At 66.5% G+C, this 918,572-nt stretch carries 834 protein-coding genes, 5 tRNA genes, 2 other RNA genes, 7 pseudogenes and 3 riboswitches (2 of these 851 running past the window's edge); of the genes and pseudogenes, 442 read left to right on the forward strand and 406 right to left on the reverse strand.

The window, feature by feature from the left end:
* The 4 genes from V5F78_RS15220 to V5F78_RS15235 form a co-directional block, all read right to left on the reverse strand.
* On the reverse strand, positions 1–82 hold the 5' portion of the coding sequence (locus tag V5F78_RS15220; protein ID WP_394071228.1) for a P-loop NTPase family protein. The gene continues 665 nt to the left of window position 1, outside the view; the window shows 82 of its 747 coding nt (coding positions 1–82); the start codon lies at positions 80–82; the stop codon falls past the left edge of the window.
* Positions 83–86: 4 nt separating this feature from the next.
* Positions 87–1,178 (reverse strand): AI-2E family transporter, encoded by a 1,092-nt coding sequence (locus V5F78_RS15225; protein ID WP_394071227.1) that lies wholly within the window; start codon positions 1,176–1,178, stop codon positions 87–89.
* A gap of 41 nt (positions 1,179–1,219) precedes the next feature.
* Positions 1,220–1,750 (reverse strand): CDP-alcohol phosphatidyltransferase family protein, encoded by a 531-nt coding sequence (locus V5F78_RS15230; RefSeq protein ID WP_394071226.1) that lies wholly within the window; start codon positions 1,748–1,750, stop codon positions 1,220–1,222.
* A 97-nt stretch (positions 1,751–1,847) separates the two neighbouring features.
* Positions 1,848–2,618: an SDR family NAD(P)-dependent oxidoreductase gene (locus tag V5F78_RS15235; RefSeq protein WP_394071225.1), complete on the reverse strand. Its 771-nt coding sequence runs from the start codon at positions 2,616–2,618 to the stop codon at positions 1,848–1,850.
* Between the two features lie 298 nt (positions 2,619–2,916).
* Between V5F78_RS15235 and V5F78_RS15240 the strand changes: the two genes are divergently transcribed.
* The gene (locus V5F78_RS15240) at positions 2,917–3,516 is read left to right on the forward strand and encodes an AprI/Inh family metalloprotease inhibitor (RefSeq protein ID WP_394071224.1); all 600 of its coding nucleotides are present in this window, start codon (positions 2,917–2,919) and stop codon (positions 3,514–3,516) included.
* Positions 3,517–3,697: 181 nt separating this feature from the next.
* On the opposite strand, the gene V5F78_RS15245 is transcribed toward V5F78_RS15240, so the two are convergent.
* The gene (locus V5F78_RS15245; protein WP_394071223.1) at positions 3,698–3,883 is read right to left on the reverse strand and encodes a hypothetical protein; all 186 of its coding nucleotides are present in this window, start codon (positions 3,881–3,883) and stop codon (positions 3,698–3,700) included.
* Between the two features lie 104 nt (positions 3,884–3,987).
* The gene (locus V5F78_RS15250; protein WP_394071222.1) at positions 3,988–4,779 is read right to left on the reverse strand and encodes an enoyl-CoA hydratase/isomerase family protein; all 792 of its coding nucleotides are present in this window, start codon (positions 4,777–4,779) and stop codon (positions 3,988–3,990) included.
* A 229-nt stretch (positions 4,780–5,008) separates the two neighbouring features.
* Between V5F78_RS15250 and V5F78_RS15255 the strand changes: the two genes are divergently transcribed.
* Positions 5,009–5,941, forward strand: coding sequence for an NAD(P)H-dependent flavin oxidoreductase (locus V5F78_RS15255; protein ID WP_394071221.1), 933 nt, complete (start codon positions 5,009–5,011; stop codon positions 5,939–5,941).
* 10 nt (positions 5,942–5,951) lie between these two features.
* Here V5F78_RS15255 and V5F78_RS15260 read toward each other — a convergent pair whose 3' ends face one another.
* Positions 5,952–7,043, reverse strand: a complete 1,092-nt coding sequence (locus V5F78_RS15260) for an NADH:flavin oxidoreductase/NADH oxidase (protein WP_394071220.1) — start codon at positions 7,041–7,043, stop codon at positions 5,952–5,954.
* Between the two features lie 72 nt (positions 7,044–7,115).
* Complete coding sequence (locus V5F78_RS15265; protein ID WP_394071219.1) at positions 7,116–8,102, reverse strand: quinone oxidoreductase family protein; 987 nt, start codon at positions 8,100–8,102, stop codon at positions 7,116–7,118.
* A 186-nt stretch (positions 8,103–8,288) separates the two neighbouring features.
* On the opposite strand from V5F78_RS15265, the gene V5F78_RS15270 reads away from it, so the two are divergent.
* The 9 genes from V5F78_RS15270 (at position 8,289) to V5F78_RS15310 (ending at position 16,264) form a co-directional block, all read left to right on the forward strand.
* A complete protein-coding gene (locus tag V5F78_RS15270) occupies positions 8,289–8,699 on the forward strand; it encodes an ArsR/SmtB family transcription factor (protein ID WP_394071218.1) in 411 nt (136 codons plus the stop codon).
* A gap of 206 nt (positions 8,700–8,905) precedes the next feature.
* Complete coding sequence (locus V5F78_RS15275; protein WP_394071217.1) at positions 8,906–9,220, forward strand: DUF2849 domain-containing protein; 315 nt, start codon at positions 8,906–8,908, stop codon at positions 9,218–9,220.
* A 23-nt stretch (positions 9,221–9,243) separates the two neighbouring features.
* On the forward strand, positions 9,244–10,899 hold the full coding sequence (locus tag V5F78_RS15280) for a nitrite/sulfite reductase (RefSeq protein WP_394071216.1): 1,656 nt from the start codon (positions 9,244–9,246) through the stop codon (positions 10,897–10,899).
* On the forward strand, positions 10,886–11,386 hold the full coding sequence (locus V5F78_RS15285) for a DUF934 domain-containing protein (protein ID WP_394071215.1): 501 nt from the start codon (positions 10,886–10,888) through the stop codon (positions 11,384–11,386). The genes V5F78_RS15280 and V5F78_RS15285 overlap by 14 nt, the downstream gene beginning before the upstream one ends.
* A 10-nt stretch (positions 11,387–11,396) precedes the next feature.
* Positions 11,397–12,122: a phosphoadenylyl-sulfate reductase gene (locus V5F78_RS15290; protein ID WP_394071214.1), complete on the forward strand. Its 726-nt coding sequence runs from the start codon at positions 11,397–11,399 to the stop codon at positions 12,120–12,122.
* Between the two features lie 151 nt (positions 12,123–12,273).
* A complete protein-coding gene (locus V5F78_RS15295; RefSeq protein WP_394071213.1) occupies positions 12,274–13,287 on the forward strand; it encodes a sulfate ABC transporter substrate-binding protein in 1,014 nt (337 codons plus the stop codon).
* A 159-nt stretch (positions 13,288–13,446) separates the two neighbouring features.
* Positions 13,447–14,304: a sulfate ABC transporter permease subunit CysT gene (gene cysT / locus V5F78_RS15300; protein ID WP_394071212.1), complete on the forward strand. Its 858-nt coding sequence runs from the start codon at positions 13,447–13,449 to the stop codon at positions 14,302–14,304.
* Positions 14,305–14,360: 56 nt separating this feature from the next.
* Entirely contained in the window at positions 14,361–15,218 is an 858-nt protein-coding gene (gene cysW, locus V5F78_RS15305) for a sulfate ABC transporter permease subunit CysW (RefSeq protein ID WP_394071391.1), read from the forward strand.
* On the forward strand, positions 15,215–16,264 hold the full coding sequence (locus V5F78_RS15310; protein ID WP_394071211.1) for a sulfate/molybdate ABC transporter ATP-binding protein: 1,050 nt from the start codon (positions 15,215–15,217) through the stop codon (positions 16,262–16,264). Before cysW ends, V5F78_RS15310 begins: the two co-directional genes overlap by 4 nt.
* Positions 16,265–16,607: 343 nt before the next feature.
* Here the strand turns inward: V5F78_RS15310 and V5F78_RS15315 are convergent, their stop codons facing one another.
* From V5F78_RS15315 to petA, 3 genes are read right to left on the reverse strand one after another with little or no spacing between them, the layout of a single operon-like run.
* On the reverse strand, positions 16,608–17,444 hold the full coding sequence (locus V5F78_RS15315) for a cytochrome c1 (RefSeq protein ID WP_394071210.1): 837 nt from the start codon (positions 17,442–17,444) through the stop codon (positions 16,608–16,610).
* Between the two features lie 20 nt (positions 17,445–17,464).
* Positions 17,465–18,736, reverse strand: a complete 1,272-nt coding sequence (locus V5F78_RS15320) for a cytochrome b (RefSeq protein ID WP_394071209.1) — start codon at positions 18,734–18,736, stop codon at positions 17,465–17,467.
* A gap of 36 nt (positions 18,737–18,772) precedes the next feature.
* Positions 18,773–19,297 carry a ubiquinol-cytochrome c reductase iron-sulfur subunit gene (gene petA / locus V5F78_RS15325; protein ID WP_348844535.1) on the reverse strand — a complete coding sequence of 175 codons (525 nt, stop codon included), beginning with the start codon at positions 19,295–19,297 and terminating at the stop codon, positions 18,773–18,775.
* Between the two features lie 267 nt (positions 19,298–19,564).
* On the opposite strand from petA, the gene V5F78_RS15330 reads away from it, so the two are divergent.
* Genes V5F78_RS15330 through V5F78_RS15340 form a run of 3 tightly spaced genes read left to right on the forward strand, consistent with a single transcriptional unit; the run spans position 19,565 to position 21,947 of the window.
* Positions 19,565–20,029 carry a tRNA (cytidine(34)-2'-O)-methyltransferase gene (locus V5F78_RS15330; RefSeq protein WP_394071208.1) on the forward strand — a complete coding sequence of 155 codons (465 nt, stop codon included), beginning with the start codon at positions 19,565–19,567 and terminating at the stop codon, positions 20,027–20,029.
* Between the two features lie 49 nt (positions 20,030–20,078).
* The gene (locus V5F78_RS15335; RefSeq protein WP_394071207.1) at positions 20,079–21,761 is read left to right on the forward strand and encodes an NAD+ synthase; all 1,683 of its coding nucleotides are present in this window, start codon (positions 20,079–20,081) and stop codon (positions 21,759–21,761) included.
* A gap of 27 nt (positions 21,762–21,788) precedes the next feature.
* Positions 21,789–21,947 (forward strand): hypothetical protein, encoded by a 159-nt coding sequence (locus V5F78_RS15340; RefSeq protein ID WP_394071206.1) that lies wholly within the window; start codon positions 21,789–21,791, stop codon positions 21,945–21,947.
* A 76-nt stretch (positions 21,948–22,023) separates the two neighbouring features.
* Here V5F78_RS15340 and V5F78_RS15345 read toward each other — a convergent pair whose 3' ends face one another.
* Positions 22,024–23,247 carry a patatin-like phospholipase family protein gene (locus V5F78_RS15345; protein ID WP_394071205.1) on the reverse strand — a complete coding sequence of 408 codons (1,224 nt, stop codon included), beginning with the start codon at positions 23,245–23,247 and terminating at the stop codon, positions 22,024–22,026.
* A 25-nt stretch (positions 23,248–23,272) separates the two neighbouring features.
* Positions 23,273–24,055: a 3-hydroxybutyrate dehydrogenase gene (locus V5F78_RS15350; protein WP_394015332.1), complete on the reverse strand. Its 783-nt coding sequence runs from the start codon at positions 24,053–24,055 to the stop codon at positions 23,273–23,275.
* Between the two features lie 370 nt (positions 24,056–24,425).
* Here V5F78_RS15350 and V5F78_RS15355 point away from each other — a divergent pair, with 370 nt between their 5' ends.
* Positions 24,426–26,156, forward strand: a complete 1,731-nt coding sequence (locus V5F78_RS15355; protein WP_394071204.1) for a formate--tetrahydrofolate ligase — start codon at positions 24,426–24,428, stop codon at positions 26,154–26,156.
* Between the two features lie 197 nt (positions 26,157–26,353).
* Here the strand turns inward: V5F78_RS15355 and V5F78_RS15360 are convergent, their stop codons facing one another.
* Positions 26,354–26,731, reverse strand: a complete 378-nt coding sequence (locus tag V5F78_RS15360; RefSeq protein ID WP_394071203.1) for a gamma-butyrobetaine hydroxylase family protein — start codon at positions 26,729–26,731, stop codon at positions 26,354–26,356.
* 125 nt (positions 26,732–26,856) lie between these two features.
* Between V5F78_RS15360 and moaA the strand changes: the two genes are divergently transcribed.
* Positions 26,857–27,921, forward strand: coding sequence for a GTP 3',8-cyclase MoaA (gene moaA / locus V5F78_RS15365; RefSeq protein WP_394071202.1), 1,065 nt, complete (start codon positions 26,857–26,859; stop codon positions 27,919–27,921).
* 228 nt (positions 27,922–28,149) lie between these two features.
* Positions 28,150–29,238, forward strand: a complete 1,089-nt coding sequence (locus tag V5F78_RS15370; protein WP_394071201.1) for a DMT family transporter — start codon at positions 28,150–28,152, stop codon at positions 29,236–29,238.
* Between the two features lie 181 nt (positions 29,239–29,419).
* Here the strand turns inward: V5F78_RS15370 and V5F78_RS15375 are convergent, their stop codons facing one another.
* The 6 genes from V5F78_RS15375 to V5F78_RS15400 all read right to left on the reverse strand — a co-directional run bounded on the left by V5F78_RS15375 (position 29,420) and on the right by V5F78_RS15400 (position 35,184).
* The gene (locus V5F78_RS15375; protein WP_394071200.1) at positions 29,420–31,345 is read right to left on the reverse strand and encodes a MacB family efflux pump subunit; all 1,926 of its coding nucleotides are present in this window, start codon (positions 31,343–31,345) and stop codon (positions 29,420–29,422) included.
* A 116-nt stretch (positions 31,346–31,461) separates the two neighbouring features.
* Positions 31,462–32,682 (reverse strand): efflux RND transporter periplasmic adaptor subunit, encoded by a 1,221-nt coding sequence (locus V5F78_RS15380; protein ID WP_394071199.1) that lies wholly within the window; start codon positions 32,680–32,682, stop codon positions 31,462–31,464.
* A 188-nt stretch (positions 32,683–32,870) separates the two neighbouring features.
* Positions 32,871–33,083, reverse strand: coding sequence for a hypothetical protein (locus tag V5F78_RS15385; protein ID WP_394071198.1), 213 nt, complete (start codon positions 33,081–33,083; stop codon positions 32,871–32,873).
* Positions 33,084–33,105: 22 nt separating this feature from the next.
* Positions 33,106–33,996 (reverse strand): S49 family peptidase, encoded by an 891-nt coding sequence (locus V5F78_RS15390; protein ID WP_394071197.1) that lies wholly within the window; start codon positions 33,994–33,996, stop codon positions 33,106–33,108.
* A 123-nt stretch (positions 33,997–34,119) separates the two neighbouring features.
* On the reverse strand, positions 34,120–34,863 hold the full coding sequence (locus V5F78_RS15395; protein WP_394071196.1) for a tRNA1(Val) (adenine(37)-N6)-methyltransferase: 744 nt from the start codon (positions 34,861–34,863) through the stop codon (positions 34,120–34,122).
* Positions 34,864–34,962: 99 nt separating this feature from the next.
* Positions 34,963–35,184, reverse strand: coding sequence for a putative signal transducing protein (locus V5F78_RS15400; protein ID WP_394071195.1), 222 nt, complete (start codon positions 35,182–35,184; stop codon positions 34,963–34,965).
* A gap of 113 nt (positions 35,185–35,297) precedes the next feature.
* On the opposite strand from V5F78_RS15400, the gene V5F78_RS15405 reads away from it, so the two are divergent.
* Both V5F78_RS15405 and V5F78_RS15410 read left to right on the forward strand, forming a co-directional pair.
* Positions 35,298–36,305: a polyprenyl synthetase family protein gene (locus V5F78_RS15405; RefSeq protein ID WP_394071194.1), complete on the forward strand. Its 1,008-nt coding sequence runs from the start codon at positions 35,298–35,300 to the stop codon at positions 36,303–36,305.
* Between the two features lie 173 nt (positions 36,306–36,478).
* On the forward strand, positions 36,479–39,430 hold the full coding sequence (locus V5F78_RS15410; protein WP_394071193.1) for a DUF4114 domain-containing protein: 2,952 nt from the start codon (positions 36,479–36,481) through the stop codon (positions 39,428–39,430).
* 4 nt (positions 39,431–39,434) lie between these two features.
* On the opposite strand, the gene V5F78_RS15415 is transcribed toward V5F78_RS15410, so the two are convergent.
* Both V5F78_RS15415 and V5F78_RS15420 read right to left on the reverse strand, forming a co-directional pair.
* The gene (locus tag V5F78_RS15415; RefSeq protein WP_394071192.1) at positions 39,435–39,755 is read right to left on the reverse strand and encodes a YnfA family protein; all 321 of its coding nucleotides are present in this window, start codon (positions 39,753–39,755) and stop codon (positions 39,435–39,437) included.
* Complete coding sequence (locus V5F78_RS15420) at positions 39,752–40,621, reverse strand: 4-(cytidine 5'-diphospho)-2-C-methyl-D-erythritol kinase (RefSeq protein ID WP_394071191.1); 870 nt, start codon at positions 40,619–40,621, stop codon at positions 39,752–39,754. The genes V5F78_RS15415 and V5F78_RS15420 overlap by 4 nt, the downstream gene beginning before the upstream one ends.
* A gap of 154 nt (positions 40,622–40,775) precedes the next feature.
* On the opposite strand from V5F78_RS15420, the gene V5F78_RS15425 reads away from it, so the two are divergent.
* The 4 genes from V5F78_RS15425 to V5F78_RS15440 all read left to right on the forward strand — a co-directional run bounded on the left by V5F78_RS15425 (position 40,776) and on the right by V5F78_RS15440 (position 48,779).
* Complete coding sequence (locus tag V5F78_RS15425) at positions 40,776–42,800, forward strand: tetratricopeptide repeat protein (RefSeq protein ID WP_394071190.1); 2,025 nt, start codon at positions 40,776–40,778, stop codon at positions 42,798–42,800.
* Between the two features lie 500 nt (positions 42,801–43,300).
* Complete coding sequence (locus V5F78_RS15430; protein ID WP_394071189.1) at positions 43,301–43,831, forward strand: class I SAM-dependent methyltransferase; 531 nt, start codon at positions 43,301–43,303, stop codon at positions 43,829–43,831.
* A 23-nt stretch (positions 43,832–43,854) separates the two neighbouring features.
* Entirely contained in the window at positions 43,855–46,314 is a 2,460-nt protein-coding gene (locus V5F78_RS15435; RefSeq protein WP_394071188.1) for a glycosyltransferase, read from the forward strand.
* Positions 46,311–48,779: a glycosyltransferase family 2 protein gene (locus V5F78_RS15440; protein WP_394071187.1), complete on the forward strand. Its 2,469-nt coding sequence runs from the start codon at positions 46,311–46,313 to the stop codon at positions 48,777–48,779. Before V5F78_RS15435 ends, V5F78_RS15440 begins: the two co-directional genes overlap by 4 nt.
* 260 nt (positions 48,780–49,039) lie before the next feature.
* Here V5F78_RS15440 and V5F78_RS15445 read toward each other — a convergent pair whose 3' ends face one another.
* From V5F78_RS15445 to V5F78_RS15475, 7 genes are all read right to left on the reverse strand, one after another.
* A complete protein-coding gene (locus tag V5F78_RS15445) occupies positions 49,040–50,362 on the reverse strand; it encodes an HlyD family type I secretion periplasmic adaptor subunit (protein WP_394071186.1) in 1,323 nt (440 codons plus the stop codon).
* Entirely contained in the window at positions 50,362–52,095 is a 1,734-nt protein-coding gene (locus V5F78_RS15450) for a type I secretion system permease/ATPase (RefSeq protein WP_394071185.1), read from the reverse strand. The genes V5F78_RS15445 and V5F78_RS15450 overlap by 1 nt, the downstream gene beginning before the upstream one ends.
* 88 nt (positions 52,096–52,183) lie before the next feature.
* Entirely contained in the window at positions 52,184–53,419 is a 1,236-nt protein-coding gene (locus tag V5F78_RS15455; RefSeq protein ID WP_394071184.1) for a glycosyltransferase, read from the reverse strand.
* Between the two features lie 2 nt (positions 53,420–53,421).
* Entirely contained in the window at positions 53,422–54,255 is an 834-nt protein-coding gene (locus V5F78_RS15460; protein WP_394071183.1) for a SapC family protein, read from the reverse strand.
* A gap of 11 nt (positions 54,256–54,266) precedes the next feature.
* Positions 54,267–55,037, reverse strand: a complete 771-nt coding sequence (locus V5F78_RS15465; protein ID WP_509276240.1) for a SapC family protein — start codon at positions 55,035–55,037, stop codon at positions 54,267–54,269.
* Between the two features lie 48 nt (positions 55,038–55,085).
* On the reverse strand, positions 55,086–58,694 hold the full coding sequence (locus V5F78_RS15470) for a beta strand repeat-containing protein (protein WP_394071181.1): 3,609 nt from the start codon (positions 58,692–58,694) through the stop codon (positions 55,086–55,088).
* Positions 58,695–60,219: 1,525 nt separating this feature from the next.
* Positions 60,220–60,642: a DoxX family protein gene (locus tag V5F78_RS15475; RefSeq protein WP_394071180.1), complete on the reverse strand. Its 423-nt coding sequence runs from the start codon at positions 60,640–60,642 to the stop codon at positions 60,220–60,222.
* Between the two features lie 97 nt (positions 60,643–60,739).
* Between V5F78_RS15475 and V5F78_RS15480 the strand changes: the two genes are divergently transcribed.
* Entirely contained in the window at positions 60,740–61,696 is a 957-nt protein-coding gene (locus tag V5F78_RS15480; protein ID WP_394071179.1) for a LysR family transcriptional regulator, read from the forward strand.
* Between the two features lie 92 nt (positions 61,697–61,788).
* Here the strand turns inward: V5F78_RS15480 and V5F78_RS15485 are convergent, their stop codons facing one another.
* From V5F78_RS15485 to V5F78_RS15505, 5 genes are all read right to left on the reverse strand, one after another.
* Complete coding sequence (locus tag V5F78_RS15485; protein ID WP_394071178.1) at positions 61,789–62,250, reverse strand: hypothetical protein; 462 nt, start codon at positions 62,248–62,250, stop codon at positions 61,789–61,791.
* 166 nt (positions 62,251–62,416) lie between these two features.
* Positions 62,417–63,739 carry an MFS transporter gene (locus V5F78_RS15490; RefSeq protein WP_394071177.1) on the reverse strand — a complete coding sequence of 441 codons (1,323 nt, stop codon included), beginning with the start codon at positions 63,737–63,739 and terminating at the stop codon, positions 62,417–62,419.
* 381 nt (positions 63,740–64,120) lie between these two features.
* Positions 64,121–64,687, reverse strand: coding sequence for a Spy/CpxP family protein refolding chaperone (locus tag V5F78_RS15495; protein ID WP_394071176.1), 567 nt, complete (start codon positions 64,685–64,687; stop codon positions 64,121–64,123).
* 149 nt (positions 64,688–64,836) lie between these two features.
* Positions 64,837–65,757, reverse strand: coding sequence for a metallophosphoesterase family protein (locus tag V5F78_RS15500; RefSeq protein ID WP_394071175.1), 921 nt, complete (start codon positions 65,755–65,757; stop codon positions 64,837–64,839).
* Between the two features lie 97 nt (positions 65,758–65,854).
* Positions 65,855–67,222: an NAD(P)H-dependent oxidoreductase gene (locus V5F78_RS15505; protein ID WP_394071174.1), complete on the reverse strand. Its 1,368-nt coding sequence runs from the start codon at positions 67,220–67,222 to the stop codon at positions 65,855–65,857.
* Positions 67,223–67,383: 161 nt separating this feature from the next.
* On the opposite strand from V5F78_RS15505, the gene V5F78_RS15510 reads away from it, so the two are divergent.
* Both V5F78_RS15510 and fae read left to right on the forward strand, forming a co-directional pair.
* Positions 67,384–68,664, forward strand: a complete 1,281-nt coding sequence (locus V5F78_RS15510; RefSeq protein WP_394071173.1) for a glycoside hydrolase family 2 TIM barrel-domain containing protein — start codon at positions 67,384–67,386, stop codon at positions 68,662–68,664.
* A 217-nt stretch (positions 68,665–68,881) separates the two neighbouring features.
* A complete protein-coding gene (fae, locus tag V5F78_RS15515; RefSeq protein WP_394071172.1) occupies positions 68,882–69,391 on the forward strand; it encodes a formaldehyde-activating enzyme in 510 nt (169 codons plus the stop codon).
* Positions 69,392–69,443: 52 nt separating this feature from the next.
* On the opposite strand, the gene V5F78_RS15520 is transcribed toward fae, so the two are convergent.
* The 5 genes from V5F78_RS15520 to V5F78_RS15540 all read right to left on the reverse strand — a co-directional run bounded on the left by V5F78_RS15520 (position 69,444) and on the right by V5F78_RS15540 (position 72,604).
* Positions 69,444–69,806 carry a tRNA-binding protein gene (locus tag V5F78_RS15520; RefSeq protein ID WP_394071171.1) on the reverse strand — a complete coding sequence of 121 codons (363 nt, stop codon included), beginning with the start codon at positions 69,804–69,806 and terminating at the stop codon, positions 69,444–69,446.
* A 48-nt stretch (positions 69,807–69,854) separates the two neighbouring features.
* The gene (locus V5F78_RS15525; protein WP_394071170.1) at positions 69,855–70,520 is read right to left on the reverse strand and encodes a TetR/AcrR family transcriptional regulator; all 666 of its coding nucleotides are present in this window, start codon (positions 70,518–70,520) and stop codon (positions 69,855–69,857) included.
* Between the two features lie 84 nt (positions 70,521–70,604).
* Positions 70,605–71,441: a pyrroline-5-carboxylate reductase gene (proC, locus tag V5F78_RS15530; protein WP_394071169.1), complete on the reverse strand. Its 837-nt coding sequence runs from the start codon at positions 71,439–71,441 to the stop codon at positions 70,605–70,607.
* A 65-nt stretch (positions 71,442–71,506) separates the two neighbouring features.
* On the reverse strand, positions 71,507–72,007 hold the full coding sequence (locus V5F78_RS15535) for a type III secretion system chaperone family protein (protein WP_394071168.1): 501 nt from the start codon (positions 72,005–72,007) through the stop codon (positions 71,507–71,509).
* A gap of 279 nt (positions 72,008–72,286) precedes the next feature.
* Positions 72,287–72,604, reverse strand: coding sequence for an accessory factor UbiK family protein (locus V5F78_RS15540; protein ID WP_394071167.1), 318 nt, complete (start codon positions 72,602–72,604; stop codon positions 72,287–72,289).
* Positions 72,605–72,803: 199 nt separating this feature from the next.
* Here V5F78_RS15540 and lgt point away from each other — a divergent pair, with 199 nt between their 5' ends.
* The 5 genes from lgt (at position 72,804) to V5F78_RS15565 (ending at position 77,384) form a co-directional block, all read left to right on the forward strand.
* A complete protein-coding gene (gene lgt / locus V5F78_RS15545; protein WP_394071166.1) occupies positions 72,804–73,643 on the forward strand; it encodes a prolipoprotein diacylglyceryl transferase in 840 nt (279 codons plus the stop codon).
* Positions 73,640–74,779: a class I SAM-dependent methyltransferase gene (locus V5F78_RS15550; protein ID WP_394071165.1), complete on the forward strand. Its 1,140-nt coding sequence runs from the start codon at positions 73,640–73,642 to the stop codon at positions 74,777–74,779. Before lgt ends, V5F78_RS15550 begins: the two co-directional genes overlap by 4 nt.
* Positions 74,776–75,543 (forward strand): peptidoglycan editing factor PgeF, encoded by a 768-nt coding sequence (gene pgeF, locus V5F78_RS15555; RefSeq protein WP_394071164.1) that lies wholly within the window; start codon positions 74,776–74,778, stop codon positions 75,541–75,543. Before V5F78_RS15550 ends, pgeF begins: the two co-directional genes overlap by 4 nt.
* A 108-nt stretch (positions 75,544–75,651) precedes the next feature.
* Positions 75,652–76,341: a hypothetical protein gene (locus V5F78_RS15560; protein ID WP_394071163.1), complete on the forward strand. Its 690-nt coding sequence runs from the start codon at positions 75,652–75,654 to the stop codon at positions 76,339–76,341.
* Positions 76,342–76,430: 89 nt separating this feature from the next.
* Complete coding sequence (locus tag V5F78_RS15565; protein WP_394071162.1) at positions 76,431–77,384, forward strand: ribose-phosphate pyrophosphokinase; 954 nt, start codon at positions 76,431–76,433, stop codon at positions 77,382–77,384.
* A 62-nt stretch (positions 77,385–77,446) separates the two neighbouring features.
* On the opposite strand, the gene V5F78_RS15570 is transcribed toward V5F78_RS15565, so the two are convergent.
* On the reverse strand, positions 77,447–78,247 hold the full coding sequence (locus V5F78_RS15570) for a phosphatase PAP2 family protein (protein ID WP_394071161.1): 801 nt from the start codon (positions 78,245–78,247) through the stop codon (positions 77,447–77,449).
* Between the two features lie 89 nt (positions 78,248–78,336).
* Between V5F78_RS15570 and V5F78_RS15575 the strand changes: the two genes are divergently transcribed.
* Positions 78,337–78,846: a YaiI/YqxD family protein gene (locus V5F78_RS15575; protein ID WP_394071160.1), complete on the forward strand. Its 510-nt coding sequence runs from the start codon at positions 78,337–78,339 to the stop codon at positions 78,844–78,846.
* Between the two features lie 257 nt (positions 78,847–79,103).
* Here V5F78_RS15575 and V5F78_RS15580 read toward each other — a convergent pair whose 3' ends face one another.
* Entirely contained in the window at positions 79,104–79,682 is a 579-nt protein-coding gene (locus V5F78_RS15580; RefSeq protein ID WP_394071390.1) for a PadR family transcriptional regulator, read from the reverse strand.
* 198 nt (positions 79,683–79,880) lie between these two features.
* On the opposite strand from V5F78_RS15580, the gene V5F78_RS15585 reads away from it, so the two are divergent.
* Positions 79,881–80,864, forward strand: coding sequence for a tyrosine recombinase XerC (locus V5F78_RS15585; protein WP_394071159.1), 984 nt, complete (start codon positions 79,881–79,883; stop codon positions 80,862–80,864).
* A gap of 209 nt (positions 80,865–81,073) precedes the next feature.
* On the opposite strand, the gene V5F78_RS15590 is transcribed toward V5F78_RS15585, so the two are convergent.
* On the reverse strand, positions 81,074–81,631 hold the full coding sequence (locus V5F78_RS15590; RefSeq protein WP_394071158.1) for a hypothetical protein: 558 nt from the start codon (positions 81,629–81,631) through the stop codon (positions 81,074–81,076).
* 194 nt (positions 81,632–81,825) lie between these two features.
* Here V5F78_RS15590 and V5F78_RS15595 point away from each other — a divergent pair, with 194 nt between their 5' ends.
* Positions 81,826–82,233: a VOC family protein gene (locus V5F78_RS15595; RefSeq protein ID WP_394071157.1), complete on the forward strand. Its 408-nt coding sequence runs from the start codon at positions 81,826–81,828 to the stop codon at positions 82,231–82,233.
* Between the two features lie 221 nt (positions 82,234–82,454).
* Entirely contained in the window at positions 82,455–82,652 is a 198-nt protein-coding gene (locus V5F78_RS15600) for a hypothetical protein (protein ID WP_394071156.1), read from the forward strand.
* Between the two features lie 75 nt (positions 82,653–82,727).
* Here the strand turns inward: V5F78_RS15600 and lpdA are convergent, their stop codons facing one another.
* The 9 genes from lpdA to zapE all read right to left on the reverse strand — a co-directional run bounded on the left by lpdA (position 82,728) and on the right by zapE (position 93,879).
* Positions 82,728–84,131, reverse strand: a complete 1,404-nt coding sequence (gene lpdA / locus V5F78_RS15605; protein ID WP_394071155.1) for a dihydrolipoyl dehydrogenase — start codon at positions 84,129–84,131, stop codon at positions 82,728–82,730.
* Between the two features lie 21 nt (positions 84,132–84,152).
* Positions 84,153–84,443 (reverse strand): DUF2442 domain-containing protein, encoded by a 291-nt coding sequence (locus tag V5F78_RS15610; protein ID WP_394071154.1) that lies wholly within the window; start codon positions 84,441–84,443, stop codon positions 84,153–84,155.
* Positions 84,440–84,691, reverse strand: a complete 252-nt coding sequence (locus V5F78_RS15615) for a DUF4160 domain-containing protein (protein ID WP_394071153.1) — start codon at positions 84,689–84,691, stop codon at positions 84,440–84,442. The genes V5F78_RS15610 and V5F78_RS15615 overlap by 4 nt, the downstream gene beginning before the upstream one ends.
* A gap of 19 nt (positions 84,692–84,710) precedes the next feature.
* The gene (odhB, locus tag V5F78_RS15620; RefSeq protein WP_394071152.1) at positions 84,711–85,949 is read right to left on the reverse strand and encodes a 2-oxoglutarate dehydrogenase complex dihydrolipoyllysine-residue succinyltransferase; all 1,239 of its coding nucleotides are present in this window, start codon (positions 85,947–85,949) and stop codon (positions 84,711–84,713) included.
* A gap of 51 nt (positions 85,950–86,000) precedes the next feature.
* A complete protein-coding gene (locus tag V5F78_RS15625) occupies positions 86,001–88,955 on the reverse strand; it encodes a 2-oxoglutarate dehydrogenase E1 component (RefSeq protein ID WP_394071151.1) in 2,955 nt (984 codons plus the stop codon).
* 340 nt (positions 88,956–89,295) lie between these two features.
* On the reverse strand, positions 89,296–90,180 hold the full coding sequence (gene sucD / locus V5F78_RS15630) for a succinate--CoA ligase subunit alpha (protein WP_509276241.1): 885 nt from the start codon (positions 90,178–90,180) through the stop codon (positions 89,296–89,298).
* Positions 90,180–91,382 carry an ADP-forming succinate--CoA ligase subunit beta gene (sucC, locus tag V5F78_RS15635; protein ID WP_509276242.1) on the reverse strand — a complete coding sequence of 401 codons (1,203 nt, stop codon included), beginning with the start codon at positions 91,380–91,382 and terminating at the stop codon, positions 90,180–90,182. Before sucC ends, sucD begins: the two co-directional genes overlap by 1 nt.
* Before the next feature lie 131 nt (positions 91,383–91,513).
* Positions 91,514–92,479, reverse strand: coding sequence for a malate dehydrogenase (gene mdh, locus V5F78_RS15640; protein ID WP_394066911.1), 966 nt, complete (start codon positions 92,477–92,479; stop codon positions 91,514–91,516).
* A 218-nt stretch (positions 92,480–92,697) separates the two neighbouring features.
* A complete protein-coding gene (gene zapE, locus V5F78_RS15645; protein ID WP_394066913.1) occupies positions 92,698–93,879 on the reverse strand; it encodes a cell division protein ZapE in 1,182 nt (393 codons plus the stop codon).
* A 315-nt stretch (positions 93,880–94,194) separates the two neighbouring features.
* Here zapE and V5F78_RS15650 point away from each other — a divergent pair, with 315 nt between their 5' ends.
* Together V5F78_RS15650 and V5F78_RS15655 are read left to right on the forward strand one after the other, a co-directional pair.
* A complete protein-coding gene (locus tag V5F78_RS15650) occupies positions 94,195–94,509 on the forward strand; it encodes a hypothetical protein (protein WP_394066915.1) in 315 nt (104 codons plus the stop codon).
* Between the two features lie 206 nt (positions 94,510–94,715).
* A complete protein-coding gene (locus V5F78_RS15655; RefSeq protein WP_394066917.1) occupies positions 94,716–96,977 on the forward strand; it encodes an FUSC family protein in 2,262 nt (753 codons plus the stop codon).
* A gap of 264 nt (positions 96,978–97,241) precedes the next feature.
* On the opposite strand, the gene V5F78_RS15660 is transcribed toward V5F78_RS15655, so the two are convergent.
* On the reverse strand, positions 97,242–98,354 hold the full coding sequence (locus tag V5F78_RS15660) for a 2'-deoxycytidine 5'-triphosphate deaminase (protein WP_394066919.1): 1,113 nt from the start codon (positions 98,352–98,354) through the stop codon (positions 97,242–97,244).
* Positions 98,355–98,433: 79 nt separating this feature from the next.
* Positions 98,434–98,513, forward strand: a riboswitch (SAM riboswitch).
* 52 nt (positions 98,514–98,565) lie between these two features.
* Here V5F78_RS15660 and V5F78_RS15665 point away from each other — a divergent pair.
* The 5 genes from V5F78_RS15665 (at position 98,566) to V5F78_RS15685 (ending at position 103,786) form a co-directional block, all read left to right on the forward strand.
* Positions 98,566–99,762, forward strand: coding sequence for an O-succinylhomoserine sulfhydrylase (locus V5F78_RS15665; RefSeq protein WP_394066920.1), 1,197 nt, complete (start codon positions 98,566–98,568; stop codon positions 99,760–99,762).
* Between the two features lie 117 nt (positions 99,763–99,879).
* A complete protein-coding gene (locus V5F78_RS15670; protein WP_394066922.1) occupies positions 99,880–100,359 on the forward strand; it encodes a TRAP transporter small permease subunit in 480 nt (159 codons plus the stop codon).
* Positions 100,356–101,804 carry a TRAP transporter large permease subunit gene (locus V5F78_RS15675; RefSeq protein WP_394066923.1) on the forward strand — a complete coding sequence of 483 codons (1,449 nt, stop codon included), beginning with the start codon at positions 100,356–100,358 and terminating at the stop codon, positions 101,802–101,804. The genes V5F78_RS15670 and V5F78_RS15675 overlap by 4 nt, the downstream gene beginning before the upstream one ends.
* 79 nt (positions 101,805–101,883) lie before the next feature.
* A complete protein-coding gene (gene apaG / locus V5F78_RS15680) occupies positions 101,884–102,276 on the forward strand; it encodes a Co2+/Mg2+ efflux facilitator ApaG/CorD (protein WP_394014008.1) in 393 nt (130 codons plus the stop codon).
* Between the two features lie 13 nt (positions 102,277–102,289).
* Positions 102,290–103,786, forward strand: coding sequence for a TrkH family potassium uptake protein (locus V5F78_RS15685; RefSeq protein WP_394066924.1), 1,497 nt, complete (start codon positions 102,290–102,292; stop codon positions 103,784–103,786).
* A 33-nt stretch (positions 103,787–103,819) separates the two neighbouring features.
* On the opposite strand, the gene V5F78_RS15690 is transcribed toward V5F78_RS15685, so the two are convergent.
* The 3 genes from V5F78_RS15690 to V5F78_RS15700 form a co-directional block, all read right to left on the reverse strand.
* Entirely contained in the window at positions 103,820–104,893 is a 1,074-nt protein-coding gene (locus V5F78_RS15690) for an Hsp33 family molecular chaperone (protein WP_394066925.1), read from the reverse strand.
* A gap of 120 nt (positions 104,894–105,013) precedes the next feature.
* Positions 105,014–105,943 (reverse strand): ornithine carbamoyltransferase, encoded by a 930-nt coding sequence (gene argF / locus V5F78_RS15695; RefSeq protein WP_394066927.1) that lies wholly within the window; start codon positions 105,941–105,943, stop codon positions 105,014–105,016.
* Positions 105,940–107,199: an aspartate aminotransferase family protein gene (locus V5F78_RS15700; protein WP_394066929.1), complete on the reverse strand. Its 1,260-nt coding sequence runs from the start codon at positions 107,197–107,199 to the stop codon at positions 105,940–105,942. Before V5F78_RS15700 ends, argF begins: the two co-directional genes overlap by 4 nt.
* A gap of 285 nt (positions 107,200–107,484) precedes the next feature.
* On the opposite strand from V5F78_RS15700, the gene V5F78_RS15705 reads away from it, so the two are divergent.
* On the forward strand, positions 107,485–107,997 hold the full coding sequence (locus V5F78_RS15705) for a GcrA family cell cycle regulator (RefSeq protein WP_394066930.1): 513 nt from the start codon (positions 107,485–107,487) through the stop codon (positions 107,995–107,997).
* A gap of 447 nt (positions 107,998–108,444) precedes the next feature.
* On the opposite strand, the gene phoB is transcribed toward V5F78_RS15705, so the two are convergent.
* The 7 genes from phoB to V5F78_RS15740 all read right to left on the reverse strand — a co-directional run bounded on the left by phoB (position 108,445) and on the right by V5F78_RS15740 (position 115,573).
* Entirely contained in the window at positions 108,445–109,146 is a 702-nt protein-coding gene (gene phoB, locus V5F78_RS15710) for a phosphate regulon transcriptional regulator PhoB (protein WP_348844464.1), read from the reverse strand.
* 5 nt (positions 109,147–109,151) lie between these two features.
* Positions 109,152–109,880 (reverse strand): phosphate signaling complex protein PhoU, encoded by a 729-nt coding sequence (gene phoU, locus V5F78_RS15715; RefSeq protein ID WP_394066932.1) that lies wholly within the window; start codon positions 109,878–109,880, stop codon positions 109,152–109,154.
* A 19-nt stretch (positions 109,881–109,899) separates the two neighbouring features.
* Positions 109,900–110,724 carry a phosphate ABC transporter ATP-binding protein PstB gene (pstB, locus tag V5F78_RS15720; RefSeq protein ID WP_394066934.1) on the reverse strand — a complete coding sequence of 275 codons (825 nt, stop codon included), beginning with the start codon at positions 110,722–110,724 and terminating at the stop codon, positions 109,900–109,902.
* Between the two features lie 100 nt (positions 110,725–110,824).
* Positions 110,825–111,658, reverse strand: coding sequence for a phosphate ABC transporter permease PstA (gene pstA, locus V5F78_RS15725; protein WP_394066936.1), 834 nt, complete (start codon positions 111,656–111,658; stop codon positions 110,825–110,827).
* Positions 111,659–111,675: 17 nt separating this feature from the next.
* The gene (gene pstC, locus V5F78_RS15730; RefSeq protein WP_394066938.1) at positions 111,676–112,653 is read right to left on the reverse strand and encodes a phosphate ABC transporter permease subunit PstC; all 978 of its coding nucleotides are present in this window, start codon (positions 112,651–112,653) and stop codon (positions 111,676–111,678) included.
* A 355-nt stretch (positions 112,654–113,008) separates the two neighbouring features.
* The gene (gene pstS / locus V5F78_RS15735) at positions 113,009–114,052 is read right to left on the reverse strand and encodes a phosphate ABC transporter substrate-binding protein PstS (RefSeq protein ID WP_394066940.1); all 1,044 of its coding nucleotides are present in this window, start codon (positions 114,050–114,052) and stop codon (positions 113,009–113,011) included.
* A 126-nt stretch (positions 114,053–114,178) separates the two neighbouring features.
* The gene (locus V5F78_RS15740; RefSeq protein ID WP_394066942.1) at positions 114,179–115,573 is read right to left on the reverse strand and encodes an ATP-binding protein; all 1,395 of its coding nucleotides are present in this window, start codon (positions 115,571–115,573) and stop codon (positions 114,179–114,181) included.
* A gap of 333 nt (positions 115,574–115,906) precedes the next feature.
* Here V5F78_RS15740 and V5F78_RS15745 point away from each other — a divergent pair, with 333 nt between their 5' ends.
* A complete protein-coding gene (locus V5F78_RS15745) occupies positions 115,907–116,605 on the forward strand; it encodes a hypothetical protein (protein ID WP_394066944.1) in 699 nt (232 codons plus the stop codon).
* Between the two features lie 66 nt (positions 116,606–116,671).
* Here V5F78_RS15745 and V5F78_RS15750 read toward each other — a convergent pair whose 3' ends face one another.
* From V5F78_RS15750 to V5F78_RS15765, 4 genes are all read right to left on the reverse strand, one after another.
* Complete coding sequence (locus V5F78_RS15750; protein ID WP_394066946.1) at positions 116,672–117,709, reverse strand: putative bifunctional lysylphosphatidylglycerol flippase/synthetase; 1,038 nt, start codon at positions 117,707–117,709, stop codon at positions 116,672–116,674.
* Positions 117,710–117,902: 193 nt separating this feature from the next.
* A complete protein-coding gene (locus V5F78_RS15755; protein WP_394066948.1) occupies positions 117,903–119,789 on the reverse strand; it encodes a potassium transporter Kup in 1,887 nt (628 codons plus the stop codon).
* A gap of 399 nt (positions 119,790–120,188) precedes the next feature.
* The gene (gene ahcY, locus V5F78_RS15760) at positions 120,189–121,586 is read right to left on the reverse strand and encodes an adenosylhomocysteinase (RefSeq protein ID WP_394066950.1); all 1,398 of its coding nucleotides are present in this window, start codon (positions 121,584–121,586) and stop codon (positions 120,189–120,191) included.
* Positions 121,587–121,732: 146 nt separating this feature from the next.
* Positions 121,733–121,897, reverse strand: coding sequence for a hypothetical protein (locus V5F78_RS15765; protein WP_394066952.1), 165 nt, complete (start codon positions 121,895–121,897; stop codon positions 121,733–121,735).
* Between the two features lie 196 nt (positions 121,898–122,093).
* Between V5F78_RS15765 and V5F78_RS15770 the strand changes: the two genes are divergently transcribed.
* Positions 122,094–122,696, forward strand: coding sequence for a CarD family transcriptional regulator (locus tag V5F78_RS15770; RefSeq protein WP_394067829.1), 603 nt, complete (start codon positions 122,094–122,096; stop codon positions 122,694–122,696).
* 345 nt (positions 122,697–123,041) lie between these two features.
* Positions 123,042–124,022, forward strand: a complete 981-nt coding sequence (locus V5F78_RS15775; protein WP_394066954.1) for an aldo/keto reductase — start codon at positions 123,042–123,044, stop codon at positions 124,020–124,022.
* Positions 124,023–124,067: 45 nt separating this feature from the next.
* Here the strand turns inward: V5F78_RS15775 and wrbA are convergent, their stop codons facing one another.
* Complete coding sequence (wrbA, locus tag V5F78_RS15780) at positions 124,068–124,667, reverse strand: NAD(P)H:quinone oxidoreductase (RefSeq protein ID WP_394066956.1); 600 nt, start codon at positions 124,665–124,667, stop codon at positions 124,068–124,070.
* A 186-nt stretch (positions 124,668–124,853) separates the two neighbouring features.
* On the opposite strand from wrbA, the gene V5F78_RS15785 reads away from it, so the two are divergent.
* Positions 124,854–125,801, forward strand: coding sequence for a LysR family transcriptional regulator (locus tag V5F78_RS15785; RefSeq protein ID WP_394066958.1), 948 nt, complete (start codon positions 124,854–124,856; stop codon positions 125,799–125,801).
* 261 nt (positions 125,802–126,062) lie between these two features.
* Here V5F78_RS15785 and V5F78_RS15790 read toward each other — a convergent pair whose 3' ends face one another.
* Positions 126,063–127,754 (reverse strand): SulP family inorganic anion transporter, encoded by a 1,692-nt coding sequence (locus tag V5F78_RS15790; RefSeq protein WP_394066959.1) that lies wholly within the window; start codon positions 127,752–127,754, stop codon positions 126,063–126,065.
* A gap of 408 nt (positions 127,755–128,162) precedes the next feature.
* Between V5F78_RS15790 and V5F78_RS15795 the strand changes: the two genes are divergently transcribed.
* Together V5F78_RS15795 and V5F78_RS15800 are read left to right on the forward strand one after the other, a co-directional pair.
* Positions 128,163–128,846 carry a cold-shock protein gene (locus tag V5F78_RS15795; protein WP_394014807.1) on the forward strand — a complete coding sequence of 228 codons (684 nt, stop codon included), beginning with the start codon at positions 128,163–128,165 and terminating at the stop codon, positions 128,844–128,846.
* A gap of 100 nt (positions 128,847–128,946) precedes the next feature.
* Entirely contained in the window at positions 128,947–129,138 is a 192-nt protein-coding gene (locus V5F78_RS15800; RefSeq protein ID WP_394066961.1) for a hypothetical protein, read from the forward strand.
* A 334-nt stretch (positions 129,139–129,472) separates the two neighbouring features.
* On the opposite strand, the gene yihA is transcribed toward V5F78_RS15800, so the two are convergent.
* The 12 genes from yihA to V5F78_RS15860 form a co-directional block, all read right to left on the reverse strand.
* Positions 129,473–130,129 (reverse strand): ribosome biogenesis GTP-binding protein YihA/YsxC, encoded by a 657-nt coding sequence (gene yihA, locus V5F78_RS15805; RefSeq protein ID WP_394066963.1) that lies wholly within the window; start codon positions 130,127–130,129, stop codon positions 129,473–129,475.
* 87 nt (positions 130,130–130,216) lie between these two features.
* Entirely contained in the window at positions 130,217–130,804 is a 588-nt protein-coding gene (locus V5F78_RS15810; protein ID WP_394066965.1) for a cytochrome b, read from the reverse strand.
* 11 nt (positions 130,805–130,815) lie between these two features.
* The gene (locus tag V5F78_RS15815) at positions 130,816–131,376 is read right to left on the reverse strand and encodes a YceI family protein (protein WP_394066967.1); all 561 of its coding nucleotides are present in this window, start codon (positions 131,374–131,376) and stop codon (positions 130,816–130,818) included.
* A gap of 167 nt (positions 131,377–131,543) precedes the next feature.
* The gene (gene yidC, locus V5F78_RS15820; protein ID WP_394066969.1) at positions 131,544–133,385 is read right to left on the reverse strand and encodes a membrane protein insertase YidC; all 1,842 of its coding nucleotides are present in this window, start codon (positions 133,383–133,385) and stop codon (positions 131,544–131,546) included.
* Positions 133,382–133,762: a ribonuclease P protein component gene (rnpA, locus tag V5F78_RS15825; protein WP_394066971.1), complete on the reverse strand. Its 381-nt coding sequence runs from the start codon at positions 133,760–133,762 to the stop codon at positions 133,382–133,384. The genes yidC and rnpA overlap by 4 nt, the downstream gene beginning before the upstream one ends.
* Positions 133,763–133,786: 24 nt before the next feature.
* On the reverse strand, positions 133,787–133,921 hold the full coding sequence (rpmH, locus tag V5F78_RS15830; RefSeq protein WP_348846609.1) for a 50S ribosomal protein L34: 135 nt from the start codon (positions 133,919–133,921) through the stop codon (positions 133,787–133,789).
* A 166-nt stretch (positions 133,922–134,087) separates the two neighbouring features.
* Positions 134,088–136,022: a YbaL family putative K(+) efflux transporter gene (ybaL, locus tag V5F78_RS15835; protein ID WP_394066973.1), complete on the reverse strand. Its 1,935-nt coding sequence runs from the start codon at positions 136,020–136,022 to the stop codon at positions 134,088–134,090.
* 196 nt (positions 136,023–136,218) lie between these two features.
* The gene (gene leuD / locus V5F78_RS15840; protein ID WP_394066975.1) at positions 136,219–136,824 is read right to left on the reverse strand and encodes a 3-isopropylmalate dehydratase small subunit; all 606 of its coding nucleotides are present in this window, start codon (positions 136,822–136,824) and stop codon (positions 136,219–136,221) included.
* Positions 136,825–136,899: 75 nt separating this feature from the next.
* Positions 136,900–137,457 (reverse strand): cytochrome b, encoded by a 558-nt coding sequence (locus V5F78_RS15845; RefSeq protein WP_394066976.1) that lies wholly within the window; start codon positions 137,455–137,457, stop codon positions 136,900–136,902.
* A gap of 63 nt (positions 137,458–137,520) precedes the next feature.
* A complete protein-coding gene (locus tag V5F78_RS15850; RefSeq protein ID WP_394066978.1) occupies positions 137,521–137,961 on the reverse strand; it encodes a metallopeptidase family protein in 441 nt (146 codons plus the stop codon).
* Between the two features lie 344 nt (positions 137,962–138,305).
* Positions 138,306–139,730 carry a 3-isopropylmalate dehydratase large subunit gene (gene leuC, locus V5F78_RS15855; RefSeq protein WP_394066980.1) on the reverse strand — a complete coding sequence of 475 codons (1,425 nt, stop codon included), beginning with the start codon at positions 139,728–139,730 and terminating at the stop codon, positions 138,306–138,308.
* A gap of 73 nt (positions 139,731–139,803) precedes the next feature.
* Positions 139,804–139,974: a hypothetical protein gene (locus V5F78_RS15860; protein WP_394066982.1), complete on the reverse strand. Its 171-nt coding sequence runs from the start codon at positions 139,972–139,974 to the stop codon at positions 139,804–139,806.
* A gap of 217 nt (positions 139,975–140,191) precedes the next feature.
* On the opposite strand from V5F78_RS15860, the gene V5F78_RS15865 reads away from it, so the two are divergent.
* Positions 140,192–140,452 carry a hypothetical protein gene (locus V5F78_RS15865; RefSeq protein ID WP_394066983.1) on the forward strand — a complete coding sequence of 87 codons (261 nt, stop codon included), beginning with the start codon at positions 140,192–140,194 and terminating at the stop codon, positions 140,450–140,452.
* On the opposite strand, the gene V5F78_RS15870 is transcribed toward V5F78_RS15865, so the two are convergent.
* From V5F78_RS15870 to V5F78_RS15880, 3 genes are all read right to left on the reverse strand, one after another.
* Positions 140,413–141,693, reverse strand: a complete 1,281-nt coding sequence (locus tag V5F78_RS15870; protein WP_394066985.1) for an MFS transporter — start codon at positions 141,691–141,693, stop codon at positions 140,413–140,415. The genes V5F78_RS15865 and V5F78_RS15870 overlap by 40 nt on opposite strands.
* A 190-nt stretch (positions 141,694–141,883) precedes the next feature.
* Positions 141,884–143,521 carry a phosphoenolpyruvate carboxykinase gene (locus V5F78_RS15875; protein ID WP_394066987.1) on the reverse strand — a complete coding sequence of 546 codons (1,638 nt, stop codon included), beginning with the start codon at positions 143,519–143,521 and terminating at the stop codon, positions 141,884–141,886.
* 113 nt (positions 143,522–143,634) lie between these two features.
* Entirely contained in the window at positions 143,635–144,354 is a 720-nt protein-coding gene (locus V5F78_RS15880; RefSeq protein WP_394066989.1) for a HugZ family pyridoxamine 5'-phosphate oxidase, read from the reverse strand.
* Between the two features lie 226 nt (positions 144,355–144,580).
* Here V5F78_RS15880 and V5F78_RS15885 point away from each other — a divergent pair, with 226 nt between their 5' ends.
* The 7 genes from V5F78_RS15885 (at position 144,581) to V5F78_RS15915 (ending at position 150,542) form a co-directional block, all read left to right on the forward strand.
* Entirely contained in the window at positions 144,581–145,282 is a 702-nt protein-coding gene (locus V5F78_RS15885) for a response regulator transcription factor (protein WP_394066991.1), read from the forward strand.
* A 106-nt stretch (positions 145,283–145,388) separates the two neighbouring features.
* Positions 145,389–147,194, forward strand: a complete 1,806-nt coding sequence (locus V5F78_RS15890; RefSeq protein ID WP_394067831.1) for a sensor histidine kinase — start codon at positions 145,389–145,391, stop codon at positions 147,192–147,194.
* Positions 147,195–147,197: 3 nt separating this feature from the next.
* The gene (locus V5F78_RS15895; RefSeq protein ID WP_394066993.1) at positions 147,198–147,641 is read left to right on the forward strand and encodes an HPr kinase/phosphorylase; all 444 of its coding nucleotides are present in this window, start codon (positions 147,198–147,200) and stop codon (positions 147,639–147,641) included.
* A 115-nt stretch (positions 147,642–147,756) separates the two neighbouring features.
* A complete protein-coding gene (locus tag V5F78_RS15900; protein WP_394046021.1) occupies positions 147,757–148,158 on the forward strand; it encodes a PTS sugar transporter subunit IIA in 402 nt (133 codons plus the stop codon).
* The gene (locus tag V5F78_RS15905) at positions 148,145–148,483 is read left to right on the forward strand and encodes an HPr family phosphocarrier protein (RefSeq protein ID WP_394066995.1); all 339 of its coding nucleotides are present in this window, start codon (positions 148,145–148,147) and stop codon (positions 148,481–148,483) included. The genes V5F78_RS15900 and V5F78_RS15905 overlap by 14 nt, the downstream gene beginning before the upstream one ends.
* Positions 148,484–148,600: 117 nt before the next feature.
* Complete coding sequence (locus V5F78_RS15910; RefSeq protein WP_394066997.1) at positions 148,601–150,088, forward strand: sensor histidine kinase; 1,488 nt, start codon at positions 148,601–148,603, stop codon at positions 150,086–150,088.
* A gap of 377 nt (positions 150,089–150,465) precedes the next feature.
* Positions 150,466–150,542, forward strand: a tRNA-Arg gene (locus tag V5F78_RS15915).
* A gap of 208 nt (positions 150,543–150,750) precedes the next feature.
* On the opposite strand, the gene V5F78_RS15920 is transcribed toward V5F78_RS15915, so the two are convergent.
* Positions 150,751–151,746 carry a LysR family transcriptional regulator gene (locus V5F78_RS15920; protein WP_394066999.1) on the reverse strand — a complete coding sequence of 332 codons (996 nt, stop codon included), beginning with the start codon at positions 151,744–151,746 and terminating at the stop codon, positions 150,751–150,753.
* Between the two features lie 292 nt (positions 151,747–152,038).
* Here V5F78_RS15920 and V5F78_RS15925 point away from each other — a divergent pair, with 292 nt between their 5' ends.
* A complete protein-coding gene (locus tag V5F78_RS15925) occupies positions 152,039–153,271 on the forward strand; it encodes a CaiB/BaiF CoA transferase family protein (RefSeq protein ID WP_394067000.1) in 1,233 nt (410 codons plus the stop codon).
* Positions 153,272–153,386: 115 nt separating this feature from the next.
* On the opposite strand, the gene V5F78_RS15930 is transcribed toward V5F78_RS15925, so the two are convergent.
* The 3 genes from V5F78_RS15930 to V5F78_RS15940 all read right to left on the reverse strand — a co-directional run bounded on the left by V5F78_RS15930 (position 153,387) and on the right by V5F78_RS15940 (position 156,552).
* On the reverse strand, positions 153,387–154,145 hold the full coding sequence (locus tag V5F78_RS15930; protein ID WP_394067001.1) for an SDR family NAD(P)-dependent oxidoreductase: 759 nt from the start codon (positions 154,143–154,145) through the stop codon (positions 153,387–153,389).
* Positions 154,146–154,269: 124 nt separating this feature from the next.
* A complete protein-coding gene (locus V5F78_RS15935) occupies positions 154,270–154,647 on the reverse strand; it encodes a carboxymuconolactone decarboxylase family protein (protein ID WP_394067003.1) in 378 nt (125 codons plus the stop codon).
* 438 nt (positions 154,648–155,085) lie between these two features.
* A complete protein-coding gene (locus V5F78_RS15940) occupies positions 155,086–156,552 on the reverse strand; it encodes an aldehyde dehydrogenase (protein WP_394067004.1) in 1,467 nt (488 codons plus the stop codon).
* Positions 156,553–156,708: 156 nt separating this feature from the next.
* On the opposite strand from V5F78_RS15940, the gene V5F78_RS15945 reads away from it, so the two are divergent.
* The 5 genes from V5F78_RS15945 to V5F78_RS15965 are packed head-to-tail and all read left to right on the forward strand — an operon-like array spanning position 156,709 to position 161,307.
* A complete protein-coding gene (locus V5F78_RS15945; protein WP_394067006.1) occupies positions 156,709–157,974 on the forward strand; it encodes an ABC transporter substrate-binding protein in 1,266 nt (421 codons plus the stop codon).
* A gap of 51 nt (positions 157,975–158,025) precedes the next feature.
* A complete protein-coding gene (locus V5F78_RS15950) occupies positions 158,026–158,886 on the forward strand; it encodes a branched-chain amino acid ABC transporter permease (protein ID WP_394067007.1) in 861 nt (286 codons plus the stop codon).
* Positions 158,883–159,854: a branched-chain amino acid ABC transporter permease gene (locus V5F78_RS15955; protein ID WP_394067009.1), complete on the forward strand. Its 972-nt coding sequence runs from the start codon at positions 158,883–158,885 to the stop codon at positions 159,852–159,854. The genes V5F78_RS15950 and V5F78_RS15955 overlap by 4 nt, the downstream gene beginning before the upstream one ends.
* Entirely contained in the window at positions 159,851–160,573 is a 723-nt protein-coding gene (locus V5F78_RS15960; protein WP_394067010.1) for an ABC transporter ATP-binding protein, read from the forward strand. Before V5F78_RS15955 ends, V5F78_RS15960 begins: the two co-directional genes overlap by 4 nt.
* Positions 160,574–160,602: 29 nt before the next feature.
* On the forward strand, positions 160,603–161,307 hold the full coding sequence (locus tag V5F78_RS15965) for an ABC transporter ATP-binding protein (protein ID WP_394067833.1): 705 nt from the start codon (positions 160,603–160,605) through the stop codon (positions 161,305–161,307).
* 92 nt (positions 161,308–161,399) lie between these two features.
* Here the strand turns inward: V5F78_RS15965 and V5F78_RS15970 are convergent, their stop codons facing one another.
* The 7 genes from V5F78_RS15970 to V5F78_RS16000 all read right to left on the reverse strand — a co-directional run bounded on the left by V5F78_RS15970 (position 161,400) and on the right by V5F78_RS16000 (position 167,405).
* Positions 161,400–162,200 (reverse strand): N-acyl homoserine lactonase family protein, encoded by an 801-nt coding sequence (locus V5F78_RS15970; RefSeq protein WP_394067012.1) that lies wholly within the window; start codon positions 162,198–162,200, stop codon positions 161,400–161,402.
* Between the two features lie 110 nt (positions 162,201–162,310).
* On the reverse strand, positions 162,311–163,153 hold the full coding sequence (locus V5F78_RS15975) for an alpha/beta fold hydrolase (RefSeq protein ID WP_394067013.1): 843 nt from the start codon (positions 163,151–163,153) through the stop codon (positions 162,311–162,313).
* Complete coding sequence (locus tag V5F78_RS15980; RefSeq protein ID WP_394067014.1) at positions 163,146–163,544, reverse strand: hypothetical protein; 399 nt, start codon at positions 163,542–163,544, stop codon at positions 163,146–163,148. Before V5F78_RS15980 ends, V5F78_RS15975 begins: the two co-directional genes overlap by 8 nt.
* Before the next feature lie 82 nt (positions 163,545–163,626).
* Positions 163,627–164,028 carry a (R)-mandelonitrile lyase gene (locus V5F78_RS15985; RefSeq protein WP_394067016.1) on the reverse strand — a complete coding sequence of 134 codons (402 nt, stop codon included), beginning with the start codon at positions 164,026–164,028 and terminating at the stop codon, positions 163,627–163,629.
* Between the two features lie 96 nt (positions 164,029–164,124).
* Complete coding sequence (locus tag V5F78_RS15990; RefSeq protein WP_394067018.1) at positions 164,125–165,528, reverse strand: TRAP transporter large permease; 1,404 nt, start codon at positions 165,526–165,528, stop codon at positions 164,125–164,127.
* A 3-nt stretch (positions 165,529–165,531) separates the two neighbouring features.
* Positions 165,532–166,203, reverse strand: a complete 672-nt coding sequence (locus V5F78_RS15995; protein ID WP_394067020.1) for a TRAP transporter small permease — start codon at positions 166,201–166,203, stop codon at positions 165,532–165,534.
* Between the two features lie 203 nt (positions 166,204–166,406).
* Complete coding sequence (locus tag V5F78_RS16000; protein ID WP_394067022.1) at positions 166,407–167,405, reverse strand: DctP family TRAP transporter solute-binding subunit; 999 nt, start codon at positions 167,403–167,405, stop codon at positions 166,407–166,409.
* A gap of 416 nt (positions 167,406–167,821) precedes the next feature.
* On the opposite strand from V5F78_RS16000, the gene V5F78_RS16005 reads away from it, so the two are divergent.
* Positions 167,822–168,730 carry an NAD(P)-dependent oxidoreductase gene (locus V5F78_RS16005; protein ID WP_394067023.1) on the forward strand — a complete coding sequence of 303 codons (909 nt, stop codon included), beginning with the start codon at positions 167,822–167,824 and terminating at the stop codon, positions 168,728–168,730.
* A 321-nt stretch (positions 168,731–169,051) separates the two neighbouring features.
* Here V5F78_RS16005 and V5F78_RS16010 read toward each other — a convergent pair whose 3' ends face one another.
* Together V5F78_RS16010 and V5F78_RS16015 are read right to left on the reverse strand one after the other, a co-directional pair.
* The gene (locus V5F78_RS16010; RefSeq protein WP_394067025.1) at positions 169,052–169,774 is read right to left on the reverse strand and encodes a GntR family transcriptional regulator; all 723 of its coding nucleotides are present in this window, start codon (positions 169,772–169,774) and stop codon (positions 169,052–169,054) included.
* 320 nt (positions 169,775–170,094) lie between these two features.
* On the reverse strand, positions 170,095–170,973 hold the full coding sequence (locus V5F78_RS16015) for an HpcH/HpaI aldolase/citrate lyase family protein (RefSeq protein WP_394067027.1): 879 nt from the start codon (positions 170,971–170,973) through the stop codon (positions 170,095–170,097).
* 270 nt (positions 170,974–171,243) lie between these two features.
* Between V5F78_RS16015 and V5F78_RS16020 the strand changes: the two genes are divergently transcribed.
* Positions 171,244–171,474, forward strand: coding sequence for a GCG_CRPN prefix-to-repeats domain-containing protein (locus V5F78_RS16020; RefSeq protein WP_394067028.1), 231 nt, complete (start codon positions 171,244–171,246; stop codon positions 171,472–171,474).
* A gap of 217 nt (positions 171,475–171,691) precedes the next feature.
* Here V5F78_RS16020 and V5F78_RS16025 read toward each other — a convergent pair whose 3' ends face one another.
* The 4 genes from V5F78_RS16025 to V5F78_RS16040 all read right to left on the reverse strand — a co-directional run bounded on the left by V5F78_RS16025 (position 171,692) and on the right by V5F78_RS16040 (position 173,047).
* Positions 171,692–171,937 (reverse strand): hypothetical protein, encoded by a 246-nt coding sequence (locus V5F78_RS16025; protein ID WP_394067030.1) that lies wholly within the window; start codon positions 171,935–171,937, stop codon positions 171,692–171,694.
* 111 nt (positions 171,938–172,048) lie between these two features.
* Positions 172,049–172,285, reverse strand: coding sequence for a hypothetical protein (locus tag V5F78_RS16030; protein WP_394067032.1), 237 nt, complete (start codon positions 172,283–172,285; stop codon positions 172,049–172,051).
* A gap of 156 nt (positions 172,286–172,441) precedes the next feature.
* Entirely contained in the window at positions 172,442–172,642 is a 201-nt protein-coding gene (locus tag V5F78_RS16035; RefSeq protein ID WP_394067034.1) for a hypothetical protein, read from the reverse strand.
* 135 nt (positions 172,643–172,777) lie between these two features.
* Positions 172,778–173,047, reverse strand: coding sequence for a CsbD family protein (locus tag V5F78_RS16040; protein WP_394067036.1), 270 nt, complete (start codon positions 173,045–173,047; stop codon positions 172,778–172,780).
* 166 nt (positions 173,048–173,213) lie between these two features.
* Here V5F78_RS16040 and V5F78_RS16045 point away from each other — a divergent pair, with 166 nt between their 5' ends.
* Positions 173,214–173,930 carry a Crp/Fnr family transcriptional regulator gene (locus V5F78_RS16045; RefSeq protein ID WP_394067038.1) on the forward strand — a complete coding sequence of 239 codons (717 nt, stop codon included), beginning with the start codon at positions 173,214–173,216 and terminating at the stop codon, positions 173,928–173,930.
* A gap of 62 nt (positions 173,931–173,992) precedes the next feature.
* Positions 173,993–174,421 carry a response regulator gene (locus tag V5F78_RS16050; RefSeq protein WP_394067040.1) on the forward strand — a complete coding sequence of 143 codons (429 nt, stop codon included), beginning with the start codon at positions 173,993–173,995 and terminating at the stop codon, positions 174,419–174,421.
* A gap of 4 nt (positions 174,422–174,425) precedes the next feature.
* Here V5F78_RS16050 and V5F78_RS16055 read toward each other — a convergent pair whose 3' ends face one another.
* The 4 genes from V5F78_RS16055 to V5F78_RS16070 all read right to left on the reverse strand — a co-directional run bounded on the left by V5F78_RS16055 (position 174,426) and on the right by V5F78_RS16070 (position 177,906).
* On the reverse strand, positions 174,426–175,166 hold the full coding sequence (locus tag V5F78_RS16055; RefSeq protein WP_394067042.1) for a FadR/GntR family transcriptional regulator: 741 nt from the start codon (positions 175,164–175,166) through the stop codon (positions 174,426–174,428).
* Between the two features lie 189 nt (positions 175,167–175,355).
* Positions 175,356–176,096, reverse strand: a complete 741-nt coding sequence (locus tag V5F78_RS16060; RefSeq protein WP_394067044.1) for an SDR family NAD(P)-dependent oxidoreductase — start codon at positions 176,094–176,096, stop codon at positions 175,356–175,358.
* Positions 176,097–176,122: 26 nt separating this feature from the next.
* Entirely contained in the window at positions 176,123–176,905 is a 783-nt protein-coding gene (locus V5F78_RS16065; RefSeq protein WP_394067046.1) for an SDR family oxidoreductase, read from the reverse strand.
* Positions 176,902–177,906 (reverse strand): NAD(P)H-quinone oxidoreductase, encoded by a 1,005-nt coding sequence (locus V5F78_RS16070; RefSeq protein ID WP_394067048.1) that lies wholly within the window; start codon positions 177,904–177,906, stop codon positions 176,902–176,904. The genes V5F78_RS16065 and V5F78_RS16070 overlap by 4 nt, the downstream gene beginning before the upstream one ends.
* A 204-nt stretch (positions 177,907–178,110) precedes the next feature.
* Between V5F78_RS16070 and V5F78_RS16075 the strand changes: the two genes are divergently transcribed.
* The 13 genes from V5F78_RS16075 (at position 178,111) to V5F78_RS16135 (ending at position 193,484) form a co-directional block, all read left to right on the forward strand.
* Positions 178,111–179,307 (forward strand): ABC transporter substrate-binding protein, encoded by a 1,197-nt coding sequence (locus V5F78_RS16075; protein WP_509276243.1) that lies wholly within the window; start codon positions 178,111–178,113, stop codon positions 179,305–179,307.
* A 148-nt stretch (positions 179,308–179,455) separates the two neighbouring features.
* Positions 179,456–180,328: a branched-chain amino acid ABC transporter permease gene (locus tag V5F78_RS16080; protein ID WP_394014692.1), complete on the forward strand. Its 873-nt coding sequence runs from the start codon at positions 179,456–179,458 to the stop codon at positions 180,326–180,328.
* A gap of 4 nt (positions 180,329–180,332) precedes the next feature.
* Positions 180,333–182,168 (forward strand): branched-chain amino acid ABC transporter ATP-binding protein/permease, encoded by a 1,836-nt coding sequence (locus V5F78_RS16085; protein WP_394067052.1) that lies wholly within the window; start codon positions 180,333–180,335, stop codon positions 182,166–182,168.
* Positions 182,152–182,856: an ABC transporter ATP-binding protein gene (locus V5F78_RS16090; protein ID WP_394067054.1), complete on the forward strand. Its 705-nt coding sequence runs from the start codon at positions 182,152–182,154 to the stop codon at positions 182,854–182,856. Before V5F78_RS16085 ends, V5F78_RS16090 begins: the two co-directional genes overlap by 17 nt.
* An 18-nt stretch (positions 182,857–182,874) precedes the next feature.
* Positions 182,875–184,308: an aldehyde dehydrogenase family protein gene (locus V5F78_RS16095; RefSeq protein ID WP_394067056.1), complete on the forward strand. Its 1,434-nt coding sequence runs from the start codon at positions 182,875–182,877 to the stop codon at positions 184,306–184,308.
* A gap of 1 nt (position 184,309) precedes the next feature.
* Positions 184,310–185,107, forward strand: a complete 798-nt coding sequence (locus V5F78_RS16100) for a shikimate dehydrogenase family protein (protein WP_394067058.1) — start codon at positions 184,310–184,312, stop codon at positions 185,105–185,107.
* Positions 185,104–185,883, forward strand: a complete 780-nt coding sequence (locus tag V5F78_RS16105) for an SDR family NAD(P)-dependent oxidoreductase (RefSeq protein ID WP_394067060.1) — start codon at positions 185,104–185,106, stop codon at positions 185,881–185,883. The genes V5F78_RS16100 and V5F78_RS16105 overlap by 4 nt, the downstream gene beginning before the upstream one ends.
* Positions 185,884–185,934: 51 nt before the next feature.
* A complete protein-coding gene (locus V5F78_RS16110; protein WP_394067062.1) occupies positions 185,935–188,142 on the forward strand; it encodes an alpha-ketoacid dehydrogenase subunit alpha/beta in 2,208 nt (735 codons plus the stop codon).
* Positions 188,139–189,548: an FAD-binding oxidoreductase gene (locus tag V5F78_RS16115; protein WP_394067064.1), complete on the forward strand. Its 1,410-nt coding sequence runs from the start codon at positions 188,139–188,141 to the stop codon at positions 189,546–189,548. Before V5F78_RS16110 ends, V5F78_RS16115 begins: the two co-directional genes overlap by 4 nt.
* A 46-nt stretch (positions 189,549–189,594) precedes the next feature.
* Positions 189,595–191,196, forward strand: a complete 1,602-nt coding sequence (locus V5F78_RS16120; protein WP_394067066.1) for a GMC family oxidoreductase — start codon at positions 189,595–189,597, stop codon at positions 191,194–191,196.
* A gap of 64 nt (positions 191,197–191,260) precedes the next feature.
* Positions 191,261–192,151, forward strand: coding sequence for a LysR family transcriptional regulator (locus V5F78_RS16125; protein WP_394067068.1), 891 nt, complete (start codon positions 191,261–191,263; stop codon positions 192,149–192,151).
* A gap of 146 nt (positions 192,152–192,297) precedes the next feature.
* A complete protein-coding gene (gene hemF / locus V5F78_RS16130; RefSeq protein WP_394067070.1) occupies positions 192,298–193,182 on the forward strand; it encodes an oxygen-dependent coproporphyrinogen oxidase in 885 nt (294 codons plus the stop codon).
* An 89-nt stretch (positions 193,183–193,271) separates the two neighbouring features.
* The gene (locus V5F78_RS16135; protein ID WP_394042166.1) at positions 193,272–193,484 is read left to right on the forward strand and encodes a DUF2158 domain-containing protein; all 213 of its coding nucleotides are present in this window, start codon (positions 193,272–193,274) and stop codon (positions 193,482–193,484) included.
* 158 nt (positions 193,485–193,642) lie between these two features.
* Here the strand turns inward: V5F78_RS16135 and V5F78_RS16140 are convergent, their stop codons facing one another.
* From V5F78_RS16140 to V5F78_RS16155, 4 genes are read right to left on the reverse strand one after another with little or no spacing between them, the layout of a single operon-like run.
* Entirely contained in the window at positions 193,643–194,860 is a 1,218-nt protein-coding gene (locus V5F78_RS16140) for a CCA tRNA nucleotidyltransferase (RefSeq protein ID WP_394067072.1), read from the reverse strand.
* Entirely contained in the window at positions 194,857–195,117 is a 261-nt protein-coding gene (locus V5F78_RS16145) for a DUF6111 family protein (RefSeq protein WP_394067074.1), read from the reverse strand. The genes V5F78_RS16140 and V5F78_RS16145 overlap by 4 nt, the downstream gene beginning before the upstream one ends.
* Entirely contained in the window at positions 195,117–195,752 is a 636-nt protein-coding gene (locus V5F78_RS16150; RefSeq protein ID WP_394067076.1) for a CoA pyrophosphatase, read from the reverse strand. Before V5F78_RS16150 ends, V5F78_RS16145 begins: the two co-directional genes overlap by 1 nt.
* A gap of 20 nt (positions 195,753–195,772) precedes the next feature.
* Positions 195,773–196,396 (reverse strand): DUF1285 domain-containing protein, encoded by a 624-nt coding sequence (locus V5F78_RS16155; protein WP_445322278.1) that lies wholly within the window; start codon positions 196,394–196,396, stop codon positions 195,773–195,775.
* A gap of 215 nt (positions 196,397–196,611) precedes the next feature.
* On the opposite strand from V5F78_RS16155, the gene V5F78_RS16160 reads away from it, so the two are divergent.
* The 4 genes from V5F78_RS16160 to V5F78_RS16175 all read left to right on the forward strand — a co-directional run bounded on the left by V5F78_RS16160 (position 196,612) and on the right by V5F78_RS16175 (position 203,683).
* The gene (locus tag V5F78_RS16160) at positions 196,612–197,613 is read left to right on the forward strand and encodes an AAA family ATPase (protein WP_394067080.1); all 1,002 of its coding nucleotides are present in this window, start codon (positions 196,612–196,614) and stop codon (positions 197,611–197,613) included.
* A 10-nt stretch (positions 197,614–197,623) separates the two neighbouring features.
* Positions 197,624–198,553, forward strand: coding sequence for a DUF58 domain-containing protein (locus V5F78_RS16165; RefSeq protein WP_394067082.1), 930 nt, complete (start codon positions 197,624–197,626; stop codon positions 198,551–198,553).
* Positions 198,550–201,432, forward strand: a complete 2,883-nt coding sequence (locus V5F78_RS16170) for a DUF4159 domain-containing protein (RefSeq protein ID WP_394067084.1) — start codon at positions 198,550–198,552, stop codon at positions 201,430–201,432. The genes V5F78_RS16165 and V5F78_RS16170 overlap by 4 nt, the downstream gene beginning before the upstream one ends.
* A gap of 184 nt (positions 201,433–201,616) precedes the next feature.
* Complete coding sequence (locus V5F78_RS16175) at positions 201,617–203,683, forward strand: hypothetical protein (RefSeq protein ID WP_394067086.1); 2,067 nt, start codon at positions 201,617–201,619, stop codon at positions 203,681–203,683.
* A gap of 75 nt (positions 203,684–203,758) precedes the next feature.
* Here the strand turns inward: V5F78_RS16175 and V5F78_RS16180 are convergent, their stop codons facing one another.
* Genes V5F78_RS16180 through V5F78_RS16195 form a run of 4 tightly spaced genes read right to left on the reverse strand, consistent with a single transcriptional unit; the run spans position 203,759 to position 207,040 of the window.
* Positions 203,759–204,124, reverse strand: coding sequence for a DUF6968 family protein (locus V5F78_RS16180; RefSeq protein ID WP_394067088.1), 366 nt, complete (start codon positions 204,122–204,124; stop codon positions 203,759–203,761).
* Between the two features lie 5 nt (positions 204,125–204,129).
* A complete protein-coding gene (locus V5F78_RS16185; protein ID WP_394067090.1) occupies positions 204,130–204,948 on the reverse strand; it encodes an ABC transporter permease in 819 nt (272 codons plus the stop codon).
* Complete coding sequence (locus V5F78_RS16190) at positions 204,945–205,862, reverse strand: ABC transporter permease (protein WP_394067092.1); 918 nt, start codon at positions 205,860–205,862, stop codon at positions 204,945–204,947. The genes V5F78_RS16185 and V5F78_RS16190 overlap by 4 nt, the downstream gene beginning before the upstream one ends.
* A gap of 11 nt (positions 205,863–205,873) precedes the next feature.
* Positions 205,874–207,040, reverse strand: a complete 1,167-nt coding sequence (locus V5F78_RS16195) for an ABC transporter ATP-binding protein (protein ID WP_394067094.1) — start codon at positions 207,038–207,040, stop codon at positions 205,874–205,876.
* A 396-nt stretch (positions 207,041–207,436) separates the two neighbouring features.
* Between V5F78_RS16195 and V5F78_RS16200 the strand changes: the two genes are divergently transcribed.
* Both V5F78_RS16200 and V5F78_RS16205 read left to right on the forward strand, forming a co-directional pair.
* A tRNA-Thr gene (locus V5F78_RS16200) sits at positions 207,437–207,511 on the forward strand.
* A 728-nt stretch (positions 207,512–208,239) separates the two neighbouring features.
* Positions 208,240–209,718 carry a methyl-accepting chemotaxis protein gene (locus V5F78_RS16205; protein WP_394067096.1) on the forward strand — a complete coding sequence of 493 codons (1,479 nt, stop codon included), beginning with the start codon at positions 208,240–208,242 and terminating at the stop codon, positions 209,716–209,718.
* A gap of 64 nt (positions 209,719–209,782) precedes the next feature.
* On the opposite strand, the gene V5F78_RS16210 is transcribed toward V5F78_RS16205, so the two are convergent.
* Positions 209,783–210,529, reverse strand: a complete 747-nt coding sequence (locus V5F78_RS16210) for a GntR family transcriptional regulator (RefSeq protein WP_394067098.1) — start codon at positions 210,527–210,529, stop codon at positions 209,783–209,785.
* Positions 210,530–210,748: 219 nt separating this feature from the next.
* Here V5F78_RS16210 and V5F78_RS16215 point away from each other — a divergent pair, with 219 nt between their 5' ends.
* The 6 genes from V5F78_RS16215 to V5F78_RS16240 are packed head-to-tail and all read left to right on the forward strand — an operon-like array spanning position 210,749 to position 216,573.
* Positions 210,749–212,023 (forward strand): ABC transporter substrate-binding protein, encoded by a 1,275-nt coding sequence (locus V5F78_RS16215; RefSeq protein WP_394067100.1) that lies wholly within the window; start codon positions 210,749–210,751, stop codon positions 212,021–212,023.
* Between the two features lie 14 nt (positions 212,024–212,037).
* Positions 212,038–212,919, forward strand: a complete 882-nt coding sequence (locus tag V5F78_RS16220; protein ID WP_394067102.1) for a branched-chain amino acid ABC transporter permease — start codon at positions 212,038–212,040, stop codon at positions 212,917–212,919.
* Positions 212,916–213,929, forward strand: coding sequence for a branched-chain amino acid ABC transporter permease (locus V5F78_RS16225; protein WP_394067104.1), 1,014 nt, complete (start codon positions 212,916–212,918; stop codon positions 213,927–213,929). Before V5F78_RS16220 ends, V5F78_RS16225 begins: the two co-directional genes overlap by 4 nt.
* Before the next feature lie 3 nt (positions 213,930–213,932).
* Positions 213,933–214,730, forward strand: a complete 798-nt coding sequence (locus V5F78_RS16230) for an ABC transporter ATP-binding protein (RefSeq protein ID WP_394067106.1) — start codon at positions 213,933–213,935, stop codon at positions 214,728–214,730.
* Complete coding sequence (locus V5F78_RS16235) at positions 214,724–215,446, forward strand: ABC transporter ATP-binding protein (protein WP_394067108.1); 723 nt, start codon at positions 214,724–214,726, stop codon at positions 215,444–215,446. The genes V5F78_RS16230 and V5F78_RS16235 overlap by 7 nt, the downstream gene beginning before the upstream one ends.
* On the forward strand, positions 215,446–216,573 hold the full coding sequence (locus V5F78_RS16240) for a Zn-dependent alcohol dehydrogenase (protein WP_394067110.1): 1,128 nt from the start codon (positions 215,446–215,448) through the stop codon (positions 216,571–216,573). Before V5F78_RS16235 ends, V5F78_RS16240 begins: the two co-directional genes overlap by 1 nt.
* A gap of 709 nt (positions 216,574–217,282) precedes the next feature.
* Here V5F78_RS16240 and V5F78_RS16245 read toward each other — a convergent pair.
* The gene (locus V5F78_RS16245; RefSeq protein WP_394067112.1) at positions 217,283–217,939 is read right to left on the reverse strand and encodes an antibiotic biosynthesis monooxygenase family protein; all 657 of its coding nucleotides are present in this window, start codon (positions 217,937–217,939) and stop codon (positions 217,283–217,285) included.
* A gap of 125 nt (positions 217,940–218,064) precedes the next feature.
* Here V5F78_RS16245 and V5F78_RS16250 point away from each other — a divergent pair, with 125 nt between their 5' ends.
* The 9 genes from V5F78_RS16250 (at position 218,065) to V5F78_RS16290 (ending at position 228,228) form a co-directional block, all read left to right on the forward strand.
* A complete protein-coding gene (locus V5F78_RS16250; RefSeq protein WP_394067114.1) occupies positions 218,065–218,361 on the forward strand; it encodes a DUF6166 domain-containing protein in 297 nt (98 codons plus the stop codon).
* A gap of 148 nt (positions 218,362–218,509) precedes the next feature.
* Positions 218,510–219,301, forward strand: coding sequence for a sterol desaturase family protein (locus tag V5F78_RS16255; protein WP_394067116.1), 792 nt, complete (start codon positions 218,510–218,512; stop codon positions 219,299–219,301).
* Entirely contained in the window at positions 219,298–219,708 is a 411-nt protein-coding gene (locus V5F78_RS16260) for a hypothetical protein (protein WP_394067118.1), read from the forward strand. Before V5F78_RS16255 ends, V5F78_RS16260 begins: the two co-directional genes overlap by 4 nt.
* Positions 219,709–219,759: 51 nt before the next feature.
* A complete protein-coding gene (locus V5F78_RS16265) occupies positions 219,760–219,945 on the forward strand; it encodes a hypothetical protein (protein ID WP_394067120.1) in 186 nt (61 codons plus the stop codon).
* Positions 219,946–220,214: 269 nt separating this feature from the next.
* Positions 220,215–221,210: an MDR family oxidoreductase gene (locus V5F78_RS16270; RefSeq protein ID WP_394067122.1), complete on the forward strand. Its 996-nt coding sequence runs from the start codon at positions 220,215–220,217 to the stop codon at positions 221,208–221,210.
* A gap of 13 nt (positions 221,211–221,223) precedes the next feature.
* Positions 221,224–222,750: a glycerol-3-phosphate dehydrogenase gene (gene glpD / locus V5F78_RS16275; RefSeq protein WP_394067124.1), complete on the forward strand. Its 1,527-nt coding sequence runs from the start codon at positions 221,224–221,226 to the stop codon at positions 222,748–222,750.
* A gap of 962 nt (positions 222,751–223,712) precedes the next feature.
* Positions 223,713–225,212 (forward strand): glycerol kinase GlpK, encoded by a 1,500-nt coding sequence (gene glpK, locus V5F78_RS16280; protein WP_394067126.1) that lies wholly within the window; start codon positions 223,713–223,715, stop codon positions 225,210–225,212.
* Between the two features lie 265 nt (positions 225,213–225,477).
* On the forward strand, positions 225,478–226,293 hold the full coding sequence (gene pstB, locus V5F78_RS16285; RefSeq protein WP_394067835.1) for a phosphate ABC transporter ATP-binding protein PstB: 816 nt from the start codon (positions 225,478–225,480) through the stop codon (positions 226,291–226,293).
* Between the two features lie 201 nt (positions 226,294–226,494).
* Complete coding sequence (locus tag V5F78_RS16290; protein WP_394067129.1) at positions 226,495–228,228, forward strand: methyl-accepting chemotaxis protein; 1,734 nt, start codon at positions 226,495–226,497, stop codon at positions 228,226–228,228.
* Positions 228,229–228,262: 34 nt separating this feature from the next.
* Here the strand turns inward: V5F78_RS16290 and V5F78_RS16295 are convergent, their stop codons facing one another.
* Both V5F78_RS16295 and V5F78_RS16300 read right to left on the reverse strand, forming a co-directional pair.
* On the reverse strand, positions 228,263–228,769 hold the full coding sequence (locus V5F78_RS16295; protein WP_394067131.1) for a DUF1993 domain-containing protein: 507 nt from the start codon (positions 228,767–228,769) through the stop codon (positions 228,263–228,265).
* 76 nt (positions 228,770–228,845) lie between these two features.
* Complete coding sequence (locus tag V5F78_RS16300; RefSeq protein WP_394067132.1) at positions 228,846–229,589, reverse strand: GntR family transcriptional regulator; 744 nt, start codon at positions 229,587–229,589, stop codon at positions 228,846–228,848.
* Positions 229,590–229,693: 104 nt separating this feature from the next.
* Between V5F78_RS16300 and V5F78_RS16305 the strand changes: the two genes are divergently transcribed.
* The 3 genes from V5F78_RS16305 to V5F78_RS16315 all read left to right on the forward strand — a co-directional run bounded on the left by V5F78_RS16305 (position 229,694) and on the right by V5F78_RS16315 (position 233,964).
* Complete coding sequence (locus V5F78_RS16305; RefSeq protein WP_394067134.1) at positions 229,694–231,094, forward strand: class-II fumarase/aspartase family protein; 1,401 nt, start codon at positions 229,694–229,696, stop codon at positions 231,092–231,094.
* A gap of 78 nt (positions 231,095–231,172) precedes the next feature.
* Positions 231,173–232,507 carry a cation:dicarboxylate symporter family transporter gene (locus tag V5F78_RS16310; protein ID WP_394067136.1) on the forward strand — a complete coding sequence of 445 codons (1,335 nt, stop codon included), beginning with the start codon at positions 231,173–231,175 and terminating at the stop codon, positions 232,505–232,507.
* Positions 232,508–232,563: 56 nt separating this feature from the next.
* A complete protein-coding gene (locus V5F78_RS16315) occupies positions 232,564–233,964 on the forward strand; it encodes a class II fumarate hydratase (RefSeq protein WP_394067138.1) in 1,401 nt (466 codons plus the stop codon).
* 23 nt (positions 233,965–233,987) lie between these two features.
* Here V5F78_RS16315 and V5F78_RS16320 read toward each other — a convergent pair whose 3' ends face one another.
* The 10 genes from V5F78_RS16320 to V5F78_RS16365 form a co-directional block, all read right to left on the reverse strand.
* Entirely contained in the window at positions 233,988–235,487 is a 1,500-nt protein-coding gene (locus tag V5F78_RS16320; protein WP_394067140.1) for an MDR family MFS transporter, read from the reverse strand.
* Positions 235,488–235,884: 397 nt separating this feature from the next.
* Positions 235,885–236,649 carry an SDR family oxidoreductase gene (locus V5F78_RS16325; protein WP_394067141.1) on the reverse strand — a complete coding sequence of 255 codons (765 nt, stop codon included), beginning with the start codon at positions 236,647–236,649 and terminating at the stop codon, positions 235,885–235,887.
* A gap of 72 nt (positions 236,650–236,721) precedes the next feature.
* Complete coding sequence (locus V5F78_RS16330) at positions 236,722–237,687, reverse strand: dihydrodipicolinate synthase family protein (RefSeq protein ID WP_394067143.1); 966 nt, start codon at positions 237,685–237,687, stop codon at positions 236,722–236,724.
* Between the two features lie 31 nt (positions 237,688–237,718).
* Complete coding sequence (locus tag V5F78_RS16335) at positions 237,719–238,507, reverse strand: SDR family NAD(P)-dependent oxidoreductase (RefSeq protein WP_394067837.1); 789 nt, start codon at positions 238,505–238,507, stop codon at positions 237,719–237,721.
* Positions 238,507–238,965, reverse strand: a complete 459-nt coding sequence (locus tag V5F78_RS16340) for a MaoC family dehydratase (protein ID WP_348846738.1) — start codon at positions 238,963–238,965, stop codon at positions 238,507–238,509. The genes V5F78_RS16335 and V5F78_RS16340 overlap by 1 nt, the downstream gene beginning before the upstream one ends.
* A gap of 56 nt (positions 238,966–239,021) precedes the next feature.
* Complete coding sequence (locus V5F78_RS16345; protein ID WP_394067144.1) at positions 239,022–240,119, reverse strand: ABC transporter ATP-binding protein; 1,098 nt, start codon at positions 240,117–240,119, stop codon at positions 239,022–239,024.
* A gap of 32 nt (positions 240,120–240,151) precedes the next feature.
* A complete protein-coding gene (locus V5F78_RS16350; RefSeq protein ID WP_394067145.1) occupies positions 240,152–241,018 on the reverse strand; it encodes a carbohydrate ABC transporter permease in 867 nt (288 codons plus the stop codon).
* The gene (locus tag V5F78_RS16355) at positions 241,015–241,932 is read right to left on the reverse strand and encodes a carbohydrate ABC transporter permease (protein ID WP_394067146.1); all 918 of its coding nucleotides are present in this window, start codon (positions 241,930–241,932) and stop codon (positions 241,015–241,017) included. Before V5F78_RS16355 ends, V5F78_RS16350 begins: the two co-directional genes overlap by 4 nt.
* Entirely contained in the window at positions 241,929–243,224 is a 1,296-nt protein-coding gene (locus V5F78_RS16360) for an extracellular solute-binding protein (protein ID WP_394067148.1), read from the reverse strand. The genes V5F78_RS16355 and V5F78_RS16360 overlap by 4 nt, the downstream gene beginning before the upstream one ends.
* Positions 243,225–243,305: 81 nt before the next feature.
* Positions 243,306–244,526: a CaiB/BaiF CoA transferase family protein gene (locus V5F78_RS16365; protein ID WP_394067150.1), complete on the reverse strand. Its 1,221-nt coding sequence runs from the start codon at positions 244,524–244,526 to the stop codon at positions 243,306–243,308.
* A gap of 185 nt (positions 244,527–244,711) precedes the next feature.
* On the opposite strand from V5F78_RS16365, the gene V5F78_RS16370 reads away from it, so the two are divergent.
* The 7 genes from V5F78_RS16370 (at position 244,712) to V5F78_RS16400 (ending at position 252,672) form a co-directional block, all read left to right on the forward strand.
* Complete coding sequence (locus tag V5F78_RS16370) at positions 244,712–245,755, forward strand: LacI family DNA-binding transcriptional regulator (RefSeq protein ID WP_394067152.1); 1,044 nt, start codon at positions 244,712–244,714, stop codon at positions 245,753–245,755.
* 79 nt (positions 245,756–245,834) lie between these two features.
* A complete protein-coding gene (locus V5F78_RS16375) occupies positions 245,835–246,641 on the forward strand; it encodes an enoyl-CoA hydratase/isomerase family protein (RefSeq protein WP_394067154.1) in 807 nt (268 codons plus the stop codon).
* A gap of 278 nt (positions 246,642–246,919) precedes the next feature.
* Entirely contained in the window at positions 246,920–248,362 is a 1,443-nt protein-coding gene (locus V5F78_RS16380; RefSeq protein WP_394067156.1) for an aldehyde dehydrogenase family protein, read from the forward strand.
* Between the two features lie 83 nt (positions 248,363–248,445).
* Entirely contained in the window at positions 248,446–249,579 is a 1,134-nt protein-coding gene (locus V5F78_RS16385; RefSeq protein WP_394067158.1) for a zinc-binding dehydrogenase, read from the forward strand.
* 9 nt (positions 249,580–249,588) lie between these two features.
* Positions 249,589–250,794: a CaiB/BaiF CoA transferase family protein gene (locus V5F78_RS16390; RefSeq protein WP_394067160.1), complete on the forward strand. Its 1,206-nt coding sequence runs from the start codon at positions 249,589–249,591 to the stop codon at positions 250,792–250,794.
* Positions 250,791–251,687, forward strand: coding sequence for an HpcH/HpaI aldolase/citrate lyase family protein (locus tag V5F78_RS16395; RefSeq protein ID WP_394067162.1), 897 nt, complete (start codon positions 250,791–250,793; stop codon positions 251,685–251,687). The genes V5F78_RS16390 and V5F78_RS16395 overlap by 4 nt, the downstream gene beginning before the upstream one ends.
* Before the next feature lie 25 nt (positions 251,688–251,712).
* On the forward strand, positions 251,713–252,672 hold the full coding sequence (locus tag V5F78_RS16400) for a LysR family transcriptional regulator (protein ID WP_394067164.1): 960 nt from the start codon (positions 251,713–251,715) through the stop codon (positions 252,670–252,672).
* A 14-nt stretch (positions 252,673–252,686) separates the two neighbouring features.
* On the opposite strand, the gene V5F78_RS16405 is transcribed toward V5F78_RS16400, so the two are convergent.
* A complete protein-coding gene (locus V5F78_RS16405) occupies positions 252,687–253,562 on the reverse strand; it encodes a beta-keto acid cleavage family enzyme (protein ID WP_394067165.1) in 876 nt (291 codons plus the stop codon).
* 167 nt (positions 253,563–253,729) lie between these two features.
* On the opposite strand from V5F78_RS16405, the gene V5F78_RS16410 reads away from it, so the two are divergent.
* The 6 genes from V5F78_RS16410 (at position 253,730) to V5F78_RS16435 (ending at position 261,482) form a co-directional block, all read left to right on the forward strand.
* Positions 253,730–254,695 carry a LysR substrate-binding domain-containing protein gene (locus tag V5F78_RS16410; protein ID WP_394067166.1) on the forward strand — a complete coding sequence of 322 codons (966 nt, stop codon included), beginning with the start codon at positions 253,730–253,732 and terminating at the stop codon, positions 254,693–254,695.
* 148 nt (positions 254,696–254,843) lie between these two features.
* A complete protein-coding gene (locus V5F78_RS16415; protein ID WP_394067168.1) occupies positions 254,844–256,133 on the forward strand; it encodes a ribulose-bisphosphate carboxylase large subunit family protein in 1,290 nt (429 codons plus the stop codon).
* Complete coding sequence (locus V5F78_RS16420; RefSeq protein ID WP_394067170.1) at positions 256,130–257,521, forward strand: four-carbon acid sugar kinase family protein; 1,392 nt, start codon at positions 256,130–256,132, stop codon at positions 257,519–257,521. The genes V5F78_RS16415 and V5F78_RS16420 overlap by 4 nt, the downstream gene beginning before the upstream one ends.
* A 127-nt stretch (positions 257,522–257,648) precedes the next feature.
* On the forward strand, positions 257,649–259,535 hold the full coding sequence (locus tag V5F78_RS16425; protein WP_394067172.1) for a TRAP transporter large permease: 1,887 nt from the start codon (positions 257,649–257,651) through the stop codon (positions 259,533–259,535).
* 64 nt (positions 259,536–259,599) lie between these two features.
* Positions 259,600–260,622 (forward strand): TRAP transporter substrate-binding protein, encoded by a 1,023-nt coding sequence (locus V5F78_RS16430; protein ID WP_394067839.1) that lies wholly within the window; start codon positions 259,600–259,602, stop codon positions 260,620–260,622.
* A 62-nt stretch (positions 260,623–260,684) separates the two neighbouring features.
* Positions 260,685–261,482, forward strand: coding sequence for an SDR family NAD(P)-dependent oxidoreductase (locus V5F78_RS16435; RefSeq protein ID WP_394067174.1), 798 nt, complete (start codon positions 260,685–260,687; stop codon positions 261,480–261,482).
* 7 nt (positions 261,483–261,489) lie between these two features.
* Here the strand turns inward: V5F78_RS16435 and V5F78_RS16440 are convergent, their stop codons facing one another.
* Positions 261,490–263,784, reverse strand: a complete 2,295-nt coding sequence (locus V5F78_RS16440) for a transglycosylase domain-containing protein (protein WP_394067176.1) — start codon at positions 263,782–263,784, stop codon at positions 261,490–261,492.
* Between the two features lie 197 nt (positions 263,785–263,981).
* Here V5F78_RS16440 and V5F78_RS16445 point away from each other — a divergent pair, with 197 nt between their 5' ends.
* Positions 263,982–266,789, forward strand: coding sequence for a [protein-PII] uridylyltransferase (locus tag V5F78_RS16445; RefSeq protein ID WP_394067178.1), 2,808 nt, complete (start codon positions 263,982–263,984; stop codon positions 266,787–266,789).
* Positions 266,790–267,477: 688 nt separating this feature from the next.
* On the opposite strand, the gene hemA is transcribed toward V5F78_RS16445, so the two are convergent.
* Complete coding sequence (hemA, locus tag V5F78_RS16450; protein WP_394067180.1) at positions 267,478–268,758, reverse strand: 5-aminolevulinate synthase; 1,281 nt, start codon at positions 268,756–268,758, stop codon at positions 267,478–267,480.
* Between the two features lie 823 nt (positions 268,759–269,581).
* On the opposite strand from hemA, the gene V5F78_RS16455 reads away from it, so the two are divergent.
* Together V5F78_RS16455 and V5F78_RS16460 are read left to right on the forward strand one after the other, a co-directional pair.
* Positions 269,582–270,712 carry a type III PLP-dependent enzyme gene (locus tag V5F78_RS16455; RefSeq protein WP_394067181.1) on the forward strand — a complete coding sequence of 377 codons (1,131 nt, stop codon included), beginning with the start codon at positions 269,582–269,584 and terminating at the stop codon, positions 270,710–270,712.
* 246 nt (positions 270,713–270,958) lie between these two features.
* Positions 270,959–271,519: a GNAT family N-acetyltransferase gene (locus V5F78_RS16460; protein WP_394067183.1), complete on the forward strand. Its 561-nt coding sequence runs from the start codon at positions 270,959–270,961 to the stop codon at positions 271,517–271,519.
* A gap of 154 nt (positions 271,520–271,673) precedes the next feature.
* Here V5F78_RS16460 and V5F78_RS16465 read toward each other — a convergent pair whose 3' ends face one another.
* Complete coding sequence (locus V5F78_RS16465; RefSeq protein ID WP_394067185.1) at positions 271,674–272,633, reverse strand: LysR family transcriptional regulator; 960 nt, start codon at positions 272,631–272,633, stop codon at positions 271,674–271,676.
* Between the two features lie 102 nt (positions 272,634–272,735).
* Here V5F78_RS16465 and V5F78_RS16470 point away from each other — a divergent pair, with 102 nt between their 5' ends.
* On the forward strand, positions 272,736–273,917 hold the full coding sequence (locus V5F78_RS16470) for an MFS transporter (protein WP_394067186.1): 1,182 nt from the start codon (positions 272,736–272,738) through the stop codon (positions 273,915–273,917).
* A gap of 65 nt (positions 273,918–273,982) precedes the next feature.
* Here the strand turns inward: V5F78_RS16470 and V5F78_RS16475 are convergent, their stop codons facing one another.
* On the reverse strand, positions 273,983–275,314 hold the full coding sequence (locus V5F78_RS16475; protein WP_394067188.1) for an esterase-like activity of phytase family protein: 1,332 nt from the start codon (positions 275,312–275,314) through the stop codon (positions 273,983–273,985).
* Between the two features lie 121 nt (positions 275,315–275,435).
* Entirely contained in the window at positions 275,436–276,935 is a 1,500-nt protein-coding gene (locus V5F78_RS16480) for a phosphomannomutase/phosphoglucomutase (protein ID WP_394067190.1), read from the reverse strand.
* Between the two features lie 246 nt (positions 276,936–277,181).
* Between V5F78_RS16480 and putA the strand changes: the two genes are divergently transcribed.
* A complete protein-coding gene (putA, locus tag V5F78_RS16485) occupies positions 277,182–281,042 on the forward strand; it encodes a trifunctional transcriptional regulator/proline dehydrogenase/L-glutamate gamma-semialdehyde dehydrogenase (protein ID WP_394067192.1) in 3,861 nt (1,286 codons plus the stop codon).
* A 5-nt stretch (positions 281,043–281,047) separates the two neighbouring features.
* Here putA and lhpI read toward each other — a convergent pair whose 3' ends face one another.
* Complete coding sequence (gene lhpI / locus V5F78_RS16490; protein WP_394067193.1) at positions 281,048–281,989, reverse strand: bifunctional Delta(1)-pyrroline-2-carboxylate/Delta(1)-piperideine-2-carboxylate reductase; 942 nt, start codon at positions 281,987–281,989, stop codon at positions 281,048–281,050.
* A gap of 208 nt (positions 281,990–282,197) precedes the next feature.
* Here lhpI and V5F78_RS16495 point away from each other — a divergent pair, with 208 nt between their 5' ends.
* Positions 282,198–283,379 carry an NAD(P)/FAD-dependent oxidoreductase gene (locus tag V5F78_RS16495; RefSeq protein WP_394067195.1) on the forward strand — a complete coding sequence of 394 codons (1,182 nt, stop codon included), beginning with the start codon at positions 282,198–282,200 and terminating at the stop codon, positions 283,377–283,379.
* A 30-nt stretch (positions 283,380–283,409) separates the two neighbouring features.
* Here V5F78_RS16495 and V5F78_RS16500 read toward each other — a convergent pair whose 3' ends face one another.
* The 13 genes from V5F78_RS16500 to rpsF all read right to left on the reverse strand — a co-directional run bounded on the left by V5F78_RS16500 (position 283,410) and on the right by rpsF (position 297,290).
* A complete protein-coding gene (locus tag V5F78_RS16500) occupies positions 283,410–284,906 on the reverse strand; it encodes a leucyl aminopeptidase (protein ID WP_394067197.1) in 1,497 nt (498 codons plus the stop codon).
* 109 nt (positions 284,907–285,015) lie between these two features.
* Positions 285,016–285,564 (reverse strand): chlorite dismutase family protein, encoded by a 549-nt coding sequence (locus tag V5F78_RS16505; protein ID WP_394067199.1) that lies wholly within the window; start codon positions 285,562–285,564, stop codon positions 285,016–285,018.
* Between the two features lie 58 nt (positions 285,565–285,622).
* Positions 285,623–286,366: an SDR family NAD(P)-dependent oxidoreductase gene (locus V5F78_RS16510; protein ID WP_394067201.1), complete on the reverse strand. Its 744-nt coding sequence runs from the start codon at positions 286,364–286,366 to the stop codon at positions 285,623–285,625.
* A 173-nt stretch (positions 286,367–286,539) separates the two neighbouring features.
* Complete coding sequence (gene purF / locus V5F78_RS16515) at positions 286,540–288,003, reverse strand: amidophosphoribosyltransferase (protein WP_394067841.1); 1,464 nt, start codon at positions 288,001–288,003, stop codon at positions 286,540–286,542.
* Positions 288,004–288,109: 106 nt separating this feature from the next.
* Positions 288,110–288,802, reverse strand: a complete 693-nt coding sequence (locus tag V5F78_RS16520; protein WP_394067203.1) for a CvpA family protein — start codon at positions 288,800–288,802, stop codon at positions 288,110–288,112.
* A gap of 108 nt (positions 288,803–288,910) precedes the next feature.
* Complete coding sequence (gene radA / locus V5F78_RS16525) at positions 288,911–290,311, reverse strand: DNA repair protein RadA (RefSeq protein ID WP_394067205.1); 1,401 nt, start codon at positions 290,309–290,311, stop codon at positions 288,911–288,913.
* Positions 290,312–290,359: 48 nt separating this feature from the next.
* Positions 290,360–291,481, reverse strand: a complete 1,122-nt coding sequence (alr, locus tag V5F78_RS16530) for an alanine racemase (protein ID WP_394067207.1) — start codon at positions 291,479–291,481, stop codon at positions 290,360–290,362.
* A gap of 114 nt (positions 291,482–291,595) precedes the next feature.
* Positions 291,596–293,080 (reverse strand): replicative DNA helicase, encoded by a 1,485-nt coding sequence (locus tag V5F78_RS16535; protein ID WP_394014171.1) that lies wholly within the window; start codon positions 293,078–293,080, stop codon positions 291,596–291,598.
* A 203-nt stretch (positions 293,081–293,283) separates the two neighbouring features.
* Positions 293,284–294,537 carry a cyclopropane fatty acid synthase gene (locus V5F78_RS16540; RefSeq protein WP_394067209.1) on the reverse strand — a complete coding sequence of 418 codons (1,254 nt, stop codon included), beginning with the start codon at positions 294,535–294,537 and terminating at the stop codon, positions 293,284–293,286.
* 301 nt (positions 294,538–294,838) lie between these two features.
* On the reverse strand, positions 294,839–295,429 hold the full coding sequence (gene rplI, locus V5F78_RS16545; RefSeq protein WP_394067211.1) for a 50S ribosomal protein L9: 591 nt from the start codon (positions 295,427–295,429) through the stop codon (positions 294,839–294,841).
* 45 nt (positions 295,430–295,474) lie between these two features.
* Positions 295,475–296,428, reverse strand: a complete 954-nt coding sequence (locus V5F78_RS16550; protein ID WP_394067213.1) for a DUF2232 domain-containing protein — start codon at positions 296,426–296,428, stop codon at positions 295,475–295,477.
* A 134-nt stretch (positions 296,429–296,562) separates the two neighbouring features.
* A complete protein-coding gene (gene rpsR / locus V5F78_RS16555; protein WP_348844281.1) occupies positions 296,563–296,823 on the reverse strand; it encodes a 30S ribosomal protein S18 in 261 nt (86 codons plus the stop codon).
* Positions 296,823–297,290 carry a 30S ribosomal protein S6 gene (rpsF, locus tag V5F78_RS16560; protein WP_348844280.1) on the reverse strand — a complete coding sequence of 156 codons (468 nt, stop codon included), beginning with the start codon at positions 297,288–297,290 and terminating at the stop codon, positions 296,823–296,825. Before rpsF ends, rpsR begins: the two co-directional genes overlap by 1 nt.
* Positions 297,291–297,665: 375 nt before the next feature.
* On the opposite strand from rpsF, the gene fabD reads away from it, so the two are divergent.
* The 7 genes from fabD to gmk all read left to right on the forward strand — a co-directional run bounded on the left by fabD (position 297,666) and on the right by gmk (position 304,672).
* A complete protein-coding gene (fabD, locus tag V5F78_RS16565) occupies positions 297,666–298,622 on the forward strand; it encodes an ACP S-malonyltransferase (RefSeq protein WP_394067215.1) in 957 nt (318 codons plus the stop codon).
* Between the two features lie 41 nt (positions 298,623–298,663).
* Positions 298,664–299,401, forward strand: coding sequence for a 3-oxoacyl-[acyl-carrier-protein] reductase (gene fabG / locus V5F78_RS16570; RefSeq protein ID WP_394067217.1), 738 nt, complete (start codon positions 298,664–298,666; stop codon positions 299,399–299,401).
* 257 nt (positions 299,402–299,658) lie between these two features.
* Positions 299,659–299,895 (forward strand): acyl carrier protein, encoded by a 237-nt coding sequence (locus tag V5F78_RS16575; RefSeq protein ID WP_029003376.1) that lies wholly within the window; start codon positions 299,659–299,661, stop codon positions 299,893–299,895.
* 86 nt (positions 299,896–299,981) lie between these two features.
* Positions 299,982–301,244 carry a beta-ketoacyl-ACP synthase II gene (fabF, locus tag V5F78_RS16580; RefSeq protein WP_394067219.1) on the forward strand — a complete coding sequence of 421 codons (1,263 nt, stop codon included), beginning with the start codon at positions 299,982–299,984 and terminating at the stop codon, positions 301,242–301,244.
* A gap of 458 nt (positions 301,245–301,702) precedes the next feature.
* Complete coding sequence (gene mltG, locus V5F78_RS16585; RefSeq protein WP_394067220.1) at positions 301,703–303,025, forward strand: endolytic transglycosylase MltG; 1,323 nt, start codon at positions 301,703–301,705, stop codon at positions 303,023–303,025.
* Between the two features lie 35 nt (positions 303,026–303,060).
* A complete protein-coding gene (locus V5F78_RS16590) occupies positions 303,061–303,981 on the forward strand; it encodes a YicC/YloC family endoribonuclease (RefSeq protein ID WP_394067222.1) in 921 nt (306 codons plus the stop codon).
* Positions 303,982–303,994: 13 nt separating this feature from the next.
* Complete coding sequence (gene gmk / locus V5F78_RS16595; protein WP_394067224.1) at positions 303,995–304,672, forward strand: guanylate kinase; 678 nt, start codon at positions 303,995–303,997, stop codon at positions 304,670–304,672.
* A gap of 19 nt (positions 304,673–304,691) precedes the next feature.
* Here gmk and rsmA read toward each other — a convergent pair whose 3' ends face one another.
* The 9 genes from rsmA to V5F78_RS16640 all read right to left on the reverse strand — a co-directional run bounded on the left by rsmA (position 304,692) and on the right by V5F78_RS16640 (position 315,245).
* The gene (gene rsmA, locus V5F78_RS16600; protein WP_394067226.1) at positions 304,692–305,546 is read right to left on the reverse strand and encodes a 16S rRNA (adenine(1518)-N(6)/adenine(1519)-N(6))-dimethyltransferase RsmA; all 855 of its coding nucleotides are present in this window, start codon (positions 305,544–305,546) and stop codon (positions 304,692–304,694) included.
* A complete protein-coding gene (gene pdxA, locus V5F78_RS16605; RefSeq protein ID WP_394067228.1) occupies positions 305,543–306,553 on the reverse strand; it encodes a 4-hydroxythreonine-4-phosphate dehydrogenase PdxA in 1,011 nt (336 codons plus the stop codon). The genes rsmA and pdxA overlap by 4 nt, the downstream gene beginning before the upstream one ends.
* Entirely contained in the window at positions 306,553–307,455 is a 903-nt protein-coding gene (locus V5F78_RS16610) for a SurA N-terminal domain-containing protein (RefSeq protein ID WP_394067230.1), read from the reverse strand. The genes pdxA and V5F78_RS16610 overlap by 1 nt, the downstream gene beginning before the upstream one ends.
* Before the next feature lie 145 nt (positions 307,456–307,600).
* Positions 307,601–310,075, reverse strand: coding sequence for an LPS-assembly protein LptD (locus V5F78_RS16615; RefSeq protein ID WP_394067232.1), 2,475 nt, complete (start codon positions 310,073–310,075; stop codon positions 307,601–307,603).
* Complete coding sequence (lptG, locus tag V5F78_RS16620; protein ID WP_394067234.1) at positions 310,072–311,163, reverse strand: LPS export ABC transporter permease LptG; 1,092 nt, start codon at positions 311,161–311,163, stop codon at positions 310,072–310,074. Before lptG ends, V5F78_RS16615 begins: the two co-directional genes overlap by 4 nt.
* 3 nt (positions 311,164–311,166) lie before the next feature.
* Positions 311,167–312,327, reverse strand: a complete 1,161-nt coding sequence (gene lptF, locus V5F78_RS16625; protein WP_394067236.1) for an LPS export ABC transporter permease LptF — start codon at positions 312,325–312,327, stop codon at positions 311,167–311,169.
* Positions 312,328–312,462: 135 nt separating this feature from the next.
* Positions 312,463–313,392, reverse strand: a complete 930-nt coding sequence (gene mepA / locus V5F78_RS16630) for a penicillin-insensitive murein endopeptidase (RefSeq protein ID WP_394067238.1) — start codon at positions 313,390–313,392, stop codon at positions 312,463–312,465.
* Positions 313,389–314,315 (reverse strand): L,D-transpeptidase, encoded by a 927-nt coding sequence (locus V5F78_RS16635; protein WP_394067240.1) that lies wholly within the window; start codon positions 314,313–314,315, stop codon positions 313,389–313,391. Before V5F78_RS16635 ends, mepA begins: the two co-directional genes overlap by 4 nt.
* Positions 314,316–314,471: 156 nt before the next feature.
* Positions 314,472–315,245 (reverse strand): SDR family oxidoreductase, encoded by a 774-nt coding sequence (locus V5F78_RS16640; protein ID WP_394067242.1) that lies wholly within the window; start codon positions 315,243–315,245, stop codon positions 314,472–314,474.
* A 127-nt stretch (positions 315,246–315,372) separates the two neighbouring features.
* Here V5F78_RS16640 and V5F78_RS16645 point away from each other — a divergent pair, with 127 nt between their 5' ends.
* Entirely contained in the window at positions 315,373–315,825 is a 453-nt protein-coding gene (locus V5F78_RS16645) for a winged helix-turn-helix transcriptional regulator (RefSeq protein ID WP_394067244.1), read from the forward strand.
* On the opposite strand, the gene der is transcribed toward V5F78_RS16645, so the two are convergent.
* The 7 genes from der to V5F78_RS16680 all read right to left on the reverse strand — a co-directional run bounded on the left by der (position 315,813) and on the right by V5F78_RS16680 (position 322,127).
* On the reverse strand, positions 315,813–317,174 hold the full coding sequence (gene der, locus V5F78_RS16650) for a ribosome biogenesis GTPase Der (RefSeq protein ID WP_394067246.1): 1,362 nt from the start codon (positions 317,172–317,174) through the stop codon (positions 315,813–315,815). The two genes, V5F78_RS16645 and der, sit on opposite strands and share 13 nt — an antisense overlap.
* Positions 317,175–317,207: 33 nt before the next feature.
* Entirely contained in the window at positions 317,208–317,471 is a 264-nt protein-coding gene (locus V5F78_RS16655) for a hypothetical protein (RefSeq protein WP_394067248.1), read from the reverse strand.
* Positions 317,472–317,482: 11 nt separating this feature from the next.
* The gene (locus V5F78_RS16660) at positions 317,483–318,391 is read right to left on the reverse strand and encodes a tetratricopeptide repeat protein (protein ID WP_394067250.1); all 909 of its coding nucleotides are present in this window, start codon (positions 318,389–318,391) and stop codon (positions 317,483–317,485) included.
* Positions 318,392–318,511: 120 nt separating this feature from the next.
* On the reverse strand, positions 318,512–319,663 hold the full coding sequence (locus tag V5F78_RS16665) for a benzoate/H(+) symporter BenE family transporter (protein WP_394067843.1): 1,152 nt from the start codon (positions 319,661–319,663) through the stop codon (positions 318,512–318,514).
* 58 nt (positions 319,664–319,721) lie between these two features.
* Complete coding sequence (gene blaOXA / locus V5F78_RS16670; protein ID WP_394067251.1) at positions 319,722–320,567, reverse strand: class D beta-lactamase; 846 nt, start codon at positions 320,565–320,567, stop codon at positions 319,722–319,724.
* 89 nt (positions 320,568–320,656) lie between these two features.
* Positions 320,657–321,484: a 3-methyl-2-oxobutanoate hydroxymethyltransferase gene (gene panB / locus V5F78_RS16675; RefSeq protein WP_394067253.1), complete on the reverse strand. Its 828-nt coding sequence runs from the start codon at positions 321,482–321,484 to the stop codon at positions 320,657–320,659.
* 73 nt (positions 321,485–321,557) lie between these two features.
* Complete coding sequence (locus tag V5F78_RS16680) at positions 321,558–322,127, reverse strand: NnrU family protein (RefSeq protein ID WP_394067255.1); 570 nt, start codon at positions 322,125–322,127, stop codon at positions 321,558–321,560.
* 398 nt (positions 322,128–322,525) lie between these two features.
* Here V5F78_RS16680 and guaB point away from each other — a divergent pair, with 398 nt between their 5' ends.
* On the forward strand, positions 322,526–324,049 hold the full coding sequence (guaB, locus tag V5F78_RS16685; protein WP_394067256.1) for an IMP dehydrogenase: 1,524 nt from the start codon (positions 322,526–322,528) through the stop codon (positions 324,047–324,049).
* Positions 324,050–324,200: 151 nt separating this feature from the next.
* On the opposite strand, the gene metH is transcribed toward guaB, so the two are convergent.
* The 3 genes from metH to V5F78_RS16700 all read right to left on the reverse strand — a co-directional run bounded on the left by metH (position 324,201) and on the right by V5F78_RS16700 (position 329,988).
* On the reverse strand, positions 324,201–327,932 hold the full coding sequence (gene metH, locus V5F78_RS16690) for a methionine synthase (protein WP_394067258.1): 3,732 nt from the start codon (positions 327,930–327,932) through the stop codon (positions 324,201–324,203).
* Positions 327,933–328,045: 113 nt separating this feature from the next.
* The gene (gene metF, locus V5F78_RS16695) at positions 328,046–328,969 is read right to left on the reverse strand and encodes a methylenetetrahydrofolate reductase [NAD(P)H] (protein ID WP_394067260.1); all 924 of its coding nucleotides are present in this window, start codon (positions 328,967–328,969) and stop codon (positions 328,046–328,048) included.
* On the reverse strand, positions 328,969–329,988 hold the full coding sequence (locus V5F78_RS16700; RefSeq protein ID WP_394067262.1) for an ArsR/SmtB family transcription factor: 1,020 nt from the start codon (positions 329,986–329,988) through the stop codon (positions 328,969–328,971). The genes metF and V5F78_RS16700 overlap by 1 nt, the downstream gene beginning before the upstream one ends.
* 318 nt (positions 329,989–330,306) lie before the next feature.
* Between V5F78_RS16700 and V5F78_RS16705 the strand changes: the two genes are divergently transcribed.
* Both V5F78_RS16705 and V5F78_RS16710 read left to right on the forward strand, forming a co-directional pair.
* Positions 330,307–331,524, forward strand: a complete 1,218-nt coding sequence (locus V5F78_RS16705; protein WP_394067264.1) for a L,D-transpeptidase — start codon at positions 330,307–330,309, stop codon at positions 331,522–331,524.
* Between the two features lie 158 nt (positions 331,525–331,682).
* Positions 331,683–332,162, forward strand: a complete 480-nt coding sequence (locus V5F78_RS16710; protein WP_394067845.1) for a GNAT family N-acetyltransferase — start codon at positions 331,683–331,685, stop codon at positions 332,160–332,162.
* Between the two features lie 8 nt (positions 332,163–332,170).
* Here V5F78_RS16710 and V5F78_RS16715 read toward each other — a convergent pair whose 3' ends face one another.
* Together V5F78_RS16715 and V5F78_RS16720 are read right to left on the reverse strand one after the other, a co-directional pair.
* Entirely contained in the window at positions 332,171–332,980 is an 810-nt protein-coding gene (locus V5F78_RS16715) for a sulfotransferase family protein (protein WP_394067266.1), read from the reverse strand.
* Between the two features lie 181 nt (positions 332,981–333,161).
* Positions 333,162–333,893, reverse strand: a complete 732-nt coding sequence (locus V5F78_RS16720) for a DUF1345 domain-containing protein (protein WP_394067268.1) — start codon at positions 333,891–333,893, stop codon at positions 333,162–333,164.
* A gap of 137 nt (positions 333,894–334,030) precedes the next feature.
* On the opposite strand from V5F78_RS16720, the gene V5F78_RS16725 reads away from it, so the two are divergent.
* Both V5F78_RS16725 and V5F78_RS16730 read left to right on the forward strand, forming a co-directional pair.
* Entirely contained in the window at positions 334,031–334,600 is a 570-nt protein-coding gene (locus tag V5F78_RS16725) for an HdeD family acid-resistance protein (RefSeq protein ID WP_394067270.1), read from the forward strand.
* A 23-nt stretch (positions 334,601–334,623) separates the two neighbouring features.
* Positions 334,624–335,433, forward strand: coding sequence for an SGNH/GDSL hydrolase family protein (locus V5F78_RS16730; protein WP_394067271.1), 810 nt, complete (start codon positions 334,624–334,626; stop codon positions 335,431–335,433).
* A gap of 47 nt (positions 335,434–335,480) precedes the next feature.
* Here V5F78_RS16730 and V5F78_RS16735 read toward each other — a convergent pair whose 3' ends face one another.
* The 7 genes from V5F78_RS16735 to galU form a co-directional block, all read right to left on the reverse strand.
* On the reverse strand, positions 335,481–336,101 hold the full coding sequence (locus V5F78_RS16735; protein ID WP_394067273.1) for a 2,3-bisphosphoglycerate-dependent phosphoglycerate mutase: 621 nt from the start codon (positions 336,099–336,101) through the stop codon (positions 335,481–335,483).
* Between the two features lie 148 nt (positions 336,102–336,249).
* The gene (gene dapB, locus V5F78_RS16740) at positions 336,250–337,065 is read right to left on the reverse strand and encodes a 4-hydroxy-tetrahydrodipicolinate reductase (RefSeq protein ID WP_394067275.1); all 816 of its coding nucleotides are present in this window, start codon (positions 337,063–337,065) and stop codon (positions 336,250–336,252) included.
* 38 nt (positions 337,066–337,103) lie between these two features.
* Positions 337,104–337,739 (reverse strand): DUF1330 domain-containing protein, encoded by a 636-nt coding sequence (locus V5F78_RS16745; RefSeq protein WP_394067277.1) that lies wholly within the window; start codon positions 337,737–337,739, stop codon positions 337,104–337,106.
* Between the two features lie 65 nt (positions 337,740–337,804).
* The gene (pyrF, locus tag V5F78_RS16750) at positions 337,805–338,521 is read right to left on the reverse strand and encodes an orotidine-5'-phosphate decarboxylase (RefSeq protein ID WP_394067279.1); all 717 of its coding nucleotides are present in this window, start codon (positions 338,519–338,521) and stop codon (positions 337,805–337,807) included.
* Positions 338,518–339,099 (reverse strand): histidine phosphatase family protein, encoded by a 582-nt coding sequence (locus V5F78_RS16755; RefSeq protein WP_394067280.1) that lies wholly within the window; start codon positions 339,097–339,099, stop codon positions 338,518–338,520. Before V5F78_RS16755 ends, pyrF begins: the two co-directional genes overlap by 4 nt.
* Positions 339,096–339,698: a class I SAM-dependent methyltransferase gene (locus V5F78_RS16760; protein ID WP_394067282.1), complete on the reverse strand. Its 603-nt coding sequence runs from the start codon at positions 339,696–339,698 to the stop codon at positions 339,096–339,098. The genes V5F78_RS16755 and V5F78_RS16760 overlap by 4 nt, the downstream gene beginning before the upstream one ends.
* Positions 339,699–339,827: 129 nt before the next feature.
* Positions 339,828–340,709: a UTP--glucose-1-phosphate uridylyltransferase GalU gene (gene galU, locus V5F78_RS16765; protein ID WP_394067283.1), complete on the reverse strand. Its 882-nt coding sequence runs from the start codon at positions 340,707–340,709 to the stop codon at positions 339,828–339,830.
* Between the two features lie 293 nt (positions 340,710–341,002).
* Here galU and galE point away from each other — a divergent pair, with 293 nt between their 5' ends.
* The 7 genes from galE to V5F78_RS16800 all read left to right on the forward strand — a co-directional run bounded on the left by galE (position 341,003) and on the right by V5F78_RS16800 (position 348,704).
* Entirely contained in the window at positions 341,003–341,992 is a 990-nt protein-coding gene (galE, locus tag V5F78_RS16770) for a UDP-glucose 4-epimerase GalE (protein WP_394067285.1), read from the forward strand.
* Between the two features lie 129 nt (positions 341,993–342,121).
* Entirely contained in the window at positions 342,122–343,435 is a 1,314-nt protein-coding gene (locus tag V5F78_RS16775; RefSeq protein ID WP_394067287.1) for a lytic murein transglycosylase, read from the forward strand.
* A 190-nt stretch (positions 343,436–343,625) separates the two neighbouring features.
* On the forward strand, positions 343,626–343,904 hold the full coding sequence (locus tag V5F78_RS16780; RefSeq protein ID WP_394067289.1) for a hypothetical protein: 279 nt from the start codon (positions 343,626–343,628) through the stop codon (positions 343,902–343,904).
* 143 nt (positions 343,905–344,047) lie between these two features.
* Positions 344,048–345,253, forward strand: coding sequence for an ABC transporter substrate-binding protein (locus tag V5F78_RS16785; RefSeq protein ID WP_394067291.1), 1,206 nt, complete (start codon positions 344,048–344,050; stop codon positions 345,251–345,253).
* A 139-nt stretch (positions 345,254–345,392) separates the two neighbouring features.
* Complete coding sequence (locus V5F78_RS16790) at positions 345,393–347,240, forward strand: ABC transporter permease (RefSeq protein ID WP_394067292.1); 1,848 nt, start codon at positions 345,393–345,395, stop codon at positions 347,238–347,240.
* Positions 347,237–348,010: an ABC transporter ATP-binding protein gene (locus tag V5F78_RS16795; protein WP_394067294.1), complete on the forward strand. Its 774-nt coding sequence runs from the start codon at positions 347,237–347,239 to the stop codon at positions 348,008–348,010. Before V5F78_RS16790 ends, V5F78_RS16795 begins: the two co-directional genes overlap by 4 nt.
* Positions 347,997–348,704, forward strand: coding sequence for an ATP-binding cassette domain-containing protein (locus tag V5F78_RS16800; protein ID WP_509276244.1), 708 nt, complete (start codon positions 347,997–347,999; stop codon positions 348,702–348,704). Before V5F78_RS16795 ends, V5F78_RS16800 begins: the two co-directional genes overlap by 14 nt.
* Positions 348,705–348,714: 10 nt before the next feature.
* Here the strand turns inward: V5F78_RS16800 and V5F78_RS16805 are convergent, their stop codons facing one another.
* Positions 348,715–349,197 carry a hypothetical protein gene (locus V5F78_RS16805; RefSeq protein ID WP_394067297.1) on the reverse strand — a complete coding sequence of 161 codons (483 nt, stop codon included), beginning with the start codon at positions 349,195–349,197 and terminating at the stop codon, positions 348,715–348,717.
* A gap of 139 nt (positions 349,198–349,336) precedes the next feature.
* Positions 349,337–352,993, reverse strand: a complete 3,657-nt coding sequence (locus V5F78_RS16810; RefSeq protein WP_394067299.1) for a hydantoinase B/oxoprolinase family protein — start codon at positions 352,991–352,993, stop codon at positions 349,337–349,339.
* Between the two features lie 479 nt (positions 352,994–353,472).
* Between V5F78_RS16810 and V5F78_RS16815 the strand changes: the two genes are divergently transcribed.
* The 4 genes from V5F78_RS16815 (at position 353,473) to V5F78_RS16830 (ending at position 357,078) form a co-directional block, all read left to right on the forward strand.
* Positions 353,473–354,021 (forward strand): TRAP transporter small permease, encoded by a 549-nt coding sequence (locus tag V5F78_RS16815; RefSeq protein ID WP_394067300.1) that lies wholly within the window; start codon positions 353,473–353,475, stop codon positions 354,019–354,021.
* 3 nt (positions 354,022–354,024) lie between these two features.
* Positions 354,025–355,338, forward strand: coding sequence for a TRAP transporter large permease (locus tag V5F78_RS16820; protein WP_394067302.1), 1,314 nt, complete (start codon positions 354,025–354,027; stop codon positions 355,336–355,338).
* A gap of 38 nt (positions 355,339–355,376) precedes the next feature.
* Positions 355,377–356,360 (forward strand): TRAP transporter substrate-binding protein, encoded by a 984-nt coding sequence (locus tag V5F78_RS16825; protein ID WP_394067304.1) that lies wholly within the window; start codon positions 355,377–355,379, stop codon positions 356,358–356,360.
* Between the two features lie 151 nt (positions 356,361–356,511).
* A complete protein-coding gene (locus V5F78_RS16830) occupies positions 356,512–357,078 on the forward strand; it encodes a winged helix DNA-binding protein (protein WP_394067305.1) in 567 nt (188 codons plus the stop codon).
* A 370-nt stretch (positions 357,079–357,448) separates the two neighbouring features.
* Here V5F78_RS16830 and V5F78_RS16835 read toward each other — a convergent pair whose 3' ends face one another.
* The gene (locus V5F78_RS16835; protein ID WP_394067307.1) at positions 357,449–358,303 is read right to left on the reverse strand and encodes a CbtA family protein; all 855 of its coding nucleotides are present in this window, start codon (positions 358,301–358,303) and stop codon (positions 357,449–357,451) included.
* A gap of 12 nt (positions 358,304–358,315) precedes the next feature.
* Complete coding sequence (locus V5F78_RS16840; RefSeq protein ID WP_394067309.1) at positions 358,316–358,540, reverse strand: CbtB domain-containing protein; 225 nt, start codon at positions 358,538–358,540, stop codon at positions 358,316–358,318.
* A 31-nt stretch (positions 358,541–358,571) separates the two neighbouring features.
* Positions 358,572–358,691: riboswitch (cobalamin riboswitch) on the reverse strand.
* A 109-nt stretch (positions 358,692–358,800) separates the two neighbouring features.
* On the opposite strand from V5F78_RS16840, the gene V5F78_RS16845 reads away from it, so the two are divergent.
* The gene (locus tag V5F78_RS16845; RefSeq protein ID WP_394067310.1) at positions 358,801–359,385 is read left to right on the forward strand and encodes a histidine phosphatase family protein; all 585 of its coding nucleotides are present in this window, start codon (positions 358,801–358,803) and stop codon (positions 359,383–359,385) included.
* 63 nt (positions 359,386–359,448) lie between these two features.
* On the opposite strand, the gene V5F78_RS16850 is transcribed toward V5F78_RS16845, so the two are convergent.
* Positions 359,449–359,658: a TOBE domain-containing protein gene (locus V5F78_RS16850; RefSeq protein ID WP_394042335.1), complete on the reverse strand. Its 210-nt coding sequence runs from the start codon at positions 359,656–359,658 to the stop codon at positions 359,449–359,451.
* Between the two features lie 155 nt (positions 359,659–359,813).
* Here V5F78_RS16850 and modA point away from each other — a divergent pair, with 155 nt between their 5' ends.
* From modA to modC, 3 genes are read left to right on the forward strand one after another with little or no spacing between them, the layout of a single operon-like run.
* Positions 359,814–360,611 (forward strand): molybdate ABC transporter substrate-binding protein, encoded by a 798-nt coding sequence (gene modA / locus V5F78_RS16855; RefSeq protein ID WP_394067312.1) that lies wholly within the window; start codon positions 359,814–359,816, stop codon positions 360,609–360,611.
* A gap of 55 nt (positions 360,612–360,666) precedes the next feature.
* Positions 360,667–361,368 (forward strand): molybdate ABC transporter permease subunit, encoded by a 702-nt coding sequence (gene modB / locus V5F78_RS16860; protein ID WP_394067314.1) that lies wholly within the window; start codon positions 360,667–360,669, stop codon positions 361,366–361,368.
* On the forward strand, positions 361,365–362,441 hold the full coding sequence (gene modC / locus V5F78_RS16865) for a molybdenum ABC transporter ATP-binding protein (protein ID WP_394067316.1): 1,077 nt from the start codon (positions 361,365–361,367) through the stop codon (positions 362,439–362,441). The genes modB and modC overlap by 4 nt, the downstream gene beginning before the upstream one ends.
* A 222-nt stretch (positions 362,442–362,663) precedes the next feature.
* On the opposite strand, the gene V5F78_RS16870 is transcribed toward modC, so the two are convergent.
* The gene (locus V5F78_RS16870; protein WP_394067318.1) at positions 362,664–363,080 is read right to left on the reverse strand and encodes a winged helix-turn-helix domain-containing protein; all 417 of its coding nucleotides are present in this window, start codon (positions 363,078–363,080) and stop codon (positions 362,664–362,666) included.
* A gap of 60 nt (positions 363,081–363,140) precedes the next feature.
* Positions 363,141–363,215, reverse strand: a tRNA-Gly gene (locus tag V5F78_RS16875).
* A 790-nt stretch (positions 363,216–364,005) separates the two neighbouring features.
* Here V5F78_RS16875 and V5F78_RS16880 point away from each other — a divergent pair.
* The 10 genes from V5F78_RS16880 (at position 364,006) to V5F78_RS16925 (ending at position 379,770) form a co-directional block, all read left to right on the forward strand.
* Positions 364,006–366,270, forward strand: a complete 2,265-nt coding sequence (locus V5F78_RS16880; RefSeq protein ID WP_394067320.1) for a hypothetical protein — start codon at positions 364,006–364,008, stop codon at positions 366,268–366,270.
* Positions 366,271–366,295: 25 nt separating this feature from the next.
* Positions 366,296–368,413, forward strand: a complete 2,118-nt coding sequence (locus tag V5F78_RS16885) for a glycosyl transferase family protein (RefSeq protein ID WP_394067322.1) — start codon at positions 366,296–366,298, stop codon at positions 368,411–368,413.
* A gap of 28 nt (positions 368,414–368,441) precedes the next feature.
* Entirely contained in the window at positions 368,442–369,128 is a 687-nt protein-coding gene (locus tag V5F78_RS16890) for an alginate O-acetyltransferase AlgF (RefSeq protein WP_394067323.1), read from the forward strand.
* Positions 369,129–369,152: 24 nt separating this feature from the next.
* Positions 369,153–370,538, forward strand: a complete 1,386-nt coding sequence (locus V5F78_RS16895; RefSeq protein ID WP_394067325.1) for an MBOAT family O-acyltransferase — start codon at positions 369,153–369,155, stop codon at positions 370,536–370,538.
* Positions 370,539–370,551: 13 nt separating this feature from the next.
* The gene (locus V5F78_RS16900; protein WP_394067327.1) at positions 370,552–371,631 is read left to right on the forward strand and encodes an alginate O-acetyltransferase AlgX-related protein; all 1,080 of its coding nucleotides are present in this window, start codon (positions 370,552–370,554) and stop codon (positions 371,629–371,631) included.
* Entirely contained in the window at positions 371,628–372,614 is a 987-nt protein-coding gene (locus tag V5F78_RS16905) for an alginate O-acetyltransferase AlgX-related protein (RefSeq protein ID WP_394067328.1), read from the forward strand. The genes V5F78_RS16900 and V5F78_RS16905 overlap by 4 nt, the downstream gene beginning before the upstream one ends.
* Positions 372,615–372,805: 191 nt before the next feature.
* A complete protein-coding gene (locus tag V5F78_RS16910) occupies positions 372,806–376,276 on the forward strand; it encodes an NfrA family protein (protein ID WP_394067330.1) in 3,471 nt (1,156 codons plus the stop codon).
* Between the two features lie 155 nt (positions 376,277–376,431).
* The gene (locus V5F78_RS16915; protein ID WP_394067331.1) at positions 376,432–377,595 is read left to right on the forward strand and encodes a GGDEF domain-containing protein; all 1,164 of its coding nucleotides are present in this window, start codon (positions 376,432–376,434) and stop codon (positions 377,593–377,595) included.
* Between the two features lie 57 nt (positions 377,596–377,652).
* Positions 377,653–379,536 (forward strand): aminopeptidase P family protein, encoded by a 1,884-nt coding sequence (locus V5F78_RS16920; RefSeq protein ID WP_394067333.1) that lies wholly within the window; start codon positions 377,653–377,655, stop codon positions 379,534–379,536.
* Positions 379,537–379,617: 81 nt separating this feature from the next.
* Positions 379,618–379,770 (forward strand): DUF3309 family protein, encoded by a 153-nt coding sequence (locus V5F78_RS16925; RefSeq protein WP_348844211.1) that lies wholly within the window; start codon positions 379,618–379,620, stop codon positions 379,768–379,770.
* 129 nt (positions 379,771–379,899) lie between these two features.
* On the opposite strand, the gene aptA is transcribed toward V5F78_RS16925, so the two are convergent.
* Positions 379,900–381,252, reverse strand: a complete 1,353-nt coding sequence (gene aptA / locus V5F78_RS16930) for an omega-aminotransferase AptA (RefSeq protein WP_394067334.1) — start codon at positions 381,250–381,252, stop codon at positions 379,900–379,902.
* A 352-nt stretch (positions 381,253–381,604) separates the two neighbouring features.
* Here aptA and V5F78_RS16935 point away from each other — a divergent pair, with 352 nt between their 5' ends.
* Positions 381,605–383,470 (forward strand): hypothetical protein, encoded by a 1,866-nt coding sequence (locus tag V5F78_RS16935; protein WP_394067336.1) that lies wholly within the window; start codon positions 381,605–381,607, stop codon positions 383,468–383,470.
* 254 nt (positions 383,471–383,724) lie between these two features.
* Here the strand turns inward: V5F78_RS16935 and hslU are convergent, their stop codons facing one another.
* The 5 genes from hslU to V5F78_RS16960 all read right to left on the reverse strand — a co-directional run bounded on the left by hslU (position 383,725) and on the right by V5F78_RS16960 (position 388,484).
* The gene (hslU, locus tag V5F78_RS16940) at positions 383,725–385,035 is read right to left on the reverse strand and encodes an ATP-dependent protease ATPase subunit HslU (protein WP_394067338.1); all 1,311 of its coding nucleotides are present in this window, start codon (positions 385,033–385,035) and stop codon (positions 383,725–383,727) included.
* Between the two features lie 34 nt (positions 385,036–385,069).
* Positions 385,070–385,615, reverse strand: a complete 546-nt coding sequence (hslV, locus tag V5F78_RS16945; RefSeq protein WP_394042358.1) for an ATP-dependent protease subunit HslV — start codon at positions 385,613–385,615, stop codon at positions 385,070–385,072.
* Between the two features lie 54 nt (positions 385,616–385,669).
* Complete coding sequence (locus V5F78_RS16950; protein ID WP_394067340.1) at positions 385,670–386,908, reverse strand: MFS transporter; 1,239 nt, start codon at positions 386,906–386,908, stop codon at positions 385,670–385,672.
* Positions 386,909–387,010: 102 nt separating this feature from the next.
* Positions 387,011–387,799 carry an alpha/beta fold hydrolase gene (locus V5F78_RS16955; RefSeq protein WP_394067342.1) on the reverse strand — a complete coding sequence of 263 codons (789 nt, stop codon included), beginning with the start codon at positions 387,797–387,799 and terminating at the stop codon, positions 387,011–387,013.
* Positions 387,800–387,896: 97 nt separating this feature from the next.
* A complete protein-coding gene (locus V5F78_RS16960; protein WP_394067344.1) occupies positions 387,897–388,484 on the reverse strand; it encodes a hypothetical protein in 588 nt (195 codons plus the stop codon).
* Between the two features lie 219 nt (positions 388,485–388,703).
* On the opposite strand from V5F78_RS16960, the gene hisB reads away from it, so the two are divergent.
* The 8 genes from hisB to V5F78_RS17000 all read left to right on the forward strand — a co-directional run bounded on the left by hisB (position 388,704) and on the right by V5F78_RS17000 (position 395,075).
* A complete protein-coding gene (gene hisB, locus V5F78_RS16965; RefSeq protein WP_394014249.1) occupies positions 388,704–389,297 on the forward strand; it encodes an imidazoleglycerol-phosphate dehydratase HisB in 594 nt (197 codons plus the stop codon).
* 22 nt (positions 389,298–389,319) lie between these two features.
* A complete protein-coding gene (locus tag V5F78_RS16970; RefSeq protein ID WP_394067346.1) occupies positions 389,320–389,811 on the forward strand; it encodes a DUF2628 domain-containing protein in 492 nt (163 codons plus the stop codon).
* Entirely contained in the window at positions 389,808–390,452 is a 645-nt protein-coding gene (hisH, locus tag V5F78_RS16975; protein WP_394067347.1) for an imidazole glycerol phosphate synthase subunit HisH, read from the forward strand. Before V5F78_RS16970 ends, hisH begins: the two co-directional genes overlap by 4 nt.
* The gene (gene hisA / locus V5F78_RS16980) at positions 390,449–391,177 is read left to right on the forward strand and encodes a 1-(5-phosphoribosyl)-5-[(5-phosphoribosylamino)methylideneamino]imidazole-4-carboxamide isomerase (protein WP_348844199.1); all 729 of its coding nucleotides are present in this window, start codon (positions 390,449–390,451) and stop codon (positions 391,175–391,177) included. The genes hisH and hisA overlap by 4 nt, the downstream gene beginning before the upstream one ends.
* Before the next feature lie 124 nt (positions 391,178–391,301).
* Positions 391,302–392,078, forward strand: a complete 777-nt coding sequence (gene hisF, locus V5F78_RS16985; RefSeq protein WP_348844198.1) for an imidazole glycerol phosphate synthase subunit HisF — start codon at positions 391,302–391,304, stop codon at positions 392,076–392,078.
* Positions 392,079–392,106: 28 nt separating this feature from the next.
* Entirely contained in the window at positions 392,107–392,436 is a 330-nt protein-coding gene (locus V5F78_RS16990) for a phosphoribosyl-ATP diphosphatase (protein WP_394067349.1), read from the forward strand.
* 25 nt (positions 392,437–392,461) lie between these two features.
* Entirely contained in the window at positions 392,462–393,424 is a 963-nt protein-coding gene (coaA, locus tag V5F78_RS16995; RefSeq protein WP_394067351.1) for a type I pantothenate kinase, read from the forward strand.
* Positions 393,425–393,749: 325 nt separating this feature from the next.
* Positions 393,750–395,075: an MFS transporter gene (locus tag V5F78_RS17000; RefSeq protein WP_394067353.1), complete on the forward strand. Its 1,326-nt coding sequence runs from the start codon at positions 393,750–393,752 to the stop codon at positions 395,073–395,075.
* Between the two features lie 184 nt (positions 395,076–395,259).
* Here V5F78_RS17000 and V5F78_RS17005 read toward each other — a convergent pair whose 3' ends face one another.
* From V5F78_RS17005 to V5F78_RS17035, 7 genes are all read right to left on the reverse strand, one after another.
* Positions 395,260–396,714, reverse strand: coding sequence for a DUF4167 domain-containing protein (locus V5F78_RS17005; protein ID WP_394067355.1), 1,455 nt, complete (start codon positions 396,712–396,714; stop codon positions 395,260–395,262).
* Between the two features lie 528 nt (positions 396,715–397,242).
* Positions 397,243–398,121: a peptide chain release factor N(5)-glutamine methyltransferase gene (prmC, locus tag V5F78_RS17010; protein WP_394067357.1), complete on the reverse strand. Its 879-nt coding sequence runs from the start codon at positions 398,119–398,121 to the stop codon at positions 397,243–397,245.
* Positions 398,118–399,200, reverse strand: a complete 1,083-nt coding sequence (prfA, locus tag V5F78_RS17015; RefSeq protein WP_394067359.1) for a peptide chain release factor 1 — start codon at positions 399,198–399,200, stop codon at positions 398,118–398,120. Before prfA ends, prmC begins: the two co-directional genes overlap by 4 nt.
* 30 nt (positions 399,201–399,230) lie before the next feature.
* Positions 399,231–401,498, reverse strand: a complete 2,268-nt coding sequence (gene ptsP, locus V5F78_RS17020) for a phosphoenolpyruvate--protein phosphotransferase (RefSeq protein WP_394067361.1) — start codon at positions 401,496–401,498, stop codon at positions 399,231–399,233.
* A gap of 77 nt (positions 401,499–401,575) precedes the next feature.
* Positions 401,576–402,835, reverse strand: coding sequence for an aspartate kinase (locus tag V5F78_RS17025; protein WP_394067362.1), 1,260 nt, complete (start codon positions 402,833–402,835; stop codon positions 401,576–401,578).
* A gap of 321 nt (positions 402,836–403,156) precedes the next feature.
* Positions 403,157–404,308: a 3-dehydroquinate synthase gene (gene aroB, locus V5F78_RS17030; protein ID WP_394067363.1), complete on the reverse strand. Its 1,152-nt coding sequence runs from the start codon at positions 404,306–404,308 to the stop codon at positions 403,157–403,159.
* Positions 404,305–404,916, reverse strand: a complete 612-nt coding sequence (locus V5F78_RS17035; protein WP_394067365.1) for a shikimate kinase — start codon at positions 404,914–404,916, stop codon at positions 404,305–404,307. The genes aroB and V5F78_RS17035 overlap by 4 nt, the downstream gene beginning before the upstream one ends.
* Before the next feature lie 187 nt (positions 404,917–405,103).
* Here V5F78_RS17035 and V5F78_RS17040 point away from each other — a divergent pair, with 187 nt between their 5' ends.
* The 6 genes from V5F78_RS17040 (at position 405,104) to V5F78_RS17065 (ending at position 409,546) form a co-directional block, all read left to right on the forward strand.
* Positions 405,104–405,247: a histidine kinase gene (locus V5F78_RS17040; RefSeq protein ID WP_394067366.1), complete on the forward strand. Its 144-nt coding sequence runs from the start codon at positions 405,104–405,106 to the stop codon at positions 405,245–405,247.
* 10 nt (positions 405,248–405,257) lie between these two features.
* Positions 405,258–406,211 carry a site-specific tyrosine recombinase XerD gene (locus V5F78_RS17045; protein WP_394067368.1) on the forward strand — a complete coding sequence of 318 codons (954 nt, stop codon included), beginning with the start codon at positions 405,258–405,260 and terminating at the stop codon, positions 406,209–406,211.
* A gap of 280 nt (positions 406,212–406,491) precedes the next feature.
* Positions 406,492–406,855: a transfer-messenger RNA gene (gene ssrA, locus V5F78_RS17050) on the forward strand.
* 127 nt (positions 406,856–406,982) lie between these two features.
* Complete coding sequence (locus tag V5F78_RS17055) at positions 406,983–407,708, forward strand: SspB family protein (protein WP_394067370.1); 726 nt, start codon at positions 406,983–406,985, stop codon at positions 407,706–407,708.
* Positions 407,709–407,777: 69 nt separating this feature from the next.
* Positions 407,778–409,037, forward strand: a complete 1,260-nt coding sequence (locus tag V5F78_RS17060; RefSeq protein ID WP_394067372.1) for a flavin monoamine oxidase family protein — start codon at positions 407,778–407,780, stop codon at positions 409,035–409,037.
* The gene (locus V5F78_RS17065; protein WP_394067374.1) at positions 409,037–409,546 is read left to right on the forward strand and encodes a dihydrofolate reductase; all 510 of its coding nucleotides are present in this window, start codon (positions 409,037–409,039) and stop codon (positions 409,544–409,546) included. The genes V5F78_RS17060 and V5F78_RS17065 overlap by 1 nt, the downstream gene beginning before the upstream one ends.
* A gap of 45 nt (positions 409,547–409,591) precedes the next feature.
* Here the strand turns inward: V5F78_RS17065 and V5F78_RS17070 are convergent, their stop codons facing one another.
* Complete coding sequence (locus tag V5F78_RS17070) at positions 409,592–413,386, reverse strand: AsmA family protein (protein ID WP_394067376.1); 3,795 nt, start codon at positions 413,384–413,386, stop codon at positions 409,592–409,594.
* 112 nt (positions 413,387–413,498) lie between these two features.
* Positions 413,499–414,875 (reverse strand): FAD-binding oxidoreductase, encoded by a 1,377-nt coding sequence (locus V5F78_RS17075; RefSeq protein WP_394067846.1) that lies wholly within the window; start codon positions 414,873–414,875, stop codon positions 413,499–413,501.
* A 274-nt stretch (positions 414,876–415,149) separates the two neighbouring features.
* On the opposite strand from V5F78_RS17075, the gene V5F78_RS17080 reads away from it, so the two are divergent.
* Entirely contained in the window at positions 415,150–415,659 is a 510-nt protein-coding gene (locus V5F78_RS17080) for a thioesterase family protein (protein ID WP_394067378.1), read from the forward strand.
* A 205-nt stretch (positions 415,660–415,864) separates the two neighbouring features.
* Positions 415,865–416,059 (forward strand): hypothetical protein, encoded by a 195-nt coding sequence (locus V5F78_RS17085; protein ID WP_394067380.1) that lies wholly within the window; start codon positions 415,865–415,867, stop codon positions 416,057–416,059.
* Positions 416,060–416,433: 374 nt separating this feature from the next.
* Here V5F78_RS17085 and V5F78_RS17090 read toward each other — a convergent pair whose 3' ends face one another.
* The 3 genes from V5F78_RS17090 to V5F78_RS17100 form a co-directional block, all read right to left on the reverse strand.
* Positions 416,434–417,360, reverse strand: a complete 927-nt coding sequence (locus V5F78_RS17090; RefSeq protein ID WP_394067382.1) for a 50S ribosomal protein L11 methyltransferase — start codon at positions 417,358–417,360, stop codon at positions 416,434–416,436.
* 28 nt (positions 417,361–417,388) lie between these two features.
* Complete coding sequence (locus V5F78_RS17095) at positions 417,389–418,603, reverse strand: GGDEF domain-containing protein (RefSeq protein ID WP_394067384.1); 1,215 nt, start codon at positions 418,601–418,603, stop codon at positions 417,389–417,391.
* 163 nt (positions 418,604–418,766) lie between these two features.
* The gene (locus tag V5F78_RS17100) at positions 418,767–421,175 is read right to left on the reverse strand and encodes an ATP-dependent helicase (RefSeq protein WP_445322279.1); all 2,409 of its coding nucleotides are present in this window, start codon (positions 421,173–421,175) and stop codon (positions 418,767–418,769) included.
* A gap of 325 nt (positions 421,176–421,500) precedes the next feature.
* Between V5F78_RS17100 and V5F78_RS17105 the strand changes: the two genes are divergently transcribed.
* The 4 genes from V5F78_RS17105 (at position 421,501) to V5F78_RS17120 (ending at position 426,436) form a co-directional block, all read left to right on the forward strand.
* Positions 421,501–423,066, forward strand: coding sequence for a sigma 54-interacting transcriptional regulator (locus V5F78_RS17105; protein WP_394067850.1), 1,566 nt, complete (start codon positions 421,501–421,503; stop codon positions 423,064–423,066).
* 214 nt (positions 423,067–423,280) lie between these two features.
* Positions 423,281–423,835 (forward strand): OsmC family protein, encoded by a 555-nt coding sequence (locus V5F78_RS17110; protein ID WP_394067386.1) that lies wholly within the window; start codon positions 423,281–423,283, stop codon positions 423,833–423,835.
* Between the two features lie 121 nt (positions 423,836–423,956).
* Positions 423,957–425,096: an acyl-CoA dehydrogenase family protein gene (locus tag V5F78_RS17115; RefSeq protein WP_394067388.1), complete on the forward strand. Its 1,140-nt coding sequence runs from the start codon at positions 423,957–423,959 to the stop codon at positions 425,094–425,096.
* Positions 425,093–426,436 (forward strand): FAD-dependent oxidoreductase, encoded by a 1,344-nt coding sequence (locus V5F78_RS17120; protein WP_394067390.1) that lies wholly within the window; start codon positions 425,093–425,095, stop codon positions 426,434–426,436. Before V5F78_RS17115 ends, V5F78_RS17120 begins: the two co-directional genes overlap by 4 nt.
* A gap of 153 nt (positions 426,437–426,589) precedes the next feature.
* On the opposite strand, the gene V5F78_RS17125 is transcribed toward V5F78_RS17120, so the two are convergent.
* Positions 426,590–427,234, reverse strand: a complete 645-nt coding sequence (locus tag V5F78_RS17125) for a hypothetical protein (protein WP_394067391.1) — start codon at positions 427,232–427,234, stop codon at positions 426,590–426,592.
* A gap of 120 nt (positions 427,235–427,354) precedes the next feature.
* Positions 427,355–428,578 (reverse strand): penicillin-binding protein activator, encoded by a 1,224-nt coding sequence (locus V5F78_RS17130; RefSeq protein WP_394067393.1) that lies wholly within the window; start codon positions 428,576–428,578, stop codon positions 427,355–427,357.
* Positions 428,579–428,763: 185 nt separating this feature from the next.
* Between V5F78_RS17130 and V5F78_RS17135 the strand changes: the two genes are divergently transcribed.
* The 3 genes from V5F78_RS17135 to V5F78_RS17145 all read left to right on the forward strand — a co-directional run bounded on the left by V5F78_RS17135 (position 428,764) and on the right by V5F78_RS17145 (position 431,029).
* Positions 428,764–429,666 (forward strand): MBL fold metallo-hydrolase, encoded by a 903-nt coding sequence (locus V5F78_RS17135; protein ID WP_394067395.1) that lies wholly within the window; start codon positions 428,764–428,766, stop codon positions 429,664–429,666.
* Positions 429,667–430,014: 348 nt separating this feature from the next.
* Complete coding sequence (locus V5F78_RS17140) at positions 430,015–430,725, forward strand: AzlC family ABC transporter permease (protein WP_394067397.1); 711 nt, start codon at positions 430,015–430,017, stop codon at positions 430,723–430,725.
* Positions 430,718–431,029 carry a branched-chain amino acid transport AzlD family protein gene (locus tag V5F78_RS17145; RefSeq protein ID WP_394067399.1) on the forward strand — a complete coding sequence of 104 codons (312 nt, stop codon included), beginning with the start codon at positions 430,718–430,720 and terminating at the stop codon, positions 431,027–431,029. The genes V5F78_RS17140 and V5F78_RS17145 overlap by 8 nt, the downstream gene beginning before the upstream one ends.
* Here V5F78_RS17145 and V5F78_RS17150 read toward each other — a convergent pair.
* The 8 genes from V5F78_RS17150 to V5F78_RS17185 form a co-directional block, all read right to left on the reverse strand.
* The gene (locus tag V5F78_RS17150; protein WP_394067401.1) at positions 431,026–431,475 is read right to left on the reverse strand and encodes a hypothetical protein; all 450 of its coding nucleotides are present in this window, start codon (positions 431,473–431,475) and stop codon (positions 431,026–431,028) included. The genes V5F78_RS17145 and V5F78_RS17150 overlap by 4 nt on opposite strands.
* 105 nt (positions 431,476–431,580) lie before the next feature.
* A complete protein-coding gene (locus V5F78_RS17155) occupies positions 431,581–432,303 on the reverse strand; it encodes a thioesterase domain-containing protein (RefSeq protein ID WP_394067402.1) in 723 nt (240 codons plus the stop codon).
* 155 nt (positions 432,304–432,458) lie between these two features.
* Complete coding sequence (locus V5F78_RS17160) at positions 432,459–434,054, reverse strand: hypothetical protein (RefSeq protein ID WP_394067404.1); 1,596 nt, start codon at positions 434,052–434,054, stop codon at positions 432,459–432,461.
* A gap of 73 nt (positions 434,055–434,127) precedes the next feature.
* Positions 434,128–434,811: a LutC/YkgG family protein gene (locus tag V5F78_RS17165; protein WP_394067406.1), complete on the reverse strand. Its 684-nt coding sequence runs from the start codon at positions 434,809–434,811 to the stop codon at positions 434,128–434,130.
* A complete protein-coding gene (locus V5F78_RS17170; protein ID WP_394067408.1) occupies positions 434,811–436,289 on the reverse strand; it encodes a LutB/LldF family L-lactate oxidation iron-sulfur protein in 1,479 nt (492 codons plus the stop codon). Before V5F78_RS17170 ends, V5F78_RS17165 begins: the two co-directional genes overlap by 1 nt.
* Positions 436,286–437,110, reverse strand: a complete 825-nt coding sequence (locus V5F78_RS17175; RefSeq protein WP_394067410.1) for a (Fe-S)-binding protein — start codon at positions 437,108–437,110, stop codon at positions 436,286–436,288. Before V5F78_RS17175 ends, V5F78_RS17170 begins: the two co-directional genes overlap by 4 nt.
* A gap of 253 nt (positions 437,111–437,363) precedes the next feature.
* Positions 437,364–437,990 (reverse strand): pentapeptide repeat-containing protein, encoded by a 627-nt coding sequence (locus tag V5F78_RS17180; RefSeq protein WP_394067412.1) that lies wholly within the window; start codon positions 437,988–437,990, stop codon positions 437,364–437,366.
* A gap of 24 nt (positions 437,991–438,014) precedes the next feature.
* A complete protein-coding gene (locus V5F78_RS17185) occupies positions 438,015–438,548 on the reverse strand; it encodes a L,D-transpeptidase family protein (protein ID WP_394067413.1) in 534 nt (177 codons plus the stop codon).
* 118 nt (positions 438,549–438,666) lie between these two features.
* Here V5F78_RS17185 and V5F78_RS17190 point away from each other — a divergent pair, with 118 nt between their 5' ends.
* Genes V5F78_RS17190 through V5F78_RS17200 form a run of 3 tightly spaced genes read left to right on the forward strand, consistent with a single transcriptional unit; the run spans position 438,667 to position 440,315 of the window.
* Positions 438,667–439,353, forward strand: a complete 687-nt coding sequence (locus V5F78_RS17190; protein WP_394067415.1) for a response regulator transcription factor — start codon at positions 438,667–438,669, stop codon at positions 439,351–439,353.
* A gap of 25 nt (positions 439,354–439,378) precedes the next feature.
* A complete protein-coding gene (locus V5F78_RS17195) occupies positions 439,379–439,864 on the forward strand; it encodes a cyclic nucleotide-binding domain-containing protein (protein WP_394067417.1) in 486 nt (161 codons plus the stop codon).
* Between the two features lie 13 nt (positions 439,865–439,877).
* Entirely contained in the window at positions 439,878–440,315 is a 438-nt protein-coding gene (locus V5F78_RS17200) for a DUF2267 domain-containing protein (RefSeq protein WP_394067419.1), read from the forward strand.
* 122 nt (positions 440,316–440,437) lie between these two features.
* Here the strand turns inward: V5F78_RS17200 and V5F78_RS17205 are convergent, their stop codons facing one another.
* The 4 genes from V5F78_RS17205 to ffs form a co-directional block, all read right to left on the reverse strand.
* On the reverse strand, positions 440,438–440,758 hold the full coding sequence (locus V5F78_RS17205) for a YbaB/EbfC family nucleoid-associated protein (protein ID WP_394067421.1): 321 nt from the start codon (positions 440,756–440,758) through the stop codon (positions 440,438–440,440).
* 21 nt (positions 440,759–440,779) lie between these two features.
* On the reverse strand, positions 440,780–442,582 hold the full coding sequence (locus V5F78_RS17210; RefSeq protein WP_394067423.1) for a DNA polymerase III subunit gamma/tau: 1,803 nt from the start codon (positions 442,580–442,582) through the stop codon (positions 440,780–440,782).
* Positions 442,583–442,847: 265 nt separating this feature from the next.
* On the reverse strand, positions 442,848–443,072 hold the full coding sequence (locus V5F78_RS17215; RefSeq protein ID WP_394067425.1) for a hypothetical protein: 225 nt from the start codon (positions 443,070–443,072) through the stop codon (positions 442,848–442,850).
* Positions 443,073–443,147: 75 nt separating this feature from the next.
* An RNA gene (ffs, locus tag V5F78_RS17220) (signal recognition particle sRNA small type) lies at positions 443,148–443,245 on the reverse strand.
* A gap of 231 nt (positions 443,246–443,476) precedes the next feature.
* Between ffs and V5F78_RS17225 the strand changes: the two genes are divergently transcribed.
* Positions 443,477–443,899, forward strand: a complete 423-nt coding sequence (locus tag V5F78_RS17225; protein WP_394067426.1) for an HIT family protein — start codon at positions 443,477–443,479, stop codon at positions 443,897–443,899.
* Positions 443,900–444,009: 110 nt separating this feature from the next.
* Here V5F78_RS17225 and V5F78_RS17230 read toward each other — a convergent pair whose 3' ends face one another.
* A complete protein-coding gene (locus tag V5F78_RS17230) occupies positions 444,010–444,957 on the reverse strand; it encodes a peptidylprolyl isomerase (protein ID WP_394067428.1) in 948 nt (315 codons plus the stop codon).
* 264 nt (positions 444,958–445,221) lie between these two features.
* Between V5F78_RS17230 and rpmF the strand changes: the two genes are divergently transcribed.
* The 3 genes from rpmF to V5F78_RS17245 all read left to right on the forward strand — a co-directional run bounded on the left by rpmF (position 445,222) and on the right by V5F78_RS17245 (position 448,146).
* The gene (gene rpmF / locus V5F78_RS17235; RefSeq protein WP_348844083.1) at positions 445,222–445,407 is read left to right on the forward strand and encodes a 50S ribosomal protein L32; all 186 of its coding nucleotides are present in this window, start codon (positions 445,222–445,224) and stop codon (positions 445,405–445,407) included.
* A gap of 501 nt (positions 445,408–445,908) precedes the next feature.
* Positions 445,909–446,313: a hypothetical protein gene (locus V5F78_RS17240; protein ID WP_394067430.1), complete on the forward strand. Its 405-nt coding sequence runs from the start codon at positions 445,909–445,911 to the stop codon at positions 446,311–446,313.
* A 99-nt stretch (positions 446,314–446,412) separates the two neighbouring features.
* Positions 446,413–448,146, forward strand: coding sequence for an EAL domain-containing protein (locus tag V5F78_RS17245; RefSeq protein WP_394067432.1), 1,734 nt, complete (start codon positions 446,413–446,415; stop codon positions 448,144–448,146).
* Positions 448,147–448,376: 230 nt separating this feature from the next.
* On the opposite strand, the gene phaR is transcribed toward V5F78_RS17245, so the two are convergent.
* Positions 448,377–449,006: a polyhydroxyalkanoate synthesis repressor PhaR gene (gene phaR, locus V5F78_RS17250; protein ID WP_394067434.1), complete on the reverse strand. Its 630-nt coding sequence runs from the start codon at positions 449,004–449,006 to the stop codon at positions 448,377–448,379.
* Positions 449,007–449,245: 239 nt separating this feature from the next.
* Between phaR and V5F78_RS17255 the strand changes: the two genes are divergently transcribed.
* From V5F78_RS17255 to leuB, 4 genes are all read left to right on the forward strand, one after another.
* Positions 449,246–450,424 (forward strand): acetyl-CoA C-acetyltransferase, encoded by a 1,179-nt coding sequence (locus V5F78_RS17255; RefSeq protein ID WP_394067436.1) that lies wholly within the window; start codon positions 449,246–449,248, stop codon positions 450,422–450,424.
* Positions 450,425–450,828: 404 nt separating this feature from the next.
* The gene (gene phbB / locus V5F78_RS17260) at positions 450,829–451,551 is read left to right on the forward strand and encodes an acetoacetyl-CoA reductase (protein ID WP_394014354.1); all 723 of its coding nucleotides are present in this window, start codon (positions 450,829–450,831) and stop codon (positions 451,549–451,551) included.
* Positions 451,552–451,763: 212 nt separating this feature from the next.
* Positions 451,764–452,690 carry an aromatic amino acid exporter YddG gene (yddG, locus tag V5F78_RS17265; RefSeq protein ID WP_394067852.1) on the forward strand — a complete coding sequence of 309 codons (927 nt, stop codon included), beginning with the start codon at positions 451,764–451,766 and terminating at the stop codon, positions 452,688–452,690.
* Between the two features lie 106 nt (positions 452,691–452,796).
* Positions 452,797–453,909, forward strand: coding sequence for a 3-isopropylmalate dehydrogenase (gene leuB, locus V5F78_RS17270; RefSeq protein WP_394067438.1), 1,113 nt, complete (start codon positions 452,797–452,799; stop codon positions 453,907–453,909).
* 82 nt (positions 453,910–453,991) lie between these two features.
* Here leuB and V5F78_RS17275 read toward each other — a convergent pair whose 3' ends face one another.
* The 3 genes from V5F78_RS17275 to acs all read right to left on the reverse strand — a co-directional run bounded on the left by V5F78_RS17275 (position 453,992) and on the right by acs (position 458,024).
* Positions 453,992–454,360 carry a (2Fe-2S) ferredoxin domain-containing protein gene (locus V5F78_RS17275; protein WP_394067440.1) on the reverse strand — a complete coding sequence of 123 codons (369 nt, stop codon included), beginning with the start codon at positions 454,358–454,360 and terminating at the stop codon, positions 453,992–453,994.
* A gap of 530 nt (positions 454,361–454,890) precedes the next feature.
* Complete coding sequence (locus V5F78_RS17280) at positions 454,891–455,904, reverse strand: sulfate ABC transporter substrate-binding protein (RefSeq protein WP_394067442.1); 1,014 nt, start codon at positions 455,902–455,904, stop codon at positions 454,891–454,893.
* Positions 455,905–456,071: 167 nt separating this feature from the next.
* Positions 456,072–458,024 carry an acetate--CoA ligase gene (gene acs, locus V5F78_RS17285; RefSeq protein WP_394067444.1) on the reverse strand — a complete coding sequence of 651 codons (1,953 nt, stop codon included), beginning with the start codon at positions 458,022–458,024 and terminating at the stop codon, positions 456,072–456,074.
* A gap of 272 nt (positions 458,025–458,296) precedes the next feature.
* Here acs and V5F78_RS17290 point away from each other — a divergent pair, with 272 nt between their 5' ends.
* The gene (locus tag V5F78_RS17290) at positions 458,297–458,674 is read left to right on the forward strand and encodes a DUF423 domain-containing protein (protein WP_394067446.1); all 378 of its coding nucleotides are present in this window, start codon (positions 458,297–458,299) and stop codon (positions 458,672–458,674) included.
* A gap of 227 nt (positions 458,675–458,901) precedes the next feature.
* On the opposite strand, the gene V5F78_RS17295 is transcribed toward V5F78_RS17290, so the two are convergent.
* Positions 458,902–459,372: a pyridoxamine 5'-phosphate oxidase family protein gene (locus tag V5F78_RS17295; RefSeq protein WP_394067448.1), complete on the reverse strand. Its 471-nt coding sequence runs from the start codon at positions 459,370–459,372 to the stop codon at positions 458,902–458,904.
* Between the two features lie 80 nt (positions 459,373–459,452).
* Positions 459,453–460,139: a class I SAM-dependent methyltransferase gene (locus tag V5F78_RS17300; RefSeq protein WP_394067450.1), complete on the reverse strand. Its 687-nt coding sequence runs from the start codon at positions 460,137–460,139 to the stop codon at positions 459,453–459,455.
* Between the two features lie 126 nt (positions 460,140–460,265).
* On the opposite strand from V5F78_RS17300, the gene V5F78_RS17305 reads away from it, so the two are divergent.
* Positions 460,266–461,327: a DNA topoisomerase IB gene (locus V5F78_RS17305; protein WP_394067452.1), complete on the forward strand. Its 1,062-nt coding sequence runs from the start codon at positions 460,266–460,268 to the stop codon at positions 461,325–461,327.
* 14 nt (positions 461,328–461,341) lie between these two features.
* Here the strand turns inward: V5F78_RS17305 and V5F78_RS17310 are convergent, their stop codons facing one another.
* Positions 461,342–461,755: an EVE domain-containing protein gene (locus V5F78_RS17310; RefSeq protein ID WP_394067454.1), complete on the reverse strand. Its 414-nt coding sequence runs from the start codon at positions 461,753–461,755 to the stop codon at positions 461,342–461,344.
* Positions 461,756–461,930: 175 nt separating this feature from the next.
* Between V5F78_RS17310 and V5F78_RS17315 the strand changes: the two genes are divergently transcribed.
* Positions 461,931–462,230: an antibiotic biosynthesis monooxygenase family protein gene (locus V5F78_RS17315; RefSeq protein ID WP_394014365.1), complete on the forward strand. Its 300-nt coding sequence runs from the start codon at positions 461,931–461,933 to the stop codon at positions 462,228–462,230.
* 60 nt (positions 462,231–462,290) lie between these two features.
* Here the strand turns inward: V5F78_RS17315 and V5F78_RS17320 are convergent, their stop codons facing one another.
* Both V5F78_RS17320 and tsaD read right to left on the reverse strand, forming a co-directional pair.
* On the reverse strand, positions 462,291–463,307 hold the full coding sequence (locus V5F78_RS17320) for an NAD(P)H-dependent glycerol-3-phosphate dehydrogenase (protein WP_394067455.1): 1,017 nt from the start codon (positions 463,305–463,307) through the stop codon (positions 462,291–462,293).
* An 18-nt stretch (positions 463,308–463,325) separates the two neighbouring features.
* Positions 463,326–464,387 carry a tRNA (adenosine(37)-N6)-threonylcarbamoyltransferase complex transferase subunit TsaD gene (tsaD, locus tag V5F78_RS17325; RefSeq protein ID WP_394067457.1) on the reverse strand — a complete coding sequence of 354 codons (1,062 nt, stop codon included), beginning with the start codon at positions 464,385–464,387 and terminating at the stop codon, positions 463,326–463,328.
* A 124-nt stretch (positions 464,388–464,511) separates the two neighbouring features.
* On the opposite strand from tsaD, the gene hemC reads away from it, so the two are divergent.
* The 8 genes from hemC to V5F78_RS17365 all read left to right on the forward strand — a co-directional run bounded on the left by hemC (position 464,512) and on the right by V5F78_RS17365 (position 473,425).
* The gene (gene hemC / locus V5F78_RS17330; protein WP_394067459.1) at positions 464,512–465,471 is read left to right on the forward strand and encodes a hydroxymethylbilane synthase; all 960 of its coding nucleotides are present in this window, start codon (positions 464,512–464,514) and stop codon (positions 465,469–465,471) included.
* A 13-nt stretch (positions 465,472–465,484) separates the two neighbouring features.
* Positions 465,485–466,222 (forward strand): uroporphyrinogen-III synthase, encoded by a 738-nt coding sequence (locus tag V5F78_RS17335; protein ID WP_394067461.1) that lies wholly within the window; start codon positions 465,485–465,487, stop codon positions 466,220–466,222.
* Between the two features lie 77 nt (positions 466,223–466,299).
* Complete coding sequence (locus tag V5F78_RS17340; protein ID WP_394067463.1) at positions 466,300–467,658, forward strand: COG4223 family protein; 1,359 nt, start codon at positions 466,300–466,302, stop codon at positions 467,656–467,658.
* Positions 467,655–469,241 (forward strand): heme biosynthesis protein HemY, encoded by a 1,587-nt coding sequence (locus V5F78_RS17345; RefSeq protein ID WP_394067465.1) that lies wholly within the window; start codon positions 467,655–467,657, stop codon positions 469,239–469,241. The genes V5F78_RS17340 and V5F78_RS17345 overlap by 4 nt, the downstream gene beginning before the upstream one ends.
* Positions 469,242–469,251: 10 nt before the next feature.
* Entirely contained in the window at positions 469,252–470,064 is an 813-nt protein-coding gene (locus V5F78_RS17350; protein ID WP_394067467.1) for a cobalamin-binding protein, read from the forward strand.
* Positions 470,065–470,362: 298 nt separating this feature from the next.
* On the forward strand, positions 470,363–472,168 hold the full coding sequence (gene lepA / locus V5F78_RS17355) for a translation elongation factor 4 (RefSeq protein ID WP_394067469.1): 1,806 nt from the start codon (positions 470,363–470,365) through the stop codon (positions 472,166–472,168).
* An 87-nt stretch (positions 472,169–472,255) separates the two neighbouring features.
* Positions 472,256–472,468 carry a YegP family protein gene (locus tag V5F78_RS17360; RefSeq protein WP_394067471.1) on the forward strand — a complete coding sequence of 71 codons (213 nt, stop codon included), beginning with the start codon at positions 472,256–472,258 and terminating at the stop codon, positions 472,466–472,468.
* 261 nt (positions 472,469–472,729) lie between these two features.
* On the forward strand, positions 472,730–473,425 hold the full coding sequence (locus V5F78_RS17365; RefSeq protein WP_394067473.1) for a VIT1/CCC1 transporter family protein: 696 nt from the start codon (positions 472,730–472,732) through the stop codon (positions 473,423–473,425).
* 283 nt (positions 473,426–473,708) lie between these two features.
* Here V5F78_RS17365 and cytX read toward each other — a convergent pair whose 3' ends face one another.
* The 3 genes from cytX to V5F78_RS17380 all read right to left on the reverse strand — a co-directional run bounded on the left by cytX (position 473,709) and on the right by V5F78_RS17380 (position 476,755).
* Positions 473,709–474,989 (reverse strand): putative hydroxymethylpyrimidine transporter CytX, encoded by a 1,281-nt coding sequence (cytX, locus tag V5F78_RS17370; RefSeq protein WP_394067474.1) that lies wholly within the window; start codon positions 474,987–474,989, stop codon positions 473,709–473,711.
* 248 nt (positions 474,990–475,237) lie between these two features.
* The gene (locus V5F78_RS17375) at positions 475,238–476,119 is read right to left on the reverse strand and encodes a class I SAM-dependent methyltransferase (RefSeq protein WP_394067475.1); all 882 of its coding nucleotides are present in this window, start codon (positions 476,117–476,119) and stop codon (positions 475,238–475,240) included.
* Positions 476,120–476,221: 102 nt separating this feature from the next.
* Positions 476,222–476,755 carry a hypothetical protein gene (locus V5F78_RS17380; RefSeq protein ID WP_394067477.1) on the reverse strand — a complete coding sequence of 178 codons (534 nt, stop codon included), beginning with the start codon at positions 476,753–476,755 and terminating at the stop codon, positions 476,222–476,224.
* A gap of 323 nt (positions 476,756–477,078) precedes the next feature.
* On the opposite strand from V5F78_RS17380, the gene groES reads away from it, so the two are divergent.
* Together groES and groL are read left to right on the forward strand one after the other, a co-directional pair.
* A complete protein-coding gene (gene groES, locus V5F78_RS17385) occupies positions 477,079–477,366 on the forward strand; it encodes a co-chaperone GroES (RefSeq protein WP_348844055.1) in 288 nt (95 codons plus the stop codon).
* Positions 477,367–477,414: 48 nt separating this feature from the next.
* Entirely contained in the window at positions 477,415–479,061 is a 1,647-nt protein-coding gene (gene groL, locus V5F78_RS17390; RefSeq protein ID WP_394067482.1) for a chaperonin GroEL, read from the forward strand.
* Between the two features lie 463 nt (positions 479,062–479,524).
* On the opposite strand, the gene V5F78_RS17395 is transcribed toward groL, so the two are convergent.
* A complete protein-coding gene (locus V5F78_RS17395) occupies positions 479,525–480,136 on the reverse strand; it encodes an NAD(P)-dependent oxidoreductase (RefSeq protein ID WP_394067484.1) in 612 nt (203 codons plus the stop codon).
* 127 nt (positions 480,137–480,263) lie between these two features.
* Between V5F78_RS17395 and V5F78_RS17400 the strand changes: the two genes are divergently transcribed.
* On the forward strand, positions 480,264–480,656 hold the full coding sequence (locus tag V5F78_RS17400) for a winged helix-turn-helix transcriptional regulator (RefSeq protein ID WP_394067485.1): 393 nt from the start codon (positions 480,264–480,266) through the stop codon (positions 480,654–480,656).
* 21 nt (positions 480,657–480,677) lie between these two features.
* Here the strand turns inward: V5F78_RS17400 and V5F78_RS17405 are convergent, their stop codons facing one another.
* Positions 480,678–481,751, reverse strand: a complete 1,074-nt coding sequence (locus V5F78_RS17405) for a hypothetical protein (RefSeq protein ID WP_394067486.1) — start codon at positions 481,749–481,751, stop codon at positions 480,678–480,680.
* 233 nt (positions 481,752–481,984) lie between these two features.
* Between V5F78_RS17405 and V5F78_RS17410 the strand changes: the two genes are divergently transcribed.
* Positions 481,985–482,683, forward strand: coding sequence for a TIGR00266 family protein (locus V5F78_RS17410; protein WP_394067488.1), 699 nt, complete (start codon positions 481,985–481,987; stop codon positions 482,681–482,683).
* A 56-nt stretch (positions 482,684–482,739) separates the two neighbouring features.
* Here the strand turns inward: V5F78_RS17410 and V5F78_RS17415 are convergent, their stop codons facing one another.
* Positions 482,740–483,669, reverse strand: a complete 930-nt coding sequence (locus tag V5F78_RS17415; RefSeq protein ID WP_394067490.1) for a histone deacetylase family protein — start codon at positions 483,667–483,669, stop codon at positions 482,740–482,742.
* Positions 483,670–483,838: 169 nt separating this feature from the next.
* Positions 483,839–484,606: a TetR/AcrR family transcriptional regulator gene (locus V5F78_RS17420; protein WP_394067492.1), complete on the reverse strand. Its 768-nt coding sequence runs from the start codon at positions 484,604–484,606 to the stop codon at positions 483,839–483,841.
* 144 nt (positions 484,607–484,750) lie between these two features.
* Here V5F78_RS17420 and V5F78_RS17425 point away from each other — a divergent pair, with 144 nt between their 5' ends.
* Together V5F78_RS17425 and V5F78_RS17430 are read left to right on the forward strand one after the other, a co-directional pair.
* Positions 484,751–485,926, forward strand: coding sequence for an HlyD family secretion protein (locus V5F78_RS17425; RefSeq protein ID WP_394067854.1), 1,176 nt, complete (start codon positions 484,751–484,753; stop codon positions 485,924–485,926).
* 132 nt (positions 485,927–486,058) lie between these two features.
* Positions 486,059–487,645, forward strand: coding sequence for a DHA2 family efflux MFS transporter permease subunit (locus V5F78_RS17430; RefSeq protein WP_394067493.1), 1,587 nt, complete (start codon positions 486,059–486,061; stop codon positions 487,643–487,645).
* 44 nt (positions 487,646–487,689) lie between these two features.
* Here V5F78_RS17430 and V5F78_RS17435 read toward each other — a convergent pair whose 3' ends face one another.
* Positions 487,690–488,610, reverse strand: coding sequence for an SDR family oxidoreductase (locus V5F78_RS17435; protein ID WP_394067495.1), 921 nt, complete (start codon positions 488,608–488,610; stop codon positions 487,690–487,692).
* 113 nt (positions 488,611–488,723) lie between these two features.
* On the opposite strand from V5F78_RS17435, the gene V5F78_RS17440 reads away from it, so the two are divergent.
* Both V5F78_RS17440 and V5F78_RS17445 read left to right on the forward strand, forming a co-directional pair.
* Positions 488,724–489,383: a TetR/AcrR family transcriptional regulator gene (locus V5F78_RS17440; protein WP_394067497.1), complete on the forward strand. Its 660-nt coding sequence runs from the start codon at positions 488,724–488,726 to the stop codon at positions 489,381–489,383.
* 148 nt (positions 489,384–489,531) lie between these two features.
* On the forward strand, positions 489,532–490,560 hold the full coding sequence (locus tag V5F78_RS17445) for an LLM class flavin-dependent oxidoreductase (protein ID WP_394067499.1): 1,029 nt from the start codon (positions 489,532–489,534) through the stop codon (positions 490,558–490,560).
* Between the two features lie 446 nt (positions 490,561–491,006).
* On the opposite strand, the gene ppdK is transcribed toward V5F78_RS17445, so the two are convergent.
* Positions 491,007–493,685, reverse strand: coding sequence for a pyruvate, phosphate dikinase (gene ppdK / locus V5F78_RS17450; RefSeq protein ID WP_394067500.1), 2,679 nt, complete (start codon positions 493,683–493,685; stop codon positions 491,007–491,009).
* A gap of 106 nt (positions 493,686–493,791) precedes the next feature.
* A complete protein-coding gene (locus V5F78_RS17455; RefSeq protein ID WP_394067502.1) occupies positions 493,792–493,932 on the reverse strand; it encodes a DUF3096 domain-containing protein in 141 nt (46 codons plus the stop codon).
* Positions 493,933–494,133: 201 nt separating this feature from the next.
* Between V5F78_RS17455 and V5F78_RS17460 the strand changes: the two genes are divergently transcribed.
* Together V5F78_RS17460 and V5F78_RS17465 are read left to right on the forward strand one after the other, a co-directional pair.
* Positions 494,134–494,973, forward strand: a complete 840-nt coding sequence (locus V5F78_RS17460) for an MBL fold metallo-hydrolase (RefSeq protein WP_394067503.1) — start codon at positions 494,134–494,136, stop codon at positions 494,971–494,973.
* Between the two features lie 73 nt (positions 494,974–495,046).
* Complete coding sequence (locus V5F78_RS17465; protein WP_394067504.1) at positions 495,047–495,379, forward strand: hypothetical protein; 333 nt, start codon at positions 495,047–495,049, stop codon at positions 495,377–495,379.
* A 210-nt stretch (positions 495,380–495,589) separates the two neighbouring features.
* On the opposite strand, the gene V5F78_RS17470 is transcribed toward V5F78_RS17465, so the two are convergent.
* Positions 495,590–497,386 carry an acyl-CoA dehydrogenase family protein gene (locus tag V5F78_RS17470; RefSeq protein WP_394067506.1) on the reverse strand — a complete coding sequence of 599 codons (1,797 nt, stop codon included), beginning with the start codon at positions 497,384–497,386 and terminating at the stop codon, positions 495,590–495,592.
* Between the two features lie 164 nt (positions 497,387–497,550).
* Here V5F78_RS17470 and V5F78_RS17475 point away from each other — a divergent pair, with 164 nt between their 5' ends.
* From V5F78_RS17475 to V5F78_RS17485, 3 genes are all read left to right on the forward strand, one after another.
* Entirely contained in the window at positions 497,551–498,576 is a 1,026-nt protein-coding gene (locus V5F78_RS17475) for an L-threonylcarbamoyladenylate synthase (protein WP_394067508.1), read from the forward strand.
* 1 nt (position 498,577) lies between these two features.
* Positions 498,578–499,039 carry a GNAT family acetyltransferase gene (locus V5F78_RS17480; protein WP_394067510.1) on the forward strand — a complete coding sequence of 154 codons (462 nt, stop codon included), beginning with the start codon at positions 498,578–498,580 and terminating at the stop codon, positions 499,037–499,039.
* A gap of 79 nt (positions 499,040–499,118) precedes the next feature.
* Positions 499,119–500,942, forward strand: coding sequence for a sulfatase family protein (locus tag V5F78_RS17485; protein WP_394067512.1), 1,824 nt, complete (start codon positions 499,119–499,121; stop codon positions 500,940–500,942).
* Positions 500,943–501,010: 68 nt separating this feature from the next.
* Here the strand turns inward: V5F78_RS17485 and V5F78_RS17490 are convergent, their stop codons facing one another.
* The 3 genes from V5F78_RS17490 to ygfZ all read right to left on the reverse strand — a co-directional run bounded on the left by V5F78_RS17490 (position 501,011) and on the right by ygfZ (position 503,167).
* Positions 501,011–501,616 carry a TetR/AcrR family transcriptional regulator gene (locus V5F78_RS17490; protein ID WP_394067514.1) on the reverse strand — a complete coding sequence of 202 codons (606 nt, stop codon included), beginning with the start codon at positions 501,614–501,616 and terminating at the stop codon, positions 501,011–501,013.
* Between the two features lie 112 nt (positions 501,617–501,728).
* A complete protein-coding gene (locus tag V5F78_RS17495; protein ID WP_394067516.1) occupies positions 501,729–502,319 on the reverse strand; it encodes a DNA-3-methyladenine glycosylase I in 591 nt (196 codons plus the stop codon).
* Positions 502,316–503,167 (reverse strand): CAF17-like 4Fe-4S cluster assembly/insertion protein YgfZ, encoded by an 852-nt coding sequence (ygfZ, locus tag V5F78_RS17500; protein ID WP_394067517.1) that lies wholly within the window; start codon positions 503,165–503,167, stop codon positions 502,316–502,318. The genes V5F78_RS17495 and ygfZ overlap by 4 nt, the downstream gene beginning before the upstream one ends.
* A gap of 111 nt (positions 503,168–503,278) precedes the next feature.
* On the opposite strand from ygfZ, the gene V5F78_RS17505 reads away from it, so the two are divergent.
* The gene (locus V5F78_RS17505; RefSeq protein WP_394067518.1) at positions 503,279–504,619 is read left to right on the forward strand and encodes a dihydroorotase; all 1,341 of its coding nucleotides are present in this window, start codon (positions 503,279–503,281) and stop codon (positions 504,617–504,619) included.
* A gap of 539 nt (positions 504,620–505,158) precedes the next feature.
* On the opposite strand, the gene V5F78_RS17510 is transcribed toward V5F78_RS17505, so the two are convergent.
* The 3 genes from V5F78_RS17510 to V5F78_RS17520 all read right to left on the reverse strand — a co-directional run bounded on the left by V5F78_RS17510 (position 505,159) and on the right by V5F78_RS17520 (position 506,486).
* Complete coding sequence (locus V5F78_RS17510) at positions 505,159–505,422, reverse strand: hypothetical protein (protein WP_348844033.1); 264 nt, start codon at positions 505,420–505,422, stop codon at positions 505,159–505,161.
* Positions 505,423–505,548: 126 nt separating this feature from the next.
* A complete protein-coding gene (locus tag V5F78_RS17515) occupies positions 505,549–505,953 on the reverse strand; it encodes a TIGR02301 family protein (RefSeq protein WP_394067520.1) in 405 nt (134 codons plus the stop codon).
* Between the two features lie 47 nt (positions 505,954–506,000).
* Entirely contained in the window at positions 506,001–506,486 is a 486-nt protein-coding gene (locus V5F78_RS17520; protein ID WP_394067521.1) for an NUDIX hydrolase, read from the reverse strand.
* A gap of 61 nt (positions 506,487–506,547) precedes the next feature.
* Here V5F78_RS17520 and V5F78_RS17525 point away from each other — a divergent pair, with 61 nt between their 5' ends.
* Together V5F78_RS17525 and V5F78_RS17530 are read left to right on the forward strand one after the other, a co-directional pair.
* Positions 506,548–507,186 (forward strand): HD domain-containing protein, encoded by a 639-nt coding sequence (locus V5F78_RS17525; RefSeq protein WP_394067522.1) that lies wholly within the window; start codon positions 506,548–506,550, stop codon positions 507,184–507,186.
* Positions 507,183–507,689 (forward strand): tyrosine phosphatase family protein, encoded by a 507-nt coding sequence (locus V5F78_RS17530; protein ID WP_394067524.1) that lies wholly within the window; start codon positions 507,183–507,185, stop codon positions 507,687–507,689. Before V5F78_RS17525 ends, V5F78_RS17530 begins: the two co-directional genes overlap by 4 nt.
* 218 nt (positions 507,690–507,907) lie before the next feature.
* On the opposite strand, the gene V5F78_RS17535 is transcribed toward V5F78_RS17530, so the two are convergent.
* On the reverse strand, positions 507,908–508,870 hold the full coding sequence (locus tag V5F78_RS17535; protein ID WP_394067526.1) for a class I SAM-dependent methyltransferase: 963 nt from the start codon (positions 508,868–508,870) through the stop codon (positions 507,908–507,910).
* 90 nt (positions 508,871–508,960) lie between these two features.
* Here V5F78_RS17535 and V5F78_RS17540 point away from each other — a divergent pair, with 90 nt between their 5' ends.
* The gene (locus tag V5F78_RS17540; protein WP_394067528.1) at positions 508,961–510,004 is read left to right on the forward strand and encodes a ligase-associated DNA damage response exonuclease; all 1,044 of its coding nucleotides are present in this window, start codon (positions 508,961–508,963) and stop codon (positions 510,002–510,004) included.
* The gene (locus V5F78_RS17545; RefSeq protein WP_394067530.1) at positions 510,001–511,644 is read left to right on the forward strand and encodes a cisplatin damage response ATP-dependent DNA ligase; all 1,644 of its coding nucleotides are present in this window, start codon (positions 510,001–510,003) and stop codon (positions 511,642–511,644) included. Before V5F78_RS17540 ends, V5F78_RS17545 begins: the two co-directional genes overlap by 4 nt.
* A gap of 16 nt (positions 511,645–511,660) precedes the next feature.
* On the opposite strand, the gene V5F78_RS17550 is transcribed toward V5F78_RS17545, so the two are convergent.
* Complete coding sequence (locus V5F78_RS17550) at positions 511,661–512,338, reverse strand: S24 family peptidase (RefSeq protein ID WP_394067532.1); 678 nt, start codon at positions 512,336–512,338, stop codon at positions 511,661–511,663.
* Positions 512,339–512,572: 234 nt separating this feature from the next.
* Between V5F78_RS17550 and V5F78_RS17555 the strand changes: the two genes are divergently transcribed.
* A complete protein-coding gene (locus V5F78_RS17555; protein ID WP_394067534.1) occupies positions 512,573–512,935 on the forward strand; it encodes a DUF952 domain-containing protein in 363 nt (120 codons plus the stop codon).
* Here the strand turns inward: V5F78_RS17555 and V5F78_RS17560 are convergent.
* The 7 genes from V5F78_RS17560 to V5F78_RS17590 all read right to left on the reverse strand — a co-directional run bounded on the left by V5F78_RS17560 (position 512,932) and on the right by V5F78_RS17590 (position 519,716).
* Positions 512,932–514,305, reverse strand: a complete 1,374-nt coding sequence (locus V5F78_RS17560) for an MATE family efflux transporter (RefSeq protein ID WP_394067535.1) — start codon at positions 514,303–514,305, stop codon at positions 512,932–512,934. The genes V5F78_RS17555 and V5F78_RS17560 overlap by 4 nt on opposite strands.
* A 36-nt stretch (positions 514,306–514,341) precedes the next feature.
* On the reverse strand, positions 514,342–514,617 hold the full coding sequence (locus V5F78_RS17565; RefSeq protein ID WP_394067537.1) for a DUF6460 domain-containing protein: 276 nt from the start codon (positions 514,615–514,617) through the stop codon (positions 514,342–514,344).
* 120 nt (positions 514,618–514,737) lie between these two features.
* Entirely contained in the window at positions 514,738–515,373 is a 636-nt protein-coding gene (locus V5F78_RS17570; protein WP_394067539.1) for a peroxiredoxin, read from the reverse strand.
* An 87-nt stretch (positions 515,374–515,460) separates the two neighbouring features.
* Positions 515,461–516,147: a sulfotransferase family 2 domain-containing protein gene (locus V5F78_RS17575; RefSeq protein WP_394067541.1), complete on the reverse strand. Its 687-nt coding sequence runs from the start codon at positions 516,145–516,147 to the stop codon at positions 515,461–515,463.
* Between the two features lie 56 nt (positions 516,148–516,203).
* Positions 516,204–517,871, reverse strand: a complete 1,668-nt coding sequence (locus V5F78_RS17580; RefSeq protein ID WP_394067543.1) for a lysine--tRNA ligase — start codon at positions 517,869–517,871, stop codon at positions 516,204–516,206.
* 126 nt (positions 517,872–517,997) lie between these two features.
* Positions 517,998–518,666: a hypothetical protein gene (locus tag V5F78_RS17585; protein ID WP_394067545.1), complete on the reverse strand. Its 669-nt coding sequence runs from the start codon at positions 518,664–518,666 to the stop codon at positions 517,998–518,000.
* 156 nt (positions 518,667–518,822) lie between these two features.
* Complete coding sequence (locus V5F78_RS17590; protein WP_394067547.1) at positions 518,823–519,716, reverse strand: transporter substrate-binding domain-containing protein; 894 nt, start codon at positions 519,714–519,716, stop codon at positions 518,823–518,825.
* 69 nt (positions 519,717–519,785) lie between these two features.
* Here V5F78_RS17590 and V5F78_RS17595 point away from each other — a divergent pair, with 69 nt between their 5' ends.
* Positions 519,786–521,876 (forward strand): glycosyltransferase, encoded by a 2,091-nt coding sequence (locus V5F78_RS17595; RefSeq protein WP_394067549.1) that lies wholly within the window; start codon positions 519,786–519,788, stop codon positions 521,874–521,876.
* Here V5F78_RS17595 and V5F78_RS17600 read toward each other — a convergent pair.
* Complete coding sequence (locus tag V5F78_RS17600; protein WP_394067551.1) at positions 521,827–522,423, reverse strand: SCO family protein; 597 nt, start codon at positions 522,421–522,423, stop codon at positions 521,827–521,829. The two genes, V5F78_RS17595 and V5F78_RS17600, sit on opposite strands and share 50 nt — an antisense overlap.
* A gap of 294 nt (positions 522,424–522,717) precedes the next feature.
* Positions 522,718–522,927, reverse strand: a complete 210-nt coding sequence (locus tag V5F78_RS17605; protein WP_394067553.1) for a hypothetical protein — start codon at positions 522,925–522,927, stop codon at positions 522,718–522,720.
* Positions 522,928–523,275: 348 nt separating this feature from the next.
* Between V5F78_RS17605 and V5F78_RS17610 the strand changes: the two genes are divergently transcribed.
* Together V5F78_RS17610 and V5F78_RS17615 are read left to right on the forward strand one after the other, a co-directional pair.
* The gene (locus V5F78_RS17610) at positions 523,276–523,578 is read left to right on the forward strand and encodes a hypothetical protein (RefSeq protein WP_394067555.1); all 303 of its coding nucleotides are present in this window, start codon (positions 523,276–523,278) and stop codon (positions 523,576–523,578) included.
* Positions 523,579–523,588: 10 nt separating this feature from the next.
* A complete protein-coding gene (locus V5F78_RS17615) occupies positions 523,589–524,527 on the forward strand; it encodes an AEC family transporter (RefSeq protein WP_394067557.1) in 939 nt (312 codons plus the stop codon).
* Between the two features lie 269 nt (positions 524,528–524,796).
* Here V5F78_RS17615 and gluQRS read toward each other — a convergent pair whose 3' ends face one another.
* Entirely contained in the window at positions 524,797–525,672 is an 876-nt protein-coding gene (gluQRS, locus tag V5F78_RS17620; protein WP_394067559.1) for a tRNA glutamyl-Q(34) synthetase GluQRS, read from the reverse strand.
* Positions 525,673–525,827: 155 nt separating this feature from the next.
* On the opposite strand from gluQRS, the gene V5F78_RS17625 reads away from it, so the two are divergent.
* The 3 genes from V5F78_RS17625 to V5F78_RS17635 all read left to right on the forward strand — a co-directional run bounded on the left by V5F78_RS17625 (position 525,828) and on the right by V5F78_RS17635 (position 527,892).
* The gene (locus V5F78_RS17625) at positions 525,828–526,517 is read left to right on the forward strand and encodes a DNA-3-methyladenine glycosylase family protein (protein WP_394067561.1); all 690 of its coding nucleotides are present in this window, start codon (positions 525,828–525,830) and stop codon (positions 526,515–526,517) included.
* Between the two features lie 53 nt (positions 526,518–526,570).
* Positions 526,571–527,224: an alpha/beta hydrolase gene (locus V5F78_RS17630; protein ID WP_394067563.1), complete on the forward strand. Its 654-nt coding sequence runs from the start codon at positions 526,571–526,573 to the stop codon at positions 527,222–527,224.
* Positions 527,225–527,334: 110 nt separating this feature from the next.
* Positions 527,335–527,892: an HNH endonuclease gene (locus V5F78_RS17635; RefSeq protein ID WP_348844008.1), complete on the forward strand. Its 558-nt coding sequence runs from the start codon at positions 527,335–527,337 to the stop codon at positions 527,890–527,892.
* A gap of 6 nt (positions 527,893–527,898) precedes the next feature.
* Here V5F78_RS17635 and V5F78_RS17640 read toward each other — a convergent pair whose 3' ends face one another.
* Positions 527,899–528,411, reverse strand: a complete 513-nt coding sequence (locus V5F78_RS17640) for a disulfide bond formation protein B (protein ID WP_394067565.1) — start codon at positions 528,409–528,411, stop codon at positions 527,899–527,901.
* Positions 528,412–528,655: 244 nt separating this feature from the next.
* On the opposite strand from V5F78_RS17640, the gene irrA reads away from it, so the two are divergent.
* The gene (gene irrA, locus V5F78_RS17645; RefSeq protein ID WP_394067567.1) at positions 528,656–529,207 is read left to right on the forward strand and encodes an iron response transcriptional regulator IrrA; all 552 of its coding nucleotides are present in this window, start codon (positions 528,656–528,658) and stop codon (positions 529,205–529,207) included.
* Between the two features lie 110 nt (positions 529,208–529,317).
* Here irrA and V5F78_RS17650 read toward each other — a convergent pair whose 3' ends face one another.
* Complete coding sequence (locus V5F78_RS17650) at positions 529,318–529,851, reverse strand: SH3 domain-containing protein (RefSeq protein ID WP_509276245.1); 534 nt, start codon at positions 529,849–529,851, stop codon at positions 529,318–529,320.
* A 155-nt stretch (positions 529,852–530,006) separates the two neighbouring features.
* Here V5F78_RS17650 and V5F78_RS17655 point away from each other — a divergent pair, with 155 nt between their 5' ends.
* On the forward strand, positions 530,007–531,008 hold the full coding sequence (locus V5F78_RS17655) for a 2-hydroxyacid dehydrogenase (RefSeq protein WP_394067571.1): 1,002 nt from the start codon (positions 530,007–530,009) through the stop codon (positions 531,006–531,008).
* A 264-nt stretch (positions 531,009–531,272) separates the two neighbouring features.
* Here V5F78_RS17655 and V5F78_RS17660 read toward each other — a convergent pair whose 3' ends face one another.
* The 6 genes from V5F78_RS17660 to acnA all read right to left on the reverse strand — a co-directional run bounded on the left by V5F78_RS17660 (position 531,273) and on the right by acnA (position 541,403).
* Positions 531,273–532,085, reverse strand: coding sequence for a HesA/MoeB/ThiF family protein (locus tag V5F78_RS17660; protein ID WP_394067573.1), 813 nt, complete (start codon positions 532,083–532,085; stop codon positions 531,273–531,275).
* A gap of 78 nt (positions 532,086–532,163) precedes the next feature.
* Entirely contained in the window at positions 532,164–533,660 is a 1,497-nt protein-coding gene (gene cysG / locus V5F78_RS17665; RefSeq protein WP_394067575.1) for a siroheme synthase CysG, read from the reverse strand.
* Positions 533,661–533,851: 191 nt separating this feature from the next.
* Positions 533,852–536,866, reverse strand: a complete 3,015-nt coding sequence (polA, locus tag V5F78_RS17670; protein WP_394067577.1) for a DNA polymerase I — start codon at positions 536,864–536,866, stop codon at positions 533,852–533,854.
* A gap of 80 nt (positions 536,867–536,946) precedes the next feature.
* Positions 536,947–537,303, reverse strand: a complete 357-nt coding sequence (locus tag V5F78_RS17675; RefSeq protein WP_394067579.1) for a DUF2794 domain-containing protein — start codon at positions 537,301–537,303, stop codon at positions 536,947–536,949.
* Between the two features lie 414 nt (positions 537,304–537,717).
* Positions 537,718–538,521: a DUF1223 domain-containing protein gene (locus V5F78_RS17680; RefSeq protein ID WP_394067581.1), complete on the reverse strand. Its 804-nt coding sequence runs from the start codon at positions 538,519–538,521 to the stop codon at positions 537,718–537,720.
* A 179-nt stretch (positions 538,522–538,700) separates the two neighbouring features.
* The gene (gene acnA / locus V5F78_RS17685; RefSeq protein WP_394067583.1) at positions 538,701–541,403 is read right to left on the reverse strand and encodes an aconitate hydratase AcnA; all 2,703 of its coding nucleotides are present in this window, start codon (positions 541,401–541,403) and stop codon (positions 538,701–538,703) included.
* Positions 541,404–541,544: 141 nt separating this feature from the next.
* On the opposite strand from acnA, the gene ccmA reads away from it, so the two are divergent.
* The 6 genes from ccmA (at position 541,545) to V5F78_RS17715 (ending at position 545,182) form a co-directional block, all read left to right on the forward strand.
* Positions 541,545–542,228: a heme ABC exporter ATP-binding protein CcmA gene (gene ccmA, locus V5F78_RS17690; protein WP_394067585.1), complete on the forward strand. Its 684-nt coding sequence runs from the start codon at positions 541,545–541,547 to the stop codon at positions 542,226–542,228.
* Positions 542,228–542,896 (forward strand): heme exporter protein CcmB, encoded by a 669-nt coding sequence (ccmB, locus tag V5F78_RS17695; RefSeq protein ID WP_394015787.1) that lies wholly within the window; start codon positions 542,228–542,230, stop codon positions 542,894–542,896. The genes ccmA and ccmB overlap by 1 nt, the downstream gene beginning before the upstream one ends.
* A 110-nt stretch (positions 542,897–543,006) precedes the next feature.
* Complete coding sequence (locus V5F78_RS17700) at positions 543,007–543,573, forward strand: carboxymuconolactone decarboxylase family protein (protein WP_394067587.1); 567 nt, start codon at positions 543,007–543,009, stop codon at positions 543,571–543,573.
* A 105-nt stretch (positions 543,574–543,678) separates the two neighbouring features.
* Entirely contained in the window at positions 543,679–544,410 is a 732-nt protein-coding gene (locus V5F78_RS17705; protein WP_394067589.1) for a heme ABC transporter permease, read from the forward strand.
* The gene (gene ccmD, locus V5F78_RS17710) at positions 544,410–544,571 is read left to right on the forward strand and encodes a heme exporter protein CcmD (RefSeq protein ID WP_394067591.1); all 162 of its coding nucleotides are present in this window, start codon (positions 544,410–544,412) and stop codon (positions 544,569–544,571) included. The genes V5F78_RS17705 and ccmD overlap by 1 nt, the downstream gene beginning before the upstream one ends.
* Entirely contained in the window at positions 544,568–545,182 is a 615-nt protein-coding gene (locus V5F78_RS17715) for a DsbE family thiol:disulfide interchange protein (RefSeq protein WP_394067593.1), read from the forward strand. The genes ccmD and V5F78_RS17715 overlap by 4 nt, the downstream gene beginning before the upstream one ends.
* Before the next feature lie 9 nt (positions 545,183–545,191).
* On the opposite strand, the gene V5F78_RS17720 is transcribed toward V5F78_RS17715, so the two are convergent.
* Together V5F78_RS17720 and mtgA are read right to left on the reverse strand one after the other, a co-directional pair.
* Positions 545,192–545,785 (reverse strand): septation protein A, encoded by a 594-nt coding sequence (locus tag V5F78_RS17720; protein WP_394067595.1) that lies wholly within the window; start codon positions 545,783–545,785, stop codon positions 545,192–545,194.
* 85 nt (positions 545,786–545,870) lie between these two features.
* Entirely contained in the window at positions 545,871–546,551 is a 681-nt protein-coding gene (mtgA, locus tag V5F78_RS17725) for a monofunctional biosynthetic peptidoglycan transglycosylase (protein WP_394067597.1), read from the reverse strand.
* A gap of 154 nt (positions 546,552–546,705) precedes the next feature.
* Here mtgA and V5F78_RS17730 point away from each other — a divergent pair, with 154 nt between their 5' ends.
* Positions 546,706–547,632, forward strand: a complete 927-nt coding sequence (locus tag V5F78_RS17730) for a polyprenyl synthetase family protein (protein ID WP_394067599.1) — start codon at positions 546,706–546,708, stop codon at positions 547,630–547,632.
* 129 nt (positions 547,633–547,761) lie between these two features.
* Positions 547,762–549,114, forward strand: coding sequence for a flavin monoamine oxidase family protein (locus V5F78_RS17735; protein ID WP_394067601.1), 1,353 nt, complete (start codon positions 547,762–547,764; stop codon positions 549,112–549,114).
* 32 nt (positions 549,115–549,146) lie between these two features.
* Here the strand turns inward: V5F78_RS17735 and V5F78_RS17740 are convergent, their stop codons facing one another.
* From V5F78_RS17740 to rpmI, 6 genes are all read right to left on the reverse strand, one after another.
* Positions 549,147–549,536 carry a GFA family protein gene (locus V5F78_RS17740; protein WP_394067603.1) on the reverse strand — a complete coding sequence of 130 codons (390 nt, stop codon included), beginning with the start codon at positions 549,534–549,536 and terminating at the stop codon, positions 549,147–549,149.
* A gap of 694 nt (positions 549,537–550,230) precedes the next feature.
* A complete protein-coding gene (gene pheT, locus V5F78_RS17745) occupies positions 550,231–552,645 on the reverse strand; it encodes a phenylalanine--tRNA ligase subunit beta (protein ID WP_394067605.1) in 2,415 nt (804 codons plus the stop codon).
* Positions 552,642–553,154 carry an endonuclease domain-containing protein gene (locus V5F78_RS17750; protein WP_394067607.1) on the reverse strand — a complete coding sequence of 171 codons (513 nt, stop codon included), beginning with the start codon at positions 553,152–553,154 and terminating at the stop codon, positions 552,642–552,644. The genes pheT and V5F78_RS17750 overlap by 4 nt, the downstream gene beginning before the upstream one ends.
* Positions 553,155–553,303: 149 nt before the next feature.
* A complete protein-coding gene (gene pheS, locus V5F78_RS17755; protein ID WP_394067609.1) occupies positions 553,304–554,413 on the reverse strand; it encodes a phenylalanine--tRNA ligase subunit alpha in 1,110 nt (369 codons plus the stop codon).
* 256 nt (positions 554,414–554,669) lie between these two features.
* Positions 554,670–555,032 (reverse strand): 50S ribosomal protein L20, encoded by a 363-nt coding sequence (gene rplT, locus V5F78_RS17760; RefSeq protein ID WP_348843985.1) that lies wholly within the window; start codon positions 555,030–555,032, stop codon positions 554,670–554,672.
* Between the two features lie 27 nt (positions 555,033–555,059).
* Complete coding sequence (gene rpmI, locus V5F78_RS17765; protein WP_394067611.1) at positions 555,060–555,260, reverse strand: 50S ribosomal protein L35; 201 nt, start codon at positions 555,258–555,260, stop codon at positions 555,060–555,062.
* 307 nt (positions 555,261–555,567) lie between these two features.
* Between rpmI and V5F78_RS17770 the strand changes: the two genes are divergently transcribed.
* Together V5F78_RS17770 and V5F78_RS17775 are read left to right on the forward strand one after the other, a co-directional pair.
* The gene (locus V5F78_RS17770) at positions 555,568–556,185 is read left to right on the forward strand and encodes a BA14K family protein (protein WP_394067613.1); all 618 of its coding nucleotides are present in this window, start codon (positions 555,568–555,570) and stop codon (positions 556,183–556,185) included.
* Between the two features lie 116 nt (positions 556,186–556,301).
* Complete coding sequence (locus V5F78_RS17775; protein ID WP_394067615.1) at positions 556,302–556,745, forward strand: BA14K family protein; 444 nt, start codon at positions 556,302–556,304, stop codon at positions 556,743–556,745.
* 125 nt (positions 556,746–556,870) lie between these two features.
* Here V5F78_RS17775 and infC read toward each other — a convergent pair whose 3' ends face one another.
* Positions 556,871–557,395, reverse strand: a complete 525-nt coding sequence (gene infC / locus V5F78_RS17780; protein WP_348844567.1) for a translation initiation factor IF-3 — start codon at positions 557,393–557,395, stop codon at positions 556,871–556,873.
* A gap of 319 nt (positions 557,396–557,714) precedes the next feature.
* Between infC and V5F78_RS17785 the strand changes: the two genes are divergently transcribed.
* The 3 genes from V5F78_RS17785 (at position 557,715) to V5F78_RS17795 (ending at position 561,586) form a co-directional block, all read left to right on the forward strand.
* Positions 557,715–558,596, forward strand: coding sequence for a DUF3108 domain-containing protein (locus V5F78_RS17785; protein WP_394067617.1), 882 nt, complete (start codon positions 557,715–557,717; stop codon positions 558,594–558,596).
* 222 nt (positions 558,597–558,818) lie between these two features.
* Positions 558,819–560,222 (forward strand): glutamine synthetase family protein, encoded by a 1,404-nt coding sequence (locus V5F78_RS17790; protein ID WP_394067619.1) that lies wholly within the window; start codon positions 558,819–558,821, stop codon positions 560,220–560,222.
* Between the two features lie 86 nt (positions 560,223–560,308).
* On the forward strand, positions 560,309–561,586 hold the full coding sequence (locus V5F78_RS17795; RefSeq protein ID WP_394067621.1) for an NAD(P)/FAD-dependent oxidoreductase: 1,278 nt from the start codon (positions 560,309–560,311) through the stop codon (positions 561,584–561,586).
* A gap of 7 nt (positions 561,587–561,593) precedes the next feature.
* On the opposite strand, the gene V5F78_RS17800 is transcribed toward V5F78_RS17795, so the two are convergent.
* Both V5F78_RS17800 and V5F78_RS17805 read right to left on the reverse strand, forming a co-directional pair.
* Entirely contained in the window at positions 561,594–562,682 is a 1,089-nt protein-coding gene (locus V5F78_RS17800; RefSeq protein ID WP_394067623.1) for a glycosyltransferase family protein, read from the reverse strand.
* A gap of 157 nt (positions 562,683–562,839) precedes the next feature.
* Positions 562,840–563,763: a pirin family protein gene (locus V5F78_RS17805; protein ID WP_394067625.1), complete on the reverse strand. Its 924-nt coding sequence runs from the start codon at positions 563,761–563,763 to the stop codon at positions 562,840–562,842.
* Between the two features lie 163 nt (positions 563,764–563,926).
* Here V5F78_RS17805 and V5F78_RS17810 point away from each other — a divergent pair, with 163 nt between their 5' ends.
* Entirely contained in the window at positions 563,927–566,578 is a 2,652-nt protein-coding gene (locus tag V5F78_RS17810) for an AsmA family protein (protein WP_394067627.1), read from the forward strand.
* Positions 566,579–566,584: 6 nt separating this feature from the next.
* On the opposite strand, the gene V5F78_RS17815 is transcribed toward V5F78_RS17810, so the two are convergent.
* Positions 566,585–567,970 (reverse strand): aminotransferase-like domain-containing protein, encoded by a 1,386-nt coding sequence (locus tag V5F78_RS17815; protein ID WP_394067629.1) that lies wholly within the window; start codon positions 567,968–567,970, stop codon positions 566,585–566,587.
* Positions 567,971–568,331: 361 nt separating this feature from the next.
* On the opposite strand from V5F78_RS17815, the gene V5F78_RS17820 reads away from it, so the two are divergent.
* The 13 genes from V5F78_RS17820 (at position 568,332) to V5F78_RS17880 (ending at position 580,839) form a co-directional block, all read left to right on the forward strand.
* On the forward strand, positions 568,332–568,814 hold the full coding sequence (locus tag V5F78_RS17820; RefSeq protein ID WP_394067630.1) for an MSMEG_0572/Sll0783 family nitrogen starvation response protein: 483 nt from the start codon (positions 568,332–568,334) through the stop codon (positions 568,812–568,814).
* A 35-nt stretch (positions 568,815–568,849) separates the two neighbouring features.
* On the forward strand, positions 568,850–569,914 hold the full coding sequence (locus V5F78_RS17825; protein WP_394067631.1) for a Nit6803 family nitrilase: 1,065 nt from the start codon (positions 568,850–568,852) through the stop codon (positions 569,912–569,914).
* Positions 569,820–570,959: an MSMEG_0568 family radical SAM protein gene (locus V5F78_RS17830; RefSeq protein WP_394067632.1), complete on the forward strand. Its 1,140-nt coding sequence runs from the start codon at positions 569,820–569,822 to the stop codon at positions 570,957–570,959. The genes V5F78_RS17825 and V5F78_RS17830 overlap by 95 nt, the downstream gene beginning before the upstream one ends.
* The gene (locus tag V5F78_RS17835) at positions 570,956–571,501 is read left to right on the forward strand and encodes an MSMEG_0567/Sll0786 family nitrogen starvation N-acetyltransferase (RefSeq protein ID WP_394067634.1); all 546 of its coding nucleotides are present in this window, start codon (positions 570,956–570,958) and stop codon (positions 571,499–571,501) included. The genes V5F78_RS17830 and V5F78_RS17835 overlap by 4 nt, the downstream gene beginning before the upstream one ends.
* The gene (locus tag V5F78_RS17840) at positions 571,498–572,475 is read left to right on the forward strand and encodes a sll0787 family AIR synthase-like protein (protein ID WP_394067635.1); all 978 of its coding nucleotides are present in this window, start codon (positions 571,498–571,500) and stop codon (positions 572,473–572,475) included. The genes V5F78_RS17835 and V5F78_RS17840 overlap by 4 nt, the downstream gene beginning before the upstream one ends.
* Entirely contained in the window at positions 572,472–573,710 is a 1,239-nt protein-coding gene (locus V5F78_RS17845) for an MSMEG_0565 family glycosyltransferase (protein ID WP_394067637.1), read from the forward strand. The genes V5F78_RS17840 and V5F78_RS17845 overlap by 4 nt, the downstream gene beginning before the upstream one ends.
* Positions 573,703–573,990: an MSMEG_0570 family nitrogen starvation response protein gene (locus V5F78_RS17850; protein ID WP_394067639.1), complete on the forward strand. Its 288-nt coding sequence runs from the start codon at positions 573,703–573,705 to the stop codon at positions 573,988–573,990. Before V5F78_RS17845 ends, V5F78_RS17850 begins: the two co-directional genes overlap by 8 nt.
* A gap of 13 nt (positions 573,991–574,003) precedes the next feature.
* Positions 574,004–575,284, forward strand: coding sequence for an MSMEG_0569 family flavin-dependent oxidoreductase (locus tag V5F78_RS17855; RefSeq protein WP_394067641.1), 1,281 nt, complete (start codon positions 574,004–574,006; stop codon positions 575,282–575,284).
* A 23-nt stretch (positions 575,285–575,307) separates the two neighbouring features.
* Positions 575,308–576,210, forward strand: coding sequence for a Pnap_2097 family protein (locus tag V5F78_RS17860; protein WP_394067643.1), 903 nt, complete (start codon positions 575,308–575,310; stop codon positions 576,208–576,210).
* 97 nt (positions 576,211–576,307) lie between these two features.
* Entirely contained in the window at positions 576,308–577,540 is a 1,233-nt protein-coding gene (locus V5F78_RS17865; RefSeq protein ID WP_394067645.1) for a CaiB/BaiF CoA transferase family protein, read from the forward strand.
* Between the two features lie 226 nt (positions 577,541–577,766).
* Positions 577,767–579,002: a methyltransferase domain-containing protein gene (locus V5F78_RS17870; RefSeq protein ID WP_394067856.1), complete on the forward strand. Its 1,236-nt coding sequence runs from the start codon at positions 577,767–577,769 to the stop codon at positions 579,000–579,002.
* A complete protein-coding gene (locus tag V5F78_RS17875; RefSeq protein WP_394067647.1) occupies positions 578,999–579,529 on the forward strand; it encodes a dTDP-4-dehydrorhamnose 3,5-epimerase family protein in 531 nt (176 codons plus the stop codon). The genes V5F78_RS17870 and V5F78_RS17875 overlap by 4 nt, the downstream gene beginning before the upstream one ends.
* Complete coding sequence (locus V5F78_RS17880) at positions 579,526–580,839, forward strand: glycosyltransferase family 2 protein (RefSeq protein WP_394067649.1); 1,314 nt, start codon at positions 579,526–579,528, stop codon at positions 580,837–580,839. Before V5F78_RS17875 ends, V5F78_RS17880 begins: the two co-directional genes overlap by 4 nt.
* A 15-nt stretch (positions 580,840–580,854) precedes the next feature.
* Here the strand turns inward: V5F78_RS17880 and V5F78_RS17885 are convergent, their stop codons facing one another.
* Together V5F78_RS17885 and V5F78_RS17890 are read right to left on the reverse strand one after the other, a co-directional pair.
* The gene (locus V5F78_RS17885; protein WP_394067650.1) at positions 580,855–582,120 is read right to left on the reverse strand and encodes a glycosyltransferase; all 1,266 of its coding nucleotides are present in this window, start codon (positions 582,118–582,120) and stop codon (positions 580,855–580,857) included.
* Positions 582,117–583,193 (reverse strand): radical SAM/SPASM domain-containing protein, encoded by a 1,077-nt coding sequence (locus V5F78_RS17890; RefSeq protein ID WP_394067652.1) that lies wholly within the window; start codon positions 583,191–583,193, stop codon positions 582,117–582,119. Before V5F78_RS17890 ends, V5F78_RS17885 begins: the two co-directional genes overlap by 4 nt.
* 365 nt (positions 583,194–583,558) lie before the next feature.
* Between V5F78_RS17890 and V5F78_RS17895 the strand changes: the two genes are divergently transcribed.
* From V5F78_RS17895 to V5F78_RS17905, 3 genes are read left to right on the forward strand one after another with little or no spacing between them, the layout of a single operon-like run.
* A complete protein-coding gene (locus tag V5F78_RS17895) occupies positions 583,559–584,791 on the forward strand; it encodes an FkbM family methyltransferase (RefSeq protein WP_394067654.1) in 1,233 nt (410 codons plus the stop codon).
* Entirely contained in the window at positions 584,788–585,513 is a 726-nt protein-coding gene (locus V5F78_RS17900; protein WP_394067656.1) for an FkbM family methyltransferase, read from the forward strand. The genes V5F78_RS17895 and V5F78_RS17900 overlap by 4 nt, the downstream gene beginning before the upstream one ends.
* Before the next feature lie 59 nt (positions 585,514–585,572).
* Positions 585,573–586,385, forward strand: coding sequence for a cephalosporin hydroxylase family protein (locus tag V5F78_RS17905; RefSeq protein ID WP_394067857.1), 813 nt, complete (start codon positions 585,573–585,575; stop codon positions 586,383–586,385).
* A 189-nt stretch (positions 586,386–586,574) separates the two neighbouring features.
* Here the strand turns inward: V5F78_RS17905 and V5F78_RS17910 are convergent, their stop codons facing one another.
* From V5F78_RS17910 to V5F78_RS17945, 8 genes are all read right to left on the reverse strand, one after another.
* Positions 586,575–588,497, reverse strand: coding sequence for an O-linked N-acetylglucosamine transferase, SPINDLY family protein (locus V5F78_RS17910; protein ID WP_394067658.1), 1,923 nt, complete (start codon positions 588,495–588,497; stop codon positions 586,575–586,577).
* A gap of 823 nt (positions 588,498–589,320) precedes the next feature.
* Complete coding sequence (locus V5F78_RS17915; protein ID WP_394067660.1) at positions 589,321–590,229, reverse strand: hypothetical protein; 909 nt, start codon at positions 590,227–590,229, stop codon at positions 589,321–589,323.
* A gap of 171 nt (positions 590,230–590,400) precedes the next feature.
* Positions 590,401–593,679, reverse strand: coding sequence for an efflux RND transporter permease subunit (locus V5F78_RS17920; RefSeq protein WP_394067662.1), 3,279 nt, complete (start codon positions 593,677–593,679; stop codon positions 590,401–590,403).
* Complete coding sequence (locus V5F78_RS17925; RefSeq protein ID WP_394067664.1) at positions 593,676–596,762, reverse strand: MdtB/MuxB family multidrug efflux RND transporter permease subunit; 3,087 nt, start codon at positions 596,760–596,762, stop codon at positions 593,676–593,678. Before V5F78_RS17925 ends, V5F78_RS17920 begins: the two co-directional genes overlap by 4 nt.
* 97 nt (positions 596,763–596,859) lie before the next feature.
* Entirely contained in the window at positions 596,860–598,407 is a 1,548-nt protein-coding gene (locus V5F78_RS17930) for an MdtA/MuxA family multidrug efflux RND transporter periplasmic adaptor subunit (RefSeq protein ID WP_394067666.1), read from the reverse strand.
* A 48-nt stretch (positions 598,408–598,455) separates the two neighbouring features.
* Positions 598,456–598,971 carry a periplasmic heavy metal sensor gene (locus V5F78_RS17935; RefSeq protein WP_394067668.1) on the reverse strand — a complete coding sequence of 172 codons (516 nt, stop codon included), beginning with the start codon at positions 598,969–598,971 and terminating at the stop codon, positions 598,456–598,458.
* Positions 598,968–599,456: a hypothetical protein gene (locus tag V5F78_RS17940; protein ID WP_394067670.1), complete on the reverse strand. Its 489-nt coding sequence runs from the start codon at positions 599,454–599,456 to the stop codon at positions 598,968–598,970. The genes V5F78_RS17935 and V5F78_RS17940 overlap by 4 nt, the downstream gene beginning before the upstream one ends.
* A gap of 4 nt (positions 599,457–599,460) precedes the next feature.
* A complete protein-coding gene (locus V5F78_RS17945) occupies positions 599,461–600,006 on the reverse strand; it encodes a sigma-70 family RNA polymerase sigma factor (protein ID WP_394067672.1) in 546 nt (181 codons plus the stop codon).
* Positions 600,007–600,299: 293 nt separating this feature from the next.
* Between V5F78_RS17945 and V5F78_RS17950 the strand changes: the two genes are divergently transcribed.
* The 7 genes from V5F78_RS17950 to V5F78_RS17980 all read left to right on the forward strand — a co-directional run bounded on the left by V5F78_RS17950 (position 600,300) and on the right by V5F78_RS17980 (position 611,025).
* A complete protein-coding gene (locus V5F78_RS17950; RefSeq protein WP_394067674.1) occupies positions 600,300–601,478 on the forward strand; it encodes an efflux RND transporter periplasmic adaptor subunit in 1,179 nt (392 codons plus the stop codon).
* Positions 601,475–604,636, forward strand: coding sequence for a multidrug efflux RND transporter permease subunit (locus V5F78_RS17955; protein WP_394067676.1), 3,162 nt, complete (start codon positions 601,475–601,477; stop codon positions 604,634–604,636). Before V5F78_RS17950 ends, V5F78_RS17955 begins: the two co-directional genes overlap by 4 nt.
* 524 nt (positions 604,637–605,160) lie before the next feature.
* A complete protein-coding gene (locus V5F78_RS17960) occupies positions 605,161–606,240 on the forward strand; it encodes an ABC transporter ATP-binding protein (RefSeq protein WP_394067678.1) in 1,080 nt (359 codons plus the stop codon).
* A 1-nt stretch (position 606,241) separates the two neighbouring features.
* Complete coding sequence (locus tag V5F78_RS17965; RefSeq protein WP_394067679.1) at positions 606,242–607,291, forward strand: ABC transporter ATP-binding protein; 1,050 nt, start codon at positions 606,242–606,244, stop codon at positions 607,289–607,291.
* Positions 607,288–608,232: an ABC transporter permease gene (locus V5F78_RS17970; protein WP_394067681.1), complete on the forward strand. Its 945-nt coding sequence runs from the start codon at positions 607,288–607,290 to the stop codon at positions 608,230–608,232. Before V5F78_RS17965 ends, V5F78_RS17970 begins: the two co-directional genes overlap by 4 nt.
* Entirely contained in the window at positions 608,232–609,137 is a 906-nt protein-coding gene (locus V5F78_RS17975) for an ABC transporter permease (RefSeq protein WP_394067683.1), read from the forward strand. The genes V5F78_RS17970 and V5F78_RS17975 overlap by 1 nt, the downstream gene beginning before the upstream one ends.
* A gap of 262 nt (positions 609,138–609,399) precedes the next feature.
* Complete coding sequence (locus V5F78_RS17980; protein WP_394067685.1) at positions 609,400–611,025, forward strand: ABC transporter substrate-binding protein; 1,626 nt, start codon at positions 609,400–609,402, stop codon at positions 611,023–611,025.
* A 307-nt stretch (positions 611,026–611,332) separates the two neighbouring features.
* Here V5F78_RS17980 and V5F78_RS17985 read toward each other — a convergent pair whose 3' ends face one another.
* The 8 genes from V5F78_RS17985 to V5F78_RS18020 all read right to left on the reverse strand — a co-directional run bounded on the left by V5F78_RS17985 (position 611,333) and on the right by V5F78_RS18020 (position 619,433).
* Positions 611,333–613,114 carry a gamma-glutamyltransferase family protein gene (locus V5F78_RS17985; protein ID WP_394067687.1) on the reverse strand — a complete coding sequence of 594 codons (1,782 nt, stop codon included), beginning with the start codon at positions 613,112–613,114 and terminating at the stop codon, positions 611,333–611,335.
* Positions 613,115–613,337: 223 nt separating this feature from the next.
* The gene (locus tag V5F78_RS17990; RefSeq protein WP_394067689.1) at positions 613,338–614,330 is read right to left on the reverse strand and encodes a branched-chain amino acid ABC transporter permease; all 993 of its coding nucleotides are present in this window, start codon (positions 614,328–614,330) and stop codon (positions 613,338–613,340) included.
* A 7-nt stretch (positions 614,331–614,337) separates the two neighbouring features.
* Complete coding sequence (locus V5F78_RS17995; RefSeq protein WP_394067691.1) at positions 614,338–615,219, reverse strand: branched-chain amino acid ABC transporter permease; 882 nt, start codon at positions 615,217–615,219, stop codon at positions 614,338–614,340.
* Between the two features lie 58 nt (positions 615,220–615,277).
* Complete coding sequence (locus V5F78_RS18000) at positions 615,278–616,492, reverse strand: ABC transporter substrate-binding protein (RefSeq protein ID WP_394067693.1); 1,215 nt, start codon at positions 616,490–616,492, stop codon at positions 615,278–615,280.
* Positions 616,493–616,545: 53 nt separating this feature from the next.
* Complete coding sequence (locus tag V5F78_RS18005) at positions 616,546–617,271, reverse strand: ABC transporter ATP-binding protein (RefSeq protein ID WP_394067695.1); 726 nt, start codon at positions 617,269–617,271, stop codon at positions 616,546–616,548.
* Positions 617,258–618,034 (reverse strand): ABC transporter ATP-binding protein, encoded by a 777-nt coding sequence (locus tag V5F78_RS18010; protein WP_394067697.1) that lies wholly within the window; start codon positions 618,032–618,034, stop codon positions 617,258–617,260. The genes V5F78_RS18005 and V5F78_RS18010 overlap by 14 nt, the downstream gene beginning before the upstream one ends.
* A gap of 193 nt (positions 618,035–618,227) precedes the next feature.
* The gene (locus V5F78_RS18015; protein WP_394067699.1) at positions 618,228–618,791 is read right to left on the reverse strand and encodes a hypothetical protein; all 564 of its coding nucleotides are present in this window, start codon (positions 618,789–618,791) and stop codon (positions 618,228–618,230) included.
* A 93-nt stretch (positions 618,792–618,884) separates the two neighbouring features.
* Entirely contained in the window at positions 618,885–619,433 is a 549-nt protein-coding gene (locus V5F78_RS18020) for a peroxidase-related enzyme (protein ID WP_394067859.1), read from the reverse strand.
* A gap of 340 nt (positions 619,434–619,773) precedes the next feature.
* On the opposite strand from V5F78_RS18020, the gene V5F78_RS18025 reads away from it, so the two are divergent.
* The gene (locus V5F78_RS18025; protein ID WP_394067701.1) at positions 619,774–624,609 is read left to right on the forward strand and encodes an NAD-glutamate dehydrogenase; all 4,836 of its coding nucleotides are present in this window, start codon (positions 619,774–619,776) and stop codon (positions 624,607–624,609) included.
* Positions 624,610–624,711: 102 nt separating this feature from the next.
* Here V5F78_RS18025 and V5F78_RS18030 read toward each other — a convergent pair whose 3' ends face one another.
* The gene (locus tag V5F78_RS18030; RefSeq protein WP_394067703.1) at positions 624,712–625,632 is read right to left on the reverse strand and encodes a sulfotransferase domain-containing protein; all 921 of its coding nucleotides are present in this window, start codon (positions 625,630–625,632) and stop codon (positions 624,712–624,714) included.
* A gap of 269 nt (positions 625,633–625,901) precedes the next feature.
* On the opposite strand from V5F78_RS18030, the gene V5F78_RS18035 reads away from it, so the two are divergent.
* On the forward strand, positions 625,902–626,156 hold the full coding sequence (locus V5F78_RS18035) for a hypothetical protein (RefSeq protein ID WP_394067705.1): 255 nt from the start codon (positions 625,902–625,904) through the stop codon (positions 626,154–626,156).
* 18 nt (positions 626,157–626,174) lie between these two features.
* Here V5F78_RS18035 and V5F78_RS18040 read toward each other — a convergent pair whose 3' ends face one another.
* The gene (locus V5F78_RS18040; protein WP_394067707.1) at positions 626,175–626,615 is read right to left on the reverse strand and encodes a cupin domain-containing protein; all 441 of its coding nucleotides are present in this window, start codon (positions 626,613–626,615) and stop codon (positions 626,175–626,177) included.
* A complete protein-coding gene (gloB, locus tag V5F78_RS18045; protein WP_394067709.1) occupies positions 626,612–627,385 on the reverse strand; it encodes a hydroxyacylglutathione hydrolase in 774 nt (257 codons plus the stop codon). The genes V5F78_RS18040 and gloB overlap by 4 nt, the downstream gene beginning before the upstream one ends.
* 188 nt (positions 627,386–627,573) lie before the next feature.
* Between gloB and V5F78_RS18050 the strand changes: the two genes are divergently transcribed.
* Positions 627,574–628,380 (forward strand): class I SAM-dependent methyltransferase, encoded by an 807-nt coding sequence (locus tag V5F78_RS18050; protein ID WP_394067710.1) that lies wholly within the window; start codon positions 627,574–627,576, stop codon positions 628,378–628,380.
* Here the strand turns inward: V5F78_RS18050 and metW are convergent.
* The 3 genes from metW to V5F78_RS18065 all read right to left on the reverse strand — a co-directional run bounded on the left by metW (position 628,310) and on the right by V5F78_RS18065 (position 630,601).
* Entirely contained in the window at positions 628,310–628,963 is a 654-nt protein-coding gene (gene metW / locus V5F78_RS18055; protein WP_394015666.1) for a methionine biosynthesis protein MetW, read from the reverse strand. The genes V5F78_RS18050 and metW overlap by 71 nt on opposite strands.
* A 7-nt stretch (positions 628,964–628,970) precedes the next feature.
* Positions 628,971–630,182, reverse strand: coding sequence for a homoserine O-acetyltransferase MetX (gene metX / locus V5F78_RS18060; RefSeq protein ID WP_394067712.1), 1,212 nt, complete (start codon positions 630,180–630,182; stop codon positions 628,971–628,973).
* 101 nt (positions 630,183–630,283) lie between these two features.
* Positions 630,284–630,601 carry a hypothetical protein gene (locus tag V5F78_RS18065; protein WP_394067714.1) on the reverse strand — a complete coding sequence of 106 codons (318 nt, stop codon included), beginning with the start codon at positions 630,599–630,601 and terminating at the stop codon, positions 630,284–630,286.
* A gap of 360 nt (positions 630,602–630,961) precedes the next feature.
* Between V5F78_RS18065 and V5F78_RS18070 the strand changes: the two genes are divergently transcribed.
* From V5F78_RS18070 to fdxA, 3 genes are all read left to right on the forward strand, one after another.
* Positions 630,962–634,333: a helicase-related protein gene (locus V5F78_RS18070; RefSeq protein WP_394067716.1), complete on the forward strand. Its 3,372-nt coding sequence runs from the start codon at positions 630,962–630,964 to the stop codon at positions 634,331–634,333.
* 78 nt (positions 634,334–634,411) lie between these two features.
* A complete protein-coding gene (locus tag V5F78_RS18075) occupies positions 634,412–634,657 on the forward strand; it encodes a S4 domain-containing protein (RefSeq protein WP_394067861.1) in 246 nt (81 codons plus the stop codon).
* An 85-nt stretch (positions 634,658–634,742) separates the two neighbouring features.
* Complete coding sequence (fdxA, locus tag V5F78_RS18080; protein WP_394015662.1) at positions 634,743–635,078, forward strand: ferredoxin FdxA; 336 nt, start codon at positions 634,743–634,745, stop codon at positions 635,076–635,078.
* Positions 635,079–635,093: 15 nt separating this feature from the next.
* Here the strand turns inward: fdxA and V5F78_RS18085 are convergent, their stop codons facing one another.
* Positions 635,094–635,528 (reverse strand): hypothetical protein, encoded by a 435-nt coding sequence (locus V5F78_RS18085; protein ID WP_394067718.1) that lies wholly within the window; start codon positions 635,526–635,528, stop codon positions 635,094–635,096.
* Positions 635,529–635,742: 214 nt separating this feature from the next.
* Here V5F78_RS18085 and V5F78_RS18090 point away from each other — a divergent pair, with 214 nt between their 5' ends.
* The 9 genes from V5F78_RS18090 (at position 635,743) to V5F78_RS18130 (ending at position 645,645) form a co-directional block, all read left to right on the forward strand.
* Entirely contained in the window at positions 635,743–637,353 is a 1,611-nt protein-coding gene (locus tag V5F78_RS18090; protein WP_394067720.1) for a peptide chain release factor 3, read from the forward strand.
* A gap of 19 nt (positions 637,354–637,372) precedes the next feature.
* Entirely contained in the window at positions 637,373–637,582 is a 210-nt protein-coding gene (locus V5F78_RS18095) for a hypothetical protein (protein WP_394067722.1), read from the forward strand.
* A 69-nt stretch (positions 637,583–637,651) separates the two neighbouring features.
* Positions 637,652–638,518 (forward strand): 2,3,4,5-tetrahydropyridine-2,6-dicarboxylate N-succinyltransferase, encoded by an 867-nt coding sequence (dapD, locus tag V5F78_RS18100; RefSeq protein ID WP_394067724.1) that lies wholly within the window; start codon positions 637,652–637,654, stop codon positions 638,516–638,518.
* Positions 638,519–638,759: 241 nt separating this feature from the next.
* Positions 638,760–639,782: an AraC family transcriptional regulator gene (locus V5F78_RS18105; protein ID WP_394067726.1), complete on the forward strand. Its 1,023-nt coding sequence runs from the start codon at positions 638,760–638,762 to the stop codon at positions 639,780–639,782.
* A 170-nt stretch (positions 639,783–639,952) separates the two neighbouring features.
* A complete protein-coding gene (locus V5F78_RS18110; protein WP_394067727.1) occupies positions 639,953–640,909 on the forward strand; it encodes a formylglycine-generating enzyme family protein in 957 nt (318 codons plus the stop codon).
* On the forward strand, positions 640,906–642,384 hold the full coding sequence (locus V5F78_RS18115) for an arylsulfatase B (RefSeq protein WP_394067729.1): 1,479 nt from the start codon (positions 640,906–640,908) through the stop codon (positions 642,382–642,384). Before V5F78_RS18110 ends, V5F78_RS18115 begins: the two co-directional genes overlap by 4 nt.
* Positions 642,384–643,223, forward strand: a complete 840-nt coding sequence (locus V5F78_RS18120; protein WP_394067731.1) for a porin family protein — start codon at positions 642,384–642,386, stop codon at positions 643,221–643,223. The genes V5F78_RS18115 and V5F78_RS18120 overlap by 1 nt, the downstream gene beginning before the upstream one ends.
* Positions 643,224–643,428: 205 nt before the next feature.
* A complete protein-coding gene (locus V5F78_RS18125) occupies positions 643,429–645,252 on the forward strand; it encodes an amidohydrolase (protein ID WP_394067733.1) in 1,824 nt (607 codons plus the stop codon).
* A 66-nt stretch (positions 645,253–645,318) separates the two neighbouring features.
* Complete coding sequence (locus tag V5F78_RS18130; protein WP_394067735.1) at positions 645,319–645,645, forward strand: hypothetical protein; 327 nt, start codon at positions 645,319–645,321, stop codon at positions 645,643–645,645.
* A gap of 110 nt (positions 645,646–645,755) precedes the next feature.
* Here V5F78_RS18130 and copD read toward each other — a convergent pair whose 3' ends face one another.
* From copD to V5F78_RS18145, 3 genes are all read right to left on the reverse strand, one after another.
* Complete coding sequence (gene copD / locus V5F78_RS18135; protein WP_394067737.1) at positions 645,756–646,640, reverse strand: copper homeostasis membrane protein CopD; 885 nt, start codon at positions 646,638–646,640, stop codon at positions 645,756–645,758.
* Entirely contained in the window at positions 646,637–647,005 is a 369-nt protein-coding gene (gene copC, locus V5F78_RS18140; protein WP_394067738.1) for a copper homeostasis periplasmic binding protein CopC, read from the reverse strand. The genes copD and copC overlap by 4 nt, the downstream gene beginning before the upstream one ends.
* 148 nt (positions 647,006–647,153) lie before the next feature.
* Positions 647,154–647,579, reverse strand: a complete 426-nt coding sequence (locus tag V5F78_RS18145) for a nuclear transport factor 2 family protein (protein WP_394067739.1) — start codon at positions 647,577–647,579, stop codon at positions 647,154–647,156.
* Positions 647,580–647,805: 226 nt separating this feature from the next.
* On the opposite strand from V5F78_RS18145, the gene V5F78_RS18150 reads away from it, so the two are divergent.
* From V5F78_RS18150 to V5F78_RS18170, 5 genes are all read left to right on the forward strand, one after another.
* Positions 647,806–648,309, forward strand: a complete 504-nt coding sequence (locus V5F78_RS18150) for a DUF305 domain-containing protein (protein ID WP_394067740.1) — start codon at positions 647,806–647,808, stop codon at positions 648,307–648,309.
* A gap of 12 nt (positions 648,310–648,321) precedes the next feature.
* Complete coding sequence (locus tag V5F78_RS18155) at positions 648,322–649,779, forward strand: YncE family protein (protein ID WP_394067741.1); 1,458 nt, start codon at positions 648,322–648,324, stop codon at positions 649,777–649,779.
* Positions 649,780–649,854: 75 nt separating this feature from the next.
* Complete coding sequence (locus V5F78_RS18160) at positions 649,855–650,385, forward strand: RNA polymerase sigma factor (RefSeq protein ID WP_394067743.1); 531 nt, start codon at positions 649,855–649,857, stop codon at positions 650,383–650,385.
* On the forward strand, positions 650,382–651,161 hold the full coding sequence (locus V5F78_RS18165) for an anti-sigma factor family protein (protein ID WP_394067745.1): 780 nt from the start codon (positions 650,382–650,384) through the stop codon (positions 651,159–651,161). The genes V5F78_RS18160 and V5F78_RS18165 overlap by 4 nt, the downstream gene beginning before the upstream one ends.
* A gap of 9 nt (positions 651,162–651,170) precedes the next feature.
* A complete protein-coding gene (locus V5F78_RS18170) occupies positions 651,171–651,647 on the forward strand; it encodes a hypothetical protein (protein WP_394067747.1) in 477 nt (158 codons plus the stop codon).
* Positions 651,648–651,754: 107 nt separating this feature from the next.
* On the opposite strand, the gene V5F78_RS18175 is transcribed toward V5F78_RS18170, so the two are convergent.
* Together V5F78_RS18175 and V5F78_RS18180 are read right to left on the reverse strand one after the other, a co-directional pair.
* A complete protein-coding gene (locus V5F78_RS18175) occupies positions 651,755–652,414 on the reverse strand; it encodes a DUF2161 domain-containing phosphodiesterase (protein WP_394067749.1) in 660 nt (219 codons plus the stop codon).
* 116 nt (positions 652,415–652,530) lie between these two features.
* On the reverse strand, positions 652,531–653,454 hold the full coding sequence (locus tag V5F78_RS18180; RefSeq protein WP_394067751.1) for a LysR family transcriptional regulator: 924 nt from the start codon (positions 653,452–653,454) through the stop codon (positions 652,531–652,533).
* Positions 653,455–653,772: 318 nt separating this feature from the next.
* Here V5F78_RS18180 and mmsB point away from each other — a divergent pair, with 318 nt between their 5' ends.
* From mmsB to V5F78_RS18195, 3 genes are read left to right on the forward strand one after another with little or no spacing between them, the layout of a single operon-like run.
* Positions 653,773–654,681: a 3-hydroxyisobutyrate dehydrogenase gene (mmsB, locus tag V5F78_RS18185; RefSeq protein WP_394067753.1), complete on the forward strand. Its 909-nt coding sequence runs from the start codon at positions 653,773–653,775 to the stop codon at positions 654,679–654,681.
* A gap of 27 nt (positions 654,682–654,708) precedes the next feature.
* Positions 654,709–656,223, forward strand: coding sequence for an aldehyde dehydrogenase family protein (locus V5F78_RS18190; RefSeq protein ID WP_394067755.1), 1,515 nt, complete (start codon positions 654,709–654,711; stop codon positions 656,221–656,223).
* A gap of 52 nt (positions 656,224–656,275) precedes the next feature.
* Complete coding sequence (locus V5F78_RS18195) at positions 656,276–657,649, forward strand: NAD(P)H-dependent oxidoreductase (RefSeq protein WP_394067757.1); 1,374 nt, start codon at positions 656,276–656,278, stop codon at positions 657,647–657,649.
* A 200-nt stretch (positions 657,650–657,849) separates the two neighbouring features.
* On the opposite strand, the gene V5F78_RS18200 is transcribed toward V5F78_RS18195, so the two are convergent.
* The 10 genes from V5F78_RS18200 to V5F78_RS18245 all read right to left on the reverse strand — a co-directional run bounded on the left by V5F78_RS18200 (position 657,850) and on the right by V5F78_RS18245 (position 667,174).
* Positions 657,850–658,641 (reverse strand): GntR family transcriptional regulator, encoded by a 792-nt coding sequence (locus V5F78_RS18200; RefSeq protein WP_394067759.1) that lies wholly within the window; start codon positions 658,639–658,641, stop codon positions 657,850–657,852.
* Between the two features lie 31 nt (positions 658,642–658,672).
* Entirely contained in the window at positions 658,673–659,734 is a 1,062-nt protein-coding gene (locus tag V5F78_RS18205) for an ABC transporter ATP-binding protein (protein WP_394067761.1), read from the reverse strand.
* A 50-nt stretch (positions 659,735–659,784) separates the two neighbouring features.
* A complete protein-coding gene (locus V5F78_RS18210; RefSeq protein ID WP_394067763.1) occupies positions 659,785–660,591 on the reverse strand; it encodes an alpha/beta fold hydrolase in 807 nt (268 codons plus the stop codon).
* Positions 660,584–660,970, reverse strand: coding sequence for a hypothetical protein (locus V5F78_RS18215; protein WP_394067765.1), 387 nt, complete (start codon positions 660,968–660,970; stop codon positions 660,584–660,586). The genes V5F78_RS18210 and V5F78_RS18215 overlap by 8 nt, the downstream gene beginning before the upstream one ends.
* Positions 660,971–661,007: 37 nt before the next feature.
* Positions 661,008–662,096 carry a mandelate racemase/muconate lactonizing enzyme family protein gene (locus V5F78_RS18220; RefSeq protein ID WP_394067767.1) on the reverse strand — a complete coding sequence of 363 codons (1,089 nt, stop codon included), beginning with the start codon at positions 662,094–662,096 and terminating at the stop codon, positions 661,008–661,010.
* 34 nt (positions 662,097–662,130) lie between these two features.
* On the reverse strand, positions 662,131–662,967 hold the full coding sequence (locus tag V5F78_RS18225; protein WP_394067769.1) for an amidohydrolase family protein: 837 nt from the start codon (positions 662,965–662,967) through the stop codon (positions 662,131–662,133).
* Positions 662,968–663,058: 91 nt separating this feature from the next.
* A complete protein-coding gene (locus tag V5F78_RS18230) occupies positions 663,059–664,264 on the reverse strand; it encodes an ABC transporter substrate-binding protein (RefSeq protein WP_394067771.1) in 1,206 nt (401 codons plus the stop codon).
* 116 nt (positions 664,265–664,380) lie between these two features.
* On the reverse strand, positions 664,381–665,208 hold the full coding sequence (locus V5F78_RS18235; RefSeq protein ID WP_394067773.1) for a carbohydrate ABC transporter permease: 828 nt from the start codon (positions 665,206–665,208) through the stop codon (positions 664,381–664,383).
* Complete coding sequence (locus V5F78_RS18240) at positions 665,205–666,152, reverse strand: carbohydrate ABC transporter permease (protein ID WP_394067774.1); 948 nt, start codon at positions 666,150–666,152, stop codon at positions 665,205–665,207. The genes V5F78_RS18235 and V5F78_RS18240 overlap by 4 nt, the downstream gene beginning before the upstream one ends.
* A 50-nt stretch (positions 666,153–666,202) precedes the next feature.
* Positions 666,203–667,174: a DUF6282 family protein gene (locus tag V5F78_RS18245; protein ID WP_394067775.1), complete on the reverse strand. Its 972-nt coding sequence runs from the start codon at positions 667,172–667,174 to the stop codon at positions 666,203–666,205.
* Between the two features lie 215 nt (positions 667,175–667,389).
* Between V5F78_RS18245 and uxuA the strand changes: the two genes are divergently transcribed.
* Entirely contained in the window at positions 667,390–668,583 is a 1,194-nt protein-coding gene (gene uxuA / locus V5F78_RS18250) for a mannonate dehydratase (RefSeq protein ID WP_394067863.1), read from the forward strand.
* Positions 668,584–668,645: 62 nt separating this feature from the next.
* Entirely contained in the window at positions 668,646–669,413 is a 768-nt protein-coding gene (locus V5F78_RS18255) for an SDR family NAD(P)-dependent oxidoreductase (protein ID WP_394067777.1), read from the forward strand.
* Between the two features lie 18 nt (positions 669,414–669,431).
* Here V5F78_RS18255 and V5F78_RS18260 read toward each other — a convergent pair whose 3' ends face one another.
* Positions 669,432–670,184: a FadR/GntR family transcriptional regulator gene (locus V5F78_RS18260; protein WP_394067779.1), complete on the reverse strand. Its 753-nt coding sequence runs from the start codon at positions 670,182–670,184 to the stop codon at positions 669,432–669,434.
* Positions 670,185–670,368: 184 nt separating this feature from the next.
* Here V5F78_RS18260 and V5F78_RS18265 point away from each other — a divergent pair, with 184 nt between their 5' ends.
* The 3 genes and pseudogenes from V5F78_RS18265 to V5F78_RS18275 form a co-directional block, all read left to right on the forward strand.
* On the forward strand, positions 670,369–671,523 hold the full coding sequence (locus tag V5F78_RS18265; protein ID WP_394067781.1) for a fumarylacetoacetate hydrolase family protein: 1,155 nt from the start codon (positions 670,369–670,371) through the stop codon (positions 671,521–671,523).
* 60 nt (positions 671,524–671,583) lie between these two features.
* Complete coding sequence (locus tag V5F78_RS18270) at positions 671,584–671,985, forward strand: RidA family protein (RefSeq protein WP_394067783.1); 402 nt, start codon at positions 671,584–671,586, stop codon at positions 671,983–671,985.
* A gap of 89 nt (positions 671,986–672,074) precedes the next feature.
* Positions 672,075–672,357 (forward strand): annotated as a pseudogene (locus V5F78_RS18275) (transposase); the annotation flags it as partial.
* 68 nt (positions 672,358–672,425) lie between these two features.
* Here V5F78_RS18275 and V5F78_RS18280 read toward each other — a convergent pair.
* The 4 genes from V5F78_RS18280 to V5F78_RS18295 form a co-directional block, all read right to left on the reverse strand.
* Positions 672,426–673,937: a tripartite tricarboxylate transporter permease gene (locus V5F78_RS18280; RefSeq protein WP_394067784.1), complete on the reverse strand. Its 1,512-nt coding sequence runs from the start codon at positions 673,935–673,937 to the stop codon at positions 672,426–672,428.
* A 9-nt stretch (positions 673,938–673,946) separates the two neighbouring features.
* Positions 673,947–674,474 (reverse strand): tripartite tricarboxylate transporter TctB family protein, encoded by a 528-nt coding sequence (locus V5F78_RS18285; RefSeq protein WP_394067786.1) that lies wholly within the window; start codon positions 674,472–674,474, stop codon positions 673,947–673,949.
* Positions 674,475–674,602: 128 nt separating this feature from the next.
* Positions 674,603–675,589 carry a tripartite tricarboxylate transporter substrate binding protein gene (locus V5F78_RS18290; protein WP_394067788.1) on the reverse strand — a complete coding sequence of 329 codons (987 nt, stop codon included), beginning with the start codon at positions 675,587–675,589 and terminating at the stop codon, positions 674,603–674,605.
* Between the two features lie 293 nt (positions 675,590–675,882).
* Positions 675,883–676,716: a GntR family transcriptional regulator gene (locus tag V5F78_RS18295; RefSeq protein WP_394067790.1), complete on the reverse strand. Its 834-nt coding sequence runs from the start codon at positions 676,714–676,716 to the stop codon at positions 675,883–675,885.
* A gap of 124 nt (positions 676,717–676,840) precedes the next feature.
* Here V5F78_RS18295 and V5F78_RS18300 point away from each other — a divergent pair, with 124 nt between their 5' ends.
* The 7 genes and pseudogenes from V5F78_RS18300 to V5F78_RS18330 all read left to right on the forward strand — a co-directional run bounded on the left by V5F78_RS18300 (position 676,841) and on the right by V5F78_RS18330 (position 681,808).
* Positions 676,841–678,256 (forward strand): NAD(P)H-dependent oxidoreductase, encoded by a 1,416-nt coding sequence (locus V5F78_RS18300; protein ID WP_394067792.1) that lies wholly within the window; start codon positions 676,841–676,843, stop codon positions 678,254–678,256.
* Positions 678,257–678,324: 68 nt separating this feature from the next.
* On the forward strand, positions 678,325–679,197 hold the full coding sequence (locus V5F78_RS18305) for a beta-keto acid cleavage family enzyme (RefSeq protein WP_394067794.1): 873 nt from the start codon (positions 678,325–678,327) through the stop codon (positions 679,195–679,197).
* A gap of 41 nt (positions 679,198–679,238) precedes the next feature.
* Positions 679,239–680,015, forward strand: coding sequence for an SDR family NAD(P)-dependent oxidoreductase (locus V5F78_RS18310; RefSeq protein ID WP_394067796.1), 777 nt, complete (start codon positions 679,239–679,241; stop codon positions 680,013–680,015).
* An 86-nt stretch (positions 680,016–680,101) separates the two neighbouring features.
* Positions 680,102–680,563: pseudogene (locus V5F78_RS18315) on the forward strand (transposase); the annotation flags it as partial.
* Positions 680,535–680,756, forward strand: coding sequence for a hypothetical protein (locus V5F78_RS18320; RefSeq protein ID WP_394067865.1), 222 nt, complete (start codon positions 680,535–680,537; stop codon positions 680,754–680,756). The pseudogene V5F78_RS18315 and the gene V5F78_RS18320, both read left to right, overlap by 29 nt.
* Before the next feature lie 568 nt (positions 680,757–681,324).
* Complete coding sequence (locus tag V5F78_RS18325; RefSeq protein WP_394067798.1) at positions 681,325–681,504, forward strand: hypothetical protein; 180 nt, start codon at positions 681,325–681,327, stop codon at positions 681,502–681,504.
* A 40-nt stretch (positions 681,505–681,544) separates the two neighbouring features.
* Positions 681,545–681,808, forward strand: coding sequence for a DUF1488 family protein (locus V5F78_RS18330; RefSeq protein ID WP_394067800.1), 264 nt, complete (start codon positions 681,545–681,547; stop codon positions 681,806–681,808).
* A gap of 20 nt (positions 681,809–681,828) precedes the next feature.
* On the opposite strand, the gene V5F78_RS18335 is transcribed toward V5F78_RS18330, so the two are convergent.
* The 4 genes from V5F78_RS18335 to V5F78_RS18350 form a co-directional block, all read right to left on the reverse strand.
* Complete coding sequence (locus V5F78_RS18335; protein ID WP_394067801.1) at positions 681,829–683,127, reverse strand: glycoside hydrolase family 130 protein; 1,299 nt, start codon at positions 683,125–683,127, stop codon at positions 681,829–681,831.
* Between the two features lie 38 nt (positions 683,128–683,165).
* Entirely contained in the window at positions 683,166–685,451 is a 2,286-nt protein-coding gene (locus V5F78_RS18340) for a glycosyltransferase family 4 protein (RefSeq protein WP_394067802.1), read from the reverse strand.
* Positions 685,448–686,407, reverse strand: coding sequence for a mannose-6-phosphate isomerase (locus V5F78_RS18345; protein ID WP_394067804.1), 960 nt, complete (start codon positions 686,405–686,407; stop codon positions 685,448–685,450). The genes V5F78_RS18340 and V5F78_RS18345 overlap by 4 nt, the downstream gene beginning before the upstream one ends.
* Positions 686,408–686,495: 88 nt before the next feature.
* Entirely contained in the window at positions 686,496–686,804 is a 309-nt protein-coding gene (locus V5F78_RS18350) for a hypothetical protein (protein ID WP_394067806.1), read from the reverse strand.
* 568 nt (positions 686,805–687,372) lie between these two features.
* Between V5F78_RS18350 and V5F78_RS18355 the strand changes: the two are divergent.
* The 10 genes and pseudogenes from V5F78_RS18355 (at position 687,373) to V5F78_RS18400 (ending at position 697,580) form a co-directional block, all read left to right on the forward strand.
* Positions 687,373–688,091, forward strand: a pseudogene (locus tag V5F78_RS18355) (IS5 family transposase).
* Positions 688,092–688,234: 143 nt separating this feature from the next.
* Entirely contained in the window at positions 688,235–689,362 is a 1,128-nt protein-coding gene (locus V5F78_RS18360) for a hypothetical protein (protein ID WP_394067808.1), read from the forward strand.
* Positions 689,363–689,562: 200 nt separating this feature from the next.
* Positions 689,563–689,877: a hypothetical protein gene (locus tag V5F78_RS18365; RefSeq protein WP_394067809.1), complete on the forward strand. Its 315-nt coding sequence runs from the start codon at positions 689,563–689,565 to the stop codon at positions 689,875–689,877.
* Positions 689,874–690,227 carry a toxin-antitoxin system TumE family protein gene (locus V5F78_RS18370; RefSeq protein WP_394067811.1) on the forward strand — a complete coding sequence of 118 codons (354 nt, stop codon included), beginning with the start codon at positions 689,874–689,876 and terminating at the stop codon, positions 690,225–690,227. The genes V5F78_RS18365 and V5F78_RS18370 overlap by 4 nt, the downstream gene beginning before the upstream one ends.
* On the forward strand, positions 690,224–690,616 hold the full coding sequence (locus V5F78_RS18375) for an HVO_A0114 family putative DNA-binding protein (RefSeq protein WP_394067812.1): 393 nt from the start codon (positions 690,224–690,226) through the stop codon (positions 690,614–690,616). The genes V5F78_RS18370 and V5F78_RS18375 overlap by 4 nt, the downstream gene beginning before the upstream one ends.
* Positions 690,613–692,274 carry a recombinase family protein gene (locus tag V5F78_RS18380; RefSeq protein ID WP_394067814.1) on the forward strand — a complete coding sequence of 554 codons (1,662 nt, stop codon included), beginning with the start codon at positions 690,613–690,615 and terminating at the stop codon, positions 692,272–692,274. The genes V5F78_RS18375 and V5F78_RS18380 overlap by 4 nt, the downstream gene beginning before the upstream one ends.
* A gap of 141 nt (positions 692,275–692,415) precedes the next feature.
* Positions 692,416–693,603 (forward strand): tyrosine-type recombinase/integrase, encoded by a 1,188-nt coding sequence (locus V5F78_RS18385; protein WP_394067816.1) that lies wholly within the window; start codon positions 692,416–692,418, stop codon positions 693,601–693,603.
* 416 nt (positions 693,604–694,019) lie between these two features.
* The gene (locus V5F78_RS18390; RefSeq protein ID WP_394016418.1) at positions 694,020–694,229 is read left to right on the forward strand and encodes a helix-turn-helix transcriptional regulator; all 210 of its coding nucleotides are present in this window, start codon (positions 694,020–694,022) and stop codon (positions 694,227–694,229) included.
* A gap of 273 nt (positions 694,230–694,502) precedes the next feature.
* Positions 694,503–695,987: a DUF927 domain-containing protein gene (locus V5F78_RS18395; protein WP_394067817.1), complete on the forward strand. Its 1,485-nt coding sequence runs from the start codon at positions 694,503–694,505 to the stop codon at positions 695,985–695,987.
* Between the two features lie 933 nt (positions 695,988–696,920).
* Positions 696,921–697,580, forward strand: coding sequence for a hypothetical protein (locus V5F78_RS18400; protein ID WP_394067819.1), 660 nt, complete (start codon positions 696,921–696,923; stop codon positions 697,578–697,580).
* Positions 697,581–697,881: 301 nt separating this feature from the next.
* Here the strand turns inward: V5F78_RS18400 and V5F78_RS18405 are convergent, their stop codons facing one another.
* On the reverse strand, positions 697,882–698,100 hold the full coding sequence (locus V5F78_RS18405; RefSeq protein ID WP_394067821.1) for a hypothetical protein: 219 nt from the start codon (positions 698,098–698,100) through the stop codon (positions 697,882–697,884).
* Positions 698,101–698,204: 104 nt separating this feature from the next.
* Here V5F78_RS18405 and V5F78_RS18410 point away from each other — a divergent pair, with 104 nt between their 5' ends.
* Positions 698,205–699,455: a DUF4297 family anti-phage-associated protein gene (locus tag V5F78_RS18410; protein ID WP_394067823.1), complete on the forward strand. Its 1,251-nt coding sequence runs from the start codon at positions 698,205–698,207 to the stop codon at positions 699,453–699,455.
* A gap of 9 nt (positions 699,456–699,464) precedes the next feature.
* Entirely contained in the window at positions 699,465–701,204 is a 1,740-nt protein-coding gene (gene herA, locus V5F78_RS18415; RefSeq protein WP_394067825.1) for an anti-phage-associated helicase HerA, read from the forward strand.
* A gap of 403 nt (positions 701,205–701,607) precedes the next feature.
* Here the strand turns inward: herA and V5F78_RS18420 are convergent, their stop codons facing one another.
* On the reverse strand, positions 701,608–703,773 hold the full coding sequence (locus V5F78_RS18420) for an nSTAND3 domain-containing NTPase (RefSeq protein ID WP_394067827.1): 2,166 nt from the start codon (positions 703,771–703,773) through the stop codon (positions 701,608–701,610).
* A gap of 558 nt (positions 703,774–704,331) precedes the next feature.
* Between V5F78_RS18420 and V5F78_RS18425 the strand changes: the two genes are divergently transcribed.
* Positions 704,332–705,771 carry an IS1182 family transposase gene (locus V5F78_RS18425; protein WP_509276262.1) on the forward strand — a complete coding sequence of 480 codons (1,440 nt, stop codon included), beginning with the start codon at positions 704,332–704,334 and terminating at the stop codon, positions 705,769–705,771.
* A 129-nt stretch (positions 705,772–705,900) separates the two neighbouring features.
* Here the strand turns inward: V5F78_RS18425 and V5F78_RS18430 are convergent, their stop codons facing one another.
* Positions 705,901–706,809 carry an AraC family transcriptional regulator gene (locus V5F78_RS18430; protein WP_394072654.1) on the reverse strand — a complete coding sequence of 303 codons (909 nt, stop codon included), beginning with the start codon at positions 706,807–706,809 and terminating at the stop codon, positions 705,901–705,903.
* Between the two features lie 95 nt (positions 706,810–706,904).
* Here V5F78_RS18430 and V5F78_RS18435 point away from each other — a divergent pair, with 95 nt between their 5' ends.
* Positions 706,905–707,654: an SDR family oxidoreductase gene (locus V5F78_RS18435; RefSeq protein ID WP_394072656.1), complete on the forward strand. Its 750-nt coding sequence runs from the start codon at positions 706,905–706,907 to the stop codon at positions 707,652–707,654.
* Between the two features lie 109 nt (positions 707,655–707,763).
* Here the strand turns inward: V5F78_RS18435 and V5F78_RS18440 are convergent, their stop codons facing one another.
* The 3 genes from V5F78_RS18440 to V5F78_RS18450 form a co-directional block, all read right to left on the reverse strand.
* The gene (locus V5F78_RS18440; protein WP_394072658.1) at positions 707,764–708,315 is read right to left on the reverse strand and encodes a recombinase family protein; all 552 of its coding nucleotides are present in this window, start codon (positions 708,313–708,315) and stop codon (positions 707,764–707,766) included.
* A gap of 315 nt (positions 708,316–708,630) precedes the next feature.
* The gene (locus tag V5F78_RS18445) at positions 708,631–709,581 is read right to left on the reverse strand and encodes an IS481 family transposase (protein ID WP_394072660.1); all 951 of its coding nucleotides are present in this window, start codon (positions 709,579–709,581) and stop codon (positions 708,631–708,633) included.
* A gap of 639 nt (positions 709,582–710,220) precedes the next feature.
* Positions 710,221–711,558, reverse strand: a complete 1,338-nt coding sequence (locus V5F78_RS18450; RefSeq protein ID WP_394072662.1) for a tetratricopeptide repeat-containing glycosyltransferase family protein — start codon at positions 711,556–711,558, stop codon at positions 710,221–710,223.
* 114 nt (positions 711,559–711,672) lie between these two features.
* Between V5F78_RS18450 and V5F78_RS18455 the strand changes: the two genes are divergently transcribed.
* Entirely contained in the window at positions 711,673–713,037 is a 1,365-nt protein-coding gene (locus tag V5F78_RS18455) for a tetratricopeptide repeat protein (RefSeq protein WP_394072664.1), read from the forward strand.
* Here V5F78_RS18455 and V5F78_RS18460 read toward each other — a convergent pair.
* Both V5F78_RS18460 and V5F78_RS18465 read right to left on the reverse strand, forming a co-directional pair.
* Positions 713,014–713,874 (reverse strand): hypothetical protein, encoded by an 861-nt coding sequence (locus tag V5F78_RS18460; protein ID WP_394072666.1) that lies wholly within the window; start codon positions 713,872–713,874, stop codon positions 713,014–713,016. The two genes, V5F78_RS18455 and V5F78_RS18460, sit on opposite strands and share 24 nt — an antisense overlap.
* Before the next feature lie 3 nt (positions 713,875–713,877).
* Positions 713,878–714,153, reverse strand: a complete 276-nt coding sequence (locus tag V5F78_RS18465; RefSeq protein WP_394072668.1) for a hypothetical protein — start codon at positions 714,151–714,153, stop codon at positions 713,878–713,880.
* 282 nt (positions 714,154–714,435) lie between these two features.
* Between V5F78_RS18465 and V5F78_RS18470 the strand changes: the two genes are divergently transcribed.
* Both V5F78_RS18470 and V5F78_RS18475 read left to right on the forward strand, forming a co-directional pair.
* Positions 714,436–715,515, forward strand: a complete 1,080-nt coding sequence (locus tag V5F78_RS18470) for a glycosyltransferase (protein WP_394072670.1) — start codon at positions 714,436–714,438, stop codon at positions 715,513–715,515.
* A 5-nt stretch (positions 715,516–715,520) separates the two neighbouring features.
* Positions 715,521–716,300, forward strand: coding sequence for a methyltransferase domain-containing protein (locus V5F78_RS18475; RefSeq protein WP_394072672.1), 780 nt, complete (start codon positions 715,521–715,523; stop codon positions 716,298–716,300).
* 40 nt (positions 716,301–716,340) lie between these two features.
* Here the strand turns inward: V5F78_RS18475 and V5F78_RS18480 are convergent, their stop codons facing one another.
* Positions 716,341–716,712: a hypothetical protein gene (locus V5F78_RS18480; RefSeq protein WP_394072674.1), complete on the reverse strand. Its 372-nt coding sequence runs from the start codon at positions 716,710–716,712 to the stop codon at positions 716,341–716,343.
* Positions 716,713–717,194: 482 nt separating this feature from the next.
* Between V5F78_RS18480 and V5F78_RS18485 the strand changes: the two are divergent.
* Positions 717,195–718,579: pseudogene (locus V5F78_RS18485) on the forward strand (IS1182 family transposase).
* A gap of 182 nt (positions 718,580–718,761) precedes the next feature.
* Here the strand turns inward: V5F78_RS18485 and V5F78_RS18490 are convergent.
* From V5F78_RS18490 to V5F78_RS18505, 4 genes are all read right to left on the reverse strand, one after another.
* Positions 718,762–719,280, reverse strand: coding sequence for a hypothetical protein (locus V5F78_RS18490; protein WP_509276264.1), 519 nt, complete (start codon positions 719,278–719,280; stop codon positions 718,762–718,764).
* A gap of 94 nt (positions 719,281–719,374) precedes the next feature.
* Complete coding sequence (locus V5F78_RS18495; protein ID WP_394072760.1) at positions 719,375–720,577, reverse strand: COG3904 family protein; 1,203 nt, start codon at positions 720,575–720,577, stop codon at positions 719,375–719,377.
* Complete coding sequence (locus V5F78_RS18500) at positions 720,574–721,011, reverse strand: hypothetical protein (RefSeq protein ID WP_394072762.1); 438 nt, start codon at positions 721,009–721,011, stop codon at positions 720,574–720,576. The genes V5F78_RS18495 and V5F78_RS18500 overlap by 4 nt, the downstream gene beginning before the upstream one ends.
* Positions 721,012–721,100: 89 nt before the next feature.
* The gene (locus V5F78_RS18505) at positions 721,101–722,597 is read right to left on the reverse strand and encodes a hypothetical protein (RefSeq protein ID WP_509276265.1); all 1,497 of its coding nucleotides are present in this window, start codon (positions 722,595–722,597) and stop codon (positions 721,101–721,103) included.
* A gap of 188 nt (positions 722,598–722,785) precedes the next feature.
* Between V5F78_RS18505 and V5F78_RS18510 the strand changes: the two genes are divergently transcribed.
* Entirely contained in the window at positions 722,786–723,058 is a 273-nt protein-coding gene (locus tag V5F78_RS18510; protein ID WP_394016428.1) for a helix-turn-helix domain-containing protein, read from the forward strand.
* A 37-nt stretch (positions 723,059–723,095) separates the two neighbouring features.
* On the opposite strand, the gene V5F78_RS18515 is transcribed toward V5F78_RS18510, so the two are convergent.
* From V5F78_RS18515 to V5F78_RS18545, 7 genes are all read right to left on the reverse strand, one after another.
* A complete protein-coding gene (locus tag V5F78_RS18515; protein ID WP_509276267.1) occupies positions 723,096–723,740 on the reverse strand; it encodes a hypothetical protein in 645 nt (214 codons plus the stop codon).
* A gap of 413 nt (positions 723,741–724,153) precedes the next feature.
* Positions 724,154–724,243: transfer RNA gene (locus V5F78_RS18520), tRNA-Ser, on the reverse strand.
* Positions 724,244–725,004: 761 nt separating this feature from the next.
* Entirely contained in the window at positions 725,005–725,760 is a 756-nt protein-coding gene (locus V5F78_RS18525) for a sulfite exporter TauE/SafE family protein (protein WP_394070435.1), read from the reverse strand.
* Between the two features lie 117 nt (positions 725,761–725,877).
* Complete coding sequence (locus V5F78_RS18530; protein ID WP_394069988.1) at positions 725,878–726,771, reverse strand: MBL fold metallo-hydrolase; 894 nt, start codon at positions 726,769–726,771, stop codon at positions 725,878–725,880.
* Between the two features lie 24 nt (positions 726,772–726,795).
* The gene (locus V5F78_RS18535) at positions 726,796–727,257 is read right to left on the reverse strand and encodes a DUF6691 family protein (protein ID WP_394069990.1); all 462 of its coding nucleotides are present in this window, start codon (positions 727,255–727,257) and stop codon (positions 726,796–726,798) included.
* A gap of 1 nt (position 727,258) precedes the next feature.
* Entirely contained in the window at positions 727,259–727,687 is a 429-nt protein-coding gene (locus tag V5F78_RS18540) for a YeeE/YedE family protein (RefSeq protein ID WP_394070437.1), read from the reverse strand.
* 32 nt (positions 727,688–727,719) lie between these two features.
* Positions 727,720–727,938, reverse strand: a complete 219-nt coding sequence (locus V5F78_RS18545; RefSeq protein ID WP_394069992.1) for a YgaP family membrane protein — start codon at positions 727,936–727,938, stop codon at positions 727,720–727,722.
* Between the two features lie 51 nt (positions 727,939–727,989).
* Between V5F78_RS18545 and V5F78_RS18550 the strand changes: the two genes are divergently transcribed.
* The 9 genes and pseudogenes from V5F78_RS18550 to serA all read left to right on the forward strand — a co-directional run bounded on the left by V5F78_RS18550 (position 727,990) and on the right by serA (position 739,091).
* Positions 727,990–728,325, forward strand: coding sequence for an ArsR/SmtB family transcription factor (locus V5F78_RS18550; RefSeq protein ID WP_394069993.1), 336 nt, complete (start codon positions 727,990–727,992; stop codon positions 728,323–728,325).
* Between the two features lie 228 nt (positions 728,326–728,553).
* Positions 728,554–729,135, forward strand: a complete 582-nt coding sequence (locus V5F78_RS18555; protein WP_394069994.1) for a GbsR/MarR family transcriptional regulator — start codon at positions 728,554–728,556, stop codon at positions 729,133–729,135.
* A 206-nt stretch (positions 729,136–729,341) separates the two neighbouring features.
* Positions 729,342–731,141, forward strand: a pseudogene (gene cydD / locus V5F78_RS18560) (thiol reductant ABC exporter subunit CydD); the annotation flags it as partial.
* Positions 731,138–732,871, forward strand: a complete 1,734-nt coding sequence (cydC, locus tag V5F78_RS18565; RefSeq protein WP_394069995.1) for a thiol reductant ABC exporter subunit CydC — start codon at positions 731,138–731,140, stop codon at positions 732,869–732,871. The pseudogene cydD and the gene cydC, both read left to right, overlap by 4 nt.
* 78 nt (positions 732,872–732,949) lie before the next feature.
* Positions 732,950–734,524, forward strand: coding sequence for a cytochrome ubiquinol oxidase subunit I (locus V5F78_RS18570; protein ID WP_394069997.1), 1,575 nt, complete (start codon positions 732,950–732,952; stop codon positions 734,522–734,524).
* Between the two features lie 6 nt (positions 734,525–734,530).
* Positions 734,531–735,685 (forward strand): cytochrome d ubiquinol oxidase subunit II, encoded by a 1,155-nt coding sequence (gene cydB, locus V5F78_RS18575; RefSeq protein WP_394069999.1) that lies wholly within the window; start codon positions 734,531–734,533, stop codon positions 735,683–735,685.
* Between the two features lie 12 nt (positions 735,686–735,697).
* Positions 735,698–735,829, forward strand: coding sequence for a cytochrome bd-I oxidase subunit CydX (cydX, locus tag V5F78_RS18580; protein WP_394070001.1), 132 nt, complete (start codon positions 735,698–735,700; stop codon positions 735,827–735,829).
* Positions 735,830–736,007: 178 nt separating this feature from the next.
* The gene (locus tag V5F78_RS18585; protein WP_394070003.1) at positions 736,008–737,630 is read left to right on the forward strand and encodes an ABC-F family ATP-binding cassette domain-containing protein; all 1,623 of its coding nucleotides are present in this window, start codon (positions 736,008–736,010) and stop codon (positions 737,628–737,630) included.
* A gap of 192 nt (positions 737,631–737,822) precedes the next feature.
* Positions 737,823–739,091, forward strand: coding sequence for a phosphoglycerate dehydrogenase (gene serA, locus V5F78_RS18590; protein WP_394070005.1), 1,269 nt, complete (start codon positions 737,823–737,825; stop codon positions 739,089–739,091).
* A gap of 51 nt (positions 739,092–739,142) precedes the next feature.
* Here the strand turns inward: serA and V5F78_RS18595 are convergent, their stop codons facing one another.
* Positions 739,143–740,561: a carbohydrate porin gene (locus V5F78_RS18595; protein ID WP_394070007.1), complete on the reverse strand. Its 1,419-nt coding sequence runs from the start codon at positions 740,559–740,561 to the stop codon at positions 739,143–739,145.
* A gap of 594 nt (positions 740,562–741,155) precedes the next feature.
* Between V5F78_RS18595 and efeU the strand changes: the two genes are divergently transcribed.
* From efeU to efeO (V5F78_RS18615), 4 genes are read left to right on the forward strand one after another with little or no spacing between them, the layout of a single operon-like run.
* On the forward strand, positions 741,156–742,001 hold the full coding sequence (gene efeU / locus V5F78_RS18600; protein WP_394070008.1) for an iron uptake transporter permease EfeU: 846 nt from the start codon (positions 741,156–741,158) through the stop codon (positions 741,999–742,001).
* Positions 741,998–743,242: an iron uptake system protein EfeO gene (efeO, locus tag V5F78_RS18605; protein ID WP_394070010.1), complete on the forward strand. Its 1,245-nt coding sequence runs from the start codon at positions 741,998–742,000 to the stop codon at positions 743,240–743,242. The genes efeU and efeO (V5F78_RS18605) overlap by 4 nt, the downstream gene beginning before the upstream one ends.
* Positions 743,239–744,543 carry an iron uptake transporter deferrochelatase/peroxidase subunit gene (efeB, locus tag V5F78_RS18610; protein ID WP_394070012.1) on the forward strand — a complete coding sequence of 435 codons (1,305 nt, stop codon included), beginning with the start codon at positions 743,239–743,241 and terminating at the stop codon, positions 744,541–744,543. The genes efeO (V5F78_RS18605) and efeB overlap by 4 nt, the downstream gene beginning before the upstream one ends.
* 41 nt (positions 744,544–744,584) lie before the next feature.
* Positions 744,585–745,412, forward strand: coding sequence for an iron uptake system protein EfeO (efeO, locus tag V5F78_RS18615; RefSeq protein ID WP_394070014.1), 828 nt, complete (start codon positions 744,585–744,587; stop codon positions 745,410–745,412).
* 79 nt (positions 745,413–745,491) lie between these two features.
* Here efeO (V5F78_RS18615) and V5F78_RS18620 read toward each other — a convergent pair whose 3' ends face one another.
* A complete protein-coding gene (locus V5F78_RS18620; RefSeq protein WP_394070016.1) occupies positions 745,492–746,274 on the reverse strand; it encodes an enoyl-CoA hydratase/isomerase family protein in 783 nt (260 codons plus the stop codon).
* A 231-nt stretch (positions 746,275–746,505) separates the two neighbouring features.
* Between V5F78_RS18620 and V5F78_RS18625 the strand changes: the two genes are divergently transcribed.
* The 5 genes from V5F78_RS18625 to V5F78_RS18645 all read left to right on the forward strand — a co-directional run bounded on the left by V5F78_RS18625 (position 746,506) and on the right by V5F78_RS18645 (position 751,597).
* Positions 746,506–747,240, forward strand: coding sequence for a GntR family transcriptional regulator (locus V5F78_RS18625; protein WP_394070018.1), 735 nt, complete (start codon positions 746,506–746,508; stop codon positions 747,238–747,240).
* Between the two features lie 84 nt (positions 747,241–747,324).
* The gene (locus tag V5F78_RS18630; RefSeq protein ID WP_394070020.1) at positions 747,325–748,542 is read left to right on the forward strand and encodes a CaiB/BaiF CoA transferase family protein; all 1,218 of its coding nucleotides are present in this window, start codon (positions 747,325–747,327) and stop codon (positions 748,540–748,542) included.
* Between the two features lie 111 nt (positions 748,543–748,653).
* Positions 748,654–749,673, forward strand: coding sequence for a TRAP transporter substrate-binding protein DctP (gene dctP, locus V5F78_RS18635; RefSeq protein ID WP_394070022.1), 1,020 nt, complete (start codon positions 748,654–748,656; stop codon positions 749,671–749,673).
* Between the two features lie 38 nt (positions 749,674–749,711).
* Positions 749,712–750,248: a TRAP transporter small permease gene (locus V5F78_RS18640; protein WP_394070439.1), complete on the forward strand. Its 537-nt coding sequence runs from the start codon at positions 749,712–749,714 to the stop codon at positions 750,246–750,248.
* Complete coding sequence (locus V5F78_RS18645; protein ID WP_394070023.1) at positions 750,245–751,597, forward strand: TRAP transporter large permease; 1,353 nt, start codon at positions 750,245–750,247, stop codon at positions 751,595–751,597. The genes V5F78_RS18640 and V5F78_RS18645 overlap by 4 nt, the downstream gene beginning before the upstream one ends.
* A 263-nt stretch (positions 751,598–751,860) precedes the next feature.
* On the opposite strand, the gene V5F78_RS18650 is transcribed toward V5F78_RS18645, so the two are convergent.
* The 5 genes from V5F78_RS18650 to V5F78_RS18670 all read right to left on the reverse strand — a co-directional run bounded on the left by V5F78_RS18650 (position 751,861) and on the right by V5F78_RS18670 (position 757,717).
* On the reverse strand, positions 751,861–753,537 hold the full coding sequence (locus V5F78_RS18650; RefSeq protein WP_394070025.1) for a thiamine pyrophosphate-binding protein: 1,677 nt from the start codon (positions 753,535–753,537) through the stop codon (positions 751,861–751,863).
* A gap of 28 nt (positions 753,538–753,565) precedes the next feature.
* A complete protein-coding gene (locus V5F78_RS18655) occupies positions 753,566–755,038 on the reverse strand; it encodes an aldehyde dehydrogenase family protein (protein WP_394070026.1) in 1,473 nt (490 codons plus the stop codon).
* On the reverse strand, positions 755,031–755,186 hold the full coding sequence (locus V5F78_RS18660; RefSeq protein ID WP_394070028.1) for a hypothetical protein: 156 nt from the start codon (positions 755,184–755,186) through the stop codon (positions 755,031–755,033). The genes V5F78_RS18655 and V5F78_RS18660 overlap by 8 nt, the downstream gene beginning before the upstream one ends.
* 28 nt (positions 755,187–755,214) lie before the next feature.
* A complete protein-coding gene (locus tag V5F78_RS18665; RefSeq protein ID WP_394070030.1) occupies positions 755,215–756,228 on the reverse strand; it encodes an ABC transporter substrate-binding protein in 1,014 nt (337 codons plus the stop codon).
* Positions 756,229–756,829: 601 nt separating this feature from the next.
* The gene (locus tag V5F78_RS18670; RefSeq protein ID WP_394070032.1) at positions 756,830–757,717 is read right to left on the reverse strand and encodes a transglutaminase family protein; all 888 of its coding nucleotides are present in this window, start codon (positions 757,715–757,717) and stop codon (positions 756,830–756,832) included.
* 297 nt (positions 757,718–758,014) lie between these two features.
* Between V5F78_RS18670 and V5F78_RS18675 the strand changes: the two genes are divergently transcribed.
* Both V5F78_RS18675 and V5F78_RS18680 read left to right on the forward strand, forming a co-directional pair.
* Positions 758,015–759,844, forward strand: coding sequence for an SLC13 family permease (locus tag V5F78_RS18675; protein WP_394070034.1), 1,830 nt, complete (start codon positions 758,015–758,017; stop codon positions 759,842–759,844).
* Positions 759,845–759,867: 23 nt separating this feature from the next.
* A complete protein-coding gene (locus V5F78_RS18680; protein ID WP_394070036.1) occupies positions 759,868–760,023 on the forward strand; it encodes a hypothetical protein in 156 nt (51 codons plus the stop codon).
* A gap of 214 nt (positions 760,024–760,237) precedes the next feature.
* On the opposite strand, the gene V5F78_RS18685 is transcribed toward V5F78_RS18680, so the two are convergent.
* Positions 760,238–760,924, reverse strand: a complete 687-nt coding sequence (locus V5F78_RS18685) for a polyamine aminopropyltransferase (RefSeq protein WP_394070038.1) — start codon at positions 760,922–760,924, stop codon at positions 760,238–760,240.
* A 164-nt stretch (positions 760,925–761,088) separates the two neighbouring features.
* Here V5F78_RS18685 and V5F78_RS18690 point away from each other — a divergent pair, with 164 nt between their 5' ends.
* Complete coding sequence (locus V5F78_RS18690) at positions 761,089–761,835, forward strand: hypothetical protein (protein WP_394070039.1); 747 nt, start codon at positions 761,089–761,091, stop codon at positions 761,833–761,835.
* Positions 761,836–761,838: 3 nt separating this feature from the next.
* Here V5F78_RS18690 and V5F78_RS18695 read toward each other — a convergent pair whose 3' ends face one another.
* A complete protein-coding gene (locus tag V5F78_RS18695; RefSeq protein ID WP_394070040.1) occupies positions 761,839–762,090 on the reverse strand; it encodes a GlsB/YeaQ/YmgE family stress response membrane protein in 252 nt (83 codons plus the stop codon).
* Between the two features lie 288 nt (positions 762,091–762,378).
* Here V5F78_RS18695 and V5F78_RS18700 point away from each other — a divergent pair, with 288 nt between their 5' ends.
* The 3 genes from V5F78_RS18700 (at position 762,379) to V5F78_RS18710 (ending at position 765,264) form a co-directional block, all read left to right on the forward strand.
* Positions 762,379–763,422, forward strand: coding sequence for an ABC transporter substrate-binding protein (locus V5F78_RS18700; RefSeq protein ID WP_394070042.1), 1,044 nt, complete (start codon positions 762,379–762,381; stop codon positions 763,420–763,422).
* Positions 763,423–763,522: 100 nt separating this feature from the next.
* Positions 763,523–764,377: an ABC transporter ATP-binding protein gene (locus tag V5F78_RS18705; protein ID WP_394070044.1), complete on the forward strand. Its 855-nt coding sequence runs from the start codon at positions 763,523–763,525 to the stop codon at positions 764,375–764,377.
* Positions 764,378–764,469: 92 nt separating this feature from the next.
* The gene (locus tag V5F78_RS18710; RefSeq protein WP_394070441.1) at positions 764,470–765,264 is read left to right on the forward strand and encodes an ABC transporter permease; all 795 of its coding nucleotides are present in this window, start codon (positions 764,470–764,472) and stop codon (positions 765,262–765,264) included.
* Between the two features lie 67 nt (positions 765,265–765,331).
* On the opposite strand, the gene V5F78_RS18715 is transcribed toward V5F78_RS18710, so the two are convergent.
* The 3 genes from V5F78_RS18715 to V5F78_RS18725 all read right to left on the reverse strand — a co-directional run bounded on the left by V5F78_RS18715 (position 765,332) and on the right by V5F78_RS18725 (position 768,273).
* Entirely contained in the window at positions 765,332–766,723 is a 1,392-nt protein-coding gene (locus V5F78_RS18715; protein ID WP_394070046.1) for a sensor histidine kinase, read from the reverse strand.
* The gene (locus tag V5F78_RS18720) at positions 766,713–767,381 is read right to left on the reverse strand and encodes a response regulator (protein ID WP_394070048.1); all 669 of its coding nucleotides are present in this window, start codon (positions 767,379–767,381) and stop codon (positions 766,713–766,715) included. The genes V5F78_RS18715 and V5F78_RS18720 overlap by 11 nt, the downstream gene beginning before the upstream one ends.
* 97 nt (positions 767,382–767,478) lie before the next feature.
* The gene (locus V5F78_RS18725) at positions 767,479–768,273 is read right to left on the reverse strand and encodes an N-formylglutamate amidohydrolase (protein WP_394070049.1); all 795 of its coding nucleotides are present in this window, start codon (positions 768,271–768,273) and stop codon (positions 767,479–767,481) included.
* Between the two features lie 122 nt (positions 768,274–768,395).
* On the opposite strand from V5F78_RS18725, the gene V5F78_RS18730 reads away from it, so the two are divergent.
* Positions 768,396–768,809: a hypothetical protein gene (locus tag V5F78_RS18730; RefSeq protein WP_394070051.1), complete on the forward strand. Its 414-nt coding sequence runs from the start codon at positions 768,396–768,398 to the stop codon at positions 768,807–768,809.
* A complete protein-coding gene (locus tag V5F78_RS18735; RefSeq protein ID WP_394070053.1) occupies positions 768,806–769,612 on the forward strand; it encodes a transglutaminase-like domain-containing protein in 807 nt (268 codons plus the stop codon). Before V5F78_RS18730 ends, V5F78_RS18735 begins: the two co-directional genes overlap by 4 nt.
* Before the next feature lie 188 nt (positions 769,613–769,800).
* On the opposite strand, the gene V5F78_RS18740 is transcribed toward V5F78_RS18735, so the two are convergent.
* Positions 769,801–772,980, reverse strand: coding sequence for a DNA translocase FtsK (locus V5F78_RS18740; RefSeq protein WP_394070055.1), 3,180 nt, complete (start codon positions 772,978–772,980; stop codon positions 769,801–769,803).
* Between the two features lie 549 nt (positions 772,981–773,529).
* Between V5F78_RS18740 and fumC the strand changes: the two genes are divergently transcribed.
* The 3 genes from fumC to V5F78_RS18755 all read left to right on the forward strand — a co-directional run bounded on the left by fumC (position 773,530) and on the right by V5F78_RS18755 (position 777,998).
* Positions 773,530–774,933: a class II fumarate hydratase gene (gene fumC, locus V5F78_RS18745; protein ID WP_394070443.1), complete on the forward strand. Its 1,404-nt coding sequence runs from the start codon at positions 773,530–773,532 to the stop codon at positions 774,931–774,933.
* Positions 774,934–775,061: 128 nt separating this feature from the next.
* Positions 775,062–776,702: an NAD-dependent malic enzyme gene (locus V5F78_RS18750; protein ID WP_394070057.1), complete on the forward strand. Its 1,641-nt coding sequence runs from the start codon at positions 775,062–775,064 to the stop codon at positions 776,700–776,702.
* A 6-nt stretch (positions 776,703–776,708) separates the two neighbouring features.
* Positions 776,709–777,998: a threonine/serine exporter family protein gene (locus tag V5F78_RS18755; RefSeq protein ID WP_394070059.1), complete on the forward strand. Its 1,290-nt coding sequence runs from the start codon at positions 776,709–776,711 to the stop codon at positions 777,996–777,998.
* A 241-nt stretch (positions 777,999–778,239) separates the two neighbouring features.
* On the opposite strand, the pseudogene V5F78_RS18760 reads toward V5F78_RS18755, so the two are convergent.
* A pseudogene (locus tag V5F78_RS18760) lies at positions 778,240–778,917 on the reverse strand (GntR family transcriptional regulator); the annotation flags it as partial.
* 216 nt (positions 778,918–779,133) lie between these two features.
* Between V5F78_RS18760 and V5F78_RS18765 the strand changes: the two are divergent.
* From V5F78_RS18765 to V5F78_RS18805, 9 genes are all read left to right on the forward strand, one after another.
* Complete coding sequence (locus V5F78_RS18765) at positions 779,134–780,261, forward strand: zinc-dependent alcohol dehydrogenase family protein (RefSeq protein ID WP_394070061.1); 1,128 nt, start codon at positions 779,134–779,136, stop codon at positions 780,259–780,261.
* Positions 780,262–780,538: 277 nt separating this feature from the next.
* The gene (locus V5F78_RS18770; RefSeq protein WP_394070063.1) at positions 780,539–781,840 is read left to right on the forward strand and encodes an ABC transporter substrate-binding protein; all 1,302 of its coding nucleotides are present in this window, start codon (positions 780,539–780,541) and stop codon (positions 781,838–781,840) included.
* A gap of 22 nt (positions 781,841–781,862) precedes the next feature.
* On the forward strand, positions 781,863–782,768 hold the full coding sequence (locus V5F78_RS18775) for a branched-chain amino acid ABC transporter permease (protein ID WP_394070065.1): 906 nt from the start codon (positions 781,863–781,865) through the stop codon (positions 782,766–782,768).
* Positions 782,768–783,703, forward strand: a complete 936-nt coding sequence (locus V5F78_RS18780; protein WP_394070067.1) for a branched-chain amino acid ABC transporter permease — start codon at positions 782,768–782,770, stop codon at positions 783,701–783,703. Before V5F78_RS18775 ends, V5F78_RS18780 begins: the two co-directional genes overlap by 1 nt.
* Positions 783,700–784,443, forward strand: coding sequence for an ABC transporter ATP-binding protein (locus V5F78_RS18785; protein ID WP_394070069.1), 744 nt, complete (start codon positions 783,700–783,702; stop codon positions 784,441–784,443). The genes V5F78_RS18780 and V5F78_RS18785 overlap by 4 nt, the downstream gene beginning before the upstream one ends.
* A 1-nt stretch (position 784,444) precedes the next feature.
* A complete protein-coding gene (locus tag V5F78_RS18790) occupies positions 784,445–785,149 on the forward strand; it encodes an ABC transporter ATP-binding protein (protein WP_394070071.1) in 705 nt (234 codons plus the stop codon).
* Positions 785,150–785,197: 48 nt separating this feature from the next.
* Positions 785,198–785,950, forward strand: coding sequence for an SDR family oxidoreductase (locus V5F78_RS18795; protein ID WP_394070073.1), 753 nt, complete (start codon positions 785,198–785,200; stop codon positions 785,948–785,950).
* A gap of 38 nt (positions 785,951–785,988) precedes the next feature.
* Positions 785,989–786,384: a carboxymuconolactone decarboxylase family protein gene (locus V5F78_RS18800; protein WP_394070074.1), complete on the forward strand. Its 396-nt coding sequence runs from the start codon at positions 785,989–785,991 to the stop codon at positions 786,382–786,384.
* Positions 786,377–787,282: an NAD(P)-dependent oxidoreductase gene (locus tag V5F78_RS18805; RefSeq protein WP_394070076.1), complete on the forward strand. Its 906-nt coding sequence runs from the start codon at positions 786,377–786,379 to the stop codon at positions 787,280–787,282. Before V5F78_RS18800 ends, V5F78_RS18805 begins: the two co-directional genes overlap by 8 nt.
* Before the next feature lie 309 nt (positions 787,283–787,591).
* Here V5F78_RS18805 and V5F78_RS18810 read toward each other — a convergent pair whose 3' ends face one another.
* Positions 787,592–787,846, reverse strand: a complete 255-nt coding sequence (locus V5F78_RS18810) for a hypothetical protein (RefSeq protein ID WP_394070078.1) — start codon at positions 787,844–787,846, stop codon at positions 787,592–787,594.
* 214 nt (positions 787,847–788,060) lie between these two features.
* On the opposite strand from V5F78_RS18810, the gene V5F78_RS18815 reads away from it, so the two are divergent.
* Together V5F78_RS18815 and V5F78_RS18820 are read left to right on the forward strand one after the other, a co-directional pair.
* Positions 788,061–788,498: a VOC family protein gene (locus V5F78_RS18815; RefSeq protein ID WP_394070080.1), complete on the forward strand. Its 438-nt coding sequence runs from the start codon at positions 788,061–788,063 to the stop codon at positions 788,496–788,498.
* Between the two features lie 47 nt (positions 788,499–788,545).
* Positions 788,546–789,031, forward strand: a complete 486-nt coding sequence (locus V5F78_RS18820; protein ID WP_394070082.1) for a VOC family protein — start codon at positions 788,546–788,548, stop codon at positions 789,029–789,031.
* A 15-nt stretch (positions 789,032–789,046) separates the two neighbouring features.
* On the opposite strand, the gene V5F78_RS18825 is transcribed toward V5F78_RS18820, so the two are convergent.
* The 7 genes from V5F78_RS18825 to V5F78_RS18855 form a co-directional block, all read right to left on the reverse strand.
* A complete protein-coding gene (locus V5F78_RS18825; protein ID WP_394070083.1) occupies positions 789,047–789,826 on the reverse strand; it encodes a TrmB family transcriptional regulator in 780 nt (259 codons plus the stop codon).
* Between the two features lie 111 nt (positions 789,827–789,937).
* The gene (locus V5F78_RS18830; RefSeq protein ID WP_394070085.1) at positions 789,938–790,864 is read right to left on the reverse strand and encodes a carbon-nitrogen hydrolase family protein; all 927 of its coding nucleotides are present in this window, start codon (positions 790,862–790,864) and stop codon (positions 789,938–789,940) included.
* Between the two features lie 30 nt (positions 790,865–790,894).
* Positions 790,895–791,599, reverse strand: a complete 705-nt coding sequence (locus V5F78_RS18835) for an ABC transporter ATP-binding protein (RefSeq protein WP_394070086.1) — start codon at positions 791,597–791,599, stop codon at positions 790,895–790,897.
* A complete protein-coding gene (locus V5F78_RS18840; protein WP_394070088.1) occupies positions 791,592–792,368 on the reverse strand; it encodes an ABC transporter ATP-binding protein in 777 nt (258 codons plus the stop codon). Before V5F78_RS18840 ends, V5F78_RS18835 begins: the two co-directional genes overlap by 8 nt.
* A 1-nt stretch (position 792,369) precedes the next feature.
* Positions 792,370–793,392, reverse strand: a complete 1,023-nt coding sequence (locus tag V5F78_RS18845) for a branched-chain amino acid ABC transporter permease (RefSeq protein WP_394070090.1) — start codon at positions 793,390–793,392, stop codon at positions 792,370–792,372.
* 3 nt (positions 793,393–793,395) lie between these two features.
* Positions 793,396–794,340, reverse strand: coding sequence for a branched-chain amino acid ABC transporter permease (locus V5F78_RS18850; RefSeq protein WP_394070092.1), 945 nt, complete (start codon positions 794,338–794,340; stop codon positions 793,396–793,398).
* Complete coding sequence (locus V5F78_RS18855; RefSeq protein ID WP_394070093.1) at positions 794,316–795,533, reverse strand: ABC transporter substrate-binding protein; 1,218 nt, start codon at positions 795,531–795,533, stop codon at positions 794,316–794,318. Before V5F78_RS18855 ends, V5F78_RS18850 begins: the two co-directional genes overlap by 25 nt.
* 458 nt (positions 795,534–795,991) lie before the next feature.
* On the opposite strand from V5F78_RS18855, the gene V5F78_RS18860 reads away from it, so the two are divergent.
* From V5F78_RS18860 to V5F78_RS18870, 3 genes are all read left to right on the forward strand, one after another.
* Positions 795,992–797,200 (forward strand): ABC transporter substrate-binding protein, encoded by a 1,209-nt coding sequence (locus tag V5F78_RS18860; protein WP_394070095.1) that lies wholly within the window; start codon positions 795,992–795,994, stop codon positions 797,198–797,200.
* 75 nt (positions 797,201–797,275) lie between these two features.
* The gene (locus V5F78_RS18865; protein WP_394070097.1) at positions 797,276–798,343 is read left to right on the forward strand and encodes a phenylacetaldoxime dehydratase family protein; all 1,068 of its coding nucleotides are present in this window, start codon (positions 797,276–797,278) and stop codon (positions 798,341–798,343) included.
* A 77-nt stretch (positions 798,344–798,420) separates the two neighbouring features.
* Positions 798,421–799,401: a serine hydrolase gene (locus V5F78_RS18870; RefSeq protein ID WP_394070099.1), complete on the forward strand. Its 981-nt coding sequence runs from the start codon at positions 798,421–798,423 to the stop codon at positions 799,399–799,401.
* Between the two features lie 36 nt (positions 799,402–799,437).
* Here V5F78_RS18870 and V5F78_RS18875 read toward each other — a convergent pair whose 3' ends face one another.
* On the reverse strand, positions 799,438–800,754 hold the full coding sequence (locus V5F78_RS18875) for an MFS transporter (RefSeq protein WP_394070101.1): 1,317 nt from the start codon (positions 800,752–800,754) through the stop codon (positions 799,438–799,440).
* Positions 800,755–800,940: 186 nt separating this feature from the next.
* On the opposite strand from V5F78_RS18875, the gene cyoA reads away from it, so the two are divergent.
* From cyoA to V5F78_RS18920, 9 genes are all read left to right on the forward strand, one after another.
* Positions 800,941–802,119 carry a ubiquinol oxidase subunit II gene (cyoA, locus tag V5F78_RS18880; RefSeq protein WP_394070103.1) on the forward strand — a complete coding sequence of 393 codons (1,179 nt, stop codon included), beginning with the start codon at positions 800,941–800,943 and terminating at the stop codon, positions 802,117–802,119.
* Between the two features lie 41 nt (positions 802,120–802,160).
* Complete coding sequence (cyoB, locus tag V5F78_RS18885; protein WP_394070445.1) at positions 802,161–804,170, forward strand: cytochrome o ubiquinol oxidase subunit I; 2,010 nt, start codon at positions 802,161–802,163, stop codon at positions 804,168–804,170.
* A complete protein-coding gene (gene cyoC, locus V5F78_RS18890; RefSeq protein ID WP_394070105.1) occupies positions 804,167–804,796 on the forward strand; it encodes a cytochrome o ubiquinol oxidase subunit III in 630 nt (209 codons plus the stop codon). Before cyoB ends, cyoC begins: the two co-directional genes overlap by 4 nt.
* On the forward strand, positions 804,793–805,191 hold the full coding sequence (cyoD, locus tag V5F78_RS18895; RefSeq protein ID WP_394070107.1) for a cytochrome o ubiquinol oxidase subunit IV: 399 nt from the start codon (positions 804,793–804,795) through the stop codon (positions 805,189–805,191). The genes cyoC and cyoD overlap by 4 nt, the downstream gene beginning before the upstream one ends.
* 119 nt (positions 805,192–805,310) lie before the next feature.
* The gene (locus V5F78_RS18900; RefSeq protein WP_394070109.1) at positions 805,311–805,958 is read left to right on the forward strand and encodes an SURF1 family protein; all 648 of its coding nucleotides are present in this window, start codon (positions 805,311–805,313) and stop codon (positions 805,956–805,958) included.
* Positions 805,959–805,991: 33 nt separating this feature from the next.
* Complete coding sequence (locus V5F78_RS18905; protein WP_394070111.1) at positions 805,992–807,281, forward strand: ATP-binding protein; 1,290 nt, start codon at positions 805,992–805,994, stop codon at positions 807,279–807,281.
* Positions 807,271–807,804, forward strand: coding sequence for a response regulator transcription factor (locus V5F78_RS18910; protein WP_394070113.1), 534 nt, complete (start codon positions 807,271–807,273; stop codon positions 807,802–807,804). The genes V5F78_RS18905 and V5F78_RS18910 overlap by 11 nt, the downstream gene beginning before the upstream one ends.
* 74 nt (positions 807,805–807,878) lie before the next feature.
* The gene (locus V5F78_RS18915; RefSeq protein WP_394070115.1) at positions 807,879–808,133 is read left to right on the forward strand and encodes a hypothetical protein; all 255 of its coding nucleotides are present in this window, start codon (positions 807,879–807,881) and stop codon (positions 808,131–808,133) included.
* The gene (locus V5F78_RS18920) at positions 808,130–809,269 is read left to right on the forward strand and encodes a polysaccharide deacetylase family protein (protein ID WP_394070117.1); all 1,140 of its coding nucleotides are present in this window, start codon (positions 808,130–808,132) and stop codon (positions 809,267–809,269) included. Before V5F78_RS18915 ends, V5F78_RS18920 begins: the two co-directional genes overlap by 4 nt.
* A gap of 104 nt (positions 809,270–809,373) precedes the next feature.
* Here the strand turns inward: V5F78_RS18920 and V5F78_RS18925 are convergent, their stop codons facing one another.
* Positions 809,374–809,934, reverse strand: coding sequence for a MarR family winged helix-turn-helix transcriptional regulator (locus V5F78_RS18925; RefSeq protein ID WP_394070119.1), 561 nt, complete (start codon positions 809,932–809,934; stop codon positions 809,374–809,376).
* A gap of 121 nt (positions 809,935–810,055) precedes the next feature.
* On the opposite strand from V5F78_RS18925, the gene V5F78_RS18930 reads away from it, so the two are divergent.
* The 8 genes from V5F78_RS18930 to V5F78_RS18965 all read left to right on the forward strand — a co-directional run bounded on the left by V5F78_RS18930 (position 810,056) and on the right by V5F78_RS18965 (position 818,044).
* Positions 810,056–810,835: an ABC transporter ATP-binding protein gene (locus V5F78_RS18930; RefSeq protein WP_394070120.1), complete on the forward strand. Its 780-nt coding sequence runs from the start codon at positions 810,056–810,058 to the stop codon at positions 810,833–810,835.
* 1 nt (position 810,836) lies between these two features.
* On the forward strand, positions 810,837–811,709 hold the full coding sequence (locus V5F78_RS18935) for an ABC transporter permease (RefSeq protein ID WP_394070447.1): 873 nt from the start codon (positions 810,837–810,839) through the stop codon (positions 811,707–811,709).
* An 18-nt stretch (positions 811,710–811,727) separates the two neighbouring features.
* The gene (locus V5F78_RS18940; protein WP_394070122.1) at positions 811,728–812,729 is read left to right on the forward strand and encodes an ABC transporter substrate-binding protein; all 1,002 of its coding nucleotides are present in this window, start codon (positions 811,728–811,730) and stop codon (positions 812,727–812,729) included.
* Between the two features lie 3 nt (positions 812,730–812,732).
* Positions 812,733–814,229 (forward strand): chlorohydrolase family protein, encoded by a 1,497-nt coding sequence (locus tag V5F78_RS18945; RefSeq protein ID WP_394070124.1) that lies wholly within the window; start codon positions 812,733–812,735, stop codon positions 814,227–814,229.
* Positions 814,230–814,864: 635 nt separating this feature from the next.
* A complete protein-coding gene (locus tag V5F78_RS18950) occupies positions 814,865–815,773 on the forward strand; it encodes an amino acid ABC transporter substrate-binding protein (protein WP_394070126.1) in 909 nt (302 codons plus the stop codon).
* An 86-nt stretch (positions 815,774–815,859) separates the two neighbouring features.
* Positions 815,860–816,591, forward strand: a complete 732-nt coding sequence (locus V5F78_RS18955; RefSeq protein ID WP_394070128.1) for an amino acid ABC transporter permease — start codon at positions 815,860–815,862, stop codon at positions 816,589–816,591.
* Positions 816,592–816,593: 2 nt separating this feature from the next.
* Positions 816,594–817,286: an amino acid ABC transporter permease gene (locus V5F78_RS18960; protein ID WP_394070130.1), complete on the forward strand. Its 693-nt coding sequence runs from the start codon at positions 816,594–816,596 to the stop codon at positions 817,284–817,286.
* 26 nt (positions 817,287–817,312) lie between these two features.
* Entirely contained in the window at positions 817,313–818,044 is a 732-nt protein-coding gene (locus V5F78_RS18965) for an amino acid ABC transporter ATP-binding protein (protein WP_394070449.1), read from the forward strand.
* A 91-nt stretch (positions 818,045–818,135) separates the two neighbouring features.
* Here V5F78_RS18965 and lldD read toward each other — a convergent pair whose 3' ends face one another.
* The gene (gene lldD / locus V5F78_RS18970) at positions 818,136–819,272 is read right to left on the reverse strand and encodes an FMN-dependent L-lactate dehydrogenase LldD (protein WP_394070132.1); all 1,137 of its coding nucleotides are present in this window, start codon (positions 819,270–819,272) and stop codon (positions 818,136–818,138) included.
* Between the two features lie 380 nt (positions 819,273–819,652).
* Between lldD and V5F78_RS18975 the strand changes: the two genes are divergently transcribed.
* The 8 genes from V5F78_RS18975 to V5F78_RS19010 all read left to right on the forward strand — a co-directional run bounded on the left by V5F78_RS18975 (position 819,653) and on the right by V5F78_RS19010 (position 827,398).
* On the forward strand, positions 819,653–820,405 hold the full coding sequence (locus V5F78_RS18975) for an IclR family transcriptional regulator (RefSeq protein WP_394070134.1): 753 nt from the start codon (positions 819,653–819,655) through the stop codon (positions 820,403–820,405).
* A gap of 124 nt (positions 820,406–820,529) precedes the next feature.
* Positions 820,530–821,036, forward strand: coding sequence for a MaoC/PaaZ C-terminal domain-containing protein (locus V5F78_RS18980; RefSeq protein WP_394070135.1), 507 nt, complete (start codon positions 820,530–820,532; stop codon positions 821,034–821,036).
* A gap of 34 nt (positions 821,037–821,070) precedes the next feature.
* A complete protein-coding gene (locus tag V5F78_RS18985; protein ID WP_394070136.1) occupies positions 821,071–822,069 on the forward strand; it encodes a TRAP transporter substrate-binding protein in 999 nt (332 codons plus the stop codon).
* Between the two features lie 7 nt (positions 822,070–822,076).
* Complete coding sequence (locus V5F78_RS18990) at positions 822,077–822,622, forward strand: TRAP transporter small permease (protein WP_394070138.1); 546 nt, start codon at positions 822,077–822,079, stop codon at positions 822,620–822,622.
* 1 nt (position 822,623) lies between these two features.
* Complete coding sequence (locus V5F78_RS18995) at positions 822,624–823,907, forward strand: TRAP transporter large permease (protein WP_394070140.1); 1,284 nt, start codon at positions 822,624–822,626, stop codon at positions 823,905–823,907.
* Positions 823,904–825,088 (forward strand): acyl-CoA dehydrogenase family protein, encoded by a 1,185-nt coding sequence (locus V5F78_RS19000; protein WP_394070142.1) that lies wholly within the window; start codon positions 823,904–823,906, stop codon positions 825,086–825,088. Before V5F78_RS18995 ends, V5F78_RS19000 begins: the two co-directional genes overlap by 4 nt.
* Positions 825,088–826,608 (forward strand): AMP-binding protein, encoded by a 1,521-nt coding sequence (locus V5F78_RS19005; RefSeq protein ID WP_394070144.1) that lies wholly within the window; start codon positions 825,088–825,090, stop codon positions 826,606–826,608. The genes V5F78_RS19000 and V5F78_RS19005 overlap by 1 nt, the downstream gene beginning before the upstream one ends.
* On the forward strand, positions 826,601–827,398 hold the full coding sequence (locus V5F78_RS19010; RefSeq protein WP_394070146.1) for an alpha/beta fold hydrolase: 798 nt from the start codon (positions 826,601–826,603) through the stop codon (positions 827,396–827,398). Before V5F78_RS19005 ends, V5F78_RS19010 begins: the two co-directional genes overlap by 8 nt.
* 142 nt (positions 827,399–827,540) lie before the next feature.
* On the opposite strand, the gene V5F78_RS19015 is transcribed toward V5F78_RS19010, so the two are convergent.
* Complete coding sequence (locus tag V5F78_RS19015; protein WP_394070148.1) at positions 827,541–828,347, reverse strand: alpha/beta fold hydrolase; 807 nt, start codon at positions 828,345–828,347, stop codon at positions 827,541–827,543.
* Between the two features lie 131 nt (positions 828,348–828,478).
* Between V5F78_RS19015 and V5F78_RS19020 the strand changes: the two genes are divergently transcribed.
* The 3 genes from V5F78_RS19020 to V5F78_RS19030 all read left to right on the forward strand — a co-directional run bounded on the left by V5F78_RS19020 (position 828,479) and on the right by V5F78_RS19030 (position 832,160).
* Positions 828,479–829,111, forward strand: coding sequence for a GntR family transcriptional regulator (locus V5F78_RS19020; protein WP_394070150.1), 633 nt, complete (start codon positions 828,479–828,481; stop codon positions 829,109–829,111).
* A 12-nt stretch (positions 829,112–829,123) separates the two neighbouring features.
* Entirely contained in the window at positions 829,124–830,650 is a 1,527-nt protein-coding gene (locus tag V5F78_RS19025; RefSeq protein ID WP_394070152.1) for an aldehyde dehydrogenase, read from the forward strand.
* 112 nt (positions 830,651–830,762) lie between these two features.
* Positions 830,763–832,160 carry an MFS transporter gene (locus V5F78_RS19030; RefSeq protein WP_394070154.1) on the forward strand — a complete coding sequence of 466 codons (1,398 nt, stop codon included), beginning with the start codon at positions 830,763–830,765 and terminating at the stop codon, positions 832,158–832,160.
* A 148-nt stretch (positions 832,161–832,308) separates the two neighbouring features.
* Here V5F78_RS19030 and V5F78_RS19035 read toward each other — a convergent pair whose 3' ends face one another.
* The 7 genes from V5F78_RS19035 to V5F78_RS19065 all read right to left on the reverse strand — a co-directional run bounded on the left by V5F78_RS19035 (position 832,309) and on the right by V5F78_RS19065 (position 841,324).
* Complete coding sequence (locus V5F78_RS19035; RefSeq protein ID WP_394070156.1) at positions 832,309–833,454, reverse strand: acyl-CoA dehydrogenase family protein; 1,146 nt, start codon at positions 833,452–833,454, stop codon at positions 832,309–832,311.
* An 11-nt stretch (positions 833,455–833,465) separates the two neighbouring features.
* Positions 833,466–834,617 carry a CaiB/BaiF CoA transferase family protein gene (locus tag V5F78_RS19040; RefSeq protein ID WP_394070158.1) on the reverse strand — a complete coding sequence of 384 codons (1,152 nt, stop codon included), beginning with the start codon at positions 834,615–834,617 and terminating at the stop codon, positions 833,466–833,468.
* A 12-nt stretch (positions 834,618–834,629) separates the two neighbouring features.
* Entirely contained in the window at positions 834,630–836,270 is a 1,641-nt protein-coding gene (locus V5F78_RS19045; protein WP_394070160.1) for an FAD-binding protein, read from the reverse strand.
* A gap of 31 nt (positions 836,271–836,301) precedes the next feature.
* The gene (locus V5F78_RS19050; RefSeq protein ID WP_394070162.1) at positions 836,302–837,462 is read right to left on the reverse strand and encodes an ABC transporter ATP-binding protein; all 1,161 of its coding nucleotides are present in this window, start codon (positions 837,460–837,462) and stop codon (positions 836,302–836,304) included.
* A gap of 14 nt (positions 837,463–837,476) precedes the next feature.
* Complete coding sequence (locus tag V5F78_RS19055) at positions 837,477–839,198, reverse strand: ABC transporter permease (protein ID WP_394070164.1); 1,722 nt, start codon at positions 839,196–839,198, stop codon at positions 837,477–837,479.
* Positions 839,198–840,277, reverse strand: a complete 1,080-nt coding sequence (locus V5F78_RS19060; protein ID WP_394070166.1) for an ABC transporter substrate-binding protein — start codon at positions 840,275–840,277, stop codon at positions 839,198–839,200. The genes V5F78_RS19055 and V5F78_RS19060 overlap by 1 nt, the downstream gene beginning before the upstream one ends.
* A gap of 297 nt (positions 840,278–840,574) precedes the next feature.
* Positions 840,575–841,324, reverse strand: coding sequence for a FadR/GntR family transcriptional regulator (locus V5F78_RS19065; RefSeq protein ID WP_394070168.1), 750 nt, complete (start codon positions 841,322–841,324; stop codon positions 840,575–840,577).
* A 102-nt stretch (positions 841,325–841,426) separates the two neighbouring features.
* Here V5F78_RS19065 and V5F78_RS19070 point away from each other — a divergent pair, with 102 nt between their 5' ends.
* The 6 genes from V5F78_RS19070 to V5F78_RS19095 all read left to right on the forward strand — a co-directional run bounded on the left by V5F78_RS19070 (position 841,427) and on the right by V5F78_RS19095 (position 847,861).
* Positions 841,427–841,843, forward strand: coding sequence for a MaoC family dehydratase (locus V5F78_RS19070; protein ID WP_394070170.1), 417 nt, complete (start codon positions 841,427–841,429; stop codon positions 841,841–841,843).
* 13 nt (positions 841,844–841,856) lie between these two features.
* Complete coding sequence (locus V5F78_RS19075) at positions 841,857–842,633, forward strand: enoyl-CoA hydratase/isomerase family protein (RefSeq protein ID WP_394070172.1); 777 nt, start codon at positions 841,857–841,859, stop codon at positions 842,631–842,633.
* A 3-nt stretch (positions 842,634–842,636) separates the two neighbouring features.
* The gene (locus V5F78_RS19080; protein ID WP_394070173.1) at positions 842,637–843,407 is read left to right on the forward strand and encodes an SDR family NAD(P)-dependent oxidoreductase; all 771 of its coding nucleotides are present in this window, start codon (positions 842,637–842,639) and stop codon (positions 843,405–843,407) included.
* 45 nt (positions 843,408–843,452) lie between these two features.
* Entirely contained in the window at positions 843,453–845,135 is a 1,683-nt protein-coding gene (locus tag V5F78_RS19085; protein ID WP_394070174.1) for a thiamine pyrophosphate-binding protein, read from the forward strand.
* A gap of 206 nt (positions 845,136–845,341) precedes the next feature.
* Positions 845,342–847,081: an L-arabinonate dehydratase gene (araD, locus tag V5F78_RS19090; RefSeq protein WP_394070176.1), complete on the forward strand. Its 1,740-nt coding sequence runs from the start codon at positions 845,342–845,344 to the stop codon at positions 847,079–847,081.
* A gap of 15 nt (positions 847,082–847,096) precedes the next feature.
* The gene (locus V5F78_RS19095; protein ID WP_394070178.1) at positions 847,097–847,861 is read left to right on the forward strand and encodes an HpcH/HpaI aldolase family protein; all 765 of its coding nucleotides are present in this window, start codon (positions 847,097–847,099) and stop codon (positions 847,859–847,861) included.
* A 243-nt stretch (positions 847,862–848,104) separates the two neighbouring features.
* Here V5F78_RS19095 and V5F78_RS19100 read toward each other — a convergent pair whose 3' ends face one another.
* A complete protein-coding gene (locus V5F78_RS19100; protein ID WP_394070180.1) occupies positions 848,105–848,869 on the reverse strand; it encodes an RHS repeat protein in 765 nt (254 codons plus the stop codon).
* A gap of 229 nt (positions 848,870–849,098) precedes the next feature.
* On the opposite strand from V5F78_RS19100, the gene V5F78_RS19105 reads away from it, so the two are divergent.
* From V5F78_RS19105 to V5F78_RS19125, 5 genes are all read left to right on the forward strand, one after another.
* A complete protein-coding gene (locus V5F78_RS19105) occupies positions 849,099–849,917 on the forward strand; it encodes an ABC transporter ATP-binding protein (protein WP_394070181.1) in 819 nt (272 codons plus the stop codon).
* Entirely contained in the window at positions 849,910–850,812 is a 903-nt protein-coding gene (locus tag V5F78_RS19110) for an ABC transporter permease (RefSeq protein ID WP_394070182.1), read from the forward strand. Before V5F78_RS19105 ends, V5F78_RS19110 begins: the two co-directional genes overlap by 8 nt.
* A 39-nt stretch (positions 850,813–850,851) precedes the next feature.
* Entirely contained in the window at positions 850,852–851,736 is an 885-nt protein-coding gene (locus V5F78_RS19115; protein ID WP_394070183.1) for an MBL fold metallo-hydrolase, read from the forward strand.
* 56 nt (positions 851,737–851,792) lie between these two features.
* Entirely contained in the window at positions 851,793–852,809 is a 1,017-nt protein-coding gene (locus V5F78_RS19120) for an ABC transporter substrate-binding protein (protein ID WP_394070184.1), read from the forward strand.
* A gap of 95 nt (positions 852,810–852,904) precedes the next feature.
* The gene (locus tag V5F78_RS19125) at positions 852,905–853,738 is read left to right on the forward strand and encodes a GntR family transcriptional regulator (RefSeq protein WP_394070186.1); all 834 of its coding nucleotides are present in this window, start codon (positions 852,905–852,907) and stop codon (positions 853,736–853,738) included.
* Positions 853,739–854,290: 552 nt separating this feature from the next.
* On the opposite strand, the gene V5F78_RS19130 is transcribed toward V5F78_RS19125, so the two are convergent.
* Both V5F78_RS19130 and V5F78_RS19135 read right to left on the reverse strand, forming a co-directional pair.
* A tRNA-Ser gene (locus tag V5F78_RS19130) sits at positions 854,291–854,380 on the reverse strand.
* Between the two features lie 152 nt (positions 854,381–854,532).
* The gene (locus tag V5F78_RS19135) at positions 854,533–854,928 is read right to left on the reverse strand and encodes an acyl-CoA thioesterase (protein WP_394070187.1); all 396 of its coding nucleotides are present in this window, start codon (positions 854,926–854,928) and stop codon (positions 854,533–854,535) included.
* Positions 854,929–855,198: 270 nt separating this feature from the next.
* Here V5F78_RS19135 and rplU point away from each other — a divergent pair, with 270 nt between their 5' ends.
* The 4 genes from rplU (at position 855,199) to V5F78_RS19155 (ending at position 857,364) form a co-directional block, all read left to right on the forward strand.
* Positions 855,199–855,573 carry a 50S ribosomal protein L21 gene (gene rplU, locus V5F78_RS19140; RefSeq protein WP_394070189.1) on the forward strand — a complete coding sequence of 125 codons (375 nt, stop codon included), beginning with the start codon at positions 855,199–855,201 and terminating at the stop codon, positions 855,571–855,573.
* Positions 855,574–855,593: 20 nt separating this feature from the next.
* The gene (gene rpmA / locus V5F78_RS19145; RefSeq protein WP_394044032.1) at positions 855,594–855,869 is read left to right on the forward strand and encodes a 50S ribosomal protein L27; all 276 of its coding nucleotides are present in this window, start codon (positions 855,594–855,596) and stop codon (positions 855,867–855,869) included.
* Between the two features lie 138 nt (positions 855,870–856,007).
* Positions 856,008–856,637, forward strand: coding sequence for a GNAT family N-acetyltransferase (locus tag V5F78_RS19150; protein WP_394070191.1), 630 nt, complete (start codon positions 856,008–856,010; stop codon positions 856,635–856,637).
* Positions 856,638–856,857: 220 nt separating this feature from the next.
* Complete coding sequence (locus V5F78_RS19155) at positions 856,858–857,364, forward strand: RNA pyrophosphohydrolase (RefSeq protein ID WP_394070192.1); 507 nt, start codon at positions 856,858–856,860, stop codon at positions 857,362–857,364.
* A 212-nt stretch (positions 857,365–857,576) separates the two neighbouring features.
* Here the strand turns inward: V5F78_RS19155 and V5F78_RS19160 are convergent, their stop codons facing one another.
* The 11 genes from V5F78_RS19160 to V5F78_RS19210 form a co-directional block, all read right to left on the reverse strand.
* Complete coding sequence (locus tag V5F78_RS19160; protein ID WP_394070194.1) at positions 857,577–857,996, reverse strand: F0F1 ATP synthase subunit epsilon; 420 nt, start codon at positions 857,994–857,996, stop codon at positions 857,577–857,579.
* Between the two features lie 119 nt (positions 857,997–858,115).
* The gene (gene atpD, locus V5F78_RS19165; RefSeq protein WP_394070196.1) at positions 858,116–859,552 is read right to left on the reverse strand and encodes a F0F1 ATP synthase subunit beta; all 1,437 of its coding nucleotides are present in this window, start codon (positions 859,550–859,552) and stop codon (positions 858,116–858,118) included.
* A gap of 34 nt (positions 859,553–859,586) precedes the next feature.
* Positions 859,587–860,456, reverse strand: a complete 870-nt coding sequence (locus V5F78_RS19170; RefSeq protein ID WP_394070198.1) for a F0F1 ATP synthase subunit gamma — start codon at positions 860,454–860,456, stop codon at positions 859,587–859,589.
* Positions 860,457–860,486: 30 nt separating this feature from the next.
* The gene (gene atpA / locus V5F78_RS19175; RefSeq protein ID WP_394070200.1) at positions 860,487–862,016 is read right to left on the reverse strand and encodes a F0F1 ATP synthase subunit alpha; all 1,530 of its coding nucleotides are present in this window, start codon (positions 862,014–862,016) and stop codon (positions 860,487–860,489) included.
* The gene (locus V5F78_RS19180) at positions 862,016–862,546 is read right to left on the reverse strand and encodes a F0F1 ATP synthase subunit delta (protein ID WP_394070451.1); all 531 of its coding nucleotides are present in this window, start codon (positions 862,544–862,546) and stop codon (positions 862,016–862,018) included. The genes atpA and V5F78_RS19180 overlap by 1 nt, the downstream gene beginning before the upstream one ends.
* A 440-nt stretch (positions 862,547–862,986) precedes the next feature.
* Positions 862,987–864,336 (reverse strand): S41 family peptidase, encoded by a 1,350-nt coding sequence (locus V5F78_RS19185; protein ID WP_394070202.1) that lies wholly within the window; start codon positions 864,334–864,336, stop codon positions 862,987–862,989.
* Positions 864,333–865,670 (reverse strand): murein hydrolase activator EnvC family protein, encoded by a 1,338-nt coding sequence (locus V5F78_RS19190; protein ID WP_394070204.1) that lies wholly within the window; start codon positions 865,668–865,670, stop codon positions 864,333–864,335. Before V5F78_RS19190 ends, V5F78_RS19185 begins: the two co-directional genes overlap by 4 nt.
* A 109-nt stretch (positions 865,671–865,779) precedes the next feature.
* Positions 865,780–866,262 (reverse strand): 23S rRNA (pseudouridine(1915)-N(3))-methyltransferase RlmH, encoded by a 483-nt coding sequence (gene rlmH, locus V5F78_RS19195; protein ID WP_394070206.1) that lies wholly within the window; start codon positions 866,260–866,262, stop codon positions 865,780–865,782.
* A 36-nt stretch (positions 866,263–866,298) separates the two neighbouring features.
* Positions 866,299–866,676: a ribosome silencing factor gene (rsfS, locus tag V5F78_RS19200; protein ID WP_394070208.1), complete on the reverse strand. Its 378-nt coding sequence runs from the start codon at positions 866,674–866,676 to the stop codon at positions 866,299–866,301.
* A 115-nt stretch (positions 866,677–866,791) separates the two neighbouring features.
* The gene (locus tag V5F78_RS19205) at positions 866,792–867,484 is read right to left on the reverse strand and encodes a nicotinate-nucleotide adenylyltransferase (RefSeq protein WP_394070210.1); all 693 of its coding nucleotides are present in this window, start codon (positions 867,482–867,484) and stop codon (positions 866,792–866,794) included.
* Between the two features lie 5 nt (positions 867,485–867,489).
* Positions 867,490–868,731: a glutamate-5-semialdehyde dehydrogenase gene (locus V5F78_RS19210; RefSeq protein WP_394070453.1), complete on the reverse strand. Its 1,242-nt coding sequence runs from the start codon at positions 868,729–868,731 to the stop codon at positions 867,490–867,492.
* Positions 868,732–869,047: 316 nt separating this feature from the next.
* On the opposite strand from V5F78_RS19210, the gene V5F78_RS19215 reads away from it, so the two are divergent.
* Entirely contained in the window at positions 869,048–869,866 is an 819-nt protein-coding gene (locus tag V5F78_RS19215) for an FG-GAP repeat domain-containing protein (RefSeq protein ID WP_394070212.1), read from the forward strand.
* Between the two features lie 35 nt (positions 869,867–869,901).
* On the opposite strand, the gene proB is transcribed toward V5F78_RS19215, so the two are convergent.
* The 3 genes from proB to obgE form a co-directional block, all read right to left on the reverse strand.
* Positions 869,902–871,032: a glutamate 5-kinase gene (gene proB, locus V5F78_RS19220; RefSeq protein WP_394070213.1), complete on the reverse strand. Its 1,131-nt coding sequence runs from the start codon at positions 871,030–871,032 to the stop codon at positions 869,902–869,904.
* Positions 871,033–871,172: 140 nt separating this feature from the next.
* A complete protein-coding gene (locus V5F78_RS19225) occupies positions 871,173–871,358 on the reverse strand; it encodes a hypothetical protein (protein ID WP_394078828.1) in 186 nt (61 codons plus the stop codon).
* 40 nt (positions 871,359–871,398) lie between these two features.
* Entirely contained in the window at positions 871,399–872,433 is a 1,035-nt protein-coding gene (gene obgE / locus V5F78_RS19230; RefSeq protein WP_394070216.1) for a GTPase ObgE, read from the reverse strand.
* Between the two features lie 162 nt (positions 872,434–872,595).
* Between obgE and V5F78_RS19235 the strand changes: the two genes are divergently transcribed.
* Both V5F78_RS19235 and V5F78_RS19240 read left to right on the forward strand, forming a co-directional pair.
* The gene (locus V5F78_RS19235) at positions 872,596–874,770 is read left to right on the forward strand and encodes a primosomal protein N' (RefSeq protein WP_394070217.1); all 2,175 of its coding nucleotides are present in this window, start codon (positions 872,596–872,598) and stop codon (positions 874,768–874,770) included.
* An 89-nt stretch (positions 874,771–874,859) separates the two neighbouring features.
* The gene (locus V5F78_RS19240) at positions 874,860–874,988 is read left to right on the forward strand and encodes a hypothetical protein (RefSeq protein WP_394070218.1); all 129 of its coding nucleotides are present in this window, start codon (positions 874,860–874,862) and stop codon (positions 874,986–874,988) included.
* A 1-nt stretch (position 874,989) separates the two neighbouring features.
* Here V5F78_RS19240 and V5F78_RS19245 read toward each other — a convergent pair whose 3' ends face one another.
* On the reverse strand, positions 874,990–876,024 hold the full coding sequence (locus tag V5F78_RS19245) for a c-type cytochrome (protein WP_394070219.1): 1,035 nt from the start codon (positions 876,022–876,024) through the stop codon (positions 874,990–874,992).
* A gap of 167 nt (positions 876,025–876,191) precedes the next feature.
* On the opposite strand from V5F78_RS19245, the gene V5F78_RS19250 reads away from it, so the two are divergent.
* The 7 genes from V5F78_RS19250 (at position 876,192) to V5F78_RS19280 (ending at position 880,309) form a co-directional block, all read left to right on the forward strand.
* Positions 876,192–876,827 carry a 50S ribosomal protein L25/general stress protein Ctc gene (locus tag V5F78_RS19250; protein ID WP_394070220.1) on the forward strand — a complete coding sequence of 212 codons (636 nt, stop codon included), beginning with the start codon at positions 876,192–876,194 and terminating at the stop codon, positions 876,825–876,827.
* Positions 876,828–876,853: 26 nt separating this feature from the next.
* Positions 876,854–877,465: an aminoacyl-tRNA hydrolase gene (gene pth / locus V5F78_RS19255; protein WP_394070221.1), complete on the forward strand. Its 612-nt coding sequence runs from the start codon at positions 876,854–876,856 to the stop codon at positions 877,463–877,465.
* A 46-nt stretch (positions 877,466–877,511) separates the two neighbouring features.
* On the forward strand, positions 877,512–877,814 hold the full coding sequence (locus V5F78_RS19260) for a hypothetical protein (protein WP_394070223.1): 303 nt from the start codon (positions 877,512–877,514) through the stop codon (positions 877,812–877,814).
* Positions 877,756–878,181 (forward strand): PIN domain-containing protein, encoded by a 426-nt coding sequence (locus tag V5F78_RS19265; RefSeq protein ID WP_394070224.1) that lies wholly within the window; start codon positions 877,756–877,758, stop codon positions 878,179–878,181. Before V5F78_RS19260 ends, V5F78_RS19265 begins: the two co-directional genes overlap by 59 nt.
* A gap of 3 nt (positions 878,182–878,184) precedes the next feature.
* Positions 878,185–879,285 (forward strand): redox-regulated ATPase YchF, encoded by a 1,101-nt coding sequence (gene ychF / locus V5F78_RS19270; protein ID WP_394044012.1) that lies wholly within the window; start codon positions 878,185–878,187, stop codon positions 879,283–879,285.
* A gap of 89 nt (positions 879,286–879,374) precedes the next feature.
* Entirely contained in the window at positions 879,375–879,839 is a 465-nt protein-coding gene (locus V5F78_RS19275; RefSeq protein ID WP_394070225.1) for a MaoC family dehydratase, read from the forward strand.
* Positions 879,836–880,309, forward strand: a complete 474-nt coding sequence (locus V5F78_RS19280) for a MaoC family dehydratase (protein ID WP_394070226.1) — start codon at positions 879,836–879,838, stop codon at positions 880,307–880,309. Before V5F78_RS19275 ends, V5F78_RS19280 begins: the two co-directional genes overlap by 4 nt.
* A 263-nt stretch (positions 880,310–880,572) precedes the next feature.
* On the opposite strand, the gene V5F78_RS19285 is transcribed toward V5F78_RS19280, so the two are convergent.
* Positions 880,573–881,556: an aldo/keto reductase gene (locus V5F78_RS19285; protein WP_394070228.1), complete on the reverse strand. Its 984-nt coding sequence runs from the start codon at positions 881,554–881,556 to the stop codon at positions 880,573–880,575.
* A gap of 172 nt (positions 881,557–881,728) precedes the next feature.
* Here V5F78_RS19285 and V5F78_RS19290 point away from each other — a divergent pair, with 172 nt between their 5' ends.
* The 7 genes from V5F78_RS19290 to V5F78_RS19320 all read left to right on the forward strand — a co-directional run bounded on the left by V5F78_RS19290 (position 881,729) and on the right by V5F78_RS19320 (position 888,332).
* Positions 881,729–882,385: a TetR/AcrR family transcriptional regulator gene (locus V5F78_RS19290; RefSeq protein WP_394070229.1), complete on the forward strand. Its 657-nt coding sequence runs from the start codon at positions 881,729–881,731 to the stop codon at positions 882,383–882,385.
* Positions 882,386–882,569: 184 nt separating this feature from the next.
* Complete coding sequence (locus V5F78_RS19295) at positions 882,570–882,827, forward strand: hypothetical protein (protein ID WP_394070230.1); 258 nt, start codon at positions 882,570–882,572, stop codon at positions 882,825–882,827.
* Between the two features lie 232 nt (positions 882,828–883,059).
* Positions 883,060–883,482, forward strand: coding sequence for a nucleoside-diphosphate kinase (ndk, locus tag V5F78_RS19300; RefSeq protein WP_348843792.1), 423 nt, complete (start codon positions 883,060–883,062; stop codon positions 883,480–883,482).
* A 175-nt stretch (positions 883,483–883,657) separates the two neighbouring features.
* Entirely contained in the window at positions 883,658–884,359 is a 702-nt protein-coding gene (locus V5F78_RS19305) for a TerC family protein (RefSeq protein WP_394070231.1), read from the forward strand.
* Between the two features lie 141 nt (positions 884,360–884,500).
* Positions 884,501–885,241, forward strand: coding sequence for a TerC family protein (locus V5F78_RS19310; RefSeq protein WP_394070232.1), 741 nt, complete (start codon positions 884,501–884,503; stop codon positions 885,239–885,241).
* Between the two features lie 144 nt (positions 885,242–885,385).
* A complete protein-coding gene (locus tag V5F78_RS19315) occupies positions 885,386–887,488 on the forward strand; it encodes a molybdopterin-containing oxidoreductase family protein (RefSeq protein WP_394070234.1) in 2,103 nt (700 codons plus the stop codon).
* Between the two features lie 106 nt (positions 887,489–887,594).
* On the forward strand, positions 887,595–888,332 hold the full coding sequence (locus V5F78_RS19320) for a hypothetical protein (protein WP_394070235.1): 738 nt from the start codon (positions 887,595–887,597) through the stop codon (positions 888,330–888,332).
* 267 nt (positions 888,333–888,599) lie between these two features.
* On the opposite strand, the gene V5F78_RS19325 is transcribed toward V5F78_RS19320, so the two are convergent.
* From V5F78_RS19325 to V5F78_RS19350, 6 genes and pseudogenes are all read right to left on the reverse strand, one after another.
* Complete coding sequence (locus V5F78_RS19325) at positions 888,600–889,544, reverse strand: hypothetical protein (protein WP_394070465.1); 945 nt, start codon at positions 889,542–889,544, stop codon at positions 888,600–888,602.
* Between the two features lie 105 nt (positions 889,545–889,649).
* Positions 889,650–889,802: pseudogene (locus tag V5F78_RS19330) on the reverse strand (HNH endonuclease); the annotation flags it as partial.
* 181 nt (positions 889,803–889,983) lie between these two features.
* On the reverse strand, positions 889,984–890,643 hold the full coding sequence (locus V5F78_RS19335; RefSeq protein ID WP_394070236.1) for a YoaK family protein: 660 nt from the start codon (positions 890,641–890,643) through the stop codon (positions 889,984–889,986).
* 88 nt (positions 890,644–890,731) lie between these two features.
* The gene (gene purN, locus V5F78_RS19340) at positions 890,732–891,382 is read right to left on the reverse strand and encodes a phosphoribosylglycinamide formyltransferase (RefSeq protein WP_394070237.1); all 651 of its coding nucleotides are present in this window, start codon (positions 891,380–891,382) and stop codon (positions 890,732–890,734) included.
* Positions 891,382–892,464 carry a phosphoribosylformylglycinamidine cyclo-ligase gene (gene purM, locus V5F78_RS19345; protein ID WP_394070239.1) on the reverse strand — a complete coding sequence of 361 codons (1,083 nt, stop codon included), beginning with the start codon at positions 892,462–892,464 and terminating at the stop codon, positions 891,382–891,384. The genes purN and purM overlap by 1 nt, the downstream gene beginning before the upstream one ends.
* A 270-nt stretch (positions 892,465–892,734) precedes the next feature.
* A complete protein-coding gene (locus V5F78_RS19350; RefSeq protein ID WP_394070240.1) occupies positions 892,735–893,424 on the reverse strand; it encodes an MIP family channel protein in 690 nt (229 codons plus the stop codon).
* A gap of 192 nt (positions 893,425–893,616) precedes the next feature.
* Here V5F78_RS19350 and V5F78_RS19355 point away from each other — a divergent pair, with 192 nt between their 5' ends.
* A complete protein-coding gene (locus tag V5F78_RS19355; protein ID WP_394070242.1) occupies positions 893,617–896,004 on the forward strand; it encodes a carbohydrate-binding family V/XII in 2,388 nt (795 codons plus the stop codon).
* A 379-nt stretch (positions 896,005–896,383) separates the two neighbouring features.
* Here V5F78_RS19355 and mdoH read toward each other — a convergent pair whose 3' ends face one another.
* A complete protein-coding gene (gene mdoH, locus V5F78_RS19360) occupies positions 896,384–898,174 on the reverse strand; it encodes a glucans biosynthesis glucosyltransferase MdoH (RefSeq protein WP_394070243.1) in 1,791 nt (596 codons plus the stop codon).
* A gap of 120 nt (positions 898,175–898,294) precedes the next feature.
* Here mdoH and V5F78_RS19365 point away from each other — a divergent pair, with 120 nt between their 5' ends.
* Genes V5F78_RS19365 through V5F78_RS19380 form a run of 4 tightly spaced genes read left to right on the forward strand, consistent with a single transcriptional unit; the run spans position 898,295 to position 901,685 of the window.
* Positions 898,295–899,308, forward strand: coding sequence for a zinc-dependent alcohol dehydrogenase (locus tag V5F78_RS19365; protein ID WP_394070244.1), 1,014 nt, complete (start codon positions 898,295–898,297; stop codon positions 899,306–899,308).
* An 18-nt stretch (positions 899,309–899,326) separates the two neighbouring features.
* A complete protein-coding gene (locus tag V5F78_RS19370) occupies positions 899,327–899,731 on the forward strand; it encodes a 6-pyruvoyl trahydropterin synthase family protein (protein ID WP_348843777.1) in 405 nt (134 codons plus the stop codon).
* Positions 899,728–900,789 (forward strand): glycosyltransferase family 4 protein, encoded by a 1,062-nt coding sequence (locus V5F78_RS19375; protein ID WP_394070246.1) that lies wholly within the window; start codon positions 899,728–899,730, stop codon positions 900,787–900,789. The genes V5F78_RS19370 and V5F78_RS19375 overlap by 4 nt, the downstream gene beginning before the upstream one ends.
* On the forward strand, positions 900,786–901,685 hold the full coding sequence (locus V5F78_RS19380; RefSeq protein ID WP_394070247.1) for an SAM-dependent methyltransferase: 900 nt from the start codon (positions 900,786–900,788) through the stop codon (positions 901,683–901,685). Before V5F78_RS19375 ends, V5F78_RS19380 begins: the two co-directional genes overlap by 4 nt.
* Here V5F78_RS19380 and V5F78_RS19385 read toward each other — a convergent pair.
* Positions 901,672–902,223, reverse strand: a complete 552-nt coding sequence (locus V5F78_RS19385; RefSeq protein ID WP_394070249.1) for a cytochrome b — start codon at positions 902,221–902,223, stop codon at positions 901,672–901,674. The two genes, V5F78_RS19380 and V5F78_RS19385, sit on opposite strands and share 14 nt — an antisense overlap.
* Positions 902,183–902,989 carry a RibD family protein gene (locus V5F78_RS19390; protein WP_394070250.1) on the reverse strand — a complete coding sequence of 269 codons (807 nt, stop codon included), beginning with the start codon at positions 902,987–902,989 and terminating at the stop codon, positions 902,183–902,185. Before V5F78_RS19390 ends, V5F78_RS19385 begins: the two co-directional genes overlap by 41 nt.
* A gap of 226 nt (positions 902,990–903,215) precedes the next feature.
* Between V5F78_RS19390 and ribA the strand changes: the two genes are divergently transcribed.
* Together ribA and V5F78_RS19400 are read left to right on the forward strand one after the other, a co-directional pair.
* Positions 903,216–904,325, forward strand: a complete 1,110-nt coding sequence (gene ribA, locus V5F78_RS19395) for a GTP cyclohydrolase II RibA (protein WP_394070252.1) — start codon at positions 903,216–903,218, stop codon at positions 904,323–904,325.
* Between the two features lie 173 nt (positions 904,326–904,498).
* Positions 904,499–905,251, forward strand: a complete 753-nt coding sequence (locus V5F78_RS19400) for an SDR family oxidoreductase (protein ID WP_394070253.1) — start codon at positions 904,499–904,501, stop codon at positions 905,249–905,251.
* A 96-nt stretch (positions 905,252–905,347) separates the two neighbouring features.
* Here the strand turns inward: V5F78_RS19400 and V5F78_RS19405 are convergent, their stop codons facing one another.
* Together V5F78_RS19405 and V5F78_RS19410 are read right to left on the reverse strand one after the other, a co-directional pair.
* The gene (locus tag V5F78_RS19405; protein ID WP_394070254.1) at positions 905,348–906,193 is read right to left on the reverse strand and encodes an oxidoreductase; all 846 of its coding nucleotides are present in this window, start codon (positions 906,191–906,193) and stop codon (positions 905,348–905,350) included.
* 116 nt (positions 906,194–906,309) lie between these two features.
* Positions 906,310–906,828: a MarR family winged helix-turn-helix transcriptional regulator gene (locus tag V5F78_RS19410; RefSeq protein WP_394070255.1), complete on the reverse strand. Its 519-nt coding sequence runs from the start codon at positions 906,826–906,828 to the stop codon at positions 906,310–906,312.
* Positions 906,829–906,965: 137 nt separating this feature from the next.
* Between V5F78_RS19410 and V5F78_RS19415 the strand changes: the two genes are divergently transcribed.
* From V5F78_RS19415 to V5F78_RS19440, 6 genes are all read left to right on the forward strand, one after another.
* A complete protein-coding gene (locus V5F78_RS19415; RefSeq protein ID WP_394070257.1) occupies positions 906,966–908,375 on the forward strand; it encodes an MATE family efflux transporter in 1,410 nt (469 codons plus the stop codon).
* Between the two features lie 48 nt (positions 908,376–908,423).
* The gene (gene panE, locus V5F78_RS19420; protein ID WP_394070258.1) at positions 908,424–909,344 is read left to right on the forward strand and encodes a 2-dehydropantoate 2-reductase; all 921 of its coding nucleotides are present in this window, start codon (positions 908,424–908,426) and stop codon (positions 909,342–909,344) included.
* Between the two features lie 67 nt (positions 909,345–909,411).
* Positions 909,412–909,621, forward strand: a riboswitch (cobalamin riboswitch).
* A gap of 107 nt (positions 909,622–909,728) precedes the next feature.
* Entirely contained in the window at positions 909,729–911,723 is a 1,995-nt protein-coding gene (locus tag V5F78_RS19425; protein WP_394070260.1) for a TonB-dependent receptor plug domain-containing protein, read from the forward strand.
* A gap of 10 nt (positions 911,724–911,733) precedes the next feature.
* Positions 911,734–912,579 carry an ABC transporter substrate-binding protein gene (locus V5F78_RS19430; RefSeq protein WP_394070262.1) on the forward strand — a complete coding sequence of 282 codons (846 nt, stop codon included), beginning with the start codon at positions 911,734–911,736 and terminating at the stop codon, positions 912,577–912,579.
* Positions 912,576–913,583 carry a FecCD family ABC transporter permease gene (locus tag V5F78_RS19435; protein WP_394070264.1) on the forward strand — a complete coding sequence of 336 codons (1,008 nt, stop codon included), beginning with the start codon at positions 912,576–912,578 and terminating at the stop codon, positions 913,581–913,583. Before V5F78_RS19430 ends, V5F78_RS19435 begins: the two co-directional genes overlap by 4 nt.
* Positions 913,580–914,371 (forward strand): ABC transporter ATP-binding protein, encoded by a 792-nt coding sequence (locus tag V5F78_RS19440; protein ID WP_394070265.1) that lies wholly within the window; start codon positions 913,580–913,582, stop codon positions 914,369–914,371. The genes V5F78_RS19435 and V5F78_RS19440 overlap by 4 nt, the downstream gene beginning before the upstream one ends.
* A gap of 83 nt (positions 914,372–914,454) precedes the next feature.
* Here the strand turns inward: V5F78_RS19440 and V5F78_RS19445 are convergent, their stop codons facing one another.
* Together V5F78_RS19445 and V5F78_RS19450 are read right to left on the reverse strand one after the other, a co-directional pair.
* Positions 914,455–915,054, reverse strand: coding sequence for a biliverdin-producing heme oxygenase (locus tag V5F78_RS19445; RefSeq protein ID WP_394070267.1), 600 nt, complete (start codon positions 915,052–915,054; stop codon positions 914,455–914,457).
* A gap of 73 nt (positions 915,055–915,127) precedes the next feature.
* Complete coding sequence (locus V5F78_RS19450) at positions 915,128–917,389, reverse strand: TonB-dependent hemoglobin/transferrin/lactoferrin family receptor (RefSeq protein ID WP_394070269.1); 2,262 nt, start codon at positions 917,387–917,389, stop codon at positions 915,128–915,130.
* 283 nt (positions 917,390–917,672) lie between these two features.
* On the opposite strand from V5F78_RS19450, the gene V5F78_RS19455 reads away from it, so the two are divergent.
* Positions 917,673–918,572, forward strand: partial view of a heme/hemin ABC transporter substrate-binding protein gene (locus tag V5F78_RS19455; protein ID WP_394070271.1) — the 5' portion only. It continues 27 nt past the right edge of the window; only the first 900 of its 927 coding nucleotides appear in the window; the start codon lies at positions 917,673–917,675; the stop codon falls past the right edge of the window.

Consider the following 918,572-nt stretch of genomic DNA (forward strand, 5'->3'; position numbering starts at 1 on the left):
GCAGGAAATCCTCCCGCAGCAGGGCCGGCCGGCTGGGCAGATCGAGCGGAAGCTGGCGAACGGAGGGATCGCGCCCGGCCATGGGGTCAGACCGTCTCGCGCGGCGAGGGATCGGCGTCTTCCTCGCCGGTATAGAGAGGGCTGTGGAAATATTGGCTGAAGGCGAAGCGCACCAGGACGCCGGATGCCGCCGTCAGCGGCACCGCCAGCAGCAGGCCCACGAAGCCGAACAGATAGCCGAAGGCGAACAGGGCGAACATCAGCCATACCGGGTGCACGCCGATGCTGTCGCCCACCAGCTTCGGCGACAGGATGTAGCCCTCCACCGTCTGGCCCACCAGGAAGATGCCCAGGATTGTGCCGATCATGGCCCAGTCGGGGAAGAACTGCACGATGGCGACGCCCATGGCGAGGATCAGCCCGGTGAGCGAGCCGACATAGGGAATGAAGGTGATGAAGCCGGAAACGATGCCGATCAGCAGGCCGAAATTCAGCCCCGACATGGTCAGCGCCACCGCGTAGAAGGTGCCGAGGATGAGGCACACCAGGGCCTGACCGCGCACGAAGCCGGCGACCGCCATGTCCATCTCCCGGCCGAGCCGGCGGATGATGGGGCGCTGATGCACCGGAATCCAGCTGTCCACGGTCATCAGCATGTGGTTCCAGTCGCACAGCACGTAGAACACCACCACCGGCGTCACCACCACTAGCGCGAACACCGACAGCAGCGCCTGCCCGCCGGACCACAGGGAGGTCAAAAGGCCGAGCAGATAGCTGACGCCTTGGGACATCAGGTCGGCGAGAGAGCGTTGAACGTCCGGGAGGCGATCACCGAAGAAGCGATTCAGCCATTCCCGGTTTTCCAGCGTGACCAGGTTTTGCAGGCGCGTCACATAGGATGGAAGATTGGTGATGAATTCAAACAATTGGCTGGAAAGCAGCGGCAGCACCACGAGCAGCAGCAGCACCACGACCAGGACCAAAATCCCGACCAGGGCCAGGCTCGCCGGCGTGCGGCCGAGGCCGATGCGCGATACCCGCTCGACCACCGGGTTGAGGAAATAGGCCAGGGCCATGCCCGCGACAAAGGGTAACAGGATGCCGCGCAGCAGCCACAGGCCGATGATGACGGCAAACAGCGCGCCAATCCAGAAGCGAAGCTGAAGCTGAATGGCCATCGCTCCTCCCGGGCCCCGCGCCGGTACGCCGCGCTTGGCGGTCAGCGCGCCATGTGGCGCATCCATTCCGCGAGATACGCAGCCGCCGAAAGCGCCGTCAAGAGCCCCACCGCCACCAGTCCCACCTCGAACGCCCGGCCGGGTTGGAGGTCGAGCCCGGCGCTGGCCAGCACCAGGGCGGCGAACGCGATCTGCACCGCGGTGTTCACCTTCGACACCACCAGCGGGCGGATCGTCACCGGCTGGGCCAGCAGCACCGAAAGCAGGATCGCGCCGATGATCATGACATCGCGCGTCACCACAGCGATCGCGACCCAGCGTGGAATCAGTTCCACCACGGCGAGCGAGACGTAGATGGAAATCAGCAGCGCCTTGTCGGCCAGCGGGTCGAGATAGGCGCCAAGCTCGGTCTGCATGTGGAACCGCTTGGCCAGGAAGCCGTCAACGGCATCCGAGGCACCGGCGAACACGAACAGCCAGAAGGCCAGTTCCAATTCGCCTGAGGCGATGGACCACACCAGGATCGGCACCAGCAGGATGCGGGCGAGCGTGATGAGGTTGGGCAGGCTCACCGCACCGCCCCTCCCCCATCCGGCCGGGCGCGCATTCGGCCGGGCTCCGTGTGACACATCTGCGCCCTCTCATCCGTGGCCGCGCGTGCGCGCCGCCTCATTTCCGCTTGATGGAGAGTGCGCTGAAGCTCTGGTCCGCGGCCAGGGCCTGGATGCGATTGATGTTCACGTTGCGCGGCACGGTGCAGCAGAAGAAAATCTGCTCGGCGATGTCCTCGCCGGTCAAGTGCTTCACGCCTTCATAGAGCTTGCCGGCGCGATCCTCGTCGCCCTTGAAGCGCACGATGGAGAATTCGGTCTCGGTCAGGCCGGGCTCCACATTGGTGACGCGCACGCCGGTGCCGACCACGTCCGCCCACACATTGAGCGCGAATTGTTTCACGAACGCCTTGGTCGCCCCATAGGTATTGCCGCCGGGATAGGGGAAATCGCCCGCCACGGAGCCGGTGAACACCACATGCCCCTCGCCCCGCGCGATCATCGCCGGCAGGCTCGCGCGCACCGTGTAGAGCACGCCATTGATATTGGTGGCGACCATCTCTTCCCAGTCGCTCATGTTCGCGGCCTGGGCAGGCTCCAGGCCCATGGCGAGGCCGGCATTGGCGCACACCACGTTATAATTTGCGAACGGCTCCGGCAGAGCGGCGAAGGCCGCTTGGGTCGCCTCGAAATCGCGCACGTCCAGTTCCAGGGTGTGGATGGCATCGCCGAACTCGGCGGCGAGAGCTGCGAGGCGATCGGCGCGGCGGCCGGTGACGATGACCTTGCTCCCAGCGGCCAGGAACCGCCGGGCGGTGGCGGCGCCGATGCCCGAAGTTCCGCCGGTGATGAGGACGGTCAGCGTCTTGGGGTCGAGCATCTGGTACATGGGTCACTCCGCGCGATTTGGCAGCACATAGAGAAAGAAGGGGGCCGCATAATCAAGCGTGCACGCGGCATGGACGGCAGCGCGAGGCATGCACCAGGGCGACGGCATCTTGTCGCGGCGCCCCTGGGTCATGCTCCCGCCATGTTCTCGATAAATTGTTCCGGCTTACGGTCTCCGCCTCCGGGGGAGCCCATGGCAGCCTGTTTTTGAGCCGGCATTAACGCTTTTTGCGTAAGCTGGACGGTGGCGTGAGAAAACAGGTGCCGGTAAGTTGCGGTTAGGTCCGGAGAGAGATTTGATGAAGTTCTTGTCCGCTTCGGCGGTCTTCGCCTCAGCGCTGGCTCTTGGGGGGTGCAGCACCGAGTTGGATGGCTTCGGAACGAAGACGAGCGCCGTGGAGTCCAATCGGGTTCTGTCCGCGCCGACCGCTTCGGTCGAGAGCGCGCCGATGCCGGCCCCGGTCACCGCCGCCAGTTCCGCGCCGCGTCCGTCCGGCGCCAATGCCACCACGGCGGCATCAGCGGTCACGCCCACGGCGGTTTCCACCGCCAGTTCGGTCCCCCTCACCCCGCCGCCGGTCAATCCGGGCGGTACAGCCTATGCCGCAAGCAATGAGCAGGAACAGCTGGCGGGCGCCTGGACTTTCGCTTGGGACGGGGGACAGCACAGCTGCCCGGTCACACTGTCCACGGTGCGCGGCGCGAGCGGGCTTGCGGCCCAGGCGGATATTTCCTGCCCGAGCGAAATCTTCATGACCAAGGGCTGGGATGTGCTGGGCTCGGATATCGTCCTGCAAAATCACGTGGGCAAGATCACCGCCCGGCTCCAACCCTCAGGCGCCAACCGTTATGTGGGCGTAATCGCCGACAACAACCAGCCGATCGTTCTGACCCGCTAAGGCGCAACACGCGGCCCGCCGCGGCGCTCTACCCGCCGCCGCCTTTCGCTCTTGAGGCCATAGCCTCCCCGAGGGCCAAGCCCACCGCCCCAGCCCGCGCTTCAAGCGCCCGCGCGGCGAGGCGGACCACCCCGGCACAGATCGGGACATTCGGATTTCAATGTATAGGCTGCGCTCCGCCTCAGCGGACGGATGCGCTCTGCAGGGCGGCGTGAGGCGCGACACGTGCGTCGGCGGTGTCCCGCACGCCGGAAAGGCCGCCGAGCAGCAGCGCCAGAATCACCGCATACGCCGCCCCGAACAGCGCCCAGTCCCGCCAGGAACGGGCACGGGGAGCGGGAGCGAAACGGGGGCCAGAGACACTCATTCAACTCATTCCATCTGCGTGATAGATTTATCTATTCGCATTCTGGAATATAAGTCAATATAACATGCTTATTCTGTTATTATTCACCCGAAGCCCGCCGCCATTCATCGCCCGGTAAAAACCGGCGCGCGCTTTTCCACGAAAGCGGCGGCGCCTTCGGCAAAATCAGCGGTGCCGGCGCACGCCACGAAGGCGGCACGCTCCGCCTCCAACTGCTCGGCCAGCGTGTTGTTGAACGACCCCCGCATCAGCGCCTTGATGCGCCCGAGCGCCTCGGTCGCGCCGGCGGCGAGGCGGCCGGCCAGCGCGTCGGTCTGCGCCTCCAGCTCGGCGAGCGGCACCACCTTGTTGATCATCCCGATGCGCAAGGCCTCCTGCGCGTCGATCACGTCCGACAGCAAAGCGAGCTCCAGCGCCTTGCGCAGGCCGATCACGCGGGGCAGGCTCCAACTGGCCGAGCCATCGGTACTGGTGCCGATGCGGCTGTAGGCCAGGGTGAAGCGGGCGTCATCGGCCGCGATCACGAGGTCCGCCGCCATGGCGACGCTGAGGCCGCCGCCCGCCACCGCGCCCTTCACCGAGGCGATCACCGGCTGGGCCAGGCCGTTGAGCACGGTAATGGCCTCGTGAAAGGGCACGATCAGGTCGCTGACCACATCCGGCGCGGAAGCGCCTGCCGCGTGGAAGCGCCCGACGTCGCCCCCCGCCAGGAACGCCCGCCCCTCGCCCGACATCACCACCACGCGCACGCTGGCATCGGCCGCGATCTTCACGGCGGCGTCGCGGAAGGCGAGGATCATCTGTTCGTTCAGGGCGTTCAGCACCTGGGGCCGGTTGAAGCGGATGCGGGCGATGCCGTCGGCAATGCTCAGCAGAATGGTTTCGCTCTCGGACACGTTGCGTCTCCCTGTTGGTGCCGCATTTCGGGCGGCTTGGAGCGCAGGCTGCACCGGGGCTTCGGCAAGGTCAACGCATAGGGCAACCCCTTGCCCCATTGGAAAGGGTGACACACACTGGCGGTCGCGACGGCCCGACATCCCGCATGGACGGGAGAGCCGCGCACGCAACGAACCGCGACATCACCGCACCCGTACGCGGAAGACATCGCTCCAGGAAGGACCGCCCATGTCCCTGCCCGCCGCCCTCGAGGGTCGTCTCAAGGCGCCGATCATCGCCGCCCCCATGTTCCTGGTCTCGAACCCGGACCTTGTGGTGGAAACCTGCCGCTCCGGCCTGCTCGGCACTTTCCCGGCGCTGAACCAGCGCTCGACTGAAGCGTATCGTGATTGGATCGACGAAGTGGAAGGCCGCCTCGCCGGCGAAGCGGAAGCCGCGCCCTATGGCGTCAATCTCATCGTCCACCGCAGCAACGAGCGCCTCCAGGCGGACATCGCCGTGACGGTGGAGAAGAAGGTGCCCCTGGTCATCACCTCGCTCGGCGCGGTGCCCGAGGTGGTGGAGGCGGTGCATTCCTACGGCGGCCTGGTGTTTCACGATGTGATCAGCCGCCGCCATGCGGAAAAGGCGGCGCAGGCGGGGGTGGATGGCATCATCGCCGTTGCCGCGGGCGCGGGCGGCCATGCGGGCAATTTGAGCCCATTCGCCCTGATCCCGGAAATCCGCGCGGTGTTCGACGGCACGATCATCCTGTCGGGCGCCATGTCCACCGGCGCCCATGTGGCGGCGGCGCGGATCATGGGGGCGGACCTCGCCTATCTCGGCACCCGCTTCATCGCCACCCGCGAGAGCGCCGCGCCGGATGGCTATAAGGAGATGATCGCGCAGGCCCATGCGGCGGACGTGGTCTACACCGCCGCGATTTCCGGCATCAACGCCAATTTCCTGCGCCCCAGCATCAAGGCGGCCGGGTTCGATCCGGACAACCTGCCCGAAGGCAAGAAGCTCGACCTGGAGCATGAGGCGCGGGCCTGGAAGAACATCTGGTCCGCCGGCCAAGGCGTCGGCGCGGTGCTGGATGAGCCGCCGGCGGCCCAATTGTGCCGCCGGTTGATCAGCGAATTTCTGGCCGCGCGGGACAGCGCCGCGCGGCTTCTGTAAGGCCCGCCGCTCAGCGGAACAGCGACCGCAGGCCCGAGGGCTGGCAGCGCAGATACTGGTTCGCGGCATGCACCTGCCCGCCAAGGGCGGCGGCGGCATGCCAGGGCCAGCGCGGATCGTAGAGGATGCCGCGCGCCAGGGCGATCATGTCCGCCTGCCCGGAGACGATGATGTCCTCGGCCTGCTGGGGCTCGGTGATGAGGCCGACGGCGATCGTCTGAAGGCCGGTCGCCTTGCGCACGCCCTCGGCGAATTCCACCTGATAGCCCGGCTTCACCGGGATCTGCTGCTTGGGCGAAAGGCCGCCGGTGGAGACGTGGATCAGTTCGCAGCCGCGCGCCTTCAGCGCCTTGGCGAAGGCGATGGTGCTCTCCAGGTCCCATCCCCCGTCCACCCAGTCGGTGGCGGAGACGCGCACGCTGATGGGCTTCTCCTTCGGCCATACCGCCCGCATCGCCTCGAACACTTCAAGCGGGAAGCGCATGCGGTTTTCCAGGCTGCCGCCGTAGGAATCGGTGCGCTGGTTGGAGAGCGGCGACAGGAATTGGTGCAGCAGGTAGCCGTGCGCACCGTGCAGTTCGATCAGCTCGAAACCGATGCGATCCGCCCGCCGGGCGGCGGCGACGAAAGCCTCCTTCACCCGCGCAAGGCCGGCTTCATCGAGCGCGATGGGAGCTTGGTCCGCCGGGTTGAAGGGCAAGGGGGAAGGCGCGTGCGGCACCCATCCACCGGCCGCGGGCAGCACGGCGCCGCCGCCGGCCCAAGGCACGTTCACGGAAGCCTTGCGTCCGGCATGCCCGAGCTGAATGCCGAGCGGCATGGGCGACTGCGCGCGCACGCGGGCGACCACGTCGGCGAGCGCGGCTTCGGTCTCGTCCGACCACAGGCCGAGGTCGTCCGGGGAAATCCGGCCGTCCGGCTCCACGGCGGTGGCTTCCAGAATCAGCAGGCCGGCGCCGGAAAGCGCGAGATTGCCGAGATGGATCAGGTGCCAGTCGGTGGCCGCTCCGTCCTTGGCCGAATATTGGCACATGGGCGCAATGATGATGCGGTTCTCAAGCGTCAGATTGCCCAGGGAGATGGGCGTGAAGAGCTGGCTCATGGAGGGGGTTCCAGATGGAAGGACGCAGGCGGCATCCCGCACCCAGGGGCGCGGGACCGTACGATCGGGGTTTCAGGGAATGAGCAGGATGGCGCCTTGGGTTGTGCGCGCCTCGGCGGCTTCGTGCGCCTTCACCACGTCGGCGAGCGGGAAGCGGGCACCGATGGTGGCCTTCACCATGCCTGCGGCGACCGCATCGAACAGGTCCGCCGCATTGGCGCGGAAGGTCGCCACATCGGCATTGTGGGGAAACACGGACGGGCGGGTCAGGAACAGGCAGCCCTTCTTGTTCAGCATCTCCGGGTCGATGGGCGGCTGCTTGCCGGACGCGGCGCCATAGGAGACCACGAGGCCGAACGGCGCTGTGAGGTCCAGCGACTTCAGCAGCGTGTCCTTGCCCACAGAATCATAGACCACCCGCGCCTTACGGCCGCCGGTCGCTTCCAGCACCTTCTCGACCCAGTCGGGCTTGGAATAATCCACTGCCACGTCGCAGCCGGCCGCGATCGCCGTGGCGACCTTTTCCGGCGAGCCGGCAGTGCCGACCACGAAGGCGCCCAGCGCCTTGGTCCAACTCGCGAGGATCTGCCCGACGCCGCCGGCGGCGGCATGGATCAGCACCATGTCGCCCGGCTGCACCGCATAGGTCTTCTTGACCAGATACTGGGCGGTCAGGCCCTTGAAGATCAAGGCGGCCGCCTGCTCGTCGCTGATGCCGGCGGGCACCTTCACCAGCCGCTCGGCCGGCACATTGCGCAGGTCGGCGTAGGCCCCGAGGCCGGCATTCATATAGGCGACATGGTCGCCCACCTTGAGATCGCGCACATCGCTGCCCACCGCCGCGATGATGCCGGCCGCCTCGTGGCCGAGACCCGACGGCAGCGGCAAGGGATAGATGCCGGAGCGCTGGTAGACGTCGATATAATTGAAGCCGATGGCGCTCTGGCGCAGCTGCACTTCGCCGGGTCCGGGCGCGGGCAGGTCCCGCGTCTCGATCCCCATCACATCCGCCGCCCCGAACGCGGCGATCTTGACCTCACGCGCTTGCGTCATGCTCATGCCCTTTGCTCCGCGCCCCTTATGAGGTACGCTTTCCATCGTACCTAAACTGGGTTGAGGTACGATGCAAGTCGTACCTATATGGGAGATCGCATGTCGCGGGCCTCGCGCTCCGCCCCAGGGATCCCGCCAACCAAGTCATCCCGCCGGTGCAAGTGATCCGGCGGTGCAATTGAAGGAGAAAGCGTGCCCGACGCCGAAGGCCATCCCGCCCCCGAGGACATGGAACTGGGCAAGATCTTCGCAGCCCTGGCGGATCCGTTGCGGCGCAAGGTGGTGCTGACCCTTCTCCAAGAGGACGGCGAGACGCCGCGCGCATGCGGCACCTTCGGCATGCCGGTGGCGAAGGCGACCCGCACCCATCACTTTCGCGTGCTGCGCGAGGCCGGCCTGATCTTCCAGGTGGACCGCGGCAACGGCCGGCTTAACAGCCTGCGCCGTACCGAACTGAACCAGAGGTTCCCCGGCCTACTGGACCTGCTGATGCACGAAAGTGCCCGTGAAGCCGCCAAGACGGCAGCGGCGGAGGCGGTTTCCGGGACGACATCCGCCGCCGCGCAGGGTGAGACGCGCGCCAAGGTTGCCGCCCGCGCCTGAAGCGCGCTGTGCTGCACTGCATCATTTCTGCAATCATGCTAACGTAAAATCAATCCTTCTCACATACGCGGCATGTGAGAATTCTCGATTGCACCGTGAACCAACCTATTTTACAATCCGTCTAAGCGATAATCCTCTAATTACACGATTATTCGTTGTTATTTAGGCGCACTTCCGCGCCTGGCAAGGACGACCGGACAGGGACCATGACCTCCCCGCTACAGCAGAAGCTGAAGATCAACGGCCCGACGGTCGTCACCGCCAATCGCCTGTCGGATGGCGTCTCCGTGTGGCTGACGCCGTCCCACGACTGGTCCGAGCGGATCGCCGACGCAGCGGTGGCCACCACCTCCGAGCAGGCGCTGGCCTTGCTCACGACGGCCCATGGCGATGAGAACCGCGCGGTAGGCGCCTATGCCGCCGCCGCCACGCTCGGCGCCGACGGCAAGCCCGCGCCGGTCAATCTGCGCGAGCGCATCCGCGTCAACGGCCCCACCGTCTCCCTGGACCGCGCCGCCTGAGCGCCCCGTACCGGATCCCTACGATGTATGTCTATGACGAGTTCGACCGTACATTCCTCCAGGAGCGGGTCCGCGAGTTCCGCGACCAGGTCGAGCGCCGCCTGAGCGGCGAATTGAACGAGGAAGAGTTCAAGCCGCTGCGGCTGATGAACGGCGTCTATCTGCAATTGCACGCCTATATGCTGCGGATCGCGATCCCCTACGGCACCCTCTCGGCTCCGCAGATGCGCGCGCTCGCCCATGTGGCGCGCCGCTACGACAAGGGCTACGGGCATTTCACCACCCGGCAGAACATCCAGTTCAACTGGATCAAGCTCGCCGAACTGCCGGACGCCATGGACGATCTCGCCAAGGCCGGCATGCACGGGCTCCAGACCTCGGGCAATTGCATCCGCAACACCACCACCGACCAATGGGCGGGCGCTACGCCGGAAGAGATCGAGGACCCGCGCCTCTATGCGGAAATCATCCGCCAGTGGTCCACGCTGCATCCCGAATTCACGTATCTCCCGCGTAAGTTCAAGATCGCCATCACGGCCGCCAAGCACGACCGCGCCGCCATCCGCGTGCACGACATCGGCCTGCGCCTGCACAAGAAGGACGGGGAAATCGGCTTCGAGGTGATCGTCGGCGGCGGCCTCGGCCGCACCCCCTTCATCGGCAAGACCGTGCGCGAGTTCCTGCCCAGGCGCGACCTGCTCTCCTATCTGGAAGCGATCCTGCGCACCTATAATTCCGGTGGGCGGCGCGACAATATCTACAAGGCGCGCATCAAGATCCAGGTGCACGAAATCGGCACCGAGGAATTCACCCGCCGGGTGGAGGAGGAGTGGGCGCAGATCAAGGACGGCGCCCTCGCCCTCGACGAGGCGGCGCTCGACACCATCCGCGCGCATTTCCAGACGCCGGATTTCGAAATTCTGCCCGAGCAATCGCCGGAACTCGCCGAATCCCTGGCGAAGGATCGCGAATTTGCCCGTTGGCATGCGAATTCCGTGAACGCCCACAAGGTGGCGGGACACGCCATCGTCACCATTTCGCTCAAGCCCGTCGGCAAGCCGCCGGGCGATGCCACGGCCGAGCAGATGGACGCCATCGCCGATCTTTCAGAGCGTTACGGCTATGGCGAGATCCGCGTCGCCCACGAGCAGAACCTGACCCTTCCCCATGTGCGGCAGAAGGATCTCTACACCCTGTGGCAGCAGCTTTCCGCCCAGGGGCTGGCGACCCCGAACGTCGGTCTCGTGACCGACATCATCGCTTGCCCGGGCCTGGATTATTGCGCGCTCGCCAATACCCGGTCGATCCCGCTGGCCCAGCGCATCACCGAGCGGTTCGCGGACAATGACCGCATCGCAGAGGTGGGGCGCATGCACATTAATATTTCCGGCTGCATCAATGCCTGCGGCCACCACCATGTGGGCCATATCGGCATTCTCGGGGTGGAGAAGAAGGACCAGGAATTCTACCAGATCACCTTGGGCGGAAAGGCCAATCACAAGGCGCGCCTGGGCGAGTTGCTGGGGCCTGCGGTGTCCGAGACCGAGGTGGTCGATGTGGTGGAGCGGATCGTCGATACCTATCTCGCCCTGCGCCACGACAAATCCGAAAGCTTCATCTCCGTGGTCCAGCGCCTCGGCATCGAGCCCTTCAAGGAGCGCGCCTATGTCGCTGGTTAAGAACGGCGTTGCCGCCACCGACCCGTTCGTGCGCGTCGAAGATGGCGCGCCCCTCCCCTCCGGCCCGGTGCTGATCCCGCTCGCCCGCTTCCTGGCCGAGCATGAGGCACTCGCCGGCCGGAACGAGCCAGTGGGCGTGCTGGTGCCCAATAATGCCGATGTGCGCGCCCTTGAACCGCATCTGCGCCAGATCGCCTTGATCGTGCTGACTTTTCCGAAGTTTCGCGATGGCCGCGCCTATACCCAGGCGCGCCTGTTGCGCGAGCGGCTCGGCTTCACCGGCGAACTGCGCGCCGCCGGCGATGTGCTGCGCGACCAATTGCTGATGATGGTGCGCTGCGGCTTCAATGCGTTCGAGATTTCCAAAGCCGCCGATGCCGGCGCCCTGGAAGACGCATTGAAGACCTATTCCGTGTTCTACCAGCCGACAGCCGATGGGCGTCCTGTCGCCCTGCGGGCTCGCCTTGCCGCCGCGCGGCAGGACTGAGGACCTTGTCATGAGCAATCCCTCACCGCTGCTCGAGCCTGAAACCGTGCTCGCGCGCCGGGCCGCCGAGCTGAATGCGCGGCTGGAAGATGCCGACCCGCGCGCGATCATCGCCGCCGCCCAGGAAGACTTCTCCGGCCGTGTGGCCAGCGTGTCCTCCTTCGGCGCGGAATCCGTGGTGCTGCTGCACATGGTGGCGCAGGTGGACCGCGCTATGCCGGTGCTCTTTCTCGACACTGGCCACCTCTTTCCCGAGACGCTGGCTTATCGCGACCAGCTCATCGACCGCCTGGGACTGACGCAGGTTTTGACCTCCCATCCGGACGAAGCCGAGCGCACGGTGCGGGACGGCGACAATGATCTTTGGGCCTCGGATACCGACGCCTGCTGTGCGCTGCGTAAAGTGGAGCCGCTGGCGCGCGCGCTCTCGCCGTTCGACGCGTGGCTAAACGGACGCAAGCGGTACCAGGCCGTGACGCGCCTGCGGATCCCCGTGGTGGAAGCGGACGGCCGGCACATCAAGTTCAACCCGCTCGCGGCCTTCGGCCCGGGGGAAATCGCAAGCTGGATCCAAATCCACGGGCTGCCGGAGCACCCGCTGAAGACATTCGGGTTCGCTTCTGTCGGCTGCATGCCCTGCACCAGCCGCGTCGCACCCGGCGAAGATTCGCGCGCCGGACGCTGGCGCGGCGCGGCCAAGACCGAATGCGGCATTCATCTGCGCCGCGCCGGATAAGCCTGACGCTCACACATAAATTCTATAGATTTTATTGAATTAAAATATTGACCGGCCGGGAAAGCGATGACATCGTTCTTAAATCCGAACGATCCCTCGTCCCCGGCGTCGTACCTTCCGTTGCGTCAGGGATGTGCCAGCCGGAGGTACCATGTCCGCTCGCTTCTCGCTTCCCCGCTTTGCCGCGGCGGCCACACTGGCCCTCTCCCTCGCCGCACCTGCCCGCGCCGCAGATGTGACGCTGCTCAACGTTTCCTATGATCCAACCCGCGAATTCTATGTGGAATTCAACAAGGCGTTTGCGGCGCAACTGGCCAAAGATGCGCTCGGCAGCACGCTCACGGTGCGCCAGTCCCATGGCGGTTCGGGCAAGCAGGCCCGCTCGGTGATCGACGGGCTGGAAGCGGACGTCGTGACCCTCGCCCTCGCCTATGACATCGACGCCATCGCGGCGCGAGGCCTGTTGGCGGCGGATTGGCAAAAACGCCTGCCGGACAATGCGGCGCCCTACACCTCGACCATCGTTTTCCTGGTGCGCAAGGGCAATCCCAAGGGCATCAAGGATTGGAACGACCTGATCAAGCCCGGCATCAAGGTGGTGACGCCGAACCCGAAGACCTCGGGCGGCGCGCGCTGGAATTATCTTGCCGCCTGGGGCTATGCCCTCAAGCACAATGGCGGGGATGAGGCCAAGGCCAAGGACTTCGTCGCCGCCCTGTTCAAGAATGCGCCCGTGCTGGATACCGGCGCGCGCGGCTCCACGGTCACCTTCGTCGAGCGCGGCATCGGCGATGTGCTGATCGCCTGGGAGAACGAGGCCTATCTCTCCATCAACGAGCTTGGCCCGGACAAGTTCGATATCATCACCCCCTCGCTCTCCATCCTGGCGGAGCCGCCGGTGGCGGTGGTGGACAAGGTCGCGGACAAGCACGGCACCCGGCAGGTGGCCGAAGCTTATCTGAAGTATCTTTATTCGCCCGAAGGCCAGGAGATCGCGGCCAAGAACTATTACCGGCCCCGAAATCCGGCCGTGGCAGCGAAATACAAAGACAAATTCGCGCCGGTGGAGCTGTTCACCATCGACCAGGTGTTCGGCGGCTGGGCGAAAGCGCAGAAGACCCATTTCTCCGATGGTGGCGTCTTCGATCAGATTTATTCCAATTGACCACGGCCGAACATCTCCCGCCCCTCATCGCGGGGGTGGGAGGGCCCAACCCGCGGCGCATGTGGCGCCTGCGGCGGCCTCGCCTTCTCTTCCCCCCTTTCCCCAGCGTCCTCATGGGATCAGGATCGCCCGTATCGGGGATTTGACCGAAAGAACACGATGGCCACTGCCACCGCATCGCGGCTCACCTTCCGCAAGCCCAGCGTCATTCCGGGCTTCGGCCTCACATTCGGCCTGACGCTGACGTGGCTGTGCCTGATCGTTCTGCTGCCGCTGTCCGCGTTGTTTCTCAAGACCAGCGAATTGAGTTTCGACCGGCTCGTGACCATCATGAGCAACGCGCGCACGCTGCATGCGCTGCAGATCTCGTTCGGCCTCTCGCTCGCCGCCGCCGCCATCAATCTCGTGTTCGGCGGTCTCGTGGCCTGGGTGCTGGTGCGCTATGATTTTCCCTTCAAGCGGGTGATGGATGCCCTTATCGACATTCCGTTCGCTTTGCCCACGGCGGTCGCCGGCATCGCACTGACCACGCTCTATGCCGAAAACGGCTGGATCGGCAGCCTGTTGGCGCCGCTGGGCATCCAGGTGTCGTTCACGCCACTGGGCATCCTTGTTGCCTTGGTCTTCATCGGCCTTCCGTTCGTGGTGCGCACGGTGCAGCCGGTGCTGGCCGATCTCGATGCCGAGCTGGAAGACGCCGCCGCGAGCCTGGGCGCGACACGGGCGCAGACCGTCTGGCGGGTGGTTCTGCCCTCCATCTGGCCGGCCTTGCTCACCGGATTCGCCATGGCGTTCGCTCGTGCGGTCGGGGAATATGGCTCGGTCATCTTCATCGCCGGCAACCTGCCGAACGTGTCGGAGATCGCTCCGCTGCTGATCGTGATTCGGCTGGAAGAGTTCCGCTATGCCGACGCCACCGCCATTGCCAGCGTGATGCTGCTTGCTGCCTTCGTCCTCCTTTTCATCATCAACCGTTTGCAAAATTGGGCACAATCGCGCGGCGGGAGGGAAAGGTGAGCGCGCGGGAGCCGGTCACCCTCGCCGCGTCGCTGGCCTCCGACGGGCCGCCCACGCTGGCGCGGCAGGCGGCGGCGCAATCGGGCCACCGCCCCGCCCGCACCGAGCCGGCGGCAGTGCGCATCGCCCTCACCGTGATCGCCCTGGCTTTTCTCGGCCTGTTCATCGGCTTGCCGCTGCTGCTGGTGTTCGTGGAGGCCTTCAAGCGCGGTTTTTCCGCCTATGTTTCTGCGCTGACCGATCCTGACGCGCTCGCCGCGATCCGCCTCACCCTGCTGGTGGCGGCGATCTCGGTGAGCGCCAATCTGATCTTCGGGCTGGTCGCGTCCTGGGCCATCGCGAAGTTCGATTTCACCGGCAAGAGCCTGCTCATCACCTTGATCGACCTGCCCTTTTCAGTTTCGCCGGTGGTGGCGGGGCTGATCTATGTGCTGCTGTTCGGCAGCCAGGGCCTGTTTGCGGCCTATCTCCAGGCGTGGGACGTGAAGATCATCTTCGCCTTGCCCGGCATCGTGCTGGCGACCATCTTCGTCACCTTTCCCTTCGTGGCGCGCGAGCTGATTCCGCTGATGCAGGAACAGGGCACGGCGGAGGAGGAGGCGGCGATCTCTCTCGGCGCCTCGGGCCTCTCCACCTTCTTTCGGGTGACCTTGCCCAATGTGAAATGGGCGCTGCTCTATGGCGTGCTGCTCTGCAACGCCCGCGCCATGGGCGAGTTTGGGGCGGTGTCGGTGGTATCGGGCCATGTGCGCGGTCTCACCAACACCATGCCGCTGCACATCGAGATTCTGTACAACGAGTATCAGTTCGGCGCCTCGTTCGCGGTCGCCTCGCTGCTCGCCCTGCTGGCCTTGGTGACGCTGATCGCCAAGACCCTTCTGGAAAGCCGGCTCGCGGAGGAGGAACCCCGATGAGCATCGACGTCGTCAATATCTCCAAGACCTACAAGGCTTTCGCGGCCCTGGATGGGGTGAACCTGCACATTCCCACCGGCGAACTGGTGGCGCTGCTCGGCCCTTCCGGCTCGGGCAAGACCACGTTGCTGCGCATCATCGCCGGCCTGGAATGGCCGGATAGCGGGGAGATCCGCTTCGATGGCGCGGATGCGCTCAATCGCTCGGTGGGCGAGCGCAACGTGGGCTTCGTGTTCCAGCACTATGCCCTGTTCCGCCATATGAGCGTGTTCGAGAACGTCGCGTTCGGCCTGCGGGTGCGCAAGGGGGCCGGGAAGCTTCCCGATGCCGCGATCCGCGCCAAGGTCAACGAGTTGCTCGCCCTGGTGCAGATCGACTGGCTGGCCGAGCGCTATCCCGCCCAGCTCTCCGGCGGCCAGCGCCAAAGGGTGGCACTCGCCCGCGCGCTCGCCATCTCCCCGCGCATCCTGCTGCTGGACGAACCGTTCGGCGCATTGGATGCCAAGGTGCGCAAGGAATTGCGCCGCTGGCTGCGGCACCTGCACGAGGAACTCCCTGTCACCTCCGTGCTCGTGACCCACGACCAGGAAGAGGCGCTGGAATTGGCCGACCGGGTGGTGGTGATGGGCAAGGGCCGGATCGAGCAGATCGGCACGCCCGGCGAGGTCTATGAGGCCCCAGCCACAGCCTTCGTGCATGATTTCATTGGGGAAAGTCTGGCGCTGCCGGCCGATGTGCGGGGCGGCCGGCTGTTTCTGGGTGAGCGGGCGATCGCGCTGGATTCCCAAGGCGCCGGCGAAGGGCCGGCCCGCCTTCTGGCGCGGCCGCACGAGGTGGACCTCGCCGATCCGGCGGACGCGCCCTTTTTCGGCAAGGTGCTGGCGGTGCGCACATTTGGGCCGATCCGGCGGGCGGATATCGAGATCGCTGTGCCGACGGGCCATGTGGTGGTGGAAGTGGCGGTGCCTTTTGGGGCGGGGCTGGAGATCGGGTCGCAGGTCGGCCTGGTGCCGCGCCGCTACCGGGTGTTCGGCGCCGAAACCTAGAGAAAATCGGCGCCGGCGCGGTGCGCCGAGGCCCTGTCGGGAGCAAAATGTTTCACGTGAAACAATGAGTTAGCGTAGACGAACAGCGGTTTGATGGCACATCTCCGCGCCTTTCTGGGCGTGTCACGCAAACGAAACCGCCATTTCCGGCGATCTTCCCCAATCCGAAATTCGGCGACCGCACATGCACTGGCGACCACGCGCCCGTGCCGCCGGACGAGCAGGTCGCCCCGTGCACACATGGCCGTCGCCACCGGCGGCAGCGCGTCCCCAGGGTGCGTGCCGCCAAAGAAAAGGGCCCCACGCGGGGGCCCTTCGGTCGGCTTGGAGCGGGCGGCGGCGCTTAGTGCGCCACATCCTTCCAGACCTTCTTCTTGGTGAAGTACAGCAGGCCGGAAAACACGATCAGGAAGATCATGACCTGGAAGCCGATGCGCTTGCGTGCGTCGAGATGGGGCTCGGCCATCCACATCATGAAGGCGGCCACGTCGCGGGAATAATTATCCAGCGTCGCGGGCGTGCCGTCGGTGTATTCCACCTGGCCGTCGCTGATCGGCTTGGGCATGGCGATCTGGTGGCCGGGGAAATATTTGTTGTAGTGCAGGCCGGCCTGCACCTTCATGCCTTCCGGCGGGTCCACATAGCCGTTCAGCAAGGCGTGGATATAGTCCACCCCGCCTTCCTGATACTGCGTGAAGGCGTCCAGGATGAAGCCCGGGAAGCCGACGTGGCTGGCGCGCGCCTTGGCGAGCACCGAGAAGTCCGGCGGCAGGGCGCCGCCATTGGCGACGCGCGCCGCCGGATCGTTGGGGAACGGCGCCGGCCAATGGTCGGAAAGGCGGCCGGGGCGCTGGAACATCTCGCCCTGGTCGTTCGGCCCGTCGGTGATCTGATATTCGCTCGCCACCGCCTTGGCCTGGGCCTCGCTGAAGCCGGGGCCGCCGGGCTGCGCCAGGTTGCGGAAGTAGAAGAAATTGGCCGAGTGGCAGCTGGCGCAGACTTCACGGAACACCTTGAAGCCACGCTGGAGCTGCCCCTGGTCGAAACTGCCGAAGGGACCGGCGAACGACCAGGATTCCCGGTGGGGAAGATCGTCGTGCCCGCCTTCGGCGGCCCGTGCCGGCGCACCGAGCAGGAGGGCCGCCGCGACGGCACCGAAGAGGATACTGCGCTTGATCATCTCTCTCTCCGCGTGCTCGCTCAGCCCTTGGTCTGCGGGGCGGCCGCGCCCGCGACCACCGTGGCGCCATTGCGCGCCAGGACGGCGTCCGCGATGGAGGCCGGCAGCGGCTTCGGGCGCTCGAACAGGCCGAGCAGAGGCAGGATGACGAGGAAGTGAATGAAGTAATAGGCCGTCAGGATGCGCGAGGCGATGACGAAACCGCCTTCCGCCGGCTGCGAGCCGAGATAGCCGAGGCCCACCGCCACCACCGCGAAGATCCAGAAGAACTGGCGGTAGAGGGGACGATAGCGGGCCGAGCGCACCTTGGAGGTGTCAAGCCAAGGCAGGAAGGCCAGCACCGCGATGGCGCTGAACATGGCGAGCACGCCGCCGAGCTTGTCCGGGATCGAACGCAGGATCGCGTAGAAGGGCAGGAAGTACCATTCCGGCACGATGTGCGCGGGCGTGGAGAGCGGGTTGGCCGGAATGTAATTGTCCGGATGGCCCATGTAGTTCGGGATGTAGAAGATGAAGTAGGAGAAGAACAGCAGGAACACCACCATGCCGAAGATGTCCTTCACCGTCGCGTACGGGGTGAACGGCACGGTGTCCTTGGCGACGCTCTTCACTTCCACGCCGTCGGGATTGTTCTGGCCCACGTGATGCAGCGCCCAGATGTGCAGGATCACGACGCCCGCGATCATGAAGGGCAGCAGATAATGCAGGGCGAAGAAGCGGTTCAGGGTCGGGTCGCCGACCGAATAGCCGCCCCACAGCCATTCCACGATCACCTTGCCGACCAGCGGAATGGCGGAGAACAGGTTGGTGATGACGGTGGCGCCCCAATAGGACATCTGGCCCCAGGGCAGCACATAGCCCATGAAGGCGGTGGCCATCATCAGCAGGTAGATGATCACGCCGAGGATCCACAGCACTTCGCGGGGCGCCTTGTAGGAGCCGTAATAGAGGCCGCGGAAGATGTGAATGTAGACCGCGATGAAGAACATCGAGGCGCCGTTGGCGTGGATGTAGCGCAGCAGCCAGCCGAAGCTCACGTCGCGCATGATGTGCTCGACGCGGGCGAAGGAGATCGGCGCATACGCGGTGTAGTGCATCGCCAGCACGACGCCGGACAGGATCTGCACACCCAGCATCATCGTTAGGATGGCGCCGAACGTGTACCAATAATTCAGATTCTTCGGCGTGGGATAGGCCACCGCCGAGGAATGCATGAGCCCCATGATCGGCAACCGGCTCTCGAACCAGCGCGCGATCTTTCCCTGGGGCTGGTAGGTGGAATGTCCTTCCATGGGTCCAACCTTTTTTGAGCGGGCGACGACCGCGCGTCAGCCAATCACGATCTTGGAGTCAGAAACGAAATTGTACGGCGGCACCGCCAGATTCAGCGGCGCCGGCCCGACGCGCACGCGGCCCGAAGAATCATATTGCGAGCCGTGGCAGGGGCAGAACCAGCCGTCGTAATTGCCCTGGTGGCCGAGCGGGACGCAGCCGAGATGGGTGCAGATGCCGATCACCACGAGCCATTTGTCGTGGCCGGCCTTCACGCGGTCCTGGTCGGTCTGCGGGTCGATCAGCTGGTTGAGCGGCACCGCGCGGGCGAGTTCCACGTCCTTCGCGAGCCGGTTGAACACGAAGATCGGCTTGCCGCGCCACATGAAGGTGACGATCTGGCCTTCCTGGATCGGCGACAGGTCCACCTCGGTGGTGGAGAGCGCGAGCACGGACGCATCCGGCTGCAGCTGGGAAACGAACGGCCAGATCATGCCGGCGACGCCCACCGCGCCGACAGCGCCGGTCGCGATATAAAGGAAGTCCCGGCGGTTGGTTCCCGACGTCTCCGTATGTGCCACGGCGCTTGTCCTCACTCGTCTGTCCGATCAGACCATCGCGGCGCGCAGTTCCTGCGGGATAATCGTTGCACGGGAATCCCCAAACGGGCCGCGCGCGACGCGAGGTCGAATGTGACAGCTCCGCTTACGCAAAGAGCCACCTTCGAGTGCCTCTAATTGCACCCTCTTTTGCCCTTGTCCAGATCGCCGCCATGCGGCACGCGGTCCTGCTTCTGCCCGAACACTGGCACGATGTAGCCATATTTGTCCCGCGGAGACCGCGTCCACATGATCCTCGCCCTTTATTGTCCGGATATTGCGCAGAATGCCGGAACCTGCCTGCGCACCGGCGCATGCCTTGGTGTGCCCGTTCATTTCATCGAGCCCGCCGGCTTCCCGCTCGGCGCCGCCGCGTTCCGCAGGGCCGGCATGGATTATGTCGACCATGTGGAGTTTGTACGGCACGATTCGTTCGCGGCGTTCGACGCCTGGCGGCGCGCGGAGGGACGGCGGCTGGTGCTTTTCACCACGCGCGGCGCAATGCCTTACGTTGAGTTCGCGTTTTCCCCGCAAGATGTCTTGCTGTTCGGGCGCGAGTCGGCCGGCGTGCCGGATGAGGTGCACGCGAGCGCCGATGCACGGCTGGTCATTCCCCTGCGTCCCGGCCTGCGCTCGCTCAATGTGGCCGTGTCCGCAGGCATCGCACTCGCCGAGGGGTTGCGGCAGACGCACGGCTTTCCCGCTTCGTCCTGACCCTTCACCCCTTCCGCCCGCGCTCCGCGGCGGCTAAAGCTGCGGTGCCATGATCGAACCTGCTTCCTCCGTTCCCGCAGACCGGCTGCTGATCGCGGCCGCCCAGCTCAATCCCGTGGTCGGCGATGTCGCGGGCAATGCCGCGCGCATCCGCGCCGTGCGCGACGAGGCCAAGGCGCAGGGCGCCGACCTCGTGGTGTTCAGCGAATTGTTCCTGTGCGGCTATCCGCCTGAGGATCTGGTGCTGAAGCCGGCGTTCCAGCAGGCCTGCCGGCAGGCGGTCGAGGCGCTCGCCGCCGAGAGCGCCGAGGGCCCGGCCCTGCTGGTGGGTTCGCCCTGGATGGACAACGGCCGGCTCCACAATGCCGTGCTGCTGCTGGAGGGCGGGCGCATCGCCGCGATCCGCTACAAGGTGGACCTGCCCAATTACGGCGTGTTCGACGAGAAGCGGGTGTTCGTACCCGGCCCCCTGCCCGGCCCGATCCCGTTCAAGGGCGTGCGGCTCGGCGTGCCGGTGTGCGAGGACATCTGGGGGCCGGACGTGGTGGAATGCCTCGCCGAGACCGGCGCGGAAATCCTCATCGTGCCGAACGGCTCGCCCTATCGCCGGTCGGTCTATGACGAGCGCGCCAACATCGCCGTCGCGCGCGTGGTGGAGAGCGGGCTGCCGCTGCTCTATGTGAACCAGGTGGGCGGGCAGGACGAGCTGGTGTTCGACGGCGCCTCGTTCGCGCTGAATGCCGACCGCACGCTCGCCATGCAATTCCCCGGCTTCCAGGAGCGGGTGCGCCTCACCGTGTGGGAGCGCTTCGCCAATGGCTGGCGCTGCAGCGAGGCGCCGCTGGCCGACCGGATCGAGGGCGACGAGGCCGATTATGCCGCCTGCGTACTCGGGCTGCGGGACTATGTGACCAAGAACGGCTTTCCCGGCGTGGTGCTCGGGCTTTCCGGCGGCGTGGACAGCGCCATCTGCGCCGCCATGGCGGTGGACGCGCTCGGGCCGGACAAGGTCCATTGCATCATGCTGCCCTATCGCTACACCTCGGCCGACAGCTTCGCCGATGCGGCGGAAGTGGCCGAGAAGCTCGGCATCCGCTACGATATCGTGCCGATCGCCCCGGCGGTCGAGGCGCTGGAAGGCGTGCTCGCGCCCCTGTTCGCCGGCCGCGAGAAGGATGTGACGGAGGAGAACCTCCAGTCCCGCGTGCGCGGCACACTGCTGATGTCGATCTCCAACAAGTTCGGCCCCATGGTGGTGACCACGGGCAACAAGTCGGAAATGTCCACCGGCTATGCCACGCTCTATGGCGACATGAACGGCGGCTACAATCCCATCAAGGATCTGTACAAGACCGAGGTGTTCCGCCTCTCCCACCTGCGCAACCGCTGGAAGCCGGTGGGCGCGCTCGGCCCGGACGGCGAGGTGATCGCCCCGCGCCTGATCGACAAGCCGCCCACCGCCGAACTGCGCGAGAACCAGAAGGACCAGGATTCGCTCCCGCCCTACGAGGTGCTCGACGCGATCCTCGCCCGGCTGGTGGAATCGGAAACCTCGGTGGCGCAATTGGTGGCGGAAGGGTTCGACGAAGCGCTGGTGAAGCGGGTGGACCGCATGCTGAACCTTGCCGAATACAAGCGCCGGCAGGCCGCGCCGGGCGTGAAGGTCACGGTGCGCAATTTCGGCCGCGACCGCCGCTATCCCATCACCAACCGCTTCCGCGATCCCGGCTGAGGGCGGGGAGCCGCGTTCGGTCCCCCCGTGGATCGCCTTCCTGGCTTGACGCCGTTGCAGCAGATCCTCGTCATGCACGGGCTCGACCCGCGCATCCACGCGGCGCCGCTGGCGCCAGCTTTTCAAGGCCCCTGCCGGCTGCCCGGCATGGATGGCCGGGACGAGCCCGGCCATGACGGCTGGTGAAAGAAAGACAATCGCACGCACCCGACGTCCGGCGCCTCGACGTGGCGCCGCCCGGACCGCTTGACGGCAATCCGTCCTAGTCCGCCAGTTCAAGCCGCAAATCGAGGGTGGAGCGCTTGCCGAGGTCGTCGAAATGGGCGGCGAGGAAATCCTCCGCCGCCTTGCGGCCCACGTCCCGCAAATGCTGAAGGAACGCCCATTCGGCATTGAGCTTGGAGGAGAGGTCGAAATCCACCAATTGGTCGGTGCCGATGCGGTGCAGGCGCACCCGCCGATAGCCCGAGCCGCCCAGAGTCCAGCGGGTCAGCAGCCCCTGTTCGATCAATTGGGTGGCGTGGTCGATGGCGCGCAATTGGGAGAGCAGCGAGGCGTTGAAGGTGATCTCGTTGATGCGGTTCTGGATCTCCGCCGCCGTGCGGGGCGTCTGTTCGCGCACCACGGGATTGATCTGCACCAGCACGATGTCGTCCGCATCCACCTTCTCATAGAGCGGAAACAGCGGCGGATTACCCATGTAGCCGCCGTCCCAATAGGGCACGCCGTCGATCTCCACCGCCTGGAACAGGAACGGCAGGCACGCCGAGGCCATCACCGCGTCGGCGGTCATCTCCGTATGGCCGAAGACGCGCGCGCGCCCCGTGTGCACATTGGTGGCGGAGATGAACACCTTCACGTCCGAGGCGCGGATCGCCTCGAAATCCACATGGGCGTCGATGATCTCGCGCAGCGGATTGATGTTCAACGGGTTGAAATCATACGGGGAAAAGAACCGGGCCGCGACTTCCATGGCGAGATAGGCCGGGTTCTTGGCGAGCGACCAGTTTCCCATCAGCCGGTCGAACGCCGAGCGCTGGATCGGCGACATGCGCCCGTCGCGGGAGACATCGCGCCAGAACTGGGTCAGCGCGCCGCGCGCCTGCTCGCGGTCGCCCTTGGCAAGGCCCGAGGCCAGCACCACCGCGTTCATCGCCCCGGCGCTGGTGCCGGAAATGCCGGAAATGACCAGCCGGTCTTCCTGGAGGATGCGGTCCACCACGCCCCAGGTGAAGGCCCCATGGGCGCCGCCGCCCTGGAGCGCGAGGGAAATCTGCTTGACGCTGGACGTGCCGCCGGCACCCTTGGCGGAGGCCTTCGCCCCCGCCGCCTTGCCGGTGCCCTTGGCCTTGGAGCCCTTGGCTTTCGCGCCCTCGGCCTTCGTGCCCCCGGCCCCGCCAGCCATGCCGCCCGGGGGTGTTTCCCCCGGAGGCGTGGTGTCGGATGCCGCGGGCCCGCCGGCCTTGGCGCCGCCGCGCAAGTTCATCGTGCGGCCTCCGGCAGCGCCGGGATCACTCGGCGACCCAGCCGCCGTCGATCTGCTGCATGGAGCCGGTGATGGAGCGGGCATTGTCGGAGGCGAGGAACACGGCGAGCGCGGCGACTTCTTCCACGGTCACGAATTCCTTGGTGGGCTGGGCGGCGAGCAGCACGTCCTTCTTGACCTGCTCTTCCGTCATGCCGCGCGCCTTGGCGGTGTCGGGGATCTGCTTTTCCACCAGCGGGGTCCACACATAGCCGGGGCAGATGGCGTTGCAGGTGATGCCGAAGGTGGCGGTTTCCAGCGCCGTGACCTTGGTGAGGCCGGCGATGCCGTGCTTGGCCGCCACATAGGCCGACTTGAAGGGCGAGCCGACCAGCGCGTGGGCGGACGCGGTATTGATGATGCGGCCCCACTTCTTCGCCTTCATGCCGGGGATGGCGGCGCGGGTGGCGAAGAAGGCGGCGGAGAGATTGATCGCGATGATCATGTTCCAGGTCTCGATCGGGAATTCCTCGATCGGCGCCACATGCTGGATGCCGGCATTGTTGACCAGGATGTCGCAGGCGCCGAACTCGGTCTCGGCGAGCTTCACCATGCCGCCGATCTCTTCCGCATTGAGCATGTTGGCGTCGGAATAGAGCGCCTTGACGCCGAAGTCGCTCTCGATCTTTTTGCGCTCGGCCTCGATGGCGGCGGCGTCGCCGAGGCCGTTGATGACCACGTTCGCGCCCTGCTCCGCGAAGGCGCGCGCATAAGCGAGCCCGATACCGCTGGTGGACCCGGTAACGACGGCGACCTTACCCTTCAGCATGGTTCTATCCCTCAAGCTCGATGCGACCCGCACGCAGAACGGGGGCCGATGGCGATGGTTTAGCGGGGCGGTGTGACGCTGGCGTCACGCCGGCGTTCATGGTCCTCGCGCCGCGACCTTGCTCCCTCCGCCGCCGCGGTGCAATGCAAACAAGGCGATGATGTGGGAGGAGGCACATGGCGAGACACGAGGCCACATAACAAGACGCGGCGTGCGCGCCGGCACGGCCCGGCAGGGCCGCCTTCGCCCTGGATAGCGCCGGGCCGTGCGGAAAATAAGGCGCCATTGGTGCACCTGCATCCGGCCAAGGCTTGCCGCCTCTGCAACTCCCGGCTAGAGCGCTTGTGACGTAAAACCGGGAAACACCCGCATGCACCAGACGACGGCACGCCAGATCGACCCCGCCAGCGATGCCGCCATCGCCGCCAGCGTGGTGCCCTTGCCGATCGAGCAGGTGGGCGAAAAGCTCGGCATCCCCGCCGATGCGCTGTTCCGCTACGGCCCGCACAAGGCCAAGCTCTCCCAGGATTTCGTGCGCACCCTCACCGATGGGGCCGGCGCCATCGCCCCGAGCCGCGCGGGCGCAAAGCCGGGCAAGCTGATTCTGGTCACCGCCATCAGCCCGACGCCGGCGGGCGAAGGCAAGACCACCACCACCATCGGCCTCGGCGATGCCCTCACCCGCATCGGCAAGCGCACCGCCGTGTGCCTGCGCGAACCCTCGCTCGGTCCCTGCTTCGGCTCCAAGGGCGGGGCGACTGGCGGCGGGCGGGCGCAGATCGTGCCCATGCAGGACATCAACCTGCATTTCACCGGCGACCTCCACGCCATCGGCGCCGCGCACAATCTGCTCTCGGCGCTCATCGACAATCACATGTACTGGGGCAATGCGCTCGACCTCGACGCCCGGCGCATCACCTGGCGGCGGGTGCTGGACCTCAACGACCGCGCCCTACGCGAAATCGTCACCGGCCTCGGCGGCGCGCCCAACGGCTTTCCGCGCGAGGACGGGTTCGACATCACGGTGGCGAGCGAGGTGATGGCCATCTTCTGTCTCGCCAAGTCTCTGCCGGAGCTGGAAGAGCGCCTCGCCCGCATGGTCATCGGCCAGACCCGGGGCCGGCGCATGGTCACGGCGGGCGAACTGAAGGGCGTCGGCGCCATGGTGGCGCTGCTGCGCGACGCGTTCCAGCCGAACCTCGTGCAGACCATGGAGCATACCCCGGCGCTGGTGCATGGCGGGCCGTTCGCCAACATCGCCCACGGCTGCAACAGCGTGATCGCCACCCGCAGCGCCCTGGCGCTGGCCGATTACGTGGTCACCGAAGCCGGCTTCGGCGCGGATCTCGGCGCGGAAAAATTCATGGACATCAAGTGCCGCCAGGCCGGCCTTGCCCCCGACGCGGTGGTGGTGGTCGCGACCATCCGGGCGCTGAAGATGCACGGCGGCGTCGCCGTGAAGGAACTCAACGGCGAGAATCTCGCCGCCGTCCATACCGGCATCGACAATCTGGTGCGCCATGTGGAGAACATGCGCGGCTTCGGCGTGCCGGTGGTGGTGGCGCTGAACCGCTTCACCTCCGACACGCCCGGCGAGGTAGAGGTGGTGCGCTCCACCCTCGCCGCGCTCGGCGTCAACGTGCACGTGTGCACCCATTGGTCGGACGGCGGCGTCGGCGCGGAAGCCCTGGCGCACGAGGTGGTGGCGCTCGCCGCGCGCCCGAACGCGTTCAGCCCGCTCTACCCCGACGAGATGCCCCTGGCGCAGAAGATCGAGACGGTCGCCAAGCGCATCTATCATGCGGGCGGCGTGAGCTTCAGCGCCACCGCCGCCGCGCGTCTCGCCGAGCTGGAAGCAGCCGGTTTCGGCCGCCTGCCGGTGTGCATGGCCAAGACGCAATACAGCTTCTCGGCCGACCCCAAGGCGCGCAACGCGCCGAGCGATCACACCCTGCCGGTGCGCGAGGTGCGCCTTTCCGCCGGCGCCGGCTTCGTGGTGGCGCTGGCGGGCGACATCATGACCATGCCGGGCCTGCCCTCGGTGCCGGCGGCCGAACACATCTTCGTGGATGCGCACGGCGTCATCGGCGGGCTCTCCTGACGCCCTAGGACCAATCCGCACCCTAGCGCGGCGGGTGTCCGGCAGAGCACCGTCATGCACGGGCGCGTCCCGTGCATCCACGCGGCACCGGCTGCACTGGCTTTCAAAGGCCGTGCGGGCGGCCCGGCGTGGATGGCGGGGACACGCCCGGCCATGACGAAATCAGCCTCAAGGCAAAGTCCACCCGCGAGAGCGCCCTATCCCCGCGAGAGGCCCTGCGCCTGCAAGGCTTCGAGATAGGCTGCGAAGCGCGTCTCCTGCTCCAGGCCCAGCGTGCGCAGCAACGGCCACGTATAAAGCCCGGTGCCGTGGCCGTCGTCGAAGCCGAGGCGCACCGCATAGCTGCCCACCGGCTCCACCGCGACGATGCGCACCGCGCGCTTGCCGGGCACGGTGATCTTCTCGTGCGGCGCATGGCCTTGCACCTCCGCCGAGGGGCTTTCCACGCGCAGGTATTCCGCCGGCAAGGTGAAGCTGGAGCCATCGTCGAAGCTCACCTGAAGGGCGTGCTTGTCGTGGATCAGCCGCACTTCCGTGGGCCAGATCTCCGGCGCGGCCGGGTCAGCCGATGTCATGTCGCTCTCCTGTCGCGGGCCGTGTCGCGGCTGTGATGGCCGGGGCCTATGAATTGGTGCTGGGCATACGATATAATGGAGGTTCAGTCCGGCGTCAGACCGACGAAGCACAAAGCCGTGGGGAAATGGAGCAGAGCGTGAGCCGAGCCTTGAGAGATGTCAGCGACCGCGGCAATGCCGCCGGCAGTGCCCTCGGGCCGCTGGTGGATAATTTCGGCCGGGCGGTCACCTATCTGCGGGTCTCGGTGACGGACCGGTGCGACTTCCGCTGTGTCTATTGCATGTCCGAGCATATGAACTTCCTGCCCAAGCAGGATCTTCTGACGCTCGAGGAGCTGGACCGCCTGTGCACGGCGTTCGTGGCGCGCGGCGTGCGCAAGCTGCGCCTCACGGGCGGCGAGCCGCTGGTGCGGCGCGACGTGATGACCCTGTTCCGCTCGCTCTCGCGCCATCTCGACACCGGCCAGCTGGAAGAACTCACCGTCACCACCAACGGCTCCCAGCTCGCCCGCTATGCCGCCGATCTCGCCGCCTGCGGGGTGAAGCGCATCAATGTCTCCATCGACACGCTGGATGCGGAAAAATTCCGCGCCATCACCCGCTGGGGCGATCTCGGCAAGGTGCTGGAGGGCGTCAAGGCCGCCAAGGCCGCCGGCATCCATGTGAAGATCAACGCGGTCGCGCTCAAGGACGTGAACGAGCACGAGATCGCCTCCATCATGGAATGGTGCCACGGCGAGGGCCACGACCTCTCCCTGATCGAGGTGATGCCGCTCGGGGAAGTGGGCGCGGAACGGGTGGACCAGTATCTCCCGCTCTCGCAGGTGCGCGAGCAGCTGGCGCAGCGCTACACCTTGACCGACATCGACTATCGCACCGGCGGCCCGGCGCGGTATCTGGAGGTGAAGGAGACCGGCGGCCGGCTCGGGCTCATCACCCCGCTGACGCACAATTTCTGCGAAGGCTGCAACCGCGTGCGCGTCACCTGCACCGGCACCCTGTTCATGTGCCTCGGCCAGGAAGATGCCGCGGACCTGCGCGCGCCACTGCGCGCCTCGCCGGACGACGGCGTGCTCCAGGCCGCCATCGACGCGGCGATCTTCCGCAAGCCCAAGGGCCATGACTTCGTCATCGACCGCAAAACCCGCCAGCCGGCGGTCCACCGGCATATGAGCACCACCGGCGGTTAGACTTCGTTTTACATTGCGGCACCCGCATGGCGCACCCATGCCGGGGGCGAGGGACTTGACGCGGCGCTCCGCGCAATCGGCAACGGCGCGGAAAGGTCAAATCGGTTAGGTCTGTGGGGCAATGCCCACGAACGAGGCAGAAATGCCGACCCGCCCCGAGACTGCCCGCGCCTTCGCCAGCTCCGCGCCCCGCGCGGCGCGACCGCCCCGCCTTGCGGGAGACGCGGCATGAGCCTGCGCCTGATGTCCCCCACCCTGCGCGGCATCGCGGCCATGATCGCCGCCATGCTGCTGTTCATCACCAACGACATGATGCTGAAGCTCGCCACCCAGCATCTGCCGGTGGGCGAAGTGCTGGGCGCGCGCTCGGTGGTCGCGACCCTGTTCGTGCTCATCCTGCTGGCTTTCACCGGGGAATTGCGCCATGCGCTGGGCGCGTTCCGGCCCAAGGTGATCGCCCGCTCCAGCCTCGATTCGGCGACCACCTTCATCTATGTGATCGCGCTGGCGGTGCTGCCCATCTCCACCACCACCACCATCTATATGGCGGCCCCGCTCATCACCACCGCGCTCGCGGTGCCGCTGCTCGGCGAAAAGGTGGGGCTGAAGCGCGCCATCGCCATCGCCATCGGCTTTTCCGGCGCGGTCATCGTCGCCCATCCCGATCCCGCGACCTTCTCCCTGTTCGCCATTCTGCCGCTGATCGCCGCCACCTGCGGCGCGCTGCGCGATATCGTCACCCGCGGCATCGGCGCCCATGTGCCGGGCGGCGTGGTGGTGCTGTCCAGCACGGTCGCGCTCGGCGTCACCGGTGCGGGCTTCGCGCTCTGGGAGCCCTGGAGCGTCCCGACGCTTGCGGGCGGCGCCCTCATCGTGGCGACGGGCGCAACCTTCGCGCTCGGCAATCTGATGCTGGTCTACGCCTTCCGCCACGCCCCGGTGCAGGTGGTCTCCCCGCTGCGCTATGTGATGGTGCCGGTGGCGCTGATCTACGGCTTTTTCATCTTCGGCCATGTGCCGGACAGCTGGGCCACCATCGGCACCATCCTGGTGGTGGGCGCCGGCCTCTATTCGATCCAGCAGGAGGCCGCGCGCGGCCGCAAGGCGGGCAAGGAAGCCAAGGCGCGCGAGGCCGCGCAGGCGGGAACCGATACGGCCCCGGTGATGCCGCCAGTGGCGTCGCCCATCCCGGCGGCGGCCGGAAGCGCCGTCGCGGCCCGGCTCTCCCCGCCGGCCAATGACGATGCCCCGCCCGCCAAGGCCAAGGGCGGTGCCCCACAGAGCGCCGCCATCACCCGCGAGTGTCCCCACTCCTAAAGCAGTGCATTGTCATGCACGGGTCTGTCCCGTGCATCCACCCGGCACCGCTGGCCTCGGCATTTCAAGGCCCGCGCTGGCGGCCCGGCGTGGATGGCGGGGACGGGCCCGGCCATGACGACCGGCAGATGAAAGATAAGTGCGCACACCTGCCGTCAGGGGCCGCGGGTCTGCGCCGCGCTCACTCATAGGCGAGGGCTGCCACGGGATCGAGCCGCGAGGCCTTGCGCGCCGGCAGATAGCCGAACAGCAGGCCGGTGAGGAAGGCGCAGCCGAACGCCAGCAGAGGCGGCCCGGCGGAGAACCCCACCTGGGTCCCGAAGCTCTTCAAGAGGACCGCCGTGCCGAGCCCCAGCACCACGCCGACGAGCCCGCCGGCGCCGCAGATCACCAGCGCCTCGGTGTTGAACTGAAGCATGATGTTGGACCGCCGTGCGCCGGTGGCCATGCGGATGCCGATCTCGCGCGTGCGCTCGGTGACGCTCACCAGCATGATGTTCATGACCCCGATGCCGCCCACCAGCAGCGAGATCGCCGCCACCGAGCCGAGCAGGCGGGTGAAGGTATCGGACGTGGCGGTGGCCATCTCCAGGATCGAGGAGGTGTTGCGGATCTGGAAATCCTCGGCGCGATGGCGCTGGCGCAGCAGCACGGAAATCGCCTCCTGGGTCTCGTCGATCCGCGCCACATCCTCCACCGCCACCGTCGCGGTGCCGAGGAACCTGCGGCCGAACACCCGCATGAAAGCCGTTGAGATGGGCATCAGGACGAGATCGTCCTGGTCCATGCCGAAGGCGTTCGCGCCGCGCGGCGCAAGCACGCCCGCCACCTCGAACGGCACGTTCTTGATGAGGATATAGCGGCCAACGGGATTGGCGAGGCTGGGAAACATCACCTTCGCCACGGTGGCACCGAGCACCACCACCGGCGCATAGCCCTCCACGTCCGCCTCGGTGAACATGGCGCCGTCGCGCATCCCCCAGTCGCGCGCCACAACATAGCCCGGCCCGGTGCCCTGGATCTGGGTCGCATAATCGATATTACCCACCCGCACGGTGGCGGTGGTGGAACGCTCGGGCGAGACCGCCAGCACATTGGGAATATCGGCCGCGATGGCGAGCGCGTCCTCATAGGTCAGCGAGGCGTTGGAGCCGGTGGAGCGCACCCCCGGCGCGCCGGGACGCACCACCAGCAGATTGGTGCCCATGGAGGCGAAGCGATCCAGCACCGCCTGCTTGCTGCCCTGGCCGATCGCCAGCATTGCGATCACCGCCGCCACCCCGATGATCACGCCCAGCAAGGTCAGCAGGGTGCGGAACAGATTGGCGTGCATGGAGCGGAACGCCATCTTCACCGCCTCGCCAAGGTCGGGCAGGAAATGGTTGCGCACCGTCATGCGATGGCTTGGGCGCGACGTTTCGACCGGCGGCGGCGCGCTGCGCTCATCGGAGAGGATGCGCCCGTCCTGGAGGCGGACCACCCGGTCCGCATGGGCGGCCACCTGCGGATCGTGGGTGATCAGCAATATGGTGCGGCCCTCTTTGTTGAGGTCCTTCAGAAGGCGCAGCACCTCCTCGCCCGAATGGCTGTCGAGCGCGCCCGTGGGTTCGTCGGCGAGGATCACCGGCGCCTCGTTCATCAAGGCGCGGGCGATGGAGACCCGCTGCTGCTGCCCGCCCGAGAGCTGCGAGGGGCGATGGCCCGCGCGCTCCGCAAGCCCGAGCCGTGCCAGCAGGGCTTTCGCGCGGGCGATCCGCTCCGCCTTGGGACGGCCGGCATAGATGGCCGGAATCTCCACATTCTCCTCCGCCGAGATGGCGGGCAGGAGATTGTAGCGCTGGAACACGAAGCCGAAGGTGCGGCAGCGCAGGGCCGCAAGCTCGTCCGCATCCAGTTCCGCGACGTCGCGGCCGAGCACGCGATAGCTGCCGCGATCCGGCCGGTCCAGGCAGCCGATGATGTTCATCAAGGTGGATTTGCCCGAGCCCGACTGGCCCATGATGGCCACATATTCGCCCGGCCGGATGGCGAGCGAGATGTCGTCCAGGGCTCGCACCACGCTCTCCCCGCTCGGATAGATGCGGCTCACATGGGACAGCGCCAGCACCGGCTCTCCCGCGCTTTCGCCGACGGGCGCGGGCGTGAGGTCATCGTGGTCGGACGCGGCCGCGTCTTGGGCCGCTTCAAGGGATCCTGCCGGAGCGCCGGCGCGCGACCGGGCGCTCAAAACGGCGGCGGGGGCATGCCGGGGCCACGCGTCATGCGCGGCGCCGAGGGATCGGCCGAGGTGACGACGAGTTCGCCCTCCTTCAGCCCTTCGGTGATCTGCACCAGGGTGCGGCTGGAGAGGCCGGTCTTCACGGCGCGGGTCTGCACCTCGCCGTTCGCCAGCACGCGGACGGTGGCCTCGTTGCGCACCTCGCGCTTGCTGCCGCCGCGGGCCACCGGGCGCACCGCGCTCGGCGGCACCAGCAGCGCATCCTTCGCGCCGCCGAGCATGAAGAACACCTGCGCGCTCATGGAGTTCATGAGCAGACGCTCGGTGTTTGGCACGTCGATCAGCACATTGTAGAGCACCACGTCGTTCACCGTGTCCGGCGTCGGCAGAACCTGCACCACTTTCGCGGTGAAGCGCCGGTCCGGCATGCCGAGGGTGGTGAAATACACCTCCATGCCGACCTTCACCTTGGGAATGTCGGCCTCGGCCACCTGCGCCCACACCTGCATGGTGTCGAGATCGGCGACGCGCAGGATGATGGGGGCGGTCTGGTTGGCGTTCAGCGTCTGGCCTTCCACCGAGGTGATGGACACCACGGTTCCGGCGATGGGCGCGAAGATCTTGGTGTAGCCGAGATTGGCGAGGTCGCCGTCCAGGGTCGCCTGGGTCTGCTTGATCTGGGCTTCCAGCGCCGCGATCTTGGCTTCGCCGATGCGCACGGTCGCGGCGGCGGCATCCGCCGTGTCCTGGCTGCCGGCCTTGACCGCGAGCAGGCGCGAGGCGCGGTCGTCCCGCAATTTGTCGAGATCGAGCTGGGCGCGCTGCTGGGCGAGCTGCGCCCTCAGATTGTCGAGCTGCGCCTGATCGCCGATCACCTTGGTCTGGTAGACGGTGGGGTCGATCTGCGCGACCAGCTGGCCCTTTTCGACCCCATCGCCGATCGCCACCATCACCTTGCGCAGTTGGCCGGACACCTGGGTGCCCACGTCCACATAGGTCTTGGGCTTGATGGTGGCGAGCGCGGTCACCGTCTGCTCGATGTCGCCGCGCACCACCGGTACCGTGGCGAGCCCGGGCGTCGCCGTGGCGGCATTGAGGCCATAGGCATAATAGCCGCCCGCCCCCACCAGCACCGCGACCGCTCCCGCGATCCACCAGGCACGCCGACCGCGCCTTTTTCCGGCTGGGGATGCGAACACCCCTACCTGTTCCGATGTCTGAAGCATCACCGATCCGCCACGCGGCCCCAAATCTCACTGGCGGCAAGAATAAAGGGCGGGTGACGTAGGGTTCAGTGAATTCCCTGTAACATTGGGACAGAAACGTTTCCGGGCATTTCCAGGCGCCGCAGCAGCCCGGGCGCCTCAGCCCTGGCGCCTTGGCCCTGACTCCTCCGCCCCTGGCGGGGGCGCTCTCAGCCTTGGCGGGGGCGATAGGTGCCGGTCTTGGGATCGCGCACCAGCACCTGCACCTTTTCCTGCTCCCCCTTCGGGACAGCGGGGCCTTGGCCGCCGGCCGCGCGATGGGCATCCATGGTCTCGCTGACGCGGCGCCCCTCGCGCGCCAGGAAGCGGGCCGCGGCCACCGCGCCGGCAGCGCCGAGAAGGACGATCAGAAACGCAGGCATGGCCTTTCCCCTTGCTTGACGATCACAGCCCGTAGCGCGCCCACAAGGCGCGCTCCTCGGCGACGCCCGCGAGCCCCTGGGCCAGCCCCGCGCCGACGGCGCCGGCGGAGGGAAGCGCGCTGCCGACACCCGGCACGCGCCGGCCGAGCCAGCCGCCCGGCGCCGTGACCAGCGGCGTGCGCACGGTGCGCCCGTAGCGCGCCTGGAGAATCTCCCGCAGATCGCCAATGCCGTCCGCGAGCCCGAGCGAGAGCGCCTGCGCGCCGGCCCAGAACTCGCCTGAGAACAGCAGTTCGTCCTCGCCCGAAAGCACCGGGCCGCGACGGCGGCGCACCAGGTCCGCGAACATCTGGTGGATCTCGCGCTGCAGCGCCTTCAGCCGCTCCACATCCTCTTCCCGCTCGGGCTGGAAGGGATCGAGCATCATCTTGCGTGTGCCGGCGGTGTGCACGCGCCGCTCGACGCCGATGCGCTCGATCAGCTTGTCGAAGCCGAAGCCGGCGGAGATGACGCCGATGGAGCCGACCACCGAGGAGGGATCGACATAGATCTCGTCCGCCGCGCAGGCGATCATATAGCCGCCCGAGGCCGCCACATCCTCGACGAAGGCGAAGACGTGCTTCTCCTTTTCCTCGGCCAGGGCGCGGATGCGCTTGTGAATGAGATGGGACTGAACCGGCGCGCCGCCGGGCGAATTGATGATCAGCGCGACGGCGGGCGCCTTCTTCACCGCGAACGCGCGATCCAGCGTCTTGGCGACGCCGGCGAGCGTCAGGCTCTGCTGGAACGGCGCACTCATGCCGATGGTGCCGGAAAGGCGGACCACCGGCACCGTCGTCAGGTCATTGCGCCAGCGGGCAGGCAGAAGGCGGCGAACGCCGCTTTGCAGGGAAGCAAGAAAGGAATCGTCCATGAATACCTGTGTCGCGGCACATTCCGGTGAATTCATGGTGCGCGGTCACGCCAGCAAGGGCAATCGTGCCTCTTGCCGCAAGATCGGGCTAGCGGCGCTAGCGGCATTCGATGCGGGACGCCCCTATCCCATGTCCAGCGCCGCGCCGTCGCGCAGGATCGCCTGTGTGCGGGATGTGGATGCGCCGTCAGCCTCCGCCAGAATCAGGCCGGGCAGGATCGCCGGGCCGGTGCGGCGTCCCTTGATGGCGCGGGCGATCAGGCGCACCGCCGGCGCATCGGGACGGGGATGGACCGGCAACAGCCGCACGGCACCGAACCGGCCCTCCAGCGCCGTGAGCAGCGCGGAAATATCCTCCGGTCGCAGGATCATGGCGAGCATGCCGCCCGGCGCGAGGCAGCGATAGGCGGCGGTCGTCCAATCCCTCAGCGTGTCCGCATTGGCCATATGGGCGCGCGCGCGGCCCGCGTCGGGCGAGGTCTGGTGGGCCTCCGTGGCATTGAACGGCGGGTTCGCCAGGACGAGGTCGAGGCTTTCGGCAGCGGGAAGCGGCGGCCCGCCGGGCCGCGCGAGGGCCAGCACATCCGCGCATACGACAGCGCAGCGGCCCTCCAAGCCGTTCGCCGCCGCGTTCCGCTCGGCCAGGTCCGCGAGCGCCGGGTCGATCTCGATCAGCACTGCCTCGGCGTGCGGCAGGTGTAGCAAGGCGGCGAGGCCCGCGCTGCCCACGCCGGCGCCGAAATCGGCGAAGCGGCGCGCCGCGCGCGGCGCGGCGGCGGCGAGCAGGATGGCGTCATGGCCGACGCGATGGCCCTTTTCCGGCTGGCACAGCACGAGCCGCCCGCCCAGCACGCGGTCCTGTGTCACAGCCGGTCTTGGCGCCGAAAGGGTCATGGCGGCGGAGCCTAGAGCGTTTTCCAGGTTCGTGGAATCAGCAAACCGGCATCCGCTGCGCGCGCCGACAGGCTAATCGCACAGCACGTCGCCGAGGCCCGCCTCTTTCAGCAGGCGGCGCCCTTGGGCGAGATCCTCGTCCAGCACCAGAACCCGGCGGGGAATGACACCGATGGAGCCTTCCAGCGCGCTCACATAGCTGTCCGCGACCATATGGCCGATGTCGGCCGCGGTCAGCAGCGCCTCGATTGCGGAAATCAGCACCAGATCATTGGTCCGCACCAGATCGCGCATCAATTCTCCGTCGGATTTGCGCCGCGGCGGCGTTCCGGGTACGCCTCACGCTTGCACGGCACCCTCCGCCATCCCTATGGTGCCACCCACAGAATGACAAGCGGGAGCGTTTCTTGGCCGTCGTCCTTCCGTTCGAGCCGACCGACCCATCCATCGAGGCCCTCGTCCGCCTGGTGAAGGGGGACATGGAGCGCGTGAACGCCACTATTCTGGCCCGCACCGGCTCGGACGTGGCGATGATTCCCGAGGTGGCGAACCACCTGATCTCGGGCGGCGGGAAGCGGCTGCGCCCCATGCTGACCCTCGCCTGCGCCGCGCTCAGCGGCTATCGCGGCGAAGGGCATGTGAAGCTCGCCGCCTCGGTGGAGTTCATGCACACCGCCACGCTGCTGCACGACGATGTGGTGGACGAGAGCGACATGCGGCGCGGCAAGCTCGCCGCCCGCAAGCTCTGGGGCAATGAGGCGAGCGTGCTGGTGGGCGACTTCCTGCTCGGCCAGGCGTTCAAGATGATGGTGGAGGTGGGCTCGCTCCAGTGCCTCGACATCCTCTCGAATGCCGCCTGCGTGATCGCCGAGGGCGAGGTGATGCAGCTTGCCGCCGCCAAGAACACCGAGACTTCCGAAGACGATTATCTCGCCGTGATCCGGGGCAAGACGGCGGAATTGTTCGCCGCCGCCTGCGAAGTCGGCGCGGTGCTCGGCGCCCGGCCGAAAGCGGAACAGAGCGCCTGCCGCTCCTACGGCATGAACCTCGGCATCGCGTTCCAGCTGGTGGACGACGCTCTGGATTACGGCGGCAGCCAGGCTAAGCTCGGCAAGAATGTCGGCGACGATTTCCGCGAGGGCAAGATCACCTTGCCGGTGGTGCTCGCCTTCCGGCGGGGCGATGCGCAGGAGCGCGCCTTCTGGCAGCGCAGCCTGGAACAGAACGCCTGCGACGATGCCCAGCTCGACCAGGCCATCGGCCTGCTCACCAAGCATCGCGCGCTGGTGGATACCATCGAGCGGGCGCGTCATTACGGCGCCATCGCCAAGGACGCGCTGGCCTTGTTCCCGCCGGGCGGGGCCAAGGACGCGCTGATGGAAGCCGTGGATTTCTGCATTTCCCGCGCGCACTGAATCTTGCACGTGCTGACCCGCGTCGGCGCGTGAGCGAGAGCCCTGCCGCGACCGGCGGCCGGCGTAGGGATTCCGCAGCGTAACACCCTTGGTTTATTGGAGAACGCAGTTCCGCGACGGCGGAGCGAATGGTAAGATGGGATTGCATCCGGGGACATGGGGCCACGCGATTCATGACCGCCACCGTCTATGATCCGGTCGGGGATTCGAGCTTCCTCGACACCAACGCCTTCCAGCTCGCCACCGACCAGCAATTCCAGGACGCGCGGGCGGGCCTCAACACCGCGAGCATCTTCAGTTCGCTGTTCGGCGCCACCTCCATCGTCGACGCGACCGGCACCGATCCGCTGGTAAAGATTGCCCTGACGCTGAACCGGATGACCGACCCGGAGACGCTGCTGGGAAGCTCTTGGGCGGAGCGGCAGGTCGCTCTCGCGGACCAGACGGAAGTCTGGAACACCTATGGCGCGAACCCGCTGACCTACCAGGCGGTGAGCAATTACATCACCGACCCCACCAACGGAATTGGCGCGAGCGCGCTGCTGACCAGCCTCGGCTACGATTCCTCGGCGCAATCCCGCACCCTCTGGCTGCAGCTGAACCCGGCCCAGTTCCAGGCCCTGTTCGACACGCCGCTGCTCAAGGTGAGCGTGGGGAGCGAGACGTTTTATGCCTGGGAAGGCAGCCTCTCGCTGCCGAACGACATCGCCGGGGACGTGCGCGGCCTATGGGTCGACCAGGACGTGACCGTCGCAACGCCCGCGGTGGCCCCAGGTGTCTCGGCCTACCATCCGCCCGCCGGCTACCAGGGCACGGGCAATGGCGGCAACGAGGTGATCTCCACGCCGGGCACCGTCGCCGATGCCTATAATTTCCCGCTGAAGAACCAGGCCACGCCGGCGATCGCGCTGGTTGAGCCCTCGACGCAGGACCCGACCGCCCTCTTTAACGCCCTGAACGCCTATCGGGTCTCGATCGGCCTGCCGGCTGTGACAGCGGAGCAGTTCCAGGTGCTGCCCGGCGCCGATCCCAACGGCTGGTCGAGCGTCATCGACGAGACGACGCTGGACATTTCCGTGGTGGCTTCCGCCGCGCCCAACAGCACGCAATTGCTCTACAGCTTCGTCGGCTCGACCCATTACACCGCCTATCAGCAGGCGATCTGGGACTTTGTGAACAATCCCGGCATCCTCACCTCCTCCTTCCCGGAGGTGACCGAGGCCTCGCCCGATTCGCCGTTCTATCTGGCCTATTCCGATCTCTTGACCGACGCCGCCTTGCGCAACATGTCCGTGTTCCTGTCCTCCGGCGACGGCGGATCGCAGAGCGAATACGGCACCGGCAACCCGCTGATGCGCACCTCGCACACGGTGTCGACGGCCATCGTGGTGGGGGGAACCTCCATCAGCACGCTGGCGTCGGCGCAGTCGGATCCGACGCTTGCCACCGGCGATCCCGCGACCGACCTCCTGGCGCAGGTGATGAGCGACACGCCGAACCTCGACCTGCTGATGGCCATGACCGCGGCCGGCCTGAAGACCTTGCCGACCAACATGGTCGCCAATCCGGACGAGAGCCCGACGGATCCCTTGCTCCGGCTCTTCGAGACCACCTGGAACGCCTATTACATCAGCTATGACGCGCATGGGGCCGGCACGTTCGATCCCTCGTACTCGACCAATAATGCCAGCACCGGCGGCGTCGACATCACCCAGGGCACGCCGACCTATCAAAGCGATTTCGGCCTCACGCCCACCAGCATCGGGGCGATCGTGCAGGCCGGGCGCGGCGCGCCGGACGTGTCCGCGCTCGCTTCGGGCAATGCCTATTATTTCGTGCTCAACGCCGATTACGTGAACGACCCCAGTTCCGGGCATCTGACCAAGGGCGATGGCGGCACCAGTGCGGCGACGCCGCTCTGGGCCTCGCTGACCGCGCAGTTCGACGCCATCTTCCAGAATCAGCACCTGCCGCAGCTCGGCTATTACAACGACCTGCTCTACATCGCCGCCGCCATCGCGCCGGGATCGTTCAACGACATCTCGCTCGGCGACAACATCTCCACCTATTACGTGGTGCCCGAAGGCACGCCGGGCGCGGTCTATGATTATGCCGCCGGGGATTATGTCCTGCCCACCGGCCTCGGCTTCTCCGCCGCCACCGGATACGACTACAATACCGGGCTCGGCTCGCCCAACGGGCTGCTGCTGGCGCGCGCGCTGACCGCCATCGCCCACACCGAGATCTATTCCGACGCGCCGGCCCTGCTCGGCATCGTCGATGCCACCCACGCCGTAAGCGATGCGACGCAGACCCTGCTGGTGCAATCCACCGGGCTGGACGGCAGCTTCTCGCTCTCGGTCGGGGGGCAGAGCTTCACCGGCATGGGCGGCGGCGGTGATCTGGCCTGGACCAGCCGGCTCGCCCAGCAATCCCTGCAAAGCGACTTCGATCCGGACCTCGTGCGCGCATTCGACGGGATCGCCCAGGCGACCCCCGGCTCGATCCATGCGGCGAACGGGGCCGCTCTTTCCGCCTCCGCCGGCGGCGACGCGCTGGCCCTGTACCAGGCGGCGTTGACCTCGGCCTTCGGCTTCGCCGCCTTCGGCGACCAGGACAGCAGCGTGACCCTGGCGCGCCCGGTCGCCATCGCCGATACGGCCGGCGGCGCCAATAGCCAGGAGGTGGTTGTGCGCCTGCGCCAGAACGGCGCCGACGCCACCCATGTGACCTTCTACAAGGTGGACGATCTCAACGGCGACATCGGCGGCCTCGCCCCGGGCGCGGCCGGCTATGCCGATGCGGCGCAAGCCCGCGCCTATCACACCGTCGACGGCCAGACCGCCATCGACGGCCCCGGCTGGGGCAATTACGCCCAGACCGAAATCACCGGCGTCAATGCCGGCGATATCATCGCCATGAAGCTCACCAATGGGGCGAACACCTTCTGGGGGTTCGCGCAGGCCAATGAGCAGGTGGACGGCGCGGGCGTGACCCATCTGTGGAGCTACGGGCTCAACACCTGGGGCTGGGAGGATCTGAAGGGCGGCGGCGACCACGATTACAATGATTTGATCGTGCAGCTGGACTTCACCAGCACCAGCGGCGACGGCTGGCTGATCTGATCCCTCAGCCGCGTGGCCCGAACACGATAACCGCCGCGCCGGCAAGGCACAGCGCGGCGCCGACGGTGTCATAGCGATCCGGCCGCACCCCCTCCACGCCCCACATCCAGGCCAGCGAGCCGACGATATAAATGCCGCCATAGGCCGCGAACGCCCGCCCGGCGGCGGCGGCATCGACCAGCGTCAGCGCGCCGGCGAAGACCGCGAGGCTCGCGAAGCCGGGTATCAGCCACCAATGGGACCCATCTGCGCGCACCACGTGCCAGAAGGCGAAGCAGCCGGCGATCTCGGCGAGCGCCGCGACGATATAGGCAAGCAGGGTCATCGCAGCACCGTGGGGCGCACCCACCACTCGGGATGGGCCGCGCTCACGGCCTTGGCGAGGGCGGCGGCATCGCGGCAGGTGTCGGTGAGCGCGAAGACCGTCGCGCCCGATCCGGACATGCGCACGAAGCGGGCGCGCGGATCGGCCTGCAACACGGCCTTCACATGCCCGATCTGCGGCGCCACGCTTTGCGCGGGCGGCTCCAGATCATTGGGGGTGCAGGCGAGGAAATCCAGCAATGCCGCCCGTTCGGCCGGCACGCACGCGCCATGGGGCGCACCGGGCAGGTCCTCGCCCGGTTGCAGGCCAAGCGCGCGAAACACCGGCGCGGTGGGCACCGCCACCCGGCAATTCACCAGCACCGCCGGCAGCGGCGGCAAATCGAGCGGCGGCGAGAGCTGGTCGCCCACCCCGCGCATCATGCGCGCGCGCGGCGCGAGGCACACCGGCACATCCGAGCCCACCGCCCGCGCAGCGTCGACGAGGCGCGGATCGCCAAGGTCCAGGGCATTGAGCTGGGCGAGCAGGCGCAGGGCCGCCGCCGCGTCGGAGGAGCCGCCACCGATGCCGGCCGCAACCGGCAGGCGTTTGACGAGATGAAACCGGCCGAGCCGCAGCCCCGCGACCCGCTGGCGAAGCGCATCGGCGGCGCGCAGCACCAGATTCTCGCCCTGGGGACCGGCGGCCGGCGCCGTTGGCCCGGTGACTTCGAGGCCGAACGCCGCATCTGGCGCTAGGGAAAGCAGGTCAGCTGCCCCTGCGAAGCTCACGAGACTCGCGAGATCGTGAAACCCGTCCGCGCGCCGGCGCAGGACGCGCAATGTCAGATTGACCTTTGCCGGAGCGCGCGCCACAAGCTTTTGCATGATTTTGGCTTATGGCGCGGCGGCCCGCGGACCGCAAGCGGTGTCGAAAGACAGAACCGCTGACGTAACTTGCGAGGTTCGTGGAAAGTCGCCATCCTCCCGCCATGTGGCGCGGTTTCTCTCAGCCCCACGCTCCTTCCAGGATTTCTGCCCGGTGAAGATTTCGCTCATTCGCTCGCCCCTGGCCATCGCGGCCGCTTTCTGCGTGTCGTTGGTGGCAGTGGCGCCCGGCGCCGCGCGGGCCGATTTCCCGCCCATCTCCGATGCCACGCTCTCCGGCAGCTATCTGGCCGCGCGCCTCGCCGGCTCGGAACGCGACACCGAGGCCGCCGTGGCCTATCTGCGCGCGCTGCTCAAGCTCGATCCGCGCAATGACGAGGTGGTGGAACGCGCCTTCTTCGCCATGCTGGTGGACGGCGACGTCGAAGAAGCCATGCCGCTCGCGGACCGGCTGGTGAAGGTGGATCGCTCCCACCGCATCGCCCGCCTCGCCCTGGCGACGCGCGCCATCAAGGCGGCGAAATACACCACCGCGCGGACCAATCTGTCCCTGTCGGTGCGCGGCCCGATCGGCGATCTCACCGCCACTTTGCTTGCTGCCTGGACCATGGTCGGCTCCGGCACGCCCAAGGCCGGCGTCGAGATGATCGACCGCCTGCAGGGGCCGGACTGGTACGCCAGCTTCAAGAACCTGCATGCCGGGCTGATCCTCGACGCCAGTGGCAACAAGAAGGAAGCCGGCAAGCGCCTGGAACTGGCGATCAAGACCGAGCCGGTCACGCTGCGGGCGATCGACGCCTATGCCCGCTGGGCCTCGCGCAATGGCGAGACCGAGGCGGCCATCGCGGCCTATAAAAATTTCGACAAGCTGATGCCGCGCCACCCGCTGGTGGAAGCCGCGCTGAAGGAGCTTGAGGCCGGGCATCAATTGCCCCCGCTCGTGCGCACGCCCCAGGAGGGCGCGGCCGAAGTGCTCTACGGGCTCGGCGCGGCGCTCGCGCGCCAGGGCGGCGAGGACCTCGCGCTGGTCTATCTGCAACTCGGCCTTTGGCTCGATCCCGACCACCCGCTGGCCGGCCTGTCGCTCGCGGACCTCTACGAGCAGCTCAAGCAGCCGGAAAAGGCGATCCAGGTCTATGACAAGATCCCCGCCTCCTCGCCGCTGAAGCGCAATGCCGAGGTGCAGCTGGCGATCAATCTCGACGCCACCGACAAGACGGCCGAGGCCCGCAAGCACCTGGAAGCGCTCATCAAGAGCAATCCGAAGGATCTGGAGGCGCTGGTCGCGCTGGCCGGCATCGAGCGCGGCCGCAAGATGTTCGCCGAATGCGCGGCTACCTATAGCAGGGCGATCGCCCTGCTGCCGGACCCGACCCGCGCGAATTGGGCGCTCTATTATTTCCGCGGCATCTGCAATGAGCGCAGCAAGAACTGGCCGGCGGCCGAGGCCGACCTGACGAAGGCGCTGCAGCTCTATCCCGACCAGCCCCACGTGCTGAACTATCTCGGCTATTCCTGGGTCGATCAGGGCACCAACCTCGACCAGGGCATCGCCATGATCCGCAAGGCCGTGGAGCTGCGGCCCGACGACGGCTATATCGTCGACAGCCTCGGCTGGGCCAATTTCAAGCTCGGCCGCTATGACGACGCGGTTTCGGACCTTGAGCGCGCGGTGGAGCTGAAGCCGCAGGACCCGACCATCAACGACCATCTCGGCGATGCCTATTGGAAGGTTGGGCGCCGGCTGGAAGCCACCTTCCAGTGGAACCACGCCCGCGACCTGAAGCCCGAGCCGGAAGATCTCGACAAGATCGTCAAGAAGATCAAGGACGGCCTCGACACCTCGACGCCGGAAGCCGCCCCCTCCGCCGATGGATCGCAGAAGAAGGCGGAAGATGTGAAGCCGGCGGAGGCCCAGCCCGCGCAGGCAAACCCGGCTCCGGCCACGCCCGCCGACGGGAAGGCCAGTGCGGACAAGCCAGCCCCGGAGTCTCCTGCCCCCGCCGATGCCCCCAAGGTGGAGGCTCCCAAGGTGGATGCTCCCCCGACGGATGCCCCGAAGGCGGACTCCCCGAAGGCTGACGCCCCGAAGACTGACGCCCCGAAAGCGGATGCGCCGGCACCCGGCGATGCTCCTAAGGCGGACGTCCCGAAGGCGGACGGGCAGAAGAGCAATTGAGGGCACCGCTCACGCAAAGTTTTGCGAATGGAACGAAAAAAAGGGGCCGCATAGGGCCCCTTTTTTATGGGCCTGATTCTTTTTTGCCCGGCAATTTTTCATTGCATCATGAATGAGATGCAGCCTTACCGAGCGCTCATTCAGGCCCGCACGCGTAAAACCCCCAACACCGTACCTCACAATCCGCAACGTCGCGATGACACCGCTAAGGCGCGCCCTCCGCTGGCAGAAAGAGGCGCATCATGTTATTCTGGAACGAATTTCTACCTCCGAGCATTTCTACCTCCGAGCGATGGAAACCGGGGCGTAAGAGCCCACTGTGGTACAACCATGAGCCGCCGGAATGGCGGCAAGGGAGGCGATAATTGCCGGCGGATGTGAATGAGCGCCTGCAGCGCTGGGTCCTCAACGTCGGATCCGGGCCTGCGTCACGCAAGGGGCTTCACCCGGCATTTCATCGCCAAGAATGGACCGAGATCCGTCTTGATATCGAGCCACGCGTGTCACCCGACATCGTCGGCACCATGGTCTCCATGCCGCAGATCAAGGATGGCAGCTTCGATGCCGTCTGGTCCTCGCACAATGTGGAGCATCTGCATGCCCACGAAGTGCCGCTGGCCATGGCGGAGTTTCGCAGGATTCTGCGCGGCGACGGCTTCGCCCTGATCACCTGCCCCGACATCGCCAGCATCGCGAAGCTGGTGGTTGATGGCCGGCTGGAAGAGGTCGCTTATGTCTCTCCCGCCGGGCCGATTACGGCGCTGGACATGCTGTTCGGCCATTCCGCCTCGATTGCCGCCGGCCAGGGCCATATGGCCCATAACACCGGCTTCACGTTGCGCCGGCTGGCGGACAAGCTGGTGGCCGCCGGGTTCCGCGAAGTCCGCGCCATGAAGGGCGGCTCCTACGATTTGTGGGTCTTGGCGCTCGTCGGCGGCATGGATCTGGCCAGGGATTGCCTGTCCGGCACCCCGCAAGCCACGCTGTTGCAAGATCCGCGCGAAACCGCGCCCCGCGCTCGCACGGCCTAGGCCCGGCCCATGGGTCCGCGCCGGTGACCGGGACCGTGGACCAGCGCACGCCGCGATCGGGCCCGCACACCGCACGCGCGTCACTTCTGCTCGGGCTGAAAGCCGATGCCGCCGAGGCGGCAGCACGTCCGCTGATCGCCCTCGCGGAGGCCGAGCGCGACACGCGCGGCAAAGCGGTGGACACGCCGGCCGACCTGCTGCGCCTCGCCCATGCCTATCTGATGCTGGGCCGGCCCGAAGGCGCCGTGCGCGTCGCGCGCCGGCTGATCGCGCTCGATCCACGAGAGGGCACCGCGCCGGCCATTCTGTTCAGCCACGGCACGGCCGCAGAGCGTGAGCAGGCCGCGATGCACCTGGCGGGCACGGCCACCGATCCCGCTTTGCGCGGCGCCGCGCTGCGCGCCTTGCGGGCGCTCGGCCACACGGCATTCTCCCATCTCGAATGGTCCGCCGGCCGCCTGCAGGGTTTCGCCACCTGGCCGGCGGGCGCAACCGCCACCCTGGTCTTCCTCACCCCGGAGGGACAGGAAAGCTGGGCGCTCGACCCGCAGGACGACCACCCCTTCGCCACGCCGTTCGGCCGCGCCGCCACGGTCGACCTTTCCCTGCCGCCGGCGGACGCCCATGTGTTCGTGCGCGTGGGACACCAGCAGTTCGGCCTGCTGCGACAGACCGCGCCGGAGCCGATCCCGACCCGCCGTGTGTCCGCCCCGCAGGATGGACGGGGCGACCGCCTCACCATCCTCATTCCGGTCCATGACGATGCGGCCGCGACGCAGCGCTGCATCGAAAGCGTGCTGGCGCATCGCCCTACGCACGACACCCGTATTGTGCTGGTCGCGGACGATCCGCCGGACGCGGGGCTGCGCGCCTATCTGGCCGAGCTTTCGGCGCCCCATCTCGAGATCCTGGACAACCCGCTCAACCTCGGCTTCGTGCGCTCGGTCAATCGCGGCATCGCCGCGATTCCGCACGGAGATATCCTGCTGCTGAACGCCGATACGGTGCTGCCCGCGCGGTTTGCCGAACGGCTGCGCGCCGCCGCCTACGGCGCCGACGATATCGGAACCGTGGTGCCGCTCTCCAATAATGGAGAGTTCGTGAGCCTGCCTGTTCCGTTCCGCACCAATCCCCTGCCCGACCCCAAGGAACTGGCGCGCATCGACGCGAGCGCCGAACGCGCCAATGGCGGCCTTGTGATCGACCTGCCGAGCGGCATCGGCTTCTGCCTCTACATCACCCGCCGCTGCCTCGACGATGTCGGCCATCTGTCGGGAGGCTGGGGGCGCGGCTATCTGGAAGATGCCGACTTCTGCCTGCGCGCCCGCGCCTTCGGCTGGCGCAATGTCTGCGCGGCCGACCTTTATGTGGGGCACGAGGGCACGCGCTCCTTCAAAGGCGAGAAGCGTGGCCTTGTGGTGCGCAACCTCAAGCGCCTCGGCGCCGCGTTTCCCACCTATGAGGCCGCGTGCGGCAGCTTCGTGGCCGCCGATCCCTTGCGCAGTGTCCGCGCCGCCATCGAAGCGGACCTCCCCCCGGACCCTCGCCCGGTGCGCCTGCTGGTGCACGGGCCGAACCTTGCCGACGCCGCGGACGCCCTGTTGCGCGCGCGGGCCGAAGCCGAGGGTGGCCCGGTGCTGCGGGCCGAGCTGAAGGGCCGGCCCGGCGCATGGCACCTGTGGCTTTCAGCCTCGGACAGCGGCTTTCCGCAAAATCTGCGTTTCGACCTGATGCGCCCCGAGGGGATGTCGGCGCTCACCGCCGATCTCGCGCGGCGCCCGCTCGCCCGCATCGAGGTGCTCGGCCAGGAAGCGCTGCCGGACGCGCTGTGGCAGAGTCTCTGCGGCCTCGGTGTTGCGATCGAGGTGCGCATCCATGCGCTGCGGGTGCGCCCTGGCACGACCGCCCGGTTCTGGCCCGCCTTCGCCGAGCCGGCCATCACGGCCGTGCTGCCGGCCCATGAGCAGATCGCGACGGCGGTGCGCGGTCAGCGCCTCGTGCTGCCGTGGAAGGTGAAGGACGCGGCCGGCCCGTTCCGGACCATCGCGCGGGCGACCGTGCCGCTGAGCGATGCGCCGGTCGGTCTCCTCTTGCCCCATCCGGAAGCCCGCGCCCATGGGCTTGTGCGGGCGCTTGCCCTGGCTCTGGCCGCGGCGGGCGCGGGCAATGCCATGTTCGTGTTCGGCTCCAGCCTCGACGACCGGGCCCTTGGCAGCCTTTCCGACCTGGTGGTGCTGGGCCGCGTGCCGGCCCACGAGGCTGCCGACCTGATGGCCGCGCTCGAGATCGGCCGCATTGTCATCGCCGACCGCGAGGGCCTCGGCCATCCGCTCGCCATGGCGGCGGGGCGAAGTGATTTACCATGTGCCTTCTTCGGCGTGGGCACCGGCGCCGTGGGCGATCTGGTGCTTGCGCCGGACATGGCAAATTCCGAAGCTGTCCAGTACATCCTCGACTGGATCAGGAGCCTGCCCCCGCGATGAATTCCGCTCTCCCTGCCCCGTCCGAGCTGGCGGCGATCGGCGTGCCCATGGCGTGCGGCGTGCGGGCGGCATTCGGCGCCTCGGGCGAGACCGGATTTTCGGGCTTCGTCCTGGATCCGGAAGACCTCACGCGGCGCCACGTGGTGGAATTGCTGGTGGACGGCGTGCCGCTCCAGGTCACCCGTGCGGACCTGTTCCACCCCCTGCTCTCGCAAGCCGGCATCGGAGATGGCTGCTACGGATTCCAGTTTGTGGTGCCCGCCCCGGTCCATGCCAGCGCCACTCGCTTTGAGGCGCGGCTCGCCAATGTGGACGAAGTGCTGCCCCTCACCGAGCCCGTCGAGCCAACCGGCGAGGCCGCGCGCGGCCATGTGGAATGGCTGGGCCATCTGAGGTTCCGCGGCTGGGTGCGCCAGCCCGGCTCGGGCGAGGATGCCGCCACCCCGCGCATTTCGGTGACGGTGGATGGCGCGGCGGTGATGGACGTGCCGGCGGACCGCTGGGCCGGCGCCTTCGCCGATGGTGTGCTTCAGCCGGTGCGCGGCTTTGATCTGGAATTGCCGGACAGTCTCGCCGACGGGCGCCTGCATCAGGCCGTCTTCACCCTTGCCGGCCCATCGGCTGGCAGCGCGCAGGAGATGGCTGCCGGACAGGGGCTTGGTGCCGGGCAAGCCGTGGGCAATGGACAGCCGGTGGGCGGCGGCGCGGTGCCCTTCCTGGCCTTCGCCGATCCGCTGCGCGCCCTGATCGAGCGCGAATTTCCAGCAGATGGATCGGACCGGCATCCCGAAGCGCTCCGCGTCGAGCTTTACGACACGCTGTTTCCGCGCGCCCTCCCCTTCACCCGATACGAGGACTGGTGCGCCGCGCAGCCCGCCGCACCGGCGTTCGTACGGCCCGAAGGCGCGGCAGCGGACCAGATCGCTTTGCTCTTTCTGGGGGAGGACGCGCTCGACGTTTCGTTCGCCGCACTTCAGAACGAAGGCGGGCAATGGGTTGCGGGCGCACTGCCGAGCGACAGCGCCAAGGCGAATTTCGATCCCGCGCCGCTCGGCGCCTTCATGACCGGCGAGGCACACAACAGCACCGCCTTCGCCTTTCTCCCCGCCGGCGCGCGCCTGCGGCCCGGCGCGGTGGCACGGATCGAACAGGCGCTGGCGGACCATCCCCGCGCCATCATGCTGTTCGCCGACGTGGACGTGGAAGAGGATGACGGCACGGTGTGGCCGCTCGCCTTGCCCGCTGCTGATTATGAACGCAGCCTGGAACAGGGCTTCGCCGCCCGCTGCTTCGTGCTGCGCACGGCCGCCCTGCGCACGGCGCTGAAGCGCGGCGCCAATTCCGTGTTCCGGCTGGCCAATTTCCTTTACGATTTTCATCCCTTGCCGGTGGGCGCTATCGTTCATTTGCCGGGCGCACTGGCGCGGGTGCCGGCGGCGTGCCTGCGACGGGGACACGCGGCGCTGAACCGCGCCACGGCGGAGCATTTCGCCGCCACCAAGCAGATCGCCCGGCAGGCGATCGCGATCGGCGAATGCCTGCCCGCCGTGCGCATCGCCCGGGCGCCTCCACGCACCCGCGTCGAGCTGGTTGTGGACGCGGCCTCCTATCCCGCATTGGCGGAACGCTGCCTGCGGGCGGCGCTGCCGGCCCTGCGCCGCATCGACGGGGAATTGATCATCATCCTGCCGCCCGGAAAGGTGAATCCAGCCCTGGCACCGCTTCTGTCCCCGCTGCCCAAGGTCAAGGTGCTGCAACGGGCCAATCCGCGCGGCGCGGAAACCTTCAATGCGGTGGTGGCGGGCACGCAGAGCCAGTCGGTGATCTTCCTGTCCGGCGCCATGGCTCCGCTCAATGAGGATTGGCTTGACGAATTGCGCTGCCGCCTGGAAGGGCGCGACGCGGGCGCCGTGGCCCCGCTGGTGATCGATGCTGAAGACAATGTCTGCGACGCGGGCTATGTGCTCGGCCCCAATCTGGATGTGGTGCGCGCCTTTGCCGGCCGGCGAATCTCGGACCCCGGCTATGGCGACCTGCTGCGCGTGGCGCACGAAGTCTCGGCCCTCAGCTTCGATTGCGTGGCCCTGCGGCCCGCGCTCCTGCGCGATCTCGGCGGGCTGGACGGGCTGCGGTTCCCGACCTTTTTCGCCGGCATCGACGCCAGCCTGCGGCTGCGAGCCCGCGGCCAGCGCCTGGTGATGACGCCGAACGCCGTGGTGCGCGACCTCGCGCCGGGGCGAATGGGCACGGCCGCGCTCGGCCGCTCGCCGCTGGCGGCCGCCCGGGCTCGGGAATTGCGCAGCCTGCGCGCGCGCTGGAGCGCCGCGCTTGCACATGACCTGCTCTATAATCCCATCCTGACCCGGGACGGGGAACCCTACAGCGCCTTGTGCTGGCCGCCGGTGCGCCCCATCCCGCGGATTGCCGAACCCCAGCCGCCGCGGAACTGGCCGGCCGGCCTTTGATGCCGGCATGCGCGAGCGGGCGGCGGCTGCGACACATGACCGAAATGCACAGCCCCAGTGCGATTTAAGGCGCCGCCGCCCGTCTTTGAGATCGGGAATGGCTCTCAACCGGCGGCGGATCGCTCCGGCCGGTTGCGGGCGATCGGTCGCGTATGGGCACGCGCCCGCGTAGCCTGCGACTGAACCGCGGGAGGATGTCCCGCGGGAGCGCCGGTGCTGACAAACCCCTCAGCTTGAACAGAGGAGACTACCCTGCGCGCTCAGCGCTCGCGCAGGGCGGTCGACAGGCGATCAATCAGCGGGCTCAGCAGATATTGCATCACCGTGCGCCGGCCGGTGGGCATGATGGTGGTTGCATTCATGCCCGGCATGAGCTTGTCGTTGATCTCCTCGGGGATAGACTTGCGATCCACATCCACCTCCACCGCATAATAGGAGGCGGTTGTCGGCGAATCCTGCTGCGCATCGGCGCTGACGGTGCGGATTTTGCCCTTCATTGACATGCTGCCATAGGACCGGAACTGCGGCAGCTGAATCCGCACGTCCTCGCCTATGAGCACCCGGTCGATATCGACGGGGAGCACCTTGGAGCGGATGACCAGCGTGTCGGAGGCGGGCACGATATCCATAATCGGGTCGCCCGGGCGGATCACGCCGCCGATGGTGAACACCTTCAGCTGCTGCACCACGCCCGAAACCGGCGCCTTGATCTCGATGCGAGTGAGGGCGTCCTGCGCCACGACGATCTGCTGACGCGCATCGCCAATGGTCTTGCGCACGTCCGAAATCTGATTGGCCGCTTCCTGACGGTAATCCTTGCGCAATTGCTCGGCCTGGGCGCTGAGCTCGCGAAGCCGCTCCTGGCCCTTGGCCTCCGCGACGGTGGCGGCGTCGATCTGGCCCTGCATGGTGAGCTGCTGACGCTCGGTGGCCGCGACCCGGGGCACGGAGACGAGCCCCTTGGCCTTCAACTCGCGGAGCGCCTCCAGTTCCTGGTTCACGGTCACTAGCTGTTCCTGGTTGTTGGTGCGCTGAATCTGAGCCTGCTCGATATCCCGCTGCGCCTGAAGAGCCTGCGACGCGTTGACATTGAGGGTTCCGCGCAGGGAATCCCGGCGGGCCTCGAACTGCTTCTTATTGTCGTTCACCGCATCCATCACGATCGGGTCGCTCATCATGGCGGTGACTTCGGGGGGGAACGTGATGCTGTCCGCCATGTTGCTCTGGGCTTCGAGGCGTGCTTCCAGCACCAGGGCCTGCGCCAATTGCTTGCGGTAAAGCTGCACCGTCGCCTCGGAACGGGTGGGATCAAGGCGCAGCAGCACGTCGCCAGCGTTCACGACGCTGCCATCCCGCACCAGGATCTCGCCGACGATGCCGCCTTCAAGATGCTGGATGGTCTTGCGGTTGGATTCCACGGAGACCACGCCGTTGGCGATCACCGCACTGTCGATGCGGGCGAAGGTGGCCCATCCAATGGTCCCCGCCAGCGACACGACCACGAGCAGGTAACCCCAGGAAAGCACGGCCTTCCAGTCGCTCGGCGCCACCGGCGCCTTCAGGAGATAGGAATTGTCGAGCATCAGGCTTCCGCTTCCCGATTGTCGCGGTCGCCGCCGATCACCGTCAAGGCAGGCGTGGCCTTCAGGCGTGGCAGGCGGTTGACGATATTGTCCCGATCCCCATGCGCTTGAACCGCGCCCCCGTTGAGCACCAGGAGGTCATCGCAGAACGCGAGCAAGCTCATGCGGTGGGTCACCAATATCACCACCTTTTCGGCAGAACGCAGGCGCTGGATTGCGCTCCCGAGCGCCTGCTCTCCCATCGAATCGAGATTGGCATTCGGCTCGTCCATGACAATCAGATAGGGATTGCCGAACACCGCCCGCGCCATGGCGATGCGCTGACGCTGGCCGCCTGAGAGCACATATCCGCCAGGACCGATCGGGGTGTTGAAACCGTCCGGCAGGCTGCGGATCAAATCCTGGACGCCGGCGATTTCGACCGCCTCCACCAGCATCTGCGTGTCTTCGCATTGCACCGGATCGAAGCGCGCGATGTTCTGCGCCACGGTGCCGGGCATGAAATCCACGTCCTGCGGTACATATCCCACAAGGCGCCCGAGTTCGTCCGGGTTCCAATGGGTGAAATCGTGATCGCCGAGCGAGATGGTGCCGCGCCGCGGGGTCCAGATATTCACCAGCAGCCGCGCCAGGCAGGATTTGCCCGCGCCCGACGGACCGACGATCGCGAGCACGCGGCCCGGATAAACCGTGAACGACACATCGCTGATGATGACCTTGTCGCTCCCCGGCGCGGCGCCCCAGATGCGCGATACGATAAATGGCCCCTCCGGGCGCGGCAGGGAGATGCGCTGCGCGCGCTCGGCTCCCAGGAACGCCTCGTCCAGGCGGTGACGGGCGGGCGCAAACCGGCTGATCTGTTCCCAACTGGAGATCAGGGCCTCCACGGGATAGACGCCGCGCAACATCAGCATCAGAGCGATGAACATGGCAGTTTGCTCCACCTGCTCGTCCATCACCAGCAGGGCGCCCATGGCGAAAACCGCAACATAAAGGGTGGTGTGCACGAAACGCGAAGCCGAGCGAATGATCCCCGCGCGCCGTCCCGCCTCCTCACGCCAGCCGAGCATCGCCGAATGCATCAAATGCCAGCGATCGCGCAAAGGGGGCATCATGCCCAGTGCACGCGCCGATTCCGAATTGCGCGACAGGGCAGCGCCGAATTCGTTGGCGGCGCCGGCGACCTTGACGTAGCGCGTGCTATCCTCGCGCACCACCCATTGGCTGAACAGCGACAAGCCGCTCAGGGTAGCCAGCGCGGCCAGCGCGAGGACGCCGAAGAGCCAGTGAATCATGAACAGGCAAGCGATGAGAACCGGCGACCACAGGGCATCGAATAGCCCCGTCACCACCCGGCCCGTCAGGAACTCCCGTACGAAATCCAGGTCGGCGAGGGTGGTCGGCGTCAATCTGTTCGCCGCGTCCTCACGGTGCAGCGTAGCGAAGAACGTCTTGCTCAGACGCGCATCCAGCGCAATGCCGATGCGGCCGAGCGCCTTGTCCCGGATATGGTCGATGATGGCGCCCATCGCCATTAAGAACAGCGCAATAATTACAAGAACAACTAGCGAGTTCAGGCTACGGCTTGGCAGAACACGCGAACTCACCAGATAACCAAACATGGGTCCGACAAGAAAAAAGATCGGGATAAAAGCACTCAAAAGAAACAATCCGACATACGCCGGAATGAGATCTCGGATCGCAATAAACGTTGGGGAATTCGCTCGGGTCATACGCAATCCCAGATTTCGACGCACCCAGCATAGCACATTGCTGCGCTGCGGTCAGGGGGCTGTCATCTGCCCATTGAAGACCGTTAACCTATCGTAATGCCAGCAGATCATCGGCAAGCGCCAATTGACGCTGAACGCAATCGGCTACCGCATAGCGGCGCACCACACTCGCCCGCGCTTCGCGCCGGATACCATCGAACGCCCGCGGATTGTCGAGCACCTCGATCATCCTCTGCGCGAGAAAGTGGTGCGAGAAGAACGGCGTCAGCAGGCCGGTTCGACCGTCGCGTATGACTTCCCGCACCGGCGCCGTATCCGAGCCCACCACCAGGCACCCGGCGGACATCGCCTCAAGCAGGGACCAGGACAACACGAACGGATAGGTGAGGTAGGCATGCACCGCGGAGACCTGAAGCACCTTCAGAAAGGCTTTGCGCGGCACGGGACCAAGAAAGAATACCCGGGACATATCGAGGCGCCCGGCAACTTCGGCCGCGAACACGTCGCGCCAGCTTCGCCCGTCCACCGAGCGCCGGCCGTAAGACACCTCATTGCCGCCGATAATCAACACCCGTGCATCGCGGTGGGCATCGAGTACTTCGGGCAAGGATCGCATGAAGATATGAAAACCACGGTAGGGCTCAAGATTGCGCGCCACATAGGTGATGATCTTCTCACCCGCCCGTAGCGCGCCCGCACCGCCGGATAGTACAAGCTGCGCATTGGGGTCGGGAATGGCATCGTCAACGTCGATGCCATCATGAATGACTTTGATCTTGCCATGCATTTCCGCCGGATAGACGCTGCGCTGCCATTCGGTGGGCGCCACGCCCACGTCCGCCTGGAGCAAGGACAGTGCCATGGTCGCATTGTTCATCTCGATGCGCACCAGCCCGTCCATTCCGAACTGCGGGAATTCCGTGTCGAACCCAACATCCGCGCCGTGCGCGTGATAGAAGAATTCGCAGAACATCACGATCTTCGCGCGCGGGAAAATGGTCCGCAATGGCAAGGTCTCGCCCCAACCGGGATGCGCATAGATAATATCCGGCTCGGCACCGGTACTGAGGACCGCATTGGACAGATAGATCAATTGTTCAGCGCGATAGCATTCGCTATTGAAGCGCCGCGCAAACGGATGGACGCCCTCGGCGCCGTGCAGTTCCGGTTCGAAATTATACTTCAGCAAGGTCACGCCCGGCATGGGCAGAGCCGTGTTCGAACCGAAGGCGAAAACGCGCCACCCCGGCCGGGCTGCCAACGCGGCCGCCAGATGCCGATATTGCGCCGGGAAACTATTGTGCACGAACAGGGCGGTGGGCATGCTCAGTTCGACTCCGCCCCGTTTGCAGCCAAGGCATCCAGGGGCACGAGATCGCTTTCGTCCATCGCAAAATTCAGGGCGCTGAGATTAGCCGAATCGGCGGCGGGAACGGCCTGCGACGTTCCGGTCTCCTGCGTCTCAATGCGGTGGACCTCGGTCCCGAGATTCGCATGCAGCATTCTGCGTGAGAACAGCAGGCAGAACAGCAGTTGCGCGGCGAGCATCGTGGGTTTCGCCAGCAGCGCCGCACGCGCCGCCGTGACCGCCGCGAGGCGCTCTGTCGCGACGGTCCAGAGCGTACCCCCTTCGCGTGTGGGGCCAACGGGCAACAACAGGTCGGCAAGGATCAATTGTTCCGCCGCAAGAGCGAGGGCTGCGTTCCCGGCTTCCGCGCGCAACAGCAGCCGCATCAGCTCGACCACCGCCGGAACCAGACTGCCGTCCTCATTAACGATTGGCGTACCTTCCGGCTGCATCTGGGTCGACAACAGCATGTCGGAGACCAGCACCGTCACCTTGGGCTCGCCCTCGCCCGGTGTCAGGGCAATGGTAAACGGCAGGCAGCGCAGCCGCAGCGGCACATAGGGACGCGACCACCGCCCCTCGCCATCCATGAGCGGGTGCCGCAGGAGGCGCGCGGCCAAGCCTGCCACGACCTGAACCTTCTGGCGCGTGGTTTCCACCAGGATCGGCAGGTGATGGCTGGCCTGGAGCAGCTCGGATTCGGCCAGCGCGACGCGCTCCATCGCCTCGGTGAATCCAAAACTGCGCGGGCGAGACCAGAGGCTCGTCTCACTTTGCCGAATGGGCCGAAAGGCGAAGATATCCTGATCCACGATTTCTCTTCTCACGCCGAGGCGAGGCCTGCAAGCTGCCGCGGCGCGAGGGCCCGCCGCGCATTCTGGTAAAGCACGCTCGCGCGATAGAGCGAGAGAGCATGCGCGTTCAGCAGGCGCATGCCGGCAAGGCCGAAGGTCTGCACGAACGGCCGGAACGCATCGCTGGCAAAGGCGTTCGGCCGCAGGATGAGGAATGCGGGAAACGGGCCGAGGGGGGGATTCTCGGGCAATCCCATCACCCAAGGCTCGAGCAAGCCGGCGCCATCCAGATGCGCGCTCATTTCGCGGGTGACGTCATAGGCGGAGCGAAAATAGGCGGCGGCATAGATGCGCTGCGTGCTGGCTTTGCTTGGAGTTCCGTTTGGCGCCAGTATCGTCGCCCCGTTATTATCCGGTTCGTCGGCGACCGCATCATCCACAAACACACTGCTGGCCGGCTGGTCTGGCGGACTGGCGAAAGGATAGGCCTGGAGGAGCAGCGGCAGTGCACGGGTGATGCGCAGCGCATTGGGTGCGTGCCCCTCGCCCCGGGTCAAAAACGAGCGGAGCGCAAACAGCTCGGCGCCCCTTTCGTCTCGCAACCACACGAGGGGATACCAGGCCGCGAGGTCAAGCGCCTCCATGTGCACGATCGGCACCATCTGCTGCTCGCGGACCACCTGGTAAGCCCACGGCGAGAAGATCCGGCGATTTCCCACATCGCCTTCCAGTCGTAACAGGCGCGAATAAAGGCCCTCGAACATACAGCGGTCTTTCAGGAAACAAAAACGCCCCGGCAATGCCGGGGCGTCTTGAGAGTGTCAAGTGCAAGCAGCTGCGTCTGCGCCTCAGCTGCCGGGCAAGGTGATGTGCTGGGTGGTCGAACCCACGAAGTACACATCCTGGACATTGTCCACGGTGATGACCTGACCCGTATCCGAGAAGGTGATCGTGGTCTGGCCCGTGGACGGATTGGTGCTGACGTCGCTCGGATTATAGTCACGACCGAAGAGATACAAGGTGTCGCTGCCGATCCCGCCATCAATGGTATGGTCACCGGTGTGGGAGGCCAAGAAGAACGCGTCATTCCCATCGCCGCCGTAGAGGCTCGACGTACCGTTCACAAGCACGTTCAGCTGATCGTTGCCGGAGCCGCCGTACAGCGTGTCATTGCCAGAGCCGGCCGTCAGGAAATCGTTGTCGTCGTTGCCGTAGAGCAGATTGTTGCCGCTCACCACCACCAGCTGATCGTTGCCGGCGCCACCGAACAAGGTGTCTTGGCCCGAATAGCCGGTCAGGGTGTCGGCGCCATCATCGCCATAGAGTTCGGCATGGGTGCCAAGCGATGTGAGATAGTCGGACCCGGCGCCGCCGAACAGATGGTCGACGCTGCCGCCCGTGCCGCCGGTCAGCGTATCGTTGCCGCCATCGCCATAGAGCAGGTTGCCGCCTGTGATGACCTGGAGGCTGTCATTGTCGTCGCCGCCGTACAGCGTATCCGCGCCGCTAAAGCCGTGGATGACGTCATTGCCGGCATCGCCATACATCAGGCCATTGGATCCGCCGCTGTAGAGCTGATCATCGCCCAGGCCGCCGAACAGCGTATTGATGCCGATGCCATCGCCACCGAACAGGAGATCGGAGCCGCCGTCGCCGTAGAGCAGGTTGTTGCCCGTGGCCACCGTCAGCGTGTCGCTGTCATCACCGCCGTAGAGCGTATCCTGGCCGCTGAAGCCGTTCAGAACGTCATTCCCGGTGTCGCCATAAAGCAACGAGTAGGAATTGAGCGAGGTGATGGTGTCGTTGCCATCGTCGCCGTGGAAGAGATTGCTTCCCACGCCAAGGGCCGCGCCCGTTCCGCCGACCAGCGTATCGTCGCCATAGCCGCCGAACAGCTGGTTGTTGCCGTCAAAGGTCGTCAGCGTGTCGCCATCGGTGCCGCCATAGAGCGTATCCTGGCCGCTAAAGCCGTTCAGGCTGTCCGCATCGGCATCGCCGTACAGGATGGCATGCGATCCCGTCGCATAGAGGCTGTCGATACCGGCGCCGCCGTAAAGCGTATCCGTACCGCCCCCGTTGCCGCCGTTCAGCGTGTCATTGCCGGCATCGCCAAACAGCAGGTTGTTTCCGGAGGCGACGGTCAGGCTGTCGTCGTCCGCACCACCATAAAGCGTATCCTGGCCGCTGAAGCCGTTCAGGACGTCGTTGCCGGCATCGCCATAGAGCAGCGAATACGAGTTGACCGAGGTGATGGTGTCGTTGCCGTCGTCGCCGTGGAACAGATTGGTTCCGATGCCGGCGGCCGCGCCCGTTCCGCCGACCAGCGTATCGTCGCCATAGCCGCCGTACAGCTGGTTATTGCCGTCGAAGGTCGTCAGGCTGTCGTTTTCGGTGCCGCCGTAGAGCGTATCCTGGCCGCTGAAGCCGTTCAGGCTGTCGTTGCCGGCATCGCCGTACAGAAGCGCATGAGAACCGGTGGCATAGAGGCTGTCCAGACCGGCGCCGCCGTAGAGCGTATCCGTCCCGCCGCCGCTGCCGCCGGTCAGCACGTCGTTGCCCGCATCGCCGTACAGGCCATTGTTTCCGGAGGCGACCGAGATGGTGTCGTCGTCGTCGCCACCGTAGAGCGTATCCTGGCCACTGAAGCCAACGATCGTGTCGTTTCCGCTGCCGCCATACACGGAGGCATAGACATTCACGGTCGTGATGCTGTCCGCACCGTCATCGCCGTAGAGCTGGTTCACGCTCCCGCCGGACACGCCACCGACGCCGCCCAGGATCGTATCGCCGCCGGCACCGCCGTAGGCGAAATTGTTACCCGCTCCGACGATCAGGTTGTCGCCGTCGTCGCCGCCATAGAGGGTGTCCTGCCCGCTATAGCCGACCAGCACATCCGATCCAGCGTCACCGTACAGCAATCCATGCGAACCGACGGCGTAGAGCGAGTCGTTGCCGAGACCGCCATAAAGCGTGTCCGTGCCGCCAGAGCTGCCGCCGGACATGGTGTCGTCGCCGGCATCGCCATAGAGCAGATTGCTGCCGTTTGCGACGACCAGGCTGTCGCCATCGTCACCGCCATAGAGCGTGTCCCTGCCGCTGAAGCCGGTCAGGTCGTCGGCGCCCGCTCCACCATAGAGGGAGGAGTAGGAATTGACGGAAATGATCTGATCATCACCTTCGCCACCGTAATATTGATTGCTTCCAACGCCCGGGAGGGCGCCCGTGCCGCCGGTCAGGCTGTCGTTGCCGGCATCGCCGTAAAGCACGTTCGAGCCGGAATCCACCGTCAGGGTGTCGGCATCGTCACCGCCGTAGAGGGTGTCCGCACCGCTAAAGCCCCGCAGCGAATCCGCGCCGGTCCCGCCGTACAGCAGACCAGCGGTGCCCAGCGCGGTAAGGGAGTCCGCACCGTCACCGCCATAAAGGGTGTCCACGCCGCCGGCGGACCCGCCATTGAGCGTGTCGTCCCCTTCATCGCCATACAGCGCGTTGCTGCCGGTCGACACCGTCAGTGAATCGTTGTCGGCACCGCCGTACAGCGTGTCCTGGCCGCTGAAGCCCTGAAGGACATCCGCGCCCGCGTCGCCATACAGCAAGCCGTGGCTGCCAATGGCGCTCAGCTCGTCGGCGCCATCGCCACCATACAGCGTATCCGTGCCAGCACCGGTACCGCCATTCAGCGTGTCATTGCCCGCGTCGCCGTACAGCAGGTTGTTACCCGAGGCGACGGTCAGCACGTCATTGTCGGCGCCGCCGTAAAGCGTGTCCTGGCCGCTATAGCCGGTCAGGTCATCGGCGCCAGCGTCGCCATACATCAGGCTGTAGGTGCCAATCGAGGTGATGGAGTCCGCACCGTCGCCACCATAAAGCGTGTCGACGCCGACGCCGGCTTCACCCTGCAAGCCGCCAGTGATGCTGTCATTCCCGGAGTCACCATAAACCAGGTTCGACCCGATCGTGGTGGCGAGGAAGTCGTCATTCCCACCGCCATAAAGCGTGTTGCCGCTGACCTCGGAAATAAGACCGTCGTCGCCGTCGTCGCCGTAAAGCACATTGCCGGTCGAGAAGGCATCGAGAAAGTCGCTGCCGGAGCCGGCGATCAGCACCGTCGAGCTGGCGCTGGTGACCAGAACATCGTCGCCGCTACCGGTCACATAGATCAGGCCGGCCGCGGAATTGGTGTCCGGAATGTCCACTTCCACACTATCGGTCGTCTCATAGATGACCGCATCGACATCAGGATCCGTCGGGATTTCGCCCGTACCGCCGGAGGTGTGCGCTTCGATAGTTGCCGTGGCGGTAGGATCCGTATCACTATAGACGCCGGCCTGTGTCAGCGCGGCAATGATCTGCTCCTGCTGCTCTGGGGTAATAACTCCGCTATCGGTCAAAGGCTCCCACCCTTGATCGGAGGCTCCATCCACCAACTGCGCTTCGGTCAGATTATATATTGCCATGAAACACCCCCACCACGCCGCTCGCCTTCAGCGTGACGAAATCAAGAAATTGAATTTCTAAAGAGCACCAGCCCTAAATACACGAACCTTGGCTGCCGCATCTCGCGTCACGGGTGAAACATCACCCGCGTATTTCAAGTCAGCGTCCGACAAGGACAAAGACAGTCCAACCATCGGATCACGATCCGACAATCCAACCAGCTCCACCTCAGACCCGCTACGCGACACAACAGGTGAGCCGAGAAACAGGGCTTCCGCCCGCAATTCCGCTCCGGTAGACCCGAGACGGAATCGAATTCCTAAAAGAGGCATGGCTCGGCCGCGAGACCCCGCAAAGCTGCCCGCCGGCACCCAGGGGGACCACTGCACCTTACGCACGCCGCTCCGTACCTGATATTCAAGACCGAACGAAGACGGCACGCCCGCAATCGCGACGCCTTCGATGGGGAGCGGAGCCGCTGGCCCGCCCAACCATTCGCCTGAACCAACCCGAACATCACCACGCCGTGCGAGGTGGCCCAGAATCTGAATTGCCGAGGAACCCGTGGCCGCGGACGCCGCAGCGACAGGCTCGACACCAAACGGCACCCGCTCGGCGGGCTCGGCCGCAGGCGCCAAAGATCCAGCGACCCGAGACACCGGATCCAGCGTAATCCGTGCTTCCAGGGAGCCGCCCGGCTCTGCGGCGCGGACGGCCAGCCGTAAAGTGGCCGGAGCCACAGCCCGAACCACAAGCGCCGCACCGGGCCCCGAAAGCACACCGCCCGCAGTGCGCGGATCGGATATGATGGAAACGAATTTCTGAGTGCGCGGGTCGCACGCAACTTCTACGAGCGGGGACCGCCGGGTAGCGGCGCCGGAGGCATAGCGCAGAATGTAGAGTCCCGGCTCCACATTCACGCTCGACACTCTGATGTCGCCTTCAGCCGCCACGAAAGCCCCCAAAAATCCTGGAAATTTCTAGCCTGAATTATGCCCGTCGGCCCGGCTGGCGTCAATCGCCCAATGCTTCGCGGCAGCGCACAAGCTTAACAAGACGGCGTGTGTTTTTGCTCAATCGGCTCATTAAAATATGTAATAGCGGTGGCATATTTTATTAATAGATATATACGATGCAAAATATATTTCGCCTTAATTCGGATTGTGATGTTGCTTCCGATATTTTACTCGTAGTTGTCTAAACTGATATAATAAAATGGGAAATAATTGTCGTCCGCACTTGGCGTCGCCGCTGAAGTACACCTCCGGATGCAGGCCGAAGGAAGAAAATATGACGGCAGGTTTCATGCCAGAGGCCGTTAATTGTGCGTGTGATTTTTTTGCCGCTTTTTCCAGCAACGGCCAAATTGGAGCAAAAGGCGATCAAAATGGACCGAAAGTTAGGTACCATATAACTTTCTTGCCCTTTGAAGGCGCTCCATCGGCGACGGCGGCTTTCACCCACCCGGGTGAAAGCGCGCCATTTTGGATCAAATTGCGGGATCTGCCCGCAAGCGATTCCCCTTAGCTGAGTACCCCGATTCATTTAGCTGGCGAAATGGAGGCGTCGTCCCGCCTGCGCCGGCCGCAGCGCAAACGCGCCCTCCCCGGCCAGCGCCACCACAACCGAAACGATCACGAGGAAGGCCGGATATTCCCAGCCGCCGCCTGCGCTGGAGAACAGGAACCCGTTGCCCACGTGCACCGACATCGCCCCCAGCATCACCGGGATCAGCAGCAGCGCCACCGGCCGGGCGTAGACGCCCGCGATGATCAACAACCCGCCGATCAGCTCGACCCCGATCACCGGCAGCGCAAGAAAGCCGGGCATTCCCACGTTCGTGAGATAGCCGGCAAAGCCCGGCACGGTGAAGACGAAATACTTGATGAGGGCATGGGACACCCACATGGCCCCGAGGGCGAGCCGCAGGAGAAACAGGCCATAGGGAGCGGTACGAAGATCAATCATTTGAACCTCCAGAGATTTGGACTGGTCCCTAGGTAGCTTTTCCTCCCGCGCACAGCCATACTCTGAATTGCCTGGTTTCGTTTGCACGGATGCACACATGATCGCCTGGGATGACTTTCGCCTCGTGAAAGCCGTAGCCGAAACCCGCTCGCTTGCGGGGGCGGCGGAGATGCTCGGCGTCAATCATTCCACGGTGTTTCGCCGCCTGGGGACGCTGGAGGCATCGCTCGGCACACGCCTGTTCGAGCGCGCGCGCAGCGGCTATGCCCCCACCCCCACCGGCGAAGAGATGGTGCGGCTTGCCGATCGCATGGCGGAAGACATCCTCTCCGTAGAACGGCGGATCACAGGTCAGGACCTGCGACCCTCCGGCGAATTGCGGGTGACCACCAACGATACGCTGCTGGTGCACCTGCTCACGCCGATCTTCGCTTCGTTCCATGCCGCCTATCCGGAAATCCGGCTGGAAGTGCTGGTCTCCAACCAATCCCTCAGCCTGACCAAGCGCGACGCGGACATCGCGATCCGCGCCAGCGACCGGCCCGGCGACACGCTGGTGGGGCGGCGCATCGCAACCATCGGCTGGGGCGTTTACGGCCGGCCGGACCTGCTGAGCCAGGCCCCGTTCGATGCCGCGAACCTGCGGGCCTACCAATGGGTCGGGCTCAGCGAGAATTTCGCCCAAGTCGGCGCCATGAAATGGCTGCGCGAGCGCGCCGGGGACGAGCGCATCGTCTATCGGGTGAATACGGTGCTCGGTCTCGCGGAAGCCGCGGCGGCGGGCATCGGCCTTGCGGTGCTGCCGTGCTTCATCGGCGCGGCGACCCCCGGCTTGGTGCGCCTGGTGGCGCCGGATGCGGAGATGGTCGCAAGCCTCTGGCTGGTCACCCACCCCGACCTGCGCGCAACGGCGCGGGTGCGCGCTTTCATGGATCACGTGGGACGCGAACTGATGCGCCACCGCTCCGCCATCGAGGGAAAGGAAGAAGCCCGCCCGCAGGAGAGCGAGCTGGCCGAAGGCCGATCCTCTGCGGCACGCGCAACGGGTGCATAGGATCTGGGCCAGGAGGTGGAAGAGGGACCCACCACCGCGGGTGCAGACTGACGCTGCGCGATTCCCCCGGCGATAGCGGCCTTGCCGGCCGCCTATTCGGCGGAGGTCTGCGCCACCGCATTGTCCCGCGCCTTGGGTCGGCGGCGGGTCGCGACCTGCGGCGTGTCCGCGCCGAGGCGCGTGAATTCGCACCACATGGTCTCAACCCCGGCGAGCGACCCACGGAAGGTGGCGGCGCCAGTCTTATTGACCTCGAAGCACGGTTCGAAGGTCATGCCCTCGATAAAGCCGCACACATTCTCGCCCCGCACGCGCACCGTGTTGGGCGGCAACCGCACATAGCGCGCCGGCCCCTGGGCGCGCAGCGTAATGGTTCCCGCAACGGAACCGTCAGGGAAGATACGGCCGGCACCGGTCGTGCCTTCAAAGCAATTGAACGCGAACGTCCGCCCCACGACGAAGGCGCGCGCCTGATCGGGATTGAGGCTCTGAGCGCCAGCCGAACCTATCCCGATCAAGGTCCACCCGGCGGCCGCAAGGAAAATGCTTCGCATGACTCTTCGATAAGCGATTTTGGTTAACAAAGACCATGCACCGGACTCACCGGGCGGAGCAAGGATGCAAAGCCGGCTTTTGCCGGCCGGCACCGCCGCCCGACCCGCCGGCGGCGCGCAAGGTCTTGAAACCACCGGGAGATCCCGGAATTTGCGCGACCAGCGCTTAAGCGCCGCTGGGTACCATGCGCTCCACGGGCCGCTCGCGGATCGGCAGGTTGATCGCCGCCGACGCAAAGGAAAGCGCCACCGAGAGCCACCACACCACGTCATAGGAGCCGAACGCCTCATAAAGCACACCGCCCAGGTAAACGCCTAGGAAGCCGCCCACCTGATGGCTGAAAAAGGCGAAGCCATAGAGCATGGCCATGTAGCGCGTCCCGAACATCAGCATCACCAGTCCGGACGTGGGCGGAACGGTGGAGAGCCACAGCAGGCCGATCGCCGCGCCGAACAGCAGGCAGCTCAGCGGGGTGATCGGAAACAGGATGAAGGCGGCAATGGCGACGCCGCGTGCCGCATAGATCGCCGCCAGCAGATACTTGCGGGAAAAGCGGTTCGAAAGCGCACCCGCGCTCAGCGAACCGACCACGTTGAACAGGCCGATGAGCGCCAGGGTGGAGGCCCCGACTCCGGCGGTAATGCCATGGTCAGCAAGGTAAGCCGGCATGTGAACCGTGACGAAGGCAAGCTGGAACCCGCAGGTGAAGAAGCCCAGCACCAGCAGCACATAGCTCGGATGGCCGAAGGCTTCGCCCAATGCGCCACGAATGGATTGGCGCGGAGCGGCCACCGGCCCGCCCCGGCCCACCTCGGTGCCACGGGTCGAGAGCGCGAACGCGAGCGGCACCACGAGCAAAAGCACGGCGGCAAAGACCATCAGCGTTTCCTGCCAGCCCACCTGGGAAATCAGCCCGGTGGCGAGCGGGGGAAACAGGAACTGGCCGAACGAGCCCGCTGCCGTGCCGGCGCCGAAGCCGAGCGAGCGCCAGCGCTCCGGCAGCAGCTTGCCGAAGGCCGCGAGAACGAGATTGAACGAACAGGCCGAAAGACCGAAGCCGACCAGCACGCCGGCGCTGAGATTGAGCAGGCCGGGCGTGATCGCGACCGACATCAGCGCAAGGCCGGCCGCATAGACCAGCGCGCCGGCACACATCACCCGCACGATGCCGAAGCGGTCGGCGATCGCCCCCGCGAACGGCGAACCGAGCCCCCAGAGCAGGTTCTGCAAGGCCAGCGCGAAGCCGAACACGTCGCGGCCCCAGCCGAACTGGTTCGACATGGGCAGCAGGAAAAAGCCGGAGGAGGCGCGCGGCCCGAACGAAATCAGAGCGATGAGGCATCCGGCGCACAGCACCAGAAGCACCGGCACCGCCGCGCCGCCCTTGCGCGGAGCGCCGGCCGCTTCGGCGGCGGGTGATTCTGCGGCAGGCTCTGGGGCGGCGGCGAGACCATGCGCCGGAGGGTGGGGTTCCATGGAAGAACGCATTGCCGGTCACCTGGGGGCGCGGAGCGGATTGTCCCGCCCCGGAAATCAAACAAGAGGCCCTGGCAGCGCGCCGACAGGGGAAGCCAGCCTCCGATTAACGCAGACTATGACCGAGCGGAACCAACGAAAAATCAATCTTCGTCACGTCGTCCATGCGTGACGTTCATGAGTGGTGCCTGCGTGCGGTTCTCCGGCGATGACGACCGAGGGCACCTTGGGTCAGCCGCTGGGGACCGAGCACGCCTTGACCCGGCGCTTCCCTCCCGTACGCAAAAGAAAAACGCCAGCCTCTGAAGGCTGGCGTTCGCGCGTTCCTACCGGTCTTGATTGTTCCCTTAGGGCCCATGGCGGCCACGCACGGCGCCGCCATGGGGTGCGGGATCAACCGCGCTGATGCGGCCGGCCCTCGTGCATCTTGTGGCCCGGGCCACGCGGCATTTCCTGGCGCACGAGGATCTGGAGCCGGCGCTTCTGGCCCTCGTCGAGGGTCTTGTAGAGCGGATCGGCCGCATCGGCGATCTTCACCAGATCGGCCGCACGGGCATTGAGCCCCTTGGCCGCATCGCGCAGACGCTCGATCGCGTCCGGCTTGGCGCCCTGCTTGCGTTCGGCCTGGAACGCGGCGAACCGGGCGGCCCGCTCCTTGGCGACGTCGCGCAAGGTGGTTTCCACCGCCGGCCAAAGCTTTTCCTGCTCGGGGGTGAGCTTCAGGCCGATCTTGATGGCGGCGATGCGGGCGTCGGTCAGCGCGGCGCGGTCGGCCGGGCTCGGACGCCAGCCGCCATGATCTTCCGAACCGCCCGCCGGGCCCTTGGCCGCCGGGGCGGGGGAAGCGGGCGTCGCCTGGGTCGCGGGCGCGGCGTTCTGTGCGGAAGCGCTGGTCGCGAAACCGGCGAGCGAGCTTGCAAGAACGGCGGCGGTGGCTGCGGCGATAATCGAGGTCTTCATGTCATCCTCCTGGGATGACTTGATTCTTATATTCGCAGCGTAATTTCGCAACTTAAACTTCGGTAACTTAAATATAGCTCTGCTTAAGACGTTACTGAATACATGTTCATCAACATTACACTTTGGAAAGGCGCGCCCCAGGCGCGCGGTCAGCTTTGGGTTTCGGAGCCCACGAGCTGGCGCAACTCGCGCCGGGCGACAGCGGTGTCGCCCGCAGCATAGCCCCGGCTTTCCATCTCGCACTGCCAGGCGCCGGGCGCGCCGGAAATGCGATAGAGATTATAGCGGCCAGGCCCCCGCCCGTCCTCCGGCCCGGCTGACGCGGAAGGCACCCCCACCACCGGCACCGGCCCGTCCACGCTCTCTATGACGCCGAGCGAGGCGCGGTGGTCATGGCCATGGAGCACGAGTTCGGCGCCCACCTCCGCCACCACCCGCCGGAACGCCGCCGCATCGCGCAGATCGCGGTGATAATGGCGCTCGCCGACCGGCGGATGATGGATCATCACCACCCGGAACAGGCCTTCTTCCTTCAACGATATCAAGAGCGCGCGCAGGCGTTCCAACTGCGCCTCTCCGACTTCCCCGCTGGCCAGGAACACCGCCGTGGGAATCGCCGTGGAGACCCCCACCAGCGCCACCGGCCCGCGCCGCCGCACATAAGGGAAGGAGCCCACATCCAGCGGCGTATCCGGGCTGGAATCGTCGCCCGCCAGGAATGGCGCCCATCGTTCGAGATGATAGCTCAAGGCGGAGCGGACATAGGCATCATGGTTGCCGGGGATGACCGAAACGTCCTGCGGGGTCCCGAGCGATGCCAGGAAGGTCGCGCCGGTGTCGAATTCGCTCGGCAGGCTGAGATTCACCAGGTCCCCGGTGACGGCGATATGGTCCGGGGCCTGGAGCTTGAGGTCGTCCATCAGCCCGGCGAGGGTGGCCGCGCCGAAGTTCCGCCGCCGGGCGCCGATCCAATTCATGAAGCCGAAAAAACGCTTGCCCAGGATTTCGGAGAGCCGCGCCTCGGGGATGGGGCCAAGGTGCGGGTCGGAGAGATGGGCGAGCACGAACATTGCGGGCGGTCCTTCCGATCCTTGCGGCGCCCTGCTTAAACCATCGCTGGAGCCGGCGCGAGCAGGACTCGCGCCGGCGGTGGAAAGTTCCGGAAAATCAGGCCGGAAGCGGCTCTGCAGCCGCGAATTCGGCCTCCATCTGGCGGCGGAACCGCACCGTGTCGCTGTCGGCGATCTCCACGTCCGCCCAGCGCACCGCCTGTCCTTTCGCAACGTCGTGTCTGAGTTTTACATGATGGGCGAGGCCGATCGGCAACACGCCGTCGCGCAGGGAATCCCTTGCCCGCATAATCCGCCCATAGACCGTATAGCCGCCCTCCCCGTCGAGCATTTCGCCCGCCTTCAGGTCACGCTTGGCGGTGGCCACCACATCGGAAAAGAAGCCGATGGCGCTTCCCGTCGCCTCGTGCCGCAAGGCCGCCGCCGCCACCGAAACGCCAAGCTCCATGCCAATGAGATGGAACGGACGGTAAAGCGCAGTATAGCGACCGGAGGGATCGGTAATCATCCCGTATTCCTTGAAGCAACGCCGCGAATAATCTCCGCGCTGCGAGGGGTCGGCCTCCAGAACCACATAGACCCCCCAGCGCAAGTCGCGGAACACGGGCCGCCCGTCGGTCTCCAGCGAGGAGACCACTTCCACCATGCCTGCCTCCTCCAGGATTCCCCCGTCGGCACGCGGGCACAGGACGCGCGGCAGGTCGTCGACGCCGCAGGGCGGGAACAGCAGGCCGTCGCGCGGCGCCTTTAATCCCGTCATGTTGGAGATCGCGGCCATCTCGATGGCGGATTTGGTGCCGTCCACGAACGAGTTGAACATCTGCGGGTTCATCCCGCCGGCCTGCGCCATCTCCTCGGAAATGGCGAGGTTCTTCCATACGGTCTGCGGGGTGGATTGGTGAAAAATGGGCAGATGACGCGTGCCCTTGCCCGCCGCCACCACCCGGAAGCCACACGTCTGCGCCCAGTCCACCATCTCGCAGACCAGCGCCGGCTGGTCGCCATAAGCGGCCGCATAGACCACGCCGGCCGCATCGGCGCGGCGCGCCAGCAGCGGACCGGCGAGGACGTCCGCCTCCACCGTCACCATCACCACATGGCGGCCGTGCTCGATGGCGGCGAGCGCATGGCGGATGCCGGCAGAAGGGCTGCCCGTGGCGTCCACGATCACTTCCAGCCCGTCGGCGGCGATCAGCGCATTCGCGTCCTCGGTGATCACCGTGCCGCCGGTGCGGCGGGCGGTGTCGAAATCGGCGGCGACCGCGCTCTCCACGTCCCAGCCGGTCTGCGTCAAGGCCGCACGGGCCCGGCTCCCAGACAGATCGGCGATGCCGAGCAGATGCATGCCCGGAGTCGTGCGCACCTGGGCCAGAAACATCGAACCAAACTTGCCGGCGCCAATGAGGCCGACCCGCACGGGGCGGCCTTCGGCGGCACGGGCTTTGAGTTTGCGGGCAAGATTCATGCGGGCGTCCTCCTGTTATTCGGCTCGGTGCGAGCCTTTGCCGTCTTGTCTGCATCGCGCGCAGAGCGGCCTTTGCCACAATAAGGTGAGCGTGCTTCGCTTGTCTTCCTCTGCGTCATGGATCTTATCTGCAGTCAGCGCCCGTTCCTCAGGAGTCGCCCGTGCGTCTTACCCTTGCGTCCGCCCTTTCGTTTCTGCTCGCGCTCGCGGGCGCATCCCCGGTGATGGCGAGCGGCGTCACCGTTCGTGGCACCGAGCTGCTGCTGGACGGCGTGCCCTTCGTGCCCAATGGCGCGGCCGGCGTGAAACGGCTGGCGGACCTCAAGGCGACCGGCGCGAACGTGGTGCGCACCTACGGCCAGGACCCCGGCGACATCCTCGACAGCGCCCAGCGCGCAGGGCTGAAGGTCATCGTCGGCTTCTGGCTGGAGCATCCCCGGCGCGGCTTCAATTATGGCGATCGCGCCGCGGCGGAAGGGCAACTGGCCGAGTTGCAGCGCATGGTCGAGCGTTACCGCACCCATCCGGCCCTGCTGCTCTGGGGCGTCGGCAATGAGGTCGAGACCGAGCTGACCCCGGCGGAGGCCGAGCCGGTGTGGCCGGCGATCGAGCAGGCCGCGAAACTGGTCAAGACGCTGGACCCCGCCCATCCGGTGATGGCCGTTCTGGCCGATACCGGCACCGACAAGGTCGCGACCCTCAAGCGGCTGGCCCCAAGCATTGATGTGCTCGGCCTCAACGCCTACGGCGATAGCCTCCTCACCATCGTCGGCCGCGCCCGCACGCAGGGATGGACCGGCCCCATCATCGTCACCGAGCTCGGCGCGCTCGGCCAATGGCAGGCCGGCAAGACCGCATGGGGGGCCCCCTTCGAGCCCACCTCCACCGCCAAGGCCGACCAGGTGCGCAAGTATCTGACCGCACTCAAGCAGAGCCATACCGGCGCCCTGCCCTTCTATTGGGGCCAGAAGCAGGAGGTGACGCCCACCTGGCACAGCCTGTTCCTGCCCTCCGGCGAATGGACCGAAACGGTGGAGGCCATGGCCGAGGCCTGGGGCGGCCAGCCGCCGGCGGATCCGAAGGGCAAGCTGGACGGCAGCCTTCCGATCGGCATCAATCATGCGCCGCGCATCCTCTCCCTTCAGTTGCGCGGCCCCAATAGCTTCGATCGCACGAGCGCCGTGCAGGTGACCCTGACCGCGACCGACCCGGACGGCGACCCGCTGAAGGTGGAATGGCAGATCATGGGCGAAACCACGGTGCGCGGCGTCGGTGGCGATGCCGAGCCGGTGCCCCCGCTGTTTCCCGAGGGGCTGCACGATCCGACGCTGAACAGCGTTCGGATCCAGGGGCTCGGCGCCGGTCAATATCGCCTGTTCGTGACCTTGCGCGACGGGCGCGGCGCGGCGGCCACCGGGAATATTCCTTTCGAGGTCAGATAGATCCCGCGCCGCGCGGCGCCGATGCGCGGTGCGGTGCGCGGCGCCTGTGCGCCGCTTGCACACACACCTGCGGCGGGCTTAGGCTCGCCGGGTCAAAGCGCTATCTGGCCAACCGGTTCGACGCGTCGCCGAACGCCGCAACAAGGATAGCCGAGGCACAACGGACCGCGCACCCAGGCGCGGCGTCTCGGTCTTTTCACGCACGGAGAAAGCTCTCATGGCGAAGATCAACAAGCTGTTGGTCGGCGAGTCTCTTGTCGGCGACGGCAATGAAGTGGCGCACATCGACCTGATCATGGGCCCGCGCGGCTCCTCGGCCGAAACCGCCTTCGTCAATGCGCTGACCAACAACAAGGACGGCTTCACCACCCTGCTCGCGGTGGTGGAACCGAACCTGCTGGCCAAGCCCAATACGGTGCTGTTCAACAAGGTCACCATCAAGGACGCGCGCCAGGCGGTGCAGATGTTCGGCCCCGCCCAATATGCTGTGGCCAAGGCGGTGATCGATTCCGTCGAGGACGGCACCATTCCCGCGGAGGAAGCCGACGACATCTTCATCTGCGTCGGCGTGTTCATCCATTGGGAAGCCACGGACGACGCGAAAATCCAGCAGTTCAACTACCAGGCCACCAAGGAAGCCATCGCGCGCGCGGTCAGCGGCGAGCCCAAGGCGGCCGACGTGGTGGCCAAGGCGAAGACCGCGCACCACCCGTTCGCGGCCTCCTGAGGCGCGGGTCCCAGCCCTCGCGGCAGCCCGGTCCGCCGGGCTGCCGGCCTCTTCAGAAGAGGCGCCCCCCGTCCGGCACCACATGGCTCGGACCGATCAGCACCACGGCACCGTCGGGATCGGGAAAGCCCAGCGTCAGCACTTCCGACATGAAGGGGCCGATCTGGCGCGGGGGAAAATTCACCACCGCCGCCACTTGCCGGCCGATCAATTCCTCGGGCGCATAATGCACCGTGATCTGGGCGGAGGATTTCTTGATGCCGATCTGCGGCCCGAAATCTATGCGCAGCTTGATCGCCGGCTTGCGCGCCTGGGGAAACGGCTCGGCCTCGACGATGGTGCCGACGCGGATATCCACTTTCAGGAAATCGTCATAGGTGATCGGCGCTGTCCCGGTCGCCGTGTCGTCGCTCATCGCCGCTCTCCTGTGCGCGCTGACTAAAGAGTGCGCGGCGAAGCTGGGTCAAGCGGAACCCGCCTCTGCGCCAGGAGCGGGCGGCGCGACCGCCGAGCGCCGGCGCTTGCGCCACGGCAGCGCGATGAAGGCAAGATCATCCAGCATGTCCAGCATCTTCGCCCCGGTGCCCAATTCGCGGTCCAGCATCGCCATGGTGCGGGCGAGACCGGGATCCTCGTCCTTCAGCCAGGTATCGAGGAGGCGCGCGAACAGCAGCGCCAGACCATGGGCGCGCAGGTCGCCGGAAAGGCCCGTCGTGTCGATGCCGGCGGCCGCCAGCATCCAGTGCTGGGAACGGGTGCCGATCTTCAGCAGATGCGCCGCCAGCAGCGGATCGCGGCGGGCGGAGGCGAGGAGCGAACGTACGGCCTCGCGATGCGGCTCCAGCGCATCGAGCCGCCGCATGAGCACCTCGAACAGGCGCTCCTGGGGGCTTTCCCCCTCGATCGGCCCGGATTCGTCGGCGCCGCTTTCCGCCAGCACACGGCGATCCGTAGCGCGGGCGAAGGCTTCCAGAAGATCATGGGTGGACGCGCATTCCACCCGCAGTTGCGAGAGCGGAACGCCCGCATGCTCGGCCACGTCGGCGAGCGCGATGCGCTCGAAAGGACGGTCCGCCAGGAGGTCGAGAAACGCCCGCAGGCACGCGTCCCGTGTGGTCTCGCAAGTCATGGCGTGCTCCTTGAGGCCCCGTTCAAGACCCCAAATCCAGGTGGCCCCTCCACCGGCGCGCGGCAAGGGGAGCGGCGCGGAGAATCAGTTCGCCAGCTCCTTCGAGCGGCGCGTCGCCGCCGCGATCGCCTTTTCCAGCAGTGGCGCGAAGCCGGTTTCGGGATCCATCAACACGCCCAGCGCGGCGGCGGTGGTGCCGGCGGGAGAGGTGACGTTCTCACGCAAGGTCGAAGGCTCGGTGCCCGATTGGGCGATCAGCGCGCCGGCACCGGAGACGGTCGCGCGCGCGAGTCGATCCGCGAGCGGCGCCGGCAGGCCGGCGGCGACACCCGCCTTCGCGAGGGTTTCGGCCAGCAGAAACACATAAGCGGGACCGGAGCCGGAGACAGCCGTCGCCGCGTCCATCAGATCCTCATCCTCGATCCATTCCACCGGGCCGACGGCTCCGAGCAGCGCGGCCGCGACCTCGCGCTGCGCCGCATTCGCCGCCGCATTGGGAACAGCCACGGTGATGCCATGTCCGATGGCGGCGGGCGTATTGGGAATGGTGCGCACGATCGCGGTGCCGCGCGGCAGGGCCTCCTGAAGAAAGCCGAGGGTGCGACCGGCCATGATGGAGACGACGACGGTACCTGGCTTCACCAAAGAGCGCACCGTCGCCAGCACCGCCGGGGCAACCTGCGGCTTCACCGCGAGCACCAGCACGGCGGGATCGGCGATCTGCGAGAGGTCGGGATTGGGATGCGCCCCGTGCGCAAGAAGCGCGGCTGCGGCTGGGCCCGGCAGGTTGGGATCCAGCACCACCGCCTTGGCGGGTTCAAGGCCGAGACGGAACCAGCCGTCGAGCAGAGCTCCACCCATCTTGCCGGCGCCCACGAGGACGACCGGACCGTTCAGAGACTTCAAAAGATCGACCGACATGAGCACACCTGAATGGGCGCGGGAGCCGGTGCCCGGCTCCGCGCGCGATCGTGGGTGACCCAGTCTTAAGCTTCTCCGACCGTATCGAAAAGCGCCGTGTCCATGGCCTCGCGGGCGGTCTTGCCGGCCCAGACCACGAATTGGAACGCGGGATAATAGCGTTCCACGGCGTCGATGGCGGCGCCGAGAATGGCTTCGCACTGGCGGTCGCTCGCGGTCGCGCCGCCCGTCAGCACCAAGGCATGGCGGAACATCACGACGCTCTCCTGCGACCAAATGTCGAAGTGGCCGAGCCACATCTGCTCGTTGATGAGCGCGAGCAGCTTCAGCACCTCGGTGCGGCGGTTGTTCGGCACCTTGAAGTCAAAGGCACAGGCGAGATGCAGCGCCTCGATATCATCCATCCATTGGAACGAGACATGGCAGTCCGTCCAGCGGCTGTTGAGCGAGAGGGTGATCTCGTCCTCGTCGGAACGCTCGAAGGACCAGTCGTGCACGGCGGCGAGCCGTTCCACCAGATCCACGGGATTAGCCGGAGCTTCAGCTTCGATGTCGATGAGAGACATGCCTCGACCTCGCGGTTTGAGGGACGCGGAGAGGGTCGGTTACGGCAGCAACGACACTCAAAGCCAGGGCACTCAAAGCCAGCCAGGATTTGCGCGACGCAGCGTACCGGCGGCTGCACCGGCCGCCTGAGACCGGTTTGCCTTGACGATGCTGCGCCCCGTCGCGCCATGCGCGACGATCCGGCTACGAATCGCCACTAGAACCCACTATATCGCGGCGCAACGTGGCACCGCTACGACAGATTGTGGTTTAGGCTTCACACCTTGCCAGAACCTTGCTCACACCGGGCCGGGACCGGCGCCCGGCGTGCCGGAAAAGCCGCCTTCGCCCGGCGCAGGGGAAGGCTGCGCGGCAAGCTTTGCCTCCAGCTCCGACAAGCGCTTTTCCAAGCGCTCATTCTCGAGCCGGGCGGCGGCGACCATGTCTTTCACGACGTCGAATTCCTCGCGCTTCACGAGGTCCATGTCGCGCAGGAACCGCTCCATCTGCGAGCGCGCCACGGTTTCGGCCTCGCGCCGCATCCCCTGGGCAACGCCGGCTGCGTCATTCACCAGGCGCGCCATTTCGTCGAAAATCCGGCCTGTGGTCTGGGTCATGGTGGCAAACTCTCGTTCCACTGCGCGTCTGGCGCAAGCCTTATACCTGAAAAGACAATGGGCATAGGCGCGCCGCTCCGCAAGACCGCCTCTGCGTCACCTTGACGGACGGCGCGCCGGCGGGCACATGCCACGGGTCGGCGGGCAACCACCCGCCCGTGGTGAACGCCCGTCCGGCCCACCTCCTGCTGGGGGTTTCATGATCAATTTCGCCATTCCCTTCCCAGCCCTGGACCCGGTGCTGATCGAAATCGGCCCGCTCGCCATCCGCTGGTATGCCTTGGCCTATATCGCCGGATTGCTGATCGGCTGGCAGCTCGCGCGCTGGCTGGTGACGCGCAATGCCCTGTGGGGCGGGCGTCCGCCCATGAAGCCGGTGGATCTCGACGACGCTCTTTTCTGGGCGACGTTCGGCGTCATCCTCGGTGGGCGCGTCGGCTATGTTCTGTTCTACAACCTGCCCTATTTCCTCGCCCATCCGGCCGAGATCGTCATGGTGTGGAAGGGCGGCATGTCGTTCCACGGCGGGCTGGCGGGCACCATACTGGCGCTGGTGCTGTTCGCGCGCTCGCGGCGAATCCCCGTGCCCTCGCTGCTGGACGTGGCGGGCGTGGTGGCGCCGATCGGGCTGTTTTTCGGCCGCATCGCCAATTTCATCAATGGCGAGCTGTGGGGCCGCCCCTCCGACGCGCCTTGGGCGGTCATCTTTCCCACCGGCGGCAATGTGCCGCGCCACCCGAGCCAGCTTTATGAAGCGGCGATGGAAGGATTGCTCCTGTTCCTGATCATGCTGCTGGTGGTGCGGCTCGGCGGCCTGCGCCGTCCCGGCCTTGCGGCGGGCATCTTCGGCATCGGCTACGGGATCGGGCGCATTACCGGGGAATTCTTCCGCGAGCCGGACCCGCAAGTGGGCTATCTCGCCTATGGCACCACAATGGGCATGATCCTTTCCCTGCCGGTGGTGATCGCGGGCCTCGCCATCTTGATCTATGCCTTGAGCCGGCCCGTGCACGGTTTCGATCCGGGCCCGCAGAGGTGACAAGCCCGCTCGCACGGGAGATCAAGGCCCTGATCGCGAGCGAGGGGCCCGTGTCTCTCGCGCGCTACATGGATCTGTGCCTCGGCCATCCCCGCCACGGCTATTACATGACGCGCGACCCGTTCGGCGCGGCGGGGGATTTCACCACCGCGCCCGAGATCAGCCAGATGTTCGGGGAATTGCTGGGCCTGTGGGTGCTGGCCGCCTGGCAGCAGATGGGCAGCCCCGATGGCGTCCACCTCGTAGAACTCGGTCCCGGCCGGGGCACGCTGATGGCAGATGCCCTGCGCGCCACCCGCCTGCTGCCGGAATTTGCCGCCGCGGTGCGGGTGCATCTGGTCGAGATCAGCCCGGTGCTGCGGGCGCGGCAACAGGCGACGCTGGCAGATGCCGCGACGGCGCATCCGATTTCCTGGCACACGCGGCTGGAGGACGTGCCCGACGGCCCGGTCCTGGTGCTCGCCAACGAATTTTTCGATGCGCTGCCCATCTCCCAGTTCATCCGAAGCCGCGCCGGCTGGCACGAGCGACGGGTCGGCCTCGATGCCGAAGGCGAACTCACCTTTGGCGTCGACCCCCACCCCGCCCGCCTGGTGGAGGTGCTGGCGCGCCACATTCCGCCGCCCCATCCGCCCGGCGCCCTTCTGGAGCGGCTCGAAAGCCCCGCCGCGGCCACGCTCGCAACCCGCTTGGCGGCCCAGGACGGCGCGGCGCTGGTGATTGATTACGGCCATGCGCGAAGCGGCTTCGGCGATACGCTCCAGGCCATGAAGGCCCATGCCTTCGTCGACCCCCTGGCCGAGCCGGGGGAAGCGGACCTCACCGCCCATGTGGATTTCGCGGCCCTCGCCCGCACCGCGATCACCGCCGGGGCGGGAGCGTTCGGAGCGGTGCCGCAGGGCGAATTTCTGCTGCGCCTCGGTCTGCGCGAACGGGCCGAGCGCCTTCAGGCGACCGCATCTCCCGTCCAGGCTGACGCGATCGCCGCCGCCCTCGCCCGCCTCTCCGGCACGGGGGAGAAGGAGATGGGCGCCCTGTTCAAGGTGCTCTGCCTCGCGGGCCCGGCTTTTGCCGCGCCGCTCGATCCACCGCCGGGCTTTGCCCCGTCCGAAGCCTATGCGGAGAACATCCCATGAAGGTCGAAGCCCCCTCCCTCGCCGCCCTCCCCGGCATCCGCCACGGCTTTTTCACCCGGCGCGGCGGGGTCTCGCAGGGGCTCTACGACAGCCTCAACGGCGGGCTCGGTTCCAAGGACGATCCCGCCAATGTGCTGGAGAACCGCGCCCGCATGGCGCGCGAGATCGACGTTGCCCCAGAAGCGCTTGTAGCCTGCTGGCAGATGCATTCGCCCGAAGCGGTGATCCTCACCACCCCCTGGACCCGCGAGGATGCACCCCAGGCGGACGCTGTGGTCACCGCCGTGCCCGCCCTCGGCGCCACCATCACGGTGGCCGATTGCGGCCCGGTGCTGTTCGCCGATCCCGACGCGCGGGTCGTGGGCGCGGCCCATGCCGGCTGGAAGGGCGCGTTCGGCGGGGTGCTCGAATCCACCTTGCGCCGCATGGAGGAACTGGGCGCCAAGCGGGGCAACATCCGCGCCGCCATCGGCCCTTTGATCCGCCAGCCGAGCTATGAGGTCGGCGAGGATTTCATCACCCGCTTCATCGACGCGGACCGGTCTTTCGCGCGCTTCTTCATCGCGGCGGAGCGGCAGGGCCATGCCCTGTTCGACCTGCCGGGCTTCATCGCCCACCGCCTCGCCGAAGCCGGCGTGGGTGCCGTGGAGGATTTGAAGCTCGACACTTATAGCGACCCCGAGCGCTTCTTCAGCTATCGCCGCTCGACCCATCGGCGTGAGGCGGATTACGGCCGAATGGTGGCGGCGATCGCCCTGATTTGAGCCGGCGCACAGGATTTTTGCGCCCGTTAACGATGCCTTAACCGTTTCTCTGGACCTGATGCCGGATTGCCGCTAACCCTCCTGTGGATCACAGACGGGGAGCGCCGCATGTCGGACGCAAGCACCAACACACGCTGGAACACGGTGCGATGGGGTTCGCGCCTTCTGCTCCTGGGTGTTGGACTTGCGCTCGCCGGATGCCAGACCGATGGCGGCGCCGCCGCCTCGGGCAGCCGCACCCTCTCCTTCGAATCCATCGACGGCCCGCCCAAGCCCACCTTCGACAAGCTGGTGACGCGACTCAGCGCGGAAGCCGACGTGCAGCAGGTCGCGGTGGTTTCCCGCACCGAAAAGGCCACCTATCGGGTGCGCGGTTATCTCGCCGTCCATTCCGACAAGGCCACCACCTCGGTCGCCTATGCCTGGGATGTGTTCGACGCCGACAAGCAGCATGTCGCCCGCATCACCGGGGAAGAGACCACCAAGCGCGTCAAGGGCGATGCCTGGGCGGTGTGCGACGACGCCGTGGTCGCCAAGATCGCGGGCAAGTCCATGGCGAGCCTCGCCGAAAGCCTCGGCGTGACGGCCAGCGGCCGGGTTTCCGCCGGTCTGCCCGCGGCGCCCAGCCAGGCGGGGGCGCCTGCTGCGGCAGCGCCTGCCGCGGCGGATCCGGCCCCGGCTGCGGCACCGGCCGCCCCCGCCGGCGCGCCCATCGGCACCGATGGCCCGCCGATCGCGCAGGCGGAACCGCAGGACGCGCCGCAGCCGACGACAACGCTGGCGTTCGCGCAGCACTGAGTTTCGCAGGCTTTACAAAAGCCGTGGCGGGTGCCTACAGGTTGCCCGAATTCTTAAGGCGGCCACTGCATCGTGCGGGCGGCGTGCCAGTGTCGACCGAGAACGCATCCATGAAGCTTGTGGCTGGAAATTCGAACCGCGCGCTGTCCGAAGCCATCGCGGCCTATCTCTCCACGCCCCTCACCAAGGCGGTGGTGCGGCGCTTCGCCGACATGGAGATTTTCGTTGAAATTCAGGAGAATGTGCGTGGCGAGGATGTGTTCATCCTGCAGTCCACATCGTTCCCGACCAACGACCACCTGATGGAATTGCTGATCATCACCGATGCGCTGCGCCGCGCCTCGGCCAAGCGCATCACGGCCGTGCTGCCCTATTTCGGCTATGCCCGCCAGGACCGCAAACCCGGTCCCCGCACGCCCATTTCCGCCAAGCTGGTGGCCAATCTCATCACCCATGCGGGCGCCGACCGCGTGATGACGCTGGATCTGCACGCCGGCCAGATCCAGGGCTTCTTCGACATTCCCACCGACAATCTTTATTCCGCGCCGGTCATGGTGCGCGACATCAAGGACCGGTTCGACCTCAACACGGTCATGGTGGTTTCCCCGGACGTCGGCGGCGTGGTGCGCGCCCGCGCGCTCGCCAAGCGCATCGACGCCCAGCTCGCCATCGTCGACAAGCGGCGCGAACGGCCGGGCGAGAGCGAGGTCATGAACGTGATCGGCAATGTGGAAGGCCGGTCCTGCATCCTTGTGGACGACATCGTCGATTCCGGCGGCACGCTGGTGAATGCGGCGGAAGCCCTGCTGGCACGCGGCGCCAAGGAAGTGCACGCCTACATCACCCATGGCGTGCTCTCGGGCGGCGCGGTGGCGCGCATCACCGCTTCCAAGCTCAAGGAACTGGTGATCACCGATTCCATCCAGCCCACCGAGGCGGTGCGGGTGGCGCGCAACATTCGCGTGCTGTCCATCGGCACGCTGATCGGCGAGGCGGTGGCGCGCACCGCGCACGAGGAATCGGTCTCCAGCCTGTTCGACTGACCGGCAGCAGCCTCGATGAGAAAAGGGCGCCTGCGGGCGCCCTTGCTGTTTTGGGGCGCCCCTCAGGGTTCGGCCCGAGAGGAGGCGTCAGACTTGGGGATTTCCTCCGGGGTCGGGGCTTCCGGCTCCATTTCGCCACGGGTCTGGAGCCACAGCATCACCAGCCAGCAGGCGGCGGCCCAGGCCGCGCCCAGCGCCCAGCCGCCGAGCACGTCGGTCGGCCAATGCACGCCGAGATACAGCCGGCTCAGGCCGACGATGACGGTGACAAAGGCAGCAAGCCCCAGCAGATACACCTTCACCCTCTGGCGCGCCTGCGCGCGGGCGAGCAAGGCCCCGAGCGTGAGATAGACCACGGCGGACATCATGGAATGGCCGCTTGGAAAGCTCGCCGAATAGACCGCCATGCCGTGCGGCACCAAATCCGGGCGCGCGCGGTCGAACAGGATCTTCACGGTGCTGCTCAGCACCGCGCCGCCGGCGATGGAGCCGAGCACCATCAGCGCGGTCAGCCGCCGGCGGACCAGCAGCAGATAGGCGATGACCGCCAATGTCACCAGCACCAGAATCGTTGTGCCGCCGAGCGCGGTGAGGTCGCGCATGCTCTCTTCGAGCCAGGGCGGACCGAGCGGATCCGATTTGTCGGCGGGATTGCGCAGGGCGAGCAGGATGGCTTCATCCAGGCCGCGCGTCTCGCCTTCTGTCACCTCGCCCGCCAGGGCCAGGAAGAAATAGAGCGCGGCGGCGGTGAGGCCGACGATGGCGAGCGTGGTGCGTTCCAGCTCGCTCACGCGCGTGAATACGGGCCCGAGCAGCGGAATGGACTTAAGGCGGGTGCGCATGGCGCTCAGCAGCGGGTTCATGGCTGTCCCATGCAGAAGTTCGCTCCGCCGGTCAATGCGCCGACGGGCGGCGGGTTGCGGCGGGCGGGGAAGGATGCGATGCAGCGGCCATGATCGTGCCAGCGAAACCCGCCCCAAGGGAAGCACCCATCGCGCTTTATGTGGATGCCGACGCGTGCCCGGTGAAAGCGGAGATCTACCGCGTGGCGGAGCGCCACGGGGTGAAGGTGTTCGTGGTTTCCAACAGCCCCATCGCCTTGCCCCGCCTTGAGAATATCGAGCGCGTGCTGGTGCCGAGCGGGCCGGATGTGGCGGACGACTGGATTGCCGAGCGGGTGTCGAAGGGCGACGTGGTAATCACCGCCGACGTGCCGCTCGCAAGCCGATGTGTAAAGGCGGGGGCGGATGTGATCAGCCCCACGGGGCGACCCTTCACCACCGACAGCATCGGCATGGCCCTGGCGACCCGCAACCTCATGGACGAATTGCGCTCCGCGGGCGCGACCACCGGCGGGCCGGCGCCGTTTTCCCCGCGCGATCGCTCGCAATTCTTGTCCGCGCTGGACCTTGCGATCGTGCGGCTGAAACGCGCCGGCTATGGGGTGGGCGGCCCCAAATAACCCCCGAAACCGTGCGGCCGCGACGTGGCGCGCCAAAAATGTTTCACGTGAAACAATGGCTTAGCGTAGACGAACAGGGATTTTCTGGCGCATCTCCGCACTTCTCCGTGGGTCTGCGGCGCTCTTAACCACAATTTCGGCCGAACCTCCGGCGCGGATGAATCCGCATCCCACGGGCCACCCCGGCGAAGATGCCGGGAGGGCCGCATTTGCGCGCGAACTGGCATCCGGTTCACACACGGGAAGCAAGGCGGCGATCACGCCTCGCGGATGTCGGCGGCGGCGCGGGCGAGGATCTCGACGATCCGCGTCTCGGCGCCGCGATTGGCTTCCAGCCGCTGGCCGGAAACCTCGCGCAGATTCTCCAGCGCGGCTTCCACCAGGCGCGGCAGCTCGGCGTGGGACGCGCCCTCGCCCTCGCCCCGGCCCATCCAGCGGCGGAAGCGGCTCATTTTGTTGCCGATCTCGGCGAGGCGGCCGAGCAGGGCATCGGCGAAATCACGGTTCTGCGCGAGATAAGCCTGGCCCTCGGGGGTGATGGCGTAGCGCTTCTTGGCGCCTTCGCTCTCGGCCGTCACATAGCCCGCCTCCTCCAGGAAGGTGAGGGTGGGATATACGATGCCGGGGCTCGGCGAATACCAGCCGGCGGTCTTCTCCTCGATCAGCTTGATGAGTTCGTAGCCGTGGCGCGGCTGCTCGGCGATCAGCGCGAGGGCCAGCAGCTTGAGGTCGCCCTGGGCGAGCATGCGCCCGAGGCGGAACATGTCGCCGCCGCCGCCCCGGCCGCGCCCATGGCCGCCGCCCCGGCCGAAGCCGCCTTCATCGCCGCGCGCCATTTCGAAACGACGGCCTTCGCCGTGGTGTCCGCCGCCGTGGTGTCTGCATCCAAACATTTTGGACTCCTGAGATATATCTAAAGATAGGTTCACGCCTCTTTATATCGTTAGATATATCTTTTCCGCAAGAGGGGGTGCAGCCGTTCGTTAAAGGGCGCAAGTTAGGATGCTGCGGACAGGCAGGGAGACAACGCCGCCATGGCCATGACCGATGCGCAGAAGGCCGCCCGCGCCATCGAGGGCCTGCTCAAGCCCTTGAGCGCGGAGATGCGCGCCGCCGTGGAAGCCTGGCTGGCGCGCCTCGCCCATGAACGGCGCCTTTCCGCCAAGACGCAGGAAGCCTATGCGCGCGATCTCGCTTTGGTGCTGAACCGGCTCGCGCTGCATCTCGGCGGCGCGCCCGCGCTCGCCGATCTTGCGGCGCTGACCCCCGCCGACGTGCGGGCGGTGATCGCCGGCCGCAAGGCCGAGGGCGTTGCCCCGCGCACTTTGGTGCGGCTGCTGGCCGCCGCGCGCTCCTTCGCGCGCCATCTGGAACGCGAGGGCCAGGGCGCGGTGGGCGCCCTCACCGCCGTGCGCGCGCCCAAGGTGCCGCACGCGCTGCCACGGCCGGTCGGCGTCGATGCCGCCCGCGCGCTCACCGATCCGCAAACCCGCGCGGGTGATGAGAAAGAAATGTGGGTGCTGGTGCGCGACGCGGCGGTGCTCGCTTTGCTCTATGGTGCGGGGCTGCGCATCTCCGAAGCGCTCGGCCTCACCGCCGGCCAAATCCCGCCCGAGGGGCCGGTGGACCACATCATCGTCACCGGCAAGGGCAACAAAACGCGCATGGTGCCGCTGATCGCGCCAGTGGTGGATGCGGTGCGCGCCTATGTGAAAGCCTGTCCCCACCCGCTGGAGGGCGACGACCCGCTGTTCGTTGGCCTGCGCGGCGGCCCGCTCTCACCCCGCATCGTGCAGCTCGCGGTGGAGCGCATGCGCGGCGCGCTCGGCCTGCCGGATAGCGCCACGCCCCACGCGCTGCGCCATTCCTTCGCCACCCATCTGCTGGCGCGGGGCGGAGAATTGCGCGCCATCCAGGAATTGCTCGGCCACGCCTCGCTCTCCACCACGCAGATCTATACGGCGCTGGACGAAAGCCATCTGATGGCGGCCTATCGCGCCGCCCATCCCCGCGCCTGAAGCAGAGCATCGTCATGCACGGGCTTGTCCCGTGCATCCACGCGGCACCGCTGGTCCCGGCGTTTCAAGGCCCGCGCGGGCGGCCTGGCGTGGATGGCCGGGACGAGCCCGGCCATGACGCGCAAAAGACGACGGCTGGTGAAAAAGACAATCGGGTGCACTGATCGTCAGGCATCTCGGCGATGCACCTGGCTAAGTGTCGATCGCGCTTACGACCGCGAGGAGAAGGCCCGGCGCCGTAGGGCGCGCACGCGCATCCAGATGCCGCCGCCGGGCGTTGCCGCGCGAATGCGCGCCATCATCTCCTGGATGCGCCGCTTCACCGGCTCGACTTCCGCCTCCGCCCAGTTCTTGACGCGGACCAACCAATTGAACAGCCGTGCGAACCAGCCGATGGACAGAAGCTGCGCCCGGCACACATCGAACAGGAACGCCATGAGCGCGACGCCCACCAGCTTTTCCATGAGCACGGCGAAGCTGCCGAGAATCCAGCGCTCATGCGCGAACGCCCAGAGCGCGACGATATAGAGCGGCTCCACCAGCAGCACCGGCACCACGAACAGCACGAGCGCGGCATAAGGCGGCAGGCGATGGGCCCAGTGCGACAGCGCGGCCTTGAAGGCCTCGAACGGCAGAAGGTCCGCGCACCAGCGCACCAGGGGCGCCAGCTTGCGCCACAGCCAGGCCTCCACAAGGAAGATGACGGCGAGCACCACGAACAGCGGATGCAGGCGGCTGCGCGCCGGTGGCGGGGGGGATTGGACCATGGCGCAGACATGGCCCATCGCCGATTGCGTTTCAATGGCCGCGCGGGAAAAGCCGGCAACTGGCGCGCGGATTGCAACTCATTCGCGGGGGGCTGCGGCCGGGCATCGGCGCGCGGGTCATGTGCACGGGGCATGTGCACGGGGCATCGCCGGGATGCAGCCTCCGTCGTGGCATTTCCGGAGACCGCTTTTTCATGTTCGACCATATCTCGATCGGCGTTACCGATCTCGACCGTTCCCTGACCTTCTACGAGCGCACGCTCGCGCCCCTCGGCTTCGTGCATGCCGTGCTTTACGACGAGCCAACCGGCACCCGCTCGGCCGGTTTCGGCCCGGCGACGGCGGGACCCGACGAAACACCGCCCTTCTGGCTGGAGGAGCGCAAGGGCGCGGCCATTTCCTGTCCGGCGGGCACGCATTTGTGCTTCAAGGCGGCGGAGCGTGCCGGCGTGCACGCGTTCCATGCGGCGGGCCTTGAGGCAGGCGGTGCCTGCAACGGCGCGCCCGGACCGCGCCCGGCCTATGGCCCGAACTATTATGCCGGCTTCCTCACCGACCCGGACGGCTGGCGGATCGAGGCCGTGACCTTCAGCCCGGAGTGAGGCCGGCGCGCGCCGCCGGGCGGAGACCAGCCGGCTCCGTTGGGAGCCGGCATTTTATGGCCACCGGGGGCACAACCCCACGTTGATCTCACCTTTTCGTGATGGGAAGCGACGGGCGAGGTGTTTTGCCGCTTTCTCGGGCAAGTGCGTTTTATTCGGGCTTCGCCGGCTCGCAATCGCGGGGGTAGCCTCACACCGTGGATGCAACGGGAGTGAGACCAATGACACCGACTGCAATCGCCCGGCGGGCGTTCTCGATCCTGGCCGTCTCGACCCTGGCCCTCACGAGCGTGGGCGCGGTCGCATTGGCCCCGACGGGTCCCGCATTCGCCAATTGCCCGCCCGAAGCCGCGGCCGATGTGAGCACCACGGATTCCACCGTCACGGTTTCCGCGCCGATCCCAAGCAAGCGCACCTGAGCCGCGCCTTCAGCCGCGCCGGGGACACCTTTCGCGAAGGGGCCGGCCACCGGATGCGGCGGCCAGCCCTTCGGCTCACATGTGGATGGAGCGCTTCTCCACCGCCATGGCCGCTTCCTTGACCGCTTCCGAGCGGGTGGGATGGGCATGGCAGGTGCGGGCCAGATCCTCGGACGAACCGCCGAACTCCATCAGCACGGCGCATTCGTGGATCATCTCGCCCGCCTCGGGGCCGATGATATGGGCGCCGAGCACCTTGTCGGTGGCGGCATCGGCCAGGATCTTCACGAACCCGTCCGTGGTGTTGTTCACCTTGGCCCGGCCGTTCGCGGTGAAGGGGAACTTGCCGACGCTATAAGCGATGCCCGCTTCCTTCAGCTCTTCCTCGGTCTTGCCGACCGAGGCCACTTCCGGGAACGTGTAGACCACGCCGGGGATGACGTCGTAATTCACATGGCCCGCCTTGCCGGCCAGGATCTCCGCCGCCGCGACGCCCTCGTCCTCGGCCTTGTGGGCCAGCATGGGGCCGGCGATCACGTCGCCGATGGCATAGATGCCGTCCACGCTCGACTTGAAGTGCTGATCCGTCACCACGCGGCCGCGCTTGTCGGTCTCCACCCCGATCTCGGCGAGGCCGAGCCCGGCGGTGTAGGCGACCCGGCCGATGGCCACCAGGACCACGTCCGCTTCCAGCGTCTCAGCCGCGCCGCCGGCGGCGGGCTCGATGGACACCTTCAGCGTCTTGCCGGACGTATCCACGCCCGTGACCTTGCTGCCGAGCTTGAAGTCGAAGCCCTGCTTGGCGAGAATGCGCTGGAAGGATTTCGCCACATCGCCATCCATGCCGGGCAGGATGCGGTCGAGATATTCCACCACGGTGACCTGCGCGCCGAGGCGGCGCCACACGCTGCCGAGCTCAAGGCCGATCACGCCCGCGCCCACGACCACCAGCTTGCCGGGCACCTTGGCCAAGGTCAGCGCGCCGGTGGAGGAGACGATGCGCTCCTCGTCGATCGTCACGCCGGGCAGCTGCGCCACGTCCGAGCCCGTGGCGATGACGATGTTCTTCGTCTCCACCACCTGCTTGGAGCCGTCGGAATTGAGGGTGACTTCCACCTTGCCGGCGGCGAGAATCTTGCCGGTGCCGAAATAGACGTCCACCTTGTTCTTCTTCAGCAGGAATTCGACGCCCTTCACATTGCCGTCCACGCCCTTGTCCTTGAAGGCGAGCATGGCGGGCAAATCGAGCGTGGGGGTGCCGACGCCGATGCCCATGGAGGCGAACTTGTGGCCCGCTTCCTCGAAGAATTCGGAGGCGTAGAGCATCGCCTTGGAGGGGATGCAGCCGACATTCAGGCAAGTGCCGCCGTGGGTGGCGCGCTTCTCCACCACCGCGACCTTCAGGCCGAGCTGGGCCGCGCGGATGGCACAGACATAGCCGCCGGGACCGGTGCCGATGACGATGAGATCGTAGGACATGGGGAAATTGCTCTCGATTGATCAGCTTGCGGCAAGCAGGTGCAGTTGCGCCTGCTTTTCGCAATCCTTGCGAAGCTGGTCGGCACCGAAGTCGATTTCGTTGCCGTTGTCGTCCGTCCAGAAGACGTGGTGCCCGTAGTCCTCCACTTGAACCTTCGCAAAGTTCTCGGGCTTCTGGAGATACGTGAAGATCTTGCCGCGCGCGATGATGGGACGCAGGTCGACGACGCCTTCATAGCCATCGAGAAACACGAGCTTCATGACGCCGTTGATCACGGGCTCCGCGGTCCGGATACGTGGCAACGTCGTCATGGAATCCTCTCGGTCGGCAGCCCCGTGGTGGCATTGGTCCACTGGAGAAAAATCTGTGACTTTCGTGGCTGCGCCCACTCCAGGATCGTCCGCAACTTGGCGCGGGGCAGGTCACCTTCGAGAACGTCGAGTGTCTCAATCTCGATCACGACACGGTGCTCCGCATAAAGCACATGGAAATGCGGGACACCGTGTTCGTTACTATAAACGAGGATCTTCATCCCCTCCACGATGGCGATCGTGGGCATTGTCTCGTTCCAGCCGCCCTCACAGATCCAGAACGAGGCGCGCCGGATCTTCCAGGGTTTCCTTCACGCGCACCAGGAAGGTCACGGCCTCGCGGCCGTCGACGATGCGGTGGTCGTAGGAGAGCGCGAGATACATCATCGGGCGGATCACCACCTGCCCCTTGATGGCCACCGGCCGCTCCTCGATGCGATGCATGCCGAGAATGCCCGACTGCGGCGCGTTGAGGATGGGGGTGGACATCAGCGAACCGTAGATGCCGCCATTGGTGATGGTGAAGGTGCCGCCCTGCATGTCTTCGATGCCGAGCTTGCCGTCACGCGCCTTGCGGCCATAGCCGGCGATGGCCTTCTCGATCTCGGCGACCGACATCTGGTCGGCGTCGCGCACCACCGGAACCACGAGGCCCTTCTCGGTGCCCACGGCAATGCCGATGTTGTAATAATTCTTGTAGACGAGGTCGGTGCCGTCGATCTCGGCATTCACCGCCGGGATGTCCTTCAGCGCCTGGATCACGGCCTTGGTGAAGAAGCCCATGAAGCCGAGCTTGGTGCCGTGCTTCTTCTCGAAGGCATCCTTGAACTGGGCGCGCAGGCCCATGACGCCGCTCATGTCCACGTCGTTGAACGTGGTGAGCATGGCGGCGGTGTTCTGGGCGTCCTTCAGGCGGCGGGCGATGGTCTGCCGCAGCTTGGTCATCTTCACCCGCTCTTCGAGCGCGGCCTCGTTCGCCGAGGACGGCGCACGGGCGGCGACCGGGGCAGGCGCGGCCTGCACGGCGGCGATGGCCGAGAGCATGTCGCCCTTGGTCACGCGGCCATCCTTGCCGGACCCGTCCACGCCGGCCGGCGAGACGCCGCTCTCCGCCGCGAGGCGGGCGACGGCGGGGCCGTTGGCATCGGCGGCAGCCGCCTTGGCGGGCGCGGGCTTCGCAGGCGCGGCAGCAGCCTTCGGCGCTTCGGCCTTGGGCGCCTCGGCCTTCGGAGCGTCGGCCTTCGGAGCGGGCGCCGCAGCAGCGCCTGAGCCTTCGCCGAGCATGCCGAGCAGCGCGCCGACCCCGACCGTCTCGCCATCCTTGGCGACGATTTCGGACAGCACGCCGGCGGCGGGCGCCGGCACTTCCACGGTGACCTTGTCGGTTTCAAGCTCAACCAGCGGCTCGTCGGCTTTCACCGCCTCGCCCGGCTTCTTGAACCACTTGCCGATGGTCGCTTCCGTCACGGATTCGCCGAGCGTTGGAACGCGGATCTCGGTGGCCATGGGGATCGTCTTCTTTCGTTGGGGCGGGTTGTCGAGCGAGAGAGCCTGTCCTCAGCTGAGGGCGTCCTCGAGGAACGCCTTCAGCTGCGCGAGATGCTTGGACATGAGCCCGGTGGCAGTGGCCGCGGACGCCGGACGGCCGGCATAACGCGGACGCTTGGAAGCGGCGCCGATATTCTCCAGCACCCATTCCAGATACGGCTGCACGAAGGCCCAGGCACCCTGGTTCTTCGGCTCTTCCTGGCACCAGACCACTTCCGCGTTCTTGAAGCGCGAGAGTTCCTGAACCAGGGTCTTGAGCGGGAACGGGAACAATTGCTCGACGCGCATCAGATACACGTCGTTGGTTCCGCGCTTCTCGCGCTCCTCATAGAGGTCGTAATAGACCTTGCCGGTGCACAGCACGACGCGGCGGATCTTCTCGTCCGCCACCAGCTTCACCGAATCCGCGGTCGGATGCGACTGGGCATCGTCGAACAGGATGCGGTGGAAGGTGGTGCCCTCGGCCAGCTCCGACAGGCTGGAGACCGCCCGCTTGTGGCGCAGCAGCGACTTCGGCGTCATCAGGATCAGCGGCTTGCGGAACTCGCGCTTCATCTGGCGGCGCAGGATGTGGAAGTAATTGGCAGGAGTGGAGCAGTTCGCCACCTGCATATTGTCTTCCGCGCACATCTGCAGATAGCGCTCCAGGCGGGCGGAGGAATGCTCCGGCCCCTGGCCCTCATAGCCGTGCGGCAGCAGGCACACGAGGCCCGACATGCGCAGCCACTTGCGCTCGCCCGAGGAGATGAACTGGTCGAACACCACCTGCGCGCCGTTGGCGAAGTCGCCGAACTGGGCTTCCCACAGAACCAGCGTGTTGGGCTCCGAAAGGGTGTAGCCATATTCGAAGCCCAGCACCGCCTCTTCCGAGAGCATCGAATTGATGACCTCGTACTTGGCCTGGTCGGCCGTGAGATGGTTGAACGGCTTGTAGCGCGCCTCGTTGTTCTGGTCGGTCAGCACCGAATGGCGCTGGGAGAAGGTGCCGCGCTCGACGTCCTGGCCGGACAGGCGGACCGGGTTGCCCTCCTCCAGCAAGGTGCAGAAGGCGAGCGCCTCGCCGGTGGCCCAGTCGATCCCCTCGCCGGTCTCGATCGCGTTGCGGCGATTGTCGAGGAAGCGCTGGATGGTGCGGTGGACGGTGAAGCCCTCCGGCACGCGGGTGATCTTCTCGCCGATGTCCTTCAGGCGATCGAGCGCGACGCCGGTGTCGCCGCGGCGCGGATCGTCGTCCTCGTGGATCGCCTTGAAGCCGGCCCAGCGCCCGTCCAGCCAGTCGGCCTTGTTGGGCTTGTAGGCTTGCCCGGCCTCATATTCGCCTTCCAGCCGGTCGCGCCAGGCGGCGCGGAGCTTGTCCACCTCGCCGGTTTCCAGCACGCCTTCTTCCACCAGGCGGTTGGAATACAGGTCGAGCACGCTCGGGTGCTGGCGGATCACCTTATACATGTGCGGCTGGGTGAACGAAGGCTCGTCGCCCTCGTTGTGGCCGTAGCGGCGGTAGCAGAACATGTCGATCACGACAGGCTTGTGGAAGCGCTGCCGGAACTCGATCGCCACCTTGGCGCAGAAGGTCACCGCCTCGGGATCGTCGCCGTTCACATGGAAGATCGGCGCCTCGATCATCTTCGCCACATCGGAAGGATAGGGCGAGGAGCGCGAATAGCGCGGATTGGTGGTGAAGCCGATCTGGTTGTTGATGATGAAGTGGATCGAGCCGCCGGTGCGGTGACCCTTCAGGCCGGAGAGCCCGAGGCATTCGGCGACCACGCCCTGGCCGGCGAAGGCGGCATCGCCGTGGATCAGCAGCGGCAGCACCTTGACGCGCTCGCTGTCCTTCAGCTGGTCCTGCTTGGCGCGCGCCTTGCCGAGCACCACGGGATCCACGATCTCGAGATGCGAGGGGTTGGCGGTCAGCGAGATATGGACCTTGTTGCCGTCGAACTCGCGGTCGGACGAGGCACCGAGATGGTACTTCACATCGCCCGAGCCCTCGACCTCGTCGGGCGCCCAGGAGCCGCCCTTGAACTCGTGGAACAGGGCGCGGTGGGGCTTGCCCATCACCTGGGTCAGCGTGTTGAGGCGGCCGCGATGGGCCATGCCGAACACGATGTCCTCAACCCCGAGGCTGCCGCCGCGCTTGATGATCTGCTCCAGCGCCGGGATCAGGCTCTCGCCGCCGTCCAGGCCGAAGCGCTTGGTGCCGGTGTACTTCACGTCGAGGAACTTCTCGAAGCCCTCGGCCTCCACCAGCTTGTTGAGGATCGCGCGCTTGCCCTCGCGGGTGAAGCTGACTTCCTTGTCCGGTCCCTCGATGCGCTCCTGGATCCAGGCCTTCTCCTCGGGCGAGGAGATGTGCATGAACTCGACGCCGATGGTGCGGCAATAGGTGCGGCGCAGGATGGCGATCATCTCGCGCACGGTCGCGAATTCGAGCCCGAGCACGTTGTCGATGAAGATCTTGCGGTCGAGATCGGCCTCGTAGAAGCCGTAGGACACCGGGTCGAGCTCGGGCGCCTCGCGCGGCGGGGTGAGCTTGAGCGGGTCGAGATCGGCGTGCAGATGGCCGCGCATGCGATAGGCGCGGATCATCATCAGCGCCTTCACGGAATCGCGGGTCGCCTGCTGCACGTCGGTGGAGGAGAACTCGATGCCGGCCTTCTGGGCCTTGGCCTGGACCTTGTCCGCGACCTTCTTCTCGACCTCGATCCAGTTTCCGTCGAGGGCCGAGACCAGTTCGCCATTGGCATGAACCGGCCAGCCCTGCCTTTTCCAGGAGGCGCCGTCGGCATTCTTGCGTACCTGGGCGGGATCATCATTCAGGGCGGCGAAGAAGCTCTGCCACTGCGCATCCACCGAAGCTGGATCAGCTTCGTAGCGGGCATAGAGATCGTCGATCCACTGAGCGTTACCTCCATACAAAAAGGAGGTGGCGAGAAGCTGTTCGTTCTGGTCCGCACGCGACATGGGCTTAATCCCGGATGGCCTTGGCGCCGTGGCTTTAAGAGCGCAACTCGCCCCGAAAACCAAGCCCCAAGAGCCGAGCGCTGCCACAAATTGAGACTGAGACGGCTAAGATCCCAGTCCTTCGACCGAAATGCCCCGGCTCAGCCGGCGACACGACAGTCAACGCCCCGTACATAAACCTGCCGCAGGGTGCACGGAAGGGACAATCCGCGTCCTTTTGGCAGCTTTATCCGCAGGGCCGAACTGCCTCCCACGCAGGCCACGCCGCCGTGGCGAAATGAGCGGCAGGCCCGCGAAAGGAGCAAATGGCCCGGCAGCGCCGCCGCCGGGCCGGTGTCGATCAGCCCTTGAGGACTTCGACCAGGGTCTTTCCGAGGCGCGCGGGCGAGGGGGAGACGCGGATGCCGGCCGCTTCCATGGCCGCAATCTTGTCTTCCGCACCGCCCTTGCCGCCCGAGATGATCGCGCCCGCATGGCCCATGCGGCGGCCCGGAGGCGCCGTGCGGCCGGCGATGAAGCCCACCATCGGCTTCTTGCGCCCGCGCTTGGCCTCGTCCGCGATGAACTGCGCCGCGTCCTCTTCCGCCGAGCCGCCGATCTCGCCGATCATCACGATCGACTCCGTCTTCGGGTCCGCCAGGAACAGCTCCAGCACGTCGATGAACTCGGTGCCCTTCACCGGGTCGCCGCCGATGCCCACCGCGCTGGTCTGGCCGAGGCCCTCCTGCGTGGTCTGGAACACCGCCTCATAGGTCAGCGTGCCCGAGCGCGAGACCACGCCCACCGAGCCCTTCTTGAAGATATTGCCCGGCATGATGCCGATCTTGCATTCGCCGGCCGTCATCACGCCCGGGCAGTTCGGCCCGATCAGCCGCGACTTGGAGCCGGAGAGCGCGCGCTTCACCTTCACCATGTCCAGCACCGGGATGCCCTCGGTGATGCAGACGATGAGCGGGATTTCCGCGTCGATGGCTTCCAGGATCGCGTCCGCGGCGCCCGGAGGCGGCACATAGATCACGCTGGCGTCGGCGCCGGTGGCCTCGCGGGCCTCGATCACGGTGTCGAACACCGGCAGGCCGAGGTGGGTGGTGCCGCCCTTGCCGGGCGAGGTGCCGCCGACCATCTTCGTTCCGTAGGCGATCGCCTGCTCGGAATGGAAGGTGCCGTTCTTGCCGGTGAAGCCCTGGGTGATGACCTTGGTATTGGCGTCGATAAGCACGGACATCACGCAGCTTCCTTCTTCACCGCGCCCACGATCTTCTGCGCGGCGTCGTCGAGGTCATCGGCGGGGATCACATTCAAACCGCTCTCGCGGATGATCTGCTTGCCCAGTTCAACATTGGTGCCTTCCAGGCGCACCACCAGGGGCACTTCCAGGCCGACGGCCTTGACCGCCTCCAGGACGCCGCGCGCGATCACGTCGCACTTCATGATGCCGCCGAAGATGTTCACCAGGATGCCCTTCACATTGGGATCCGCGGTGATGATCTTGAACGCCGCCGTCACCTTCTCCTCGGTGGCGCCGCCGCCCACGTCGAGGAAGTTGGCCGGGCTTTCGCCATACAGCTTGATGATGTCGAGGGTCGCCATGGCAAGGCCCGCGCCGTTCACCATGCAGCCGATGGTGCCGTCGAGCGTGATATAGGCGAGGTCATACTTGGAGGCCTCGATCTCCTTGGCGTCTTCCTCGGTCAGGTCGCGCAGTTCGACCAGGTCGGGATGACGGAACAGGGCGTTGCCGTCGAAGCTCACCTTCGCGTCGAGCACCACCAGGCGATTGTCCTTGGTGACGATCAGCGGGTTGATCTCGAGCATTTCCATGTCGGTGGCGACGAACGCCTTGAACAGCACGTCGGTCAGCTTGCCCGCCTGCTTGGCGAGATCGCCGGCAAGGCCGAGCGCGTCGGCGACCTTGCGGCCGTGGAACGGCTGCACACCGGTGGCCGGATCGACCGAGAAGCTGACGATCTTCTCAGGGGTATTGTGGGCCACGTCCTCAATGTCCATGCCGCCTTCGGTGGACACGACGAACGAGACGCGCGAGGTGGTGCGGTCCACCAGCAGCGAGAGGTAGAATTCCTTCTCGATGTCGGAGCCGTCCTCGATATAGAGGCGGTTCACCTGCTTGCCGGCCGGGCCGGTCTGGATGGTGACCAGGGTGTTGCCCAGCATCTGGGACGCGAAGGCCTTCACCTCCTCCACCGACTTGGCGAGCCGCACGCCGCCCTTTTCGCCCGCGGCGGCTTCCTTGAACTTGCCCTTGCCGCGCCCGCCGGCGTGGATCTGGGACTTCACGACCCAGAGCGGGCCGCCGAGCTCGGTCGCGGCCTTCTCGGCCTCGTCCGGATTAAACACCGCGATGCCGCGGGAAACCGGCGCGCCGTAGCTCTTCAGCAGCGCCTTCGCCTGGTACTCATGGATGTTCATGGGGCTTCGTCCCTAAGGGTTTCGAAGTGACCCACCCCGGATGGGGTGGAACATTTCGGAGTGTCAAAGCCGGCGGTTGAACCCGCCCGACAGGGAAACGGCGGCCCGAGGACCGCCGTCGCGCACTTCATTCACTTGCTCAGATCGGGCGCGATCTTGAGGCAAGCATCCACAAGGCCTTGAACGGCCGATACCGACTTGTCGAAATTCGCCCGCTCCGTGCGGTCCAGCTCGACCTCGACGATGCGCTCGACGCCGCCGGCGCCGATCACCACCGGGACACCCACATAGAGGTCCTTGAGGCCGTATTCGCCCGAGAGATAGGCGGCGGCCGGCAGCACGCGCTTCTTGTCCTTCAGATAGCTCTCGGCCATGGCGATGGCGGAGGCGGCCGGAGCATAGAAGGCGGAGCCGGTCTTCAGCAGGTTCACGATCTCCGCGCCGCCGTCGCGGGTGCGCTGGATGATGGCGTCGATGCGCTCCTGGGTGGTCCAGCCCATCTTGATCAGGTCGGGAACCGAGATGCCGGCCACCGTGGAATAGCGGATCAGCGGCACCATGGTGTCGCCGTGGCCGCCCATCACGAAGGCGGTCACGTCCTTCACCGAGACCTTGAACTCGTCGGCCAGGAAATAGCGGAAGCGCGCGCTGTCCAGCACGCCGGCCATGCCGACCACCTTCTCCTTAGGCAGGCCGCAGGATTTCTGCAGCGCCCACACCATGGCGTCGAGCGGGTTGGTGATGCAGATCACGAAGGCATTCGGCGCATATTTCGCGATGCCGGCGCCCACCTGCTCCATCACCTTCAGATTGATGGAGAGCAAATCGTCGCGGCTCATGCCGGGCTTGCGGGGGACGCCGGCGGTGACGATCACCACGTCCGCGCCCGCGATGTCCTCGTACGAATTGGCGCCCGAAAGCTTGGCGTCGAAACCTTCCACCGGGGAGAGTTCCGCGAGATCCAGCGCCTTGCCCTGCGGCGTGCCTTCGGCCACGTCGAACAGGACCACGTCGCCCAGTTCCTTCAGCCCCGAGAGAAGGGCGAGCGTGCCGCCGATCTGGCCGGCTCCGATCAAAGCAATCTTGTTGCGCGCCATGGAGAGGATCCTCGGATACGGGCGAAGCGAGCGGCCAAGGCCGAGCGGGGCTTGACTACTCCCATCCGGCAGGGGGTTCAAGACGCGCGCACTGCACAATCGCGGCCCGAGCCCCGGCTCTGCTTATAGACATCGCGCGGAAACTGCCAATTGGTCCAAGGGCGAACAAGCAGCCGGCAGTGTTCGCCGATGCGCGCGACACGATGATGACGCCGCCCTCAGGTCTCCACCAGTCCGGTGGTATTGCCGGACGCCGCCGAATCTCCCCGGCCGTGGGTGCGCCCGAGATATTCGGTGGAGCGCATCTCATGCAGCCGCGAGACCGTGCGGGCGAATTCGAACGCTTCCGCGCCCTCCGTGCCCACATAGAGCTGTTCCGGCTCCGCCGCCGCCGAGGCGATCAGCTTCACGCCGCCGTCGTAGAAGGTGTCGATCAACGAGATGAAGCGCTTGGCCTCGTTGCGATGGTCGCCATCCATCACCGGAATACCCTCGATGACGACGGTATGAAAGGCACGGGAAATACGCAGATAGTCCCCTGCCCCCAGCGGCTGCGCGCACAGGTCCGCGAACGAGAAGCGCGCCGCGCCGTTGCCGGCGCGCGGCACCGCAATCTGCCGGCTGTGATTGGCAATGCTGGTCGGGCGCCCGCCCTCGGGCCCGGCGATCTTCGCCCAGGCGCGATCCAGCGCCTCGTGCGCGGCCGGGCCGAGCGGCTCGTACCACACCGGCAGGCCCTCCAGCTTCTCCATGCGATAATCGGTGCGCGCGTCGAGGTTCAGCACCTCCATCTTTTCGTCGATCATGGCGATGAAGGGCAGGAACAGCGCGCGGTTGAGGCCGCCGGCATAAAGATCGTCCGGCTTCACGTTGGAGGTCGCCACCACCACCACGCCGTCGGCGAACAGCTTCTGGAACAGCCGGCCGAGGATCATGGCGTCGGCGATGTCGGTCACGTGGAATTCGTCGAAGCACAAGAGCTGCACGTTGCGGGCAAGATCGTCGGCGACCGGCTGGAGCGGGTCGGAGGTCTTGCGCTCGCCGCGCTTCTGCGCCTGCCGCTCGGCGAAGATGCGATCGTGCACGTCCGCCATGAATTCGTGGAAATGTGCGCGCCGCTTGGCGCGCACCTCCACGCTCTCGAAGAACAGGTCCATGAGCATGGTTTTGCCGCGCCCGACCTCGCCATAAACATAGAGGCCGCGCGGGGCGGTGGGGGTGCGGCGGTGAAACAGCCAGCCCAGCGCCGAGGATTTGCGGGCCAGCAGGCGATCGCGCAGTTCCAGTTCCAAACGGGCGAACGCCTGGACCACGGCGGCCTGCGCGGGATCGGGCGTGATCTCCCCCGCGCGCACCATGGCTTCATAGCGGGAAAGAACGCGCGCGCCAGCCGCCATCATGTCTCCTCCAGGGCCGGGCGTGACGCGCGGCACCGTGCGCCGCTTTAGAGCATGCGCGGGGAAATTTGAACGATTTTCGCACGCCCTTTTGCATCGCGGAAGACCGGCAGGGTGCGCCGCGCCGCGGGGAAACGGCGAAATGCACAGCGGCGAGGAAACCAAGCGCGTGCTCGTGCGTTTCCTTGACAGACCGGCCCGAGGCTGAGCGCACCGCGCGTCCTCCCGGGCCACATCACATCGCAATCTGCGGGCCACGCCCCGCAACGGCGCGATCCCTCGCGAACGAGGGGGTGCGCCCGTTTGAAGGAGTTCGTCATGAACAAGTTCATCACCACCGGCACCGCCCTCGTCGCGCTGACCCTTGCGGCGGCCTCCGGCATGTCCGCAGCCGCGCGTGCCGACGATTCCATCAATCAGGTCAATGACAGCCAGGTGCAGCTGCGCCAGATGGATTATCTGCGTGCCCACGGTGGCTACATGCTGATCCAGGACCAGCAGTCCCAGGCGGTCGGCGGGCGCAACTCCACCATGATCATGCCGGCCCCGCGCGTCTATGTGCCGGCCTATCAGTACCAGATCGAAAGCGCCCCCGTGATGGTGGCCCCGCAGGGCGGCTACATGGTCCAATAATTCGCGCCACAGCCATAATGGGCGCCCCCGCCGGCACCGTCTCCCCCGCAGGGTCCCGCGCCGGCACGCCACGCGGGACCCATGCACGGGAGACGGCATATCGCGAGGCGGCGCCATGCGGGGACACCGGCGCCTGGTCTCTGGACATTTGCCGCGTGCCATGAACCTTTGCGATCCGACGGTTTGAATCGCGAAGGGGTAAAGCGATGCAGGATCCGCCAGTCGGCGCGTTCGACGATTCCGGCCGCGCTGCGGAACCGACGCTGGTCGGGCGGCTCGCGCGCTGGCTGTCGGACCACGACCCCGGCGGCATCGACAGCACGCGCGCGCTGCACCTCGCGATCTCCTTCATTCTCGTCATCTGCCTCGGCTACGCGACCTCGCGCACGTTCGATCTGAACCTCGACGTCACATTCCCCATGGCGGGCGCGATGACGGCGCTGGTTCTGATCAATTTCACGCCCTCCGCCAGCCGCAGGGCGGAGGCCATCAGCTTCGGAAGACTGTTCGCGCTCACGATCGTCCTGCTGATCGCCGTGGTGATCGTGGCGCCCGGTAACGCGCCGGCCAATGAACTCGGCATGAAGCTGATGCTGGTGCCGCTCACCTGCATCGCGCTGTATCTGCGGCGTTTCGGCATGGAAGGCCAGCGGATGGGCATCGCGCTCATCATCATCGCCACCGTCGCCGCCGTGCTGCACCCCACCCGCATTCAAGCCGCCTGGCTGCTGCTCGCGGCGGTGCAGGGCGGGATCGTGGCCTTCCTCGTCCGCTTCACCCTGGCGCGGCCCTCGGCGCTGAAGGTCTATTCCACCTGCGTGATCGAAGCCGGTGAAACGGTGGGTGAATACCTTCGCCTGTTGGGCGCCAGCGTGCGCGCGGGCGTCCGCGTTCCCCCGCCCCCGGCGGACATGCTGGAGCGGATCAAGATCCGCGTGCGCGCGGCGCTGGTGAATGCCGCCGCCGAGGACCCGCAGGCCCGTGAATATATCGAGGCGGTGCGTTCGCTGGTGTATCGGCTGCGGGTGGCGACCCAATTGCTGGGCGATTGCATTCCCGATCCGCAGGCCTCGGACGGCGCCTGGCGCGCGCCGCTCGCCGCCTGTGCCGATCAGCTCGCCCGTCACCTGGAGCGCGGGCTCGGCCAGCCGTTCGAGCAATCCGAACGCATGCGCAAGGCCATCAGCCGGCTGCGCGAGGCGGCGATGGAACCCGATATCGCCGCCCAGGAGCAATTGGCGCTGCTGCGCGCCGTAACCGCCTTCGACCGGCTGTTCCTGGTGGTCACCGATCTCTCGCGCCTGGAAAGCGTCGATACCGCTTGCTGGCACGTGGCGCCCGGATCCGCCGCCGGCCTGATCACGCCCGGGCCGCCGCCCCCCGGCGGACCCACCGCCCCGGCCGCGCCGAAGGGCATGCCGTTTTATGTCAAGGTCGCCATCCAGGGCCTGGTCGCCACCGCCATCACCACCACGCTCGACCTGGTGGTGGGGCTGGACCATGCCTATTGGGCGACCATGACGGTGATGTTCGTGCTCGGCAACAGCCTGGGCGAAACCTATGTGCGGGTGCGCTATCGCACGGTGGGAACCCTGGCCGGCGCGATCATCGGCATCGCCCTTGTGGTGGGGCTGGACCGCAACATCTGGCTGCTCGCCGCCGCCTGCCTGATCGCGCAGATGATCGGCCTCGTCACCCAGCGCGACCGCTATGACGTCGCCTCCGCCGCCACCGGCCTGTCCGTGATCGTGGGGCTGCACCTCGTTACCGGGCTCGGCGCCGACGGCATGATCGCGCGCATCTACGAGACCGCCATCGGCGCCATCATCGCGCTGGTGGTCTCGTTCGTGGTGTTTCCGGTCTATGTGGCCGATCAGATCCGCAATCAGGTGGTGGGCATGGTCAGCCAGTGCCGCGCCGCCTTCGCCAATTGCTGGCCCCGCAAGGGCAGCGTTCCCGGCGAGATCGGCAATGTGACGGCCGCGCTGTCCGCCGACCTGCGGCAATTGTCGGAACGCCTGCCGCATATCGGGGCGGAAACCTCGCTCGGCCATCGCTCGGCGGGCGATGTGGTGACGCTGGTGTCCACCCTGGAAATCCTCATCACCTATCTGGCGCTGCTGGAGGATGTGGCGCACCGGCTCGACACGCTCTCGCCCCCGCCGGAGACCGTGACCATATTAGAGGCCGCGCGCGCCCGCACGCTCGCCGCCTTCGACCAGGCCCTCGGGCTGGCGACCCCGGCGGCCAATCCCGGCGCGGCGCCGGAACTCGACGCGGCGGTATCGGTGGCTTTGGAAATGGCCACCAACCAAGGCACCCGCCGCCTGCTGCCGTTCGTGGCGGATTATCTCAGCTTCTCCGAAGCGGTGCTGCGCCCGCTCGCTGACCTCAGCGCCCTGCTCAATCCCGCCGCCCAGGCCCATGCCCCAAAGCCCGCCGCCCATAAGGAGCTGGAGGCGGCATAGGGCCGATCGACAGTCATGGCCTGATGCCGTTGCGAAAGACAATCGTCATGCACGGGCTTGTCCCGTGCATCCACGCGGCACCGCCGGTGCCGGCTTTTCAAGGTGCGTGCCAGCGGCCCCGCGTAGATGGCCGGGACGAGCCCGGCCATGACGAACGGTCGAAAAAGGCAATGGCACGCACCTGCCGTCAGGCACCTCAAGGATGCACCCCGCCGTTGAATATGGATCGACCCTTAGGATCCCGCCCGCCGGAGGCCCGTCCTCTCAGCCCTCCGGTACGAAGGCGCGGAAATGCTTGGAGAGCTTCAGCCCCTGCCCCTGGTAGTTTGAGCCAAGCCCCTCCCCATACAGCGCCGTCGGCCGCGCGGCCATGCGCTCATAGACGAGGCGCCCCACGGTCTGGCCGTGTTCGAGGATGAACGGCACCTCGCGCGAGCGCACCTCCAGCACCGCGCGCGCGCCGCTGCCGCCGGCCGCCGCATGGCCGAAGCCGGGATCGAAGAAGCCCGCGTAATGCACGCGGAATTCGCCCACCAGCGGATCGAACGGCACCATCTCGGCGGCGAACGCGGGCGGCACCTGCACCGCCTCGCGGGAGGCCAGGATGTAGAACGCGTCGGGATCGAGCACCAGGCTGGTGCGCCCGCGCGCCCGGATCGGCTCCCAGAAATCCTCCACATCGAGCGCGTTGCGGCGATCCACGTCGACGACGCCGGTATGCCGCTTGGCGCGGAAGCCCAGAAGCCCGCCCCAGGCCTCGCCCGCCAGATCGACGCCGACCGCGATGCCGCCGCCCACCACGTCGGGCTTTTCCGCATTCACCAGTTGCTCGGCGGTCTGGAGGGTCAGTAGTTCGAGATCGGAGAGGCGTGAGACGCCGCGCCGGAACCGCACCTGCGACAGGCGCGAGCCGGTGCGCGCCAGGATCGGGAAGGTGCGCGGCGAGATTTCCAGGAACAGCGGGCCCTCGTAGCCGGCGGGGATGGCATCGAAGGCGCGGGCGCCGTCGGTGATCACGCGGGTGAACACATCGAGCCGGCCGGTGGAGCTTTTGGGATTGGTTGCGGCCGAGACATCGGCCGGCAGGCGCAGCTTCTCGAACAATTGCACCAGATAGACGCAGCCGGTTTCCAGCACCGCACCATCGGCGAGGTCGAGCTTGTGGAGCGCGAGATCCTCCAGCCGCTGCTTCACGCTGGTCCCGGCGCCCGGCAGGAAACTGGCGCGGATGCGCCATGCGGTGCGTCCGAGCCGCAGATCGAGGCTGGCCGGCTGGATCTGATCGTCGTCGAATGCGCGCTTCGTGACGATGCCGCCGGCCTCGTGCAACGCGGCAATGGCCTGTGACGGCAAGATGCCCGGTTTGAGCTGGTCCACCTGCACTCCGCCTCCCTGTCCCGGCGTTCGGTTTAACGGACGCGTCCCTTGACGCCAAGGGTGCGACGCGCTTTAACTCTTATCGTTCCGTGGTGAATTTGAGCCGGCCGGCTTGCTGCCACGCTAAACAAATCGCTAAAAGGCCGGGGATCGTAAAGGGCGTCTTCGCCCATTCCTACGCGTCCTCGGCCTCACTTGAGGCTCGAAGACCTTGGCCCACATCCCCCCGGACGTCTCCACCCTGCATCCCGACACCCTGCTCGTTCAGGGCGGCACCGCCCGTTCGCCTTATGGGGAAACGGCGGAAGCGCTCTATCTGACACAGGGCTTCGTCTATGACGATGCGGAATCCTGCGAGGCGCGCTTCAAGGGCGAGGATCCGGGGTTCATCTATTCGCGCTACGGAAACCCTACCACCGCCATGTTCGAAAGCCGCATGGCCCTGCTGGAGGGCGCGCAGGCCGCCCGCGCCACCGCATCCGGCATGGCGGCGGTGAATGCCGCGCTGATCTGCCAGCTCAAGGCCGGGGACCATGTGGTGGCCGCCCGCGCGCTGTTCGGCTCCTGCCGCTGGATCATCGAGGAATTCCTGCCGCGCTTCGGGGTGGAGACCACGCTGGTTGATGGCACCAATCTTGAGGCCTGGCAGGCGGCGGTGAAACCCAACACCAAGGTGCTGTTCCTGGAGAGCCCCACCAACCCGACGCTGGAAATCATCGACATCGCGGCGGTGGCGAACATCGCCCATGCCGCCGGCGCGCGCCTGGTGGTGGACAATGTGTTCGCGACCCCGCTGCTCCAGAAGCCGTTCGAGCTGGGTGCCGACGTGGTGGTCTATTCGGCCACCAAGCATATCGACGGACAGGGCCGGTGCCTCGGTGGCGTGATCCTGGCCTCGGAAGCCTTCATCAACGAGGGTTTGCAGACCTATCTGCGCCAGACCGGCCCCTCCATCTCGCCGTTCAACGCCTGGGTGCTGCTGAAGGGCATGGAAACCCTGGCGCTGCGCGTGGAGCGCCAGCAGGCGAGCGCCGCCGCCATCGCCGATGCGCTCGCCACCTCGCCGAAGGTGGAAAAGGTGATCTATCCCTTCCGCGCGGATCATCCCCAGGCGGAATTGGCGCGGCGGCAGATGAAGGGCGGCGGCACGCTGACCACTTTCGTGGTGGGTGGCGGCAAAGAGGGCGCGTTCCGCTTCGCCAATGCGCTGCGGCTCATTCGCATTTCCAACAATCTCGGCGATTCCAAGAGCCTGCTGACCCATCCTGGCACCACCACCCACCAGCGCTTCACCCCCGAGGCGCGGGCCGAGATGGGGATTTCCGACGGGCTGGTGCGCCTCTCCGTGGGCCTCGAACATGCCGGCGACCTCCTCGCCGACCTCACCCAGGCGCTCGAAAAAGTGTGAGCACAGCGCGCGTCGGCGCCCCTGCGTAGCGGCAACTGGACAATGCGCGCGGGGGCACTAGGTTCTGTCTTGAGCACGGCCGTGGTCGGGCGGGAGGAAGAGATGGGGCGAAACGCGATGCGAGCCGCATCCTCGGCCATCGCAGCTGTGCTCGACACGGCGCGGTGGCTGATTCTTCCACTCTCGCTCCTGCTGTTCCTGCAATGGCCGCTGCGCGAACTGGTGAAGGCCTATTCGCGCGAAGCAAACGACATCGGCCAATGGATGTTCGCGCTCTATGTCGCTGCGGCCGTGACGGCCGCGACGCGGGCGCGGGCGCATCTGGCGAGCGACATCCTCGCCCACCGCTTCAGCCCACGCACCCGCGCCGGGATTGCCCGCGTCGGCGTCGCCATCAGCCTGCTGCCCTGGTCGATCTGGCTGATCGTGGCAGGCTATCCCATGGTCCGGCTGTCCGTGCTCGGCCTGGAGGCGTTTCCGGAAACCTATAATCCCGGCTATTTCCTGGTGAAGCTGGCCATGTGGCTGCTCGCTTTGCTCGCCTTCGTCCAGGCCGCCATAGATCTGTTCGCGCCGGGTGCGGGCGAGACGGCATGAGCGCGTTCGGCCTCGTTCTCCTGCTGTTGATCGGCTGCGGCACGGTGTTCACCGGCCTACCCAATGTGATGGTCCTGCTGGCGACCGCTGTGTTCGGCATGTGCGTCGGCCTGCTCACCGGCGTCATCTCGCCCAACCTGTTCGCTGCGCTGCCGGGCCGGATCGTCGATCTCATGAGCAGCGACCTGCTCCAAGCCCTCCCGTTGTTCGTGCTGATGGGCACTTTGCTGAACCGATTGCCCATCGCCTCGTCCATCTTCGACACCGGGCTGGCGCTTCTGCCGCGCGCCCAGGCCAGCGCGCCGGTCATGGGGATCGCCATCGGCACCCTCATCGGCCCCATGAACGGTTCGGTGGGCGCGAGCGCGGTCGCCCTTGCGCGGACCATCGCGCCGGCCATGCTGGCGCGCGGCATGCCCTTGCCGAAGGTGCAGGCGGTGAGCGCCATGGCGGCGACGCTTGGCGTGGTGGTGCCGCCGTCCCTGGTGCTGATCCTGCTCGGCGACGCCATGCTGAACGCCCACACGATCGCGCTCAACACGCTCGGGCGCAGCGGCCGCGTGGTCAATACGCAGGACGTGTTCCAGGGCGCCCTCATACCGGCCGCATTGTTCATTATCGGGGCGCTTCTGGTCGCCGTGCTGGCGGCGCGCCGGGCCTCTTCGCCGGCACCGGGGCGGCCGCAACTGCGCGTGCGGGATGCTGTGATCAGTGCCCTGGCGATTCCCTTCGTCGGCGGCCTGCTGGTCAGCGTGACCCTCGGCTATGTCTATCCGGTGGAGGCGGCGGCGCTCGGGGCGCTGGTGCTGTTCCTGGCCGGCCTCGCCAGCGGCCATGTGACCCGTACAACCCTCGGCCCGATCCTCGACGAGGCCATGCGCATGACCGGGGCGCTATTCGCCCTGCTCGCCGCCGCCACGACGCTCACACTGGTGTTCCGCCTGTTCGGCACCGACCGGCTGATCGCCGCCTTCATCACGGCGGTGCCCGGCGGCCCGCTACCGGTCACGGCCTTGGTCCTTGCCATGATCGCGCTGAGTGCGCTGGTTCTCGATGCGTTCGAGATCGTATTCGTGATCGTGCCGATCGTCATTCCACCCCTGCTGCTGCGGGTGGAGGATGCAAGCTGGGTCGCCGTGTTGGTCCTTCTGACGTTGCAGATGAGCTTCCTCCTGCCGCCGCTCGGCTATGCAGTGGTGGTGACACGGGATCTGATGAAGGGCGATGCGCCGCTGCGCACCATGATGGCGGGGCTGGCGCCCTATCTCCTGGTGCAGATTGCGGTGCTGGCCAGCGTGTTCGCCGTGCCCGCGCTCACCCATCCGCACTGGCCCTGGGCGGCGGCGGCGACGCAGAAAGCCCCGCTGTCCACCGACCAGATGAACCAGCAGTTCGAAGGGCTTCTCCCGCCGTCACCCGAACCCGTGACGCCGAAGCTTGAGTGATCTTGCCCCGACCCCATTGCGCCTTGCCCGCATCGCGGGTTCACTGTGCGCGCACGCAGCGAAGTATAAGGGGGATCGAATGTATCGGGCGACGACGCGCCAGATCCAGGTGACGGCGACGCCGCGCTATGTGGCGGAGCGCTCGGACCCGGAGCACGGCAATTTCTTCTGGGCCTACACCATCGAGGTGGTGAACCTGGGTGGCGATGTCGTGCAGCTCAAGGCGCGCCACTGGGTCATCACCGACGCCCACGGCCATGTGGAGGAAGTGCGCGGACCCGGCGTGGTGGGCGAGGAGCCGGTGCTTCCCCCCGGCGGGCGGTTCGAATACACCTCGGGCGTTCCGCTTGCGACCGCCATGGGCATCATGAGCGGCCATTACGAGATGTTGACCGAGACCGGCGAATCCTTCTCGGTGGAAATCCCCGCATTCTCCCTCGATACGCCGGACATGCGCCGCGTTCTCAACTGAGTTGGCAGCCCCCATGCAAGCGGCCAAGGCACCCGCCATCCACGCCGAAGCCGGCCAGCCGCTCGATGCCCGGCCGATCGCCGCCGCGCTCGGCGCGGTGGTGGTGATCCTCGGCGTGAGCATGCTGCTGCCCGCGCTGGTGGATTATGCGGCCCGCTCGGGGGAGCAGGATGTGTTCGTCGGCACCTCGGCCGTCACCATTTTCGTCGGGGTATTGCTGAGCGTCATCGGGCGCGGCGCGAACTTCCGGCGGCTCGACCTGCGCCAGGCCTTCCTGCTGACCTCCTCGGTCTGGATCGTGCTGACCATCTTCGCCGCCCTACCCTTCATGTGGGGCAAGGCCGGGCTGACGCCGGTCCACGCCATGTTCGAGGCCATGTCCGGCCTCACCACCACCGGCGCGACGGTGATGACCGGGCTGGACGACCAGACGCCCGGCATCCTGCTGTGGCGGGCCTTGCTGCACTGGTTCGGCGGGGTCGGCATCGTGGTGATCGCGATCGCCGTGCTGCCCATGCTGAGCGTCGGCGGCATGCAATTGTTCCGCATGGAATCCTCCGACAAATCGGAAAAGTTCCTGCCGCGCGCGGGCGCCGTCGCCAAGGGCCTGCTGCTCGCCTATGTGCTGCTCACCTTCCTGTGCATCGCCAGCTACAAGCTGGCGGGCCTCGATTTGTTCGATTCCTTCACCATCGGCATGTCGACCATGTCGAGCGGAGGCTTCGCCAATTCCGATTCCTCGCTGTCGGTCTTCGCGGACCCGGCGGTGGATTATGTGGCGGTGGTCTTCATGCTCCTGGCGAGCCTGCCCTTCCCGCTTTATATCCGCGCGCTCTCGGGCGACGTGACACGGCTGTTCACCAATCCCGAGGTGCGCCTGTTCCTGGCCATCGTCGCGGTGTTCACCCTCGCCTCCTTCGCCCAGCAAACCATCCAGGGCGTGGCCCATGGGGAGACGGCGTTTCGCGGCGCCCTGTTCACGGTCGCCTCGCTCATCTCCACCACCGGCTTCATGGCGGTGGACTATACCAATTGGGGGCCGCTCTCCGACGCGCTGTTCCTGGTGCTGATGTTCGTGGGCGGCTGCACCGGCTCCACCTCCGGCGGGGTGAAGGCGCTGCGCATCGCCATCACGGCGAAGGCGGTGCGCCAGCATCTCAAGCGGATTTCCTATCCGAACGGGCTGTTTCCCCTGCGCTATGGCGGGGCGCCGGTGGCGGACGATATCGTCGCCTCGGTGCTCGGCTTCGTCTTCCTGTATTTCGCGACCTTCATCCTCATCGCGGCGGCGCTGAACTGCATCGGCCTTGATGTGCGCACCGCGCTTTCCGCCACCATTGCCTGCCTCGCCAATGTGGGGCCCGGGCTCGGCCCGATCGTCGGGCCCGCCGGCAATTATGCCAGCCTGCCGGAGAGCGCGATCATTCTGCTGACCGCGGCCATGCTGCTCGGCCGGCTGGAAATCCTCACCGTGCTGGTGTTGTTGCTGCCGCGCTTCTGGGTGCGCTGAACGCGCCGCCTGAGCGCCGCTGGACCGGCGCGCTCAGGGCGCGCCGTCGTCCGAGGCGGGACCGCCAGGGGCGGCATCGTCTTTGACGGGATCTTGCGAGGCGGAATCTTGCGCCGGCGCATTGTCCGTCAGGACCTCATCGGCGCGAAACCCATAGGCGCGGCCGCAGAATTCACATGTGACCGAGACCCGCCCGTCCGCCTGCACCATGCCGGCGCGTTCCTCGCGGCTGAACGAGGACAGCACGCCTAACACCCGACTGCGCGAGCAGGTGCAATGGGCAACGATCGGCTGGGGTTCGAACACCCGCACGCCACGCTCATGGAACAGGCGATAGAGCAGCGCCTCGCTGGGCAGGGCGTGGTCCAGCAATTCCACGTCTTCCAGCGTGCCGACCAGCGACTGCGCTTCCATCCAGGCATCGTCGAGCGGCACATCCGGCTGTTCCACGCCCTCGGGCGCATCGCCGGGATGCAGGTCGCCCTGCGCCGCCCGGCCCGCCTCGGCGGGCAGGAATTGCGCCAGCAGGCCGCCCGCGCGCCACGCGGAGGGCTCGCCGCCCGGCCGCATCTCCTCGCCCACGGCGAGCCGCACGCGGGTCGGGATCTGCTCGGATTGCTGGAAATATTGATGCGCCGCCGCCTCCAGCCCGTCGCCCTCCAGGGCGACGACCCCCTGGTAGCGATTGGCGGACAGGCCCGGATCAATGGTCATGGCGAGATGCCCGCGCCCGATCAGCAGCGCCGGCGCGGCGGCATTACTCGCTTCCGCCTGCGCCACCGCCTCGGCATCGAAGCGGGCATAGGCGCGCACCTTGTCGGGGCTGACGAAATCCACCACCACCATGTCCACCGGACCGTCGGTCTGGGTCTGGAGGATGAAGCGGCCCTCGAATTTCAGCGACGATCCCAGCAGAACGGTCAGCGCCACCGCCTCGCCGACGACACGCTTCACGGCGTTGGGATAATTGTGATGCACCAGCACCGCGTCGAGCATGGAGCCGACGCGCACGACGCGGCCGCGAATGTCGAGCGCGTCCACCTGGAATGGAAGCACCGAGTTATCAGGCGCTTCCTGGCGGGGCTCGGGACGTGTTTCCTTGGTCATGATACCTCATTCCAACCGCCCGGCCCGAGGGCCGGGCCTTCGACCGCCGCCGCGGCATCGTCTCGCGCGCCGCAGGCCCGGCCGGGGGAGGATGGCGTCACCTTCTCCCGGCACCACGGCTCAGGCTGCCGGCGTATCGAAGCACCAGGCCAGAATGCCCTTCTGGGCATGCAGGCGGTTTTCCGCCTCGTCGAACACCACCGATTGCGGCCCATCCATCACGTCATCGGTCACTTCTTCCCCACGATGGGCGGGCAGGCAATGCATGAAGATGGCGTCCGGGGCCGCGCGCGCCATCAGGGCGCGGTTGACCTGATAGGGCTTCAGGAGATTGTGGCGCCGCTCGGCTTCCTTGTCGCCCATGGAGACCCAGGTGTCGGTGAGGATGCAATCCGCCCCCTCCACCGCCGCCTCGGGATCGCGGGTGAATTTCACCCGCGCCTTGGTCTTCTTGACGAATTCCTTGAGCGCCTGGCGCGGCGACAATTCCTTCGGGGTCGCGACGTTCAACTCGAAATCGAAGCTGTGGGCGGCATGGATCCAGGAGGCGAGCACATTGTTCGCGTCCCCGGTCCAAGCCACCTTGCGCCCGGCGATGCGGCCCTTGTGCTCCTCGAAGGTCATCACATCGGCCATGACCTGGCAGGGATGGGACACGCGCGTAAGGCCGTTGATCACCGGCACCGTGGCGTAGGTGGCGAGTTCCATCAGATCCTCATGGCTGAGAATGCGGATCATGATGGCATCCACATAGCGCGACAGGACGCGGGCAGTGTCGGCGATGGTCTCACCGCGCCCCAGCTGCATTTCCGCGCCCGTGAGCATCACCGTGTCGCCGCCGAGCTGGCGCATGGCCAGATCGAACGAGACGCGGGTGCGCGTGGACGGCTTGTCGAACACCATCGCCAGCGACTTGCCGGCAAGCGGTCGCTCGGCCGAACCGGCCTTGCGCTTGGCCTTGAGATCTTTCGACAATTCCAGAACCCGCCGCAGCTCCACCGCGGGGATATCGGACAGATCGAGAAAATGACGCACGCCTGTGTCCTTCATTCGGCGGCTCCCTTCGCCGACGCCCGTGCAAGGCCGTCCTCGATCCGCAGGCAGGCGGCCTCGATTTTTCCGGCGGCAATGGCGATCTCCTCCTCGGTGAGGATGAGAGGCGGCAGAAGTCGAACCACATTGTCTCCGGCGCCCGGGGCCAGCAGGCCCTCGTCGCGCAGGGCGAGCACCAGCTCGGCGGCGGGGCCCTGCGCCCTGACACCCAGCAGGAGTCCTTCACCTCGCACCTCGGCGATGACTGCGGGATGACGGTCCTTGATCTCGTTCAGCGTGCGTACGAGCAGCGCCGACATGGCCTGCACCCGCTCCAGGAAGCCGTCCGCAAGCACCACGTCCAGCACCGCATTGCCCACCGCCATGGCGAGCGGGTTGCCGCCATAGGTCGAACCGTGGGTGCCGAGCGTCATGCCGCGCGCCGCATTCTCCGTGGCGAGGCACGCGCCCATGGGGAAGCCGCCGCCGATGCCCTTCGCCACCGCCATGATGTCGGGCACGATGCCCGAGCTCTGGTAGGCGAACAGGTTGCCGCTGCGCCCGACGCCGCACTGCACCTCGTCGAGGATCAGCAGCAGGCCATGCTCGTCGCACAGGGCGCGCAGCTGCGGCAGGAAATCCGCCGAGGGCACGCGCACGCCGCCCTCGCCCTGGATCGGCTCCGCCAGGATCGCCCCGGTCTCCGGTCCGATGGCCGCCTTGACGGCCTCGATATCGCCGAACGGCACATGGTCGAAGCCCGGCATGTTCGGGCCGAAGCCTTCCAGATACTTGGGGTTGCCGCCCGCCGCGATGGTCGCGAGCGTGCGCCCGTGGAATGCGCCCTCGAAGGCGATGATGCGGTTTTTCGCCTCAGCGCCGATCACATATTGGTAGCGGCGCGCCATCTTGATGGCGCACTCCAGCGCTTCCGCACCCGAATTGGTGAAGAACATGGTATCGGCGAAGGTCACGGCCTTCAGCCGCTCGGCCAGGCGCTCGCCGCCGACGATGCGGAACAAATTCGAGGTGTGCCAGAGCTTTCCGGCCTGTTCGGTCAGCGCCGAGACCAGATAAGGATGGGCATGCCCGAGGATGTTGACCGCGATGCCTGCGGTGAAATCGAGATAGCGTCGCCCGTCCGTCGTGACGAGCCAGCAGCCCTCTCCCCTTTCAAAAACGAGGTCGATGCGCGCGTAGGTCGGCAGAACGGGGGTGATCACGGAACCCCTCCTCTTGGGGTGGGGCGAAACGCGCTGCGTCTCGCCGGACATCAGAAACGCCAAAGGCCGCCCTCGCGGGGCGGCCCGACAAAAAGGGATTCTAATGATCGCGCGCGGGAGGTCAACAGAGCGCAGCCGTTGACCTGATCGTAACGACTTGGGGACAACGGCACGGGAATGCATTCCGACTCTGTGCGGGCGGGCGTGCATATTGTAGTTTGCTCGTGGCTGACCACGACATCTCGTGCAGGCCTGTTCCCCAAGTGACGTTGGGCCCTGCGAACCCGCGTGCAATGGCGCGCCTGGGTGCGGGAGAAGAGTCGAAGGAGGAGAGCGATGAGCTGGAACGACGAGCGCGTCGAACTCTTGAAGAAGCTCTGGGGCGAAGGGCTTTCCGCAAGCCAGATCGCCGGCGAGCTGGGCGGCATCACCCGCAATGCGGTGATCGGAAAAGTGCACCGCCTCGGCCTCTCCGGCCGAGCGAAATCAACGGTTCCCGCCGCACGCCCGCGCAAGGCCCGGCCTGAAGCGCCCGCGAACAAGCCCGCGCCGCAGCCGCAAACCATGGGCAACACCGCGCTCGCCCCCGCCCTGGAGGCTTTCGTGGCGCCCGAGCCCGCGCCGCGTCCGGCAACCGGCGGCAATGTGGTCGCCATGGGCCAGCGCTGCACCATCATGAACCTGACCGAGGGCACCTGCCGCTGGCCGATCGGCGAGCCGGGCACGGAAAACTTCTATTTCTGCGGCGGCCGCAGTGTCACCGGCATGCCCTATTGCACCACCCATGCGCGGATGGCCTACCAGCCCACGCAGGATCGCCGTCGCGACCGGCGCGTCGCCCGCATCTGACCGCCGCCGCCGCGCTTGGGGCTGCGCCGGCTGCGCAGACCTCGCCGGGGCGACGCGACGACATCTTGGATTGTGCCAAAGGTCGGGCGCCGGGCGACATTGCCGCGTCGCTCGAATGGGAAGGCCGCGCGCGCATGGCGTCCGGGCCTTGATGCACCGAGGCTCGGCGCCCGAACCGCCCGGGGCCATGTGCGAGCCCGTAAGGGCATTTGGGCTGCGAGCAGGCCCTATCCCCGGAAAGAATATCTCCCGCGGGTTCCGCTCCGCCAAGACATCTGAATTTTGCACCATACGCCGCGGCCTGCGCGGGAGCCTGCTCGTGACGCTGGCGCTGCACGATGCGGCGGCACGCTGGCTCCGCACCATGGCGCATGAGCCCGCATACAGCGGGCCCAGCCACCAATCCCCGCAGCACCCCCGCATTCGAGCGCGCAGGCCCTCCCGCGCTCAATGCACGCGGGCGAACATTTCGTTGAACGAATAACCGGCGCCGCGCACGGTGCGGATCGGGTCCGACTGGCGCCCCCGATTGATCGCCTTGCGCAGGCGCCCCACGTGCACGTCCACCGTGCGCTCGTCGATATAAACGTCCTGTCCCCACACGCCGTCGAGCAATTGCTCGCGCGAGAACACCCGTCCCGGGCTCTGCATCAGGAATTCCAGCAGGCGGAATTCCGTCGGCCCAAGGTGCACCTCGCGCCCCGAGCGGTGCACCCGGTGGGTCTCCCGGTCCAGCTCGATGTCGCCAGCCCGCAGCAATGTGGCCACATGCTCCGGCTTCGCGCGCCGCAGCAGTGCCCGCACCCGCGCCAGAAGCTCGGGCACGGAGAAGGGCTTCACCACATAATCGTCGGCCCCGGTGGCGAGGCCGCGCACCCGTTCCGTTTCATCGCCGCGGGCGGTGAGCATGATGACCGGCAGACGCTCGGTTTCCGGGCGGGTCCGCAGGCGGCGGCACAGTTCAATGCCCGACAGGCCCGGCAGCATCCAGTCGAGGATGACGAGGTCCGGCACGCTTTCGCGCAACCGGGTCTCGCCTTCATCGCCGCGTCCGACGCTCTCCACGAAATAACCTTCTGACTCCAGATTGTAGCGGAGCAGAAGGGTCAGGGGTTCCTCGTCCTCGATAATCAAGATACGCGCAGGCACGGATTTTACCCCTGAAGGCTATGCCCCGGGAAAGCGACGGTGGTCTCGCTGGAGACATCCGCCTTCGGGCGCTCTTCGGACAACATCTGTCCCGACACCATATAATAGATGGTCTCCGCGATATTGGTCGCGTGGTCGCCGATGCGCTCGATATTCTTGGCGCAGAAAAGCAGATGCGTGCACACCGAGATGTTGCGCGGATCTTCCATCATATAAGTGAGGAGTTCGCGGAACAGCGAGGTGTACATGGTGTCGATGCCGCTGTCGCGGACCCACACATCCACCGCCTTCGCCTGGTCGCGGCTGGCATAGGCGTCCAGCACTTCCTTCAGCTGCTCCAGCACCAGATCGGACATGTGCTCGACGCCGCGCACCAGCTTCTGGGGATGATATTCCCCTTCGATGGCGAGCACGCGCTTGCCCACGTTCTTGGCGAGGTCGCCGATACGCTCCAGGTCGGAGGCGATGCGGATCGAGGCCACCACGTCGCGCAGGTCGCTCGCCACCGGCTGGCGCTTGGCGATGCAGACGATGGCCTTCTCCTCGATCTCCCGCTGCAGCAGATCGACGCTCGTATCGAGCAGGATCACGCGCTGGGCGGCAGCGGTGTCGCGGCGGATCAGGGCATTGACGGCGTCAGCCACCATGCGCTCCGACTGGCCACCCATTTCAACGACCTTGCGGCCGATCTCCTTCAGCTCGGCGTCGAAGGCCGAGACGGTATGGTCGGGCATCTGGCAGATCCTTGCTTGGTCAGCCGAAGCGGCCGGTGATGTAATCGCGGGTCTTGATCTGCTTGGGATTGGTGAAGATCACGTCCGATGGCGCGACCTCGACCAGTTCCCCCAGGTAGAAAAAGGCGGTGATGTCGGCGCAGCGCGCCGCCTGCTGCATGTTATGGGTCACGATGACGATCGTGAAATCCTGCTTCAGTTCGTCGATCAGATCCTCGATCTTCGAGGTGGAGATCGGATCGAGCGCCGAGGTCGGCTCGTCCAGCAGGATCACTTCCGGCTGCACGGCGATGGTGCGGGCGATGCACAGGCGCTGCTGCTGGCCGCCGGACATGCCGAGCGCCGAGGTATGCAGGCGGTCCTTGGTCTCTTCCCAGATGGCGGCCTTGCGCAGGCAGCTTTCCACCCGCTCGTCCATCTTCGCCTTATTGAGATTCTCGTGCAGGCGCACGCCGAAGGCGATGTTGTCATAGATCGACATGGGGAACGGCGTCGGCTTCTGGAACACCATGCCGATGCGCGTGCGCACCACGGTGGGGTCCAGTTCCTTGCCGACGATATTGACGCCGTCGAACATGACGCCGCCCTCGGCACGCTGGCCGGGATAGAGGTCGTACATGCGGTTGAACACGCGCAGCAAGGTGGACTTGCCGCAGCCCGAGGGGCCGATCATCGCGGTGACGCGCTTCTCGGGGATCTCGAAATTGATGTTCTTCAGCGCGTGGTTCTGCCCGTAATAGAAATCGAGCTTCTCCACCTTGATCTTGGTCGGCGCCTGAATGGCATCGGGCTTGGCCGAGACGGAGGAGGAAATATTGAAGGTCGGATCCACTGCAGAGTTCATGTCAGCCTCATTCGGTCTCTGGTCGCCCGGTGGGCCGGCGTGCTGCCGGCCCGGGCGGTGATCTTGGGCGCCCTCGGGGCGGTGATCTCAGGGTGCCGGTTCAGCGCGTGCGCGCCAGCACCAGACGGGACACGACGTTCAGGACCAGAACGCCCACGGTGATGAGCAGCGCGCCGGCCCAGGCCAGCGACACCCAATCGTCGAACGGGCTTCCGGCATATTGATAGATCGCGATCGGCAGGCTGGCCATGGGCTTGCTGAGATCCGTCGACCAGGAATTATTGCCCAGCGAGGTGAACAGCAGCGGCGCCGTTTCACCCGCCGCGCGGGCGATGGCCAGCAGGATGCCGGTGACGATGCCAGCGCGGGCCGCCCGCCAGGTGATCATGATGACCACTTTCCACTGCGGCGCGCCGAGCGCGAAGGCGGCTTCGCGCAAGCCCACCGGAACCAGGTTCAGCATGTCCTCGGTGGTGCGCACGATCACCGGGATCACCAGGATCGCCAGCGCGATCGCGCCGGCCCAGCCGGAGAAGCCGCCGAACGGCACCACCAGGAACTGGTAGATGAACAGGCCCACCAGGATCGACGGCGCCGAGAGCAGGATGTCGTTCACGAAGCGAGCGGCGGAGCCGATCTTCGTGCCCTTGCCGTTCTCGGCCAGGAAGGTGCCGGCGAACAGGCCGATGGGACCGCCGATCGCCAGCGCGATGCCGATCTGGATCAGAGATCCCACAATCGCATTCAGAAGGCCGCCACCCTGGCCGGGAGGCGCCGTCACCTTGGTGAAGACATTGAGGTTGAGGGCCGGAAGACCGCGGGAAATCAGGGTCCACAGGATCCAGGCCAGCAGGAAGATCGCGAAGACCGCGAACCCCGTGGAGACGACCTTGACCGTATAGTCCTTGGCGCGGCGTGCTGCGAGGGATGCCATGACGTTTGCCTCCCGGATCAATCGAGCCGCGAGCGCACGAGCGCACGGGACAGGGCAAGGACGATGAACGAGATCACGAACAGGATGAAGCCCAGCTGAAGCAGAGAGGTCAGCTTCAGCGAGCCGATCGAAGCTTCGGGAAACTCGTTCGCGATGGTGGAGGCGATGGTCGCGCCGGGCGCGAACAGGGAGGCCGAAAGGCGGGTCGCATTGCCGATCACGAAGGTGACGGCCATGGTTTCGCCGAGCGCGCGCCCGAGGCCCAGCATCACGGCGCCGACCATGGCGGTCTTGCCGTAGGGCACCGAGACGTTCTTATAGACCTCGAAGGTGGTGCCGCCGACGCCGTAGGCGGATTCCTTGAGCATCGGGGGCACCGATTCCAGGGTTTCGACGAACATGGCGGTGATGAAGGGGATGATCATCACGGCCAGGATCACCCCGGCGGTGAGCATGCCCGAGCCGAGCGGGGGTCCCTGGAACAGGGCGCCGATGACCGGCAGCGGGCCAAGCCATTCGATCAGCGGCGGCTGCACATAGGCGGCCACCAGCGGAACGATCACGAAGAAGCCCCACATGCCGTAGATGATCGAAGGCACAGCCGCGAGCAGCTGCACCGCGACGCCGATCGGGCGCTTCAGCGGCTGCGGCGCGATTTCCGTGAGGAAGAAGGCGATGCCGAACGAGAGCGGCAAGGCCACGACGACGGCGATCACGGCGCTGAAGATGGTGCCGTAGATCATCACCAGGGCGCCGAAATTCTCGGTCACCGGGTTCCAGGCGGGCGACCAGAGGAAGTCCAGGCCGAAATGCCGAAGCGCCGGCAGGCCGCCTTCGAACAATTGGGCGATGATCAGGCCCAGCAGGATGAGGACGAAGAAGCCGCTCGCCCACAGGGCGGCGACGAAGACGCGGTCGGCGATTGCCCCGACACCCTTTGCCTCGCCGATGGGAATGATCCCGTCCGACCTCAGTTTATCGACCGTTGCGTCCATCGCCCGATGATCCCCAAATCCCGCGCGCCGCACAGCTCGCGCTCATGAAAACAGATCGCGCAGCCGATCCGCGCACGGCTGCCGCGCGCACCATCGCCCCCGAGACCCATCACTTCCAGGATGCCGGCCGGATGCCGGACCCCGATCGAATTTGCTTTATGTCGAGGCCCGGGCCGCCACGGCGGACACGCCGCGAACCCTTCGCCTGCGAACCATCCGCGCGGGGAAAACCCGCAGCGAACCTTCCGCGCCCCACGCCGCAGCGCCGTCGCGAGGGCTGCCGTATCGGCAACCAGAACTGGGCAAGGCCCCCGCCTCTTCCTTGCAGAGAAGGCGGGGGCCTCGCAATCAGGGATCAGAGAACGGGCTTGCCGTCCGGGGTCTTCACTTCAGACTTCCAGGCCGCCTTGACGCGCTCCACAACCGCTTCGGGAAGCGGGATGTAGTGCAGCTTCTCGGCCATCTCGCTGCCGTCCTTGCCGTAGGCCCACTCGAAGAACTTCATCACTTCGCGCGAAGCATCCACATTGGTGGGGTTCTTCGGCAGGAGGATGTAGGTCGGGCTCACGATCGGCCACGCGCCGGCGCCGGCGGTGTTGATCATGGAAGCGGCGAAGTCCTTGGAGCCGGCCCAGTCGGCCGCAGCGGCGGCTTCGATGAAGGCGGGAACTTCGGGCGACAGGAACTTGCCGGCCTTGTTCTGCAGCTGGGTCACCACGAGCTTGTTGGCGGCGGCGTAGATGAACTCCACGTAGCCGATGCCACCCTTGGTGTTCTTCACGTTGCCGGTGACGCCTTCATTGCCCTTCGCGCCAGCGCCCGTGGGCCACTGAACCGAGGTGGCGGCGCCGACCTTGGACTTCCACTCCGGGCTGACGTCCGAGAGGTAGCTGGTGAAGATGAAGGTCGTGCCCGAGGCGTCCGAACGATAGACGGGAACGATCGCGGTGGAGGGCAGCTTCACGCCGGGGTTCAGGTCGGCGATGACCTTGTCGTCCCACTTGGTGATCTTGCCGAGATAGATGTCGGCGAGCACCGGGCCGGTGAGCTTGAGCTGGTTGGTGGCGATGCCGTCCAGATTGACGGTGGCGACCACGGAGCCGATCACGGCCGGGAACTGCAGCAGGTTCGCGGAAGCGAGCTTGTCGGACGCCATCGGGGCATCGGAAGCGCCGAAATCGACGGTGCGGTTGACGATCTGGTTCTGACCGCCGCCGGAGCCGATGGACTGGTAGTTCAGGCCGTTGCCGGTCTTCTCTTTATACTTGGCGCCCCAGGTCTGGTAGACGGGGGCCGGGAACGACGCGCCAGCGCCATTGATATCGATGGCGAAAGCGCCGCCAGCGAAAAGGGAGCTGGCAACAGCAATCGCTGCGCCAAGAGCGGTGGTGAGCTTCACGGGGTTCTCTCCTTGACCAATAGGTGTCGCCCGTCGGCTATCTGCCGCGACGCAACATTGGGCCGGTTAACTGTAACGGTCCGGCGCCACGGTTCTATGACCCCAACGTGACAGCGCGATGACGATTTATACCTTTGATTTTGAAGGAACTTTTTCGGGCATATCCACGAGGTCGAACCGGACCGTAAAAGTTGCACCGGCATCTTGCCGGCTCTCGATCCCCAGGCGCCCTCTATGACGCGCCACAATATGCTTCACGATGGCAAGGCCGAGGCCGGTCCCGCCCTGGTCCCGGCTTACCGCCACATCCACCCGGTAGAAGCGCTCGGTGAGACGCGGCAGGTGCTCGGGCGAAATGCCGGGACCGAAATCCTGCACCGACACCACCGCCGCCGGCGTTCCTCCCCGCTCGATGCCAACCGCCACCTCCACCCGATGCCCATTGGCCCCGTATTTCAGCGCATTCTCGACCAGGTTCTCGAACAGGCGAATTAATTCATCCCGTTCGCCAAGGACATAGACCGGCTCTTGCGGCCGGCTGATCTCGATCGCCACGTCGCGGTCGGCCGCGAGCGGGCCAAGCGTGTCGCACACATGGGCCACGATGCCGCCCAATTCCAAGGGGGTTTCCGGCCGCACATGGGCGTTCAGCTCGATGCGCGACAGCGAGAGCAGATCCTCGATCAGGCGCGACATGCGGCGCGCCTGCGCGGCCATGATGCCGAGAAACCGCTCCCGCGCCGCAACATCGTTACGGGCCGGGCCGAGCAGGGTCTCGATGAAGCCCAGCAGCGAGGCCAGAGGCGTGCGCAGCTCGTGGCTCGCATTGGCCACGAAGTCGGCCCGCATCTGTTCGATCCGGCGTTGGTGGGTGAGATCGCGGAACGTGAGCAGAACCGTATCCGGGGTGCGATCGTCGCGCGCGGTCGGGCCACGGCGCACCGGCTCGAGCCGGAGCGGGACCACGTGCGCCTCCAGCCAGCGATCCAGCGGCACCCGCTCGCCGAATTCAACGCGGCGCGGGATTCCGTCCTGCGCTCCGGCGCGCACCGCCTCAAGCACTTCCGGCACACGCACCAGGAACGAGAGGGGATCCCCCACCTTCGCCGGCCCCACCGAAAGGGCGACCCGCTGGTTCGCCGTGAGGATCTCGCCGCCCGGCGTGAGGAGGAGCGCCGGCTCCGGGAGCGCCGCCACCACCGCTTCCACCCGGGGATCGACTCGTGGGGCTGGCGGCGGCTCGTCGCGCAGCGGTTCCGGGTTGACCGGCGGTTGCGCCTCGCTCCCCCGCAGCGCCAGGAACGCACAGGCGGAGAACAGAACCACCAGCAGCGCCGCGAACGGCGGCGCGATCAGATCGAAGGCCACGCCCACACCGAACAGCACACACAGCGCGACCAGCGCGCCGAGCAAGGTGAGCCAGGATGCCGCGCCCGCGCGACCCGGCACTGCGCCGCCCATCATAAGCCCGCCCGCCGGATGGGCCGCGCGCCCGCGCCGTGCCACGCCCGCGACGAGCACGGGGCAGCCCCGGACAGGACCGCCGGCCACAACGGGCGGAAAGGCACCGAAAGTCTCGGCAAGGGCAGACCAGACATGAAGCGCATTTCCTCCAGCAGCATTTGCGTGCAGCAATTTTTGAGATCCGACGCAGCGGCCCCTTTGGCATATGCTGTAGCGCCTGCACGAAGACAATAAGACAGTGCCGGCATGCAGACGCCTTCCAGCGCATTCCTCAAGGTTTTTCTTTGGCTTTATGAGGCCGATGCGCTCGGGATCGGCGGGCGCCTTCACGCGCGTGCCGTGGAATGGTATCGCGTGCGCTCGCGCAGCGCCGAGGAGGGTCGAGTTCTTATGAAATTGGTCAAGCGGTACGGCACCACTCCGGCCCAGCCGCACCCCCGGTCCGCCATCCGCGCCCTGCTGACGCCCCACGTGCCGGTCCACGCGATCGCCACGGTGATCACCATGGCGCTTGCCGCCCTTGTGGCGGGCAAGACCCCAGCGGCAGCCGAGCCCCTGCCCGTGCCCAGCGCCGATTTCGCGCTGAAGGCCAAACTCGGCGGACGGGTGCTGGTGGATATGTCCCGCCAGGGCAATCGGATGCGGATGGAAATCAGCAATCCGGCGGTGCCGGGGACCTTGCTTGGCTTCCTCAATATCGACACCCGCAAGGTCGTGCTGGTCTCCCCCAGCCTGCCGAAAATGGGGATAGAGACCGACCTGCCGGCGGATTTCCAGATCGCCTCCCTCGCTGGCGAGGGCACGCGCGCGGGAACGGCCGAGGTCGCTGGAGAACCGTGCACCCTCTGGCAGGTGGAGAAGGCCGCCCAGCTCGCCGGGCCCACCACCGCGTGCATCACCGAGGATGGCATCGTCCTGAACACGATGGTGGAGATCCAGGGCAAGCCCCACCTCACCTTCGAGGTTCTCTCGCTGAAGCGCGGCCCGCAGGACCCCGAACTCTTCCGCCTGCCGCCAGGGACGCGGACGATGAAGGTGCCGAATGGGGCAGGCCTGCTGCCCTCAATTGGCATAAGCCCCACGCCCTGAGGCGCGGCGCGGGGCGTCGCTGTCAGCCGGCAGTGGGGCCGCCGGCGCTCAACACCATCGGCGCGGTCAGCCGTCGTGGGATTCCAGGCCGGTGGGCAGGCGGGTATGGGCCGTCTGCGCCTCCGCATCCCGGCGCAGGCGCCGGCGCAGGGTGCTGAGCCAGAGTTCGCGCGAACCCAGGATCGTCAGGGCGATGGCGAACGGCACGATATAGTAGAACAGGCGGAACAGCAGCAGCGCGCCGACCATCTCCTCCTTGTCGAACTGCGGCAGTGCGATCAGCAGCGCCGCGTCAAACACGCCAAGCCCGCCGGGCGCATGGCTCGCAAAGCCGAGCAGGGTCGCGGTGATGAAGATCACCGCAAGCGAGACCGGGTCGATATAGGGCGAAGCCGGCATCAGCATGTACATGGCCGCCGCGCACAAGGTGAGATCGAGAATGCCGATTCCCACCTGGATCACGGTCGATTTGCCCGCCGGCAAGGTCACGAACCAGGTGGAGCGGCCGATCTTGCGCGGCGCGGCGCTCACCCAATACATATAGCCGAACAGGCCGATCAGCGCGGTCACGCCGATCAGCCGGTTCACCAACGGCGGCAATTGGTCGACGGCGGTGGCGGCATCGGGATGGATCAGGATGCCGAGGCCGAGCACCGCGATATTGCCGAGCCAGAAGGTCAGCCCGGCGATGAAGCAGATTTTCGCGACATCGACCGCCGTCAGCCCCCAGGCCGAATAAATGCGGTAGCGCACCGAGCCGCCGGTGAACACCGTGAAGCCGACATTGTGGCCGACCGAATAGGAGCAGAAGCCCGCCATGGCCGCCACCCGATAGGGGATGCGCGTGCGCCCGATGGTTTTCAGGGCGAAGAAATCATACAGCGTGAGCGTCAGATAGGCGCATGCGACCAGCACGAAGGCGGCGAAGACGAACCGGGGGTCCTTCTCCTTCAACGCCAGCACCACCTGGTCGAACCGCAGCTTGTGCAGCATGCGGTACAGCACGACGGCGGCAAATCCGATAACCACCAGGCTCGCGATCAAGCCGAGCCCGTGCAGGCCCACTTTGTCCCGAAGGAAACGCCAGATTTTCACATGAAACATGAAACACCATTTCCCCGCCGGCCGCTTCTTGTCCCGCATCCTCGGGGCGCCAGCCCGTGGTGCGTTTCTTTGAGGCCTCTTTCCCTTACGTCGGAACGCGTTTCGCGGCTATGCCTCGTTGCTGAGTTTGGCGCGCGGGCATGCATTTCCTAACCCGGCAACACGGCCGGTCCAAGGCAAGCCAAAGCCACGCTTACAATTTCACGGGATAGCCGATTTCCATGGTGCGGCCCCGGGGTAGGCCGAAGCGGTCGACCGAACGTTCCGCATTGCGCGCCAGAAACGCGAACACATGGGCCACCACGTCGCGCAGGCGGAAAATCTCATCGGGCGGGATGATGCGCTCGTGGCCGATGACATAGATCGCCTCGTCCGGATCAATGCCGCGCGCGCTCAGCGCCGGGCCGAGCACCGAGGGCACGTCGATCTGCTGCATATAGCCGAACCGCAGGTCCACCTGCACGAAGGTTCCATCCAGCACGGTCACGCGCACGCGCTCTTCCAGCGAAACCCGGGGCCGCGCCACGATCCAGACCGAAACCACCACCGCCTTGTTGAAGCGGATCTTCATCACATCGGCCATGCGCGAGAGCGCCACCGGCGTCATGGCGCCGGCGCGGGAGAGGAAGATCGCGGTGCGCGGGCTCACCCCGTCGCTCGCGCGCTCCTTGCGCGCCACGAAGCCGTCGAGCGGCTCGGTGAAGCGCACCTGCTGGGCGACCACGCTTTCCAGGCCGCGCCGCCAGCTCACCATGACGAAAATCACGATGCCGGCGATGGTCAGCGGCAGCCAGCCGCCATCATGCAGCTTGGTGAGGTTGGAGGTGGCGAAGGCGGCATCCAAGGAGAGCAGGCAGACGCCGAGCAGGATCACCGCCGGCTTGGGCCAGCCCCAGGCGCGACTCACCTGGGCGATGAACAGGATGGAAGTGGTCACCATGGCGAACGCCACCGCGATGCCATAGGCGGAGGCGAGGCGATCCGATGCCTCGAAGCCCAGCACCACGGCGATGCAGGCGATCATCAGCAGCCAGTTCAGCCGGCCCACATAAATGTGCTGCTCATTGTGCTCGCTGGTATAGCGGATGCGCATGGGCGGCAGGTAGCCAAGCTCGATCGCCTGCTTGGCCAGCGAGAACACGCCGGTGATGATGGATTGCGAGGCGATGACCGTGGCCGCCGTGGCGAGCAGCAGCAGCGGGATGTCGATCGGGTCCGGGCATAAGTCGAAGAAGGGATTGCGCACCGCGCTCGGATCGGTCAGCAGCATTGCGCCCTGCCCGAAATAATTCAGCAGCAGCGCCGGCATGGCGACCGCGAGCCAGGCGCGCGCGATCACCTTGCGGCCGAAATGGCCGAGATCCGCATAGAGCGCCTCGCCGCCCGTGATGGCCAGAAAGCAGGCCCCGAGGATCACGCCCGCAAGGCCGGGATGGTCGATCAGCAGCCGCAGGCCGTGGCGCGGATCGAGCCCCACCAGCACCTCCGGGGCCTTCACGATGCCGTAGATGCCGATAATGCCGATGGCGCTGAACCAGAGCAGCATGATCGGGCCGTAGAAACTGGCGATCTTGTCGGTACCCGCGCGCTGCGACAGGAACACGCCGAGCAGAACCGCCACCGTGAGCGGCACCACCCATTGATTCAGTTGCGGGGCGATGACGCCGAGGCCCTCGATGGCGGAGAGCACCGACATGGCCGGGGTCAGCACGCCGTCGCCGATCAGCATCGCCGCGCCCAGCAGGCCGGCGGCGAGCAGATACCACCGCATGCCGAGCGCGCTGCGATGCAGGTCCAACAGCGTGACCAGGGCGAGAATGCCGCCCTCCCCGTCATTGTCCGCGCGCAGCACCAGCATCACGTATTTGATGGTCACCGAGAGGATGATGCTCCAGGTGATGAGCGACAGCAGGCCGAGCACGTCTTCGGGCAGGAAATTGGTGCCGCCCACCGCCAGCACACCTTGCTTGAGGGCGTAGAGCGGGCTGGTGCCGATGTCTCCGAACACCACGCCCAGCGCCCCGATTTCGGCGGCAAAGGGCAGAATACGTTTTCGATCGCGGCTCACACTCAGGGACATGTCGCTGGATCCGCGCGCTTAACGAGGGGGCCGTGACAGAAGGGAGCAGCGGCGCAGACAACGACCCGGCAGGTCGCTTCGGCGCCATCCCGCGCGCCGCGATTGATGGTCATAACCGTCCAAGGCAGCCCCCCAGCAGCGCGCGACCGCAGCGAGCCGCAGCCGCTTCACACCTAGCTCTCTTCGCGAATGATGACAATGCGGGTCTCTGCCCCAAGGGCCGCGAATAAATCCCATTTGGAGCAAGCGTGCCGGGCGCGGCGTGCCGGGCGGCGGCGACAAGATGGCGCAAAGCCCCCTAAACGGCTGTGCCCCGGGCTCTCGCGAGCGCCGGGGCACAGAATCACGCAGGCACCGCATCACGCAGGCACCGCGGCCGGACACCCGGCCGCGCCGGCCTCAGTAGCGATAGGTCTCGGGCTTGAACGGGCCTTCCTGCGGCACGCCGATATAGGCGGACTGCTGGTCCGACAGCTTGGTGAGCTTCACGCCGATCTTTTCGAGATGCAGCGAGGCCACCTTCTCGTCCAGGGTCTTGGGCAGCGTGTAGACCTTCTTCTCATACACGCCCGGCTTGGTGAACAGCTCGATCTGCGCCAGGGTCTGGTTGGTGAACGAAGCCGACATCACGAAGCTCGGATGGCCGGTGGCGTTGCCGAGGTTCACGAGGCGGCCTTCCGACAGCAGGATGATGCGCTTGCCGTCGGTGAACTCGACCTCGTCGACCTGCGGCTTCACATTGTGCCACTTGAAGTTCTTCAGGCCTGCGACCTGAATTTCGCTGTCAAAATGGCCGATGTTGCAGACGATGGCGCGATCCTTCATGGCCCGCATGTGGTCCACGGTGATCACGTCGAGGTTGCCGGTGGCGGTCACGAAGATGTCGGCGCGCGTGGCGGCGTCTTCCATCGTGGTCACCTCGTAGCCTTCCATCGCGGCCTGCAGCGCGCAGATGGGATCGACTTCGGAGACCATCACGCGGCAGCCGGCATTGCGCAGCGAAGCGGCCGAACCCTTACCCACGTCGCCGAAGCCGGCGATCATGGCGACCTTGCCGGCCATCATCACGTCGGTGCCGCGGCGGATGCCGTCCACCAGGCTCTCGCGGCAGCCGTAGAGATTGTCGAACTTGGACTTGGTGACGCTGTCGTTCACGTTGATGGCGGGCCACAGCAGCGTGCCCTTCTTCTGCATCTCATAGAGGCGATGCACACCCGTGGTGGTCTCTTCCGTCACGCCGCGGATGGAATTGGCGAGCGTGGTGTACCAGCCGTGCTTGTGCTTGAGGCGGCGCTTGATGGCCGCGAACAGCACTTCTTCTTCCTCATTGGTGGCGCCTTCGAGGAAGGCGGTGTCGCCGCTTTCCGCGCGCTTGCCGAGATGCACCAGGAGCGTGGCGTCGCCGCCGTCGTCCAGGATCATGTTCGGCGCGCCGCCGTCGGCCCATTCGAAGATGCGATGGGTGTATTCCCAGTATTCCTCAAGGCTCTCGCCCTTGATGGCGAACACCGGGGTGCCGGCCGCGGCGATGGCGGCGGCGGCGTGGTCCTGGGTCGAATAGATGTTGCACGAGGCCCAGCGGACATCGGCGCCGAGCGCCTTCAGGGTCTCGATGAGCACGCCGGTCTGAATGGTCATGTGCAGCGAGCCGGCGATGCGCGCGCCCTTGAGAGGCTGGCTCGGGCCGTATTCGGCGCGGGTGGCCATTAGGCCGGGCATTTCGATCTCGGCGATATCCAGTTCCTTGCGGCCCCAGTCGGCAAGATTGATGTCTTTCACCACATAATCGGCGGTCATGTCGTCTCTCCGTCCTGGTGCTGCGGCCTGCCGGTGCAGGCATCTCATCTTATGGCCAGCCCTCTAGCACGGGCGCCACCGATGGGCAATCAACATATAAAGAAATGCTTATATGTGAGAAAAGCCAGATTGGCCACCACTTTAAGTCATCGCAGGTCAGCCTTGCGCGGAGCAGCCTCGCGAAGCCGGCGCAGCGCTTTGATTTCATCGGTTTTTGTGTTATACAAGCCTTTACAGTCGATTGCTTTTCCAACCAGCCGCGTCGCGCGTGCACTTAATAGCGCATTCTCGGGAACATTGGGGCGAGACATCAGGCATCCGGCCGCGAAGGCGGTTTGGGTGTGTACGCGTGGTTGTAGTCATCGACTGACATGAGCGGGCCGTCGGGCGAACCGGCCGCGGCCCAGTCGCCAGCGCAAGGTGCGCCATCGCCCGGGTCATACCGGAAACGAGCGCTCGCGCGCCAACACGATCCGGCCGCTGGCCGGGTCAGGAGTGGTCAAGAGCATGTCGACAAAAAAGAGCGCCCAGGCCCGCCTTGGTTTCAAGACGGGCGAGCACATCGTGTACCCCTCGCACGGCGTCGGTCGTATCATGGCCATCGAGGAGCAGGAAGTCGCTGGCTTCAAACTCGAGCTGTTTGTCATATCTTTTGAGAAGGACAAAATGACGCTCCGCGTACCGGTGCCCAAGGTGGCCACGGTGGGCATGCGCAAGCTGTCCGAAGCCCCCGTTGTCGCCAAGGCGCTGGACATTCTCAAGGGTCGCGCGCGCGTCAAGCGCACCATGTGGAGCCGCCGCGCCCAGGAATATGAAGCGAAGATCAATTCCGGCGACCTGCTGGCGATCTCCGAAGTCGTGCGTGATCTCTATCGCTCCGACGCTCAGCCCGAGCAGTCCTATTCCGAGCGCCAGCTTTATGAAGCCGCTCTGGATCGCATGGCGCGCGAGCTGTCTGCGGTGGAGAACATCACCGACACCGAGGCGGTGAAGCTGATCGAGCAGAACCTCCAGAAGGGCCCCCGCCGCGGCGCTGCCAAGGGCGAGGAAGCCGATGCGGAGGTCGAAGCCGACGCCGAGACCGATCTCGAAGCCGAAGAAGCCGCCTGAGCGCGGCTGCATCGCTTCCGTTCGAGCCCGTGTATCGAACATCAAGGCCCGGCTTCTGCCGGGCCTTTTCTTTTGGGGCAAACCCAGGCGAGCCCGATTCGGCGCATGCGCCTTGCCGCAACGGCATAATGGACAATCGCTCAACGGCGATTCACACTCGCCTCACCCCATCACATGCCGGGACTGAACACCTCTCCTGGTCCAATCCTCAGTCTGGGAAGGTGCCGGCGCTGTCGACGATCTCTGTCGGCACGCCTTCAAGGGTGTCCCGAATTTCGTGGCTCATCAGATTAGGATCGCCGCCGGCCGGCTTCGAAAAAGCACGGCGGCGACAGGAGCGGCACCATGGATTACGTAAAACTCGGACGCACGGGACTTGAGGTCTCGCGCCTCGCCCTCGGCTGCATGACCTATGGCGCGCCCGATCGCGGCAACCACGCCTGGACCATGAACGAGGAACAGAGCCGCCCGCTCATTCGCCAGGCGCTGGAACTCGGAATCACCTTCCTCGACACGGCGAACACCTATTCCGACGGTCATTCGGAAGAAATCGTGGGCCGTGCCATCAAGGATTTCACGCGTCGCGAGGACGTGGTGCTCGCAACCAAGGTCTATAATCGCATGCGCCCCGGCCCCAATGGTGCCGGCCTGTCGCGCAAGGCGATCTTCGATGAGATCGACGCCAGCCTGCGCCGCCTCGGCACGGATTATGTGGACCTCTACCAGATCCACCGCTGGGACTACACGACCCCCATCGAGGAAACCTTGGAGGCGCTGCACGACATCGTGAAGGCGGGCAAGGCGCGCTATATCGGCGCCTCCTCCATGCATGCTTGGCAGTTCGCCAAGGCGCTCTACACCTCGCGGGCGAACGGATGGACCCAGTTCGTCAGCATGCAGGATCATCTGAACCTGCTGTATCGGGAAGAAGAGCGGGAAATGCTGCCCCTGTGCGCCGACCAGGGCATCGCAGTGATTCCCTGGAGCCCGCTGGCGCGCGGCCGCCTCACCCGCTCCTGGGACGAGACCAGCGAGCGCCAGGAGAGCGATGCGGTCGGCAAGAATCTCTATGCCCACACCGCCCAGGCGGACCGGCAGGTGGTGGAGGCGGTCGCGGCGATCGCCGAGGCGCGCGGCGTTCCCCGCGCCCAGGTGGCGCTGGCTTGGGTCGCGCAGAAGAAGCCGGTGACGGCGCCCATCATCGGCGCGTCGAAGCCGAACCACCTCACGGACGCGGTGGCGGCGCTCTCGCTCGCGCTCACCGAGGCAGAGATCGCGACGCTCGAAGCGCCCTATGTGCCGCACCGGGTGGCCGGCTTCCAATAGTCTGCCAATAGAGGGGGCGGCCGGCCCGGCCGCCCCCTCAGTGCATCAGCCGAACAGCTTGGCCGCAGTCTTGGCGACGATCTCGCCCTGGTGACGCGCGCCGGCCAGGTCGATCTCGGACGGCTGGCGCGAGCCGTCGCCGGCGGCGATCGTGGTGGCGCCGTAGGGCGCGCCGCCGACGATCTCATCCACACTCATCTGGCCCTGGTGGCTGTAGGGCAGGCCCACGACCACCATGCCGAAATGCAGCAGATTGGTGATGATGGAGAACAAGGTGGTCTCCTGGCCGCCATGCTGGGTGGCGGTGGAAACGAAGGCCGCGCCCACCTTGCCGTTCAGCGCGCCGCGCATCCACAGGCCGCCGGCCTGATCCAGGAACGCCGCGAGCTGCGACGACATGCGGCCGAACCGCGTGCCGGTGCCGATGATGATCGCGTCATAATGCTCGAGATCGGCGATGTTGGCGACCGGAGCCGCCTGGTCGAGCTTGAAATGCGCGCCTTTCGCAATCTCGTCCGGCACGGTTTCGGGAACGCGCTTTACGTCCACCTGCGCACCGGCCGCGCGGGCGCCTTCGGCGACCGCATTGGCCATGGTCTCGATATGGCCGTACGAGGAATAATACAGAACCAGAACCTTAGCCATTTCGGCCTCCAGGGCGGGAAGCGGCAGGCGCCGCGGAAAGTGGCCGCACACTCGCACCGCAAAACATCTGGATCTAGCCGAATAATCTGAACGATAATGATCGAGATTTTCGAATAGATATCCGCGCGCGCGGCCGGCGGAGCGCGGCTTCGCGGGGTCACGTGATACCCGTTAGAGGACCTTCGGATGGCCGATCCCGGAACGCCCACCTTCGATCAGCTGGCGGTTTTCCTGGCGGTGGTCGAAACCGGCAGCTTCGCGGGCGCCGCGCGCAAGCTCGGCCGGGCCACCTCGGTCATCAGCTATTCCATCGCCAATCTGGAAGCCCAGCTCGGCGTCTCCCTGTTCGATCGCGACACCACCAAAAAGCCGCGGCTCACCGAAGCCGGGCGCACTGTGCTCGGCGAAGCGCGGGCGCTGGCCAATGGCATGCATGCCCTGCGCGCCAAGGTGAAGGGCCTGCTGCATGGGCTGGAATCGGAAATCCATCTCGCGCTCGACGTCATGCTGCCGGCCGCGCGGGTGGTGGACGCGCTCAAGGCCTTCAACGAGGCTTTTCCCACCGTGACGCTGCGCCTTTATGTGGAGGCGCTCGGCGCCGTGACGCAGATGGTGCTCCACCGGCAGGCGAGCATCGGCGTCAGCGGCCCGCTCGACTTCGGCCTCGACGGGTTGGAACGGATCGGCATCGGCGCCGTGGAACTGGTTCCGGTCGCATCGCCCAGCCACCCGCTGGCGCTGGCGCCGCACAATCCGCCCGGCGCCGGGCGCGACCATATCCAGCTGGTGCTGACCGACCGCTCACCCCTGACCGAAGGCATGGACCTCGGCGTCATCGGCACCCGCACGTGGCGTCTGGCCGATCTCGGTGCAAAGCACACCTTGCTGCGCGAGGGCATCGGCTGGGGCAACATGCCCCTGCCGCTCGTCCAGGAGGATCTGGAATCCGGCCGGCTGGTGAAGCTGCACATGCCCGACGCCCAAGGCTCGCCTTATGCCCTGCAAGCCATCTACCGCACCGATACGCCGCCGGGCCCCGCAGGCGCGTGGCTCATCTCCCGCTTCGAACAGCAGGCACGGCAGAGCGAGGACGGATCGACATTCAGCGGCATGGGGGATGATCGAGGCGCCTGACGGCAGATGGCGCGATTGTCATTCATCGACCAGTCGTCATGGCCGGGCGCGTCCCGGCAATCCACGCCGCGCCGCCGGCGCAGGCCTTGAAACGCCGGCACCAACGGTGCCGCGTGGATGCACGGGACAGGCCCGTGCATGACGATGCTCCGATGCACTCCCGCCAAGCCATGAATGGCGATTGGTCCTAGATGCGGGGACGCCCAAGATGCAGGCATCCCCCTGCAGCGGAGCGCATGGCACGCCCCGCCGTCCACCCTTTCAGGCCGCGACGGCCACCGGCTGAGATAAGGCGAGGGCCGTATCGAAATTCGCCGCCCAGCGCACGGCGTCGCCATCCGGGCCAAGGCCCATGCGGCGCAGGACCTGTTCGGTCTGCGGGGCCAGCCCGCACAGGATCACCTGCGTCCCCCCATGCCGGCAGCGCCGGACGAACTCGACGATGGCGCCGACCCCGGTGGCGTCGATCATCGGCACCTCTTCCATGCGCAGGATGAACACGCGCGGCATCTGGCCGATCTGGTCCAGGACCTCGGAGAGATGCGCCGCCGCGCCGAAGAACAGCGGGCCGCTGACATCAAACGCCTCGACCCCCGGCGGCAGCAGGGCGCGCACGTCGCCCTCCCCGTCCTCGCCGGTGGAGAAGACCTCCACGCGCGTCATTGCCGCCATCCGATGCATGAAGATGACCGCCGCCAGCACCACGCCCACCGCGATCGCCACCGTGAGATCCACCGCGACCGTCAGGCCGAGCGTGGAAAGCAGCAGCAGGCGGTCGCCAATGGGAGCGCTCATGAGATGACGGATCTTGCCGATCTCGCTCATGTTCCAGGCCACCACCATCAGGATGGCGGCAAGGCTGGCCAGCGGCACATAGACCGCGAGCGGCGCCAGAAGCAGCATCACCGCCAGCACGAACACCGCATGCATCACGCCGGACACCGGCGTGCGGGCCCCGGCGCGGATATTGGTCGCGGTGCGCGCGATCGCCCCGGTTGCAGGCAGGCCACCGAAGAGCGCGGATGCGGAATTAGCGAGGCCCTGGGCCACCAGTTCCGCATTGGGCCTGTGCCGCCCGCCGGTCATCCCGTCCGCCACCACGGCGGAGAGCAGGCTCTCGATCCCGGCGAGGAAGGCGATGGTGAGCGCGCTCGGCAGCAGATCGCCGATGCGGGCAAATGTGACTTCCGGGAAGCTCGGCGTGGGCAGCGCCCCGGAAATGCCACCGAACCGCGAGCCGATGGTATCCACCGGCAGTTTCAGGAACATCACCGCGAGCGAACCGAGCAGCACCACGATGAGGAAGCCCGGCGCCTTGGGCGCCACGCGCCGCAGAACGAGGATGAGGGCGAGCGCCGCGACGGACAAGGCGGCGGTGGCGAGCGAGACCGTGGGGGCGGCCTTTATCAGCGCCTCCCACTGACCGATGAACTCGGCCGGCAGATGGGCGATGGTGAGCCCGAAGAAATCCTTCACCTGGCTGGAAAAGATGATGACCGCGATGCCGGCGGTGAAGCCCGTGACCACCGGCTCTGGAATATAGCGCATGAAATTGCCGAGCCGGGCAAACCCCGCCACCATCAGGATCACGCCGGCCATGAGGGTGGCGAGGATGAGCCCGTCATAGCCATGGGTCGCGATCACATTCGCCACCACCACCACGAACGCGCCGGTGGGGCCGCCGATCTGATACCGGCTGCCACCGAAGGCCGAAATGATGAAGCCGGCCACCACTACGGTGATCAGGCCCTTGTCCGGGCTGGCGCCGGAGGCGATGGCCAGCGCCATGGCGAGCGGCAGCGCGACGATCGCGACCGTAAGGCCGGATACGGCGTCGGCGCGCAGGTCGCTGAGCCGATAGCCCTGCGCGAGCGCAGTCACGAGCTTTGGAACGAAGCCCTGCCTCAGGGATCGCCGCCCCGGGCCGGCCACCGGCCCTGCCACATCGGTCATCTCATGTTCCCCATATCGGCCCCGGCGCCGGCATGCGAGAAAACGAACGCACGCGGACGTGAAACCAGGGCAACATCAATGCCCGTCGAGGCCGCGAAGCGCGGCCCAGGCAGGAACACGGCTCCCTAGCATTAAGTTTGGGCGCGGTGGGGTAAACATTCATGTACCAAATCGTCACAGAAGTGTGTTAGTGTTTAGAATGCCGATTTGTAGCGCGCATCTAGAACGATCCGTGAAGCAATTTGGCTGTGTCCATTAGGCTGCGAGGCGAGAAACGGGTAGCGGACTTGAGGGTGTTTTGAAACTTCTTTTGAGTTGTTCCAAAACGTGTTCAGCACGCATCAGCAAGTTTAGCAATGGTGGATGGCCCTAGCCAGTATTGGCGACCTGACCTCAACGGAAATACACATGAGCCGTAACCGAGACTTCCGAGAGCCGCGCCGTCGTGGCTTTGATGACGACTTCGCCGCCCCGCCGCGCAGCAGTTTTGGAGGGGGCGACCGCCCCTTTTCTTCGCCGAGCAGCAGCTTCAGTGCTCCGGCTCCGTCTGGTCCGCCAATCGACGCCACCGTCAAGTGGTTCAACCCTGAGAAGGGCTTCGGCTTTGTCGAGCTCTCCGACGGTTCCGGCGACGTGTTCCTGCATGCGCGTGCCCTCGAGGCCGCCGGCCAGGAAAGCGTTCCTCCGGGTTCCAAGCTGAGCGTTCGCGTCGGCCAGGGCCAGAAGGGCCGCCAGGTCACCGAAGTGCTCGAAGTCGATACCTCGACCGCCGAGGCAGCCCCTCCCCGCCGTGAACGCACGGGCGGTTTTGGTGGCGCGCCCCGTTCCGGCGGCTTCGGCGCTGGCGCCGGTGCTGGTCCGCGTGCGGCCTCCGGCCCCACGGAAGAGCGTGTCGGCACCGTGAAGTGGTACAATCCCGATAAGGGCTTCGGCTTCATCGCGGTCGAAGGCGGCGGCAAGGACGTGTTCGTCCACGTCACCGTCGTGTCCCGCTCCGGCCTGGCCGATCTGGCCGAAGGCCAGCGCGTCGTGGTGCAGGTGGGTCAGGGCCCCAAGGGTCCCGAAGCCCGCGGCATCGAAGTCGCCGACTGATCACAGAATTTGAGGCGGGATTTCCCGCCTCGCTTTTCGAGACGGGCGTGGCCTCCGCGGCCGCGCCCGTCGTCGCATATATCAGGGATACAGCGTAAAAATGGCGCAGCAAGCCGAGGCAGATCTCCAGGGGCTCCTCGATAAATTGAAAAAGGCCCAGCGCGAGCTTCTCCTCAACGCCGCTCGGTCCGCGACTTTCCCCTCGGATGGCGCCTTGCGCAAGATTTCCGAATTGGAAGGCGCCATCGCCGCGACCGAAGCGCTTCTTCAGGAATCCATGCCCAGACGTTGACCGGGCGATGGACGCACGGCCATCGGGCACCCCCGCGTGTGCCCGACCGGGACAGGCCGACAAAAGCCCCATTCCCCTGCGAGCCCGTTGAACGAACAGAAAAGGCCGATCCGCGTTGCGCGGCCTTTACGCGCGGATAGCCTCCTGCTTCCCGCCAATCCTTAGATTGTGGCGCCACGCGCCTCATTGCGCACGTCGCGGGCTTGGATTTTCCCGCCCCTTACTCCGCCGCCCCGGCATCGGGATCGCGGTGCCTGGCATCGCCCCATGCTCCGGCCGCATCGTTCGCCCCGCCCTTATCCGAGCGAGGCCCGCGCCGCAGCCGCGCCTGTCTTCAGCTCGCCCGCTCCACCAGAAGCTTCGCCACCGCAGCGCGCAAGTCCGGAAGTCCGGCACCGGTGTGGCTGGACGTCGCGAAAACATGCGGATAGGCGGCCGGGCGCTTACGGATTTTCGCTTCGGTTTCCGCCAGCCGCTCGGGAAAGGCGCTCGGCTTCACCTGGTCCACCTTGGTAAGGACGATGGCGTACGACACCGCCGCCTTGTCCAGCAGGTTCAGCACATCCTCGTCCACCGGCTTGATGCCGTGGCGCGCGTCGATCAGCACGAACACGCGGGCGAGATTCACGCGGCCGCGCAGATAGTCGAGAATGGTCTGCGTCCAGGCCTCGACCTTCTCCTTGGGGGCCTTGGCGAAACCGTAGCCCGGCATGTCCACCATGGTGAGCTGGGGACCGACGCGGAAGAAGATCAGCTCCTGCGTACGCCCCGGCGTCACCGAGGTCCGCGCCAGCGTCTTGCGTCCGGTCAACGCATTCACCAGGCTCGACTTGCCCACATTCGAACGGCCCGCGAAGGCAATCTCGAGCCCCAGCATGGGTGGGAGGAACTCCACCGTCGGGGCGGCGGTGAGGAAGTTCCATTCCGCGGCAAACAGAAGCCGCCCCTGTTCGAGGAATTGCGCGTCCAGGTCTGTCGAAAGCTCGGTCATGCACGGCTTATCCGCCGGACCGGCGGGTTTCGCAAGTCCGACGCGGTGGAAGCGAGTGCGGTCCGTGCCCTACCGGCGTCTTGCGCCCTACCTTTGTTCGCCTCGCGGCGCCGGAGCGGGCCACAGGCTCATCCTCTGCGCTGTCCGATCGCGGTCCACCAGCCAATGCTTCACCGCGCCAGCCACATGCAGGGCCAGCACCGCCAACAGCAGATAGGCCAGCGTCGCGTGCACCAGACTCATGGCCGCATTCAGATCGGCGTCAGGCGCCACGAGATCGGGCAAGGTGAAAAGATTGAACGGCCGTGTCGGCAGATGCAGCGGCGATGAAGACACCACCAGCCAGCCGGTGAACGGCAGGGCGAGCATGAGCACATAGAACAGCGCATGGACGATCCGTGCCGCAGCCGCCTCAAGCCGCGCGCGGCGGCCGATCGCCGGCGGCGAGACGGGATGCGCCGTTCCCACGCGCAGCGCGAGCCGCAGCGCCACCAGCGGCAGAACCAGAACGCCGAGCGACTTGTGCCACTGATAAAGAGCGAAAGTCTGCCCGAGATCGAACGTGCCATAGGCCATGGCCAGCCCGAGCCCGAGCAACGCCATCAGCAAAGCCGCCATGGCCCAATGCAGCCACCGCAGCGGCAGGCTCCAGCGCGCGGGCAGCCCTGCTGACACCCCTTGTCCGCTCATCGCGCGGCGGCCTGCGCATAGACGGTGATGCGCACATCATCCGAGACCAGCGGCAGGCCGCCGGTCATACCGAAATCCGAGCGATGGATCGCCCCAACCACCTGGAAGGCGAAGCCATCGCGGCTCCCGGCGCGATGCTGCGCCACGTTCACATCGAACGCCTCCTCGCGCGTCACGCCCAGCAGCGTCAGATTGCCGACCACCTCCACCGTCTTGTCGTCGAGCTTGCGCACGCGGGTGGAGACGAAGGTGATGTCTGGGTAGCGTGCGGAATCCAGGAAGCCAGGGCCACGGACATAATCGTCCAGAACGGGCGCCTGCGTGTCCAGCGAGTTCGAGCCCACGCGAAACATCACCTTGCTGCGCGCGGGCATGTCGAAATCAATGTCGAGATCGGCGGAGAAGCTGCGGAACATCCCCTTGGTCACGGGATAACCCTTGGCACCGACCTCGAAGCCGATCCGCGTCGCCGACGGGTCCACGGCGAAGGACACGGGCGCCGCGGCCGCAGGTGCCGCGCAGAGCAGAAGGCCGATACATCCAAGAACCCGCAGCATCGTCATGTCCTTCATTTTCGATGGAAGGACCTTACCTTTCCCGCGTGCGGAACTAAGGCGGGAGCGTGGGATTGGCGTGGATCGGCATCAAACATGGGTGAAGCGCCCCACCGTCAGATGGAGCGCTTCAGCTTTTACACGAAAACCTTGCTTGAAGGATTTGGCGCCTACCCTTTGGCGGGTGCCTTCTTCTTGAAGGCATTGCGGATATTGTCGAACAATTCAATCTTGACGCCGTTGCGCTTCATGATGGCCGTCTGCTGAAGCACCGAAAGTGTGTTGTTCCAGGCCCAGTAGATCACCAGTCCGGCCGCGAAATGTGCCAGCATGAACGTAAAGATGATCGGCATATAGTTGAAGATCATCTGCTGGGTCGGATCCGGCGGGGCCGGGTTCAGCTTCATCTGAACCCACATGGTCACGCCCATGATCAGCGGCCAGGCGCCGAGCATCAGATAGGAGCCGACCACCGGCACGCTGCTCGGATCCCAGGGGATCAGGCCGAACAGGTTGAACACGGTGGTGGGGTCGGGCGCCGACAGGTCGCGGATCCAGCCGAAGAACGGCGCGTGCCGCATCTCGATGGTGACGAACAGCACCTTGTAGAGCGCGAAGAAGACCGGGATCTGGATCACGATCGGCAGGCAGCCGGCGATCGGATTGATCTTCTCCTTCTTGTACAGCTCCATGGTGGCCTGCTGCTGCTTCACCTTGTCGTCGGCGAAACGCTCGCGAATGGCGGCCATCTCGGGCTGCAAGGCCTTCATCTTGGCCATGGAGGTGTAGGACTTGTTGGCGAGGGGGAAGAAAATCCCCTTCAGCATCACCGTCACGATCAGGATGGCGACGCCGAAATTGCCGACCACATGGAAGATCCAGTCGATCACCTGGAACAGCGGCTTGGTGATGAAGTAGAACCACCCCCAGTCGATCAGCCGGTCGAACCGGTCGATGGCGTAGCGCGTGGCGTATCCGTCGACCACCGCGACCACCTTGGCGCCGGCGAACAGGCGGGACTGGGACGCCACGCTCGTGCCGGGCTCGACGGTCTTGGCGGCGGCGAGATAATCCGCCTGGAAGGTCGGGACATTGCCGACCGTCGAGGTGGAGAAGCGGGCATCCACGGCCACGCTCTGGTCGGGAATAACGGTCGCGGCCCAATATTTGTCGGTGATGCCGAGCCAGCCGCCGGTGGATTTGAACAGGTTCGGCTTGGCCGCGTCCATCTTGGCGTAGGTGACTTCCTGCAAGCCGGCATCGCCGAGCACGCCAATCAGGCCTTCGTGCAGGATGTAGAAGCCCTGGGTATGGGGAACGCCGTGGCGCGACACCAGCGCGTAGGGATAGAGCGTCACGGCGGCAGCGCCGTTGTTCACCACCTCGTCCTTCACCGTGAACATATAGAATTCGTCGATGGCGAAGGTGCGCTTGAAGATCAGGCCCTGGCCGTTGTCATAGGTCAGCACCAGGGGCGTGTTGGGCGTCAGGGCCGCGCCGGCAGGGGCGGTCCACACCGTGTCCGGGCCAGGCAGCGCCACCGAGGCGCCGGGCGCGGCGGTCCAGCCGAATTCCGCATAGAAGGGATTGGGTGCGCCCGAGGGCGAGAGCAGCACGATGATCGGGCTCTTGGGGTCCACGGTCTCGTGATATTCGGCGAGCGAGATATCATCCGCCCGGCCGCCCTTCAGCGAGATGGAGCCTTTCACGCGGGGCGTGTCGATGGCGACGCGGGGCGAAAGAGCGAGCGCCTGTTCGCGGGTCAGCGCCCGCCCGGGGGTGCCGGCCGCGTGGCTCGCCGGCGCGGTCACGCCATCTGGGCCGGGGGTCGCCGAGGCGGCGGGAGTCTGGCTCTGCTGATCGGCCTGCTGCTGCGCCTGCTGAAGCACGCGCTGCTGCTCGGCGACCTGCCGCTGTTTCTCCGCCTGCGGAATGCCGATGAAATATTGCCAGCCGAGGAGGATCGCCAGGGACAAGCCGATGGCGATGAACATATTGCGATTGTCGGTCATGCCTGGCGGGCTCCGTCGGCGGGGGCGGACGTTTCTTTGGTTCTTGGCTTTCCGGCGCCATGCAGCCGGGACACGGCGCGCTCAAGATCGCGCACCAGATCCGGAAAGGGCGCGTGCAAAGCGTGCAGCCGCGCCACCATCACATAGTCGAAGCCCGGGCGGGCCTTTGCCGGCAACACCTGCCGCGCCACTTCCCGCAGTCGGCGGCGGATGCGGTTGCGCACGACGGCATTGCCAACCTTCTTGGTAACCGTCAGGCCGATCCGGGCTTCGCCCTGGTCCTTGCGGTCACGCCCCTGCAGAAGGAAGCCCGCGACACCGGCACGTTCTGCCTTTGCCGCGGCTAGAAAATCACGCCGCTTGAGGAGCCGATCCAAGATGAACAGCTCCGCAGGCGCAGGTCACGCCGAAAGGCGCTTGCGGCCATGGGCCCGGCGGGCAGCGATGATCTTGCGGCCATTCATCGTCGCCATGCGCGCACGGAAGCCGTGCCGACGCTTGCGCACGAGCTTGCTCGGTTGGTAGGTGCGCTTCACGGTTCTTGTCTCCGGAGTTTTGACGGCGACATCCGCTATCCTGAACCCTTTCCATCGGCCGAAGCCTTTGGCGCCCAACCCGATATCAATCGGGAATAAAGCAAGGTCCCAGGAGCCGGAGCCGCCCGAGTTCGGGGTCGGCTTATAGGCGGCGAAGGGCCGCGCGTCAACGCCCTTGGGTTGATTGGCCGGCGCTGTCCCCGGCTGTCGACACGACATCGGCCGAGGTTTCGTGAGCGTCGGCGGGGCCCGCCGCACCCTCCCCCGCCGGCTCCCGGAGCTCGGGCGCGGAGCCGTCCTCGACCGGCACTTCGGGCTTCGCCGCGGGATTTTCCCCAACGCCCTCAAGGGGTGAGGCTGGCCCCGCAGGGCCGGCGGGCAACGGGCCGATGCTGGACGGGGCATCGGCGGTGCCGTCGCGCAGCACATAAGCGAGCATGCCGCGCGCAACTTCCCGTTCGCCCATGATGATAAAGCCTGCCCCACCCTGCCGCAGGTGCTCCACCTCCGCATCGGAATGCGCGCGGGCGATGATTTCGAGGCCCGGATTGAGCGCCCGCGCCTTGCGCAGCACGCTCGCGGCCTCAAAGCCGTCGGGAATCGCCAGAATCAGACGCTGGGCGCCGGGCAGATTCGCCGCCGCCAGCGCTTCGGGCGCGGCGGCGTTGGCGGGCAGCACCTCGATTTGCGCGCGGCGCAGCGCTTCCACCGCGTCTCCACCATCCTCGATCACCAGGAATGGAATGCCGCCGCCGCGCAGCCCCTCGGCGATCAGCCGGCCGACCCGTCCATAGCCGACCAGCACGGTGTGCCCGCTCTGAAGCGTGGGCACGAGCGCGGCCGGCTGTTCCTTGGCCTGGCGCTCCACCGCCGGCTCGGCGGTCTTGCGTGTCAGGCGCGGCCGCAGCCGGTCCAGGGCCATGAAGAAGAACGGATTGATCAGAATGGAAAGGATCGCCGCCGCCAGGATCAGGTCACGGCCGGCGGCCGGCATCAGCCCGAGGTCGACACCGAGCGCGGCGAGGATGAAGGAGAATTCGCCGATCTGCGCCAGGCTCGCCGAAATCGTCAGCGCCGTGAGCTTCTCATAGCCGAACACCCGCACGATCATGTAGGCGGCCACCGACTTGCCGATGATCACGACCAGCAAGGTGCCGAGCAGTTCCAGCGGCTCGCGCAGCAGGATCGAGGGATCCACCAGCATGCCGACGGAAACGAAGAACAGCACCGCGAAGGCATCGCGCAGAGGCAAGGTTTCCTCGGCGGCGCGGTGGGACAGCGGCGATTCGCTCAGGACCATGCCGGCGAAGAAGGCACCGAGCGCGAACGACACGCCGAACAGCAGGGCCGAGCCATAGGCGACGCCCAGCGCGATCGCGAGCACGGCAAGGCGGAACAATTCGCGCGAGCCGGTGTGGGCCACCGAGTGCATGATCCAGGGAATGACGCGCCGACCCACCACCAGCATCAGAACCACGAACGCCGCGACCTTGCCGATGGTCAGGCCGAGCGTGTATTCGATATTCGACGAGCCGAAGAGCGCCAGCGCCTCGCTGTTCGCCACGCTGCGCCCGCCGAGTGCGCCGGACATGGCCGGCAGCAGAACCAGCGCCAGGACCATGGCGAGGTCCTCGACGATCAGCCAGCCGACCGCGATGCGCCCCTGTTCGCTCTCCAGAAGCCGGCGCTCCTGGAGCGCTCGCAACAGCACAACGGTGCTGGCGACCGACAAAGCGAGGCCGAACACCAGGCCGCCGCCGAGGCTCCAGCCCATCAGGTGCGCCAGCCCCATGCCGAGAACGGTCGCCACCGCGATCTGTACCACCGCGCCGGGAATGGCGATGGCCTTCACAGACAGCAAATCCTTCAGCGAAAAATGCAGGCCGACGCCGAACATCAGCAGAATGACGCCGATTTCGGCCAGTTCGGTCGCCAGGTGCTGGTCGGCGACGAAGCCTGGAGTGAACGGCCCGGCCACGATGCCGGCAAGCAGGTAGCCGACCAACGGCGAGACCCGCAGGCGCTGCGCCACCGCCCCCAGGATGAAGGCCAGGACAAAGGCCATCACGATGGTTGCGATCAAAGGAGTGGCGTGCGGCACGATCAGGCTCCGGCGCTAAGGCATTGAATGAGCGAGAGGCCGCCCGAACGGACGGCATTGAAGGGCCTGGAAGAGGCCCGCCTTCAACTTAGCCCAAACGGTATGGCGACACAGGGACGAGCGTGCGAAAAAATCGGCACTGGCCATAAAAAAGGCGCCGCTCGCCGGCGGCGCCTGATCGACACTTGCGATCAATTCACAGCCAGGAGCGCTGCTCCGCCGCCGTTGCCTCATAGGTGTTGATGCTGGCGCCCTTCTCCAGCGTGAGGCCGATATCGTCCAATCCCTCCAGCAGGCAGCGCTTGCGGAAGGGGTCGATCTCAAACCGCGCGGTGCCACCGTCCGGCCCGCGGATCTCCTGGGCTTCCAGGTCCACCGTGAGGGTGGAATTGGCGCCACGGCTGGCATCGTCGAACAGCTTGTCGAGGTCCTCCTGGGAGACCACGACCGGCAGAATGCCGTTCTTGAAGCAATTGTTATAGAAAATATCCGCGAACGAGGTGGAGATCACGCAGCGGATGCCATAATCGAGCAGCGCCCAGGGGGCATGCTCGCGCGAGGAGCCGCAGCCGAAATTATCGCCCGCCACCAGGATCTTCGCCGTGCGATAGGCGGGCGTGTTCAACACGAAATCCGGGTTCTCGCTGCCGTCGTCCTTATAGCGCATCTCGGCGAACAGGCCCTTGCCGAGGCCGGTACGCTTGATGGTCTTCAGATAATTCTTGGGAATGATCATGTCGGTGTCGACATTGACCATCTTCAGCGGCGCCGCGACGCCTTCGACCGTGGTGAACTTTTCCATTGCCTTCCGGCTCCCTTCAGGGCCCTCGGCCCGCTTGTCCTGGCGGCTCACATGCGCCGCGCCTGCGCCCGCGCCTCAGCGCCGGCCCATGGTGAACAACATGCGCTGCAGCACGTCATCCTTGCGGATGAAGTGATGATAGAGCGCCGCGAGCGCATGAAGCCCCGCCACGATCATCAACAGGTTCGCGCTATTTTCATGCACCCAGAGCACTTGCCGCGCGAACTCCCGATCCGGCGTGAGCGGCGAGGCGATCGTCAGCAGCCCGAACAGCGAGATGCTCTGTCCACGCAGGAAAGTCATCGAAATGCCGAGCACCGGGGTCGCGATCAGCAGCACATAAAGCGCCATATGGACCACGTGCGCGGCGATCGACATCACGCGCGACAAGGCTTCCGACGGAGCGGGAAGCGGTCCCACCGCACGGACCAGCAGTCGCGCGAGCACCACCACCAGCAGGACCAGACCGAACGAAATATGCAGCCCCCACACCGCGCCGCGTTCCGGCGTGCCGCGGGCGTAAAGGTCCACCACGTAGGTAAGACCATACACTGTCAGGACGAGCGCCACGGTGAGCCAATGCAACGATCGCATCATCACAGTATAGCGACTTTGAGCAACAAGATCCCGCATTGCACCATTCCTGTAAAAGCCGAGCCTGTGTACCGAGCGCTATTCGCCGCGTCCAGCGCCTAGCTAGTCTTCGACCTGCGATTCGACCCGTTCCATATCTGCGTCCGAGAGGCCAAAATGATGGCCGATCTCGTGGATGAGAACATGGGCGATGATCTCGCCGAGGGTTTCTTCATTCTCCGACCAATAGTCCAGAATCGGACGCCGGTAGAGAAAAACCATGTTGGGCAGTCGCCCGGTTTCCGAAACCGCCCCCGCCTGCGCCAACCCCACGCCCTGGAAGAGGCCGAGGAGGTCGAACGGGGATTCGGCTTCCAATTCCTCGAGAACATCGTCCTCGGGGAAATCCTCCACCCGCAGCACCACACCGCCGCATAGGGCCCGGAAGCTCTCCGGCAGACGCGCGAACGCATCCTCCGCCAGGATCTCGAAGGCCTCCAGCGACGGTGCCTCGCGGTTGCGCCAGGCGATGGCGTTGGTTCTGGCAATGGACCCGTTGGGCATCGCTTTTCTGCTCCTTCTTGCCGACGCGGCGCCGGCATGTGCCCTGAAGCTGCACCGAGGGTCTCGAAGCCGTGACTATAGTTTCGGAACCATTAACGCCGCCGGGATGTTTAACCACCAGAAGCATTCAGGAGAGTGACCATGCTGCGCAAATTGGCGGTCACCGTGGGTCTGGTGACAATTTTAGGCGTTGCCGCGTATCTGGCCCCGCAGGAAGCCCATGCGGCGACCATCGCGGCCTCGGCGATTATTCTCTGACAGGTCTTATTTTACCAGGCCTGTCGGATTTTTGTTCTGCGTACGGTTAAGGGCCGGCCTCATGAGGGCCGGCCCTTTTTCGCGAATCAGCCGTTCGGCCAGTGGCGCACGTCCACGAAATGGCCGGCAATCGCCGCCGCCGCCGCCATAGCGGGGGAAACGAGGTGCGTGCGTCCCTTATGGCCCTGGCGCCCCTCGAAATTGCGATTGGACGTGGAGGCGCAGCGCTCCTCCGGAGACAGCCGGTCGGCATTCATGGCGAGGCACATGGAGCAGCCCGGCTCGCGCCAGTCGAAACCAGCGGCGCGGAAGATCTTGTCCAGCCCCTCGGCTTCGGCCTGCATTTTGACCAGCCCGGACCCGGGCACCACCATGGCATTCACATTTGCGTTGACGTGATGCCCCTCGACGATCTTCGCGGCCTGCCGCAAATCCTCGATGCGCCCGTTGGTGCAGGAGCCGATGAACACGCGATCTACGTTAATGTCGGTGATCTTCGTGCCGGCCGAAAGGCCCATGTATGCGAGCGCGCGCTTCTTGGCGTCGCGCTTCACCTCGTCGGCGATCAGCTCCGGATCGGGCACCAGGCCTTCCACCGAGATCACGTCTTCCGGGCTCGTGCCCCAGGAGACGATGGGCGGCAGGTTAGCGCCGTCGATCCGGATCTCGCTGTCGAAACGCGCATCGGGATCGCTGTAGAGGGTCTGCCAGAAGCGCATCGCCGCGTCCCATTCCGCGCCCTTGGGCGCGCGCGGCTTGCCCATGATGTAGTCGAACGCCTTTTGGTCCGGCGCCACGAGGCCGGCGCGCGCGCCTCCCTCGATGGACATATTGCAGACCGTCATGCGCCCTTCCATGGAGAGCGAGCGAATGGCGTCGCCGGCATATTCAATCACATAGCCGGTGCCGCCGGCGGTGCCGATGGTGCCGATGATGGCGAGCACCACGTCCTTCGCGCCGACGCCTTCGGGCAGCGGCCCGTCGACCGTCACCCGCATGTTCTTGGCCTTCTTCTGGATCAGCGTCTGGGTGGCCAGCACGTGCTCCACCTCGGAGGTGCCGATGCCGTGGGCCAGCGCGCCGAAGGCGCCGTGGGTCGAGGTATGGCTGTCGCCGCACACGATGGTGGTGCCGGGCAAGGTGAAGCCCTGCTCGGGACCCACCACGTGGACGATGCCCTGGCGCACGTCGCGTTCGTCGAAATATTCCACCCCGAACTCGGCCGCGTTCTCCGCCAGCGTCTCGACCTGGATCTTGCTCTCGGGATCGTCGATGCCCTGGCTGCGGTCGGTCGTGGGGACATTGTGATCCACCACGGCGAGCGTCTTGGCCGGGGCGCGCACCTTGCGGCCGGCCATGCGCAAGCCCTCGAACGCCTGCGGGCTGGTGACTTCATGCACCAGATGGCGATCGATATAGAGCAGGCAGGTGCCGTCCTCCTGCCGGTGCACGACGTGGTCGTCGAAAATCTTGTCGTAGAGGGTGCGCGGGGCGCTGGTGGGCTCGGTCATGGGCATGTCCTGAGGATCGGGCGCTCGTCCGCGCAGGCGCGGCAAGCCGGTTCGATGACGAAAATTGAAAAGGTCAGCGACCGAGCGCGGCCAGGGCGGCGGTGGTGAACCGGCCAAAGAAGCGGCCCGGCATGCGCACATGATCGGGCACCGCCGCAAATTCGATGGTCGTGCGCGCGAAGGGTCCAGCGGCGCAGAACGCCGCCTTGGACAGGCGCATGCAGGACAGATCGGAACGGTTCATGGCGCTTTTTTAGCAGTTCCAGCGTGGCGCGACAATGGACTGAGCCATGCGCTGAACGCTGCGCTGCGAGATGGGCGCCCATTCCTGGGTACCGTGCAGATCTGCATCGCCCTCAGAGCCGGAGATCCAGCCATGAGCACAGGCCTATTGCTGCGCTGCAGCAATCGGTATTGCCTGGGCGCTGGCGATGCGGGCGAAGGACCGGACGGAGAGGATCATGCGGTTGGAAGGCTATGTCCTGAGCGCCCTCATGGTTGCGGCGAGTGCGACCATATTCGGCGATCTCAGCCGGGCGGCAGCCCCCGAACAGGCCGATATACAGGCTCAAATCCCGCCGGCAGCCTCCGCAGCCGCGCTTACGCCGCCCGCCGGGCTTGCCGGCGACGATCCCTGCGGCACATCGCGGGCGACGGCGCTTCGCTTCCTCGACCAGGGGGCCTATGCCTCCGACGCCACCTCCGCCTGCGCGCTTCGCTGAGTGTGCCCCGGCATCGCGCCGATGGCGGCACGGATAGATCCGGACGCGATGACCCATAGGCCGAGCGCGGCGATCGCCACTCCGGCCAGCGCCAGGAAAGCGACGCCATAGCCGAACCGCGCGGCGAGAAAGCCGGCGAGCGCCGGGCTCAGCGCCGCGCCGAGCCCCTGGCAGGTGAGCACCACGCCGAGGCCGATATTCGCATGGCCCGTGCCGCGCAAGATCTGCGCCGCGAGGCCCGGTGTCGCAACGCCGAGCAGCCCTGCCCCCACCCCGTCGAGAATCTGCACGGGCACCAGCGCATAGGGGCTTTGCCAGAGGCCGGCGATCAATCCCCGCACCGGCAAGGCGAGCAAGGCCAGCAGAAGCACCAGCCAATAGCCGCGCGTTCCTGCGAGGCGCGCCGCCAGCAGCGCCATGGGGATCATGGTCAATTGCGCGATCACCACCGTGGCGGCGGTATAAGCGCTCGGGTCCGCGCCGCCTTTCGCCGCAATCGCCTGCCCGAGCAGCGGCAGCATGGCGGCATTGCCGAAGTGAAACAGCAGCAGGGTTGCCGCGACCACCTGGAGGGGGAGGCAGGTGAGCAGCACGCGGATCGGCGCCGGCCCCGGCGCGCCCGTCCCGGACTCGAGCCCCCGGGCCGATTGATAATCGACATCCTCGGGCCGAATGAAAGCGAGCGCGGCCAGCGACCCCACCGCCATCACGGCCATGATCACGAACACCGCCGTGACGCCGAACACATAGCCGAAGCCTCCGGCCAGCGCCGCCGCGGCGAGATTGCCCCCATGATTGAAGGCTTCGTTGTGGCCGAGCTGACGGGCATAGCCGGCCTGCCCCACGAGGCCGAGCGTCAGGCTCGCGATCGCCGGGCCGATCGCCGCCGCGGCGATGCCGGTTGCAACCTGCGAGCTCGCGGTCAGCCAGAAGCTCGGAACCGCCAGCAAGGCGAGGGAGGCCACCATGACCGCGAGCGCACAGGCCGCGATCAGCGCCCGCTTATGGCGCGTGGCATCCGCCAGGGCACCAAGTGGCGTCGTCGCCAGCATCCCGGCTAGCCCGCCCACGGTCATCACATAGCCGATGGTATCGGGCGCCCATCCCTGCCCCACCAGGAAAATGCCGAGGAACGGCCCGAGGCCGTCGCGCACATCGGCGAGGAAGAAATTGACCGCCGAAAGGGCGCGCGTCGACCGACGCGCGCCGGGACCACCTGAAGCACCGGGAACCGCAATCATTCGTATGATCCCATAGCCGCCGCAGCGTTCGCGTCCGTTCTGGTCGCGAACCGGCCCGATCGGCGGAAGCGCCGTCCCGGCATGGCTACAATATTGCGAGGGCCAAGCTTGTTCCCGCCGTCTTGGCGCGGCGCATATAAAAACGGCCCGCCTTGCGGCGAGCCGTTGATCGTCACTCGGATAGTCCGCTTCACTCGGCGGCGAGGCGCACTTCCGGCTGGGCGGCGCGCACGGCGGCGTCCACGTGGCTTTCGAACTTGGCGAAATTGTCCTGGAACATCGCCACCAGCTTGCGCGCCGTGGCGTCGAACTCGGCCTTGTCCGCCCAGGTCTTGGAGGGATAGAGGACGTGCGGCTCAATGCCCGGCACCGAGGTCGGCACGGCAAAACCGAAATAAGGATCGGTGCGGAAGGAGACATCCTTCAGCGAGCCGTCGAGCGCCGCCGACAGCAAGGTGCGCGTGACCTTGATGGGCATGCGGCGGCCGACCCCGAACTTGCCGCCAGTCCAGCCGGTATTCACCAGCCAGCAATCCACACCGTGCCCGGCGATGAGATCCCGCAGCAGATTGCCATAGACCGACGGGTGGCGCGGCATGAAGGGCGCGCCGAAACAGGTGGAGAAAGTCGCCTCCGGATCCTTCACGCCCTTTTCGGTGCCGGCGACCTTCGCGGTATAGCCGGAGAGGAAGTGATACATGGCCTGAGCCGGCGTCAGCTTGGCGATCGGCGGCATCACGCCGAATGCGTCGGCGGTCAGCATGATGATGTTCTTGGGCTGGCCCGCCCGCCCGGTGGGGCTGGCGTTGGGGATGAAGTCCAGAGGATAGGCGGAGCGGGTGTTTTCCGTCAGCCGCCCGTCGTCATAATCCGGCACGCGGGTGATGGGATCGAGGATCACATTCTCCAGCACCGTGCCGAAGCGGTCGGAGGCAGCGAAGATCTCCGGCTCGGCCTCCTTGGAGAGGCGGATGGTCTTGGCGTAGCAGCCGCCCTCGAAATTGAACACGCCGTCCGCGCCCCAACCGTGCTCGTCATCGCCCAGCAAGGTGCGGGCGGGATCGGCGGACAACGTGGTCTTGCCGGTCCCCGAGAGGCCGAAGAACACCGCCACATCGCCGTCTGGCCCGACGTTAGCCGAGCAATGCATCGGCATCACGCCCTTGGCGGGCAGCAGATAGTTGAGGAAGGTGAAGACCGACTTCTTCATCTCGCCGGCATAGGAGGAATTGCCGATCAGCACGATCTTGCGGGCGAAGTCCACCGCGATCACCGTATCGCTGCGCACGCCGTGGCGCGCAGGATCGGCCTTGAAGCTCGGCAAATCGATGATCGTCATCTCGGGCACGAAGTCGGCCAGCTCCGCGTGTTCGGGCCGCCGCAGCATGGTGCGGATGAACAACGAGTGCCAGGCAAACTCGGTATAGACGCGGGTGCGGATGCGGTAGGCTGGGTCCGCGCCACCGTAAAGGTCCTGCGCGAACAGGGTCTTGCCTTCGGCCGCCGCAAGAAAGTCCTGGTACAGGGTCTCGAACTGCGCGGGGGTGATGGCGCCGTTATTGTCCCACCAAACCTCGCCTTCGGTGGCCGCGTCGCGCACCACAAACTTGTCCTTGGGGCTGCGGCCGGTATGAACCCCGGTCTCGGCCATCAGCGCGCCGCCGGCGGCAAGCCGCCCTTCCAGGCGTTCCAGCGCGTGCTCGTAAAGCGCGGGCGCGTTCAGGTTCCAGTGCACCGCCGTGAGATGGCGCAGGCCGAAGCTGTCGGCGCCGCATGCGCTATTGCGAAATCCAGTTTCGAGCACCGAACGTCTCCTCTTCCGCAGCATGATGCTGGGGGCCTTTCCACCGCGGACTTTATTACCGCGGGAGCGCGCAGACTAAATCGGTGTTCCGCGTGTGTGAACTCACTTCTTTTGCGATCGAAACGATTAAATCGGATTTATGCTGCGTTACGAGCACGCTCGACAAGCGCAACAAGAACTTGCCGCACCGCAGCAACACTTGTGACGCGCTCTGGAAATTCCAGCCGGAGCACGGCGGCGCCGCGCCGGAGGTCGCATCCCATGGGGTCGAGCGCGGCCATGCTCCACCCCTCGCCCTGCGCCCCGACAAGCTTCTGCGCATATAAGGCGATGGCATCGGCATGGTCGGCATTCATATGGGCGATGATCCCGGTTTGCGCCGCCCGCACCGCCTCGGCCCCGGTCCAATCGGTGACAATTGCGGGTCCCGGCACCGTCAGGATGCGGCCAAAGCCCTGCACCAGATGAGCTTCTCCGACGCCCACCCGATAAAACGCGAAATCGCCGAAATCCGCATAGCCTCCCGCGCTCGCATGACGCGCCAGGAAGCGGGCGCGCGCATCGGCGTCGTCGCACAGGGAAATGCGGCCGAGCAGGCTGGCGCGCCCGGCATCCAGGGGGTCGGCGCCGGCGGGGGCCGTCACCAGCAGCGACACCCGCGGGTCCCGCAGAAAATTTCGGGTATGGCGCGCGAGGCGCGACAGCAGCAGCACCGGCTGCCCCTCTTCATCCAGTGCCATGGCGACCAGCGAAGCATGAGGGGCTCCACTGTCCTCGAGCGTGGCGAGCGTGGCAAAGCCGGCCTCGTGCATCAGCATGCGGACCGCGCGCGCGTCGGTGTCCATTTCGCTGCTCATCGGGCTGTTTCCTCCGTGTGAGGCATGTTCCGCGCCCGCCGGTCGCGGTCAAGCCCGGGAAGCTCCGACCCCGTGCCGGGTGCGCGGACGCGATCCATTTGGAAATTCCTAGTTTTCCCGCTATTTTGGGTGGAGATTCTGACATGGTGTCACATTTCGGCCACGGGAAACGGGTTCACCCCCAAGACGGTCGCACAACGGCCCACAAGACCTTGAAAGAGGTGTCATGCCCACCATCGCCCTCGTCGACGACGATCGTAACATTCTCACCTCGGTCTCCATCGCTCTGGAAGCGGAGGGGTATCGGATCGAGACCTATACCGACGGGGCATCCGCGCTCGACGGCTTCAAGACCTCGCCGCCCGACCTCGCCATCCTCGATATCAAGATGCCGCGCATGGACGGCATGGAGCTGCTGCGCCGCCTGCGGCAGAAGACCGACATGCCGGTGATCTTCCTCACCTCCAAGGATGAGGAGATCGACGAATTGTTCGGCCTCAAGATGGGCGCGGACGATTTCATCAAAAAGCCGTTCTCCCAGCGCCTGCTGGTGGAGCGCGTGAAGGCGGTGTTGCGCCGCGTCGGCGCCAAGGACGGCACCGCGCCGCGCGAAACCGACAGCGCCAAGGTGCTGGAACGCGGCCTTCTGCGCATGGATCCCGAGCGCCACACCTGCACCTGGAAGGGCGAGCCGGTGACCCTTACCGTCACCGAGTTCCTGATCCTCCAGGCGCTCGCCCAGCGCCCCGGCGTGGTCAAGAGCCGCAACGCCCTGATGGATGCGGCCTATGACGACCAGGTCTATGTGGACGATCGCACCATCGACAGCCACATCAAGCGCCTGCGCAAGAAGTTCAAATCCGCCGACGACAATTTCGAGATGATCGAAACCCTGTACGGAGTCGGCTATCGGTTCAAGGAAAGCTGAGGTCGGGCGCCGCCCGGCGCCCCGCGCCATGAGCATATTCCAGAAGCGGACGGCCTCCGCCAAGGCCGCGCCCCCCTCTCCGGCTGCCGATGAGGCGGAAGAGGAGATGCGCGTCTATGAGGCGCGGGGGCGCAAGCGCAGCGATGATACCGGCGTCGGCGACCTCTCCGCCGACGGCGCACCGCCGAAGCCGCGCAGCCTGCTCGCCAATCTCGGCCGGCTGCCGCGCTTCGTTGCGTTCAAGAGCTTCTCCAGTCTCACGCGCCGCATCGTCCTGCTGAACTTGGCGGGCCTGTGCGCGCTCGTCTCCGGCATTCTCTATCTCTCCGAATTCCGTGCCGGCCTGATTGACGCCCGCGTGCAGAGCCTGCTGGTGCAGGGCGAGATCATCGCCGGCGCCATCGCCGCTTCCGCGCAGGTCGAGACCAATGCCATCACGATCGACCCCGAGCGGCTGCTCGAGCTTCAGGCCGGCGAAAGCTACGGCCCGTCCGAGGAGGGGTTCGCGCCGCTGGAATTCCCCATCAATCCCGAGCGCGTGGCCCCCGTGCTGCGCCGTCTCGTCGGGCCGACGCGCACCCGCGCGCGCATTTACGACCGCGAAGGGGTGATGTTGCTCGACACCCGCTCGCTCTATTCCAAGGGCGAAATCCTGCGCTTCGACCTGCCGCCGCCCACCCAGCCGCGGCCCGGCCTGCTGGAGCGCACCTGGCGCGGCCTGCAAAGCTGGATCGGGCGCGGCGACCTGCCGCTCTACAAGGAACTGGGACCGCAGAGCGGCAAGGATTATCCCGAAGTCGCCTCCGCCGCGCTCGGCCAGAAATCCAGCGAAGTGCGGGTGGACGAGCGCGGCCGCGTGGTGGTCTCCGTCGCCGTGCCGATCCAGCGTTTCCGGGCCATTCTCGGGGAATTGCTGCTCTCCACCCAGGGCGGCGAGATCGACGAGGCGGTGGAGGCAGAGCGCTTCGTCATCGTGCGGGTGTTCCTGGTGGCCGCCGCCGTCATGGTGCTGCTCTCGGTGCTGCTCGCCGGCACCATCGCCGATCCCGTGCGCAAGCTTGCCGACGCGGCGGAGCGGGTGCGCCGGCGCATCAAGTCGCGGGTGGAAATCCCCGACTTCACCTCGCGCTCGGACGAGATCGGCCATCTCTCCGGCGCCCTGCGCGACATGACCAGCGCGCTTTACAATCGCATCGAGGCGATCGAGAGCTTCGCCGCCGACGTCGCGCACGAACTGAAAAATCCCCTCACCTCGCTGCGCTCAGCGGTGGAGACGCTGCCGCTGGCGCGCAACGACAATTCCCGCAATCGCCTGCTGGAGGTGATCCAGCACGACGTGAAGCGCCTCGATCGCCTCATCTCCGACATTTCAGACGCCAGCCGGCTCGATGCCGAGCTTCAGCGGCAGGAAGCCGTCACGGTCGACTTGAAGCAATTGCTGGAGATGGTGGTGGGCATGGCGCAGGACGTGCGCAAGGACGATGGGGTGAAGGTGGCGCTCAAGTTCGAGCGCGCGCCCGGCGCCGCCGCCGACTTCACCCTCGTCGGCCACGCCTCCCGCCTCGGGCAGGTGGTGGACAATCTCGTCTCCAACGCCCGCTCCTTCTCCCCGCCGGGCGGTACCGTCACGGTGACCTGCCGCCGGCTCAAGGATGGCGCGGAAATCGTCGTCGACGACCGCGGCCCCGGCATTCGGCCGGACGCTCTCGCCCGCATCTTCGAGCGTTTCTATACCGACCGGCCGGACCACGGATTCGGCCAGAATTCCGGCCTCGGCCTCTCCATCTCGCGCCAGATCGTCGAGGCGCACGGCGGCAAGATCTGGGCCGAGAACCGCTCGGCGCCCGGCAAGGACGGCGCGGAGGAGACGATCACCGGCGCCCGCTTCGTCGTGCGCCTGCCCAACGGCTAGCCCATGACCGCACCGGCCAGCATTCATGCGAGCTGCGTGCGGGTGGGCGAATGGGGCGTGCTGATCCGCGGCCCGTCGGGCAGCGGAAAATCCACGCTCGCCCTGCGCCTGATCCTGGACCCACCCCGCGCGCTGCCGCAGGCCGAACTGGTGGCCGACGACCGGGTGATGCTCACGAAGCAGGCGGACGGCCTGGTTGCGGCGCCACCGCCGGAATTGGCCGGCCTCATCGAGGTGCGCCGGCTCGGCATCCGCCGCCTGCCGCACATTGATGCAGCGCGGCTGCATCTGATCGTCGATCTTGGGGCGCCCGAGCCGCCGCGCTTGCCCGCTGCCTCGGATTTGAGTGCCCAGCTTCTCGGCGTCACCCTTCCTCGCATTGCATTTTCGCATGAAACTGACGTCGCATTGATGATCGCGGCGGCATTTAGGACATTCTCTTACTGATTCGTCCTGTGCTTTTGTGCGATGCACCCCTTGCGTAATTTTTGAGCCGCTCTGAATATGACCACCCCGCAGCGCGGGAGGCCTCCATCGCTTTGATGGTGGAGGCGGAGGCAACATGATCGGTCTCGTACTCGTCACGCATGGCCGCTTGGCCACGGAATTCTGCTCCGCCCTGGAGCATGTCATGGGCCCTCAGGCCCAGATTGCAGCCGTCACCATTGGTCCCGACGACGACATGGAACGTCGGCGGCACGACATCATCGATGCGGTGGATCGGGTGCAGTCGGGCCAGGGCGTCGTGATCCTCACCGACATGTTCGGCGGCACCCCCTCCAATCTCGCCATTTCGGTGATGAATGCGCCGGATGTGGAAGTGGTCGCGGGGATCAACCTGCCCATGCTGGTCAAGCTCGCAAAGGTTCGTGGCGAGATGCCCCTCTCCGAGGCCGTGGACGTGGCCCAGGAAGCCGGGCGCAAATACATCAACATCGCGAGCCGCGTCCTTGCCGGAAAATGAAGCCTCCGAGACCGAGCAGGTGAGCGAGGCTTGCGGCGCGCCGGCGCCCGCGGGCGCCCTGGTGCGGGTGCTTCCCATCGTCAACAAGCGCGGCCTGCATGCGCGTGCCTCGGCCAAGTTCGTTCAGACCGTGGAGCGCTTCAACGCCACCGTCACCGTATGCCGCAACGGCGAGGCGGTGGGCGGCAATTCCATCATGGGCCTCATGATGCTCGCCGCCGCGCCGGGCACGGCGGTGACGGTAACGGCATATGGGGACGAGGCGTTCGGCGTGCTCCAGGCCCTGGAGGAGCTGGTGGCCGACCGCTTCGGCGAGGGTGAATAACGCGGCAATTCCGTGGCTTGCCCTTCCCATCGCCTTCCGAAGGGCACATTTGCGTGAACAGAGATAACATTCGTCGGCGCCTCGCCTAGGCGCGCCGCGCCTTTTCGTCAGTCGAGTATGCTCACGCACAGCACCGCGCCGCAGGATACCGAATCGCGCACACCCACAAGACGGGTGCGCTTCGGCTTGTCCGGCAAGCTTCTGCTGTTGACCCTGGTGTTCGTGACCGCGGCCGAACTGGCGATCTTCGTGCCGACCATGGCCAATTTCCGCATCTCCTGGTTGTCCGACCGGGTGGCGGCGGCGCGTACCGCGGCCCTGGTACTTGATGCCGCGCCAGAGGAAACCATCCCCCCGGATCTCACGCGCCAGTTGCTCGCCAATGTGGGGGCCCAGCTGGTGGTGGTGAAAGCGCAGGATACCCGCCGCCTGCTCGCCATGTCCGACATGCCGCCGACCGTCGACCAGCATCTGGACATGCGCGACATCACGCCCTGGCAGGCGGTGTGGGACGCCTTCGGCACGCTGCTGGCCACCCGCGAGCGCACCTTGCGTGTGGTGGCCGAGGCGCCGCGCGGGGAGGAATTCCTCGAAATCGTGCTCTCCGAAGCACCGCTCCAACGCGCCATGTGGCGCTTCGCGACCACGGTGCTGACCATCTCGCTGCTGGTGTCCGGCCTTGCCGGCGCCCTGGTCTACATCAGCCTGCACCTGTTGTTCGTGCGTCCCATGCGGCGCCTGACCGAACGCATGAGCGCCTATCGCGAGGCCCCCGAGGATGCCTCGCGCATCATCACGCCCAGCGGCCGGGGCGATGAGATCGGCATCGCCGAGGAGGCGCTTGCAGAATTGCAACGCGAACTCTCCCACACCCTCACGCAGAAGAGCCGGCTGGCGGCGCTGGGTCTCGCGGTCTCCAAGATCAATCACGATTTGCGCAATCTGCTTGCCTCCGCGCAGCTGATCTCGGACCGCCTGCTCTCCCTGCCCGATCCGGCGGTTCAGCGCTTCGCGCCCAAGCTGGTGGCGGCGCTCGACCGCGCCATCGCCTATTGCGAGCAGACCCTGTCCTACGGCCGCGCCCAGGAACCTTTGCCCGACCGGCGCGACGTGGACCTTGGTGCGCTGTTCGACGAGGTGCGCGACATGCTCGGGCTCCATCCCGGCGCCGACGGAGAGGTGGACTGGGTGGTGACCCTCGATCGCCCGCTGACCGCCGATGCCGACCCGGACCAGCTGTTCCGGGTGATCCTCAACCTCTCGCGCAATTCGCTCCAGGCGCTGGAAGGCCGCAAGCCGCGGCCGGCCGGGCGGGACCAGATCCGCGTCGCGGCGCGGCGGCACGAGCATATGGTTGAGATCGAAATTTCCGATACCGGGCCGGGCATCCCGCCCGCCCGGCGGGACCGGCTGTTCTCGGCCTTCCAGGCCTCCGCGCGGGCTGGGGGGACAGGGCTCGGCCTGCCCATCGCGGAAGAGCTGGTGCGAGCCCATGGCGGCGAGATCCGCCTTCTGGATCGGCCGGGCGGGGCCACCTTCCTGATCACCATCCCAGACCGGGCGCAGGAAGCGCGTCCGCGCGGCCAGCGGCTGCGGGCCGGCTGAAGTTTCACGTGAAACCCCGCCGCGCGGAAGACGAATCACGGTTTAGCGGCACGATTCGGCGCCTTTTCGGCCGACGACACCGCAATTCCCGCGAAGGTTCACTCTTCTTTCCCAGCGCCCACCGGAGCCCCGCAAAACCTCCCCCGCCGGACCGACGGCTCCCGCCCCAGCCACCCGCCATGCGACCCGCCATCGCCCCCGATCCGACGCCGGTGCGCGGGGGAAATATCCACAGGGCCGAAAATGGCGCACCGCACTTTGCCCTTGCCAGGGCAAAATAAAAGCTGTAGCTCACACTTCCTCGCAAGCGGGTCGCCGCTTCGAGCCCTTGGGGCCTCGGCCCCGGGCGATCTTCGGATCGACAATGGGAAAACAAAGCGCCCGTAGCTCAGCTGGATAGAGCACCAGACTACGAATCTGGGGGTCAGGAGTTCGAATCTCTTCGGGCGCGCCATTGTTTTCAAAGGGTTAGCAGTAGATTGGGGAGCGTTCCCCCTCGCGCACCCGGTTTCTCCTTCACGTTCCAGCTTTTCGCTCACGCGACGCCTGCGCCTGTGCCGGCCCATTGCGCGGCCGTCAGGGCACGCAGGCGCGAGCCCCATGCTACATCCGGCCAGGGAGAAGCGACGGCGAGACCTCGCCCGCGCGGGCGGCCGTGCCGGTCAGGCGCGCGCCTGTGCCGCCGGGCCGGCCATCATGCGGGCGCTGTGCCATTGGCCGGTTTCGATCAGCCCGGCAGCGATCTGCCGCACCAGATCCTTCACGCACAGCGCCGCATAGCTCAGAGGCCGCGAGGCGGTGTGGCAGAGGGCGAGGCGACGGTTCATCGTCGCCTCCTCGAAGCTGGTGCATATGGTCCGCGTCTGGCCGAGGGCGCTGATCCAGCCGGCGGGCAGGATGGCCTCGCCGATGCCGGCCTCCACGCATTGGGGGATCATGCTGAAGGTCTCGATCTCGCGCACGGCGGCGAGCCTCAGGGCGCAGCGGGCGAAGCGCTCCTCCACCATGGTCCGCAGCTGGCCCTTCGCCAGGATCAGCGGCCGATCGACCACGTCTTCGAGCCGGATGGCTTCGTCCTGCCGTTCCGCGCCCTGGCTGGAGCGCACCAGCAGGAATTCTTCCTCCACCAGGTCAAGGGCATGGATGGCGGGGTTGAGATTGCCTTCGCGCACCATGATGCCCACGTCGATGGAATTGGACATGAGGTGCACCGCGATGCTGGAACTGTGCGCCTCCACGATCTGCAGCTCGATCGCCGGAAACCGCACCAGGGTCTCGCGCAGCAGCGGCGCCGCCAGGATGAGATTGACGCTGTAGGGAATGCCGATGGTGACGCTGCCGGTCGGCTCCTCCAGCGAGCCCTGGATCTCGGCGCGCGCGGTCTCCAATTGATGAAACACGATCTTGCAGTGCGCATAGAGCTTTTCGCCGGCGCGCGTGGGGCGCACGCCCTTGGAGGAGCGCTCCAGCAGCGAGGTGCGCAGATCGAATTCCAGGCATCGCATGCTCTTGCTCAAGGCGGGCTGGGCGACATGCAATTCCGCCGACGCGCGCGAGATGCTGCCCAGTTCGACGATGCGCGCGAAATAATGAAGCTTCCGCAGATCGAACCGTTCGCTTCTGAAGGTCGCCACCGATGGCCGGAACGAAGCATTCATCTCAAGGTCCTCCTCCGACCATACCAGGGGGATATATGCGGTAGGCCCCAACGCTATTTTTGGTCGTGCGCGCCGCCCCATAGGGAAGCAGTGCGTGGATGGGCCCCGGGCGGCGGGCGCGGCAGACCCTCTTCGCCCGATCCGGCGCGCACGCGCCACCACGAGACGGGCGATGTCGGCGCGCGCTCGCACCCGGAGCGATCCGCAGATGGTGCGCCGTGCGGCGCTCCGCCGGGCCGGGACGCGACGTCGCGCCGATCCGTGCGGCAAACAAAAACGAAGGACGGGACGAATGGCCGAGGCGCGCGAACACACCTTCTGCGATAGCGAGAGCCCAGCAAGCATGAGCGAGCCGCGCGGGCCGCTCTCGGGCATCCGGGTTCTGGACCTCACAAGCTATCTCGCCGGCCCCTACGGCTGCACCCTGCTGGCGGACCTCGGCGCGGACGTCATCAAGGTGGAGGCACCGAGCGGCGACATGATGCGCAGCTACCCCTCGACGCTGCCCGATGAAAGCCGCTCCTTCGTGGGGGCGAACCGCTGCAAGCGCGGCATCGTCATCGACCTGAAGAAGGAAGACGGGCTCGAGACCTTCCTGGACCTCGTGCGCACCGCCGACGTGGTGGTGCACAATTTCCGCCCCGCCGTGCCGCCGCGCCTGAAGATCGACTATGAACGCCTCAAGGCGATCAATCCGCGCCTCATCTATTGCGCCATCACCGGCTTCGGCGACCATGGGCCGATGGCCAACAATGCCGGCTTCGACCAGGTGCTCCAATGCCTGACCGGCCTGTGCACCTTCCAGGGCGGGCCGGACGGGGAACCCGAGATCGTGCTGGGCTCGGTGGTGGATTATTACACCTCGGCCCTGGTCGCCTTCGGCATCTCGGCCGCCCTGTTCCAGCGCGAGCGCGATGGGCAAGGGCAATATATCGGCTCCTCGCTCCTGCGCAGCGCAATCACCATGCAATCGGCCCGCTTCGTCTGGGCGGAAGGCGAGGACCGCGCGGTCAATCGCGACATCCGCCTCGCGCCGCTCACGGGCATCCATCCCACCAAGGCGGGGTATCTCTACATCTCGTCCCATTCCAAGCACTTCTGGGACGCGCTGTGCGACATGCTGGACATGCAGGACTTCAAGGAGGACCCCCGCATGGCGACCATGGCGAGCCGGATCGCCCATGTGGACGTCATCCTCCCGCGCCTGCACGCCGCCTTGCGCAAGCACACCGCGGTGGAATGGGCGCAGATTTTCGGTGAGAAGGTGCCCAACGCCCCAGTGCAGCCCATCGAGGACCTGTTCGACCATCCCCAGGTGCTGGCGCAGGACCTGGTGACCACCTACGCGCATCCGGTGATCGGCACCTATCGGGGCATGACCAAGCCGCTGCACTTCTCCCGCACGCCGGGCCCGGCGCCGTTCGCGGCGCCCGTCATGGGCCAGCATACCGACGCGGTCCTGGAGCAATGTGGCTACAGCGCGGAACGGATCCGCGAGCTGAAGGCGCGCGCCGCGGTGCGCTGAGCCGGCGCGCGCACTCCCGCGCGGCGGGCAAGGAAACATGGCGGCGACCGGCATGGTGGGCGCGGACCGCGCGCGCGGCGCGCGCCCGGTCCGCGCCGGGGCGCCGGCGCGGCGCCTAAAAGGCGAAGCGCAGGCCGCCGCCATCGACGGGGATCGTGGTGCCGGTGACGAAGCTCGCCCGCTTCGAGCAGAGGAACGCCACCAGATCCGCCAGTTCCTCCGGTTCGCCAAAGCGGCCCATGGGGATGTTCTGGTCGATGAACGTCTGGCGCGCGGCATCCGTGGGGTAAAGCCGCGTCATGATCTGAACCGACTTGATGCGGCCGGGCGCCACGCAGTTCACCGTGATGCCGTGAGGCGCAAGCTCGGCGGCGACGGACTTGGACCAGCTTTCCAGCGCCGCCTTGGCGGGAATGGCGGCGTTCATGACCTTGGAGATCACCGCGCCGGAAATATTCACCACCCGGCCCCAGCCCGCCGCCCTCATGCCGGGGGTGAAGGCCTCGGTGAGGCGGCGCGCCGCGTCGAAATTGAGCGCGAAGGCCTCGGCCCATTCCGCATCCCCCGCCTGCTCGCCCAGGGGACGCGAAGCGCCGGCATTATTGACCAGCACGTCGATGCCGCCCAGCGCCTGCGTCACGGCGTCGGCCAGCCGGGCGATGCCGTCCGGGCCCGCCACATCGGCGGTCGCCACGATGGGGCGCACGCCCCCGGCGGCGGCGATCTCGCCAGCGAGTTCCTCCAGCGGCGCGGCATTGCGCGCGGCGATCACGAGCCTTGCGCCCTCGGCGGCCAGCACCTTCGCCACCGCGCGGCCGATGCCGCTGCCCGCGCCGGTGACGAGGGCGCGCCGTTCGGCCAGTCCCAAATCCATTATGATGCTCCCCGCGACATGTCTTCCCGCTCCGGCGCGCGCTCTGCCCGGCCGACCGGGCTGCCGGGCAGAGCGGGCCACCGGAACCCGTTCGGTTCCCTGGCGGCCCTGCGCACCGCCGGCCTCAGAGCTGGCCGGCTTCCTGGAGCACCTTGCGCGCGATGCGGAAGCATTCCACGCCGCAGGGCACGCCGCCATAGATGGCGACCACATGGATGATGGCGCGGATCTCTTCCTTGGTCACACCATTGGTGAGGGCGCCCTTGCAGTGGATCTCCCATTCGTGCCAGCGGGCGAGGCCGCCGAGCATGGCGAGGTTCATCATGCTGCGGGTCTTGACGTCGATGGTCTCGTCGCCCCAGCCGAAGCCCCAGCACCAGGCGGTCATCGCTTCCTGGAACGGCAGGGAGAAGTCGTCGGCGTTGGCCAGGTTCTTCTCCACATATTCGGCGCCGAGCGTGCTCTTGCGCTTGGCCAGCCCCTTCTCGAACATCTCAGTCATGTCTCACATCACCTTTCTTTGGACCCCGCCCGGCGGTGCCAGCGTCGGCGGGAGCTTCCTCCCGTGCGGGCGCCCCGCTTTCCGAAGCACTCGAACACCTTAAGTGATAATACAATCATACGTTCTGGCGCAATACATGACCCGAAGAAAAGCCCCAGCCGCCCGACCTTTAGCGGCCATCCGCGTTCGGCAGAGCCCCCTCGCACGGTGCGATCCCGCCGCCGTCCGCCATAGCCCGCCCGCCATAGCCCGCCCGAACGCTCCAGCGATGGCGCGACGGGCCGTTCCATGGACCATGCCGCGGGGCGCGCCTCGGGGCGCTGGACGGGCACTGGCTGAGCGCAGGCAATGATTTCAATCATCTTCTCATATGATCATACGATCATAGAAACCGTGCCCTGACGCATCGCCCTGTGATGCGCCAGGGGCCGCCGATCGTCAGCGGATGATGAACGGGTTCGCCACCGTGGTTTCGGTTGCGATCCACACCGATTTGACCTGGAGATATTCCTTGATGGCCTCCAGGCCGCTCTCGCGGCCGATGCCGCTGCGCTTGTAGCCGCCGAACGGCGAGGTGTAGCTCACCGCGCGATAGGTATTCACCCATACGGTGCCCGAGCGCAGGCGCTCCGACAGGCGCAGCGCGCGCCCCATGTCGCTGGTCCACACCCCCGAGGCCAAGCCGAACGCCACGTCATTGGCGATGCGCACCGCTTCCTCTTCGGTGTCGAACGGGATCACCGCCAGCACCGGGCCGAACACCTCTTCCTGGGCGATGCGCATGGAATTGGTGACGCCGGTGAAGATGGTGGGCTCGACGAACTGGCCGCCGGGCGCGTCCGCATAAGGCTTGCCGCCGAGCGCGCAATGGGCGCCCTCCGCCAGGGCAATGTCGATATAGTCCAGCACCTTGCGGTATTGCGCCGGAGTCGTGACCGGCCCCACATTGGTGTCGGCCTGCATGGGATCGCCGATCTTGGCGGCGCCCGCCACCTCCAGCAGACGCTCCATGAAGCGGTCGTGGATCGAGCGCTGGAGCAGCAGACGCGAGCCGGCGATGCAGGTCTGGCCGGTCGCCGCGAAGATGCCGGAGACCGCGCCCATCACGGCCGCCTCCAGGTCCGCGTCCTCGAACACGATGTTGGGCGACTTGCCGCCCAGTTCCAGGGACACGTGCTTGATCTGCTTGGCCGCCGTTTCATACACCTTCTGGCCGCCGATGTCGGAGCCGGTGAAGGCGATCTTGCTCACGGCGGGATGATCCACCAGCGCCGCGCCCGCCTCTGCGCCGAAGCCGGTGACGGTATTGACCACGCCGGCGGGGAAGCCGGCCTTCTCGAACAGCGTCATGAATTCGAGGGTGGAGGCGGAGGTGAATTCCGACGGCTTGATGATCGCCGCATTGCCCGCCGCCAGTGCCGCGGCCAGCTTCCACGCGAGCAGCAGCAAGGGGGAGTTCCAGGGCGTGATCATGCCCACCACGCCGATCGGCTCGTAGCGGGTGAAATTGAAGATCCCGCTCTTGTCGGTGGGGATGACGGCACCCTCCACCTTGTCCGCGAGGCCGCCGTAATAGCGGTACCATTCGGCCAGATATTTGGTCTGAGCGTGCATCTCGGCATAGAGCTTGCCGTTGTCGCGGACCTCGATCTCGGCCAGGCGAGAAGCATCCGCCTCAATCAGTTCGGCGAGCTTGTAGAGGATCTTGCCGCGCGCGGACGGCTTCATGGCGCGCCAGGTCTCGAACCCCTCTTGCGCCGCGACGACGGCTTTTTCGATGTCCGCCGCGGTGCCGCGGGCGATCTCGGCCCAGGCTTCGCCGCTATAAGGATTTCGGGTTTCGAAATACTCGCCGCCGGCCGGCGCGGTGAAGGCGCCGCCGATGAAATGGCCATAGCGCTGCATGGTCTCTCCCTGTCCCTCTTGGCTTTGCAGCGGCGGAGGGTGGCAGAAACCAGCCCGCCCGTCCATGTCATATTGTATGATCAGTTTTCCTTGACATCGCACACCGGGGCGCTGAGAGTCGGGGCAATAAGACAATAATTAAATAGGGAGAGGATCATGAGCGAATCCAAGGGGCATAAGACCCTTTCCGCTTGTCGCGCCAACCGTCCCGAGAGCGGCTTCACGCCAAGCCGGCGCACCGTTCTGGCCGCCGGCGCCGCGACGCTTGCCATGCCGTACCTGTCCAGGGTGTCCTATGCGGCGGGCAAGGACGTGAACGTGGGCGTCGTCGTACCCCTGTCGGGCGCCAACGCCCAGTTCGGCGTGAACTCGCGCAACGGCATCGAGCTGGTGGCCGACCAGATCAATGCCGCGGGCGGCATCAAGGCGCTCGGCGGCGCCAAGATCAATCTGGTGATCGCCGATTCCACCTCCACCCCCACCTCCGCCGCCACCGTCGGCCAGCGGCTCATTGCCCAGAACGACGTGGTCGCCATCCTCGGCGCCTATGCCTCCTCGCTCTCCCTGGCCCTGTCCGAGGCCACCGAGCGGCGCGGCATTCCGCTCATGACCATGTCGTTCTCCGACCAGATCACCGGGCGCGGCTTCAAGAACATATTCCAGGTCATCTCCAAGGCCTCCACCCTGGGCGAGGCCCAGCTGAAGGGCACCGCCGAGATCGCCCAGAAGGGCGGCGAGACGCTCAAGACCATCGCCATCATGTACGAGGACACGGCCTATGGCAGTTCCCAGGCCGCCGGCCTGCGCACCACCGCCAAGGCGCTCGGCATCACGGTCGCCATGGACGAGGCCTATCCGCTCGGCATCACCGACGTCACGCCCCTCATCAACAAGCTGCGCGCGGCGAACGCCCAGGCGGTGTTTCCGGCTTCCTACCTGAACGACGGCCTCCAGATCATCCGCACCATGCGCCAGCAGGGCATCAAGCTGCCGGTGATCGGCGGCGCGGGCGGCTATGTGATCCCGGACTTCAAGAAAGCCCTCGGCGAATATGCCGAGAACGTCATGTCGATCGCGCCCGGCAATTACGACCAGGACCCGAGCCTGACCGACGCCTTCAAGAAGCGCTACGGCTATTTCATGGTGCACGAGGCCCTGGAACATGCGGTGTGCCTCGACGTGCTCGCAAAGGCGCTGGAGAAGGCCGGCAAGGCCGATCCCAATGCGGTGCGCGAAACCCTGCACAGCACCCGCTTCGAAGGCGGCTGGTGCAATGCCATGACCGGACGGGCGGTCAAGTTCGACGAGACCGGCCTCAACACGCTCGCCAAGCCGCTGATGGTGCAATGGCGCGGCGACAATCTCGTCACGGTGTGGCCGGACGAATACGCGAAGGGCAAGGCCATCTGGGCCGGCGCATAGCCGGCCCCGCCTTCCACCCGCCCCTCACATTTGCCTCCCGGAGCGCGCTTCGTGGCCTTCCTTCAAGCCGTGATCGACGGGCTGATGATTGGCGGCGTCTATGCCGTCATCTCCATCGGCCTGACCCTCGTCTTCGGCGTCATGGGCATCGTGAACTTCGCCCAGGCCGAATTCCTCACCCTCGGCATGTTCGTCGCCTTCTTCGCCTGGAAGTATCTCGGCATCGACCCGCTGATCGGATCCTTGATTTCCTTCGTGGTGATCTTCGGCCTCGGCGTCGTCGTGCAGATGACCATCATCCAGAGGGTGCTGAACGCGCCGCCGGTGGCGCAGATCTTCGTCACGGTGGGCCTGCTCATCGTGATCGAGAATCTCGCGCTGATCGCCTTCGGTTCCGATTTCCGATCGGTGACCACGAGCTATCAGACCTCGGCCTTGCGGCTCGGCCCGCTGTTCATCAGCGTGCCCTATCTCGCGGCCTTCTGCATGTCGCTGCTGTCGGGGCTGGCGCTCTGGCTGTTCACCAACAAGACCTGGTACGGGCGGGCCATGCGCGCCACCGCCCAGGATCCCATGGCGGCGCATCTCATGGGCATCAATGCCGACCGCATGCGCCAGATCGCCTTCGGGCTCGGGGTGGGCATGACCGCGTTCGGCGGCGCGGTCATCCTGCCCTATTTCACCGTCCATCCCACGGTCGGCCATCAGTTCGTGGTGCTCATGTTCACCGTCGTGGTGCTGGGCGGCCTCGGCAGCGTGGCCGGCGCGGTGGTCGGCGGGCTGGTCGTGGGCGTGATCCAGTCGGTGTCGACCCTGTTCTTCCCGATCCAGCTGCAGAACCTCGTCCTGTTCCTCGTGTTCATCACCGTGCTCGCGGTGCGGCCCACCGGCCTGATCGGAGCCGCGCGATGAAAACCTGGATCTGGGGCGCGGCGGCGCTCATCGCGGCGGCCGTCGTGCCGTCCTTCCTCGATCCGGCGGGCTATCCGATCCGCGTGCTGGCGCTCACGCTGCTGTTCGCCGCCCTCGGCCAGGCGTGGAACATCGTCGGCGGCCTCGCGAACCAGATTTCGCTGGGACACGCGGCGTTCTTCGGCATCGGCGCCTACACCTCCACCATCCTGCTGATTAACTTCAACCTGTCGCCCTGGATCGGCATGCTGGCGGGGGCCGCGCTGGCGGCGCTGGCGGCTTTCCTGCTCAGCTTTCCCACCATGAAGCTTCGCGGGCATTATTTCGCCCTCGCCACCCTCGCCTTCAGCGAGGTGCTGCGCGTCATCGCAAGCTCCTGGACCTCGGTGACCGGCGGCCCGGCGGGCCTCTCCGTGCCCTATGCGGCGGACAGTCTCGCGCTGCTGCAATTCAAGGGGACGACGCCCTATTACTACATCATCCTGGGCACTCTGGCGGTGATCTGCGTGATCTTCCTGGTGATCCAGAAGAGCGCATTGGGCTATCGCCTGCGGGCGGTGAAGGAAAATCCAGATGCCGCCGAGGTGGTGGGCGTCGATACCACGCGGGTGAAGATCATCGCCGCCGTGATCTCGGCCGCGCTCACCGCTATATTGGGCACGCTCTATGCCCAATTCACCTATTTCTTCGACCCCGAAGCGGTGTTCGGCATCGTCGCCATCTCGGTGCGCGCCGCCATCATCGCAATCCTCGGGGGCGCGGGCACGCTGGCCGGTCCCCTCATCGGCGCCTTCGTCATCGTGCCGCTGGAGGAGTTCGCCAATGCCGCGCTCTCCTCGCGGGCGGCCGGCCTCTCCCAGCTCGTGTTCGGCCTGATGCTGATCGCCATCATCCTGATCGAGCCGCGCGGCCTGCTGGTCCTGGTCTCCAACGGCATCGCGCGCCTGCGCAAGGGGAGGAAGGGATGAACGGACCGATCCTCCAGGTGGACGGCATCACCAAGCGCTTCGGCGGCCTGCTCGCCCTCGACGACGTCTCGTTCGAGGTGGCCGCGGGCGACATCATCGGCCTGATCGGGCCCAATGGCGCCGGCAAATCCACCTTGTTCAGCACCCTGGTGGGGTTGCACAAGCCCACCGGCGGCGCGGTGCGTTTCGCCGGCGCGGACATCACCGGCCTCAAGCCCCACAAGGTGGCGGCGCGCGGCCTGACCAAGACGTTCCAGAACGTGGCGCTGTTCATGGAAGCCACGGTGCTCGACAATGTGCTCATCGGCGCCCTGCTGCGCGACGGCGTCGCCGAGGCGCGCAAGACCGCCATGGCGTGCCTGGACCGGGTGGGCCTCGTGCAGATCGCGGGCAAGACCGCGAACGACCTGTCTTTTCCCGAGCGCGCGCGGGTGGAAGTGGCCCGCAGCCTCGCCACCCGCCCCAAGGTGCTGCTGCTCGACGAGGTGATGGCCGCGCTCAACCATGTGGAGATGGAGGAGATCATGGCCCTGATCCGCTCATTGAGGGACGACGGGCTGACCGTCATCGTGGTCGAGCACCATATGCATGCCATCATGTCCCTGTGCGAGCGCATCGTGGTGCTCAACTTCGGCCGCAAGATCGCCGATGGCACCCCACAGGACATCGCGAAAGACCCCGAGGTGGTGCGCGCCTATCTCGGCCGCGAATACGCGTGAGAAGGCGCAACACCATGACTGGAGCCCCGTTGCTGCGGATCGAGCACCTCCACGCCGGCTATGACGGCAACGACGTGCTGCACGACATTTCCATGGAGATGAACGAAGGCGAGTTCATCTGCGTCATCGGCGCCAATACGGCCGGCAAGAGCACGCTTCTGCGCACCATCTCGCGCCTGGTGCGCAATGCGCGCGGGCGCATCACCTTCGACGGGCACGACCTGATGGCGACCGCGCCCTACGACGTGCCCAAGCTCGGCATCGCCCATGTGCCCGAGGGCCGGCATGTCTTTCCCGACATGACGGTGGAGGAAAACCTGTTGCTCGGCGCCTATTGCGTGCGACACGACCCGGCCTACAAGCAGCGGCTGGAGGAGAGCTTCGCGCTCTTCCCGCGCCTGCGCGAGCGCCGCAACCAGCGGGCCGGCACCCTCTCCGGCGGCGAGCAGCAGATGGTGGTGCTGGGCCGCGCCATGATGCTCGGCATGCGGCTCCTGATCCTCGACGAGCCGAGCCACGGCCTCGCGCCCATCATCGTGGACGAGGTCCATGATGCGCTGGTGAAGATCCACCAGCAGGGCACCTCGATCCTGCTGGTGGAGCAGAACACCGCGCTCGCCCTGTCGGTCGCCTCGCGCGGCTATGTGCTGGAATCCGGGCGGATCGTGCTCGCCGACAGCGCCCGGGCGCTGGAGGAAAACCCCAAGGTGCGCGAAGCCTATCTCGGCCTGTGACCCGCCGGCGCGCGGTGCTGGGGGGGCGCTGCGACAGCGGAGGCCGGGCCTGGGGCGCGTGAACCCGCCTCAGGCCCGGTCATCGGATGGGCTCACCCCTTCGGGTCGGCGTCGAGACGCAGGACCACGCCCTCCAGGCCCGGAGCGGGCGCGGGATAGCGGTCGAACAGGATGGGATCGTGCCCGGGAATGATGGCCGAGGGGTCGCTCGCCAAAGCCCGCAGCCGGTCGTAACCCTCCAGCGTATCGGCCAGGCTGTGCAGGATCGGGAAAGCCCGGCCCTGTTCCATATTGGCGTAGAAATGGCTGGCATCGGAGGCCAGCACCAGCCAGCCGCGCCGGGTCCACACGCGCACCACCTGGAGCCCCTTGCTGTGGCCGCCCACGTGGTGAAGGCTGATGCCAGGCGCCACTTCCGCCGTGCCGTCATGGAACTGCACGCGGCCGGCGAAGACCTTGCGCACCATGGCGACAACGTCCTCCTCCTCGAACGGCATCTTCAGCGCGCCGTGGCACATGCAGCGGCCGGTGCAATAGCCCATCTCGATATCCTGGAGATGATACCTCGCCCTGGGGAACAGATCGTAATTGCCGCAGTGGTCGTAATGCATGTGCGAGATGATCACGTCCTCGACGGTGTCCGGGTCGATGCCGATGCATTTGAGGCCCGCGCCGGGCGAGCGGCGGAACTCGCGCTTGCGCTTGTGCGCCATGGCCTCGTCGAAGCCGGTATCGAGAATGAAGGTGCGGCCGTTGCCCTTGATGGCCCACACGAAATAGTCGAGCGGCATGGGCACGTCATGGGTATCGCCGCCGACGAAATTGTGCGCCGAGGTGGCCGCGGGATTGTGCGCGTAATGCACCGCATAGACTTCGTAAGGTTCGAGCGCCATTCGGCTCCTCCCATGATGGGCAGTGCCATGCGCGGCCCGCCCTTGTTTGCTGCTCTTGTCTGGTGAGCATTGGTTTCCGCCGCCGCGCACGTCGCGGACCGGCGACGGGATCAGTCGTTGGCCATGACCTCCAGTTCCGGCAGCAGAAAGGTGCGGAACAGCGGGTAATTCTCGATCATGGGAAAGTGCCCGATGCCCGGCATCTCGGCATGGCGGCAGCCGGGGATCGCGGCGGCCACCTCCGCCGTCATGGCCGGCGTGCAGGAATAATCATAGCTGCCGGTGAGCAGGCTGACCTTGCACTTGCTTGTGTCGATGGTCTTGACGTGCGCACGGGCATCGAAATCCATGCTGTAGAACATCACGTCGCCCCGATAGACGCCCGGACCGGACTGGGCGTAGTACCACCAATTGTCCCGCTTGCCCTGTTCCGGGCTCTGGGGGGCGTTGAGGCCGAACGTATAGGTGGCGACCAGCTCGCCGCCATGAACCGCCGGATGCAGCAGGAAGTCATTGTAGCGCCCGGGCGCGAAGGCCGCGCTTTCGAGGCCGATGACCCCGCGGATCCGCCCCTGGAAGTCGCTCGCCACCCGCAGCACGATCGCCCCGCCCATGGAGCAGCCCATGAACACCGGCCACTCGACGCCGAGCGCCATCCAGACCGCCTCGATGGCGGCCAGATAATCCTCGGTGGTCAGTTCATAGGGGTCGAGCCACCAGTCGGCCGGCGGATCGGACCGGCCGTGCCAGGGCAGGTCGAAGCAGATGACGCGGAAGCGGTCGGTGACCTCCGCGTCATTCAGCAGATGGCGGAACTGCCGGCTGTCGGCGCCGGCGGTGTGCAGGCAGATCAGCGGAATGCCCGCGCCGGCCTCTTCCACGAAGATCCGGTGCGCGCGTCCCTTGATGGCCACCTTCAGGTAGCGTCCGAGGATGGGTTCGAAATCAGGCATTGCCGTAGCCCACGCTGCGCATGACGTTCATCATCCGGTGCAGTGCCCGCGCGTTCTGCATGGCGACGAGCGTGTCGCCCTCCAGCCGGAACTCGGGCACCCGCATGATCATGGCGAAAATGTCGTGATAGAGCGGCGGCGGGGTCTCGCTCAGGAAGCGCTCCCACAGCTCCAGGGGCGCGCGCATCTCGAACTGGGTGCGCACGTCGAAGCGCGGGGAAGCGATGATCTCCTCCACCCGCCCGCGCCGGATTTTCAGCACATAGCGCAAGGCGCCGAAGGTCATTCCCATGTCCACGTCGAACTTGCCGCCGATGACGGACAGTTCGCGATCCTCAGCCACGCTTCTGCCGAAGGCAGCCATCCAGTCGGCGTCGGGAAATCGAGCCACCGCTTTCCTCCTCACTCATGGCGGGCACATGCGGGCAGCGGCCGGGTTCGCGGCGGTAACACCGCCGCGCCCGGCCGCCGGATCAGGCCGTGCCGTTATATTGCTCGTCGCTCACATGCTCGAGCCATTCCACCACCACGCCATTATGGCCTTCCTGCATGGAGATGTGGGTCATCATGTTGGTGGGCGTTGCGCCGTGCCAATGCTTCTCGCCCGGCGCGATCCAGATCACGTCGCCGGCGCGGAACTCCTGGATGGGACCGCCCCACGACTGGCAGAGGCCGATGCCGGCGGTGACATAGAGCGTCTGGCCCATGGGGTGGGTGTGCCAGGCGGTGCGGGCGCCGGGCTCGAACATCACCACGTTGGACTTCAGCAGGGCCGGCTCCGGCGCCTCGATGATCGGGTCCTGCCACACCGTGCCGGTGAAGGATTTCGCCGGCGCCTTGCGCGAGGGGGTGGACCCGCCACGTTTGATCTCCATCGAAGTGAACTCCCTTTGTTGGTCAAGGCCGCTTCCACCCGGCCCGGGCGCCCCGCCGCAGCGGGGAAAGACGTTGAGCGGCGCGCAGGCCGCCGCTCATTTGAAGCCGATCGGCTCCGGTCCCATCAGCGTGTAAGGCACGATGGTGGACAGCACCGGCACGTAGGTGACGATGATCAGCACCACGAACAGGACGACGATGAACGGCAGCGCCGCCTTCACCACGTCCACCACGCTCATGCGGGCCACCGCCGCCGTGACGAACAGATTGATGCCGATGGGTGGGGAAATCAGCCCGATCTCCATGTTCACGACGATCATGATGCCGAAGTGGATGGGATCCACGCCGAGCGCCATGGCGATCGGAAACACCACCGGAACGACGATCAGCAGCAGCCCCGACGGCTCCATGAACTGGCCGCCCAGCAACAGGATCAGATTGACCGCCAAGAGGAAGGTGAACCAGTTGAACCCAGCGCCGATCATCCATTCCGTGATGGTCTGCGGCACCCGCTCGGCCGTCAGCACATGGGCGAAGAGCATGGCGTTGACGATGATGAACATGAGCATGATCGTCGCCTTCCCCGCCTCCACCAGGACACGCTCGGTGTCGCGGTGAAACAGGGCGGGCACGGCGCGCATCGCCATGACGCGCACATTGCGCTGCACGGTATGGACCAGTGTCTCGCCGGGGCGGTGCCACGGCTCGCCCTTGAGCGGGCCCATGTCGCGATAGATGAAATTCGCCACGAGGAAGGAATAGACCGCCGCCACCGCGGCAGCTTCGGTGGGCGTGAACACGCCGCCATAGATGCCGCCCAGGATCACCACCACGAGGAACAGGCCCCAGGAGGCATCAAGGAACGCATCGCGGATGACGAGAAAGCCGCTGAACGGCATCTTCGGCATGTTCCGCAAGCGGGCGAACACGTAGATGGTCGCCATCAGAAGGAAACCCGCCACGATCCCCGGCAGGATGCCCGCGAGGAACATGCGGCTGACCGACACGTCGGTGGCGGCGCAATAGACCACCATCACGATGGACGGCGGAATGAGAATCCCGAGCGTGCCGGCATTGGCGATGATGCCCGCCGCGAACTCCTTGGTATAGCCCGCCTCGCGCATGCTGGTGATGGCGATGCTGCCGATCGCCACCACCGTCGCCGGGGACGAGCCGGACAGGGCCGCGAACAGCATGCACGACATGACCGAGGCGATGGCGAGGCCGCCCCGGATGTGCCCCACCGCGGCCACCGCGAAATGCACGATCCGCCGCGCCACGCCGCCGGTGGACATGAAGGAGGAGGCCAGGATGAAGAAGGGAATGGCGAGAAGGGTATAGCTCTGCGAGGCGGTGAACAGCTTCAGCGCCACCGACGACATGCTGTCCGACGAGAACAGCACGAGCGACAGCACGCTGGCGAGGCCCAGGCTGATGGCCACCGGCACCCCGGCGAACAGCAGCGCGAGGAGGGAGGCGCAGAGGAAGAACGAGACCATTTCTCACTTCCCCCGCTGGGCCGCGGCCGCATCGCGTTCGGATGCCGGCGAAGGTTCGTGGGTGCCCGCGAAGGTCTCCTCGTCCATCAGTTCGCCGCTCTCGTGGGAGATGGTGATCATCTCCCGCTCGCCGCGCCAGATCTGGATCGCGGCCTGCGCGCAGCGGAACGCCAGCAGCGCGAGGCCCAGGGGCAGGATGAAATAGACCACCCAGCGATGGACGCGGGCCTGAATGCCGAAGGCGTGCTGGGCCCATTCGGGATAGCGCAATTCATGCAGGCCGATGCCGGTGTTGAAGGTTCGCAGCCAATAGCTGTAGGCCCCGCCGCTGGTGGGAAGACCGAACAGCTGGAGCCAGTCGGCGGCAAAGAAGATGGCGGCGTAAAGCACGCCACACAGCGCGCCGAAGATGGCGAAAGCCCGGAATATCGGCTTGGGAAAGGCCCGAACGAACGTATCCACGCCAAGGTGAAACCCGATCTTCACGCCATAGGACATGCCGAACAGGGTGAGCCAGGCAAACAGGATGCGGGTGAACTCAAGAGCCCCGAGCCAGCCGGTATTGAACACATAGCGGGCGACAACTTGCGCGAATGAAGTGAGCACCATGGCGCCCATCAGGAACGCGATGATTATTCGCTCCGCACGATCGACACTCTGACCAAACCTGCCCATCTGTCGTATCCTCAGGAATACAGGTAGCGCCGCACGCACCACCAAGGCCCCGGGACGGCGCCCCGGGACTGGCAGGCGGACTTTTTTCAAGCGATGTCGGCTTTCGCTGCGGCAGGTGCACGACGCGTGGGCAGGCACTGCCACGCAGCCTCCGTTCAGCCGCGCCGCGTACGCCGCCCGCGAGGGCGGCGCACCGCCCCCGTTCAGGGCGTGTTGGAGGCCACGGCCGCCTGGATCACATCGGCCCCGATGCCGCTCTCGAACTTCTTCCAGACCGGCTTGACGACCTCGACCCACCGCTGGCGCTGCTCGGGCGACAGCTGACGCACCTTCACGCCGGCATCTATGATGCGCTGCTTGCTCTGTTCATTGATCGCGGTTGCTTTTTTATTGTACTCTTCCGCAACCTCGTTGGAAATTTTCAGGAACTGAGCCCGCACATCCGGGGGGAGCTTGTCCAGGAACTTTTTGGACGTCACGAGGATATAGGTCAGGAACTGGTGATTGGTCTCGGTGATACCGTCCTGAACTTCATAAAGCTTGCCGGTATAGATGTTGGACCAGGTATTTTCCTGTCCATCGACGACGCCGGTCTGCAAGGCGCCGAACACCTCGCTCCAGGCCAGGGGCTGCGCCGTGGCGCCGAGGGCGTTGATCATGGCGATCGACACGTCGGACGTGGTGGCGCGGATCTTCAGGCCCTTGAGGTCCTTCGGCTCCAGCAAGGGGCGATTGGCCGACCATGCGCGCAGACCGTTATACAGATAGGTCACGCCGACAAAACCGTTGCTCTCCATGGACTCCAGGAGCTTCTTGCCCACCGGCCCGTGGGTAAAGCGGGAGACGGCGTCGGTGTCCTGGAACAGGAACGGCAGGTTGAACACGTCGAATTTCTTGGTGTAGGCGCCAAGCTTGCCGATATCGGGCGAGGCAAGCTGGACATCGCCGATGGCAAGCGCCTCCATCACCTCGTCGTCATTGTAGAGCTGGGAGCTGGGATAGACCTGCATGCACAGCTTGCCGTCCATCTCGGCATTGATGCGCTTGGCCAGGGCGACCGCCATCTCCCCCTTTGGATTTCCGGTGGGCGCGCTGACGTGGCTGTATTTCACCACGATCTCGCCAGGCTGGCACTGTTCCTGGGCCATGGCACTGCCGCACAGCAGCGTTGCCGCGACTGCGGCCAAGACGATCGGCTTCATGTTTCCTCCTCGTGAATGTCTTCACGCAATTTGTTTTTTTGGGACGGGGCACCCATTCGGGCGCCCGCCTGATCATTGCCGCGCGCAGGCCCTGAACTGCCCCGGGCGGGCGCGGAGGTGAGAATGGAACCGCGACGGGGCGAACCAATTCCGGCAGGCAAGCGCTTCGGTCGAAGACGTTGAGGCGCTCCACCGCACGGACGAAAGCCGCGCAAAATGGTGCGCCCCCTCGCGGAACTGAGGAAAACTCATCACGTCTCCCCCATGATGTCAATATGATTGTATTACTGAAATAAGGTCGATATTGTGCCTGCGTCACACACAGCTCCGCACCGGCGGCCGGTCCCTCGCCCCGGCGGAGCATTCTTCCCCGTGCGACAACGATCGCCAGAAGGCGGCGTGCGGCCACAATCGGGTTGGAGGAAATCTTGAGCAAAACATTCGGCTTCATCGGTCTTGGCAACATGGGCATGCAGATGGCGGGACGCCTTCTGGACGCCGGCTGCGCGCTCGTCGTGTTCGACTCGCGCGAGAGCGCGGTTCAAGCCTTCGTCGATCGCGGCGCCGTGCGCGCCACCTCCCCGGCGGACGTCGCCTCCAAGGCCGAGACCATCTTTCTCTCCCTGCCGACCCCGCCGATCGTCGAGGCGGTGGCCATGGGCGAAAACGGCCTTGCCGCCGGCACCCGCGTCAAGCGGATCGTGGACCTCTCCACCACCGGCCCGGACATGGCGGCAAGCCTTGCCGAGCGGATGAAGGCGAAGAACATCGTATGGATGGATTCCCCGGTGAGCGGCGGCGTCGGGGGCGCCAAGGCGGGCACGCTCGCGGTCATGTTCTCCGGCCCCAAGGCGGATTACGACGACCTGATGCCCGAGCTGACGGTGATCGGAAAACCCTTCTATATCAGCGAGAAGCAGGGTCTCGCCCAAACCATGAAGCTGGTGAACAACCTGCTGTCCGCAGCCGCCATGGCGCTGAGCTCGGAGGCCCTGGTGATGGGCGCGAAGGCGGGCATCGACGCCTCGGTCATGGTCAATGTCATCAATGTCGGCAGCGGCCGCAACACCGCCACGCTCCAGAAATTTCCCCAGTCCATCCTGCCGGGCACGTTCGACTTCGGCTTCTCGACCGGGCTCATGAACAAGGACGTGCAATTGTTCATGAAAGAGGCCAAGGCCATGGGTCTTTCCCTGGAAGGATGCGACGTGGTGGCCAAGCTCTGGGCGGAAGCGGTGCAGAAGCTCGGCTTTGATTCGGACTTCACCAAGATCGTCACCCTGGTGGAGGACGAGGCGGGCGTGAAGGTGCGCAGCGCCTCCTAGGAACGGGCAAGAGCGGGGCGAAGGCCGATCGACCAAGTCGCCCCTAAAGGCTTGCTATAAAATGCTTTTCCGTTCAGGTGGCGTCGCCATCTGAACGGCGCGCGCCGGCAAGGGCCGAGGCGGAGGCGGACCCAGTCACCGTTTCTGAAGGATCACGGCCCAGGCTTGCAGCCGCAGATTGAGCACCTACCCCGGCGCGCGGCGAAATAGCAATATTACAATCATACAATATTATTCTAATCTTGCCCGGGCGCCGCTGTTTTCGCCCGCAGATGCGCGATCCCCAGAGCGCGCCGAGCCGCGTTGCGCGCCACGGCGCGCTCACGCATAGGCGGCGGGCGTGCGGCGGCGGCGCTTGTCTTCGCGCCCGTCCATGGAGAACGTGTGCATGGCGGCGGAAGCCGCCCGGCGGACATGGTCCATGGCGATGGCGCGGGCCTTCACAGGGTCCCGCTCGTCGAGGGCGTCAAGCAGCGCCTGGAGTTCGCTCAGGCTCTGGCTCCAGCGGTTGGGCGCCTGGAGCGACTGGGCGCGCAGCAGCATGGTGCGCGAATTCAGCATGAACAGCGCCTTGCCCAGGGCGTCATTGCCCGAACCGGCGATCAGGCACTCATAGAATCTGTTCTTCAGGGTCACGCGCTTGACCGCCAATTCTTCGTTCTTCACCTCCTCGAAGACGGCACGCAGGTCGCGATGCTGCTCTTCCGTGGCGTGGGCGGCGAACAATTGCGCGGCGAGCCCTTCCAGCACCTCGCGCACCTGATAGACGCCGATCGCCTGCGCGGCGGTGATGCGCGCCACCACCGGACCCTTGTGGGCGACCACCTCGATCAGGCCTTCGGATTCCAGCTGGCGCAGCGCCTCGCGCACCAAGGTGCGGCTGACGCCGGTCATCTCGCACAGATCGCGCTCCGGCATGCGCTCGCCGGGACGGAACCGGCCCGCGGCGATCGCCTGGCGGATGCTCTCGGTCACACTGTGGCGCAGCAGCGCCGCCGGCCGCGCGACCAAGAATTCCTTGTCAAATTCCCTTGCTTCACTCATCCGCCGTGCTTTTCTCTTGCCTCGTGCCATGTGACCGGGACCAACCCCGGCGCCAAGGCGCGATGACTTAAATATTGGCGTCCCCACGGGCGCCTGTCCAGAACCCGCGAATACAAACCGATTGTCTGTCTAGGCCCCACCATATACCCGAAAACCTCCGCATGTGCATCGGTCTCGCGGCCCGCACATGGGTATGGGGGCGGCGAAGTATAGGCCGCGACGTAAAAATATACCGGCGGCCCCATTGCCCATCTGAATGCGGGTTATTTTCGCTTTACTTGCGATCGCCGTGCCCCCGCACGGCCGGATCCCGCCCAGCATCACGCCGCCTGCTCCCTGTCGCGGATCGCCTGGATTGTCGCGAGCACGCGACGGGCCCGGAAGACGATGGGGTAATCCACGAACTTGCCGTCGAGCTGGAATGCCGCCTCTCCTCGCGCCTCGGCTTGCGCGAACGCCGCGACGATGCGCTCGGCCATGGCGATCTCGGCGTCGCCCGGCGTGAACACTGCGTTGACAACGGGAATTTGCGCCGGGTGAATGCACATCTTGCCCTGAAATCCCGTCCCGGCCACGAATTCGGCGGAATGCTTCAGCCCGTCCGCATCATCAAGCCGAACCCACACGCTATCTATGGGCGGTTCCAGGTCGGCGGCACGGCAGGTGGTTACGAGGCTCGCACGGGCCTGGGTCAGTTCGCGCTCCCCAGCGGTCCAGTTCATATTGGTGTCCAGGGCGAAGTCGCCCGCGCCGAACGCGAAGCGCCGCACGCGGGTACCGGCACTCACGATGTCCGCGAGGTTGGCGAACCCCTTCGCGGTCTCGACGATGGGCAGCAGGTCGAATCCCCCTTCGGGCAGCCCACGCTCGCGCTCCAGCTGGGCGATGATCCAGTCGGCCGCGAACAGGTGCCGCGCCGATTCGATTTTCGGCAGCATGATTCCATCGACCCCGGGGCGCACCACGGCGGCGAGGTCGCCAAAGCAGAACGGGGTGTCCATGGCGTTCACACGCACATAGCCGGCGCAGCGGCGCGGCCGGCCAAGTGCCTCCACCACCAATGCGCGCGTCGCGCTCTTCTCGCTTACCGCGACCGCGTCCTCCAGGTCGAGGATCACCGCATCCGCTCCCACCTCGAAGGCCTTTTCGACTCGGCGGGCGTGATTGCCGGGCGCGAAAAGCATCGTGCGAAGCGGCATGGAGGGCTCCTGGCATGGAAGGACACAAAGGGTTCGGCGCCCGGCGCGAAACCCGAGGCCAACCTTAGCCGCCTGCGCCCGGCCCTTGGGATACAGTTTGGCGCAGCGGCGGATATCTCCAGGTTATGGCCGGGACGAGGCGCGGGCTCCCACGCGGTGGCGTGCACGCGCTCATTTCCGGTAAGCAACAGTAACTTAGCCCTGGTTGCTGGAACGCGGCGGGCACGCGATGCATTGTTCCGGCATCCAATCAACAGGGATGTGACTGCGATGCGTAAAGCTCTTTTCGCTGCCGCTCTGGCGCTGTGCTGCGTCAGCGTCGAGGCCGAGGCGTTTCCCATTCAGCCGGCCCAGCCCGGTCCGAGCCCCGTGATCACCGTCGCGCAAGGCTGCGGTGTCGGCTGGCACCGCGGGCCTTATGGTGGCTGTCGCCCCAATGCCGTGCGGCATTGCTGGTGGCGTGCCACGCCGTGGGGACCGCGCCGCGTCTGCAATTGGTAGCGTCGAGATAAGGCAACCGGGGTCATCGCCGCCACGTGCGGGCGATGGCCCTGACGCCGCTCTCTCACCCTGCTCCGGCGAACCGGCGTGCTCTCGTCGGGTCGGGCCACCCTTCTGCCGCGTAGATCCTGCCGCGCGCGAAGCTGCCGAAGGCGAATGGCGAACCGGCCGCGGGTGAATCCGCCGCGCGCGGGCTCGTATCAGGCGCGAACCCGCCTCATTCGCGCATGAGGGACGCCAGGAACATTTCAAGCTGTCGGGAGGCTTCCTCGGACGCCGCGGCACTGTCCAGCTCGGCGGCTTTCACCAGACTTTCCACCGTCCGTCGCACCGCCTGCGAGCGCACGCCTTCGAACTGGCGAATTATGAAGAGCGCGGCATCGTGCAATGTCACCAATGTCTCGTCGCCGTCGCTGCCGGCGACGGAGATGGGCAGGGCGAGCTTTCGATTCCAATTGGCCATGCCAGAGGAACGCGCCCGATGCCTATTGGTTGCACCGTGATTGCGCACACTTCGCGCAGCCGATGCCCATGACGCTGCCGGCCCAACAGGCGTGGGCGGCGCAGGACGTCCTCACAGCGCGGCGCGCATCATTTCCAGGCGATTGCGGAAGGCGACAAGCGCTTCGGGCGCGTCCGCATCGAGGCCAGACAGCAGGAACTCACCCAGGGCATCGGCATCCTGCTCATGCAGGAACCCCATGGCTTCATCGAGCGAGGCGACTTCGCGATCCTTGGTGCCGATGACCAGGCGCAGGGACGAGGGGGCGGGGGAGATACGGGAAAACGAGCCCATCGTGGTTCCTTCCATTCCGATCGCCGCGCGACACGCATCGGCCGATTGGTAAACGCACCACTACCGCTCCGGTTCCGTCCACGCGGCCGCGTCTCCGCTGCGTTTTTCACACGAAAAAGCCCCGCCTCTCACGCGAGGGGCGGGGCTGCCGTGACGCCGGGAATGTGTGGGTCAGCGCTGGTCCGGATTGCGCTTCTGGTCGGGCCGCTGCGGGTCCGATCCATGCTGGCCCTGGCCGCCGCCGGTCTGGCTCTGCTGGCCCGCGCCGGGCTTCTGCCCGCCCTGCTGACGATTGCGCTCGTCCTGGGCGCGCTGGCGCTCCTGGTCGGTCTGGTTGCGATCTTCGGGATTACGGTCGTTGGGATTGCCCATGTGACGTTTCCTTATGGTTGAGAGGACTGCTCCCCGCTTGATCAACCAAGGCGCGTCGCGGGCCGTTCCAGCTTGGCGGCAAATAAAGCCGACGAAATAAGACGCGCCCGGCCCGCTCCGGCCGGGCGCGAAGGTTCACCGCGCGGCGAGATATCCCAGCACGAAGCCGACGGCGCCGGCCACCAGCAGGGCGGGAACGGGCTGGTCCTCCACCTGCCGCGTGATCTTGCGGCCGCCCGCACGCACCGCGTCGGCGGTATCGCCCAAGGCGCGCTGGGCGGAGCCGGCCATCTGGTCGTAAACGCCCTCGGCCTTCAGCGATCCGTCGCCGACGATGGCTCCGGCAGCTTCCTTGATGCGTCCGCCCGTCTCGGTGGCCGCGCCCTTTAGCGTATTCTCGGTCATGGTTCGCTCCTTGCGTATCCGGGAGAGAAACGGGAGCTGGGGCGGCAAGTTCCTTATGCAGGCGAGAATGCCGCAACACGTGGCGGCGCACGCGGCCACCGGAGCGTAAGCCTTTCCTTGTGACCCTCGCCTTTGACCGCTAAAAGGCCAAGACGAAGGGCACTCGATGTCAAATCCACTCGTCCGCAGGTTTGAGCATTACGATCAGGTGTCGAGCGAGGAACGCCAATTCCTCGAGAGCATCACCACGCACGTCATGTCGGTGCCCGCCGGCACCGACGCGGTGAAGGACGGCGACCGGCCGAGCGTGAGCACGCTGCTGCTGGATGGCCATTGCGCGCGCTACAATCTCACCGAGGACGGGCATCGGCGCATCACCGCCCTTCACATCTCGGGCGATTTCGTGGACCTGCACGGCTTCGTGCTGCGCAAGATGGACCATAGCGTCGGCGCCCTGACCGACTGCACCTTCGCCTGTGTCGATCATGCGGTGGTCAAGGAGATCACGCGCAGCCATCCCCATATCACGCGCCTGTTCTGGCTGAGCACCCTGGTGGACGCCGCCGTGCACCGGCAATGGCTCGCCATCTCCCACGCCTCCGCCGTCAAGCGGGCGGCGCATCTGTTCTGCGAACTGCTGCTGCGCAAGCGCACGGTCGGCCTCACCTCCGGCGACAGCTATTTCCTGCCGATCACCCAGGCCGATCTTGGGGACGCGCTGAGCATTTCCAAGGTGCACATGAGCCGCACCATGAAGGAATTGCGCGCAAGGGGTCTCATCATCTGGGAGGAGGATCGCCTGACCATTCCCGACTGGGACGCGATCTGCGCCTTCGCCAATTTCGACCCCACCTATCTCAGCCTGTCGAAGGAGCCGCGCTGAACCCGCCGCCCGGGACAGCGAACGGTATTTTTCCCGGCCAAGTTAACCTGCGTTATCTCGCGGTGCTCGCGCTTCTGTCACACCAGCGCATGCAAACGCAGATCACGCAGGACATGGGGCGGGTTTTGAACGGGCTTCGGCATCGGGTGCTGCTGATCGGCGACGAATATGTTCTGTCGAGCGACATCGCCGCCATTCTCAGGCGTCACGCGTTCGACGTGATCGGCCCTCTCACCTTCGCGGCGGCCGAGGAGTCCATACGCAGGGGCTTGCAGACCGATTGCGCGGTGATTGATATCCATCTCCACCAGCCGCTTCTTGAACCGCTCGCCGCGCAGCTGCGCGCGCAGAAGGTGCCGCTGCTGTTCGTGGCGACGCTCGGCATCGCGCGCGTGCCGCCCTCGCTCGCCGATATCCCGGTCTGGGGCGATGCGTTCGATCATGAAAGCATCATCGGCCCCCTCCACGCCCTCCTGCGCGAGCAAAGCTAGGGCTTCAATCGGTTGCGGGCTTGCCGCCCCGCGGGGCCAGGTAGAGCGTCAGCCGCGCGGCGGCATTCTCCAGATGGGTGATGGCGGCGGCCTGGGCGCGCTCCGGCTCGCCGGCCACCACAGCATCGAAAATTGCCTGGTGCTCGCGTTGAACCGCCTCGGTCAGGCCTTGCATGCGCGCCGTGTTCGACCGCGCGGCGCGGATGAAGGTGCGCACCCGCCGGTCCAGAAAGTCCGAAAGATCCCGGAAGAACGGGTTGCCGGTCGCCTCGACGATGGCGCGGTGGAAGGCGACATCCTCGTCGACGCCCGGGTCGCCGCGGTCGATGGCGGCCTGCATGGCGTCGAGCTGGAGCTGGATCTGCTCCAGGTCGTGCGCCGTGCGGCGCACGGCGGCATGGGCGGTGGCGGTGGATTCGACCGCCATCAGCAATTCCACGATGTGGCGGATCTCGTCTTCGTTGTGGAAGTCGGAAATATCGATGCGGAACGTGGAAACCGCTCCCGGCTCGGCCACGAAGGCGCCGGCGCCCTGGCGCGTCAGCACCAAGCCGTCATGCTTCAGCCGCCCCACGGCCTCGCGCACGATCGGACGGGAGACGCCATAGGTGCCGGCCAGCTGCTGCTCGGTCGGCAGCCGCTCGCCGGGGCGCAGGCGGCCCGAGGAGATTTCTTCGCGCAAGCGCTGCGCCAGGGTATCCGCCAGCGAGGGACCGCGTCCGATAATGTCGTGGGTCCGGCCCATCCTCTTCACTCCCGCTGCCCCGTGCGCCCCGCGCCCTCGGACCTGTGGCGAAGCAATCGCATGCACGATTGCTTCGCGCCGTCAGGTCTTCCGTGCCGAGAGCGGATAGATCGAAAATATTGCGGCGCCCGCTGAGCGAGCACGCCAATTTCAATGCTCCGGTATGTGTAGATGGCGCGCGCCATCGCCTCAACTTGCAATATAAAGCCCGCCATTCACGTGCACCGTCTCGCCGGTGACGAAACTTGCCCAATCCGAGCAGAGGAACGCCACCACGCGGGCGATTTCTTCCACCGTGCCGAGCCGCTTCATGGGCGTCTGCTCCAGAAGCGCGGCGCCCTTCGCGTCCATCAGGCCGCGCACCATGGGTGTGTCGATCAGGCCCGGCGAGACCGCATTCACCCGCACGCGCGGGGCAAGCTCGATGGCGAGCGAGCGCGAGAAGGCGAGCACGGCGCCCTTGGCGGCGGAATAATCCGCATGGGCAAAACTGCCGCGATGCCCCGCCATGGAGGCGAGATTGACGATCGCCGCCCCCTCCGCAAACAGCGGGATCGCCCGGCGGCAGGTGTAGAACACGCCGTCCAGATTGACCGCGATGCCCTGGCGCCAATAGGCATCGTCCATCTCCGCCACCTGCCGCGCCCGGTAGAGCCCGGCGGAGGTGACGAGGAAATCCAGCGTCCCGAACCGCTCCTTTGCCAAGGCGAGCGCGCGGTCGGCGTCCTGCGGATCGGCGGCATCCTGGCGCGTGGCGAGGACACGCGCCCCGCTCGGGTCGAGGGTCCGGGCGAAGGCCTCCATTCCCTCGGCATCGAGGTCGGTCAGCACGCAATTGGCGCCGCATTCGAAGAAAGTCTGCGCCACCGCGCGCGAGATCCCGCCATTGGCGCCGGTGAGAAACAGGGTCTTGCCGGTAAAATCGAACATGGAATCAACCGTTTCTTGCGCGCAGGTCAGGTCAGAAGCCAGCCGCCGGCCACGTCCACCACCTGCCCGGTCACGAAGCGCGCCTGCTCGGAGGTCAGAAACAGGCACGTGTCCGCCACATCCTCCGGCGAGCCGAGGCGGCGCAGCGGGGTCGCCATGCGCGCGGCCTCGTTGGCCTCGGGCGCCGTGCCGCGCATGAGCGGGGTGTCGATGCGGCCCGGCGCCAGCGCATTCACGGTGATGCCGAGCGGGCCGAGTTCCCCCGCCAGATGCTTGGTGAAGCCGATGAGCGCGGCCTTCGAGGCGGCGTAATGCACCGCCACGATGTCGCAATAGGTGCGCCCGGCGACCGAGGAGACGTTGACGATGCGCCCGCGTCCCAAGTCCCGCATGCCCGGCAGCACCACGCGGGTGCAGTTGAACGCGCCGGTGAGGTTCACGTCGATCACCCGCCGCCATTCCGCCGGGTCCATGGCGAAGGCGTCCACGCGGCGCTTGTCGGCGCCGCTCTTGGGCGAGATGCCAGCATTGTTCACCAGCACGTCGATGGGGCCGAGCGCCGCCGTTGCGATGGCGACGGCGGCGGCGACCGCGGCGTAATCCGCCACATCGGCGGAAACCGCGACCGCTTTCACCCCGCGCGCCGTCGCGCTCTCGGCGGCTTCCTGGGCGAGGGCGGGATCATGGTCGAGATAGGCGACCGCCGCGCCGGCATCGGCATGGGCATCGGCCATGGCCCGGCCGATGCCGCGCCCCGAGCCGGTGACGAGAACGACGCGGCCGCTATGGGTGCCGGCCTGCGCACTCACTTGCCCGTCTCCAGCATGATCTTGCCGGAATGGGCGCTCGATTCCATCAGCGCATGGGCGGCCTGCGCCTGCTCCAGCGGGAAGGTGGCATGGATCACCGGCCGCACCGCGCCGCTCTCCAGCAGCGGCCATACATCACGCCGCAGATGATCGGCGATCGCCGCCTTCAGCGGCACCGAACGCGCGCGCAGAGTAGAGCCCGTGATGGTGAGGCGCCGCAACATGACGGGCATCAAATCTATGTCCACCCGGCTCGGCTGCAGGAACGCGATCTGCACCAGCCGGCCTTCGAGCGCGAGCGCGGAGAGATTGCGGGCGATATAAGGGCCGCCGACCATGTCGAGGATCACATCCACGCCCTTGCCGTCGGTCAGGCGCTTCACCTCGGCGACGAAGTCGACGGCGCGATAATCGATGGCCGCATCCGCGCCCAGGGAGAGGCAGAATTCACACTTGTCCGGCGAGCCGGCGGTGGCGAACACGGTGGCGCCGGCGTGCTTGGCGAGCTGAATCGCCGTGGAGCCGATGCCGCTCGACCCGCCATGGACCAGAATCGTCTCGCCTTTGACCAGCCGGCCACGGGTGAAGATGTTGTCGTAGACCGTATAATAATTCTCCGGCAGCCCGGCGGCTTCCAGCAGGGAAAGCGGCTTCGGCACCGGCAGGCACAAGGGCGCCTCCGCCACGCAGTATTCGGCATAGCCGCCGCTGATCACCAGGGCGCAGACCTCATCGCCGATTTTCGGGGACGTGACGCCTTCACCGAGCGCGACCACGCGCCCGCCGATCTCCAGGCCTGGGATGTCGGTCGCGCCGGGAGGCGGCGGATAGCCGCCGGCGCGCTGGAGGCAATCGGGGCGATTGACGCCCGCCGCAACCACTTCCACCAGCACCTGGCCGGGGCCGGGCACGGGAACGGGCGCGGTCTCCACGCGAATGACTTCCGGCCCGCCCGATCCCTCAAAACGGATCTGGCGCATGGTGGTGGGCAAATCTGGCATGGGCAATTTCCTCCGTGCGGCTCTTGTAGAATGGCGGGCCGCAACTCGGATATGAAGTTAGCAATTTCCCACTTGTCAGGCAACTTGGTTATCTGCAAAGTTAGCGGGAAGGTCGCTCCCGAGCGGCCGCTGATGTCGTCGGCCTACGGCGCGTTACTGGAGGAAATGATGAGGAAGATTGCGCGGGCAGCGCTGGCTGCCGCTATGGTTCTGACAGCGGCGCCGCTTGCCGGCCTCGCACCTGCCGCCGCCCAGCAGACCATCAAGTTCGGCGCCCTCTACCCGTTCTCGGGCGGGCTCGCCCTGCTCGGCGACGAGAGTTTCCGCGGCCTGGAAATCGCCGTCGAGGAGCGCAATGCCGCCGGCGGAATCAACGGCAAGACCATCACCCTCATCAAGGGCGATGCGGTGGACCCTAACCAGGCCGTGGGCGAAGCCCGCCGCCTGACCTCGGTGGACAATGTCTCCGCCATTTTCGGCACCTATTCCTCGTCCCTGTCGCTCGCGGCGACCCAGGTGGCCGAGTTGGCCGGGGTGCCTTATTTCGAACTCGGTGCGGTCTCCGACCCGATCACCGAGCGCGGCTTCAAGAATGTGTTCCGCACCAATGCGACCGCCAAGGATTTCTCGGTCCGCATGGTCGATTCGATTCCCGACGCCATCGCCCCGGCGCTTGGCAAGAAGCCGGAAGACTTGAAGATCGGCATCATCTACGAAGACTCGCTCTATGGTCAGACCATGTCGGGCTATCAGAAGTCCCGCGCGGCCGAGAAGAAGCTCAACGTTGTCGAAGCGCTCGCTTATTCCGCCAAATCGGTTGACCTCACCCCGGTGATCCTGCGCCTGAAGAGCGCGGGCGTGGATGTGGTGCTTCAGACCTCCTACCAGAACGACACGGTGCTGTTCTTCCGCCAGATGAAGGACCAGGGCTTCAAGCCCAAGGCGGTGATCGGCGCCGGCGGCGGCTATTCGCTGCGCGACACCGTAGCTGCGGTCGGCGCTGAGAACATGGAAGGCGCGCTGGACGTGGACTTCACCCAGTATCGCACCAATCCCAAGGCGGCCCCGGGCATCGAGCAGTTCGTGACCAAGTACAAGGCCAAGTACGGCACCGATCCGCGCTCGGGCCATAGCCTTGCGAACTACATGGGCGCCAAGGTGTTCTTCGACGCCATCGCCGCGTCCAAGGATCTCACTGCCGACAACATCCGCGCCCAGGTGCTGAAGGTGGACCTGCCGGTCGGCAGCACCGCCACCGGCTGGGGCGCCAAATTCTCCGAGCAGGGCCAGAACACCCGCGCCCTTCCCTTCCTGATGCAGTGGCAGGGTGGCGAACTCGTCACCGTGTTCCCGGAAGACGCCGCCGTCGCCAAGATGAAGGTCGGCGTCGGCACCAACTGAGCCTCCCGGCTTGCACCTTGCGGCCGCCGCCCCAAAGCGGCGGCCGTTTTTCAACAAGACGCCGCCAGCCCCCTCAGGGATGGCTGACGCTCGCCGTGCCGTTGCCCACGGCGCTTTCCGCCCGCCCCGTCCGCCTGGAGTCCGCGCGATGGACGTTTTCATTCAGCTCCTGATCAACGGCATCCTGCTCGGCAGCATGTACGCGATCATCAGCGTTGGCCTGACCCTCATCTTCGGCATCGTCCGGGTGGTGAACTTCGCCCATGGCGAGTTCCTGATGGTCGGCATGTACGGCGCCTATCTGCTCGCCGCGAAATTCGGCCTGCATCCTTATGTGTCGGCCATTCCCATCGTGCTGCTGCTGTTCGCGTTCGGCGCCCTGGTGCAGCGCTTCATCATCCAGCCGCTGCTGTCGGCGGAAGAGCATATCCAGATTTTCGCCACCGTCGGGCTGTCCACCGCGCTGATGAACCTCGCGCTGATGATCTTCGGCGCCGACCTCTATTCGGTTCCCCCCTCGGTGGTGCAGCATTCCATCAACATCGGCGGCTTCACCCTGGTGATCGGCCAGATCGTGATGTTCGTGTGCGCGCTCGCCCTGGTTGCGGGCCTGCATCTGTTCATGCAATCCACCCCGCTCGGCCGCGCCATCCGCGCCACGGCGCAGAACCGCAATGCCGCTTTGCTGATGGGCGTGCGCGTGGACCGCATCTATGTGATCGCCTTCGGTCTCGGCGCCGCCTGCGTCGGCCTCGCCAGCGCGCTGGTGATGCCGCTCTATCCCGTGACGCCCACCATCGGCACCTATTTCGTGCTCACCGCCTTCGTGGTGGTGGTGCTCGGCGGCATGCGCTCCATGTACGGCGCCTTCTTCGGCGCCATGATCATCGGCATCGTGGATAGTCTTTCGGGATATTACATCGCGCCCGACCTCAAGGAGGTCGTCTATTTCGTGATCTTCATCCTGATCTTGATCTTCAAGCCGACCGGCCTGTTCGGCCTCGGCCGCGGGACGGAGTGATCCCATGACCGTGAAAGCCACCTCCGCACCCGCCGCGCAGCAGAAGGGCCCCGGCCTGCTCGCCGCCCTCACCACCCCGCGCGTCTATTGTTCGCTGATCGCGCTCGCCTTGCTGCTGATCATTCCAATGGTCTCCGGCTCGCCGTTCGTGGTGCATGTGTTCGTCACCATCTGCGTGTTCGCCGCGCTCTCCACGGCCTGGAACATCGTCGGTGGCTATGCCGGCCAGCTCTCGCTCGGCCACATGGTGTTCTACGGCATCGGCGGCTATACGACCGCGCTGCTGATCACCCATTTCGGCCTCACGCCCTGGCTCGGCATGCTGGTGGGCGCGGCGCTGGCGGCGATCGTCGGGCTGGCCATCGGCTATCCCTGCTTCCGCCTGCGCGGCCCGTTCTTCTCGCTCGCAACCATCGCGTTCCTGGAAGTGGTGCGGCTGCTGTCGATCCATTTCCACGAGGTCACCGGCGGCTCGGCGGGCCTGATCGTGCCGCTGAAGCTCGGCTGGACGTGGATGATCTTCCGCGAGAAGATCAATTATCTCTACATCGCCTTCGGCCTGCTGCTGCTGTGCATCGCGGTGTCCTATTTGATCCGCAATTCGCGCCTCGGCTTCTATCTGACGGCGGTGCGCGAGCGCGATCCAGCGGCCCTGGCGGCGGGCGTCAACAATACCCGGGTGAAGCTGCAGGCGATCGCCATCTCGGCGGCGCTGACCGCGCTCGTCGGTGCGTTCCACGCCATGTACATGACGTTCCTCGAACCAGCGACCATGTTCTCGCTCGCCACCTCCATCGAGATCGCCATGTTCTCGCTGATCGGCGGCCTCGGCACAGTGGCGGGACCTTTGCTCGGCACGGTGCTGGTGGTGCCGCTGGCGGAACTCGCGCGCGGCTGGCTCGGCGCCTCGGCCAACGGCCTGCACGGCTTCGTCTATGGCACGGTGCTGGTGATCATCACCCTCACCTTGCCCGGCGGCCTGGTGGGCACGTTCGGCAAGCGCGTCGGCCGCTGGATTGACGCCTTGCCCGGCGGCGGCCGCGCGACCCCGGTGCGCGAGGCGCCCGCGCTCAATGCCATCACCGGCACGCCGGGCGAGCCGATCCTGATCGCCAAGAACCTGATGAAGACCTTCGGCGGCCTCGTTGCCACCGACAATATCTCGCTCACCCTCAAGCGCGGCGAGATTCTCGGCATCATCGGGCCGAACGGCGCCGGCAAGACCACGTTCTTCAACCAGCTGTCGGGTTTCCTGCATCCCAATTCCGGCACCGTGTCCGTCATCGGCGCGGACGGCGTGGGCGTGACGCCGACCACGGCCGACGGCTTTGCCCGGCGCGGCATCGGCCGCACGTTCCAGATCGTCCAGCCGTTCGGCAAGCTCACCGTGCTGGAGAACATCATGATCGGCGCCTTCCTGCGCCATCCCAAGGTGGAGGACGCGCGCGCCGCCGCCCTGCGTGTCGCCAAGGTGGTGGGGCTCGACGATGTGAAGGATATCGAGGCCGGCACCTTGCCCATCGGCGGTCTCAAGCGCCTGGAAGTGGCGCGCACGCTCGCCACCGAGCCCAACATTCTGCTGCTGGACGAAGTGATGGCCGGCCAGAGCCAGGCCGACACCCAGCGCATGGTGCAGCTCATCCGCACCATCCGCGACCACGGCGTCACCGTGGTCGCCATCGAGCACAACATGCAGGCGATCATGAGCCTGTCGGACCGGATCGCGGTGATCGATTCCGGCAAGCTGATCGCGGAGGGCCCGCCGCAAGAGGTGGTGCGCGACCGCCGCGTGATCGAAGCCTATCTCGGGGAGGATTATGCCGATGCTCAAGGTCTCTGAGATTTCGGCCGGCTACGGCCGCACGGTCATCCTCGAAGATGTCTCGATCCGCGTCGGGCGCGGCGAGGTGGTCACCATCATCGGCGCCAACGGCGCCGGCAAGACCACTTTGCTGCGCGCCATCTCCGGGCTGGTGAAGCCGGGGCGCGGCGAGATCGTCTTCGACGGCCAGCGCATCGACAAGCTGGACCCGGCGGAGATTGTCGGGCGCGGCCTCGTCATGGTGCCGGAGGCGCGCCAGCTGTTCCCGGTCATGACCGTGAAGGACAATGTCCTGATGGGCTGCTACCACCCCAAAGCCCGCGCGGGTGCCGCCCAGCGGTTCGAGGAAGTGCTCGACATCTTCCCCCGCGTGCGCGAGCGCCTCAGCCAGCTGGCCGGCTCGCTCTCGGGCGGCGAGCAGCAGATGGTGGCGATCGCGCGCGGCCTGATGGCGGCGCCCAAGCTGCTGATGCTGGACGAGCCCTCGCTCGGCCTTGCCCCCATCATCGTGCAGCAGATGTTCGATGTGCTCGACCGCATCTGCAAGATGGGCACCACCGTGCTGCTGGTGGAGCAGAAGGCCTTCCACGCGCTGAAGATCGCCGACCGCGCCTATGTGATCGAGAACGGCCATATCGCCATCGAGAACACCGGCCCGGGCCTGCTCGCCGATCCGCATATCAAGACCGTCTATCTCGGCATTTGAACCCCCGGAATCCTTGCCATGCTGCATAAGAACTTCATTGCCGGCGATTGGGTCGAAGGCACGCGGGTCAACCGCAACATCAATCCCTCCAATCTCGATGACGTCGTGGGCGAATACGCCCTCGCCGACGCCGCGCAGGCGCAAGCGGCCATCGATGCCGCCTTTACCGCCTTCCCGGCCTGGGCCGCCGCGAGCCCGGAACTGCGCGCCGACGCGCTCGACCGCATCGGCACGGAAATCCTCGCCCGCAGGGAAGAGCTCGGCACCCTGCTGTCGCGCGAGGAAGGCAAGACGCTGGCCGAGGGGATCGGCGAAGCGACGCGCGCCGGCCGCGTGTTCAAATTCTTCTCGGGCGAAGCCCTGCGCCTCACCGGCGACAAGCTCGCCTCGGTGCGGCCGGGCGTGGAAGTGGAGATCACCCGCGAGCCGGAAGGCGTGGTCGGGCTCATCACGCCCTGGAATTTCCCCATCGCCATTCCCGCCTGGAAGATCGCCCCCGCGCTCGCCTACGGCAATTGCGTGGTGTTCAAGCCGGCGGAACTGGTGCCCGGCTCGGCCTGGGCGCTGGCGGAAATCATCGCCCGCTCCGGCCTGCCGGAAGGCGTGTTCAATCTGGTGATGGGGCCCGGCTCGCAGGTCGGCAATGCGCTGGTGCATTCGCCCAAGGTGCGCGCCATCTCCTTCACCGGCTCGGTGCCGGTGGGCCGCCGCATCGCCGGCGACCTCGTGGCGCGCGGCGCCAAGTTCCAGCTGGAGATGGGCGGCAAGAACCCGCTCGTGGTGCTGGACGATGCGGACCTGAAGACGGCGGTGGAAGCCGCGGTGAACGGCGCCTTCTATTCCACCGGCCAGCGCTGCACCGCCTCCTCGCGCCTGATCGTCGAGAGCGAGATCCACGATAGGTTCGTCGCCGCCTTGTCCGAGCGCCTCGCCGCCCTGACGGTGGATGATGCGCTGAAAGCCGGCACCGATATCGGCCCGGTGGTGAGCCAGGACCAGCTCGACCAGGACCTGGACTATGTCGGCATCGGCAAGGCGGAAGGCGCCAAGGTGATCGGCGGCGAGCGCCTGGAGCGCGGCACGCCCGGCTATTACATGGCCCCGGCGCTGATGACCGAGACCGACAATGCCATGCGCATCAACCGTGAGGAGATCTTCGGACCGGTCGCGAGCGTGATCCGCGTGCGCAATTACGAGGAAGCGCTGGCGGTCGCCAACGATACCGAATTCGGCCTCTCCTCCGGCATCTGCACCACCTCGCTCAAGCATGCGAGCGACTTCCGCCGCCGCTCCCAGGCCGGAATGGTGATGGTGAACCTCGCCACCGCGGGGGTGGATTATCACGCCCCGTTCGGCGGCCGGAAGGGCTCGTCCTACGGGCCGCGCGAGCAGGGCGCCTATGCCCGCGAATTCTACACGGCGGTGAAGACCGCCTACACGCTGGCGGGATGACATGAGCGAGATCACCGGACATACGCGCCTCTTCGGCATCCTGGCCGATCCCATCCACCATGTGAAAACGCCCCAGGCGCTCAACGCGCTGATGGAGCGGGTCGGCTATGACGGCGTGCTGGTGCCCCTTCACGCCAGCGCCGACGACCTCGCCGCCGTGGTCGGCGGGCTGCGGCTGCTGCGCAATCTCGGCGGGCTCATCGTCACCGTTCCGCACAAGACCGCCATCGTCGATCTGTGCGACGAGGTGAGCGAGAGCGCGCGTCTCATCGGCGCCGTCAACACCATCCGCTGCGAGGCGGACGGGCGGCTGGTGGGCGAGATGCTGGACGGGCACGGCTTCGTCGCCGGCCTGCGGCAAAACGGCATCGAGCCGGAAGGCCGCAGCGCCTATCTCGCCGGCGCCGGCGGTGCGGCGAATGCCATCGCCTTCGCTTTGGCCCAGGCGGGCATCTCGCGCCTGACCATCGCCAACCGCACGCGCGCCAAGGCGGAAGATCTCGCCGGACGCCTCGCCGGCCCATTCCCGAACCTTCAGGTGGACATCGGCACGCCCGACCCGTCCGGCCACGACCTGGTGGTGAACGCCACCTCGCTCGGCCTGAAGGCGGGGGATCCGCTGCCCCTGGACGCCGCCAGCCTGACGCCCGACCAGATCGTCGCCGAGATCATCATGCAGCCGGTCACCACCGCGCTGCTCGCGGCGGCGCAGGCGCGCGGCTGCCGCACCCAGCCCGGCCGGCCGATGCTGGAGTGCCAGCTCGAGCTGATGGCGAAGTTCGTCGGAATGGAACCGTGAACGCGGTCCCCTCCCCCGCGCTCCCGGCCGTCGGCCTGTTGAAGGATCGCTGCGCGCTGGTGACGGGCGGCGCCTCGGGCATCGGCCTTGCGATCAGCCGGGCGCTGCGCGCCCAGGGCGCGCGCCTGGTGCTGCTCGACCCCGATCCGAAGTCGGGCGATGTCGCGGCGGAGCTTGGCGAGGCCGTCGCGGTTTCCGGCTCCGTGACCAGCCGCGCCGACGTGGCGCGGGCCTGCGACGCGGCGGACGCCTTCGGCGGGCTCAACATCGTGGTCGCGAACGCGGGCATATCCTCGAACCAGCCGACGCTCGACGTCACCGACGCCGACTGGCAGCGGGTGATGGACATCAACCTCACCGGCGTCTTCCTCACCGCGCAGGAAGCGGGCCGGCGGATGCTGGCGCGCGGGCGCGGCTCGATCCTGCTCATGGCCTCCATGTACGGCGTCGTCGCCGCACCGGAGCGCATCGGCTACTGCGTCTCCAAGGCCGGCGTCGTCATGATGGCGAAGGCGCTTGCGGTGGAATGGGCGGCGCGCGGCGTGCGCGTGAACGCCATCGCGCCGGGCTATGTGCGCACCCCGTTCCTGGACGATCTCGCCGCGCGCGGCCGGCTCGATCTCGACCGCCTGGAAAAGCGCACCCCCATCGGCCGGCTGATTACCCCCGACGAGGTGGCGCAGGCGGCGGTGTTCCTCGCCAGCGATCACGCCGGCGCCATCACCGGGCAAGTGCTCGGCGTCGACGGCGGCTGGGCCGCCTACGGATATCTCTGAAGATTTGGACGCAGAGAACGGCCCGACCGGCCGGTCTTGAGGAGAATGACAATGCCGGACCGCATCGAGCTGCAAGCCGCGGCACCCTGGATTGAGCTGCGCACCACCGAAGCCGACTGGCAGCAGGCAGACCCCAAGCTCCTGGGCGAACTCCTCACCCAGATGAACCTCATCCGCGCCTTCGAGGAAACGGTGCTGGAGCTGGCCGGCGAGGGGCTCGTGCACGGCCCGGCCCATTCCTCGGTCGGCCAGGAAGGCGGCGCCGCCGGCTCCATCGTCGGTCTGCGGCCCGGCGACCAGGTGAACGGCTCCCATCGCGGCCATCACCAATTCCTCGCGAAAGCCCTCGCCTATATCGCCCCGGGCATCGACCCGAAGGCGGATTTCCCGGAAGGCACCGAGCCGCTGCTCTACCAGTCGCTCGCCGAGATCCTCGGGCTGGAGCCGGGCTTCGGCCACGGGCGCGGCGGCTCCATGCACCTGCGCTGGGGGGAAGCCGGCGCCATCGGCACCAATGCCATCGTCGGCGGCGGCGTGCCGCTCGCGGCGGGCGCGGCCATGGCCCACAAGCTCGCCGGCACGGGCGACGTCGCCATCACCTATTTCGGCGACGGCGCGGTGAACATTGGCGCGGTGCTGGAGACCATGAACCTCGCCGCCGCCTGGAACCTGCCGCTGATGTTCTTCATCGAGAACAACGGCTATGCGGTCGCGACGACGGTGGCCGAGGCGACGCGCGACCCGCGCCTCTCCGGCCGCGGGCCCGGCTTCGGCATTCCCTCCTGGCGGGTGGACGGGATGGACCCGCTGGCGGTCCATCTCGCGACCCAGGAAGCCCTTGCCGTCATGCGATCGGGCCAGGGCCCAACCGTGATCGAGGCCGAGGTCTATCGCTATTTCCACCAGAACGGCCCCTTGCCCGGCTCGGCCTTCGGCTATCGCACCAAGGAGGAGGAAGCCTCCTGGCGCGCCCGCGATCCCATCGACCGCACCGGCCGCGCCCTGGTGAAGCGGGGTGAGCTGAGCCAAGGCGATCTGGACGCGCTGCGCGAGCGCTGCAAGGCGCTGATGGGCGAGGTCGCGGCCCGCCTTGTGGAGCCGGACGGCAACCGGCGCCGCATCCAGGCGGCGCTCTGGCCCGATGTCGGCTTCGTGGATACCGGCATTCGCGGCGACCTGTCCGAGCTGAAGGACAAGCGCGCGGAAGAAGCTTCGACTTTCACCGGCGCCACCACCGAGCGCAAGTTCGTGGATGCCATCGCCGACGTGCTTCACCGCCGTTTCGAGACCGACGACAAGCTGGTGATCATGGGCGAGGACATCCATCGCCTGAAGGGCGGCACCAATGGCGCCACACGCGGCCTTGCCGCCGCCTTTCCCGGCCGTGTATTCGGCACCCCCATCAGCGAGGGCGCATTCGCCGGCCTCGCAGGAGGGCTTGCCATGGACGGACGCTACCGGCCGATCATCGAATTCATGTATCCCGACTTCATGTGGGTCGCCGCCGACCAGGTGTTCAACCAGATCGGCAAGGCGCGCCACATGTTCGGTGCCGATGTTGACGTGCCGCTGGTGCTGCGCACCAAGATCGCCATGGGCACCGGCTACGGCTCCCAGCATTCGCTGGACCCGGCGGGCATGTTTGCCACCTCGCCCGGCTGGCGCATCGTCGCCCCCTCGACCCCGTTCGACTATGTGGGCCTGATGAATGCGGCCCTGGCCTGCAACGATCCCGTGCTCGTGATTGAGCATGTGGACCTCTACCAGACCATGGGGACGATCCCGGCCGAGGACCTCGACTACATCATCCCGCTCGGCACGGCGCGGGTGGTGCGGGAAGGCAACGACCTCACCATTCTCACCTATTCGGCCATGGTCGCGCGCAGCCGCGAAGCCGTCGAGCAACTCGGCGTCGATGCCGAGATCATCGATCTGCGCACCCTCGACCGCGCCTCGCTGGACTGGGACACGATCGGCGAGAGCATTCGCAAGACCAACAACGTGCTGATCGTCGAGCAGGGCTCGGTGGGCACCTCCTATGGCAGCTTCCTCGCCGATGAGATCCAGCGCCGCTACATGGACTGGCTCGACCAGCCGATCCAGCGCGTCACCGGCAAGGAGGCTTCCCCCACCATCTCCAAGGTGCTGGAGCGCGCCGCCTATGCCGGCACGCCGGAAGTGATGGACGGACTGGCCGTGACCATGGCCGCGCGCGGCACGCCGCTTTCGCCGGCCGCATTGGCGCAGGCCGCATCATGAGCAATGCGAACGACACCCACGCCGCGCTGCTGACGCGCCTTTCGCAGATCGTCGGCCCCGCCGGGCTCATCACCGGCGAAGCCGACATGGAACTCTACGCCATCGACTGGCGGCGGCAGTTTCCCGGCAAACCCCTGTGCGTGGTCCGCCCCGCATCCACGGCCGAGGTCTCTGAGGTTGTTCGGGCCTGCGCCGAGGCGGGCGCGGCGCTTGTGCCCCAGGGCGGCAATACCGGCCTTGCGGCCGGCGCGGTGCCCGATGCCTCGGGCGCCCAGGTGGTGCTCTCCCTCACCCGCATGAACGCCATCCGTGGGCTCGACCCCATTGGCATGACGATCGAGGCGGAGGCCGGCTGCATCCTCAAGGTGGGGCAGGACGCCGCCGCTGACGCCGGCCGCCTGCTGCCGTTGAGCCTTGCGGCGGAAGGCTCCGCCACCATCGGCGGCATCGTCTCCACCAATGCCGGCGGGGTGAACGTGCTGCGCTATGGCATGACCCGCGCCCTGGTGCTGGGCCTGGAAGTGGTTCTGGCCGACGGCACCATCGTCAACGGCATGCGGCGCCTGCGCAAGGACAATGCCGGCTACGACTGGAAGCAGATCTTCATCGGCAGCGAGGGTACGCTCGGCATCGTCACCGCCGCGATCCTGCGCCTCGTGCCGCGCCCCAAGCACACGGTGACGGCGTTGCTGAGCGTGCCCTCACCGGCGGCCGCTCTGCACCTGCTGGAGCTGGCGCAGGACGAATTGGGCGATTCCATCTCCGCCTTCGAGCTGATCTCCGCCCAATCGTTCGATCTGGTACGCCGTCACGCCGGCCTGACGCCGCCGATCGCGGCCGGTGACTGGTTCGTGCTGATCGAGGCCGGCGCGAGCCTTTCCGGCCTGCGCGAGGCGGCGGAGACCGCGCTTTCCGCAGCGCTGGAACAGGAGATCGCCCTCGACGGCGTCGTGGCGGAATCCGGCGCCCAGGCGGCGCAACTCTGGGCGCTGCGGGAGCACATTTCGGAAGGCGAGGCGCGCGAGGGCAAGAGCCTGAAGCACGACGTCTCCGTCCCCATCACCGACATTCCCGCCTTTCTGGAAGCGGCTGATGCCGCGCTCGCGGCCGGCGCGCCCGGCGCGCGGGCCAATGTGTTCGGCCACGTGGGCGACGGCAACCTGCACTACAACGTGCTGGTGGATTCGAGCCACGACGGCGCCGCCATCAACCGCCTCGTGCACGATGTGGTCGCCAGCTTCGGCGGCTCCATCTCCGCCGAGCACGGCATCGGCCAGTATCGGGTCGAGGAACTCCTGCGCCGCCGCTCGGCGGAGGAGACGGCCCTTTGCGCGACCCTGAAGGGCGCCCTCGATCCGCACCAGCGGCTCAATCCCGGAAAGGTGCTGCCGGTCCGCGCGCCCTGAGCGCGGGCCGGGGCCCCATCAAGAAGAGACCCCAAAGGGGGATGGCATGGAAACGTTCGACTACATCATCGTCGGGGGCGGCACCGCCGGGTGCATCCTCGCCGCGCGCCTCTCGGAAGACCCCAAGCACAGCGTGCTGCTGCTGGAGGCGGGAGGGCCGGACAACGGCTTCTGGATCCCCATCCCCGCCGGCTTCTCCAAGCTTCTGAGCGGTGCCGCGTTCAACTGGCGCTTCACCACCGAAAAGGAAGAGAACACCGGAAATCGCGAGATCGTGGTGCCGCGCGGCAAGGGTCTCGGCGGCTCCACGCTCATCAACGGCATGATCTATGTGCGCGGCCAGCCGCAGGATTATGACGGCTGGGCCCAGCGCGGTGCGACCGGCTGGAGCGCCGAGGACGTGCTGCCCTATTTCAAGAAAATGGAGACCTTCGTCGCGCCGGACGCCGACCCCTCGCGCGGCACCTCCGGGCCGCTGAACGTGGTGCGGGTGGCCGAGCGGCCAGTGCTCTCGGAGGCCTTCATAGAAGCCGCCGAGGAAGCCGGCTATTCCCGCAACCCGGACTATAACGGCCCCGACCAGGCCGGCTTCGGCTATTATCAGGTCAACCAGAAGGACGGCCGCCGCTGGACCGTGGTGGATGCCTATCTGCGCCCGGCGCTGGGCCGGCCGAACCTGAAGGTGGTCACCCACGCCCATGCGCTGAAGCTGGAATTCGAGGGCCGCCGGGCGAGCGGCGTGCGCTATCGGCTGGGCGGCAAGGATCTGGTGGCGCGGGCGCGCGGCGAAATCCTCCTCACCGCCGGGGCGGTGCAGTCGCCGCAATTGCTGGAGCTTTCCGGCATCGGCCATCCCGACACGCTCAAAGCCGCCGGCCTGCCGGTGTTCCACGCGCTGAGCGGCGTCGGCAATAATTACCGCGACCATTTCGCCACCCGCATGAACTGGCGGGTGAAGCTGCCCATCACCCTCAACGAGCAGACGCGCGGCTTGAAGCTGGCCCGCGCGGTGGCGCAATATTTCCTCACCCGCACCGGCATCCTCACCCTCGGCACCGGGCTCGCCCATGGGTTCGTGAAGACCCGGCCGGAGCTGGAAACCCCCGACATCCAATATTTCTTCATGCACGCAAGCTATGCCAACGCCGCCGACCGGGCGCTGGACCACCTGCCGGGCATGACCATCGGCGTCACCCAATTGCGCCCGCAATCCATCGGCTCGATCCACGTGAAGTCGGCCGATCCGTTCGCACAGCCCTCCATCCGCCCGAACTTCCTGGCTGTGCAGGAAGATTGCGACAGCCTCGTCGGCGGCATGAAGATCGCCCGCGCCATCATCGCGCAGAAGGCCATGGACCCCTATCGGGCCTATGAGATGAACCCCGGCCCCGATGTGCAGAGCGACGCGCAATGGCTGGAGTTCGCCCGCACCACGGGACAGACCATCTATCACCCCATCGGCACCTGCGCGATGGGCACCGGCCCCGCCGCCGTGGTGGATCCGCGCCTGAAGGTGCACGGGCTCGACGGGCTGCGGGTGGTGGATGCCTCCATCATGCCCACCATCGTCTCGGCCAATACCCAGGCGGCGGTGATGATGATCGCGGAAAAGGCCGCCGACCTCATCAAGGCGGATGCGAAGGGGTGAGACGACGCGATTGAGCCGGGACCGCGACATCCGCTAGTTTGATCCCCGGCTCACCCGGTGCGGCATGGACACGATCTGGCTCGAAGATTTCCTGGCGCTGCTGGAAGAAGGCGGCTTCTCCCGCGCGGCGGGCAAGCGCGCGGTCAGCCAGTCCGCCTTCAGCCGGCGCATCCGCGCGCTGGAGGACTGGGTCGGCGTGCCGCTGATCGAGCGCACCACCCATTCGGTGCGCCTGACGGCGGCGGGAGAGCGGCTGCGGCCGGTGGCGGAAGAGACGCTGCGGCGGCTTCACCAGGGCCGGCATGAGGCGCTCGTCGCCGCCCAGGCGAGCGGCGCGGCCATTCGTTTTGCCGCGACCCACGTGCTTTCCCTCACCTTCTTCCCGCCCTGGCTGCGCGAGTTGGAAGCCCGGCTCGATTCGCCGGCCACCTTCGAACTCACCGCCGACCATATGGTCGCGTGCGAAAACCTGATGGTGGAGGGCAAGGCCCATCTGCTTCTGTGCCACCACCATCCGGCGGCGCGCACGCGGCTGGAGGAACCGGCGTTTCTCTCCGCCACCATCGGCGAGGACCGGCTGGTGCCCGTGGGCACGCCGACGCGGGTGCGGGCGGGCGGGCCTTATCTCGCCTATGCGCCCACATCCGGCATGGGACGGATTCTCGCCGCCTCGGGCGTCGCGCGCGGCGATGGCGGGGAACCCGCCTTCACCTCCCATCTGGCGGGCGTGCTCGCGACGCTTGCGCGCGACGGGCGCGGCATCGCCTGGGTTCCGCTGAGCCTCGTCGCCGCCGACCTGGACGCCGCGCGCCTGGTTCGCGCCGGCGGCGCGGGCGACGAGGTGGCCATGGAGATCCGCCTGTTCCGCCCGCGTGCTCGCCAGAACGCGGCGGTCGAAGCCTTGTGGACGACGCTCACGGGACGGACGCGAGCGCGCCCTGCTGGTTCGCCTTAGACACCGTCGCTGCGCGCCCCGTGCGACCACGGCACGCCTTGGGTGGGGCCCGGCAAAGCCGCCTGTTAAAGCCCAGCCCGAAGGCGGCGCGTTGAACTTGCGGCGGCTGTGGCGCAGAACGGGACATCGCCGCGCAAGGATCATTCATGCTCCCATCCGATATCGAGGACCGCAAAGCCCGCGCCCGCGCTTGGTTCGAGGATTTGCAGGGCCGGATCATCGCCGCCTTCGAGGCGCTGGAGGCGCGGGCGCCCGCCGCGCTCTATGCCGGGCCGGCCGCGACCTTCGAGCGCTCCCCCTGGAGCCGCACCGATCACAGCGGCGCGCCGGGGGGCGGCGGCACCATGGCGATGATGCGCGGACGCCTGTTCGAGAAGGTGGGCGTGCACACGTCCACCGTGTTCGGCGAATTCGCGCCCGAGTTCCGCGCCCAGATCCCCGGCGCGGCGGAAGATCCGCGCTTCTGGGCTTCGGGCATCTCGCTGATCGCGCACATGACGAACCCCCATGTGCCGGCTGTGCACATGAACACGCGCTTCGTCGTCACCACCAAGAGCTGGTTCGGCGGCGGGGCGGACCTCACCCCGGTGCTCGATCGCCGCCGCACCCAAGACGATCCTGATACCGTCGCCTTCCATGCGGCGATGGAGGCCGCGTGCGCCCCGCATGTGGTGGCAGACTATGCCCGGCTGAAGGCGTGGTGCGAGGAATACTTCTTCCTCAAGCACCGCAACGAGCCGCGCGGCATCGGCGGCATTTTTTACGACTGGCTGGACAGCGGCGATTTCAATGCCGATTTCGCCTTCACACAGGATGTGGGGCGCACCTTCCTGGAGATTTATCCCCGCCTGGTGGAAGCCAATTTCCAGACCCCCTGGACCAAAGACGACCGCGAGGAACAGCTGGTGCGGCGCGGGCGCTATGTGGAATTCAACCTGCTTTATGACCGAGGCACCATCTTCGGCCTGAAGACCGGCGGCAACGTCGCCTCCATCCTCTCCTCCATGCCGCCAGAGGTAAAATGGCCCTAAATTGCGCTTTGCAGCGCTTCGCCCCAGCTGTGTGATGGCACTGTCATACAAGCCGTTTAGGCGGAAGCATCTGTTGAGGAGATGCTGCAATGGCCTTCGCGCCCGGTGAAATCGTTCAACTCAAGTCCGGCAGCCCTGCCTTGACCGTCATCGCCGTCGAAGGCGAGACCGTCGAAGTGTTGTGGTTCGCCGAGGAAGTGGTCGAATTCCGGACCCAGAAGCTTCCCGCCGTCGCCCTCGACGCGCTGGAGATCGAGGAATTCGACCTCGACGAAGACGAAGAAGAAGACGAAGAAGACTGATCCGGCCCGCGGGCCTTGCGCCCGGCGGGGATAAGGTCGCGCGCCTGTTTCGGGCACGTCGCGGGTTTCGGCGCGCCGGCATGCCGGAGGCCGCGCTGCCTTCGATATGCCGCGCCATTCCACATGGAAGGCCCTTCCCCGGAAGGGCCTTTTCTGATTCAGGGCCGCGCCAGCGCCATCAATGCGTGCAGGCTCTGCGCGTCGGTCGCGAAGTCCGCCGCGATCCAGGCGTCTTCCATGCGGGCCAGCGCAGCGCCAAGCGCCGGCCCTGGCTTGAGCCCCTGGGCGATGAGATCAGCTGCGCGGAACGGTGGGGCCGGGACCGTCCAGACGCGAGCCAGGTCCAGCAGCGCCGCCACCTCATCATTTCCCCGCCCGCCGCGCGCCGCGCCCACCAGAAGGCGATCCTCGAACATGGCGCGCCCGAGCCGGTAGATCGACGCGCGGGCTTGCCGCGCATCCATCGCCGCACCCGTCGCGCCCGCCATGCCCTGGAGCCGCTTGAACGCCTCGTTCGAAAGGCGCAGCCGCTCGCGCAGCCGCGCCGCATCCTCGACGATGCGCACGGCGAGAACCCCGAGCCGCCGCACGGCCTCGGGCGTCAGGTCGAGGGCAACGTCCAAAGAGGCGAGGCGTTCGAAGGAGATCAGGTCCGGCACGCCGCCCAAGATGGTCGGCAAAAACCCGGTCTCGCCCATCAGCCGCACGGTCGGCGCGGCGCCCTGCACCACCAGGAGCTTGAGCAATTCGCTCCCCACCCGCTCGCGCGACAGGAGCAGAATGCCGGCTCGCAGGCGAATGGCGGCGGAAAGCGCGGCTTCATCCATGGGCCCGCGCCCATAGGCGGCATGGAAGCGGAACAGGCGCATGATGCGCAGATGGTCTTCGCGAATGCGCGTTTGCGCATCCCCGATGAAGCGCACCCGGCCGGCCCGCAGATCGCCGAGCCCGCCCACAAGGTCGATCACGCGGCCCTGCGCGTCCGCATAAAGCGCATTCATAGTGAAGTCGCGTCGCGCGGCGTCGGCCCGCCAGTCGCGGCCGAAGCGCACCACCGCGTGGCGCCCGTCGGTCTCGATGTCCTCGCGCAGGGTGGTCACCTCGAACGGCGTGCCGTCGGCGACCACGGTCACCGTGCCGTGGGCAAGGCCTGTGGGCACCGCCTTCAGCCCGGCGGCGCGGGCGCGCCGCATGGTCTCCTCCGGCACGGCGGTGGTGGCGAGATCCACTTCGCTCACCGGCCGCCCCAGCAAGGCGTTTCGCACCGCTCCACCGACGACCCGCGTCTCCTCGCCCGCGCCATCCAGCACGCCGAGCACCCGGCGCAGCGGCGCAGCGGTGAACCAGGGCGCATCGGCGAGCGAAGCCGCGCTCATTCGAAGCGGCCCGGAACGAGCACCCCATCCTTCACTTCGGCGGGGACGTAGCGCGTGCCCGGCGGCGCGCCGCGCCCGTGCTCGAACGCGAGCAGGCCGAGCGCCATCAGTGCGATGGCGATGACCGAGAGCACCCCCATCATGCGCGGCGACCATTCCGCCGGCAGGATGGAGCCGCGCGTCACCAGCAGCAGCAGGGCATAGAGAACGAACGGCGTGAGAAACAGGCCGCCTTCGATGAGGAGCGTGCGCAGCATCAGCCATAGACCCGATCGTAGAGATTGCGCAGGATTCCCGCCGTGGCGCCCCAGATGAAGCGCTCGCGATAGGGCATGGCATAGAAATGGCGCAGCACGCCGTTGCGCTCGCCGGATTGCCGCAGATGGTTCGCGGGCGTCATCAGGAAGGCGAGCGGCACTTCGAACGCCTCCTGCACCTCGCCCGGATTGAGCGTCATCTGGTAATCCGGGTCGACCCGCGCCACCACGGGAGCGATCCAGAAGCCGGTGCTGGAGAGATAGCCGTCGAGAAACCCCAAGGGCTCGATGAAATGCGCGGCGATGCCCACTTCCTCATTGGCCTCGCGCAGCGCCGCCGCCACCTCGTCCTTGTCCTCCGGGTCCACCCGCCCGCCGGGAAAGGCGATCTGGCCGGCATGGTGGGAGAGGTGGGGCGAGCGCAAGGTCAGCAGCACGCTCGGCTCCGCCCGCGCGACGATGGGCACCAGCACGGCGGCGTGGCGCGGCGCGCGCCGGGGCATGACGGCGGCGGGATCGGCGGCCAGCGCGTGGTCCCCATTGAGGCCCGCTGCGCTCTCCTCGGAAAAGGGCGGCGGCGGCGCCTGCCGCAGCCGGGTCCGCGCCCGGGCGGCGAAATCATCGAAGGTATCCATGCGCGTCTTCAGCAACTCCGTCATGTCGAGGCCCGGTCCAGTTCGGCCGCCGCCATCATGGGATAGAAGCAGCCGCCGGAAGCGATCCCGAACAGGGGCACGCCCTCGACGTCGCGCACCTCGCCCCGCTCCACCAGATCCACGAAGGCGGCGCGGGTGAGGCGCGCCTCCAGCCCGCGCCGTACATGGAGGTAGGGACGCACTTCGCCAACCCCGGCGCCGGGTGCGAAGCGCAAATCATGACCGGGGCCGCAACGCACGATGTCGTCGAGATTGGTGCGGAACACCAGCACCTTGCCCTCTTCGGCCTGTTCTTCCGCGAAATCCACCGCGAGGAACGGGGCATCCTCCACCGTCAGCCCCACCTTCTCCGCCGGCGTCTTCAGCACGAACCGCCCGTCCTCGCGCGTCAGCACGGAGGCAAACAGGCGCACCAGGGCCGGTCGGCCGATCGGGGTACCGGCATAGAACCAGGTGCCGTCGGCGGCGATGCGCATGTCGATCTCGCCGCAATCGGGCGGATTCCAAAGCTCAACCGGGGCCGGCCCCCGCCCGCCGGCAGCGGACGCCGCCGCCATCAGAGCGTCGAGCCGCCCCGACTCGCCGGGCGCGGAGGCGATCTGCGCCGGCGCTTGGGATGGCATTTGGGGCGGTGCATCGCGGCTGTCTGTCATGGGCTCCTCGCGATGAGTTGAGCATGCGAATATGTGCGTATGCGAAGCTGTGGTTCGACGCGGCGCGAACATATCGTAAGCTGGTCGTTCCGGCCTCCGCGAACTTTAGCGTGGGAAAGGCGGATTTGCGGGCCTCGTCTTGCCGTCTTTGGGCGGGAAGATGCCTCGCCAAAGGAGAAGCGTGGATGTCGGCAGCAAGCGAGACGTTCGATCTGGACCAGATGATCATCCGCAATGCGGAGGCCGCGGCGGCCAGCGTGCGCACCGCGCGCGCCGCCATCGCCTCGGTGATCTTCGGTCAGGAAGCCGTGATCGACCATGCGCTTATCACCATCCTCGCCGGCGGACACGGGCTTCTTGTGGGCGTGCCGGGCCTCGCCAAGACCAAGCTCGTGGAAACCATGGGCACCGTGCTCGGCCTCGATGCCCGGCGCGTCCAGTTCACGCCGGACCTGATGCCCTCCGACATCCTCGGCGCCGAGGTGCTGGAGGAAAGCGCCGGCGGCAAGCGCGCGTTCCGCTTCATCCGAGGGCCCATTTTCGCCCAGCTTCTGATGGCGGACGAGATCAACCGCGCCAGCCCGCGCACCCAGTCCGCCTTGCTGCAGGCCATGCAGGAATACCATGTCACCGTCGCCGGCGAGCGGCACGACCTGCCCAAGCCCTTCCACGTGCTGGCCACCCAGAATCCGCTGGAGCAGGAAGGCACTTATCCCTTGCCGGAAGCCCAGCTCGACCGCTTCCTGATGGAAATCGACGTGGATTATCCCGACCGCGATGCGGAACGCCGCATCCTGTTCGACACCACGGGCGCGGAAGAAACCAAGCCCCGCGCCGCCATGAGCGTGGAAGACCTGCTCACCGCCCAGCGCCTTGTGCGCCGCCTGCCGGTGGGCGATTCGGTGGTGGAAGCCATTCTCACCCTGGTGCGCTCCGCTCGCCCCAATGCCGAGGGGCCGGAGCAGAAATTGATCGCCTGGGGTCCCGGCCCGCGCGCCAGCCAGGCGCTGATGCTGGCGGTGCGCGCCCGCGCGCTGCTGGACGGGCGCTATGCCCCCTCGGTGGACGATGTGATGGCGCTGGCCGAACCGGTGCTGAAGCACCGCATGGCGCTGACCTTCTCCGCCCGGGCGGAAGGCGAAACCGTGCCGCGCATCGTGCGCCGGCTCGCCGGCCGGCTGGGCTGAGGCGCCGCGCGTGGAGGACACCACCCAGCGCTCGGTCGAGCGCGCCTCGCAGGATTCCGCAGCGCTCGCGGCGGCCATGCCCCGCCTTGTGCTGGAGGCCCGCCGCATCGCCTCAAGCGTCCAGCATGGGCTGCACGGCCGCCGGCGGGTGGGGACCGGCGAGAATTTCTGGCAGTACCGCCGCTTCACGGACGGCGAACCGGCGGCGCGGGTGGATTGGCGCCGCTCTGCCCGCGACGATCTCTTGTATGTGCGCGAGCGCGAATGGGAAGCCGCCCACACGGTGTGGATCTGGCCCAATCTCTCACCCTCCATGGACTATGCCTCGCCCCGCCTGCCGCCCAAGCGCGAACGCGCGCTGGTGCTCGCCTTTGCCCTCGCCGATCTGCTGGTGAAGGGCGGCGAGCGCGTGGGCATGCCCAATCTCATGCGCCCCTCCGCCAATCGCCGCATCGTCGAGCGCATGGCGGAAGCGGTGCTCCACTCCCCCGAGCACCCTGCCCTGCCGCCCGCCTTCAATCCCTCCCCGCTGTCCGAAATCGTGCTGCTGGGGGATTTCTGGAGCCCCACAGAGGACGTGACCACGCGCATCCGCCACCTCGCGGGAACCGGCGCCCACGGTCATGTTGTTCAGGTGGTCGATCCAGCGGAGGAGACTTTCCCGTTCTCCGGCCGCGTGGAATTTCACGGCGCGGACGAGGCTCTCTCGCTCACGGTGGGACGCGCGGAAACCTGGCGCGGCGATTATGAGACCCGCCTTGCCGCCCATCGCGCCGCCATCCGCGCGGCAGCGGAAGGCATGGGCTGGGCGTTCGCGGTTCATCGCACCGATCGCCCGGCCAGCGAGATGCTGCTGACCCTGCATTCGCGCATGGGGAGCGGAGAGATTCTCAATCCCGCCCCTGCAAAGGCCGACAGCGCGAGGAGCCCCGCGCCATGATGGGGCTGCCGCTCGCCTTTTCCGCGCCGCTGATCCTCACCGCGTTCCTGGCGCTGCCGCTGCTGTGGTTCGTGCTGCGCGTGGTGCCGCCGAAGCCGCGCGAAATCGTGTTTCCGCCCATCCGCCTGCTGCTCGACATCAAGCCGAAGGAAGAGACACCGGCCCGCACGCCCTGGTGGCTCACCGCGCTTCGGCTGGCGCTGGCGGCGCTGGTGATCTTCGCGGCCGCCGGGCCGATCTGGAACCCGCCCGCCGCCACCCCCTCCGCCAGCGGGCCGATGGTGCTGCTGCTCGACCAGGGCTGGCCCGCCGCCGCCAGCTGGGACGCGCGCAAGGCCGCCGCCGCCGGCTTCATCGACGAGGCGGAAAGCGGCGGGCGCGGGGTCGCGCTCATCCCCACCGCCGACGTGCCGAAGGACGTGACGCTGCTGCGCCCGGGACAAGCGCGCGACAAGCTGCGCTCGCTGGAGCCGGTGCCTTATGCCCCGCCCCGCAAGGAGGCGCTGGCGCTGGCCGGCCGGCATCTCGCCGCCGAGCCCGAGGCGGGCCTGATCTTCATCAGCGACGGCGTGGACCTGAAGGCGGACGAAACCCTCTCTGCCGATCTGGCGGCCCTGAAGCCGGCGCATCCGCCGCTGGTGATTTCCGGCGGCGTCGATGCCCCGCTCGCGCTTGCCGCGCCGGAAAATGCCGCGGGCGCCCTCTCGGTCAAGGTATTGCGCGCGAGCGCCGGTGCCGGCCGCGCGGGACGGGTGGAGGCCCGCGACCTGAAGGGCCTCAGCCTCGGCGAAGCGAATTTCGCCTTCGCGCCCGACGCCACGGAGACCGAGGCGCGGTTCGATCTTCCGGTGGAGATGCGCAATGACATCGCGCGCCTGGAAATCGTCGGCCAGCATTCGGCCGGTGCCGTGCAATTGCTCGACAAGCGCTGGCGCCGCCGCACCGTGGGTGTGGTTTCCGGCGCGAGCACGGACACCAGCCAGCCGCTGCTGGCGCCGACCTATTATCTGTCGCGCGCGCTCGGCCCGTTCGCGGACGTGCGCCTTGCCGACAGCGGCGCGCCGGCAGAGGCGATCAACCGTTTCCTCGACCAGCGGCTGCCGGTGATCGTGCTGACCGACGTGGGCACCATCCCGCCCGCCACACGCACGCGGCTCGCCCGCTTCGTGGAAGACGGCGGGGTGCTGGTGCGCTTTGCTGGCCCGCGCCTCGCCAATGCGCAGGACGACCTGCTGCCGGTCCATCTGCGGCGGGGCGGACGCGTGCTCGGCGGCTCGCTCTCGTGGGAAACGCCGCAGGCGCTCGGCAGCCTCAGCCCCGACGGGCCGTTCCGCGATCTTGCCTTGCCCAACGACGTGGTGGTCACGCGCCAGGTTCTCGCAGAGCCGGACGGCGCGCTCGGCGAGCGCACCTGGGCGGCGCTCAAGGATGGAACGCCCCTCGTGACCGGTGCCCGCTGGGGCAAGGGAGAAATCGTGCTGTTCCACGTCACCGCGGATACGTCCTGGTCCAATCTTCCCCTCTCCGGCACCTTCGTGGAAATGCTGCGCCGCGTGCTCGCACTCGCCGATACCAATGCCCCGCCCGTCGAGCCGGCCACTGCTGGCGCGTCGTTCGGCAGCGCCAGCAGCACGCCCGCGCCCACCGTCGTGCCGCCCAGCCGGGTGCTGGACGGCTTCGGCACCTTCCATCCTCCCGGCGCGACGGCCCGGCCGATCCCCGCCGCCTTCTCCGGCCGCGCCTCTGCCGATCATCCGCCCGGCTTCTATGGCCCGCCGGACGGGCTGATCGCGGTCAACGCCCTTCTGCCGGCAGACCGCCTCGCGCCGCTGGACCTCTCGGCCTTCGGCGGAACGGTGGAACCCTTGCGGGAAAGCGCGCCACACGATCTGCGCGGGCCGATCCTGATCGCCGCTATGGTGCTGCTGCTGCTCGATGCGCTGGCCGTGCTGATGCTCGGGCGCGGCCTGAGCCGGCTCGGTCCGCGTTCGGGCGCAGGCGGGGGGTTGGGCACGCGCGCGGACAAGACCTCCGCGAAAGCGGGCACGGCGGCGCTGCTCGCGTTTCTGGCCGCGTTCGGCGGCCTCGCCCTGGTCGCCCAACCCGGTCCTGCTTTCGCCGCCGATGAGGATTTCGCTTTGAAAGCGACGTCCCAGACGCGCCTTGCCTATGTGCTGACGGGCGACGCGGAAACCGACGAAATCAGCCGCGCCGGGCTCGATGGCCTGACCAATTTCCTCAGCGCGCGCACCGCGCTCCAGGCCGGGCCGACCATGGGCGTGGACATCGCCAAGGACGAACTGGCCTTCTTCCCCCTGCTATATTGGCCCATCCTGCCCAATACCCCGGTGCCCTCCGCCGCCGTGCTGGCGCGCGTGGACGCCTATATGAAGCAGGGCGGCACGGTGATCTTCGACACCCGTGACGCGCTGGAAAGCCCGCAAGGGCCCGGCGCGCCGCTCTCGCCGGCCGCCGCGCGCCTGCGCGAATTGCTGTCCGGCCTCGATATTCCTGAACTTGAGCCGGTGCCGCGCGATCATGTGCTCACCAAGGCCTTCTATCTGCTGAAGGACTTCCCCGGCCGCTTCACCGGAGGCACGACCTGGGTGGAAGCGCTGCCCGCCGCGCAGGATGGCGAGGACCGCCCCGCGCGGGCAGGCGACGGGGTCTCCCCCGTCATCATCACCTCCAACGATCTGGCCGGCGCCTGGGCGGTGGGGCCGGATGGCGACCCGCTGCTGCCGCTCACCCCCGGCGAGCCGCGCCAGCGCGAGTTCGCCTTCCGCACCGGCGCCAATATCGCCATGTATGTGCTGACCGGAAACTACAAGGCGGACCAGGTGCATGTGCCCGCACTGCTGGAGCGGCTGGGGCAATGAGCGCGCTCCTTTCCGTTACGCGCGATGCCATCCCCTCTCCCGCTTGCGGGGAAGGGTTAGCGTGGGGGCCGACCACAGGCCGGAGAAGGCTGGGAAAGAGGAGAGGCTGCATATGCCCCCTCCCCAGCCCTCCCCCGCTTGCGGGGGAGGGAGCCTACCGCGCCCGCCACCTTAAGGACGCCGCATGAGCTACGGCCTCGCCTTCGAACCCTTCGTGTCGCTGCCGATCCTGCTTGCCCTCGCGGTGGCGGCGGTGGTGCTCGCGGGGCTGCTGCTGGCCTCACGCACCCGTGGCGCCGCGTTCCGCGCGCTCGCGCTGCTGGTGGGGCTGCTCGCGCTCGCCAATCCCTCGCTGACGCGCGAGGAGCGTGAGCCGCTCTCCTCCGTGGTCGCCATGGTGGTGGACAAGAGCGCCAGCCAGGATTTCGGCGATCGCAACGCCCAGACCGAAGCGGCCCGCGCCGCGCTCGCCGAGCGCCTCGGCCGCATCCCCAATCTGGAAGTCCGCACCATCGAGGCCGATGCCCGCAACGGCGAGACCGACGGCACGCGCCTGTTCTCCGCCCTCTCGGCGGGCCTGGCGGACGTGCCGCCCGAGCGTGTGGCCGGCGCCGTCCTCATCACCGACGGGCGCGTGCACGACGTGCCGGCGGATGTCGCCGCGCTCGGATTTTCCGCGCCCGTGCATGCGCTGATCACCGGCAAGGCCGGCGAGCGCGACCGGCGTGTCGCCTTCGACAAGGCGCCGCGCTTCGGCATCGTCGGCCAGAAGCAGACCATCACCTTCCGCGTCACCGACGAGGGCGCGCCCGCCGGTGCCCGCGTTCCCGCCACCGTGCGGCGCGACGGCGAGGTCATCGGCACCCCCATCGTCACCGCCGGCCGCACCGCCAGCATGGAGGTGGAAATCACCCATGCGGGGGCGAACATCATCGAGATCGAGGTGCCCCCGCTCGCGGACGAACTGACGCAGGTGAACAACCGCACCGCCGTGTCCATCGACGGCGTGCGCGACAAGCTGCGCGTTCTGCTGGTGTCCGGCGAGCCCAACGTGGGCGAACGCACCTGGCGCAACCTGCTGAAGAGCGACGCCAATGTGGACCTTGTCCACTTCACCATCCTGCGCCCGCCAGAGAAGCAGGACGGCACGCCCATCAACGAACTTTCGCTGATCGCCTTCCCGACGCGGGAGTTGTTTCAGACCAAGATCCGCGACTTCGACCTGATCATCTTCGACCGCTATTCCCAGCAGGGCGTGCTGCCGCAGGTCTATTTCGACAATATCGTCCGCTATGTGCGCGGCGGCGGCGCCGTGCTGGTGGCGGCGGGCACGGACTATGTGGATCCCGGCTCGCTCTACAACACGCCGCTGGAAGCCATCCTGCCCGGCATTCCCACCGGCAACACCACGGAAGCGCCGTTCCGCGCCGCGCTGACCGAGCCCGGCAAGCGCCATCCGGTGACCCGCGCCCTGCCCGGCTCGCAGACCGAGCCGCCGCAATGGAGCCATTTCTTCCGCGTGATCGATTCCAGCGTGCGCTCGGGCACCTCCGTGCTCGCGGCGCCCGGCGACAAGCCGGTGCTGATCCTCGACCGGGTGGGCGAAGGGCGCGTGGCTCTGCTGCTCTCCGATCACATCTGGCTTTGGGCGCGCGGCTATGAGGGCGGCGGCCCCTATATCGACCTTTTGCGCCGCCTCTCCCACTGGCTGATGAAGGAGCCGGACCTGGAGGAAGAGCGCTTGAAGCTCTCCACCTCCGGCCGCGATTTGGTGGTGGAGCGCCAGACCATGGGCGACACCGTGCCGGCGGCCCTCGTCACCCCGCCCACCGGCGCACCGCGCACGCTCACCCTCTCGCAGGTGGAGCCGGGCCTGTGGCGCGCGACCACGCCGGCCGATCAATTGGGCCTGTGGCGCGCCGCCAACGGCACCCTCAACGCTTTGGTGAACATCGGCCCGCTGAACCCGAAGGAATTCGCCGAGGTCACCTCGACCCGCGAGGTGGTGGCGCCGATCTCCGCTGCCACCGGCGGCGGAATCTGGCGCCTCGCCGATCTCAATGGCGGTGTGCCGCGCGTCGTCACCATGAGCACTGGCGAGCGCCTCGCCGGCGAGGACTGGATGGGGCTGCGCACCCGCGACGTCTCGGTGGTGCGCGGCATCGGCCTGTTCCCGCTGTTCGCGGGGCTCTCCGGCCTGCTGCTGATGCTCGGGTTTATTGCGGCGACCTGGGTGCGGGAGGGGCGGTGAGCGGTGGTCCCGAGGCGGTGGCGAAAGACGCAAACCGCCCGCTTGCGGCCCTCCCATCGCGGAGACCGGCGCCGATCAATCCGCTTCGTTCGGCGCTCCCGTGCCCGTTAGATAATAACGATCATCCGCGCCGATCTCGTCGTCGCGCAGATTGGACGGCAAAGGGAAGCCGTAGCCCTTCCAGTCCCCCCAAAAGGCCAGCCGGCCCGGCTCGTCGTGGGCGTTGAAGTAAAGTTCGGTGCCGATCATCTGCATGGCGAGGTACAGCGCCTGCACAGCATCATGGCCGCCCGTCTCCAGGGTGCGCACGCGTTCCGGCCAATGAATTTCGGAGCGGCACGCCCAATAGCCTTGGCGCGGTTCCGGCGCATGGAGGCGCACCGCCACCCGGGTCAATCCGTCCGCTCCTTCTATCTGGAGGATCCGCTCGGCGATGACCATCTCCCTCACCCCCGCACGGCCGCCCGCTCTTCCGCCGCGCGCAGCTTTTCGGCTCGCTTGGTGGCGATGGAGGCGATGATGACTGCGACCGTGACCACACCGATCAGGATCGAGCAGGCGGCGTTGATTTCCGGCGTCACGCCGAGGCGCACCTGGGAATAGATGCGCATGGGCAAGGTGGTCGCCCCAGGCCCGGTGGTGAAGCTCGCGATCACGAGATCGTCCAGCGAGAGCGTGAAGGCCAGCATGAAGCCGGAGAGCACCGCGGGGAGGATCAGCGGCAGAGTGATGGTGAAGAAGGTCTTGAACGGCGGGCAGCCGAGATCGAGTGCGGCTTCCTCCAACGAGCGGTCGAAGGTGACGAGGCGCGATTGCACCACCACCGCCACGAAGCACATGGTGAAGGTGATATGGGCGAGCGTGATGGTCCAGAACCCGCGCTCGAAGCCGATCGCCACAAACAGCAGCAGCAGCGACAGGCCAGTGATGACTTCCGGCATCACGAGCGGCGCATAGGTCATGCCGGAAAACAGCGTGCGGCCGAAGAACCGGCCATAGCGTGTGAGCGCCAGCGCCGCCATGGTGCCGAGCACGGTCGCCGCCATGGAGGAAATGAAGGCCACGCGCAGCGTGACCCAGGCGGCGTCGATGAGCTGCTCGTTCTCAAACAGCGACACGTACCATTGGAAGGAAAAGCCCGCCCACACCGTGACGAGGCGCGAGGCGTTGAAGGAATAGATCACCAGCAGCAGGATCGGGATGTAGAGAAACGCAAACCCCAGAACCAGCGAGGTGACGTTGAACCAGGAGAGGTTCTTGTTCATTTCCCCGCCTCCAATTGGCGCGCCTGGATGTTCTGGTAGATCACGATCGGCACCACCAGCAGCAGAAGCAGCAGCACCGCCACCGCCGAGGACGAGGTCCAGGAGCGGTTGACCGTGAATTCGGTCCAGAGCGATTTGCCGATCATCATGGTGTCGGATCCACCCAACAGGTCGGGAATGACGAACTCGCCCACCGCCGGGATGAAGCACAAAAGCGCCCCCGCGGCGACGCCCGGCAGGGAGAGCGGGAAGGTGATGAGCCAGAATGCCCGCGCCGAGGGGCAGCCGAGATCCTCCGCCGCCTCCAGCAAGGTGGGATCGAGCTTTTCCAGCGCCGAATAGAGTGGCAGCACCATGAAGGGCAGATAGGAATAGACGATGCCGATATAGACCGCGAGATCGGTGTTGAGAATCTCCAGCGGCGTATCAATCACGCCCATGCCCATCAGCGCCTGGTTCAGCAGCCCTTCCGGCGAGAGAATGCCGATCCAGGCATAGACGCGGATCAGGAACGAGGTCCAGAACGGCAGGATCACCAGCATCAGCAGCGTGGGCTGGATCGAGCGCGGCGCCCGCGCCATGGCATAGGCGATGGGATAGCCCACCAGCAGCAGCAGCACGGTGGAGATGGAGGCGATGACCAGGCTGGAGCCGTAGGCGCCGATGAATTCGTTATCGAAGCTCAGCACATAGAAGTAATTGGCGAAGGACAGCTGGGAGACATAATCCTTCAGCCCCGCCCAGCCCTGGGAAGGATCCAGCAGCGGCGTATAGGGGGGCGAGGCGAGGATGTCCTGGGACAGGCTGATCTTCACGACGATCAGGAACGGCACCAGGAACAGCGCGAGCAACCACAGATAGGGGATGGCGATGACGATGAGCCGTCCGCTTCCCTTTTCGCCGGCCATGGGCATGGTGCGTCTCCTTAGCGGGTCAGGACCACGCCGGCGCTCGGCGCGAAGGTGACGAAGACTTTGTCTTCCCAGGAAATCGGCCGCTCCACCACGCGCGACTGGTTGGGCAGCGACACCTTGATGCGCGTGCCGCACGGCAGTTCCACGTGATAGATCGAAAGGTCGCCGAGATAGCCGATGTCCCAGATCTCGCCGGTAAAGCAATTGCGGCTCATGTCGGCCGGGGCGTCCAGCGAGATCCGCATCTTCTCGGGGCGGATGGCGAGCCAGGCGGTGTCGCCGGCCGCCGCCTCCACGCTCTGGGCAATCTCGATCGGCGCCGGCGTGGTGCTGGAGGCGAGGCGCACCTCGCCATTGGCGCAGCTCTCCACCTTGCATTCCAGCATGTTCACGTCGCCGATGAAGTCGGCCACATAGCGTGTGGCGGGCGCTTCATAGATGGTGGAGGGCGGCGCCACCTGCACCAGCACGCCATTGTTCATCACGGCGATGCGGTCGGCGACCGTCATGGCCTCTTCCTGGTCGTGGGTCACGATCAGGAAGGTCATGCCCAGGTCCATCTGCAGGTCCATGAGCTCGAATTGCGTCTCCTCGCGCAGCTTCTTGTCGAGGGCGCCGAGCGGCTCGTCCAGCAGCAGCACTTTTGGACGGGTGGCGAGCGAGCGGGCCAGCGCCACGCGCTGGCGCTGGCCGCCGGATAATTGGTGCGGCTTGCGCTGGGCGAATTTCTCCAGCTTCACCAGCTTCAGCATCTCGGCGACGCGGCCGGCGATCTCGCCCTTGGGCATGCCCAATTGCTTGGGCCCGAAGGCGATGTTGTCGGCGACGCTCATGTGCGGGAACAGCGCGTAGGACTGGAACATCATGTTCACCGGCCGCTTGTAGGGCGGCACGCCGGCGAGATCCTGCCCGGCGAGCAGGACGCGCCCCTCCGTCGGTTCCTCGAAGCCCGCGAGCATGCGCATCAAGGTGGTCTTGCCGCAGCCCGAGGGGCCGAGCAGCGCGAAGAACTCGCGTTCGTAAATGTCGATGCTCACATGGTCGATCGCGGTGAATTCGCCGAAGCGCTTGACCACATTGTCGAACCGGATCAGCGGCGTTGCCGCCGGATCGGCCCAGGGCGCGAAGGCGCGCCGCACCGCGCCGATGGTTTGAGTACGCGCCTTCTCGGTTGCCATCGGCTCCCCCGGTCCGCCCATGTCTGTGCGAAGGCTAGCATCAATCCCGCGCCGCTCAAGTCTTGTGCACGCGCAAAAAACAGAAGAACGGCGCCCAAAGAAACGGCAATCTGACCGAGCGGATCGACCGCCTTCGCTCTCCCCCGCCTGTCCAGCCCGGAGGAAACGATGGCCGGCGGCCCGAACGGTTTTCCGCCGCTTTGTGCCCCGTATGCAAGGTTGACCACAGATCCGATGGCCCATGGGCTTGCACCCTCAGCCGGCTTGTGGCAAGGAACCCCCCACTCGCGGCGGACCACTCCGCCGCCGGTTCGGTTTCGCCACCTGTGCGCGCCATGCGCGTATGGTCCCAAGGCCTCCTCCTCTCGAGGTCGCTTCGGCCGGAACCGCCAGGATGCTGCGGTAGCTCAGTGGTAGAGCACTCCATTGGTAATGGAGAGGTCGAGAGTTCAATCCTCTCTCGCAGCACCATCTCAAAGCGTTGACCCGCCTCAAATCGTTGCGCGACAGGGACCTCAGGCCGCTCCACTGGTACACAGGAGAGCAGCCCGCAATGATCCGGACGTTCGCGATGGAGCGATCCTATTCCGCCGGGCCGGCGTGGGGAGGATTCGGCGCGGTCAGACGCACGGCGGCGTAGCCCATCGCGATCACCACGACGGGGAGCACCACATAGGCATAGAGCCAAAGGCCGGTCATATCAGTCGTTCAAGCACGCTTCGCGCCATGAAACGTAGCACGGCAGCCGCCATCAGCAAAAAATGCTTCCGACAGCGATGAGAACGCCATGGGACGCGGCCCCGGCATTTCCCACCCCATATAGGGACGCCACCGCCGGACCGAAGGCCCCCACCGTCAAACAGGCGGTGGACGCGCGATCCAGCGCATTGGCCGTGAGCTTTGTGCGCTCGTTGTGGATGAGGCTCATCGCGTCACAGATTGATGGTCACGCGCGACGGGTCATGGCGTTAGCCGCGGCAATCAAGCCGCCGGCATTGGTTCTTCGCCGGCCGGCCGGCGGAAACTCCTGCAAGACCGGGCAGGCCTCGCCAACGCGGTGGATGAACATTATGCCGATTGCGCGTCAAAACGGATCCATGAACCCGCTCCGAGCGAGCATTTGCAAAGCCCCGCAAGCCTGACGCAAGCGTACCCGGCCACGATGCAGCATGTTCATTGTGCGCAGTGAGGGTAAATCCATGTTCGCGGTTGGCAAGGGCGGTGCGCAGAGTACCCTCGATGCGATAGAAAATTCGCAGGCGATGATTGAATTTTCGCTGGATGGCAAAATTATTCGCGCCAATGCGAATTTCCTAAAGGCCATCGGCTATTCCGAGAATGAGATCGTCGGCAAGCATCATTCGATGTTTATTGATCCCGCTTATGTTGCTACGCCGCAATATCGTGAATTCTGGGCGGCGCTCGGCCGCGGCGAATTCCAGGCCGCCGAATTCAAGCGGATTGCGAAGGGTGGACGGGAAATCTGGCTTCAAGCCAGCTATAATCCGGTTCTCGACCGCGCCGGCCGCCCGTTCAAGATCGTCAAGCTTGCGACCGATATTACCGCGGAGACGATGAAGAACGCGGATTATCGCGGGCAGATCGACGCCATCTCCAAGTCGCAGGCCATGATCGAGTTCGAGCTGGACGGAAAGATCATCTCCGCGAACCCGAACTTCCTCCATGCGCTCGGTTACCGGCTCGACGAGGTCGTCGGCAAGCATCACAGCATGTTCGTGGAGCCCGCCGAGCGGGCCAGTCCCGAATACCGCGCCTTCTGGGAGGCGCTCGCCCGCGGGCAGTTCCAGAGCGCCGAATATAGGCGCATCGGCAAGGCCGGCAAGATCGTCTGGATCCAGGCGTCCTATAACCCGATCCTCGACGCCAGCGGCAGGCCCTTCAAGGTGGTGAAGTTCGCGACCGACGTCACCGCGGCGGTAAACGAACGGATGCGCCGTGGCGAACTCGTGGTCAACATCGACGCGGACCTTGAGCGCATCTCGACCGCCATTTCGGAAACCAACGACCAGGCGACGATCGCCGCGGCCGCGTCCACGCAGACCTCCAACAATGTCCAGGCCGTGGCCACGGGCGCTGAAGAGATGGCCGCCTCGGTGCGCGAAATCGGAACGCGTGTGACCGAAGCCCACCGGATGTCGGCGCAGGCGGTGCAGCACAGCGAGACCACCACCGGCATCGTGGCCGGGCTGGTGGGCGCGGTGCAAAAAATCGGCGAGGTCACCCGCATCATCACGACCATCGCGGAACAGACCAACCTGCTCGCCCTGAACGCCACGATCGAGGCGGCACGCGCGGGGGAATCCGGGCGCGGCTTCTCCGTGGTGGCGACCGAGGTGAAGAGCCTCGCCTCGCAGACCTCCAAGGCGACCGACGAAATCAGCGTTCAGATCTCCGCCGTGCAGGCGGCGACGCAGGAAGCGGCGAGCGCGATCAACCTGACCTCCGCCACCATCTCGCAGATCAACGAAATCTCCGCTCACATCGCCACCGCGGTGGAGGAGCAATCTTCCGTGACGCGAGAAATGTCGCAGAACATGCAGGTGGCGGCGGGCAGCGTGCAGGGCGTGATGAACAACATGCTCGCCATCGCCAATTCCACCAAGCTGGTCGACGCGGCCGCGCGGCAGGTGCGGGAAGCCTCGCGCGCCATGGTGTGATGCCAGGGCACGCCGGAATGTGTTGCCCCGCGCGCGCCGGTCTCGACGCGCGCGCGGGCGCGAATCACGCGTCCAGCGTCTTGCGGGCGAAACTCTCGATATAGTCCACGAGGCGCGCGGCCGCGGTTTCCGCCGCCTCGGCGTCGCGCCGGGCGATGGCGTCGGCTACGTCCGCATGCAGGCGCGCGGCCAGCGGCAGGTCCGCCACCTGCTTGTAGTGCAGATACCAGAACCGGCGCGAGAGCCCGTGCATCAGGCCCATGGAGCGCATGGCGAACTCATTGCGCGCGGCCTGGGCGATCAATTGGTTGAAGGTGCCGTCGAGGCGCATGAAGGCGATGTCGTCTTCCTCATTGCCGGCCTGGCGCATGGCGGCGGCGATCTGCGCGAATTCGCGCCGCTCGCCCTCGGTGGCGCGCTCGGCGGCGAGGCCCGCCATCAGCTTTTCCAGCACCCGGCGCACTTCCAGCAGGCGCAATTGGGTGCGCAGATTGATTTCCGATACCAGCACGCCGCGCCGCGGCAGCACCACCACCAGCCCGTCGCGCACCAGGCGCTGCAAGGCCTCACGAATCGGCGTGCGGCCGATGCCGAGCCGCTGGGACAGGGCCAGTTCCGACAGCGCCGAGCCGGGCGGGAGCTGAAGCGTGGAGATCAATTCCTCCAGCATGCGATAGGCGCGTTCGGTCAGGCTGGTCTCGTCCCCGGCCTCGGGATCGACCGGGACCGGCGCGGCCGCCGCGAGCAGCGGCTCTGGCTCGGGCGCCGGCGCCGCCTTCACACGCCGCCCGGCAGCACGGGCCGTGCCCACGGGCTCATCCTGCGATGGGAGGGGCGTGCGCTGCGTCGCCTTTTTCGCCATGGACTCTACTCCGTGATGCGTTTGGCCTGTGTCATCACGGACGGTGTCGGTGGTCAAGGCAAGCCCTCCTTTCGCAAGATGGAAATTGCCTCTTGCAGACATTCAAATCATATACTTATGATATGTCAGAACGAAAGACGGGCATAGCCCGCAGGGGAGAAACGCCAAATGAACATCACCCGCCGCGCGCTCATGCGCGGAATTGGGGTCGCTGGCCTTGCCGCCACCGCTCCCGGCATCTTCGCACCCGCCATCGCCCAGGCGAAGCCCGTCCGCATCGGCATCCTCGCGCCCCGCTCCGGTGCCATGGGCACAGTGGGCGAATGCGGCATCCGCGCCGTGCAATGGGCCGCCGAGCGCATGAACAAGGACGGCGGCATCGCCGGCCGGCCGATCGAACTGGTGATCGAGGAGGAAACCTCGCCCAAGGATACGATCGAGCGCTTCCGCCGCCTGGTGCTTCAGGAGAAGGTGGACTGTGTGCAGGGCCTCATTTCCACCGGCGTCAGCCTCGGCGTCGCGCCCACGGCGGAAGAGGAACAGGCGCTCCTCATCATGTGGGACGGCACCACCCAGGACGGCGTGAAGGAGGCCATGCCGAAATCCAACTATGTCTTCCGCTCCACCGACAATGAGTGCGAGGCGGTCATGGCCTCGCTGCTTTCGATCAAATACTTCAAAGGCAAGATCAAGCGCATCGCCGGCATCAATCCGGACTATTCCTACGGCCGCAACAATTGGGAAGCCTTCCAGCAGATCTTGCGCCGTGCCGGCATCGAGGCGGAAGTGGTGGCCGAGCAATGGCCCAAAGTCGGCACCATGGACCTCACCTCCCATGTCGCCGCGCTGAAGGCGGCGAAGCCGGATTTCATCTTCTCCTCCATGCTGTTCGCCGATCTGCCGGTGTTCATGAAGCAGGGCTCGGCCGCCGGTCTGTTCGATGGGGTCAACATCGCGCTTCCCGCCGCCGGCTGGCAGATCAACCAGTTGAAAAAGGAATTCATGCCCGAGAATGTCGTGTTCGGGCACAACACGCTGTATTTCGCCTTGCCCACCGCCTCGCCGCTGCAGAAGGCGTTCGTGGACGATTACATGGGCCGCTACAAGGAAGCGCCCCATTGGGAGGCGGACCGGGCCTATTTCGCCCTCGCCGCCTACAAGGCTGGGGTGGAAGCCGCCAACAAGGCCACCGGCCGCTGGCCCAAGCTCGACGAGATCATCGCCTCCATTCCCGAGCAGAAGGTGCAGAGCCTCGGCGGGCCGGGCCAGTTCCGCAAAGACAAGATCGCCGAGCAGACCTTCTACCAGGGCCTCTCCACCAACAAGAATAATTACGACTTCCCCACCCTCTCCACCGTCGACAGCTTCACGGCCGACCAGCTCCAGAAGCCGCCGGGCGTGGATTTCTGGGATTGGATCAAGACCTCCAAGCTGCCGGTCTGAGGGGCGGGCGCATTATGACGGTCTTCCTCGACGTGCTCCTCGGCGGCGTGTTTCACGCCGCCATTCTTTTCCTCGTGGCCGCTGGCCTTCAACTGGTCTTCGGCGTCCAGAAAATCGTCAATCTCGCCTGCGGCTCCTTCTATGCGCTCGGGGCCTATTTCGGCATCACGGCCGTCGGCTTCGCGGCCCAGCTCGGCCTGCCGAGCATCCTGGTGCTGCCGGTGCTGATCCTCGCGGGCCTCGCCATCGGCCTGGTCGGCCTGCCGGTGGAACGGGTGCTGCGCACGATCTACAATCGGGACGAAAGTTACCAATTGTTGATCACCTTCGGCTTCCTGCTGATATTCCAGGATGTGTTCCGCTTCTTCTGGGGCGCGACGCCCCGCACGCTGGACAATGCCTATCTCGTCTACGGCACCGCCGAATTCCTGGGCGTGCAGGTGCCCACCTATAATCTGCTGGTGATCGCGGCGAGCATCGCCATCGCGCTCGGGCTCGGCCTGTTCCTCCAGCGCACCCGCATGGGCCGCATTATCCGCGCCACGGCGGAGAACCGGAACATGACCGAAGCCATGGGCGTGGATTCCAACCGCATCTTCGCCGCCGTCTTCACCGTCGGCTGCATGCTCGGCACGGTGGGCGGGGCGCTCGTCGTGCCGGCCTCCGCCTCCTCGCTCGACATGGCGGTGGAACTGGTGGTGGAGGCGTTCGCGGTGGTGGTCATCGGCGGGCTCGGCTCCATGCGCGGCGCGCTCGCGGGCGCGCTCATCGTCGGGCTGATCCGCGCGGCGGCCATCATGGTGCTGCCGGAAGCGGAAATCCTGTCCATCTATGTGGTCGTCATCGCGGTGCTGATCCTGCGTCCGGCCGGGCTTTTCGGGAGGGCGGTCGCGTGAGAATTGAAACTTCGGTGCGCACGGTGGCGCCCCCCGCCGCCACGCCGATCTCCCGCCCCAAGGGCTTGTGGGCGCTGCTGGTGATCGTGGTGGCCATGGCGGCGCTGCCGCTGATCGCCTCCACCTATACCCTCACATTGATGGTGCCGTTCTTCGGCTTCGCCATCGCTTTGCTGGGCTTCAACCTGCTGTTCGGCTACACCGGGCTTTTGTCGTTCGGCCACGCCATGTTCCTCGGCATCGGCGCCTATGCGGCGGCGGTGATGACCAGCAAACTCGGCGTGCGCTCGTTCGAGCTGATCCTGCTCACCGCGATCGCGGTGTCGGCGCTTATCGCCCTGCCGGTGGGCTATCTGTGCGTGCGCTATACGCGCATCTTCTTCGGCATGCTGACGCTGGCGTTCGGCATGCTGTTCCATTCCGTCCTGTTCAAATTCTACGGCCTCACCGGCGGCGACCAGGGCATGCGGGTGGTGCGGCCGCTGCTGTTTGGCATGGACAGCGCCGGCGGCAAGACCGCTTTTCTCACCGGGCCGTTCTATTATTACGCGCTCGGCCTGCTGGCGGTGCTCGGCTTCGTCATGTGGCGCATCGTGCGCTCGCCGTTCGGCCTGCATCTGCAGGCGATCCGCGAGAATGCGCAGAAAGCGTCCTATCTCGGCGTGCAGGTCTCCCGCACGCGGCTTGCCGCCTTCGTCGTCTCCGCCATCTATGGCGCGGTGGGCGGGGCGATCCTGGCGGTGTCCATCGGCCTTGCCGACCCGGAGATGGTCTATTGGACCCAGTCCGGCAATCTCGTCTTCATGGCAGTGCTGGGTGGCTCTGGCTCGTTCGTCGGGCCGGTGATCGGCGGGCTCGCCTTCGTGCTGCTCCAGGACACCGTAATGGCGGCGACCCAATATTGGCGCTTCGTCATGGGCGCGATCCTGGTGCTGCTGGTGATCTTCTTTCCGCGCGGCATCGCGGGCATTGCCGGCGATGTGGTCGCCCGCTTCAGGAAGGGGAACTGACCCATGGCCGCCCTTCTCGCCGCCCACGGCGTTTCCAAGAGCTACGGCGCGTTCCAGGCGCTGCGCGATGTGTCCCTCTCCATCTCGGACGGGGAGTTCATCTCCATCGTCGGGCCGAACGGCGCCGGCAAGAGCACGCTGGTGCACGTGCTCACCGGCCTGCTGAAGCCCACCGCCGGCCACGTGCACTTCCACGGCGCCAACATCGCCGGCATCGGCCCGGTGGAGCTGGCGCGCCGCGGCATGGCGCGCGGCTTCCAGCTGGTGAACATCTTCCCCGCTCTCACGGTGCGCGAGACCCTGGCGGTGGCCGCCGCCTCGCGCCTGAAACGCATCGCCAACCCGTTCCGCTCGCTCTCCCGCGACCGCGAGGTGCGCGCCGACGTGGAGGAGGTGGCGGACATCTTCAACCTGCGCCACCGGCTCGACCAGCCGGCCAGCGCACTCTCCCAGGGCGAGAAGAAGCTGCTCGACGTGGCGAGCGCCTTCGCCTTGAAGCCGCAACTGATCCTGATCGACGAGCCCACCTCCGGCGTCTCCACCGGCGACAAGCATTCCATCATGGAATTGCTGGTCAGCGCGGCCCGCCGGGCGGGGGTGCGCGGCATCATCCAGGTGGAGCACGACATGGACCTGGTGGCGCGTTATTCCGACCGCATCATCGCCCTTCAGGGCGGCGCGGTGCTGGCGAACGAGCCGCCGGCGACCTTCTTCCGCGATCCCGCGCTGATCGCCGCCGTGGTCGGCACGCGCCCGCCGAGCGTTCCCCATAAATCCGCAGCGGAGGCCCGCCCATGCTGACCTTGTCCGGGCTGAAGGTGGATATCGGCGGAAGCCGCATCCTCAATGGCATCGACCTCACCGTGGCGCCGGGCGAGCTGGTGTGCCTCATCGGCCGCAACGGCGCGGGCAAGACCACGACGCTGCGCTCGATCATGGGCTATCGCGCGCCCGTGGCGGGCTCCATCGCCTTCATGGGGCAGGAAATCACGCGCCTGCCCACGCATCGGATCGCCCAGATGGGAATCGGCTTCTCGCCCGAGGAGTCGGAGGTGTTCGGCGATCTCACGGTGGCCGAGAACATCGCGCTGCCCACCTGGACACGGCCCGGCGGCGCGGGCAGCGAGGCGCGCATCGAGCGGGCGCTCACCGTCTTCCCCAAGCTGCGGCAGTATCTGCACCGCGGCGGCATGCAGCTCTCCGGCGGCGAGCGCAAGATGGTCTCGGTCGCCCGCGCGCTGGCGCTCGATCCCAAATTGCTGCTGCTGGACGAACCGTTCGAGGGGCTCTCCCCCGCCATCATCCCGATCATCGGTGCCGGCATCGCCGCCATCCGCGCCATGGGACAGGCGGTGCTGATGGCGGAATCCAACGTCCACCATCTGCCGGAGGATGTCGACCGCCTCTATGTGATCGAGCGCGGCGAGCTGATCTTCTCGGGCTCGGTGGCCGCAGCCCATCGCGACAAGGCGGTGATGAGCGTGATCGCCGGCGAGGTGGAGCTGGATCCCGCCTGATGTCCCCCTCCCCCACCTTCCCGCTGCGCTATCGCGCGGCGGTGCTCCACGCGCCCCATGCGCCGCTTGCCCTCGAAACCGTGGAGGCGCGCGCCCTCGCACCGCGCGACGTGCTGGTGCGGGTGAAGGCCGCCGGCCTGTGCCACACCGATCTGGAAGTGATGGAGGGCGGCCTGCGCTATCCCTCGCCCTTGGTGCTGGGCCACGAGGCTGCCGGCATCGTCGAAGCGGTCGGCGACGCCGCGCAGGGGCTGAAGGTGGGGGACCATGTGGTGCTCTCCTGGAATCCCCATTGCGGCACCTGCTTTTATTGCGACCGGTCGCTGCCCATCCTGTGCGAGGGCTATCTGGCGGAAGGGCCGAAGGCGCGGGCGCTGGACGGCAGCGCCAAGGCGCACCTCGCCGACGGGCGGGAGCTGGGCGCGCTCATGTTCCTCGGCGCGTTCGGCGACTATTGCATCGTGAGCGACCAGCAGGCGATCGCGGTGCCGCGCGACCTGCCGTTCGATGAAGCGTGCCTCATCGGCTGCGGGGTAATGACCGGGGTGGGCGCGGCGCTCAATGTCGCGCGCATCCATCCGCGCGACACGGTGCTCGTGCTCGGCTGCGGCGCGGTGGGGCTCGCCGCCGTGCAGGGCGCGCGGCTCGCGGGGGCCGAGCAGATCCTCGCCGCCGATCTCAGCGACGAAAAGCTGGCACTCGCCCGGCGCATGGGCGCGACCCACACGGTGAACGCGCGCACCGGCGACGTGGTGGAGGCCGCACGCGCTCTCACGTCCGGTCGCGGCGCGGACGTGGTGCTGGAATCCGCCGGCGCGCCCATCGCCTTTCGCACCACGCTGGAGGCGGTGCGCCCGGGCGGCGAAGTCATCTGGCTCGGCAAGATCGACGTGGCGCACGACGTGGCGTTCCGCTGGGGGTCGCTGATGGGGGAAAAGCGCATCCGCCGCTCCTCCTATGGCGGGGCGCGCCCGCACAGCGATTTCCCCTTCCTCGCCCGCGCGGCGCTGGAGGGGCGGCTGGATCTCAAGGGCCTGATCTCGCGGCGCATCGCGCTCGTCGACATCAACGAAGGCTTCGCCGCATTGAAGCGCGGCGAGACCATCCGGAGCGTGATCGAGATGTAGGGGCGGCCCCTGTTCGCGTCCCGGCCAAGGGCAGCGCCGCAGGCGCGGAGCGCGAGCCGGGACCCAGCACAAAAAACCGCCGCAGGCGCTTCAATCCAGATGCGGTGCGACTTACCGAAAAGCGCGCGGCGCGGTTGACGGCTACGCCGCCTTTCCCCTGGATCCCGGCTCGGCGCTCCGGCATGCCGTCGCTGGGCCGGGACACGTTCTTCAAGAGGCGGGCGGGAATAATAGCCGGCGCCGCCCTCTGCGTCCCTGCCAAGCGCAGCGCCACAGGCGGAGCGCGAGCCGGGACCCAGCGCAAAAAACCGCCGCAGGCGCTTCAATAACCGCTTCAATCCAGATGCGCGGCGCTTCACTCGAAAAGCGCGCGGCGCGGTTGACGGCTGCGCCGCCTTTCCCCTGGATCCCGGCTCGGCGCTCCGGCAATGCCGTCGCTGGGCCGGGACACATTCTTCATCCGGCGTGGCGCTCGGAATAATATCCGGCGGCCCCTGTTCGCGTCCCGGCCAAGCGCAGCGCCGCAGGCGCGGAGCGCGAGCCGGGACCCAGCGCAAAAAACCGCCGCAGGCGCTTCGATAACCGCTTCAATCCAGATGCGCCGCGCTTCACTCGAAAAGCGCGCCGCGCGTTTGACGGCTGCGCCGCCTCCTCCCCTGGGTCCCGGCTCGGCGCTCCGGCATGCCGTCGCTGGGCCGGGACACGTTCTTCAAGAGGCGGACGGCGCTTCGGGATAATATTGTGGCGCCTCGCGGCGGTCGAACATGCCGTAATCGCGGATGATGCGGACCTGCAACGCGCGGCGCTCCTCGCCCTGCGCCGGCGTCCAGGCCGGAAGCGGCGCGGCCTCCTCCAAGGGGAAAAGCAGCAGGCTTTTGCCGGGCGCGTAGATGCTGTCGTAGATCTCGCAATCCGCAAGGCTGATGCTGGAGCCGACGAGAAGACCCGACAATTCCTCGTCCGCCAGGAACGCGCCGGCGGATGCGGTCATCGCCACCTCCAGGATGCCAACGCTCCTGGCGCTGCCCACTTGGGTCGCATCGAAGCGCTGCTGCGTCGGCGGCGTGTCGCGCGCGCTGTCGCTCACCGCCTCGCCGATGCGCAGGTGATAATCCTCGAAGGTCTTGGTGCGCCCCAATTCCTGCACCGCGTGGTGGCGCCCCTCGGTGCGCCAGCGCACCAGCGCCTTTTCATCCCGCCACAGGGAGAAGGAGAGCAGCAGGCCGGGCGTGCGGCGCGCGGAAAACCGCTCCACCGAGAGGAAGCCGTCCATCTCGATGAGGCGGGGCCGCAGCTCCTGCGCGAGGGCGAGATAGGCCTCCCATTGGTCGGCCCGGGGCCGGACTTCGAAAATCACCGCGAACATGCTGTTTGCCCCGCGCGAAATCGCGCCATTGTTGTGGTTTGGCAAGGGGTCCGGACCTTGCGGACGCCTTGATGACTCTATAACATATTAGTTCGATATCAATTGCATCCAGGGGATCAGGCGCAATGAAAACATACCGGGGAGATCGCACCATCGACGGCGTCCAGGTTACCGTGGACGATGCCCCTCTGCCAGTGCGCGAGGACATCGCGGTGCTAAGCCGCGACGGCTTCGAATGGAGCTATGAGGGCGAGGCGCCGGCCCAGCTCGCGCTCGCGCTTCTGGCCGATCATCTGGGAGACCCCAAGCGGGCACTTGCCCTGCATCGCGGCTTCATGCGCGAGGTGGTGGCCAATTTCGCCAATGAATGGGAGATGACCTCCGACGATATCGACACGGCGCTGATGGCCGTCGCCGCCTGAGCGCGCCACCCGGCATGCGAAAGCGAGGCGCACCAGGGGCTCAACGCACCCCTTGCGTCTGATATGTTAGTCATATATTACTTTTAAAACAGCCCAGATGCGGCGGTCACGCCAGGGATGATCCCGCACCGAGAGAAGGAAAATTCCGATGGAACTGACGCAAAGCGTTATGTCGGACCGGCAGCGCAAATATCGCGCGACCTATCGCGAGCGGGTCACCGGCTGGTACAATGGCTGGCTGCACATGCTGATCATCTACACCATCGGCTTCACCGCGCTTTATGTGTACGGGTCCAATATCCATGCCGTGAAATGGTGGGAATGGCTCACCGTCCCGGTGGTCTTCCTGTTCTGCAACTTTTTCGAATGGGCGCTGCATCGCTACATCATGCACAGGCCCTCGCGCATCCCGTTGTTTCGCGCGGTCTATAACCGCCACACGCTGATGCATCACCAATTCTTCACCGAAGAGGAAATGCGCTTCGCCGACCATCACGACTGGCGCGTCACCTTCTTCCCGCCCTATGCCCTCGTCACCTTTACCTTGATGTCCATTCCGGGGGCGGTGATCCTGTCGTGGCTGATCTCGCCGAACGTCGGCTGGCTGTTCATCACCACCACCACCTCGGTCTATCTTGTCTATGAATTCATGCACTTCTGCTGCCACGTGGAAGAGAGCTGGTTCGTGCGCAACATGCCGTTCGTGAATACGATCCGCCGGCACCACACCGCCCATCACGACCAGTCGATCATGATGGAGCGCAACATGAACCTCACCTTCCCCATCATGGACTGGCTGTTCGGCACGTCCGACCTCGATCGCGGGCTGATCGGCCATATCTTCAACGGCTATGACACCAGCCGCGTGAAGACCAACATGCGCCGCACCGCGCGCACCCCGCGCCCGCAGGCCACCTCCCGCTCGGTCGCCGCCGAATGAGCGCCATCGAGCCCAATGTCGCCGCGCTGGTGTGGTTCGCCTTGCTGTGGACCACCACCTGCCTCGGCTTCCTCATCCTGTGCGGCATGTATCCCATGCACACCCGCCCGAAGGCCGCCCGCAAATCGGGCGCCCTCCCCCTCATCGTGCTCAACAGCGCCCTGTGGCTGGCGCTCGCCGCCGGCACGCTCGCCTTCGGCTATGGCGAATTGCGCCTCACGACGCTGATCGTGGTCGGCGGCCTCGTCATGCTGTTCGCGCCCGCCCCGTTCGAGGCCATGCCGGCTATTTGGCGTGACGGGCGGCGCGGGCTCGCCGCTTTGCTGGCGGTGCAGGTGGCGGGCCTTGCGGTGTGGCTCGCGATCAGCCAGGCCGGCGCCCAGTTGACCGGCGCCCCGCTGGTCTGACGGCCATGTGCACGCCGCAAAACCAAGAGCTTTCCTCGAAGGACCACGGCCATGCCCTTTCACATCAAGTTCGGCCTCTCGATCATCGTGCTGCTTGTGACGGCTGCGGGCTATGCCTTGCAGGCCCATCTCGGGCAGACCACGCCGAAATACGCGGTCGCGTTCCTGGGCCTCTTCATGGTGGTCGCCATGTGGGTGTTCCCGGAAGTGGAACGCAAGAAGATCGACCGCCGCTGACCGCGCCCGGCGCGGCGCACGCCGCTCTGCCCTGATCGACGCACGCCGCTTCCCCTTCGCCTCCGGCCGCACCCGCTGCCGGAGGCGCTTTTGTTCACGCCCCGGATCGCGCGCGCATGGCCTGGAGGGTTGGGAAATGCGCACCCGCGCAGCGGGCCGTCGACGCTGTTTTCCGAGGCAAAAGCGGAGCGTGGCCGCAAGAAAGGGGATGGCGCCCGCCGCCCGGCCCGCCCATAAATCCCCAACCGGGAAACAGCCAAGAGAGCGTCATGACCGACACCTTCACCGCCCTTGTGATCGAGGATGAGGCCGGTAAGCCCAAGGCCAGCTTCAAGCAGCTCACCTTTTCCGACCTGCCGGATCATGACGTGCTGGTGGAGATCGCTTTCTCCACGCTCAATTACAAGGACGGCCTCGCCGTCTCCGGCAAGGGCCGCATCGCCCGCAAGCCGCCTTTGGTCGGCGGCATCGACCTTGCCGGCACGGTGGTGGAATCGCGCTCACCCGAATGGCGCACCGGCGACAAGGTGGTGGTGAACGGCTGGGGCCTCTCGGAAACCGAATGGGGCGGCTATTCCCGCTTCCAGCGCGTGAAGAGCCAATGGCTGGTGCGCCTCCCGGAGGCCTTCAGCCTCCAGGATGCCATGGCCATCGGCACCGCCGGCTATACGGCGGCGCTCTGCGTGGATTCGCTCGTGGCCTGGGGCGCCATCCAGCCCGGCGGCAAGGAAGTGCTGGTGACGGGCGCCGCCGGCGGCGTCGGCTCCACCGCCGTCTCGCTGCTGGCGAAGGCGGGCTACAACGTCACCGCCTCCACCGGCCGGCCCGACACCCATGACTATCTCGCCGCCCTCGGCGCCAGCGCCTTCATCGACCGGGCGAGCCTCGCCGAAAAGGGCGCGCCGTTGCAGAAGGAGCGCTGGGCAGGCGCGGTGGATTCGGTCGGCTCCATGACCCTGGTGAACGTGATCGCCCAGACCGTCTATGGCGGCGCGGTGGCGGCCTGCGGCCTCGCCGGCGGGGCCGACCTGCCGGGCACGGTGCTGCCGCACATCCTGCGCAGCGTCGCGCTGCTGGGCGTCGACAGCGTCATGGCCCCCGCCGCCCGGCGCGCGAACGCCTGGGCGCGCCTTGCCCGCGACCTCGACCGGGACAAGCTCGCCGCCATGACGCGAGTGGAACCCATGTCGCGCCTGCCGGAGCTGGCGCAGGAGATCCTGGCCGGACAGGTGCGCGGACGCATCGTCATCGACGTCGCCCGCTGATCGCCGCCCCGCCATGGAAGAGGCCAACGCCCCGTTCGACGTCGCCGTCATCGGCGGCGGGATCAATGGCTGCGGCATCGCCCGAGATGCGGCGGGGCGCGGGGCATCGGTGGTGCTGTTCGAGCAGGGCGACCTCGCCAGCGGCACCTCCTGTGCCTCCACCAAGCTGATCCATGGCGGGCTGCGCTACCTGGAGCATTACGAATTCCGCCTGGTGCGCGAGGCGCTGATGGAGCGGGAGATCCTGTGGGGCCTCGCGCCCCACATCATCTGGCCGCTGCGCTTCGTGCTGCCCTATCTGCCTGGCCTGCGCCCGGCCTGGATGCTGCGGCTCGGCCTGTTCCTCTATGATCATCTCGGCGGCCGCAAGCTGCTGCCGCCCTCGCGCATGCTGAATCTCACGCGCGACCCGGCCGGCGCGCCGCTGCGCTCCGCTCTCACCCGCGCCTTCGAATATTCCGACTGCTGGGTGGAGGATTCCCGCCTCGTGGTGCTCAACGCCCTCGATGCGCAAGAGCGCGGCGCCGACATCCGCCCCGGCACGCGGGTGGTGGGCGCGGCGCGGGCGGACGGGCTGTGGGTGATCGAGACCGAGCGCGGCGGCGTGCGGGAGCGCGTGCGGGCGCGGGCGCTGGTGAATGCCGGCGGGCCGTGGGTCTCCCATGTGCTCGACACCCTGAACCTCCACGAGCGCGCCCATGTGCGGCTGGTCCAGGGCAGCCACATCGTGGTGCCGCGCCTGTTCGACCATGACCGCTGCTACATCTTTCAGAATGCCGACGGGCGCATCATCTTCGCCATCCCCTACGAGGGCGATTTCACCCTGATCGGCACCACGGACCAGGATTATGCCGGCGCGCCGGAGGACGTGCACGCGAGCGAGCCCGAGATCGCCTATCTGTGCGCGGCGGCGAGCGAATATTTCACCACGCCTGTTTCGCCCAAGGACGTGGTGTGGAGCTATAGCGGCGTGCGCCCGCTTTATGACGACGGCGCAACCAAGGCGCAGGAAGCCACCCGCGACTATGTGCTGGTGCTCGATGCGCCGCATGGTGAAGCCCCTGTGCTGAGCGTGTTCGGCGGCAAGATCACCACCTATCGCCGGTTGGCGGAAAGCGCGCTGGCAAAGCTGCACGCCCATCTGCCCACCCCCGCGCGCGACGCGCGCCCCTGGACCGCGCACCCCTGGACCGCAACCGCGCCCTTGCCCGGTGGCGATTTCGAAAAGACGCGGTTCGATGCCCTGGTGGGGGACCTCGCACGGCGCCATCCCGCCCTCGACCCCGCCCTGTTGCGCCGTCTCGCCCGCGCCTATGGCACCCGCGCCGATCGCCTGCTGGAGGGCGTCGCCACGCCGGCGGACCTTGGCTCGTGCTTCGGCGCGAACCTTCATGCCCGAGAGGTGGATTACCTCATGGACGCGGAATGGGCGTGCTGCGCCGCCGACATCCTCTGGCGCCGCTCCAAGCTCGGGCTGCGGGTCTCGGCCGAGCAGGCGGGGGCCTTGGAGGATTATATGCTGGCGCGGCGGGAGGCGTGAGATCCGGCTCCACGGCAAGGCAGCGCCTCTCCCGCTGAAGACATCCAACGCTTTCCCTTGAGCTGTCCCTTCCCTTGCCGCGTCCCCTCCCCCTTGCGGGGGAGGGTCAGGGAGGGGGGTGTCTCTCCGCCCGACCGGCGATGGGGTGTTCGCGGCAGCAGACCCCCCTCCCCACCCCTCCCCCTCAAGGGGGGAGGGAGGAGACCCTTCGCGTTCCGACCACACGCAGCGGCGACACCCCACCGGCGGGGCAACGCCCTCGCCCCCTCCAACGCTTGCCCTTAAGCTTTCCCTCGCCGCGCCCTGCCTCCTCGCCCCTGAACTCGCCCCTTGCCGCGTCCCCTCCCCCCTTGCGGGGGAGGGACAGGGAGGGGGGCATCTCTCCGCCCGTCCGGGCGATGGGGTGTTCGCGGCAGCAGACCCCCCTCCCCACCCTCCCCCACAAGGGGAGAGGGAGGAGACCCTTCGCGTTCCGACCACATGCAGCGGCGACACCTCACCGGCGATGCAACGCCCTCGCCGCCCCCTCCAACGCTTGCCCTTAAGCTTTCCCTCGCCGCGCCCTGCCTCCTCGCCCTGAACTCGCCCCTTGCCGCGTCCCCTCCCCCCTTGCGGGGGAGGGTCAGGGAGGGGGGTATCGCGCCGCCCAACCGGCGAGGGGGTGTTCGGGCAGCGGACCTCCCTCCCCCCTCGCCGCGCCCTGCCACCCCTCGCCCCTTGCCGTATCCCCTCCCCCCTTGCGGGGGAGGTCAGGGAGGGGGGTATCGCGCCGCGCGACCGGCGATAGGGTGTTCGCGGCATCAGACCCCCCTCCCCACCCCTCCCCCTCAAGGGGGGAGGGAGGAGACCCGCGAGTTCCGGCGCACGGCAGGGGCAGTGCGTCGCGAGCTGGTCGGGCGGTGGCTCCACCGGCGCGAGTCGCCTAGGGTCGCGGGAACCAGAAGACCCCGGGGGGAGCGCACGTGGCCACCTATATCCTCGCCATCGACCAGGGCACCACGTCCTCGCGGGCGATCCTGTTCCGGCCCGACACCTCCGTCGCCGCGATGGCGCAGGAGGAGGTGCCGCAGCATTATCCCGCCTCCGGCTGGGTGGAGCAGGAGGCGGAGGACATCTGGGGCACCACGCTCAAGGTGTGCCGCGCGGCCCTGGCACAAGCCGGCGCCGGGGCGGGCGATATCGCCGCTATCGGCATCACCAACCAGCGCGAGACCACGCTGATCTGGGATCGTGCCACCGGCGAAGCCATCCACCGCGCCATCGTCTGGCAGGACCGCCGCACCGCGCCCGTGTGCGCGCGCCTGGAGGCCGAAGGCCACGGGCCCATGGTGAGCGCGAAGACCGGCCTGCTGATCGACCCCTATTTCTCCGCCACCAAGATCGCCTGGATGCTCGATGAGGTGCCCGGCGCGCGGGCGCGGGCCGAGCGCGGGGAACTGGCCTTCGGCACGGTAGACGCCTTCCTGCTCTATCGCCTCACCGGCGGCCGCGTGCACGCCACCGACGCCACCAATGCCGCGCGCACCCTCCTGTTCGATATCCACACCGGCGCCTGGGATGCGGACCTGCTCGCCCTGTTCGGCGTGCCCGCCGCCTTGCTGCCGCAGGTGCGCGACAGCTCCGGCCTGTTCGGCACCACGGACGCCGCCCTGTTCGGCGCGGCCATTCCCATCTGCGGCATGGCGGGAGACCAGCAGGCGGCCATGGTGGGGCAGGCGTGCTTCGCGCCGGGCATGGTGAAATCCACCTATGGCACCGGCTGCTTCGCTTTGCTCAACACCGGGGCGACGCCCGTCGCCTCGCGCAACCGCCTGCTCACCACCATCGCCTATCAGTTGGAGGGGCGGCGCACCTATGCGCTGGAGGGGGCGATCTTCGTCGCCGGCGCGGCGGTGCAATGGCTGCGCGACGGGCTCGGGGTGATCGCCCATGCGCACGAGACCGGCGCGCTCGCCGCCGCCGCCGACCCGGAGCAGGACGTGATCCTGGTGCCGGCCTTCGTCGGCCTCGGCGCGCCCCACTGGCGACCGGACGTGCGCGGCGCCCTGTTCGGCCTCACCCGCGCCACCGGGCCAAAGGAGCTTGCCCGCGCGGCGCTGGAGAGCGTGTGCTTCCAGACCGTGGACCTCATCACCGCCATGCGTGCCGACTGGAGCGGGCATGGCGAGGAGACCGTGTTGCGGGTCGACGGCGGCATGAGCGCCTCCGATTTCACCATGCAGCGGCTCGCCGACCTGCTCGGCGCGCCGGTGGACCGGCCGGTGGTGCAGGAGACCACAGCGCTGGGCGCGGCCTATCTCGCCGGCCTCGGTTGCGGCCTCTTCCCCACTCCGGAGGCGTTCGCCGCGCGCTGGCAGCTGGACCGGCGCTTCGCCCCGCAGATGAGCGAAGCCGCCCGCGCCGTCCGGCTCGCCGCATGGGAGGCAGCCGTGGCGTGCCTCGCGCCGAAATCGGCAACATGACCGTGGATTTCCGCACTCTTCGGCTCGCCGAAATATGGCGCGCGGAATATTGGGCGAAATCGCGCGTTGAAATGGCGTAATGTCTCGGAAATTCAAGTTAGAAGCGGCGAAGCAACGCCATTATATTGCATTTTTATGACGTGACATGGCGCAAAGACATCGGAGCGGCACGCGGGGTAACCTTTGCCCCAGACCTCGCGATGGTATCGAAATCATGTCTTCACACGCCCGTCCCCCGCTCTTCCCGAAAGCCGCCCCCCGCGCCCTGTCCTCGCTCGACGCTGTGGCGACGTCCGTACCCCCGGCGCCGGAGCCAAGCGTGAAATTGGAGGCAAAGCTTCAGATCAGCCATGTGAATTTTCGCTATGGAAAGGATCCTGCACTCAAGGACATCAGTATTCCGATCTATAAACACAAGGCGACGGCCTTCATTGGGCCGTCCGGTTGCGGGAAATCGACGCTGTTGCGCATCCTCAATCGCATGTACGATCTGTACCCGGACCAGCACGTGACCGGGTCCATCTTCATGGATGGGCAGGATATCCTGTCCCACGCGGTCGATCCCATCGCTTTGCGGGCAAAGATCGGCATGGTGTTCCAGAAGCCGACCCCGTTCCCCATGTCGATCTATGACAACGTTGCCCTCGGCCTGCGGCTGAACGAAGATCTCTCGAAATCTCAATTAGATGGCCGGGTCGAAGACGCCTTGCGGCGGGCGGCTTTATGGGAAGAGGTCAAGGACATCCTCCCCCAAAGCGGGCTGAGCCTCTCGGGTGGCCAGCAGCAACGCCTGTGTATCGCGCGAACCATCGCGGTAAAACCGGAAGTCATCCTTCTGGACGAACCCTGTTCCGCGCTCGATCCGCTGACGACGGCGAAGATCGAGGAGACCATCGACGAATTGAAAGCGGATTATACGATCGTCATCGTTACCCATAATATGCAGCAGGCAGCGCGCGTTTCCGAATACGTGGCCTTCATGTATCTGGGTGAGATTATCGAATTCGGACCTGCGGCACAGATCTTCACAACCCCGGTCGACGAACGCACCCGTCGCTACATAACCGGCCGCTTCGGCTAGGCGGACGCCCGAAAGCGCGAACAGCCCTCGTGCCATAACTCTCTTTAATACAAAGGTTTATTGAATTTTTTGGGCGCCGTATGGCGCAATGCAATGTCCGCGCAAGCCGGCCCCGGGACAATCGGGACGATCATCGTCGGCCATCCCCGGGAGTCTGCCGCTCTCCGGTGCCGGCGTTTCCTAGCGCGGAAGGGGCATGCGATGTTTGGAGCCTTGCTCCGTAAGCTTTCGGCGGATGCGGACGAACCCGTCCGGCCGCTCGAAATCGCGCCTCCCGCCCCCGAACCCGCACCGGAGGCTGCCCCCTCCGATAGCCTTATCTCCTTGATCGAGGCCGATATTCGGCGAGCCCGCGCGCGCCTCGCCGAGACCGCTGGGCAGATGGCCGGCGCCTGCGCCGACGGCGTGAGCGGCACCGAGGCCATCCGCCACGACAGCGACCATCTTGCGGGAAAAACGGAACAGGCCCGGACCAGCGCGGCGGAGCTCACCGCAGCCCTGAGCGCCCTCGCCACGACCAATGACGAGATCGGCCGGCAGGCCCACACCTCTGACACGCTCGCCAATCGCGCGGGCGAAGCCGCATCCCAAGCCTCTGAGGCAATTGTTGAATTGCGCTCCGCCATCGGCGAGATCAAGGCCGTGGTGTCGCTCATCGCCGATATCGCAGGGCAGACCAACCTGCTCGCCCTCAACGCCTCCATCGAAGCCGCCCGGGCCGGAGCGGCCGGCGCGGGCTTCGCCGTGGTGGCGAGCGAGGTCAAGGGCCTCGCCTCCGCCACCCACCGCGCCACCGGCGAGATCGGCGCCAAGATCGAGCGCCTCATGCGGGCCGCCGAAACCAGCACCGGCGCCGTGAGCCAGGTCATTGAGGCGGTGGGCGAAATCCGCCCTGTTGCCTCGGCGGTCGCGGACGCGGTCGCAGGACAGGCCGACAGCATCGCCGATATCGGCCACGCCGCCGACCTGGCGCGCAGCTTCGCCGACGATGTCGATGCCGGCGCTCGCTCGATCCGCGCCGCCACGACCCAAGCCGCCGCAACCGGCGCGACCATCGAAGCCGCCAGCAGTGCGATGGGTCATGGCGTCGAGGAAATGTCGCGCCACCTCCTCACGGTGCTGCGGCAGACCTCGATGGGCAACCGCCGCCGGCATCCGCGCTGGCCGGTGGAAATCCCCGGCCGCATCATCGCCGGCGCAACGAACCTGCGCGTCAAGACCGTGGACCTGTCCCTCGGCGGAGCGCTGGTGGCCTTGCAGGACGGGACTTTGCGCGCGGGGCAGGCCTGCGTGCTGGAACTGACCGGGCTCTCGCCCCTCGCCTGCCATGTCGCGGCGCTGAGCCCGCTCGGCTGCCATCTGGCGTTCGAGGAGGTCGGCGCGCCCGCGATCACGGCCCATCTCGCCCTGGTCGCGAAATCTTACGAAACCATCATCGCCCGGGCCCAGCGCGGCGCGGCGGCGATCTCGGGGGCGCTGGAAAATTGCGTGAAGACCGGCCGGCTAACGCTGGATGCGCTGTTCGACACCGATTATTGCGCGATCGAGGGCAGCGATCCGGTGCAATATGAGGTGCGTGCCCTGCGCGTGCTCGAACAGATCCTGCCGCCGATCCAGGAGCCGATCCTGAAGGAGGAGACGAGCCTCTCCTTCGCGGCGGCGGTCGACATCAACGGCTACCTGCCGGTGCACAATGCCCAATATGCCCAGCCTCAGCGCCGTGGCGACCGGGCCTGGAACATGGCTCACGCCCGGAACCGGCGCATCTTCGACGATCGCGCCGGCCTGCTCGCGGCCCGCAACACCGACCCGCAGTTGATCCAAGTCTATGCCCGCGACCTCGGCCACACGGTCGTCGTGATGCGGGAAGTGGATGTGCCGATCCATGTGGCGGGACGCCATTGGGGCGGCTTCCGCACCGCCTATCGGCTCTGAGCGCCGCCGAAGCGGCGCTCAGAGTGGTCTCGGCTCAGGCCGGAATGGGGCCGAGATAATCCAGCTTGCCCACGTTCACGCCCACGTGCCGCAGCAGGGCATGGGCCGTGGCGAGGTGGAAGAAGAAGTTCGGCAAGGCAAAGTCCAGCAGGTAACGGTCGCCGCCGGTAAACGTGGTGGTCCGCACGGTGATCGCCTTGCTCTCGCTGCCGACGAATGCGGCCGGATCGAGACTCTCCAGATAGGCGATGGTGTTGCGGGTGCGCTCGACCAGTTCGGGAATGGTGGTTTCGGTGTCGTCGAACTTCGGCGCGGCCGTGCCGGAGAGCCGCTCACCGGAAAGCTTGGACGTGTCGCTCGCCCGCTGGACCTGACCCGCCAGGGTCAGCATGTCTGGATAGAGACGGGTGGCCGGCAGGGCCTCGGCCTTGAAGCCGCGCTCTTCGGCGAAGGCGGCGCCCTTGTCCAGCTCCACCAGCAGGGCATTGAGCCCGCGCAGGAAAACCGGAACCGAGGCTTGGTACATGGACAGTGCTGTCATGGCGTATGCCTGATCGTGTGGGGACTGATGGGCGGACTTGTAGACCGCTTCACGCGATGCTCCCAGCACAAAGCCGTCAGGCCGGCCCCGCCTCCTGCCGCGTGAGGCGGGTGGAATAGCTGTAGCGGTCGGCGGGATGAACGCTGATGGAGACCTCCACCATGTCCTGCGGGCTCAGGATATATTGCCGGCGGATTTCCAGCGCATGGGCGCCCGCCTGCGCCTTTAGGGGGCCGGCGACACGTTCGGGAATGCCCCCGGCCTTGATATCCTGCCGGATCTCGCGCATGCGCCGGCCGGAAATCTCCTCCACCAGCGTGCTGTAGATGCCGGCGTGGCCGGCCATCTTGGCTCGCACCTCGTCAGAGAAAGCGCCGTCGATGTAGACGTCGGTCCAGCAGATCGGCAGCACATCCCCGGGCACGATGCGCAGGCTGGAGATGCGCAGCCAGCGCTGGCCCGGCTTGCAGCCGAGCTTCTGGGCCAGCTCCACGTCCGCCACCACGTCCGCCACGTCCTGGGTGTGGCGCTGCGTCTCCACGCCAAACTGCTGCACCGCCTCGACTGTCGCGAGGGTTTGAACGAAACCGCCGCTGCGGCTGACTGGAACCGCTGCCTCCACCCGCGTGCCGGCGCTCTTGCGGCGGCTGACGAGACCGGAGGCCTCCAGTTCGCGCATGGCGGCCCGCACCGTGGAGCGGCTGACCGAGAACTGGTCCGCAAGCTCGAACTCGTTCGGCAGGAAGGACCCCACGGGATGGCGACCGCTGGATATCGCTTCCGCGAGGGCACGGGCGACGTAGGCGTATCGCGTCTCCAAGGGGGAGAATCTCCTTGTTGCTCGGGAACGTCATGAAAGCCCGACCGGCGCCGCCTTCGTCAAGCCAGACGATTGACACCCGTTTTATGTTGGTACAATAAATTATGTACGAACATAAAATCTTCGGAGGATGCCCCTTGGCTAGCACGGTCTTCGATTCCGCCTTGTTCCGCGACATGTTCGGCACCGCCGAAATGCGGGCGGTGTTCACAGACGAAGCCCTGGTGGGCCGCTATCTGGAAGCGGAAGCCGCGCTCGCCCGCGCCCAGGCACGCACAGGCACCATCCCCAAGGATGCGGCACAGGCCATCGACACCGCCTGCCGCACCATCCAGATCGACTTCGAAAAGCTGCGGGAAGAAACCGAGATCGTCGGCTATCCCATTCTGCCGCTGGTGCACCAGCTCGCGGCTGCGGCGGGCGCCGCAGGCGGCTTCGTCCATTGGGGCGCAACCACCCAGGACATCATGGATACCGCCAATGTCCTGCAGATCCGCGCCGCGCTCGACATCGTCGACCGCGACCTTCGCGCGGTGCGCGACATCCTGGCGGACATGGCGAAAAAATACCGCGACACGCCCATGGCGGGGCGCACCCATCTCCAGCAAGCCCTGCCGGTGACGTTCGGCTACAAGGCGGCGGTGTGGCTCTCCTCGATCGACCGCCACATCGAGCGCGTCGCCCAGGCGCGCCCGCGCATCCTGCTCGGCGAATTCTCCGGCGCCGCCGGGACCCTTGCCTCCATCGGCGAGGGCGGGCTTGAAATGCAGCGCCTGTATTGCGAGGAACTGGGTCTCGCCCAGCCCGCCATCACCTGGCACGTGGCGCGCGACGGCATCGCCGAGGCGGTGAGCCTGCTCGGCCTCATCACCGGCACGCTGGGCAAGATCGCCACCGACGTCATGCTCATGGCGGCGACCGAGTTCGGCGAGGTTTCCGAACCCTTCGTGCCGGGGCGCGGCGCGTCCTCCACCATGCCGCAGAAGCGCAACCCCATCTCCAGCGAGCTGATGCTCGCCGCCGCCAAGGCGGTGCGCCAGCACGTCGCCACCATGCTCGACGGCATGATCCACGATTTCGAGCGGGCGACAGGCCCCTGGCACCTGGAATGGGTGTCGCTGCCGGAAAGCTTCCTGCTGACCGCTTCCGCGCTGTCGAACGCGAAATTCATGCTCGCGGGTCTCGTCGTGCACGAGGACCGCATGCGGCACAATCTCGGCCTGACTCACGGCCTGATCGTGGCCGAGGCGGTGATGATGGCGGCGGCGCCCAAGCTCGGCCGCCAGCATGCCCACGACGTGGTCTATGACGCCTGCCGCAAAGCGATCGAAGGGGGAGAGGACCTCGCCGACCTGCTCGCGCAGGTGCCGGAGATCGTCGCCGCGCTGGGCGGCGTGGAGGCCATCCGCGCGCATTGCGACCCGGCCAATTATCTCGGCCTGTCCGGTGCCATGGTGGACCGGGTGCTCGCCGGCCCCTTACCCGCGAAGCGCGACGCCGCCTGAGGGCGATGCGCGCGAATTTCGCCAAGGCCTCACAAGAACGCCACGCACCGTAAAATTCAGATCTTCAGGGAGACGCCAATGGCCACGATGGCAACCACCGACGGCACGGTTTCACCGCCCCCAGGAACCACGACGAAGACGAAGAAATCCATCTGGGGCAACCTCGGCTTCCAGGTTGCCATCTCCATGGTGCTCGGCATTGGCGTCGGCCTCATCTGGCCGGAATTCGGCGCCTCGCTGAAAGTGCTGGGCGACATCTTCCTGCGCCTCATCAAGACTGCCGTCGCCCCGCTCGTGTTTCTCACGGTGGTCGTCGGCATCGTCGCCGCCGGCGACATCAAGCGGGTTGGCAAAGTTGGTTTGCTGGCGATGATCTATTTCGAGATCGTCTCCACCATCGCGCTCGCAGTGGGCCTGATCTTCGGCAATCTCTCCGGCGTCGGGAAAAACCTCGGCCACATCGCGGCACCGGCCGCGGCGGCAAAGGGCGCAGCTGCGGCGGCAAAGGCGGCAGAAGGCTCGCATACCACCTTCAACACCTTCCTGTTGAACATCTTTCCCGACAATTTCTTCGGCGCCTTTGCCCGCGGCGAACTGCTCCAGGTGCTGGTGATCGCGCTGATCTTCGGCTTCGGCCTGATGGCGTTGAAGCCGGAAAAGCGCGCGCCCATCGAGGCGGGACTCAACACCATCTCCACCGCCTTCTTCGAGTTCATCCACATCATCATGCGCCTTGCCCCCATCGGCACGTTCGGCGCGGTGGCCTATGCGGTCGGCGCCAACGGCACGGCGGTGCTGATCTCGCTCGCCTATTTCGTGGCCGCCTTCTACGTCCTGATCATCGGCTTCATCATCGTGGTGTTCGGGGCGGTGTGCGCGCTGTTCCGCATCAACCTGTTCCATCTGCTGCGCTTCATCCGCGATGAAATCATCATCATGCTCGGCACGGCCTCGTCCGAAAGCGTGCTGCCGCGCCTGCTGGAAAAGCTGCCCCTCTATGGCGCCTCCAAGCAGACGGTGGGCCTGGTATTGCCCACGGGCTATGCCTTCAACCTGGACGGCACGTCGCTGTTCATGTCCATGGGCATCGTGTTCCTCGCCAACGCCTACAACGTGCCGCTAAGCTGGGAGCAGGAGCTGGGCATCCTCGCCATCATGTTGCTCACCTCCAAGGGCGCGGCCACCGTCTCCGGCGGTTCGTTCGTGGTGTTCGCGGCGACCGTGACGGCAACGGGCATCCTGCCGGTGGATGGGCTGGCGCTGATCTTCGGCGTCTACCGCTTCCTCTCCATCGCGCTCGCCACCTGCAATGTCATCGGCAATGCGGTCGCGACCGTGGTGGTGGCCAAGCTCGCCGGCGAGTTCGACGAAACGGCGCGCAGCCGGCTCGACACCGCCGAAGCCGCTCTCTGAAACATCACGATCGGGGAGGCCGCGCGTCTCCCCGCCCCTTCCGGAATCGTCGCACCATGTCCCAGCCTGCCCGTATCGAGAATGACGCCTTCGGGCCGGTGGAGATTCCCGCCGGCCGCTATTGGGGCGCGCAGACCCAGCGCGCGCTTGCGGTGTTCGATGTCGGCGAGGAGCGGTTTCCGGCCAGTCTCATCCACGCCATCGGCCTGCAGAAGATCGCCGCCGCCCGCGCCAATCGCGGCCTCGGCGTGCTGGACCCCGCGCTCGCGGACGCCATCGAGGCGGCGGCGAGCGAAGTGCTGGCGGGCCGCTTCGACGACCATTTCCCGCTGCGCATCTGGCAGACCGGCTCCGGCACGCAGACCAACATGAATGCCAACGAGGTGATCGCCAACCGCGCCAACGAGCTGCTGGGCCAGCCGCTCGGCACCAAGGCGCCGGTGCACCCGAACGACCACGTCAACCGCTCTCAATCCTCGAATGACAGCTTTCCGACCGTGATGCACATCGCCACGGTGCAGGACCTGCGGGCACGCCTGCTGCCCGCGCTTGCGGAATTGCATGGCCAGCTCACCATCAAGGCAGCGGCGTTCGCGGACGTGCTCAAGATCGGCCGCACCCATCTGATGGATGCCGTGCCCATGACCATGGGCCAGGCCTTCGATGCCTTCGCGCGGCAGATCGCCAACGGCATGGCGCGCATCGAAAGCACCTTGCCCCGCCTGTGCGTGCTGCCCCAGGGCGGCACGGCGGTCGGCACCGGGCTCAATGCCCCGGTCGGCTTCGATGCCGCCTTCTGCGCGGAAGCGAGCGCCCTTGCCGGCGTGACTTTCTCGCCCAATCCCAGCAAGTTCGAGGGCATGGCGGCCCATGACGCGCTGGTGGAAGCCTCGGGCGCGCTGAACGTGGTCGCGGTCTCCATGATGAAGATCGCCAACGACATCCGCCTGCTGGGCTCAGGGCCGCGCTGCGGGCTCGGCGAACTCATCATACCCAACGACGGGCTGACCTCCTCCATCATGCCCGGCAAGCGCAACCCGACCATTGGGGAAGTTGTGGTGCAGGCGGCGTTCCAGGTGATGGGAAACCACGCCACGGTCACCGCCGCCGGCGCCTCCGGCAATTTCGAGCTGAACGTCGCCAAGCCGGTGCTGATCTACAATGTGCTTCAGTCGATCCGGATTCTGGCCGACAGCGCGCACATCTTCGCCTCCCGCCTGATTGCAGATCTCGACGTGGACCGCGCGCGGCTTGCGGAAAACGTCGCGAATGCCCTGCTGGTGGTCACCGCGCTCAATCCGGTGATCGGCTATGACAAGGTAGCCCAGATCACCACCCGGGCGCTCGATGCGGGCCAGACGCCGCGCGAGGCCGCCATCTCCCTCGGCTATCTTTCGGGCGAGGATTACGACCGGCTCGTGGACCCCGCCCTCATGACGCGGCCGCAGGCCGGGTGAGGAACAGGCGGAGCGTCACACGCTCACTCGCCCGCCAGCTCGCCGAGGGACGCGGCGGCAGCGTGCGGCTCGCCCACCTGCGTCACCCGGACCGGGATGAGCCACGTCACCGCCGCCGTCAGCAGCGCCACAAGGAACACCCCCCAGAAGGACACGTGCAGCGCCCGCTCGAACACCGCCATGACCTGCGCATCATCATGCACGGCCAGTAGCCCGGTGGTCTGGCCAAGCACCGCATGGACCCGCTGCGCCAGTTCGGTGCTGGAGAAATGCAGTAGGCCAAGGTTGACCATGGCGCCGACCACGGTGGCGCCGAGCACGCTGCCGAGGCTGCGCGCGAAGATGTTCGAGGCGGTGGCGCTGCCGCGCATCGACCATTCCACGCTCTCCTGGATCAGCACGATGCAGGTGAAGCTCGTGGTGCCCATGCCGATGCCGACCACGAAGGAGCCGATGCCGGCCAGCACCGGATGGCTCGTGGGGGTCAGGAACAGCAGGATCGCGCACCCCGCGGGCAGCATCAGGCTCACCGCCCGCAGCGCCCGGCGCAGCCCGAACACGCGGTACAGGCGCATCGACTGGCTCACCGCCAGCGGCCAGCCGAGGATCAGCATGGTCAGCGCCAGGCCCGCCACCACCGGCGAATAGCCGAGCACGCCCTGGACATAGAGCGGCAGGATGGTGGTGAGGCCGATCAGCAGAATGCCCACCAGCAGCGCTGTGATGTTGCAGGTGGCGATCAGCCGCCGCTTCCACAGATCGAAGGAAATGATCGGCTCTGCGGCACGCCGCTCCTGCCACAGGAACAGCACGCCGAACACCACGAACAATGCAGCGAAACCCGCCATGATCGAGAGCGCGCCATCGGTCTCGCTCAGGACGATCAGCAGGGAGGCAATGGACACGCTGAACAGGCCTGCGCCGAGATAATCAATCTGCGTGGTCCGGGCCTCGACCTTCTCGTGCAGGAACAAGGCAAAGCCCGCCACCGAGAGAAGGCCGATGGGCAGGTTCATCCAGAAGATCCAGGCCCAGGAGACATAATCCACCAGCAGGCCGCCGACGAGCGGGCCGACCACAGCCGAGCCGGCCCACACGCTGGCCAGCATGCCCTGCACCCGGCCGCGTTCCTCCAGGCGATAGAGATCGCCGACCAGGGTGATCGTCAGCGGCTGGATCGCCCCCGCGCCGATGCCCTGCAGCAGGCGGAACACCACCAGCGAAACCATGGACCAGGCAAAGCCGCACAGCAGCGAGCCGACGAGAAACAGCAGGGTTCCGCCGATCAGCACCGGCTTGCGGCCGAAAATGTCCGCGAGCTTTCCGTAAATCACCGTCGTCGTGGTCTGCGCCAGCAGGAAGGCGGAGAACACCCAGCTGTAATGGCCGAACCCGCCGAATTGCCCGACGATGCTCGGCATGGCGGTGGCGATGATGGTCGATTCGACGGCCACCATGAACGTGCTGAGCAGGATGGACGCGACGAGATAGACGCGGTGGCTCTGAGGAACTTCGACGGACATCGGCGATCTTAGCTCGCGAAAAACAGGATGCCCGAGCCCGGTTCGAGAACGGGAGGTGTCGCCGGCACGCAACGGCTCGGACGCGACCATCGAACGCAGGAAATCGGGCGCTTCAATTCAAAGGCTTATGGATATGGCGCGGGCGCTGAGCCTGCGGCAGGCGCAAAAGAGCCCTTGCGTCCCATCGCGCACAAGGCACATTTTTGCATGGCTTGCGCGAGGCGCCCTGCCCTGGGATCGACCCGGCAGCCGATGTCCCGCCAGCCCTTGCTTCGCCTGCGGGCGACCGGGTGGATCGGTGCCACGTGGCAGGGCCGGCCAGCCGCACGATCACACAGAGGTGATCATTCAGCGGCCGTCGCGCGGGGGGCGAACGGCGGGCTTCGGCGGCGGTGCGCTATTGGGCGGTCCAGCCGCCATCCACCGCCAGCAGGGTGCCGGTGCAGAAGCTGGATTCGTCGCTGGCGAGGAACAACATCGCATTGGCGATCTCGTCCGGCCGGCCGAGCCGCTTCATGGCTTGGCGCCCCTCAAGGCCCGCCCGCAGCGCGGCGGCGTCGGGGCTGGTGCGGAACATCTCGTCGAAGAACGGCGATTCGATCGTGCCGGGAGCGACCGCATTGATGCGCAGGCCCTGGTCCACATGGTCGAGTGCCATGGCGCGGGTCATCGCCGCCACTGCGCCCTTGGAGGTGACATAGGCCGCCCGGTCGCGGATGCCCACCGTCGAAACCGCGGAGGCGGTGTTCACGATCACCCCGCCGCCTTGCCGCACCATGTGGGGAATGGCGTATTTGCAGCCGAGGAACACCCCGCGCACATTCACCGCCATGAGCGCGTCGAAATCCTCCACCTCGGTCTCGACAACGCTGCCGGGAATGCCATAGCCGGCATTGTTCACCAGAATGTCGATGCGCCCCCGAGCAGCGGCGATGCCGTCGATGGCGGCGCGCATGTCGGCCGCGTTCGAGACATCGGCCCGCACCGCATGGGCCGTGCCGCCGTCCTGCGCGATCCGGGTCGCGGTGGCGAAGGCCGCCTCTTCATCGCGGTCCACCACCGTCACATGGGCACCTTCGTGCGCGAACAGAAGGCAGGCCCGCGCCCCGATGCCGGACCCGCCGCCGGTGATGACGGCGATCTTGTTGCTCAACCGACCCATGGTGTCCTCGTCTGAAAAAGTCTTGCCGGCCAAGGCGCGGAGGGGCGCCCCGGCCGGCAAGGTCGCATGCGCTCACGCAGCTCTGTCAAGGGCACCTTCGCGGGTGACACCCGCCTCGGTGAGCGCCCGGCGCAGGCGATCGAGTTCGGCTTGCGGCAGCTTCATCAGCGGCGGGCGCACCACCGCGCGCTCCTGCCGGCCGAGCATGACGAGGCATTCCTTCATGCGGTTGTGCATGTCGAGGAACGGGGGCGCGTAGAAAGCCTGCGCCAGGGGATAGATGCGGTCGTTGATCTCCTGCGCGAGCGCGAGATCGTCGGCCTGCACGGCCCGCCACAAAGCCACCTGAAGGTCCGGGATCACGCTGCCGGCGCCGGAGAGCAGGCCGTTGCAGCCCATGGTCAGCGAGGCCATCAGCCAGGAGGAGTGCGTGGTCAGCACGTTCACCGGCTTCGCCAGCGCCTGGAAGGTGCGGATATGGCGCTCATGAAGCATGGGATTGTTGGACCAATCCTTGATGGCCCGGATGCTCGGCACCTTTTCGAACAGCTTCAGCAAAGTGTCGAACGGGTAGTGAACGCCCGAGGCCTCAGGATAGGCGAAGCAGATGATCGGCAGGTCGGGCGCGGCATCGGCGATGGCGCTGTAGTGCGCGATGGCCATTTCCGGGCGCAGGTGCCCGCCCATGGACAGCGTGTTCGGCGGGAACACCAGCAGCGCGGACGCGCCTTCCTGCGCGCCCATGCGGGCGAGGCGCGCCGCTTCCGCCGTGCCGTCCGCATAGACGCCGGAAATCAGCGGCAGGCGCCCGCCGATCTCGTCCAGCGAGACGGCGAGGATGCGCTTCTGGTCCTCGAACGAGCAGGCGTGCACCTCGGAGGCATGACCATTGACCGTGATGGCGGAGAGCCCGTCCACGGCGGCGACGTCGCGCAGATGACGGCGCGTCTCGCCCTCATTGATGGAGAAATCCTCGTTCAGCGCGAGCAAGGTGGCGGGAATGACGCCCTGGGGCACGTAATCCTTGAAACGGGGCATGTTCGGCACTCCTGTGGAGGTTTGAGTGGGTTCAATGGCGCCAGAGGCCGCCGGCGACGGTGAGGGCTTGTCCGGTCATGTAGGCGGCCGCGTCGGAGGCCAGGAACGCTGCGACGCCCGCCACATCCTCGGGCATGCCGAGCCGGCCGAGCGGGATCGCCGCAACGCGCTTGTCCGAGCCTTCAAGGCCGAGCCGGAGCGCGTCTTCCTCGCCGCGCGCCCGCATGGCGGTGTCGGTGATGATGCCGGGGCAGATGGCATTGACCGTGATGCGGCGCGGCGCCAGTTCCAGCGCCAAGCTCTCGGTGAGGCCGAGGATGGCGAACTTGGTAGCGCAATAGCCGCCGTAGAACGCCTTGCCGGACTTTCCGAGCCAGGACGACATGTTGATGATGCGCCCGGTGCCCTCCTGCGTGAGGAGCGGCACCGCCGCCTGGCAGGCATGGAAGATGCCGTCCACATTGATGCGGAACATGGCCTCCCAATGGGCCTTGGGCAGATCGGCGATGGCGCCGAGGCGCATGATGCCGGCATTGTTCACCAGCACGTCGAGCCCCCCGAGGCTATCGCGCAGCGCATGGATGGCATCGCCGATGTCCTGCGCTTCGGCGACATCGGCGCGCGCGGAGGCTGCCTCGCCGCCCGCTGCGACGATCAGATCCCGGGTGTGCGCGGCCGCCTGCGGATCGAGATCGACCACGCCGACGCGTGCCCCATCCGCCGCCAGACGCAGCGCGATGGCGCGCCCGATGCCCGCGCCGCCGCCGGTGATGATGGCTGCGCGCCCCGCCAGCGGCCGCGCCTGCTCGCCTTCGGCCATCACGCGGCCCGCTCTGCGCTCTGCGCGTTCTGCGTCCACTTCATGTGGTGCTTGCCGACCGCGACGGTCTCGCCGCGCTGGTTGGTGACATCCACCTGGGCGAGGGTGCGCCGGCGCTCGGCATCCACTTCGCTGATGGTATAGGCGACGTGGATCGTGTCGCCGAAGAACACCGGCTTGATGAAGCGGATGCCGTCATAGCCGAGCGAAACCGGGGTCGAATCGATGCCCTGCTCCAGGCTCTTCTCGATCATGCGTGTGGATGCGGTGGACATGTAGCCCACCAGCAACGCGCCATGGGCGATGCGCTGGCCGAACATGGAGTTCTTCATGAACTCGTCGTCCACATGGTTTCCGGAGAGATCCCCGGTAATACCGGCGAACAGATAGACGTCGCTTTCGCCGACGGTCTTGGAGAACTTCACCTTGTCGCCCACCTTGGCGTGCATCACAGTCATGTCTTGGTCCTCAACCATAAGAAATGCGGCGGGAATGGCCCTCAAGCGAGCGCCCGTCAGTTGATGGCTTCCTCGCTCTCGCGATCGAAGAAATGCAGGCCGCGCGGGTCGAGCCAGAGCGGCACATGGTCGTGCACGGCGATGGGCGCCTCGGGGGCGATGCGCGAGGCCATCATCAGCGTGTCGCCCGCGCGCACGCCAATCACCATTTCCGCGCCGAGTTGCTCGGTGACTTCCACCGGAGCTGAGAAGGCGGTCTCATGCCCGGCTGGGCACTGGCCGAAGCACACCTGCTCCGGCCGCACCCCGAGCGTCACCGGGCGGCGGTTGGTGCGGGCGAACATCGCGGCGCGCTGCGGCGGCAGGCGGATCGAGAAGTCCTGCGCCTCGGCGTGGAAGAAATCGCCCTTCTGGACGATATCCACCGGCAGGAAGTTCATGGCCGGCGCACCGATGAAGCTCGCGACGAAGCGGTTCTTCGGTCGGTTGTAGATGTCGAGCGGCGTTCCCACCTGCTGGATGCAGCCATCCTTCATCACCACAACCCGGTCGCCGAGCGTCATGGCTTCCACCTGGTCGTGGGTGACATAGATGGAGGTAGTCTCCACCCGCTCGCGCAGGCGCTTCAGCTCCACGCGCATCTGCGCCCGCAGCTTGGCGTCGAGGTTGGAGAGCGGCTCGTCGAACAGGAACACTTGCGGGTGGCGCACGATGCAGCGCCCCAGCGCCACCCGTTGCTGCTGGCCGCCGGACAATTGCTGCGGCTTGCGCGCCAGCAGCGGGCCGAGGCCGAGGATCTCGGTGGCCCGCATCACCTCCTGCTTGATCTTGTCTTCGGAAACCTTGCGGTTGCGCAGGCCGAAGGCGAGATTGTCGTAGACCGTCATGTGCTGGTAGAGCGCATAGTTCTGGAACACCATGGCGATGTCCCGGTCCTTCGGCGGCAGGTCGTTGACCACCGTGCTGCCGATCTGGATCGTGCCGGTGCTGATGCCCTCCAGACCCGCCACCATGCGCAGGGTTGTGGATTTGCCGCAGCCCGAGGGGCCCACCAGCACCAGGAATTCGCGATCCTGGATATGCAGGCTCACGTCCTTCACCACATGCAGCGAGCCGTAGGTCTTGCAGACATCTTTCAGAATGACTTCGGCCATTGGAAAAATCCTCCCTGATGCGCCCGTTCGGCCTACATGCGCAGGCCGCGGACGACGTATTTCTGTCCGAAGATCGTGATGAGCAGCGCCGGCAGCATGGCGAGCACGGCGGTCGCGCTCATGAGATGCCATTCGGTGCCGGTCTCGGTGACGAACTGCGCCATGGTGACGGTGATCACCGGCGTGCGCTGCGCCGTGAGGATGAGGCCGAACAGGAACTCGTTCCAGGTCCACAGCCAGGACAGGATGGCGAGCGCCGCGATGCCCGGCATGGCGGACGGCAGCGCCACCCGGCGGAACGCGCCCCAGCGGGTGCAGCCGTCGATCAGCGCCGCATGCTCCATGGAGGGGCTGATGCTGTCGAAGAAGCCCTTCATGATCCAGGAGAAGAAGCACACATGCACCGCCACGTGCGGCAGCAGCAGTCCGAGATAAGTATCGTAGATGCCGAGATTGGTCGTCACCAAATAGAGCGGTAGCACCCAGGAGATATAGGGCACGGTGCGGAAGACATAGATAATGCCGAACCAGCTGCGTTGAATGGGTCCGGTGAAGCGCGACAGCATGTAGCCGCTGCCCACCGTGACGCCGAGCGAAGCCACCGTCGCGATGGAGGACAGGACAAAGCTGTTCCACATGGAGTGCAGCACCACCGGCTGCGCCAGCACCTCGGCGAAATTATCGAGCGTGAATTCCCATCCGCGCCAGATGTAATACACGCCCGAGGGCGGGCGCACGGAGGTGAGCAGCAGGATCGCCACCGGCCCGATGAAAATCATCAGGATCGCGATCACCACGAGCGCGAAGAACACCCGCCGGCCGGCGACGCCGAGCAGGCCCAGAAAGCCGCTCGCCTGGGCGCGGGGGCCGGTGGAGGAGACGGCGAACGACAGGCTCATCGGGAAACCTCCATGGCGCGGTTGACGATGGCATAGAGGCCGAGACCCACCGCCAGCATGATGATGGCGCCTGCGCCCGCCGCCGCGGCGCCGCGACCGAGATCGAGATTCACGAACGCCTCCACATAGGCATAGACGGAGAACACCTCGGTGCTGCGCGCCGGCCCGCCGCCGGTGAGCACCCACACCTGATCGAAGGTGCGGAACGCATCGATGGCGCGGATCAGCACGCACACGGCGATCACTGGCCGCAGCAGCGGCAAGGTGACGTGGGTGAAGATGCCCCATTTGCTCGCGGCATCAATCTGCGCCGCCTCATAGGGCTCCTTGGGCAGGCCTTGGAGCGCCGCCAGGAGGATGATGGTGAACCAGGGGGTCCAGATCCAGACATCCGTGAGGATGATGATGATGAAGCTCGGCCAGCGCTCGGAGAGCCAGCCGATCTGCGGCACGCCGATCACCGCCAGCAGATTGGTGAGGATGCCGAACTGATCGTTGAACGACCAGCGCATCATCGTCGCCGTGATCACCGGCGCGATGGTCAGCGGCAGGAGCACCACGGTCTGGATCAGGAAGTGGCCGAAGAACTTTCTCTTCAGCAGGTGCGCGAGCGCCAGCCCGAACACCAGAGACAAGGAGACCGACGACACCATCAGGATGAAGGTATTCGGCAGCACGATCTTCAGGAACACCGGGTCGGTGAAGACCTCGACATAATGGCGTAGGCCCACCCAGGTCTTCTGCGGATTGACCAGCGACCAGTCGCGGAACGAGGCATTCATGCCGATGAGGATCGGCACCACCTCGAATGACAGCAGCACCAAAGCGGCAGGCGCGATGAGAAGGAGCATGAAGCGCTCCTTCTCCGCGAGCAGGCGCGGCCGATGGGCCGCGCTGGCCGGCGCCATGCTCATCGCATGGCCCCTTGATGGATCGCCGGCGCGCCTTCCGTGAGCACCTTGGGAATGTCTTCCCGCGCGCCGGTGACGGCCTTGACCAGAATATCCGAATAGGTTTTATGCACCACCGCCCAGTTGCGGAAGTAATAAGCGTCATGCACATGGGCGGAGTCGAACAGAATGCCCTTGACCTGCCGCCACACCGGGTCGGACTTGTCGAGCATGGCCCAGACCTTGCTGTTGGGCGGGGGGCCGCCGGTCTGTTCCCATTGGGCGATCTGGCCGTCGTAATCGGTCATCATGGCGCCGAGCAGGGCTTTGGCGGCCTTCTGCTTCTCCGGCGGCACGCTTTTGGGGATCGACCAGCCCCAGATGTCGATCCAGGAGCGGTGTTCCTTCGACATGGGTCCCTGGGGGAAGCGCGCCATGCCCACATGGCCGGCCGCCTTCGATTTCTTCGGATCGTTATAGGTGCCGAGCAAGGTGGAATCCGCCACCGTGAAGGCGGCATCGCCAGCCTGGAAGATGGCATTCGCCTCATCGCGCGAATAGGTGGACATGCCGGGCGGGCTGATATTGTTCTTGTGCAGGGCATCCCACCAGAATTCGGCGGTCTGCACCTGGCAGGCGTCGGCGGTCATGGGCTTCCAGCCATTCTTCGAGAGCACGGCATTGTCGCGCTCATAGGCGGGCGCATAGACGTCGCAATTATTGTTCCAGAGCGACCACCAGAAGCTGAAGAAGGTGTTCGTGAACGACATTCCGCCCACAAAACCCCATTTTACTTTCCCCTCCTTCTGAAGCTTCTGGGAAACCTTCACCAGATCATCCCAGGTCTTGGGCACCTCCGCTTCGGAGACAAGGTCCGTGCGATAGAAAAAGATGCCGGCGGTGGTGGCCATCGGCACGGTGGTCGGCTGTCCCTTCTCGTTGAAGAAGGGCTCGAGCTGGCCTTCAGCCACGTTCTTGATCTCGGGAATATCGTCGGTGGAGACGAGGTATTGAGCCCAATCCTGGCCCCAATCGTCATTGTGCCAGATGATGTCGCATTGCCCGGTCGAGTTGTTCGCCAGCATCTGCGTGATCTTGGGCAGGTAGATCGAATAAGACATGGGCGTCTTGGTCAGGTTGATATCCTGCTTCTTGGCCCATTTTTCCAGGATCGCCAGATTTGCGGTCTGAACCGGATGGTTCATGTAACAGATGGTCAGATCCGTCGCGGCCGAGGCCGCGCTGGGCGCGAGGGCCGAAAGGCCCGCCGCCAGCCCGAGTCCGGCCAATAGGCGCAACGATTTGCATATACTCATGTTTGCTCCTCCCCGAAGCCAAAGTGTCTCGCCGGATTCCCGGTCGTGTGACGTCGTTATTGTGAAGCGATGCGCGGCGGTTCAGGCGCAGGCGGGCTCCGCCGTTTCGACTTTCGCGGGCGCGCCCACGATGCCTTGCGCCAGCAGATCCGCGATCGCGGCAGCGTCGTAGCCGATCTCTTCCAGGATATCGGCGGTCTGCGCGCCGAGGGGCTGCGGCGGGAGCTTGATCTGCGGCGCCTGCCCGTCATAGCGGATCGGATGGGTGACCAGGGTGATCGGATCGCCGGTGGCGCCGGTGATGGTCTGGAAGCTCTGGTTGTGGCGCACCTGCGGGTCGTCCACCACGGCCGGATAATCGTTCACCGGCGAATGCCAGATGCCTGCAGCATCGAAAATGGCCACCAAATCCGCGGTGGTGCGGGCGGCAAGCGCCGCCGCGATCGCCGGCGTCGCCTGGTCGCGATGCGTATAGCATTGGGCATCGGCCACCCGCTGGTCCGCAGGGATCTCCAGCGCCGCGCTGAGGGCATCGAGCGAACCGAGCGAAATGGCGATGTGGCCGTCTTGCGTCGGATAAATGCCGTAGGGTGCACCGTAATACCAGCCGGAGATATTACCCGGCTGGCGCACATCATCCGGGCGGACGCCATTGAGATAGCAGGTGAAGGATTCCAGCTGCAGGTCGATGGCGGCGGACAGCAGGCTGACATCCACCTTGCAGCCCTTGCCGGTCCGCATGCGGCCGAGCAAAGCCGCCATGATGCCGTTGGCGAACAGGGCCGCGCCGTGATGGTCCACCGCCGAGACGCCCACCGCCCGCGGGCCGTGCTCCCGGGTGCCGGTAATGGTGGCAAGGCCGGACATGGCCTGGATGATGAGATCCTGCCCCGGCTTGTTCACATAGGGCCCGTCCGCGCCATAGCCGGAGGCCGAAGCATAGATGATATCAGGCTTGATCCGCTTGGCGGCCTCATAGCCAAGACCCAGCTTATCCATGACGCCGGGGCGGAAATTCTCCGCCACCACATCGGCCGTGGCGATCAGCTCACGGGCGATGGCGAGGCCCTTTTTATCCTTCAGGTTCAAGGCAAGGCTGCGCTTGTTCCGATTGCCGGCGAGCAGCAGCATGGTCTGTCCCGCCACATCCTTGTTGGCGCCACCCCATTTGCGCTGGAAGGCACCCTCCGTGGATTCCACGGCGATCACATCGGCGCCAAGGTCTGCGAGCTGCTGGATGCCCACCGGCCCCATCAGGAAATGGTTGAAGCTGAGGATTCGAATGCCTTTGAGGTGGTCCAACGCCTCGCTCCCACTTGATTTTTTTGCGCCCTCGCATCGGGGCTACTTCTGAAAACGATTTCAGGATAGAAATGGGTTGAGAGGCTGTCAACCCTTATGGACCTCGAGGCGAAGGTTCCGGCATAATCGAATCTCGAAAGTTTTTGAAAATTCGGCGGAAACTCCGGTTTTAAGGGGCGTATTCCTTGATCAAGCACAAGACGAAGCTGGAAGACGTCGCAAAGCTCGCCGGAGTTTCGCTCGCAACCGTCTCGCGGGTGCTCAACCATCCGAACATCGTGCGCCCCGAACTGCGCGATAAAGTATCGCAAGCCGTGGCCAGCCTGTCCTACACCCGTGATGCCGCCGCGCGGGCCCTCAAGTCCGGCCGGACCCACACCATCGGCGCGGTCGTGCCGACGCTTGGCATCAGCATCTTCGCCGAGGGCGTAGAGGCCCTACAAAATCGCCTGAGCGAGCACGGATATACTTTGCTTCTTGCCAATTCTCAGTACGATATGAAGAAAGAACTGCAAGAAGTCCGCGCCCTTATCGAGCGCGGTGTGGACGCCATTGTCCTCGTGGGCGATTCATCTTCCAATGAGGTTCATGCCCTCATCAAGAAGCACGGTATCCCCGTCGTCATTACCTACGTTGCCCAGTCCAAGCGCGGAACCCCAGCCATAGGCATCGACAACGAAGGCGCGACGCGGGAGATGACACGCTACCTCCTCGGCCTCGGGCATCGCGAGGTGGGGGTCATCGCGAACGTTCCGGCCGCCAACGACCGTTCCCGCGCCCGCCTCTCCGGCATCCTGAAGACCTTGGAGGAAGCCGGCGTCACACTGCCGAAAAGCCGCCTCATCAAAGCCGAACACTCCCTCGTCCAAGGCCGCATGGGCTTGCAACAATTAATGAAATCGCATCCGCAGATCACCGCGGTCATCTGCACCACCGATACGCTGGCAGTCGGTGCGATGACCGAGGCACGGGCCATGGGCATCCCCGTTCCCGCCGCCCTCTCCATCACCGGCTTCGACGATATCGAGCTCTCATCCCAGCTCGATCCGCCACTGACGACGGTGAGCGTTCCAGCCGCCGAGATTGGCCGAGGGGCCGCCGACCACCTGATCAACGCCATCGCCGGCCTGCCGATACCTTTGGTGAGCGATCTGCCGTTCCGGATCGTGATCCGCGGCACCACCGCCAAAGCTCGCACTTCCAATCCGAAGCGCCTCACGCGGGCATGACGCGACTATACCTTGGGTCGGCTCTTCTGATATATGAGCCTCAGAAAACGTTTTCATAAAACGATGCCAGAGGCCGGCCATGCCCCAGACGCTTCCCCTCCCGTTAAATCCGTCCGAGCCGCTGGTGCTGGCGGAACCGCCGCGCGACGGGGTGATGCGCGTCACCCTCAACCGCCCGCACAAGCGCAACGCGCTCAGCCGTGCGCTGCTGATCGAGCTCGCCGGACTCTGCGCGGATGCCGCGGCCGACCCGCAGGTCCGCTGCGTGGTGCTGACAGGAGCACCCACATTCTTCTGCGCCGGCGCGGACATCTCTGAAATGCAGGCCTGGGGCTTTGCCGCGTTGGAACATGCAGGGCGCCAGGCGGCCTGGGATGCCATCGCGGCCTTCCCTAAACCCTTGATCGCAGCCGTCGAGGGAATTTGCTTCGGCGGGGGCCACGAACTCGCCATGCTGGCCGACATGATCATCGCCTCACAAAGCGCCCGCTTCGGCCAGCCCGAAATCAATATCGGCATTCTGCCCGGCGATGGCGCGACCCAGCGTGTCACGCGGGTGGCCGGCAAGTCGCTCGCCATGAAGATGATGCTGACCGGTGAGCCCATCGACGCGGCCACAGCGCTGGCGGCCGGGCTCGTGGCGGAGGTCGTTCCGCCCGGGCAGGCGGTCGAACGCGCATGCGAACTTGCCCGCATCATCGCCACCAAGCCGCCAATGTCCGCACGCCTGGTGAAGGAAGCGGTTCTCGCGGCCTATGAGACGCCGCTCGCAGCCGGCCTGCAGGTCGAGCGCCGGGCGATCCGCCATGCGTTCACGACGCACGATCAGAAGGAAGGCATGGCCGCCTTCGCGGAAAAACGCCCGCCGCGCTTTCAGGGCAGCTGACGGCAGAGCGAAGCGAGAACGGGCGCCCCGCCCGACAGGCAGCAACTTTGCCCTGATGGCCTTCGCGCAGCGGCTTCGGCTGCGCGAAGGCTCGTCCCGATGCAACCGTTCCGTCCCGCGCGAGAGGCACGAGATCGTCCGAGTGGAATCAGCCAGGGCACGGGAAGCGAACCATTCAGGTTTTCCGAATGGTCCTTCTTATTTTTCAGCATTGTCGAATACCTCCCGGCCGTAGGAGCATCCGCAAAACGCAAGAATGAGAACGCGGGAGGATGCGTATGAACCAGGATCAGGTCTTTATTGACGGCCAATGGACCGCCCCTGTTTCGGGTGACGTCGTGCCGGTCCTGGATCCGAGCACCGGGGCGAGCATCGGGCATATCGCACGCGGTGGGGCAGCCGATATCGACCTTGCTGTAAAAGCCGCCCGCAATGCCTTCCAGACGGTGTGGGGCGCCACGCCGGCGCTGGAACGCGGGCGACTGCTCAGCCGCCTCGGCCTGCTGATCCTCGATAATCTTGAGGAATTGGCGGAGGTCGAAGCCGCCGACACCGGCAAACCCATGAAGCTGGCGCGCAACGATATCCGCGTGACCGCCCGCTATTTCGAATATTACGGCGGCGCCGCCGACAAGATCCACGGCGAGGCCATTCCGTTCCTGGCCGGTTACCAGGTGATGGTGCTGCGCGAGCCGCGCGGTGTCACGGGCCACATCATTCCCTGGAACTACCCCGCCTCCATGTTCGGCCGCACGCTCGCCGCATCGCTTGCGGCGGGCAATACCACCATCCTCAAGCCTGCCGAGGAAGCTTCGCTCTCCTGCCTGCGGCTCACCGAACTGGCCCGCCAGATCGGCTTTCCCGCCGGCGTCATCAATGTGGTGACGGGCCTGGGCGAGGAAGCCGGCGCGGCGCTCGCATGCCATCCGGGCATTGATTTCCTGTCGTTCACCGGCTCGCCGGAGGTCGGCACGCTGGTGCAGCGGGCCGCGGCGGAAAACCATGTGCCCTGCGTGCTCGAACTGGGCGGAAAATCGCCCCAGATCGTGTTCGCCGACGCCGACCAGGACAAGGCGGTGGAAATCATCATCGGCGCCATCGTGCAGAACACCGGGCAGACCTGTTCCGCCGGCTCGCGGGTGCTGATCGAGCGCTCCATCTACGAACCCTTCATGGGCCGCCTGGCCCGCCGCATGGCAGCGGTCGAGGTGGGACATCCCAGCCAGGACCTGGATTGCGGACCGGTGATCAATGCGGTCCAGCGCGACCGCGTCACCGGCTTCCTCGAACGCGCCGCCACCGACAATGTGGAGATCGCCGCCCAGGGCAAGATCCATCCCCAGGCGTCCAAGGACGGGTATTTCGTGCCTCCGACGCTGTTCGGCCTCGTGCCGCGCACCCACGAGCTGGCCCGCGAGGAAGTGTTTGGCCCGGTGCTCGCGGCCCTGCCGTTTGACGACGAGGACGATGCCCTGCGCCTCGCCAATGGCACCGATTACGGCCTCATCGCCGGCGTGTGGACCCGCGACGGCGGCCGCCAGATGCGCATGGCCAAGGGCATCCGCGCCGGCCAGATCTATATCAACGGCTATGGCGCCGGCGGGGGCATCGAGCTTCCGTTCGGCGGCTTCGGCAAGAGCGGGCACGGGCGCGAGAAGGGGTTCGAGGCGCTGCACGAATACACGGTGGCGAAGACCGTGGTGATCGACCACAGCCGGTAAGCCTTTTTGCCCAAAGCGCGGCGTGACGTGGGACCGGCAAGGCGCCGGCCCCCTGCCCTCTCAAATCCTGTGAGTTCTTGCCCATGACCGGCACTGCCCCCAACCTGGCCGAGCTGCCTGAATTCTCCCACGCTGCGGTGGTGCGCCGCTTCGGAGAACCGGTGAAAATCGAATGCGTCCCCATCCCACGGGCGCCGGAGCCGGGCGCCCTGATCGTGCGCACCACCGCCTGCTCCATCTGCGGCACGGACGTGCACCTTTCGCGCGGCAACCTCTCGCTCACGGTGGACCTGCCGATTATCCTCGGCCACGAGATGGTCGGGCGGGTCGTTGCCATCGGCGAAGGGGCGGAGCGCGACAGCGTCGGCCAGAAGCTCGCCATCGGCGATCGCATCCTTTGGACCCACACCGCTTGCGGCCAGTGCTTCTTCTGCACCGTCGCCCGCCAGCCGACCCTGTGCGAGAACCGCCGCGCCTATATGTACGAGAATATCGAGAAGCCGCCGTATCTGCTCGGCGGCTTCTCCGAATATGGCTATGTGCTGCCCCAGTCCGGCCGCGTGCGGGTGCCGGATAATCTGGACGATGCGGTCGCCAGCCTATGTTCCTGCGCCTTTCGTTCAGTGATGAACGCCTTCGACAATCTCGGGCCGATCGACCCGTCCGAGCACGTGGCGATCCAGGGGGCAGGGCCGCTCGGCATATTGGCGGCGGCGGTGGCGCGCGTCGCCGGCGCACGCACCGTGAGCGTCATCGGGGCGCCGGCCCCGCGCCTCGCCCTGGCCCAGGAGTTCGGCGCCACCCACGTGTTCACCATCGAGGGCACGACCCATGCGGACCGTGCCGCGGAATTGCGCGCGCTCACGAACGGACGCGGGCCGGACATCGTCATGGAGTTCACCGGCCATCCGGATGCGTTCGGAGAAGGGCTGGACCTGGTACGCAAGGGCGGGCGCTATCTCACGGTGGGCCAATTGGGCGGCGGCACCACGACCTTCAGCCCCTCGACCATCGTCAAGAAGAACATCCGCGTCATCGGCTCCTTCTCGGGCGACGTGAAATCCTATTGGAAGGCGCTGCAGTTCGCGTCTGCCCATATCGACACCATCCCGTTCGGCAAGATGATCACCGGTCGCTTCGCCCTGGCGGATGTCAACATCGCGCTGGAACGCATGCATCGGCTTGAGGAGATCAAGCCGCTCATCGTGATGACGTGAGGACGGGCCATGACAGACACGGTGCAGTTCACGCCTGACCGGCCCGGCCCCCTCGACGGGGTGCGCGTGCTCGACATGTCGCGCCTGGTGGCCGGCAACATGACCACCCATGTGCTCGCGGATTACGGGGCCGACGTCATCAAGATCGAGCGTCCCGGCAAGGGCGACGATCTGCGCGGCTGGAAGGTCGACGGCATTGAGGTCTTCTGGAAGGTCTATTCGCGCAACAAGCGCAGCGTCGCGCTCGACATCCATTCCGAGGATGGGCGCGACCTCCTGCTGCGCCTGATCGACACCGCGCAGGTGCTGGTGGAGAATTTCCTGCCGGGCACGCTGGAGCGCTGGGCACTCGGCCCGGACGTCCTGCACACGCGCAACCCGCGCCTGATCGTCCTGCGCGTCTCCGGCTGGGGTCAAACGGGTCCCTGGAGCCAGCGCCCCGGCTTCGGCACGCTCGTGGAAGCCATGTCCGGCTGGGCCTTCATGAACGGCCATCCCGACAAGCCGCCGACCTTGCCGCCGCTCGCTTTGGCCGACATGATCTCGGGCCTCTACGGCGCTTCCGCGATCCTCGCCGCGTTGCGGGCCACCGAGCTCAACGGCGCACCGGGACAGGTGATTGATCTGTCCCTGTTCGAGCCCATCCACGCCATGATCGGGGCGGAAGCGGCGCAATTGCGCATCACCGGGCGCCCCACGGAACGGGCCGGTAACCAATCCTCCCACACCGCCCCGCGCAACGTCTATCGCTGCGCCGACGGGGCCTATGTGGCGATGTCCGGATCCATGCAATCCATGGCGGAACGCATCCTCGACACCATCGGCCGGCCGGAGCTCAAGAGCGATCCCCGCTTCGTCGACAACGACGCGCGCGTCGCCAATCGCGACGAGCTGGATGCCATCATCGGTGCTTTCGTCGCCACCCGCGACCAGGCGGAGAACCTCGCCTTGTTCGACGCCGCAGGGGTCACCGTCGGCCCTGTCTGCTCGGTGGCGGACCTTGTGAACCATCCTTACGTCCTCGGCCGCGCGGCGATCGTGGAGGTCGCGGACCGTGACCTCGGCTCAATACCAATGCCCAACATCATTCCCCGCTTTTCGGCCACGCCGGGTGTGTTCCGCCGCCCCGCACCCGCCGTCGGTGAGCACAACGAAGAAATCCGGCGCGAGCTCGGCGTACCGGCGCGCGGATCCGCCGTGGAGATTTCCCGATGAATAGGCCCGCACCCGCCTGGCGCTCCTTGTTGTTCATTCCCGTTCTGAATGAGCGCTTTCTTGCCCGGGCCGCCGAGCGGGATGCCGATGCGATCCAGCTCGACCTTGAAGACGCAACGCCCCCCAGCCAGAAGCCGGACGCGCGCCGCGCCCTTCCAGCAGCCGCCGCGCGGCTCGCGCAGCAGCAGCTCGACGTGATCGTCCGCATCAACCGGCCCTGGCGGGACGCGATGGCGGATATGGAGGCCGCGGTGGGCCAGCACGTATCCTGCCTCACCTTACCGAAGGTGCCCGATGCGTCCCACGTGCGCACCATCTCGGAAATCCTCGACGAACTGGAGGCGGAGCGCGGGTTGGAGCGCGGCCACACGCGCCTTATCGTGATGATCGAGACCGCCGAGGGCCTGCTCAACATGCCGGCCATCGCGGCAAGCCATCCCCGCATCGCCGGCATGACGGTGGGCGCGGAGGATCTGGCGGTCTCGCTCGGCGCTTCGCCCACATATGACACCCTTTATGTGCACAATGCCCAGGCCGTGGTCGCCGCGCGGAGCGCCGGTATCCAGCCGATCGGCTTCGTCGGCAGCGTTGCCGATTACGCCGACGCGGCCGCCTTCCGGCGGACCATCACCCAGGCCCGCGAGATGGGCTTCACTGGCGGCTTCTGCATCCATCCGAGCCAGGTGCCGATCATGAACGAGGTGTTCGCACCTTCGACGAACGAGATCGACTGGGCACGCGGCGCGCTTGCTGCCTTCGAAGAGGCACTGGCGAAGGGGGTCGGCGCGGTGACCTTCCGGGGGGCCATGCTGGACCTGCCGGTCGCCGATCGTGCCCGCGCCATTCTTGCGCGACACGAGGCTGTGGAAAAAATGCGCAAGCCAAGATCTTAATTCGGCCGTCGAGCCCGAGGACACCATGGACCTTCGCGACCTGCGCATCTTCGTTGCGATAGCCGAGACCGGCTCCCTGGTGGCGTCCGCGAAGATTCTCCATAGCAGCCCGCCCTCCCTGAGCGCGCGGCTGAAGGATCTGGAGGGCGAATTCGGCACGCAATTGTTCGACCGCCAGGCGCGCGGACTGGCGCTGACCGACCAGGGGCGCGAATTGCTCTCGCACGCTTATGCGATCCTGAAACTCTCGGAGGACGCCAAGGCCAGCATGCTGAGCCGCGGCAGGGAGCCGGTCGGCAACGTGCGCTTCGGCGTCCCGGGCTCGCTGGTGGGCCTGCTGACGGTGCGGCTGATCGAGACCTGCCAGAAGAACCACCCGCAGGTCCGCCTGCGTGTGGTCGAAAGCATGTCCGGCTACATCGCGAGCTGGCTGCGCGAGGGTACGCTGGATGCCGCGCTGGTGTTCGGCGGCGGCGCGGCGACGGACAAGAGCGCGTCGCTCCAGCCGATCGCCGAGGAAGACCTTTACGTCAGCACCTACGACCCGCGCGTGGTCGCCCCGCACCTCACACCCGCAGGGGAAATCCGCCTGCGCGATGTCCAGCACCTTCGCCTCGTCATGCCCGGCCCTGAACACGGCCTGCGGAGCCTCCTTGAGGCCACGGCCCGCCGCCATGCCATTCCGCTCAATGTGGCGATCGAGCTTGATGCCTCGCCGCAGATCTTCGAAATGGTGCGACGCGGCCACGGCGTCACCATCGGCTCGCTGGCCGCCCGCTATGCCAGCGCCAACGCCAACGCCGCGGAAGACGTGAAGCTGCACTCCTTCCGCCTGGTCGATCCCGGCGTCACGCGCACCGTCTATCTCGCCACGCCCCTCAACCGTCCATCCTCCCGTGCCACCATGGCGGTGGCACAGACCGCCGTCGACACGCTGCTGTCGCTGGCCGACACGGAGGAATGGAAAGCCCGGCGGCTGTGTTGACGATGCCCCACGTATCAGAGCTCCAGCATCTCCCGGACATCCTGCGGCGTGGCGATCTCCCGGCCCGCCGCGCGCGCGATCTGGGCCGCGCGATGGATGACCTCCTCGTTGCGCGGACACCCCAGTTCCACGTAGGGGAAGTCGCCGATGCCAGGGGCGATGTTGCCGCCGCGGCGCGCCACCGTATCGCACAGATCCAGCAGGTTGCCGCCGACGATGTTTGCGGTCCAGTAATGGCGCGCGCGCGACGGCAGGAAGCGCAGATGCGCGTCCAGGCCGTCCACCGTACCCGGATGGCCGGTGATGAACGGCGCGTCGGTCATGTTCAGCAGGAAATAGGCCGGCTCGGCCGCAAGCCCCATGTCGATCAGCGCCTCCGCCCGGCGCATAAAGCCCACCGACCAGCAGACGAGCTTCGGCTTGATATGCGCGGCCTTGAGGCGCTCGACATAAGAGACCACCACGTCGGTCCGGTTTTTATAGACCCGGTCAGCGTGGGAGAAGGTCCTGCTGGCGGCGTCGTAGGATTCGAGATTGGCCGTGCCCGTGTCGACCGGGACGATGTCCGGCCGGGTCGCGGGATCCTTCGCCAGTTCCATCATGCAGTCCATCCGCCCGTGAGGGTCGTCGTCGCTGGCGATGAAGCCCAGCGTGGGCAGGATGAGGATGTCACACTTGGCGCGCACCTTGCGGATGACGTCGGCATTCTCCTCCACGGTGTGGCGCGGAGCCCCGTCCGGCGCGCGCGCATGGAAGTGGAGAATGGATGCGCCCGCTTCCCGGCAGCGGGCTGCAGTTTCGGCAATTTCGTCGGCGGTCCATGGCACGTGAGGATTGCGATCCCGCATGGCATATTCGTTGACGCGCGCCTCGATGATCATTTTTTGCATTTTGGGATCTCTCGAACGTCCGCAAGGGCGGGCCGCCTCCCAGCGACCTGCCCCAAGGACGCTAATGGGCCGCGCCGTCCATCGCAAATGACCTTTTCGGGCTTCATTGTGAGAAAAGCTCACAACCCATATGGTCTGCGCTCCGACCTGTCCGGTGAGGAGCAGCCATGAGCATCCCCAAAGCGTCCCTGAATGCATTGCGCGCCTTCGAGGCCACCGCACGGTTGCGCAGCATGACAGCGGCCGCCGCCGAGCTGTGCGTGACCCATGGCGCGATCAGCCGGCATGTGCGCGCGCTGGAAGAGACGTTCGGCCTCCCGCTGCTGCGGCGGGAGCACCAGTCCATGGAGACGACAGCCGAGGGCGCAAGGCTCGCGGAGGGGCTGACGACGGCCTTCAACCTGATCGACGCCAGCGTCGAGCAGCTCAATCCGGGGCCGCTCACCGTCTCCTGCTCGGCCACAATCATGATGCACTGGCTGATCCCGCGCATTGCCGGCTTCCATGCCGCGCACCCGCAGATCGAGGTCCAGTTCAACATGAATTACGACCAGGTCGACTTTGTGCGCGACAAGGTCAGCATCGCCATCCGCAACAGCGTCATTCCACCACCGCGCGACGTGCTCATCCGCGAGCTGATGACGGAATGGGTCGGCCCGGTTTGGGCGCCCAGCTATGGCGATGCGCGCAAGCTCCGGAGCCTTGAGGATCTGCGCGCGGCGCGGCTGCTTTCCACGAAGACCCGCCCGCAAGGCTGGGAAGATTGGTCGGCGCTCGTCGGGCTAACCCCCGCCATCAAGCCCAATTCGCAGGAATCCTATGAGCATTTCTATCTGCTGATCCAGGCGGCCTTGTGCGGCCTCGGCGTGGCGGTGGTGCCGGCCATGATGGTGCTGGACGAGATTCGCTCCGGCCGGCTCGTCGCGCCGTTCGGCTTCGTGCCGGGACCCCGCAAGCTGGTGCTGTGGATCGCCCCGCATCTCGGCGCGCGCCCCGACACCAAGGCCATGGCCAACTGGCTTTCCACCGAGCTGAAGAAGACAGCTGACATCTGTGCCGCCATGAGCCCGCCGCGGCTCCCGCATCCACCCGCGCGGCGCAGCACCGGCCGCCGCGCCATAGCCTCTCTGTGAGTTTTTCTCACATTACGGTTCGTAAAACTCGTTTGCCAGGCCCGTTGCCCGGTCATAACGATGAAGGGAAAGAAAAGAAGAAGATCATCGAGGAAACCCCAGGAGTTTGGCATGGTCTTTGGCACTCCCGCATGCGCTGGAGACGGCCGTGGGCAGTAAAATCCCACGCGCCGAATTTTCGGCCCGCTATCTGATCGAGAGTCCCGAGCCCTTGGAACGGGCGGCGGAGGTGATCGCCGGCGAGCAATCGAGCGGCACCTTCCTGTCGCTCGCCGGAGAGACGGCGGAGCTTAAGGAACGCTCCCGTGCCCGCGTCGCTTCCATCACGCCCCTGCCGCCGTCACCCACCCCGACCCTGCGGAGCGCTCACGCGGAGCGTCGGCGACGGGACGGACGGCCCGACGCCGGCTACAACCGGGGCGAGATCGAGATCGCGTTTCCTGTGGCCAATGTGGGCGCCAACATCCCCACCTTGCTCGCGACCATCGCCGGAAACCTGTTCGAGCTTGGGGAAATCACCGGCATCCGCCTGCTGGATATCGACCTGCCGGACCCCTATGCGCAGCAATTCCCCGGCCCGCGGTTCAGCGTTGCCGGCACGCGGGAGAAAGCGGGCGTCTACGGCCGGCCGTTGATCGGCACCATCATCAAGCCGAGCATCGGGCTCACCGCGGCCGAGACGGCAGATCTGGTGGATGTGCTCTGCGCCGCCGACATCGACTTCCTGAAGGACGACGAGCTCCTGGCAGACCCGCCCTATGCCCGCTTCGAGGATCGGCTCAAGGCGGTCATGCCGGTGATCGAGCGGCACGCCGACCGGATGGGCCGCAAGCCCATGTATGCCATCAATATCTCGGGCTCCATCGACGACATGCTGCGCCGGCACGATGCGGTGCTCGCCGCCGGCGGCACCTGCATCATGGTCAGCGCGAATTGGACCGGATTTGCCGCCGTCGAGCATTTGCGCCGGCACACGCAGCTGCCGATCCACGGCCACCGCAATGGCTGGGGCATCCTCACCCGTCATCCCTGGCTCGGCTTCGAATTCGCCGCCTTCCAGAAGCTCTGGCGCCTGACCGGTCTCGACCATCTGCATGTCAACGGGCTGCGCAACAAGTTCTGGGAACCGGACGACACGGTCATCGCCTCCGCCCAGTCCTGCCTTGCGCCATTCGGCGGGCTGGCACCCATCATGCCCATCTTCTCCTCGGGCCAGTGGGCCGGCCAAGCGGCCGATACCTACGCCCAACTCGGCAGCACAGACCTGATGCACCTGGCCGGGGGCGGCATCATCGGCCATCCCCAAGGCATCGCCGCCGGCGTCGCCAGCCTGCGCGAAGCATGGGAAGCGGCGACCTCCGGGGTCAGCCTCGCCGAATATGCCAAGTCCCATCCCGCCCTGAGCGGCGCGCTCGCCCAGTTCGGAGCCTCCGGATGACCGCACGCGCCCGTTACAGGATGGCCTTCTACGGCGATGATTTCACGGGCTCCACCGACGCCCTGGAAGTGCTCGCCTTTGCCGGCTATCGCTGTGCCCTGTTCCTGGCGCCGCCGACGCCGGAGACATTGGAGCGCTTCCCGGATCTCGACGTGGTCGGCGTCGCGGGTGACAGCCGGGCCATGTCGCCCGAGGAAATGGACCACCATCTCCCGGCGGTCTTCGACGCACTCGCCAAGCTTGGGGCACCGCTGGTTCACTACAAGGTGTGCTCCACCTTCGACAGCTCGCCGACCATCGGCAGCATCGGCAAGGTGATCGAATTATCGCGCGGCGCCTTTCCCGGCGCGCCGGTGCCGATCGTGGCGGGCACGCCGGCGCTTGGCCGCTACTGCCTGTTCGGCAATCTCTTCGCCCGCTTCGGTACGGAAGGCGAGGTCTTCCGCATTGACCGCCATCCCATCATGAGCGTGCATCCCGTCACCCCCATGGCGGAGGCGGACCTTGCCGTGCACATCGCCCGGCAGGCCCCATTGCGGATCGGGAAGGTCATTTTTCCCTCCTACGAAACCGCGCGCCCCGCCGCCGACGCCGCCCTCAGGCAGGTGCTCGAGACACAGCCGGACGCGGTTCTGTTCGACGCCGGTACCCCGCAGCATCTCACCGAAGTCGGCCGCCATCTCGAACATCAGGCGCTGGGTCCAGGCCCACTGTTCGTGGTCGGGTCATCGGGGGTCGAATATGCCCTGACCCAATGGTGGCGCGAGCGCGACGGGGCGCTCCAAGGCACTCCAGAATATGAAACTTTCGCGCCGGTCGATCGGGTGCTCGCGGTCTCGGGCAGCGCCTCGAAACTGACCGCGCTCCAGATCCAGGCGGCCATCCAGGCCGGCTTCAGCGACGTGCCCGTTGACGCCAGCGCCCTCGTGGACGACGCGCAATGGCCGGCCGCGCACACCAATATCGCCGAGCGCGCAATCGCGTTGCTGAACGAAGGGCGAAGCGTCATCTTGCACACCGCACGGGGCGCGGACGATCCGCGCATCGGCGCCATGATCAATGCCCTGACGGCGCGCGGCTTCTCGCATCATGCCGCCAAGCACACCGGCGGAAGAATTCTCGGCCAGCGCCTCGGCGAGGTCGTCCGCAGCATCCTCGCGCGCGTCCCCATCGAGCGGCTTCTGCTCTCGGGCGGCGATACGTCGAGCCAGGTCACCAAGATGCTCGGGCCGGATGCATTGGAGATTGCCGCGCGGCTTGCGCCCGGCGCGCCGCTGTGCCGGGCGCTGTCGCGATCGAACGCCATGAACGGATTGGAGATCGCCCTGAAGGGCGGCCAGATGGGAGGAGAGCATTTCTTCGAAAGGGGAAAGCTCGGCAACGCATAAACACAAAAAGGGAGGAGACGCCTATGATCTCGGGAGGTCAACGCCAACATTTCGCTTCGTTCCGCGCGACGAACATCTTCTTGCCCGGCGCATCGCATCTCGCGGCCTCGTGCTGCGTACACGTGGTATGACGGCCATGCACACCGATCAGGTCGTGGCAGCGGCGCCTACCGCGCCACCCTCCTCCGTGGCTGCCATTGCCCGCCAGACGGAGATCGTCATCGCCCGGATCCTCGAGGTTCCAGTCGCCATTCTGGTGAGCGCCGAGATCCTGATCCTGTTCTCCGGCGTCCTGGCCCGCTACGTTTTCCACCAGCCGCTGGTTTGGTCCGACGAGCTGGCGTCCATGCTCTTCCTCTGGCTGGCCATGCTCGGATCGGCGATCGCCTTCCAGCGGGGCGAGCACATGCGCATGACCGCCTTCGTGGGTGCGCTGCCGCCTGGCGGGCGGGCCTTTATCGAGGTGGTCGCGGTGTCCACCGCCTTGGCCTTCCTGCTGCTTATCCTTCCCGCTGCGTTCGACTATGCGCATGAGGAAGCGATCGTCCGCACGCCGGCCCTCGACCTGCAGAATTCCTGGCGCGCCTCGGCCATGCCGGTGGGACTCGGCCTGATGACCGTTTTCGCGATCCTGCGGCTTCTGCAATTCGCGAGCTTGCGTCTCGTGCTCGGCGCTCTGGTCGCGACCGCACTCGTCATCGGCCTGTTCTGGCTGCTCGGCCCGGTTCTGAAGCCGTTCGGCAACCTCAACCTGCTCATCTTCTTCGTCGGCGTCGTCGCGGCCTGCGTATTCGGGGGCGTGCCGATCGCGTTCGCCTTCGGGCTCGCCACATTCGGCTATCTCATACTGACGACGCGGACCCCGCCCTTGGTCATCGTCGGCCGCATCGACGAGGGGGTCAGCCATCTGATCCTTCTGGCGGTGCCGCTGTTCGTCTTCCTCGGCCAGCTGATCGAGATGACCGGCATGGCCAAGGCCATGGTGCAGTTCCTGGCCAGCATGCTCGGCCACGTGAAGGGTGGCCTGCATTATGTGCTGGTGGGGGCCATGTATCTGGTCTCCGGCATCTCCGGCTCCAAGGCCGCCGACATGGCGGCGGTTGCGCCGGTGCTGTTCCCCGAGATGAAGAAGCGGGGCGCGAAGGAAGGCGATCTCGTCGCCTTGCTCGCCGCAACCGGCGCGCAGACAGAGACCATCCCGCCAAGCATCGTCCTCATCACCATCGGCTCGGTGACCGGGGTCTCGATCGCCGCCTTGTTCACCGGCGGCCTGCTGCCCGGCGTCATTCTGGCGATCACCCTGTGCGGGCTGGTCTGGTGGCGCTATCGCGGGGAGGACCTGAGCCACGTCAAGAAGGCCACGGCCCGGGAAATCGGCCGCGCCTTCGTCGTCGCCCTGCCGGCGCTGGCGCTGCCCTTCGTGATCCGCACCGCGGTCATCGAGGGCGTGGCAACCGCCACGGAGGTGTCCACCATCGGCATCGCCTATTCCATCGTCGCCGGCTTGTTGCTCTACCGCCAGTTCAACTGGCGGCGGCTGAAGCCGATGCTGGTGGAAACCGCCAGCCTGTCGGGGGCGATCCTGCTGATCATCGGCACCGCAACCGCCATGGCGTGGAGCTTGACCCAGTCCGGCTTCTCGCACTCGCTGGCAAAGTCCATGACCGGGTTGCCGGGCGGCGCGGGCACCTTCATGGCCGTGTCCATCGTCGCCTTCATCATCCTCGGCAGCGTGCTGGAAGGCATTCCCGCCATCGTGCTGTTCGGGCCGCTGCTGTTCCCGATCGCGCAGGCCCTCGGAATCCACCAGGTGCAATATGCGATGGTGGTGGTGCTTGCCATGGGCATCGGCCTTTTCGCCCCGCCGTTCGGGGTCGGATATTACGCGGCCTGCGCCATCAGCCGCATCCATCCCAACGACGGCATGAGACCGATCGTGGGCTACATCGTGGCGATGCTGATCGGCCTCGTCATCGTCGCGCTCGTTCCATGGATTTCCATCGGCTTCCTCTGAAGTCGAAGATTAATCACCGCACGACCAACAACAAACAAAACATTCAGGGAGTAAAACCATGACCATACGTCTTTCACGCCGCACGTTCACGGCAGGGCTCGCCGCGGGCACCGCGGCGGCCACATTCGGGCTGCCCGTGCGCCGGGCTAAGGCCGCCGCAGACTTCACGCTGAAGTTCGCCTTCAATGTCGCGGAATCCCACCCCATTACGACCCGCGCCAGGGAAGCTGCTGTGCGCATCCTTGCCGAAACCAACGGCAAGGTGGACCTGCAGGTCTATCCCAATAACCAGCTTGGCGGCGATACGGATATGCTGTCGCAGGTACGCGCCGGCGGCATCGACCTGTTCCTGAATTCCGGGATCAACGTGCTCTCGACCATCGTGCCGTCGGCCTCCATCTATGGCCTCGGCTTCCTGTTCCCGGACTATGCGGCGGTCTGGAAGACCATGGACGGAGAGCTGGGCGAAGCCCTGCGCCTGCGCATCTCCAAGGCCAATCTCGTCCCCATGGACAAGATGTGGGACAACGGATTCCGCCAGATTACGTCCAGCACGAAGCCGATCGCCACGCCCGCGGATCTGAAGAACTTCAAGATTCGCGTTCCAGTCGGTGCGCTGTGGACCTCGATGTTCCAGGCCTTCGGCGCGGCGCCCACGTCCATCAATTTCAGTGAAATCTATTCCGCGCTCCAGACCAAAGTGGTCGACGGCCAGGAAAATTCGCTCGCGAATATCTACACTGCGAATATCTTCGAGGTGCAGAAATATTGCGCGATCACAAATCATATGTGGGACGCCTTCTTCTGCGTCGCCAACAAGCGCAACTGGGAAGCCTTGCCGAAGGACGCACGGGACATCGTCGCCAAGAACCTCAACATGGCGGCCATGGCCGAGCGCGAAGACATGGCGAAACTTGCCGTCTCGCTCAAGGGCACGCTCACCGAGAAGGGGCTCATTTTCAACGAGCCGGACACGGCTCCGTTCCGCGCCGCGCTGAGCGATGCCGGCTTCTACAAGGAATGGCGCGCCAAGTACGGCGATGAATTGTGGGGCATCCTCGAAAAGAGCGTCGGAAAGCTCTCCTGATCCTTTCGAATTCAGCGAACGGGGATGGGATGCCATCCCCGTGTCGCGCGGAGATTTGAGATATGCGTTTGGATGGGAAGATAGCGCTCGTGACGGGAGGCGCGCGCGGCATCGGTTTTGCGGTGGCCAAAGCCCTTGCGCGCGAAGGGGCGAAAGTGATCATCGCCGATCAGAATCTGGACGGCGCGAAGGCCGCCGCGCAAGCCATCGAGGCGGCAGGCGGGCGGTCCGGCGCGATGACGGTCGATGTCGCCGATCCGCCGTCGGTGACAGCCATGGTGCAGGATCTGGTTCAGGCGCACGGCCGGATCGATATCCTCATCAACAATGCCGGAATCGGCGGCAACACGCCGTTCCTGGAGACGTCCCTGGAGGAATGGCGCCGCATCGTCGGCATCAATCTCACCGGCGCCTTCTTCGTCGCGCAATCGGTGGCCAAGGAGATGGTGAAGAGCGGTGGCGGGAAGATCGTCAACATCGCCTCGCTCTCCGGCCAGCGCGGCGGAAACGGGCGTGCGGCCTATGGCGCCGCCAAGGCGGGGCTGGAACTGCTGACCAAGGTGATGGCTGTGGAACTCGCCCAGCACCGCATCAACGTGAACAATATCGCTCCGGGCGCCATCGAGACGGAGATGGCGAAATACGCCCATGACGCCGCCACCCGTGCCGCCTACACCTATCTGATCCCCATGAACCGGTATGGGACGCCGGAGGAGATCGCCGACGCAGCGGTGTTCCTCTCTTCGGATGAGAGCCGCTACGTGCACGGCCATACGTTGAACGTGGACGGCGGCTTCCGTGAGGCCGGGCTCATGTTCGGGCCCGACAAGACGCCGCCCGACAAGACTGCCGTTCGATAGCCGCCGCTCAGCGCCGCCCGCCCAGGAATGTATCCACGAACCAGCGGTCCAGCGTCATGGGCTCGTCCTGCTGCTGCGGGGGCGGGCCCTGCTGGGGGATCTGGCCGACCACGGCGGGGGGCGCCTCGTCGGGCACCGCCCCCGGAGGCAGCGGCAGCCCGAAGCCGGGCGAGCGGGCGCCGCCGGGCAGTTCGGTGATCGGCACGCCCTGGTGCGCCACCTTCATGTAGCGGCTCCAGATTTCCGCCGGCAGGTTCGCGCCCGACGCCTTCTTGGTGGGCGAGGAATCATCGTTGCCCAGCCACACGGCGGTGACGAAGCGCGCGGTATAGCCAACGAACCAGGCGTCGCGATAATCCTGCGAGGTGCCGGTCTTGCCGGCCGCGTCCCAGCCGGGAAGCTCGGCGCGCCGGCCGGTGCCGGAGATCAGCGTCTCCTCCATCATGTGGTTCATCATGGAGACATATTCCGGCGCCACCACCCGGCCCGGCCCGGAGGTGGTGCGGGCATAGAGCACCTTGCCGTCGGCGCCCTTCACGCTGTCGATCACATAGGGAATGACGCCGATGCCGCCATTGGCGAACGGCGTATAGGCAGCGGCGAGTTCCAGCACCGAGACTTCCGACGTGCCGAGCGCAATGGAGGGATTCGGATCGAGCGGAGAGGCAATACCGAGGCGCTTGGCGGTGGCAACGATGGCTTTTGGCCCCACCTCCAGCGCGAGCCGCACCGACACGGTGTTCAGCGACAAGGCGAGCGCGGTCTGGAGCGTCACCGGCCCGCGATATTCGTGGCTGGCATTTTCCGGCCGCCAGCCCTTGAGCTGGATCGGCGCATCCTCGCGCACCGTATCGGGCGTGAGCCCCCGCTCCAGGGCCGTGAGATAGACGAAGGGCTTGAAGGAAGAGCCCGGCTGGCGGCGGGCGGTCACCGCGCGATTATATTGGCTGTCCTCATAGGAGCGCCCGCCCACCAGCGCCTTCACCGCCCCGTCGGTATCGAGCGAAACCAGCGCGCCCTGGCCGACGCCGTATTTCGCGCCCGACTTTGCCAGCGTATCGCTCACCGCCGCCTGGGCGACCGATTGCAGGTTCGCGTCGATGGTGGTGCGCACCGTCACGTCGCCGGACAATTCGCCCACGTAGGAATCCATCTGCTCCATCACCCAATCGGCCACATAGCCGATGGATTCGGGGCCCGTGGGCTTGGCCACCGTCGCCGGGCGCGCGAGCGCGATCTTGGCCATGTCGGGGCTGATCAGTCCCTGCTCGCGCATGGAAACGAGAACCAGGGCGGCACGATCCTGCGCGGCCTTCAGATTGCGTGTCGGCGCAAGGCGCGAGGGCGCGTTGACGATGCCGGCCAGCATGGCGGCCTCCGAGAGCGTCACATTGCGCGCGGACTTGCCGAAATAGCGCTGGGCCGCCGCCTCCACCCCATAGGCGCCGGAGCCGAAATAGACCCGGTTCATATAGAGGTCGAGAATCTCGGCCTTGGAGAATTTCTTCTCCAGCCACAGCGCCAGCACCACCTCCTGGATCTTGCGGGAGAAGGTGCGCTCCTGGGTGAGGAACAGGTTCTTGGCGAGTTGTTGCGTCAGCGTCGAGCCGCCCTGGCGCACCCGCCCCGAGGTGAGATTGGTGAACATCGCGCGGGCAAGGCCCATCACGTCGATGCCCCAATGGTCATAGAAGCGCCGGTCCTCGATGGCGATGAAGGCCTTTGGCAGATAGGCGGGCAGTTCCTTCAAGGGCACCGCGGCGCCGCCCATGTCGCCGCGCGTGGCGAGCGGCTTGCCATCCGCCGCCTGGATCATGACGGTGGGCGGGCGCTTCGGCACCATGAGGGTCTGCATGGACGGCAGCTTGGAGGCCTCGTAGGCGACCACGCCGGCCACGGCAAGCAGCGCCCACAAGCCGAGAATCAGGCCCCATTTGATGAGGCCGAACAGCGAGAAGAAGCCGCGCCGGCGCTTGCGCGGCTTGGCTCGCGCACTGGCCCGGCGCGCGGGCTCGGCGGCGCGTTCATGGCGGCTTTCGCCGCGGACGACTGCGGCGCGGGACGGGCGACGGGCGACGGCGCTGTCCTCCTCGAGCTCTTCCTCACCGGCCTCAAAACCTGGGGCAAAGCCCGGCTCTGTGCGCCCGCGAGTCTTGCGGTTTCCCGGCGCGCCGCGCGGCTTTTCCTCATGGGGAATGCCGCCGGGCCGGTCGGTCGCGTCGAGACGAATGTCGAACAGGCTCTCCGGGCGCTCCAACAGAGGCTCCCGCCGTTCCCCTTCGCCTTTGCCTCTCCACGCCATGAATGTTCCGTCCGCCGCTCTCTGAGCAGACCTAAACGACCTTCGATTGCGGCCATTTAAGGGGCGGTTAATGGCAGGGGCGAAAAACCTCCGCCCTTATCCCCGCAGCGCGCCGTGACGGCGCCGCGCGATTGCGATAAAGCGGAAAGCTCGGCTCGATTTTGGGCCGCAAGAATTCAGGCCATCCGGTATCTGGCATGAGCACACTCCGCATTCCCAAGGGTCATCGCACCATCGGCGAACCGTTCCTGGGCCGCCTCATGAAGGCCGAGGTCCTCGACATCGCCAAGGCCCATGCGGGGCGCGAGGTGGACCTTCGCCGCGCAGTGGTGGCCCGGCTGAAGCAGGCGCTGTCTGAAGGGAATGTGGAGGCCGAGCGCCTGCTGATGGAGGACGGTTGCGGGCGCTGCTGCTCGGTGCGCCTCTCCTCGCTTCAGGACGCCATCATCGCCGCCGTTCACGAAGTGGCGACCACAGTGCTCTATCCCATCGACAATCCCTCGCGCGCCGAGCGCATGGCGGTAGTGGCGGTGGGCGGCTATGGGCGCGGCATGCTGGCGCCGGGCTCGGACACCGACATCCTGTTCGTTCTGCCCTATAAGCAGACCGCCTGGGGCGAGAGCGTCGCCGAAGCGATGCTCTACATGCTGTGGGACCTCGGCCTGAAGGTGGGCCACGCCACCCGTTCGGTGGAAGAATGCCTGCGCCAGGCGCGTGCCGACATCACCATCCGCACCTCGATCCTGGAGGCGCGCTTCCTGGTGGGCGACAAGGCCCTGTTCGAGGATCTGGAAACCCGCTTCGACAAGGAAGTGGTGGAAGGCACCGCCACCGAATTCGTCACCGCCAAGATGGCCGAGCGCGAGGAGCGCCTGCGCAAGGCGGGCCAGTCGCGCTATCTGGTCGAGCCCAATGTGAAGGACGGCAAGGGCGGCCTGCGCGACCTGCACACGCTGTTCTGGATCGCCAAATACGTCTACCGCGTGCGCTCCACCGGCGAACTCGTCTCCAAGGGCGTGTTCACCCGCGATGAGGCGCGCCTGTTCACCCGCTGCGAGGATTTCCTCTGGTCGGTGCGCTGCCACCTGCATTTTCTCACCGGCCGGCCGGAGGAGCGCCTCTCCTTCGACCTGCAGCGCGAGATGGCCCAGCGCCTCGGCTATACCGAGCATCCCGGCCAGCGCGACGTCGAGCGCTTCATGAAGCATTATTTCCTGGTGGCGAAGGACGTGGGCGATCTCACCGCCATCCTTTCCGCCGGGCTTGAGGCGCGGCACGAAAAGCCGGTGCCCGGCCTCAAGGGCATGGTGGATCGCCTGCGCAGCGGCACCAAGCGCACGAAGCTGAAGGAGAGTGCCGACTTCGTCATCGACACCGAGCGCCTCAACGTCGCGGACGACCAGGTGTTCGTGCGTGACGGCGTGAACTTCCTGCGCATGTTCCACATCGCCGACAAGCGCAACCTCGCGCTCCATCCCGATGCCATGCGCCTGGCCGCAAGCTCCCTGTCGCTGATCGACCAGAAGCTGCGCGAAAATCCGGAGGCGAACCGCCTGTTCCTGGAGATCATCTGCTCCAAGAACACGCCGGAAACCGTGCTGCGGCGGATGAACGAGGTGGGTGTGCTGGGCCGCTTCCTGCCGGAGTTCGGCAAGGTCGTGGCGATGATGCAGTTCAACATGTACCACCATTATACGGTGGACGAGCATTTGCTGCGCTGCATCGGCATTCTCTCGGAGATCGAGCGCAACACCAATCCCGAGAACGCGCTCGCCAACGAGCTGATGCTGACCCTGAAGCCCCAGCGCCACCTGCTCTATGTGGCGCTGCTGCTGCACGACATCGCCAAGGGCCGGCCCGAGGACCATTCCATCGCCGGCGCCCGCGTGGCGCGGCGCGTGTGCCCGCGACTCGGCCTCAGCGCCGCCGAGACGGAAACCGTCTCCTGGCTGGTGGAGCAGCATCTGGTCATGTCCACGGTCGCCCAGTCGCGCGACCTCTCCGACCGGCGGACCATCGAGAATTTCGCCGCCGTGGTGCAGAATCTCGACCGCATGAAGCTGCTCACCATCCTCACCACGGCGGATATCCGCGCGGTGGGTCCGGGCACCTGGAATGGCTGGAAGGCGCAGCTTCTGCGCACGCTCTATTATGAAACCGAGCCCATGCTCACCGGCGGGTTCTCGGAGGTGGATCGCGGCAAGCGCGTGAAGGTGGCCCAGGCCCAGCTACGCCACGCCCTGAGCGACTGGAGCGAGGAAGATGTGAACGCCTATTCGGCGCGCCATTACCCCTCCTATTGGCTGCGCACCGACCTGGACACCAAGGTGCGGCACGCGCGCTTCATCACCGAAATGGAAGCCGCCGGGCAGACCCTCACCACCCATGCGGATGTGGAGCCGGCCCGCGGCATCACCGAGCTGACGGTGCTCGCGCCCGACCATCCCAAGCTCCTGTCGGTGATCGCCGGGGCCTGCGCTGCGGCGGGCGCGAACATCGTGGATGCGCAGATCTCCACCACCACCGACGGGCTGGCGCTGGACACCATCGCCATCCGTCGCGCCTTCGACCGCGACGAGGACGAGGAACGCCGCGCCCAGCGCATCCGCGTCTCCATCGAAAAGGCGCTGACGGGGGAAGTGCGCCTGCCGGAAGTGATGGCCCGCAAGCTGCCCAAGGCGCGCCGCACCTTCTCGGTGGAGCCGGAGGTGACGGTGAACAATGCCTGGTCGAACCGGCACACGGTGGTGGAGGTCTCCGGCCTCGACCGGCCCGGCCTGCTGTTCGAGCTGACCAACACCTTGTCGCGCCTCAACCTCAACATCGCCTCGGCCCATGTGGCGACCTTCGGCGAGCGGGCGGTGGACGTGTTCTATGTCACCGACCTGATGGGCGCGAAGATCACGGGTGCGGCCCGCCAGTCGGCAATCCGGCGCGCGCTGATCACGGTGTTCGAAGGTTCGTTCGACGAGGAAGAGCCGCCCCGCCGCGCCATCCCCGCCTGAGGCTGCGGTCGGGTCCGCTCACGAAAGCCAAGGCGCCGCGCAAACCTCCATACCCCCTCTCCCCGCCGGGGAGAGGACTGGAGTGAGGGGGCCGGCGAACGTCTTCTTCTGCGACGCGGCCCTCACCCGTCCGCTGCGCGGCCGACCTCTCCCCGTGGGGGAGAGGTGAAGGACCCGAACCCCTCGGGCCGGAGAGAGAGTCGTAGAGAGGTGATGTGCCCTCATAGAGAGAGGCGCAAGCGCCGCGCAAACCTCCGTACCCCCTCTCCCCGCCGGGGAGAGGGTTGGGGTGAGGGGGTGGCGAACGTCTTCTTCTGCGATGCGCCCCTCACCCGTCCGCTACGCGGCCGACCTCTCCCCGTGGGGGAGAGGTGAAGGACCCGAACCCCTCGGGCCGGGGAGAGAGTCGTAGAGAGGTAATGTGCCCTCATAGAGAGAGGCGCCGGCGCCGCGCAAACCTCCGTACCCCCTCTCCCCGCCGGGGAGAGGGTTGGGGTGAGGGGCCGGCGAACGTCTTCTTCTGCGACGCGGCCCTCACCCGTCCGCTGCGCGGCCGACCTCTCCCCATGGGGGAGAGGTGAATCGCCCCCTGGGTCGGGACGAGGGGGCGGATGAGAGGTTCGTCAAAACAGATCGGCCGGGACAAGCCCGGCCGATGGAACGCGCTTTCGCAAAAGGTTGGGTCCGATCAGCCGCCGGCGATGGGCAGCGGGATCGGCGCGGCACCCGCCATGGCCCGCAGGGGGCGCTCGGCGACGGTGGTGTTGACCCGCGGCAAATCGAGACGGGACCACACGTCGTTCAGGGCTTCCGCCAATTGGGCGATCAGCTTGTCGTCGTGATGGGGGGTCGCGGTGATGCGCAGGCGCTCCGTTCCGCGCGGAACGGTCGGATAATTGATCGGCTGGATATAGATGCCGTGCTCGGCCAGGAGCACGTCGCTCGCCGCCTTGCAGGCCTTCGCGTCGCCGACCATCAGCGGGATGATGTGCGTGGGCGTATCCATTTGCGGCAGGCCGGCGGCGGCAAGGGCCGCCTTCACCTTGGCGACCTGCGCCCGCTGCCCGTCGCGCTCCGCCTGGGAGACCTTGAGGTGGCGGATGGAAGCGGTGGCCGCCGCGGCGACCGCCGGGGGAAGCGCGGTGGTGAAGATGAAGCCGGGGGCGTAGGAGCGCACCGCATCCATCACCACGCGCTTGCCGGTGAGATAGCCGCCGACGACGCCGAAGGCCTTGCCCAGCGTGCCCTCGATCACGTCCACCCGGTGCATGACGCCATCGCGCTCCGCGACACCGGCGCCGCGCGGGCCGTACATGCCAACCGCGTGCACTTCGTCGAGATAGGTCATGGCGCCATAGCGCTCCGCGAGATCGCAGATGGCCGCAATGGGGGCGATGTCGCCGTCCATGGAATAGACGCTCTCGAACACGATCAGCTTCGGCCGATCGCCCGCCGCCTGGAGCAGCTCTTCGAGATGGGCGAGGTCGTTGTGGCGGAAGATGGCCTTTTGCCGGCCACCGCGCCGCACGCCCTCGATCATGGAATTGTGATTCAACTCGTCCGAGATCACCACGCAATCGGGGATCAGCTTGACGATGGTGGAGATGCCGGTCTCGTTCGAGATATAGCCGGAGGTGAACACGAGGCCCGCGTCCTTGCCGTGCAGGTCGGCAAGCTCGCGCTCCAGCTGGACGATCTCGTGGCTGTTGCCGGAGATGTTGCGCGTGCCGCCGGCACCGGCGCCGCGTCTCGACGCCGATTCGCGCATCGCCTCGATCACCACCGGATGGCAGCCCATGCCGAGATAATCGTTGGAGCACCACACCACGATCTCGCGCGGACCGCCGGGCGAATGCCAGGTGGCACGTGGGAATCGATCCGCCTTGCGCTCGATCTCGGCGAAGGTCCGATAGCGGCGCTCGCGACGCAGGGCGTCGACAGCGACGCTAAAGAATTGATCGTAGTCCATGGAAAACCCAGTCAAGGGGTGCAACACAGGGCGAAGCTCACCCGCGAACGCGAATTCGTCTAATCTTAGATCGTCACATTGCTCCCTCCCTTGACCTCGATCAAGGGGTGTGCCTGACGCGCGGCGATCCAACGCATTTTATGCATTCATTTTGGCAGCTTCGCTCGCGATCCCGTGAACACAGAGGGTCGCGGGCTCGCATGCTGCAAACCGTTGGCGCGGAAACACTCAGTCGCCTAATAAATGCGGCCCAAATTGGATCAAAAATCATCAAAATGCCGCTTGCGAAGGCGGCCGAATTCTCATAAATCCACCCCTGCCCAATTTCGCACGTGCCTGTGGTTGCGTGCCGATCGGCGGAAGTCCGGACAAGAGGCCGGAAAGCTGCCAGGACGATCGGTAGCCGGAGGGAACCGGCCCACCCTGCTCTCAGCAGGGGACGTGACTTGAAGCAACGACGTAAGGGCTTTTTTGGTCTCGGTCGGCCCTCCAAAGGTCGGCGTTACTGAAGAGGCACTACATCTTGCCGGCCGTACGGAGTGGGATTCCCCTCTCCAAGCGCGCGCATTTCCATCGCACCCTTGTCGTGGCTCACGCCATGGCCGGGAAGGAAATGCCGTTCGGTTCGATGATGCGGCCGGTTTGTGACCGGCGAAGCGGGTACGGCCCGTTGGGAGAATGGCGCGTCCAAACCGCCCTTGTCCCACGTGTGCGTGCCCCGGGCAGGCCCCGACAGCGGCGATGTCGCCGCGGAAAAGGCCTTCCCGTCCTGTCGTCGCGCGGGCAACCGCGCTTCACGAGGCTTCAGGTCACGGAGGACACCATGACCGATCGCATCCGCGAATTTCTCAAGACCCGACGCGAAGACGGACCCTGCGTCGTTGTCGATCTGGATGTCGTGCGCGCGAACTACGCGGCGTTCAGCCGTGCGCTGCCGGACACCCGCGTATTCTACGCCGTGAAGGCCAATCCCGACGCCGCCATTCTCGCGGCGCTGGCCGAGCTGGGCTCGTGCTTCGACTGCGCCTCGGTGGGCGAGATCGACATGGTGATGGCCGCCGGCGCGGGCGCCGAGCGCATTTCGTTCGGCAACACCATCAAGAAGGAACGCGACATCGAGCGCGCCCACAAGCTGGGCGTGCGCCTGTTCGCCGTCGATTCCTACGAAGAGGTCGAGAAGATCGCCCGCGTCGCGCCGAACGCCAAGGTGTTCTGCCGCATCCTGTGCGACGGCGCCGGCGCCGAATGGCCCCTGTCCCGCAAGTTCGGCTGCGAGCCGGAAATGGCCGCGGACGTGCTGGAGCACGCCCATCGCCTCGGCCTCACCGCTTACGGCGTCTCCTTCCACGTGGGCTCGCAGCAGAAGAATGTGAACGCCTGGGACCAGGCGCTCGCCTCGGCCGCCGGCATCTTCCGCGAGTGCGCGGTGCGCGGCATCTCGCTGTCCATGGTCAATCTGGGTGGCGGCTTCCCGACCAAATATCTCCAGGACGTGCCGGCCGCCGCCGCCTATGGCGAAGCGATCTTCGATTCGCTGCGCAAGCATTTCGGCAACGAAATCCCGCAGACCATCATGGAGCCCGGGCGCGGCATGGTCGGCAATGCCGGCCTGATCGAGACCGAGGTGGTGCTGATCTCCAAGAAGGCCGAAAACGACACGCTGCGCTGGGTCTATCTCGACATCGGCAAGTTCGGCGGCCTCGCCGAGACCATGGACGAGGCGATCCGCTACCCGCTGCGCACCCCGCGCGACGGCGACGACACCGCCGCCTGCGTGCTGGCCGGCCCGACCTGCGATTCGGCCGACGTGCTGTATGAGAAGACCCCGGTGCACCTGCCGGTGTCGCTCGCCATCGGCGACAAGATCCTCATCGAGGCTTGCGGCGCCTATACCACCACCTATTCGGCGGTGTCCTTCAACGGTTTCCCCCCGCTGAAGTCCTACGTGATCTGATCGTCACGCTTCCATACCGACCCGCTGCCCTCGCCTGAGAGGGCGGCTTAGAGCACGCGCCGATCAGATGGCATCGCATCTGATCGGACCACGCGTTCTCTATCAATGATTAGAGAGCGATTCACCGATCAGATTGATTCAATCTGATCGGATCGCGCTCTAGCCGCGCCGCGCCCCGCCGAGGGGGACGCGATTGCGCGCGGGTCGGCGTCTTTCGGCTTTCCGGTTGTGGCACGGGAGGTGCTGATGACTGAGATCGTTGCTGAAAAATGGGAAGAGGCCGCCGCACGCGAGGCGCTTCTGGACCTGTGCATGGGACCGGCCCGGTTCGAGAAATCCTCGGAGCGGCTGCGGGAAGGCCGTCTGCCGGCCGAGGGATTGTCGCTGGTCGCCCACGGGCCGGACGGGCGCCTCGCCGCGACCGTGCGCCTGTGGCACATCACGGCCGGCCCCGGCAAGCCGGCGCTGCTGCTCGGCCCGCTCGCGGTCCATCCCTGGTTCCGCGCGCGCGGGCTCGGTGGCGATATGATGCGCGCGGCGCTGGTTGAGGCCGAGGCGCGCGGCCATGGCGCCGTGCTGCTGGTGGGCGATGCGCCCTATTACCAGCGCTTCGGCTTTTCCGCCCGCATGACCGGCGGGCTTTGGATGCCTGGCCGCTATGATCGCAAGCGGCTGCTGGCGCTGGAGCTTCAGCCCGGCGCGCTGGACGGCGCCCACGGCCTCATCAGCCCCACCGGCGCAATGGAGGCCAAGCCCTCGCTCGCCGATCTCATCGCCCGGTCGGACGCGATGAAGCGCACCGCCTGACGCGGCGGCCCGCCCGGCGGGATCAAATTTAGCGTTTCACATCGTCATCTCCGGGCCCCCGCCCGGAGATCCACGCGGACCCGAAGGTCGTGCCCCCGCACGCGGCCGGCGGCGATGCGGGGGTGGCCGGGCCATGCCCGGCCACGGCGGGGAATCAGAGGGCGGCGCGGCGCGCCAACTCCCGCGGGTCCGCCATCGCGGTCTGCGTAAAGCGCGGCGCGACCACCTCCACCAGGAAATCCAGATAGGCCCGCACCCGCGCCGGCAAATGGCCGCCCTGCCCCACATAGACCGCGTGAGTCGGGTCGGTGTCGCCGGGATTGAAATCCTCCAGCACCGGCACGAGGCGGCCGGCGGCGATATCGTGCGCCACATGGAACATGGAGAGGCGGGCCAGCCCGACGCCGGCGAGCGTGAGATGGCGCAGTGTTTCCCCGTCGCTGACCAAAGCGTTGCCCACCGGCGCGAACCGCATCTCACCCGCCTCGGTCCTGAGCGGCCAGCCCTCGATCTGGCGCAGGTAGCAAAAGCCGCTGCGGTTGTGCCGCTCCAGGTCCGCCGGCACCTTCGGCGTGCCGTTCCGGGCGAGATATGCGGGCGAGCCGACGATCACCATGCGCGATTCGCCGAGCTTGCGCGCCATGAGCAGCGAGCTTTTCAGCGGCCCGGCGCGCACCGCCACGTCCATGCGCTCCTCCAGCATGTCCACCACCTTGTCGGTCAGGACGATGTCGAACGAGACGGCGGGGTGGCGCTCCAGGAATTCTGGCAAGGCGGGAACGAGATAATGGGTGCCGAACGGCACATTGGCATTCACCCGCAGGCGGCCGCTGGCGATCTCGCTGGTGGAGGCGCTGCGCTCCGCCTCCTCCAGGTCGGCGAGGATGCGCAGCGCGCGCTCGTAGAAATCCACCCCCTCGGCGGTGAGCTGCAATTGCCGGGTGGACCGGTTGATGAGCCGCGCGCCGAGCCGCGCTTCGAGCCGCGCCATGAGCTTGCTCACGGCGGAGGGGGTCATGTGGCAGACCCGGCCGGCGGCCGAAAAGCCGCCCTGCTCCACCACCCGCACGAACACTTCCATCTCGCCGGAGCGATTGACGTCCAACCGGGCCATGATGAATTCAATTCATAAATGCTTTGCTTTAGGGCAATCTAGCTGGCGCGGGACAAAACGTCCATTTTTGCTGCAACGCAATACCCTTCTGCTGGACGTGCCATGCCCCTTGCCCTCTATGCCCTGACCGCCGGTGCCTTCGGCATCGGCGTCACCGAATTCGTCATCATGGGCCTGCTGCTGGATGTCAGCGCAGACCTTGGGGTGACGCTCTCTTCCGCCGGCCTGCTGATCTCCGGCTATGCGCTCGGCGTCGTGGTGGGCGCCCCGGTGCTGACGGTGCTCACCGCCCGCTGGCCGCGCAAGGCCGTGCTGCTCGGCCTGATGGGTGTGTTCACCCTCGGCAATGCCGCCTGCGCGCTCGCGCCGGACTATGCCACCTTGATGGCCGCGCGCGTGGTGACCGCCTTCGCCCACGCCACCTTCTTCGGCGTCGGCTCGGTGGTGGCGACCGGGCTGGTGGCGCCCAACAAGAAGGCCTCGGCCATCGCCATCATGTTCACCGGCCTCACCGTCGCGAACATCCTGGGCGTGCCGTTCGGCACCTGGCTCGGCCAGCATTATGGCTGGCGCTCCACCTTCTGGGCAGTCACGGTGGTGGGCGTGATCGCGCTCGCGGTGATCGCGCTGCTGGTCCCCAACGCCAAGGGCGAGGAGGCACCCTCCAGCCTGAAGCACGACCTCGCCGTGCTCACCCGCGCGCCCTTGCTGCTCGGCCTTGCAACCACCGTGCTGAGCTGGGTCGGCGTGTTCGCCGCCTTCACCTATATCGCGCCCATGCTGACGCGCATCACCGGCTTTTCCGAAAGCGCGGTCTCACCCATCCTGCTGGTGTTCGGCGGCGGGCTGGTGGTGGGCAATCTGCTCGGCGGCCGGCTCGCGGACTGGCGCCTCGTGCCCACCGTGTTCGCCACCTTGCTGGCGCTCTCGGTGGTGCTGGTGCTGCTCACCTTCGCGCTGCGCAGCCAGATCGCCGCCGTCGCCTTCGTCGGCCTGCTGGGCGCGGTGGCGTTCGCAACCGTCGCGCCGCTGCAGATGTGGGTGCTGGAAAAGGCGCAGGGCGCCGGGCAGAGCCTCGCCTCCAGCTTCAACATCGCCGCCTTCAACCTCGGCAATGCCATCGGCGCGTGGCTTGGTGGCGTGGTGATCGACCATGGGCCGGGCCTTGGCGCAATCCCTTGGGTGGCGGCGCTGGTACCGCTCGGCGCCATCGCAACCGCCTTCTTTGCGGTGCGACTGGAGAAGGCACGCGGTCACAGGCCGGCGGCGGCGCCGGCCGCGTGAGCTCCGCCGGATGAGGCGAAGCCGCTGGGCACCTGGCGGAGCGCTCTCGCCCCAGACCCACGCCCTCATTTCAGGATCGGGGCCTCGAACTGCACCCGCCGCATCTCCGTCGTATCGCCCTTGATGCCGAAGTCGCTGTCGCTGACGAGAATCAGTTCACGCTCATTCAACACAGCGACGCCCTCGATCTTGGCGGGCAGTCCTTTCAGACGATCGCTGTCGAGGATCGGCGTCTTGACGAGCGGCACCACGCCAGCGTGCGGGAAATCACCCGGCGCCAATTGCTCCAGGGTGGGGTGAGCGGCGCCGGTGGTGAAGTCGGCCGGAAGGGGCGCGGCGCCCGCGAGATCGACCAGGAACAGCTTGGTCGTCTTGTCGATCCGCTCCAGCACCAGCAGACGGTCCGAGCCAACCGCCACCATCTCGCTCATCTTCACGTCCGACTGGTCCTGCGTCTTTCCCGTGGCATCGGCCTTGAAGTCGCCCGGCGCGCTGGCGCCATAGGCATAGGAGCCGACCACCGCGCCGGTCTTGCGATCCAGCTTGATCAGGCGCGCCAGCGGCGAGCTGTCAGCAGCCGCCGTGTCGGGATTGGCCAGCGCGCCTTGCATCAAAGCGTAGAGAAAGGCCCCATCGGGCGACAGCGCGAGACTTTCGATGCCGTGATTGAGATCGCGCAGGGCCAGGATCGCGGGCAGCGCCGGCACGACCTCATAATCCGCGCCCTTCAATCGGTCTGCGAGCCCTTCCGGCACCAGCCGACGGCGGATCGTACCGTCGGGGGCGATTTCCACCAGCGAGGGGGCATATTCCTCGCCCACCCAGAAGCTGCCGTCCGGCAAGCGAACCAGCGCCTCGGTGTCGAGGCCGGAGGGATCCTTGCCGAGCTCCGCGCCGGTGATGCTGAAGGCCGCCTCGGTGGAGTTCAGATCATTGGGCAAGCCGGTGATGGCCTGGCCGGAGCGGCCCTTGAGGGGCAAGGTTTCCAGCACCTCGACCTTCCCGTCCGTGCCGATCCGCAGCTTGTAGATGGTGGGGGTGAAGGCCGGCAGGGGGAAGATTTTCCCGTCCTTGTCGCCCTGGCACATCTCCTTGGTACCGAGGCCGGTGATGTCCTTCGGCTTCTTGCAATCAATGTTCGGCCCACGGTCGGTGATCGCCCAGATCACGCCTTCCGGGTCCGATGCCGCGCGGAACAGGCCGGAGCCCAGCCCCACATTCAGATCGAGCGTCTTTCCATGGGGGATATCGACCCGCGCGAGCGGCAGCGGTGGCAGCGTCAACACCTCCACCCGCGCAGCGGGCAAGGGTTCCTGCCCCATCGCCGGCAGGGCGAAGCCGAGCGGCAGGCCGGCGAGGGCGAGGATCGACAAACGCAGGACCGACAGCAGCCGCATCACCATCCCCCGAGGCACGCCCATACGTATGCGGCCCACGCGCGGGTCGCGCATGGGCCGCAGTTTAGGTTAAAGGCTCAAATCCACAACCAGAAGACGCACGAGGCGCCCGCGGTCAGGGTCAGATGGTCTGGTTGTAGGCGCCGACTTCCGGATGGGTGCGCAGCACGCCGTCGATTTCCTTGAACATGTCGCGCATGCGCTGTTCGGAAACCGGGCTTTCCACCACCACCACCAGCTCCGGCTTGTTGGAGGAGGCGCGCACCAGGCCCCAGGTGCCGTCTTCGGTCGTGACGCGCACGCCATTGACGGTCACGAGATCGCGGATCGGCTGGCCGGTGACGCTGCCGCCCTCGGCCTGCAGCTTCTCGAAATGCTTCACCACTTCCGTCACGATGCCGTACTTGGCCTCGTCCGCGCAGTGCGGCGACATGGTGGGCGAGGACCAGGTCTTGGGCAGCGCGAGGCGCAGTTCCGAGAGCTTCTTGCCGGGATTGCGGTCCAGCATGTCTAGCACCGCGATGGCGGAGACGAGGCCGTCGTCATAGCCCCGGCCGATCGGCTTGTTAAAGAAGTAATGGCCGGACTTCTCGAAGCCCACCAGCGCGCCGGTCTCGTTGACGCGGCGCTTCATGTAGGAATGGCCGGTCTTCCAATAATCCGCCTTCACGCCGAGCTTGATCAGCTCCGGGTCGGTGGCGAACAGGCCGGTGGACTTCACGTCCACCACGAAGGTGGAGCCGGGATAGATCTTGGCGAGGTCGCGCGCCAGCATCACGCCCATCTTGTCGGCGAAGATCTCCTCGCCCTCATTGTCCACCACGCCGCAGCGGTCGCCGTCGCCGTCGAAGCCGAGCGCCACGTCCGCCTTGTGCTCCAGCACCGCGTCCCGCATGGCATGGAGCATTTCCATGTCTTCCGGGTTCGGATTGTACTTGGGGAAGGAATGGTCCAGCTCGGTGTCGAGCGGCACCACTTCCACGCCCAGCGCCTCCAGGATGCGCGGGGCGAACGCGCCGGCCGTGCCGTTGCCGCAGGCCACCACCGCCTTGATGGGGTGCTTCAGCTTGGGCCGGTCGGTGAGGTCCTTGATATAGACCTCGGGGAAGTTCTCCACGAAATGATACGCGCCACCGCCGCGCAGGTCGAAAGCGGCGGAAAGGACGATTTCCTTCAGGCGGGTCATCTCGTCCGGTCCGAAGGTGAGCGGGCGGTTGACGCCCATCTTCACGCCGGTCCAGCCATTGTCGTTGTGGGAAGCGGTCACCATCGCCACCGCCGGCACATCGAGCGCGAACTGGGCGAAATAGGCCATGGGCGACATGGCGAGGCCGATGTCGTGCACCTTCACGCCGGCGGCCATGAGGCCGGAGACCATCGCGTATTTGATGGAGGAGGAATAGCCGCGGAAATCGTGGCCCGTGACGATTTCGGGCTTCACGCCCATCTGGTGCATCAAGGTGCCGAGGCCCATGCCCAGCGCCTGGATTCCCATCAGGTTGATTTCCTTCTGGAACAACCAGCGGGCGTCGTATTCCCGGAAGCCGGTGGGCTTCACCATGGGTTCCGATTCATAGGCGTACGTATTGGGCGTCAATGCGGGCTTCGGCGTCGGAAACATGAAAAGCTTCTCCGCAACGGCTCTGGTTGGTCGGCTGCCGATAGCATGAAATCGGGATGGAAGGCACCGCTCAAGCATAGGAAATGAGGACGCTCCGCCTTCCCTGTCCAATGCCCGGCGGCGGCGAAGGTTCCGATCGGGGGGCAATCCCTTGCCCATTGCCACGACGCACGCGCCCGCCGCGCGTCGTCCGCCTTTCCGGGTTGCACCTTTTGTGGCTGACTGGATGCAATCGGAGGCGCGCGGATGGGACCAGTCCTTGGCATCAAGCTGGAGGATGCACTGCGCACGCGCCTGCGGGTCGCGGCGGCGCGGCTTGGTCGCACCCCGCACTGGCTCGCAACGCAGGCGCTGATCGCCATGCTCGACAAATTGGATGAGAACGCCGCCGAAGTCTTCGTTGGTGCCGCTTCAAGCCTGCCGGAAATGATTGAACATGCGCGGGAAAGCCACGCTTTTCTGCCCTTCGCCCAAGCGGTGCAGCCCGAAAGCGTGCTGCGCGCCCGCATCACCGCCGCCTATCGCGCACCCGAGGAAGAATGCCTGCCCCGGCTGATCGCCGACGCCACCTTGCCGCCCGAGCAGGCCAAGGCCGTGGCCGAACGGGCGCAACACCTCGTCCGCGCCTTGCGCGCCAAGGCCGGCAAGGGTGCCGTCGAGGCGCTGATCCACGAATATGACCTCTCGAGCCAGGAGGGCGTCGCCTTGCTCTGTCTGGCGGAAGCCTTGCTGCGCATCCCCGACCGGCCGACCCGCGATGCGCTGATCCGCGACAAGATCGGCCAGGGCGACTGGCTGGCCCATCTCGGGCATAGCCGCTCGGTTTTCGTGAACGCGGCCACCTGGGGGCTCCTCGTCACCGGCCGCCTCACCGGCACCAGCAGCGAGGCGGGCCTTGCCTCCGCGCTCACCCGGCTGGTGGCGCGCGGCGGCGAACCTTTGATCCGCGCCGCCGTCGACATGACCATGCGCATGATGGGCGAGCAATTCGTGACCGGGGAGACCATCGCCCAGGCACTCGCCAACAGCCGCGCCATGGAAGTCAAGGGTTTCCGCCATTCCTACGACATGCTCGGCGAGGCGGCGATGACCGCCGAAGACGCCGCGCGTTACATGGAGGCCTATGTCCAGGCGATCCACGCCATCGGGAAGGCGGCGGGCCGGCGCGGCATCCATGACGGGCCGGGCATTTCGATCAAGCTCTCGGCCCTGCATCCGCGCTATTCGCGCGCCCAGCGCGCGCGGGTCATGCGGGAGATGCTGCCGCGTGTGCACGAACTCGCGCGCCTCGCCCGCACCTATGACATCGGCCTCAACATCGACGCCGAAGAGGCCGACCGGCTCGACCTGTCCCTCGACGTGCTTGAGGCGCTATGCCTCGATCCAAACCTCGCGGGCTGGAACGGCATCGGCTTCGTGGTCCAGGCCTATCAGAAGCGCGCCATGGCGGTGCTGGACTTCATCATTGATCTCGGCCGCCGCACTTCCCGCCGGATCATGGTGCGCCTCGTTAAGGGCGCCTATTGGGATGCCGAGATCAAGCGCGCCCAGGTGGACGGGCTGGAGGGCTTTCCCGTGTTCACCCGCAAGGTGCACACGGACGTCTCCTATCTCGCCTGCGCCCGCCGCCTGCTCGGCGCGCCCGATGCGGTGTTTCCGCAATTCGCCACCCACAATGCGCAGACGCTCACGGCAGTCATGGCGCTCGCGGGTGAGAATTATTATGCCGGCCAATATGAATTCCAATGCCTGCACGGCATGGGAGAGCCGCTCTATGAGGAGGTGGTCGGACTAGAAAAACTGAACCGCCCCTGCCGCATCTATGCGCCCGTCGGGCCGCACGAGACCCTGCTCGCCTATCTGGTGCGGCGGCTGCTGGAGAATGGCGCCAATTCCTCATTCGTCCACCGCATCGCGGATGAGACTGTTCCAGTGGAAGCGCTCGCCGCCGATCCCGTGGCCGAAGCCTGGGCGATCACGCCACTCGGCGCACCGAACCCGCGCATTGCCGCGCCCCGCGATCTGTTCGGGGACCGGCCAAATTCGACGGGCTTGGATTTTTCCAACGAGCAGCGCCTCGCCTCCCTGGCCGCCGCGCTGCTCCCAAGCCAGCAGGCAACGCCCCGCGCTGCCCCCATGATGGCGGACGAAGACAGCGGCCGCAGCGAGCCGCCGGCGCGTGCGGTGCGCAATCCCGCCGATTTGCGCGATACGGTGGGACAGGTGGTTGATGCCGACCCCGCTGTTGCCGCCCTCGCCTTGCATCAGGCCGCGACGCTTGGGCCGGTCTGGTCCGCGACCCCGGCGCGTGAGCGTGCCCGCTGCCTGCGCGCCGCAGCCGATCTTCTCGAGGCGCGCATGCCATCCCTGCTCGGGCTGATCGTGCGCGAGGCTGGAAAGTCACTGCCCAATGCGGTTGGCGAGGTGCGCGAGGCGGTGGATTTCCTGCGCTATTATGCCGGCGCGGCGGAAGGCTTTGCGGCCGACACCCACCGCCCTCTGGGTCCGGTGGTGTGCATCAGCCCCTGGAACTTTCCGCTCGCCATCTTCACCGGACAAGTCGCCGCCGCGCTCGCGGCCGGAAATCCGGTGGTCGCCAAGCCCGCGGAGGAAACCCCGCTGATCGCCGCCGAGGCGGTGAAAATCCTGCGTGAAGCCGGCATACCACCGGCCGGCTTGCAGCTCTTGCCCGGCGACGGCCGTGTCGGCGCGGCCCTGGTGGCGGACCCGCGCACGTGCGGCGTGCTGTTTACCGGCTCCACCGATGTGGCGCGCTTGATCCGGGCGCAGCTTGCCGCCCGCCTCGGCCCGGATGGCCGGCCGGTGCCGCTGGTGGCGGAGACCGGCGGACAGAATGCGCTGGTGGTGGATTCCTCGGCCCTGCCGGAACAGGTGGTTGCCGATGCGCTGGTCTCCGCCTTCGATTCCGCCGGCCAGCGCTGTTCTGCGCTTCGCCTGCTCTGCCTTCAGGAGGAAACCGCCGACCACGTGCTCGCCATGCTGCGCGGCGCGCTCGCCCAGTGGCAGGTGGGCGATCCCGCCTTGCTGTCCACGGACATGGGTCCGCTCATCACCGCCGAGGCACGCGCCGCCATCGCCGCATATGTAGAGGCCATGCGGGCGCGCGGCTTTAAGGTCACGCAGGCCCCGCTGCCGGAAGCCTGCCGCCATGGCACCTTCCTGCCGCCGACCGTCATCGAGATCGACCAAGTAGACGATCTCACGCACGAGGTGTTCGGCCCGGTTCTGCATGTGCTGCGCTATCGGCGGGACGAGCGCGACACCCTGCTCGACGCCATCAATGCCACCGGCTACGGCCTCACGTTCGGCCTGCACACGCGCATTGATGAGACCATCGCCCAGGTGCGGGGGCGGATTTCCGTCGGCAACCTTTATATCAACCGCAATCTCATCGGTGCCGTGGTGGGGGTGCAGCCCTTCGGCGGGCACGGCCTCTCGGGAACCGGGCCGAAGGCGGGCGGCCCGCTCTATCTGCGGCGCCTCCTGGCGCAATGTCCGCCGCTGGAACCGCTCGCCCCGGTTTCGGCTGATCCGGCGGCGCGCGCGTGGATCGACCATCTCGCGGCGCAAGGGCACAGCGCTCATGCCTCCCGCTGCGCCGGCTTAGCAAGCGTGGGCCTCGCGGGAGCGGAACGCGAAATGGCGGGACCGGTCGGCGAGCGCAATCTCTATTCCTGGCACCCGCGCGGCACAGTCCTGCTGGTGCCGGCAACGCCACTGGGCCTTTCCGTACAGATGGCGACTGCCCTTGCCGCCGGCAATCGCGTGCTGGTCGACGCCCCCGCCGCGCTCGGGGCGGCGCTGGCAAATCTGCCGTCGGAGTTGAAAGCGCGCGTCGCCATGGCGGAGAACCGCGCCACGGGTCTGTTCGACGCCGTGCTGTTCGAGGGAGAAAGCGACCGCCTTCTCGCGCTCGAACAGGAGATGGCGCAGCGCGAGGGCCCCATCGTCGCCGTGCACGGCCTCTCCCCCGCCGCGCTCACCGCCGGCGCCGCCTATCCCGTGGAATGGCTCCTGCGCGAACGCACCATCAGCACCAACACGGCGGCGGCCGGCGGCAATGCCTCGCTGCTGGCGCTCGGCTGACGCGATCAGCCCACCGCCTTCACCACCAGCCGGGCGGCGGTGAGATCCTCCAGCGCCGCGCCAACCGACTTGAACACGGTGATGTCGTCGTCGTGCGCGCGGCCGGGCACGCGGCCGGCGCACAGCTCGAACAGGTCGCCCTTCATGAGGTCTTCGGACCAGGCGCCCGATGCCATGGGAAAGCGCAGATCGCCCGCCTCCGCCAACGCCCCGGCGCGCGTATCCACATACACCGCGCTCTTGGCGATAAGGGCATCGTCGCTTTCGCGCATGGCAGGGGTGAAGGCGCCCACCAGATCCACATGGGTGCCGGGCCGCACATCCGCGCCGCGCACGATCGCCTGCGTGGAGGTGGTGGCACAGGAGACGATATCCGCCTGTGCCAGCGCGCCCCGCAGGTCGGAAACCGTGTGCGCATCCAGCCCCTGCCCTTTCAGGCGATCGGCGACGCAGCGCGCCTTCTCCGGGGAGCGACCCCATACCAGGATGCGCGTGATGGGCCGCACGGCCGCATGGGCGGCGGCGAGATAGCCCGCGAGATGGCCGGTGCCCACCAGCAGAAGCGTCCGGCTCTCCCGACGCGACAGATAGGAGGAGGCAAGCGCCGAGGCCGCCGCCGTGCGGCGGTTGGTGAGCGCGTCGCCATCCAGGATCGCGCGCGGCGCGCCGGTCTCCCCATCAAACAGGGTATAGATGGAATTGACCGCGCCAAGGCCCCGCGCGCCGTTGCCGGGCACGACCGTCACCAGCTTCACGCCCATGGCGACGCCGCGTTCCCAGGCCGGCATGGTGAGCAGATGGGCGCTCGCCCCCTCGGTGCCCACATCGAAGGCCTGACGCACCGGCGCCTCCACGCTCTGCGCCGCGAAGGCCGCGCGCAGGGCTTCGACAAGGGAGGGATAATCAAGCGCCCCATGGATCTGCGCGGCGCTGAACACCTTGGGCATGTGAATCGTCTCCCTGAAGCTTTTTTTGAGCGAAATCGGCACCGCATCACGTGAAGAAAATGCGATGAAACCGCAACCGGGATCTTTGCACCGGTCCGCCCTACTCAATCGGGCGCGTTGATTCGCATGGTCCTGCCCTTTCCCGCCTTGCGCCCCCGGTGCGGCCGGGCCATTGCAGCAATGACCTTCGGCACGGGCCAGTTTTCAGATGGCGGACGAGTCTTTCGATGTGGTGATTGTGGGCGGCGCGGTAACCGGCAGCTCGACCGCCTTTCACCTGGCGGCAAATCCGGACTTCGCCGGCCGCGTGCTCGTGCTGGAACAGGACCCGAGCTATCAGACCTGCGCCTCCGCCCGCTCGGCCGCCTCGATCCGCCAGCAATATTCCTCTCCCATCAATGTCGCGATCTCGCTTCACGGCATCGCCTTCCTGCGCGAAATCGGGGCGCGGCTCGCCGTCGACGGGGACACGCCCGACGTCGCGCTGCGCGAAGGCGGCTATCTCTTCCTTGCCAGCGCTGCGGGCGCGGATGAACTGGCCGAGGCGCATGCGGTGCAGACCGGCCTTGGGGCGGATATCGCGCTTCTGTCGCCGGACGCTCTGGCCGCACGCTTTCCCTGGCTGAACACCGAAGGCATCGCGCGGGGCAGCCTCGGCCTGTCGGGCGAAGGCTGGTTCGACGGCTATGGCCTGATGCAGGCGTTCCGTCGCAAGGCACGCAGCCTCGGGGTCGAATATCGCGCGGCGACGGCGGTGAGGCTCGAGCGCGTCGGGGATCGGATCGTAGCGGTGGAGCTTGCGGACGGCACGCGCATCGCCTGCGGGTGGGCGGTGAATGCGGCCGGTGCAGGCGGCGCCACCCTTGCCCGCACCGCCGGAATTGACCTTCCGGTCGCGAACAAGAAGCGCATGATCTTCACCTTCACCTGCCCGGATGCGGTGCCGGATTGCCCGCTCTTAATCGACCCGAGCGGCGTCTATGTGCGGCCCGAGGGAGCAGGGTTCCTGTGCGGGACCGCACCGGCGCCCGAAGATGATCCCGACAGCACGGATTTCGACGTGGATCATGCATTGTTCGAGGATGTCATCTGGCCGACGCTCGCGCGGCGCATTCCCGCGTTCGAGCGGCTGCGGCCGGGACGCGCCTGGGCCGGGCATTACGACATGAACCTGTTCGATCAGAACGCCATACTCGGCAGCGCGCCGGACTGCGCCAATCTGCTGCTCGCCAACGGCTTCAGCGGCCACGGCCTGCAACAATCCCCGGCGGTCGGCCGGGGATTGAGCGAACTGATCATCCATGCGCGATATGTGACGCTGGACCTGTCACCGCTCGGCTACGGGCGCATCGTCCGCAAGGCGCCCCTGGTGGAGCGCAAGGTGGTGTGAGTCGGCACCCCGCCTCACACCGGTTGCAACTCAGCCCTCGTAATGGTCGGCGACCAGTTGGTTCAGCAACCGCACACCCCAGCCCGAGGCCCAGCTCTTGTTGATGTCGCTGGCCGGCGAGGACATGGCTGTGCCGGCGACGTCCAGATGCGCCCAGGGGGTCTTGTCCACATAGCGCTTGAGGAATTGCGCGGCGGTGATCGAGCCGCCATTGCGGCCGCCGGTATTCTTCATGTCGGCGAAGCGGCTGTCGATCTGCTTGTCATATTCCGGGCCGAGCGGCATGCGCCAGACGCGCTCGCCGGTCTCCAGGCCGGCGGCCGAAAGGCGCTGCGCCAGTTCGTCGTCATTGGAGAACAGGCCGGCATATTCATGGCCAAGCGCCACCAGGATGGCCCCGGTGAGGGTGGCGAGGTCCACCATGAAGCGCGGCTTGAAACGCTCCTTCGTGTACCAGAGCACATCGGCGAGGACGAGCCGGCCCTCGGCATCGGTGTTGATGATCTCGATGGTCTGCCCGGACATGGAGGTGACGATGTCGCCGGGCCGCTGGGCCGCGCCGTCGGGCATGTTCTCCACGCAGCCGATGACGCCGACCGCGTTCACCTTGGCCTTGCGGGCCGCCAGCGCATACATCAGCCCGGTGACGCAGGCGGCGCCGCCCATGTCACCCTTCATGTCTTCCATGCCGGCCGCGGGCTTGATGGAGATGCCGCCGGTATCGAACGTCACGCCCTTGCCGATGAAGGCCACCGGCTGGGTCTTCGCGTCCGCGCCGTTCCAGCGCATGACCACGACACGGCTTTCCTTGATGGAGCCCTGGCCGACGCCCAGCAGCGCGCCCATGCCGAGTTCTGCGAGTTCCGCGTCGCCCAGCACCTCGACGTCCACGCCAACCGAGGTCAGCTCCTGCGCGCGACGCGCGAACTCCGGGGGATCGAGCACGTTGGAGGGCTCGTTGACGAGGTCGCGCGCCAGCACGACGCCGTCGGCCAGTGCCTCGCCGGCGGCCCAGGCGCGGCGCGTTCCGGCCTCGTCCGCAACCAGGAAGGTCAAGGTGAGGGCCACCGGCTCGGCCTCGCCCTCCTTGCGCTTGGTCTTGTAGCGATCGAACACATAGCTGCGCAGCCGGGCGCCGAGCGCCATCTCCGCCACGAAGTCGGGGCTCACCTTCAACCCGGGCAGGTCGACAAGGATCGTGGCTTCGCGCGCGCCGCCGGGAATTTTGCCGAACGCAACGCCGCCGAGCTTGAGATAATCGGCCGCCTTCAGATCCGTGCCCTTGCCGACACCCAGGATCACAAGACGGGAGGCTTCGAGGTTCGCGGGAGCGACCAGGTCCAGCGTGGACGAGAGGCGGCCCTTGAACTGATCCGCGCTGATCGCCCGCTTTACCCCGTCGAGGCCGGGCTTCAACTGCTTCTGCGCTTCCCGGCCAAATGTGAGCGTGTCATCGGTCAGGACGATGAGCACACCCTTCGGGGCGACGCCGTGCTTGGCGAAACGGATGGTGACGGGTTCGGCCATGGATACTCCGGGAGGTACAGCCTGGATCGGCGCAACGGATGATGGGCTATTCACACTTCTCTAGCCCCATCGCGCACCGGCGACAAATGCCCGAAGCGCAGGCCACCCCTCACGCCAGCCGCAAGCGGATGTCCACTTCCCGGTCGACATAGCGCCATTCGGGCGTGTCCCGCAGCTTGCGCACCATGTCTTCGAATTTGTCGCCGTCCTCGGGCGCATATTCGAACCAGGTCAGGAAATCGAACGGTTCGCCCAGTTCGCGACTGTGGTGCAGGCGCCGCGCGACGGCGGGGAGATAGTCAAGGCCGATCCCGATATGGCGGGATTGCTCCTCGAAGATGGCGCGGCGCTCGTCCTGCGCCAGATCCCACCAGGCTTGGGTCTTACGAATCGGGATCAGGGCCGCGCGCGTGGCGCTCGCCCGGCCCAGCCCCTCCTGGCGCGCCGTCAGCGCGTCGATCTCGGCGCGCTGGGAATAGCGCGTATTACTGGTCGTGCCGCGCAAAACCCATGTGGGATCCGGCAGGCTGGACGCCGAATCGTGAACCGTAAGGCGGGAGGCGTCCGCCAATCCCTCGCCCACCACCGGGGTCAGCCGGTCGATACACCAGGTTCCGGTCGGTCCAGCGGTAAAATGATATGTTATCGGTATCGCCATGGATACAGAATACCGACATACGCCGCGCCGCAAAGAAGCTTTTGCGCGCGCGGCGGCATCAGGCCGGATGCTGGAAGGCCAGCAAGGTGCGCGAGGGGAAATCGTAATATTTGCCGGTCTCCTCGCAGCTCGGCAGGCACAAGGAGAGCAGCGCCTCGGCCGCTTCCTCGGGCGTTGGCAGGGTCTGCGGGTCCTCGCCCGGGAACGCCTTGGCGCGCATGCGGGTGCGAATCGGCCCTGGGTTGAACAGATTGACCTTCAGGTTGCCGCTGACGCTTTCCGCCGCCCAGGTGCGGCCGAGCACATCGAGCGCCGCCTTGGTCACCGCATAAGGCCCCCAATAGGCGCGGGCCTTATGGGCCGCGCCGGAGGAGACCAGCACAGCGCGGCCAGCGGTGGATAGCTTCAGCAGGGGATCGAGCGAGCGCACGAAACGGTAATTGGCCGTGAGATTCACGCTCAGGGCCTGGTCCCAATCCTTCGGGTCCACATGGCCGAGCGGCGTCACGGGGCCGAGAATGCCGGCATTGCCGACGAACACATCCAAATGGCCCCACCGCTGGTAGATCGCCCCGCCCAGCCGGTCGATGGCCTCGTAATCCGTCACGTCCATGGGCACGAGGGTCGCAGAACCGCCCGCGGCCTTGATGGCGTCGTCCACTTCTTCCAACGCACCCTCGGTGCGGCCGACGGCGATCACATGGGCGCCGGCCTTCGCCAGGGCGAGGGCAGTGGCCGCGCCGATACCGCGCGTGGCGCCGGTGACGAGGGCGATCCTGTCGGCAAGCGGCCGGTCGGTCATGGCAGGGTCTCTGTCAGATCGGAAGAAGGGGCGCGACAATCCCGCCATGTGGGCAAAAGCGCAAGGGCGGCAGGCGCGATATCCGGGAAATCATCCCCCGGCGAGCCGGCGCCGGGCGGCCGCGTCGGGACGCCACGTCCGCCGCCCCCATTCGGGCGCGACGGCGAGATGACTCAGCTGGCTTCGGCGAGCAGAGACAATTGCTGTGCCCCCACCGCCCCGGACTTGTCCGTGAGCAAGGTCGGGTAATCGCCGGTGAAGCAATGGTCGGTGAATTGCGGACGCACCGGATCGCGGCCTTCATACCCCATGGCGCGATAGACGCCGTCCACCGACAGGAAGGCCAGCGAATCCGCGCCGATATAGCGCCGCATGCCTTCCAGGTCGTGGGTGGCCGCCAGCAGCTTGTCACGGTCGGGCGTGTCGATGCCGTAATAGTCGGGATGGGTGATGGGGGGCGAGGCGATGCGGAAATGCACTTCGCTCGCGCCGGCATCGCGCATCATCTGCACGATCTTCACGGAGGTGGTGCCACGCACCAGGCTGTCGTCCACCAGCACGATGCGCTTGCCGGCCACCACCGAGCGATTGGCCGAATGCTTCATGCGCACACCCTGGTCGCGCACGGTCTGGGTCGGCTGAATGAAGGTGCGGCCCACATAGTGGTTGCGGATGATGCCGAGTTCGTACGGCACGCCGGACACCTGGGAATAGCCGATGGCGGCCGGAACGCCGGAATCCGGCACCGGCACGATCACGTCGGCCGGCAGGTGGCTTTCCTGCGCCAGCACCTGGCCCATGGTCTTGCGCACCTGGTAGACCGAGCGCCCGCCCACCACCGAATCCGGCCGGGCGAAATAGATGTATTCGAAGATGCAGGGCCGCGCCGGCATGGAGGGGAACGGCTTGAAGGAGGTGATGCCGTCCTCGTCGATCACCACCACTTCGCCATTCTCGATGTCGCGCACATAGCGCGCGCCGATGATGTCGAGGGCGCAGGTCTCTGAGGCGAGGATGGGCGAATTGTCCAGCATGCCCAGCACCAGCGGGCGGATGCCGAGGGGATCGCGCGCGCCGATCAGCTTCTTGTTGGTGACCGCCACCAGCGAATAGGCGCCTTCCAAGAAATGCAGCGCGTCGATGAAGCGATCGACGAAGCGCGCCTTCTTCGAGCGGGCGACCAGATGCAGGATCACTTCGGTATCGGTGGTGGACTGGGTGATGGCCCCGTCCCGGACCAATTGCTTGCGCAGCGTGAGCCCGTTGGTGAGATTGCCATTGTGCCCGACGGCGAAGCCGCCGGCGTCGAGCTCGGCGAACAGCGGCTGCACGTTGCGCAGCAGGGTTTCGCCGGTGGTGGAATAGCGCACGTGGCCGACCGCGATATGGCCCGGCAGCCGCTCGATCACCCGCGCGTCTGAGAAGGTATCTCCGACGAGGCCGAGGCGGCGCTCGGAATGGAAGCGGCGGCCGTCATAGGTGACGATGCCGGCGGCTTCCTGCCCGCGATGCTGGAGCGCGTGGAGGCCGATGGCCGTGATGGCGGCGGCGTCCGGATGGTTGAAGACGCCGAAAACCCCGCACTCCTCGCGCAGGCGGTCGCCGTTCAGATCTTCGTCCAGGTTCATCTGGCCCATCTCCCGTGCGACCCCACCATGCGCAAAGCCATCCCGCGCCCATTGGGCGTCGGGAGCGTGGGACTCCTCGCTCTCCATGTCCATCTTTACCTCCGCTCGACGCGGCTCACTGGCCGGTGCCGCGCGCGCTCTCAAGCAGTTGCTCGAACCCTTGCCGCTCACCGCGGCGGTATCCGGTTTCTCCAGCCGCCGCTCCGGCGGTCGTCGCAACTGTAATCGTGGTGCCCCCACGTTCCGTACGCGGGCCAGGCGGCGTGGCGGGCGCATCGCCCTCATCTGTCGCCGGGGACCGCTTCAGTCTCTTAAGAATGGTATTCTCCGGATCGTCCGGCAACAGGGACATAATCCAATCCCCGGTGTTTTGCAGCACCGGACGGGATTTTGCGTTCAGAACCCACGGCGGCTGGCTCTTGTCCGGGACCAGCCAGTTGAAGAAAAGAAACGCCACAACCATCACAAGCAGGCCGCGTGCGAGACCGAAGGCGAAGCCCAAGGTGCGGTCCAGCGCGCCGATGCGGCTGTCCAGAACCGCATCGGAAATGCGGGCGCTGATGATGGAAACGATCAGCAGTGTTCCCAGAAACAGGATGCCGACGGTCACGGCAAGCGCCACCGTGTCCTGCGACACGTATTGCTTGGTGATCGGAAGCAATTGAGGATAGAAAAACAAGGTTACGCCGGCTGCGGCCAGCCAGGAAACGATGCTGAAGACTTCGCGCAGAAAACCGCGAACCATGGCCAGAAGGCCGGAAAGCAGCATCACCGAAATAACGATGAGATCGAGCAGCGTCACGGGCATGGGCGCGGCGGGTCCTTCATGCGGCGCCCGGAGGCGTGCGGCGGAACACTGCGTGTCATAAATCCGCAGCGTGGCTCGGACGTATAGCTTCAAGTGCCCGCCGCGTCATCACCCCTCTTTCGGTAACGCTGCCCTGCGTGGCGCGCGGGCCGCAATTCCCGCCACCAGCGACGCAAGGGAAGCAACGCCCTCGATGGATATGGCCCCGTCCATTCCCTCGGCGGCGCCGCTCGGCATCACGGCGCGCGCGAACCCCAGCTTCGCGGCTTCCTTCAGCCGCGCCGCCGCCTGGGAGACCGGACGCACGGCCCCGGTGAGGCTTACCTCGCCGAAATAAACCGCATCCGCCGGCAAGGGCGCGCCGGTGAGCGAAGAGACCAGCGCTCCCGCCACCGCGAGATCCGCCGCCGGCTCGCCGATGCGCAGGCCGCCGGCCACATTCAAATATACGTCATGGCCGCCGAGCCGCACGCCGCAGCGCGCGTCCAGCACCGCGAGCACCATGGCGAGGCGGTTGGAATCCCAGCCCACCACCGCCCGGCGCGGCGTGCCGAGGGTGGAGGGCGCCACCAGCGCCTGGATCTCCACCAACACCGGGCGCGTGCCCTCCATGCCGGCGAATACCGCCGTGCCCGGGGCCCCGGCATCGCGATGGGAGAGGAACAGCTCGGAGGGGTTCGCGACCTCCGACAATCCCTTGCCGGTCATCTCGAACACGCCGATCTCGTCGGTGGGGCCGAATCGATTCTTTTGTGCCCGCAGGATGCGGAACTGGTGTCCCCCGTCGCCCTCGAAGGAGAACACCGCGTCCACCATGTGCTCAACCACGCGCGGGCCGGCGATCTGCCCGTCCTTGGTGACATGGCCCACCAGAATCACCGCCGCTCCGGTCTGCTTGGCATAGCGCACCATCAATTGGGCCGAGGTGCGCACCTGGGTGACGGTGCCCGGCGCCGATTCCACCGAATCGCTCCACATGGTCTGGATCGAATCGATCACCACGAACTGCACGGGCGGCCCGGCGGAGAGGGTGGCGATGATGTTTTCCGCATTGGTCTCGGCGGCAAGTCCGACCGGAGCGTCGGCCAGATCGAGCCGGCCGGCGCGCATGCGCACCTGGTCCACCGCCTCCTCGCCCGAGACATAGACGATGCGATGCCCTGCCCGCCCGAGGGCGGCGGAGGCCTGGATCAGCAAGGTGGACTTGCCGATGCCGGGATCACCACCGAGCAGCACGATGGAGCCGGGCACGAAGCCGCCGCCGGCCACCCGGTCCAGCTCGCCGATGCCGGAAATCAGGCGCGGTGCCGCCTTGCCCTGGCCCTGGAGGCTCTCCAGCACCACCGCCCGTCCCTTGCGGCCGGAGCGCTGGGCGGCCGGCACAGAGGCGGCGACATTGGCCTCCTCGGAAATGGTGTTCCATCCCCCGCAGGCCTCGCACTTGCCCTGCCAGCGGTTATAGACCGCGCCGCAGGACTGGCAGACGAAGGTGGGGCTGTTCTTGGCCATGGATCGGGAGGGCTCCGGGCGCGCAGGGGCGCGACTCACCCGTGCAGTCTAGCCGCCCACATAGACCCGGTGATAGCGCGGCCCCAGGCTGGTGAGCACCTCATAGCCGATGGTGCCGCCATGGGCGGCGAGTTCGTCGATGCCGATTCCCTCACCCAGCAGCACGGCCGGGTCCCCACGCCGCGCCTTCTCGTGCGGCACGTCGGTGACGTCCACGGCCGTGAGATCCATGGAAATGCGTCCCACCAGCTGGCAGCGCAGGCCACCGATCATGGCATCCGCGCCGCGCCGGGCATCGCTGCCGCCGAACGCGCGCAGGAAGCCGTCGGCATAGCCGAGGGAAAGAATGGCGATGCGGCTGTCGCGCTGCAGGCGCTGGGCGGCGCCATAGCCCACCGTCGTGCCGGCACGCGCTTCGCGCACCTGAATGATCGGCACGTCCAGCCGCACCACGCTGCGCAACGCCGTGCCGCCGGAAATCGGCGCACCGCCATAGAGCGCGATGCCGGGCCGCACCATGTCGAAATACATCTCCGGCCCGCCCAGCGTTCCGGCGGAATTGGCAAGCGAGGCAGGAATGCCGGGGAATGCCGCCGCCACTTTCGCGAACAGATGGTGCTGCGCCTGGGTCAGCGGGTGGTGCGCGGTATCCGCGCAGGCGAGATGGGTCATGATCAGCGACGGGCGGAACGACGGGCCGCCCTCGCCAGCGATGGTGAGCGCCTCATCCACGCTGAGACCAAGGCGATTCATGCCGGTGTCCACATGCAAGGCGGCCGGCTGGCTCACGCCCATGGCCCGGCTGTGAATGGACCATTCGGCGATTTCCTGCCGGCTTCCCAGAACGGGGCGCAGATCGGCGGCGGAATAGGAATGGGCGGTGTCCGGCAGCAGGCCGCCGAGCACATAGATGGTGGCCTCGGGGAGCAGCGCCCGCAGCGCCTCGCCTTCCTGCACCAAGGCGACGAAGAAGGTGCGCGCGCCCGCCTTCCACAGCGCCGGCGCCGCCTGCGCGAGGCCGAGGCCATAGGCATCCGCCTTCACCACCGCCGCGCATTCCGCCGGCGCGACCCGCGCGGCGAGGGTGCGCCAATTATCGGCCAGGGCGCCGAGATCAATGGTCAGGACGGCGCGGGACAGAGCGGAAGACGGGACGGGCGCGGGCTGCATCGAAACGCTTTCCCTGGATGCGGCTGGATTCGCTGTCCTGTCTATACCTTACCCGTGACGCCTCGGCAGCGCCGGACGCGGGGCAGATCCGCGCGCCACGCCCATCATGGGCGGTCAGTGGCGGTCGGGCAGGCGATCTTCACGGGCCAGATTCGAAAAGCGCGTGAATTGCGGCTCGAAATGCACCTTCACCGTGCCGGTGGGGCCGTGGCGCTGCTTGCCGATGATGACTTCCGCCACCCCCTCGGCCGCCTTCATGTCCGCCTCCCACTTGAACCATTCCTCGGTTCCGGGCTTAGGCTCGCGGCTCTTAAGGTAATATTCCTCGCGATAGACGAACATCACCACGTCGGCGTCCTGCTCGATGGAGCCGGATTCACGCAGGTCGGCGAGTTGCGGGCGCTTGTCGTCGCGCGCTTCCACCTGACGGGAAAGCTGCGAGAGCGCCATGATCGGCACTTGCAGCTCCTTCGCCAGCGCCTTGAGGCCGGTGGTGATCTCGGTGACTTCCTGCACGCGGTTCTGCGACGAGCTTTTCGAGGAGCCGGACAGCAATTGCAGATAGTCCACCACCATGAAGTCCAGCCCCCGCTGGCGCTTCAGGCGCCGCGCGCGGGCCACCAACTGGGCGATCGAGATGCCGCCGGTATCGTCGATATAGAGCGGCACCACTTGCATGGTCTGGGCGGCGGCAGCCAGCTTGGAGAACTCACTTTCCGAAATATCGCCGCGGCGGATCTTGTAGGAGGCGATCTCCGCCTGCTCGGCGAGAATACGCGTCGCCAATTGCTCGGCTGACATTTCCAGCGAGAAGAAGCCGACGATGCCGCCGCTCTGGGTCTCAATGGAGCCGTCGGCCCGCTGCTCGCCACGATAGGCGGCGGCAATGTTGAAGGCGATGTTGGTGGCGAGCGCGGTCTTGCCCATGGCGGGACGGCCGGCAAGGATCACAAGGTCCGAGGGCTGGAGCCCGCCCATCTGCTGGTCGAGATCGTCGAGCCCCGAGGCGATGCCGGAAAGATGGCCCTCGCGCTGGAAGGCGCGGCTCGCCATGTCCACAGCTTCCCGCAGCGCCTCGCCGAAGCGCTGGAAGCCGCCGTCATAGCGCCCGCTCTCGGCGATGGCGTAGAGGCGCTTTTCCGCCTCCTCAATCTGGTCCTGAGGGGTCGCCTCCACCGGCGCATCATAGGCGTCGTTGACGATTTCCTCGCCGATGCGGATCAGCTCGCGCCGCACCGAGAGATCATAGATGGCGCGGCCGTAATCCTCGGCATTGATGACGGTGGTCGCCTCCGCCGCGAGGCGGGCGAGATAATGCGGGCCGCTTAGCCCCGCCACATCCAGGTCGGCCGGCAGGAAGGTCTTGAGGGTGACAGGAGTCGCCACCTTCCCGGCGCGCACCAGCGCCCCGGCCAGCTCGAAGATGCGGCCGTGGATGGGCTCGAAGAAATGCTCGGGCTTGAGGAAATCCGAGACCCGGTAAAAGGCGTCGTTATTGACCAGAATCGCGCCGAGCAGCGATTGCTCCGCCTCCACATTGTGGGGCGCCTGACGATAGGAGGGGTCGAGATCCCCCTTCTGGTCGGAAAGGTCGAGCATGAGGCAAGGCCGGTTTGGTGGACGAGCCCTTGTTTAGCAGAAGGCGCAGCCTCAGCGGACACCCTTGCTTTCTTCGCCGACGAGGAATTTTCCCTGTGCATGACTTCTGGGCATTACGGGGATAACCCGCCCGAAGGTTTCCTCCGGGCGGGCCTGTTCATCCCGCCGGGAGAAGACCATATGCGCGGCCTCGAAGGCCGCGCTCACTCGCCGGCGAGGCGCAACGGCGGGGCGCTGCGCTTCTCTATTCCCCGCAATTTGTCCTCGGCCTGCGCGATATAATCGCGGGTCAGCGGCACCGCCTCCTGTTTGCGGGCGAGCTGGATCTGGAACACCATCAGGCCCTGGTAGCGAAACGCCATTTCCGATCCGGCGAGATAGAATTCCCACATGCGCAGGAACCGCTCGTCGGTGAGGCGCAGCACCTCCTCCCGCCGCGCGAGGAACCGCGCGCGCCATGCCTTTAGCGTGTCGGCATAGTGCAGGCGCAGGATCTCGATGTCGGTCACGACCAGCCCCGCCCGCTCAATGTGCGGTGTCACTTCCGAGAGCGCCGGCATGTAGCCGCCCGGGAAGATGTATTTGGCGATCCACGGATTGGTGAAACCCGGCGGGTCGAACCGGCCGATGGCGTGCAGCAGCATCACCCCGTCGGGCGCCAGCAGCGCGCGCGCCTTGCGGAAGAATTCGGCGTAATGATCGACGCCCACATGCTCGAACATGCCCACCGAAACGATCCGGTCGAACGGGCTGGGCACGTCGCGGTAATCCTGGAGCGCGAACGAGACCTGCCCCTCCAGCCCCTTTTCCCGGGCGCGGGATTGGGCAACGCCGAGTTGCTCCGTGGACAAGGTGACGCCGGAAACCCGCGCCTTGGCGATCTCCGCCAGATAGAGTCCGAGCCCGCCCCAGCCGCTGCCAATGTCCAGCACGCTCAGATTCGGCTTGTCGAGCACCAGCTTGGCCGCGATATGCCGTTTCTTGGCCAGCTGGGCATCGTCGAGCCGCTCGCCGGGATGCTCGAAATAGGCGCAGGAATATTGCTTGTCCGCATCCAGGAACAGGGAATAGAGCCGCCCGTCCAGGTCGTAATGATGGGCCACATTGCGCCGGGCGCGGCCGCGTGGGTTGAACTGGTCGAGGCGCCGCAGCACGCGCCGCGCGAAATAAAGCAGGCGCGAGGTCAGCGTGGGCTGAAGCACGTCCTGCGACATCACCAGTTCAAGAAGCTCTGCAATCGAGCCTTGCTCGATCACCAGATCGCCATTGGTATAGATCTCGCCGAGCTGCATTTCCGGATCGAGCAGCAGCAGCAATTGCGCCCGTTTGCTGGCGAAGCGGACATGAACGAGAGGTTCGCCCGGCCCCGCCGCGAAGGTGCGGCCAGATGCCGTGGTGACCTTAAGACCGCCGTGCTTCACAACACGACGCAGAACAGATTCAAGCAACCGATCCACTGGGCCGCCTCCATCCTAAGATGACCGCCTGGGTTGCCCCTCCTCTTGGTTTCTGTCCCCGCGCACCAAAGCACACACATGTGATGCAATCGTCAGGGCGCTCGCGCATGACTTAACGGAAGCGGGATTCGGCCCGATCCGCAGTCATGCTGTCCTTGCGGGCTCTTACGGCCAGCAGAAGCCATGTAAATCTGAACACCACATGACCGCTACGGCAATACCAAAATTGACCAAAAACAAGAAAACGCCCGGCGCATGGCCGGGCGTTTCCAAAGTGTGAGAAAAGCCGAAGAGGATTAACTCACTCGGCGTCGTCGAGTTCCGCAGCCGCTTCTTCGGCTTCGGCGAGGGTGGCGTCGCGCTCGGCGGCGGCTTCGGCCTCAGCCTCTTCGTCCTCGTCGCGGCGCGTGCGCAGGTCCTCGCCGCGCGCCATGCGCTCGGCTTCCTCGACGCTGCGGGCGACATTGGCGGTCACGGAGACTTCGACTTCCGGATGCAGGCGCACGGGAAGCGTGTGCATGCCGATGGTCTTGATGGGATGATTCAGCTCGATCTGCTGGCGGTCGACCGTGAAGCCGGCCTTCACCAGAGCCTCGGCGAGATCTCGGGTCGAAACCGAGCCGTAGAGCTGGCCGCTCTCGCCCGCCTGACGCAGGATCACCACGCTCTGGCCGTTCAGCTTCTCGGCCACGCCCTCGGCCTCCTTGCGGAGCTCCAGATTGCGGGTTTCCAGCTGAACCTTCATCTGGTCGAACTTGGCCTTGTTGGCCTTGGTGGCGCGCAGGGCCTTGTTGTTCGGCAGAAGGAAGTTGCGGCCATAGCCGTCACGCACCTTCACCACTTCGCCCATCTGGCCCAGCTTGGCCACGCGCTCCAAAAGAATGACTTCCATTTTCGTGTCTCCTGTTTCGATGTTTCGGGGGTCGGGGAATTTCTGTCAGCGGTCGTTGGCGGCCGGCGGTCGCCCGCCGGGAGCCGAGCGGGCCCGCAGATCGAACATGGCGTCCACCACGCCAAGCAGAGCCACCACCAGCACCGGCCAGCCCAAGGCCAGGGTGCCGAGCCAAACGGCGGTGAGAATGAGAACCCGCGCGTTGCGGCCACGGGTCAGGAAATGCAGCACCGCGAAGCCCGCGACCGCATAAGCGGTCACCAGCGTCGCCGCGACCACCGAGGCGGAAAGGCCGACCATGCCCGGCACCACGGAGGCGGCGACGATCAGCGCGAGCACCAGCGAGGTGGAGGCCGGCAGACGGGTCGCAGCGAGATGGGGCCAGGGACGCGCCAGCCGGCCCGATACCAGCGCCGCCCGGCCTGCGAGATACAGGCAGCACAGTTGTGTGACCATGGCGAGCGCGCCCGCCATGGGCGGCAGGATATTCGCGACCAGCTCGCCCATGCGCGCAGTCTCCGCGCTCGCCGGTCCGGTCTGTCCCTGCACCTGGATGAAGGTCTCGAAGGCGGCCGCCACCGCCGTGCGATAGGTCTCGAAATCGCCGGCCACGGAGAGCACGGCGGTGATGACGCTGACGCTTGAGAGCGCCGCGCCGGTCAGCACCAGCCCGCCGATGGAGAACCAGATCAGTTTGGTGGGATTGGCCGCATCGCTGCGCGCCATCAGCGCGCCATAGGACAGCGCCCAGGCCGGACCGCCGATGCCGACAAGGTAGGCGATGAGGAAAGAAGAATTGAAATAGAGCCCGAGGGCGATGCTCGCGACGGCGACGCCGGCCAGGGCCGAGATGTGCGAGAAGGCAAGCCCCGCGATCATGATGGGCAAGGGCGCCAGATAGAAGAACGGCACGGCCCAGATGCCCCCGGTCGCGATGCCCGCGACGAGAAGCGCCGACGCCGCTCCGGCGGCGAGGCCGATCATGAGAAACTGTGCCATCAGCTCGCTGTCCCGCAAAAGCGGTTAGAGGCAGGTCGTCGCCTGCCCCAGCCAAACCCGAGGCCGTGGCCCCGGTACGCATGTTTTTTAAATGATAAAGGCGCCCCCTCTTGGGGAGCGGGCGCCTTGATCTATCAGCGGATCACGAACGGCAGCAGGCCGAGGAAGCGCGAACGCTTGATGGCGGCCGACAGCTCGCGCTGCTTCTTGGCGGACACCGCGGTGATGCGGCTCGGCACGATCTTGCCGCGCTCGGAAATGTAGCGCTGCAGCAGACGCACGTCCTTGTAGTCGATCTTCGGCGCGTTGGGGCCGGAGAACGGGCAGGTCTTGCGACGACGGAAGAACGGACGGCGCTGACCGCCGCCGGCGCCACCAGCTTGAGCGAATGCCATCAGATCGCCTCCTCACCAGCGGTTTCTTCACGGTCGCGCGGACGGCGCGGACGGTCTTCACGGTCACGGCCGCCGAAGCCGCCGCCACCACCGAAGCCGCGATCGCCGCCGAAGCCACGCTCGCCACGATCACGATCGTCGCGGTCGCGCTTCTGGAGCATGGCCGAGGGGCCTTCCTCGTGCTCTTCCACACGCAGCGTGAGGAAACGCAGAACGTCCTCGTCGATGCGCATCTGGCGCTCCATCTCCTGAACCGCCGCCGGGGTGGCGTCGATGTTCATGAGGGTGAAGTGCGCCTTGCGGTTCTTGTTGATGCGATAGGTGAGCGTCTTCACGCCCCAGGCCTCGGTCTTGGTGACCTGGCCGCCGTTCGCTTCGATCACGCCCTTGAATCGGGCGGCGAGTTCCTCGACCTGTTGCGCCGTTACGTCTTGGCGCGCGAGGAACACATGCTCATAGAGCGCCATGTGTCCTAATGCCTTTCCTGTTGCTCCATCGCCCGGCGCCAAGCCCTTTCGAACCTTTGGAAAGGCTCGTTTGCTCGGAAGGCGGGGACACGGGACGACGGACCTTGTGGCCCTGCCACCCGGGGTTTCAACTTGCGCTGAAGCAACAGATGGCCGTCCGTTCAGCCCCCGGCCGGGGCAACGGAAGCGGTGCGTATAGCAGGTTTTCCGCTGAAGGCAAGGATGCGCAAGGATTCCCACCAAGGGACCGGGCGCCGAAGGCACGATTGCAGCGCAATATCGCCACGCCACAATGGCCCGCCTCCCCCGCCCAGCTTGACTCCCCTTGCGTCCCGGTGTCTCTGCCCTCCCCAAAATTAAGCGGAGGGATACCCCTTGACCACAGCCTTTATTTTTCCCGGCCAGGGCAGCCAAGCCGTCGGCATGGGCAAGGCGCTCGCGGAGAATTTCGCGGTCGCGAAGGCCGTGTTCGACGAGGTGGACGGCGCGCTCGGCGAAGCCCTCTCCCGCACCATGTGGGACGGGCCGATCGAGGAACTGACCCTCACCGCTAACGCCCAGCCGGCCTTGATGGCGGTGTCGCTGGCCGCCATGCGGGTGCTCGAGGCCGAAGCCGGCCTCGACCTTTCCCGCGATGCGTCCTTCGTCGCCGGCCATTCGCTGGGGGAATATTCCGCGCTCGCCGCCGCCGGCGCGCTCTCCATCACGGACGCCGCCCGCCTGCTGCGCATTCGCGGACGCGCCATGCAGGACGCCGTGCCGGTGGGCCAGGGCGCCATGGCGGCGATTCTCGGTCTGGATTTCGAGCAGGCCAGCGCCGTCGCCGAAGAGGCCGCCGGGTCCGATGTCTGTGAAGCAGCCAATGACAATGCCAACGGCCAGGTGGTTCTGTCCGGCTCCACGGCTGCGGTCGAACGGGCCATGGAGATCGCCAAGGCCAAGGGCGCCTCCCGCGCGATCCTCCTGCCCGTGTCCGCCCCGTTCCATTGCCGCCTGATGCAGCCGGCCGCCGACACCATGCAGATCGCGCTCGCCGCAAGCACGGTGAAGGCGCCGGTGGTGCCGGTGGTCTCCAACGTGCGGGCCGCCCCGGTCAGCGACCCTTCGGAAATCGTCGCGTTGCTGGTGCAGCAGGTAACGGGCACGGTGCGCTGGCGCGAAAGTGTGCTGTTCATGGCGGGCGCCGGCGTTACACGCACGGTGGAAGTAGGCGCCGGCAAGGTCCTCTCGGGCCTTTCGCGCCGCATCGCCAAGGAAATCGCGGTCTCGGCGGTCGGCACGCCGGAAGACGTGGCGGCCTTCATCGCCGCGCGCCAGACACCGGCCGCCTGAGCCGCCCCGGCTCACTCCCCTCTTTCGTTTCAGGAGCCCCCATGTTCGATCTCAGCGGCAAGACCGCCCTCGTCACCGGCGCCACGGGCGGCATCGGCGGCGCCATCGCCAAGGCGCTCCACGCCCAGGGCGCGACCGTCGCCATCTCCGGCACCCGCCGCGAGGTGCTGGAAACCTTTGCCGCCGAACTCAAGGAGCGCGTGCACGTGCTGCCGTGCAATCTCGGCGTCACCGAGGACGTGGAGAAGCTGATTCCCGACGCCGAGGCGGCGCTCGGCCAGCTCGACATTCTCGTGAACAACGCCGGCATCACGCGCGACAATATCTTCATGCGCCTGAAGGACGAGGACTGGGACCAGGTGATTGCGGTGAACCTCACCGCCACCTTCCGCCTCTCCCGCGCGGCGGTGCGCTCCATGATGCGGCGCCGGTCGGGCCGGATCATTTCCATCACCTCGGTGGTGGGCGTGACCGGGAATGCCGGCCAGGGCAATTATGCCGCAGCGAAGGCGGGCATGATCGGCATGTCCAAGTCCCTCGCCCAGGAAGTGGCCAGCCGCGGCGTGACGGTGAATTGCGTGGCTCCAGGCTTCATCGCCACCGCCATGACCGACGTGCTGAACGAAAAGCAGCGCGAGGGGATTCTGAAGGCTGTGCCGGCGGCGCGGCTCGGCTCGCCGGAAGACATTGCCAGCGCCTGCGTTTATCTGGCTTCGGACGAAGCCGGCTATGTCACGGGCCAGACCCTGCACGTGAACGGCGGCATGGCGATGATCTGAAGACCGTGCGGGATCGGGCCGGCGCAGCGGGCTTTGCTGGCATAGGCGCAGGAAGTATGATACCGACCCGCACCGTCCTGTCCCGGCCTTGGAAATCCAGCTCCGGACCGGGATAAAAACGCGCATCCGGTGCGTCTTTGGTTTCAAGACCCGCCGGAATGAGCATGGGGGCTGGGCACGGCGGAAGAAAGGCATTATGCCCTCTCACAGCCGCCGTACGGCATAGAGACAATTTTTCAGATAATGAGGGTGCATCGATGAGTGACATCGCCGAGCGGGTGAAGAAGATCGTCGCGGAGCATCTGGGTGTGGAGCCCGAGAAGGTCACGGAAAACGCCAGCTTCATCGACGACCTCGGCGCCGACAGCCTCGACACCGTCGAGCTCGTCATGGCCTTCGAGGAAGCTTTCAACACCGAGATCCCGGACGACGCGGCTGAGACCATCCTGACGGTCGGCGACGCGATCAAGTTCCTGGAGAAGAACGCGGCCTGAGCCGTGTCAGCGACGGCGACGGTCGCACCCGCCATGGATCCGTCCAGGATAGCGGCCGTCGCGTTCCTAGTTCCGGAGTTCCCCTCATGAGACGTGTTGTCGTCACCGGCCTCGGCATGGTGACGCCGCTCGGCTGCGGCGTCGAGCCAAGCTGGCGGCGACTGATTGCGGGCCAGAGCGGCGCAAAGTTCGTCGAACGCTTCGACGTATCGGACCTCGCCTGCAAGATCGCGTGCATGATCCCCCGTGGAGACGGCACCGATGGCACCTTCAATCCCGACGATTGGATGGAGCCCAAGGAGCAGCGCAAGGTTGACGAATTCATCGTCTTCGCCATGGCCGCGGCCCAGCAGGCGCTCGACGATGCGGGCTGGCACCCGACCTCTTATGAAGACCAGATCGCCTCCGGCGTGCTCATCGGCTCCGGCATCGGCGGCATCGAGGGCATTTCCGAGGCCGCCCATATCCTGAAGGAGCGCGGCCCGCGCCGCATCTCGCCCTTCTTCATTCCTGGACGCCTCATCAACCTGGCCGGCGGCTATGTCTCCATCGCCCACGGGCTGAAGGGGCCGAACCACGCCGTCGTCACCGCCTGCTCCACCGGCGCCCACGCCATCGGCGATGCCGGACGGCTGATCGCCCTCGGCGATGCGGATGTGATGGTGGCCGGCGGCACCGAATCGACCGTAAACCGTCTCTCTCTGGCCGGCTTCGCCGCCTGCAAGGCGCTCTGCACCAGCTTCAACGATGCGCCGGAAAAGGGCTCACGCCCCTACGACCGCGACCGCGACGGCTTCGTCATGGGCGAAGGCGCCGGCATTGTGGTGCTTGAGGAATATGAGCACGCCAAGGCGCGCGGCGCGAAGATCTATGCCGAACTCATCGGCTATGGGCTCTCCGGCGACGCCTATCACATCACGGCCCCCTCGCCCGACGGCGACGGTGCCTTCCGCTGCATGACCGCCGCCCTGAAGCGTGCGGGCATCCCGGCTTCCGAACTCGATTACATCAATGCCCATGGCACCTCGACCATGGCGGACGAAATCGAGCTTGGCGCGGTGCAGCGGCTGCTGGGCAATGCGGCAGCCAAGACCTCCATGTCCTCCACCAAATCCTCCATCGGGCATCTGCTCGGCGCGGCGGGCGCGGTGGAAGCCATTTTCTCGGTGCTCGCCATTCGCGATCAGATCGCCCCGGCGACCTTGAATCTGGACAATCCCTCGGTGGATACCCCGATCGACCTCGTGCCCCACACGGCACGGCCACGGGAAATCAACACGGTCCTGTCCAATTCCTTCGGATTCGGCGGCACCAACGCTTCGGTGGTCTTCCGCCGCGCCGAGGCCTGAGCACGCGATTTTTTGCGGCCCGTTCACTGTGCGGGCCGCGAATGCCGCCGGTTGTCGGCGGCGATACGCCTTATCGCCATATTTGACGTTAGCCTGCGCGCCATTGGCCTTCTCCGCGTGATAGGTATCATGCACCTCTTCGCATGAAGCTGCGCGGGTGGGCTTTCCGGTCCGGGCCGTGCGGTGCGCGGAGTTCCTTGGGCGCAGCGAACGCGATGGGAGACCCCTGAATGGCGACGTCCGAGCCTCCGGCGCACGAGGGCCGTCCCGGCCACGACCTCCGCCAGGAGCCTGTGCTGGGCACGCCTGCGGTTGCGGCGGGCGAAAGCCGTGCCGCGCCCTTGGTCAGTCCTGTATCGCCGGGCAGCACCGCCTCGGCACCCGAGCCCAGGGTCGGCATAGATTCTCCTGCGGGCTCGGGGTCCGCGGCTCCAGATGTGAAGGCGCCGGACGGTCGCATGATCGAAGAGACACCCTCCGTTTCAGCGGCCTCGCCTGCCGCGCCAGCTTCTGCGTCCGCAGTCCCCCTTGCGAGCGATCCCGCGGACGCCGCCCCGGAGACGACGCAGCCAGAGAAAGCCAAGCCCGCCAAGCCGCCGCGCGAAACCCGTGGGCAGGCGAAAGCCCGCAAGCGCGCGGAACGCCTCGCCCGCGATCCGCGCGCCGCCGCCAAGGCGGCCGAGAAGAAACGTCCGTCGCGCGGCGCCCGCCACCCGGCGGTGGTGATCGGCAGCGCCATCTTCACGATCCTTCTGTTTCTCACCGTCGGCGGCGGGCTGATGGCTTGGTATGGCCAATTGAAATATGCCGCGCCCGGCCCGCTCCCGGCGGAGAAGAACGTCTTTATTCCCCGGGGCCAGGGCTCGCGCGACATCGCCGACCTGCTGGAGCGCCAGGGCGTCATCGACAATTGGCTGCTGTTCATGGTGGCGCAGCAGCTGGCCCATCGCGGCCAGCCGCTTCAGGCCGGCGAATATATCTTCAAGCCCGGCGTCTCCTTGGAAAAAGTGCTCAATGCGCTGGCCGACGGGCGCGTGATCCAGCATCAGATCACCATTCCGGAAGGCCTCACCACCCAGCAGATCGTGGCCCGCCTGATGGACAACGACCTGCTCACCGGCACGCCGCGCATGCCGCAGGAAGGCACGTTGCTGCCGGAAACCTACAACATCGTCCGTGGCACCAGCCGCGACGAGGTGCTGAAGCGCATGGCGAGCGACCAGCAAAAGCTGGTGCGTGACCTCTGGGCCAAGCGTGCGCCCGATCTGCCCTTGAAGACGCCGCAGGAAATGGTCGTGCTGGCCTCCATCGTCGAGAAGGAAACCGGCAAGCCCGACGAGCGGCCGAAGGTTGCAGCGGTTTTCATCAATCGCCTCGCTCGCAAGATGCGGCTGCAGTCCGATCCGACCATCATCTACGGCATCGCCGGCGGCAAGGGCGTGCTGGGGCGGCCGATCTCCCGCGCGGATATCGTGAACCCGACGCCGTACAACACTTATGCCATTGATGGCCTTCCCCCGGGCCCGATCGGCAATCCCGGGCGCGATTCGCTGGCGGCGGTGGCCAATCCGGCAAAGACCAAGGATCTCTATTTCGTCGCCGACGGCACGGGCGGCCATGTGTTCTCCGAGACGCTGGAGCAGCACAATCGCAACGTCGCGCGCTGGCGCGAAATCGAGGCGGAAGCCCGCACCAAGGCGCAGAACGCCGCTCCCACCTCCAACACCGGCGTCGGCACCGGTGATTCGGCGCCGGTCGCTCCGCGCGCTCCTTCCAACTGAACGGGCCGGCGGATGCCGGCCTTACGAGGCTTTTGATGTCCCCTGCGGGTTCCGCTCCTTCCGCGCGCTCGGCCCTGGCCAGCATGACTGGCTTTGCCCGCACCCAGGGCATCACGGCGGGCTGGCGCTGGGCCTGGGAGGTGCGTTCGGTGAATGCCAAGGGGCTTGACCTGCGCCTGCGCGTTCCTGCCGGCTTCGAAGCCCTCGATGCAGCCGCCCGCGCCGCCGCCGCGCGCGCCCTGGCACGCGGGTCGGTATCCGGCACCCTCACCCTGGCCCGCGAGGGGGAGAGCGTTGCCGTCGCGGTCAACCAACCGGCTCTTGAAGCGCTGATCATGGCCGCCCGCGCGGCCGCCGAACGCCATGCGATGACGCCGCCGACGCTCGATTCGCTGCTGGCCGTGAAGGGCATCGTCGAAATCATCGAAGCCGAGCTCACGACCCAGGACCAGGAGGCAGTCTCCGCCGCCGCTCTCGCCGGCTTCGAAGCGGCGCTTGATGGGCTGATCGCCATGCGCCATTCCGAGGGCGCGGCACTGAAGGCGGTGCTGCTGGAGCGGCTCGACGCCATTGCGGCCCTCGTCGCCCAAGCCGAAGCCCGCCCGGAGCGCGGCACGGAGGCCATCAAGGCGCGGCTGCGGGACCAGGTGCGCGCGCTGCTGGAGACCGGCACGCCGCTCGACCCCGAGCGCCTGAACCAGGAAGCTGCCCTGCTCGCCACAAAGGCCGACATCCGCGAGGAGTTGGACCGGCTGACGGCCCATCTTGCCGCCGCGCGGGATTTGCTCGTCCAGGGCGGCCCGGTGGGGCGGAGGCTGGACTTCCTGTCCCAGGAGTTCAACCGCGAGAGCAATACGCTCTGCTCCAAGTCCAATGCGGTTGCCCTCACCCAGATCGGGCTTGACCTGAAGCTGCTTGTGGATCAGTTCCGCGAGCAGATCGCGAACATCGAGTAAGGCCGCCCCCATCATGGACGCTGCGAGCGCCCCTTCCGCCCCGCCGCACGGTCGTTCGGGGCTTGCCCGACGGGGCCTGATGCTGGTGCTCTCCTCGCCGTCCGGCGCCGGCAAGACCACGCTCTCGCGGCTGCTGCTGGCGCAGGACAGCCGCATCACGATGTCGGTCTCCCTCACGACCCGCAAACCGCGGCCGGGCGAGGTGGAAGGCATCGACTATTATTTCACCGATCCAGACGGCTTCCGGCAGATGCGCGACACGGGCGCGCTGCTGGAACATGCCACCGTGTTCGGCAATCTCTACGGCACGCCCCGCAAGCCGGTGGAGGACGCCCTCGCCCAGGGGCGGGACGTGCTGTTCGACATCGACTGGCAGGGCACGCAGCAATTGGAGGAGAGCGAGGCCGCCAAGCACGACCTCGTCAAAGTCTTCATCCTGCCCCCCTCCGCCGCCGCCCTGGCGGAGCGCCTGCGCGGGCGCGGCCAGGACAGCGAAGACGTGGTTCACGAGCGCATGGCAAAGGCGGCTGCCGAAATCAGCCACTACAGCGAATACGACTACATCCTCATCAATGAGGATGTGGAGGCCTGCCTCGCCAAGCTCAAGGCGATTCTTCAGGCCGAACGACTGCGGCGCCAACGGCTGACCGGCCTTTCGCATTTTGTGAGCACTCTGATCGGCGGCCTCTGAGAGCGGCCACCCGCGCGGCTCAGGCCGGCTGGCGCAGCTTTTCCCAGCAATTGGCGAGGCGCACGAAGCCTTCCACGTCGATTTCCTCGGCGCGCTGGGTTTCCTCCACCTCGGCGGCGGCGAGCAAGGCCTGGGCATCGACGCCCAGGGACTTCAGGCTCTGCCGCAGCATCTTACGGCGCTGGCCGAAGGCCGCTTCCGTCACCTTCTCCAGCACCGCGAGGCGGCACGGCAAGGGGGCGGCGCGCGGCACCAGATGGACCACGGAGGACGTCACCTTGGGCGGCGGCACGAAGGCGGATGGGGCGACATCGAACAGGATGCGCGCTTCGGTCCGCCACCCGGCCAGGACGGCGAGGCGCCCATAGGCCTTCGAGCCCGGCTCGGCGACGATGCGTTCCGCCACCTCGCGCTGGAACATCAAGGTGAGCGAGGAGAACCAGGGCGGCCAGGGATCGGACGAGAGCCAGCCCACCAGCAGGACGGTCGCGATATTATAGGGCAGATTTGCCACCACACGCGCCGGCTGCCCTCCGAACAAAGGCCCCGCGTCCACCTTCAGCGCATCGCCCTCGATCACCTGGAGCCGACCAGGATAGGCTTCGGCGACCTCGGCGAGGGCCTCTATGCAGCGATGATCGCGCTCCACCGCCACCACACGCGCCGCGCCCAAGGCCAGCAGCGCCCGCGTCAGGCCCCCAGGCCCCGGCCCGACCTCCAGCACGTTCGCGCCCTCCAGGGCGCCCGACCCCCGCGCAATCCGCGACGTTAGGTTGAGATCCAGAAGAAAGTTCTGCCCCAGCGATTTTTGCGCCGAAAGCCCGTGGCGGCGAATGACGTCGCGCAGCGGTGGAAGCTCGTCGATGGCGCTCATGCCGCGCGGCCCGGCTCGGTCAGGCGCCCGGCAAGCCGCAGGGCCGCCATCAGGCTGGTAGGATTGGCCCGGCCGGTCCCCGCCAGATCGAATGCGGTGCCGTGGTCCGGGGAGGTCCGCACAAAGGGCAAACCGAGGGTCACATTCACCCCATCGTGGAACGCGAGGGTCTTGGCCGGAATCAACACCTGATCGTGATACATGCCGATCACGACATCATAACCGGCGCGCGCTTCCTCGTGAAAAAGCGTGTCGGCGGGACGCGGCCCACGGGCATCGATTCCTTGCGCCCGCAAAGCGGCAATGGCGGGGCGCACCACATCCTCGTCCTCGCGGCCAAGCGTTCCCTCTTCTCCCGCGTGGGGATTGAGCCCGGCAAAGGTGAGGCGCGGTGCGGCGATGCGGAAGCGCGTGCGCATATCGTGATCGACGATGCGCCCGGTCTGAACCAGCAGATCCTGCGTCACCCGGCCTGGGACCTGGGCAAGGGGAATATGGATGGTGGCCGGCACCACGGCGAGCAGCGGCGACCAGATCATCATGACCGGATGCGGGATTGTGCCATCGGCCGCGGCGCAACGGGCGGCGAGATATTCGGTGTGCCCGGGAAAGGGAAAGCCGGCCGCATAGACTACCGATTTCGCGAGCGGTGCCGTCACCAGGGCGCGGGCGGCGCCTGAGGCGACCAGGTCCACAGCGCAATCCAGGCTCTGGACCACCGCGGCCGCGCTGGTGCCGTCTGGCACGCCTGGTTCGGCCGTGGCACGCGGGCCGGCGGCGACGACGGGAAGCGCGGTATCAAAGACGCCGGTCGCCGCCTGCGGCTCGATCACGCGAATCGGCACGCGCAAACCCAGGCGCCGGGCGCGATCCTCCAGCAAGGCCGGATCGCCGACCGCGAAAAACGGCGGGCACCCGCTCTGGACCCGCAAGGTCCAGGCGGCGAGGGTCAGGTCCGGCCCGATGCCGGCGGGCTCACCAAGGGTGAGCGCGAGCGCCGTGGACATCAACGATAGACGATCAAGGCGCTGTTGCGCAGCTCCGTCAGGAGCCGCTTGGATTCCGCCTGGAATTGCGCGGTTGCCAACTGGTCCTTCACATCGCGCTTATTGGCGGCCTCGCCGTGCACCTCGCGCTTGGCGCAGACGGCGAACACTTCCACCCCGGACTGCGTGACCTCCGCAGGGGCCAGGCGGCCCACTTCGGTCTTGTCGAGCAATTGGCGCAGCGCTGCAGGCATCTCCGACGACAGGCGCAGGACCGGGGAGCGGACGACGGTTTCCTTCATGGCCTTCACCATCGCCAGACCGCTGTCGCACCCATTGAAGCGCGCGCGGAGCGAATTCGCCTCGGCAAGCCGCGCCGCATAGGCATTGCTACCGCGCGGCACCACCAGCACGATGGGCGTCAAGGTATATTCCGTTGCGACCATGGAGGCATGGCCGCTCTGATTGATGGCGGCGAGAACATCCTGGTCCCGCACCGAGACGCTGGGCGAACGAGCGCGCACATATTGCTGCCAGATGTTGTCGGCGCGCAGCTTCTGCTTGAAGGCGCTCGGCTCGATGCCGCCCTGCTTCAACCCTTCGGTCAATTGCTGGGGCGTGCGCCCGGAGCGCGAGGCGACGCTTGCGAACAGGTCATCAATCTCTTTTTTATCAAGGTCGATGCCCAGCTTCGCGCCCTGAGAGATCTTGAGGCGATCGTCGATCACTTCTTCGAGCGCTTCCTTCGCGCTGACGTTCTTGCGCTCCAGCAGCGTGTGCATTCGCTGCCGCTGGCCGACGTCAAAACTGGTGACAGGCGCGCCATTCACCATTGCGAGGATCTGTTGCGCGCTGGCCACCCCGCTGGAAAGGGCTGCAACGGCAAGGCTCAGGAGGAACAGGAAGCGGCGGCAGGACTGCATCGATCAACCCGGATTGGCTCGGCGAGGGGCGGGAGACGAAGGCCTCCCTGCGCGCTTAACCCGCGCCCGTCGGCTTGTAAATGCTTGTTGCCGCCTCCTGTGGCGGCAATGGGGCCGCGCGCACCGCAAAGGCCGCGCGCGAACCTCACTGAGTCGAGCTGCTGCCGATGGCCGACTTGACCTTGGTTTCACCCAGGGTGCGGAGCCCGATGGTGAGCATGACCGTGTTGTTCGGCCCGTTGTTCGGCCCGTTGATCGAATAATCGGAGAGATAGGTCAGCGCCAGGGTGAAGCAGTCATCCGCATAGGTGATGGCGGCGGTCGTCATGTCGATGCTCGCCTGGGCGATATTGTAGCGGATGCCGCCGCTGACCGACCACACGTCCGTCAGCTTGTAGCTGGCGGTGGTCAGAACACCCTCTCGTTCCTGGTAATAGCCGAGCAGGGGCTGGGGCTCGTATCGGCCATAGGTTGCCGACACCGACAGGCGGTCGATGCTGGTGCGTCCCTCAAGTTCCAGCCGCTGCAACGTGTAGTTCGACTCGTCGAAGCGGAAGCGGGAGATGAACTCCAGATTGTTGGTGGGCGAGTAGCTGAAGCGCGCGACATAGTCCGACGTGCTCGTCTCCAGGCCCGATTCCAGGCCTGTGTTCGCCATGTCGCCATAGGCGAAGGAGTTCTTGCCGAACAAGCTGTAGGACTGGCCGACCACGGCGGAGATGACGCCGGCGCCGTTGAGCGCGGCGGTATAGGTGACGCCCACATTGAGGCGGCTACCGCCTTCGACCCGGTCCCAGCCGGAATATTTGCTCACCGAGAACAGATTGGCATCGTCGAACACGAGGCTTTGCGCATCCTCGTTGGGGAATTTGCCGATGTCGGTCTCGTTCGGGCGAATGATCAGCTGGGCGCGCGGCTCGATGGTCTGCGTGCCCCAATTTTCCACCGAGATGAAGGGATAGCGGTAATCGAGGCCGATCACCGGCATGGCGCGGATCAGATCGTCATTGCCCGACTGAAGCACATTCTGCCCCGCCAGCGTGGGGCCGTCGGTATAGCTGGTGGGCAGCGCGCTGATGCTGGCATGGGCGACGTCCACGCGGGCGCTGGCGAACGGCGTCCACATCTGGCCGGCGGCATCGGTCAGCGTCTTCTTCCAGTAGAATTCACCGCTCAGGCGCTGATAATCGCCGGGCGCTCCGCGCAGCAGGCACTGGGTGGGATTGGGATTGCTCAGCAGGCAGGAGCCGGGCGGAATTCCGGTTGCGCCGCCAACCCACGAGGTGGCCGCCGAGGTGCCGACGAAGTCGGCCTCGTTGCGCGACACGGAATTGAAATTCACCTTCACGCCCGCTTCGCCGCCGAACACGGGCTTGCCGAAGACGTAGTTGTAATTGAACGTTCCGACCACCGGAATGAGATCCTGGTTGTCGGTCACGGACAGGCCGAGGAAATACATTCCCCGCACGTCGAAGAAGCTGCGATCGCCCTGGCCGGTCAAATAGGCCTGCGAGATCTTCTCCGTTTCGGCAGCGCCGATGAGCCCATAGTCACGCAGGAAGGTGCGGTCGGACGTCAGCGTGCCATCCCAGCCCCATTGCCACTGGCTGTTGATGACGAAATTGCCCGAGCTCTGCACCATGCCGCGGTTTTCGCGATAGCCCGGCAAGCCGGCGAACTGCTCGATATCCTGCTGCTGAATGCCGGCCGCGCGGATGTTGTATGAGCCGTCGATCAACCGCTGGCGCCACTCTCCCTTGGCCAGCAGGCCCTGCTTGGAGAAGTAGAGCGGATCGAAGGTCAGGTCGCGATCAGGCGCGATGTTCCAGAAGAACGGCACGCCGGCGCCGACGCCGAGCATGCTGTTGTTGTAGAACTCCGGCATCAGGAAGCCGGTCTTGCGCTTCACCGTGGGATCGGGCGAGGAAAAATAAGGGAAATAGGCGAACGGCAGCCCGAAGAACTCGAGCGTGGCGTCCTTGTAATAAATCATCTGCTCGTTCTGATTGTGAACGATGCGCGCGGCCTTGATCTGCCAGAGAACCGGCTTTTCCGGATGGTCCTTGCACGGTTCGCAGGCGGTATAGACGCCGTTTTGGAACACCGTGATATTGCCGTCCGTGCGGTCAGCGCGGGTTGCCGCGAAATGGGTCTTGTCCGGGGTGTCCACGCGCAGGGAATCCAGGAACCCGTCCCGGAAGTCCTCGGTCAGCTGCATGGTGTTGGCGGTCAGGACCTTGCCGTCCGGCTGCTTCAGCAGCACGTCGCCCTCGGCGCGCAGCGTGTTCGCCTTGCGGTCGAAGGTCACGCGCTTCGCCTCCAGGGTGGAGCCGTCGTAATAAATCTGGACGTTGCCGACCGCGGAGATCTTGTCGTTCTCGTAGTCGTAGACCAGCTCGTCGGCGGTCACGAGCATCTTCTTGTTGGGGTCCGCCTTGGGCAGCTTGGTGTTGGCAAAACTCGCCGTCTGCGCGACGGCCGCGCTGGATTGCAGCGCAACAAAACCGAGCGCAGCACACAGGAAGCCGACGGCAAAAGACCAGCCGCGCCCGCTGCGGCGCGAGGCGCGCCGGCCGGTTGCAGCTCCTTGGCATTCGGCGGGGGGAAACCCGACCGTCATCCGTCCTCCCGGTGCAACAATACGAGAATCCCCAGGAATATCCCCGCTACCGCTGGAAACCATGCAGCAGCAACGGGATGCACCACGCCCGCCTCGCCTAAATCCTCGGCGAGCTTGGTTCCCAGATAAAGCAGAAAGCCCGCCACGACGCCACCGAGAATCGTCTGGCCGACTCCCCCGAAGCGGAACACGCGCAGGCCGACCACCGCGGCGATAAGTACCATGGCCACGAGCAAAAATGGCCGTGCCAAAAGGCTTTGCAGCTGAAGCTTGTAGCGGTTTGCGCCGAAGCCCTGCTGCTCCGCACTCTCGATCGCCGCCGGAAGTTGCCAAAAAGACACGGTATCGGGCGAGATCAGGCTCTCCTGGACCTGCGAGGGATCCAGATTCGTGGCAACAAGGTAAACGGAATAGGTCTGCTGCTCGAACCCCGGAACCAGCACCCGGACATCCTGCAACCGCCAGAAACCATCCTCTAATACCGCAGACCGCGCCTCGATGCGCTGCACAAGGCGGTCCTTGCGATCGAACTCGAACATGGTCACGCCCACCAGTTCGCGCCCGCCCTGCTGGGAAGAGCCCGCCTGGATGATGGCCTGCCCGTCGACGCTCTGCTGACGCACCCAGAAGCCCGCCTTGCCCTGGGCCATGAGGCCGGCGGTGGTATTGAAGATCTCTCCTTCCATCCGATTCGCCCGCTCCTTGAATTCCGCGGAGACGGGATTGAACAGGGTGGTGGAGACGACGCCGATCAGAAAGGCGACGAGGACCGCCGGAAAAATGAACTGCCACGCGGAAAGCCCGATCGCTCTGGCAACGACCAGCTCAAGCTTGCGCGACAGCGTCACGAAGGTCGCGATAGCCCCGAACAGCACTGCGAACGGCAGCAATTGCTCGGTGAAGGCGGGGGTGCGGTAGATCGTCAGCAAACCCACGACCAGCGATGTCACCTCGTCGCGATCTGCCGTCCGGCGGGTCATCTCGAGGAAATCCACCAGCATGATCAGCGCGACGCAGGAGAAAAAGATCATTGCCACGGAGGCAAAGAAGCGCCGCGCGAAATAGAAGCCGAGGGTTTTTCCGATCATGGCTCAGGTCGCCGAGAGCCGGGAAACGCGCAGCGCGATCGCGTCGATGATGCGGGTTATGAAGGCGGGCACGGCGATTCTCATCCGTCCGTCGAGGGCGAGCGCGCATAAAATGATGGATGTGATCGGCAGCAGATAAGCGATGGGCACCGCCACCGCGGATGTCCGCAACTGGCCGGTCACGACGAAGTTCGCGATCTGGAGCGCCACCATGATGGGAATGATCGCCGTGAGCGCCAGCGCGCGCCCCTGGCGGGTGGTGCGCGGTCGCGCCAGCGCGGCCGCCGCCACCGCGAAGAAGGCAAAGGGATAAAGTCCGGACGACAGGCGCTTGTGGATCTCCTCGCGGAAGCGACCGCCCTGCCCCATGATGCGGTAGACATCGTTCGCGGGCGGATTCAGCACATATTCGAACGAGCGCTCGTTCGGACGGATATCCACCGCCTGGGAGCCCGGCGCGAGTTCGGACAGCCCGAACGCGTAGCGCTGGAACGCCACAACCGATCCGTTGCTGGTCGAGCCGGAGGTCCGCCGGTGGATGGAGCCGTCTTCGAGCACCAGGAAAATACCGTTGGGAGTTTCGACGATCTGCCCACGATCCGCGAGATAGGTGGAGATTTCCTTTTCGCGGGCGTCATTGATGAAAACCCCGTGCATCACGCCATTGGCGGAGCGCTCGCGCACATGGAACACCAGCCCCTGCGCCAGGTTCACGAATCGGCCCGGCTGCGCCACGAACGACACAACGTCCGCGCGAACCCGCGACACCTGATCGCGGAACAAGCGCAGGCTCGCCGGAACCAGGTCAATCGAAAGCGCGGCACAAAAGAGCGAAACCAGGGTGGCGAGGAGAATCATGGAGCGCAGCACCCGCCAATGGCTCATGCCGGCCGCCGCCATCACCACGATTTCGGAATCGCCGTTCAGCTTCAGCAAGGTGTAAGCGGTGGCGATGAACAGGGCCGCCGGCGCGATCACCAGGATCAGGGTCGGCACCGACAGGGAGGTGATGGCGAAGAAGGCCAGGATCGTCTGGCCCTGACTGGTCACCAGGTCCAGCTGGCGCAGCGCCTGCGTAGACCAGATCATCGCCGTCAAAACGATGGTCACGCCCAAGAAGGCGACCGCCGCAGTCTGGAAAATGTAACGATCGAGACGGCCCATACATCCTCGTCAGACGCGTGATCGCCGCCCCGTCACGCTTCACCTTGGAACCGCTCCTGGATAGCGGCTTCCACGCTGCGGTGCAAATGCGGCAGGCGAGCGGCGTCGGGGCGACCTCAATCGGCCATGGTCAAGTTAATGCGCCCCGAGCACGGCGGCACAGGCCGGCGGCAAATCCGCCAGAAGCAAAGGCGGGGTGGGCTTTGGCGGAACCTTCGGGGGCTTGGGATGCAGCACCTCGTCCGTGAACCACCAAGCAAGGTCCGCGCCGCACCCATCCCCTTGGGGCGGGGCTTCCTGGGGGCGGCAATCGGGGCTGTCGGCCGGGCAGCTCAGGCGCACATGCATGTGATAATCGTGCCCCCAATAGGGACGCACCTTGGTCATCCACCCCCGGTCGCCGCGGGCATCGCGGCAGAGCGCCTTCTTGATCGCCGCATTCACGAAAATGCGTTCGACACGCGGATCGCGGGCGGCGGCGCGGATCACGGCAACATGGTCCGGCGTCCACACCTTGGGGTCGACGTCCAGCCGGTCCGGGCGCACCACCATGGTGGCCGAGAGGCTTTCCCGCTCCGCGCGGGTCAGCTCGTGCCCGGGGCTTGGCGTCAGCCAGATGTCGGCATCGAGGCCGACCTGGTGGGAGGCGTGGCCGGTGCGCATGGGCCCGCCGCGGGGCTGCGCCATGTCGCCCACCAGGATGCCGCGCCAGTTCGAGACGGTCGGCACGACGGCCGCGAAACGCTCAAGAAAATCAATGAGGTCGGGATGCCCCCAATTGCGGTTCCGCGACAGGCGCATCACCTGCCACGTGGCGCCGGTGACCGGCAAAGCGGCACCACCAGCAAGACAGCCCTTGGAATAGAAGCCCACCGCCCTGGCTGCCAGCGGCGCGGGACCGCTGGCCGCACCGAACAACTCGCGTGCCGGCACTGCGCCCGCCCCACCCGGGGCGGGGCTCTGCGCCCGCACGGGTTCGGGCGCAACCAGCGCCACGGCGAGACCAAGTGCGGCCGCGATACCCGCTAATCGCAATCCGGCGATCGCAGTGCGGCGCGCCGTCATACCGTGCCCTTGCGGGTGAGAATGACGAAATCCTTGTCGGTGCGCGTTCCCGGATGGGCCGGCAGGTCAGTGACCAACAAAGTGGCTCCGGGGCTCAACATGGCACTCAGATCGCGGTTGATCGCAGGATCCACCACGATACGCGAGAGCGCCTCCTGGGCAAGGCCGGGCCGGCCGCCGTTTCCTTCATAGCTCACGGCCATCCAGCGCGGGGTGCGCCCGACACCGTCGGCGGCAAGCAGATACACCACGTTGCCCAGCGGCTTCGTGGGATCCTGCACGGTGATCGCCCCTTCCAGCACCGGCACGCCGCCCCGCAGCACGATCAGCTTGCGGTCCGCGCCGCTGGCGACCAGGGAAACCGGATCGCCGGCCGCCGCCACCAGGGTCGGCTTGGCGTCGGCATCAAACATCTTGTCCACGTCGGCGGGCAGCACCAGGCCCGGATCGAGCACATCGGTCGGCCCGCTGTGGCTGTCGGCGATGATCACCGGCGTTCCCACCTGGGTGATGGAAAACAGCAGCTTGGCGAAGGAAAGCGGCAGGTGAACGCAACCGTGCGAGGACGGGTATCCTGGAAGCCCGCCCGCGTGGAGCGCCACGCCCGACCAGGTGAGCCGCTCCGAATAGGGCATGGCCGCATCGTTATAGACCGAGGAATGGTGGTCCACGTCCTTGTTGAGGATGGTGAACACCCCGGTCGGCGTGTCATGGCCCTCGCGCCCGGTGGAAACCGTGGATATGCCGATGCGCACGCCGTTGCGATAGACGAAGCAGCGCTGCTCCGGCAGCGACACCACGATCGCGACCAGCCCGTCGGGCGCGCGCTCGGGATACCAGATAAAGGTCCCCGGCTTCAGATCGCGGATCGCGACCTCGTCGGGATCGTCCGCCGCGCGAACCGGAAACAAGGGCGTGGACATGAGGCCCACGCCCGCACCGCAGAGGGCGCGCAGGGCGGCCCTCCGGTTGATGATCATCCCCGCACCCATAGAATCCATCCCGTTCGTCGGTTTGGGCAGGAAGGTAAGGGAGCGGAGTTCACCGTTCGTTAAGCGCGTTCTCGTACCCGCGCGCGCTCAGCCGCGATAGATGGGCGCACCGAAGGGAGCACCCGTCGTGCCGCCGTCCACCACGATCTCGGCAGCGGTGATGTTGGACGCCTCATCGGAGGCGAGGAACAGCACGGTGTTCGCCACTTCCTCCGCCTCGCCGACCCTGCCGAGCGCGATCTGGCGAGCAAGGCCGGCGTCGAGGGCCTCGCGCGCCTCCTGCGTGGGCGCCAAGGGGGACCAGATGGCCGTGCGCGCCGCGCCGGGCACCACCACGTTCACCCGGATCCCGCGCGGGGCGAGTTCCGACGCCAGAACCCGCGACATGGCCCGCACGCCGGCCTTGCTGGCCGCATAGGCCGACCAGTTGGGCGCGCCGAGCACGGCCAGCACCGAACCGTTCAGCACCACCGACCCGCCCTTGGCGAGGAAGGGTTCGGCCGCCTGCACCGTGAAGAACACGCCTGTCAGATTGGTGCTGAGGATGCTCTCGAAGGCCTCCACGCTCGTCTGGCCGAGCGGCGTCGAGCCGCCGATGCCGGCATTGGCGAACACGATGTCCAGCCCGCCGAAGGCTTCGGCCGCCTGCTTCACGGCGGCGGCGGTGGCCGCGAAATCCGCCACGTCGGCGTTCAAGGCCAGCAGGTTGGGGCCGAGCTCAGCTGCAGCGGCATCCAGGGTCTCCTGGTTGCGACCGGTGATCGCGACTTTCGCGCCCTCCCGAATAAAAAGGCGGGCGGTGGCCAGCCCGATGCCACTGTTGCCGCCCGTGATGAGGGCTCGCTTGCCTGAGAGGCGCATCTGAAACTCCATCTATTGGTTGCATATTGAAACTGGATGGACGTTTAGCTCTATCAGTTTTATGATGCAACCAATTTGATGATGAACGTCATGGAAAATGCATTCCAGCGGGGGGTGAGAGGAAGCCATGAAACGCACGCGGATGGACCAAGCGAGCTGTCCCATCGCCCGGACGCTGGACGTCGTCGGCGACTGGTGGTCGCTGCTGATCGTGCGCGATGCCTTCCTGGGCAAGCGCCGGTTCGGGGAGTTTCAGAAGAGCCTGGGGGTCGCCAAGAACATTCTCTCGGCGCGGCTGAAAACGCTGGTGGCCGACGGCATTCTCGCCAGCGTTCCCGCCTCGGACGGCAGTGCGTTCAACGATTATGTGCTGACCCAGAAGGGTCGCGACCTGTTTGCCGTGGTCATCGCCCTGCGCCAATGGGGCGAGAAGCACGGCTTCTCCAGCGGCGAGCACTTTCCGCCGCTGGTGGACGCCGCCTGCGGCAAGCCCCTCGCCCCGCTCGAAGTGCGTGACGCCACGGGAAAGCCCCTGGCGCCGCAGGACACGATCCTGCTGCCGCTGCCTCAGGAGGCGTAGGGATTGGCTTTTTCGCGCAAGGTCATGCGAATCGGCACGCCCGGCAGGTCGAACGCCTCGCGCAGGCTGTTCGAGAGATAGCGCAGATAGCTGTCCGGCACCGCGTCGGTGCGCGAGCAGAAGATGACGAAGCTCGGCGGACGCGCCTTCGCCTGCGTCATATAGCGGATCTTCAGCCGCTTGCCCGAGACCGCCGGCGGCGGATGGGTGTCGGTGGCCTGCTGCAGGAAGCGGTTGAGCGGATTGGTGGGAATGCGGATGTTCCACACGCGGTAGGTTTCCGCGATCGCCTCCACCAGCCGGTCCAGCCCGCGTCCCGTAAGCCCGGAAATCGGAATGATCGGCACGCCCTTGATCTGCGGCAGCAGATGGTCTGCCTCTTCCCGCAGCCGGCTCATGAGGCCGGTATCGGGCACGAGATCGGATTTATTGAAGCCGATCACGATGGCCCGGCCCTCGCGCTCCACCAAGTCGGCGATGCGCAGGTCCTGCTCCTCGAACGGGCGGGTGGCGTCGATGAGCACCACGACCACCTCGGCGAACTTCATGGCGCGCAGGGCATCGGCGGCGGAAAGCTTCTCCAGCTTGTCGTCGATGCGCGCGCGCTTGCGCAGGCCGGCGGTGTCGAACACGTCGAGCCGGCGGCCGCGCCATTCCACTTCCACCGAGATGGAATCGCGGGTGATGCCCGCTTCCGGCCCGGTCAGCAGCCGGTCTTCACCCAAAAGACGGTTGATGAGCGTGGACTTGCCCGCATTGGGACGGCCGAGCACAGCAACCTTGATGGGGCGCTTGGCCCGCTCCTCGTCGGTTTCCTCCCGGTCGTCCTCGGCGTCTTCTGGCTTCATCGTATGGGCGGGAAGCGCGTCGCAGATCGCGTCGTAAAGGTCGGACAGGCCCTCGCCATGCTCGGCCGAGAGCGGGATCGGCGTGCCGAGGCCGAGCGCATAGGCTTCCATCGAGCCCGCCTCCCCGGCCTTCCCCTCGCTCTTGTTGGCGACGAGGATGGTCGGCTTGCCGGACTTGCGTGCCAAAGAGGCGAAGGCGCGATCGGTGGGCGTAAGGCCGGAACGCGCATCCACCATGAACAGCAGCGCGTCGGCATCGCCGATGGCGGCCTCGGTCTGCGCCCGCATGCGCCCTTCCAGGCTCGCCGGGTCGGCTTCCTCCAGCCCCGCCGTATCGACGATGCGAAACGACAGGTCGCCCAGGCGTGCATCGCCCTCGCGGCGATCGCGGGTCACGCCGGGGCGGTCGTCCACCAGCGCGAGCTTCTTGCCCACGAGACGATTGAACAGGGTCGACTTGCCCACATTGGGCCGGCCGACGATGGCGAGGGTAAAGGACATGTTGTTTAAGCTCGGCGCATGCGCGCCCTAGAGTCAGTTGCTGCCCGGCGCGGCCGTTGAGGCATTTGGCTTGGCGGCTGAGATCGCGTCAAGCGACACATTGGCATTGGAGGGCTGATCCAGCGGCGCGGAGGCGGTTACGCCCGGCACGCCATTGGGAAACACCGGCTGACGCGTTCCCGAAAGCGGGGTCTTGCGCTCCTGGAACGGGTTGATCTTGTCGAAATCAAAGCTCTCGCAGCCGGTCAGGGCGAGCAGGGCAGAGCCGGCGAGAAGCAGGCGCAGCATCCGGTTCATGGGAAAGCTCCTCATTTCGTGGCGCCGCCGCTTTCCGCCGGGCCGGGAACGGCAGCGGGCGGAACGGTGGGCGCCGGTTCGGACGGGGCGGCGGATGCGGGGACGGACGGAGCCGGTTCGGCGGCGGCGGGCGCGGGAGCGGCGGGCGCGGGAGCGGCGGCCGGGGCCGGGGCAGTAGTTGCGGCCGGAGCCGGCACTGCCGCAGAGGCAGGCGCTTCCTTGGCGGCCTTCGCCTCGGCGGCAGCGGCCGCGGCTTCCGAAGCGGGTGCCGGTTGGGCGGCAGAGGCGGTCAGGGTGCGGATCAGTTCCATGCGGTTGCGCACGCCGAGCGGCACTTCCGGATCGTCGATGGCTTGCTGGGCCGTCTTGTTGGCGTCGGCCAGATTGCCGGCCTTGAACTGAGCCAAAGCGAGCAACTCGCGCGCGGAATGGCGCAGGCCGCCCGTGCCGTCGGCGAGCGGCTGGAGCTGCGCCTTGATCTCGGCCAGCGGCGCCGTATCCACCAGCAGAAGGGAAGCACGCACGCTGGCAAGGTCACGCAGCACGGGCGACAAGGTGCCGTCATTGGCCAGCGCCATGAAGGCGGCGACACCGGCCGGCTTGTCCTTGGCACCGAGTTCACCCGCCGCGCGGAACCGCGCCAGGGTGCGATAGCCGGCCGGGCCATCCTTGGCGAGCGCTTCGAAGGCAGCCTGCGCTTCCGCCGCCTTGCCATCGTCGGCGAGGGTGCTGGCCGCCTCATAGCGGGCGCCTGCGGCCTGGGCCTTCTGCAGGGCGTAATAGCGATAGGCGCTATAGGCGCCGGCGGCGGCGATGATCGCGACCACCAGGATGATGAAATAGATGCCGAAGCGATCCCATACCCGGCGCAGTCGGTCGCGCCGCAGGTCTTCTTCGATCTCGTGGAAAATGTCGGTCATGAATGGTCCGCAACAGGCACGCGCCGAAAGGGGCCGGACAAAGCCCAGGCCAAGGGCGCGTAAACTAGCCATGCGGCTGCATCGTGGCAAACCCTTCCGGGCAGTCGAGGGCCGGACCGGCTAAAGTTTTGCCCGGACATGATCCAGGAACAGCAGGAGCAGCCCCGCCAAAAGCCCCCAGACCGGCGCCCCGAGGCCGAAGGCCGAGACGCCGGACACAGTGGTGGTAAAGGTCGCGACCGCCGCGATCCGTCCTTTTTCCTCGGCGAGCGCGGCCGTGAGCGCGCCCGTGAGGGGAGAGAGCAGAGCAAGCCCGGCGATGGTCGCGATCAGGGCCGGCGGCAGGGCCGCGAACACCGCGACCATGGTGGCGCCAAATCCAGCCAGGATGAAATAGAACAGCGCGTAGAACGGACCGGTGAGAAACCGCTTCGTCGGATCGGGATGGGCATCCTTGCCGGTGCAGATCGCCGCCGTGATGGCGGACAGCGTTACCGAATGAGAGCCCACCGGGGCCAGCACCAGGGAGGCCAGCCCTGTCGCCGCCAGGATCGAACCGGTGGGCGGTTGATAGCCCGAGGCTCGCAGCACGGCGAACCCGGGCAGATTCTGCGCCGCCATGCTCACCAGGAACAGCGGCAGGCCGAGCCCGAGCATCACCGCCGGGTCGAACACCGGCGAAACCAGCGTCAGCTGCGGCATTTCCCACCCGCCGGCCAGCGGCGCATTGAGGCCGAAGGCGAACACGCCCGCGCCGCCCGCCACCAGAACCGCCAGCACCGCCCAGCTCGGCGAGAACAGCCGCACCAGGAAAAACAGCGCCAGCAGCGGCAGCACCAGAGCCGGGCTTGCCGCCGCATGGTCCGCCACCGCCATGACGAATCGCGCCAGCACGCCGGCCAGCATCGCCGCCGCGACGCTTACCGGAATACGCGCCACGAGACGCCCGAGCGGGCGGATGGCGGCGCACAGCATCACCAGCACCGCCGAGAGCAAAAACGCCCCGACCGCCGCCTGCATGCCGATACCGGCACCAAAACCGGCGATCAGCGCGGCGCCGGGGGTCGACCATGCCGTGACGATGGGCATGCGATGGCGCAGGCTGAGATAGAGCGTGCTTCCCGCCGCCCCAAGGCACACCGCCGCGACCCAGGATGCGGTCTGCGTGGGCGTGGCGCCCAGGACCGCCGCCGCCGAAAGAACCAGCGGCACGGTGCCGCCGAACCCCACCAGCGCCGCGACAAGCGCGGCGATGACCACCGACAGGCGCAGCGCCGGCCCTTCACCTTGCCCATGCGGATGGGTTTCGACAGGCGCGTCCACGGCCGCCTCAGCGATCCTGAGCCCGCAGGACCGGATCCAGCGCCATCAGCGCCTGCCGCCGCGCCCGCAGGCCGAGCGGCTCGTCCACCGCGAAGTCGAGCGACATGAAGCGCACGAACACGAAGGTCCGCCCGCCCTTCTGCGCCCAGCCGACGAACCAGCCGAATGGCCGCGTGCGGTCCAGCCGGCCGTCATTGAGCTGCAAGAATCCCGAGCCCGTCTTGCCATAGAGCAAATAGCCGGCCGGCTCCTCGGGCGCCTTGAGCAGGGCGATGGTCTGGTCCACCGCATCGGCGCTGACCGGCAGCTCGCCCTTCAGCATCTTGCGCAGGAACTCCACCTGCTCGCGCGGCGAGATCTGGAGCGAGGAGGACAGCCAGGCGCGGATCAACCCATTGTCCTTGCCGGGATCTCCGGAGAGGTTCTCGTTGCCATAGGCGAACGCCTTCACATAGCCGGCGAACTTTTCCGCCCCGAGCTTTCGGGTCAGCACCTGTGAGTACCAGACGACGGAATTTTTCATCCAGCTCTGCGGCGTCTGTGGGCCGGCCCAGGTCTCCTTCTGCGCCCCCTCCCCCTCCGCGAGCCCCGGCTCGGTGGTGAACACCGGAACCGTCGCGCTCTTCAGGATGCCGCTGTCATAGCCCATGAGCGCCAAAGCGATCTTGAAGGTGGAAGCGGGCGAATGGCGGCTGGCGCACAGCCCCTGCTTCGCGACCACCTGGGCGCTTTTCAGCTCGGTGACGAGAAGGCAATCCTCGGCCGCCCAAGCCGCCGGGGCGAGCAGGAGCGGCAGGGCGAGCGCGGCCAGCGCCCACACCCCGCGGAGCGCTTGCCCTCCGAACACGCGCACGACGAGCCGCGCAGCGCCCCTGCCCGGCAAGCGGGAGGGGGGGCAAGCTAAGGTTTCGACACAGGTTGCGCCCCCGCCTGCCAGCCGGCTCACGCCTTCTGCGCCCTGGGCGCGTAGGTGTGTTCCGGGCCAGGGAAAGTGCGGGCGCGCACCTCGTCGGCATAAGTGGCCACCGCCTGTTCGATGGCGGGGCCCAGCTCGGCGTATTTCTTGACGAACTTCGGCACCCGCTGGCCGAGGCCGAGCATGTCTTCCAGCACCAGGATCTGGCCGTCGCACGCCGGGCTGCCGCCAATGCCGATGGTCGGCGTCGCGATTTCCTGCGTGATGCGGCGCGCCACCGGCTCGGCCATGGCCTCCAGCACGATGGAAAAGGCGCCGGCCTCGGCCACCGCGCGGGCGTCCTCGACGATGGACGCCGCCTCTGCATCGTCGCGGCCGCGCGCCTTGAAGGAGCCGAGCGTGTTGATGGCCTGGGGAGTCAGGCCCACATGCCCCATCACCGGCACGCCGCGATCCACCAGGAAGCGCACGGTCTCGGCCATGCGCACGCCGCCTTCGAGCTTCACCGCGCCGGCGCCGGTTTCCTTGAGCACGCGGGCGGCCGTGTGGAACGCCTCCACCGGGCTCGCCTCATAACTGCCGAACGGCAGGTCCACCACGATCAGAGCCCGTTTCGTACCGCGCACGACCGCGCGCCCATGCACGATCATCATCTCCACCGTGACCGGCACGGTGGTTTCCAGCCCGTGCATCACCATGCCCAGGCTGTCGCCGACCAGGATCACATCCACATGGCGATCCAGAAGCTGGGCGGTGTGTGCATGGTAGGAGGTCAGGCAGACGATGGGGTCCCCGCTCTTGCGCGCGAAGATTTCCGGCGCGGTGACGCGCTTGGCGTCGGCTTGGATGGACATGACGCGTTCCTCGATATGTTTTTGCTTGAAGCTTGGCTGGACGGGAACCCGGCGCGCGGCCCCGTCCGAAAAGTCATCCCATGACAGGCACGCCGACGACATAGGGATGGAAGACGAAGGCGAGCAGGAGATAGAGGACGAGGCCGCCCGCCACCGCCAGCATGTCTCCCCGATAGCCCTGCGGCGCCACCGGCAGCGGTGCGCCGCGGCGCTTCAGCGAGATGCGGTCATAGACCGCCCAGGCAAGCACCGAGCCGAACAGGACGATGGAGGCGATATCGCCATTGGCCAGCAGATGGGCCAGCGCCCAGATCTTCACTGCGACCAGCAGCGGATGCTTGAGCTTCGCCTTGATGTGGCTCGGCACATAGGCCGCGACGCCGGCAATGGCGGCGAACAGCATCAGCAGCACGGTGATGTGACGCATGAACAGCGGCGGATCCCACACCGGGGCCGAGCCGGCCGCCCGCCACAAACCGAATCCATAGGCGGTGAGCAGGAGGCCGCTGACCGCGAGCAGCGAGAAAAAGCCCTTGTACTGTCCCTCGCCGAGGCGGGCAATCAGATGGGCCCGCATCCCCCGCAGGCTGACCAGCACATGGACGCCCAGCAACACGACGAGCCCGAACAGCATCATGTACATACGCGCATTCCTTGCCCGACACCCGCCCGTGACGCACCGAACGTCCGCTCACACGGACGTGCCTTCGCGCTGGGCGTGGCGACATTAGAGCATGCCCAAGAAATGTCGATCAGGAATTGATCGGAACGCACCCATATAAGATATTGATATCGCTATATATATTCTAAATGCGTGGCGTGCGGGCCAAGGTTTCAGGCAGCACGGCGCGCGAACGGGCATCGCTCGCGGGGCGCCCCTGCGCCCGACGCATGGGGGAAGCGTGCCGGCGGGTCTTTGAATCGTCGCCCGGCCATGGTATGCGCCACCGCCAACTCGATAACGCAGCCGGGACGAGCTCTTCCGCCGCGTTTCCTTCTTCCCGGCCGACCTTCGGCCGCGCTCATATCAAGGAGTTGGCCATGTCGTCGCCCAGCGTGCCCGGCTCGATCCACCCCATTTCCGGTTCGCCCTTTCGCGAAGCGCTGACCTTCGACGACGTGCTGCTGTTGCCCGGCCCGTCGGAAGTCATGCCCGGCGATGTGAAGCTGATCAGCCGCCTCACCTCCACCATCACGCTCAACATCCCGATCCTGTCCGCCGCGATGGACACGGTGACCGAATCGCGCCTTGCCATCGCCATGGCCCAGGCCGGTGGCATCGGCGTCATCCACCGCAACCTCACGCCGGAAATCCAAGCCGAGCATGTGCGGCAGGTGAAGAAGTTCGAATCGGGCATGGTGGTGAACCCCGTCACCATCCATCCCGACGATACGCTCGCCGACGCTTTGGCGCTGATGAAGCGCTATTCCATCTCCGGCATTCCGGTGGTGGAGCGCGGCACCAACGGGCGCGGCGGCAAGCTGGTCGGCATTCTCACCAACCGCGACGTGCGCTTCGCCACCGACCCCACCCAACGGGTCGCAGAGCTGATGACCAAGGACAAGCTCATCACCGTGGATGAGGGCGTCAACCAGAGCGAAGCCAAGCGCCTGCTGCATCATCACCGCATCGAGAAGCTGCTGGTGGTGGACAATGATTACCGCTGCGTCGGCCTGATCACGGTGAAGGACATCGAGAAGGCGGTCGCCAATCCCAATGCCGCCAAGGACGAGCAGGGCCGCCTGCGTGTCGCTGCCGCGACCACGGTCGGCGAGGACGGCTACGAGCGCACCGAGCGCCTCATCGACGCCGGCGTGGATCTGGTGGTGGTCGATACCGCCCACGGCCATTCCCGCAAGGTGCTGGACCAGGTGGAGCGCATCAAGCGCATGTCCAACACCACCCAGATCCTGGCCGGCAACATCGCCACCGCCGACGGCGCCAAGGCCCTGATCGACGCCGGCGCGGACGCCATCAAGGTCGGCATCGGCCCCGGCTCCATTTGCACCACACGCATCGTCGCCGGCGTGGGCGTGCCCCAGCTCACCGCCGTGATGGATGCGGTGGAGGCAGCCCAGGCCACCAATACCCCGGTGATCGCCGACGGCGGCATCAAATATTCCGGCGACCTCGCCAAGGCGCTCGCCGCCGGCGCCTCCTGCGCCATGATCGGCTCGCTGCTGGCCGGCACCGACGAGAGCCCGGGCGAAGTCTTCCTGTTCCAGGGCCGCTCGTACAAATCCTATCGCGGCATGGGCTCGGTGGGGGCCATGTCGCGCGGTTCGGCGGATCGCTATTTCCAGGCGGAAGTGCGCGACACGCTGAAGCTGGTGCCGGAAGGCATCGAGGGGCAGGTCGCGTACAAGGGCCCGGTCTCGGCCGTGTTGCACCAGCTCTCCGGCGGCCTGCGCGCGGCCATGGGCTATGTGGGCGGCGCGGATCTGACCGAATTCCGCGAGAAGGCGCGCTTCGTGCGCATCTCCTCCGCCGGCCTGCGTGAAAGTCACGTCCACGACGTGACGATCACCCGCGAGAGCCCGAACTATCCCATGAGCGGGATCTGAGGAAAGCGCGCTCGCGCTGACGGGCCTGCCGCGTCAGCGATCGTGCTTTCTGAATCGAAAAAAGCCGAGGCTGCATGCCTCGGCTTTTTTATTGCGCGATGACGTGGGCTTAAGCGCGTATGGGTCGCCCCGCCTTCGCTCTGGCCCTGCCCTATTCGGCGGCCTCGCGCCGGGTGGGATCGTAATTGAGGATCGGCGCCAGCCAGCGCTCGCCCTCCTCCACGCTCCACCCCTTGCGGGCGGCATAATCCTCCACCTGGTCGCGCTCGATCCGGCCGATGCCGAAATAGGCGCTCTCGGGATGGGAGAAATAGAGGCCGGAAACCGCCGCGCCCGGCCACATGGCATAGCTCTCGGTCAGTTCCAGGCCGATCTTGTCGGTGGCATCCAGGATCGAGAACAGCGTCCCCTTCTCCGTATGGTCCGGCTGCGCCGGGTAGCCCGGCGCGGGGCGGATGCCGCGATATTTCTCCAGGATGATGTCTTCGGTCGAGAGTCCTTCGTCCGGCGCATAGGCCCATAACTGGGTCCGCACCAGATGGTGCATGCGCTCGGCGAAAGCTTCCGCCAGCCGGTCCGCCAGCGCCTTCACCATGATCGCGGAATAATCGTCGTTCGCATGCTTGAAGGCATCGGAGCGCGCCTGCTCGCCGAACCCCGTTGTGACGGCAAAGCCGCCCACATAATCCGGCACCCCGGTTTCCAAGGGTGCGACGAAATCCGAGAGCGCCAGATTGTAGCGCCCTTCGCGCCGGGCGAGCTGCTGCCGCAGCGTGTGCAGGGTCGCGAGCGGCGTCTTGCGCGTGTCGTCGCGAAAAAGAACGATGTCGTCGCCGATGCTGTTGGCGGGCCAGAAGCCCACCACCGCCTTCGCCGTCACCCACTTCTCTTCCACCATCTGCGCGAGCATGGCCTGCGCATCCTTGAACAGGTTGCGCGCCGGCTCGCCCACCGTGGGGTCTTCCAGGATCGCCGGATAGCGGCCGGACAATTCCCAAGATTGGAAGAACGGCGTCCAATCGATGAAGGGCACGAGGTCGGCGAGGTCGTGGTCCTCGAACACGCGGGTGCCAAGGAAGGCGGGCTTGGGCGGCAGATAGCCCGTGAAATCCAGCTTCAGCCCGTTTTCGCGCGCCTTCGCCAGCGGCACGCGCTGCTTGGCGGCATCCGCGCGGGCGTGGGCATCCGCCAGCTTCACATATTCCGCCTTCACGTCGGCCATGTAGGAGGCGCGCGTTTCCGGGTTCAGAAGGTTCGCCACCACGCCGACTGCGCGGCTCGCGTCGGTGACATAGACCGCCTGCCCGCGCTCATATTGCGGGGCGATCTTCACCGCCGTATGGACGCGGGAAGTGGTGGCTCCGCCGATCAGCAGCGGCACGACAAAGCCCTCGCGCTCCATCTCGGAGGCGACGGAGACCATCTCGTCGAGCGAGGGGGTGATGAGGCCGGAGAGGCCGATCACATCCACATTCTCGCGCTTGGCGGTTTCCAGGATCTTGGCAGTGGGCACCATGACGCCGAGGTCGATGACCTCGAAATTATTGCACTGCAACACAACACCAACGATGTTCTTGCCGATGTCGTGCACGTCGCCCTTCACCGTCGCCATCAGGATCTTGCCGGCGGACGAAGATTCGGTGGTGCCGTTGTCCAGCTTCTCCTGCTCCATGAAGGGCATGAGATAGGCCACCGCCTGCTTCATCACGCGGGCGGACTTCACCACCTGCGGCAGGAACATCTTGCCGGCGCCGAACAGGTCGCCGACCACGTTCATGCCCGCCATCAGCGGGCCTTCGATGACGTGCAGCGGCCGCGCCACCTGCCGGCGGGCTTCCTCGGTGTCGGCATCGACGAATTCGGTGATGCCATTGATCAGCGCATGGGCGAGGCGCTTCTCCACCGGCCAGGTCCGCCAAGCGAGATCTGCCTCCTTCTTCTCCTTGCCGGCGCCGCCCTTGAAGCCTTCGGCCAGGGTCAGCAGGCGCTCGGTGGAATCGGGATCGCGGTTCAGAACCACGTCTTCGCACGCCTCCCGCAACTCGGCGGGAATCTCGTCATAGACCGCGAGCTGGCCGGCATTGACGATGCCCATGTCCATGCCCGCCTTGATGGCGTGGTAGAGGAACACGGCGTGCATCGCCTCGCGCACCGGCTCGTTGCCGCGGAACGAGAACGACAGGTTCGAGACGCCGCCCGAGATGTGGGCGTAAGGCAAATGCTCGCGGATCCAGCGCGTGGCCTCAATGAAATACACGCCATAGGGCGCGTGCTCCTCGATGCCGGTGGCCACAGCGAAGATATTGGGATCGAAAATGATGTCCTCGGGGGGGAAGCCGAGTTCCTCCACCAGGATCTTATAGGCGCGCGCGCAGATCTGCGTCTTGCGCTCGAACGTGTCGGCCTGTCCCTGCTCATCGAACGCCATCACCACCACGGCGGCGCCATAGCGGCGCACGAGGCGCGCCTGGGCGCGGAAGGCGTCCTCCCCCTCCTTCATGGAGATGGAGTTCACGATTCCCTTGCCCTGAATGCACTTCAGCCCGGCCTCGATGATCGCCCACTTCGAGCTGTCCACCATCACCGGCACGCGGGAAATGTCGGGCTCGGCGGCGACCAAGTTTAGGAAGGTCACCATGGCCTTCTGACTGTCCAGCAGGCCCTCGTCCATGTTGATGTCGATGACCTGGGCGCCGTTTTCCACTTGATCGCGGGCGACATCGAGCGCGGCGGGGAAATCGCCATTGGTGATCAGCTTGCGGAAGCGGGCCGAGCCGGTGACGTTGGTGCGCTCGCCCACGTTCACGAACGGGATCTGCGGCGTCAGCTCGAACGGCTCCAGGCCCGAAAGGCGCAGCATGGGCGGCAGGTCGGGCACGAGGCGCGGCTTGTGGACGGAGACCGCCTTCGCCACGGCGGCGATATGGTCCGGCGTGGTGCCGCAGCAGCCGCCGACGATATTTACCAGACCCGAGGCGGCGAACTCGCCCACCAGGGCCGCCATGGCCTCGGGGCTCTCGTCATACATGCCGAATTCATTGGGCAGGCCGGCATTGGGATAAGCGCACACCAGCGTATCCGCGACCTTGCCGATCTCGGCGATATGGCCGCGCATCTCCTTGGCGCCGAGCGCGCAATTGAGGCCGATGGAGAACGGCTGGGCGTGGCGCAGCGAATACCAGAAGGCCGCCGGCGTCTGCCCGGAGAGCGTGCGGCCGGACAGATCGGTGATGGTGCCCGAAATCATCACCGGCACGCGATAGCCCAGTTCGTCGAACAGCCCCTCGATGGCGAAGATCGCCGCCTTGGCGTTCAGCGTGTCGAAAATGGTCTCGATCAGCAGGAGGTCCGCGCCGCCCGCCAGAAGGCCGCGCGCCTGCTCGCCATAGGCCACGGCCAGTTCGTCGAACGAGGTTGCGCGGAAGCCGGGATCGTTCACGTCCGGCGAGATCGAGGCGGTGCGGTTGGTGGGGCCGATGGCGCCGGCGACGAAGCGGGGACGTCCATCTTGTGCCTGCGCCTGCGCCGCTGCTTCCTTGGCGAGGCGGGCGCCCTCCAGGTTCAGCTCGTAGGCGAATTCCTCCATGCCGTAATCGGCCTGGGCGATGGTGGTGGAGGAAAACGTGTTGGTCTCGACGATGTCGGCGCCAGCCATGAAATACTTCAGGTGGATGGCGCGCACGTCGTCCTGCCGGGTCAGGTTCAGCAGGTCGTTATTGCCCTTCACGTCCCGCGGCCAGGCGGCGAAGCGCGCGCCGCGATAGCCGGCCTCGTCCAGCTTCAGGCCCTGGATCATGGTGCCCATGGCCCCGTCCAGCACCAGGATGCGCTCGCGCGCAGCGGCATGGAGGGCGGCGGTGGTTTCGTTTCGGGTGTCGGTCATGGTGCACCACTGATCCCGTCTGGGAAGCGTTGATTCGTCTGCTCGGGAAAGCGGCCCGGACCGCGCGGGCCGGCAACGCCATCTGGCGACGCCGCCCCATTAATCGCGAAACATCACACGGCGATGGCCTGCGGCGCCGCATTGTCCACACCCTTGGCCCGAAGGCCGAGCAAATGGCAGATGGCATAGACCAGGTCGGCGCGGTTCAAGGTGTAGAAATGGATATCGCCCGCGCCGCGATCAACCAGATCGGTCGCCTGTTCGGCGGCGACGGCGGCAGCGATCAGCTTGCGCGTCTCCGGATCATTGTCGAGGCCTTCGAAGCGCTTGGCGAGCCAGTCCGGCACGCTCGCGCCGGTGCGGGCGGCGAAGTTCGCGGCCTGCTTGAAATTGGTCACGGGCAGGATGCCGGGCAGGATCGGAATGTCGATGCCGCGCGCGCGGACCTTGTCCAGATAGCGGAAATAGACGTCGTTATCGAAGAAGAACTGGGTGATGGCGCGGGTCGCGCCGTTGTCCACCTTCTCCTTCAGATAATCAATGTCGGCATCTATGCTCGGGCTTTCGGGATGCTTTTCCGGATAGGCCGAGACGGACACCTCGAAATCCCCAAGCTTGCGGATGCCCGCCACGAGATCGCAGGCATGGGCATAGCCGTCCGGGTGCGGCTCGTATTTCGTGCCGACCCCGCTGGTGGGATCGCCGCGCAGCGCGACGATGTGCTTCACGCCCGCCTTGGCATAGGCGCGGACCACATCATCAATCTCGGCGCGGGTCGCGGCGACGCAGGTGAGATGGGCGGCGGGGGCAAGATCGGTCTCGCGCACCAGCCGCTCGACGGTGGCGTGGGTGCGCTCGCGGGTGGAGCCGCCGGCCCCGTAGGTGACGGAAACGAAGCGCGGCGCGAGCGGCGCGAGGCGGGCAACGCTGGCCCACAGGTTGCGCTCCATCTCCTCGCTCTTGGGCGGGAAGAATTCAAACGAGACGCCCACCGGCGCCTTGCCAATTTCCCGGCTCGCACGGATCGGCCCGGCCATCACGCAACCTCTCTCTGTTCTTGGGCTTCGGCGACACGCGAGTCGCGGGCGAGCCATAAGGATACGGTCAGCGCATCGCCGCCGCTGCGCTCGGGGGCGAGCAGGCGATGCATCGTCGGCACGAGGCCGGCTTGGCTCAGCCAAGCCTCCACCGCTTCGGCGGAGAATCCGAGCCTGCGGTGGGCATGGGCTTCGCGCAGGAATTCCAGATCGTGCGGCGCAAAATCAATCACCAGCAGGCGTCCACCGGGACGCAGCAAGCGTGCGGCCTCGCGCACCGCGCGGCCGGCATCGTCGAGGAAGTGCAGCACCTGATGGATGATGACGGCATCGAAGCTCTCGCGCGGCATGGCAAGATTGTAGATGTCGCCCTGGCGGACCGAGCAATTGCGGATGCCCGCCTGCTCCAGATGGGCGCGCGCGATGCCCAGCATGTCGGGAGACAGATCGACGCCCACACCGCGCCCGATCTCGGGTGCGAACAGCTCCAGCATGCGGCCGGTGCCGGTGCCGAGATCGAGCAGCGCATCAATGGGCCGCTCGGACAAGGCCTCGCGCACCGCCGCCTCCACCGCCGTTTCGGGTACATGAAGGCTGCGGATGGCATCCCATTGGGCGGCATGGGCGGCAAAATAGGTCTGCGCCGCCTGGGCACGGGCGGCCCGCACCTCGGCGAGGCGCTCGAGATCGCGCCGCGCCACATCGTCCATCGGATCGAGCAATTGGAGCAGGATGCCGGCGAGGCGTGCGCCAGGCCCTTCCGCCGCGCGGCGATAAAACATCCAGCTGGCCTCGCGATGGCGCTCGACCAGGCCGGCATCCGCCAGCAGCTTGAGGTGGCGCGAGATGCGGGGCTGGGATTGGCCGAGAATCTCCGTCAGGTCGGACACCGTCAGCTCCGCCTCGCCGAGCACGGCGAGCAGGCGCAGACGTGTATCCTCGCCCGCCGCCTTCAGCCCTTCGAGAAGGACGGCATAGGACAGTGGCTTCGCCGTGAGATCGTGACCAACTAAAGACATAAAGATATCTTTATATTGATCCCGCGCCGTTTTCAAGCGGCGCGACCGTCACCCTCCTGCAACGCATTCCAGGATTGCACCACGTTTGGGTTACCAATGCGTCTTTGCGTTGCGCCGCGGTCGAGCGAGCGCTACGAGTTCAACGGAACATAAGGTGCCCTCAAGTGGTTATGGAAGCGGCGGGGAACCATTGTTTCGCGGGCTTGATCCATCGCATGAGCGTCTAACGCTCCGGCATGCAAGCTTGGCAAAACGGTGGGGTGAAAAAATTCCGACCGTTTCCAATTTCGTCACGTTTCAGGATTAACAACGAATCCCATGACGCTGCGCAACACACTCCTCTCCGCCCTCGGGATCTCTGTCCTGGCCGTTTCGGCGCAGGCTCAGCCCCTCCAGAGCCAGTATTATGTCCCCGCGGCCGCCGCGGCGGTGGACGAGGACGACGCGACCGGCGCCATCGCTCCCGAGCCTGCGGGAACTGTCCCTGGCTACAATGATCCTTATGCCCGTCCCGCGACGCGGAACGACGCCGTGCAGAGCGCGCCCATCGCGCCGCCGCCGGGCAGCGTTCAGGCGCCGTCCTATGCCGCGCCTGGATATGCCCAGCCGGCACCGCAGCAAGGGTATTCGCAGGGTGCGCCCGTTCAGGCCGCAGCGCCCAGCAACCAGCCAATCTCGATTGCGCCCCAAGGCAGCTATGCCCCGCAAGGCGGCTATGCCACCCAAGGCAACCCGCAGGGTTATGTGCAGCCCCAGCAAGGCTATGCCCAGCAGCCCCAGGGCTATGTGCAGCCGCAGGCCTCCGGCGAACCGCCGACCTCCGCGCAGCAGGACGCCTTGCGCGCGCAGGCGCTTCAGCAGGGCTATGTCCAACCCCAGCAAGGCTATGTTCAGCCGCAGACGGCGTCCTATGGCGGCGCCGCTCCGGGCTCGGTCGCGCCGCCCTCCGGCGTCTATGGGGCCAATGCCGCCGTTGTTCCCGGCACGCAGGAAGCGCCCTCCGGCCCGCGCATCGAAGATGTCGATCCGACCGAGCCGGTGCCTGAGCGTTTCCGCCGCCAGACGGTGGACTTCCCGAGCACCCAGCCGGCCGGCACCATCGTTATCGACACCTCGAACACCTATCTCTATCTGGTGCAGGGGGGTGGCAAGGCCATCCGCTATGGCATCGGCGTGGGCCGTGATGGCTTCACCTGGGCCGGCACCGAGAAGATCACCCGCAAGGCGGAATGGGCCGATTGGCGTCCGCCGGCGGAAATGATCACCCGCCAGCCCTACCTGCCGCGCTTCATGGCCGGTGGCCCCGGCAATCCGCTCGGCGCGCGCACGCTTTATCTCGGCGGCACCGTGTATCGAATCCACGGCACCAACGAGCCGCAGACCATCGGCAAGTTCGTCTCCTCCGGCTGCTTCCGCATGCTGAACGCGGACGTGGAAGATCTGTTCGACCGGGTCAAGGTTGGCACCAAGGTTGTCATCATGCCCAAGACCGGCGGCGCGCAGGCCAATGCCGGATCCAATTCCCAGAGTCATTGACGCTAAGTCCCTTGGGACTTAGGCCCTGGAGTTGAAATAAAACGAAAAGCGCGCCCTCAGGCGCGCTTTTCTTTTGAATGACGGCCACACGTCGCCGGCGCGTGCCCAACTGGGGCGCCTCGCGCCGCCCGGTGGCTTTCACCGAACGGGGCGGCATCATGGACCTGGAACAGCAAACGGCGTCGTCCCCGATTGCAATTGCGCTTCGGAATGCCGCGCCACCCGATGAAGCGCGCTGGCGCGATCTATGGGCAGGCTACACGGCCTTCTATGAAACCGACGTGCCCGAAGACGTCACGGCGCACACCTGGGCGCGCATCCTCGATCCCGCCTCGCCCATCTCCTGCCGCCTCGCCGAGCGCGCGGGTGAGGTGGTGGGCTTTGCCGTCAGCGTGCTGCATCCCGGCACCTGGGGCCACGGGCCGCGCTGCTATCTGGAAGATCTTTTCGTCGATCCCAGGGTGCGCGGCGGCGGCATCGGCCGGGCCTTGATTGAGGATCTCATAACGCGCGGTCGGGCCGAAGGCTGGACCGAGGTGTACTGGCACACCAAGGCCAGCAACGCCACGGCGCGTCGTCTTTACGATACGTTCACTCTGGCGGACGCATTCGTGCGCTATTGCGTGCCGCTCGCCTGAGCCCGCCGCTACGCCCCCGCACAGACCGAAGCCCCAGCGGCGCAGTCGCGGGAAGAGGCCGAAGTGATCACTGGCCAGTCCGATATGTCGAGGCCGGTCATGCGCGTGAATGTGTCCAACTCCGTCGCCAGCAGGCTGGAGATCAGCGCATTGTCCGCCTGCGTGGGATGGCACGGCCAACTCCTGTCGGGGCGCGCGCATGCGCGCTTAGCGGCCATGGGCGGAAAGCTGTCCAGGCCAAGGAAGGTGGCGATGCGCCCCAATGTGGTTTGCGGATCGCGCGCCAGATCCTGCGAGCGAAGGAACAGCAATTGGTCGACGGGAAAATGCGCCAGCGCCCGTTGGACCTGGGAGCCATAGAAGCCGCGCTCCACATAGCTGAAATCCCGCCATGCCCGCGTCAGCAGCGCATCCTGCGACAGGCGGGCCCGGCCCGCGCGGAGGGCATCGGCAAACATCATCTGCTCAACGCCACGGGCGTAGTTCATGCACCATTGGGACCAGGCGCGTTCGCCAGGGTCGCGAAACAGGAAGATCAGCCGGGCATCCGGATTATAAGCCCGGATCCGGGCCATTGCGGGCGGCCAGAACATATAGATCGGCGTCGCCTCGAATCGCAGGCGCCCATCGGCCTCCGGAAATGCCGATTCGAGGATGCCGTAGTCCGGTTGCCGCCAATTGTTCGTCTCATTGTCGAAAAAATGCAGCTCCTTGCGGTTTGGAGATGCAATGTCGGGATGCGCGCTCAGATATTCGAACAGGCTGGTGGTCCCGCCTTTTTGGACACCGCACACAAATGCCGAGATGCGTCGTGGCACCTGCTTCTCCACCCCCGCGCATATCCCTGCGCCCGATCGGGGCCGGCGGCCACCTTCTAATCAAGCTTAATAAAAAAATGTGCTGGCGGGAAGCCGGCATCTATGGCTGCATTTAAGTAACCAAAGGTTGTTTAAAAATATAAAAACAACTTTAGATACTCTTCACAGCTCCCGCGCGCGCTCAGACGAGGCTGGCGGCGACGTTCACCCCCAGGGCAATCACCGCCGCATTGAAAATATAGGAGGCGATCTGGTGCCCCAGAACCACCCGGCGCATCCGGGGCGAGGGAATGGTGATGTCCGCGGTCTGCGAGGCGGTGCCGATATTGAACGAAAAATAGAGCAGGTCCCAATAATCGGGCTGCGCATCGCCGGGAAATACGAGCATGGGCGCGGCATCCGGGTGGGAGGAATAATATTCCCGCGAATAATGCAGCGCATAAATCGTGTGGAGGAACAGCCAGGAGAGCAGCAAGGTGCCCACCGCCAGCCCGACCCGCTCCGGAGATGAACTGCCGTCGGTCCCATGATGGCCGCTGGCCATGATGACCGCCACCAAGCTGATGCCGGCGCACAGAAGCGAGGCGATCAGAATAACTGGCCCGCCTTCGTCGTCGATGCCCGCATGGATGCTCAACATCGTGGCGTCGGTGCGCACCACCAGCACGCCCACGAGGCTGAGCCACATGAAAATGGCAATATCCCAGGAGATGAGCGCGCCCATCACCCCTTCCGCCCAGCCGGTCCGGATCAGGACGGCGAAGGTGAGGAGCCCGATCAGGATCGAGAGGAACAGCCGCGCATGCAGCCGCACCACCCGGTGGCCGACCCAGAGCCCGGCGATCTCGGCCGCGCGGCGCTGGGCTTGCGCTTGCTCCTTGGTGGCGCGGCTCGAACGTTTGGTCTGCGTCATCAACCGGTTTCCAGCCTGCGGCGAATCGCGCCGGTGAATTATGCGCCCCCCGGCGCCGCCCCATTGCGTCTTAGCATTGCACCGGGGGGGCGGATATGATCGCCTGCGAACGGCATTCCGCTGCCGGAGCACCCCTCATGCCCACCAGCCTTCCCTCCCCCACCGCCAAGCTTCACATCACCGAGATCCGCACCAGCTGGGGCTGGTTCGTTGCCCTTGGCGTCGCCTTCGTGGTGCTGGGCTTCATCGCGCTCGCCCATCTGCTCACCTCCACCCTCGTCACCGCGCTCTATGTGGGCGCGCTGGTGCTGGTGGCCGGCATCGTGGAGATTCTCCATGCCTTCCGCGTGCAGAGTTGGGGGCGTTTCCTGTTCTGGCTGCTGGGCGGCGTGCTCTATGTGGTCGCCGGCGGCCTCATCATGTATCAGCCGCTGCTCGCGGCCGGCGTCATCACCTTGATGATCGGCGTGTCGCTGGTGATCGGCGGCGGGTTCCGCATCTTCGCCGCGATCGGCGCGCGCCCGGCGGCCGGCTGGGGATTTCTCGCCCTCTCTGGCGTGATCACCTTCCTTTTGGGCGTGATCATCATTGCCGGCTGGCCGGTGAATTCGGTATTCCTGCTGGGCCTGTTCCTGGGCATCGACCTGATCGTGAACGGCGTCACCACCGTCCTGTTCGGGGTCGCGCTGCGCCAGAAGGCGGTGTAGGCCACCAAAAAGGAGAGAGCGGCATGGCCGCGTTGTTTTCCGGCATCGCGCGCAGCGCCTGCGGCGTCGCGCTGCTGGGCCTGTTCGCCATGCCCGCCCTGGCGCAGCCCACCGCCTGCCCCGCCCAGCCGCCCCAAGCCGCCCTCAGCGTGCCGCGCGCGGCAGCTACGTTTGCGCGCACCAAGGCGATCACCATCGTGGCGATCGGCTCCTCCTCCACCACCGGGGTCGGCGCCTCCGATCCGTCCCGCACCTATCCCGCGGTGCTGGAGGCGGAACTGCAGGCGCGCTTCCCCGGAACGCAGATCAGGGTGGTCAACAAGGGCGGCAACGGCGAGGACGTGCCGGAGAATCTCACCCGCTTCGACCGCGACGTCGGCGCGCTGAAGCCCGATGTGGTGCTCTGGCAGGTGGGCACCAATTATGTGCTGCGCAGCTTTGGCCTGGGCAATTTCGGCGCGCAGTTGCGCACCGGCATCGGCGCCATCCGCGCCTATGGCGCCGATCCGGTGCTGATCGACCTGCAATATTCGCCCTGGGTGAATATCGACGCCGACACCGGACCGATGTTGAAGCTGATCGCCGAGGTCGGGCAGCAGGAGAATGTGCCGGTGATCGCCCGCTACGCCATGATGAAGCGCTGGAAGGAGAGCGACGGCATCTCGATGTCGCAGATGATCATCCTCGACGGACTGCACCTGACGGACTGGAGCTATAAATGCTTCGCGCAAGCCGTCGCGGCGCGGCTCGCCTCCGGTCTTGCGCAGGCGCCGCGTCCCGCGAAGCCGAACGCCGGCGCGCCTTCCGAACCGTCCGCGCCCGCCATGCGCTGAGCGCGGACGCCCCGTCTCATCCCGGCCCGTAGGACGGGCCGGCCTGGTCAGACGATCAGGTCGCGATAGTCTTCGACGGTGGCATCGGGCGCGAGGCGATAGACGATGGGCGCGCCGGTCGCGAGTTCGCGCTTCATGATGCTCTCCGGCGTATGGCGTTCCAGCACCATCACCAGCGCCCGCAACGAATTGCCGTGGGCCGCCACCAGGGTCCGCCGGCCGCGCAGCACGCTCGGCAGGATTTCCTTCACGTAATAAGGCAGCGTGCGCGCAACCGTGTCGCGCAGGCTTTCGCCGCCGGGCGGGGGCGTGTCGTAGGAGCGGCGCCAGATATGGACCTGCTCCTCACCCCAGCGCTCGCGTGCCTCATCCTTGTTGAGGCCCGAGAGATCGCCGTAATCGCGCTCGTTCAGCGCCTGGTCGGCGATGGTCTCGATGCCGCTCAGCCCCATCTCTTCCAGCACCAGGGAGCAGGTGCGCTGGGCGCGGCCGAGGGCGGACGTATAAGCCAAGTCGAAGCTCAACCCTTCCGCCGCGAGCAAGGTGCCGGCGCGCTGCGCCTCCGCGACGCCCTTCTCGGTCAGGCCCGGATCGCGCCAGCCGGTGAAGAGGTTCTTGAGGTTCCACTCGCTCTGTCCGTGACGGACGAGGACGAGAAGCCGTTCCATGGACGCATTCCTTGAGCGAAGAGCCGCGGCCTGGCCTTGGGAGTGACCTGGCCTTGGGAGTGAGCCGCCGTGTGGCCGAATGATTTGTCGGCGCGACTGATAGCACGTCCGCCCCGGCAAACTCAAAAGTCATGGTGCTGCGGAGGGGTCAGAAATCCGCCAATCCAAGCACATCTGCCATGCTGTAGAGTCCGGGCTCGCGGCCCCGGGTCCAGCGGGCGGCGGTGAGCGCGCCGTGGGAGAAGATGGAGCGGTCCTCGGCCTTGTGCACCAGCTCGATGCGCTCAGCCGGGCCGGCGAAGATGACCTGATGCTCGCCGATCACCGAGCCGCCGCGCAGGCTGGCGAAGCCGATGGCCCCGGCCCGGCGCGGACCGGTGACGCCGTCACGGCCGCGCACCCCGTAATCCTCCAGATCCACGTTTCGTCCGGCCGCCGCAGCCTCGCCCAGCAACAGCGCGGTGCCGGAGGGGGCATCCACCTTGCGGGCGTGGTGCATCTCGACGATCTCGATATCGAATTCCTGCCCCAGCGTCGCCGCCACGCGCTTGGTCAGCGCCGCCAGCAGGGTCACACCAAGGCTCATATTGCCCGAGCGGACGATGACCGTGCGCCGCGCCGCGGCCGCGATGGTGGAGAGGTCGGCCGAGGAAAAGCCGGTGGTGCCGATGACATGGGCGATGCCGGCTTCCGCCAGAGTCTCGGCGAGGCGCACCGAAGCCGCGGGGGTGGTGAAATCAATCACCACGTCGGCGCCGTTCAGCACCCGCGAGACATCGTTGCGCACCGTGACACCCGAGACGCCGATGCCCGCCAGCAGGCCAGCATCTTCGCCCAGATGGGGGCTGTCGGCGTGCTCCAGCGCGCCGACCAGAGCGAACCCCTCGGTTTCGAGTACCGCGCGCAGGAGCGAACGCCCCATGCGGCCGCTGGCCCCGGTGATGACGACACGCAGATCCGACACTTGGCTTGGCTCCCCCCGGCGATCCGGGCTTTATTGTCTTATGCGGGTTGCGGGCCGCTATAGCCGGGCGCGACGATGAGGTCCACGTCCGCGGCGCCTTCGCGCAGCCGCACCGCCTTTTGATAATCGTCCGAATCGTAGCAGGCGAGCGCGGTCGGCACATCGTCGAAGGCCAGCACCACGGTGCGTTGGCGGCCGATGCCCTCCAGCACTTCCTGCCGCCCGCCGCGCACCAGAAAGCGCGGCTTGAACGCCGCCGTGCCGCCTGCGGCCGCATAGGCGCGATAAGCGTCCTGATCAATGATATCGAGGCCCATGATCCAATAACCGGCCGGCGTCTCGACCGAGGACGGCGCCTCGACCGGGGGCTCGACGCCCTCCACGATCATCACGTCAGCGATGGAATAAGGCTGGCGCAGCGCCACTGCGGCTTGGTATTCGGGCGAAAAATAGCAGGCGCGGGCGGCCTCGAAGCTCTCGAATTCGATCACCACGTTGCGGCCCCGCGAAATGCCTTCCTTCGGATGGATCTCGCCGCCCCGCACCAGGAAATGCGCCTTGTGGGCCGCGAAGGGCTCGGCATTCGCCTTGGCATATTCTGCGTACCCGACCGGATTGACCACATCGACACGTGCGATCCAATAGCCCTTGGCCATTTCGTCTGCCCCTTCCATCCCGACCGTCTAGGCGCAGTGCGCGCCGGCGACCATCCCACAGCACCACCCACCCCGTCGAGGGATCAGGCGCCCGCGATATCCTTCAAAATCGCCTGTGCCGCAGCAACCGGATCCGGCGCGGCGATGATTGGGCGACCGACCACGATCATGTTCGCACCCGCCGCAATGGCCGCGGCGGGGGTCGCGATGCGCTTCTGGTCGCCCACATCCGCGCCGCTCGGCCGCACGCCGGGCGTCACCACCAGGCCGTCCGGCCCGAGGATGCTGCGCACGGTCGCCGCGTCCGTGGGGGCGCAGATGACCCCGGCAACGCCGGCTTGGCGCGCCTGGAGCGCGCGCAAGCGCACGGTCTCGCCGACCCCGCCGCCATAGCCGGCGGCCGCGAGATCGGCATCGTCGTAGGAGGTGAGCACCGTCACGCCCAGCACTTTCAAGGCGCTGCCCCGGGCGCCTTCGGCAGCGGCGGCAAGCGTCTGGGGATAGGCGTGCACGGTGAGCAGCGTGACCCCCCGCGCGGCGGCGGCGGCGGTGGCGCGCTCCACGGTGTGGGCGATGTCATGGAGCTTGAGGTCCAGGAACACCTTTTTGCCGGAAGAGATCAGGTCGCTCGCGAGATCGAGGCCGCCGGCGATCGTGAGCTCAAGGCCGATCTTGTAGAAATCGACCGTGTCGCCCAACTGCCACACCAGCGCTTCCGCCGCCGCGACATTGGGGAAGTCCAGGGCGACGATGAGCTTTTCGCGCACCGCTTCGATGTTGGATGTCGATCCGGATGTCATGGGGTGAGAGCCTCCTCCATGGCGCGCCAGCGGTCGGGCGTGCGATCCGGCGCGGATTGGAACCAACAGCCTCCGCCCACGGGCGGCTGGTCGTGCGCCCGGGAGATCGGATAGCCCGCGAGATGGCACAAAAGCAAAGTGCCGACCCCGCCATGGCCGACAAAGATCGGCGGCGTCTGCGGCGCATCGGCCAGCGCGGCCTCAACTTCGCCTACGATCCGCGCCTGGGCGTCGACGGCACGCTCCCATCCGCGCACGCTCTCGAGCGGGTGGGCGAAAAACTGGTTGGCGACCGCCTGGAATTCGGCTTCCGCGAGATAGCCGGTGGAGGAGCGATCGTTCTCGTGCATGGCCGGGCGCACCTCAACCGGCAGGCGAAGCGCCTCTGCCAGGAGGGCGGCGGTCTCCTTGGCCTTCACCTCGTCGCTGGAGACGATGCGGCCGAAGCCCAGCAGCGCCGGATCGTGGGCAAAAGCACGCGCGCGCGTGATGCCGGTGTCAGACAGCCCCCACAACGGAACCGGAAGGCTCGCATCCACCTTCACCTGGGGATGGCTGACATAAAGAAAGGGCGTCACGGCCGCCGATAAGCCCACACGCGGGCGGGCGGCAGGTTCAACCACACACGCGGCGAACGCTCGCCATTGATGCGGCCGTTCTTGAGCGGCACGGGCGACACCACGGCATAGGTGAATTGGATGAACGGCGCACCGCCCACGCACAGGTCGAACGCCTCGTTCACCATGCGGTCGCGATCCTCAGGCGAGCGGGTGAACAGGGGCAGGGAGGAGATGGTGCCGACGGCGGGACCGGGCAGCAGCCCGTTCAGCGTCTTGCGCATCTCATAGGCATCACCCTGAATCACGGTGACGCCCGGATAACGACGGCGCAGAAGAGCGCAGAATTCCGGGTTATATTCGATGAGAAACAGGCGTTCGGGCGCGAATCCCTTTGCCAGCAGCGCCCGCGTCACCGGGCCGGTGCCGGGTCCAAGCTCGATCACGGGGCCGGGAATCGCGGGATCCAGATAGCCCGCCATCATCCGGGCGAGGGCTTTGCCCGAGGGCGAAACGGCGCCGGTTTTCAAGGGATTCTGGAACCAGGACTGAAGGAACCGCAGCTCATCATTCATGCGGGGCTTGCGCAATTCGCCGCCATGGTTTTGGGACTGCAGCATTCGCGGGCTCCGCGCCTGGGCCAGATAAGTCTTCAGGCACCGCGATTAGACGGGAAAAGAGTTCGGGTCAAGGCAAGGCGCGATGGGCACACTGGTATCCTGATAGCATCGCGCCGAGCCTCCGTAACGTCAGAGATTGAGGAAAGACGTCAGTTCCGAGCGAAATTCCGGCTCGATATCGGGCCGCATCAGCGCGTAAGCGACATTGGCCATCAAGAAGCCGATCTTGGAGCCGCAGTCATACACCGCGCCGTCGAAAGTCACGGCGAAGAAACGCTCCCGTTCCATCAGCTTCAACATCGAATCAGTCAGCTGGATTTCCCCACCGGCGCCCTGCTCCTGCTTGGCGAGCAGATCGAAAATGGTTGGCTGCAAAATATATCGTCCGGAAATGGCAAGGTTGGTCGGCGCCGTGCCCCGGGCCGGTTTTTCCACCATCTGCGTAATCTCCGGCACGAAACTCGCAGCAGAAGAGGTGCCGACGATGCCGTACTGATGGGTCTGGTCATCCGGGACTTCATAGACCGAAATGACGTTGCCGCCGGTATGCTCATAGGCCTCGACCATCTTGGCAAGGCAGCCCTTGCCGTTCTTGGGCAGGTGCAGCATGTCGGGCAGCAGCAGGGCGAACGGTTCGTCGCCGATCAGGTCGCGCGCGCACCACACCGCATGCCCGAGGCCGAGCGGCAGTTGCTGGCGCGTAAAGGAAGTGGTGCCGGCCTTCGGCGTGTCGCGGTCCAGCTGTTCCAGCTCCGCCGTCTTGCCGCGATCCACGAGCGTCTTTTCGAGCTCGAACTGGCGATCGAAATGATCCTCGATGACCGCTTTGTTGCGGCCCGTGACGAACACGATGTGCTCGATGCCTGCGGCACGCGCCTCGTCCACGACATGCTGCACGACCGGCCGGTCGACGACGGTCAGCATTTCCTTCGGCACCGCCTTCGTGGCGGGCAGGAAGCGCGTACCAAGGCCGGCAACCGGCAGGATGGCTTTCCGCAGAGGCTTCGGCATGGAATGGGCACCATTCAGTTTCTGGAGATCGGGGCTTTTAGCACGCAGGTCCCGCGCCCGGCAAAGCACTCGATTGTCGGATCGCCACGCCAGGGCACGTCTTTACGCCCTGGCCTTGCCGCATCGCACGATTGCCTTTGACCGAGCTTGGTCCAGAGCGGTAACGCATCCCCATCGAATTGGTTCGCGCGGTGTGGACCTGGGCGATGACGCACCGCACAATAAGCGCGTGAACTTCGACGTCGGCCTGCGGGGGGCCTGCGGGGGGCCAGCGCGGCGAGAAGGACGGGGACATGGCGATTCTGGTCACGGGTGGGGCGGGTTATATCGGCAGCCACATGGTGCTCGCGCTTCTCGACGCGGGCGAGGCGGTCGTGGTGCTAGACGATCTTTCCACCGGATTTCGCTGGGCGGTGCCCGATGCCGCAGTCTTCGTGCAAGGGGATGTCAGCGATAGCGCATTGGTCACGCAAATTGTGCGGCAACATGGCATTGACGCCGTCATTCATTTTGCCGCGCGCATCGTCGTTCCGGATTCCGTGGCCGATCCGCTCGGTTATTATCTTGCCAATACAGTGAAGACCCGCGCTCTGCTGGAAGCTGTGGTGGCGGCGGGCGTGCCGCATTTCATCTTCTCCTCCACCGCCGCCGTCTACGGCATGGTAGGCACCGAGCCTGTGGACGAGCATGCCGCGCTCAATCCGATTTCGCCCTACGGCCGCTCGAAGCTGATGAGCGAATGGATGATGCGGGACGCCGGGGCGGCCTTCCCGCTGCATTATGTCGCGCTGCGGTATTTCAACGTGGCGGGCGCCGATCCGAACGGCCGATCGGGCCAGTCGACCGCGGGCGCGACCCATCTCATCAAGGTCGCCTGCGAGGCGGCGCTCGGCAAGCGCCCAGGCCTGCATGTGTTCGGCACGGATTACGAGACCCCCGACGGCACCTGCCTGCGCGATTATATCCACGTAAGCGATCTCGCCGCGGCCCATCTCGATGCGCTCGCCCATCTGCGGGCCGGAGGCGAGAGCGGCATCTTCAACTGCGGCTATGGCCGGGGCTATTCGGTTCTGGAAGTGGTGGAGACGGTGAAGGCGGTTTCCGGGGTGGATTTCCCCGTCACTTATTCCCCGCGCCGTGCCGGCGATCCCGCCGCCATCGTGGCAGCGTCAGATCGCATCCAGGCGCAGCTGGGCTGGTCCCCCAAGCTCGACGATCTGTCCACCATCGTTGCCCACGCGCTCGATTGGGAGCGCAGCCTCGCCCAGCGGGGACCTATTTAGTCCCTCTCGCCCCTGCCGCGCGGATAAAGTTGCCCTACGTTAACCACAGAGCAACCATATGCACCTCCCATTAGCGGTCATGGAATCCGCGGGGCACATCTGCGCGCCGCCGCAGCGAAGAGGGCAGTCATGGCGCTGAAGACAACCGGCGGAGCGCTCGCCATCGCTTTCGGCCTTTCTCTTGCGGGACTTGCACCCGCCGGGGCTCAGGCTCAGGTGACGGGCTCGATCTTCGGATTTCCCGCCAATCCGACACCGGAGGCCACCCGCCCGGCGAGCCATCCCCTCATGACGCCTGAGGCGATCGCCCAGGCGCAGGCCAATTTTCCCAATTGCATCGCCAGCATGTGGCCGCTGGCGCAAGCCAAGGGCGTGTCGCAGCGCGGCTTCGAGCGCTTCACTGCGGGCCTCGAGCCCGACATGAAGATCATGGATTATCTCGACAGCCAGCCGGAATTCTCCCGCGCGCTGGGCGATTATGTGAACATGCTGGTGAGCGAAAAGCGCATCGCCAAGGGCAAGGAGATCCTGGCCAAGTACAAGCCGATCTTCGATGCTGTCGAAAAGGCCTACAAGGTGGACCGCTATACGGTGGCTGCCATCTGGGGCATCGAAAGCGACTATGGCAATCCGAACGGAATGGGCTCGCGCTCGGTCCTGCGCTCCACTGCGACGCTGGCCTGCATCGGTCGCCGGCAGGATTATTTCCGGGACGAGTTCATCGCCACCTTGCAGATTCTCGACAAGGGCGATGTCCCGGCCGACCATCTGAAAGGCTCTTGGGCGGGCGCGTTCGGGCCGACTCAGTTCATGCCCACCAGCTTCCAGCGCTTCGCGGTGGATTTCGACGGCGACGGCCATCGCAACGTGGTGGATTCCATCCCGGACGTGATTGCCTCCACCGCCAACAACCTCAAGCTCGATGGCTGGCAGTTCGGCAAGACCTGGGGCTATGAGGTGGTTCTGCCGGCGAATTTCGATTATCGCTATGTGGATCGCTCCAAGCGCTACAGCCTTGCCCAATGGACCTCTCTCGGCATCACGCGGCCGGGCGGCCGGGCGTTTCCCCGCGCCACGGACACCGCCTTCCTGCTTTTGCCCACCGGCGCCAAGGGACCGGCGTTCCTGATGCTGCCGAACTTCGGCTCGATCCTCCGGTATAATCCGGCGGATGCCTATGCCCTCGCCATCGGCCATCTCTCCGACCGGCTGCGTGGCGGCGGCCCGTTCGTCGCCTCCTGGCCGGCCGGCGAACGCACCCTCACGCGCGCCGAGCGGGTGGAGATGCAATCCCTCCTGCTCCAGCGCGGCTATGATATCGGCAATGCCGACGGCATCCTTGGCAGCAAGACCCGTGTTGCCGTGCAGGATTTCCAGATCAAGAGCGGCATGGTTCCGGACGGCTATCCCAATGCCGACGTGCTGAACCGCCTGCGCCGCTGAGCCGCCGAACGGTACGTAAGCGAGCCGGCGCGCGGTGCCGGCTCGAACGCCCTTGAGTCTTCGCACGTTACAAAACCTCACATATGCGAACGGCCCGGAAACATACGGACATCGGCGGGCAACCGCCGGTCGTCATGGTGCCGACGGTGAAGCGGCGGCCCGGTGGCGCCGCGCCGACCGGAGCCTTCGCGTGCCTGCCATCGCATTTCCCCACCGCGCTTTGTCGCGGCTTGCACTCTCGTTTCTAATCCAGTGCGTGTTCGCCGCGCCGCCGGTGCTGGCGCAAGAGGCGGCCCCCGCAGCCGCGAAGGCGGCTCAACAGGCCTGTCGTGCCGACGTGCAGAAGCTGTGCGCCGGCGTGCAGCCGGGCGGCGGCCGCATCGCTCAATGCCTTCAAAAACAGGCGGACCAGGTCAGCGAAGGCTGCCGCACCGCTCTCCTGGCAGCACAGGCCAAGCGCGCCCAATAGCTGGCGCGCGCCATCGCCGGCAGCGGACGACCTTACGCGCTCGACTTCCGACCTCGCCTCGCGTATCCGCAAGGGATCGGCGCCGCCATTTTCGAACGGGGCATTACCCGCGGCGCGCCGGCTCTGCGAAGGAGAGGTAGAGGATGCGCACGCTGTCCGCTTCCGTTGCGGCCATCGCCGTCGGCGCCGCCCTGTTCGCCTCGGCGGCCCGCGCCCAGCAGGGCGAGATCAAGATCGGCGAGATCAATTCCTATTCCACCTTACCCGCCTTCACCGAGCCCTATCGCAAGGGCTGGCAATTGGCGGTCGAGGAGGTTAACGCGGCTGGCGGCCTGCTCGGCAAGAAGCTGGTGGTCATCTCCAAGGACGATGCCGGCAAGCCCGCCGATGCCGTGACCGCCGCCAACGAACTGGTCTCTTCCGACCAGGTGGCGATGCTGGCGGGAACCTTCTTTTCCCACATCGGCCTTGCGGTGGCCGATTACGCCAAGCAGAAGAAGGTGTTCTTCCTCGCTGCCGAGCCCCTGACCGACGCCATCACCTGGGACAAGGGCAACGTTTACACCTTCCGCCTGCGCCCCTCCAATTACATGCAGGCGGCCATGCTGGCGGAAGAGGCGGCCAAGCTGCCGGCCAAGCGCTGGGCGACCATCGCGCCGAACTATGAATATGGCCAGTCCGCCGTCGCGGTGTTCAAGAAGCTGCTGTCCGCCAAGCGGCCCGATGTGGAATGGGTGGCCGAGCAATGGCCGCCCCAGGGCAAGATCGACGCTGGCCCGGTGGTGCAGGCCATTGCCGCCGCAAAGCCCGATGCGATCCTCAACGTCACCTTTGGCCCTGATCTCGCCAAGCTGGTCCGCGAGGGCAACACACGCGGCCTGTTCAAGGATCGCACGGTGGTCAGCTTCCTCACCGGCGAGCCGGAATATCTCGATCCGCTCAAGGACGAGGCGCCGGAGGGCTGGATCGTCACCGGATACCCCTGGTACGCGATCCAGAGTCCCGAACACGACGCCTTCCTGAAAGCCTACCGGGCGAGGTTCAACGATTATCCCCGGCTCGGCTCGGTGGTGGGCTATTCCACCATCAAGGCCGCCGCCGCCATCATCGCGAAGGCGGGCTCCACGGACACCGACAAGCTGATCGCCGCCGCCGAGGGCATATCCCTGGTCAGCCCGTTCGGCCCGATCGTATTCCGCAACGGGGATCACCAATCGACCCTCGGCGCCTTCGTGGGCAAGACCAAGGTGCAGGACGGCCAGGGGCGGATGGTGGACTTCGTCTATCGCGACGGCGCCGCCTATCTGCCGAGCGAGGACGAGGCGGCGAAACTGCGGCCGGCGCAATAGGTTTGTCTCTTCGCCCGAACGGCCGCGCTCCCGGAGGGGGACGGTTGGGGTGAAGGGTGAAGCGCTCCCGCGCGGCCGGTCCCTCCCCCGGGGAGGCACGTGAACGGGTCTGTCAAACCGAGGCGAGGAGACGCGACTCTTGGATTTCATCGTCGCCCAGTTCCTCACCGGGCTCGCCAGCGCCTGCTCGCTGTTCCTGGTGGCGAGCGGGCTCTCGATCATATTCGGCGTGACGCGCATCGTGAACTTCGCTCACGGCGCCTTCTATATGCTTGGCGCCTATGTGGCCTACAGCCTCACGGAGCGGTTTTCCGGGGCGCTCGGCTTCTGGGGCGCCCTGGTGTGCGCCGCCGCGGTCGTAGCCTTGCTCGGTGTGGCGATGGAAATTCTGCTCTTGCGCCGCATCTACCGCGCGCCGGAGCTGTTCCAACTGCTCGCAACTTTCGGCGTCACGCTGATGGTTGAGGATCTGGTGGTGCTGATCTTCGGCCCGGAAGACCTGCTCGGCCCACGCGCGCCGGGCCTCAAAGGCGCGGTGGATATCCTCGGCCAGGCGATCCCCGCCTACGACCTGTTCCTGGTGGCGCTCGGGCCCTTGGTGCTGGGGGCGATCTGGCTTGCATTCCACACCACACGCTGGGGCATTTTGGTCCGCGCCGCGACCCAGGACCGCGACATGGTGGCCGCGCTCGGCGTGAACCAGAAATGGCTGTTCACCTCCGTGTTCGCCCTCGGCGTGTTCCTGGCGGCGCTCGGCGGGGCGCTGCAATTGCCGCGCGAGGCCGTGAACCATTCCATGGACTTGAAGATCATCGTCGAGGTGTTCGTGGTGGTGGTCATCGGGGGGCTGGGCAGCGTGACCGGCGCCTTTCTGGCCGCCGTCCTGGTGTGCGAACTGAATGCCTTCGGCATCCTCGTCCTGCCCCAGGTGTCGCTGGTGCTGGTGTTTGCGGTGATGGCGCTGGTGCTGGTGCTGCGGCCCTATGGCCTGCTCGGCCGCGCCGACGGTGCCGCACGTCCGGCTATCGGAACCTTCATCACCCCATGGCGCCCCTTCACGGCGCGCGAGCGCGCGCTGGTGGCAGTCCTCGTCATACTCGCGGCCCTGCTGCCGCTGGGAGCCGGCGCCTATCAACTCAACGTCGCCGCCGAAATCGCGGTTTTCGTGCTGTTCGCCGCGAGCCTGCATTTCCTGATGGGGGCCGGTGGCCTGCCCTCGTTCGGGCATGCGGCCTATTTCGGCCTCGGCGCCTATGGCGCGGCGTTTGCCCTGAAGGGCGCCGGGCTCTCCATGGCGGGAGCGATCCTGCTCGGCCCGCTGCTGGGCCTCGCCGGAGCGGCGCTGTTCGGCTGGTTCTGCGTGCGCCTGTCGGGCGTCTATTCCGCCATGCTGACGCTGGCCTTCGCCCAGATCGCCTGGGCGGTCGCCTTCCAATGGGTGGAGGTGACCGGCGGCGACAACGGCCTGCTCGGCATCTGGCCCCAAGGCTTCGCCGCCACCCCCGCCGGCTTCTATTGGCTCGCCCTCGCGCTCGCGATTCTGGGCGTCACAGCCTTGCGGATGCTGATCTTCTCGCCCTTCGGCTTTGCCCTTCGCGCGGCGCGGGACAATGCCGCGCGCGCCGAGGCGCTGGGCATTGACCGCCATCGCGTGCAATGGGCGGCGTTCGCCCTCGCCGGCCTGTTCGCGGCTGTGGCCGGAGCCCTGTTTGCCTTCCTGAAGGGTAGCGTCTTCCCCGATACGCTGGGCATTCCCCTGTCGGTGGACGCGCTCGCCATGGTGCTGCTGGGTGGGGTCGAGACGATCTCCGGCGGGGTTGTCGGGGCCATCGCCTACAAGCTTTTGTCGATCGCTCTGATGAGCGAGACCGAGCACTCCAAGCTGGTGCTGGGTGCGGTGATCGTGCTGCTGGTGGTCGCCTTTCCCCACGGCATCGGCGGCGCTTTCACCCGCCTGCGGGACCGCCTTGGGGGATCCGCCGCATGAGCCCGCCGCTGCTGGAGGCCGAGGGCCTCGCGAAGAGCTATGGTGGAGTCGCGGCGGTGCGCGGGGTCTCCTTCTCCCTCGCAGCCGGCGAGATCCTCGCCCTCATCGGCCCGAATGGCGCGGGGAAGAGCACCTGCTTCGGCCTGCTCGGCGGGCAGGTGAAGCCGGATGCCGGCATGGTGCGCCTTGCCGGTCAGGACATCACAGGCGCGCCGCCGCGCCGGCTGTTCGGCCTCGGGGTGGGACGCACGTTCCAGATCGCGGCCACCTTCGCCTCCATGAGCGTGCGGGAGAATGTGGCGGTGGCACTCCTGTCGCACCACCGCGCGCTCGCCCGGCCCTTCGGTCACGCCGCGCGCCGCCATGATAAGGACTCCGACACCCTGCTGGAGCTCGTGGGCCTTGCGGACCAAGCCGGGCGCGCGAGCGGCGAACTGGCCTATGGCGACATCAAGCGCCTGGAACTCGCGCTCGCCCTCGCCAATGCGCCCCGCCTACTGCTGATGGACGAGCCCACCGCCGGCATGGCGAGCGGCGAGCGCATCGCCCTCATGCGGCTCGTCGCGCGGCTCGCCCGCGAGCGGAACATGGGCATCCTGTTCACCGAGCACGACATGGACGTGGTGTTTGAGCATGCCGACCGCGTGCTGGTGCTGGATCGCGGCGCACTGATCGCGCAAGGGCCGCCGGCCGCCATCCGGACCGATGAACGGGTGCGCGCCGTCTATCTCGGCACCGGCTCGACCTTCGCGGGGGATGCGGATGCTTGACGTCGCCGGTCTCGACGCCTTCTACGGCCGCGCGCAGATCCTGCATCAGGTGGGATTGCACGTGGGCGCCGGCGAGGCGCTGGCGCTCCTTGGCCGCAATGGGGCGGGAAAATCCACCACGCTGCGTGCCATCATGGCGCAAGGTCCGCGCCGCACCGGAGAGATTCGCTTGCAAGGCCGAGACGTCTCCCGCCTTCAGACGCACGAGCTGGTGCAGGCGGGCATCGGCTATGTGCCCGAGGACCGGCGCATCTTCACGGACCTCACCGTGATGGAAAACCTGGAGGTCGGCCGCCGCCCGCCCCGGCCCGGCCATGCGCCCTGGACCGTCGATCGCCTGTTCGCGCTGTTTCCCAATCTCGCGGAAATGCGCCAGCGGCGCGGCGGTCAGATGAGCGGCGGCGAGCAGCAGATGCTGACGCTGGCGCGCACCCTCATGGGCAACCCGCTGCTGCTGTTGCTGGATGAACCATCCGAAGGATTGGCACCGCGCATCGTCGAACAGATCGCGCTTGCGGTCATGGCCCTGAAAACCGAAGGACTTTCGATCCTGCTGTGCGAGCAGAACCTCCATTTCGCGAGGCTGATCTGCGACCGCGCCTGTGTGATGGCGCGCGGCCGCATGGTGTTCGAGGGCAGTTTTGCGGCCCTGGCGGCCGACCCCGCGCGCCGCGACGCCTTGCTCTCGGTCTGACGCGCGGCCGTTATTTGGCCGGGGGCGCGAAGGACTGGTTGCTGAAGGGCGAGGACGTGGGCACCTGCACGACGATGAACCCCCGCCCGATCGACTGATGGCAGGCGTTGCAAGCATCGGTCATGTCTTTGAAGGCGGTGGCGAACTTCGGCCCGTTCTTTTCCTGGATCGCCTCGCCGATGAGGCGGGCGGGCTCGGTCATGGAACTCATGTCCGCGACCGGAATGCCGGGATAGAGGGTCAGCGCGTCCTGGAAGCTCGCCCGCATCTGGCCGAGCTCGTAATCGGCAAGTTCCCAATTGCCCAGGCGCCCCGCGAACCACAATTTGAAGTGCCGCAGCTGCATGGTCTCCATGATGTCGCCGAGATGGGGAACATAGGACTCGTGCTTCTGTGCCGGCGCGTTCACCTGCGTAAAGGCCGCAAAGGGCATGAGTGCGAGCCCGCCGACAGCGGCGGCAAACAGCAAACGGGCCGGCCATTTTGAAGCCATGGGATTTCTCCGCGGATCGCGACGCACGCCAAGCTTTGGCGTTTCAGTCTATCCCCCGCGGAGGTACCGTTATTGATCGGGATCAAAAGGCGAGACCGCACCGCCCGCGCATCGCAGGCGGTGCCATCCCGACCTTCTCTCACCCCTTGCGCAGTGCGGGATTTCCGAAGCCGCCGCCCGTCGGGGTAATGACGATCACCGCCTCGCCGGCTTCCAGCACGGTCTGGTCGCAGCCCTCCAGCACGTCATAGGAACCATCGTTCCGGCGTACGAAGCCTTCGCCCACAGCGCCATACTCGCCACCATCCACGCCGAACGGGCGTACGCGGCGGTGCGAGGACAGCAGCGCGCAGTCCATCTTTTCCAGGAAGCGGATGCGCCGGTAAGTGCCGGCACCGGCATTCCACTGCCCGCGCCCACCCGAGCCCGGCCGCACGTGGAAATCCTCCAGCAGAACCGGGAAGCGGGTTTCCAGGATTTCCGGATCGGTGAGGCGCGAATTGGTCATGTGCACGTGCACCGCATCCGTGCCGTCGAAGCCCGGGCCGGCCGGCGAACCCGAACAGATGGTCTCGTAATATTGGATCTTCTCATTGCCGAAGGTGAGGTTGTTCATGGTGCCCTGGGACGCGCCCATGGCCTTCAGCGCGCCGAACAGGCAATTGGTGACCGCCTGGGAGGTCTCCACATTCCCAGCCACCACCGCCGCGGGATAGACCGGCGAGAGCATGGAGCCCTGCGGCACGACGATGTCGATGGGCCGCAGGCAGCCGGCGTTCATGGGGATCTCATCCTCGACCATGACGCGGAACACATAGAGCACGGCCGCGCGCGTGACCGGGGCCGGCGCGTTGAAATTGGTCTCCTGCTGGGGCGAGGAGCCGGTGAAGTCCACCGTGGCGCGGCGCGCCGCCTTGTCCACCGTGATCTTCACCTTGATCACCGTGCCCTGGTCCATCTCATAGCTGTATTCGCAGTCATTGAGGCGGTCGAGCACGCGGCGCACGCTCTCTTCTGCGTTGTCCTGCACGTGGCCCATATACGCGGTCACGACATCCAGCCCAAAGATTGCGATCATCTTGCGCAGTTCCTGGATGCCTTTCTCATTGGCGGCGATCTGCGCCTTGAGATCGGCCACGTTCTGCACTGGATTGCGGGCGGGATATTTCGCGCCGGAAAGCAGGCCCAGCAGATCCTCCTCGCGGAAGCGGCCCTGGTCCACCAGCTTGAAATTGTCGATATAAACGCCTTCCTCCTCGATAATCGTGGCGCGCGGGCTCATGGAGCCGGGCGCGACGCCACCCACGTCGGCGTGATGGCCGCGCGAAGCGACCCAGAACAGCAGCTCTTTCCCGGCATCGTCGAACACCGGCGAGCACACGGTGATGTCCGGCAGATGGGTGCCGCCATTGTAGGGCGCATTGAGCGCGAACACGTCTCCGGGGCGAATAGCGCCCTCATTCTCGCGGATCACCGTTTCCACGGAGCGATCCATGGAGCCGAGATGCACCGGCATGTGGGGCGCATTCGCCACCAGTTCCCCGGTGCCGGAGAAGACCGCGCAGGAAAAGTCCAGCCGCTCCTTGATGTTCACCGAATAGGCGGTGTTCTGGAGCGTCACGCCCATCTGCTCGGCGATCGACATGAAGAGATTGTTGAACACTTCCAGCATCACCGGATCGGCATGCGTGCCCACGGCCTCGGCCCGCTTAAGGGCCACGGCGCGGGTCAGCAGGAGATGATCCTTCACCGTCACATCCGCCCGCCAACCGGCCTCTACGATCACCGTCTGGTTGGGCTCGATGATGATGGCGGGGCCTTGCAGCACCATGCCCGGCCGGAAGGCGGCGCGCAGCACCACCGGCGCCTCGTGCCATTCGCCGCGCGAATAGAAGCGTGCGGTTCGGTCCGCCTGGGGGGCGCCCTCGCTGAGCGGGTGGTCGGCCTCGGCAATGCCCGCGCCGCCGCCCGAGGACTGCACCTCGATGGCCTCCACCACCACCGGCTTTTCCGGTGAGATGAAGCCGAACTGAGCCTTATGCTTGGCCTCGAACTCTCCCAGCATGGCGGGCACGTCGGCGAGCGTCACGGAAAGCGGCGTGTCCGTGCCTTCATAGCGCAGGTGCAGTTTGGCTTGCGTCTCGACATCACCAGCAGCAATCCCCTGCCCGACGAGTTCCGCCACCGTCTCGCCCGCGAGCGCGTCGCGGGTTTGCCCGAGCGCGGACAGCCCCTCCGGCGCAAGACGCACGCCGACAGCCTTGGTGCGATGGGAGCGGATCGCGGCAAGGCCCATGCCATAGGCCGACAGCAGGCCCGAGAAGGGGTGGATATGGACGCTCTTCATGCCGAGCGCATCGGCGACCAGGCAGGCATGCTGCCCACCCGCCCCGCCAAAGCAGGTCAGCGCATAGCGCGTGACATCATAGCCGCGCTCCACCGAGATCTTCTTGATGGCATTGGCCATATTCTCCACCGCGATGGTGATGAAGCCGTCGGCGGCGGCCTCGGCGGTGCGCCCGTCGCCGATCTCGGCCGCCAGCGTCGCGAATTTTTCGCGCACCGCGTCCGCGTCCAGCGCCTGATCCTGATTCGGCCCAAAGATCTTCGGGAAGAAATCCGGGATGAGCTTTCCGAGCATCACATTGGCGTCGGTGACCGCGAGCGGCCCGCCGCGCCGGTAGCAGGCGGGGCCGGGATTGGCACCGGCGCTGTCGGGGCCGACGCGGAAGCGCGCGCCGTCATAATGCAGGATCGACCCCCCGCCTGCCGCAACCGTGTGAATGCGCATCATGGGCGCGCGAATGCGCACGCCGGCGACTTCCGTATCGAAAGCGCGCTCCAGCTCTCCATCGAAGTGGCAGACATCGGTGGAGGTGCCGCCCATGTCGAAGCCGATGATGCGCTCAAGCCCGGCGATGCCGCCGGTTTCCGCCGCGCCGACCACGCCGCCCGCCGGACCCGAAAGCAGCGCATCCTTGCCCTGGAACAGGTCGGCGGCGGTGAGGCCGCCCGATGACATCATGAACATGAGGCGGATGGGATCGGCGCCGTCGGGATCACCCGCGCCCAGCTCCTGCGCGACCTGCCCCACATAGCGGCGCAGAATCGGCGAGAGATAGGCATCCACCACCGTGGTATCGCCCCGCCCCACCAGCTTGATGAGCGGGGACACCTCGTGTGACACGGACACTTGCGGAAAACCGATCTCCCGCGCCAGAGCGGCCACTTGCCGCTCGTGTTCGGGAAAGCGATAGGCGTGCATGAAGGCGATCGCCACCGCCACGATGCCGGCCTCGCGCGCCTCCACGAGGCTCGCGCGCACCGCGTCCAGATCCGGTGCTGCCTCGACGGTGCCGTCGGCCCGCACGCGCTCGCCCACCTCCAGCACGCGCTCGAACAGCATGTGCGGCAGCACGATCTTCTTGGCGAAGATCTTCGGCCGGGCCTGATATCCGATCTTCAGCGCATCCTTGAAGCCGCGGGTTGTCACCAGCAGCGTACGATCGCCCTTGCGCTCCAGAAGCGCGTTTGTCGCGACCGTGGTGCCCATTTTGACAGCAGAGACGAGGCCGGCGGGGATGGGGTCCTGCGCCGCGAGACCGAGCAGTTCGCGAATTCCGTGCACGGCGGCGTCGCGATAGGCGCCAGGATTTTCCGAAAGCACCTTGTGCGCCACCAGCGTGCCATCCGGGCGGCGGCCGATAATGTCTGTGAAGGTGCCGCCCCGGTCGATCCAGAACTCCCAAGCCCCGCGCTTGCCCGAGGAAACCTCCGCATCCGCCGTCATCGTCATGTCTGTCCCCTGCATCGTCTGATCGTCTCGGGCATCGCGCGTTTTCCGGCTGGCCCGTTTTCTGCACGGCCCGAGCGGTCCGTGCTGCTGAATCCGCCCCCTCGCACCCAACCGGAAATTGATATCGATTTCGGCATGAATGGGCTCAAAATTAGAATTTCTTATTCTCGATCCTTCTGCCCCACTCTGCGGCATCGCGCGCATGCTTGGACGCCGCAAAGCGTCGGGCTGCGGGATGAATGAAGTCATGACGGAGAAAAAACGTCAACATTTTGTTGACGAAATGACAGCGTCAGGCCAGCATATGTTTCGAGAGCACCCAGGGCCTTGCCCGAAGGGGGCCGCACAGACCTTTGAGGGGTTCAAATGACCAGCGAAGAATTCCGCCAGCGACGGCGGCCGAAGACGTGTGCGCGGGACGCCGCGAAGGTTCCGGACATAGCCGCTCGCCGCCACCAGCCGGGCTACGGAGGGCGCGCATGATCCGCAAGGCGCTCGACGGGCTCTATTTTCTCTCCGGCATCCTGGCCGGGCTTTTCCTGCTCGCGATCTTCGGCCTGATGATCGCGCTTTCCGCCGGCCGCGAATTTGGCCTCAATGTTCCCGCCGGAGATGATTTCACCGCCTGGTGCATGGCGGCCATGGCCTTTCTCGGCCTCGCCCATACCTTCAAGGCCGGCGACATGATCCGCGTCGGCCTGCTGCTCGAACGGCTCCACGGCCGCGCCCGGCAGGTGGCGGAACTGGTGGCCCTCACGATCGGCATCGCGTTCCTCGCCTTTTTCGCGAAGCACGCCGTGCAGCTAGCGTATGAATCCATGCTCTTCAAAGACATGTCGCAAGGCGTGATCGCGGTGCCGCTGTGGATTCCCCAGAGCGGATATGCGGCGGGGCTGGTGATATTGCTGATCGCGATGGTGGACGAATTCGTCCATGTCGCCGGCGGCAACCGGCCGCGCTACGAGAAGGAACCCGCCACCTCGCCCGATGAACTGGTCGAGCGCATCGCCGCCGGCGGAGGCGTCTGAGCCATGACGCATTTCGACTTGGCGCAGCTCTCCATCGTGCTGCTTCTGCTGCTTGTCGCCATTCTCGCGAGCGGCGTGTGGATCGCCTTCGGGCTCGGCATCGTCGGACTAGCGGCGATGGTCCTCACCACCAACGTGCCCATCGGCCAGGTGCTCGCCACCACCGTGTGGAGCGCCACCGCCTCCTGGACCCTGGCCGCGCTGCCATTGTTCATCTGGATGGGCGAAATCCTGTTCCGAACGCGCTTGTCGGAGGAGATGTTTCGCGGCCTGGCCCCCTGGCTGCAATGGCTTCCGGGCCGGCTGCTGCATGTGAACGTGATCGGCTGCGGCATCTTCGCCGCCGTCTCGGGCTCCTCCGCCGCCACCTGCGCCACCATCGGCAAGATCGCCCTGCCGGAATTGGACAAGCGCGGCTACGACAAGGGCATGAGCATCGGCACGCTGGCCGGCTCGGGCACGCTGGGGCTGCTCATTCCCCCATCGATTCCGATGGTGGTCTATGCGGTTACGGCCAATGTCTCGGTCCTCCAGGTGTTCCTGGGCGGCTTCCTGCCGGGCCTGCTGGTGATGGCGCTTTACAGCGGCTACATCATCATCTGGTCGCTGCTGAACCCGTCCAAGTCGCCACCGCGCGACCCGCCGATGCCCTTCCGGGCGAAGATGCGCCAGTCGGCGCGGCTGTTGCCGTGCCTGCTGCTGATCGCGGGGGTGTTTCTCTCGCTCATTCTCGGCCTCGCCACGGCGACCGAATGCGCGGCCTGGGGCGTGATGGGAGCGCTTGCCCTGGCGGCCTGGAGCGGCACGCTCACCTGGTCGGCGTTCCTCCAGAGCGTGATGAGCGCGACCCGCCTGTCCTGCATGATCATGCTGATCATCGCCGGCGCGGCCTTCACCACCGCTGCCATGGCCTATACCGGCATCCCGGTGGCGCTGGCCGAATGGGTGCAGGGGCTGAACCTCACCCCCGGCAAGCTCGCCCTGGCCCTGACCGTCATGTACATCATCCTCGGCTGCCTGGTCGACGGCATCTCGATGATCGTCCTGACGGCGGTGATCGTGCTGCCGATGGTGAAGCAGGCGGGTTTCGACTTGGTCTGGTTCGGCGTCTATCTCGTCATTCACGTCGAGATGGCGCAGATTACGCCGCCCGTGGGCTTCAACCTGTTCGTGCTCCAGAACATGAGCGGGCGCGACACGCTCTCGGTGGCCAAGGCCGCTTTTCCATTCTTCATTCTGCTCAACGTCGCGGTCATCATCATCACGACCTTCCCGGAGATCGTCCTGGTGCTGCCGCGCTGGGCCTTCCCCGGGTGAAAAACCGCCGTCACAGCCAACCAGAAGAGGGATACTAAATGGCACGCTCGCGTTTCCTCGCACCGGTGCTCGTCGCCGCCGGCATCGCCGCGCTCTCGGCGGCCCCAGCGCTCGCCCAGACCAAGTGGAACCTTCCCTCCGCCTATCCGGCGGACAATTTCCACACGGAAAACATCGCCCAGTTCGCCAAGGACGTGGAAACCCTGTCCGGCGGCAAGCTGCTGATCACGCTGCATCCCAACGCCGTCCTGTTCAAGGCGCCGGAGATCAAGCGCGCGGTGGCGACCGGCCAGGCCCAGGCGGGCGAGGTCATCATGTCGATCCACGAGAACGAGGATCCGATCTTCGGCATCGACGTGGTGCCGTTCCTCGCAACCTCCTACGAAAGCTCGAAGAAGCTCTGGGCGGCCTCGCGCCCGTTCGTCGAAAAGAAGATGGAAGCGCAGGGCCTGATGGTGCTCTACGCGGTGCCCTGGCCGCCGCAGGGCATCTTCTCCAAGAACCCCGTCACCAAAGTCGAGGATCTGAAGGGGGCCAAGTGGCGCGCCTATAATGTCGGCACCTCGCGCATCGGCGATCTGCTCGGCGCCCAGTCCGTCACCGTGCAGCAGGCCGAATTGGCGCAGGCGCTCGCCACCGGCGTGGTGACCGCCCTCATCACCTCCGCCGCCACCGGCTATGACGTGAAGATCTGGGAAAGCATCCCCTATTTCTACGACGTCCAGGCCTGGCTGCCGAAGAACATGGTGTTCGTGAACAAGGCCGCCTTCGATGCCCTCGACAAGCCGACCCAGGAGGCCGTGCTGAAGGCTGCTGCCGCCGCCGAGGAACGCGGCTGGAAGAGCTCCATCGAGAAGAGCAAATGGTATGTGGAGCAGCTCCAGGCCAAGGGCATGAAGGTGGAAGCGCCTTCCGCCGAACTGCGGGCCGGCTTCGAGAAGATCGGCGCGCAGCTTACCGCCGACTGGATCAAGAAGGCGGGCCCGGACGGGGAAGCCGCCCTCGCCGCCTTCAAGAAGTGAGGGCGGTGGCGTAACATGACGCGATCGGCCGGCCCGCGCAGGGCCGGCCACGCCGCCGGAGCGGCAGGCCTTGCCGACGCTCCCCGCTTCCGGCCCCGGCTTCTCGGGCCGGAGCATTTCCGCCCGCAAGAACAGCCGGACGCCAAGCCGTATGACCCGACGCCCCGCCTCTCCCGCACCGGCCGGTGAAACCGATCGCCCCATCTCGTCCGGTCCGCTCGGCTCCATCGTCTCCTCGGCCCATCTTGCCGACGGCGCCCTGCCGGCCTTGTCGGAGCTGGAATTCGGCCTCAACATGATCACCCACGGCTACCAGCGCTGGATGGTCCGCTGCATGGCGGCGGCGGGCTTGCCGGATCTGTCGTCGCTGGATGTGCTGGTGCTGCACCACGTGGCCCATCGGGACCGGGCGAAGACCATCGCCGATCTGTGCCTGGTGCTGGATGTGGAGGATACCCACCTCGTCACCTATGCCGCGAAGAAGCTCCAGGCCCTGGGGCTGGTGTCCAGCGGCCGGCGCGGCAAGGAGAAGACCTTGAACGCCACCGAGAAAGGCCGCCTCGCCTGCCAGCGCTACCGCGAGGTGCGCGAGGCGCTGCTGACGCAAACCGTTGCCGCGACAGGCATTCCCCCCGAAAAGCTGTCGGAGATCGCGGCCTTGCTGCGCACGCTTTCCGGCCATTACGACCAGGCGGCCCGGGCGGCCGCGAGCCTTTAGCACACCTCCGCTTCAGGCCGGCAGGACAAAGCCGCCGCCACTGGCAAGCCCGCCCGCGCGCGGGAAAAGCGCGGGCTCTCCTGATGCACCGGTCCTCGGCATCGCTCCGGGTGACAGAAAATGTTTCACGTGAAACAATGGCTTAGCGCAGACGAACATCGGTTTACTGGCGCTTGACCGCACTTTTCCAGCCGATCACACCGGCTTTTCGGGCGAATATTTCGCATTGAATTTCGGCACGCCGCATCCGCCCGCTTCCAAGTGATCGGCGTGGGCCGACGGCGACCACGAGGACCCCACCGGCGCCGCACCCGAGGGGTCCGTCAAAGCGCCCCCCCGCGGCTCACCGATCCGCCTCAGCGAAAGCCCGTCAGCGCAGGGCACCGGCGGGAGCGAGGCGCGCGCCGCGATGGGCGCGCAGGCTGCGCTCGGCGAGCGGGCCGAAGGCCAGCCCGAGGGTTGCCCACAGCACCGCCTGGATGCCGAGCGTGGCGATGCGGAACTCCCACAGGAGCGAGGCCGAGAATTCGGCCGGCACCTCGTTGATGGTCGGCAGCATCGTCTGCACCAGGGCAATCACCGCCACATAGGCAAGCGCCGCCGCGACGACCCCGTTCCACACACCGTGGCGGGCGGCGAGCCGCCGGGCCAGCAGCACCGCGCCCGTGAGCGCGGCCAGCGAGGCCACGAGCATCAGGAAGAACATCTGGGTGCGGAAGCCGATGGTCGCGCCGTCGCCTACGGCGGGCGGATTGGCGGGATATTTCAGCCCCGGCACCAGGGCGATGGCCAAGAACCCGCCCAGCGCCAGCAGCCCCGCCGTCGCGCGCGGGGACAACGGGCCCACCCGCCCGAGCGCAAAGGCGAAGACCAGCGCGAAAATGCCGCCCATGGCGGCGCCATAGACCAATGTGCCGGTCAGCAGGCCGAGCCCGGCCTGGGTGGACCGGCTGACCAATTCCTCCTCGCCGCCATGGGAATGGCCTTCGGCCGCGGCGGGTACCGGGGCGGCGGCATGCATGTGCGTGCTGCCGTCGGCATGGACATGCGGCGTCGCCGCCGGGGATGCGGGCGCGGCGGCGGGCGCCGGCCCTTCCGCATGCGCTTCCTCAAAGGCGATGGCGCGGTTGACCGCGGGTTCACCGAAGACGCGCGCGAATCCAAACGAGAGCAAGCCCGCGAGGACGCCAACAAGCATCCCGCGAAGCAGGAGAGACCCAACCATGTCGCATGCCCCTTAGTGGCAGGGGAAGCCGAGCAGGTGGCGGCCGTCGTGCAGGAATTCATGCACATACATGCCGGGGATGAGGGAAGTCGCGCCCTGTTCGGCGCCGACGAAATAAAGCGCGAGCAGCATCAGCAGGCCGCCGAACACCGCCCAGGGCAGAAGTTCGCTGACCGAGATGGTCTGCGTGCCGGCCGCAACGCCGAGGGAGGAACCGGAAAGAACGGTGTCGGCCATGGTCAGTCTCCTGGGATTGCGCGTCCCGAAATCGAACATCGTCCTGCGGGCCGGGTCTGACTTGCGGCACGGCCGGAATGGCGTGGCGCTTACAGTGGCGCGACCGTGTCGGATTTTCACCGACTTCCTCACCCGCAGCGAAGCATCGACACTATTGGCGCGAAGCCGGTTGTGTCAAACGAACAATCTGGCGAAAACAGACGCGCGCCGGCGCGCCGGCCGATCTCCTCCGCCCGCTGCCGCAAGGGTGCCCCATCGCCATGGCCAACCGCCTGACGCTGATCTGCCACGGTGCCACCGCCGCCCTGCGGGCCGGCGCCTTTCCGCGCGACGAACCGCTGGAGCCGCTCGCCCTGGCGCAGACCCAGGCGTGGCGCGGCCGGCTGCGGCGGCCCGACGGCGTGCGGACTTCGCCAGCCGAGCGCGCGAGAGAGACCGCACGCGCGCTCGGCTTTGAGGCGGAGAACGACGAGGATCTTCGCGATTGGGACTGCGGGCTGTGGGCGGGCCGCACCTTCACCGAGGTGGACACAGCTTATCCTGGCGCGCTCGCCCTCTGGCGCGGCGAGCCGCAGGCAGCGCCGCACGGCGGCGAATCGCTCGCGGCGCTGATCGCCCGCATGGAGGCCTGGCTGGACCGCCAGCGCGAGGGCCATGGCCATGTCATCGCCTGCACCCATGCGGCGAACGTCCGGGCGATCGCGGTCGGCCTTCTCCAGGCGCCGCCTGGCGCCTTCTGGCAGATCGACGTGGCGCCGCTCACCCGCAGCGACCTGCGCACCGACGGCCGGCGCTGGACCCTTCGCACCCTGGGCCAGCCCCTGGACCCTCCGCCCGACGCCTGAGGCGGACCGGACGGGCGGGTGGAACGAGGGGCGGGAGCCACGCCCGGCGGCTCCCGCCTGACCTCAATGGACGGCGATCATCACGTCCGACGCCTTGATGATGGCGGCGGCGTCCTGGCCGACTTCGAGCTTCAGCTCGTCCACCGCCTCATTGGTGATGGAGGCGGTGACCGTGGCGCCGCCGCCAAGGTCCAGGCGCACGTGGGACGTGGTCGCGCCCTTGGTGATTTCCAGGATCTTGCCCTTCAACACATTCCGCGCACTGATCTTCATGATCACCCTCCACTGCTGGCGCGGAGCCCGGTGGGCTCCCGTCCGCCACGCCGCACATCGACATATTTTAGAAAATATATCGCTAGCGAAAATCGTCGCGGCGCTATATTTCAAAATATATCGCGCTGCACCAAGCACCGTACCGGAGAGGGACAATGAACCTGGCTCGCCGCACCTGGCTGAAAATCGCATGCCTCGCCCTGAGCGGCGCCTGGCTTGGCACCATGCCCCTGGCCGGCGCGGCCCATGCCCAGTCCGAGCCGGTCACCATCTTCGCCGCCGCCAGCCTGAAGAACGCCCTCGATGCGGTGGCGGCCGACTGGCACAAGGAAACCGGCAAGACCACGCGCATCTCCTATGCCGCCTCCTCCGGGCTCGCCAAGCAGATCGAGGCCGGGGCGCCCGCCGATATTTTCATCTCCGCCGATCTCGACTGGATGGACTATGCCGCCAGCCACAAGCTGCTCCAGGAGGGAAGCCGGTTCAATTTCCTCGGCAACCGCCTGGTGCTGATCGCCCCCAAGGACAATGCCAAGCCGGTCGACATCAAGAAGGGCTTCGACCTTGCCGGCCTGCTGAAGGGCGGGCGCCTCGCCATGGGGTCGGTGGACAGCGTGCCGGCCGGCAAATACGGCAAGGCGGCGCTGACCTATCTCGACATCTGGCCCTCGGTGGAGGCCAAGGTCGCCGGCGCGGAGAGCGTGCGGGCCGCCATGCTGCTGGTCTCGCGGGGCGAAGCGCCCTACGGCATCGTCTACCAGACCGACGCCGCCGCCGACCCGAACGTCGCCATCGTCGGCACCTTCCCGGAAGACAGCCACCCGCGCATCATCTATCCGGTGGCGCTGGTCGCGGGTTCCAAGAACGCCGACGCCGCCGCCTTCCTCGCCTTCATGCGCGCGGCGAAGGAACAGCCGGCATTTGAGAAGCAGGGCTTCACCATCCTAAAGTGAGGCGAGTGGCGCGCCGCGCGCGCGCCGCCCCTTCTCCGACGTCCGGAAGGCCCGCGTGGATTTCCTGCATCTCAGCGCCGACGAATGGACGGCGGTCGTTCTCACCTTGCGCATCGCCACCGTGGCGATGCTGGCCAGCCTGCCGTTCGGCATCTTGATGGCGCTCGCGCTGGCGCGCGGCCGCTTCTGGGGCAAATCGGTGCTGAACGGCATCGTCCATTTGCCCCTGGTGCTGCCGCCCGTGGTCACGGGCTTCATCCTGCTGCTGCTGTTCGGCCGGCGCGGCCCCATCGGCGCCTTTCTCGATGCGCATTTCGGCATCGTGTTCTCGTTCCGCTGGACCGGAGCGGCGCTGGCCTGCGCGGTGATGGGCTTTCCGCTCATGGTGCGCACCATCCGCCTCTCCATCGAGGCGGTGGACCGCAAGCTGGAGGATGCCGCCGGCACCCTCGGCGCGAGCCCGATATGGGTATTCCTGACCGTCACGCTGCCGCTGATCCTGCCGGGCGTGATCGCCGGCATGATCCTCTCGTTCGCGAAAGCCATGGGCGAGTTCGGCGCCACCATCACCTTCGTCTCGAACATTCCCGGCGAGACGCAGACCCTCTCGGCCGCCATCTACAGCTTCACCCAGGTGCCCGGCGGCGATGCCGGCGCCCTGCGCCTGACGCTGATATCGGTGGCGATCTCCATGGCGGCGCTGGTCGCCTCGGAAATCCTCGCCCATTTTGCCGGCCAGAAGGCGGATCTGCGATGACGCTGCTGGTCGAAGCCAGGCTGAAGCTGGGCGACTTCACCCTCGACGCGCACTTCGCCTCCCACGCCGGCGTCACCGCTTTGTTCGGGCCGTCGGGGTCGGGCAAGTCCACCCTGGTCAATGTGATCGGCGGGCTGATCCGGCCCGATGCCGGCCGGGTGGTGTTCGACGACGTGGTGCTGGTGGATACCGCCCGCGGCATTTATGTGCCCAAGCACAAGCGGCGCTTCGGCTATGTGTTCCAGGAAGCGCGCCTGTTCCCCCATCTCTCGGTGCGGCGCAACCTGCTGTTCGGCCGCTGGTTCGCGCCGGCTTCCCTGCGGGCGGGCAATCTCGCGCAGGTGGTGGACCTGCTCGGCATCGGCCATCTGCTCGAGCGGCGGCCCAATGCGCTCTCCGGCGGGGAGAAGCAACGCGTCGCCATCGGCCGGGCGCTGCTCTCCGAGCCGCGCCTGCTGCTGATGGACGAGCCGCTGGCGGCCCTCGACGAGGCGCGCAAGGCCGAGATCCTGCCCTATCTCGAACGGCTGCGGGACGAGACCCACATTCCCATCGTCTATGTCAGCCATTCCCTGGCCGAGGTCTCGCGCCTCGCCTCCACCATCGTGGTGCTGGCGGACGGGCGCACGCGCGCCGTCGGGCCCGCCGACCAGGTGCTGACCCAGCCCGATCTCGTGGCGGCCACCGGGCGCGCGGAGAGCGGCGCGGTGATCGAGGCCAAGGTCGCCGCCCACGACCCCGCCCACCACATGACGGTCCTCGACACCGGCAGCGGGCTGATGCGGGTGCCGTTCTGCGATCAGCCGCCGGGCGCGAGCGTGCGGGTGCGCGTTCCCGCGCGCGACGTGATGATCGCGCTCACCCCGCCGCAGGGCCTCAGCGCGCTGAACGTGCTGGACGGGCAGATCGCGGAAATCGGCCAGCCGGTCGACGGCATGGTCGACATCCGCCTGGCGTGCGGCGGGCAATCGCTGCTGGCGCGCTTGACCACCTTTTCGTGCGAGATGCTCGGCCTTCGTCCGGGCCTGGCGGTGTGCGCGGTGGTGAAATCCGTGGCGCTGGCGGAGCGCTAGGGCCAATCGACGTGCAGTAGCGTGGTGGATCGTCGGGGCGCCGGGGGAGGTGCGCGCCATTGTCTGCCAGTAATCGGATGTCATGGCCGGGTGCGTCCCGGCCATCCACGCCGAGCCGCCCGTGCGACCCTTGAAACGCCGATGCCGGCGGGGCCGCGGGGATGCACGGGACAGGCCCGTGCATGACGATACTCAGCTTCAACGGCGTCAACCGATGAATGATTAGGGCAAGGCCGGGCCCCGCCCCGCCTCGCCGGTGTCGTCTGTCTCATCCGTCTCGGCCGGCGGCACATAATGGGCTTCGAGCCAGGAAAGATCCTGCGCCAGCGCTTGTCGCGCCTTGGCCTGCATGTCGCGGAAACGGGTGATCAGCTCCTCGCCGAACGCGGTGAGCGCGGCCCCACCGCCCCCGCCGCCGCCGCGCTTCGATTCCACCACTGGCGTGGAGAACATGCGGTTCATCGCCGCCACCAGCATCCAGGCCCGGCGGTAGGACAGGCCCATGGCCCGCCCGGCGCTGGTGATCGAACCTTCGCTGCGGATCTGCTCCAGCAATTCGATCTTGCCGCGCCCGAGCCGATCCTCGGGGGGAAAGTCGATCCGCATGATGAGCTTGGGCCTCGTGATGGGCTTGGCCATGTTCGCAGGTCTCGCGCGGCCCGTCCCTTCACCGCCGCATGCGGCGTGGCGGCCGGGAATTGGAGCGGGCGATGGGAATCGAACCCACGACATACAGCTTGGGAAGCTGTCGTTCTACCACTGAACTACGCCCGCAACGCCGCAAGGAGTGAAACAAGGCCCTTGAAAAGACCTTGAGCAATCGTCCTTGGGGGAAAACAGCGCCGCCCGGATCGCGAAGCGCGGCCGGGGCCTCAACCTTTAGCAAAGGCCGCCCGCCCCTGTCCATAGCCTGCGGCGGCGCTGCCCGCGCAGGGCGAATGCCGGGCGGAAACGGGGACAAATACGTGCAGACGCGGAAAAAATTTAACCAAGGGATGCAATAGAGGAAGCGGGACGTCCGCTTGGCTGGTCGACATCGACCGCCGCTTGGGCAGGATGTGGGACGAAAACGCGGCTGTGGGGCGAATGCCGAGGCATCGTCGCCGCGCAGGCACCGGGGGGCGAAGAGATGTGTTCCACCACTCCAGGGATGGGACCTCGGGAAACCGGTCGGCCGGGCGTTTTCACGCACGTGATCGCCGCGACGTCAGGTCAATTCGCGGCGTCGCAAGCGGAAAGCCTAGTAAAACGGTATTATAGTAAGTTTGATTCTTCTTGCGCTCTAGCTATCCACAGGATATCCAACTTTTTCCCGACCATTGCCCGAGAAGCAGAACGCAGCGTTCGTGGTTTTCGGTCTGGGATTTCCAGTGTCAATCCCCCAGCGCAGGCGGACCGATACAAGAAGAAGCCCCGAACAATTCCTTTTCGAGACATGACGATGATTAAGCACCAAGGTCATTTACGGGTCCTGCTTGCGCTCGCCGCGATGGCACCGGCCTTTGCCGCGTCACACGCGCACGCGCAGACCCCGCCGGCACCGGCCCGCGACGCCCAAGCCCAGATGACCCGTGCCCGACCGGCCTCACTCCAATTGGCCCAGAACCAGACGGGGCAAGCTCAAACCGGGCAAGCGCCGCAGGCGCAGCCGGCTCCGGGCGCCGCGCCCCAGGCTCAAGACGCCGCGCCCCAGGCCGCGCCGGTGCCCGAGACCCCCGCGGCGGCCCTCGCCCGCCTCGCGAGCGACCGCGCGATCACCGTGTCCTTGAACCTGGAAGACCTCGGCATCGACCGGCCGATCTCGCTCTGGGGCATGGATGCGCGGCGCGAAATCTTCCTGCCCGTGCCCGCCGGCGTGCGCATTCGCGACGCCCAGATCAAGCTCGACGGCCGCTATCTGCGCGGCGACGGCGGCCACACCACCTATGTGGTCTCGGTGGACGGCACCCCGCAATTCTCCCGGCCGGTGGAGGGCGAGAAGGGCATCGTCTCGGAAATCCTGCCGATTTCCGGCGACATCCGCCCCACCGGCTTCGTCAATCTCAACCTCGCCTGGTCCTCGGCGATCTCGCAGGAATTGTGCGGCGACGAGCGCTCCATCGGCAATATCCTGGAATTCAATCCAGCCACGCGCTTCACTTATACCTATAACGCCTCGGATATCCGCGATCTCGCCACCGCCTGGAGCGCCCTGCCGCCCCGCCCGGTGATCCTGATCCCACCGGGAGAACTCTCCAAGGCCACCTATGACGCGGCCTGGCGCATCGGCGCCGTGCTCCAGCAGGCCGGCAAGCTGCCGCGCATCGCCGTCATGCCCACCGTCGGGCAGGAAGTGGACACCTCCGGCATCGTGCTGTCGCCCGGCCTCGCCGCCGTGCCGGCCTTCGCCGCCTTCTCCGGCGGCGGCCGCCATCGCATCGCCAGCCGGGCGGAACTCGGCGCCTATATCGCGCTCGCCCGCCAGGGTGGCTTCTCGGCCGATTTCGTGATCGAGGACCCGAGCATCCGCGACCAGATGGACCAGGCCGTGCGCGCCCTGGAAGACGATCTGCGTGCCGGCTCGCCCGACAATGCCAGCGCCTTCGCGCCGCTGCGTGCCCAGCTCATGGCGAATGCGGCCCAGGGCGATGAAAACGTGCGCCTCGTGACCATCGCCGGCAAGCCGGTCATCGCCATTTCCGCCCAGGCGGCGGCGCAGGCGTCCGGCGTCTTGTCGGAGCTGTGGCGGCAGATGCTGGTGGTGCCCGCGGCAAACGTGCGCGTCGCCACGACGCCGGATTTCTCCGGCGTCACCTCCATCGACCTCTCGCGCCTCGGCGGCCGCACCGGCACCTTCGACGTGCTGGCCCGCGGCGACTGGAGCGCCACTTTCGATCTCGGCACCCTGCTGGGCGGCGGGCGCGTGCCCTCCGAATTCCTGGTGGACGTTTCCGCCGCACCGAGCGCCGGCGATTCCTCGCCCATCGCCTCGATCATGCTGAACGAATATCTGCTGGGCGCCCGGCGGCTCTCCGCCAACGGCATCACGGAGCGCATTCCGGTGCAGGTGCCGCGCTATGCGCTGGCGGCCCGCAACGTGCTGAAGATCTCGTTCCAGCGCCAGCCCATGAGCGATCGCTGCCGCGAGACGCCCCAGGCGTTCCCGGTGGCGGTGCTGCCCTCGAGCCGCGCGGTGCTGGTGGATGCCCCCGCCACGGTCGACTTCTTCGGCGCCATGCCGCGCCTCGCCACCCGCGCCAACGTGATCATCCCGCAAGCCTATCTGCGCGATCCCGCGACCCTGCGGCGGGTGATTGCGCTCGCCGTGGCCTCCGGCGTGACGCCCGAGCGCGCGATCCTCACGGTGGCCGGCGACGGCGCCGAGATCACCCCGGACGGCGCATTCCTCGCCATCGACACGCGCATCGGCAACGTGACCAGCAAGGCGAAGGTGGAGGGCAGCCGCCTCGCCATCACCGGCAGCAACCAGCAGACCATGCTGGACGTGGGTTCGCTCACCAATCTCGGGGTGATCGAGGCGGTGACGTCGGGCCACCAGATCGGCCTCGTCTACCGGACCATCGGCGCGAACGCCCCGGAGTGGAAGAAGCCGTTCCTGCTGAGCGCGGGCGACATCAGCCTCTTGTCCTCCGCGGGACCGGTGGTGACGCTCGACACCAATTCGGCGACGCTGACGCGGGACACAGCCGGCGAGAACGACGCGTTCAGCAATTTGCTGAAGCGCGGCCCTGCCTGGGGCCCGGCCGCCGTGGGCGTCGCGATCCTGCTGTTCCTGCTGTTCGTGGTCCTTGCCCAACGGGCGCGCCGGCGTACGCGAGAGGAACCGTGATGCCTGACCAACGCGGCGTTGCGTGATGTCGTACCTCCTCACCTATGGCGCGGCGGATTATTACGCCGCCCTGGAATGGGTCGCGGCCGTGGTCGCGATCATCATCCTGATCTCGAGTCTGGATGACCTGTTCATCGACATCTATTTCTGGGTGCGAGAAACCTATCGCGCGCTCACCATCAAGCGCGTCTACCGCCCGCTCACCGTCGAACAATTGCTGGAACGGCCGGAGCAGCCGTTCGCCATCATGATCCCGGCGTGGCTCGAAGCGGACGTGATCGCCGGCATGCTGGAGACGCTGGTCGATACGCTCGATTATCGCGACTACACGATTTTCGTCGGCACCTATCCCAACGATGCCGCCACCATCGTGGAAGTCGAGCGCATGCGCCGGCGCATCAAGCAATTGCAGCGCGTGGAAGTGCCCCATCCCGGCCCGACCTCCAAGGCCGACTGCCTGAACTGGGTGGTGCAGGCCATTTTCCTCTACGAGCAGGAAAAGGGCATCGAATTCACCGGGGTGATCCTGCACGACAGCGAGGACGTGACCCACCCGCTGGAAATGCGGCTGTTCAACTATCTGATCCCGCGCAAGGACCTGATCCAGCTGCCGGTGATCTCGCTGGAACGCGAATGGTTCGAACTGGTCGCCGGCACCTATATGGACGAGTTCGCCGAATGGCACGCGAAAGACCTGCCGGTGCGCGAGAGCATCTCCGGCATGGTGCCCTCGGCGGGGGTGGGCACCGGCTTCTCGCGCCGCGCCCTGCTCGCGCTCTGCGACACCAACAACAACCGGCCGTTCAACACCGAAAGCGTGACCGAGGACTATGACATCGGCATGCGCCTGTCGCGCCTCGGCATGCGCTCCATCTTCGTGCGCTTCCCGGTAAAATACCAGGTGAAGCGCTATTCCTGGCTGGGCACCGGCGTGCACACCACCACGCTCGACATGCCTTTGTGCGTGCGGGAATATTTCCCCGATACGTTCCGCGCCGCCTATCGCCAGCGTGCCCGCTGGACGCTCGGCATCGCCTTGCAGAGCTGGCGCCAGCAGGGCTGGCCGGGATCGCTCGCGACGAAATACCTGCTGGTGCGCGACCGCAAGTCGATCATCACCTCCATCGTCAGCACGCTGGCCTATTTCCTGGTGCTGAATTTCGTCGGCTTCTACATCGCCGCCGAGCTTGGCGTATGGACCCTGCGCTATCCGCCGCTGTTCACCGAGAACAGCTGGATCCTGTACATCCTGTGGTTCAACACGTTCGCGCTGCTGCTGCGCATCTGCCAGCGGGGATATTTCGTCTGGCGCCTGTACGGCTGGCAGCAGGCGATCCTCTCGGTGCCGCGCCTCGTGGTGTGCAATGCCGTGAACTTCATGGCGACCCTGCGCGCCTGGCGCATCTTCATCCAGACCTCGCTGTTCGGGCAGCCCGTGACATGGGACAAGACCATGCACGCCTTCCCCACCGCCGACGAACTGCTGCTGCGCCGGCGCCGGCTGGGGGACCTTCTGATGTCCTGGCAGGTGCTGGATGAAGCCCGCCTCGAACACGCCCTGACGCTCCAGTCCGAACGCGACATCCCGCTCGGCCGCCTCCTGATCTTCCAGGGCTGGCTGGACGACGAGACCCTGGCGGAAGCCATTTCCGCGCAATCGGACCTGCCCCGCGCCCATCTCGATGCCGCCACCGTGCAGCGGTACGGCCGGCAGGTGGACCTGGCGCTGTGCGTGCGCCATCGCTTCATCTTCCTCGGCGCCGAGGACGGCGTGCCGCGCATCGCGGTGGGTGGTCCGCTGAAGCCGGAAGTGCTCACCTTGCTCACGCCCGCCCTCGGCGGCGCGCCCGAGCAGATGATCGCCCGCGAAAGCGAAATCGCGGCCGCCCTGCGAATGCTGACGCAACAGGGCGATACCTTCGACACCAGCGAAAAGGGCAGCGTGCCGCTGCTGGGCGATCTCCTGATCGAGCAGGGCCTGTTGCAGCGCGCCGCCTTCGACGCGGCCATGGAAGACTATCGTCCCGAGCGCGACGGCCGTATCGGCGACCATCTGGTCGCACGTGGCGTCGTCACCCGCGAAGCCGTCGAGACCGCGCAGGCGGAGCAGCGGCGGCGGTTCGAGCAATTGGCCGCCGTATGACCGGCCCCAACAGGTGGGATGTCGTTCGATGACCCGTGTTCCGACCATCGCCCTTGCGGCCGCCCTGTTCAGCCTGGTCGCCGGCGAGGCGTTCGCCCAGGCGACGCCGCTGACCCGCCTCTATGCGGCCAAGCCGCCGGCGGGCTCGGCGTTCGTGCGCGTGCTCAATCCCACCGACGCGCCGGTGGTGGTGGGGCTGGCAGAGGGCTCCAAGGCGACCCTCGGGCCCGGCGGTCCGCGCGCCAGCGTCTATCGCGTCGTGCCCGGCGGCAAGCCGGTCTCCGTGAGCGTGGATGGCAAGCCGGTCTCCGGCACCGCGAGCCCCGCCCCCGATGGCTTCTCCACCCTGGTGCTGCTGCCCGAGGGCGCTGGCTTCCGTCTCGAGCCGCTCGCCGATTCCACCGAGGGCCGCGACGATCTGAAAGCCATGCTGCGCTTCTACGCGCTCGCGCCCGGCTGCACGGCCACCCTCGCCGTGGCGGACGGGCCGACCGTGTTCGATGCGGTGCCCCCCATGGCGAGCCGCCAGCGCGCGATCAATCCGGTCGAGGCCAGCCTTGTCGGACGCTGCGGGGATGCGGTCTCCGCGCCGCTCAAGCTGCCGCCGCTGAAGGCCGGGGATCATTACAGCCTGTTTCTCGTGGGAACCGCGCAGGCGCCCGTGCTGGCCGGCCAGAATGACGAGACCGAACCCTATCGCGGCCCCGCCAACTGATCGCGAAAGGACGGTCGGTCCGCAATGGTCTTCGCCAGCGACAGCTTCATCTTCCTCTTCCTGCCGGTGTTCCTGGTCGCCTACGGCCTGACGCCGGCGCGCTGGCGCAACCTGACGCTGCTCGGCTTTTCCTGGCTGTTCTATGCCTGGTGGCGGGTGGATTTCCTCCCCCTCATCGTCGGCATCGCGCTCTGGTCCTGGGTCACCGGCCTGTGGATCGCCCGGCGGGCGGAGCATGAGCGCGGCTGGCCCCTGTTCGTCGCCATCGCCGGGCCGCTGGCGGCGCTGATCTGGTTCAAATACGCCAATCTGTTCGCCGGCACCGCCATCGCGCTCGGCGCGCCGCTCACCGGCTGGCAGGCCATCGTGCTGCCCATCGGCCTGTCGTTCTTCGTGTTCGGCGCCATCTCCTATTCGGTCGACGTCTATCGCGGCACCGTGCCGGCGGAGACCAGCTTCATCAATTACGCCACCTACCAATCCATGTTCGGCCACCTCGTGGCGGGTCCGGTGGTGCGCTATCAATGGGTGGCGGACCGCCTGCACGCGCGCGCCTTCGACCGGGCGGAATTCGCCATCGGGGTGGAGCGCTTCATGCTCGGCTTCGCCCAGAAGGTGCTGCTCGCCGACACGCTCGCGCCGATGGTGGACGCGGGCTATGCGCTCGCCCATCCGACCGCGGCGGACGTGGCGCTGGCGGTGCTCGGCTATACCTTGCAGCTCTATTTCGATTTCGCCGGCTACAGCTCCATGGCGATCGGGCTCGGCCTGATGGTGGGGCTGAAATTCCACGAGAATTTCGACAATCCCTATCTCTCCGTCACGCTCGCCGAATTCTGGCGCCGCTGGCACATCTCCCTGTCCACCTGGCTGCGGGACTATCTCTACATCCCGCTCGGCGGCAATCGCGGCGGGCTGTGGCGCTTGTGCGTGAACCTGATGATCACCATGGGCCTCGGCGGGCTGTGGCACGGGGCCAGCTGGACCTTCCTGGTATGGGGCCTGTGGCACGGGCTCGGCCTCATGGCCCTGCGCCTGGCGTCGGCGGCCGGCCTGCCCAAGGCGCCGGCGGTGATCGGCCATGTGACGACGCTGGCGTTCGTGATGTTCGGCTGGCTGCTGTTCCGCGCCCAGACCTGGGACGAATTCTCGGTCGCGCTCAACGGCCTGACCGGGGCGAACGGCATGGCGCCGTCGCAGGAATTCCTGGCCACCCTGCATCCCACCATCATCGCGACGCTGCTGCTCGGCATCGTGATGGTCTATGTACCCCTGATCGGCCGCTTCAGCGAACCGGCCGCGCGTTTCGGCGCCGCGGTGCGCCTGTGGTCGGCGCTGCCGCTGTGGCTGCTGGCGGTGTGGGTGTTGCAGGGGCGCATCGTCGTGCCCTTCCTGTATTTCCAGTTCTGAGGGGGAGCCGGCCATGCGCGCGAAACTCCATCTCCTCTATGCCGCGGCCTTCCTGCTGGTGTGTTTCTGCGGCATGGCGGCGGGCCTGCCCCATCTGTGGAGCGAAAAGGCGCGCGCCGCCTATGCCCCGCTCACCGCCTCCACGCTGCTCAACGGGCAGTTCACCGCCGCGTTCGACCGCACCTTCGCGACCGGCATGCCGCACAGCGAGGCGCTGGACGGCGCGGTGGCGGGTGCGCTCTATGCCTTGATCGGCGATGCCGGCCCGCTGGTGCGCGCGGGCTGTCCCGGATGGCTGTTCCTCGCCGAGGAAACCCTTGAAGTGCGCGGCGGAGACACCTTCCTCGCCGACCGCGTGAAACTCGCGCGCAAGATCGCCGCCGATTTTACCAAGCGCGGGGTCGCCCTGGTGCTGCTCCCGGTGCCGGAAAAAGTCACTCTGCAGCGGGCCGAGACCTGCGGCCTGCCAGTGGCGGAGCAAGCGCGCAACCGGTTCGCCTCCTGGCGCGGCTATTCGGAAGGCAACGGGCTGCGACAGGCCAACCTCGCGCTGAACTGGCCGACACCGGGCTTCCTGCGCACCGACACCCATTGGAACACCACGGGCGCCGGCTTCGCCGCCGGGCAAGTGGCGGCGATCGTCAAGTCCATTCTGGGCGCGGGAACGACGCCGGTGACTTTGGCCGAAGGGCCGCTTCATCCACGCCCGGGCGATCTCATGCGGCTCGCCAACCTGCGGAGCACCGCCAGGATTTTCGGCCCGGCGCCCGACGAAGTCCGCGATATCACCGCGACCGTAACCCGTTCCGGCGGATTGCTCGACGATGTCCCGGTGCCCGCCATAATCCTGGCGGGCTCATCCTATTCCCTGAACGCGGGGTTCATCGACCAGTTGCAGGCCGCGCTTGGGCGCGAAGTGGTCCAACGCAGTCTCGCGGGCGGCGGTTTTGCCGGCGCGATCCTCGATCTGCTGGAGCGCCATGCCGACCTGCTCTCGCGCACCAAGCTTGTTGTCTGGGAATGGCCGGTTCGCGCCTTGACCCAGCCGCTCACCGATGCCGAACGGCGTTATCTCGAAAGGGACCTTCCATGATGCTTGTGACGCGCCGCCGCGCCCTCCTCGCCGCCGCCGCTTTGCTCGCAGGCGCCGCCCTGCCCGGCTTGCCGGCCCGCGCCGCCGACGGGCCGATCATCATCATGGGCAAGGGCGGTTGGCTGTTTCCCGGCTGGGAAAGCCTCACCACTTCCGACACCGCCGGCATCCAGAAGGTGGTCCAGCTGATCAAGGACACCAAGGACCGTCTCGCGGCACGCAACATCCTGCTGGTGCCGCTGGTGGTGCCGCTGAAGGCCACCTTCTATGCCGACAAGCTGCCCGACGGCACCTCCGTTTCCGCCGATGTGAAGGCCCGCTATGATTTCATCCTCGCGCAGCTGAAGCAGAGCGGGCTTGAGGCGATCGACCTGCGGCCGGCGCTGAAATCGGTGGAGACCGGCAAGCAGACCATCTTCTTCCGGGCGGATTATCACTGGACCGCCTGGTCGGCGGAAGCGGCGGCCGGGGCGGTCGCCCAGGTGATCAAGGCCAGCGTCAAGCTCTCCGGCGCGCCCGGCACGGGGGACAAGCTGGGCGAATGGGTCACCCAGCGCAATCTCGGCGACCTCGCCCAGCGCTTCCTCTCACCCGACCAGCAGAAGGCCGTGGGGCCGGACCTGTACACCGTGCGCGTTCCCCCCGAGGACAAGAAGGGCCTTCTGGATGCCGGGCCCGCGCCGGTGCATGTGGTGGGCAACAGCTTCGTGCAGCCCTATCTCGGCTTCCCGCAGAAGCTCTCGAACGCGCTCGACCGGCCGGTGTCGCTGACCTGGAACGTGGGCAATATCGGGCCGTGGTTCACCTTCCTGCAATATGTCGGCTCCCCCGGCTTCGCCAAGCAGCCGCCGCAGGTGGTCGTGTGGCAGTTCAACGAAGGGCAGTTCCACAGCGGCCCGGACGCGACCGGACAATGGGATGCCCCCTCGATCATCGCCCCGCAGACGTGGCGGGACCGCATGACAGCGGCCATCGCCAAATAAGGCGGCGGCCACCTTCATCATTTGTAAATATTGGTTTACGCACTGTAAACGAGACCTTTAAATTCCGTAAATATTGATCCCCTGTAAAGTATTTGGAATTCAACAAAAGTTAACAGAAGGAAAATAACGCTGATCGTAGTTTTGAAAACAGCCTTAACTACGATTTAACCTTAATAATCGACGGTAGGCACATGACTACCGCGATTCATCTCTCCGAGATCAGCCGCCCCATGCGCTTTCAGGCGATGGGGCGCATGCGCAGGGTTACCGCCGCCGCCATGCTGGCGATGACGGTGAGCGGCATAGCGTTGGTCGCCCATACGCCCGCGCTCGCCCAGGAACCGGCCCTGGTAGGGCCGGCATGGACCGCCGCCGACAAGGCCTATGCGGCCTATCAGGCCAAGGATTACGCCACCGCCGCCGCCCAGGCGCGCGAGGCGCTGCACCTTCGGCCCGATGTCGCCCGGCTCTGGCTTCTGCTCATGGATGCGCTCGACGCCCAGGGCAATGTCGCCGAATCGGTCGCGGCGGCGAAGGACGCCATCGCCGCCGGGGTCCAGGACCCGACGATCACGGCGCGCCTGCGCAGCCAGAGCAAGGTGCTCGCGCAAGCGCCCTCGCTCGCCGCCAACAAGGCGCTCGAGGCCCGCAATCCCAAGGCCGCCCTCACCGAGATCCGCAAGGCCATCGCGCTCGTGCCCGACGATCTCAGCTATCGCGTGCTGCTGATCTATGCCCTGATCGCCGACGACCAGATCGAGGCGGCGGAGCAGGCGGCGACCGCGGCCATCGCGGTCGATCCCAAATCCTTCCTGCCCCAGGTGCTGCGCGGCTATCTGCGCGAGCGCCTCGGCCGCATCAACGAGGCGAACCAGGATTTCGACAGCGCGCTGACCGACGAGGTGCTCACCGGTCCCGACGCGCGCGATGTGCGCTTGGTGATCGCCGACGCCGCCATCGCCGCCGGCAATCCGCGCCGCGCCCTGAAGATCCTCGATCCGCTCGGCGATACCCAGGATCCGTCCGTCAAGGCGCGCCGCGATGCCGCGAGCGCCCAGGACGCAACCCCCAGCATCGTGCCGAAGGATGCCTTCAAGACGCTGCCGGTGCCCTATCAGAAGTGCCGCGACACGCCCTATGGACCGGCCTGCACGCTGGTGCCCGCCACCACGCCGCCGGGCGCGGGCGGGGTCGCCAATCCCGGCTTCAAGGCCGCCGACGAAGCCTATAAGGCCTATGCGGACGGCAATTACGTGCTGGCGGAAAAGCGCATCCGCGAGGCGCTGGCGGTCAGCCCCTCGAACGCCGCCTGGCGCCGCTTGCTGATCGACACGCTGGAACGCTCCAACCAGTTCGCCGCCCTCGATGCCGCCATCGGCGAGGCGATCGCGGCGGGCGAGGACGATCCGGCCCTGCTCGGTCTGCGCAGCATGGCGCAGACGCGCCTCGGCGAACCGTCCGCCATTCTGGCGCTGAAGCAGATGGCGGAGAAAAATCCCAAGGCCGCCGTGGACTCGGCCAAGAAGGCGGTGCAGCAGGCGCCGCACGCCATGGTGTTCCGCATCGTTCTGATCCAGGCGCTGATGGCCGCTGGCCAGACCAAGGAAGCCGCCGCCGCCGCAGCGAGCGCGGTGCAGGAGGATGAGAACGACGTCCTGCCCCGCATCCTGCGCGCCTATCTGCTCCAGGCCACCGGCAACCGCTCCGGCGCGGTGCAGGATTTCGACAAGGTGCTGGCCTCCAACGTCCTCACCGACCAGGAAATCCTCAACTACAGCCTGATCGCCGCCAATGCCGCGCTCGCCGCCGGCAAGCCGGACGATGCCCTCAAGATCCTCAAGACCCTCGACGATGTGAAGAATGCGGACGTGGAAAGCTTCCGCAAGACCGCCGAGGCCATGCTCGCCAATCCGAACCGCCAGCGCCCCGCCCTGGTGGCACCGGTGCCGCTGTGCCAATCCACCAATTACGGCATCATCTGCTCGGTGTTCGCCGGCGGCACCAATGCCGGCACCGGCGTGCCGAGCGACCCCGGCTATGAAGCCGCCGATGCCTCGATCCGTGCCCTCAAGGCCCGCAATTATAGCCTCGCCATCAGCGAGGCGCGCCGCGCGGTGGAACTCTCGCCGCGCAACATCACCTATCGCCAGTTCCTGATCAACGCGCTCTCCACCGCCGGCCGCACCGGCGAGGCGGAGACCGCATCCACGCAGGCCATCGCCGCCTTCCCCGGCGAGGTCACCCTGGTGGTGCAGCGCGGCTATATCCGCCAGCGGCTCAACCGCTACGGCGCCGCGGCCTCCGATTTCGCCGCCGCTTTGCGCAGCGGGCGCCTGCCGCCGGCGGACGTGCGCGGCGTGCGGCTCGCTTTGGTGGACGCCTATATGGGCGCGAAGGACCCGCAAGCGGCTCTCGACGCCCTCGCCCCCCTCGGCCGCGAGCGCAGCTACGACGTGGTCGCCCGGCGCGGCTTCGCCTTGCAGGCCCTCGGCCGCCACGAGGAGGCGCTGGAAACCTTCGAATTCGCCTATCGCCTGGCGCGCACGCCCACCGACCGGGCCAATATCGCCAGCGCCGTGATCGGCGAGCTGGTGGCGCTCGGCCGCAAGGACGAGGCCAAGGCGCGCTTCCAGCAGGCGCTCGCCAGCGGCGAGCTGCGCGCCATGCAGCCGCTCGACGTCGCCTATCTCGCCAACCAGGCCGGCGACACGGCGACCGCCTACAAATATTTCCACCAGGTGGATTCCACCACCGGGCTGCGGCGCGGCATGGTGCTGGTGGATGCCGCCTACGCCGCCAAGCATGAATATCACAATGCCGAATCGGCGGCCCTGTTCAAGCGGGCCATCGACGCCCATGCGGACGGCGCCCTGCCCCTGCCGGCACAGACCGTGTTCGGCCTGCGCCGGGAAGTGGGCGAGCTGGAGCGCACCTGGGGTGCCTACGCCTCGGTCAGCTACGGGGCGGTCGGCGTCATGCCCGCCTCCCCGCTGGCTCCGCCGCCGGGCGCCGGCGGCCACACGATCCAGTCCGGTGGCGAGGTCTATTGGCGCCCGCCCGGCATCGGCTATCGCGACGGCTCGATCTTCGAGGTGTTCGGACGCGTCTTCACCACCCTCTATGACGAAAAGGGCGGGCCGACGGGCGTCGATACCATGCAGGGCAGCGTGGGCGTGCGGTGGAAGCCGCTGAAGGACCAGAACCTGGTGCTGGAGGCGAGCCGCCTGTTCCCGATCGGCACTTATTCCCGCAACGACTGGCTGCTGCGCGCCGCCTATTCAAACGGCGAGGGCAGCGACCTGCGGGTGGACGTGAACGATTGGAACTACTGGCAGTTCTACGCCGACACCAATTATTACGTGGAGCTTCCCGAATCCGTCAGCAGCTTCGAATTCCGCTGGGGCCATTCCTATCGGGTCAAGCCGGTGAACGACAATCTCATCGTCACCCCGTTCCTGGCGGTCGGCGGGGCCTATGATTCGGTCCTCAACACGCCGGGCACGCTCGGCGCCGGCCCCGGCGTCAACCTGCGCTGGTGGTTCCGCGAAGACAAATACACCGCCCCCATGTCCTATGTGGACCTGACGGCCCAGTATCGCTTCAAGCTGGCCGGGGACAGCCGTGGCGAGGGCCTCTTCGCCGGAGCGTTCGTATCCTATTGATGCGCCGGGTCCGGCGCGAGGGCCAGCGCCCCCGCCGGACCCCGCTACGCCCGGGTTGCAGCTTCAAACCGATACACGAGGGCCACTTCCCCCGCCGAAGCGAACCCGGTACAGAATAAGGCCCCGCCAGCGAACAGTCAGAGCCTTACCCCCAGATGCCCCCCGCTCCCGATACCTATTTTGCATTAGCACTGATCGGGCCGGCAATATTGGCGCTGTTTTCGTTCTGTTTTCTGGGGTTGTGGGCCTTCGGCGGCTCCCGCAATTATATCCTGCTGTTTTCGGCCGCATGCTTTGTCTACAGCTTGGCCGCGATCGTCCAGATCGCCTTCTGGCCCGCGGATACCGGCCAGAACACCATTCTCTCCGCGCTGCTTTACACCACCAGCGTGGTGATGATCGCCACCGGCGTTCTTCAACGCGCCGGCCAGAATATGAGTCCGCTGGCCACGATCGTCATCTTCACGATGATCATGGTTCCGATCTGGTATTTCTTCTACATCGAACCCAGCCTGATCGCGCGCGTCTATATTTTGAATTTCGGCTATGGGTTTGTTTTTATCTATATTTGCGTCCGCCTGGTGGGTATGGCCCTGGGCCCGTTCATTGATCGCTTCCTTTATTGGGTTCTGGTGGCGTTCGCGTTCCATTTCTTCATCCGCACCACCGTCACCATAGATCCCGATCTCGGGAACGTGCCCGGCACATTCGGCCGCTCGGTTTTCTGGCTCGTGCTCCAGGTGAGCCTCGCCATCTTCGGGGCGGTCATGGCGTTGACCTTGCTCGCGGCCTGCGTCGCCGACCTGCTCGGCGACATGGAACGCGACCGCGACACCGATCTCTTGACCCGGCTGCTGAACCGGCGCGGCTTCGAGCGCATCGCCGGCGCGCACATGACCCGCGCGGCGGGACGGCCGGTCAGCCTGATCTCCTGCGACATTGATCATTTCAAATCGCTGAACGACACCTACGGCCACGGCGCGGGCGACGCGGTGCTGAAGGAATTCGGCGCCCTCTTGCTCAACACCATGCGGGGGGAAGACGTGATCGGCCGCATCGGCGGCGAGGAATTCGCCATCATGTTGACCGGGGCGGACGTGGAAGGCGCACGCCAGTTCGCCGAGCGCGTGCGCGCGCTGCTGGAGAGCACGCATTTCGAATCCGTGCCGGATACGCGGGTCGTGACCGCGAGTTTCGGCATCGCCCAATATCGCCCGCCGGAGCCGCTGCGCAAATTGCTCGCCCGCGCGGACGTCGCGCTCTATTCCGCCAAGAAGGCCGGGCGCAACCGCTGCTTCGTGGCCGGCCAGACCCAATAAGCCCACCCGCCTCCCGGGGCGAATTGCAGGCGCGCCGCTTCGCTCCTAAAATACCGCATGCCCCAGAACCAATCCGCCGCCGCCGATGCCGATGCCGCTGAATTTTCGGCGCACTATCAGACCTTTGAGGATACCGCCGACGGTCGACGAGGACCGGAGCGGCTCGCCGCCCTGCGCGCCGAACTCGCCGCGCGCGGGCTCGACGGCTATGTGATTCCGCGCGCCGATGCGCACCAGAACGAATATGTGACGCCGGGCGAGGAGCGCCTCGCCTGGCTCACCGGCTTCACGGGCTCGGCAGGGCTGTGCGTGGTGCTGAAGGATGAGGCCGCCCTGTTCGTCGACGGCCGCTACACCCTCCAGGCCCCGGCGCAGGTGGACGGCACCGCCTTCACCGTGGTGCCGCTGGCCGAGATCACCCCGGAACGCTGGATCGAATCCCATCTGCCCAAGGGCGCCTCGCTCGGATTCGACCCCTGGCGGTCCACCCTCGACATGAAAGACAAGCTCTCGCAGGCGGTCGCGAAAGCCGGCGGCATCCTGGTCGCGGTCGCGGACGATCCCATCGCCCGCCTGTGGACCGACCGCCCGGCCCCGCCCCGCGCCCCCGCGCGCCTGCTGGACGAGGCCCAGGCCGGCGCCAGCGCGCGGGAGAAGCTGGCCCGCGTGCAGGCGGCGCTGGTGGCGGAAAAGGTCGACGGCGCCCTGATCTCCGATCCCCACGCCACGGCCTGGCTGTTCAATCTGCGCGGCGCCGACGTCAGCCATACGCCGCTGGTGCTCGCCTGGTCGCTGGTGCCGGCGGAAGGGCGACCGCACCTGTTCGTGGCGGGGGAAAAGCTTTCCAATGCGGTGCGCGCGCGCCTGGAGGACGTGACCGACATTGCCGAGGACGCCGCGCTGGCCGGTCAACTCGCGACCTTCGCGGCCGGGCGCACGATCCGCGTGGACCAGGCGACCGCCCCGGTCGCGCTCGCGCAGGCCATCGAACAGGCGGGTGGACGCGTTTCCAAGGGCGCCGATCCCATCGCTTTGCTGAAGGCGGTGAAGAATGCGGCGGAGATCGCGGGCATGCGCGCCGCCCATCTGCGCGACGGGGTGGCCCTGGCGCGCTTTCTCCACTGGTTCGAAGAAGTCGCCGCCACCGGCACGGTGAGCGAGATCCGCGCGGTGGAGGCGCTGGAGACCTTCCGGCGGCGCAGCGGGCCGCTGAACGATGTTTCCTTCCCCACCATTGCCGGTGCCGGCCCCAATGGCGCGATCGTGCATTATCGCGTCACCCGGGAAACCAACCGGCTGATAAACGCGGGAGACTTATTTCTCCTCGATTCCGGCGCGCAATATCCCGACGGCACCACGGACGTTACCCGCACCCTGGTGGCGGGAGAGCCGACGGCGGAGATGCGGCGGCATTTCACCTTGGTGCTGAAGGGTCACATCGCGCTCGCCCGCGCGGTGTTTCCGGTGGGCGTCAGCGGGGCGCAGCTCGACCCGCTGGCGCGGCAGTTCCTGTGGGCGAACGGGCTCGATTTCGACCATGGCACCGGCCATGGGGTCGGCGCGGGCCTGTCGGTGCACGAAGGGCCGGCGCGCATCTCCAAGCTCGGCCATGTGCCGCTGAAGGCCGGCATGATCCTCTCGAACGAGCCGGGCTATTATAAATCGAACGCCTACGGCATCCGGCTGGAGAATCTCATCCTGGTGGAGCCGCGCCATCCCGAGGGAGGAGACCGGCCGAGCCTGGGCTTTGAGACGCTCACGCTCGCGCCCTTTGAAAAGCGGCTCCTGGCGCTGGAATTGCTCACGAAACCTGAGATCGAATGGATCGATTCCTATCACGCGGAGGTGGCTGTCCAGGTGGGCCCGCTGCTGGAGGCGGAGACCTGCGCCTGGCTGCTGCGCGCGACTTCGCCCATCGCCCAGGATGCCGCGGCTTTATAGTCCTTCGTCGCGCGAAACCGGGAACCATTCTTCAAATCAGGCGTTGTCGTAGCAGTTCAGAGGCCGGGAGACCACAACGCCATGTCCACAATTCTGCTTGTCATCTTGGTTTTGCTTTTGGTCGGCGCCCTGCCGACTTGGGGATATAGCCGCAGCTGGGGTTATGGCCCCGGCGGAATCGTGGGCGTTCTGCTCATCATCGTTGTTGTGCTGGCGCTCACAGGGCGAATTTGAGCCAACGACAGAGCGGCGGCACCATCCGGGTGCCGCCGCTCTGTCGTGCTCCAGATTTTACAATCACAGACCGCGATGACGAGCCGCGCGCGAACCGCGCGGCTCCTCGCATTTTACGCGGTGCGCTCGTTACGCGTAGAGCTCGATCGCCTTGCCCACCTTCTCGATCAGTTCGCCGATCTGATCCTCCGAGATGATCAGCGGCGGGGTCAGCGCGATGGTATCGCCGCTGGCCCGCACCATGATGCCCAGATCATGGAACGCCCCGTCGAGGGTGGAATAGCCCCGCAAACCGGGCTGGCCGTCGCGCGGCGCAAGATCGATGCCGGCGGTGATGCCCACCGTGCGGATATCCAGCACGCCCGGCTTGTCCTTCAGGCTCATCACCGCATCCGCCCACATGGGCTCCAGCTTGCGGGCACGCGCGAAGGTGTCTTCCTCGGCATAGAGGTCCAGGGTCGCGAGCGCCGCGGCGCAGGCGAGCGGATGGGCGGAATAGGTATAGCCGTGGAACAGCTCGATCACATGCTCGGGCCCGCGCATGAAGGCATCGTGGATGCCCGCGCGCGCCAGCACGCCACCCATGGGCACGGCGCCGGCGGTCACGCCCTTCGCGAACGTGATCAGATCGGGAACGACGCCATAGCGCTCGGCGGCAAAGGCATAGCCGAGGCGGCCGAAGCCGGTGATGACCTCGTCAAAGATCAGCAGGATGCCATACTTGTCGCAGATCTCGCGCAGGCGCTTGAGATAGCCCTTGGGCGCCGGGATCACGCCGGTGGAGCCGGCCATGGGCTCCACGATCACCGCCGCAATGGTGGAAGCGTCGTGCAGGCCGACCAGGCGCTCCAGCTCGTCGGCGAAATGGGCGCCATATTCCGGCTCGCCCTTGGTGAAGGCCTGGTGCGCGCGGTCATAGGTGGTCGGCAGATGGTCCACGCCGGCGAGCAGGGATCCGAACATCTTGCGGTTCGGCACGATGCCGCCAACGCTGATGCCGCCGAAGCCCACGCCGTGATAGCCGCGCTCGCGGCCGATGAGGCGGGTGCGGGCGCCCTGGCCGATCACATTCTGGTAAGCCAGCGCGATCTTCAGCGCCGTATCCACAGCTTCCGAGCCGGAATTGCAGAAGAACACATGATCCAGATCGCCGGGCGCAAGCGCCGCGATGCGGCTTGCCACCTTGAAAGCATTGGGGTGGCCATATTGAAATGTGGGTGCGAAATCCAGCTCGGTCGCGGAATTGCGGATTGCCTCAACCACCGGCGCCCGGTTATGGCCGGGATTGGTGCACCACAGGCCTGCGACACCGTCGAGGATCGCGCGGCCTTCCGGGGTGTAATAGTGCATGTCCTTGGCGCGGGCGATCAGACGCGGGCGCTTCTTGAAAGAGCGGTTCGCGGTAAAAGGCATCCAGAATGCGTCCAGATCATTCGGCGCCGCGTCGCCCGTTGCTCGAACCGCGATCTCGTCCAGTGCCATCATCCCTCTCCTCATCGCCCAACCGGCGCGTGGCGGCCTCACATTTGCCGCCTGTGCGGGGAAGCTATCAGCGGCCACGCGGGGAGGGAACCGTAGAGGTCGCAACCCTGCCTCTTGCGCCATGCGCCCGACTGGCACAAAAGAGGGCCATGACGATGGGTCATTTTCATTCGAGCCCGGCGGCAGGGGGCCACGGCGGTTTGGCGCGGCGCGCGGACGCGCGCGCGAAACACGCGCGCCGGGGCCACGGCATGGCTGAAACGGGGACCGGAACGGCGCTTCAGGCGTCCGCCCGTGCCGGCGCGCGTCCGTGACCGGCTCGACGAGCGATCCGAGGTCGGATGCCGACCCCGTGACGGACGAAACCGTCCTGCCCGGCGAAGAGGTGCAGGACCCGGCCGAACTCGCGGCCCTGCCGAGCGCGCAGGATGTGCAGGCCGACAAGGCCCGCGCCGCGCTGGCGCGCGTTCTGGCTTCCGACGAGTTCGTCTCCTCGCCCCGCCTCGCGGATTTCCTGCGGTTCGTGGTGGAAGCGACGCTTGGCGGTCGGGCCGACGCCATCAAGGGCTATACGATCGCGGTCGAGGCGCTGGGCCGTCCCACCACCTTCGACCCCCAGACCGACCCCATCGTGCGGGTGGAGGCCACGCGCCTGCGCCGCGCGCTGGAGCGCTATTATACCTCGGCCGGCCCCGACGAGACTTTGGAAATCGTCATCCCCAAGGGCGTCTACGTGCCGCGCTTCGTGCCGCGCGGCGCGGGCGAGGCCCCCGGCCAGGCGGCGACCGGCGACGGCGAGGGGGCAATCCCTCTCGCCCCCGGTGTCTTTTCCGCTCCGTCGCACACCCGTGCGCGTGCGCGCGTCGCGTGGGCCGCCCTTGCCTTGGTGGCCGCCGCCGCGCTCGTCTGGGGCACGGTGGAACTGACCGATTCCAACCGCTCCGGCCCCATCGCGAGCTTGCTGGGGCTTGAGAGCGTCAATTCGGCGAGCGAGATCGCCGACCGCATGGGCATGCCGCAATTGGAGGTTCGCCCGTTCGAGATCGCCGGCGCGGCCGGCCCCACCGGCTTCGGCGCGAGCGAGGTGCACGCCTTCGAGGTGCGCCTGCGCGACGCCATGGCCCGTTTCGATTTCGTCGATGTCATGTCGGCCGGGGAAGACGGCTCGGCCCGGCAATGCCGCGGCAATCCGCCCCGCTCGGTCTTCTCGCTCACCGGCCTTGCCGAAGCGCACCAGGGCGGCACCTTCTCTCTGCTGGTGCGCCTGACCGACCGGTGCGGCGGCACCATCATCTGGTCCACCGCCTTCGAGGACCTGCGGCGCGGCGCGGAACTGCCGGCCTCGGAATATCGTGTGGTCCGCGACATCGCCTCTGCGGTGATGCAATCCTACGGCGTGCTGCCCACCCGGGCCCGCGCCCAGGCGCGCGCAGACGCACCGGGCTCGGGCTTTGGCTGCATCGCGCAGAGCTTCGCCGTCATCCGCAGCGAGGACAGCACCACCGCCGCCCAGGCGCGCAGCTGCCTCGACCAATGGGTGACGCGCGACAACGGCTTCGGCACCCTGCACGCGGTGCGGGCCATGCTGCTGCTGGACGAGGCACAGCGCTCCTCCGACCGGCCGCTCGACCCCGCCATGCTCGACGAGATGCAGCGCGAGGCCGAGCTGGCCACCGATCTTTCGCCCAACAGCGCCTATTCCGCCAAGGTGCTGGCGAGCGTGGAATTCTTCCGCGGCGAGAAGGACGCCGCCCTGGCCGCGGCCGACCGGGCGCTCGCGCTCAATCCGCTCGACTATGACGTGGCCGCCACCGTCGGCACCATCATGATCGGCCTCGGCAAGCCCGAGCAGGGCGAGGCGGTGCTGACCTTCGCGCGCGGGCACGGCGCCGCCCGCACGCCGATCCAGGATGTCTATCTCGCCATCGCCGCCTTCATGCGCGAGGATGAAATCGCCGCAACCGGCCTGCTGCCCACCTTGCAAGCCCATCCCTCCGCCCAGGGCCGCATCGCCCTGGCGCTTACGCTGCATGTGCTGGGGCGGCAGGAGGAGGAGCGCGGCGTCGTGGCGCTGCTGGCGCGCGAGACGCCCGGTGGCCCGGCCGGCGTGTCGCGCCTGGTGCACCATCTGCTGCCGATCGCCGACTCCTACGATCGCGTCATGGGCGCGCTGGAAGCCGCCGGCCTGCCGCAACTCGCCGACGCCTCGCGCGGGTGAAGGGGACGGGCGCCGTGGAGGCGCCCAGCTCTGGGAAGAGCATCGTCATGCACGGGCCTGTCCCGTGCATCCACGCGGCACCGCTGGCATCGACTTTTCAAGGCTCGCACCGGCGGCTCGGCGGGGATGGCCGGGACGAGCCCGGCCATGACGACCGGTCCATGAAAGACAATGGCGCGCACCGGCCGTCAGGCGCCTCGAGGATCCGCCACGCCGCTGAATGTCGATCCGTCCCAAGCCCTAAAGCCGGGCGCTCAGAGAATATAGCGGCTCAGATCGGCATTCTTCGCCAGGTCCTCCACCCGCGCGCGCACATAGGCGGCGTCGATCACGATGGTCTCGCCGGAGCGGTCGGGCGCGGTGAAGGACAGATCGTCCAGCACACGCTCGATCACCGTCTGGAGCCGGCGGGCGCCGATATTCTCGACCGTGGAATTCACCTCCACCGCCACGTCGGCGATCGCCTCCACCGCATCGAGCGTGATGTCCAGCGTCACGCCTTCCGTGCCCATGAGCGCCACCGATTGCTTGACGAGGCTCGCCTCGGTCTCGGTGAGGATGCGCACGAAATCCGAGCGCGTCAGCGCCTCCAGCTCCACCCGGATCGGCAGGCGGCCCTGGAGTTCCGGCAGGAGGTCGGAGGGCTTGGAGACATGGAACGCGCCGGAGGCGATGAACAGGATGTGGTCGGTCTTCACCGGCCCGTGCTTGGTGGAAACCGTGGTGCCCTCGATCAGCGGCAGCAGATCGCGCTGCACGCCTTCGCGCGAGACGTCGGCGCCGGAGCGGCCTTCCTTGCCGGCGATCTTGTCGATCTCGTCCAGGAACACGATTCCGTTGTTCTCCACCGCATAGATGGCCTCCACCGTGATCGCGTCCTGGTCGATCAGCTTGTCGGCCTCCTCGGTGACCAGCAGGGGATGGGCGTCCCGCACCAGCACGCGGCGGGTCTTCGTGCGCCCGCCGCCGAGCGCCTTGCCCAGCATGTCGCCGAGCGAGACTGAGCCCATCTGCGCGCCGGGCATGCCGGGAATCTCGAACATGGAAAGGCCCGGGGCGCCGGCCTGGACCTCGATCTCCACTTCCTTTTCATCAAGCTCGCCGCCGCGCAGCTTCTTGCGGAAGCTCTCGCGGGTGGCGGCGGAGGAGCCCTGCCCCACCAGCGCGTCGAGCACCCGTTCCTCGGCGGCGAGATGCGCGCGGGCCTGCACGTCCTTGCGCTTCACATCGCGCACCAGGCCGATGCCGACCTCCACCAGGTCGCGGATGATCTGCTCCACGTCGCGGCCCACATAGCCGACCTCGGTGAACTTGGTCGCCTCAACCTTCAGGAACGGCGCGCCGGCCAGCCGCGCGAGGCGGCGGGAAATCTCGGTCTTGCCGACGCCGGTGGGGCCGATCATGAGGATGTTCTTCGGCAGAACCTCCTCGCGCATGTGCCCTTCCAATTGCTGGCGCCGCCAGCGATTGCGCAGCGCGATGGCGACCGCGCGCTTGGCCTTGGTCTGGCCGACGATGTGGCGGTCCAGCTCGGACACGATCTCGCGGGGGGAAAAATCGCTCATGATCTCGGAGGTCTCTTGGTGTTCGGCGCGGACGTCAGGCGCCGACGGTCTCAACGACGATGTTGTGATTGGTATAGACGCAGATGTCGGCCGCGATCTCGATGGCGCGACGCACGATCACTTCGGGATCCTCCTCCCGGTCCAGCAGCGCGCGGGCTGCGGCGAGCGCGAACGAGCCGCCCGAGCCGATGCCCGCAACCCCGGCTTCCGGCTCCAGCACATCGCCGGTGCCGGTGAGGACCAGGGAAATCTGCGCATCCGCGACGATCATCATCGCCTCCAGCCGGCGCAGGTAGCGATCGGTGCGCCAGTCCTTCGCCAGCTCGACGGCGGCGCGCTGGAGCTGGCCGGGATATTGCTCAAGCTTGGCTTCCAGGCGCTCGAACAGGGTGAAGGCGTCGGCGGTGGCCCCGGCGAAGCCGCCGATGACATCGCCCTTGCCCAGGCGGCGCACCTTGCGGGCATTGGATTTCAGCACCGTCTGGCCGAGCGTCACCTGCCCGTCTCCGGCGATGGCGACCTTGTTGCCCTTGCGGACGGAGACGATGGTGGTGCCGTAAATGGTATCTGGGGAATGCATGAGGGGCTCCGGTGACGCAGCCTTACTTATGATGTTCCAGCGCGAGCGCAACTCTTACGCTTGAACCGGCGCTCCCAGCGTCGGGATGCGCAGCGCCGGAGCGATGCCGAGCAGGACCAGGACCCCGCCCGCGGCAAGAAACACCCCCGCCGGCAGCGTGGCGAGCAGGCTCGTGAGCAGGCCGGCGATGAACACGCAGAGCGCGACGCTGGCGCTGGACAGCCCCATCACCCAGCCGCGCTCGGTCTCGTCCACCGCACCCGACATGGCGGAGAGCAGCGAGACATAGGAAAACACATTGGCGATGCAGATCAGCACGGCGAGCCCCACTTGCCCCGCCGCGCCCACCGGCAAGGCGGTGAGCACCAGCAGGCCGCCGCAGGTCGCCTCGCCGAAAATCGCGATGCGCCGCTCGTGCTTCAGCCATTTCGCCACCGGCGCGTAGCCCAGCGCCGAGCCGAGCATGAAGCCGATGCCCATGGCCACCGAGAACAAGCCGATCTGCGCGGTGCTGAAGCCGTGGTCGCGCTGCATCACCACCAGGATGAAGGTGTAATAGATCAGGAATCCCAGCTGGAACAGGAAGAAGGAGGCGAGCGCCGGCACCACCTGCGGACGCGCCTTCAGGCGCGCGAACAAAAGGAACGGCTGGCGCCAGTCGAAATGAAAGGCGCGCCGGCGCGTCTCCTCGCCGAAGCGCGAGCGGGCGAGCAGCACAGCATTAAAAGCGCACAAAACCAGCGCCACGCCGAGCGGCAGGCGAAAATCATAATGGCCAAGCACGCCGCCGATGGCCGGCCCCGCCATCAAGCCCACCGTATTCACCACGGTGACCTGCGCCATGGCATCGCCGCGCGCAGCGGGCGCCACCGCATCGACCATGCTGGCCTGGGCGATGGGCGCCGTGCCGGACATGAGCCCCGCCACGATGCGGCCGGCGAAGAACAGCCACACATGGGCGAGTTCCAGCGACAGCCACATCAGCCCATAGCCGGCCGCCAGCCCCGCCATGCACACGACCAATGTGCGCCGGCGCCCGAGCGCGTCGGAGAGATCGCCCAGCAGCGCGCAGCCGAAGAAGGCACCGATGGGAAACAGGGCGAAGGCGAGCGACATCATCAGGTCGCGATTGGCGGCCGTGACCTGCCCGCCAAATCCCCCAAATCCGTGCCCGCCGGCGCCCGCGCCGTCGAACAGGCCGACGATCAGCGGATACATCAGGCCGAACGAGAAGATATCCAGGAACACGGCGAGAAACAGCGCACCATGGCTGCGGAACAAAGAGATCTGCATGCGGCGTCCTTGTGACCGGGTGCAAGCCCTTGGGCGGGACGAGGCGCCGGCCGCGCGGGTGTCTCGCGGCAGGCGGGTAACAAGAGGGACGAGGAAAGACCCTCAGAGCAGGAAGCGCAGCACCGCGGCCGCGAACGCGCCGGGCGCCTCGACCATGGGGCAATGCCCCACCGCGGGCATTTCCTCCAGCATGCTGCCGGGGATCGCCCCTGCCAGTTCCTGCGCCAGGGCCGGGGCGAAGATGCGATCATCGGCACCGCAGAGCACAAGCGTCGGCGCCCGGATCGCGCCGAGCCGCTCCAATGTATGGGCAAGGGCCGCCGCATCCGCCTGACGGGCGAAGGCGTCCGCCTCCTGAAGCGGGCCGGCGGCCAGCGCCTGGCGGGCGATCGCCTCCAGCGGCACCGCATCAATGGTGGCGCGGCCGAGGGTGAAGGTGGCGAGCGCGCTGACATAGGTGACGGGATCGGCGATCTCGCGGCGCAGGCGCTTCAGCAGCCACATCACCTCGCGCGTATAAGGCGTGTTGCGGGCGAAGCTGTTGGCGAGCACCAGCCGATCCACCCGCTCGGGGGCAAGCAGCGCCAGTTCCTGGGCGATCACCCCGCCGAGCGAATGGCCGAGCACATGGGCCCGTTCGACCCCCGCCGCATCCATCACCGCCAGCGCGTCGCGCGCCATGTCGGCGGCGTCATAGGGCCCCTGCGCCCGCCCGCTCGCGCCGATGTCGCGATTGTCGAACGCAAGCGTGCGCAATCCGCCGAGCAGCGGGCGTGCCAGGCCCCAGAACACCCGGTCCGCGGAAAGTCCCCCGATGATCAACAGCGGCGGCCCCTCGCCCGCGATATCATAGGCGAGCTTGAGCCCCTCACGGGTGGCGAAGCGGGTCATGGCGTGCCTGTCGGCCGGAGAACGGGAACACAGGGAATGGAAACCGCGCCGCCCGCAGCGTCAAGCGGCGGGCAGAAGGCGCGAAAGATGGGCGCGGCTAATTCACCGTATGCAGCAGCCAGAAGATCCAGCCCACCTCGTTGATGAGCCCGAGCGCCAGGAACGCCGCCTGAAATCGCCCGTTGCGGTAAAACATGGCAACGATACTCAGCAGAATCAGAAGCCCCGTGGAGACGCTGTAGGGCCAGCCCAAAGTGAGGAAATAATCCGATCCCTTGATCCAGCTGTCGATCTGGTCGAGCACCTGCGAGAGCGCGAAAAAGCCGAAGAACCATTTGCGCTTGGCGGCGAAATAGTCCCGATAGCTGGGGTAGTCCCCGAGCGTGTCGGGAAACAGCAGCACGCACATGAAATAGAACACGCTGCAATAGGTCAGCAGGAACAGATACAGCTCGAACGTCCAGCGCGCGACGTTGATGAGGCGGAATTCCCACCACCAGAACATGAGGGCGTTGAGCAGCACCATCACCGCCCAGCCCAGATGCAGCGGCGCGATCTCGTTCACCGAGGGATGCTGGACGAATTTCGCCAAGCCACCGAGGAGGCGTGTGACGCTGAGGCCGAGAATCATACCCATGACGATGCGCACATGGAAATAAAGCTGCGGGTCGTGGTCGGCGACCATGGGCCTCTCCGCCATGTCTTGATGGGTCCGCGCGCGGCGGTAGGGGAATGATGCAGCCCGCTTTATAGCCGGCCTTGCGGCACAGGATGAAGACGGGCGGGCCCGCGCGGCGCGATTTGTTTCGGACGGCGCAGCCCGTCCGCGCCGGGGCTGTCACACCTTCGCCATATGGCCTTGCAGCACCTTACCTGCTAGAAGGCGCGGCCTTGGAGGAGTTCCATGCGTCAGGCCGAGATCGTTCGCGAAACGAAGGAAACGAAGGTGCGCCTTTCCGTCGATCTGGACGGAACGGGCAAGGCCGCCATTGCAACCGGCATCGGGTTCCTGGACCACATGCTGGACCTGCTTGCGCGTCACGCCCGCTTCGACCTCGACATCAAGGCCGACGGCGACCTGCACGTGGACTTCCACCACACCACCGAGGACGTGGGCATCGTGCTCGGCCAGGCGGTGAAGCGCGCGCTCGGCGACATGCGCGGCATCACCCGCTATGCCGACCTGCACCTGCCCATGGACGAGACGCTGACCCGCGTGGCGCTCGACATTTCCGGCCGGCCGTTCCTGGTGTTCCGCACCAGCTTCTCGGCGCCGAAGATCGGGGAATTCGACACCGAGCTGGTGCGCGAATTCTTCCAGGCGTTCGCCTCCAATGCCGGCGTGACGCTGCATGTGGAGACTCTTTATGGCGACAACAATCACCATATAGCGGAAAGCTGCTTCAAGGGGCTGGCCCGCGCCCTGCGCGCGGCAGTGGCCATCGACCCCGCGGCGGCCGGTGAAATTCCCTCCACCAAAGGTGCCCTTGGCACCTGAGGCAGGCGACGGAGCACGCAACATGGCCATCTGGACCGTCCTGACCAAGGAAACGGCCGGCGATACCGCGCTCGCGGCGGCCGACCGGGTGGTGTTCGTGCGGGAGAAATTCTCCTGGACGGCGCTGCTGTTCGCGCCCTTCGTGCTGCTCGGCCACCGGCTGTGGCTCGCGTTCGGCGCCTATGTCCTCGCCTCGCTGGCGATCGGCCTTGCCGAAACGCTGCTGCGCCTGCCGGAGGATGTGAGCTTCGTGCTGGGCGTCGGCCTGAACGTTCTGGTGGCGTTCCAGCTCGCCGACCTGCGGATCTGGAAACTGCGCCGCATCGGCTATCTGGAGGCCGGCACCACGGTCGCCCGCGATATCGACGAAGCGGAGCGGCGCTTCTTCAAGCATTGGACCCCGCCGCGCCCGCCCCAGCTCCAGGGCCCGGCGATCCGGCCGCAGGCCGCTTATGCCGCGCCGGGCTTCGGCGCCCCCATCATCGGTTCGTTCCCGGAGCCGCGCGCATCATGAATGTGGCCATCGTCGATTACGGCTCGGGCAATCTGCACTCCGCCGCCAAGGCGCTGGAGCGTGCCGCCACCGGCCTCGGCGCGGAGGTGATCGTCACCAGCGATCCGGATATCGTGCGCACGGCCGACCGCGTGGTGCTGCCGGGCGTCGGCGCCTTCGCCGATTGCCGGCGCGGGCTCGATGCGGTGGACGGCATGGTGGCGGCGATGGAAGAGGCGGTGCACGCACGCGGCCGGCCGTTCCTCGGCATTTGCGTCGGCCTGCAATTGCTCGCCGAGCGCGGGTTGGAGCACGGCGTCACCGCCGGCCTCGGCTGGATCAAGGGCGAGGTGGACCGCATCGCGCCTTCAGATCCGGCGTTGAAAATCCCGCACATGGGCTGGAACACCCTGACCCTCGCACGGCCTCATCCTCTGTTCGATGGCATTCCCACCGGGGAAAAGGGGCTGCACGCTTATTTCGTCCATTCCTACCAGTTCGTCCTCGCCGACCCCGCCGATCTCGTTGCCACCACCGATTACGGCGGCACGATCACGGCGGCGGTGGCCAAGGACAATGTGGCGGGAACCCAATTCCACCCCGAAAAGAGCCAGACCCTTGGTCTCGCTTTGCTCGGCAATTTCCTGAAGTGGCGCCCGTGATCCTGTTTCCTGCCATCGACCTGAAGGACGGCCTCGCCGTGCGCCTCGAACAAGGCGACATGGACCGCGCGACCGTGTTCAGCCGCGATCCCGCCGCCCAGGCCGCCGAGTTCGAGACGCTCGGCTTCCGCTATCTCCATCTGGTGGACCTCAATGGCGCGTTCGCCGGCCATCCCGTCAATGCGGCGGCGGTAGACCGGATCCTGGAGACGGTTTCGATCCCGGTGCAGCTCGGCGGCGGCATCCGCGACCATGCCACCATCGAAGCCTGGTTGGAGAAGGGCGTCACCCGCGTCATCCTCGGCACCGCCGCGGTGCGCGACCCGGATTTGGTGAAGGAAGCGGCGAAAGCCCATCCCGGCCGGGTGGCCGTGGGGCTCGACGCGCGCGACGGCCGCGTCGCGGTGCAGGGCTGGGCGGAAAGCTCCGACGTGTCGGTGGAGGACATCGCCCGCCGGTTCGAGGATGCCGGGGTTGCCGCCATCATCTTCACAGACATCGCCCGCGACGGGCTGATGAAGGGATTGAACCTCGACGCCACCATCGCGCTCGCGGACGTGGTGAACATTCCCGTCATCGCCTCCGGCGGCCTCGGCTCGCTGAGCGATGTGGAAGCGCTGCTGGAGCCGCGGGCGAAAAAGCTCGCCGGCGCGATTTCCGGCCGCGCGCTCTATGACGGGCGGCTCGATGCGCGCGAGGCGCTGCAACTCATGGCCGGGCACTGAGCCCGGCGCCTACCCTTGCGACAGACTGGAAATCGCCGGCGCGAGGTCCCATTTTGCCTGCAAAAGATGACATCAGGTTTGAATTCGGCCATAGGTCTGCGCCGCACGCTCGAGTTGTTCCACCATGCTCAAAGTCCGCGTCATTCCCTGCCTGGACGTGAAGGACGGCCGCGTCGTCAAAGGCGTCCAGTTCGTCGATCTGCGCGATGCCGGCGATCCGGTGGAAGCGGCGCGCGCCTATGACGCCGCCGGCGCGGACGAATTGACCTTCCTCGACATCACCGCCAGCCACGAGGATCGCGGCACCATTCTCGACGTGGTGCGCCGCACCGCGGAGCAATGCTTCATGCCGCTCACCGTGGGTGGCGGCGTGCGCACCGTGGACGATGTGCGCACGCTGCTGCATGCGGGCGCCGACAAGGTTTCGATCAACACCGCCGCCGTGAACCGCCGCGCCTTCGTGGGCGAGGCGGCCGAGAAATTCGGCGAGCAGTGCATCGTGGTAGCGATCGACGCCAAGAAGGTGAGCGCCCCCGGCGAGGCCAACCGCTGGGAGATCTTCACCCATGGCGGGCGCAAGCCCACCGGGCTCGACGCCATCCAATATGCCCGCGAGGTCGTGGACCTGGGCGCGGGCGAGATCCTGCTGACCTCCATGGATCGCGACGGCACCGGCATCGGCTTCGACGTCGCGCTGACCCGCGCGGTCTCGGACGCGGTGCATGTGCCGGTGATCGCCTCGGGCGGGGTCGGCGCGCTCGATCACCTGGTGGAGGGCGTGCGCGATGGTGGTGCCGCCGCCGTGCTCGCCGCCTCCATCTTCCATTTCGGCACCTTCAGCGTGGGCGAGGCCAAGGCCCATCTGGCGCAAGCCGGCCTTCCCGTGCGCCTCGATGCCTGAGGTGGCCGGCGTTCCACTGGACACGACAATGACTGACGCGCGCGTAACCCTCGTCGATTTGGAGCAGATCGTGGCCGCCCGCGCCGCCGCGACGGCGGAGGCGTCCTACACCCGCTCCCTGCTCGACAAGGGGGTGGCCAAGTGCGCCCAGAAGCTGGGCGAGGAAGCGGTGGAAACGGTGATCGCCGCGCTTTCCGAGCCGCCGGCCGCGCTCGTCGCGGAAAGCGCCGATCTGCTTTACCATCTCGCCGTCCTTCTCCACGCACGGGGCGTTCCGCTCGATGACGTCCACGCCGAACTCGCCCGACGCACCGCTCGATCCGGTCACGACGAAAAGGCCGCGCGACCCCGCGGCTGACGCTTCGCCGACAAGGAGACGCCAGATGGACCAGCAGGTCGATCCCGGCCTTTCGCCCTATCGCACCTTCTCCCGCGAGGAATGGGCGGTGCTGCGCCAGGACACGCCCATGCCGCTTCGGCAGGAGGAGATCGTCCGCCTCCAGGGCCTGAACGACCGCCTCTCCATCAGCGAGGTGGAGGAGATCTATCTTCCGCTCTCGCGCCTGCTCTCGCTTTATGTGGGCGCGACGCAGAAGCTGTTTCGCGCCATGAGCCACTTCCTGGACCACGGGAACAATGGCGACGGCAAGATGCCGTACATCATCGGCGTCGCCGGGTCCGTGGCGGTGGGCAAATCCACCACGGCGCGCGTGCTCCAGGCCCTGCTCGCCCGCTGGCCCAACACCCCCAAGGTGGACCTCGTGACCACCGACGGCTTCCTGCTGCCCAATGCGGTGCTGGAACGCGAGGGGCTGATGGAGAAAAAGGGCTTCCCGGAAAGCTACGACCTGCCGCTGCTGCTGCGCTTCCTCACCGACATCAAGGCCGGCCGCCGGCCGGTGCGCGCGCCGCTCTACAGCCACTTCTTCTATGACGTAATGCCCGACCAGCGGGTGGAAGTGGACCGCCCGGACATTCTGATCGTCGAGGGGCTGAACGTGCTCCAGACCGGGCGCCTGCCGCGTGACGGCAAGGAAATCCCGTTCGTCTCGGACTTCTTCGACTTCTCGGTCTATATCGACGCGGACGACGACATTCTCCAGCAATGGTACGTGCAGCGCTTCATGCGCCTGCGCTCCACGGCGTTCATGGACCCCATGTCCTATTTCCATCGCTATTCCAAGCTGACGGAAGACGAGGCTAAGGCCACCGCCCTCTCCATCTGGCAGCGCATCAATTTGCCCAACCTCCAGGAAAACATCCTGCCCACCCGTCAGCGCGCCGACCTGATTCTGCGCAAGGCGGGCGATCATGAGATCGCCGAAGTCTCCCTGCGCAAGCTGTAGCGGCGGACCGGCGGCGGTCAGCTGCCGAAGCCCGGGGCTGCAACCCTCGCTACCTTCATACCCCTAGGTAAATTCACGAAAAGGTGAGAGGAATTCGTGTGAGCGCTTTACTGCGCTGCACAACGCCCTCTCTTCGCGACAAAATTCAATCGTTTCAAAAGAAACGTCCGAAGAGCCTGGCACCCCTCCCCCAACGTCACATTTTCCTGACGCCAAGCCGGCTCCTGAACGGGCCTCCGGCTCACCCAGCGGCATGCCGCAGCGCGGCATTTACACCGTCCTGATCGGCCCTAGCATCGAAAAAAACCGAATTGGGAGGAAGTGAATGCTCGAGTCCAAGGGCACCGCGCGCCTGAAGCGCACCCAGACCCTTACCCTGGCCCTGCTGGTAACGGCGGGCGTGGTCAATTACGTGGACCGCGCCACGCTCGCGGTCGCCAACCCGCTGATCCGCGAGGAATTGCACTTTTCCATCGGCGAAATGGGGCTGCTGCTCTCCGCCTTCCTGTGGGCCTATGCCTTCTCCCAATTGCCCGCCGGTGCGCTGATCGACCGGTTCGGGCCGCGCCTCTCGCTCACGGTCGGGCTCACCTGCTGGTCGCTTGGGCAGATGCTCGGCGGCCTGGTGCAGAATTTCTGGCAGTTCGCCGGCGCGCGCTTCATCCTCGGCATGGGGGAAGCACCGCACTTCCCCACCTGCGCCCGCATCTCGCGCGACTGGTTCAACATCCGCCAGCGCGGAACCGCGACCGGCATCTGGAACAGCGCCTCCTCGCTCGGCACGGCCATCGCGGTGCCGCTGCTGACCTTGCTGATGCTTTCCTTCGGCTGGCGCTGGATGTTCGTCGCCATGGGCGTCGCGGGCCTGGCCTTGGCGTGCGTATATTTCCTGGTGTTCCGCAATCCGGAACAGGCCAATCTGACGGCCGAGGAAAAAGCCTTCCTGAAGGAGGGTGACCCGCTGGACGCACCCGCCCGTGTCACCTGGGCCGACTGGAAGCGCCTGTTCGCCTTCAAGACCACCTGGGGCATGATCGCCGGCTATTTCGGCTGCATCTATGTGACCTGGCTCTACACCGCCTGGCTGCCCGGCTATCTGGAGATTGAGCGGCACTTCACCATCTCGAAGACCGGCTGGGTCGCCACCATCCCCTTCGCCTTCGGTGTGCTCGGCGCGGTCTCGGGCGGGCGCATTGTCGACGTGCTGGCGCGGCGCGGCGTGGATCCCATGATGGCGCGCAAATATCCCATGGCGGGCGCGCTGGTGCTCACCGCGCTGTTCACCCTGATCGCCGCCGAGGCGCCGAGCGACATCCTCGCGATCGCCTGCATCTCCGCCTCGCTGTTCCTGGTCTATTCCTGCTCCTCGTCCGCCTGGGCCATGGCCTCGGTGGCCGCGCCGGCCAATTGCACCGCCTCCATCGGCTCGGTGCAGAATTTCGGCGGCTATATCGGCGGCGCGCTCGCGCCAACCGTCACGGGCTTCATCGTCCAGTCCACCGGCACCTTCACCCCGGCGCTGATCACCGGCTCCGTGGTCGCCCTCGCGGCGGCAATCATCTATTGGATCCTGGTGCGGCGGCCGATTCCTGCCCTCTCCGCCACGCTTCCCGGCAAGGGGGCGGTGCTTGCCGGCACCCCGGCCGAATAGGCCAACGGGCCATGAGTCCTGCCTCATGGCCCCCGGGCGCACGGCGGGTGCTTAATCCTCTCGCAGCCGCGTGACGGTCAGCCTTCGGCAAGGGATGTCTGCACCGTCGCCGCGCCACCCCGCACGCCAATAAAAAGGCCCGGCATTGCCGGGCCTTTCGCGTTTCAGTGCCGCGGCAAATAGATCACTCGCCGAGGCTCGGCTCCACGTCGTTGGGGGCCTGGTTCGCGGCCTCCTCGGCGCGCTCGGCGCGGGTGCGATAGCGGCGGCGGCGGCGGAAGGGCGCGGCTTCCTCGTCCGTACCAGCGGGCGCTTCGGGAGCGGCGGCGCCCTCGGACGCAGCCGGCGCAGCGGTCGCTTCGACCGGCTCGGGTGCGACGCTCGCCGCCGGAGCCGGAGCGGGATCCGCTGCCGGGGCCACGGTCGCGGGTGCAGCCGGCGCGGCGGCGGCAGGCGCGACAGGCGCCGGCTTGGCCGCCGCAGGTACTTCCTCAAACGGCAGTTCGGCGGCGGGACGTTCCGCTGGGGCGGGCGCGGCCTCCTCTGCCGACCGCGGCGCACGTTCCGCACGGACCGGACGCTCCCGCGCCTCCTTCAGCGGCAAGCCGCCGGTGATGAAGGACGGCAAGCCGAGATCGGCCGCCTCGGGGCGTTCCTCGCGCGGAGCGCGGGGCGCACGCGGCGCATAGCCCTGCTCATCCTCGGTGCGGGGCACACGCGGCTGACGCGGGGCATAGCCCTGCCCTTCCTCCTCGCCGCGCGGGGCGCGGGGCGGACGGGCCGCATAGCCCTGCTCATCCTCGGCGCGGGGTGCGCGCGGCGGGCGCTGCGCATAGCCCTGGCCTTCCTCCTCGCCACGCGGAGCGCGGGGCGGACGGGCCGCATAGCCCTGCTCATCCTCGGAGCGGGGCGTGCGCGGGGGACGCGGGGCATAGCCCTGGCCTTCCTCCTCGCCGCGCGGAGCGCGGGGCGGACGGGCCGCATAACCCTGTTCATCCTCGGCGCGGGGCGCACGCGGCGGGCGCGGCGCATAGCCCTGTTCGTCGGAACGCGGGCGATAATCGCGCGGCGGCTGCTGATAGCCTTCGCCGCCCTCTTCGCTGCGACGCTGATAGCCGCCCTGGCGATTGTCCCGCGGCTGGCGATCATCACGCGGCTGGCGATCGTCCCGGGGCTGGCGATCCTCGCGGGGGAAACGGTCGTCGCGCGGCGGGCGCGGCTGGAACTGCGCCTCGCGCGCATAGGGCTGCTGCTGGGGCTGGGCCTGCGGCTGCTGGCCCTCGCCGGCCGCATTCTCCTCGCCGTCCTCGTCCTCCTGGTCCTCATTGCCGAAGCCGGGCTGCGGCTGGGGCGCGAACTGGCCCTGCAGGGAGGCGATCAGGCGGATGTAATGTTCAGCATGCTGGAAATAGTTTTCCGCAGCCACATGATCGCCCGAGGATTGGGCATCGCGAGCCAGCTGGAGATATTTCTCGGCAATGTGATGGGCGGTGCCGCGCACCTTCATATCGGGGCCGTTGGACTCATAGACCCGCGTCAGGGGGTTGGAGCCGCGGCGATTGTTATTATTGTTATTATTATTGTTGTTATTGTTATTGTTGTTACGGCCGCGCGGACGCTTCTGCTGACCATTTCTCATCTGAATCGTTCTCTACTCGCTCGGCGCTCATCGCCGTTTTGCGTCCGGTCCGCTCGGACGGGTGCCGGAAAGGCGCCCGCCGCGGCCGGGTTCAAATCCGTCGGGGTGTCGTCAACCACGAACGCGAGCTGCGCCCGCATTCCTTCCAAATCCACACCGGATGTCAGTTCGGATCTGTTCGACCATGAGCCCCGTTCCGCGCAAAACGCGCGGCCAGCCAAGCCATTTCTCGACGCTACCGTTAGCGGCGCAACCGTTCTCGGCATGCGTGCGAGACAGTGGGTATTCGATCGTCCCGTGAAGGAATGCCGTGACGCAACATCGGTGCGTCATCAACTTTCGCCTGCCACACCCCCGAAACAAGGTTCCAGTTTCAGGCGCGGGCCTCAACCATGCGGACCGAAGCCCCGGTACGATTCCTGCCAAGGACACTAGCCAGTTCGCTTAGCCCTTCCAAGCGGTTTTTTCGCGGCGGCGCCTCAAATCCCCGCTGGCGCGCGATGGGCCGGGAGCGGCCGGCGGGTGGGTTCAGGGCGCCCGCAGCACCAAAGCGCGCGGAATGCCACCGAGGTCCGGCCGCGCCGGAGCCTCCGCGACCAGCCCCTGCGCCCGTGCCAAACCGGCCACCTCGCTTTCTTGCCCGATGCCCAGTTCGAGCACCGCGACCCCCTGCGAGGCCAGCAAGCGTGGCAGTGCAGCAAGAATCGCGCGATAGGCATCAAGCCCGTCGGCCCCGCCGTCCAGTGCCGGCGCAGGATCGAACAGGCGCACCTCGCGTTGCAACCCAGGCAGGTCGCCACTGGGGATATAGGGCGGATTGGAGACCACGAGGTCGAATGGACCCTCCAGATCCTGCGCCCAGTCGCCGACCCGCACCACGCTGCGCGCCGCCAGACCCAGTCGCGCCAGATTGTCGCGGGCGGTGCGCGCAGCGCCGGCGGAGCGGTCCACCCCGACCCCGAACGCCTGCGGCAGCTCGCTCAGCAGCGCCGCGAGAATCGCCCCGCTGCCGATGCCGAGGTCCAGCACCCGCAGCCGCTCACCGCGTCGCGCACCCAGCGCCGACAGAGCCGCTTCCACCAAAGTCTCGGTATCGGGACGCGGCACCAGCGTTTCGTCCGACAGCTGGAAGGGCAGGCTCCAGAATTCCTTCTCGCCCAGGATGCGCGCCACAGGCTCGCCGGCGAGGCGCCGGTCCACCCGCGCCTCAAGGGCGGCGAGGGCGGACGCCTCCACCGGCGCGTCGCCGGCCAGCAGCAGATCGGCGGGCGCCACCTGGAGCGCATCGGCGAGCAGCAGGCGCGCGTCGAGATCGGCGCTCTCGATGCCGGCGGCGCGCAGCCGCGCCGCGAGCGCACGGCGCACCGCCGCGCGGGTCGGGGCGCCGGCGGCCGCAGTCCTGCTCAATTGCTGTCCGCCGAGGCCATCAGCTCGGCCTGATGCTCGGTGACCAGGGCGTCGATGATCTCGTCCAAGGCGGTGCCTGCGATCACTTCCTCCAGCTTATAGAGCGTGAGGTTGATGCGGTGGTCGGTCACGCGCCCCTGGGGGAAATTATAGGTGCGGATGCGCTCGGAGCGATCGCCCGAGCCCACCTGCCCGCGCCGGTCGGCCGCGCGGCCGGCTTCCTGGCGCTGGCGCTCACCGTCCAGCAGGCGCGAACGCAGCAGGGCCATGGCCCGCGCCTTGTTGCGATGCTGGGAGCGCTCGTCCTGCACCGCCACCACGAGGCCGGTGGGCAGATGGGTGAGGCGCACCGCGCTCTCGGTCTTGTTCACATGCTGGCCGCCGGCCCCTTGCGCGCGATAGACGTCGATGCGCAGGTCGCTTTCGTTCAACTCCACATCCACCTCTTCCGCCTCGGGCAGCACGGCGACGGTGGCTGCCGAGGTGTGGATGCGGCCGGAGGTCTCGGTCGCCGGCACCCGCTGCACGCGGTGCACGCCGGATTCGAATTTCAGCCGGGCGAAGGCGCCGCGCCCGTGGATGGCGGCGATCACTTCCTTGTAGCCGCCCATGGTGCCCTCGCTCTCCGAGAGGATTTCCACGGTCCAGCCCTTTTCGGCGGCATAGCGCGAATACATGCGGAACAGGTCGCCGGCGAACAGCGCGGCCTCGTCGCCCCCGGTGCCGCCGCGCACTTCCAGGATGATGCCGCGCTCGTCCATGGCATCCTTGGGCAGCAAGGCCAGGCGCACCGCCTTCTCCAGCCGCTCGATCTCGCCCGTCAGACGCTCCTGCTCGCTTTCCGCGAGCGCGCGCATTTCCGGGTCGCCGCCCGCTTCGGCGGCAAGGTCGCGCGCCTCGGCAAGGCCGCGCTCGGCGGCTTTCAGCGCCTGCACCTGCTCGACCACAGGGGTGAGATCGGAAAACTCGCGGCCGAGCCGCACATATTCATCGCCTTCCGCACCGGCGGAGAGCAACGCCTCCACCTCGCGGTGGCGGGAGACCAATTGTTCGAGCTTGGCGAGGGGCAGATCACTCACAAGGCACACCGCACGACAGGAGAAACCCGCTCAAAGCAGCAATCCGCTCTGCTCGGCGAAGGCCCGCAGGGCCCCGCGCACGTCCACCGTGCCCGTGGTGTCGGCCAGCAGCGGCAGCAGGACGGCGCGCGCGGCCTCCACGTCGAGCCGCAGCATGGTGGACTTCACCGGGCCGATGGCGGCCGGAGACAGCGACAGGGCCCGATAGCCGAGCGCGGCCAGGGCGATGGATTCCAGCGGCCGCGAGGCAAGCTCGCCGCACAAGGTCACCGGCTTGCCGTGGCGCGCGCCAGCCTCAGCCACCATGCGGAACGCCCGCAGCGCCGCCGGCGAGAGCGGATCGAACCGTTCCGCGACCCGCACATTGGCCCGGTCGGCGGCGAACAGGAATTGCACCAGATCGTTGGAGCCGACCGAGAGGAAATCCACCCGCGAGAGAATCTCGTCCAGCTCGAACAGCAGCGAGGGCACCTCGACCATGGCGCCGACGAACACCCGCTCCGGCAGCACGTGGCCGTGCTTGCGCAAATGGGTCAGCTCGCGCTCCAGGATCGCCTTCGCCTGGTCGAACTCGCCGGCGGTCGCGATCATGGGGAACATGATGCGCAGGTCCCGCCCCGCGCCCGCGCGCAGCAGCGCCCGCAGCTGGCTGCGCAGCAGGCCGGGCCGATCCAGCCCGAGGCGGATGGCGCGCCAGCCGAGCGCCGGATTCTCTTCCTCCACCGTGCGCATGTAGGGCAGCACCTTGTCGCCGCCGATATCGAGCGTGCGGAAGGTGACCGGCCGTCCGGCGGCGGCATCCAGCACCGCGCGGTACAGGTTCAGCTGTTCCGAGATGCGCGGGAAGGTGGAGGCGATCATGAACTGGAGTTCGGTGCGGAACAGGCCGATGCCCGAGGCGCCGGTTTCCGCGATATGCGGCAGGTCCACCAGCAGGCCGGCATTCAGATGCAGGTCCACCTGCACCCCGTCGCGCGTGACCGAGGGGAGATCGCGCAGCGCGGCATATTGCGCCTGCCGGCGGGCGCGGAAGCGCGCCTTCTCGGCATAGGCCGCCTCGACATCGCCGGGCGGGCGCAGATGCACTTCGCCCGCCTGCCCGTCGACGATCACCGGATCGCCGGGATCGGCGAGGCCGGCGGCATTCTCCACCTGCCCGACCGCCGCGATGCCGAGCGCGCGGGCGACGATGGTGACGTGGCTGGTGGTGCCGCCTTCTTCTAGCACCAGGCCACGAATGCGGCTGCGGTCATAATCCAGCAGCGCCGCCGGGCTCATGTTGCGGGCCACCAGCACGGCGTTTTCCGGCAGGTCCGTCCGGTCGGAGGCGCGGCCGCGCCCGGTCAATTCGCGCAACAGGCGGTTGGCGAGATCGTCGAGATCGTGCAGGCGCTCGCGCAGATAGGGGTCGGAGGCGCGCATGATGCGAGCGCGGGTATCGGATTGCACCCGCTCGACCGCGCCTTCCGCCGTGAGGCCGGACATGACGGCCTCGCGCATGCGGTGCATCCAGCCCCGGTCGTGGGCGAACATGCGATAGGCTTCGAGAATCTCGCGATGCTCGCCGGCCTTGGAGAGGCCGTCATCCTCCAGCAGCAGGTCTATGGAGGCGCGCAGCTTGCCGATGGCGCCATCGAGCCGCACCACTTCCTTCTGCACGTCGTCGGCGATCACATTGGTGACCACGATGCGCGGCTCGTGCAGCACCACATGGCCGAGCCCGAGGCCATCCGCGAGCGGGATGCCGGTGAGATGCAGCGGCCGGCGCACCGCCGGTTCCGCGCCCGGCTTGGCGAGCGCGGTGAGCTCGCCCGAGGCGATCATCTCCGCCAGAACCATGGCGGTGGTCTGGAGCGCCTCGATCTCCTCTTCCGCATAGGTGCGGCGGGCGCGATTCTGGACCACCAGAACGCCCAGCGTGTTGCCGGCCCGCAGGATCGGCACGCCGAGGAAGGAATTGTAGATTTCTTCGCCGGTTTCCGGGCGGTAGGAATATTCCGGGTGATGCTGGGCGTCGGACAGCGCGAGGGATTCCGCCTCGCGCGCCACATGGCCGACCAAGCCCTCGTCCACCCGCATGACGGTCAAGTGAACCGCATCACGGTTCAGACCTTCGGTGGCGTACAGCTCAAGCGTCTGGTCCACGCGCAGCACATAGACCGAGCACACCTCCGCCACCATGTTGGCGGCGATCAGGACAACGATCTTATCCAGGCGGTCCTGGGCGCTGACCGGCTCCGCCATGACCTCGCGGAGACGTCTTAACAGCACCCGAGGCCCGCCAAGCGCGCCACGCATCGGCCGCATCCTTCAAGAGTTGCGAGGCGTTCTCACCTCGTATGACCGCCGATGACCCGCCCCCGCAGTCTCGATTATCAGCTATCGAGACCGTATAGCGAATGGAGAGTCCGCACCGCAAGTTCGGTATAGGCGGCATCAATCAGGATCGAGATCTTGATTTCCGACGTGGTGATGGCGCGGATGTTGATTCCCTTGCCCGCCAGCGCCTGGAACGCATCCGCCGCGACGCCCGCATGCGAACGCATGCCGATGCCGATCACCGACACCTTGGTGACGTCGGTCGCGCCCTCCAGCACCTCGAACCCGATGGAATCACGGGAATTTTCCAGCGCCGCGCGGGCTCGGTCGTAATCCGCCGAGGGCACGGTGAAGGTGATGTCGGTGAAGCCGTCCGCCGACACGTTCTGCACGATCATGTCCACATTGATGTGGGCCTCGGCCAGCGGACCGAACACGGCGGCGGCGATGCCGGGCTTGTCGGCCACGCGGCGAATGGACACCTGCGCCTCGTCCTTGGCGAAGGCGATGCCCGTCACCACCTGCGATTCCATCTGGTTTGCCACGATTTCCTCCTCGTCGCAGATCAGCGTGCCCGCCGCCTCGACCGTGCTCATGTGCGGGGCGTCGGGGTCCTCGAAGCTGGAGCGCACGAAGGTGCGGACCTTGTGCACCATGGCCAGCTCCACCGAGCGCACCTGCAACACCTTGGCGCCGAGCGACGCCATTTCCAGCATTTCCTCGAACGCGATGCTCTTCATGCGCTTGGCGCGCTGCACAACGCGCGGGTCGGTCGTATAGACGCCGTCCACGTCGGTATAGATGTCGCAGCGCTCCGCGCCGATGGCCGCGGCCAGCGCCACCGCGCTGGTGTCCGAGCCGCCGCGCCCGAGCGTGGTGATGCGGCCCGAAGGCAGGTGCACGCCCTGGAAGCCGGCAACCACCGCCACCTCCCCGGCGTCGAGCGCCGCGCCCAGCGCCGCGCCGTCGATCTCCAGGATGCGGGCGGAGCCGTGGGCGTCGTCGGTGGAAATCGGCACCTGCCAGCCCTGCCAGGACCGGGCGCTGAGCCCCTTCGCCTGGAGCGCGATGGCAAGCAGACCCGAGGTCACCTGCTCGCCGGAGGCAACGACAGCATCATATTCTCGCGCATCGTGCAGCGTGGAGGCCTCGCGGCACCAGGCGACCAATTCATTGGTCTTGCCGGACATGGCGGACACCACCACCACGACGCTATAGCCGGCCTCCACCTCGCGCTTCACATGGCGGGCGACGTTCTGGATACGTTCGATATTGGCGACGGACGTACCGCCGAACTTCATGACAAGCCGAGCCATGGCTCGCATTCTCTCTCAACAGGGGCTGTAGATCAGGGTTCAGCCGGCGCCGAACCGCCGGGGGCCATCATCGGCGAAAGCGGACAGGTGCGCCGGTCTCGCGGTCAGGCGCGCGTCATTTTCGTGCGCGTTTGCCCAGGCCGCGCCACGGGGCGCAGTGTGGAACACAGATGATGGCGGCCGTCTGGCACATTCCCTGACCCTCCCCGCGCCCGGTTGAACGACACGGGTTCTTGAAAAGTGGCCGCCTCCATAGCGCTCCCGCACGCTTCGGGCAACTCCGGCGTTTTCCGCGCCCTGGCGCCGCGCGCCCTTTGTTCTCTATGCCTTGCGCATCTGCTCCAGGAACGCGCGCACCTCCGCGCCGTCCACATCCTTGGCGATGAACGCTTCGCCGATGCCGCGCACCAGGATGAAGGTCAGCGCGCCACGGCTCACCTTCTTGTCCTGGGCGATCAGCATCATCAGCCCGTCGGTGTCCGGCAGGTCGCCCGGCACGTCGGCGATGCGGGTCGGCAGGCCGAGGGCTTCCAGGTGGCGGGTGGCGCGCACCACGTCCTGCCCGGTGCACAGGCCCAGCCGGGCCGAGAAAGCGAACGCCAGCGCCATGCCGATGGACACCGCCTCGCCATGCAGAAGGCGGTTCGAGAAGCCGGCGCCGGCTTCGAGCGCGTGGCCGAACGTGTGGCCGAGATTGAGCAGGGCTCGGTCGCCGGTTTCCTTCTCGTCGCGGGCGACGATGGCGGCCTTTGCCGCGCAGCTCGCCGCCACCGCCTCCACCCGCGCATCGCCGCCGGCGAGCACATCGGCGCCGTGCGCCTCCAGCCAGCCGAAAAAGGGCGCATCGCCCAGAAGGCCGTATTTGGCGACTTCCGCATAGCCGGCGCGCACCTCGCGGGGCGGCAGCGTATCGAGCGCGGCGGTGTCCGCCACCACCAGCACCGGCTGATGGAACGCCCCCACCAGATTCTTGCCCTGGGGAGAATTGATGCCGGTCTTGCCGCCGACCGAGGAATCCACCTGCGACAACAAGGTCGTCGGCGCCTGGACGATATCCACGCCGCGCCGCACCACGGCGGCCGCGAAGCCCGCGAGATCGCCCACCACGCCGCCGCCGAGCGCCAGAACCAGGTCGCGCCGCTCGATCCGGGCCGCGATCAGCCCCTCGGTGACCTGCTCCAGGCCCTTGTAGCTCTTGGATTTCTCGCCCGGCGCCACGATCACGGCGGAATGGGCGATTCCCGCCTCCCCGAGCGCCGCCTCGACGGTGCCGAGATGCTGCTCAGCCACATTCTCGTCGGTGACGATGGCCACCCGCGCCCCCGGCCGCAAGGCGGCGATGCGCGTGCCGATTCCGGCGAGCAGGCCCGGACCGATGGCGATGTCATACGGCCGCCCGGCGAGATCGACCCGCACGACGCGCGCGCCGGCCTCGGAGGCTGTGGGGGAAGACGCAAGGGAAAGGCTGGTCATGGGGTCTGGTCCTGGATCGGCGCGAAATGGCGCGTCACGGCGGCGATCACGTCTTCCACCACGGTTTCGTGAACGACGTCGCGCGATTCGACGCGCACATCGGCAAGGGCATAGATGTGGCCGCGCGCGGCCAGCAGGGCCGCAAGCTTGGCCTCCGCATCGCCTTGGGCGAGCAGCGGTCGGTCGTTGCGCTTCTTCACCCGGCGCAGCAGCGTGTGGAGGTCCGCCTCCAGCCACACCGAGACGCCGGACGCGGCGATGGCCGCGCGGGTATCCGCGCTCATGAAGGCGCCGCCGCCGGTGGCGATCACCATGGGCCCGGATTGCAGCAGGCGGGCCACCACGCGCTGCTCGCCTTCGCGAAACTCGGCCTCGCCGCGGCGGGCGAAGATTTCCGGAATGCTCATGCCGGCGGCGCGCACGATTTCCTCGTCCGCATCCACGAACGGCAGGGCGAGGCGCTTGGCGAGGCGACGGCCGACGGAGGATTTCCCAGCGCCCGGCATGCCCACGAGCACGATCGAACGGCGGCCGAGCAGGGCCAGCAGCGGGCCATTCGGCGCCGGCTCCGGCATCGCTCCCGACTCTCGCTCGCTCTCGCTGGTCAAAGATACCTCCGTCCGCACGCATGGCTTCAAAATGGGCGCGAAGCGCGAAAAAAGCGCACTAGCATTGCCGTGGCGGGGGGGCAATGGCGGTTGAAAGAGCCGCGCGCGCATGTCACCTGTGCAGAGCGCAGCGCCGGCCGGCGATTCGCGTGGAACCCAGGTAAGGCAGCAGCAGGTAAATCGCACCGTGCCCAGTCTGATCCGCCTCCTGGCGGCGATCGCCGTCCTCGTAGCCCTGGTCTATGGCGGCGCCTATTGGCTCGCAACCAAGGTGGAACCCGTGACGCGGGATGTAACCATCACCGTCCCCAACGACCGTTTCCAGAAATGAGACGCGGGCGATGACGCAGGCCGGCACCTCCCGCACCGGCATTTCCGGCAGCGGGCCGCTGGCCCTGTTTCTCGACATGCAGGCGGTGGAGCGCGGCGCCAGCGCCAATACGCTCGACGCCTATCGCCGCGACCTCGAAGATTTTTCCGCTTTCCTCGCCGCGCGGGGCGAAACCGTCGCCGATGCCGCAACGCCGGTGCTGCGGGCCTATCTCGCCGATCTTTCCGCGCGCGGCTTCAAGACCACCACGGTGGCGCGCCGGCTTTCTGCGATCCGCCAGCTCTATCGTTTCCTCTATGCCGAGGGACACCGCAGCGGCGATCCCGCCGCCGTGCTGGAAGGGCCCAAGCGGGCGCGCCCCTTGCCCAAGGTGCTGAGCGTGGAGGAGGTCGGCCGGCTGATCGACACCGCCCATGCCCGCGTCGCCGAGGCCGAGGGGGACAGCGAGGCGCTGCGCCGGCTGCGGGTCGTCTGCTGCATCGAGCTTCTCTATGCCACCGGCCTGCGCATTTCCGAACTCACCGCCCTTCCCGCAACCGCCGCCCGCAGCCGCTCAGACGCCATCATCGTCACCGGGAAGGGCGGCAAGGACCGGCTCGTGCCCCTGAGCGGACCGGCGAAGGCGATCATGGCGGCCTATCTGGACGCGCGCCGCGCCGCCGGGCTGGACGCCTCCAAATGGCTGTTTCCCACGGCTGCGAAATCCGGCCACGTCACCCGCCAGCAGACCGCGCGCGAACTCAAGGACCTCGCGGTGGCGGCCGGCCTCGACCCGGCCAAGCTCTCGCCCCATGTGCTGCGCCACGCCTTCGCCAGCCATCTGCTGGCCCATGGGGCGGACCTTCGGATCGTGCAGACCCTGCTCGGTCACGCGGATATTTCCACCACCCAGATCTACACCCATGTGCTGGATGAGCGGCTGAAGGAGATGGTGCGCGACCTGCACCCGCTCTCGGACGGCTAGGGCCGATCGACATTCAGGGCCTGACGCCCTTGCAGCAGAAGATCGTCATGCACGGGCTCGTCCCGTGCATCCACGCGGCTCGGCTGGCACCGGCTTTTCGATTCCCGCGCGGGCGGCCCGGCGTGGGTGGCCGGGACAGGCCGAGCCATAACAATGGGTCAAAGAAGGGCAATGGCGCGCGTCTGCCTTAAGGCGCCTCGACGATCCCAGCCCTTCACTGAATGTCGATCCGTCCCAGACACGGGGCATTGTGCCGCCGTGGCGGGAAAACCCCGGCTTGCCTCTTTCATCATGCCGGGCCGGCGCCTATATTCATCGCGCTGGCGCAAGCCAGATATGGCGATAAATGGTTGTCGGAATAAGCCTTTCGGACCCGGGGGCAGTACCCGGCGCCTCCACCAGAACCCGTGATTTCGCAAGGCTTTGCGGGTTGCGGCGGGGGCGAAATAGGATCGACGAGGGTGTAAAGGGCTTTCTTTCGCTCGGCATGGTTCCGCCGATATCGGGCCGACCTATAGTTGCGAATGACAACTATGCTCCGGTTGCCGTTGCCGCGTGAGCGGTAAAGGTACCGAAATAAAAGTCCTACCGGGTAGCACTGGCTAGGCGGGGTTCGGAGGCACCTGGCAACAGAAGCCTCCACTTCCTCCAAGGGCCGGCCGGACCTGCGGGGAAGGGATGGGTCTCATGACCGTGGCGGACGGGCGACATGCCTTCCGTAGCGCTTAAGTCTCGTCTTGCATCGGGCACCGGCCGCGAGCATCGCACCCCATGTCTTCGGTCGATCATATCCGGTACGATCTTCTGGCGCAGGAAGCGCTGCGCGGCGTCGTCCGCCGCGTGCTTTCCGACGTCGCCCGCGACGGCCTGCCGGGCGACCATCATTTCTACGTCTCCTTCGATCCCCGCGCCCCCGGCGTGCGGCTCTCGCAGCGCATGCGCGAGAAATATCCCGAGGAGATGACCATCGTCCTCCAGCACCAGTTCTGGGACCTGAACGTGAGCGAGCACGCCTTCGAGGTGGGTCTCTCGTTCGGCGGCATTCCCGAGCGGCTGCTGGTGCCCTTCTCCGCGCTCAAGGGCTTCTTCGACCCCTCGGTGAGCTTCGGCCTCCAGTTCGAGCTGGCGGGCGGCGAGGAGATCGAGGCGAGCGGCGAAAATGCTCCGGCGGAAGCCCCCACCCGCCTGCCGGGCGCGGGCGCCTCGGTGCGCCCCCTGCGCGGCGCGGGATCCGAGCCGGCGCTCGCCACCGCCAAGATCGGTGGTAAGGGCGACGGGGAGCACAACGACGGCGTGCTGGCCATGAAGTCCATCTCTCCCGACATCGCCAGCGCCACCAGCAAGGTGTCCGCACAGGACACCTCTCCGGATGCGGCCAAGGGCGGCGCCGAGGACGGCGGGAACAGCGGCAAGGACGCCACCAAGGAGACCCCCAAGGATGAGCGCCCATCCGGCGGCGCCGAAGTGGTCCGGCTCGACGTCTTCCGCAAGAAGTGAGGCGATACGCCCCGCGCCGCACGCGCCTTCCCTCCTGCTTTGCGTCCTCTTTCGCGCGCGGATCGGCCCATGAGCATGGTTGATGTCGCCGTGATCGGCGCCGGCGTGGCCGGTCTTGCGGCGGGACGGGCCCTGGAGGGCAGCGGCCTTTCGGTCACGATTCTCGAGGCCGCCGGCCGGATCGGCGGACGCGCCTTTACCGATACCGCCAGCTTCGCGCAGCCGTGGGACCTCGGGTGCCACTGGATGCATTCGGCGCTCGACAATCCCTTTGTCGCGATCGCCGACCGGCTCGGCTTTTCCTATCGCCGGTCCACCCAGCATTATATCCGCAAGCTGCATCTCGGCACGCGCTGGGCCGACGACGACGAGCGCGATGCGGCGGTCCGCGCCGTGGAGGCGGCCTTCGAGGCCATTGCTGCGGCTGGATTGGCCGGGCGCGATATCCCCGCATCCGACGTGATCCCCGATGCCGGCCCATGGAACCGCCTGGTGCGCCATTGGATCGCGCTGATGACGGCCGCCACCCCGCAGGATATCTCCACCCTCGATTTCGCCCGATATCACGACGGCGGCGAAAACTGGCCGGTGGTGGAAGGCTATGGCGCGCTGGTGGCGGCGCAGGCCTCCGGTTTGAAGGTGACGCTGAACTGTCCGGTCCATCTTGTGGATTGGTCAGGGGCGGGCGTGCGGCTCGCCACCGCGAAGGGCGATGTGACGGCCCGCGCCGTGATCATCGCGGTTTCCACCGATGTGATGGCGAAGGGGCATCTGCGCTTCGCGCCCGCCTTGCCGCCGGAGCTGGCCGAAGCCATGGCGGCGCTGCCGCTTGGGGTCTCGGAAAAGGTCGCGTTCGGCTTCGACCGGGATGTGTTCGGCTTTTCCGAAAGGGCCGGCATCAATACGATTGATTTCACGCGGCCCGAACGGGCGCCGGTGAATTTCCAAATCATCCCCGGCGCGCGGCCGCTCGCCATTGCCCATCTCGGCGGTGCGAGCGGGCGGGCGCTGGTGGAGGCGGGACCGCAGGCCATGGCCGATTTCGCCCTGGCGGGACTTTCCGACGTGTTCGGCGCCGACATCCGCGCGCGCGTCACCGCCTGGCGCAGCACCTCCTGGGCGCGCGATCCGCATATCGGCGGCGGCTATTCCTGCGCGCTGCCGGGCAAGGCGCACCTGCGCGGGCGCTTGTTCGCGGCTTTGGCGGAGCGCATCCTGTTTGCCGGCGAGGCCGTCTCGGAGCATGCCTTCTCAACTTGCCACGGCGCGCACCTCTCGGGACAGGCGGCGGCGCGGTCCGCGATCTCCTTGTTGAAAGGCCCCGCCTGATGCTTCCCCTCGCGCACATCGTGGCCGTGGCCGAGAACGGGGTGATCGGCAAAAACCAGTCCCTGCCCTGGCATTTGTCGTCCGATCTCAAGCGCTTCCGCGCCCTCACCTGGGGGCGGCCACTGCTGATGGGACGCAACACCTTTCTCTCCATCGGCCGGCCGTTGCCGGGGCGGATCTCGGTGGTGCTCACCGGCGATCCGGCGTTCACGGCGGAAGGCGGTGTGCGGGTCGCCCGCGATCTCGGGGAGGCGTTGACCCTGGCGGAAGCGGCGGCGCGCGACCTCGGCGCCGAGGACATCATGGTGATCGGCGGGCGGCGCGTGTTCGCCGAGACCTTGCCGCTGGCGAGCACCATCCATCTCACCCGCGTCCACGCGGCCCCGGCCGGCGACGTGCTGCTGCCGCCCTATGATCCGGCGGAGTGGCGCGAGGCGGAGCGAGACGGCCCGATGCAGGGGACGAACGACGATTTCCCCTTCTCCTACATCACGCTGACGCGGGACTGATCCGGCCCAGGCGGTCGCACCTCAGGACGCACATGCGCCAAGGCCTCACTCGCCGGGCACCAGGGCCGGCGGGCGCGTGAGATTGCCGAAGCCGGGCGTCGGCGCGGCAAAGCTCCCGCCATCCGGGGGCAGCGAGGGACGGACGGGACGCGTTCGACCCGTGGGTCCGATCTCGATGGGCGGCGCCAGCGGCGGAGCGGCCGCGCGGCTGCGCTCGCTGGCCTGCCGTGGCGGGTTGGAATGGGCCGGCGCGCGGCTGCGCGTCTCCTCGCCATTCGCGGGCTCCGCGGTTTCGCGCGCTGCGGCGGAAGACGGCTGCGCCGGGGATGGCGCGGGGGCGGATTGCACCGGCGCCGGCTGCGCGGACGCGGCCGGGAGGGGCGCCGCCGGAGGCGGAGCATTGGGCGCGGAGATCGGCGTCGGCGCGGGCGAGGATGGAGCCGGCGGCGCCGATGCGGGCAGCGTGGTGCTGCTGCCGGCGGCAGGGGCGGGCACGAGGCCCTGGCGCTCTTCCAGCCGGCGGGTTTCCCGCTCGATGGCGCGCATGGAGATGGCGGCAACCAGCGCCGGCGCGCTCACCCGCCGCTCGGGGGCGGCGATGGGTCCGCGCCAGGATACGGTGCCGCCGGGCACCGCCCCGCCGGCTTCCGCCGATTCCAGATCCAGCGTGCCGTCGAGATACAGGCGGGCCAGGTCCAGGGTGCCGGAGAAGGTGGCGCGTGCGCCATCGGCCGGGGCACGCGCGTTGGAGAGTCGCACCACGCCGTTCACGAGGCTGAGCGTGCTGTCGACGGCGGCCAGTTTCAGCGGGCCGCGCGCGAGGGCACGATCGAACATCTGCACCACCCGCCGCTCGTCGGGCGGGGCGCCGGCTGCGGTATCGGCCAGCACGCTTTCGATGGCATGCGGATCGGCGGCGGGAAGCGCGAGGGACTGGACGCTGAGCGTGCCCTGGCCCGACAGGCTCTGCACGAGCGCCAGCGGCGAGCGGCCGACGCCGCCCATGTCGACGGACAAGGTCAGGCGCCCGGCCGGCGGCGCGCGCGGCGCCAGCGGCTGCACCAGGGCCGCGAGGTCCACGCCATCCAGGCCGAGATGGCCTTCCGCCGCCACCATCTCCGGGCGACGGCGCAAGGTAAGCGAGCCGTTGAGCGTGCCGCCGCCGATGCCGCCGGACAGATCGCGCAATTCCAGCGTCGCGTCGCGTGCCTGCACGCGCCCCTTAGCGTCTTGCAGGCCATAGGTGCCGTTGAGATCCAGCTGGCGGGTGGTGAAATCCAGCGTCAGCGCCACCGGAGAACCCGGCGCAGGGGCGAAGCGCGCGGCGGACCAAGGGCCGTTGCCCACCTCCGGGCCGATGCTGCGCGCGCCCCACAGGCCGATCAGGCGCGGCAGCGAGAGCGCATCGAGATCGAGCCGGCCGGTGACGCGCGGCACCTCCCCGCCCTCGACCGCCAGGGCGCCGGAGATCGGCGCGCCGCCGAGCAGGCCCTTCAGATCCTCCAGCTGCCAGGCCCCGCCGCCGCGCGACACGGTGAAGCCCAGCGCGGCCGGCACCGGACCGCCCTCGGCGGCGGGCGCGGCGGCGAGGAACAGCTTCGCCACGTCCGCGCCGTCGAGGCGCATGGCGAGGCGCGGCTGAAGCACCCCGCCGACAATCTTCACCGGGCCCTTGGCGCTCGCCACCGTATCGGCCAGGGCGAGGCGCGCGTCGAGATCGGCGCCGTCCGTACCGGATGGCACGAGCGTAAGATTCAATTGTCCCGCACCGAGGCCGGGGCGCAGGCCCGATAGCCCGGCCGCTTCGAGCGCGCGGGCCCCATCGCTCGCGGAAAGCGTCAGCTCCACGCGCGGCACGTCGCCGGCCACGCCGGGCGCGAAGGCGGCATGGCCGGAGAGCTGTCCGAGGGTGCCGTTCAGGCGCATCGCGGCCGCGCCGCCATCGCCCCAGCTGGCGGAGCCGGTGAGTGTCACCGGGGCCGCCACCGGCAGCAGGCGCGTCATGATCTCGCTCGCCCGCTCGCCCGATAGCAGCCGCGCCAGCGGCACGAGGCCGTCCGCCTTGGGGCCGGCGACGGAAAAATCGAGCCGCCCCTGAAGCGGCGCCGCGAGCCGGGTGAGGCTGCCCTTGCCTTCCAGATGCAGGCCCGCGAGATCGTCCAGCGTCAGGCGCGAGAGCGTCCAGGTGCCGCCCGCTCCCTCCGCGGCGAGCGACAGGGCGCCGAGCGGAAGGCCACCGGCCTTCAGGGTGCGACCCTCCAGCGCGATGCCGCCATCCACCGCCCCGCCGGCCAGCGCGAGCCCCTGGCGCAGCCCCTCCAGCAGCGGATCGAGATCGAGCCCGCTCACCGCCAACGAAAGATCGAGGCGCGGGCGGTCGCCGTCGGTAAATTGTCCCGATCCAGAAACCGCGGCGGCGCCGAAGCTGGCATCCAGATTCTGGACCCCATAGCGTCCCGCCCCCGCCGTGATCTGCCCCACGAGCTTGACCGGCCCGGAGACCGCCGCCGCGACATCCGCCGTGCCGCGCGGGGCGACCCAGCGCAGGAACGCGGCCGGATCCTCGCTGGAAAAGGCGAGATCGCCCGTGAAGCCGGCCCCGCCCGCGCGCCCCGGCGCGCCGGAAAGGCGCAGGGCCGACTGGCCGGGAAGCTTGGCCTCGGCCGCGTCGATGCGCCAGCCGCCATCGGCGCCCGAAAGATCCAGCCGCGCATCCCGCAGCACCGTGCCGGCATAGGTGAGCTGCTCCACTGCCACGCCGATGCGCGCGGGGACATCGGGGGCCGGCAGGGCATCGAACGCCGCCATCAGCGCGGCCAGGGAATCCGCCGCGCTCTGCGGGGCCGCCCCGGCCGGCGCGCGCAGCACGTCGGCATCGAGGGCGCGGGCGTTGAGCACCACCTCCAGGCTCGGCGAGCGGCCGAGGGCAAGGCGCGCCGAGCCGGCGAGCTGTACGGGGCGGGCGCTATCGGCAAGCGACAGGTCCAGCGTTTCCGCCACCACCGCCTGCGGGCTGGCGCGCAGCGCGCCGGACAGACGCCAGGATTCGTGCCACGGCTCCGCCGCCGGGACCGGCTGCGCCCCGACAGGCGCGGGAGGAGTGCCGCTGTCCGCGCCCGCCGGGCGACGCGCGAGGCTGCCGCGCCCCTCGAAGCGCGGCGCGCCGCCGTCGAGGTGCAAGGTGCCGTCGAGATCAATGGTCAGCGGCCGCGCCCGCTCCTCGGCGATCAGGCGCATGCGGCTGCCCTCGGCGCCGAACGCCCCGAGGCTGAGCCGCGTGCCGTATCGCCGGCTCCCCAGCGCAACCTCGCCTTCCAGCCGGAACGGGCCGGTCAGCGTGCGGGCCTCGCCCTTCAGCTCGAGCCCGGTGAACGCCAGGGTGCTGTCGGCGCCGCGATCGAGCACATCCAGCGTGCCGCCTTGAATGACGAGGCTGGAAATGGAGAGCCCCCCCGGCGCGGCGGCACCCGTCGGCAGGGCCACCCGGCCCGCGCTGTCCAGCACGAGGCGCATGCGGGGATGCACCAGGGTGAGGGATTTCGCCTCCACGCTGCCGCGCACCAGCGCGCCGAGGGAGAGATCGGCCCGCACTTCATCGGCCACGGCACCGGTGGAGACGGCGTCCGCGCCGATGGAGACATTGCGCAGGATGATGCGGGGGGTAGGCAGGATGTCGGCGTAGATATTGCCGCGGATCACCACCGGCACGCCGAGCGTGCGGCTGGCCTGGCTTTCGAACGCGCCGCGCCACGCCGTCCAATCCACGACGAACGGCGCCGCGAAAGCCGCCACGATGGCAAGGATCACCGCCGAGGCAATCGTGATCAGGACGCCCTGCACCAGCCGGTCCTCGCTTCATGGGGCGCGCCGCAGCCGGCGCGTTGGGGAAGTCTAGCGCGGAATGGTAACGTCGGGATGGTGGCGATCCAATGGACGCGGTGGCGCGCGCCCCTCAGATTTTCAGGATCTTGCCCGGATTCATGATGTTCTGCGGATCGAACGCCCGCTTGATCGCCCGCATGGCGTCCAGCGTGGCTTCGCCATGCTCGGCGGAAAGATATTTCATCTTCCCCTGCCCCACCCCGTGCTCGCCGGTGCAGGTGCCCTCCATGGCGAGCGCCCGGTCCACCAGGCGCGACATGAAGGTCTTGGCCTTGGCGAGGTCGGCGGGGTCCTCCACGTCCACCATCAGCGTGGTGTGGAAATTGCCGTCGCCCACATGGCCGACGATGGGGGCGATCAGCCCCATCTCGACGATGTCGCGCTTGGTCTCCATGACACATTCGGCGAGGCGCGAAAGGGGAACGCACACATCGGTCGCCACCGCCTTGGAACCGGGCCGCATGGGCAGCACCGACCAATAGGCATCGTGCCGCGCCTGCCACAGGCGGCTGCGGTCCTCGGCCTTGGCGGCGAACACGAACGGGCCGCCGTTGAACTCAGCGGCAATCTCGCCAAACTGGTCCGCCTGTTCATGGGCGCCGGCCTGCGTGCCGTGGAATTCCACGAACAGATGCGGCGTTTCCGGCAGATCGAGCTTGGCATAGGCGTTGGAGGCCTTCACCTGCTCCTCATCCAGCAATTCGATGCGGGCGACCGGAATGCCCGACTGGATGGTGGCGATGACGGCGTTGCAGGCATCCTCGATGCTGGCGAAGGGGCACACGCCCGCCGTGATGGTCTCGGGAATGCCGTAGAGGCGCAGCGTGAGTTCGGTGATGATGCCGAGCGTGCCTTCCGAGCCCACGAACAGGCGGGTGAGATCATAGCCGGCGGAAGATTTCTTCGCCCGGCGCGCGGTGGTGATGATCTCGCCATTCGGCAGCACCGCTTTCAGCGCCAGGACATTGTCCTTCATGGTACCGTAGCGCACCGCATTGGTGCCGGAGGCGCGGGTGGAGGCCATGCCGCCGAGCGAGGCGTCCGCGCCCGGGTCGATGGGAAAGAACAGGCCCTGATCGCGCAGGTCTTCGTTCAGCCGCTTGCGGGTGACGCCGGGCTCGATCACGCAATCGAGGTCCTCGGCGTGAATTGCGAGAATTCGGTTCATGCCAGACAGGTCGATACAGATTCCACCCTGCGGCGCGTTGACCTGACCTTCCAGCGAGGTCCCGGTTCCCCAAGGGATGATCGGTATTCGATGGGCCGCGCAGATGCTGACAACGGTTTGCACATCTTGTGTGCTCTGGGCGAAAACAACCGCGTCTGCCGGTTCGTTAGGCAAATAAGTGGTGATATTTGCATGCTGCTCGCGAACAGCAGTCGAGGTCACGACTTTGTTACCAAGCGTCGCTTGCAATGCGTCCAATGCCGCCCGCAGGCCCGGCATCGAGTCGCGCGTGACCGTGGCATCGGCAGCAAACATTTAAGAATCCTTTAATATCAAGCCGCATGACCCCAGCGGGCTCAGCAGATTAGCGGGCCGGGCGCATTCGGCAAGAGGGCCGGTTGGTAGCGCCGTGCGGCACGGCTGCACGATCTCTCCGCATCGGCGCCAATCTTATGCCATTTCGACAGTGACCAATGTCAAAACTCGCGGCACACTGCGCAGCAAGCAGGCAATTCATTGAATTCCGTGCCCCCTCTCGACCAGGGAGAGCGCCATGTGGGACAGGATCGACTTCGAACCGGTGTTTTTCGCTCCGTTTGTATCTTCCGCCATGAAGATCGAACCGGAATGGATTGATGGCGAGGGTCATCTCTCCATGGCTTATTACAATGTCCTGTTCGACCGCGCCTTTGCCGAATCCCTCGCGCTGCTTGGGCTCGGTCCGCAATATGTACGCACGCGCGGCGTCTCCTTCTTCACCGCCGAAGCTCATATGCTCTATCTGCGCCCGCTGCCGGCCGTGGGCGACGTACGGGTCACCATGCGCCTGCTGGATTATGACGCGAAGCGCCTGCATCTGTTCCTGTCGCTTCACCACGGCACCGAGGGCTGGGTCGCCGCCACCTGTGAGCAAGTGACCTTGCAGATCGACGGGGTCTCCCAGCGCGCCGCACCGTTCGCGGACGATGTGCTGGAACGGGTGGCGGGTATGCGTTCTGTCCATGCCGCCTTGCCCCAGCCGGACGGCATCGGCCGCAGCATCGGCCTCGACGCCCGCTGCTGAGTGCACGCCGCCGCCCGCTCGGCTCAAGCTTCGGCAATGGGCGTCGGGGGCCGAATGCACGATTTCCTTGCAGGATGCTTATTTCCGACGCTGCATGCCATGCAGGTCAGCCATGCTGACACAACGCTTCTAGTGCGATGCAACAGAGCCCATATTGCATCGCATCAAGGGCCGCGCGGTTGCGGCCAAGCGTTGGAGGCCTGTCATGGGCGCCGTTACTTTCTCGACCGATTCCTTCTCGACCTCCCAGACGGCTGACGCCGTTGCCGCCAAGCCGGCCGAGGTCCGCAAGGGCGTTTTCGCGCGCATTTTCGATGCCATCGTCGCCGCCCGCGCCGCCCAGGCCGAGCGCGACTTCATCACCTATATGCAGCGCACCGGGTTCGACCCGCGCAAGTGATTGCATGCAGGTGATCCGCCAGAGGTGAGCCGGCGCCGGGCGCGTGACACCCGCCGCCCTGGGTTGCTCTCCCGAGCACCGCTCGCCACCGACGGCGGGACACCGAACATTCAGGCCGGCCATCTTCCCCCCGATGACGGCCTCTTGGAGCACTTCTCCGTTTAACAAAATCGGAGAAGTGCTCCACGTCTATGATTTTCCTGGCATTCATTGAACCGGCCCGAAGCCGCTGCGCCCCAAGGCGCGGCGCGAAATGCCGTATCTGCTCCCCGGCCGATGCCGCATTCCGCCCCTGATCCGCTGATCGCGGACCCGGCCTGATCCCGTGTCAGTGCGCCTAGGCGCCTCGCGGTGCCGTGGATGCAGGCCGCCCCCTATGCCGCCCACACGCGCTTCGGCTTCGCGCCGGATGCCGAGAGCGTCAGTGTAGTCCAGCCGTCGATGTCGCGGCGGCGGACCAGTTGCAGCCCCTGCGCCCGATAGGCGGCCAGCGCCGCATTGGCGTGCGACGGCAGCAGGCCGGACAGAACCACTATTCCGCCGGAAGCCAGCAGCGGACGCAGCGGACGCGCGAGGCGCTTCAGCGGCGGCAGCAGGATATTGGCCAGGATCAGATCGTAGGGACCCGGCCGCCGCACCGCCGCGGCGCCCGCGCCAGCCGCAAGCACCATGCGGATATAAGGCCCGGCGAGATTCGCGCGGGCATTTTCGCGCGCGGTGCGCACCGCCACTTCGTCGAGGTCGCTCGCCACCACCGGCACGCGGAAGAGGCGCGCCGCGCCGATGGCAAGAACGCCCGTGCCCGTGCCCACATCCAGAACCTTGCCCGGACGGCCGATTCGCGCCGCATCCACGATCGCCGCGAGGCAGCCTTGGGTGGTGCCGTGGTGGCCGGTGCCGAAGGCAAGCGCGGCCTCGATCTCGATGCCGATGCCATTGGGCGGCACCCGTGTGCGGTCATGCGACCCGTGCACATGGAACGGCCCCACCCGCACCGGCGCCAGCCCTTCCAGGCTCGCGGCCACCCAGTCCTTTTCCTGCAATTCCCCGAATGTCACTTGCGCCGCGAGATCGGCGCCGGCGGCCACTTCCACCAGATCGCGCAGGCGATCGGCATCGAACGCCTCTCCGGCATAGACCTCGACCGCCCAGCTGCCGTCCGGCTGTTCGAAATTGGCGACCGCGACCTCGGCCGGATCGAAACTTTCCGCCAGCAGGTCGGCGATGCGGCGGGCCTGCATCTCGGGGGCGGAGACCCGCATGAAATGGGTGGCGTCGCTGGGGAGGAGACCTTCAAACATCGAGAACTTTCCGGCGAGGCGCTTTGGTTCAGGCCCCGTACGCGCCAATGACGCGGTCGCGACCCAGTTGCCGTGCGGCATAGACCCGCTCATCGGCCACCGACAAGAGCTTGGCAACACTTTCCCCGTCCATGGGCGCCGTGGCGAGCCCGATCGCCAGCAAAACCTCGATGCCCGGCGGCATCACGAGGGCAGCGACCCGCTGGCGCAGCGCCTCCGCCACCTGGGTCGCCGCCATGTGCGGAAGGCCGGGCGCGAGAATGGCGAAGGCATCCCCATCGTAGCGCACCACATAATCGCCGCTGCGCAATCCCTGCGCGAGCGCATCGGCAATGCGGCGCAGATCCTTGTCGGCCCGTTCCGCGTCCTGCGGCTCGCCTCGCGCTCTTAAGCCATCCACCACGAGCACCATCAGGCTCACGGGCCGTCCGGTGGCGCCGGTGATGCTCAGCAGGTCGGCAAACAGCATCTCCAGACGGCCGCGATGGAACGCCCCGGTGGCCGGATCGTGCCGCAACCGCACCTGGGGCGCGCCGGCCCGCCGCAGCGCCGTCGCCAATCCCGGGCCGTCCAGCCGGCGCCGATACTGCCAGATCAGGGTCGAATAGAAGCCGGAAGCAACCAGCTTGCCGATCCATCCTCCGACACCGGCCGAGAGCGGAACCTCGTACACCAGATAGACGGCGCCGAAGAAGAAGACCTGGTCGAAGGTGCACACCAGCGCAAGGGTCAGCCAGGAGGCGGCCAGGCTGCGCCGGCGCAGCGCCACCAGCAGCCGATCGTACAGGCGGAAGATGACCAGGCTCTCCAGGAACAGCAGCAGCGTGCTCCACAGCATGAGCATGCCCATCTGGTTGAGCACGGTCAGGTCCGCCGCCCGCGCGGCGCCCGCACGCCCCTGCTCCAGCGCGAGAAAGGCGACCGCGATCACCACCGCCACGGTGCCGAGCAACAGGCCGAGCACCGGCTGGCGCGCCACATCCGGCCCCTCGACCATGTGTGTCATCAGCAGCAGGCTCAGCGTGCCGGTGTAGAACACCACCGATCCCGGTGAGGCGGAGAGGCCGAACGGCAAGGTGAGGAACACGCACATCGCCAGATAAACGGCGAACACGTGAATCGCCCCGATGGCGCAGAAAAATGGACCAAGGCCGATCTGGAACCGCGCCCGGAACAGGCCGAGCATCAGGCTGCCATAGACGGCCATCTCCACCAGCAGCAGGGCAATATTGGCAATCGGCATGGCTCGGCTGATCAGAGCAGGCCGGAATGTGCGCCGGCATCAAGACGCGGTCGAACCTCACAATACCGCCACCCGGGATGCTGTGAAGCGGCTTGACGCACTTTTTCCGCGCAATCCGTGCCCTGCGCACAGGTCTGCGCCCGGCATCTGCCGAAAGGAAGGCTCACACCTTCTCGACGAAACTCTCCAGCACCCGCTTTTCACCCGCCTTGTCGAACTGGACGGTGAGCTTGTTGCCGTCGATACCGGAAATCTCGCCATAGCCGAACTTGATGTGGAACACCCGCTCGCCGCGCTTGAAGCTGGAAGACCCACCGGTGGACGAGGCCAGCAAGGTGCCCTCGATCACCGCGCCGCGGCCACCGCGCCCCGCGCCGAACGCGCCGCCGCTGGAACCTTGCCCGGACCCGGAATGACCCGCCGCGCGGGCATTCTGCGCCCGCTGCCAGCCGGGCGTGGAATAGGTGGAGGAGAAAGGCTCCACCTTGGCCGCGCGGTCGAACCGGCTTTCCCCATAGGACCCGCCGCCATAGCTGGAGCCGCCCCAGCCGAAGCCGCCCTTGGATTCCTGCACCTCCACATGGGCGTCGGGCAGTTCGTCCAGGAACCGGCTCGGCACGGTGGAATTCCACATGCCGTGGATGCGCCGGTTGGAGGCGAAATAGATCCGCGCGGACAGCCGGGCGCGGGTGATGCCCACATAGGCAAGGCGCCGCTCTTCCTCCAGGCCCGCCTTGCCCTGCTCGTCGAGCGCGCGCTGGTGGGGAAACAGCCCCTCCTCCCAGCCGGGCAGATAGACGGTGTCGAATTCCAGCCCCTTGGCGGAATGCAGGGTCATGATCTGGACCGCATCCTCGCCGGCGCCCTTGTCGGCATCCATGACCAAAGAGATGTGCTCCAAAAACCCTTGCAGGTTCTCGAACCCCTCCATGGAGCGCACCAGCTCCTTGAGGTTTTCCAGCCGCCCGGCCGCCTCGGCGGAGCGGTCCTTCTGCCACATCTCGGTGTAGCCGCTCTCGTCGAGGACGATTTCGGCCAGCTCCGTATGCGGCATCTCGCCGGATTGCCGGCGCCAGCGCTCGAACGCCTCCAGCAGACCGCGCAAGGTGGCGCGTACCTTGGGCTTCAATTCCTCGCTCTCGGTGAGCGCGCGCGTCGCCTCCTGCAGCGGCACGCCGGCCGCGCGGGCGACATCGTGGATCTGCTTCAAGGTGGCATCGCCGATGCCGCGCTTGGGCACGTTGACGATGCGCTCGAAGGCGAGATCGTCGGCGGGGGAGAGCACACAGCGCAGATAGGCGAGCGCATCGCGGATTTCCGCGCGCTCATAGAAGCGCGGGCCGCCGATGACGCGATAGGGCGTGCCGAGCGTGACGAACCGGTCCTCGAACTCGCGCATCTGGAACGAGGCGCGCACCAAGATGGCGATCTGCGAGAGCGGGTGGCCGGCGCGCTGCAAGGTCTCGATCTCGTCGCCGATGGCGCGGGCTTCCTCGCCACTGTCCCACGAGCCCGTGACGGCGACCTTCTCCCCCATCTCGCCCTCGGAGAACAAGGTCTTGCCGAGACGGCCCTGGTTGAAGGCGATGACATGGGAGGCCGCGGCCAGAATATGGCCGGTGGAGCGATAATTGCGCTCCAGGCGGATCACGGTGGCGCCGGGGAAATCGCTCTCGAAGCGCAGGATGTTGTCCACCTCGGCGCCGCGCCAGCCATAGATGGACTGGTCGTCGTCGCCGACGCAGCACACGTTCCGCGACCCTTGAGCCAGGAGACGCAGCCACAGATATTGGGCGACGTTGGTGTCTTGGTATTCGTCCACCAGGATATATTTGAAGCGGCGGTGATAATCCGCCAGCACATCGGGATTCTCGCGGAACAGGCGGATGCCTTCCAGCAGCAAATCGCCGAAATCCACCGCGTTCAGCGCCTTCAGCCGCGCCTGATAGGCGGCATAGAGCATCTGCCCCTTGCCGTTGGCGAAGGCCGATCCCTCGCCGGGCGGCACGTTCTGGGGCGAGAGGCCGCGATTCTTCCAGCCGTCGATGGTGTTGGCCAGCAGGCGCGCCGGCCAGCGCTTGTCGTCGATATTCTCGGCTGCCAATAACTGCTTGAGCAGGCGGATCTGGTCGTCCGTATCGAGAATGGTGAAGCCGTTCTTCAGCCCCACCAGCTCGGCATGGCGGCGCAGGATGCGCACGCCGATGGAATGGAAGGTGCCGAGCCACGGCATGCCTTCCACCGCATCCCCCACCATGGAGTGGATGCGCTCCTTCATCTCGCGCGCGGCCTTGTTGGTGAAGGTCACGGCGAGGATCTGGGAGGGGAAGGCACGGCCGAGATTGAGGATATGGGCGATGCGCGTCGTGAGCACGCGGGTCTTGCCGGTGCCGGCGCCGGCCAGTACCAGCAGCGGCCCGTCGATGGTTTCCACCGCCGCGCGCTGCTCGGCATTGAGGCCGTTCAAATAATTGGGCATGGGCGCCGCGGCCCCGCCGCCGGCGCGCGCACGCGCGGCAATGCCGCCGGGTCGCAACGCCGGCGCCTCGACGCCTTCGCCTGCGGGACGCAGGCCCTTATGCTCGACTGGAATGGACACGCGCTCGCTCTCGCGGCACCGCTCGCGCGGCGCCTTCTGATTCTCTCGTGAGAACAAAATGGCATTGCAAGCCCTCGATTGCGAGGGGTGGCGCCTGTTTCCATGGAAATCCCCGCCTGCGCCCTGATAGGATGAGCACTTGCGCGCGACGGGAAGGGCGATGAACGAGGGCAGGAACACGGGCGGAAAGCCGAGGGGGCGCGCGCTGCAGAGCATGGCCAGCAGCCCCGCCCAGGCCCACACGCCGGCGCAGGGCGTGCACGAGGATGAGCCCCCGGCCTATTGGCGCGCGCAGGAAATGCTGCTGATCCAGCAAATCATCGGGCTGATCGGCAAGGGGCTGCAGGTGGAGAATATCCTCCACGAGATGCTGCATCTCCTGTCCGAGATGCTGGGCCTCAACCGCGGCCGCATCGTGCTGTGGGACGCCGAGAGCGCGCTTTTCAAGATCCAGTATGCCTATGGCCTCACTGCGCCCGAGAAGGCGCGCGGCGTCTATCGGGCCGGCGAAGGCATCACCGGGCGGGCGCTGGCGCATGAACAATTGATCATCGTGCAGGATATCGACCAGGAGCCGGATTTCCTGTTCCGCGCGGTGGATCGCACCACCTTGCCCCAGGAGCCGGTGGCGTTTCTGGTGATCCCCATCCGCGTGGACCGGCGCACCGTGGGCGTGCTCGGCTGCCACCGCATTCGCAACCGGAGCCGGCCGTTTTCCGACGACATCACCATCCTGCGCATCTGTGCCACCCTCGCCGGCCAGGTCCTGGAGCTGAACGAGATTCTCGACCGCAAGACCCGCGCGCTGGAGGCGCACAACCAGATGCTCGCCCGCGCGCTCGAAACCCACAGCGCGCGCTATGGCATCATCGGCACCGCGCCGGCTTTGCTCAAGGCGCTCGCGGAACTGGAACTGGTGGCGGCCGCAAACGCCAACGTGCTGCTGCTGGGGGAATCCGGCACCGGCAAGGAGGTGTTCGCCCGCGCGCTGCATCTGGCGAGCCCGCGCCGCGACCGGCCGTTCATCAAGGTCAATTGCGCGGCCATTCCCGAGAGCCTGTTCGAATCCGAGCTGTTCGGCTACGAGCGCGGCGCCTTCACGGGAGCGAGCGAGGCGCGCGCGGGCTGGTTCGAGCAGGCCGGCAGCGGCACCATCCTGCTGGACGAGATCGGCGAATTGCCGCTCGCCATGCAGACCAAATTGCTGCGTACCCTCCAGGAAGGCACCGTCACGCGGCTCGGCGGCAAGAAGGAGATCAAGGTGGATGCGCGCCTGGTCGCCGCCACCAATCGCAACCTGGAACGCGAGGTCGCCGCCGGCCGGTTCCGCGAGGACCTCTATTACCGCATCAATGTGATCCCGATCCGCCTGCCGACGCTCGCCGAGCGGCGCGACGACATTCCCGCCTTGGCGATGCATTTCGTCAGCCGGTTCAACGAGGCGAACCAGCGCAACGTCAATCTGACCGCCGACGCCATGGCGCGGCTGCGCGAACACCCCTGGCCGGGCAACATCCGCCAATTGTCCAATTTCATCGAGCGCCTGGTCCTGCTGGCCGACAAGCCCTCCCTCACCGGGAGCGACCTCGCGCCGTTCCTCTCGGCCATGGCGCATGTCTCCAGCCAGGGTGGCGAGGAGGATGCGGCACCGCGCGGCCTCGTCGCTGGGCGCGGCGGGCCGGCCTTCCGGCCTTATCTGCGGGCCGGCTCCCACTCGGCCGAAGACCTGCGGCGGGCGCTGGCGCAGAGCGGCGGCAACAAATCGCGCGCCGCCCAGAGCCTCGGCCTCACCGCCCGGCAATTCGCCTATCGGTGGGAGAAGGCGGGGATGAAAGGCGAAGACGGGGCACTCGGCGAGATCTGAGGTGCTTACATTGTAAACAATGTCGACAATGTCGACCTCATTATCCCTGTTAAGAAACGGTTCTGGAGCACCACTCTCTGATAAAATGTGTTGCGGCGTGTGATGTTCTGACCCATTTTTCCGGTGCGCAGGAAAGTGGCACAGGGCTTGCTGTTGTCTTCGTGAATGCCGTCCGCGGCACGGGCCTCAGACCCCTTTCGAAAGGAAGCTCCCAGTGAACGACACGACCAATGCCGTGAAGACCGTGACGACCTATCTGCGCCCGATTGATCGCGAGGGCCTGCTCGGCTTCGCCGCGAAGGGCCGCGAGAACCCCGAGCGGCGGGGCACCAATGTGGTGCACACCGTGGTCGAAGGGCAGTATCGCACCCTGAACTATGTGGGCGACCACAAGCCGGTGGTGGTGGACGAGCCGCTGCATCTGTTCGGCGAGAACACCGCCCCCGCCCCGGGAGAGATCGTCCTCTCGGCGCTCGGTGGGTGCCTTGCGGTCGGCATCACCGCCGTCGCCACCTGGAAGCAGGTCAAGCTCTCCAAGCTGGAGCTGCGGGTTGAAGGCGACATCGGCAACACCGCCGCCTGGGGTGCCGGCGGCGCGGACCGCGACCCCTCACAGATGGGGTTCCAGGAAATCCGCGTGACGGTGACCATCGAAGGCGACGCGAGCCGCGAGGAGCTGGACGAGATCGTCAAGCGCGCGAATTATTTCTCGCCCGTCGCCAACACCATGCGCAATCCGATCCCCTTCAGTATCGGCCTCGCTGACTGAAGGGGGGGTCGGCGCGAGGCTCCTGCCCTGGCCCGCCTCGCGCCGACCTTTCCTTCGTCGCACGCTCCGCCCCCCCCTCCCCCACACTCTGACCGAAACCGCCCCTGCGCCGGAGGCCACGATGACGCTTGCCCAGTCGCATCCCCCTGCCGGACCCGAGGCAGGCCATGGGGACGATATCCTCTCTCGCGCCACCGCCATCGCCGGCGGGCCGCTGCGGGCGGCGGTGAACCGCATCGACCATGGTCATTATCCGCTGGAGATCCTGGCCGAACTCGGCGGGGCGGGGGCCCTCGGCGCGCACCTGGCCCGCAACGGCGCGCGGTTCGATACCGCGCTCGCGGCGATGGGCGCCGCGAGCCGGGTCTGCGGGGCCACTGGCTTCCTCATGTGGGCGCACGACGTGTGCGGGCTCTACATGGAGCAGTCGGACAATCCCGCGCTCATGGGGCGGATGCTGGAGGACCATGCGGCGGGGCGCACGTTTGGCGGCACGGCCCTGTCCAACCCCATGAAGGCGCTCGCCGAAATCGAGCCCATGCTGCTGCGGGCGCGCAAGACCGTGGGCGGCTATCTGGTGAGCGGTACCTTGCCCTGGGTCAGCCATATCGCGCCCGGCCAATATTGCGGCGCCATCGCGCGCGTTTATCGCGACGACGATACGCCCTCGCACGAGATCATGTTCATCCTGCGCTGCGACCCGCCGGTGGAGCTGCGCCAATGCCCGCAATTCTCGGGCATGGAGGGCACCTCCACCTTCGGCATCCGGCTCGATGATTATTTCGTCGCCGAGCAGGATCTGGTGGCCGATCCCGCGCGACCTTTCATCAAGCGCATCCGTGGCGCGTTCATCCTGCTGCAGGCGGGCATGGCGGTCGGCGTGATCCAGGGCGCGGTGGATTCCATGCGCGAGGTGGAACCGGCCCTCGGCCATGTGAATCGCCACCTCTCCGACCGCCCGGACGAGATCCAGGCCGAGCTGGACGAACTGACCGCCCATGCGCTGATGCTGGCGCAAACCCCATTCGAGCAGGATCCGGACTATTTCCTCGACGTGCTCGACACGCGCGCCCAGGGCGCCGAGCTGGCGCTGCGGGCGACGCAATCGGCGCTGCTGCATCAGGGCGCGCGCGGCTATCTGATGTCCTCCGCTCCCCAGCGGCGGGTGCGCGAGGCGCATTTCATCGCCATCGTGACCCCCGCCATCAAGCATCTGCGCTGGGAAATGGCCCGCCTCTCGCGCGAGGAGATGCCCGCATGAGCGCGACCGACACCTCGGAAATCGTCTGGCGCCAATATATCTGCCGCGCCTGCGGCATGATCTATGACGAGAAGGAGGGCGACCCGGACAGCGGCATCGCCCCCGGCACGCGGTTCGAGGATATTCCCGAGGAGTGGGAATGCCCGATCTGCGGCGTGCGCAAATCCGATTTCGAGCCCTATGTCCACGCCGCGCCCCTCGCGGCGCCTGCGACCCCCGTGGTGCATCGCGCGCGCACGCCCGGCGTGGTCATCGTCGGCGCCGGCATTGCCGGCCGCGCAGTGGCGGAAGCCTTGCGCGCGCTGGATTCACGCGTGCCCATCACCCTGGTCACGTCCTGCGCCGGCGACGTCTATCACAAGCCGGAACTCTCCATCGCGCTCCAGCGCGGGCTGACCGTGGAGAAACTGCGCAAGGAGAGCGGGGCGCATATGGCGGCCCGGCTGGGTGTGCATCTGCGCGCCGGGACCTTTGCAATGGGCATCGACCCCGTCCGGCGGCGCCTGCGCACCACATCCGGGCCCTTGCCCTATGACCATCTCGTGCTCGCCCAGGGCGCGCGGCCCGCGCTGCCGGCCGCCTTGCCGGCGGACCTGTGTTGGCGCGTGAACGATCTGGACGCCTGGCGCGGACTTGCCGCCCATCTCGACGGCGCGCCGCGCGCGATCCTGATCGTCGGCGCGGGCCTCGTGGGCTGCGAACTGGCGGAGGATTTTTCCCGCGCGGGGCACACGGTGACGCTGCTGGACAAGGAGGTCGCGCCGCTCGCCGCGCTGCTGCCGCCCCTCGCGGCCGAGCGGCTGCGCCTGCGGCTGGAGGGGCTCGGCGTGCGGTTTCTCGGCGGCATTTCGGTCGAGCGCGCCGAACGGGGCCATCACGGCAACCCCATCCTCTTCACGAAGAACGCCGCCGGCGATCGCGAAGTGCTCGGCGCCGATATCGTGGTCTCGGCCACCGGGCTTGCGACGGCGGGCCGGCTCGCGCGCTCAGCCGGACTCGCCTTTCAGCGCGGCATCGCCGTGGACCCGGTCAGCCTGCGCACCAGTGTCGAGGGCATCTATGCCCTGGGCGATTGCGTCAGCATCGCGGGCGCGCCCTGCCGCTTCATCGAGCCCATCGCCAAGCAGGCCGAGGCGATCGCGCACCATGTCCTGGGCCTGCCCCATGCCGGCTATGCCCATGCCGCCCCCGTGATTCGCCTGAAAAGCCGCGCCCTGCCGGTGGCGCTGCACGGCCTGCCGCATCCGAACGGCGCGTGGCGGGTGATCAGCGACGACGGCGCGCATCTGGAAATGGAGCAATGGCACGACGGCGTGCTGCGCGCGCGCCTCGCCGCCTAGAGCATTTTCGAGCGAAGCGGACACCGGGTCGTGTAAATAAAATGCGATAATACAATAAGTTAGAGCACTTCGGCGCTTCTCAGAACGATGAAGTGCTCTAACGAAAACGGCGCCCGAAGGCGCCGTTTCACTCAGAGGTCGGATCGCGCAGGCTCACCAGGCGGCGCGGCACACGCGCTGCACCCAATAGGGGCTCCACCAGCAGCGCAGGAACGGCCCGGCATGATTGAGCGGACGATAGACGGTGGGCGCCATCACCAGCGTCACCGGGCCGCCCTTGGCGGGCAGATCGCCGTCCAGCAGGCCCACTTCGAAGGTGAGCGTCGAACCGGACTGGGTCACATGGGACAATTCCACCACCACCTGGGTTGGCGTATCGCCGAGGATGGTCAGCGCGGCGTTGGGCGGATCATTCTTGAAGATGTCGGCGGTGACGTTCCACAGCTTGGCGAACTGCTCGGTGGTCATGGTGCCGCCGATGCGCTCGGGCCGGTCCACCGCGAAGGTGGTGAGCGGCGCGACGCCCGTGAGCACCAAGGACTTGCCGTCATAGCTCATGCTCACCGCCTGCTGGGTGAGCATCATCTCGATGGGACGGGAGATCTGCACTTCCGGCCGGCGCGGCGTGCCGGCGGTGGTGGTGCCGGGCCCCTTGTCACCGGCCAGCGGGGCGGGAGCGGCGGGCGCCGCAGGCGCGCTGGCGGCGGGCGCCGACGGGGCGGGAGCCGGCGCCTGGGCCAGAGCCGCGAAACCCGAAACGGCGAGAATAAGGCCCGCCAAAGGTGCAATCACTTTCATGGCCCGTTCGTCCTTCCTAGTGCCCGTTGGCCGCGCCCAGCGGACGCGCGCGCAGCTATAGCGCAAAATGGCGGCGAGAAAACCGTGCCGTGGCGAGACGCCGGCCCCGGGTGGCGCGTCTCAGCTTCCGAAGGTGCGGGGCGGCGGGCTGACCACCTGGGCGCTGCCGCTCCGGATCTCCATCACCGCGAGGCTGCGCTCGTTGGTGCCGTCGGCCCGGAACCGGAACGGCCCGTCCACCCCGTTGAAGCCCGAGGGATTGGTCAGCGTGGCCGCGCTGAGGCCCTCCGGGCCCTGGGTGCGCAGGATCGCCGACACCAGGGAGACCGCGTCATAGGACAAGGTGGCGGTGCGCACCGGGTCGCTTCCGAACCGCTGGCGGTAGCGCTGGGAAAAGCTGCGCCAGCCGGAACTGTCCGGCGCCGCGAACTGGCCGCCATCCATGCGCGGATCGGCGATCAGGGTCGGATTGTCCCACAGCCCGGTGCCGAGGGGACGCACCTTCTTCAAATCGACGCCCGCGGCGGCAAGCTGCTGCACCACGTTCGCCACCTGGTCGGCGGAATCGGGAATGAACACCGCGTCCGCCTGGGGCGCCACGGTAGCGATGCGGCGCGCCGCGTCGGCAAGCTTGGCGGGCGTGAAGCGCTCGATGCTCATGACGCGCCCCCCGGTATCGGCCGCCGCCTGCTGGAGCGCGCCTTCGGTGACCGAGCCATAGGCATTTTCGGGAATCATGGCGAGGAACGAGCGCCGGCCCTGGGAGACGGAATAGCGCACGATCCGGTCCACATCGCTCTGCGGCAGGAAGCTCAGCAGATAGACGCCCGGGGCGGCGACATTGGTGTCGGTGGAAAAGGCGATCACCGGAACGCCGCGCGCCCGCGCCACCTGGGAGACCGCACCCACCGAATGGGCGAACAGCGGGCCGAGGATGATGCGCGCGCCTTCATTGACCGCCGCTTCCGCCGCCGCGCGCGCGCCCTGGCTGTTGCCGGCGTCGTCCTTCACGATCAATTGGAAAATCGGCGCCCCGCCCTCGGCAATGGCGAGTTCGGCCGCATTGCGCATGGACTGGCCGACCAGGCCGGCATTGCCCTGGGCGCCGAGCGGCAGGATGAGCGCCACCGCCGGGCCGTTCGCGACCGGAGGCGGCACATTGGCGGGTCCGGGCTGCGGGCCGAGATCCACCGCCTTGCCGCCGAGGTCCCCCGCGCATGCCGCCAGCGCCGCCGCCGAGGCGAGCCCTCCGCCAAGACGCAATCCCCGGATCAGCGCCTCGCGGCGCGTCGCCTCGGGAGAAGGGGAAGCCACAGGGGGTGGGGAAGGCGCGCGGTGCGTCACTCGTTTCTCCTGCGGGCGCCGGGCGTTGGCGCGAATTTCAGAATTACCCTTATGCCGGCAATTTGGCGAGGGCGCGACCCGGCAAAGATTTCCTCCGCCGCCCCGCCCGCCGCACGTCGCCTCCGAAATTTCACATTTCAGACCGTAAAATAACCTGCGGCCAAAGCCGCGAAAGGACGGATGCCATGCCGACTCCTACCAACGCGACCCCTGCCATCATCCAGGCGTTTTTCGACGAGCCGACCCACACCGTGACCTATCTCGTCGCCGATCCCGCCACGGGCGAGGCCGCGGTGATTGATCCGGTGCTCGACTATGATCACAAGTCAGGAACCGTGGACACCCGCTCGGTGGAGGCGGTGCTCGCGGCGGCGGCGCGCCAGGGCTACCGAATCGCCTGGGCGTTGGAAACCCACGTCCATGCGGACCATCTCTCTGGGTCGCCCTTCATCAAGGCGCGTACCGGCGCACGGATCGGCATCGGCGCGCAGATCATCCAGGTGCAGCGCATCTTCCGGCCGGTGTTCAACGCCACCGACCTCAAGGCCGACGGCAGCGATTTCGACCAACTGTTCGCGGATGGCGACCATTTCGCCATCGGCACGCTCGACGTCGAGGTGCTTTACACGCCCGGCCACACGCCGGCCGATGTGTCCTACAAGCTCGACGATGCGGTGTTCGTGGGCGACACGCTGTTCATGCCCGATTACGGCACCGCGCGGGCCGATTTCCCCGGCGGGGATGCGCACCAGCTCTATCGTTCGATCCGTCGCCTGCTGGCCCTGCCGCCGCAGACCCGCCTTTTCATGTGCCACGATTACAAGGCGCCGGGCCGCGACGCCTATGCCTGGGAAACCACGGTGGCGGACCAGCGGGACCATAATGTGCATGTGCGGGAAGGCGTGGGCGAGGATGCGTTCGTGGCGATGCGCACCGCCCGCGACGCGACGCTCGCCGCCCCGGTGCTGCTGCTGCCCTCGATCCAGGTCAATATGCGCGCTGGCCGGTTCCCGCCCGCCTCGGCCAATGGCGTGCATTATCTCACCATTCCGGTGCGGGTGAAGGATGGCGCGACGGTGCCGGCCTAGGTCCGATCGGCATTCAGCGGCGTGGTGCATCGTCGATGCGCCTGACGGCCGGTGCGCGCCATTGTCTTTCATCGACCGGTCGTCATGGCCGGGGCGCGCGCGCGAACCTTGGAAACGCCGATGCCAGCGGGTCCGCGTGGATGCCCGGACAAGCCCATGCAGGACCTTGGCCCCTGCAAAGGCGTCAAGCCGTGAATGTCGATGGACGCCAGAGGCAGGCCACGCCGGTGGACGCCGGGGGCGGCCCCAAAGCGCGCGCATAGCTGCCGCAGCGTGCATGCCGAAATCGGGTTGGTGCGTTCCCTGGCGTTCGGCATAAGAGTTTTATGCTCCACGCCGCCGCGATTCATGACTGAGCTTCCGTCCTCCAAGGTCCGCATCACCGCGACCGGCGTGCGCATGGGCATTGCCGCCATGTGGCCGCTCATGCCGGGCATCGCGGTGTTCGGCGCCGCCTTCGGCGCGGCGGCCGCGCAGAAAGGGTTTTCCGCCGCCGAGACCGCCCTTTCCAGCGGCCTGGTGTTCGCCGGCCTCGCCCAGATGGTGGCGCTGGAGGGCTGGACCCACAGCTGGACCCCGGCGAGCCTGCTGGCGCTGGCGATGCTCACCTTCACGGTGAACATGCGCCATTTCCTCATGGCGGCTTCCATGCGCCCGTGGCTGGGGCAGCTTCCGGGCTGGCAGGCCTATGGCTCGCTGCTGTTCCTGGCGGACAATAATTGGGCCGCGGCCATGCGCTATCATGCCCACGGCGGCAATGATGCGGGCTATTTCGTCGGGTCGGGCCTCATCACCTGGTTGATATGGCTGCTCTCGACCGTGGCCGGCCAGGTGATCGGCGGCGGCATCCCCGATCCCAAGGCGTTCGCCATCGACCTCGTGGTCCCGGCCTTCTTCATCGCCATGCTGGTGCCGAACTGGAAGGGGCGGCGCGAGGCGGTCAGCTGGGGGGTCGCGGCACTGGTCTCGGTGGCCGCGTCCTATCTGGTGCCGGGCTGGTGGTTCATCGTCATCGGCGCGGTGTCCGGCGCGCTCGCGGGCGGATTTGCCGATGACTAGCCTGCTCGACCCCGGCACCGTGCTCGCCATCTGCGTGATGGCGGGAACCACCATGTTCAACCGCACCGCCGGCTTCTTCCTGATGCGGCTGGTGCCGGTGACGCCGCGCGTGCGCAAGATCCTCGATTCGCTGCCCGGCGCGGTGCTCGTGGCCATCGTTGCGCCGGCGGCGGTGCATGGCGACAAGGCCATGGCGGCCGGCCTTGCCGTCGCCTTTGTCGTCACCAAGCTGACGCGCAGCGATTTCTTCGCGGTGCTCGCCGCCGTGCTGGTGGGGGCGATGCTGCGGTATTTCGGCGCCTAGAGCAGCCGCCGCAGCATCATCAGCAGCCCGCAGGCGCAGGCAAAGGCGAGCCCGGTCCAGCCGAGGGCGGCGGGCGGCGGCGCGAGGTCGAGCACGCTGTCGTCGGCAAGCTTCGGATTGACGCGCACTTCCACGATCCCGGCCTTGGAGAGGCGCGCGTGCAGAACGGCGGCATCGGCGAACAGCAGCGCCGGCCAGTCGAGCAGCCGCACGCGGCTGCCGATCAGCGTGTGGCCATCCATGTCATATTGGTAGCGTAATCCGGCGCCGAGGGTGCCCAAGGCCCGCAAACGCCCCGGCGGCCGGGTCACGATTCCTGGCACCGTGCGCCAGCCCGTGGCCTTGAGCGCCTTGCTGCGCGCACCGAATGCGATCATGGCGAACACCAGCCCGCCCAGCACGCCCACGGACAGCAGATAGGCCAGGAGGCGGCCGGCGAGCTCCATCGGGGGGCCTCTTCTTCCGTGACCTCAGGCCGCGAACGCACGGGCCGGCGCAGGCGACGATGCCACGCGGCAAATCCCGAGCGGCGACCGGCGACGCGCCGGTGTTCAGCGCACCAGCTGCGGCGCCGTGGCGACCGTGGATTCCGCCCGGTCGGATGTCGCCGGCGCCGCCATCGAAGGCGAAGGCGTCACGCTCGGGGCCGGCTGGCTCGGCGGGGCGACCGGCTTGGGCTTGGGCCGCACCGCCAGCGCCTGGATCATCTTGATCACTTCGGCATGCAGGGTGGGCGACTTCTCGATGTTGAAATGGTCGAGCGAGGCGGTGTTGTCCAGGTTGCGGTTGGCGAGCGACCCCTTGAAGCCGGCGCCGATCGCCAGGCTCTTGCCGAAGCCGTTGTTGTTCTGGAAATAATTCACGAAGCGCCCGCCGGTATTGGCCACCGCCGTCACGCCCACCGGATCGAAGGTCACCACGAGGCGGGGCGGCACGCCGAGGGCGGTCATGCGCTCGGCCATCTCGATGGCGGCATCGGCGCCCAGCGAATGGCCGATGATGACCACCGGCGCCTTGCGGTGCGCCTTCGACCATTCCACCGCATCCTCGGCAAGCTGCGGCCACTGGCCATATTCATAAACGGTGGCTGAAATGCCCTTGGCCTGGAGCTTCCCGGCCAGGTCATCCATGCCGAGGGAAAAGACGTTCGCAAGGCCGCGCATCAGGTAGACGCGGACGTTTCCGTTCTGGGCGTGGGCCGGCACGACGGCGGTGGAGATCAGCACGCAGAACGCGGCGAGGAGAGACAGGACAAACCGCGGGCGAGACGTCATGAGGTCACCGTCAATTTTCTTTTGTGTTCTGCCTAACATTCCCCGCGCGAGCAACGGAGCAGAGGCTGCCGGGTTGCACAATTTCGTCACGATCGGAGCAGTTTCGCCGACGGCGTTGCGCGATTGCATCAGTGTGAAGGCGCGGCGGCCTCGCCTTACGCAAGGTTCGGCGCGGCGGCCGGCGGCCGCTCCTCGGCGTGCGAAACGGCATCCGGGGCCGGGAGCGCGCGCCTCGCGCGCAGCCGGCCGGCGAGACCCGCGAGGAAATAGAAGGCGATCCCGGCAAATCCGATGTAGGGCCCGGCCAGCGGCAGCCAGGTGCGTATTTTCCAGGCCAGCGGCGCGAACATGCCGCCGGAGCTGAGGCGCGCCTGCATGGCCGCGCGGGCCGCCGGGTCGTCCAGCAATTCCGGCGACAGGATGCCGCGGATCTCCGGCAGGTTCAGCAGGCTCGCCAGCCGGTCGGCGTTCGGATAGGGCACCTGGAGGAAGGGCTTGCCCTTAAGGTGCGCCATGTCGCCGGTGGCGAGATAATTGCGCACGTTCTCAACCTGCATCTTGCCGGTCTGCCCGCGGTTGATCACGTCTGCCGCCACGTTCTTCATGGCGCTGTAGCCGATGCCCATGGTGACGATCAGCAGCCAGGCGGCGGCGAGGGCGAGCCCCGCCGTGCGCCGCGTGCCGGTGGGCACGAGCCCCTTCAGCAACGCCGCCGTGGCGACGAAATTCACAGAGACCAGGACCACCATCAGGTCGAGATAGCGCGAGGCCCGCACGTCCGGCGCGCGGCCGTAGGCCAGCAGAATCTCCTGCATGCCGATCCAGCCGCCGATGCCGATGCACAGCCACGCCGGATCGCTCAGCGGCCGCCGCTCCCGCAGCACGCACACCGCGAGCCAGACCAGCGGCGCATTCAACAGGAAGGGCGCGAACGGCATCGACTTCAGGGGCCAGCTCGCGACGCTCTGAAGTGCCAGGAAAAACTGCCCGATCGACTGCGCCTTCAGCGCCGCGTGATAGGGAGGCTGCGGCACCAGGGCCAGCAGCACCAGGCCCGACGCCAGCAGAACCGCGATGCCGGCCCATTCGCGCCGGCCCGCGCGCCGGCCGATCGCCACCTGGGCCGCCGCGATAACGCCCGCGATGACCAGCGTGCCGCCGCCCGCGCTCAGCGAGAAATACCCCAGCACCGCGAACAGGATTCCGACGCCCCAGCGCACATCGAAGGCAGGGGCCACCGCCAGCAGGGTGAGGCTGATGATCGAGAACAGGAGAACGAGATAGAATTGGGATTGAAAGCCGGCCAGCACGTTTTCCCAGGCGAACGGGACCGACACCAGCAGCGCGACGAAGGCCGTCAGCGCGACGGCGGCGGTGGCGCTGACCATGCGGCGCAGCAGCACCATGAGCGTCACCACGAAGCCGGTGTGAAGCATGGCGTTGATGCACATTTGCAGAATCGGATCCCACCGCCCGGCGAATTCCAGCTCGCCCAGCGCCAGCAGGCGCGGGATCAGGATGCGGTGCTCATTATGGGCCGCGATGAGATTGCCCAGCGGCACATAGCCCTGGAGATAGGGCTGGTAGATCTGCCCGCCTTCCGCGTCCCATTGGTCCCAGAACGGCACGGGCGATCCGTAGAACAGGATCAGCGTCAGCTTGGCGCCCATGATGACGAGCACGCAGGCCAGAAGCGCCAGCCACCAGCGCGGGCCCTCGGGGTAATCGTCCGTCGCCTCAAGCCCCTGCATGGTCGCACTCTTCCCGCGTCACGCGTTCGCCATCATCCCGCGGCGCAGATTTGCACCCGCCGGTGGCGCAATGTCAAAGCGGCCCGCCCACCAGAAGCACGTGCAGGCTGCGCGGGCCATGGGCGCCCAGCAGCAAGGTCTGCTCGATATCCGCCGAGCGCGAGGGGCCGGTGATCCAATTGACCGTGCGCGGCATGTAGCCCGCCCCGTAGGCGGCGCGGATGCGCGTCCACACGGTCTCGTAATCGGCCGCCACGTCGGCGGCGTCCACCACCACGAGATGATGGTCCGGCAGCAGGTTCAGCGTGCTCGGATTGTCCGGCCCGGAGAGCATCACAACCGTGCCCGATTCGGCGATGCCGGCGAAGGCGTGGGAGAGCCCGGCCAGCTGACGCCCGTCGGAAGGGCCGATCCACACGTCGAGATTGGGCGCGGTCCCCCACGGCAGGTTCGCGAGCCGCGGGTCGGCGCCGCGCAGGATGGTGGGCGGCAAGTTGCGTTCACGCAGATAGCGCGCCACCGCCGCCGGCACGTCGGCGGCACTTTCCAGATGATCCAGCGTGCCGTCGGCGGCGCGGACCATGTCCTTGAACAGGTCGATCTTCTGCGCCGGCGGCAGGTCGGCGCGGGCGGGGACGATGCCGCGCGGGTGCCCGGCGATGCGGTCGTCCACGGCCTGGCGGCGGGGCGCCTCCTGGCCGGTGGCGCCGAGGGCGCGCCGCACGGAGGCGAGCACGATGTCGCGCGAAGAGGCCATCAGCGCCCGCCTCCGCGCTGCGCCTGGGCCTGCGACTGGGCGTGCGCTTGGGCCTGGGCCTTGCGGCGCGCCTGCCATTGGGCCTGGAAGGTATCTCCCTGGGGGGCGGGGAAATCGCGATGCTTGGTCCAGCCTCCCGCCAGCGGCAGGGCCGCGAACCGCCCCTTGGCCCGGCCCAGCAGCGCAAGTCCCCCCATGGCGAGCCGGGTCGCGGGCCGGTAGAGCCAGCCGCGCCGGGCGAAGAAGGCCCAGAGCGCCAGGCCATAGCGCTGCGGCGCCGGGGTGAGGTGGCGCTCGAATTCCTTCTCGCGCCAATGGCGCATCAGCTTCGGCAGCGGAATGCGCACCGGGCACACCTGCTCGCACCGCCCGCAGAAGGTGGAAGCATTGGGCAGGTTCGCGCCCTTCTCAATGCCGATGAGCGAGGGGGTGAGCACCGCGCCCATGGGGCCGGGATACACCCAGCCATACGCATGGCCGCCGACCGCCTGATAGACCGGGCAATGGTTCATGCACGCGCCGCAGCGGATGCAGCGCAGCATTTCGCGAAACGGACCCGACAGCATGCCCGAGCGGCCGTTGTCGAGGATCACCACATGATAGGCCTGCGGCCCGTCGACGTCGCCGGGCCGGCGCGGACCGGTGGAGAAGGTGGTGTAGACGCTCATCTCCTGCCCGGTGGCCGAGCGCGCGAGCACGCGCAGCAATTGGCTCACGTCCTCCAGCGTCGGCACCAGCTTTTCCAGCGAGGCGAGCACGATGTGGGTCTTCGGCAAGGTCTGGGTGAGGTCGCCATTGCCCTCGTTGGTGACGATGATCGAGGTGCCGGTTTCCGCCACCAGGAAATTGGCGCCGGTGATGCCCACGTCCGCCGCCAGGAATTTCGCCCGCAGTTCGCCGCGCGCCTCGGCGAGCAGCGCGGTGGGGTCGGAGAGATTGCGCTCGGGCGGCAGGTGGGCGTGGACGCGGCGGAAGTCCTCCTCCACCTGCTCTTTGTTGAGGTGGATCGCCGGGGCAATGATGTGGGACGGCGCCTCGCCGCGGATCTGGATCAGATATTCCCCGAGGTCGGTCTCCACCGGCTGGATGCCCGCCGCCTCCAGATGATCGTTGAGGCCGATCTCCTCGGCGATCATGGTCTTGCCCTTGGTGACCGTCTGCGCGCCGGCCTCGCGGCAGATGCGGGTCACGATGTCCCGCGCCTCGGCGGCATCCACGGCGAAATGCACCTGCCCGCCGGCGGCGGTCACCTGCTGCTCGTAGCGCTCCAGATACAAATCGAGATGGGCCAGCGTGTGGTTCTTGATGTCGCGCGCGCTGTCGCGCAGCGCCTCGAATTCCGGGAGCTTGGCGGCGGCGGCGGCGCGCCGGCCGATGAAGCTTGTCCCAACCTTCGAGAGCGCCTGCTGCAACGGCGCGTCGGCGAGCGCCGCGCGGGCGTTGGCCTTGAACTGGGGCGAGGTGATCTGGACGCTCATGCTCCCGCCCCTTGCGTGCCCGCCGTTTCCTTGCGCGCGGCGTCCTTGCGCGCGGGTTCGCCGATGGCGGGGTCGCCGCCCTGCCCGGCCAGCACTTCCGCCACGTGGCGCACCTTGATGTCGCGGCCCATGCGCTGGAGCTTGCCGGCCATGTTCATGAGGCAGCCGAGATCGCCCGCCAGCAGCGTATCGGCATGGCTGGCGATGATGTTGGCGGCCTTCTTCTCGACGATGGCATTGGAAACGTCGGGATATTTCACGCAGAAGGTGCCGCCGAAGCCGCAGCACACGTCGCTGTCCGCCATTTCGGCCAGCTCCAGCCCCTCCACCGAGGCCAGCAGCGTGCGCGGCTGGGCCTGGATACCCAATTCCCGCAGGCCGGAGCAGCTGTCGTGATAGGTCACCGTGCCGTCATAGGCGGCGGCGACGCTTTTCATGCCGCGCACGTCCACCAGGAACGAGACCAGCTCGTAGACCTTGTCGCAGAACCGCGCGATGCGGGGCATCCAGTCCGGCTCGCCGGCGAACAGCTCGGGATACTGGGTCTTGATCATGCCGGCGCAGGAGCCGGAAGGCACCACCACATAATCGAAGGTCTCGAAGGCGGCGATCATCTGCTCGGCCAAAGCGCGGGTGGTGACGCGGTCGCCGGAATTGAACGCCGGCTGCCCGCAGCAGGTCTGGCGCGGCACGCTCACCTCGCATCCGGCCTGTTCGATCAACTGCGCGGCCGCGAACCCGACGGACGGGCGGAGCGTATCCACCAGGCAGGTGGCGAACAGCCCGACCGATATGGGGCGCGTGGGGGGGGAAGCAGACATTTGCCCTGAGATCATTCCAGATGGTGCGCACCGCACCCGCCGAAGCCGGCGCGGACGTCACGCATGAGGGACCGACAATGGGGGCCGATACTTGTTTCGACCGCCGACGCGAGACCATCCGCGCCCCAGTGTCATAACACTGGAATGTCTTCAAACGAAAGCAGCGCACCCGCGCGCCGCACCTCGCGCAACCCGGCGCCCGGTCTCACGCCGCCCCCGACATCTCGGCCCGCGCCGGACGGGCGCGGCGGCCTCACGCGACCTTCAGCCCGAGCCCGCTCAGCAGCGCCGCCGCCTGCTGGCGGGAGATGATCGCCCCCTTGAAGCGTGTCGCGTCGCCAAGTCGCAGGGCGCCGAGGTCGGCGCCGCGCAGGTCCGCCCCCTCGAAGCGCGCGTCGGTCACGTTCGCGTCGCGCAGATTGCAGCCCTGGAAGATCGCCTCGCGGAAATCCGCCTCGGTCAGGTCGGCGCCCGCGAAATCCAGCTGGTCGAGCCGGGCGCGACGAAACGAGAGGCCGTGCAGGGCCGCGCTCACCAGAAGGCAGCGCTCGAAGACGAGGCCCAGCGTGCGCGCGCCGTGGATCTGCACCCCAGTCATCTTGCAATCGACGAACGTCGTCGCCGACAAAGCGGTGCCCCGGCAGAGGGCATTGTTGAGATCGCAGCCGGAAAAGCGTGCTTCCGTCAGATCTGCGGCGGAGAAATCGGCGCGCCCGCCTCGGCAGCGGGCGAATTCGCACCCGCCGAGATCCAGCCCGCGCAGGTCCGCGCCGGCGAAGCTCCAGCCCGTGAAGCGCACCGGCGCGCCGTGCGCGCGCAACACCGCCTCGATCGCCGCGCGGTCGGCAACGCCCTCGGGCGGCGGGATTTCCTCAAGCATGTGAGCGTCTTTCCCGCCTGTTCCTCACCGCACGATGAGCCGCGCCCCCGGCTTCAACCGCGCCGCGAGCCGGCGCAATTCGCGCGGCTCAAGGGCGATGCAGCCCTCGGTCGGCGTGAAGCCGGGGCGCGCCGCATGGATGAAAACCGCCGATCCCCGCCCCTTCACACGCGGACGTGTATTGTGATCCAGCACCAGCACAAGGTCATAGAGCGCATCCGCGCGCGCCATGCGTTCGTGCGATACGGGAATCGGGAGGTGCACGGGGCGATTGTAGCGGCGGTCCTGCGGATCGTCACACCAGCCGTCGGTTGCGGCGATGGGCTTGGCGGGAAGACGGGTGACGGGGCGAGGCCCCCGGTCCGGGCGATAGAGCGCGCGCATGATGCGCCAGCGGCCCGCCGGGGTTCGCCCGTCGCCCTCGCGCTTGTCAAAGCCGATTCCCCCGCGTCCCAAGGCCACGGGAATCGCCCGCCCGGCCACATGCAGGATGCCCCGATGCGGGGCGCCGGGCAGGTGCCGCACGGTGATTTTGCCGATCCCCACAGGAACTTGCACGAATACACCCCACCTGAATACCAGTTTTCAACATTCTTTCGCGGGCAAATTTGCAGGATCGCCGCAGCATGATGTACTTGCGCGATTCGCGTTCCCGCAAGGGTAACGGAGGTTTTGAATGGCCAATGCGTGGAAAATCCTGGTGGTCGAGGACGACCCGGAGCTGCGCGAAGCCCTGATCGAGCAGCTCGCGCTTCAGGACGAGTTCGAACCCGTGCCGGCGGAAACCGCCCAGGGCGCCATCGAGGCGGCCCGGAACGGCGCGGTCGACCTCGTGATCATGGACGTGGGCCTGCCCGACATGGACGGGCGCGACGCCGTACGGCAAATGCGCAAGAATGGGTTCAAGGCGCCCGTCATCATGCTCACCGGGCATGATACGGACAGCGACACCATTCTGGGGCTGGAGGCCGGCGCCAACGACTATATCGCCAAGCCGTTCCGCTTCGCGGTGCTGCTCGCCCGCCTGCGCGCCCAGATGCGCAGCCATGAGGCGAGCGAGGACGCGGTGTTCGCCATCGGCCCCTACAGCTTCCGCCCGGGCGCGAAGATGCTGGTGACCGACCGCGGCTCCAAGATCCGCCTGACGGAGAAGGAAACCGCGATCCTGCGCTATCTCTACCGCGCCGGAAAATCCCCGGTGGCGCGCGAGACCCTGCTGCAGGAAGTGTGGGGCTATAATTCCGGCGTCACCACCCACACGCTGGAAACCCACATCTACCGCCTGCGGCAGAAGATCGAGCCCGATCCCTCCGCCCCCACTCTGCTGGCGACCCAGGCCGGCGGCTACAAGCTGGTGCCCTGAGCATGATCCACGCAGGGGACCGCCCGTGAGCCTCGAACAGGACGTCGCCCTGCTTCAGGACGTCCCCACCTTCGACATGCTCACGCCGGACGCCCTGCGCACGCTCGCCATCAGCGCCGACCAGCTGCGCCTTGCCGCCGGCGATACCCTGTTCCGGGAAGGCGACACGGCGGACGCCGGCTATGTGCTGACCTCCGGCCGGCTGGAGATGGTGGAGGAAAAAGCCGCGCGCCCCCGCGTGCTGTGCGAGGTGCTTCCAGGCGCGCTGGTGGGCGAGAGCGCCCTGGTCATCGCCCTGCCGCGCCCGGCTACGGCGCGGGCGCTGGAGGCCTCGACGTTGCTGCGCATTCCCCGGGCCACCTTCCTGCGCGTGCTGGAAGGCTTCCCGGAAGCCGCCGTGCATCTGCGCGCGGTGTTCGCCGGCCGGCTGGAGGCGACGCTGGGCGCGCTCGACACCCTGCGCCGGGAAAAGCTGGAGCCGCCCATGCGCCCGCCGGCGCGGCGGCGCTGACCGGCGGGCCCGCATGCCCATCCCGATGGCCATCCAGCACGCCAGCGCGGATTTTGAACGGTTTCTCGCCGATGCGCGGGACACGTCCGGCCTCACCACCCGAAACCAGACCTACACCATGGTGGAAGGGGTGCTGCGGACCTTCCGCGCGCGCCTCTCCCCGTCCGAGGCGATCCGCTTCGCCCAAGTGCTGCCGCCGGTGCTGCGGGCGATCTTCGTTTCGGACTGGGACCTGGAGCTTGCGCCCGTGCCGTTCTGCGACCGCGCGCGCCTGACCCGCGAGGTTCAGGGCCTGCGCCAGCATCATAATTTCGCGCCGGACACCTGCATCGCCGATGTCGCCGCCGCGCTGCGGCGCGCCACAGACCCCGCCGCCTTCACGGCCGTGCTGGGCACGCTTCCGCCGGAGGCCGCCACATTCTGGAGCCCGCCACCCGCCGGCCCGCAATGAGCGAGCCCAGCGCCTGAGTTGCGGCCGTCACGCCTTCCGCCCTTCTCCCGCCCCCCACAGGCGGGAGGCCAGACCGGGAGACGCCGCGCCCGGAGGGCGCTGCATTCAGAAGGCGGCGGCGCTCAGAACAGGTTCAGGCCGGGCGGCAAAGCGAGCCCGCCGGTCATGGACTTCATCTTGTCCTGCATGATCTTTTCCGCCTTGTGGCGGGCGTCCGCCAGGGCGGCGACCATGAGATCCTCCAGGATCTCGCCCTCATCGGCCTTCAGCAGGCTCGGATCAATGCGCACCGCCTTGGTGTCACCCTTCACCGTCATGCGCACGGTGACGAGGCCGCCGCCGGAGGCACCCTCCACCTCGGTGCTCTCCATCTCCTGCTGCATCTGCTGCATGCGCTCCTGAAGCTCTTTCGCCTGCTTCATCATGCCCATGAGGTCGCGCATCAGGTCTCTCCGTGTCGGGGATCAGGGCTCGTTCTCGTCGTCGAATCCCGTGCCCATATAAGCATCCTCGTCCGCCGGCGCGAGGGCGATCTCGGCGATGTCCTCGCGAGTGCGCACGTCGACGATCTGCGCGCCCGGAAACCGCGACAGCACGGCCGAGACCAGCGGATCGGCCCGGATGCCCTCCTCGCGCTCCTGGCGCACGGCGTGGGCAGCCTCCGCCAGGGTCGGCGCGCCGGGCGCGCGGGAGGTGAGCGACACCAGCCAGCGCCGGCCGGTCCATTCGGTGAGCTTGCGCGAAAGGTCCTGCACCAGGTTCGGATTTCCGTCCGGCACCAAGGCGAACTCGATGCGCCCTTCTTCGAGATGCACGAGGCGGACCTGGGTTTCCACCGCATGCTTCAGCAGAAGATCACGCTTGGCGCTGGCGAGCGCGACCACATCCTGGAGCGAGGCAAGAACCGGCCCGTCCTGGGGCGCGGGGGCGGCGCGCGCCATGACGGGGTCCGGCGCGCGCTCGGCGCGGGGCGCAAGCGCGAGGCGCGAGCCGCCCCCGGTGCCGCCCCCACCGCCACCGGGCAGCGTGGGGGCCGTGCCCTCCGATGCCGGCATGTCCTTCAGCCGGCGCAGCGCCTCGTCCGGCGTCGGCAGATCGGCGGCATAGCCGAGGCGCACCAGCACCATTTCGGCGGCCTGGGCGGGCTTGGCCGCCTGCTGCACCTCGGCGATGCCCTTGGAGAGCATCTGCCACGTGCGCGACAGCACCCGCATGGAAAGGGCCTGGCCCATCTCCACGCCCCGCACCCGCTCGGCTTCCACGAGCGCGGCATCTTCCGCGCTGTCGGGCACGATCTTGAGGCGGGTGACGAGATGGGTGAATTCGGCGAGATCGGTGAGGATGACCGCCGCGTCCGCGCCGCCGTCATATTGATCGCGGAATTCGGCGAGGGCGCGCGCCACATCGCCCTTCATCAGCGCCTCGAACAGGTCGATCACCCGCGCCCGGTCGGCGAGGCCCAGCAGGCGGCGCACCTCTTCCGCGCCCACGCTGCCGCCGCCATGGGCGATCGCCTGGTCCAGCAGGGAGAGCGCATCGCGCACCGAACCTTCGGCGGCGCGGGCGATGGTGGAAAGCGCCTCCGCCTCCACCGTCACGTTTTCCTTGGCGCAGATGCCGGCGATATGGGCCGCGAGCACGCCCGCTTCCACCCGCCGCAGGTCGAACCGCTGGCAGCGCGACAGCACGGTCACCGGCACCTTGCGGATTTCCGTGGTGGCGAAGATGAATTTCACATGCTCCGGCGGCTCCTCCAGCGTCTTCAGCAGGCCGTTGAAGGCCGCCGTGGAGAGCATGTGCACTTCGTCGATGATATAGACCTTGTACCGCGCCATGGCCGGGCGGTAGCGCGAGCCTTCGATGATCTCGCGAATGTCGTTGATGGAGGTGTTGGACGCGGCGTCCATCTCCATCACGTCCACATGGCGCGATTCGATGATGTCGCGGCAATGCCGGCCCATGACCGAAAGGTCGAGGCTCGGCCCGCCGCCGCCCTCCATGGGCTCGTAATTGAGCGCGCGGGCAAGGATGCGGGCGGTGGTGGTCTTGCCCACGCCCCGCACGCCCGTAAGGATATAGGCCTGCGCGATGCGGCCCGAGGCGAACGCATTGGAGAGCGTGCGGACCATCGCCTCCTGGCCGATCAGGTCGTCAAAATTCTGCGGCCGGTATTTGCGCGCCAGCACGCGATAGGGCGTCGCCGCCGCCGTCGCCGGGGGGGCGCCGAGGTCGAAGCCGGGGGTGTCGTCAGGAAGATCCGCGCTCATGCCTCTTCATAGCATTCCGGGCGGCCGGCGCAGCGATTTTTGGCGCGCGCGGTCGGTTCGCCCCCAGCCGGGGCGTCGGCGAACATTGATGGGCGAAACGTCGTCCGAAAAGGCGGTTTCATCGGGCGAGGCGGCGCGGAGAAGACCCACGAATCCTCTGTTCGTCTAAGCTAAGCCATTGTTTCACGTGAAACATTTTGCGGAAAACACAGGCTTTGCGGCCCCTTCTGCGGGCCGCGCGACCACCGGGGCGGCGGAACGAAAATCATTTCGCCCGCTGAAAAATCTCCGCCCCGCCCACCCGGACGCAGACGAAACGGCGATAGCCATCCTTGAATTGCTGGACCGCCTCGCCTTCCAGCCGCGCCGGCACCCCGGCGGCGAGCCCCGCCTTGCAGCTGTCTTCGCTCGTGAACAGGCCGGCCTTGGTGACGACATGCGCCTCCGGGCCGGACAAGGCGCCCAGCAGGATCACCGCGATAGCCCACATAGGCGCCTCCCCACCCGGCCACGGGCCGGGCCATGGGCATCCGGCGACGCGGAACTTCAGGCGATGCAAAGAAAAGGTGGGAGGCTGATCGGCAACCCGAGACGGTCTCGTTGGGGCTGCTTCCTTCCGGACCTGACCCGGTTGGCGAGTGGCTCGTCCACCGCCAACCTCCCGGCCCCTATATCGTCGGCCCCGCGCCGCTTGGCAAGCGCGCCGGCTCTCTTTCTTGCGGACGACGCCCTGGCGGGTTCTTGCGGACGACGCCCTGGCGGGGCCTGGGAAGATCGTTCCGACCCCGCGCGGCCGGCCGCGCGCGCACCACAGGGGGCACTGCGGCTGTTCACCTTTTCGTGCACATCTCCTGATCGCTTGCCCTTGGCGGGGGCGCAAGCTCAAGTGTGGGCATGTCCAGATCCCTCTTCAATATTGATCCCCGGCTCGTCTCCGACGGCCCCGCCCTCGGGGATCTCCCGCTGTGCCACGTGCGCCTGGTCGATGATTCCCGTTTCCCCTGGGTGGTTCTGGTGCCCCGCCGTGCGGGCGCGAGCGAGATCATCGACCTGCCGCCGGAAGATCGGCGCGCGCTGATGGACGAGATTTCCGCCGCCAGCGCAGCGCTCAAGGCCATCAGCGGCTGCGCCAAGCTCAATGTGGCGGCGCTGGGCAATGTGGTCCCGCAGCTTCACGTGCACGTGGTCGGCCGCAACCCCGGAGATGCAGCCTGGCCCGGCCCGGTGTTCGGCCACGGCACGCGCACGCCCCTGCCCGCGGCCGAACGCACGGCGCGCAGCCTCGCCTTGCGCAAGGCGCTGGGAATCCAGGCCTGAGCGCGCACGCCCACTCCTGAGGCGGTGCGGACAAAAGAAAACGCCGCCCGGAAGATCCGGACGGCGCGCGATTCGCTTGCATTAAAACCGCCGGGCCAACCCGGCCCCGCTCACTTGGCGGCGGGCGCAGGCGTTGCGGGAGCAGGGGTTGCGGGCGCGGCAGGCGCGGCCCCAGCGGGCGCGGCCGGCGGCGTCGTGCGCTCGATCTTCGCCTCGGCGCGCAGCTTGGTGACGAGATCGCCCTGGGCCTTGCGGATCAGATATTGGTCGATCTGGTCGGACACCTGGTCATAGGTCGGCACCGGCTTGGTGCGCTTGTCTTCCAGCTTGATGATGTGCCAGCCGAACTGGCTCTTCACCGGATCGGAGATCTGGCCCTTTTCGAGCTTGAAGGCGGCGTCGGCGAATTCCGGCACCATCTGTTCCTTGGTGAAATAACCGAGGTCGCCGCCGTCTTCCGCGCTGTCCTTGGAGTTTTCCTTGGCGAGCTTGGCGAAGTCTTCGCCGGCCTTGGCCTTGGCGGCGATTTCCTTGGCCTTGGCTTCGCTATCCACCAGGATATGGCGGGCGCGCACCTCGGTTTCCGGCTTGCTGGCCTTCACGAACTCTTCGTAGGTCGCCTTCTTGGCCTCTTCCGTCACGGCCTTCTTGGCCTCGGCGCCCATCAGCGCCTCCATCAGGGCCTTGGTGCGCGAATAGTCCATGCGCAGCTTGAAATCGGCGGTCTGATCGAGCTTCTGGGCCTCGGCGGCCTTGGCGAGCAGGGTCATGTCGGTGAGGAAGGACAGCACATATTCGCGCCGGGCTTCGCCCTGGACCTGGGGCAGGCCGGGGCCGATGTCTTCCTCGGCAATGGCGACTTCGCTGGCACGAATGGGCGTGCCGTTGACGGTCGCGACGATCGCGTCACCGGCGGGCGTCCCGGCGGCAACCGCAGGAGCGGCGGCGGCGGCAGCAGCGGCCGGCGCCGGGGCCGGCGTCTGGGCCGAGGCCACGCCGCCAAAGGCGAAGGCCGTCAGCGCGAGCGCCATTGCGGCGGTAGGAGCGGAACGCATCATGTCCGAAGTCCTTAAAATCTTGCGGGTGCCCGAAGCGGCGCGCACCCTCGCCCAGGTCCCTTCGCGTGGCAAGTGGGCATTCGTGCGGCACGGGCGTGCCAATTAAGAGAAATCTCGCCCACCAGAATTTGCCGGCGGGGGCCTTTCGCTCCGTCGCGCAAGCCTGTATAAGGCGCGCCTCCAATCGAGATTTTGGTTTCGCTAGTCTGCGCGGACCTTCGCTGCAGGCGCAATGAGTTTGGTCGTTTTCCCCGGAGTTTGGACATGGCCGTCCCTAAGAGAAAAACCTCGCCGTCCCGTCGCGGTATGCGTCGCTCGGCCGATGCGCTGAAGCAGCCGACCTATGTCGAGGACAAGGATTCCGGTGAGCTGCGCCGCCCGCACCACCTCGACCCGAAGACCGGCATGTATCGCGGCCGTCAGATCCTGAAGCCCAAGGCTGAAGCCTGATCACCCGGCAGGCTGGCGCGCGCGACGCTCGCGGGTGCCGCCAGCACACACGGCCGTGCACGCTTGGCACGGCCTGCCCTGAAAGATAAGCCCGCCCGGAAAGACGGCCGGCCCCAGAAGGGCGCACGGCGCGATATTCGCACGGCGCGCCCGCCGGAAATGGTCGCTTGGCGGAAGACTGCCTGGCGACGGCCGGTTTGGCGAAAGGTGATCTCCAGTCGCTCTGGGCCGGGACGCCGCCGAGGCGCGCGCCTGCGGCATTTGGTGGCGCCGACATTACGGCGTGCACCATCCTGGAGCCGGGTGCCGCACCTTGCCAGGGTCGCGCCCCAGGAGCGGCGATTTCAAGCTATTCTTAGCCAAGCCGTTGATCGGGCAAAGAAGTCGCTATCGCTTCGTGGCGAGGGACGGTGACATTTGCGTGGGAATATGCGACCCATCCCACCTCAGCCGGGCCAGTGCAGCTTCACCGCCCGGTGACGCCGGGTGGAGGAGCAAGCAATGCTGACACCGATTCCGCTGCTGATTGTCCCACTCGCCATCTACAACATCCTCTGCTTCCTGACCCCCGGCCTGGATTGGCACGCCAACGTCGGCGCCTTCGCGATGATGTCGGGCGCGGTCTGGCAGATCACCGTCGCCGACGCATTTATCGCATTCAGCCTGTTCATCCTGTTTTTCGAGATCCTCAAGTCCACCCGAGTCTCTTCCCGGTCTCTGGTGGACCACATGCTCTCGATGCTGGTGTTTGTTGGTGGCTTGGTCGAATTTTTGCTGGTGCCGCAGGCAGGAACTTCGGTTTTCGCACTTTTGCTATGCATCATGCTGCTGGACGTGGTGGCTGGGTTTTCCGTTTCGGTGCGCGTCGCGCAGCGTGATTTCAGCGTCGAGCCGCGCGCAAACTGAAAAGTGTCGTGTGATAGTCACCGGACACGGTTAGGTGATCGCGGGGTTGACCTGAGCAGAGCAACCCTTGAGGGTTCGGCCAGGCAGAGGTGGGTAACCGTGGCAGGACAAGACGACGAGGCCGGGGTGTCCTGCAACGACGAGGATGGTTCCGCAGGCATGGGACCCGCCCCCACCGATATCATTGATTTCATGAGTGCCATCGAATGCGTTGGCTATCGCTGGGACATTGCAACTGACGATCTGGTCTGGAGCGAAAACACAACCAAAGTTCTTGGGGACGAGGCGGTACGACTATTTTCCACCGGCCGCGTTTTCGACGAATACTGCCGGGCCGCCGCGGGTGCCGCCACCGGCCGCAAGTCCCTGCTGCACGCCCCGTTCCGAGAGGTGGGAGACGGCGCACCCTACGATTCCTCGTACCAGCTCCAGCTCGGCTCTGGTCCCGAGGGACGCCTGATCTGGGTGGTGGACAATGGCCGCTGGTTCGGGGGGCCGGACGGACGCCCGAGCCACGCACTCGGCACGCTCCACGTCATCGGCGAGGTGCCCAAGAGTACCCATGCCCTGCACGGCGGTCATATCGACCCGCTGACCGGGCTGGTGACCCGCAGCCGGCTGATGGACATCCTTTCCGACCATATCAAGGCGGTGGAGGCCACCCACACCAATTGGGCGCTGATCCTGATCGGCATTGATTATCTCGGCCGCATGAACGACAGCTTCGGCTTCGAGATCGCGGACCAGACCATCGGCCAGGTGGCCGCGCGGCTCCGCACGCGGGTGCGCGGTTCGGATGTGCTGGCGCGCTTTTCCGGCAACAAGTTCGCCCTGCTCGCGCGCGGCATCGACCCGCAGACCCTGCTGGATCTCTGCGAGGCCCTGATCGCCCATGTGCGCGATACGCCCATTGATACCAATGCGGGACCCATACCCGTCAGCATCACCATCGGCGCGGCCGTGGCGCCGCTGCGCGCCATAACCGGCGCGCACATGGTGGCGCGGGCCCAGGAGGCGCATGAACGCGCTAAGAAGCGTGAGCGCGGCTCGGTTCATATCTATGAGCGGGACGCCGTCCGCGACGGGCGCCGTCGTACCAATCTGAAAATCGCCGAGGACATCGTCAAGGCACTGAACGAAAAGCGCGTCACCATCGCCCTCCAGCCGGTGGCCAATGCGCAGTCCCGCGCGGTGGTGTTCTACGAAGCCCTGGCGCGCATTTCGCCCGGCCCGAACGACAATCCCCATGAGACCGGCAGCATCATCGCGACCGCCGAGGCGCTGGGCCTGATGGGCGTGCTCGACCGGCGCGTGCTGCGCCTGGTGGCGGCGGCGATGCGCGCGGATCCCGGCCTAAACCTGTCCGTGAATGTGTCGCCCTCCTCCATCGCCGATCGGGAATGGATGCGCCTGTTCGCGACGGAGGTGACGCCGGACATCGGCGCCCGGCTGGTGCTCGAACTGACGGAATCGGTCGCGGTTCACGATCTGAATGCCGCCCGCACGTTCGTGGAGCTCGCCCGCTCAACCGGCGCGAAGGTGGCCATCGACGATTTCGGCGCCGGCTCCACCTCATTTCGAAATCTGCGCAGTCTCGGCGTCGATATGGTGAAGATCGACGGCAGCTTCATCATGCACATGGCGCAATCCGCCGACGACCGGGCGTTCGTCGAAGCCCTGATCCAGCTTGCGCGCCAGCTGGGCATCACCACCGTTGCGGAATGGGTTCAGGACGAAGATACGGCGGGCATGCTCACCGCCGCCGGCTGCGATCTCATCCAAGGCGCACTCACGGGCCTCGCGAAGCCGATGGCGCTGCCCAGCTTCTGGTGACGGAACCGAAAAGGGGGAAGCGGGTCGCCCGCCTCTCCCTCGCCATTCGAGCCGCAGATCGGCTGAAAGCCACCGTGACGCACCGGGCTGGGAATAATCCAGCCGGCCAGGGCTCATACGTCCGGAACGCAGTCGCTTTCTTTTGGACGATCCTGCCGGCCGACGAGACCGGCACGCCTTGCGGCATGCCGGCCATGGGTTCGCGGGTCACGGCGCGCGGGCCATGGGGGTCAGGAATTGCCGGACGTATCCGGCTTGGACACCAGCTTTTCCAGCTTCTGCTGCATGTCCAGCATCTGCCGCTTCAGGGCTTCCAGATCGTCCGCGGCGGTCTCGGCAGCGGCCGGAGCGGCGGGCGCCGGGGGCTCGCCGGCCTCCCCCTTCGGGAAGGGCAGGAAGATGTTGAAGGCGCGCTCGAACATTTCCATGTTCCGCCGCACATGCTCGTCAAATCCGCCGAACGGCGTGCCCGGCAGGGGCGAACCGGTGAGCGGCGAATTGGTCAGCGTCTTCGCGTACTGGTCGCGAAACTTGCCCTGTTCTTTCGTGAAGCTGTCGATCGACATCTCCAGGTAACGAGGCACCATCATCTGCATGCTGTCGCCGTAGAAGCGGATGATCTGCCGCAGGAACGCGATGGGCAGAAGATTCTGCCCTTTGTTTTCCTGCTCGAAGATGATCTGCGTGAGCACCGAATGGGTAATGTCGTCCCCATTCTTGGCATCGTAAACGACGAAATCCTCGCCTTCCTTCACCATAGTGGCGAGGTCTTCGAGCGTCACATACGTACTGGTGCCCGTATTATACAAACGGCGATTGGCGTATTTCTTGATGGTGACTGGCTCTTGCGTCTTGGCCATTGTCCGGTCATCCGTTTCCTCAACTGTGCCGAGGTTAAGTCGTTTCCGAGGGTTGTGCCACCCTTTTGTGCAGCGCGGGCGTCGAATTTGCTGCGCAAATAGTGCGCAACATTTAGGCCTGTTTCGTATTTGCGCACTGCCGTACGACGACATGGGTCATTGACACGGGCGGGCGCACGAAACCACGATGCGCGGCATCCGAGTGCGGCGCAAAAGCCGCCCGCCCGCAGGAGATCATCATGCCAGACGACGTCGTCATCGTCGGAGCCGCCCGCACCCCGGTTGGCTCGTTCAACGGTGCCCTCAGCACCCTGCCTGCCCATCAATTGGGCGCGATCGCCATCAAGGCCGCGCTGGAGCGCGCGGGCGTGCCATCCGCGCAGGTCAGCGAAGTGATTCTCGGCCAAGTCCTGACCGCAGCGCAGGGCCAGAACCCCGCGCGCCAGGCCTCCATCGCGGCCGGTGTTCCGATCGAAAGCCCGGCCTGGGAAATCAACCAGGTCTGCGGTTCCGGCCTGCGCTCGGTGGCGCTGGGCTTCCAGGCCATCCAGACCGGCGACAGCGACATCGTGGTGGCCGGCGGCCAGGAATCCATGAGCCTGTCGAACCATGCCGCGCACGTGCGCAACGGCACCCGCATGGGCGACCTCGGCTTCGTGGACACCATGATCAAGGACGGCCTGTGGGATGCCTTCAACGGCTACCACATGGGCAATACCGCCGAGAACGTGGCGCGCCAGTATCAGATCACCCGCGCCGACCAGGACACCTTCGCCGTCGCCTCCCAGAACAAGGCGGAAGCCGCCCAGAAGGCTGGCCGCTTCAAGGAGGAGATCGTCCCGGTCACCATCTCCACCCGCAAGGGCGACGTGGTGGTGGACACCGACGAATATCCCCGCCACGGCGCCACCCTCGACGCCATGGCGAAACTGAAGCCGGCGTTCGAGAAGGACGGCACGGTCACCGCCGGCAACGCCTCGGGCATCAATGACGGCGCCGCCGCCGTGGTGCTCATGAGCGCTGCCCGCGCAGCCGCCGAGGGCAAGAAGCCGCTCGCGCGCATCGTCTCCTGGGCCCAGGCCGGCGTCGATCCCAAGGTCATGGGCACGGGCCCCATCCCCGCCTCCAAGGCCGCGCTGGAAAAGGCCGGCTGGACCATCGACGACCTCGACCTCATCGAGGCCAACGAGGCGTTTGCCGCGCAAGCCATTGCGGTGAACAAGGAACTCGGCTGGGACACCAGCAAGGTGAACGTGAACGGTGGCGCCATCGCCATCGGCCATCCCATCGGCGCCTCGGGCACGCGCATCCTGGTGACCCTGCTGCACGAGATGGAAAAGCGCGACGCCAAGAAGGGCCTCGCCACCTTGTGCATCGGCGGCGGCATGGGAATCGCCATGTGCATCGCCCGCGACTGAACGGAGGCGCGCGGCCGGGTTAAGGACCGCCGCCCCTTCTGATCGCGATGACGCCCGGACCCGTGTCCGGGCGTTTTCGTTATCATGATCCCGCCAGACCCGTTGCACCCCGACATTCTTCCCGTTTGAAGCGAATTCCCTTGGGATGAATCAAACCTAGCGGAAGCAATCCCCGCTAAGGGTATGGTTCCTGTTCCTTTCATCCGTCACGGTTGGCGGCGTAAGGAAAGAGAGCACCGATTCGATCCCGGTTTCGGACGCGGCAGCAAGACGCGGCGGAAAGGGTCGAACGAAGCGGGGCAATGTGCGAACGGTCGGTGTGGCGCCGTCGGCGGCCCGGCCAGGTTTCAGAAAGGCCGCACCAACGCGGCCTCGGCAGAAGACGAACGAAGAGGGAGATGAACATGGCGCGTGTCGCACTGGTGACTGGGGGAACCCGCGGGATCGGCGAAGCGATCTGCATCGCCCTCAAGGCGGCGGGTTATCAGGTGGCCGCCAATTATGCCGGCAATGATGCCGCGGCCGAGGCTTTCACCGCCAAGACCGGCATTCCCGCCTTCAAATGGGACGTCTCCGATTTCGAGGCTTGCAAGGCCGGCGTCGCCAAGGTCGAGGCCGAGGTCGGCCCGGTGGACGTGCTGGTGAACAATGCCGGCATCACCCGCGACGGGCAGCTGCACCGCATGTCGCTGGAGCAGTGGCAGGCGGTCATCAACACCAATCTCAACAGTCTCTTCAACATGACCCGCCAGGTGATCGAGGGCATGCGCGCCCGCAAGTTCGGGCGCGTCATCTGCATCTCGTCCATCAACGGGCAGAAGGGCCAGTTCGGCCAGACCAATTATTCCGCCGCCAAGGCCGGCGAGATCGGTTTCGTGAAGGCGCTGGCGCAGGAAGGCGCGAAGGTCGGCGTCACCGTCAACGCCATCGCCCCGGGCTATATCGCCACGGAAATGGTGCGGGCGGTGCCGGCGGACGCGCTGGAGAAGATCGTCGCCACCATCCCGGTCGGCCGCCTCGGCGAGCCGGAGGATATCGCCCGCTGCGTGGTGTTCCTGGCCGCAGACGATGCCGGCTTCATCACCGGCTCGACGCTGACCGCCAACGGCGCGCAATATATCTGCTGAGGGCGGACTTCACGCGCCGCCTTCGGCTTTTCGCCACTCCATCCTCCTTCTGCGGGCCGCTCCAGGTGGCCCGCAGAAGCGCCCCCAAGCCGCGTTCTTCCGAAAATGTTTCACGTGAAACAATGGTTTAGCGTAGACGAACATCGGTTTGAGGCCGCTTCTCCGCGGCTCGACGGCGTATGACGCCGAAATTTCGGGCGAAGTTCGGCGCGATGAATTCCGCGCCGCCGCTGTCGCGCCCCGCATCGCCCCTTTCCACCCCCTCGCCCTCCCGCCGCGCCACCCGCATCGGCCTCATCGCCATTGCCCTGTGGTCGACGCTCGCGCTCTCCACCGCCGCCACCGGGCGGGTGCCGCCGTTCCAGCTCACCGCGCTCACCTTCGCCATCGGCGGCCTGGTGGGCCTGATCGCCGCCCTGCGCGGGCCGGGGCTGAAGGTCCTGCGCCAGCGGCCGACGGCGTGGCTGCATGGGGTGGGCGGCCTGTTCGGCTATCATTTCATGTATTTCACCGCCCTCAAGCTGGCGCCGCCGGCCGAGGCCGGGCTGATCGCCTATCTCTGGCCGCTGCTGATCGTGCTGCTCGCGGCGATGCTGCCGGGCGCCGGCCTGAAGCGGGCGCACGTGCTCGGCGCCCTGCTCGGCCTTGCCGGCACCATCGTGCTGCTGGCGGGGAAGGGCGGCTTTTCCGGCTTCGAGGCGCGCTTCCTGCCGGGCTATCTCGCCGCGCTCGCCTGCGCCTTCATCTGGGCGATCTATTCGGTGACGGCGGCGCGCTTCGCCGATGTGCCGACGCAGGCGGTTTCCGGCTTCTGCCTCGCCACCGCGCTCTTGGCGGCCGTCTGCCACATGGCCTGGGAGGAGACCGTCTGGCCGGCCGGTGCGATCCAATGGGCGGCGGTGATCGCCCTCGGCATCGGCCCGGTGGGCATTGCCTTCTATGCCTGGGACATCGGGATGAAACGCGGCGACGTGGGCCTTCTCGGCGTCGCCTCCTATGCCGCGCCGGTGCTCTCGACCCTGTTGCTGGTGGCAACGGGTTTTGCCGCCGCGCGATGGCCCCTCGCACTGGCCTGCCTGCTTATCGTCGGCGGCGCCTGGATCGCGACGCGCGCTGGTCGACAATATGCCAGATCATAACGCCAAGCTTGTCTTGGACGGCGGAAGGCATTAGCACTCCGCGCCAACCAGAACCGCCCCCATCCAAGCCCGAGGAGCCGGGGTTTTTCGATAACAGGAACGTCTCATGGCCACGCACAAGCTTCTTCTTCTCCCCGGCGACGGCATCGGCCCGGAAGTCATGGCGCAGGTGAAGCGCGTGGTCTCCTGGCTCGACGCGCAGGGCCTCGCGTCGTTCGCGGTGGAAGAAGATCTGGTGGGCGGCAGCGCCTATGACGCGCACGGTGTCGCCATTTCCGACGGCGCGATGGAAAAGGCCAAGGCGGCGGACGCCATCCTGCTCGGCGCGGTCGGCGGCCCGAAATGGGCTGATGTGCCCTATGAGGCGCGCCCGGAAGCCGGCCTGCTGCGCCTGCGCAAGGACCTCGCCTTGTTCGCCAACCTGCGCCCGGCCCTGTGCTATCCCGCCTTGGCCGACGCCTCCTCGCTCAAGCGCGAAGTGGTGGAGGGGCTCGACATCCTGATCGTGCGCGAGCTGACCGGCGGCGTCTATTTCGGCGAGCCGAAGACCATTCTCGACCTCGGCAACGGCCAGCGCCGCGCCATCGACACGCAGGTGTACGACACCTATGAGATCGACCGCATCGGCCGCGTGGCGTTCGAGCTGGCGCGCACCCGCCGCAACAAGGTGACCTCCTGCGAGAAGCACAATGTGATGCGCTCCGGCGTGCTGTGGAAGGAGACCATCACCGCTTTGCACGCCAAGGATTATGCGGACGTGGAGCTGGAGCACCAGCTGGCGGATTCGCTCGCCATGCAGCTGGTGCGCTGGCCCAAGCAGTTCGACGTGATCGTGACCGACAATCTGTTCGGCGACGTGCTTTCCGACATCGCCGCCATGCTCACCGGCTCGCTCGGCATGCTGCCCTCCGCTTCGCTGGGCGCGGTGGATGCGGTTTCCGGCAAGCGCGCGGCGCTCTATGAGCCGGTGCACGGCTCGGCGCCGGACATCGCCGGGCGCGGCATCGCCAATCCCATCGCCATGATCGGCTCGCTCGCCATGGCGCTGCGCTATTCCTTCGGCCTCGGCCCGGTGGCCGACCGCATCGAGGCGGCGATCGCGGGGGTTCTGGCCTCCGGCAAGCGCACCAGCGACATCCGCACCCCCGGCGCCGCCATCATCGGCACCGAGGAGATGGGCGACGCGATCCTCGCCGAGTTGGACAAGGCAACCGCCTGAGCGGCACCGCGACGGGGTCCCGCGGGCTCCCATTGTTTTCAAGCCGGGCCCCTTGGCCCGGCTTTTTTCGTGGCGCGCCGGTTCAGACGCGCGGCACGATGATCAGCCGCTCCACCAGCGCGCCGCCGACCAGATGGGTGTCCACGATTTCGTCCACGTCCTCGACGCTCTTGGGGGCGTACCAGACGCCTTCGGGATAGACCACCATGAGCGGGCCGGCGGAACAGAAGCTCAAGCAGCCGGACGCGGTCATGGCGATATCGCGCTGGCCCGTGGCCTCGATCTTCTGGCCCAGGCGATCCCACAACGGCTTGGCGCCGGAATTGGCGCAGCTGCCGCGCGGATGTCCCGGCGGGCGCTGCTGGAAACAGGCAAAGACGTGGCGGCGATAGACCTGCGGCACGTCGCTGAGGGAAAGAGCTTCGGTCGGCGCAATCGTGGTGTCGGTCATGGCGGTGCTGGGACCCCTGTGCGGAACATCCCCTCGCCTTTCAAGGAGCGTGCCGCCGGCGCTCGTTTGGAAATTCTCTCATTCGCAACGACTTCCGAGCGCGGTTTAGCGCGCCGCGCCGGCCCTTGTGCGGCCGATTGCGACACACGAGCCCCATCCGCGGCACGAATCCGACAGCGCGTGTCGCGCCGCCGGCGGACGCTGAGACCAATCGCAGTCAGCGCGTGGTGGATCGTCGAGGCGCTGACGGCGGGTCGCATGCGATTGTCTTCCATCGACAGGGTGTCATCTTTCGCGCGTCATGGCCGGGCCTGTCCCGGCCATCCATGCCGGGCCGCCCGTGGGATGCTTGAAAAGCCGGTGCCAGCGGTGCCGCGTGGATGCACGGGACAGGCCCGTGCATGACGATGCTCTGCTGCAGCGGCCTCAATCCATACCTGTCGATGGGTCCCGGGCCCCGCGCAAAAGGCGCAACGCAAAAGGGCCGCCCCGGACAGGGCGGCCCTTCGCATGTACCCCAGAAAGGGGGCTCAGCGGGCGCCGAACACCTGGTCGAGCTTGCCGCCGGAGACGAACTGATCGGCATTCGCCTTGTCCCAGCCGCCGAACACGTTTTCCACCGTCACCAGGCGCACCGGCGGGAACTGGTCCTTGAACTGGGCTTCCACGCTCTTGTCGACGACGCGATGGAAGGCCTTCGCCGCCACCGTCTGGCCGGCGGGCGAATACAGGAATTCGAGATAGGCGGTGGCGGCGGGGCGCGAGCCGCGCTTGTCTACCACCTTGTCCACCACGGCCACCGGGAATTCCGCCAGCAGGCTCACGGACGGCACGATGGTCTTGAGCTTCTTGTCCTTGTAGAGCCCCTCGATGGCACGGGTCTCGGCCTCGAAGGTCACCAGCACGTCGCCGGTCTCGCGCTCCACGAAGGTGGTGGTGGCGCCGCGTCCGCCGGTGTCGAATACCGGCACGTTGGCAAGCAACTTCTTCACGAAGGCGTCGGCCTTGGCGGTGTCGCCCTTGTTCTGCTCCAGCGCATAGGCATAGGCCGCAAGATAGGTGTAGCGCGCATTGCCCGAGGTCTTGGGATTGGGGAAGATCACCTTCACGTCGTCGCGGACGAGATCGTTCCAATCCTTGATGTTCTTCGGATTTCCGTCGCGCACCAGGAAGGCCGGGAAGGAATAATAGGGCGAGGCATTGTTGGGGAATTTCTTCTGCCAGTCCTTCGCCACATAGCCGGCCTTGGCGAGAACCTCGACGTCGAGCACCTGGTTGAAGGTCACCACGTCCGCCTCCAGCCCTTCCAGGATGGCGCGCGCCTGGCGCGAGGAGCCGGCGTGGCTCTGGTTGACGGTCAGCTCCTGCCCGGTCTTCTGCTTCCAGAACGGCACGAACTCGGCATTCTCCGCCGTGAACAATTCCCGGCCGATGTCGTAGGAGACATTCAGGATCGAGTTCGGCCCCGGCTGCTGGGCGAAGGCGACGCCGGGCGCCAGCAAGGCGGCGAGGCTCAGGCCGGAAAAGGCGCGGCGGGTCAGCATGGGGCTCTCCATAAAACTTATTTTTGTGTGAAATATGTAATTTCACGTGAGCCTATGTAGCACACGCTTCCGCGAGGGCAAACACCCCCGCCTTCAAATCCCCGGCACAAACGAAAATGCCCGGGCCAAGCCCGGGCACTTCGAAATCTCAGGCGCAGAAGGAGAAATCAGGCGGCGGTGCGCTTGTTCTGGCGATTGTGCACCAGATCGTCCACCACCGTGGGATCGGCCAGCGTCGAGGTGTCGCCCAGGCTCTCGAACTGGTCTTCGGCGATCTTGCGCAGGATGCGGCGCATGATCTTGCCGGAGCGGGTCTTCGGCAGGCCGGGCGCGAACTGGATCAGGTCCGGCGAGGCGATGGGGCCGATTTCCCGGCGGACCCAATTCACCAGTTCCTTGCGCAATTCCTCGCTCGGCACTTCCCCGTCCATCAAGGTGACATAGGCGTAGATGCCCTGGCCCTTGATGTCGTGCGGGAAGCCCACCACCGCCGCCTCGGACACTTTGGGATGGGCGACCAGCGCGCTTTCCACTTCCGCCGTGCCCATGCGGTGGCCGGACACGTTGATCACGTCGTCCACGCGGCCGGTGATCCAATAATAGCCGTCGGCATCGCGGCGGCAGCCGTCGCCGGTGAAATACTTGCCGGGATAGGTGGAGAAATAGGTCTGCTCGAAGCGCTCATGGTCGCCATAGACGGTGCGCATCTGCCCCGGCCAGCTGTCGGCGATCACAAGATTACCCTCGCAGGCGCCCTCCAGCACCTTGCCTTCCGCATCCACCACCTGGGGCTGGACGCCGAAGAACGGGTTGGTGGCCGAGCCGGGCTTCAGCGCGGTCGCGCCCGGCAGCGGGGTGATGAGGATGCCGCCGGTCTCGGTCTGCCACCAGGTGTCGACGATCGGGCAGCGGCCCTCGCCCACCACGCGGTGATACCATTCCCAGGCTTCCGGATTGATCGGCTCGCCCACCGAGCCGAGCAGGCGCAAGGACGCGCGCGAGGTCTTCTTCACCGGCTCCTCGCCACTCTGCATCAGCGCGCGGATGGCGGTGGGGGCGGTGTAGAAGATGTTCACCTTGTGCTTGTCGATCACCTCCCAGAAGCGGGAGTTGCTGGGGTAATTGGGCACGCCCTCGAACATCAGGGTGGTCGCGCCGTTCGCAAGCGGGCCATAGACGATATAGGAATGGCCGGTCACCCAGCCGACGTCCGCGGTGCACCAATAGACGTCGCCCTCGTGATAATCGAAGACATATTGGTGCGTCATGGAGGCATAGACGAGATAACCGCCGGTGGTGTGCAGCACACCCTTCGGTTTTCCGGTGGAGCCCGACGTATAGAGGATGAACAGCGGGTCTTCCGCGTTCACATGCTCCGCCGGGCATTCGTCGGTCACCATGTCGGCGGCCTCGTGATACCAGACGTCCCGGCCCGGCTCCATGTCCACCTTGCCGCCGGTGCGCTTGACCACGATGACATGGTCCACCCCGCCCTCGATCCGGGCGATGGCGGCGTCCACATTGGCCTTCAGCGGCACCTTGCGGCCGCCACGCAAGCCCTCGTCGGCGGTGATGACGCAGCGCGATTCACAATCCGAGATGCGGCCCGCGAGGCTGTCGGGCGAAAAGCCGCCGAACACCACGGAATGGATCGCGCCGAGCCGCGCGCAGGCCAGCATGGCATAGGCGGCCTCGGGGATCATGGGCATGTAGATGGTGACGCGGTCGCCCTTCTTCACGTCGCGATTGCGCAGCACGTTGGCGAAGCGGTTCACCTGCTCGGACAGCTCGCGATAGGTGATGGTGCGGGATTCGGAGGGGTCGTCGCCTTCCCAGATGATCGCCACCTGGTCGCCGCGCTCGGCCAGATGCCGGTCCACGCAATTATAGGCGACGTTGGTGATGCCGTCCTCGAACCATTTGATCGAGACCGCGCCGGGTTCGAACGAGGTGTTCTTCACCGTGGAGAAGGGCTCGAACCAATGGATGCGCTTGCCGTGCTCGGCCCAGAAGGCGTCGGGGTCGGAAACGGAGGCCTTGTACATGGCCGCATATTCGGCGGCGTCCACGAAGGCACGTCCCTGCCATTCGGACGGGACCTGATAAATAGCGTCGGACATGGTGCTGACCTCCCCTTCGTGCGTTGGCGTCTTGCGCGCCACATCAGAGCCGCGCGGCGCCGGATTTGTGTTTGCTTGACGCGATTATGGTGAGCGGCTTGGCCCTTCACAAGGCTGGGGCGAGGCAGACTTTGGACCAAGAATACTTTGGTTCTAGACGACGATTCCGCTTCGCGCACCCGGCATCGGGCCATATCCCTGCGTCGCCGCGCGCAGTGCGGCGCGCAGCGCGGATCGCTATAAACCGGCCATATGATCCTAGGATGGCATTGATGACCCTGTGGCTTCGCTCCCTGCTTTGTGTTTCCGGCCTTTATGGCGCCGCAGGTGTGGGAGCCTCCGCGGTGGCGGCCCATCTGGCGGGCGGGGCCTCGCTGGCCACCGCCGCCCAATTCCTGCTGTTCGGCGCCCTCACGCTTGCGTGCTCGGCGGCGCTCTGCGCGAAGCTGGAGCGCGGGCGCACGTCCATTCTCGTTGGCGCTTCGGCCATCGGCCTCGGCACCCTGCTGTTTTCCGGCGATCTCGCGCTAAGGGCCTTGATGGAGGTCAAATTGCTGTGGGGCACCGCGCCCACCGGCGGCACATTGATGATCGCCGGCTGGCTGGTGTTCGCCATCGGCGGGGCGCGGGCCTCCTGGCCGAAGCGCTGAGGCGAGAGCCTCAGCTTAGGGCGCGGCGCTGAGGCGAAAGCCTCAGCTTGGGGCGAGGCGCTGAGGCGAGAGCCTCAGCTTGGGGCGAGGCGCTGAGGCGAGAGCCTCAGCTTAGGGCGCGGCGCTGAGGCGAAAGCCTCAGCTTGGGGCGAGGCGCTGAGGCGAGAGCCTCAGCTTGGGGCGAGGCGCTGAGGCGAGAGCCTCAGCTTGGGGCGAGGCGCTGAAGCTCAGAGCCGCAGCTTGGCATTCTCGCCGAGATCGGCGCGTTTCTCGCCGATGATGGCGGCGGCCATCTTCACCCCGGTCATGAGGGTGGAATCGCCCTGCCAATATTCCGCCTGTTCCGGCCGCACGCGCAGCAGCACGGCATTGGGATCATCCGGTCCGCCGGGAAAATACGCCTCCATGGCATTGTTCCAGATCTGCTTCAGCTTGGCCGGGTCGCGCACCACCTCCGCCGGCCCGGAAACGGACAGGTAGAAATGATCGCCCGGATCGGCGAACGCGACGCACACCTGCGGATCGGCGCGGATCTCCTCGTCCTTCGAAGCGCGGGCATCGGTGACGAACCAGATGGCATGGTCCTCCTCCCGCGCCACCGGCGCCATGGGGCGGGCGCGCAGGCGGGAACCGTCGCGGTCGATCAGCATGCAGGAATGGCGATCGGCCATTTCTTCCCAAAGCTCGTGGCTATCCATGGTGCATCTCCTCTTGGGGGCTCCAGGGCCAACGAATAGGGGCGGCAGGGGGTTCCCGCGGCACTTGCGTTGGCGCGCCCTCAGCGCGGCCGCCACACGCAGGTGCGCTTGATCTCCATGTCCTCAAGCTCGCGCGTCACCGGCACGGAATATTCCGCCAGTTGCTCCAGCTCCGCCTTGGGCAGGTAGGATCGCCCGGGATCGCCGATCAGCACGATTGCGCCGCGCCGCGACAGCGCTTTGAGCCAGGCGAAGACCCGCTCCGCCAGGTCGCGCTCATAGCAGATGTCGCCGGCAAGCACCGTGTCCCACCCCTCGTCCGTGCCGACCAGATCGGTGCCGCGCACCTCCACCGCGACGCCGTTGGCCTGCGCGTTCAGCGCGATGGCCGCGAGCGCATAGGCGTCGATGTCGGCACAGACCACGTGCGCCGCCCCCGCCCGCGCGGCGGCCAGGCCCACGAGGCCGGAGCCGGAGGCGAAATCCAGCACCCGCCGCCCCGCGACCAGTTCGGAATTGTCGAGCACATGGCGCGCCAATGCCTGCCCGCCCGCCCAGGCAAAGGCCCAGAACGGCGGGGGCAGGCCCATGGCGCCAAGCTCCTCCTCGGTGCGCTGCCAGAGCGGCACCGCCTCGTCGGCCACATGGAGGGAGAGTTCGGGCACCAGAGGTACCAGGCGCAGCCGCGTCTCCGCGCGCACGAAGCCGGCGGGATCACGGGTGGCGGGATCGCGGGCGGCGGGAGAGGGGGAGATGGGATCGGTCACACCGCCGACCTTGGCCGCACGCGGCATCCGCCACAAGGAAAACCGCTGGCGAACGCCGGGAACTTCGCGGCATCCCCCGCATTTTCAAAGGGAAAGCCGGCGCCCGCCGGCTGCCGGGTTGCCGCCATGAACCGCCGTCCCTCCCAGATGACCCGCCTTGCCCGCAAAGCCGGACTCGTGCTCGTCGGTCCCGATGACCTCACATGGTCGCGCCGCAAGGCCGGGACCGGCTTCTCCTACCGCGACGAGACCGGCGCGCCGATCCGCGATCCGGAGATCGTATCCCGCCTCGCCGCCCAGGCGGTGCCGCCCGCCTATCGGGACGTGCGCTATGCGCCCGATCCGCGCGCCCACCTCCAGGCCATCGGCCGCGATGCGGCGGGACGGCTGCAATATCGCTACCATCAAGATTGGGAACAGGTGCGCGAGGTGCTCAAGGCCCGGCGGCTGGCGAAGCTGGCCGATGCCCTGCCGGCCCTGCGGCGTGCGCTCGGCCGGGCGCTCGCGGAGGCGGACGCCGACCAGGACCCCACCAAGGACTTCGCCCTCGCCGCGGTGATCGAGCTGGTCGCCCTCACCGCCATCCGCGCGGGGGGCGAGGCCTATGCCCGCGCGCACGGCACGCGCGGCGCCACCACCTTGCTGAAATCAAACGTCACCCGCGACGGCGACAAAGTCGTCATCCGCTTCAAGGCCAAGGGCGGGCAGAAGGTGGAGAAGGAGGTGTGCGTCCCGCGCTTTGCCCGCGCCATCGACCGCCTGCACCGCCTGCCGGGGCGCCGGCTGTTCCAATATCGCGACGCAGACGGGGCGATCCGACCGGTGCGGGCCGGCGATGTGAACCGGGCACTGAAGGCGATGTCCGGCGCGCCCATCTCGCTGAAGGATTTCCGCACCCTCGTCGCCTCCGCCAGCGTGCTGGAGACTCTCGCCCGGGCGGTGCCCGCCGGCAGCGCCCGCGCCCGCCGCTCCCAGGTGCTGGAGGCAGTGCGCGACGCCGCCGAGGCGCTCGCCAATACGCCCACCGTCTGCCGCAAGAGCTATGTGCACGGCACCATCGTCACCGCCTTCGAGGACGGTGTGCTGGAGCGCTTCTCCGCCACCTTGAAGGGCTGCCGTTCACCCGCCCGGCGCGCCGAGGTGCTGGCGCAGATCGTCGCCACCTCGCGGCTTGAAGCGGCGGGGTGACGACGGAGGTCCACTCAATCCTGCGCGAGCGCCAGCACCAAGTCCCATTCCTCGTCCGTCACCGGCTGCACCGAGAGGCGGGAGAATTTCACCAGCGCCATCTCCTGGAGACGGGGATCGGCCTTGATGGTTTCCAGCGATACCGGCGCCTTGAGCGGCTTCACCGCCTTCAGGTCCACCATCACGAACTTGCCCGTGGGGTCGGAGGGGTCGGGATAGGCCTCGCGGATCACCTCGACGATGCCGACGATCTCCTTGCCCTCGTTGGAATGATAGAAGAATCCCTGCTCGCCCAGCTTCATGGCGAGCAGGTTCAGCTTGGCCGAATGGTTGCGCACGCCATCCCAATGGGTGCCCTTCGCGCCGGCTTTCACCTGCATCTCCCACGACCATTTGAACGGCTCGGATTTGTAGAGCCAGTGGGCCATCGCGAAACTCCAGACGCCTGAATGCGCACGCTTCTGCTCTAGCGAGAGCGTGGGGCGATTGGCAAGCCGGCGGAAGGCCGCGCGCGCCGCGTGCAGCGCCCGGCATTTTTTCCGCGCGGGGCAGTTGTGCACGGCTTGTCGCCTGATACCGTCGCCTCCCTTTTGGGAGGAATATATGGTCTACGAATTCGCTCACATCGAAGTTAAGCCCGGCCAGGAAGCCGATTTCGAAGCCGGCGCGACCAAAGCCGTTGCCCTGTTCCAGAACGCCCGCGGCTGCCGCAGCATGCGCGTCGACCGCTCGATCGAGTCGCCGACCCATTATACGCTGGTGGTGGAATGGGAGACCGTGGACGACCACATGATCCATTTCCGCGAATCGCCCGCCTTCAAGGAATGGCGCGCGCTTGTGAGCCCCTATTTCGTGTCCGGCCCGCAGATGGAACATCGCCACACGGTGGTGAAGGGCTTCTGATCTTTTCACCCCGCGTCCCGACCCGAGGCCGCGCGGGCGCCAAAACCGCCGGCGGCCTCGTCATCGGCCGTCGGGCGCGCCCCTGCCGGTCTCGGCGCGCTGCGGGCGGGCCATCAGCGTATCAATCGCCCCGGCGATGGTGAGCCGGCCCGCCAGCACCGCATCGACCGCTGCGCAGATGGGCATGTCGACGCCCCGCGCGGCCGCCATTTCCACCAGCACGCCGGCGGTATAGGCCCCTTCCGCGAGCTTGCCTTCGCCGACGCGGCCCTCACCGAGCGCGAAGCCGAGGGCGAAATTGCGCGATTGCGGGCCGGAGGCGGTGAGAATGAGGTCGCCGAGGCCCGCGAGTCCGGTCAGCGTCTCCGCCTGCGCGCCGAACGCCCGGCCGAAGCGCACCAGTTCAGCAAAGCCCCGCGCGGTCAGCGCCGCACCCGCGCTCGCGCCCAGCCGGCGCCCGGCGACGATGCCGGCGGCGATGGCGAGCACGTTCTTGGCCGCCCCGCCGATCTCCACGCCCCGCACATCGGTGGAATGATAGAGGCGGAAGGTGGGCCCGCCCAGCGCATCCGCCAGCTTCTCCGCCAATGCGGCATCGGCGGCGGCGAGCGTCACCGCCGTCGGCAGCCCGGCCGCAACGTCATGGGCGAAGCTCGGGCCGGAGAGCACCGCCGCGCGGCCGTGCGGCAGGGCTGCGGCAATCACCTCGCTCATGAAGGCGCCGGTTCCGCGCTCGATCCCCTTGGCGCAGGACACCAGCGGCGTTCCCGCCGCGATTGACGGACCAAGCTCCGCCAGCACCGCCCGCAGCGCCTGCGCCGGCACCACCAGCAGCAGCGCGTCACAGGCGATGAGATCGTCGCGCCGCGCGGTCACGTGCACGCCCGGTTCGAGCGCAATGCCCGGCAGGCCGCGCACATTCTCGCGCCGCGCCTCCATGTCCGCCGCCTGATCCGCATTGCGCGCGTAGAGCGTTACGCTGCGCCCGGCCCGCGCCGCCACATTGGCGAGAGCCGTGCCCCACGCGCCGGCCCCCACCACGCCGATGCGGGAAAAAGCGGTTGTCGCCTGCGCCATGTCTCTCAGGCCTCTCTCTCAGGCCTTGGCGCCGGTGGAGGCGGGGTCGAGCGGCCAGCGGGCGCGCGGGCTGATGCTCAAAGGATCGGTGAGCCCGCGCGAGAGCCGCTCGGCCCCCGCCCAGGCGATCATGGCGCCGTTGTCGGTGCACAATTCCGGCGGCGGTACCGCCATGCGCGTGCCGAGATCCACCGCCGTGCGCTGGAGCGCCTCGCGGATCGCGGCATTCGCGCCGACTCCGCCGGCTACCACCAGCGCGGTCGGCCCGCAGCCGACCAGATCGCGGAACGCCCGCGCGCCGGCGCGCACCCGGTCGGCGATCAGATCCACCACCGCCGCCTGGAACGAGGCGCACAGGTCATACACATCCTGGTCCGACAGGGGGGCGAGGCGATCGGCCTCCAGCCGCACGGCGGTCTTCAGGCCCGACAGGGAGAAATCCGGTTCGCGCCGGCCCAGCATGGGCCGGGGAAAGGCGAAGCGGTGGGCATCGCCCAGCAGCGCCATCTGCTCCACCTGCGGCCCGCCGGGATACGGCAGGCTCAGCATTTTCGCCACCTTGTCGAAGGCTTCGCCCACCGCATCGTCGAGCGTGGTGCCAAGCCGGCGATACCGGCCGATATCCTCCACCGCCAGCAATTGGGTGTGCCCGCCGGAGACCAGCAGCAGCAGATAGGGAAAGGCGACGCCGTCGGTGAGGCGCGCGGTGAGCGCATGCGCCTCCAGATGGTTCACCGCCACCAGCGGGCGGCGCGTGGACAAGGCGATGGCCTTGGCGGTGGTGAGGCCGACGATGACGCCGCCGATCAGGCCGGGACCTGCGGCGGCAGCCACGGCGGCGAGATTCGCGAAGTTCAGCCCCGCCGCGCGCATGGCCTCCGCGATGACGACATCGAGCACTTCCACATGGGCGCGGGCGGCGATTTCCGGTACCACGCCGCCATAGGGGGAATGCTCCTCGACCTGGGTGCGGATCACGTTGGCGAGCACGTGGCCAGCCCCGGACGGCGAGCGCGCGACCACGGCCGCCGAGGTTTCGTCGCACGTGGTCTCGATGCCGAGCACCAGCAGATCCGCCACTTTATCCTCCAGACCGGCGCCTGCGCCGGGGGTCGCGCGGCCTGCGCCGCCACGCCGCTCTATGCCATCGCGATTCCGGCTATCATTGTACGCGCCAATGACACAAGAGACGAACCCCTCCCCCATGTCCTCATCCGAGTCCTCTTCCGCCGCGTCGTCCGCCCCCGCGCCCCGCCTTGCCATCGGCACCCGTGGCAGCGCACTGGCGCTGTGGCAGGCCCATGCCGTGCGCGACGCCTTGGCCGCGGCCCTGGGCCGCCCGGCGGACAGCATCGCCATCGAGATCATCCGCACCTCGGGCGATGCGATCCAGGATCGCGCGCTCTCCGAAGCCGGCGGCAAGGGGCTGTTCACCAAGGAGATCGAGGAAGCGCTGCTCGACGGGCGCATCGACCTTGCGGTGCATTCGGCCAAGGATGTGGCGACCTATCTGCCCGACGGCCTGCATCTGGCCGGCTATCTGCCCCGCGCCGACGTGCGCGACGCGCTGATCCTGCGCGAGGGCGCGGGCCTGTCCGACCTCAAGCCCGGGGCCATCATCGGTACCGCCTCGCTGCGGCGCGAGGCGCAGTTGCGGCGCAAGCGGCCGGACCTCCAGGTGCAATTGCTGCGCGGCAATGTGCAGACGCGCCTCTCCAAGGTGCGCTCCGGCACGTTCGACGGCACCTTGCTGGCGCTCGCCGGCCTCACCCGGCTCGGGCTCGCCCATGAGGCGAGCGTGATTCTCGGTACGGACGATTTCCTGCCCGCCGTGGGCCAGGGCGCGGTCGCCATCGAGTGCCGGATCTCGGACGAAGCCACCAATGCCGCCATCGCCGCCATCACCTGCCGCGCCACCGGCATCGCGCTCGAAGCCGAGCGCGCCTTCCTCGCCGCATTGGACGGCTCCTGCCGCACGCCCATCGCCGCGCTCGCGACCTTGGACGGGGAGCGCGTGCGCCTGCGCGGCCTGGTGCTCTCGCCCGACGGGCGCGATGCCGCCGAGGCCGATTCCAGCGCGCCCGCCGCCGACGCCGCGCGGCTGGGCGCCGATTTGGGCGCGCGATTGCGCACCAGCGCGCCTGCGCGGGCGCTCGGCCTGTAAAGCGCGCCCGCGCATGTCCCTCCCCGCCACCCCGCCCCCCACCTCGGGTTCCCGGCGCATCCTGCTGACCCGCCCGGAACCCGGCGCGGCGCGCACGCGGGCGCGGCTCGAGGCGATGGGGCACAATGTGGTGGTCGATCCCATGCTGCGGTTGCAGGAAACCGGCGCGCCGCTACCGCGCGGGCCGTTCTCCGCCCTCGCCTTCACGAGTTCCCATGGGGTGCGGGCGCTGGCCGCGCGGCCGCAGGCGAGCGCGCTGCGCGGCTTGCCGGTATTCACCGTGGGCGCGCGCACCGGCGCGCAGGCGCGGGCAGCGGGCTTTACCCATGTGATCGAGGCGGAGGGGAACGTGGAGGCGCTCGCCGCCCTCCTCGGCGCCCGCCTCGCGCCCGGCGCCCGCATCCTCCACGCCGCCGGCGCCGACCGCGCGGGCGATCTCGCCACCTTGCTCGGCCGGCACCATCTGGCGGTCGCGCTGTGCGTGCTCTACGCGATGAGGCCGGCGCAAAAGCTTGCGGATGCAACGCGCCAGGCGCTGATCGAGGGCCGGCTCGACACCGCTTTGCATTATTCGACGCGCAGCGCCCAAACCCTGCTTCATTGCGTCGCTACGGACGGCATTAAGGAACTCTTACGGGCTTTAAGGCACTTGTGCTTGTCGTCGGCCATCGCCGCGCCGCTGGCCGCTGCCGGCTGCACGGTGCAGATCGCCGAGGCGGCCGAAGAGGACGCGCTGCTGACTTTGCTGTAAGGCAGAGGCAAGCTGCCGGCCGATCGCGGTCAAACATTGTCACCGGCCCGCCGGGAACCAAGAATACGAGGAGGCCCATGGCGCACGACGATCCGACCCGCGAGGATACGGCCCGTCCGAAGGCGGACCCGGCCATCGCCTCTCCCGCGACCGGCCCCGCCGAAGGGGACGCAGCGCTGGCGACGGCGGAAGGCGCCGCAGGCCCCGCAGCCGCGCACGAGACCCCGCCGCCCGCGCAGGTCGACGCGCACGTCGACGCGCCCATGACGCCTTCCGCGAGCGGACCTGGCGCCGAGGCCACGCCCCGCGCCGCGCCCGACGGCACCATGGACGATCCCCTGCCCCCCGCGCCGCCAGAACCCGGCGAAGAAGCGCGCGCGGACGCGCCGGGCACAGATGCGCCCAAGGCCGCCGAAGAGACCGCCGACGAGGCTGCCTTCGAATCGGCCCAGCCCATGCTGATCCCGCCGCCCGCTCCCGCCGCGCGCGGCGCATCGCCCTGGCTCGCGCTGCTGCTCGGCATGGTCGGCGGCGCCGTGGTCGCCGGACTGGTGGTCTATGGCCTGGCCTCCCGCTTGGGAACGGTGCAGGTCAGCGACGAGATTCAACCCCTGACCGCCCGCATTTCCACGCTCGAAGCGCGCGGCGCCGCCGATCCGCGCGCCGTTGCGGCCCTGACCCAGCGGGTGGACAAGATCGAGGCGGCAGCCGCCCAGCAACCCTCGCCGGAACAGCAGCGCGCCGCGACCGCCCAGGTGCAGGCCGACATCGCCAGCTTGCGTACCGGGCAGCAGAGCCTGCAGGGCGCTGTGAAGGACGCGGCGACCGCCGCCGCCGGCGCCGCCCAGCAGGTGACCGCCCTCGGCACCCGCATCGACCAGTCCGCCGCCGCCGCGGCCTCCACCAGCCGCGCGGCCGCCGCCATCGCGGTGCTGGCGGTGCTGAACGATGCCATCGTTTCCGGCCGTCCGTTCGCCGCCGAGCTTGACGCCGCACGCGCCGTGCTCGGCGCCACCGCGGGCACGCTCGACCCCTTCGCCGAAGTGGCGAGCGTCGGTTTTTCGCCGCCGGCGAAGCTCGCGAGCCGGCTGCAGCAGGTCGCCGCCGAGGCGGCATCTGGAGCCCCGGCGGAAGGGACATCCACGGCCGGGAGCGTGGTCAATCGCCTTCTGTCCAGCGCCGAAAGCCTGGTGAAGGTGCGCCCCGCCGACACCGCGCCCACGCCTGAGGTCCAGGCGACACTCGACCAGGCGCTCGCCGCTTTGCGCGCCGGGGATTTCGACACCGCGCTCGCGCGGCTCGATGCACTGCCGCAGGGAACGAAGGACAAGCTCAAGTCCCTGATCGCCGAGATCCAGCAGCGCCGGAACGCAGCCAATGCGGTCGGCGCGCTCTATCTCCAGGCCCTCGCCGCCATTTCAGGGAAAGTGCCGTGATCCGTCTCGTCATCCTCCTCGCCCTGCTCGCCGCCGTCGCGTTCGGCGCCTCCTGGCTCGCCGACCGGCCGGGCGAGATCACCATGGTCTGGCAAGGCTGGCGCCTGGAAACCAGCGTGCCCGTGGCGCTGGCCGCGCTCGCCTTGTTCAGCGGCGTTCTGCTGCTGGTGTGGCGGCTGATTTCGCTGCTGTTGTCCTCGCCGCGCCTCATCGCCCGCTTTTCGCGCCGCCGGCGCCGGGAAAAGGGCTGGGCCGCCGTGTCGCGTGGCCTGCTCGCCATCGGCGCGGGCAATGGCACGGAAGCCAAGAAAGCCAGCCAGGACGCCGCCCGCCTGCTGCCGCACGAGCCGCTCACCCATCTTCTGGCGGCCCAGACCGCCCAGTTCGAGGGCGACCCGGAACTGGCGCGGGCGAGCTTCCGCCTGATGCTGGAATCCCCCGACACCCGCCTGCTCGCCCTGCGCGGCCTGCATATGGAAGCGCGCCGCGCCGGCGATCTTGCCGCCGCGCGCCTGCTGGCGGAACAGGCGACCGAACAGGCCCCGGCGCTCGCCTGGGCGGCCGATGCCGTGATCGAGGCGCGCTGCGCGGAAGGCGATTATCCCGGCGCCCGCGCGGTGCTGGAAAAGCAGATGGCGGCGAAGGGCATCGACAAGGTGCAGCACCGCCGCCGCCGCGCGATCCTGCTCGCCGCCGAGGCCATGGCGGTGGAAATCTCCGATCCGCCGGTGGCCAAGGAACGCGCGCTCGAAGCCGTGCGCCTCGCCCCGACGCTGGTGCCCGCCGCCGCCGTGGCCGGCCGGCTGCTGGGATCGAGCGGGGAATTGAAGAAGGCGCTCAAGATCGTCGAGGCCGCCTATGCCACGACGCCCCATCCCGAACTGGCCGAAGTCGCCGCCCATCTGCGGCCGGGCGATGCCGCGCTCGACCGGCTGAAGCGCATCCGCCTGCTCGCGGCCAAGGCGCCGGCGCACCCGGAAAGCGCGATCGCGCTTGCCCACGCCTGCATCGACGCGCTGGAATTCGGCGAGGCGCGCGCCGTGCTCCAGCCCCTCGCGGCCGCGCCGACCCAGCGCATCTGCCTGCTGATGGCGGAGCTGGAAGCAAGCGAACACGGCGATATCGGCAAGGCGCGCGAATGGGCCGCCCGGGCGGTCCGCGCCGCACGCGACCCCGCCTGGATCGCCGATGGCGTGGTGTCGGAGCAATGGGCGCCGCTCTCGCCGGTCACCGGCAAGCTCGACGCCTATGTGTGGGCCGTGCCGCCGGGCGTTGCCGCGACCCCGATCCTGGAGCATGAGGCCGAGCGCGTGCGCGCCGCCATCGCCGCCATTCCGCCCAAGCCCGTGGCCGCGCCCGAAGCGCCGCCGGCCGAAAGCAACGATGCGGCGGCCGAGCCCGCGACCAACGGCACCACCGCACCGGCCCATACACCCGAGGCAACCAAGAGCGAAGTTGCGAAGGTGGAAACGCCCAAGGCGCAGCCCCTCGTCGCGCTGCCGCCGCTGCCGGACGATCCCGGCCCGGAGCAGCTCGACGACGAAGAGGCGCTCGCGCCCCGCGCGCGTCCCAGCGGCGTGTGAGCAGGCGGGGGTGGGACGCGATCCTTATCCCCGCCGCATCGTCTGCCTCACCGAGGAGACGGTGGAGACGCTCTATCTACTGGGCGAGGACCACCGCATCGCCGGCGTGTCCGGCTATGCGGTGCGCCCGCCCCGCGTGCGCAAGGAAAAGCCCCGCGTGTCCGCCTTCGTCTCGGCGGACCTGCCCAAGATCCTCGCGCTCGCGCCGGACCTGGTGCTGGCCTTTTCCGATCTCCAGGCGGATATCGTCGCCGATCTCGCCCGCGCCGGGCTGGAGGTGCATGTCTTCAACCAGCGCAGCATCGACGGCATCTTCGCCATGATCGCGACGCTTTCGGCCCTTGTGGGCGCGGCCGAAAAGGGGGCCGCGCTCACCGCCGATCTGGACGCGCGGCTGGCTGCCGCGCGAACCCGTGCGGCGGCGCGAGAGGTGCGGCCCCGGGTCTATTTCGAGGAATGGGACGCGCCGATGATCTGCGGCATCAGCTGGGTGTCGCAATTGGTGGAAATCGCCGGCGGTCTCGACATTTTCGCCGACCGCGCCCATGGCCAAGCCGCCCGCGAACGCTTCGTTAGCGCGGAGGAGGTCATCGCGCAGGCGCCCGACATAGTCATCGGCTCCTGGTGCGGCAAGAAGTTCAATCCCGCCCGCTTCGCCGCCCGTCCGGGCTTCGCCGATCTTCCCGCCGTGCGCGCGGGGCGGCTGCACGAGATCAAGTCGAGCCTGATCCTGCAACCCGGCCCCGCCGCCCTCACCGACGGGCTGGATGCTCTGCTGGCACTATTCGATGGTTTTGAAGGCGCGCGGCTCCGCGCGTCCTGAGGGTTTTGCATTTGCGGGGTCCCCCTCACCCCGGCCCTCTCCCCGGGGGGAGAGGAGGCCGCGATGCGGCGGGTGGGCGCTTCACTTACCCCCAAAGCCAAAAGGCCCCCTCTCCCCGAGGGGGAGAGGGTTGGGGTGAGGGGGAGAGCGCACGGACCCGCAGCGCACGCGCCGGCGCCCCTGGGGAAGCTTCCCGGCGTCCCGGAACCGCCGCGCCGGCCCCGCGCGCTCCCGGTGTGGCAGGTACAAAAGCCGCACGCGCCTTGTGGCTGCCGAATGCCGGTGCTATGCGGCGCGGATGACCGCAACGCCGCAGACCCATATCCGCAATTTTTCCATCGTCGCGCACATCGACCATGGCAAATCCACGCTCGCCGACCGGCTGATCCAGCTCACCGGCGGCTTGAGCGAACGCGAGATGACCGAGCAAGTGCTCGACAATATGGATATCGAGCGCGAGCGCGGCATCACCATCAAGGCGCAGACCGTGCGCCTCTCCTACAAGGCCAAGGATGGGGAAACCTATATCCTCAACCTCATCGACACCCCGGGCCATGTGGACTTCGCCTATGAGGTGAACCGATCGCTCGCCGCCGTGGAAGGCTCGCTGCTGGTGGTGGACGCTTCCCAGGGGGTCGAGGCGCAGACATTGGCCAACGTCTATCAGGCCATCGACAACAATCACGACATCGTCCCGGTGCTCAACAAGATCGACCTGCCCGCCGCCGAGCCGGAAAAGGTGAAGGCGCAGATCGAGGATGTGATCGGCATCGACGCCTCCGGCGCCATCGGCATCTCGGCCAAGACCGGGCTCAACATCGACCAAGTGCTGGAAGCCATCGTCACCCGCCTGCCGCCCCCGGTGGGCGACCGCGACGCGCCGCTGAAGGCGCTGCTGGTGGATTCTTGGTACGACACCTATCTCGGCGTCGTGGTGCTGGTGCGCGTGGTCGACGGCGTGGTGAAGAAAGGCCAGCGCATCAAGATGATGCGCACCGGCGCCGCCTATGACATGGACCGCGTCGGCGTGTTCACCCCGAAAATGGTGGCCATGGAAAGCCTCGGCCCCGGCGAGATCGGCTTCCTCACCGGCTCCATCAAGGAAGTTGCGGAAACCCGCGTCGGCGACACCATCACGGATGAGAAGCGCCCCTGCGCCGAGCCCCTGCCCGGCTTCAAGCCGGCCCAGCCGGTGGTGTTCTGCGGCCTGTTTCCGGTGGACGCCGCGGATTTCGAGGATCTGCGCGCCGCCATGGGCAAGCTGCGCCTGAACGACGCCAGCTTCTCCTTCGAAATGGAGACCTCGGCGGCGCTGGGCTTCGGCTTCCGCTGCGGGTTTCTGGGCCTCCTGCACCTGGAGATCATCCAGGAACGGCTGGAGCGCGAGTTCAACCTCGACCTGATCGCGACCGCCCCCTCCGTCATCTACGAGATGGAGATGAGCGACGGCACCACCATCGACCTGCACAACCCGGCCGACATGCCGGACGTGGTGAAGATCAAGGAAATCCGCGAGCCCTGGATCCGCGCCACCATCCTCACGCCGGACGATTATCTCGGCAGCGTGCTCAAGCTCTGCCAGGATCGGCGCGGCAACCAAATCGAGCTGACCTATGTGGGCGCGCGCGCCATGGTCACCTATGATCTGCCGCTGAACGAAGTGGTGTTTGATTTCTACGACCGGCTGAAGTCGATCTCGAAGGGCTATGCCTCGTTCGACTACACCATCACGGATTATCGCGAGGGCGACCTCGTGAAGATGTCGATCCTGGTGAATGCCGAACCGGTGGACGCGCTCTCCATGCTGGTGCATCGCACCCGCGCCGACCATCGCGGCCGCGCCATGTGCGAGAAGCTGAAGGACCTGATCCCCCAGCATCTGTTCAACATCCCGATCCAGGCGGCCATCGGCGCCAAGGTGATCGCCCGCGAGACCATCAAGGCCCTGCGCAAGGACGTGACCGCCAAATGCTACGGCGGCGACATTTCCAGAAAGCGCAAGCTGTTGGACAAGCAGAAGGAAGGCAAGAAGAAGATGCGCCAGTTCGGGCGCGTCGAAATTCCCCAGGAAGCCTTCATCGCCGCGCTCAAGATGGACGACTGAGGTCTCCTTTTGCACACGGCTTTGCTTTACGTAGGGAAATAAGGCACCGTTCCGGCGTCGGGAACAACCCGGCGACGGGAGGACGCCATGGCGACGTTCGAAATCTACAAGGACAAGGCGGGCGAATTCCGCTTCCGCTACAAGGCCTCGAATGGGGAGGTCATGTTCGCCTCCGAGGGCTATAAGGCAAAGGCCTCCGCGCTATCCGCCATCGAATCCATCAAGAAGAATGTGCCGGACGCCAAGGTGGAGGACACGACCACGGCGCCCGCGACGACGCGGCAAGGCCCAGGTCTCTAGGCGCCCGCGACCCGCACGGGAAAACGCCTCCGAAACAGGGGGGTGCTGCGGACGCACGAATGTCACGCCGCGATGGTAGGTGCGGCGGGTCGCTGGGGGCCGGCCGTCCGGGACGTCTGGAAGGGAGTTGCCCGCGCCTGTGGGTGGGGAACGCTTTTCGTGCGCCCGGCCGGCGGCCGCCGGGATCGACATACCCGCCCCAGTCCGGAGCGTCCGGCGGCCCCGCCCGGCGCTGGCGCTCCTTTAAGTTCGAGGTTTTCCATGGCCGGTCCGCATACCGAAGGTCATCTCATCGAGCGGATCGGGTGGCTGCGCGCCGCCGTGCTCGGCGCCAATGACGGCATCGTCTCCACCGCCAGCCTGATCGTGGGCGTCGCCTCCGCCTCGGCCACCCATTCCGATATCCTGGTGGCCGGCGTCGCGGGGCTGGTCGCGGGCGCCATGTCCATGGCGGCCGGCGAATATGTCTCGGTCAGTTCCCAGTCGGACACGGAAAAGGCCGACCTTGCGCGGGAAACCGCGGAGCTCAAGGCAGACCCCATCGCCGAGCGGCGCGAGCTTGCCGCCATCTATATCAATCGCGGGTTGGAGCCGGCTTTGGCCCACCAAGTGGCCGAGCAATTGATGGCCCGCGACCCGCTGGAAGCCCATGCGCGCGACGAACTGGGCATCTCCGAATTCACCACCGCCCGGCCGATCCAGGCGGCGCTCACCTCCGCCGCCTCGTTCGCGGTCGGGGCCATCCTGCCGCTGCTGATGGCCGCGGTGACCCCCGCCGGGCTCCAGGTGCCGGTGGTGGCTGGCGCCTCGCTGGTGTTCCTCGCCGTGCTCGGCGCCATCGCGGCGAAGGCCGGCGGCGCGGAAGTGGTGCGCGCCACCGCGCGCGTCACCTTCTGGGGCGCCATCGCCATGGCCGCCACCGCCGGCATCGGCGCGCTCTTCGGCACCGTGGTCTGACGCGAAAGGCATTCAGGGTCTTCACGCCCGTGCAGGATCCACCGCCATGCAGGGGCATGTCCCGTGCATGACGGCGGCACCGCTGGCACCGGCTCTTCAAGGCCCGCGCTAACGGCCCGGCGTGGGTGGCCGGGACAGGCCCGGCCATGACAATGGGTCAAGAAGGACAATGGCGCGCCCCTGTGCTCAGGCTCCTCGACGATCCAGCCCGTCACTGAAGGTCGATCGACCCTGAGGTGCCTGATCAACGGCCGAAGCGGCGGGCGCGTCGGCCCGCCGGCCGTCACGGCATCACGCGGCGCGCCAGCACGAACAGCACGCCCGCCGTCACCAGCGCGGGCAAGGTCGCCCCGAGGTCGGGGAGATAGGCCGTCACCGCGTGGAAGGTGGCGATGCCGATGCCCCAGGCGAGAAGGCCGGCGATGTTCCAGCCGCCGGAGAACCAATAGGCGCCGCGCACGCGGGTGATCTCGTCGGCCGCGATGCGGCGCTTGCGCACGATGAAATGGTCCGCCAGCACCACGCCGAACAGGGGCGCGAACACCGAACCGATCAGCAGCAGGAAGCCTTCATACTGGGCCAGCGGCACCAGCAAGGCGATCAGCGTGCACAGGGCGCCGAAGCCGAGCGCGAGATGCGGCACCGCGACCGGCACCAACGTGCCGGTGGACACCGCCGCCGAATGGATGTCGGCGAACGCATTGTCGGTCTCGTCCATCAGGATCAGCAGCAGTGCGAAGCCGCCGCCGGCTGTGGCGAGCGCCACCACGATGGTGCCCTCCCCGCCCGAGGCCAGGGCATAGGCGGCGCCGAGCCCGTAGAACCAGATGTTGGCCACCAGATAGCCGAGCGCGCTGCCGCGGAACACGCTGCCGGAGGACTTGCCGAAGCGGGTGTAATCGGCAATCAGCGGCAGCCAGGACAGCGGCATGGCCACCACCAGGTCGATGGCGCCGCCAAAGCTCATTTCGCCGGTGCCGGGCTTGGCGAAGAGCGCGGCGAGATCATAATTGGCCATGAGCCGCCAGGTGAGCCACACCGCCGCGCCGAGCAGCAGATAGAGGCCCCAGGCGCGCAGGAAGCGCCGCACGAACGACACGGGCCCCATCACCGCGATCGCGGTCGCGAGCACGCCGAACAGCAAGGTCCACACGCCCGGAAGCGAGAAGCCGAAGGCCTGCTTGGACAAGGCTTCCGCCGCCTCGCCCATGATGATGATCTCGAACGCGCCCCAGCCGACCAATTGCACCATATTGATCAGCGTCGGCAGGATCGCCCCGCGCAGGCCCAGCGTGGGCCGCAGGCTCGCCATGGCGGAAAGTCCCGAATCGGCGCCGATCACCCCCACGCCCGCGAGCAGGACCACGCCCAGCACGCTTCCGGCGATGATCGCGAGGAACGCCGTGCCGAGACTGAGCGCGGGAACCAGCAGCGCGCCCGCTTGGAGCACCAGCAGGCCGATGCCGAGGCTGAACCAGAGGGCGAAGGCATCCGAGCCGGTAAACACGCGTCGGCGCGCGGGTACCGGTGTCAGGGGATCATAGGTGGTCGCGGCGGATTCCATCGTGTCACTCAACAGCGCTGGCGCGGCCGGAGCGTTCGGAGCCCGGCGCGCAGGATTGGGCCGCGGCGCCTGAGGCTGTGCGGTGTCCGGACCCATCTAAAGCGCGTTGTCCACCGAGGGAAGCGGGCATCCGCCGTATTGCAGCATTTCCCAGCGCGTGGCGCGGCCCAAGGGGTCTTTCGCGCGTCATGGCCGGGCCATGACGATGCCTCCGGCAAGGGCGTCAAGCCATGAAAGGCGGATCGGTCCTAATCCAGATCCACGTGAACCGGGAGCATCTCCAATTGCTCGCGCACTTCGTGCGCGGTCGCCAGCATCAGCCGCATGCGCCTCTTCTGCATGCGGGCGACGTCGGTCTCGCGCTCCCGGCTCTGTTCGAGACCGATGAAAAACTCGTGTCCCACGGTGGGAAAGGTGTGCTTGATGCGGAAATCCACGGCGCCCAGGGCGTGCAGTTCCTCGATGATCAGCACGAAGCTGCTGGGCGTGAAGCACCAGGCGTGGCAGTCCACATAGTCCTCGTTCTCGAGGTCGCTCTGCGGCCGGAACACAGTGTAGGATTGCCAGATCGGACAGCCTGAAAAGCCCGGCGTGCCCAGGGGGCCGGGACCCCAGGCCACGCGCCCGTCGCTGTTGACGACGGAGGTCTCATATTCGAATCGGGTGGCGCGGCTGTGCTTGGTGAGGCCCAGGCGATTGGCCTCCAGCCAGCCGGCCGTGGTGCTGAGCGGACGGAAGAAATCGAAGCACCAGCGCTTGTCGGGCACGGCGAGCGCAACGACCGCGCCCGGTTTCAGCAGCACCGCAAGCGAGCTCAGAAAGGCGATCGGATCTGGAATATGTTCGAGCACATGGCTGGCGATGCAGGCATCGAACGTGCCGTGATAGACCTTGGGGATGGCGTCCGCCATCGAGCCGCCGCGCCAGATGAAGTCCACGCGCTCGATGCGTGAGACATCGACGTCCACGTGGTTGCGATATTTCTCGCGCAATTCCTGTTCGCTGGCGTGATCAATGGAATAGACATTCCATCCATCCTCCCGGCTGCACACGGGACGGAACAAAGGCCCGATCTCGAGTATGCGCATACTCTTGTCGATGCCGTGAAGCAGCTTTTGTGAACGATCCATCCGGTCCTCAAGTGTTGCGCGCACCCCCCTTGCGCGCGCAACGCGGCAGTGCAAACGGTGTACGCGCGGCGGCGGCCGAGGCCGCCTCCGGAACGTGCCGGATCAGCTGCAGCGCACGTACACCATGGTGCCGTAGCGCTTGGAGACTTCCGGGTCCACCCATTTGAGCACCAGCACTTGGCCATCCCAGCGCAGGACCTGCCGATCGCGCAGGCCGCCGGCGGGATCCTCGGGCGGTCCGATGAAGGTGGGGCCGCCGGCCGCCTTGGACACCAGCTCGGTGAGTTTGTTGTCGTCGGCGAGATACATCATCACGCCGCCATTGGGGCCGGCGGTGATGACATAGGGATTGCTGCATTGGGCGCGCGCCTGGGTCTCGGTGCGGGCGGCATCCTCGGGGCGATGGTATGCGGCGAGGCCGTAGCGCCCGACGAGGCTCGCGGCGGGAATCGGGCTGGTATATTGCGGCGCCGCCGGCGGGGGCGGCTCGGTCGGAGTGGTGGAGCAGGCGCCGAGGCCAAGGCCTCCGATGACGGCCGCAACCATGCCGAGGCGATAGAAAGAAACGGCGGAACGGCGAACACGGCCGGTGTCGCAGGATTCCCCGGCGACGGACCGAACTGCGGACTGAGACATTCACACACTCCGAGGCGAGAGCTTAACTGAATACGGCAACCCGCATGCGGCACCGCGCCCGTCGGGGAAACAGGGCGAGGCGCAACCATAAAGCCTGTTCGGCGCGGCGTCGATGCTTGGCCCTGCACACAAATTCACGTTGTCGCCGCCCCGACACGCTGCCACCGTCACTTTATGCGGCGATCTCTTACACATTGGTAAGTCCGCCTGCCTTGACGCGCGGGCGGCGGCTCCTTATCTCCGGCCGGGATTGGCACTCCCATTGCGCGAGTGCCAAAGACCGCGGGCCACCGGCCCGCTCCAATACCAAGAGGATCATGCCCATGTCCTTCCGCCCTTTGCATGACCGCGTGGTCGTGAAGCGCATCGAAGCCGAGCAGAAGACCGCCGGCGGAATCATCATCCCCGACACCGCCAAGGAAAAGCCCCAGGAGGGCGAAGTCGTGGCCGTGGGCCCCGGCGCCCGTGACGAAAGCGGCAAGGTCGTCGCGCTCGACGTGAAGGCGGGTGACCGCGTTCTGTTCGGCAAATGGTCCGGCACCGAAGTGAAGGTGGACGGCCAGGACCTGCTCATCATGAAGGAAAGCGACATCCTCGGCGTCATCGCCTGAAGGTTCGCCCTTTCGCTTCCCTCGCATTAATTATTCAGGAGACGGCACATGGCTGCCAAAGACGTAAAATTTTCCGGCGATGCCCGCGAGAAGATGCTGCGCGGCGTTGATATCCTCGCCAATGCAGTGAAGGTGACGCTCGGCCCCAAGGGCCGCAACGTCGTGATCGAGAAGAGCTTCGGCGCCCCCCGCATCACCAAGGACGGCGTGACCGTCGCCAAGGAAATCGAGCTGGAAGACAAGTTCGAGAACCTCGGCGCCCAGCTGGTGCGCGAAGTCGCCTCCAAGACCAATGACCTGGCCGGCGACGGCACCACCACCGCCACCGTGCTCGCCCAGGCGATCGTGAAGGAAGGCGCCAAATCGGTCGCCGCCGGCATGAACCCGATGGATCTCAAGCGCGGCATCGACCTCGCCGTCGCCGCCGCCATCGCCGACATCAAGGGCCGCGCCAAGAAGGTGTCGTCCTCCGCCGAAGTCGCGCAGGTCGGCACCATTTCCGCCAATGGCGACTCGTCCATCGGCGAGATGATCGCCGGCGCCATGCAGCGCGTGGGCAATGAAGGCGTCATCACGGTCGAGGAAGCCAAGACCGCCGAGACCGAGCTCGAAGTCGTCGAAGGCATGCAGTTCGACCGCGGCTATCTCTCTCCCTATTTCGTCACCAATGCGGAGAAGATGATCGCCGACCTCGAAGACCCCTACATCCTGATCTTCGAGAAGAAGCTCTCCGGTCTGCAGCCGATCCTGCCCGTGCTCGAAGCCGTCGTTCAGTCCGGCAAGCCGCTGGTGATCGTGGCCGAGGACGTGGAAGGCGAGGCGCTCGCCACCCTGGTGGTGAACAAGCTGCGCGGCGGCCTGAAGGTCGCGGCCGTGAAGGCCCCCGGCTTCGGCGATCGCCGCAAGGCCATGCTGGAGGATATCGCCATCCTCACCGGCGGCCAGGTGATCTCGGAAGATCTCGGCATCAAGCTTGAGAACGTGACGCTGGCCCAGCTCGGCCGCGCCAAGAAGGTCATCCTCGAAAAGGAAAAGACCACGATCGTGGACGGCATCGGCGAGAAGGCCGATATCGAAGCCCGCGTGAACCAGATCAAGGCGCAGATCGAGGAAACCTCCTCGGACTACGACCGCGAGAAGCTCCAGGAGCGTCTGGCCAAGCTGGCCGGCGGCGTCGCCGTCATCCGCGTCGGCGGTTCGACCGAAGTGGAAGTAAAGGAAAAGAAGGACCGCGTCGACGACGCCCTGAATGCCACCCGCGCTGCGGTGGAAGAAGGCATCGTTCCGGGCGGCGGCATCGCTCTCCTGCGCGCCAAGAAGGCCGTCGAGACGCTGACCTCCGACAATTCCGACATCACCGCCGGCATCAAGATCGTGCTGCGCGCGCTTGAAGCCCCGATCCGCCAGATCGCCGAGAATTCCGGCGTGGAAGGCTCGATCGTGGTCGGCAAGGTGCTGGAGTCCAACGACGCCAACTTCGGCTTCAATGCCCAGTCGGAAGAATATGTGGACATGATCCAGGCCGGTATCGTCGATCCCGCGAAGGTCGTGCGGACCGCCCTGCAGGACGCGGCTTCCATCGCCGCTTTGATCGTTACCACCGAAGCCCTCATCGCCGAGCTGCCCAAGAAGGACAGCGGCATGCCCGCCATGCCCGGCGGCGGCATGGGTGGCATGGGCGGCATGGACTTCTGAGGAAGTCCAGCCGACCAAGACGTTGAGGTGGGAAGCCGGCAGCGCCGGCTTCCGGGCGGCATGGACTTCTGAGGACGTCCAGCCGACCAAAACGTTGAGGTGGGAAGCCGGCAGCGCCGGCTTCCGGACGGCATGGACTTCCGAGGAAGTCCAGCCGACCAAGGGTTTAAGGGAGAAGGGCGTGGCGCAAGCCGCGCCCTTTTTCTTGCGCCGAACGGGTGCGCCTGCCCATCCCCCTCCCCCTTGCCCTCCCTGACCTCTCCGAACCTCCCCCCTCCCTAGCCCTCCCCCGCAAGCGGGAGAGGGAACTGGGGAGCAGGCAGAGGCGCGGGGCGGATCCGGGATTTAGGGGAACGGCCTAAGCGTGAAAGCGGGCGCACCCCCTCTCCCGCTTGCGGGGGAGGGCTGGGGAGGGGGAATAACCGAAGGGGCTGAGGAGAGGGACGCAAGCGCTCCGCCCCGTTCAATACCCGATCGTAAAGCGCGCCCGCACGTGGCGCGGGTGCTCGATTTCATCCACCAGCGCCGCCGCAAAATCCTCATAGCTGATGAAGCTGCGGCCGGACGCCGACGTCAAAAGCGCGTCCGTCCCCAGGCGAAAGACACCCGTGCGTTCTCCCGGCACGAATTCCGCCGACGGGGAGAGGAAGGTCCATTCCAATTCGGCCTCGCCCTTCAGCAGATCCAGGAAGGCGCCGCCGGCCTTGGCCTCGGTGAGATAGATGGCGGGAAACTCCGGGATATCGTAGAGGGCGACGCCCGGTGCGACCTCCAGGCTGCCGGCGCCCCCCACCACCAGATAGCGCCGCACGCCGGCGGCCTTCACGGCGGCGATCAGGACGGCCGCGTCCGAATCGCTGAAGTGGATCGAGCTGACCACTGCGTCATGCCCCTTGAGCAACGGCGCCAGCGTTTCGACGCGGCGCGCATCGCCCGCCACGGCCGTGACGCCCGGCGCGGCGGGAATGCGGGAAGGGTCCCGCGCGATGGCCGTGACCTGATGGCCGCGCGCGGCCAATTCCTGAAGGATGCGCGAACCCACCGCGCCCGAGGCGCCCACCAGAGCGATTTTCATTCTCATGTCTCCATTGCCCGGTTGAACCCGGTATCCAATGGGAACTAGATGCTATAATCGGACCCTAGGCGAAAGAAGGCACTTTCAAGTCATCAGGTTACCCTGACGAAACCGGAAGCGAGAAACCATGCTGCACGACCATGTCGACGGGAATCCGTTTCAGGCCGACTGCCCCACGCGCCGCATCCTCGACCGCATCGCCGACAAATGGACGGTGCTCATCCTCAGCATCGTCGCGGCGCGGCCGACCCGCTTCAACGCGCTGCGCCGGCAGGTGGAAGGGCTCTCGCAGAAAGTGCTGTCGCAGACCCTCAAGAGCCTGGAGCGCGACGGCCTCGTCACCCGCAGCGCCTTCCCCACCGTGCCGGTGACGGTGGAATATGCCATCACCCCGCTCGGCGCCTCGCTGGCGGAAACCCTCGCGCCGCTCGCCCGCTGGGCGACCGCCCATATGGAGGAAATCGCCGGCGCCCAGGCCGCGTTCGATCAGCGGTGCGCCGAACCGGACAAGGTGGCCTGAGCGGGCCCCTTGGCGGGCACTTCAGCGGCCTTGCCGCGCGCGATAGCCGACGAACCCGCCATCGGCGTCATAGAGATAATCGAAACCGTTGAGGAAGCGCAGGCTGGTGTTGACGAACGTGCGCGCGCCCCGCGGCACCAGCACCACATTCAATGGTGCCAGCGGGTTCGCCGCATCCCCCACCACAAAGCTATAGGCCGCCCCCGTGCCATCGGTGCCGAGCTTCACCGAAAGCGTGGCACCCGCCGGCAGGACGGGCTTTCCGCGTGCGTCACGCGTCACCTGCCCCTGCTGCTGGGCCGGCGGCAAAGTGACATACATGGTGGAAACGCCGGTATCCACCAGCGCCGTGCCGCACGCCGGCGGGGCGCGCCCGTTCAGCGACAGGCAGGCGGGCGCCGCCGCCCAATCGGCGAATTCGGTGCTGCGGGCAAGCTTGGTGAAGGTGAAGCCGGCGGCATCCTGCGCCGTGAGGCCCACCTGCACGCCGCGCTTCATCACCACATAGCCGCGCCGCACCGCGCCGGGCTTTTCCCCGTCCCCCATGCCCTCGACGGTGAGAAACGGATTGCGGTCGGGCGTGCTCTGCGCCTGATGGTCGCCCTGACGGGCGAAGCCGACGCCGAGCATGGCGATGCCGCGCGGATCCTGGCGCGGGCGGCAATTGCGCGCGCTTTTCAGGCATTCCACCCGCGTCACCGCGAGCACGGGCATGGCACGGGTCGTCACCTCTGCCCCCTGCGTCCCGGAAATCCGCACGGGGGTCACGACCCAGGTGCCGCTCATGATGCGGCCCGAGCTGGTATAGGTCAGCCGTCCCGGCCCGAGGCTCGGCAGGCTCGCGAGATTGGGGATCGCGCGCGCCGCCACCACGATGCCGGTGGACCCGGTATCCATCACCGCCCGCACCGTTCGCCCGCCGAACGAGAGGCCGAGAGACGGCGGCCGCGTCATCGGTGCGCCGGAAAGCGGCGCGTCGAGATAGGGCAGAAAGGTGGCGGTGGTGTAGGCTGCAAGGTCCGGCGCCTCGGCGGCGCGCACCCCGGCCGGGGCGCTCAGGCCCGCAAGCAGCGCCAGAAAGGCGAAGCGGCGCATCCCGAAACCGCCTCTCCCGCGCGGGTGCGGAAAGCGCAGGGAGGAAACGCAAGACCGGGACCCCATCGGCGAAGCTCCTTGGCACCTCATCAGGCCCGGCACCTGGCCGACCTGCCCGCGTGGCGGCGTCCAGGGGCTGAAGAAGATAATTTCCGCACGCCGGAACGCTTGCCTCGCACGCAGACTTGCCTCTTCCTGCAGGCACGATCAAGCATCGGCTTCGGAGCAGACGCATGCGCACGGAAATTACCGGCTCGACCCTTCCCGTTCTCCAGGTCACCCTTTCCGCCGGCGAAACCCTGATCGCCGAAACCGATCGCTTGTCCTGGATGACGTCCAACGTCGCCCTGCACACCACAACCGCCACCGGCGGCGCGTCGGGCCTGTTCGGCGCCATCGGGCGGGCGATCTCCGGCGGCGGCCTGTTCATGACCGAATTCACCGCCCAGGGCGGGGATGCGCTGGTGGCCTTCGCCGCCACCGTTCCGGGCAATATCGTCGAGATCCATGTCGCGCCGGGGCGCGGTTTCCTCATCCATCGCCACGGTTTCCTGGCGGGTGCGCAGGGGCTGGAACTCGCCATGGGCTTCCAGCAATCGCTCGGCGCCGGCATTTTCGGCGGCGATGGCTTCATCCTGCAACGCCTCACCGGCCAGGGCGCGGCATTCGTAGAACTGGGCGGAGAGATCGTCGCCTATACGCTAGAGGCGGGGCAGCAATTGCTGGTGCATCCCGGCCATGTGGGCATGTTCGAGGAAGGCGTCGGCTTCGAGATCACCACCATTCGCGGCGTGCGCAACATGCTGTTCGGCGGCGACGGGCTGTTCCTGGCCGAGTTGACCGGGCCAGGGAAGGTGTGGCTGCAATCGCTCACGCCTTCCAAGCTCGCGCACGTACTCCAGCCCTATCTGCCGAGCGGCGAGCGGCGGTAGGCGGAGCGGCACGCGGCGTAAAAGCGTCTGGAGCGGGGGCCGATCGGCCCCTGCCCTCACCCGTGCATCAGCGCCGTGACATGCGCGGCGGCGGAGGTGGCGAGGCCTTCCAGATCGTAGCCGCCCTCCAGCACCGAGACTAGCCGGCCGCCGGCACGCTTGTCGGCAATCTCCATGAGGCGCTTGGTGATCCAGGCGAAGTCGGTGTCCACGAGGCGCAGCGAGGCCAGCGGGTCGCGCACATGGGCGTCGAAACCGGCGGAGATCAGGATCAGCTCGGGGGCGAAATTGTTGAGGCGCGGCAGGATGCGCGTCTCCATGGCTTCCTTGAACTTCACCCCGTCGTCGCCCGAGCGGAGCGGTGCGTTGACGATGGTGTTGGCGGCTCCGGTCTCGCTCACCGCGCCGGAGCCGGGATAGAGCGGCATTTCGTGGGTGGAGCAATACATCACGCTGTCGTCGGCCCAGAAAATCTCCTGCGAGCCGTTGCCGTGATGCACGTCGAAATCGACGATGGCGACGCGCTTGAGGCCGTATTTGGCCTGGGCATGGCGCGCGGCGATGGCCACCTGGTTCAGCAGGCAGAAGCCCATGGGCCGGCGCGTCTCGCAATGGTGGCCAGGCGGGCGCATGGCGACGAAGGCGTTGTCCACCTTGCGGTCCATCACCTCGTCCACGGCATAGCAGGCGCCGCCGACGGCGCGCAGCACCGCTTCCCAGCTGCCCGGCGCCATCACCGTATCGGAATCCAGGCGCACCAGCCCGCTCTCGGGAGAGGCGGCGGCGAGACCGTCCACGAAGTCCTCGGGATGCACGCGGATGATGTCCTCACGCTCACCGCGCGGGGCGAGTTCACGCAGCAGGGTGGCGAATTTCTCTTGCTCGAAAATGCGATCCAGAACCTTCAGGCGGTCCACGCGTTCAGGATGCCCAGGGGGCGTAACATGGTCGAGGCCGGCGGGGTGCGTGATCAGCAGCGTGGACATTTGGCGTCAGGTCCAAGATTGTTTCTTCCCTGCCATACCATATTCACGGAACCACGGAATCATTTTGAGACGGCTCAAGGGTTGTAATTACCCCTGATGCAGCCGCGCCCACCAGCGCCGCCGCCACCGCCCTTCCGGTCGAAACCGACCGCGGCCGGGCGCTGCGGCTTCAGCCCGGCTTGCGGCAGCCGTCGAGAAACAGCGAGACGCAGGTGGCGATGCGCTTGCGGCTCGCGGCGTCGAAGAGCGGCGGCGCGATGCCGAGCGAGGTCCGCCGCAGCGGCTCGTCGGCGGCCATGCTCAGGAGGATGCTGGCGACGGTAAGGGGATCGTCGAGCACGATCAGCCCGCGCGCGCACTGGTGCGCCAGCCATTCCGCCAGCGCCTTCGTGGTGTGCAGTCGGCCATGCTCGTAAAAGGCGGCCGCGACCTCGGGGAAGCGCTGCGCCTCCGCCATGCTCAGCCGGTTCTGGGCGATGGCGTCGGGCGAAAGCACGAGGCGCGTGAACTTTTCCAATATGTCGAACAGCGCCTCGTCGAGCGGAATATCCTCGCTCTCGGCCTTAATGCTCATGGTGAAGGTATCGGCGCGCGCTCGGATGATGCCGCCCAGCAGATCGGCCTTGCCGCCAAACAGGCGATAGATGGTCTTCTTCGCCACCCCGGCGGCCTTGGCCACCTCGTCGATGGTGGTATCCGCATAGCCGCGTTCGGCGAAGGATTGCTCCGCCGCCTCGAGAACCAGACGGGCGGTTTCCGCATCGGGCCGCACCTGGGGCCGTCCGCGCGGACGCCCGCACGCCGCACCCTCGCCAGGACAGGCATCGGGCGGGGCCGGCACGGCACGCTTCGAAGCGGCGCGCTTTGACAGTGCGCGCTCCGGTTCCGCGCGCTCCGGCTCGGCGCCCCCGGCCCGCGCGGCGTTGGCTTTCGACAAAGATTCAGCTCCTCACGACTTGAAGCCCAGATTACTTTGGGCATATATAGGAAACGAATTCGTTTCGTAAAGCGTTACACCACCGCGCCACCCAAACGAGGCTCGCGCGGTGAGGAGCAAACCAAAATGACCCGCCAGACCCCCATGTCGGAGCTGAAGGCCGAGCGCCCGGTTCCGCAAGCCGAGGCGCTTCCCGAGCTTGCCGCGCAGGCACCAGGGACCAGCGTCGATGAAGATCCCGACACCGGCACGGCCCCGCCGCGCCGGTCCCGCAAGCGCTTGCTGGCCGGCGTCGCCCTTCTCGCCGTCCTGGCGGGCGGCGGCTATTTCGGCTGGCATTATTGGACCGTCGGACGGTTCCAGGAATCCACCGACGATGCCTATGTGCAGGCGGACGTGGTGACCGTGGCGCCCAAGGTCGGTGGCTATATCGGCGCCGTCCTGGTGGGCGACAACGAGACCGTCCACAAGGGACAGGTGCTCGCCCGCATCGACGATCGCGACTATCAGGTGGCGCTCCATCAGGCCCAGGCCGACGTTTCCGGCGCGAGGGCCGACATCGCCAATATCGAGGCCCTGCTCGACCAGCAGAAGGCCGTGATCGACGGCGCCCAAGCCACGCTCGACACCGACAAGGCGAACGAGACCTTCGCCGAGCAGGACAGCACCCGCTACAACACCCTGGCGAAGAGCGGGTTCGGCAGCTTGCAGAACGCCCAGCAGGCGACCGCCAAGATCGCCGCCGCGAAAGCCACCGTGCAGAAAGACGAGGCCGCCCTGGTGGCTTCCCAGAAGCAGGTGAACACGCTCAATGCCCAGTTGGACAAGGCCAAGGCGACGCTGGCCCATAATGAGGCCCTGCTCCAGCAGGCGCAGCTTAACCTGAGCTATACGAAGATCGTCGCCCCCGAGGACGGCGTGGTGGGCAACCGCAGCCTGCGGGTCGGCCAGTTCGTCCAGGCGGGAACCCAGCTGATGGCGCTCGTGCCCCTGCAAGGCGCTTATATCATTGCCAATTTCAAGGAAACCCAGCTCACCGACGTGCGCAAGGGCCAGAAGGTCTCGATCGAGGTGGACACCTTCCCCGGCGCGGACATCACCGGCCATGTGGACAGCGTCGCGCCCGCCAGCGGGCAGGTGTTCGCGCTGCTGCCGCCAGACAATGCCACCGGCAATTTCACCAAGATCGTCCAGCGCATTCCGGTGAAGATCACCATTGATCCGGACAGCCCGCTCGCCGGCCGGCTGCGCCCCGGCATGTCGGTGGTGCCCACCGTGACGGTGAAGCCGGTCCAGCAGTCCACCGCCGACGCCTCCTGAGGCGCCGGCCCGGCGCACAACCGCGCACCCGCTTCGATCGCAACCCCGCGCGATGCCGCGCGTTATGGACCCGCGCGCGGGATCGCGTGCATTCGAATTAAGGCGCGCCCGCCGCGCCGCCGGACGATTTCCATGTCCCAGACCGCAACACCCGCCCCTGCCCCGATGCAGGACAAAGCTTCCGCCCGCGTCTGGATCGCGGTGATGGGCACCATGCTCGGCGCCTTCATGGCGGTGCTGAACATCCAGATCACCAATTCCTCCCTCGCCAATATCGAGGGCGGCATCGGCACCGGCGCGGACAATGGCGCGTGGATCTCCACCGCCTATCTGATCGGCGAGATCATCGTCATCCCGCTGACCGATTATCTCAGCCGGGTGTTTTCCTTCCGCCTGTTCCTGATGGCGAACGCCGCGCTGTTCCTCGCCTTCTCGGCCGCCTGCGCCTTCGCGCAGAATTTGAGCCAGATGATCGTGCTGCGCGGTTTCCAGGGCTTCTGCGGCGGCGTCATGATTCCCATGGCGTTCACCTACACCCTCACCAAGCTGCCGAAGACCCAGCAGCCGGTGGGCATGGCCATGTTCGCGCTCACCGCGACATTCGCGCCCGCCATCGGCCCGACCATCGGCGGCTATCTCACCGAGAATTACGGGTGGGAATACATCTTCTTCATCAACCTCGTGCCCGGCGCCGCCATGCTGACCGCGCTGTTCTTCACGCTCGACCGCGAGCCCATGAACCTGCCGCTGCTGAAGGAGGGCGACTGGTTCGGCATCGGCACCATGGCCATCGGCCTTGCGGCGCTGCAGACCGTGCTGGAGGAGGGCAACAAGAACGACTGGTTCGGCTCGCCCTTCATCACCCGCACCGCCTTGGTCGCGGTGGTGTTCCTCGCCCTGTTCCTCATCATCGAGTTCAGGGTGAAGAAGCCGGCGGTGAACCTGCGGGTGCTCGCCGACCGGAATTTCGCACTCGGCACGGTCGCCAACGTCATGGTGGGATTTGCGCTCTACGGCTCTGTGTTCATCCTGCCGCAATATCTCGGGCAGGTGCAGGGCTATAATTCCGAACAGATCGGCTCGGTCATGGCCTGGGTGGGCCTGCCGCAATTGATCCTGATTCCGCTGGTCCCGATGCTGCTCAAGCGGGTGGACGCGCGCTATGTGGTGTTCGGCGGGCTGACCATTTTCGCCATCAGCTGCTTCATGAACACCCACATGAGCGTCAATTACGGCGGCGACCAGCTGTTCTGGCCCAATATCGTGCGCGCCATCGGCCAGGCCGTGATCCTCGCGCCTTTGAGTGGCATCGCCATGCGCAACATCGCCCGGGCGGACAGCGCCGCAGCCTCCGGCATCTTCAACATGCTGCGCAATCTCGGCGGCGCGGTGGGCACGGCGGCGCTCGCCACCATCGTCACCAAGCGCGAGCAGTTCCATTCCAACATCATCGGCCAGTCGGTGACGGAATTCGGCGGCGTGGTGCGCGAGCGGATCGCGGTGATGCAGAATTACTTCTTGCAGCACGGCATCCCGGACATGGACGCGGCCCACCACCAGGCGATCATCTATCTCGGCAATCTGGTCAAGCGCCAGGCGCTGGTGATGAGCTATAGCGACACCTTCGCCATCATCGGCGTGATGCTGCTGATCGCGGCGGCAGCGGTGCTGCTCACCGGCAAGGGCGGGGCCGGCGGCGCCTCGGCAGCGGCCCATTGACGGCAGGCAGGGTTCGCCCTGCCCGCTCTTCTATCTGCCGATTTTCAGCCCGGGAAGCGAACGCCCGTCAGATCCTGCGAGACCTGCCATAGGCGCCGCGCGACCTCCTGATCCTCGGCCTGCGGCATGATCCTGGCGGGCTTCGGCGGCCCTTTCAGCTCATAGAAACCGTCCGGTCCGTAATAGGCGGCGCCCTTCGCCTCGGGCGCGGTGGCCGCGAACAGGGTCGGCAGGGCGCCGGCCGCAGCGGAATGGCTGACGAAAGGCTGGAGCACCCTGTTGATCTGCCACAGGAAACGATCCGTGCCGGGGCCGTTGGGAATGAGATCGGTGCGGGCATAGCCGGGGTGCGCGGCGTTGCTCATGAGGCCCCAGCCGCCGCCATCGCTGCGGCGCTGCAATTCCAGCGCGAACATCAGCATGGCGAGCTTGGATTGGGAATAGGCCTTCCACGGCTTGTAGGGATGCGCGCCCTGCAGGTCGGCGAAGTCGATCCGCCCGCCGCGATGGGCGAGGCTGGAGAGATTGACCACCCGCGGCGCCGGCGCCTGCCGCAGCAGCGGCAGCAGATGCGCGGTCAAGGCGAAATGGCCGAGATAATTGGTGCCGAACTGCAGTTCAAAGCCGTCCGCCGTTTCCCGCCGGTCGGGCGGTGACATGACGGCGGCATTGTTCACCAGGAGGTCGAGCGGCCGGCCGGCGGCGATCATCCGCGCGCCGAAGGCGGCGACCGAGGCGAGGCTGGCAAGATCCAGCATCTCGAAGCGGATCGCGGCTCCGGGCGCGGCCGCCTGGATCTGCCCCACCGACGCGGCCCCCTTTTGCGCGTTGCGGCCCGCGAGGATCACTTCGCCCCCCTTGGCCGCCAGCGCGAGCGCCGTCTCATAACCGAGCCCGCCGGTCCCGGTGACGACCGCGATGCGGCCCGCCTGAGACGGGATATCCTTGATTGACCAGTCTGACACGATGAAACGCTCGCTGTTGGTTCGATACCCGAATAATATGCACTGAGTGCATATTTGCAAAGGGGGTAAATTTATCAGATGAGGCCCGCCGCCCGATGTGCGATGAGCAAGGGATGAGCGATCCGCTTCCCGCCGTGCCGCGTGTTCCGGCGCCTGTGTCGTCTCCCGAGGGCAAAGCCGCCGAAGGCACGCCCACCGGGGGCCTGCGCGCGCGCAAACGCCGTGAAACCCTCGCCCGCATCGCGGAGGCGGGGCTTCGCCTGTTCGTGGCGCAGGGCTTCGAGGCCACCACGCTCGATGCCATCGCCGATGCCGCCGGCATCTCGCGCCGCACGTTCTTTCATTATTTCGACAGCAAGGAAGCCATCCTGCTGGCCTGGGAGGCGGGCGTCGACGACCTGTTCCTCGCCGCCTTCGCCGCCCAGCCGGAGGCGGAGACACCGCTTGAAACCGTTCGGCTCGCGCTGGAGGCGGTGATCGCCCGCTATGAGAGCGACCAGGCCATCGCGATCGACAGGCTGCTCCGCTCCACCGAGGCGCTGCGCGCGCGCAAACAGGGGAAATACGAGCGCCAGGAGCGCACGCTGCATGCCGCGCTCATGGCCCGCTGGCCCGATCCCGCGCGCGCCGGGGCCCTGCGCATGGTCGCCATGGTCAGTATCGGCGCGTTGCGCCTGGCGGCAGAAGCCTGGAGCGCGAGCGGCGGGCAGCGCCCCATGGTCGACCATCTGCGCGAGGCTTTCGCGCAGATGCGGAGCGAACTCAGCGCCTGAGCGCTGGCCTGCCCAGCGTCGATGTGGATGCGCCCGGCCTCGTCGCAAGCGGCGCGGGCAAGGGTGCAAATGCGCCTTGCACTGGGGCAAGGCAGGCCGCGCGCGAACTCTGATATGAAGCTGCAAAGTCTTATCGGAGCTTTCTCCCGTGCCCCATCTTGAACTCGGCCTCGACACGTTCGGCGACGTCACCCGCGTGTCTGACGGCACCCTGACGCCCCATGCCCAGGTGCTCCGCGAAGTTGTCGCCCAAGCGGTGCTGGCGGATAGCGTCGGCGTGGATTTCATCGGCCTTGGCGAACATCACCGGGCGGATTTCGCCATTTCCGCGCCGGACGTGGTGCTGGCGGCAATCGCCGGCCAGACCTCCCGCATCCATCTCGGCTCGGCGGTCACCGTGCTCTCCTCCGACGATCCGATCCGCGTGTTCCAGCGCTTCTCCACCTTGGATGCGGTCTCGAACGGCCGCGCCGAGGTGATTCTCGGGCGCGGCTCGTTCACCGAGAGCTTCCCGCTGTTCGGCTTTCCCATGAACCAATACGAGACCCTGTTCTCGGAAAAGCTGGACCTGTTCGCCGCGCTGCTCGTCAACCAGCCGGTCACCTGGCAGGGCACGCACCGCACCGCGCTGAAGGACCAAGCGGTATTTCCGCCGATCGAGCACGGCACGCTGAAGACCTGGATCGGGGTCGGCGGCACGCCGGAATCGGTGGTGCGGGCCGCACGCTACGGCCTGCCGCTGATGCTCGCCATCATCGGCGGCGATCCCAAGCGCTTCCGTCCCTATGTGGATCTCTACCATCGCGCGCTGGCGCAGCTCGGCAAGGAGACGCTGCCCATCGGCGCCCATTCCCCCGGCTATGTGGCCGACACGGACGAACAGGCGCGGGAAGAATTGTTCGGCGATTACAAGCAAATGCGCGACCGCATCGGGGCGGAGCGCGGCTGGTCGCCCATGGGGCGGGACGAGTTCGAGCACGAGATCGACCACGGCTCGCTTTATGTGGGCAGCCCTGAGACCGTCGCCCGCAAGATCGCCTCAACGGCGAAGGCCCTCGGCCTCGACCGGTTCGACCTGAAATATTCCGCCGGCCCCATTCCCCATGACCGGCTGATGCGCTGCATCGAGCTGTACGGCACGAAGGTCATTCCCATGGTCCGGGATCTGCTGGCCTGAGGCGGGGCGCGCGAGACCCGCTCGCATCCTGGAACCTGCCATTTGCAACTTTAAGGCAGGAAGCACCGAAAATGCCCGCGCCCTTGATCCCGATCAAGGGCGCCGAACGTCATCTGCGGTTCCATCTGAAGCGTTGCGGGTGGTGCAGTCGTGCCGCCGTGGCGCCAGGGCGCCGCGCGTCATCCCCCCAGGCGAGGTTACGGCTCCTCCTAACGCCCGCGACATCTCCCGGCCGGTGCTCTCGTCAGCCGGGAGAACTTGCGGATGGCTCGGGATGGGCCATCCGCGTCTCTTTCCCCAGCGGATGTGCGCACCGCACGGCCGGCACAGATGGCTGCGACGCTTCGGCGGGTCGCTGGATGGGGTCGCTTGGCGGGCCGGCGAAAAAGAAAAGGCGGGCCGAAGCCCGCCTTCCATATCCAAGCCGTGCAGGGCCGTGCGGGCGATCACGCCTGGCTGGCGGCCTTCTTGCCGAGCGCCGCCTGCGCCGCCGCGAGGCGGGCGATGGGGACGCGGAACGGCGAGCAGGATACGTAATCCAGCCCCACCTCTTCACAGAAGGCGACCGAGGCCGGATCGCCACCATGCTCGCCGCAGATGCCGAGCTTGATGTCCGGGCGCGACTTGCGCCCGCGCTCGACACCGATCTTCACCAATTCGCCCACACCCTCCACGTCGATGGAGACGAACGGATCCACCTCGATGATGCCCTTCTGGACGTAGGGACCAAGGAAGGTGCCCGCGTCGTCGCGCGAGACGCCGTAGCAGGTCTGGGTGAGGTCGTTGGTGCCGAAGGAGAAGAATTCCGCCGTCTCGGCGATCTCCTCGGCACGCAGCGCCGCGCGCGGCAGCTCGATCATGGTGCCCACCTGGAAGGTGAGCTTTGCACCGGTCTCCGCCTCGACCGCCTTGGCGGTCTTCTGGATCACGGCGTTGACGATGTCGAACTCGGCCTTGGTGGCGATCAGCGGCACCATGACTTCCGGCACCACGGCTTCGCCGGTGGTCTTGGCGGCGATCACCGCCGCCTCGAAGATGGCGCGCGCCTGCATTTCCGCGATTTCCGGGAAGGCGATGGCGATGCGGCAGCCGCGGAAGCCGAGCATGGGGTTGACCTCATGCAGCTCCTTCTGGCGACGCTCGATGCGCTCCACATCCACATTGAGGCTCTTGGCGACTTCCGCCACCTCCTCGTCGGTGTGGGGCAGGAACTCATGCAGCGGCGGGTCGAGCAGGCGGATCGTGACGGGCAGGCCCTTCATGATCTCGAACAGCTCGACGAAATCCGCCCGCTGCATGGGCAGCAGCTTGGCGAGCGCGGAGCGGCGGCCGGCTTCGTCGTCGGCGAGGATCATCTCGCGCACGGCCAGGATGCGGCCGGCATCGAAGAACATATGCTCGGTGCGCGACAGGCCGATACCTTCCGCGCCGAACGAGCGGGCCATGCGGGCGTCGAGCGGGGTTTCCGCATTGGCGCGGATCTTCAGGCGGCGCACCTTGTCGGCCCAGCCCATGAGGGTCGCGAACTCGCCCGACAATTCCGGCTGCAGCATCGCCACCTCGCCCGCCAGCACCTGGCCGGTGGAGCCGTCGATGGTGAGGATGTCACCCTTCTTGAAGGTCTGGCCGGAAACGGTGAGCGTCTGCGCCGCGTAATCAATGCGCAGCGAGCCGGCACCGGAAACGCAGGGCTTGCCCATGCCGCGCGCGACCACCGCCGCGTGCGAGGTCATGCCGCCGCGCGAGGTGAGGATACCTTCGGCGGCGTGCATGCCGTGGATGTCTTCCGGCGAGGTTTCCACCCGCACCAGGATGACCTTGCGGCCCTGCTCCTTCATGGCTTCCGCCTCGTCGGCGGAGAACACGATGGCACCGGAGGCGGCGCCGGGCGATGCCGGCAGGCCGCTCGCCACCACCTTGCGCTCGGCCTTGGGGTCGATGGCCGGGTGCAGCAGCTGGTCGAGGGAGGCGGGATCGACGCGGGCGACCGCCTCTTCCTGGGTGATCAGCCCTTCGGCCGCCAGTTCCACCGCGATGCGCAGCGCCGCCTTGGCGGTGCGCTTGCCGGAGCGCGTCTGGAGCATCCAGAGCTTGCCCTTCTCGACGGTGAACTCCAGGTCCTGCATGTCGCGGTAATGGGTCTCGAGCACCTTGGAGATGCGCTCGAATTCCTTGAACGCCTCGGGCAGCGCCAATTCCATGGAGGGCTTTTCCGAGCCGGCTTCCTTGCGCGCCTTCTCGGTGAGGTCCTGCGGGGTGCGGATGCCCGCCACCACGTCCTCGCCCTGCGCATTCACCAGGAATTCGCCATAGAGCGCATGTTCGCCGGTGGAGGGGTTGCGGGTGAAGGCGACGCCCGTGGCCGAGGTCTCGCCCATGTTGCCGAACACCATGGCCTGTACGTTCACGGCCGTGCCCCAGGCCTCGGGGATCGAGTGCAGCCGGCGATAGGTGATGGCGCGCTGGTTCATCCAGGAGCCGAACACGGCGCCGATGGCACCCCAGAGCTGGGCATGCGGGTCCTGCGGGAAGGGGGTTCCCAGCTCCTGCTGCACCTTGGCCTTGTACTGCACCACCAGCGCCGCCCAATCGTCCGCCGAAAGGTCGGTGTCGAGGGTGTGGCCGTGCTTGAGCTTGTAGGATTCCAGCAGGTCTTCGAAATGGTGGTGGTCCACGCCCAGCACCACGTCGGAATACATGGTGATGAAGCGGCGGTAGCTGTCATAGGCGAAGCGCCGGTCGCCGGAGGACTTGGCGACGGCTTCCACGGTCTGATCGTTGAGGCCGAGGTTCAGCACCGTGTCCATCATGCCAGGCATGGAGGCGCGGGCGCCGGAGCGCACGGAGACCAGCAGCGGGTTCTCGGGATCGCCGAAGGTGCGGCCGGTGAGCGCGCCCACGTGAGCGAGGGCGGCGTCCACGTCGGCCTTCAGCTCCGGGGGATAGGTCTCGCCATGCGCGTAATAATAAGTGCAGACCTCGGTCGGAATGGTGAAGCCGGGAGGAACAGGCAGGCCCAGATTGGCCATTTCGGCAAGGTTCGCGCCCTTGCCGCCAAGGAGGTTCCGCATCTCGGCTTTCCCCTCGGCCTTACCATCGCCGAAGGAGTAGACCCATTTCGTCATCTGGAGATCCCTTAGGGTGACGCGCATTTCAAAGAGCGCGGATGCTTTAGCCCGCTCAGCTCTCGCCTTCAACTGCACCCTTAGGCGCAGCTCATCATTTTGCCTTTCAATGCGGCATCAATCCGAGAATTCCGATTGCGATCAGATAGATCGCCACGACCATGTTGAGCAGGCGGGGAAACAGCAAAATCAGGATGCCGGCCACGAGGGCGACGATCGGCTGGATGATCACGAAATCCAAGGTCATGTTCGCACCTCGTTCACGCGCCGCCGCATCGGCAGCGCTCGCGCTAGAAAGACCAGAACCGGGCACCTTGTTCCACCCCTGCTTTCGCGTCGCAGCAAACGGCGGACGCCGCGTCACGCCGGTGTGAAGGCCGGCGGATTGCGGAACTGGCCCTTTGTATGCGGTCATCTGCGGTCACAACCGGCGAAAGGGGCGAGATCCATGCGGCAGATCGCGGCGCTTTTCGGAGCCATTGCGCTCATCGCCTTCCCCATGGGCAACTTGGCGCGTGCCGCCGAGCCGCCGGAAAAATGCCCGCGCATGGTGGCGCAGAATCAGCCCTGGACAACCACGCCGCGCGTGTGGCGCGCCGCCTTCCGGCAGACCGCGCAGGCAAAACCCACGGACGCGGGGCGGCAGGTGCGCCTCACATTCGTCGGCCATTCCACCTTCCTGATCGAGAGCCCGGCGGGCGTGACCATCGCCACCGATTATAATGATTATGTCCGTCCCGCCGTCGTGCCGATGATCGCCACCATGAACCGGGCGCACGATACCCACTATACGAACCATCCCGATCCCGGCATCGCCTATGTGCTGCGCGGCTGGGGCGAGAACGGCCAGCCGGCGCATTACGACCTCACCGTCGAGGACGTGTGGATCCGCAACGTGCCCACCAACATCCGCCACGGCGCGGGCACCGATTACGACGCCAATTCCATGTTCGTGTTCGAGGTGGCGGGCCTTTGCATCGCCCATCTCGGGCACCTGCACCACGTCCTGACCCCCGACCATCTGGAAGCGCTCGGGCGTATCGACGTGGTGCTGGCGCCGGTGGATGGCTCCTACACGCTCGATATCGAGGGGATGAAGGAGACTCTGAAGGCGATCAACGCGCCGCTGGTGATCCCCATGCACTATTTCAGCGCATGGGGATTGGACAATTTCCTCTCCCGCCTGGGCAATGACTATGCGATCACCCGCCAGGCCTCGCCCAGCGTGATACTGTCGCGCGAGACCTTGCCGGCGAAGCCCACGGTGCTGGTGCTGCCGGGGCGATAGACGCGCGCGTTACAATGAACATGCGGCGGTGAACGCGACGGTTCCGTGCGCACCGCACCTGCAGGACGATCAGATGATCTATGTCTCCATCACCGGATTGAAGCTGAAATCGGCCTGGCGCGCGCCCGCCTTCTGGTGGCACGCCATTCGGTCCCTCGCTCAGGCGAACGGAGCCGCCGGCAACATCAGCGTCGAAGCGCGTCGGATCAACGGCATCCACCACACCCTCTCGGTCTGGCAGGACGAAGCCGCCATGCGCGCTTATCTGACGAACGGCGCCCATCTTGCCGCCCTGCGCGCCTTTCGCGCGATCGCGACCGGCAAGACCTGCGGCTTCGAGACCGATCACCGCCCGTCCTGGGATGCGGTTCACGGCATCTGGATGACCCGGGGGCGGGAAGTTTAGGACCGATCGACGGCACCGCTGGCACCGGCTCTTCAAGGCCTGCACGTTCGGCCCGGCGTGGATGGCCGGGACGCGCCCGGCCATGACGACCGATGAGAAAAAGACAGTCGCGCGCACCAGACCGCGCCCACCCAACGTCAGGCGCCTTGACGAGGCACCTCACCGCTGAATCTCGAGCGGTCCTACCCCCCGAGCCCAACCCGCTTCGCCTCACAGCACCAGCGCCGCCTCGCTCTGAAGCACCGCCTCGCCGCCGGTGACCACCGCCGCCTCCAGGCTCTGCGCCTGCGGGCACAGGTCCTCGGCGAAGAAGCGCGCCACCAGCACGCGCCGGGCATGGCGTGGATCGCTCTCGCCGGCCGCGATGGCGGCATGGGCGGCAAGGGCAGTGCGCGCCAGATAAGCGCCGCCGGCGGCGCGGGCGAACAGGCGCAGATAGGGCGTCGCACCCGCCAGGACGTTGGCGGATTGTTCGTCGGACAGCCAATCCAGCATCACCCGCGTGGCGCGGCCGAGCGCATCCACGGCAGCGGCGAGCTGTTCGCCGGCGCGGCCGAATTCCGGCGCGTTCAAGGCTGCCACCGCTTCCGCGACCGCGCGATAATCGGCGATCAGCTTCGCCACCACGTCGCCGCCCTGCTGGGTCAGCTTGCGGGTGACGAGGTCGATCGCCTGGATGCCGTTGGTGCCCTCATAGATGGCGAAGATGCGGGCATCGCGCAGATGCTGGGCGGCGCCCGTCTCCTCGATATAGCCCATGCCGCCGTGCACCTGCACGCCGGTGGAGGCGACCTCGATGCCCATGTCGGTGGAGAAGGCCTTGGCCACCGGGGTCAACAGGCTTGCTTCGGCCGTCGCCGCCGCCTTGGCGGTGGGGTCGTCGGTGCGCCGCGCGCGGTCGAGCGCGTCCGCCGTCATCAGGCAGATGGCGCGCGCCGCATCGGTCTCCGCCCGCATGGTGAGCAGCATGCGCTTCACGTCGGGATGGGCGATGATCGGCGCCATGCCTTCGCCGGACCAGCTCTGCGCCTTGCCCTGCCGGCGCTCCTGGGCAAAGGCGATGGCGCGCTGGGTGGCGCGCTCGGCCACCGCCACGCCCTGGATGCCCACCGCGAGGCGGGCGTTGTTCATCATGGTGAACATGCAGGCGAGGCCGCGATTTTCCTCGCCCACGAGATAGCCGACCGCCCCCTCGCCCGTGTCGCCGAACACCATGGTGCAGGTGGGCGAACCGTGCAGGCCGAGCTTGTGCTCCAGGCCGACGCATTTCACATCGTTGCGCGCGCCGAGCGTTCCGTCGGCATTCACCAGCACTTTCGGCACCACGAACAGCGAGATGCCGCGCGTGCCGGCGGGCGCGTCGGGCAGGCGCGCCAGCACCAGATGAACGATGTTCTCGGCGATGTCGTGCTCGCCGTAGGAGATGAAGATCTTCGTGCCGAAGATGCGATAGCTGCCATCGGCCGCCCGCTCGGCCCGCGCGCGCAGGGCCGCGAGGTCAGAACCGGCCTGCGGCTCGGTAAGGTTCATGGTGCCGGTCCAGGTGCCCGAGACCAGCTTTTCCAGAAAGAGCCCCTGCAAGGCCGTGGAGCCGTGGGTGGTCAGCGCCTCGATGGCGCCCATGGTCAGCACCGGGCCGATGCCGAAGGCGGGAGAGGCGCTGTTCCAGAATTCGTTGAGCGCCGAGGTCACGACGCTCGGCAGATGCTGGCCGCCGAACTTCTCCTCGGCCGCCACCGCATTCCAGCCGGCCTGCGTCCACGCCGCATAGGCCTCGCGCCAGCCGGGGGCGGTGGTAACCGCGCCGTCCTTCAGCACATTGCCCTTGGTGTCGCCCACCCGGTCCAGCGGCTCGATGACCGCGGCGGCGAACTTACCGGCTTCCTCCAGCACGCTGTCGATGAGGTCGAAGGAGAGGTCCACCTCGCCCTGGTCGATGAGGTGGGGAAGGGAGGTGCAGTGCTTGAGGAAGAAGGACACATCCTCCACGGGCGCACGATAGGGCATCATCACCTCCGAAACCTGTTGCGGCGCCACATGCGCCTTGACCGCCCGCACATGCCGGCCTTAAGCCGTGCGGCGAACGTTGGGCACCAATTCGGCGCCTCGACGATCCCCCGTCAAGACCCGGTCCTACCCGCTTTCGTCGTAGGGACCGTGGAGCAGCACCCATGACCGCCACCGGCTTCGCCCCGAAACGCACGCAGATGCTCGACGCCACGGGATCGGGCGCGGCTGAGGCGGCGGAGGCGGCACGCGTGCTGCGGGCGGGAGGCGTCGTCGCCTTCCCCACCGAGACCGTCTATGGCCTCGGCGCCGACGCCGGCAATGCCCAGGCGGTGGCGCAGGTCTATGCCGCCAAGGGCCGCCCCGCCTTCAATCCCCTCATCTCCCACGTGCCCGACAGCGCGGCGGCGGAGCGGCTGGGCGTGTTCTCCCCGGCCGCGCAGGCGCTCGCCGCCGCCTTCTGGCCGGGACCGCTGACGCTGGTGGTGCCCTATCGCGACACCGGCGCGGTCTGCGATCTCGCGCGCGCCGGCCTGCCCACCATCGCGCTGCGGGTGCCGGCGCACGAGACCACCCTCGCCATGCTGCGTGCCGCCGGCGTGCCGGTGGTGGGGCCGAGCGCCAATCTCTCCGGCCATGTCTCGCCCACCGACGCGGCCCATGTGCGCGCCGATCTCGACGGGCGCATCGACGCCATTCTCGATGCCGGACCGACGACGGTGGGCGTTGAATCCACCATCGTCGATTGCACCGGCGCCCATCCCGCTTTGCTGCGGCCCGGCGGCCTCTCGCGCGGCGCCATCGCGGCGGTGCTGGGCGTCGCTTTGCCCGATGCCGCCCATGACGAGGCCGAGCGACCTTCCGCGCCGGGCCGCCTCGCCTCCCATTACGCCCCGCACGCCCCGGTGCGGCTCGACGCGCGCGAGGTGAAGGCGGGCGAGGCGCTTTTGACCTTCGCCGGCGCCCGCCCGCCCGGCGCGGACCACGCCGTGGCGATTTTCGATCTCAGCCCGGCGGGCGATGTGGTGGAAGCCGCCGCGCGGCTTTACGGCGCGCTGCGCCATCTCGACAACCTTCGCGCCCAAGGCATCGCCGTGGTACCCCTGCCGCGCGACGGCCTCGGGGAAGCCATCGCCGACCGGCTCGGCCGCGCCGCCGCCCCGCGCCCGCTCTCCTTCGAGGACGATTGACATGGCCGATACCGCAGAGACGCTCCGCGCGAACGTGCACGCCCTTCCCATCGGCCACATGCGCGACGACGATGTGGACGCCCTGGTCGCGCTGTGGGAACGCGCCGGCCTGGTGCGCCCCTGGAACGATCCGCGCGCCGACATCGCGCTCGCCCGGCGCGGACCCCATTCCACCATTCTCGTGGCGCGCGACGCGGCCGGCGCGGTGGTGGGCTCGGTGATGGTGGGGCACGACGGCCACCGGGGCTGGATCTATTATCTCGCCGTTGAGCCCGCGCGCGCCCGCCAGGGCCTCGGCCGCGCGCTCTCCCAGACCGCCGAGGATTGGCTCAAGGCGCGCGGCGTGCCCAAGCTGATGCTGCTGGTGCGGCCGGAAAACGAGCAGGTGCGCGCTTTCTACGCCGCCAGCGGCTATATCGAGGAGCCGCGCATCATCTTCACCAAGCGGCTCGACGGAAAATAGCCGGCCCGCCCCTTCCCGCCCGGCTCAAGGTGCGGCATGCTCCGCCCGGCAAAACCAAGGCGGACGCCGGGAGGGGCACGTGGCCGAGGATCCGACATCCCCATCACCGGCTTCGGGCGACGACACCCGCCCGCAAAATCCCGCCCGCCGCCTTCTGGTGGGCAGCGGCGCGGCCTTGCTCGGCGCCCATCTCCTGCCCGATCTCGCGGCCGCCCAGCCGGCCAAGGCGGCGTCCCGCCCGGCGGTGACGGTGGCGCCTGATCGCCCGCCGGCGGGCTACAATATTCTCTTCATCCTGGTGGACCAGGAGCATTATTTCGAGAAATGGCCGTTCCCGGTGCCGGCGCGCGAATGGCTGAAGGCGAACGGCATTTCGTTCGCGAACCATCAGGCGGCCTCCTGCGTGTGCTCGCCGGCGCGCTCGACCATCTATACCGGCCTGCACATTCCCCATACCGGCGTGTTCGACAATGCCAATTCCCCTTGGCAGGCGGACATGGCGACCAGCATCAAGACCATCGGCCATCGCCTGGCGCAGCTCGGCTATCATGCCGCCTATCAGGGCAAGTGGCACCTCTCCTACAATCTCGACCAGGCCAAGCACGCCGACGAGGCGCCCATGGCCGAATATCGCAAGACCATGGAGACCTACGGCTTCCAGGATTTCTTCGGGTTCGGCGACATCACCGACACCACGCTCGGCGGTTATGATTACGATGCCACCACCTCCGCCTTCGTGGAGCGCTGGATGCGCACCAAGGGCCTGAAGCTGAAGGAAGCCGGGACGCCCTGGTACCTGGCGGTCAATTTCGTCAATCCGCACGACGTCATGTATGTGAATTCCGACCTGCCGGGCGAAACCGTGCAGGGCAAGAAATCCGCCATGGCCATCGCCCGGCCGCCCGAGGACGATCTTTATGCCGCCAAGTGGGACGCGCCGCTGCCGTCCACCCGCAGCCAGCCCTTCGACGCGCCCGGCCGCCCACCGGCACACCTGATCTATCAGGACGTGCAGGACACGCTGGTCGGCGCATGGCCCGACGAGGACCGGCGCTGGCGGGTGCTGCGGGATTATTATTTCAACTGCATCCGCGACTGCGACCGGCAGGTGGACGCGGTGCTGACCGCCCTGCGCCAGACCGGCATGGACGAGAACACCATCATCGTCTTCACCGCTGATCACGGCGAACTGGGCGGCGCGCACCAGATGCGCGGCAAGGGCAATTCCACCTATCGCGAGCAGAACCATCTGCCGCTGATCGTGTTGCATCCCGCCTATCCCGGCGGCACCACCTGCCAGGCCGTCACCTCCCAGGTGGACCTCACGCCGACCCTGCTCGCCCTCACGGGGCTGCCGCAGGACCAGTTGAAGGCCGCGGGCGCGGGCTTGGCGGGGCGGGATTTCTCGCCCTTGCTCAAGACCCCGGCCAAGGCGGCGGCCGATACGCTGCGGCCGGGCGCGCTGTTCTGCTACGACATGCTCCTGTTCCAGGATGCGAAATGGATCACCCGCATGGAGGCGATCACCCGTTCGCCCAATGTCACGATCGCGCAGAAGCGCGCGTGGCTGCAGCAATACGAGCCGGATTTCGCCCAGCGCTGCGCCATCCGCAGCCTGTTCGACGGGCGCTACCGCTTCTCGCGCTATTTCTCCCCGCTCTCCTTCAATACCCCGGCCGCCTATGAGGACCTTCTCGCCCTCAACGACCTCGAACTCTACGATCTTCGCGAGGACCCGGAGGAGAAGCGCAACCTCGCCCACCAGGGCGCGAACCGCGATCTCGTGATGGCGATGAACACCAAGCTGAACGCCCGCATCGCCGAGGAAGTGGGCCGCGACGACGGCAGCTTTCTGCCCCTGAAGGACGGCAAATGGGTGCTGCCGAGCGCGGATCAGCGGTAGCCCATTTTTGAGCGACGGGACCGCCGGCGCGCGTGACGATGCGCGACGCCCCAATGCCCTTGAGCATTTCAGCGTTTCCGTGAAACGGCGAAATGCTCGAGCGACAAGGGCTTGGAGGAGCGCCGGGCGGCCTTGACGAGGGTGCGCGCGGCGCGCGCCCCGGCGGCGATCAGCGCCTTCTCGCGGCGGATCAGGAACAGGATGAGCGTGCCTTCCAGCACGATCATGAGTTCGGACGCGAGGTCCGCCGAGCCAAGGGCGTGCGCCAATCGCGCTTCGATCGCTTCCTTGTGGGCGCGTGCGACGCGGTTCGCCGGATGGTCCGGCAAATCGGCCATTTCGGTGACGACGCGGGTGAAGCCGGAGCCCATCCAGCCCGGCGCACTGGTCCATTGGGTGAGATCCGCGAAGATCGTGTCGATGCCCTCGAGCGGGTCCGCCTCCAGGGCCGCGATCCAGCGCGCGATGCGCGGCAGGGAGAGCGCGGCGGCATAGTCCACCACCGCCGTCAGCAGCGCATCCTTGCTCTCGAACGTCTGGTAGAGCGTGCGCTTGGTGAGACCCGCCGCGACGGCGATGGCTTCCATGCCGGTGCGCTTGAAGCCATGGGTGTAGAATTGCGCATAGGCCGCCTCCAGGATGCGGCTGCGGGCGGGACTCTCGGTGCGGGACACGGAACCTCCCGGTCACATGGACTCACCGGAGAGTATACCCATGCCCTCACGTCGCCCGCATGAAGGTGCCGCGCGAAGGCCCCTCCCCGAGACGATCCAGGCCCGCCCGCGCCTATGCCCCGAGATCCGCCCGGTGGCAGTCCACCAGATGATCGTTCACCAGCCCGCACGCCTGCATGGCGGCATAGACGATGGTGGGGCCGACGAATTTGAAGCCGAGCGCCTTCAACTCCTTGGAAAGCTTCACCGAGGCCGGGGTCTGCGCCGGAATGTCGGCGAGCGTCTTCGGCCGGTTCATCTGAACCTCGCCGTCCACCGCGCTCCACATGAGATCGGAGAAGGAGCGCCCGCGCGCCTGCCAGTCCAGATAGGCGCGGGCGGAGAGCACCGCGCCCTCCACCTTGGCGCGGTTGCGCACGATGCCGGCATCCGCCATCAGCGCCTCCACCTTGGCGGAATCATAGCGTGCGATCTTTTCCGGTTCGAAGCCGTCGAAGGCGCGGCGGAAATTGTCGCGCTTGCGCAGAATGGTGATCCAGGCGAGCCCGGCCTGGAAGCCGTCCAGCAGCAGCTTTTCGAACAAGGCCCGGTCGTCGCGCTCGGGCACGCCCCATTCGGTGTCGTGATAGGCGACATAGAGCGGATCAGTGCCGCACCAGGGGCAGCGGCACTTGCCGTCGGCGTGGGGGGTCAGAAGGCTCACGCATCCCCCATCGGGAAGGTCGCCCAGTCCGGCCGGCGCAAGGTGATCTCGACCCCGCCCGCCACCAAGGGCAAGCCGGCGGCGCTGGCATCGGCCGCGCGGTCGAGCCGCACCAGGGCGATGCCGTGGCCCCGCGCGGAAGAGCCGATATGGCCCACGGTCTTCTCGCCGGCGCGAATCTCCGAGCCCTCCTCCGGGGCGAATTCGAACAGCGCCTGCACGGACCGGGTGCGCGCGGTGCCGCGATGCTGCATGCGGCTCACCACTTCCTGGCCCACATAGCAGCCCTTCTTGAAATCCACCCCGCCGAGCTGGTCCATGTCCGCCTCGTGGGGGAAGGCGTCGCCATAGGTAAAGTCCAGGCCGCCCTGCGGAATGCCGAGCGCGATGCGGTGGGCGTGATAGGCGCTGGCATCGCCGTCCAGCGCCTCGGCCTCGGCGCGCGGCAGCACGAGGCGCTCGCCGAGCGCCGGCAGGCGCGGATCTGTGAACGCCTGCGCGGAAGCGGGCGCGGCCGGCGCATCTTCACCGAAGCGTGCCGCCACAGCGAGATCCTCGTCCAGGGTGAACTCCGCCTTCGCCCGCAGCAGATACATTTTCAGGCGCTTGAGCAGGTCGTCCTTCAGCGCGCGCGGCACGTCCAGCAGGAAGGCTTCCGGCTCGCCGGCCGGCGCATAGAGGAAGAAATCGGCGATGATCTTGCCTTGCGGCATCAGCAATGCGCCGAAGCGTGCGCCGCCGGTTTCCAGCCCCGCCACGTTGCAGGTGATGAGATTGTGGAGGAACTTGCGCGCGTCCGGACCGCCGACGTGAATCACCGACCGGTCGGCGAGAGGGGCAATCGGCATGGCCATGTCCTTGTCAGATGTTACAGACATACTTAAAGCCGCGCAGCAGCCCCCTCAAGGGCCGGCCCCGTACATTAGAGCCGGCCCCTCCAGATTAGAGCGAGCCCCCACATGGCGGATACCTTCGACTTCATCCTCAAGGGCGGCAGCGTCGTGACCCCGGCGGGCGAAGCGATGCTGGACGTCGGCGTCAGCGAAGGGCGCATCGCCGCCCTCGGCCGCCTCTCGCCGCGCGCGGCGGGCGAAACCATCGACTGCACCGGCCTGCACATTCTGCCCGGGGTCATCGACACCCAGGTGCATTTCCGCGAGCCGGGCCTTGAGCAGAAGGAAGATCTGGAAACCGGCTCCCGCGCGGCGGTGATGGGCGGGGTGACCGCCGTGTTCGAGATGCCGAACACCAATCCCCAGACCACGGACGCGGCCGCGTTGGAAGACAAGATCGCCCGCGCGCGCAACCGCATGCATTGCGATTTCGCCTTCTATGTGGGCGGCACCCACGAGAATGTGCGCGACCTGCCGGAGCTGGAGCGCCTGCCGGGCGCGGCCGGGGTGAAGGTGTTCATCGGCTCCTCCACCGGCTCGCTGCTGGTGGCGGACGATCCCGGCGTGCGCGAGATCCTGAAAGTGATCCGCCGCCGCGCCGCCTTCCATTGCGAGGACGAGCCGCGCCTCACCGAGCGCCGGTCCATGCGCATGGTGGGCAATCCGGCCTCGCACCCGATCTGGCGCGACGATGTCGCCGCCCTCATCGCCACCCAGCGCCTCGTGACGCTGGCGCGCGAAGTGGGCGCGCGGGTGCATGTGCTGCATGTCTCGACCGCGCAGGAGATGGAATTTCTCGCGGGCGCGCGCGACGTCGCCTCGGTGGAGGTGACGCCCCATCACCTCACCCTGGCCGCGCCCGAGTGCTACGAGCGGCTCGGCACGCTGGCGCAGATGAACCCGCCGGTGCGCGGCGCGCGCCATCGCGATGCCATCTGGGCGGCGGTGACCGACGGCGTGGTGGACGTGCTCGGCTCCGACCACGCGCCCCACACGCTGGAAGAGAAGGCCAAGACCTATCCCGAAAGCCCCTCGGGCATGACCGGCGTGCAGACCCTGGTGCCGGTGATGCTGGACCATGTGGCGAACGGCAAGCTCTCCTTGCAGCGCTTCGTGGATCTCTCCAGCGCCGGCCCGGCGCGGCTGTTCAACATCGCCTGCAAGGGCCGCATCGTATTGGGCTATGACGCCGACTTCACGGTGGTGGATCTCAAGCGCCGCGCCACCATCACCAATGCCTGGATCGCCTCGCGCGCCCAGTGGACGCCGTATGACGGCAAGGAGGTCACGGGCTGGCCGGTGGGCACCTTCGTGCGCGGCAATAAGGTGATGTGGGAAGGCGAGCTGATCGCCCCCTCGCAGGGCGCCCCGGTGCGGTTTTTGGAGACCCTGCAGCCCGGCGGCTGAGAGCGCACCACGCCGCGCCCTGGGCGCGGCCCCCTCCCTGCCCTCCCCCGCAAGCGGGAGAGGGTTCGCCCCACGCCTATTCGCCCCGCGCTTAACGGATGGAGCGCTCCTCCCTGCCCCCACCAGATCGCCCCCTCTCCCGCTTGCTGGGGAGGGGGCGGGAGAGTGCTGGGGAGGCTTAGCCGGGAAAGCGCTGCGAACTTGGGCGCGTGCCCGTCCCACGCCTATTCGCCCCGCGCTTAACATATGGAGCGCTCCCCCTGCCCCCACCAGATCGCTCCCTCTCCCGCTTGCGGGGGAGGGTTGGGGAGGGGGCAGGAGAGCGATGGGGAAGCTAGCCGAGCAAGCGCTGCGGACTTGGGCGCGTGCCCGTCCCCCGCGCCTATTCGCCCCGCGCTTACGGATGGAGCGCTCCTCCCCGCCCCCGCCAGATCGCCCCCTCTCCCGCTTGCGGGGGAGGGTTGGGGAGGGCGCGGGAGAGCGATGGGGAAGCTAGCCGGGCAAACGCTGCGAACTTGGGCGCGCGCCCGTCCCGCGCCTTACTGGCGCTGGCCGATGATGGTGTATTCGCCCTGGCGGATGCGGCCGGCAAGGCCCTCCACATAGGTGGCGCAGGCTTCCTCGCCATAGACCGCGACCAGCGTGCGCAGGGCCGTGAACAGGGCCGCCTGCACCAGGCAATCCTCATCCAGCCCATCGCGCAGGGCCTCGGTCCAGGCATCGTCCAGATAGCTGAAGGCGACATGGCGCTCGTCCGAGCCCAGTTCGGCGATGTCCTGATGAGGAAGGGTCGTGCTGGACAAGAGAGGCCTCCGCGCCGCGCCCCATGGCCAGGGCGGCACACATACCTACCACGTCCCGGGGCGCTGTCGCGGAACTTCTAAACGAAAGGTTAACCGCCGCACCGGAAGGGACCGCCTGTCCCCCGCTCAATTTCCCCCGAAGCGCACCGCGATGTCGTGGGCGAGCTTGGCGCCTTCGCTCAATTGGCGCTGCACCGCCGCGGCGGCGGCCGGCGTGCAGGCGCGATAGACCTGGGCATAGCTGGAATAGCCCTGGTTGAAGGCCGCGATCAGCTTCGCCCTGCGCTCGTCCGAGGGCTGCTCGGCCTCCAGCAAATCCTGCATCTGCATGCGCCAGCTCTGGCCTTCCGCCGTCATGCCGCACAGCGGCCGCAGATAATGCAGCCCGCCCAGAAGCTCCGCGAGCTTGAGCATGTCGCCCTCATAGGGCGGGGTCGAGCCGTCAGCCGCCCGCGCGACGCCGCCCGCGATGCCCAGCACGGCGGCCAGCACAAGGGCGAACAGGGAACGGCGAAGGGAAAGAGGCGACATGGCGTCACTCGTGCCGCGCGGCGCCCGCGCGGTCAAGATGGCCGCGCTCACGAGCCCGCGTGCGCCAGGGCCTGCGGCTTATCCTCCACCGCCTCCTCGGCGGCCAGAAGCCAGGCGGCGCGATGCACCACGTCGGCGAGACCGTGGGTGGTGGCAAGGCCCGCCACCGCGTCGGGATGGAACCAGCCCACGGCCACCGCCTCGTCGCTCAGCACCGGTTCCCCGGCGCGCCAGCGCGCGGCATGGGCCGCCACCACGAAATGGCTCTTCAGCGTGCCGTCCGCGTCATGGGAGATGAAATCCAGCGCGGCCGCGAGGCCGACGATCTCGGCCTCGACCTGGACTTCCTCCATCACCTCGCGCGCCGCCGCCTGGGCCAGGGTCTCGCCGGGCTCGACCCGGCCTCCGGGCAGGCTCCACAGGCCTTTGCCGGGCGCATAGCCGCGCTGGGCGAGCAGAACCAGCGGGCCGCGAAACACGGCGGCGCTGGCGGCGAGGGTCGGGCGGACGGCATCGGCCATAAGGGAAACCATCGGGTTGTTCCGCGATGCGGGAAGCTTACGCTCTCGGATTCAAAGGAGCACGCGATTCGTCATGGCGGCGATTTCCACCGGCCCCGGAGCCGGCCCCCCCTCGAAGGCGAAAGGCCCGCCGCGCGCGTGGCAGCGCATGCTGTCTGGCCGGCGGCTGGACCTGCTGAACCCCTCGCCCCTCGACATCGAGATCGAGGACATCGCCCATGGCCTGGCCCGCGTGGCCCGCTGGAACGGGCAGACGCGCGGGGCGAACATCTTTTCCGTGGCCCAGCATTCCCTGCTGACCGAGACCCTCGCCCGCCGCGCGGTCGGCGACATTGATGTGCGCTGGCGGCGCGCGGTGCTGCTGCACGATGCGCCCGAATATGTGATCGGCGACATGATCTCGCCCTTCAAGGCCATGATCGGCGGGGATTACAAGGCGGTGGAAGCGCGCCTGCTCGCCGCCATCAGCCTGCGCTTCGGCCTGCCGGCGCAATGGCCGCAGGCCCTGACGCGGATCGTCAAGACCGCCGACCGCGCCTCCGCCTATTTGGAGGCGACCCATCTCGCCGGCTTCGCGGCGGCGGAGGCGCGGGCCTTCTTCGGCCGCCCGATCCACCTCGACGCGGAGGCGGAGAAGGATTATCTCACGCCTTGGCCGGCTGAAACCGCCAAAGAACGGTTCCTCACCCGGTTCGCGGAGCTAACGCCATGATCCATGTGTGCTCCCTCGCAAAGCTGCACGAGACGGTGGAGGCGACCGGCGCGCGCCACATCATCACGCTGGTCGGCCGCGAGACCCTTTTGACGCGTCCCAACAATGTGGACGCCGCGAACCATCTGTTCCTCTCCATCAACGACATCGTCAGCGAGGTCGAGGGCATGGTGACGCCCGGCGAGGCGCATATGCGCGACCTGCTGGACTTCGTGCGCGCCTGGCCGCGCACCGCGCCGCTGGTGATCCATTGCTATGCCGGGGTCTCGCGCTCCACCGCGGCGGCCTATGTGACTTTGTGCGCGCTGCTGCCCCATCGCGACGAGTTCGAACTGGCGGTCCGCCTGCGCTCCGCCTCGCCCACAGCGACGCCCAATGCCAAGATCGTGTCGCTGGGAGATGCCGCGCTCAACCGCAACGGACGGATGATCCGGGCAATTTCCGCCATCGGCCGCGGGCGCGACTGCATGGCCGGCGAGCCGTTCCAGCTGGTGCTCGACTGAGGTTGGTTTCCCGGCCCGGCGGCCCCTTACCCGAACAGGCTCCCTGCCATCCCCCTCACCCCAACCCTCTCCCCACCGGGGAGAGGGGGCATGCGCGGCACGGGGCATCGCCCGGTGGAAGGGGTGCGCTTGGGGGAAGAACCAACTTCCGCCATTCCACCCACAGACTCCCCTCTCCCCGCCGGGGAGAGGGTCAGGGTGAGGGAGAAGTGTGAGGGCTAAGGTAAGGGGGTCAGAGAGCCCGCGCGCCGCGCCACGCACACCAGCCCCGGCACCGGGACCCCCTTCTCGGTGCGCGTCGAAACCGGTTCCAGCACCGGCGCCGTAAAGCCCGCCGCCGCGAGCGCGTCCGCCAGATAGGCGCGGCCGTGGGCATAGCGCAGGGTGTCGCGCAAGATGATCCCCGCGCCGTCGTGGGTCTCGACGGTGAAGGCGAGCCAGCCGGCGGGAACCAGCGCACGGGCAGCCGCGCGGAACACGTCGTCGAAATCGGCGAGATAGCACAGCGCGTCCGCCGCCAGGACGAGGTCCGCCGCGCCCGGCGGCTGATCCGCGAGGAAGGCGACCATCTCGCCCGTCTCAAGGGTGGCATAAAGGCCGAGCTGCCGCGCCTTTTCGATCATGGCCGGGGAGAGATCGACGCCCACCAGCGCGTCGCACGCGGGCGCCAGGAGCGGCGCGGCAAGCCCGGTGCCGCAGCCGAGGTCCAGCGCCCGGCCGAACCGGAACGGCGCGCAGGCGGCCGCGCAGGCGCTGCGCAGCGCCGCGTCCAGCACCTCCGGCCCGCGATAGGCGAGGCCCTCGCGCAGCGCGGTATCGAAGCGCGGGGCATATTGGTCGAACAAGGTGCGCACGAAGGCCGGCGACATGGCGTCCCGCGCCCCGCGTGCGCCGAGCCGCGCGAGCCGCAGGCCGGCGCCGAGCATGTCGGCGCCATCGCGCGCCAGCACGTTCTCATACGCCTCGATCGCGCCGGCCCTGTCGCCGCCCGCCGCGCGCGCCTCTCCCAGCAGGAACCAGGCGGCGATGAAATGCGGCGCCTCGGCGACGAGGTCGGCCAGCATGTCGCCCGCCGCCTGCGCCTCGCCGTCATCGAGATAGGCGCGTGCCCAATCGAGCCGGCGATACAGCACGGGATCGCCGGACATGGGAACGGGAATGGGAATGGGACCGATCGACACCTTGAAACCCGCTCCCTTCGAACCGAAGCGCCGGAAACACGGCGCCAAGCCCTCGCGCCCGCGCCGTTCGGCCCCATATAACGCACAACCATGCGTCCGGACGAACTTCTGCACCCCGCCCCGGGTGGGCTTTATTGTCCCAAAGGGGATTTCTTCATTGATCCGACGCGCGCCGTGCCGCGCGCGCTCATCACCCACGGGCACAGCGATCACGCCCGCGCCGGCCACGGCCATGTGCTCGCCACCCGCGAGACGCTGGACCTGATGGCGATCCGCTACGGCGCGAATTTCGCCGGGGCGACGCAGGCCATCGCCTATGGGGAGCGCGTGGAGATCGGCGGCGTCACCGTCACCGCCCATCCCGCCGGCCATGTGCTCGGCTCGGCGCAATTCGAACTCTCCTGGCGCGGCTGCACCATCGTCGCGTCCGGCGATTACAAGGATGCGCGCGACCCCACCTGTGCGACCTTCGAGCCCGTGCGCTGCCATGTCTTCATCTCGGAGGCGACCTTCGGCCTGCCGGTGTTCCGCCACCCCGATGCCGCAGCCGAGACCGCAAAGCTGATGAATTCGCTGCATGTGTTTCCCGAGCGGGCGCACATCGTCGGCGCCTATTCGCTCGGCAAGGCGCAGCGCGTCATGGCGCTGCTGCGCGCGGCCGGGCATTCGGCCCCGATCTACATCCACGGCGCGCTGGAGAAGATCAGCGCCTATTACCAGCAGCGCGGCATAGCGTTGGGCGACATTCGCCTGGCGAAGGAGGCGAAGAAGGCCGATTTCGCCGGCGCGGTGGTGATCGCCCCACCCACCTCCATCACCGACATCTGGTCGCGCAAGTTTCCCGATCCCGTCACCGCGTTTGCCTCGGGCTGGATGCGGGTGCGCGCCCGCGCCCGCCAGCGCGGCATCGAGCTGCCGCTGGTGATCTCCGACCATGCGGATTGGGACGGGCTGACCGCGGCCATTTCCGCCACCGGCTGCGAGGAGGTGTGGGTGACCCACGGCGCCGAGGACGCGCTGGTGCATTGGGCGATGACCCGGCAGTTGCGCGCCAAGCCGCTGCACATGGTGGGCTATGGCGAGGAGGAGAACGAGGGGCCGCCGGAAGCCCCCGCGCCGGAGGCGGCGCCATGAACCGCTTCGCCGCCTTGCTGGATCGCCTCGCCTATGAGAGCGGCCGCAATGCCAAGATCCGCCTGATGGCGGATTATTTCGCCACCACGCCGGACCCGGAGCGCGGCATCGCGCTCGCCGCGCTCACCGGCGCGCTCTCCTTCGCCAATGCCAAGCCGGGCCTCGTGCGCGCGCTCATCCAGGAGCGGGCGGACCCGGTGCTGTTCGCCATGTCCTATGATTATGTGGGCGATCTTTCGGAGACCGTCGCCCTCATGTGGCCGCTGCCCGAGGGCGCCGCGCCGCCGGACCATGCGCCTTCGCTGTCGGACATCGTCCATGGCCTCGAAACCCTGCCCAAGCGCGCCTTGCCCGGCCAGCTCGCCGACTGGCTGGACGGGCTCGACGATACCGGCCGCTGGGCGCTGCTGAAGCTGATCACCGGCGCGCTGCGGGTCGGCGCCTCGGCGCGCCTCGCCAAGACCGCTGTCGCCTCGCTCGGCGGCATCGCGCCAGACGAGGTGGAGCTGGTGTGGCCGGGCCTCGCCCCGCCCTATCTCGACCTGTTTGCCTGGGTGGAGGGGCGCGCGCCGCGCCCGGAAAACCTCGATCCCGCGCCGTTCCGCCCGGTGATGCTCTCCCACGCCATCGAGGCGAGCGACTTCCTCGCCCTCGATCCCTCAGCCTTCACCGCCGAATGGAAATGGGACGGCATCCGCATCCAGGCGGTGGCCGGGCGCTCGCCCGAGGGCGAGAAGATCGTGCGTCTCTACAGCCGCACGGGCGAGGACATCTCCCCCGCCTTTCCCGACCTCGTGGACGCGCTCGATTTCGAGGGCGCCATGGACGGGGAATTGCTGGTGGTGCGCGAGGGGCGCGTGCAGTCGTTCAACGTGCTCCAGCAGCGGCTGAACCGGAAGACCGTGACGCCGAAGATGCTGCGGGATTATCCCGCCCACATGCGCGCCTATGATTTGCTGGTGGAGGCGGGCGAGGACCTGCGCGAGCGCCCGTTCGCCGAGCGGCGAGCGCGGCTTTCCGCCTTGATCGCCCGCACCGCCGCGTCCCGACTCGATCTCTCCCCCCTGGTGCCTTTCACCAGCTGGGAGGACCTGGCCGCCGCCCGCGCCAACCCCGCCGCGGCAGGCGCGGGGGTGGATGCGGAAGCGGTGGAAGGGGTGATGCTGAAGCGCGCCGACAGCGCCTATTTGCCCGGCCGGCCGAAGGGCCCCTGGTGGAAGTGGAAGCGCGATCCCCACACGGTGGACGCGGTGCTGATGTATGCCCAGCGCGGCCACGGCAAGCGCTCGTCTTATTATTCCGACTACACCTTCGGCGTGTGGACGCAGGCCGAGGGGGGCGAAACCCTGGTGCCCGTAGGCAAGGCCTATTTCGGCTTCACGGATGAGGAATTGCTGGCCATCGACAAATTCGTGCGGGAAGCCACCGTGAACCGCTTCGGCCCGGTGCGCGAGGTGCTGCACGAGCCGGACGCCGGGCTGGTGCTGGAGATCGCCTTCGAGGGGCTCGCCCGTTCCACTCGCCATCGCTCGGGCATCGCCATGCGCTTTCCCCGCATCGCCCGCCTGCGCTGGGACAAGCCGCCGCGCGAGGCCGACCGGCTGGAGACGCTGGAAAAGCTGCTGGGGCCGGAGGGGTGAGCCGCCGCCGGCGGCGCTATTGCGTCGCCCAGATGATGCGGGCGACCCACAGCACATCGGCGGCGGGGATCTGGCGGTCCTCATATTCGGGATTGAGGGAGCGCAGATCCACCGTGCGCGGGGTCATGCGCACCAGTTCCTTCGCCAGCACCTCCCCGTCGCGGGTCTTCACCACCACCCGGTCGCCCCGGCGCGGCTTGGCGGCCGGCGAGACGATGACGATGTCCCCCTCGCGATAGAGCGGCTGCATGGAATCGCCGGAAATCTCCAAGGCATAGGCATGCTCGTCGCCCACCTCGGGAAACAGCAGCTCGTCCCATCCCCCGCCCACCGGGAAGCCGGCATCGTCGAAGAAGCCGCCCTTGCCCGCCTGGGCGAAGCCGATGCGCGGAATGGTCCGCGCCAGCCGCGGCGGCGGGAGCGGGTCCTCCGACAATCCGGAATGGCGCAGGGCCGCTTCCCCATTGCCATCCAGCAAGGCGGTGAAATCGTCGATGCTGGAGCCGGTGGCGGCGAGCACCTTGGCGAGGCTCTCGGTGGAGGGCCAGCGCGGCCGCCCGTCCGGCGTGATCCGCTTCGACCGGTTGAAGGCGGTCGAATCCAGCCCCGCCCGCTTGGCAAGCGCCGAAGCGGAAAGGCCATGCTGCGCGGCGAGGCGGTCGAGGGCGCCCCAGACTTGACCATGAGTGAGCATGCGCATCCCGTGGACGCAAACGAGTCTCATCCGACGCAAAAGGAGGTATTTCCTTCCGCATCGCCTGAAACCGATTGACCGAACACTTTAGAAACCAGACTTGAACCGAAAGACGCCCGAACACTAGGAAAATAAGTGCAAAAGTCGCAAAAGTCCAGGAATTAAGTCCGATTCGTCAGCGGAACCGGCGAGATCTTGGCTGGCGCGCCGACCGTCTGCGCGCTACATGGCAGCATGATCCAACGCGACCGCCTCATCTTCAAGATCTGTTCGACCACCTTGTGGACCGCTGCGGAAGCCGCCGGCCGTTTCGATGGCGCGCCGGTGGACCATGCCGACGGCTACATCCATTTCTCCACCGCCGCCCAGGCCCGCGAGACCGCCGCCAAGCACTTCGCGGGACAGGAGAATCTGCTCCTGGTCGCGGTCGAGACGGGGAAACTCGGGGAGGCGCTGAAATGGGAGGTCTCGCGCGGCGGCGCGCTGTTTCCCCATCTTTATGCCGCACTCCCCCTCTCCGCCGTAGCCTGGGTCCGCCCGCTGCCGCTTGGCGCCGACGGCGGGCATATATTCCCCGTTGAGATGGCCGCGCCTTAAGCGGAAAACGTGCGGTTCAGCAAGGCCGGCAGGCGCAGCGCCTGAAGGGCGCCGCGCGCCCCGAGGAACACCAGGAAGGCGAGCCAGAGCCCTTCGTTTCCGAGCGGGCGCAGCACGAAGAACGACCCGAGATAGAGCGCGAGCGAGAGCAGCATGAGATTGCGCATGTCGCGCGACCAGAGCGCGCCGATATAGATGCCGTCGAACGCATAGGCGGCCACGCCGACCACCGGCAGAATCGCAGCGAAGATCAGGAATTCGCGCGCCGCCACGCGCACTTGCGGGCTGGTGGTCATGAGGTCGACGATCGCCGGCCCGGCCGTCAGATAGAGCGCGCAGACGCAGAGCGAGAAGCCGAAGCCCCACATCAGCACGAGCCGCACCGCCCCCCTGAACGCCGGCCGGTTGCGCGCGCCCACCGCCTGCCCGCAGATCTGCTCCGCGGCGGTGGCGAACCCGTCGAGGAAATAAGCGGCCAGCAAAATCATGTTGTTCAGCAGGGCATTGGCGGCGAGCACCACATCGCCCGCCCGCGCGCCCTGGGCCGCGAAAAAGCTGAAGCCGGCCAGAAGCGCGGCGGTGCGGATCATGATGTCGCGGTTGAGCACGAAGGTCGCCATCAGCCGCGCGCGGTCGAACAGCACCGCTTTCGGCACCGCGAGGCGGAATTTCAGCAGGCGCGCGCAGAGCAAGAGTCCCGCGAGCGCGCCAAGGGTTTCCGCCAGAAGCGTTCCCGCCGCCGATCCCGCGACGCCCCAGCCCAACACCAGAACCAACACCACTGTCGCCGCCATGTTCACCAGGCTGATGCCGACCTGGATCCCCAGTGCGTGGCCGGTGCGGCCGATGCCGGTGAGCCAGCCCACCAGCGCATAATTGGCGAGCGAGAACGGCGCCGCCCAGATGCGGATGTGGAAATAGGAGGCGACCGCCGCATCCACCGCCGGACTTGCCCCCGCCAGCGCCCGCGCGCCAAGGCCGATGGGCCATTGCAGCACAATGAGGCCGAGCCCGCAGGCCAGAGCCAGCAGCAGCGCGCGGGCTGCGACCGCGCGCGTCTCCCGCGCATCGCCCTGGCCCAGCGCCTGGGCGGCGAGGCCCACCGTGCCCATGCGCAAAAAACCGAAGCCCCAGAACAGGAAATCGAAGATCACCGCGCCCAGCGCCACCCCGCCCATGAGCGCGGGCTCGCCGAGCCGACCCACCACCGCCGTATCCACCACGCCCAGCAGCGGCGTGGTGAGATGGGCAATCGTCATGGGCAAGGCGATCGCCAGCACGCGGCGGTGCGAAACCTCCACCGGGCGCGGCGCCTCCTCGGGCCGGGGCGCGGCGGCGCGCGGCGGGGCCTGGATTTCAGCGGATGTCATGATCGCGCTTTCCCTGCGCGCGGCCCCGCGCCGGGCTCACCGGCTGCCGCGCACGAGGCGCAGGATCAGCCACAGGGGGAAGACGATGACCGCGCCCAACAGGAAATAGCGCCACAGGCGCTCGAACGCGTCGAAGCCGAAGGTGAAGAGATTTTCGGCCAGATGCCGCAGGCTGGAGAGCAGGTTGCGCGGGTCGAGCCCGAGCGCTGCGAGAATCACACCGACCACCACCGAGAGCACGATCAGCCGCACCAGCACCAAAGCCGGCGAGCCGCCGAAGAAGCGGGTCAGCTGGTTGTTTCCCTCGGCCATGGCGCACTCCCGGATCGGAACGAGCGCCCATTTAGCACGCACGGCCGAGGCGCGGGAACCTGTTCCCGCGCTGCGGCGAAGGGCGAGGCGCGCATCCGGCGCAGCCCCGGGAGGCGCGGCTCAGGTGCCGGGCTGGCGGACCACCCGCAGATAGGGCTTCACGGTCTTCCACCCCTCGGGAAACTTCTCCTGTGCCGCCGCGTCGGAGACCGAGGGCACGATGATGACATCCTCGCCCTGCTTCCAGTCCGCCGGCGTGGCGACGGCGTGCTGGGAGGTGAGTTGCAGCGAATCCACCACCCGCAGGATCTCCTGGAAATTGCGGCCGGTGCTGGCGGGATAGGTCAGGGTCAGCTTCAGCTTCTTGTCCGGCCCGATGATGAACACCGCGCGCACGGTCGCGGTGTCGCTGGCATTGGGATGGATCAGGTCGTAAAGCCCGGAGACGGTCTTGTCGCTGTCGGCGATCAGCGGAAAATTGAGCTGCGCGCCGGTCGCGTCCGCAATGTCGCTCACCCATTGGGGATGGTTTTCGAGCGTATCGACCGAGAGGCCGATGACCTTCACGTTGCGCGTGTCGAATTCGCCCTTCAGGTGCGCCACCTGCCCGAGCTCGGTGGTGCAGACCGGCGTGAAGTTCTTGGGGTGCGAAAACAGGATGCCCCAGGAGTCTCCCAGCCATTCGTGGAAGCGCACCGGACCTTCGGTGGTCTGGGCGGTGAAATCGGGAACCACGTCTCCCAAGCGAAGCGACATGACGGCTCTCCTTAAATACAAATAAAATAAGTTATTAAATATATTGTACTTCCATTTTAAGCGAGATGTGAAGAACCCCGGGTCGGATCAGCCTGCGGCGCGTTCGCGCAGCGTTTCGTAGAATGCGATGTCCGCGCTCAGCAGCGCGCGCAAACGTCCGGTCTGCGCCGGGTCGGACCGCAGCTCCTCGATGGCGCGCGCATACTCCGGCGCCGTGTTGGTGTTTTCGCGGCCGAGATCCAGCGTCACGCCGAGCGCCTTTTCCAGACGGGCCATGTCCTGCGCGGCGGTCTCGTAAAAGCCGATGACGTCAAAAGACGCCATGTCCACGTCGCGGAAGAAAAAGCCGGTATAAAAATAGCGCATGCTCGGCAGATGCGCGAAATCTTCCAGCGAGAGGTTCTGTTCGTACATGTAGTCGCGCACCGGATTCTGTCCCGGTTCCCCCGCACGCCGCCAGAAATGATAATGAGATATGAGGCGGGTCAGGGGATCGCGCAGGAAGGTCGCGCGCACTCTGGCGGGCAAGGTGCGGTATTTGTTGGGGTGGAAATGGCCGTGCACGGCCCGATAGGGAAAGCGCGTCCAATCCGCCGCCGCCCAGCGGGCGAAAAAGCGATCCGGGTCGATGTTCATGGCGGCGGCGGGGTTTAGCACGCCGTCGGCATAGTCCCCCAAGACCTCCGCCTCGCCATAGGCGCGCTGAAGGGCCAGGCGCAGGGAGGTGCCGGCGCATTTCGGCACATGAACCGAAACCAATTCGACGCCCGTCATGTCTCTCCCCAGCGCGGCGCATCTGCAGATGCAACACGCCGCGTTTCAGTAAACACCTATGCAGCCGCCGTGGTCATCTCGCCCGCCAGGGCCTTGCGGATCAGCTCGCGGGTCTCGGGAATGCCGTAGATCTCCACAAAGGAGCCGAAGCGCGGGCCTTTTTCCAGCCCCAGCAGCACCTGGTAGAGCGTGTTGAACCATTGCACCGAGACGCCCGGCCGCTCCGGCGTCGCGCCCTTGGCCTTGAGGTCCTGATAGCGCGCGATGGGCCGGGCGACATCATAGAGCGCGGTCTGGATGTCGTCGGCGGCGGCGCCCGTGGGCAGGGCCGCGAGCGCGGCGTCGAGCGCTTCCAGGGCCTCACGCTCCACAGCATCGGGGGCGCGATACACCTTGTTCGGCTTCACGAAGCTATGGAAATACTTCACCGCATAGCCCACCAGCTCGTCGAGCTTGGGATGGGTCTGCGCGGATACGCCGGGCACATGGCGGTTCAGGAAGCCCCACAGCACCGCCGCATCCTCGGTATTGGAGGCCGAGGCGAGGTTCAGCAGCATGGTGAAGGAGACCGGCATCTCGATCGCCGGCGGCTCTCCGGAATGGATATGCCACACCGGATTGCCCAGCCGGTTCTTCCAATCCTGGGCGGGATAGCGGCCGAGGAAGCTGAAATATTCGTCCACCGCCTTCGGAATCACGTCGAAATGCAGCTTCTTGGCGGAGCGCGGCGACTGGAACATGTAGAGCGCGAGGCTCTCCGGGCTGGCATAGGTGAGCCATTCGTCGATGGTCAGGCCATTGCCCTTGGACTTGGAGATCTTCTGGCCGTTCTCGTCGAGAAACAGCTCATAGACATAATGCTCCGGCGCGGTGCCGCCGAGGATTTCGCAGATCTTGTCATAGACTGGCGCATTGGTCTGGTGGTCCTTGCCGAACATCTCGAAATCGACGCCGAGCGCGGCCCAGCGGGCGCCGAAATCCGGCTTCCATTGCAGCTTCACATGCCCGCCGGTGACCGGGACGGTCTTGTCCACCCCGTCCTCGTCGGTGAAGGTGATGGTGCCGGCCTTGGCGTCCACCGCCTTCAGCGGCACATACAGCACCCGCCCGCTGATGGGCGAAATGGGCAGGAACGGGCTGTAGGTGGCTTGGCGCTCCTCGCCGAGGGTCGGTAGCATCACCGCCATGATGGCGTCGTACTTCTCCGCCGCGCGCAGCAACACCGCGTCCAGCTTGCCGGACTTGTAATAGTCGGTGGCGCTGGCGAATTCGTAATCGAAGCCGAACGTATCGAGAAAGCGCCGCAGCATGGTGTTGTTGTGGTCGCCAAAGCTCGCGAAATCCCCGCCGAACGGATTGGGCACGGAAGTCAGCGGCATCTGGAGATAGGGCTCCAGCGCGGCGCGGTCCGGCACGTTCTCGGGAATCTTGCGCATGCCGTCCATGTCGTCGGAAAAGCACAGCAGGCGGGTCTTGATCTTGTCCTGCGTCAGCACGCGGAAGGCGTGGCGCACCATGGTGGTGCGCGCCACCTCGCCGAAGGTGCCGATGTGCGGCAGGCCCGAGGGGCCGTAGCCGGTCTCGAACAGCACCTCGTCCTTGGGCTGGCGTTTCAGCCGCGCGACGATCTTGCGCGCTTCCTCGAACGGCCAGGCGGTCGCGGTTTCGGCGAACGCATGCAGTTCGGCGGCAAGGGTATCGGTCGGGGCGGGCGCCAGGGTCATGACGTGTCTCCGGTGGGCGCGCAGAGCGGGAAGGCGCGGACACTAGTGCGCGACGCCGCCGGAGGGAAGCGCCGATGTGCGCATCCGCGTCCCTCCGCCTCTGCCTGCCGCCGGAGCGGGGCCGGTTCAAAGCGCGGGAATGAAATCCCCGCGCACCACCAGCAGGCGCCGCACCTGCCGCTCGCCCTCGGCCGGCCCGTTGGTGAAGGCCATCACCTTGACCCCGGGCTTCAGCTCGGCGGTGGTGGCGCCCGGCTCGAAGCGGACCAGCGAGGTTTGTGGCGTCACCAGCACCTTCTTTTCCCCGGAGCCGTATTTGAGGGTGAGCATCTCGCCGTCCTTGGCGGTCACCTCCTGGGCGATGGCGGCATTGGTCATGGTGCTGCCGGGCCGGTCCCACGGCCGCGAGCCCTCGCCCGTGCCGCGCTGATCGGCCGGGAAGACATGGATCGAAACCGCATGCTCCACCCCGTCGGACGCGGGCACGGAGACCACGCCCACATAGGCATCGGGCTTGATGTCGGCGAGCGTGATCTTATTGACCCCGGTCAGCACGGTGGAGTCGGCCAGGGCGACCTTGGTGGCGCCGTCCTTGGTGTCCAGCGTGAGGTCGTGGCCCTCGACCGCCAGGATGGTGCCGCGCACGATCGACACGGGCGGCTGCTGCGCCTGCGCGGGCACGGCGAGCAGCGCGAGCGCCAGGGACAGCGCCGGCAGGAGCGCGCCGGCGGACCGGCGGGAACGGGCGGGCGAGCGGGTAAGGGCGGGCAAGCGGCCCTGAGCATATCGGAACATGAAGGTCTCCATGACCCGTGAGACATGCCCCGCATGTGAAGCCCGTTCCGCGCCGGATGCATTACACGCTCGCGTCAACGCCCCTTACGGAAGGCCGCGCGGGCACCCTGCGGCCCCGCCGCCGCCCCTTGCCGCGAAAGGCCGCGCCGCGCGCCGCTAATAAAGCCCCACGGGGAACCAGCGCAGGTAGAGATCGGTATAAACGCCCTTCTCCCACAGCCGCTGGAGCGCATAGTCGATGGCCCGGCGCACCTGATCGTTACCGGGCTTAACCGCCACCGCCAGCCCGTCGCCGAAATAGCGGCTCTCGGTGAACGGCCCTCCGGTGAAGGCGCAGCAGCCTTGCGAGGACGAGCCGTTCAGCCACAGGGCAAGGCCGATGGCGTCGCCGAACAGCAGGTCCACCTTGCCTGTGCGCAGCGCCTCGCGGGCAGCCTGGGCGTCGGGATAGGGGCGGATCGCCGCCTCGTTGAAGAAGGCCCGCAGATAGGCCTCGTGCGCGGTGCCGGCGACCACCGCCACGCTCTTGTTCGCCACCTGCTCCGGCGTCGCCTCGGCAAGGCCGTGCCCCTTGCGCGCGACGAAGCGCGCGGGCGTGCCGAGATAGCGCTCGGTGAAATCCGCGCGCTGGCGGCTGGTGGCGTTCGCGGCGATGCCGGCGATGGCGGCATCGGCCTTGTTCTGGTCGAGGCTGTCCAGCAGCGTGTCGAACGGCACCGCCTGGATGGTGCAGGAAATGGCGAGTTCCGCGCAGATGGCGCGCGCGAGATCCACGTGGAATCCCATCAGCGCGCCGTCCGAGGAGAGGAAATTGAACGGCGGATAATCGTCCGTGGTCAGGAAGCGCAGATTGCTCGGCAGGCGTGTGGCATCCGGGCGCTCCACCCGGCGCGCGGGATTCCAGAAGCTCGGCACCAGGGCGCTCGCGCGGGCCGGGGTGGCTGCGTTCTGCGCGCGCACGGGCGTCGCGGGCCACAGAAGGGCCGCGAAAAGCAGTGCGAGGACTAAAATATCACAGATTGCGGTGACTGGCCCTTGCTTCTGTTTCATCGTACCGTTCTGCTCAGTTGCAGGGGGCTGCGGGGGGAACTCTGGGTGGGCAAGGACGCGCGGAGCCACATGGCCCGGGCGCATGAGACGCATGCGCATGACGGATTTGCGCCGGGATGGACCCGGACGCAAGAGGGCGACCGGCAATGGCCGGAAGGCGTGGCGATCGACGCGGCCGCCGACGCCGATGCGGCGGCGCCATTTGAACCGGCGCCGGCAAGCCCGCCGGTCGCGCCCCCGCCCCGCGCGCGTGCAGGAATCTCCGACGACCTCCGCCTGCCGACGGAACTCGCGGCCTTGCGCGGCCTGCTGCCCGACACGACGCTCGCCGCCGCGCTCGCCCGCGCCCGCCATCTGGGTGTCGGCGGCGACGAGGTACTGATCGCCGCCGGCCTGATGGATCCCGATGCCGCAAGCGCCGCCCTCGCCGACCATCTCGGCCTGCCGCGCGCGACATTGCCGCGCCGCCTGCCGCTGGATGCGGACGGGGCCCGCGGCGCGCTGCGCACCGGCATGCTGGGGCAGGAAGATCCCCTGCGGGGCGCGGTCTTCACCTTCTGCCCGCGCGGGCACAGCGCTCGACGGCTGGCGCGCGCGCTCGCGAAGGACCCCTCCCTCGCCGCGCGTGCCGCCATCCTCGCGCCCGAGCGCCTGCGCGCCTATCTCGCGCGGCACGCGGGCCCGGCCCTGACGCGACAGTCCGCCTTCGACCTGCGCCGGCGCATGCCGCACTTCTCCGCCGCTCTGATTTCGCCGATGCGCATCCTGGCGGGACCGCTGCTGCTCGCGGCCGCGCTGCTCGCCACCGGATTCCTCGCCACGCCGCATGCGACCTTCCTGGCGGTCCAGGGGGTGCTGGCGATCATGTTCCTCGGCGCGATCGCCCTGCGCCTCGCCGCCTGCTTCATCACGCCCGAGCCGGACCGGCCGTGCCGGCTCGCCGACCATCATTTGCCGATCTATACGGTGATGGTGCCGCTCTACCGGGAAGCGGCGGTGCTGCCCCGCCTCGTCACGGCGCTCGCGGGGCTGGATTATCCGCCCGAGAAGCTGGACATCAAGCTGGTGGTGGAGGAGGACGACCGGCAGACCCGCGAGGCCCTCAAGCGCATGGCGCTGCCGGCGCGGTTCGAGATCATCCCCGTGCCCGCCATCGGCCCGCGCACCAAGCCGAAGGCCCTGAACGCGGCCCTGCCGTTCGCGCGCGGGCAATTCCTCGTTGTCTATGATGCCGAGGATGTTCCCGAGCCCGGGCAGTTGCGCGCCGCGCTCGCCGCGTTCCAGAAAGGCGGGCCGCGTCTCGCCTGCGTCCAGGCGCGCCTCGCCATCGACAATGGCGGCGACAGCTGGATCAGCCGCCAGTTCGCGCTGGAATATGCCGCCCAGTTCGACGTGATCCTGCCCGCCGTCGCGGCCTTCGGCCTGCCGATGCCGCTCGGCGGCACCTCGAACCATTTCCGCCGCAGCGTGCTGGAAGGAGTCGGGGCCTGGGATCCCTACAATGTGACCGAGGACGCCGATCTCGGCCTGCGCCTGGCGCGCAAGGGCTGGCGCACCGATGTGATCGCCTCCACCACCCATGAGGAAGCCCCGGTGCATGTGCGCACCTGGCTGCGGCAGCGCACGCGCTGGATGAAGGGCTGGGCGCAGACACTGCTGGTGCATGGGCGCGATCCGCGCCGCCTGGTGCGCGAACTCGGCGCGGCGCGCACGGTGGGGGCGATCCTGCTGGTCGCCTTTCCGTTCATGGCCGCGCTGCTGCATCCCCTGTGCGTGGCGGTGCTGTGCTGGGATCTCGCGCGCGGCGCCATGGGCGGCACGGTCTCCACGCTCACGGAACTGCTGATCTCCACGCTCAGCTACACCACGCTCACGCTCGGCTATGGCGGGGCGGCGGTGCTGGCGGTGTGCGGGGCGCGACGGCGGGGCCTGCTGGCCAGCGCCTTTGTGCTGCCCCTGCTGCCGCTCTACTGGCTGCTGCTGTCCCTCGCAACCGTGCTGGCGATGGTGGAGCTGATCCGCGCGCCGCACCAATGGAATAAGACCGAGCACGGCCTCTCCGCCCGCAGGCGCGCGCGCCGCGCCGCCGCGGGGGTGCCTCAGCACCAGATCACAGATACCGGCGCAGGTCGGCCACCGCCTCGGCCGGCGGCCGCTTGAGATTGAACGGCGCCACGAAGGTCCCGGTCTTGTCCATCAGATAGACCACGGCGGTATGGTCCATGGTGTAGTCGCCGCCCTCCAGCGGCACCTTCTTGGAATAGACGCGATAGCCGCGCTTGACCGCGTCCACCTGCGCGGGCGTGCCGGTGAGGCCCTTGAGCTGGGGCGCGAAGCTGGACAGATAGGATTTCATCACCTCCGGTGTATCGCGCTCCGGGTCCACCGTGATGAAGAAGGCCTGCAGCTTATCCGCATCCGGCCCCATCGCGCCGAACACCTCGGACATCTCGAACAAAGCGGTGGGGCACACGTCCGGGCAATGGGTGAAGCCGAAGAAGATCAGCGAGGGCTTGCCCTTCAGCACATCCTGCGTCACCGCCGCGCCGGTCTGGTCCACGAGCTGGAACGGCCCGCCGATGGTGGTGATGGCGGCGACCTGATTTTCCGGCCGCGTGGGCAGCAGGGCGGTGGTCACGGCCACCAGGATCGCGGCGCCCGCGAGGAAGCTCGCGAACAGGACGAAGAGCTTGGTGCGCGGGGACATGACGACCTCGTTTCAGGCCCGGCCCGCGACGCCGGACACGGCCGCGGCGGGACAGATGGAATTAGGCGCGGATGGGCCCAAGCAGGAAGGAACCGGATGCGGATGGACCGGGCGCGGTGAAACCTGGCCGGCAGGATTTAGGCGCGGCGCGGTCCAAGGTCCATCGGACCGATGGGCGCAGGAGCGCCAGACGCACCATGCGCACCTTTTGAAGCCCGCGCCCGCGGGCGCGCTTCGCCCGCCGCCGCGTGCCGAGGCCTATGCTCACGAGGCCCATGTTCACGAGGCCCATGCTCACAGGCATCCGCTCAAGCCGCTGGCGAGGGTGTCGAAGAACACCGCCGGCCCGTGCACCACCCAGAGAAAGCCCGCCCCAGCCAGCAAGGCCAGGGCGACCACGACCATGGCCGCGAGGGCCAGCGTCTGCCCGCCCCATGCCCGCCCTTCACGCGGCGCGGTGGAAACGGGCGCGCCAGAGACGGGCGCGACACGGGTCGCGGCCATCAAAGTGCCGCCGCTTGCCCCCTCGCTCGCTCTCATCATGGTGCAATACCGTCCCTGTCCCGGCATGGCTACCGGAGCAAGATAAGCCTACAGCGCAGACGGCCCCGCGCCAAGACAAGCAATGTCAAAGGTTTGTGTGCCCGCGCCGCGGCGCGCCCGCGCGGTCGCGCGCGGCCGCACCGTTGACGCCTTGCACCGGCCCGCCTAGTTTGCCGCCATGTCTTTTTCGGAGAGCAAGAACCGGCCCGCCGGTGCGGCGATGCTGCGAATTCTCCGCCCGGTCGATCTCATCGGCCGGGCACGATAACGCGCATCCTGCTTCTTCTTCTTTCTTCGGAATCGACTTCCATGACTTCTCCCTGCTGCGCGCCGGCCGGCGACGCGATGTATCGCCTCGTGCTCGAGGCCGAACCCGAGTCCAACGTGCTCCTGCGCCTCCTCGAACCCTTCGTCATCCATAACGTGCTGCCCGATCATCTCGACGTGGCGCGGCTGGAGGACTGCATCAGCGTGGAAGTGCTGTTCCACGCGCCGGAGGCCGTCGCCGAACGGCTGGAGGCGCGCATGCAAGCCATGGTCGGCGTGCGCGACGCCCTGTGCGAACGCGCCGTGCCCCTCGCCCAGCGCCGCGCCGCCGGCGTCGCGGCCTGACGGATCGGGCATGGGCAGCATTATCGCCGATATCGCCATCGTCATCCTGCCGGTGTTCGGCATCGTGGCGATGGGCTTTGTGGCCGCGAAGACCCGGCTGATCTCGGACAAGGCCTCCGACGGCCTGGCCGAATATGTGTTCGGCCTTGCCGTGCCGATCCTGATCTTCAAGACCCTGAGCGAATCCAAGATGCCGGATGCTCAGCCCTGGGGCTATTGGATCGCCTATTTCACCGGCGCCTTCGTCGTCTTCGGCATCGCCATGGGGGTGGCGCGCTTTGTGTTCCACCGCAGCCATACCGAGGCGGTGATCCACGGCTTCTCGGCCGGGCAGGCCAATACCGTCTTTCTCGGCGTGCCGCTGATTCTGAAGGCCTATGGCGAGGAAGGCGCGGTGCCGCTGTTCCTTTTGATCGCCATCCACCTGCCGATCATGCTGGTGGCGGCGACCGTGCTGGCCGAGGGCGGCTCCGGCCTCACCTGGGCCACCGGCAAGCGGCTCGTGCGCACGCTCGCCTTCAATCCCATCCTGATCGGCATCTATGCTGGCGGGCTCGGGCGGGTGCTGGGCATCCAGACCACCGGCGTCATCAAGCAGATTCTCGATCTGGTGGCCGCCTCCGCCTCGCCCTGCGCCCTGGTCTCGCTCGGGCTGGCGCTGAACCGCTACGGCATTTCCGGCGACATGGGGCCGAGCACCTTCATTTCCTTCATGAAGCTCATGATCCACCCGCTGCTGGTGTATCTGCTGACCCTGGTGTTGCCCATGCCGCCGGTCTGGGCGGGGGTGGCGGTGCTGTTCGCTGCCATGCCGTGCGGCATCAATGCCTATCTGCTGGCCCAGCGCTATGGGATCGGGGTGCATACCAGCGCGAGCGCCGTCTCGCTCTCCACCGTGCTCGGCCTGTTCACCATCGCCTTCTGGCTCTACGTGCTCGGCGTCGGCTGAGAGGACGCGGCGCCGGGGTGGCGCGGAAAACGCCGTCCGGCGTGAGCGCGGGCTCGGGGTTCGGGCTTGGATCTAGGGCGCGGAATCGGTCGCTCGGCCGCCTCGCCGAAATTCATGCAGGGAGCTTCGCCCGAAATCGCGGCTTGGTCCACGAAACAGGCGCGGAGGCGGGCCACCAAACCCCATTTCGTCTACGCCAAGCCATTGTTTCACGTGAAACATTTTCGAGAAACCCGGCGCATGGCGGGGATTTCCGCACGAGACCGGCGCTAGGCGGAAAGGCCGAGCCGCCGGCGGATATCGGCCGGGCCCTCGCCCGCCCGCCGCAGAACATCCAGGCTCGCCGCCCCCTCGCTTTTCGAGAGCTTGCGGCCATCTGCCCCCAGCACCAGGCGATGATGGTGATAGATCGGCGCGGGCAGCCCCAGCAATGCCTGCAACATCCGGTGCACCGACGTCGCCGCGAACAGATCACGCCCGCGGATCACATGGGTGATGGCCTGGGCCGCATCGTCCAGCACCACGGCGAGATGATAGCTCGCCGGCACATCCTTGCGCGCCACCACCACATCACCCCAGGCGGCCGGATCCGCCGGCTGAAGAACCGGCGGGCCGAGGGGCGTCTCGGAGGCCTCGCGCCAAACCAGCGGCGCGCCGATGCGTGCCAGGGCGGCCGCCATGTCCAGCCGCAGCACGAACGGGGCGCCTTCCGAGCGAAGGCGGTCGCGTTCCGCTTGCGTCATCGCATGCCGGGAGAACGGATAGAGCGGCGCCCCATCAGGATCACGCGGCCAGGGGCCTTCGGCTTCCTTCTGCGCCACCGCATGGGCGATCTGGGCCCGGCTTTCGAACGCGGGATAGAGCAGCCCCTCGCGCTCCAGCCGGTCCAACGCCTCCCCATAGAAAGCGAGATGCTCCGATTGCCGCCGAGGCGGCGCGGCGGGAAGAATGCCGAGCCAGCTCAGGTCCTCCGCGATCGCCCGTTCGAAAGCGGGGCGGGATCGGGTGGCGTCGATATCCTCGATGCGCAACAGGAAATCGCCGCCCGCCGCGACCGCCGCATCGGCATTGACGAAGGCGGAGAGGGCATGGCCGAGATGCAGGCGGCCATTGGGGCTGGGAGCGAAGCGGCAGGTGAAACCCATGGGGCGGGATTTATGACGCAGGATTTCCACCCTGTCGCGCACCGCGAACGCCGTCCGGCCATGCCGATGCGCATGTCCGCTGGTCAAACCGGCGGCGCGATGATTTCATCCCGGCCCAACCCGTCGCAGCCGGATCGCTTGAGGACCACGGCGCCATGACCGACCCTGCTCTCCTCGACCCGTCCGCGGCATCCGAAAGCGAACCGCGCCTAGACCAGCAGGCGGATTTCGACCGCGCGCTCGACCGGCTCCTGGCGCTGGATCCGCGCCTTGTTCCGCTGGTGGATTTCGCCGGCCGCCCGACCCTGCGGCGGCGCGCGCCGGGGTTCGCGGGAATGGTGGCGATCGTGGTCGCGCAACAATTGTCGGTCGCCGCCGCCCGCTCCATCTCCGCGCGGCTGGAGCTTTTGTTCGGCGGGCCGGCGACCCCCGAGGCGTTGCTGGCCGCGCCCGCGGACAGCCTGCGCGCCGCCGGTCTTTCCGCGCCGAAGATCCGCACCCTCACCGGCATCGCCCGCGACCTCGTATCCGGCGCGGTGGACCTCGATGCCGTTGCGCATATGGAGGCGGACGCGGCGGCGGCCTATCTCACGAAGCTGCCCGGCATCGGCCTGTGGAGCGCGGACATCTATCTCCTGTTCTGTCTCGGCCGCGCCGACGCGTTCCCGCACGGCGATCTGGCCTTGCAAGTCGCGGCCGGCGAAGCGTTTGCGCTGCCCGGCCGCGCCTCCCCCTTGGGGCTATGGGCGATCGCCGAGGACTGGCGGCCCTATCGCGGCGTGGCGGCGCACGTGCTGTGGGCCTATTATGGCGCGCGGCGCGCCCGCACCGGTGTGCCCACCTGAGACTTTCCCGCCACGATCTTCCCAACGCGACTTCCCACCGAGGCCTCCCGCCCATGCCCGTCCTGGACAGCCCCCGCCTCCCGCCCCATTCAGGCGGCGCGCCCCAGTCCCTGGTGATCATGCTGCACGGCTATGGCGCCGACGGGCGGGACCTGATCGACCTCGGCAGCGCCTGGGCCGAGTTGCTGCCGGACACCGCCTTCGTCTCGCCCCACGCCCCGGACCCGTGCGAGGGCGCGCCCATGGGGCGGCAATGGTTTCCGCTCGGCGACATGGACCCGCACGATATGGTGCGCGGCGTGGCGAGCGCTGCGCCCGGCCTGCACCGCCTCATCCAGAGCGAGTTGCAGCGCGCCCGCCTGCCCGCGAGCCGGCTGGCGCTGGTCGGCTTCAGCCAGGGCTGCATGATGGCGCTGTCGGTGGCGCTGGCCATGCCGCAGCCGCCCGCCGCCGTGGTGGGCTATTCGGGACTATGGGTACCCGAGCCGAAGGAGCCGGCGGGCACCTCCGCCCCGCCGATCCTGCTGGTACACGGCACCGACGACACGCTGATCCCCGCCCAGGCCCTGTTCCAATCGGCCTTCGGGCTCGCGGGCGCGGGCGTTCCCGTGGAATGGCATCTCAGCCACGGCCTCGGCCATGGGATCGACGAAACCGGCCTCGCCCAGGGTGGCCTGTTCCTCGCCCAGCAGCTCGCCACCGCCTGAGGCGATGCACCAGACGGCTTCACAAGAATGACACGGAGAATATAGAGTATCGCGGCGCACCGGGCTGGCTTGGTTTGATTCGGTGCCATGGAGGGCGAGGAGTTCGATCCTTGACCGCTGCGTTACCATCTGGGGCTTGGCCGGCACTGGTGCTCAATGCGGACTACCGTCCGCTGAGCTACTATCCCCTGTCTGTCTGGTGCTGGCAGGATGCCATCAAGGCGGTGTTCCTCGACCGCGTGAACATCGTCGAATATTACGACAAGGCGGTCCGAAGTCCGGGCATAGAGATCCGGCTTCCGAGCGTGCTCTCGTTGCGCACCTTCGTAAAGCCTGCCCGGCATCCGGCATTTACCCGCTTCAACGTGTTCCTGCGCGACCGCTTCACCTGCCAATATTGCGGCTCGCGCGACGACCTCACCTTCGATCACCTCATTCCCCGCTCCCGCGGCGGCCAGACCACCTGGGACAATGTGGTGACAGCATGCTCGCCATGTAATCTGCGCAAGGGCAGCGACATGCCGGCGCATTCGGGCATGTGGCCCCATCAGGTGCCGTTCCAGCCCACCGTGCACGATTTGCACCAGAACGGCCGCCACTTCCCGCCCAATTATCTGCACGAGAGCTGGCTCGACTATCTCTATTGGGATACCGAACTGGAGCCGTAGGCCCGCTCAGGCGGCGATCGTGCGCCGCCCTGCCCCTCGCCCGCGCAGGCCGATCAGCGCGACCCCGGCCAGCCCGAGGGCGATCAGCGCGTTCCAGCCCGCCATGGAAATCCCCATCAGGCGCCACGCCGCCTCGTCGCAGCGGGGCACATGGGCCGTCTTGAGGGCGGACATAATGTCGCTGACCACCAGCGGCGTGCCAGACGTGCAGGCGGTCGGCCCCTGCCAGAAGCGCCATTCCACGCCGGCGTGGAAAATGGCGATTCCCGCATCCACCAGCATCAGCAGCGCCAGCACCGCGAGCCCGGCCCGCGCCAGCCCCTCCCATCCGCGATGGGCGGCATAGGCCGAAAGCAGGCCGATGGGTATCGCAGCGTAATAGGGCAGACGCTGGTCGAGGCAGAGCGGGCATGGGGCAAGTCCCACCACCAGCTGGAAATACCAGGCCGCGGCCAGGGCCGCCGCCGCACCGGCGGACACCACCAGGCAAGCCGTGATCGGCGCGCGCAGATCGATCAAATGCGTGGTCCTCATGTCATTGGGCGATCGCGGAGATCGCCGCCGCGAAGCCATGCATTGGCGCGCGCCAGGGGCGCAAGTCACAAGCAAGGCATTGGTGTCATTGACTTACATTAGTACAGCTACAATCTATAATAGTGGCAATTCGCGGCGCGATCCGCTATTGAGATTGATCAGCGCCTTCCGGAGCCTTGTACCGCTGCCGTTAAGGCCATGTGTTTCCTTGAAGAGTGCAGAACCGCCGATGTCCGACATGTCCCGCTTCAGAGCCAGCCTCACGAGCCCTGCCGTCGCCCCCCGCGGCACGGCGGAGGATGGTGACGCGGTGCTGCCGGTGGCCCAGTTGCGCGATATCTCATCCACGCGTCGCACCGGGTGCCCGTTCCATGACGTGCGCGAGATGCTGCGCGAAGTGGGCCTGCGGCCGACCCGCCAGCGCCTCGCCCTCGGCTGGCTGCTGTTCGCCAAGGGCGATCGGCACGTGACCGCGGAAATGCTGCATGAAGAGGCCATCCGCGCCCGCTTCCCGGTCTCGCTCGCTACCGTCTACAACACCTTGCACCAGTTCACCGAAGTGGACCTGCTGCGCGAGGTGGCGGTGGACGGCTCCAAGACCTATTTCGACACCAATGCCTCGGACCATCACCACTTCTATGTGGAAGGCCATAACGAGCTGGTGGATATCCCGACGGCCCATGTGGGCGTGGACCGCCTGCCCGAGCCGCCGGAAGGTTTCGAGGTTGCCCGCGTGGATGTGGTCGTGCGCCTGCGCCGCAAGGCGATCGGCAAGGGCTGAACGCCCGGGCTCCTCTCGTCTGCTCCAGATCAAAAGCCCCCGCTCCGGGGGCTTTTTCGTTTGAGACGAACGCAGGTCCCGCAGGCCGCACAACGCGCCCCGCAGCCGCCTCACTCCACCTTTTCGCCGGGATAGACACCCCACAATTCGCCCTGTTCGATGAAGCCGTCGAAACCCGGCCCGGTGATGCGGCACCATTTTCCATCGCAGGATTTCACCGAGGCAAGAACGCGGGGCTCCAATTGCGCGGTGGCCCGGGCGCTGGCATCGGCGCGCTCCCGCAGCACCGCCGTGCCGCTCTTCAGCCAGGGCGACACCAGCGCCGTGCGACGGCCAGACAGCATGGAATGGTAGACCCAGCCCTCCGAGCCATCCACGTCGCGGATGCGGCGCCAGGTCTCGAACTCGGCGGTAATTTCCACCGGCAGGCCGGCGCGCGAGAAGATCCAGGACACGTCCTGATCCTTGTTCGGCCCCGTGCGCACATTCACCTTGTCCGCCTTCAGCGAGACAAAGCGCGGCACCGGCAGGCCGCTTCCGGAATCGTCCGCCGCATAGGCCGTGCTGCCGAGAGATGTGGCGGCCAACACCAGCAAGAGAGCCATCGCGCGTGCCGGAAGGGACTGACGTTTGCTCGCCTGCATGATCCGCTGATCCTCTCCGCTCAGTGAAAACGCGTGCCTGAAGTGCGCCTGCACCCGGACATCGTCAAGGGTCGCCGCGTGCATACCCTTTGTGTTTCCTCGTCTGTCTGCTAGACGGGACGAGAAGGGTTAAAAAACCGGGAACGGGGAAGATTATGGCGCGTCGCAAACCCCTCGTTGTCGTCACGCGGAAGCTGCCTGACACGGTCGAGACGCGGATGCGCGAACTGTTCGACGCGCGTCTGAATGTCGATGACGTGCCCATGGATCACGCCGCTCTGATTGAGGCCGTGCGCACCGCGGACGTTCTCGTGCCGACCGTGACCGACAAGATCGATTCGGCCGTGATGTCGCATGCGGGCGAGAATCTGCGCCTCATCGCCAGCTTCTCCAACGGCGTCGATCACATCGACGTGGCCAGCGCCCTGGCGCGGGGAATCACCGTCACCAACACCCCCGGCGTCCTCACCGAGGATACCGCCGACATGACCATGGCGCTGATTCTCGCCGTGCCGCGCCGGCTGGCCGAAGGCGCGCAGATCATCACCTCGGACCCCGAGGAATGGAACGGCTGGGCGCCCACCTGGATGCTCGGCCGGCGCATCTGGGGCAAGCGCCTCGGCATCGTCGGCATGGGCCGCATCGGCCAGGCGGTCGCACGTCGCGCCAAGGCGTTCGGCCTGCAGATTCACTATCACAACCGCCGCCACCTGCCCGCCGCCACCGAGGAAGCGCTGGAAGCGACCTATTGGGATAGCCTGGACCAGATGCTGGCCCGCATGGACATCGTCTCCGTCAATTGCCCGCATACGCCGGCCACTTATCATCTGCTTTCGGCCCGCCGCCTCAAGCTGCTGAAGCCCGACGCCTATGTGGTGAACACGGCGCGCGGCGAGGTGATCGACGAGAACGCCCTCACCCGCATGCTGGAAGCCGGCGAGATCGCAGGTGCTGGCCTCGACGTGTTCGAGCACGAGCCGGCGGTGAACCCCAAGCTCGTCAAGCTCGCCCGCCAGGGCAAGGTGGTGCTGCTGCCCCACATGGGCTCGGCGACGCTGGAAGGCCGCATCGACATGGGCGAGAAGGTCATCGTCAACATCAAGACCTTCATGGACGGCCACCGTCCGCCGGACCGCGTGCTTCCCTCCATGCTGTGAGGGGTGGCTGCGCGCGGCACTCTTGGCCCGCTCGTTATCGCTTGGACTCCCCCCTCCCCAGCCCTCCCCCGCAAGCGGGAGAGGGAGTAGATGGCATGGCCACGCGTTGAGTTGACGCCTGGCGGGTCCTTGATGATGGCGCCGCTTATCCCCTGCCGATCCGGTCAGAGCCGCGATCCCCCTCTCCCGCTTGCGAGGGAGGGTTGGGGAGGGGGAATTCGCGGCGGCAAGCTCAGGACGGCCGGAGTCCGGAATAACCGCCCCTCACGCCGCCTTCACATGCTCCGACAGATCGGTGATGCGCGTTCCCGTGCCGGTGAGCGGGTTTTCCGGGTCATAGGCATAGCTCAGCGTCTCGAAGCGCATGGAGCGGGCGTCGATCATCAGCAGCTTGCCCACCAGCCCCTCGCCAAACCCGACGATGGCGCGGATCACCTCCAGGGCCGCCAGCGAACCGGCGAGCCCCGCCAAGGCGCCAAGCACGCCGGCTTCCGCGCAGGGCGCAACCGTGCCGGGCGGGGGCGGCTCGGGGAACAGGCAGCGATAGGTGGGGTTCGGCGTGCCGTCCGACCCGTTCTCATGGGCGCGGATGGTGGTGAGGGTCGCATCAAAGGTGCCGAGCGCCGCCGTCACCAGCGGCTTGCCCGCCAATACGCACGCGTCCGAGACCAGATAGCGGGTGGCGAAATTGTCGGAGCCATCCACCACCACGTCCACGTCGCGAATCAGATCGAGCGCATTGCCGGCGTCGAGCCGGCCCTGGTGCAGCACCATCTGCACATGGGGATTGAGGGCGGCCACGGCATCGCGCGCGCTCTCCACCTTGGGGCGGCCGATATCCTGCGTGCGGTGGATGACCTGCCGCTGGAGATTGGAGAGCGAGACCTCGTCGTCATCCACCAGCACCAACGTGCCCACGCCGGCCGCTGCGAGATAGAGCAGCACCGGCGCGCCGAGCCCGCCCGCGCCCACCACCAGAACCCGCGCCGCCTTCAGCTTCTGCTGGCCCGGCCCGCCCACGTCGTGCAGCACGATGTGGCGCGCATAGCGCTCGATCTCGTCCGTGGAAAACGCCATTTACCTTGTCCTTCGTCCCACCGTCCTCACTCCTAGATAGGAGGCCGGGCGCGCCTGCCCAATGCCGGCCCGGGCCGTTCAGCCGGCCGAGGCCGCCCGCGGCGCGACGGCGGCGGCCATGCCTTCGCTGAGCGCATAGCCATAGAGGACGAGGCACGGCCCTTGGGCGCCGGCCTCGATGGCGGCGTCGATCGCCGCGGACAGGCCGCCGAGAGGCGCCTGCACCACCCGCTCGTCGGGCCGCGTCGCGGAAAACACCGCCAAAGCGGGCACCGCGAGATCCGTGCCGGCGGCGGCGAGCTTTTCCACCAGCTCCGGCAAGGTCCGGCGCGGCATGTAGACCACGGTGGTCGCGGCCGCGTCCGACAAAGCGCTGAAATCCAGATCCTTCGGCAGCTTGCCGTCGCGCGCATGGGCGGTGACGAATTGCAGGCGCCGCGCATGGTCGCGATGGGTGAGCGATGTGGTCAGCCGGCTCGCCACCCCCTGGGCGGAGGAGATGCCGGGCACCACTTCCACCGGAATGCCGGCGAGGCGGCAAGCGGTGATCTCCTCGCCCGCGCGGCCGAAGATCATGGGGTCGCCGCCCTTCAGCCGCACCACCCGCCGGCCTTCCTTGGCGAGCTGCACCATCAGCGCGTTGATGTCGTCCTGTTTGCAGGACGGACGATAGCCGGTCTTGCCCACCAGCATCTTCTTCGCCTCCCGCCGCGCGAAATCCAACACCTGCGGGGAGACCAAGTCGTCATAGAGCACCACTTCCGCGGATTGCAGCACCCGCACCGCCTTCAAGGTCAGCAGTTCGGGATCGCCCGGCCCCGCGCCCACCAGGACCACCGAGCCGCTGTCGGGCGCGGCGCGCGTGCTTTCGGCGTCGGCGAGCAGGGCCGCACGATCTTCCTCGCCCGGCGGCTGGTCGGGCGCGAACATGGCGCGGGCGGAAAACTGTTCCCAGAAGCGGCGGCGGCCGTGAAAGCTGAGGCCGAGGGCGGAAACCGCCCCGCGCCAGGACTGCGCCGCCTGCGCCCAGGCCTTGAAGCCCGGCGGCAAGAGCGCCTCGATCTTGGCCCGCACCGCCTGTCCGAACACGGGGGCCGCGCCATCGGTGGAAATGCCGACCACCAGAGGCGAGCGATTGACGATGGCACCGAAGGCGAAATCGCAGAAGGCCGGCTTGTCCACGACATTGACCGGCACGCCGGCCGCGCGGGCGGCGGCGGCGAAACGGGCGGCTTCCGCCTCATCCTCCGCGTCGGCGATGGCGAGCGCCGCGCCGGCCAGATCCGTTTCGTTCCACGCCCGTTCGACCAGCGCGATGGGGCCGACCGGAGCGGATTGCGCGAGCGCGCGCATCTCTTCGCACGGCGCGGCGGCAATCACTTCCACATGGGCGCCAGCAGCGGAGAGCAGTTCCGCCTTCCAGACCGCCGGCTCGGTGCCACCGACCACCACCACGCGCTTGCCGGCGAGGGCGAAGAACACCGGCAGCCGCGCGAGCTTGTCCATGCGGGCGCCGTTGCGCTCGCGGGGCGCGCGGCCGGAGAGGGATGGCTTGTCGATAGGCCCAGAGGCCATGGGTCTGGAACTCCGTCGCTTTGGAACCTCCGGCGCTGCACCTTCGGGCTGCGGCCGGGGGGCGTTCAGTTTGTGCCCATCGTCCGGTTTTGCCAAGCGATAGGCGTCGCGCCTTTTATGGCGCAAGCCTCCGATGCATTCAACGTCTGAAATGTGGTTTTATCATTTCAACATTCAAATTACGTTGAAATTCAGTGTGCCTCTTCCCAATTGGCGGCGGCATGGGCCTCCACCTTCAGGGGCACGGCAAGCGCCACAGCCGGAAGCGCGGCCTGCTCCATGACATGCTTCACCACCGGCAGGGTTGCCTGTGCCTCGGCTTCCGGCACTTCGAACACCAGTTCGTCATGCACCTGAAGCAGCATCTGCGCGGAAAGGTCCGCCGCCTTCAGCGCCGGCTCCATGCGCACCATGGCGCGGCGGATGATGTCGGCGGCCGTCCCCTGGAGGCGGGCATTGATGGCGGCGCGCTCGTTGAAGGCGCGAATGGAGGGGTTGGACGCCGCGATATCGGGATAATGGCAGCGCCGGCCGAACAGGGTTTCCACATAGCCATGCTCGCGGCAGAAGGTCTTGGTCTCGTCCATATAGGCGCGGATGCCGGGGAAGCGCTCGAAATAGCGGCGGATATAGAGTCCCGCCTCCTCGCGCCCGATGCCGAGCTGGTTGGCGAGGCCGAACGCCGAAATGCCGTAGATGATGCCGAAATTGATCGCCTTGGCACGCCGCCGCACCTCGGCAGGCATGCCCTCCACCGGCACGCCGAACATTTCGGATGCCGTCATGGCGTGGATGTCCAGCCCCTCCTGGAACGCTTCGCGCAGGCGCGGAATATCCGCGATCTCCGCCAGCAGCCGCAGCTCGATCTGCGAATAATCGGCCGAAACCAGCAGCCGCCCCGGCTCCGCCACGAAGGCGCGGCGGATGCGGCGGCCTTCCTCGGTGCGGATCGGGATGTTCTGGAGGTTGGGCTCGGAGGAGGACAGCCGCCCGGTGGTGGTCGCCGCCAGCGCATAGGAGGTGTGCACCCGCTTCGTGCGCGCATTCACATAATTGGGCAAGGCGTCGGTATAGGTGGAGCGCAGCTTCGCCAGTTGGCGCCAGTCCAGGATCTTCTGCGGCAGGGTGTGGCCGGCCTCCGCCAGTTCCTCCAGCACATTGGCCTTGGTGGACCAGGCGCCCGTGGGTGTCTTGGTGGCGCCGGGCAGCCCGAGCCGGCCGAACAAGACGTCGCCGATCTGCTTGGGCGAACCGATGTTCAGCCGCTCTCCGCCCAGGATTTCCGCGATTTCGTCCTCGATCCGCGCCGCGCCCTGGGCGAACTCGCTGGACAGGCGGCCGAGGATCGGCCGGTCGATGGCGATGCCGCGCCCTTCCATGCGCACCAGAACGGGAATAAGCGGCCGCTCCAGCGTCTCGTAGACGGTGCTCATGCCATCCGCCACGAGGCGCGGCTTGAACACGCGCCATAGGCGCAGCGTCACGTCGGCGTCTTCCGCCGCATAGGCGGTGGCGGGCTCGAGCGCGACCCGGTCGAACGTCACCTGCCCCTTGCCCTTGCCCGCCACTTCCGTGAAGGCGATGGGCGTATGGCCGAGGTGGCGCACCGAGAGGTCGTCCATGCCGTGGTTGCCCTTGCCGGCATCCAGCGCATAGGACATGCACATGGTGCAGTCGAACGGGGCAACCTCGATGCCATGGCGGGCCAGCAAGGCGACGTCATATTTGGCATTGTGGGCGATCTTCATCGTGCCGCGGTCTTGCAGCATCGGCTTCAGGACGGCGAGCGCCTCCTGGAACGGGATCTGCCCCGGCAGGAGCCCTTCCTCGAACAGGCCGTCGCCGGCCCCGCGATGGGCCAGTGGGATATAACAGGCCTCGTTGGGCGAAAGCGCGAGCGAGACGCCCACGAGGTCCGCCGCTTGCGGATCCACCGACGTGGTCTCGGTGTCAAAGGCGACGTAACCCTGGTCGATGGCGCGCGCGCACCAGGCCTGGAGTTCGGCCAGATCCGTCAACATGCGGTACCGGCTGCGGTCCACCTTGTTGGAGCGCGCCTCCTGTACCCGCGCCGCCACCAGATCGGCCGGGTTGAGCACGTTCGGCCGCCCGTCTGCGGAACCTGCGCCGTTCGCCGGCGCGGGGGCCTGTGCCGACGCAGGGGCCGGCATCGCGGCGCCATCCTCTTCCGCGCCGAACAGGCCGCCCGTCGTGCTCGGCGCCAGCGCCGGGTCGGCCTCGATGGCACCCGCCTCCACACCAAACGCCTCGGCGGCCCGGCGGGTGATGGTGGTGAATTCCATGGCCTTCAAAAAGGCGATGAGGCGCTTGCCGTCCGGCTGCTCCAGCACCAGGTCGGAGAGCGGCACCTCCACCGGCACGGCGCAATCCAGAGTCACCAATTGCTTGGAGATGCGGGCCTTTTCCACATTCTCCGGATTCAACAGCGATTCGCGGCGCTTCACCTGCTTGATCTCGCCGGCCCGCGCCAGCAGGGTTTCGAGGTCGCCATATTCCTGGATCAGGGTCGCGGCGGTCTTGATGCCGATGCCGGGCACGCCGGGGACATTGTCGGTGGAATCCCCCGCAAGGGCCTGGACGTCGGTCACCTTCTCGGGCGGCACGCCGAAATATTCGATGACCTCGCCAAGGCCGATGCGCCGCTCCGGCCGGGCGCCGCGCCCGCCCGCCTCGCCGGAGGCCGGGTCGTACATGCCGATGCGATCGCCCACCACCTGCATCAGATCCTTGTCGGCGGAGACGATGAGGACGTCGGCGCCGGCGGCGGCGGCCTGCCTGGCATAGGTGGCGATCAGATCGTCCGCCTCGAAGCGGGCCATCTCCACCGGAATGAGGCCGAACGCCCGCACCGCCTCGCGCATCAGCGGAAACTGGGGAATCAGTTCCGGTGGCGGCTCGGAGCGGTTGGCCTTATAGGCGGGATAGATTTCACGCCGGAACGAGTCTTCGCTCTTGTCGAAGATGATGGCGAGGTGCGTGGGCTTGATGCCCATGGCGCCCTCACGGATGAATTGGAACAGCTTGGTGCAGAACAGACGCACCGCCCCCGTCGGCAGCCGGTCGGAGCGGAAATTATACTTCCGGTCCTGATTGATCGACTGGAAATAGGCCCGGAAGACGAAGGACGATCCATCCACCAGGAAAACGTGATCGCCGGGCTTGAGCGGGCTGGGAGCGTGTGACATCCGGGCATCCAATGACAAGGCGCGCACGATGCCCGAGCGCCTTCCCGTCGACAACCCTCAGCGCGGCCGCCCCTTCAAAGTCAGATCGCCGCGAGCGGTTTTTCCAGCACCGCCAACACGCGCGGCAGCTCGTGCCCGCGCTTCAGGATCAGGCCTGTCTGGGACACCACGCAATAGGCCCCCTGCTTGCGCGCCAGCTTCGGATCCTTCTCGATGCGATACAACGGCACATCGAGCGAGCGGCGGAAGACGGAGAACACCGCCTTGTCCTTCAGAAAGTCGATCGCATAGTCGCGCCACTCGCCAGCGGCGACCATGCGCCCGTAAAGATCGAGAATGCGGTCGAGCTCCCGCCTGTCGAACGTGACGAGAGCGGGGGGAGATGGCGGTGTCGGCGCCGGCGCGCGGGCGGGGCGTATGGGTTCAACGATTCCCATCGGACCTCCAAGGTGCGAACGACCCATGATCGCTTTCATCGCCGCCCGGTTCAAGGGGATTGAATAGCCGGCTGGCGAGACCGGAAAAGACCGGAAACGCGATCACGGGGTCGTCAACGACCATCACAGTCTCGCCGGAATTCGGCCCTTCCCTCGACAAGCGGGGGGAGCAAATTCATAAACGTAGCAGGGCCGGTTCGCAGTCGCTCCGGTCTATCCCAGCCCCCCAGCCCCCCGGGGTGACAGGCGAACCGGCCACTGCTACGCATCCTTCAAGTTTCTAACTTTCAAGGGCCGCGAAAGCGGCCTTTTTTATTGCCCGCGCACCGACGAGCAGGCAATGCAGGTCGAGCCACGACGCACGCACGCGTGGACTGAGCTTCGTCAATTCAGATGATTTCAGGGTCGATCTTGTTATTTCAGATCGATCTTGGCGGCGCCGAGGATCGGGCCAGGGGCCTGGAACGACCCGCGCTGCACCAGCACGGCCGCGCCGTCCACGCCATCGTTCCAGAATTCGCTGAGCGGCACCGAAAAGCGCGCCGGGCCGCCGGTCCAATTGCCGAGCTTCACCCAGGCGCGGACCACATTGGTATAGGTGACGTTCTTGCCCTGGTTCTCGCCGCGGCCGATGGCCACCGTATGGGTGCTCAGAATGGGGCAGAGCCAGACTTCAGCGGCATTCGGCACATGGCCGGGTTTTGTCGGGTCTCCCCCCGCGGCCACGTCCACCACCAGATTCTCGCCGGAGCGGCGCAACGCGACCGGCACCAGCAAGGTCGAGCCCGCATCGTGCGCGCGCACGACGGCCTTCTCGACCGCCGCCTTGTCGCTGCCCTTGGCGGGAGCGATCCCGTCCACCACCATCTGCGGGGTATAGATCATCCGGTCGCCGCGCTGTTCGGCATACGCGCGCTGGCGCACCGAATGGCCGTGCTTGGCGAGCGTATCCTTCCAGCCGACATAATCCCAATAGTCCACCGCGAGCGTCAGGGCGATCATCTGCGGGTCTGCCGCGAGCTCCGTCAGCAGGGCATCGGCGGGGGGGCAGGACGCACAGCCCTGGCTGGTGAACAATTCCAGCACCGCCTTGGGCGCGGCCGGCGGGGGGGCGGCGACTTGCGCCGGCTCCTGCGCACCCGCACCCCCTGCCGCGAACGCACAGGTGAGCGCGATCATGCCGAGGTATGTAAGGCGGAACGGGAGACGGCTCTTCAATGCACCGGGACCTGCGAATGGCGAAGAGTGATTGCCACACGCTTAGGCGCGCCCCGTCCTTGATGCCAGTCAATTCGCAGTGAGACGCGCGGGCCTGCCCTGAATGAAACAGCCGCCCGCGGGTCTCCACGGGCGGCTGTCCTGGTGTTAAATGCTGGTGGCGGCAGGGCCGCCACGCCTCACGCCGCGAGGTGGCGCAGGACGTAGGGCAGGATGCCGCCCGAGCGGAAATAATCCAGCTCGTCCAGCGTATCGATGCGGCAGATCAGTTCCACCTGGGTCACCCGGCCATCGGCATAGGCGATGTTGAGGGTCATCTTCTGGCGGGGCTTCAGATCCCCTTCCAGGCCGCGAAGGGTGATGAGTTCATCGCCCTTCAGGCCCAGCGTCTGCCAGGAGGTGCCCTCTTCGAACACCAGCGGCACGATGCCCATGCCCACCAGGTTCGAGCGATGGATGCGCTCGAAGGACTGGGCGATCACGGCGCGGATGCCGAGCAGCTTGGTGCCCTTGGCCGCCCAATCGCGCGAGGAGCCGGTGCCGTATTCCTTGCCGGCGAACACCACCAGGGGCACGCCCTCGGCCTTATATTGCATGGCCGCGTCATAGATCGGCAGCTGGGCGCCGTCCGGCTGGTGCAGGGTGACGCCGCCTTCGACGCCGGGCACCATCTGGTTCTTGATGCGGATGTTGGCGAAGGTGCCACGCATCATGACTTCGTGATTGCCGCGGCGGGTGCCGTACTGGTTGAAGTCCACCGGGCGCACCTGATGCTCGATCAGGTACTGGCCCGCAGGCGAGGCCTGCTTGATGGAACCCGCCGGCGAGATGTGGTCGGTGGTGATGCTGTCCAGGAACAGGCCGAGGATGCGGGCATCGACGATGTCGGTGACCGGGTCGGGCGTCGAGGAAATGCCGACGAAGTAAGGCGGGTTCTGCACATAGGTGGAACCGTCTTCCCAGGCATAGGTCTGGCCGGTGGGAATGGCGATCTTCTGCCAATGGGCGTCGCCCTTGAAGACGTCGGAATATTTTTCCTTGAACATCTTCTTGGTGATGTTCTCACGGATATAAGTGGCGATCTCCTTGTTGGAGGGCCAGATGTCCTTGAGATAGACGGGATTGCCGTCCTTGTCCTCGCCCAGCGGTTCGGTGGCGAGATCGACCTGAAGCGAGCCGGCCAGCGCATAGGCCACCACCAGCGGAGGCGAGGCGAGGTAGTTCGCCTTCACATCCGGATTCACGCGGCCTTCGAAGTTGCGGTTGCCGGAAATGACGGCACCGGCGACCAGATCGTTCTTGTTGATCGCCTCGGAGATCGCCTCCGGCAGCGGACCGGAATTGCCGATGCAGGTGGTGCAGCCGAAGCCGACCAGATTGAAGCCGAGAGCGTCGAGATATTCCTGCAGATCGGCGGCCTTCAGATACCCTTCGACCACCTGGGAGCCGGGCGCGAGCGAGGTCTTCACCCACGGCTTGGACTTCAGGCCCTTCTTCACCGCCGCCTTGGCGAGCAAGCCCGCTGCGATCAGCACGCTCGGGTTGGAGGTATTGGTGCAGGAGGTGATGGCGGCGATCACCACGTCGCCGTGGCCGACGGAGAAATTGGCGCCTTCAACGTCGATCCGCTTGGCGGCTTCGCCCGGCTTCTTGAATTCGCCCTCGAGGGCGGCGAGGAAGCCGGCCTTGGCATCGCTCAGCAGCACCCGGTCCTGCGGGCGCTTGGGGCCGGCGATGGAGGGCAGCACGGTGTCGAGGTCGAGTTCCAGCGTATCGGTGAACACGGGATCGAGCGTGTTCTTGTTGCGCCACATGCCCTGCGCCTTGGAATAGGCTTCCACCAGTTCCACGCGGCTTTCCTTGCGGCCGGTCTCTTCCAGATAGTCGATGGTCTCGCGATCCACCGGGAAGAAGCCGCAGGTGGCGCCATATTCGGGCGCCATGTTGGCGATGGTGGCGCGGTCGGCGAGGGAGAGATGCTCCAGGCCGGGGCCGAAGAATTCCACGAACTTGCCCACGACACCCTTCTTGCGGAGCATCTGGGTGACGGTGAGCACGAGGTCGGTGGCGGTGATGCCTTCCTTGAGCTTGCCGTCCAGCTTGAAGCCAATGACTTCGGGGATCAGCATGGAGATCGGCTGGCCGAGCATGGCGGCCTCCGCCTCGATGCCGCCGACGCCCCAGCCCAGCACGCCGAGGCCGTTCACCATGGTGGTGTGGCTGTCGGTGCCCACCAGCGTGTCCGGATAGGCGACCGTGACGGTCTTGCCGTTCAGCTCTTCCTTGCGGGTCCACACCGTCTGGGCGAGATATTCCAGGTTCACCTGGTGGCAGATGCCGGTGCCGGGGGGGACGACGCGGAAATTGTCGAACGCGCTCTGGCCCCATTTCAGGAAGCGGTAGCGCTCCTGGTTCTGCTTGTATTCCTCGTCGACGTTCTTCTTCAGGGCGTTGTCGGTGCCGAAGAAGTTGACGATCACCGAATGGTCGATGACGAGGTCGACAGGAACCAGCGGGTTGATCTTGGCCGGGTCGCCGCCCAGGGTCACCATGGCGTCGCGCATGGCGGCGAGATCCACCACGGCGGGCACGCCGGTGAAGTCCTGCATCAGCACGCGGGCGGGGCGATAGGCGATTTCCTTCTCGGCCTTGCCGCGCGAGGTCAGCCAGTCGGCGATCGAGATCACGTCTTCCTTCGTGACCGAGCGGCCGTCTTCATAGCGCAGCAGGTTTTCCAGCAGCACCTTCATGGAGAAAGGCAGGCGGGAGATGCCGGGGAGCCCGTTCTTCTCGGCCGCTTCAAGGCTGTAGTAGGTGTATTCCTTGTCATCCACCGTCAGGGTGGTACGGCACTGGAAGCTGTCGAGGGAAGAAGAAGTCACGGCGCGTTTTCTCCGGTTCGATGATCGACCGACGCGACACGCCTAGAGGACCGGGCTAAGGAGGTGCCGGGCCACCTAGGGGTGCGGTTCAGCCGCTTTATAGAGCGATTTCAAACGGCGGTCATGCGATAAGAACGTTCAATGTGCGATGCATCCAAAATTCACCCGCAAGGCTCATTCCCGCACGCTGGGGAAGCGCCCGCCGCGGTCCTGAAGGCCGAGGGCCTGTCCTGCCAAAGAGGCGTGCGGCTGCTGTTCGACAAGCTCGACTTTGAGCTAAGAGCCGGCCACGCCTTGGTGGTGGTGGGGCGCAACGGCGCCGGCAAATCCTCCCTTCTGCGCATCGTCGCCGGCCTTCTTGCCGCGACATCCGGCCGCGTCACGCGGGCCGAGGGCGCAGCGGAGCGGCCCTACACGGAAGAGATGCACTATCTGGGCCATGACGACGCGCTGAAAGCCGCCTTGAGCGTTGCCGAAAATCTTTCCTTCTGGCGCACCATGCTGGGCGCCACCGGCCTGCCGGTCGCGGACGCATTGGAAGAGGTGGGCCTCGGCGGCCTCGGGCGGCTGCCGGTGGCGGTTCTGTCCGCCGGCCAGAAGCGCCGCCTCGCCATTGCCCGCCTGCTGGTGTCGCGCCGCCGCATCTGGATCCTGGACGAGCCCACCACCGCGCTCGACGTGACTGCCCAGGCGCGGTTCGCAGAACTTGGCCGGGCGCATCTCGATTCGGGCGGGGCGATCCTGGCCGCGACCCATGCCCCGCTGGATTTCGGCCCTCGCGTCGGCACCCTTCAGCTCGGCCCGAAACTGGAGGCCGGCGCATGATGGCGGCGTTCTTGGCGCTGGTGCGCCGTGACATGGCGCTCGCCCTGCGCTCGGGTGGCGGCGCCGGGCTCGGCGTCGTGTTCTTTCTCTCCGTCATTACCATCGTGCCGTTCGCGGTCGGGCCGGACATGGTGCTGCTGGCGCGGATCGGCCCGGCGATCCTGTGGATCGGTGCGCTGCTCGCCAGCCTCATCGGGCTCGAGCGCCTGTTCGCGGCGGATGTGGAGGACGGATCGCTCGATGCCCTGGCCCATTCCGCCCTGCCGCTGGAATTGGTGGCGGCGGCCAAGGGACTTGCCCATTGGATCGCCACCGGACTGCCTCTGGTGGTGGCAGCGCCGGTGCTGGCGCTCATGCTCAATCTGGAACCGGCGGCGATCGGCGCGGTGGTTCTCACCTTGTTGGTGGGCACGCCGGCGGTCACCGCGCTCGGCCTCATCGGCGCGGCCTTCGCCGGCGCTTTCCGCCGGGGCGGGCTGCTGATCGCGGTCCTGGTGCTGCCGCTCGCGATCCCCGTGCTGATCTTCGCGGTCTCCGCCACCGGCGCGGCGGTGACCGGCCCGGTCCCGTTCGGCACGCCGTTCCGCATCCTCATCGGCCTTACCTTGTTCGCTTTGGTGCTGGGGCCGGTGGCGGCGGCGGCGGCGCTGCGGGCGGCGCGCGGCTGAGCTGGGCGATCGGGCGACACGGCAGCGTCATACGCTGAAGGAATCGTGATGCGGCGCAGCGAAGGCCAGTTGCGTTACTTGGGCAACCCTAGCATCGAAGGCATATCCCCATGCGCGTGCCCCTCACCGCCCCCGCCGATCTCTCGCAAGAGCAGCGCCCGCTCTATGACGACATGCGCACCGGCATCGAGACCAGCTTCAAGGGCTTCAAGGCCATCGCCGACGACGGTGCGCTGATCGGCCCCTGGAACCCCTGGATTCACTATCCCAAATTCGGCGGCCCGGTGTGGGAGCTGACCAAGGCCATGTCCTCCAGCCCCACGCTGCCCAAGCCCGTGCGCGAGGTGGCGATCCTGGTGACCGGCGCCCATTTCCATTCGGCCTATGAGCTTTACGCCCACATCCTGGTGGCCGAGACGCGCGGCCTGCCGGACGAGAAGATCGCCACCATCGTCGCCGGCCAGCGCCCGGCCGATCTCACCGGCGAGGAGGCCGTGACCTATGACGTCGCCTCGGCCCTGGTGCGCGGCTCGACCTTGCCGGAGTTGGTGTACCGCCAGGCAGTGGACACGTTCGGCGAATATGCCGCCGCCGAGCTGATCTATCTGGTCGGGCTCTATTGCCTGGTCTCGGTCATTCTCAACGGCTTCGACGTGCCGGTGCCGGAAGGCGCCTGACGCGCGCGGGAACGCCGGGCCTGCTCATTCCGCCGCACCCCGTTTCACACAATCGCGCGTCCGGGGCGCTCCCCTGCCGTCGCGAGATGGTCTAGAACGCCAGCCATGGCGCTTCTCGACTTCGCCAATCCGACCCGCTTCCTCTCCCTCTCCGCCCGGCTCATTCCCTGGACGGCGGGGGCGGCGGCGCTCGCCCTGGCGCTCGGCTTCACCCTCGCCTTCCTCGCCCCGCCGGACTACCAGCAGGGCGAGACGGTGCGGATCATGTACATTCACGTGCCGTTCGCATGGCTCTCCATGTTCGGCTACTCGATGCTTGCGGCGTCCTCGCTCGGCATATTGGTCTGGCGCCATCCGCTGGCCGATGTCGCGCACAAGGCGGCCGCGCCAATCGGTGCCACCTTCACCTTCCTGTGCCTGCTCACCGGCGCCCTGTGGGGGCGGCCCATGTGGGGCACCTATTGGGTGTGGGACGCGCGCCTCACCTCGGTGCTGGTGCTGTTCCTGCTCTATCTCGGCCTGATGGCCCTGCGCGCCGCCATCGACGAGCCCAGCCGCGCCGGACGGGCGGCGGCGGTGCTGACCCTGGTGGGCTTCATCAATGTGCCGATCGTCAAGTTCTCGGTGGATTGGTGGAACACCCTTCACCAGCCGGCCTCGGTGTTCCGCATGGGCGGCTCCACCATCGACGGCAGCCTGCTGTGGCCGCTGCTCATCTGCGCGCTGGGCTTCACCCTGCTGTTCCTAACCCTGCACATGATCGCCATGCGCACGGAGATCCTGCGCCGACGCGTCCAGGTGCTGGAAGCGCGTGCCGCAGCGGAGGCCGTGGCCTGATGGAGCACGCGCTGTTCATCTATGCGTCTTATGGCGCCGCCGCGCTCGGGCTCGGCGTGCTGACGCTGTGGCTGATGCTCGACTATCGCGCCCAGGCCAGGGCCCTGGCGGACCTCGAGGCGCGCGGCGTGCGCCGCCGCTCGGAGCGGAACCGGCCATGAGCGATAGTCCTCCCCCGCCGCCGGCCGCCGCCGCCCCGGTGCCCAAGCGCCGGCGCCCGCTGCTGGTGCTGCTGCCCGTGGTGGCCTTCGGCCTGCTCGCCGCCTTGTTCCTGGTGCGCCTGTTCGCCGGCGATCCCTCGCAGATCCCCTCCGCGCTCGTGGGCCGGCCGGCGCCCACCCTCGCCCTGCCCCCATTGGCGGGCCTGCTGGACGCCGGCGCCCCGGTACCAGGGCTCACTGGCACGGACTTCAAGGGCAAGGTCACGCTGGTGAACGTGTGGGCGTCCTGGTGCGCTCCCTGCCGGGAGGAGCATCCGCTCCTGATGGAACTGGCGCGCGACCCGCGCCTGCGCCTGATCGGCATCAATTATAAGGACACGCCCGACAACGCGCGCCGGTTCCTCGGCCAATATGGCCTGCCGTTTGCGGCGGTTGGCATAGACCCCAACGGGCGTGCCGCCATCGAATGGGGGGTTTATGGTGTTCCCGAGACCTTCCTGGTGGGGCCGGATGGGGCGATCGCCCATAAATTCGTCGGCCCGCTCAGCCAGGAGACGGTCCGCTCCACCTTGCTGCCGATGGTGGCGAAGCTCTCCGGCAAGTCGGGCTGAGACCGAAGATCAGTCCTTCGGCTCGCTTTTGTCCTCGAACCGCGCCATCAGCGGCGCCTGGGCGAAGGCGAACAGGAAGGTCAGCGGCAGATAGCCGAAGGTCTTGAAATTGACCCAGGTGTCGGTGGAAAAATTGCGCCACACCAGTTCGTTCAGCACCGCCATCACCAGGAAGAACACGCCCCAGCGCAAGGTCAGGATGCACCAGCCCTGATCGGTCAGGCGCACCATGCCGTCCAGCACATAGGGCAGCAGCGGCTTGCGGAACAGCAGCCCGCCCAGCAGCAGAACGCCGAACAAGGCGTTCACCATGGTCGGCTTCATCTTGATGAAATGATCGTCCTGCAGCACCAGGGTCAGGGTGCCGAACACCGTCACGACCACCGCAGACACCAGCGGCATCACCGCGATGCGGCGCGCCAGCACCCACATGGCCGCGAGCGCGGCAAGCGTCGCCACCATGAACACACCGGTGGCCACATAGATGCCGCCATAGGCATTGCCGATGAAGAACAGCACCAGCGGACCGAGCTCCAGGGCGAGCTTCAGGCCCGGCTTCATCTTGGGGCGAACGGTGGTTTCGGCTGCGGCGGTTTCGGTCATCTGATCCTCGTTTCCGGCCCCCTTTTGCAGAGCCTGCGCGGCGCAATCAAGGCCGGCTGCGGATTTCGCCCCTGGCTTGCGCGCCTCAGTCACGCAGGCTGAGGCAGGAAACGATCTCCGGCCCCTCCGACACCACCCGTCCCTGAAGCCGCGCGGCGAGCCGGCGCACCCCGGTGGACGGCTTGCCGGCATCGCGCCGGTGGGGATTGGGCAGCATGACGGCCAACAAGGCGGCCTGCTCCGAGGTCAGATTGGCGGTGCCCTTGCCAAACGCGCGGCGCGCGCCGGCCTCGACGCCGAATTCCCCGTCTGGCCCCCACTCGGCGATATTGAGATAGATCTCCATCATCCGCCTTTTGCTCAGCACCAGGTCGAGCCACAGCGCGAGGGGCAGTTCCATCGCCTTGCGTACGAACGAGCGGCCGGGCCACAGGAACAGATTCTTCGCCACCTGCATGGAAATCGTTGAGGCGCCGCGGGCATCCTCGATCTCGTCGTCGGCGCGGGCGATCGCGGCCTGGATTTCCGTGATGTCCACGCCCCAATGCTGGCAGAAGCGCGCATCCTCCGAGGCAATGACGGTGCGTGGCAGGATCGGCGCCATGTCGGTGATCGGAGTCCAGACGCGCTCCACCCTCTGCCCGGTGAGCCAGCGGCCCAGCATCAGGGTGGAGACGGGGGTGACCACCATATAGAGCACCGACAGCACGAACGGGACGAGGGCCAGCACCAGGACGAGGATCACGAACCGCCTGAACAGGGACATGGCCGCTCCGCGGGGCGAGAGAAGATCATAAGGGAAGTGCGAAGGTCGAGCTTCGGTTCCCCCGGCGGCTTGACCGGCAGCTCTGGTTGGGGCACCGGGAGGTGCGCGTCAACCGCGCTTTCCCCCGACGCGCTCCAGCCCGAAGGCCCGCCCGGTGTCCCTGTCCCTTCCCGCCCGCCTCGAAGCTGCAGCCGCCCTCACCCAGGCGCGGCTCGAACGCGCCCTCGCCGATGCTCCGCTTCCCGGCGAACGGCTGCGCCCGAAGCGCCTGATGGAGGCGATCCGCCACGGCAGCCTGGACGGCGGCAAGCGCCTGCGGCCGTTCCTCGTCATCGAGACCGCCGCCCTGTTCGGCCTCGCGCCGGATGCGGCGGTGACGGCGGCAGCGGCCGTGGAATGCGTGCATTGCTATTCCCTGGTCCATGACGATCTGCCCGCCATGGACAATGACGTGCTGCGGCGCGGCCGGCCCACCGTCCATGTGGCTTATGGCGAAGCCACCGCCATCCTCGCCGGCGATGCGCTGCTCACCCTCGCTTTCGACCTGCTGGCGGGCGCGGACGCCCACCCCGACGCGGCCGTGCGCATCGCGCTCGTGTCGGCCCTGGCGCGTGCGGCAGGCATGGGCGGCATGGTGGGTGGGCAGATGCTCGACCTCGCCGCCGAGGGCCGGTTCGCCGACGGCGTTCCGCTTGCCCTGTCCATGGACGAGATTCGCGATCTCCAGGCCATGAAGACCGGCGCCCTGCTGGCGGTCTCGGTGGATGCGGGGGCGCTGCTCGGCGGCGCGACGAGCGAGGAGCGCGCGGCGCTCGCCTCCTACGGGCGGGCGCTCGGCGCGGCCTTCCAGATCGCCGACGACATTCTCGACATCGAGGGCAGCACCGCCGATCTCGGCAAGACCGCGGGCAAGGATGTGACCGCCGGCAAGGCGACCCTGGTGGCAAGCCTCGGCGTGGACGCGGCGCGCGGGCTTCTTTCCGATCTGGTGGCCGAGGCGCAAGCTGCCCTCGCCCCGTTCGGCGCGCGCGGCACGATCCTGGCGGAGGCGGCGCGCTTTGTCGCCGAGCGCAAGAATTGAGCGGGCGCACCCCAGGCCCGCAAGATTTGATCGCCGCCTCAGACCCGCGCCGGGCCGGCCCGGTCGCGCGGCGCGCCGCGCCATGCTAGCGTCCGCCCCATCGTGACACGCAGACCGCCCCCCTCCCCCATGACCCGCCGGACCTTCATCGCCGGAGCCTCCGCCTTGGCCGTGGCGCCGCTTGGCGCCGCCCGCGCGCTCGGGCAGGTGCCGGCCTCTGGGCAGGTGGACGTGGTCATCATCGGCGCAGGGGCCGCCGGTATTTCCGCTGCCCGCAAGATCGCGGCCGCAGGGCGCAGCTATGCGCTGATCGAGGCCAGCAAGCGCGTCGGCGGGCGGGCTTTCACCGATACCAGCCTGTTCGGCGTGCCGTTCGATCGCGGCGCCCACTGGCTGCACGCGCCCGACAATAATCCGTTGGCCGAGCTCGGCGCGCAGGCGGGCTTTGATCTTTATGCCGCGCCCGAGGGCGCGCGGCTCTACATCAAGGGCCGCGAAGCCTCGCAGAATGATTATGAGGATTTCGTCTCGGCCGTGCGTCGCGGCGAGCGCGCCATCGGCGCCGCTGGGGACGCCGGGCGCGACCTTGCAGCCTCGCGGGTGCTGCCCGACCTCGGCCCGTGGGGGCCAAGCGCCGCCTTCGTGGCAGGGCCGTTCAGCTGCGCCAAGGACCTCGACCAAGTGTCGAGCGTGGATTTCTCCCGCTCCGAAGAGCGCGGCGAGGATCTGTTCTGCCGCCAGGGCTATGGCGCGCTGGTCGCCAAGATGGCCGAGGGCCTCTCGGTGCGGTTCGAGACCGCCGCTTCAAGCGTCGACATGGGCGGGCGGCTGGTGCAGGTCTCCACCAACAAGGGCACGCTCTCCGGCCGGGCGGTGATCCTCGCCGTGCCGCCCAGCCTGCTGCTCGCGGGCAAGGTCCGCGTCAATCCCGGCCTGCCGCTGCGCTATCGCAGCGCGGTCGAGCGCATCACGCTCGGCGCGTACGACCATATCGCCTTCGAACTGCCCGGCAATCCGCTGCGCCTCTCGCCCGACGAGACCGTGCACGTGAAGGCCGACAGCCCGCGCACCTTCGCGCTCATCGCCCGCATGGGCGGCAGCGACCTGCACATGCTGGACGTGGGGGGCAAGTTCGCCCTGGAGCTGGCCAATGGGCCGGCCGATTCCGGCGCCGCCTTCCTCAAGGAGGCCCTCACACGCGAGTTCGGCGCCGATATCGCGGCGCGCGTCGGCAAGGTGCACCAGACCCGCTGGACCAAGGAGCCGCTGGCACTCGGCGCCTTCTCCTGCGCCCTGCCCGGCAGCGGCAATCTGCGCCGCGCCTTCACGGAAGTGGTCAACGGCCGGCTGATGTTCGCGGGCGAACATGCCCACGAGACGCTCTGGGGCACGGTCAACGGCGCCTGGCTTTCCGGCGAGCGCGCGGCGACCCAGGCCCTGCGGGTGCTGGGCGTGACCGGCGCCGCGAGCATGTCCCAATAGGCGGCGACATCGCGCTCCACTCCGGCGGCGGGCTACGACCATTCTTCCTTTTGCGGCAGACCATCGGCCAGTTCGTAATAATCCGATTTCGACCCGACATAGATGTGTCCGGCCAGCTTTCGGCCGGTCGGCCGGTCGAGCGTTCCCGCGGTCACATAGGTCTCGACGCCAGGGTCCGCGCGCCAGAACAGATTTCCCCCACAGCGCGCGCAGAAGGCCCGCGCGACGGCTTCGGAGGATCGAAACCAGGTGAGGGTCTCGGATGCGACGAGGGTGAGATCGTCGCTCTTGCAGCAGGCCATGGCGGCGAAATGGCCGCTGGTGCGGGCGCACTGGGAACAATGGCAGGCGATGGGCTCGGCCAACGCGCCGTGGATCTCATAGCGCACGCCGCCGCACAAACAGCCCCCGGTCGCACGCATTTTCCGCCCTCTCTCAGAATCCCTACAAGGGTAAGGCGCACCGGGCCGGCACGGCAAGGCCCTCCAGCGCCTTCATCCCCGCGCCGGTCTGGCGCGAGGGGGAGGGCGGCGGGAGCGGACGGCGCGCCGGCTAAGGCGCGCCTTGGAAAAGCAACAGGTGACGTCGGAGCCGTTGCTCCGTCCGCTCCCGCGCGGTGATTTATGGCTCGCTTCGTGCGCTGCGTGGGTCGTTCTCGCTCTCCCAACATGACCGGCCAAACGAACTCCGGTCCGGGACGCACGCTTTGGGCCTCCTCTTTTGACGGGCGGAGTGCGTTAAGCCCCGACCCGCCGGACAACCGCCCCTGCACCACACATCAGGCCGCTCCGGACGCGCCCCTCCTGGTGCAAGGCGGGGTCAGGATAAACGGGTGGTGCAAAATGTCAAGGAATTTATTCCTTGTAGGATTATTTGCCTTCATCGAAGCCGCGGAAGGGCGGGGGTTGGCATGGAGGAGGGGTATCTTCCCATCCTCCCCTTTCCCCTCCCAACCCCTCCCCCGCAAGCGGGAGAGGGGGCAATGTCGCACCGTTGCTCTCGACTTCGTAAAGCGCGCCTTCGCCCTTCGCGCCCCCTCTCCCGCGTGCGGGAGAGGGTTGGGGAGGGGGCGCGCGCAAGCGCGTGCGAAAAGGGCGGCCCGATCCCGCAGCCCGTCTAACCGCGCAGGCTGGCGCCGGTCTTCTTCGCCACGTCGGCGACGATCTTCCCCGCCACGGCCTCGATCTCCCCGTCGGTGAGCGTGCGCTCGCGCGGCTGGAGCGTGATCTCGATGGCGACCGACTTCTTCCCCTCCTCGATGCCGACGCCCTCATAGACATCGAACACCGAGGCGTCGGTGATCAGCTTCTTGTCCACGCCCTGCGCGGCCCGCAGGATATCCCCCGCCGCCACCTGCCGATCCACCAGGAAGGCGAAGTCGCGCTTGACCGGCTGGAAAGCGGAAAGATCCAGCGGCGGCTTCACCTTGGTGGGCTTGGCCTTGGGTTCCGCGATGCGATCGAGAATGATCTCGAACGCCACCAGCGGTCCGCTCACATCCAGCGCTTCCAGCACGCGTGGGTGCAGCTCGCCGAAGGTGGCGAGCACGTTCGAGCCGAGCCGCAGGCTCGCCGAGCGGCCGGGATGATACCAGGCGGGCGCATCCGTGGTGACCTGGAGATTGCCCACCGGCGCCCCCACCGCGGCGAGCGCGGCCAGGGCATCGGCCTTGGCGTCGAAAGCATCCACGCTTTTCGCCGCGCCGGCCCAGTGGCGCCCCGAGCCCTCGGGCTTTGCGGTGGCCCGGCGAATGCCAGTCGCGGACATGCGCTGGTCCTTCGGCTGGTCGCCGGCGAACACCTGTCCCACTTCGAACAGGGCCACGTCGCCATAGCCCCGGTCCGCGTTGGCCTGGGCCGAGCGGATGAGGCCGGGCAGCAGGCTCGGCCGCATATCCGAGAGATCGGACGCGATGGGATTGGACAAGGCCAGCTCCGCCGCGCCGCCGCCGAACAGTTCCGCCTGTTCCTTGGAGACGAACGACCAGGTCACCGCCTCCACCATGCCGCGCGCGGCGAGCGCCCGGCGCGCCTTGCGCACGCGCAGCTGAAGCGGCGTCAGGACGGGACGGCGGGCGTCCTCGGTGCGGGGGAATTCGGTGGCGGGCACGCGGGCGAGGCCCAGGATGCGCACCACTTCTTCCACCAGATCCGCCTTGCCCTCGATATCGGCGCGCCAGGAGGGCGGCACCACCTGAACCACCGGCGCCGTGCCCGAAACCGCGAAGCCGAGGCGTGTGAGCACATCGCGGATTTCCGCTTCGCTCGCCTCAAGGCCCGAGAGGCGCTTCACCTCGCTGAGCGGGAAATCCACGGTGCGCGTGGTGTCCGGGATCGCGCCGGCCAGCACCATCTCGGAGGGCTCGCCGCCGCAGATATCGAGAATGATATGGGTGGCGAGGTCCAGCCCCGGCACGGTGAACGCGGGGTCGATGCCGCGCTCGAAGCGGAACCGGGCGTCCGAATTCAGCCCCAGCTTGCGGCCGGTCTGGGCGATGTTGATGGGCTCCCACAGCGCGCTTTCGATCACCACGTCGGTGGTGGCCTCGTCGCAGCCGCTCTCCTCCCCGCCCATCACGCCGGCGAGGCTCTCGACGCCCTTGTCGTCGGCGATCACGCACATGCTCTCGTCGAGCGTGTAGGTCTTCCCGTCCAGCGCCAGCAGGGTTTCGCCCGCCTTGGCGCGGCGCACCACGAGATCGCCCTTCACCTTCTTCAGGTCGAACACGTGCAGCGGCCGGTTGCGATCGAAGGTGAGGAAATTCGTCACGTCCACCAGCGCATTGATGGGGCGAAGGCCGATGGCGCGCAGCTTCTCCTGCATCCATTCGGGCGAGGGGCCGTTCTTCACGCCGCGCACCACCCGCACCGCAAACGCGGGGCAGAGCGGGGGGGTCTCGCCGAAATCCAGCGTCACATTCAGCGGCGCGGGGAACTTGCCCTCCACCGGCGCGATGCGCGGGGCGAGCAGCTCGCCGAGCCCGGCAGCGGCAAGATCGCGCGCGACGCCGGATACGCCGAGGCAATCGGCGCGGTTCGGCGTCACGGCGATTTCCACCACCGGGTCGTTCAGGCCCAGCACCTGGGCGAACGGGGCGCCGACCGGCGCGTCCTCCGGCAATTCCATGATGCCGTCATGCTCTTCCGAGAGGCCCATCTCGCGCGCCGAGCACAGCATGCCGCGGCTTTCCACGTCGCGGATCTTGCCGATCTTCAGCTCGGTGCCGGTGGCGGGAATGATGGTGCCGGGCGCCGCGAACACGGTCTTGAGGCCCGCGCGGGCGTTGGGCGCGCCGCACACCACCTGGATCGGCTCGCCTTTGCCGATGGAGACCGTGCAGACCTTCAGCTTGTCGGCATTGGGATGCTTCTGCGCGGTCAGCACCTCGCCCACCACGAACGGCGCCAGCGCCTTCGCCTTGTCCTCCACGCCCTCCACTTCGAGGCCGATGAGGGACAGGCGATCGACGATCTCCTCGAAGGAGGCCGTGGGTTCGAGATGCTCTTGGAGCCAGGAGAAGGTGAATTTCATCGGTCTGTTCCTTGTCCTGTCAGGTCCGTGCCTTTTCCCGCTCCCGCCCCTCCCCCGCAAGCGGGCGAGAGCTTCACTCCAGCACTTGCGCCCCCTCTCCCGCTTGCGGGGGAGGGTTGGGGAGGGGGCACAGCGGCCGAGGCCGACGCCACAATGCTTTCAAGCACGCCGGGCAGATTTTTCAGCACGTCCAGATTGCTGAACCGCAGCACCCGATAGCCTTTAGCGATGAAGACGCCATCGCGCCGCGCATCGCGGGTTCGCCCGGCATCTTGATAATGCTGGCCGCCGTCCACTTCCACGATTAGCCGGGCGGACAGGCAGGCGAAATCGGCGACATAGCCGGCAAGGGGATGCTGTCGGCGAAACCGCAGGCCGTTCAAGCGGTGGGCCCGCAGTTCGAACCAGAGCCTCTGCTCGGCGTCGGTGGAATTCACGCGCAGATCGCGGGCACGGGTGCGCAGAACGCGGCCGGTGCGCCAGCGCGGCTTGTGTTCGTCCTCTCCCATGCCAGGCTCCTGCCGGAAGCGGCGCATTCCCCCTCCCCAGCCCTCCCCCGCAAGCGGGAGAGGGAGTCTTTCGGGATACGCCGGGGCAAAGCCCGCTTCCGCTTGCGGGAGAGGGATGGGAGGGGGCAATTGCGCCACCTCGGCCGCACTCACGCGCTCAACCCACCGGCCAGGGTCGGGAAGTCCAGCGGGCGGAAGCCGTAGTGGGAGAGCCAGCGCACATCCGCCTCGAAGAAGGCGCGCAGGTCGCTCATGCCGTATTTCAGCATGGCGATGCGGTCGATGCCCATGCCCCAGGCGAAGCCCTGGTAGACGTCCGGGTCGATCCCGCAATTGCGCAGCACGTTGGGATGCACCATGCCGCAGCCCAGGATCTCCAGCCAGTCATTGCCCTCGCCGAAGCGGATCTCGCCGGGGCGCGAGCGGTCGCACTGGATGTCCACTTCCATGCTCGGCTCGGTGAAGGGGAAGAAGGACGGGCGGAAGCGCATCGTCACGTTCTCCACCTCGAAGAACGCCTTGCAGAATTCCTGCAGGATCCATTTGAGGTGGCCCATGTGCGAGCCCTTGTCGATCACCAGCCCCTCCACCTGATGGAACATGGGGGTATGGGTCTGGTCACTGTCGCAGCGATAGGTGCGGCCGGGGCAGATGACGCGGATGGGCGGGGTCTTGCTCATCATGGTGCGCACCTGCACCGGGGAGGTGTGGGTGCGCAGCACCTTGCGCTCGCCCTCGGCATTGGGCGGCAGGAAGAAGGTGTCGTGCATCTCCCGCGCCGGATGGCCGGCGGGGAAGTTCAGCGCGGTGAAATTATAGAAATCGGTCTCGATGTCCGGCCCTTCCGCCACCGAGAAGCCCATGTCGGCGAAAATCGCGGTCAGTTCCTCGGTGACCTGGGTGATGGGATGCACGCGGCCGATCTCGGCGCGCGGCTCGCGGACCGGCAGGCTCACATCCACCCGCTCGGTGGCGAGGCGCGCTTCGAGGGCGGCGGCCTTCAGCGCTTCCTTGCGCACGGCGAGCAGCCCCTGCACCCGGTCGCGCAGGCCGTTGATGGCCGGACCCATGGTCTTGCGCTCGTCCGGGCTCATGCCGCCGAGCGATTTCAGCAGTTCGGAGACGCTGCCCTTCTTGCCGAGGGCGGCGATGCGCACCGCTTCCAGCGCGGCTTCGTCGCCTGCCGCGAGAATGGCGGCGGAGACCTCACGCTCCAGGGCATCGAGGCCGGGATGATCGGTCAAAACGAGCTCGGACATGGGTCGGGCCTTCAGATGCAGCCAAGTGGTGTGCCGTCATCCCCCGGCGTGGCCCGGGAGGATCCGCGCCGGTCCGCCGGCGTGGCCCCGAGAGGCGGGCGCTGGCGGAGTCGCGTGGACGGCCGGTTGACGCCCGGCCGGGACGGGATGAATTCGGCGCCGGTTATAGACGCGTCGCGCGCAAAGCGAAAAGCCCCGAAAGCGTCTCCGCTCGGGGCTTTCAGTCTCGCTGGGCGGGTCGCGCCTGGGAAAAGCCTCAGGCCAGAGCGGCCTTGGCCTTCTCCACCAGGGCCTTGAACGCCTCGGGCTCGTGGATGGCGATATCCGAGAGCACCTTGCGGTCCACTTCGATCCCCGCCTTCGCGAGACCGTTGATAAAGCCGCCATAGGTGAGGCCGAGGTCGAGTTCGCGCACGCCGGCGTTGATACGCTGGATCCAGAGCGCGCGGAACGTGCGCTTCTTCACCTTGCGATCGCGATAGGCATACTGCATCGACCGTTCGACGGCCGACTTCGCTGCGCGGATGGTATTCTTGCGACGGCCATAGAAGCCCTTGGCGGCTTCAAAGACCTTCTTATGCTTGGCGTGGGAAGTTACGCCACGTTTCACGCGGGCCATGGATGATCTCCTTCAGATCGCAGTGCGTCAGCCGTTCGGCAGGAACGACTTGCGGATCACCCGTCCATCGCTCTCGCTGAGGATGGTGGTGCCGCGCTGGTTGCGGATCTGGGCATTGGTCCGCTTGATCATCCCGTGCCGCTTTCCGGCCTGGGCGGCGATAACTTTCCCGGTACCCGTCAGACGGAAGCGTTTCTTCGCTCCCGACTTGGTCTTCATCTTGGGCATTTTGCTCTCCGTGACCGCCATCCGCCGCACGTTGCCGCACGGGGCATTCAGCCTTTTGTTGATATGAGCGAAAAGAACCAACACGGCAGCCCTTGTCGCCGGCCGGTTCGAAGGCCGCACTCGTTACAGGACTGTCACGCGAAACGCAAGCCGGCTCCCCTTGCAAAACCGTGCGCTGCAAAACACGCGTCTGTCTCCGCCAAGGCTCAAGCCGCCATCTTTGCGCCTGTTCGCTCTGCTTTGTTGCCAAATTGAGGCTAGGGGCCTCGTGCCTTGCGCCCGGCGGGAATCCGGGCAGGAGATGACGATGAGGACGCCTTTGCGTGTTTCAGTCTTCACCGCCGCCCTCGCGGTGGCGGGCTTTGCGTTCAGTATGGCGCCGGCCAGCGCGCAGGCCTTGCGACTCGGGGCCATGCAGCCCCTGAGCGCGAAGGCCGCGACCACGGCCGCTTTCCCCATCGAACAGGTTCAATATCGCCGCGGCTGGGGCGGCAGGCCCGGCTGGGGCGGACGCCCGGGATGGGGCGGCCCTGGATGGCGCGGGCGACCCGGATGGGGCGGCCCGGGATGGGCCGGGCGGCCCGGATGGGGACGACCCGGTTGGGGTCCCGGCCCGGGCTGGAACCGTTCCGGCTGGGGTCCTGGATGGGGCCGGCCGGCGTGGGGTCCGCGCTGGGGCTATGCGCCGGTCTACGGACCAGGCTGGGGCTGGGGTCCCGGCTGGGGCGCCTGGGGTCCCGGCTGGGGCTATGGCGGCGCGGTCGCCACCGGCGTGGTGATCGGCTCGGCGGCGGCGCTGGCGGCGAACCAGGGGCCTGGCCCCGGCACCAATTGGGTGGCTTATTGCTCGCAGCGCTATCGCTCCTACGATCCGCGCACCGGCACCTTCCTCGGCTATGACGGACGACGGCATCCCTGCCCCTGAGGCGGGCTCCGATCACGCGGCGACGGTGCCGATCCGGCACGCCGCCTTCACACACGCGTGAGGGCGGCGACCTTTTCGGCTCCCGGGGCGTTTCCTTCCCAAAGGAGAAGCACCCGATGCGTAAATCTCTCTCTCTGCTCGCTGCCGCAGGTCTCACCGCGGCTCTCGCGGTTTCCGGCGCCCAGGCGCAGCCGCTGCGCCCCGCTTCGATCGGAGTCGCGGGCGAATCCCCGGTCACGAGTGTGCAGTGGCGTGGTCGTGGTCCCGGCTGGGGCGGTCCGGGCTATGGACCCGGTTGGGGTGGCCCGCGCTATGGCTATGGCTATGGCTACCGCAATTGCGGCTGGGGCGGCTGCAACAACAACAATGGTGCGGCGGTTGCGGCCGGTGTGGTCGGCGGGCTGATGCTGGGCGCGGCTGCGGCGAGCGCGGCCAATGCTGCGAATTCCGCCCCGCCGCAGGGCAATTGGATCGCCTATTGCTCGTCCAAATACCGGTCCTTCGACCCCGCCAGCGGCACCTATCTCGGCTATGACGGTGCGCGCCATTCCTGCCCCTGACGCGGGAGGCGCCTCGGAGAGTGAGGCGAGAGGTGCGCCGGCTCTCGGGGCCAACGCAAAAAGCCCGGATCGAAAGATCCGGGCTTTTTGGTCGATTACGGTAGGGATGATGTCCGCGTCGCCGCTCAGCGCGGCGCCAGGATCATGATCATCTGCCGGCCTTCCAGCATCGGCTCGGCCTCCACCTTGGCGATGGTGGCGACGTCGTCGCGCAGCTTCTGCAACAGCTTGTAGCCGATATCCTGGTGCGCCATTTCACGACCACGGAAGCGCAAGGTGACCTTCACCTTGTCACCCTCTTCGAAGAATCGCTGCATGGAGCGCATCTTCACTTCGTAATCGTGCGTGTCGATGCCGGGCCGCAGCTTGATTTCCTTGACCTCGACCACCTTCTGCTTCTTGCGCGCCTCGCTGGCCTTCTTCTGGTTCTGATACTTGAACCGGCCGAAATCGAGGATCTTGCAGACGGGCGGGGCGGAATTGGGCGCGATCTCCACGAGATCGAGGCCGGCTTCCTGCGCGAGCTGGAGGGCATCGCGGATTGCCACCACACCGCGGTTCTGCCCATCCTGATCGATCAGCTGCACTTCGCGGATGCGGATTTCCTCATTGACGCGCGGTCCATCCTTTTCCGGCGCGACGGGTCTCATGGGGCGACGAATGGCGAAAATCTCCTCTGCCATTAAATTGGAACGCACGCAGCTTAGGGAATCGGCGCGCAACTTCACGCGGAAGCGCGCAGCCAGAAGCCCCCGACCAAGAGCGGACACAGAAGATCGTGACTCCGAGGCGGGAAGTCAATAACCAACACCTGTCGAGCGACGCTGCGGGTCATTTTTCGGCCCGAATCGCCGCCATGTCCCATGCCTGGGAGCCACAGTTCAGCCGCCTTCGCCCGGCATTCGGGAGACAGCAGCAGGGCCGGACGCTCCGCCGGGTGCCGAACCTCCGCCTTTCCAGGACCCGATGATGATCGACGTTGCTTCCCCCGTGGGTCGCCTCCTCCACCGCCTGGGGCCGTTCGCGGCTGCCGCGCTGTGCCTGGGGGCCGCCCTGCCGGCGGCGATCGGCGCCGCGTGGGCCGATGGGCGGCTCGATGCTAAATATTCCCTGACCGTGGGTGGGGTCGAGATCGGCCGCGCCACCCTGGTGGCCGAGGCCACCGGCACGAGCTATGAAATCGCCGCCACCGGCCGCATCACCGGCGTCCTGCGCGCGGTCTCTTCCGGCAAGGGCAGCGTCGCCGCGCGCGGCGCCATCGGCATGGGCAAGGTGGTGCCCCAGGTATTCGCGGTGGCGGCCGAGGCCGACGGCAAGGCCGAAGGGGTACGTTTCGCGGTGGCGAACAACACGGTGAAGGAGCTGGTGGTCGAGCCGCCCATCAAGCCGCTGCCGGATCGCGTGGAAATCACCGAGGCCCATCTCACCAACATCATCGACCCCATGAGCGGCGCCTTCGTCTATGTGCCCGGCACGGTGGACATGCTCTCCGCCGCCGCCTGCGACCGCTCGATCCCGGTGTTCGACGGGCGCCAGCGCTACGACATCTCGCTGAGCTACCTGCGGGTGGAACAGGTGAAGATCCCCAAGGGCTACAGCGGCCCCGCCGTGGTGTGCCGCGCCGGCTACACCCCCGTCGCCGGCCACCGGCCGACCCGCTACACCGTCAAATACATGCAGGAAAACAAAGAAATGTACGTGTGGCTGGTGCCGGTGGCGGGCACCCGGCTGCTGGCCCCCTTCAAGGTCTCGGTCGCCACCATGATCGGCACCGCGATCCTGGAGGCGACCGCCTTCGAGACCACGGTGAAGGAAAATACCGTTCCGGTTAATACACCCAAGCCACAATAGCCGCGCCCACGTTCTTCGGCGGAATCGGTTACCACGCGACGAGTCCCACTAGCCCTAGTACGGGGCAAAACACGAACCTTCCCCGACTCTCGATTCGGCCGCGATTCGTTCCACTCCCGTTCCTTTGCGCTTTTCCCGTGTTGCGGCGCAGCCCGCGTTGACTTCGCCCTATGGGCAGGTGTTCCCTGGCCTGGCGTGCGTTCGGTCACGCGAGAGGACATCATGGCTAAACGGAGCAAAGCGGGCGAATCGGAACATCTGGCGCTACCGCGCGGCGTCAAATCCCTGGCAGAGGCGAAAGCCTGGATGGTGTCCCGTGGCATCACCGAAATCGAATGCACCGTCCCGGACCTTGCGGGCGTCGCCCGGGGCAAGATCATGCCGGCCTCGAAATTCCTCTCCTCGCCGGTGATGAACCTGCCGCTCTCGGTCTTCTTCCAGACCATTTCCGGCGAATACCCCTCCTATGAGGGGCTGGTGGATTCCGTGATCGCGGATTCCGACCTGGTGCTGGAGCCCGATTTCTCCACCCTGTGCTCCGTGCCCTGGGCGCAGGATCCGACCGCCCAGATCATCCACAATGCCTATCATCGCGACGGCCGCCCGGTGGAGCTGGCGCCACGCCAGGTGCTGAAGAACGTGCTGGCGCTCTATGCCAAGCGCGGTTGGAAGCCGGTGGTGGCGCCGGAGATCGAATTCTACCTGGTCGAGCCCAATGTGGACCCCGACTATCCCCTGAAGCCGCCCGTCGGCCGCTCGGGCCGGCCGGAGATCGGCCGCCAGTCCTATTCCATCCAGGCGGTGAACGAGTTCGACGCCCTGTTCGAGGACATCTACGATTATTCCGAGGCCCAAGGCCTGGAGATCGACACGCTGATCCACGAGGACGGCGCGGCGCAGATGGAAATCAACCTGCGCCACGGCGATCCGCTGGAGCTCGCCGACCAGGTGTTCCTGTTCAAGCGCACGATCCGCGAGGCCGCGCTCGCCCACAAGATCTACGCCACCTTCATGGCCAAGCCGATCGCCAACGAGCCCGGCAGCGCCATGCACATCCATCAATCGGTGGTCTCGGCCGAGACGGGGAAAAACATCTTCTCCGACGACGACGGCGATCCGACCCCGGAATTCTTCTCGTTCCTCGCCGGACACCAGAAATACCTGCCCTCGGTCATGTGCATCCTGGCGCCTTACGTGAATTCCTACCGCCGGCTGACGCGCGATTCCATGGCGCCCATCAATGTGCAATGGGGCTATGACAACCGCACCGCCGGCCTGCGCGTGCCACCCGCCCCGCCGGCCGCGCGCCGGGTGGAGAACCGCGTCCCCTCCTCCGACGCCAATCCCTATCTCGTCATCGCGGCGTCGCTGGCCTGCGGCTATATCGGCATCCAGAAGGGCCTGCGCCCCACCGAGCCGCTGGAGGGCGATGCCAAGGACCTGGACTTCGACCTGCCGCGCGGCCTGCTGGAGGCTGTCGCCGCCTTCGAGGAAAACGAGGATCTGGCCGAAGTGCTCGGCAAGAGCTTCATCGCCACTTATGCGGCGGTGAAGCAGGCGGAGTTCGAGACCTTCATGCGGGTGATCTCGCCCTGGGAGCGGGAATATTTGCTGCTGAACGTGTGAGGGCGCAGCTGCCGAGAGCGTGCCGACAAGAAAGCCGCTTAGAGCTGGAGGCGCAACGCCTCCCGCCTCACCACACAGGGACAGTCATGACGTTTGGCGGCCACCCCCAATCCTGGTATGCGGCGACTGCCACCCCGTTCCCGGAATTGCCACGCCTCTCCGGCGCGGTGCGCGCGGACGTGGTGATTGTCGGCGGCGGCTATACCGGACTCTCCGCCGCGCTTCATCTCGCGGAAGCCGGCGTGGACGTGGTGGTGCTGGAAGGCGGCCGTGTGGGCTCGGGCGCCTCGGGCCGCAACGGCGGGCAGATCCACAGCGGCCAGCGGCGCCACCAGGATTATCTCGAACAGGCACTCGGCCTTGAAGACGCCCGCAAGCTCTGGGATCTGGCCGAGGAGGCGAAGGCGCTCACGGCCGACCTCATCGCGCGCCACGCCATCGCCTGCGATCTGACGCCCGGCCTGATCCTTGCCGACCACAAGCCCAATTATGTCGCCGAAAGCCACGCCTACGGCCGCCATCTCGCGCAGACCTATGGCTACGACAAGACCGAGCCGCTGGATCGCGACCAGATGCACGCCTTGGTCGGCGCTCCGGGCTATTATGGCGGCCTCATCGACCATGGGGCGGGCCATCTCCACCCGCTGAACTTCGCCCTTGGCCTCGCCACGGCGGCTCTTGCGGCAGGCGCGCGCATCATCGAGCACAGCCGCGCCCTGCGCATCGCCGAGGGCACCGGCGTGAGCGTGGAGACTGACGGCGGGCGCGTGACGGCGGACCTGCTGCTGCTGTGCGGCAACGGCCTGATGGACGGGCTGGACCGGCGGGTGGATCACCACGTCATGCCCATCAACAATTACATCGCCGTCACCGAACCCTTGGGCGACCGCGCGGACGGCATCATTCGCGGACAGGCGGCGGTGGCCGACAGCCGGTTCGTGGTGAATTATTTCCGCATGACGCCGGACCGCCGGCTGCTGTTCGGCGGCGGCGAGAGCTATCGCCGCTCCTTGCGGCCGCAGGTGATGGACTTCGTGCGACCTTTCCTCGCCCGCATCTTCCCGCAACTGGCCGATGTGAAGCTCGATTACGGCTGGGGCGGCACGCTCGGCATCACCATGACGCGCAACCCCTTCGTGCGCCGCCTCTCGCCTTATGTGCTGGCCTCCGCCGGCTATTCCGGCCAAGGGGTAGTGCTGGCGCCTTTGTTCGGCAAGATCCTGGCGGAGGCGGTGCGCGGCCAGGTGGGCCGGCTCGATCTGCTGGAACGTCTGCCCGTGCCGCCCTTCATCGGCGGCACCCTGCTGCGCTATCCCCTGCTGGTGGCGGGCCTGAGCTATTACGCGCTGCGGGACCGGCTTTAGGGCCCGGTTAAGCCCGATTTTGCGCGCCGGCAGTGAGTTTATCGATCTCGGCCGAAAGACGACGCTCTCGATTGTAGGCCGTGCGGACGTGGCTCGCCAACAGGCGCTCGCGCTCCACCTCGGGCAAACGCGCAGCGAGGCGGGCGCGCCGATCCGCGTTCGATCCCGGCCGAATCGCCAGCAGCGCCTCCAGGTGCGATGACAGGCGATAAGGCGCAAGCTTCTCCTCGCTCATGGCGAGCGTGAACTTCCTGCTCCCCCCGTAGCCGGCAAGGATATCCGCCGCCAGCGCCTCTCCGCTCAGCTTTCGACCGTGGCACCGCCCAGAAAAATTAAAAGCCGCGGCCCATTGGAAGTTTTCTTCCGAAAGATATCCCGGTCCGCCAAAATGGTCGTATACATAGACTGGCGTACCGACCGCGAGCGCATATTGGACAGTCTTTCCGATCGTCACAACAATATCGGCTTCACGTATCATTCGGCGATTCACGCGAGCGACCTTGTCTCCGCCACGACCGATGTGCAAGACATCGAAATCGGCTTTCAATATTTCAATCGCTTCCAAGCAAACCGGTGTGCTGTGATTCGTGACGAAGAGTATCTTTCCCGGCGTTGCGCGAAGTCCGGTCCTCTTTGCGTGGAAGGTATCGGGAGCGGCATTATGGAAGACCCGAACCGGGACGGTCAGGCCGGTCTGCGCCAATGCCGTGGCGGTCTCTGGAGAATTGGCCAAGGTTACATCTGCCAATATCGATTCATGCGCCCATCCTCCAGATTCAAAGAAACCCGTCGGAGAAAGATGCCCGAACGCGAATATCGAAGACTCAACATCGTTCTCGTGGGCCTCGTATGAGAACAGACCGGCTACATGATGCTGAAAATATACCAAATCATAGCACATAGGCCGAATATTTTTCGGATCCGTTTCGATTATAATTCCAGATTCTTTAAATAATAATCTTATCGGTAACCCCCGATAATTCGCAAATACATCTACCTGATGACCCTTTTGTTTAAAGAACTCTGCAAATTCAAGTGCAACGATTTCGGACCCGGATAGTCTTTCGAGCTGGTTAGTGGCGATCAAAACACGCACGTCAGACAGCCTTGGATTTTTCAGGTCGCGCGAAATTTAGCTTGCCCTGATCCGGGCATGCAAGGGAGGGCAGGTGCCCCTCTCTCGTCACAGGACGGCGCCCCGGGCGCCGCCTCGACGCGGCAAAGGCCTACGCACGGCGCTTCGGAAACGCCCCTCACTCCGGCAGCGGGATGAACTCGTGCTCGCCCGGCACGGCGGCGAAGCGGCCGGTTTTCCAGTCTTCTTTCGCCTGCTCGATGCGCTCCTTGCGAGAGGAGACGAAGTTCCACCACAGATAGCGCGGCCCCTCCAGCGCCGTGCCGCCGAGGAACATCATGCGGGCCGGCGTGCGGGCGCGCACCGTGATGCGGTCGCCGGGGCGGAAGATCAGAAGGCGCGGGCCCTCGAACACGTCGCCGGCGATCTCGACCTCGCCCGACACCACATAGATCGCCCGCTCCTCGGTGTCGGCGTCGAGCGGCGCGCTGGCGCCCGGCTGCAGGGTCACTTCCGCGTAGAGCCAGTCGGAAAGCATGCCCACCGGCGAGCGCTGGCCGAAGGCCGAGCCGGCAATCACCCGCGCCCATACGCCCGTATCCTCGATCACCGGCAGGTCGCTGGAGGAAAAATGCTGGAACGAGGGGTTGGTCTCCTCATGGGCGGCGGGCAGCGCGATCCAGCTCTGGATGCCGTACATATTGCCAGCGGCATTGCCTTGGCGCGCCTCCAGCGGCGAGCGCTCGGAATGGGTGATGCCGCGCCCGGCGGTCATGAGGTTCATGGCGCCGGGGGTGATCTCCAGCGCATTGCCCTCGCTGTCGCGATGCATGATCTTGCCGTCGAACAGATAGGTGACGGTGGCAAGGCCGATATGGGGATGGGGGCGCACGTCGAGCCCCTGCCCGGCCACGAACTGCACCGGCCCCATCTGGTCGAAGAAGATGAACGGGCCGACCATCTGCCGCTTGCCGTGCGGCAGGGCCCGGCGCACGGAGAAGCCGTCGCCGAGATCGCGCACGCGCGGCACGATCACAAGATCGAGCGCATCGCAGGATGGCGCATCGCCAAGCACCGGGTCGGAGGACGGCATCCAGCTCATAGGCAGCTCCAGCACGCGGTTTTCGCTTTCCCCATGGTGCCACGGGCGGACGAGAAGCGCACCTCCTCGCGGCGACCGGCGCAGGTGACGCCGATCCCAAAAGCGTGACACAAGAGGCGCGGGAAATGGATGGCGCGGCGGGTCATCGAACAGGGAGCGTGGGATGCGTTGGCTGGTGAGGCTTGCGGCCGTCGCGGCGGCGGCCCTGCTTCTGATGGTGGCGGCCGTGGTGGCGCTCACGCAGTTGCCGGGCTTTGCGGCGCGCCGGCAGGACCTGGCGGAACGCTTCCTGCGCGCCAGCGTGGGCCCCGATGTGGAAGTGCGCGGCGCGGTGAGCGTGGATCTGTTTCCCCGCTTCACCGCCCGGCTCGGCGATGTCACGGTGCTCGATGTGGCCGGCGCCGGCGTGGAGCTGCACCTGCAGACGGTCGCGCTGACCCTCACCGATTATCCTGCGCTGCTGGGTGGATTCGCCGTGGACGCGGCGGAGGTGGAGGGTGTGCGCATCCTCCTGCCCATGGTTTCGCGCCCCGCCTCCGGCCCGGACTCAGGCTCCGGCGCGGCGCCCCTTGCCTTGCCCGCCGCCGACGCCCCGCTGGACGCCGTCGATCCCACCTCCCAGCCGGTGACCGCCCGCATCGTCGGCGTGCTCACGGCCGTTCCCACAGTGGAAATCCGCGACCTGCTTCTGGAAGAGGCGAACCATCCCCAGGGCTGGAATTTCGCCCTGCGGGTGGACAGCCTCTCCAGCACCTATGATTCGGTGGCGGGCGCCCAACGCCTCTCGGCCACCGGCACCTATAACGGCGAAGCCGTGACCCTCAACGGCACGCTGGACCGCGAAGCGAAGCCGGCGGACGGGCGCTTCGGCACGCAGATCGCCCTCGTCACCCGCGGGCTCGAGCTGGACCTTGCCGGCTCCGCGGCCTCGGCGGCGTTCGACCGGGACCTCGCGCTGCAGGTTACAGCCCGTTCCGCCAGCATCGGGGACGCGCTGCAATTGCTCTCGCTGGCGCGTGCGGAGGATGGCACGGCCCGGCTCGATTTCACCCTGGCCGGCGATCCCGGCGCACTGGCGGTCAAGGACCTGTCCTTCGCCGCCACCCTTGCCGAGGGCGAGACCCTGACCATCGCCGGCGCGCTCGCGGACCTGCAGGCCGGCACCGGCCTGTCGCTCTCCTTCCGCTCCGACCTGCTGGCGCCCGGCACCACGCCGCCGGTGGCGAACGGGCTGCGGGACATCGTGATCACCGGCCTGTCCGGCTTCCTGGAAGGCGACCTCGACAAGCTGGTTCTGCGCGACATGCTGATCCAGACCAATGCCTTCGAGCAGTCGATCCGCGAGGTGGGACCGATCTCGGTGCGGGCGGTGGAGCGTACGGCGAAGGGGCAGGTGCGCCTGCGCGGCATCACCCTGCAGGCCGGGCCGCGGGACCGCCCGGTGTTCCGCCTCAAGGGCACGGTGGACGACGTGCTGCAACTGGACGGAGTGGTTCTTTCCGGCGCGGTGGACCTGCCGGTGGCGGATCTGCTGTCGGCGCCCGGCACCGGCCTCGGCCGCATCGTGGGTACGCTCGACGTGTCCGACACGGACGGCACCATCGGCGTCGACGCGCTCGATGGCCGGATCGCCGACAGCAGCGTCATGAGCGGCACGCTCTCGCTGGTGCGCGACGACACCGCCGGCCCCCGCGCGCCCCACGAGATCCGCCTCGCGAGCACGTTCGAAGTCCCGGATTTCGGCGCCTTCGCGGCGCAGATGGGGGCCTCTTCCGCGTCCAATGCGCCGGTCACCTTCTCCGGCCTGCTTTCGGCCAGCGCGGAGAGCCTGAAGGCGGAGGGCAAGGCCAGCCTCGGGCGCACCGAGATCACCGGGGTTCTCTCCAGCTCGCTCGGACCGGGCCGGACCGTATTGGAGGGCAAGCTGACCTCGCCGCTGGTCTATGTGGACGAGCTTGCCGCGCTCGCGGAAGCCTCGCGCGATGCGGTGGAGGCGGACCGCGCCCGCCGCAGCGCCGCCACGCAGGACAAGGCCGACCCGAAAACCGAGCCCCAGATCGACCTGACGCGCCTCGTCGACCTCGATCTCGACATTTCTGCGAACCGGCTGAACAGCGCCGGCGATAGCGCGAGCGGCCTCAAGGCGCGGCTGACGCTGGACAAGGGCATGGCGCGGCTCGATCCCTTCAGCGCCTCCTACATGGGCGGGCGCATCAAGGCGGCGGTGCAGAGCGACCTCACGGCCAGCCCCATGCTGGTGCGGGCCAAGGGCACAGTGGACGGCTGGCCGCTCTCCACCTTCCTCAATGCCTCCAACGTGGGCTTCGCCACCCAGGGGCGGTTGAAGCTTGCCTTCGACATGTCCGTGGATCCCACATCCGACGCGGCACTCATGCGCACATTGAACGGGACCGTATCGGTGGGGCTCACCGGCGGGCGGCTCGCCACCGGCAAGCTGGACCTCGCCGGCCTCGGCATCATCGCCGGCCTGTTCAACGAGGCGGTGCGCAGCGACAGCACGGCGTTGCGCTGCGTCAGCGTGCCCCTGTCCTTCACCTCCGGCGTGGCACGCACCACGCCGGCCCTGGTGATCGAGACCGACCATGTGCGCGTGGTCGGGCGCGGCACCATCGACCTGCCGCGCAACACCATCAACATCTATGCCGAGCCGCGCCCGCTCAACGGACGGGAGAACGACCTCGGCTATCCGTTCGCCATCACCGGGGCGCTGAGCAGCCCGCAGGTGGGAACGGTGTCGCGCCGGCCGGACGCGCGGCTCTACCGGCTGGGCGCCGGCTGCAAGCGGCGCGGGTGAACGCCGTTACAGAACGGTGGAGGCATGCTCGGGCGAATGGCTCAGCGCATGCGCCATATATTCGAGCGCGCCGCGCACCTTCTCCCGGCTGACCGGGCCGCCGAGGCACACACGCGCGGCCTCCGGGGGATTGCCGTCGGCGGCGAAGGCGTCGCTCGCCACGATGCCGATGCCGGTGGAGCGCATGTGGCCCACGAAGGCTGAGCGGGTCCACGGCTGGGGCAGTTCCACCCACAGGTTGAAGCTCAGCGGATCGGCGCGGAAGGTGCCGGCGGGCAGGATCTGGGTCGCCAGAGTCTGGCGGGCGGCGGTCTCGGCGCGGATGAAGCGCAGGATGGAATCGGCCGTGCCGTCCTCAATCCAGCGGGTGGCCAGCGCCACGGTGAGCGGGGACGCCATGACATTGCCGGCGCGGATGGCGGCGGCGAACGGCCAGCCGGAGCGCACGTCCGGCACCAGCACATAGGCCGCGCGCAAACCGGCGCCGATGCATTTGGCAAGGCCGGCGATATGCCAGGTGATGTCCGGCGCCAGCGCCGCGAACGGGGCGATGCGCTGCACCGGGATGAAGCCATAGGCGTCATCCTCCACGATCGGCACGCTGAAGCGCCGGGCCACCGCCGCGATCGCCGCGCGGCGGGTTTCGGGAATGGTCAGCGTGGTCGGGTTCTGGAGCGTGGGATTGAGATAGAGCGCCTTCGGCGCGAGCCGCGCGCAGGCATCCGCGAACGCATCGGGATCTATGCCCTCACTATCCATCGGCAGCCCGGTGAGCCGCAGGCCGAGCTGGGCCGCAATCGAGCGCGTGCCGGGATAGGTGAGGCTCTCGCACAGCACCGTGTCGCCCGGCTTCGCCAGCAGGCCCAATATGCCCATGAGCGCGGAATGGGCGCCCGGCGTCACGAAGATGCGCTCCTGCGCCGGCACCAGGCCGCGCCGGCTCAGCCAGGCGGAGGCGGCATCCTTGTCGGCGGGGGCGCCACCGAAGCCCTGGTAGCGCAGCAGGGAGACGAGATCGCGGCTCACCTGCGCCACGCCCTCCTGCATGCGCGCGATCAGGTCGGGATCGTCCGGCTCGGGCGGAAGGTTCATGGAAAGGTCGGCCGGCTCGGGCCGGTTGTGGCGCGCGGGGGCCGGCGCCGGGCGGCTCGGGGCGCGCACGAACGTGCCCTGCCCGACGCGGGATTCCACGAGGCCGCGCTTCTGCGCCTCCACATAGCCGCGTGCGACGGTGGTGAAATCCACCGCCAGCCGGTCGGCCAGCTTGCGCTGGGGCGGCAGGCGATCGCCCACGGAGAGGCGACCCGCGCGGATGTCCTCGGCGATGATGTCGGCGATGGCGAGATAGCGCGGCTTGTCGCTGCGCGTCAGGTCCGGCGTCCAGTCAACCATGGCGATGCGTCTTCAATCCCTCGTGCCGCGACGCGTTGATTTTGCGTCCCCCGGAAATTGACTGTATAGTGTTGCATCACGGCCTTGTCACCTCCGGGATGTTCCGGGAGCGCGGATTTTACGGTTAGGCTCGCGCCTTGTGTTTGCTGGACTTTTGTGCACGGCACGCTTGCAACTTGCGCACGGCGCCCAGGGCTTAAGCATCTGACCGGCGGCCCCAATCTCATAATTGAATGTATAATTGACTGCGTATCGCTGATATTATTGACTGTTTCAAAAGACAGCCAAATTGGCACATTGATTGCAAAACTCCTCGTCAGCCCCGCACCGCCAAGGGGGCCCACCCAACGAGGAGTTCCGCATGCCCGCCGTAACCGCCCCCGCCCACCAGAAGGGTGATTTCTTCGTCGATTACGAGGACAAGAAGTTCGAGGACGTCAAAGCCCTGCCCGGCGAGAAGGCGCTCGTGACCTTCCACACCGTGGCGTTCGAAGGCTCCATCGGCTTCGTCAACCTGCTCCAGGCCACCCGCCTCAAGCGCAAGGGCTTCGAGACCTCGATCCTGCTCTATGGCCCCGGCGTGACGCTGGGCGTGCAGCGCGGCTTTCCCAAGCTCGGCGACGAGGCTTTCCCCGGCCACCAGAACTTCAACAACCAGATCACAAAATTCATGGAAGAAGGCGGCAAGGTCTATGCCTGCCGCTTCGCGCTCCAGGCCCTCTACGGCCATGGCGAGCCCTCGCTGATCCCCGGCATCACCCCCATCAGCCCGCTGGACGTGCTCGACCTGGTGCTGCTCCACCGCCGGGATAACGCCTTCATCCTCGACACCTGGACCCTCTGAGGCCCGGTCTCGACCCACGCACGATGGAGGCGAAGATGCCGAAAGAGACCAAGGTCCGCGTGGCCGCGGTTCAGATCGCACCCGATCTCGACACCCTGGAGGGCACGCTCACGCGCGTCCTCGCCGCCATCGCGGAGGCGGCGGAGAAGGGCGCCGGGCTGGTGGTCTTTCCCGAGACCTTCCTGCCCTGGTACCCCTATTTCTCCTTCGTGCACCCGCCGGTGCTCACGGGGGCCGAGCATCTTCGCCTCTACGACAACGCCGTGGTCGTTCCCGGCCCGGTGACCCATGCGGTGGCCGCCGCAGCGAAGCGGCACGCCATCGTGGTGGTGCTGGGCGTCAACGAGCGCGACCATGGCTCGCTCTACAACGCCCAGCTCGTCTTCGATGCCGACGGCACGCTGCTGCTCAAGCGGCGCAAGCTCACCCCGACCTTCCACGAGCGCATGATCTGGGGCCAGGGCGACGGTGCCGGCCTCAAGGTGGTCGACACCGCTGTCGGCCGGGTCGGGGCGCTGGCCTGCTGGGAGCATTACAACCCCCTCGCCCGCTACGCTTTGATGGCGCAGCACGAGGAAATCCACGTCGCGCAATTCCCCGGCTCGCTCGTGGGGCCGATCTTTGCCGACCAGATCGAAGTCACCATCCGCCACCACGCCTTGGAGAGCGGCTGCTTCGTGGTCAATGCCACCGGCTGGCTGACCGAAGAGCAGATCGCCCGCATCTCGCCGGAGGAGAAGCTCCGCAAGGGCCTCATGGGCGGCTGCATGACGGCGATCATCTCCCCCGAGGGCGCCCATGTGGTGCCCCCGCTCACCTCGGGCGAGGGCATCCTCATCGCCGACATCGACCTCGCCCTCATCACCAAGCGCAAGCGGATGATGGATAGCGTGGGCCATTACGCCCGCCCCGAACTGCTCAGCCTCAACCTCGACAACCGGCCCGCCGTGCCCATGCACGTGGTCGCGGATTTCTCGTCCTTCCCCGCCTTCGGGAGCGCCAGCGATGAAACAGACGATGCCCAACGCCGCCGCCCTGGCGCCCCTGCCGACGGCGCAATTGATCAACGAATTGCAATCGTTGGGGGTGCGGCTCGTTGATCCCAAGGCCGGCGCGGACAGCCGGCGCGGCGGGGCGGGTCCCTCCGACCATAAGGCGCTCACCCTCGACGGCATGACTGTGATGGTGCCGGTGCACACCGCGCCGGCCTTCGAGAGCCCTTATCTGGTGGAGAAGCCGGACGCGTTCGGCAACAGCCGCATCAGCCGCGACGGCGTGCCGATCGCGCAGGTGAGCTTTCCGGTGCGCCCCCGCTTTTACGACCGCGTGACGGCGGACGGCGTGCCTTATTCCAAGATCGCCGTGCTGCACGGGCGCGACGTGCTCGCCACCACCGTTCTGCAAAGCTGCATCCGTTTCGCGAGCCGCACCAAGACCTGCCAGTTCTGCGCCATCGGCCAGTCGCTGGCGGCGGGACGGACCATCGAGCGCAAGACGCCCGCCCAGCTCGCAGAGGTCGCCAAGGCGGCCGTGGAGCTGGACGGCGTGAAGCATATGGTGATGACCACCGGCACCCCGCCGGGCAAGGATCGCGGCGCCGCGATCCTCACGCAGAGCGCGGCGGCAGTGAAGGCGGCGGTCGCCCTGCCGATCCAGGCCCAGTGCGAGCCGCCGGACGACGACGCTTGGTTCGCCCGCATGCGGGACGCCGGCGTCGATGCGCTGGGCATGCATCTGGAGGCGGTGACGCAGGGCGTGCGCGAACGCATCATGCCGGGCAAGGCGCAGGTTTCGTTGGAGCGCTATTTCTCCGCCTTCGAGGCCGCCGTGCCGGTGTTCGGGCGCGGGCAGGTCTCCACCTACATCCTCGCCGGCCTGGGCGACACGGCGGACGAGATCCTCGCCATGTGCGCGAAGCTGGTCGGCATGGGGGTCTATCCCTTCGTGGTGCCGTTCGTGCCCATTTCCGGCACGCCGCTGGAGAGCCACCCGACCCCGCCGCCCGCCTTCATGCACGCCATCCTGAAGCCGCTGGCGCGCATGCTGGTGGAGAGCGGGCTGAAGTCCGTGGACATCAAGGCCGGCTGCGGCAAGTGCGGCGCCTGCTCGGCCCTCTCCACTTATGAGCGGGGAGGATGCGCGTGATGTTCGAGCCCTTCAAGCCGTTCCTGGCCTCCGAATTCCAGGTGAAGCACGCGACCGAAGCCTGGGAGCGCGCGGGCGCCGCCCGCCTGCGCCGCACGGTGTTCTGCGGCGAGCAGGGCCTGTTCGGCAGCGACGACCGCGACGCCATCGACGACGTGGCGACACCCATCGTCGCGGTCTCCTTCCTCGGCATCGCGGCGCACGACGTGGTGGGCACGGTGCGCATCCACGAAGAGACGCCCGGCGTGTGGTGGGGCTCGCGGCTCGCGGTGGCGGAGGACTATCGCAAGGTCGGCGCGCTCGGCGCCTCCCTGATCCGCCTCGCGGTCTCCACCGCCCATGCCCAGGGATGCGTGAAGTTCCTGGCCAATGTGCAGGCGCAAAATTTGCTGCTGTTCCGCCGCATGCGCTGGCGCAGCGTGGCGGAATTCGATCTGCACGGGCGGCCCCATCATCGCATGGAGGCGGACCTTGCCTATTACCCGCCGATCTCCACCGGCGCGACGGGCTTCGTCGCCTTGCCCCGGCGGGCCGCGTCATGATCGAAACCCGCGCCTTCGCTGAACTTGCGCAGCGCCTGCGGGCGGGCGCCGGCCTTGCCGCGAAGCGCGACATCGGCGCGGTGGCCGCAAGGCTCGGCCTGTCCGCCTCCGCCGTGCCGGTGGGCGACGATTGCGCGGCGATCCCGGACGGCGACGGCTTTCTGCTGCTCGCCATCGAGGGCTTCATGAATGCGTTCGTGGCCGGCGATCCCTGGTTCGCCGGCTGGTGCGGGGCGATGGTGAACATCTCCGACGTCGCCGCCATGGGCGGGCGCCCGCTCGCCATCGTGGACGCCGTATGGGCGAACGGAGAAGACGGCGCGGCCCCCGTGCTGGAGGGCTTGCGCGCGGCCTCGCAGGCGTTCGGCGTGCCGCTCGTGGGCGGCCATTCCAATCTGAAGAGCGAGGCCGGCGCGCTCTCGGTCGCCATCCTCGGGCGGGCAAAAAAGCTGCTCACCTCCTTCGACGCGCGGCCCGGCGAAACGCTGGTCGCCGCCGTGGACCTGCGCGGGCGCTATCGCGAACCCTTCTCCAATTGGGAGGCGGCCAGCGACGCGCCGCCCGCCCGCCTGCGCGGCGACATCGAATTGCTGCCGCAAATCGCCGAGGCCGGGCTGTCGCGCGCCGCCAAGGACATCAGCCAGGCCGGCATGATCGGCACCGCCGCCATGCTGGCGGAATGCTCGCGCATCGGCCTGGAGATCGAGCTTGCCGCCATCCCCCGCCCGGAGGGCGTGGACCTGACGCGCTGGCTGCTGAGCTTCCCGAGCTTCGGCTATCTGCTCAGCGTAGCACCGCCCGACGTGGCGGAAGTGACCGCCCGCTTCGCCGCGCGCGGCATTTCTGCCGCCGCCATCGGCACGGCGGTCGCGGGTGGCGAGGTGGCGCTGAACCATCGCGGCGCACGCGAACTGATCTGGGATTTCGCGCGAAGCCCACTCATCGGCTGCGCGCCACTGGAGATCGCCTCATGATCGCGCATGTTCTCCCGCCCAATCGCCCGCTGCGCATCGCGATCCTCGCCCATTCCACCAATCCGCGCGGCGGCGTGGTGCACGCTTTGGAACTGGGCGATGCGCTGGCGCGCCTCGGCCATTCCGTGGTGGTGCACGCGCCCGACACGAAGGGCGCCGGCTTCTTCCGCACCAGCCTGTGCGGCACGCTGAGCGTGCCGGCCTCCCCCGTGGGCGCCGACATGACGGACATGGTGCGCATCCGCATCGCCGATTATGTGCGCCATTTCGAGGATACGGCCCACCGGGCGTTTGATGTCTTCCACGCCCAGGACGGCATTTCCGGCAATGCGCTGGCGACCCTGAAGGAACGCGGGCTGATCCGCGCCTTCGCCCGCACGGTGCACCATGTGGACGCCTTCGCCGATCGCGCGCTGATGGCGCTTCAGACCCGCGCCATGGTGCACGCCGACCGCCTGCTGGTGGTGAGCCGCACTTGGCAGGAAGAGCTTTCCGCGCGGCTCGGACGCCCCGCCGACATCGTCGGCAACGGCGTCGACACGCGCCGCTTCTCGCCGGCGCCGGACGGGCGGGAGGACGCCTTGCGCGCCCGCCTCGGACTCGGCGCCGGGCCGGTGTTCCTCGCCGTCGGCGGGATCGAGGGGCGCAAGAACAGCGTGCGCCTGCTGGAGGCCTTCGCCCGCGTCCACGCCCGCCGGCCCACGGCCCAATTGGTGATCGCGGGGGGCGCCTCCCTGCTGGACCATCACACGGTGCAGCAGGCGTTCGACCTCGCCCTCGCCCGCCTCACCCTGCCCGACGGCGCGGTGATCCGCACCGGTCCGCTGGCGCAGGCGGACATGCCGGCGCTCTACCGCCTCGCCGATACGCTCGCCTTCCCCTCGCTGAAGGAAGGCTTCGGCCTCGTGGTGCTGGAGGCCATGGCGAGCGGCGTGCCGGTGGCGACCGCGCGCATCGCGCCCTTCACCGAATATCTCGGTGCCGCGGACGTCGCCTGGTGCGACCCGCTGGACGTCGCCTCCATCGCCGCCGCGCTGGACGCAACGCTCGACGCCGCGACCCGCGCTCGCCTGGCGGCGAACGGCGCGCGCGTCGCCGCCCGCCACGATTGGGACAGCACCGCGCAGGCGCACCTTTCCACCTACGCCCGGCTTCTGGACCCCGCCGATGCGGCGCCGGCCGAAATCGAGCCGACCGAAACCGCGCCGACCGCCCTGGAGGCGACCCATGCCTGAAATGCGCTTCCACATCCGCTGGCCCGACGGGACGAAGGAGGCCTGCTATTCGCCTTCCCTCGTCATCAAGGACCATTTCGCCCCCGGCGAGAGCTATGCCCTCGCCGATTTCCTCGCGAAGAGCCGCGACGCCCTCACCACCGCCAGCGAACGGGTGCGGGCGAAATACGGCATGCCGTGCTCCCTCGCGCTGGGCCAGCTCGCCCGCATCGAGGCGACCGGCCGCACCTTTTCAAACCATCCCGACGCCCGCGTCAGCATCGACGCCTTCGAAGACTGATCGGAGCCCCCCCATGACCAACAACTCCCTTCCGCACCACAGCGTCGTCATCATCGGCGGCGGGCAGGCCGGCCTTTCCGCCAGCTCTTATCTGAGCGAAAGCGGCATCGACCATGTGATCTATGAGAAGCATCGCGTCGCCCATGCCTGGCGGGACCAAAGGTGGGACAGCTTCTGCCTCGTCACGCCCAATTGGCAGTGCAAGCTGCCGGGCTACGATTATCCCGGCAGCGAGCCGGACGGCTTCATGAAGCGCGACGAGATCGTCGCCTATGTGGAGGATTACGCCAAGCGCATCGCCGCCCCGGTGCGCGAGGGCGTCGGCGTCAGCCGCCTGTCCCGGCAGGACGACGGCCGCTTTCTCGTGGAGGCGGCGGACGGGGCCGTGACCGCCGGCGCGGTGGTGCTGGCGGTGGGCGGCTATCATGTCCCGAACGTGCCGCGCATGGGCGAGCGCCTGCCGGAAAGCATCGTGCAGGTGCATTCCTCCAAATATCGTCATGCCGGCCAATTGCCCGAAGGCGAGGTGCTGGTGGTGGGCTCGGGCCAGTCGGGCTGCCAGATCGCCGAGGACCTGCACCTCGCGGGGCGCAAGGTGCACCTCATCGTCGGCAGCGCGCCGCGCTGCCCGCGCGTCTATCGCGGCCGCGACAGCGTGGACTGGCTCGCCGACCTCGGCCAATACGACCTGCCGGTGGAAAACCACCCGCTGAAGGAAAAGGTGCGCAAAAAGGCGAACCATTATCTTACCGGGCGCGACGGCGGGCGCGACATTGATCTGCGCCGCTTCGCCCTGGAAGGCATGCAGCTCTACGGCCGGCTGGAGGCGATCAGCGGCGGGCGCCTGCAGTTCCGCGACGACCTCAAACAGAATCTCGATTCCGCCGACGCGGTCTATAACGGCATCTGCGGCCTGATCGACAAGCACATTGCCGAGAACAAGATCGCGGCGCCGGCGGGCACCCATTACAGCCCGCTCTGGCAGCCGGGCGAAGCGGTGCGCGAGCTCGATCCCGTGGCGGCGGGTATCACCTCCGTCATCTGGGCCACGGGCTTTCATTCCGACTGGTCCTGGGTGGACCTGCCGGTGTTCGACGGCGCGGGCTATCCCACCCACAAGCGCGGCGTCACCAGCATGGACGGGCTCTATGTGCTCGGCCTGCCCTGGCTGCATTCCTGGGGCTCCGGCCGGTTCGTGGGGGTCGGGCGCGACGCCGCCTATCTCGCCGCGCGCATCGGCGAGCATCTCGGCGTGCGGGGACGCGCGCCCGTGAAACTCGATCTTGCGGTGTGAGCGACGCGACGCGGAGAACCCTCATGAGCCTCGCCTTCCGCCTGCCTTCCGCGGCCAGCCTGCTGCCGGCCGGCCTCTCCCTGCCCGCCTTCCGCGCGAGCGACCCGCTGGCCGAGCCAATCCGTCTCGGCATGCCGCACCTCGCCTATGGCGGGCTTTCGGAAACCTGGCTGCTGAAGGAACTCGGCCATCGCCACTGGCTGTTGCTGGCGCGCGGCGCCGGGCGCGAGGTGCCGGACTTCCGGGATGTCGACGGCGCCACCGTCTATGCCGCCTTCATCGCGGTGCAGGTCACCGACGCGACGCTCGGTGCCTTCCGCGAGCATGACAGCCTCGTTTTGCGCTCGCGCCTGGAACGCATCTCGCGCACCCAGTTCGCGAGCCGCCACGAGCTGCTGCGCGACGGCGTCCCCATGGGCAGCGTGGAGATGACCTCCGTGTTCGTGAAGCGCAAGGAAAAGGGGCGAAACCGGGCCTTGGCGCGGGTCGGTCTTCCCGGCTTCTCCGCGCCGGCGGCCAAGCCGAGCCTCGCGCGCACCGCCGCGCTTGCCGCCACCATCCGCGCCGGCCGGTTCGCGCAGCACTTCGGCTTTCCGAACTCGGACGGCGAGAGCGGCATTTCGCTCACCGTGCGCCCCTGCCCCTCGCAGGATTTCAACGGCGCCGACTTCCTGTATTTCGCATCCTTCCAGGCTTTCGTGGATCGCGCCGAATGGGAGGCGCTGCAGGCGCCCGCCGGCCTGTTCACGGTGGCGCGGGACATGGTGTTCCATTCCAATGTGGAGATCGGGGAGGCGGTGCGCATCGCGGTGAAGGCGCAGCGGGTGCAGGGTGACCAGCTGCTGCACTGGTGCGTGCTCACCCGCGCGGCGGACGGCGCCCGCCTCGCCGATATCTTCACCCGCCGGGCGCCCGCGCCGCGCTGAATGCGCCCGCCCCGCATTTCGTGCTTGAACTGAGCCCCCGGAAACTGGTGGAAGGGGAGGCGCGCCTCAGGCGCGGGTTCACGTACGGAGTTGGCCGATGAGTGCAGGGGAGCGCGGCGCGTTGCCGCTTGAGGGCATCAGGGTTCTCGACCTGTCGCGCATCCTTGCTGGGCCATGGTGCGCCATGGTGCTCGGCGATCTCGGCGCCGACGTCATCAAGGTGGAGCATCCCGGCCGCGGCGACGACACGCGGGACTGGGGCGTGCGCACCGCCGGCACCAACACCTCCTATTTCGACAGCGTGAACCGCAACAAGCGCTCCATCGGCGTCGATCTCGCAACGCCCGAAGGGCTCGCCATCGTCAAGGCGCTGGCGCGCGAGAGCGACGTGGTGGTGCAGAATTTCAAGACCGGCGGCGCCGCCAAGCTCGGCCTCGGCTACGAACAGCTGCGCGCGGAAAACCCGCGCCTGATCTATTGCTCCATCGCGGGCTATGATTCCCGCGGGCCGGAAGCGTCGCGGCCGGGCTATGATCTCGTGGTGCAGGGCGAGACCGGGCTGATGGCGCTGAATGGCGAGCCGGGCCGCCCCCCGCTGAAGTTCGGTGTCGCGGCGGTGGACCTGTTCACCGGCCAATATGCCGCCCAGGCGGTGCTCGCCGCCCTCTATGCCCGCGAGCGCGCCGGGCAGGGCCGCGAGGTGGAACTCGCGCTCTATGATTGCGGCATCGCGCTCACCTCCTATTACGGCCTGGAAGCCCTGGCGCGACAGGCGGACCTGCCGCCGGTGGGCAATGCCCATCCCTCCATCGTGCCCTATGGCGTGTTCCCCACCCTCGACGGGCCGATCGTGATGACGGTGGGCAACAATGCCCAATACCGGCGGTTCTGCGAAACCGTCATCCAGCGCATGGACCTGTTCGAGGATCCGCGCTTTGCCACCAATCTCGATCGCGCGCGTAACCGCGCCATCCTGATCCCCCTGGTGGAGGAGGAGCTCTCCCGCTGGCACCGGCCGGAACTGTTGGCGCGCCTGGAACAGGCCGGCATTCCCTGCGGCGAGGTCTTGGGCCTGCATACGGCGCTGACCTCCGCGCGGGCGCGCTCCTCAGGCCTCGTGGTGCAGGCGCAGGATGTTCCGCACGCCGAAGGCGAAGGGGAAACCAGCGCCCAGGTCCTCGCCCCGCCCTATCGGCTCGACGGGGAACGCGTGCCGGTGCGCCGCATGCCGCCCGCGCTCGGATCCTCCAGCGCCCCCCTGCTCGCCGAGCGGCTCGGCTACAGCGCGGCCGAGCTGGAAGCGCTCGCGGCAAAGGGCGTGATCCGCTGATGATTTTGCGCCGATGATCTAAGCTGCGGCGAGACGGCAACGAGACGCCGTGCCCGCTGCTTCAGCCTCGCACAAGCCATCGGGCCTTAGCTGCCATCCGTCATCCGATTGAACGGTTGGCGGAGGCCCTTATGAAAGAGATCTGCACACATCCCCGCACCGGGGCTGACGGCCGCATGCGCGCACCGGGTGCTCCGCGAGGCCGGGCATGACCGCCGGGCGGGTGATGACGCCCGGACATTGCCGCTTCTGCGATACGCCGCTGCGCCAGCGCTTCGTCGATCTCGGCGAAATGCCGCTGGCCAACGCCTACGTGCCGGAAAACCGGCGCAACACGAAGGAGGCGCGCTATCCGCTGCGCGCCAGCGTGTGCCCCTCCTGCCGCCTGGTCCAGGCGGACGCGTTTGTGGAGCCGAAGGACATCTTCAGCGACTACGCCTATTTCTCCTCCTACAGCGATTCCTGGGTGGCCCACGCCCAGCGCTTCGCCACCTACGCCACCGCGCGCTTCGGCCTGACCCGCGCGTCGCAGGTGGTCGAGGTGGCGAGCAATGACGGCTATCTGCTGCGCCATTTCATCGCCGCCGGCATTCCCGCCCTCGGCATCGAGCCGGCCGCGAACGTGGCGCAGGCGGCGCGCGCGGCGGGCGTGCCCACGGAAACCCGCTTCTTCGGCGCCGACGTGGCCGTGGGCTTGGCCGCGCGCGGCCATCGCGCGGACCTGATCGTCGCCAACAACGTGCTCGCCCATGTGCCGGACATCAACGACTTCGTCGCCGGGCTCGCACGCCTGGTGAAGGCCGATGGGGTGGTGAGCGTCGAATTCCCCCATCTGCTTCGCCTTATCGAAAGCGTGCAGTTCGACACGATCTATCACGAGCATTTTTATTATCTCTCGCTGCTGGCGGTGGAGAAGATCTTCGCCGCGCACAAGCTGAAAGTCTTCGACGTCCAGGAATGGCCGACCCATGGCGGCAGCCTGCGGGTGCTCGCCTGCCCGGCCGCCTCCCATGGCCATGCCGAGATGCCCGGCGTTGCCAAGGTGCGCGCGGACGAAGCCGCCGCCGGCTTCGACGCGGACGCGGTCTACGACAGTTTCCAGGAGCGCATCGCGCCGATCCGCGCGGGACTGCATGCGTTCCTCCATCAGGCCCATAATGAAGGCAAGCATGTCGTGGCCTATGGCGCGGCCGCCAAGGGCAACACGCTGCTGAACTTTTGCGGCGTCGGGCCGGACCAGATCGACTATGTGGTGGACCGCAATCCCCACAAGCAGGGCCGCCTGCTGCCCGGCAGCCATCTGCCGATCCACGGGCCGGAAAAGCTGGCGCAGACCAAGCCCGATTTCGTGCTGATCCTGCCGTGGAACATCAAGAACGAGGTGATGGCCACGAACGCCCTGGTGCGGGACTGGGGCGGACGCTTTGTGGTGGCGGTCCCGGATCTCGCGGTTCTGCCGTGAGGATCGCGCCGACCAGCATTGCCGGCGTCATGCATGTGCATGTGAGCCCGAATGCGGATGCGCGCGGCCTTTTCGCGCGCACCTTCTGCGCCGAGGCGTTCGCCGACCACGGGCTGGCGACCTCATTCCCCCAGGCGAGCACATCCTGGAATCCCCATTGCGGCACCTTGCGCGGATTGCATCTGCAACTGGAGCCCAAGGGCGAGGCGAAGCTGGTGCGCGCCACGCGCGGGCGGGTGTTCGACGTCGCCGTGGATCTGCGCCCAGCCTCGCCCACCTACCTGGCCTGGACCGGGCTCGAGCTCGACGCCGCCCGCCGCAACGCGATCTATATTCCCGAGGGGGTCGCCCACGGCTTCCTGACCCTGGAGGCCGGCTGCGAGGTCTTCTACCAGATGTCGCAAACCTACGACGCCGGTCTTGCGCGCACCTATCGCTGGGATGATCCCGCCTTCGCCATCGCATGGCCGGCCGCCCCCCGCATCATCTCCTCCAAGGACGCCACGGCGCGGGAGCTAAACTCATGAATTTTCCCGGACATATCTCCATCGCGGCGCCCGTGAGCCGGCCTGCGGATGCACCCGAGGACATCCGCGACCAGCCCATCCTCAGCTTGTGCATCCCGACCTATAACCGTGCGCCGTTCCTGGATTATTTGCTGACCAGCCTGGCCCGCGACTGCGCCTTCGCGTTTCCTTTCGAGGTCGTGGTCTCGGACAATGCCTCGACCGACAACACGGCCGAGATCGTCGCCCGGCACCAGGGGGGCGGGCTCGCGCTGTCCTACGTCCGGCAGGACGAAAACAAGGGCGGCATGCCCAATCTCATGACCGCCTTCCGCCGCGCGCGCGGGCGCTATGTGATGTATCTCGCGGACGATGACCTGATCGACGCCCCGGCGCTGGCGGAAACCATCGCCTATCTGCGCGCAAATCCGGAGATCCGCGCCTGCTATACGCCGTGGGAACTCTATGACGACGTGACCAAGCAACCGGGACCGCTGTTCTTCGATTTGCCGGAGGATTTCGTCATCCATCCCGGCCAGGAACTGGATCTGCTCGGCCACATCATCAACACCCACATCTTCCCGGAAACCGTGATCTATCGTGCGGATGCGGTGCGCGACATCTCCAGCGACTCGCGCTTCTGCTATTGGGCGTTCAGCTATCTTGCCCATGTGGTGCAGCACGGGCCGGTGGCGTTCCGCCGAAAGCATTATTATCGCTCGGTGACCGCAAGCCCCGTGGCCGCGCGCATCCAGGCCGGCCACGAGCAGACGATGAACGATTGGGACTGCTATCGTGGCGGGCTCGAATATTTCGTCTATGCCCTGCTGCGCCGCGCCGGCACCACGCTGAGCCTGGAGCAGAAGCGCGCTTTCCGCGACATGATCGACATCTTCGTCGAAACCCGCATGCGGGTGGCGCTGCGGCTCTGGCTGGGACGCGGCGACTTCCTGCGGGCCTATGAACTGATCTGCCGCATCCATTATCTCGACCCAAAGGGCGTCGGCGCGATCGACCAGATCGAGAAGCTGCCGCTGCTGATCCTCGCCCAGACCCTTGCGTGGCTCGCGAACGGCATCGCGGGGCTGGATCGCATCCAGCTCGACGGCGTCGAGGACGGCCAATCGGTCGCCGGCCTGCTGCGGGAGATGGGGCTGGAGCGCCGCATCCTGGTGAGCCCGGCGGTGCCCCATCTGGATGCGGCGGCGAAGCGCTCCAGCCTTGTGTTCATTCACAATGAAGACGCGCGCCAGCACTTTCTCGACGAGGGCTATCTGCCGGGACTGATTGTGAGCGAGCGCGAACTGCGGGGCAGCATCCTGCTCGGCTGAGCAGGACCGGTTGCCTCATTCTCCCTCGAAGGTGTCCAGGCTCGCATCGTCGGGCAGGCAGCTGCGGAAATGCCCGAGGCTGCCTTTTTCCGCACGCCCGCAGAAAAAGCGCGACGCGGCCGCGTCCTCCCCGCCCGCCGCGTCCGTGCGCGCGCGCAGGGTGGAGAGAAACCAGGCCCGCCCGTCGGTGCCGAAGGCGCCGGCGAAATCGCGCTGCCGCGGCGGCTTTTCCATCAAGTCGGTATAATGACGCGCGAACTGGTTCAGGGATGTTGCGGGAGCATGCGTGCGCGCCACGTCCCGCGCGCCCACCGCACCCATGCGCAGCAGCCGCTCGGGATTGCCGGCGGCCCGTTCGATCAGCGCCGCGCCGGCCTCGATGCTGTTCGCGATGAAGCCGTTGCGGTCATGCGTCACGATCGCCGCCTCCGCCGGATTGTCCCAGACCAGCGGCACCGCACCGGCCGACATGGCCTCCACCAGCGCGTTCTCGCCGGTGCCGTAATGCTGCGGATTGAGCGGATAGAGGAAGAGGTCGATCGCGCCGAGGACCGCGCGCGGGTCGGATGCATAGCCCTCGAAGCGCACCCGTTCGGGATGGCGCATCGCCGCCGCCCGCGCCGCCACCTCGCCGGTGGGATCAAGCGTGCCCCAGAGCGAAACCCGGATGTCGTGCGTCACCGCATCGACCATGTCGAAGAAGCCGGGATGCAGCTTGATGAAATCGAGCGTCCCGAGATAGCCCATCCGCACCGTGGGCGCCGGATGGCGCGGGCGCGGCGGGGCATCGAAGCCGAACCCGCTGTTGACCACGCCGAACGCCTGCGGCCGCGCCGAAAGCGCCGCCGCGAGGTTGGCCGCCTTCAGCGAGCAGGGCGAGGTGAACAGCACCTTGTCCGCGCATGTCGCGAGCCCGGCGGGGATCAGGGGCGGCGCCAGCCCGGAAATATGCACCCACGCCGCCAGGCGCATCGCCGGAAGGGCGTTGGTCGCAAGCAGGGCATAAAGGCGGGGATGGTTCCACCATTCCACCTGCACGATATCGGCGCCCGCGACCAGGCCGGCCAGTTCGCGCGGGTCAGGCGCGATGATGACGGGACAACCGGCGGCGCGCACGCGCTCCACGAAATGGGTGTCGCGCGGGCGCTCGAGCAGGGCGAACCAGTGCCGCGCGGCACCCCGCCCTGCGCCGTCCACGCGGGCGAGAGCCGCCTCGGCCAGCGCGGCATGCGCCTTCCCCACGCCGCCGCCCAGATGGGGGGCGATGTGGAGGATGTTCATTCGGCCTCAGCCGGCAGGCGCGCGGGGCTTCCGCCGGGAGCTGGAACGGCGGGGTTCACTCTCATCTTCGCCTTGAAAGTCTCCAGGATCTGCGGGCGATGGGCGTCGATCGAGTCCGGCAGGCAGTGGCTGAGCTGGCCGCAGCCGTGGCACACGCCATTCTCGCACCGCTTCCCCTCCAGATGCTGGAGGCGCAGCGCGTTCATCTTTTCCGAGGTCCAGATCTCCTTCATGGAGGATTGGCGCACGTCGCCGATGATCAGCTTGCGACCCCAGTCGAGGAAGCAGGAGCTGACCTGCCCGTCCGCGTTCACGGAATAGCCGTAGAAGATATAGGGGCAAGTGTCTGTCTTGCCGACCGGCTGCTGGTAGATGCCGCCGGTGATCTTGACGCCGCTGCGCGCTTCCACGTCGAAATCCGGCCAGCAGGGGGCGAAATTCTCGATGAAGATGCGGTCGCAATGATCGCCGAAGGTCTCGTAGAATTCAGCCCGCTGCGCCTCGGTGATCAGTTCGCCGGGGATTTTGATCACAACCTCGCACTGGCCCTTGTTGGCATAGAGCCATTTCACATTTTCGACGAAGGCCTCGAAGTCGAAATCGAAGCCGGTGAACCGCCGGTATTGCTCGGCCGTCATGCCGTCGACCGAGATGTTGATCTTGTCGAGCCCCGCCGCGATCACCGGCGCGAGCCGCTCGGGCGAGAGGAAGGTGCCGTTGGTGGTGGTGTCGATATAGTCCACGTGCCCGCTCGCCTTGGCATAGGCGATCATGTCGGCGAGGCGCCGGTTCAGGAACGGCTCGCCGTCCTTGTACATCCGCAGCACCTTGATCTTGTCGTCGAAGGCGCCGAGATCGTCGATGATCTTGGTGAAGACCTCGAACTTCATGGCGCCCTGGTAGCGGCCGGTCTCGCGGATCAGGTCGCGATGGCCGGTGGGGCAGAAGGTGCACTGGAAATTGCACGCGCTGGCGGGGTCCACGAACACCACGAACGGGGTCGCAAGCGGAATCACCGTCTCCAGCGCCGTGCGGCCTTCCAGATTAATGCGCGGCTTCACCTGTGCCTTCATGATCTCTCCACCCACCCGAGCCTGAAGGCGCCTGGTCGAGGACCGGCAGGGACATGCCGAGCCGCGCCGCGCCAGCGCCTTTGTCTGTTGTTCCGGCGCATGCCGAAGGATGAGACCACTCAACCAGCGGTCGATTGCGCCAGGCTGACCTCCCTGCCGCCGCCAACACGCGCCGCCCGCAGGTCGTCACAAGCCCGGCGAAAGCATCGTGCGGCACGCTCTCGTCAATGGTGGCACCGGGGCAAGGCACCGGGACAAGCCGACCGGGGCGCAGACACGCGCGACAGGAGGAGCGGCATGAGAGTCTCAGTGCAAGTGCGCGAGTCCGCGCGCGGTCCGGCGTCTGCGCAGCTGGCGGCATCCACATGACCGCCTTTCCCAATATGGGCCGAGATGGCATGCGGGCGCCCCCGCCCGTGCGCGCCCGCAGCTTTGAGGCGCTGCCGGACCGGCGCGCCGCCATCGCCCTGTTGCAGCATCTCAACGCGCGCGCCATCGCGCCGCGCCCGGTCGCGGTCGGCGAACGGCCGCTCGTGCTCTATGGCGCCGGCAACCTCGGCAAGCTGGCGCGCGGGCATCTCGACGCCATCGGCCAGCCCATCGCGTTCGTGGTCGATGCGGACGCCGCGCATCATCGCGCGGATCCCGACTGGCACGGCCTCGCCATCCTGGCGCCCGAGGACGTGGCGCCCCACGTGCGGCGCGAGGCCCTGCTCGCGATCTCCATCGCGAATAGCCCGTACGCGCCCATTCAGGCCGAACTGGCACGGCAGGGCTGGGCGGCTTGCGTGCCATTCTATGATCTTGCCGAGGGCTTCCGCACCAGCCACCCGCTGAGCAACGGCTGGTTCAGCGGCCCGCTGGACCTATCCGCCTTCGCCGCCGCAACCACCGCCCTGGAACTCTTCGCCGACGATGCCTCGCGCGCCCATTACCTGCGTTTTGCCGCCTGGCACATGGCGCGGGAGGAATGGGAGTTCGCCCAAGCCCCAGTGGTTCCCGCCGAACGCTTCTTCATTCCCGAGCTTTCCGCGACCTTGCGGGCGGGCGCCCGTTTCCTGGATGGCGGCGCCCACCACGGCAGCGTCACGGCAAGGCTGCTGGAACAAGTGCGGGGACAGGTTTCCGCCGTATGGGCGATCGAGCCCGACCCCGCCAATGCCGCGGTGCTGCGTGATTTCGCGGCGGGCCTGGATTGGCAGGTGCGCGCCCGCGTCGAGGTGCTCGGTCACGTGGTCGGCGCGCGACGCGCAAGCGTGCGCTTCCACCACGGGCTCGGCTACGCCTCGCAGATCTCGTCCACCGGCCAGTCCGAGCGCGAAAGCCTGCCCATCGACGCGCTCGGCCTCGACCCAACCTATGTGAAGCTGCACCTGGAAGGCGGCGAACTGGCGGCGCTCGAGGGCGCCCGCGAGACCCTGCGCCAGCATCGGCCGGCGCTCGCGCTCACCGTCTATCACAACGCCGACGGCCTCGCCCGCACGCCGCTGTGGCTGGCCCGGAACCTTGAAAACTATCAGCTCATCATGCGCGCCCACGCCTGGTGCGGCACCGGCGCGGTGATCTACGCCCTTCCCAAGGAACGCACGCGCAAATGAGCATCTTCGTCAGCGACAGCCGGTTCATCATGGACCTCGGCATGAATAATGGCGACGACACCGCCTATTATCTGGCCAAGGGGTTCAACGTGGTGGCGGTGGAAGCCAACCCCGCCCTGGCTGAGGCCGCAAGCGCCCGCTTCGCCGCCGAGATCGCGGCCAAGCGCGTCACCATCCTGCCCAATGCTGTGGCCGGCAAGGCCGGGCGCGTGAGCTTCTTCATCAATGAAGACAATGATCATTGGAGCAGCATGGACAAGGGGTGGGCGGGCCGCGAGGACAGCGCCTGCCATGCCATCGAGGTGGAAGCCCTGACCCTCGGCCAGATCTTCGACCGCTTCGGCATTCCCTATTATCTGAAGATCGACGTCGAGGGCGCGGACAAGGAGATCCTGGCCCAGCTCGGACGCCAGCTCATCAAGCCGCTGTATGTGAGCATCGAGGATTGCCGCTTCGGCTTCGACTATATCGAGATGCTGGCTGCCGCCGGATATGACGGCTTCAAGCTGCTGGACCAATCCACGGTCCACGAGCTGGAAGATGAGGCGATCGGATACAAATTCCCCGCCGGCTCGTCCGGCCCGTTTGGCCGCGCGCTTCCCGGCCAATGGCTGAGCCGGCGGGACATGCACTCCGTCTATGCCCGCACCGTGCGGGACCGCGCCGGCACCCGCCTCGCCCCGCGCACCCGCTGGTGGGACATCCACGCCACCAAGCGCTGACCCCCCTTTTCGCCAGCCGACAGATCCAGATGCACGCTCCCATACAAAGGCTCGCCGACATGACGCCGGACCAGACCTTCGCCAAATACGTCGCCGGCAACATCGCCGGCATCGGCGCCGACCGTGATTTCCTCGGCCTGTCCAACATCTGGGTGCGCGAATGCATCCGGCACAATTATGCGCAGAATTTCACCTGGCTCGGCCGGCCCATCATCCAGGTGCCGCAGGACACCTATGCGATCCAGGAGCTGATCTGGCGGGTGAAGCCGGATCTCGTGATCGAGACCGGGATCGCCCATGGCGGCTCGCTGATCCTCAGTGCCTCCATGCTGGCGCTGATCGACTATTGCGAGGCGATGGAGCGCGGCACGCCGCTCGATCCGCAAGGCGCCGGCCGCAAGGTGATCGGCGTCGACATCGACATCCGCCCGCACAATCGCGCCGGCATCGCGGCCCACCCGCTCGCCCGCAAAATCGAGATGATCGAGGGCTCCTCGATCGACGATGGCATCGTCGCGCGCATCCGCGCGGCGGCGGCACAGGCGCAAACGGTGATGGTGTTCCTGGATTCCAACCACACCCACGACCACGTGCTGAGCGAACTGGAGCTTTACGCCCCCATGGTCTCGCAGGGGTCCTATGTGGTGGTGTGGGACACCGGGGTGGAGGATCTGCCCGCCGGCATGTGCGCCGACCGGCCCTGGGGCAAGGGCGACAATCCCAAGACCGCCGTATGGGACTATCTGCGCCGGCTGGACAATGATCCGCGCCATGGCGAGGATGGGGAGCGGTTGCGGTTTGAAATCGACAAGGTTCTGGAACACAAGCTCGCCATCACGGCGGCTCCGGACGGCTTCCTGCAGCGCCTGTGACCGGCGTGGATGCGCGATCTTACCGCAAAATGTTTCACGTGAAACAATGAGTTAGCGCAGACGAACACAGGTTTCGTGGCGCTTCTCCGCGGCATGTCGGCGGAAGACACCGGCATTTCGGGGGAGGTTCGCGCACGCTTTCGGCGAAGATTTCGGCGAACGCGCGGTTTCACCCTCCGGCGGGACCCCTCACGCCTCCGGCGAAACCTCTATGGCCTCCGGCGCGATCCTTATGACCTCCGGCGGCTTGCCGGCGCAGCGCAGGGCGTGCATCCGCTCATAGGCCGCCTCCAGCCCACGCGCATAGCGGGTCGCGTCGAACAGGTCGGCGGCGGCGCGGTTGGCGGCGAGGCGGGCGCGCAGGTCGGCCAGGCGCTGGGGATCGCGCGCCAGGGCGAGCGCCAGGGCCTCATAGTCCGCCAGGGTATGGGTGACGAGGTCCGGCAAGCCCACCGCATGGAGCAGGCTGCTGGCGACCCGGCTGGCGAAGCTCTCCCCCGCGCAGGTCACCAGCGGCACGCCGGCCCACAGGGCATCGCTCGCCGTCGTGTGGGCGTTGTAGGGCAACGTATCGAGCACCAGATCGGCATGGCGCTGGCGTGCCAGATGGTCCGCCGGCTCGGCGCGCGGCGCGAAGAGGATGCGGCCGGGATCGACCCCCATCGCACCCGCCTCATAATGCAGATTGTCCCGCGCCACGTCGTTCGCCTCGAACAGCCACAGCACCGATCCCGGCACGGCCGCGAGCAGGCGCATCCACACGGCGAAGACGTCGGGGGTGATCTTGTAGGTATTGTTGAAGCAGCAGAAGACGAAGCCGGCCTCCGGCAGGCCGCAGGCGGCGCGCGACGGCACCTGCGCCGCGATGGCGCGGCGGCTGTCGTTGGGCTGGTAGGTGCCGGGCAGTTGGACGATCTTCTCGTCATAGAGCGGCGCGGCCTCCAGCGGCGTCACGAAGGCATCGCCGATGATGTAGTCGATGAACGGCGCGCCCATGGTGCCGGGATAGCCGAGATAATTCACCTGCACCGGCGCGGGCCGCAGGGCCATGATCTCGGTGCGGCAGCCGAAGGTGTAGCCCTTCAGGTCCACCAATATGTCGATGCCGTCGGCGCGGATGCGGCGCGCCGCCGCTTCATTGCTGAGATCGCCCACTTCCACGAAATGGTCGAACGCCCCCACCAGCCGGCGCCGCATATCGGAGCCGTCGTCGGGACCGTAGGAATAAGCGAAGGTCTCGAACCGTGCGCGGTCGTGCCGCTCGAAGAGTTCCACCGCCAGAAACGCCGTGGCATGGGCGAACAGGTCGCGCGAGAGATAGCCCACGCGAATGCGCCGGCCCGGCGCGGGCACTTCGTGCAGCGGGGGCAGGATGTCTTCCGGCTTCACCCGCACACCCTGGCTCCAGACCCGCGCCGCGCGCAGATGCTCGCGCGCGGGGACGCGGGCGGCGAGGCGCATGAAAGGCCCGGTGCGGGCGCCGGTGGTCTCCAGCACGCGCGTCAGTTCCGCTTCCTCCGCCTCCCCGCCGCGCCATTCGCACGCATGGCGGCGCTGGATCGCAAGGCCGTAGAGCGCCACCGGATCGCGCGGCCGCAGCCGCAGCGCCTGGCGGAAGAATTGGATCGCCTGCTGCACCTGCCGGCCCTCGGCACAGATGCTGCCGAGATTGATATAGGCTTCCACATGGTCGGGATCGGCCGCGAGCGCGGCATTGAAGGCCGCCACCGCTTCCGGGAGGCGGCGCATCTCGAACAGCACCAAGCCCCGGTCGGCATGCAGCGCGGCAAGGCCGGGCTTGGCGGCGCAGGCCGCTTCCAGCAAGGCGAGGGCGTCGGCATCGCGCCCCTCATTATAGGCCGCGATGGCCTGCTGGCCGAGATGTTCCGCCACCAGCACGCCGCGCGCGATGGCGGCGCGCAGGGTTTCGTGGGCGGCGCGCGGATCCCCCTTCCCCACCAGCACCGTGGCAAGGCCGAGCCAGGCGTCGGGCTGCTTGGGATCTTGCGCGAGCGCCTGCCGATACAAAGCTTCCGCCCCCGCGCCATCGCCGGCCTGGCACGCCGCACGGGCGCGGGCCATGAGCCCGAGCGCGGATGCGATCGCGCTCACCCGCGCCTGCGGACGGCCCTGCGCGGTCCGTGCCCTTTGCTGCCTGCCCATGATGCGATGCCCTTCTTCCGCCCGGGCGCGCCAGATGCGTTCGTTCCGGCCCGCCGCGAGACGCTCCGATACGATCCTGGGCATGCGACCTTGCACGGGGCTGGGTGGACGGCCCAGCATCGGGAGGGCAGGCAGGGCGCGCCCTTGTCTTTCTTTCATCCGCCGTCATGGCTGGGCTCGGCCCGGCCATCCACGCCGTGCCGAACGTGGACGCCTTGAAAATCCGCCACCAGCGGCACCGCGTGGATGCACGGGACGAGCCCGTGCATGACGAGGCTCTGCTGCAACGGCGTCAGGGCATGAAGGTCGAATGGTCTGACGGTGCGCGCGTTTGTCTTCTTTCACCAATCGTCATGGCCGGGCTCGTCCCGGCCACCCACGCCGAGCCGCCCGCGCGCACCTTGGAGAGCGAGGGCCAGCGGTGCCGCGTGGGTGCACTGGACAGACCCGGGAACGTCGAGCGACCCTAGCCCGCGCAAGAATTTCGGGCCGTTCCGTCCATATTGGATGCATCTGTCGCGCGCGACGCCTTCCTCTCGCCGCAATAAGCCTCTATACGTGCAGTCCTCAGCAGCGGCGCCGGAAACGGCGACTTGGGGAACGGACGGATGTACTCCGGCCCTGAAGCATAGCTTGAGACAGGAAGCCCCGCGTCAGCGGGGCTTTTTTGTTATCTACGTGGCCGGCAAACAATTTCCTCTACGGTATCCCCGGCGTCGGGTGGAAGAGGGTCTCCCGAGGTTCGCGGGCCGACACGCCCCCCAATGCCCCCTCATTTGCCGCGGGCGATATCGAGCAGGGCGTCCGCGCGCTTCACCGCCACGGGGAAGAAGGGCTGTGCCGGCGCCTCCTTGGCAAAGCAGGCGCGGAAGGCCTGCGAGCCCGCGTCATTAATGCGGGTCAGTTCCTCCCAGCGCGGATCCTCGCTCTTATTGTCCTTTTCGATCGCCTTCTGCAGGGCCTCGGCCTTGGCCTTGTAGGGCTTCCAGATCGCCTCGCAGGCCGCGATGGGCTTGATGTTCAGCTTCGCCATGGTCAGGCCGACCATGGCCTTGCCGTCGGCGATCCGGACGATGGCGATCTGGTTCGGGGCGATATTGCCGGGCGGCTCGTCGGCCTGGAGGCCGAGCACCGCGAGCGCGGTTTCCCCAGGCGCCGCCGCCACCGGCAAGTCCACATAGGGCTGGTAATAGCCGCCGTCGAAGGCAAGCGCATCCTGGAAGAATTCAGCGGTGGCCATGGCCGTCTTCACGCCACCGGCGAGCGCGGCGGGTGCCCCGTCATCCTTTGCGCGCGCGGCCAGCCACGTCTGGAACACGCTCTGCGGCGTGACGACGAGGCGAGTGCTGACATCCTTGTTCCCGAAGTCCAGCCCGTCGAGCAGGTGGGTGGGGCTGCTCTCGTCATAGGTGAAGGTTAAGAGCGTGTAGATCGGCGGGCCCAGCCCCTTGAACTTGAGCGGGCCGAGGGCGGTCGCCAGCCGCTTGCCGAGATCCATGAAGGCGGCCTGCTCGCGCATGACCACCGCCGCATCCCCACTCTTGCCCGCCTTGGCGGCAGCGACCGATGCGGCGATCGCCGTGTCGCGGGCGGCGACATAATCGCCGAGCGCATCGGCGGCGGCTGGCAGCGCGGCCGCGAGGAACAGGACGCAGGCGAGGGGACGGACAATTCCTCTCATGGGCTTTCCTTCGAAGACGGCGAGCCGGTCCTGCCGGCCCGTGCGTAACGGAAGGTTAAGCCCGGCCAAGGTCAAGCCTGAAATGCACGCGGCCTTGCGCCGTTGCGTGCTTCCGCCGCACCGCATCCCAGCCGTGATGGCGCCCGAGCCACGGGCCGCCCGTGCGCACCCCTATTCCGCCGGCGCCAGCGGCGGGGCGGCGCCGCCTCTCTCCTCGCGCGATGCGCGCGCCGGACGGCGGCGCAGGCGGTCGAGCAGCAGATAGACCACAGGCGTCGTGTAGAGCGTCAGGATCTGGCTCACCATGAGCCCGCCGATGATGGTGATGCCCAGCGGCTGGCGCAGTTCCGCCCCCGTGCCCGAGGCGAGCGCCAGCGGCACGGCGCCGAAGATCGCCGCGAGCGTGGTCATGAGGATGGGCCGGAAGCGCTGCAGGCAGGCTTCGCGGATCGCCGCCTCGGGCGAGAGGCCGCGCGCACGCTCCGCCTCCAGGGCGAAATCCACCATCATGATGGCGTTCTTCTTGACGATGCCGATCAGCAGGATCACGCCGATCAGCGCGATCAGGCTGAACTCGCTCTTGCACACGATCAGCGCCAGCACCGCCCCCACCCCCGCCGACGGCAAGGTGGACAGGATGGTGAGCGGGTGCACGAAGCTTTCGTACAGGATGCCGAGCACGAGATAGACGCTCAGCAGCGCCACCAGGATCAGCAGCGGCTGGGTGCCCAGCGATTGCTGGAACAGCTTGGCCGTGCCCTGCGAGGTGCCGTGGATGCTCGCGGGAACGCCAAGCTCCACCATGGCCCGGTTGATGGCCGCCAGCCCCTCGCCGAGCGTGATGCCGGGCTTGAGATTGAACGAGAGCGTGCTGGCCGCGAACAGGCCCTGGTGGTTCACCGCCAGCGGCGTGGTGCCGGGGCCGAAGGTGGCGAAGGCGGAGAGCGGCACCGAGAGATTGAACTTGGTGCTCACCGCGGCCCCGGTGGAGGCGCCCGACTTGGTGGTGTTGGCGATGCGGTTGGTATTGGCGTTGCGCACCGCGTCCGCCGAGAGCGCATCGGCCGAGCCGGTGAGCTGGGTGGAGACCGCCGCCACCGCCGCCGTGGCCGCGCTGCCCGCGAGCGCGCCGCCGGACGTTGAAATGCGGATGTCGTCGAGGGTGCGCGGGTCCTGCCAATATTGCGGCGCCACCTCCATCACCACATGATATTGGTTCAGCGGCGCATAGATGGTGGAGACCTGCCGCTGGCCGAACGCGTCATAGAGCGTGTTCGAAATCTGGGCCATGGAGAGCCCCAGCCGGGCCGCGGTGTCGCGGTCGATCTTCAGGTCGATCTCCAATCCCTTCTCCTGGGTGTCGGAATTCACGTCGGTGATGTCCGGCACGCTGCGCAGCGCTTCGGTGATCTTGGGCGTCCATTCCCGCAGTAGGTCGAGATCGTCGCTCTGCAGCGTGTATTGATATTGCGCGTTGCTCTGCCGCCCGCCGGCGCGCACGTCTTGCATGGCCTGGAGGAACAAGGTCGCGCCCGGCACCTTGGCAAGCTTGGGGCGCAGGCGCGCGATCACCTGGTCGGCGGAGGCGTCGCGCTGCTCCAGCGGCTTCAGCGCGATGAACAGAAAGCCCGAATTGGTCTGTGAGCCGCCGGTATAGCCCACCACCGTATCCACCGCCGGGTCTTCCTTCACGATGGCGACGAAGCGGCCGAGCTTCTCCCGCATGAGCTGGAAGGAGATGCTCTGGTCGGCCTGGATGCCGCCCATGATCTGGCCGATATCCTGCTGGGGAAAGAAGCCCTTCGGCACCACGGTGAACAGGTGCACGTTGAGCGCCACGGTGGCGGCCAGGATCGCCAGCACGTACAGGCGATGGCGCAGCGCCCAGCCGAGCGTCACATCATAGCCCGACAGCACCGCGCCGAACACGCGCGCGCCAAACCGCCCCAGGCGGCCCGGCGGCGTCTTCGAGGGCGGGGCGATGAGCCGCGCGCACATCATGGGCGTCAGCGTCAGCGACACCACCAGCGACACCAGGATGGTCACCGACAAGGTGACCGCGAATTCCCGGAAGAATCGCCCGACGATGCCGCCCATGAGCAGGATCGGTATGAACACCGCGATCAGCGAGAGGCTCATGGAGAGGACGGTGAAGCCCACCTCCTTCGCCCCGAGGAGCGCGGCTTCCATGCGCGTCATGCCGGCTTCCACGTGGCGCGTCACGTTCTCCAGCACCACGATGGCATCGTCCACCACGAAGCCGGTGGCGATGGTGAGGGCCATGAGGGAGAAATTATCCAGGCTGTAGCCCAGCAGGTACATGAAGCCGAACGTGCCGATCAGCGACACCGGCACGGCGACGCTCGGAATGATCGCCGTGCGCAGATCGTGCAGGAACAGCAGCACCACCCCCACCACCAGGATCACCGCCAGAACGAGACTGCGCTCCACATCGTGCAGCGAGGCGCGGATCGAGCCGGTGCGGTCCATGGCGATGGCAAGGTCGATGTCGGCGGGAATCGAGGCGCGCAGCTCCGGCAGCACCGCCTTCACCCGCTCCACCGCCTCGATGATGTTGGCGCCGGGCTCGCGCGAGAGGATCAGCAGCACCGAGGGGCTGCCGTTGGCGAGGCCCTCGTTGCGCACGTTCTCGACCGAATCCAGCACGTCCGCCACCTCGGACAGATGCACCGGCGCGCCGTTGCGATAGGCGACCACCAGATTGCGATAGGCGGCGGCCTCGTGCGCCTGGTCGTTGGTGTAGATCTGATAGCGCTTGTCGCCCTGCTCGATGGCCCCCTTCGGCGCATTGGCATTGGCCGAGGCGAGCGCGGCGCGGATGTCCTCCAGCCCGATGCCGTATTGGAACAGGGCATGGGGATTGATCTCCACCCGCACCGCCGGCAGCGAGGAGCCGCCGACCGTCACCAGCCCCACGCCCTTCACCTGCGAGAGCTTCTGCGACAGCACGGTCGCCGCGGAATCATAGAGCTGGCCGCGGCTGAGGGTCTTGGAGGTCAGCGCCATGATCATGATCGGCGCGTCGGCGGGGTTGACCTTGCGATAGGTGGGATTGCTGCGCAGCGCCGCCGGCAGGTCCGCCCGCGCCGCGTTGATCGCCGCCTGCACGTCGCGCGCCGCGCCGTCGATGTCGCGGTCGAGGCCGAATTGCAGGGTGATGCGGGTGGAGCCGAGCGTGCTGGTGGAGGTGATCTCGGAAACGTCCGCGATCTGGCCGAGATGGCGCTCCAGCGGCGTCGCGACCGTGGAGGCCATGGTCTCGGGATTGGCGCCCGGCATGGAAGCCGTGACCTGGATGGTCGGCAGGTCCACCTGCGGCAGCGGAGAGACCGGCAGGAAGAAGAAGGCGAGCGCCCCGGCGGCCGCGAACCCCAGCGTCAGCAGGGTGGTCGCGATGGACCGCCGGATGAAGGGCGCGGAAATGTTCATTCCGCCGGTTCCGCCGCCATGCGGGGCCGCCCGCTGAAGCGCCGCGCCAGATTTTCGAACGCGAGATAGATCACCGGCGTGGTGAACAAGGTGAGCACCTGGCTCACCACCAGGCCGCCGACGATGGCGACCCCGAGCGGCTGGCGCAGTTCCGCCCCCGCGCCCGAACCGAGCATCAGCGGCAGCGCGCCGAGGATCGCCGCCATGGTGGTCATGAGGATCGGCCGGAACCGCAACAGGCAGGCCTGGTAGATCGCCTCGGCGGGCGGAAGGCCCTGGTTGCGTTCCGCATCGAGCGCGAAGTCGATCATCATGATCGCGTTCTTCTTCACGATGCCGATCAGCAGGATGATGCCGATGATGCCGATGATGTCGAGCTCCCCGCCCATGGCCATCAGACCCAGCAGCGCGCCGACGCTGGCCGAGGGCAAGGTGGAGAGAATGGTGATGGGGTGGATGTAGCTCTCATAGAGCACGCCCAGCACGATATAGACCGTGACGATGGCGGCGAGGATGAGCAGCAATTCATTGCCGAGCGCCGCCTGGAAGGCGAGCGCGGCGCCCTGGAACGAGGTGACCACGCTCGCCGGCAGGGCGATGTCACGCTCCGCCTGCTGCACCGCCGCCACCGCCGCGTCGAGCGCCACGCCGGGCGCGAGGTTGAAGGAGACCGTCACCGCCGGAAACTGGCTGAGATGGCTGATCTGCAACGGCGCCGGCCGCTCGGTGATGGTGGCGATGGCGGACAGCGGCACCTGCGCGCCGTTCGAGCCGGGCAGATAGACCGTATCGAGGGATTTCAGCGTGGCCTGAAGCTTGGGATCGGCCTCCAGGATCACGCGATACTGGCTGGTCTGGGTGAAGATGGTGGAGATGATGCGCTGGCCGAAGGAATCGTAGAGCGCATTGTCCACCGTCGCCATGGTGATGCCGAACCGGGCAGCGGTGTCGCGGTCCACCGTGATGTCCACGGCAAGGCCCTGATCCTGCTGGTTGCTGGTCACGTCCGCGAGTTCCGGGCTGCGGGACAGGCGATCCAGCAGGCGCGGCACCCAAAGGGACAGCTCCGCCGGGTCGGTATCCTGGAGCACGAAGGTGTATTGCCCCCGGCCGGAGGTCGCGTCGATGGTGAGATCCTGCACCGGCTGGAGATAGAGCGCGATGCCGGGCAAATGCGCCACGTCCGCCGTGATGCGGCGGATGACCTGAGAGACGGTGGCCGTGCGCTCGCCCTTGGGCTTCAGCTCGATGAGGAAACGGCCGCTGTTGAGCGTCGCATTGGTGCCGTCGGCCCCGATGAAGGAGGAGAGCGCGGAGACGTCGGGATCCTTCAGGATCGCCGCCGCCAGCGCCTGCTGGCGTTCCGCCATGGCGGCATAGGAGATGGATTGCGGGCCTTCCGAGACACCGGAGATCAGCCCCGTGTCCTGCACCGGGAAGAAGCCTTTCGGGATCGCCACATAGAGCGCCACCGTCACGCCGAGGGTCGCCACCGCCACCAGCAGGGTCGCGCCCTGGTGGCGCAGCACCACGCGCAGCATGGCGCCATAGGTGGAGATCACACCGTCGAACCAGGTGCGCTTGCGCGGCCCGTCTTCCACCGGCCGCGCCTTGAGCAGGCGCGCGCACAGCATCGGCACCAGGGTCAGCGAGACAACCGCCGAGATCAGGATCGTTACCGCGAGCGTGATGGCGAATTCGCGGAACAGGCGGCCCACCACGTCCGCCATGAACAGCAGCGGAATCAGCACCGCGATCAGCGACACGGTGAGCGAGACGATGGTGAAGCCGATCTGCGCCGAGCCCTTCAGCGCCGCGTCGAACGGCTTCATCCCCATCTCGATATAGCGGGCGATGTTCTCGATCATGACGATGGCATCGTCCACCACGAAGCCGGTGGCGATGGTGAGCGCCATGAGCGAGAGATTGTTCAGCGAAAAGCCCGCCAGATACATCACGGCGAAGGTGCCGACGATGGAGAGCGGCACCGAGAGGCTGGGGATGACGGTTGCGGGGATATCGCGCAGGAACACGAAGATCACCAGCACCACCAGCACCAAGGCGAGCACCAGTTCCAGCTCCACGTCGCGCACCGAGGCGCGGATGGTGGTGGTGCGGTCGGTGAGCACGGCAACATCCACGCTCGACGGCAGGTTGGCGGTGAGTTCCGGCAGCAGCGCCTTGATCTCGTCCACCACGGCGATCACGTTCGCGCCCGGCTGGCGCTGGATGTTGAGGATGATGGCCGGCGTGGTGTTCATCCAGGCGGCGAGCTTGTCGTTCTCCGCCCCGGCGATCACCTCCGCCACCTGGGACAGGCGCACCGGCGCGCCCTTGCGATAGGCGATGATGAGGTCGCTATAGATCGCCGGATCGCGGATCTGATCGTTCGCATTCACCGAATAGGCCCGCATGGGGCCGTCGAAACTGCCCTTGGGCGTGTTCACATTGGCATTGGCGACGCTGGTGCGCAGATCGTCGATATTAAGGCCGTAGGCCGCGAGCGCGGAGAGATTGGCGCGGATGCGCACCGCCGGGCGCTGGCCGCCGGACAGGCTCACGAGGCCGACGCCGGCCACCTGGGACAGCTTCTGCGCGACGCGGGTGTCGGCGAGGTCCTGAAGTTCCGTGGGCGCGAGCGTCTTCGAGGTCACCGCCAGGGTGAGGATGGGCGCGTCGGCGGGGTTCACCTTGGCATAGATCGGCGGCGCCGGAAGATCGGAGGGCAGCAGGTTGCCGGCCGCATTGATCGCCGCCTGCACTTCCTGTTCCGCCACGTCGAGCGAGAGTTCCAGGCCGAATTGCAGCGTGATGACCGAGGCGCCCGCCGAAGAGGAAGACGACATCTGCTTGAGGTTCGGCATCTGCCCGAGCTGGCGCTCCAGCGGCGCCGTGATCGAGGAGGTCATCACCTCCGGGCTGGCGCCGGGATAGAAAGTGCGCACGGCGATGGTGGGGTAATCCACCTCCGGCAAGGCCGAGAGCGGCAGGAAGCGGAACGCCACGATGCCGACCAGCAGCAGCGCCGCCATCAGCAGGAAGGTGGCGACCGGCCGCACGATGAACGGTTGGGAGGGATTCACGCCGCCCCCTCCCGCGCCTTCGTCGGAGCAGCCGTCTTCGCGCTCGTCGTCGCACTCGTCTGCGCCGCGCACGCGGACGGCGCGGGCTGCGGCCGCCTCATTTCACACCGCCCGGGGCCGGCGGCGCGCCACCGCCCTGCGCTGCCGCAGGGGCCGCGCCGGGACCGGCATCGGGAACGATGCTCGGCCCCACCGCCGGCACCGTGCCTGCGGGCGGCGAGGTGGCGGGCTTCTGGGCCGCTGGCGCTGGTGTCACCGGTGCGGACGCGGAGGGCGCGGCCGCCGGGGCAGCAGGGGCCGCCGGATCGGCGTCGGACGATGCCGGGCCGGGCGTGGCGGGAATCGCCACCTCGCCCTTGCCGTGGTCACGGTTTTCCGGGTTGCGGCGCTGGCGGCGCTCCGATCCATCGCCCGCGACCGACGCCGGCTTGCCGCCGGCCGCCGCATCGGGCTCGCTGATCTTGGCGCCCTCGCGCAATTTGTCCGCGCCGTCCACCACCACCTTGTCGCCCGGCGCGAGCCCCTCCGTCACGACGATCCGGCTGCTGTCGGACGCGCCGAGCGTGATCTTGCGCACGCTCACCGTATTGTCGGGATGGACCAGATAGACATAAGTGCCCGGCGCGCCGCGCTGCACCGCCGCCGAGGGAATGACGGTGACGTTGGTGAGCGTATCCACCCGCAGGTCCACATTCACGAACTGGCTCGGAAACAGGGCTTCGTCCGCATTGTCGAACTGGGCCTTCAGCTTCACCGTGCCGGTGGTGACATCCACCTGGTTGTCGATGGTCACGAGCTTGCCCGTGGCGAGGGAGGCGCGGCGGTTGCGGTCATAGACCACCACCGGCAGGTCGGCGCCGCTCGTCAGGCGCCGGAGCACCTGGGGCACCTTGTCCTCGGGCAAGGAGAACAGCACGGTGATTGGCTTGATCTGGGTGATCACGGCGATGCCGGTGGAATCGCCCGCCTGGACGTAATTCCCGCGATCCACCAGCCGCAGGCCGACGCGGCCGGTGACGGGGGCGGTGATGTGGCAATATTCGAGGTTCAGCTCGGCGGTGCGCACCTGCGCCTCGTCCATCTCCACCGTGCCCTGAAACTGCTCCACCAGCGCCTGCTGGGTATCGACCTGCTGCTGGGAGGCGGCGTTCTTGGCCACCAGCTGGGTGTAGCGATTGAGGTCCAGCTGGGCATTCTTCAATTGCGCCTGGTCGCGGGCCAGCTGGCCCTTGGCCTGTTTCAGCGCCGCCTCATAGGGGCGCGGATCGACTTCCGCGAGCGGGGCACCGGCCTGGATTTCCTGTCCCTCGGTGAAGAACAGATTGATCAGGCGGCCGCTGATCTGGGTCTTCACGGTCACTGTGGTGAGCGGCGTCACCGTGCCGAGCGCGGTGAGGGTCACCGGCATGCTGCCGGTCTGCGCCAGCGCGGTGGCGACCGGCACGGGCAGGCCGGCGAGGCCGGCACGCCGTCCGGCCTGCGGCGTTTCCTGCGGGCGGATCAGAAATCCCGCCCCCACCAGCGCCAGCAGGGCGATGAAGATCAGGAACGACCAGGCAAACCGGCGCCGGCGCTTCGGCGCCGGCTCGGATGCGAGAGTGATGGGTTCGCCGCGCAAATCGCGCAACGGGCGTGGGTCGTTCATGGAAACACCAGATAGCTTGGGAGGGCCGCGCGCTCGCGCCCGGCATCATCACCGTGATTGTGGTTGGGGCGAGGCGCCACGCTCGACCTCGTCGGGGGGAACCCAGCTCGCAAGCCGCGCGCGGCCTTCCGCCGACATCTCGCCGGCGGCAGCGATGATCACGCCGTGCAGCGCGCGCCACAGGGCGCGCCGCGCCTCCCGCAGCTGCATCAGGGCGGTGTCGGCGGCGGCGCTGTCGAACGGCTCCGCCGCCAGGGCGGCGCGCACCTTGTCCTGCGCCATCCGCGAGGCCGCCTGCGCGGCATCTATGACGCCGAGCGCGCCCTGGAACCTCGTCCTCAGCGCCTGCGCATCCGCCGCCGGCAGGGCCGCCGCGAGCCGGTCGATGCGCGCGGCGGGGCTGCGGTCGAGCGGTGCCGGCACCGGCGCCGCCGCGCGTTCGCGCGTCTCCTGGATCGTCACCGCGACCGCAAGGCCGACGAAGAACAGGTTCAGGGCAAGGGAGGCCACCAGCAGCAGCCGCTGCGGCGGGAACGTGCCCATGCGGATCGCGCCCCCACTCATAGCGCGCTCTCCTCCGGCGGGCCGGGCTCGAACACGATCGTGCTGAGATCGGCGGTCATTTGCGGATGGGTGAGGGCCGGCATCGTCGCGTCGAGGGGGCTCGGATCGACCACGTTGAGGCCGGCGAGGAAGCCGAGGGCCGCCATGCCCGCCAGCGCGGCGATGCTCGGCCAGGCCGGGCGCAGATCGAGCGCCAGCAGCCAGGAGGGCAGCCATCGCACCGGCGCCCGCGTGCCCTGCGGGGGCAGCGGCAAGGCGGCAAGGCGCGCGGCGATCCGCCGGCCGGCCGCGAGATCCTGCGCCGCCGGCCCGGCCGCGACCGCGCGCGCCACGCGGACATCAAGGGCGGCATGGGCGGCCAGCAGGCCGGCCACCGACGGGTCGCGCGCCATCAAGTCGCGAGCCCGCCGGCGCGCCGGCTCGGGCCAGAGCGAAACATCGGCCCCGTGTGCGACGAGCAGATGCTCGAATTCGTCCTGGGTCATTTTTTCATTCCTCCCCTAGCCGTGGGCCGAGACGGGCGCGCAAGGCACGCCGGGCACGGACCAGCAGCGTCTCGACGCCGGAAACCGAGGCGTCGAGGATTTCAGCGGTGCGGGCATTGGACAGCCCTTCCCAATATGTAAGCAGCACGGCCGCCCTTTGCCGCTCCGGCAGATCGGCGATGGCGCGGGCAAGCGCTTGGTCCTCGTGCCCCCGCGCGAGGCGCGCGAGGGCGTCGGGCGACGGGTCGACGACGTCGGCGGCATCCTCCAGTGGCGCGAATTCCCGGCGGCGGCGGTGGTTGAGGCACAGATTGACGACGATACGGTAGAACCAGGTGCCGAATGCGGCCGTCGGCTGCCAGCGGGGCGCCGCCCGCCAGACGCGCAGAAAGGCATCCTGGACGATATCCTCGGCATCGGCGGAATTGCCGAGGAAGCGGCGCGCGAGCGCGACCGCGCGCACCGCATAGCGCTCGGTGAGCGCGCGGAACGCTGCCGCATCCCCTCGGGCGACGCGCGCCATGAGGTCTTCGTCGCTCGCTTCGCCCATCCGGGTACTCGAACCTGCCCCCGCTTGCCGCAGCATGCCATCATGATGCAGGTCTCCTCAATCCGACGGCCAAAAAGCGGCATCCCCCACGGCCTTGCGACCAGCCCGGGGCGCGGGACCTGTCTGATTCAACACGGGACGGGCCAAAACCCTGCGCTCGCCCGCCACCCCTGCGCCGCGATGCCGCTCGCGCCGGGCGCGATGTTCACGGCAGCGTGAGGCGCGACGCGGCCGCGCAGGGTTCGCGGACATGATGTGTTCAAAGGCCGTAACGGACGAAGGGAACTGGGCTGATGCCGCGTCTCGTGTGGGTCGTAACGCCGGCCATTCTGGTGGCCGGCGCGCTTGCTTGGCACTATGGGTTCGCCGCGCCCGCCTCGCCCCAGGCCAATGCCAAGAAGGCCCCGCCGCCCATCCCCGTTCTGGCCGGGCCGGTCCGCGAACAGAATTTCCCGGTCTATGCCACCGGCCTCGGCACGGTGCAGGCCTTCAATTCCGTGACCGTGAAGGTGCGCGTCGACGGCGAGCTGGACAAGGTCACTTTCACCGAAGGGCAGGACGTGAAGGCCGGCGACGTGCTGGCGCAGATCGACCCGCGCCCGTTCCAGGCCACCCTCGCCCAGGCCCAGGCCGCCAAGGCCAAGGACCAGGCTCAGCTCGCCAATGCCAAGCTGGACCAGGACCGCTTCAAGCAGCTAGTGACCAAGAACGCGGTCTCCCAGCAGCAGCTCGACACCCAGAACGCCCTCGTCGCCCAATATGAAGCGGCGATCCAGGGCGACGATGCGGCCATCGACAGCGCGAACGTGCAGCTCGGCTATACCACGGTGCGCGCGCCGATTTCCGGCCGCACCGGCGTGCGGCTGGTGGACGAGGGCAATATCGTCCACGCCGCCGACACCACCGGGCTGGTGGTGATCACCCAGCTGAAGCCGATTTCGGTGATCATCTCCCTGCCGCAGGACCGCCGCGACGACGTGGTCACGGCCATGGGGCAGGGTCCGGTGACGGTGCTCGCCTTCCGCCGCGACGGCGTGACCCAGCTCGGCGCCGGCACCGTGACGCTGATCGACAACCAGATCGACCAGAGCACCGGCACCATCCGCATCAAGGCCACCTTCCCGAACGAGGATCTCAAGCTCTGGCCGGGGGCGTTCGTGAATGCCCAGGTGCTGGTGGACACCCGCAAGGATGCCATCCTGGTGCCGGCGCAGGTGGTGCAGCGCGGGCCGGACGGGTTCTATGTCTATGTGGTGCGCGACGACGACACGGTGGAAAAGCGCGCCGTCACCGTCGGGCCGAGCCGCGCCGGGCAGATGGTGGTGGAAACCGGGCTCACCGCTGGCGAGCGCGTGGTGGTGGACGGCCAGTACAAGCTCACACCCGGCGCCCATGTCAGCGTGAGCGCGGCGCCCGACGCCAAGCCGCAGGCCGCCCCGCTCTCCACAGCCAGCGCCGAGAAGCGGGCATGAGCCTTTCCGCCCCCTTCATCCGGCGCCCCATCGCCACCTCGCTGCTGATGCTGGCGCTGGTGCTGATCGGCGGCGTCGCCTATCCCCTGCTGCCGGTGGCACCGCTGCCGCAGGTGGATTTTCCCACCATCCAGGTCTCCGCCAGCCTGCCCGGCGCCAGCCCGGAAACCATGGCCTCCTCGGTCTCGACCCCTCTGGAACGCCAGTTCGCGCAGATTGCCGGCGTCACCCAGATGACCTCGACCAGCGCGCTCGGCGTCGCTTCCATCACCATCCAGTTCGATCTCAACCGCGCCATCGACGCGGCCGCGCAGGACGTACAGGCCGCCATCACCGCCGCCAGCGGCCAATTGCCCAAGAATCTCCCCACCCCGCCCACCTATCGCAAGGTGAACCCCGCGGATGCGCCGATCCTGATCCTCGCCGTGCAGTCGGATCTTTACCCGCTCACCAAGCTGGACGATTACGCCGACACCATCCTCGCCCAGCAGATCAGCCAGATTCCCGGCATCGCCCAGGTGGCCATCACTGGCGAGCAGAAGCCGGCGGTGCGGGTGCAGGTGGACCCGGCCAAGATCGCCTCGCTCGGCATGAGCCTGGAGGACGTGCGCGCCATCCTCGCCGCCGCCACCGTGGATTCCCCCAAGGGCTCGTTCGACGGCACGGCCCAGAGCTTCACCATCTATGCCGACGACCAATTGCTCGCGTCCTCGCCGTGGAACGACGTGGTCCTCGCCTATAAGAACGGCGCCCCGGTGCGCATCCGCGACATCGGCCGCGCGGTGGACGGGCCGGAGAACGTGCGCCTCGCCTCCTGGCAGAACGGCAAGCGCGGCATCCAGCTGATCGTGTTCAAACAGCCCGGCGCCAACGTGATCCAGACCGTGGACCGGGTGCACGGGATGATCCCGCGCCTGGAAGCCGCCCTGCCCCCCGGCATCGACGTGCTGGTGATCTCCGATCGCACCCAGACCATCCGCGCCTCGGTGGAGGACGTGCAATTCACCATGATGCTCACCATCGGCCTGGTGGTGGCGGTGATCTTCGCCTTCCTGCGCAACGTCTGGGCCACCATCATCCCGAGCGTGACCGTGCCCATGGCGCTGATCGGCACCTTCGCCGTGATGTATGCGCTCGGCTATTCCATCGACAATCTCTCGCTGATGGGCCTCACCATCGCGGTCGGCTTCGTGGTCGACGATGCCATCGTGATGCTGGAGAACATCTATCGCCACATCGAGGAGGGCATGGCGCCGTTCGAGGCGGCGCTCAAGGGCTCGGCGGAGATCGGCTTCACCATCATCTCGATCTCGCTCTCCCTGGTGGCGGTGTTCATCCCGGTGCTGTTGATGGGCGGCATCGTGGGCCGGCTGCTGCGCGAGTTCGCGGTGACGGTGACCATCACCATCCTGGTGTCGGTGGTGGTCTCGCTCACGCTCACGCCCATGATGTGCTCGCTGTTCCTGAAAAGCGATCACGGGGTGAAGCACGGCCGCCTCTACATGGCCTTCGAGAACTTCTTCGACGGCCTGCTCGCCGCCTATGACCATGGCCTGAAATGGGTGCTGCGCCACCAGTTCGCGACCCTGATGACCCTGTTCTGCACCATGGCCGCCACCGGCTATCTCTATGTGGTGATTCCCAAGGGCTTCTTCCCCCAGCAGGATACCGGCTTCATCCAGGGCTTCTCGGAGGCCGCGCAGGACATCTCCTTCTCCGCCATGTCGCAGAAGCAGATGGCGCTTCTCGCCGTGGTCGGCCGCGATCCCGCCGTCGAAAGCGTGGCGGGATCGGTGGGCGCCACGGGCGGATCGCAGACCGTGAACACCGGCCGTGTCTGGATCACGCTCAAGCCGCGCGACCAGCGCGACGCCAGCGCCGACCAGGTGATCGCGCGGCTGCGTCCGCAACTCGCCAAGGTCGAGGGCATCGCCCTGTTCCTCCAGGCCTCGCAAGACATCAATGTGGGCGGGCGCCCGTCCCGCACGCAATATCAATACACCTTGCAGGACGCCAATCTCGCCGAGCTGAACGCGTGGGCGCCGAAGATGCTGGCGACCCTGCGCGCGCTGCCGGAACTCCAGGATGTTGCCACCGACCAGCAGACCAACGCACCCACGGTGTCACTGAAGATCGACCGCGACACCGCCGCCCGGTTCGGCATTCAGCCGCAGGTGATCGACGACACGCTCTACGACGCCTTCGGCCAGCGGCAGGTGGCGCAATATTTCACCCAGCTCTCGCAATATCACGTGGTGCTGGAGATCGACCCCAAGCTCCAGGTGGATACCGGCGCGCTCGACAAGCTCTATGTGAAGTCGCCGCGCACCGGCGATGAGATCCCGCTCTCGGCCTTCGTGAAGGTGGACACCTCCAAGAGCGCGTCGCTCTCCATCTCGCACCAGGGCCAGTTCCCGGCGGTCACGCTGAGCTTCAACCTCAGCCCCGGCACCGCGCTCGGCCAGGCGGTGGATGCGATCAAGCAGGCGGAGCTGAAGATCAACAAGCCGCTGACGCTGATCGGCACGTTCCAGGGCACGGCGCAGGCGTTCCAGGATTCGCTGCGCACCCAGCCCTATCTGATCCTCGCCGCGATCATCGCCGTCTACATCATCCTCGGCGTGCTCTACGAGAGCTACATCCACCCGCTGACGATCCTCTCCACCTTGCCCTCGGCCGGGCTCGGCGCCTTGCTGATCCTGTATTTCTCGGGGTTCGACCTGAGCGTCATCGCGCTCATCGGCATCCTGCTGCTGATCGGCATCGTGAAGAAGAACGCCATCATGATGATCGACTTCGCCCTCGCCAAGGAGCGCGAAGAGGGCATGGCGCCGGAGCAGTCCATCTATCAGGCCTGCCTCACCCGCTTCCGCCCGATCATGATGACCACCATGGCCGCGCTGCTGGGCGGCCTGCCGCTGATGCTCGGCACCGGCACCGGCTCCGAACTGCGGCGGCCGCTCGGATTCGCCATCGTGGGCGGGCTGCTGGTGAGCCAGGTCCTCACCCTCTACACGACCCCGGTGGTCTATCTCTACATGAACCGCCTACAGCTCTGGCTGGGGAAAGGGCGGCGGGAACGCGCGGCCGCCAAGCGCGCGGAGGCGCACGCCCCCGCCCCGGTTGCCGAACACGGTGCCGACGCACCGGCAACCTAGAGCGGCTTCGAGCGCGGCGGGTCCCGGCACGGCTGGCGAAACCGGGGCCGGCATCCGGCGACAGGGCGTTTTCCGATTTCATGAACCGGGACGCGCTCGCGGGGATCTCCCGCCGTGATCCTCGCACTCAAGGCTTGTGGTTCGACCATGCGGGCCAGAGGGACTCCCTCTGCCTCGGTCGAACCGCGAGGGCGGCGGGGCTTCTTGCGGGGAGAAGTCCCGCCGTCTGGCGTGCGGACCCAGCGTCACGCCCCTGTGATGTGCATGGATATCGCGCGCAGCCGCCGCGGCGCGCGCCGCCGGGCACAGGCCGGAAAACGGTGTGAAACCGCCATTCCGGCGCGCCCGGCTGCGACAGCATGGCCGCCGCCGCCGTGCATATTTAATTTTGCATTCAGAAACGCTGATATTTTGCGCATTTACTGCCTAGAAAACATTCTTCCTCCCACGGAGACAGGTTGTTAGCGTCTGCACAATTACCCCCGGCACCTTGCTGCGGGGCAGCATTCGCTTGGGACCCATTGATGACCGACCCGTTGCCGGCGCCGCTTGCCGAGAGCCCGTTGCAGCCGCTGCCCGACGTGGGCGGTCCGGCCCAGGCCCTGCTGAGCGTCTCCGGGCTGACCAAGACCTTCGCCGGACGCGGCACGCTGTTCGGCGGGCGCGCCGGCGCGGTGCAGGCGGTGAACGCGGTGTCGTTCGACGTGCGCAAGGGCGAAACCCTCGGCATCGTGGGGGAATCCGGCTGCGGCAAGTCCACCGCCTCCAAGCTCATCATGGGCCTGCTGGAGCCGACCGCCGGGGAAATCGTGTTCGACGGCGAGCCGCTGGGGCGCGACGCGGCGGGGCTGCGGCGCTATCGCCGGCAAGTGCAGATGGTGTTCCAGGACAGTTTCTCATCCCTGAATCCGCGGCTCACCATCGAGGAATCCATCGCTTTTCCGCCCATGGTCCATGGCATGGCGCGCAAGGCGGCGATCGGCATCGCCCGCGACATGCTCGCCGCCGTGGGGCTCCAGCCGGCGCAATATGCCACCCGCTTTCCCCATGAGCTGTCCGGCGGCCAGCGCCAGCGCGTGAACATTGCGCGCGCCCTCGCCCTACGGCCTCGCCTCGTGGTGCTGGACGAGCCGGTCTCCGCCCTCGACAAATCGGTGGAAGCGCAGGTGCTGAACCTGCTGATGGACCTGAAAGCCGAATTCGGCCTCACCTACATCTTCATCAGCCACGACCTGAACGTGGTCCAGTACATTTCCGACCGGGTCCTGGTGATGTATCTCGGCCGCGTGGTGGAACTCGGCGCCGCCGAGGCCATTTTCGCCGGCGCCGCCCATCCCTACACCTCCGCCTTGCTGGCAAGCCGTCCCTCGGTCGCCGGACGCAGCCGCGAGGCGCCGCCTCTGGTGGGCGATCCGCCGAGCCCCGTGAACCCACCTTCGGGATGCGCCTTCCATCCCCGCTGCGCGTTTTCCGAAGGGGTGTGCGCCACCACCCGTCCGGCGCTGCTGCCGGTCGCGGTTCCAGATCGCCAAGCGGAGCATCTGGCCGCCTGCCTCATCAACCAGCCGGGCAGCGGCCACAGCCGCGCGCCGAAGGCCGCCTGACATGAGCGCGCTCCCCCAGACCCAGCCCCAATCCGAGCCCTTGGTGAAGGTGCGCGACCTGAACGTCGCCTTCGTCTCCAAGGAAGCAACGCTGCATGCGGTGAACGGGGTGGATTTCGACCTCGCCCCGAAGGAGACGCTCTGCATTCTCGGCGAGAGCGGCTCCGGCAAGTCGGTGACGCTACGCTCGCTCATGCGCCTGCATCCGCCCAAGCGCACCCGCATCACCGGCACCATCGAGGTGGACGGCACCGACATCGTCGCCGCCTCCGAGCGCGAGCTGTCCTCCATCCGCGGCCGGCTCGTCTCCATGATCTTCCAGGAGCCCATGACGGCGCTGGACCCGGTGTTCACCATCGGCAAGCAGATCACCGAGACCATCCGCCGGCACGAGGGTGTCACCCAGCAAGAGGCGCAGCGCCGCGCCCTCGACCTGCTGGAGCTGGTGCAGATCCCCTCCGCCCGCCAGCGGCTCGATGCCTATCCGCACGAACTCTCCGGCGGCCTGCGTCAGCGTGCGATGATCGCGGTCGCGCTCTCGGTGCGGCCGAAGCTGCTGCTGGCGGACGAACCGACCACCGCCCTCGACGCCACCGTGCAGATCCAGGTGCTGCTGCTGTTGAAGCGCATCCAGGCGGAGCTGGGCATGGGCGTGATCTTCGTGACCCACGATCTCGGGGTGGCGGGTGAGATCGCCGACCGCATCGCCGTCATGTATGCCGGCCGCTTCATCGAGGAGGCGCCGGCCGAGCCGCTTCTTGAGGCGCCTGAGCATCCCTATGTGGAAGGGCTGCTGGGCGCCACCGTCACCCCCGCCTCGCGCGGACGGCGGCTCACCGCCATTCCCGGATCGCCGCCCAACCTGCGCACCCTGCCGACGGGCTGCGCCTTCGCGCCGCGCTGCCCATCCGTCGAGCCCGCCTGCCGCGCCGCCGTGCCGGATCTGCGCGCCATCGCGCCGGATCGCACCGTGCGCTGCATCCACCCGGCCGGCCTGCGCCCGCCGATGCCGCCCGCCATGGCCCTCGCGGCCGAGGAGCGCGCCCCATGATCTTCTACATCGTCCGCCGCGTGCTCTATTCCATTCCCATCGCCCTGTCGGTGGGGCTGGTGTGTTTCATGCTGGTCTATATCTCGCCCGGCGATCCCATCAGCGCCATCGCCCCGCCCGACGCCCCGGCGGAGATGATCACCCAGCTGCGCCGGGACTATGGGCTCGACAAGCCCTTGCCCGAACAATTCCTGATCTGGCTTGGCCGCGTGGTGCAGGGCGATCTCGGCCGCTCGCTCGCCACCGGCCGGCCGGTGTGGGGCGAGGTCTCGGTCGCGCTTAAGAACACGGTTTCGCTGGCGGTGGCCGCTTGCACGCTGGCATTCGCCGTCGGCATGCTGCTCGGGGGGCTTGCGGCGGCGTTCCGCGATACCTGGGTTGACCGCATCGCCATGACCGTCGCCGTCGCCGGCGTCTCGGTGCCGCATTATTGGCTCGGCATGCTGCTGGTGGCGGTGTTCGCGGTCACCTATCCGCTGGCCCCCTCCATGGGGGCGGGGCCCGGCGGCACCTTCGTGTGGGATTGGGCGCACTTGCCCTTCCTCATCCTGCCCATGGTGACGCTGAGCGCCATTCCGCTCGGCCTGGTCGCCCGCACCGTGCGCGGCACGGTAATCGAGATCCTGCACCAGGAGTTCATCACCACCCTGCGCGGCAAGGGCCTGCGGAACGGCGGCATCCTGCTGCATGTGGCCAAGAACGCGGCGCCGAGCGTGCTCGCGGTCATGGGGCTGCAGCTCGGCTACCTCATGGGCGGCTCGATTCTGGTGGAGACCGTGTTCTCCTGGCCGGGCACCGGCTTTCTTCTGAACAGCGCCATCTTCCAGCGCGACATCCCGCTTCTGCAAGGCACCATCCTGGTGCTGGCGCTGCTGTTCGTCGCGCTCAATCTCGTGGTCGATCTCGGCCAGGCGCTCCTTGACCCCCGGATCAAACGGTGATGACCCTGATTGCCGCCAAGGACACCCGCGCGAAGGACACAAGCGCACCCGAAAAAGCCGAGCAGCCGCAAGGATATTGGCATGGCGTCGCCAAGCGCGTGCTGCGCGACAAGGCCACCATGTTCTGCCTGCTGGTGCTGCTGCTCATGCTCCTCGCGATCGTGTTCGCGCCGCTGATCGCGCCCTATGACCCCTATGTGGGCAGCATGGCGCGGCGGCTGAAGCCCATCGGCACGCCGGGATATCTGCTCGGCACCGACGAACTCGGTCGCGACATGTTGACCCGCCTGCTCTATGGCGGGCGCCTCTCCTGGTTCATCGGCATCATGCCGGTGGCGATCGCCTTCGTCATCGGCTCCTCGCTCGGCGTCATCGCGGGGTTCGCGGGCGGCTGGCTGAACATGCTGATCATGCGCGCCACCGACGTGTTCTATGCCTTCCCCTCGGTGCTGCTGGCGGTGGCGGTGAGCGGGGCGCTCGGGCCCGGCATCTTCAACGCCATCCTGGCGCTGACCCTAGTGTTCATCCCGCCGTTGATCCGCATCTCGGAAAGCACCACCGCGGGCGTGCGGGCGCTCGATTATGTGGAAGCGGCGCGCGCCACCGGGGCCTCGCCCTTCACCATCATCCGCGTGCATGTGCTGCCCAACGTGATGGGGCCGATCTTCGTCTATGCGACCGGGCTCATCAGCGTCGCCATGATCCTCGGCGCGGGCTTGTCCTTCCTCGGGCTCGGCACCCGCCCGCCGGAAGCGGAATGGGGGCTGATGCTCAATACGCTGCGCACCGCGCTCTACAGCAAGCCGCTGCTGACGATGCTGCCGGGCATCTGCATCTTCGTGACCTCCATCTGCTTCAACATGGTCAGCGACGGACTGCGCGGCGCCATGGAGGTGAAGAACTAGCCCGGACATGAACAGCCGCACCTCTCTTGCCACCCGTCATGGCCGGGCTTGTCCCGGCCATCCACGCGGCGCCGCCGGGAATGGCTTTCGCGGAAGCTCTAGCGGCAAAGCGTGGATCCCCGGGACAAGCCCGGGGATGACGGTGCGGTAAATCACGCAAGAGCCGGCGCAGACCGGCGAACCAGGGCAGGACGCACCGGACGAGCGAAGATTTCAAAAAGACACACGAACCAAGAACACACGAACCTTCCAGGAGTCCTTGATGCCACCATTCGATTTGACGCGCCGCACCTTGCTCACCGGCACCGCCGTTACGGCGGCGGCCGCCACCCTCGGCGGGCTGCCGCGCCCGGTCTTCGCCCAGGCCGCCTCCAGCCTGAACTACGGCATCTCCATGACGGACGTGCCGCTCACCACCGGCCAGCCCGATCGCGGCGCCGGCGCCTATCAGTTCACCGGCCTGACCCTCTATGACCCGCTGGTGGCGTGGGAACTCGATGTCGCCGACCGCCCCGGCAAGATGATCCCGGGCCTTGCCACCTCCTGGGAAGCCGACCCCACCGACCGCAAGAACTGGATCTTCAAACTGCGCGAGGGCGTGAAATTCCACGACGGCTCGCCGTTCAACGCCGACGCGGTGATCTGGAACCTCGAAAAGATCATGAACACCCAGGCGCCGCAGTTCGACGCGCGCCAGGCCGCGCAGGTGAAGCCGCGCCTGCCTTCGCTCGCGTCCTACAAGAAGCTCGACGACATGACGGTGCAGATCACCGCCAAGGGCGTGGACGCGCTGTTCCCTTATCAGATGATGTGGTTCCTCATCTCCTCTCCCACCCAGTTCCAGAAGGTGGGTGGCGACTGGGCGAAATTCGCCATGGCGCCCTCCGGCACCGGCCCGTTCAAGATGGGCGAACTGGTGCCGCGCGTGCGCGTAGAGCTGCTGAAGAACCCCGACTATTGGGACAAGAAGCGCCTCGCGAAGGTGGACAAGCTCACCCTCACCTGCATCCCCGAGGATCTCTCGCGCGCCAGCGCCCTGCTGTCCAACCAGGTGGACCTGATCGAATCCCCCGCGCCGGATTCCGTCGCGCGCCTCAAGCAGGCCGGCATGCGCCTTTCCACCAACGTGGTGCCGCACGTGTGGAATTATCATCTCTCCATGGTGGAAGGCTCGCCCTGGCGGGATGTGCGCCTGCGCCGCGCCGCGAACCTTGCCATCGACCGTGACGCGGTGGTGGAATTGATGAACGGCCTCGCCGTGCCGGCGGTCGGTCAGGTGCCCCAGTCCAGCCCCTGGTTCGGCAATCCGACCTTCAAGATCCGCTACGACATGGATGCGGCCCGCAAGCTCGTCAGCGAGGCCGGCTATTCCAAGGACAAGCCGCTGAAGGTCAAGTTCATCGTCCCCACCGGCGGCACCGGGCAGATGCTGTCCATGCCGATGAACGAATTCGTGCAGCAGAGCTGGGCGGAAATCGGCATCGCGCTGGAGCTTCAGCCGGTGGAGCAGGAAGTCGCCTATACCGCATGGCGCAAGGGCGCGGCCGACCCGAGCCTTGCCGGCATCACCGGCTCCAACGTCGCTTATGTCACCAGCGACCCGTTCTACGCCATCGTGCGCTTCTACAGCTCCAAGCAGATCGCGCCCGTGGGCGTGAACTGGAGCCACTACAAGAACCCCGAGGTGGACGCGCTGTGCGACCAGATCACCGCCACCTTCGATCCGGCCGAGCAGGACAAGCTGCTGGCCAAGGCGCATGAAAAGGTGGTGGACGATGCCGTGCAGGTGTGGGTGGTGCACGACGTATATCCGCACGCGCTCTCGCCGAAAGTGAAGACCTACACCCAGGCGCAGCACTGGTTCCAAGATTTGACCACGCTGTCCTGAGTGGGGCTGGTCTCAAGAGTGAGAAGGGGCGCCCGCGGGCGCCCTTTTTTTATGGACGGCGCCATTTCCGCCTTCGGCGGCCCCCTCCCCCGCACGCGGGAGACGGGGCGCGCCGGCGCGTGAGGGAAGCATCTGCTCCCACCCCCAAACCACCCGAATTCCCTCTCCCGCTTGCGGGGGAGGGTTAGGGAGGGGGAATTTGCGGGGGAGGGTTAGGGAGGAGGAAGGCCGGACGAGGCGCGGGAAGGGGCAGGCGAGGTTGATGGACGAACCCGCGCAGGCGGGCCGGGCCTGAAGCGGCCCGCCGTCACCACGCCTGCGCGGAGGCCGGGAACACTTCGGACTTGCTGCCGCGCGGATCGCAGCCGGCTTCCAGCATGCCGTCGGCATGGCGCTCGGCGGCCAGCAGAAATCCCTCGGTCCAATCCGGCCCCACGGACAGTTCGTGCCCGCGCGCGGAGAGGCTTTCGAACACCGCTTCCCCGAACCGCTCCTCGATGCGCAGGCGGCTCGGAAAGAAATCGTGCGGCGCGAAGAAGCCGGGGAAATGCTCGCTGGAGAATTTCGGCGCCTCGATCGCCGCCTGCACGGGCATGCCGAACACCAGGCGATTGAGCAGGAATTGCACCTGCCATTGGTCCTGCTGGTCCCCGCCCATGCTCCCGCACGCGATCGTGGGGCGCCCGTCCACAGTGACCAGCGTGGGGCTGATGGTGGTGCGCGGCCTTTTGCCCGGCGCCACCACATTGGGATGGTTGGACGGGCCCATGTGGAAGTTCGACAGGCGGTTGCCGAGCGGAAAGCCCAGCGCCGGCATGACTTCGGCCGACTTGATCCAGGCGCCGGAGGGCGTGAAGGCACAGGCATTGCCCTCTTCGTCCATGGTGTCCACATGCACCGTGCCCGCGCCCCAATTGGTGAGCGGACGCCGCTGCGACACCGCGAGCAAGGCGACATCCTCCACCGGATCACCCGGGCGCATCTCGGCGCTGGCCTGGCGCATGTCCACGAGCTTGGCACGCAGCGCGCCGTAAGCATCCGACAACAGCGCTTCCACCGGCACGGAGACCTGGCGGGTGTCGGCGTAATATTGCTCGCGGTCAGCGAAGGCGAGCTTCATCGCCTCCACCACCAGATGCACATAGTCCGCGCTGTTGTGACCGAGCGCGGGCAGATCGAAGGATTTCAGGATGGAGAGGGTCTGCAGCAGCGCCGGGCCCTGGGTCCAGGCCGAGGTCTTGTGGATGCGCGCACCGGCATAATCAACGGAGACCGGCGCCTCCACCGGCACCTCGAAGGCATCGAAATCCGCGCGCGTGAGCAGGCCGCCCTTTTCATCCGAGAACGCCACCATCTGCGCGGCGACATCGCCCTTGTAGAAGGCATCGAACACCGCCTGGAGCCCCTGCTCGCGCGTGCCGCCGGCGGCTTTTTCGGCGGAGATCAGATAGTCGATCATGCCCGCGAAGGCGGGATTGGTCATGGCCGAGCCCTCGGCGGGCAAGGCGCCGTCGCGCAAATAGAGCGCCGCGCTGCCGGGCCATTGGGCGAGGAACTTCTCGCGGTTGTCGGCGATGCCGAACTTGTGCTGGCGGATCAGCCCGGCATGGACCGGAAAGCCGGTGCGGGCGAGATCCAGCGCGCGGGCGGAGAGGTCGGCGAAGCTCATGCGGCCATAGCGCTGGGCGGCGACGATGAGCGCGCCGAAGGCGCCCGGCACGCCCGCGGCGAGAATCCCCTCGGCCGGCACCACCTCATGGCCGCGGTCACGGAACGCCTGCGGCGTCGCCCGGCCCGGCGCCACCATATTGCCGTTGATGCAGATCACCTCGCCCGATCCCGCGGGGGCGATGAGGATCGGGCATTCCCCGCCGATGGTGTGCATGTTCGGGTTCAGCAGGCCCTCCACCAGGGTCGCCGCCACCGCCGCGTCGATGGCATTGCCGCCCGCCTTCAGCACGTCAATCCCGGCGGCAGAGGAGAAATAATGGTGCGAGGCGACCACGCCGCGCCGGCCAAAAATACGGGAATAGAAGGTCGTCGCCTCTGTGGGCGCCGTGCGGAAGCTGCGTTCGCTGGCCACGTTCATTCCAATGCCCTCTCCTCGGCGTCCCGCTTTGCGTGATGTTTCTATGAAGGAAAGATGTTTTCGCTTCAATACGAAAGCGCGCATGGCTCGGCGCTGCGCTCGGCTCAAGTGCAGGGACCGGCGCAGCCGCGCGACGCGACGCCCCGGTCCCACCCAAAGACAAGGGCCCCCAAAGAAAAAGGGGCCCCACCGGGGCCCCTTGAACGGCGGCGTGGCGCTTCGACTATTTCGACCCGCGCTCGCGGAGCGTCTGAACCAGCGCGAGCACTTCACCGACGATGCCGCGACGGAACAGGGAAACGACCACCACGAAAATAACGCCCTGGATCACCAGCACCCACTCGCCGAACGTGGCCAGATAATTCTGCATGGTGACGATGATGGTCGCCCCCACCACCGGACCAAGCACGGTGCCCATGCCGCCGACCAGCGTCATCAGAATGACCTCGCCGGACATTTGCCACGCGACGTCGGTGAGCGAGGCGAGCTGGAACACGATCGCCTTGGTGGACCCCGCCAGCCCCGCGAGGGCGGCAGACAGCACCAGGGCCAGAACCTTGTATTGGTTGACCCGATAGCCCAGGGAAATGGCGCGCGGCTCGTTCTCGCGAATCGCCTTCAGCACCTGCCCGAACGGCGAATGAATGGTGCGGTAGATGATCGCAAATCCGATCAGGAAGATCCCCAACACCACATAATAGAGATTGACGTCCTTGGAGATGTCCAGGAACCCGAACATGGTCGCGCGGGGCACCGCCTGCAGGCCGTCCTCGCCGCCGGTGAACGGCGCCTGGAGACAGAAGAAGAAGAACATCTGCGACAGCGCGAGCGTCACCATCGCGAAATAGATGCCGACCCGGCGGATCGCCAGCACGCCGGTGAGCAGACCCAGGAACGCGGCGAACGCCGTGCCCGCGAGGATGCCGAACTCGGGCGGAAAGCCCTTCATCTTCACCAGATAGGCCGTGATGTAGGCGGCCCCGCCGAAGAACATGGCATGGCCGAAGGACAAAAGCCCGGTGTAGCCCAGCATCAGGTTGAAGGCGCAGGCGAACAGCGAGAAGCACAACACCTTCATCAGGAATACGGGATAGACCGCGAACGGCGCCGCCAGCAGCAGCCCCAGCACCACGATCGCGAAGGCGATGCGGGCTGGCGTGAATGCATTGGCGGTGGCGGGCGCGGGAGCGACGGCGGGGGAGGACGCGGAAGTCATGATGGCCTCACTTCACCGTGCCGAACAGGCCGGCGGGCTTCACCAGAAGCACGAGGGCCATAATGACGAAGATCACCGTGGACGAGGCTTCGGGATAGAAGACCTTGGTGAGGCCCTCCACGAGGCCGAGGCCGAAGCCGGTGACGATGGCGCCCATGATGGATCCCATGCCCCCGATCACCACCACCGCGAACACCACGATGATGAGATTGGAGCCCATGGTGGGGCTGACCTGATAGGCGGGCGCCGCGAGCACGCCGGCGAGCGCCGCAAGGCCGACGCCGAACCCGTAGGTGAGCGTGATCATGCGCGGCACGTCGATGCCGAACGCCTGGACGAGGTCTGGCCGTTCGGTCGCCGCGCGCAGGTAGGAGCCGAGCTTGGTGCGCTCGATCACGAACCAGGTGGCGATGCAGACCACCAGCGAGGCCACCACAACGAAGGCGCGGTAATTGGGCAGGAACATGAAGCCGAGATTGGTGCCGCCCGGCAGCGGATTGTTATACGGCAGGCCGGAGGCGCCATATTGGCGGCGGAACAGCCCTTCCAGGATCAGCGCCAGGCCGAAGGTCAGCAGCAGCCCGTAAAGATGGTCCAGATGATAGAGCCGGCGCAGCAGCAGCCGCTCGATGATCATGCCGATCACCGCGACCACGATCGGCGCGAGCACCAGCGCGCCCCAGAACGGGATGCCGGCATAATTCAGCAGCATCCAGGCCCCGAACGCTCCCATCATATATTGGGCGCCGTGGGTGAAGTTGATGACGTTCAACAGGCCGAAGATCACCGCGAGCCCGAGGCTCAGCATGGCATAGAAGGCGCCGTTGATCAGGCCCAGCAGCAACTGGCCGAACAAGGCCTGGGGGGCGATGCCGATTAGCTCGAACATGGATCGGTCTCTGCAACAGGAGAGAGCGGGCCGGCGTGACGCCGGCCCGCGGACGCCATCAGGTCTTCTTGACCATCGGGCAATCGCCCTGGTCGAGCGGACGGAACGCCTCGTTGGCGGGGATCGTCGCCTTCAAGGTGTAATAATCGTACGGATACTTGGATTCCGACGGCTTCTTCACCTCGAACAGGTACATGGGGTGGATCTGGCGGCCATCGGCGCGCACTTCGCCCTTGCCGAACAGCTTGTCGTCGGTGGGCAGCTTCTTCATCTCGGCCACCACAGCCGCGCCGTCCTTGGCCGACTTGAGGGCTGCGACGGCCTTCAGATAATGGGTCACGCCGCTATAGACGCCGGCCTGCACCATGGTCGGATGCACGCCGCGGTTGGCCGCCGCGAATTCTTTGGCGAAGGCGCGGTTGGCATCCGTCATGTCCCAGTACCACGCGGAGGTCAGGTTCAGGCCCTGCGCGGTCTTGAGGCCAAGCGAGTGAACGTCGGAGAGGAAGATCAGCAGGCCCGCGAGCTTCTGGCCGCCATCGACGATGCCGTATTCGGCCGACTGCTTGATGGAGTTGATGGTGTCGCCGCCGGCATTGGCGAGGCCGATGATCTTGGCCTTGGAGCCCTGGGCCTGGAGCAGGAAGGAGGAGAAGTCGGAATTGTTCAGCGGCACGCGCACGCTGCCGACCACCTTGCCGCCATTGGCCTTCACGACTTCCGAGGTGTCACGCTCCAGGGCATGGCCGAAGGCATAGTCGGCGGTGAGGAAGAACCAGGTGTCGCCGCCGTTCTTGGTGATCGCCTTGCCGGTGCCGTTGGCCAGCGCCCAGGTGTCATAGGTCCAGTGCACGGTATTGGGCGTGCAGGCCTTGCCCGTGAGGTCGGAGCTGGCGGCGCCGGAATTGATGAACACCTTGTTCTTTTCCTTCGTCACCTGGTTCACGGCCAGGGCAACGCCGGAATTGGGCACGTCGACGATCACGTCGACGCCGTCCACATCGTACCATTGGCGGGCAATCGAGGTGCCCACGTCGGCTTTATTCTGGTGGTCGGCGAACACGACCTCCACATTCAAGCCCTTCGCAGCGGCATTGAAATCTTCGACCGCCTTCTTGGCGGCCCACACCGAGCCGGGTCCGCCGAGATCGGCATAGAGGCCCGACTGGTCGTTGAGTACGCCGATTTTGACCGGAATCGGCGTAGTCTGGGCCTGTGCGGCGGTGACGGCGAACAGGCTCGCGGCCGCCATGAACATGGTTGCAAGACGCATCTTGTTTCCTCCTCCGGCAAGGCAGCCGGTTGCGTTGTTCCGAAAACCCGGCGTCAGACGCCGAGAAAGGCTTCGAGACGCGCCGCGTTTTCCGCGATCTTGTCGTTGGGGACCATGTCCACCACCTTGCCGTGCTCCACCACATAATGGCGGTCGGCGACGGTCGAGGCGAAATGGAAGTTCTGCTCCACGAGCAGCACGGTGAAGCCCCTGGTTTTCAGCGCACGGATGATGTCGCCGATATGCTGCACGATCACCGGCGCCAACCCTTCGGTCGGCTCGTCGAGCAGCAGCAGCTTCGCCCCCGTGCGCAGGATGCGGGCGATCGCCAGCATCTGCTGCTCACCGCCGGACAGCTTCGTGCCCTGGCTGTTGCGCCGTTCCTCCAGGCGGGGGAACAGCTCGTGGATCTCGTCCACGGAGAGGCCGCCAGGCAGCACCACCGGGGGAAGCAGCAGGTTCTCGCGTACGTTCAGGCTGGCGAAAATGCCCCGTTCCTCGGGACAATAGCCGATGCCCAAGCGCGCGATATGGTTGGGCGCGAGCTTGACCGTCTCGTTGCCCTCATAGCGGATGGAGCCGGTGCGCTTGCGCAGCAGGCCCATGATGGCGCGCATGGTGGTGGTCTTGCCGGCGCCGTTGCGGCCCAGAAGCGTCACCACCTCGCCCTTGTGGATGTCGAAGCTCATGCCGTGGAGCACATGGCTTTCGCCATAATGCCCATGCAGGTCGCGCACCGCGAGCAGCGGCGCGGCGGAGGCCGCCTCACCCATGGCCATGCCCCGTTCCCATGTAGGCCTCGATCACTTGCGGATTCTTGGAGACTTCCGAATACGGCCCCTCGGTGAGGATCTCGCCGCGCGCCAGCACGGTGATGGCGTCCGACAGATCCGCGACCACGGAGAGATTGTGCTCCACCATCAGCACCGTGCGATTGGCCGAGACGCGCTTGATGAGATCGGCGGTGCGGGCGATATCCTCGCGGCCCATGCCGGAGGTCGGCTCGTCGAGCAGCAGCATTTCCGGTTCGAGCGCGAGCGTGGTGGCGATTTCCAGCGCCCGCTTGCGGCCGTAGGGCAGCTCCACCGCCTCATGCTTGGCATAAGAGGTGAGGTCGACTTCCTCCAGCAATTGCATGGCGCGCTCGTTCAGGGCTTCGAGCGAGCGCTCGGACCGCCAGAAATGGAACGAATTGCCGAGCGCACGCTGCAAGGCGACGCGCACATTCTCCAGCACCGTCAGGTGGCCGAAGGTCGCCGAGATCTGGAACGAGCGCACCATGCCCAGCCGCGCCACGTCGGCCGGCTTGGTGCGGGTGATCTCCTTCCCGTTCAGGCGGATGACGCCACGGGTCGGCTCCAGGAATTTCGTGATCAGGTTGAAGCACGTGGTCTTACCGGCACCGTTCGGCCCGATGAGGGCATGGATCGTGTGCCGCCGAATCCGCAGGTTGACGTTCTTGACCGCCGCGAAACCCTTGAACTCTTTTGTGAGACCTTCTGCTTCAACGATGTAGGGCACGTCTGAGACAGTGTCCGTCATCGTGCTCTGTGCCCTCGCTTGTTTCGGCCGGCGGCGCTGGTGCGCCCGCCCGACTCCCCCTGAGACCGCATCTTTGGCGATGCTTTTGATCTTGCGCCGCAACCTAGCACGGTAAACTTGGCTGCCGTCAATAGGGTCATCCTGCGCCTAAAGTCTGAGCAGTATGAGTGACCCCAGGTCGGGTGCTGACATGTCAGGGCACCGGCGCGAGGGCCACCTTCAGGCGGTCCACCGAAACACCGCTGAGCTGAAGCACAAGCGGGCGCTGCGTCACCTCGAAGCGCACGCTCTTGCGCAATCCGGGGCATCCCTTCACACCGGTGAAAGCGACGGCGGGCAAGCTCTTGCCATCCTGCACAAGATCCACCCAACCGGCTTCCGACAGGCTCACCTCGATGCGGCCCGCGACGGCCGGCGCCGGCAGAAGAAGAAAGCCGGCAAACTTTACACCCTCAGCCGGGAGGCGCGTGGGCGGAGAGGGCAATCCGGCGTCGGCAAGGGGAACCAGATCAACCAGGAACGCCCCTTCCGCCGCCGGCAGCTGGGCGCCGTTCGCCACATGAGTCTGCGCCGCAGCGAGGGCAGCGCGGGCCGCATCCAGAGGCCATGCGCCGCCGGCACATCCCTCCCCCTCAGCCGCGCGCGCGGCCTGGCTCGCGAGGAGGAACCCGAGGATGATCACTCTACTGACCACCGGGCGACGGGGCTTCCCGACGGGTGCGGACAGGTGGGAAACGGGTGGGATCGGGTGCTGCATGCCGGCCTTCCAAATTATATTCCTGAAAATATAACGTGAAGGCCGGCGCAATGCGATGATTTCGGCGTGAGCCCGCCGTGCGATGGCTCCCGGTCAGCGCGCCTGTCCGTGATATTGCGGGTTCGGCCGCATGTCGGTGGCGCTGGCGATGCGGTTCGACAGGTTGAAGAAGCCCGTCACGGCCGCCACGTCCCAGATGTCCTGTTCGGAAAAACCGACCGCGCGCAACGCCGCCCGGTCCGCCTCTTCCACCTCGTGGGGCCGCTCGGTGAGCTTCACGGCGAAGTCCAACATGGCGCGCTGGCGCGGCTCCAGGCGGGCGGCGCGATAATTCATCACCAATTGCTCGCCGAGCAGCGGATCGCCCGAAAGAGCACGCACCGCCGCGCCATGGGCGGTAAGGCAATAATAGCAGCGGTTCACGCTGGAAACCGCGACCGCGATCATCTCCCGCTCAAGCTTCGACAGGCCGGAGGGCGCCAGCATCAGATTATTGTACATGCCGGCGAAGGCATTCAGCTTGGCGAGATCGAAGCTGTACGCGGCCAGAACGTTCGGCACGAAGCCGAGTTTCTCCATGCATTTGTCGAAATAGGCCTGGTTCGCCTCATCGAGCGGCGCGGGCGGCAGATCGAGCGCGATCCGGGGCGTATCGTCCGCTGGCCGGGGCGGCGGGGCGGCGGGCGTCTTGGCGGTGGGCTTGCCGGCCCGCGCAGTCTTCGCGGAAACCGTCTTCGCTGCGCGCGTGACGGCCTCAACGGCCGCCTGCACCGCCCCTTTCTTGGGCTCGCCTGTATTTTCGGCAGCGTTTCCCTTGAGTTTCTTGGGCTTGCCTGTGCTCTTCGGCGCGTTCATCTTGATCCCCCTTCGAATAGGTCCCCGTCATCGTTCCGTCGCGGCTCTGAGCGAAACCCACAGTGCAGAACGTCCGATCGGGACGGCGGGGCCCCGCGTTGCGCGCGGGTGCCAAGGGGGAGAGGCCATGAACGTCCAAGGATTTCAAGGTTCGGAACTCGGATTTGGCGCCCAGGCCCGCATCGAGGACGCGGTGAGCCTGCTCGCCGACGGTCCGGTGCCCGCCTTCTTCGCCCGCGCCCTCCTCGCCGGCGCCGCCCCGGAGGATGTGGCCGCGCTTCTGCCCGAAGCCCTCGCCCAATTGTGCCGCGAGGCCCATGCCCATCTCGCCAGCCGCGTGCCGGGCCTGCACGACGTGCGGGTGTTCAACCCGCAATGGGCCGGCGCTCCCGCCATCACGGTGGTGGAGACGGTCAATGACGACATGGCCTTTCTGTTCGATTCCATTGCCGGCGAACTGGCGGACCAGGGCTATGAGGCCAAGTTCGTCACCCACCCCATCTTCGCCGTCGAGCGCGACGGCACGGGACAGGTCACCGGCATCGAGACCGACCTGTCGCAGGGCCGCAAGCGCTCCATCCGCGAGAGCCTGATCCACATTCACATCCAGGCGCTGGAGACCGCCGAGGCGCGCGAGGCGCTCAAGATCGCGCTCGACAAAACGCTCGCCGACGTGCGCGCCACCAATGCCGATTTCCTCGCCATGCGCGCCGAGGTGCGGCAGGCGGCCGAAGGCTTCCGCCGCAAGTCCCAGCCCTATTCCAAGGACGATCGCAAGGAAGCCGCCGATTTCATCGACTGGCTGGCCAATGACGACTTCATCTTCATCGGCGTGCGGCGCTATGCGCTCGCCGCCGACGGCGGCCTGGAAGTCGCCGAGGAAGGGCTCGGCATCCTGCGCGACCGCGACGTGCACGAATTGCGGTTCGGCGAGGAAGCGGTGGTGACCACGCCGGAAATCCGCCAGTTCCTGGCCGGGCCGCTGCCGCTCATCGTGACCAAGGCGTCGCTGCGCTCGCGCGTCCACCGCCGCGCCTTCCTCGATTATGTGGGCGTGAAGCTGCATGCCGACGACGGCCGCCTACTCGGCGAGTTGCGCATCATCGGCCTGTTCACCTCCACGGCCTATACCGATTCCGTGCGCCAGATCCCCTATCTGCGCCGCAAGGTGGAAATGGTCGTCGAGGATGCCGGCCTCGACCGGGAAAGCCATTCCGGCAAGGCCCTCGGCACGGTGTTGGAGACGTATCCCCGCGACGAGCTGTTCCAGATCGACCCGGCGACGCTCCTGGAGTTCGCCCGCGACATCCTCTCGCTTTACGATCGCCCGCGCGTGCGGGTGCTGCCGCGCGTCGATGCCTTCGACCGCTTCGTATCGGTGCTGGTCTATCTGCCGCGGGAACGCTTCGATGCGGCGCTGCGCGACAAGGTCGGCGCCCGCCTCGCGACCGCGTTCGGCGGTCACGTCTCGGCCGCGTCCCCGGTCTTCCTCTCCGACGTGCCGCTGACCCGCGTCCATTACATCATCGGCCGGCGCGAAGGCCGCACCCCCGAGGTGGCCCGCGCGGCGCTGGAAGCCGCCGTGGCCGAGGACGTACTCTCCTGGAACGACCGCCTGCGCCAGGCGCTGCGCGAAACGCCCAGCGCGGGCGACGCCGGCATGCTGTTCGAGCGCTACGGCAAGGCGTTCGATCCCGGCTATATCGCCGCCTACGGCATAGAGACGGCGGTGGCCGATATCGAACGGCTGGAGCGCCTTTTTCCCGAGCGGCCGATCGCCCTCGACTTCTACCGCCGCCCCGGCGATCCCGCGAACCGCATCTCGCTGCGCCTGCTCTCCTTCGGCCGTCCGCTCCCGCTCTCCGAGCGCGTGCCGATGCTGGAGAACATGGGGCTGAAGGCGATCAACGAGCGCACCTATCACATCGAGCCGGTGTGCGGCGCCGACACCGAGACCCGCCGCTCCTGGCTGCATGAAATGACCCTGGAACGGGTGGACGGCGGCACCATCGAGGTGTCCGGCTCAGCCACGCGGCTCGAGGACCTGCTGACCGCCGTGCTGCGCGGAGCGGCGGAGAACGACGGCTTCAACGCCCTCGTGCTCGACACCGGCCTCGCCTGGCGCGACGTGGCGCTGGCGCGCGCGCTCGCACGCTATCTGCGGCAGGCCGGCATTCCCTATTCCCAGGACTATCTGTGGACCACGCTGACCAACCACGCGGACGTCGCCGCCCGCATCGTCCAGCTGTTCCACACCTGCTTCGACCCACGCCTCGATGCCAGCCCCGAAGCCCGCGCCGCCCGCGCCGCGCCGCTGCGCGAGGAGATCGAGACCGCGCTCGCGGACGTGTCCTCGCTCGACGAGGACCGCATCCTGCGCCGCTTCGTCAATCTCGTGGATGCCGCGCTGCGCACCACCTTCTACCAGTTGGATGCGGACGGCCGGCCCAAGGGCGCGATCGCAATCAAATATGACAGCGCCAAGGTGGAAGGCTTGCCCCTGCCCCGGCCCATGTACGAGGTGTTCGTCTATTCGCCGCGCGTGGAAGGCGTGCACCTGCGCTTCGGCCACGTGGCCCGCGGCGGCCTGCGCTGGTCCGACCGGCCACAGGATTTCCGCACCGAAGTGCTCGGCCTCGTGAAGGCCCAGCAAGTGAAGAATGCGGTGATCGTGCCGGTGGGCGCCAAGGGCGGCTTCGTGCCCAAGCACCTGCCCGCCGGCGGCTCGCGTGACGCCGTGCAGGCCGAGGGCATCGCCGCCTACAAGATCTTCGTCACCGCGCTGCTCGAAATCACCGACAATCTCAAGGGCGGCGAGGTCGTGCATCCCCCGCTTACGGTGCGTGTGGATGGCGACGACCCCTATCTCGTCGTTGCGGCCGACAAGGGCACCGCCACCTTCTCCGACATCGCCAACGGGCTCTCGCAGGAGCACGGCTTCTGGCTCGACGACGCCTTCGCGTCGGGCGGTTCGGTGGGCTACGACCACAAGGCCATGGGCATCACCGCGCGCGGCGCCTGGGAAGCGGTGAAGCGCCACTTCCGCGAAATCGACGTGGACATCCAGACCACCCCGATCACCGTGGTGGGCGTGGGCGACATGTCCGGCGACGTGTTCGGCAACGGCATGTTGCTCTCCACCGCGCTGAAGCTGGTGGCGGCGTTCGACCATCGCCACATCTTCCTGGATCCCGATCCCGATCCGGCCACCTCCCACGCCGAGCGCCAGCGCCTGTTCAATCTCGCCCGCTCCAGCTGGGCGGACTATGATCCGGCCCTGATCTCCGCGGGCGGCGGCATTTATCCGCGCACCGCCAAGAGCATCGCTCTGTCGTCGGAAGTGCGGGCCTTGCTCGGCCTCGACAAGCTGGAGGCGACCCCGACCGAGGTGATGAGCGCCATCCTGAAGGCCAAGGCGGACCTGCTCTGGTTCGGCGGCATCGGCACCTATGTGCGCGCCTCCACGGAGACCGACGCCCAGGCCGGCGACCGCGCCAACGACGCCATCCGCATCGCCGCCCGCGAATTGCGGGTGAAAGTGGTGGGCGAAGGCGCCAATCTCGGCATGACCCAGCGCGGCCGCATCGAGGCCGGCCGCGCCGGCGTGCGGCTCAATACCGACGCCATCGACAATTCGGCCGGCGTGAACACCTCCGACGTGGAGGTGAACATCAAGATCGCCCTGTCGATCCCGGTGGCCGATGGCCTGCTCTCGCCGCCGGACCGGGCGGCGCTGCTGGGCGAGATGACCGACGACGTCGGATTGCTGGTGCTGCGCAACAATTATCTCCAGACCCTCGCCATCTCGCTCGCCGAGCGGCGCGGGGTGGAGGATCTCGCCTTCCAGCAGCGCCTGATGCAGATGCTGGAGCTGCGCGGCGAGCTGGACCGCTCCGTGGAATATCTGCCGAGCGACGCGGAACTCCAGGAGCGTCGCGCACGCGGCGAGGCGCTCACCCGGCCGGAGCTGGCGGTGCTCCTCGCCTATGCCAAGATCTCGCTCTATTCAGAACTGCTCGGCTCCGACGTGCCGGACGATGCCTATCTCGCCGCCGAGCTGGAGCACTATTTCCCGCACGCCATCGAGCAGCGCTTCCCCAACGCCATCACCGCCCATCGCCTGCGGCGCGAGATCATCGCCACCGGCCTCGCCAATGCCATCATCAACCAAGGCGGGCCGGCGTGCATCGCGCGCATCAGCGACCATACCGGCATGGATGCGGCGAGCGTGGTGCGTGCCTATGCGGCGGTGCGCGACAGCTTCGACCTCGGCGCGCTGAATGCCGCCATCGACGCGCTGGACACCAAGATCGACGGCGCCGTGCAATTGCAGCTCTATGCCGAGGTGCAGGACCTCGCCGTGGGCCGCACCGTGTGGTTCCTGCGCAATGTGGACCTCGGCATCGGCCTTGGCGCGGTGGTGGAACGCTATCGCGGCGCCATCGCGGATGTCGCCGGCGCCCTCGACACCAGCCTGCCGGAGGTGTGGCGCCTGCGCGGCGAGCGGCAGACCGCGGCGCTGGTGGAAAAGCGCGTGCCGGAAGATCTCGCCCGCCGCATCACCTTGCTGCGCGCCCTGGCCGCCGCTTCCGACATCGCCCTCCTGTCCCAGACCACGGGTCGGTCGATCGAGGATGTCGCCGCCACCTTCTTCGCCGCCGGCCGTTATTTCGCGGTGGACGAGATCGCCGGCGCGGCGCGCAACATTGCCGCGGCCGATTATTACGACCGCCTCGCCCTCGACCGGGCGCTGGGCCAGATCGAAACCTTCGTGCGGCAGGTCAGCGCGGGGATCCTGGCGGGCGAGGGTGCAGGTGAAGCGGCCGTGGAGGCATTTGTTCAGCGCCGCCGCAAGGAGATCGACCGTACCCGCGCCACGGTGCAGGACATCGTCGCTTCCGGCCTCAGCCTCTCCAAGGTGACGCTGGCAGCCAATCTGCTGGGCGATCTGGTTCGCGCCTGAGGCCTGCGGGCCGCGCGGAGACTGAAGACGGCGGCTCCCGCCGCCGTCCTGCCGCGCGCCCGTCATCGCCACCGGTCCGTGCCGACCTTCGGATCCGGCGGCTCAGGACTGGACGCGGTGCGCGAAGGGGGAGGAATAGGCGCGCGCGGGCCGCGCGGCCGTTTCCGAGGCACGGCGCACGGCCGGCGCGGTGGCGATGCCATAGCCGAAGTCCGGCAGGCCCTGGCGCGCCAACTCCATTTCCAGCAGGCGTTCCTCGTCCGCGCCCCAGACCGCCAGCCGTTCCTTGGAGCGGCGCTCGGTGGTCTTGCGGCCGATGGCCGAGCTTTTCACCCGGCGCGGCTTCTGCAAATCCAGGCCAAGATAGGCCGAGAGCCGCTCCATCTCCGCGTCCGGGTGGGCCAGAAGATCCTCGTAGCGCAGAACATGCGCCTCGGGCCGGTCGTGCCACGCCTTCACATGGGCGCACCAATAGCCGATCTGACTGAGCCGGCGGGCGGGATCGCGCGCGGAAGGCGCCTTCACATAATCGGCGAAGCTGGTGTCCGGGTCGATGCGATAGGCCGGCTCATGGCCCTTCAGGTCGAAATAGAATTGCGAACGCAGCACGTCGCGTGGGTTGCGCACGATATAGACATGCTTGGCATTGGTGTAGAGCGTGGAGGCCGCCACCCAGTGCATGTAGGAATGCCAGGGCCGCCGCTCCTTCAGCTTCTCGCCGAAATAGGCGTCGTGGCTCTTGACCACCACGGGCACCTGCATGAGGCGGGCGAAGAAATCGCCGTCGAGGTGCATCCATTCGCGCGCCACCGGAAACCGCGCGCGGATCTCGTCGATCAGAAAATGAGTGCCGGAGCGACGGTGCGACTGCACCATGATGAGCGGGCGCATGCCCTTGTCGTCCCAATTTCCGATCCGGCCGAGAAAACTGCGCTCATGATAGGGAAATGCGCTGGACTGCAGATAACGCCAGCGCAGGATGGCCCACGCCCGATCCATTTTTTGCGCAAGAGAGGTACCCATCGTGCGTCCTCAGGCTGCACCATGCCCCGCCGATAAATCCCGGCGAGCGAGATCGAAGGAAATGGTTCACACGTCTCCGTGTTCTGGGGCCAGAGTGGGTGAACGGCCCAGCATCGTAGCGTAAAGTGCTGGAGGTACGAGAGGGGGTCCACGGGTCAGTTACAAAACTTTCTTATTGCGCCGCCTTCAGCCGGACGGTGCATGAGATGGGCCCCGGTCCGACGGACGCAAGGATCGCTTGGCCGCCCCCAAGCGTGGGAGTGCCGATCATGAGATCCGAAATCCGAAACCCTCTGCCGATGCTTCTGCCGGTGCTCCTCGCGCTTGCCGCAGGCCCGGCCCTGGCAGGCCAGGAAGGCCCTGGCGCAAGCGCGAAGGCGAACCCTCAGAAGACCGTGCGGGCGCAAACGGCCGCGCAGGCCGAGGCATCGGCGCCGTTGAACCCGCGATGGGTGCCGCCGAAATGGGAAATCAAGGGCCTGGTGGTGTGGGTGTTCACGCCCGGCCATTTCGAGCGCGACTAGGACGCGCGGGCCGCCCTCTCAGGGCTCGAAATCCGGCGGCGCCAGTTCGAAGCCGGCGAAATCGAAAGCTGGCGCGACTGTGCAGCCCACCAGCGTCCAGGCGCCGAGGCTTTCGGCCGCCTGCCAGTGGCCGGGCGGCACCACGCCTTGCGGCCGTTCCCCGGCGCCCAGGTCCGTCCCGAGCCGCAGATGCCGCACCCCGCCGCCGCCGGGCGGGGCGATGGCGAGCGTGAGCGCGGCGCCGGCGTGCCAATGCCACACTTCGCTTGCGTCCACGCGATGCCAGTGGGAGCGCTCGCCCGCTTTCAGCAGGAAATAGATGGCGGTGGAAGCGCCCCGCCCGCCATCCGGTGCGCTTTCGCGGAAGGTCTCACGGAAATGCCCGCCCTCGGGATGGGGCTCAAGCCCCAGGAGCGCGATCACGTCTTCCGCCGAAAGGCCGGCCATGCCGGCGCTCATCCGCGAAACACGTTCTTGCGCGCCCGCAGTTCGGTGAACACCGCCGATGGGTCGGATTCGCCGAGGCCGAGACGCTCCGCCATGGCCGGATCGTCCGCCCGCAGGAACGGATTGGTCAGCTTTTCGTCCCCGAGCAGCGCGGGAATGGTGGGCAGCCCCTCCTTGCGGGCGGCCTCGGCCTCCGCGACGCGGCCGAGGAGCGCGCCATTCTCGGGGTCCACGGAGAGCGCGAACTTGCCGTTCGTGACGGTGTATTCGTGGCCGCAATAGACCGCGAGATCGTCCGGCAGGGTGCGCAGGCGCACCAGCGAATGCCACAGCACCGGCGCATCGCATTCGATCGGCCGCCCGCAGCCCATCACGAACAGCGTGTCGCCGGCGAACAGCAGCCGCTCGCCCTCGAACAGATAGACGATATGCCCGGCGGTATGGCCCGGCGTTTCCATCACCCGGCCAATGAGCGAGCCGACCGCCACCGGATCGCCGTCCACCACTTCCACGTCGATGCCGGGAATGCCCGCCGCCTCGCGCTTCGGGCCGACGACAGTGGCGCCATATTGGCCCTTCAGCGCCAGCACGCCGTCCACATGGTCCGCATGGTGGTGCGTGACGAGAATGTGGGTGAGGTGCCAGCCCTCGCGATCCAGGGCCTCGAGGATCGGCGTCGCCTCGGGCGCGTCGATCACCGCCGTGGCCTCGGTGGCGGGATCATGCAGCAGCACCGCGTAATTGTCGCTGAGGCAGGGGATGATCCGGATTTCGACCGACATGGGTGGCGCCCTCCCTGCGGGGAATGTCCTGCGCGCGCCGATACCGCGCACGCCTGTCCGCTTTTGAGTATCACGCCCGTCAGCAAGGGCAAGCCGGCCGGATGGTCGCAGCGCGCCGGCCGGCGCAGCCCAGCCATGCGGTGCCGCCCCGCGGCCATGCTATAAGGGGCCATCGCGAAAGGGGCGCCATGTATCTCGACGTCGTGGACCTGCGCAGTTTCTATGCCCAGCCCCTGGGCGTCGTCACGCGCCGGCTGGTCAGCCGGGCGGTGCGCGCCCGTTTCAATAATGTTCACGGCCTCTCGGTGCTCGGGATCGGCTATGCGACACCCTATCTCGGGGTCTTCCGGGGCGAGGCGGAGCGGTGCATCGCCGTGATGCCGGCGGCCCAGGGCGTGGTGCGCTGGCCCTCCGCCGCCCCGACCCTCGCCGCGCTCGCGGACGAGACCGCCCTGCCTTTGCCCAACGCCTCCATCGACCGCGTGGTGGCGGTGCATCTGCTGGAGATGACTCCGGACGCGGCCGAGATGCTGCGCGAGGTCTGGCGCGTGCTGGCGCCGGGCGGACGGCTGCTGGCGGTGGTGCCCAACCGGCGCGGCGTGTGGGCGCGGCTCGACACCACCCCGTTCGGCAACGGCCGTCCGTTTTCGCGCGGGCAGGTGGTGCGGCTGCTGCGCGAGGCGCTGTTCACCCCTTCGGGCTGGGACGAGGCGCTGTATTTCCCGCCGGTCTCCAACAATTGGCTGCTGCGCACGGCGGTGGCGTGGGAGCGGGCCGGCGGCCGCCTGTCCCTGCCGTTCGCGGGCGTGCACGTCGTCGAGGCGACAAAGCAGCTCTATCGCCCGACGCCGGTGAAACGTTCCGCGCTGGTGCCGGTGCTCGAACCGGTGTTCGGCCAGGGGGTGCCGGCGGGCCGGGCGATCCTCAATCGTTCCGGCTCAGCAGGAACACCGCCTGCTCTCCCAGCAGGTTCCACACCCACCACGGCATGTTGAAGCGCACCGGATGGCCGGAGGAATCCAGCGCCACCGCTTTTTCCATGCGGGCGTCCAGCACCTCCACCAGGGCGACGAAGTCGCGGATGGTGCAGAAATGGATGTTGGGCGTGTCGTACCAGGAATAGGGCATGTTGTCGGTAATCGGCATGCGCCCATAGATCAGAAGGTCGAAGCGCGAGCGCCAATGGCCGAAATTCGGGAAGGAGACGATGGCGCGCCGGCCGATGCGCAGCATCTGCTCCATCACCCAGCGCGGGCGACGGGTCGCCTGGAGGGTCTGGGAAAGGATGACATAGTCGAACGCGTCGTCGGGATAATGGGCGAGGTCCACGTCCGCATCGCCCTGCACCACCGAAAGCCCGCGCGCCACGCCGGCATTCACCCCTTCGCGCGACAGCTCGATGCCGCGCGCATCGCAGCCGCGCGTGGTGGCGAGCAGATCCAGCAGCGCCCCGTCGCCGGAGCCGACATCCAGCACCCGCGAGTGGGGCGCCACCATGTCGGCAATCACCATCAGATCGACGCGCACGGAGGAGAAGCGCACGGTCGCCTCGTCCGAACTCAATTCCCTCACCGCCATGGCATCCTCACCGGCTGCGCGCGGCCGGCAGGCCGGCGGCCTTCGCGGCACTGTCGAGGAAGCCGTGGGCGATGGCGAACAATTCCGGCTCGTGCAGCAGGAAGGCGTCGTGGCCCTTGTCGCTGTCGATCTCGGTGAACGACACGCTCGCGCCCGAGGCATTCAGCGCATGCACGATCGCCCGGCTGTCCTCGGTGGGAAACAGCCAGTCGGACGTGAATGACGCCACGCAGAACCTCGTCTTGGAGCCTCGGAAGGCATTGGCGAGCACGCCGTCGTAATCCGCCGCGAGATCGAAATAATCCATGGCCCGCGTGACATAGAGATAGGAATTGGGATCGAACCGCTGGACGAACGATTCCCCCTGGTGGCGCAGATAGCTTTCCACCTGAAAATCGGCGTCGAAGCCGAACGTGGGCAGCGCCCGGTTCTGGAGCCGGCGGCCGAATTTGCGGTGCAGGGCTTGGTCCGACATATAGGTGATGTGCGCGGCCATGCGCGCCACCGCGAGCCCGCGATGGGGCGTGTGGCCCTGCTTGAGATAATGGCCACCCTGCCATTCCGGATCGGCCATCACCGCCTGGCGGCCGACTTCGTGGAAGGCGATGTTCTGCGCCGAATGGCGCGCGGCGGTGGCGATGGGGAGGGCCGCGAACACACGCTCGGGATAGCTCGCCGCCCATTGCAGCACCTGCATGCCACCCATGGAGCCGCCGGCGACGCAGAACAGGCGCTCGATGCCGAGATGGTCGAGCAGCATGGCCTGGGCGTTCACCATGTCGCGGATGGTCACCACCGGCAGGTCGAGCCCATAGGGCTGGCCGGTTGCCGGATTGCGCGAGGCCGGCCCGGTGGTGCCCATGCAGCCGCCGAGCACATTGGCGCAGATGACGTAGAAACGCTCGGTGTCGATCGGCTTGCCCGGCCCCACCAGGGTCTCCCACCAGCCGGGCTTGCCGGTGACGGGATTGGCGTTGGCAGCATGCTGGTCGCCGGTCAGGGCGTGGCATACCAGAACCGCGTTGGAACGCGCAGCATTGGGCTCGCCATAGGTCTGATAGGCGATCTGCACATGATCGAGCGCGACCCCGGCGTCCAGGCGCAGGGGGCGATCAGGACCGAACCGCACCACCGGGGAATGGGGCTGATCGGCTTCGCGCCGCGCGAGGGCGTCTTCCGCTTCTGTGGTCGGAGCCGTTGGTTCGGCCAAATTTTCCATTCCGCCTAGAAGCGACGGCCCCATCCCCGTGTCAAGCACGCGCACGCAGGCGTGAAGGCGCGCGGGCGCCCGGGCTTGCGCCGAGATGGTTTCGCCGTGCCTCAGCGGCCGTTCTGGCAGAGCGGATCCATGTCCGGGCAGCCGAGCGCGTTGCGGCCGGGATTGACCGAGGGGTTTGGCTCCGGCGGCACGGTGCTGATGCCCTGCGGCGCGCCGCGCGGCACGATCACTCCCGTCTCGGGCGCGGGGGCGCGCACGCTCCCCGTCGCATCATAGGGTGCACCCGGCACGGTGGCCTGGGGCGCCGGACGCACGTCGAGCGGCGCATTGGTTGTCTGCGCGGCCACCGGGGCGATGCCCCCCGCCAGCACCAGGCCGAAGGCAAGGACGACGGCGAACCTCGATTGAGCCCTACGCATATTTCCCTCCCACGCCCGGCGCGGAAGGCCGCGCCGAATCTCAAAAGCCATAACACAGGCGGATGCGAGGCGGTTCCTACTTACCCGTGAACAAAAGGCGCCGGCATGGCGATTGCCGATTCGGACCGGGTTTCACCCGCATCCGTTCCTTCCAGGACGCGCCGCTGTCCCGCCCTGGAACAGGGGACGAATAGAGAACATCGGGCGGCATCGGCCGCGGAGCGATTCGCTCCGCCTTTGTTCCGCCGTTGTTCCTTCGCGCTCTAGCATCCTGGCCTTCCTGCCCCGATATGGTACAGAGCCTTCATCGAGAGGGCGCTCCAGAACACCCTTCCCAAGATTTGCGGACGCCACGCGCTGATGGACGATGTGACAAAGCTGGCCGTCTTGCCGCGCTCGATCCGGGCGCGGGGCGTGACCGCGGTGCTCGGGCCGACCAATACCGGAAAGACCCATCTCGCCATCGAGCGCATGCTCGGCCATGAAAGCGGGCTCATCGGCCTGCCGCTGCGCCTGCTGGCGCGCGAGGTCTATCAGCGCATCGTCGAACGGGTCGGGCCGGAGCAGGTCGCCCTCGTCACCGGCGAGGAAAAGATCAAGCCGCCCCATCCGCGCTATTGGGTGGCCACCATCGAGGCCATGCCGCGCGATCTCGACGTGGCGTTCGTCGCCATCGACGAGATCCAGATCGCCTGCGACCTCGATCGCGGGCACGTTTTCACCAACCGGATTCTCAACCGGCGCGGGCGGTTCGAAACCCTGCTGCTCGGTTCGGCCACCATGCGACCGCTGGTGGAAAAGCTGCTGCCGGGCGTGACAGTGTCGGTGCGCCCGCGCCTCTCGACGCTCTCCTTTGCCGGCGAAAAGAAAATCACCCGCCTGCCGCCGCGCTCGGCCATCGTCGCCTTCTCGGCCGAAGAGGTCTATGCCATCGCCGAACTGATCCGCCGTCAGCGCGGTGGCGCTGCGGTGGTGATGGGTGCGCTCTCTCCGCGCACCCGCAATGCCCAGGTGGAGCTCTACCAGAGCGGCGACGTGGATTATCTGGTGGCGACCGACGCCATCGGCATGGGGCTCAATCTCGACGTGGACCACGTCGCCTTCGCCTCCGACCGCAAGTTTGACGGCTGGCAGTTCCGCCGCCTCAACCCGGCGGAGATGGCGCAGATCGCCGGTCGCGCCGGCCGCGCCACCCGCGATGGGACGTTCGGCACCACCGGGCGTTGCGATCCTTTCGAGCCGGAATTGGTCGAACGGCTGGAAAGTCATGTTTTTGACACGGCAAAAGTGTTGCAATGGCGCAACGCGGTGCCGGATTTCACCTCTCTGAAATCCCTGATGGAGAGCCTTTCGGTACCGCCACGCGAGGAGGGATTGACCCGCGCGCCGACGGCGGACGATGTGCAAGTGCTCGAAATCATGAGCCGTGACGCGGACGTAGCGGCACGCGCAACCAATGCTGCCGCCATCGCGCGGCTCTGGGACGCATGCCAGGTGCCGGACTATCGCAAGATCTCTCCGGGCGCCCATGCGGAGCTGGTTTCGACCATTTTCGGCCATGTCGGAAACGGGGGACGACTCCCAGATGAGTGGTTCGCGCGTCAAATCGCCTTGACCGATCGCGCGGAAGGAGACATCGACACGCTGTCGAGACGGATCGCCCAGGTGCGGACACTCACCTTCGTCGCCAACCGCCCCGACTGGCTCACGGATCCGGAGCACTGGCAAGGCGTCACAAGAGGGGTCGAAGACAAGCTTTCCGACGCATTGCACGAACGGCTGGCTCAGCGGTTCGTGGATCGGCGGACCAGCGTGCTCATGCGACGCCTGCGAGAGAATACGATGCTCGAGACTGAGATCAGCAAGACCGGCGATGTTAAAGTGGAGGGCCATGTGATCGGCCACCTCCAGGGATTCCAGTTCGCGCCCGACCCCGCCGCCGGGGGAGAGGAAGCGAAGGCCTTGCGCGCCGCCGCCCAGAAGGCGCTCGCGGGAGAGATCGAGGCCCGCGCGACGCGGGTCGGTCAGGCGGTGGATGAAGCCTTCGTGCTCACCGCCGACGGCACCATCCGCTGGACCGGCGAGCCGATCGCCAAGCTGATCCCCGGCGACGAGGTGCTCAAGCCCCGCTTCAAGATCATCGCCGACGAGCATCTCACCGGCCCGGCCCGCGAGCAGGTGGAAGCCCGCCTTGCGTTGTGGCTCAAGGCCCATGTGGAAAAGCTGCTCGGCCCGCTGCTGAAGCTGGGCGAGGCCGAGGACATCACCGGCATCGCGCGCGGCATCGCCTTCCAGATCGTCGAGGCGCTCGGCGTGCTGGAGCGCAGCCGCGTCGCGGAGGAGATGAAAACCCTCGACCAGGCCGCCCGCGCCACGCTGCGCGGCTATGGCGTGCGGTTCGGCGCCCATCACATCTACCTGCCCGGCCTGCTGAAGCCCGCGCCCCGCGCGCTGGCGGCGGAATTGTTCGCTCTCAAGCATGGCGGCCTCGCCCAGAAGGGGCTCGACGAGCTGCCCCATCTCGCCGCCAGTGGCCGAACGTCCATTCCCGTGGACCACGAGATCCACAAGAGCCTGTATCGCGCCGTCGGCTTTCGCGTGTGCGGCGAGCGGGCCGTGCGCGTCGACATTCTCGAACGCCTCGCCGATCTGATTCGCCCGGCATTGGCCTGGCGGCCGAATTCGCCCGGTCCCAAGCCGGCCGGTGCCGTGGACGGGCGCGGCTTCACCGTGACCGTCGGCATGACTTCGCTGGCCGGTTGCTCGGGGGAGGATTTCGCCTCCATCCTGCGTTCGCTTGGCTATCGCATGGAGAAGCGCGAAGCCCCGCCGGCGGAGGCCGAGGTGCCGGTCGCCGCGGCCGCGGCTGCCCTGGAGCTGGCGCCGGCACCGGAAGGTGCCATCGAGGCCGATCTCCTGTTCGGACCTGACGATGGCGCCGCCGAAGCTGAAGCCGCCCCGCCGGCCGACGCGCCGGTGGAGGTGACCGCCGAGGGGGGCGAGGCTCCGGCGCCCGAAGCCGAAGCCATCGAGACCGAGGTCGTCGAGGCGGCTGCGGCCGAGACCGCCGACGCCGCGAGCGAAGAAGCCGTCGAAGCCGAGGCGAGCCCGGCCCTGGAGGCAGCGCCGCTCGTCGACGCGCTCGCCACCAGCGAGCTTCCGGTCGGCGAGGACGCCGCCACCGGCGCCGAGGCCACCGCCGAGATCACCGGGGACGCCGTGGAAGCGGCGGTTGCCGAGATCACCGGCGAACCGGAACTGATTGAAGTGTGGCGTCCCGGCCGTCCGCCCGGTGCGCCGCGCCGCGAGCGGCCCCAGCACGGCCAGCGCGAGGGCCAAGGTCAGCGTGAAGGACATGGGCAGCGCGAAGGCCAGCGCTCCGGCGGCGAACGTCGCGAGGGTGAGCGTCGCGAAGGGCGCCCGCCGAATCGCCGCTTCGATCGTCCGCGCGAGGGCGGGACGGACGTGACTGCCGCCGCGCCGGGCGCCGAGAGCAATGCCGGCGAGCCGCACACCGAGCGCCAGGGTGAACGGCAGGGCCAGCGCCCGCCGCGCAACGACCGCCCCTTCCGTGGCCCGCCACGCGAGGGCGATGCCCCGCGCGGGCCGCGCCCGGAGCGGGTGCAGGTGCATTCGGACCGCCGCCGCGAGAAGCCCGCCGATCCCGACAGCCCGTTCGCCGCGCTTGCCGCCTTGAAGGCGCGCATGGAGGCGGACAAGAAAGGCGGCTGAGTGGCCAAGGACGATTTTCGCGACGAGGACGCGCCGGGTGGGCAGTTTCCCGAAGCCGGCGCGCCCCAGCGTCAGCGGCTGGACCGCTGGCTATGGCACGCAAGGGTGGTGCGCGCGCGCAGCGACGCGGCCGGCCTCATCCGCTCCGGCCATGTGCGTGTGGATAGCGCCCGCGTGCTGAGCGCGGGCTATTCCGTGCGCGAGGGCCAGGTGGTGACCGTTGCCCTTGATCACGGCGTGCGGGTGCTGCGCGTCCGCGCCTTTATTGATCGGCGCGGAGATGCTACATCCGCGCGTGAGCTATTTGATGAAATAACATCCTGACAAAGTAAAAAGCGTGTGTGCGGCGTTCGCCTCGCTTGCACGCTGCGCCGGGCTGGAGTAGTCCGGCGCGCGAAAGGGATAAGCCATGACCTATGTCGTCACCGAGAACTGCATCCGCTGCAAGTACATGGATTGCGTCTCCGTGTGCCCGGTGGACTGTTTCTACGAGGGCGAGAACATGCTCGTGATCCACCCCGACGAATGCATCGACTGCGGGGTGTGCGAGCCGGAATGCCCGGCCGAGGCGATCAAGCCCGATACCGAGCCGGGCCTTGAGAAATGGCTGTCGCTGAATGCCGACTACGCCAAGAGCTGGCCCAACATCACCTTGAAGCGCGACGCCCCGCCGGACGCCAAGGAATGGGACGGCAAGCCCGGCAAGGAAGAGCTGTTCTCCCCCGAGCCCGGGCAGGGCGACTGAGCGGTTTTCCTCGGCTCAGGGCCAGGTTTTCAGCATTTCATACTGCGACAGGGCCAGCGCGCCCTGCGCATCGAGATAAGCGCGGCCGAACGGCGCCGCGCGCAGCGCATCCACATCCTGATAGATCGTGCCGCCCAAGGGCGGCTGCGCCCCCGCCTTGCGGCAGGGAACGGCGAGGGTGACGTCCTGGCCCACCGCATAGGCCGCGCCCCGCTCCACCGCCTTCACCTGCCCGTTCACCTGACAGGCGCCATACCCCTCCGATGGCGGCGTCACGGCATTGACGGCGATCACGATGACGCTCGCCGCTTCCTTCCGCGCCTGCTCATAATATTGCGGCGCCAGCAGCGCCTGGGCCGGAGCTGAGAGCCCCGCAAGCATTAACGCCGCAATGCCCGCCTTCACGAAGCCCGCCGCCGCGGGAAAACCCGCGCCGCCGTGCCGCCTCATGCCCACGCCCGCCATGCTCCGCCCCCCTCTGCGCGGCTTTTTGCGGCGCGGACACGATCATAGCGACCCCGCGCGACCATGGCATGGCACAGATCGTCCGCGCGGAGCGGATCGGCGCCGGGTTCTCCGGCCCCTCCCGCCGCATATCGCCCAAGGAAAAGGAGGCGCACGCGAGACCGTTTCTCGCGCCGGCATTTCGGATTATAAGGCGCGCATGCTCGATCCCACCGCCCATGTCACGGCGCCTTCCGCCGACGCCCCCGATTTTGCGCACCGGCGCACCTTCGCCATCATCTCCCATCCCGACGCGGGCAAGACCACGCTGACGGAAAAGCTGCTGCTTGCCTCCGGCGCCATCCGCATGGCCGGCCAGGTGCGCGCGCGCGGCGACCGCCGCCGCACCCGCTCCGACTGGATGGAAATCGAGCAGCAGCGCGGCATTTCCGTCACCTCCTCGGTGATGACCTTCGAGCGCGACGGGATCGTCTACAACCTGCTCGACACGCCCGGCCACTCGGACTTTTCGGAAGACACCTACCGCACCCTCTCGGCCGTTGACGCGGCGGTGATGGTGATCGACGCCGCCAAGGGCATCGAAAGCCAGACCCGCAAGCTGTTCGAAGTGTGCCGCCTGCGCGACATCCCCATCTTCACCTTCATCAACAAGGTGGACCGCGAGGGCCTCGAACCGCTCGGCCTGATGGACGACATCGCCGCCACCCTGGCGCTGGATCTCACGCCCTTCACCTGGCCGGTAGGCATGGGCACGGATTTCCGCGGCCTCATCGACGTGCCCAACAAATGCGCCCGCTTCGCCGAGGAGCGCGGCGGCCTGCTGACCCGCTTGGTGCCTTTCGAGCAGCCCGAAGACCTGCTTGAGGTCGAGGGCATCGACCCGCGCATCATCGCCGAGTCGGTCGAAGGCCTCACGCTCGCGCTCGGCGTGCTGCCTGCGTTCGATCTGGAGAGCTTCCGCGAGGGCCATCTCTCGCCGGTGTTCTTCGGCAGCGCCATCAAGGAGGCGGGCGTGGGCGAATTGCTCGCCGGGCTCGGCACCTTCGGCCCGAGCCCCCTGCCGCGCAGCGCCAACGGCCGCATCGTGCAGCCGGAGGAAGACAATGTGTCCGGCTTCGTCTTCAAGGTTCAGGCCAATATGGACCCGAACCATCGCGACCGCGTCGCCTTCGTGCGCCTGTGCTCGGGCACCTTCAAGCGCGGCATGAAGCTCTACAACGCCCGCGAGAAACGCCACATGGCGATCGCCAACCCCATTTTCTTCTTCGCCCAGGAGCGAGAGACGGTGGACGAGGCAGTGGCGGGCGACATCATCGGCATTCCCAACCACGGCATGCTGCGCGTCGGCGACACCTTGTCCGAGGGCGAGGTGATCCGCTTCGAGGGTATTCCCGACTTCGCCCCCGAAATCCTGCGCCGGGTGCTGCTGGCGGACCCCATGAAGGCCAAGCAGCTGTCCAAGGCGCTGCAGGACATGGCGGAAGAGGGCGTGGTGCAGGTGCTGCGGCCGATCTCCGACCCCTCCCCCATCGTCGGCGTCGTGGGCACGCTGCAATTGGACGTGCTCTCCTCGCGGCTGGAAAAGGAATATGGCGTTCCCATCCGCTATGAGAGCGTCTCCTTCGTGACCGCCCGCTGGATCATCGGCGATCGGCTGGAGATCGAGCGCTTCATCGAAACCAGCCGCTCCTCCATCGCCCGCGACCGCGACGAGGCGCCGGTCTATCTCGCCCGCAGCCAATGGGTGCTCGATCGCGCCATCGAGGAATGGCCCAAGCTGAAATTCGTCTCGGTGAAAGAGCGCGGCTGAGCGAAACGAAGGGGGGCATATGTTCACTCTGATGAGTTTCATTATTTTAGGGCTTATCGGATGGGCTGCGAACAAAGCCAATAACTCCGACCGCCCCACCTACAATCAAAGCGAAGGCACAGACTATGGGCCTCTCCTGCTTCATATACGCCAAGATTTGAAGCTCCTGGTCTTTGTCTTAGGGTTCATTGCGATAATGCTTGGCATTATTGCCGATAAAATTAGCTGATGTGCGACTTGGTAGATATTAACGTACTTCGCTATTCCGCAAACGAATGATGGTAATTGGAGTTAGGTCATGTCTGTGCCTGCCGTCGCCGCCGCCAATCCCGATCTCGAACTGATCATAGACGCGGCCTTCGAGGCCCGCGCCGAGATCGGCTTCGACACCGCCGGCCCCGTGCGCGATGCGGTGAACGCGGCGCTTGCCTTGCTCGACGCCGGCAAGATGCGGGTCGCCGAGCCGCTCGCCGATGGCAGTTGGCACGTCAATCAATGGCTGAAGAAGGCGGTGCTGCTCTCCTTCCGCCTCAACGACATGGAAGCCATTCCCGGCGGCCCCGGCGGCGCCCATTGGTGGGACAAGGTGCCCTCCAAGTTCGAAGGCTGGGACGAGAGCGAATTCCGCGCCGCCGGCTTCCGCGCGGTGCCCGGTGCCATCGTGCGCCGCTCGGCCTATATCGCGCCGAACGTGGTGCTCATGCCCTCGTTCGTGAACCTCGGGGCCCATGTGGGCGAAGGCTCCATGGTCGACACCTGGGTGACGGTCGGCTCCTGCGCGCAGATCGGCAAGCATGTGCACCTTTCCGGCGGCGTGGGCATCGGCGGCGTGCTGGAGCCGCTCCAGGCCGGCCCGGTGATCATCGAGGACGATTGCTTCATCGGCGCCCGCTCGGAAGTGGTGGAAGGCGTGGTGGTGCGGCGTGGCTCCGTGCTCTCCATGGGCGTGTTCATTTCCGCCTCCACCAAAATCATCGACCGGGAGACCGGCGAAGTGTTCGTGGGCGAGGTTCCGCCTTATTCCGTGGTTGTGCCCGGTGCCCTCCCCGGCAAGCCGCTGCCCGACGGCCGGCCCGGCCCCTCGCTCTATTGCGCGGTGATCGTGAAGCGCGTGGACGAAAAGACCCGCGCCAAGACCTCCATCAACGACCTGCTGCGCGACTGAGCCGGGTGCGGGCGCCGATCCCGGTGCCCGCGTCCTCCCCCGACCCCGCCGCGCGCCCCAAATTGTCCCGGGCGAAGCCTGCCGCCCGGCGCGAGATCGACGCCTCCGCGCGGGCTGCCGGGCCGTATCCCCACGCCGCGATGCGCTATGCGGGTCCGCGGGCGGAATGATAGAAATCCGGCTGGGGGCCACTTGAGCCGCCCCGCCGGCCGCGTCAGATGCGGACTTTGGATCACCGTGCATGTGGGACCGACATCCGATCCGCCTGGCGCTCGTTCACATGCTGCCGCAGGTTGCCCAGGAGCGTGGCATCGCGCTCGCACCCCTGCTGGCGAGGGCCGGTATTGCCGGCGCGCTGGAGCCGGACGGGATTGTCGCGCGCGCGCAGATATCGACCCTGCTGCAGGAAACCGCGCGCCAAGCCGGTGATCCTTCGATCGGCCTCGATCTTGCGGCCAGCGCGGACCCCATGCGGCTCGGCCCATCCGGGCGTGCTCTGTTTTCGGGACGGACACTGCGCGAATGCCTTGCGGCCCAGGCCTGGCATATGCCGACGCTTCAGGGCGGGGTGCGTCTCGCGCTTGAGGAGCGCGACGGACGCGCCTCGTGGCGTCAATATTTCGAGGACAGCGACCCCCGCCATAGCGACGTGCTCAATGAGGGCGTTGCAGGTTTTATGGTCGGTGCCTTGCGCGCCATTGCCGGTCCCGACGGCGGCACGCTGAAGGTGAGCCTGCCGCACCTGCGGCGCGCGCCGGTCCGCGCCTATGAGGACAAGCTGGCGGCGGACGTCACATTCGGCACCGGCCAGGGCCTCGTCATCAGCTTCGACGCGCATTGGCTCGACCGGCCGAATCCACTGTTCGACGCCGCACGGGCGCAGATGGAAGGCACGGCGATCCCTGTCATGCCGTGGGACGGACGGGACGATGCGGCGCTGCTCGCCATGCTGGAACGCCTGATTTCGGTGGCCGCGCTCGCCGGAACGCTCTCGCTCATGGATGCGGCGCGCAGCCTCGGCCTGCCGCCGCGCACGCTTCAGCGGCGCCTGGCTGGCCTCGGCACCTCATTTGAGGTGCTGGTGGATCAGTGGCGGCGGGAGCAGGCGCGGCAGCACCTCGCGCAAAGCGCGATGCCGATCGCCTCCATCGCCCGGCAACTGGGCTACAGCGATCCCGCGCATTTCATCCGCGCCTTCCGCCGCTGGGAAGGGCACACGCCGTTCGCCTGGCGCCGCGCCGCCGTGGCGCCAAATGGCAATTGAGAGGAATGGCGGCGCCTTATAAACCTCGCCCTTGTGCGGCCCATCGGCCGTGACGCCTCGATGCTACGACCCGTGGGGCGGCGCAAAGGCGGGATGGCAACGGAGCCGCGATGCAGGCGACATCTATGCTCCAAGCCGGGGCCGATCCTGCAAGCGCCGCGATCGCTGACATGATCTGGATTCCCGGTGGGGCCTTCACCATGGGCTCAGACCACCATTATCCCGAGGAAGCGCCGGCCCATCGCGTCCTCGTCGACGGCTTCTTCATGGACCGCACGCCCGTCACCAACCGTGCTTTCGCCGACTTCGTCGCTGCGACCGGCCATGTGACGCTGGCGGAGCGGACGCCGCGTGCCGAGGACTATCCCGAAGCCGATCCGCGCCTGCTTGTTGCGGGCTCCCTGGTCTTCGCGCCGCCACAAGAAGCAGCATCGCACGCCGACCCGATGGGCTGGTGGCACTTCATGCCCGGCGCCGACTGGCGCCATCCGCAAGGACCCGGCAGCGATCTGTCCGGCGGTGAAGATCACCCCGTCGTGCATGTCTGCCACGGCGATGCGCGCGCTTATGCGCTCTGGCGCGGCAAGGACCTGCCGAGCGAGGCCGAATGGGAATTCGCCGCGCGCGGCGGCCTCGAGGGTGCGGAGTTCGCCTGGGGCGACGAGCTGGTGCCGGGCGGCGTTCACCGCGCCAATACCTGGCAGGGCGCGTTTCCGTACCAGAACCTGGCCGAGGACGGCCATGTCGGCACCTCGCCGGTCACCGCCTTTGCACGCAATGGCTACGGCCTCTTCGACATGATCGGCAATGTCTGGGAATGGACCGACGACTGGTACGCTCCCCATCCGTTCGCTGATACCGCGAAAGCCTGCTGCCTGCCGCGCAATCCGCGTGGTGGCCGGCCGCAGGACAGCCTTGATCCGGCCAGCCCCGGCGCGCCGCGCAAGGTGCTGAAGGGCGGTTCGCATCTGTGCGCGCCCAGCTATTGCCGGCGCTACCGTCCCGCCGCCCGCCAGCCACAGACCCTCGACACGGCCTCGGTGCATATCGGTTTTCGCTGCATCCGCCGTGTCGCCCCCCCCCCTGAGCCCATCCTTTGGACGATCCGATATCGAGGACTGACTTGACCGATCGTGATGCCTCTTCCCCGCCCGCGCTTTCCTTCGCCCCGAGCCGACGAGATGTGCTGGCCAGCGGCGCCGGCTTCCTGGCCGCCGTCTCCGGCCTCTCCCTGCTCGCTTCCGGCGCCCGTGCGCAGAACGCGCCGCGCCCGCACATTCTCTACATCATGGCCGACGATTTGGGCTTTGCCGATGTCGGCTTCCACGGCTCGGACATCCGCACGCCGCACATCGACGCGCTGGCGGCGGGCGGCGCCAAGCTGAGCCAATTCTACACCCAGCCCCTTTGCACGCCGACCCGCGCGGCGCTGATGACCGGACGCTACCCGATGCGCTACGGCCTTCAGGTGGGTGTAATCCCCTCCGGTGCCCATTATGGCCTTGCGACCGACGAATTCCTGCTGCCGCAGGCGCTGAGAGAGGTCGGCTACCGCACGGCGCTGGTCGGAAAATGGCATCTCGGCCATGCTGACCGGAAATACTGGCCGCGCCAGCGCGGCTTCGACTATTTCTACGGCCCGCTGGTCGGCGAGATCGAGCATTTCAAGCACGAGGCGCACGGCGTCACCGACTGGTATCGCGATAATGCGCTGCTGAAGGAAGAAGGCTACGACACCGAGCTGTTCGGCGCCGACGCGGTCCGCCTGATCGGCGGGCACGACCCGAAGACGCCGCTCTTCCTCTACCTTGCCTTCACCGCCCCGCACACGCCGTACCAGGCGCCGCAACATTATCTCGACCAATATGCGGGCATTGCCGATCCGCAGCGCCGGGCCTATGCGGCGATGATCACAGCCATGGACACGCAGATCGGCAAGGTGATGGCGGCGCTGGAGGCGCGCGGTCTGCGGGAGAATACGCTGATCGTCTTCCACAGCGACAATGGCGGCACGCGCAACAAGTTGTTCGCCGGCGAGGGCGCGGTCGCGGGCGACCTGCCCCCGAACAACACGCCGCTGCGCGAAGGCAAGGGCTCCCTCTATGAGGGCGGCACCCGGGTGGTGGCGCTCGCCAACTGGCCCGGCCGCATCGCGCCGGGCACGGCGGACGGCGTTATGCATGTGGTCGACATGCTCCCGACGCTGGCCAAGCTCGCCGGTGCCCAGCTCGGCAAAGCCAAGCCGCTCGACGGCGCCGATGTCTGGCCCGCCCTTGCGACGGGACGGCCGGGGCGCGCCGAAGTGCTCTATAATGTCGAGCCGACCCAGGGCGCGGTGCGCGAGGGCGACTGGAAGCTCGTCTGGCATGTGGCGCTGCCGCCCAAGGTCGAGCTGTTCGACCTCGCCAAGGACCCATCGGAAAGCACCGACCTCTCCGCCGCCCACCCCGACAAGGTGGCGCAGATGCAGCAGCGCGTGGTGGAGTTCGCACGCACCATGGCGCCCCCGCTCTTCTACAGCGCCGCGTTGAAGTCGACCCTTTCCGCGCCCTTGTCGACGCCCGGCGAAGCGCTCTACGAGATGGGCCTGGAGAACGACTGATGCGCGCGCCCCGTTTTCCAGCCGCTCGCGCTTTCTGCGCCGCGGGTCTGTTCGGCGTCGCGTCCTTGCTGACGCTCGCGGGCACCGCACCGGCGCGCGCGGCCGATCTGCCGGCCCCGGTGCCGGCTCCTCCTCCCCTGGTCACGGGGGTTAATCCCGATGCACCGGTGTTTTTCGGTACGCTTTATCTCTGGGGCAGCTCGCTCGCCGGCACCACCTCGACCCTGCCGCCCCTGCCGGCCACACACATTGACCTCAGCTTCAAGGATGTGCTGGAGGACCTCAACGGCGCCATCATGGGCGCGGGAGAAATGCGCGTCGGACGCTGGGGTTTCCTCGCCGACGTGATGTTCACCCAGGTGACGCCCACCGGCACCTTGCCGGGCCCCTTCCAGTCCGACGTGTCGGTGCGCTCGCGCAGCCTGACCTTATCGGCGGACGCGCTCTACCGCTTCTACGACTCCGACACGCTGAACGTCGATGCCGGCGCGGGCCTGCGCTACTGGCGCCTCGGCAACAGGCTCACCATCGACCCGTTCGTCCTGCCGACCTCGATCAGCTACAGCCAGACGGAGAATTGGGTCGATCCGGTGATCGCCGGCCGCATCCAGGCCCGGCTCGGCGGTCCGTGGAGCGTGACGCTCTTCGGCGACATCGGTGGCTTTGGCGTGGGCTCGCAATCAACCTGGCAGGCGATCGGCACCGTCAATTACCAGTGGAACGAGAAGCTCGCCCTGCGCGCCGGCTATCGCGCACTCTCGGTCGATTATGAAAACGGCAGCTTCCGCTATGACGTGCTGATGCAGGGCCCGATCCTCGGCGCCACCTATCGCTTCTAGGGCCGGATCGGCCTGCAAGGACAGCGCCCCCCGACCGTCCGGCGACGGGAAGCGCGCGCTTGGCAAGGCGCCACTCCGACTGAGCGAATTGACACGATTTTTACCGCCCGCGCATAACGTAACCTGCTGGAAGGCGGGTGATTTGCGGTGCCAGGTGGCCAATCGCACAGTTGCACATCGCCGAAAACCGAAGGGGGATTGCAGGATGTGCATCGCGTGTGATTGGGCACCCTATTTCGAGGCGTTCGGCCGGGCGAGCGGCCTGAACCGCCGGTCGGTTCTCAGCGCCGGCATGGCGATGACGGCAGCGGCAGCCATCGCGCCCATCTTCCGCGCGACCGAGGTGAGGGCGCAAGACACCCGCGCGACCGCTGCCGGCGATGGCGCAGCCGATTTCGTGTTCCGCAACGGCCCGGTCTATACGCTCTCTGGCACGCAGCCCTGGGCGAAAGCGGTCGCGGTGCGCGGCAAGACCATCATCCATGTGGGCGACGAGGCCGGCGCCATGGCGCTCGCCGGCCCGAAGACGCAGATCATAGACCTGAAGGGCCGCCTGCTCATGCCAGGCTTCGTCGAGGGGCACACCCACCCCTTGCTTGGCGCCTTCCTCACGTCCGGCATTGATCTCCAACTGCCGACCCTGAAGGATGCGCTCGCCGCCATCGAGCAATATGCGAAGGAAAACCCCACCGGCCCGATCCGCGGCTTCGGCTGGCGCGTCGACATGTTCCCGCCCGAGGGCCCGAGCCGCGCCGAACTCGACCGGATCCTGCCCGATCGGCCGGCCTTCTTCTTCGCCATCGATGGCCACAGCCTCTGGGTGAATTCCAAGGCGCTGGAGATGGCGGGCGTCAACCGCGACACGCCGGACCCCATCCCGCGCTTCAGCTATTACGCCCGTGACGAGAAAGGCGAGCCAACCGGCTACGTGCTGGAGGTGAATGCGGTGCTCTCCCTCGTCAACGCGGTGGAGCCGATCACTGCCGCGGCCCTGGGCAAGCTGCTGGAGGGCTGGCTGCCCAAGGCCGCCGCCGCCGGCATCACCTCGATCTTCGACGCCGGCGTTCCACCCATCGGCTCCGACCAGGCCGCCGTGATCAATCTCTATGTGGACGCCGAGAAGCGCGACGTCCTCCCGTTCCGGGTCTCGGCCTCCTATTCGGTGAAGAGCCTGCCCATCGACGATGTGGTCGAGAAGATGAAGGACGTGCGCAGCCGGGTTTCGAGCGAATTGGTCCATGTGGATATCGTCAAGATCGTCGGCGACGGCTCGCAAGGCGGCTATACGGCATGGCTGATCGAGCCCTATGCCGACATGCCCAGCTCGACCGGCGCCTCGCCCTTCACCGAGGAGCAGTGGCACCAGCTTATCGGCGCCGTCGATGCCGCTGGCTTTGACGTGCATGTTCATGCCTGCGGCGAGCGCACGGCGCGCGTGGCCCTCGATTCGATCGAGAAGGCGATCGCCGTGAACCCCAAGCGCGACCGCCGCAACGCCATCGCCCATCTGGTCTATGTGGAGGACAGCGACAATCCGCGCTTCGCAAAGCTGGGCGTGACGGCTCAATTTTCCGCCAATTGGTCGTCGGCCGATCCGGACACGCTGGTGAACATGACCGCGCGCTACGGGCAGCCGCGCGCCAGCCGGATGTACCGGACGAAGACCATTCTCAACCAAGGCGGGCGGGTGTCGTTCGGCACCGATTGGCCTGCGGCGGGCTATTTCTCCACCTACAAGCCGCTCGATTCCATCGAGGTGGGCGTCACCCGGCAGCTGATCGGCAAAGCCGATGCCCCCGTGCTGGCGCCGGCCGACGAGCGACTGACGGTGGCCGAGGCCATTCACGCCAACACGCTCGGCGCCGCCTACCAGATCCGCATGGAGGACAAGGTGGGATCGCTGGAGGTGGGCAAGCTTGCCGACCTGATCATTCTCGATCGCAACATCCTCGAAGGCGACCCGCGCGATATCCACAAGGCGAAGGTGGAGCTGACCATGATGAACGGCAAGATTCGCCATAAGGCATAAGCACGGTGCCCGCTCTGGCAATGGCGGCGCACGCGCCGCCCGAACACGCGTAGATAGGAGGATGTCATGAAACCGCTTTTCGGACTGCTGGTGCTTTTATCGGTGCTCGGCAGCCTTTCCGCCCAAGCTCAGCCGCTTCCCGAAATCTGCTCAAAGAAGAAATCCTGCTTCATGACCTTCGACGGCCCGGACCGAAGCTTCTGCCAGGCCTATGTCGAGGGGCAATCGTGCTTCATGGCCTTCAACTCTTCGGTCGATCGCGGCTGGTGCCAGCACCTGCGGGAGGGCAAATCCTGTATGATGGCGCTCGACGGCGACGCACGGCGCGACTGCGAGGCGGGCCGCATTCCCCGCGAACACCGCCATTGGATGCGGCTTTGCAATAGTTGGTAGGGGCTGAAAGCCTGCCTCCGTGGCCTCGCGGGGCGGCGGGGTTTGGCGGCGTTTGATCGCTGTCATCGCCGCGCCCCCCTTGGCACGGGGGTGTCCAGCCAGCACATAGCTCAGCTTGGATCCATCAGACCGAACACCGCCACCAATGCCAGCACACCCGCGCCGAGGGTGATCTCAACGAATGTCCCGATACGGATGCTTGCGACGGCGCGCTCGGGCCCGGCCCGAAGGCGCGGCACGAAGACATAGCGGTTGAGAACCGCAATTGCGGTCATGGCGAGGACCAGAACGATCTTCACATCGAGCAGGCGCTGATACGGCGAGGCCGGATCGACCGGCCATCGCCCGAGGATGAGTGCGGTATTGACAATCCCGGTCGCGATGACCGTTGCCACGGCACTATGCCCGAGACATGAGAAGCGGCGGAGCGCCGTCGTCGCCTCCGTCCTCAGGAGCGGGTCCCGCAATCGCCCGAGGCACGCCGGCAGGAGGAGGAGCGCTCCAATCCAGAAGCCGCCCGACAACAGATGCAGGCCATGATTGAAGATATGCAGCGTGCGCCGCGCACCTTCGTCCATCTGGGCATGGCCGGAGAGGGAGAGGCTCGCCAGCAGCAGAGCGGCGAGCCCGGCGTGTATTCTGCCCGGGCGCGAGCGCATGGCGAAGGCCGTCGCCGTGAGCAGTGCGAGACCCATGCGCAGCATCCATGCCCAGCCGATCATCGTGCCGAAGGCGAGCGTTAATAGCGTCACCCCGTCAATGGCCGACGGCCAGCCACCACCGATGACGGCCGCTTCAATCGGCAGCCAGGCGATGCTGGCAGCGACGGCGACAACGGCCGCGGCCCTCAGGCCGGCGCCCGCTACAGAGCCGATCTCACGGCCGAGGCGCGGCGGCGCAAGGCAGGCGATGAAGCATCCCGCACCAAACAGGGCGATCGCCGCCGCCGAGAACAACAGCCGGCAGAGGGCCAGTGCTGTCTCGGGCGCGATCACGGGCTTACGGTGAACGAGTAGGAACCGTGGGTGGTGTGGCCATCCTTGGAAAGCGCATGCCATTCGACGGTATATCTGCCGGCAGCAAGCGGGGCGTTTAGCGGAACGCTCATCTGCTTGTCGTCGCCGGGCGCGAGCACGGGCTTGCCGGTCGGGATGGGCTGGCCGCTCGCTTCCTTGAGGGTGACCCCGCTGAGACCGATCTCAAGGCCCTCCGAGAAGCCGAGCGAAAGGGTGCTCGGCGAGGCCGCCACCGCATCGTTGGCGGCGGGCGTCTGCGTTGTGAGATGGGCATGGGCGAGGGCGGCGCCGGCGGATAGGACGCTGAAGGCGAGGGCGAGCACGGGGGCAATCGGACGTTTCATGTTCTGGATCCTCAACCACAATCTGGGCCCTTGCGCGGAGCCGCGATCGCGCTTTGTCGATGTCGCGCCGGGCAGCGGGACGTTCGGGTGACACATCGGGCGCGGCAGCCCGCGAAGGGGGCGGCGCATCGCCGCCCCACGGGCTCGCTCAGTAGCTTGCGGCCGGATTGACCTGCCAGATCTCGTCGGCGAGCTTGCCGTCGCGATAGAGCAGTATGTAGCGCACCTTGACGGTGTTCTTGCCGGCGAAGGTGACGTCTGCCGTCACCGTGCCGCCCTTGGGGTTGGCGGCTTCGGTGGTCGTGGCGATGGTCGCCTTCTGGCTGCCCTGCGCAGCGAAGAACTTCGTCCAGACCTCCTTGATCTTGTCGGCCTGGCCATAAGTGCCGTCGAGCGGGCCACCGACCCAGTGCAGGGTCGCGGCGGGAGCATAGGCGGAGGTGACGGAGGCGAGATCACCGCTGGCGATCGCCGCGATGCGGGTCTTGGCGAGGTCCTCGGCGGGGCCGGCCATCGCCGAGGAGGCGGAGGCGGCGAGGAGAGCGAGACCGGCGGCAAGGATGGGAAGGCGCATGGTGTGGTGTCTCCAGGAGTGGCTATGTAGTCGGAGACTCCCCGCGCGACGGTTTATTCCCGCCTGCCGCATGATTTTCGCTTTTCTCTTTTCGGCATCCCACGCGAGCTGCCGACGCCGGACGCCCGGGGCTAATCCAGAGAAAATTTCGTGCCGCGCCGGAATAATCGGGCTTCCGGGGTGTCCAACCTCCTGAAGGCGCCATCGCGCCGAAGGAGAAGAGTCCATGCGACAACGACATCTCGTCTGTGTCGGCGCAGTGCTGGCCGCGTGCCTCGCCGGCGCCGCCGCACAGGCCCATGACCACGTCCATCCCGACGCGGCCGCGGTCGCCAGCACGGCCCCCGCCAGCGATGAAACGCCCTTCCTCGCCGAGAACGCGGCCGCCATGGACAAGATGATGGCGGACATGGAGGTCAAGCCGACCGGCGATATCGAAGCCGATTTCACGGCGATGATGATCCCCCATCATCAGGGCGCCATCGACATGGCGGTGGCCTATCTGCGCTACGGCAAGAACCCGCAGCTGCGGCGCATCGCGCAGGAAATCGTGGTCGAGCAGCAGCAGGAAATCGTCGCGATGCGCCTCGCGCTTGGCCAGCCCCTGCCCCCCTCCGCGCCGGCACAGACCCAGCCGGATGCCGCTTCCGCCCCGCCTCATCCCGCCCAGGGCAATGCGCCCATGGCGCACGACGCCCCCATGACGCAGCCGGCCGCTCCGGCGAAATAGGAAAGACCACCGATGAACAAGACCATCCTGCGTGTGCTGCTCGCCAGCACCATTCTGGCGTGCGCGGTTCCGGCCTTTGCCGGTGAAGCCCCCTTCGCCGCCTCCGCGCCGGCGATCGCGGTGAGCAGCCATGACCGCGTCTATGCGGCGGAACAGTTCTCCAACACCGTCTCGGTCACCGATCCGGCCACCAACAAGCTGCTCGGCGTCATCCGGCTCGGCGATCCGCAGCCGGGCAATTTCAGCCCTCTCTACAAGGGGCAGGTGCTGGTCCACGGCATGGGCTTCTCGCCGGACCGCAAAACCCTCGCCGTGGTGTCGATCGGCTCGAATTCCGTCACCTTCATCGACACCGCGACCAATGCCGTGAAGCACACCACTTATGTCGGCCGCTCGCCGCACGAGGCGTTCTTCACCCCGGATGGCAAGGAAGTCTGGGTGACCGTGCGCGGCGAAGATTATATCGCCGTGCTAGATGGGGCGACCTATGAGGAGAAGACCCGCATCAAGGTTCCCAACGGCCCGGGCATGCAGATCTTCTCGCCCGACGGAAAATACGGCTATGTCTGCTCCTCCTTCATGCCCGAGACGGTGGTGATCTCCACCGCCGACCATCAGATCGTCGGCCATGTGAAGCAGGAGAGCCCCTTCTGCCCGAACATCGCGGCGTCACCCGACGGCAAGCAGGTGTGGTTCACGCTGAAGGACATCGGCAAGACCCAGGTGTTCAACGCGCAGCCGCCCTTCGACGTGATCAAGACGATCGAGACCGGCCCCATCACCAACCACGTCAATTTTGCCCATAACGCCCACGGCAGCTTCGCCTATGTGACGGTGGGCGGGCTTAACGAGGTGAAGGTGTTCCGCACCGACGATTTCTCGCAGGTCGCGACGATCCCGGTCGGCAAGCTGCCGCACGGCATCTGGCCGTCGGGCGATGGCTCGCGGGTCTATGTCGGGCTTGAAAATGCCGATGCGCTCGCCGCCATCGACACGCTGACCAACACCGTGATCGCCACGATCCCGATCGGCCAGGCGCCGCAGGCGGTGAACTATGTCCCCGGCGCGGTGCCCGAGGGCGACGGCATGCAGAACCTCCAGCCGCTCGGTGTGGCGGGGCAGACCGTGCATCTCACCCTCAGCCCGGACGGCAAGGGAGAGGCGAAGGCGCCCACCAGCATCTCGCTGTTCGATCAGGGGCTGATCCAGATCCTGCAGGCCTCCGTCACCGGGCTGACGCCGAAGAAGCCCTATGTGCTGGCGCTCGCCAGCCAGCCGGACGGCAAGGGCACGCTGGAGCCGCTCTCGACGTTCATGACCAACCCCGCAGGTTCCGCTATCGTCAACGCCGCCGGACCCATCCGGCAGATCGTACAGAACGATGCGAAGGCACAGCGCCGCTATCTCGTCATCGCCGAAGGGACGACCGCGCACACCGGCGCCGTCGTCCAGCACCAGACGCTCGACTGACGCCTCCGGGCCCAGAACGGAGGAGAAGGCGGGCCGCTCTCGCAGGAGAGGCCCGCCTTCCGGGAAGGAGATGTCATGAACCACGAGATGGTGCGCCTCATCGAACCGCTCATTCCCGCGCTCAGGCGCTATGCCCGCGCGCTGATGCGCGAGCGGGCGGCGGCGGATGATCTGGTGCAGGACTGCCTGGAGCGCGCGATCAGCCGCTGGCACCAGAGGCGCCAGGACGACGATGCGCGGGCCTGGATCTTCGCGATCCTGCATAACCTCGCCATGACGCGGCTGCGCCGGGCGGCACAGCGCCCGATCCATGTCGCGCTCGACGATGCCGAGGCCGCGAACCTTTCATCTGCGGCCGCGCAGGAGGATCGCCTGCGCTACCGCGACCTCCTCAATGCTCTGACCCAACTGCCCGATGAACAACGCACCGTGCTCCTGCTGGTCACCGTCGAGCAGCTCTCTTATGCAGATGCGGCGCGGGTGCTCGATCTGCCGATCGGCACCGTGATGTCGCGGCTGTCGCGCGCCCGCGAGCGCCTAGCCAAGCTGATGTCAGCCGAACCGCGTGCGCATGTCTCGCCGCCTTACCTTCGGAGCGTGAAATGACCCCTCGCCCCATCACTGAAGACGATCTCAACGGCTTCATCGACGGCACGCTCGATCCCGAACGTCAGGCCGAGGTCGGCGCTTATCTCGATGCCCATCCCGAGGTGGCCGGGCGCATCGCCACCTATGCCGAGCAGGGCGACATGCTGCGCGCCGCCTTCGCGCCGGTGATCGAGGAGCCGGTGCCCACCGAGCTCGACCTGTCCCGCATGATCGAGGACCGCCGCCGCCCGCGGCCGATCCCGCGCTGGGCGATGGCCGCCGCGGCCGTTCTGCTCGTCTGCGCCGGCGGCCTCGGCGGCTGGTCGCTGCGGGACATGGTGATCCCGCCCTCGGAAGGCGTGCAGGCGCTCGCGCGGGAAGCGGTAGCGAGCTATGCCGCCTATGCGCCCGATCAGGTCCGCCCGGTCGAGATCCGCGCCATCGACCGGGACGTGCTCGCCAATTGGACGAGCAAGCGCATCGGCCGCCCGGTCGCCATTCCGGACCTGACCACGGCCGGTTACCGGCTCATGGGCGGGCGCGTCGTGCCGACCGAGCACGGGCCGGCCGCCCTGTTCATGTATGACGACGACCGCGGCACACGGCTGGTAATGCTGGCGCGGCCGATGCGCGGCGCGCCCGACATGCCGATGGCGCCGCACGTGGACGGCGACCTCAACGGCCTCGCCTGGGCCGAGCAGGGCCTCGGCTACAGCCTGGTCGGCGCCGTGTCGCCGAACCTTCTGCACCCGCTGGCGGACGAGGTTCGCCGCCAGATCCGCAGCGAGGCCTGAGGGGTGAGAATGACACTTGCTACTTACGCGAGGGCGCTGCTCGCCGGCATGGTCGCGCTGGTGGTCAATTTTGCCCTGCTGGGCCTCGCCGACCGACTCTGGATCGTGACCGCGCGCGGGGGCTTCCAGCGGCTGGTGAAGTTGTGGACCGGGCCCGTGCTGCACAGGCTTGGCGTCGACCGCATCTGGATCGCGCTTCACCTCCCGGACCCCAATGGCGCGCTCTTCACCAATGGCTTCAAAGTCGCCGTAGGCTTGGCGTTCGCGGTGATCTATGTGTGGATCCAGCCGCTTCTGCCAGGTTCGGCGCCCGAGAAGGGCCTTCTCTATGCGCTGCTGGTCTGGGTGGTCAATGCGGCGGTCGTACTCCCGGCCCTCGGTCAAGGTTTCGCCGGCATCAACACGCTCAGCAGCGTCGGCATTCTCTCCTTCGCCATCGCCCACACCGCCTTCTTCCTTGTGCTTGCGGGGCTGAGCGAGAGTTGAGCGGTGGCGAGGCCCCGCCATAGGCTTTCAAGCCGCCAGCCGGCCCGCAACCTTGACGCCGTATCTGCTTTGCCTCTTTCGCATTCCTGGTGGGAACGCCTTCGCCTTCATGGGAGGGCTGCAGCGTGCCACGACGCCAATGCGCTCCGCCCCAGATCGGTCAGCGCGTAGACGCCGCGCTCCGAACGCTCAAACCACCCGTACACGTTGCGGCGAAGAATTTTCTGGGCATCAGGGCATGCGTGTTTCAGGTCGCGCGGACGCTGCGGCGCGGATGCCATCGCTGCAGCGCAGGCAAGGGCCTGCTGCCGATACGCCGTCATGATGGGTTTGCGTGTGCCTCCGCCTGCAACGGGGTCCCCCTGACGTCGCTTATGCTCCTCCACCAGTCTCGATCGTCGGCGGGCGTTGTTCCGTGGCATTGGCGCGGCCGGAGAAACGAGGACGTCGACATGCCCCAATGCCGAAACGCCCAGCAAGCCGAAGCCGAGGCGACGGCAGAGATTGCGATAGCGTGGGTCGCTTTCCCGCCCCTTGCCCTTGGCGGAGAGGCGCGCCGCCAGCCAGACCTCATCGCCGCAGGTTGCCCGATCGACACCTTGAAGAATGAGTTCGAGGTTGAACGCCAGCTTCAGTTCGCCGATCACCACCACCGCCGGATCATCATCCCGCAAGCCAACCATGTCACAGGGCCCGACCTCGCCCTTTACGGTGTAGCCAAGCTGCTCAAGGAAGCGTTTGACGGGCTCATAAAGGGACGTTTCCACATCGCGCCTCCGGCTGGACCGCGCTGAACATGTCCCACCTATGGTTTAGGGGTGGCAAACAGCGGCGATGTTGTCCCCGGAAACGATGCCTCCGCACCAGCAGCGGACATCGGCGCTCATCCGAAAGCCGGCATTGGTGCCGCGGGCAGAAACATCGATCGCTTGTCGCGCACGACCTCTGAGATGAACTTCATGATCACCTTGATGCGCGGGACATTGTGCATGTCGGAATGGCACAAGATCCAATAGGTCCGCATGATCCGCACCGTATCCGGTAGAACGCGCCGCAGACTTGATTCTCGGTCCGCCATGAAGCAGGGCAAGATGCAGAGTCCCGCCCCGCCGAGGGTGGCGGACATTTGTGTAATCACGTTCGATATCTTCACCGAGGGGTCAATTCCCGGGAAGGTCGAGGAGAAGTAATCCAGCTCCGGGGCGAAGACCAGGTCGTCGATATAGCCGACGAAACGATGATGGATCAGATCCGCGCGGTCCTTCGGCGCGCCATGGGCCTCGAGATAGGCTGTGCATCCATAGAGGCCGAGTTCGTAGTCGGTAAGCTTCTGGGCATGCAGGCGACCGCTTGGAGGGCGGGACAACGCAATCGCCACATCCGCCTCCCGCCGCGACAGGCTGAACGCGCGCGGCATCGCCACGAGTTCGATCATGAGGCCCGGGTAGCTTCGCGACAATTCGCCGATGCGCCCACCCAGGCAATAGGTGCCGAAAGCCTCGGGCGCCCCGAGCCGGACCACGCCGGTCAGCGCGATGCGCGGGTCGGCATGGTTGGAGAGGATGCCCACGGCTGTGGCTTCAATGGCTTCGGCGCGTACGACCAGCGCTTCGCCATCGGCCGTGAGGCTGTAGCCGGTGGGGCGCCGGTCGAACAGCTTCATCGCCAGCGCCGCCTCCAGCCGCGTGATGCGGCGACTGAGGGTCGTGTGCTCGATCGACATGGAACGCGCCGCTTCCGTCAGCCGCCCGGTGCGGGCGATGGCCAGAAACGCTTGCAGATCGTCCCAGTTGAAGGTCGCGGCCATGTGTCAATCCCATCGCACCGGTTGTGCGAAATTTAACATAGATCACCCGCCCGCCTTGTTCCTTAATCCCCACGCACTCATCCCATCGATTTTTCCCGAGCCAATCAGATTGATGGAGGCGAGGCACAAGTTCGGCATCAGACCGATCGTCATCTTTGGGAGGTTAAGCCAATGGTACGGCGTAATTTTTTACGCATCGGCATGGTGTTGCCCCTGCCCTGGGTCACGAACGCATGGGGCGCCGGCGGCTGCCCGCTCGTCACGAAGGCCGCGAACTGATCCGGCCCGCACTTTCTTCTCACACAAGGCAGGTTATCGATGGCGAAGGTTGGCTTTCTCGGGTTGGGGCGCATGGGTTTTCCCATGGCCCGCAACCTCGCGACCGCAGGGCATGACGTTCACGTCTTCGACCCCAGCGATGAGGTTTGCCGCAAGGCTGCGGAGGCCGGCTTGAAGACGGCTTCGCGCGTCGACGCGGCGGTGGAAGGGGCGGATTTCGTGATCACCATGGTGCCGACGGGGCGCCATGTGCTCGAAATCTTCCTGGGCGATGACGGCGTGCTTGCGAAGATGGCCAAGGGCAGCATGGCCATCGATTCCTCCACCATCGACACCGCGGATGCGCGCCGTCTTCATGCGGCGGGGCGCGAACGCGGCATCGCAGTGCTCGATGCCCCGGTGTCCGGCGGGGTCATGGGCGCGGAAGCGGGCACGCTGACCTTCATGGTCGGCGGCAGCGCGGAGGATCTGGAACGGGCCCGCCCCGTGCTCGAGGCCATGGGGCGCCGCATCTTCCACGCTGGCGAGCCGGGGGTCGGGCAGGCCGCCAAGCTCTGCAACAATCTGCTCGCGGGCATTTCCATGATCGCCGTGTCTGAGGCCTTCGCGCTGGCGCGGCACCTCGGGCTCGATGCGCGCAAGATGCAGGAAATCTCGGCGGTCTCGACCGGCGGGTGCTTCTCGCTGACCAATTACCCGCCGGTGCCCGGCCTCGTGCCGAACGTGCCTTCCAGCCGGGAATATCGCAACGGGTTCGCCTCCCAGCTGATGCTGAAGGACCTCAAGCTGGCCCAGCAGGCCGCGATCCAGTCCGGCACGGCTCTGCCCCTGGGCGGCCTCGCTGCGGCGCTCTACGGAATGTTCTGCCAGGCGGGCAACAGTGAGCTCGATTACTCCGCCATCATCAAGCTGATCGAGGGCGATGGTGTGCGGACATCAGACGCGTGAGCTGATGATTCCGAAAGAGAAGACATCATGAATACTTTACATAACCCCGCCACCCCGGCCGCAGTCGCCTTCCAAACCCGTTCCATGCTGATCGGCGGAGCCTGGCAGGCGGCGGCTTCCGGGGAAACGATCACGGTCGAAAATCCCGCGCGCCGTTCGCCCATCGGCGAGGTGCCCCGCGCGCGGGCGGTCGATGTGGACCGGGCCGTCCAGGCGGCGGCGGCCGCATTCCCCGGCTGGGCGCGGATCGCGGCACGCGAGCGGGGCCGTTTGCTCGCGCGCATCGGGGAGGCGCTGGAGGCGCGGCTCGAGGAGCTCGCCCGCACCATCTCGGCGGAAACCGGCAATGCCCTGCGCACGCAGGCGCGCGGCGAGGCACGCATGGTGGCGGACGCGTTCCGCTATTTCGGCGGCCTCGCGGGCGAACTGAAGGGGCTCACCATTCCCCTCGGCGAAGGCGTGCTGAGCTACACGCGCCGCGAGCCCATCGGCGTCACGGGCGCCATCGTGCCCTGGAACGCGCCGGCCCAGCTCGCGGCGCTGAAGATCGCCCCGGCGATCTGCGCCGGCAATACCATCGTGCTGAAGGCGGCGGAGGACGCGCCGCTCGCAGTGCTTCTGATCGCGGAAGTCTGCCAGGAGCATCTGCCGCCGGGCGTGGTCAATGTGGTCACCGGCTATGGGGAGGAGTGCGGCGCTCCCCTCGCCGGCCATCCGCTGGTGCGCAAGGTCAGCTTCACCGGGTCCACCGGGGTTGGAAAGGCAATCATGCGCGCGGCATCCGATCGCCTTGCGCCGGTATCGCTTGAACTCGGCGGCAAGAGCCCGTCGGTCGTCTATGAGGATGCCGACGAGGATTGGGTGGTGGACGGCATCATCGCGTCCATGCGCTTCACCCGGCAGAGCCAGTCCTGCACAGCAGGCTCGCGCCTGTTTCTCCATGCCGACATCTTCGAGCCGTTCCTCGAAAAGCTGGTGGCCCGCACTTCCGCACTCAGGATCGGCGATCCCCTGGACGAGGCGACCGACATCGGCGCCATCATCAACGAACGCCAGTTCAAGAAGATCTGCGGCTATGTGGAGGAGGGGCTCGGCCGCTCCGAGGCGCGGCTCGTGATGGGCGGCCTGCCGCCGCGCGAGGGTCCTCTGTCGGAAGGCTATTTCGCTCTCCCGACGATCTTCGCCGACACGTCAAACGAATGGCGGCTGGCGCGGGAGGAGATCTTCGGGCCGGTGCTGGTGGCGATACCCTGGCGCGACGAGGCCGAGGCGATCCGCATGGCGAACGACAGCCATTACGGCCTCGCGGCTTATGTCTGGACCCGCGACATCGGCCGCGCGCTGCGCACCGCCCATGCCATCGAGGCGGGGTGGGTGCAGGTGAACCAGGGCGGCGGGCAGGCGCTCGGGCAATCCTACGGCGGCGTGAAGGAAAGCGGCATCGGCCGAGAAATGTCCCTGGAAGGCATGCTCGACAGCTTCACTGAGACCAAGAGCGTGAACGTGAGCCTCACCATCCCGCCGCCCACGCCACGCGCCTGACACGGGCCGCCGCGGACTTTTTGCTCGGAATACAAAGACAAAGGCCAAGCCGATGAATCTTTACGCCAAATTGCTCGAACGCCAAGATGCCGGGCGCCCCGTGACGGTGGGCCTGATCGGCGCCGGAAAGTTCGGAACCATGTTCCTCGCCCAGGCCCGCACCACGCCGGGCATGCATGTGGTCGCGGTGGCGGATCTGAATGTTTCCCGTGCCGCCGCGCAGCTCAAGCTCTCCTGCTGGCCACAGGAGCAATATGCCGCCACCTCGTTCGCCGATGCCGCCCGCAACGGCAGCACCTATCTCACCGACGACGCCGACGCCCTGGTCCAGGCGCCCGAGATCGAAGTGGTGATCGAAGCGACCGGCGACCCCAAGACCGGCGTGCGTCTCGCCCTCGGCGCCATCGCGGCGGGCAAGCACATCGTGATGGTGAATGTGGAAGCGGACGTGCTCGTGGGCCCGCTTCTCGCCCGCAAGGCGCGGCAGGCGGGCGTCGTCTATTCGCTGGCCTGGGGCGATCAGCCCGCCGTGGTGTGCGAGCATGTGGACTGGGCGCGGGCGAGCGGCTTCAAGGTGGTCGCGGCCGGCAAGGGCACGCGCTACCTGCCGCATTTCCACCAATCCACGCCGGAGACCATCTACGACATCCTGGAAGGCTTCATCGACGTTTCGGATCGCTCCACGATCAACCCGAAGATGTTCAACAGCTTCTTGGATGGCACCAAGTCCGGCATCGAGATGACCGCCATCTGCAACGCCACCGGCCTGCATGCGCAGACCAATGGCCTGTCCTTCCCGCCCGCCTCGCGCTTCGAGATTTCCAACGTCTGCCGCCCGCGCAGCGATGGCGGAAGCCTGGAGAAAGCCGGCGTCACCGAATGTGTCTCCTCGGTGCGGCGCGACGGCTCGCCGATCCCGCATGAATTGAGCCACGGTACGTTCGTCGTGTTCGAGGCGGCGGAGGACAATGCCTACAGCCGCGAATGCCTGCGGGAATATCATGCCCTGCCCGACAGCACGGGACGCTATGCGACCCTGTACCGGCCGATCCATCTGAACGGCATGGAGCTTGGCATTTCGGCGGCCTCGGCAGCATTGCGCAATGAGCCGACGGGCGTACCGATCTGCTTCAATGCGGACGTATCTGCCACCGCCAAGCGCGCGCTGCGGGCGGGGGAAGTGCTGGATGGCGAGGGCGGCTTCTGCGTGTGGGGCAAGCAGGTGCCCGCCGAAATTTCCCTGCGCGAAGGCTATCTGCCGCTCGGCCTCGCGCAGCATGTCAGTCTCATCCGCGATGTGTCGGAAGGCGCCTGCGTCACCTGGGACGACGTGGCGATTGATGCCGCCGACCCGGTGGTCCGGCTGCGCCGCGAGATGGAGCGGGAATTCGGGCCAGACACGCGCGCGGTCGAGGCTGCGCAATAAACGCACGCGAGGGTTTGCTCCCGGGGCAGCCCTCGCTCCACCCCAAACCGCATACGGGGCTTCTGCCGTGGACGCTCGCGCGCTCGTATTTACCGGTCGTCTTCGCGTGCGATCTTTGGTCAGAAAAATAAGCCTCAAGCTTTTGAGGCAGGCTGTTCGCAGCGTTTTGAAATGAATGGCGATAGAGATTCGATCTCATGTCATGAGCGTATTGATTTTCGCCGCTTGCCGTCGGCAACATCAACCTTTTCAGGCAGGTGAAAAGGCGAATTCTCAGCTTTGCCCGCAGCACGCACCAGTTCCATGGTCTTGGTGAAATGCTGTTTCAAGAGCAGCGCCGCGGTGTCGGCGTCCCGGGCGAACACGGCTTCAGCGATGTTGGCGTGTTCGGTGAAGGGATCGCGTGTGAAGAGGCCTGCCGGGCGCGCGAGACGGCGGTAGCGCTCGCTTTGCTCGTGCAGGGAGTCGCGGAAGCGCAGCAGCCACACCATCCCGCACGCCTGGGTCAGGGTGCGGTGGAACCGGTCGTGCAGGGTGTTCCACCCCTCGTTATGCTGGCTCGCGTCCGAAGGGTTCATATAGGGCGCGTGGCGCAGATCGTCCCAGGCTTGGCGCACGTCCGCCATCCAGGCGTCGCCCCCCTCTTCCATGGAGCGGCGCAGGGCGAGGACCTCGATCTCGATCCGAGTGCGGGTCAGGTCTTCGAGGTCGAACTCCGATATGGGGCTCACACGGAAGCCGCGCTGGTCCTCGGCCACCACGAGGCCATCCGCCACGAGGCGGGACAGCGCCTCGCGCACCGCCGCGAGGCTCACGTCGAACGCCTGGGCGAGGGCGGAGATGGGAAGCTTCTCCCCGGGCTTCAGCCGGCAGGTGAGGATATCCGCCCGCAGCCGGTCGAAAATCGCCGACGTCAGCGAGCGCGGCCGCCGCCCCTCAAAAAGATCCTGTCCGGCATAAACGTCCGTATCGGAGGGGGCGTTTGATATCATGGCGTACCCTGATGCGAACGAAAGGTCGCGTTCATGAATAATGCAACCTTTGACCGCTGTCGGCGTCAAACAGATGCACCAGATCGATATCCGGTTGCACTTGGATCATCTGGCCCGGCTTGGGCAAAATGCGCTCGCGGAACAGACAGGTCATTTCCTGCCCCGAGGCGCGCATGACGACCAGAGTCTCGGATCCCGTGGGCTCTACCACAGCCACTTCCATGGGCAAGGCACCCTCGCAAACACGGAAATGCTCGGGACGGATGCCGTAGACGGCGGGCCGGCCCATATCGCTCTCCGGCGCGCCGGCCAAAGGCAGGACGATCCCGTTGTCGGTTCGAAACCGGTCCTTCTCGATCCGCCCCTTGATGAAATTCATCGAGGGCGAGCCGATGAAGCCGGCGACGAACTGGTTTGCGGGCTTGTCGTAGAGGTCGAGCGGCGCGCCGATCTGCTCCACGACGCCGTCGTGCATCACCACGATCTTGTCGGCCATGGTCATGGCCTCGATCTGGTCGTGGGTCACATAGACCGTCGTAGTCTTCAGGCGCTGGTGCAATTCCTTGATCTCGGTGCGCATCTGCACGCGCAGCTTGGCGTCGAGATTGGAGAGCGGCTCGTCGAACAGGAACACCTGCGGATCGCGCACGATGGCGCGGCCCATGGCGACGCGCTGGCGCTGGCCGCCGGACAATTGGCGCGGGAACCGGTCCAGCAGGTGGGAGAGGCTCAGGATTTCCGCCGCCCGCTTCACCCGCACCTCGATCTCGGTCTTCGGCGCCTTCCGCAGCTTCAGCGAAAAGCCCATGTTCGCGCCCACGGTCATGTGGGGATAGAGCGCGTAATTCTGGAACACCATGGCGATGTCCCGCTCCTTGGGAGGGACATCATTGATGACGCGGTTGCCGATCATCATCCGCCCGCCGGTGATGTTCTCCAGCCCCGCGATCATGCGCAGGAGCGTGGATTTTCCGCAGCCGGACGGCCCCACCAGCACCACGAACTCGCCATCGGCGATGTCGATGGAGACGCCGTGAAGCACGGCGACGGAGCCATAGGCCTTCTTCACTTGATCGATCAGCACGGGTGCCATGGAGAGACCTGTTCGTTATGCGACGGGAAGGATTTCGACGCCTCGCGGCATCACAGCCCCGCCTCGTCGAAGAAAGTGAGCATCATGTCGGCGACGCGCCCCGGGGCTTCGAGATGCGGGAAATGGCCGAGCCCGGGCAGCGGCACCAGGCGCACCAGCGGCGCGTTGACGAGGCGACCCCGGGTCGCCTCCACCATCTCGCGGGAGGCCAGCCAGTCGTCCGACCCATGAGCGAGGAGCACCGGCACCTTTACCTTGTCCATCAGGGGGCGGATGTCGCACCGGCCATAGGCGCGCAAATCGCCCTGCTGGGCCACGGGGATGATGGACAGGACACCCCATTCCGAGAAAGCCCGCCCCTCGGGCGTCGCCGCGGAGCCGACAAGGCTCATGGAGAAATCCATGTTCGCGTGCATCAGGCTCACCTGGGGATGGGTCATCAGGTCCAGCGCGGTCTCGGTGAAGGTCGGCGTGTGGTCGCACCCTTGCAGCGCCACCGCGGCCCGCACCTCGGGCGCGACCGCCGCCAGAAGCAGCGACAGGTTCCCGCCGAGCGAGCAGCCGGTGATAATGAAGCTGTCCTCGACAGCGACAGCCGCGAAATCCCGCAGCCATTGCGCGATCTCATGGGCGTCCTGGAGGCAGGCATTGCCGGCGAGCGGCCAGCTCTTGCCATGGCCGGGCAGGTCGGGAACGATCACGCGATAACGGCCAGCGAGCGCCTGCATGACGCCGTGCCACTGCCGCCCCTCCCGCCCCGCGGTGTGGATGGCGACGATCGCCGGGCCTTCGCCGCACGCCTCATAATAGGTCTGGCGCCCGCGCACCTCGACGTAGCGCCCGAGAATCTCAGCCATGTCCGATGCCTCCCACAAGCCGGGCCGACACGCGCCAGAGCTGCCAGAGCGCCGGCGTCATCCACATGGCGGAAAGCGCGTCGCCCTCGACCCGCAGCAGCCCATGGAACACGTTGATGGCGTGGGCATAAGGGACCGCGCCAGTGATCACCTTCTTCCACTCGCTCCTGGGCCCGCTGATGGAGAAGCGAATTCCGGTAAGCTCCCGCCCCTCCAGCCGCACCAGATCGCCCCGGTGGAATTCCAGGAGATGTTGCGCGTCGTCGATCCTGATAGCGAAGGCGCAGGCGCGGGCGTGGGCCGCCTTGCCCCGCAGGTCCGCATCATCCGCCGCCGCCGCAACGAGCATGTCCCAGAAGAGCGTGTCCGAGATGTCCATTCGGCCCTCGAATGCCGAGGCGCCGTGTGCGTGATCGTCAGCCATGGCTCCCGTACCTTTCGATGATCTCGCGGGAGAAGGAGAGGCCGAGCCCGGGGCGGTCCGGCAAGTGGAACATGCCGTCGACGATGTTCTGCTCCTCGTTGAAGAGCTTCTCCCACCAGCCAGGCAGATATTCGCAGAAGGTGGCGTTGGGCATGGCCGCGACGAGATGCGCGGAAATCTCCGTGAAGGTGTGGGCGGAGACGGGCACATGCCGGGCCGCGGCAAGGGCGCCCACTTCCATGAACTCGGTCGGCCCGCCGCACCGCATCAGATTGGGCATCAGCACGTCGCAGGCCTTGCCGTCGAGCAGCTCGAGGTGGCCGTAGCGCGTGAACACGGATTCCCCGGCGGCGACCGGCATGTCCAGCGCGTCCGCCACGCGCGCGGTGCCCGCAACGTCGTAGACCGAGACCGGCTCCTCGTACCAGCACACGCCGAGGTCCTGGAAGCGGCGCCCCGCGGCGATGGCGTCCGCGACGCTCCAAGCCTGGTTGGCGTCGATCATGATGCCGAAGTCGTCGCCGACCGCCGCACGCAGCTTCCCGACGCGCGCCACGTCGATTTGCCAGTCGGGACGGCCCACCTTGATCTTGCAGCGCCGGAAGCCCGCCGCGCGATGCCGCTCCACCTCCTCGATCACCGCCTCGATGGGATCGGCCAGGAAGCCACCGGTGGGATAGAGCTCGATCTCCGAGCGCACGCTGCCGAGCAACCGGTGGAGCGGCGTCGCCAGCGACTGGGCGAACAGGTCCCACAGCGCGGTATCGACAACGCTCATCGCCATGGCGGAGGGACCCGTCTGGCCGATAAAGTTGAGCTGCCGCCACATGGCGAGCGTGTGAGCGTGCCGGTCCGCGATCGTCTTGCCGACGAGGGGCTGCGCCAGATCCTCCACGATCAACCGGATCGCCGCCGCCTGGCGGAAGGCGAAATTGAACGCATATCCGATGCCGACGAGCCCGCCGGCATGGATCTCGATCAACACGTTCTCCAGGTCCCGATAGACATGATTGCCCGTCTGCAGGGGACGCTCGAACGGGATCGAGACGTGATGGGTGACGATCTTGTCGATGGTGGCCATTGGGGTGTCCAGGTCCTTTCGCGGTCCGGCCGCCTCAGATGCAGCCGCACTTGCGCAGGAGGTTTTCGGCATTCGTATGCAGCACCCGCTCCAGCGCCTCCGGCGTGAACGGCAGGGCCGAGACGCGCGCGATCGCGGTCTTCACCGGCACCACGGGGAAACAGCTCGCGAACAGGATGCGGTCGGGGATGATGGTGTTCGCCGCCTCCGCGAAGAGGTTCGCGCCTGGCAGGTGCGAGTAGAGCGAGGTGTCGATGAAAACATTCTCGTGCCGGAACGCGATGGCGATGGTCTCCGTCACCCAGGGCCAGCCGGAATGGTCGACGATGATGGTCAGCTCCGGGAAATCACAGGCCACGTCGTCGATGGCGCGCACGTCACCATGGGCAAGGCGCGGTCCTGGAAACGGCAATGGCCCGCAGGTGATCACCACCGGCACGTTCAGTTCCGCGCACTTCGCATAGACCGGATAGAGCCGGCGGTCGTTGGCGGCGACCAGCCCGCCATAGGGATCGACCGAAACGCCCTTCAAGCCCAGGACCTTGATGGCATGTTCCACGGCGCGGACCGAGCGCATGCCCTGGAGGGGATTGATGCCGGCAAATCCGATCACCTTGCCCGGGAAACGCTGCGCCGCCTTCGCCACATATTCGTTGGTCACATCGTGCCCTGTGGTGCCTTCGGATTGGCGGCCGGTGAACACCACCCGCTCGACGCCATCCGCCTCGAAATTCTCGATCCACTGATCGAGCGTAACCGGCGGGGGCACGGGAGAGCCGAGCCTGCGCATCACGGTCTGCTGGATGGGGGAGTCCAACGCGACCAGATACTCCTTGGTATTTGGGCGGGACCGAAAATCGATTACACGCATCTCAACCATCTCTTCGCCAGGAAGCACAAGCGCACCGCACGCCGGAGAAGCTGTCCGGCACCGCTCGCAAAGAGCGGCGCCGATGGAGCGGCTACTTCAGCTTCTTCGCTACGGCGTCCACCGCCGTCTCTGCCGGCGTCTTGCGGATCACCACCTGCTCCAGGATCTTCGCCAGCGAGTGGCTCTGGAGGACGGGGCCCAGCTTGAGCTGCGGCTCGCCGGCTTCATTCAGCGGGAACTGCCCCACATCAATGGCGTGCTTCAGAACCGCCAGGGACTTCTCGCCGGCCGGCGTCTTGAAGAGCGGCTGGTCGAGGAAGGACGGATTCTCCGAGACGCTCTTCAGCGGCGGCCAGTAATGCACCGGCACCGTCTTCATCATCCGGATCTTCCGGTCGCCGGTCTCAAGATAGGAGATGAAGTCTTCCGCCTCCTTCTGGTTCTTCGCGCCTTTCGAGAAGGCCCAGCTCTTGAGGTAGAGCAGCGCAGAGGGATGCGCGCCCGGCCCGTTTCCGGCCGGATGAAGCATGGGCACCGCCACATCGAGGAGCTTGGGGTTGAACTGCTGGAGATAGCTCAGCAAGCGGAAGGGATAGTCCGTGTGCCCCACCGCCCCGGTCGCGAAGGCGTTCATCATCTCATTGTTGGAATAGTTGTTCACGCCGGGAGGCGCGAAGGAGGTGACCTTGGCCAGGAAAGTGAAGGTGTCCACCGCGTTGGGCTTGTTGAGCGTCACCGCGCCGTCCTTGTCGAACACGGTCGCGCCGTTGGACCACATCCAGTTCTGAACGATGTCATTGGTCAGCCAGGTGTCCCCGACCGACATGGCGGTGCCGTAGAACTTGCCGCCGCCCTGCCCTTCCGACTTGCTGAGGACCTCAAGATTGTGGAGGTACTCATCCCAGGTCTTGGGCTCTTTGAGGCCGTATTTGTCGTAGAGATCCTTGCGATACCACAGCACATTCACGCCGATGCTGAAGGGCACGGCCCAGACGCTGCCGTCCAGCGTCATCGCCTTCAGCACACGGTCGAAATAGTCCTTGCGGCCCACGTGATCGATGATCGAGTCGACCGGGCGAATGATGCCCTTTCGGGCCAGTTCGAAAGTCTCGTACTGGTTCTGGACGTTGAACACCTCGGGCGGGTCACCGGCGGCCACCGCCGCCATGAGCTTCTGGGTCAGATCCTGGAAGCCGACATATTGAACTTCGATCTTGGTGTTCGGATTGGCCTTCTCATAGTCGGCGATGACCGATTCCAGCACCTGCTTGGTGTCCGGATTGGTTTCCGTAGTCATGATCCGGACCGTCCCGGCCCAAGCTGCAGTACCCATGACCAGGGACGAAAGCGAAATTGCTGCGGCGTAAAGGACGTTCAGTCGTTTCTTCATATTGTCCTCCCTCTCGAAGTCTTTCATCCCTTCACGGCGCCGGCCGCGAGGCCTTGGATGAGCCATTTCTGGACGAAGGCGAATCCGACCAGCACGGGCAGGGTGATGAGCACACCGCCCGCCATCAGCAGCCCCCATTCGACGCTGGTCGCCTCGACGAAGCCCGCGACCCCCACCGGGAGGGTCTTCTTGCTCTCGTCAACAATGAGCACCAGGGCGAAGAGGTAGTCGTTCCAGGAGATGATGAAGGCGAACACGCCCATGGCCACCAGGCCCGGAAGGGCGACCGGCAGCACCACCAGCCACAGGGTATTCAGGCGGCTGGCGCCGTCGATCATCGCGGCCTCGTCCAGGTCCAGCGGGATGGCCTCGAAGAAGATGATGGCCAGCCACATCACGAGCGGCAGCGTGAAGGCGACGTGCGCCAGGGAAAGGCCGATGAGGCTGTTGATGAGCCCGATATTCTTCAGCATGACGAAAAGCGGGATCGACAGCAGGATCGGGGGAAACATGTATGTAAACAGGACGCTGCTGGCGATCAGGTCGCGGCCGAAGAACTTGAAGCGCGTGATGCCATAGGCCGCGAACACCGCCACCACCATGCAGCCGCCGGTGGCCAGCGTTGAGACGATCAGGCTGTTGAGGAAATACTGCGGGAACATGGTTTCGCGTAGCAGCCGGCCATAATTCGCCAGCGTGAAGTGCTCGCTGGGCAGCAGGGACAGGCTGCGGCTGAAAAGATCGGAGAACGGCTTCACCGAGGAGATCAGCATCCAGTAAAGCGGAAAGCCCACGATGCAGACGGTGAGAATGATGAGCGCCCAGAGCAGGACGCGCGACGCCGCAATCATCGGCCGTTCTCCGTCTTGAGCTTGCGCGCGTACCAGAAGCCGAACAACGCGAGCAGCATGAAGATGCAGGCCGAGGTCGTGGCTCCGGCTCCGAGCTGGTATTCCTGGAACGCCTGGATGTAAGCGAGGATCGGCAAGGTCTTGGTCTTGCCCACCGGGCCGCCCTGGGTGAGCAGCCACACCGTGTCGAACTTGTTGAACATCCACAGGCCGCGAATGAAGACCACCAGCAGGATGGTCGAGCGCAGCTCGGGAAGCGTGACGTACCAGAACCGCTGGAACGCTCCCGCCCCATCCACCCGCGCCGCCTCATAGAGCTCGCTCGGGATCACCTGCAGGCGCGCCAGGACCTGGATGGTGATGAAGGGAAAGAACATCCAGACATTGATGAGGATGACGCTCGGCATGGCGAATTCGGGAGAGCCGAGCCAGGCGATGCCTTCGCTGATGATGCCGAGATCCAGCAGTGCCAGATTGGCGACGCCATAGAGGTCATTGAGAATCCATTTCCACACGAGCACGGCCACGATGGTCGGCGCAACGAAGGGAAACAGGATGAGGCCGCGCACCAGCGCCCGGCCTCGAAAGGCGTTGTTGAGAAGCAGCGCCGTGGCGATGCCGGCCAGAAGCTGCAGCACGACGGTGAAAAAGCTGAAGACGAGGCCGTTCCAGAGCCCATCCCAGAAATCTTCCGTGGAGAACAACTCGCGGTAATTCTCCAGCCCGACGAACGCGCGCTCGGTGCTGAGGACCTCGACGCTGTTCAGGCTCAACCACAGGGAGGAGACCAGCGGATAGGCCGCGAAGAGCAGCAGCAGAAGCACCGCCGGGGCGACGAACAGATAGCCCTTGTAATTCTCATTGCGAAAAATGCGCCTGCGCCTCCCGGGCGTGCCGCTTTGAAAGGTCAGTTGCTGGCCCAGGGGCGATGTCGAAGGCTTCATGGCGTCCCGGAAGTCCTCTGCCGGTGGATTTCAATCGGCCGCGGCGCAAATCACCACGCTTCCAGCCCGATGATGCGGGCGGGATTACGGTGAAACATCGTGCGGATCTCCTCAGGGGAAATCCCGACTTTCAGCAGGATCGCGATGTAGGTGCGCATGCCTTCCACGGGGACGGGCGAATAGAGCTGACCCAGATCGGAACTCATGAAGCAATGCTCGATGCCGATGTCCTTCATGGCGGCCGCAACATCCTGCGGATTCTTGGTGGGCTCGCCATGGACGAAGTGCATGAATGGCATCATCAGGCCGAAATCGAACTCGATCAGACAGCCGAGCGCCGCGAACTCCTTCAGGTCGGCGTGCGTCAGGCGCGTCATGGCCCATTGAGAATGGCTGACGATGATCCGCTTCAGGCCCTGGTCCTTGGCCTCGCGCACCACGTGGTGGCTTTCCTCCGCCGATAGATGGCAGGTGGCGAGGCAGGCGTCGTATTCCTTGACCAGACTGATGACTTCGCGGACTTCGGGGATGAGCTTCCCGTCGCGAAGCACGGTGATCGCCTCCTCCTCGCCGAGGGGCAGGTTCACGCCCGCATAGTAACGCTTGCGGTATTCATAGTGATTGCGGCTGTCGCCGGTGGGGAAGTGCACCACCCGGGCGCCGTCGCCATGGGTTAGCGCCACCCAGACAGCGCGCGGGTTCACGCCGCCGCTGGCGAGATTCATCACATGCGCCCCATAGATCGGGATACCCGGCCCGAGGCGGGTCGCCACATAGGCGGTTCCGGTGGTCGAAGGCCCGATGTCCTTGATGACCAGCGCGCGCATGCCCGCGGCATGGGCGTCCTGCGCCAAAGCGATGACGTCCTGCGAATGGCTGAGCGGGAAGACGTGCGGATTGGTGTGAATGTGCACGTCGATGCCGCCGACCATGAGGTCTCGGACATCACCCGCATCGAGACCGCGTGCCATCTGCTCCCGCGAGGGGAAACGCAAACCAATGTCCGGCTGCGGTGTGCTCATCGGCGTTTCCTCACTTTTTCTCGGATCTTAAAGCTTGGGCCGTTCATCGCCAGTGAAAAATCGAAAATCGATTATTCATCGCTTTCTCAGTCTGCGGCCGGAGTTCAATTAATCCGACGACAATTCATTTGTCCAACATTTTAATTGACGGACGGGGGTTACCTCCGTAATTACCCTGAAACGAGACTGAAATGTCCAACAACGAGGCGATGGCGATGCAGCAGGCTTGGCGCTGGTACGGCCCGAACGACCCGGTCACGCTCCGACATATTCGCCAGGCGGGCGCCAAGGGCGTGGTGACGGCCCTGCACCACAAGTACAATGGCGAGCCCTGGTCCCTGGACGATGTGCTTGCGCACAAGGCGCTCATCGAAAAGGAAGGCTTGGTCTGGTCAGTCTGCGAGAGCATTCCGGTGCTGACCGATGTGAAAACCGGCGGACCGGGCGCCGAGCGCGCCATCGAGAACTGGAAAACCAGCCTGCGGAGCCTCGCCGGGGCGGGCATTCCGGTGATCTGCTTCAACTTCATGCCAGTGGTGGATTGGACCCGCACCGACCTCGAATATGAGATGCCGAGCACGGGCCGCGCGCTCCGCTTCGACATGATCGACTTCGTCGCCTACGACGTGTGTGTGCTTCGCGGCGACGCCGCCGCCGGCTTCTACGATCCCGCCGTGGTCGCGAAGGCCCGGCAGCGCCACGCCGGCTGGACTCCGGATGATATCCGCCAGGTGGAGGACAACATCATCTGCGGGCTGCCCGGTGGCGAAGGGCGATACGACCGCGCCGGCATCCTGCGCGAGCTCGACCTCTACCGGGACGTGACGCCGGACAAGCTGCGGGCGAACCTCGTGCGCTTTCTCAAGGAAGTGGTTCCGGTGGCCGAGGAGGTCGGCGTCAAGCTGGTCATCCATCCGGACGACCCGCCCTTCTCCCTGTTCGGCCTGCCCCGCGTGGTCTCAACGGCGGCGGATCTGCGGCACATCCTGAGCGCCGTCGACAGTCCCGCCAACGGCATCGTCATCTGCACCGGCTCCTATGGCGTGCGGGCCGACAACGACATCGTCGCCATGATCCGCGAGTTCGGGCCGCGCATCAATTTCGTCCATCTGCGCAACGTCCGTCGCGAGGACCATGGATCGTTCCACGAATCCGATCATCTCGACGGCAGCGTGGACATGGTGGCCGTCATCCGCGCGCTCCTGGAAGAGGAAGCAAAGCGCAAGGCGGCGGGGCGCGCGGACTGGCAGATCGCCATGCGTCCCGACCACGGCCATGTGCTGGTGGACGATATCGGGAAGAAAGTGAACCCCGGCTACAGCTGCATCGGCCGCCTGAAGGGCCTCGCCGAACTGCGTGGCGTCATGATCGCCCTCGCCCATCAGGACCCTGCCCTTCCCCCGATCTGAGGCCCGTCTGGGGCCGGCGGCATTGGCCAGTTTGCGCCGCCGGCGGCAAGAGGAGATCCGAATTGACCTCGCATATTGATTTGACCGACCACCGTGTCCTCCTCCTCGGCTCGAGCTCGGGCATCGGCGCGGCGGCGGCCCGCGTCCTCGCCGCCTGCGGCGCGCGCGTCTGCCTGCACTACAATGCCAACCGGCAGGGCGCGGAGACGCTCGCCGAGGAGATCGCCCGTGCCGGCGGGGCGGCCGAAGTCGTGGGCGGAGACCTTCTGGTGCCGGGCGCGATTCCCGGCATCGTCTCCAGCGCGGTGGAAAAGCTGGGCGGCCTCGACGTGCTCATCAACAATGCCGGTTCCCTGGTGGGACGCACGCCGCTGGACGCCTTTGACGACGACATTTGGGACAAAGTGACAACGCTCAACGTGCGCGCTGTGCTGGAGACGGCCCGGGCGGCCCATCCCACGCTCAGCCGCAGCGCGCATGCGGCGATCATCAATGTGGGTTCCATCGCGGGCCGCAACGGTGGCGCTCCCGGCTCCGGCCTCTATGCCGCCGCGAAGGCCGCGGTCCACAGCCTGACGCGCTCCATGGCCAAGGAATTCGCCAAGGACGCAATCCGCGTGAACGCCGTGGCTCCCGGCTTCATCGCAACGCCCTTTCACGCCGCGACCCCTCTCGACACGCAAGAGGCCGTGCGCAAGACCATCCCCATGGGGCGCCTCGGCACCGCGGAGGACTGCGCCTGGATCTTCGCCTTCCTCGCCTCGCAGGAGATGTCGGGCTACATCACGGGCCAGATCATCGATGTGAATGGCGGCCCGTTCATGCCCTAGGGCGGCGGATCAAGGTCCTCACCCTTCGGGCAGCGCCTCCTTGGCCTTGGCGCCGGCCTCGGGAATGAACTTCAGGCCGGACCTGAGATGAAGGCCGACCCAATAGGTATAGGCCGCACCGTCCTTCTGCCGGATGGCGTCGATGATGGCGCGGTGCTCGGCGGCGATGTCCCGTCGCTGCGTGCGCTCTCTCTTGCCGCTCTCCATAAGTTTCTGGATGACGGGGCGCATGATCAGATAGACGTCTTCAGTCGTTTTATTGTTGGACATTCTAACAATTTGACTGTGGAAGGCATAATCGAATTCCGCAGCGTCCGCGACCGAGGTCGCCTCTTCCATTTTCCAGGTGAGGGCCTCCAGGGTTTCGAGATCCTGTTGCGTCACATTGGAGAAGACGCGCTCGCGAATGCCTTCCTCCACCAGCCGGCGAAACTCCTGAATATCGGTGAAAATGTCGGCGGACAGGCGGAAGCCGAAGGAGAAAAGCCGCATGGCCGCCGCATGCCGGTCGTCGATCAAGATCGCGCCGCTCTTTTGGCGCGCCTCAACGATGCCGTAGGCGCGCAAGGTCCGCATCGCCTCACGTACCGTGTTGCGGCTGGAGCCGAAAAGCCTCGCGAGCTCGATCTCGCCGGGCAGCGCGTCTCCTACCGCCAGGCCCCGCTCGTCGATGAGGCGCTGGATCGCGTCGATGATCTGGTCTACGGCGGAGCCGGACGCAATCTCGCTCTCGGCTTGGCCCGCCAGCTTTCCCTTGTTTCCGACGCTCACGGCCTTCGCTCCAGCTTGATCCATTTGTCCAACATTTCGGATTGACACCGCCCTAAATACCCTTAACCCCTAGACCGGCATTCATGTCCAACAAAATCGGCTCTTCGACCGCCTGGACCGATGAGACCGCTCGCCCCGAACGCGAGTGCGGACCAGACATTGCTGGTGGCAAAGGAGGCACGCCTTGAGCTTTACCCTGTCTCTTCCTCCCGAAGGAACCTTCCTCGGCCGCGTCTGGCTTCCGGACGTCGCCGGTCCCGCCGTGGTCCTCGTGCGCGATGGTGAAGTCTACGACATAACCTCCCCCACCGCCCCCACCATGACGGACCTCCTGGAACTGGAGGACTGCGCCGGCTTCCTTCGGGCGGTGGACAAGCGCCACATCGGCTCGCTGGCGGCGATCGCGGCCTCCTCCCAGGCCGCCGACCCGTCGCAGATCCATCTGCTAGCCCCTTGCGATCTCCAGGCGGTGAAGGCGAGCGGGGTCACCTTTGCCCAGTCCATTCTGGAACGGGTGATCGAGGAGAAGGTCGCGGGCGACCCGTCGCTTGCTTTGATGTTCCGCCAGAAGATCGAGGCGAGCATTGGCGGCAATTTGAAGAACCTCGTCCCTGGCTCGCCCGAGGCGGACGCGCTGAAGCGCACGCTGATCGAAGAGGGGCTGTGGTCCCAATATCTCGAAGTGGGCATCGGGCCGGATGCGGAAATCTTCACCAAGGCCCAGCCCATGTCCTGTGTCGGCTGGGGCGCGGCGGTCGGCGTCCACGCCATGTCGCACTGGAACAATCCCGAGCCGGAGATCGTGCTGTTCGTCAACAGCCGTGGCGAGATCAAGGGTGTGAGCCTCGGGAACGACGTCAATCTCAGAGACGTGGAGGGGCGCTCGGCTCTGCTGCTGGGCAAGGCGAAGGACAACAATGCCTCATGCGCGATCGGCCCCTTCGTCCGCCTCCTCGACGAGGGCTACGGGCTCGACCAGGTCCGCCGGTCCGAGGTGAAGCTGCGGGTGGAAGGCGAGGATGGCTTTGTCCTCGAAGACGGCAGCTCCATGTCGGAGATCAGCCGCGACCCCGTCGATCTGGTGGCTCAAGCGATCGGACCCAATCATCAGTATCCGGACGGCTTCGTCCTGTTCCTCGGCACGCTCTTCACGCCGGTCCAGGACAGGGGCGAGGCCGGACAGGGATTCACGCACCATTGGGGTGACGTGGTCGTCATCTCCGATCCGCTGCTGGGTGAACTGCGGAACACAGTTCGCCCCTCGGATGCGTGTCCGCCGTGGAATTTCGGAACGCGCCAGCTGATGCGAAACCTCTCCGCGCGCCATCTCCTGCCGTGAGCGGCGCTGAGGCCGTCCTTTGATCGCGGTTTCCCGAAAAGCCCAAAGGGAAGTGAAATCATGACAATCAAAGAAGTGAAGCCCAAGGACGTCTTCAAATCCCCGACCGCGCCGTTCTCGCTCGCCGTGCGTTCCGAGGGCGGCGCCCTTCTCCACATTTCCGGGCAGGTGCCCCAGGACGCAGCCGGCGTGAACGTCGGGCCCGGGGATGTGCGGGCTCAGGCCGAGCAGGTCATCCAGAACATCAAGGCGATCGTCGAGGCGGAAGGCGGCTCCCTCGCGGACGTCTGCCGCCTCACCATCTATCTCACCGCCCGGGAATATCTGCCGACGGTGATGGAGGTGCGGCGCAAGTATTTCAAAGACCCATTTCCGGCGGCAACCGCGGTGGTGGTTTCAGGCCTGGCGAATGTGGACTGGCTCGTCGAGATCGAAGCTACGGCCGTGATCCATCAGGCTTGAGGTCGCCCGAACTGCTATCCAGCTGTGAGTTCGTTCTGGCCCATTAAGAGGACCAGGACATGAGGCGCAACCGATTCACGGAAGAGTAGATCATCGGCATCCTGAAGGAGCACGAGGCCAGGGTGCCGATCTCAGACCTTTGTCGCAAGCACGGGGTCAGTGACGCCAGCATCTACAAGTAGAAGGCCCGTTTCGGCGCGATGGACGTGCCGGAGATCAAACGGCTGCGAGCGCTCGAGGACGAGAACGCAAAGCTGAAGCACATGCGCGCCGACGCCATACTGGACATGTCGCGCTGAAGGATCTCCCGGGAAAGAAGTGGCGACGTCCGCTGCCGAGCGCAGAGCTGTCGCCCACCTCATGGAAGTCCATAAAAACTGCTCTAGCTTTGCGCTTGGTCACTTGACGGCTATGAGCCTTGCTATCCATATCAAACGATCCTAGCCCATCTGCGGCACCATTTTGCGACGCAGCCGCGCGACCAGATCCGAGATCGGACCCCAAAGCAGCAGCGCAAAGGCAAGGAGGATGAGGCTTGTCACGAGGCCATTGGCGAAGAAGACGCTGAGGTCCCCCTCCGAACCGATGAGGGCCTGGCGCGCGGCCTCTTCGGTCCTGTCTCCCAGCACCAGGGCCAGCACCAGGGGCGCCATCGGGTAATCGAGCTTCTTGAAGACATAGCCCACCACGCCGAAGGCCAGCATCAACCAGACGTCGAAGATGGAATTGGAGATGGTGTAGGCACCGATGGCGCAGATGATGAGAATGATCGGCGCGACCAGCGTGAACGGCACGCGCATGATCGCGGCAAACAGCGGAACGGTCGCCAGCACGATGATGAGACCGGCGACATTGCCGAGATACATGGAGGCGATCAGGCCCCAGACGAATTCCTTGTGCTCCACAAACAGCAGCGGCCCCGGCTGAAGTCCCCAGATCAGCAATCCCCCCAGCAGGACGGCGGCGGTCGCCGAGCCTGGAATGCCGAGCGCCAGCATGGGCAGCAGGGCTGAGGTTCCAGCGGCGTGGGCCGCAGTCTCGGGGCCGAGCACGCCTTCGATCTCGCCCTTGCCGAAATTGTTGCCGTGCTTCGAAAAGCGCTTGGCCAGCCCGTAGCCCATGAAGGATGCGGCAACCGCGCCGCCCGGTGTCACACCCATCCACATGCCGACGATGGAGGAGCGCACCAGCGTACCCCAATAGCGGGGCAATCCGGCCCAGGTTCGCAGCACCACCTTCAGGTCGATGTCGGCCCGCTTCCCCTTGAACTGTAGTCCTTCCTCGACGGTGAGAAGGATTTCGCCGACGCCGAACAATCCAATGACGACCACGAGGAAGTCGAAGCCGTGCATCAAGGCGGTGACGCCGAAGGTGAGCCGAATATCGCCGGAGACCGTATCGACGCCGCAAGCGGCCAGCAGGAAGCCGAGGCACAAGGCCGCGACGATCTTGGCCCGATGCTCCTTGCCCATGCCGACGAAGGAACAAAAGGTCAGCAGAAAGACCGCGAAAAACTCAGCCGGCCCGAACCGAAGCGCGAACTGCGCGACCAGTGGCGCAACGAAGGTGATGAGGATCACGCCCGAAAGGGCGCCGAAGAAGGATGCGGTGAAGGCCGCGGTCAGCGCCTCGCCCGCCCGGCCCTGCACCGCCATGGGATAGCCGTCGAAGGTGGTGGCCACCGACCAGGATTCACCTGGAATATTGAACAGGATCGAGGTGATGGCACCGCCGAACAACGCGCCCCAATAGATGGACGACAGCAGGATGATGGCCGAGGTGGGATTCATGCCGAAGGTCAGCGGCAGCAGGATCGCCACGCCATTCGGCCCGCCCAGGCCGGGCAGCACGCCGACCACAATTCCAAGCAGCACCCCGATCCCCATGAACAGGATGTTGTGCCAGGACAAAGCCAGCTCGAAACCTGCGAAGAGCGAAGAAAGATCGGCCATCCTTGGACCTCAATAACCGAGGAACGCTTCAAGCGGCCCCTTTGGGAGGGAGACGAGGAACTGGATTTCGAACACCCAGAAGCAGATGACCGGAACCAGGATCGCCGTCGCCAGGATGGAGAAGACGTTCCGCGATCCGGCGACCAGCATGAAGCAGACGATGAACAACGCCGACGAGACATAGATGCCGAGCGGCTTGATCAAGGCGACATAGACGAGCAACGGCAGGAAGACGCGGGCAACAAGGGATAATTGCACCCAGGTCACAAAGATCTCGGGCGGACGGCGAAACGCATCCACCAGGATGAAGATGGAACTGGCCAGAAAAATCCAACCCACGCGGGCGGGAAAATAGCCGTTCTCGGGGCCCATATCCCATCCGGCGCCGCGACCATAGGAATCCCAAAGCACAAGGCCGGCGATGGCGATCAAGATCGCGGCGACCACATATTCCGCGGCGCGACGGGAAATGCCGCGCTCGTCCGCGGGCGTCGCGGGCTCCAGCTCGGAGACGGTCTCCTCGGGAATGCTGGGCATAGGTGTCTCCTCAGATGATCGCGGCGGAGGCGCTTGGCACAGCACACGGAGCGAGCCTACCGCGCGCTGTGCATCGGCGATCGGCCAGCGCGGCTCGATCGCTCCGTTGCGTTTCGTGACGCCGCGCGTCAGTTGGCGATGCGGAATCCGGCCTTCGTCACCAGATCCTGATGCTTCTGATCGTCCGCCTTCAGGAATTCCAGGAATTCGGCGCCGGTACGGAAGTCAGGCACTAGAGCATTCTGGGTGACGTAGTCCTTCCACTCCTGACTTTCCGATACCTTCTTGAACAAGTTGACATAGAAGGCGAGCTGCTCGGGGGTGACATCCTTCGGCAGGAAAATGCCGCGCAGCATCTGGTAGGTGACGTCCAATCCCATTTCCGGACAGGTGGGAATATCCGCCCACGACATGGTCGCGGTCACCTTGGCCTGGTAGGGCATGCGCTTCGTCGAAAAGACGCAAAGCGGGCGGGTGAGACCGCCGCGCCAGTTCGCGACATCCTCCGACGGATTGTTGAAATTGGCTTCGATATGCCCGCCCGCAAGCTGCGTGGATGCGGCGCCGCCGCCTGCATAGGGGATGTAATTAAGCTTGATGCCTGCGGCCTGCTCCATGGCGATCGCCAGCAGATGGTCCTCCCGCTTGGAGCCGGCGCCGCCCACCTTAAGGGCGGGCTTTGCGTCCTTCGCCGCGGCGATGAAGTCGGCGGGGGTCTTGTAGGGCGACTTCTCGCCCACCCAGAGCAGGAAGGCATCCTGCGCCATCAAGGCAACGGGCGTGAAGTCGCGCCAGCTGACCTGCAGCTTCGTCGTGAGCGGAATGAGATAAATGCCGGACCAGCCAGCCATGAGCTTGTAGGCGTCGCCGGAGGAAGCCTGAAGCTCGAGCATGGCTTCGCCACCCGCCGCTGCGGGCTTGTTGACGACCACGACAGGCTGGGACGTCAGGCCCTGCTTTTGGATGATGCCCTGCATCACCCGCACCATCTGATCGGATGCCCCGCCGGCGGCGAAGGGCACCAGGAACTCGATGGGCTTGGTCGGCTCCCAGGCGGAAGCTGCGCTGGCAGAAGCGAGCGACAGAGCGGCAGCAAGCAGCAATTGCGTCTTCAAGATTGATCCTCCCACGCGCTCTCGACGGCGCTTTTGGGACTTTATAGCCATGATTGTTTTTGAATGCAATTTTTATTACGAAATCACGTGACGGAAGCAACAGATCTATGACATCATTTCAAATTATTGATATTATTGATTTATTTAAAGCACGCGCAGCGGTACAGGCTCCTCAGAAATTTGAATCGTCATTTTTGAATGCAATATCGGACTTCAGCAATCGAAATGCCCTCCGCTCCAGCGGGGCACACCCGGAACAAGCCATCCGGCGAAGCTGCGAATTGGATTCGCCTTCAGGCCGAAGGCGCGGGAGATTTCTTCCTGGCGGAGGCGCCGCGCTTCCCCGCAGCGGGCGCCTTTGCCGCTGCGGTGCCGTGTGACGTGGACGCAAGCTCGGCCTCGAGGACTTCCCTGGTCTTGCGCCATCCGTTGAGGTGATGGACGCGCAGAAGTTCACGCAGCAACGCGCCTTCGCGGTTGCGGATCGCGCCCAGGATCTGCTCGTGTTCACTCACAGCCGTCGCCCAGCGCGTGGCATTGCGATTTCCAGCCAGGCGATAGCGGCCGATACGCGCGCACTCCGCCTTGTAGATGCGCGAGAGCGGCGCATTGCCCGCGCAATCGACGATCTTCTGGTGGATCGACTGATTCAAATGAAAATAGCCCATCAGATCGCCCCGTCGATGACAGTCCATCATCTTGAGATGGTCATTCTCGATCGACATGAATTGCGCCGGCGTCACCTGCGCACAGGCGGGCTCGGACGCCACGCCTTCGAGGCCGATGAGCACGGTCATCACCGCCTCGACGTCACTCGGCGTCAGTTGCGTGACCACCGCGCCGCGATTCGGAACGATGCTGACCAGCCCCTCCGCCTCCAGGATCTTGAAGGCTTCGCGTAAGGGCGTGCGGCCGACGCCCATCTGCTCGATGATGGTACGCTCCGCGATCCGGCTGCCCGCAGCCAGCTCGCCTGCGACAATCAGATCGCGAATCCGCTCCACCACGGCCAGAGCCCGCTGGCCCCGTGGGCCGACTTCCGCATCCGGGAAAAGGGCAGGAATCGTCGCCTCCTCGTTTGCATGCAAAACGTTTGATTTTTGCGTTCCGCGATTTCGATTTGACATATAAGGCTCTTTATCGCATGCAATCTTCATTAAGAAAATGAACGACCGACGCCCTTTTTCCAGGCGGTGCGGGTCGGGCTTGCCCGCAGTGCCGGGCCAGCACGGAGAGGATACGGCCAACGCGATGAACTACCATCGTTATTTCCCGTCCGCCAAAGCGGTCGAAACCTGCATCGTCGGCACGGGTGGGTTTGGTCGCAGCTTCCTTGCGCAAGGGCTCCATGTTCCCCTGATGAATGTACGGGTCGGGGTCGACCTCGATGCCGATGCGGTTGCGGAGACGATGCGCGACATCGGCATTCCGGCCGATCGCATTCGTGTCTGTACCCATCCGCAGGAAGCGGCGCAGGCCTGGTCCGCGGGCGATTTCATCGCCGCGGCCGATCTCGCCGTGGTCATCGACTTGCCATTCGACGTGCTGGTCGAGGCGACCGGACATCCGGAGGCCGGTGCGCGCCATGCCCGCATGGCCGTCGAGGCCGGAAAGCATCTCGCTCTTGTTTCAAAGGAAGTGGATAGCGTCGTCGGCAGCGGCCTTGCGCATATGGCGGCGCGGCGAGGTCGGGTGGTCACGCCCGTCGACGGCGACCAGCCCAGCCTGCTGATCGGCCATATCAGCTGGGCTCAGACGCTCGGCTTTGAGATCGTCGCGGTGGGCAAGTCCAGCGAATATGATTTCGTATTCGATCCGAAGGCCGAAACCCTCACCAGCAATGGCATGACCATTCCGGCGCCCGGCTTCGCGCAGGCCTGGGACCGCGGGGACCGCAGCGCCGCGGACATCGCCAAGCTGCGGTCGAGCCTCGCCAGCGCCCTGCCGCAGCGGGCGGTGCCGGATCTGTGCGAGCTTCTGGTGGTCGGCAATGCGACCGGCTTTGCGCCGGACGTGGCGACTCTCCACGCGCCCATTGCCCGTATCTGCGAAGTGCCGGATATCCTGCGCGAGATCGAGGATGGCGGCCTGCTGGCCGGTCGCGGACGTCTCGACGTCTTTCATTGCCTGCGACGTCCGGAAGAGATCAGCTTTGCCGGCGGCGTCTTCGTCATCGTGCGTTGCGACGACAAGGTCAGCTGGGAAATGCTCGCGGAAAAGGGCCATGTGGTCAGCCGTGACTTGAAGCACGCGCTGCTGTACCTGCCGCGGCACCTGCTGGGCCTGGAGGCGACCACCAGCATATTGGAGGCTGCCCTTCTCGGCGCCTCATCGGGCGGGCTTTCCCCGCGCCCCCATCTCGATCTGATCGCCCGCGCAGACCGCGACCTGCCCGCAGGAACCCTGCTCGACATGGGTGGTCATCACCACACCATCGACGGCGTCACGGCCGAATTGGTCCCCGCTTCGCCTTTGGGTGCGGGCCGGCCGGCGCCCTTCTATCTCGCCGCGAACCGGCGCCTCGTCAGGCCTGTCGCCAAGGGCGAGACCGTCAATTTCGACCATCTGGTCATCGCGCCAGAGTCCGAGCTGCTGGCATTGCGGCGGCTTCAGGACGACATTTTCTTCAGCGAGCCCGCGACGGAAAATTTGGTGGCAGCGTCCTGAGGCGCCCCATCCGAGATCACCGGCTGGCGCCGTAGTTTGCTTCAAAAAGAATCCAAGGGAGATCTGCCGTGGGGCGTCCACTGATCATCGAGGTTCGGGTCAACGAATATGCGATGCGCCATTCCAACCCCAACGTGCCCTGGACGCCGGACGAAATCTCGCGCGACTGCAACGAGATCCGCGAAGCCGGCGCCGCCATCGTGCACTTCCATGCGCGCAAGGAAGATGGGTCTCCGGCCTTCGACGCGGAGAGCTATGCCGCATCCATCCGCAAAATCCGTGCGGGCTCCGATATCCTGATCGCGCCGACCATGGGCCAGATCCACGTGAGTGGCGATGCCACGCGCTTCCAGCATTATGTCGCCCTGGAAAAAATGGGGCTGAAGCCTGATTTCGTTCCCATCGACACCGGAACGACCAATATCGACCGCTTCGACTCCTCGACCAATACGTTCGACACCAAGCACAAGGTTTATCTCAACACCACCGAGACGGTGGAGCGCTTCATCGGCTGGACCCATGATCTCGGCATGCGCGAACAATTGTTTGCCTGGACCGTCCCCATGTTGCGCACCGGCCAGGCGCTCTATCGCATGGGCCTTCTGAAATCGCCTGTGCACCAGACTTTCCTGCTCACGGAAGGGGGCATCCTCGGCGGGCATCCGGGCACGGTCGCCGGCCTCAAGCCCTTCATTGAACTGCTGGACCCGGCGGTGCCCATGGTCTGGTCGGTCGGCTGCAAGGAGGGCGATCTGCTCGGCCTCGTGCCGTACATCCTTGAGAATGGCGGTCACATCTCCATCGGGCTTGGAGATTACGGCTATCGCGAGCTCGGCACGCCGCGCAACGTGGACGTGGTGCGCAAGGTGGTGGAGCTGGCGCGCCAATATGACCGCACCCCCGTCACCCCCGACGGCGTGAAGGACCTGCTCGGCATGTGACCGCCGCAGCCCTCGCATTCCCCCCATTGCCGGAGGCACCCATGATATCGACCATCGACCCGAAGGATCTGACCGTCTTCGTCACCGGGGCCACCGCCGGATTCGGAGCGGCGCTGTGCCGGCAGTTTCATGGGGCGGGCGCACGGGTCATCGGCGTCGGCCGCCGCCGCGAACGCCTCGAAGCGCTGAAGGCGGAACTCGGCGCGCGCTGCCATGTCGCGGAACTGGATGTCACCGACCGCGACAGCGTGTTCCGTACCCTTGAGAGCTTGCCTGCGCCCTTCGACAAGCCCAACGTCTGCGTGGTCAACGCCGGACTTGCCGTGGGCACCGCGCGCGCGCAGGACGCGGACATCATGGCCTGGGAGCAGATGGTCTCCACCAACATCAACGGCGCCCTGAACACGGTTCGTGCGGTGCTCCCAAGCATGGTGCAGCGTGACGAAGGCCATATCGTCCTGCTCGGCTCGGTGGTCGGCGATTATCCTGGACCCACCACGAACGTCTACGGTGCGACCAAAGCCTTCGTGAAGCAGTTCGGCCTCAGCCTGCGCGCGGACCTGCTCGGCACGCAGGTGCGGGTCACCAATATCGAGCCCGGCATGTCGGAGACCGAATTCTCCCTCGTGCGCGCAGGCGGCGACGCGGAGAAAGCGGCGGCTTTGTATAAGGGCATCACCGCCATGTCGGCGGAGGACATTGCAGAAACCATCTTCTGGTCCTGCACCCTGCCGCGCCATCTGAACGTCAACCGTCTTCAGATCATGCCCGTGCAGCAAGCCTTCGGTCCGTTCGCTATAGCCCCCCGGGAAGCCTGAGACAGCAAAGGCGGCCGGGTTGTACCGACCCCAGGATTGACCTGAGCCCCTGATCCTCCTCCAGATTTAGGTAGAGTCCGTCGATCATGGAGACGGACGATGGGAGCCTCACGGTTCACAGAGGAGTAGATCATCGGAATGGTGAGGAGGTGAGCGCGAAGACCGCTGACGTCTGCCGCAAGCACGGCATCTCCTCAGCGACCTTCTACAAGTTCAAGGCCAAGTACGGGGGCATGGATGTGTCCGATGCCCCCCGCTGAAGGCGCTCGAGGATGAGAACGCGCGGCTGAAGAAGCTGCTGGCCGAGCAGATGCTCGACAATGCGATCCTGAGGGATCTCAGCTCAAAAAAATGGTGACGCCGATGCAATGCGCAAAGCCGTGGCTCATGCCTGTGCCGCGCACGGGGTGAGCCAGCGTCGGGCGTGCCAGACGCTGGGGGTCGATCGCACCAGCGTGCGCTACCGGAGTGTACGTCCCGATGGCGCCAGCCTGCGGGTAGCCGTGCGGGCCGTGGCCGGTGAGCGCCGCCGCTTCGGCTACCGGCGTACAACAGCACGATCAGCCGATCGTGCTCGGCGCGCGTGTTCAGGACGGTCATGCGCCGCCGCCGCTTCTGGCCGGGCGCTTCGATCAGCGCCTCGTTCCACACTTTGGCGATATCAATCGCCACGAGAACGACGTCATCGGGCAAAGAATGCAAAGTGGTCATGATGGGTTCGTCTCCGGAATGAGGCTTTGAACACCGTCATTTTGGAGACCTGCTGACCTTGACCGCCTCAGCCGGCGTGCTGCGCGACGCGATGGCTCCGCGCGCACACTGAGGCTCCTTCCTGACGTGCTACGGCACCGAACTGACCTCGATGCGGTTCTTAAATGGTACCAGAAGACCGACATCGAATGACACTAAATCGCTCCCGGCAAGCCAATCCAAACGACTTTGTCGAAAGCTTCAATGGCCGCTTCCGGCGCCTCGGCGAGGCCTGGGCACTGCGTGCTGGCATGCCGTCGCAAACAGTGCCAGGCCCCTCCAAAAAATGGTTCCGCGGAAGGCCGCGTGCATGCGAAATTCTCAAGATCGCACGAAGCCGCCCCCACTTTCTACCCAGCCAAAATTCGAGCCTGAATTTTGAATAAACTATTATTTTTATAGCATCTAACATTAACTGCATTTTACCCCATTTTAAGATAAGAAAAATTTTCTGAAAAAGGATGCGACGAGTTCATTCGTGAAGTAAAAGGCGATATCATTTTCTCAGACGTTCGAAGCGCGCGGCAGTGATGGTGTTTAGGTCGCCGGGACCTAAATCGTGGAAACTGAAAACGAGCAGATTTCTGGCGTTTCCCATGCCGCCGATCGGCGTGTGGCGACCAACCTGCACCTGCACCTGCTTGTCGACTCGGCGTTGCGCAGGCCAGGCCAGCTTGTCCCGGTCAGCCAGAGCGATCTCGACGCGGCGCTGACGAAGGACCGTGACCAAACGGTGTGATGCCGCACTCTCGGCAAGCCCTGACCGCGAGGAAGCGACAATGGCGCTTAATTTCCCGAATGTGAGCCGTTGCCTCGATATGGCGCGGAACTGTGTCTGCTTCTGGGGCTATGACGGCGCATTCGAAGTCGCCTTCCAGATGGAAACAGGCGCGCTTCGCCGGATCAAATCCGATGTGCAGGAGGATGAAGACTCCCTGCTGCGGGTGTTCGACGGTAATCGCGTTCGCATTCAGAAGGTCGCCAGCAGCGCCTATTCAAAGCGCCGCCAGAGCCATTATCGCTTATCGGCAGCGGATTTCTAAAAGCCGACCCGCGCAGGACTTCACTCCTCCATCAGGTGCATGAGGTCCGCGATCTTGATGGTCGCGAAATTCGAGAACGTGTCGGAAACCGCATAAGGCAGGATGATCTGGTCCTTGTGCCGCATCGCCCCACATGTATAGACCACGTTGGGCACATAGCCCTCCCGTTCGGAAGGCTCCGGCCGCACCAGGGGCTCGCGCGAGCGGGCCAGCACCTTGGTGGGATCGGCTTTGTCGAGCAACACCGCGCCGATGGCGTATTTGCGAACTGGGCCGACCCCATGGGTCAACAGCAGCCAGCCCTCGTCGAGTTCGATCGGCGAGCCGCAATTGCCGATCTGGACGAATTCCCAAGGAAACTTCGGCTTCAAGATCAATCGCCCGCCATCCCAGGTGCACAGATCGTCGGACTTGATGAGATAGAGGTTCTCATTGTCCTGCCGCCCGATCATGGCGTACTGGCCATCGATCTTGCGCGGGAAGAGCGCCATGCCCTTGTTGTATGATGCGCTCCCGCGCAGCGGGGTGAGGTGGAACGAGGCGAAATCCGTGGTTTTCAGCAGTTCCGAACGGATCGCCTTGCCGCTGTAGGCCGTATAGGTCGCATAGAAGGTTCGCTGCCCTTCATCCTCGAACTCGACAAAGCGCGCATCCTCGATCCCGTTGGATTGAGCGTCGGTCACTGGGAAGATCACCCGCTCGCTGATGTCCTCCTCTGACCCGAACAGAACCTCCACATGCTCGCCATCGGGGCCGGGCATCCGCGCACGGATGGTCGGAGTGGAGGCAAGGCGCACGGTCGGATCAATGCTGACGCTGCCGTCGGCGGCAATGGCGCCCGAGCGGAATGTCAGGGAGGAAATGTGCCCTTCGCCGACCGCGCGCAAGCTGAGGATGAAGCGCCGCCCGCCTTCCGGCGCCCCCGACTGGTCGGGATGGGCAACGATGCTCGGATTGAACAAGGCCGAGGCTTCGAAGGAATATTCGTGGAGAAAATAGGCGCCCACCAAGCGCCGCTGGGTGGCCGTGAAGATCTCGTGCGCCGCGAGTGCCTCTTCCATCTCGTCGGCGCGGGCCTCGAATGTCGCCAGCAGGTTGCGGTGCCGGCCCTGGAAGTTCTCCAGCACATCGGCGAGTTGGCTGTCCGCGGTCTCAGGATCAAGGGCGAGGACCCGATCGACGATATGATTTGCTCGCGTCTTGTCGGTCGGGTTGAAGTCGCGCGGCTCGGTCGCCGGCTTGAAGGGCCGCACGACCACGCGCGCTGGGTCCGGACGCAGATAGAGCGCCTGCCGGTTCAAAAACATGGGGTGGGACACGGCGGCCTCGGTTCGGTTGATGGGTCGCTTTCGGGCGATCAGGCGCTCAGGGCGCGAAACGGGGCTGCCTGTGTTTGCTCGCCGCGCAGCTGGGCAAGCTGACGCATCTCTACCACGCTCAGGGCAAACGACACGACGGATTCGCCGCCACGGTTCTCATTCGGCCGGTCGCGATGCAGGCCGTCACGGCAACTGCCCGTTTCTGCATCGACGAGCGATACGGAAAGATCATTGCTGCCGAAAAACCATGAGAAGGCCCGCGCGGCCTCTTCCCGCCATGTCGGGTCGCCATCCGCATCCCATGCCGCGAGGCAAGCGGAGATGGTCGCGGCGGCCTCGACGGGCTGTTGGTCGAAAGCCTCCGGCCGCGCCCGCACATTGGCGAAGCCCTCGGTCCCCACGGGGCGGAAAACACCGGTCGCCGAGGTCTGAAGCGTCACCAGCCAGCGCAGCGCCCGCAAGCCTGCCTGCACATAATCCGGCGTGCCGCTGGAAACGCCGGTCAGGATCAGCGCCTGGGGCAAGCGGGCATTGTCGTACGAGAGCCCTTCCTCGAACCACACCCAGTCCTTGGTCTCCACCCGCCTCAGAAGCGCCATCAGCCGGTCTGCCAGCAGAAGTCGCATTTTCCGTGCTTCCGCATCGTTTTCCTGTGCCGCACAATAGGCATCGAGGCCCAGCAGCGTGAACGCCCAGGCGCGCGGGGAGGAAAAGCCTTCGACGGTACCGAGCGCCACAGCGAACAGATCGGCCGCCCAGCGCCGGCGGGAGGCATTGTCGTCCAGGCGCGCGCAGTTGCCGAGCGCCCATAGGGTCCGCCCGTGGCTGTCTTCGGAGCCTCGGTCTTCCAGCCAGCGGCGGTCGAAGCTCATGAAATTGCGAAAGCGCGCCACATCCGGATTCCAGGCGTGCTGCACGAACGCGGCGAAACGCGTCGTCATCACCTCCGGCAAGGGGGTCTCGCCCGGGGCATTGAGGGCGCAGGCCAGAAGGAGAGCGCGGGCGTTATCGTCCACGCAATAGCCGTGGGAGCGGTCGGGCACCGAATGCACGGCATGCTGGTAGAGCCCGGTATCGTCGCACATGGACAGAAAATGACTGAGCTGAAGATTGGGAAGGGGCGGGCGCACACGCGCCGGCGCACCATGCGTGCGCCGGGCGATGACGCCGAGGCGGTATCCGCGCCGGGCACCCTCGAAGGTGGCGATGTAGCGTTCGGCAGTGCGCTCCCAGGTCATGGAACGGCTGCTCGCATAGGCGCGCTGCCGCATGGCCTCACGCCGCGCGTCATCGGTCAGAAGATCGGCGATTTCCGCACCGATGGCAGTGGAATCGCCGAACGGCACGAGTGCGCCCCGCCCCGCTGCCAGAAGCTCTCGCGCATGCCAATAGGGTGTAGAGACAACCGCCCGGCCGAGGCCGAAGCTGTAGGCCAAGGTGCCCGAGGTCATCTGCGCCTCGTTCAGGTACGGCGTCACATAGACATCGCACATGGAGATGAAGTCGAGCAGGGTCGGCTGGTCTACGAACTGGTCGAGAAACACCACGTGCTTCTCGACGCCGAGGGCCTGTGCCCGCGCCACCAGGCTTTCGCGATAGGCTTCGCCTTGCGTGCGAACCAGATTGGGATGGGTCGCGCCAAGCACCACATAAACCGCATCCGGCCGCTGCGTGAGAACCGCCGGCATGGCATCGATCATCACCTCAATCCCCTTATTGGGAGACAGAAGGCCGAAAGTGAGGATGACCGAACGGCCGGCGAACCCGCGTCTTGCCTTTGCCGCGGCGGGCGCGATGAAGGGAAAGTCGGGAATCCCATGGGGGATGACTTCGATCTTGTCGGCCGACACGCGATAGACGGTGAGCAGGAGGTCGCGCCCCTTCTCTGCCATGACGACGAGCTTCGACGACAGGTTGATGATGCGCTCCATCACGCGCTGCTGAGCGGCATTGGGTTCAGCGAGCACGGTATGAAGCGTGGTCACGATTGGCATGTTCAGCCGCGACAGCAATGCCACGATATAGGCGCCCGCCTCCCCACCGAAGATGCCGAATTCATGTTGCAGGCTGACAACATCGATCTTGGCGCGATTCAATGTCTCCGCCGCTCGGATATAATCTTCGATCCGGTCGTCATTGATCTGCACCAGCACGGTGGAGGGATAATCATAAGCTTGATCATGGTCGTTCATGGCGACGATGGAGGTGGTGATGTGCGCCGGCCCTGCCGCGACTGCATGCTGAAGATCGGTGGTGAATGTGGCAATGCCACAGCGGCGCGGCAGGGAATTGCCGATGAAGGCAACATGCTTGATTTGGGTCACGGGCGCATCTCCGGAGAGCGGAAGGATGGGTCCGCTGGTGAAGGGAAAACTTGGGTCGGGGCGGGGAAACCGGCGGCCCGCGCCGGTGCCTCGGAGAGGTCGGGCGCCGCCAGCAGATCCGGGGGCGGCGCATCGGCGGCATAAGCGATCAAGGCTTTCGCGCCGCGGAGACCGGCCTTCACCGGCGCGCACTCCCCCTGCAGGAAGATCGCGCCGCCGACCGTCACATCGAGGCCGCCGACACAGGCGCTGCCTTCGAGCATCAGCATCCAGGTCTCGTGCGGTGCGTCCAGAGACCAGGCCACACAGGGTGCAAGATCGACCCGCTCAAGGACAAAATAAGGCGTCGCCGCAAGCAAAGTCCGGCCGTTACCCAGTGCATGCGGCGCCGCTTGCGGGGGGAGGGGCGCCATGTGCGTTGCGGTGACAGCTTGGTCGGCATGCAGCTCACGCGAGCGCCCGTAATCGAAAAGGCGAAAGGTCACGTCGCTGCGTTGTTGGATTTCGGCGATGACGAGACCTGCTCCGATCGCGTGGATGGTTCCTGCGGGAACACAGACCACGTCGCCTTTGAGCACGTCGCGCCATTGGATGCGCTCGGCGATCGAGTGATCTTCGATCGCAGTGCGCAATTGTGGTGGCGTAAGTGGACCGTTCAGGCCAACGGCAACCTGCGCGCCGGGCCTGGCGGAAAGGATGTACCAAGCTTCCGTCTTACCGTGTTCCTGGCCGAGGGTACGCGCGAACGCATCATCGGGATGGACCTGGATCGACAGGGGCTGAGTGGTGAACAACAGCTTGAGAAGCAGGGCCGTCTCGGGCGCATCCGGATCGGCACGCTCGAACCAGAGTTCGCCAACGGCGCCGTCGACAGGGGCGATGGTGCGCCACGGCAACAGGTCAGTGCTGCCCCATGGCTTGCGAACCACGCGCACGCAGGCCTGCTCGATTGCCATGATCGTCTCCTCGACCGCGCCGCTGAGATCGGGACGATCTGAGACCGGACATGTTCATTCGTTTGGCGCGATGCGCCAGCCGCAGTGGTCAGTGACGCCGGTTTTGCGGAGCGGACGCAATGTCGCCGGTGACGTCCACATGGGCTGCATCGCTCTCCAGACGCAGCTCCTTATCGGAAAAGGTCAGGTTCAACAGGCGCCCGTCATCGGTCAGTAGTTGAACCACCCGACGACCGAACACCCCACGCAGGGCCACCGGCGAAAGCCGGATTTCTCCGGAACTGGTGATACCGACGGGTGCATTGAAGAAGCTGTCGAAGTCATAGGTCGCTCGGCCTATTTCCTGCCCGTCGCACTTCAGCACACCCTCGCCTGCAACTCCACCGATATAGCGCATGATAAAACCTCTAATACTTTTGATATATTTCTTATTCTACGGATAGGACATCGCTTTTCTCGATGCCGATCCATGCAGCGCCGCTCTACCGCACGTCCGATTTCCAAAAAAGGCACCAGAATCAGGAAAGATCGGTACGCGAGGGCTGGCACACAGGCGCATCTGCTATATTTTTCCGGCATCCATCTATCTAACGAAAAAACGCACCCGAAAGTTCCGATATCCAATTACATAAAGTAAGCGTAAATACCAAAATTACAAGATTTTCATTGAGATTGAGGCTTATTTTTTCAGAAAATTGTTTGAAACGATAAGGATATTTACTCACCGTAATTTCGGTTTTTTCTTCCATCGCTCCCGCGTAAAGCAGCATTTACGTCGTGTGAGAAGTTCCCTTTAAAAGCCAGCCCACACAGCGCGGCGGGATCAAGAAGCGAAAGCTTAGGGTTCGCGACGGCACTGGCGGTGCGCATCTCTCAAAGCCATATCTCCCCCGCTAGGCAGTGGCCCCATAAATTTGCCGGCCGGCTAGCGGCGTGATTCAACCTCTCTCGATAGGGAGAGAGCAATGCGCCGGCACGAATTGACCGACGAGGAATGGGCGATCATCGCCCCGCTATTGCCGAACAAGCCGCGCGGTGTCGCGCGGGTGGATAACCGCCGGGTGATCAACGGCATTCTCTGGCGGTTCCGCACCGGGGCGCCGTGGCGGGACGTTCCTGAGCGCTACGGTCCGCGCACAACCCTTTACAACCGTTTCGTTCGCTGGCGGGCGGCCGGGGTCTGGGACAAACTGTTGGAAGCGGTCTCCGCCGCCTATGACGGCGACATCGTGATGATCGACAGCTCCTGCGTTCGCGTTCACCAGCACGGCGCCGCCATCAAAAAGGGGGCGATGACGATCGTTGCATGGGACGCTCCCGGGGTGGGCTGACCACCAAGATCCACGCTCTGGTCGATGCTGAAGGCCGGCCGATCCACCTCCTGCTCACCGCCGGGCAGGCGGGCGACGCGCCGGCCGGGCGCGAACTGCTGGTGCGGCTCGCACGGGGCGGCATCCTCCTCGCCGACAAGGCCTATGGCACAGACGCCATCCGCGCCGAGACGGCGGAGCGCGGCGGATTTGCCAATGTGCCGCCTCGCACGATCCGCAAGCGCACCTTCGCCTTCAGTCCGTGGCTCTACCGCCAAAGGAACCTCGTCGAACGCTTCTTCAATCGCATCAAGCAGATGCGCGGTCTCGCCACGCGCTACGACCGCCGCCCAGAAACTTCCTCGCTGCCCTAAAGCTCGCCGCAGCTCGCATATGGATCAATGCGTAATGAGTCCGCTGCCTAGAGGGACCGTGTTTTTGGTCCATCAGCAATGACATTGTTGATGCACGCTAGTATTCTCGAATGAAATGGTGCCATCAAGAAAAATCCGCCTGAATGTCCCGTGACGATTTCACAGCAGCAACAAAACGCTCTCTCGCATTGAGGGCAAGTCATCACTGCTCGCTCTGCAAAATTTCCACGGTGGGGCCGAGTGACGAAAAACCAACTGCTGTCACCATGATCGGAAAAGCAGCGCATATTTGTGCTGCATCATCCGGTCCCGGTGCCAGACGCCACGATCCCGCGATGACAAGAGCGCAGCGATCTGACATCAGCAATGGTATCTGGCTATGTGCGAACTGCGCAGACCTTGTAGACAAAGATGAAATCCGGTTTACGGCCGACGTATTGAGACGGGCCAAGATCGAACATGAGCAATCGCGCAGGGCCGGTAATACCTCGGCACAGGGCGATGGAGACATCATCGCAATTGGCTCATCAATAATTTCTGTAGGCTCCGTCCTGCGAACCGGCCCCGCTGGAACACGAATCCAATTATCGCATTTTGTTGAAGGAAATGGCCGTGATCTGTTTTCTTTTGCCGAAGGCTTTGATCGCTTGATCGAGGAGGATCGGTATATCCTTCTCAGCGAACTTGGTTACGGCAATCGGCTTGTAGGCACGCCGTTGGTTGAGCGCGTGAACGGACTCTTGGAGGTCGAGTTTGTTCTGCGGGAGCATCTAACCCGCAGCAGCGCGGCATCAAATGCCTGTACAATATGCGCCAGGACTGGGCGCTTGATCTCTGGGATGGATGCGTTTGTTCAAAACTTCGAGCGCACTTTGGGTATGGCGCGCGGAACGTGGTTTGCTAATCTCAAAGGCGGCAGCGACCTATCCGATTTGTACTGGCGATACGAAAATTCCCCATGGTTTGCTCGCTTGGCGATGAAAGAGATGATCCGGCTTTCATGCCTTCCCAGCTTTCGCAGGGATGCCAAGGAAAATGCCACGCCGCTCGCCTGCGTGAATCGGGTCAATCGTGTTGAAGTGCCGGCATTCGAGTTGGTCGATCAACACCTATCAATCGAGGTGGAATTCGACATTGAAGGGCTGGGGCCGTGGGCAGGAAACCTCTCCGTTTTCATCTCTGCGCCCAAACAACTCGAAGAGTCGCGCGCGACAGCAAAGCTCCATGCAGACAGAATCGTCGAAATCGAATTGGCGAGTAAGGCTCGCTAGTCGGTAAACGACATTGCCCTCCAACGTATTCTCGCTGTCGCACACGCATCAACGCTAAACCGTCTAGTCAGCAATGACGGGGTGCCGCCAGCGCGTGAGCGCGAATGCGGCACGCTACAGGCCGCCATTCCCCCTCCAAGGTTCGCCTCATTCCGGGCTGACCCGCGCCCGGAATCCAGCCGCGAACCACGGAGGATTCCATGCCCGCGCAACGACGCCGCGCCCCAAGAGGGCGGCACCGCCATGCAGCGCCAAGGGCGCTCCCCGACGATCTTTACGACTATAATGACGATCCCGCGCCGCGTGTCAGCCCGCGCCGTGAAAACTCGCCCGATGCCTTCGACGTGGAGAAACTGCCCGTCATCGACGAGTGGCCCGACAAGGTGCCGATCACCGAGGCCGAGATTCAGGTGTTCGAGCGTTGGTTCGGCGATGTCTTCGACGAGATGTTCGGCGGCATTCCCGACATTCCGGGCTTGAAAAAGTTATCTTCGTATGATAACGAAAAGCCATGAGCGAGGATCGTGACCCGAACCTCGACATGCTTCTGGACCTCGACGGCCAGGTGCTCGTTGTCGATCCCGATGGTGGCCATTGGGTGAAATTCGTTGTCACCCGCATTCCGGTGTCGCCGGAAAAGCCGCACGGTCTCGATTACTCGCTCACGCTTCACGGCCCTTCGGGAGAACGGCTGGTCGGTTTCGACAACGCCCATCCCGTCGGCCGGGGCAGACGCGGCGAGCCGATGAACCATCGGCACCGTCTCCAGACCGTGAAGCCTTACGGCTGGGCAGATGCGGCCACGTTGCTGGCCGACTTCTGGCAGGCGGTGGACGCGGTGTTGAAGGAGCGAGGCGTGTTATGACCACATTGAAAGTCGGGATTGCCGATTATGAGGAAATGAAAGCCCGCACGATGCGGATCGCCAGGGGCGAGGAGAAACCCGCGCCCGGCGACCCGAGGGTGTGGTTCACTTCCATGGAATCTTTCGTCAAAATTTTGTCGACGGGCAATCGTGAACTGCTCTGCGTCATCCACGAGCAAGCCCCCGGATCGCTGGAAGAACTGGCCGAGATTACTGGCCGCGCGAAATCCAACCTGTCGCGCACCCTGAAACGCATGGCGAGTTACGGGCTGGTGCGGATGGAGAAGGGAGAAGGCCGCCGGCTCGCGCCCAAGGTGCTCTATAGCAGGGTTGAACTGGACCTGCCGTTGACCGAGCGGCCTCGCAAGGCGGCAGGAGGCCAGCTATGAAGGTGCAGCATTCCAGCCTCCGCAATCCCAATGTCAGGCTGCGCGCCGCCCTCTATCTGCGCGTCTCGACAGTGCGGCAAGCCGAGCATGACGTGTCGATCCCCGACCAGAAGCGACAGGGCGAAGCCTATTGCGAGACGCGCGGCTACGAGCTGGTCGAAACCTTCGTCGAGCCGGGCAACAGCGCCACCAACGACCGCCGCCCGGAGTTCCAGCGGATGATCGAGGCGGCGACGACCAAGCCGGCCGCCTTCGATGTCGTCGTGGTCCATAGCTTCTCGCGCTTCTTCCGCGATGAATTCGAGATGGAGTTCTACTACCGGAAGCTGGCGAAGAACGGCGTCAAGCTGGTTTCGATCACACAGGAGCTTGGGGACGACCCGATCCACGACATGATGCGGCGGATCATGTCCTTGTTCGACGAATATCAGTCAAAGGAGAACGCCAAGCACGTCCTGCGCGCCTTGAAGGAGAATGCCCGGCAGGGCTTCTGGAACGGCTCGCTGCCGCCGATCGGCTACCCCGTGGTCGCGGCCGAACAGCGCGGCGCGAAGGTCAAGAAGAAGCTGGAGATCGACCCGCTGCACGCCGACACGATCCGGCTCATCTACCGCCTCGCACTGGAAGGCGATGGCGCGTCTGGCCAGATGGGCGTCAAGGCCATCGTCAAATATCTCAATGGCAAGGGCATCTTCACCCGCGACGGCGGCCGGCGGGGCATCGGCCAGGTTCACCGCGTCCTGACCCGGCGCACCTATATCGGCGAGCATCGGTTCAATCGCCGCTCCAACAAGGGCGAGGTGAAGCCCGATGAAGAGGTCATCACCGTTCAGGTGCCGGCGCTGGTTGAGCAGGAGACGTTCGATGCGGTGCAGGAGCTGCTACAGGCCCGCAACCCCAAGACCGAACTGCCGGCGCGCGTCGTCATCGGGCCGACGCTGCTGACCGGCATCTGCTATTGCGCCAATTGCGGGGGAGCGATGACGATCCGCACCGGCAAGGGCGGACGCTATCGCTATTATGCCTGTTCGATCCGGGCGCGGCAGGGCGAAACCGGCTGCAAAGGCCGGGCGATCCCGATGGACAAGCTCGACCGCATGGTCATCGGCCATATCGAGGACCGCTTGCTCGATCCCGAGCGGCTGGAGGAATTGCTCGCCACCGTGCTCGGCCGTCGTGACGATCAGGCAGAGCGTCGCCGGCAGCATATCGCGGAACTGGAGCGACGGGCGGTCGAATCGGACATGCGCCTCAAGCGCCTCTACGACGCTATCGAGGCGGGTGTGGCCGATCTTGACGATCCGGCGCTCAAGGAGCGCATCGTCGGCCTCAAGGTCATCCGCGATCAGGCGAGAGCCGATGCAGACCGGGCGCAAGCCTTGCTCGACAGCCCCGGCCATAGTGCCGTCACCCCGGCGATGATCGAAGGATTCGCCCGCCATGCCCGCGAGCGCATTCGTAGCGGTGAGGTGGGCTATCGGCGGGATCATCTGCGCGCGTTGGCGCAGCGCGTCGAGGTCGGGGACGATGCGATCCGCATCATGGGATCGAAGACGGCACTCCTACGGACGCTCGTTGCCGCGACAGGGGGGAAATCGGCGGCGATTGGCGTGCCCAGAAGCGGACTGAAGTGGCGGAGAGAGAGGCAGCCAAACTAGCGTCCGACGATGTTCGTTGGCATGCAAATTGACCCTTAAGAGTCAATGAGTTACGAAATCTTATTGTTCGGCGACGTGTCTTGAAATATCGCTAGATCCGAGTCAATATGTGGGGTGAAATGTGGGGCTTGAATTGGGCGGATGAAAAAGCGTGGTAGGCATCCGGAAAAGGCGCTGACTGCTCTACAGGTGCGCCAGATAAAGACACCGGGGCGATATGCGGACGGCAACGGGCTGTACCTTGAGGTCGATAAGAGTGGAGCCAAGCGCTGGCTGCTGCGCATTGTGGTCCAAGGTCGGCGTCGTGATATGGGGCTGGGAAGCGCCTCCTTAGTTAGCCTTGTCGAAGCGCGAGAAAAGGCTCTCGGGTTCTGTAGGCTCGCGCGCGAGGGAGGTGATCCTCTGGCGGAGAGGCGCAAGGCGAGAACGGTAGCTCCGACCTTCGCCGAAGCCGCGGAGCGAGTTCATGCCGAGCATGCGCCCTCATGGAAGAATCCGAAGCACGCTGCCCAGTGGCTGATGACACTCAAGACCTATGCCTTTCCAGAGATTGGCAGCCTCCGGATCGATACGATTGGAACGCCGCAATTGCTCCGGGTTCTCTCGCCCGTCTGGTTGGCCAAGCCCGAAACGGCCCGGAGGCTAAAGCAGCGAATTGGGACTGTCTTCGACTGGGCTAAGGCCTCCGGTTATCGGACCGGAGACAACCCGATTGAAGGGGTCGAGCGCGGGCTTCCGAAACAGGGCAAACAGAAGGAGCATCATGCCGCTCTTCCGTTCTCTGAGGTGCCAGCATTCATCACTAGAATGAGCACGTGCGATGCCGCCCTGCACGTGCGGCTAGCATTTGAGTTTCTGATCCTGACGGCTGCTAGGACCGGCGAAGTGATCGGCGCCGAATGGAGCGAGATCGATCTCAATGAGAAAGTATGGACCGTGCCAGCGGCGCGCATGAAGGCGAAGCGCATCCATCGCGTGCCGCTTTCCGCGCGCTGCGTTGAAATTCTCGAACAGGCGGCTCAAATGACAAGTGAGGGATTTATTTTTCCCGGCCGCTCGCCTGGAGCGTCGATGTCAAACATGGCGTTCCTGATGGTGCTTCGCCGCCTCAAGCTTGAGATCACGGCGCACGGGTTTCGGTCCGCATTTCGCGATTGGGCATCAGAAGCTACGAGCCATCCGCGCGAGGTTTGCGAAATGGCATTGGCCCACACGATCGAAAGCAAGGTGGAGGCTGCCTATCGGCGCGGCGATCTTTTCGAGAAGCGCCGTGCGCTGATGAACGACTGGGCCACCTTTGCGACAGACATTCCCCGCGCCTCCAACTGAGAGGCGACGGCAATTATCCGGCCTTTCAATAGAGGATACCGGACGGGCCCATCGGTTATCGGCTTCATTCCAACTGACGCCATGCGCTTTCGCAAGCGTGAACCAATGCCTCATGTTCGCTCTTCGCCTTTGCAAACGTCCTTCTTGCCGTCAGCGTGAGCACGTGAGCACCCTGCACCGAAAATGGGATCCTTAAGGTCCCGCGCGCTGCAACGGTCCATAGCAAAAAACGGGTCCTAAGGATGAGCCCCTTTTGCGGGCTATTTGATTTAATTCGTCGTGCAGAATGCGATCTCAAATTTAGTCATTTTTTGGCCAATTCGCGTCTAGAGACCCTCTAGACGCATCTACGAGGCCGTTTGAGACCTCTTTTTTGAATCTTGTGAACCCCCTCGTCCCCAAACGAGGAGGCTCATATGAGCATCGACTTTTCCAAAAATGGCTTCGTTCGCCTCACTGATATAATCGCTCCGAACGGGCCTATTCCGGTATCGCGCAGCACGTGGCTGCTGGGTGTGAAGACCGGGCGTTATCCTCAACCCACGAAGCTTGGCCCCCGCATCACAGCGTGGCGCACGGAGGATATCCGGTTGCTGATGGAACGTGGCTGGACCGATCGTCCTTAATCCGCGCGCGCGGGCCCACCGCGAAGCATGCGCGTGCGCATCCCCTTTTGCCGATCTTGTTAATCCACCCGCAGCGGCGCCTCGCCCTGCATTCCTTTTCAACGCACGTTTCACGTGCTCACGTCGGATCACGAAAATGTATGTTCCAAATTCTCAGCCCAATTGGCTCACGCTCGTCGAGTTGCGCAGGGACTTCCACACGAGCGAATTCACCGCCGTTTTGGGATGCGCGTCCACCGACGGCGAAGCGTTGCGTATTTCGATGCCGCGATCATGGGCGGCAACACCCGGAAAAGTCCTGGCGCATCTGCTCGCCAAGGGGGTGGCGATGCCAACGGATATGCGCCTGTGCCGGTCCGACGTCGAGAAGGTGTCACGGGGACGAGCGCACCCATCACCAACGTCACCCGGCGGATCGGCTGGCATGGCACCTGCTTTGTCCTGCCCGACATGACCATCGGGCGTGATCCAAATGAACTGAAATTCGATGGCCCCGCGAGCGTCGCCATGCCGCCGGTTGCGGGCTCCTTCGAGGGCTGGAAGGCGTCGACGCAGGAGATTTTCGCAACCTCCAGCGTGCTGACGTTGATGGCTGCGGCGGCCTGCGCCGCACCCCTTCTCGACCTGATCGATGGGCACGATATCGGTCTTCTGCACCTCAGCGGAGGTACAGCTGATGAAAGAGAGCTCGGCCTGCGGTGGGCACTGTCCATGGTCGAAAATCCCTCGGAGGCGAACATTTGGCCGGTGACCGATCTGACCAAGCGGGGGCGCCTCTCTGCCGGTTCAGGATCCACTCTGATCCGAGCGGTTTCCACGCGCCACGTCGGGGGAGATCCCAAAGTCCGACGCCGTGCCCTGATCGCAGCAGCCGCAGCAGCGACCAAGGTTCAGGGCTCGACCGGTGATCACGTTCAGCAAGCAAGCGATGCCCCGGCCCAGCTATTATCGATCGACTCGCACGACCCGGAAGCACTCCAAGATCGACCGAGCCCCGGCATGACCTTTCTGACGCTGGCAAAGGGCAAGGGTTTTTTCGACTTCCAGAAGGGCCCCAAGGCCCGCGCGAAGCTTCTGCGGCGCGCAGCGAAGACCATTCGATCCCACCACGGCCATTTGGTTCGTGAATTCGTTCATGCCGTCGTGGCGGACGACAGCGCGCGCCAGACGGTCGAGGCGGCGATGGCCGCCTTCGAGGCCAAGACCCAGCCCTATGTGGGGCAAGAGGGGGCGCAGATGACCAAGGCCTTCGCGCTTCTAGTAGGAGCCGGAAGCCTGGCGGCCGAGTATAACGTGGTCCCCTTTACAGCAAAGCATCTTGCGCGCTGCGCTCTTAGAGTTTTCAAGCGTGCACTGAAGCCGACGGCGGAGCAAAGGGCCGAGGCCGTACTACGCCGTGTGGCGGCAGCACGCCTTGATTCTGAAAAATTTCCCGTCGTCGCAGAAGGCGACGCCTTTCCTTCGGACATAAGAGATTCCGCATTGGGCTTCCGAAGAAAGTCGAACAACCAACGCGTCTTGGCTATCTTCCGACACCGCCTCGACGACCTCGTCGCCCCTGCTGAACAGAAGGAAATCCTGCGGCAGTGGCAGCTGCGCGGGGTGCTCATGCCCGGGAAGGACGCCTTGCATCATGTCCGCCAAGTGAAGGTGAAGGGCTTCTCGACCATGAAGCCATACGTACTATGCCTTCGATATGAGGGGCTTCTCGAACTCGCGGCCGAGGTGTCGAAAGCAAGCGCTGCTGCGCATAAATGAGCACCACGTCTAACGCAGGCTGACCCGGAAAGGTTTGGCTTTGAAATGGCAGGGTCGAGGCAGTCATCCGTCTCGACCGCATCTGTCGCTCTCACTCTTGTTAATAAACAGATTAATCAACTGAAACTAGATCGCGCAAAATTGACCTCTTCGAACGCGCAGGTGCAGAGTGATCACACGGGTCGCCGGCACTTTTCGGGGATACGTTTTCAGGCCGGTTACGCTGGCACAGGGCCTTCCCCTCGTGCGAACTCGGCGCAGAGCCTCAAAACTATGACCTGTTTCGGCCAGCCTATCTGCTCACCTTGAGCAATTATTTCAGTATAAGCCCGCTACTTCGGAGGCCAATCTCGCGTGCCTCTACAGGCATTTCGAGAGCAGCTAACTCGATGAAATCGCAGTGGCTTGGGCAAAGGTAAGCGGCCTTTAAGCACCACCAAAATACGATGCCTTGCGTGATCTCCGCGGAGTTCGGCATGAAGGTCTTGCTTAGTGCTCCGCCTATCTGTTGGTGGCTTTTCGCTTGCTGCAAGAGCGCGCCGGAGTAGGTAAGCAGTAAATCGGCGCCTTCGACACCTAATGCCCTCCGAAGCTATGGTTTCGCCCGGAATTGCATGCCGAAATCTGCCCCTCGCATCGCAATTCGACGATTTTGCAATATTGTTAATTATTCATGTCGCCAGCGGGCGCCGTGGCACTCCCGAACGCAATCGCAACGACCTCAGGCCTATTCAATGTGGTGCAAAATCGCACTGCATATGAATATTCATGTCTAAATGGCAATGAAATACATGCCTCTTTAGACATGACTATCTGCATCTCTGACGCTTATCAATATCATCAATTGTCTATATCACAAATACAGACATTCGATGATGAGATATTTGTCAATTATGCGGTGTATCAATTATCTGCTTATATGAGGTGTGTATCATGACTTCTAATCTCGGGCATCAGGGAGTGCCTTATACGCCTGCGAAGGAGCTTCAGTTCGCCTATGGGGAGTGGGTCTCAGATCAAGTTGAGCAAGGGTATAGGCCCTTCTTCATGAGCTTCATGTTCCACCCTCTCACTTTTTCGCTTAAAGCGAAAAAAATCGATCAGATGCACGCCGATATCGAACGGATATATTCTCGGATCATCACGCGTTTTGCTCGCCGACCGAATTCCCATCAAGAGCGCCACAAGCTGCCCTTGATGCTTGTCGCGCCGGATCTACCCGTTCCAAAACACACCAAAATTGAGCTCAATGACGTCACTCTGAATGACGGCCTGCATTGCCATGCAATCTTTCTGCAGCCGCCTGTCTCTCGCTTTCGAGAGAAATTCCATCTCTGGGCGACTGAAAATAATGCTGCACTAATTAGAGATACGCGGGTGCGGCGCATTTGGGTCGGGCGCGTATTCGTAACCCCTGATCACATGACCCAATATGCCCTGAAGGCGGTTGGGACCAGGCTTTCCTCTGATTCCCTCCTGCTGCTTCCACGCGAGAGAAATGGCGGTCGAGATATGACGGCTCGCGGCTATGATGAGGTTTGCCGTCGTGAAGGAGGCTCCAGCCTGATGCGAACCGGTTGGAAGCCCTTCTGAGGGATGGTGGATGGTCTCAAGTTGAGACCATTGGCCTGCCGGAAGCGATGCCTGGCGATCAAGGCGCAACTGGTACTGTCGACCCAAAGCGGCCCTCTCAGCGCAACGTTGTAAACGGCCGCTTTGCGCCCCCATTTCGGTCGTTCGGCCCCGACATTGATTGACCAAAAGCTGCCGTTCAATGAAGATAATTTGAGTTCCGATAATGAGCTTCTAATGAGCTGTTGTATTCGATTGACCGTTCGTAAATATGGTGCCCGTTGAGTTCCCTGTCCGATGGGGTCGTTCAAGCCTTTACACGCTAACAACCACGCGCAATCAAATATTGTTCTCGTATAGGGTTGGCAATGAGTTTCAGCTCAATTAGCTGAATCAAATTAGATAGCCCTTTGATATCTCCATGTTCAACGCGAGCGAAGGATATGCTGACGCTGCCCATTGCTGTGACAGTCCGCTCAGTGATTGCATCCTGCAAGGATCTCAATTCCTCGATATACATCAGCTTAATCCAGTAGGTCATTTAATGGACCCTTGCTGACGTTTCCCGTCGGCGCAAATGCAGTTAATCGCGCGCCGCGCTTACTCTCTCGTATAATGTCAATCGCGGATTGATTCGGGGGCGGCATGCTGGAAGTCGACAAGAAACGTGAAGCGACTGCTTCAATCAGGGGCTATTTTTACCAGCTCGATGCCGCCTTGCTTGAAATCCTAAATGCGGGCTTGGACGACAACGTCGTCATCGAGGGCATTGAGGACTTCGACCGCTACACCGATGAAGGCGTGATTTACGGGCAGGTAAAATACTACGCAGAGCAGAACCTGACAGACTCGGTGCTGCGCGATCCCCTCCATAAGCTCTTTGTTCACTTTTACGGGCTTGAAGAAACACAACGCGCAGGCCGAAAATACCTGTTGTACGGGCACTTTTCGGAAGTTAAGATTGATATTAGCGAGCTTTCCGTCGGGCGCTTTAAATCGGTGATGGAATACCGGAAGGAAGTAAAGGCCGCTGACGGTACGAAATCCTACGAAAAAAAGTCCTTACTAGACGGCATGGCCGCGCCAGATGGACTAATCGAGACATTCTGCAAGAGTTTCAAAATACAAATCTCGAAGGAATTTTCTGAACATCGCGACCTCGTCATCGAGGCGATACGGAAAAACCAAAACGTCTCCGCGTTTGAGGCCGAAGGCTTTCACTATCCGATGGCCCTCGATTACATTGCCACACTCGCCACGAAAAAAGATCACAACGACCGCACGACCACCCGTCGTGACCTGCAGGAACTGCTCAAGGGTACCCAAGCTGTCCATAATCGTTGGCTTCTCCGAGAGAAGGAAGCGAGCGAGTACGCGAAGCATATGAAACGCCTGTATTTCTCGCCCACAAACGGCGCAGGAATCGTACGTGCTTTCATTGTTGAATGCGATGCGGCAACAGACGGTTCGGTCGTCTGCGAACAACTCAGGGCAATCGGCAACAACTGGAGTTCGGCTAAGAAGCGCCGCATCCGGAATCTCGAGCGCTACGCGCCATTCATCGTGCTGCGCGGCGCGGATGAAAAACTCATCATGCAAGTCAAAAACGAGCTTTTCGATACTGGAACCGTTTTCGTAGACGGTTACCCATATCGCGGATCGTCCTTCCGCAACGATCACGTTCTGAGCCCCCAGACCCAAGAGCACCAGATCGAAATTCGTTTTGTCGATGACGTTGACCAGTTGCTGGAGGCCCTCGATGGGGTGGGACGGAAGTTGTGCCACATCTACGACTTCTTCCTTGAACGCCCTGCAGCCATGGCTCTGCCGGGGCCAAAGAGTCGGATGTATTCCATCCCCGTCAGCAGCATCTCCACAATCACAAAAATTGTCTGAGGACGAACAATGACTGAGGAAATCGCCAATGCCGAGGTTGTCGCCGTTTACCCCAACAAAGTTCGAGTGGCAGTCGATGATCTTTTGAACTTCCAGACAGCGAGTGAATCTCTTCGCGTCGGGTCTTTTCTCAAAGTGTCGGACAATGACAACGTTTCCCTCATATGCATCATCGAAAGCTTTTCAATCGAGATGAAAGAGGTGAAAGGCGACGGTGGCAGTGACTACAAGCGCGTTTATATGATCGATGCGTATCCTCTTGGGACTCTTAAAGACGGAAAATTCAATCGCGGCGGTGACGAACTGGCCATTCCACCAAAGAAGGTCATCCCGGCGTCGAAAGCGGAAATCGCGGCCATCTATGCCGACTGCTATGCGGCTGAAGACCGCTTTTGCTTTTCTTCACTGACGAGGCAACGTGATATCGTTGTGCCTGTTCACGGCGACCGGTTCTTCAACAAACATATTGCCGTTGTTGGCGCTTCGGGATCGGGCAAATCGTCGAGTGTGTCGTCAATTCTGCAGAAGGCGATATCTACCAAATCTGGCGAATACCAGGGCCTTAACAACTCCCATATCGTGATATTCGATCTTCATTCCGAATATGCCACGGCGTTTCCGAAGGCGAATGTCATCACCGTTGATGACCTCGTCCTACCATATTGGCTTCTGAACGAAGACGAGATGGAGGACATGTTCCTGGAGTCCGGGGACAACAACAACTACAACCAGGAGGCATTGCTCCGGCAGGTTGTCACCATTGCAAAAAGGATCAGTAATCCCGACGTAGAGAAGGTCAATTTCGACAGCCCGATTCCATATGAGATCGATCATGTCGCAAATGCGTTCAGAAATCCCACCAGAGAGACGAAGAACGCTGACAATTCTTTGCTAATAAAGTTCAAGGATAACACAGAAATCGATTTCACTGATGTCGATGCCCAGATCGAGCACTACTGCATGGAATTGCGCGAATTCGCGCCGACCAAACGTAGTGAGATTAATAAAGGGCCATATGCCGACGGTACTATCGACAAGTTCGAACGACGGGTCAGATCAAAAATCGCGAACACCCGGCTAGAGTTCATTTTCGGTGAAAAGGCTAAGAAGGCCTCATTGGAGGACGTGCTCAGGCAGTTCACTGGCTACAATGACGCGGGCGAGACTAATGTCACGATTATCGACCTAAGCGGAATTCCCTTTGAACTGCTCAGCATTACCGTCTCGCTGATCTCCCGTCTAATGTTCGATTTTTGCTATTATGCTCGGCGCGTTGAAAGCAAAACCGAACAGCCATTCTTGATGGTGTATGAGGAAGCGCACAAATACGCGCCAAAGAGCGGTCTTGCACGCTACAAAGCTTCACTGGCTGCAATTGAACGCATAGCCAAAGAAGGCCGAAAATACGGCATCAGCCTTCTGATTTCGAGCCAGCGACCGTCTGAAATTTCTGAGACTATCTTTTCGCAATGCTCCAATTTCCTGGCAATGCGTCTTACCAATCCCGATGATCAAAGCTATGTCCGCCGACTATTGCCGGATACCCTTGGCAATCTGACCGAGGGCATGCCTGCGCTTGAGCAAGGGGAAGCGCTTCTCATCGGAGACGCCGTCATTATGCCGTGCGTTGTGTATGTAGAGAAATGCGACCCAGAGCCATCGTCCACTGACGTGAAGTATCTCACGCTCTGGAAGGAGCAGTGGAAGAAGATCGATTTCAAGAAGCGTGCCGACAATTGGCGAGGGTGATGGGTGCTGATCACGGAGCGCCGGTCCAGATTATCGGAATTGGGAATTAATCCCGAAGCGAATGAATGCGAGCTGACTCGGGGTTCCGTTAACTCAGTCACTTTCGTAGTCGAGAGAGAAGTCGCCCGAGAATTAAGCGCCTCGGCGGGATTACGTAGCCTGCATTAAGCTTGTTCTGATCGTGATCCCGGCCTCTAGGAGCGCGATGGCCCGTTGCCAGCCCCAATTTGCCAGTGACGAGCATTCTTGTCCGAATGTCCGCGTTCTGAGAGCTGCCCCCAAAGCGGTCAGACCGCTTACGGCCCCGTCGCCGCCTCCAGCCTGCGTCGGATCAAGCGGCTGCTTTGGGGGACAATTCTCGGCTCTGGAATGACGGAAATGTTGGCGAAAACTGTGGGCCCGATCAGGCATCTACATCCGTGAAAATGGAAGCGATCTCCGGGTCGGCGGGCTGTGCCGGAGCAGAGACAAGCCCAGAATCATTATCTTCATCTTCGACCTCAAGATCGAGCGCACGCTCCTCCAGCTGCTGGATGGCGCTCTGAATTCTCCTTTCCGTCTTATCGTCCTCAACTTCAGCACAGAACAGCTCAAGGCCGTCTTTCAATTGGCGAAGATAGCCGGGCTTATCACTGGTGATGACTGATCGTTCCCATTTTAGCGGATCGTCGGCGTAGACCTCGACGATTTCTTTTCGGAAGCGTGCCACCAGCTGGTTATATTCCTGGTCGGTGAGTAGCGACCGAACTTTGCTATTCCCGAACACAGTCCCATCGGCATTGTCGATCGTTAACTCTACGATCTTTGCCGCCACCTGAAGGCGGGTAGCTTCGGGTAAGAGACCTTCGGTGTGGAGGCGTACGAACAAGGCGGTCTCGGGATCGATCCAGAGATCCGAGGCAATGTTAACTACGAGATGTTCGATTTGAGGAAAGGTCTGAAAATAGGCCACCAAAAATGCTCTGTCCGCCCTGTTGGTCAGGAACAAGATGAGATTACGGGCTCGTGTAGAGAGCGGCGTCAGACGCGCCAACAAGCTATCATAGAGAATGGGTGGCACATGCACGCTGGCACCTTGGAGCTGAACATTTCCACACACGATTTCAGCCATGAGTCGCTCAGCTTTGGCGCCCAATACGTAGAGCTCGACCATCTCAGGTGACTCTGCGATCAGCCTTGCATAAGCATCGGCGATCGTTGGGTGCTTAAAGGTCCATCGGAGGCCGTCCTCACTCTCCACCAGCAGCGTCAAGCTGCCACGTAGAGCCTCCAGCGAACGCGTTACTGTCGGGGCGGCCACTCCGGTAAGGCGTAGGACAGTATTAAGCGCCTCCGATGGTTGCACCGGGGATGGTACCCCTTCAGCCCCATGAAGGAATATCAGTGCAATGGCGGCCTGAGCGCCATCATCAAGGCCACGAAGAACGTCGAGCAGGAAGACCAAAGGCTCCTCGACAAACTTCTCGACTCCGTCTGCCGACATCTCGAGGTCGCCCGTGAAGAATTTCGATCCAAGCCGCCGGGCCGTCTCGGGAAGGAAACGCTCGTTCAAAGAGACCGCCGGCAAAAACTCCTTGAGAGCCTTTCGCTTAGCGTGAGGCTGATCGCCTCGTTTCACATGGTTGTAGAGAATTTGGGCGCGCTCGACGGGCTGAAGTCCCTGCACGTCGATAATGACCTTGCTGTTCTCAAACAAGGGGAAATCCCCCGCCTTCAGCTGATGCCGGGCACTGTTCCAGATGTAGGTTCTTGAGGTCATGAGGATTCGCGCGCCGCTCTTCGCCGCTGCGCGCAAGAGCTTGAGCCGCGAATTCCAACCGTTGACAAGGTTGCCTTGGATCTGCGTCGGGCCAAAAGCGTCGTCGATCCAGAAAAACTGGTTAGGCTCTTCCGGATTCCAATGCTGTTCGAAGGCTTCGGGAGAAGTGACTTTGATGGTCCCTATGGCGCCATCGTCGAGCGCACCGATCGCAAGGCTCGCTCCGATGGTGGACTTCCCCGACGCAGGGTCGCCGAGAAGCAGCACAAATCCATGGTCATTGATTGCACGGACACTTTGCCTATGGGCTTCCGTCGTCACGAAGCAGGCAAGATCGTCCCCCATGGAGCTCAGTATCCGCTTGGCCTGGGCGTAAGATCTGCCATCAATAATCTGAGACAGGTCCCCGAGCCCATAAAGCCGAGGAACCATCATACGCAGCCGCGGGCGTTTCTTGATCTCCTCGGTGATCCAGCCACCACCAAAGACCCTGCATTTTGTGGCGCCGGCCTTCTCGAAGGCCTCCGCGATCTTCTCCTCAGCCGAACCGGAGACACCCGCATTGGTCAGGATTATATAGTCGTGTGAGAGCCCCTTTTTCGCGAGGCGTCCGACCTTAGACAACTCGTCTCTGAGTTGAGCCAAAGTCAGAGACGCTCCCAGTTTGCCCGTAAACTTGCATTGGATAGTCGAGCGTTCGGTCGGCTTGGCGCCGTCCCACGTGCCGATAAACGCGCCATCACGTCCGCCGTCCTTGGAAGTAAAAAAGGTTTGAACCGGCAATCCGAGCACATCAGAGGCGACGGCCATGCAAAGATCTTGAAAGGCCTTCCAACCCAAAGTGTGGAGTGCATAGTCGACATTTGTGGGCGTTGAAATTGAGGTCTTCGTCATGAGAACCCGAGAGGTAAAGTCCCGACCAAAACAGGAAAATTCGGTCCGATCATTTTGTCCTTGTCGCCAAAGGGACAGACCCATAAGTCATGGCTGGCAGGGTGGCAGCATTTATTGTCGATGCGGAGCATAGGAATAGCGATTTTCTCAAATCGGCGCCTCTCTCCGCATCACTCGCTTCCTCTCACGAATTTGTCTAGTGCTCAGAATTGACCTTGTCGAGGCGGGCGGCCTACTTTCTGCTCCCGATCCATTCCAATCACAAGCGAGGCATTTGACGCGCCAGCCCTTGCCGATGAATAGATGACGGCTTTCGGTTGCGGTAAGTTGGGTCGAGAATGTCCGTCATGCCGGCGGGTCCAGAAGGGCAGCTACACGGCACTGGCTACCGGATAGCTGACAGTCCGGATGCGGCCCGAGGCTGTGTGAAAACCCCTGATGATGCTATGATCTGGCAGTGCTTCGGGGTGCCATATGGGACGTTTCGTTGAAGCTGCTGACCGCCGCCAAGCAAGCTTTTTGCCGACGTGCCTGGAAGACTATGTGGATGCTGACAACCCGGTTCGCATCATTGACGCCTTCGTCGATGAACTCGATCTGGCCGAACTCGGCTTTGCTCGCGTGCAGCCGGCATCGACCGGCAGACCCGGCTATGCCCCGGGCACCATGCTCAAGCTTTATGTCTATGGCTATCTGCACCAGCTGACCTCGAGCCGGAAGCTGGAGCGCGAGGCGCGCCGCAACATCGAACTGATGTGGCTGACCGGCAAGCTGGCACCCGACTTCAAGACGATCGCGGACTTCCGCCATGACAATGCCAGCGCTATCCAGATCGCGTGCCAGCGCTTCGTCGCCATCTGTCGTGCCCTTGGCTTGGTCGGTGGTGGCATGGTCGCGATCGACGGATCACGCCTGCGCGCAGTGAACACGCACGAGAAGAACTACACCAAGGGCAAGCTGGCGCGCCGGAAGGCCCATGTCGAGGAAAGCATCGCGCGCTATCTCGCCGAGCTTGAGGAGACCGACAGGGCGGAGACCGGCCCGGCGACGCCGCGCGTCGCGCACCTGACCGAGCGACTGGCGTCGCTGCGCGGGCGCCTTGGCGAACTCGAGGCGATCGGCCGGCAGTTGGAAGCCTCCCCTGATGAGCAGATATCGCTGACCGATCGGGATGCCCGCGCCATGGCAACCGGCAGCGATCATCGCGGCGTGGTCGGTTACAACGTCCAGGCGGCCGTCGATACCCGACACCACATCGTCGTCGCCAATGCGGTAACCAACCGCGGTCATGACCGCTCGCATCTGCTGGAGATGGCCGCAGCCGCCCAGGCCGAGACCGGCGCTGCCGAAATGATCGCCCTGGCAGATCGTGGATACTATGAGGGCGAGCAAATCCGCGCCTGCGCCGAAGCTGGCATCATCCCGATAGTGCCCAAGCCAAATACCTCACCGGCTCAGGCGCGCGGCTTCTGGGGCAAGGCTAGGTTCGTGCACGAGCCGCAGACTGACGCCTATCGCTGCCCCGCCGGTCAACAGCTGCAGAAACGCTTTGCCCGGGTGGAGGGCGGCAAGCTCATCAGCGTCTACTTCAACCAGAAGGCCTGCAGCGCCTGCCCATCGCGTTCCCTGTGCACGGCCGGCAAAGAGAAGCGCATCCGACGATGGGAGCACGAAGCGGTGCTCGATGCCATGGAGCGCAGGCTTCAAGCGATGCCCGAAGCCATGGCGGTCCGCCGCTGCACGGTCGAGCACGTCTTCGGCACCATAAAAGGATGGATGGGGGCCACCCACTTCCGAACGCGCGGCCTCAAGCACGTCGCCACCGAAGCCAGCTTGGCGATACTGGCTTACAACATGAAGCGTGCCATTGCCGTGGCCGGCGTGGCCCCAACACTCAAGGCGATAGCCGGGTGACCGGAGCCGACGCGCACCATGGAAAAGGCAGCTTGACCGATCAGCCGCGCAGAGTTCTCACACAGCCTCGGCCCCATACCGGCCATTTGTCGCTGTAGCAGCAAACTTCCCGTCCTAGCGCAGCAGAGACTACGGCGACGAAGCTACGTCTCGTGCAAATTGTCCCGGCGGACAGCCGAGCCGTTTGCGAAATGCTGTGCTGAAGGCACTGGCAGACTCATAGCCGATTTCGGCCGCGATCCGATCCAGCGTCTTAGTCCCGCGTGCAAGGGCCGTCTTGGCCATCGCCATGCGCCATCGCGTCAGGTACTCGATCGGGGCGCACCCCAACAACGCGCTGAACCGTGCCGAAAAGCTGGAGCGGGACATTCCCGCGATACCGGCCAGACGCGTGACGGTCCAGTTCGCACGCACATCGCCGTGCATGGCCTGAAGCGCACGTGCGATGGCAGGATCGCCCAAGCCGCATAGCAGGCCTTCGGACATGACAGCTGCGCCGCTCCCGCGCCAGCGAAGCGTCTCGATTAGCAGGGCCTCCAGCAGCCGTTCAATGATCAAGTCCCGTCCTGGGTAATCGGTGGCGCATTCTTCGGAAAGAAGATCGATGAAACGACCAAAGCGTGTCGCCCTGCCTTCGGAAGCCGGGATGTGGATGAGATCAGGCAGCAGCTTGAGCAGCAGGGCGGCATTCACTTTGTCGAATGTGAAGCTGCCACCCAGCGCGGCGAAGTCGGCGTCACCATCCTGCTCACCGTGGCGGACAGCTTCATTCCTTGGTTCTACGGGCACGCAGGCGGCTCCGGGCTGGCTGCTCAGGGCAAACGCGGGCGTCGTGGGAAGGAGAATGAAGTCGCCTTTGGCGATCCGGATGGGCATTTTGCCGTCAAAGGTCAGCCATGCCTCTCCTGCCAACACGAGGGTGAATCCCGGAGCATCATGGGCCTCGTACCGTACCCCCCATTGCCCGCGCCCGGAAATCGGCTTCGAGACGGCGGCCTTGGGTCGGAGCAGGCTGATGGTATCGCTCAAAGGATCCATTTTCGGACGATCTATAATGATTTTCGGAGCTTTAATTATGTATCGTCTCTGCGGTCTCGTCCATCCTCCTTTCATCGAACGGAAGGAGATAGACCATGAGCAAGACGATCCTCATCACCGGCACCTCGTCGGGCTATGGCAAGGCGACGGCGGAGCACTTCCTGCGGAATGGGTGGACGGTCATTGCTTCAATGCGGCGCCCGGATCCCGATATTTTCGAGGCCCCGACCGAGCGCCTGCGCGTGATGCCGCTGGACGTCACCTGTGAGCAAAGCATCGCTGCTCTGATCGATGCGGCGGGCCAGATCGACGTTCTGGTCAACAATGCAGGGGTTGGCGGTGTCGGCGCCTTTGAAGCCATGCCGATGGCACTCATCCGCCAACTCATCGCGACGAATGCGATCGGCGTCATGGCGATGTGTCAGGCGATCATCCCGCAGATGCGGCAGCGTCGGTCAGGTATGATCGTCAACGTGACATCGAGCGTCACGCTTGGCGAATTCCCCCTCGCCGCCGCCTATACGGCGTCCAAACAGGCGGTCGAAGGCTTCAGCGCTTCTCTCGCGCATGAGCTTGGCTATTTCGGCGTCGGCGTGAAGCTCGTTGAGCCGGGCTATGCCCCAACAACGCGGTTTGGTGCGAACGCCATTATCCCGGTTCAAGACCTGCTGCCGGGCGAGTATGCCGAGTTCGCCCGGCCGATCCTCGCATCCTTCGCAACGCCGGCGCTGACGACGCGCGAAAGCGATGTCGCGGAGGCGATTTGGGCCGCCGTCCACGACAAGACAGGACAACTCAGATTCCCGGCAGGTGCGGATGCCATAGTGCTTGCCGAAGCCCGCTGACAGGTCGCTTTCAAGATTCGAACGGGCGCTCCGAAAGAGCGCCCTAGAGCGAGGGTGTCAGAGTTTGATTTGCGGCGGCCGGAGCATGTCCGCCATTGGCGCCACGACCTCACTCCATGGGTCCGATACGGCTGATGGTGGCTTTGCTCACGCCTGTGATTCGCGCGAGTTCGCGCACGCTCTCTCCCTCCGCCCTTCGCCGGGCAACGAAGGCACGCTGATCGGCCGAAAGCACATGCTTTCGGCCGAATCGCACGCCGCGCGCCTTGGCGCGCATGCGGCCTTCTCCCGTGCGTGTTCTGATCAGCTCACGCTCGAATTCGGCAAGACCACCAAGCACGGTGAGCATGAGACGGCCATGCGGCGTGGTCGTATCGGCCCAGCCGTCGCCGAGAGACTTGAAGGCGGCACCGCGCTCGGCGATCTCGGCGAGAATATTGAGCAGATCACGCGTCGAGCGCGCCAAGCGATCCAACCGAACGACGAGAAGCGTATCACCGGCTTGCAACGCCGCTAAGCATTTTCGCAACTGTCGGCGGTCCGTTTTGGCGCCGCTTGCCGTCTCTTGAAAGAGCTTTTCGCAGCCGGCGGTCCTGAGGTGTTCGATCTGGCTATCTAAAGTCTGCCCATCAGTTGAGACGCGCGCGTAGCCAATAATCATTTGTGCATTATGAGACTATATTATGAGACAGTCAACGCGTTGAAATTTCAGAACATAAATATCGTCTCATATATTTTGATTTGTGAGACATAGTCTCTCTCGATGATCGAAGGAGCATCCGAGTCGCCGTTGGGCCATTTCCGGACTCTCGCTCTTCACCTGAAACCCGACCTTGAAAGCTCTGCAACCGCATGAGCGGCAGATCGAGCTCATCAAGGAGGCCTGGAGTGGCAGCGGCAAGGTCTAAGCTCTCGAAATATCCATGACGACTTGGTGAAAATGAGCGAGGCCTGCTGTCCGAACCGGGGCGCGCAGCTAGGTGTTTGGTCGCAGGATGTCATGGTTTGGCTGGCGAACGAAGAGTTCGGGCCTTTGCGTGGCCATCTGCCGGATGGCTTCGAACGGGGTTTTGAAGCGCAGCGCCTTGAGCTGCTTGGCATAGTTATAGGCCAGCAGCCAGTCGCGGACATGGCGCCTCAGGTCGATCAGGGTGGCATAATAGAAAGAGCGCCCAGTCGCCTCCTTGATGGTGCGCACCATTCGCTCCGCCTGGCCATTGGTCCACGGGTGATAGGGTTTGGTCAGACGATGTTCGATGCCGCGCTCAGCGCAGACCCTGCCGAAGACGTGACTGACGAAGCCTTCCACGGCTTTCCGGTCGTGCTGGACGAACTGCACGCCGTTGTCGGTCAGCACGGTATGGATCCGGTAAGGAATGGCCCCGACCAGGACCTTGAGGAAGCCCGAGGCCACCAGCTTGGTTGCTTTCCGATATATCCTGGCGAAGACGAGTTTCGACGTCCGATCCACCGCGACGAAGAGATGGGCCTTCCCACCCTCGTAGTGAAGCTCGGCGATGTCGATGTGGAAGTAGCCGATCTCATAGGTCTTGAACCGCTTGGGCTTCTCGCGATCCGCCTTGGGCAGGCGCGAGATGCCGTGGCGTTGGAGGCACCGATGCAGCGACGATCGTGTGAGATGCGGGATGACGTCCTTCAGGGCCAGGAACACGTCATCCAGCGGCAGGTGAGCCTGCACCCGAAGCGCAACGATTGGCGCCTCTTCGATGGCTGACAGGACGGAACTGCGACGCTCTTTCGGGCCCATCGGCGCGTCCTCGACCGTCGGCCGGGAATGCCACTTCTTCACGGTCTTCTCGTTGACCCCGTAACGTCTGGCGAGTTCCGCGACCGGAGCTTTCGATCGCTGTAGCTCTGCTCGTACGGCGTGCGTGGTCTTGGCGCTCCCATGAAGAACCTGCCCCATAGCGCGTCCCTTTCCCATGGCGATAAACTTATGCCATCACACTGTGGGACCAAACACCTTAGCTGCCCGCGTAGGATTTTTCCTCGACGATGGCCGAGCCCACAGCGAGGTTGATTTCCTTCTTCAGCGCCGCGCGCCGGTCATTGGTGACATAGACCGCCCGCGCCAGTTCGATGAAGCGGGCGTCGAATCGCTTTTCCGCCTCCGCTCCGGAGCTCGTCTTCCACCTGCCACAGCGTGTCGTTCACCACCTTCAGGTCGGCGGGTAAGCGCGTCGAGGCCGTGCCTGTCGCGCAGCGCGTTCAGGGCCTCCAGCTCCGTGACCACGTTGGCGCGCTTGGCCGGGTCGGCGATACGCTCGGCCTTGATCTCCAGGATGGTGATCTTGTCGATCAGTGGCCCGCCGCGATGGGCACGAGTATCTGGAGCACCTCTGGCGAGGATGCGGCTGCGCTCATGGACTGTCCCCCGATAACGCGGAGCGGGCCGCCATGCTGCGGCGGACCATCTCTGCAATGGTCTGGAACACCCCCTCCCAATCGCTCGCCGAATTTACCGCAAAGACCACACTGGAAACCGAAGCCGCCTGAAGCCACAAAAGTATCAGAACTCTGTCCTAAACCGGAACAGAGAAGGGTCTCAGATCAATCCGAAGCGCACGGAAAGTTCATGCCTTATGGCTGCGAACGAGCTGTCCCAGTCCCCAGCCTCGCGCTGACGAAACAGGCGCATGGTCGGATACCAGGGACTGTCCTCCCGGTTCAGCAGCCAGCGCCAATCTGGGATCACGGGAAGCAGCACAAATGTCGGCACCCCAAGCGCTCCCCCGAGATGCGCGATGGCGGTATCGACGGAGATGACCAGATCCATCAGGGACCCCAGTGCCGCCGTTTCCAAAAAATCCCCCGCCGGATACAGAACATCTGGATGTACGGCCAGGACCTCTCGCTCGGCGGGGGTCGTATCCTTTTGAAGGACGACCAGGTCAATATCGAGTGAGCGCAGAGACAGGAACGCCGACAAATCCGCCGCACGGGGGTCGTTGCGGTTCCCGCCGCCCGACCAAGCGATGCCGACACGCGGGCGGCGCTTCCTGCCCAGTGCCCGCGCCCACGCTGCAATACGTGCGCTAGGGGGGTACAGGTAGGGAATGCTGACTGGAATGGTGTCCAGCATCGTTCGGAAGGCGAAGGGCAGGCTCAGTAGCGAGCAGTGCGTATCGAATGAAGGCCGCTCTGCCCCCGCCGGCAAGACGATGGCACCACCACCGAGGCTGGCCATAAGGCCGGCGATCGAGGGGGGCACTTCCAGGATCACGCGCGCGCCAAGGGCTGCGACCATAGGGACGTATCGGCAAAATTGCAGCGTGTCGCCAAAGCCGTGCCGTCCCTGCAGCAGAATGGTCCTGCCCATGAGTGGCTCGTCGCCACGCCATATCGGTGCATCGATACCCCCCGCCTGTTGAACCCGCCGCTCCTCCTGGTCCCATCGGCGCGAGCCGAATGCCACCCAGCCACCGGCAAAATCACCATGCAGCAGTCGGGAGGCGCCTAGGCGCAGATGGGCATCGCCGTGGCTAGGGTCGCACCGAAGCGCCGCCCTGAAGTCATCGGCGGCCTCCGCGTAGCGACCGAGCACATGCAGCGCAGCACCCCGGTCCGAAAGTACGGCCGGATCGTCGGGTGCCAAGGCGAGCGCCCGGTCGAAACACTCCTGGGCCTCCCGGTTTCGGCCCAGCCGCGCAAGTACGTTGCCATGGTGTCTCAGGCACGTGAGGTCATCCGGTTCAATGTGAAGGGCGCCGCGCATGAGGTACTCCGCCTCTTCGTACCGCCGATGCTGCGCCGCGATCACGCCGAGGAGGTGCAGGGCATCGAAGTGCAGGGGCTCACGCTCCAGCACGCGACGATACAGGCTCTCCGCCAGTATCAGGTCGCCGGAACGATGGGCGGCGATGGCCTCGTCGATCGTCTCCAAAAGCATGTTTTCCTGCAGGTTCGGCGTGGACCCGTCGCAGCTCTGAATTATTGTAATCGGAACTGCGCGTGAGCTTAACACTCCGGTTCCCCGCGCTCCCCGATGGGATCGCCCATGTCGCTGATCGATCAGGCTCTTCTACTCCACCGCGCCGGGGACCTTGCTGCGGCGGAAGGGATCTATCGTCAGATCCTGGCCAAGGCTCCCGCGGACTTCGATGCCCTGCACCTCCTCGGCGTGATCGCGGGACAGCGACATGACCATGCCGGTGCCGAGCGTCTGCTGCAAGCCGCTCTCGCGGTGGACCCGGACGATCCGGGCTGCCTGCACAATCTCGCGTACGTGCTCTCCGCGCAGTACCGGTTCGATGCGGCGCTCACCGCCCTCGACAAGGCGCTTGAAGGAACCCCCGGGGACGCCACGATACATGCCGAGCGTGGCAGGGTGCAGAAGGCGTTGGCCCGGTACGATGAGGCAACGGCGAGCTTCGAAGCAGCGGTAGCGCTAGACCCGGCGTCCGCAGACGCCCACCTCGACCTTGGGATTTGCCGCCTACTCCAGGGGAACTTGGCGGGCGGCTGGAGCGAATATGAATGGCGCTGGCAGACCGGCCAGATGCCCGCACTTCAGAGCACCTTCCACGGCCCTGCTTGGACGGGAGAAGAAAACATTGCCGGCAAAACCGTCCTTATTCACGCAGAACAGGGCCTGGGTGATTCCATCCAGTTCTCCCGCTACGCCGCTTTGCTGGCGGAGCGCGGTACCAGGGTGATTCTCGAAGTGCCCCGGCCCCTGGCCGAGGTACTGGCGGGCGTGAGCGGCGTATCCCACATCGTCGCCGTGGGCGATACGCTTGAACCCGGGATTGATTTCCACTGCCCCCTTATGAGCTTACCCCTGGCCTTCGGAACACGGCTGGATACGATCCCCGCTCCGCTCGGCTATGTGAAGGCTTCACTCGATCTGGTGCGTTCCTGGTCGCAGCATCTCGGACCCAAGCGCCGGCCGCGCATTGCCCTGGTCTGGGGCAGGAACGCCGCCCATCTGGATCGGACCATCGGCCTTGAACGCCTGCTGCCGCTGCGGACACTTGATGCCGACCTCTTCGGCCTGCAGACGAGCGTCCGGCCCGAGGACCAGGGGATCCTCGATTCCCATCCCGACATCCGCAACATCGGCGTCCCCTTCCCCGAGACAGCGGCCCTTATTTCGCTGATGGATCTTGTCGTCACGATCGACACGTCTATCGCCCATCTTGCCGGCGCGCTCGGGGCGCCGACCTTTGTGCTGCTGCCGCATACGCCCGACTGGCGCTGGCTCCTGAACCGGGAGGACAGTCCCTGGTATCCGACAGTTCGCCTGTTCCGCCAGCCGAGGCGGGGAGACTGGGCCGGGGCGGTCGACCAGCTGCTGCGCGCGTGCCGCGCCCGTTTCACCGTGGGAGAGACGCTGAGGTCAGGCGCGCCAGATGTCGTATAAACGAGACAGTGCACCGAAGGGCATGCGCCGGTAATATTGATGCTCGAAATAGGCTAGGAGATCCGCGCCGAGCATCTCGCGTTGGCGCAGCTTCTTGAGTCCGGCCCAGTGTACGATCACCGGATCGGCGGTGCCGCGCGCAACCGAGACGGCGTCCAGCCCATCCAGGGAACGGCCCGGCCATCGCATGATCTTATTCCGGTCCACCTGGAGATCCTCCCGTTCCACCTTCCGGTTCAGGATGAAGTTGAATACCCCCTGATCCCCCGCTTTGAAGAATTGCGGGTGGCGCAGCCGGCGCGGCATGGACCATTCGAGCCATGGATCGAAATCGGCGCGTGTCAAAACACCCGCCGTGCCGATCCACTGGCCGGAATTGAACAGGAAAGCCGGCCGGGGCGTCGCGCCATGACCGGCGGCCTCCAACTTCTCCCAATCGTAATAGAGCAGCCGGGCATATTCGTCCGGCAGCGGCTCGTCATCGACGAGAAAGGGAGCCGTGCTTCCCGCCAGCCGATCGAGCACGTGGCCGGTCATGATCGTATCGGAATCGAGCATCAGGAACCGCTCGCCATCCTTCCCGAACAGCGCCTCCAGCTTCACATATCCCCAGCTATAGTTGCCGGAGGGAATGTCGGCGATACCCACATCCCAATACCTGGAGAGCTCTCGCGCAAGGCCACTGACCAGGGGCGCCCCGACGAATAACTGGATCCTGACTGTCGGATAATATCTGCGGATGCTGGCGATGCAGATGCGCGTGAAGCGGGAATCGATATCGCACGCCGCGACGTAGATCATGTCGATCGGCGTCCGCTTGTCTCCCGAGCGCTCCATACGCTACTTCTTGGAGGAGGTGCCGCAGTCCGGCGGGCAGATGGGTTCCCAAGCCTTGGACTGGCCGGTCTTAGACTGGCCGGTCTTGGACTGGCCGGTCTTGGACTGTTTCTTCTGCGCTGCCGAATCGGCTGGCTGGGTGGTGGTCACCTTGGCGCCTGCATTGACTGTGCTGCCCAATGCCGGGGCGGTCGAACCGGACTGAGCTAAGGCCCCTGTGGCGAGCGCGAATACCAGCGCCCCACTCCCAACCACGGGCAGAAGCACATGCTTGATCATGGCGAGTTATCCCTTCAGCCGATCCACCATCTGCCTCCGGCCACGGCGTGGCAATCTTAGGAGGCCCCATACGGCAAGGTAAAGTGTCTGGTTGATAGCAATTTGCGGCGGTGACGGCAGGTCCACACACCTTCGCTATAGCCCGGGGCCACGGAATTTGGGCCACGGAATTTGGGCCGGAGAATTTTGGGCCGGGGAATTTTGGGGTCAGGGGATTAAGCTGGGCCTCTCGTCATGATCCCAGCAGACGAGGTATCCGCCATGCCGGGACGAGGAACAGGATTGAACAGCACCGGCTCGCGCAGCGCTCCACCCCTGCGCGTGCTGCCGGCCCCTCGCGGAACCCGCGACGGTGGTGCTGCCATCTGGGTTCTGTACGAGGCTCTTGAACGGCTCGGTATTGCGGTTGTCGACGGCGCCACACAAGCGGATCGCAAGGATGTCGACATCTGCCACATGCACTGGCCCGAATATGCGATGGGAGCGGATCGACCATGGCGGCGTATGGTCGACGCGGGGCGGTTCTTCGGCAAGCTGGCATGGATGAAGATGCATGGCGCCCGACTTATCTGGACCGCGCACAACGTCTATCCGCACGACACGTCGCCGCGCAGGTCCATGGAGCTCTTTTATTTCATCCTGTTCAGCATGCTGGATGGGCTGATTTTCCTCAACGAAGCCTCGCGCGATCTGTTCTATCGAAGGCATCCGCGATGCCGCTCAGCCGCTTCGGCCGTCATTCCCGCCGCGAATGTACGCTCGATCTTCGCCGATGTCGCGGAGACAGGCACGCGCGAGCCGGACGGCCACCAGTTCCTGTTCTTCGGCGTCATTCGGCCCTACAAGGGCCTCGACCGGCTGATGACGGCGTTCAGCGCGCTGGCGGCTCCGCGCACGCGCCTCGTCTGTGCCGGAGCCGCATTCGCGAATCCTGACTACATGAGCTGGATCGCGCAGCTTGCCGCCGCAGATGAACGGATCGATCTTCGGATCGGCTGGGTACCGGAAGGGGAGATAGCTGCTTTGTTCGGCGCCTCTGCGGTGGTGGTCCTGCCGTATCGGGACCTGCTGAATTCCGGCGTCGCCATCCTGGCCCTTTCCCTCGACCGGCCGGTCCTCCTGCCATCGACGCCATCCAGTCTGGAGCTGCGGAACGACATCGGACGGGAGTGGGTGATGACCTATGAGGGCGAACTGACGCCCCAACTCCTCTCGGAGTCTCTCGCATGGGCAACGCAATCCCGACCGGGGTCTCCTGACCTTTCCGCGTTCGATCCCGACGCGGTCGCCCGGCGCACGCTCGACTTTTATCTCCGCGTCCGCGGCCGGGCAGCGAAGCATATCGGAAGAACGAGAGGATAGGATCCATGTCTCTCGGCATCATCGACAGACTGATCCCTGCATGCGGTCCGCGCGCGGGCTGGCTGAAGCACCTTGGCTGGCGCCTGCGCTGCCCCGTGTGCGAGGCTCGACTGCCGTCCTTCCTGCCCGGCGGGATCGATGAACCGGTGCTCGCAGAGCGCAGGGTCATTGGCGGCGGCAGGCGACCGCACGCCATCTGCCCCATCTGCGGCTGCCCGGACCGGATCCGGCTGCTCTACCTGTTCCTGAGAAACCGCACCGATCTGCTGGCGGACATGCACCGTCTGCTGCACGTGGCGCCCGAGCCGCATCTGCGAGCCTGCTTTCTTCGGATGAGTGACCTTCACTATGTCACCGCCGACATCGACAGGCCGGACGTCGACCTCATCATGGACCTGATGCGCATGCCTCTGGCAGATGCATGTGTCGATGCGGTCATCTGCAGTCATGTGCTGGAGCATGTGCCGGACGACCGCCGGGCGCTGTCGGAGCTTTTCCGCGTGCTGCGCCCCGGGGGATGGGCGATCCTGCAAGTTCCGATCGCAGCCAATGGCGCAACGTATGAAGATCCCTCCATCATCTGCGCAGAGGAGCAGCGGATGGCCTTTGGCCAGCGGGGCCACGTGCGCCTCTATGGGGCGGACTTTCCCGATCGCTTGGGAGAAGCGGGGTTCACGGTCGAGATCTTCAGCTGGCGATCGGAGCCGGAACGGTATGGGGGCGCGCAGAATGTATTTGGACTGATCCCCCAGGAAAACGTATTCGTGGCACGACGTTCTCTTTGAGCCGGCCCCTGAACTTAACGCCGGAGGGCAATCGGCCAGCCTATTTACTTCCAGGGGTGGTCTGCGATGGGATGGTTCCGGTTTTCTTGCTGCCCTGTGCACCTGGAGTAGTGGCTTGCGGCGTAACGGGATTTGCGCTCTTTTTGTCCACGCGCCAGGCCCGGTTGCCCCCGAACAGCGAGTCCGCCTGTTGCTCCGCCGTGAGGATCATTGGTGTGTTGAGGTAGGTTTCCACTCCCCCCTGATCGCCTCGCTCTGCCCCTGGGTAGCGCGGCAAAGACCGCACCGCATCGCCAAGGGACTGCTTCCCGAGACTTTCGGCTTGGACGGCTTTCGACATGTCGACGGTCAACCCCAACGCCCCGAGCGCAGAGAACACACCGTTCAAAAGAATTCGCGCGATGCTCTTCATCTTGCCGTCCCCTCTCGAAATTCAGCGGATGCGCTGTGGTCGATCTTCCGAGCAAGATTAATATTCCTCAGCGGAAACTCAAGCTGAAAGCAAAATGGTGAAAGTGTGATTATGGGATGTCCACCCTAGCATCCGCCTCGCCAGTCATCCGCTGGTTAACGTGCTGCCTGTTCCGCTGCAAACGCTACGACCCTTGGAGATTGCCGTTTCCGTCAGCTTCAGTTTCAGCCGGTCGACCGGCAGACGCGTATCGTGCAGAACCTCCAGGACCCGTGCCAGCACGTCGCCACTGGCGAACTGAACGGCAGAGACATTCACTGCAACCTTAAAGAGTGGCTCTCTGCTCTAAGCTCGAAGCTTGAGCGACAGCTCGAAAGTGGGCATTTCAAAAGACGGCTAAGGGTCGATTCCGTTGAAAAAGTCGGCGTTGCTGTCGGCCTGAAGTCCTGATTCAGTCGTCCTTGTTGATGGAGGATGGGCCGATGATGGGCGAGCGGACGGAGGTGCAGGACGCGCTGTTCTACGAGTTCAGCCTGGAGCCCCATGTCCCCGCTGGCCACCTCGTGCGGGCCATCGACAGGTTCGTCGACCTTTCCGGCATCCGGGCGCACCTCAGGCCGTTCTACAGCGAGACCGGGCGCCCCTCGATCGACCCTGAGTTGATGATCCGGATGCTGCTCACCGGCTATTGCTTCGGCATCCGCTCGGAGCGGCGGCTGTACGAGGAAGTGCATCTCAACCTTGCCTATCGCTGGTTCTGCCAGCTCGGACTGGAAGGTGCGGTGCCGGACCACTCCACCTTCTCCAAGAACCGCCACGGACGCTCCGCGACAGTGACCTGCTGCGGGAGCTGTTCGAAACCACGGTGCGGTGTTGCATCGAAGAGGGGCTGGTCGGCGGCGAGGGTTTCGCCGTCGATGCCAGTCTGATCAAAGCGGATGCCAACAAGCAGCGGTCCGCCGCCGCCTCGGAGCAGGTGGACTGGGAGGGGCTCGCCGAGACGCGCCGGTCGGTCCGGGAATATCTCGACACGCTCGACGAGGCCGCCTGGGGCGCCGCGAGCGAGGTGAAGCCGAAGTTCGTCTCCAGGTCGGATCCGGCGGCGCAATGGACCGGCGCCCTGAAAGGCCATGCCTTCTTCGCCTACGCCACCAACTACCTGATCGACCTCGATCACGCCGTCATCGTCGATGTGGAAGCATGCCGCGTCATCCGGCAGGCGGAGGTCGGGGCGGCACGCACCATGATCGAGCGCACACAAGATCGCTTCGGCCTCTAGTCAGCGCGCCTGGCCGCCGACAGCGCCTATGGTTCGGCGGAGAACCTCGCCTGGCTGGTCCACGAGCGCGGAATCGAGCCGCACATCCCGGTGTTCGACAAATCCGAACGCCAGGACGGCACCTTCAGCCGGTCGGACTTCACCTACGATCGCGATGCGGACGCCTATATCTGCCCGGCCGGCAAGCCGTTGCGGCAGCGGCAGAAGGCCTACCGGATGCCGCGCCCGCTTGTCGATGATGACGGCGTGATGCGCTACCGCGCCAGCAAACTGGACTGCGAGGCTTGCGTGTCGAAGCCTCGGTGTTGTCCCAATACACCCGCCCGCAAGATCCCGCGTTCGATCCACGAAGGGGCCCGCGACATGGCACGAGACATTGCCACTACGGACGACTACGTCACCTCACGCCGACAGCGGAAGAAGGTTGAGATGCTGTTCGCCCACCTCAAGCGCATCCTCAGGCTCGACCGTCTGCGACTACGCGGCCCAAACGGCGCCCGGGACGAGTTCCACCTCGCCGCCACTGCTCAGAACCTCAGGAAGCTCGCCAAGCTCCTCCCGAGCGGGCCGCAGGTCAGGCCAGCATGACCGGAGACGACGTCCGGCCGCCAAATCCGGCTTCGTGCCGGCGCGCCTCACAGGCCGACTTTTTCAACGGAATCGGGCGCAAAGCGGACGTCCCTGAAAGGGCAGTCGAGGGGCACGTATGAGTCAAACCGACTCATTTGCGCTGCGCTACTCGCTGTCCAGATCCGTGGCACCCCTACCGGTCAGCGCCCTTGCCTCAATCCAGCCGCAAGCGCTTCCATCAGCATTGCAGCATCCTCGCCGGCCCGGTGCCGCACTGTGGCGTGTTCAAGCTGATCCCGTATCCCCTCGCTGACTTCATCGCCAAGTTCGCGAAGCAGGCCGTCCCAACTGCACATCGTGAAGCTCGGCTTTATGCCCGCCGCCTCGAACAGAGCATTCATCCAATAGGCGTCGAAGGGGCCGCCATCGCACCAGACTGGACCGCTGCCGAGGAGCTGATTCAGGGTCCTCGCGGTAACCATCGGCGGCTCGGCCGTGGCAAGCTCGGTCCGGTCGATGCCGTGCACCTCTTGCGACAGTTCGCTCCAATGGCCGAAGTCGGTCCAATCCTGCGTCGGCCGGATAAGCGCCGACCACACATGGATGGGCTCCTCCGGAGCCGGCCACGCGGCAACGCCCACCTCGATGGGATATCCGCCATCCTCCAAAGAACTCGCCTCAAAATCGATGATGCGCAGAGGCCATTGGATCGTCGGCACTTGCTGCTCCTTCGTCTGGAGAAAGCTCCTACCCCCTTATCTCGGACACCGCCCCCCTTGGCCCATGGGCTCAGACCTCCTGATCGACGACAGCTCACTCAGTGCAGTTGGCCATGGCGAGGTGGATCAGACGTCTGTCTCCTGAGACGCGGAAGCGCAGGGCGTCCTGGATCGACCAGTCGGCGCGGGAGAGATCGCCGGCGTCCTGGAACGACACCGCGACTATGGCTTCCAGCTCTTGGAATGACACGCCAGAGACCTCCAGAACGGCGATGAGTTGGAACGGCGCCTCGGCGGTGGGGCTGGGCTTGATGTCGAGCACACGCGCGGCGAGTTTGCGCGTGCCACCGCGCTCGAAGCGCACCTCCATGTCGAGGTTTTCGAGCATGCTCAGCACATCCTCCGGCCGGCTGGTTTTTTGGCCCAGCGCCGTGTCGCGCGAGCCCGGCTGGAACACCAAGGCGACGAGGGGGGTCTTGCGGCCTTTGCGGCAGAACAGGCGCAGGCGGGTGGTATCGTCGAAGCGGCTGGTGGCCACTTCGGCAGTGGCGCCGATGTCTCTGCCCATGCCACCGGCGGCCTCTAGGCTGAGGGGTGCATAGTGGCGCGCCGTGTTGTCGACGTTCCAGGCGCGCATCTCGTCCGGTGTGAGCCAGTGGGGTGCGCCCTCCGGCGTCTTGGCCGCCAGAGCCAGGAAGCGCGGATCGATGCCCATGGCCAGCGTGTAGTCGATCAACCGCCCCATGATCTGCTGGGCATAGGCGGTGGTGCCCGAGAAGGAGAATTGATGCACGCCGAGGCGGGTGCCGGTGGCGCCCTCGAAGCGGTCGTATTGGTCTCCCTGGTCCTCGGCGCCGGGATCTTGCGCGATCATGTAGCGCTTCACGCCGCCGAGGATGGCATAGGCGCAGGCGCCGACGCAGATCTCCCCGAGGCTGGTGCCGAAGCCGGCCTTGCGGATCAGCTCGCCCAGCTTGGCGGCGGAGGCAAGATCCCCGCCGGGCGAGACGAACTGCAGCATGCCGCCATCGGGATTGTCGCGGGCGAAGGCGGCGAAGGCCTGCGGCGTGTCGGGCGTGATCATGCCGACGGCGAGGTCCGCGCTTTCCAGCGCATTGCCCCGGCAGGCGGCGTTCGGCGGGGAGAAGAAGCGCATGGGCTTGCGCAAATCGGCGGGGCGATAGTCCGGCGCCTCGCAATCCGGCTCTTCCGCCTGCGCCCGGCTGGAGGGAGCCGCCACCGCCAGGATGGCGACGGCGGCAATGCTTGCGAAGATGCGTTTCTCGCGAAAAATCATCCTTCGCTCCGCAGGGTCGGCTCGGTGCGGTTCGGCTCGATGGGATGCGGCTCGGAGCGATGGGGCGGCCGGTCGATGGCGAGGCTCCATCGGGTCTTGGCGTACCAGGTCTCCTGCGAATCCGGATCGGCGAACACCCAGCCGTGCTCCAGATAGTTCTTGGCCGTCAGCTCGTTGCCCTTGACGCCGAAGAAGATCATCAAGGTCAGATCGAGGATGCAGGTCGCGAGCGCGACCAGGGCCACGTCCTTCGGCTCGAGGTCCGCCAGGCTCTGGCTGATGGTCGTGGAGAAGTTGATCACATTGATCAGGATGCCCCAGACATAGAGGCGGCGCAGGAACAGCGGGATGCCGAAGAAGGTGGAGAAGAAGAACAGGACCCAGCTCCAGCCGACCTTGATGCGCTTGAGCTCGCCCGTCTTCGGGTTTTTCATCAGAACTTTCATGCTTTCCCCCATAATGAAGCGATGATGTGATGAAGCGATGTTTGATGACGTGATGGAAACGCGCGTCAGATCGCGGCTCAGCGCTGCGCCGTGGCGGGCGGGGCCATCCCCACGCCGCCGCTGAGCACGAAGCCGCGCTGGCCGTCGGCGCGTGCGACCGGGATGAGTTCGGCCGGCGCCTCGCCCTTCGGCTGGATGACGACGAGGGCGTCGACCCATTGCAGCGTGTCGCCGACGTCGAGGATGGTGCAGTCGCCCGTGCTGGCGAAGAGATCGCGCACCCTGCGCCGCGCCGCTCCCGGCCGCTCCGACAGGATGGCTGTGAGCTGTTGCGGGGTGCGGCAGAAGACCGTGCGCTCGACGATGGTGCAGCGGCCGCCTTCGACGCAGCGTTCTTCCCCCGGCTGCGCGCCAGGTGCGGCCTTCGACGCCGAAGCCGTCTTTGGGGCTGACCGCAGCGTGGCAAGCGCGGCCATGGCCTGATCGAGCTCGCGCTGTGCCTGTGCTCGCTCGCGCCGCACTCCTTCCAGGGGATCGGGACCGCCGCCGCCCGCCAGATCCTGGAACGCCTGCGCCATGCCGGACGGTCCCCGCGCCATGCCCATGGCCAGGCTCAGCATGCGGCGCGCCTGATCGGCCTGTATCGCGGCGGACCGCTCCTGCAAGCGCCGCTCGGCCGCCTGCACGGCTTGGCGTGCTCGCGCGACACGCGCTTGAGCGGCATCCAAAGCATCGGCGGCAGCCGTGGCAGTGGCCTGTGCCTGCCTCTCGCGCGCCTCCGCATCGCGCATTGCGCGGCCTTCTTCCTCACGCCGCGCCTCATCCTGGCGCCGCGTTTCCTGCTCAAGGCGGGCTTCCTCTTGCTGCCGCACTTCTTCCTGTCGGCGCGCCGCTTCGCGCGCCTGAAGGGCACGTGCCGTCTCCTCTTCGATCTCGGTCAGGCGGCGATCGATGATGGTGTAGGGCTCATCTCCCGCCAGCTGCTTCAGGGTCTCCTTGATGGGGCTGTCCTGCATGGCGCCCCCATCGGCGGCGGAAACGACGACACCGACAGCGGCGAGGCGCGTCACACGCGACCGGATATCGGTGAGCCTGCCGGCTGCGGTCTGCATGTCCGCCTTTTGCAACTCGGCCAGCGACATCCAGTTGGCGGCGAAGCGCCTGCGGGTCGCGGCCGCCAGATCGCTCAATTGCCGGTCGGTCGACAGGCTGTCGGCATAGGCGAACTTGAACAGAACCGTCTGCGCCAGGCAGAGCTCGTCGACGGACAATCCGGATTGTTGCGGCTTCGATGTCGGGGCCGGCGAAGATTGGGCGGCTTTGGCGATCATGTCCTGCGCCGGCGAGAGGGGCGGCGCGGAGACCGCCTTCTTCAAAATCACGACCGTGTCGCACGCGCCGCCCATGGCCTGGGCCAATTCCGCGCCGAAGAACGCCTCGATCTGCGCGGGGGTGGTGCCGATCGTCATGAACAGCAGGCGGAGCATTACGAGCTCATCGTCGCTGAGCTTTTCCGGCAGGACGTACTTCTGCTCGAAGATGCGATCCTTGTAGCCGTACTCGGAGCGGGCCAAGGCGGGACTGGCGAGCAGGCCGAGGCTGCCGCACAGCGCAAGCGTCCTGATCAGCCTGGGAGAGGCCATCGGAGGGGTTCCTTTCTGAGGGGGCGAAGCCCTGGAAAATTGGGCATCGACGGAGATGAATTTCGTAACGTGCACTATAATGCGTAGCACACTAGTGCACAATGACGCGCCATCGCACCATGGTGGATGCGCAACATGTGCTTGGTGCAAACGTTCGACGCTGCCGTCTGGCGATCGGCCTCTCTCAGGAAGAGGTGGCTGAACGTATGGGCGTCGATCGTGCTTACGTCAGCGGCTTAGAAGGCGGGCGCAGAAATCCCACCCTCACCACCATATGGGCGATCGCGCAGGCTCTGGGCGTTGAGATGTCGACATTAGTAAGCGCCGCTGGGGCGAGCGACCCGGCGCCCCCCATCCGAAAGCGGGCACCTCGTCGGAAGCCTACCGGATAATAGTGCTGGGAGGCCTTGAGGCCTCCCAGCTTTCCGCTCACGCCTTGCAATCGGGATGCATGAGGGCGAGTTGGCTGATCGGCCGCGTGATCACCGGCAGATCGTCGAAGCCGTGCCATTTGAGCGTGGCCCGGGTCGCATCGCGATTGATCACCTCGGCCGGCCACCAACCGTTGAAGGCACCGTCTTCATAGTCCGGCGCCAGCACCAAATGGCCGCTGGCAATCTCGGGCCAGAGCCCCACGGCGACCTCTTTACTGACAACACCGAGATTGCCGCCGTCGAGCATGTTCTGCGATGCAATGGCCACGGCAGAGACAGGCTTGTCCGTGGCGCCCGAGGCCGCCTCTGCGGCCGTTTCGACGGCCGGCGCTGTCGTCGTCGCATTCGCGGCCGCCTTCGCCTCAGCGGCCTTCGGAATCAACTGCACGACAGGCGCCGTTTTGGCCGCGCTCTCGGCCACGGCCGCGAGCTCGCTGACCATGCGGGGCGTGACCGCGCCGAGCAGGGGAGCACCCTCCTTGTCGAAGGCGCCGCGCGCGAGACTCGCGATGAGCTTGGCGTCCTTCGCCGGGCTCAGCGTGACGCTGCGAAGGCCGAGGCCCTCGGCAGCAGCGCGCGCCTTTTCGGCGGCCTCGCCTTCGAACTTTGCGGCCTGGGACGGCGTGGCATTGAAGAGCACGAGAATGCCGGAGGAAGCGGCCTGAGATTTGACAGTCATGATGCGATCTTTCCTGAGACTGGCGGCAGTCTCCGCCTCTGCATTGTATCATATTACTGTCTATTTGTCAAGAAACTCGTGCTGAGGGGAGGCTTTGGCTTCGATTAGGATCGCGCATCGTGCTTGAGTATTTGCCCCTCAGCGGTTCAAGGCGGCGATGTATCTGACCTGCCCGCGAGAGCGGCTTTGGGCAGGCATGACGCCCGATACAATCGAGATCGCTGCTCAAGGCCGAGGCGCAGAACGTGTTCATCGACTCGAGATCGTCGCCTCGCGCGCACGCGAGCAGCACGCTCAAAATGTGGGGTGCAATGTGGGGAGAGGTATCGCTCGAGAGAGATAAATCTTTATTTTCAATGACTTATCGCAATGATTGGCGGAGAGAGAGGGATTCGAACCCTCGATACGGTTGCCCGTATACACGCGTTCCAGGCGTGCGCCTTCAACCACTCGGCCACCTCTCCACGGCGCGGCCCTAAGGCGCGCGCGGAACCTTATGCACGGGAGCGGACGGGATGGCAGCGGAGCATGTCCATGCTCTCAGCCGTCCCGGGCCCACTGTCCTGCATGCATCGCCCGGTCGTGCCCGTTGTGACGGACCGAACACAGGCGCCATGCACGGCATACCCGCCGAAGCTGTCGTGAAACATGCGGCGCCGGTTGAAGCGCCACGCTCTGGCAAGGCGGCGGAATATAGCGGCTCGCGCGCCTGAGACAAGCCGGTCGGCGAAACTTTCTGCCCGGCTCAACACAAGTCTTTGCGCCCCTCCGGCAATCGCCCATGGGCGGCCCTCGAAGCCGCGCGCGAACAAGGGCGGCGACGGCGACAGGCGCAATTTCAGCGTGCGATTTCGGTCAAAGCGCACCCAGCTATTCGCCCCCGCACCAGTTGCGGCCCGCAACCCGACCGAGACCGCAGCCCCGCGCCCGGAAATCCCCCGCTTCCCGCAATGGATACCGGCCATCTGGAGGCCGAAGGTCGCGGCAAGAGCCGACTGAAGGATCCCGCGCGACCGGAGGATGGCGTCAATCGCCGGGTGCAGTGCGCGCACGGAACGTGGCCGCACGATAAAGCGCGCGATCGCGTGGCGCGTACCCGAGGGATCGGCGCGGCACGGCGCGGTGGGCGGTTTTCGCCCCGGCGTGTCATGGGAGCGGCAAAAACCCTGCGTCCGGCCGAGCCGGCACGTTTTCCTCGCCGCCCTGGTGGGGGTTGCTTGAACCTCTAGCCCAGAAGCACCATCGCGCCCCGGACGATGACATAGATGCCCACCACAGCGACGATCATCGCGAACACCTGGGAAAGCACAGCCTTGCGCGGCGCCAGTGCGCCCGCGAGCCGTCCGCCGAACAGGCCGCCTAAAATGCCACCGCCGATGAAGAAAGCCACCAGCCGCCAGTCGATGAAGCCGGACAGGGCATAATTCACCGCCGTGGTGACGCCGAAGGCGGTCACTGCCACCAGCGACGAACCGATGGCGAACAGCAGCGGCATGCGGGTGGCGGCGAGCAGGCCGGGCACCACCAGGAACCCACCGCCGATGCCGAAGAAGCCCGATAGCGCCCCGACACCGGAGCCATAGGCCAGAAGGCGCGGCAGCAAGACCGGCGCGGAGGCGGACGTCAGCCGCACGCCGGCATCGTCCGCATCGCCCTTGCGCCGCATCATGGCGATGGCGATGAACACCATGAGCAGGCCAAACAGCAGCAGCAGCTTCTGCCCATCCATGGCCTTGCCGATGGTGGAGCCGATCGCCGCCCCGATCACCCCGGCCGCGGCAAACACCATGGCGCAGGGCCATTTCACATGGCCGGCGCGCGCGTGGCCCACGAGATTGGCAAGCGCGCTGATCGCCACCGCCACAGCGCTGGTGCCGATGGCCACATGGGGCGAGGGCACGCCCACGAGATAGACCAGGAGCGGCACCGCCAGCACCGAGCCGCCCCCGCCGATCAGGCCGAGCACGAAGCCCACCAACATGCCCGAGCCGCCGGCCAAGGTATCGGTAAGCGTGATCACACGAAAAACTCCGGCATGACATTCCTTCCGGTCCCACGGGCATCGCCGCCCGGGCGCGCGTCCTCGGCTCGGATCCTGCTAGAGCCCGTTGATGGGCACCTTCAGAAAGCGCTTCCCTGCCGCATCGGGCGGCGGCAGGTCGCCGGCGCGCATGTTGACCTGGATCGAGGGGATGATCAGGCGGGGCATATCCAGCGTCGCGTCGCGGGCCGTGCGCAGGGCGACGAACTCGGCCTCGGTGACGCCGTCGCGCACATGGATATTGTGAGCACGCTCCTCGGCCACCGTGGTTTCCCACTGGATCCGCCGGCCGTTCGGGCCGTAATCGTGACACATGAACAGGCGGGTCTGCGGCGGCAGCGCCAGCACGCGCTTGATGGAGCGGTAGAGCACGGCGGGATCGCCGCCGGGAAAATCCGCCCGCGCGGTGCCGCCATCGGGCATGAACAGCGTGTCGCCCACGAAGGCGGCATCGCCGATCACATGGGTCATGCACGCCGGGGTATGGCCGGGCGTATGCATGGCGAAGGCGGTCATGGTGCCGATCTCATAGGTGTCGCCATCGGCGAACAGGCGATCGAACTGGCTGCCGTCGCGCTGGAACTCCGTGCCTTCGTTGAAGATCTTGCCGAACGTGTCCTGCACCACGGTGATCTTGTCGCCGATGCCCAGCTTGCCGCCCAGCTGGCCCTGGATGTAAGGCGCGGCCGAGAGATGATCGGCATGGACATGGGTCTCGATCAGCCATTCCAGCTGGAGCCCGTGGCTCTTTATGAAGGCGATGATCTCGTCCGCCGAGCGATAGGCGATGCGCCCGGCCGCATAGTCGATGTCCATCACGCTGTCGATCACGGCGCAGGCGGGCGAGTGGGGGTCCTTCACCACATAGCTGACAGTATTGGTGGGCGCGTCGAAAAAGGCCGTCACCTCGGGCTTCACGGTCAGATCCACGGCATGGGGAATGGGGGACATGGGAACCTCCCTTCGGGTCTAGGTTCAGGATTTCTGCGGGGCGGATCCGGCGGGGTGCGCGGGCGGGCGCGCATCCTGCCGCTGGGCGAGCCAGCGGGCGGCGGCCATGCCCGCGAACATGGCGGGCACGAACACCAGCACACCGGGCGCCGCGAGCGCGAGCGATGTCAGCGCCGGGCCCGGACATAGGCCGGAGAGGCCCCAGCCGAGCCCGAAGAGCGCCGGGCCAACCAGCAGGCGCGCATCAATGTCACGCCGGGTCGGCACCTGGAACTTTGCGGCGAACAGCGGCTTCGGCCAGCCGAGGACCCAGCGATAGCCGGCCGCGGCCACCGCCACCGCCCCGCCCATGACGAAGGCGAGGCTCGGGTCCCAACTTCCGGCGATGTCGAGGAAGTTCAGCACTTTCGCCGGATTGGCCATGCCGGACACGACCAGGCCGAGGCCGAAGATCACGCCCGCGAGCACATTCACGATGACGCCCATCTCAGCCCCCCGCCACATGACGCACAACGAACACGGTGAGGCCGGCGACGCCCATGAAGACCAGGGTCGCCACCAGCGAGCGGGGCGAAAGCCGGGCGATGCCGCAGACGCCGTGGCCGCTGGTGCAGCCGCTGCCCCACACGGAGCCAAAGCCCACCAGCAGTCCGGCGCCGACCATCAGGGGGAGATTGCCGGACACCGCCTGCACCACCGGCGCGCCGGTGAGCGCGGCCACGAGCAAGGGGGCCGCCACCAGGCCGGCCACGAAGCCGAGCCGGCCCAGGAACCCGCTCCCCTCATAAGGCGGCAACAGGCGCGCGGCGATGCCGCTGATGCCCGCGATCCGCCCCTGCCCCGCCATCAGCAGAACAGCGGACAGGCCAATCAACATCCCGCCGAACAGGGAGGCGAGTGGGGTGAAGGGAGTCATGGTCATGCGCCTCCTTACTTGGTCGCGCAGGTCTACTTGGTCGCGCAGGTCCGGATGCCCAGCAGCGTGTAGGCCGGGCAGAAGCGGAACACGGACGTCAGCAGCAGCACCGCGCCGATCGCGGACAGGATCCAAATCCAGGCCCCCAGGCCCGCGAGCGCGGTGGCGACCGCCGGCAGAAAGGGCAGCAGAAGCAATATGATGCCGGCGAGCGCCCGCACGGCCCTATCGACGGTTCCCACATTGACCATGGGGGGCCTCCTGATATAAGTTATTAGTTACGTATATTCGAAGATTCTAATATGTCAATCCCCTCTTCACCGCCCGCATCCACAAAACTGCCGCTCCCCGTGCTCGAAGCGCGCGCGGAGGAAGCGGCCGCGCTCCTGTCCTCCATGGCCAATGCCAAGCGCCTGCTTGTGCTGTGCCATCTGGTGGAGGGCGAGCGATCGGTCGGCGACCTCGCGATGTTGGCCGGGCTCAGCCAATCCGCCCTGTCCCAGCATCTGGGCAAGATGCGGCTGCAAGGTCTGGTCACAACACGGCGCGAGGCCCAGACGATTTATTACAGCCTCGCGAGCCACGAGGTGCGCGCGGTGCTGGAGACGCTCTACGGGATTTATTGCGCGCCGGCCTGAGGCCGCATTCCAATCGGATTGCGCCGGATCAAGGACGCGCGGTTTCCGACGGCGGATAAAGCCGGCGTCGGCACCCGGGTCCGGGAGGCCGGCGGAATCGTGTGCGACCGATGCCGGTCGGGAAGGCCGCCCTGGAGCTCCAGGGGGTGCATGGCCCTTGCTGCCATGAGCGGGTTGCAGTATGCAATTTTCAGAATTTTCTGAAAATTCAGTTTTCCGAGAAATCAAATGAAGCTGCCCGCCATGGTCCAGGCCTTCGTGCTGCATTTCGGCGAAATGGGCAGCCGCTGGGGCATCAACCGCACCGTCGGCCAGACTTATGCGCTGCTGTTCGTCTCCCCCCGGCCGCTGTGCGCGGACGAGATCGTCGAGGCGCTGGGCATCTCCCGTTCCAACGTGTCCATGAGCCTGCGCGAACTCCAGGCCTGGAACCTGGTCCTGCTGAAGCACCTGCCCGGCGATCGCAGGGATTTCTTCGTCACGCCCGACGACACCTGGCAGATCCTGCGAACCCTCGCCGAGGAGCGCAAGAAGCGTGAGGTGGACCCCACCTTGTCGGTGCTGCGCGAACTGCTGATGCAGGAACCCGCCACCGAGGAGGAGCGCCACGCCCAGGCCCGGCTCGGGGAGATGCACGCCCTCATCGAACAGCTCACCAATTGGTACGAAGATGTGAAGCGGCTCGACACCGCGCGGCTCGCGAGCCTGCTTGCCATGGGCGCCAAGGTGACCCGGCTGCTGGAAGCGACCGACAAGGTGGTGGCCCTGGGGCGCCCCCGGCGGTCGCGCACGGAAAAGCCGGGAGGATGACCATGTACGTCGCCCTGTCTCCCGTCCCGGCCGCCCGCCCCGCCCCGTCCCCGAAAGGACCGCAAGCGCAGGGTCCCGGTGCGCAAGGATCCAATGCGCAAGGATCTGGCGCGCAAGGATCGGACGCGCCGCAAGCTGGCGCGCAAGGCCCCGTTGCGCGGGAAGCCGCACGAGATTGCGGCGCGGCGCGGCAGGGTTCCGAGACTTCGCAGGGCCCGTCCACGTCCCGCCGCTCCCGCCGCGCCAAGGCGCCCTCTGCTCCGGGAATTCGGCGCGGCAGCCTTCTGCAGACCGCGGCCGCCCTGGTGTGGCTTCCGCAGGCGGCCGCCCTCGCCTATGCGGTGCAAGCCATCGCCGCCGGCGCGAGCGCAGACCACTTGGACATAATGCCCAGGGATATGGCGCACGTGAATATGGCGCACGTGACTATGGCGCACGTGACTTGGGCCGCGCTGCTCGTGCTGGTGCTGGGCGTGGCGCGCGCGGGGCTCGAGGCCTGCGGCTCGCGGCTCGCCTTCCGCGCCGCCCGAGCGGCGCTGTCGCAGATGCGGGCCCGCGCCGCCATGGCCCTGTCCGCCCGCTCGCCGCTGGACAGCACAAAGCCCGCCTCGGGCGCCGCAGCCAGCGCCATCGCCGAGCAGGCCGAGGCGGTGGTGCCGTATCTTGCGCGCTATACGCCCGCCCGCCAGCGGGCGACCCTCGTGCCCCTCGCCATCCTCGCCGTCGTGCTGCCCCTGTCCTGGGTGGCCGCTTTGGTGCTGCTGGTGGCGGCGCCCCTCATTCCCCTGTTCATGGCGCTGGTGGGCTGGCGCGCCAAGGAAGCCAGCGCCGCGCAGATGGTCGAGACCGGAAGCATGAATGCCTTCCTGCTGGATCGGCTGCGCGGCCTTGCCACCATCCGCGCGCTCGATGCGGTGGACCTCACGGCGCAACGCCTGCTGGCCAATGCCCTTTCGGTGAAGACGCGCACCATGGCGGTGCTGCGCATCGCCTTCCTGTCCTCGGCGGTGCTGGAGCTGTTCTCCGCCCTCGGGGTCGCCATGGTGGCGGTCTATATCGGCTTTCATTTCCTTGGCCCGCTCGGCTTCGGCGCCTGGGGCGGCCGGCTCTCCCTGGGCGAGGGCCTGTTCATTCTGCTGCTCGCCCCGGCCTTCTTCCAGCCGCTGCGCGATCTTTCCGCCGTCTGGCACGACCGGGCGGCGGGCGAGGCCGCGCTGGAAGCGCTCGACCGCCTTTCGCACCAAGGGCTTGCCCTGGCGGACGCGGCCGTCGCGGCCCCGGTGGATCTCCCCACCGACGGTCCCTGCCCGCCACCCGCGGTGCGGGGCTCGGGCTTGGGGTTCTGCCATGCGGGCGGCGAAGCCCCGGTTCTCGCGGATTTCAGCTTCGCGGTGGCACCGGGCGAACATGTCGCCCTGGTCGGCGCCAGCGGCGCGGGCAAGTCCACTCTGCTGGCGCTGATCGCCGGCCTCGCCCCGCCGCAGGCCGGCGAGATCGCGATTGCGGGCGTTCCTCTCGCCGCCGACACGGCTGCGGAGCTGCGTCGCCGTATCGCCTGGATCGGCCAGACGCCTCATTTCTTCGCCGGCTCGCTGCGCGCCAACATCGCGCTCGGGCGCACCGGCATCGGCGCCGCCGAGGTGGACCGTGCCCTCGCCTTCGCCGCGCTGGAGCGTGTCGCCAACGATCACGCCGGGCAGATCGGCGAGGGCGGGTCGGGCCTCTCCGGCGGCGAAGCGCTGCGCCTCGCCCTCGCCCGCGCGGCGGCGAACCCGCATGCGTCCCTGATCCTTGCCGACGAACCCACCGCCCATCTCGATGGCGCGACCGCGCGCGACGTCACCGACGGCCTGCTGCGGCTGGCCGAGGGACGCACGCTGTTGGTCGCGACTCACGATCCCGCGCTAATCGCGCGCATGGATCGCGTCATCGTCTTGGACCGCGCGACCGTCTCGGACCGCGCGATGATCTTGGACCGCGCGATGATCCCGGAGCCACGCCCATGAGCCGCCGGACCCTTCCGCATCCGGCGGGGGCTCCCGCCCGGACCTCCCGCATGGACGATCTCGGCACCGTCCTGGCCTTATTCTTCACCACCCGCCGCGCCATGTTGCTCGCGGGTCTGGCGCTTGCCGCCACCACGGTGCTGGCGGGCATCGCGCTGCTGGGCCTGTCCGGCTGGTTCATTTCCGCGACCGCGTTCGCCGGCCTTTCCGCCGCGACCGCGCTCGCCTTCGACGTGTTCGCGCCGGCCGCCGCCATCCGGTTTCTGGCTTTGGCGCGCACCGCCGCGCGCTATGGCGAGCGGCTGACGACCCATGACGGCGCGCTCTCGATCCTGGCGATGCTGCGCGCGCGGCTGTTCCGCGGCTTCGCCCAGCCGGGCGCGGCGCGGAGCCTGCTGGCGCGGCCGGCGAAACTGCTGTTCCGCCTGACCGCCGACATCGACGCGCTCGATTCGCTCTATCTGCGCATCCTCGTGCCGGCAGGCGCAATGCTGGCGGCCGCACTCGTCGCGGGCATCACGCTCGGAACCCTGAATGCCGGCCTCGGGATCGCCGTGGCGGGGCTGCTGCTCCTCGCCGGGTTCGGCCTGCCGGCACTCGCCGCGCGCGTCGCCCGAAAGCCGGCCCGGCGTCGCGCCTATGCCCTGGAAGCGTTGCGCGCCCGCGCCATTGATCTCGTGGCGGGCCAGACCGAGCTGATCCTGGCCGGGCGCCTCGCCGGCCAGCGCGCGGCGATCGCTCGCGCCGATGCCGACGCCGCCAAGGCGGACGACGCCCTAGACCGGATCGAGACCGCCGTCGGCGCGGGTTTCGCTCTCACCGGCACGGTGGTGCTGGCAGGCACGCTGCTCGCGGTCGGCCTGCTGGCGCGAGACGGGGTGATCAGCACGCCGCTGGCCGTGCTCGGCCTGCTGGTGGCCCTGGCGGCCGCCGAACCCTTCGCCGGCCTGAGGCGCGGCGCCCTGGAACTCGGCCGCACCCTGCTGGCCGCCCGGCGCATCGCGCCCCGCCTGCGGCCCCAGCCGCCGGCGCTGCGGCCCGCTCTTCCGCCCGCCGACTCTGCAGCGCGGCTTTGCGGCGTCTCGGCGCGCCATGAGGGTGCGCAGCGCGATGCCGTGCACGATCTCACCCTCGACCTGCCGCGCGGCACACGCCTCGCCATCATCGGCGCCAGCGGCGCCGGCAAATCCACCGTGCTGGCGCTGCTCGGCGGCGAGATGGCCCCGGCCGCCGGCACGCTGGAAGCCTGCCCCTCCACACTGCTCACCCAGCGCACCGAGCTGTTCCAGGACAGCGTGCGCGACAACCTGCGCCTCGCCGCCCCCGAGGCCACGGACGAAAAACTCTGGGATGCCTTGGCGGCGGCGGGCCTCGCGAACGCGGTGCGCGCCCTGCCACGCGGGCTCGACACCCGGCTGGGCGAAGGCGGGCTCGGCCTTTCCGGCGGCGAGAGCCGGCGCCTCGCGCTGGCGCGACTGTTGCTGCGCGCCGCCCCGCTCTGGCTGCTCGACGAGCCCACAGAGGGGCTCGACGCGACGACCGCCCGGGATGTGCTGGCCCGCGTGGCCGACCATGTGGGCGACCGCACGCTTGTGATCGCCACTCACATCCGGCGGGAGGCCGCGATCGCCGACCGCCTCATCCTCATCGACGACGGACGCATCCGCGCCCGGACGGAACGTGGCACGCCGGCCTTCGAGGCCGCCCTTGCCACGCTGCGCCCGGACTGAACGTGCCCGCCATCACCCTGACGGCGCCGTGGCGCCGGACCCTTGCGACTGGAGGCCGGGCCTGCCCGGAGCGATGACATGGAATTCGACATCGTAAGCTTATCGCGCCTGCAATTCGCGATGACGGCGCTCTACCATTTTCTGTTCGTGCCGCTCACGCTCGGCCTTTCCGTGCTCCTGGCGATCATGGAAACGGTCTATGTGATGACCGGGCGGGTCGTCTGGCGCCAGATGACCAAGTTCTGGGGCACCCTGTTTGGCATCAATTTCGTGCTCGGGGTGGCCACCGGCATCGTCATGGAGTTCCAGTTCGGCATGAACTGGAGCTATTACAGCCATTATGTCGGCGACATCTTCGGTGCGCCGCTGGCCATCGAAGGGCTCATGGCCTTCTTCCTGGAAGCGACCTTCGTCGGCCTGTTCTTCTTCGGCTGGGACAAGCTCTCGAAGGTGGGGCACCTCGTCACCACCTGGGCGGTGGCGCTCGGCTCCAACCTTTCCGCGCTCTGGATCCTGATCGCCAACGGCTGGATGCAGAACCCGACCGGATCGGCCTTCAACCCCCAGACCATGCGCATGGAGGTGACCGACTTCTATGCGGTGCTGTTCAATCCGGTCGCGCAGGCGAAGTTCGTGCACACGGTCTCCGCCGGCTATGTGACGGCATCCTTCTTCGTGCTCGGCGTCTCGGCCTGGTACCTGCTGAAGGGCCGCCATATCGAGCTCGCCAAGCGCTCCATGACGGTCGCGGCCTCGTTCGGGCTCGCGGCCTCCCTCTCCGTGGTCGTGCTGGGCGACGAGAGCGGCTATCTCGACACCGAGCACCAGAAGATGAAGCTCGCCGCCATCGAGGCCATGTGGGAGACCGAGCCGGCGCCCGCCTCCTTCACCTTGTTCGGCTTTCCCGACCAGGCGGCGCGCGAGACCCATTATGCGGTGCGCATTCCCTGGGTGATGGGCCTGATCGGCACCCGCTCGCTGACCACCGTCATCCCCGGCATCGAGGAACTGGTCGGCCATGCCAAGGACCGCATCCAGCAGGGCATCATCGCCTATGACGCGCTCCAGAAGATCCGCGCCGCGGGCAGCGCGGCGGTCGCCCCGGACGTGCAGAAGGCGTTCGAGGACAATGGCCGCAACCTCGGCTACGCGCTGCTCCTGAAGCGCTATGTGGACGACCCCCGGCAAGCCACGCCGGAGCAGATCAGCAAGGCCGCCTGGGACACCGTGCCCGGCGTCGCGCCCATGTTCTGGTCGTTCCGCGTGATGGTGGGCCTCGGCTTCTATTTCATCGCCTTCATGGCGCTGATGTTCATCCTCTCGGCGCGTCGCATGCTGGACCGCTACCCGATCCTGCTGCGGCTCGCGGTTCTGTCCATCCCGCTGCCCTGGATCGCAGCGGAGTTCGGCTGGGTGGTGGCGGAATTCGGCCGCCAGCCCTGGATGATCGAAGGCATGCTGCCCACCGCCGCCGGCGTCTCCAACCTCGGCGCGACCACGGTGCTGCTGACCATCTGCGGCTTCGCGCTGATCTATACCGTCCTCATCATCATCGAAATGGGCCTCATGGTCGGCGCGATCCGCAAGGGTCCGACGCCGGACACCAAGCCCGAGGCGGGGCTGCTCGAAGCCCGCCTGGCTCCTGCGGAGTGATGCGCCATGATCCTTAGCGACCTGATCAATTACGAAATCCTGCGGCTCATCTGGTGGGTGCTGCTGGGCGTGCTGCTCATCGGCTTCGCCATCATGGACGGGTTCGATTTAGGCGTGGCGACCCTGCTCCCGTTCGTCGGGCGCACCGACATGGAGCGGCGGATCGTCATCAACACCATCGGCCCGGTGTGGGAAGGCAACCAGGTGTGGCTGATCCTCGGCGGCGGCGCGATCTTCGCCGCCTGGCCCCCGCTCTATGCGGTGTCCTTCTCCGGCTTCTACCTTGCCATGTTCGCCATTCTGGCGGCGCTGATCCTGCGGCCGGTGGGCTTCAAGTATCGCAGCAAGCGCGACAGCGTCGTGTGGCGCACCTGCTGGGACTGGGCGCTGTTCATCGGCGGCTTCGTGCCGGCGCTGATCTTCGGCGTCGCGGTGGGCAATGTGCTCCAGGGCGTGCCGTTCCGCTTCGACAGCGAATTGCACATCTTCTATGAGGGCACGTTCTTCGCCCTGCTCAACCCCTTCGCCCTGCTGTGCGGGCTGCTCTCGGTCGCCATGCTGGTGACCCATGGTTCGGCCTGGCTGATGGTGAAGGCGGACGGCCCGGTGGCCGCGCGGGCTCGGGCCATCGGCAGCGTGGCGGCCTTGGCCACCATCGCCTTGTTCGTCCTCGCCGGCGTTGCCCTGTACCTGTTCGTTCAGGGCTATCGCCTCACCGCCCCCATGGACCCCTTCGGCCCGTCCAATCCGCTGCTGAAGTCGGTGGCCATGGAGCGCGGCGCATGGTTCGCCAATTATGCCGCCTATCCGGTGCTGATGCTGGCGCCCGTCCTCGGCGTGCTCGGCGCGGCAGGCGCCTTCCTCGGCCTGCGCGCGCGGCGGGAGGTGCCGACCTTCCTGGCCTCGGCGCTGGGAATCTTCGGCATCATCTCCACCGTGGGCGTGTCGATGTTCCCGTTCATCCTGCCGTCGTCGATCCATCCCCAATCGAGCCTGACGGTGTGGGATGCGTCTTCGAGCCACCTCACCTTGTTCATCATGCTGGTGGTGACGGTGATCTTCCTGCCGATGATCCTGGCCTATACCACCTGGGTCTACCGTGTCCTATGGGGCAAGGTGGACGAAGCCATGGTCACCGACAAAAACGGCCACGCATACTGAGGAGAATGCACGATGTGGTACTTCGCCTGGATGCTGGGGCTGCCGCTGGCGGCGGCCTTTGCGGTGCTCAATGCCATGTGGTTCGAACTGATGGAGGAGGACACCCAGCGCCGCAAGGCGCAGGGCACGACGCCCGGCCGGTGAGGACGGCGCGTCCCCTTCCCTGACCTCCTGTCCCCGTGCCCTGCGCGGGCGCGCCGGCCCCGTCGATGAAACGGCGGGGCCGGTTCACGTTTGCGGCCTTCGTCCCGTTTGTGGCCTTCCCCCGGCCGGCCAAATGGCCTAAGCGCGCAGCAGCTTCATTCCAGGGTTCCCAGCGCGCATGATCCGGCTCGACTCCATCGGCAAACAGAACGGCAAGCAGATCGTCTTCATCGAGGCCTCCGCGACCCTTCTCAAGGGCGAGAAAATCGGCCTCGTCGGCCCCAATGGCGCGGGCAAGACGACCTTGTTCCGGCTCATCAACGGGGAGGAGGCCCCCGACGAAGGGCAGGTCTCGGTGGATCGCGGCATCACCATCGGCTATTTCAGCCAGGATGTCGGCGACATGGCCGGCCAGAGCGTGCTCAACACCGTGATGGACGGCGCCGGCCCCGTGAGCACCATCGCGGCCGAGCTGCGGACGCTGGAAGCGGCCATGGTCGACCCCGACCGCGCCGACGAGATGGACGCGATCATCGAGCGCTATGGCGAGGTGCAGGGCCGCTTCGAGGAGCTGGACGGCTATGCGCTGGAGGGCCGCGCCAGCGAGGTGCTCGCCGGCCTCGGCTTCACCCAGGAGATGATCGAGGGCGATGTGGGCCGCCTGTCGGGCGGCTGGAAGATGCGCGTGGCGCTGGCGCGCATCCTGCTCATGCGCCCGGACGTGATGCTGCTCGACGAGCCGAGCAACCATCTCGACCTGGAAAGCCTGATCTGGCTGGAGGCGTTCCTGAAGACTTTCGACGGCGCGCTGATGATGACCTCGCATGATCGCGCCTTCATGAACCGCGTCGTCACCAAGATCGTCGAGATCGACGCCGGCGCGCTGAACACCTATTCCGGCGATTATGAATTCTATGCCCAGCAGCAGGCGCTGGCGGAAAAGCAGCAGCAGGCCCAGTTCGAGCGCCAGCAGGCGATGCTGGCCAAGGAGATCGCCTTCATCGAGCGGTTCAAGGCCCGCGCCTCCCATGCCGCGCAGGTGCAGAGCCGGGTGAAGAAGCTCGACAAGATCGAGCGCGTGGAGCCGCCCCGCCGCCGCCAGACCGTTGCGTTCGAATTCCAGGCGCCGCCGCGCTCGGGCGACGACGTGGTGAATCTCAAGAATGTGCACAAGAGCTATGGCACCCGGCGCATCTATGAGGGGCTCGATTTCCACGTGGCGCGGCGCGAGCGCTGGGCGATCATGGGCGTCAACGGCGCCGGCAAGTCGACGCTGCTGAAGCTGGTGGCCGGAGAGACCAAGCCGGACGAAGGCACCGTCTCCGTCGGCGGCAGCGTGAAGATGGCCTATTTCGCCCAGCATGCCATGGAGGTGCTGGAGGGCGAGCGCACCGTATTCCAATCGCTGGAGGACGCCTTCCCCCAGGCGGCGCAGGGCAGCTTGCGCGCGCTCGCCGGTTGCTTCGGCTTTTCCGGCGACGATGTGGAAAAGCGCTGCCGCGTGCTCTCGGGCGGCGAGAAGGCGCGCCTCGTCATGGCGCGCATGCTGTTTGACCCGCCGAACTTCCTGGTGCTGGACGAGCCGACCAACCATCTCGACATCGCCACCAAGGAGATGCTGATCTCAGCCCTGGCCGATTATGAGGGCACCATGCTGTTCGTCTCCCATGACCGGCATTTCCTCGCCGCGCTCTCCAACCGCGTGCTGGAGCTGACGCCGGAGGGCGTGCACCAATATGGCGGCGGCTATAGCGAATATGTCGCCCGCACCGGGCAGGAGGCGCCGGGCCTGCGCAGCTGAGCCGGCGCGACATCCCACGCCGGGGTGCGACGCTTTTCCGGCATGGCTGCCAAGCCTGGACGCGGGCGGCAAAAGGATTAAGTTCGCGCCGCCCGAGGGCCCGCCCTCGGACAGATTAGCCGAAAGCGCCGACGCCGTTTGCCGCCCCGTTTCCGGTTGATCGCTCATTCATCGTTGAAGGACGCCGAGATCGTGGACGCAAGCCTTTCCCATTCGCCGCAACTCTCGCTGGCCAAGGACAAGATCCGGGTACTGCTTCTCGAAGGCGTGAACGACAGCGCCGTGGAGATGCTGACCGCCGCCGGCTATTCCAACGTGACGCGCCTGCCGAAGGCGCTCGATGGCGATGCGCTCAAGGAAGCCATCAAGGGCGTTCACCTTCTCGGCATCCGCTCGCGCACGCAGATCACCGCCGATGTCGTGGCAGCCGCCGACCGGCTGATCGCCATCGGCTGCTTCAGCGTCGGCACCAACCAGGTGGACGTGGATGCGGTGCGCGCGCACGGCATTCCCGTGTTCAACGCGCCGTTCTCCAATACCCGCAGCGTGGCGGAACTGGTGATCGGCGAGATCGTCATGCTGCTGCGCCGCATTCCGGCGCGCTCCCACGCCGCCCACGAGGGGCGCTGGGACAAGTCCGCCAACAACAGCCACGAGGTGCGCGGCAAGACGCTCGGCATCATCGGCTATGGCAATATCGGCTCGCAGCTCTCGAACCTCGCCGAAGCCATGGGGATGCGGGTGCTGTTCTACGATCACACCGACAAGCTGCGGCACGGCAATACCGAATCCACCACCAGCCTGAACGAGCTGCTGGCGCAGAGCGACGTGGTGAGCTTGCATGTGCCGGAGACGCCGGCGACCCACGGCATGATCGGCCGCACGGAACTCGCGGCCATGAAGGACGGCGCCTATTTCATCAACAACAGCCGTGGCACGGTGGTCGATCTCGACGCGCTCGCCGACGCGCTGCGCGCCGGCAAGCTGCGCGGGGCGGCGGTGGACGTGTTCCCCGTCGAGCCCGGCTCCAACAACGAGCGCTTCGTCTCCCCGCTCCAGGGCCTGGACAATGTCATCCTGACCCCGCACATCGGCGGCTCGACGGAAGAGGCGCAGGAGCGCATCGGCGCCGAGGTGGCGCGTAAGCTGGTGGATTATAGCGACAGCGGTTCCACCATGGGCGCGGTGAACTTCCCGCAGGTGCAATTGCCGGCGCGTCCCCTGGGCACGCGGTTCATCCAGGTTCAGCGCAATGTTCCGGGCATGCTCGGGCGGCTCAACGAGGTGCTTGCGCGCCATTCGGTGAACATCGCCGCGCAATATTACGAGACCCATGCCGACGTCGGCTATGTGGTGCTGGATGCCGACGCATCCGCCACCGACAGCCAGAGCGTTCTGGACGAGATCCGCGCGCTTGAAGGCACCATCCGGGCGCGGCTGCTGTACGAATACAAGATCTGAGGCGGCACGCCGCCGGAGGAATTGGGGGCGGCGCCTGGCCGCCCCGCTCCCTCAATAGTTGATCGTGGTACGCACGCCGAACACGGCCGCGTTCTTGATCGTGGTCAGGCCGTTCGGATCGTTGGGATTGAGCACGCCGCCGCCGGGATTCCAGATGTATTGGAAGTCCGGCTGGATGGTGAAGCCGGGCGTGACCTCGAACGAATAGGTGGCTTCCAGCACGGTTTCGCTGCTGCGCACGGGATAATAGGACGCCGTATAAAGGGCGATGTCCTGGTCGAGGCCGCGCGCATAGGAGGAAACGCGCGAGGTGCCGAAGGCGACGCCGAAGGAATCGGCGTCGCGGCCGGGCACCATGCCTTTGAAATTGATGCCGCCATCGGCATAGAAGCTGATGGAATTCTGCGCGTTGGGCGCCGCCGTCACCCGGCCGAAAATGCCGATGCCCTGGTCCTTGGTGCCGGGCTTGCGATAGATCATCTGATCGAGGATCGCATAGAAGGAATAATCGCCATTGCTCTGCTGGGGAATGCCGAGCGTGTTCGGGTCCGCCAGCGACAGGCCGAAGATGTCATAGCGCTGATTGGGCATGGAATTCGAATTATACCATCCGCCCACCTTCAAGGTGCCGGGCAGCCATTTGGCGTCGGCTTCCTTGTTATAGCTGTAGGCGGCCTCGCCGATCACGAACACGCCCTGGTCGACGATGAAGTTCGTGCCGTACTTGTTCTCCTCCTGCGGATCGCCGCAGCAGGGCGCGGGATTGCCGTTGAACAGGCCGAGCATGACCGAGAAATTGTCGGTCGGCGCCACCTTCAACCGCACGCCGGGCGTGGCGAGCGGATAGGCCGGGCCGCCGCTCGGCAGGTCGGCGGCGAACAAAGCGGGCCATCCGAAGGTGGAGTTCAGGAACAGGCTGCCATTGTCGCTGATGGCGAATTCGGAATCCGCCGAAAGCTGGCCGAACCGCAGGTTCGCCTTGCCGTCGGCGAAGCCCTGCTCGATGTACAGCTCGAACAGGCGGGTGGTCGACAGGGCGTCGATATTGCTCACGCCCATGATGTTGCCGAGATATTGGCCGGAGAAGCCCGAGCCCTGGATCTGCAGCGCGCTCACATGGAAAGTGGCGTTGTTCCAGTTGAACAATTTGCCGAGGTCGGCATCCATGGTGAACAGGAAGCGGCCGTTATAGGCGGTGCCGGTGCCGAGGCCGCCGTGGGTGTTGCTCCACACTTCGCCGATGTAGTTCACGCCGAACTGGATGCCCGCATCCGCGAGCTTGGTGCGGGCGCCGCCCCAGTCGCCGAGCCAACCGAGCTGGGAGGCGATGGAGGGCGCAGCTTCCTCCGCCGCGGGCGCTTCGGCCGCGGGAGCCTTGGTCGCCATGTCGGCGGCCAGCGCGGATGTGCCGAGCGCCGATGTGCCAAGCAAAGCGACCGCCGCGACGCCGGCGAGGAGCGATCTCATCATGGGCGCGCCCTTGTGTGATCCGCGCGCGACGAGACGATCTGCAGCCGAACCGGTCATGTTTTCCCCTTCCCCGAACCACCATCCGCCCCTGGCGGCAGGGTCCCAAACCCTCGCCGCAGGCCAGATGTGATAATGTCACATTTGCAATCAACTCGTCTTATCAGGCACCCAAAACGGTGTCGCGCCCTATCTGCACCGAGATCGCCGATCGGTCGCGACTGTTGCAAATTTGAAACGCGCCGTGTCGCATACCCTGCCATTTCCGAATGACGGAAATAAAACCAGAAACAAACCTTAATATTCGCGGCCGGCGACGCGCCATTACTCGCTCTCGTCTCGCCGGGCCGGGAATCACCGTGCCGCCCGCGCACATTCGCCTTCGATACGCCCGATTCCCGCCGGGGACGATCATCCGCGACGTCGCGGATGAAAGTCAAACACCTTCCGCAAGGTCACGCATAAACATTGGAATTATTCGAGTTATTAAGTTTTCGCGATCCATGGCACGTCTTGATCAGACGAGGTAACAGTATTCCCAGATGGATATCAATGGCGAATATTACGCTAGGTTAGCTGGATCCGGATCTGAATAGCATGCTCGTTTCTTTCTTGATAATGCTGCGCGAGGGCATCGAAGCAGCCCTCATTGTCGGCATTATTGCTGGCTACCTGAAGAAGACCGGGCGCGAGGCCTGGATGCCGGCGATTTGGGTCGGCATTCTGCTTGCCGCTGCCTTGTCGCTGTTCGTCGGCGCCGGGCTTCAGCTTGCCAGCGCCGAGTTTCCCCAGAAGCTTCAGGAAGCGTTCGAGGCCGCCGTCGGCCTGGTGGCGGTGTTCGTGCTCACCTCCATGGTGTTCTGGATGCGCCGCATGGGCCGCTCCATCAAGGGCGAATTGCAGGCGTCCATCGACGCCGCCTTCAGCGAGCGCAACCAGACCCTGGCGCTGATCGCCATGGTGTTCTTCGCGGTGGCGCGCGAGGGCGTCGAATCCGTGTTCTTCCTGCTCGCCACCTTCCAGCAGAGCAGCGGCATGGGGGCGCCGGCCGGCGCGGTGCTCGGCCTTTGCGTGGCGTTCGCGCTCGGCTACGGCATCTATGCCGGCGGCGTGCATCTCGATCTGCGGCGCTTCTTCCGCTGGACCGGCATCTTCATCCTCGTCGTCGCCGCCGGCATCCTCGCCGGCGCGGTGCGCTCGCTGCACGAGGCGGGCCTGTGGAACCACCTCCAGCAGACCGCCTTCGATTTGTCCGCCATCCTGCCCGCCGACGGACCGCTCGGCACCGTCATCGCCGGCCTGCTCGGCTATCAGGATGCGCCGAGCCTCACCGCCGTCATCGCCTATGTGGCCTTTCTCGGGATCACGCTGACCCTGTTCCTCGCCCCGCCGGCCAAGCCGCCGGCCGCCCATTCCGTGGCCCAGCGCGGAGCTGCGCGATGAGCGGCGTCGCGGACACAGCCCCAAAGGCGGCATCGCCGGCCGGCGGGCCGCCGGCTCCCTCGCGCAAGGCCATGCGCCTCGCCATCGCCGGGTCCGGCCTGCTGCTGGTGATCGCGTTCGCCGCCTTCTATTGGGCGACCAGCCTCGCCGCCCGCCGCAAGGCCGCTGAAAACGTGGGCGCGGTGGCGGTTATCGTCACCGACAGCGCCTGCGAGCCCATGGACCTCACCGTACCGGCCGGGCGCACCACCTTCGCCATCACCAACCGCTCCAACCGGGTGATGGAATGGGAGATCCTGGACGGCGTCATGGTGGTGGAGGAGCGCGAGAACATCGCCCCCGGCATCACCCAGACCATCGCCGCGCGGCTCGCCGCCGGCACCTATGACATCACCTGCGGCCTGCTCAGCAACCCGCGCGGCAAGCTGCATGTGACGCCCGCGACGGCGGGGGACGCGGAGCCGGCGGCGCCCGCCCTGCTCGCCTTCATCGGCCCGCTGGCGGAATATCAGGTGCAATTGCTCACCAATGCCGGGGCGTTCGCGCAAACGACGGCCACCCTCGCGCAGGCGGTGCAAGCGGGCGATCTGGAGCGCGCCCGCGCGCTGTATGGCGCGGCGCGGCTCGCCTATGCCCGCCTCGCGCCGGCGGCGGACCTGTTCGCAGATCTCGATACCCGCCTAGATGCCCGCGCCGCCGATTTCGGCGGGCGCGAGCAGGATCCTTTGTTCACGGGCCTGCATCGCGTGGAATATGGCCTGTTCGCCCAGGGCTCCACGGCGGGCCTGCGCGCCCCGGCCGAGACGCTCGCGGCCGATGCGGGCGAACTCGACCAGCGCATGGCGACGCTCCAGCTCCAGCCGGAGCGCATGGTGTCCGGCGCGGCCCGCCTCATGCGCCGGGCCGCCGGCTTGGAAGCTGCGGGCGGCGCGGAAACATATGCCCATTCCGACCTCGCCGACATCCAGGCCGAGGCGGACGCCGTGCTCGGCATCGCCAAGCTTCTGGGCCCGCTGGCGCAAAAGGCATCGCCGGGCCTGCCCGCCCGCATCGAGGCCGATGGCGCCGCGCTCTCTGCCTTGCTCGCCGCGCATCGCGACGGCGCGGGCTTCTCTTCCTTCGAAACCGTCGCGGCGGACCAGCGCGCCGCGATCGCCGCCGCACTCACTCGGCTCGGCGACGACATGGACACGCTGGGGGCAGCGCTTGGCCTGACCACTTCAGGACGTTCGGCACCATGACATCCCTTCCCTCTTCCCCTCCTCGCCCCTCCTCGCTCGATCGCCGCAGCCTGCTCAAGGGGTTCGGCGCGCTCGGCGGCGCCGCAGCCGGCATGCTCGGCGGCAGTGCCGTCGCCCGCGCGGACGACACGTCCAGCCCCGTCACCACGGCGCCGGAAAGCAACCGCACCGCCGAGCGCGTGGATTTCTACGGCGCGCACCAAAGCGGCATCGTCACGCCCCGCCCGGCCACCGGAATGGTGGTGGCGTTCGACGTGCTCGCCACCACGCGTCCCGAGCTGGAGCGCCTGTTCCGCACCCTGACGGAACGCATCGCCTTTCTCATGCAGGGCGGCGCCCCGCCCCGGCTCGACCCCAAGCTGCCGCCGGCGGATTCCGGCATTCTCGGCCCGGTGGTGGTGCCCGACAATCTCACCATCACGGTCTCGCTGGGCGCCTCGCTGTTCGACGAGCGCTTCGGGCTCGCCACGAAGAAGCCGCGCCATCTCACCGCGATGGACCAGTTTCCCAACGACGCCCTCGACCCGGACCTGTGCCACGGCGACCTTCTGCTTCAGTTCTGCTCCAACACGGCCGACACCAACATCCACGCGCTGCGCGACATCGTGAAGAACCTGCCGGACCTGCTGCTGGTGCGCTGGAAGCAGGAAGGCTCGGTTCCCGTCATCGCCGCGCGCCCCGGCGCAAAGGCGGAGAGCGCGCGCAATTTCCTCGGCTTTCGCGACGGCTCGGCGAATCCGGACTCCGCCGACGCCGCCGCGATGGACCGCATCGTGTGGGTCAAGGGCGGGGAGGAGCCGGCCTGGGCTGCGAATGGCTCCTACCAGGTTGTGCGCATCATCCGCAATTTCGTCGAGCGGTGGGACCGCACGCCCCTGCTGGAGCAGGAGGAAATCTTCGGGCGGAAGAAGGCGACCGGCGCGCCGTTCGGCGGGCACACCGAACAGGACGTGCCCAATTACGCCGCCGATCCGAAGGGGCGGCTGACGCGGCTCGACGCTCATATCCGCCTCGCCAATCCGCGCACCAGCGCCTCGCAGGCGAACCTGATCCTGCGGCGCCCATTCAATTATTCCAACGGCATCTCGAAATCCGGCCAACTGGAGATGGGCCTTTTGTTCATCGCCTATCAGGCGGACCTCGAGAAGGGCTTCATCACGGTTCAGAAGCGCCTGAACGGCGAGCCGCTCGAGGAATATATCAAGCCCATCGGCGGCGGCTATTTCTTCGCCCTCCCGGGTGTTTCCGGCCCGTCCGATTTTCTCGGCAGCGCCCTGCTCGCGCCCGGCGAGCCCACCTGAACATTCAAATCAATTCCGTTTCCTACCGGAGAGTCTTTCCCATGAAGCGCTCTGTTCTCATGCTCGCGACCGCGCTGTCGCTGTCCCTCGGCGCGATCCAGGCGCAGGCCGCGGTCTCCCCGCTCGATCTGGTCGGGCCCATCGCCCAGTACAAGGTCTATGTGACCAAGGAGCTGGATGCCTTCGTCACCGCCACCAAGGACTTCACCGATGCCGTGAAGGCGGGCGATCTCGCCAAGGCCAAGGCGCTCTATGCCTCGGCCCGCGCCCATTATGAGCGCATTGAGCCGATCGCCGAATTGTTCAGCGATCTCGACGGCAGCATCGATTCGCGCGCCGACGACCATGCCAAGAAGGAGAAGGACCCGACCTTCACCGGCTATCACCGCATCGAATACGGCCTGTTCGTCACCAACAGCACCGACGGCCTTGCCCCCTTCGCCGACAAATTGATGACCGACGTGACCGATCTCCAGACGCGGGTGAAGGGCCTCACCTTCCCGCCCGAAAAGGTGGTGGGCGGCGCGGCCGCGCTGCTGGAGGAAGTGGCGGCCACCAAGATTTCCGGCGAGGAAGACCGCTACAGCCACACCGACCTGATGGATTTCCAGGCCAATATCGACGGAGCGCAGGAAGTCTACACCCTGTTCAAGCCGCTATTGGCGAAGGATGCGAAGAACGAGGCCTTCCTCAAGAAGGTGGACGCGAACTTCGCATCCGTGGATGCCATCCTGGTCAAGTACAAGACCGCCGACGGCTTCGAGAGCTATGACAAGCTCAGCAAGAAGGATCGCAAGGCCCTGGCCGGACCGGTCAATACGCTGGCGGAGGATCTCTCCAAGATGCGCGGCCTGCTCGGCCTGAAATGAACCGGCCCAACCGGTAGAAGCGCGCGCGGGCGTCTGCGCGCGCGGCATCTCGAGCCGGCGCGCGGCGCGCCGGGTGCGCTCAGGCCCCGGTGAACACCGCGCGCTGCTTCTTCAGGAACGCCGCATAGCCCGCCTTATAGTCCTGGGTGTCGGCGAAATCATAAAAGGCCGCGCGCTCCTGCGCCGAGACCGGGGTCCAGTCGCGCAAGAGCCGCTGCAACTGGGCCTTGGTGCTGCGATGGGCGAGCGGAGACCCGCCGGCGATGCGCGTGGCGGTCGCCATCGCTTCCTGATCGAGCGCGTCGGGGGCGACCACGCGCTGCACGATGCCCTTCTGGAGCGCCTCCCCGGCCTCGAACACCCGCCCCTCCAGCACCAGCTCGGCCAGCACGCCACGCCCGAACAGCTTGAACAGAAGCTCCGTCTCGCCGAACGCCAGGGGAAAGCCCATCCGGTTGATGGGAATGCCGAATTTCGCATCGGTGCTGGCAATGCGCAGGTCGCAGAGCGCGGCGATCTCCAGTCCGCCGCCCATGCAGGCATCGCGGATCTGCGCCACGATGGGAATGCCGCAGCTGAGAATGGCCTCCAGCGCCGGCCCCACATGCACTTCGTGATAGCGCGTCACCTGGGCGCGGGTGGAGCGCTCCTGCTCGAATTCGCTGATGTCCGCCCCCGCCGCGAATGCCCCGCCGGCGCCGGTCAGGATCAGGCAGCGGCACGCGCGCTCCGCATCGAGCCGCAGGAAGAGGTCGCGCAGGCCGGTCCACATGGCGACGGTGAGCGCGTTGCGCTTGCCGGGATTGTCGATGGTGACCACCCCGATGGCCCCCTGCATCTCAAATTTGATCTCGCCGCTCATGTGGTGCGTCTCACCCCTTGTTCTGCCCGGCCGACCAGCCGATTTGTTCCTTTATAATATGCCAATCTCACTATAAAAAATATTTTTATAGAACAACGCTTCTTTTCGAAGCCTGAACGCCGCCATGCGCTCCCTCCAATGATGGTGCAGCGCCACAGGGAAGAAATAATATTTTTTATGTTGCAAATAATATTTTCTTAGACAAGATCGCCTCAAACGGGAGTGCGGCACGTGCGCAAAGAGACAGCGGCCAAGCCGGCGGACGGCAAGGAGGAAGGCCTCCTGCGGGGCTCCGGCACCCATGCCGACGCCATCTACCGCTACCTTGAGCAGGAGATCGTCTCGGGGCGGCTGGAGCCGGGCGAGAAGCTCGACGACGTCAGCCTCGCCAAGCGCTTCGGCGTGTCGAAGACCCCCATTCGCGAAGCCTTCCTGCAACTGGCGGCGATTGATTTTGTCCAGATCCGCCAGCGGGTCGGCGCCGTGGTCTCCCCGCTGTCGCTTCAGCGCATGGTGCAGATGTTCGAGGTGATGGCGGAGCTGGAAGGCACGTGCGCCGCCCTTGCCGCCGCGCGCATGACCACGGTGGAGCGCGACGCCCTCGCCCATGCCATGGCGCGCTGCCTCGACCTCGCGCAGAAGGAGGGGCCGGACGCCGGCAAGGACTATGCGGAAGCCAATTTCAGCTTCCACGAGATCGTCTATCGCGGCAGCCACAACGACTTCCTCCACGAGCAGACGAGCTTGCTGCGCAAGCGCCTCGCGCCGTATCGCCGCTATTGGCTCACGACCCCCGCGCGCCTGCGCAAATCCAGCCGCGAGCATGAACAGGTGGCGCACGCCATCCTTGAATGCCGCGAGGAAGCCGCCCACGCGCTCATGAAGCAGCACCTCACGCTGCAGACCGAACTGGTCTCGGTGCTGCTCGATCACCTGCCCGCATCCTATCTCGCGGTCGTGAAATAGCGCGCCGCGACCGGCGCACCGACCCCGGCGATCCCGAACCCGGCGATCCCAACGCCCGACACCCCAGCAAGATGACCTGCGACCATGCCTCTGCCCCTTGAGAAAATGCGCGTCCTGGATCTCACCCGCGCCCTGTCCGGCCCGTTCTGCAGCATGATCCTGGCGGACCTCGGCGCCGACGTGGTCAAGGTGGAGCCGGTGGGCGGCGGGGACATGATCCGCACCTGGGGGCCGTTCGATCGCGACCAGAGCGCCTATTATCTCTCCGGCAACCGCAACAAGCGCAGCCTCGCGCTCAATTTCCGCTCGCCCGAAGGATTGGCGCTGCTGCGCGAGATGGCCCTGAAGTCGGACGTCATCATCGAGAATTTCAAGCCCGGCACGATGGCGAAGCTCGGCCTCGATCCGCACGAACTGCGCGCCCTCAAGCCCGATTTGATCATCGCCAGCATCAGCGGCTTCGGCTCCTCCGGCCCGCTGAGCGCGCGCCCGGGCTTCGACCAGATCGCCCAGGGCTATTCCGGCTTCATGAGCGTGACCGGCACCACCGAGCCGACCCGCGTCGGCATCGCCATCGGCGATCTCACTTCCGGCATGTGGCTCGCCATCGGCGTGCTCGGCGCCTGGATCGCGCGCCAGGACACGGGCCGCGGCGACCATGTGGAAACCTCCCTTCTCTCCAGCCTGGTGAGCCTGCTCAGCGTGCAGGGCCAGCGCTATCTCAGCCTCGGCGAGGTGGCGGAGCCGACCGGCAACGTGCATCCAGTGATCACCCCCTATGGCGTGTTCCGCGCCGGCGACGGCGATATGAACATCGGCGCGGCCACCCAGGACATGTGGCTGAAGCTGTGCGACATCCTCGAGCGGCCGGACCTGAAGAGCGATCCGCGCTTCCTCGACAATGCGTGCCGCATGAACCATCGCCAGCTGCTGCGCGAGATCATCGAGGCAGAGCTGGCGCGCGGCACCCGCGCCCATTGGACCGCCCTTCTGGTGGCGGCGGAAATCCCCGCCGGGCCCATCAACACCATCGCGGATGCGCTCAATGATGCGCAGGTGGCCCATCTCGGCCTGGTGGAAACCCTGCCCCACCCCACCCTCGGCCCGCTCGCGCAGCTGTCCAGCCCGTTGAAGATGGCCGGTGCCGAGGAGGGATGGATCCGCCGCGTTCCCCCACTGCTCGGCCAGCACACCCGCGAGCTGCTGGCGGCCTACGGCTATGGGCCCGCTGAGATCCAGGAGCTGGAAGCGCAAGGCGTGGTGGCGCAGGCGGCGCCCGCCACCGGCGAGGACGCTGCCTGACCGCCGCACGAAACACTCGGGCGCGGGGCTGAGCCAAGGCCCCGCGCGAGAAGAACCGGGCGCGGAAAATCCCGCCCGCTCCGCAATGTCGGAAATACTGGGAGAAACGCCATGAAGATCAGTCGCAGGCTTTTTGTGTCCGGCGCCATCGCCGCGCCGTTCGTCATCCGCGGCGCTGGAGCGGCACGGGCCGATGCCCGCACGCTGAAGATTTCGCACCAGTTTCCCGGCTCGACCGGAACGGACGGCGATTTCCGCGACCAGCTGGTGAACAAATTCGCCGCCGAGGTCGAGAAGCGCTCCGACGGCGCCTTGAAGTTCAACGTCTATCCCGGCTCTTCGCTGATGAAGACCAATGCGCAATTCTCTGCCTTGCGGAAGGGCGCACTGGATATGTCGCTATTCCCGATCGCCTATGCCGGGGGTGAGGTTCCCGAATGCAACATCGGGCAATTGCCCGGGGTCGTGACCACCTACGAGGACGGCCTGTCCTGGCGCACCAAGCCGGTGGGCGAAATGCTGGAAAGCGCGCTGGCCGCCAAGGGGGTGATGATCCTGACGTGGGTGTGGCAGGCGGCGGGCTGCGTGAGCAAGACCCAGCCGCTGGTCGCGCCGGAGGATGCCAAGGGCATGAAGGTGCGCGGCGCCTCGCGCGAGATGGATATCGTGTTCCAGCGCATCGGCAGCACCGTCGTGACCTTCCCCTCCAACGAACTCTATGTGGCCATGCAGACCGGCATCTGCGAAGCCGCCATCACCTCCTCCACCAGCATGATTTCCTTCCGCACCGAGGAAGTGGCCCGGCATCTCGCGACCGGGCGGGGCAAGTCCTACCACTTCACCTTCCAGCCTTTGCTGATCTCCAAGATCGTCTTCGACAGCCTCTCGGACAAGGAAAAGCAGATCCTCACCACGGTGGGCCTGGAGATGCAGGAGTTCGGCCTGAAGGGCGCGCTCGCCGACGACGTGCGCGTCGAGGAGACCTATAAGAAGGCGGGCGGCGAGGTGCATATCCTGACCCCCGAAATCATCGCCAAATGGGTCGCCATCTCCAAGGAAACCGCCTGGAAGGACTTCGCGGGCAAGAACGAGAATTGCGCCAAGCTGCTGGCGCTGGCGGCCTCCGCATGAGCGGGGCGCTGGACACCGCGCCCGACGCCACGGCCGGCATGGCGGCGCAGACGCACGGCGGCGGGGGCCTCGCGGCCCTTGTCCGCGCCATGGCCCTGCTCAATCGCGCCATCGTGCTGCTGGCCGCGATCGTGCTCGTGCTCGCGGGGCTGATCCTGTCCTACAGCGTCGCCTCGCGGCTCGCCTTCGGCGCCATGAGCTATTGGCAGGACGAGGCCTCGGTATTCCTGCTGGTGGGCGCCACCTTCATGACCGCGGCCTATGTGCAGGGCCGGCGGGGCCATGTGGCGATCGAGGCGCTGAGCGCGCTTCTGCCGGCGCGGGTCAATGCCGTGCGGCTGCTGCTGGTGGATATCGCCAGCTTCGCCTTCTGCGCCTTCTTCACCTGGAAGTCCTTCACATTGCTGGAAGAGGCCTGGATCGAAGGGCAGGTTTCCTCCTCGTCCTGGGCGCCCCCGCTCTGGATCCCCTATGCGACCATGGCCCTTGGAATGGCGCTGCTGACGCTCCAGATCGCGCTTCAGATCGCCTGCGCCATGGCGCCGGCGCCGCGCCGGAACGGAGATCGCCCATGAGCACGCTCGTCGTCGGCTTGATGTATGGCGGGGCGACCCTGCTGACCATGTTCATCGGCATGCCCATCGCCTTCGCGCTGGGGGCGGTGGCCGTGCTGTTCATGCTCGGCTTCATGCCCGCCGCATCCCTCGATACGGTCACCCAGAATGTCTATGAGGAGATGGCCTCCATCACCCTCCTCTCCATTCCCCTGTTCATCCTCAAGGGCGCCGCCATCGGCAAGTCGCGCGCCGGGCAGGATCTCTATTCCGCGCTCCATGCCTGGATGCACAAGATCCCCGGCGGCCTCGGCATTGCCAATGTGTTCGCCTGCGCCTTGTTCGCCGCCATGGCCGGCTCCTCCCCCGCCACCTGCTCGGCCATCGGCTCCGCCGGCATTCCCGAGATGCGCAAGCGCGGCTATTCGGGCAGCTTCGCCGCCGGCCTCATCGCCGCCGGCGGAACCCTCGGCATCCTTTTGCCGCCCTCCATCACCATGATCCTCTATGCGGTCGCCGCCGAGCAGTCGCTCGGCCGCCTGTTCCTCGCCGGCCTCGGGCCGGGCCTGCTGCTGGTGATGCTGTTCGCCGCCTATGCCATGGTGCGCTTCCGCCAGGAATTCGCCCGCGCCAAGCTGCTCTACGAACAGACCGGCGAAGCCTCCGCGATCTTGCACGAAGAGCACCTCACCATGCGCGACCGCTTCGCCGCGCTGCCGCGGGTGCTGCCGTTCGTGATCCTGCTCACCGGCGTCATGGTGGCGCTCTATGGCGGCTATGCCACCCCCTCCGAGACCGCCGGCCTCGGCGGGATCCTGGCCCTGGTGCTGATCGCCCTCATCTACCAGGTGTGGACGCCGAAGGACTTGGAGCCGATCCTGACCTCCACCCTGCGGGAGGCCACCATGCTGATGCTGATCATCGGCATGTCCCTGCTCTATTCCTATGTGATGAGCTATCTGCACATCTCCCAGGCGGCGGCGCAGGCGATCGTGGCGCTGCACCTGTCCAAATGGCTGCTGCTGGCCACCATCTTGGTGCTGGTGGTGGTGCTCGGCTTCTTCCTGCCGCCGGTGTCGATCATCCTGATGACCGCGCCCATCATCCTGCCGCCGCTGAAGGCCGCCGGCTTCGACCTGATCTGGTTCGGCGTGGTGATGACCATCGTCATGGAAATGGGGCTGATCCATCCCCCGGTGGGGCTGAACATCTTCGTCATCAAGAACATCGCCCCCGACATCCCGCTCAAGGACGTGATCTGGGGCACGGTGCCGTTCGTGCTGCTGATGATGCTCGCCGTGGTCCTGCTCTGCCTGTTCCCGCAGATCGCGACGGGCCTCCCCGACCTCGTCATGGGCCAGGGACGGTAGGGGGCGGAAGAGGGACCCCGAGACGGGGCGACGAGGGTTTCCGGCCGATGTCGGGCGACATCGGCCGGGCCGGATTCATCCATTGGACAATATTCATCCGAATGGGCCGGTTTAGTCCGCGAAAGATCGCGGAGAAGCGCTAATAAACCGATGTTCGTCTGCAGCCCTTTTATGTTTCACGTGAAACATTCGTTGCAAACACAGGCTTTTTAGCCCATCCAGGGCCGGATCGACGGGCCATCCGCCCGCTAATTCCAAGAAATTCAAATAATCATATCCGGCGTCAATTGATTGGAGGGCACACGCACCTCCACGATGGCGGGGCCACCCGCCGCCAGCGCCCGGGCGAAGGCGGCGGGGAATTCGCCATCCTCATTCACCACTTCGCCATGGGCGCCATAGCTTTGCGCCAGGGCGGCGAAATCGGGATTGGTCAGGAAGGTGCCGCTCGGCCGCCCAGGGAAATGCCGCTCCTGGTGCATGCGGATCGACCCATAGATCGCATTGTTCACCACGATCACCACGATCGGCAGCTTGTGATGCACGGCGGTGGCGAATTCCGGCGAGGCCATCTGGAAACAGCCGTCGCCCGCGAGCGCAACCACGGTGCGCTCGGGATGGCGCAACTGCGCGGCAATGGCGCCCGGCAGGCCATAGCCCATGCTGCCGGATTTCGGCGCCATCTGCGTGCCGAAGGTCCGGTAGCGGAAGAAGCGGTGCAGCCACACGGTGTAATTGCCGGCGCCATTGGCGATGATCGCATCGTCCGGCAGCGTTTCCCGCAGGTGCAGGATCATCTTGCCGAGATCGAAGCCGGCGGTGCGGGTCGGCGGCTGCTGGTAGGCCTCGAACGACGCCCGCGCCTCGGCGCTCCATGCCCGCCAGGGGGAAGCGTCGAGCAGTTCCAGTTCGGTCAGCGCGTCGGCGAAACGCTCCATGCCCGCGAGGATGGGCAAATCGGCATTATAGACCCGGCCCAGTTCCTCGGCGCCGGGATGGACATGGACCAGGGTCTGCTTCGGCGCCGGGACGTCCAGCGCCGTATAGGCCTTGCTGGTGATCTCGCCGAGGCGGTCGCCGATGACGAGGAGCACATCGGCCGCCTTCACCCGCTCGGTCAGCGCAGGGCTGGAGCCGAGCGTGAGGTGCCCCACATAATGCGGCTGCTCGTTGTTCACGAGATCCTGGGAACGGAACCCCGCCACCACCGGCAAGGCATTGGCGGCGCAGAAAGCGCTGACCTTCGCCGCCGCACCCGGTGTCCAGGTGCTGCCGCCGATGATGACCAAGGGCCGCTGCGCCTGCTGGAGCAAGTCCCGCAGCCGCACCATGTCCTCAGGCGCGGGAGCGGCGAAGGTCGGCCGGAAGGCCGGTGCATCTGCCACCGCGCTGGTGCTGCTCAGCACGTCCTCGGGGATGGAGAGCACCACCGGCCCGGGCCGCCCCTGGGTCGCGATATGATAGGCGCGGCTGACATATTCCGGGATCAGGTCGGGGCTCTCGATTTCGCCGACCCATTTCGTCATGTCCGCGAACACGCGGGTGTAATTGATCTCCTGGAAGCCCTCGCGGCCCCGCGTAGCGCGGGGCACCTGGCCGACGATGAGGATCATCGGCGTGGAATCCTGCCAGGCCGTATGCACGCCCACGGTCGCATGCATAGCGCCCGGCCCCCGGCTGACGAGGCACAGCCCCGGCAGTCCGGTCAGCTTGCCGTCGGCTTCCGCCATGTGCGAGGCATTCGCCTCATGCCGGCAGACGATGAAGCGCACGCCATGCTCGCCTTCGTGCATGGCATCGAAGATCGGCAGGGCGCTTTCGCCCGGCACGCCGAAGATGCGGTCGGCGCCATGGATGCGCAACGCATCCACCAGGATCTGCCCGCCATTGCGGGTCGCCGTCGCGGCCGGGGTCGTTGGCGCCGGGCTATGGGTGTTCATGGGTGATGTTTCCTCATCAAGCCTGCGGTCAGCGCGCCGGTTCCAGCGCGCAGATGGTCTTCAGCTCGGAATAAAAGTCCAGCGACCAGGCGCCGCCTTCCCTTCCGACGCCCGAGCGCTTGAAGCCGCCGAACGCCGCGCGCTCATCCCGCACGCGCCAGCAATTCACCCACACCGTGCCGCTCTGGAGCTGGGTCGCGACCCTGTCCTGGCGCGCTTCATCGCGGGTCCAGACGGTGGCGGCGAGGCCATAGTCGGTGGCGTTGGCCCGGGCGATCACCTCGTCCTCGTCGTCGAACACGCTGACATGGCCGCAAGGCCCGAACACTTCCCGGCGGCAGATCTCCGCATCGTCCGGCAAGCCGCTGAAAATGCTGGGCGCGACCCAATAGCCGTTCGCGAACGGCGCCGGCATGTCGAGCGCGCCGCCGCCGGCGATGACCTCGGCACCCGCCTGCTTCGCGCGGGCATAATAGCCAAGCACCTTGTCGCGCTGCGCGGCGCTGATTGCCGGGCCGAGCGTCGTCTCGGCCGCCATGGGGTCACCCGGCTTCAACGCCCCTGCGGCCGCGGCGATGCCGGCGACGAACGGCTCAAGCACCGAGCGGTGCACGAAGATTCGCTCGGTGGTGAGGCAGACCTGCCCGCAATTGTCGAACATGGACCGCGCGGTGCCGGCGATGGCGGCTTGAAGATCGCAATCGCCGAAGATCAGCGCCGGGTTCTTGCCGCCAAGCTCGAGCGAAACCGGGCGCGGCCCCTGGGCGGCCGCCTGCATGATGGCTTCGCCCGTGCGCGTCTCGCCGGTAAAGGCGAGCGCATTCACCCCGGGATGGGAGACGAGGAAACTCCCGGCCGCCCCGGCGCCATGCCCGTGCACGATGTTCAGCACGCCATCGGGCAAGCCGGCTTCCTTGGCGATCTTCGCCAGCAGCACTGCGGTGCGAGGAGAATGTTCGGACGGCTTCACGACGATGGTGTTGCCGCACGCGAGCGCGGGCGCGACCTTCCAGGTCAGCAGCAGCAGCGGCAGGTTCCAGGGGGCGACGATGCCCACCACGCCGACCGGATTGCGGATGATGCGGTTGCGCGCCCGCCCGCCATTGGCCAGTGGTGTCTCGAAGCCTGCCGCATCCGCCTTGCGCGCGATGTCGGCGAAGGCGCGGAAATTGGCGATGGCGCGCTGAATCTCGATGTTCGTGGTGATGGTGATGGGCTTGCCGGTGTCCGCGATCTCTTCCGCGACAATCTCGTGCAGGCGGGCGTCCATGAGAACCGCGATCCGCTCCATGAGGGCGAGGCGATCTTCCAGGGTGGTGTTCTTCCACGGCCCTTTGAGCGCGGCGCGGGCGGCGCTGACCGCCTGGTCCACCAGGTCGGCATCGCTCTCCACCACCTGCGCCGCAACGCGGCCGGTGGCGGGATAATGCTTGTCGAAGAAGCGGGCCCCGAAAGTCTCGCGACCCGCGATAAAGCAAGGGACCTGGGCGACATCAGTCATGGAGAGCCTCGCGGGCATGCATGTTCGAAAGTTTCAGCGCGGCAGCCGGACCGCCGATGGAACGGCGCCTGGCGACGCCCGCGATCTTGCGCGGCTTGAACACGCGGATATGCCGGGCAGCGTAACCACCGCCCGGCAGGATCTTCACACGGCCAGAATCCGGCCGCCGGACCGCGTCACTTGACCATCAGGTCCTTCTTGGCCGGCAGATAGGAAGGATCATAAACCTCGGCAATTGCCGGGATGCGGGGCAGATTGTTGGACTTCGCGATCAACTCGATGTCCTTCTTCAGCCGGTCGGTATCCATGACACCGAAGCCATCCTTCAGCACGTTCGGCGTGATGAGGCAGCAATCCATGGCAAGCTTCAGCCGCTCGCGCTCGATGTCGGCATTGAGCAGCGGCTGGTAGATGAGCGCTGCCTTCACGCCCTCCTCCGGGTCCTTCACCATGTCACGCACCGCCTTCACGGTTGCGCGCAGAAATCCGCGCACCGCTTCCGGATTCTTTTCCAAGAAGGCTTTGTTGGCGGCAATGGAATTGCTGTACAGCGGCAGGCCGTACTTGCTGTACATGAAATAACCAATGTCGCTTTCCGGCACACCCTTTGACTTCAACTGCATCACAGCATTGAAGAGCTGGCCCGGCGTGGCATCCACTTCACCACGCGCCAGCATCGCCTCGCGCAGGTTCGGCTCAATGTACTGGATCTGCACCGACGGCAAGTCGATACCGTTGATCTGCGCGAAGACGGGGAACAGCTTGAACGTGGAATCGTGCGCGGCGGAACCGAGCTTCTTGCCGTCGAGCTGCTTGGGCTCCTTGATCCCCTTCGACTTCAGGAAGAAGATCGCGGCCGGCGCCTGCTCATAGCCGCTCATTACGACCGGAAATGCCTGGTCGGGATTGCGGGCATTGAACTCGGCCAGCACGTTGATGTCCGGAAAGCCCATGTCGTAGACGCCGGCCGCGAGCTGACGGACCACCTCGGTGGAGCCCTTGCCGGGATCGACTGTCACATCAAGGCCCTCGGCCTTGTAATAGCCCTTCTGGAGCGCGATCAGGAATGGCGCGTGGGCGGAGCCAGGAATCCAGTCAAGCGCGAACCTGATCTTCGTCTGCGCATTCGCAGCCTGCATTCCGACTAAAAGAGCAGCAAGCGTTACGCTCGTCTGCACGATGCGCTTCAACATCGCCATATCCCCTCTGATAAATATGAGTCTCGCCGAAATGACGTCCACATCTCGATCACGAGTATCGACGGACGCCTGAACAGCTTGACCGTGGACTGTGAAAACTCTGGATTATTGTTCTTTACCTGCAAGCGTGCGCGGTTTTTTTCAATCGGCGTATGGGACCCCACGGGCATCTCCATATAATCAGCATACTGATCATATGGATATTCCCACGGGCTCCCGCTCGCCGATATTCAGCGTGCTGACAGTTCGCCCGATCGTCAACGTGAATTTTTCAGCTTCGCATGCCCATTATTTGCGCACGCATGAGACCTGAGCGCTTCATGGCATCTGCGCCCGCCCGTCCGCTTGGGCGCGGCAGGACGCGGTCTCGTCGTGAAAACCTTCACCAAGCCTCGGCTTGGCTTCTGGCCTCAGTGCTGCGGAAAGATCCGGACTATCGGCGCCGCCATGGGGCGCGCACTCCCGGGGATGGAATTGCGCGCCTCAAAAAGATGCGGGTCCCTACGGGAAGGCGGAGGCCCGATCGTGAATGGCGTGTCCTCGTCGCAGGTGGAGCATCGACGGCTCTCGGCTCAGGCGGTTTGGACCGGCGCTAGGCGGCTGCAACCGCACGCACTGCCACGTCCACAAGCATCGGGAGCGGATCGTTCGCATCGCCGATGAAGCCGCCCGAGATGGGGATCGCCTGCTCGGAAGATCTTGTCACGCCGACCCGGATCAGATTGGCGCCGGCCACCAGCCCGTTCGTGGGATCGTATTCGACCCAGCCCGCACCCGGAAGATAGACGCTGCACCAGGCGTGCGTGCTGCCGCCGCCGACCGTCTCGCCGAAGCTGTCGGGATAAAGATAGCCGGTGACGAAACGCGCGGCGAGGCCGAAGCTGCGGAGCGCTTCCATCATCAGCACCGCGAAGTCGCGGCAGGTGCCGGATCCCAGCGCCAGCGTCTCGGCGGCGGTCTGGGTTCCCGCCTCGTGGCGGGCGCCGTAGCGGAATTCGGCCTTGATGGCGTGGGTGATCGCTTCCATCACCTCCAGCGTCCGGCCCTTGCCCCCATCGCCCAGGAAGCGGCGGGCCCATTGATCCACGGTGTTGTTCGGATCCGGCTGCTGACGTTCCGCCAGCCGGGCGACGTCGGCGATTTCGGACGCGGCGTAAGAGAAGGGAAACAATTCCGCCGCCGGTTCCAAGCTGTAGACCGGCAAAGGCGGTCCTTCGGGATGATGCGTCAGATCAAGCGTGGAAACGATATTGAGCCGATCGGTGCGCAAATCCTGCGGCCATTCGAGGAAGCAGATGGAATTGTTGAACACATCGTGCGCCCAGCGGATGCTCGCGGGCTCCGGCTCCACCCGCAGGCTTGCGCTGTGGAGGCGCAGGTCGTGGCTGTCGTCCGGCCGCAGCATCATGCGGTGGCGCGTCAGGCCCACGGGATTGCGGTAGGTGTATTCGGTCGTGTGGACGATGCTGATCCGTGCCATTTGCCCTCGTGCGGCAGCGTGTGCCGACTATTCCGAACAATCCGAATGAGAAAACGCGGCGCGGCTTGCGAGGCGCGCCATGGGGAACGATCAGGCGCCGTGTCGCAGGGAAACCTCCGGGAGGAAGCTCGACCGCTGCCGATGCTTTCGCAGAATCTGTGTCGTGCAGGTGGCGTGCCGTCAAGGTTGCAATTCGGGGCGATCCGGGGAAAAGAAAGGAAAAGCTTGGCCATGGTGCCTTGCCCCAGTCGCAGATGCCGCGCCGCCTTCCACAAGGGAGGGGCTTGAGGACGTTTGATGAACGCTGAACTCGCCACCGTCCTGCTCATGCTCGCCGCCGCCGTGGTGATGTTCATCGTCAACCGGCCGCGCATGGATGCGGTGGCGCTTTTGGTCATCGTGGCCATGCCGCTCACCGGCATCGTCACCATGAGCGAAGCACTGGCCGGCTTCAGCGATCCCTCGATCGTGCTTATCGCCGCCTTGTTCGTCATCGGCGAGGGGCTGGTGCGCACGGGCGTGGCGCGGCGGCTGGGCGATTGGCTGGACACCAGGGCGGGCGGCAGTGACACGCGCCTGCTGGTTCTGCTGATGGCCGCCGTGGGCGGGCTCGGCGCCCTGATGAGTTCGACCGCCGTGGTCGCCATCTTCATTCCCGTGGTGCTGCGGATCTCGCAGAACCGGGGCACTTCGCCGAGCCGGCTGATGATGCCCTTGAGCTTCGCCGCCCTTATCAGCGGCATGCTGACCCTGGTGGCGACCGCCCCCAACCTGGTGGTGAACGCCGAACTGATCCGGCAGGGGTTCGCCGGGTTCGGCTTCTTCAGCTTCACCCCGTTCGGCCTGCCGCTGCTGATCCTGGGCATTTTCTACATGCTGTTCGCGCGCAAGATGTTGGGGAGCAAGAGCGGGCCGGGCGCCCCCCTGACCCGCCGGCCGAGCCTGCGCGACTGGGTGGAGCGCTATGGCCTCGCCGAGCGGGCGCAGCGCGTGCGCCTTGCGCTCGGCTCGCCGCTGGCCGGGCGGCGGCTGGAGGAAATATCGCTGCGCGCCTCGGGTGTTAACCTGCTCGCCATCGAGCGCGGCGCCGGCCGCACCCTTGAGGTCATCCGGCCGAGCGCGCGCACCCGCATCGAGCCCGGCGACGTGCTGCTGGTGGACGTGCTGACCACCCCCGAGCAGCTCGATGCCCTGCGGGTCACCTGGAAAGTGGAGCGCATTCCCTTGGGCGAGGGCGATTATTTCGCCGACCGGTCCCAAGAGCTGGGCATGGTGGAAGTGATGCTGCCGGCCGATTCCCGCCTCATCGGCAGCACGGTGCTGGAGGCGCGGGTGCGCTCGGAATATGGGCTCACCGTCATCGGCCTGCGGCACGGCGCGAAGGTCGCCTCAAGCGACCTGCTGCACGAGCGCCTGAAGCTGGGCGATACGCTGCTGATGGTGGGGTTCTGGTCCGACATCCGCGCGCTCCAGGACCATATCGAGGACCTCATCGTGCTGAACATGCCGGCGGAACTGGAGGAGGTGCTCCCCGCCGCGAGCCGCGCGCCGCAGGCCCTGGGCGTGCTTGCCCTGGTGGTCGCATTGATGGTGAGCGGCGTCATTCCCAATGTGCAGGCGGCGATCATCGGCTGCCTGCTCATGGGGTTGCTGCACTGTGTGGATTTCAACAGCGCCTATCGCTCGATCAGCTGGAAAAGCCTGATCCTGATCGTCGGCATGCTGCCCTTCTCCATCGCCCTCCAACGCACCGGCGGCGTGGATCTCGCGGCCAATGCGGTGGTGGCCCTGGTCGGAGAAGCCGCGCCGCACCTCGTGCTCGGCACCATCTTCGTCATCACCGCCCTGCTCGGCCTGTTCATTTCCAACACGGCCACGGCCGTGCTGATGGCGCCCGTGGCCCTTGCCATCGCAAAGGATCTCGGCGCCTCGCCCTATCCGTTCGCCATGGTGGTGGCGATCGCCGCGTCCTCGGCCTTCATGACACCCATCTCCTCGCCGGTGAACACGCTGGTGGTCGGGCCGGGGCAATATAGCTTCGGAGACTTCGTGAAGGTGGGCGTGCCCTTCACCATCGTGGCCATGATCGTCAGCGTGTTCCTGATCCCGATCTTCCTGCCACTTTAGGCTGGCCTGTGAATTTTTGACTGATGGCCCCGCCTCAGTTGAATTGCCGATCGATCGGCCGCAGCCTTCCCGGCATGATGAATGTGGACTTCCTCGTCCTTATCGCGGTGGTGGGGGCCATCCTGTGGAGCTGCGGCGCCCTGCTTTGGGTGCTGCTGCGGGTCATGAAAGCGCCTTAAGGTCGGCCCCGGTTCCTGTCTTCGCTCCGGCGCGCGAAAAATGTTTCACGTGAAACATGGACTTAGCGCAGACGAACAGCGGTTTACTGACCCGCCTCCGCGCCTTTCCGGCGGAAGAAACCCACGATTTCGCGCGATATCGCGCCATGAATGACTCCGGATCACGCGCGGCTTCGCCCGAGGCGCCGGCGGCCGAGACCCACGCGGTCCGCGCTCACCCCCGGCTGCCCACCTTGGTGGCGACCCAGATCACATGACGGGCGCCGCCCCGCTTGCCGTTCGCCCGCACCCGGACCTCCTCGACGGCAAACCCGCCCCGCTTCAGCCGCTGGGTGAAGCCCGCATCCGGCCCGGAGGACCAGACCGCGAGCAGCCCGCCGGGCCGCAGCGCCCGCTGGGCCGCGCGCAGCCCGGCCGCATCGTACAAGCTGTCGTTGGCGGCCCGTGTCAGCCCATCCGGCCCATTGTCCACGTCGAGCAGAATGGCGTCGAACCCGTCCGCCTCGGCGCGGATGCGCGCGCCCACATCGCCGGACCACAACTCAAGGCGGGAATCGGCGAGACAATCGCCATAGAGGGCCGCCATGGGTCCGCGTGCCCAAGCGATGACCTGCGGCACCAGCTCGGCGACGACGATTTGCGCCTGCGCGCCGAAGGCCGCGAGCGCCGCCCGCAAGGTAAACCCCATGCCGAGCCCGCCGATCAGGATGCGCGGCGCCGCGCAGGCGAGCAGCCGCGCGCTGGCAAGGGCGGCCAGCGCTTCCTCCGAGCCGCTGAGGCGGCTGTTCATCAGCTCGGTCGCGCCGGCCATGATGGAAAATTCGGCCCCGCGCCGCATCAGACGCAAGGTGCCGCCGCCATCGGGCACTTCGGCGGTGTCGAGCAGGAGCCAGGGAATCACGTTTTTCTCTTCGAACGATGCGGCGCGCCGCGCACCTGATTGGAACGCTTCGATTGGAGCGCTCTCGGATTGGAAACGCGCGCGGTTCGCTCTATGAGTGCCTTGCAACATCACCGCGAGCAAGTCGGAGCGTGTCACTGTCCCGGGTCTGGAGCGCCATTTTCGTGGCCGCACTCGCCAGCACGGGCGCCCTCGCCCAGCCCACCGGCGCAGGCCCTCAGGCCCCGTGCGTGCCTGTGGCGAGCCCGGGCGCGCAACAGGCCTGCGCCGAACCCGCCCGGCCGCTGCCACCCGTTCCGCAGAACTGGACCCTCATCGAATCACGATCCTCGGACTCGCGCTCCCCGGGCGACGATCGCCCCCAGATCTCGGCTTCCATCTGGGTGGAGAAAGACCAGGCCATCCTGGCGCTGCGCTGCTTCGACGGCCGGCTGGAGATGATGGTGTCGTCCCCGACCCTCGTGCTGCCCGATGCGACGGCCCAGGTGACCTACCGCATCGAGGGCGCCGGGCAGGTCACGCGCAGATGGCACGTGGCCGCCAACCGGCAGGATCTGTTCGCCCCCGATCCGGAAGGGCTGCTGCGCGCCCTGCCGGACCAGGGGACCTTGTTCATTCGTGCTGAGGGCCGCGCTCGCACCGCGTTCGAGGCGAACTTCGCGTATCGGGGCCTGAATGATGTCCGCGCCCGCTTCGCGGCCCGGTGCGTGGCCCCTCCCGCCAGGCCTCAGGCGCCGCCGGCCGCGCCGGCGCAAGGCGCGCCGGAAAATGACGCGACGACCGCCACGCCCCCGACGGCACCGGGGCGCCCGGCGGATGCCACCGATGCGCTTGGAATCCGCTCCTTGGCGGCGCCGCCGGCGCCGCCCTCATTCGCGGACCGGCCGCTGCGGCGCTTGCCGGAGGAGTAAAGATCAGGCCCGGCGCGCGAGCTGGCCCCAGGCCAACAGAACGATCAAGGCGCCGACCACGGCGCCGATAAAGCCGGCCCCCTCACCTGCCTGATACCAGCCGATGGCCTGGCCCAGATAGGTCGCAACCAGCGCGCCGACGATGCCGAGCACGGTGGTGAGGATGAAGCCCTGCGGCTCGTTCGGGCCGGAATAGATCAGTTTTGCAACGATGCCGGCGACAAAGCCGATGATGATGGTCCACAAGACGCCCATGCTGCCCTCCAGGCTGGGAAACACGCCACCAACGGCGAAGATCGTGCTTGGGTTCCCCTCAGAGCACGCGCCGTTCAGCCAGCGCGTCTGCTGCGCACCCCATCTGCGCAGGCGCGCCGGCTTATCGTCAAGCCCGAGCCGGCGACATGCGGCACGCCGCGGCGAAAGCGAAGTGAAAGCTTGGCGGGCTTATCAATTACGGCAACCGCAGGGCAACGTCCCGCACAAGAGTGTCGCCAAGCACCGTCAATCGAGGAAACCGGCGCTCAGCGCCCCGAGGAGATACCTATGATCCGTGCGATGAAAGCGGCCGTGCGCCCGCTCATCCTTTCGCTGGCCGTCGCCACGCTGGCGATCCCCGCCGGTGGCCCGGCTTTCGCGGCCGACAAGATCACCATCATCGTCGGCGGCATGGAAAAGCAGATCTACCTGCCCGCCGTGCTCACCCAGCAGCTGGGTTATTTCAAGGAACAGGGGCTCGACGTCGAGCTGATCAGCACTCGCGCGGGCGTCGAGGCCGAGAACGAGCTTCTGGCCGGCGCCGTGCAGGGCGTGGTCGGCTTCTACGACCACACCATCGACCTCCAGGCCAAGGGCAAGTTCCTCCAGTCCATCGTCCAGTTCAGCCAGGCGCCGGGCGAGGCGGAGATGCTCTCCACCAAGCTCGCCGACAAGGTGAAGTCGCCGGCCGACCTCAAGGGCCAGACCCTGGGCGTGACCGGCCTCGGCTCCTCCACCGATTTCCTCACCCAGTCGCTGGTGGTGAATGCCGGGCTGAAGCCGGGCGAATATTCCCTGCTGCCGGTGGGCGCGGGCAACACCTTCATCGCCGCCATGCGGCAGGGCCAGATCGCCGCCGGCATGACCACCGAGCCGACCATCAGCCAGCTTCTGAAGACCGGCGATGCGAAGATCCTGGTGGACCTGCGCACCCCCGACACCACCATCGCGGCGCTGGGTGGGCTTTATCCCGCCGCGTCCTTCTATGTGCAGAAATCCTGGGCCGATGGCCATAAGGAGGAGGCGCAGAAGCTGGCGAATGCGTTCGTGAAGACCATGCGCTTCATCGCCACCCACAGCGCCGAAGAGATCGCCGACAAGATGCCCAAGGATTATTACGTCGGCGACAAGGGCCTTTATGTGAAGGGCCTCGCCGAGGGCAAGGCGCAGTTCACCCCCGACGGCCGCATGCCCAATGGCGGCCCCGAGACGGTGCTGAAGGTGCTTTCGAGCTTCAGCAAGAACGTCCAGGGCAAGCAGATCGACCTGTCGAAGACCTATACCACCGAGTTCGTGGACGCCGCCGCAAAGAGCCTCGGCTCCAGCAACTGATAAGGCGCGGCGCCGGTTTGCGGCGCCGCTTTCCCTTTCGTCCGCGCTTTCCCTTGTCCTCAAGCAGCCGGCGCCCGCAGGGCGGCGGACGGAGAGACTCATGTCCGAAACCCTTCTCGCGTCCCGCCCGGCGCCGGCCGCGGCCACCGCCGCCCCGCCCGCCATCGACCTCGTCAACGTCACCCGCCGCTTCGTCACGCCCGACGGCAAGATGATGACCGCGCTGCGCGATTTCACCATGTCGGTGAAGGCGGGCGAATTCGCCTGCGTGGTCGGGCCCACCGGCTGCGGCAAGTCCACCACGCTCAACCTCGTCACCGGCCTTGCCCCGCCGAGCGCCGGCGAGGTGCGGGTGATGGGCGAGCCAGTCACCGGCATCCGCCGCGACATCGGCTTCGTGTTCCAGACCGATGCGCTGTTCCCCTGGCGCAGCGTGCTCGACAATGTGGCCGCCGGCCCGCTCTATCGCGGCATGCCGAAGGCGCAGGCCTATGAGAAGGCGCGCGACTGGATCGCCCGCGTGCACCTCTCGAAGTTCGAGGGCCATTATCCCCACCAGCTCTCCGGCGGCATGCGCAAGCGCGCGGCGCTCGCCCAAACCTTCATCAACGAGCCGAAGATCCTCCTGATGGACGAGCCGTTCAGCGCGCTCGACATCCAGACCCGCACGCTGATGCAGGACGAATTGCTCGCCATGTGGTCGGGCTCCGGCGCCTCGGTGGTGTTCGTCACCCACGATCTGGAGGAGGCCGTGGCGCTGGCCGACAAGGTCTATGTGCTCACCGCCGGCCCCGCCACGGTGAAGAGCGTCTATCAGATCGACCTGCCGCGCCCGCGCGTGATGTCGGAAATCCGCTACGATCACCAGTTCGTCGAGATCGCCCGGGTGATCTGGAACGACCTGCGCGAGGAAGTGCAGATCGGCCAGGCCCGCGCCATGTCGGCCGGGCATTGAGAGGAGGAGACGCCATGACCGTCCAGGCCGAACCGCTCGCCGCCCACGCGGCTCCGACCCTCGAATCCGTCTCCGCCGCCGCGCAGCGCGCCATGCGCCGCCGGCACGCACTCGTCATCACCCTGCGCATCGCCATCCTGGTGGGCGTGCTGGGCGGCTGGGAGCTCGGCGCGCAGACCGGCTTCATCGACCCGTTCTTCTTCGCCAGCCCCTCCGGCATCTGGGACCAGATCTGGATCTGGATGACCGAAGGCACCTCCCAGGGTCCGCTCTGGGAGCAGATCCTGGTGACGCTGGAGGAAACCACCCTCGGCTTCTTCATCGGCGCCGTGGGCGGGGTGGCCTGCGGCATCCTGCTGGGGCGTAATAAGCTGCTGGCAGACGTGTTCAGCGTCTATATCAAGGTGGCGAACTCCATTCCCCGCGTGGTGCTGGGTTCCATCTTCATCATCGCGCTCGGCCTCGGCATGGCTTCCAAGGTGGCGCTGGCGGTGGTGATGGTGTTCTTCGTGGTGTTCGCCAACGCCTTCCAGGGCGTGCGCGAGGCCGACCGGGCGCTGATCGCCAATGCGCAGATCCTCGGCGCCTCGCCGATGCAGATCACCCGCACGGTCATCATCCCCTCGGCCATGAGCTGGATCCTCGCCTCCCTACACGTCTCCTTCGGCTTCGCCCTGGTGGGCGCGGTGGTGGGCGAGTTCCTGGGCGCGAAGAAGGGCGTCGGGCTCATGATCTCCACCGCCCAGGGCGCGTTCAACGCCAATGGCGTATTCGCCGCCATGGTGATCCTCGCCGTGCTGGCGCTGGTGGTCGAGTTCATCATCACGCTGGTGGAGAACCGCCTGGTGAAATGGCGCCCCGCTCCGCTCAACGACGCGCACGGCTGATTTCCGCCGCCGCCCCCTGTTTCAAAGTCCTCCCAGACTGGCCCGGCGCTTAGCTCCGGGCCTTTTTTTATGCGGCGGCGGCCGTTTCCTGTGCCAGCGGCAGGCGCACCTCGACCACCAGGCCGCCGCCCTCCGCATCTTGCAGCGCGACGCTCCCCCCGGCCGCCTCCGCCACTTCCTTGACGATGGCGAGGCCGAGCCCGCTGCCCTCCGCGCTCGTGCCGAGGACGCGATAGAAGCGCTCGAACACGCGCTCACGCTCGGCCGGCGGAATGCCCGGCCCGGTGTCCGCCACCCGCAGCACCGCCTCTTGCCCCACACGCGCGACGCTGATCGTGACGATGCCGCAGTCCCCGGCATAGCGGGTGGCGTTGTCCACGAGATTGACGATCATCTCCCGCAGCATGGTGCCGTCGCCGGTCACCGGCACAGCGCCTTCCGCCTCGACGCCGATGTCGATGCCCCGCGCCAGCGCGCCTTCCGCAAATTCTGCGGTCACCAGCCGCGCCGCGGCGGCCAGATCGATGCTTTCGCTGCGCGGGCGGCGGCTGCCCGGCTCGGCGCGGGCGAGGGTGAGCAATTGCGCCGCGAGGCGCGCCAATTGGCGGGCGCTGGCCTGCAGCGCCTTGAGCGCCAGCGTGCGCTCGCCGGGGTCGTTCTCGCGCAAGGCATAGCTCGCCTGGGTGCTGAGCAAAGCGAGCGGCGTGCGCAATTGATGCGCCGCATTGGCGACGAAGCGGCGCTGCGCCGCCATCTGCTTCTGCACCCGGTCCATATATTGGTTGAGCGCGCCCACCAGCGGGCGCAGCTCGGTCTGCACAGCCTCGGCGGAGAATGGCGCCAGATCCTCCTGGGAGCGGCGCTGCACCGCATCACGCAGGCGCAGCAGGGGCGTCAGGCCGCGATTGAGCCCGATGAGCGCCAGGATCGCGGCCGCCACCAGCAGCAGCACCTGCTGGCCGAAGCCGCCGATCCACAAGCGCCGCACCATGTCGCCATGGCCGGCGCGCGTGACCCCCACCACGACCCGGATCGGCCCCTCCGCCCCCGCGCCCACCAGGGGATGCTGCATCATCACGAGGTCCAGCGGCTGGTCGCGATAGCCGGCCTGATAGAACAAAGGCTCGAAATCGGTGGGTGCGCGCGGGGGCACGGGCAGGTCGGGATAGCCGGTGAGCAGGCGGCCGGTGGCGGTTTCCACCCGGTAATAGACCCGGTCCTGGTGGCCGGTGGCGAACATCTCCAGCGCCACCGGCGGCACGATGGCCTCGATCACCCCGCGATCGGCGCGGCTCGGCTCGGCGATGGCGCGGGCGGAGGCGGTGAGCATGCGATGGGTGACGAGGTCGGCGGTTGAGACCGCGGTGCCGTAGCTCGTCCACACATTGACGGCGACCACGCCCGCCAGGGGCAGGACCAGCCATGCGAGCAATTGCAGCCGGAGGCTTCTAATCCTCATGCCGCAGAAGATAACCGAGGCCGCGCAAAGTGACGATACGCACGTTGGAGCCTTCCAGCTTCTTGCGCACCCGGTGGACATAGATCTCGATGGCGCTGGGGTCGGCCTCGTCCTCGAAGCCGAACACGCTCTGCGAGAGCTGCGCCTTGCTCACCGTGCGCCCGCTCTTCAGCAGCAATTGCTCCAGCACCGCATATTCGCGCGGCGTCAGGGCCAGCTCGGCCGCGCGCAGGGCGAACAGGCGGGTGCGCGAATCGAAGGAGAGATCGCCGAACACCACCACCGGGTCGGCCTGCCGGTGCACGCGCCGCAGCTGGGCGCGGATGCGCGCCTCCAGCTCGGCGATCTCGAAGGGCTTGGCGAGATAATCGTCGGCCCCCTCGTCGAGCCCGGCCACCCGCCCGTCGAGACTGGCGTTGGCGGTGAGGATGATGACCGGGAGCGTGCTGCCGCGCCGCCGCAGCCGCCGCAGCACCTGGAGCCCGTCGAGGCCGGGAAGCGACAGGTCCAGGATCACCAAGGCATATTCGGCGACCTCCAGCGCATGCTCGGCATCGAGCCCGTCATGCACCACGTCCACGGCATAGGTGGATTGGCGCAGGCTCTTGGCGAGCCATGCGGCGAGTTCCCGATTGTCCTCCACCAGCAGCAGCCGCATGCGCGTTCTCCCGCCGCGCACATGGCAGCGGGCGAGGCGAGGGTCAATGCGCGCGGGCCGGCAGGCGCAAAAATTCGCGCCGCAGCATGCCGCATCGTCAGGAGGCAGCGACCGCCGGGGCCGGCTCGCCAAGGGCCGCAAGGGCAGACACCAGCACACGCGCCATGCGCGCGCCCCATGCCGCCTGCCCCGCCGCATCGCCGATCAGGTCCTGGCGGATCTCCACCGCCAGATGGAGCAGGCCGCGCCGCTCCCCATGGACCGGGATCGTGTAATCCGAGTCATCGCTGACCGAATAGGGCTCGTTGTCGCCGACCACGAGATCCCCCTCGCGCTCCAGCGCGGCGAACACGGCGCGCGCGAGGCGCGGGTCGCGATTGTAGAGCACGCCCGCATGCCACGGCCGCGCCATTCCAAGATAGACCGGCGTGAAGCTGTGCATCGCGATCAGGACCGCCGGGCGGCCGGCGGCCTGCCGCGCGTCCAGCTCGGCGGCGATGCGATCATGATAAGGGCGGAAGATCTCGCGCTCGCGCCGCGCCGCATCCTGCGCGTCGAGGTCGATATTCCCTGGTATCGCGGTGCTCTCGCTGAGCACAGGGATGGAGGTGGGCGTTCCCGGCTGGCGGTTGCAATCCATGACCAGGCGCGAATAATCCTGCTGGATCAGCGTCGCGTCCAGCGCCTGCGACAGGTGCCGGCATACGCCCGCAATCCCGATGTCGATGGCGATGTGGCGCAGGCAGTCCGCGTCGGCGATTCCGAGCTGGCCGAGCGCGCGCGGCATGCGGTTTCCGGCATGATCGGCGACGAGCAGGAACCGCGACGGGGCCTGCGCGTTATAGGTGCTGACGGGGGTCGGCTCGTCTGCGGCCAGGAGCGTGTGCGCCATCTTTTTCCCGGGTTCTTCTGGTGGCTAACAAAGAGAAGCGGACGGGCTCCTCAGGTCCTTCCGCACAGCTATAGACTATTGTCGGGCACATCGTCAGCTCTGGGCGGGGATTTTCAATTCCCATGCAGCGCCTGCCCGATATTTGTTCAGTCATTTTCCTGCCGGCCACGACAAACATCAAACATCCGCGCGGGATAATGCTAGTCTTGCCGGGTAACACATGGGGTGACGGACAGGCAGGCGCGGGCGCGCGCCTGGGTTTTTGCGTGCGCGGGCGAGGCGCGGCGATCTCCCGCCGAGACGACATCCCAGAACGACGAATATCCCAGAACGACGAACATCCAGAACACGACGAACATCCAGAACACGACGAACATCCAGAACACGACGGCTTCGCGGAACAAGACGACTTCGCTGAAGACGATGACATCGCAGGACACGACGAGACTGCATTCCACTTGGCATTTCAACTTGCCGGCGCGCCGGGCAGCGGCCCTCTTGGCCCTGCGCGCGCCGATGCCGGAGATTTTTCATGAAAATTCACGCCGGCTACCGGATCGCCTATGATTGCCCCCAGCCGACCCCGATGATCCTGACGCTGAGCGTGCATCCCTCCCGGGTCGGCGACCTGCTCAATCCCGACCGGGCGATGTTCGATCCGCCCATTCCCGCCAACACCTATCACGACAGCTTCGGCAATTTCTGCCATGTCATCAATGCCCCGGCGGGCCGGCTGACCATGTACACAGACTTCACGATCATGGACGGGGGAGAGGCGGACGTCTACGCCCCGCACGCCGAGCAGCATGCGCTGTCCGACCTGCCGGTGGACGTGCTGCTCTATCTGCTCGGCAGCCGTTATTGCGAGACCGACCGCTTGTCCGACATCGCCTGGTCGCTATTCGGGCAGGTGCCCAAGGGCTGGCCGCTGGTGAGTGCCATCTGCGATTTCGTGCACCAGCGCATCACCTTCGGCTACGCCCATGCACGCCCCACCAAGACCGCGTTCGAGGCCTATAACGAGCAATGCGGCGTGTGCCGCGACTTCGCCCACCTCGCCGTCGCCCTGTGCCGCTGCATGAACGTGCCGGCGCGCTATTGCACCGGCTATCTCGGCGATATCGGCGTGCCCTATGACGGCTCGGCGATGGATTTCAGCGCCTGGTTCGAGGTCTATCTCGGGGACCGCTGGTACACGTTCGATGCCCGGCACAACAAGCCGCGGATCGGCCGCATCCTGATGGCGCGCGGACGCGACGCCACCGACGTCGCCATCGTCACCTCGTTCGGCCCGTGCACGCTGGCGAGCTTCCAGGTGATCAGCGACGAGGTCGCCTGAGGACGTCCAGCGGCGCGATTGTCGTTCTTTCACTGGGCGTCATGGCCGGGCGCGTCCCGGCCATGACGCCGGGCCGAACGTGCGGGCCCTGAAGAACCGGTGTCAGCGGTGCCGCGTGGATGCACGGGACAAGCCCGTGCATGACGTTTCTCTCCTGAACAGCATCAAGCCATGAATGGCGATAGGTCCTAGAGCGTGCGGGCACCGGTGAGGATTTCCCGCTTGCCGGCGTGATTGGCCGGGCCGACGATGCCCTCGGTCTCCATGCGCTCCATGAGGCTTGCCGCCTTGTTGTAACCCACCTGCAGCCGGCGCTGGATATAAGAGGTGGACGCCTTGCGGTCGCGCAGCACGATGGCGACGGCCTGTTCGTAGAGATCGCCGCTGGCTTCGCCCAGCGCGCCCTTGTCGAACACCGCCTCGTCGCCCTCCCCTATGCCCTCGGCGTCATCCTCGCTGGTGACGGCATCGAGATATTCCGGCCCGCCCTGGGCTTTCAGATGAGCCACCACCTTTTCCACCTCGCCGTCGGAGACGAACGGGCCGTGCACGCGGGTGATGCGGCCGCCGCTCGCCATATAGAGCATGTCGCCCTGGCCCAGCAGCTGCTCGGCGCCCATCTCGCCGAGAATGGTGCGGCTGTCGATCTTGCTGGTGACCTGGAATGAGATGCGGGTCGGGAAATTCGCCTTGATGGTGCCGGTGATGACATCCACCGAGGGGCGCTGGGTGGCCATCACCAGATGGATGCCGGCGGCACGCGCCATCTGGGCGAGGCGCTGGATCGCCCCCTCGATCTCCTTGCCGGCGGTCAGCATCAGGTCCGCCATCTCGTCGACGATGATGACGATGAACGGCAAGGCGGTCAGGTCCATGTCCTGTTCCTCGAACAGGGCCTCCCCGGTCTCCTTGTCGAAGCCCACCTGGACCTGGCGCTTGATGATCTCGCCCTTCGCCCGCGCTTCCGCCATGCGGGCGTTGAAGCCGTCGATATTACGCACGCCGAGCCGCGACATCTTGCGATAGCGGTCCTCCATCTCGCGCACCGCCCATTTGAGCGCGATGATGGCCTTCTTCGGATCGGTGACGACCGGCGTCAGCAGGTGCGGAATACCCTCATAGACCGAAAGCTCCAGCATCTTCGGGTCGATCATGATCAGCCGGCAGGCCTGCGGCGTATGCCGGTAGAGCAGCGAGAGGATCATGGTGTTGATGGCCACCGACTTGCCCGAGCCGGTGGTGCCGGCCACCAGCAGGTGGGGCATGCGGGCAAGATCGACGATCACCGGCTCGCCGCCGATGGTCTTGCCGAGCGCGATCGCGAGCTTGGCATGGGCCTCGTCGAGATGCGGGCCCTCCAGCAATTCGCGCAGCCACACGGTGCCGCGCCGCCGGTTCGGCAGCTCGATGCCGATGACATTGCGCCCCTCCACCACCGCGACGCGCACCGACACCGCGCTCATGGAGCGGGCGATATCGGCCGCGAGGCCGATGACGCGGCTGGACTTGGTGCCCGGCGCGGGCTCGAACTCATACAGCGTCACCACCGGGCCGGGATTGGCGTCGATGACTTCGCCGCGCACGCCGAAATCCCGCAGCGTCTGCTGGAGGATGGCCGAGCTCTGGTCGAGGAATTCTTCCGAAAGCTCGAAATCCGGCTCCTGCACCGGCGGTTCGCGCAGCAGCGCGAGTGCGGGCAGCTCATAGGCATCGTCCGCGTCCCCATCCTCCTCCATCGGCGCCGGCACGGCCGGGACCAGCAGGGCGGGCGATGCGGGGACGCTGGGCGCGGAGGCGGCGGCGGACGGAGCCGGCGAGGGAGGCATCTCCATTTCGGGGCGGAAGTTCAGACCCTGGAACGCCCAATGGAACGAGGCGCCGACAATGGCAGACAAAGGCTCCAGGGCCATGGGGGCAGCCGTCGTGGCGGCTGCCACGCGCGCGATCTGCGGTTCGATGACGGCGGGCGGGAGCGCGACCGGGGGAAGCGCAAGGGGCGCGAATGCCGCGTCCGAAAGCGGCTCTTCCGAAAGCGATTCTTCCGAAAGCACGTCGCTCGCCGGACCTTCGCTCGCTGGTTCCTCGGGCGCCGGTAGCGCGACGCCCGGTCCTTCGGGCACCAAGTCTGCGGGTGCCAGATCTGCGGGCGCCCGATCTGCGGGAGCAAGGTCCTCGGGAGCAAGGTCCTCGGGCGCAAGGATTTGCGGCGCCGTGTCGCGCGGAATGGGCGCGGGCAAAAGATCCTGTTCCACGGCGACGCGCGGGCTGAAGCCTTGGCCGAGGCAAATGAGCCGGCCGAGCTTCACCAGCGTCTCGGGCAGGTCAGGCGCGGGACGCGGGTCAGATGGCTCTTGCGAGCCTTCCAACGAAAGCGCGACTTGCAATAAGGCATCCTGCAATAGGGCATCCTGCAAAGGTACCTGCTGCACCGGAGCCTGCGGCGGGAGAGCCTCGGGCAAAGGCCCGTCCGGCTCGCAAGGGTCTGCCGGCATCATCGCCTGCCCGGCGGCATTGGCCGCGATCCGATCATCCGCCGCATCCCCGGACCCATCCGGGGGCACCTCCCCCTCCGGCGCGGGTACGGGCGGGGCCGCGCCGATGGCGGCGGCGGTATGCTCTTGCGACGCCAAGTCTTCCGGCGCCTCGATTGCGCCGGGTCCGGTCCCGGACGCACCGGGTTCGACGGGTTGCGCCGCGATGTCCGCGCGCCCGTCCCGGTCCGCATCGTCCCCGATCTCGCCCGCGCGAACGTCCGTGTTCAGACCTGCGGCCTCATCGGTGGGCGCAGCCTCCGCCGGCGCCATCTCGCCCTGCGCCAGCGACGCGGCGGCGGCTAGCCGAAGGTCGGATCCCGCGACAGCGCTGACTTCGCCGACGGCCGCGCGCAGGGTTTCCAGGGCCACGGGCGGTTCCGCCGCATCGCTCCACGCCATGCTGGCGGTCTGGGTCTCGGGCTCGGTCTCTTCCACCAGAAAGCGCCAAGTGGGTCCTGAAGTGGGGGCTGAGGCGGAACCGGAGGCAAGGTCGGACGGCGGGGCTGCGGAGGGCGTATCCGCCTGCGGCATCGCCGCCGCATCACGCGCGGCGGGCGGCGGCACGGGCGGGGCAGAGGTCACCTTGGGCGATTCGCCCATGCCATGGCGGGTCCGCAGGAAATGGTCCGGCGTGCGGGTGAAGCGGGTGTTCTCATCCAAAGTGAAGGGGCGCAGCCAGCTCGGCACCAGTTCGAGCGCGACCCAGGGCGAAAAGGCGGCGTCGCGCGCCTCCTTCGGCAGCAGCGGACGGCCCGCCGGCAGCGCGGCACCGGCCTGCGCGGGGTTGAAAAAGGACGGCTCGTAGGTTCTGGGAGGGCGGTTTGAAGAAGGCATGATCGTCCATGACCCGGAGGGCCGGCCGAGCCGGCCTTGTTGTCTCCAGGGATACGGAGTGCGGCGTTAACAGGAGGTTTTAGGAGACCGCTCCGCCCACAGGCGGGAGAGCGGCGGGCCGGATTTGTTTGGCGGCGCACAAATTTCGTTTCGCCCAATCACGCATCGCCGCAATGACTATTTTCCGCGCCACACAATTTGTTAACCATAAGCTTTTTTGCGGAGCGTGTTGAAAAACAACGGCGCTGGGGATAGCGTCCATTATAACGTCTTTTGTTCGGCTTTTCTTTTCCGTTCGGATCATCGCCCCATGAGACGCGCCCTTCCAGCTGCGGAAACCGACGGACTCGCCGCCGCTGCGAGGCCCGCGCACGATGCGCCGGCGATCCACGCCGCAGCCCCCGGGACGAAGCGCTCCCGTTCGCCCGCCTCTCCGACAAGGTCCTGCGTTTCACCCTTCCTCCGGCGGGCCTGACCGCGCCGCGCGGCGGGTCCGTCTTTCCGGCCGATGCCCCTCGCACTCCTATTTGAGGTCCTCACGTGACTGACATGCGCAAGGAAACCGACAGCCTCGGTGAAGTCGAAGTCCCGGCGGACAAGCTGTGGGGCGCGCAGACCCAGCGCTCGCTGGAGCATTTCAGCATCGGCACGGATTTGATGCCGCGGGAAATGATCACCGCGTATGCGCTCCTCAAGAAGGCGGCGGCGCGGGCGAACCATGCGGGCGGGCGCCTGCCGGACGAGCCCTACAAGCTGATCGTGCAGGTGTGCGACGAACTGCTCGCCGGCCAGCACCAGGACATGTTTCCGCTGCACGTGTGGATGACCGGCAGCGGCACCCAGTTCAACATGAACGTCAATGAGGTGATCTCCAACCGCTGCTGCCAGCTCGCGGGCACGCCGCTCGCCAGCAAGGCGCCGGTGCACCCCAACGACCATGTGAACATGTCGCAATCGTCGAACGACAGCTTCCCGTCCGCCATGCATATCGCGGTGGGCGTGAACACCACGCAGCGGCTGATCCCGGCGGTGCAGGCCCTGCATGACGCGATTGCGGCCAAGGCCGAGGACTGGGCGGATATCGTCAAGATCGGCCGCACCCACATGCAGGATGCGACCCCGCTCACCCTCGGCCAGGAATGGTCCGGCTATGCCGGCATGCTGGCGGACGATATCGAGCGCCTTCAGGACGCGCTGAAGGGGGTCTATCGCCTCGCGCTCGGCGGTACGGCGGTCGGCACCGGCATCAACGCCGCACCGGGATTTGCCGAGGCGGTGGCGGACGAGATCGCGGGCCTCACCGGCCTGCCCTATGTCACCGCGCCGAACAAGTTCACGGTCCAGGGCGCCCATGATGCCTTGGTGCAATTCTCCGGCACGCTGCGCACGCTCGCCGCCTCGCTCTACAAGATCGGCAACGATATCCGCCTCATGTCGTGTGGCCCGCGCGCGGGATTTGCCGAGCTGATCATTCCGGAGAACGAGCCCGGCTCCTCCATCATGCCCGGCAAGGTCAACCCCACGCAGGCCGAGGCGCTCACCATGATCGCCGTGCAGATGATGGGCAATGATGTCAGCGTCGGCTTCGGCGGCGCCAGCGGCTATCTGGAGATGAACGTCTACAAGCCGCTGATCATCTTCAACATCGCCCATTCCATCACCATCGCCTCCGACGGCTGCACCAATTTCCGCAAGTTCCTGGTGGAAGGCACCAAGCCCAATCGCAGGAAGATCCAGGAATATGTGGATCGCTCGCTGATGCTGGTGACCGCCCTCGCCCCGGTCATCGGCTATGACAAGGCCTCCAAGATCGCCCATCACGCCATGGACAATGACCTGACCCTGAAGGAAGCGGCGATGGCGCTCGAATTCGTCACCGAGGAGGAATTCCTGCGTGTGGTGGACCCGGCCAAGATGGTGAAGCCCTATGTCGCCAAGGAGGAAGGCCACTGAGGCTTTCCTCGACGGCAAAGCCGGGCGCTGCGCCGTAAAGTCCTTCCCGGGCGGTGCCGCCGCAGGCCGCGCCACCGCCGCGTGCCCATTCGAAAAACAACAAGATCCACCCTTCCGGAGGTTCCGCCATGACCGCGTCGAGCGACCAGACCACCCCGAAAGGGGTCGCACTGCTTCACAATCCCATCCTCAATCGCGGCAGCGCCTTCGCCGTGGAGGACCGGGCGCGGCTCGGCGTGGAAGGCTTCCTGCCGCCGGTGGCGGACACGCTGGAAACCCAAATCGCCCGCGTCCACCTGCAATTGGCGCAGCTCGACAACGACCTGCAGAAATACCTGCTGCTGAGCGATCTCCAGGCCCGCAACCAAACGCTGTTCTATGCGGTGCTGATGTCCGACCCGGCGATGTTCATGCCGCTGGTCTATACCCCGACCGTGGGCGAGGCGTGCCAGAAGTTCGACCATGTGCTGCGCGCCACGCGCGGCATGTATCTGCCGATCACGCTGAAGGGCCGCCTGAAGGAGGTGCTCTCCCATTGGCCGCAGAGCGACGTGCGCTTCATCGTCGTGACCGATGGCGAGCGCATCCTCGGGCTCGGCGATCTCGGCGTCGGCGGCATGGGCATCCCGGTGGGCAAGCTCTCCCTTTATACGGTCTGCGCCGGCGTGCCGCCGGAGCTGACCTTGCCGATCACGCTCGATGTGGGCACCAACACTTCGGCGCTGCTGGAAGATCCGCTCTATCTCGGCCTGCGGCAGAACCGCGTGCGCGGGGCCGAATATGACGCCTTCATTGACGAATTCGTCACCGCCGTGACCGAGCTTTATCCCCGCTGCTGCCTGCAATGGGAAGATTTCGCCAATATCAACGCGGTGCCGATCCTGGAGCGCTACCGGGACAAGATCTGCACCTATAATGACGATATCCAGGGCACGGCGGCGGTCGCGGTGGCCGGCATCTACGGCGCGCTGCGCATTTCCAAGCAGAAGCTGACCGACCAGACCTTCCTGTTCCTCGGCGGCGGCTCGGCGGCCACCGGCATCGCCGAATTGATCAGCCAGGCCATGGTACTGGAAGGCGCGACGATCGAAGAGGCGCGGGCGCGCAACTGGCTGTTCGACGTCAACGGCCTGATGGTGAATTCCCGCACCGATATCGCCGGCTTCCAGAAGCCGTTCGCCCACGACCATGCGCCGGTGAGTTCGTTCGTCGAGGCGATCGAGGCGATCCGGCCCACCGGCATCGTCGGGGTGAGCACCGTGCCGAAGCTGTTCAATCAGGCCGTCATCCAGGCCATGTCGAAGATCAACGAGCGGCCGATCATCTTCCCCTATTCCAATCCGACCTCGCGCTCGGAATGCACGGCGGACGAGGCCTATCGCTGGTCGGAGGGGAAGGCGATCTTCGCCAGCGGCAGCCCGTTTGCGCCTGTGACGCTGGGCGACAAGACCTTTGTCCCCGGCCAGGGCAACAATGTCTATATCTTCCCCGCCATGGGCATGGCGGTGCTCGCCACGCAGGCCCGCCGCGTGACGGAGGCCATGTTCATCGTCGCCGCCAAGGCGGTGGCCGAGCAGGTGACCGACGCGGATCTCGACAAGGGCCTGATCTATCCGCCGCAGAGTGACATCCGCAAGGCCTCGCTCCATGTGGCGGTGCGCATCGCGGAATATGTATTCGACAACGGCCTCGCGCAGGTTCAGCGCCCGGCCGATATCGCGGCGCATATCGCCGCGCTCGCCTATCTCCCCGCTTATCCCCCGGTCTGAGGCCCCATGATGCCATCCGCTCCGGCGCCATCCCCCGATGACGCCTTCGCGCTCGTCGGCGCGGCCGCGAAACTCCTCTATGCCAATGGGCAGACCACCGAGCGCACGGTGCAGAACGCGGAGCGGTTCGCCCGCGCGCTTGGCATAAGCGTCACGGTCTTTCCCACCTGGGGCGAGCTGGTGATCCGCCGGGAGGCGACCTCAGCCTCCGGCCTCTCGCGCGTGGAGGCCATCGCCGCCGCGCCGGCGGGGGTGGACATGAACAAGGTGACGCTGACGCTCGGCGTCATCGACCAGGTGTGCGATGCCCGTCTCGATGCGGCGCGCGCCCGTGACGCGCTGGAGGCGATCGCCGGCCTGCCGCCGGCCTCCACGCTGCGCTTCGTGGTGCTGGCGGCGGCCGGGGCGGCGGCGCTTTCGGTCATCTTCGGCGCGGCCGACCTCACGACCCTGGCGCTGATCGCGCTCAGCGCCGGAGCGGGCGCGGCGCTGCGGCGCGCTCTGGCGCATGTCGCAAAGAATTTCCTGGCCCAGCCTTTGTGCGCCGCCTTGCTCGCCGGCGTCATCGCGGCCGCGGCCTCCCATCTCCTGCCGGGCGCCAATCTCTATCTGGTGGCCCTGTGCCCCTGCATGGTGCTGGTGCCGGGCCCGCATTTGCTCAATGGCGCGCTGGACCTGGCCCATATGCGCATCGGCCTCGGCGGCGCCCGCTTCGGCTTCGCCGGGCTCATCATATTGCTGATTTCGGTCGGGCTCATCGCCGGCCTCGCGCTCGGCGTGGCGGGGCTGCCCATGGCCGGGCCATCGGCGCCGGTTCCGCTGGCCTATGACGTGATCGCCGCCGGCATTGCCGTGTCCGCCTTCGGCACGTTCTTTTCCATGCCGTGGCGCACCCTGCCCATTCCGGTGGCGATCGGCATGATCGCCCATGCCAGCCGCTGGCTGGCGATCGCCGACGGCGCGAGCCTTGCGGGCGGGGCGCTGGTGGCCTGCCTGATCGCCGCGACCCTGGTGACCCCGATCGCGAACCGCCTGCACCTGCCGTTCGCCGCCTTCGCCTTTGCCTCGGTGGTCTCGCTCATTCCCGGCGTCTTCCTGTTCCGCATGGCGGCGGGCATGGTCACGCTGCTCGAGGCCGGCCCCGCGGCCGCCCCCGCCCTGCTGCTGCCGCCGATCCAGGACGGCACGACGGCGGCGGCGATCCTGCTCGCCATGGCATTCGGCCTGATCCTGCCGAAAATGCTGCTGGAACGCCTGTTTCCCAAATGGTCCGGCCTGCCGGCGGCCCCTCATTAGGCCAGTGCCGACGCGAAGGGCTTTCACTTCGCCCGATAAAGCGTCAGCGGCGGACCGCAGGTCCGGCGCCGGCCTTGACGGCCGCCGACTTATCCTTCGCCATGGCCGGCTTGGGCGATGCGGGCTTGGGCGGCACAGGCTTCGCCAATGCGGCCTTGGCCAAGGCGGCCTTGACCGGCTTATCCTCGGCCAGCGCATCAGGCGCCGCCCGGCGCGGGGATTTCGGCGCGGCGGCGGGCGTTTGCGCATAGCTGCCGTCCAGCACCGCGAGCGCGACCTTCGCGGCTTCCTGAATATGCAGGCGGCAGGCCTTTTCCGCCGCGTCCCCGTCGCCGGAGGCGATGGCGTCATAGATGGCGCGGATTTCCATGATGCTGCGCGCCAGCCGGCCGGGCTGGGTCATGGAGGTGAGGCGCAGCAGGGTGATGCGATTGTGCAGGCTGGTGAGCATCTGCGTGACGAAGACATTTTCGGCGCCGCCCATCAGCGCCTTGTAGAAATCGCTCTTCGCCTCGATGAGCGCCAATTGCTCGTTGCCCTTCACCGCCTTCACCAGGGCTTTCACGGTCTTGTCGAGCGCCTTGACCGCCTGCGGATCCTTGCGCTCGGCGAACTGGCGGCCGGCATAGCCTTCCAGCAGGGCGCGGATCTCATAGAGCTGGCGCGCCTCCTGCGCCGAAATGCTGCTGACGATGGGGCCGCGGTGGGGAATGGTCTGCACCAGCCCTTCCGCCTCGAGCTGGCGCAGCGCCTCGCGGATGGAGGTACGCCCGACGCCGATGAGCTCGCACAGCTCGCGCTCGACCAGCCTCTGGCCAGGCTTGAACAGGCCTTTCGCGATGGCGGCGCGCAGCTTTTCCTCGACCATGAGGCGCAGCGTTGCCGCTTGGCGTGTGATGTGTAGATCCTGATTGTCCATCGCCCGGCCTGACAAACGTGCGGTCCCGTTTTGACATAACAGGCATGGCCTTCAAACCGCTGTCAATCGGATCGAAATATTTTGTCTGATTGACTGATAGATATGGCGTCGATAATTTTCCCGCACCGGCCACCCGCGGCGGCACCAAGCCGGCGAGCAAGCCAGATCGAAATGCCGGGGTCAGCCCTCTTTACGGAAACACTCATTGAGGAAGCCATGCGTATTCGCGCCGCCGTCCTGCGCGCCTCGCCCGTCGAGCGCCCCTATGCCGTGAACAAGCCGCTGAGCATCGAGACCATCGAGCTGGATCCGCCCGGCGCGGACGAAGTGCTGGTCAAGATCGCCGCCGCCGGCCTGTGCCATTCGGATCTTTCCGTGATCAACGGCGACCGCCTGCGGCCGACCCCCATGGTCCTCGGCCATGAATGCGCCGGCGTGGTGGAGGAGGTCGGCACGGGCGTCAGCGACCTCAAGCGCGGCGACAAGGTGGTGATGAGCTTCCTGCCCACCTGCGGCCATTGCATGCCGTGCATGGACGGGCGCGCCCAATTGTGCGAGCCGGGCCACGCCGCCAACGGGCGCGGCACGCTGCTGTCCGGCGCACGGCGATTCCATTGCGACGACGGCCTGCAGCCCTATCACCACAGCGGCGTGTCCGCCTTCGCGGAATATGCCGTGGTCTCCCGCCGCTCGGTGGTGAAGATCGATTCGGACATTTCGCTGGTGGAAGCGGCGCTGTTCGGCTGCGCGGTGATGACCGGCGTGGGCACGGTGGTGAACACCTGCAAGGTGCGCCCCGGTGATTCGGTGGCCGTGGTCGGGCTCGGCGGCGTCGGCCTGTCCTCGGTGCTCGGGGCCGCGGCGAGCGGCGCGACGCGCATCGTCGCCATCGACCTTGCCCAGGACAAGCTGGACCTGGCCTTGGAGCTCGGCGCCACCGACGCCTTCCTCGCCACCGATCCGGACATCGTGGAAAAAGTGAAGGCAGCGACCAAGGGCGGCGTGGACCACGCCATCGAGATGGCCGGCTCGGTGCGCGCGTTCGATCTCGCCTACAAGATCACCCGGCGCGGCGGCAAGACCGCGACGGCGGGGCTCGCCAATCCCAATTCCCAGATCACCTTGCCCCCGGTCAACCTGGTGGGCGAGGAGCGCACGATCCACGGCAGCTACATGGGCAGCTGCGTGCCTTCGCGCGACATCCCGCGCTTCATCGCCCTGTATGAGCGCGGCAAGCTGCCGGTGAACCGCCTGCTCTCCGGCACCGGCCCGCTGGAGGAGATCAACGCGGCCTTCGACCTGCTCGACCAGGGCAAGGTCGTGCGCCACGTCATCACCTTCTAAGGGCCGCCTGGCGGTTCTCATCGACGCTGATCGCGATCGCCCGCGATGCCCGGCCGCGCGCCGGGCATTCGCGCGTTCGCGCCCCCTTGCGCGCGCCGCCTTGAGCGCGTGTCGCCGGTGCATTCCCATCTGATTTCGCGCCGTTTCCCCAAAGCCTCCGAGCGGCGACGCCTTGCCGCTTCGGAAACCTGTTTTGTCGTGTTGACGGATTGTCTGATAGCAGGCAATCTTGCCACAACATCAGCGACAAGCTGCAGGTTTATTGGAGGAGACGTTCATGATTGCAAAAGCCGCCATGGCTGCGCTCAGCGCCGCCGTACTCGCGATTACGCCGGCATCCGCGGTTGAAAAACCCAAGGAGCTGGTGATCGGCATCACCACCTTCCTGTCAGGTCCCGCCTCGGTGTTCGGGGTTCCGGGAAAGAATGCGGCGGACATGCTGATCGCCGATCTCAACGCCAAGGGCGGCATCCTCGGCGTGCCGGTCCGGGCCATCGTCATCGACGAAGGCGCAGGCGCCAACCAGCTGATGTCGGAATATCGCCGCGTGGTGCTGAACGAGGGCGCGCAGGTGATGCTGGCCTCGGTCTCCAGCGCCAATTGCCTTGCGCTGAGCCCGGTGGCGGAAGATCTGGAAGTCCCCAACATCCTGTGGGATTGCAGCTCGCCCCGCATTTTCGAGGACAATAAATACAAATATTCCGTGCGCACCCAGGCGCACACCGGCGCGGAAATGCTTGCCGCTGCCTTGTATCTCGTGAAGAACAAGCCGAACTTCAAGACCATCGCCGGCGTGAACCAGGACTACGCCGCCGGACGCGACCAGTGGGGCCTGTTCCTCACCGCGCTCAAGGCGCTCAAGCCCGATATCCAGGTGGTCGCGGAGCTGTTCCCGAAGTTCGGCGCACCGGATTACTCCACCGAGATTTCCCGCCTCCAGGCGCTGAAGCCGGACGTGGTGGTGAACACCTCGTGGGGCGGCGACCTCGATACCTTCGTCCAGCAGGCGGCGGCGCGTGGGTTCATGACCCAGAGCACCTTCGTCATGCCGCTCGGCGAAAGCTCGCTGGAGCGCCTGGGCGACGCGATGCCTGCCGGCGTCATCATCGGCGGACGCGGCGATCATTACTTCCTGCATCCCAAGCATCTCAAGGACGCGGCGTTCCAGGACTTCGTGAAGCGCTATCACGACAAGACCGGCGCCTATCCGATCTATCCGGTGTTCCACATGGCGCAGGCGATGGCCGCGCTGAAGGACGCCTATGAGAAGGCCGCGAAGGACAATAACGGCCAGTGGCCCTCCAAGGACCAGCTGCTCGCCGCGTTCCAGAACCTGAAGTTCCACGGCCTCACCAGCGACGTGACCATCCGCGAGGATCACCAGGGCCTGGAAGACCAGCTCATCGGCACCACCATCCGCGTGCCGCAATATCCCTTCGCCATCTTGGACAACATCTCGATCTATCCCGGCGCGCTCGTCACCACCCCCATCGGCGACAAGTCGGCGGAGTGGCTGAGCAAGATCAAGCCCGCGATGGCAAGCGACCCGTCCATCGAAACCTTCGCCGCGGCGAAGTAAAGGGATCGGAGAGGCCGTCCGCATGTCCTTGGACATCATCCTTCTGGCCATGCTCGATGGCCTCTCCTATGGCGCCCAGGTATTCCTGGTCGCCGTGGGGCTTTCGCTGATCTTCGGCGTCCTGCGGATCGTCAACGTGGCCCATGGGAGCTTCTATGCCATCGGCGCCTATGTGGCGGCATCGCTGGGCATCTGGATCGCAACGGCGGGCTGGAGCCCCTGGCTGTCCTATCCCGCCATGCTGGTCGCCGCGATCCTGGTCGGCGTGGTGGTGGGCGGCCTCCTGGAGGCGACGCTTCTGCGCCGCATCTACGGCAAGGAGCAGGTGCTCCAGCTGCTGGTCACCTTCGCCGTCTTCATGATCCTGGAAGACGTGCAGAAGGTTACCTGGGGCGTGAAGCCCTATTTCGTGAACACGCCGCTGAGCCTGCTCGGCACGGTGAACGTGCTCGGCATCAATTATTCGGTCTATCAGCTCGCGGTCATCCCGCTGGTGGCGCTGTGCGTGCTGGTGGGTCTGCGCTTCATCCTGCGCTACACCCGCATCGGCCGCATCGTCACCGCCGTGACCGAGGACCGCGAGGCCTCCATGGCCATGGGCGTGGATTCCAGCCGCGTCTATCTCTTCACCTTCATGGCCGGCGCCGCGCTCGCGGCCTTCGGCGGGGCGCTGGCCTCGGGTTCCACTTCGCTCGTGCCCGGCATGGGCTCGGGCATGATCATTCTCTCCTTCGCGGTGGCCGCCACGGCGGGCCTCGGCCAGATCGAGGGCGCTGCGGTGGCGGCGCTCATGATCGGCCTCGGGCGCTCCATCGCGGTCTATCTGGCCCCGGAATTCGACGTGCTGATGCCCTATCTGATCATGTTCGTGGTGCTCCTGTTCAAGCCGCAGGGCCTGTTCAGCACCATCCAGACGAGGAAGGTGTGATGCGCTTCGACCTCCTGTTCGGCGCGATCGCCTTCTGCGCGGTCGCGGGCGTTCCCTTCTTCATCCCATGGGCGACGGTGATGCTCACCATCGCGCTCGGCGTGGGGCTCGCGGTGCTCGGCGTCGTGGTCCTGCTGCGGGCGGGGCAGATCTCGTTCGGCCACGGCCTGTATTATGCCGCCGGCGCCTATACGGTCGCGTTCCTGGTGCAGGCGCGCCTCGGGCTCGACACGCTCCTGCTGCTGCCGGCCGGCGCGCTGGTGGCGAGTGTGATCGCGGTGGCGTTCGGCTTCTTCGCCGTGCGCTATCGCGACATCTTCTTCTCCATGATCAACCTCGCGGTGTCCATGGTCGCCTTCTCGCTGCTGGAAAAGCTCTATTCCATCACCGGCGGCGGCGACGGGCTCAACGTGGCGCGGCCGACGCTCGCGGGCCTCAAGCTCGGGCGCGTGTCGTTCGAATTCTGGATGTTCTACACCACGCTCGCCCTCGCAGTCGTGGTGGCGCTGGTGGTCGGGCGCTATCTCGCCTCCCCGCTCGGCAAGGGGCTGGAGGCCATCAAGTCGAACGAGACGCGGCTTGAATATCTCGGCGTGTCCAGTGCGCGCATCCTGCACATCGCCTATGGCGTGTCGGCTTGTCTTGCTGGCCTCGGCGGCGGCGTGATCGCCATCGTCACGGGCCATGTGGCGCCGGAATTCGCCTATTGGGTGCGCTCGGGCGAATTCGTCTTCATCGCCATCCTCGGCGGCGCGGGCAATGTGGTGGGCGCGTTCGCCGGCTCGATCGTCTACGAGATCGTCCGCAATTACGCCGCCGCCTTCGCTGCCGACTATTGGCAGACCATTCTCGGCGTCTCGCTCATCGCCATCATCATGTTCGCGCCCCAGGGCCTGACCCAGCTGCGCTTCGGCAAGAGGAGGACCGACGCGTGAAGCAGATCGTTCTCAAGGCCGACAACCTGCGCCTGCGCTTCGGCGGCGTGGTGGCCGCCGACGGTGCCTCGCTCACCGCCTATGCGGGCGAGCGCATCGCCATCATCGGCCCCAACGGGGCCGGCAAGACCACCTTCGTCAACATCTGCACCGGCTATCTCAAGCCGCAGTCGGGGGCGGTGATCTTCGAGGGCAAGGACATCACTCCGCTTCCCCCCCGCACCATCGCGCGCGGCGGCATCGGGCGCTCGTTCCAGCTGCCGCAGCTGTTCCTGGACAACACGGTGTTTGAAAACCTGCTGCTCGCGCTCTCCGCCCGCGAAGGCTCATGGCGGCCCTGGATGCGGCTCGACCGCCATCCCAAGGCCGATGAGATGCGCGACATGCTGGAGGTGATCGGCCTCAGCAAGGTGGGCGACCGGCCGGTGCGCGAATTGCCGGAAGGCATGCGCAAGCTGATCGACATCGCGCTCGCGCTCGCCCTGAAGCCGCGCCTCGTGTTCATGGACGAGCCGACCAGCGGCGTCTCCAGCCGGGAGAAATTCTCCATCATGGATACCCTTGTGCGCGCCCTGGATCACAGCGCGACCACCGCCATCTTCGTCGAGCACGACATGGATGTGGTCTCCCGCTACGCCGACCGCGTGGCGGTGTGGACCGGCGGCAAGATCGCCTTGGAGGGAACGCCCGAGCATGTGCTCAACGATCCCGACGTGCGCAAGAACGTGATCGGGGTCTGACATGCTCAAGATCGAACGGCTCTCCGCCCAGATCGAAGGCATTGAGGTGCTGCGCCATGCGGACCTCGAAATGCCCCAGGGCTCCACCGTCGCCCTCATCGGCCGCAACGGCGCCGGCAAGACCAGCCTGCTGCGGTCCATCATGGGCTTCATGAAGATCACCGCCGGGCAGGTCACGCTCGACGGCAACAGCCTGGCGCAGGTGCCGCCCCATCGTCGGCCCTATCTCGGCATCGGTTATGCGCCGGAAGACCGCCGGCTCTACGGGGCATTCACCCTGGAGCAGAACCTGCGCTTTCCCGCCGAGGTGATGCGCCTGCCGGAGACCGAGATCGCCCGCCGCCTGGAACGGGTCTACAGCGTGCTGCCGGAATTGAAGGACATGCGCGAGCGACCCGCGGCGGGCCTTTCCGGCGGGCAAGGCAAGATGGTGGCGCTCGGCCGCGCGCTGATGGCCGGTAACCGCATCATCCTGCTGGACGAGCCGTTCCAGGGCCTCGCGCCGGTGCTGGCGATCCGCTACGGCACCGCGCTGCGGGCGCTGCGCGACGCGGATCGCGACATCACCTTGCTGATCACCGAATCCAATCCCAGCCTGCTGCGCGCCTTCGCCGACCGGATCTATGTGATCGAGCGCGGCGAGGTTTCCACCCTCGACAGCCTCCCCGGCTCCTCGCTCGAGGATGCCGGCCTCGGCCAGCACTGAGCCCGCGCGCGGCCGGCCCGCGCCTCCACGAAACGTAAGGACAAGACCATGTCAATGGACGGAAAAGTCGTCATCGTCACCGGGTCGGCGAGCGGCATCGGGCGGGCCGCCGCCGCGCTGTTCGTGCGCGACGGCGCCAAGGTGGTGATCGCCGACAGCAATGAGGACGCAGCGCGCGAGACCGCCGCCGCCCTCGGGCCGAACGCCCGCGCGCTCCGCACCGACGTCAGCAAGGATGCCGACGTGCGGGCGCTCGTGGCCTTCACCCTGGACCAGTTCGGGCGCATCGACGTGCTGGTGAACAATGCCGGGTTCGGCTTCACCGGCACCGTTGTGAGCATCCCCGAGGCGGATTGGGACCGGCTGATGTCGGTCAATCTGAAGGGCGTGTTCCTGTGCTCCAAGCACGTCATTCCGGTCATGGCCGCCCAGGGCGGCGGCGCGATCGTCAACACCGGCTCCTATACCGCCGGCGTCGGGATCGCGGATCGCGCGGCCTATGTGGCCTCCAAGGGCGGGGTTGTGGCGCTCACGCGCGCCATGGCGCTCGACCATGTGGACCAGAACATCCGGGTGAACGCGGTTGCGCCGGGCACGGTCCATTCCCCCTATTTCGACCGCATGTTCGCGCAATCCGCCGATCCCGCCGGCATGAAGAAGGCGCTCGACGACCGCGCGCCCATGCACCGCATGGGCCGGCCGGAGGAGATCGCCGAAGCCATCCTCTGGCTCGCCTCCGACAAGTCGGCGTTCGCCACCGGGTCCACCCTCACCATCGACGGCGGCACCTCCATCTGGTGATGGCGGGGCCGCGCGCGCTTATTCAAGGAGCTATTCCCATGGCCAACACGCGTCCGCGTTCCGAAAAATTCGAAAAAGGCCTCAAGACCCGCCGCGAAGTGCTGGGCGAGGAGTATGTCAACCGCTCGGTCGACAATGCCACCGACTTCAACTGGCCCATGCAGGTGCTGACCACCGAATATTGCTGGGACAATATCTGGAACCGGCCCGGCCTCGACCGCCGCTCGCGCTCCATCCTGAACCTCGGCATGATCTGCGCGCTGAACCGCCCGCACGAGTTGAAGCTGCACGTGCGCGGCGCCCTCAACAACGGGCTGACCAAGGAGGAGATCGTCGAGATCCTGCTCCAGGTCGGCGTCTATTGCGGCATTCCCGCCGCCATCGACGGCTTCCGCACCGCCAATGAGGTGCTCAAGGAGATGGGTCTTGACTGATCCGGCGACATCCAAACCGGTGGTCGCGGTCATCGGCCTCGGCATGATGGGGCTGCCCATGGCGGCGTGCCTCGTGAAGGCCGGCTTCGACACGCGCGGCGCCGATCTTTCCCCCGCCGCGCGCGACGCGTTCGCCGCCGCCGGCGGATCGGCCTTCGCCGATGCGCGCGAGGCCGTGCGCGGCGCGGACGTGGTGATCACCATGCTGCCCGACGGCAAGATCGTGCGCGAGGTTCTGGTGGGCGCGAACGCCCTGGCGGACCACCTCGCGCCCGGCACCCTCATCATCGACATGAGTTCCTCCGCGCCCCTCGGCACGGCGAAGCTCGGGGAAGAGCTGGTCGCCAGGGGCCTGCGCTTCATTGATGCGCCGGTCTCCGGCGGCGTGCGCCGGGCCGTGAACGGCACGCTCGCCATCATGGCCGGCGGACCGTTGGAGGATGTGGAGCGCGCCCGCCCGGTGCTGGCGGCCATGGGCCAGTCGATCTTCGCAACCGGGCCGCTAGGCTCCGGCCACGCCATGAAGGCTCTGAACAATTACGTTTCCGCCGCCGGCCTCGCCGCCGCCGCCGAGGCGGTGATCGTCGCGAAGCGCTTCGGGCTCGACCCGAACGTGGCGGTGGACGTGCTCAACGCCTCCACGGGCAAGAACAACTCGACCGAAGTGAAGATGAAGCAATTCATCATCTCGGAAACCTTCGGCTCGGGCTTCTCGCTCGCCTTGATGGCGAAGGACCTGCGCACGGCCGCCGAGCTGGCGGACCAGCTGGACCTTCCGATTCCGGTCATCCAGTCCACCGCCGATCTGTGGGACGAGGCGAAGGCGGGGCTGGAACGCGGGGCGGACCATACCGAGATCTATCGCTATCTCGCGCGGCTCACCGCCGACAAGGACTGACGCCGCACGCCGGGCGAAGGCGGCCCGGCTGCGCCGGGACCGCTCAGCCGGGTTGGCGCAGCCGTGTTGGAGTAGCCGTGTTGGGCTAAGGACCGATGGCCATTCATGGCTTGACGCTGTTCAAGAGAGAAACGTCATGCACGGGCTCGTCCCGTGCATCCACGCGGCACCGCTGGCGCTGGCTTTTCAAGGCCTGCACGTTCGGCCCGGCGTGGATCGCCGGGACGCGCCCGGCCATGACGACCGGTGAAAGAAAGACAATCCCGCGCACCAAACGTCAGGCACCGCGCCGCTGGCTGTCGATCCGCCCTAGCCGTCCTGCCCGGCGAACTGCGGCGGCAGCTGGCCGGTCTTGAACAGGATCGTCGGCTCGTCGTCATAATCACCCATCTCGGCATCGCCGGAGGAGGAGAAGGCGACGACGCCGGCGCGGGTCTCCGCCAGCCGCTCGGCGAGCCGTTCGGCGGCGCCGGCGGACTTGCAGGAAATCGGGGCCTCGGCGATCAAGCGCTTGCCCTTGCCGGCCTTGAATCCCTGGACGATGTAAACCGTCTCGCGCGCCATGGCGTCTCCTTGTGCGCCCGCGCCCGGGGCGATGTTTCGCTGTGGCATGAGGTGGTCACACTCCCGGCCCCGCGTACAGGGCCTTGCGCGCGGCGCGCCCGTCTTTCCCCCGGCGACAGATCGGCGGCGGCGCCGGCCCTGCGGCTTTTTTCAGCCCTGTTGTCGGCCGGCGTTTTCCCGCATCGTCCTTGAGCGACGACCGAGGGAGACCGCCATGCCGAAGATGATTTTCGTGAACCTGCCCGTTTCCGATCTGCCGCGCGCGAACGCCTTCTACGAGGCGGTCGGCGCGCAGAAGAACCCGCAATTCTCCGACGACACAGCGACCTGCATGGTGTTCTCCGAGACCATCCACGCCATGCTGCTGACCCACGACAAGTTCCGCAGTTTCTGCGCCAAGCCGATCGTGGATGCGAAGACCAGCTGCGAGGTGCTGATCTGCATCTCCGCCGACAGCCGCGACGAGGTGGACGCCATGGTCGGCAAGGCGCAGGCCGCCGGCGGCACCGCCGATCCCACCCCCACCCAGGATTACGGCTTCATGTACGGCCGCAGCTTCGAGGACCCCGATGGCCACATCTGGGAAATCATGTGGATGGACATGGAAGCCGCCACCGCCGCCATGGCCGCCGACCAGCTCGTGCAGGGCTGAACCGCGCCTGCGCGGGCCTCGCCCGCATGCCAGCGAAAGGATGGGCCATGTCCAAGATTTCCCCCTGCCTGTGGTTTGAGCGGGAGGCGGAGGAGGCGGCGAATTTCTACGTCTCCCTGCTGCCGGACTCGCGCATCGAGCATGTCCAGCGCAATGTGAGTGATTCGCCGGGCGGCAAGGCCGGAACGGTTCTGGTGGTGGATTTCACCCTCGCCGGCCAGCGCTTCATGGCGCTGAACGGCGGCACGCGGGTCGAACACACCCATGCGGTCTCGTTCAAGATCGATTGCGCGGACCAGGCGGAAGTGGACCACCTGTGGGATGCCTTGGCGCAGGGCGGGCGGATCGAGCGATGCGGCTGGCTGCAGGATCGTTTTGGCGTGCCCTGGCAGATCGTGCCGCGCGTGCTACCGCAATTGCTGGGCGATCCCGATCCCGCCAAAGCCCAGCGCGTGATGGCCGCGATGTTGGGCATGGTGAAGCTCGACATCGCCGCGCTGAAGGCCGCGCACGCGGGCACCGCGCCCGCGTGAACTTTTCAGTTAGGCTCAGGCGCCCTTGCGGCGCCGGCCGTTGGGGCGCGGCGGCTCCTCCGCCGGCGCGCTCAGCGACCAGAGGGTTTCGAACAGCGCCGTCTGGAGCCGCGCGAAATCCTCGCTCTCGATCACCAGGCCGTAATTCTCGCGCTTGGACGAGATGATGGCGACTTTGTCGTCATAGACATATTGCGTCACCGACAAGGTGATGCTCTCCGGCGCATAGCGCAGTTCGCGCAGCTCCTGGGGCGTGGACGGCCAGATGCGCTCGGTGTCCTTGTGGCGCGAACGCAGGACCTGCAGCTTGATGCCCTTCTTCAGCCGCTCGGCGATGTAGCTGTCCATCTCCTCGAGGCCGGGCGTCTCGATCAGCTCATCCATGGAGAGGATGCCGCGCAGCACCTTGCTCTGGCAGGAGAGGGTCTCCCACAGCACGGTGCGCACGCCCTCTTCCCCTTCGTAGAAGCGGATCTGCGGCTTGCCCTTGGCGCGATTGTAGAGTGAGCGGATCTGCGGCATCAGATCGCCCAGAACCTGCCGGCGCAGCTCCAGCCGCTGCAACATGCCGACCGGATCCTCCGCGACGATGAAGCGGCGGCCCTGCCGCTCCTCCACCCGGATCAGTTCTTCCTGTTCCAGGCGGGCGAGCACGTCATAGGCGGTGGTGCGCGCAAGGCCCGCGCGCGCCGCCACCTCCTGCACCGGCGCCTCGCCCAGTTCCACGGCGGCCATATACAGCTTGAACAGCTTGCCGGTGATGCCGATCTTGGCGAGCTTTTCCTCGATATCCATGATGCCCTATGCGATTCAGGTGCTTGCCGGCACCCTACCGCAATCCGCCGCGGCCGGCGCGGCGGCGCCGGCAAAATATGGCGGATTGCAAGGGGAAACGAACCCGGCCGCTCAGCCCTTCAGGGCCACGGCGGTCTGCGGCGCCTCATTCACCGTGAGGGAGAACACGTCGGGCCGGGCATAATTGCCGGCGACGTCGAAATCGAACTTGGCACGGCCGAGTTCGTCCGTGTCCAGGTCCGCCGTCAGCAGGCATTCCTCGTCGAACACCGGTCCGGCGAGCACCTGGCCCAGCGGGCCGATGATCGCGGCCCCGCCGTGCATCACATAGGTCTCGGGGTCGACATCAATGGAGCAGCGATACTCGGCCGGAAAATCCCCGCGCTTCACCACCTGGCAGGTGGACAGCACGAAGCAGCGGCCTTCCAGCGCGATATGGCGGATGGTGGGCATCCAGCTCTCGCGGTCGTCCGCAGTGGGGGCGCAATAGAGCGAGACGCCCTTGGCATACATGGTCATGCGCAGCATGGGCATGTAGTTCTCCCAGCAGATGACGGCGCCGATCTTGCCGATGGGCGTGTCGAAGACCGGCAAGGTGGAGCCATCGCCGAAGCCCCAGGCGAGCCGCTCGCCGGCGGTGGGCATCAGCTTGCGATGCTTGCCAACCAGCGTGCCGTCGGGGCCGAAATAGAGCACGGTGCAATACATGGTACCGAGCTCGCGCTCCATCACGCCGATCACCACGAAGCAATTGGCCGCCGCCGCCGCCTTGCCGAGCCGGTCGGTCTCCGGTCCCGGCACGGTGATGGAGGCATCGAGATAGCGGCGGAATTCATCGCGACCGCGCACCGTGCGCACGCCGATGGCAATGTCGAAGTCCGATCCCTTGGGATAGACCGAGATGAAGGCCTCGGGGAACACGACGATCTGGCATCCCGCTTCACCCGCCTTCGCGATCCACTCCTCGGCCTTGGTGATCGAGGCTTCGACATCGAAAGGCACCGCGCCCACCTGGGCGACGCCGGCTTTTACAATCATGACACGCTCCATTTGAAAGATTGGGCGCCGCTAGACGCCGAGATAGGCGCGCCGCACGCCGGGGTCCGCCTGCAGGTCCTGCGCGCTGCCGCTCAGCACCACATGGCCGGCTTCCAGCACATAGCCGCGATGGGCGACGGACAAAGCGAGCACGGCGTTCTGCTCCACCAGCAGCACCGAGACGCCCTGCTGGTTGATCGCGGCAATGGCGGCATGCAGTTCCTCCACGACGATGGGCGCGAGGCCGTGGCTCGGCTCGTCCAGCAGCATCAGCTTGGGATTGCCCATCAGCGCGCGGCCGATGGAGACCATCTGCTGCTCGCCGCCGGACATGGAGCCGGCCATCTGCGTGCGCCGCTCCGCAAGGCGCGGGAACAAAGCGAACACCCGGTCCATGCGAACGGCGAGGTCTCGGGCGCGCCGGTCGCCATAGGCGCCCATCATGAGATTGTCGGAGGTGGACATGCGTGGGAACACATGCCGGCCTTCCGGCACATGGCCGATGCCAAGCGCGGGAATGGTATGCGCAAGGCGCCCGAGCAGGCTCTCGCCCTCGAACATGATGCTGCCGCGCGCCTTGGCAACCAGCCCGGAGATGCTGCGCAGCAGAGTGGTCTTGCCGGCGGTATTGGCGCCGAGCACCGCCACCGTCTCGCCGCGCGCGACATCGAGCGCCACATTTTCCAGCACGTTCGGTCCGCCGTAGGAGGCGCTGAGGCCCCGGATCTCAAGCATGCGCGCCTCCTGCCGCTGCCGTGCCGCCGGTCGCGGTGCCGTGCGCCGCGCCCTGGCCGAGATAGGCCTCGATCACCAGAGGATCGTTCGCCACCTCCGCCGGTGTGCCTTGCGCGATCAGCCGGCCGAAATTCACCACCAGCAGGCGGTCGCACAGAGCCATGATGGCCCGCATGTGATGCTCCACCACCAGGAAGGTCAGCCCCTCGTCGCGCAAGGAGCGGATCACCGCCATCACCTCGTCCATCTCGCTCGGGGTGAGCGCCGCCATCACCTCGTCCAGCAGCAGCACCTTGGGCTCGGTGGCGAGGGCGCGGGCCATCTCCACCAGCGCCTTCTGGGGGAAGGTGAGGTCGGCGACATCGGTTTCGGCGATCGCGCCCAGGCCGAGGCGTTCCAGCACCGCGCGGGCGTGGGTCCGGGCGCTCGCCAGATCATGACGCAGCAATGCGGCGGTCAACACATTCTCGAGCACGCTCATGTCGGGAAACAGCGCCGCGTTCTGGAAGGTCTTGGTCATGCCCTTGCCGGCGACCCGGTGCGGCTTGAGGCCGGAGACTTTCTCGCCACCCAACAGCACCTGGCCGGCGGTGAGGCGCTGAAGCCCCACCAGCGAATTGAACAAGGTGGTCTTGCCGGCGCCGTTGGGGCCGATCAGCCCGACGATCTCGCCGGCCTTAAGGGTGAAGGAAATGCCGTCCACCGCCTTCAGCCCGCCGAACGTCACGGCGATGGCCTCAGCTTCCAGCACGGGCGTATGCGCATTCATCTCACTGGCCTCCCTTGGCAAGCGCCGGCTCGGCCTGTGGAGCCACCGCGGGCGGGGCCCTGCGGCTCCAGCGTTTCGGCCAATAGGCCATGATCCCGCGCGGCTGGATGAGGATGGCGGCAATAAGAATGGCGCCGAACACCAGCTGGGACAGGCCCGCCGCCTTGGAGGAGAGAAACGCGTTCGCCGTCTCCTCCAGCGGGATCAGGAACAGCGCGCCGATGATCGGCCCGGCGAGCGTGCCGAGGCCGCCGACGATGGCGATCATCGCCATGCGCACCGAGACTCCGGCCAGCGAGAAGATGGAATCCGGATCGAAGAAGAAGGTGAACTGGGCGAACACCGAGCCGCACACGGCGGTGAGCGCCGCCGAGATGACGCTGGCGGTGAGCTTGACGCGGAACGTATCCACGCCCGCCACTTCCGCCGCCGCTTCGTTCTCGCGCACCGCCCGCAGCCGATAGCCGATGGCGCCGCGGGCCAGCAGGCCGAACACCAGGCACACCAGGGCCAGCAGGCCGAGGATGATCCAGTAATAAGAGGAGACCGCCCGAAACGCGAAGTTCAGCGGCTGGCTGCCCACGAAGGGGATCGACAGCCCCACCGGCCCGCCCGTGAGGGACGCCCAGGAATTGGCGATCACCCGCATCACCTCGGCAAAGGCGAGAGTGGCGAGGGCGAAATAATGCCCCTTCAGGCGGAAGGTCGGCAGCGACAGCAGCGCCGCCGCCAGGCCGGCAAGCGCCGCCCCCGCCACCAGTCCGAGCCAGGGCGAAATGCCGAGCCGCAGATAGAGCAGGCTCGAAGTATAGGCGCCGATCCCAAAAAACGCGGCATGGCCGAGCGAGACCTGGTTCGCGAGCCCGCCGACGATGTTCCAGGATTGCGCGAGCGCCGCGAACAGCAGCGCCATGGCGGCGATCCGCAGCACATGGCTGCGCGGGTCCAGATAGAACGGCAGCAGGGCCGCCGCGACGAAGAACAGGAGGAGGAGCACTAGCCCCGGCGTGAGTTTCGCGCGCATGGCTCAGGCGCCCTTGATGAGGCCCTGCGGACGCAGGGCGAGAACGGCGATGAAGATGACGAACAGGCAGAGATTCTGAAGGTGGATGGGGAAGAACAGGGTGGAGACCGACTGCACGATCCCCACCACCAGCCCGCCGGCCAGCGCGCCCGCGACACTGCCGAGGCCGCCCAGGACCACCACGGTGAACATGACCACCACGAATTGGCCGCCGATGGTGGGGCTGACCGTGATGTAGGGCAGGATGACCGCGCCGCCGAAGGCGGTGAGCGCGACCCCGAGGCCGAACGCCACCCCGTAGGTGAGGCGGGTATCCACCCCGTTCAGGGTCGCCGCCATGGGATCCTGCGCCACCGCACGGATGGCGCGTCCGGTCCAGGAGCGGTCGAGAAACAGCCACAAGGCGGCGGAGAGGAACAGCGCGGCGGCGAACGCATAGAGATAAGGCGCGCCGACGAATATATCGCCCAGCCGGAAGCCCTGGACTTGGTAAGGCACGCTGACAGACCGGAAATCCGAGCCGAAGAGCATGAGCGCGGCATTTTCCAGCACGATCAGCAGCCCCACGGTGAGAAACACCTGGGCCGCCGGCGGCGCCTTCAGCACGCGGGCGATCAGCAGACGCTGCACCAGATAGCCGACCACGAACACCACGATGAACGAGAGCACCGAGCCCAGCAGCGGGTCGAGCCCCAGATAGCGCCAGGCAAACCAGGCCACATACATGCCGAGCATCAAAAATTCGGCCTGGGCGAAATTGACGACGCCCAGCACGCCGAACACGAGGGACAGGCCCGTGGCGATGACGCCATAGACCCCGCCCAGAAGGATGCCGTCGACCAAGGATTGCAGCATGATGTCCACCGGGATGGGAAGGAAGAAGCCCTCTCCCGCGGGAGAGGGCACGGCGACGGGGATGCGGCTCAGGGCACCGGCTTGCCGGCCCACACCGGCTTCTGCTTCGCCGACTTGGGGGGATAGACGGTGACCGGCTCATCGCCGCGCCACTGCACCATGATGGGGAAGGCCGAGGCATTGAGGCCGTTGGCGTCGAACTTCACGCAGCCGCCCGGCACGCCGCGCGCGAAACCGGCGCAATAATCCAGGGTGGCCAGCGCGTCGCGGATCTTTTCCGGATCCTTCGACTTGGCCTTCTCGATGGCCTGCACCACCGCGTCCAGCGCCGCCGCATGGATCAGCGCCTCCTGGGTGATGAAGGTGCCGTATTTTTCCTTGTACTTGGCGGCGAGGTCCGGGATCAGGTCGCCCGAGGCGGCGGCAACCGACAGCACGCCTTCGGCATATTCGCCGAGGCCCTTCTTGAAGTCCGGGATGATGTAGCCGGCCGCGCCGCCGACCACGGGAATGTCGATCTGCTGCTGGCGCAGCGCGCGGATGATCTGCAGGCCGTCATTGAGATAGGAGACCGGGAAGGCCATCTGCGCGCCGGACGCGCGCAGCTTGTTCACCAGCGGGGACACATCGGTGATGCCGAGGGGATAGGCCTCGTCGAGCACCACCTGGACGCCGGCCTTGGCGGCGGCGGCCCGCAGGCCCTTCGCCTGGGCGGTGCCATAAGCGGTGTCCTCATAGAGGATGGCCACCTTCTCGATTTTCTCGCCCGCCGCCTTGGCGATCTCGGCGGCGTAATCGAATTGCGCCGCGCCGAACACTGTGCCCTTGGGCGACACCTGGAACACGTATTTGTAGCCGCGCTCGGTGATCTGGTCGGCGAACGCGAAGGTGACAAGCGGGATGCCCGCGCGCTCGGTGACCTCGGACGCCGCAAGCGTGATGGAGGAGACGAAGGCGCCGATGACGGCGCTGACATTGTTCTGGGAAATCAGGCGCTGGGTTGCGGCCGCCGCCGTCGCGGGGGTGGGAACATCCGCCGTGACGAGGCTGATCTTGGCTCCGCCCAGCGCCTTGATGCCGCCGGCCGCATTGATCATCTCCGCCGCCAGCTCGGTGCCGCGCTGCGACCCGATGCCGAACTGCGCATTGGGACCGCTGAGCGGCTGGATCACGCCGATCACCACGTCTTCCGCAGCCACAGCGCGCGTCACCGCGGCTGTGCCGCACATCGCCAGGCCCATGAGGCCGGCCAGAACAAGGCGGCGGCGGACGATCGCTTGGAACATGGTGCTCACCTCGCAGGAGAGGGCCTCTGCGGACCCGATGCGGGCGAACCTAAGGCATGTCGGAAATTTTCGTCAATCTCTCCCATATGTCGAAAATTCAGCATTCGCGGTCAAGAAAGCATCAATATCATTTAACATATTGATTTTTAACATTTTAATATGCCTGAAAAATATTCAATGAGGCCGATTATGATCCGGACTAATCGGTGTCGGAATTTTCAGACGAACATTGATCCCTCTGAGACCCAGCTTCGAGCCTTCCAATACCGTCCATAAAAATCGAATCCGGCTCTTTGTCGCGTTATGCCGACTTCATTGAAAATTGGAAAAATCCTTTCAAATGCTGATTTATCTAAGGGCGTTGGGATAAAAATATCTCCTGTCGTCGGAAAAAATTGACAACTGTCTCACTTCGTTTTCATTCTAGGCCCGCCTTCAAAAAAGACGGGAACATGCATATGCGCGACATCTGGAGCGGGAGCCGGGCGGCAGCGATCGCCGTCGGCGTCTCCCTGGCCGCCCTTACCCCCGCCGCCGCACAGGAGAGCGTGAAGATCGGCGTCGTCCTGCCGCTCAGCGGCCCGAACGCCCAGTTCGGCGTTAACAGCCGCAACGGCATCGAAATGGCGGCGGAGGCCATCAATGCGTCCGGCGGCCTCAAGGGCCTCGGCGGCGCGAAGATCGAGTTGGTCTATGCCGACGTGCCGAGCCCGGCGACGGCGGCCGCCGCCACCCAGCGCCTGCTCAGCCAGGACAAGGTGGTGGGCATGCTCGGAGCGTTCGTCTCATCGGTGACGCTGGCCGCTTCCGAGGTCACGGAGCGCGCGGGCATCCCCATGATCACCCATTCCTTCGCCGACCAGATCACGTCGCGCGGCTACAAATACATCTTCCAGGTCTCGGCCAAGGCGACCACCTACGGACAGGCGCAATTCGATTATGCCGCGGCGCTGGCCAAGAAGGCCGGCGCGCCCGTCACCAAGGTCGCCATCTTCTACGAGGACACCGCCTATGGCACCGCCCAGGCCAAGGGCCTGCGCGAAGCGGCGAACAAGGCCGGCATTCCCCTGGTGGTGGACGAGGCCTATCCCCTCGGCATCACCGATGTATCCCCGCTGATCAACAAGCTGCGCGCGTCCGGGGCGGACATCGTTTTCCCCGTGTCCTATTTCAACGACGCGCTTCAAATCATCCGCGCCATGCGCCAGCAGAAGATCGAGATGCCCATCGTCGGCGGCGCGGCCGGATACATCATTCCCGACTTCGCCAAGGGGCTCGGCGAATATGCCGACGGGGTGTTCTCCATCGCCCCCGCCAATTACGACCTCGCCCCGGCGCTCGCCGCCAAATACAAGGAAAAGTACGGGACGTTCATGACCCATGAGGTGATCATGTATGGCGCCGCGCTCGAACACATGGCGAAGGCCATCGACACCGCCAAGTCGCGCGATCCCGACAAGATCCGCGACGCCATCGCCGCGCTGAAGCTGTGCGGCGAGGGTTTCGCCAAGGGCATTCCCGGCGGCTGCACCGCCTTCGATGCCAATGGGCTCTCAAGCACCGCCTATCCCATCTTCGTGGAATGGCGCGGCGCCGATCTTGCCACGGTCTATCCCTTCGAAACCGCCAAGGCCGCCGCGCGCTGGAACGACAAGACCCTCAACTGATGCCGGTGGCCGCGACGCCTTTCCGCGCCGCGGCCCCTGTCCCTGCCCGATCTGTTCCCGTCCCGCGAGCCCGCCATGGTTTTCCACATCACCTATCCGCGCATCGTCCCGGAACGCCGCCCGCCCGGCCACGAACCGGCGGCGCCCCGCTTCTCCCTGCGCTGGAGCGAACCCGTCGGGCTACTGGTCAGCGATTATTTCGCGCTTCAGGGCGAGGGGCTCAGCTGGGCCGAGCAGGCGGACTTCTTCGCCCGCCTCACCGCCAGCTTCGACCTGGACGGCCCGTGCGCACACGAAATCATGCGCACCACCGACGAGACCGGCGCGGTCAACGCCATCCTGGTCGCCTATTGGCTGGACGCGACGGCCCATGCCCGCTGGAGCGCGGCCTCGCCGTTCATGACCTGGTTCCGCGACCCCGCCCGGCACGCGGAACCGCGCGGCCTGTGGCGGGAAACCATCTGCGTGCCCTATGATCGGCACGAGACCATTTATTCGGCGCAGAACTATCCCATCGGCCTTGCCCGCACGCCGGGCGCGAGCCTCCAACCCATCACCATGAACGGCTATTTCGGCGCCGCGCGCGACCGCATGCCGGTGTCCGCCATCGACACGCTGGAAAGCCCCTATGGACAGGGCATGCCGGCGCGCCGCACGCCGGCGAGCCTCGGCCGTCGGCTGCGGGTGACCTCGCCCCACAATATGATCGCCATCCGCTCCGGCCAATATTGGGAAGGCGCGGGAAACGAGCAGACCGCGGATTATCACGACAATCTCCAGCCCAAGCTGATGCGCGGCATGGGCCATCTCGTGGACAATCCGGTCGAGACCGGCACGCTGTCGCTCCGCGTGATGACCAATCTCGATCCGCAGGGGGCGCCGCGCCGGGAAACCTCGGTGCACGGCTATTTCATCTCGCTGGAGCACCTGGAGCGCTGGGCGAAATCCCACGAAACCCATCTGGACATCTATCGCCACGCCATCGCGATGAACCGCCTCTACAAGGAGAAGCGGGAGGTCGTCACCTGGCACGAGGTATTCGCCCTGCTGGAGGGAACGCACATGGAATATGTGAACTGCCATCCCGGCACAGGCCTGCTGCCCTATTTCGAAGCCGTAGATCTCTGGCCCACCGGCATCTGAGGGCCCGCCGCGCGCGGCGGGCGTATTGGGGCGGTCGCACGGTTCATGTAGCGTGCATCCTCTACGGAGGGTGCGTCATGAGCCTGAATCGTCGATTGTTTCTTTCCGGCGCGGCGGTCGCGCCAATGGCCCTCGCCACGCCCGCCCTCGCGGCCTCAACGCCTGAGGCGGTGCGCGCCGGACTGAGTCAATTCGACAAGATCCCGGCCACGAAAAGCGCCCTCATCGTCTGCGAGGGACCGGGCCAGAGCTGGAAGGACGCTCGCGATCCGCAGGTTCCGCTGTTCATCGGCAGCGCGGTGAAGACCTTCATCCTCGCCCAGGCGCTACGCGCCGCGGAATCCGGTCTGTTGTCCGAGACCGACCAATGGACAGTGGATGACGCTGTGCGCTCCGCCAGCAGCCCGGTGCTTCTCAACCTGACCGGCACCACCCAGGCACGCAGTATCCTCGAGGCCATGATCGCCCACAGCGACAACACCGCCACCGACATCGCGCTTGCGAAAGTGGGCCCGGACAAGGTGCGCGCCCTGATCGCCGAAGCCGGGCTTAAGAACACACGCATTCCCGATTCGACCCGCCGCCTGTTCTCCTACATCGCCGGCGCGCCGCTCGGCACGGATATCGGCTGGGAGGGCGTGAAGAAGCTGGAAACCGGCTGGATGCCCGGGCCGCCGCGTGCGCCCGTCAATGACCAGGAAACCATGGTCAGCAGCGCTGACGAATTGGTGAAATGGTATCAGACGGCGCTCACCGGCGCCTTCTTCTCAAAGCCGGAAAGCCTCACGGAATTCATGCGCATCCAGTCCATGGCCGACGCCATCGCCCAGGTGGTGCCGCCCGGCATCGCGGCCTATGCGAAGGGCGGGAGCATCGACTGGGGCGATTTCCACTGCTTCTGCCTGCCGGGCCAGATGGTGGTGGGCGCCGCACGCGTCACCTTCTGCTTCACGGTCAATTGGACCGGGACGGACGCCAGCGTCGCGGCGGTGTTTCCGCCTTTCCGCGACGCCGTGGCCGCGATCCTGAAGGGCGCCGTGGACGCGCTCCGGGCCTGAGCCCAAGCGCCCGGAAAAGCGCCCGGCAGGGCAGGTTCAGCCGCCGCCGAGCTCCAGCTTCTTGTTCCACTGCAGCGCCAGCAAGGTACAGATGGCGCCGGAAAGCAGATAGGCGCCCGCCGAGATGAGGCCGAAGCTGCTGGACAGGGCCAGCGCCACCAGCGGCGCGAAGCCGGCGCCGAACAGCCAGGCAAAATCATTGGTCAGGGCCGACGCCGTATAGCGATAATTGCGCCCGAAATTGGATGCCACCGCGCCCGACGCCTGGCCGAAGGACAGGCCGAGCAGAACGAAGCCGAGCACCATGAACGCGGTTTCGCCCACCACGCCGCCATTGAGCAATTGCGGGGCAAAGCCGCTGAACACCGCGATGGCGGCGGCAGTGGCGCCGAGCAGGTTGCGGCGCCCCACGCGATCCGCCACGAAGCCCGAGGCGACGATCGCGCCGATGCCGAACACCGCGCCGACGATCTCGATCAGCAGGAAGCGCGCCGGCCCCTCGCTGGTGAACAGATACACCCAGGAGAGCGGGAACACCGTGACCATGTGGAACAGCGCGAACGTGGCGAGCGGGGCGAAGGCGCCCACGATGATGCCGTGCTTTTCCGCCCGCACCGTCTCCGTCACCGTCGCCGGGCGAAGCTCGCCGCGCTTGAACAGCTCGGTATATTCCGGCGTCACCGCCATGCGCAGGCGGGCAAACAGCGCCACCACATTGATCGCGAAGGCGACGAAGAAGGGATAGCGCCAGCCCCAGCTGAAAAAATCCTCCGGGGAGAGATTGGCCACGAAGAAGGCGAACAGCCCGTTCGCGACGATGAGGCCCAGCGGCGCGCCCAATTGCGGGATCATCGCATACCAGCCGCGCCGCTCCGCCGGGGCGTTCATCGCCAGCAGCGGCGCCAGCCCGTCCCAGGTGCCGCCCCAGGACAGGCCCTGTCCGATGCGGCACGCCGCGAGCACAAAGGCGGAAGCCGAGCCGATGTGCTCATAACCCGGCAAAAAGGCGATGGCGACGGTGGAGGTGCCCAGCAGAAGCAGGGCCAAGGTGAGCTTCGCGCCGCGCCCATGGGCCCGGTCGATGGCCATGAAGAGTGCAGTGCCGAAGGGCCGCGCGATGAACGCGAGGGCGAAAATGGCAAAGGAATAGAGTGTTCCCGTCAGGGCATCCACATAGGGAAACACCAGCTTCGGAAAGACCAGTACGGCCGCCGTTGCGTAAACGAAGAAATCGAAGAACTCTGAGGTTCGGCCAATGATGACCCCGATGGCAATCTCGCCGGGGTCCACGTCGCCATGGCCGGCATGGATCTGCCTCGCGTCCCGTTCAATCGTCGATGACGCATTCGCCATGATCTTCGCACCAATATGGAGTTGCTTTTCATACGCCAGTCCCGCCCCGCTGGGAAGCAGCCTGCCGCAGGCTCCTTATTCCCTCGCGAGTGTGCGTTGCGGCATTGGGCAAATTGTCCAATGTCCCTCGTGTTGCAGCGCAGCTAGCGATGCGGCGAGCCCACCACGTGCGTGACAGGTGCTGTATTGAGTCGCTTCCGCGTCCTCGCCTTGCTGCCGCTCATGGCCTTCCTGAGCGGGTGTAACTTTACCGTGCTGCATCCGGCGGGCGATGTGGCCTGGCAGCAGCGCGACCTGGTCATCATCTCGACCGTCCTGATGCTGGTCATCATCATTCCGGTGATGGCCCTCACCGTGCTGTTCGCCTGGCGCTACCGCCAGTCCAACACCGAGGCGCGGTATGAGCCGGAATGGCATCATTCCACGCATCTGGAGCTGGTGATCTGGGCCGCCCCGCTGCTCATCATCATCTGCCTCGGCGCGCTGACATGGATGGGCACCCACCTGCTCGATCCCTACCGTCCCATCGAGCGCATCGCCGAGGACCAGCCGGTTCCCGCCAACGCGCAGCCGCTCGAGGTGGAGGTGGTGGCGCTCGACTGGAAGTGGCTGTTTATTTATCCGCAATACGGCATCGCGTCGGTCAACGAGCTCGCGGCGCCGGTGGATCGCCCGATCTCCTTCCGCATCACCGCCTCCTCGGTGATGAATTCGTTCTATATCCCAGCGCTGGCCGGGCAGATCTACGCCATGCCGGGCATGCAGACGCGCCTGCACGCGGTGATCAACGAGGCCGGGTCCTATCGCGGCTTCTCCGCCAATTACAGCGGCGCCGGCTTCTCCGGCATGCATTTCCGCTTCCTTGGCCAATCCCCGGCCGATTTCGATACGTGGCTGGCCAGCGCCAAGGCCGGCGGCGGGGATCTGACGCGCGCGTCCTATCTGGAGCTTGAAAAGCCGAGCCAGAACGTGCCCGTGACCCGCTACGCCCATGTCGATCCGGCGCTGTTCAACGCCATTCTCAATCTGTGCGTCGAGCAAGGCAAGATGTGCATGAGCGAGATGATGGCCATCGACGCCAAGGGCGGGCTGGGCATGGCCGGCATCAATAATGTGCTGCCGCTGACCTATGACAAGTTCGCCCGCCGCGGCACCGTGTTCGGCGGCGCTCCCGCAATGGTGGTCGGCATCTGTTCGCCGGAAGACCTCGCGGCGGCCGCCACCAGCGTCGACGCCTTCGCGCCCCGCCAGGGGAACGGGCCCGCGCGCATCCTCGGCGCGGGGCTTCCCGCGCCTTCCTTCACGCCCATCAGCGCCCCGGCGGACCTTCTCGCGCCCGCCGCCCGCCGGCCCTCAAACTCCTGACGCGAGACGCCATGTCTGCATCCGCCGTGTCTCAATCCGCCATGTCCGCGTTCTCGACGCCCGTCAGTCCGATCTTCGGGCGGCTGACGCTGGAGAGCTTTCCGTTCCACGAGCCGATCCTGGTGGCCACCTTTGCCGCGGTGGCCCTGGGCGGCCTCGTGGTGTTCGGCGCGCTGACCTATTTCCGCCTCTGGGGCTATCTCTGGAAGGAATGGTTCACGAGCGTGGACCATAAGAAGATCGGCATCATGTACATGGTGCTGGGCATCATCATGCTGCTGCGCGGCTTCGCCGACGCCATCATGATGCGCCTCCAGCAGGCCCTGGCGTTCGGTGGATCGGACGGCTACCTGCCCGCGCACCATTACGACCAGGTGTTCACCGCCCACGGCGTCATCATGATCTTCTTCGTCGCCATGCCGCTGGTGACGGGGCTGATGAACTATGTGGTGCCGCTGCAGATCGGCGCGCGCGACGTCTCGTTCCCGTTCCTGAACAATTTCAGCTTCTGGATGACGGTGGGCGGCGCGATCCTGGTGATGATGTCGCTGTTCGTCGGCGAATTCGCGAAAACCGGCTGGCTCGCCTATCCCCCGCTCTCCGGCATTTCCTACAGTCCGGACGTGGGCGTGGATTATTATATCTGGGCGCTACAGGTGGCCGGTGTCGGCACAACCTTGTCCGGCATCAACCTGATCTGCACGATCGTGAAGATGCGCGCGCCGGGCATGAGCTTGATGAAGATGCCCATCTTCACCTGGACCTCGCTGTGCACCAATGCCCTGATCGTCGCTTCCTTCCCGATCCTCACCGCCGTGCTGGCGCTGCTGGCGCTCGACCGGTATTTCGGCATGAACTTCTTCACCAACGACTTCGGCGGCAGCCCGATGTTGTACGTGAACCTGATCTGGATCTGGGGTCACCCGGAGGTGTACATCCTGATCTTGCCGGCCTTCGGCGTGTTCTCGGAAGTGGCTTCCACCTTCTCCGGCAAGCGGCTGTTCGGCTACACGTCCATGGTCTATGCGACGGTGGTCATCACCATCCTGTCCTACCTCGTGTGGCTGCACCACTTCTTCACCATGGGCTCGGGCGCGAGCGTGAATTCCTTCTTCGGAATCACGACCATGATCATCTCGATCCCGACCGGCGCGAAGATTTTCAACTGGCTCTTCACCATGTACCGCGGGCGCATCAAGTTTGAGCTGCCCATGATGTACACGGTGGCCTTCATGCTCACCTTCGTCATCGGCGGCATGACCGGCGTGCTTCTCGCGGTGCCGCCGGCCGACTTCGTGCTGCACAACTCGCTGTTCCTGATCGCCCATTTCCATAACGTCATCATCGGCGGCGTGGTGTTCGGCATGTTCGCCGGCATCGCCTATTGGTGGCCCAAGGCGTTCGGCTTCAAGCTGGATCCGTTCTGGGGCAAGATGTCGTTCTGGTTCTGGGTGGTGGGCTTCTATTTCGCCTTCATGCCGCTCTACGTGCTGGGCCTGATGGGCGTGACGCGCCGCCTGCGGGTGTTCGACGACCCCTCCTTGCAGATCTGGTTCATCATCGCCGCCTTCGGAGCGTTCCTGATCCTGCTCGGCATCCTCTCCTTCCTGGTGCAGATCGGCGTCAGCATCCTGAAGCGCGAGCAGCTGCGCGACACCACGGGCGACCCGTGGAACGGCCGCACCCTGGAATGGGCCACCTCCTCCCCGCCGCCGGATTATAATTTCGCCTTCACCCCGGTGATCCACGACGGCGATGCCTGGTGGGACATGAAGCAGCGCGGCTACACCCGCCCGCTGGAAGGGTTCAAGCCCATCCACATGCCGCGCAACACGCCGACCGGCATTCTGCTCGCCGGATGTGCCGTCGCGCTGGGCTTCGCCCTGATCTGGTACATCTGGTGGCTGGCGGCGGTCAGCTTCGTGGCCCTGCTCGGCATCGCCATCGCCCACACCTTCAACTACAATCGCGACTTCTCCATTCCCGCTGAAGACGTGATCCGGACCGAGGATGCGCGCACCCGCCTCCTCGCCGCGCAGGTGACGCCATGACGCTCGCAGTACCTTCGGACAGCGCCACCGCGCCGATCTTCTACGAAGTCGACGAGCACGCCCATCCGGACGGGGGCAGCACGTCCCTCGGCTTCTGGATCTATCTGATGAGCGATTGCCTCATCTTCGCGATGCTGTTCGCCACCTATGGCGTGCTGGGCGGCAATTACGCGGCGGGACCTGCGCCGAAGGATCTCTTCGACCTCAACCTTGTCGCGCTGAACACCACGATGCTGCTGCTCTCCTCCATCACCTATGGCTTTGCCATGCTGGCGATGGCGCGGGGGCGGATCGGGCAGGTGCAGCTCTGGCTGGCGGTCACCGCCCTATTCGGCCTGGCGTTCCTGTCCATCGAGCTGTTCGAGTTCTCGCACATGATCCATGAAGGCGCGACGCCGCAGCGCAGCGCCTTCCTCTCTTCCTTCTTCACCCTCGTCGGCACCCACGGGCTGCACGTGACGTTCGGCCTGGTCTGGCTGGTGACGCTCATGGTGCAGGTGGGCCAGCGCGGCCTGATCCCCGCCAACCGCCGCCGCCTCATGTGCCTCAGCATGTTCTGGCACTTTCTGGACGTGGTCTGGATCGGCGTCTTCACCTTTGTCTATCTGATGGGAATGCTGCGATGACCGCGCAAGCGCACCACGAACCGGGCGCCGCCGCAGACCACGGCCACGGCGCGGATCACCATGACGATCACGCCCACGGCTCGCTGGCGAGCTATGGGATCGGCTTCGGCCTGTCCGTCATCCTCACCGCCATTCCCTTCTGGCTGGTGATGAGCGGCGCGCTCGGCAACAACCAGCTGACCGCGATCGCCATCACCGCGTTCGCGGCGGTGCAGATCGTCGTGCACATGATCTTCTTCCTGCACATGAACACGCGGGTGGAAGGCGGCTGGAGCATGATGGCGCTGATGTTCACGATCATCATCGTGGTCATCGCCCTCAGCGGTTCGCTGTGGGTCATGTACCATCTCAATGCCAACATGATGCCGGTCCACGACATGCGTCAGATGCCGTGACCCGGAGGGCCGGCGCGAAGGAGCGATCGGCCGTGCGGGGACAGGAGGTTGGCGAGCGGGATCCGGGTTACGGAACGACAGCCGTTCCCCATCCTCCCCGCTCCCAGAGCGCGCGACTCGTGTTGCGGCTTCTCGCGGTGGCGCTCAGCGCGCTGCTGGTCGGGCTCGGAATCTGGCAGTTGGAACGGCGGGCCTGGAAGCTCGACCTGATCGCGCGCATCGAGGCGCGCGTCCACGCGCCACCGGTCGCCGCGCCCGGCCCGCAGGCCTGGACCGGCATCTCGGCAGCCAGCGACGAATATCGACGGGTCCGGGCGACCGGCACCTTCCTCAATGATCGCGAAACCCTGGTGAAGGCCGTGACCGAGCGTGGCGGCGGGTTCTGGGTCGTCACGCCCCTGAAAACCGACGCCGGGTTCACCGTGCTGGTCAACCGCGGCTTCGTGCCGCCGGACGAGGCGCGGGCCGCCCGGCGCACCTCGGATCCCTCCGTGGTGGTCGGCCTCATGCGCATGAGCGAGCCCAAGGGCGGCTTCCTGCGCGCCAACGACCCGGCCGGGGATCGCTGGTACTCGCGCGACGTGCCCGCCATCGCCCAGAAGCGCGGGGTGCCGGATGCCGCGCCCTATTTCATCGACGCCGAGGCCAGCGGCGGCGGGCCGCAGGGCGGGTTGACGATCATCGACTTTCCGAACAATCACCTGATTTACGCGCTGACCTGGTTCGGATTGGCGGTAATGGTGACGGCCGGGCTCGTCTTCATCTGAAGACCCCGGAACGAAGGGCATTCGGTCAGCAGCATGACGGGCTCCATCCGCGATACGGCCAACAAGCAAAACCTCCTGCTGCTGATTCAATTGCGCTGGCTTGCCGTGATCGGGCAGGTGGTGACGATCCTCATCGTCAAATTCTGGTTCAACATCCACCTGCCGCTGGCGGAACTGACGGCGGTGATGCTGTTCCTGATCGGGCTCAACCTGGTCAGCGTGCTGCGCCATTTCAAATCTGAGGCGGTGACGAATACCGAGCTATTTCTCGAACTGGTGCTCGATGTTGCAGCCCTCACGGCCCAGCTTTATCTGAGCGGGGGCGCCGCCAACCCCTTCGTGTCGCTCTATCTGTTGCAGATTACCCTCGGCGCGGTGCTGCTGGAGGCCTGGACCGCCTGGATCCTCGTGGCGCTGGCCTGCGGCGGGTATCTCTGGCTGACCACCACCTATCGCAAGCTGGAACTGGCGATCCACGAGCCGCATATGCGCCTGTTCGAGCTCCATATTCAGGGCATGTTCGTCTGCTTCTTGCTGGCGGGATGCCTGCTGGTGCTGTTCATCACCCGCATCAATTTCAATCTGCGCGCGCAGGACGCCCACCTTGCGGACCTGCGCCAGAGGTCGGCGGAGGAGGATCACATCGTGCGGCTGAGCCTTCTGGCCTCCGGTGCCGCCCATGAGCTCGGCACGCCGCTTGCGACGCTGTCCGTGATCTTGAACGACTGGCGTCGGATCGAGGCGTTCAAGGCCGATCCGGAGCTGGTGGACGAACTCGACGAGATGCAAAGCCAGCTCGACCGCTGCAAGACCATCGTCTCCGATATCCTGATGTCGTCGGGCGAGGCGCGCGGGGAAGGCACGGTGCGCACCACCGCGAGCGCTTTCTTCGACGAACTGGTGGAGGAATGGCGCTCCAGCCGCTCGCCCCCGCACCTCGACTACCGCAACGCCATCGTGTCGGACGCGGCGATCATTTCCGACCCGGCGCTGAAGCAGGTGATTTTCAATATCTTCGACAATGCGCTGGAGGCTTCGCCGAACTGGGTGGGCGTCACGGTGCTTCAGCGGGCCAGCGAATTTCTCATAACGGTACGCGACGCCGGACCGGGATTCGGCTCCGACATGCTGGCCGCGTTCGGCAAGCCCTACCGGTCCAGCAAGAACCGGCCGGGCGGCGGCCTCGGCCTGTTCCTGGTGGTCAATGTGGTACGCAAGCTCGGCGGAAGCGTCACCGCGCAGAACGATCCGGATGGGGGCGCGGCGGTCACCGTCACCTTGCCGCTGGCCGCGCTCTCGCTTGGAGTGAGTGATGGACGATAAGCGCGTCTTGCTGATCGTGGAGGACGACGCCGCCTTCGCGAAGGCGTTGCGCCGCTCGTTCGAGCGCCGGGACTACGAGGTCCATGTCAGCGATCGCCTGGAGGGCGTGCAGGCGCTTCTGGCGGCGCAATCGCCCGGATATGCGGTGGTCGATCTCAAGCTGGCGGGCGGGTCCGGCCTTGAATGCGTGAAGGCGCTGCATCACCACGATTGCGGGATGAAGATCGTCGTGCTCACCGGCTTCGCCAGCATCGCGACCGCGGTGGAGGCGATCAAGCTTGGCGCCTGCCATTACCTGGCGAAGCCCGCGAACACGGATGACATCGAGGCCGCGTTCGACAAGGTGGATGGCGATCCCTCAATCGCCGTCAGCGCGCGCCCCACATCCTTGAAGAATCTCGAATGGGAGCGCATCCACGAAACCCTGGTCGAGACCGATTTCAACATCTCGGAGGCCGCGCGGCGGCTGGGCATGCACCGCCGCACCCTGGCGCGAAAACTCGAGAAAAAACGCGTGCCTTAGGCGCGCACTCCTGCGGCATACCTGCGATCCACGCGCGCAAGAGACCCACGCCGCTCGCATGCCAGGGTGGCGCCATGACGCGGCGTCCGGTGTGTTCCGCGAACGCCGCCGAGCGCGCGCCAGCCACCGAAGCATTGAAAAAAGCGAGCATTTTCAAGGAGGCGTGCGCATCCCGCCAAAGCGATGTGCCGGCTGAATTTTCCGGGCCCGAGCTGCGGCTTGGCCAAATGCCGACACACCGCGGCCTCTTGCGCTTCACGATTTATCCACACAAGAAGAGTGACACTGCTAGAATAAAGCTCTTCAAACTTAGAAAGTCGGCGCCGTGAAACGGCTTTTGGCATTGTCCGCACTCGTGGTTTCTGGCGCGCTCTGTCTCGGGTTCGCCGCCAATCAGATGCTCAAGCCCGCCCCCGTGGCGCAGGCGGCGTCTTCCGTTGCGGCTGCTCCGGCGCCGATCACCACGGGCTCGATCACGTCGCGTGCGAGCGCGACGACCGCGTCCCAGGCGCTTCCCGCGCTACCGCAAGCCAATGCGCCGGCTCCGGCGACCGTGGTGGCGCAGGCGCAAGGCACCTTGCCGGCCCTGCCCGCCCTGCCGCCGATCCAGCCCGTGAGTGCCGCCGTCCCGGCCGTTGCCGGCGTCCCGCAGGCCGCGCAGGCGCAGCCGGGCGTACTTCCGGTTGCCGCCGCTCCCGTCTTCGCCCCCGCGGCGCCGGTGCCGCCCCCCACCTCCTACCGCTTCATGGAGGTGGATGGCCCCTATATCGCCATCACGTTCGACGACGGCCCCAATCCCGAGACGACGCCGAAGCTGCTGAAAATCCTTGAGGCGCGGAACATCAAGGCGACGTTCTTCATGCTCGGCACCAATGCCTCGGCCTATCCGGACGTGGTGCGCGCCGTTGCGGCAGGCGGCAACGAGATTGGCAACCATTCGTGGAACCATCCCCAGCTGCCGAAGCTGACCATCGCCGCCGCCGACAAGCAGATCGAGGATACATCGGCGGCGATCGAGGCGGCGATCGGCAAGAAGCCGCTGTATCTGCGCCCGCCTTACGGCGCCATGACGCCTGCCCTCCAGCAGCATTTGGTTCAGAAGTACGGTATCACCATGATCTTTTGGTCGGTGGACCCGCTGGACTGGAAGATCCGCGATGCCCAGAGCATCTATGATCAGGTCATGAAGCAGGTGCGCCCCGGCGCCATCATTCTGGCCCACGACATTCACGCCACCACGGTGGCCGCGATGCCGCGGGTGCTCGATGCGCTGATCGCGAAGGGCTACAAGTTCGTCACCGTCTCCGAACTGATCGCGATGAACAAGCCGGGGGCGCCGAAGCAGGTCGCCGCCCTCGCGCCGACACCGGCGAAGAAGAAGACCCGGCCGGCCCCCAAGCCCTCGGCGGCCCAGGCGTCGCCCGCGAACGCGGCGCGCAACAATGTCAGCGTCGGCCTGTATTGAGGCGCGAAGTGTGGCCCCGACCCGGGGCCGCACACCACGCGAGAGAAGGGTCGCCCTCCCCGCTCGCACACCGGAAAGACTAAAAACCAACCAGCATTCGCCTATTATTCGGGCAGAGCCGGCCCCCAGCGTAGCGGCGCGCGGCCGTGGGCATTGTCCGCTTCGACCAGCTTTTTCAGATAGGCCATGAAATTCGTGCGCTCCTCGTCCGAGAGCGCGGCCAGGGTGCGCCGATGCGCGGCGGCGGTTAAGGGCGCGATGCGATCCAGCAGCGCCCGCCCGTCCTCGGTGAGCTGAACCAGCTTCAACCTCTTGTCTTCACTGCTGTTTCCCCGCTCGACCAAGCCGCGCGCGGCGAGCCTGCGGATCACCTGCCCCACGGTGGCGCGATCCACGCCGATCATGGCGGCCAGCCCCGCCTGGTCCAGACCCTGCCGGCGGGCAAGGACACTGAGAATACTGGATTGCACCGGCGTGATGTTCAGGCCCGAGCAGGCTTCATAGAACATCGCGAGATGAATCTGGTGCAGGCGGCGGATGAGAAATCCCGGCCGTTCCGTCAGTTCAGCGCCGGCGCCGGCGCCCACGCCAAGTTCCGCGCCCTTTTCGGCGCCCTTTTCGGCGCCCATCTCCGTGCGCGTCCGCGCACCCTGCTCCGCACGCATCGAACCGCCTCGTACGCTTGTCGTCATCGAATCCCCGCGCCCCATCCCATTCGTTTTGGCATAAATATTGCTTTAAGTCAGCATATGATAAGTGCACTTACAAATAGGGGCTGACCCTCTCATGCGAGCGCAGCTCCAGATCGACGATGTCACCATCCGGTACCGGACCCGCCGGAGCGAGGTGACCGCAGCCTATCGCGTCAGCTTCGACGTGCATCGCGGCGAACGCGCGGTCCTGCTCGGCCCGTCCGGCTGCGGAAAGTCGAGCCTGCTGAAGGCGGTGGGCGGCTTCATCCGCCCGCTGTCGGGCGCCATCCGCCTGAACGGCCGCGCCATCACCGGGCCGGGACCCGACCGCATGATGGTGTTTCAGGAATTCGACCAATTGCTTCCCTGGAAGTCGGTGCTGGGCAATGTGGCCTTTGCCTTGCGCAAGGGCGCCGGCCTCACCGCCGATGCGGCGAAGGCGCGCGCTCTGGAGGCGATCGACGCCGTCCGGCTCACCGGCTTTCGCGATGCCTATCCCCATGAACTCTCCGGCGGCATGAAGCAGCGCGTCGCCATCGCCCGCGCCATGGCGATGCAGCCCGAATTGCTGCTTATGGACGAGCCCTTCGCCGCCCTCGACGCCCTCACCCGCCAGCAGATGCAGGAGGAGTTGATCCGCCTGTGGCGCGAGATCGGCTTCAGCCTGCTGTTCGTCACCCATTCCATCGACGAGGCGATCCTGGTGGGCAGCCGCATCATTGTCCTCTCCCCCCATCCCGGCCGCGTGCGCGCCGAAATCGACTGCCGCGACATCACGGAAGCGGACCGCGGCGGAGAGCGGTTCGAGGCCATGCGCCGGCGCATCGACACCCTCCTGTTCGGGGAACGCACCCATGAACGCACCCATGCTTGACATGCGGCACCCCATCGAACCCCCGGCCCGGCCGGACATCTTGAACGACGTGCAGGCTCCGCTGCCGGACGACATGCCCGTGGCCCGCGCTCTGCCGTGGTGGCGGCGCGCCCTCGATCATGCCCCGGTCCGCCGCTTGCTCGTGGTGATCGCCTTCGCGGTGATCTGGGAGGTGTATGCGCGCTATCTCAACGATTCGCTGCTCGTGCCGACCTTCTCGCGGACCCTGGAGGCGCTGATCGATTCCTGCCTTAGCGGCGAATTGCCGGCGCGGGTGTGGTCCAGCCTGCGGGTCCTCGCCAGCGGCTACGCGCTCGGCGTCGCTTGCGCGGCGGTGCTGACGACGCTGGCCGTGACAGTGCCCGGCGGCGGCGACGTGCTCGGCACCATGACCGTGATGTTCAACCCCCTGCCCGCCATCGCCTTGCTGCCGCTGGCCCTGATCTGGTTCGGTATCGGCAATTTCAGCCTGGTGTTCGTGATCACCCATTCGGTGCTGTGGGCGGTGGCGCTCAACACCCACACCGGCTTTCTCGCCGTGCCGCAGACCCAGCGCATGGCGGGCCGCAATCTCGGCCTGCACGGGGTGGGCCTCGTGGCGCACATCCTCGTGCCGTCGGCGGTGCCGTCCATCCTCACCGGGCTGCGCATCGGCTGGGCGTTCGCCTGGCGCACGCTGATCGCCGCCGAACTGGTGTTCGGGGTCTCCTCCCATTCCGGCGGGCTCGGCTGGTTCATCTACCAGAGCCGCGCCGAGATGGACACGGCCAACGTCTTCGCCGGCCTGATGACCATCATCCTGATCGGCCTGTTCTTCGAGGGCGTGGTGTTTCGCACCGCGGAAAACCTCACCATCCGCCGCTGGGGCATGTGACCGCAAAGGGGAAAGCTGATGAAGCGAGTATTGGCGAGTGCGTTGCTGGTGGCCGCCATGGTGCTGCCGGCCCGTGCCGAGGTGCAGACGCTGCGCGTCGGCGTGCAATTCGGCCTCGGCTATCTGCCGGTCTACGTCATGCGTGACGCCGGCCTGCTGGATGCGGAGCTGAAGAAGGCCGGACTTCCTCCTGTCCCCGTGGATATCCATAATTTCACCGGCGCGCCCGATATCGGTGACGGCCTGCTCTCCGGCTCGCTGGACATCGGCGGCGGCGGCATCACCGCCATGATGGTGGCGTGGGACAAGACCAAAAGCGCCGGCGAGCGGTCCATGCGCGGCATCGTCGCCCTCTCCGCCATGCCGTACGAGCTTTTGACCAACAATCCGGACATGAAGACGCTCGCCGACATCACCGACAAGGACCGGATCGGCCTGCCGGCGGTGAAGGTCTCGTTCCCGGCGGTGATGCTCCAGATCGCCGCCGAGCGGCAATTCGGCGCCGGCAAGCATGATCGGCTCAACGCCATGACGGTTGGCCTCGCCGGACCCGAGGGCGCGACCGCGCTGTTGACCAATAATGGGGTCGTGGACGGCTATACGTTCGCCGCGCCCTTCATCCAGCAATTGCGCGGCAAGCCCGGCATCCACAAGGTCTGGTCCAGCACCGACGTGTTCGGCACGCCGACGACCGCGCTCGCCACCTGGACCACGGAGCGCTTCCGGACCCAGAACCCGAAAACCTATGCCGCCTTCTTCGCCGCCATGCATGAAGCCAATCGCTTCATCGCCGAGCATCCCGACCAGGCGGCGGCGATCTATCTGAAGGCGGAGCAGTCCAAATTGCCGCTCGACCTCATCGTCGAATGCATCAAGGACCCGTCGATGGCCTACAACACGGCCCCCCAGAACAGCGGCGCGCTCTCGGACTTCCTCGCCCGCATCGGCACGCTGAAGCAGCGCCCCGCGAGCTGGAAGGACCTGTTTTTTCCGGAAGTCACCAGCGAACAAGGAAGCTGATCAATGGGTGAGAAACGGTCCCGCATGACCTGCGGTTGGCTCGTGGGTCATGACGGCACGGGCCACACGCTGTGGCGGAACGGCGAACTGGTCTGGGAAGGCAATACGATCCTGTTCGTCGGCGCGCGCTTCGAGGGCACCGTCGATGTGGAAATGGACGCCCGCGACCGCCTCGTGGTGCCCGGTTTCATTGATACGCACGTGCATTCGGGCCATCGCGCCTCGCACCGGCTTATCAGCGACATCGGCCGGCCGGATTATTTCGGCCAGCCGTTCCTGGAAATCAGCGTGGCGCGGGAAGGCACCCGCGTCGGCGGCGACGTGCGCTATGTGCGGCCCGACGACAAGGCCGCATCCGAGGCCCTGACGCTGAATGCCCGCTTCACCGCCGCCGAACTGCTGCGCAACGGCATCACCACCTTCGTGGAGTTCGGCAGCCAGCTGAAGGTGCAGGAAGCCCTGCTCGAGGAGATCGGCACGATCGGCAACCGGGCCTATCTCGGCCCCGGCTTCGACAGCGGCCGCTGGATCGGTGGGGAGAACGGAAAGCTCGTCCGCGTCATCGACGAGGCGGCCGGCGAGCGGGAATTCGAGCTCGCCCTCGACTTCATCGCCCGCAATGACGGCGCCCATGACGGGCGGGTGCGCGGCATCCTCGTGCCGCGCGAGATCGAGACCTGCACCGTGGACCTCATGCGCAAGGCGGCCATGGCGGCGCGCGAACGCAAGCTGCCGGTGGCGATCCACGCGGCCTACAATATCCATGAAGTCTTCGACATCATCCGCGAGCACCAGATGACGTCGATCGAGCTTCTGGAGCATGTGGGGCTGATGTCGTCCACGCTGAACATCGGCCATGGTAATTTCACCGCCGATAATCCGCTGGCCAATTATTCGGGATCCCACGACCTGGAAATCATGGGCCGCCACCAATGCTCCATTTCCCATTGCCCGGTGAACGTGGCGCGGCGCGGACGCTTCCTGAACAGCTGGCAATCCTATCGCAAGGCCGGCGTGAACATCGCGCTCGGCACGGACACCTATCCGCGCGACATGATCCTCCAGATGCGCAACGCCTCCTACATGGGCAAGATCGCTAGCCATAATCTGAAGGCCGCCACCGCCGCCGAAGTGTTCTCGGCCGCGACGCTGGGCGGGGCCCATTCGGTGGGACGCGCGGACCTCGGGCGCCTCGCCCCCGGCGCGAAGGCGGACATCGTGACCATCGACCTCACGGGCCGCGACAGCCTGCGCTACGGGCCGGTGCGCGATCCCATCAAGAGCCTCGTGGATTGCGGCATCGGCGACGATGTGGACACGGTGATCGTCGACGGCATCGTGCGCATGGAAGGCGGGAAGATTCCCGGAATCTCCTTCGCCGAATTGCGGGCTGGCGCCCAGGCCGCGGGCGAGCGGGTCTGGGCCGGCTGGCAGGAGTGGGACCCGCACGGCCGCACCGCCGAGGAAATGAGCCCCCTGAGCTTCCCGGCAAGAAACTGACGGGGCCGCGGCGGCCCAGATCAGGCGCCGCCGCGCCCATTTCCACCGAACCGGGACGATGTATGGGGCAACAGGGGAGTGCGCGTCGCCCGTGCCGTTGGCGTTCCGCGCATGATCTGCGCGCCGGCTCGATCATCCGCAAGGACCTGGAATGAACACCTCCGCTCCGGCGATGGTGCAGGCGATAAAGTGCTGGGCGCCACATCGGCGCGGCTGATGACCTCGCGGGTCACCGGCGGATGGTGCGGCGAAACCGACCGCCATCGCCCCGATTTCCAAAGGTGCCCGCTTAAAGGCGCCCACGTGCGCCAGCGCGCACGCCCCGCAATTCCCCCCGCACTTCTGCGAAAATCCCTGGGCGCCCCTTTCGCCGCGAGCCTCGGCGCCGTGTGCTGTGATCCGCCACGGGCAACGCATGACGGCATCCGGCACGGCGCGTGCATGGGACGGCACTCGATTTCCGCGAGGACTGCGGTAGCATCGCGCCGACCCGGTACGGTCGCACATAAACAGGGGGGAATAGCCCGCGTGCCGCACGCCGCGATTGCGCTGATCCGATCAGCGTGCCCTTTTATCGGGCAAACGCGTCCTTGTTTTAGCCGGGCGCCCGGTTCCCACCACCACAGGAGAACGACATGAACGTCAGCAAAATCTTGATAGCCGGCTGTTTCACCGCGTGTCTGTCGTTGCCCGCCGGGGCGCAGGAACTCACGGGGACTCTCAAGAAGATCAAGGATACCGGTAAGATCACCCTTGCCTATCGGGAATCCTCCATTCCCTTCTCCTATCTCGACGACAATCAGAAGCCGGTGGGCTTTGCCATGGACATCTGCGCCAAGGTTGTCGAGGCCGTGAAGAAAGAGCTGAAGCTCGACAAGCTCGAGGTCGGCTATACGCCCGTGACTTCGGCGACCCGCATCCCGCTGATCGCCAACGGGACGGTGGATCTGGAATGCGGCTCCACCACCAATAATCTCGACCGCCAGAAGCAGGTGGCATTCACCAACACCCATTACCTGACCGCGAGCCGGTTCGTCTCCAAAAAATCCAGCAAGATCAATTCGATCGCCGATCTCGCGGGAAAAACCGTGGTCTCCACCTCCGGCACCACCAACATCAAGCAGCTCACCGAGGCGAACACCGAGCGCAAGCTCAACATCAACATCGTGCCGGCGAAGGACCATGCGGAGGCCTTCCTCATGGTGGAGACCGACCGGGCGGTGGCGTTCGTGATGGATGATATCCTGCTCTCCAGCCTCGTCGCCGGCTCCAAGGACCCGTCCGCCTATGTGATTTCCGAGGACGCCTTCTCCAAGCCGGAGCCCTACGGCATCATGCTGCGGCGCGACGATCCGGAGTTCAAGACGGTGGTCGATAAGGCCACCGCCACGCTCTATAAGAGCCCCGAGATGATGACCATCTATGCGAAGTGGTTCCAGTCGCCGATCCCGCCGAAGAACCTCAACCTGAACGTGCCCATCAGCGCACCGCTGAAGAAGGCTTTCGCCAATCCCACCGACAGCGGCGATCCCGCCGCTTACTGAGGACGCGTATTGCCCCTGACGGCCGGGATGGCGCCATCCCGGCCGTCAGGGCGGCGCCGGTAAAGACCTGCTCAAGCGAGGTGCGCGTGGATTACCACTGGAACTGGGCCATCCTCTGGGCACCGTCACCGGACGGCAACGGCACCTATTTCGACATGCTGATGGACGGCCTGAAATGGACCATCGCCACCTCGGTGTGCGCATGGCTGATGGCGCTGGTGTTCGGCTCCTTGGTGGGCGTGGCGCGCACCTTGCCGTTCCGGTGGCTGGTGCGCCTGAGCGATGCCTATGTCGAGCTGTTCCGTAACATTCCGCTGCTGGTCCAGCTCTTCCTCTGGTTCTTCGTCATCCCCGAGTTGCTCCCCCACGATTGGGGCACCTGGGTGAAGCAATTGCGCTACGGCCCCTTCCTCACCGCCGTTGTGGGAATCGGCTTCTATATGTCTTCGCGCGTCGCGATGCAGGTCAGCGCCGGCATCAACACATTGCCGCGCGGCCAGCGCATGGCGGGCACGGCCATCGGCCTGACACCCGCGCAGACCTATCGCTATATTCTTCTGCCCATGGCGTACCGGATCATGCTGCCGCCGCTCACGTCCGAATTCCTGAACACCATCAAGAACAGCTCGGTCGCATTGACCATAGGCCTGATGGAACTTACCGGCAGCGCGCGCGCCATGCAGGAATTCTCGTTCCAGGTGTTCGAAGCCTTCACGGCGGCGACCGTGATCTATCTGCTGCTGAACGCGGTGGTGACCATCGGCATGCGGATGCTGGAGCGGCGCGTGTCGGTGCCCGGCTTCAACGCGGGGAAATGAGCGTGTTCAGCGATTTCGACTTCAACATCATCATCCGCTCCCTGCCCTATCTGTTCCGGGAGGGCATGACCTTCACGCTGATGCTGACGGCGATCGCAACCATCGGCGGGGTCCTGCTCGGCACGCTGATCGCCATGGCGCGCCTGTCCTCCCTGCCGGTCCTTCCGGCGGTCGCGGCGAGCTACGTGAATGTCATGCGGGCGCTGCCGCTGGTGCTGGTGATCTTCCTGTTCTATTTCCTGATGCCTTATATCGGCCAATGGATCCTGCACGCGGACCGGCCGATTACGGTGGGAGCGCTCTCCTCCACCATCATCACCTTCACGCTCTTCGAAGCCGCCTATTTCTCCGAGATCATGCGCGCCGGCATCCAGTCGATCCCGCGCGGACAAGTGGCGGCGGGCTATGCTATCGGCCTCACCTACCCGCAGATGATGCGATACGTGGTTCTGCCGCAGGCGTTTAGAAACATGCTTCCGGTCATCTTCACGCAGATGATCGTATTGTTTCAGGATACGTCGCTGGTCTACGTGCTTTCCATCACCGATTTTCTCGGCGCAGCCTCCAAGGTGGGCCAGCGTGACGGCCGGTTGACGGAAATGTACCTGTTCGCCGCCGTGGTCTATTTCATCATATCGCTCACCGCCTCCACGCTCGTGAAGCGGCTCCAGACCCGCATCGCCATCGCGCGCTGAGCTTATTGCAGGTTCGTCCCATGCCCATGATCTCCATCAGCAACGTCAACAAATGGTACGGCGCGCACTTCCAGGCCCTGAAGGACTGCACCACCAGCGTGGAGGCCGGCGAGGTGGTGGTGGTCTGCGGCCCCTCGGGCTCCGGCAAGTCAACGCTGATCAAGACCATCAATGCGCTGGAGCCGATCCAGGGCGGGGAGATCATCGTGGACGGGGTCGAGGTCACCTCGCCCAAGACCAACCTGCCCAAGCTGCGGGCGCGGGTGGGCATGGTATTCCAGCATTTCGAGCTGTTTCCCCATCTGCGCATCACCGACAATCTGTGCCTCGGGCAACAGAAGGTGCTTGGGCGTTCGCGCGAGGAGGCGATGGAGAAAGCCATGGCGCTGCTCGACCGGGTGGGTCTCAAGGACCATGCGGAGAAATATCCCGGTCAACTCTCCGGCGGCCAGCAGCAACGCGTCGCCATCGCCCGCGCGCTGGTGATGGACCCGGTGTGCATGCTGTTCGATGAGCCGACTTCCGCGCTCGACCCGGAAATGATCAATGAAGTCCTGGACGTGATGGTGGAACTGGCGCGCGAAGGCATGACCATGATGGTGGTGACCCACGAAATGGGCTTCGCGCGGAAAGTCGCGCACCGGGTCATCTTCATGGACGCAGGAGAGATCGTGGAGGACGCCCGCAAGGAAGAGTTCTTCGCAGATCCCCGCAGCGAGCGCGCCCGCCACTTCCTCTCGAAGATCCTCCACCATTGAGGCACGAGGCGTCCGGTGCCAGGGGCTGACCCCTGGCCACGCGGAACCGGCATAAACGCGCAGGCGCTCGTCGAGGCGCGGCGGCGCCCCCTCAGAGCTTGGTCAGGATCGAGCCGTCGATCCGCGACACCTGGTCCACGCCCGTCAGGCTCATCGCCACGCGCATTTCCTTTGCCACGATATCGAGCATATTCTCCACGCCCGCCTGACCAGCGGTTGCCAAGGCATAGGCGAACGCGCGGCCGAGCAGCACCCCTTTCGCGCCGAGCGCCAGCATGCGGACCACGTCAAGGCCCGAGCGCACACCGCCATCGGCAAGAACCGTGAGGTCGCTGCCCACCGCATCGGCGATCGGAGGCAGCGCCCGGGCGCTCGAGAGCGCCCCGTCCAGCTGCCGGCCGCCATGGTTCGACACCACGATGCCGCTCGCACCGAACGTGACCGCCTCGCGCGCATCCTCGGGATCGAGGATCCCCTTGATGATGATGGGGCCGCGCCAGAAATCGCGGATCCATTCGAGATCGGACCAGCTGATGGAGGGATCGAAGTTCGCCCCGATCCAGCCCATATAGTCGGCAAGGCCGGTCGGCTTGCCGAGATATTTCGAGACATTGCCGAGATCGTGCGGCGTGCCCATCAGGCCGACATCATACGCCCAGCTCGGCTTGAACATGGCTTGCAGTATGCGCCGCTGCGGACCGAATCGCCCCGACATGCCGGAATGCAGATCGCGATACCGCGCGCCCGGCGTCGGCATGTCGACGGTGAAGACCAGCGTCGTGACCCCAAGCGCCTGCGCCCGCTCCAGCACATTGCGCATGAAGCCACGGTCCTTCAGGACATAAAGCTGGAACCACGGCATCCGCGGGCTCGCCGGAACCACGTCCTCGAGCGGGCAGACCGAGACCGTGGAAAGCGTCATGGGGATGCCCTTGGCCGCCGCCGCCCGAACCGCCTGGAGTTCGCCGCGACGGGCGAGCATGCCCGCCAGCCCGACGGGCGCCAGGATGACCGGCATGGCGCACGGCTGTCCGAACAACTCGGTCTCCAGACTGAGCTTCTCGACATTCTTGAGCACGCGCTGCCGCAGGCCGATGCCCTGGAGGTCCAGGACATTGTTGGCCAAAGTGCGCTCGGAATAGGCGCCCCCGTCGACATAATCGAACAGGAAGCGCGGCAGCTTGCGCCTTGCGGCGGCGCGATAGTCGTTGGGAGATGCGATGATCATGGGCGGGCGACGCGGCTGAGAAGGGATCCGTCCACCGTTTAAACGCTATGCCCCAGCCTGACCACCTCTATCGACGCGGGTCGAGGTGGGCGCAACGTGGACCCCTTCTGGGGGCCAGCCATTCCGGCCGGCGGCGTACGGCGCCGGATCGCGCAGGCTGGGACGCCGCGGGATGATTCCGCCCAAATCGGCAAGGCGAAAAGTATTCCACATCATATTCGACCAAACTAAAGATATTATATAAGCATATATAAATTCTATTCTTCAAATTTATATCAAAAATAGCCGTTCAAATTACCTTTTCTCTAAGATTGAAAAAGATTGAGACCATGGGTTATGGTCCCACGTCAAGTGGACCCGGGCCTGGTGGGACGTAAGCGATGATTGTAAAGCAGGTTGCCTATGCGCTGCAGATTCTTGAGCTTTTCGCCGAACGCAAGGCCCCTGCCACCCTGTCAGAATTATCCGACCATTTCGGCTGGCCGCGCTCCAGCACCTTCAACCTGATCGAGACCCTGAGCAAAGCAGGCTTCCTCTACGAATTGCGGCACCGCTCCGGCTATTATCCCACCCCGCGCCTGCTCAAGCTGGCTCAGGCCATCGTCACGGACGGGCCGGTCTCGGAAGCGCAGCGCGACCTGGTGGCCCGCCTGGCGGTACTCACGGGCGAAACCGCGATCCTCGCGGCCCTCTCGGGCACCAGCGCCGTCTTCATCGACGTGGTCGAATCCACAAATCCGATCCGCTATTTCGCCCATGTCGGGCAGCGCGTCCCACTCTATACCACCGCCTCCGGCCGCGCCCTGCTGTCACTCCTGTCGCGCAAGGAGCGCGGCGCGATCTACGAGAAAACTCAGTTCGAGCGGTACGCATCCGCCACGCTGATGACCGCCGAAGCCGTGGAAAGGGAAATCCAGGCGTCCGCTGCGCGCGGCTGGTTCCTGAACAACGACGGCTATTCGCCGGGGCTGCTCGGCGTCGCCATTCCCCTGGACCTGAACGACCGGCAAGTCTGCCTCCTGATCGCTGGCCCCGCGTATCGGCTCGCCGACCGCACCGACGAACTGGCCAGGGTCATGCGCACCGAGATCGGCGGCTTCCTACGTGAGGAAGCCCCCGAAAAATACGCCTAATATATTGAAATATCATTGTTGTTTCCGCCTCTCCACCATCCGTGGCGCGGGCGGGCGAGAGGCGTTGTCTCGGCTTTCGTGTTCATGTATGTGTGTGTTATGTCCAATTAGTTGAACAATACATATGGGAGCGAAGGCGGGTATGGGTGCTTCAGAGCGTGAGCTGCCGTATGTCGGGCTCGGAATTCCCTATGAGGGATGGACCCTAGGACGTCGATTTCGCACGGTTGGACGAACCGTGACGGAAGCCGACATCACCAATTTCGTATGCGTGACCGGCATGCTCGAGGTCCTCTTCACCAATGTCGATTATCTCGAGAAGGAATCCCTGATCAAAGGCCGCCTCGCGCCCGGCGCGCTGGTCTATGCCTTTGCCGAAGGGCTCCTGATGCAGTCGGTGATGCAGCACACCGGCCTCGCCTTCCTGGGCATGGAGCTGAAGGTGAACAGCCCGGTCTGTGCGGGCGACACCATCCATGTTGAATGCGAGGTGACGGCAGCCCGCCCCACTTCGAAGCCCGGCCGCGGCATCGTTACGGCGCTCAATAACGTCGTGAACCAGAGGAACGAAATCGTTCTTGCCTACACGGCCACGCGAATGGTCAAGAGCTTCGAAGAGACCAATCAATAATCTTCATTAAATGAAGAATTAAAGGAGGAAATACATGGATTTTCTACGCAAAATCGGTCTGCCCGCGATTGCGCTCGGTGCGATTATGACGGCGCAGGGCGCGGTCGCGCAAACCGTCGTGCCGCTCGCCACATGGGGTGGCGCCAACCACATCTGCGTCCGCCAGTTCGTCCCGGCCCTGGAGGAGGCGCTCAAGAAAGCGCAGCCGAACACGATCACCCTCCAGCACTTCCCCGGCGGCCAGCTCGGCCAGGACAAGGATATGCCGGTCGGCATCCCCACCGGCCAGGTGAAGTTCGCCTGGATCACGGTGAACGGCTGGTCCGGCACGGTGCCCGATACCAAGGTCATGGACGCGCCGACCGGGCTCACCATGGCCCAGCTCGACACCCTGATTGATCAGCCGAACGGTTTGATGTCGGCGCTGCAGAAGAAATTCCAGGAAAAAAATTCGGTGCTCCTCGGCCTTGCCGATCTCGGGCCGCCGGCCGTGGTTTCGAAGGTGCCGCTCAAGGTGCCGTCCGACTTCGCGGGCAAGAAGGTGCGCGTTTTCTCGGAAGGACAGGCGGAAGCGGTGCGCGCCTTCGGCGGATCGCCGGTCACGATTCCCTTCGCCGATGTCTATTCGGCGATGCAATACGGCACCGTCGATGCCGCGATCCTGGGCTTCCAGGGCGTGGACAGCCAGCGCATGTACGAGGTCTCCAAATACGTCCTGGTGCCGGCGTCCTTCCTCGGCACGACCATGATGGGCTGGGCCGCCAACAAGCCCTGGCTGGACAAGCTGCCGCCGGATGATCGCAAGGCCCTGATCACTGCGGTCGACGAGGCCAGCCATTCCAATCGCAAGGCGATCATCGCGGAGATCGGCGACCTGACGAAATCCTATCGCGACCGCGGCCTGGAAGTGACCTTCCTGGAGCCTGGGACGCCGGATTTCGCCGCCTGGCAGAAGGCCACCGCGCCGCTGCTGAAGGCGACGGTGGCGAAGCTGAGCCCGGATATCGCCAAGCTCGTGCAGCCGAAGGACTGACCGTCCCATGCCCGAAACCAAACGAACCGCGGCGCCCGGCGCCGTGGGGTGGGCGTTGGATCGCCTGGGCGACCTCGGCGGGTATCTCTCCACGCTGATCATATGGCTGCTTGCCATCACGGTGACCTATGACGTGGTGCTGCGCACCTTCGGCGTGCCGACGCTCTGGGCCTCCGAGGTGAGCATCTATCTGATGATCGCCATGGCCTTCGTCGGCATCGGGGCGACCCAGCAGGTGGATGGGCATTTCCGCGTCACTTTCGTGCGGGACCTGTGCCCGCCGCCGGTGCGGGCGGGCCTGGACATCTTCGCGCTGCTGGTCTCCCTCGGCTTTGCGCTCGCCTTCACCTGGGGCGCGTGGCAGCTCGTGTCGTTCTCGTGGATGCTGAACTTCACCACCTCCACCATCCTTCATGTCCCCATGTGGCTTCTCCAGGGGTTGCTGCTGCTCGGGGGCGTCCTTCTGGTCCTGGCGGTGCTGCGGGATCTGCTGATGGTGTTCACGCTCGGTGCGGCCTTCCGCGACCAGTCCGGCTCGGGCGAGGTGATCTGACATGGTGATCACGCTTGCCATCATCGCACTGTTCCTGGTGCTGCTCGCAACCAGCGTGCCCGTGTTCGTGGCCATGGCGGTGAGCGCGCTTGCCGGCAATTACCTGCTGGGCGGCAGCGACCTGGTCCAGGAAGCGGCGCTCACCGCTTATAACGCGCTCAGCAGCTTCGTGCTGCTTGCGGTGCCGCTCTATATCCTCGCCGGCACGCTGCTCCAGCAGACGGGTCTTTCCGACCGCCTGTTCGCTTTCGCCGCCTCGCTGGTGTCGGGCATCCGCGGCGGGCTTGGCGTAGCCACGGTCATCGCCTGCGCCATCTTCGCCGCCATTTCCGGATCGAGCGTCGCGACCGCCGCCACCATCGGCCTCGTGGCCATTCCGGTGCTGACGCGCAACGGCTATCCGCTGGCGCGCGCCGGCGGCCTGATCGCCGGCGGCGGCACGCTCGGCATCCTCATTCCGCCGTCCATCGCGCTGCTGCTCTATGGCGTGCTCACCGACCAGTCGATCGGCGCGCTGTTCGTCGCGGGCGTGATCCCGGGTCTCCTGCTCGCCGTCCTGATGGCGATCTATACCATCATCATCAATCCCAAGGATCCCAAGGCGCAGCCGGTCAGCGCGCGCGAAGTGGTGCGCGCGACGCTGGACGCCGGGCCGATCCTGCTTCTGCCGATCCTGATCTTCGCCGGCATCTATTCGGGCGTCGCCACCGCCACCGAAGTGGCAGCGCTCGCTGTGGCTTATACGGTGATCGTCGGCCTGCTCACGCGCACGCTGGGATGGAAGCAATTCTACCAGGCGGGCCTCACCGCCACCCACGCCTCGGTGATGATTTTCATGCTGGTGGGCTTCGGCGCGCTGATGACCAATTTCTTTACGGTCACGCGCATGCCCCAGGTGCTTACGGAGCTGATCGCCGGCTCGGGCCTCAGCTTCTTCGGCATCGTCACGGTGATGGTGGTTTTCTACCTGATCCTCGGCATGTTCCTCGAAGCCTTGTCGATGATGCTGATCACCATCCCGATCCTGTACCCGGTGGCGCAGGCGGCGGGCATCAATCCGCTCGCCTTCGGCATCTTTGTGGTCCTGGCCATCGAGGTGGCGCAGATCACGCCGCCGGTCGGCATCAACCTGTTCACGGTCTCGCAGATCGGCAAGATCCCGTTCGAGCAGATGGCGCGCTCGATCATTCCGTATGTCGTCTTGATGATCACGATGATGTACCTGGTGGTTTACTGGCAAGATCTTGCGACTTGGCTTCCCCATACGATGGAATACGGAAAATGAACCAGGTGCTCCCCGTGGACAGCGGCGCCCTGTGGCCCGCCTATGTGGATGAAGCCTATGTGCAGGGCCTCCGCTCCTACGTCGCCCGCATGATCCTTCCCGCCGGCGACGCCATCGACCGGGACGATGTCTACCCGGTCGAGATCATGCGCGATCTCGCCCGCCAGGGGTACAGCACGGTCGTCATGCCGAAGGAGTTCGGCGGACAAGGGCTCACCTATCTCCATGCCGCCGCCATCTGCGAGGAGGTCGCGGTGGGAAGCGCCGCGGTGGGGGTCTCGCTGATCACCATCTTCCAGGCCCAGACCATGATCCGCCTGTTCGGCGAGGCCAGCCTGAAGCAGCGCTATCTGCCGGCATTTGCGCAGGGCCTGCTCTCCTCCTATGCCCTAACGGAGGCGAGCCACGGCAGCGATATCCGCAAGCTCGACACCAAAGCGCGTCGCGAGGGCGCCGAATGGGTGATCAAGGGCGAGAAGCACTTCATCACCTCAGGGTCGGCCGCCGAGCTTTTCGTCATACTCGCGGAGACCGACAAGGGCGTCTCGGTGTTCGCCGTGCCGCGCGATGCCAAGGGGCTCTCCATCTATGAGGGGAAGAATTCCGCGACGTTCGGGTTGCGCAACGGGCCGCACATGAATGTCGTGCTCGATGACGTGCGGCTGCCGGCGGACCATCTGATCGGCGAGGAAGGCAAGGGCGTGCGCCAGGCGGCGAGCGTGCTGAACCATTCCCGCACGCTCGCCGGCGCCATCAGCCTCGGCATTGCCCGCGCGGCGTTCGAGGGCGCGCTGCAGTTCGCCCGCGACCGCATCGCCTTCGACCAGCGCGTGCTCGATTTCCAGGGCATCCAATGGTATTTCGCCGATATGCTCACGGAGATCGACGCGGCGCGGCTGCTGATCTACCGCGCCACCGAAGCGCTCGAGAGCAAGCAGCAGGTTCCGCGCTGGGGCAGCGAAGCCAAGCTGAAGGCCTGCACCGTCGCAACCCAAGTGGCCGCCATGGCGGCGCAGATCTGCGGCGCCTACGGCATCATGGAGAATGCCCCCTTCGGCCGCTATCTGCGCGATGCCAAGGCCTATGAGATCGCCGGCGGCTCCAACGAAATCCTGAAGAACACCATCGCCAAATTCCTGATTCCTGCCTCCGGTGCGGACAGCTTGAAGAAGTCCGCGTGATGACCACCCTGACTGACAAGCTGATCCACCAGGCGCAGACGCGCCCCAACGCCCCGGCCGTGGTGTCCGACACGGTCTCGTTGACATGGGCGGACCTGTGCGACCTGTCGCTGCGCACATCCTCTTTCCTGCGCGGGCACGGCATCGGGAAGGGCGACCATGTCGCCCTGCTGTGCGGCAATCGTCCGGCGTTTCTCGTCGCCTGGTTCGCCCTGGCGAACATCGGCGCCGTCACGGTCTCGCTCAACACAGGGCTCGTGGGCGAGGGCCTGCGCTATTCGGTGCGCCAGTGCGAGGCCAAGGCGGTGCTGATCGAGCGATCCATCCTCGATGCGAAGCGCGCCGACCTCGAACCGGCGCTGGAAGGGCGCACCCTGATCGTCTTCGAGGGCGAGGAGGACCTGTTCGCCGCCGCGGGCGCCCATGCGCCCGACGCGCCCTATGACGGGCTCGGTTCCGATCCCATGAGCATCATCTATACCTCAGGCACCACCGGCCTGCCGAAGGGCGTGCTGAACTGCCACGCGGCGTTCCTCTCCAGCGGCCGGTGGATGACGCGCTTTCTCGACATCGTCGAGAGCGATCGCATCATGGTGTTCCTGCCGCTGTTTCATACCAATCCGCAGATGTATGCGGTGATGTCGGCGCTGGAAGTGGGCTGCACGCTCGTCATTCGCCCGAAATTCTCCGTCAGCACTTTCTTCGACGATGCGAGACGCTTCGGCTGCACCATGTTCACCTATGTGGGCACGGTGCTGGCGATGATCATGGCGCGGCGCACGGAGCCGGATTTCGATCATCCGCTGACCCGCTGCGTGGGCGGCGGCTGTCCCCAGGAGGTGTGGCGAGCCGTCGAAGAGCGGTTCGGCATCAAGCCGCACGAACTCTATGGCATGACCGAGGTCGGCGGCTGGGTGACCGGCAACAGCGCCAGCGCCTACCGGTTCGGCTCGTGCGGCCAAGCGCGCCCGGACGTGGAGGTGGCCGTGGTGGACGCGCAGGACAATCCGCTTCCCGCCGGCACCGCCGGTGAGATCGTGGTGCGGCCGAAGGCGCCGTTCACCTTGCTCCTCGGCTATTGGGGCAACCCGAAAGCAACGTGGGATGCCTCTCGCAATTTCTGGTTCCACACCGGAGATTCCGGGATGATGGACGGGGACGGCTATCTCTATTTTCAGGGCCGTCTGAAGGAGATCATCCGCCGGGGCGGGGAGAATATCTCGCCGTTCGAGATCGAGACCGCCTTGCTGCACCACGCGCAGATCGAGGATGCGGCGGTGGTGGCGGTGCCGGACCCGATCTTCGGCGAGGAGATCAAGGCGGTGATTGTCGCTCGCCGGCCGTTCGCGGCGCACGAGGTGCGCGGTTTCCTGAAGGGCCGCGTGGCCGATTTCATGCTGCCGCGCTACGTGCAGTTCGTCGAGGCGATCCCGCGCACGGAGACACAGAAAATTCAGCGCCGCGCGCTCCAGGAGGATACGCGGGACGTGGTTGACCTGGAGGCGCGCGAACATGCCTGAGACCGCCCGAGGCCTGCATTATGTGATCGACGACATTCGCCCGCCCTGGGTGCGGGGCGGCATTCCGGTGGTGTTCAACCACGGCATCGGCACGACGCACGACATCTGGGCCGGATGGGTGCCCGCCATCGCCGCGCGCCGCCCGATGGTCCGCTTCGACATGCGCGGCTTCGGCCGATCCGTCATCCCGCCGGAAGACCATGCCTGGTCGATGGCGGAGCTGATCGAGGATTTCTGGGACGTCGCGGGACAGGCGGGCTCGAAGACGGTTCATCTGGTGGGCGAATCCATGGGCGGCACCATCGTTCTGGCCGCCGCGGCCGCACACCCCGCGCGCGTCGCCTCCGTCACGATTTCCAACGCCTCCTACAAGGGCAAGGGGATCGGCGAGCTTGGCTATTGGCGCGACCAGTTCGCGGCCGGAGGCCCGGGCGGCTGGAGCGAGCGCATGATGGCGAACCGCTTCCTGCCGGGTGCCGGGGAGCCGGAAGCACTCACCTGGTTCCAGGAGGAGCAGGCGAAGACCCGGGCCCATGTGGCGCTCGGGCTTGGCGGCGTGCTCGCCGTGTCGGATCTCAGCGAGGCGCTGCGATCGGCGCCGTTCCCCGTCTCGATCGTGCTGCCGGATTCAAGCCCGTTCGTTCCGGCTTTGCATGGTGCCGAACTACAGCAGATCCTGCCCAACGCGCGGCTGCGGGTGGTCCCGGGTGTGCGCCATGGCCTGCCCTTCTCCCATGCCGCGGACGAAGCCTCCCGGCTCGCGGACTGGATGGAGCAGGTGGAGCCTTAGCCGAGCCTTCTCGCGGCCGCGCCGGGCATTCGCGGTTCATGGAGCCGGGCCATGGCCGCGCGCGGGCAATCAGGGTTGTACTTCGGGGCGCGCCGACGCGCCCCGGCGAGCCCCGTACCATGAGCCCCCGAAGGGGGCAGCCTCAGGCCCGCTGGCCCGCAAGCTCGGGCACCGCGTCCGCCAGAAAGTCCGACATCGCTTCGAGGAACAGCTTGGGGCTCTGCAGTTGCGGCACGTGCGCGCAATTGGGCAGCACCTTGAGTTTGACGTTCGGCAAGATCCCGGCAAGCTCCATCGACATGGGGGGCGGCGTCGCCTCGTCATGCTCGCCCACCAGCGCGAGCGTGGGCGTTTCGAGCCGCGCAAGATCGGCCGACAGGTCGAGCGTCGCAAGCGCATGGCAAGCGTCCTGAAAAACCTGCGGATCGGTGCGCAGGAATCCCTCCCGCCGCTGGGCCATCAGGTCGGGATTGGCGGCCTGGAACTCGGGCGCGAATAGCCGCCGCATGGCGACATCGACGATCGCGGAAAGCCCGTTCGCGGCGGCCGCGCGGGCCATGGCGCGGAACGCCTCGCGCCCCGGCTCGGAGAACCGCGCCCCGCACCCGGCGAGGATCAGCCGGCTTGCGAGGCGTGGGTGGCGCACGGCCATCTGCAGGGCGACGAATCCGCCATAGCCATTGCCGAGCACGATGGGGCCGGCCGGATCGTCGAGATCGCGCAGTGCGTCCGCCATGCGGTCCGCCACCGCCGCAAGGCCACCGCTCACAGCCTCGGAGCCACCAAAGCCGGGCAACTCCGGCACCACCACGCGAAACCGCGTCGCCAATTCGGGCACAATGCGCTCGAAGCTCTCACCATCCGCCAGGAGCGAATGGAACAGCACCAGCGTGCGCCCGCTTCCGACCACCGACGCGTTCACCCGTCCATTCGACAGAGCCAATTTCATGCTTCCTCTCCGCGCGTTTCGAAACGTTATATGCGTCACCAATAAGTGCGGCAATCCTGCTCAGGGGTCAAAAATTCTGATTGCGTGAAATATCACGATATGGAATCCATTGATAAAAGGTCGATCAAAAAATGCTCCTCCGTGACAATCTCTACGAGACGATCCGCGACGAAATCCTCACGTGCCGGCTGATGCCGGGCGAGGAAGTGCGGGAACAGGAGTTGGCCTCGCGCTATGAGGTGAGCCGCCAGCCGGTGCGGGAAGCCCTGCTGCGGCTGGAGCGCGAGCGGCTCATCATCGTCAACCCGCGTCAGGGATATCAGGTCAATCCCATATCCGTGAGCGACGCACGCGACCTGTTTCGCTTTCGCCTGGCCCTCGAGCCCGCCTGCGCGGCGGAGGCCATCGAGAGCGCGCCCGACGACGTGCTCCAGGCCCTCGACGCATTCCGCGCCTTCGATCCCGAACAGCCATTTATCGAATACAACCGTGCGTTCCATTGCGCGCTCGCCCGCGCTTCGGGCAATGCGCGCATGTCCACCACCGCCTGCGACCTCATCGAGCAGGCGGACCGGCTCGTGCGCGTGTCCATCGGAGCGATCAAGGGGCGGGACCCGAGGCAGCTCGTGGCCGAGCACGTCGCCATCATCGACGCCATCCAACGGCGCGATGTGCGCACCGCCCGCCGCCTCATCAAGACCCACGTCGCCAGCGCCGAGAAGCGCGTGCTGTCCGCACTCAGCCGCAGCGCTGTCAGACTCTGAAGGAGCCTCCCGATGAATTCTTATGAAAAGCCCACGCTCGAGGTTGAGACGCGCGGCAATTATGTGGGCGGGCGCGAAATCGAGGCGGGCGACGGCACGCTCATCGACGTGCGCAATCCGGCAACCGGCACGGTGATCGCCCGCATCCCCAATTCCACGCAGGCGGACGTGGACCGCGCCATGAAAAGCGCACGCGCCGCCTTCGAGAGCAAGGAATGGGGCGGCATGGACGTGCGTCCCCGGGCGCGGCTGGTCAACCGGCTCGCCGATGCGTTCGAGGACAATCTCGAACTGCTCTATCGGCTTGAGACGCTGAACAACGGCCGCCCCATCAATGAGACCCGGGCGCAGCTCTCCCGCCTGCCCGATTTCTTCCGCTATTTCGCGGGCCTGGCCCTCGCGCGCCGGGATGATGTGATCCCGGTCGAGGGCGCCTATCTGAACTATACCCTGCGCACGCCCATTGGCGTGGTCGCCAATTGCACGCCGTTCAACCACCCGCTCATGATCATGTGCAAATCGCTGGCCGCCGTGCTCGCCAGCGGGTGCACCACGGTGGTGAAGCCCTCCGAATACACGCCCCTCACCACGCTGAAGCTGGCGCAGATCTTCACCGAGGCCGGCCTGCCGGACGGCGTCTTCAACGTCGTCAACGGCTACGGCCCGGGCGCGGGCAAATTCCTCGCCGAGCATCCCGACATCAACAAGCTGGTGCTCACCGGCGGGACCGAGGCGGGGCGTATCGCCGGCAGTGCCGCGGCCAAGGTCTTCGCCCATCAGACCCTTGAACTGGGGGGCAAGACCCCGGTGATGGTGTTCGACGATTTCGACGTGGACCAGGCGGTGGATCTTGCCGCCTTCGGCGCCTTCATCGGCGCCGGCCAGACTTGCGTGTGCGGCAGCCGCCATTTGGTGCAGGCTTCCGTCTACGACGAATTCGTAGAGAAACTCGGCGCCAAGGCGCGCGCCATCCGCATGGGCGATCCCTTCGACCCGGCGACCCAGCTCGGCCCCGTGATCTCGGCCAAGCAGCGCGACCGCGTCCTCACCTATGCCGGCTATGGGCGGCAGGAGGGCGCGCGCAATGTGGCGGGCGGAGAGGCCGCCATGCTTCCCGGCCTCGAAGGCGGCTTCTTCGTTCAGCCCACCGTTTTCGCGGACGTGCGCGCCGACATGCGCATCTTCCAGGAAGAGGTGTTCGGTCCCTTCACCTCCGTCACGCCCTTCAGCGACGAGGAAGAAGCGCTGCGCCTCGCCAATGATTCGCCCTTCGGCCTTGCCGCTGCGATCCGCACGCGGGACGTGACCCGCGCCCATCGCGTCGCCGCCAAGGTGAAAGCGGGCCTGGTCTGGGTCAATGACCACCACCGCCTCGATCCGGCCTCGCCCTGGGGCGGCGTCGGCGACAGCGGCATCGGCCGGGAGTTCGGGCTGGAAAGCTTCAACGACCATTTCGACGTCAAGAGCGTGATGCTCCCCACCGTCGACCGCCGCTTCGACTGGTACCGCGACACGTCCACCCAGACCCGATTGAACTGATTTCGACCGACTGACCCAACCGGCACGTCAACAAGAACCTGGAGCCGGCGCCCCCTCGGGCGCCGTCGACCGGGCGCGCGCCAACGTCACACCGCTCCTTGGAGGAAGCGCCATGTCATCCCTCGTCAATGCCGGTCCGCGCCTGGACCGGCTCCCGATCGGCCCGTTCCATTACCGGATCATGTGGCTCATCGGCATCGGCATGTTCTTTGACGGCTTCGATATCTACATCGCGGCCACTGTGTTGGGAGCGACGCTGAAAAGCGGCTTCTCGACCTTCGGGCAGAATGCCCTGTTCGTCTCCGCCACCTTCGTCGGCATGATGGTGGGATCGTTCCTCACCGGATTCCTGGGCGATCGCTACGGCCGGCGCTTCACCTACCAGGCGAATCTCCTCCTGTTCGGCCTCGCCTCGCTGGCGGCGGCCTTCGCGCCGAATATGGGGGTGCTGATCGGCCTGCGCTTTCTGATTGGCGTCGGGCTCGGCGCGGAGAATGTGGTGGGTTATTCCACCCTCACCGAGTTCGTGCCCGCGCACTCGCGGGGCCGCTGGCTCGGCTTGATGGCGGTGTTCGTGGTCACCGGCCTGCCCGCAGCGTCCCTGCTGGGCTATCTGATCATCCCCGAGTTCGGCTGGCGCGCCATGTTCATCGTCGGCGGCCTCGGTGGCCTCGTGGTATGGTACATGCGCAAGAAGCTGCCGGAATCGCCACGCTGGCTGGAATCCGTCGGCAGGACCGAGGAGGCCGAGCGGCTGCTGAAGCAGATCGAGACCGAGGCATCCCGCGGCAAGCCCTTGCCGCCCCCGGCGGCGCCTGCGCCGGCCCCGGTCCGGCTGGGACTTGCCGCCCTGTTCCGCCCGCCGCTGCTCTCCCGCATGATCGTCGGCTGCATCTGCCTGATCGTGATCAATACCCTGCTGTACGGCTTCATCACCTGGCTGCCCACCTTCTTCATCAAGCAGGGATTGAGCATCGCGACCTCCTTCGGCTACTCGCTCATGATGGGGCTGGGCGCGCCGATTGGTTCAGCCATCGGCGCCCTCACCGCTGACCGCTGGGGCCGCAAGCCGACCATCATCGCCTCCTCGGCCCTGGCCGTGCTGTTCGGGCTGATCTATCCGAATGTCTCCGACCCGATGCTACTGCCCGTGATCGGCTTTGCCCTGACGGTTCCGATCTATGTTCTGGTTGCGCTGCTGTTCGGCATCTACATCCCCGAACTGTTCCCGACCGAAGTCCGGCTGCGCGCCAGCGGCATCTGCAACACGTTCGGCCGCGGCGCCACCATCGTCACGCCGTTCATCGTGGTGGCCTTGTTCGAGACGCACGGGATCTCCGGCGTGATGGTGCTGATGATCGGCCTGCTGATCCTGCAGATCGCGGTGGTGGCGCTGCTGGGCATCGAGCCACGCAATCGGCGGCTAGAGGAACTGGAAGGCAATTTGGGGCACCACTCCAGCGTCCCGAACCTCGGCGCGGTCGAAGCCGGCACGGGAAAGCCGTCCTGAGGGATGGCAGGCCTGGCGAAAGCCGGGCCTGCGGCCTCACCAGCCAACCGGCTGCAGATGTCCAAGGCGATCCCACAGGCCGGACGACCTGCAGCCGGTGCCTCGTCAATGAACGACACGTCGGCTTTCAACGTGCGCGCGGCCCCGGCTATTTGAAGGCGTCGAACCCCGTCAGGTTCCGCCCGATGATCAGGTGATTGATCTGGGTTGTCCCATCGGGAATTGTCAGCATGCGGGCATTGCGGAAATGCCGTTCCAGCGGAAACTCGCGGCTGATGCCGAAGGCGCCGTGAATCTGGATCGCCTTCGAGGTCACGCGCTGGGCCGCCTCGGTCACGAAGGACTTGGCAATCGCCGCCTCGGTCGCGCAGCGCCCGCCCTTTGAGAGCATCCATAAGGCCCGATAGAGCAACAGCCGCGACGCCTCGATGTCGCTGACCATCTCCGCCAGCAGACCCTGCACCAATTGATGCGCGCCGATCGGCTTGCCGAAGGACTGACGCTCCTTGACATAAACCAAGCTGTCGTCGAGCGCCGCCTGGGCGATGCCGAGCGCGAGCGTTGAGATGAAGCAGCGCGAGCGCTCGAAACCCTTCATGGTCTCGCGCAGCCCGCCGCCGACGCCGCCGAGGACATTCTCCTCGGGCACCACCATGTCCTCGAAGCTGACCTGGCCCAGCGACCACCCATTCAAGCCCAGCTTGGAAATTTCGGCGGTCTTGAACCCGTGCTCCGCGCGATCCGCGAGGAACATGGTGAATTCATCGTCCCCGGTCTTGGCGACGAGAATGACGAGGTCGGCAATGCTGGCGTTTGAGATCCAGAGCTTCTCGCCCGAGATCCGGAAATACTTCCCGTCCCGCACGGCCCGCGTCCGCATCTCGCGCACACTCGAACCAATGCCCGGCTCGCTGATGGCCGAGCACCCGATCAATTCCCCCGATAGCAACTTCGCCAGATACCGCGCCTTTAGCGGCTCGGATCCCGTGCGAAACAGCTTCAGCGCCGCGCCTTCCGCCACGAAGGCAAGCCCGGCGAGGTCCGGGGAGGTGCGTGAAAGCTCCTCATACAGAAGCCCGCTGGTCAGAAAATCGAGGCCGAGGCCGCCGCCCTCCTCCGGGACCCAACCGTTGCCGACGCCGAAATCCCCCGTCTTGCGCAACAGCGCATGGGCGGCCGCCTTCGGAATGAAGCTGTCGGCATGCTGGCGCGTCACCGGGGCGATGTCGCGGTCGATGGCCTTGCGCCATTCGCCCAGCAGCAGGCGCTGGTCCTCGGAAAGCTCGAAATCCATGGGGTGTCCTGTCAGCTCAGCCAGTCGGTCGTCACGGCCTGTGTGTGTTCGCCGAGCAAGGGGGGTGCCGTCCAGCCGGCCGCGACGTCGAAGCCGCTGTATTTCACCGCCGGCCCGATCACCGACAGGGGGCCGTATTGGGGATGCTCCACCTTCTGCACCATCGCGCGATGCAGGGCCTGCGGGTGGTTGAAGACCTGCTCCATATCGTTGATCGGCGAGCAGGGCACCTTCGCCGCATTCAATTGCGCCACGAGGTCATCGACCGTGAATCGGCGGACCTCGGCATCGAGAATGGCGTGGAGCGCATCACGGTTCGCGACCCGGCCGGAGAGGTCGGCAAAGCGTGGGTCCGCCAGCAAATCGGTGCGGCCGATCACCTTGAGAAAGCGCTCGAACAGATTCTGCACGCCGGCGCCGATCACCACCCAGCCATCGGCGGCCTCGAACGCCTTGTAGGGCACCTGCTGGGCATGCTCGGACCCCCATTTGCCCTTGCTCACCCCGGTGGTGAGATATTCGATGCCCGCGTCCACGAGGAAGGAGATCTCGCTCTCGAACAGGCTGGTCTCGATGCGCTGGCCCTTGCCGGTGCGTTCGCGATCGAACAGGGCCGTCGTCACCGCCCCCATGGCATACTGACCGCAGACGAGATCGAACGCCGAGGTGCCGAGCTTGATGGGTTCACCGTCGCGCTCGCCGGTGAGGCTCATATAGCCGCCCTCGGCCTGGATCGTGAGATCGAACGCGCCCTTCTCGCTGTAGGGCCCGTTGGCGCCGAACCCAGACATGGAAACAAAGATCAGGCGAGGATTCTCCGCCGCCAGGGTTTCATAGTCGAGCCCCAGCCGCCCCATGACGTCGGGCCGGAAATTCTCCACGATCACGTCGGCGGCACGTGCAAGCTGGCGCGCCAACGCCCGCCCCTCCTGCGTCTTCATGTCGATGAGGATGGAGCGCTTGTTGCGGTTGGCCGCGAGGAAGCTGAAGGCGTGGTCCTTGTGGAACGGCGGGCCCTGGTAGCGGATCGGGTCGCCTTCGGGCGCCTCCACCTTCACAACGTCGGCGCCGAGATCCCCAAGCAGCATGGTGCAGAAGGGACCCGCAAAAAGCCGCGTGAAGTCGAGAACCTTGATGCCGGCAAGCGGCTTTTGAGCTGGCATGTCTTCACCTGTCTATTGAATGGGGGCATCCGCGCGCACGAACCCGCCGACGCGGTCGGTGCGAAAGCCGATGTGCTTCAGCCAGTTGGCATCGTCCTGCGCGGGAAAATCGCGGCGCTGGTGCGCGCCCCGGCTTTCCGTGCGCAGCAGGGAGGCCTCCACGATCATGCGCGCGGTCGCGAGCATGTGGCCGAGCTCGAGCGCCTCGATCATCTCGTCGATATCGCGCGCGCGCGTATCGGCGGCGGCGGTTCGGGCAAGATCGCGCAAGCCCTCCTGGCCCTCGCGCAAACCCTCCTCACGCCGCCACAATCCCGCGGTTCGCAGCATCAAATGGCGCACCGCCTCCTTGAGGTCCGCCGCGCGCGCCTGCCCCGTCTCATTGGCATGGCCGGTTACGGTGCCCACCGAAGCCGCGACCACGCCATCCCAATCGCGCGCTTGCGCCGAGAGCATGCCGGCTGCGGCGCCACGGCCCGCGAGCGCGCCGAACACCAGCGTATCCGCGCAGCCATTGCCGGCAAGCCGGCTCGCGCCATGCACGCCGCCTGCGCTCTCGCCGCCGGCATAAAGGCCCGGCACGCCGGTCCATCCCTTATCGTCGATCAGAATCCCGCCCATCTGGCTGTGGGACGCGGGTCGAACGCGGGGCGGCGTCGTCAGCGGGTCGACGCCGGCATTGCGCAGGCGCCGGACGTGGATCTTGTAACTCTCAAGGCGCTCGGCGGGCAGGACGGTGGTGTCGAACACGACCGTATCGTCGGGCATTCCGCGCCCTTCGTCGATCTCGGTCTGCACGCAGAGCGCCATCTTCGCCTTTTCGATCTGCTTTTCCCCATGCACCGGGTTGTAGCGGAACATGAACCGCTCCCCCTGCGCGTTCAGCAGGTGGGCGCCGTCCCCGAGCATCGCGGTCGGCATCTCCATGCCGCGGCAGGCCTCTGGCCAGACGGTGACCACCGGCTCGAACTGCACGAATTCCATGTCGATCAGATGCGCCCCGTGCTTCAGCGCGAGGCCGTAGGAATCACTTCCGACATCGGCGGGATAGGTGCTGTCGGCATAGATGCGCCCGATGCCGCCGGTCGCGAGCACCACCGCGCGGGCACAGGCGGCGGAGAAGGTCCCCGCCCGCCGATCCCACAGCAGCGCGCCCGCCACCTCGCCGTCCGCGTTCAGCAGATCGACCACCTTCTGGCCGGTGAGGATGCGCACGCCGATCGTTGCCGCGTGCGCGGCGAGATGTTCGAGCACGATGCGCCCGGTGCCCTCGGGGATGAACAGGGACCGGGGATAGGTGTTGCCCGACAAATGGCGCTGGATGATGCGGTCCTGTTCCACCGGAAACGGCACGCCGAGCGCGGAAAGCTCGCGCTGCGCGTCCACCGCGCCCTGCGCCAGGGCGCGCACCAGCCGGCGGTCGTTCAGCCCGTATCCGCCGCGCACCATGTCCGCGAAAAACATGTCCGGGCTGTCGCGCGCATCGGCATGGGCAATCGGCGCATTGCAGCCGATCACATAAGGCGAGGCACCACGGGCGAAATAAGCGAGGGTGACCGAGGCCCCCTGTTCGCGCGCGGCCACCGCCGCCCGATAGCCGGCAAGCCCGCCACCCAGCACGAGCACGTCCGTTTGAAGCTTCGAAATGTCCACGAGCCACCCTTTTGCTGTGCGCGACAAGCGCTCAATCGGCCCGGACCGGAACCGTGCGCTGCGGCGGAATGTGGAGCTGAATGCGCTCGCCCTCCTCGAACAGGGCGTTGGGGAAAGCGTGCACGCGCAGGTCGCCGCCCGGCCAGGCAAGGGTGTAGTTGACGACATCGCCGAGCAGCACGCGGCGGGTGACGGTGGCCGACCATTGGTTGGCGCGCGGCGGCGCCTCCCGGCGCATTTCCGGATAGACCGTGCGCAGTGCGGCCAGATGCATGCCGCTCTTATCGGCCGGGAATAACTGCGGGCCTGCGGCGCACTCCACCAGGGCGTCGCCCACCTTCAGCACCGGCGCGCCCGAAGGTCCTTCTCCCGCATCCGTGCCGACGAGGATGTTCGCCGCGCCGATGAAGTCCGCCACGAAGCGGGTACAGGGCGTATCGTAGATATCGAGCGGCTTGCCGCATTGCTCGATATGGCCGTCGCGCATGACGATGATGCGGTCGGAAATCGCCATCGCCTCTTCCTGATCGTGCGTCACATAGATCGTCGAGAGGTCGAACTTGTGCTGGAATTCCTTGATCTCGTCGCGCATGCGCACCCGCAGCCGCGCATCCAGGTTCGACAGCGGTTCATCGAGCAGGATCGCCTTCGGGCGCGAGGCATAGGCGCGCGCGAGCGCCACCCGCTGCTGTTGGCCGCCGCTGAGATCGGTCGCCGGGCGATGGATATAATCCTCGATGCCCACCATCCGCAGCATCTCCACGACCCGCTGCTTGATCTCGCTTTCTGCGACCCGTTGAACGCGCAGCCCATAGGCGACATTCTCGAACACCGTCATGTGCGGCCAGATCGCGTAGCTCTGGAACACCATCGACAGCTTGCGCTTCTCGGTCGGCACGTTGATGCGCTTGGACGAGGAAAAGACCAGATTTCCGTCGATGGCGATTTCGCCGGAGACCGGCGTTTCAAGCCCAGCGATGCAGCGCAGGGTCGTGGATTTCCCGCAGCCCGACGGCCCAAGAAGGGAAAGGTGTTCGCCGCGCCCGACGGAAAACGAGACCCCCTTGACGACGATCTTCGCGCCGAACGCGGCGACGAGATCGCGCACCTCGATGTAAGCAGGTTCCGGTGCGGAGCGCGGCTGCGTCTCGCCGAAGGAGAGAGGCTGCGCGGATCGGTGTAAGGCAAGCATAATGCTTTCTCCTGTCAGACGTTAGCGCCGCGGTTTGCCATGGAGCGCACGAGGGTGAGCGCGATCAGGATGATCAAGGCCTGCACCACAGCGAGCGCGCTGACGCGCGGCATGCCACCGGAATCCCAGAAGCTGAAGATGGCCGGCCCCAGCACCTGCGTGCCGGGCCCGGAGAGGAACAGGGAGGCGCTGATCTCGCGCACCGACACCATGAACAAAAGCGCCCAGGTGGCGAGCAGGCCCGGCCGCAACAGCGGCAGGGTCACCGTCCGCAGGATGCGGAACGCCCCCGCGCCGCTGATGCGGGCCGCCTCCTCCAGGGCGATGTCGATCTGCACCACCACGCCGCTCATGCCGCGATAGGCGAGCGGCAGGAAGACGATGACGTAAGCCAGCAGCACGGCGAACAAGGTGCCGTACAGCTTGAGCGGCAACGCCAGGATCATCCAGAGAAAGCCGATCGCGAATATGAGGCGCGGAAACGCCTGCGGCAGCATCGCCACCTGCTCCAGGAGCCGGCGCCCGTCGCTGCGCGAGCGGTGCGTGGCAAGGGCGACGAACGTCGCCAGCAGCACGCCGATGACCCCGGTGCCCACTCCGAGCAACAGGCTATTGATGATCGCCTGCTGGGTCGTGGGAAAGTCGAACATCACATATTTGTAATTGCCCAGCGTCCAGGCCGGGAAATTGAAGCTGATGGCGTTGCTCGACTGGAACGAGGCCACCAGCAGGGTCCCCATCGGCAAGATCAGCGACAGCAGGACATAGAGGGCGGCGATCGCGAACAGCACCCATGTCAGCCAGCCCATATTCACCTGCCGGGGGCGATAGTTCTTCCCGGAGATGACCGCGTAGGACTTCCCGCGCAGCACGCGCTGAACCAGCCAGACGGCCAGCGCCGTCATGCAGATCAGCACCAGGCCGAGGGCGGCGGCGAGCGGATAATTGGGCGGATAGCCCTGCAGCAGCACATACATCGCATTGGTCGCGACGTAAAAGCGCGAGGACGTGCCCAGCATGGTCGGGATTGCGAACGAACCGATCATCGAGGTGAACATGAACAGCGCCGCGCTCGCGACCGCCGGCAACATCAGCGGCAGCGTGACCTTCCACGCCGTTCGCAGCTTTCCCGAACCGAAGATCGACGAGCATTCCTCAAGCGACGGATCCATGCGCTGCATCGCTGCCCCGATGATGAGAACAGCAACCGGCGCTTCGAAGATCGCCTCGACGAAGATGATTCCCATCGGGGTATAGATGTTGATCAGATGTGTCTCGATGCCGGTGATCGCGCTGAACATCCGGTTGATGAGCCCATCGCGCGGCGCGCCGAGTTGGCTCCAGGCAAGCGCCCCGACCAGCGGCCCCAGCGGATAGGGTATGGCGATCAGCAATTCGAACAGCTTTCGCCCCGGCATGGTGGTGCGGTGGATGATCCACGCCAGCACCACGCCGATCACCAGGCCGAGGGCCGTCCCGCCGCCGGCGACGACGAGCGTGTTGCGAATCCAGTCGAGATGGCCGGTCAGCGCGATGAAATTGTCGATGCCGTAGGCCTTGGCCGGAAATGCCTCCGGGTCTCCCACGTTGAACGCGCTCGTGACGAGCAGGAAGAAGGGGAAACCGAGGGTTCCTGTCAGCAGGACCAGCGGAATCCATACCTCCGGGCGAAGATCGAAGGCAGACGCGCGGGCAAATGCCGCGCGCTGCGCTTCCTGTTCGGACATAACCGACATTACAGACCCGTCATCTTGTTCCAGATCGCCACGAATTCACGCCGCCGCTCGGGCCGCATGTAGTCCTGGAAGTCCACGGGAAGCCGCAGGTGCAGCGTATTGATGTCGGGCAAGTGTTCGATATGGATATCTTTACGCGCCGAGTAGGATCCCTGGATATTGTTCCAGAGGTACTGACCTTCCTTCGACAGCATGAATTCGGTGAATATCTTGGAGGCGTTCGGGCGCTTCGTGGTTCCGAAGATGCCGATGACCTGGTTCACCGCCGGGACGCCGATCTCGGGGAAGACAGCTTCCACCGACTGCTTGTTTCGCACGGATTTCACATATTGGAAGATGCTGACCCGACCGCCGATCTTCAGATCTCCCCGCTCGATGTCCTGGGAAATCTGAGTGGAGGATGCGTAGGCGCGTGGATTGTTCTTGCCCAGATTGTCCCAATAATCCTTCGGCAGGACATCCTTCATGGCGAACCAAAAGCCATAGGAGGTTCCCGCGGCGGAATTCTGGAACCCGATCTGCCCTTTCCATTGCGGATCGAGCAAGTCAGTCCATGTTTTCGGGCCGACCTCTTTCTTTACATAACGCGGGTCATACATCATCGGCCCGACGTTGACGTAGTATGTCGTCCAATATCCGGGCTCTGCGCTGCGATATTCCGGCGCATAGGCGTCGATGTCCTTGGGAATATATCGCAACAGCCGATTCTGGAGCCGCAAATTCTCCATGATCCCGGAATCGGAGGTGATATAGACATCTCCAGTCGTTTGGCCGGCGCGGAATTCCGCCTCCAGCTTGGGCAGGGCGGCGCCCGGCAGCAGGCGCTGCTGAACCGCATCGACACCGGTCTTTTCCTTGAAGATACGCAGGAATTCGACGACATCGGCTTCCTGGTCCGCGTGCCAGACCACCACTGGCCCCTCGGCCTTGGCCGCCTCCACGCTGGGCGGCTGGGTGGCCTCGGCATGCGCACGAGACACCAGATGCGGCATCGCGGACCATAGAACGCCACCTGCGCCCGTAGCGAGCAACTGGCGACGCGTCAGGCCATCGCGACGAAACCCGGCTGTGAGCTTCATCTTCTCTCCTCCCCGATGTTGTGCGCTTGTGCGCATCTCTTCGGACATAGTTGTCTAATGATTAGACAACTTCAACACCTTTTTCGAAGCTCCCTGCGCAATTTCCGGGAGAATGCATTCCGGCCCGGCATGCGAAATCGTTGATACGCAAAGGCTTGGCCTTATTCGGCGGATTGGCGTTTGCCGAAGGCCGCAGAGTCCTTTTGTGCGCGGGGAGATCCGGGCAACCATTTCCGCCCGCCCACAGGTTAAGTCGTTTCCCGCCGCGGAACGGGCCTCGAGCCAAGCGGAAATCTCCTAAGCGGAAATGCCCTCGAACATGCGGCGGCGGGCGTTTTCGATATGCGCGCGCATGGCGTCCCGCGCGCCTTGCGCATCCCCTTTCACGATCGCCTCATAGACAAGCGTATGCTCGTCCTGAACCTGGCGGACGCGCGATTTGGGCTTCTGAAGCGACAGGCTGCGCGCCAGATTCATGCCAAAATCAATATGCGGGCGCAGCAATTCCATCGCGGAGGCGAAGAATTGGTTGCCGGTTGCCCGTGCCACCGCAAGGTGGAAATCGTAGTCCGCCGCCGCCCCGAGGCTGCCGGTCTTCACGATCTCCTCAAGCACCTCCAGGGCCCGTGCAACCTCGGCAATCCTGGCCGCATCCCCGCGCGTGGCCGCGACATGGGCCGCCTCCCCTTCAAGCGCGACGCGAAACTCAAAGCACCGCTGCACATCGGCGATACTGCCCACCGGGGCGAACCCTAGGATCGCCTTGCTCGGCTGGCGCTGAACGAAGGTACCCGCCCCTTGCCGGGAGATGACGATCCCGTCGTCGCGCAGTCGCGCCAAGGCCTCGCGCACGATCGTCCGCGACACATTCAGCCGGTCGGACAATTCCACCTCGGTCGGCAGCTTGCTCTTCTCGGGGAATTCCCCGCTGACGATCAGCTCGAAGATCCGGTCATAGATCTGGTCGCTCAGCTTCACCGGCTTCGGCGCGAGGAGGGTCAAGGTTTCGGTCGACATGGGGATGGCGGTCTGTGCGCTTTCGGTCATGGATCCATCATGGAACAGCTTGCGGGAAAAGTCCACTTGTCATACCAATGTGGCAAGACAGAGCGAAGAGGCCCTGCGGGGCTCCCAGCACAAGGGTGGACCATGGAGGATACCGCGTTCAAGGAGGTGCCGCTCGGCACTTCCTCCGTTTTCACCAAGACCGTCTCGGAATCGGACGTTTATCTCTATGCCGGCATCTCCGGCGACTTCTCGCCGAACCATATCGACGAGGAATATATGAGCGGGGGCAAATATGGCCACCGCGTTGCCCACGGCACCCTGCTGCTCGGCTTCATGTCGGCGAGCTCCGCCAACCTCTATCTGGGGCGCACCGTTTCCCTCGGCTATGACCGGGTGCGTTTCATCAATCCCGTGTTCTTCGGCGATACCATCCGCACCGAATACAAGGTCGCGCGCTACGACATGGAGAAGAAGCGCGTGTTCGCCGACGTGACCTGCACGAATCAGCGCGGCGAGCTGGTCGCAGTCGCCACCAATATTCGCACCTATGTCGGATGATCGGAAGCCGGCCATGAGCATTCTGCTTCAGGACGAGACGGACGGCGTCGTCGTGCTCACCCTCAACCGGCCGGAAGCCATGAACGCGCTTTCCAGCGACTTGTCGCGCGAACTGCGCGCGGCGATCGACGCGCTCGCGCAGCGGCATGACGTGCGGGTCGTCATCATTACAGGGGCCGGGGCGCGCGCCTTCTGCGCCGGGGCGGACCTCAAGGAGCGGCGCGCCCTGAACGCCGACGAGAAATGGGAGCAGCGCACGCGCGGCTGGGAGGTGAACGAGGCCATCTGGCGGATGCCGCAGCCCGTGATCGCCGCGGTCCATGGCTATTGCCTCGGCGGCGGGTTCGAACTGGCCCTCTATTGCGATCTGCGCATCGCGGCGGACGATGCCGTCTTCTCCTTTCCCGAGATGACCCTCGGCGCCTATCCCGGCGCCGGCGCGGCCGTGGTGCTGCCGCGCCTCATCGGCCGGGGGCGCGCCAAGGAAATCTTCTTCACCGCCCGGCGCGTGAAGGCGGACGAAGCTCTCTCCCTCGGCATCGTCGAGCATGTGGTGCCGCCCGACCGGCTGCTCGCCAAAGCGCACGAGATCGCCGCCGCAATCAAGAAATCCAGCCCGCTCGGACTCGCCGCCATCAAGCAGATGATGAATTTCGGCACCGACCTTCCGTTCGAGCAGGCCAACGCGCTGAACGACACGCTGCGGCGCCCGCTCGAAGGCACCCAGGATTATCTCGAAGGCATCGCCGCCTTTTTCGAGAAGCGTCCCGCTCGATTTGTTGGCAGGTGAGAGATGAACCTTCAGGGCAAGACAGCCATCGTGACCGGCGCCAGCTCGCCGGATGGGGTCGGGGGCGAAACCGCCAAGGCGCTTGCGGCGCGCGGCTGCAATGTGGCCGTGAATTATGCCCGCAATCGCGCCGGGGCGGATGCGGTGGTCGCGGCCTGCGCCGCCCACGGCGTCGACGCCTTCGCGTTTGAGGCGGATGTCGCGCGCGACGCCGATTGCCGCAGACTGGCGGAAGCCGCGCACGCGCGCTGGGGGCACCTCGACATTCTCATCAACAATGCCGCGGTGACCCGCCCGATCGCGCTCGGCGCGCTGGAGGATCTCGACGCCGCAGAGTTCCACCGCCTCTATGACGTAAACCTCATCGGCCCGTTCCAGATGGCCCGCGCCGCCGCCCCGCACCTGCGGGCCACGGGCGACGCGGCGATCGTCAACATCTCCTCGGTGGCCGGCATCACCGGCAACGGAAGCTCGATCGCCTATGCCGCGTCCAAGGGCGCGTTGAACACCTTGACGCTTTCCCTGGCCCGCGTGCTGGCTCCACAGGTACGCGTCAATGCCATCTGCCCGGGCGGACTGTTCGGCAATTGGACCAAAAAACTCATGTCGGAAGACATGTACAGAAGCAAATTGCATGAAGCGGAGACGAGCTTCCCGTTGAAACGGGGCGTCTGGCCTTCCGATGTGGCGCGTCAGGTCATCTTTCTTGTCGCGGACGCAACCACGATGACGGGAGAACTCATGCAAACGGATTCTGGCCGGCATCTTTACTAACGCATCCCGCCAAGAGGCGGTTTCATCGGAGTGCAGAGGCACATCATGCACAAGCCTTCCAGCCGCGCGCGTGCGGCATCTCAAATCCTCGTTGATGCGCTCGAAGGTCACGGGCTGCGCCACGCCTTTGGCGTGCCGGGGGAAAGCTATCTGCCGGTACTCGACGCTCTGGCGGATTCGCGCATCGACTTCGTCGTGTGCCGCCAGGAAAGCGGGGCGGCCTTCATGGCCGAGGCAGCGGGCAAGCTCACGGGCCTGCCCGGCCTGTGCTTCGTCACGCGCGGTCCGGGCATGACCAATGCCAGCGCGGGCGTGCATGTGGCGCAACAGGATTCAACGCCGATGATCCTGATCTCGGGACAGATCTCGCGCGGCTTCCGCCACCGCGAGGCGTTCCAGGAAATCGACCCGCGCGCCGTGTTCGGCACCATGGCGAAGCTGGTGATCGAAATCGACGATGCCGCCCGCATCCCCGAATTCGTCGCCCGGGCCGTGCGCGTAGCGACGCAGGGGCGCCCGGGCCCGGTGGTGCTGACGCTGCCCGACGACATGCTCGACGAACAGGTGATGGTCGAGGACGTGCCCGCCTTCGAGCCCCTGGAGATCGCGCCGGGGCGAAACGAGATGGCGCGGCTGGGCGCGCTCATCGCAGCGGCCGAGCGACCGTTCGTGATCGTCGGAGGCTCGCGCTGGAACGAAAAGGCCGTGTCCTCGCTTGTCCGGTTCGCGGAGCGCTTCGATAGTCCCGTCGCCGCCAGCTTCCGCCGCCAGATGCTGTTTCCGAACGATCATGCGGCCTATGCCGGGGACCTCGGGCCGGGCGCCAATCCCAAGCTCGTGCAGCGCGTCAAGGATGCCGATCTGGTTCTGGCCTTCGGCGCCCGCCTCTCCGAAATGCCGACCCAAGGCTACAGCCTGATCCCGATTCCCAATCCCGGCGTCCCTTTCGTGCATGTGCATGCCGGCGTCGAGGAACTGGGCCGCGTGTTCCAGCCCACCCTTGCGATCAACGCCACCCCGGCGGCCTTCGCGGCGGCGCTGGACGATCTGGAGCCTCCGGCCGACACCCGCCGGCGGGCATGGCGGGAAGCGGCGCACGCGGATTATCTCGCCTGGTCGGAACCGCTGCCCCAGGTGCCCGGGCCGGTGCAGATGAGCACGATCATGCACTGGCTGCGGCAGAACCTGCCCGCCGACACGGTGATGTGCAGCGGGGCGGGAAATTTCTCCATCTGGCTGCACCGCTTCTACCGGCATCCGGCCTTCGGCACCCAGCTCGCGCCGATTTCCGGCACCATGGGATACGGCTTTCCGGCCGCGATCGCGGCGGCGCGGCTCAACCCCGGCCGCACCGCTTTGTGCTTTGCCGGCGACGGCGATTTCCTCATGACCGGGCAGGAATTGGCGACCGCGATCCAATACGGCCTCGCGCCGAAGGTGTTCGTGATCGACAACGGGTCCTATGGCACCATCCGCATGCACCAGGAACGCGAATTCCCCGGCCGCGTCTTCGGCACCGACCTGAGAAATCCCGATTTCGCCGCTTACGCCTGCGCGTTCGGCGCCGATGGCTTCACCATCGCCGACGACCGGGACGCGATCCCGGTCATGGAGGCCGCCTTCGCATCGAAGAACGCCGCGCTCATCCATGTGAAGCTCGATACCGAGGCGATCTCTCCGGGGACCACGATTTCGGCGCTGCGCGCAAAGGCGCGGGAGCGGGGATGAGCTGCACCGGCATCCAATCGAGACGGGGCCCCTAGGCCTCGTCGAGGGGGAACCCATGAAGACGCCAAGCGCAGGCCGTTCCGGCAGCCCCTTTGCGGCCGCATTGCCGCCCAAGCGTCCCGCTCCCCTCAAGGCGCGGGGCGGCCGCCACACCGCGTTCCACCCTTGAGCGGCACACCCCCGCCCTTTCAAGCAAGGCTGGCCCCATGAAGCCGCATCTGAAAACAGCTGAAACGCTCCGCAGCGCGCGCTGGCTGGCGCCGGACGATCTACGCGGCTTCGGCCATCGGTCCCGCGCCATGCAGATGGGATACGACCCGCAGGACTGGGTCGGAAAACCGGTGATCGCGCTGCTCAACACCTGGTCGGACTTCAACCCCTGCCACGCCCATTTCAAGCACCGGATCGAAGACGTAAAGCGCGGGGTGCTGCAGGCCGGCGGCTTTCCCCTGGAGCTGCCGGTCCATTCGGTGTCCGAAACCTTCCTCAAGCCCACATCCATGCTCTATCGCAACATGCTGGCGATGGAGACGGAGGAGGTGATCCGCTCCCATCCCGTGGACGGCGTCGTGCTGCTGGGCGGCTGTGACAAGAGCACGCCGGCCCTGCTGATGGGCGCCACCAGCGCGGGGGTTCCGGCCATCTATCTTCCCGCCGGCCCGATGCTGCCGGGCAATTGGAAGGGCAAGGTGCTCGGGTCCGGTTCGGACGCCTGGAAGTTCTGGGACGAGCGGCGCGCGGGGACTATCGACGCTGCCCAATGGCAGGAGATCGAAGGCGGCATCGCCCGCAGCTACGGCCATTGCATGACCATGGGCACCGCCAGCACCATGACCGCCATCGCGGAGGCCATCGGCATGACCTTGCCCGGCGCCTCTTCCATTCCTGCGGCGGACGCCAACCACATGCGCATGAGCACGCAGACCGGGCGGCGCATCGTCGACATGGTGTGGGAGGATCTCCTGCCCGCACGCATCCAGACGCGGGCGGCGTTCGAGAATGCCATCACCGTGGCCATGGCCATGGGCTGTTCCACCAACGCCATCATCCACCTCATCGCCCAGGCGCGCCGGGCGGGATGCGACATCGGCCTTGAGGATTTCGACCGCGCCAGCCGCCGCGTCGCGGTCATCGCCAATGTGCGGCCGAGCGGCAGCACCTATCTGATGGAGGATTTCTATCTCGCCGGCGGCCTGCGCGCGCTCATGAAGCGGCTCGGCGACCTGCTGCATCTCGATGCGCTCACGGTGACGGGCATGAGCGTCGGCGAAAACATCGCGGACGCGGAGGTCTACAACGACGATGTCATCCGCACGCTGGACAATCCCATCTATCGGGAAGGCGCGCTCGCTGTGCTGCGGGGCAATCTTGCGCCGGAGGGCTGCGTCATCAAGCCAAGCGCCTGCGCGCCGCATCTGCTGAAGCATACCGGCCCCGCCCTGGTGTTCGACGATTACCCCGCCATGAAGGCGGCGATCGACGACGAGACCCTCGACGTCACGGCGGACCATGTCCTCGTGCTGCGCAACGCCGGCCCGCAAGGCGGCCCAGGAATGCCGGAATGGGGCATGCTGCCGATCCCGAAGAAACTGGTGCGGCAAGGCGTGCGCGACATGATCCGGATCTCGGATGCGCGCATGAGCGGCACCAGCTACGGCGCGTGCATCCTGCATGTCTCGCCCGAGAGCTTCGTCGGCGGCCCGCTCGCTCTGCTGCGCACGGGCGACCAGGTCCAGATCGACGTGGAGGCGCGCACCATCGACATGCTGGTTTCCCCGGACGAACTGGCGCGGCGACGCGCCGGCTTCGTGCCCCCGCCACCGCGCTTCGAGCGCGGCTATGGCTGGATGTTCTCCCGCCACATCGGCCAGGCCCATGCGGGTTGCGACTTCGATTTCCTGGAAACCTCGTTCGGCACTCCCGCCGGCGAGCCCGACATCTTCTGAGCTGAGGACAAAACCGTGGAACTGCCAATCAACACGTTCAAGCGCGGCATCTATGCCGGCCAGCAACAGATCGGCCTGTGGAGCAGCCTTGCGAGCCACATCACGGTCGAGATCATCGCCGGATCAGGGTTCGACTGGCTTTTGCTGGACACCGAGCACTCGCCGAACGAACTGCCCATGGTGTTCTCCCAGCTCCAGGCCTGCATGGAGAATTCCGCCCATCCCATCGTGCGCCCGCCGGTGAGTGACCAGACCCTGATCAAGCGCTATCTCGACGCGGGCGTTCAGACCTTTCTCATTCCCATGATCGACACCGCCGAACAGGCGGCGGCGGCGGTTGCCTTCACCCGCTATCCCCCGCACGGGGTGCGCGGATTTGCGGCCGCCTCGCGCGCCTCTCGGTTCGGCCGTGTGAAGGATTATTACGCGCGCGCCCATGAGGAAATCTGCGTCCTGGTCCAGATCGAATCGGAGGAGGGCATGCGCAATCTGGAAGCCATCGCCGCCGTGCCGGGCGTGGACGGGCTGTTCGTGGGACCCGGCGATCTTTCCGCCGCCACCGGCTATCTGGGCGACCAGAACAACGAGGCCGTGGTCACCCTGATCGAGGATCTCGTGAGGCGCATCGGCGCGGCGGGAAACAGGGCCGGCATTCTCACCAGCGACCAGGCCCTGGCGCGGCGCTACATCAAGGCCGGATGCGTGTTCACCGCCGTCGGCTCCGACGCGGGCATTCTCGCCCGGGGATCGGAAGCACTGGCGAAGTCGTTCAAGGCCTGAAGCCGCAGCGCCATTGAGGCTCCCTCAAGCTGAGACGGGCCTCGGGCGGGGGCCTTTCCCACTCCATGCGCCGACGCACGACAGCGCCGGCACATCTTGGCGCAGAAGGCCGTATCCGCGCGGCTGACCCGGGCTCAGGCGAACGAAGGCGGGCGCGAAGGCGCAGCCGCCGGGCCGATGCCGCGTAATTGTTCGGGCAATTTCGTCGTCATCACCTCGATCTGGTCCGAACTGAGGCCTTTCTCATGCAGTGAGGTCCTCCATTCCGACGGGATCCGGCTGCATGAACCGCCCCAGTCTGGGCGAATACATCCGCGCCCGGAAATCATAGAGCCCGCCGATTTCGGCATCGATGCGCGCGCCGGTGTAGAGAAATGTGCCGGCGGTGGACGTGCTCTCGCCGAAGGTCTGGAAGCCCGCCTTCGTCAGTATGCCGTCGCCGGCGCCGAGCCGCCCCACCACCGAGCCCAGGATGTCGGGGATGAAGGTGGTGAGCGCGGTCCCTGCGGCGTTCATTCGGGCCAGCACGTCGTTCGGTCCCGATCCGAAGGCGTACCAGTTCAGAACCGTGCCGCTCGCACCGGCGTAATCCAGCAGCGCGCGGCTCTGCGGATCCTGAACGAAAACCGTCGTTGCGCCGTTGACCGTCTTCGCTTTGCGCCGGCCCAATGCATCGTAGGCATAGTTGGCACTGGTGCCGGCCCCGCTCGCCGAGACCAGACGGTTCTCGGCATCATAGCCAAAGGTGAAAGTGCCGTCGAAGGTCGGGTTGCCGTTGGCGTCATAGGTCGGGCTCACCGCGCCCACGCTGGTGTATTGGTTGAGCGCGTTGGGCGCGCCAATGAAGGCGCCATCGGTCATCGCGTGCTCTGTGACCCAGGTCTTCGCGCGCTTTGCCCAGAGATCGAACGCCGCCAGTTCGTAGCGCGAACGATACGGTTCGCGCGATCCATGCAGGCGGCAATAGGCATAGTCGGCGGTCAGATCCATCAGCCGAGGCCACGCCACCGTATCGACAGGGACAAGCGCGACGCCGTGGGCGTGCGACAGGTCGATGAAAGCGCCCCCCGAAAACTCTCGCGGCGGATTTCCAGGGCGTGGCGGCGATGCCGCTTGACATTTAAACTATGTAGCATTCATATTTGCGCTACATACTAAAAACCAATGAAAACAGCCGCGCGGCCGCCGCTTCTGGCGCCGTGAAGGCGCAGCCAGAGCCGGAACAATTGAGGGGCAGATGAACGCGGTTGCAAAGCATCCCGAAGAGCAAGTGTATGCATCCCCAAAGCCCAAACCGTTATTGGAGGTGTCGGGGGTCACGCTTCAGTACAAGACACGCGATCTGCTCGTGACAGCGACCCGCGATGTCAGCTTTGAAATCTATCCGGCCGACCGCTTCGTGCTGCTCGGACCGTCCGGCTGCGGAAAATCCAGCCTATTGAAAGGCGTCGCCGGGTTCCTGAAGCCGGTCGCGGGTTTCATGCGGCTGAACGGCCAGATGATCACCGGCGCCGGCCCCGACCGCATGATGGTGTTCCAGGACTTCGACCAATTGATGCCGTGGAAGACCGTCGTGGAAAACGTGATGTTCCCGATCCTGGTGAGCCGCCGTTTCCCCCGCGCCGTCGCCCGCGAACGCGCCTTGGCCAGCATCGAGAAAGTCAAGCTCAGCAAATTCGCGGATGCTTATCCGCACATGCTCTCCGGCGGCATGAAGCAGCGCGTGGCCATTGCCCGCGCCATGGCCATGGAGCCCGCCATCCTTCTCATGGATGAACCCTTCGCCGCCCTCGATGCCCTGACGCGCCGCCAGATGCAGGATGAACTCCTGCAATTGTGGGACGACATCCGCTTCACCGTGCTGTTCGTCACCCACTCCATCGAGGAGGCGATCGTGGTCGGCTCGCGGATCCTCGTGCTCACGCCGCATCCCGGCGAAGTCAAGGCGGAGTTGAACTCCCACCAATTCGATCACACCCATCTCGGCGGCGGCGATTTCATGACCCTCGCCCAGAAGATCAACACCATGCTTTTCGCCGAGGGTCCCCATGGCTGAAATGTCCACCGCGCCGACCGCCCGGCTCTCGCCTCCGATCCGCCCCGAATTCGAGCGCACGGCGCCGCGCGCGCGGGACGACGGCGCGATCGAGCGTCCGCTTTCGCTCTGGGAACACCTTGCAAACATGGAAGGCGTGCGCCGCGGAGCGATCGTCGTCACGCTGATGGTCGCCTGGCAGATCTATGCCGTCTGGCTCTCCAATCCCTTGATGTTTCCCACCCTCACGGACACGCTGCGGGCATTGTGGGACGGCCTCGCGCACGGGGTCCTGCTGCAGAGGATTGGCGCAACGCTTCAGGTGCTGATGACCGGCTATGCGGTCGGCATCGCTCTTGCGGCCATGTTGACCACCTTTGCCGTCTCCTCGCGGCTCGGGGCTGATTTGCTGGCGACTCTCACCGCCATGTTCAACCCGCTGCCTGCGATCGCCCTTCTGCCGCTGGCGTTGCTGTGGTTCGGACTCGGCGTGCCCAGCCTGGTCTTCGTCATCGTGCACTCGGTGCTCTGGGCGGTGGCCCTGAACACGCTGACGGGCTTTCTGGGCGTTTCGGAAACCCAGCGTCTGGCCGGTCAGAACTATGGTCTGCGCGGCGTGCGCTACGTGGCTTTGATCCTGATCCCCGCCGCATTCCCCTCCATCCTCTCCGGCTTGAAGATCGGCTGGGCCTTCGCCTGGCGCACCCTGATCGCGGCGGAACTGGTGTTCGGCGTGTCGTCGCGCTCCGGAGGCCTCGGCTGGTTCCTGTTCGAGAAGCGAAACCAGCTGGAGACCGATCAGGTGTTCGCGGGATTAACCTGCGTCATCATCATCGGACTTCTGGTCGAAGGCTTGATCTTCCGCACCATCGAGGCCCGCACCATTCGCCGCTGGGGCATGAGCCGGGCCGGCTGATCTCACCCCGCACCAAAACCCAAGGAAAAGAGCAGTCCCATGCGTATTCGCCTTCTCGGCACGGGCACGCCCACGCCCTCTCTGCGCCGCATGTCCTCCGGATATTTGATCGAGACCGGCAACGACGTGATTGTCATGGACCACGGCTTCGGCGCCCATCATCGCCTGCTGGAGCTTGGCATCCCAGCCACCAAGGTGACCCACCTCTTCTTCAGCCATCTGCATTATGATCATTGCGGGGACTATGGCCGCCTGCTGCTGACCCGCTGGGATCAGGGCGCCGACCGCATCCCGGAGCTGAAAGTGTTCGGGCCCGCGCCCATCGCCGAGATCACCGAGCGATTGTTCGGCGTCGATGGTGTCTACAATGCCGATCTGGTGGCGCGCACTTCCCATGGTTCGAGCCTAGATCTGTTCCAAGCGCGCGGCGGCACGCTGCCCCGCCCGCGGCCCGCTCCCGAGGTCACCGTCCTATCGCCAGGCGACGTCATCGAGGGCAATGGCTGGACACTGGAAACGACCCAGGTGAACCATTTCCAGCCCTTCCTTGTCACCCTCGGATTCCGGCTGACGACTCCCGAAGGCGTCTTCGTCTATTCTGGGGACAGCGGCCCTGCGGAAAGCATGCACGTGCTCGCCAAAGACTGCGACGTGCTCGTGCACATGTGCCACTATCTCTCTGGCACCAATTACAGCCCCGATTTCTCGCACAGTTGCATGGGGCACATGGAACTGGCGGAGCTGGCGCACGCGGCCAAAGTGAAGAACCTCGTGCTCACCCACATTACCGAGCAGTTCGACCGGCCCGGCCTGCGGGAGCGCGTGGTCGCCGATATCTCGCGGGTCTATGGCGGCAATATTTTCTTCGGCGAGGATCTGATGGAGATTCCGCTGAAGGGACCGCAGAACGACCGCTTGCTCTAAACCAATAAACGAGACGCCGAAACGGCGCGGAACCTTCCAGGCAACAGGGGATTAACATGAAACCACTTGTTCGGACGGCCGCCTTGGCCGTCCTTCTGGCCGCCAGTCTTGCACCGCCGCTGACCCGGCCGGCTGACGCCGCGGAGGTGCGCGTCGTCAGCGGCCTCGGTCTGTGCTACCTGCCCATGATCGTCGCCGCGGAAAATCGGCTGATCGAAAAACATGCGGCGGCCCTCGGGATGCCCGACGTCAAGGTCATCTACACCCAATTGACGAGCGGCCCGGCCATCACCGATGCGCTGATTTCCGGCAATGCGGATATTGCCATGGCCGGCACCTCGGTGATGCTGAACCTATGGGACAAGACGGTGAAGTTCGCGCCGGTAAAAGGCATGATGGCGATTTGCGATTCACCTATCTATTTCAATACGATCGACCCTAAAATCAAATCCATCAAGGACTTCAAGCCCACCGACCGGATCGCGATGGCATCGGGCAAAGGCACCCAGCATGCGTTGATCCTTGAGATGGCAACCGCCCAAGCTTACGGTTTCGATCAGCGCAACAAATTCGATACGCTCGCCATCACCATGTCCCATCCCGATGGCGTAGCCGCGCTGCTTTCGGGGGGCGCGGGCGCGACAACGCACGTCACCACGGTGCCGTTCATTCAGATGGAACTCGCAAATCCAAATGTGCACACGATCTTAAGTTCCTATGAGGTCACCAAAGGGCCGAATACCCTCATCACGGCCTATGCTAATGAAAAATGGCGAAGCGATAATCCCAAACTCTACGACGCCACTTTCACTGCGCTAAAGGAAGCGATGACGCTGATCGCCGCCGACAAGGTGGCGGCCGCGAAAGCCTTCAAGAAATACGACACTTCGAAGCTCAGCGTGTCCGAGGTGGTGGCGATCCTCAACAATCCTGACATGATGAGTTTCTCTCCGACCCCCCATAAAGTTATGGTATTCGCCGAATATATGCACAAGACAGGTCTACTGAAAAATCTTCCGAGCTCATGGAAGGAGGTATTTTTCAGCAATGTGCATGATCTGCCCGGCGACTGAAGGGCTGGGACGTGCGGCGCACACAGCGCCGTACCGTCTTGCTCCACAGTTGGAATGTCAGTAACACATCTCCCCTTATTGCGTTCGGATCTCCCATGATGAAGCCTCGAGCCGTACGCTCGGACCCCGACACGGCAGATACCGTCGCCAAGGCTCCGGCGTCGGAAGCGGGAAGCGCTTTCTGGCGCCGTTTCGCGCCCAAGCATCCCGGGCACGCGCCGAAATATCTTCAGCTCCGCGACGCCGTGCTCGCCGGGATTCGCGAAGGTTTCTGGAGTCTTGGCGATCGGCTACCGGCAGAAAAGGACCTCGCGCTGGCGACCGGGCTCAGCCTCGGCACGGTGCAAAAGGCGTATCGCGAACTGGTGCAGGATGGGGTGGTGGATCGCCGGCAAGGGCGCGCGGGGAGCTTTGTCAATCGCGAGCCGCGCCCGGTCGATACGGTCTGGCACTTTCTGTTCAGTGACGAACGGCGCGAAAACTTCTTTCCGGTGTTTCCCCAGGTCGATCGCGTACACCGACACAGCAACCGTGGTTCTTGGAGCCTGCACCTGCAGTGGGTCGAGGACGAATTGGTGCAGATTGATCGCATCGTCGACATCGGGCACGAGTTTTTAGTTTACAGCCAGTTCATCGTCGACGCCCGCGTCTATGACCAAGCCCGCAAGGACAAAACGGGCGCCCTCGAAGGAATCAATCTGCGGCGCGAGCTGAACTTGAATGTCCAGCGCATGACTTACGATATCCGCATCGAGCAATTGCCACGCAATATCTGTTCGAAGATCGGCGTATCCGCCAAGACGATTGGCATGGTGGTAGAAATATTTAGTTCCGCCAACCCAGCTAATTTTGGCTCATTTCAACGAATCTTTATTCCGCGCACACAATTTTTCATGCGCATCGAAAGTCAGGCGCCCCGTTCCGCGTGATTTTCCATCGAACAAGGCCTTCGTGAACCGCGCGTCGGACGTATCCCGCTGGGCGCGCAGGACTGAGATGCTGGTCGACGTCGCCCGAACACTGAACAGCTGAGTCTCCGGTCTCCGAAGACGCGGAAGCGCAGCGCATCCTGGATCGATCCATCGGCGCGGAGCGATCGCCGGCATCCTGGAACGACACCGCGGCTATGGCTTCCAGCTCGAGGAACGACACGCAGGAGACCTCCAGGATCGCGATGAGCTGGAACGGCGTCTTGACAGTGGGAGACGACTTGATGTCGAGCACGCGCGCGGCGCTCGAAGCGCACCTCCATGTCGAGCTCGGCCCTGTCGTCGTCGCCTTGGCCTCAGCGGCCTTCGGAATCAGCTGCACGACAGGCGCCGTTCTGGCCGCACTATTTGACAGAGGCGCAGAACGTGTTCATCGACTCGAGATGATCGCCTCGCGCACGCGAGAGCAGCACGTTCGGAATATGGGGCGCAATGTGGGACAGGTACCGCCTGAGATATAAATCGTTATTTTCAATGACTTATCGCGGTGACTGGCGGAGAGGGAGGGATTTGAACCCCCGATACGGTTGCCCGTATGCCGCATTTCGAGTGCGGTGCATTCGACCACTCTGCCACCTCTCCATCCGGGGCACGGGCGCGTCGCGCCCGTTTGTGGTTCTGCGCTTCTAGCCGAGCCAGGAAACAAGCACAAGACGCCCCGCGCAGGCTTTCCACGTCATCCGGCGCCACGCAGATGCCGCGCGCCGGGCGACCGCATCGGTGCCGCGCGTGCCTCAGGCTGCGTCGCCCACCGGCCGCGGCTTGCCGTTGGCGTCGATGGCGACGAAGGTGAACACCGCTTCCGTCACTTTGCGCGTGTCCTCGCCCTCGCGTGCGCGGCGCCAGGCCTCCACCTCGATGCGCATGGATGTGCGGCCCACCGACAGGATGTTGGCGAACAGGCTCACCTCGTCGCCCACGAACACCGGGCCGAGAAAGGTGATGGCCTCCACCGCCACCGTCGCGCAGCGGCCACGGGCGCGGCGGGCGGCGATGTTGCCGGCCGCCAGATCCATCTGCGACATCAGCCAGCCGCCGAAAATATCGCCGCTCGGATTGGTATCCGCCGGCATCGCGATGGTGCGGATGGCGGGCACGCCGTCCGGAATGTCGGCCTGCTTGTCGTGCATGATGGGACCCTTGCGAATCGAACCTGGCATCTGGGCGCGGCGGGCCTGCGTGCGAAGCCCGCCTGGAGGTGTTCCAGACGCAGGGTTAAGACACCACGCCGCCGGACGCAAACCGGCGCAGCTCCGCGTTTTTGCGCAGGCTGGCACATTGACAAACCGACCCGGCAAAGGGTACACGAGCCGCTTCGCGTGGGCCTTTGCGCCCATATTCCCAATCGACCGAAAGAAGCCCTCCCTTCGAGGCGGGTGGAACACGAAAGCGAGACAAAGATGTTCGCGGTCATCAAGACGGGCGGCAAGCAGTACCGCGTCGCCCCACACGATGTCATCACGGTCGACAAGATCATCGACGCCGAAGCCGGCCAGATCCTGTCGCTCCCCGTGCTCATGCTGGCAGGCGAGACCACCGTGATCGGTGCCCCGCTCGTGGACGGCGCCTCCGTTACCGTGGAAGTGGTCGAGCAGACCCGCGGCGACAAGGTGATTGCGTTCAAGAAGCGTCGCCGGCAGAACTCGCGCCGCAAGCGCGGCTTCCGCGCCGACCTCACCGTCGTGCGCGTCACCGAGATTCTCGGCACCGACGGCAAGGCCGTCGTCCCCGCAACCCAAGCTGCGCCGGCCGAACAGGCCTCGGCCGAAGCTTGATCTGAGAACGGAGAGCGCAAATGGCTCATAAGAAAGCAGGCGGTTCGTCCCGCAACGGCCGCGATTCCGACGGCCGTCGCCTTGGCGTGAAGCGCTTCGGCGGCCAGGAAGTGATTCCCGGCAACATTATCGTGCGTCAACGCGGCACCAAATGGCATCCCGGCCTCAACGTCGGCATGGGCAAGGACCATACCTTGTTCGCGCTTATTGAAGGCCGAGTCGAGTTCCGCACCAAAGCCAACGACCGCACGTTTGTATCCGTTGTCGCTACCCCCGCCCTTGAGGCGGCTGAATAACCGGCGAGACCTGAAAATGCAGGATCCCGCCGGTCTCGTCGAACCGGAGGGAGCCTGAACCAGGAAGCTGGGGCTCCGATAAGCCGGGGAGACGGGCACGTCTCCCCGGTTTTCTTTTGCCTTGGCCTGGAGCCCGCCATGACCATCATCGAGACGCCACCCGGAGTCGCCTTACAGGAAAGCTGTATTCCCGTCCTCGAGACCGCGCGGCTGGTGCTGCGCGCGCCCAAGATCGAGGACGTGGACGCCATCGCGGCCCTGGCCAACAGCCGCCGCATCGCGGAAATGACCGCGAACCTGCCCCATCCCTATCGCGCCGCCGACGCCTTAAGCTTCATCGCCAATGCACCGCAGGGCGAGGACGCCGCGACCTTCGCCGTGCTCCTGAAGCAGGAAGGCGCGCTTGTGCTGGTCGGCATGTGCGGCTTCGCGCGCCGGCCCGGCGAACCCGCGCCCGAGCTCGGCTATTGGATCGGCGAACCCTTCTGGGGCCGCGGCATCGCCACCGAGGCGGCCCGCGCCGTGATCGACTATGCCTTTTCCGAAACCGCGATCGTGCAGATCGCCGGAGCCGCGCGGGTGGTCAATCCGGCCTCGCGGCGGGTGCTGGAGAAGTGCGCCTTCCAATGGTGCGGCGCCGGCCTGTGCCGGGTGAAGGCACTGGCCGCTTCGGTTCCGGTGGATCGCTTCCTGCTCGACCGCCGCACCTGGGTTTCGCTGCGGGCCTGGGCCGCGAGCGCCCTGCCGCGCGGCATGCGCGCCCACTGAACCTTCCCGCCGCGGCAGACATCGGGGCTCGGGCGAACGGGGCATGCGGGTGAGCCTTCGCTTTGCTGCGGGGTGGCCTTGCTGCGGGGGTGAGCCTGCTGCGGGCTCGCCCTGCGCGGTTTTTCCACGCGGCCCGGCCGCCGCGCCCCGCGCACGCAGGGCGCGGATTTGCTAAGCAGGGCGCAAACATGCCCCAGAACGCGGCCATACGAGGTGCACCATGAAACGCCAGGAAGACCTGCCCTATCGCCGATGCGTGGGCCTCGCCGTGTTCAATGCGGCGGGCCAGGTGTTCATGGGCCAGCGGTCCGGCGGCCCGGAACATGTGGACATGGAGCATTCCTGGCAGATGCCCCAGGGCGGGATCGACGCGGGCGAAGAGCCGTTCGCGGCGGCCCTGCGGGAATTATACGAAGAGACCTCGATCCGCTCTGTCACCCTTCTGGGAGAGGTCGAAGACTGGCTGAATTATGACCTGCCCGGCCGCATCGCCGGCCAGGCCTGGAAGGGGCGATATCGCGGCCAGACGCAGCGCTGGTTCGCTTTGCGCTTCACCGGCGTGGAGGGAGAGATTAACATTCTCAAGCCCGGCGGCGGCCAGCACAAGCCCGAGTTCGTCCATTGGCGCTGGGAAAGCCTGGAGCGCGCGGCCGAGCTGGTGGTGCCCTTCAAGCGCCCCGTCTATGAGCGGGTCATCCACGATTTCCGCCGTTTCGCGGCGCCCTGATCGCGATTCGCGCGCGGACCTCGCGAGGGTATGGAGCCGTCTCGCGGGACGGCCGCGCAACGCGCGCCTGAGCCGCCCCGGCACCGCCGGAAGCATGGTGTCGCGGATCACCAGATCACAGCCGCATAGGCTGACGAAAAAGAAAAGGCCGGGCGCTTGCCCGGCCTTTTCTTATTTGGATGAATGGGTGGGCCGATCGCGAACGGCGCGCCTCAGTGCGGCAGCGGCGCTTCGCCGGGCACCAGGATATCCAGCACCTGCTTCAGGTCGGTCACCTGCGCCTCGGCGCGCTGGCGCGCTTCGTCGGTGCGGGCGTCGGCGATGTCTTCCTGCGCATCCTTGATCAGCTGGCGCAGCATTTCCGGCTTGATCTCCTCAACCGGCACCGCGCGCTCGGCGAGCACGGTGAGGCCGGTGGGGTTCACCTCGGCGAAACCGCCGCGCACGAACAGGCGCTTCGCGCCGCCGTCGGCGTGAATGGTCAGGATGCCCGGGCGCAGGGTGGCGATGAACGGCGCGTGGCCGGCCATGACGCCGAAATCGCCTTCGCTGCCGGGCACGCCCACTTCCTGCACCTGGCCGGAAAAGAGCAGCTTCTCGGGCGAGACAAGCTCAAAGGGGAAGGTGGCCATCTGTATGTCTCCGACCGCGCGGGCCCTTGATGCATGCGATGCCGACCCCGTGCCCGCAGGTTGCGGATTTGGGATCGGCCTCTGTCAACCTACAGGCCCGCAGGCTCCGGCGGTTAAAATCAGGCGGCGGCGGCCGCCATCTTCTTACCCTTCTCGATGGCTTCCTCAATGGTGCCCACCATGTAGAAGGCGCCTTCCGGCAGGTGGTCGTACTTGCCTTCCACCAGGCCCTTGAAGCCCTTGATGGTGTCGGCGAGGTCGACCAGCTTGCCGGGCGAGCCGGTGAACACTTCGGCCACGTGGAACGGCTGGGAGAGGAAGCGCTCGATCTTGCGGGCGCGCGACACCACCAGCTTGTCCTCTTCGCTCAGCTCGTCCATGCCGAGAATGGCGATGATGTCCTGGAGCGACTTGTAGCGCTGCAGGGTCTGCTGAACCTGACGGGCCACGTTGTAATGCTCGTCGCCGATCACCAGCGGGGAGAGGATGCGCGAGGTGGAGTCCAGCGGGTCCACCGCCGGATAGATGCCCTTTTCCGCGATCGAGCGCGACAGAACGGTGGTCGCGTCCAGATGGGCGAACGAGGCGGCGGGCGCCGGGTCGGTCAGATCGTCGGCGGGCACGTAAATGGCCTGCACCGAGGTGATCGACCCCTTGGTGGTGGTGGTGATGCGCTCCTGCAGCGCGCCCATGTCGGTCGCCAGGGTCGGCTGATAGCCCACCGCCGACGGAATGCGGCCGAGCAGCGCCGACACTTCCGAGCCGGCCTGGGTGAAGCGGAAGATGTTGTCCACGAAGAACAGCACATCCTGGCCCTGGTCGCGGAAATGCTCGGCGACGGTGAGGCCGGTCAGCGCGACGCGGGCGCGGGCGCCCGGGGGCTCGTTCATCTGGCCGTAGACCAGGGCGCACTTGGAGCCGGCGGCCGAGCCGTCATGCTCGTGCGGGTCCACGTTCACCTTGGACTCGATCATTTCGTAATAAAGATCGTTGCCCTCGCGGGTGCGCTCGCCCACGCCGGCGAACACGGAATAGCCGCCGTGCGCCTTCGCGATATTGTTGATCAGCTCCATGATGAGCACGGTCTTGCCGACGCCCGCGCCGCCGAACAGGCCGATCTTGCCGCCCTTGGAATAGGGCGCCAGCAGATCGACCACCTTGATGCCGGTCACGAGGATCTCGGCCTCGGTGGACTGCTCGGCATAGGTCGGGGCTTCCTGGTGGATGGCGCGGACCATCTCGCCGACGATCGGGCCCAGCTCGTCCACCGGCTCGCCGATGACGTTCATGATGCGGCCGAGGGTGGCTTCGCCCACCGGCACCTGGATCGGCGCGCCGGTATCGGTCACCGGCTGGCCGCGGACCAGGCCCTCGGTGGAGTCCATGGCGATGGTGCGCACGGTGTTCTCGCCGAGATGCTGGGCCACTTCCAGCACCAGGCGGTTGCCCTGGTTCGTGGTCTCCAGGGCGTTGAGGATTGCCGGCAGGTGGCCGTCGAACTGCACGTCGACGACGGCGCCGATGACCTGAGAGATGCGTCCGGTGGGGTTGGCCATAGTTCGTCGTCCTTGTGTCTCGACCGCGCTGCCGTCAGAGCGCTTCTGCGCCGGAGATGATCTCGATGAGTTCCTTCGTGATCATGGCCTGGCGCGTGCGGTTGTAGATGAGGGTCTGCTTCTTGATCATCTCGCCCGCGTTGCGGGTGGCGTTGTCCATGGCGCTCATCTGCGAGCCATAGAAGGACGCCTGATTTTCCAGCAGGGCGCGGAACACCTGGACCGCGAGATTGCGCGGCAGCAGGTCGGCGAGGATCTCGCCTTCGTCCGGCTCGTAATCATAGGTGCTCGCCTCGCCGCCCTTCTCCTCGAAGGTGGCGGGGATGATCTGCTGCGCGGTCGGGATCTGCGAGATCACCGACTTGAAGTGCGAGAAGAACAGGGTGCAGACGTCGAACTCGCCCTTGTTGAAACGGGCGATGATCTTTTCCGCGATGTCCTGGGCATTCACGAAGCCGAGCGTGCGCACCGACCGAAGGTCGACCAGTTCGACGATCTGGTTCGGGAAGGTGCGGCGCAGCTGGTCGTAGCCCTTGCGGCCGACGCAGAAGAACTTCACGTCCTTCCCCTGGGCCATCAGGGCATAGGCCCGCTCGCGCGCGAAGCGCACGATCTGGGTGTTGAAGGCACCGCACAGGCCGCGCTCGGAGGTGCAGACGAGCAGCAGGTGCTTCTCATCCTTGCCCGTGCCCGCGAGAAGAAGGGGCGTATCGGCGCTGACCGTGACGCCGGACGCCAGATTGCCGAGCACGGCATCCATGCGCTCGGCGAACGGGCGCGCGGCCTCCGCCATGGTCTGGGCGCGACGCAGCTTCGCCGCGGCGACCATCTGCATCGCCTTGGTGATCTTCTGCGTCGCCTTGACCGAGGCGATCCGGTTTCTAAGTTCTTTCAGGCTCGCCATTGCGCCCGTCCATCAATCTCGAGGAAAGGCTCAGGAAAAGCTCTTGGAAAAGGCGTCGATGGCCTTCGTGAGCTTCTCCTGGGTCTCCTTGGACATTTCCTTGGAGGTGCGAATGGTGTCGAGAATGTCCTGGTGCTGCGAGCGCAGCGCCAGCAGCAGGCCGGCCTCGAACTCGCGGACCTTGGAGACGGGCAGCGGGTCGAGATAGCCGTTGGTGCCGGCGAAGATCACGACCACCTGCTCCTCGACCTTCAGCGGCGAGAACTGGCCCTGCTTCAGCAGTTCCGTCAGGCGCGCGCCGCGGTTCAGCAGCTTCTGGGTGGAGGCGTCGAGGTCGGAGCCGAACTGGGCGAAGGCCGCCAGTTCGCGGTACTGGGCGAGCTCGCCCTTGATCTTGCCCGCCACCTGCTTCATCGCCTTGATCTGGGCGGAGGAGCCGACGCGCGACACCGAGAGGCCGACGTTCACCGCCGGGCGGATGCCCTGGTAGAACAGGTCGGATTCCAGGAAGATCTGGCCGTCGGTGATGGAGATCACGTTGGTCGGGATATAGGCCGACACGTCGTTGGCCTGGGTCTCGATCACCGGGAGGGCGGTCAGCGAGCCGGCGCCGTTGGCGTCGTTCAGCTTGGCCGCGCGCTCCAGCAGGCGCGAGTGGAGATAGAACACGTCGCCGGGATAGGCTTCGCGGCCCGGCGGGCGGCGCAGCAGCAGCGACATCTGGCGATAGGCGACCGCCTGCTTGGACAGATCGTCATGGACGATCAGGGCGTGCATGCCGTTGTCGCGGAAGAACTCGCCCATGGCGGTGCCGGAGAACGGCGCCAGGAACTGCATGGGGGCCGGGTCGGAAGCGGTGGCGGCGACGATGATGGAATATTCCAGCGCGCCCTGCTCTTCCAGCACCTTCACGAACTGCGCGACCGTGGAGCGCTTCTGGCCCACCGCCACATAGACGCAATAGAGCTTGGCCTTCTCGTCCGTACCCATGTTGATGGGCTTCTGGTTGAGAATGGTGTCGAGCGCGACGGCGGTCTTGCCGGTCTGGCGATCGCCGATGATCAGCTCGCGCTGGCCACGGCCGACCGGGATCAGCGCGTCGATGGCCTTCAGGCCGGTCTGCATGGGCTCATGCACCGACTTGCGGGGGATGATGCCCGGCGCCTTCACGTCCACGCGGCGGCGCTCGGTGTATTCGATCGGGCCCTTGCCGTCGATCGGATTGCCCAGCGCGTCCACGACGCGGCCCAGCAGACCCTTGCCGACCGGCACGTCCACGATGGCGCCGGTGCGCTTGACGGTCTGGCCTTCCTTGATCTCGCGGTCGGAGCCGAAGATCACGATACCGACATTGTCGATTTCGAGGTTCAGCGCCATGCCGCGGGTGCCGTTCTCGAACTCGACCATCTCGCCCGCTTGGACGTTGTCGAGACCATAAGCGCGCGCAATGCCGTCGCCCACGGAGAGAACCTGACCGACCTCCGAGACTTCCGCCTCCTGGCCGAAATTCTGGATCTGCTCTTTCAGGATGGCAGAGATTTCAGCGGCTCGAATGTCCATCAGCGGACCTCTTTCATCGCATGCCGGATAGAATTGAGTTTGGTCTTCAAAGAAGCATCGACCATGCGCGAGCCGAGCTTCACGATCAGACCACCGATGATGGACGGATCGACGGTTACGTCGAGGCTCACGTCCTTGCCGGTCTTTTGAGCCAGCGCTTCTTTCAGCGCGGCGATATGGGTGTCGCTCAGCGGCTCGGCGGCAGTCACCTGCGCCGTCACCTCGCCGCGATGGGCGGCGACCAGAGCGTTGAAAGCGGAAATCATGGTCGGCAGCGCGAACAGGCGGCGATTGCTGGCCACGAGCTTGACGAAATTCGCGGTGATGCCGGTGATGCCGATGCTCGCCATCACGGCGGCAATGGCGCGGGATTGCTCCTCGGCGCCGAAGACCGGGCTGCGCACGAGACGGCCGAGGTCGGCATTCTCCGCGATCAGGCCCGACAACGTGCCGAGGTCTGCCTTCACGGCGTCGAGGGTTCCCGCCTCGTTCGCCAATTCGAACAGTGCGGTCGCATAGCGCCCCGCCATGCCTGACACGATCGTCTCCGCCACCCGCGCCTCTCTCGGGTCCGCAACCTCCGCCGCGCGATCCGCGCGATTGGAGACCCAAACCCTTGATCTGTTGGGAATATCCATGCTCACCCCCGAAACGCCGACAAGGCCGGTCTCCGGAAGTCGGGGTTGCCTAACACAGGCTTTGCGAAGCGGCAACACGACCGAGTGAAGGGCACAGTGCCGCATTGACGCACCGCGGCCCCGCAAAGCCCGCAATTCCCTGCCCTTAGGGCAGAAATTTTCCTTTTATACCGCAGCTTTGCCCACAAAACGCATCGCCGGCAAGCAATCGCGACGCGCGTGCGCTGCAAAACGGAAACAGTCTTTTTCCGGCAAAAAAAGACCCGCCGGCACAACCGGCGGGTCCTGAATGCTTGAGGGGATCCGGAATGGCGGACCCGCCCGGATTCGCCTCAGTTGGCGGAGGTGGTCTTGTTGGGGTTCGGCGGGAAGGCAGCGTTCTTGATGGTGCCCTCCAGCAGTTCCACCGCCATCTTCAGCTGGGTGTCGTCCTTCGGATCGGCCGGGACGTAGGAGGGCGAACCCGCCTGCTCGTCGTCGCCGTTCTTCAGATGGCCCTTCAGCGAGGCTTCGCCGCGCGTGGTGTCGCCTGCGGCGGCGCCGAGCTTGGCCTTCTGGTCGTCCGGCAGATCCTGGATCAGGATGATGTCCGGCTCGATGCCCTTGGCTTGGATCGAGCGGCCCGACGGTGTGTAATAGCGCGCCGTGGTGAGCCGCAGCGCGCCATTGCCGCCGAGCGGGATGATGGTCTGCACCGAGCCCTTGCCGAACGTGCGCGAGCCGAGGATGGTCGCCCGCTTGTGATCCTGGAGCGCGCCGGCGACGATTTCCGAGGCCGAGGCGGAGCCGCCGTTGGTCAGCACGATCACCGGCTTGCCCTTGGTCAGATCGCCGCCACGCGCGTTGAAGCGCTGGGTTTCGTCGGCATTGCGGCCACGGGTGGAGACGATCTCGCCCTTGTCCAGGAACGCGTCCGACACCGCGATCGCCTGGTCGAGCAGGCCACCGGGATTGTTGCGCAGGTCGACGATATAACCCTTGATCTTGTCGGCGCCGATCTGGGCGGTGGTGTCCTCGATCGCCTTCTTCAGATTGTCGAAGGTCTGCTCGTTGAACGAGGTGATGCGCAGATAGGCGATGTCGCCATTCTCGATTCGCGAACGCACCGCGCGAATCTTGATGGTGTCGCGCACCACCTTGATCTCGATCGGCTTGTCCTGGCCCTTGCGGGCGATGGTGAGGCGAATCGGCGTGTTGACCGCGCCGCGCATCTTCTCCACCGCCTGGTTCAGGGTGAGGCCTTGCACCTGGTCGTCGTCGAGCTTGGTGATGATGTCGCCCGCCTGCACGCCGGCCTTGGCGGCCGGGGTATCGTCGATGGGGGCGATGACCTTCACGAGGCCGTCTTCCATGGTGACCTCGATACCGAGGCCGCCGAACTCGCCGCGGGTCTGCACCTGCATGTCGCGGAAGCTTTTCGCGTCCATATACGACGAGTGCGGATCGAGGCCCTGGAGCATGCCGTTGATGGCGCTTTCCACCAGCTTGGCGTCGTCGGGCTTCTCGACATAATCGGAGCGCACGCGCTCGAACACGTCACCGAACAGGTTGAGCTGGCGGTAGGTGTCGGAAGCCGCCGCCTGCGCGGTCATGGTCGAAAGCATACCTGGCTGGGTTGCCGCGACGGCCACAAGGGCACCGGCCGCAACGCCAAAGAGAAATAGAGACGTACGACGCATCATCCGCGCACCTTCTGACTGTCCGTTGCCGCCCACCAGGGGGCGGGATCGATTGATATTCCGTCCTTGCGGAACTCGACATACAAATGGGGCTGTCCCGAGGCCGAATTCGCTGCCCTTGGACCGTTTCCCATCACTGCCACCGGCTCCCCCGTCAGCACGAACTGACCAAGGTCCACGGTGATGCGTTCCATTCCCGCCATCAGAATATGGTAGCCCCCGCCCGCATTTATGATCAAGAGTTGGCCATAGGAGCGGAACGGGCCAGCATAGACCACCCAGCCGTCGCTCGGGGCTGCGACTTGCGCGCCCGCCCGCGTGGCGATGGTCAACCCCTTTTCGGTGCTGCCGAGCCCGTCCGGCGCGCCGAATTCCCGCAGGCGCACGCCGGCAACCGGCAATGGCAGCAAGCCTTTGGCCTCGCTGAAGGCGATCGCCGGCGCAAGCCGGGCCGGGTTGGTGAGCGCGGCGACCTGTGTCTTCCCCGCCCCTCCTGCCGCTCCGGAATCCTGCGGCGCGGCGCGGGCGGCATCGGCGGCGCGCGCGGCGGGAGCCACTTCCGTTTCCAGGCGGGTCACGAGATCGTGCACGTCGCCGCTGGCCTTGGCGAGGGAATCGGCCTGGGCCTTGTCGCCCGGCTGGGTCGTCCCGCTCTCGGCCTGGCGCCGCTGGCGCTCCGTGACGAGCGCGGCGATGCGGGTGCGATCCTCGCCGAGCGAGCCGCGCAAGGTGGCGAGCGTGTCGCGTGCGCGCGTCAGCTCGGTTCGCACTCGGTTCAATTCGGCGAGATCCGAGGCGAGCGTTTCCGCCTCCACCCGCATTTCCGGCAGCAGCGCGCCGAGCAGGATCGCCGAGCGGACCGCATCCAGCGCATCGTCGGGCCGCATCAGCAGGGCGGGCGGCGGATTGCGACCCATTCGGACCAGGGCCGCGAGGACGTCGGCCAGAACCTCGCGCCGGCTCATCAGCGAGGCGGCGAGCGCGGAGCGGCTGCGGTCCAGCTCGGCCATGCGGCTTTCCACGTCGGTCAGCTTTTGCTCGACCTCGCGGATATGGGTGGTGGTGTCCACCAGCATCTGGGAGAGCTTGCCCCGGTCGCCGCTGGCGCTGGCGAGATCGGCCTGGAGCTGCGCCTGGAAGGCGGCGTTGCGGCGCACATCGTTCTGCAGCGCCTCGGTATCGACCGTAGGCGGGCGCGGCACCGGCTTGGCGGCGCGGGGCACCGGCACCGGGGCGGCGGATCCGGGGGATGACATCTGGCCGCGCGCGGGCCCGGCCTGCGCCAGCGCAAAGCCGACCGCCACCACGCAGAAGAAGGGCCCGGGGCGAAACATCATGAACGCAGACTTAAGCACGCGAAGTTGAGGATGTGTAAACCATCGCACGGCTTCGCCCCGGACATGGCGAAATCACGCGCCCAGACAGGTCAATAGCCTTCAGGAGCCTTCAGGCGCGGTGATAGGGGTGGCCGGAGAGGATAGTGGTGGCGCGATAGAGCTGTTCGGCCAGCATCACCCGCACCAATTGGTGGGGAAAGGTGGCGGCGCCGAACGCCAGCATCAGCTGCGCCCGTGCGCGCAGCGATTCGGCCAGACCGTCCGCCCCACCGATGACCAGGCACAAGGCGGCGGTGCCGCTGTCGCGCGCGGTCTGGATGCGGGTGGCGAAATCCTCGCTGGAGAGCGCGCGGCCACGGGGATCGAGCACCACCACCATGGCCCCATGCGGAATCGCGGCGAGCAAGGCCGCGCCTTCCTCGCTCATGCGGTCCTCCGCGCGGCGTGCGGCGGATTCGGAAAATTCCAGGGTCTCGAAACCGGCGAGCCCGAGCGCGCGGCCGCTGGCCCGCGCCCGCTCGACATAACGTGTCACAAGGTCCCGCTCGGCTCCGGCTTTCAGCCTGCCGATACATACCAGCGAAATGCGCACCGCGCGTTCAGCCTGAGCGGGAAACGCCGCGCGCCATCAGGCGCGCGCGGTCCCGGACCACATCTTCTCGATGGAATAGAAGCTGCGAACCTCGGGCTGGAAGACGTGAATGATCACATCCCCGGCGTCGATGAGCACCCAGTCGCAGGCCGGCTGGCCTTCGACGCGCACGTCGCGCACACCGGCCGCCTTGAGCGCCTCGATGAGGTGCTCGGAGATGCCGCCCACATGCCGCTGCGAGCGGCCGGACGCCACCACCATATAGTCGGCGATGGATGTTTTGCCCCGCAGGTCGATGGAGACGATGTCTTCCGACTTGTCGTCGTCCAGCTGGGCGGTAACGAGGGCGAGGACTTCCTCAGCGTCGGGCGCTTCGGAAATCGATGCGGGCGCCGGGTTGGGGGCGGCCGCCATGAGAGCCGTCGTGGACAGTGGTCCAAATCCTCTCGAAAATTAACGCGGACTCCTGGGGCAGGCGATGCCGAACCCTGAGGCCACATAGTCAAAATGCGCTCAAATCAACGGAAAATCAAGACTTGTGGCCGAGCGGCCCGCGCGCCGGCCATTCCGAGACTTGTTGTGCAGCGCGAATTCCCGTTGAGGAAACGGGAGATTTCATTCCGTGGAGGAACACCCAGGCGGGCGGAGCGAGGGTCGGCAGAATGGCCGCGTCGCTCTCGTCGATGCGGAATCGGCCCAGCGCCTGCGCCCCGAGCGAGGCGGTGGCGGCCAGGCTGTCGCCCATGCGGTCCACCACGGCGATGGGTAGCAGGTTCGCGAGATCCCGCCAGCGCTGCCAGCGGCTGAAATGAGCGAGGTTGTCCGCCCCCATGAGCCACACGAAACGCACCTGTGGCAGGCGCGCCCGCAGCGCCGCCACCGTTTCATAGCTATAGCGCGTGCCGAGCCGCGCCTCGATGCCCGTGACATCAATCAGCGGGTGGTGCGCCACCGTGCGGGCATAGGCCACCCGGGCCGCGAGCGAGGGGAGATTACGATTATCCTTCAAGGGATTGCCCGGCGTCACCAGCCACCATACCCGGTCGAGGCCGAGCCGCCGCAACGCCAGCAGGCTGGCGGCGCGATGCGCGCCGTGGGCGGGATTGAAGCTGCCGCCGAACAAGCCGATGCGCATGCCCGCCGTGGCCAGCGGCTGGCGCGTGGCGGCGCGCTCGCCGAGCGGCGCGGCCGGCTGTGTTTCCGGGGCGCGCGCGCGTGTCATGCAGGTCACGGACGGGTCTGCCCGGCCCCGTGCACGCGGTATTTGAACGAGGTCAGCTGCTCCGCTCCCACCGGGCCGCGGGCATGCATGCGCCCCGTGGCGATGCCGATCTCGGCGCCGAAGCCAAACTCGCCGCCATCGGCGAACTGGGTGGAGGCATTGTGCATGACGATCGCCGAATCCACTTCGCTGAGGAAGCGGCGGGCCGCGTCCTCATCCTGCGTGATGATGGAATCGGTGTGGTGCGAGCCGTGCCCTTCGATATGGGCAACGGCCTCGTCCAGCCCCGCCACCACCCTCACCGAGATGATGGCATCCTCATATTCCGTGTCCCAATCGGCATCGTTTGCCGGCAAAACGCGCGGATCGGCCGCCTGCGCCGCCGCATCGCCGCGCACTTCGCAGCCGGCATCGAGCAGCATCTCGATCAGCGGCTTGAGATGGGTCGGCGCGCTGGCTTCGTCCACCAGGAGCGTCTCGGCCGCGCCGCAGATCCCGGTGCGGCGCATCTTGGCGTTCAGCAGCACGGTCTTGGCCATGGCGAGATCGGCCGGCGCGTGCACATAGACATGGACGATGCCGTCGAGATGGGCGAACACGGGCACCCGCGCCTCGCTCTGCACCCGCGCCACCAGCCCCTTGCCGCCGCGCGGCACGATCACGTCCAGGTTCCCGCCGAGCCCCTTGAGCATCTCGCCCACCGCGCCGCGATCGGCGAACGGCACGAATTGCACCGCATCCGCCGGCAGGCCGGCTCCCACGAGCCCGGCGACGAACGCTTTGTGAATGGCGCCGCTCGATCCCAGGCTGTCGGAGCCGCCGCGCAGCACCACCGCATTGCCGGCACGCACGCAAAGCGCCGCCGCATCGGCGGTGACATTGGGCCGGCTCTCATAGATCACGCCGATCACGCCGAGCGGCGTGCGCACGCGCTCGATGATCAGGCCGTTCGGGCGGGTCCAGCGTTCGGTGACCTTGCCGACGGGATCGGGCAAGGCCGCCACCGCCTCGATGCCGGCGGCGATCGCCTCCACCCGCGCCTCGGTGAGGGCGAGCCGATCCTGGAACGCGGCGGACATGCCGTCGGCCCGCGCGCGCACCAGGTCGTCCGCATTGGCGGCGAGGATTTCGCCCGTGGCGGCACGGATGGCGCGCGCCGAGGCCAGAAGCGCACGTGATTTCGTCTCCGCGTCCGCGACGGCGAGAATACGCGCGGCGGCGCGGGCGCGCTTGCCCATGTCCAGCATGGTTCCGGCCAGATCCGACGGCGGCACCGCACGATCGCCGATCGCGGGGGCGTTCACTCGGGCGGCGCTGGACGTGGACATGGCTTCAACTCACGGACGGAACACGCAATATCCCGGCTTCGCACGCGCCGTGGGACTGCGTTTCATTAGCATGCCCTATGTGCGTGGCGACAGCCCCTAACGCAAGGGCTCCCGGCGCCCCGGCCTCCCGCAGATGTGAGCCGGTGCCGGCCGCCACCATGCTAGGGCTGGGCCATGTCGCGCGCTTCGCGGCTCCCATCGGGTCTTGCTCCGCATGACAGGCTTGCGCTCTTGGATGCCGCTTCTCGCCCTCCTGGCCGCCGCCGGCCCGGTCCATGCGACAACGCCGAGCGCGCCGGCCGTGGTCGGCCAGGTGGCGCACGGGGGGAAAAACATCGCCGAGGCCTATCTGGCCGATCCGACCGGGCGCTATCGCCATTTCGTCCTTGGTGCCGAATATGAGGCCGCGAGCCTGGTGGTGCGCCTCACGGACGGGCGCACCCTCAAGCTGGTCCTGCCGGACGACGAAGTGTTCGAGGACCGGATCCCCCGCCTCGCCGACCTCGACGGCGATGGCAGCGACGAGATCGTGCTGGTGCGGACCTCCGCGCGCCAGGGCACGTCCCTGGTGGTGATCGCGCAGCAGGGCGCGCACCTCGCCATCATCGCCCAATCGCCGAGCACCGGCGGTCCCCACCGCTGGCTGAACCCGGCCGGGATCGCGGATTTCAACGGCGACGGCCGGCTCGACGTCGCTTATGTGCAGCAGCCCCATGCGGTGGGCCTGCTGCGGGTGTTCACCCTCTCGGGCGGCGCGCTTAAGGAAATCGCTTCGCTTCCAGGCGTGTCCAATCATGCGGCGGGATCGAACCAGCAGGGCATGTCGGCGGTCGCGGACTTCGACGGCGACGGCATCGCCGATCTCGCGCTCCCGTCCTTCGATCGCCGCAGCCTGCTGTTCATTTCCTTTGCCGGCGGACCGCACGTGCTGAAGCGCGTGCCCCTGGCCGAGGCCGCCACCACCAATTTCAAGCTGGCGCAGGAGGGTGGCGCGCCGGCGGTCATCGTGGGCCTGCCGGGCGGGCGTCATGTAACGGTGGCTTACCCGCGCTAAGACGGACCCGCGCAAAGACCGCCGGAGGGCGGCGCCTATTCCGCGCCCACGGCCATGTCGTCGCGATGGATCAGCTCCAGGCGGCCCTGGAAGCCGAGGATGGCCTCGATCTCGGCGCTGGCGCGGCCGATAATGCGCTCGGCATGGTCGCTGTCATAGGCGACCAGCCCGCGCCCGATCTCGCCGCCGTCCGGGCCGCGCAGCAGCACCGCGTCGCCCCGTTCGAACAGGCCTTCCACCCGCGTCACCCCCGCGGGCAGGAGACTTGCGCCGCGCCGCAGGGCCGCGACCGCGCCCTCGTCCAGGTGCAGGATGCCGCGCGGCTCCAATGTCCCACCGATCCAGGCCTTGCGGGCGCGCGCAGGGGTGGCGCCGCTGAGGAACCAGGTGCAGCGCCCACCGTCCAGGATCGCCCGCAGCGGGTTTTTCACATGGCCGGACGCGATCACCATGTGCGTTCCGGCGGAAGTGGCGATCTTGCCGGCCTCGATCTTGGTGCGCATGCCGCCGCGCGAGAGTTCCGAGCCCGCCGCGCCCGCCATGCCCTCGATCTCGGCGGTGATGCGCGGCACGACGGGGATATGGCGCGCGTCGGAATTCTGCGCCGGCGGAGCGGTATAAAGCCCGTCGATGTCCGAGAGCAGGATCAGGAGATCGGCGCTCGCCATGGTGGCGACGCGGGCGGCGAGGCGGTCGTTGTCGCCATAGCGGATTTCGCTGGTGGCCACGGTGTCGTTCTCGTTGATGACAGGAACCGCGCGATATTCCAAAAGCCGCGCCAGGGTGGAGCGGGCATTGAGATAGCGCCGGCGCTCTTCCGTATCGCGCAGCGTCAGGAGGATCTGGCCCGCCGTGACATTCTCATGGGCGAGGATTTCCGACCAGGTCCGGGCCAGCGCGATCTGTCCCACGGCGGCGGCGGCCTGGCTGTCCTCCAGCTTCAGGGCGCCCCGCGGCAGGCCGAGCACCGTGCGCCCGAGCGCGATGGCGCCCGAGGAGACCACCAGCACATCCTTGCCCTCGGCATGCAGCGCGCCGATGTCTTCGGCCAGCGAGGTCAGCCACGGCAGGCGGACTTTTCCGCGTGCGGAATCCACCAGCAGGGCCGAGCCCACCTTGATGACGATGCGGCGGAAATCGGCGAGGGAGGGAACGGCAGAGGTCACGGATCGGGTCTTCACTTCAGCCGGCGTCCGGGGGTGCCCGTCGGCGGCGCAGGGGCGGGAGCCGCCTCAGATATCCCAAGCCGGCTCTTCGGGCCAGAGGCGGAACGGCGAGGCTGCCGCGCGTCCGGCGCCGGGCGGGGTCAGCGCAGCTTGGCGATGGTGAGGCCGTCGGCCTTGGCGCGGATCTTCACCGATTCCTCGCTGCGGGTCAGCGCCTGGGCGATGCCCTTCAGCGACATGCCCTTCTTGGCGCAGGCGTGCAGTTTCTGGATCTCGTCCGAGGTCCAGGGCTGACGATGGCGTTCGAAGCGTTCTCCCGCCATCATCGGCCCGCCTGTGTTGTGCCCTGGAAGGCCCGGGCGACGCTCACGGCCGCCACTCGGGCTTGGGAGCGGCTTCCGCTTCTTCCACGCGGCCGTCGGTGACCACCTTGAACAGCATGCGCAACGCATCCTGCATGCCCTGGCCGGACTGGGCGGAGAGCAGAAGCGGCTTCTTCTTCGCCGCGCGCTGCAGCCGCTCCTTCTGCTGCTTGAGCAGTTCGGGCGAGAGCGCGTCGATCTTGGAGAGCGCGACGATCTCCGGCTTCTCGTCGAGCCCGGCGCCATAGGCCGCAAGCTCGGCGCGCACGGTCTTATAGGCCTTGCCGGCATGCTCGCAGGTGCCGTCCACCAGATGCAGCAGGGCCCGGCAGCGCTCGATATGGGCCAGGAACCGGTCGCCGATGCCATGCCCCTCGTGCGCGCCCTCGATCAGGCCGGGAATATCGGCGAGCACGAATTCGCGGTCATCCACCCGCACCACGCCGAGCCCCGGATGCAGGGTGGTGAACGGATAATCGGCGATCTTCGGCTTGGCAGCGGTGGTGGCGGCCAGAAAGGTGGACTTGCCGGCATTGGGCAGGCCGATCAGGCCGGCGTCGGCGATCAGCTTCAGCCGCAGCCAGATCCACTTCTCCTCGCCTTCCAGGCCCGGATTGGCCCGGCGCGGCGCCTGGTTGGTGGAGGTCTTGAACTGGGCATTGCCGAAGCCGCCATTGCCGCCGGAAAGCAGGCGGATGCGCTGGCCCACTTCGGTGAGGTCGGCCAGTACGGTCTCCTCGTCGATATCCAGGATCTCGGTACCGGCCGGCACCTTGAGCACCACGTCGGCGCCCTTGGCGCCGGTGCGGTTGGCGCCCATGCCGTGCTCGCCCTTCTTGGCCTTGAAATGCTGCTGGTAGCGATAGTCGATCAGGGTGTTGAGCCCGTCCACGCACTCCACCCACACGTCGCCGCCGCGCCCGCCGTCGCCGCCGTTTGGACCGCCGAACTCAATGAACTTTTCGCGCCGGAACGAGACGCACCCCGCCCCGCCATCACCGGAGCGCACATATATCTTGGCTTGATCGAGGAATTTCATGGCTTGCAGGTAGCCGCGCGTGATGGCGAAGGCAAGGCCGGAACGGCGTGAACGCTATGTTTTCGTGGTTTCGGTGGACGCACGCACGGCCTTGCCGCGCGCCGGCTGGCATTTCCTCCGCCCCCCTTTGACCTTTCCGCCCGCTCGGACCAAAAAGCGAACATGACCCAACGCCTCGTCGATGTCCTGCTCCCGCTCGGCCTCGACGCTCCTTATTCCTATGCCGTGCCGGATGGGCTCACGCTCGCGCCGGGCGATCTCGTGCAGGTGCCGCTCGGCTCGCGCGGCATGGTGGGGTGCGTGTGGGCGATCCGCACGGACGCGGGGGGCGTCAACGCCGCCAAGCTGAAAAGCGTCAAGGCCAAGCTCGACCACACCCCCTTGCCGGAGGAATTGCGTCGGCTGGTGGATTGGATCGCCGATTATACCCTCGCCCCGCGGGGCATGGTTCTGCGCATGGCGCTGCGCCATGACGAAAGCCCCGGTCCCGGCCGCGAGCGCGTGGGCGTGCGTGCCACCGGCCGCACTCCGGAGCGCATGACCGCCGCCCGCGCGCGCCTGCTCGCCTTCCTCGCGGACGGCTTCGTGCGCGGCAAGGGCGAGGCGGCGCGGGAGGCCGGCGTCTCCCCCTCCGTGGTGGATGGGTTGGTGGACGACGGGGCGTTGGAAACCCTGGTCCTTCCCCCCGAGCCCGCCGCCTATCCGCCCGACGCGTCTTACGCCGTGCCGGAGCTTTCGCCCGAGCAGGCGGGCGCGGCCCAGGCGCTGCGCGCAGCGGTGGCGGCGCGCGATTTCAGCGTTCACCTGCTGGATGGCGTCACCGGCTCCGGCAAGACCGAGGTTTATTTCGAGGCGGTGGCCCAGGCGATCATGGAAGGGCGGCAATCGCTCATCCTGCTGCCCGAAATCGCCCTGACCCAGGCCTTCATGGACCGGTTCACCAAGAGGTTCGGAGTGAAGCCGGCGGAATGGCATTCCGGCGTTTCCACAAAGCGCCGGGCGCGGGTGCTGCGGGGCGTGGCGAGCGGGGAGGTTTCCGTGGTCGCGGGCGCGCGCTCGGCCCTGTTCCTTCCGTTCCGCGATCTCGGCCTCACCATCGTCGATGAGGAGCACGACCCCGCCTATAAGCAGGACGACGGCGTCGCCTATCATGCCCGCGACATGGCGGTGGTGCGCGCGCGGCTCGCGAAAGCGCCCATCGTGCTCGCCTCGGCCACCCCCTCCATCGAGACCGAGGTGAATGCCCGGCGCGGTCGCTACAAGCGGCTTGCGCTGCCGGAGCGGTTCGGCGGCGCGAAGGTGCCGGGGCTCTCGCCCATCGATTTGCGCAAGGAAGGCCCGCCGCGCGGCCGCTGGATCGCCCCGCGACTGGAAGCCGAGATCACCGACACCATGGCGGCGGGCGGGCAGGCGCTGCTGTTCCTCAACCGGCGCGGCTATGCCCCGCTCACCATGTGCCGCGCGTGCGGCCATCGCATGCGCTGCCCTTCCTGTTCGGCCTGGCTGGTGGAGCATCGCTTCCGCCGCCGGCTCGCCTGCCACCATTGCGGCTATCAGGCGCCGATCCCCGACACCTGCCCCGCCTGCAATGCCAAGGACAGCCTGATCCCCTGCGGACCCGGCGTCGAGCGCCTGCAAGAGGAAGTGCAGACCCTGTTCCCCGCCGCCCGCAGCCTCGTGCTCTCCAGCGATCTTTCCGGCGGCGTGGAGCGCATGCGGGCGGAACTGGACGCCGTGGCCAAGGGCGAGGTGGACATTATCGTCGGCACCCAATTGGTGGCGAAGGGGCACAATTTCCCCGGCCTCGCCTTGGTGGGGGTGGTGGATGCGGATGTGGGCCTCGGCCATGGCGATCCGCGCGCGGCCGAGCGCACCTTCCAGCTGGTGCATCAGGTGGCCGGGCGCGCCGGGCGCGGTTCCACCGAGGGGCGCGGCTTCATCCAGACCCACATGCCCGAGCATCCGGTGATGAAGGCGCTCATGCTGGGCGACCGCGCGGCCTTCTATGAAAGCGAGATTGCCTCCCGCGCGGAGGCCCAGCTGCCGCCGTTCGGCCGCATGGCCAGCCTGATCGTTTCGGCGAGCGAGGCCCATGCCGCCGAAGGCCATGCCCGCCGGCTTGCCGCGAGCGCGCCCCTGCATGCCGACGTGCGCGTGCTCGGCCCCGCCGAAGCGCCCCTCGCCTTGCTGCGCGGACGCCATCGCTGGCGGCTGCTGGTGCGCTCGCCTCGCGCCTTCGATCTGTCCGCCTATCTGCGGGGCTGGCGCGAAAGCGCGCCGAAGCCCACGGGCAATGTGCGGGTGGCCATCGACGTGGACCCGCTGAGCTTTCTGTGACGCGCGCCGGGGCGCTTCCCCAACGCGCCGGTTGAAAGCGGCGCGCCCTGCTTTATGGTGCGCCGCGATGCAGGATTAGGGAGCGCGACATGCGCCGTTTTCTTCAGATCGCCCTCGTTGTGGGCTTCGGCCTCGGCGTCGCCGGCTGCGACAAGTGCGGGGACTGGTTCAAGGTGACGCCCACGCACGCCTGCTCCGCCGAGCCGCTGCCCAAGTAGCCTATTTGAGGTTGGGATTGGGCACGCTGCCCTTTTCCGCCTTCAGCCGGGCGATCTCCGCCCGGATCGGTCCATAGGGACCATATTTGTGCTGGGCGGCGGAAAAGCCGTCCGCATAAGGCCCATAGGGCGCGTCGATCGGTTTCAACAGCAGGTCCGGAAAGTCGCGCTCCAGGCCGGCGAGGGCCGGGCGGGATTGGGATTCGACGAAGGCCGCCACGTCCCAGGCGTCTTCCACCTTCAATTGCGGCAGCAGCCAATCTGTGCCGTTGGGCATGTTGTTGTGGGCGAAATTGGCCAAGGTCATGAGCCGGCTCATCCCCGCCCCGTCATTGAAGCTGTCCGGCCCCCACAGCGGCGGCACGCCATAGCCGAGCGCGGCGTCGGCCACATTGCGCCGTACGCCCTGCCCGGAAGCTCCGTGGCAATCGGCGCATTGGCTGCGGAAGATGCCGGCGCCGCGCGCCGGATCGGCGGCGCGATCCAGCTCCGGCATGGAGCCCGCCCCGCCCCCGGAGATCTTGGCATCCTCGGGAATGTTGGTGGACAGTACCGTGAGATAGGCCAGCAAAGCCTGCATCGGCCGCGCGTCCGCCGGCATGGGACGCCCGTTCATGGAGCGGATCATGCATTGGTTCACCCGGTCCGCGAGGGTAAGTTCGCGCGCCGTGCGGGCGGAATAGGCGGGATAATCAGCGTCGGCGGCCACCAGCGGCAGGCCGAACTTCTTGCGCCCGTCATTGAGATGGCAGTTCGCGCAGGCGAGGTTGTTGCCGGCAAAACGCAGGGCGGGATCGGCAACCGCAGGCCCCACATGGGCATAGGTGGCCTCCAGCACCGAGCGGCCGAACCGCACGAGGCGGCCGAAGTCATCATCCGGCAAGGTGCTGATTTGAGGAATATCCCATTCGACGATCCGCGCGCCCTGTGCCGGCGCGGGAGCCGCCGTGGGCACGCCCTGCGCCCATGCCGCTACGCTGCCCGTTAAGAACAAGAGCCCCGCCAGAAGACCCATGCGCGCCTTGCGCCGCTCCATCCTTCCCTCCCCGTCCCCGTCTTTATTGCCTTTGCGGGCCAACGCAGCTATAAGCCCGCCTTCGTTTCGGCATGCGCCCCCCTGGAGGCGTGCCGATCCGAAAGCCGGACGGCCGCGCGAGCGGCCGTTGGCCTTTCTGGAACCAGTCTACATTAGGATGAAGTGCCATGACCGCCATCAAAGAATTGAAGGCCGTGGTGCGCGAACGGGCCGGCAAGGGGGCCGCCCGTGAAGAGCGCCGCGCCGGACGCGTGCCCGCCGTGATCTACGGCGAGAAGCAGGATCCGATCACCATCTCCCTGGAACACAAGGAGATCACCCGGACCATCTACGCCGGCCACTTCCTGACCACGCTCTTCCTCATCGAAGTGAATGGCAAGAAGCACCGCGTCATTCCCCGCGACTACCAGCTCGATCCGGTGAAGGATCTGCCGCTGCACGTGGACTTCCTGCGGGTGTCCGCCGGTGCGCGCGTCACGGTGGAAGTGCCGGTGCACTTCGTGAAGCAGGAAGCCTCGCCCGGCCTCAAGGCGGGCGGCACGCTGAACATCGTGCACCATGCGGTGGAGCTGGATTGCCCGGCCGAATCCATTCCCGATCACGTTTCGGTGGACATGACCGGCGTTCAGCTCGGCGCGTCGCTGCATTTGTCGTCGATCACCCTGCCGGAAGGCGTGGTCTCGGCGCTGCATGGCGACGACACCCTGGCCACCGTCGTGGCCCCGTCGGGCCTGAAGGACGCTGAAGCGGACGATGCGGCTGCCGCCGCCGCTTCCGCCGCCGCGACCTCCACCAAGTCCTGATCGACCTCTCGGGCCGGAGTTGCACCGTGATCCTGCTCGCAGGCCTCGGCAATCCCGGCCCGAGATATGTCGGCAACCGGCATAATATCGGCTTCATGGCGGTGGAGGCCCTGGCCCGCCGCCATCGGCTGTCCCCGTGGCGCCGCCGCTTCCAGGGCGCCGTCGCCGAGGGCGAGATCGCCGGCGAGAAGGTGCTCGCTTTGCTGCCCGAGACCTTCATGAACGAAAGCGGCCGCGCGGTCGCGGAAGCCATGCGCTTCTACAAGATCCCGCTGGAGCAGGTGTTCGTGTTCCACGACGAGCTGGACCTTCCGCCCGCCAAGATCCGCACCAAGAAAGGCGGCGGAAACGCCGGCCACAACGGCCTGCGCTCCATTACCGCACAGTGCGGCAACGACTATTGGCGGGTGCGGCTCGGCATCGGTCATCCGGGCGACAAGACGCTGGTGCACCCTTACGTCCTGGGCGATTTCGCCAAGAGCGAGAAGCCCTGGGTCGAGGGGGTGTGCGAGGCATGCGCGGACTTCGCCGAGCAGCTGGTGGTCGGAAAACCCGAGGAATTCCAGAACCGCGCGCATTTGTACCTGGATGCGCAGGGCTTCGGCGACAAGAAAACCATTGGCGATCCGCGCGCCTGACCGCACTGTGCGCGGGCATCCTGGCCGGCGCATGCGGGGGCCGCCCTTGAAGAACATCACCATCACCTTGTCCGACGAGCTGACGGTCCAGGTGCGCCTTGCCGCCGCGCGCGAGGGCAAGAGCCTGTCCAAATTCATCGCCGACCGCCTGAGCCGGGCGCTCGGTGGCCATTCCGATCCGCTCGCCCCGTTCGACCGCTGGCTCGCCGGCCCCGGCTGGGACCCGCAGGGCCCCCCACTCCCGATGCGTGAGGACAGAAATGAGCCTGCGATGCTTCGTGGACGCGCGGATGCTGATCTATCTCCAGGACCGCAGCGCGGCCCGCAAGCGGGCGCTGACGAGGCATAGCCTGCGCTCGATCCGCCGCCACGGCGAGCTGGTGATCACGCCCCAGGTGGCGAGCGAGTTCTATGCGCTCGCCATCGACCGGTTTCCCTTCGTGCCGCGCCATGCCATACGGGACTTCCTCGGCGATCTGATGCCGGCCTGCCACTCCGCCTCGCCCAGCGAGCTGATGGGGCGGGCCTTCCACATCGAGGATCGCTTCAAGTTCGAATGGTGGGACTGCCTGATGATTGCATCCGCGCTCCTTGCGGATTGCCGGCTGCTGCTGAGCGAGGACCTGCAAGACGGCCTCGCCATCGAGCGCACCACCGTGATCAATCCCTTCACGACGGACATCGAGACCGTCTTCTCTTCGCTGAAAGATCGCTGAGCTATGGGCTTCAAATGCGGCATCGTCGGCCTGCCGAACGTGGGCAAGTCGACCCTCTTCAACGCGCTCACCCAGACCGCCGCGGCGCAGGCGGCCAATTATCCCTTCTGCACCATCGAGCCCAATGTGGGTGAAGTGGCGGTGCCCGATCCGCGCCTCGACACGCTGGCCTCCATCGCCGGCTCGGGCCAGATCATCCCCACCCGCCTCACCTTCGTGGATATCGCGGGCCTGGTGCGCGGCGCCTCCAAGGGCGAGGGGCTCGGCAACCAGTTCCTGGCCAATATCCGCGAATGCGACGCCATCGCCCATGTGGTGCGCTGCTTCGAGGATGGCGACGTGACCCATGTGGAAGGCAAGATCGCCCCCGTGGACGACATCGAGACCATCGAGACCGAGCTGATGCTGGCCGATCTCGAAAGCCTGGAAAAGCGCGCCGCCGCTTTGGAGAAGAAAACCAAGAACGGCGCCGACAAGGAAGCCAAGGAAACCCTGGACCTGATGAACCGCGCCCTGGTGTTGCTGCGCGAGGGCAAGCCGGCGCGCCTCGTGGAGCGCAAGCCCGAGGAAGAGCAGGCCTTCTCCATGCTCGGCCTGATGACCGCAAAGCCGGTCCTCTACGTCTGCAATGTCGAGGAAGCCTCGGCGCTGGAGGGCAATGCGCTCTCCGCCGAGGTGTTCAAGCGCGCGGCCGAGGAAGGCGCCAAGGCGGTTGTGGTTTCGGCCAAGATCGAGAGCGAGATCGCCGTGCTGCCGGCCGAGGACCAGAAGGATTATCTCGACGCCATCGGGCTCGACGAGCCGGGCCTCAACCGGGTGATCCGCGCCGGCTACGATCTGCTGCACCTCGTGACCTATTTCACCGTGGGCCCGAAGGAAGCGCGCGCCTGGACCATCACCAAGGGCACCAAGGCCCCGGCGGCGGCGGGCGTGATCCATTCCGATTTCGAGAAGGGCTTTATCCGCTCGGAAACCATCGCGTACGCGGACTATGTCCAATACAAGGGCGAATCCGGCGCGCGCGATGCGGGGCGGCTGCGCCTGGAAGGCAAGGAATATGTGGTGCAGGACGGCGACGTGCTGCACTTCCGCTTCGCCAATTAGCGCGCGGCACCGATGAGGATGGCGCAAGCGTGGCTTGACCGCGCCCCGCGCCTCCCCTCTCATCTGGAAAAACAGCAGGAGGAGGCGGGATGCCCGACATCTTTTGGGAGGACTTCGTCGAGGGGGAGGTGAAAACCTTCGGCTCCTACGAAGTCACCGAAGACGAGATCATCGCCTTCGCCAGCGAGTTCGACGCCCAGCCCATGCATCTCGATGCGGCGGCGGGCAAGGCCTCCATGCTCGGCGGCCTTGCCGCTTCCGGCTGGCACACCTGCGCCATCATGATGCGCCTGATGTGCGACGGCTTTCTGCTGCGCGCGGCCGGCCAGGGCTCGCCGGGCGTGACCGAGACCAAATGGCGCGAGCCGATCTTTCCCGGCGATGTCGTCACCTTGCGCCGCACGGTGCTCCAGAGCCGCAGCTCCAAGTCGCGTCCCGACCTCGGGCTGGTGACCTTGAAGCTGGAGCTGCTGAAGCCGGCGGGCAGCGTGGCGCTGGAACAGGAATGCGTGGTGCTGTTCAACCGCCGCAATCCGGGAGCGCGCCTCGCATGAACTTCTTCGACGAGATCCAGGTGGGCGACCGCGAAATCCTCGGCACCCACACCTTCACCCGCGACGAGATCGTGGCGTTCGCGCGCAAATACGATCCGCAGCCCTTCCATGTGGACGAAGAGGCGGCCAAGCGCAGCATTTTCGGCGCCCTGTGCGCCTCCGGCTGGCATACGGCGGCCACCTGGATGAAATATTTCGTCGCCTACCAGCAGCGCACCGCCGCCGAACGGGTGGCCAAGGGCGTCGCTGTGCCGGTGACGGGTCCCTCCCCTGGCTTCAAGAACCTGCGCTGGCTGAAGCCGGTCTATGCCGGCGACGTCATCACCTATGCCACCGAGGCGCGGGAGAAGATCCTGCCCAAGAGCCGGCCGGACTGGGGCATGCTGATCGCCTACAACACCGGCACCAACCAGGATGGCGTGCTGGTGTTCGATTTCGAGAGCCGGGTATTCGTGCAGCGCCACCCCTGAGCGCGCGAACCCCCTCCGCCGGCGCGGGAGAGGGGCGCCGGACGGCAGGTGCGTGCGATTGTCTTTCTTTCACAGCCGTCATGGCCGGGCCTGTCCCGGCCATCCCCGCCGGGCGGAACGCGCGGGCCTTGAATGCGGACGCCAACGGCACCGCGTGGATGCACGGGACAGGCCCGTGCACGACCATGCTCCGCCGTGACGGCGTCAGGCCATGAATGGCGATTGGTCCCAGCATCGGGCGGGCCGGAGCCCGCCCGTCTGGATCACAGATTGAGGCCCGCCATGGCGGCTTCCGGATAGCGCGTGCCGGCCACCGCCTCGGGCGCGAACAGGGCATCCAGCTCGGCGACCTGCGCCGGCGTGAGCTTGACCTCGGTCGCGGCGATATTCTCCTTGAGATATTTGATGCGGCGCGTGCCGGGGATCGGCACCACATTGTCCTGCTTGTTGAGGATCCAGGCCAGCGCCAGCTGGGCGGGCGTGATGTCGAGCGCTTCGGCGATCTGCGCCAGGGCTGCGACCAGACGGCCGTTCTGCGCCGCCGCTTCACCCTGGAAGCGGGGATTGTGGTTGCGGAAGTCGCTCGCCTCCAGCGTGCTGGCCGCCACGGTCCCTGTCAGGAAGGCGCGGCCGAGGGGGCTGTAGGCCACAAAGGCGGTGCCGAGTTCGCGGCAGGCCGCGAGCATGCCGTCCTCGGGCTCGCGGCTCCACAGGGAATATTCGCTCTGCACGGCGGTGATGGGATGCACCGCATTCGCCCGCTTCAGCGTCGCCACCGAACATTCGGAAAGGCCGATGAAGCGCACCTTGCCGGCCTCCACCAGCCCCTTCATGGCGCCGACCGTATCCTCGATGGGGGTCGCGGGGTCGACCCGGTGGAGATAATAAAGGTCGATCACATCGGTGCCGAGGCGGGCGAGGCTGGCATCGCAGGCGGTGCGGACATAATCCGGCTTGCCGTTGACGCCGAGCCGCTCGCCGTTGGGGCCACGCATATGGCCGAATTTCGTGGCCAGCACGACCTGGTCGCGCTTGCCCTTCAAAAACTGGCCGAGAAGGCGCTCATTGTGCCCGACGCCATACATGTCGGCGGTGTCGAAGAAGGTCACGCCAAGTTCCAGCGCGGCATCGAGGGTTTCGAGCGATTGCGCGTCGTCGCTGGTGCCGTAGAATTCGGACATGCCCATGCAGCCGAGGCCGATGGCGGACACGGACAGGCCGGAACGGCCTAGGAAGCGGCGGTTCATGAAAGACCTCGCGGGAGAGAGAGAGTGGTCGATGGACAGAAAAAAGGCGGCGCGGGCGTGCCGGGAGAGGACGCGGCGCCGGGGCGGCGAGAGGCGGGCCGCAGACACCGGTCTGGCGGGGCGCTCTCAATCACCATATGTAAACTACACCGTATAGTTTACATTGTCAATCATGAACTCCGGCAAACCGCCCCCCGCCCGCCCGGGCAAGACCGCAAGTCCAGCGCCCCAAGCCAAGCTGGCGGCGCGCGATCCACGCGGCACCGGCCGACGCATCCGCGCGGCCGCGCGGCGGCTGTTTCTCGAGCGCGGCTACGGCAACACGAGCATGGATTCCATCGCCGCCGCCGCGCCCGTGTCCAAGCGCACGCTGTATCAGCATTATCCCAGCAAGGCGGAGCTCTTCGGCGCGATCATCGCCGAGGTCTGGGCGCATTTCATCGGCGGCCCGGTGCTGCCGGATACGGCAGAGGACGACCCGCGCGTGGTGCTGCGCGAGTTCGTTGCGCGCATGTGCGTCCATTGGGACCAGCCGGACGTCATCCCCATCCTCCGCCTGATCATCGCGGAAGCGCCGCGCTTTCCCGAACTCTCGGAGGCCTTCTCGCGCACCGGCAAGGAACCCACGCTGCGCAATCTCACCGCCTATCTGGAGACGCTGCGCTCCGCCGGTAAGCTGCCGGCGGGGCTCGACACCGGCCTTGCCGCCGCGCAATTCCTCGGCGCCATCAAGGAGCCGCTGTTCTGGCCGCGCGTGCTCGGAAACCCAATCCGCTTTTCCATCGACATGGTCACGGACCGCGCGATCACCGAAATCCTACGCAAGTGACGCGCCCGTGATGCGCGTGCAGCGATGACTCCGCTGGGTAACTACACATTCGTGAGAAATGACCTTTCGTAAACGGAACAAAATAACTTATTTACTTTGGTCATTACTCACGAAATCGGGATTTGCGTTACCTGCTGCAGCGCAATATCTCCTCTCCATCGCTGGGGCGGCGTGGAGCATTACCATGAATACCAAGATTCTTGCTTTCGGCCTCGGCGCGGTGATGAGCGTGACGGGTCTCGCCAGCGCGGCTTGGGCGGATGAATACGTGTCCCAGGAAAACCGCGACCAATATGCGGTGAACGAGCGCGACTATGAGATGAGCCACGCGCCCATGACGATGCCGGCGGCGCTGCACCAGCAGCATGCCGTGCGGCCGCACGCCGTTCGCAGCGCGAGCCATCAGCCGCACTTAACCCGTCCCGCCTCCCGCGCGAGCTGATCGCCGCGCGTCCGCCCGCGCTGGCGCGACGCCCCGCGTTCCATCCGGCCGGCCGGTCCCCGCGGGGATCGCGCCGGCCGTTTGCGTCGGGAGGGCGGATCGCGGCCCCGGCGCTGGTCTTCGGCCCATTCGGATGCCGCTTCCCTTGCCGCAGAGCGGTATCGCTGCTAAAGCCCGCGCGTCCGCGACAAATCGCGGGGCCATTTTCATTCATAACGACAGGACGGTCACCATGGCGATCGAGCGCACTTTCTCGATCATCAAGCCCGACGCGACGCGTCGCAACATCACCGGTGCGGTCAACGCCGTGATCGAGACTGCGGGTCTGCGCATCGTCGCCCAGAAGCGCATTCAGCTCACGCGCGAACAGGCCGAAACCTTCTACGGCGTGCACCGCGAACGCCCGTTCTTCGGCGATCTGGTGGCCTTCATGACCTCCGGCCCGGTGGTCGTGCAGGTGCTTCAGGCCGACAACGCGGTGGCCAAGTATCGCGAAGTCATGGGCGCCACCAATCCGGCCAATGCGGCCGAAGGCACCCTGCGCAAGCTGTTCGCCGAATCCATCGAGGCGAATTCCGTGCACGGCTCCGACAGCGCCGAGAACGCCGCCATTGAAATCGCCCAGTTCTTCTCGGGCAACGAAATCGTCGGCTGAGACGTTTCCTCTACGGACGCCGCGGCGCACAACGCTTTTTGCGCGGCGCGGCGTCCGGTTTTGGTTGTGGACCCAGCGCGTCTCCATTAGCTTCCCGTTAGGGAATGCATAATACGGCGCACCAGACGCAGCATACCCGCAGGGAACGCTGAATCCAGGATGGGGTGGGGTTACGATGTCGCTAGACTCTCCGGTGCTGTGGCTCGCACTGCTACAGATCATTTGGATCAATATCCTGCTGTCCGGCGACAATGCCGTGGTGATCGCCATGGCCTGCCGGTCCCTGCCGGAGAAAACACGCCGCTGGGGCATCGTGCTCGGCGCGGGCGTGGCGGTGGCCCTGCGGATCGTGTTCACCGGCCTCGTCGCCACCTTGCTGGCCCTGCCGTGGCTCAAAGTGGTCGGCTCCCTGGCCCTCATGTACATCGCCGTCGATCTCGCTCTTCCCAATGAAGAGAATGACGAGGCCGTCGCCGCCAGCGACAATCTGTGGAAAGCCGTCGGCACCGTCGCGATCGCCGATATCGTCATGAGCCTCGACAATGTGGTCGCGGTCGCCGCCGTCGCCAACGGCAATTGGGCCCTGCTGATCTTCGGCCTCGCCATCTCCATTCCGCTGATCGTCGCCGGCAGCTCCATCGTCATGGCGGTGCTTGACCGCTTCCCGATCCTCATCTGGGCGGGCGCGGCCCTGCTCGGCTGGGTTGCCGGAGAGATGCTGCTCAGCGACGTCGCGATCACCGACCGAATCGGCGGGCATGACGTGAGCGAAGCCTGGCATTTGCCGGCCGCGGCGGCCGGTGCCGTGCTCGTGGTCGCCATCGCCTGGATCATCGGCCGGGTGCGCCATGCCCGGCAGGCGGCTTCGCACAACTGAGCCATTTCGAATGACGAAGGGGGCAGCCGCCCCCTTTTTTGCGCCCCATACCTGCCGTAACGTCATGACAATACGGCGCGTCTCTCGGCGCTTTCGCCGCCCGCGCGAAAGCCCATCGGATTCAGGCAGAAGGACTGTCGCATGGATTTTTCCGATCCGACCTTTTGGGTCTCGCTTCTTCAGATCATCTGGATCGACCTGCTGCTGTCGGGCGACAATGCGGTGGTGATCGCGCTCGCCTGCCGCTCCCTGCCGCCCGGCCAGCGCCGCTGGGGCATTCTGCTCGGCGCGGGCGCGGCGGTTGGCCTGCGCATCATCTTCGCCCTCGCGGTCTCCTATGTGCTCGGCATTCCGCTACTGAAGGTCGCCGGCGGCCTGCTGCTGATCTGGATCGCGGTGAAGCTCGTCACCGACAATGAGGGCGAGGCGCACGAGGTCGCCGCCTCCGACAGCCTGTGGAAGGCGGTGCGCACCATCGCCATCGCCGACGCCGTGATGAGCCTGGACAATGTGGTGGCCATCGCCGCCGCCTCGCGCGGCCATCCCGAATTGTTCATCTTCGGCCTGCTGCTCACCATTCCGCTCATCATCGCCGGCTCGCAGCTGGTGATGGCGATCCTCACCCGCCTGCCGCTTCTGGTGTGGGCCGGCGCGGCCCTGCTGGGCTGGATCGCGGGGGAAATGGTGGTCGGCGATGTGATGTCCCTGCAATATATGCAGAGCGTCAATCCGGAATGGGTGAAGCCCGATTCCGAAGCGCCCAATGGGCTCAAGCCCGCCAACCTGCCGCATTATCTGGCGAGCGCCGTCGGCGCCGTGGTGGTGGTGCTTCTCGGCCTGCTGCTGCGCGGCCGCGGCAAGGAGAAGGTGCACGCCGCCTGACGCGCCCGCCTGTGGCCGCACGTCCCGTTCCCATCGCCCCCGGCCGCAACGCCGGGGGCGATTTCGTTTCAGGCCCGGGATGCCGCGCCGGCTCGATACGCTTTGCCGGAGCCGCTATAAGGAGGCGGAGGAGTTGCTTCGCCCATGAACGATCACGTCCGCTCGCCCTTGCCCGCATCCGGCATGCGCGCCTCGGTCTGCCCGCACGATTGCCCCTCCACCTGCGCGCTGGAGGTGGAGGTGCTGGCGGACAACAGGATCGGCCGGGTGCGGGGGGCGGCGGACAATTCCTATACCGCCGGCGTCATCTGCGCGAAGGTCGCCCGCTATGCCGAGCGCGCGCACCATCCCGAAAGGCTGATGACGCCGCTCAAGCGAACCGGGCCCAAGGGCTCCACCCAGTTTGCCCCCATCTCCTGGGACGAGGCGCTGGACCGCACCGCCGAAGGCCTGCTCGCCGCCGAGCACGCCCACGGCGCGCAGAGCGTGTGGCCTTATTATTATGCCGGCACCATGGGGCTGGTGATGCGCGACGGCATCAACCGCCTGACCCACGTGAAGGGCTATTCGCGCTTCTTCTCCTCCATCTGCGTGAACCCGGCCTGGAGCGGCTATATGGCCGGCACCGGGCGGCTCGCCGGCGCCGACCCGCGCGAGATCAGCCGCGCGGCGGACCTCATCGTCATCTGGGGCACCAATGCGGTGGCGACGCAGGTGAATGTGATGACCCACGCCATTCGTGCCCGCAAGGAGCGCGGCGCGAAGATCGCGGTGGTGGATGTCTATCGCACCCCCACCATGGAGCAGGCGGACATTCCCCTGCTGATCCGCCCCGGCACCGACGGCGCGCTCGCCTGCGCGGTGATGCACGTGCTGTTCCGCGACAATCGCGCCGACCGCGCCTATCTCGCCCGCTATGCCAATGATGCGGAAGAGCTGGAAGCCCATCTCGAAACCCGCACGCCCGCCTGGGCGGCGGCCATCACCGGGCTGAGCGTTGAGGAGATCGAGGCGTTCGCGGCGCTGGTGGGCTTAACGCCGAAAAGCTATTTCCGCCTTGGCTACGGCATGTCGCGCAGCCGCAACGGCGCGGTGAACATGCATGCCGCCTCGTGCATTCCCGTGGTCTCCGGCGCCTGGCAGCACGAGGGGGGCGGCGCGTTTCATTCCAATTCCGGCATCTACCGGCTGAAGAAGACGCTGATCGAGGGGCTGGACGTGCGCGACGGCACCACGCGCGAGCTGGACCAATCCCGCATCGGCGCCATCCTCACCGGCGACCGCGCGGCGCTCTATGACGGGCCGCAGGTGCACGCCATGCTGATCCAGAGCACCAATCCCCTGAGCGTCGCGCCCGACCAGGAGGCGGTGAAGCGCGGGTTCGCGCGCGAAGACCTGTTCGTGGCGGTGCACGAGCATTTCCTCACCGAGACCGCGCGGCAGGCGGACATCGTCTTTCCCGCCACCATGTTCACCGAGCATGACGATCTCTATCTCTCCGGCGGGCACCAGCACATCCAGATGGGCCCGCAGCTGGTGGAGCCGCCCGGCGAATGCCGCTCCAACCACGATCTTCTGCGCGCGCTCGCCCCGCGCCTCGGCGCGCAGCATCGCGGCTTCGAGATGAGCGCGCGCGAACTGGTGGACTGGACCTTGCGCGCCTCGGAGCGCGGCACGCTGGAGGAGCTGGAGGCCGCGCGCTTCAAGGATGTGCAGCCGGATTTCGCCACCGCCCATTATCTCAACGGCTTCGGCCATCGCGACGGGCGCTTCCGCCTGAAGCCGCGCTGGGACAAGGTGCCGTTCGCCGCGCCGGAAAAATTCGGCGTCGCCGACATGCCGGAATTCCCCGACCATTGGGCGGTGATCGAGGAGGCGACGGCGGAGCACCCGTTCCGCCTCGTGACCGCGCCGGCGCGCAATTTCCTCAATTCCACCTTCAACCAGACCGCGACCTCCACGAAGAAGGAGGGCGGGCCGACCCTGCTCATTCACCCCGAAGACGCCGCCCCGCTCGGCATTTCAACCGGGGATCTGGTGGAGGTTTCCAACCCGCGCGGCCGCGTGACCTTGACCGCCCGCCTGTTCGACGGCGTGCGGCGCGGCGTGGTGGTGGCCGAGCAGATCCACCCCAACGCCGCCCATGAAGGCGGCCGCGGCATCAACACCCTGACCGGCGCCGACCCGGTGGCTCCGGTGGGCGGAGCGGCGTTTCATGACAATCGGGTGGGGGTGGGGAAGGTGTGAGGGGGCGATAGTAGAGTTTGGCCGATCATCTAAGGCAGACGCGAATTTCCCGCTAAAGCGAATACCAAGGAGTTTGTGAAAGACTGTGACTCTCCTTGATAGCTTCGTGAGGCTCGGCATCAGCCTGAATGGCGTGATCATTCCTGGCCGCTCAATTGAGGGCGTGCTCGCTCGGCACGCATTGAGCCTCGTGATCTATAATGAGGGAGACGAGACGTTTAAAGTCTCGCTGCCTGGGTCTGCGACGGCCATCCATTATCGCGGCCATCACCTCTTGCTCGTCGCACAACACCAACTGAAAGGGGTCGATGAAAGTCGGGTGGGGATGCTGACAGATGACGGCAGCCGGGTCATCACATCAAGTGGCCGCCGAGGCTATCACCCAACCTCAGAAAGCGATGCAAACGATGTTGTCGCCTTCAATTTCACAGACCCAGTCGCAAATATTCCAGAGCTGAAGCCGCGATTTTTTGATCTGACCACAATACCCGCGCACCTCAAGGCAGACATTACGTTGGCAGCGCTTATTGTGGGTTTTCCATCGGCCGTGCAGGATTATGACCTTTATGAAAACAATCGCTTAGGATTTTACCGTCTCCATGTTGCTTGCTTACCACATGAGGAACAGCCGACGGACAAAGCATTATTGCGGGTTACGCCAACGCGGGCATTAGAGATCAGTCCAGACGGGATGAGCGGCGGGCCCGCATTCGTAATCCAGGACGCAGAGGGTGGGCCTCGCGCCTTTTTCGCTGGCATTGTCCTCCGGGCCGGTCGAGAGGATTTTTACGTGCTCAAGTCAGGAGCCATAGTCGCCTTTCTTGACAGCGTGTTGCCTTGGTAGGCTAACGATGTCCTCCAACAGTCCCCTCCTCCCACCCGCCCCATCCAAATCCCCGTCATCGCCAGCGCCAGCGTCACCACCAGGATCAGCAAGGCGTGGAACAGGGCGAAGGCGGTGACCGTCAGGGCGCCCAGCGCCACGTCAGCGGCCTACCCGGTGGCCCCGGTGGGCGGGGCGGCGTTTCATGACAATCGGGTGGGGGTGGGGAAGGTGTGAGGGGGGAGGTGGAATTGGTTCACAGCTTCAAAAAAACCGCTAGGTACGAATTTAACTGCGAGCAGAACTCCAGCTAACCGATCTTCGGGTGAGGTGTACGACTGCCCGCTTCGACACGTATTCAGAAATGAATTTTAAATGCTCTTCGGTAAATACTTCACCTTCTTTGCACCCGCATTGTGCGCAAGCCTCTTTGAACCAATCTTCAATCATTAACCGCTGAGATAGATCTTGTCCATGAGCGATCAAGAAGCCAAGTCGGTCCATGGCAGGGTTCATATTGTCAAGATCTAGACTCCAGTCGGCCAAAATCCATTCTGCAGGCAGAATGGCCTTTTCGTCTTTATCTAGGCTAAAAACCTCATTTTGGAAAGGATTTGAGATAAGAGAGCACGCCCTTCTTGGAGGAGCCCCGGATGAAGACAGCAAAAATCGCCATCCGATTGCGCCATACAATCTAAAATATCCATATACGGCGCCATTTTTATCACTTATTACTTGAATAATATTCGGATTTGTGCCGAATTCTGGCGGTGTTTCTAAAATATTTCGATAGTCTAATTTCACTAATACGGTTGGATCATTTGGCTTATCTCCATTCCAAATGAAATTTCTGATTTGATCATACGAGGGCCGAGTGATCTCCTCGCTGCCGACGAGACGCGCCCATAGAACCAGAGCTGCTTTGGCCATAGACTGTTGTGATTGCCCTAGACCAAATTGCAAATCACCCTTTATTGATGGCGCAGGGACGATGGTATCGCTACGTGTGTGAGTTGAAAGAATGTCGGCTCGGATCGCCTCGATCACCTTTGGCTCGGAATAGCCTAATTTTTTAGCAACGGCGTGAGCTGCGCTATTCATCAAATATTCAAGCTCTTTCTCATTACGAGCTGAAATTGAAATATTTACGTCATTATCTTTTACATTAACGTTGACCTGCTTTCCTTCGGAGCGCGGCTTAACACGCATCCCTGGTTCAAGATTGAATGTCATTCCCTCGCTCTTGACTCCACGGATAGTGGGTGGCGCATCACCATTGCCAGAACGCAAGTGTCCAATACTTCTCAGCATGGCAACGCTATCGGCTAGATCGCGATCGGGCCCTCGCCCCATGCCCTCGTTACACTCAGAGCAAATAATATTTTTAACGGCTACCCTACCCCCAAGCGCATTTAGGAGGATATGCTCCGGCTTTGTCTCGCCTAAGATCGCGCACAAACAAAGTATGCATTTTATGTCTTTTTTTTGCATAATTTTTAAGCCGGTTTACAGAGACACTGCATCTAAAAAATATAGATGCACACCGATTGCCGCAGTCAAGAAAAGATGCAGATGCGCCTTATTAAAAATAGGTTGAGAGTCGCCGGGTAGGCAGGGACGTCGCTCCGCCGGCCCAACCTCCCCTCACAAGAAACCGCGCAGAAAAGCCCCCCTAAACCCACCCCCTCCAAATCCCCACCATCGCCACCGCCAGCGCCGCCACCAGGATCGCCAGCGCCTCGAACAGGCCGAAGGCATTCACCGTCAGGGCGCCCAGGGCCACGCCGGCGATGAAGGTGAGCCAGGAGAGGCCGTAGATCGCGCATTCCATCGGCCGCACCCGGCCCTTGGCCGCCGCAACCAGGGATTGGCCGAAGCTGAACAGCGCCCCGGTCACGAAGCTCTTGCCCACGTCGGCCCCCAGCACCACCTGGTGCGCGGAATTCTGCATGCCCATGGCGATGGAAATCAGGAACAGCGGCGGCATCAGGCTGCCCGTCGCCACCAGGGCCAGCGCGCCGCACAGCAGAGCGATTTCAACCCCGAGCACCGCCAGCATGGGCCGGCGCACCGGCGCTTCCACCACCAGCGTGCCCGCCACCGCGCCGATCACGAACGCGCAGATCACCATGGCCGTGCCGAGGAGCACATGCAGGTTCAGCGCCGCGAGCGCGGTGCCGAGGCGGGTGGTGTTGCCGCTCATGAAGGAGAGATAGAGCCCGCCCGCCTGGGCATAGCCCACCGCGTCCACATAGCCGGCCGCCCCGGTCATCAGGGTTGCGAGCACCAGGGGATAGCGCGCGGCGCCCGGCTTCGACGGCGAAGAGCTCATGCCCACCTGTTCCTTCGCGGCAGGTCAAGACACCGAAAGGCCGAGGCGCCGCCGGACCGCGCCGCTGCCCGCCCCTCCGCCTCCCCGGTCACACCCGCGGGGCGATCAGCACATCGAGCGGGGTGCGCGCGCCGGAAATGAGCGCGCGCTCGTCCTTCACCTGGATCCGCCCGCCCGCCAGCAGCGCCAGCCCGCGCGGATAGATGATGTGTTCCTGCGTCAGCACGCGCTCCGCCAGGGTCTGCGGCGTGTCGTCGGGCCGCACCGGCACCACCGCCTGGAGCACGATCGGCCCGTCGTCCATCTCCGGCCGCACCAGATGCACCGTGCAGCCGTGGAAGCGCACCCCGGCTTCCAGCGCGCGGGCGTGGGTGTCGAGGCCCTTGAAGCTCGGCAGCAGCGAAGGGTGCACGTTGATCATGCGGTCGCGCCAGCGCTCCACCAGCCAGGGGGTGAGAATGCGCATGAAGCCCGCGAGGCAGATGATCTCGATACCCTCGATGCGCAGATGCGCGTCGAGCGCGGCGTCGAAGGCGATCCGGTCGGCGAAATCGCGATGGCTCAGCACCATGGTGCGGATGCCGGCTTCCTCGGCGAATTGCAGGCCGGCCGCATCCGCCCGGTTGGAGACGACGAGGGCGATCTCGGCCGGAAAATCGGGCGCCTCGGCGGCCTTCACCAGGGCCGCCATGTTGGAGCCCCGGCCGGAAATCAGAATGGCGACGCGCTTCTTGTGCATCAGGCGCCAGCCTCGCCCGCGTCGAGGCCCAGCGTGCCGTCATAGACCACATGGGCCGCGCCCTCGCCGGGCTCGATGACGCCGAGGCGGACCACGCTCTCGCCCATGTCGGCGAACGCATCGGCCACCCGTTCCGCGTCCTCGGCCGCCACCACCACCGCCATGCCGATCCCGCAATTGAAGGCGCGGAGCATTTCCTCCGGCGCCACGCCGCCCGCCTTCGCGAGCCAGCGGAACACCGGCGGCACGATGAGATTGGAAAGGTCGATGCGCGCAATCGTGCCCTTCGGCAGCACGCGCGGCAGGTTCTCGGTGATGCCGCCGCCGGTGATATGGGCGAGCGCCTTCACCGCATGGGTCTGGCGCACCACGCCCAGCACGCTGCGCACATAGAGCCGGGTCGGCTCCAGCAGCGCCACGCCGAGCTCGGTGCCGGGCGCGAACGGCGCCTCCACGTCCCAGGCGAGGCCCGCGCGCTCGACGATCCGGCGCACCAGGGAATAGCCGTTGGAATGGATGCCGGAAGAGGCCAGGCCGAGAATCACATCGTCCGGCCCCACGTCCGGGCGGGGCAGCACGGCGGAGCGCTCCACCGCCCCCACCGAGAAGCCAGCGAGGTCGTAATCGCCTTCCGAATACATGCCCGGCATCTCGGCGGTCTCCCCGCCGATGAGCGCGCATCCCGCTTCCTTGCAGGCGCGCGCCACGCCGGCGACGATCTGCGCCCCGACATCCGGGGTCAGATGGCCGGTGGCGAAATAATCCAGGAAGAACAAAGGCTCTGCGCCCTGCACCACCAGATCGTTCACGCACATGGCAACAAGGTCGATGCCGATGGTGTCGTGCTTGCCGGTCTCGATGGCGATCTTCAGCTTGGTGCCCACGCCGTCCGTGGTGGCGACCAGCAGCGGATCGAGAAAGCCGGCGCGCTTGAGATCGAACAGGCCGCCGAATCCGCCGATATCGGCCTCGGCGCCGGGCCGGGCGGTCGCCTTCACCAGCGGCTTGATGAGATCGACGAGCCGGTTTCCGGCATCGATATCGACCCCGGCGTCGCGATAATTGAGACCGTCCTGAGCCATTCTATCCTCACGCTTTCAGCGGGCTTAGCCGCGAACCGCGCGGGTGGCAAGGCTCAGGCGCGGCATGGCGGTGCATGGCACGTGGACGCCCACGGCACCCCTGCGCGCGGAGCGGGGCGGCACAAGGCGGCGCAGGCCGTGCGCGAGTACCGCGCCCGCCCGCGCGGCCGCCCCTCAAGCCTGTGGGCAAGCTGCGAGCGCAGCGCGCGCGCACCGCCCGCGCTTTCCCCTTCCCCTTCCCGTGCCCTTGCCCGTGCGCTTTGCCCGCCTTCAGTCTTCCAGCACGCGGAAGCGGAACAGCAATCCCGCCAGGATCGCGCCGATGGGCGGCACGATGACGAACAGCCAGAGCTGCGCCAGCGCCTTGCCGCCGACGAACAGCGCCGGGCCGATGCTGCGCGCCGGATTGACCGAGACGCCGGTCACCGGGATGAACACGATATGGATCATCACCAGCGACAGGCCGATGGCGAGGCCGGCCGCCTGGGTGATGCCGGCGCGCGAGGTCGAGCCGAGGATCACCACCAGGAAGATGAAGGTGCCCACCAGTTCCGCCATCACCGCCGCGCCGAGCCCGTAGCCGCCCAGATAGCCCTCGCCCCAGCCATTCTGCCCCAGGCCTTCGGTGGCGACATTGAAGCCGGCAAGCCGGCCCGACATGAGCCCATAGAGGATGCCGGCGCCGAGAATGCCGCCGATGAGCTGGGCGAGGATGTATTTGGGCACCTGCGACAGGGACAGCCGCCCGGCCGCCCAGACTCCCAGCGTGACGGCGGGATTGATGTGGCAGCCGGACACATGGCCAATGCCATAGGCCATGGCGGTCACGGCAAGGCCGAACGCGAAGGCGATCGCCAGGAGTCCCAGATGGCCGCCCCCCGCGGTCGTCACCGCCGCGGCCCCGCACCCGAACAGCACGAGCGTTGCCGTGCCGAGACATTCCGCGACATATTTTTTCACGTCGTCTTCTCCCTGCCCGGATGCAGCGCGCATCCCCGCATCGCCGCCGGGACGTGGCGGCGCACATCCATTGCGGGCCGTTTTTACACACCCGTCAAGCGTGCGCGCGCCTCGCCGGACGGCTGACGAAAGCGGTCGGAGATGCTAGGTCTTCACCGTGCGGGGCGGCAATGATGCAAGAGGAAACGCCAAATGTTGAGAGTCCGGCTTAAGGGCACCAGCGCGATCGCCGCGCTGACCATCGCGTCCATGCTCTCCGCGCCCTTTGCCTATGGCCAGCAGCCGCCCGCCCAGGAGCAGACCCAGGCGCCGGGCGCGGGTCTTGCCTGGCCGCGCGACTTCGACGTGGGCGACAGCCGGCTCGAACTCTACCAGCCGCAGATCAACAGCTGGGACGGCAATAAGATCGGCGGCCGCGCGGCCGTCGCCATCGGCCCCAAGGAGGGCGCGCCGACCTATGGCTTCGCCGATTTCACCGCCATCACCACGGTCGACAAGGCCGAGGGGCTGGTCCATCTGGACCATATCGCCGTGACCAAGGTGGAAGTGCCCACCGCGCCCGACAAGGTCGGCGCGATCCAGGAGGCGCTCACCAAGCGCCTGCCGCCCAATGGCATCACCGTGGCGCTGGACCATCTCCAGGCGAGCTACGCCGTCAACCAGAAGATCGCCGCGCTGAAGACCCAGCCGGTGGAAAATACCCCGCCGCACATCGTCTTCACCGACACACTCACGGTGCTGGTGCTGATCTCCGGCGACCCCGACCTCAAGCCGATCGCCGGAGTGAACGACTTCCAGCGGGTCATCAACACGCGGCCCCTGATGCTGCGCGACGACAAGGGCGTCTATCACCTCCAGGCCGCCGGCACCTGGTATGAGACCGCTAGCCTCGACAGCACCTGGGTGGTGACGCCCCAGCCGGCGAGCGCGCTCCAGAACGCGGCCAAGATCGCCACCAAGCAGAATGCGCCCGACCCGCTGCTGGGGCAGGACGGCAAGCCGATCACCCCGCCGCCGGCGATCTATGTCTCGGCCACCCCGACCGAGCTGGTGCAGACCAACGGCCAGCCGCAGATGCTGCCGGTGGCCGGCACCGGACTGCTCTCCATGAGCAATGCCGACCATGCGGTGTTCATGGACCCGACCAACAACGCCTATTACGTGCTGATCTCGGGCCGCTGGTTCCGCGCCACCGATCTGCGCGGGCCCTGGGCGTTCGTCGCCTCCGACGCGCTGCCGGCTGACTTCGCCAAGATCTCGCCGCAGGACCCGAAGGCCAATGTGCTGGTTTCGGTCGCCGGAACGCCCCAGGCCAAGGAAGCGGCCATCGCCGCCACCATTCCCCAGACCGCGACGGTCAAGCGCTCCACCGCCGGCAGCGTCACCTATCAGGGCGCGCCGCAATTCGTGGAAATCACCGGCACCAGCCTGAAATATGCGGTCAACACGCCGCTGCCGGTGATCCAGGTCTCCTCCAACCGCTTCTACATGGTCTCGCAGGGCGTGTGGTTCGTCTCCGCCTCGCCCACCGGCCCCTGGCGCGTGGCCGACGCGGTGCCGGACGTGATCTATACGATCCCGGTCTCCTCGCCCGTGCATTACGTGACCTATGTGCGGATCTATTCCGTGCAGCCGGAGACCGTCGTGGTTGGCTACACCCCCGGCTATATGGGCGTGATGGTCGCGCCCGGCGGCACCGTGGTCTATGGCAGCGGCTATTATTGCACCGGCTATGCCGGGGCCACCTGGTGGTATGGCTGCCCGGCGACCTATGGCTATGGCGCCGGCTTCGCGCTCGGCGCCACCGTGGGCTTTGGCTTCGGCTTCGCCGCCGGCTGGGCCTGGGGCGCCGCCGTGAACCCCTATTGGGGTCCCTATTGGGGCGCCGGCCCCTGGGGCGGCCATTGGGGCTATACCAATCTCAACTACACCAACATCTACGGCCGCTGGGGCGGGGACGCGGTGGTGGCCCATTCCTGGGGCGTGACCGCCAACGGCACCGGCTGGTCCTCGCGCGCCTGGGCCGGCACCACGGCCCGCGGCACCGACTTCGCCGGCCGCTCGGCCGCGGCGTTCAATCCCTATACCGGCAATTACGGCGCCGCCCGCGACAACAGCCGCTACAACCCGTACACGGGGGCACGCGGCCAATCGAGCGCGTCGGTGACCGGCAATGCCTATACCGGCAACAAGGAAGCGACGCGCGAATCCACCGGCTACAATCCCACCGCCGGCACCGCCCACGCCTCCACCACCTCGGTCAGCCGCGAGGATGGCCATGTGGACGTGGACAGCAAGGGCGTCGCCACCAACCAGCGCACCGGCAATACGGTGGGCTGGAACAATGGCAACGTCTATGCCGACCATGACGGCAACGTCTACCAGCACTCGGACACCGGGTGGAACAAGGCCACCTCGTCCGGCTGGCAGTCCGTGGACCACAATGCCGCGACCGCCAATCTCGACCAGGAGCGCCAGGCGCGCCAGTGGGGCAACGAGCGGGTGAATGCCGGAGCGGACCGTTTCGGCGGGGGCTTCGGCGGCGGCGCCCGCTTCGGCGGCGGCGGCTTCCGCCGCTGAGCTTTGCGGGTCCGCCGAGCTTTTCAGGTCAAATGACCGTTTGAGAGGATCGCGGGCGCCCCTCGGGGCGCCCGTTTCATGTCCGGGCGGCCGGCCGAGGCTGGCGCCGGCCCCCATGCGAGCCTGCCATGTCCCTGCGCCCCTATCTGGAGTTCGCCGATCAGCGCGAACGCCGCGCCAGCTGAACGGCCGCGGCGTTCGGGGCCGGCCGGCGCGGGCCGGATTCATTCATGGCGAAGATCTTGGCCGAACGTGCGGTGTCATCGGCCGAAACGGCGCGGAGAGGCGTCACGAAACCACTGTTCGTCTGCGCTAAGTCCATGTTTCACGTGAAACATTTCCTGTCCCGCCGGCCTTTTCCCCCGCGCCGGAACGCCCCTCAGGCCGCAGTGCGGTGCCGCACGGGTGCAGGCGGGGCAAGGGCCGAGAAGATCTCCGGCGGCGCGGCTTCCTCCGGCGTCGCGCACAGCCGCCGGGCGGCGAGCCAGGCGCCGAAACGCGGATCGGCGGTCAAGACCGCGAACGGAATCGCCAGCCAGCACCCGGCAATCAGCGGCGCGGTCCACAGCAAAAGCACCGGCGCCATCAGCGCCATGGCGAGCGCCACCCCGAGGCCGAACGCCGTGGGCAGCCACAGCGCCCGCGCGGCGACATGCCAGGACAGCGCATGGGCATCGCGCGCCTGCCCGTTCCAAACCCCGTGCACATGGCCGAAGGCGAGAAGCGCCAGAAAGCGTGTGGTGGACAGCGCCATGATGGGCGCCAGCAGGAAGGCGAACACCAGTTCCGCCAGCGCCGAGAGCGCGAAGCGTCCCGCCCCGCCATAGCGTCGCGCGCCCCCCGTCGTGAGCGCCACGTCCAGCAGCCCGGCGAGCTTCGGCGACAGGGAGAGGAACAGCAGGCCGAGATAAAGCCCCGCCGTTCCCGCCCCAACCTCGGGCGAGGCATCCATCGCCGCGAACGGCAGCAGCAGCAGCGCCAGCGGCACCGCCGGCATGGCGGCGAACATCAGAATCGCCCACACCAGCTGGAACCGGCTCATGGGCGGCAGGCCGGGCAGGGACAGCAGGCGGGTATATTGCAGGTTGCCCAGGCACCAGCGCAGGTCGCGGGCCATGAAATCCAGCACGGTGGGAGGGTTCTCCTCAAAGCTCTCCCCCTCCACCGGCACCACCCGCACCTCGTAGCCAGCCCGGCGCATCAGCACCGCCTCCACCTGGTCGTGGGAGAGAATCGGCCCGCCCAGCGGCGGCTCCCCCGGCAGGAGCGGCAGCTCGCAATGGAGGGTGAAGGGCTGCACCCGGATCAGCGCATTATGCCCCCAGAACGGCCCGCAATCCCCCGCCCACCAGGTGGCGCCGAGCGTGTAGCAACGCATGCCGTGGCGCATGCCGAACTGGAACAGGCGGGCGAACCCGCTGGCGCTGGGCAATCCCACCACCAGGCTCTGGAGGATGCCGAAGCGCGGGTTCGCCTCCATGATCCGCACCAGGTCCAGCACCGCCGGCGCGCCCATCAGGCTGTCCGCATCGAGCGGCAGCATGAAATCATAGGCGCCGCCCCAGGTGAGGCAGAAATCCCGCACATTGCCCGCCTTGAAGCCGGTGTTCACCGGGCGGCGGCGATAGAGAATGCGTCCGCCCTCCTCCGCCTGCCAGCCGGCGACCGCCTCTTCCTCCGCCCGCGCCACGTCCGCGCGATTGGTGTCGCTGAGCAGGAAATAATCGAACTGCCCGCCCAATCCGGTGGCGTCGAGCCCGGCTTTCACCGCACGCAAACGTGACAGAGCCCGTTCGGGATCTTCGTTGCGGAGCGTCATAAGAATGGCCGTGCGCGTCGAGACCGGGGTATCGCGCATGCGAGCCAGAAACGGCGCCGCCTGCATCACACCGTCACGGCGTGCGTGCAGAAGAAAAAGACCGACCGAGGCATTCCAGAAACCAATCGCATTCCAGGGCGTTGCGACCAGCACGCAGGCCAGCAAAACCAGATCGACAGCCCGCCAGCCGTTCTGTGACGCGAGCCGGGCCGCGAACACAGCGACCAGCGCAAGGGTGGCGAGATTGAGGGCCAGCATCACCAGACGGCGGCGGCGCATCGCCCGCAACCGTGCGGCGGTCGCGGGCAGGAGGTCGGCGAGCAAGGCGGAGGGCTCAGGCCGGACGTTCATGAAGGCTCCGGTGGGTGGGATGAATCAATGCGGGAGATCGGCGGAATTGCGATGATCGAACAACGTGCTGCGCGCCAAAGCCAGGAACAAGCGCGCGAGCGGACCGGAGATGCCAGGGACGTGAAACCTCTCGATCAAACCGAATGCGAGGCCTCGGACCCGGCCCACGCCGAAGCGCTCTGGTATGTCGCTCCGCGCTGCGCCCGCCTCAAGGGCGAAACGCTGCGCCCGCGCGAACGTGACGAGCTTCTGATCGAAACCTCCTGGAGCGCGGTGAGCCGGGGCACCGAGCGCCTGATCTATGACGGCCTCACCGACCCCGTACATCGCGGCTGCATGCGCGCGCCCATGCAGTCCGGCGACTTTCCTTTCCCGGTCAAATACGGCTATTGCGCGGTCGGCCGCGTCGCCGCCGGCCCTGCCCCATTGCTCGGCCGCGACGTGTTCGCGCTGCATCCCCACCAGGACCGCTTCCTGATCGCCGCCGACCAGGCGATGCTGGTGCCGCGCGATGTGCCCGCCCGCCGCGCCACCCTCGCCGCCAATATGGAAACCGCCCTGAACGCGCTCTGGGACAGCGGCGCCAGCGCGGGCGACCGGATCGTGGTCGTGGGCGCGGGACTGGTGGGCTTGCTGATTGTCTATCTCGCCGCCCGCCTGCCGGGCGCGGACGTCACCGCCCTCGACCCGTGCGCCCAGCGCCGCGCGCTCGTGGAAGCGTTCGGGGCACGGTTTTCCGCCTGCCCGGATCCGATCGCCGAAGCGGACGTGGTGTTCCATGCCAGCGCCACCTCTGCGGGACTCGCCGCCGCCATCGGCTGCTGTGGACATTCGGCCACGCTGGTGGAAGTGAGCTGGTATGGCGACAAGCCGGTGACGGTGGAGCTGGGCGGCCCGTTCCATGCCAAGCGGCTGCGCCTGCTCTCCTCGCAGGTCGGCGCCGTGCCGCCGGAGCGTCAGCCGCGCTGGACCCTGAAGCGCCGGCTCGCCAAGGCCCTCGACCTGCTCGCCGACCCCCGGCTCGATGCGCTGATCACCGACGAGGTGGCCTTCGCCGATCTGCCCCATTCCCTCGACCGCATCCTCGGCGCCCAGCCCGATGCGGTGGCCACCGTGGTGCGCTATAGCGCCTGAACGGCAAGGATCTGTCCCATGTATGCAGTGGAAGTGCGCGACCACATCATGATCGCCCATAGTTTCAAGGGCGATCTGTTCGGCCCGGCCCAGGCGCTGCACGGCGCCACCTTCGTGGTGGACGTGGCGTTCTTCAGCCGCGAGCTGACCGCCGAGGGCGTGGTGGTGGACATCGGCCGCGCCCTCGATGCGCTCAAAGCGGTGCTCGGGCCCCTCACCTATCGCAATCTCGACGACCTGCCGGAATTCGCCGGTCGCAACACCACGACCGAAGTGCTGTGCCGCCATATCTTCGACCGCATGGCGGACGCGGCGCGCACCGGCGCCCTGGGCACGGGCGGCGATGCGCTCGCCAAGCTGCGCGTGACGCTGCATGAATCCCATGTGGCGCGGGCCTGGTACGAGGGCGATATCGCCGCATGATGGCGGCCGCCTTCGCGATCCCCGGCGACCTCGATCTGCCGACCGGCGGCTATGCCTATGACCGCGCGGTGCTGAGCCGCTTTCCGATGGACGGCCTTTCGCTGACGCATCTCGCCCTGCCGGCCGGCTTTCCCGCCCCGACCGACGCGCAAGTGGGCGAAGCCCTGGCCGCCGTCGCCGCCACCGCGCCACAGACCCTGCTGCTGATCGACGGTCTCGCCCTCGGCACCCTGCCGGCGGAAGGGCTCGCGGCGCTGAACCGGCGCATCGTCGCACTCATCCACCATCCGCTCGCTTTGGAGGCGGGCCTTTCGGCCGAAGAGCGCGCGCGCCTCGCGGCGAGCGAACGCGCGGCCCTCGCCCAGTGCGTCCATGTCATCGCCACCAGCCCGGCAACCGGGCGCACGCTCTGCAATGAATTCGGCATCGATCCCGCGCGCCTGACCATCGCGCTGCCGGGCTCCGCGGCGACCGCACGGGCGCCGGCAGACGGCAACCCGCCACGCCTGCTGGCCGTGGGCTCCCTTATCCCGCGCAAGGGATATGACGTGCTCCTTGAGGCCCTCGGCCGACTGAAGGGCGTCTCCTGGAGCCTGACCATCATCGGCAGCCTGGACCTGCACCCCGCGACAGTGGCGCAGGTGCGCGCCCTCATCGCCGCCCATGGTCTGGATGCGCGCATCACCCTCGCGGGGGCGCAGCCGCCGGAAAAGCTCGCGCAGGCGTTCGCCGCGAGCGACCTGTTCGTCCATCCCTCGCTGTTCGAGGGCTATGGCATGGTGCTGGCGGAAGCGATGCGCCACGGCCTGCCGATTGTCTGCACCACCGGCGGCGCGGCGAACGAGACCGTGCCGGACCGCGCCGCGCTGAAGGTGCCCCCGGGCGACGTGGAGGCCCTCGCCGGCGCCCTGCGCATCTGCCTGCTCTCTCCAAAAGAGCGCCGACGCCTCGCCGATGCCGCCTTCGCCGCCGGGCAGATGCTGCCCGATTGGGACCAGACCGCCCAGCTCATCGCCGGCGCGCTCAAGAGCGCCGCAGCGCCGGAGACTTTGTCATGACTGGATTTTCCACCCAATGGCTGGCCTTGCGCGAGCCTGCGGACATGGCCGCGCGCCACGCTGGCCTCACCGCCGATCTCGCGCTGCGTCTGGCCCGGCACGCGGGCGGCGCGGAAAGCGAACAGCGCATCGTCGATCTCGGCGCCGGCACCGGCTCCAACCTGCGCGCCACCGCGCCGCTGCTCGGCCCGCGCCAGAGCTGGCGGCTGCTGGATCACGATCCCACCCTGCTGGAGGCGGCACGCGCCGCCCTGGCCGCCTGGGGCGCCGAACAGGGCATGGCGGCCCATGCCGCAGGCGCCCGGCTGGTTCTGAAAGGGCCGGAGCGGCGCATCGCCATCGCCTTCGCCCAGGCCGACCTCGCCGCCGATCCCGCCGTCGGCCTTGATTCCATCGGGGCGGCGGCGCCGCATCTCGTGACCGCCTCGGCCTTCTTCGACCTCGTCTCCGCCGACTGGATCGCCCGGTTCGCGGCGCAGGTCGCGCAGCGCGGCGCGCTGTTCTACACGGTGCTGACCTGCGACGGCCGCGATGCGTGGCATCCCGGCCATGCGGCCGATGGCGAGATCGCCCGCGCCTTCCAGGCCCATCAGGCCCGCGACAAGGGCTTCGGCCCGGCCGCCGGTCCACAGGCCAGCGCTTTACTGGCCGAAGCCTTTCAGGCGCAGGGCTATGGCACGCGGGAGGAGAGTAGCCCCTGGCGGCTCGGCCCGCGCGAGGGTCAGCTGGTGGCCGCCCTCGCCGAGGGCACGGCCGGTGCGGTCGCGCAGACCGGGCTGCTGGCGGAAGAAACCGTGTCCGCCTGGCTGAACGCGCGCCGACATGCCAGTTGCGAGATCGGCCACGCCGATCTGCTCGCCTGGCCGCACCCGGCGCCCCCGCTCAGCCCCGGCTGAGCTGCGGCAGCATGCGCGACAGCACGCCGTCGCGTCGGACGATGCCGTGGTAGAGACCGGCGAGAATGTGGAGCGTCACCAGCGCGGCGGTGAAATAGCCGAGATATTGGTGGGCGCCGTTCAAGAGGTCGGAGAGGCCGTCATTCTTCGGCGCGATGGCCGGCAACGTGAACAGGCCGAACACGCTCACCGCCGAGCCATAGGCGGACGAGCCTGCCCAGCCGAGCAGCGGCATCACGAAGATCAGCACATAGAGCAGGTGATGGACGCCGTTCGAGGCGGCCCATTGCCAATCCGGCAGGCCGGGTGGGCGGGGCGGCTTGCCCTTCACCACCCGAACCGCCACCCGCAGCACGGCGAGGCACAGGATAGTGAAGCCGATGGAGCGGTGGAGATCGAAAAGCCGGTCCTGTGCCGGGCCGTCCGGCAGGCGCAGCATGATGAAGCCGAACGGAATCACCAGCAGCACCGCCGCCGCCGTGATCCAGTGAATCCACCTAGCCGGCGGAGAATAAGGAATGACCTGCGGCTCGCTCATGGTCGCGCGTCCCGTCCTCATGGGGGGAGCGGCCGTCCCCGGTGCCGATGTCTGAAACTTCAGCGCCCCGGGCCGCCGGCAGGCGCAGATCGCACGCAAACAGCACGTCGCCGTCGGGAAACACCTCGACCCGGCTCGCCGGTCGCAGCGCATCCTTCAGCGCGGCGATGGGCGCAAGCTCAAGGCCCGCACGGCCGGAGCCGAGAATGACCGCAGACACCAGCACATGGAAGCCGTCCATGCAGCCGGCATCGAGAAATGACGACAATGTGCGCGTGCCACCCTCCACCAGGATGCGGAACAGGCCCTGTGCCCGCAACGCCTCCAGGATCGCCTGTGGCGTCATGCGTCCAGAGGCGTCGGCGGCCACCGCCACCGCCTCCACCCCGGCGGGAAGTGCGCCCGTCACTTCAGGACGACGCAGCACGAGGCGGCGGGCCCCGTCCGCGCCCAGGCAGCGGGCTGCGGGATCGAGCCGGCCGGACGGATCAATGATGACACGGGCAGGATTTTTGCCCGGCACCCGGCGCACGTTCAGCAGCGGGTCGTCGGCGACGATCGTGCCGACCCCCACCAGCACCGCATCGGCGCTCGCGCGCAGCCGGTGCAGATGGTCCAGCGCATACCCGCCGCTGATGTATTTGGATTCACCTGAAACCGTGGCGATACGCCCGTCCAGCGATTGGCCGAGCTGGCCGATCACGAGGGAGCGATCCGCGCATTGGGCACTCGCGCTCAAGCTCAGGAATGGGTCATAGTTCTGCATCGCCCCCGACTTAGCATAAACGGGCGCTGCCGGATGCAGGGGCCGGCGTATCGCGCGATAGGATCGCGCCGGGCAAGAATGGTTGGGAACGCAACGGCAATGGCACCGTTTGGTGACGACGGCAGCACGCGCATCCCTCGGGACGTGGCGCGGCGGGCGGCCGGATGGCACGACGGGGCTTGCAGAAACGCGGCCGTGGCACATGTTAGTGGGTGAAGAGGCTGTAATGTCCCCTAGTCTGAATATTCTCGGTCGTGCGGATCCACGTATCACCGCTGTTGAGCGCGCCATTTCCGAACTGCGCTCCGGCCGGCCGGTCCTGCTGTCGCAGGGCGAGGATCGCGCGCTTGTGATCGGCGCCGAAGCCTTTGACGCGCCAATGGCCGCTGCTTTCGCCGAACACGTCCAGGGCATCGGCCGCCTCGTGCTGCCGGGGCCGCGCCTGTCCCGCCTCGGCGCTCCACGCGAAGATGACGGCTCGATCTCCCTACCCCAGATGGACCCGGAACGGGTGGGAATGCTGACCCTCAAGGTGGATGCGCGTATCGACGCGCCGGTCGCCCCCGCGACCGCGCTCGACCTGGCCGCGCTCGACTTGCTCGGCCTTGCGTTGGTGCTGCCCGCAGCGATCCTCGCGCCCAGCGACGGCATCGGACTGGACCAGGTGCTGCGGGTGGGTGGCGCCGACATCGCAGCCTTCCGCGCCCACCAGGCCGCCAGCCTCACCATCGTCGGCCGCGCCCCAGTGCCGCTGGAAGGCGCGCCAGAGACTGAATTCGTGGTGTTTCGGGGCGGCGAGGGCCTGCGCGATCAGGTGGCGATCATCGTCGGCAAGCCGGACCTCTCCCAGGCCGTGCCGGTGCGGCTGCATTCGGCCTGCCTCACAGGCGATCTGTTCGGCAGCCTGAAATGCGATTGCGGCGACCAATTGCGCGATACGGTCCAGCGCATGGCGCGCGGCACCGGCGGCGTGTTGCTCTATCTCGACCAGGAAGGGCGCGGCAACGGCATCGCCAACAAGATGCGTGCCTACAAGCTCCAGTCCGAGGGCTATGACACCTATGACGCCGATGCCGTGCTCGGCTTCGGGCTCGACCAGCGGCGGTTCGACTTCGCCGCCGAAATGCTGCGTCAGCTCGGCGTGACGGCGGTGCAGCTCATCACCAACAACCCCCAGAAGATCGCGGCCCTGAAGGCCGCCGGGTTGAACGTGGTGGCGGAACAGCGCGTGCTCGGCCGGCCGACGGTGGAAAATGTGCGCTACCTCGCCTCCAAACGCGACCGCGCCGGCCATTACATTGATTTCGAGGTGCTCGCCGCCCGCGCGCCGGATTGAGCGCCGGCACGGGGCGCTGGGCGGTCTGGCCAAATCAAAACGATTGAAATCTCTCCCCGCTTGGGCTTTCCATGGCGGGCCACTCTGTGCGCGGCTTAAGGTCCGCGCCGCCGTGTCCGGCGCTGGCCGAGGACGGCGGAAAGAGAAACGAGACCACTCGGGAGAGAGACTTCATGACCGCCACCACCAAGATCGCCCTCGTCACCGGCGCCGGCTCCGGCGTCGGCCGCGCCGTCGCGCAAGCCCTCGCGGGCGCCGGCTACAGCGTGGCCCTCGCCGGGCGCCGCCGCGAGGCGCTTGAGGCGACCGCTTCCTCGCTTGGCGACGCGCCCGCGCTGGTGGTGCCGACGGACGTCACCGACCCTGCCTCCGTCGCCGCCTTGTTCGCGGCGGTAAAGGAGGCCTATGGCCGGCTCGACCTGCTGTTCAACAATGCCGGCACTGGCGCTCCGGGCGTGCCGATGGAGGATCTCACCTACGAGCAATGGCGCACGGTGGTGGACACCAATCTCACCGGCCCGTTCCTGTGCACCCAGCGGGCGATCCGCATCATGAAGGCGCAGACCCCCATGGGCGGGCGCATCATCAACAACGGCTCGATCTCGGCACACACCCCCCGCCCCAATTCGGCGCCCTACACCTCCACCAAGCACGCAATCGCGGGGCTCACGAAATCCACCTCGCTGGACGGCCGTGCCTATGACATCGCCTGCGGCCAGATCGACATCGGCAATGCCGACACGGATATGGCCCAGCGCATCAAGAACGGCATCATCCAGGCGGACGGCTCGATGAAGCCGGAGCCGATGATCGACGCCAAGCACGTGGCCGACGCGGTGGTCTATATGGCGAGCTTGCCGCTGAGCGCGAACGTACAGACCATCACGGTGATGGCCACCAAGATGCCGTTCGTCGGCCGCGGCTGAGCCCCGACGCATTGACGGGTGCCCGAGCCGCCTCTTCCCGCACGCGGGGAGGGGCGCACCGTGCCGGGCGCAGCGGGGCGCCCGCCCGCGCTCTCGCTATTCGCGGAAATCCGTGTCGGCGGCCACGCTCTCCCACGCGTCGAGATCGGCCGCCACGCGCGCGAGCTTGGCGCGGATGTTGCGATGGGCATCCGGTCCGAGCGCGAGGCGCAAGGGCGGGTTTTCCGCATCCACCGCCTGAAGGATGACCGCGACGCCCCGCTGGGGATCGCCCGGCTGCGCGCCGGCACGGGTGGGCACAGCCGCGCGCACCACGCCCGCGGTCTCCTCATAGGCATCAATCCGGTCCGCCGCGAATGTGATGGAGCGACCGAGGAAATCGGTGCGGAAGGCGCCGGGCTCGACCAGAATCACCGAGATGCCAAGCGGCTCCAGTTCGGCGGCGAGCGCCTCGGAGAGGCCCTCCACGGCAAATTTGGTGGCGCTGTAATAGCCATAGCCAGCGCGCGACTGGAGCCCGAGGTTGGATGAGAACTGCACGATGCGGCCCCCCGTGCCCTGGCGCATCAGGGGCAGGGCGGCCTGCGTCGTCTCGATGAGCCCGAATACATTGGCGTCGAATAGAGCGCGATATTCCTCCGGCGCCGCCTCCTCCACCGCGCTGAGAAAGCCATAGCCGGCATTGTTGACCAACACGTCCAGCACGCCGAAAGCCGCTTGGGTGGCGGCCACCGCCGCCGTCGCATCGCCGGCACGGGTGACATCGAGAGGCGCCGTGCGCGCGGTTTCGGGATAGCGGGCGGCGAGGTCCGCGAGCTTTCCCGGATCGCGGGCGGTGAGCATCACGCGATCGCCGCGGGCCAGCACGGCCTCTGCGAGCACGCGGCCGAAACCGGCTGAGCAGCCGGTGATGAGCCAGGTCCGGAAGGGAGCTTTCGTCATGGGAGCAGTCTCGGTTCGGGCGGGAACGCTTCCTTAGAAGGATGCCTGCCCTGTCGCGTCAAATCACGTTGCAATGCCGGCGCCGGGACTGAGTCCGAGGCGGCCCGCGCGAACGCCTATTCTGGGGGGTCACGGCCTGCGAACGCGGCGGCGAATTCGGGCGAAGCGATGCGCTCCAGCGATGCGCGCAGAGCCTCTGCCTCGGCGAGCCCGAACACCGCCTCGAATCGCGCCTGCGCCTGCGCCCACAGGGCCATGGAGGCATCGAGCTTCGCCTTGCCCAGCGGCGTCAGCACCACCCGGCGGCTGCGCTTGTCCTGTTCATCCGGCACCAGCATCACGAGGCCGTCGCGCTCCAGCGGCTTGAGATTATGCCCGAGCGCCGAGCGATCGAGCACCAGCGCAGCGGAAAGCTCGCCCATGGTCGGCGATCCGGCCCGCGCGATGTGGATCAGCAGCGAGCGCTGGGTACCCTTCAGGCCGCACGGCGCCAGAACCGAATCGTACAGTTGCGACACCCGGCGGGTGGCCTTGCGCAAAGCCGTGCCGTTGCAACGCCCGGCATTGGGATAAGCGCCGGCGGACGTTGCGGGCTCACATCCCGCCCCGGTCGACGCGTTCTTGCGCCCTGCCATGTCCTTAACTCCTCACGGGGCCGTCAATTGACGAATACTCTCATATGCCCCTATTTTCAAATTTACGGGCATATGCCCCTACTTGCGATCCCGCCGGTGTTTTCCGCAACCGCTCCCGGCCGATTGGAGCCAGAGACATGCTCAAACTCCAGACCGATCCGGCCAGCCCCGCCCCCACGCAATCGCACCCGGCCGGGGGTGCCGCCGCCATGTCGTCGCGCACCCGCGCCCTTCTGGACGCCCCTGTGGTGCCCCTGCTCTTGCGCCTTGCGTGGCCGAACATCCTGGTGATGCTCGCCCAATCGAGCACCGGCCTGATCGAAATGGCCTTCATCGCCCGTCTCGGCATAGATGCGCTCACCGGCATGGCGCTGGTTCTACCGGTGCTGATCTTGATGCAGAACATGTCCCAGGGCGCCATGGGCGGCGGCATCTCCTCGGCCATCGCCCGCGCCCTCGGAGGACAGCGGCGGGCCGAGGCGGACAGCCTCGTGCTGCATGCGCTACTCATCAATGCCGGCTTCGGCCTCACCTTCTCCGCTTTGGTCCTGCTCTTCGGCCGGCCCCTGTTCGCCGTGCTCGGTGGCAGCGGCGCGTCTCTCGACGCCGCGCTCACCTATTCGCACATCCTGTTCGCGGGCATGGTGCTGCTCTGGATATTCAATGCGCTGGCCAGCATCATCCGCGGCACGGGCAACATGCTGGTACCCGGCATCGTCATCTGCGGCGGCGCGGTTCTGCTGGCGCCGCTCTCCTATGCGCTGATCCTAGGGCTTGGCCCGATTCCCTCCTTTGGCATCGCCGGCGGGGCGATCGCCATGCTGCTTTATTACGCCATCGGCGCCGCGATCCTGGGCTGGTACGTGGCCAGCGGGCGCAATGTGGCGCGCTTCGCCTGGACCCGGCTGCACCTGCCCTATGCCTGGAATATCCTAAAGGTCGGCGCGGTGGCCGCCGTGAACACGATCCAGCTGAACGTAACCATCGCCGTCACCATGGGGCTCGTGGCCGCCCATGCGGGACCCGGTGCGGTGGCCGGCTTCGGCACCGGAACCCGGCTCGAATATCTGCTGCCGCCGCTCGCATTCGGGCTCGGCGGGCCGCTGGTGGCGCTGGTGGGCACCAATATCGGCGCCGGGCAGAACCGGCGCGCGCTGCGGATCGCGCTGATCGGCGGCGCCTTTGCCTTTGCGCTGACGGAAACGGTGGGCCTTGCTGCCGCGCTCTGGCCGGCCGCATGGCTCGGCCTGTTCGACGCGACGCCGGAAATGCTGGAGGTCGGAACGGTGTATCTGCGCATCGTCGGACCCTTCTTCGGCTTCTTCGGGCTCGGCATGACGCTGTATTTCGCCTCGCAAGGCGCGGGGCGCCTCGGCTGGCCGCTTCTGGCCAGCCTGCTGCGGATGATCATCGCGACGGGCGGTGGCGCGCTGGTGCTCTCGGCCACCGGTTCGCTGTACTGGCTGTTCGCGGTCTATGCCTGTGGCCTGTTCGCTTATGGGGCCGTCGTGGGCGTGTCGGTCGCCTCGGGATCCTGGTTTCGCTAGAACATTTCGATCACCCCACCGACTCGGATCGGTTTATCGGAGCAAGCGATGCGTATTCTCGTGGTCGGTGCCGGTTCCACCGGCGGCTATTTCGGCGGTCGCCTGGCTCAGGCGGGCCGCGACGTGACATTCCTCGTCCGTCCCAACCGCGCAGCCCGCCTGCGGGCACGCGGGCTTGAGATCGTCAGCCCCCTCGGCGACGTGACGCTTCACCCGGGCATCGTGACCGCCGACCAGATCACCGGGCCGTACGACCTCGTCCTGGTCTCGGTGAAGGCGTTCGCCCTGGAAGCCGCGCTCGTCGACGTGGCGCCCGCCATCGGCCCCAAAACCATGATCCTGCCCGTGCTCAACGGCATGAAGCACATGGATCTGCTGGCCGACCGCTTCGGCGCCGATCGGCTCCTCGGCGGGGTCTGCAAGATCATGGGCCGCATCGACGATGAGGGACGCATCGTGCAGATGAGCCCGCTGCAGGAACTGACCTATGGCGAAACCGGCGGCACGCGCTCGGCGCGCATCGAAGCCCTTGACGCCGTGATGCAGGGCGCGGGCTTCGACGCGCAGCTCTCGGATCACATCCTGCTCGACATGTGGGAGAAGTGGGTGTTCCTCGCGAGCCTTGGCGCCACCACCTGCCTGCTGCGCGGCAGCATCGGGGACGTGGCCGCGGCGGGCGGCAAGGCCGTAGCCCTCGCCATCGTCGCCGAATGCGCCGCCATCGCTGAGGCTTCTGGATACGGCCCGCGACCGGCTTTGCTCTCCTGGACCCAGGCGCAACTCACGAGCGACGGCTCGCCCATGACCTCGTCGCTGTATCGCGATCTGAGCCAGGGCAATGCGGTGGAAGCCGACCAGATCATCGGCGATCTCGCCGCGCGCGCCCGAGCCCTCGGGATACCGACGCCGTTGCTGGAAGCCGTGGGCGTCGCGCTGAAGCTGTATGAGAACCGACGCGCGCAAGGCTGAGCGGCCGGTCCAGCGATCGAGCGGCCCGCACTGAGATCGTGCCGCTTGACGGTGCGCGCGCCCTGCGGCTAGCGTCAAGGCGACGGTTCCCCCAGGGGATCAAAAGGGAACGCGGTGAGTCGGCGCCTGGAAACAGGGGTTGGCGAAGCCGCGGCTGCCCCCGCAACTGTAAGCGGCGAGTCCTTCGTCATCAGCCACTGGGCCTTCGGGCCTGGGAAGGCGGCGAAATGGACGCTGACCCGCGAGCCAGGAGACCTGCCGTCAGCCGTGGTCACGCGCGTGCACATTGGGCGGGGTGTCCTGATGGTGGTTGATCCAGGCGGCTCCCGGGCCGTGGGGAGGCCTCGTTCGCGGTGACGGACCACTCGTCCCGCTGAGGCCCAAATGCCGTCCGCCTTGATTTTCCCCGTTCGCCGCGCCGCGCGCCGTCCCATGCTCGTCGCGCTGATTCTCTCCTTCGCCTCCGGCGTCGCCAATGCCCAGTCGGCGCCCCCCGCCGATGGCGCGTCGCAATCCATCGACCTGCCCGAGGTGGTGGTGAGCGCCACCGGCATGCCGACGCCAGTGGACCAGGTCGCCTCCTCCGTCAGCGTCGTCACCGCCGAGGAGATCGACCGCCAGCAATTGCGCACGGTTCCCCAAGTGCTTCAGTCGCTTCCGGGGCTCAATGTGGTGCAGACCGGCGGGCCGGGCGGGCAGACCTCGGTGTTCATCCGCGGGACCAATTCCAACCATGTGAAGGTGCTGGTGGACGGCATCGACGCCGGCAATCCGTCCAGTCCCACCGGCGCCTTCGACTTCGGCCAATTGCTCGCCACCGACCTTGCCCGCATCGAGGTGCTGCGCGGTCCCCAGAGCGGCCTCTACGGCTCGGATGCGATCGGCGGCGTGATCTCGATCACCACCAAGAAGGGCGAGGGGCCGGCCAAGGTGTTCGGCTACGTGGAAGGCGGCGCGCTCGGCACCTTCAACCAGGCGGCCGCGCTGAGCGGCTCAACGGACAAAGTGGGCTATTCCTTCAACGTCACCCATTTCTCTTCGACCGAGATCCCAGTGACGCCGCCCTCCATTGTCCCGCCGGGCTATCCGATCAATCCCAACGCCTATGACAACTGGACCTATTCGACCCGGCTCGATTTCCAGATGAGCGATGCGTTCGCGGTCAATTTCGTCGCCCGCTATATCGACAGCCGGCTTGCCTACACGCCGGATGTCTACCCGCCCCCGCTGTATGAAGGGCTGCCGGCGGCTGAGCGCTCCACCAGCCTCGCCAGCATGTTCTTCACCAAGGGCGAAGGCGTGTGGACGGCGCTGGACGGCGCGCTCAACACCACGTTCGGAGTGAGCGCCACGACCTCGTCCAACCCCACCACCGGGCCCAACAGCGACGTGAACGGCCAGTATGAGGGCGACCGGCAGACCTATTATCTGCGCTCGAACCTCGCCTTTGCGCCGGGGCAGAACCTGCTGGTTGGCGTGGAGCGGCGCAACGAGGCGATGACCTCCTCCACCCAATATACCGATCTTTCCGCCAGCACCGGCGACACCGGCGCCTATGCGGAACTCCAGGGCAAGCTGGGGGATCGCTTCTTCGGCGCCGCGAATATCCGCTTCGACAGCGACGACACGTTCGGCGATCATTCCACCTTCCGCCTCGCGCCGGGCTTCCTCATCCCCGAGACGGGAACCACGCTGAAAGGCAGCTACGGCACCGGCTTCAAAGCGCCCTCGCTGTACCAGCTCTATGCCCCCTATTACGGCAATGCGGAGCTGAAGCCGGAGGAAAGCACGGGCTATGATATCGGCTTCGAGCAAGAGGCGTTCGGCGGCCGGGTGACGTTCGGCGCCACCTATTTCCACAACGACATCACCAATCTCATCAGCTACGACCCGGTGACCTACCAGAACATCAACATCTCCAGCGCGACGACACAGGGCGCGGAAACCTTCGTGGCCTTCGCTGTGACCGACCGGCTGAAGCTGAGGATGGACTACACCTATACCGAAGCGGTGGGCTACATGCCGCCGGACACCTCCTTCGGGGCGGCCTGCGCGCCGCTGACCGACACTTCCTGCGCGCCGCTGCGGCGGCCGAACAACAAGGTGAGCGTCAGAGCCGACTGGAACCCCACGGACCAGCTCAATCTCTCCGCCACGCTGATCTACGCGTCCGCCTGGTGGGATATCGTGCGCCTCACCAGCGATTATATCGACCAGCCGGGCTACACCGTGGTGAACCTGGCGGCAAATTATGCCCTCACGCCCCAGGCGACCGTGTTCGCACGCATCGACAATCTGTTCGACCAGACCTACCAGAACCCGAACGGCTACCTTGCACCCGGCTTCGGGGCCTATGGCGGCCTCAAATTCACCTATTAAGGCGGACGGAATGAAACGCGTCGCGGGCCTGCTCGCTTGTCTGCTGCTCTGCGCGCCCGCCTCCGCGGAGGCGCAGAGGCCGATACGCATCGCCTCGCTCAATCTGTGCGCCGACGAACTGGTGCTGCGCCTCGCGGATCCGGACAAGGTCGCCTCGGTGACCTATCTGGCCCGCGACCCGCGCAGCTCCAATGTCGCCGATCTCGCAAAACGTGTGCCGGTGAACCGGGGCATCGCCGAAGAGATCGTGCCGCTCGCGCCCGATCTCGTCATCGTCGGTGCCTTCACCACCCGCACCACCACCGCCATGCTGAAACATCTCGGCATTCCGATCCTGGAACTGGGCGTGCCGTCGAGCCTGGAGGAGGCCTATGCGCAGATCCGCACGGTCGCCGACCAGATCGGCGAACCGGCGCGGGGGGAAGCGATGATCGGCGCCATGCAGCAGGCCTTCGCCGGCCTGCCGCCCGTGCCCGTTCACCGCGCCTCGGCCATCGTGCTGCGGCCGAACGGATTCACCGCGGGGCGCGGCTCCATCGTCGATGAGATCCTCGAACGCGCGGGTTATGCGAACCTTGCCGCGCGGCTCTCCACCGATCGCCTCGGCCAGCTCAATCTGGAGGAGATCGTCGAGGCCCAGCCGGACCTGCTGGTGATCAACGGCGGCGCGGATGCCCCACCCTCGCTGGCCGACGACCTCCTGCACCATCCTGCGCTCGCCCCGTTCGCAGCAGACGGGCGCACGCTGTCTCTCCCCACCCGCCTGTGGACCTGCGCGGGCCCTGAGCTCGCGCAGGCAGCACAACGCTTGGCGGCGAAGCGCCTGGCGGGCGCACGCATCGGCATGGCGCGATGAGCGCGTCCCCGCATCCCGGCCATGCTGCGCTTGTCGCCGCGCTCGCCCTCCTGGTCCTGGCGCTGTTCGCGGGCTCGGCGGCAATCGGCTATACGACGCTCGACATCTCCGCCGCGCTCGCCGACCTGCTCGCCGGGCGCGCGAGCCTGCCGGCGTTGGTTCTTTCGGAACTGCGCCTGCCGCGCGCCATCCTCGGCGCCACGGTGGGCTTCAGCCTCGGCATCACCGGCGCCGCGCTCCAGGGGCTCATGCGTAATCCCTTGGCCGACCCCGGCGTGGTGGGCGTCTCGGGCGCGGCGGCGCTCGGCGCGGTGGTGGCCTTTTATTTCGGCCTGTCGGCCAGCTTCGCCCTCGCGCTTCCGCTCGGCGGCCTCATGGGCGCGGGCATCGCCACCGCCTTCCTGCTGATGCTGGCGCGCCGGGGGGTGGGCACGGCCACCCTGATCCTCGCCGGCGTGGCGCTCAACAGCCTGACCGGAGCGCTCACCGCGCTCGCCCTCAATCTCGCGCCAAGCCCCTATGCGGCGCTGGAGGTGGTGTTCTGGCTCATGGGCTCCTTGTCAGACCGCAGCCTCGTGCACGTGGCGCTGGCGCTTCCGTTCATGATGGCGGGATGGGGCCTCGTGCTCGCCACCGGCCCCGCCCTGGATGCGCTGACCTTGGGCGAGGACACGGCCACCAGCCTGGGCTTTTCCCTGTCGCGCACGCGTCTGCTGGTGGTGGGGGGCGCCGCTGCGGCGGTGGGCGCGAGCGTCGCGGTGGCGGGCGCGATCGGCTTCGTCGGGCTGGTGGTGCCCCATCTGATGCGGCCGCTGGCGGGAAACCGGCCCGGCCGCCTGCTTCTGCTGAGCGGGCTTGCCGGCGCGGCGCTGACGCTGGGCGCCGACATCGCCGTGCGCCTCATCCCGACCCGGCCGGAGCTGAAGCTGGGTGTGGTCACGGCGATTATCGGCGCGCCCTTCTTCCTCGCCATGCTCCGGCGCTTGAAAATGGAGGGCGAATGATCCTCGAAGCGCTCCAGGTCAGCGTGGCGCGCGGCACGGCCCGCGTGGTGCGCGACCTCTCCGTGAAGGCGCAGCCGGGCGAAGTGCTGGGCCTCATCGGCCCGAATGGCGCGGGAAAAACCTCGCTGCTGCGCGCGCTGTGCGGGCTCGAACCGCTCGCCGGCGGGCGCGTGACCTATGGCGGACGCACCCTGGCCGAGATCGGCAGGCGCGACGGTGGCCGCACCCTTGCCTATCTCGCGCAGGGCGGACGAATCCACTGGCCGGTGCGGGTCGAACAGGTGGTGGCGCTCGGCCGCCTGCCGCATGGCGCGGCTGAGGTGGATGCCGCGACCGTTCGCGCCATGGCGGCGGCGGACGTGATGCATCTGCGGGACCGGACGGCCGGCACCCTCTCCGGCGGCGAGCGCGCCCGGGTGCTGCTGGCGCGTGCCCTGGCGGTGGAAGCGCCGGTGCTGCTGGCGGACGAGCCGGTCGCGGCGCTCGATCCCTATCACCAGCTCCAGGCGATGGAGCTGCTACGCGGCCTTGCCCGCGCCGGCACCACCGTAATCGTGGTGATTCACGACCTGACGCTCGCGGCCCGCTTCTGCGACCGCCTGGCGCTGATGACCGACGGCACCCTCTTGGCTGCCGGGCCCCCCGCGGAGGTGCTTACCCCTGACCGGGTGGCGAAGGCCTATGGCGTCACAGTGGAAACCGGCATGCGCGCCGGCGAAAAGTTCGTCCTGCCGTGGCGGCGCTGCGATGCGTCGCCACCACGTGCGCATGGGCATCCCCTCAGCTGACCGCTTCCACCGCCAAATCGCGTGCGACACCCGCCGGCCCGGCGCTCCAAAAGGCCGCCGCGCCAAACCGCGCCCGAACCCGATCAGGCAAGCTCCTCGCGCACCAGATCCTGCACATGAGAGAATGCGCTTATGGTGGCCGCCTCCGCGCGGCGGTCCTCCTCGGGGGTCAACGCGATCGCATCGAGCGCTTCGGTGAAGCGGCGCCAGTGAAGGCCCCGCCCCTCGGGGTGTGCGGCGAGATGGCGGGCGCCGAAGCGCTCGGAGAGATCAAGCTTGATCGCCGCCTTCAGCAGAAACGCCGCCCCCATGTTGGAGCCCTCGACCACATAGAGCCAGCCGAGCGCCTCCGGCAGCGGCAGCGCGACCGCCGGATCGGCGACATCCGGGCGGGCGATGTCTGGGCGGGCGAGGCCGAGATCCAGAAGGTCGTTCTCCACGCGCGACAGCCGCTCGCGGCTGGCGAGGCCCGGCAGCAGCGCCTGGAACGCCGGCGCCGCATAAAGCGGTGCGACCCTCAGATGCAGCCGATATTGGAACCGTAGGAAGCGGGCGTAATTCTCCCGTTTGGCAAAGGGCGCCGCCTGCATCACGCTGTCATCCACGCGCTGGTGCAGCGCGCTGGAGGCCGCGCGAAACCGCAAGATCCGGCTGGGCGCCAGCACATCCCCATCAACGCTCATCGTCCGCACTCCATGACCTTGCGCTGGTTCAAGCCGCACGCGGCCGCCCGCGCGCGCGATTGGGAAAAGGCGTTCATTTCACGATCCTCGCGGGTGCATTCGCCGCCACGGCGCCGCCGCCGAAGCGGATCGTGAGGCCGCCCTTTACCGTGAGCCCGGCACTCGGAAGGAAGCTTTCGAACTGGGTGTATTGCTCGTTCAGCAGGTTCTCGACCGAGAGCTGCATCAGCACGTTTTCCGAGGGCTGATAGCCGAGATAGGCGCTGACCAGATTGAAGCTGGGCGACGGGTCATAGACCGAATTGGTCGGCAGATCCTCGGCCGTCTTGGCGGCAACCGCCGTCCAGCGCAGGGCGAGGCTGAGCTTGCGCTCAAGGAAGCGCAGGCCCACCGTGGAGGTGATCTGGTCCGGCGGCACCGAGGCCAGCGGTTGTCCGGCAGTGGGGCCGGCGGTCGCCTTGCCGCTGCTGGTCTGGCCGGAAAGGCCCGCGAACCAGATGCCGGCATCATAAGTGCCTTCGAACTCGAAACCTTCCAGCTGCGCCTCGGCGACATTCTGGTATTGCGCGAGCGAATAGGGATTTTGAAGCGCCGCCGGGCATCGCACAAAGGAGGGCAGCGTGACCAGGCAGGAGGCCGGGCCATAGGTCACGAGGTCGATATAGTTCTCGACATCGTTGCGATAAATGTTCGCCTTGATGCGGACCTTGTCCCCCTTGGTGAGCAGGTCGTCATACTTGATATTGACGCCAAGCTCCTTGTTCTTCCCGACTTCCGCCTGGAGGTTCGGATTTGGCACGAAGCTGAACGGCGCGGCGCCGCCGGGAAATACGGCGGGATGCGGCCCGGCGACCAGCGCTTCGGTCACGCTTGGGGCGCGGTAACCCTCGGCATAAGTGCCGTAAAAGGTGAACCATGGCAGCGGCGTGAGGCCGATCGTCAGCTTTGGCGAGAGATGATCGCCGCTATTGGTGGTGCCGTCGCCGCTCAGTTCGTAGCTGTCATAGCGCAGGCCGGCGATGGCCTGGAACCAGGTGGAATAGTTCGCCTGCCATTGCACGAACCCGCCACCGACCCCGCGCTCGCCCGACGGGTTGTAGCCGTCGCCGAAGCCGTAATTGTCGATGTTGCTGACGTCGTCATGGAAGTAATCGCCGCCGATGGTCACGGCATTGCGCACCACACCCAAATCGAAGCGGGACGTATTGTTCACATCGAAGCCCACCGTATCAATGGTGAAGCTGCGCGGATTGCCCACGGCCCCGGTGATGAGATTGGAACTGCCCGCGACCTTGGTCTGATCGAGGGCGACCTGGTTCCAATAGATGCTGCTGCGCCAATCAAACAGATTGTCGTCGGGGTTCGAATATTTCCAGCTCCCGGTCACCGTGCGGTTCGTCACGTCGGTGGCGTATTGCGTCGAGGTGGGCGTAACGACGCCATCGCTGGTGGTGTAACTGCTGTCGTAATTGAGCGCGGTCACCTTCACTTCATGGAAATCGGCGGGGCGCACCGTAACCTTCGCGATGCCGGTCCAGGTATCGTAGCCCGAATTCTGCACCACGTCGCCATTGCCGTCCTTATAGTCGGACTGGCTGCGATAGGTGCCGCCGGCGAATACATCCACATTCTGTCCGATATGCGTGGCCGCGAAGAGCGAGCCAAAGCCCATGGGGCCGTTGGAGCCGAATTCGGAATTGGCCTCCACACCCCAGGTATTGCCGGGCAGGATGATGTCATTCGCATCCTTGGTGCGCAGCGTCACCACGCCGCCGATCGCGCCCGAGCCGAAGATGTTGGAGACCGGACCGCGCACCACGTCCACGCCGGCGACAAGTCCAGGCTCCAGGAAGAAGCTGCCGGCCTGATTGGCATGGCCGAGCTGGGTGAAATCCTGGCGCGCGCCGTCCACGATCACGGCGACGCGGCCGAAATCCTGCAAGCCGCGGATATTGATCGAGGTGCCGGAGGAATTGGCGTTCTGGAGCGCGGTCGTTCCGGGCATGCCGGTGAAAAGATCCGACATGCGGCTCGCCATCAGTGGCTCCAGCTGGTCCTCGCGCAGCACGCTGACACCGGCCAGCGTGTCGATGGCGAGTTGCTCGGTCTTGGTCGCAACCACCGTGATGGTATCGAGCGCGAGCGCATCGTCCGGGCCCGGCTGCACGATCTGCACGGGCACGCCCGGGTGCGCGGCCTCGGAAACGGCTTGCGCCAGGGCGCCGGCTGAAGAGCCAAGGCCGGCGCAGGCGGACATCGCCGCAACCGCGACGCTGGACAACCAGGCGCGACGCAAAATGGCGCGCGTCCGCTCTCCCGCAAGGGTGCGAGTCATTTCAAAGCTCCTGAAAATTAGCTGCTGGCTACCACCCAAGCGGGCTTTGCGGGCTCCGGCGCGCAATCGGGCGCTTCCGTCCCGCCTAAGCACTCGCTTCCATATGGTCAAGTGGATTAGCTCTAATATTGCAATGTATACCAACATGGCGCATGAGCTTATTTGAATCTCGACATACCAAAATCCGCTGAAATTTGAATGATTAAAAATCTAATCCGCCAACAAGTTACGAATCTAAGGCACGAATGCAATGAATCGAATCACCAGTCAGGCCGCGAATCGAATGCGAGAAAAGAGAACTATATTTATACTAGCTCTAACTCTAATTTTCGCACCGCTCGGGCAAGGGGCCGCTGGCGCCGAAGCGCGATCGCCGGGTGAGCCGCAGGCGCGGCGTATTGTTTCCATCGGCGGTGCCGTCACCGAGATCCTGTTCGCCCTCGGGCTCGGCGACCGGGTCATCGCCGTCGACCAGACCAGCACGTATCCCGCCGCCGCACGTGCCCGGCCCAATGTGGGCTATGCGCGCACCCTCACACCGGAAGGCGTGCTTTCCGTCGGTCCGGACCTGATCCTCGCCATCGAAGGGTCTGGGCCGCCCGAGGCCCTCGCGGTGCTGAAGGCCGCCGCCGTGCCGGTGGTGATGATCCCGGACGGGCACGATGCGGCGGGGGTGATCCGCAAGGTGGAGGCGGTCTCCGCGGCGGTGGGGGCAAGCGAGGCGGGTGCCCGGCTCGCCGCCGCCCTCAAGGCTGATTTCGCGCAGGTGGCGGACGGCGTTGCGCATCTGCCGGGACGGCCGCGCGCGGCTTTCGTGCTCTCCGCTTCCGGCGGCACCGCCGTTGTGGGCGGGGCCGAGACCAGCGCCGACGCCATGTTGCGGCTGGCTGGCGCGCAGAACGCCCTGTCCGCCATCAGGGGCTACAAGCCCGCCGTGGATGAGGCCGCCTTCGCCGCGGATCCCGAAGCCGTGGTCGTGATGAGCGGAGCCGGCCAAGTGCTCACGGCACCCATGATCTTCGCGCTTCCGGCCTTCACCGGCACCACGGCAGCACGGGAGAACCGCTTCGTCGCGCTGCCCGGCTCCTATCTGCTGGGCTTTGGCCCGCGCACGCCGCAAGCGGTGCGTGATCTCGCCCTCGCATTGCGGCCCGGCGCGACGCTCGCGCCCCTGCCGCCGCGC

Source organism: Roseixanthobacter glucoisosaccharinicivorans, from assembly GCF_043195095.2.
Lineage (GTDB): Bacteria > Pseudomonadota > Alphaproteobacteria > Rhizobiales > Xanthobacteraceae > NCEH01.

Coding starts and splice junctions, on each gene's coding strand:
- V5F78_RS15225 (WP_394071227.1), bottom strand. CDS start 1,178: ATGGCCATTCAGCTTCAGCTTCGCTTCTGGATTGGCGCGCTGTTTGCC.
- V5F78_RS15235 (WP_394071225.1), bottom strand. CDS start 2,618: ATGTACCAGATGCTCGACCCCAAGACGCTGACCGTCCTCATCACCGGC.
- V5F78_RS15240 (WP_394071224.1), top strand. CDS start 2,917: ATGAAGTTCTTGTCCGCTTCGGCGGTCTTCGCCTCAGCGCTGGCTCTT.
- V5F78_RS15245 (WP_394071223.1), bottom strand. CDS start 3,883: ATGAGTGTCTCTGGCCCCCGTTTCGCTCCCGCTCCCCGTGCCCGTTCC.
- V5F78_RS15255 (WP_394071221.1), top strand. CDS start 5,009: ATGTCCCTGCCCGCCGCCCTCGAGGGTCGTCTCAAGGCGCCGATCATC.
- V5F78_RS15260 (WP_394071220.1), bottom strand. CDS start 7,043: ATGAGCCAGCTCTTCACGCCCATCTCCCTGGGCAATCTGACGCTTGAG.
- V5F78_RS15265 (WP_394071219.1), bottom strand. CDS start 8,102: ATGAGCATGACGCAAGCGCGTGAGGTCAAGATCGCCGCGTTCGGGGCG.
- V5F78_RS15275 (WP_394071217.1), top strand. CDS start 8,906: ATGACCTCCCCGCTACAGCAGAAGCTGAAGATCAACGGCCCGACGGTC.
- V5F78_RS15280 (WP_394071216.1), top strand. CDS start 9,244: ATGTATGTCTATGACGAGTTCGACCGTACATTCCTCCAGGAGCGGGTC.
- V5F78_RS15285 (WP_394071215.1), top strand. CDS start 10,886: ATGTCGCTGGTTAAGAACGGCGTTGCCGCCACCGACCCGTTCGTGCGC.
- V5F78_RS15290 (WP_394071214.1), top strand. CDS start 11,397: ATGAGCAATCCCTCACCGCTGCTCGAGCCTGAAACCGTGCTCGCGCGC.
- V5F78_RS15295 (WP_394071213.1), top strand. CDS start 12,274: ATGTCCGCTCGCTTCTCGCTTCCCCGCTTTGCCGCGGCGGCCACACTG.
- cysT (WP_394071212.1), top strand. CDS start 13,447: ATGGCCACTGCCACCGCATCGCGGCTCACCTTCCGCAAGCCCAGCGTC.
- V5F78_RS15310 (WP_394071211.1), top strand. CDS start 15,215: ATGAGCATCGACGTCGTCAATATCTCCAAGACCTACAAGGCTTTCGCG.
- V5F78_RS15315 (WP_394071210.1), bottom strand. CDS start 17,444: ATGATCAAGCGCAGTATCCTCTTCGGTGCCGTCGCGGCGGCCCTCCTG.
- V5F78_RS15320 (WP_394071209.1), bottom strand. CDS start 18,736: ATGGAAGGACATTCCACCTACCAGCCCCAGGGAAAGATCGCGCGCTGG.
- V5F78_RS15330 (WP_394071208.1), top strand. CDS start 19,565: ATGATCCTCGCCCTTTATTGTCCGGATATTGCGCAGAATGCCGGAACC.
- V5F78_RS15335 (WP_394071207.1), top strand. CDS start 20,079: ATGATCGAACCTGCTTCCTCCGTTCCCGCAGACCGGCTGCTGATCGCG.
- V5F78_RS15345 (WP_394071205.1), bottom strand. CDS start 23,247: ATGAACTTGCGCGGCGGCGCCAAGGCCGGCGGGCCCGCGGCATCCGAC.
- V5F78_RS15350 (WP_394015332.1), bottom strand. CDS start 24,055: ATGCTGAAGGGTAAGGTCGCCGTCGTTACCGGGTCCACCAGCGGTATC.
- V5F78_RS15355 (WP_394071204.1), top strand. CDS start 24,426: ATGCACCAGACGACGGCACGCCAGATCGACCCCGCCAGCGATGCCGCC.
- V5F78_RS15360 (WP_394071203.1), bottom strand. CDS start 26,731: ATGACATCGGCTGACCCGGCCGCGCCGGAGATCTGGCCCACGGAAGTG.
- moaA (WP_394071202.1), top strand. CDS start 26,857: ATGGAGCAGAGCGTGAGCCGAGCCTTGAGAGATGTCAGCGACCGCGGC.
- V5F78_RS15370 (WP_394071201.1), top strand. CDS start 28,150: ATGAGCCTGCGCCTGATGTCCCCCACCCTGCGCGGCATCGCGGCCATG.
- V5F78_RS15380 (WP_394071199.1), bottom strand. CDS start 32,682: ATGCTTCAGACATCGGAACAGGTAGGGGTGTTCGCATCCCCAGCCGGA.
- V5F78_RS15385 (WP_394071198.1), bottom strand. CDS start 33,083: ATGCCTGCGTTTCTGATCGTCCTTCTCGGCGCTGCCGGCGCGGTGGCC.
- V5F78_RS15390 (WP_394071197.1), bottom strand. CDS start 33,996: ATGGACGATTCCTTTCTTGCTTCCCTGCAAAGCGGCGTTCGCCGCCTT.
- V5F78_RS15400 (WP_394071195.1), bottom strand. CDS start 35,184: ATGCGCGATCTGGTGCGGACCAATGATCTGGTGCTGATTTCCGCAATC.
- V5F78_RS15410 (WP_394071193.1), top strand. CDS start 36,479: ATGACCGCCACCGTCTATGATCCGGTCGGGGATTCGAGCTTCCTCGAC.
- V5F78_RS15415 (WP_394071192.1), bottom strand. CDS start 39,755: ATGACCCTGCTTGCCTATATCGTCGCGGCGCTCGCCGAGATCGCCGGC.
- V5F78_RS15420 (WP_394071191.1), bottom strand. CDS start 40,621: ATGCAAAAGCTTGTGGCGCGCGCTCCGGCAAAGGTCAATCTGACATTG.
- V5F78_RS15440 (WP_394071187.1), top strand. CDS start 46,311: ATGAATTCCGCTCTCCCTGCCCCGTCCGAGCTGGCGGCGATCGGCGTG.
- V5F78_RS15445 (WP_394071186.1), bottom strand. CDS start 50,362: ATGCTCGACAATTCCTATCTCCTGAAGGCGCCGGTGGCGCCGAGCGAC.
- V5F78_RS15450 (WP_394071185.1), bottom strand. CDS start 52,095: ATGACCCGAGCGAATTCCCCAACGTTTATTGCGATCCGAGATCTCATT.
- V5F78_RS15455 (WP_394071184.1), bottom strand. CDS start 53,419: ATGCCCACCGCCCTGTTCGTGCACAATAGTTTCCCGGCGCAATATCGG.
- V5F78_RS15470 (WP_394071181.1), bottom strand. CDS start 58,694: ATGGCAATATATAATCTGACCGAAGCGCAGTTGGTGGATGGAGCCTCC.
- V5F78_RS15475 (WP_394071180.1), bottom strand. CDS start 60,642: ATGATTGATCTTCGTACCGCTCCCTATGGCCTGTTTCTCCTGCGGCTC.
- V5F78_RS15480 (WP_394071179.1), top strand. CDS start 60,740: ATGATCGCCTGGGATGACTTTCGCCTCGTGAAAGCCGTAGCCGAAACC.
- V5F78_RS15485 (WP_394071178.1), bottom strand. CDS start 62,250: ATGCGAAGCATTTTCCTTGCGGCCGCCGGGTGGACCTTGATCGGGATA.
- V5F78_RS15490 (WP_394071177.1), bottom strand. CDS start 63,739: ATGCGTTCTTCCATGGAACCCCACCCTCCGGCGCATGGTCTCGCCGCC.
- V5F78_RS15495 (WP_394071176.1), bottom strand. CDS start 64,687: ATGAAGACCTCGATTATCGCCGCAGCCACCGCCGCCGTTCTTGCAAGC.
- V5F78_RS15500 (WP_394071175.1), bottom strand. CDS start 65,757: ATGTTCGTGCTCGCCCATCTCTCCGACCCGCACCTTGGCCCCATCCCC.
- V5F78_RS15505 (WP_394071174.1), bottom strand. CDS start 67,222: ATGAATCTTGCCCGCAAACTCAAAGCCCGTGCCGCCGAAGGCCGCCCC.
- fae (WP_394071172.1), top strand. CDS start 68,882: ATGGCGAAGATCAACAAGCTGTTGGTCGGCGAGTCTCTTGTCGGCGAC.
- V5F78_RS15520 (WP_394071171.1), bottom strand. CDS start 69,806: ATGAGCGACGACACGGCGACCGGGACAGCGCCGATCACCTATGACGAT.
- V5F78_RS15525 (WP_394071170.1), bottom strand. CDS start 70,520: ATGACTTGCGAGACCACACGGGACGCGTGCCTGCGGGCGTTTCTCGAC.
- proC (WP_394071169.1), bottom strand. CDS start 71,441: ATGTCGGTCGATCTTTTGAAGTCTCTGAACGGTCCGGTCGTCCTCGTG.
- V5F78_RS15535 (WP_394071168.1), bottom strand. CDS start 72,007: ATGTCTCTCATCGACATCGAAGCTGAAGCTCCGGCTAATCCCGTGGAT.
- V5F78_RS15540 (WP_394071167.1), bottom strand. CDS start 72,604: ATGACCCAGACCACAGGCCGGATTTTCGACGAAATGGCGCGCCTGGTG.
- lgt (WP_394071166.1), top strand. CDS start 72,804: ATGATCAATTTCGCCATTCCCTTCCCAGCCCTGGACCCGGTGCTGATC.
- pgeF (WP_394071164.1), top strand. CDS start 74,776: ATGAAGGTCGAAGCCCCCTCCCTCGCCGCCCTCCCCGGCATCCGCCAC.
- V5F78_RS15560 (WP_394071163.1), top strand. CDS start 75,652: ATGTCGGACGCAAGCACCAACACACGCTGGAACACGGTGCGATGGGGT.
- V5F78_RS15570 (WP_394071161.1), bottom strand. CDS start 78,247: ATGAACCCGCTGCTGAGCGCCATGCGCACCCGCCTTAAGTCCATTCCG.
- V5F78_RS15575 (WP_394071160.1), top strand. CDS start 78,337: ATGATCGTGCCAGCGAAACCCGCCCCAAGGGAAGCACCCATCGCGCTT.
- V5F78_RS15580 (WP_394071390.1), bottom strand. CDS start 79,682: ATGGCGCGCGGCGATGAAGGCGGCTTCGGCCGGGGCGGCGGCCATGGG.
- V5F78_RS15585 (WP_394071159.1), top strand. CDS start 79,881: ATGGCCATGACCGATGCGCAGAAGGCCGCCCGCGCCATCGAGGGCCTG.
- V5F78_RS15590 (WP_394071158.1), bottom strand. CDS start 81,631: ATGGTCCAATCCCCCCCGCCACCGGCGCGCAGCCGCCTGCATCCGCTG.
- V5F78_RS15595 (WP_394071157.1), top strand. CDS start 81,826: ATGTTCGACCATATCTCGATCGGCGTTACCGATCTCGACCGTTCCCTG.
- V5F78_RS15600 (WP_394071156.1), top strand. CDS start 82,455: ATGACACCGACTGCAATCGCCCGGCGGGCGTTCTCGATCCTGGCCGTC.
- lpdA (WP_394071155.1), bottom strand. CDS start 84,131: ATGTCCTACGATCTCATCGTCATCGGCACCGGTCCCGGCGGCTATGTC.
- V5F78_RS15610 (WP_394071154.1), bottom strand. CDS start 84,443: ATGACGACGTTGCCACGTATCCGGACCGCGGAGCCCGTGATCAACGGC.
- V5F78_RS15615 (WP_394071153.1), bottom strand. CDS start 84,691: ATGCCCACGATCGCCATCGTGGAGGGGATGAAGATCCTCGTTTATAGT.
- odhB (WP_394071152.1), bottom strand. CDS start 85,949: ATGGCCACCGAGATCCGCGTTCCAACGCTCGGCGAATCCGTGACGGAA.
- V5F78_RS15625 (WP_394071151.1), bottom strand. CDS start 88,955: ATGTCGCGTGCGGACCAGAACGAACAGCTTCTCGCCACCTCCTTTTTG.
- sucD (WP_509276241.1), bottom strand. CDS start 90,180: ATGTCCGTGCTTATCGACGCCAATACCAAGGTCATCACCCAGGGCTTC.
- sucC (WP_509276242.1), bottom strand. CDS start 91,382: ATGAACATCCATGAGTACCAGGCGAAGGCGCTGCTGAAGAGCTACGGC.
- mdh (WP_394066911.1), bottom strand. CDS start 92,479: ATGGCGCGCAACAAGATTGCTTTGATCGGAGCCGGCCAGATCGGCGGC.
- zapE (WP_394066913.1), bottom strand. CDS start 93,879: ATGATGGCGGCTGGCGCGCGCGTTCTTTCCCGCTATGAAGCCATGGTG.
- V5F78_RS15650 (WP_394066915.1), top strand. CDS start 94,195: ATGAACAAGTTCATCACCACCGGCACCGCCCTCGTCGCGCTGACCCTT.
- V5F78_RS15655 (WP_394066917.1), top strand. CDS start 94,716: ATGCAGGATCCGCCAGTCGGCGCGTTCGACGATTCCGGCCGCGCTGCG.
- V5F78_RS15670 (WP_394066922.1), top strand. CDS start 99,880: ATGCGAGCCGCATCCTCGGCCATCGCAGCTGTGCTCGACACGGCGCGG.
- V5F78_RS15675 (WP_394066923.1), top strand. CDS start 100,356: ATGAGCGCGTTCGGCCTCGTTCTCCTGCTGTTGATCGGCTGCGGCACG.
- apaG (WP_394014008.1), top strand. CDS start 101,884: ATGTATCGGGCGACGACGCGCCAGATCCAGGTGACGGCGACGCCGCGC.
- V5F78_RS15685 (WP_394066924.1), top strand. CDS start 102,290: ATGCAAGCGGCCAAGGCACCCGCCATCCACGCCGAAGCCGGCCAGCCG.
- V5F78_RS15690 (WP_394066925.1), bottom strand. CDS start 104,893: ATGACCAAGGAAACACGTCCCGAGCCCCGCCAGGAAGCGCCTGATAAC.
- argF (WP_394066927.1), bottom strand. CDS start 105,943: ATGAAGGACACAGGCGTGCGTCATTTTCTCGATCTGTCCGATATCCCC.
- V5F78_RS15700 (WP_394066929.1), bottom strand. CDS start 107,199: ATGTCCGGCGAGACGCAGCGCGTTTCGCCCCACCCCAAGAGGAGGGGT.
- V5F78_RS15705 (WP_394066930.1), top strand. CDS start 107,485: ATGAGCTGGAACGACGAGCGCGTCGAACTCTTGAAGAAGCTCTGGGGC.
- phoU (WP_394066932.1), bottom strand. CDS start 109,880: ATGCCCGACCATACCGTCTCGGCCTTCGACGCCGAGCTGAAGGAGATC.
- pstB (WP_394066934.1), bottom strand. CDS start 110,724: ATGAACTCTGCAGTGGATCCGACCTTCAATATTTCCTCCTCCGTCTCG.
- pstA (WP_394066936.1), bottom strand. CDS start 111,658: ATGGCATCCCTCGCAGCACGCCGCGCCAAGGACTATACGGTCAAGGTC.
- pstC (WP_394066938.1), bottom strand. CDS start 112,653: ATGGACGCAACGGTCGATAAACTGAGGTCGGACGGGATCATTCCCATC.
- V5F78_RS15745 (WP_394066944.1), top strand. CDS start 115,907: ATGAAATTGGTCAAGCGGTACGGCACCACTCCGGCCCAGCCGCACCCC.
- V5F78_RS15750 (WP_394066946.1), bottom strand. CDS start 117,709: ATGTTTCATGTGAAAATCTGGCGTTTCCTTCGGGACAAAGTGGGCCTG.
- V5F78_RS15755 (WP_394066948.1), bottom strand. CDS start 119,789: ATGTCCCTGAGTGTGAGCCGCGATCGAAAACGTATTCTGCCCTTTGCC.
- ahcY (WP_394066950.1), bottom strand. CDS start 121,586: ATGACCGCCGATTATGTGGTGAAAGACATCAATCTTGCCGACTGGGGC.
- V5F78_RS15765 (WP_394066952.1), bottom strand. CDS start 121,897: ATGTCTCGCCCCAATGTTCCCGAGAATGCGCTATTAAGTGCACGCGCG.
- V5F78_RS15770 (WP_394067829.1), top strand. CDS start 122,094: ATGTCGACAAAAAAGAGCGCCCAGGCCCGCCTTGGTTTCAAGACGGGC.
- V5F78_RS15775 (WP_394066954.1), top strand. CDS start 123,042: ATGGATTACGTAAAACTCGGACGCACGGGACTTGAGGTCTCGCGCCTC.
- wrbA (WP_394066956.1), bottom strand. CDS start 124,667: ATGGCTAAGGTTCTGGTTCTGTATTATTCCTCGTACGGCCATATCGAG.
- V5F78_RS15785 (WP_394066958.1), top strand. CDS start 124,854: ATGGCCGATCCCGGAACGCCCACCTTCGATCAGCTGGCGGTTTTCCTG.
- V5F78_RS15790 (WP_394066959.1), bottom strand. CDS start 127,754: ATGACCGATGTGGCAGGGCCGGTGGCCGGCCCGGGGCGGCGATCCCTG.
- V5F78_RS15795 (WP_394014807.1), top strand. CDS start 128,163: ATGAGCCGTAACCGAGACTTCCGAGAGCCGCGCCGTCGTGGCTTTGAT.
- V5F78_RS15800 (WP_394066961.1), top strand. CDS start 128,947: ATGGCGCAGCAAGCCGAGGCAGATCTCCAGGGGCTCCTCGATAAATTG.
- yihA (WP_394066963.1), bottom strand. CDS start 130,129: ATGACCGAGCTTTCGACAGACCTGGACGCGCAATTCCTCGAACAGGGG.
- V5F78_RS15815 (WP_394066967.1), bottom strand. CDS start 131,376: ATGCTGCGGGTTCTTGGATGTATCGGCCTTCTGCTCTGCGCGGCACCT.
- yidC (WP_394066969.1), bottom strand. CDS start 133,385: ATGACCGACAATCGCAATATGTTCATCGCCATCGGCTTGTCCCTGGCG.
- leuD (WP_394066975.1), bottom strand. CDS start 136,824: ATGGAAAAGTTCACCACGGTCGAAGGCGTCGCGGCGCCGCTGAAGATG.
- V5F78_RS15845 (WP_394066976.1), bottom strand. CDS start 137,457: ATGCGGGATCTTGTTGCTCAAAGTCGCTATACTGTGATGATGCGATCG.
- V5F78_RS15850 (WP_394066978.1), bottom strand. CDS start 137,961: ATGCCCAACGGGTCCATTGCCAGAACCAACGCCATCGCCTGGCGCAAC.
- leuC (WP_394066980.1), bottom strand. CDS start 139,730: ATGACCGAGCCCACCAGCGCCCCGCGCACCCTCTACGACAAGATTTTC.
- V5F78_RS15860 (WP_394066982.1), bottom strand. CDS start 139,974: ATGAACCGTTCCGATCTGTCCTGCATGCGCCTGTCCAAGGCGGCGTTC.
- V5F78_RS15865 (WP_394066983.1), top strand. CDS start 140,192: ATGCGGTTGGAAGGCTATGTCCTGAGCGCCCTCATGGTTGCGGCGAGT.
- V5F78_RS15870 (WP_394066985.1), bottom strand. CDS start 141,693: ATGATTGCGGTTCCCGGTGCTTCAGGTGGTCCCGGCGCGCGTCGGTCG.
- V5F78_RS15875 (WP_394066987.1), bottom strand. CDS start 143,521: ATGCTGCGGAAGAGGAGACGTTCGGTGCTCGAAACTGGATTTCGCAAT.
- V5F78_RS15880 (WP_394066989.1), bottom strand. CDS start 144,354: ATGAGCAGCGAAATGGACACCGACGCGCGCGCGGTCCGCATGCTGATG.
- V5F78_RS15885 (WP_394066991.1), top strand. CDS start 144,581: ATGCCCACCATCGCCCTCGTCGACGACGATCGTAACATTCTCACCTCG.
- V5F78_RS15890 (WP_394067831.1), top strand. CDS start 145,389: ATGCGCGTCTATGAGGCGCGGGGGCGCAAGCGCAGCGATGATACCGGC.
- V5F78_RS15895 (WP_394066993.1), top strand. CDS start 147,198: ATGACCGCACCGGCCAGCATTCATGCGAGCTGCGTGCGGGTGGGCGAA.
- V5F78_RS15900 (WP_394046021.1), top strand. CDS start 147,757: ATGATCGGTCTCGTACTCGTCACGCATGGCCGCTTGGCCACGGAATTC.
- V5F78_RS15910 (WP_394066997.1), top strand. CDS start 148,601: ATGCTCACGCACAGCACCGCGCCGCAGGATACCGAATCGCGCACACCC.
- V5F78_RS15920 (WP_394066999.1), bottom strand. CDS start 151,746: ATGAATGCTTCGTTCCGGCCATCGGTGGCGACCTTCAGAAGCGAACGG.
- V5F78_RS15925 (WP_394067000.1), top strand. CDS start 152,039: ATGGCCGAGGCGCGCGAACACACCTTCTGCGATAGCGAGAGCCCAGCA.
- V5F78_RS15930 (WP_394067001.1), bottom strand. CDS start 154,145: ATGGATTTGGGACTGGCCGAACGGCGCGCCCTCGTCACCGGCGCGGGC.
- V5F78_RS15935 (WP_394067003.1), bottom strand. CDS start 154,647: ATGACTGAGATGTTCGAGAAGGGGCTGGCCAAGCGCAAGAGCACGCTC.
- V5F78_RS15940 (WP_394067004.1), bottom strand. CDS start 156,552: ATGCAGCGCTATGGCCATTTCATCGGCGGCGCCTTCACCGCGCCGGCC.
- V5F78_RS15945 (WP_394067006.1), top strand. CDS start 156,709: ATGAGCGAATCCAAGGGGCATAAGACCCTTTCCGCTTGTCGCGCCAAC.
- V5F78_RS15955 (WP_394067009.1), top strand. CDS start 158,883: ATGAAAACCTGGATCTGGGGCGCGGCGGCGCTCATCGCGGCGGCCGTC.
- V5F78_RS15960 (WP_394067010.1), top strand. CDS start 159,851: ATGAACGGACCGATCCTCCAGGTGGACGGCATCACCAAGCGCTTCGGC.
- V5F78_RS15970 (WP_394067012.1), bottom strand. CDS start 162,200: ATGGCGCTCGAACCTTACGAAGTCTATGCGGTGCATTACGCGCACAAT.
- V5F78_RS15975 (WP_394067013.1), bottom strand. CDS start 163,153: ATGCCTGATTTCGAACCCATCCTCGGACGCTACCTGAAGGTGGCCATC.
- V5F78_RS15985 (WP_394067016.1), bottom strand. CDS start 164,028: ATGGAGATCAAACGTGGCGGGTCCACCCCCTCGCGCAAGGCGCCGGCG.
- V5F78_RS15990 (WP_394067018.1), bottom strand. CDS start 165,528: ATGGTCTCGTTCTTCCTCTGCGCCTCCCTCCTCGCGCTGCTGTTCGCC.
- V5F78_RS15995 (WP_394067020.1), bottom strand. CDS start 166,203: ATGGGCAGGTTTGGTCAGAGTGTCGATCGTGCGGAGCGAATAATCATC.
- V5F78_RS16000 (WP_394067022.1), bottom strand. CDS start 167,405: ATGAAGCCGATCGTCTTGGCCGCAGTCGCGGCAACGCTGCTGTGCGGC.
- V5F78_RS16010 (WP_394067025.1), bottom strand. CDS start 169,774: ATGAGTGAAGCAAGGGAATTTGACAAGGAATTCTTGGTCGCGCGGCCG.
- V5F78_RS16015 (WP_394067027.1), bottom strand. CDS start 170,973: ATGCCGCTTCGCACGATGCTTTTCGCGCCCGGCAATCACGCCCGCCGA.
- V5F78_RS16020 (WP_394067028.1), top strand. CDS start 171,244: ATGCGTAAAGCTCTTTTCGCTGCCGCTCTGGCGCTGTGCTGCGTCAGC.
- V5F78_RS16025 (WP_394067030.1), bottom strand. CDS start 171,937: ATGGCCAATTGGAATCGAAAGCTCGCCCTGCCCATCTCCGTCGCCGGC.
- V5F78_RS16030 (WP_394067032.1), bottom strand. CDS start 172,285: ATGGAAGGAACCACGATGGGCTCGTTTTCCCGTATCTCCCCCGCCCCC.
- V5F78_RS16035 (WP_394067034.1), bottom strand. CDS start 172,642: ATGGGCAATCCCAACGACCGTAATCCCGAAGATCGCAACCAGACCGAC.
- V5F78_RS16040 (WP_394067036.1), bottom strand. CDS start 173,047: ATGACCGAGAATACGCTAAAGGGCGCGGCCACCGAGACGGGCGGACGC.
- V5F78_RS16045 (WP_394067038.1), top strand. CDS start 173,214: ATGTCAAATCCACTCGTCCGCAGGTTTGAGCATTACGATCAGGTGTCG.
- V5F78_RS16055 (WP_394067042.1), bottom strand. CDS start 175,166: ATGGGCCGGACCCACGACATTATCGGACGCGGTCCCTCGCTGGCGGAT.
- V5F78_RS16060 (WP_394067044.1), bottom strand. CDS start 176,096: ATGTTCGATTTTACCGGCAAGACCCTGTTTCTCACCGGCGCCAATGGC.
- V5F78_RS16070 (WP_394067048.1), bottom strand. CDS start 177,906: ATGCCAGATTTGCCCACCACCATGCGCCAGATCCGTTTTGAGGGATCG.
- V5F78_RS16075 (WP_509276243.1), top strand. CDS start 178,111: ATGGTTCTGACAGCGGCGCCGCTTGCCGGCCTCGCACCTGCCGCCGCC.
- V5F78_RS16080 (WP_394014692.1), top strand. CDS start 179,456: ATGGACGTTTTCATTCAGCTCCTGATCAACGGCATCCTGCTCGGCAGC.
- V5F78_RS16085 (WP_394067052.1), top strand. CDS start 180,333: ATGACCGTGAAAGCCACCTCCGCACCCGCCGCGCAGCAGAAGGGCCCC.
- V5F78_RS16090 (WP_394067054.1), top strand. CDS start 182,152: ATGCTCAAGGTCTCTGAGATTTCGGCCGGCTACGGCCGCACGGTCATC.
- V5F78_RS16095 (WP_394067056.1), top strand. CDS start 182,875: ATGCTGCATAAGAACTTCATTGCCGGCGATTGGGTCGAAGGCACGCGG.
- V5F78_RS16100 (WP_394067058.1), top strand. CDS start 184,310: ATGAGCGAGATCACCGGACATACGCGCCTCTTCGGCATCCTGGCCGAT.
- V5F78_RS16110 (WP_394067062.1), top strand. CDS start 185,935: ATGCCGGACCGCATCGAGCTGCAAGCCGCGGCACCCTGGATTGAGCTG.
- V5F78_RS16115 (WP_394067064.1), top strand. CDS start 188,139: ATGAGCAATGCGAACGACACCCACGCCGCGCTGCTGACGCGCCTTTCG.
- V5F78_RS16120 (WP_394067066.1), top strand. CDS start 189,595: ATGGAAACGTTCGACTACATCATCGTCGGGGGCGGCACCGCCGGGTGC.
- V5F78_RS16125 (WP_394067068.1), top strand. CDS start 191,261: ATGGACACGATCTGGCTCGAAGATTTCCTGGCGCTGCTGGAAGAAGGC.
- hemF (WP_394067070.1), top strand. CDS start 192,298: ATGCTCCCATCCGATATCGAGGACCGCAAAGCCCGCGCCCGCGCTTGG.
- V5F78_RS16135 (WP_394042166.1), top strand. CDS start 193,272: ATGGCCTTCGCGCCCGGTGAAATCGTTCAACTCAAGTCCGGCAGCCCT.
- V5F78_RS16140 (WP_394067072.1), bottom strand. CDS start 194,860: ATGAGCGCGGCTTCGCTCGCCGATGCGCCCTGGTTCACCGCTGCGCCG.
- V5F78_RS16145 (WP_394067074.1), bottom strand. CDS start 195,117: ATGCTGCGCACGCTCCTCATCGAAGGCGGCCTGTTTCTCACGCCGTTC.
- V5F78_RS16150 (WP_394067076.1), bottom strand. CDS start 195,752: ATGGATACCTTCGATGATTTCGCCGCCCGGGCGCGGACCCGGCTGCGG.
- V5F78_RS16155 (WP_445322278.1), bottom strand. CDS start 196,396: ATGCCATCCCAAGCGCCGGCGCAGATCGCCTCCGCGCCCGGCGAGTCG.
- V5F78_RS16160 (WP_394067080.1), top strand. CDS start 196,612: ATGTCGGCAGCAAGCGAGACGTTCGATCTGGACCAGATGATCATCCGC.
- V5F78_RS16170 (WP_394067084.1), top strand. CDS start 198,550: ATGATGGGGCTGCCGCTCGCCTTTTCCGCGCCGCTGATCCTCACCGCG.
- V5F78_RS16175 (WP_394067086.1), top strand. CDS start 201,617: ATGAGCTACGGCCTCGCCTTCGAACCCTTCGTGTCGCTGCCGATCCTG.
- V5F78_RS16180 (WP_394067088.1), bottom strand. CDS start 204,124: ATGGTCATCGCCGAGCGGATCCTCCAGATAGAAGGAGCGGACGGATTG.
- V5F78_RS16185 (WP_394067090.1), bottom strand. CDS start 204,948: ATGAACAAGAACCTCTCCTGGTTCAACGTCACCTCGCTGGTTCTGGGG.
- V5F78_RS16190 (WP_394067092.1), bottom strand. CDS start 205,862: ATGCCCATGGCCGGCGAAAAGGGAAGCGGACGGCTCATCGTCATCGCC.
- V5F78_RS16195 (WP_394067094.1), bottom strand. CDS start 207,040: ATGGCAACCGAGAAGGCGCGTACTCAAACCATCGGCGCGGTGCGGCGC.
- V5F78_RS16205 (WP_394067096.1), top strand. CDS start 208,240: ATGTTCGCGGTTGGCAAGGGCGGTGCGCAGAGTACCCTCGATGCGATA.
- V5F78_RS16215 (WP_394067100.1), top strand. CDS start 210,749: ATGAACATCACCCGCCGCGCGCTCATGCGCGGAATTGGGGTCGCTGGC.
- V5F78_RS16220 (WP_394067102.1), top strand. CDS start 212,038: ATGACGGTCTTCCTCGACGTGCTCCTCGGCGGCGTGTTTCACGCCGCC.
- V5F78_RS16230 (WP_394067106.1), top strand. CDS start 213,933: ATGGCCGCCCTTCTCGCCGCCCACGGCGTTTCCAAGAGCTACGGCGCG.
- V5F78_RS16235 (WP_394067108.1), top strand. CDS start 214,724: ATGCTGACCTTGTCCGGGCTGAAGGTGGATATCGGCGGAAGCCGCATC.
- V5F78_RS16240 (WP_394067110.1), top strand. CDS start 215,446: ATGTCCCCCTCCCCCACCTTCCCGCTGCGCTATCGCGCGGCGGTGCTC.
- V5F78_RS16245 (WP_394067112.1), bottom strand. CDS start 217,939: ATGTTCGCGGTGATTTTCGAAGTCCGGCCCCGGGCCGACCAATGGGAG.
- V5F78_RS16250 (WP_394067114.1), top strand. CDS start 218,065: ATGAAAACATACCGGGGAGATCGCACCATCGACGGCGTCCAGGTTACC.
- V5F78_RS16255 (WP_394067116.1), top strand. CDS start 218,510: ATGGAACTGACGCAAAGCGTTATGTCGGACCGGCAGCGCAAATATCGC.
- V5F78_RS16260 (WP_394067118.1), top strand. CDS start 219,298: ATGAGCGCCATCGAGCCCAATGTCGCCGCGCTGGTGTGGTTCGCCTTG.
- V5F78_RS16265 (WP_394067120.1), top strand. CDS start 219,760: ATGCCCTTTCACATCAAGTTCGGCCTCTCGATCATCGTGCTGCTTGTG.
- V5F78_RS16270 (WP_394067122.1), top strand. CDS start 220,215: ATGACCGACACCTTCACCGCCCTTGTGATCGAGGATGAGGCCGGTAAG.
- glpD (WP_394067124.1), top strand. CDS start 221,224: ATGGAAGAGGCCAACGCCCCGTTCGACGTCGCCGTCATCGGCGGCGGG.
- V5F78_RS16290 (WP_394067129.1), top strand. CDS start 226,495: ATGTTTGGAGCCTTGCTCCGTAAGCTTTCGGCGGATGCGGACGAACCC.
- V5F78_RS16295 (WP_394067131.1), bottom strand. CDS start 228,769: ATGACAGCACTGTCCATGTACCAAGCCTCGGTTCCGGTTTTCCTGCGC.
- V5F78_RS16305 (WP_394067134.1), top strand. CDS start 229,694: ATGTACGAACATAAAATCTTCGGAGGATGCCCCTTGGCTAGCACGGTC.
- V5F78_RS16310 (WP_394067136.1), top strand. CDS start 231,173: ATGGCCACGATGGCAACCACCGACGGCACGGTTTCACCGCCCCCAGGA.
- V5F78_RS16315 (WP_394067138.1), top strand. CDS start 232,564: ATGTCCCAGCCTGCCCGTATCGAGAATGACGCCTTCGGGCCGGTGGAG.
- V5F78_RS16320 (WP_394067140.1), bottom strand. CDS start 235,487: ATGTCCGTCGAAGTTCCTCAGAGCCACCGCGTCTATCTCGTCGCGTCC.
- V5F78_RS16325 (WP_394067141.1), bottom strand. CDS start 236,649: ATGGGTCGGTTGAGCAACAAGATCGCCGTCATCACCGGCGGCGGGTCC.
- V5F78_RS16330 (WP_394067143.1), bottom strand. CDS start 237,687: ATGCCCCGTTTCAAGGATTACGTGCCCCAGGGCGTCATTCCCGCCACC.
- V5F78_RS16335 (WP_394067837.1), bottom strand. CDS start 238,507: ATGGCCGAAGGCGAGCAGGCGCGGCCGCTGGCGGGGCGCGCAGCCATC.
- V5F78_RS16340 (WP_348846738.1), bottom strand. CDS start 238,965: ATGACTGTGATGCACGCCAAGGTGGGCGACAAGGTGAAGTTCTCCAAG.
- V5F78_RS16345 (WP_394067144.1), bottom strand. CDS start 240,119: ATGGCCGAAGTCATTCTGAAAGATGTCTGCAAGACCTACGGCTCGCTG.
- V5F78_RS16350 (WP_394067145.1), bottom strand. CDS start 241,018: ATGAGCCTGTCGTTCGCCGTCTCCTCCACCGGCCCCCGCGCCCAGGCG.
- V5F78_RS16355 (WP_394067146.1), bottom strand. CDS start 241,932: ATGAGCATGGCGCCGGCCAGCGCGGCCCATCGGCCGCGCCTGCTCGCG.
- V5F78_RS16360 (WP_394067148.1), bottom strand. CDS start 243,224: ATGAGTATATGCAAATCGTTGCGCCTATTGGCCGGACTCGGGCTGGCG.
- V5F78_RS16375 (WP_394067154.1), top strand. CDS start 245,835: ATGCCCCAGACGCTTCCCCTCCCGTTAAATCCGTCCGAGCCGCTGGTG.
- V5F78_RS16380 (WP_394067156.1), top strand. CDS start 246,920: ATGAACCAGGATCAGGTCTTTATTGACGGCCAATGGACCGCCCCTGTT.
- V5F78_RS16385 (WP_394067158.1), top strand. CDS start 248,446: ATGACCGGCACTGCCCCCAACCTGGCCGAGCTGCCTGAATTCTCCCAC.
- V5F78_RS16390 (WP_394067160.1), top strand. CDS start 249,589: ATGACAGACACGGTGCAGTTCACGCCTGACCGGCCCGGCCCCCTCGAC.
- V5F78_RS16395 (WP_394067162.1), top strand. CDS start 250,791: ATGAATAGGCCCGCACCCGCCTGGCGCTCCTTGTTGTTCATTCCCGTT.
- V5F78_RS16400 (WP_394067164.1), top strand. CDS start 251,713: ATGGACCTTCGCGACCTGCGCATCTTCGTTGCGATAGCCGAGACCGGC.
- V5F78_RS16405 (WP_394067165.1), bottom strand. CDS start 253,562: ATGCAAAAAATGATCATCGAGGCGCGCGTCAACGAATATGCCATGCGG.
- V5F78_RS16410 (WP_394067166.1), top strand. CDS start 253,730: ATGAGCATCCCCAAAGCGTCCCTGAATGCATTGCGCGCCTTCGAGGCC.
- V5F78_RS16420 (WP_394067170.1), top strand. CDS start 256,130: ATGACCGCACGCGCCCGTTACAGGATGGCCTTCTACGGCGATGATTTC.
- V5F78_RS16425 (WP_394067172.1), top strand. CDS start 257,649: ATGACGGCCATGCACACCGATCAGGTCGTGGCAGCGGCGCCTACCGCG.
- V5F78_RS16435 (WP_394067174.1), top strand. CDS start 260,685: ATGCGTTTGGATGGGAAGATAGCGCTCGTGACGGGAGGCGCGCGCGGC.
- V5F78_RS16440 (WP_394067176.1), bottom strand. CDS start 263,784: ATGGCGTGGAGAGGCAAAGGCGAAGGGGAACGGCGGGAGCCTCTGTTG.
- V5F78_RS16445 (WP_394067178.1), top strand. CDS start 263,982: ATGAGCACACTCCGCATTCCCAAGGGTCATCGCACCATCGGCGAACCG.
- hemA (WP_394067180.1), bottom strand. CDS start 268,758: ATGGACTACGATCAATTCTTTAGCGTCGCTGTCGACGCCCTGCGTCGC.
- V5F78_RS16455 (WP_394067181.1), top strand. CDS start 269,582: ATGACCGATCGCATCCGCGAATTTCTCAAGACCCGACGCGAAGACGGA.
- V5F78_RS16460 (WP_394067183.1), top strand. CDS start 270,959: ATGACTGAGATCGTTGCTGAAAAATGGGAAGAGGCCGCCGCACGCGAG.
- V5F78_RS16465 (WP_394067185.1), bottom strand. CDS start 272,633: ATGGCCCGGTTGGACGTCAATCGCTCCGGCGAGATGGAAGTGTTCGTG.
- V5F78_RS16470 (WP_394067186.1), top strand. CDS start 272,736: ATGCCCCTTGCCCTCTATGCCCTGACCGCCGGTGCCTTCGGCATCGGC.
- V5F78_RS16475 (WP_394067188.1), bottom strand. CDS start 275,314: ATGCGGCTGCTGTCGGTCCTGCGTTTGTCGATCCTCGCCCTCGCCGGC.
- V5F78_RS16480 (WP_394067190.1), bottom strand. CDS start 276,935: ATGTTTCCGACGCCGAAGCCCGCATTGACGCCCAATACGTACGCCTAT.
- putA (WP_394067192.1), top strand. CDS start 277,182: ATGGGACCAGTCCTTGGCATCAAGCTGGAGGATGCACTGCGCACGCGC.
- lhpI (WP_394067193.1), bottom strand. CDS start 281,989: ATGCCCAAGGTGTTCAGCGCCGCGCAGATCCATGGGGCGCTTGATTAT.
- V5F78_RS16495 (WP_394067195.1), top strand. CDS start 282,198: ATGGCGGACGAGTCTTTCGATGTGGTGATTGTGGGCGGCGCGGTAACC.
- V5F78_RS16500 (WP_394067197.1), bottom strand. CDS start 284,906: ATGGCCGAACCCGTCACCATCCGTTTCGCCAAGCACGGCGTCGCCCCG.
- V5F78_RS16505 (WP_394067199.1), bottom strand. CDS start 285,564: ATGGCGATACCGATAACATATCATTTTACCGCTGGACCGACCGGAACC.
- V5F78_RS16510 (WP_394067201.1), bottom strand. CDS start 286,366: ATGACCGACCGGCCGCTTGCCGACAGGATCGCCCTCGTCACCGGCGCC.
- purF (WP_394067841.1), bottom strand. CDS start 288,003: ATGGGCCAGATGAACCTGGACGAAGATCTGAACGGCGACCGCCTGCGC.
- V5F78_RS16520 (WP_394067203.1), bottom strand. CDS start 288,802: ATGCCCGTGACGCTGCTCGATCTCATCGTTATTTCGGTGATGCTGCTT.
- radA (WP_394067205.1), bottom strand. CDS start 290,311: ATGGCCAAGAACAGCCCCACCTTCGTCTGCCAGTCCTGCGGCGCGGTC.
- alr (WP_394067207.1), bottom strand. CDS start 291,481: ATGCAGCCCGCGCCCGTCCCGTCTTCCGCTCTGTCCCGCGCCGTCCTG.
- V5F78_RS16535 (WP_394014171.1), bottom strand. CDS start 293,080: ATGCTCGACCTTTCCGACCAGAAGGGGGATCTCGACCCCTCCTATCGT.
- rplI (WP_394067211.1), bottom strand. CDS start 295,429: ATGGAAGTCATTCTTTTGGAGCGCGTGGCCAAGCTGGGCCAGATGGGC.
- V5F78_RS16550 (WP_394067213.1), bottom strand. CDS start 296,428: ATGGCACAGTTTCTCATGATCGGCCTCGCCGCCGGAGCGGCGTCGGCG.
- rpsR (WP_348844281.1), bottom strand. CDS start 296,823: ATGGCATTCGCTCAAGCTGGTGGCGCCGGCGGCGGTCAGCGCCGTCCG.
- rpsF (WP_348844280.1), bottom strand. CDS start 297,290: ATGGCGCTCTATGAGCATGTGTTCCTCGCGCGCCAAGACGTAACGGCG.
- fabG (WP_394067217.1), top strand. CDS start 298,664: ATGTTCGATCTCAGCGGCAAGACCGCCCTCGTCACCGGCGCCACGGGC.
- V5F78_RS16575 (WP_029003376.1), top strand. CDS start 299,659: ATGAGTGACATCGCCGAGCGGGTGAAGAAGATCGTCGCGGAGCATCTG.
- fabF (WP_394067219.1), top strand. CDS start 299,982: ATGAGACGTGTTGTCGTCACCGGCCTCGGCATGGTGACGCCGCTCGGC.
- mltG (WP_394067220.1), top strand. CDS start 301,703: ATGATCGAAGAGACACCCTCCGTTTCAGCGGCCTCGCCTGCCGCGCCA.
- V5F78_RS16590 (WP_394067222.1), top strand. CDS start 303,061: ATGTCCCCTGCGGGTTCCGCTCCTTCCGCGCGCTCGGCCCTGGCCAGC.
- gmk (WP_394067224.1), top strand. CDS start 303,995: ATGGACGCTGCGAGCGCCCCTTCCGCCCCGCCGCACGGTCGTTCGGGG.
- rsmA (WP_394067226.1), bottom strand. CDS start 305,546: ATGAGCGCCATCGACGAGCTTCCACCGCTGCGCGACGTCATTCGCCGC.
- pdxA (WP_394067228.1), bottom strand. CDS start 306,553: ATGTCCACGGCGCTCGCGCTCACCCTTGGTGAGCCCGCCGGCATCGGG.
- V5F78_RS16610 (WP_394067230.1), bottom strand. CDS start 307,455: ATGCAGTCCTGCCGCCGCTTCCTGTTCCTCCTGAGCCTTGCCGTTGCA.
- V5F78_RS16615 (WP_394067232.1), bottom strand. CDS start 310,075: ATGACGGTCGGGTTTCCCCCCGCCGAATGCCAAGGAGCTGCAACCGGC.
- lptG (WP_394067234.1), bottom strand. CDS start 311,163: ATGATCGGAAAAACCCTCGGCTTCTATTTCGCGCGGCGCTTCTTTGCC.
- lptF (WP_394067236.1), bottom strand. CDS start 312,327: ATGGGCCGTCTCGATCGTTACATTTTCCAGACTGCGGCGGTCGCCTTC.
- mepA (WP_394067238.1), bottom strand. CDS start 313,392: ATGACGGCGCGCCGCACTGCGATCGCCGGATTGCGATTAGCGGGTATC.
- V5F78_RS16635 (WP_394067240.1), bottom strand. CDS start 314,315: ATGTCCACGCCCTTGTTTCCGGTTCGCGCGGCGGACGATCCCGACGAG.
- V5F78_RS16640 (WP_394067242.1), bottom strand. CDS start 315,245: ATGCGCCTCTCAGGCAAGCGAGCCCTCATCACGGGCGGCAACAGTGGC.
- V5F78_RS16645 (WP_394067244.1), top strand. CDS start 315,373: ATGAAACGCACGCGGATGGACCAAGCGAGCTGTCCCATCGCCCGGACG.
- der (WP_394067246.1), bottom strand. CDS start 317,174: ATGTCCTTTACCCTCGCCATCGTCGGCCGGCCCAATGTGGGCAAGTCG.
- V5F78_RS16655 (WP_394067248.1), bottom strand. CDS start 317,471: ATGAACCGGATGCTGCGCCTGCTTCTCGCCGGCTCTGCCCTGCTCGCC.
- V5F78_RS16660 (WP_394067250.1), bottom strand. CDS start 318,391: ATGACCGACATTTTCCACGAGATCGAAGAAGACCTGCGGCGCGACCGA.
- panB (WP_394067253.1), bottom strand. CDS start 321,484: ATGTCCATCCAAGCCGACGCCAAGCGCGTCACCGCGCCGGAAATCTTC.
- V5F78_RS16680 (WP_394067255.1), bottom strand. CDS start 322,127: ATGTACATGATGCTGTTCGGGCTCGTCGTGTTGCTGGGCGTCCATGTG.
- guaB (WP_394067256.1), top strand. CDS start 322,526: ATGTCGTCGCCCAGCGTGCCCGGCTCGATCCACCCCATTTCCGGTTCG.
- metH (WP_394067258.1), bottom strand. CDS start 327,932: ATGACCGACACCCGAAACGAAACCACCGCCGCCCTCCATGCCGCTGCG.
- metF (WP_394067260.1), bottom strand. CDS start 328,969: ATGGCCGGGCCGATCCGTGCGAGCCGGGAAATTGGCAAGGCGCCGGTG.
- V5F78_RS16700 (WP_394067262.1), bottom strand. CDS start 329,988: ATGTCTTTAGTTGGTCACGATCTCACGGCGAAGCCACTGTCCTATGCC.
- V5F78_RS16705 (WP_394067264.1), top strand. CDS start 330,307: ATGACGCTGCGCAACACACTCCTCTCCGCCCTCGGGATCTCTGTCCTG.
- V5F78_RS16710 (WP_394067845.1), top strand. CDS start 331,683: ATGGACCTGGAACAGCAAACGGCGTCGTCCCCGATTGCAATTGCGCTT.
- V5F78_RS16720 (WP_394067268.1), bottom strand. CDS start 333,893: ATGACGCAGACCAAACGTTCGAGCCGCGCCACCAAGGAGCAAGCGCAA.
- V5F78_RS16725 (WP_394067270.1), top strand. CDS start 334,031: ATGCCCACCAGCCTTCCCTCCCCCACCGCCAAGCTTCACATCACCGAG.
- V5F78_RS16730 (WP_394067271.1), top strand. CDS start 334,624: ATGGCCGCGTTGTTTTCCGGCATCGCGCGCAGCGCCTGCGGCGTCGCG.
- V5F78_RS16735 (WP_394067273.1), bottom strand. CDS start 336,101: ATGGAACGGCTTCTCGTCCTCGTCCGTCACGGACAGAGCGAGTGGAAC.
- V5F78_RS16745 (WP_394067277.1), bottom strand. CDS start 337,739: ATGGAAGGGGCAGACGAAATGGCCAAGGGCTATTGGATCGCACGTGTC.
- pyrF (WP_394067279.1), bottom strand. CDS start 338,521: ATGACATCCGGATCGACATCCAACATCGAAGCGGTGCGCGAAAAGCTC.
- V5F78_RS16760 (WP_394067282.1), bottom strand. CDS start 339,698: ATGCTGCAGTCCCAAAACCATGGCGGCGAATTGCGCAAGCCCCGCATG.
- galU (WP_394067283.1), bottom strand. CDS start 340,709: ATGCCGAAGCCTCTGCGGAAAGCCATCCTGCCGGTTGCCGGCCTTGGT.
- galE (WP_394067285.1), top strand. CDS start 341,003: ATGGCGATTCTGGTCACGGGTGGGGCGGGTTATATCGGCAGCCACATG.
- V5F78_RS16775 (WP_394067287.1), top strand. CDS start 342,122: ATGGCGCTGAAGACAACCGGCGGAGCGCTCGCCATCGCTTTCGGCCTT.
- V5F78_RS16785 (WP_394067291.1), top strand. CDS start 344,048: ATGCGCACGCTGTCCGCTTCCGTTGCGGCCATCGCCGTCGGCGCCGCC.
- V5F78_RS16795 (WP_394067294.1), top strand. CDS start 347,237: ATGAGCCCGCCGCTGCTGGAGGCCGAGGGCCTCGCGAAGAGCTATGGT.
- V5F78_RS16800 (WP_509276244.1), top strand. CDS start 347,997: ATGCGGATGCTTGACGTCGCCGGTCTCGACGCCTTCTACGGCCGCGCG.
- V5F78_RS16805 (WP_394067297.1), bottom strand. CDS start 349,197: ATGGCTTCAAAATGGCCGGCCCGTTTGCTGTTTGCCGCCGCTGTCGGC.
- V5F78_RS16810 (WP_394067299.1), bottom strand. CDS start 352,993: ATGACGATGACGGCGGATGCGGAGGTTTCCTCGGGCAAGCGCGGGGCT.
- V5F78_RS16815 (WP_394067300.1), top strand. CDS start 353,473: ATGATCCGCAAGGCGCTCGACGGGCTCTATTTTCTCTCCGGCATCCTG.
- V5F78_RS16820 (WP_394067302.1), top strand. CDS start 354,025: ATGACGCATTTCGACTTGGCGCAGCTCTCCATCGTGCTGCTTCTGCTG.
- V5F78_RS16825 (WP_394067304.1), top strand. CDS start 355,377: ATGGCACGCTCGCGTTTCCTCGCACCGGTGCTCGTCGCCGCCGGCATC.
- V5F78_RS16830 (WP_394067305.1), top strand. CDS start 356,512: ATGACCCGACGCCCCGCCTCTCCCGCACCGGCCGGTGAAACCGATCGC.
- V5F78_RS16835 (WP_394067307.1), bottom strand. CDS start 358,303: ATGGTTGGGTCTCTCCTGCTTCGCGGGATGCTTGTTGGCGTCCTCGCG.
- V5F78_RS16840 (WP_394067309.1), bottom strand. CDS start 358,540: ATGGCCGACACCGTTCTTTCCGGTTCCTCCCTCGGCGTTGCGGCCGGC.
- V5F78_RS16845 (WP_394067310.1), top strand. CDS start 358,801: ATGGCCAACCGCCTGACGCTGATCTGCCACGGTGCCACCGCCGCCCTG.
- V5F78_RS16850 (WP_394042335.1), bottom strand. CDS start 359,658: ATGAAGATCAGTGCGCGGAATGTGTTGAAGGGCAAGATCCTGGAAATC.
- modA (WP_394067312.1), top strand. CDS start 359,814: ATGAACCTGGCTCGCCGCACCTGGCTGAAAATCGCATGCCTCGCCCTG.
- modC (WP_394067316.1), top strand. CDS start 361,365: ATGACGCTGCTGGTCGAAGCCAGGCTGAAGCTGGGCGACTTCACCCTC.
- V5F78_RS16870 (WP_394067318.1), bottom strand. CDS start 363,080: ATGGCCAAGCCCATCACGAGGCCCAAGCTCATCATGCGGATCGACTTT.
- V5F78_RS16880 (WP_394067320.1), top strand. CDS start 364,006: ATGACCCGTGCCCGACCGGCCTCACTCCAATTGGCCCAGAACCAGACG.
- V5F78_RS16885 (WP_394067322.1), top strand. CDS start 366,296: ATGTCGTACCTCCTCACCTATGGCGCGGCGGATTATTACGCCGCCCTG.
- V5F78_RS16890 (WP_394067323.1), top strand. CDS start 368,442: ATGACCCGTGTTCCGACCATCGCCCTTGCGGCCGCCCTGTTCAGCCTG.
- V5F78_RS16895 (WP_394067325.1), top strand. CDS start 369,153: ATGGTCTTCGCCAGCGACAGCTTCATCTTCCTCTTCCTGCCGGTGTTC.
- V5F78_RS16900 (WP_394067327.1), top strand. CDS start 370,552: ATGCGCGCGAAACTCCATCTCCTCTATGCCGCGGCCTTCCTGCTGGTG.
- V5F78_RS16905 (WP_394067328.1), top strand. CDS start 371,628: ATGATGCTTGTGACGCGCCGCCGCGCCCTCCTCGCCGCCGCCGCTTTG.
- V5F78_RS16910 (WP_394067330.1), top strand. CDS start 372,806: ATGACTACCGCGATTCATCTCTCCGAGATCAGCCGCCCCATGCGCTTT.
- V5F78_RS16915 (WP_394067331.1), top strand. CDS start 376,432: ATGCCCCCCGCTCCCGATACCTATTTTGCATTAGCACTGATCGGGCCG.
- V5F78_RS16920 (WP_394067333.1), top strand. CDS start 377,653: ATGCCCCAGAACCAATCCGCCGCCGCCGATGCCGATGCCGCTGAATTT.
- V5F78_RS16925 (WP_348844211.1), top strand. CDS start 379,618: ATGTCCACAATTCTGCTTGTCATCTTGGTTTTGCTTTTGGTCGGCGCC.
- aptA (WP_394067334.1), bottom strand. CDS start 381,252: ATGGCACTGGACGAGATCGCGGTTCGAGCAACGGGCGACGCGGCGCCG.
- hslU (WP_394067338.1), bottom strand. CDS start 385,035: ATGAGCGATTTTTCCCCCCGCGAGATCGTGTCCGAGCTGGACCGCCAC.
- hslV (WP_394042358.1), bottom strand. CDS start 385,615: ATGCATTCCCCAGATACCATTTACGGCACCACCATCGTCTCCGTCCGC.
- V5F78_RS16950 (WP_394067340.1), bottom strand. CDS start 386,908: ATGCAGATCTCTTTGTTCCGCAGCCATGGTGCGCTGTTTCTCGCCGTG.
- V5F78_RS16955 (WP_394067342.1), bottom strand. CDS start 387,799: ATGACCCGCTTCGCCACCCGTGAGGGGCTCAAGCTCGCCTATGATATC.
- V5F78_RS16960 (WP_394067344.1), bottom strand. CDS start 388,484: ATGGTCGCCGACCACGACCCGCAGCTTTATTTCCATGTGCGCATCGTC.
- hisB (WP_394014249.1), top strand. CDS start 388,704: ATGCGTCAGGCCGAGATCGTTCGCGAAACGAAGGAAACGAAGGTGCGC.
- V5F78_RS16970 (WP_394067346.1), top strand. CDS start 389,320: ATGGCCATCTGGACCGTCCTGACCAAGGAAACGGCCGGCGATACCGCG.
- hisH (WP_394067347.1), top strand. CDS start 389,808: ATGAATGTGGCCATCGTCGATTACGGCTCGGGCAATCTGCACTCCGCC.
- hisF (WP_348844198.1), top strand. CDS start 391,302: ATGCTCAAAGTCCGCGTCATTCCCTGCCTGGACGTGAAGGACGGCCGC.
- V5F78_RS16990 (WP_394067349.1), top strand. CDS start 392,107: ATGACTGACGCGCGCGTAACCCTCGTCGATTTGGAGCAGATCGTGGCC.
- coaA (WP_394067351.1), top strand. CDS start 392,462: ATGGACCAGCAGGTCGATCCCGGCCTTTCGCCCTATCGCACCTTCTCC.
- V5F78_RS17000 (WP_394067353.1), top strand. CDS start 393,750: ATGCTCGAGTCCAAGGGCACCGCGCGCCTGAAGCGCACCCAGACCCTT.
- V5F78_RS17005 (WP_394067355.1), bottom strand. CDS start 396,714: ATGAGAAATGGTCAGCAGAAGCGTCCGCGCGGCCGTAACAACAATAAC.
- ptsP (WP_394067361.1), bottom strand. CDS start 401,498: ATGCGTGGCGCGCTTGGCGGGCCTCGGGTGCTGTTAAGACGTCTCCGC.
- V5F78_RS17025 (WP_394067362.1), bottom strand. CDS start 402,835: ATGGCTCGGCTTGTCATGAAGTTCGGCGGTACGTCCGTCGCCAATATC.
- aroB (WP_394067363.1), bottom strand. CDS start 404,308: ATGACCAGCCTTTCCCTTGCGTCTTCCCCCACAGCCTCCGAGGCCGGC.
- V5F78_RS17045 (WP_394067368.1), top strand. CDS start 405,258: ATGACGCAGGCCGGCACCTCCCGCACCGGCATTTCCGGCAGCGGGCCG.
- V5F78_RS17055 (WP_394067370.1), top strand. CDS start 406,983: ATGTCTTCGGTCGATCATATCCGGTACGATCTTCTGGCGCAGGAAGCG.
- V5F78_RS17060 (WP_394067372.1), top strand. CDS start 407,778: ATGAGCATGGTTGATGTCGCCGTGATCGGCGCCGGCGTGGCCGGTCTT.
- V5F78_RS17065 (WP_394067374.1), top strand. CDS start 409,037: ATGCTTCCCCTCGCGCACATCGTGGCCGTGGCCGAGAACGGGGTGATC.
- V5F78_RS17075 (WP_394067846.1), bottom strand. CDS start 414,875: ATGCCGGGCCTGCGGGCGGCATTGGACGCATTGCAAGCGACGCTTGGT.
- V5F78_RS17080 (WP_394067378.1), top strand. CDS start 415,150: ATGTGGGACAGGATCGACTTCGAACCGGTGTTTTTCGCTCCGTTTGTA.
- V5F78_RS17085 (WP_394067380.1), top strand. CDS start 415,865: ATGGGCGCCGTTACTTTCTCGACCGATTCCTTCTCGACCTCCCAGACG.
- V5F78_RS17090 (WP_394067382.1), bottom strand. CDS start 417,360: ATGTTTGAAGGTCTCCTCCCCAGCGACGCCACCCATTTCATGCGGGTC.
- V5F78_RS17095 (WP_394067384.1), bottom strand. CDS start 418,603: ATGCCGATTGCCAATATTGCCCTGCTGCTGGTGGAGATGGCCGTCTAT.
- V5F78_RS17105 (WP_394067850.1), top strand. CDS start 421,501: ATGCTGCTGATCCAGCAAATCATCGGGCTGATCGGCAAGGGGCTGCAG.
- V5F78_RS17115 (WP_394067388.1), top strand. CDS start 423,957: ATGACGCTTGCCCAGTCGCATCCCCCTGCCGGACCCGAGGCAGGCCAT.
- V5F78_RS17120 (WP_394067390.1), top strand. CDS start 425,093: ATGAGCGCGACCGACACCTCGGAAATCGTCTGGCGCCAATATATCTGC.
- V5F78_RS17125 (WP_394067391.1), bottom strand. CDS start 427,234: ATGAAAGTGATTGCACCTTTGGCGGGCCTTATTCTCGCCGTTTCGGGT.
- V5F78_RS17135 (WP_394067395.1), top strand. CDS start 428,764: ATGCCGACTCCTACCAACGCGACCCCTGCCATCATCCAGGCGTTTTTC.
- V5F78_RS17140 (WP_394067397.1), top strand. CDS start 430,015: ATGACTGAGCTTCCGTCCTCCAAGGTCCGCATCACCGCGACCGGCGTG.
- V5F78_RS17145 (WP_394067399.1), top strand. CDS start 430,718: ATGACTAGCCTGCTCGACCCCGGCACCGTGCTCGCCATCTGCGTGATG.
- V5F78_RS17150 (WP_394067401.1), bottom strand. CDS start 431,475: ATGGAGCTCGCCGGCCGCCTCCTGGCCTATCTGCTGTCCGTGGGCGTG.
- V5F78_RS17155 (WP_394067402.1), bottom strand. CDS start 432,303: ATGACGTCTCGCCCGCGGTTTGTCCTGTCTCTCCTCGCCGCGTTCTGC.
- V5F78_RS17160 (WP_394067404.1), bottom strand. CDS start 434,054: ATGCAGGGGCTTGAGGCGACGGACGATTACCCCGAGGGCCCGCGCTGG.
- V5F78_RS17165 (WP_394067406.1), bottom strand. CDS start 434,811: ATGGCCTCTTCGCGCGACATCGTGCTCGCCTCCGTGCGGCGCGCCCTC.
- V5F78_RS17170 (WP_394067408.1), bottom strand. CDS start 436,289: ATGAGCGTCCAGATCACCTCGCCCCAGTTCAAGGCCAACGCCCGCGCG.
- V5F78_RS17175 (WP_394067410.1), bottom strand. CDS start 437,110: ATGTCTGCTTCCCCCCCCACGCGCCCCATATCGGTCGGGCTGTTCGCC.
- V5F78_RS17180 (WP_394067412.1), bottom strand. CDS start 437,990: ATGCTTGAGGAAATCCCGCCGCCCGAGGGCGTTGCCGACCGCGCGGCG.
- V5F78_RS17190 (WP_394067415.1), top strand. CDS start 438,667: ATGGCCAATGCGTGGAAAATCCTGGTGGTCGAGGACGACCCGGAGCTG.
- V5F78_RS17200 (WP_394067419.1), top strand. CDS start 439,878: ATGCCCATCCCGATGGCCATCCAGCACGCCAGCGCGGATTTTGAACGG.
- V5F78_RS17205 (WP_394067421.1), bottom strand. CDS start 440,758: ATGCGCGACCTCATGGGCATGATGAAGCAGGCGAAAGAGCTTCAGGAG.
- V5F78_RS17210 (WP_394067423.1), bottom strand. CDS start 442,582: ATGAGCGCGGATCTTCCTGACGACACCCCCGGCTTCGACCTCGGCGCC.
- V5F78_RS17215 (WP_394067425.1), bottom strand. CDS start 443,072: ATGTGGGCTATCGCGGTGATCCTGCTGGGCGCCTTGTCCGGCCCGGAG.
- V5F78_RS17225 (WP_394067426.1), top strand. CDS start 443,477: ATGTCCAGATCCCTCTTCAATATTGATCCCCGGCTCGTCTCCGACGGC.
- V5F78_RS17230 (WP_394067428.1), bottom strand. CDS start 444,957: ATGATGCGTTCCGCTCCTACCGCCGCAATGGCGCTCGCGCTGACGGCC.
- rpmF (WP_348844083.1), top strand. CDS start 445,222: ATGGCCGTCCCTAAGAGAAAAACCTCGCCGTCCCGTCGCGGTATGCGT.
- V5F78_RS17240 (WP_394067430.1), top strand. CDS start 445,909: ATGCTGACACCGATTCCGCTGCTGATTGTCCCACTCGCCATCTACAAC.
- phaR (WP_394067434.1), bottom strand. CDS start 449,006: ATGGCCAAGACGCAAGAGCCAGTCACCATCAAGAAATACGCCAATCGC.
- V5F78_RS17255 (WP_394067436.1), top strand. CDS start 449,246: ATGCCAGACGACGTCGTCATCGTCGGAGCCGCCCGCACCCCGGTTGGC.
- phbB (WP_394014354.1), top strand. CDS start 450,829: ATGGCGCGTGTCGCACTGGTGACTGGGGGAACCCGCGGGATCGGCGAA.
- yddG (WP_394067852.1), top strand. CDS start 451,764: ATGAATTCCGCGCCGCCGCTGTCGCGCCCCGCATCGCCCCTTTCCACC.
- leuB (WP_394067438.1), top strand. CDS start 452,797: ATGGCCACGCACAAGCTTCTTCTTCTCCCCGGCGACGGCATCGGCCCG.
- V5F78_RS17275 (WP_394067440.1), bottom strand. CDS start 454,360: ATGACCGACACCACGATTGCGCCGACCGAAGCTCTTTCCCTCAGCGAC.
- V5F78_RS17280 (WP_394067442.1), bottom strand. CDS start 455,904: ATGCTGACCCGCCGCGCCTTTTCCGGCCTGAGCCTCGCCGCCTTGCTG.
- acs (WP_394067444.1), bottom strand. CDS start 458,024: ATGTCCGACGCTATTTATCAGGTCCCGTCCGAATGGCAGGGACGTGCC.
- V5F78_RS17290 (WP_394067446.1), top strand. CDS start 458,297: ATGACCCTGTGGCTTCGCTCCCTGCTTTGTGTTTCCGGCCTTTATGGC.
- V5F78_RS17295 (WP_394067448.1), bottom strand. CDS start 459,372: ATGGATAGCCACGAGCTTTGGGAAGAAATGGCCGATCGCCATTCCTGC.
- V5F78_RS17305 (WP_394067452.1), top strand. CDS start 460,266: ATGAACCGCCGTCCCTCCCAGATGACCCGCCTTGCCCGCAAAGCCGGA.
- V5F78_RS17310 (WP_394067454.1), bottom strand. CDS start 461,755: ATGGCCCACTGGCTCTACAAATCCGAGCCGTTCAAATGGTCGTGGGAG.
- V5F78_RS17315 (WP_394014365.1), top strand. CDS start 461,931: ATGGTCTACGAATTCGCTCACATCGAAGTTAAGCCCGGCCAGGAAGCC.
- V5F78_RS17320 (WP_394067455.1), bottom strand. CDS start 463,307: ATGGCGCAGGCGACAACCGCTTTTTCCCGCATCGGCGTGGTGGGGGCC.
- hemC (WP_394067459.1), top strand. CDS start 464,512: ATGTCCTCATCCGAGTCCTCTTCCGCCGCGTCGTCCGCCCCCGCGCCC.
- V5F78_RS17335 (WP_394067461.1), top strand. CDS start 465,485: ATGTCCCTCCCCGCCACCCCGCCCCCCACCTCGGGTTCCCGGCGCATC.
- V5F78_RS17340 (WP_394067463.1), top strand. CDS start 466,300: ATGGCGCACGACGATCCGACCCGCGAGGATACGGCCCGTCCGAAGGCG.
- lepA (WP_394067469.1), top strand. CDS start 470,363: ATGACCGCAACGCCGCAGACCCATATCCGCAATTTTTCCATCGTCGCG.
- V5F78_RS17360 (WP_394067471.1), top strand. CDS start 472,256: ATGGCGACGTTCGAAATCTACAAGGACAAGGCGGGCGAATTCCGCTTC.
- V5F78_RS17365 (WP_394067473.1), top strand. CDS start 472,730: ATGGCCGGTCCGCATACCGAAGGTCATCTCATCGAGCGGATCGGGTGG.
- cytX (WP_394067474.1), bottom strand. CDS start 474,989: ATGGAATCCGCCGCGACCACCTATGATCCCCTGACACCGGTACCCGCG.
- V5F78_RS17375 (WP_394067475.1), bottom strand. CDS start 476,119: ATGGATCGTTCACAAAAGCTGCTTCACGGCATCGACAAGAGTATGCGC.
- V5F78_RS17380 (WP_394067477.1), bottom strand. CDS start 476,755: ATGTCTCAGTCCGCAGTTCGGTCCGTCGCCGGGGAATCCTGCGACACC.
- groES (WP_348844055.1), top strand. CDS start 477,079: ATGTCCTTCCGCCCTTTGCATGACCGCGTGGTCGTGAAGCGCATCGAA.
- groL (WP_394067482.1), top strand. CDS start 477,415: ATGGCTGCCAAAGACGTAAAATTTTCCGGCGATGCCCGCGAGAAGATG.
- V5F78_RS17395 (WP_394067484.1), bottom strand. CDS start 480,136: ATGAAAATCGCTCTGGTGGGCGCCTCGGGCGCGGTGGGTTCGCGCATC.
- V5F78_RS17400 (WP_394067485.1), top strand. CDS start 480,264: ATGCTGCACGACCATGTCGACGGGAATCCGTTTCAGGCCGACTGCCCC.
- V5F78_RS17405 (WP_394067486.1), bottom strand. CDS start 481,751: ATGCGCCGCTTCGCCTTTCTGGCGCTGCTTGCGGGCCTGAGCGCCCCG.
- V5F78_RS17410 (WP_394067488.1), top strand. CDS start 481,985: ATGCGCACGGAAATTACCGGCTCGACCCTTCCCGTTCTCCAGGTCACC.
- V5F78_RS17415 (WP_394067490.1), bottom strand. CDS start 483,669: ATGTCCACGCTGCTGATCACGCACCCCGCCGGCCTCGACCATGTTACG.
- V5F78_RS17425 (WP_394067854.1), top strand. CDS start 484,751: ATGTCGGAGCTGAAGGCCGAGCGCCCGGTTCCGCAAGCCGAGGCGCTT.
- V5F78_RS17430 (WP_394067493.1), top strand. CDS start 486,059: ATGTCCCAGACCGCAACACCCGCCCCTGCCCCGATGCAGGACAAAGCT.
- V5F78_RS17440 (WP_394067497.1), top strand. CDS start 488,724: ATGAGCGATCCGCTTCCCGCCGTGCCGCGTGTTCCGGCGCCTGTGTCG.
- ppdK (WP_394067500.1), bottom strand. CDS start 493,685: ATGACGAAATGGGTCTACTCCTTCGGCGATGGTAAGGCCGAGGGGAAA.
- V5F78_RS17455 (WP_394067502.1), bottom strand. CDS start 493,932: ATGACCTTGGATTTCGTGATCATCCAGCCGATCGTCGCCCTCGTGGCC.
- V5F78_RS17460 (WP_394067503.1), top strand. CDS start 494,134: ATGCGGCAGATCGCGGCGCTTTTCGGAGCCATTGCGCTCATCGCCTTC.
- V5F78_RS17465 (WP_394067504.1), top strand. CDS start 495,047: ATGATCTATGTCTCCATCACCGGATTGAAGCTGAAATCGGCCTGGCGC.
- V5F78_RS17470 (WP_394067506.1), bottom strand. CDS start 497,386: ATGCCCTATCGTGCGCCCGTGGAGGATGTGTCCTTCTTCCTCAAGCAC.
- V5F78_RS17475 (WP_394067508.1), top strand. CDS start 497,551: ATGACCGCCACCGGCTTCGCCCCGAAACGCACGCAGATGCTCGACGCC.
- V5F78_RS17480 (WP_394067510.1), top strand. CDS start 498,578: ATGGCCGATACCGCAGAGACGCTCCGCGCGAACGTGCACGCCCTTCCC.
- ygfZ (WP_394067517.1), bottom strand. CDS start 503,167: ATGCCGATTGCCCCTCTCGCCGACCGGTCGGTGATTCACGTCGGCGGT.
- V5F78_RS17505 (WP_394067518.1), top strand. CDS start 503,279: ATGGCGGATACCTTCGACTTCATCCTCAAGGGCGGCAGCGTCGTGACC.
- V5F78_RS17515 (WP_394067520.1), bottom strand. CDS start 505,953: ATGTCGCCTCTTTCCCTTCGCCGTTCCCTGTTCGCCCTTGTGCTGGCC.
- V5F78_RS17520 (WP_394067521.1), bottom strand. CDS start 506,486: ATGGTTTCCCTTATGGCCGATGCCGTCCGCCCGACCCTCGCCGCCAGC.
- V5F78_RS17525 (WP_394067522.1), top strand. CDS start 506,548: ATGGCGGCGATTTCCACCGGCCCCGGAGCCGGCCCCCCCTCGAAGGCG.
- V5F78_RS17530 (WP_394067524.1), top strand. CDS start 507,183: ATGATCCATGTGTGCTCCCTCGCAAAGCTGCACGAGACGGTGGAGGCG.
- V5F78_RS17540 (WP_394067528.1), top strand. CDS start 508,961: ATGCGTCCGGACGAACTTCTGCACCCCGCCCCGGGTGGGCTTTATTGT.
- V5F78_RS17545 (WP_394067530.1), top strand. CDS start 510,001: ATGAACCGCTTCGCCGCCTTGCTGGATCGCCTCGCCTATGAGAGCGGC.
- V5F78_RS17550 (WP_394067532.1), bottom strand. CDS start 512,338: ATGCTCACTCATGGTCAAGTCTGGGGCGCCCTCGACCGCCTCGCCGCG.
- V5F78_RS17555 (WP_394067534.1), top strand. CDS start 512,573: ATGATCCAACGCGACCGCCTCATCTTCAAGATCTGTTCGACCACCTTG.
- V5F78_RS17560 (WP_394067535.1), bottom strand. CDS start 514,305: ATGACATCCGCTGAAATCCAGGCCCCGCCGCGCGCCGCCGCGCCCCGG.
- V5F78_RS17565 (WP_394067537.1), bottom strand. CDS start 514,617: ATGGCCGAGGGAAACAACCAGCTGACCCGCTTCTTCGGCGGCTCGCCG.
- V5F78_RS17570 (WP_394067539.1), bottom strand. CDS start 515,373: ATGTCGCTTCGCTTGGGAGACGTGGTTCCCGATTTCACCGCCCAGACC.
- V5F78_RS17575 (WP_394067541.1), bottom strand. CDS start 516,147: ATGACGGGCGTCGAATTGGTTTCGGTTCATGTGCCGAAATGCGCCGGC.
- V5F78_RS17580 (WP_394067543.1), bottom strand. CDS start 517,871: ATGACCCTGGCGCCCGCCCCGACCGATACCCTTGCCGCCGAACTGCAT.
- V5F78_RS17585 (WP_394067545.1), bottom strand. CDS start 518,666: ATGTTCCGATATGCTCAGGGCCGCTTGCCCGCCCTTACCCGCTCGCCC.
- V5F78_RS17590 (WP_394067547.1), bottom strand. CDS start 519,716: ATGAAACAGAAGCAAGGGCCAGTCACCGCAATCTGTGATATTTTAGTC.
- V5F78_RS17595 (WP_394067549.1), top strand. CDS start 519,786: ATGGCCCGGGCGCATGAGACGCATGCGCATGACGGATTTGCGCCGGGA.
- V5F78_RS17600 (WP_394067551.1), bottom strand. CDS start 522,423: ATGTCCCCGCGCACCAAGCTCTTCGTCCTGTTCGCGAGCTTCCTCGCG.
- V5F78_RS17605 (WP_394067553.1), bottom strand. CDS start 522,927: ATGGCCGCGACCCGTGTCGCGCCCGTCTCTGGCGCGCCCGTTTCCACC.
- V5F78_RS17610 (WP_394067555.1), top strand. CDS start 523,276: ATGACTTCTCCCTGCTGCGCGCCGGCCGGCGACGCGATGTATCGCCTC.
- V5F78_RS17615 (WP_394067557.1), top strand. CDS start 523,589: ATGGGCAGCATTATCGCCGATATCGCCATCGTCATCCTGCCGGTGTTC.
- gluQRS (WP_394067559.1), bottom strand. CDS start 525,672: ATGGGTTTCACCTGCCGCTTCGCTCCCAGCCCCAATGGCCGCCTGCAT.
- V5F78_RS17625 (WP_394067561.1), top strand. CDS start 525,828: ATGACCGACCCTGCTCTCCTCGACCCGTCCGCGGCATCCGAAAGCGAA.
- V5F78_RS17630 (WP_394067563.1), top strand. CDS start 526,571: ATGCCCGTCCTGGACAGCCCCCGCCTCCCGCCCCATTCAGGCGGCGCG.
- irrA (WP_394067567.1), top strand. CDS start 528,656: ATGTCCGACATGTCCCGCTTCAGAGCCAGCCTCACGAGCCCTGCCGTC.
- V5F78_RS17650 (WP_509276245.1), bottom strand. CDS start 529,851: ATGCAGGCGAGCAAACGTCAGTCCCTTCCGGCACGCGCGATGGCTCTC.
- V5F78_RS17655 (WP_394067571.1), top strand. CDS start 530,007: ATGGCGCGTCGCAAACCCCTCGTTGTCGTCACGCGGAAGCTGCCTGAC.
- V5F78_RS17660 (WP_394067573.1), bottom strand. CDS start 532,085: ATGGCGTTTTCCACGGACGAGATCGAGCGCTATGCGCGCCACATCGTG.
- cysG (WP_394067575.1), bottom strand. CDS start 533,660: ATGGCCTCTGGGCCTATCGACAAGCCATCCCTCTCCGGCCGCGCGCCC.
- polA (WP_394067577.1), bottom strand. CDS start 536,866: ATGTCACACGCTCCCAGCCCGCTCAAGCCCGGCGATCACGTTTTCCTG.
- V5F78_RS17675 (WP_394067579.1), bottom strand. CDS start 537,303: ATGGGAATCGTTGAACCCATACGCCCCGCCCGCGCGCCGGCGCCGACA.
- ccmA (WP_394067585.1), top strand. CDS start 541,545: ATGTGCGATGCATCCAAAATTCACCCGCAAGGCTCATTCCCGCACGCT.
- ccmB (WP_394015787.1), top strand. CDS start 542,228: ATGGCGGCGTTCTTGGCGCTGGTGCGCCGTGACATGGCGCTCGCCCTG.
- V5F78_RS17700 (WP_394067587.1), top strand. CDS start 543,007: ATGCGCGTGCCCCTCACCGCCCCCGCCGATCTCTCGCAAGAGCAGCGC.
- V5F78_RS17705 (WP_394067589.1), top strand. CDS start 543,679: ATGGCGCTTCTCGACTTCGCCAATCCGACCCGCTTCCTCTCCCTCTCC.
- ccmD (WP_394067591.1), top strand. CDS start 544,410: ATGGAGCACGCGCTGTTCATCTATGCGTCTTATGGCGCCGCCGCGCTC.
- V5F78_RS17715 (WP_394067593.1), top strand. CDS start 544,568: ATGAGCGATAGTCCTCCCCCGCCGCCGGCCGCCGCCGCCCCGGTGCCC.
- V5F78_RS17720 (WP_394067595.1), bottom strand. CDS start 545,785: ATGACCGAAACCGCCGCAGCCGAAACCACCGTTCGCCCCAAGATGAAG.
- mtgA (WP_394067597.1), bottom strand. CDS start 546,551: ATGTCCCTGTTCAGGCGGTTCGTGATCCTCGTCCTGGTGCTGGCCCTC.
- V5F78_RS17735 (WP_394067601.1), top strand. CDS start 547,762: ATGACCCGCCGGACCTTCATCGCCGGAGCCTCCGCCTTGGCCGTGGCG.
- V5F78_RS17740 (WP_394067603.1), bottom strand. CDS start 549,536: ATGCGTGCGACCGGGGGCTGTTTGTGCGGCGGCGTGCGCTATGAGATC.
- pheT (WP_394067605.1), bottom strand. CDS start 552,645: ATGAAATTCACCTTCTCCTGGCTCCAAGAGCATCTCGAACCCACGGCC.
- V5F78_RS17750 (WP_394067607.1), bottom strand. CDS start 553,154: ATGGGAGAGGACGAACACAAGCCGCGCTGGCGCACCGGCCGCGTTCTG.
- pheS (WP_394067609.1), bottom strand. CDS start 554,413: ATGTCCGAGCTCGTTTTGACCGATCATCCCGGCCTCGATGCCCTGGAG.
- rplT (WP_348843985.1), bottom strand. CDS start 555,032: ATGGCCCGCGTGAAACGTGGCGTAACTTCCCACGCCAAGCATAAGAAG.
- rpmI (WP_394067611.1), bottom strand. CDS start 555,260: ATGCCCAAGATGAAGACCAAGTCGGGAGCGAAGAAACGCTTCCGTCTG.
- V5F78_RS17770 (WP_394067613.1), top strand. CDS start 555,568: ATGAGGACGCCTTTGCGTGTTTCAGTCTTCACCGCCGCCCTCGCGGTG.
- V5F78_RS17775 (WP_394067615.1), top strand. CDS start 556,302: ATGCGTAAATCTCTCTCTCTGCTCGCTGCCGCAGGTCTCACCGCGGCT.
- infC (WP_348844567.1), bottom strand. CDS start 557,395: ATGAGACCCGTCGCGCCGGAAAAGGATGGACCGCGCGTCAATGAGGAA.
- V5F78_RS17785 (WP_394067617.1), top strand. CDS start 557,715: ATGATCGACGTTGCTTCCCCCGTGGGTCGCCTCCTCCACCGCCTGGGG.
- V5F78_RS17790 (WP_394067619.1), top strand. CDS start 558,819: ATGGCTAAACGGAGCAAAGCGGGCGAATCGGAACATCTGGCGCTACCG.
- V5F78_RS17795 (WP_394067621.1), top strand. CDS start 560,309: ATGACGTTTGGCGGCCACCCCCAATCCTGGTATGCGGCGACTGCCACC.
- V5F78_RS17805 (WP_394067625.1), bottom strand. CDS start 563,763: ATGAGCTGGATGCCGTCCTCCGACCCGGTGCTTGGCGATGCGCCATCC.
- V5F78_RS17810 (WP_394067627.1), top strand. CDS start 563,927: ATGCGTTGGCTGGTGAGGCTTGCGGCCGTCGCGGCGGCGGCCCTGCTT.
- V5F78_RS17815 (WP_394067629.1), bottom strand. CDS start 567,970: ATGGTTGACTGGACGCCGGACCTGACGCGCAGCGACAAGCCGCGCTAT.
- V5F78_RS17820 (WP_394067630.1), top strand. CDS start 568,332: ATGCCCGCCGTAACCGCCCCCGCCCACCAGAAGGGTGATTTCTTCGTC.
- V5F78_RS17825 (WP_394067631.1), top strand. CDS start 568,850: ATGCCGAAAGAGACCAAGGTCCGCGTGGCCGCGGTTCAGATCGCACCC.
- V5F78_RS17830 (WP_394067632.1), top strand. CDS start 569,820: ATGAAACAGACGATGCCCAACGCCGCCGCCCTGGCGCCCCTGCCGACG.
- V5F78_RS17840 (WP_394067635.1), top strand. CDS start 571,498: ATGATCGAAACCCGCGCCTTCGCTGAACTTGCGCAGCGCCTGCGGGCG.
- V5F78_RS17845 (WP_394067637.1), top strand. CDS start 572,472: ATGATCGCGCATGTTCTCCCGCCCAATCGCCCGCTGCGCATCGCGATC.
- V5F78_RS17850 (WP_394067639.1), top strand. CDS start 573,703: ATGCCTGAAATGCGCTTCCACATCCGCTGGCCCGACGGGACGAAGGAG.
- V5F78_RS17855 (WP_394067641.1), top strand. CDS start 574,004: ATGACCAACAACTCCCTTCCGCACCACAGCGTCGTCATCATCGGCGGC.
- V5F78_RS17860 (WP_394067643.1), top strand. CDS start 575,308: ATGAGCCTCGCCTTCCGCCTGCCTTCCGCGGCCAGCCTGCTGCCGGCC.
- V5F78_RS17865 (WP_394067645.1), top strand. CDS start 576,308: ATGAGTGCAGGGGAGCGCGGCGCGTTGCCGCTTGAGGGCATCAGGGTT.
- V5F78_RS17870 (WP_394067856.1), top strand. CDS start 577,767: ATGACGCCCGGACATTGCCGCTTCTGCGATACGCCGCTGCGCCAGCGC.
- V5F78_RS17880 (WP_394067649.1), top strand. CDS start 579,526: ATGAATTTTCCCGGACATATCTCCATCGCGGCGCCCGTGAGCCGGCCT.
- V5F78_RS17885 (WP_394067650.1), bottom strand. CDS start 582,120: ATGAACATCCTCCACATCGCCCCCCATCTGGGCGGCGGCGTGGGGAAG.
- V5F78_RS17890 (WP_394067652.1), bottom strand. CDS start 583,193: ATGAAGGCACAGGTGAAGCCGCGCATTAATCTGGAAGGCCGCACGGCG.
- V5F78_RS17895 (WP_394067654.1), top strand. CDS start 583,559: ATGACCGCCTTTCCCAATATGGGCCGAGATGGCATGCGGGCGCCCCCG.
- V5F78_RS17900 (WP_394067656.1), top strand. CDS start 584,788: ATGAGCATCTTCGTCAGCGACAGCCGGTTCATCATGGACCTCGGCATG.
- V5F78_RS17905 (WP_394067857.1), top strand. CDS start 585,573: ATGACGCCGGACCAGACCTTCGCCAAATACGTCGCCGGCAACATCGCC.
- V5F78_RS17915 (WP_394067660.1), bottom strand. CDS start 590,229: ATGAGAGGAATTGTCCGTCCCCTCGCCTGCGTCCTGTTCCTCGCGGCC.
- V5F78_RS17920 (WP_394067662.1), bottom strand. CDS start 593,679: ATGAACATTTCCGCGCCCTTCATCCGGCGGTCCATCGCGACCACCCTG.
- V5F78_RS17930 (WP_394067666.1), bottom strand. CDS start 598,407: ATGAACGACCCACGCCCGTTGCGCGATTTGCGCGGCGAACCCATCACT.
- V5F78_RS17935 (WP_394067668.1), bottom strand. CDS start 598,971: ATGAGTGGGGGCGCGATCCGCATGGGCACGTTCCCGCCGCAGCGGCTG.
- V5F78_RS17940 (WP_394067670.1), bottom strand. CDS start 599,456: ATGACCCAGGACGAATTCGAGCATCTGCTCGTCGCACACGGGGCCGAT.
- V5F78_RS17945 (WP_394067672.1), bottom strand. CDS start 600,006: ATGGGCGAAGCGAGCGACGAAGACCTCATGGCGCGCGTCGCCCGAGGG.
- V5F78_RS17950 (WP_394067674.1), top strand. CDS start 600,300: ATGCCGCGTCTCGTGTGGGTCGTAACGCCGGCCATTCTGGTGGCCGGC.
- V5F78_RS17955 (WP_394067676.1), top strand. CDS start 601,475: ATGAGCCTTTCCGCCCCCTTCATCCGGCGCCCCATCGCCACCTCGCTG.
- V5F78_RS17960 (WP_394067678.1), top strand. CDS start 605,161: ATGACCGACCCGTTGCCGGCGCCGCTTGCCGAGAGCCCGTTGCAGCCG.
- V5F78_RS17965 (WP_394067679.1), top strand. CDS start 606,242: ATGAGCGCGCTCCCCCAGACCCAGCCCCAATCCGAGCCCTTGGTGAAG.
- V5F78_RS17970 (WP_394067681.1), top strand. CDS start 607,288: ATGATCTTCTACATCGTCCGCCGCGTGCTCTATTCCATTCCCATCGCC.
- V5F78_RS17975 (WP_394067683.1), top strand. CDS start 608,232: ATGACCCTGATTGCCGCCAAGGACACCCGCGCGAAGGACACAAGCGCA.
- V5F78_RS17980 (WP_394067685.1), top strand. CDS start 609,400: ATGCCACCATTCGATTTGACGCGCCGCACCTTGCTCACCGGCACCGCC.
- V5F78_RS17985 (WP_394067687.1), bottom strand. CDS start 613,114: ATGAACGTGGCCAGCGAACGCAGCTTCCGCACGGCGCCCACAGAGGCG.
- V5F78_RS17990 (WP_394067689.1), bottom strand. CDS start 614,330: ATGACTTCCGCGTCCTCCCCCGCCGTCGCTCCCGCGCCCGCCACCGCC.
- V5F78_RS17995 (WP_394067691.1), bottom strand. CDS start 615,219: ATGTTCGAGCTAATCGGCATCGCCCCCCAGGCCTTGTTCGGCCAGTTG.
- V5F78_RS18000 (WP_394067693.1), bottom strand. CDS start 616,492: ATGCGTCTTGCAACCATGTTCATGGCGGCCGCGAGCCTGTTCGCCGTC.
- V5F78_RS18005 (WP_394067695.1), bottom strand. CDS start 617,271: ATGGCCATGGGTGAGGCGGCCTCCGCCGCGCCGCTGCTCGCGGTGCGC.
- V5F78_RS18010 (WP_394067697.1), bottom strand. CDS start 618,034: ATGACGGACACTGTCTCAGACGTGCCCTACATCGTTGAAGCAGAAGGT.
- V5F78_RS18015 (WP_394067699.1), bottom strand. CDS start 618,791: ATGCAGCACCCGATCCCACCCGTTTCCCACCTGTCCGCACCCGTCGGG.
- V5F78_RS18025 (WP_394067701.1), top strand. CDS start 619,774: ATGAACGTCCAAGGATTTCAAGGTTCGGAACTCGGATTTGGCGCCCAG.
- V5F78_RS18030 (WP_394067703.1), bottom strand. CDS start 625,632: ATGGGTACCTCTCTTGCGCAAAAAATGGATCGGGCGTGGGCCATCCTG.
- V5F78_RS18035 (WP_394067705.1), top strand. CDS start 625,902: ATGAGATCCGAAATCCGAAACCCTCTGCCGATGCTTCTGCCGGTGCTC.
- V5F78_RS18040 (WP_394067707.1), bottom strand. CDS start 626,615: ATGAGCGCCGGCATGGCCGGCCTTTCGGCGGAAGACGTGATCGCGCTC.
- gloB (WP_394067709.1), bottom strand. CDS start 627,385: ATGTCGGTCGAAATCCGGATCATCCCCTGCCTCAGCGACAATTACGCG.
- V5F78_RS18050 (WP_394067710.1), top strand. CDS start 627,574: ATGTATCTCGACGTCGTGGACCTGCGCAGTTTCTATGCCCAGCCCCTG.
- metW (WP_394015666.1), bottom strand. CDS start 628,963: ATGGCGGTGAGGGAATTGAGTTCGGACGAGGCGACCGTGCGCTTCTCC.
- metX (WP_394067712.1), bottom strand. CDS start 630,182: ATGGAAAATTTGGCCGAACCAACGGCTCCGACCACAGAAGCGGAAGAC.
- V5F78_RS18065 (WP_394067714.1), bottom strand. CDS start 630,601: ATGCGTAGGGCTCAATCGAGGTTCGCCGTCGTCCTTGCCTTCGGCCTG.
- V5F78_RS18070 (WP_394067716.1), top strand. CDS start 630,962: ATGGACGATGTGACAAAGCTGGCCGTCTTGCCGCGCTCGATCCGGGCG.
- fdxA (WP_394015662.1), top strand. CDS start 634,743: ATGACCTATGTCGTCACCGAGAACTGCATCCGCTGCAAGTACATGGAT.
- V5F78_RS18085 (WP_394067718.1), bottom strand. CDS start 635,528: ATGAGGCGGCACGGCGGCGCGGGTTTTCCCGCGGCGGCGGGCTTCGTG.
- V5F78_RS18090 (WP_394067720.1), top strand. CDS start 635,743: ATGCTCGATCCCACCGCCCATGTCACGGCGCCTTCCGCCGACGCCCCC.
- V5F78_RS18095 (WP_394067722.1), top strand. CDS start 637,373: ATGTTCACTCTGATGAGTTTCATTATTTTAGGGCTTATCGGATGGGCT.
- dapD (WP_394067724.1), top strand. CDS start 637,652: ATGTCTGTGCCTGCCGTCGCCGCCGCCAATCCCGATCTCGAACTGATC.
- V5F78_RS18105 (WP_394067726.1), top strand. CDS start 638,760: ATGTGGGACCGACATCCGATCCGCCTGGCGCTCGTTCACATGCTGCCG.
- V5F78_RS18110 (WP_394067727.1), top strand. CDS start 639,953: ATGATCTGGATTCCCGGTGGGGCCTTCACCATGGGCTCAGACCACCAT.
- V5F78_RS18120 (WP_394067731.1), top strand. CDS start 642,384: ATGCGCGCGCCCCGTTTTCCAGCCGCTCGCGCTTTCTGCGCCGCGGGT.
- V5F78_RS18125 (WP_394067733.1), top strand. CDS start 643,429: ATGTGCATCGCGTGTGATTGGGCACCCTATTTCGAGGCGTTCGGCCGG.
- V5F78_RS18130 (WP_394067735.1), top strand. CDS start 645,319: ATGAAACCGCTTTTCGGACTGCTGGTGCTTTTATCGGTGCTCGGCAGC.
- copC (WP_394067738.1), bottom strand. CDS start 647,005: ATGAAACGTCCGATTGCCCCCGTGCTCGCCCTCGCCTTCAGCGTCCTA.
- V5F78_RS18145 (WP_394067739.1), bottom strand. CDS start 647,579: ATGCGCCTTCCCATCCTTGCCGCCGGTCTCGCTCTCCTCGCCGCCTCC.
- V5F78_RS18150 (WP_394067740.1), top strand. CDS start 647,806: ATGCGACAACGACATCTCGTCTGTGTCGGCGCAGTGCTGGCCGCGTGC.
- V5F78_RS18155 (WP_394067741.1), top strand. CDS start 648,322: ATGAACAAGACCATCCTGCGTGTGCTGCTCGCCAGCACCATTCTGGCG.
- V5F78_RS18160 (WP_394067743.1), top strand. CDS start 649,855: ATGAACCACGAGATGGTGCGCCTCATCGAACCGCTCATTCCCGCGCTC.
- V5F78_RS18165 (WP_394067745.1), top strand. CDS start 650,382: ATGACCCCTCGCCCCATCACTGAAGACGATCTCAACGGCTTCATCGAC.
- V5F78_RS18170 (WP_394067747.1), top strand. CDS start 651,171: ATGACACTTGCTACTTACGCGAGGGCGCTGCTCGCCGGCATGGTCGCG.
- V5F78_RS18180 (WP_394067751.1), bottom strand. CDS start 653,454: ATGGCCGCGACCTTCAACTGGGACGATCTGCAAGCGTTTCTGGCCATC.
- mmsB (WP_394067753.1), top strand. CDS start 653,773: ATGGCGAAGGTTGGCTTTCTCGGGTTGGGGCGCATGGGTTTTCCCATG.
- V5F78_RS18190 (WP_394067755.1), top strand. CDS start 654,709: ATGAATACTTTACATAACCCCGCCACCCCGGCCGCAGTCGCCTTCCAA.
- V5F78_RS18195 (WP_394067757.1), top strand. CDS start 656,276: ATGAATCTTTACGCCAAATTGCTCGAACGCCAAGATGCCGGGCGCCCC.
- V5F78_RS18200 (WP_394067759.1), bottom strand. CDS start 658,641: ATGATATCAAACGCCCCCTCCGATACGGACGTTTATGCCGGACAGGAT.
- V5F78_RS18205 (WP_394067761.1), bottom strand. CDS start 659,734: ATGGCACCCGTGCTGATCGATCAAGTGAAGAAGGCCTATGGCTCCGTC.
- V5F78_RS18210 (WP_394067763.1), bottom strand. CDS start 660,591: ATGGCTGAGATTCTCGGGCGCTACGTCGAGGTGCGCGGGCGCCAGACC.
- V5F78_RS18215 (WP_394067765.1), bottom strand. CDS start 660,970: ATGGACATCTCGGACACGCTCTTCTGGGACATGCTCGTTGCGGCGGCG.
- V5F78_RS18220 (WP_394067767.1), bottom strand. CDS start 662,096: ATGGCCACCATCGACAAGATCGTCACCCATCACGTCTCGATCCCGTTC.
- V5F78_RS18225 (WP_394067769.1), bottom strand. CDS start 662,967: ATGCGTGTAATCGATTTTCGGTCCCGCCCAAATACCAAGGAGTATCTG.
- V5F78_RS18230 (WP_394067771.1), bottom strand. CDS start 664,264: ATGACTACGGAAACCAATCCGGACACCAAGCAGGTGCTGGAATCGGTC.
- V5F78_RS18235 (WP_394067773.1), bottom strand. CDS start 665,208: ATGATTGCGGCGTCGCGCGTCCTGCTCTGGGCGCTCATCATTCTCACC.
- V5F78_RS18240 (WP_394067774.1), bottom strand. CDS start 666,152: ATGAAGCCTTCGACATCGCCCCTGGGCCAGCAACTGACCTTTCAAAGC.
- V5F78_RS18245 (WP_394067775.1), bottom strand. CDS start 667,174: ATGAGCACACCGCAGCCGGACATTGGTTTGCGTTTCCCCTCGCGGGAG.
- uxuA (WP_394067863.1), top strand. CDS start 667,390: ATGCAGCAGGCTTGGCGCTGGTACGGCCCGAACGACCCGGTCACGCTC.
- V5F78_RS18270 (WP_394067783.1), top strand. CDS start 671,584: ATGACAATCAAAGAAGTGAAGCCCAAGGACGTCTTCAAATCCCCGACC.
- V5F78_RS18280 (WP_394067784.1), bottom strand. CDS start 673,937: ATGGCCGATCTTTCTTCGCTCTTCGCAGGTTTCGAGCTGGCTTTGTCC.
- V5F78_RS18285 (WP_394067786.1), bottom strand. CDS start 674,474: ATGCCCAGCATTCCCGAGGAGACCGTCTCCGAGCTGGAGCCCGCGACG.
- V5F78_RS18295 (WP_394067790.1), bottom strand. CDS start 676,716: ATGTCAAATCGAAATCGCGGAACGCAAAAATCAAACGTTTTGCATGCA.
- V5F78_RS18300 (WP_394067792.1), top strand. CDS start 676,841: ATGAACTACCATCGTTATTTCCCGTCCGCCAAAGCGGTCGAAACCTGC.
- V5F78_RS18310 (WP_394067796.1), top strand. CDS start 679,239: ATGATATCGACCATCGACCCGAAGGATCTGACCGTCTTCGTCACCGGG.
- V5F78_RS18330 (WP_394067800.1), top strand. CDS start 681,545: ATGGCGCTTAATTTCCCGAATGTGAGCCGTTGCCTCGATATGGCGCGG.
- V5F78_RS18345 (WP_394067804.1), bottom strand. CDS start 686,407: ATGGCAATCGAGCAGGCCTGCGTGCGCGTGGTTCGCAAGCCATGGGGC.
- V5F78_RS18350 (WP_394067806.1), bottom strand. CDS start 686,804: ATGCGCTATATCGGTGGAGTTGCAGGCGAGGGTGTGCTGAAGTGCGAC.
- V5F78_RS18360 (WP_394067808.1), top strand. CDS start 688,235: ATGTCCCGTGACGATTTCACAGCAGCAACAAAACGCTCTCTCGCATTG.
- V5F78_RS18365 (WP_394067809.1), top strand. CDS start 689,563: ATGCCCGCGCAACGACGCCGCGCCCCAAGAGGGCGGCACCGCCATGCA.
- V5F78_RS18370 (WP_394067811.1), top strand. CDS start 689,874: ATGAGCGAGGATCGTGACCCGAACCTCGACATGCTTCTGGACCTCGAC.
- V5F78_RS18375 (WP_394067812.1), top strand. CDS start 690,224: ATGACCACATTGAAAGTCGGGATTGCCGATTATGAGGAAATGAAAGCC.
- V5F78_RS18380 (WP_394067814.1), top strand. CDS start 690,613: ATGAAGGTGCAGCATTCCAGCCTCCGCAATCCCAATGTCAGGCTGCGC.
- V5F78_RS18385 (WP_394067816.1), top strand. CDS start 692,416: ATGAAAAAGCGTGGTAGGCATCCGGAAAAGGCGCTGACTGCTCTACAG.
- V5F78_RS18390 (WP_394016418.1), top strand. CDS start 694,020: ATGAGCATCGACTTTTCCAAAAATGGCTTCGTTCGCCTCACTGATATA.
- V5F78_RS18395 (WP_394067817.1), top strand. CDS start 694,503: ATGGGCGGCAACACCCGGAAAAGTCCTGGCGCATCTGCTCGCCAAGGG.
- V5F78_RS18400 (WP_394067819.1), top strand. CDS start 696,921: ATGACTTCTAATCTCGGGCATCAGGGAGTGCCTTATACGCCTGCGAAG.
- V5F78_RS18405 (WP_394067821.1), bottom strand. CDS start 698,100: ATGACCTACTGGATTAAGCTGATGTATATCGAGGAATTGAGATCCTTG.
- V5F78_RS18410 (WP_394067823.1), top strand. CDS start 698,205: ATGCTGGAAGTCGACAAGAAACGTGAAGCGACTGCTTCAATCAGGGGC.
- herA (WP_394067825.1), top strand. CDS start 699,465: ATGACTGAGGAAATCGCCAATGCCGAGGTTGTCGCCGTTTACCCCAAC.
- V5F78_RS18420 (WP_394067827.1), bottom strand. CDS start 703,773: ATGGCCGTCGCCTCTGATGTGCTCGGATTGCCGGTTCAAACCTTTTTT.
- V5F78_RS18425 (WP_509276262.1), top strand. CDS start 704,332: ATGGGACGTTTCGTTGAAGCTGCTGACCGCCGCCAAGCAAGCTTTTTG.
- V5F78_RS18430 (WP_394072654.1), bottom strand. CDS start 706,809: ATGGATCCTTTGAGCGATACCATCAGCCTGCTCCGACCCAAGGCCGCC.
- V5F78_RS18435 (WP_394072656.1), top strand. CDS start 706,905: ATGAGCAAGACGATCCTCATCACCGGCACCTCGTCGGGCTATGGCAAG.
- V5F78_RS18440 (WP_394072658.1), bottom strand. CDS start 708,315: ATGATTATTGGCTACGCGCGCGTCTCAACTGATGGGCAGACTTTAGAT.
- V5F78_RS18445 (WP_394072660.1), bottom strand. CDS start 709,581: ATGGGGCAGGTTCTTCATGGGAGCGCCAAGACCACGCACGCCGTACGA.
- V5F78_RS18455 (WP_394072664.1), top strand. CDS start 711,673: ATGTCGCTGATCGATCAGGCTCTTCTACTCCACCGCGCCGGGGACCTT.
- V5F78_RS18460 (WP_394072666.1), bottom strand. CDS start 713,874: ATGGAGCGCTCGGGAGACAAGCGGACGCCGATCGACATGATCTACGTC.
- V5F78_RS18465 (WP_394072668.1), bottom strand. CDS start 714,153: ATGATCAAGCATGTGCTTCTGCCCGTGGTTGGGAGTGGGGCGCTGGTA.
- V5F78_RS18475 (WP_394072672.1), top strand. CDS start 715,521: ATGTCTCTCGGCATCATCGACAGACTGATCCCTGCATGCGGTCCGCGC.
- V5F78_RS18480 (WP_394072674.1), bottom strand. CDS start 716,712: ATGAAGAGCATCGCGCGAATTCTTTTGAACGGTGTGTTCTCTGCGCTC.
- V5F78_RS18495 (WP_394072760.1), bottom strand. CDS start 720,577: ATGATTTTTCGCGAGAAACGCATCTTCGCAAGCATTGCCGCCGTCGCC.
- V5F78_RS18500 (WP_394072762.1), bottom strand. CDS start 721,011: ATGAAAAACCCGAAGACGGGCGAGCTCAAGCGCATCAAGGTCGGCTGG.
- V5F78_RS18510 (WP_394016428.1), top strand. CDS start 722,786: ATGGTGGATGCGCAACATGTGCTTGGTGCAAACGTTCGACGCTGCCGT.
- V5F78_RS18525 (WP_394070435.1), bottom strand. CDS start 725,760: ATGTTGGTGGGCTTCGTGCTCGGCCTGATCGGCGGGGGCGGCTCGGTG.
- V5F78_RS18530 (WP_394069988.1), bottom strand. CDS start 726,771: ATGTCCCCCATTCCCCATGCCGTGGATCTGACCGTGAAGCCCGAGGTG.
- V5F78_RS18535 (WP_394069990.1), bottom strand. CDS start 727,257: ATGGGCGTCATCGTGAATGTGCTCGCGGGCGTGATCTTCGGCCTCGGC.
- V5F78_RS18540 (WP_394070437.1), bottom strand. CDS start 727,687: ATGACTCCCTTCACCCCACTCGCCTCCCTGTTCGGCGGGATGTTGATT.
- V5F78_RS18545 (WP_394069992.1), bottom strand. CDS start 727,938: ATGGTCAATGTGGGAACCGTCGATAGGGCCGTGCGGGCGCTCGCCGGC.
- V5F78_RS18550 (WP_394069993.1), top strand. CDS start 727,990: ATGTCAATCCCCTCTTCACCGCCCGCATCCACAAAACTGCCGCTCCCC.
- V5F78_RS18555 (WP_394069994.1), top strand. CDS start 728,554: ATGAAGCTGCCCGCCATGGTCCAGGCCTTCGTGCTGCATTTCGGCGAA.
- cydC (WP_394069995.1), top strand. CDS start 731,138: ATGAGCCGCCGGACCCTTCCGCATCCGGCGGGGGCTCCCGCCCGGACC.
- V5F78_RS18570 (WP_394069997.1), top strand. CDS start 732,950: ATGGAATTCGACATCGTAAGCTTATCGCGCCTGCAATTCGCGATGACG.
- cydB (WP_394069999.1), top strand. CDS start 734,531: ATGATCCTTAGCGACCTGATCAATTACGAAATCCTGCGGCTCATCTGG.
- cydX (WP_394070001.1), top strand. CDS start 735,698: ATGTGGTACTTCGCCTGGATGCTGGGGCTGCCGCTGGCGGCGGCCTTT.
- V5F78_RS18585 (WP_394070003.1), top strand. CDS start 736,008: ATGATCCGGCTCGACTCCATCGGCAAACAGAACGGCAAGCAGATCGTC.
- V5F78_RS18595 (WP_394070007.1), bottom strand. CDS start 740,561: ATGATGAGATCGCTCCTCGCCGGCGTCGCGGCGGTCGCTTTGCTTGGC.
- efeU (WP_394070008.1), top strand. CDS start 741,156: ATGCTCGTTTCTTTCTTGATAATGCTGCGCGAGGGCATCGAAGCAGCC.
- efeO (WP_394070010.1), top strand. CDS start 741,998: ATGAGCGGCGTCGCGGACACAGCCCCAAAGGCGGCATCGCCGGCCGGC.
- efeB (WP_394070012.1), top strand. CDS start 743,239: ATGACATCCCTTCCCTCTTCCCCTCCTCGCCCCTCCTCGCTCGATCGC.
- efeO (WP_394070014.1), top strand. CDS start 744,585: ATGAAGCGCTCTGTTCTCATGCTCGCGACCGCGCTGTCGCTGTCCCTC.
- V5F78_RS18620 (WP_394070016.1), bottom strand. CDS start 746,274: ATGAGCGGCGAGATCAAATTTGAGATGCAGGGGGCCATCGGGGTGGTC.
- V5F78_RS18630 (WP_394070020.1), top strand. CDS start 747,325: ATGCCTCTGCCCCTTGAGAAAATGCGCGTCCTGGATCTCACCCGCGCC.
- dctP (WP_394070022.1), top strand. CDS start 748,654: ATGAAGATCAGTCGCAGGCTTTTTGTGTCCGGCGCCATCGCCGCGCCG.
- V5F78_RS18640 (WP_394070439.1), top strand. CDS start 749,712: ATGGCGGCGCAGACGCACGGCGGCGGGGGCCTCGCGGCCCTTGTCCGC.
- V5F78_RS18645 (WP_394070023.1), top strand. CDS start 750,245: ATGAGCACGCTCGTCGTCGGCTTGATGTATGGCGGGGCGACCCTGCTG.
- V5F78_RS18650 (WP_394070025.1), bottom strand. CDS start 753,537: ATGAACACCCATAGCCCGGCGCCAACGACCCCGGCCGCGACGGCGACC.
- V5F78_RS18655 (WP_394070026.1), bottom strand. CDS start 755,038: ATGACTGATGTCGCCCAGGTCCCTTGCTTTATCGCGGGTCGCGAGACT.
- V5F78_RS18670 (WP_394070032.1), bottom strand. CDS start 757,717: ATGGCACGGATCAGCATCGTCCACACGACCGAATACACCTACCGCAAT.
- V5F78_RS18675 (WP_394070034.1), top strand. CDS start 758,015: ATGAACGCTGAACTCGCCACCGTCCTGCTCATGCTCGCCGCCGCCGTG.
- V5F78_RS18680 (WP_394070036.1), top strand. CDS start 759,868: ATGGCCCCGCCTCAGTTGAATTGCCGATCGATCGGCCGCAGCCTTCCC.
- V5F78_RS18695 (WP_394070040.1), bottom strand. CDS start 762,090: ATGGGCGTCTTGTGGACCATCATCATCGGCTTTGTCGCCGGCATCGTT.
- V5F78_RS18700 (WP_394070042.1), top strand. CDS start 762,379: ATGATCCGTGCGATGAAAGCGGCCGTGCGCCCGCTCATCCTTTCGCTG.
- V5F78_RS18705 (WP_394070044.1), top strand. CDS start 763,523: ATGTCCGAAACCCTTCTCGCGTCCCGCCCGGCGCCGGCCGCGGCCACC.
- V5F78_RS18710 (WP_394070441.1), top strand. CDS start 764,470: ATGCGCCGCCGGCACGCACTCGTCATCACCCTGCGCATCGCCATCCTG.
- V5F78_RS18715 (WP_394070046.1), bottom strand. CDS start 766,723: ATGAGGATTAGAAGCCTCCGGCTGCAATTGCTCGCATGGCTGGTCCTG.
- V5F78_RS18720 (WP_394070048.1), bottom strand. CDS start 767,381: ATGCGGCTGCTGCTGGTGGAGGACAATCGGGAACTCGCCGCATGGCTC.
- V5F78_RS18725 (WP_394070049.1), bottom strand. CDS start 768,273: ATGGCGCACACGCTCCTGGCCGCAGACGAGCCGACCCCCGTCAGCACC.
- V5F78_RS18730 (WP_394070051.1), top strand. CDS start 768,396: ATGCAGCGCCTGCCCGATATTTGTTCAGTCATTTTCCTGCCGGCCACG.
- V5F78_RS18735 (WP_394070053.1), top strand. CDS start 768,806: ATGAAAATTCACGCCGGCTACCGGATCGCCTATGATTGCCCCCAGCCG.
- V5F78_RS18740 (WP_394070055.1), bottom strand. CDS start 772,980: ATGCCTTCTTCAAACCGCCCTCCCAGAACCTACGAGCCGTCCTTTTTC.
- fumC (WP_394070443.1), top strand. CDS start 773,530: ATGCGCAAGGAAACCGACAGCCTCGGTGAAGTCGAAGTCCCGGCGGAC.
- V5F78_RS18750 (WP_394070057.1), top strand. CDS start 775,062: ATGACCGCGTCGAGCGACCAGACCACCCCGAAAGGGGTCGCACTGCTT.
- V5F78_RS18755 (WP_394070059.1), top strand. CDS start 776,709: ATGATGCCATCCGCTCCGGCGCCATCCCCCGATGACGCCTTCGCGCTC.
- V5F78_RS18765 (WP_394070061.1), top strand. CDS start 779,134: ATGCGTATTCGCGCCGCCGTCCTGCGCGCCTCGCCCGTCGAGCGCCCC.
- V5F78_RS18770 (WP_394070063.1), top strand. CDS start 780,539: ATGATTGCAAAAGCCGCCATGGCTGCGCTCAGCGCCGCCGTACTCGCG.
- V5F78_RS18775 (WP_394070065.1), top strand. CDS start 781,863: ATGTCCTTGGACATCATCCTTCTGGCCATGCTCGATGGCCTCTCCTAT.
- V5F78_RS18780 (WP_394070067.1), top strand. CDS start 782,768: ATGCGCTTCGACCTCCTGTTCGGCGCGATCGCCTTCTGCGCGGTCGCG.
- V5F78_RS18790 (WP_394070071.1), top strand. CDS start 784,445: ATGCTCAAGATCGAACGGCTCTCCGCCCAGATCGAAGGCATTGAGGTG.
- V5F78_RS18795 (WP_394070073.1), top strand. CDS start 785,198: ATGTCAATGGACGGAAAAGTCGTCATCGTCACCGGGTCGGCGAGCGGC.
- V5F78_RS18800 (WP_394070074.1), top strand. CDS start 785,989: ATGGCCAACACGCGTCCGCGTTCCGAAAAATTCGAAAAAGGCCTCAAG.
- V5F78_RS18810 (WP_394070078.1), bottom strand. CDS start 787,846: ATGGCGCGCGAGACGGTTTACATCGTCCAGGGATTCAAGGCCGGCAAG.
- V5F78_RS18815 (WP_394070080.1), top strand. CDS start 788,061: ATGCCGAAGATGATTTTCGTGAACCTGCCCGTTTCCGATCTGCCGCGC.
- V5F78_RS18820 (WP_394070082.1), top strand. CDS start 788,546: ATGTCCAAGATTTCCCCCTGCCTGTGGTTTGAGCGGGAGGCGGAGGAG.
- V5F78_RS18825 (WP_394070083.1), bottom strand. CDS start 789,826: ATGGATATCGAGGAAAAGCTCGCCAAGATCGGCATCACCGGCAAGCTG.
- V5F78_RS18830 (WP_394070085.1), bottom strand. CDS start 790,864: ATGATTGTAAAAGCCGGCGTCGCCCAGGTGGGCGCGGTGCCTTTCGAT.
- V5F78_RS18835 (WP_394070086.1), bottom strand. CDS start 791,599: ATGCTTGAGATCCGGGGCCTCAGCGCCTCCTACGGCGGACCGAACGTG.
- V5F78_RS18840 (WP_394070088.1), bottom strand. CDS start 792,368: ATGAATGCGCATACGCCCGTGCTGGAAGCTGAGGCCATCGCCGTGACG.
- V5F78_RS18845 (WP_394070090.1), bottom strand. CDS start 793,392: ATGCGCGCGAAACTCACGCCGGGGCTAGTGCTCCTCCTCCTGTTCTTC.
- V5F78_RS18855 (WP_394070093.1), bottom strand. CDS start 795,533: ATGTTCCAAGCGATCGTCCGCCGCCGCCTTGTTCTGGCCGGCCTCATG.
- V5F78_RS18860 (WP_394070095.1), top strand. CDS start 795,992: ATGCGCGACATCTGGAGCGGGAGCCGGGCGGCAGCGATCGCCGTCGGC.
- V5F78_RS18865 (WP_394070097.1), top strand. CDS start 797,276: ATGGTTTTCCACATCACCTATCCGCGCATCGTCCCGGAACGCCGCCCG.
- V5F78_RS18870 (WP_394070099.1), top strand. CDS start 798,421: ATGAGCCTGAATCGTCGATTGTTTCTTTCCGGCGCGGCGGTCGCGCCA.
- V5F78_RS18875 (WP_394070101.1), bottom strand. CDS start 800,754: ATGGCGAATGCGTCATCGACGATTGAACGGGACGCGAGGCAGATCCAT.
- cyoB (WP_394070445.1), top strand. CDS start 802,161: ATGTCCGCGTTCTCGACGCCCGTCAGTCCGATCTTCGGGCGGCTGACG.
- cyoC (WP_394070105.1), top strand. CDS start 804,167: ATGACGCTCGCAGTACCTTCGGACAGCGCCACCGCGCCGATCTTCTAC.
- cyoD (WP_394070107.1), top strand. CDS start 804,793: ATGACCGCGCAAGCGCACCACGAACCGGGCGCCGCCGCAGACCACGGC.
- V5F78_RS18905 (WP_394070111.1), top strand. CDS start 805,992: ATGACGGGCTCCATCCGCGATACGGCCAACAAGCAAAACCTCCTGCTG.
- V5F78_RS18910 (WP_394070113.1), top strand. CDS start 807,271: ATGGACGATAAGCGCGTCTTGCTGATCGTGGAGGACGACGCCGCCTTC.
- V5F78_RS18915 (WP_394070115.1), top strand. CDS start 807,879: ATGACGCGGCGTCCGGTGTGTTCCGCGAACGCCGCCGAGCGCGCGCCA.
- V5F78_RS18925 (WP_394070119.1), bottom strand. CDS start 809,934: ATGCGTGCGGAGCAGGGTGCGCGGACGCGCACGGAGATGGGCGCCGAA.
- V5F78_RS18930 (WP_394070120.1), top strand. CDS start 810,056: ATGCGAGCGCAGCTCCAGATCGACGATGTCACCATCCGGTACCGGACC.
- V5F78_RS18935 (WP_394070447.1), top strand. CDS start 810,837: ATGCGGCACCCCATCGAACCCCCGGCCCGGCCGGACATCTTGAACGAC.
- V5F78_RS18940 (WP_394070122.1), top strand. CDS start 811,728: ATGAAGCGAGTATTGGCGAGTGCGTTGCTGGTGGCCGCCATGGTGCTG.
- V5F78_RS18945 (WP_394070124.1), top strand. CDS start 812,733: ATGGGTGAGAAACGGTCCCGCATGACCTGCGGTTGGCTCGTGGGTCAT.
- V5F78_RS18950 (WP_394070126.1), top strand. CDS start 814,865: ATGAACGTCAGCAAAATCTTGATAGCCGGCTGTTTCACCGCGTGTCTG.
- V5F78_RS18965 (WP_394070449.1), top strand. CDS start 817,313: ATGATCTCCATCAGCAACGTCAACAAATGGTACGGCGCGCACTTCCAG.
- lldD (WP_394070132.1), bottom strand. CDS start 819,272: ATGATCATCGCATCTCCCAACGACTATCGCGCCGCCGCAAGGCGCAAG.
- V5F78_RS18975 (WP_394070134.1), top strand. CDS start 819,653: ATGATTGTAAAGCAGGTTGCCTATGCGCTGCAGATTCTTGAGCTTTTC.
- V5F78_RS18980 (WP_394070135.1), top strand. CDS start 820,530: ATGGGAGCGAAGGCGGGTATGGGTGCTTCAGAGCGTGAGCTGCCGTAT.
- V5F78_RS18985 (WP_394070136.1), top strand. CDS start 821,071: ATGGATTTTCTACGCAAAATCGGTCTGCCCGCGATTGCGCTCGGTGCG.
- V5F78_RS18990 (WP_394070138.1), top strand. CDS start 822,077: ATGCCCGAAACCAAACGAACCGCGGCGCCCGGCGCCGTGGGGTGGGCG.
- V5F78_RS18995 (WP_394070140.1), top strand. CDS start 822,624: ATGGTGATCACGCTTGCCATCATCGCACTGTTCCTGGTGCTGCTCGCA.
- V5F78_RS19000 (WP_394070142.1), top strand. CDS start 823,904: ATGAACCAGGTGCTCCCCGTGGACAGCGGCGCCCTGTGGCCCGCCTAT.
- V5F78_RS19005 (WP_394070144.1), top strand. CDS start 825,088: ATGACCACCCTGACTGACAAGCTGATCCACCAGGCGCAGACGCGCCCC.
- V5F78_RS19010 (WP_394070146.1), top strand. CDS start 826,601: ATGCCTGAGACCGCCCGAGGCCTGCATTATGTGATCGACGACATTCGC.
- V5F78_RS19015 (WP_394070148.1), bottom strand. CDS start 828,347: ATGAAATTGGCTCTGTCGAATGGACGGGTGAACGCGTCGGTGGTCGGA.
- V5F78_RS19020 (WP_394070150.1), top strand. CDS start 828,479: ATGCTCCTCCGTGACAATCTCTACGAGACGATCCGCGACGAAATCCTC.
- V5F78_RS19025 (WP_394070152.1), top strand. CDS start 829,124: ATGAATTCTTATGAAAAGCCCACGCTCGAGGTTGAGACGCGCGGCAAT.
- V5F78_RS19030 (WP_394070154.1), top strand. CDS start 830,763: ATGTCATCCCTCGTCAATGCCGGTCCGCGCCTGGACCGGCTCCCGATC.
- V5F78_RS19035 (WP_394070156.1), bottom strand. CDS start 833,454: ATGGATTTCGAGCTTTCCGAGGACCAGCGCCTGCTGCTGGGCGAATGG.
- V5F78_RS19040 (WP_394070158.1), bottom strand. CDS start 834,617: ATGCCAGCTCAAAAGCCGCTTGCCGGCATCAAGGTTCTCGACTTCACG.
- V5F78_RS19050 (WP_394070162.1), bottom strand. CDS start 837,462: ATGCTTGCCTTACACCGATCCGCGCAGCCTCTCTCCTTCGGCGAGACG.
- V5F78_RS19055 (WP_394070164.1), bottom strand. CDS start 839,198: ATGTCGGTTATGTCCGAACAGGAAGCGCAGCGCGCGGCATTTGCCCGC.
- V5F78_RS19060 (WP_394070166.1), bottom strand. CDS start 840,277: ATGAAGCTCACAGCCGGGTTTCGTCGCGATGGCCTGACGCGTCGCCAG.
- V5F78_RS19065 (WP_394070168.1), bottom strand. CDS start 841,324: ATGACCGAAAGCGCACAGACCGCCATCCCCATGTCGACCGAAACCTTG.
- V5F78_RS19070 (WP_394070170.1), top strand. CDS start 841,427: ATGGAGGATACCGCGTTCAAGGAGGTGCCGCTCGGCACTTCCTCCGTT.
- V5F78_RS19075 (WP_394070172.1), top strand. CDS start 841,857: ATGAGCATTCTGCTTCAGGACGAGACGGACGGCGTCGTCGTGCTCACC.
- V5F78_RS19080 (WP_394070173.1), top strand. CDS start 842,637: ATGAACCTTCAGGGCAAGACAGCCATCGTGACCGGCGCCAGCTCGCCG.
- V5F78_RS19085 (WP_394070174.1), top strand. CDS start 843,453: ATGCACAAGCCTTCCAGCCGCGCGCGTGCGGCATCTCAAATCCTCGTT.
- araD (WP_394070176.1), top strand. CDS start 845,342: ATGAAGCCGCATCTGAAAACAGCTGAAACGCTCCGCAGCGCGCGCTGG.
- V5F78_RS19105 (WP_394070181.1), top strand. CDS start 849,099: ATGAACGCGGTTGCAAAGCATCCCGAAGAGCAAGTGTATGCATCCCCA.
- V5F78_RS19110 (WP_394070182.1), top strand. CDS start 849,910: ATGGCTGAAATGTCCACCGCGCCGACCGCCCGGCTCTCGCCTCCGATC.
- V5F78_RS19115 (WP_394070183.1), top strand. CDS start 850,852: ATGCGTATTCGCCTTCTCGGCACGGGCACGCCCACGCCCTCTCTGCGC.
- V5F78_RS19120 (WP_394070184.1), top strand. CDS start 851,793: ATGAAACCACTTGTTCGGACGGCCGCCTTGGCCGTCCTTCTGGCCGCC.
- V5F78_RS19125 (WP_394070186.1), top strand. CDS start 852,905: ATGATGAAGCCTCGAGCCGTACGCTCGGACCCCGACACGGCAGATACC.
- V5F78_RS19135 (WP_394070187.1), bottom strand. CDS start 854,928: ATGCACGACAAGCAGGCCGACATTCCGGACGGCGTGCCCGCCATCCGC.
- rplU (WP_394070189.1), top strand. CDS start 855,199: ATGTTCGCGGTCATCAAGACGGGCGGCAAGCAGTACCGCGTCGCCCCA.
- rpmA (WP_394044032.1), top strand. CDS start 855,594: ATGGCTCATAAGAAAGCAGGCGGTTCGTCCCGCAACGGCCGCGATTCC.
- V5F78_RS19150 (WP_394070191.1), top strand. CDS start 856,008: ATGACCATCATCGAGACGCCACCCGGAGTCGCCTTACAGGAAAGCTGT.
- V5F78_RS19155 (WP_394070192.1), top strand. CDS start 856,858: ATGAAACGCCAGGAAGACCTGCCCTATCGCCGATGCGTGGGCCTCGCC.
- V5F78_RS19160 (WP_394070194.1), bottom strand. CDS start 857,996: ATGGCCACCTTCCCCTTTGAGCTTGTCTCGCCCGAGAAGCTGCTCTTT.
- atpD (WP_394070196.1), bottom strand. CDS start 859,552: ATGGCCAACCCCACCGGACGCATCTCTCAGGTCATCGGCGCCGTCGTC.
- V5F78_RS19170 (WP_394070198.1), bottom strand. CDS start 860,456: ATGGCGAGCCTGAAAGAACTTAGAAACCGGATCGCCTCGGTCAAGGCG.
- atpA (WP_394070200.1), bottom strand. CDS start 862,016: ATGGACATTCGAGCCGCTGAAATCTCTGCCATCCTGAAAGAGCAGATC.
- V5F78_RS19180 (WP_394070451.1), bottom strand. CDS start 862,546: ATGGCGGGGCGCTATGCGACCGCACTGTTCGAATTGGCGAACGAGGCG.
- V5F78_RS19185 (WP_394070202.1), bottom strand. CDS start 864,336: ATGATGCGTCGTACGTCTCTATTTCTCTTTGGCGTTGCGGCCGGTGCC.
- V5F78_RS19190 (WP_394070204.1), bottom strand. CDS start 865,670: ATGATGTTTCGCCCCGGGCCCTTCTTCTGCGTGGTGGCGGTCGGCTTT.
- rsfS (WP_394070208.1), bottom strand. CDS start 866,676: ATGGCGGCCGCCCCCAACCCGGCGCCCGCATCGATTTCCGAAGCGCCC.
- V5F78_RS19205 (WP_394070210.1), bottom strand. CDS start 867,484: ATGACACGCGCGCGCGCCCCGGAAACACAGCCGGCCGCGCCGCTCGGC.
- V5F78_RS19210 (WP_394070453.1), bottom strand. CDS start 868,731: ATGCTGGACATGGGCAAGCGCGCCCGCGCCGCCGCGCGTATTCTCGCC.
- V5F78_RS19215 (WP_394070212.1), top strand. CDS start 869,048: ATGCCGCTTCTCGCCCTCCTGGCCGCCGCCGGCCCGGTCCATGCGACA.
- V5F78_RS19225 (WP_394078828.1), bottom strand. CDS start 871,358: ATGATGGCGGGAGAACGCTTCGAACGCCATCGTCAGCCCTGGACCTCG.
- obgE (WP_394070216.1), bottom strand. CDS start 872,433: ATGAAATTCCTCGATCAAGCCAAGATATATGTGCGCTCCGGTGATGGC.
- V5F78_RS19235 (WP_394070217.1), top strand. CDS start 872,596: ATGACCCAACGCCTCGTCGATGTCCTGCTCCCGCTCGGCCTCGACGCT.
- V5F78_RS19240 (WP_394070218.1), top strand. CDS start 874,860: ATGCGCCGTTTTCTTCAGATCGCCCTCGTTGTGGGCTTCGGCCTCGGC.
- V5F78_RS19245 (WP_394070219.1), bottom strand. CDS start 876,024: ATGGAGCGGCGCAAGGCGCGCATGGGTCTTCTGGCGGGGCTCTTGTTC.
- V5F78_RS19250 (WP_394070220.1), top strand. CDS start 876,192: ATGACCGCCATCAAAGAATTGAAGGCCGTGGTGCGCGAACGGGCCGGC.
- V5F78_RS19265 (WP_394070224.1), top strand. CDS start 877,756: ATGCTGATCTATCTCCAGGACCGCAGCGCGGCCCGCAAGCGGGCGCTG.
- ychF (WP_394044012.1), top strand. CDS start 878,185: ATGGGCTTCAAATGCGGCATCGTCGGCCTGCCGAACGTGGGCAAGTCG.
- V5F78_RS19275 (WP_394070225.1), top strand. CDS start 879,375: ATGCCCGACATCTTTTGGGAGGACTTCGTCGAGGGGGAGGTGAAAACC.
- V5F78_RS19280 (WP_394070226.1), top strand. CDS start 879,836: ATGAACTTCTTCGACGAGATCCAGGTGGGCGACCGCGAAATCCTCGGC.
- V5F78_RS19285 (WP_394070228.1), bottom strand. CDS start 881,556: ATGAACCGCCGCTTCCTAGGCCGTTCCGGCCTGTCCGTGTCCGCCATC.
- V5F78_RS19290 (WP_394070229.1), top strand. CDS start 881,729: ATGAACTCCGGCAAACCGCCCCCCGCCCGCCCGGGCAAGACCGCAAGT.
- V5F78_RS19295 (WP_394070230.1), top strand. CDS start 882,570: ATGAATACCAAGATTCTTGCTTTCGGCCTCGGCGCGGTGATGAGCGTG.
- ndk (WP_348843792.1), top strand. CDS start 883,060: ATGGCGATCGAGCGCACTTTCTCGATCATCAAGCCCGACGCGACGCGT.
- V5F78_RS19305 (WP_394070231.1), top strand. CDS start 883,658: ATGTCGCTAGACTCTCCGGTGCTGTGGCTCGCACTGCTACAGATCATT.
- V5F78_RS19310 (WP_394070232.1), top strand. CDS start 884,501: ATGGATTTTTCCGATCCGACCTTTTGGGTCTCGCTTCTTCAGATCATC.
- V5F78_RS19315 (WP_394070234.1), top strand. CDS start 885,386: ATGAACGATCACGTCCGCTCGCCCTTGCCCGCATCCGGCATGCGCGCC.
- V5F78_RS19325 (WP_394070465.1), bottom strand. CDS start 889,544: ATGACATTCAATCTTGAACCAGGGATGCGTGTTAAGCCGCGCTCCGAA.
- V5F78_RS19335 (WP_394070236.1), bottom strand. CDS start 890,643: ATGAGCTCTTCGCCGTCGAAGCCGGGCGCCGCGCGCTATCCCCTGGTG.
- purN (WP_394070237.1), bottom strand. CDS start 891,382: ATGCACAAGAAGCGCGTCGCCATTCTGATTTCCGGCCGGGGCTCCAAC.
- purM (WP_394070239.1), bottom strand. CDS start 892,464: ATGGCTCAGGACGGTCTCAATTATCGCGACGCCGGGGTCGATATCGAT.
- V5F78_RS19355 (WP_394070242.1), top strand. CDS start 893,617: ATGTTGAGAGTCCGGCTTAAGGGCACCAGCGCGATCGCCGCGCTGACC.
- mdoH (WP_394070243.1), bottom strand. CDS start 898,174: ATGAACGTCCGGCCTGAGCCCTCCGCCTTGCTCGCCGACCTCCTGCCC.
- V5F78_RS19370 (WP_348843777.1), top strand. CDS start 899,327: ATGTATGCAGTGGAAGTGCGCGACCACATCATGATCGCCCATAGTTTC.
- V5F78_RS19375 (WP_394070246.1), top strand. CDS start 899,728: ATGATGGCGGCCGCCTTCGCGATCCCCGGCGACCTCGATCTGCCGACC.
- V5F78_RS19380 (WP_394070247.1), top strand. CDS start 900,786: ATGACTGGATTTTCCACCCAATGGCTGGCCTTGCGCGAGCCTGCGGAC.
- V5F78_RS19385 (WP_394070249.1), bottom strand. CDS start 902,223: ATGAGCGAGCCGCAGGTCATTCCTTATTCTCCGCCGGCTAGGTGGATT.
- V5F78_RS19390 (WP_394070250.1), bottom strand. CDS start 902,989: ATGCAGAACTATGACCCATTCCTGAGCTTGAGCGCGAGTGCCCAATGC.
- ribA (WP_394070252.1), top strand. CDS start 903,216: ATGTCCCCTAGTCTGAATATTCTCGGTCGTGCGGATCCACGTATCACC.
- V5F78_RS19400 (WP_394070253.1), top strand. CDS start 904,499: ATGACCGCCACCACCAAGATCGCCCTCGTCACCGGCGCCGGCTCCGGC.
- V5F78_RS19405 (WP_394070254.1), bottom strand. CDS start 906,193: ATGACGAAAGCTCCCTTCCGGACCTGGCTCATCACCGGCTGCTCAGCC.
- V5F78_RS19410 (WP_394070255.1), bottom strand. CDS start 906,828: ATGGCAGGGCGCAAGAACGCGTCGACCGGGGCGGGATGTGAGCCCGCA.
- V5F78_RS19415 (WP_394070257.1), top strand. CDS start 906,966: ATGCTCAAACTCCAGACCGATCCGGCCAGCCCCGCCCCCACGCAATCG.
- panE (WP_394070258.1), top strand. CDS start 908,424: ATGCGTATTCTCGTGGTCGGTGCCGGTTCCACCGGCGGCTATTTCGGC.
- V5F78_RS19425 (WP_394070260.1), top strand. CDS start 909,729: ATGCCGTCCGCCTTGATTTTCCCCGTTCGCCGCGCCGCGCGCCGTCCC.
- V5F78_RS19430 (WP_394070262.1), top strand. CDS start 911,734: ATGAAACGCGTCGCGGGCCTGCTCGCTTGTCTGCTGCTCTGCGCGCCC.
- V5F78_RS19435 (WP_394070264.1), top strand. CDS start 912,576: ATGAGCGCGTCCCCGCATCCCGGCCATGCTGCGCTTGTCGCCGCGCTC.
- V5F78_RS19440 (WP_394070265.1), top strand. CDS start 913,580: ATGATCCTCGAAGCGCTCCAGGTCAGCGTGGCGCGCGGCACGGCCCGC.
- V5F78_RS19445 (WP_394070267.1), bottom strand. CDS start 915,054: ATGAGCGTTGATGGGGATGTGCTGGCGCCCAGCCGGATCTTGCGGTTT.
- V5F78_RS19450 (WP_394070269.1), bottom strand. CDS start 917,389: ATGACTCGCACCCTTGCGGGAGAGCGGACGCGCGCCATTTTGCGTCGC.